This window comes from Mucilaginibacter sp. CSA2-8R, from assembly GCF_038806765.1.
Lineage (GTDB): Bacteria > Bacteroidota > Bacteroidia > Sphingobacteriales > Sphingobacteriaceae > Mucilaginibacter.
Map to the genome: position 1 here is coordinate 3687025 of NZ_CP152389.1, position 922746 is coordinate 4609770.

Here is a 922746-nt window from a genome sequence, read left to right on the forward strand (position 1 = left end):
TCTATAGAAGCACCGTAATCATCATAATGAATTTTATCGGCATAATGTATGATAAAATATGATGCGAATGGTACAAACAGCAATACAAATGCTGTAATAATTCGCTTTAATATTAATGAATTAAATTGCCGGTAATAAAAGCCCGATAGAAATAAAAATTCACCGACCGTGTATGATTGAATAATAATTAAATTATTATGATATACATAAGCGAAAACCCTCGCAATCATACTTGACAAGGCAGAGAAGCTTAAAAATGCTATCAAAAAGCGATAACTTTTATTCAGTGCTTTATATCGGAGTAAGCCAATAGCTAATGGTATTAATACAGAAGCAGGAACAAAGTATATTTTAAAAATATGGAACATGACCTATCCTAAAACAATTGTTTAAACTTACAATCATGAAAGATAAATTAAACATGCAAATTTTTGATGTAATTTTTCAACTTTAGCATATTGATTAATTAATTTTCAGCAGGCAAGCATTATCGAAAAGTTGAACATTATATCGCTTTCCTTATCAGATTATTTTCACTAAGGAGATAAGGATATAAAACTTTGTCATCAACTCAAAGTCAAACATCAACGTATCGCTCATGGCATATTCAGCGTTATTTAGGCCAAAGGGCACTGTCAACTAATTCCTGGCTACATAAAAATCACTTAAATGCAAGAAGATACGATTATCCAGTGCGATGTCGGACTGGATAATCGTATCTTTTATTTCGATAAATACTACAGTGAATAAAATGTTTAACAGCACTAAAAATGTAGCATGTGCATTATACGAGATATTGCTAATAGACTGGGTGAATAAAAAGTAATTGGAAAACATGGAAATGAAAAACGATCCGGAAAAATAAAGCAGTATACCAGCCTTGATACATTTAACAGGCTTATCTCCTCAATTTATTATAATTTAATGATTATTTACGACGATCATTTATGATTATAGCACTTAAAAATATTATCAAAAGTGCTTCTACAGCAGTTGAATAATCGTTGAATCGGACTTTGCCTGCAAACACAAACATTAGGTAAACACAGAATACAATAAAAGTGGATATTTTTATTAACACGAATCCTTTAATTTTTTTAAGAAAGTTATTAATAGTAAAATCCGGCAGCAACGGAAACTCGCCAAGTGTATAAATGTCATTTACTAATACGTTGTTGTGAAAAAAATGAGCAGCAAGCTTAGCAACTACACTCGATGATAATGAAAAACATGAAACAGCAGTGAGAAACTGGTGGTCGATTTCAAGAATTTTATAGCGACAAAACCCAATCGCGAGAGGTAAAATCACGGATGTAGGAGCTATGTATTGAAAATCAACATACAATACATTGTTATAAGGCATAACAATTTTTACCAATAGTATCTTCAAAATGTGAAACACTGATAAGATACGAAGGCGATTTTAACCATCAATTAATCAGTTACAATTTAGCTGATTTGATAGCGAATGTGTAGTAAAATTTTTTTAGTCCATTCATCATTGTTATTCCAATTGTGGTTGTTAGAACGACGACTGGGAGTATTGGAGGACAAACACTTTGTAATTGACAACCTACACTGCAGTACTTTTAACTTTTAAAAACCCAATACTAAACAACAAATTTAAACCCAAAAATAATGTGGCATGGATGTCCCAAAAATAATCATAGAGTGATATACTCTCAGCTATCATATAATTGGTTAGTAAAAAAATAAATAATGCTCCCGAAAAATATAATAGAATACCAGTGTTAAACCAATTTGCCGGATGATGTGCCCAACTTTTAGATATGCTTGCCGAGCCATGGTCACTAAAAATGAATGACACTCCTAAAAAGATAACTAAAAGAGATTCTAAAGAAGTAGTGTAATCATCAAATTCAACACTTTTGTAATACACAAGAAGCATACTTACTGAAAATAAAGTAAATAAAGCAATTAAGCTGCTGATGACTTTACGCATTTTCGAAGAGCTAAATTGCCAATAATAAAATCCCAACAAGACAGGAAATTCGACAACCGTATAGCATCTCGTGACTATCATATTGTTATGAAAGACGTATGCAAAAACTCTCATTAAAATACTGGTTACCAACGACAAAATAAGGTAAGCCAACAAAAATCGATACGCATTATTTAATCTGTTTCGATAGCGGAAACCCAAGATGAGAGGTGGAATGACTGCTGCCGGGGCTATATAGAAAGAATAAATATGAGACATGACTTACCTTAAGCATTGTTTTTTTATATCGAACAACAGATTAAGATAAGTCAAATTTAAATAATAAAAGGCAATTACGGATTCAATTCATTTGGTGTCGAACAATCAGGTGGACAATTTTGGCTTCGGTCATAAACATTACTATCATTCTCCACATCAGGATCGCCATTGCTACCTGGCAGAAAAATCACATCTTCCCCGTCCACAACCGGCACAAGCACCAATTTGCCGCTCATAGCATCGTCTGCATCATTTAAGCCGATATAAGCCCTCACACCTTCGGCATCAGGATTGATGGCTAATAAATTTTTGATAGATGCAATGGGAATTAAAAACGCTTTGGTTTGAAAATCACATTCGGAGTCATCCAGGTAAGTTCTCCAGTTAGTAGTTAATCTCACGGCTTCGGTTACCGTAATTTTACGGCCGCTTTCCGGTAATTCGTCATTAGTAGTGGGCATAATTAAATTAATTTAGGGTAAAATACGGCGGCAAATATATAGCGATATAGCAAGCAGTGTAAAAGCATGTTCACAAAAATTAGGAATAATATCAAATAATAATTCAGCTATACTTATAAGTAAATACTGCTTAATTACATCGATAGAGTTTGATCTGTACAAATGATGAGCACCATGAAGTACAATTCCCTCTTATATAAACTTAACTTATACGTACATTTTCGTGTTTGCAAAACCAGGTAATAACCCCCGGTTTTGTTAACCGGCACTTTTTTACTTTAGCACCGTTCCTTTTGGTTAATGCTTAAATAATGTTAGCGTTATTTAAGCTGATCAAATTTGATTACGCCTAAACCTTACTTAACTGCAATGGTGCCCGGCGGGTGCATGAGACCCAGCCGGTGCACATTGCGGTCTTTAGTTTACGGAGAGCAACTAATAGCCTTATTTACAAGTTTCTGTCTTGTTGATAATTGGTTATTTATTGAATTTCTGGAGAGTTTTTTAAGGGTAAATTTCTCGCTACGACCTAATTATAAAAATGCATGCATTATGCAAATTTGATATAATTATAATAAAATTTTACTAAAACGTTTTACTATTGTAATAATTGAAAATAAATTTTACCTTGTGCAGCTCAAACTAAGCCCCCTAAGGGCTTAAAATTGTGATAAGGTTTAGGTTGAAACCTCCCGACAGCGAGTGCCGGGAGGTTTTCTTTTTTTGGTCTAAACCAATTGCCTGCCTTATGGCACCTTTATAAAAGCAAGTAGTTTTACGCGTTTTTAATTTTCTGTTCGATCATATATATAATACAGGGTGGCCATTAATTATATTTGGCGAGTCACAAACGTTCAGCCACCACCTCATGCAATTATCGCCTCATAACTTGTTATCATACTATCCGGCAGCATTATATCATTTTCTGCAACTTCACTGTTTCAAAGTTCCACAATTGTTTTCATTAGCTAAGGTTCAAATTACCGCAATAGCTTTAGGAGCCCTAAACCAACCGGCACTACCTCCTAACCTTGTAAAATAGTTACCATGCGTTTAACTCACTTTCTACGCCTTTCGCTCGACTACCCACGCACTCACCAATTATTACTCAGGTTACTGTTAGATGACAGCCGCTTTGCCAGCTTGCTAACCGGCCTGCCTGATGAATGCCATTACACCGTGCGCCTGGAAGCCGAAGGCGGCCTTTACGATTTGGGATTATACCATAACGGATTAGCAGTTGGCTATCTGCAAAACGGGGCTCACGATTTTTGCGTGCTATCGGCCGATACCAACACGAGCCGACGGTGGGCCTATGAAGATCTTATCCCTTTGTTAAATTGCTACCTGGAAATTGGCAACACCCTATTGGCACATCCTACAAGCGTGCTGCTGGCGCAACACTACCGTGACGCCTTACAGCAAAAGTATCACCTTGCTAAAATACCGGTTTACGGATAATCGGTTTGAATGATGACATTTAAATAATTTTGGCTTAAAAGTAAATCGGAGACGAATTTCTTTTAAGGGCCGAAACCTTCTTTAAAACAGTTATTGTAATTGTTGCACGTTGGCATAACCGTACTGAACAATATCATTATCGTTAGAGAAGATTTTCGTCTTATAAAGGCAAAGAAATTGCTATGAATTAGCGTTGAAAAATTTAGTATCCAAACACATATACTTGACTAAATATAATTATTTGACGAGAGTTGGCTTACTCTAATTGAATAAAAAAGGCCGTCTTCTGAAAGAAGACAGCCTTTTTTTAAAATTGGGTAAATGATGGGGCTCGAACCCACGACCCTCGGTACCACAAACCGATGCTCTAACCAACTGAGCTACATCTACCGTGCTTGCGGGTACAAAAATATAAATCTAAACCTGTAATGCAAACTCTTTTTTTAAAATTTATCTTTAGGTCAAAAACGCCGGTTTTCTTATCATTGCGCTCATTTATGATTGAAATTTTTACAGACGGCGCATCAAGTGGCAATCCTGGTCCTGGAGGCTATGGCACTGTTTTACGTGCCGGAAAACATTATAAGGAGCTGGCCGAAGGTTTTCGCAAAACCACCAATAACCGGATGGAGCTTTTAGCCGTTATAAAAGGCCTCGAAGCTCTTAAAAGCCCTAACCAGCAAGTTACCATCTATTCCGACTCAAAATATGTGGTTGATGCCATTGAGAAACGTTGGGTACACGGCTGGGTTGCTAAAGGGTTTGCCGGTAAAAAAAATAAAGACTTATGGCTGCGTTACCTGGAGGTAAGTAAGCTGCATAATATTCGCTTTGTATGGATTAAAGGCCATGCCGGTCACCCCGAAAACGAACGGTGCGACCGGCTTGCCGTGGCAGCTGCTCAGCAAAAAAACTTATTAATTGATTCGGTATTTGAAATGGAAAGCAGTAAGTAACGTTTTTTTGCCTGAGCTATAGCATTATTGAATAGTCACTAAACCCTCGAATGATGTTTTGGTAAGTTGAGGCGAAAAGCAAGCCAGCATTTCTTCGGCTTTTTGAACCATATTAACCGAACCTATCACAATAGCCGAACGCTGGTGCAATTCTTTAACCTCCAGCTCTAGGATACGCTCGTAACCGTTAGTTGCTTTCCCCCCGGCCTGCTCTACAATAAAGGAGATAGGATTACACTCGTAAATTAACCTTAGTTTACCTTTAGGGGCCTGCGCCGTCATGGGGTAAATAAATATACCACCTTTAATTAAGGTGCGATGTATATCGGCCACCATAGACCCTGTGTAGCGTGAAGTGTAAGGCCTGCGGGTACGCTCATCCTCAACCTGGCAATATTTGATATATTTCTTGATACCGTCCGGAAAGTGCGCATAATAACCTTCGTTGATGGAATAGATATTACCATCTTGTGGCACCATCATATTGGGATGCGACAAGCAAAACTCACCAATGGATGGATCGAGCGTAAAGCCATTAACGCCTTTACCGGTAGTGTACACCAACATGGTAGACGAACCGTAAATGACGTAACCTGCGGCAATTTGCTCAGTACCTTTTTGCAGTACGTCATCGAGCGTAGCCTTACCTTCGGTTGATTTGCGGCGGAAGATGGAAAAGATGGTTCCTACCCCTACGTTTACATCAATGTTTGATGAGCCATCCAGCGGATCGATAGCTACAATGTATTTGGCATTTTTAGAAATTTCGGAGTCTATATAAATATACTCGTCATTTTCTTCAGACACCACAATACAACATTCGCCGCCGCTTTGCAGCGCTGCAATAAATTGTTCGTTAGCGTAAACGTCCAGTTTTTTCTGGCCTTCACCCTGAATGTTTACCGTGCCCATATCACCAATAATATCGGCCAGACCGGCTTTATTAATTTCGCGGTTTACAATTTTGGCGGCTATGCCAATGTCGCGCAACAAGCGAGAGAGTTCACCTTTGGCAAACGGAAAATCTGCCTGCTTTTCGATGATAAATTGTCCTAATGTTTTTACTGCTTTCATAGGCTTAGTGTATTAATTACATATTATTTAATAATTCTATCACCTCCAAGTTATGAATTTTTTTGTCAGATATGCAAAATTTTATCAATGTTTTAATTTTATGCCACCCCTGTTTTCCAGCTGCTCCGGGGTTTAAATGCAAACAATTGATCTTTTTATCGAATATTACTTTCAAAATATGAGAATGACCACTAATAAATAAACCAGGGGGCTTAGTGTAAATAATACGCTTTACAGCAGGACTGTATTTATCAGGATAACCGCCAATGTGTGTTATCCAAACATCAACGCCTTCGCACATAAAACGAAGATTTTCGGGATAAATTTGCCTGATGTCGGGGCCATCAATATTCCCGTATACACCTTTGAGCGGTTTAAAGGCTGCCAGCTTTTCTGCCAGTTCGAGCGTGCCGAAATCGCCGGCATGCCATATCTCATCGCAATCAGCAAAATGTTTAAAAACGGCATCGTCCAGATAGCCGTGAGTATCTGATATAAGCCCTATCCGGGTCATATTATAAATTTTATGTGAGCGGAAAAATGTTATAAACCGAATTCTGCCTAAAATATAGTCAAGAAAGCAGAAAGCAGTGTCCGGTAGTCAGTATTGTAAACACCGGGAGCATCATAAATACATAAACGTGTAGTAGCAACAGGTGTTTGCTTTTGCCCTAAAACAACAATACGGCGGTGCGGCTCGGAGTGTGGATACGAAAGTATATCGATATTTTGTTGCAGATGCAAACCTATCTGTTCTGCAAGTGCCAGGATAAGGCTGATGGTATTTAAAGGTGCAATCAGCCAGCCTTGTCCGTCGGCAGTAAGATGCGCAGCCATGCCTGTAATCAACTCTTTAAAAAAATTACTGTCAGCATGTTTGGCCAGGGCCTTTTGCTTTCTGGGCGAGGGTAAAGACTGTATATAAAACGGTGGGTTAGATACGATTAAATCAAACTGCTGCGCGGGGTGTTCCGCAAAATAGTTCTGAAAGCTTTGCGTGTGTATTTTTAGGCGCTCCCGGAATGGAGACCCTGAAAAGTTTGTGCCAGCAGTTTGTGCAGCCGCATCATCCATTTCTACCGCCGTAATAGACGATGACGGATAACGCTGCGCCAGCATCAATGCAATGACGCCTGTACCAGTGCCAATATCTAAAATAGTGGAGGGGAAACCGCTCCCGGCTAGTGCGCCAATTAACACGCCATCGGTATTTATCTTCATGGCGCAGTTAGCCTGGTTTACGCTAAACTGTTTAAATTGGAAAATACCGGACATACTCAGCCCTCGTACAACTCAAGCGGCAAACTGTCGGGATCGGCAAAAAAGGTAAACTGTTTACCGGTAAGCTCATCTATACGCACTGGCTCAACCGTTACGCCATGGCTTTGTAAATGGGCAACGGCTTCTTCGATATCATCAACAGCAAAAGCCAGGTGCCTTAAACCGGCTGCCTCCGGTCTGGATGGCCGTTCAGCCGGGTTGGGAAATGAAAAAAGCTCGATCTGGTAGCGGTCGCCCACTGCCAAATCAAGCTTATATGACTGTCTTTCGGCACGGTAAACTTCCTGTATAACAGAAAGATTAAGCACCTCAGTATAAAATCGTTTAGAACGCTCGTAATCAGAGCAAATAACAGCAATATGATGTATATGCTTAAGCTTTAACATTACTCGCCTAAAGCTACATGCAATACATTATCGTACAATAACTTAACATCAGTTACGTGGCCAAACAGTTCTTCGTCTACATTAAAGAAACCGTTGGTCACGGTACCTAACAAGGTATATTCGATTTCGCTGGTAGCCATCATTTCGGTAAACCGATCTTGCTCTTCGGGCGATACACTCACTATTACACGGCCTTGTGCTTCGCCAAACAGGAAAGCATCTTTACGGATATCAGCATCAGTTGCAATATCAAATCCCAAACCGAGTGGCATAGCCGACTCCAGTAGAGCAATATATAAACCGCCGTCAGCTACATCATGAGCCGATTGCACAACCTTATGCTTAATCAGTTCTTTTATCACCTGGTGCATGGCATACTCCTTATCTAAATCAAAGTAGGGAGCAGGTGATGCCTGTATTTTATGGTACGAGGCCAGGTATTGCGATGATGCAATGTCGTTTTGCGATTCGCCGATAAGATAGATAAAGTCGCCCGGCTGTTTAAAGTCGGCCGTCATGATGTTATCCTTGTCATCTAACACGCCCAACATGCCAATGGTTGGCGTCGGGAATACTGGCCCTTCATCAGACGACTGGTTATAAAAACTTACGTTACCGCCGGTTACCGGGGTATCAAACTTACGGCAGGCTTCGCCCATACCTTTAATGGCACCTACAAACTGCCAGAATACTTCGGGCACGTAAGGATTACCAAAGTTTAAGCAGTTGGTAATGGCTACCGGCTCACCACCCGAACAGGTAATATTACGTGCAGCCTCGGCTACGGCAATGGCACAACCTTTTTGCGGATCGGCGTTCACATAACGAGAATTACAATCAACAGTTAAAGCAATAGCCTTGTTAGTGCCTTTTACAGCAACTATGGCAGCATCGCTCGGGCGGTTGGTCGTCATGGTAGCAGTGCCAACCATGCTGTCATATTGGTCGGTTACCCAACGTTTTGATGCAATGTTTGGATGTGCAATTAAATGCTCGGCAACATCCACCAGGTTTTCAGGTACTGCAACATCATCAATATTAAATTTCTGATATTCCTGATAGTATGCCGGCTCGCGGTACTCACGTTCGTAAACCGGAGCACCACCGCCTAATACTAAATCTTCGGCAGGTACATCAGCTACCTTCTCGCCGTGCATAAAATATTCCAGGCGCTTAGTATCGGTTACCTCACCAATCTGTACACAGTTCAAATCCCATTTGTCAAATACGGCTTGCACATCTGCCTCGCGGCCTTTATGCACCACAATCAGCATACGCTCTTGTGATTCTGATAACAGAATTTCAAAAGGCTTCATGTTGTCCTGGCGGGTAGGCACCTTATCCAGATCAATGCGCATACCGTGCTCGCCTTTAGCCGACATTTCGGAGTTAGAGCAGATAATACCTGCAGCACCCATATCCTGCATACCCACTACTGCACCGGTTTTAATTACCTCGAGCGTAGCTTCCAGCAACAGTTTTTCCTGGAACGGGTCACCTACCTGCACGGCAGGCAAATCGTTTACCGAATCTTCGGTGATATTTTTTGAAGCAAATGCAGCACCGTGTATACCATCTTTACCGGTTGACGAGCCTACAATGTAAACCGGGTTACCTACCCCGTAAGAGGTAGCAGAAACAGTTTCGCCCGCCATTACTATACCGGCCGACATGGCATTTACTAACGGATTAACGTTATAACTTTCATCAAAAAACAACTCGCCACCCACAGTAGGTATACCAAAAGCATTGCCATAATCGCCAATACCTTTTACTACACCTTTAACCAGCCATTTAGTACGGTCAAGATTTAGGTCGCCAAAACGCAATGAGTTTAATTGCGCAATAGGGCGCGCACCCATGGTGAAGATATCACGGTTAATACCGCCCACACCGGTGGCAGCACCCTGGTAAGGCTCTAATGCCGATGGATGGTTGTGTGATTCGATTTTGAAGGCACAGCCTACGCCATCGCCCAAATCAACCAGCCCCGCGTTTTCTTCGCCTGCTTTAGCCAGCATACGCGAACCATCGCGCGGAAGTGTTTTAAGCCATTTGATAGAGTTTTTGTATGAGCAGTGCTCGCTCCACATTACCGAAAAGATAGACAATTCGGTGAAGTTAGGCGTGCGGCCTAAAATCTCTTTAATACGGTCAAACTCTTCGGGTAACAGGCCTAAATCTTTGGCGGTATCAACGGTAGTTGGTTGGTTTTGCTCCACAGTAAAAATTTTGATGGATTTTAAAAGCCCAAAATTAGAAAAATGCCTTGAATGCCAATACTTAAATTTTGATTTGCCTGTCCGTGTAGTGAATATACGCCTAATTATAGTTGCAAAAAAGCTAATATGAGTTTGCTATGGCCCTAAAAAGTAAAAGCTGCCCGGTTTGGGCAGCTTTTACTTTAATAACAGTATTGTACAAATTATATACCTTCAGTGCCTGGTTCATGGCCAAGCATGCGGCCGGTGGTACGGCCCTGAGGACGGCTCTCAAAATCGGTTTTTGCGTTACCTACTGATGGAAACTCATGCGTTTCTGGTGGCGTTACATCAGTTTGCTCACTGTATGAGGCATCGTTACCCTCTTGTGGCTGGCTTACTTCCTGTTCACTTGGATAGCCCAGACTTTCATTATCCGACTCATCCTGCTCCGGTGTTTCGTTAGGCTCATCTGCTTCATCGTAGCTTGCCGTTACACCCGAAGAAAGATCATGACTTGTTTGCCCGTTAATACGGTTAAAGTCCTCATCATCGTCGTCTTCGTCCAGTTCGTCATCATCTAAATCCTCATCATAACCTGGTACAACATCATTATCTAAATCGTCATCATCATCCAGATCATCATCATCTAAGTCCAAATCATCGTCGTCTTCCAGATCATCCTCGTCATCATCATCCGGGTTAACAGCGGCCTTAGATAATCTTTCACGATCAAGTTCATCGTTGTTAAACCCACGGGAAAGTTTGGTTGGTATCTCCTGTTCAGCAGTCCAGGTTTCTTGATCAAATGCTAACATAAGTTTGTGTTTTACGTGTGATAGAATAACCTTAAAAAGAATGCCTTTGTTTTTTATTTTACCACATTGGCAGTAACTTTAAAGGTATGAGATAATACAGCGCTAATGTTACATTAATTCGCTGTCGTTCTTTTCGTGGTAGACTTTATAAGCCATATAAAATAAGATAATGGCAGGCACCAGGTACAAAAAACCTACCCCAATACTCACTTTTGGGCTGGTAAGCACCAATTGATAAATGGCTAAAATAAGCGCGGCAACGGCACCGAGCAAATAGGCGTAAAAAAACTTATTATTCATCGCGGCTAATTATCATTGGTATTTCATTTTAACCAATGGCAACAATTTATGTTTCGGGCGCCGTTCTTAATTCAACACATTAACCTTGCAAATAGTTATATTGCGGGTTATTACCTAATTAATACGCAATGCATAACTGGGAAGATATTTACTTGGAAGCAGAGGAAGCCATCCGCAATGCAAACTACTTACAGGCCAAACAGCTGTTAGAAAACATTATACTGGAAGAACCATCAACAGCGCAGGCACACAACTCGCTGGGTTGGTTGTACCGTACACAGTTTGATGATTATGGCCGTGCCGAAAACCATTACAAAGCTGCTATAAAGAGCAACCCGCAATACCCGCATGCTTATATTAACCTTATTGTTTTATATACTAATTTAGAACAATGGGACAAAGCCCGCCATATTGCCGACAAAGCCCAGATCAGGCCTCTGGCAGATAAATCGTTATTAAATTATCGCTTAGGCATTATCGAAGAGTACAATCAAAACTTTGAAGAAGCGATTAACTTTTATAAAAAAGCCATTAAGCTTTGCTTAAATTTTGATTCGATTGAAGACTACAAAAGGGCTATCGCCAATTGCGAATATAAAGCTACTTTGTAACGGAACATTGGTAACTAACCTTTAAATAAAAAGCACCATGACGACAGTTTTAATAAACTATCACATGGTGCTTTTTTACTTCTTTTTACGCTGAGCGACGGTGTCGTAGTCTGCCGGCAAAATCTTTTATAATTACCGCCTTTTAAATACCGTTACTCCAAGTGGCGGCAGCGTAACACTGATCGAGTTTTCACGACCATGCCATGCAGTACCTTCCGCATTTAAAGGGTGAGGGTTACCTACCCCACTTCCCCAGTATTTCTTTTCGTCAGAATTGAAAACTTCTTGCCACTCGCCAGCTAAAGGCACACCAATACGGTAGTCGTAGCGCACATTAGGTGTCATGTTAAGCGCCACTACCAGCCCGTTGGCTTCGTTGTTACCTTTACGCAGGTAAACAAAGATAGAATCCTCCACGTTACCGCCATCTATCCACTCAAATCCCTCGGCACTAAAACCTTTCTCATATAAAGCAGGCTCGCTGCGATACAAACGGTTAAGAGCTTTAACGGTTTCCTGCATACCTGCATGGCAATCAAACTGCGTTACCCACCAATCTAACGACTTGCTAAAGCTCCACTCGGCGTTCTGGCCAAACTCGGCGCCCATAAACAGTAACTTGGTACCCGGATGGGTAAACATATAACTGTACATTAAACGCAGATTGGCATACCGCTGCCACTCGTCGCCAGGCATTTTGGTAAGCATCGACCCTTTGCCATAAACCACCTCATCATGTGAAAAGGGAAGCATAAAGTTTTCGGTAAAGGCATAAATGAGGCTGAATGTTAATTCTTCGTGATGATATTTACGATAAACAGGGTCTTGTTTAAAATACCCGATGGTATCGTGCATCCAGCCCATCATCCATTTCATGCCAAAGCCAAGTCCGCCGCTGTATACAGGGCGGCTTACGCCGGTAAATGAAGTAGATTCTTCGGCAATGGTTTGCACATCGGGGAAGTTGCCGTAAACGGCCATATTAAATTCTTTCAAAAATTCAATAGCCTCGAGGTTATGGTTACCGCCAAAAATGTTAGGTACCCATTCATCGTGCTTGCGCGAATAATCTAAATAAAGCATCGATGCTACGCCGTCTACTCTTAAACCATCGGCATGGTAACGGTCAAGCCAAAACAATGCATTACTTATCAGGAATGATTTTACTTCATTACGACCGTAATTAAAGATATAAGAAGTCCAGTCGGGATGATAACCCTGGCGAACATCAGCATGCTCGTATAAATGCGTACCGTCAAAATTGTACAGCGCGTGCGCATCTCCCGGAAAGTGCGAAGGAACCCAATCCAGTATCACCCCGATGCCTTCCTGGTGAAAGCGTTCAATTAACTGCATTAATTGCTGTGGTGTACCATACCTGGAGGTGGCCGCATAGTAACCTGTTACCTGGTAACCCCAACTTGGATAATAAGGATGTTCCATAATGGGCATAAACTCCACGTGGGTAAATCCCATATCCTTTACATAGGGCACCAGTTTGTCGGCGATCTGGTTGTAAGTATAAAAGGCATCCGGGCTTTCGTTGTCACGTGCCCACGAGCCCAAATGCACCTCGTAAACCGAATAAGGTTTATCTAATGCATTGTGTTGATAACGGTTGGCCATCCAGTCGCCATCGCTCCACTCGTAGTAAGTGTCGGCTACTATTGATGCTGTTTGAGGCGGCTCTTCCCAACGCAGGGCATAGGGATCGCCTTTTTCAAGATCTTCGCCTTGCGATGAATTAAGAAAATATTTATAAACCTCGCCGTTACCTATGTTCGGAATAAAACCCTCCCATATGCCCGAAGCATCCCAGCGATGGTTAAGCGGATGTGCCGCCCGGTTCCAGCCATTAAAATTACCAATTACCGAAACATACTGTGCATTGGGCGCCCAAACGGCAAAATAGGTACCAATAACGCCTCTATGCTCCACTACGTGCGAGCCCAGTTTTTCGTATAATTTATAATGTTTGCCGCCTTTAAACAGGTCGATGTCAAACTCGGTAAAACGGCTGTAAGCTTCTACCGGATTAAGTGTTATGGTTAATGGTGCCGGGGACGCAGCAGTTTCTGGTATAACAGGCAAATCAGCTTTTACTGTTTTACCTTTCTTCTTTTTGGCAATCTCAGTTATAAGTTCGGTAACAGAAATTTCGGCCGGGAGTTCGGCATCGGCTTTACTTTTACGCTTAGCAGCTTTGGCTACCTTTACCGGCTCCGATTCAGGAAATGTTTCCTTTTCAGCCCATCCCCTTTTCTTGCCCGAAGAGGCGCTTTTGGCTTTCACCGGCTTAGATTTGGGAAATATCTCTGTGTTTTCTGCCGATGAATTCGCTGTAGTTTCTGGTGTTGTTTCGGTTTCAGCACTGCCGGGCAGTGATACAGGCTTTGTTTTTTTGGGTTGCTTTGCCATAGTTAGAGTGTCTTAAGCAAGACATTGGATTCTGTGTAAATGCAGCAAAAACAGGTAAAAGTATCTGACGCTGTAATTTAATCCCCAACACTGCAACTAACTACTTGTTTTGCCTGTTGCAATAGTAATCATTTTTGCAGCAGTAACAAGCCTGAACGGTAAACAATTACCCTTTCAATTAATTTAGCCCGACTTTTAAAACCAACAACTTTATGCCCGGGCAGCATTAAGTAAGCACACAAAGATGTCTACAAATAATACTTTTCGCCGTTGCTTTTAATACGTCCGACATCCATTAATTGCCGTATCACGGTAAGCCTGTCGTTACTTTTGCCGCGGGTTAGCGCCCCCACTAATTGCTCCAAGCTAAGCGGTGCAGCGCTAATTGCTTCCATAATTTCATCAGCAATTTGCTGATGTAACTCGCCGGCATTTTGCTCGCGCTGTTCGCGCAGGCAAACGTCACACACGCCGCATTTGGATGCATTGGGCTCGTTAAAATAAGCTAACAATTGTATGCTCCGGCAGCGGTTATTATTTACGTAGGCCAGTATCGCATCCATTTTTTTACGGTAAACAGCTTTACGCGTATCCAGATACTGGCGGTCTATCCATAAATTAGCCGATGTTTGGCGTGGCTTTAAATAAGTAACCTGCGGCTTGTCAGTTTGCGGCTGATAGCTTAATGCACCATAATCATTGAGCTGCTGCATGGCTTCGCGCACTTGTTGCACGCTAAGGTTGGTACGCCGTGCTATGTCAAACTCGCGGATACGCACGTAATTATCAAACGCCCCGCCATAAGAACGCAGCAAAGTTTTAATAAATGGATCCCAAGCCGGGTTTTGAATTTGAAAGTTATATAATTGCTCATGTGCAATTTCGAACTGGAAACGGGAAGGCAAAAATACGCTTTCGTTAAAGGCCAAATACTCAGCCTGCTCTAAAAACTTAAGTGCGTTTAATGATTTCAGCGCATCAAGTTTAAAACGGCCGCAAAAGTCGGCCAGGTCTAATTCAAAGCTCAAACCCTCGCCTGCACCATAAGCCAATTGATAATAGTTAGCCAGGTAATGGTATACCTGCTTTATTTCATCCACCGAAGGAAAGCTGATCTCAAACTTACGTTCCTGCTTTAACCGGTCGGCCTCGCTGTATAACAACACGGCATAAGCTTTTTGCTCGTCGCGGCCACCACGACCGGCTTCCTGGTAGTAGGCCTCCAGGCTTTCGGGTAAATCTTTATGTATAACAAAGCGCACATCGGGTTTATCAATCCCCATCCCGAAAGCATTAGTAGCGATAATAATGCGGATATGATTATTTTTCCATTGCTCCTGTTTGACATTGCGTGTATCACCATCTAAACCCGCATGGTAGTAATCGGCAGCTACGGCGTTGTCATTAAAAAATTTAGATAGCTCTACCGTTTCTTTACGGCTGCGCACGTAAACAATGCCACTACCCTTTACGCTACGGGCCACCTCGAGCATACGCCGTAGTTTGTTTTCGTCGTGCTGTACACGGTAGCTAATATTTTTACGCTCAAAACTTTGCTGGAAAATGTTACGGGCCCTAAAAGCTAATTTATCCTGAATATCATCTCTTACTTCGGCAGTGGCGGTGGCAGTTAGCGCTAAAATAGGAACCTTGGGATGTAAAGCACGCAAATCTGACAGATGTAGATACGGGGGCCTGAAATCATAGCCCCATTGCGATATACAATGTGCTTCGTCGACCGCAAACAGGTTAACTTTCATGTATTTGATCCGCTCGCGCACTAAATCGCTCAATAAACGTTCGGGCGAGATGTACAAAAATTTCACCTGCCCATAAATGCAGTTATCCAGCGCTATTTCTACCTCGCGCCGGTTCATGCCCGACACAATAGCCATAGCATCAATGCCCTTCGCTTTCAAGTTATCTACTTGGTCTTTCATGAGTGCAATCAGCGGAGAGATTACTAAACATATACCATCCATAGCCATGGCAGGTACCTGATAGCAAACCGACTTACCACCGCCGGTTGGCAGTAGCGCCAAGGTATCCCGCCCTTGCATTACCGACTCGATAATCGGTTGCTGTAACGGACGGAAGGCATTATGTTTCCAGTAATGCTGTAATATCTGGTGTATATTCATGCTCACTATACAATGATAGGAGTTTTACAGGTTGTCGAAAGAAGTTTAGCCGGATAAAGCTCCAAAGACACACAATTGCAAATGCATAATCATCTTAATAAGCTTTTAAAGAGCATAGCCCAAAAAGTGCCAGCGTAAACTCAAAAACAACGAAGCCATACTGATTTATCATCAGCATGGCTTTTAATAGAATATTACTCTTACAACATTCTGCTCTGAGTCATTCTTTCGCACTTATCTCATCGTATCAGCTATATACCTCGGGCTCATAAGCGAATTCAGCTTTTAACCTTCATGTATTTTTACGTTGGCATAGCATCTACGGTTGCATTTTTTTTGCAAAATACTAATCGGAATTGCTACCTGACAACGATTAAAATTTCGCATAAATACAATTGCATTAACTTCTAATTTAAAATCAATCTTTTAAAACTATTGGTAGTATTTTTCCTTTTAAGTGTTCACACAACATTTAACTACAAAACATCTACTCCCGCATGTACACTTTAGGAATCAACGCTGCTTTTCACGACTCGGCAGCCTGTATCATTAAAGATGGCCAACTTTTGGCCGCCACCGAAGAAGAACGCTTTACCCATATAAAACACGGCAAACGCCCGGTGCCCTTTAGCACATGGGAACTACCTTTTCATGCTATAGACTACTGCTTGAAAATAGCTGGTATTCATATTAACGATGTTGATCACATCGCTTATTCATTTGATCCTTATCAACTCATTAATGAGCAGTTTAAAGGCAAAGGCACTATCGATATTCCTTTTGAACCTTCCGTTGATCCAATTAATCAGGATTGGCTGAATGTTTGGGATCCGCTGTTTTTGTCATCTATTATTAATGCGGTTGGGCAATTGAACGATGGCTGGCCACACCACTTACAGCAACGCTTTATTGGCGCTAACGTACCGCGCGAAAAGTGGCATTTTGTAGATCATCATGTGGCTCATGCTGCCAGCGCTTTCAATTGTTCTCCATTTGAGCGTGCAGCAGTGATGACGGTTGATGGTCGTGGCGAACAGGCTACGACTACTTACAGTGTAGGCAACGGACACGATTTAAAGCGCATCGGTCAGGTAAACTTTCCTAACTCGTTGGGTTTGTTGTATGAAGAAATAACAACGCATCTGGGCTTTTTGCATTCATCAGATGAGTACAAAGTTATGGCTTTGGCCAGTTATGGTAAGCCAGAGTTTGTAAAAGATTTTCGTGAAATTATTAAAGTTGCGCCTAACGGGCAGTATACTATTGAAAACAAAAACTTTGTGGAACGCTTTGGCCCAAAACGTCTGCGCCATGAAGAATTTACGGCACATCACTTCAACATAGCTCACTCTTTGCAATTGGTGTTAGAAGAAACGCTTTTAGAATTAACAGATTGGTTAAAAAAAGAAACCGGCGAGCAGAACCTTTGTATGGCCGGTGGTGTAGCCTTAAATTGTGTAGCCAATGCCCGCATACGTGATAAAGGTGCATTTCAAAATATTTGGGTACAACCGGCATCAGGCGATGACGGTACGGCCTTAGGTGCGGCCTTATGGGTTGATGCTCAGCAACGCAAAGCGACTACGCGCGACTTTGTGATGGAACACTGCTATTGGGGTCCTGAGTATACCGACGCAGAAATTGAAAGATGGCTGAAGCTTTGGAAAGTGCCTTACCGTAAACTAAACAATATTGCTGAGGAAACTGCCGATATACTGATGCAGGATAAAATTATTGGCTGGTACCAAGGCCGCATGGAGTTTGGGCCGCGGGCGTTGGGTAGCCGTTCTATATTAGCATCGCCAATTAGTCCGGCTATGCAGCAACGGTTAAATGAAGTAAAAGACCGCGAAGACTTTCGCCCGGTAGCGCCGGTTGTACTGGAAGAAGAAGCAGGCAACTGGTTTGAAAATGCGAGCTACTCGCCTTTTATGTTATTCATCTATGATGTAAAACCCGAGAAAGCCGACCAGATTCCGGCCGTGCGCCATACTGATGGCACTGCACGTATACAAACAGTTAACGAGCGTCAGCATAAAAATTATTATGATCTGTTAAAGGCGTTTCAGCGCAAAACAGGTGTGCCGGTACTGGTCAACACCTCTTTTAATACGTTGGGCAAACCCATTGTATGTACACCGCGCGATGCCGTAGAGTGTTTTTGGTCTTCACCTTTTGACGCCTTGATTATTGGTTCATTTGTGATTGAAAAATAATGCTCCGCATTTCTGTTGTTATACCTACTTACCGGCGCCCCGATTTACTTTTTAAATGCATCGGGGCGCTGCGTGAGCAGACATTGCCATTGGCCCATTTTGAAATTATTGTAGTAAGCGATGGCCCCGACCCGATAACGTCTGAAGCCCTGCATACCTGGACAGACAAACCGGCTAACCTTAGGTATTTACCCCTACCCCAAAAAGCAGGCCCGGCAGCTGCCCGAAATTATGGCTGGCAGCAGGCGCAGGCCGAGCTGATTGCCTTTACTGATGACGACACATTGCCCACACCCAATTGGCTGACAGGTTACCTGGAAGCCTGGAAAGAGGAAACGTTAGCAGCATTTACCGGTAAAGTAATTGTACCCTTACCGCCCTACCCTACCGATTTTGCACAAAACACCGCTGGTCTGGAAACCGCCGACTTTGTAACGGCTAACTGCGCATGCACTAAACAAGCCCTTGTGCTAATTGATGGTTTTGATGAGCGCTTTACCATGGCCTGGCGCGAAGACAGTGATTTGCATTTTAAAATACTTGGGGCAAACATACCTTTGAGTAAAGTAGAAAAGGCAGCAGTTATACACCCGGTTCGCGAAGCGCGTTGGGGGGTGAGCATTGGCGAACAAAAAAAGACCTTATTTAATGCTTTACTTTTTAAAAAGCACCGTGCTTTATACCAGCAACAAATACATGCAAAGCCTCCGTTTACTTATTATTTAACGGTTTTGAGTTTGATGGTCGCCTTATTGGGTTTGCTATCTATGCATACCATCACTGCTTTGATTGCTTTGGCCGTATGGTTGGTACTGGTTTTACAATTTAGCCTAAAACGTTTGGCCAACACCTCACACTCATCATCCCACATTTACGAAATGTTGTATACATCCGCTATCATTCCGTTTGTCTCCATATACTGGCATTTTTATGGTTTGATCAAGTACAGGGTGTGGTTTGTTTAGCCTTATTGCTTGATGATTTGCAAAGGACTCATGTGCCTCATTCGGTAACAGTTCATAGCTGTAGCGCCCAACTGGTTTATAAGCCTGTAATTGGCAATAGCGCCAACAGCGGCACCTATTACCGGTAACAACTGCGCCATTTTAGCCAGGTCAATATAATCGCGATATTCTTGCTGAAATATGCGCCAGTCAAACTCAGCCACATCATTTGGTAAGGAGCCGCTGTAACCCTGCCATTCGGCTACCAGCTGATAAATTTCATTACGCCGTTGCTGGCTGGAGAAAGCCAGTTGAAATATGTAGAGGATATACAAACGCTCTTTATAATCTTTAACGTTGTGGCCATACAACGCCGCAATCTCAAACAAGAGTTTTAACTTGATGCTTAACAACAACGGAAAGTCGGCCAGGCCCAATAAAAAGCCACCGGCACCGGTGATGGCACCTTCAACAGTAGCTGTCTTTTGATAGTTCTCAATCTTCTGCCTAACCAGCACCTCGCGCATTTGTAACAACATATCCTGCGCAGGCACGTCGCCGGTAGTATACTTGGCGCCGAACAACACAGCCTTAATCATCTTTTCTATAGCTACGGTTATAGCCTGATGAACTTTTTCGGGAATATATTCATTAATTTTACTCTGCACCGTTTTAGACAACTTGTCGGTGAGAGAAGGCTTCTTTTGCATACGGTGCTGCCAAAACTGCAACTCGATATGCGCTTGCTGTTCATAGATAGTCATGATGCTGCAATTAAGCATTTATTTTGCTTAACCTTAAAGCTTATACCGGCAGCAGCTCAACATTATTCGTCAGTAAAGGGCAGATAACGAAACAAAGTTGTAGGTAATTGTATGTCGCTTTGTTTCTAATTTAAAATGCAGATCAAACATTGAAATCAATTAGTTTGTCCTTATAAAAGCCTCCAACATTTTGCTCAAACTTACAAAGCAACGGCAAAGCATAGACAATAACCAAACGTATGACAAGCACCACAACAACAGACATCGTTTATTTTACAGTAAGTAAAGTAATGAATGTTGTCGGTATAGGTTATATCATCACTGGTCATACTGCAAATGGCGCCGTGAAACCCGGCGCTATAATCTGGTTAGACAACGAATCTTTTTTTGTGATTGACGCAGTTGAACAAATTGAATATGCCGAAAATTCGAAAGTAGAAACGGCACTCATCTTGGAGGTTATAAAATATGATGAGGTAAAGCTATTATTTGCCATACATCCAGGTCAAATTTTAGCCATTAAAACCCTTCTATAGTTCACCTATCCAAACGGTAAAAAAGTAAAGCTATCATTTAACCTTGGAGCTTAAGGCACACCGTGTAAGCTGATTAAACCTATTCTGAAAACAGCGAAAGCCCGGCGACATCATGTCGCCGGGCTTTCGCTGTTTTGTTCGTAAAGCTCAAATTATCTTAAATCGACAACCTCTACTCCGGGATGAGCCTTTACATTGTAGGTAAACACATCTGCACCAATGGCGGAGTTAGGCGTCAGGCTGTTGATGGTATACAAGTAACGACTACCATTTTTATCAAACATTTGCGCACTGTAAATCTGCTTTTTGGCAGCGTCAATGAGTAGCTTTACCTTAAAAATATTTTGCTTGGCATCAACCGGGGTAAGCTCAATGGCCTGGTAACTTTTGCCGCCCTGCTTTTGCAAACCGGTGTAAATGTATTTATAGCCTTTTTCGTAAATGGTAAAAACTTGTGCCGGGTTAAGACCCTCTGTATTATTCTTCACGTCATTCACCTGCACTTCCTTTTCGCGGGGCAGATAAGTCCATAATGTTTTACCATCGCTGGTAATTTCTTGTGCAACGGCTGTTTTAGCCGTGTTACCATACACTGTTAGTTTGTACTTATTAGTTTTAGCCTGGGTATACAAAGTGCCCGATTGTGTCTGATTGACTTTATCCTGAGGGCTTTGTATATTAATAGTAAAGTCGCTTTTAACGGTATTATAAGAACGGTATTTCTGACTTACGCCATTTAAAATGCTTTTAGCTTGGGCATCTTGCTGAGCAAAAGCAGCCGAAGCAGGCATCGCAATCAATATTAAATAAGCAAATATCTTTTTCATAGGGGTATGTTCTGTTGTTCGGCCCGGCTACAGCCAGGCCCAGTTATTTGTTACAATTGATGGTTAGAACAACAGAAGCAGTGCTAAGTTTAACCGCGTGCAGATTTTTGTATCTCTTCCAGGTGACGCTCCAGGCTGTACTCGTCCGGATATAACACCTCACGGGCTTTACTGCCTTCAAACGGACCAACAATACCGGCCGCTTCTAACTGGTCAATGATACGGCCAGCACGGTTGTAACCTAATTTAAGTTTACGTTGAACCAGAGAAGTGGAGCCCTGCTGATGCAAAACAATTAAACGGGCGGCATCCTCAAACATCGGATCGCGGTCATTGGGGTCAAACTCTTTCGGACTGTTAGCTTCACCTTCGCCTACATACTCGGGCAGCATAAAGGCACTTGGATAGCCGCGCTGGTTACCAATGAAATCTGAAATTTTTTCAACTTCAGGTGTATCTACGAATGCACATTGCAAACGAATTAAGTCACTTCCGGTTGAAAGCAGCATATCACCTCTACCAATCAGCTGGTCGGCGCCGCCTGCATCCAAAATAGTGCGCGAATCTATTTTAGATTGCACCCTGAATGCTAAACGCGCCGGGAAGTTGGCCTTGATAGTACCCGTAATAATATTTACTGACGGGCGCTGCGTTGCAATAACTAAGTGAATACCCACTGCACGTGCCAGCTGCGCCAAACGGGCTATGGGCATTTCTACTTCCTTACCGGCAGTCATCATCAGATCGGCAAACTCATCCACTACCAGTACAATAAAAGGCATAAACTTATGGCCGTTTTCAGGATTCAGTTTACGATTGATGAATTTTGCGTTATACTCTTTTAAATTGCGAACCTGCGCATCCTTCAGCAAGTCATAACGCTGATCCATCTCAATACACAATGAATTCAGCGTGTTAATCACCTTCTTGGTATCGGTGATAACAGCATCGGCCTCATCGGGCAACTTAGCCAAAAAGTGGCGTTCAATTTTTCTGAATAAGGTAAGTTCAACCTTTTTGGGGTCAACCATTACAAATTTCAACTCTGAAGGATGGCGTTTGTAAAGCAGAGAAACCAATATGGCGTTAATACCTACCGATTTACCTTGCCCGGTAGAACCTGCTACCAGCAAGTGAGGCATTTTGGCTAAATCAGCTATAAATACCTCGTTAGAGATAGTTTTACCTAATGCAATAGGCAAATCCATAGTGGTATTTTGAAACTTCTCTGTAGCCAAAACAGAGCGCATAGAAACCATTTCAGGGTGCTGATTAGGAACCTCTATACCAATAGTGCCTTTACCCGGCATAGGCGCGATGATACGAATACCCAAGGCCGCCAAGCTTAAAGCGATGTCGTCCTCTAAATTTTTAATTTTAGATATACGCACACCAGGCGCCGGAATTATTTCGTAAAGTGTTACCGTGGGACCAATGGTTGCCTTAATCTTATCAATCTCAATATTGTAGTGATTAAGCGTCTCTACAATTTTATTCTTGTTGGATTCGAGCTCGCCTGCGTCAACGTTTATTTTGTTGGTGCCATAATTTTCCAACAGTTCCAATCCCGGGTACTTGTAAGAAGAAAGATCAAGTTTTGGGTCAAAGGTTCCGAATTTTGCCACCAGTTCGTTAGCAGAAACCTCGGGCGCTTGCTCAATGCTTAACTCAGGCAGAGGGCGGGTATCTTCTACTGTAAACGGAACTTCATCTTCTGCTTCAGGCACATCAGCATCATCTAAATCTTCTTCCGCAACAGCAGTATTGGTTGGGCTTAATACAATCGGCTCATGAACCGGCGCATTTACTATAACAGCCGTTTGTGCTACAGTATGCGGCAGCACAGGCTCGGGTAAAAGCGGCTCAACAACTGCGGGTCTGTTTAATGGTTCCTGGCGCAGGCGTTCGGCAACCGGCACTGTTGCAGCACCGGATACTGCACCATCATCGCGTATACGGTTATTGGCACGGGGCCACTCTACCGGCCCGGATAACAACTCGTCATCCAAGTCAACACCTTCTGGGCTTACGTTATCTACAGAATCCGGTTTTACCAAAATCCGTTTAGGGCGTTCGGGTAATTTAAAATCAATATTGTAGGCAATAATCAGAACCGTTAAGGCTGCAAATACCAGTAAGCAACCAGTGCCGGCCTGCCCTATCTGGGCGTTTAATAAACGTGTGCTCCAATAGCCAAACTCGCCTTCCAGGTAATGCGCGTAGTCACTCACAAAGCCGTGCAAAAAGCCAATAGCAATCGAAAAAAACACCAAACTGAACAATGAATAAGCCAGCATCTTGCCCATCGGAAATAACCGTACCTTAAATAGCATACGGTAACCAATTACAAAAAATATCATGACGAAGATGAACGAGGCTACGCCAAACCACTCATACATAAATTGGTTGGCCATTAAAGCACCCAATTTACCTAACCAGTTTTCGACCACCGGGTTGTTTACACCATTATCTAAAAGCTCTTGCTCAGTTTTAAAAAGGTTGCCCCAACCGCCGTTAGCCTTAAGCACATAGCTTTGGTCTGACTGCCAGGTAAACAAATACGATGTAAAAGCGATGAGAAAAAAAACAGATATGACCAGGCATAAAAGGCCAACAATTTTAATTGCCCTTCCATCGCCAAAGTTAAAAGTTGGCAAATTCTCCAGCTTGCGTTTCATAACCTTCTCGCGCTCGGTACGGGCACCGATACCTTGTCGCGGACGGCTTTCATCTCTGAAAGAATTTGATTTAAACTGATTTCCTTTTGGCGGCATCTCTATCAACAGTTAAAGTACAAATATAAAGTTAATAGATAAGATTTGCATTTGGCACGGTTTTTAATTTACTAAAGTACAAACGATTGAATATGGGACGATTAGAATACTTAATTACTACTGGTGATGTTAACGCACTAAATCAATTGCTGGCTCAAAACCCAGATTTGGCAAGGACAACAATTGATGAGGATGTATCACCTTTAATGCTGTCTTGCTTTTATAAAAAGCCTGCTGCAACATCTGTATTGCTTAAATACATCGATAAATTAGACATTTTTGAAGCTGCTGCAGCTGGAAAGTTTGATATCTTAGCGTATTTGGTGTATTCTAACCCCGAACTGGTTCATACTTATAATGCTGACGGTTTTACTCCGTTAGCACTGGCTTGTTACTTCGGTCAGTATGAAGCTGCCCGTTACCTGTTATATAAAGGCGCGGATGTTAACCAGCCTTTAAAAGGTGAGTCGGGTATACGCCCAATTCACTTGGCTGTTGCTGGTAACCACCTGGACTTAGTACGTATGTTATTAGAACATAATGTACAGTTAAACATACAACATGATACTGGAATTACTCCACTTCATTACGCTGCTAAACACGGTGACCCTGAGATGCTTATATTACTTTTAGAGGAAGGTGCTGATGTAACTTTAACCATGGAAGATGGCTCTCTTCCTGCCGACTTAGCCCGCAATAACGGCTACCAAGAAATAGCCGAAATTCTGAGCATGTAAAATCGACATCCCATATATATTAAAAAGCCTTTAACCTTTGGGTTAAGGGCTTTGTCATTTACAGGGCAATAGCATGCAGCCATCAGAGCTGAAGGCTGCATGCTTAAATATTTAGTCGGAAGCTGGCTTTACACTAAAGATATTGCGCAACTTTACGAACACTTCTTACCGTAACGATGTTACCTTTTAACATCGTGAATAACTTATATTATTATGAAGGCCGAAAAAATGGTGATGCTTACCGGGAAACAATACCAAGAGATTAAGAGCGAACTGGATAAACAGTCGCCGCTGCAATATAACATAGGCACTAACGGCAAGCCGGAATTGTTAAACATCACAGATATTTATCTGGACACCGATCCGGAGTTTACCCGTAATCCCAAGCAATACGCCGAAGTAAGCAACGATAACTATGTGCAGGTAAAGGTAGAATATGAAGAGTAAGTAACAGTAAAATAGCTTAAGTTGATTGCAGAATGATTCAGTCGACTTTTATTGCACCTGTTTACGTAATTTTGCGGCGATGGTGAAGAATAGCATTGCGTTGCTGCTGACGTTACTGATCAACCTTTCTGTTTATGCTCAAAACACAGACACTTTACAACAGGTGGTATCAGGCAGAGCGAATAGTTTAGCGCAGCAGGCAAAACCCTACGTGATATTAATTTCTGTTGATGGTATGCGGTATGACTATGCAGAAAAGTACCAGGCACGTCATCTATTAGCATTAAGCGCTGGCGGTGTAAAAGCCAAGGCTATGCTGCCATCCTATCCATCCATTACTTTTCCTAATCATTACACGCTAATTACTGGCTTATATCCTGCTCACACAGGATTAGTATGTAATCGTTTTTATGATCGCAGACTCAACGCGGCCTATTCGTCAAAGTCTGCTACGGCTACCGAGGCTCGTTGGTATGGCGGTACGCCCTTATGGGTATTAGCCGAAAAACAAAAAATGGTAACGGCAAGCTTCTACTGGGTAGGATCCGATGCCCCCATCCAAGGCACCTACCCTACCTATCGCTTTAAATATAACGAACAAATTGGCATTAACAGCCGCATTCATACCGTAGTTAACTGGCTAAAGTTACCACCGGAAAAACGCCCGCATTTAATTAATCTATACTTTCCGCAGGTAGATCATGCCGGTCATTACTTTGGGCCGGATGCTCCGCAAACCAGACAGGCCGTTTTATTTATTGATTCGGCCATCAACGAGTTGCAAAAACAAGTAAAACAAACAGGCCTTGAAGTCAACTTTATTTTATTGTCAGATCATGGCATGACGAAATCTAATAATAACAACCCATTCACTATACCAGCCAGCATCGATACCTCTAAATTTAGAATAACCGGCGAAGATGTATTGGTAGAAGTTTACGCCAAAGACAGTACAAATATCCAAGCTATTCAAAGCACCTATAAAGCACTAAAAACTAATGCCCCAGAACAATATGATGTCTATCTGAGAACACATACTCCGGCTCAATGGCACTACAATAAGGCTAACGACAGATACAACCGCATTGGTGATATTTTACTGGTACCAAAAGCACCTTACGTTTTTATTTACAGTGCAAATGCTAAACACAACCCGGGCACTCACGGTTATGACCCCAGGTTAGTACCCGAAATGAAAGCCAGCTTCTTTGCCTGGGGACCAGCATTTAAAAAACGGAGCGATATAAATGAGTTTGAAAATGTAGAAGTGTATCCTGTAGTTGCGCAGTTATTAGGCTTAAAAATCACACAACCAGTTGACGGCAGTAACCGCCTCGCAAGAAAGATTTTAAAATCAAGGCGCAATTAGAATATAATAGTCAGCACAAAAGGTGAAGCCTTTATTTATGAATAATCTGATTAGCACCTTTCCTAATCAGGTTAACTAAAAATAGCATAAACATAAAAAAAGCGCTTAATTAAGCGCTTTTTTTATGTTTAACAACATGGTTAATATCAAGTATTAACGCATGAAATTACTCAATATCGCCAACACTTGTTCAGTAGTTAATGGCTCATCAAAAGCCTCCTGAGCAGCGCTAGTAGAAACGAAGCCCGCAATATTCACATTAGCTTGAGTAGTATTAGCCTCGCCTGCGTAAACAGCAGCAGCAGCAGTTGCAGCCGCTGCTGGGGCAGCAACACCACTTGCAGTAGCACCATCACCAGTAATCCATGGTTTAATGGTTAACGATGTGTTACGAATAGCTCTTAAGCGGCGTAAAAACGCAGCATGACGGGCCTCAACAGAGTGAATATTCAATGCTGCAGTTAATACTGCTGCATTTCCCAGCAAAAATGGTGCTTGACCTTTATAAGCACGAACACCAGTATCCTCAAACGCGTTTAACACTGCTAAAAATACATTGTAGTCGGTGAATACGGTAGGAAACGGTGCTGTAGAAGCGGTGGTAGAAAACTTATTACCAGTGTAATCAAAATTCGGCGTGTTTGCTGCAAAGCTTAAAGCCGCATTGGTTGAACTGATATTGTTGCCAAGCTGAAGTTTCAAAAACGTTACGTGCTTAGTTTCAACGTCACGCAATAATGTAATTGCAGGCCTGTCTTGGGCAGGAATTAAATTAGCGCGTCCAAGGCCAGTATTATACAAACCTAATTCAGCAATTTCTGCAGTTAAAGCGAAGTTTAAAACGTCTACTACCGAACGTGTTGCAGTTTGGCCGTAGGCTTTTTTAAATAACGTACTGAATGCAAAAGGTAATGCAGCAGCGGCTACCTTAGTACCAAAGCTGGTTATATTTTTTATGGCAGCACGGCGCGGACTAATTCTGTCCTTGAATTCCGGATCTGCGGTGTGGATATCTTCAATAAGATTTAAAAGATTCATAGTAAAATGTTTTGATAGCTGTTTAGTTAATTACATTAAGTTTGGAGCAATAAGCGGTTTACCAGATATAAACTGGTTAGCCTGATCTAAAACTTTTTGCGGAGTTTGAGACAATTCCAAACCACTTCCTGAAACGTTTACAATCGTATCTTCTTCAATAGCAATTCCTAATAAAAGGCGGATTAGAGCAGCATGGCGAGCCTCTACCGAAACAATTTTACCAGCCAATGTCAAGTAGTCGGCACTTTTAATTAAGTAACCGGCACCGTTGTATGCGGCAACACCTAAATCTTCAAAAGCCTTTGCATAGCTTAATACACTTGTTCTGTCGGCAAAATTGATTTTGCTAAAGTTTGGAGTTAAAGCTCCAATAGCGTTACCGCCTAAGGCAGTCTTGAAGAACTCACGGTGAGCAACCTCATGATCGCGGATATCAGTTAAAAAATTCCTTTCTGTAGTACTGATATTTGCGTATGGACTTGATACAACCTGAGTGTAAAATGCAGCCTCTAATTGCTCCAAAGCATAAGCATAGTTTAATACGGCCAAATCACCTGTACCCAAATCAATAGCGGTAGGGTCGCTTACTACGCCGCCATGTTTTTGGCAAGACGAAGCAGTAGCCACAACTCCGGCAGCAATGGCACCAGCACCGGCAAACTTCAGAAAAGACCGTCTGGCCATTCCTTCTTTAGCAAGAACATCTTCTTGTGTCGTTGTTTTCATAAGTAAGTATTATTTGTATTAGATTATTACTATTACAATTTTGTTAATCATTAGTTTTACAGATTTAGCAGTTAAGCATTTTGTTACATTTGTTTTGTGAGTAACACCGAACAATATGTTGAAGCATTGATTTTTGCGTCAGAACAGGGCATTCGTTTAGAGGAAATAATATATTGCCTTCAGGCTGCGTTACATGCAGAAACTGATACCCCGGAAATACAGGAAGCGATATATAAAATAGAACTTAAATACCAGGATCCCGCTTTCGCAATTGAACTGGTAAAAATCAATAACGGCTATCAGTTTTTAACTAAAAAAGCTTACCACGCAGTGATTAACCAGTTGCAACTGCAACGCTCGAAGAAAAAGCTCAGCCAGGCTGCGCTTGAAACCCTGGCCATTATTGCCTATAAACAACCGGTTACCAAAGTTGAAATTGAACAGATAAGAGGCGTAAATTGCGACTACTCTATACAAAAATTGCTCGAGAAAGAATTGATTGCCATAGCTGGCCGGGCAGAAACAATTGGCAAACCCATACTCTACGCTACTAGCAATTTATTTGCAGATTATATGGGCATAAACAGTATAAAAGATATGCCGTCGTTAAGTGAGTTGAGCAAAAATGAAAACGCCATTGGTAATCAGCAAGAATAAATTTTTAACAGCGTTTTAACTGCGTTGATTTTTAATTATTTTTGAAATAACAACAACCGCCGTTAATATTAATACCTGAAAAAGTTAACAGAATATAGTTACCCATTAACAGATTGACTATGCAAACGCCAAGAACAACTGCAAGCAAGAGCATTTTTAATAGCGACCTGGCTATTAAAGCAGCCGGCAAACCGGCTGAGCAAACGAAATTAAACGACGATGATTTTGATGACGACTTTGAAGACGAGCCATTAGATGATCTTGATGATGATGGCACACGTTACGACGATGACGACGACGATTATTAATTTTGTTTAATAACTGATATTTTTGTGCAGCATCCGGTTGTTCCGGATGCTTTTTCATTATCTGCCAGTACATCAACATGACCATTACCGAAGTCAGCGATAAAGATACCCGGAAAGCCTTTTTAAACACAGCACGGTATATATACCGAAACGACCCCAACTGGATTTGTCCGCTGGATAATGACGTGGAATCTGTATTTGACCCAAAGCGGAATGTGTTCTTTAATTTTGGTAATGCTAAACGCTGGATTTTAACCGGCGATGATGGCAAGCCCGCCGGGCGTATTGCTGCGTTCATCAACGAAAAAAAAGCATATAATTACGATAAACCTACCGGTGGTATTGGTTTTTTTGAGTGTATAGACAATGAAAAAGCAGCCTTTTTACTGTTTGATACCGCTAAAGATTGGCTAAAGCAGCAGGGCATGGCCGCTATGGATGGCCCTATCAATTTTGGTGAGAACGATATGTTTTGGGGACTGTTGGTGGAAGGTTTCATGCCACAATCTTACGGTATGAATTATCATCCGCCGTACTATAAAAAGCTTTTTGATGAATATGGCTTTACGTTGCTATATGAGCAAATTACTAACCATATAAGTGCTCATAAACCTTTTCCCGATAGATTTACTAAAATTGCTAATTGGGTAGCCCAAAAGCCCGGTTACACATTTAAGCATCTTAAAACTTCGGAGATAGAGCAGTTTGCCACCGACTTTATGGAGATTTACAATGATGCCTGGAAAAACTTCGAAAACTTTGTACCTATACAAAAGGCAACCATTTTTGAGACTTTTAGAAAAATGAAAGCTATTATGGATCCAAACCTAATTTGGTTTGCCTATGTAGACCATGAACCGGCTGCCTTTGTGGTGGTACTGCCGGATGCCAACCAAATGATTAAAACACTAAACGGAAAGCTCGACCTCATTGGTAAACTTAAGTTTTTATATTACCGTTGGAAAGGCGTAAACCGTATGCGGGCCGTAGTAATGGGCACGAAAACCAAGTTCCAGAAACATGGATTGGAATCAGTTTTGTTTATTAAACTAAAAGAGTATGTGCTGCCTTTAAAGCAGTATGATGAAATGGAACTATCGTGGGTAGGCGACTTTAACGATAAAATGCTGGCCTTGCACGAAGCAATGGGTGGTGTATTAGGGAAAAAACACGCCACCATGCGTTACATTTTTAATTAGATGATTGTGCTTAATTAATGAGTATATAACAAAATACTCATTTTAACGCCAAGCGCTAATGATTAAAAAAAGCCGGCAAGTAAAACCACTTACCGGCTTTCAAATTTATGCACTCACTTTATTTTGTCGAAGTTCTTCAAATAATTCGATTACTTTTTTCTGGAGATCAATAACTTCAGTTTCCCTATCCATCAGCTTTTTATTAACGTTCTCCAACTCATTAACGTACTTCTGCTCGTACTCTGCGTCGTTAAAGGTGAGTAATTGAACCACCGACATATCAAACAAATTAGATATCTGTTCTAATCTTGATAAGTTGATGTCGGTAATACCTGTTTCAATTTTTGAAAAAGCAGGGATTGAAATGTCCAGTCGTTTGGCCACATCTTCCTGACTCCAACCTTTTTGATGTCTTAATAGTCTAATTTTTTTGCCGAGTGTTTTCATTTTAATTTTAATATTTAGAATAGGGATTTCGCAATAGTTAAATAAAGATATACTATAACTTCATTTTTTCAAAGCCTGAGTTTATTTATCCCAGTAGTTTTTCTGTTAGTCTTGTTAAATCAAGACCGCCAAAATTTCCAGAACTCATTAATAATAAGTTCTTTCCGGTTAATTCTTGTTTCGCTAAATACTCTTTCAACTTTTCTGGCTGGTCAAAGTAAATTAGGTCTGGCCTCTTAATTGTACTTCTTACGAAACTTTCTTCGTAAGGTTGCATCTTTTTATGAAAAAAAGTTTCTGAATGGATAAAAATTATTGCTGTATCAGCTTCATCCATGCACCCTGCATATTCTCCTAAGAAATTTTTGTTCAGGCTACTGAAAGTGTGTAACTCCATGCATGCTACCAATTTACGCTCAGGAAACTGAGTTTTAACTGCATGAATAGTTGCTTTTAACTTAGAAGGCGAGTGTGCAAAATCTTTATAAATATTGGTACTGTCACTTTTCCCTAACAACTCCAAACGCCTGGCCGCACCTTTAAAAGTGCGCATGCTGCTGTAAAAATTATGCGAGGTAATACCTAATTGATTGCAAATATTTCTGGCAGCTTCGAGGTTGAGCAGGTTGTGCTCACCAAATACCTGCAATTCATACTTTTCATCCTCAAACAGCACCGTAGTAACGCCGTTGTTAACCTCATAGGCAGGTGCATGGTACGGAAACTTTTGTATCGCCGAGTTATCGCCGGCAATCACTTTCTCCAGCACTTCGTCATTACCTGCGTAAAACAAAGTACCATCAGGCTCCATGGTATTAATAAAGGTGGCGAACTGCTCAATGTAATTTTCAAACGTAGGAAACACGTTAATGTGATCCCAGGCAATACCGCTGATTACCGCCAGATTGGCGCGGTAAATGTGAAACTTTGGACGCCTGTCTATCGGAGATGACAGGTATTCATCACCTTCAATAATCATTAACGGCGCATCACTCAGCCCTACCATAGTATCAAAACCCTCCAACTGCGCTCCTACTAAGTAATCAAACGCTTTGCCTGCCGCCTGCAAAGCATGTAATATCATGGAAGTAATGGTAGTTTTACCATGGCTCCCGCCAATAACCACTCGCAGCTTGTCTTTTGATTGCTCATAAATATACTCCGGGTAAGAATATATTTTTAATCCGGCTTGTTGCGCAGCTAACAATTCCGGATTATCAGGCCGTGCGTGCATACCTAAAATAATGGCATCTAAAGCAGACGTTATTTTTTCAGGATACCAGCCATATTCTGGAGGCAATAAATTATATCTGGCTAATCGGGATACGGAAGGCTCGAAAATAGCATCGTCTGATCCGGTTACTTCGAAACCTTTTTTATGTAAAGCAATAGCCAGGTTATGCATAGCACTGCCACCTATGGCTATGAAATGTACTTTCATTTAATATATTAACAATTGAGCAATTGCCTACAAAATAAAGAAAAAATCTTTTAACCTGTAACAAAAGTTATACACGTGCTCATCAAATTCACATCTCATTTAACTAAATGGGATTGTAATATTTACGTCATACGTAAGCAAAAGCTTTGAAATAGGAATAAGATGTACGAAAATTGTACTGTAATAAAATTAATTACAGATGACCGGACGCTTTCAAATTGCTGTACATATCTTAACGCTGCTACACTCGGCTGGTGCCGAAAGCCTGTCGTCAGATTATATGGCCGGAAGTATTAATATTAACCCGGTACTGGTACGTAAAGAGCTGAGCGGTTTGCGTAAGGCCGGTTTAGTGCAAAGTAAAGAAGGTAATACGGGAGGATATACTTTAGCCAAACCAGCACAGCAAATTAGTATTGCAGATATTTACAATGCAGTAGCACAAGCCCCTTTACTGGGCAAAGCACGTAATTTACCCAACCCTGCTTGTCCAATAGGCCTACAGATTAACCAACATATGGATACGCTTAACGAGCAGATTAACGAAGTAGTGGTTGAACATTTGGGGCACCAAACACTCGAACAATTTTATAATCAATTTAATTAATCATTAACCGTAAATCATTTAGTATATGAAAATAGCCGTTATTGGAGCCACAGGTTTTGTAGGCCCTAAAGTTGTTGCCGAAGCTTTAACCCGCGGACACGAAGTTACCGCATTTGCCCGTCAGCCAGAAAAGCTGGATATTGAAAACGAGCACTTAGTTAAGCAATCAGCCGATGTATATAATGCCGATATTTTAGCGAATTTACTGGTAGGCCACGATGCCGTTATCAGTACCTTTAACGCAGGTTGGACCAACCCCGACTTGTATAACGATTTTTTAAAAGGATCACGCGCCATACAGCAAGCTACTAAACAGGCCGGCGTTAAGCGTTTTATATTTGTGGGTGGCGCAGGCAGTTTAGAAATTGCACCCGGCGTGCAATTAGTAGATACACCTGAGTTTCCGGCTGCTTATAAACCGGGCGCAACGGCAGCCCGCGATTATTTAAACGAGCTGCGCCAAGAACAAGAACTTGACTGGACGTTTTTGAGCCCTGCCATCAACCTGCATCCCGGCCAGCGTACCGGTACCTTCCGTACTGCTACAGCACAGCCTGTATTTAACGAGGCCGGTCAAAGTGACATTTCTGTTGATGATTTAGCTGTTGCTTTGATTAATGAAGTAGAAAACAATCAATTTGTAAAAGCCCGCTTTACAGTAGGCTATTGAATATCAGACCCTTATATATAGGCCTATACTTAACAAATAGTATGGGCCTATTTCTTTATACATCTCACTACCCACCCTTAAAGTTAAGGGTTATTTAAGGTGAAAAAAGTTAAAGCCTCACTATTAGCCAGTTAAATTTTCGCTAATGGCTTTACAAAACCTTAAGTTAAAATTAAGGTTTTCTTGTTGATGAATAGTGAGACTACTGCAACCCAAAATACGCTGCAACTTTATCCTTACCAGGAAGCCGATATTAATACTTTGTTTGAGCGCATGGCGCAATCTTCGGGTAATAAAAGGCTACTATACCAGTTACCTACGGGCGGAGGTAAAACCACGATATTTTCAGAAATAGCTAAACGTTTTATACAGCAATACAACCAAAAAGTTATTATTCTTACTCACCGGCAAGAATTGTGCAACCAAACATCTACGCGATTAAAGGTACTTGGCGTTAATAACAAGGCGATTGTAAGTACCGTAAAAAAGCTTAGCAAGCGTGAGAATTACTCCTGCTTTGTGGCCATGGTTGAAACACTAAAAAATCGTATCAAAGACGGTATCATCAGTACAAATGAAATTGGATTGGTGATTATAGATGAAGCGCATCATAATTCTTTTCATAAATTGTTGGGTAATTTTAGCAATGCCACCGTTTTGGGCGTAACAGCTACCCCATTCAGCTCCGACATTAATTTGCCTATGCGTAAAAATTATGATGAGCTAATTGTTGGCGAAAACATTGAGTCGTTAATTCAGCAAGGCTATTTGGCTAAACCCGTGAGCTGGCGGTATGATGTAGAACTTAACTCGCTAAAAACCGGCATCCATGGTGACTTTACAGTAAGTACATCCGATGAGTTATACTCGTCGCCGGCTATGCTCGAGCTGCTATTGCATGCCTATGAAGAGCATTCAAAAAACAAAAAGACGTTAATTTTTAACAACGGTATTTTTACATCGAAAGCGGTTTGTCACCATTTTGAAGAAGCCGGTTACGCCATCAGGCATTTAGATAATTATACCTCTGCAGCCGACCGAGTGGAGATATTAAAATGGTTCAAAAAAACCAGAGGAGCGATATTAACATCAGTATCTATCCTGACTACCGGCTTTGACGAACCTTCCATCCAAACAGTAATTCTTAACCGGGCAACTACGTCTATTACCCTGTATCATCAAATGATTGGTCGTGGCTCCAGAAGATTACCACAGAAAAAAACGTTTAACATCATAGACTTAGGTAACAATACGGATCGTTTTGGCGAATGGAAATCTGCCGTAGACTGGAAATCAGTTTTTGAAAGCCCTGAGGCTTATTACGAGGGTATGCATAGCCAAACCAGCTACGAGGCTCATAACATCCCCGCTGATTTACGTGCCTGTTTCCCTAATAGTTTACAGGTATCTTTTGATGTACAAAAGGCTTATCAAGAAGCTGTAGACAGCGGTAAAAAAGCCCGTGTGGTAATGAGTGAGTCGGTGAAGCAGCACGCTTTAATGTGTATTGCAAACAGCCAGACCACTACCGAAGCTTTAGCGCTTACCCAAGAACTCAACAAAGAGATTGAATGGCGCATAAAACAATATGCCAAATGCCTGGGAAAAGTGACTAAAAATTACACCGAGTGGTTACAAGAAGACTACAAAAACAAACTTAATCTTTTGATTCAACGTGCCATGCGCCGCCGCGACGTTTCAAAGATGGCATCGTAGTTTAACCAGCAAAAGGTAATGTAAACCAAAAGGTGCTGCCTTTACCCATCTCGCTGGTAGCACCTATTTGACCATCGTGTTTTTTTATTATTTCTGAGCAGATGTATAAACCAAGACCCAAGCCCGAATATTGGTGGCCTCCGGTGTCGACCCTGTAATATCGTTCAAATAAATAAGGTAGCTTTTCGGGCGGGATGCCCATACCAAAATCTGTTACCGATACTTTTACCATATCATCAACTTTTTGATAACCGATCTGTATCTTTTTTGAGTTAGGGGCGTATTTAACAGCGTTGTTCACAAAGTTATCTAACACCTGGTCTATTTTACCAGCGTCTGCATAAACTTTGAGGTCATCGTCGCCATTTGTTTGCAATTCATACACTCCATCAATTCTAATATGATGGCAGCAATTTTTCACCAAGTCACCTATTTGAAATACAGACTTATCCAGTAACAGTTGCCCTTCGGTAAGTTTGGTAGCATTAAGCAAATCATTAATTAATACACTTACTTTATTTAAGCTTTTGTTTGATTGTTCTATCAGCACCGGCAGCATTTTTGGATTCGGGTTATCTTTCATCCGCTGCAATAACTGCAATGATGCTTTTAAACTGGTTATTGGAGTGCGCAGTTCGTGGCTGGCTACGCTAATAAACTCATCTTTTTGCTGTATAGCCTTCCGCCGGTTAGTAACGTCCATAAAAGTGCCTATACCCGCTACAATATTGCCATCTTCATCCTTTACCGGAGCGGCGTTGATCGATATATAGAACCGGTCCTGGTCTGGTGGCTGCACACCGATCTCAAAATCATAAACCGGTTGCCCAGTCGTCAGCATAATAGCCATCGGATGCTCATGGCTGGGTAAAGGCGATCCATCGAGCCGTAAATTTTGCCACTGTGGATCATCGTACGTACGCTCCAATATGGTGCTTTGCTTTAGCCCTAATATACGTTGTGCCATAGGGTTAGCATAGGTCATCTTTCCATTTGCGTCGGTAATTCCAACGCCTTCAGCCATGGTTTCCAACATCAGCGCCAAACGTTGCTGGTTTTCGTACAGTTCTTTAGTGCGGTCTGCAACCTTCTGCTCTAAATCTGCATTTAGCCGTTGCGTTTCTGCCTGGGCTTCTTCCAATAATGCATTCTGATGCTTTAGCAAACGTTGCGCTTCTTTTTGCTCCGTCAGGTCAGTCAATATTAAACTCAGGGATGGTGCGTCTTTGGTACTAAGCATCGCGAGTGACACAGATACTGGCATTTCTACGGAGCGTTGCCCCTTTAACGTTAATTCCCCTTTCGTGTTATTGAATCTGGCGTCATCCAACAAACTGATACAGCGCAACGAATCATCCGCCGACACCAATTGAGTAAAATCTTTACCAATTACTTTTTCGAGTGGTATACCAACCCATTCCGCGAAACGGGAGTTACAGTATTGGATCGTCCTGTCAGCATTGAGCAATGCCGCTCCCTCATTCATTTGTTCGATGAAAAAACGGTAAGTAATATCAGCATTTTCGAGTGTGTAAAGCTGATGCCCATCGTTAGATTTTATGAGCAATGCGTCTACATCTCCCGAGCGAATTGCTTCAATCAGTTCGTTAGCTTCTTCTAACTGGTAACGAGCTTCTTCCAGTTCGTTTTTGAGTTCCTCGATGGTTTTTTGCCTTTCCAATTTAAAAACAAACTTTAAACGTTCAAGCCACGAAGTACACGGGCTGTATCAGACATATCACCCACCAGAATGCGCTTAGGTACTGGAGCTTTCTTAATTAAAAGTGGCACAGCTGTAATATTTTCTGTCACAACCCATTCAGGCTGTTGATGAATATCTATTATCTCAAGCTCATACCGGTCTTTAAGATGCTCCTCTAATATTTTTTGCAGATTATTAATGGCTCTTACAGACACCGGAGAATTACCGGCAACAAATAAACGTAGCTGATACTGCCCATCATAGGGTTCATCCCAATTTGGAAACTGATTACTGGCCATACGAGCAATTACGCTTCAGCATACATAAAAACATTTGACCCTAATTTTTTGTGCGGATATCCAAACCTACCAAAACTTTCTCCCGGTTAGATAAATCACCAATAATCCGCCGCAAAGGTTCGGGTACTTTCTTCACCAACGTAGGTACGGCTAAAATCTGGTCGCCCTCAGCAAGCTGCGGCTGTTCCAAAAGATCAATAACCTCAATAGTATATTGACAGTTCAAATCTTCTTCGCAATATTTTTGCAAATTTTTTAAAGCTGTAATTGATTTTTGCGTCTTACCTGCTATATAAAGCCTCAGCTCGTAGGTTTGTTCCACTTTATTTTTTCTTTTTACCAGCTTTAGTTTCGCCGGCGTTTACATTTATGTTGCCTCTCCTCAATTCTGTCATCTTTTCGCGGGTTTGCTGCATCACCTCTTTTTTTATCTCTTCCTCGATGTAAACCTTATTCAGTTCTTCTTCAGTCGACTCAAATTCAGTTTTTAAACTATCTATCTTAGCTTCCAGCACCTTACGTTTACGTAGGAGTTCCCTATCTTTACGGCTAATAGCGTGTGTATGTAATACTTGTCCGGTTTCTTCCAATAATTTTTGTGCTTCACGGGCAGAACCAGTTAACACACCTTCCGGACCTAAATAAACTTCAATTAAGTCCAGCCCGGCATCTGTAATAACAAATTCCCTTACTTGGTTAGAGTGCTTCATACCCCGCGATTTCATTACATGCAAACCGCGGTTACGCTCTCCATTCATCTCAATGTCTTTAATCTGCAGCCAGGCATCCACCAATGAAGATACACCTTCGTCGGTTTGCTCATTAACAATATTGTTAAGTGTTAAAGCTGTAAACATCACCGTAATCTGCTCTTCCTGTAAAAAATCAATCAGCCTAACCAGCATCGATTTCACATCACTTACAGTGCCCACAGTAATCAAATTGGTAATGGGATCGAGCACAACAACTTGCGGTTTAAATTTCTTGATAGCTTTGTGTATAGCCACCAAGTGCATCTCTAAACCATATAGTGTAGGCCGTGAAGCAAAAAATTGCAGAAACCCATCATCAATATGGGCTTGCAAATCCATACCGATAGATTGCATGTTACGAATAATTTGCCTTGGCGACTCTTCGAAAGCAAAAAACATACATCTGTTTTTCTGGCTACAAGCGTTGTTTACAAAACTTGCAGCAACACTGGTTTTGCCAGTGCCGGCTGTGCCGGATACCAAGATACTGCTGCCCTTATAAAAACCTTCTTTGCCAAGCATTTGGTCTAAAGATGGGATGCCTGATGATACGCGTTCTGTAGACGCTGGTTTGTTAAGCAAAAGGGAAGTGACAGGAAGCACGGATATGCCCTCCTCATCTATCAAAAAAGGATACTCGTTAGTACCATGCACCGAGCCGCGATATTTTATAATACGCAGCCGCCTGGTTGATATTTGATTGATAATGCGATGGTCAAGCAGAATAACGCAATCAGACACATACTCTTCTAAGCCCTGGCGCGTTAGTGAGCTATCGCCACGTTCACCGGTTATAATAGCCGTTACACCTTTATCTTTTAAAAACTGGAACAACCGGCGCAACTCGGCCCTCAATATCGTTTGGTTAGACAAGCCGGAAAATAAGTTTTCTAAAGTATCTAATACCACCCTTTTGGCGCCAATACTGTCAATGGCATGGTTAAGCCTGATAAATAAACCTTCTAAATCATACTCACCGGTTTCTTCAATTTCGTTTTTATCGATGTGGATATAATCTATCCTGATTTTTTTCTCTTGTTGAAGTTTGTTCAGGTCGAAGCCAAGCGAGGCCACGTTAGCAGCCAGTTCGTTTGCCTTTTCTTCAAACGCTATAAATACACCGTTTTCGTTAAACTGCTGCGCCCCCCTCACAATAAACTCAAGCGAAAACAGTGTTTTGCCACAACCGGCGCTTCCACAAATAAGTGTTGGCCGCCCGGTAGGTAGTCCGCCTAACGTTACCTCATCCAAGCCTATGATGCCTGTCGGAGTTTTAGCTAATGAAGGTGATAGTATAGTGGAAGGATTTATTGCTTTTGAAGGCATTTGATGTTGTACTAAGTAAAGTGCCTAAATTACACAATTAACTGCTTAGCTAAAATAAAATCACTTTCGTTAGTTTAAAACTGTAAACGTTATATTAATAATTAAATAAAAGTCCATTTTGCAACAAATGATTATTGTTAATTATTTGGCATTTACTATGAGTAAAAGTCAAGTATTGTTGCAACTATTGATTCACTTAAATTGGAGTAATAAAAATAAGAGCTAATTTATTACATTACTTGGCCTCCATTTTCTGGCAAAGTTTATGGATCAATACAATTTTATGTCTGCCCGAGTTGTTATTTTAGCAGCGCAATAAAAAGCCTTAGAATTTACAAACCTCAATATGGAAATAGGCATCAGCACCTTTGGAGAAGTACAACCGGATGGTAAATCCGGTACCGCTATACATGCACACGAACGTGTACAGCAGTTACTGGAAGAAGTGAAGCTGGCCGACGAAGTAGGTTTAGATGTTTATGCATTTGGAGAGCACCACCGCCCGGACTTTGTGATATCGGCACCAGAAATTATGATTGCAGCTGCCGCCTCAACCACTAAAAGCATCAGGCTGTCAAGCTCAGTAACCGTGCTAAGTTCGGCCGATCCGGTTCGCACATTTCAAAATTTCGCTACGGCCGACCTGATTTCGGGCGGACGTGTTGAAATGATTGCCGGCCGGGGCTCATTCATCGAATCGTTCCCGCTTTTTGGTTATAATTTGGATGAATATGATGATCTTTTTTCTGAAAAACTGGGGATGTTTATGCAGATTAACAGGCAAGAAAAGCTTACCTGGCAGGGACGGTTTCGCGCTCCTATTAACAATCAAGGCATCTATCCGCGACCATTACAGCCGGCTATTCCGGTTTGGCTGGGCGTTGGTGGCACACCGGCGTCTGCCGTGAGGGCCGGAAAGTTAGGGCTCCCTATGATGATTGCTATATTGGGCAGTGCACCAAGGCACTTTGTTTCGTTTGTAGATACTTACCGCGAAGCGGCTCAAAAAGCAGGGCACGAAGTAAGTAATTTACAATTGGGTATCAGCTCACAATTTTACGTGGCCGAACAAAGCCAGCAAGCGGCCGATGAGTTCTACCCATCTTACGAAGCGCTCATGAACCGCGTAGGCCGGGATCGTGGCTGGTCGCCCATGAGTAAAGCGCAGTTTGAATATTTGCGACAGGATGGCCCCCTGGTAGTAGGCAGCGTACAACAAGCAATTGACAAAATTTTAGGGCAACACGAATTGTTTGGTAATACCCGCTTTTTAGCACAACTGGTAACCGGCCACACACACCACAAACAAATACTTAAAGCCATAGAGCTATTAGGCACCCAAGTAGCACCTGCCGTGCGTAAAGCGTTAGGAAAATGAACCGACTAACCCAATTATACATCTGTTAAGGTTGCTTCTTTTCGCCGTTCGCCAATTTGCTGGCGCCACATGGCATAGTACAAACCTTTAGCATTCACCAGCTCGGTGTGTGTTCCGGTTTCTGCTATCTTCCCTTTTTCGAGTACTACAATATGGTCGGCATGCATAATGGTGCTTAGCCGGTGCGCAATGAGAATGGTAATCTGCTCGCGCCGGGCAGATATCGATCTTACAGTGTCTGTAATTACTTCTTCAGTAATAGAATCAAGCGCTGAGGTAGCCTCGTCAAAAATTAATAACTTGGGATGCCTGATCAGTGCCCGCGCTATAGAAATCCGCTGCTTTTCGCCTCCCGATAGTTTCAATCCACCCTCCCCTAAAACCGTATAAACGCCTTTATCGGTTCTGCTCAGCAGCTGGTCGCAGGATGCTTTGTGCAACGCTTCCATCATTTCCTCTTCAGTAGCATCAGGTTTAACAAACAAAAGATTTTCTTTAATGGTGCCGGCAAACAGTTGGGTATCCTGGGTAACAAAACCTATCTGTCGGCGCAACTCGTTATACCTAATGTCGGCCGATGGTATACCATTAAAATATATCTCACCTTCTACCGGCCGGTATAGCCCAACCAGCAGTTTTACCAAAGTGGATTTGCCCGAACCTGACGGACCGACAAACGCAACAGTTTCTCCCCTGCTGGCCTGAAATGAGATACCATCCAAAGCATTATGCTGCGCTGTTTTGTGTCTAAAAACAACATTATCAAATTGCAAATTTTCTAATGGCCCAATTTCTATAGGCTCTTCGGGCCGTTCTTCAATCGGCTTTTGCATTAGTTGGTCAAACAGCAGCAACGACGCTTCTTCTTCGCGGTACAGCAGAATGATATTTCCCAAATCCTGTAAAGGCACAAAGATAGATGTAGAGATAAACTGCATGGTAATCAATTCGCCCGTAGTGAGTACGTTTCTAAAAATGAGCCAAAGCAAGATGAATAAGATAGACTGCCGCAGTAAATTAAGCGTAGCGCCCTGTAAAAATGAAAGTGTACGTACGTGTTTGCTTTTCTTCATTTCCAGGTCGTAAATACGCTGAGTGTACTCCTTCATTCTGCGTATTTCCGGAAAGGTAAGCCCTAAGCTTTTAACCAGCTCTATATTGCGTAATGATTCGGTAATGGCTCCGGTAATTTGTAGTGTTTGCTTATTGATAGAACGCTGTACCGTTTTTATCTTCTTACTGAGTAAGCCGGTTAGCCCCCCCATAACTACAATACCGATAAAGAAAACAGGTATCAACGCCCAATGCTTGGTAACGGCGTACCATATTAAAAAGATGATGCCTACTACAGATGAAAAAAGAATATTTATAAAAGAATTGATAAACCGCTCGGTGTCGGTACGAACCTTCTGCAACACTGCCACCGTTTCGCCGCTTCGCTGTTCTTCAAACTCCTGAAAACTTAAACGCAAGGTACGTTTAAGTCCGTCGTTAAAAATCTGCATGCCAAAACGCTGTACCACTATGCGCATCAGGTATTCTTGTATGGCCTTGCTTAACCGTGCCAGCAATGCAATGCCGGTTGCCACCAATAACCAAAGTAAAACTTCTTTTACTTGCTTATCAGAAGCATGAACTATGGTTTTGCCGGTAAAGTCGTCAATAATTTTACCGAATATTAGAGGGTCGAGCATGGTGAGCACCTGGCTGGCACCTGCCAGTAATAAAGACAGGGCAACCAGCCAGCGATGCGGTTTTAAATAGTTCCATAATACTCTCATGCAGGTTAGATAACCCGTTGTTAAAACAAGTGTTTTATAGTATAAGGTACTTTACCATACCGGCTATTACTAAAATCCGGCTGTTAAAACGCAATAAGGCTTTAATTACGCTATTACAACAACAAGTTCATACTTTAGTATATGCTTAAAATAATCAAATCAATGGTGATGATGCTGCTTTTTGCATTAATTGCCTATAATGTTTGTGCACAAGACACACGCACACTAATTAATGAGGGCAACCAGTTAAGCGCTAACCGTGACTACACCAGCGCTATCGAAAAATATAAAGCAGCACTGGCTACAGAGGCCGATAATATTACAGCCAAATATCAATTGGGGTTTGCGCTGAATGCCGTTGGTAAAGGTCAGGAAGCCATCCCCTATTTACAAGCTGCAGCCAAAAGCGGGAATACCGCTGCCATAAAAAGCAGTGCCATGGGATTGTTAGGCAGTATATATGATCGGGCCAACCAGCCCAAATTGGCTATACCTAATTATATAGAAGCCATCAAGCTTGATTCGGCCAATTATGCTTTGCAGTATGGCTTAGGGCTGGCCTACTTTCGCGACCATCAGTATGATGACGCAGAACGTGCGGCGGTAAAAGCGCTTAGTCTTGACCATTCGGCAGCACCAAGTATGCGTTTATACGCTCTGGTTACTTTTCATCAAAATAAGCGGGCTCCTGCCCTGCTGGGTTTGCTCACCTTTTTGTGGATGGAACCAACAGGTACTCATGCTGCCGAAGCTAACGAGAATATGCAGCACATTCTTGACGGCAGTGTTTTAAAGCCAGATCCTGGCACACAGCCTGTGAGACTAAGTACAAGCCATGCTACTTTAAATGCTGCGATTATTAAAGCCGTTAATACCGTTGCTCAACAAAAACCTGCTGCTTCTGATGTGTTTGCTCAACAATTAAAATACATTTTGATAGCACTTAACCAGCAAGGTAACGGGCAAATAGCCGGGTCTGCGTTTACATCCCAATTGTTAAGCTTTTATTACAACCTGGCCCAATCGCCACATATTAACGCTTTTGCACATTATATAAAGCAAGGCGTTAGTAAAACCGATTTGGCTTGGGTAACTGCACATCCGCAGCAGCTTTTAGCTTTAAAGGAATGGGTTAAAAATAACGGCCAGCCCATTATTCGATAATTCGTTTTAATTAAACATTAAACTGATCGTAACGCAGCTTACATTTAAATAGCAGCTAAAAATTCAATAATATAACCTCTGGTTTTTTTATAAAACAGCTTAAACCATGCTTAGCCAAACAAGTCAAATCTTTTGGTTGTCAACACCTTAAGGCAAACATGAAAGATTTTTACTATATCCTTGGAGTAAACCCCAAAAGTACGTTGCTCGAAATTATCGAAGCATATGAAAAGCTTTCGCCTAAGTTTGACCCTGTACTTAACGGGCACGATAGCTTTTACACAAAGCAGTTTAACGAAGTTAGGGAGGCATTTAATGTGCTGACCGATCCTGTTAAGCGAAAACAATATGACGAGCAGTTAAAAGCATTGAACAGCGCCACAATACCAGCCCCGTTAAAAAAGAATATTGCTAGCAAAATCACTCCCAAAATCGATATTACGTTTAGTATTATCCTGATATTGCTTACCGGGGTGTTTGGTTCTTACGTTTACCGGTCGGTGTATCAAAATGTTAAAAGAGCCCCTGTTATTAGTGAGCCTTTAGTTAGCGCGCCGCCTGTTGCCCCATTAGTGATCCATCATAAGCAAAAAAGGCATATCAGAAACAAGGCCCTATTAGTTGCCCCTACCAACTACATCAGTAAGACCATAACGGTTGCCGCGATGCCCGAAGAAAATCAACCTCCGGTTGCCTATCCTGCAGCAAAAGTTACCGCACCAGTTACTTATGCAGTATCCAAACCTGTTGTTGTTGCTAAGCCAATTGTCACTTCTAAGCCTGCTGTTATTGTCAAACCTCAGTCTCAGGCGATAATTAACGAAGAAAGATTAAACGAGGCTGAAGTTAGAGCAAATGAAACTGGTTTAGTTTACCTGCGGGAGTACGCACAGTTTGGTGCCCCTGTTATTAAAACGCTTCAGGACCATTCGAAAGTAGTTGTACTTGAAAAGGGCAACAAGTATTACAGAGTGCAGGCAGATGATGTTGTTGGCTATATACCCAAATGGGCTATAAAACAAGCTGAGGCGGAAAACGGCTTCTGACGTATTGTAATTTGAGGTTTTACTGTAAAGCTACGCAAAAGAAAAAAGCGAGGTTAAGTACCTCGCTTTTTTTACTTATAAGTATTTTTCGCCAATAAGATTAAACTGCCTTAGCCTCGTCGTGCTTCTGGACGGTTTCGCGCAGGTATTTTAAGAAAGGCTCTGCAAACTCTTTTCTGCGTAATGCAAAATCAACCGTAGTTTTCAAAAAGTCCAGTTTGTTGCCGATATCGTAACGTTTACCTTCGATAGTGTGTGCGTATAAACTTTCGGTTTTTAATAATAGCAACATGGCATCGGTTAACTGAATTTCGTTACCCTTACCCCGCGGTGTTTTCTCTAACGACTTATAAATCTCTGGTGTTAAGATGTAACGACCGGCGATAGCCAGGTTAGATGGTGCTTTATCGGTAGCCGGTTTTTCAATCAGCTGATCCAGCAACATCAGCGTATCAGACAACTTTTCGCCGCCTACAATACCGTAGCGTGATACTTTATCAAACGGAACCGTTTCAACAGCAATTACGGTGCTTTGATATTGTTCGTAAATATCAATTAACTGCTGCGTAACTGGAATTACAGAATCGATGATGGTGTCGCCCAGTAATACAGCAAAAGGCTCGTTACCTGTATGATGACGTGCGTAATAAATGGCATCGCCTAAACCGTTAATTTCTTTTTGACGGATGAAGTGAATGTTTGCCATATCAGCCAGATGACGAATCTCGTCATACATCGCATCTTCCTTCTCCTGTAAACGGGCCTCCAATTCAGGATGACGATCAAAATGATCCTCAATAGCGCGTTTACCTTTACCCGAAATAATCAGGATATCTTCAATACCCGAATCAACTGCTTCCTGAACTACGTACTGGATAGTGGGGGTATCAATAATAGGCAGCATTTCTTTGGGAGATGCTTTAGTTGCCGGTAAAAACCGGGTACCTAATCCTGCAGCGGGAATAATAGCTTTTTTTACCATGATATATTATATAAGGTATGGTTTTATAACTCTTGAATTTATTTTTTTAAGTGAATATACCAGTCGTTTCAGCATCTCGTCATCTTTATATATGCCGATGATGGAGCCACCAGAGCCGGTAAATGTAGCCGAGGCGCCGCAAGCGCGAGCAGTGTTAATCAGCTCCATATTACTATCGCTAATGTTCATAATTTCGCAACGGTAATCAAAGTTCTGGTTAATAGCCTGGCCTAAACGGTCATAATCTCGTGCCATAATAGCGTCTCTGCCCTCATCAGCCAAAGCAGCTATTTTACTTAATGTTGAGATAGTGTGCTCATCGCCTTTGTCGTACTTTGATCGGATTTCGTTAAGTACCTTGCCTGATACTTTGCCTAAGTCAGTTTTGTAAGCAATGTACAGTTTAGGCAGCAAAGCAGGATCAATCGGTGTGTATATACCGTGCCCATGGGTTTGTATTTGTTCTTTATTAAAGTCCATATGTACGCAACCTTCGTAGCACTGTATAACGCGGTCTTGCAAACCGGCATTAATGCCCATTTCCTGGGTTTCGGCTTCTAAAGCCACGGTAGGCAACTCGATTAACGGAATCTCAACTTTGTAAAATTGCATCAGGGCACGAAGCGTAGCAATAACTATAGCGCTTGAGCCCGCCAAACCCACCTGACGCGGGATGGTAGAGTGATAACGTAATGTGAAATTTTTAGATAACCTTATACCCCGTTGATCACAATAGTCACAAAACTTTTTGATGGTAGCTTTAATAAGCGGAATACCACCATTATAACCAATAAGAGATACGGTATCTTTTAAGTGATAAATATTCCTGAAATTGCTACTGTCAGCCTCCTGCGGCTCAATAGTTAATTCGGGCGATTCGTAAAGCAAAATTTGGGCACCAAAGTTTTTTACAATCAGGCTTACTGTTTTACCAAAGTAGCCGTCTGATGGGTTGCCTAAAAAGCCGGCCCGTGCATAGGCCCTGGAGTCGATCATAGGGATGTTTAAACGTTATGATAAGTATATTGTAAATGTGCGATACTCAGCATATGAGATATACCGAGTAAATATAGAACAAAGGTTTAGTAAATAAACCAATAATCAGGACTGTGCAGGATATTAATTAACGTTAAACTGCATAGCCCTGATTACGTCAAGACGAAAGCTTTGCAAAGAGCTATTTTAGCTCATGAACAAAGGAACTACGTGACGCTCGTATAAATTTTCGGTCACGTTTTTAGCTACAATGTCTCTATATTTTTTCAAGGCAGCATAATAGCGGTCACCGTTTTCGCCGGCAACTTTGTAGGCAACATGCAACATCTGCCTGAAATCAGGATTAAAGTCGGGGTGTTTTTGATTATGGCGCAGCGAGTTGGCAAATTTTTCGCCGCTCCAATCTTTCACTTCATCAGCACTTGGCAAACGGCTTTCCTGTACGTCAATAACCGTAGCGTACGGTACACATAGTTCGTCGAAACGGCCTAATGCATTAATGTAAATTTCTTTGGCTAACTCCAAAGCTTCGTTGCCCGCTTCGGCCAAGCCAATCATTTCTTCCAGCCAGGTAGTACCTGCGGTTTTTAAATGGATGCCTACATCATGCTTTTTCATCAACTCGTTGATGGGTTGATAAATCGAAAACTTGTCACTTCCGGAGTGCACACTCAGTTTCAGATTTTCGGGCAAACCAAATTCTTTAATTGCTTGCCTAATTACCAATATATCTTCTTCAAATTCTTTAGCAAACTGCTGTAAATTACCAACGTAATCAACACCTTTGTTAAAACGACCGGTAAATTTAGGGGCAATAGTTTGCGCCTTAATTTCGAAATCGGCCAGTGCACTCAGGATAAAAAACAACTCCACCGGCGTTTGCGGATCGTTCACCTCATCCATCGAAACCTCGGCAATAAAGTTATCATCTCCTTTAACAGAGGCAATATGTTTATACAGTTTGCCAGCCTCTATAGCAGCCAGTAAAAATTTGCTGGCTACGTCTTGCAGCATGGCTTCGGTAATTTCAAATTGCTGCTCAATACCCGGAATGGACAGGCTACCAATGTATTTTTTACGACGCTCAACAAAAGCCTTAATTTCTTCTTCGGGTGCGGGCTTACCAATATAGTCAGCAACGTCTAAAGTAAAAAAGTCCGAGCTGCCGATAAAACCGTCTACAGTAGCCAGGGTGATATGATCGGCATCTACACGATAGGAATCAGCCCAGCCTAAAGCTTTAACTGCTGCATCGGCTTCAGCACGCAACTCAGCTGGTTCGGTTTTAACGGTTTTGTGTTCGCGGTTTGATTTATTCCAGATGGGGGTAATGTTTATACCTTGGTCTTTAGCCTTCAGAATTGCTTTAAGCTGAGCTTCGCCTTGATGTGCAAAGCGGTCGCCCATACCGAAGGAAAATTTTTCGATTTTCATAGTGTGAAAGGAGTTTAATGCTGGTTTTTAAGGAATCAAAATATAGAAAACGCCAACAAATTACATAGAACAATCAATAGTTTTTTAAAAAAGAGGCATTAAAAACAAAGAATTTATCAAAATCGGCTTTGCAATCGATTGATATTTTACTGCCACTGGTTGCCCTTTTAAATTATACTGATACAACAAAAAAGGAGAAGCCTTTCGGCCTCTCCTTTAAACAACATAAACTTATAAATAAAAACTAAAGGACTTGTATTTTTGTGCTATTGCCAGCCGCCGCCAAGCGCCTGATAGGCGTTAATGCGAGCATTGATTTGCTGCTTTTTGGTTTCTACCAATTCAAATTTAGCCTCCAACGCATCGCGTTGGGTTAGCAGTACTTCCATATAATCTGCCCTTGTTGATCTGAACAAATCATTAGAAATATTGATAGATTGCGACAACTTTTGCACCTGCTGCGATTTTAAATTGTAGCTTTTTTCGAGGTTGCCAATGTTTGACAATTGGTTGGCTACCTCCATATAAGCATTCAGGATAGTACGCTCGTAGTTAAATACTGCTTGTAACTGCTTGGCATTCGCGGTGCCGTAAACAGCTTTAATAGCATTTCTGTTTACTAATGGTGCTACCAAATCTCCTCCTATTGAATATAACAACGATTCTGGAGTGCGTAACAGATACGACGGGTTAAACGCCTGGTAGCCTATGGCTGCTGATATACCCAATGATGGATAAAACTGCGCCTTGGCCACCTTTACATCCAGTTTTGAAGCGGCCAGGTCCAGCTCGCTGCGACGGATATCCGGCCGGTTGGCCAGCAGTTGTGATGGCAAACCTGATTTAATATCTGCCAGCGGCAAGTTATCAAATGAATGAAAATCGCGCTGGATAGGTTGCGGGTACCGGCCTAACAAAAAGTTAATCCTGTTTTCAGTTTCGGTGATTTTTTGCTGTATGCCGTACTGCAAACTCTGAGTGCTTAACACCTGTGCCTCAAACCGTCGAACAGCCAGTTCGGTAACCCGGGTAGCCTCTTTTTGTATCCTTACTATTTTAAGCGCATTGTTCTGGATGTCGATATTCTTTTTAACAATATCCAGTTGGTTGTCTAAAGCCAGCAATTCATAGTACGAATTGGCAATCTCAGCAATCAGGTTAGTAACCATGAAATTTCTGCCTTCTACGCTCGAAAGATATCGTTCAACAGCGGCCTTTTTAGCGTTCCGTAATTTATGCCAAATGTCAACCTCCCAGGTAGCATAGGCTGCAAGCAGGTAGTTAGGCAGCGGATCGGGCATTTCCTTTCCGGGCTTAATCTCGGTAGTTGCCTCGCTGGCACCACGGCTGGTATACCTTGCTACTTTATCTAAATCGGCACCGGCTTTAACGCCTACAAAAGGCAGGTACTCCCCTCTCCTAGTTTGAATTTCGTTTTTACCGATTTCAATTTCCTGCAAAGTGATATTTAGTTCCTGGTTATGTTTAAGTGCAGTATCAATCAGGCTGTTTAAATTCTGATCGTTAAAAAATGTGTTCCAGGTTACCTTAGCCGTATTGGTGCTATCGGTTGCTCCATCGGCATTATAATTTGCCGGTACCGTCTTATTTTCATTACGCTGAACCAATGGCGGTATTTTACAGGCACTGTATACTACCGACAGGCAAGCAATTCCTATATATTTATTGATTTTACTTCTATTCATTGTGATTAGCGTTCTCGGTTACTAAGCTTTCCTCTTTGGATTTAAAAAACCAAAGCTTTCTTTTCTTCTTTTTGGTGTGGGTAAAATCTTCTGACAGCGGCACCTGATCTTCGTCCTGAATAAGTTTACGACCGGCAGCCAGCGACCCGAATATGTAATACAGGCCCGGCACAATGATTACGCCGAACACCGTACCTAACAACATACCACCTGCCGATGCAGCACCAATAGTACGGTTACCTAATGCACCAGGCCCTGTAGCAAACAGCATGGGTATCAAACCAGCCACAAAGGCAAACGAGGTCATCAAAATTGGGCGGAAACGTACTTTTGCACCCTCAATAGCCGCCTCTAACACGGTAGCGCCCTGCTGGTGCTTTTGTGCCGCGAACTCTACAATCAGTACCGCGTTTTTACCTAATAAACCAACAAGCATTACCAAACCTACCTGTGCGTAGATATCGTTAGACAAGCCCATTATTTTTAACAGGAAGAAAGCCCCGAACACACCGGTAGGTAATGATAAGATTACCGCTAACGGAATAATGAAGCTCTCGTACTGAGCTGCTAACACAAAGTAGACGAACACTAACACCACCAAAAAGATGTAAACGGCCTCGTTACCACGGCCAACCTCATCTTTAGATAAACCAATCCAGTCGATGTCATAACCGCGTGGCAATGTTTCTTTGGCCACTTGCTGAATTACTTTGATGGCCTCGCCGCTACTATAGCCCGGCGCCGGTGCGCCGTTAATAGCCGAAGCAGTGTACATGTTAAAACGGGTAATTTCGTTCAGGCCCTGCTTCTTCTTAATTTTCATGAAGGCAGAATAAGGCACCATCTCGTCGCGGTTATTTTTAACATACAGTTTTAGCAAATCTTCGGGCAATGCACGGTACTCTGGCGATGACTGTACATAAACTTTAAAGAAGTTACCAAACCTGATAAAACCCTGCTCGTAAGTACTACCAATCAGGATAGAAAGGTTATTCATGGCCTTGCTGATGGTTACCCCTTTTTGCATGGCTGCCTTGTTATCAATCTCCAACTCGTACTGCGGGTAATTAGCCGCGAAGAAAGTAAACAGACCGGTTAGCTCTTTACGCTTTTTAAGGGCGGCCATAAATTCGTCGTTTACTTTACCAAAGCTGGCATAATCGCCAGAATTGGTTTGGTCGAGCAAACGCAGCGAAAAACCACCCGCAGCACCATAGCCAGGTACAGCCGGCGGTTCAAAAAACTCAATGGTAGCACCCGGTATTACACGCGCCTTTTCTTCCAGCTCCTGCACAATCTCGTTGGCAGAATGCTTCCGGTCCGACCAGTCTTTTAAGTTAATTAAACAGGTACCGGCGTTTGAGCCACGGCCTTCGGTTAATACCTCATAACCTGCCAATGCAGATACCGACGCCACACCATCAACTTTTTCGGCTATTTTTTGAAGCTGACGGGCAATGTCGTTCGTTCTTTCGAGCGTTGAACCCGGAGGAGTTTGGATGATAGCGTATACCTGGCCCTGATCTTCATTCGGGATAAAGCCCGTTGGTAGTGAGTTAGATGTAAACCAAATGCCGGCACAAAACGCAATTAGCATAGCAAACGTTACCACTCGTCTGCTGGCAATACTCCTCAGCAAACTGGTATAGCGTCCGGTTACCCGGTCAAACCAGCGGTTAAATCCATCTAATCCGCGATCAACAATGGTTTTCTTTTGCGGCTGACCGTGATGGTTTTTCAAAATCATGGCACACAATACCGGTGTCAACGTAAGCGCCACAAAACCCGAAATTACAATGGAGGTAGCCATGGTGATGGAGAACTGCCGGTAAAAGATACCTACCGGACCGCTCATAAATGCCACAGGCACAAACACCGCCGTCATCAAAAAGGTAATGGCAATAATGGCCCCGCTTATTTCTTGCAGTACTTCTTTGGTTGCCTTATAGGGCGACAAATGATCTTCGGCCATCTTGGTGTGCACTGCCTCGACGACGACAATCGCGTTGTCTACCACAATACCAATAGCCAGTACCAACGCAAATAAAGTAATCAGGTTAATGGTAAGCCCAAACAGCTGCATAAAGAAGAATGCACCCACCAAAGATACCGGAACCGCCAGCGTTGGAATAAGCGTTGAACGCCAGTCGCCCAAAAACACAAACACCACAATAGCCACCAAAATAAAGGCTTCTACCAGTGTATGGATTACTTTTTCCATAGAGGCATCTAGGAAGCTGGATACGTCATAGCTGATCTGATAGTCCATCCCCGGCGCAAAAGAGCGCGACTTGATTTCTTCCAGTTTAGCTTTAACTTCTTTAATTACGTCGCTGGCGTTACTGCCGTAAGTTTGTTTCAGGGTAATGGCCGCAGATGGGTGACCATCCATGTTAGAGTAGATATCGTAAAACTCACTACCAAGTTCTACATCAGCAACATCTTTCAGGTACAGTATCTCGCCGTTTTTATCAGCCCTGATAATTACGTTTTTATACTGCTCAGGCTTATCGTAACGGCCGGCATATGTCAACACATACTCTAATGACTGTGAACGTTTACCGGTACTTTGACCTAAACGACCAGGTGAGCCAATAATACTTTGCTGCGACAAGGCTTCCATCACCTCATCGGTTGATACGTTGTAAGCGCGCATACGATCTGGCTTAAGCCAGATCCGCATGGCATACTGGCGGCTACCTAATATTTTAGCGCTACCAACCCCCTTTAAACGGCTTAGCTCAGGTATAATGTTTACCCCGGCAAAGTTGTACAAAAAGTTTTCGTTGGCTTTAGGGTCTTTACTGTAAAGGTTAACATACATCAGCATGTTAGGCGAGGTATAACTCACTACCAAACCCTCGCGCTGTACCAGCTCGGGCAAACGGTTAGTTACCTGCTCAATGCGGTTTTTTACGTTTACTACCGCCTGGTTGGGGTCGGTTCCTAAATCAAATACGGCCTGTATGGTAGCCTCGCCCGCACTGGTTGCATCCGAGGTCATGTACTTCATTCCGGGAGCACCGTTAATGGCTTTTTCCATCGGGATGAGTACTGAGTTAACCAACACGTCGGCACTGGCGCCCGGGTAGGCAACGTTTACCACCACCATTGGAGGGGCGATAGACGGGAACTGCGAAACCGGAAGGGTTTCGATGGCCAGCACCCCCATAAATATAATGACCAGCGACAGTACTATTGCAAGCACCGGTCTTTGCATAAATTTATTAAACATGGTTGTTTAGATTTAATCTGGTGGATTATTCTGCCGGTAACCTAAGCTGACCGATTACAGATTTCATGTTCTGGAATTCGTAGTTGATCTTGTCATTGTTGGTAACCTTTTTCAGGCCTTCCAGCAAAATTTTATCATCAGGAGATAATCCGGCGGTTACTTCGTACAAATCGTTCATGTCGGCGCCGATGGTAATTTCGCGGGCCTGTACACGACTGTTTTTATCAACCACGTAAACGTATTTTTTTTCCAGCACTTCAAATGTTGCCTTTTGCGGAATTAAAAGCGCTTGTTTAAGCGGAACAATCATTTGCACGTTACCAGTTTCGCCATGGCGTAACAACCCTTGCGGATTAGGAAAAGTAGCTCTAAAAGGAATATTTCCGGTTTCGTTATCAAAGTCGGCTTCGATGGTTTCAACCACGCCAGGGTACTGAAACACTTTATGATTAGCCATCAGCAGTCTTACTTCAGGCTTTTCTTTTTTATTTTCGGTCTTATAATCCAGATATTCAGCCTCGGGCACGTTAAAGTAAACCCACATTTTGCTGTTATCAGCCAGGGTAGTCATTAAGTCGCCTTCTTCAATCAGGCTACCAGGCCGAACTTGTAAACGGTCGATATATCCATCGAAAGGCGCAGTGATGGATAAGAAGCGCAGGTGAGTTTGGCTCAATGACAACTCGGCCTTAGCTTTATTTAACTTAGCTTTGGCCATGGCCAATTCGTTAGGTGCCACAATATTACTGTCTCTCAGCTTTTTGGTATTTTGATACTCAATTTGCGCCAGGTTAACTTCGGCTTGCGTTTTCTGCATTTCGGCGCCTAAAACCTTGGGCATAATTTGAAACAATAGCTGACCTTTTTTTACGAACTGTCCTTCGTCAACAAAGCTCTTTTCGAGGTAGCCGCGCTCCTGAGCTCTGATTTCAATGTGACGAATGGAACGGATTTGGCCAACATACTCGTTAACCACAGTGGTGTCCATTTTTAACGGACTGGTAACTAAAAGTTTAGCGTCGGCTTCTTTTTGCTCTTTTTGTTGTTTACAGCTTGTATGTAGCAATAAGGCACACAAACCCATAAACACGAATTGTACTTTCATGACAGTTTGGGAAATTTAATTAGGATTTTGAAATTGTTTTTAACGAGGGTTATGATCGGGAAACACGATGTGCTACTTTATGATAGCCAGCAACGCATTTTTAGAAAAAAACAATAAATAGAAAATTACTCGGCGATAATGATACGCCGATAAAAAGAGCAGAATCAGATTCTGAAAACCCGGAAGGTAATGTATAATTTAGAGGTAGGGAATACCGAGAGAAGGCAGTGTGAAGGATAGGTAAGGTTGATATTTTTACTTACCTCTTCGTACAACTGCGCCGAAAAATGCGGATTGAGGAAATCGCCTTTAGCTTGAACTTTACGATGATTGACCGTTTCGTCATTGTCATCCTCCACGTTTTCAACTAAAGTACGGTTTCGGCTGCTTTTGTACTGGCGAAAATATTGCAAGTCAGATCTTGTTTCGACTATGCTGCTTTTTACCTCGGTTGAACTTCTTACGGCATGAGATACAATGAAGTGACTGCTTTGCCATAAGCTGGCATAAGCCATGCTATGCCCGCACAGCAGTATCACCCCAAGGGAAAGAAATAATTTAAATAACCACTTCATTCAGTGCGCAAAGTAAACAAAAGATTAACGCAATGCAAAAGACGTAATTATTTTGTGGAAATGTTTCGGATTTGTAAACGCAACGTAAATACAGCTGCAACTTTTTTATTACAGAATACTATTTAATATAATTTAAATTACTAAATTTTGTACTTAATTTTCTGAAAATGAGTGCATTGAATACTTATACTACGCAAGCAAAAAAGTAAATACGATAAAAATAAAAATGGCTTAGTTGCAAACATTTTCTTCTAAAGTTGAGCATTTAGAATACTTATTCGACGATTTTAGAGCAAAAACGCAGATTTTACTTGCAGATAAATTTATTTCAAAACTAAACCCAATAAAAAAAGTCATTGCAGCACTCAGGCTACAATGACTTTTTTACTACCGTTTAAAATCAGTTTTTCAACTCTCTTACCCAGATGTTACGGAAACTTATGGGTTCGCTTTTATCACCATGAGCCTGAAGCTTGATAGACGCTGCACCATGTTTAATGGAGTAAGAGGGCTGCCCAATATACTGTGTAGGCCCGCGAAGCTCCGTGTTGTTTTGCACAATAATACCGTTAAAGGCCACTGTGATACGTGCAGGCGTTTTTAAAGAGCCATCTTCGTTAAAAACGGGTGCCAGCCAGTTCACATCATAAGTCTGCCACTCGCCGGGCTTCCGCGAAGGATTTGACAATGGAGGAAATTGTTTATAAATGCTCCCGGCCATTCCGTTAACATAAGTTTTGTTTTCGTACGAATCGAGCACCTGCAACTCATATCCAGGATCGCCTTTGCCTAACGACGCTAAAAATATACCGCTGTTGCCCCTGGCCTGCCCCTCGCCGGTGATGTTGGCGGGTATGCGCCATTCAATATGTAATTGGTAGCTGGTAAACAGCCGTTTGGTTTCGATGTTACCACCGGCTTTATTAACCGTAAGCACATCGCCTTTAACCGTCCAGTTGGCGGGCTTATCGCGGTCGGCGTTTGATACCCATTCATTCAGGTTTTTACCGTCAAATAATATGACTGCATCGCTTGGGGGTGGTACGCTTAAGTACTTTCCGGGCATAACTTTTACCGGAACCGGACTCCATACCTCGGTATCTTCGGGTTTGGCACCCTGCTGAGCAAATGCCGAATACGATGCGCTCATCAACAACGTTATTAATATTCTTTTTGCATTCATAAGTCGTACAATTTATACCAAAAGCTTATTGCGTAAATAATTACAACTTTCAGTTATACTTACATAAGGGTCTATCTTAAAATTCTCCTGCTCTACGATGTAATGCTTTATACCCGCCAGTTTAGATTTAGCAAAAATCTGCTTAAAGTTAACAGAACCTTTACCTACTTCGGTATTTAGCTTGCTGTCTTGCTTGTCCATGTCTTTAACGTGTACCATGGCAAAGCGACCCGGATACTTTTCAAACCATTTTACCGGATCTTGTCCGGCACGCACCACCCAGTACAAATCCATCTCGAAGCTAACCATCGCAGGGTCAGTTTCTTTTAACAGCACCTCGTAAAGTGTAGTACCATCAATCGGCATAAACTCAAAATCGTGGTTGTGGTAGGCCATTTTTAAACCTGCGGCCTTAACCCTCTTAGCAGCCATGTTTAGTTTGGCGGCAACGTTTTTTAAATCAGCACCTGTTTTACGGAACTTTGCGTCAACATAAGGCATGGTGATATACTGATGCCCCAATATCTTACCGGCCGCTACAGCATCATCCAACTCGTCAAACTTACCTTCACCCAGCAACATATCCATACCATAATGGCCACTTGGCGATTTAAGCCCATGCTGGTCTAAAAGCTTCTTAAATTCGACTGGTTTCAATCCCCAAAAACCGTTTTGTTTACTGTAACCAAAAACCTCCACTTCTCTATATCCGGCTTTGGCAACTTTGGCAATTGCGCCGCGCACATCTTTAGGTAACTGTTCGCGTAAGGTATATAATTGTATGCCTGCCACATGGTTACTGGCAGCCAGCGACAACTTGGGTAATAAAGTAACTCCGGCGCCAATGAGGCCAGCCTGTGTTAAAAATGCTCTTCTATTTATCATGGTCCTGTTGGTCTATATTTTACGGCTGATGTTAAACATCACATATCTGCACACATTTTTGCAATGAGGCTAACTTATCAGTTGCCGTTGGTACAAATTCCTGCGCTACATAACCTTTAAAGCCGGTAGCAACAATCGCTTTCATAATAGCCGGATAGTACAGCTCTTGGGTACTATCAATTTCGTTACGACCGGGTACGCCGCCGGTGTGGTAGTGGGCAATGTACTGGTTATATTGCTTAATATTGGTAATGATGTCGCCCTCGTCAATCTGCATGTGATAGATGTCATACAGCAGTTTAAAGTTTTCGGAACCCAGCTTTTTGCACAGTTCGGCGCCCCACCAAGTACGGTCGGCCTGGTAATCCTTATGGTTTAACTTACTATTCAAAAGTTCCATAACCAACACTACTTTATGCTTTTCGGCCAATGGCATCAATTGCTTTAGGCCGGTTACGCAGTTTTCCCATCCCTCCTCATCGCTCTTACCACGCTTATTGCCGCTAAAACAAATTAAATTAGTGTAACCTGCTTTAGCTACCAGCGGTATCATCTCGCTGTATTGCTTAACCAGCGTTTCGTGGAACTTCTTGTCGTTAAAACCATCAACGAGGTTAATTTCGGCACCATTGCACATCGATGAATGTAAACCATATTTTTTTAGTGTGTCCCACTCCTTAGGGCCTACTAAATCAATAGCTTTCAAGCCTATTTTTTTCCCTTCGGCGCAAAGCTTGTCCAAGGGTATATCACTATAACACCACCGGCAGGCGGAGTGATTGATGTTGCCTTTAAGCGACGTACTTTCTTCGGACGGAGCAGCCTGCGTTTGATTCATATTTATTAAGCCTGTTGCCGACAAGGCTGCGGTACCTGCCAGCAGGTTTTTAACAGCTGATCTGCGGTTGGTTGCCATTATAATTTTAATTTAAAGGTATGACTGTGTAAAATGTATCGTGGTTTAAAGGCTAAGCGTACCCGTTTCGTCAACGTAAGCGGTTGAAGTTTTGGCTTGACCGGGGCGCTCTTTAAATAACAGTAAAAACAGCACAAGTACAACGGCTGCTATGCCGGCTGGTATTAACCATATTTGCTGCCAGTTATGTGCGTTAGCCCCTGTTTTATACGAGTCTACAATAGGCCCCGATATGGAGAAACCTATCAGCATCCCCACGCCGTAAGTAGCCAGCGTAATAAAGCCCTGCGCTGCACTTTTAAAGCGTTCGCCCGCCAGGTTATCGGTGTAAATCTGACCGGTCACGAAAAAGAAATCGTAACAAATTCCATGCATTACGATGCCCATAATCAGCATCCAGTAGTTGGATTCGATGTTACCGTAAGCGAAAAACACATAGCGCAGTACCCAGGCTAACATACCTACTGCCAGCATTTTTTTAACCCCAAGGCGAACAAAAAACAAAGGCATCAGTGCCATAAATATCAACTCGGATACCTGCCCAAAGGCCTGCTTACCCGCAGCGCCCTGCATACCCACTTCGTTAAGGAAGGGGTTAGTAAAGTTATAGTAAAATGCCAGCGGTACACAAATTGCTACCGATGCCAGGAAGAATACGAGGTACGAGCGGTTTTTCAATAAACGGATAGCATCCAAGCCTAAAATATCGCTAAGCGACGTAGCCTGTTCTTTTTTAACCGGAGGCGTAGCTGGTAGCGTGAAACTAAACAGCCCTAATATAAACGAAGCTATAGAAGCGGTTTTCAACGTTAATGCCAGCGAACCTGTTTTTTCCCAACCCAACCAGCCAATAGCAAAACCTGCCACGATCCATCCCAAAGTTCCTAATACCCGGATAGGCGGAAACTCTTTGCTTGGATTGGTCATTTGCCTGAAAGATATGGAGTTGACTAACGCGAGCGTCGGCATATACACAATCATGTAGAGCAATACATAAGGGTAAAAGGCAGAAAAATCGGCGGCTGTCGAACTTAGCCACAGCAGTGCACCACCAATAAGATGCAATACCCCTAAAATTTTTTGCGCAGAAAAATATTTATCTGCAATGAGCCCAATGATGAAAGGCGCTACAATAGCGCCAATAGATTGTGTAAGATAAGCTACCCCCACCTCAGTGGCACTGGTTTTTAAATTGGTGAGCAGGTAGGTACCTAAAGTAACAAACCATGCCCCCCAGATAAAAAATTCCAGGAACATCATTACCGACAACTTTATTTTTACCGATGCAGTCATGATGGGTTATTTTACGGTGAGTATATATTTGACGATCTCGCGGGCATCATCTACCGAAATCATGGGGTGCGGCGACATGGCGATATCGCCAAAGCTGCCTGCACCGCCTTTAATTATTTTGTCGGCCAGTTTATCGACGTCGCCCGAATTATATTTTTTAGCAACCTCTGCATATGATGGGCCCACTAGTTTATCATGTTCTTTGTGGCAAGCCAGGCAATCAGATTTGGCAATCAGCGCAGCACCTTTAGATGATGATGCGTTGGTAGTGCCGGTATTTTCGGTACCGATGCCACCCGTAGTGTCCTGAATGGCGTTGCTATTTTGCGCCACGGCCGACTGGTTGTTGCCGAGGGTGGTATCAGCGCTTACTTTATCTTGTTTTTGGCCGCCCCCGCAGGAGGCAATAACGGCAACCGTAAGGCTTATTGATGTAATTAAAAATGCTTTTTTTATCATAGGTGATGAAGATTTTAGAGTCCTAATATTTTTTTATTGAGGGATGCGTCTGTACCCGACGAGGCAAAGTCGTCAAAAACACGGTCGGTTACCCGGATGATGTGGTCTTTGATAAATTGTGCGCCTTCGCGGGCACCGTCTTCGGGGTGTTTAAGCGCACACTCCCATTCCAGCACCGCCCATCCCGGAAAATCATATTGGGCCATTTTACTAAAAATCTGCTTAAAATCGACCTGGCCATCGCCCAGTGAGCGGAAACGACCGGCGCGGTCAATCCAATTTTGGTAGCCGCCGTAAACGCCCATCCTGCCACTTGGGTTAAACTCGGCATCTTTAACGTGCATCATTTTGATGCGTTCGTGGTAAATATCAATGTACTGCAGATAGTCCAGGCATTGCAGTACAAAGTGCGACGGATCGTAAAGTAGGTTAGCCCTGGGATGTTGATTTACGCGGTCCAAAAACATCTCGTAGGTGATACCGTCGTGCAGATCTTCGCCGGCGTGTATCTCGTAACATAGATCTATACCGCACTCATCATAATAGTTGAGTATTGGAGTCCAGCGGCGGGCCAGTTCATAAAAAGCCTCGTTAACTAAACCGGCAGGGCGCTGCGGCCAAGGGTATAAATATGGCCAGGCCAATGCACCGCTAAAAGTTACGCTTGAACTTAAACCCAGATTTTGTGAAGCTTTGGCTGCGTATTTAACTTGCTGTACCGCCCATTGCTGGCGGGCCTTCATATCCTGATGATATTCGACAGGTGCAAAGCCGTTGAACAACTGGTCGTAAACCGGGTTTACGGCAACCAATTGCCCTTGGGTATGGGTGGATAATTCGGTAATCTGTAAACCGGCTTCCTGAACAATGCCGTTCAAGTCGTCAGCGTAAGTTTTACTTTCGGCGGCCTTTTGCAGGTTGATGAAACGCGCATCGCCGGTGGGCAGCTGCAGGCCTTTGTAACCTAAGCCTGCCGCCCATTGGGCAATCGACTTCAAATTGTTAAAAGGGGCATCGTTGCCTATAAACTGCGCGATAAAAATTGCCGGACCTTTAATAGTTACCATAGTTTAGATGTTAAATGGTGTCCACTTTTGTTCTGATTTACCCGAAGCAATTACATTTTCAATAAAGGCCATGCCTCTTATCCCTTCCTGTATGCCAGGATAGTCCATCTGCTCTGCGGTAGGCTTGTCCCCTTTTGCTTTCGCTTTTAACGTTTGTGCAAAATTCCGATACAGGTTAGCAAAAGCCTCGAGGTATCCTTCGGGATGACCGGCGGGTGTGCGGGTGTTATAGTTGGCGAAGCTGCCGTTGTAGGCACCACCGGTACGCCATATCTCGCTCGGTTTACCGGCGTAGCGCACTATCAGGGAATTGGCATCGTCCTGCTGCCATTCCAGGCCTCCGGCCTCACCGTATATCCTTATTTTAACATTATTTTCGGCTCCGGTAGCTATCTGGGTAGCCATTAAAACGCCGCTGGCACCGTTGTCAAACTTTAACAATACGGCTCCGTCATCATCCAGTTTGCGGCCTTCAACCACGGTATTGATATCTGCACACAGTTGGCTTACACTTAATCCGGTTACGCACTCGGCCAAGTTAAAGGCATGCGTGCCGATATCGCCCATAGCCCCTGCTATACCGCTTTTAGATGGGTCGGTGCGCCAGGCGGCTTGTTTATTGTCTTGGTTACCTTCTTCAAAGGCACTTAACCAACCTTGCGGATATTCTACGTACACTTTGCGTACCCGGCCAATTTTACCCTCGGCTATTAACTGCCGGGCTTGCTTTACCATCGGGTACCCTGTATAAGTATGTGTAAGGCAAAGCGATTTACCGGTACGGGCTACCACCTCTTCCAGTTGTTTAGCTTCGGCTAAGGTAAATGTTGCGGGCTTATCAATTACCACATCAAAGCCGCTCTCGAGGGCCAGTTTAGCAGGCTCAAAGTGTACGTGGTTAGGGGTAACAATACTAATGACCTGCACCCGTATATGTTCGGGCAGTGCTTTTTCCTGATCAATCAATTCATGGTAGGAGTTATAAACCCGGCTTTCTGCTAAACCCAGCGCCAATCCGCTGGCTTTAGATTTGGCGGCATCGCTACTAAAAGCACCGCAAACCAATTCATACTCATCATCAATGCGTGCGGCTATGCGGTGTACAGCACCAATAAAGGCCCCCTGACCGCCGCCTATCATTCCAAGTCTCAATCTCATTATTAATATTTTAAGCCAGGGCCCAGGCTTTGTCACCTTTCATATACGGATAGTCGCCTATATATTTACCCGGAACCGGAACATAACGCAATGCTTTAGTGCATCCAACTTCTGAGGTGAAGTATCCCAGTAGTGTCAGCTGCTTAAGCATGGTAAAGTAATGATTAGGCGCATCTTCCTTTTTGGTTTTGCTGTATTCTTTTTGCTCTTTATCCAGCTCATTAAGCAAGGCAGTACGCTGACCGTCTTCGGCTTTCATGAAACCCTTATCGAACTTTTTAACGCAGGCTTCGTCAAGTTTTTTCAAGCCTTCTTTAAACACTTTCTGGTCGTTGGTGTCATAGCAATCGCGCACCATAATAGCCATAAAACCACCAACATTAGCCGCAGCTGCACCCGGCGTTGCTGTTTGCGGCAAAATAGTTTCGCCTATCTGGTTCATGTAAGCTACTGTGTCTTTATCTAAAAGGTCGTCTGTATCAAAAGAACTGCCGCTTTTACATCCCGATAAAAAGAACTCGGCTCCGATAACCGTACCGCCAAACAGTAAGGCTACCCGGTTTATTGCTTCTCTCCTGTCCATAGGTTGATGGTTAGATATTCATTTTTTTGAGTTCAGAAACTGCATGATTGGCCGCACGTGCGGTAAGTGCCATGTAGGTAAGCGATGGGTTCTGGCAGGCCGAAGACGTCATGGCCGCCCCATCAGTTACATAAACGTTTTTGGCATCCCATACTTGGTTAAACCCATTTAATACTGATGTTTTAGGATCGCGCCCCATACGGGCAGTTCCCATCTCGTGGATGCCTTTACCAAGTACAGCTTCGTTTTGATACTTATTAATATTTGTTACGCCTGCGGCTTCCAACATTTCGGCTGCGTCGTTCATCATATCAATACGCATTTTCTTTTCGTTGTCGCGTACTACGGCGTCAATCACCGGAACCGGCATACCCCACTTGTCCTTTTTGGTTTTATCTAACCACATGCGATTTTCGTGGTAAGGCAGCGTTTCGCCAAAACCACCGATACCCATGGTCCAGGCGCCCGGTTCAGTCAAGGCTTCTTTAAAATCTGCGCCTATATTCATTTCCGGGATGTTACGGCTCCAGCGCTCGCGGCCGGCACCGCCCTGGTAACCAAAACCGCGGATGTAATCGCGCTTCTCGCCATTAAGATTACGGTAGCGCGGTACATAAATACCATTGGCCCTGCGACCATAATAATATTTGTCTTCATACCCATCAACTGTGCCCGAAGCGCCCACATTAAGATGATGGTCCATAATATTATGCCCTAATGCACCACCGCTGCTACCCAAACCTTCGGGCCAAACATCGGTAGCCGAATTCATGAGTATAGCCGCTGTGTTAATTGTTGAGGCATTAAGGAATATAATTTTGGCGAAGTACTCGTAAGTTTTATTGGTTTCGGCATCCAGTACCTCTACGCCTTTAGCCAGTTTGGTATCTTTATCGTAAATCACCTTTACCACAATACTCCATGGCCGTAAAGTAAGGTTACCTGTTTTTATGGCGGCCGGCAAGGTAGCTGATTGCGTACTAAAGTAAGCGCCGTATGGGCAACCTAACCAGCATTTGTTACGGTACTGGCAGTTTACCCTACCCTCGTGCGGCTGCGTGATGTTGGCCGTACGACCAATGATCATGTGCCGGTTACCTTTATAATGTTCTTTGAGGCGTTTGGCTACGTCTTTTTCAACCACGTTCATTTCCATGGGTGGCATAAAGTCGCCGTCGGGTAAAATCGGAACGCCGTCACGATTACCAGAAATACCTGCAAATTTTTCTACATAGCTGTACCAGGGTGCCAAGTCGGCATAGCGGATAGGCCAATCTACAGCGATACCGTCTTTGGCGTTGGCTTCAAAATCGCTGTTGTGCCAGCGGTAAGACTGCCTTCCCCAAACTAACGAGCGGCCACCTACCTGATAGCTCCTAAACCAATCAAACGGTTGTTTTTCAATGTAAGGGCTGTCTTTGTCGCTTGCCCAGTAATTAAGGTTGGTTTCGTTAAGTACATAATCACGCTTGAGTACAGGATAGTTTTCTATCATCTGTTGCGTGCGGTTACCCCGGTGCTCAAATTCCCAGGGAGCTTTGTTAGCGTTTACATAATCTTTGATGTGCTCAATGTTACGTCCACGTTCGAGTAGTAATGTTTTTAACCCCTTCTCGGTTAATTCTTTGGCGGCCCAACCACCAGAAATACCGGAACCGACGACAATTGCGTCATAAGTATTATCTGCCATATAAAGGTTTATTGGTTATAATTGGTCATGAAATGCCTTTGCAAATCATCAGAAAACACACACTAAGTACTGAGCTTAATACCTCGTCTTTCAGGCGCTTCTTCTCACGGTAAGCGCCTTACTTACATTATTTCACCTTATTTAGCAAAAGCTCGAAATCAAAAGGTCACTTAACAAATATATCTTTTTATACTTAATTGCCACCTGATGTTAATTTTTTTTATTCTGGTAGTTAAAATTGCAAAGATGATTTACCGATTGGGTTAAAACAAAAATGCCGGCTTTTGGCCGGCATTTTTGTTATGATTTATTTAGCATGGTGTTATACAGCACCTTGCCTTCGTAGTTAATTACCCTGACTGCCATTTTTTCGGCACTTACCGAAAAATACATAAAGCCGTTTTCGGAAGCCTGGAATTTACTGTACTGCGTACCAGGCGTAACAGCAGTTAACTCAGACCCTGCACCTGTGATAAAAATATTGGTAGGTCCCTCGGGTTTTAAATGCTGCAGCGAATGATCGTGCCCAGCGAGGTAAACATCCACTTTGTTTTTTTCAAAGATATTGCTGATCGCTTTGCGGATAGTTAGCGTATCATAATTTTTTGCACGCGGGCCGGCAGTATAATAAGGATGATGCCCCACCACAATTTTCCATTTCACGTCTGCACTTGCCTCGCTCAGTGTTTTATTAATCCAAGCCAGTTGCTTTTGAGGTTCCTGATCTTTAATATCGTAAATGATGGGTTGCGTATCAATCATTAAAAACAAGGCTTTGCCTTTGCCCTCGCCCAAGGATACTTCTTTGCTGTAATAACGCGAAGGCATATTCCACCGGCGGCTTACTTTTGAGTAACGTATTTGCGCGTCAGGATCAGATACATAATCATGGTTACCTAACACCGGAAACCAATCAACCTGTAAAGAATGCGCAGTGTAAACGTTTTCGAAATTGTAATGCCATAAAGGATCAAGCTCGCTAATAACGCCTTTAGGATACATGTTGTCGCCAACCGAAATGATAAAATTGTTAGGATTGGCCTTTCCCCAATCGCCCATTTGTTTAGCCACTTCTACCTGATTGTACTCGCCGTTACGGCCCCAGTCGCCAATAGCCATAAAGTTTAATGGATAACCGTTGGTTAAACCAGCACTTGCCGAAAGGTCTTCGCTTTCAATGTATGTTACCTGCTCTTCGGCCAAACTTTCTAAAGGAGCAATTAGCGAAGCACCTAAAGCTGAAAGCGTAGTGCCTATTACAAAATCTCTGCGTTTCATGTTTATTTTAATGAGGTAATTTCCGCGTCAACCCCTAAAGGGTTACCGGCTATCCGGCATAGTAACGGAAAATCAGGGTTATTTAATATCCAGTATTCGGTGGTTTCGTTACGTGCAGCCACATGTAACACACTGATGACTTTTCCATCCACAGTAATTGTCTCCGGTTTGCCATCGCCTTTAAGGTCATAAATGGTGTTGTCGTACTGGTAACTTTTATGGCTTATCAAATTTTTGAAAGCCTCTTTGGAGATAAAAAAGAATGTTTGATTGGATAGCGTTACTGTTGTATTGGGCTCCGGCTGAACAAAGTTTAGCTTATTGGCTTTGTTGACGGCGCTGGGTAGTGCCACGTACCGGCCGGTGGCTGTGTTCCGTATTTTCCAGTCTAATACTACGCTGTCTGATAAACGGGTTACCTGTAATGCCATGGCAACGGTTTGCCCGTGAAGTTTAAGATTATATCCAATAACACTACCTTGTTTTACCGAAATGTTTTGCTGCGCTTTAAGTACCAGCGCCTGCCCTGCCAACAATAAAAAAAATAATAGCTTTTTCATGATGTTATTAGTTAGCATTAGGTGGTAATATTTGTGTTCCCCAATTGGTGGGCTTGTCTGTCATCTCAAAAACCAATTGACCGCCATTCACAATGTCAGCATGCTGAATCCAGGATTGATTATGATCTTTACCGTTAAGACTGGCCGATTTAATGTACATATTGCCGGCAGATAAATTTTTAGCGATGATGGTAAAATCCTTGCCGTTTTCCTGGTGCAAGATAACCTGTTTTAGCATAGGCGAATTAAGCAGGTAATAAGACTGACCTGCATTGGGGTAAAAGCCCATCATTTGAAAGGCCAGCCATGACGACATCGCACCCGAATCATCATTACCGGGCAAACCGGTTGACGAAGTATTAAAACTTTCGGTTACTATTTGCCGGATGCGTTTAGTACTTAAATCCGGGCGACCAATCCAATGGTACAGGCAGGGTGTTAAAAACGAGGGTTCATTATCTACGTTGTAAAACTTCTTGTCGAATAAAGTATCTAACCGTTGTTTAAACGCTTCGCGGCCGCCCGATTTTTCGATCAGTGCAGGCACCTGGTGAGGGATGCTCAGGGAATACTCCCAAGAAGTAGCCTCGTAAAAAAAGCCGCACCAATGGCAAACATACCAGGGATACTCATGACTAAGGGGTGTATACTTAAACGTAGGATGCTGATTATTGGAAGTACCGTAAGGTATATCATCCAACCAATGCCCGGCCGAATCTTTAGGCATAATGAAGCCCTTTGCGCCGTGCTGGGTGTAATCATCTCTCCAGAGGTTGCGCCAGTTATCGGCCTGTTTAATAAAGCGCTGATAAACCGCAGTTTTACCCAATCCTTTAGCTACCATGGCTATGCAATAATCTTCGTAGGCATAGTCGGTGGTGCGGTTACCGGCACGGGGGATGTGATACGGCACATAACCTAATTTATTATACTCAGGCAAACCGCCCCGGCCTTCTTTTTCTTCAATTCCGCCTGGCGGCACGGTGGCGTCTTTCAGCATGGCGTCCAGGGCCACGTTATAGTTAATTCCCGTAAGGCCCTTGGCATAGGCATCGGCTATCAATACATCGGCATTAGATCCACCCTGCGTGCGGCCGTTATAATTACCGCTGCGTGCGTCGGGCATGTAGCCGTCGTGCTTATAAATATTGAGCAACGCATTTACAATTTCGGTTTGTCTCTTAGGCGAAATTAAGGTAATAAGCGGGTTAGATGACCTGAATGTATCCCATATGGCGTAAAAGTCGTCGTAGTAAGGTTCATCACCATTCCACAAAGGGTTTTCGTGCGTGCGGTTAACAGGCATCAGCATGGTGTGATACAAACCGGTATAAAACATCTTTTTCTGCTCGGTGGTTGCATCTTTATTAATCTCAATGCGGCTCAGTAAACCATTCCAGTTGCTTTGCAGCTGGGACAGGGTTTTCTCAAAGCTCCAGTGAGGGATGTCTTGCGCAATGTTCTCCTGGGCTTTACCCTCACTTACAAATGAAATACCGATTTTTACTTTAACTGTATCAGTGCTGCCTTTTTTAAAAGCTATTAGAACACCGGTTTTTTGTCCCGAATCAAATTGCTGCTTAACGCCCGGATGCAGCTGTGCACCTTTCCATGTAGAAAGATTTTGCATAGGCTGATCAAATACAGCATCAAAATAAACGGTATAAGCCGCGCCGTTATTCCAACCGCCCCTGATGCGGCTATAGCCGCGCACTTCTGTATCAGATATTACTTCAATTTCAGAACCTACAAATTGCTGCGCTTCGCGGGAATCAGGCACCGGCTGCTCCCCTAAAAAGAAACCGGCATCAATAGCCAGTGCTTTGGCTGTGTTTTTAGGATAAGTAAATTTATAGAAAGAAGCTTTTTCGGCAGTGGTAATTTCGGTTTTGATATTGTGCTTTTTGAGCATTACGCTGTAATAACCCAAGGCCATCTTTTCATCCTGGCGCATAGATGAATGGTCGATCCCGATTAGGCTGCCGGTAAACGGCATGATAAGGATATTACCATATTTAGGACCACCACCAGTACCGCTTACATGCACCTGGCCAAAACCGGTAACCGGTGCCGGATCAGGCAGCCAGCCGCTATTTGGCCGGGCCGTACAGTCGGGACTGGGTTTTACCATACCAAACGGATATGACGGGCCGATAAATACGCGGCCCACCCCTTCAGATCCAATTCGTGGATCAACATATTGATGCAATGCAGTTTGCGCTTTAACGGGCTGGGTAGCCGGTAGCAGCGTGATAAGTAAACCACTACATAGTTTAGCAATAGTGCTATTGATATTTAACATAGCGGAGATTTATATTTTCAGGAAAATCTTGTTTTTGTAAAGGAAATACAACAGCGCCACCTGTACCACAATGATGGCTGCGGCCGTCCATACCGGTTGCCACAAAATTGGGGCAAAATTGATCAATCCGCCAAAAAGGTAATTGGCGGTGTGCAAAAAGTTAACCGCACCTTCGGCCGCCAGGTATATGAGGATAGAGTTGCTGCCGATTAATATAAACGGGAACGCCCATTTACGGAATTTAGCCACATCAACAATCAGGTAAAATACTGCCAAAAACAGCAAACTGAAGCCGCCTACATATAACACGAAAGAGCTGCTCCATAAACGCTTATTAATAGGGAAATTAAAGTTCCATAACCATCCTAAAGCAATCAACACGATACCTGCGCCAATTAATACCAATCCCTTTCTTAGCATAGGCCAGTTTGGAGAGATGAACTTTAAAAACTGCCCGGTGAAAACGCCTAACAAAGCTGTACTGATGGCTGGTATGGTAGACAAAATACCTTCCGGGTCGTGCACACCGTCATGCAGGCGTCCGGGTAATAACAGCCTGTCTATATACGATTCCAAGCTGCCATTCATGGTAAGCACGCCGGCACCGTAACCAGGTACCGGGATAAACATCATAGCGGCCCAATAACCTATCAATATCCCCCAAAACCATATAATTTGCCCTTTGAGGTTGAAATTAAGATAAATGAGCCCTGCAAAAAACCAAGCCAAACCAATACGGCCTAATACACTGGCAAAACGGGTATTTTCGTAACCGTTAAACTTAAAAAGGCCGTTTACTACTACGCCTAAAAAAACCAGTATTAGTGTGCGCCGGATCATGGTCGCATATATTTTACCTTTTCCGTCAGCAGTCAATTTACCCTGCATAGAATATGGCATACTTACGCCCGCAATAAATAAAAACAGTGGGAATATCATATCGTAAAAGGTAATGCCGTCCCAGTCGGTATGGTGTAACTGGCCCGACATCCACAACAGGGCGGGCCATTGCGTGGCCTTGGCCAAAGCATGGATTAACCCCTCGCCGCTGATAATCCAAAACATATCAAAGCCACGCAACGCATCTAAAGACATCAGCCTTTCGGCCTTTGGTTTTACCGGTACACTCATAAAGCTGCTTTGATGGTGTTGTGATATTTTTTGTAAAGCTGCTGAGCAACTGAAATACTTTCGCCTTTTGTGGCAGTTGGATAAGCGTTATGTGCATTTACCCAATCCCACTCCCAATTACGGATACTTTTATCAAAAGCCTGCACATCCATTTCTTTTTTCTGTTTCATAGACTGCTCAACTTCTGCAAAAAACTTCTCCCACCGCACTTTATAAAATCCGTTGAGCAAACCGCTCCACTGGCGGCAAGAATACTCGTGCAATGGGCTATTTTTATCACCCCAAAGCGTAATCAAATCGCGGGCATTTACTTCGTACAAATTTTTCTCAGCAGTTGTGGTTCCACAGTTACGGGCATCAGTCAGCCATGGGCCCAGTAAAAAGTCTTTACGGGTAGCTAACAGCATGTCCATATCAGTAATCAGCTGAAGGTATTCGTTGCTGTACTTTTTGAAATCAGCGCTGTTTTTTTCACGGTAAGCTTTAACCCATTTGCGCTGCAGAGGCTCTGCATAGTTGGCCAGTACCTGACGGGTTACATCAACCAAATCGTATCCAAAACCATCACTGTTTTTACAGGCAGGTGCCGCCAGCATCATTTCGTCCCAGGCGGGCAGCAAATCCTTACGGTTATAATTCAGTTTGGTTTTAGTCCAAACAGTGGCACTGTCAAATGTTGGTCTGCCGGTAATGATAGACTCTGCCCCATCGCGAATGTCTTTACCATTGTAGGCTGTACGTTTAAGCACTTGCCATGCATTTACGGCATGCTGGTTTTTGCTGCCATAACGGTTTAATATATATTCATTCAGCCAGCTATCAATAGGTATTGAGGTATTTTGCCAGGTGTGTTTGGTCATCAGCTCATACAGCACTGGGTTTTGTTCAATAGCTTCCATGGTTAGGCCGATGCCTTCCATTTTACCCGAAGCTGGGTCTTTGAGGGCAGCGGCCGGTCCTTCGGCAACGCCTTCCATACGGCCAAACATCGAAATATTACCGCCAAAATTGTGCAGCATATTCCAAATCCATGGCTTGCCGTAGTAAGCATCAGTACGTTTCCACACCGGCTCAATCTCAGTAGCCAGATCCAGCATAATCATGTGGTCGTTAGGAACGGCTTCTAACAATGCCTTAATCTGAGGAGTTTTCCAAAACTTGCGATCACTGTAAAATAACCAGCCCTGCATTACCCAAATAGCTTTCGAGTCAGCTTTGCTCATGGCCTGGTATATCCGGTTGCTTAAGGCCGACAAGTAGGCAGGGTCATCAGTAGGAGGTTCATTTTCATTGAATGTATCGGCTGAATATAAATGGTCGGTGCCGTATAAACGGGTTTGCACTTCTAAAAACTTACGACCAATTTTTTCAAACATCGGGTCTTCGGTATCCAGAATGTAGGTATCGTCAAAACCGTTGGTCCAGTTAGTCTGCTTTAATTTAGACGCCGGGAAACGGGTTTTGAAAGATGCCGGTACGTGGCCGGTGAATGACTGCAGCACAGGTTTCATACCCATAGCTCTTTCGCGTTTTAATATTTTTTGCTGTAAATCGCGGTGACTGGTCATCCAGCTAACCGGCAGCGGGCCACCCCAGCCATCTAAATTACCCATCCAGAACCACGAAAAATAAGCAGGACCACAAAAAAAACCTTTTAGATCCTGATCGGTGAAGCCCATGCTTTTGTATACCTCATACCAGGTATACTCCTGCCCGGTTAAAGCCAGCGGCATATTAATGCCGTGCATAGCCATCCAGTCAATTTCTTTTTCCCAGCGTTTCCAGTCCCACCAGCTCATGCTGTAGTTGTAGGTACAATAGTTTAAGTAGTAGCGATAATTATAAGGCGTATTTTTAACCACCTTGCGTGTTACAGCCGGTGCTTTTGCAGGTAATTTTAAATTAGTACCGTTCCAGGTAATCTGGCAGTGCGCGTATTCGGTAAGGTAATAATACAGGGCCGACGCAACCGCTACGCCGTTGTTGCCGCGCAGTTCAATCTTGCCGTTTTTACTTTCAATCTCAAAATAATCTTTACCTATTTTAGAAGCAATTTGCTGTACTTTAAACCAGTTTGCCTTACCCGGAATTACGCGGTTTATTAAAGCATAAGAGGTTTGTTCAACGGTTTGTGCTATAGATAAAAAGGGTAATAAAGCGAGTGCAAATAGTGCTGGTAACTTTCTAACTTTCATTAAACAATAAATATAGTATGGCTATGGATTTACGGATATACTTTTACTTGCTTTGCCGGCAATGTTTAACTGCTTGATTAACGCATCAGGCGAATTGTTGATAACAACGGCGGGGGTTGTCTGCGACTTGTTCAAAATTAAGCCGTCGATATTTAACTTTTTCACGTCATCAGCAATCAAAGCTTTGCGTAAATCGGTTTTTTGGTAATTAAGTTTTACATTTTTAAAGCTGATACCGCTGGCGTGTCTTATATAAAAACCCCATACAGGCAGCTCACCAAACATCGAAAATTCGGGATAATCGCCGATTACCTCCGGGATATCTTTTAAGTCTGCAACATTAAAGTTTTTGTAATCTTTCGCAGTAGTACCCTCGTAAGTAATTTCGATATTTTCTAAGGTAACATCCTCTACATTGTGCCCGGGTATACCGGCAATAGCCGATGGGAAAACATGATGCTTAAATGGCACTTCCGGCCCATCCATGTGGTAGCCTGCATCGGGTTTACCCGCAGGCACCTGTACTTTTACATTACCAATGTACACTCTGCGCAAAACACCAGGATCGGCCGATTTTTTACGCTGACCTAAACGCAAAAATATAGCATTGCCAGTATTAGTTGCGGTTACATTCCGAATATCTATATCTTCTAAAGTGCCGCCATCTACTGTTTCTAAAGCAATGGCAGAGCGGTAGGTATCATATACGGTAATGTTATGTACCTTAATTTTTTTAAATCCGCCGTGCGATGCCGTACCCATTTTAAAAGCACTGGCGCTTGAACGTACGCGGCAGTCATAAATCTCGATATTTTCGCAGGCACTTTTCGGGTCATGAGATTTAAGGCAAATGCCGTCATCAGCCACATTAAAAAAACTGTGAGCCAGCTTCACGTTTTTGCAATCTACCAAGTCAATACCATCATTATTTAAAAAGGTATTACTTTCTACCTTGATACTGTCAATTAGCATGTTTTCGCAATTGCGGTAATCCTGTATCCAGCACAGTCCGTTTTTAATAGTAATATTTTTGATGATTACATCACGGCAGTTTTTAAAATCAATCAGGTGCGGCCGGTTATCTTCGGCAGGGCGCATCTGGTGCCAGTCGTTATATTTCTGCCACTCATCATCCTTTAAGGTACCGACACGCAGCATACGGTAAATATCCTTAATCAGCAGGTCTCCCCTACCGTCGATTATTCCATGTCCGGTGATAGCCACATGATTGACATCGTTAGCCACAATAAGCGCAGATGCTTTTTGCGGACCGTAATCAATACGCTTGATGGTAGCCAGCAATGCGCCGCCTTTATCTACATGTAAATCAACGTTAGATTTAAGATATAATACGCCGGTTACAAAGTTACCCTTAGGTATTAGCACCATGCCTCCGCCATTGCCAGAAGCTGCATCAATAGTTTTTTGGATGGCCTTGGTATTATCAGTTTTGCCGTCGGCCAATGCGCCGTATTTAACTATATTATACGTTTTACTTTGCGCATAAGCATTGTTTACTAATGTAAAACATTGCATGCTTATAACACCGAGCAAAGTCAGACAAGTATTTTTAATCATTTTACTAACTATAGATAAAAATTTAACACTACCAATACACTGTATAAAGTGCGGTTAAAACACCTGTAATAATTACAGCCATGATGATAAACGCTGGGTTAACACTGAAGTCGGACCGTTCGGGTTGTTTAATGGCAGAGGTGTATACTTTAGGTTTGATTAAGCTTATAGCTACCATCATAATAACCACCACCACAAAGGTGATCGTCATGCGGTCTAAGAATGGATAATCCGGAAATGCTCCATGAGTCCAAACAGGTAAAAACTTTAAGGCGGTTGAAATAGGCACCGTTAATATGGCAGCAGCCATGGCAGCACCGGACGTGGTACGCTTCCAGAACAGACCCAACATGAATATAGCCAGTACACCCGGCGAGAAGAAACCCACGTACTCTTGTATAAATTGGTAAACCTGGTCGAGCGAACGCAGTGCTGGAGTAACAACAGCTGCAATCAACATACAAACAATAACAGCCCAACGCCCGGTTAATACCAGCTTACGCTCAGAGGCCGACTTGTTAAAATACTTTTGATAAATATCCAGCGAAAAAATAGTGGAAATACTATTTGCTTTACCAGCCAACGAGGCTACAATGGCGGCAGTTAGGGCAGCAAAAGCTACACCTTTCAGTCCGGGCGGCAGCAAATTCATTAAGGTTGGATAAGCCTGATCAGGTTTTACCGTGCCTGTAGCGCCTAGCATTTCCTGCTGAAAAAGGCCTTTGTTGTGCAGCACATACATGATAATGCCTGGTAATACAGCAATTACCGGAACCAGCAATTTTAAAAACGCAGCAAATAAAATACCAGTACGGGCAGTTTTTAAATTAGCGCCCAAAGCACGCTGTACAATGTATTGATTACAACCCCAGTAAGCCAGGTTATTGATGAGCATACCACCAATAATTACTGATGTACCCGGCAACTCCATATAATGTGGACTCGATTTATCAAAAATCATATGCAGGTGGTCAGGGGCCTGCTGTTTGAGTACCGAGAGTGCCCGGATGATATCCTCACCGTAGCCAAAATTTTCGGCCAGCTTTGAAAGCGCCAGGTAAGTGGTAACTAAGCCACCCGCTATTAAGACGATAACCTGTATCACGTCGGTGTAGCCGATAACTTTCATACCGCCCAGAGTAACAATTACCGAAAATACACACAATGCTACTACACAAAAACCGAATGACAGGCCCGAAATTGCATTAACAGCAATGGCACCTAAATATATGATAGAAGTTAAATTGACAAATACATAAACCAGCAACCAAAACACAGCCATGATGGTGCTTACCTGGTTGTTATACCTTTGCGCTAAAAATTGCGGCATGGTAAATATCTTATTTTTAAGATAGAGCGGAATGAACAGCCAGGCTACCAAAATCAATGTAGCGGCAGACATCCACTCGTAGCTGGCAATGGCCAGCCCCATAGCAAAACCCGAACCTGACATGCCGATAAAATGCTCGGCAGAAATGTTGGATGCTATTAATGATGCACCTATAGCCCACCAGGTAAGTGAGCCTTCGGCTAAGAAAAAGTCTTGAGGGTTTTCGGTATCTTTCTTTTTACGATAGATGTAATAACCGTAAGCCGATACCACAATAAAATAAATGAAGAATACAATAATATCGGCCGTCTGTAAATGGTTTTTGCTCATAATTGGTTATAAGTGTTGCTTTGCTGGATTTTTAGCCCTGTAAATAACTCATATTTTCAGGGTTTATCAAACATTCACACTATAAATAAATGGTGCCGAATATAAACGAACAACCCCCGCTTATTAACGGGGGTTGTTTGTTTATTGAGTAAGATTAATTAGCGTATCCCGGGTTTTGAACCAATTTGGTGTTGGTTTGGAAACCTGAAGTTGGAATAGGGAATATACGACGGTAAGTATCGGCGTTAGTCTTACCTAAGCCCCAAGTACCTTCGTACTTGCCAAAACGAATCATGTCGTTACGACGCCAGCCTTCGTAAGCTAACTCCTTTGCACGCTCGCTGTAGATACCGTCTAAAGTGATGGTACCTAAAGCCGGAGTTGTGGTACGGTTAGCTTTGATTTGATTAACCAATGATAAAGCCGTTGAACCTAAAGTTGCTGCGCCACCACGTAAAATAGCCTCAGCCTTCATCAACAGAATATCTGAATAACGGAAAACCGGATAGTCGTTATTTTGATTACGGTTAATTGGGTTAGTGTAATCAGCTAAAAACTTATTGTTACGGTAACCAGTGTTCCAGGCAATTTCGTCGCGGCCTAAATCGTAATCAGAGTTAGTACCTGTACGAGGTTTGAATGTTAACTGAGACAGTACTAACGGGTAAACATAAGTAGCATTTGGAGCCGAACCTTTATAGAACTGGTCATATCCGGCGTTAGTGGTGCTCACCATAATTGGGGTTCCGTCTTGCCAGTACTGCTGACCAGTTAACCACTGCTTATTTCTGATGTCATTAGGGTCATCAAAATTAGCATAGAACTCCGCAGTAGTCATTGACGGACCGCTTGGCCTGTTGTTTACCAAACCATTACCGGTGTTTTGGTTTATAACAGGATCGGTAAAGCCGCCAGGTGTTGAACCTGAGTACAAGTAACGGATCCCTAAGTTGCGATTAAGATTATAACGTGCAAAGATCATATTACCACCGTTAGTCGATGCATCATAAGGAATTGCAAAGATGAATTCCTTTTGCGTAGTTGGACCGTTAGTTGGGTAGAACATTTGCAAATAAGAAGCCATCGGTTCTACCGAATATTTGCCTGAACTAATAATTTGATCACAAGCTGCTATACAGTCGTCATAACGTGGAGCACCAGTGTAAACAGCAGCATTCAAATACATTTTAGCCAGGATGGAATAGGCCAAATACTTGGTTGGTAAACCATAAGTTGTTGTGTTTACATCTGTTTTTAGATAAGGCAAAGAATTTTTCAATTCGCTTTCTACAAAGCTAAATACCTTGGCGCGAGGTGCGGTAGGTTGTAAATCTTTGGCACCATATAAGGTGTCTAAAGGCACGTTACCAAAACTATCCATCATCATGTAGTAAGCAAAAGCACGTACCGTTTTTAATTCGGCCAAGCTGGTGCTTTTTGCGCTGCTGGCAGGAGCTGCGTTAAAGATAGAGATGGTTTGGTTGGCTACACCGATCAGGTTTGTTAAATAATACCAAACGCCACTAATACCAGAGTTATCCTTTGTCCAGGTATGGCGATGCAATTCCTGGTATCTGTTACCGTCAATCCAATCTGTGTTGTAAACAGCTAAAACACTTTCGTCGGTGGTATGGCTTTGTGAAAAAAAGTAAGCTCCGGTATAATCACTACGCAGTGCTATATATACTGCTCCCGATGCTGCCTGATACTGGGCAGGCGTTTGAGGGAAAATATCTGGTGTTAATTCGGTATTTACTTTCACGTCTGTTTTGTGACAAGAGGATAGCCCTACAGCTATACCAATCACAGACGCAATGGTTAAAAATATCTTTTTCATGACTCTTTTACTGATTATAATGATACGTTAACGCCCAATAAGAATGTACGTGTTTTTGGATAAAAGTTGTTGTAATCAACACCCGGCGACTGGCCACCTTGGTTAATCTCAGGATCGATGCCTTTGTAACCTGTAATTACAAACAAATTGTTAGCGGTTACATACAAACGTATATTGCTGATAGATTTAACCGGCTGTTTAAAGTTGTAACCCAAAGTGGTGTTATCCAATCTTACATAAGAACCATTCTCTAAATACCGGTCAGAGTAGAAGTAATTTCTGATATCGGTAGTTTTATCGTCTGATGCGCTGCGCAAAATATTGTTGACACCTGCGGCAGATGTATTAGATAAATCTGCACGGGTGGCATTAAATATTTTATTTCCGAATGTGCCTCTCAAAAATACGTTGAAATCAAAATTTTTGTAACGGAAAGAGTTGTTCCATCCCATTATCAATTTAGGCTGCGGACTGCCCGCGTAGAAGTAGTCATTTCCTTGAGTTGGCTGTATAGTAGTTGATCCGTCTCTTTTGTAGAAAAGTGAATTACCATTAGCATCTTTACCTGCATATCTAAAGGTAAAGAACTGACCTAACGGATATCCTACTTTCAGGATTTGTAAGGTAGAACCTGATTGACCTGGGCCTTCAGGAGATGAATACTGGATTGAGTCGCCGTTAGCGTAAGGGCTTTTCAGGCTGGTAACTTTGTTTTTGTTGTAAGCAGCAGTGATAGAGCTTGACCAGTTAAAGTCTTTAGTTGACACTGCATTGGCTGTTAAGCTAAGCTCAATACCTTTATTGTTGATACTACCGCCGTTTGCGTTAATACGTCCACCAGGTACAAGCGCTGCCGACACATTATAGCCGAAAAGCATATTACTAGTGTTTTTGTTATACACGTCAATTGTACCGGTAATTTTATTTTTAAGAATTGCAAAGTCAAGACCAATGTTAGTAGTTGCTGTACGCTCCCATTTCAAATCAGGGTTTTGACCTTGGATTGGTGAATAAGCACCTGCTTGGATACCATTGTTATAATAGGTACCGCTTGACCCGTACAATAATTGGGCAGTGTATGCACCAATACCAAATGAGTTACCAGTTACACCATAACTTACACGCAATTTTAAGTTATCAATTACAGACTGATCTTTCATGAAGTCTTCCTGATTGATAGCCCATGCGATACTACCTGCCGGGAAATATCCCCAACGATTGTTAGCACCAAATACAGAGCTACCGTCTCTTCTAACAGATCCCTGAAGAATATACTTCTCTTTGTAGTTGTAGCTTACCCGGAAGAAGTCAGAAATCATTAAAATTTTACCATAAGTCTGGTCGTTACCTGTATTGATACGGTAACCAGAAACTGCGTAAGGGTTACCCAGAGCAAGGTTGTTGTAACCAATATTATCAGCAGGAAAATTGGTACTTGATACCTGGATTCCATCACCATAAACGTTATCCTGGTATGAATAACCCAAAACGGCGTTTAATGAATGGTCACCAAATTTCTTATTCCAGCTTAAGAAGGTTTCGAGTGTTTTAGTAGTATTAGAAAAATCGCTACGGAGAGCAGATCCATTTTGACCAAAATTGATCAAAGAGTGAGAAATGCCAATACCTGGGTCGGGGTTGTTATAGAAACCGGCGCTTGGATATTGGTTGTAATAGCTGCTGTAAAACTCACCATGTTGTGAGGTTGTTTTTTGATAAGACAAGTTTACGTTGTAAGTAAAACCAAACGGCAGTTTAGCTTCGGTTACAAATGAACCTAGCAACACATTATACTTGGTATTATCTTGTGCGTTATTTGAAAGCGATAACGGGTTATAATAACCACTGGTATTAAAGTTTTCAAAGTAAGTACCATTTGCGTTATAAATAGGGCTTACCGGCAGGTGTTTAGCAGCCTGTAATAGCACTATATTTTGCAGCGGGACATTGTTAGAGTTGCTGGCAGAGTTTGATAAGTTTAAGCTGAACTTCAATTTGTCGTTTAAAGCATACTGATCAACTGACAAACGGCCAATTACACGCTCTAAAGAGCTTCCTTTTAAAATACCTTGTTTTTTGAAGTAGTTGATGCTGGCGCTGTAAGTGCCATGCTCAGAACCACCGCTTACAGAAATGTTGTGATTTTGTGCATAAGCAGTAGAACGTTCTATCGCTTTCATCCAGTCGGTATTAGCACCAAAATCGTTGCCTGATGTGAAAGTAGTATTATTTTTTGCTAAGAATGCGCGAATTTCATCTGCATTCATCAGGTCCAACTGGTTGCTTACCTTCTCAACGCCGCCGTAACCACTGTAAGATACAACTGACGATCCCTTTCTACCGCGTTTAGTAGTTACCATGATAACACCTGCCGAAGCTCGGTTACCATAAATAGCAGTTGCAGCAGCATCCTTTAATACATCAATAGTTACAATGTCATTAGGAGCAACGGCAGCAATATCTGCACCTGGTATACCATCAATTACATAGTAAGGAGAACCCGGGCTGTTTACTGTTGAAGCACCACGTAAAATAACAGCAGCAGGTTTGTTAGGGTCGCCGCTGGCAGTAATATTTAATCCCGGTACTTTACCTTGCAGTAATTGACCTACGTCAGCAATTGCACCGCGGTTTAAATCTTCTTGTTTTACTTGTGTAATAGCACTTGATACGGTTTTGCGTGAGCTTGTACCGTAACCTATTACAACAACGTCTTTTAAAGAGTTGCTGCTTTCGGCCAATTCAAAAGTGTAAGTAGTTTCGTTGGTCACTCCTACTTCTTTTGTGGCATAACCAATAGAAGTAAGCACTAAAGTTTCGCCGCTGGCGGCGTTGATGCCGAATTTGCCTTCAACATCAGTTTGGGTTGCGCGGGCTGCGCCTTTAACCGTAATGGTAACGCTTGGAATAGGCTGCCCCTTGTTGTCAGTCACTTTACCTGTAATACGCCGGCCGGTCTGTGCAAAAGACTGCCCAAAAGCGAAAAACAGAGCAAAAAGAAGCCAAAAAGGTAGCATTCTACCTTCGTAGATACGTAAATTTAATCTCATAGTTTGGTTCGTTATTTAATAGTGTTCAGAAAGTATATTGCCATTAAAACTTAAGTTTTGCAGGCAGGTATTTAGCAATTAACTCTTGGTAATACCCCTTGATGTTTTCCCAGTTTGGAGCAACAGGGCTTTTTGAATATAAGTCATAAGGGTTAAACAGCTTCACCCATTTCAGCATCTCGCGATCATGGTCGTCCAGCAAGTAACCATACTCGCCTTCGCGGTGCCATGAGTAAAATGAGTGGTAACGCAGCATGTACAAAGCAGGCTCAGGCAAATAATCTTTCATCATCTGGTAAACGTACTCGTCATGTCCCCAAGACATGGTAACGTTTCGTAAACCACAGCCCTCTTGGTAAATACCTAATTGAGTGTTGTATTCTGGATTGCTTGAATCAGGGTTAAGCGCAAAAAACTCTGGATAAACAATTTTGTTAGAAAAAGCACAACCCACCGGAAAGGTGTCTCCAACTACAGCCCATTGCGGTTCGCCGAACAAGCAAAGTACTTTGCCCATGTCGTGCATTAAACCGGTAAGCACCATCCAATCCGGATGTCCATCAGATCTGATAGCTTCTGAAGTTTGCAGTAAATGCTGAAACTGGTCTAAGTCGGTATCAGGATCTGAATCGTCAACCAATTGGTTCAGAAAATCAAAAGCTTCCCAAATGGTTTTTTCCTCACGGTTAAAGGCAAGAAAATCTTTTCTTTTCTCCTGCACAAAATCGTAAGTTTGGTAAGTGTGGTTTAATTTGTAAAACTCTCTTACCGTATCACGTGCCGGATCATCATACTGACGGTACTCTTCGGTACTTCTGGTAGTAGCAATACTTTCCGGATCAGGGTAACGCGATAACAAATCATCTTCCCAGTTGTCGAGGCTTGCAAGAGGATTAATTTCTGAATCTTTCAGCTCTTTCATGTTTTTGCAAAAATAAGCAAGCTTTACGAGATTTAAGCCTGCGGTTAATAATCGGTAATGCCATTTTTTGACTGTACTAAGTTACCACGAGTGCGTCTACCGTTTGTACAATACGGTACTTTTTTTTACGAAACCGTTTTCGATAGATAATTTCTATATTGCATCACCAATAACTATCAGATGCCGTCCGTTACCTTAAAAATGATTGCCAAGGAGCTGTCGCTTTCAGTAGCAACAGTTTCTAAAGCATTAGCTAACAGTTACGAAATAAGTGAAGGAACTAAAAACATTGTTTTGGAAGCGGCGCGCAAAATGGGATATATTGCCAACCCATACGCCAGCAGCCTCAGAAAACGCCGCAGCAAAACTGTAGCGGTGGTAATACCTGAAATTGCTGATAGCTTTTTTGCCAAAGTAATTAACGGTATTGAGGAAGTCGCCCTGTTTTACGGCTATCACGTGCTCATTTACATGACGCATGAGAGTTTAAGTAGAGAACAGGCTATTATGCAAGATTTTAGGAGTGGCCGGGTAGACGGAATACTAATGTCGGTTTCTGAAGAAACAGATACAGTGGAGCATATTGCGGCGGTAATGGACAGCAGCACACCTGTTGTTTTTTTTGATCGGGTACGCGAAGAGCTGCCTACTACCTGTGTAGTGACGAATGATTTTGAGAGCAGCTATACGGCTACGACTCATCTGATTTCAAAAAACTGTCAAAAAATTGCCTTTGTAGGCAATTCTCCTACTCTGGCCATCAATCGCAACCGCGAAAGCGGTTATAGATCCGCATTAAAAGAGCATGCAATTATCTACGAGAACGTATTAATTTGCGGAAACGATTTAAAAACTGATTATACTATCTTATCGTCGCTTTTTGAGAGCGATGATAAACCAGACGGTATCATTTTGAGTGTAGAGAAATTAATTCCGCTTTTATATCAGGTATGCCACGATTTAGACATCAAAATTCCGGGTCAACTTAAAGTACTTACGTTTACCAACTTTGCCATGGCCGAGTTTTTAAACCCTCCGCTTACTACCATCAACCAGCCGGCTTACGAAATTGGTAAGGTTGCAGCACAAACCTTGTTTAAAAAGCTGGCCCGAAGCAATCATATTTCTGAAGCTGAATCTATAGTGTTACCATCAGAAATAATTTTTAGGCAATCATCCAATTAAGCGAGTAGTTTGCTTTAATAATTTAAGACAGCTCTCCCCCAGCCCATATCGCTGTCGTATTACGTTTTAAAACCTATATTACGGGGAACGATGTATAACGGCCCGGCCATGTGCGCTATATCGGTGTTGATCTTAATGCCGGCTCACATCCGTTTACTCACCAAGCTGCTGCTTTTTTAGCAAACAATTACCTACTACAATTAGCGCGTACTTATTTTTAAATCATTTAACTAAATACAGATTTAAGATATTTTACCTTACCCGTTCAAGAACAATATGCATTATACTTCTGTTATAAATAAGATTTCGCATTGAGTTTAAGATGCGTCAAACAACACTCACACCTACCCATTAAAGGCAGCATATTTCCTGGATGACGCTTATGCGCCGTTAGTAAATGTAATCAGGTAATTCACTTTATATTAACAGCAATTTTATCTCACTATGTCAGAAGCCATTAAACAGTTTCAGATTATAAAAGCTATCAGCAATATTGATCACCGAGAAACCGATAACCTTGCTATTGAAGAACCCCTGGAGATAAGGTTGGTCTATGGCCCGTTGCAAAGTCGCATTGTCAAGAGCATATCTGTCACCATGCGTACGCCGGGTAATGATGCCGAGTTGGCCACTGGCTTTTTATTTACTGAAGGTATCATTAAATCGGCAAAAGATTTAACTCATGTTTATCATAACACTGTTGCCTGCAGCGAAAACAAGCAAAATATTATACAAGCCGAGCTAAGAGAAGATATAACACCACACCTGCAAAATACAGAAAGAAATTTTTATACCACCTCCAGTTGTGGGGTTTGCGGCAAAGGTTCCATTAGTGCTATTAGAACGGTACATGAATTTGCTTGCCAACAAGAAACCTGGCAAATTGACCACGAATTATTGTACCGCTTACCACAGGTTTTACAAGACCACCAGGCTGTATTTGCTGATACAGGCGGTTTGCATGCTTCAGCATTGTTTAACTTAGATGGCGAACTGCTTATGCTGAGGGAAGACGTAGGCAGGCACAACGCGCTGGATAAATTGATTGGCTCAGCACTAAAGGCGAATCTGTTGCCTTTAAGTAAATCAGTATTGTTGTTGAGTGGCAGGGCAAGTTTCGAACTGATACAAAAAGCGGCGTCGGCCGGCATAACGCTGGTTGCAGCCGTCGGAGCCCCATCAAGCCTGGCTGTAGAACTGGCGCAAGAATTTAACATGACCTTGATAGGATTTCTCCGTAACCAACGTTTTAACATTTACAGTGCTCCGCAACGTATTTCATCTACCTTGCACCCTTTAAATTTAATCGATTTGGTGGCATAACAAGCACATGCAGCCATTGTTATTACTACACTATCTGAAGACGGATTTTATAAAATGAAGATACGCATTAAAGGTAACAGTTTACGTTACCGGCTTACCAAATCTGAAGTAAGCACGCTGGCCGAACAAGGCATCATCCAGGAAAAGACAGACTTTCCAGCTAACACGCTTACCTACGCTATTAAGGCCTCGACGTGGGCCGAACTTACTGCCGATTTTAAGCAGTCGACGATCACACTCCATGTGCCACAAAACATTTTAAAGCAATGGGCTGATACCGACCAGGTGAGTATTGAAAGCAACATGTTGCTCCCGGATGGCAGTACTTTCTATTTGTTGTTAGAAAAAGACTTCAAATGCATAGATGTTGATGCAGACGAAGACCAGTCTGATTTTTTTGAAAACCCACATTTAGCTTGCTGATATGAAAGAGCCAGAAAACGAGCAGTTACCAAAAGCCGAAAATCCTTTAACACTTTCGGAATTGAAACGGTCAAAACCGGAAAGCATAGCTGCCGGTGCCGAAGCGGTTTACGAATCAATTAAGCAGGTACTGGGAGAGGCTAACTTGGTGAGGGGCAACGTGGCATTATTTAAACTGAACCAAAAGGGGGGCTTTGACTGCCCGTCCTGTGCATGGCCCGACCCTGACGATGACCGCTCGCCCATTGCCGAATACTGTGAAAGCGGTGCTAAAGCTGTGGCCGAAGAAATAACAACCAAGAGTTTAAGAGCCGATTTTTTTGCTCAAAACTCGGTTTACGATTTATCATTGTTAGACGATTATCATATTGGCAAAGCAGGCAGGATTGCGCAACCAATGTATTTACCAGAGGGGGCTACTCATTACCAGCCCATCACCTGGCCTGATGCGTTTAAAAAAATCGCACAGCACTTAAATAAACTCGCCGACCCAAATGAGGCGGTGTTTTATACCTCGGGCAGAACCAGTAACGAAGCGGCTTTTGTATATCAGTTATTTGCGCGCGAATATGGCACCAATAACCTGCCCGACTGCTCTAATATGTGCCATGAGTCTACCAGCGTAGCTTTAAAAAAGCAATGTGGTTTGGGCAAAGCTTCTATCAAACTGGATGACCTTTACCAGGCCGATGTGATTATCATCATCGGTCAAAACCCTGGCACTAATGCCCCAAGGATGCTTTCGGCTTTGCGTAAAGGCCGCGAGAATGGCGCTAAAATAGTAGCCATTAACCCCATGCGCGAAACCGGCCTCATCGGTTTTTCAGACCCGCAAAACGTAAAAAGTGCTTTGCACATTGATACCAAAGTGTCTGACCTGTATCTTAAACCACGCATTAACTCTGACCAGGCTCTTTTAAAGGCGATAACAAAAATGCTTTGGGAAGAGGAGCAAAAAGTACCGGGTGCGGTATTTGATCATCAGTTTATTGCCGAGTATACCACCGGCTACACCGAACTAATAGCCGACGTGGCCAACTATAACGTTGATGATCTATTGGCTATCTGCGGACTGGAGCGCGAAGAAGTACAAAAACTAATTAACTTAATTAGGTACAGCAGTCGCATTGTATTTTGTTGGGCAATGGGTATTACCCAGCATAAAAACGCTGTAAACTCTATTTATGATATGGTTAACATACTGCTTTTAAAAGGCAGTATAGGCAAACCGGGCGCCGGCACTTGCCCCGTGCGCGGACACAGCAACGTGCAGGGCGACCGTACCGTAGGTATTTGGGATAAGCCTGCCCCAGAAATGCTGGATAAAATTAAAGAAGTTTATGGATTTGAACCGCCCCGGGAAGATGGCTATGATGTGGTAAAAGCATTAAAGGCCATGCACGAGGGTAAGGCAAAAGTATTTTTTGCAATGGGAGGCAATTTCCTGTCAGCTACACCGGATACCAATTATACGGCAACAGCCATGCGCCGCTGTGACCTTACAGTACATGTAAGCACGAAACTGAACCGCAGCCATTTAGTACACGGCAAAGAAGCGCTAATACTACCTTGCCTGAGCCGCTCTGATAAAGACATTCATGATGGCAAAGAGCATTTTGTGTCTACCGAAGGCACTACGGGCGTTGTACAGTCATCAAAAGGCGTACTTGACCCGGTTTCGGACGATTTATTGAGCGAGGTACAGATTTTGTGTGGTGTGGCCAAAGCCACCTTTGGCGAAACAAGTAAAGTGAATTGGGATAATTTTGAAAAAAATTATGATACTATCAGAGATGATATCGAGAAGGTTGTAAAGGGCTTTGATCATTACAATGAAAGAGTACGTGTTAAAGGGGGATTTTATTTACCTAACGGTCCACGCGAGCGAAAATTTGATACCGAAACAGGGAAAGCTGTTTTGTTTGTAACTCCTTTAGAAACGCAAAAACTCCAACCAGGCGAGCTGCTCATGATGAGTATTCGCAGTCATAATCAGTTTAATACCACCATTTACGGACTTAAAGATCGCTACCGCGGCGTTGATAATGAGAGGCGCGTTATTTTTATGAACTCAGCAGACATGCAAAAACAGGGTTTGGCAAAGGACGACGTAGTAGATATCTACAGTTATCACAATAATGAAGAGCGTGTAGCCAAACAATTTATTGTAGTTAATTATGATATAGCCGAAAGCAGCGTAGCCACTTATTACCCGGAAACCAATGTATTAATACCGGTAGATTTTACCGCCGATGGCAGTAATCAGCCGGCGTCAAAATCGATAATTGTTAAACTAAATAAAACGAGCTAACTATTGATAGAATGCACTAATAGCTTATCATCAAACTCAATAAACCACGATTAGGATTTATAATAAACGCCGGGCAGCTTTTAAAGCGTTAGCCCGGCATTTGTTATTTAATCATCTAACTAAAATAGCATTATCGATTATGTTATTCAATTTACTAACTGGAGATGCTGCTGAGTTCTGATATTTACTCACTTCGTAAACTTTTAACAGGATTAGCCACAGCGGCCTTTATAGCGTGCGAGCTAACGGTTAACAGTGCAAATAGTATAGCAGTAGCACCGGCAATAACAAAAGCCCACGGACTGATGCTGATTCGATAATTAAAAGCCATTAACCATTTATCCATTAAGTACCATCCTATCGGCGAGGCAATCAGGATAGATAGAACCACCAATTTCATAAAATCTGCTGTTAGTAATTTGGTTACACCTGATACACTGGCACCAAGTACCTTGCGGATGCCTATTTCCTTTGTTCGCTGCTCGGCTATAAATGCGGCCAATCCAAACAAACCTAAACAGGCAACAAATATAGCCAGCATTGAAAAAGTAGTAGCCGTGCTTGCCATGTGCTGCTCGGATGCATAAAGGTTTTGGATACGATTGTCCAGAAACTCAAAATCAAAGCTTGAGTTAGGCAGGTCTGTCTTAAATTTACCTTCTACGTTATGCATTAACTGCGTCACATCCTGCGTATTGTAACGTACCAGCAAGGTACGCAACGACTCTGGCGCCTTGTTCATGGTGTAATATACATACCCTCCTACTTCGTTTTTAAGTGATTGGTAATTAAAATTTTTAACCACACCAACCACTACTGTTTTATGTGCCATTTCGCTGGTGATATATTTACCGATGGCATCCTGCGGAGAATAAAAACCGAGATAGTTTAGCACGGCCTCATTGATTAACGCATAGCAGATAGTATCTCCCGAAGCCACTGTCGCTGGCAATGGTTGACCGGCAAGCAACTTCAATTGCATCGTTTTTACAATAGAACCATCCGTATGACAGGTTTTAACCGGCATCCCTTCTTTATCGGTAATTAACTTTCTTACACTGCGTCCGCTTTCAACATCACCCGGAACTGATTGCACAGCCGATACGCTTTCTACACCCGCCAAACCATGCAGGTCATTAATTAAGGCAGCAACCTGGTTCTTATTTTGAGAAGAGGCTATGTTGATTGAAACAATACCGTTTGGGTTATAACCTAAATCCTTGTTTCGGATAAAACTAATTTGCTGTAAGATGATAATTACAGCAATGATTAATATAACCGATGATGCAAATTGAAACACCACCAAGGTACGGCGAACAAAATCTCCAGTCGAGTTTTTCAATTTCAGCTTATTCATCAAAACCAGCGGCGATATGCCTGACATAGATAAAGCCGGATAGCTCCCCGCCAGCAGTGTAACAATAAACCAAATGGACACTAAACCAACCAAAATTGGCCAAGACAATAATGCCGACCGTGTTAAAGCGATGCCGGTTATACTTTGAAATACCGGTTCGGCCAGCAATGCCAAAGTATAGCCTATAATTATGGCGATTAGCGAGAACAATGCAGTCTCACTATAAAACAGCAAAAGCATCTGCCTGCTGTCGGCTCCTAATACCTTGCTTACGCCTACTCCTTTAGCTCGCTTTTGTGAACGAGCAGTAACCAGATTCATGTAATTAATACAGGCAATAAACAGTATCAGCACCGACAAAAAAATCAAAGCTTTAACCGTACTTATGCTGCCTGGCCTTGACGTATAACCTTCACGAATATCTGCCGAATAAAGATGCACTTCGGCCAGTGGCTGAAATAAAAATTTCGTGAAAAATTTATTGTCTTTACTTATGTTTTTATCAATTAAAGCGGTGGCTTGTTGCTGCACACTATTTAAATCGGCACCGGGTTTTAACATACAGTAAGTCTCGTAGCTGGAGTTACTCCAGTATACGTCTTTACCTGCCCAAGTGTCCATAATATTATAAATCATATCACAATCAACGGTACTGTTAGCGGGCATATCTGCATAAACACCCGACACGTGTAAGGTATCCCGATTGTTTACATAAATTAGTTTGCCTAATGCCGAACCATTGCCGTACAAACGAACTTTGGCGGCTTGCGAAAGCACAATTGATTTTGGCTGCGAGAAAGCGGTACGGGAACTACCCTCTATAAACTTTACATCGAACATCCTGAACACGGTTGAGTCGGCCATGTATAAACCCCTTTCCGTAAAATTTTTCTCATCAGTTTTAATGGAAACTTTTGCACCAAAGTCGTGCTTAATGAGCCTTGTGGCCAACTGTACCTGCGGTATATTTTGGCTTAGGGCCGGGCCAACGGCATTTGGCAACTCAGACCATACCTTATAATTATAATCGGCTGACGTTTGCATATTTACACGGTAAATATCCTTGTAATTAATAAACATCCGATCAAAACTCATTTCATAGGTTATGCACGCAAAAAGCGTGATACAAACGCACATGCCAATGGCTAAACCGGCAATGTTAAGGGTAGAGAACAATTTGTTACTCACCATATTACGCCAGGCAATTTTTAAGTAGTTTTTGATCATAGCTGATTAGTTGCATTACTAACACAAACTTTATTCATTCTCCAAACGCTATAGCAAGGCACCGAAGAAATGAGTATTGTGTCAACCGAATTACTGCCAAAGTATATACCGTTGACGTAAATGATTGACAAACAAGTTATTGAAAACTACAGCAAAAGTAAATATGTCCGTTTTTGATACAGCGATCGTTCGGTATTAATCAATGAGAGAGAGAACAACTAATAAAAGTAGCTGGAAAAAAAGCAAGAGTTTTTTTTATGGAAACTAAAATATGTTGCCAGACTATTAAAACAGTAAACAATAGTGCCAACTAATTAGCCACAGACATTACAGGCAGGAAGAATATTAACCCATCCCGCCTCCCTTTCCTCCCGGGCGTATAAAACGCAAAAGCCCCTTGTCTACCAAAGACAAGGGGCTGATAAGCGAAAAGGATTGGGCGCCGACCTACTCTCCCACGTGTTACCGCAGTACCATCGGCTCAGGCGGGCTTAACTTCTCTGTTCGGAATGGGAAGAGGTGGACACCGCCGATATAGGCACCTGAATATTTTAATGTTGCTTTGGGTGGTTGGGTTATGGAGTTTTTCAACTATCTAACCATTCAACTACGGAACCAAGGTCAACAATGACATTGTATTGAAAGAAGTGATTGTTTGCGGGAAAACAACGGTGATTGTTGTTTTGATGGTTGGTGGTTTAACCGGAAAGGGTTAAACCACCATTATCTGTTGTCGAAGAAAGCTTCGGGCAATTAGTATTACTCGGCTATGATGTCACCACCTTTACACCTGTAACCTATCAACGTGGTAGTCTACCACGACCCTCAATGGAAGTCTCATCTTGTGGCTAGTTTCGCACTTAGATGCTTTCAGCGCTTATCTATTCCAAGCGTAGCTACTCTGCAGTACAGCTGGCGCCATAACAGATTCACTAGAGGCTTGTCCAACCCGGTCCTCTCGTACTAAGGTCAGCCCCACTCAAACTTCCAACGCCCACAACAGATAGGGACCGAACTGTCTCGCGACGTTCTGAACCCAGCTCGCGTGCCACTTTAATCGGCGAACAGCCGAACCCTTGGGACCTTCTCCAGCCCCAGGATGTGACGAGCCGACATCGAGGTGCCAAACCTCCCCGTCGATATGAGCTCTTGGGGGAGATCAGCCTGTTATCCCCAGCGTACCTTTTATCCTTTGAGCGATGGCCCTTCCATGCAGAACCACCGGATCACTATATCCGTCTTTCGACCCTGCTCGGCTTGTCTGCCTCACAGTCAAGCAAGCTTATGCTATTGCACTCCACGTACGGTTACCAAGCGTACTGAGCTTACCTTTGAAAGCCTCCGTTACCTTTTTGGAGGCGACCACCCCAGTCAAACTACCCGCCAAACAATGTCCTCCGCTGTGCAGAGTTAGACACCAAATACAGAAAGGGCGGTATTTCAAGGTTGGCTCCATGAGTCCTGGCGAACCCACTTCGCTGCCTCCCGCCTATCCTACACATCCTGTATCCGATATCAATGTTAAGTTGTAGTGAAGGTGCATGGGGTCTTTCCGTCCCGTTGCGGGTAACCGGCGTCTTCACCGATACCACAATTTCACCGAGCTCATGGCTGAGACAGCGCCCAGATCGTTACACCATTCGTGCAGGTCGGAACTTACCCGACAAGGAATTTCGCTACCTTAGGACCGTTATAGTTACGGCCGCCGTTTACCGGGGCTTCGATTCAATGCTTCGCCTTGCGACTAACATCCCCTCTTAACCTTCCGGCACCGGGCAGGTGTCAGGCCTTATACGTCATCTTTCGATTTTGCAAAGCCATGTGTTTTTGTTAAACAGTCGCCTGGGCCTTTTCACTGCGGCTGCCATTGCTGACAGCGCCCCTTCTCCCGAAGTTACAGGGCCATTTTGCCGAGTTCCTTAGCCATGAATCACTCGAGCACCTTAGGATTCTCTCCTCGACTACCTGTGTCGGTTTACGGTACGGGTTTTGATAACCTGAAGCTTAGCAGGTTTTCTTGGAAGTCTGATTACCATCACTATCACGCCACCCGAAGGCTTTGTGTACTATCAGCTTTCAGCAAATCTGGCGTACTTTACTACCAAACCTATACCTACGGCCTTTAACGTTCTATTCCGTCAGAACGCGGATGTGTCACTACTCCGTCACTGCATCGCAGTTATCAAAAGTACGGGAATATTAACCCGTTGTCCATCGGAATCTCCACTCGGATTATCCTTAGGCCCCGACTAACCCTGATCCGATTAGCGTTGATCAGGAAACCTTAGTCTTTCGGTGGGCGGGTTTCTCTCCCGCCTTATCGTTACTTATGCCTACATTTGCTTTTCTACAATCTCCACATGCGCTTGTCGCGTCATGCTTCACTGACGGTAGAATGCTCCCCTACCAGTGTATATAAATATACAATCCATAGCTTCGGTATACTATTTAATGCCCGTTTATTATCCATGCCCGACCGCTCGACTAGTGAGCTGTTACGCACTCTTTAAATGAATGGCTGCTTCCAAGCCAACATCCTAGCTGTCTGTGCAGTCGGACCTCGTTAGTTCAACTTAATAGTAATTTGGGGACCTTAGCTGATGGTCTGGGTTCTTTCCCTCTCGGCCCTGGACCTTAGCACCCAGAGCCTCACTGCAGCGTATATTACTCAGCATTCGGAGTTTGTCTGGATTTGGTAGGATTTGACTCCCCCGCACCCAATCAGTAGCTCTACCTCTGTGTAACTTTACCGCCACGCTGTTCCTAAAAACATTTCGGGGAGTACGAGCTATTTCCCAGTTTGATTAGCCTTTCACCCCTACCCACAAATCATCCGGAAACTTTTCAACGTTTATCGGTTCGGTCCTCCAGTACCTGTTACGGCACCTTCAACCTGTCCATGGGTAGATCACAAGGTTTCGCGTCTACCTCCTCTGACTGCACGCCCTATTCAGACTCGCTTTCGCTTCGGCTTCGTGTCTTAAACACTTAACCTTGCCAGAGAAGAGTAACTCGTAGGCTCATTATGCAAAAGGCACGCCGTCACAGAACAAGTCTGCTCCGACCGCTTGTAAGCACACGGTTTCAGGTTCTATTTCACTCCCCTGTTCGGGGTTCTTTTCACCTTTCCCTCACGGTACTGGTTCACTATCGGTCTCTGGGTAGTATTTAGCCTTACCGGATGGTGCCGGCAGATTCCTACAGGGCGTCTCCGACCCCGCAGTACTCAGGATACTACTAGGTTATTTATTATTACGCGTACGCAGCTCTCATGCTCTATGGCGGGCCTTCCCATACCCTTCCGCTTCTGTTAAATATACCACATCGTAGTCCTACAACCCCCAACTTGCCGTAACAAATTGGGTTTGGGCTGTTTCCCTTTCGCTCGCCACTACTCAGGAAATCACTATTGTTTTCTCTTCCTCTGCTTACTTAGATGTTTCAGTTCAGCAGGTTTGCGCATTTATGCAATCCATCTTCAATGGATTAGGTTTCCCCATTCGGAAATCTGCGGATCAATTCATATTTGCTAATCCCCGCAGCTTATCGCAGCTTATCACGTCCTTCATCGCCTCCCAGAGCCAAGGCATCCCCCGTGTGCCCTTTCTTACTTTCTTCTATCTATACCGCTTTTGCTCGGTATGATATGTCTTTATGTTCGTTCGTTATTTGTATCGGGTATCAGGTAATTAGTATCAGGTATCAAAACTTGCATCCTGCTACTGCTACTTTATACTTGCTACTCCATACTTACAACGTCCTTCACTGTTGTTTTCTCGTTTACAATTACTTCTTCCAATATGTCAAAGAACTTTTGTTTTCATCTGTAGCGGAATCTCATATTCAATGATCCCTGTAGAAAACAGCGTGGAGAATAACGGATTCGAACCGTTGACCCCCTGCGTGCAAGGCAGGTGCTCTAGCCAGCTGAGCTAATTCCCCAAAAAGATGTCAACCCCTGTAGTAGTCCCGAGCAGATTTGAACTGCTGACCCCTACATTATCAGTGTAGTGCTCTAACCAAACTGAGCTACGAGACTTGGTGTTATTAATAACAGCCATCCCGCTTTCTCCTCTGTGTTGATTAGATAAAGCTTTCTGATATGGCTTCTTCTTCTGGGTTTTTCTTCCTCTTTTTCTTCTTTTACTTTAAGAATGACATGTGCGTAGCAGAATCCTTTACTTCCAGATTGCTTCCTTTTAGATCTCTTTCAGCCTTTAACGTTACTGGCCTTTATGGATACTGCTCCAGAAAGGAGGTATTCCAGCCGCACCTTCCGGTACGGCTACCTTGTTACGACTTAGCCCCAGTTACCGGTTTTACCCTAGGACGCTCCTTGCGGTTACATACTTCAGGTACCCCCAGCTTCCATGGCTTGACGGGCGGTGTGTACAAGGCCCGGGAACGTATTCACCGCGTCATTGCTGATACGCGATTACTAGCGAATCCAACTTCACGGGGTCGAGTTGCAGACCCCGATCCGAACTGTGAACAGCTTTTTGAGATTGGCATCCTGTTGCCAGGTAGCTGCCCTCTGTACTGCCCATTGTAGCACGTGTGTAGCCCCGGACGTAAGGGCCATGATGACTTGACGTCGTCCCCTCCTTCCTCTCTACTTGCGTAGGCAGTCTGTTTAGAGTCCCCACCTTAAATGCTGGCAACTAAACATAGGGGTTGCGCTCGTTGCGGGACTTAACCCAACACCTCACGGCACGAGCTGACGACAGCCATGCAGCACCTAGTTTCGTGTCCCGAAGGACTGATTCGTCTCTGAATCATTCACTAACTTTCAAGCCCGGGTAAGGTTCCTCGCGTATCATCGAATTAAACCACATGCTCCTCCGCTTGTGCGGGCCCCCGTCAATTCCTTTGAGTTTCACCCTTGCGGGCGTACTCCCCAGGTGGAATACTTAACGCTTTCGCTTAGACGCTGACCGTATATCGCCAACATCGAGTATTCATCGTTTAGGGCGTGGACTACCAGGGTATCTAATCCTGTTTGATCCCCACGCTTTCGTGCCTCAGTGTCAATCACACTTTAGTAAGCTGCCTTCGCAATCGGTGTTCTGTGACATATCTATGCATTTCACCGCTACTTGTCACATTCCGCCTACTTCAACTGTATTCAAGCCCATCAGTATCAAAGGCACTGCGATAGTTAAGCTACCGTCTTTCACCCCTGACTTAATAGGCCACCTACGCACCCTTTAAACCCAATAAATCCGGATAACGCTTGGATCCTCCGTATTACCGCGGCTGCTGGCACGGAGTTAGCCGATCCTTATTCTTACCGTACATTCAGCTCGATACTCGTATCAAGGTTTATTCCGGTACAAAAGCAGTTTACAACCCGTAGGGCCGTCTTCCTGCACGCGGCATGGCTGGTTCAGGCTTGCGCCCATTGACCAATATTCCTTACTGCTGCCTCCCGTAGGAGTCTGGTCCGTGTCTCAGTACCAGTGTGGGGGGTCATCCTCTCAGATCCCCTAGACATCGTCGCCTTGGTGGGCCGTTACCCCGCCAACTAGCTAATGTCCCGCATGCCCATCTTTATCCTATAAATATTTGATCAAACTATAATGCTATAACTTGATGTTATGCGGTGTTAATCTCTCTTTCGAGAGGCTATCCCCCTGATAAAGGTAGGTTACATACGTGTTACGCACCCGTGCGCCACTCTCATAAGCCCGAAAGCTTAATCCCGTCCGACTTGCATGTATTAGGCCTGCCGCTAGCGTTCATCCTGAGCCAGGATCAAACTCTCCATTGTAAAATGTTTTGTTTATGATCCAGACCCTATTACTCAAAATAGAAATCTGATTATTAATTGTATCTTTATACAGTATCCTAACCGTAACTAACTTCTGAGAAACTCTAAATGGTTTTCTTTTTCTTTCTTAGCAAAGATTAGTAGTTCCCTACCGCTCCCGCTACGCTACATGTTACTTCTTAAAAGAACTTTTCGCCTCGGTCTCTCACTCCGGCTTTATATCTGCTTACCACAACTGGTAAGTGACTTTCTAACTATTTTCCCTATCTTCCGATTGGGAGTGCAAAGGTAATCATCTTTTCTACTTTAACAAAAAAAAGTTTTTCTTTTTTTTGACCAGGTTTCGCTTGGTTTGCTAACCCCGTTTCGATTCAGTCTCGCCGGCTTAACGCCCTGCTTGCCTGATGATTACTTCCCGCTTTTCAATCTTTCCCGCTCATTGCGATTGGGAGTGCAAAGGTAAAAATAGTTTTCACTTTCTAAGAAAAAAGTTTTAATCTTTTTTTGAGGTTGTTTTTGCTATTTCAATTCCCCCCCGTTCATCGCAAACGGGGTTACAAATGTAGGTAAGAATATGTATTACGCAAATTTTATTTTCATTTAATTAAAATATAGTCTTTAAGCAACAGCCTCCTGTTGCTTTTTACGAATAGTAGCTCCTGCTTTAAGCATTTCCTGAGTAATAGCACAGGTATAATCTTTAATTTCTTGCTGAAAATTTGCCACGGATGCGCCGGACCGTATTTCTTCTAAACGCTTTTCCCAATTACCTGTTAGTTCGGCTTGTGCTATTTGCTGGTTTTTCACCACTTCAAACACCATCAGGCCGTTTGCTGTAGGTACCAGGTTCTTCTTCTCGCGCAATATATAGTCGCGCTTAATCAGCGTCTCTATGATAGCGGCGCGTGTGGCGGGGGTTCCGAGGCCACTATCCTTCATAGCATAACGTAACTCGTCGTCGTCAATTTCTTTTCCTGCAGTTTCCAAAGCCTTCAGTAAAGATGCTTCATTATACAGAGGCTTAGGTTTAGTTTGTTTATCTAATATAGCTTTGTTGGTCACTGGTAGGTCTTCGCCTTTCACCACTTTGGGCAGTGAGGTATTTTCTTCATCCTTCTTGTCCTCGTCGGGCTCATTAAATACAGCCCGCCATCCGGCCGAACTGATTACCGTGCCACTGGCAGAAAACTTGGCCCCGGATTGTACAGTAATTTTTGTGATTTGCTTAACACATTCCTGGTGAAACGCTTCCAGCATTCGCCCTACTACCATATCATATATTGCCTGATGGTCTTTTGCCAATTGGCCGGACGGCTCACCTGTTGGCAATATGGCGTGATGGTCGGTCACCTTTTTTGCATTTACACTTCGCTTATTCAGCTTCGCTCCCGACAAAACTCCGGCTTGCTTACCAAAATCAGGGTGTGTTGTAAACTTATCTATTAAACCGGGTATGGTTGCAAACACATCATCCCCAATGTAGCGGCTACCGGTACGCGGATATGTTACGAGCTTACTTTCATATAAGTTTTGCAACAGGCTTAGGGTCTGGTCAGCTGTAAATCCCTTGCGTTTGTTGGCTTCTTGCTGCAAACTACTTAAATCATGCAGCAAGGGCGGTGGTTCTTTGCGGGGCTTGGCTTCTACATTTAGTATATGTCCTCCTTTTTCGTACCCGGCCGCAACATCCTCCACCTTATCCAATATAGCCTGCGCTTCTTCTTTTGTTTTAAAGTTATTTACCGATACGGCTCTGAAAAGCTGCCCAGCCTTATCTAACTGTATGGCCACTTGAAAATACAACTCGGGCACAAAATTTTTATTCTCCAGATATCGAGAGCAGATCATGGCTAACGTCGGGGTTTGCACCCGGCCCAGCGAAAGTACAGAACGCGTTCCTGATGCCAGGCTTAACGCCTGTGTGGCATTCATACCTACCAGCCAATCAGACTGCGACCTGCAGTGTGCTGAATTGAACAAGGTATCATAATCGCTGCCTGGCTTCAAGTTTTTAAACCCGTCTTTAATAGCAGCATCGGTTTGCGACGATATCCATAATCGCTTAAAAGGCTTTTTGCATTTCAAATAATAATAGATATAACGAAAAATCAGTTCACCCTCGCGCCCGGCATCCGTGGCAACAATAATTTCGGTAGCCTCATCAAACAATCCCTTAATAATATCCAGTTGCTTTTTAACCGACGGGTCGTCTACCATGCCTTCTTTGGTTTTTACTTTACGTATGGCCAGTTTAAACTTAGCCGGCAGCATAGGTAAGTTCTGCACACTCCAGCCATAATAACCGTACTCTTGCGGTGGGGCCAGTTGCAGTAAATGCCCAAAGGCCCAGGTAAATGCATACCCTTTACCTTCTATATATCCTTCGCGTTTTTGATTAGCCCCAAATACCCTGGCTATTTCGCGCGCGACTGATGGCTTCTCTGCTATAATTACTTTCATAATGCAAACGCAAATCTTTTATCCTTAGAAATCGTAAACCGACAAATATACAAGCATCAGTTTATTAAAACCATGTTATTTTGATGCACGGCAATGATGCTCATTCAACGCACCAAATAAGTATTATATGATAAAGCCCTGTTGCAACTTGCGCTTAGTTCATAATACGTTGTATTTTATATATAAAAGAGAGCAGGATGGCAACCATGATAGTGTAATTAGTACACATCAATTAAAATCAATATATTTGTACCAGTCAATCTTATCAGGATATTGACAGATAAAAAGAGAGCATCGGTAAATATCCGGAAAATACATTTAGTGGTGGCCCAAGCTACTGTAGCAACAGCCATTTTGAGATTGGCCTGGATTTAAAAATCAATAAATGGAACGAACAAAAATAAAAACCGTAATTGTTGGCGGCGGCTTTGGTGGCATTAATGTAGCCCAACAACTTTTAAAAAAATCTGACAACGTTGACGTTACTCTCGTTGACCGTAACAATTATAATTTCTTCCCTCCCCTGCTTTACCAGGTTGCAACAGGCTTTTTAGATATTTCGAACATCAGCTACCCTTATCGCAGGTTGTTTAGAGATCAACCTAATTTTAACTTCCAGATGGGTGAATTACTATCTATTCAGCCTGAAGAAAATAAAATATTGCTGTCTACCGGCGAGATACATTACGACAATCTCATCATAGCAACCGGTACTACCAGCAATTACTTTGGCATGCAAAACATTGAAAGAAATGCATTGCCGATGAAAACGATTGATGACGCCGTTGCTTTAAAAAATACTTTGCTGCAAAGGCTTGAAGATGCCACATTAACCAAAGACGAGGCAGAGCGTAAAAGACTAACCACTATTGTTGTAGCAGGTGGTGGCCCTACCGGTGTTGAGGTTGCAGGTATGTTAGCCGAACTACGCCAAAACATTTTTAAGAAAGATTACCCTGAGCTGGCGGCTTTGCCATTTGATATTTACTTGATTGATGGCTTACCTACGTTGCTGACGCCAATGAGCAAAAAATCTCAGGAGTATACTCATAAATCGTTAACGGCAATGGGTGTAAATATCAAACTAAACAAAAAGGTAGTTGATTTTAAAAACGACCGGGTATCTTTTGATGACGGCGAAAGCATTGAAACCAAGAACTTGATTTGGTCTGCCGGGGTTACTTCTCAGCGCTTTGAAGGCATGCCTGCCGAAAGCTACGGTCGCGGCAATCGGTTACTGGTTGATGCCTTTAACAAGGTGCAAGGCCAGGGTAATATTTACGCCATTGGCGATAACTGTCTGCAAACTACAGATACGGCTTTCCCGAACGGACACCCGCAGGTAGCGCAGGTAGCTATACAGCAAGGCGCTAATTTGGCTCAAAACATTGTTGCTACCTTAAAAAGCGGCCAGCAAAAGCCGTTTACTTATCATGATAAAGGCTCGATGGCTATTATTGGCCGTAACAAGGCAGTTACCGATTTACCAAAACCGGCACTACACATGAACGGTTTTATGGCTTGGTTAATGTGGCTGTTTGTGCATCTCATTAGCTTGGTTAACTTCCGTAACAAACTTAAAACCGCTTACAACTGGGTTGCAGCTTACTTAACCAAAGATCAGCACCTGCGCATGATTGTAAAATCGAACGTAAAACGTGAGCAGGATGTAGATTACTTTATGTAAAGTATGATTATATCAGGCATCAAGCCTATAAATGCAGAAAGCCTTTGATATACTCAAAGGCTTTCTGCATTTATAAGAACTACTAATTACCATCTGCGGTAAGCAGTGCGATATACACGGCTATAACGCGGACGGCCCTCGTAACGGGTATAATATCCATTGTTATATCCGGTGCGGTAAGCTACCTGTCTTCTTTCTACTGTTCTGCGGTGCTCATTACCAACAATGTAACCACCACCGGCACCTACGGCTGCTCCAATAAGCGCACCTTTTAAGTTATGGCCTATCAGCCCACCCAATAACGCACCACCTGCACCGCCAATAATAGCACCTTTAGCTTGTGAGCTCATGCGACGCTGCGCTTGCACATTTACCGTGCTTAATAATACGGGAATAATCAGGGCTAAAACAAAAACTATCTTTTTCATAATCGTGTATTTTTAGTGTGTTTATACAATATCAGATGCTGGTAAAGACGAAAGGTTTAATTAATAATACACACTCCAGTTATCTTATAATTAAAATACTGATAATGAACAAATAATATTTAGAGCACGTAATAGGTTAGCAAGGTTTGTGGTGTAAAAAAACAGCTTTATTGTCATTAAAAACCGATCATATACGATAACTTGTAACTATAAAAACTTATTTTTACATACCTAATTAAATTACGTTGATGACCAAGGCAGGCTTTGCAGCCATTCTTAAAAAATGGATTGGTACAATAGATGAATTTCCGCTCAACGTGCGGATTTTTCATGCTGTCTGCCTTATATCTATTGTGGCTTTAGCTTACAACATTCCGTTTAATTATTACATTAATTTACCGCTGATATCTTTAATAAGTGCAATTTCACTTATTGTATTTGCTACTACTTACTACCTGTCGCGTATTTTAAAAAAAACCGGAATAGCGCTGATTATTTTTTGCGTTACCGGCAACCTGTTGTTTGTGGGCAACTTCTTTCTTAACTCAGGTGTAAACGGACCCACAGATATCTTTTTTATACTGACCATGACGTTAATGACGGCTATTGTTCCGGTAAATCAGTATACAATATGGATTCCGGTTAATATTATTATCGTTGCAACGCTGCATTGGATCCAGTTTAACCATCCGGATTTGATACCGCAGACTTATATTAATAACAAAGAACGTTATCTGGATTTAACATCGGCTTACCTGAGTGTAACCGGCGTAACCGTGGTAGGATATTTCATCATCCGCAAAAATTATGATGCCGAAAGATTTATAGCTAACCACCGGGCTAAAATGCTGAATGTGCTGAATGACGAAAAAAACAAGTTATTCTCGATAGTGGCACATGATTTACGCAGCCCATTAAGTAATATTCAAAACTACCTGGAGTTATTGAGCGACGGTGATATTGATGATGAGGAAGCTTTATTGATTAACAAGAGCCTACTGCAATCTACCCGCAGTACTTTAGACATGCTTAATAACGTACTGGTATGGTCTAAAAACCAGATGGACGGGCTCAACGTTGAATTGAAAACACTTAACGTGCATCAATGCCTGGCCTCGCAGCTGTCGTTATTTAAAAACATTGCAGCCCGCAAAAACATCTCTTTAGATGTTTTTATTCCGCAGCATATACAGGTTAAGGGCAGCGCAGATTTATTGCAATTAGTGATACGTAACCTGGTAAATAACGCTATTAAATTTACAACTGAGGGAGGTCGGGTAATGGTAAGCGCCCGTACCGAAGGGGCAAACTGCCTGCTTATGGTAAAAGACAGCGGTATGGGCCAACCTATAAAATTGAGTGATGATATTTTTCTTTTAACCGGGTCATCACAGCTAGGTACTGCCAATGAAAAAGGCGTTGGCTTAGGCCTGGTGCTATGTAAAGAATACACTGCCGCACAAAACGGAAAAATCTGGTTTCATTGTGATAGTATAAGCGGCACTACTTTTTTCGTGCAATTGCCGACAGCTTCTGTACAAGAAAAAGGAGCTGAAATACCCTTGCTAGCTAATAGTATTTAGTATTTACTGAGCAATCCCTTCAAGTTGTCTTTACGGCTATCTGGCTAAATAACCTTTATTTTGCATAATGGAAGACTTACGGCTTTCTGAACACGAAGCAAGACGAGTTATTTTGAACGCCGCCGGCTTAGCACGTCGCGGTCAGTTTGGCACCGGCTCCGAAGCCGTGTATAAACTGATAAATCACCTGGGCTTTGTACAGTTGGATACCAATTATGTAGTAGAACGAGCCCATCATCAGGTTATGGCGGCACGTATTCCGGATTATGAACCGCAATGGCTAAACGAGCTGGTAGACGACAGCCAGATTTTTGAATTCTTTATTTCAGAGGCCGGCTACCTGCCCATGCACGATTTCAGATTTTCGTTGCCCCTTAAAGAAAGTTTTGCGCTGAACCGAAAGCCGTTAACACCTGCCGAAAAGACCTTGATGAAACAAGTGTTAGACCGTATTGAACGTGAAGGTCCGCTTATGGTGAGTGATTTTGAACAAGACAGGCAGCAGGCCAGCACCGGCTGGTGGGATTGGCGACCAGCAAAAATAGCGCTTGAGCGGTTATATCTCGACGGCAAACTGATGATTAACCGTACCCAAGGCTTTCAGAAAATATATGACCTGCCTTTAAACCTAGTACCCCCCGAAACTAACCTTACCCTGCCTACGGCGTAAGAATATGCACGTTATATAATTCGCCGCACTTTAGGGGCACTAGGTATTGCTTCGGCCAAAGAAATGCTGTGGCGGGCACGCTTTGTGAAAAATAACCTGGTGAAAACCGAATTAGAACAGATGCTACTGGAGGGAGCACTGAAACGGATAAGCGTTGAAGTCCTTAAAACTTCACAGTTATATATGCTTGCCAACCAGACCATAGATGTGCAGTTAGCAGATGACGTATTTATTCTCTCCCCTTTTGATATATTAAACGTTTTTAGGCATAGGTTGAGAGACTTTTTTAGGTTCGACTATCAAATTGAATGCTTTGTACCAGCACCTAAAAGAAAGTATGGCTATTTCTCGCTGCCAATATTAGCAGGCGATACTTTTATTGCCCGGATGGATGCTAAAGCCGACCGCAAAAACAAACGGCTACTTATACACAATTTGCATTTTGAAGAGGTGGCTTTAAACAATAGTCAAATTGGAAAATTGGTTGAAGCGCTCAAAGATTTTGTGCGCTTTAATCAATGCCGCGACATTGTATTTGCGAAAACAAACAGGCGGGAGTATCTTACAGCAATAAACAAGCACTTTTGAAATATGTATTAAAACAAAAAGGGGCTAAATCAATGATTCAGCCCCTTTTGTGTAGTTAAACCGGATTTTATTATTCAAATCTGTCCAGGTTCATCACTTTATCCCAGGCAGCTACAAAGTCTTTCAGAAACTTTTGCTGTCCGTCGGCACTGCCGTAAACTTCGGCAATAGCTCTTAATTCAGCATGCGAACCAAACACCAGGTCGGCGCGGGTTGCAGTCCATTTTACTTGGCCGGTTTTACGGTCGCTACCCTCATACAATTCACGGTCAGGTGATGTTGCTCTCCAAACGGTACCCATGTCCAGTAAGTTCACGAAGAAATCGTTGGTTAACTGGCCTGGGCGATCAGTAAATACACCATGCTTAGCGCCGTCAAAATTGATGTTGATTGCTTTTAAGCCACCCATTAATACTGTAAGTTCAGGGGCAGTTAAAGTAAGCAAATGTGCTTTATCAACCAGTAACTCTTCTGTTGACACGCGAACGCCTGATTTACGGTAACTCCGGAACCCATCAGCCATAGGCTCCAGGTAGCTGAACGATTCTACATCAGTTTGTTCTTGCGATGCATCCATTCTACCTGCACGGAAAGGCACATTAACAGTTTGTCCGGCATCTTGCGCAGCCTTTTCAATACCGGCATTGCCTGCTAGTACAATTAAATCGGCCAGTGATACTTTTTTGCCACCCGTTTGTGCACCGTTAAAATCATTCTGGATGCCTTCGAGCACACCTAACACTTTTTGCAACTGTACCGGGTTGTTTACGTTCCAGTAACGCAACGGCGCCAGGCGAATACGGGCACCATTGGCACCACCACGTTTATCAGTTCCGCGGAAAGTTGACGCAGAAGCCCAAGCAGCAGATACCAATTCGGGTACGCTTAAACTTGATGCTAAGATTTTTGATTTTAAATCAGCCACATCGCTATCATCTACCAGTGCATGATCAACAGCCGGGATAATGTCTTGCCACAATAATTCTTCTTGCGGAACGTCGGGCCCCAAGTAAAGTACACGCGGGCCCATATCACGGTGAGTCAATTTGAACCAAGCACGGGCAAAAGCATCGGCAAAGGCATCAAAATCTTCTAAAAAGCGACGCGATATTTTTTCGTAAGCAGGATCAACACGTAAAGCCAAGTCAGAAGTTAACATGGTTGGACGGTGTTTTTTCGAGCTATCGTAAGCATCCGGTATAATCGCATCCGCATCTTTAGCTACCCACTGGTGCGCACCGCCCGGGCTTTTAGTCAATTCCCATTCAAAACCAAAAAGGTTTTCGAAATAGTTATTGCTCCATTGTGTAGGGGTGGTAGTCCAGGTTACTTCTAAACCGCTGGTAATTGTATCGGCACCTTTGCCAGAACCAAAGCTGTTATGCCAGCCAAAGCCTTGTAATTCCATATCGGCAGCTTCAGGCTCTTTACCTACGTGGTCTGCCGTCGCAGCACCGTGTGTTTTACCAAAGCTGTGTCCGCCTGCAATCAATGCCACAGTTTCTTCATCATTCATCGCCATACGGCCAAAGGTATCTCTGATATCTCTGGCAGACATCAGCGGGTCGGGGTTACCATCCGGACCTTCGGGGTTTACATAAATTAAACCCATTTGCACAGCAGCTAAAGGTTTTTCCAGGTTGCGTGAATGAATTTTGCCATCGGCATTGTCGTCAGATACCAGCACGCCATGGTTTTCAACCACCCCTTCAGAACCATCACCATAACGTACATCACCACCTAGCCAGGTTCTTTCTGAGCCCCAGTAAACTGACTCATCAGCTTCCCAGGCATCTGCACGGCCACCGGCAAAGCCAAAGGTTTTAAAACCCATCGACTCGAGTGCCACATTACCGGTTAATATAATTAAATCGGCCCATGATAGTTTACGACCGTATTTTTGTTTGATAGGCCACAATAACCTGCGGGCTTTATCTAAGCTAACGTTATCAGGCCAGCTGTTTAACGGCGCAAAACGCTGTAAACCAGCACCAGCACCACCACGACCATCAGTTACCCGGTAAGTACCGGCACTGTGCCAGGCCATGCGCACAAACAAACCGCCATAATGCCCAAAATCGGCCGGCCACCAATCTTGCGAATCAGTCATCAGCGCATGCAAATCTGCTTTCACAGCAGCCAGGTCAAGCGTTTTGAATTCTTCGGCATAATTAAAGTCTTTGTCCAAAGGATCAGACAAAGAAGAATTTTGACGTAGAATATTTAGTTTAAGCTGATCGGGCCACCAATCGTTGTTACGTGTACCGCCACCGGCCACGTTATGCTTCATGGTGCCATTAAGAAACGGGCATTGGCTGATGTCATTTGAGTTCGGATCCATAAGTTATGTTTTTATTTTTCTTGCAGAATCTTCTGCCTATTTAGGTTTTGATAAATGTAAAGTTAAGTGATGAGAACAAACTTTCACAATCGATTAATTCTATAGGTAATAACTGCATACTATTTCACAATGTATATAATTAAAAGGCTGTGCCTGAATTTATAACGCGCAAACATTGTGTTTATGCAATAAGGATACACTTGTCGGGACTATATTCCTGATGTTAATAGGATTATTCTCAAAATAAGCTTGGCAAGTGCTTTTTTGCTTCGCCGTTTAAATTATATGCCTTCTATGACGAAAACGCACATGTACGCTTACACATCAACTACCACTATAGGCAAGATATTCTTTTTTTGCAGGCTACCGAACTGCATGACTTTGACAAAACTATAGTGGAAGCGTTGAACTTTGCCAACGAAGACAGCCAAACTTTAGTCATCATCACTGCTGACCAAGAAACCGGAGCACTAAGAATATTGGATGCGTCGACTGCCCAAGGCATGGTTTAAGCAATTTCGGCACTAATGATCATACCAGCATCAATGTGCCTGTAATGGCCATAGCCCCAATCTCAACATTTTAACGACACCTATCAAGACACAGAAATTTACTAAAATATATTATTGCTAATCTTAAGTTCGAAGTAAACAAAGCAACCTTGCACTTGTTATTGCTTTTGAGAAGAAGAAACAAACTTAACAGGGTAGACATATTAATGTAACTTAATCCCTGTATGTTTGAGCAATATTTACATCAATGTCAAATCATATTTTAATATTAGAGGATAACCAGGACATTCTTCAGTTAATGACGGAAGTACTGGAGCAAGAAGGGTATAAGGTTACAGGTTTAACCTATTGTGAGAATATTATTAAAACGGTTAACGAACACCAGCCGGATTTGGTAATGCTTGATTTTCTGCTACACGGCATAAACGGCGGCGAGCTTTGCCACGAAATAAAAAGCAATGCCGCCACACACCATTTACCGGTTATTATTATTTCGGGCTACCCACGTGTATTGCAATCACTGGGTAACTACGGTTCTGACGCTTTTGTAGCTAAACCGTTTTCGATCGATGAGCTTATGTCTGCCGTGCACAAGTGCCTGCCATTAGCATTAGCTGCACTTTAAAATTTCATTATCTACCTTTTACCTATGCATAACTAACGCAAAATCTTCATGAGGTTTTGCGTTTTATTTATTTGTAAAACTTACCCCCTCTTTTTATATCAAATTAAGATTAAATGCCCAACTCTTCAGGCAAGGACTGGCTACGGCAGCTTTATGTATTCGCAGCACAGCAGTTGGCCAGTCAAACCATGTCAATCATTTGACTAACAAATAACCAAGTCATCCCTCCGGCAGCCGGTATTGGCAAAGGGCTTTGGTTAAAAGGCGATTTGCATGTACACACGCGTCACAGCAACGAACAGCACAACTATTTCATAAATTTAAAAAGCGGATTAACCCTAAAATACTTATCAGCACCCTCAAAGCTCACCACATAATCTGACTTGAAATGCGTGCTCTTGAGATAATAATCAGTAGTTATAATCTGTGCGCCTGACTGACAGGCAGCTTCCAGACCCGACTGGTCGTTAGTCCTGGCCTGCTCGGTATCAGCGTCAGCACGGGTACGAATGATATAGCCTTCTTTTACCAATTGCGGAATCTGCGGGTCTTTGGGGTTGTTACGGATCATCGCAGCTGCTTCGGGCGTGCCTGGCAAGGCATTGGCAAACAGTACACGGCCTTTAAGTGATGGATGCCCGGCTATATACATATCGCGCTTTGCACCACTATCATCCAGGATGAACATAAATTTGCCTTTGGCCGCGTTTAAAGTAGGCCAGTTGTTGTGCAACACCGCATTTTCGAGCGTGTTGTATTTGCCTCTTACTGCATCGGGGGTAATTAACTGGCTGGCACCCAAGCCGTCTAAAATGTTGCGGTCTAATTCATCGAAGGTTTGGCGGGTAAACGGCTCTGGCTCGGTAAATGCCGGGTTTTTAGGTTTACCATCTTTAGCCTCAAGCGTAATAAATATAGGGTGATGATTAGGGTGAGTTACTGACCATTGCTTTAATGCTGCTAAGCACTGTTTAAAGGTGAGATAATGGCTGCGAAAATCAAGCTCAGGTACATGCAGCATTTTAAAGCCAGGTTGCTTCATAACACCTGCTGTATCATAAGGTGGCTGATTTTTGGCCCAATCCAACCCTTTAGGATGAGCATACCGGCCGCCTTTCTCGTCGGCATAAACATCCAGTTCAATATTAAGCAGGCCCATATTTAACTGATCAATGATGCTAATATGCTCATAATCCAGCTTGGCAGCTGATTGCGGATCTTGCTTTTTGAAAACGGCAAACAAGGCCGGATCAATGGCCTGTTTGTAGCTGTTATGTGAACCGATAACTTGAATTTTGTTAATCCTGATATCATCGTCATCGTTAGCTTTCAGGGCCATCGGTATTACTAAAAAAAATGCGGCTAATACAAATTTCATGATGCTATAAATTAAATAAGCACTCGGACATTACCGTCCGGATGCCTGGTTAAAAATATCAGAATTTAGTGGTAATTAATAACCCAGCTTTTGAATCAGTTTATTATTTAGCCTGATGTCGCTGATGGGCGCCGGATATAGTTTCCGATTAACATTTTGTTCATGCTCAGGTTATCGTTAGTTAGCGGATACTTTTTTTTCGAACAGACCAAACCGTATCAAATCGTTACGGCGCCAGCCTCGCGGGCACTTTTATCTAATAACCCATCTAAAGTAATAACGGTTACCTGCAGCGCATTAGCACGGAGGCGAAGACGGTTTACCAAATTATTGGGCACACCTCAAACTATAGTCTTTACCAGTTCTTTACAGCAAAAAGGTATTATCAATAGCATAGGGCGTACTAAGGCGTATATCACTTCAAATCCAAATTTAGTGCTCAACCTATCTGCTATGTGTGTCAAAAAAACGGAGCCATTGGTGAGCATATGATAGTGAAGAGTAGAAGACCAGTTAAAGTAAACCTTACATTAATACCAATGCCTGCTGCCGTTTCAACGCTGATTGACTCAACAGGCGTTATTAAAACTATTTAAGTTACAGATAGCACACTAAGCCAGAGCTCATATTGATGACACACCGTACCGGCGCTTGGAGCTTAGAGATGCTATCGATTATTATTCCAATATGGATAAAATCAAACCTACGATGCCATCAGGATTATATAAGGGATATTCATGAATTGAATATGCTGATACATTAAATAAATGTGGCTAACCTAATGCAACATAACGCAGACTGATCGATTATTATGATAACTTGTAACATAATATAGCCTAACATAGTAAAAGCCCTAAATAGCATTGCGAAAATTACAAAGTTACCATAGCTTTGTGCGCTAAGTTCAATTTATTTCAATATCTCAATTTTGGTATTTACCTATGAGTATGTACTATCAAAACATTTGACCATGGCCGAAAAGATTCATATCTTGTACGTAGATGATGAGGAAAACAACCTGATTTCGTTCAAAGCTACATTCAGGACCAAGTTTGAAACCTCAATAGCCATAAGTGGCGATGAAGCTTTAAAGATTTTAGCAGAAAAGCCAATCCAGGTTATTATTACCGACCAGCGCATGCCGGGAATGACCGGAGTACAGTTTTTAGAAAAAGTGATTGAAATGTATCCTGATTGTATGCGTATACTTTTAACAGGCTACGCAGATATGACGGCAGTGATTGATGCTGTAAACAAAGGCAAAATATTTCACTACCTCACTAAACCCTGGAATGAAGAGGAACTTGACAGCACCATCAAAAACGCTTACGCCAAATACCTGGAAAATGAAGAACTAAAAAAAATGAATAAAGAACTTAACACTTCTAATGACCAGTTAGAATTTTTGCTGAGGCAACGGTTGCTTTCCTGATTAAATTTTAAGGCTTTTAACTATCTTTTTCCTGCAACTACTTCTGTCACAATAGTCTCAAAAGCTGCTTTAGTTAGCGGCTTGTCCATCATTTTAACGATATTCTCGTTACTGTCAACACGGCTTTTGTCATTCCGGTTCATTGATGAAGACAATACATAGATAACATATCTATTGCGGATGGACAAAGGTAATCTTTCAAACTCCTCCACAAATTCAAATCCGCTCATAATGGGCAAACGAAGATCGAGCAGTATAATGGTTAGCAAATCAGAATGCATGTCTGTATTGTCATTAATTTGCCTTAATGCGGCAATAGCATCCGTGTAAGTAGCCACCATTATGCTCTTATCATTTTGCTGGATAATCTTTTTTGCTATAAAGCAATCCAACTCGCTATCGTCAATTATAATAAAAGCCAAATTCATGCAGCCAGTTAAATAGAGGGAAGTATGACCTTAAATGTAGTGCCTTGGTTCATTACCGAAGCTACTTCGATATGACCGTTCAGTTTAAGTAATGCCGTTTTAACGTTATACAAACCAAAACCCGAACCAACGTTTTGAGAAGTGGCACGGTAAAACAGATTAAATATCTCCCCTATATGATTGCCTAATATGCCGATGCCCGAATCTTTAACGGTGATGGTAGCCGAACCATTGGTAATTTCAACATTGGCCTCTACAACTTTCTCCGTTTTTGATTCATCCTGATATTTAAATGCATTAGATAACAGATTATGAATAATCATTTTTATCAGCACTTTATCGCTCCTGAATATTTCATTTTGCTTAACGTTAACGTTGAAAGTAACACGATTCACTTTCGCAATAACATCAAACAACGATACGCATTCTTCAAATATCTCGTTAAAATCTATCTCTGCTATTACCAGTTCTCCACGTTGTAATGAGTAATAATCGTTCATGTTGATGACATACATATCCAACTTCTTCAACGATTTTTCCATCAGGAACAACATTTCCTTTACCTCATTAATGTCCGAAATATCTCTGGCTACATCAATAGCACCCATTAAACCGGAAATTGGACCTCTGATGTCGTGGGTAATGCTGTACGCAAATTTATTAAGCTCATTGTAAGCTTTTTGCAATTCATCATGCTTTACAGTAAGCAAAGAGTTGGTTACATAAAACTTATTGGCTTCTTCAACAGCCGAAAAAAGGTCAGACTCCTCCCAGGGCTTCTTAATATACCTGAAGATATTGCCTTTATTAATCGCATCAATTACCGACTCTACATCCGTGTAAGCGGTAATTAAAATACGAACCGGCATTGGGTGGCTTATACGGATAGCCTCAAAAAAATCAATACCGGTTTGCTCCGGCATACGCTGATCGCTGAAAACAATGCGAATGTCCGGGTTGGCATCTAAGTGCGCTATAGCCTGCGTTACATCAATAGCTGTAAAAACCTGGTAATGAAAACGTAGCGTTGCTTTAAATCCAAACAGGTTATCTTGCTCGTCATCAACGTACAAGATCTTGATTTTTTCGGTGTTAGTAGCCAAAACTTAAGCTTTAATATATACGGTTAACTCAGTAACAACAGGCCAGTCTATACTGTAATACTATTGTGTTCTTTTTAGTTTTCTATTTTAAAAATTAGAGGAAGCACAATGATAAACTCCGCCCCTTCGTCTGGTGCACTGTTTAACTGAAACTGCCCATTATGTTTTTTTATCGTGTTATAAGCAATTGACATGCCTAAACCGGTGCCTTGTCCAACATCCTTGGTGGTAAAAAATGGCTCAAAAACTTTCTTCTGCGTTTTGTCGTCCATGCCTATACCATTATCTTTAATCGTTATGTACATGTGTTCGTCATGGCAGGTTGTTTTAATAAGCAACTCTCCGCCTTTATGATCGCCAAACTTTTGCCGTATAGCATAACTTGCATTTGATATTAAATTTAAAAATACCTGGTTAAGCTTACCCGCATAACATTCTATTTTGGGCAAATTACCATATTCTTTAACAACCTTTATATCATGTAAAAGATTATTGGCAATAATCAAAGTAGACTCCAAACCCTCATTAATATCGGCTTTAATCAGATCATCCTGGTCGAGCCTCGAAAAAATGCGCAGCCCCTTTACAATCTCGGCCGTACGGTTGGCCCCTTCTTTAATACCCTTAAGCAGATGTTTAATTTCAACAACCAGATAATCGAAATCCAGATCTTCTTTATAAGCGCTGATCTGCTTCTGCTTATCGTCTTTACCAACGTCCGAAAGGGCCACCTGCTCAATGGTTTCCATGGCCTCAAATACCATATCAATATCGCGGCTTAATGGCTTTATATTGCCTGTAACAAAGTTAATTGGGTTGTTAATTTCGTGCGCAATACCTGCCGTTAACTGGCCAAGCGATGCCATTTTTTCGGCTTCTACCAGTTGCCCCTGGGCCTGCCTTAGATTATCTAACGTTTTATTTAGTTCCAGGTTAGATTGCTTTAACTCAGTAGTACGTTCAACCACCTTAGCTTCGAGCATGGTATTTTGCTCACTGATTATACGCTCGTTTTCTTTTAAAGCTTTCAGCGCTTCTTCCTGTGATTTTTCTTTTTCGGCTTTAAATATGTTGATTTTGTCGGCCAATGCAAAAGACAGCAGTACTGCTTCAAAAGCAGATCCTATCAATAATACCGAACTGGTAAGTTTGTTATAAGGGAATAAGATATTTAAGTCTTTAAGCACATAAATTACTACGCAAACTATAAATACCGACCAGGCAATTAAAAAAAACTTGGCGGCCCTGTATCCTCTAACAGCAATTACCACTGCCATTATTACCACATAAATAGCACTGAGCATGGCTGCAACCAACACTATAGTATAACTTGTATTAAAGCGCCCAGCAAAGGCCAATACAATTTGGATAGCATATACCAAGAAAAACACGTAAGATATCTTGTGCAGACCTGGTGCGTAAAACTTAGACGACAAAAACTTTTTTGCAAACTCAATTGCAGCTATTCCAATAAGTGCTGATGACACGTAAATACTTAAATTAGCCGCTACCGGCCTGTCTGATAATACAAACCGGAATATATACCCTTCCAAACAGGCCTGTGTTAACAGAACTACAAACAGGTACAATACATAATACAGGTAGTTGACATCTTTTACCGTTACATATACAAACAAGTTGTATAACAACATCACTAATATAATACCGGCATAAACCCCAAATAAAAGATCGGAATTTGCAGTATTGATAATAACCCCTTCAAGCGTGCCCAGGTACAAGGGCAGCACCAACTGTTTGTAGCTCCTAATATGAAAATAAAACGTACTACTCTGGCCAGGTAACACATTAACCGGATAAATATAGTTTTGATGCCTGATGAGCCTGGTGCCAAAAGGCTTGCTTTGGCCGCTGGAATTAGCCAATATTACCTTGTCGCCGTCTATTTGATAAAAATCCACATTGTCTATAGTTGGCTGTGCCAGCTGTATCCCTAAACCGTTATGTGATGAGCTGTTGCGAACTGTAAACTTTATCCAGTAAGCATAAGGCGTAATACCCAGATTTGGGTATTCGCTTACCGACTTTTTAAAACCATCGGACTGGATTGCCTGATTTAATGACAAGCTGGCATTGGTATCGGTTAATATTTCGACCTTGTTTCCCAGCGGTTCAAAAGTTCCTTTAAAGTCAATTAATTGCTGACCAAATGCGTGTTGTAAACAACCGCTAACAAAAAAGAAAAAAACAAGGAGCTTTAATTTAAACATGTGGCTGGCTAATAACCTGTATCATGAAAATAATGTATTTGATGCCTAAACTCAAACGTTTTTAGTATTGATCGGAAAAAAAGAGTTCGCTTTTATCTTTTCTTAATGATCGCGCAATGTCGACATTATCCGCTACAGATACTTTCATTAAAAACACTTCGTAACGCTGTTCGGGGCTTGCACCCATTTTAAACACATCAAAGAAACGCTGCCTCAAAACCGTTAAATTCTGTGCAGTTTGCGTTGATAGTTCGGCACCACCGCCGTGTATTAACCTGTTAAAAAAGAATGCAGGCGACAACATTGGATGCACGGCTACCCCGTTTTGATTAGCAGTAATCCAGGCCCGTTGCACTGCCCTGCCGGCAATAAGCAATTGACTGTGCGAAAACTCCGGCACGGTAAATAGAATAATAGCCGAAGCACTTTTTACCGATTTAACCGACATTTTTTTAAAAGCATTGCCCTTATTCCATTTCGATAAGAGTTCTACCGCTTTCCAATCGCCGGCCACCTTAAAACCGGCTATTTCGCCCTGGCTAATATCAACAGAGGCCAGTTCCACGCCGTCTTTGGTTTTAAGCGCATCCTCCTTGTTCCATCTTATTTCGTGGTAAAATTCTTCGTGCCCTAATTTATTTAACAAACGTACCTTATCTGTCTCAGCAATAATGTCCGACAGTTCGTGCATATCACTGTCATCTTCCACATGAAACATCTCAACACCATGGTTGCTGATGATACTCTGCAGTTGATTAAAGAAGTCAGCATTTAGCCTGGTACGCTCGCCGTTTTTACGACTGGTAGCACGAGTAAATATCCCGTTGGCTAACTGCAGGTCGGCATTGTTAATCTCATTTGCTTTGTGAAAATTGATAACTGCAATCAATTCGGGAGTATTGCTTAATGGGAATAGTTTTACCTGATCTTGCAAGCCAAGTACACCTGCTTCTAAGTGAATATTTTCGATAGCTGTACCCAAAGATAAATGTGCGCCCATTTCATAGTAATCGCCCCAAGACCAAGACCTTATTTTATCATGAAAAAGAAACAGGATACCATTGCTGAAATACCATTTCCAGGGCTGATTATTACCTGCCGACGGCGCTGCAATAGCTGCTTCAATAAGCTTATCAAGTTCATCTGCTGTTGGCTGGTAATTTGCCGAAAATCCTTCAGCTAAAAACCCGGAAGCTATGCTCACCATAGCTTCTTTAGTTAAAGGTGCATGAGGATTGGCAGTTACCGGATGACTTTCATTTTGATGCTCCGTTTCATCTTTAACCAAGTCCTCCATATCTACATAATACCGCCCGGAAGCATGAAATTGGTTAAGCAATAAGCGACGGCTTACATCAGTAGTTAATGCTCCACCCAAGGTAACCGACGAGGCTAATTGCGGCCATGTGTTGATAGATTGCTCTACTTCGAGCATCGAAGCTTTGAGCCGGGTAGAAATGGTTTCGGCCCCGATCATTTTGAGGATGTAAGGTATTTTATCTTCGTTAGATAAATCTTTTATATTTTGCGGATCCAGCCCGTTAGCTAAGCCATGCAAAATGTCGCGGTCTGGCTCTAAATCAAAGCGCTCTACATCCAGCATGCCCTTGTCATTAGTATCCATAATTACCGGAATCTGTAACTCTCTGGCTTTATAACGGCTTAATATCTTAATATCCAAACCGTCACAAACCTCTACTAAAAGGTCCAATTTTCCGTTGCCTGTAAAAAACTGATCCATATTAGCTTCAGTAAGCCCATCGCTAAATATATTTACTTTTAAAAACGGATCTATTTCGGCTATTTCGCGGGCAACAATCACGGTTTTGTTTAACCCTAAATTTTGCACACCTGTACGTATGCGGTTTAGGTTGCTTAACTCTGCAGTGTCAAAGTCGGCTAATCTGAGTTCGCCAAAAATACGTTCTATAGCCATGGTTAAGGCAATGGATTGCCCTACGGATAAACCGATAACACCTATTTTCTTTTTCCTTAATTCGGCCTGTTCGTCGCGGGTAATTTTGTACTGGTTTCTATTGGTTCTAACTTCTACAAAATCTTCTTCGTCCAACAAATGCACCAAACGCTTGCTCCAGGGATAATAAACCCAAACTCCGTACTCATCCATATCCTTCCCATCCAAAAAGGCATCTATCAAAGCCGGATATTCGTTTGCTTTTATTTTTACAGAAGGATTTTTACTCTTGATAAGCTCCTGCAACTGCCCATACATTTCATTCTGTACAAAAGAAATCTGCCCGTTTTTAAACAGTTTTTCAAGCGCTTGCTTGTCTTGCAAATCAGTTACCCTGAATATAGTTGGCTTATATAGTTCCGGCAAATGGGTATCACCGGTTAAGTACGTTTTCAAATCCTTCATATATGTATAAAGGTATTTATACGGAAAACAGGGAGGCAGGTTTGGTAAGCCCTGCAAATTGTTTAAAAGATGCTTAACTTATTGATATCAACACTGCCCTCTAAATGATTTTTATTAGCGTGGGCAATGGTATCAGCCAAACTCCAGTTTTCGATATTAGGAATTCGGAGATGCAGATCAATAAGGATTTCTTTATCTTTCAGCTTGTTAATTCTTGAATCTTTATCAAGGTCACGCATTTGATAAATAGCAGCCTTATCTTCATCTTTGGCTAAGTGCAAATCATACAAATTTTCTAAAATCATGCAGGTAGCGATCAAATCCAATTTAGGATAATAGAACGTACCATTATTGCCGATACCCTCTATTAACACCATACCGGCATTAACCACAGGCTTAACTGTATACGGGGCACACAAGGCAAATAACGACTGCAAACCTATCTGACTGCAAATGGCAATACCCGCACGGATAAGTAAAGGGCTGCCTATACCGTAACCGGCCAAATCGGGCGAGTTCCATAATCCGCAAACTTCGCCGGTACCAGTTTGGGCCTTTTTCCACACCAAATCATAAATATTGGCGTCCATAGCACCGGTTGCCTCTTCAATAGGCAGTGGCTGACTACCTCCTGATACGTGAACTCGGGCACCACCCAAAACTTTCTGCCCGTCAAGCGATTCAACAACAATTACAAAGGCAGCAGGATTGTATTGCCACTCGTTTTTAGAGGACGTAACTTTTTTTATACCGATACTGGCCAAAACGTTAGTGTGTCCTTCAATGAAGCGACCGCAGGTATCTGGCTCGTCTATCGCGCGGAATGCCCTTAGTTTTAAATGAGGTTTATCAGGGCTTGTAATTTCAGTCATTGATTGTTAAAGCAAAATCGATCAGCATAACCATAAAATATTGCATTGATGTTGCAAAGTTAAAGGTTAAACACACATTTGGCCTTAACAAACGGAGGTTTTACATTACATGGATAAAAATATGCGGCACTATATTAAATTTTGGCCGCATACATTATTTACAAGCCCATCAGATAATAGTTTTAAGTGATATTTTTATTAAAAAAACAAGAGTGTAAGATTATGAAAATTAAGCTTTTGCCTTACTGAATTTATAAAGCAGCACACCATGGGCAGGTACGTTTAACGGCAATTGATCTTTGCCAGCCGTTACAGCCGCCACATTTTTTTGACGCCATAAATCGCGAACGGTTTGCTTACCAGATATGCCTAACTGCTTAAAATCATTGTAAGAAAGCTTAACCGGCTGCATCCCAAAGTTACAGAAACCAACCGCCTTACTTCCGTCTTCGAGCTGTTTGGTATATATTTTTAATTCTCCTATCGTTTGTACACAAGTAGCTTGTTTGCCCAAAGGGTCCTGGTCTATAGCAATCACCTCATCATTGGTAAGTAAGTTGAGGGTAAACTCATCCAGTTTTTCCATGTCGCAACCAATAAGCAGCGGGGCTGCAAAAAGGCTCCACAAGCTAAAATGCAGGTATTGCTCATCAGGTTTTAGCTTACTCGGGTGCGGGCTACCCCACCCTACGGTGCCAATTACAAGCATATCAGGGTCGTTCCAGTTGCCGGGTTTTGCCCAGGGAGCAGATTTATCCTGCGCTAATATTATATTTTTTACGCTCGTCCATGTATCGGTAATATCGTTAGTGGTACGCCATAAAGAACCGCCAGTTGAGCCTCCCCATTTCCATACATCCGACATACCATACTGGCATAAGCTAAACACAATATCGCGCGGCTGCTCAAGCAGATATTTACCCATCAAGTCAAAAGGCTTAATAGCGGTAGCTAATTGGTTACCTCCTTTGTAAGATAATGAACTTACTTTATCGGGGTCGTTATCAGGCAAACCGTCAATAACGTTGCCATAGCTGCACCAGTCATATTTAAGATAGTCAAATCCCCACTTGGCGTAAATTTGTGCATCCTGTTTTTCGTAACCGTAACTGCCTGCACATCCGCCGCAAGTCCAGGGGCCGGGGCTTGAATATAAGCCTACTTTTAAACCTAACTGATGTATACTGTCGGCAAGACCTTTCATATTACCAAACCGCACATTGGGCATAATATTGCCTGCTTCGTCACGAAACTTACCGCGCAGGGTCTGATCTTTAGAATCGCGGTTATTTTGCCAAAAATCATCAATATTAATATAAGTCCAACCATGATTTATTAACCCGCTTTTAACCATGGCTGCTGCAGCACGTTTAACCTTTTCGGCCGACACCTCGCCGGCAAAGCAGTTCCAACTGTTCCAACCCATGGGTGGTGTAAGCGCCATATGCTCGCCGCATACAATACGTAATTTTCGCTGAGCGCTGCCTTTTGCATTTTTGGCCGTTAATGTTACCACATAAGTTCCGGCTGCGTTAAGCCGCCCGGTAATTAGCCCGGTACTTTTGTTAATGTTAACACCCTTAGGCAGCCCGGCAGCCGTGTAAACCATTGGGCGGTTGCCCGTGGCTGCTACCTGGAATTGCACTGGAGAGCCCGGTCGAACGCCAAATACCGACGCTCCATTAATGCGGGGTGATGCAGGTGCCTTGGGCGTTAGTATATAAGGTACTTTGGCAATAGGATTAAAGGTAGCGATACCGCCTGCATCACTTATTTCAAATTTTGCATCTGCCCAGTCGGCATGATCGTAATAGTTACCGTTACCGCCATCCGTTACTATTAACTCCAGCATTTTCACCCTGGTCACGTTTACTTTGCAAAACCGGGCGCTATCGCCCAGGCGCATTACGCCGCTCGACCATAATTTTTTACCATCGCCGCTTACCACAAACTCGGCAGCAGGTTCGTGACCTTTTATTTCGTCATCAATACCTACGTGGGTGGTAAATGTTGATGCCTTGCCATTGAGTTCAATCATTAATGAACTTTCGGCATGGGTGCCGAAACCGCGTTTAAAAGTTTTGCCGGCAATGGTGATTGTCTTACCATCAACCGTTTTATTTTTTTTAGGCACCCCGTAACCCTGGGTAGCGTTGCTCAGGTCTAATTCGTCGAGCCAAACGGTTTGCGCCTGCGCCTTTACGGCCCCTGCAAACACGTTTAATACCACGACGGCAAATGCAGGTAATATCTTTTTATATAATGTATTCATTAGTTCGTTTTTGTAAATCATTATTTCGCAGCAAACCGCCACCAATCAAAATTAAATAGCTTTTCGTTTCCGCCTTTAAACACCAGGCATACATCGTGCAGGCCTTTTACCGCGGCAACTTTTGCGTTTAAGCTTTGCCACATCTCGCTTCCTTTACTTTTGGCAACCTCACAAGTACCTATCAAAACACCATCGGGTTTATCCAGCCTTACTTCTATACTACCTCCCGCTAAGGGTATTACACTGGCCTCGAAACGGCCTGCTCCTTTAGTAAAGTCAACACTGCGTATTTTGATGTAGTCGTTATTGTCAATGTCTGTAACGTAAACGGATTTGTTACCGTTAGTTGTTGTTTCTACTCCTTTTTCCCAGGCAATAGTTTCGGCTTCTACTCTATTGTATGGGTTTAGGTTTTTAACCGCTTTGCTAATGGCAGTAGTAGTTGGCGTTACACGTGGTAAACGTCCGTCGGCAGTAAATTGAACTTCATCCACACAAACCGAGCGGGTAAAACCACCTCCGCCCTCTAATGCACCGTTATGGTAAAACAGATAAGTTTTTCCTTTATAATCAATTAAACCCGGATGGTTGGTAAATGCGCCGCCTTTACCAATAACATCCATAATGGTATCGCGGTAAGTCCAGGGTCCGGTTGCGCTTGGCGCGGTAGAATAGGCCAGATGCTCGGGCACGCCGCCTGCGGGGTAAAGCAGATAATACAGGCTTTTACGTTTATACAGCCAGGGGCCTTCCTCGTAAGTGGTAAATCTTTTCTCGGTTGAGCTCACCGTGCCTTTAATTTTTTCGGCAAACCATTCTTGCTGGTCGGCCGGTACCTGCTGTATGCCAGTAGATTGTTCGTAAGATGTCCAATCAGCATTAAGTTTTACCCGCCACAACTTTGAATCGCTCCAGGCAAGCCAAGCCTGCTTGTTGGCATCAGTTATTACCGTTGGATTAACGTTTGCGGCATCTGTATGCTCAGTGATGAACGGCTTTCCTAAAACATCCTTAAAAGGCCCATTGGCTTTATCGCCTTGGGCTATGGCAATTACCTTGCGGTTAGTGGTTTTGTCCAACGCGCTGACAAACCAATAGTATTTGCTATCGGCCGCATTTTTAATACTGTGCGATTGCAATCCATCTATAGATTTAGCCCATTTAAAAGTATTTTTTGCGTTATGAATGCGTAATTTAAAAGCCTCATCAGTAAGCGGTACCTTTACAATACCCACCCTTTGGTCGTAAGAGGTCATGTCCTTATTCAGCTTTACGTAGTACAGCTGCGGGTTACCCCAGTACAAATAAGCCTGACCGTCGTCATCAATAAAAACACTTGGGTCAATATAACCCCAACCGCCCGAAATCATGGGTTTACCCAAAACATCTTTGAATGGCCCGGTAGGATGATCGGACACGGCCACACCGATTGACATACCCGACCCTTTAGCATTGATAGGCACATACCAGTAAAATTTGCCATTACGCGGAATACATTGCCCAGCCCAGGCGTCTTTAACTGCCCATTCAAAATTTTTGAGCGACAGGCCTGTCCCCCGGTCCGTCCAGTTCACCATATCAGTTGTTGAATAGATGTGCCAGTCATTCATCGTAAACCAGGTCGATTTATCTTCATCGTGCCCGGTGTACAAAAACAACGTGTCTTTATAAACCATGGGTGCCGGGTCGGCCGTATAGATGGTTTGTATGATAGGATTTTGTGCTTTGAGTACGCCGGATAGCGCCACTAAAACCAGTGAGGCCAGTATTACGAACTTTTTATTATACATGCTATCTTCAAAATATTATAGGTATATCCAAATTGGCTTATCGTAAGCAGATACCATGATATGCCAATTTAGAAAATTTACTATGGCTTATTCAATTGCGCTACAGCACATCATCATCACAACATTATTTAAATGATGATGCAGGCTTACCTGTTGCTGCCGCACGAAAGTAGATGCTTTTACTTTTTTGCGATGACACAGATGTGCAAACAAATAGCTTAGAAGTTTAAGCCTGTCTCAAAAACAACATTAAACCTTCTGCACAATTCAATTTATTTAAAGCTTACCCAATCAACCTCTACCGTAGAGCCTTTGGCAGTGAAATAAAGGTCATTTATACCGGAGGTTTTATTTTTAACCGGTGCACTGTAATCGCTCCATTCTTTCCCTGCCGGAACTTTGATGGTTGCAATTACCGGTCCGGTTGGCGATCCTGTTCTTATCTCCAGTTCTCCGGCGCCGGCAGACCATGCTTTGGCGGTAACACGCTGAGTGCCAGATTTACCAAAATCTACACGATTGTACCTGATCCATCCTTTTGCAGATACGGGTACCGTACTTTTCCAGCCGTCAAACTTTTTAGCGGTATCAATAAATGCAACTGTGGCATCCTCACCTTTATCGCTAAACCGGTCAATTTGTATTTTGCTTCCAGCTTTAGTAATACCAACACCACGTAAAGTAGGTACCACTTTTTTTATTGTTCCATCGGTGTTAAAAAACAAGCTATCAGCATGTATAGACCGGTTTTTATCAAAACTCGGCGACAAATCATTGCTGTGATAAAACAGATAATGCTGTCCTTTAAATTCAATGATAGAATGGTGGTTGGTCCAGCAGCCGGTTGGGTTTTCGTCCATAATTACCCCTGTAACCTTAAACGGACCTAATGGGCTCTTACTGGTGGCATACTCCAGCCTTTCAGTCTTGTTTTCTACGTGAGGATAAGTCAGGTAATAAGTCCCGTTATGCTTGTACATATAAGGTCCTTCTTTCAGGCCTTTAACAGGTAAATCACCAAGGGTTTTCACTTCACCTTCAATCTCGAGCATGTTGGGTTTTAGCTTAGCCGCATAAATATTACCCTGCGACCAATACAAATAAGCCTGACCATCATCATTTATAAATACATTCGGGTCAATACCCACCACGCCTTTTATGGGTTCCGCCTCGGGCTTAAATGGCCCCACAGGGGTATTGCTTGTGGCAACACCTACAGCAAAATGGCCACGACCGCCCGGAGCGTCGGGTTTAGTAGTGGTTGGAAAATAAAAGTAATACTTACCGTTACGCGCAATGCAATCGGGAGCCCACATGCTGTAAGATGCAGGGTCGGCCCATGGCACCAGTGTTTGGCTTACAATCATGCCGTGGTCTGTCCAGTCAGTTAGGTTATCAGACGAAAAAACATGATAGTCTTCCATCACAAACCAGCCTGCACGGCCATGTCCGGGCGTAGCTTTAATGTCATGTGACGGATAAACATATACTTTACCGTTGAAAACCCTGGCCGATGGGTCTGCAGTAAACTGGTTGGTGATTAACGGGTTTTGCGCACTGGCTAATACAGCCTGCAACATCAGGCCAGCTATGGTGAGCGAACGTACTATTAATTTCATACTGATGTGCTTTGGGGTATGTATTTGTTATTAATACAGGTTGTATACTTATTTAGTAATCCAGTTGGCTTTTTGCATCCAGGTAAATAATGGCGTTGTCCAATCAGGCATGCCGAATATAAACCCATGCCCGCCTTTCGGATAGATGTGCATTTCGACCGGCACTTTGTGACGGCGTAAACTTTCGAAAAACATGATGGAATTATCAACGTCCACCAATTTATCATCGGCAGCGTGAGTAATGTAGGTAGGTGGCGTTTCGGCGTCAACCTGTAAATCATTGGAGTACAATTTCTTTAACTCGTTTGTTGGATTATTACCTAACAGATTGCGCCTTGAGTCGGCATGCGTGAGTGAATCCTGCATACTGATAACTGGGTAAACTACTACTAAAAAATCGGGCCGGAGACTGGTGTTATTAGCATTTTCAATCACTGGCTGCCGGTAATGTGTTGCCAGCGTAGATGCCAGATGGCCGCCCGCAGAAAATCCTGCCACACCTATTTTGTGAATATCCAGGTGCCATTTATCCGCACCCTCGCGCACTATTTTGATGGCGCGTTGCGCATCCTGCAAAGGCGCAATAGTTTTATTACTGGTTATAGCATCGTCGGGCAAGCGGTATTTAAGTACAAATGCCGTAACACCGCGTTTTGCAAAAGCTTTAGCCGTTGCAACGCCCTCCCCGGCATAAGTGAGCACTTTATAACTCCCACCGGGGCAAACAATAACCGCTGCACCTGTTGCAGTCCCTTCGGCCGGCAAATATACTTCGAGCGAAGGTCGTATAACCCGGTAAACCATGCCCATTGCCTGCTTAGCCGGCAAAGCAGACATATTAACCTGCCGGGCGTTAGGCACCGGCCTACCCGAGTATAAATCTAAAGTATCCTGAGCTAATAATCTTGCAGACGATAGTATGATGACGAATACCAAAACGCCAACATATTTTAGCAGTGCAACCTTATTACCTTTTAATTCTATTGATTTAGTCATGGGTCGCCTTATTACGTTTTAGTCAACCACCACGTTTTTATATCCTAACAGCGCTAACATCGTAGCACCATAACGGCTTCCTAACTTGCGGTAACCCTCTGCCGTAAAGTGCAGCCGGTCTTTGGCACAGGTGCATCCTGCCGATGATACTACATGAGCCGTTGGAATAACCTGCGGCAGCGTGGCTATAATTTTATTCATGGATGCGCATGCACCGTTTTGGTCGGCATTCACTAACTCACCGGCCAGTAATGGTACTGCTTTGGCTTTTAAGTGCAAATCGTCTAACAAACCGGTATAAACACCTTTAACTTTTTTTGTCCACAAAGTATCGTTAGTATTTGACTCGCCTTGGTGCAAAAGCACGCCTTTTATCACGCCTTCTTTTTGAGCCATTTTAGCTAATTCAACCAGCCTCGCATAAGGATTGCCGTCATACTGCTTTGCGGTGTTTTTCATCCAGTCAGGAGCGGTAGACAGATAAGTTTGATACTGGTCTTTTTCAAAAACCTCGATTTTTGCCCCGGCTACCGATACGTTGATGATTCCTACTTTTACATCAGCAGGCAGATGCGCTAACAAAGTGCGGCCAAAGTAGTCGGCAGGGGTTAAGCCGGTGTTGCACCTGCAAAGCGGCGGCGTAGCGGTACGCCAGGTATCTTTTGTAAAATGACGCTCTGGGCAATCAACTGCCTGTAAAACTTTCAGCCTGCTATCAACCGTGGTATCCTGTGGCTCAAACCTGGCATTACCCTCCATATTCGACTGGCCGAAACACAAGAAGATATAGAACTTTTTATCCTGTGCAAAACTTGTAAAACAAGCTAAGACTAATACTAAAACCAGTAATACCTTATATCTCATAATATCTCAAATACTAAATATGCTTTTATAAACTTAACTTTAGTTAGATGCGGCTACGGTATACTGCGAAAAAGTTGACGTATCTACCGGTTTAAAAATAAGCTGCGAAAACATATACAGGCCGTTTTTCCAAACTTTGAAATCGTGTACGCCTGGCTCTATGAAATAAATATGAGGCACACCCTTAGCTGCCAGGTAATCATGAGTACGTTTACTGTTGTAAATCAGGTTATCGCTGGCACCACACGAAATGAAGAGTAGTTTCAGCATTTTTTTAGCTTTCTCTGGATCAGGTAGCAACTCTTCAGGCTTTTTGGTATTAGGTGCAGCCGAAAACGCACCCACCCAGGCAAACTTGTCCAAATTACCTAAACCAAAGTTGAGCGATTGCCCGCCACCCATCGACAAACCGGCAACAGCCCGGTGTTCACGATCGGTTAATGCCGAAAAGTTTTTTTCTACGTAAGGAATCAGGTCGGTCAATAAATCTTTCTCAAAATTTGCAAAGGCCGCTACTTTATCAGCCGCCATGATGTTACCTGTGGCACGGTCGTTTTTCATAGCGCGGCCATTTGGCAATACAACAATCATGGGTACTATTTTGCCATCTGCATACAGGTTATCTAAAATATCCTGTGGGTGCCCGCCATTAAACCATTCTTTTTCGTCTCCACCAATGCCGTGCAACAGGTAGAGTACCGGATATCTTTTATTTTTTGAGTAACCCGGCGGAGTGTAAATCAATGCCCGGCGTACCGTATCCACCGTTTTAGAAGCATAACTTATCGTATCGATTTTGCCATGCTTAACGTTGGCACGCACCACGTCAAAACCTGCTGCAGCAGGCTGCACAACACCCTGAGCAAAAGCACTGCCCACCGTAACGGTTACAGTTGCCAGCAGCAACATGGCTTTTGTGATGATTTTACTTTTTGAAAATAGGGGTGATTTTGTATCAGGTAATTTACTTTGTTTCATAACGATATAATTGGTTATTTATGGGTCTAAAATTGGCCTTGATGAAAAGGCTAACTAAATAGCTTTAGCATCATTGTTTTTCAAAGGTATAGTCAGGGTCATCTGCTCTGTTATAATAATTGCAAATAATAGTATACTTATGTTCAAGAAGCCCTGCTGGTACATTTAAATCGATTGTAATGTAAAAATATCGCTGACAAGGTATCTACTTTAATTGGAAATGAGTAGCTTTTGCCGACGTTACTCTTTCACTGCTCTAAGGCCGCCTTTCATCATCAGCAGTGATAAAAAGGTAATTGCATAAAGCCAATTATTATCTATCCGGGTAAAATTTAACATTTGTGATATATAATTGATTTTTAGTGCTATTTACCTGAGTTTGATTATTCCATCTTTGTTACGGAGTTTCTCATCTCATACAACGCATGTTGCGTTAGGCTGGAAATTTATAATTTGGTTTAAAGGGCAGCGCGAGGCTGTCCTTTCTAATTTAAATCCACTGGAAGCTATTACTTCGCCCCTTTTCATCACATTTCCGATTACAAAATCCCGAACATGCAACTACAGTACTAAACTTCGCTTTCCGTCATTTGCTTGGCCGACCTACGATGTTTACTTAGGTACTCTGATGGCAGCATCTGGTACTTAGTTTTAAATGATTTTGCAAAATAATTAGGTGTACTAAACCCTGCAGCATAAGCAATCTGCGCAATATTCAGCTCACTGATTTCAATCAGTTTAGCTGCCTTCTCGAGTTTCATTGACCTGATAAACTCTACTGGCGATAAGCCGGTAACCTCTAATAATTTACTGTAAAGAGATCCGCGGCTCATGCCCATATGTCGGCTCAGGTCCTCAACCGAAAGCTGTGAGTTGTGCAGATTTTCTTCAATGTAAGCTACCACCGTTTTCAGAAACTTTTCTTTTAAAGACTCGACCTGTATGGCGGCAGGTTCTACTTTAAATTGCTTGGTATAAGTAGTTTTTAAATTGCGGTTATAGGCCAGCAGGTTATTGATTTTAATAATCAATATTTCGAAACTAAACGGCTTAGTAAGATAATCATTCGCACCAGACGATAAGCCATTAATCTGCTCCTCTTCGCGGGTTGATGCCGTTAATAAAATAATGGGGATATGGCTGGTGCGCTTATCGGCTTTTAGCTTCAGGCTAAGCTGTATGCCATCCATTTGCGGCATCATAATATCGCTTACAATAAGCTCAGGATGCGTAGATAATGCTTTTTGCCAGCCCTCTTTGCCATCCGCCGCTTCAATAACACGATAGTGCTGTTTCAGATTGTCGCGCAGGTAATACCTAAAATCTTCATTATCTTCAATAATTAACACCAAAGGCCGTGTTTCAGCAACAGTTAATTCACTGTCTACCGGTATTTCAATAGCTTGCTCTGCAGGCTCGGCAACTTTTGGCACATCGGCAGGCAAGCTGCCTGTTTGTACGGTTGGAATGGCCTGAATTTCTTTTGATTTAACCGGCAAATAAATACAGAAGGTGCTGCCATTACCCGGTTCGCTATGCACCTCAATAGTACCACCGTGCAGTTCTATAAATTCTTTAACGATAGATAGTCCGATACCACTACCCTCCTCCATGATGTTGCCTGATAATCGATTTTGATAAAAACGCTTAAAAACCTGCTGTTGCTGCTCTTTATCAATACCAATACCTGTATCAGTTACTTCTATTACCAGGTAGGGCTGCTCGGTATCAGATACTTGTTTTTTGAGGTAAGTAATCAGCATTACCTTACCGCCAGCTAAGGTAAATTTAAACGCGTTAGAGAGCAGATTGAATAAAATACGCTCTAACTTATCATGGTCAAAGTTTGTTTGCAGCGAGCTGATAGAAGATTTGAAGGCAAAGGCAATCTGTTTCTTTTCAGAAAGCTCCGTAAACGATTCGCTCACCTCTTTCTGAAAGGCAATAATATCTCCTTTTACCAGGTTAAGTTTCATTTCGCCTTCTTCTATTTTACGCAGGTCGAACAACTGGTTAACCATATTGAGCAGACGCCTTGCGTTGCGTTTAATCACTAAAACCTGCGCGCTTACACCATCCTCAAAACCGTCGGCCAGTAATTTATCAACCGGTGCCATAATGAGCGCAATGGGCGTACGGAAGTCATGACTTAGGTTGGTTAAGAATTTTATTTTCAATCGGTCCAGGTCGCGTAGCCGCTCGGCCTCGCGCTTGGCCTCTTCTTCTTTAAAAACGCGGCTCAGCTCTTTAATGCCCCGGTAGCGCAAGTACAGCATTAAGGCGCAAAATACAGCTACATAAAAGATATAGGCATAAATCGTCATCCAAAACGGCGGCTGTATGGTTACATTCAAAGATTTGATTACACCGTTTGCGGCACCATCATTATTGTTAACCTTAACCTCAAATACATATTTGCCGGGACTTAAATTGGTATAGTAAATTGTGGTTTTACTTCCGGCATCAATCCAGTCTTTATCAAAGTTCCGAAGGCGATAATAGTAGTGATTTTGCCGGGTGCCGGTAAAGTTCAACCCCACAAAGCTGATCGAAAAATTCTGTTTATAATCCAGGTGCACATCGCCGGTAACCGAAATATCAGATTGCAAGATGGTTGAATCGGCAGTGGTTATTTCTTTGTCGCCTACTTTAAGGCTGGTAAATACTATTGGCGTAGGGTTTTTGTTGTACCTGATGCCGTGTTGCGGCAATACAAAGTTAAACCCGTCAGTGCCGCCAAAAAAGATGGTTCCGCTGGCATCTATCAATCCGGATCCTTGCTCAAAAGAGCCACTTTGCAAACCGTTTAAAGAGTTGTAATTAGTTATTTCCTTAAATTTGGGATCTAACCAGCTTATACCTTTATTGGTACTGAACCATATTCTGCCTTGTTGATCTTCGAGTATTTTATGTACTATGCCATCGGCCAGTCCTTGTTTTTCGCCAAACATCTCAACATGCTTGCTTAGCGCATTAATTTTCAGCAATCCATCGCTGCTACCTGCCCATATATCGCCTTTGCTGTCTTTAAACAACGTTTGTATCAAGTTACTTGGCAGGTTGTTAGCTATGCGGCTCAGCAGAATAAAATGATTGTTGTGCGGATCAAAAATGGCAATACCTGTTCCGTGCGAGGCAATCCACATCCGGCCGTTATTATCTTCTTTAAAGTCGCGGATGTAGCCATTGAGCGGCAAACTGAACTGATTACCGGCGTTCACAAAAGGCAAATAGTACTTAAAGGTTTCGGTTTTAAGATCCAAAACATTAACTCCTCCGCCGTTGGTACCTATCCATAACTTACCCGCCTTATCCTCCTCCAAACAAAATATCTCGTTATGATTAATGGTATTCCCCCCCGAACCGCTCAAATACTGCCGTATAGCCCCGGTTGACGGATTAAGCTTGAACAGACCATCCTGGTATGTACCAATCCACAAACTGCCGTCATGTGTACGCTTAAGCGATAAGATATTTAATCGCCCGTCGTTCTTTTTACGCGCCGAAACAATTGGGTAGCGTTTAAACAAACCCGTTTGCTTGTTATATAATGACAGGCCGCCGCCGTCGGTACCTACAAATACACTGTTTCCGTCTCCAGGCGCAAAAGAGGTCACAAATTTTGAGCTCAGGCCAAACGCATCGTACGGATTCGCTTTTTTTAGATTAAAGAAAGTGAGATTACTGTCGTATTTACTTATACCGGCCATGTAAAAACCCAGCCAACTAATACCTTGCTTATCAATCAATAAAGAACGTATTGCATTGCCAGATAAACTGTAACTGTCTCGTCCATCCGGTAAATAAGTATCAATATTTCCGTTTTGCAGATTAAGTACATTCAAACCATCCTCGGTACCTATCCATAACACATTGGGTGCGGCTAAAGCCATGGCATATACTGAATTGTTGGACAATCGCTTACCGGCTGCGCCCTGATTATTGATCGTAATAAAATGCCTGCCATCCGGCAGTAACCGGCAAACCCCTCCGTTTGTACCTACCCAAAGGTTTCCCTGAGCATCTTCGGTAATAGCTTTAACTGTGCCTCCTGCTATACTTTGCGGGTCATTGGCATTGGGTAAAAATGATATAAACTTACCCGTTTCGCGCTCGTAACGGAACAAGCCATTTTTGGCGCCAATCCAGATATGCTTATTTCTGTCCTCAAATGCTGTTAGCACCGGCTGATGCCCTATGTCATCAGGCACATCTGGCATGTCGCCAAACTTGATAATTTGTCCCGTAGTGGGGTTAAGTCGGTTCAGGCCGCCTAATGTGGTCACCCATATATCACCTTTAGAGTCACTGCAAATACCTTTAATTACTGCACTGCTAAAGCCATTCACTTCGTTGTTTGATCTGTAGTGCCGAAACCTGTTTTTTTGCCGGTCAAAAAGATGTAGAGAGCCAGTGGTGCCCACCCATAACCTGCCCAGTTTATCTTCATGCAAACTTGTTACTTCATTAGACCATAAACTGGTGCTATCTTTAGCATTATGCCTATATATATTATAATTTAAACCATCAAACTTGGTAAGCCCATCTTCGGTAGCAAACCACACGAAACCATACCGGTCTTTTAAAATAGCATTAACCGTATTAGATGAAAGCCCGTCTTTTGAACTGATGGCGGTAAACTGATAATTAGAACTTTGCCCAAAAAGGGAGCAACTAAAAAACAGCAAAAAGTTTAATGCAGAAGCCTTCTTTATAATTTTTGAGAGCATAATACAGGTTCATCAAACACCCCTCAAATGACAATCTTTGACATAACCGTTCAGACACTTTAATTTAAGTGGTGCATGGGCAGGCCAATAAAATAATTAAGAAATAGGTGTTTATAATTTTTTGGTTGAACAAATATAGCATCACTGCTACTCGCAGGATGGAACATTTGTACAATAAAACACCTTATAAGTTCAATAAGTGTACTTTTAGGTAACTCTTGCATCAGCGTGTAAAACTCAAAGCGTTATGGTATGCCTAAGCAATTTAAGTGTACGTTCTATCTGTTGGCTACAAGTTTTCATAGAAGCTATTTTTCTGGTTACTCTATTTTGAACGCATCGCTTGTGCACAATACGGCTAAAGGCTTATAATAAAGATATAAGTGTGAACATTTTTATAATCTTAAATAACAAATTAAGCCTTAATAAATATTATAGCTATTTAACTTTATCTCAGTTTTTGGTGCACTCATTCTTATCGCCTGGCGCCAAAAAATCAAACTCCAAATATCTCGAAACTATAAATTAAACAAGATGTATAAAAAAACCCTTATTTACTGCGCAGGCGCTGTGGCTCTATGCATGGCAGGCGTTGCTTGGCGTCCGGCCAGGATAGACACTGATAAAGGACTAAAGGATTACTATAAAAAATATTTTCCGATTGGTGTAGCTGTTACCCCAAGAGAATTAAAAAGCGAAGAAGGCAAACTTATTGTTAAAGAGTTTAACAGCATCACGGCCGAAAACGCCATGAAAATGGCACCGCTGCATCCGGAAGAAAACCGGTATTATTGGAACGACGCGGACAGTATTATGGCTTTCGCCCAGCGCAACCATATTAAAGTTCGCGGGCATAACCTTTGCTGGCATGCACAGGCACCAGCCTGGATGTTTAAAGACTCTGCCGGAAACGACGTAAGTAAAGAAGTGTTGCTTAAACGTTTAAAAGACCACATTACTACGGTAGCATCGCGCTATAAAGGCAAGATTTATGCGTGGGACGTTGTAAATGAAGCTATTGCTGATGACACTACTTTTTTACGTAAATCTAAATGGAGCCAGATTACAGGTCAGGATTTTATTGCTAAAGCTTTTGAATATGCACATGCTGCCGACCCTAAAGCTGCCTTATTTTATAATGATTACAACACCGAGCAACCTGCCAAACGAGAAAAAATTTATAAGTTACTTAAGGGACTGTTAGATGCTGGCGTACCTATAAATGGTGTGGGTTTGCAGGCACACTGGTCGGTAAATAATCCGAGCCGCGAAGAACTGGAAAAATCTATCCAGATGTTTTCGTCTTTAGGATTGCAAATTCAGTTTACCGAGTTGGATATTTCGGTATATTCCGGTCGCCAGGGCGGGCAATTGATTAACGGACAGCAACAACAGGTAAAGTCGGAATTTACGCCCGAAATGGAGCAGCAGCAGCTGGAAAAATACAAGATGGTTTTTGAGGTGTTTCGCAAGTACCGTAAAAATATTACCGGCGTAACCTTCTGGAATGTATCCGACCGCTACACCTGGCTTAACGGACGTGGCCGCAAAAACTATCCGCTGCTTTTTAACGCCGATTTGCAGCCCAAAAAAGCTTATTGGGAGGTAGTTAATTTTTAATGGATCTTTTGTTTGTTGTTAGGCGGCCATCTGCACAGCACCAGCCAATTGTACTTAAACCTAAAAATGCTATGGTGAGAAAAAACATTATCTTAAAAACGCTTATACTTTTTGCGGCAGCTATTGTTTCGAGTTATTCGTTGCATGCACAAAAAGCCGCTAACCCAGTTTTGTACGCCGATGTACCCGATTTATCCATGATCCGGGTAGGTAATGTGTACTATATGAGCAGCACTACCATGCACATGAGCCCCGGCGTTCCCATCATGAAATCGACCGATTTGGTGAACTGGAAAATGGTAAGCTATGCTTATGACACCCTTGATGATGTTGACGAACTTAACTTAAACAACGGGAAAAGCACATATGGCCGCGGCTCATGGGCAAGCAGCTTGCGGTACCATAACGGCACCTATTACGTAAGCACCTTTGCGGGCACTACCGGTAAAACGTATATCTACTCCACTAAAAACATTGAAAAAGGACCGTGGAAAAAGATTTCATTTAAACCCTCGCTGCACGATCACTCTTTATTTTTTGATGATGACGGCAAGGTTTACATGGTTTACGGCGCCGGCCGTATTATGCTGGCTGAGTTAAACGATGACCTTAGCGGCGTTAAAACAGGCACCACACCTAAAGAAATTGTGGCCAACGCAAGCCTGGCCGCCGGGCCGAATGTAGGTTTACCGGCAGAGGGTTCACAGCTTTTTAAGATAAATAATAAATATTACTTGTTTAATATCTCGTGGCCGCGGGGTGGCATGCGCACAGTGCTTATTCATCGCGCCAATAGTATTACCGGGCCGTACGAAGGCCGCATAGGCTTACAAGACAAAGGTGTTGCCCAGGGCGGATTGGTGAATACGCCTAAAGGCGACTGGTATGCTTATCTTTTTCGGGACAACGGCGCCGTTGGTCGCATACCTTATTTAGTACCTGTAACTTGGAAAGAAGAATGGCCTGTTATTGGCGAGGATGGTAAAGTACCTACGGAACTAAATTTACCTGCCAACAAAAGCCTGATTCCGGGTATCATAAATTCTGATGAATTTAACCGCAAAGGCGGCGAACCCGCCCTCCCGTTGGTTTGGCAATGGAATCATAATCCCGACAATGCGCTATGGTCACTCAGCCAGCGCCGCGGTTATTTGAGGCTGACCACCGGGCGTGTAGATACCAGCATCTTTTTAGCGCGAAATACACTTACGCAGCGCACTGTTGGTCCGGTAAGTTCTGCAACTACTGCGCTCGATGTGACAAATATGAAAGACGGCGACTGTGCCGGTTTATTATTGCTGCAAAAAAAGTTTGGCTGGGTAGGCGTTAAAGCCGAAGGTGGAAACAAATATTTGGTAATGGTAAACGGCGAAGCTGGTGCAGGTACCGAAGTTAAACGCATACCACTGGAGCAGAAAACGATATTTTTAAAAGCAGAATGTAATTTTCGCGACCGTGCAGACAAAGTCGGGTTTGCTTACAGTTTAGATGGTAAAACATGGGAGCCTATTGGCAATACCTTACACATGGCTTATACCATTCCGCATTTTATGGGTTACCGGTTTGGCTTGTTTAATTATGCTACTAAAACTGCCGGCGGCTACGCTGATTTTGATTATTTCCGTATCACAGATAAAATATCAGACCGCAAGTTTGAGTAACAAGATGCATTAACTCTGATTGAAGAATGATTTAACTGGCTTAAAAAGCGGTTCGAGTTCACTTCGACCCTACACTTAAATCATACAATAAGAACGCCGCAGACTATTTTAAATAGCTGCGGCGTTTTGATATGAGAGTATTACAATTATTTACCTACTGCATTTACTTTGCTGCAGGCTGAATAATACGATAATTGCCACTTAAATGCATCAGGCTGAATAAGTACAGCAACCCGTCGTAATAAGGATCAAAATAGCCGTCATCATAAGGTTTAAGTTCGGCATTCCAAAGGGCTTGTATAAAACCTTTACTCTCCGCATTGCGGTTAATCATCGATGCTGTTGCCGCAGTAGCCACTAAGCCAAGCGAGTGACGCAGTTTTGGCGGATTGTTTCCGGCTTTCAAAATAAAGTCTGGCTTAGAGCCATCCGGGTTAAATTGATCCTCAAAAGTATTGATTCCCTTTGAACGCAAAAAGCCTTGAAGATGCTGCGCGTATTCTTGCTGCCATGCTTTGTCCTTGCCAAACCAGTTATAATCCATTGCAATATTCATGGGCACACGCCAGGAGTCATACCTGAAAGCAGCGGGCATCCAACGTGTAGAATGGGGTTTACCGCTAAACTCGGTATAATCGGCGTTTAAACCGGTTACCGGGTTGCAGGCCCGGTGCAAAAACACACGCGAAGTATCGGCACAGTTTTTATAAAATTGCTCGTGTCCGTCTTTTGCATAAAGTGCCCATACTTCGTAAAACGCCGGTAAATGATAAGAAGGATCGGTCCAGTGGTAACCATCGCCCTCGGGTACGAAGCTAATTTGCTTGGCTTGCGTATTAATGAGGTTAAATATATTGCCGGTGCCATCCTTTTTCCACATGGCGTCTAAAATATGCCGCGCTTCATGGTAGTAATCAATACCGGTATTGTTACCCCAACGGTTGGATGCAAACAACAGGCTGGTGATATAATATAACTCCCCGTCAGAGGCGGAACCTTCCGAGTTACGCTTCATTGTACTTGTGTTAATGCTCCAGGCAAAATAACCTTCACGCGGACCGCTCTGATGCTGCAGGTATTTTTTAGACCAGCGCCATATGCGGTCAAAAACCTGCTTTTTGTTAAGCTGTACTGCAATCATCATCCCGTAAGAAAGTCCTTCTGTGCGGGCATCATGATTTTTAACATCGCTCACATAGGCGGTAGAGTCATCTACCACAAAGTAAACTTTATTCGGGCCCTCAAAAACATCATAATAAGCCTTGGCCAGTTTACGATCAATATCAGCCTGTTTGTATCCTGCTAATCTAAAAAAATCAGGATAGCTGCTGGTTGAGCCATCACTCTTTGCGCTTTTAATTCGGGTTTGCCCATAATTAAAAGCTGGAAATGCTAAAAGCATCAAAACTATAATATTCCACTTTCTCATGACTACTGCCTGTTAGCACTGTACATTTAAGGCTACTTATTAACTGCGTACCAGTTTTATTTTGATACCAACTGCAAACATTTAATCTGGATGTTTTGCGCCGTTCCTTTCGGAAATTTTATAAACACGTCGTGCTGGCCGTTTACCGCACCATCTATTGTTGCCGAAAACGTTTGATAATTATTTTTGCCAGTAGGCTTTACCTGTACTTTAGCAATACGCTTACCGCCCTGTAAGTCATCCAGCCATATTTCGACCTGACCAGCCGTTTGACAAGAAGCTTGTAAAGTGACATTAGCAGACTTCTGCTTACCAAAATCGGCACCGGCAATCATTAACCATCCCCCCTTATCACTATCATTGGTTACCGCCTGATCTGCCAGCTTTTTTACACCATAAAAATTATTCATGCTAACAGCCGGAATTTCTGAAAATGCATCTTTGTAAGTAAAACAGTCAAAAGCTGCCTTTTTGCCTTCGGCAAACAGCCCAACGCTGGTACCTACCCACGAGTTAAAGTTTGGCTGAGTCTTATCTAAGTTTACCGCACTTACAGGCGCACCTAAACTAGTCCAGTTTTTACCGTCATTACTAAAATACCCGGTGAGTTGATGTGCGTAACGTTGTAATTTTAGCCATACTGTTTTACCAACAGGGTTGTTAACCGAGCGTGTGGCAGTGTCCATCTGTAGGGTAATCTTTTTACCGCCGTTAAACCCGGTATAAAGTTTCACCGTCACTTTCTGATCGCCATTAGTTAAATATAAACCCGCTTTTTCTTCCGGCTTTATGGCATCTAAATCAACCTTGGTAATTACCGAATAATAATGGTCAACCTCTTTTTGCATTAAATGGCTGCGGCTGGTATCGGGCATTAAAGTTACCCATCCTTTTCGGTCTGAAAGGGAGTATTGAGTTGATGCCTTTTTAGTCAGAAAGTGCCAGTTTAAATCCAGTTCAGATTTATCAAAATCATCAGAAGCACCATGCCGCCAAGGGATACCGCCTTGTGGTAAATTCGGCTTCACAATAGGTTGCGTGGTTGGTGCCATGCCCCAAGGCCTGTCACCTTCCCACATTACCGGGTATAGGGCAGTTTGCCTGCCGGCACCGGCCCAATCATTACCTTCGTATTTTTCATAGCTCTGCCCTATTGTCCACCAGGTACCATCTGCCAGTTGGATGGGGGCTGCAATATGATTGGGTTTCCTAAAGCCAACTTCGTTGTCGGTAATGGGCTTAAAAAAATTACCCAAACGTTCCCACTTGGTCGAATCGCTGGTTAAGGCTGATGCTTTAAGCACGTATTGCCCGCCCGATACGTCGCCTGCCGGAAAGTAATAATAAATACCATTGCGTTTACACATTACGGGGCCTTCGGCCCAGCTGTACTGCAGTTTTGCATTAATCCAGTCTAGGTTAATTACGTTATCGGTAAGCTGCCCGTCTTTTCCTAAAGCCTGCAAACGGTTTACTTTCTGCCCGTTTTTAATGACCATGTAGGGTTTGCCATCGTCGTCCACAAAAATGGAATTATCATAACCTAAGGGGCCAGTTTGGGGATTGGATTTTACTTGCACCGGGTCAGACCATGGACCTTTTGGCGATGATGCCTTGCTAAACCATTGCCCACCTGCCGAAAAGTAGATCCAATAAGAACCATAAAAGTAGGTAATAGCCCCTTGCCATATACCGGCCGACGGTCGGTCGGTTACCCAGGCAGCTTTTGAAGCCGGCAATACCCGGCTGATAATTTCCCAATGCACTAAGTCTTTAGAGTGGTAAATGGGCAGGTACGGATTAAAATGAAAAGTAGAACCGCAATGGTAAAAATCGTCGCCCACTTTTAGTAAAGTAGGATCGGGATGATCGCCGGGCAATACTGGGTTTACATAGGTTTTAACAGATTGGTAAAAAGCCTGATCATTTTGTTGTTGCGCTGATGCCGAAACCGACAGGCCAAGCGCAAGTATTGCCATAAAAGAGCAACGTAGTTTATTAGTCATTATTAAATAAATAGTCTTGAATAGTTTGCAGCAGCAGGTAAGTAAATTGGTTATAAACACTCAAACTAAGTCCGACCGATGGCCGGTTAGTTAGATAATTTAACGGTATTACCTTATTTTCAAAGATAATTTTGCCGGAATGAGCTGTGCTAATACGTTTGTGCATGTTTAGTGCATAAATGTTCAAACCATCATTATGGAAAATACCCAGTATGAATACTGATAGCATACATGTCTTAATACCTGGGGCTAATTGTTAAAATGTACATACCTATTAACAAGACAATAATTCTTAAAACCTGTATCTGATTTTGGAGTTAAATAGCGGGTTTAATATCAATAGATCACTGTGAAATGCGGAAAATTATCCGCAGACACCATTAATAAATTTTACGTTTGGCGATGAATGTTTTAATAACAAGGGTACTGCCGCAAAAAGGGATGGAATTACTAGAAGCTGCAGGTTGCACAATAACTCAATATACCGAAAAGCGCGAACTCACGCCTGCCCAACTCATTGAGTTATGTCAGGGTCAGGACGTCCTTTTAAGTTCGGGGCCAAATGCGATTGACGAGGATTTTTTGAAAGCTTGCAGTCATCTAAAAGGCATTGCTTTACTAAGTGTAGGACATGACAAAGTTGACTTGGATGCCGCCACCCGTTACGGTATCCCGGTAAGTAATACGCCCGACGTTATTACACAAACCACCGCCGACACTGCGTTTTTATTGATGCTTGCGGTATCGCGCAATGCGTTTGGCATGAGCAGGAGCATTACACAGGGCGAATGGCAGTTTTACGATCCTACCGCTCATTTAGGCCAGGATTTGTATGGTAAAACTTTAGGTATTTTTGGTATGGGCCGGATTGGATTTGACTTGGCAACCAAATGTAAAGCCTACTTTGGAATGAAGATAATTTATCACAACCGCAAGCCCCGTACCGAAGCCGAACAGCAGCTTGGAGCACAATATGTGTCGTTCGGTGAGCTTTTAAAACAAAGCGATGTATTATCAGTGCATGCAGGCCTTTCTTCAGAAACCAAAGGATTATTTAACCACGATGCCTTTGCCCAAATGAAGCCCACCTCTATTTTCGTCAACACGGCGCGGGGCGGAATGCATCAGGAAGATGATTTAATCAGAGCACTTGAGAATAAAACGATTTGGGGAGCAGGCCTGGACGTTACCAACCCCGAACCAATGGATAAAAATAACCCACTACTGCAAATGCCTAATGTATGCGTTTTACCACATGTAGGTTCGGCCACGGTAGGTACCAGAGATAATATGGCTACAAAAGCTGCCGAAAATGTGATTGCCGTTGTTAAAGGAATACCTATGCCTAATATTCTTAACCCCGAGGTTTATTTGGGACAGTATGTTTGATGAACATGCTATTGAAACCATTACATCAGAGCTGCTTTCAACTTAGTTTGAATTTGCAGGGTGATATTTATAAAATAGTATACACATACTTTAAGTAAACAATATCATATAAACATACTGCCATGATTAACAACAGCTCCCTAAAAAGTCAGGAACTGATCAAAAAGGCTTACCAAGCTTTTAACAACCGTAATATCGACACTATACTGCAAATGATGCATTCCGACATTAAATGGTCGAGAGCATGGGAAGGCGACTATGCCCGCGGGCATGATGAAGTAAAAGCCTACTGGCAGCGGCAATGGCAAGAGATTAATCCCAAGGTAACTCCTGTTACTTTTGTTGAAAGAACTAACGGAACTTTAGCAGTGGAAGTTGACCAGTTGGTAATAGATTTAGAAGGCCGTATTTTATTTGATGGAAAGGTAAAACACATATATACCATCGAAAATGGATTGCTAAAACAAATGGATATCGAACAGCATTAATGCTTTGATTTTATGGGTACAGCGGCTTTTCAATTATATAGTCATGTACGCCAGCATTTACATTAATTGGAGATACAGCGGGCACTTTTTTCTTTCCATTATAAATGGCTTTATCCGCAGGGAATATTATGGTAGCCGTTGTATTTGCAGGCACTTCGATATGATAAGCAATGCGCTGACCGGTACGTCGCCACGATGAAATTACATTGCCTAATGGCCCGGTATGCTGTGCTTCAAAATTATCCAGGCCTTGAACAAAAGCTGGCTGTACAAAGAAATGTTTAAAGCCCGGCCTTGACTCGTTGGGCTTTATACCAGCCAGCGTTTTAAACATCCAAGCACCAATTTCGCCAAACATGATATGATTGAGCGACAAATCACGCTTCAGCGTCAAATCCCAGTTTTCATACAGCGTGGTAGCACCATTGGCCATCCACCACCCCCACGATGGGAAGGTGTCTTGTGTAGCTAACTTATAGGCCGTCTCTGCCTGCCCGTTATCACTTAACGCACCCAAAATAGCTTTTGCACCTAATATACCCACATCCAAATGGTAATTATTGGCAACTACCGAACGGGCCAGTATGGCAGCAGCCTTTGGTTTAAGTTGATTGGGTACAATGCCCCAATACAAAGGTACAGCCTGCTCAGTTTGATAACCATCGGCATATTGCCCGGTTTGGCTATTTAGATATTTAGCGTTGATGGCCTGTTTTATTTTTGCGGCCAGTCCTGTATAAATTTTGAAATCAGATTGCTTACCTAAAATTTGGGCTGCTTTTGCCAGGATATCCACATCAACAAAATAATATACGGACGAGGTTAACTCAACCGGCGTTTTAGATTTCACCGGCGCCCAGTCGCCCAATCCCCAGGTGGTCAGTCCGCTTGGATACTTCTCGTCAATATAATTTACATAGCGCTTAATAGCGTCATAGCTATCCTTTAATATCTTTTGATCGCCGTAAAATAAATACACATTCCACGGAATAATGGCAACGGTACTCGTCCAGTCGGGCCCGTTTCCCCATTCGTAGCCCCAGCCATCGGTAGGTATAATAGACGGCAATACGCCGTTAGGCTGCTGCTCATCGCGATGATCGGCCATCCATTTTTCGTAAACGGTAATTACATCAAAATTGTAAAGGCCTACGTCACTCGCAATGTGCGCATCTCCTGTCCAGCCATTTTTTTCGCGCTGAGGGCAATCCGTAGGATAGCCAAACAAATTTGACAGATAAGAAGCATTAGTGGCAGCGTATAACTTATTGAGTAAAGGATTTGAAGTGTTAATGTGGCCAACCTGAGCTACATCACTATGCATAAACCAGCCAACTAAACTTTCCTGCTTGAGTTGTATAGGTTTATTGCTTGTAACCTCAACGTACTGAAATCCTTTATAGTTAAACCGGGGCGCAAAAGTTTCTGTGCCTTTACCTTTCAAATAATAAACATCGGTAGCAAAAGGATCGGTTGACTTTGTAGATTCGGTTAAAAAGTAATCGACATTTGACTGGTCGGGCAAACCTTGCGCATTTAAACGCTCAGCATGTACAAGTTTGATGCGGGTATTTGAGTCGGCGGTTAATGTAATCTGACTTACACCAGCTATGTTACGTCCTAAATTATACAGATAAGCAGTATCGTTAATCTTTTTAAAGCTTACGGGTACAATCTTCTCAACATTGCGAACAGGCACCATAGCCTGCGCTGTGATATGAGCCGACGGCGCCTGCCTGTTAATTACACTATTCCATTTGTTATCATTAAAATCAGGCTTGTTCCAGTTTAGTACTTCGCGCCGCGCATCATACTGTTCGCCAGTGTATATGCTGTTAAACACTAACGGGCTCAACATCGTTTTCCAGGTTTTGTCGGTGCTAATCATATCAGTTGTACCATCGCTATAGGTGATATGAATATCCATACACACTGCTGGCCGGTTACGCCAGGGTGCACGCTCAAAATCCCACACTGCGCGCGACTGGAAGTTATACCAGCCATTACCTAATAATATGCCTACTGCATTTTCTCCTTTCTGCAAATAGCGGGTTACATCATAAGTTACGTACAGGTTACGCCGGTCAAACCGGGTATACATTGGATCCAGCCGATGGTCGCCAACTTGCAGACCATTAATATATAGCTCATACAAACCGGCAGCAGCAATATAAGCTCTTGCCGATGTAATTTGCTTTTGAACATTAAATGCTTTGCGAAGATAGGGTGCAGCTTTTTCATCAACACCATGCTCATCACTAATCCAGCTACCGCGCCAATGGCTTTGCCCCATCATTCCCATCTCAAAACTGTTAGCGGCCGCTTTTACCGGTTTACCATTTTTATCCCATAGGGTTACTGTCCAATAATAGCGGGTAAAAGGCTGTAATGGTTTACCTGCGTAAGTAACTAAATTGGCATCAGATGTTATTTTCGACGTTTGCCATACATTGCCTCTGCCGGCGCTCACCTGCTTTTCGTCGGTACCTACTGCAAGTTGGTAAGCCTCTTGCCGAGCGCCGCTTCGAACATCCTGCAATACCCAAGACAGTCGTACGTTAGGGTTATCCAACCCAATTGGATTATACAAATGCTCACATTGCAAATTAACGACCGCCGCGTTTTCGGCCTTAACTATTGCCGGTATTACCAAAGCAATGACAAATGAAAGCAAGAACGACAAACGATTGATCTTTTTGGAGGCGTGCATAATCAAGGCTTTAGATGAATAATGTGAGGTATGCAATAACAACAGATAGCGGCAGGCTTTAAGCCTGTTTAAGCTGAAAAATAGAATCCATCAACATCCATTTTTCACCTGGTTTAGCTCCGGGCAGCGCCTGCTGATATTTCCACATCAATGTCTCCCACTCCTGCACCTTAGCGTTACCAGCATCCATACCGGCCTTTTTCTCGAACGAAAATTCATTGTTAACATCCATAATCATGAACAACCTGCTTTTAAACCTGTAAATTTCCATCTGCAGTATGCCTGATGTAGTTATACTTTCCAATATTTCCGGCCATACTTTTTGGTGATGGGATTCATATTCGGCCATTAAGCTATCATCGTTTATCAAATCCAGTGTTAAGCAATATCTTTTCATGTAAATTGAGGTAAAAAAATCAAGTATTGGGAGATAACTTATTGTTGTAAGGCCTAATACTGAGAGACAATTATAAGCAACTCGCGAAGGATAAGATAATTATTTATTAGTGTGTTCTGGCCTATAATACATCGCAAGTTGAACCTCGCAATGCGACAATTATCTCGCTGCGCAACATTCATCCAATATTATTTAAGAGTTACACCTATTATTCGGTAAACACAAGAGGGTTTATTACATTTCAACGCTTCGTAAATCATAACTTTTAATCATTTTTATTATTAATATAATAAATTTAAAAGACTTATGCTACCATTTTTATACTTTAAAATGATTATCCATTGGTTGTTAGGCTATAATTTATAGAAAAAGTAATCTTTTGTCTCATTTTTTAATAGTTCGTAAAAAATTTGGCAGATAACATTACGCTTGTTACACATAATTTCAAAATCTACTAACAAGATGGTAAAATTCGACGGCCGTTACTTCAAAAAAACAATTTAATCCGAAAACTTTTTAATTTTTTTTAAAAGATATTTTGTTTTCATAAACTATTTCATTTACTTAGACCATTATAGACAGCCATTATTTTTACGTTACCTTAACAAAAATTTTTTATTAAATATTTGATAATCAGCTCTTAGCCAACCGATTTATAAGATACCATCGAAGGCTGGCGCGAAAGAAAGTAACAAACTGGATACAAAACAAGGAGGCATTTGCCCTTGACATCGAAATACATGTTGAATTTAATACGAGAAAAACATAGCAGTTATTTTTCGGAAACTCAACTAAAACGTTTAAGCACTACTATCAACAAACCAACTAAATAAACAACTCAAGCAAGCCATATATGAACAAAACCTAACATTCCTTTTGCATTAGTAAAGCTTTGTACAGCAACCTCTTGCAAGCCTTAGATGGCCCCATCCACTATATAACTAAGTTGATTAAAGTCATTAAACAATTAACGTATAAGTATGAAATTTACGAAGCCTTTGAAAGACAAAAGGAACAGATTTAATCTGCCCAAATTGTCTCTCGCTCAAAAATTGATATTAGCCGGCACCTTGGTCATCAATCTTGACGCTGCTGCAGCAACAGTAACCCCCTATAACAGCGAATCGCCGGCGCATGTAGCCTCGGCGTTAACTTTTAACCGTTTTACTGCCGATGGCAGAATTACCGGTAAAATTACCGACGAAAAAGGACAGCCCCTTCCAGGTGTAACCGTACAGGTTAAAGGCCGCCAAACAGCTGCCGTTACCGATGTAAACGGTACTTATAATATAGAAGCACCTACAAACGCCATTTTGGTGATTAGCTATATCGGTTATGCTACGCAAGAAATTGCCACTAACGGAAAGGTTGAATTAAACATTAGCCTTACCCCTTCAACCAGCGCGTTGAACGAAGTTGTGGTAACGGCTTTAGGTATTAAAAAAGACCAGAAAAAACTGGGTTACTCAGTTTCTACTGTAAATGGTAACGATTTAAATCAAGCGCGTGAAACTAACGTAGCACTTTCTTTGGAAGGCAGGGTGGCAGGTTTGAGCGTAGGAGCATCAAACGGTGGCCCGGGTTCATCTTCACGTGTTTTGTTAAGAGGTTTAACCAGCTTTACAGCCGGTTCTCCGCTTTATGTAATTAATGGTGTACCAATGGATAACACCCAGCGCGGATCAGCCAGTGAGTGGGGTGGCGCAGATTACGGCGACGGTATTTCTAACATTAACCCTGACGACATTGAATCAATGACGGTGCTTAAAGGTCAGTCGGCCTCGGCGTTGTATGGTTCACGTGCATCAAACGGTGTAATTTTAATTACTACCAAATCAGGTAAAAAAAATTCCAACTTTGGTGTAGAGTATAACTCCAACTTACAGTTTGACAAAGCTTATAACAACACTGATTTTCAGCAGGTTTATGGCCAGGGCCAAAATGGCACCAAACCAAGCACCGCATCAGAAGCCTTACTCACTGGAAACTCAGCCTGGGGAGCCAAAATGGACGGATCGCAGGTTATACAGTTCGACGGAAAATCATATGCGTATTCTCCGATTAAAAACAGTTATCTGAAATTTTACCGGACTGCACCGAGCTTCACAAATACTGTATCGTTCACTGGTGGCAGCGAAACAGGGAGTTTCCGTTTGTCATTATCTAACTTAAGGGCAAACTCAATTGTACCTAACAGTTATCTGGACCGGAAAACTTTTAACTTTAACGGTACACAATCGGTTACAAAAAAACTTGACATTACCGTTATTGCTAACTACATAATAGAAAAAGGTAAAAACCGGTCTTCATTAAGCGACGGCCCAGGTAACCCTAACAACGTTCAGTTTTTAGCACCCAACGAAGATCAAAGCATATTAGCAAACCGTGTTAGTGCCAGCGGCAGAGAGCAAAGCTTTACCAACGATACATACGTAACCAACCCGTATTTTGCAGCTTACGATTTTCAAAACAATACGCTTAGAAAACGTCTAATTTCTTCATTAGCAGGTAAATACAACTTCACAAAATGGTTATATGCGCAAGGCCGTTTAGGTTATGATAACATCATTGATGAGCGTACCAGCATTGAGCCTACAGGCACCGCCTATCGTAATGACAATGGCACCATGACGTTATATAACACGCAAACAACTGAGTTTAATGCGGACGTGTTAGTTAACGCCAAACACGACATTGTTAAAGACTGGTTAAATTTGGACTTAAGTGTAGGTGGCAACATTCGTCAGAGCCGCTATGACGGGTTAATTACTGCCGGGGGTAATGGTGGTTTTGTGATCCCTTACTTTTACAGTATCACCAACTTTGCAGCCCGCACCACCCGTTTACCCGATAACTATACTAACAAGCATGTAAACTCTGCCTATTACTCAGCCGACTTCTCTATCAAAGATTATTTAGTTTTAAGTACAACAGGCAGATATGATACTTACAGTAGTATATCAGGTACTGTAGGTCGGGGTATTTTCTCTCCATCAGTATCAGGAAGTTTCATTTTTTCTGATTTGATGAAAATAAACAATCTTGATCTTGGAAAAGTAAGATTATCGTATGCACAAACCAGCAACGATGCACCGGCTTACGCCAATCAGGTTTATTATACAGTAAATAACTCTATCAATGGTGTTCCGGCCGGCGGTTTCAGTACCCAGTTGCCAAACTTATTCTTAAAGCCATTTACGCTGAAAGAGTTAGAGGCCGGTTTAGAGATGAAGTTCTGGCATGATCGTTTTGGATTTGATGTTTCTGCATTTACCCGTAAAACTAAAAACGAAATCATCAATACCAATATCGATCCATCTACCGGTTATAACAACCAATATTTAGGTACTGGTTCAACTCAAAACAGAGGTGTGGAGCTTGAAATCCACGGCACTCCGGTAAAATCAAGCAATTTTAGCTGGACTCCGTCTTTCAACTTTACTTATGTAAAAAATAAAATTTTACAGACAGATCCAACCAACGCAAACGTATCTTTTGGTACTTACCGCCCGCAAAACGCTTCTACTGCCCTAATTGTGGGTATGTCCGGACCACAGATCTTGGCTTACGATTATGCTCGTAACGCAAGCGGTCAGATCATTGTTGATGGCAGTGGTATCCCAGTACAGGGCGCTCTTATACCGATGGGTGCTACCATTCCTAAAGTGTATGGAGGTTTAAACAACTCTTTCAACTTTAAATCATTTAATTTATCATTCTTGACTGATTATCGTTTTGGTAACAAAATTTTGTCAGCAACTAACTATTACAGTATCTCACGGGGTCTAAATCAAATGACTCTTGTTGGTCGCGAAGGCGGTGTAGTAACACCTAATTCTGTAACTGCAAGCGGTGCCCCAAATACTACAGCTGTACCGGCTCAAACTTATTATCAAGAGTTAGCCCGCAGAATATCAGGTTTAGATGTATTGGATGGTAGCTTTATTAAGCTTCGCCAGGTTACTTTTGGTTATAACATTCCTAAAAACATCTTAGGTCGTACACCATTCAGCAGCATCAATGTATCATTCGTAGCTCGTAACTTATGGACTATCATGAAACATACTGACAACATCGATCCGGAATCAGGTTTCTCTAATGATGTTCGATACACAGGTATAGAGGGCACCAGCTTACCGCAGACCAGAACTTATGGTTTCAATGTTAACTTTAAATTTAAAAATTAAGAAACATGAAAAAACGTTTAATATATGGATGGCTGCTTGCAGGCGTAACTTTTGCGAGCAGTTGTACTAAAAACTTTGATGAAGTTAACACTGACCCATATAAGGCTACTTCAGAAAACTTCAATCCTAACTTTTTGATGTCGCAGGCTCAAATCCAGTTTTCGCAAACCGGTTATGACCAATTGCTATTTCAAAGCATGTGGGTTCAAAGTTTAGCATCTACATTTGATTATTATGCCAATGGCGACAAGTACGTATTAAGAGGTAGCGGAACAGGCTATTATAGCAGAACCTGGAACAGAGGCTACGGTGCCTTAACCTTGGTTGACGAGATGAAAAACCTGGTTCAGGGTAAAACTCAATACAGCAACCTGGATGCTTGCGGAACTATTTTACGTGTTATGTTTATACAGCGCATTACCGACTTGCACGGTGACGTTCCTTACTCACAAGAAGGACAGGCAAAATCAGGCAATGTAGCGCCAGTATTTGATAAGCAGCAAGACATTTATAAAGCTATGCTGTCACAATTAGATGCTGCTACTGCCGCGTTGGATTTGAACAAAGATAAACCATCATCAGACTTATTTTATGGTGGCGATATCAGCAAATGGAAAAGGTTAGGTTATTCGCTGATGCTTAAAGCGGCAATGCGTCTTACCAAAGTAGATGCAGCAACCGCTAAAACATATGCCGAAAAAGCGTACGCCGCCGGTACGATGACCAGTGTAGCTGACAATGCTAAGGTTTTGACCGACAATGCAAATGGCAACTCCAACTCTAACTCCGATGCATTATTGGTTGCAGACGATTTTAGAGAAGTACGTTGGGGTAAAACGCTGATTGATATTATGAAAACCAGCAATGACCCACGTATTAGTGCTGTTGCTGAAGTTAGCGCTGGCACAGGTAAAGCTGCTAATGAAGATAGGGCAACTCCAGGCGTTAATACCGCCAGTTTACAAATTGGTATGCCTAATGGGTACGATTTAAACGGTGGAGCTACTGATATATCTAAGGCACCTAATTACCCTGGCACCAGCCCGGCTAACCCTGCCGTTCCAAATGATGCACCGGCTCCTGTAGGCAAATACTCACGTCCAAGATTAACTGTTTATGATGATCGTAGTGGTGTAAATATGCTTTACACTTATGGCGAAAGTGAATTGTTATTGGCCGAAGCAGCCGTTCGTGGTTGGAACACCGGTTCTGCTGCTACTCACTACGCTAACGCGTTGGCAGCAGACATTAGATCATTAGCTCAAATGAATGCAACTCCACAAGCAGTTGTAAGCGACAATGACATTGCATCTTACGTGTCCAGAAATCCGTTAAACACAGCTAACACCACTGCATTACAGCAAATTAATACTGAATATTATGTAGTAACTTCAACTACATTTAACTTCAACGAGACATTTGCTAACTGGAGAAGATCAGGTTATCCGGTATTAACCCCTGTAACTTATCCTGGCCAGTACATTACCGGCTCAATTCCGCGCCGTATGCCTTATCCAATCACCCTTCCGCAAACCAACGGTGCCAATTACCAGGCAGCTGTTGCCAACCAAGGGCCAGACAATTTTGCTACCCGCGTTTGGTGGGATAAGCAATAATTGTTATTTTTATACAACAATACAGTACGGTAACGTGCTGTATTGTTGTTATATAACCTAATTAATTAAACTATTTTTTCATGCAAACCAGTTGTCGCTTAATAGCTCCTAAGCTTTTTTCGGGTTTCTTTTTATTCTGTTGCTTTTCGGCATTATCCTTACGCGCACAACAACCCCTATTTAAGCTGCTTACCGACAAAGAAATCAAGGTTGACTTTGTAAACGCCATTAACGAAACCGAAAAACTCAACGTACTCTCGTACGAATATTTTTATAATGGCGGCGGTGTTGCAGCCGGCGACATTAATAACGACGGCCTTACCGATCTTTTTTTTACGGCCAACAAGCAATCCTGCAAATTATACCTCAACCAGGGTCATTTTAAATTTAAAGACATTACCAAACAGGCCTGCCCTGCTTTGTTTAACCGCGCCGACGGCTGGAAAACCGGCGTTACCATGGCCGATGTAAACGGCGATGGTTTTTTAGATATCTACGTTTGTTATTCGGGCAAAGCCGATGCCGAGCAACGGCGCAATCAGCTCTTCATCAACAACGGAAACTCAACTTTTACAGAAAAGGCCAAGGAATACGGCCTCGACGATCCGGGCTATGGCACCCAGGCCGCTTTTTTTGATTATGACCATGACGGCGACTTAGATATGTTTTTGCTGAACCATAACGTCAAGAAAATTGACAATATGGAGTTCGCCAAATACAAAAACGAAACCGACGAATATGCCGGAAACAAACTTTTTGAAAATACGAGCAACCACTTTACCGATGTTTCTAAAAAAGCCGGTATTGTTCAAAATCCATTAACCTTCGGACTCGGCATTGCCATTGCCGACATTAACCTTGATGGCTGGGCCGACGTTTATGTAACTAACGATTATAACGAACCCGATTATATATACATTAACAACCACGACGGCACCTTTGCCGAACGCTCTAAACAGTATGTAAGGCATATGGCCCATTTTTCGATGGGTGTGGATATCGCTGATTTTAATAACGATGGCCTTCCGGATATTTTAACGCTTGATATGCTGCCTCGCGATAATCATCGCCAAAAATCATTACAGCTCGAAGAAAACTATGAATCCTTTGAGCTAATGCAGCAGCAGGAACTGTACAAGCAGTACATGCGTAACATGTTGCAGTTAAATAATGGCAACAACACTTTTAGCGAAATAGGCCAGCTGGCAGGTGTTTCTGCTACCGACTGGAGCTGGTGCCCGCTGATTGCCGATTTTGACAATGATGGTTACAAAGATATTTTTATCAGCAACGGTTATCTGCGCGATTACACCAATAAAGACTTTTTAAGATACTGGGGAGATTACAAAATTAAGAAAGCGATGGACCGCGAGCCTTACCTGCTGATGGATTTGATTAAGGCCATGCCCTCTACCTCGTTACCCAATTACATCTTTCAAAATAACAAAAACCTTACTTTTACAAACAAACAAAATGATTGGGGACTAGATAAAGCCAGTATTTCCAGCGGTGCCGTATATGCCGACCTGGATAATGATGGCGACCTGGATTTAGTGATTAACAACATCAATGAGCCGGCATCCATCTATCAAAACCAATCGCGCGAGCTGAACGGCACCAATTATTTAAGTTTTAAGCTGAAGGGTAAGGATAAAAACACACAGGCATTAGGCAGCAAAATATACATATATAGCGGCGGTAATGTACAGTACCAAGAGGTAAACCCTGCACGCGGCTACCTATCAGCGGTTAGTACACAGGCCGTATTTGGCTTGGGTAAATCTGCAACGGCAGATTCGGTTAAAATAATCTGGCCTGATAACAAGGTGCAAAAGATGACTAAGGTAACGGCCAATCAACTGCTCGAGGTTAATTATCAGCCAACAACGGTTAATACCATGCCTAAGGCAATTAAACCCATGTTTACCGTAGCCAAACCATTTATTGAATACAAGGCTCCCGAAGAAGCAATAAACGATTTTAAACGTCAGCTGCTGATGCTGTTTATGTTTTCTAAAACTACACCGGTTATTGTAAAAGCAGATGTAAATAAAGATGGTCTGGAAGATTTATTTGTGAGCGGCGGTCCGCAGGTACAAGGCAACGTTTACCTGCAGCAACCGGGCGGCAAGTTTTTGGCCGAGACCGTAGAAAGCAGTAAGACACCTGTGGGCACCACCTCTGCGGCTGCATTTTTTGATGCCAATGGTGATGGTTATCCTGATTTGTATCTGGCCAAAGGCGGTTATAGCTTATACGATGCCGACAGCGAAAACCTGCAGGATGAGCTTTACCTGAACAATGGCGAAGGCCAATTTAATTTAGCTACCCGTGCCTTACCTGTTTTAAACGCCAGCAGCAAATCGTGCGTGAGCCCCTGTGATTTTGATAAGGACGGGGACATTGACCTTTTTGTTGGCGGGCGCGTTATTCCGGGCAAATACCCGGTTACGCCCAAAAGTTACCTGCTCGTTAATGACGGCAAAGGTAAATTCAGTATAGCCGATGTACCTTTTGCCACTGCCGGTATGGTTACCGATGCCCAGTGGTGCGATTTAAACCACGATGGCCGTAAAGACTTGGTAGTTTGCGGCGAACTAATGCCCATTAAAGTATATATCAACTCCACCACTGGCTTTACCGACCAAACCGACACTTATTTTACTACGTCACAAAGCGGTTTTTGGAATACCCTTGCTGTAGCTGATTTGAATGGTGACGGACAAGACGATATAGTTGCCGGTAACCTGGGCTGTAACTCGGTGATACAAGCCTCGGCCAAAGAACCTGCCGAAATGTACTTTGCAGATTTTGATGGCAATGGTTCTATCGACCCCATGTTTTGCTTTTATGTACAGGGTAAAAGCTACCCATTTGTAAGCCGCGACGAACTAAACGAACAGATGTACCCGATGCGCCGTAAATTCAACTCTTACAAAGCTTATGCTGATGCCACGCTGCAAGACATTATTCCGGCTGATAAACTGGAGAAAGCCGGTAAAATATCGGCCAATGAGGTAAACACCTGTGTGTTTATCAACCAAAACGGCAAATTCAGCAAAAATACTTTACCGGTAGAAGCGCAATTTTCGATGGTTAGCAGGATGATGGTAAAGGATTTTGACCACGATAAAAAACCCGACATTTTGTTATTGGGCAACCATACCGACAACCGCTTAAAAATTGGCAGTATAGATGCTAATTATGGCTGCCTGCTTAAAGGAGACGGTAAAGGGAATTTCACCTACGTCAGCCAGCCGGCAAGCGGATTGAACGTTGAAGGAGACGTTAAATCTGCAACAGATATAACCATCAACAGCAAAAAATATTTACTGATCGGCATTGCCGGTCAGCCCCTAACATTTTATCAAGAGCCATGAAAATATTAGCTGTATCCTTATTATTCTGCTTAAATCTGGTATCATCAGCCTTTGCAGGGCGCAGCAAAACGCTGCCCGAGCATTTATCTATGCAGCGTCCTATTCATGCCATCTCTATGGTAATGATGCACGACGTGATTAGTCCGCCGGTAGCAGCCCGTTATTATGCCTACACTATGCTGGGTGCTTACCAGATCGTATCGGCCTATAGTCAATCGATCCCTGACGCTTCACGGTTTACCAAAAATTTTCATACCACACTCAACAAAGACAAATACCCGGATGCCGATTACCAGGTTGCCGCCGCTTATTGTGTATTGGAGGCTGGCAAACTGCTGCTGCCATCAGGCTATACCTTGCAGGAAGAGCAGGATAAGTACGTCGCCTTGCTAAAAAAGCAAAAAATAAAGGATGAGGTGATTAAGCAATCTGTTGCCGAAGCCGTTGATATGGCCGCACAGATTTTAGCTTTTTCAAAAACTGACAACTATTTTGGTTTAAGCACTCGCCTGCGTTATACACCCGTTAAGGGTGAGGCAAACTGGTACCCTACTCCGCCTACTTACATGGAGGCGGTAGAACCCAACTGGGCTACCATTAAACCCATTATGATTGATTCGAGCGGACAATTTAAGGCCATACCGCCAGCTCCTTTCAGCAAAGATAAAAACAGCGAGTTCTATAAACTGGCCAACGAGGTTTATACCACCTCAAAAACTGCCACACCAGAGCAAATCAATATTGCTAATTTTTGGGAATGTAACCCATTTACGGTAGTCACCTCGGGCCACATGATGATTGGCTTTAAAAAGTTAAGCCCCGGTGGGCACTGGATGAATATCGGTTTAATTGCCGCTGCCAAAAGGCGCCTCAACTTTGACCAAACGGTTGAGCTGCTTACCTTAGAAGGCGCTACCCTGATGGATGCCTTTATTTGCTGCTGGAAAGAAAAGTATGCCAGCAACCGCATACGCCCCGAAACCTATATTAACCGCTACATTGATTTAAAGTGGAGTCCCTTGCTGCAAACGCCGCCCTTTCCGGATTATACCAGCGGGCACAGCATTATCTCAGCTGCATCTGCCGAGGTATTGACTTACCTGCTTGGCGATAACCTTGCTTATTTAGACGACTCGGAAGTACCTTATGATGTGGCACCGCGCAATTTCACCTCCTTCAGGCAGGCCGCTAAAGAAGCAGCAGTTTCGCGCTTGTATGGCGGCATACACTTCCGCGACTCAATTGACAATGGTTATGAGCAAGGCGTACGCATTGCCGATTACTTAATTGCTGCCTTGAAAAAAGCAGGCATACAACCTATTACCAACATTAAATCTTAAATTAAATCATACAGCTACCTAACCATTTTTGAATGAAGTTTATGTCATTGCGTAAAAAGAAGCGGGCATTATCGCAGGTGCTCCTTTTTACCTGCTTAACCGCATCATCTGCGCTTTATGCTCAAAACAAACCCGCTTATCTTAATGAGCAACTACCTGTTGATACGCGGGTAAAAGCTTTATTATCCGAGCTTACCCTAGCCGAAAAGGCCAACCTGTTGGGCTATAACAGCAAAGCAATCCCACGCTTAAATATACCTGCCTACAACTGGTGGAACGAAGGTTTGCATGGTGTTGCACGGGCCGGGCAGGCTACCGTGTTTCCGCAGGCTATTGGCATGGCGGCTACCTTTAACCCCGATTTGCTTAAACAGGTAGCTACGGTGATCTCAACCGAGGCACGGGCTAAGTACAACTTGGCTATGCAGCAGGATAGGCATTTGATGTACATGGGATTGACGTTCTGGTCGCCTAACATCAACATATTCCGCGACCCAAGATGGGGACGCGGACAGGAAACTTACGGCGAAGACCCTTTCTTAACCTCGCGCATGGGTGCTGCCTATGTAAACGGAATGCAGGGCAATGACCCGCAGCATCTCAAAGTATCGGCCACGGCCAAGCACTTTGTGGCCCACAGTGGTCCCGAAGCTACCCGCGATGAGTTTAATGCACTGGCCGACGAAAAAGACCTGCGCGAAACCTATCTCTATTCTTTTAAGTACCTGGTTGACCGTGGTGTGGAATCCGTGATGACGGCGTACAACCGGGTTAACGGCGAACCTAACTCAACCAGCAAAAAACTGCTAAACCAGATACTGCTAAAAGAATGGGGTTTTAAAGGCCACGTAGTTACCGACTGCGGTGCTCTTGATGATGTTTACCTGCGACACAAAGTGTTACCCAATGCTGTACAAACCGCTGCCGCCGCTATTAAGGCGGGTATCAACCTGGATTGTTCAAGCATCCTGCAAAAAGATGTGGAGGAAGCTGTGAAGCAAAAATTGCTTACCGAAAAAGAAGTGGATGCAGCACTGGCTAAAGTTTTAAAAACCGAATTTAAGCTGGGTTTTTTTGATGATAAGAGCAGCAGCCCATATTACAGCTATGGTGCCGATAGCGTGGCCAATGATGCTCATACTGCACTATCCCGTAAAGTTGCCGCACAAAGTATGGTATTGCTTAAAAACGCTAATAACCTGCTGCCGCTTAAACCCAATAGCTACTCCAGCATCACCGTGTTGGGTACCAATGCCTCATCATTAGACGTGATGGCAGGAAGCTACCATGGAGTCAACAGCCGCATGGTTGATTTTGTGGAAGGCATTACCGGTGCGGTTGGCGTAACCACCCGCGTAGAATACGATTTAGGCTCTAACTATACCGATACTACTCACTTTGGCGGTATCTGGGCAGCCGGAAACAGCGATTTAACCGTAGCCGTTATTGGTCTTTCGCCAGTATTAGAAGGTGAGGCAGGTGATGCATTTTTGTCGCCAACCGGTGGTGACAAACCTAATTTAGATTTGCCTGCAGGCAATATTGCTTTCATTAAGGCCCTACGTAAAGGCAACCCTAAAAAGCCGGTGATTGCCGTTATTACGGGTGGCAGTGATGTTGACCTAAGCAGTATTGAGCCTTATGTAGATGCCATTATTATGGCCTGGTACCCCGGTCAGCAGGGTGGCAATGCTTTGGCTGATATTCTGTTGGGCAAAGTGTCGCCATCTGGCCACTTACCGCTTACCTTTTATAAATCAGTTAAGGATTTGCCCGATTATAACTCTTACAGCATGAAAAACCGCACTTACCGTTATTTTAATGGTGCGGTACAATATCCTTTCGGTTTTGGTTTGAGCTATACCACGTTTAACTACGCCTGGAAAAACCAGCCAAAACCCAACTACACGGTTAATGACAACATTGATATTACCGTGCAGCTAAGCAACACCGGCGCGATGGATGCTGATGAGGTAGTACAGGCCTACATTAAATACCCTAACGCTGAGCGCATGCCGCTTAAAGAACTGAAAAGCTTCAAACGCCTAAGCGTAGCTAAGGGGCAAAGCGCCGAAGCAATCCTAAGCATCCCGGTAAAAGAACTGATGAAATGGGATCTGACCAATCATCGCTGGAAGCTCTACCCCGGACAATACCAAGTGGTTATAGGCAGCGATTCACAAACAGAAAAACTAAGCGGCAGCTTTACTATTAAATAGCCTTTGATTTACCAACACCAAAAAGGGTCTGCAAATTTTTACTTGCAGACCCTTTTTTTTTGTGTTATTTCTAAGCTTAGTTTGTCACCCCAACCGAGCGGCCTCCCCTGCCCGACTCAGTAAATACCCGGAACTGGTAGTTGCCCTTTTCAGTTAACGGAACGGTATAAACTGTACTATTTACGGTAGGTTCAGTACCATTGGTAGTGTACCGGATGGTAAAACCCGGAAACTGCACATTGGCTTTCACTGCGCCGTTTTCAGCCAAAACACCGGCCGTTGGTATGCGGTACAGATAGCCCTGATTAATATAATTGAGTTTAGGCAACTCACGTTTACCTAAAATATTACAGAACTGGCTCCAGGCGATGTTATATTGTTCATCGGCTTTCTGCGTATCTGATTCAGCAGCCCAAGCCGGGTCTTTAGCCCAGGCGCGTTCGGCCAGGCCAAGTAATTTGGGTAACAATAGGTATTCGGTACGCTCGTCGCCTTCGGCTTCTTCGCTCCACAACTGGCCTTGTATACCCATAATATTTGCTTTACCTGCCTCACTTAATTTCTCTTTCGATGCCCAGGCCGATGCCGCTACCGGTGCGCCCATGGAAGTTTCGGTTATGTTTTTTAAATAGTTATAGGGGATAAATTTAAAAGGCTTATCTACATCTAAAAAGCCTCCCCAATACTGGCCGGGCTCATAAAAGTTTTTTTGGTAAGATAAGTCGAAATACAAATTGCTTACGCACGACAGGATAACCGGGTAACCGGCGTTGGCTAACTGGTAAGCCAAATCTTCAGAACCCCAGCCCAGCACGTTGTTCCAAACATATAAATGAAAATTCTCCTTCGCAAAATCGGGGTTAGGCACCTGCTTTTTAGCATTCCCTGACTGTACTTTGCGCAAACCGGCTTCTTCCCATCCCGAAGGGTATAAGCTACGTGCTTTAAGCATATCATTTATTTTACCGAAGTAGTAATACCATAAATCGTCGGTGGTTTTAGGTGCACCTGCGCTGGCTAACAGCTTTTGTACAGACGGCGATTTGGCCCAAACACCGGCGGGTACTTCGTCGCCACCAAAATGGATGGTTTTTAAAGGCGCGCCAGCTTCGCGGTACATTTTTATAATCTCGTCCGTTACGGTTTCCATAAAATTATAAGCTGATGGGAGCGAAACATCAATCACGTTATCATCCCAGTGCTGCACCGACGAATAAACCGATTTGTCTTGCAAATTACGCAGCAAGTAACGTTCGGCTTCTGCCTGCTGTCCGGCTTTCATCAAGCGGTTGTAACGGGCATCCATGGATTTAATGGCCGCACGTGCATGGCCCGGACTTTCTACTTCGGGTATTACGTTAATGTGCCGGGCTGTGGCATATTTCAGCAATTCAATAAACTGCGCTTTGGTATAGTAGCCTGTACCATCTGGATTGCTTACCGACGGACCTGAACCATAAGCTGGTTGCAAATGGTCTGTATTAGTTAAGGTATGCCCACGCTTAGCACCTACGCTGGTTAGCTCAGGCAGTGCAGGGATTTCCAACCGCCAGCCCTCATCATCGCTAAAGTGAAAATGCAGGTTGTTGAGCTTATACATGCTCATTAAATCTAACAGTCGCATTACCTCTTTTTGCGAATGGAAATTGCGTGCAACATCCAGCATCATGCCCCGGTAAGCAAAACGCGGTTCGTCGGTTACGCTAATGGCAGGCAGGCTAAGCATTTTACTTTTACCCGTCCAGGCTTGGGCTGGCAGCATGCTTTTTAATGACTGTATGCCATAAAAAGCACCGGCACCGGTAGTTGCCGTAATCACTACACCATCCGCATTTACTTTGAGCGTATAAGCCTCATTACCCATACCGGTAACCTTACGCAGACTGATGGCTTTGTGTATACCTACCTGACCACTCCCTACGTTGCTTTTAAAGATTTTAGCAAGTTCTGCTTTTAAATAAGCTGATTCTGTTGCAAAGGCTTTATCTGCTGATACTATAGTTTGCGCTGTAAGTAAGAAAGGTTGACCGCCGGTTTGATAATTTGCCGGTGTTGGGAATATGAGTGGCAGGCTACTTGCCGGCACATCTTTAATACCTTGATTTTGCTGATACACCAATTGCGGCGTAACTACAGCAACCTGGTCGCCCGCGGAGCGCTGCAACTGCTCGGGTTTGGTAGATGTTACCTGGCTAAAATTAAGGATGGGTGTAGTTACCTCAGGTGTTTGATCGGCTACGTAATAAAACCCCTCGGGCGCATCTGTAAAGTTAACCACCCAGGCACCGGCTAAAAAAGGCACCTCTAAAGTAGCATTGGTATTTAATCCCTTAAAACCCTCCTTGGGCGACAGGCAGAAAAAGTCGCCGTTGAGGTGTTCTATCTTTACCGGGCCTTCAACCGATTCGGGTACAATTTGCCGGGCAAAATTGAAGTAAATTTTCCAGCCACCGGCCGGCATGGCCTGGCCGCCGCCATTCGTGAAACGTAATACCGATTTAAACTGGGCCTTTCCATTATAGCTGTTCTGCAACACCTCCCATTGTATACGCAGGTTACCCGCATTAAACGCCGGAACGTTAGTCTGCGCGTTAACACACATGGCGAGTATTAAAAAACAGGCTAAAAAAAATATCCTTCTCATAGTAATGATTAACGATGAACAATTTAAGGTTTGGCAGAATACGGACGGTCTTGCGGCGCTGTACCCCAGGTTGCATTAGGCTTATTTCCCATCTCAAATACCAATTCGCCACCCTGCGTCAAGTCGGCATGGGTAATGTACGACTTAGGATAAGCTTTACCGTTTAACGTCACTTTTTGTATGTAAATATTTTGGTCGCTATTGTTGCGGGTAACCAGTCGCATGCTCTTACCACCAGGCAATTTGATTGAAGCTTCATCAAACAACGGGCTACCAAATACATAATTACCATTGGCCGGGTTTACGGGGTAAAAGCCCAAAGCCGAGAACACGTACCATGATGACATTTGGCCCACATCTTCATTACCAATAATCCCATCAGGTTTGGTGGTATAGAAGTTTTTCATGATGTAGCGCACTTTTTCGGCCGTTTTCCAGGGCTGACCGGAATAGGCGTACATGTAGGTGACGTGATGACTTGGCTCGTTACCATGGGCATACTGCCCAATCAGACCCGAAATATCATTTGATGCACGTGCGCCCATATCGCCTTTGGCTATAAACAGTGAATCGAGCTTTTGGTTAAAGCCTTTATCACCGCCCAGTAATTTAATCAAGCCTTCCACATCCTGCGGTACCATAAAGGTATATTGCCAACCATTACCCTCGGTAAAATCGCCGTGCTCGTGTATTGATGTGAATGGATTGTATGGGGTGCGCCATGCGGTTTCAGACAAGCGCCCGCGCATGAAACCAGCCTTAGGATCAAAGTATTTTTGATAGTACTGACCACGCTTGCTGAAGTAAGCATAGTCATCCTGTTTGCCTAACTTTTTGGCCACCTGCGCCAGCGACCAGTCGGCCACGGCATATTCTAAACCCATAGATACCGACTCGGCTGTGCTATCTGCCGGGATGAAACCCAGCTTTTTAACAAAACTGGTTCCGCGGATGTCTTGCATGGCTGTTGTTTTCATGGCCTCGTAAGCCAGGTTCACATCAAAGCCTTTATAGCCTTTTAAAATCGCATCAGCCACAATAGGCACGGCGCTGTAACCCACCATACAATAGGTTTCGTTGCCCATTAAATGCCATACCGGCAGGCTGCCTTGTTGCTTGTAAATAGCCAGAAAACTGTTAATGACATCGTTAACCCGCTCAGGCTGCAACACGGTAAATAAAGGGTTTGCTCCGCGGTAAGTATCCCATAACGAGAATGTGGTAAGGTTATTAAAACCCTCATTGCGGTGTACCTTTTTGTCGGTGCCCCAGTAGTCGCCATTATAATCGTTAAATACCGAAGGCGCTATCATGGTATGATAAAACGCTGTGTAAAAAACCTTCTTTTTTCTTTCGTCGGCTGTTTTAAGCTGTACTTTCTGTAACTCCTTATTCCAAGCCGCATCGGCACTGGCTACGGTTTTATTAAAATTCCAGCCCGGTAATTCGGCTTTTATATTGGCGGCTGCATTTTCGATGCTCACCGGTGAGATACCTACTTTAATGTAAATCTTCTCTCCGGCAGTGGTTTTGAAGTTTAAAACGCCTTTTACCTTCACACCTTCTAAAGCAGTGCCTGGCTTGGTAGCTACGCTATCATACACCGCAAAGCTTTTGATAGGCTTGGATAGCAAAGCGGTGAAATAAATACGCTGGTCTTTAGCCCAACCGGCAGAATAACGATAACCAACGATGGTGGTATCGTTGATTTGTTTGATATAGGTTTTTACCGGATGGTCCCAACCTATACCCTGCTCCAGGTCGATAATAATGTGCGATTGCTCTGATTTTGGGAAAGTATACTCGTGGAAACCCACACGTGTAGTAGCCGTTAATTGCACACCGATATTGTAACGTTTTAGTTTAACGGCGTAATAACCGGCACGGGCCGTTTCATCTTCATGGCTAAACGGCGATGCATAGCCGCTTTGCACATCCTCGAAAGTACCTTTCATTACTTTTACCGGGCCAGTGGTAGGCATGATAGACACATCGCCCAAATCGCCGATGCCGGTACCGCTTAAGTGCATATGCTGAAAGCCCACAATATTATTATCTGAAATATGATAGCCCGAGCACCAGTCCCAGCCGTCTTTGCCTTTAGCCGGACCAAGCTCGGTAGGGCCTAATTGTACAGCGCCAAACGGCACGTTTGCACCTAAAAAAACGTGGCCATGAAACCCTGTTCCGATGTACGGATCTACATACCGGGTAAGCCCTGTTTGCGGTTTAACCTGTGCCATAGCCGGAGCGATGGCGCAAAAACCGGTTACCGAGGCTGCCAGCGTTAGTAAGGCTGCTTTACCTTTTATAGAAGAGAAATTAATCATTATATTAGTTTATATCTCCGGTTTTACCCACCGGTTAAAGTAAAAACGTAAAGTTTCTTATCGTCATATATCACACCATTAACTATGATGCGGACACACGCATTATATCATTTTAAGACTGCTCGCCGTTGCAGCTTTTAAAGTATCCAACACGTCCTGTTTGGGTGTACCGAATAACGAAACACCGGCAGCGCCATGCTGCAACGCTAGTTCAATACCTTTGTGCAGTTCCTGGTTGTTAGCAAAATCCGGCAGAAAAAGCCCGGCATATAATGGAAAACGGCCTGCCAAAAAGTGTACACCTTCGGTTACAGCATCGCCAATCCAGTCTACCTTTTCTTTATAAAAGCCATGGTAAATCATGGGGCATATACCGGTCAGGTTCCAGTTGGTCCAGTCTTGCCTTACGTTACGGCGGGCAACCTCAGGCGTCGGGAATACCGCTGCAGTAATTGCCTTTTTATGCGAACCGGCTACCACGGCCAAACTGTTGACCACGTTGTTGATGGCATTGTACCTGAACAGCCGCCACGAAAGGCTGGCCTCCGGAAACTGAATATCTTTAATATCTGTTCCGCGCCATGCTTTAAACTTACTGCGGCATACATCGCAATAACAGTAATCGTACTCGGGCAGCTCTTTGGTTTGCTCAATTTTATATTTATCCCACAAGTTTACCGGCAGTATCACATCGCAAAAACGGATATAATCCAGGTGAATGCCATCTACATAATCTTTTTGCAAAATGGTGTTTACCTGATCTTTTAAATACTGCAACACTTCGGGCTTGGACGGGCACAACCAGCGGTAATAATCAACGTAAGGCGGTTTATCAGCGCATGATTCGCCTTTGCGGTTAATAGCATACCATTCGGGATGAGCATTGAGTAAAGATTTTTCGCCGCGATTCATGGTCCACATCCAGCGGTGGGCTTCCAGCTTTTGAGCTTTCGCTGCACGAAAATGCTTCTCACTGTCTGCCTCAAAAAACATTCCGCGTACACCCGCCTCGTAGTACTGCTTGTAGCGTGTAGCTAATTCTGCTTCAGTATCTTTTTCGTCGGGGTTTGTCCACACCCAATGTTTAACTGTTTTTTTTGGCGCAAGCGTAATTTCTTTACCTGTGCTTTTAAACGGCTGCGCGGCGGCAGCTACACCCAATAAACTGGTGGCTACAAAACTTCTTCTGCTGGTCATGGTTTTGGCTTTTGCGTTTCAACTAATCCTTCATCATTAATATAAATTACCGGCTCACCGGCTGTGCTTACACTTGCTTTAAACTGTCTGCTGGTCGCTTCGAGTTGCAAGGTGTTCTTCTTACCATCAATCACCGGCGTTGCATTAATGCCAAGTTGTGTTAATGTTGCAGCATAGCGCTTGTTTTTTTGCTGATATTCTTTCTGCTTATAGTACACCAGCCACAGCCATTTGCGTTGCAATTCGGCGTAGGGCAAACTAAACCCGGTATTAGGCTTGCGGGTAAACTGTAAATATCCCCAACGCTCGGGAGCATGCATGCTAATGATGCCCGGTGCAGACCACACCCAGTTTTCTTCGGGAAGTTCGCGCCCGTCGGAACCTTTCAGTTTTACGTTGCGCTTACCGTCAGGCTTGATATGCCACTCCACCCTCGAAAAATTGATGCGCCATATAGCACCCTCCTGCGGTATGGTTACCGGAAAGCCCATACGCAGTTCTTTAAGCGGGATAGCCATTTCTAAAGTCCAGCCTTCATCTTTGTCGGCCGGGTTATTTAACGTTCCCTGTATTTGTACGCCGGTTTTCAGGCCTTCCACGTTCCAGCCAATCAGCGCATCTCCCTGGTTACGATATGGTTTTGGCAAGAACAAGTCAAATATCTTATTCACCGCATTAATCTCAATTTCGAAATACTGGTGCGTATTGTTGTCCGGATCGATGAACACCTCAAAATCGTTATCCTTAAAAATTATATCGTCGTGGTGCATCTGGGTAGCCCACACCTGTGGCTCCTGCATTTTGGCGGCTATAAACAGTGTCGAGTCATTCCACAGCATTTTCACCTGCGTTTTAAACTCAGGCATCGGCTTTTTAGCGCCCTCTATATCTACAAAATCAGTTGTCCAGGCTGCACTCTGCCAGGCAGGCTCCTGCAGGTTACCATCTATGGTAAGCATAGCTTTAGTATGCTGCACCACATAATGTTTAGGTTTGGTAAACAGCGCTTCCATCCCTTTAAAATCCTGTTGGGCAAAAGCGTTTGATCCCGTAAACAAAAGCATCAGCCATAAACCGGCTGTTACTTTTTTACTTATAGACAGCTGTATTATTTTCATTGAATGATGTAAAATTATTTGGTGGTCAGCACTCCAATCTCGGCTGCTGTAGCACCATTACCTGCAATAACATGCAGGGCTTTAAATTGAATGTAGCGAGCCTTAACCGGCTGCTTTAAAGTGACGGTTTGCTCTAATGGGTTGGCCTTGATGTTCGAAAACTCCCCGGCGGCTGCCTGCTGCCATTGCTGTCCATCGGTGCTAATAAAAAACACATAGCGGTCTACCAAACCCACTGCCGATTTATCCTGCCGTGGCAAATAAGTAAAGGCGCTGATATTTTGAACAGCTCCTAAATCAATGCTTAATTGTGCCGGCGCAAAATTGCTTGCAGTGTCAGCCTTTAAGGTGCTCCAAATCGATTTAGATTCGTCAATCGCATTTTCGGGTTTTGAACCGGTCGAGGCATCCGGCATAATGTGCCAGGCTGCCTTGCTTAGGCCAAAAGTACCTGTAGCAATTTCGCTTTGTTTGTTACCTTCTACCGCAATAGCTTTGACTACTCCCCCATTTGGTAAATTAAATAATGATGAGTATTGGGTTGATTGCAACGTAGGTCGGTCTCCGTTTACGGTGTAATATATAGCCGATACCGGCGCAGTGGTTATAATGCTTAATTTACCTTCGCGATTACGGCTGATAACCGGTGCTGTTAAATGTGCCGGCTCCTTAAACAAACCAAAATCGCTCAGGGCAATACACACGGGCGATCCGGTAATGCGCAAACGCACTTTAGTGGTCGTAACATTTTGCGGCAAACGGATGAGCCGGTTGGCGCCAATGCTGGTGGCCGCTGCAATTTGTTTCCATGCACCATTTAGCCAGGCATCTACCGCAAAACTTTCAATACGCTGCCCCAGCTTGATATTTTCGCGCAGGCGGACGACGTTAAACGTTCGGTTGTTGGGCAAGGCAAAGATTACCTCAGGCGTTTTAACCCGGTCGTCAGATGCCCAGTAAGAATAGCGGTCGTTATCAACCAAGTTTTTCGTACCAAACTTGGCACTTTTCGCGCGAATATTACTGCCCGTTATTTTTGCGCCTTTCGCCAAGTTTATCGCAAAGGTTTGCTTTAGTAAACTACCAAATTGCTGCAAAGACTGTACATCCTCTGCATTTAGCAAACCATCAGGATTGGGCGATAAGCCTAAATCCAGGTTAGCACCCCTGCCTACGCTTTTATAGTACAAATCCAGCAACTCATAAGGCGATTTTACCTGACTGTTCTGACTGGCGTGGTAAAACCATCCGGGCCTCAGCGACACGTCGCATTCGGCGGGCATCCAATATTTACCGTTGCGGGTGCCTTGTACGCCCAGTTCGTATTTGGTAAATCCGTTAGCCGGTTCTTTACCTGGTTCGGGCGCTTGCGGAGTATAGGTGGCCCAACAGGTTTCGCCGGCATGGCCTTCTTCGTTACCTACCCAGCGCACATCCGGGCCAACATCGCCAAATAAAATGGCGCTTGGCTGCAAACGCCGGGTAATGGCCCAGGTTTGCGGCCAGCCGTAATAAGTGGTCCGGTCTATTTTTCGCACCTCACGACTTCCGCCGTAATAGCCGTCGCCCCCATTGGCACCATCATGCCAGGATGCAAAAAGTTTCCCGTAACGGGTATACAGTTCTTTTAACTGGTTGCGGTAAATTTCCACATATTTAGCCTGCCCGTAATAAGCGTTATTACGGTCCCACGGCGAGCAGTACAAGCCCAGTTGCATACCCAACTTTTGGCAGGCCAGCTGGTACTCTTTCACCATATCGCCTTTGCCGTTGCGCCAATTGCTTTGGCTGATGTTATGCTCCGTGGTTTGCGTAGGCCATAAGCACAAACCATCGTGGTGCTTGGCAACTACCACCACCCCTTTAAAACCGCCGGCTTTAGCTGCGCCAACAATTTGTGCCGCATCAAACTTAGCCGGGTTGACCAACTTTGGGTCTTCATCGCCGTAGCCCCACTCTTTGTTTGTATAGGTATCTACCCCAAAATGGATGATACAATACATCTCCATTTGGTGCCAGTTAAGCTGCGCTGGGGTGGGCAGTACACCATAAGGCGCAGGGGCATTTTGGCCCAGGCCGGTTACCGCACGGGCTGCCAACGCAGCCAATAAAAACCACTTTTTCATCCCGGTTTAGTGTTTAAGCCAGCTTGCAGGTACGCTTTGCAGCGGCGAACCATTTACGCTATATTTTAATTTGAGGGTGTAACCACCACCGCCTTCTACAAAATTAAGCTCAACAGGCTGTAGGCCTTTTTTTAGGGCTACTTGCCCGCTTTTTTCGATAGGTGCATGCCAGCCATCGTTATCAACCACATTGCGGTTGGCTATTCTGAGAATGCCGCCATCATCGCAGGTAAAATAAAAGCTATAAATGCCATCCTGAGGAATGTTGAAATACCCGTGATAACGCAGGCCGAAGCTTGGTGCAGTTACCGCTTTAGGTACGGTTAAACTATCGGCCACCAAGGTTTCTTTAGGTGCTTTACCTGCCATCAAAGTGGCGCTTTTATATTCGCCGGGATAGTAGCTGCAAAGCAAGCCATTTTTTACGCCTGCTTTAATTACTGGTGTGGCCAGGCTTTGCTGGTTGTAACGCAGGTTATATAAATCGCCCGCAACTCCATTAAGCTTAAATGCAGCCAAACGGATATAACTTGTTTTGGTGATAGTTAAAGGCGCTGTTAGCTCTGGCGATTTAACGGTAGGCACGGTGCCATCCGTAGTGTAATGAATACTGGTGTTAGGCAGCGGCCTTTTAAGGTTGAGCACGGTTTTATCTAAAAACACACTCTGCTCTACCAAACCGTCAAAATCAGGCAAACGGTAGTTTACATGCAGGTTATCCAACCGCTGATACTGACGGATAAGCCGGGTTAAATATGAGTTATAATCATGATCGCGGCTCCATAGGTTTTCGGCCAGGGCAGTCATGCGGGGCATATACATATAGTCGGCGCGGTTTTCGGACGGTACGTACTCCGTCCACAAGTTGGCTTGTGCACCAATGATGCCTTTGGCTTCGGCATCCGTAAGGCCTTTGGGTATCGGATTAAAGTGATAAACGTTGTCGATGGAGTTACGGTCGGGCGGTGTATCGAAATACAAAGGGTTCCCCGGCGACATCACTACCTGGTTACCATTTTTTGCCGCCTCTACAGGTGCCTTGGGCACCCAGGTACGCCAGTACATGACTAAAGCGGTCGGACTGATGCCACCGTCGAGTATCTCATCCCAACCAATCAGCTTACGGCCTTTGGAGTTGAAATATTTTTCCATGCGGTTGATGAAATAGCTTTGCAAACCGGCTAAATCTTTAATGCCTTCTTTTTGCATAAAGGCCTTACACACTTCGGATTTACCCCAGTCGGTACGGTCAACCTCGTCGCCACCGATGTGGATATATTTAGACGGGAAGATTTGCATAATTTCGTCAAAAACATTCTGGGCAAACTCAAAGGTGCTTTCGTTACATGGGCAAATAGGTTTGGTAAATACCCTGCCCCACGAGTTTTCGCCGTTGCAGGTTAAAAACGGGTACGAATTGATGGCCGCCATCATGTGGCCGGGCATATCAATTTCGGGAATAATATCGATATGACGTGCCAGCGCGTAGGCTACCACATCTTTCATCTGCGCCTGGGTGTAAAAGCCGCCATAAATCGTTTTACCATTTTTTTGAACGATGTGCTTCGGGTCAATCACAAAGTCAGGATTATCGGCAGCCCTTTTCATACATACCGAGTCCTGGTTATTAAAAGTACGCCAGGCACCTTCTTCGGTAAGTTTAGGATATTTTTTTATCTCGATGCGCCATCCTTGGTCGTCGGTAAGATGTAAATGGAACTTATTGAATTTATATAAGGCCAGCAGATCAATAAATTTTTTAAGATAATCTACCGAAAAAAAGTGACGCGACACATCCAGATGCATCCCGCGCCAGGCATACTTCGGCTCATCCTCGATGGTCAGCGCCTGTAATGATAATTGCGAAGGAAGCGCCTGTTGTTTGTTTTCGATACCGGCAGGCAACAGCTGACGGATGGTTTGAATGGCCCGGAAAGCCCCTGCACCATCTTTAGCCTTAATAACCACGTGCTGCGGCGTAATTTGCAGACGATACCCATCTTCGGCCGACAGAGTTTGGTCGTCTACCAGTTGAATTGTATTTTTTGTATTTGATGTTTCACTGCTTTTTACGGTTAGCTTATTGTGCAGCATCTCGTTCAGCAACTCAGCTTCAGATTTGAACTTGCTGCCCGGTGCGGTAATTACTGTTTGTGCATTGATTACAAATAACCCGGTTCCGGCAGTTAACGTTTGCGGGTAAGGCACCAGCGGAAAACTTGCAGCCGCATCCTGCGCTTTTACTCTGCCTGCAACGGTGACTATCACTACCAGCGCCAACGCTACTTTACAACTCCATCTTTTTTTCATATTCAGGGATATAATTGCCTTAAAAAAATTACATTTTTCGGTCTAAAACGGCATGGTTTAAAGCCTGCAACATTTGGTGACCAACTTTCAATTCGTCAAAAACTACCACTTCATTCATCCCCTTTTTTAACCAGCCCGCAGGTACATACAAAGTTTGTTGCGGACCGATTTGCCAGTATTTACCCAAGTTGTGCCCGTTTAAAAACACAAAACCTTTCCCAAACCCGCTCATGTCAAGGTAAGTATCTGCCAGTTTGCTTAGGTTAAAGGTGCCTTTAAATAAGGTTGGATGCATTGCAGTAACCGGTTGCATTTTATAAGCAAATTTGCCTAAATCAGCAAACGGCAAACGGTACATCTTCCAGTCAAAAACCTCCTGCCCATCCAGCATAACCGCTTGGGTAATACCGTGGCGGTTATCGGCCAGGTAAGGCCCGTAGTTGATCCGGCCGTTATTTTCTACCAGTATATCCAGTGTAGCGTTGACCGGCACGTTACTCAGCTGTAAGGAGTCTTGCTTTAAGCGGCGGTCGAGGGTGGCTATCTGCTTACCGTTGAGGTATACAATGGCATAATCTCTTAGTTCTTTTAACTTTAACAAACCGTTGTTGCTTATTTGCGTACGGTAAAGTACAAAGCCGTAGGCCTGATCTAAATCCTCAAAGCATATTGGCTTTTTGGCGGTAACCGGCTTGGGCAAATTATCAAACACATCAGCGTAAGCACTCAGCTTAATATTGCTGATGGCTATGGTTGGCTTTTTGGCAGGCACATCAGGCAGCTTTTGCCCCGCCGGTAAATGCCTGGCAATAACGTCCCGGAACTTATAATACTTGTCAGTCGCATTACCGGCCTCATCCAAAGGAGCATCATAATCATAACTGGATACCTGAGGGGCATAGGGCTCGTTTCTGCCCATGTTGGCCCCGTTCATAAAACCGCGGGTAGTACCGCCATGAAACATATACATATTGATAGACACGCCTGCCCCTAAAATCTGGTCGAGCGTTTTTGCGGCCTGCGCAGCATCTGTACGGGCGTGTTTATCGCCCCAATGGTCAAACCATCCCGGATACCATTCGGCTATATAATACGGCCCTTTACCGTTATGATATTTATTTATTAATTCTTTAACCTTTGCAGGGTCTTCTAAACCATTTACGGCAGGCAGGTAACCCGGCAGGTAGCCTTTGGGCATCTGCGTCTCGCCATCGCAGGTAAAAAGCACCCCATCAAACCCTGCATCGCGGAATATTTTACGGTTGAGGTCGAGATAGTTTTTATCATCACTGTAAGAGCCGTATTCGTTCTCAATCTGTACCAGCAAAATGTTGCCACCATGCGTTACCTGCAATGGCACCAGTTGTTTAGCCAGATGATTGATGTAGTTGGTATAGGCTGATAAGAATTTAGGGTCGGTGCTTCTAACTTTTAAGGTGCTGTCTTTAAGCAGCCACCAGGGGTAACCGCCAAACTCCCATTCGGCACAGGCGTACGGGCTTGGCCGCAGCACCACCCACAAACCTTCTTCTTTCGCCATTTTTACAAAGGCAGCAATATCGTTGTTGCCGGTAAAGTCAAATTGTCCTTTTACAGGTTCGTTCGCATTCCAGAAAACGTAGGTACCTATCGTATTCAGCCCCATGGCTTTAGCCATTTTCATGCGGTCGCGCCAGTACTCACGCGGAATACGTGCGCAATGCATTTCGCCCGATATCATTTGCAGCGGCTTGCCGTCCAACATAAAGTCGGTATTGCCTAAGGCAAAAGTGTGCTTAGCCTGCGCTTGTGCGCCCAGGCTACCGGCCATTAACAGCATGCCGCTTACTACAGAAATCAGTTGGCTTACAGATACCTTCACTTTATAAAAATTAGCTGTTTAATAGTTGCGGCTTCTGCTGATAGGTTTTCCATAAAAATTCGCCAAAAATGGTGTTGGCCCAGGCAAACCAACTGCGGGTAAAATCGGCCGGGTTGTTTTTATTGAACGACTCGTGCATAAAGCCTTTGCCGGCATGGGTAGCCAGCAGCATTTTAATACAATTTTTAATCTCCTGGTCGTTGGTACTGGTTAAGCCGCGGCTGATGATGCTCAGCGGCCAAATCATGCCATCTTTACCCACGTGCGGACCGCCGATGCCTTCGGCAATGGAGCTTTTATAGAAATACGGATTATATTCTGACAGCGCAAACTTGCGGGTATTTTGATAAATGGGGTCTGTTACGGATATGGCATCCAGATAAGGCAAAGCCATTAAGCTTGGGATGTTGGCATCATCCATCATGTTGGCATTGCCCAAACCATCCACCTCAAAAGCGTAGACTTTGCCTGCATAAGGGTGGTTAACAATGCCGTGTTTTTGTATGGCCTGCTCAACCTCGGTGGCTAAACTTAATAATTCGGCTGCCAGTGGGCTTTCATTCAACGTCTTCAATATCTCGGCAGTTTGCTTTAAGCTTACCACGGCAAAAAAGTTAGACGGTATCAGGTAAGGATAAATCGTAGCATCATCACTCGGACGAAACATAGAACAGATCAGCCCGTTAGGCTTTGCCGGAAAGCCATAGCCTTCCATCGGCAAGGTATCGGTAGGCTTGTTGGTATCGCGCTGAAAATGGTAGCTGCCACGACCTGTTTTGCGTTGCTGCTCTTTAAATGTGCTTAAAATGGTCTTTACGCCCTGCTTCCAGTGTTCGTCAAAAGGCGTCGTGTCGCCGGTGTTTTTCCAATAGTGGTAAGACAGGCGTAGCGGATAACACAACGAATCTATTTCCCATTTGCGCTCGTGTACGCCGGTCTTCATGTCGGTATGATCGGTTTTCCATTCGCTCTCCTTATTCTCGTCTTTATAAAAAGCATTGGCATAAGGGTCTTTGTGAACGCACTGCATCTGGCGGTTAAGCACACCAGCTACCATTTGCTGCAATTTTTTATCTTTTTTGATGAAGGTAAGGTACGGCCAAACCTGGGCCGAACTGTCGCGCAGCCACATGGCATCAATATCGCCGGTAATAACATAGGTATCGGGCTTGCCATTACTCACCGAGTGAAAAACGGTTGTATCCAGCGTGTTTGGGAAACAGTTCTCAAACATCCAGGCCAACTCTTTATTGGTGACTTTAGCTTTAAACTGCTTGATGGCATCCTCAACGGCGGTGCTGGTAAAATTACGCTTACCCACAGGCGGGCGCAGGCTAATGCGCTCGTCAAAAGCAGCCAGCACGGTTTTATTTACAACTACTCCGGCAGTAAGTAATCCTGCATTACGGATAAAAGCACTTCTTTTCATTTATAGGTATTAAGGGTTGATTAAAAGCAAAGTGGTTAGCTCTGCATTTAAACTTATGGCTTGGTTTAGGTAAAAATTAAACAGCAATATCGGCAACAATACACATGGTAAAATATTGAAGGTTTAATTAAGAAAAAGGGAAAAAGAAGCTGCGGGCGGGTTGCCCACAGCTGTATTTATTTCTAGAACTGAAAGCGTACAAACGCTTCCATAGCCTCATATTCGGCCAGGCCAAGTTCATTGTAATTAGAAGCCGTTTCGCGGTTGCGGTCTTCGGCACGTACCCAAAACTCGCGGGCGTCATCACCCGGAAATACCGGCGTATCTTTTTGCGACTGATGCTTAAATATAGCATAACGTTTACGCAATACCTCTTGCGGAGAAAGCGGAACAGCCATTTCAATTTCGTGCGTTTCAAACTCGTGCCATGCGCCGCGGTACAGCCACAACCAGCAGTCTTTAACCCACTCTTCGGTTTCCTTTAAACGTTTTAGCGCTTCCAGAATAATGTTAAAGCAAACTACGTGGGTACCATGTGGGTCGGCAAAATCACCTGCGGCAAAAACCTGGTGGGGTTTAACGGCTTGCAACAATTCCATCGTTAAACGAACGTCTTCCTCACCTACTGCGTTTTTTTGCGTTTTACCCGATTCGTAAAACGGTAGGGCCATAAAGTGAATATGATCATCGGGTAAACCGGCAAAACGTGCACCGGCAATAGCCTCGGTTTTACGGATAAAACCTTTTACATTCCTGATTTCCTGGGTATCTACCTGGTTAGGACGTTTTTTTTCTAAAAAGCTGCGCATGTCTTCGTAGATGCCGCTTAATTTACCGGCATCATCGCCAATACTTTTGTTAAAGTCGATAGCAAACTCAACGTAGCGCAGCACGTCATCATCCCAAACGGCAGTATTACCCGAAGTTTGGTAAGCCACATGCACGTCATGCCCCTGGTCAACCAAACGGATGAAAGTACCACCCATCGAAATTACGTCATCATCAGGGTGCGGCGAAAACACAATGGAGCGCTTTTTAGCAGGATTAGCACGCTCCGGACGCTGACTGTCGTCGGCATTAGGCTTGCCACCCGGCCAACCGGTAATGGTATGCTGTAAACGGTTAAAGATGTCAATATTAATGTTGTAAACCGGGCCCTGCTCAACCGCTAACTGAGCCATGCCATGGCTGTTATAATCTTCTTCGGTAAGTTTAAGTACTGGTTTTTTGAGCGTTGTAGCCAGCCAGATCACGGCCTTCTTCCTCAGTTCATTGGTCCAAACGCAATCTTTTACCAACCATGGGGTATCAAAGCGGGTTAGGTCTGAAGCAGCGCCTTCATCCAACACAAACTCAACATGGTCAGATAACTGAAGGTAAGTGGCCGGTACGTCGCCCGAAATTTCGCCTTCAACTGCCTTTTTAATAATGGCAGCTTTACGCTGGCTCCAGGCCATCAATATAATTTCGCGGGCTTTGAAGATAGTACCAATACCCATGGTGATGGCTTTAGTAGGTACGTTTTCTTTACCGCCAAAATCACGCGAGGCATCGCTGCGGGTCAGGTCGTCCAGTGTTACCATACGGGTACCTGAATTAGGTGCCGAGCCAGGCTCGTTAAAACCAATGTGACCGGTACGGCCAATACCTAATATTTGCAGGTCTAAACCGCCTAAATCTTCAATCTGGCGTTCATATTCCACACAAAAAGCAGTTACTGCATCTTTATCTAAAGTACCATCGGGGATATGAACGTTGTTTTTATCGATGTCAATATGATTGAACAGGTTTTCGTTCATGAAGGTGACGTAGCTCTGCGCAGAGTCGGGCTGCATCGGGTAGTACTCATCCAGATTAAAGGTGATTACATTTTTAAAGCTTAAGCCTTCTTCCCGGTGCAGTCTTACCAGTTCTTGGTATACCCCAACCGGTGTAACACCAGTAGCCAGGCCCAATACGGCCGGTTTACCGGTTTCTTGTTTGCTCTTAATCAGGCCGGCAATTCTTTGCGCTACCCGTCTAGAAGCTTCTTTCTGGTTTGGATAAACATTTACCGGAAGTTTCTCATACCGGGTTTCTTCTAAAAGATTTAAACGTGCCATATAAAATCGTATATCTGAAAAGTTGAATGCATGTAATGTATTTAGTTGGCTATGGGCAACAGTTGCTCAGGCAAATTCCAGCCGCTTACCGACAGCATATTCTGCTGGCCGGCATCCTGAGGCTGATAATCTAAAACAATTTTGCGCTGTTCGCCCGGTAAAACCGAGACGTAATTATCGGAATAAAAAACCGGTAATACCCGTTTTTTGGTACTGCTATTTATTAACGACAGCCGGTTAAAAAATGCCACCGGTGCTTTGGCCGGGTTGGTTAAGGTAACCTCTACCTTACCCGAACTAACGCGTTTGCCCGAAATTTTAAGTTGAGAGGCCGGCATGCGCTTTAAACCCGAATAGGTTCCCTCGGCATCCGGCAGCCAGTAAGTATTGCTGCTTACCACATTTTTATTAAGATCTAATAGTTGGATAGATAAAAAAGCGCCTTCATCCTTAGCCAGTTTATCAATGGTAGTTTTAATGGGTAAAAAGTTTTTGCTTGATGACGGCTGGATTTCAATTACCACCTGGGTAATTAAACTATCGGCTCCTTTCATGTCATGTGTTTTTACTACCAGCATCAAATCACGCTTAGTTTCGAAGGTATTGTTTATCACGCCTACCACGCCGGTGATAGGATTATACATACCGTGCAATGGCTCGCTGCCGCTGTGCAGTCCATACAAACAGGCATTGGGGTCCAGGTAGTAATCGTACATCTGGCCGCGCATAGCTGTCCATGGGTTTTGTGTTTTCCAGATGATTACCCCGGTGTACCAGTCCCACATGTGTGAGCTAAAGCCTTCCATCAGGGCGCGGTACTGGTCGTAATTTACCAATTGGGCCTTGTTTGCAAAATCCTCCGCGTCTTTAGCTTTGCCATAAGGATCAATCGATGCATCATAGCCAATGTATTTATGGTAATCCCAAACCGAGTCTACTTTGGAGGTATTTTTCTCGACAGAGTATTGCGGGGCCACCCTGTTTTTTTCGGGGATGAAACGTTTTAGCGACTCGTAATCACTAACACCCACCGAGCCAATTTCGGAATTAAACGGAAACGTACGCGTTTGCCAGAATGTTGAAAGCTGCTGTATTCCATAAGGCCCATCGCCATTACCACCCAAGGTATTTAATGACATCTTATCAGAGTTAGAATACTCTACAAACCAACGGGTGCCATCCAGTTTAGGGATGATGGAGTCGCGCAAAGGCAACAAAATATCTTCGGGAGGAGTAATTTCGTTACCGCCGCACCAAATGGCTAACGACGGATGATTGCGCACCATTTTAACCTGATCGGCAGCCGAACGCAAAAATAACTGGTGATCATCAGGGTATTTACGGCGGGTCCACTGGTCTTCGGCTTTCAACGGGTCGAGCCATTTGCCATCGGCGTCTCCAGATATCCAGAAATCCTGAAATACCAGCATACCATATTTATCACAGGCATTATAAAACTCAGGGCGTTCTATAATTGCGCCTCCCCAAATTCTGATTAAATTGAGGTTCATGTCTTTGTGAAAGCGAACTTCCGCATCGTAGCGGGCATCTGTAAAGCGCAGCATGGCATCCGAAATAATCCAGTTACCGCCTTTAATAAACACTTTCTGGCCATTTACCGCAATTTCGCGGCTATTAGTATGACTGTTCCAACTGGTTTGTATTTCGCGAACGCCTACATTGATATTTTGTTGGTCAGACAGTTTGTTATCACTGGTATAAAACTGTATTCGTGAAGCATACAAGTGAGCGTTACCATAACCGTTTGGCCACCACAAAACCGGGTTTTTAAGTACAACGTCAGCCAGGTTAACTTCGGTTACCGAGTTGGCTTTAAGTATTACCTTTTGGCTAACGCGATGACCGTTGATGGTATATTGCAGCGTGCCGCTAACCGGTGCAGGCAGTGGGTTTTGCAACTCGGCAGAAGCCTTGATGATGGCAGGTTGCTGTACCCCTCCTACTTTGCGCACACCTGGCACCAGTGTAACAACATGCGGGTTGTTGATTTTAACTTTGCCAGTAGTTTGAACAGTCACCTTGTCCCATATACCGGTATTGCGGTCGCGCATGGGCTGTATCCAGTCCCAACCGGCGGTATATTGCAAACCCACATTTTTACCAATACGGCCATCACCACCCTGACCACCATTGGGATTACCCACCGGATCGGGCGGATAAACTACCACCGCCAAACGATTATTCCCTGATGGATCGAGCACAGAAGTTATGTTGTAAGATTGACGCAAAAACATACCGTAGTGTGTTTTTGAATTGAGTTTATGACCGTTTACAAAAACATCGCAGCTATAATTGATGCCGCGAAGATTTAAATAAACCTGTCCACCGCTTTGCGGAGTTGCTGCTTTAAAATTGTTTACAAACCAATAGGTATAGTAATCGCGCCCGGTGTAAAATATGTCTTTAATCCGCTCATTGTTCATGCCATAAAATGGGTCGGGCACTTTATGGTTGTTCAGCAAGGTGGTTAACACTGTTCCAGGTACGGTGGCAGCCATCCACCCGGTTACATTGTAGTTAGCTTTAGAAATAGCAGTTCCGTCAACATTCACTTCTTTAATAGCAGCACATTTCCATCCGCTATTCAGTTCGACCGAGGTTTGTGCTTTTGCAGTCAGCAAAATGGCCAAGCAAGCAACAGCGGTTAATAAAGTTTTTTTGTATTGTTGATATCGGAATTTTGATTGATGCATATTTCTAATCTCTGCAATGTAATTTCTATGTTGAACCGTTTAGTTTTATGTATTAGTTGTAAGCCAGTTTAAAAGTTGCGGCCTGTTTTAAACCGCTACCATCGCGAAGACTTGAAGGTACAGTTACCTTAACAGCACCACCCTGCTGCTGCCACTGTATCTTTTGCGACGAGCCTAACAGGCTGACTTTTTTTACTTTTTTAGGATCGCTTATTTTAAACTCCAGCGTAGCCGGCAGTTTTACATCCTCTTTGTCGCCAAGCACATAAGCATATACAGCCGATTTATTTTTTGCTTGTGTGTAAAACACATTATTTTCTGAGTAAGGTGCAATGGCTTGTGAGTTATAAATGCCCTCGCCATTAATTTTCATCCAGGCACCTATACCGGCCAGGCGTTTGTAGGCCTCGGGGTCCCAGTCACCATCAGGGCCTGGGCCGATATTCATCAACAGGTTACCACCGCGCGACACGATTTTAACCAGCAACTGCACAATATCGTGGGTTGATTTATAATGGTCGCCTGGTACATAGCTCCAGGAGTTGCCCATAGTGATACAGCTTTCCCAAGGGAAACCTTCCGGCTTGTTGGGTACCTGCTGCTCTGGAGTGGTGTAATTTTCATACTGCCCAGGCACCGTACGGTCTACTACAATTAACCCAGGCTGGTGCTTACGCGCCATGGCCGCAATTTTAGGCATATCAATATCCTGGTTAAACTTAATACCGCGTTGCCAATCAATAGCCGTATCAATAGTAGCTTTAGGTCTTACCCATCCGCCATCCAGCCACAAAATATCTACACTGCCGTAACCAGTCATCAGCTCCTGGATTTGGTTGTAGGTAAAATCTTTAAACTTGTTCCAGCGCTCCGGGTATTTAGCCGGGTCGTAATTTACGTTGCGGTCTTTAGGCGGAAAGTACGGCCACCAATAGTCGGGTGAATGCCAGTCGGGCTTAGAAAAATAAGCACCGATCATAAAGTTTTCTTTCCTGAAGGCGTTAAAAATTTCCTTAGTAACGTTTGCACGAGGATTGGTTGCAAACGGCGATTTAGAGTCGGTGATCTTGTAGTCTGACTGTTTAGTGTCAAACATGGCAAAACCGTCATGGTGCTTAGTGGTAAACACTACATATTTCATTCCGGCATTTTTAGCGGCGGCCACCCACTTTTCGGGATTAAATCTAACTGGGTTAAAAGATTTTTGAAGATTTTCGTAAGCCTGCTTGTATCCGTTATAGGTAGCACTATACGGACCTTTGCGTTGGGTCCAGCCTTCATCCTCGGGGCAAATACTCCAACTTTCAACCACGCCCCATTGCGAGTAGGTACCCCAGTGCATAAATAAACCAAATTTAAGATCTTGCCAGTGTGTAAGTTTGGTTTGAACAGCCGGGTCTGTAGGAGCTTCATATTTTTTTGAAGTTTCGTGTACCTGCGCTTTAGCGTGGCCGGCAAACAGCAATGCTGATAAGATAAGTGCCTTAGTTAACCGCTTGCCCTGCATTTGTATCGCCATTCGTATATATTATTGATTGATGTCCAGTTCTTTATTTAATGCCTCAATTTTATCGCCCAGCAATTTGCCAATATTTTCTACCACCAGCACGGCGCCGCCTATTAACTGTGCTTTGCTGTTTAGGTTTGATATCACCAGCTCGGTGTAGGCTGCCAAACGAGGTATGCAATGTTCATTAATAGCCTGCTGTATAGGCGCCATCCATAACCGGCCAATTACGCTAGCCTTGCCACTAAAAATAATAATAGCCGGGTTCATGATGTGAATAAGGATAGCCAGGCACTGCCCGATGTGATAGGCTGCCTCCGATATCAGTTTTACTGAAAGCATATCGCCTTTAACGGCCTCGTTAATAATGGCATCGGCATCAATGGTCGGGTAATTGGCTAAACTACTGCGTTGCCCTTGTGCAATCTCTTCATTAGCTTTTGAGATGATGGCAATCAGGGATGCTTCTGTTTCTAAACAGCCATGCTTGCCGCATTTGCAGAGTTTACCGTTTTTAATTAAGGGGATATGGCTAAACTCGCCGGCCAAACCGCTGTGCCCTCTAAAAATTTCGCCGTTTACAATCATACCCAAGCCTATACCCCAGCCCAAATTAATTACCATGGCATCATCCTGGTACATGGCAGCTCCAAACTTTTGCTCGCCTAAGGCAATAGCGGTCGAGTCGTTTTCGATAAATACAGGCAGCGAAAGTGCCTGCTGCATATAATCAACCAGCGATACATCCTTGCAATCAAGATGGGTATAGTTGATACCTTTTACCGGGTCTATAAAACCGGGCATGGTTACGCCAATGCCTAATATTTTACTGTTGTCTATCCCCGACTGAGCTATATACTTTTCAATTTCGGTAATCAGGTTGTCCGCCTTTAAGTTGTAAAGCTCCAGTTTGTGCTGAACAATGTCGGCCACAAAACGATTGTTCATATCCAGTATACCAATCTGGATATAAAACTGGCTTACAGCTACCGATACAATGTAGTGCGTATCTGGTATTAGTGAGTATTGTAAAGGTTTACGGCCGCCGCTGGAGCTGGCATAACCTTTCTCAATCACGTACCCTTCTTTAATTAATTCGTTAAGTACTTTGATGGCATGCGGAATGCTTTTTCCTATATAACTACTTATATCGGAACTTGAAAGCGCTTCATTATAGTAAAGACATTTAATCGCCTTGGCGTTGTTTACCAAAGCAGATATGTTTTGCGACATTGACTAAGAAAATTAAAGATTTACATATTTAGTTTATTTCTGATAACAAAGCAAACTTTTTTAAATTTTTAAAAAGATTACTGCCTTTAGCCTACCAGTTTGCACAACTCATAGGAGTTATGCAAATTGTGATATTAAGCTATCATTTTAAATGTATTCTTTTACGACGTTATGAGTAATAATAGAGTTACACTTATAGACAATTATAAATGGCTTTGATAATCAATACTTAATGAAGTCAAATTTCTCCATCGCCAACTAAACGAATAAAAAAAGCGTCTTTATTACTAAAACGCTTTTAAACAACTGTATGAAAAGTGACAGTCCATCCGAGATGAACTGGTTAATTATCGCACGGCATTTATTGATGCTCTTTTTTTTCTTTCAAATATTGCAGCATTTGTTTGGGGCGGTCGGTCTGTAAAATGGCGGCACCATGTTCTATCAACCATTCCCAACTATCCTTGGTATTGCCTTGCTCAATAGCCAGATCATCCTCGTGCCCGGCATTGAGTGATGCCCAAAGTGAATTGTACCACAATTTAGCACCGGTACTGGTGATAAACTTATTGTCTTTCAGGATGGCTGAGGTATCCTGCTTAAAATTACATTCAAAAGCGTAAGGCTTCATGTTCTTTAGATAATCAGTTATCGTTTTTTTGGCATCGGGCTTATCCAGGTTAACAACGGGCATGTAAATGATGCTATCAATGAGGGTAGGGTATTTCTCTTTTAGCTGTGCATAGGTAACTTCTGCTTTAAAAATGGCCTGTTTTAGTGTGCCGGTTTCTTTTAACACAGCAAACGCTTCGTGGTAATAAGGATAGCTCTTATCGAGGTTAACCATTATTTTTTCGCCTTTGAGTGCCAGCATCACTTCTTTTAGAGTTGGGATATGGTTGCCGGTTACACGGCCCAGTCCATTGCGTAAACCAAATTTCAGAATCTCGTTGTAAGTATAATCACCGGGAAGGCCTTTGCCGTTAGTAGTGCGGTCAATGGTTTGATCGTGCATGATGACGATGACGCCGTCTTTGGTTTTAGCTAAATCGAGCTCTACAATATCTACGCCCATGGCAGCGGCGTTTTTAAAAGCCCACAGTGAGTTTTCGGGCGCGTTACGCCAGTCGCCGCGGTGTGCGGCAACCATTATTTTATTTTGCGCGTCAGCAATTAAGGTAAAGGCTTGTAATAAGAGTATGGTTAAAATTATTTTAGTTTTCATGAATTAGGGATAAAAAATTATTGCATATCAACCGATGATATCCATTGGTTGGTAAGGCCAAAATTTTGGTTTGGCTTATCAGCGGCTGTAATGATTAAAGTTCCGCCTTTTATAATCTCCTGGTGAGTAAGCCAGTTGCGGTTAAGCGGCTTACCGTTTAAAGTAACCGACTGTATGTAGCGGCGTTGAGGGGCATAGTTAACCACCTTAACTATGAAATTTTGCCCGCCGGTTTTAAGCTGTACCTCGTTAAATAGAGGCACACTTAAATAATAAACCGGCCAGCCCGAGCAAGCCGGAAAAATACCGGTTGCCGCAAAAACGTACCAGGCCGACATGGCACCGGCATCATCATCCATAGTACGGATGTACGTATCGGGCTTGTTCTGGTAAATCACATCTACAAACGGGTCGATGCCACGGCTATTATCATTAAAATAGTACTGTACTACGGTATCAACCGCATATTTTTGCACCAGATACTGCGAGCGCCAGGGTTGCGACGTAGCGTTAAACATTAACGGCGCTTGTATGTCGGGCTCATTGGCATGGTTATAATAGTCGTTATCGAAAAACTCATTAAGCTGCTTTAAGTACTCTTCCTCCCCGCCGGCCAGTTCCATCAGTCCTTTATTATCAAAAGGTACCAGCCATCGGTATTGCCAAATGGTTCCCTGGTACATGCCCCGTGCCGAAACACGGTCGACGTCAGGCTTGGTTAAATCCTTAAAATCTTTGTTCCAATATTCTTTGTATTGCAATGCTTGCTGGCGGTATTTAGCGCTTAGTTCGGTTTTGCCCATAATTTTCATAATCTCCGACAAAGCCCAGATATCGTAACTCGACTCGAGCGCCTTATCAGGATGCGTAAAATCCAAGCGGCCGGCTTCAGCCACCAACGAATCGGCGATGCTTTTGAAATCAACCTTAAAGCCTTTTCGGTAAGCATCCAACAATACTACCATAGCATGCTCGGTACGTACGGTGTTGGATGGTTCGTGTTGAGTGGCGTAGTCTTTTTTGCCATACTTGTACATGCCGGCAATTGAATTCACCATATACTGGTACTTATCCGGGTAAAGCAATGCCAGCAAGGGCAACTGGGTACGGTAATTATCCCAGATAGCCCATCCATTGTAAACCTGCCCATTAGTGTGCTGCAGGCTGCCATCAGTAGCGCGATAGCTGCCATCTTTTTCTGACACCAGGTAAGGCGATTGCATAGTGCGGTACAATAGAGAATAAAATAATTTTTCGCGGTTAGCATCACCTTTCACAGTTACATTACTTAGCAGGCTATTCCAATTATTGTGTCCGGCATTTTTAATAGCTAACAGATCAGCATCAGTAAGCGCAGCTTTAGCATGTTGCACATCAACGCTTGAAAAGGCGACGTGAATCTGCATGTGTGCAGTGTTACCCACGTTAGCCAGCAACTCATGCTCACCCACTGCCTTTAACATTACCGGCCCGCCAAATTTAATAGCGTAGTATACCCTATAAGTACCTACGTTACAAGTGGTGCGCGAATCTATCCAACCGCTAATGCCATTATTTGCAACCTGATGTTCCTCGGCTACAAATTTATTAGCCAGCGTATGACTCAGGTCTATCAAAAAACCTTTGCTGCTGCTTTCGGGAAAGATATAATCTTCTACCCCAGTGTTACCGTTTACGGCAATTGCCACTTTAATATTGTTTGCAAAAGCTAGCTGGTAAAAGCCGAGACCGGCATTTTCGGTTGCTTTGTTCAACACGCATGCGGCCGCATCATTGCCAATAAAGGGCTTAATTAAAATATTACCGCCGCTCCCCTGGCAGCCCACCCCCTCAACACGGTTATGAGTAAAACCTAAAAATATTTTAGCTCTGTGCTCATAGCCCATATGCAGTTTGGGATACGTTTGCGGACCAATGCTTAACATACCAAAAGGAGTTGAAGCAGCGGGCGACATCTGACCATGGTCGCCGGACGATCCCAGAAACACGTTAACCTTTTGGGCATTTTGGGCGGATGCAAAAGCAACAACGAATAACAAAACAGTAGCGGAGAACAGTTTTTTCATGCAGGGCAAAGAAAGAAAAAAGGAGGAAAGTATTTCCCTCCTTAAGCATAACTATAAGGTTATTAATAACCCGAATTTTGATACATCCTTGTCGGGTCGAGCTTATACTCATCGAAAGGGATAGGATAATAACGATCTTTAGTGCTAAAGTTGGCTAACCTGGCAATACCAAAATCGGCCTGGCTTTTACTTTTAAAATAGGCCACCAACTCGTCGGTACTAAAGGTACGCAGCAAATCAAACCAGCGGTGATGCTCAAAAGCCAGTTCAACGCGGCGCTCGTGTAAAATAGCTAAACGCAATGTCGGATATTTACTGCTGTAAGCTGATGTAGCCGAAACTGCCGAGTATAAAGGCACTCCTGCCCGGGCACGCACCATATCCAAATACTGTATGGCACCGGCGGCGTCGCCTAAGTAATTGCTTACCTCGGCCAGCATTAAAATTACATCGGCGTAGCGAATCAGTATCCAGTCGTTGCCACCGTAACCTAAGTTTGACGCTGCCGGACTGGTATCTCTGAACTTGGTAATAAAATAATCTTTGACCGACGAGGCACTGGCAAATTTTACCGAAAACGCCATCCGTGGGTCGCCATTCTCGTAATCTTTAATTAAATCGGGCGTTACGTTGCCACCAACGCCAGTAGTAGTTTTAAGCGAGTTGATGGTTTCGCCTGTAGGCTGATTGTTGGCCGCGATAGATGAGCTGTAGTTAGGGTCGCCCTGTTTGTTTACAATCTGCCAGATGAGTTCAGGACAGGTTGATTTTTTATTCACATCAAACACATCAGTGTATGGAACAGTGCTTAACGCCCCAAACGTACGCATGTTGTAGGCTGCCAGCAAATAAGTTTTGGCATCATTCAGGTTGCTTTGGCGGTTGGTTTGGTCTTGCGTGGTGGCCATGGTTAAGTAAACCTGGCCCAGTGTTGCATTGATGGCTGCTTTTGATGTACGCCCGATGCCCGCTCCGGTTTGCAAATTAGGCAGATTGCTGTTTAAGGCATCTTTTAGGTCAGCTACAATCTGCGCATAAACGGTAGCCTGCTTTTCGCGAAAGGTGTTTGCAGCCACTTCTTCGGGGGTAATTAGCTGTTTGGTTACCAGCGGCACATCGCCCCACATACGTACCATATGAAAGTAGGTAACCGCACGTAAAAACTTGGCCTCAGCAATATATTGCTGTTTAACTGCCGGATCGGTAAAAGAGACTTGGTCGATATTAGACAAAACCACGTTTGCACGGCTAATGGTGGTGTACATAGACACCCAGTGGCTTTTTAAATATGTATTACTTGGCAGGATAGAAAAATCGCCGAATTGAAATGGCTCACCGGCATTACTCTGGTTATCATTTCGGCCGGTATCATCCGAGCGCTCGTCTGTCCATAAGCCGCTGTTTTCGCCAATATTATTGCTGCTGCGCAAGGATTGATAAATGCCATTTACCGCACTTGAAATATCATCAGGCGTACGAAAGCTGGTAGCCAGCTCAATGGCGTTGGGATCTTTTTGTTCTAAAAACTCTTTTTTGCACGAAGCCGAAAAAACGATCAGGCCGGCAGCAAAGGCAGTAGTTATAAATATTTTCTTCATTTCAATATGTCTTAAAATGCCACTCTTAAACCTAAGTTGTATGAACGTACCAATGGGTAAACGCCATAATCTACACCGGGTGCCAGGTTGGGCGGCTGCGTGCTGTTTGATGAGCCGCTGGTGTAATTGTAATCTACTTCGGGGTTGTAACCTTTGTATTTGGTGATGGTAAACGCATTAACCACACTGGCATAAAGGCGCGCGCTCGAGATGCCCAATTTGCCATTTAACAATTTAGGCAAGGTGTAACCCAGCGTGATGTTGTTACAGCGCAAAAACGAACCATCCTGCAGGTAAAAGTTAGACAAGCGGGTACTGTTGCTTTGCGTACCCGCACGCGATGCACGGTAAACAGTACCATTGCCCGATTGTGCAGCATTGCGGTAACGGTTAACCACATCAGCATAGTTATTGCCCGAGCCCTCCATATTGTACAGGTAGTAATCCTGACCATCGAGCACGCTGTTACCTTTCGAGCCGTTAAACGAGGCATTCAGGTCGAACTTTTTGTAAGTGGTAGTGATGGCAAAACCGTAGGTAAAATCAGGGTAAGGGTTACCAATCACCGTTTTATCGGCATCGTTTACGATACCATCTTTGTTGGTATCTTCAAAATACATATCGCCTACCCGTAATGGGTTAGATTGCGAGGCCGATGGTGCCACTTTACCCAACGTTTCGGGCGTAACAATACCGGCTACTTTAAAGCCATAAAACATGCCTACCGGCTGGCCCTGTTGGGTAATATTGGTAAGGTATGAGCGCTCTGCACCGTTAATGATAATGGTGTTATTACCGCTTAACCTGGTTACCATGTTGCGGTTAATAGATATGTTACCGCTTAAATTTAATGTAAAATCTTTAGAGCTAACTGCGCGTCCGTCTAACTGGAAATCGAAACCGCGGTTTCTGATTTGTGAGTTACGCAAGTTGGTTAAAATGGTAGTACTGCCAGAAATAGCCGAGATTGGCTGATTATATAGTAAATCGGTTGAATAGCTTAAGTAATAGTTGGCAATGACAGATAAGCGGCCTTTAAACAATCCAATATCAGTACCAAAATTATACTGTGAAGTTGTTTCCCAGCTTAATTTAGAATCGGCTATACCATTAGGATAAGTAGCGGTAGCTACACTGCTTGAGCTGCCAAACACTACACCGGTTGGGCTGGCCAAGGTTTGATAATAACCATAGTTACCAATGTTGTAGTTACCACTTACGCCCCAGCTGGCACGTAACTTAACCGTTGATTGGTCGCCCAGGAAATCATGATAAAATGGTTCTTGCGAAATATTCCAGCCGGCAGATACAGAAGGGAAGTAACCATATTTATTTTCGGGGCCGAAACGTGATGAACCATCAGCACGGAACGAACCGGATAAGAAATATTTACCTGCATAATCATAACTCAAACGGCCGAAGTATGACAGCAGCGTAAAGTTTGATTTACCTGTTGGGCCGCCGTTAAGCGTAAAAAATGACGGGTCGGCACCTTTGCCGGTAATTTCGGGCACGTTATCATTCAAAAACCCTTTTGCAGTTACGCTAATGGCATCGCGCATATTTTTTTGAACGGTGTAACCACCCAAAGCATTTAAATGGTGCTGCTTAGACTGTTTGTTGTAATTTAAAGTAAACTCGGCCAGCTGGTCATTTACCGTAGTATTTTGTGCCGTTGCCGTTGCCGCAGCAATAGCCTGAGCCGAGCCCGGAGGGTTAGCGCCGCTACTCAGGTTGGTGGGCAGGTAATAGTCGTATTTTTCGTTATAGGTATTGGTACCTAGGTTAGCTTTAAACATCAGGTCGTCCAGTATTTTGTAGCTGGCAGCAACGTTGATGTTGGTACGGTAGCCTTTGCGGTTAATTTTGGTACGCGTAGCCAAAGCCACCGGGTTTTCAATGCTTTGATAACCAAATGCTGCTGACTGGGCTGCTGCTGCGTTGGTAGCTAATGAACCATCCGGATTATAAGCCGGGAAGAAAGGCATGTAGATTAAGGCACCTAATATAGGCCCGTGGTCAAAGCGGCCTTCCTGAATTTCGCGGTTGTAGTTTTGAGTGTAAGCCACGTTAGCATCCACATGCAGGCGTTTGCTGACATCTGAAGAAATGTTTGAACGGAAGTTATAACGCTCCTGTCCCGAAGAAACAATGATACCCTGCTGGTTTTGATAAGCACCGCTTACATAGTAACGGGTATTGTTATTATTGCCCGAAAATGACAGCGTATGTTTCTGGAAAAACGCATGCTGATACAATTCATCCTGCCAGTCGGTGTTTACCGTTTGCGGGATTAATGCTTGTGAGGAAAAATTATAAAGATAAGTTGGGATTTGAACGCTGCCTGCATTACCTACGTTGGCTACACGGGTGGCGTTGTTATCTGAGTACATAGCATCATTCCAAACTTTTCCGGCATTTTGCCATAAATCGTGGTAAGCATTGTTACGGCCATCAATAACCAGTTGGGCAAAATCAATTGAGTTTAACAATTTTACTTTGTGTGCCAATTGGTCGCTTCCCATCTGCACGTTATACTCAAATTTTCCTTTGCCATCTTTACCATGCTTGGTAGTAATTAAAATAACACCACCTGAGGCCCGCGAACCATAAATAGCTGCCGATGCCGCATCTTTTAGTATATCAACCGATTCAATATCATCGGGATTAATGTAAACATCATTATTGGCAGGATAACCATCTATAACATAGAGGGGATCTGAACTGGCATTGAAAGAGCCGACACCACGAACCCTTATTTTGGTGCTTTGGTAAGGCGCTCCGGTTGTTTGCGAAACCTGTACACCGGCAACTTTACCCACTAATGCCTGGCCCAAAGTAGGCGCCGCCAAATTAAGCTCGCTTGCCTTAACGCTGGATACTGCACCGGTAACATCGCTTTTACGCAAAGTTTGGTAACCAATGGCTACCACTTCGTTCAGTTTATTGTACTGTAGTTTAAGTTTAACGTTAACGGGACTATCGCCTACGGTAACTTCTTGGCTTAAGTAACCTATAAAGGTAAATACCAATACGGTACCTTTATTTACATTAAGCGTGTACCGGCCTTCGGCATTTGTGGTTGTGCCGGTAGTAGAATTTTTAACGTGTACTGATGCACCGGCAATGGGCTGGTTATCCTCATCAGTTACCATACCGGTAACCGGTGGTAAAACGTTTGAGCTTGATTTTGCGAAAGAAGCTGCGGGAATTGAAAATGACAAAACGAACAGCATCAAAAAACAAATGCCATTCAAAGTCAGTTTTAAAAGAGCAGGAATAATCTTTTTATTCATACTTTTAAACATGGTTGGTAAGATTAAATTAATTTGATTGGTCAACCAGGCACATTAACCGGACGATTGTTGGCGCACTCACCGGTTTTTGTGTTTTATGGGGTTGTGATTGTTAATACGGAGTGGAGTGTCAGCGTTTTACATAGGCAAGTATATAAGGAAAGCGTTAAGAGCTGGATAAAATGGATAACTTGAGCAGCTATCATTGACGAAATAAAAACAACGAGTGTATTTGTTTGCCATATTGGCAACAAAGCTACCGGCAGCATCTTAAGTTAATTATGCAATAAGATTAACTTTGTGTTAACAAATATTAAGAAGAAATAAAACAGAATCAAGAAACGCTACCACTGAACATTGAGGTAGTTAACGTTATTTTTGCGGGACGATGTTACCGCGATGCCCTTTGTTTTATTAATGAAGGCAAAACCTTCCAGTTCATCAGCCCGCTGGTTGAGGTCAATCTGTTTAATCACCCTCATTTGTCCGGCTTTAATTGATGCCTCAAAATCTACATAAGTAAAACGCCATCTGCGGCCCTCCACCTGATTTTGGATAAGTACCAGCATTTTTTCTTTAGGCAGCCAGTGCAGGTTTTGTACCCAAGGGGTACAGGTAAACTTTTTAAAAAGCACACCCGGCTCTGAGGTTTTACTGCAGTTAGCCAGCTTTTCGGGGTCATACAACCGCACCTCGTTACCATGGTCGCCATAGTCGGCCGTGGCTACATACCAGCGATTGTTGTATTTAACATATTCAGGCCGGGTACCCTGTATACAGGCATCATCATCAATGGTTTTCAACAAATTACCATCAAGCGTGCCGGTTTTCAGTAAGCCTTTCCAGTTCACATAATAGATCGTTGTTTTCCATCGGGTGCCTTCAGGGTTTAATTTTACCGAATTACCTATAAATACCCGGTCGCTACCGTTATAAGCAATACCAGTAGGATGGCTAATCACATCCTGGCCCTTTTCAGTAAGTTTATATTCTTTCTCCAAATAGCGCAGACTATCGCCCTGCATTCGGTATTCGCGAATCATACCGACCTCACGGTCGCCGTATAAAAATACTCGTCCGTTTTGATTAGATATACCCTGGCAGGCGCCTAACGAGTCAACCGTTGTTTCACGGTCTATTTTTATATCAACTTCTCTGTTTAAAAATGCTGTAGCAGATGCAGCAATTAAAGCAAAGCATGAAATGAGGGTAATCTTTTTCATCAGGATTATTTTCTATTTACAGCGATTACGGATCCATGGGCTCGTCGGCATCAATTTGCAGCGAGGTGATAACCGGATAAAATTCAAGGGCAGTTTCGGTTAAGCGGTTGCCGAGTTTATAAGGCACATAACCTAACTCTTTTAAGCAGCGCTTTTCCATATTGGCAATCCCGTCATTTTGGCTTTTATCAGTCACAATTAGCCCGGGCTTGGCCATAGGCATTCCGTATCTGAATATCAGCCTTACATCATTACGAATATTAGTGGTGGTATGACGTGCATGAGGTTCAATGATTACCGCATAATCGGGCAAATGAAGCGTACCAACCATATATTTTTTCATTTCGGCGGCCTCATTATATTTTGTTTTGTAAGGGTGTACACTTCCTCCAGATACCACTACAAATGGCGCTTTGCCTGCAAAATATTGCCTCGCCGCAGCCCGGCAGCGCAGCATCCCCTCTCCGCTTAACGGCGTAGTCAGATTATCTGGCCCGGCACCTGGTACCAAAATATGCGAGTACGGATAGGATGCCCATTTAACTTTGCTTACCTTATCAGCGGCCAATTTATTGGCTGTAGACGCCATCGGTTCGTAGAAACTCGCATTACGGCGTTCGTTAATCTCCAAGTAAAGTAAAGCGGCGTTTAAAGAGGGGGCAAAAAACAACCCTTCGCTTTTGTTGCTTTCTGCTATATCGGTTGCACAATCGTACATCAGGTTTAGATAACCTTTCCTTTTTACATCAAAACTGATGGAATCAACCTGGGGGTAATTGGGCTTGTTACCCTCTGCATAAACGCCGATGGTGTAATTTACGTAATTGGCATCCTGCTCCCAGGCTTTTACCAAGAGGTCAACGGGTTCCTCATTACTGTATTTGATGTACATACCCGAGGGTATCAAATGCGTTTTAACCAAATTGCCCAAGGCATTGTCAGGCTTGTAAAGCGCCCGTAAGCGATTGCTTGCCATTTGTATCTCATCGCCGGTCAACTTTTGTTTCTCGGGCAGGCATAACGCCTCTTTACATTCCGTGAGTGAAGCTTGAACAGCTTTATATTTGGCCTGGGCCAGTTTCACAAACTCCGGATCTGACTTAAGCAGTTTTTTTACAGCTTCGTTTTGCTCAAATAAAGTAAGCAGGTAATAATTTTTCGCTTTCACCCAGTCGCCGCCGGATACAAGTTTGTAATTAGCCTGCGCACCCATTTGCTGCGAAAAACCATTAAAGCCAAGCAAACTGAATAAAATCAAGAAGCGAATTTTCATGCTGATATTTACCATTACAAACAACCGATATGTTTATTAACTCAATGTTAGCGTTAAGTTATTAAGATTAATTGTATCTCGTTGCCGTAAACTGATGCTTTTTGCTCAATCATTCAGAAGAGGTCAAATGAAAAAAACTCATTTGGGTACATTGAGGCTTTACTTAAACACTAGCCAACACTTCTCTAATTAAAGTTTCGCATGTTTTAATTGACAATTAAAAATCAATGCTTTAACTTGGTTAAACCGATTAGACAAGCAACCAGTTATAAATTCTAAACCTATGAAACAGCGATTATTTTCAGGAAGTCTGTTGATGACTTGCCTGCTCGTTAGTATGATGTCAGTGGCGCAAACGGTAGGCACACCTCAGCCAACTCAATCAATGCGTTTGGAAGTGGACGGGGTACGGACCAACCGTTACGGTAACATTGAGGTAGACGGCTCGCCTTTTTTGACCGATAATTGGACGCCGGGCATGGCCATCAATGACAAAGGTGCCGAGTATCCCCTACTTTTAAAATACGACATTGTTAAAGATCAGCCTATTTTTGCGGGCAAAGACAGCGACATGATGGAATTTACCGTTCCCATCAATCGTTTTGCCTTAAAGCAGGATACCTATCAGAACGGATATCCCGCAGTAGACGAGTGGTCTAAAGCAAGTTACTATAAAAATATAGGCAGCGGCAAAAGCAAGTTACTTAAACACTATTACAAAAAAAGAATTGAGGTGCGGGACATTGGCGGCTTAACCGGTTACAAATACGAAGATAATACGGCCTTTTACTTATTTAAAGACAGCAAGATGACCGCCGTCAAACCTGGCAAAAATGGCATTTTAGACGCCTTATCCGATAAAAAAGGTGAAGTTGAAAACTTTGCAAAAGCGAATAAGCTTAATTTTAAACAAGATGCTGATTTAGCCAAATTAATGGATTACTACAGCAATTTGTAAGTAAAATATTAATGACCAACCGATTGCTGCTGAAATCCGCAGTTGCCCAAACAAAGCGAACAAGAAAATTTCATTTATTTGAACTTAACTTTTGGAAATTTGCAATAAGCGATTACCTTTGCAATCCCAAACGGGAGGAGTGGTAGTTCAGCTGGTTAGAATACATGCCTGTCACGCATGGGGTCGCGGGTTCGAGTCCCGTCCATTCCGCAGATAGCAATATCAAAAACAACTAAAAGCCTGTAAACTAAATGTTTGCAGGCTTTTTTATTTTGCCTCGTTTGCCACTATATCTAACCATTCCCATAAAAAAGGTTAGCATCTGGTGAGCACTCTTAAAGGCAATCAATCATGCTCACCAAAACGCTTGTAATGAGCTGCATTACAAGCTGTTCACTCAATAAACATCTTGACTGTAAGCAACGAAACTACCACTTTTGTTTTACTTAATTCATCATGCAACATGAGAACTAACATGCATCTGCTCTTCTACCTCAAAAAAAGAACCGGCTACCAGAGCGGCCCTGTAGCTATCTACCTGCGCTTCGGCTATGATGGTCAGCGCTCTGAAACTTCTACCGGCAGGAGCTGCGAGCCTGCCCGCTGGAACGCAGCAGCAGGCAGAATGAGCGGCACCCGCGAGGACGCCCGCACCCTGAACGCTTACCTAGACAGCCTGCAATCACAGGCACAGTCCCTCTATCAAACCATGATCGCTAATGATGAAGTACTGACCGCGGGAAACATCCGTAACCGCTTTACCGGTAAAGGAGAAAAGCTGCGCACCCTGGTCAGCGTCTTTTCGGACCACAATAAGAAAATGGCAAGCCTGGTCGGCCAGGAGTTTGAGAAAAGCACCCTGACGCGTTACAAGACCTGCCTGATGCACGTACAGGACTATTTAAAGCTAGACTACAACTTGCAGGACCTTCCGGTGGCTAAGATCACCTTTGAGTTTTTGACCGGCTTTGACTAATACCTCAGAAGCACACGTAAGTGTGCTAATAACTCAGCCATCAAGTACGTCAAGAACCTGCGTAAAATCGTGCGTATCTGCTTGAGTAACGGCTGGCTAGCTATTGACCCATATATTAACCACAAGCCCAAAACTAAAAAGACCAACCGTGTGGTGCTGTCCAAAGAGGAACTGGCGCGCCTGATACAAAAAGAGTTTACCATTGAAAGATTGGATCTTGTCAGGGATATCTTTGTCTTTAGCTGCTATACGGGTCTAGCCTATGCGGACGCCCGTAAGCTTAAAGTTTTGGAGATTACCCTCGGGATTGACGGTAACCGCTGGATTCATACGGCCAGTAAGAAAATGGATACCATCTCGCGCTTTCCTGTGCTCCCTGTAGCATTATCCATCATGGAAAAGTATTCCGGCCATCCACAATGCGTCAGCAAGGGTTTGGTGCTACCGGTGATCAGCAACCAAAAAATGAATGCTTACTTAAAAGAAATAGCCGACCTGTGCGGCATACATAAGCCTTTCATATTGCCCGGCACACTTTTGCTACTACGGTGACGCTCAGCAACGGCGTTCCTATTGAAAGCGTCTCGAAAATGATCGGACATACCAGTATCAAGACTAAACATATCTATGCCCAGGTGCTGGACCATAAGATCAGCGAGGATATGCAAATGCTCAGGAATAAACTGGTGGCCAGCTAATCAATCTTATTAATAATTATCCATCAATAATTCTGCTGACAGTTCCCATATGCTATAAGGCAACTGTCAGCTACTTTACTTATCCATTAAGGTGCTTACAAAATAAACTATATTTGTATGAAGACGTTAACCCAACATATGCGTACTCCGGCTAAAGATGACCTTCGCTTGAAATCGATCCTCGACCTATCGGACGAGGAGCTGCATGAGCGGTTAAGGTCAACTGCCGAAAACATCACCAAGGAAATTTGGTCGAAAAACGGGTACATCACTTATTATGATGCTGTCATCTGTCCGGACACCCGGCATATGATCCATGAATACCGGGACCGCAAAGAACTGGTGAAGATTGCCCCAAGCGGTGCCGTTTACCTGGTTAAAACGTTGTAGTGATGGCCAGCGCAAACCCGCAGCTGCTCATCATCGCGGGAAGTAACGGTGCAGGTAAGTCCACTTATTCCAGTGATATGTCCCAGCCTGGTGCGATTATATTCGATGCTGATAAAGAAAGGGTCGCGTTTATCCGTCAGTTTCCTGACTTGCCGGAACAGAGCATAGCTTTCGCAGTAGAGCAGGTTTTTCTGGATCAGGTGGAGCTTGCCCTGAAGCGAAAAACAGACTTAACCATCGAAACCAACTTTCGCGATCACGGAATGATGTCTACCGTATCACAGTTTCAACAAGAAGGCTATAAGGCAAGCCTGATCTATTGGGGTCTGACCAGCATAGAGCAGTCCATCGACCGGGTAAAGCACCGAGTCCACCACGGCGGCCACTTCGTGGATAACCATAGCATTCGCTACAATTAAATAGAGGGATTGAGCAACCTGGTTTTCTTTGCTGACCGCTTTGATGCGGTTAGAATTATAGATACCTCAGGCGACTATCTCAACTTAACGACAGTATACCAGTCGGTGGGCAGGGACATTATTTATCTGACTGAACAGGTGCCGAACTGGGTAGCGGATACGCTGCGTATAATGATCAGTAACCTTCGTCAAAAGCATGATCGCAAGCAGGATGATGACGAAAGCCGAAACTGGGGACCGAGGCGGTAGCTTCGAAAACCAATCCAAATACTTAGGCCAGCAGCTTTATAAAAACCGTTTTGTACAGTCCTACTCATTGCAGCGCTTAAACCCCGAAGCAGCACACGAGCGGCAAAGTGTCAAGGGGAAGGTCAGCGCAAAAAAAAACAAATCACTGTGACCTTACTTGTCATGCCCTTGACGCTTTGCTGCGGTGCTTACCTTTGTGGCAACGAGGCGATGGAGGTTTGACGTTTTTTGCGCTTTCATACGACAGGTGTGTTACGCGCGCAGCAAGTTTTACTCCTGTCCAGCTGTAGCAAGGCTGACTGCGCAATGCAGTATCGCGCGGTAGCGCGTGACGCAATGCAGCAGTCAGCTGATGCGCCAATGTGATGATATTGATTCTTTTAAAACCTTTCATCTAAAAAGCGCAATACTCTAGCAAATTAATTATGCTGGAACAAATGGGTAAAAATACCGGCAACCAACTGCGGCTTTTTACGAATGATGCTTAGCAGCAACCGATCGTAAAACCTAAACCGGCCGTGCTTACCGATTTGCACATTGGGAAATTTAAAATTAAAGTTTTGCGCTAGTCATATACTATCTTGTGTGATACGGTTAAACGTATACCCTGTACTGGCCTTCACCATACCGGCAGCCTTGCCAATCGACACCTCGCCTGCTTGTCCGTACCGCTTAAACGTTTGTCGGCTCATGGGGATACATCCCTTTTCCGTAGATGTAACCACAAACTTAACGTTGGGGTATTTTTGGTGCAGATAGTCGTTAATCAGCACGTCATACACGTCATCAGCAGCAACATTGTGCGAAAAAAAGGCAGCTTCGATTAGGCCTCGTGTTTTGGTAAAATGCAATAAATAAATAAAATGAACGTCCTGATAGATTTGCACAGCGTAATCCATCAGGCTTGCCGTACCTTCATCAAAAACTACCTGATCTGCCTCAATGTACCACCCTTTAAAATGTTGCTTTAATTCGTTAATCTGGCTTTCTTTTGCCGGGATGCTGCTATAGCAGGCTTTCCCCTAGGCTATATATTTATCAGCTTTAATCAAATATCCTTCCTTACTCGGTTGTATTTGATTTACTCAGGCGTTTATTAAAGTGACGTTGTGGTGTACAGGAATAAACTCATGACTGAAGTAGTCAAAAAATACCTTACCCGGGATATATGATTACTGTACGGACTAATCACCTGAGCTTTAGAGAACGCCATCGAGCTGAACAATAAGTTTTGCCAGAATTTAGCAACCATGTGCTGTAAAGGATGCGGCCCGGACGACCAAAAACACCAAGATCGTTGTTTTATAGAGCCGTCATCAATGAGCAATACTTTAAGATTGGGCCATGCTGCAAGCTGAAAAAATTGATATAAAAGCTGTAAACCTGCGCATCCTGCTCCAACAATAACGATGTCAAACGAAGAGCTGTAATCAGATGCTTTCATTTTGCGTCGAATAATTTATTAACATTTAAATGCTCAGACACGATGGTTGCTTTAAAAAGGTTACTAATCGACGACATTCCTTGGTTACTAAAGTCTTTCAATAAGTATACTCCATTATCAACGCCTGCTATTTTCAAATTATTAAGCTCCATGCTGGCGGGCATTGCTGCTGATAAACATTTCATTGGCTTCTTCTGAAATGATTTCCAGGAAACGTTCATAATGTTTTAACACATCGCTGATTAACTCGTTTTTGGTAAAGTACTGCACGTCATACCCCTCCCGTGCATCTCCGAAAAAGGTTTTTGGATAGTAAGTTTTCTTCTCTACTACGTCCGGAAGGTTTTTTTCCGTCATCAGGTAATCTGATACGGTTTTGATATGGCATTGCACGCCATAAATAAAATTGTTTACTACGTTATGCTTGATGACGAGCTCAATCCGGCTTGGACGATGAGTAGAATTAATGCTGACTGCAATGCCATAGGTGTCAAATTCTTGCTTGAGTTCTGTAAACGCCTCTTTTACCTGACCGTGGATGAATGCATCTACTGCAGCATCATCCTTAAACGATACAATTTGAGTGAGGCGCTCCTTCCAATGCTCGCCTGACCACGGGATGGTAGATATTGAAAAGTCGCGATCGTAATATTTATAGTCGATCATCAGGCCTTTCATCAGCGACACCACGAAAGACAGCATGATAAGCGAGAAAGGCAGCGCGGTGATCAGTGTCATGGTCTGTAATGCCTGCAAACCTCCGGCGTTGAGCAGCATGAGCGCTAAAACGGCCAGTAAAACTCCCCAGAATATTTTTTGCCAGGTTGGAGAATTGTCTGCATTACGGGTAGAAATGCTATCCATCACCAGAATACCCGAGTCTGCAGAGGTCATAAAGAAAATGATAATGATGGCGATCACCAAAAAGCTCGAAATGGTCGAGAGTGGCAAATACTCCAGAAAACGGAACATCAGGGCATCTTTGTCACCTACCAAATGGTTTAATATGCCATGAGCAACATTTAAATCCAGCCATATAGCGCTGTTGCCAAAAATGGTAAACCAAACGCAATTAAATAAAGTAGGCAATATTAATACAGCTGCTATAAAAGACCTGATGGTTCGTCCCTTAGATATTTGAGCAATAAAAAGTCCCACAAATGGCGCCCACGAGATCCACCACGCCCAGTACAGGATGCTCCAGTTGTAAAACCACGGCAGGGTTTCCGCATCGTAAACATGGGTATTAAAGGTGATGTTGAAAAGTTATTGATGTAATTTCCTATCCCGTCGGTAAAGCTACCAATAAGGTACACGGTTGGACCCAGCGTTAAAACGAACAGCATAAGCACAATGGCTGCAACAATATTAATGTTACTTAGCAATTTGATACCCTTTCCAACACCAGAGATTGCAGATACAATAGCTAATGATACTAGTATACCTACAATGCCAACTTGGTAACTAAAACTGGTTTGAGGCAACACATGAAGTATTTTCAAACCGGCATTAATTTGAACCACCCCAAAACCTAACGTAGTAGTAATACCGAAAAACGTGCTACATAGCGCAAAAACGTCTATAGCATTTACCATTAATCTTTTCTTTCAGCAATGGGTACAGGCAGCTCCGGAGCGAAAGCGGCAAACGGTACCGGTACGAAAAGTAGGCTAAGCATAAACCTACCAGTCCATATACCGCCCAGGCATGAATGCCCCAATGAAAAAAGGTATATAACTGCGCGTTTTTTGCACGGTTGATGTAATGATTATCAGCAAAGGCCTTTGCTGAGTAATGAGACATAGGCTCGGCGACGGCAAAGTATAACAAACCAATCCCCATCCCTGCGGCAAACAGCATGGCCAGCCACGAGAAAAACGAATACTCGGGTTTGCTATCGTTAGGCCCTAACTTGATGTTGCCATACTTGCTGAACATCAGATAAATCAAAAAAACAACAAATATGGTAACCGACCAACGTAAATCCAGTTCAAATTCACGAATATAAATTCCTTAATCACGTTCAGGACCTGCTCGGTAGGCTGCGGAAAGAAAACAGCCAGCAGGCAAACGCCTATAATAAACGTAAGCCCCGGAACGGTAACACCTTTATCGAGTGTAGATTTAAGTTTAGTTTGCATTATCATATATAAGTCATTGCAGCTCAATACCCTACCGCGCTGCCAGGCTTCGGAACCGATCTGAAAAAGACAGCTACAGTATATGGAAAGCCCCGTTACGGCGGCACAGGTTTTAAAATAATTAGTTAAAGGCGCAGCATCCAATAAAGTCAAAACACCTTAAATTTTAATACAGGCCGTTTGGTGGTTTCTCGTTAAACCAAACAATGTTTTAACAATAAATCTGTAACACCTGCCTACCGAATATGTTTCTGAGTAAACGCTAACGACTAAGTTAAATACAAGGAATAGCAGCCATTTATCGTATTATAGACGCTCTTATAACAAATTAATTTCAATTAAGCATCTTACGCGCTTCATGAATAAAACATACATTAAACTACTATTGAATTAATATGAGTTTGAACAATATCAAGTGTCCAAATTGTCAGCATTGGAATTCGGCTGATAGTAAAGCTGACCAACGATGCAGCCTTTGTGATGCTTTGCTGGATAGCAGGCAAGTAAATAGAGAAAGCAAGTCTACCGACCATGGCTTTAGTTTTACTGATTCGCTGCCGCCATATGCGCGTTACGTGTTTTTGGCAATCGTAGCTGCCATTAGCCTGGTAATTGTCATTGCTTTTGCCTGATGCATCCAAAATACTGGCTAATTACCTTATGCATTGTAGGACTAGCGGTGTATTTGTCTGAAAGGGCAAGCCTGGTGCTCCCTACTTTTGTCCGGTTTTACCTCAACGATCTTATCATCGTTCCGCTAACTGCATTGGGGACCAGAACGCTGATGCGCTATCTCTTTCGCCTACCAACCTTTATATTAACTTTTGGTGAGGTTTCATATATTGTGCTGTTTTACAGCATTATTTTCGAGTTGGTGCTACCCTACTTTATGCAACGCTATACATCAGACTATCTAGATGTCATAATGTATGCATCAGGTGGCGCTTTTTACCTTTGGTTTATTAACAAAGCTTGAAGCCCGCGCTGAATGCTTCAAGATAATGATTCCTGATAACCCCGCAACAATAGAAGCTACCAGAATACCATATTTAGCTTGTTCAATGCGTTCCGCGTTTTCAAACGCCAGGGAGGAAACGAATAGCGACATGGTAAATCCGATACCAGCCAGGGCCGATACCCCAATGATATGATGCCACCGGGCAGCATGTGGCAATTCTGCCACTTTAAATTTGATCAGCAGCCAAGTGAAAGACAGCACTCCCATGAACTTACCTAAGACCAGGCCGCAGATCACACCAATGCTTACCGGGTTTATTAATTTATGCACAAAGTCAGCACTGATGGTTATCCCGGAATTGGCTAGTGCGAATAAAGGCATGATGATAAAAGCCACCCATGGATGCAACGTTGATTCAATTTTTTGCAGTGGCGTTTGCGCTGCTAAACTTAAACCCTTGATGTGCTCGATGAGTTCATGTTGCCGGGGCGTAGTTAAGGTACTACAATCGGGTATTTCCCTTTCAAACTCATCTGACAATTCCCTAAGGCGCGTCGCATAGCGCTGTTCATCCACTCTTCTTTTGGCCGGTATGGTGAATGCGACTAGAACACCTGCAATCGTTGCATGTACACCTGAGAGCAAAAATCCTACCCAAACCCCGAAGCCCAAAATAAGATAAAATGCCGTATGGCGTATACCCACCGCGTTTCCTATTATTAAAGCCAATAGAAAGATCCCACCAATCATCAAGGGTCCAAAATGGAGATTATTACTGTAAAAAAAAGCGATCACTAAAACAGCTCCTAAATCATCCGCTACAGCAAGCGCTGATAGAAATACTTTGACCGATGAAGGAATATGCTTACCCGCCATGGAAAGCAGCGCAAGTGCAAACGCAATATCGGTAGCCATCGGAATACCCCACCCATGAGCGCCATCACCACCTTTATTAATGAGGGTATAGATCAACGCGGGCACAAGCATGCCACCCAAAGCAGCAACCATGGGCAATGCAGCTTTTTTTATTGATGAGAGTTCACCTGCCAGAAACTCCCGTTTTAATTCCAGCCCTATCACAAAGAAGAATATGGCCATCAGCCCATCGTTTAACCATAGGTGCAACGGGTGGCTTAACCGGTCATCACCAAAGCCTACAGAAAAATTGATTTCCCATACATGGTGATAGCTTTCAGCAAAAGGGGAGTTTACCCAAACAATAGCCAACACGACACCGAAAAGCAGCACCAGACCGCTTGTATACTCTAGATGTATAAACCGGCTTACCGGCTTGATTAAATGATCGATAGGGGCTTTTGGCGTCATGTGTTTATGTTGTTATACAGTTGTTGCAACAGTTGGGATTACGAATAGTGATATAAATTGACCAAGAATAAAGCGGGTATCACTGTGTCACCAAGCGAATCTGTTCAGTTCGGTAGCGCACCCGGAGCCATTGCTCCAATTTACTACGATCTGCAGGACGTAAGGCGGTAGCAAAGCTGGCTAGAATCACCTGCTGGGTATCTCTTTTGGCCGTATCCGGATAACTGATAATCATTTGACTGCGGCCTAAAGACCGCACCGAAGGATAAAGAACTTTTAATTCTGCTAAAACATTACTATCTGCTACCGCCGGCTTGTTTTTTTGAGCCCTGATTGTATCCTGTGGCTTTTGGGTGCTAAAAACGTCCTCCAGGATACTGGCCCTGATTTGCGAAAGATCAATTTCCTGTTTGGCATTTAACCCCTGCCGGATCTTGAGTTCTACACCCCGAAGCTTGTAATCATTTAAACGTAACTTTAAAGAGTCGACCTGTGCTTTATTTAATTCGTCGCCAATCAGCAGCAGGTCAATTTCTTTGCTGTGGCTACCATAACGGTAAGAACGTGACACAACCTGGGTTGAGGCGAAACGAAACTGCTCATCTACAAATTTACGTGCGCTGGTTTCGAAAAAACTCTTGTCGACAATGCGGTAGGCCATCACGATGCTTGGTATAATGGTAATTAATACTAGGGCAATCATATACCGGGTAACCTTGATAGCCGTACGCGGGTTATCAAAATGCTTGCGCTCCAGGTTGAGATACCTAGCTACTAGAAAAGTAGCTATGGCAATAAAAACACTGTTGATGAAATAGAGGTACAGCGCTCCGATGGCGTAAAGCCAGTTGCCGGTAGCTAAGCCAAATCCGGCAGTACATAAAGGCGGCATAAGCGCCGTGGCAATAGCTACACCGGGTATAACGTTACTCCTTTCGTTTCTTGAAGCGGCCACCATACCCGCCAGGCCACCAAATAAAGCAATAAAAACATCCCAGATTGATGGCGAAGTACGGGCAAGCAGCTCAGACTGCGCCTCATGTAATGGTGTGATGTAAAAATAAACGGTAGAGGTAAGTATACTAAACAGTGTAGCGACCAGCAAGTTCTTGCCGCCTCTTTTCACTAGGTCTAAATCATTGATGCCTATACCCAGGCCTACACCCATAACCGGCCCCATAATAGGCGATATGAGCATTGCCCCGATGATGACAGCAGTCGAGTTTACGTTAAGGCCGATCGACGCAATAAAGATGGCAAAGATGAGCGCCCACAAGTTTGCTCCTTTAAAATCAACATTCTTTTTAATGGCTTCAATAATGACTGCTTCTTCTGCCCGGCCTTCCAGCAAACTAAAACGATGACCTATAAAGTTTTTTATAGCTTTGGTTACTTCTCCCATACTTATCTCGCTGATTTTTGTTGAAGCTTTTTGGCAACCTTACTGATCGTTAGTCCCTGCACCAAAATAGAAAATACCACCACTACATAAGTGATGAGGACAAATTCGTCCCGGTACATTTTGCTGCTTAGTGAAAGGGCCAGTGCCACTGATATACCACCACGTAAGCCGCCCCAGGTAAGTATCGGCACGGCATGGTCTTCAAACTTTACCCATCGCCTCAATAAACCAACCGGCAGTATTACCGAAAAGAAACGGGCGAGCAACACGACGAGAATAGCTATCCCCCCAATTAGGAGCAACGTCATGTTCACCTTAATGACTAATACTTCAAAACCGATGAGTAAAAACAAAACGGCATTCAGTATTTCATCAATCAGTTCCCAAAATTTGCCTAGATAATCACGTGTAATCACCGACATCCCCTCATCTTTAGCTTTGTTACCAGTAATAATGCCTGCTACTACCATGGCTAGCGGGCCGGATAGGTGCAGGTTGCCAGCAACATAATAACCACCCATCACAATAGCCAGGGTAATTAAAACCTCCACTTTATAATCATCAATAGACTTTAGAGCTAGAAAGCCTATATAACCTACCAGCGCACCAAAAGCCAGTCCGCCCAAGGCTTCTTGTAAAAAAAGCTTCGAGATTTCTGCAACCGAAACGTCCGTTCCTCCGGAACGTGCTATTTCTGCAATAGTCACAAAAATCACCACAGCAACACCGTCATTAAACAGTGACTCACCTGATATTTTTAGTTCCAGCGATTCAGGGATGCGTGCAGCTTTGAGCAGACCTAACACGGCAATAGGGTCGGTTGGCGAGATGAGCGAACCAAAAAGCAAACAATAGACTAAAGGGATATTTAGTCCGAACCAGCTAAACACCAGCCACATCAGTCCGCCAACCACAGCGGTTGATATCAGTAGCCCGACTGTAGCCATAATCAGTACCGGTAAACGTTGCTGCCATAGCTTTTGCGCGTTAATGTGTATAGCTCCTGCAAATAATAGAAAACTCAGCATAAAGTCCATCAAAACTTCCTGAAAGTCAATGGAGGATACCAGTTGGACGGCTTTTTCTGAAAGTAGCGAGTGCGAGTTACCGAAGGTAGCCAACAACAGGGATGCGGCCAGCGACAAGATCATAATGCCGATAGTTGGCGGCCATTTAATATAACGGTGGTTAATATAGGCAAATATGGCTGCCAGCATGATGGTAATCGTCAAAATTTCGTTCAAATTCATTTACATAGCAGGTAAGTGTACGTGGACTAACATTGAATTAAGTCTTGTTGTATAGGGCGGCCATAAATGCCGCTATATCGTGTTTTCAATTTGGGAAATTTACCTTCCTCTTTTATTCAGCGCCAAAAGCACGATGCCACCGGCAACTAATAGTCCGCCTGCATAAGGTGGCCAGTTCACGCTTTTTTCTCTGTCCGCCGATATCTGGATGGGGCCGGCATCTACAATCTTTTCTTTTTGGGTATAAGTAAAGCCTGTCCACATGAGCATAAAGACGCCCAGTACCATTAAAATTATTCCAATGTTTTTCATAATAATGTAGTTTCAAATACTATTCTTTTACTTAAAATGTTTGCACAAGGTCGGCAGTTGTACTTAGCCGCTGTAATAACTCATGTACCAGATAAGGTGTAAGCACATTGTGGGCTGCCAGCGTAGGTTCGTTACCTACTTTGACGGTGAACGCCGCCTTATTGTCGTGTAACACCTTAAACATATCCTCATCAGTCTGGTCGTCGCCGATGCAAAGTATAAACTCCGGACTTTGCGGATTGAGCATTTTTTTGACAGCTAATCCTTTGTTGATATTGGCACCTTTTACTTCAATTACCTTGTGCCCGTTTAGCACACTTAATGTTGACAGATCGACGCTTGCCATCAGCGCATCCAGCAACTGTTTGGCTTTAATGCCCGATAACGCTAAGTCGGCTTTACGGTAATGCCAGGCTACCGAAAAGTCTTTCTTCTCTATAAAAGATCCAGGGCATTGGTTTAAAAACTGTTCCATCAGCTGTGTTACCTCCGCTAAGGCCATCAAAGCTTCAGGAGCAGATCGTGTTTGCCATTCGCCGCCTCGATCCATTATTTTGGTTCCATGTTCAGCAATTAACCCAACCGGTAAATGACCTAGCCAATTTTGCAAAGAAACGCTGTCTCTCCCCGAAACAATGTACACGCTGTTTTTAGGATCGCTGCCCAGTTTTTTAAGTAGTTGTATAACGATGGGCAAAGGTGCAGCATCGTTGGGGTTAGCTGCAAACGGCGCTAAGGTACCATCATAATCCAGTAGCAAAAGTCTCTTTTTGGCCTTGTTATACTGCTCAAGCATTTGGGCTTTGGCAAAGTTATCCAATAACTGCGGCTCACTTTTTTGCTGTGCATGCCGTACCTCATCAAGTTTAGCAAAAAACGCCTTTGCCCAGGCGACTACGTTGTAAGAACTTATACGGCTTTGCATTGCCGTCATCCGTTTTTCCTGCTCAGCCGGGCTCATTTCCAAACCGGTACGAATCATGCGGGCGATCTCTTTCCGGTCGTTAGGATTAATGAGCAACGCCTCGGTCAACTCATGCGCAGCACCGGCCATTTCGCTTAACACCAATACGCCTTGTTTGTCGCGCCGGGAAGCCACAAATTCTTTGGCAACTAAATTCATCCCATCCCTCAACGGAGTAATCAATGCTAAATCACAGGCCGTATACAGGCCAAGCAATTCTTCGAAAGATAAGTGTCCATATTGGTAAATGACTGGCTGCCAGCTTATGTTACCAAACCGGCTGTTAAAGTTGCCGATATACTCGTCAATCAGACTCTTGCGTTCAGCATATTTGCCGATGCTGTCGCGCGAAGGCACAATGACCAATGCAAACACGACCTTACCGCGATAGCCCGGATTTTGCACCAAAAACTCGCGGTAGCCTTTTAAACGGTTAAACACACCTTTGGTATAATCCAGCCTATCCACCGAAAAAAGTAATTGTTTGTCTTGCTTAGAACGCAGATACTCGGCCCGTTTTGATAATACTTCAAGATTAGTAGATGCATGGTTGAAGCGTTCAAAATCAACGCCGATGGGAAACGCACCCGTACGTACATTTCTACCCTGCCAATGAATTTCATGCCCTTCGTTACGCACCTTGAGTACTTTTTTAACACAGTTGATGAAGTGCGACTGATAATCTTCGGTGTGAAAGCCAATTACATCTGCACCCAGCATACCACTAAGCAACTCTTGCTGCCACTCGCGTGGGATAACCCTGAACAGCTCGTATGAGGGGAATGGAATATGCAAAAAGAACCCAATGGTAAGCCCGGGCAATTTTTTACGAAGCATTGCGGCCAATGGCAACAAGTGATAATCATGTATCCAAACGGTATCGTCGGCGTTTAGTGTTTTGAGTAAGGTTCCAGCAAACTCAGTGTTTACTTTAAGATAAGCGTCGAAATAAGAAGGCTGATAATCGGCAAATGACGGGAAGTAATGAAATAACGGCCAAAGTACTGAATTGGAAAAACCATTATAATATTGATCGTACTGTTTGGCAGGTATAAAAAGCGGCTTAAAATCATAGTCGGTGTTAATCGAGTCGGCTGCGGCCTGCCACAATATCTCAGAACATCCGGCCACACCTGCCCATATTTTTTGAGTGAAACGGTTATTCTCTTTATTTAAAAATGCACTTACGGCAGTTACTAAACCACCGGAGGCCTGGCGATACGTAATTTTGTCTCCTTGTTTTTCTATAGAAATAGGCAGCCGATTAGCTACCACAAATAATCTGGACATGTGATCCTTTTTTTAGAATTAAATAAAATATTGCATTACTGCCCCGTTAAGCGCAGATACACAATTATCGTGTAAGCCTGTTGACGGGCTGTAGCAATGGTTCAATAAAAAGAAGCTTTTAAGCTTTATTTAAGCGTCAAAAAGGAGTTAAACGAAATATATGTAGATCGGGCGACGGTAGCCAATGGGCAGCTATCGTACAGAATACCGTTTTACCAGGATGCTTTTCATCAAATAATATAGTGCTGTAGATGCACTGTATTATAGCCCAATATGCTTTAACCACCAGTCTATTACAGCCAAGGTAACGCAGATTATAGCTAATTTTTTCGGTGGTACTATCATCGTCTTCGACTTCCCGACCATAATTACGCAACATCCTCAACAACGTGTTCGGAATGTGACGCAGGGCTGTTTTATGTAAAATCTGCTGATGGCCGTTTTCAAAAACATTACTCCCTTGAAAGCAGACTAAAGCGTTGATTAGCCAAGCAGAAAGCAGGATGTATATCAGTCTTTTTAACGGCATATTTTCTAATATAACAAAATAAAGTGTCTTTAGCAATATTGCGGTAAGACAATTGACCTTTATAGACCTTTTTTTAATTTATTATCCAGATTGCATTCAGTATTTTTATGGTCGGCAGTCGTCACTTCGCTGTAACTTCTACTCTTCCCTGCGAAACCGGAAGGAGGGCGCCTTATAATTTGGGGGCAGATAACTGGCTGGCGTTGTAACCTGATTGCCATCCCTAACGGCCCGGTAATGTGGTGACATGATTTCTACGCCCGCCTGATTAAAGCAGTCCTGGATGTTAGCATGCAGGCTGGAGTAGATCAAGGCTTGTTTACCTGGTTCTTTGGTATAGGCATTGATATTGTAACTGACGTAATAATCTTCCAGGCCGGTCTGCAGTACAAAAGGAGCTGGGTCCTTTTCGATAAATGCAGTCTGAGTGGCCGCAGTAATAAGCAATTCATAAACCTGTCGCCAGGGCACACCATAGCCAATAGTTACCGTTGTGTGAATTATTAAGCCCGCAGCTGCAGCTTCACTGGTGTAGTTGGTGGTATGGCTCGACATGACGGTTGAATTGGGTATAGATACCAGCTCATTTTTGATCGTCTTGATCCGGGTCACCAAAACTGTCTTTTCAACGACATCTCCCGTAACCTCGCCAATTTTTACCCGGTCGCCAATGCGGAAGACACGCATGTAAGTTAATACCAGGCCGGCTACCACATTGCTGAGTGCCCCGGCTGAGCCAAACGTAAAAAGGACACCCATAAATACAGAAACGCCTTTAAATATGGGCGAATCGGATCCCGGCAGGTAAGGAAAAATCACGATGAGCATAAAGGACATGATCAGCACGCGGATGATTTGATAAGTCGGACCTGCCCAATCGGCATAAAAGCCGGGGATATGCAACTGCCCCCGCTCGATTTCGGTCTTAAGGTACCGGAAGACACGAAGGATATACCGGAAAATTACCAATAGGACAATGACTGTAATCAAGTTAGGCACATAATTCCATACGGCGTGAGCAATGCGCGTCACCGGGGTAAGGATGTAGTTCAGCAACCGGCCGGACAAATCCCGGGTGAACGGAAATATGCCAAAAAGTACAGGCAAGGCCAGGTACAAAACCAGTAATATTAAAATCCATTTGGTGAGCAAGAGTAAACCGTTGATTACAGAAAGCTGCTGACCGGCATTGAAAACTTCATAATTTTTAATCTTCAAGCCATTAATATGCCTGCCCTGCATGGCGGTTAAGCGCCTATAAAGTAAACGAAACAGGCGGTTTACACCGTAAATAATCAGGTTACTACAGCAATGACCAGCATTGCCAGGATTGCTTCTCTCAGAAGCGTTTGCCATCCAGTTTCATCCCGGTACTGCCGCACTGCAGAGGTAATTTTGCCGCGAAAGCTCTCGGCCAGCTGGTCGCGGGACATGTTTTGCCATAGGGCATCCTGCCCAGATACCGAAACCAGCAAATTACTGCCATAAACAATATCTGTACTAAACTCCGCCTGGCTGAGCTGAATCGAATCTGGACTGAAGTCATGGCGTTCCGCGAGATTCCCGATCCGCTTGCTGATCGCCTCGGCTCGGTCCTGAGCCGTAAAACTACCTTGCCGGACATAAATATGGAACAGCGTGTCCTGCAAAATAATTACAGGGAAGCCTTTCACGAAACGGCGCAGAGAATCAATTTCCTTTTTTTGACGTACTGTTTTAAGTGAGTCGTGCTGGCGCAAGGCATTAAGTTGGCTTTCGAGCACTGACTTTTCAAGGTTACCCGTTCTGCTAAGCTTAGCTACGCGGGCTTCCAGTTCCGCCCGTTTCAGTGAGTCTGCAAGCCGTTCTGCGGCATAACGCTGTACCCGGACCATTTGGTTATCCAGGCGGGCATTGTGAATGGAGTCATTTTGGACGCGGGCACTATCTTGAGGAAAGGCGGCAGCCACGGTCAAATACTGACTAAAAAGCCATAGCGCAATAACCCATTTTTTCATCATGATTAATATAGTATTTCCGGCAAAAAATCTAACTCAATGGATAGGTATAAGTTATAAATCTGTAGGAATGTTTGATACAAAGTTTTGCAGGAAGCCAAAGCCCTGGAGTCTTGCTTGCGAAAATCGCAGGTTCGCCGGTAAGCTATGAAGACCGTTGAGGCAAGGTCATTCAGAACGGTACCTCTACTATAAAACTATTCGAGGATGCTGTGTTCTATAGTACAGTAAGTAAACGCACATGACAAAAATTATTAAATGGCTGCGTAAGCATTATTCTAAAATCATCAGCAGCATAGCCTTTTACCCGGCCATTATTGCGGTCAGCTTCCTGCTGATCTCCATAATCATGCTTAAAATTGATTTTTCCGAAGCGGGGAAAAGCTTTAAACAGCAACTGAGCTGGCTGAGTTTGAAAGATGCCAGTACAGCCCGCTCCATATTGACGACGATCGCAGGAGGCATCATTTCGCTCACCGTATTTAGTTTTTCCATGGTGATGATTATTCTGAACCAAGCCGCCTCGCAAATGAGTAACCGCATTTTGAACAGCATGATCGAGAATCGTTTCCAGCAGATCATTCTCGGAACTTACATTGGCACGATTGTCTACGCGCTGTTTTTACTCAGCACCATCCGCGATATCAGCACTGGTATCTACGTACCTGCCATAAGCATATATACCCTCATCTTGCTTACCATCGTGGACATTTTTCTATTTATTTATTTTCTAGACTACGTTACCCAGACGGTAAAATTTGAGACGGTTATTAAACGAATACAAACGCAAACGCTTAAGGCGATGGAGCAGCAGTTTTGTACGGATACCCCAGCTACTTTTGAGCTGGCCCAGCTGTTCATTAAACTTCCGGCAGACGAATCAGGCTATTTTCAGGGATTTGATCAGCCTCGCCTGCTTGATCTATTGACCGCTCACCAGCTGGAAATTGTCTTTCTGCATGCCAAGGGAACCTATCTCATCAAAGGAGCGGCCTTAGCTCAAGTTTATGGAACAACCGCAATACCTGAAAAACTTAGCAAAGAATTATATCTATGCATTGATTTTTACAGCGGGCAACCTATTGAACGAAACCCTGAGTATGGTTTCCGGCAACTGTCCGAGGTCGCCATCAAGGCACTCAGCCCGGGCATCAATGACCCGGCAACGGCTGTATTGAGCATTCATGCATTAACGGACCTGTTTGCTTACCGGCTGAATCATTGCTTGCCGCGGCTAATCAACGACGATCAGGGCAAGCGGAGAATCAGCCAGAAAATTGCTGAATTTGATGCGCTGTTTGAGGATTGCATTTTTCCTATCTGGCAATATGGGAAAGACGATCGTTATATTCATCAGGGACTCCAGCAAATGCTGGAGCAGCTTCGCTGCGTTCCCGGGCGACACCAGCAAGCGGACGTTTTTCAAGCATTAGAACGCCGGATGCAAACCGGTCCTAAGGCATCCGGCGGGACGTAATCTACAGCGCTCTTGCTGAGTAACGCGTACTTGTGCTTTTTTTAGTAAGCGACCTGCAGACGCCTTTTCCCGACGCGGTCTGTTAACAGTGAAGTCGTATTTCCAGCACGTTGCGATGGATTAATACACAGTACTGCGGCATCCGGGTTGCGGAGCATTTTTTGAGTAAAATTTCCAAAAAAGTACTCTTTGATATTTCTTTGGGTGTCTGCTTCTATGACCACCAGGTCAGCCACCTCCGTCCGGCATATCGAGGCCAGCGATGCTGCCCGGTCATGTGTATAATGCTGCCCGGTCGTTACCGACCTGGCCATTCCGTCCAACCGAAACTTAACCCGCGCTGAAAACCGGTTCAAACTACTGGAAATGTCCGCATCCGCGCGCTCAATCAGGCTGATGACCGATACATCCGCATTATTCTTTTCAGCAATCTGACGCGTCAGCGGGAATTTAGACATCGGTGTACCTGTACTTTGCACAGGATAGATAATGTGCTGGAAGCGGTCTACAGACTTGTCTGCGGGAACGGTAAGCACATGACTGTTCGTGGCTTGCAGCAATTGATAAGGGAGACTGTCGAAAAGGTAGGACGCATCGGTCGCACTGGGCGACAAGCCAAGGATCGTCAAGTCAACCGGGTTTTGCTGCACCCATTCTTTGATCATCAGGTTACGGTTCCCCGTTACCGTATACAGCCGGCAATCGACCCGGTGAGCGGCTTTAATCGAGGCTGTCAATTTTTCGAGCAAATAAGCATCTTTTTCCATCACCTCAGCTGCCATCAACTGAACGGCCGTCAGATCGCCGACCTTTGGGTAATAAAACATGATATCACTGACATATAACAAATGGAGCCTGGCCTGATGTCTGCGTGCCATATTGATGGCCGTATTTAAGGCATTGAATGAGGTATCAGAAAGGTCGATAGGAATTAATATATCTTGAAGGATAGCTTTCATAATCTGTAAAATTTAATGGTTTGACAATAGGACTTTGCAGAACAAGCCCGGTGAGTATCCTCAATATACAGAAAAAAAAGTACAATACCAAATCAGGCTTTGCTTCCGGGGGTGCTCATGTCCTGCCACGAAACGCCGCCTTTGATGCCAAAGTCTAACGTTCTGATGGGGAACGGAATCATGATGTCATGATCATCGAATGCCTTTTTAATACGCACGATGGCTTCGCTGCCGACTTGCAAATAAGCTGGTTGCTCGGGTGAGTCCACCCACAAACGCAGAACGAAGTTGATGGAACTGTCTCCGAATTCCCGGAAAAAGAAGGTAGTTTGTTCATCGGGACACAGCCCGGGTAAGTCCTGCACCGCTTGCAAGGTAACCGTTCTTACTTTCTCCAGATCATCACCGTAAGAAATGCCCACGTTTAAATCAAAGCGGCGCTTTCCCAACAGGGAAAAATTTTCAATAGGATTCTGAAAAACATCTTTGTTCGGTACGATCACCATCTGCCCCTGAAATGTACGAATCACCGTATCGCGCAGATTAATCTCTTCCACCTTGCCCATATAATCTTTAATTTTCACCACATCTCCCTCACTCAAAGGACGACGTATGGAGATCAGTACACCTGACATAAAGTTGGCTGCAATATCCTGAAAAGCGAAAGCAAGAGCCAATCCTGCGATTCCTGCACCGGCTAATATCGTAGTCACCGCTTTGTCCAGCTGGAGAACGCTCAGAGCGATGAAAATAAAAACGCCCAGCAAGAAAATATAAAGGAAAGAACCAAAAAGGTTGTCCAGCGTCTGGTTATGGATAAAACGCCGGAGTAGCTTTTTGATCGCGCCACTCACTGACCGGGCGATCAAAAAGCCGACGATCAGGATGATGACGGCTAAAGCGATATTGGGCAGTAATCTTACCAGTTCTCTCAGCCATAGCGAAAGTTTGTCGGTAATCAGCTGATAGGCACGGTCAATATTCATACTTATTATCATTACATGATTAGTCTTACACCACCAAGTTCTGAAACATGGTAAGGAAATTTGTTACCGGGAGCACCAATGAACATGAAGTTTTTAGGGATGTTCCATTGATGGGATAGTTCATCGATAAGCTCCGGTCCGAAGGTGCCTTCGATTTCTACAAAATCAATATCGATATCCGGATACGCGCGGTCCAGCACTTCCACATCCCTTTTTAAATGCAGATTATTACTTTGCGCATTAGCGACATGCACAATTTTGATTCGCTTGGTGGCTTCGTTCTCTTCCACATAGATCATCACCCGGTTTAACGCCGCAATGTTGTCGCCACGAGTAAAAAATACCAGTTCCTGAGCATTCAGCCTGACGAGAATCCGGTACGGGCGGACGTATTTTTTAATCCATTGTTTTAACCGTCCTCCGGTGTTATTTACCGCATAAATGAGCCAACGGGCGATTTGGGCACGGTTCAGCATCAACAGAATGATTAGGGCGGCAGGGAAAAGGTATTTAACAAAAACATAGAAAGACGGAAGATTGAGCCGCATATTCCCTAAAAAAGCAGCCAGAATGAATCCAACAGCCAAAATTACCGAAAAAAAGGATGCCCGCTCGGGGCGAGGCAGTTTGGTACGCTTGACCTTAAGCAACAGATTGCCGATACCAAATAACGCCATGACCAGCAAAAAGGAAAAGGTATATACGCCCGCCAGGCTAGCCAGATCGCCGCGCGTTACCAGCAATATAGATACGCACAGCAAAAAAAATCCGATTACAATCCGGTAATTGACGCCCCTGCGATTTTTAGCCAGAAAAAAATTGGGCAGTATCCGATCCAACGTGATCCGCTCTGCCAAGCCCGTCACGCCGACATAAGACGTCAGTACGGCACCACTCAGTACCAGTACAGCATCAATTACAATGACATAGCTTAGCCAGCCGCCGCCGACTCTCTCGCCCATAAATGACAGCAGTGATTCCTGATGCCCGCTGATTTCGGCCATTGGAAGTACGGCGAGCGCCAGCAGTGCAATGACCGGATTAAAAAAACTGACCAGCCCCCACATATTGCGCAACGTTTTTGGAAACACCCCAGGCTGTTGTTCCTCCACAAAGTTGGCAGAGCTTTCAAAACCGGAAATACCCAGCATAGCTGCGGAAAAACCGAGGAACAAGGCCGTATAGATACCTCCTGTAGCGACTGGAAGATGCCAGTTCAGCACTAATGCTTCCGTTCCATTTTTGAATAAATACCAACAAGCCATGAGCACGAGTAATGACAGGGTAGCGATATGCCCGATGAAGATGATTACTGCCACATAAGCGGACTCTCCGATGCCAATGATGGTCAGCATCATAAAGATGACCAGAATCAGAATAGTTGCGGGCAGCAGCGGCAGATCCTGTACAATATCACGAAAATAGAACATCGCCTCATAGGCAGAAATGACAGCGGTGGCCATGTAGGACAAAATAGTCAGGCATGCGGCGAAAGACGCCGTTCGCTTAGAAGCGGTATTCAGCAGCACGTTATAAGCGCCGCCGTTCAATGGCAGGGCACCAACTACCTCCCCATAAATTTTGCGGAAAAGAAAGAGCACCAGTGCAACCACTAATAATGATATCCAGGCATATTGACCAGCATAAGTAATGGTCAGGGCCGATACATATAAGCAGGAGGAGCTGATATCGTTGCCGGATATGGCCGTAGCCTGAAGTTCATTTAATTGGTGCAGGTTAGCTTTGTTTTCACTCATCATAGGACCAGATCGGCAGGGTATGCTTAAAAAATGATTTTCTTCACTTTATTGTTTGCCGGAATGGTAAAATTCCGGTCCGGGTTGCAAAACACAGAGAAAAGGAAGCTTCCAACCAACAGTAACGTTAAATGCCATTGACCGTAAATAGACTTAAGTGCTAAAAAAAGCCCCTTACTATCGCAGCTTGGGGCGTTCGCCTAAATGAGTTAAAATATATGAAGGTCAGTTTGCCGGGAGTTAGCCAAATTTATAAACTATTCGCTGGCTCCCTGTACACAAGTATAAGCAATATCATTGTAAATCACCTCCCGGTATAAAGCCGCTGCAAATGTGCATCATAAACGGCTTGAGCCTGCTCGTGGAGCTGCCTGACTTTGCTTAACAGCGCTGCAATGACTGAAGATTCAGGCGCGAAGCTATCACTGTAATGGGCCTGCGCATAATTACTTTTAAGGAAGGTAAACTCCTGCACGCCGGCTTCGGTGTTTAGCTCAAATACATCTTTTAAGATATCTGTAAACAGTAGGGTTAGCCGGAGCAAACGCGAGATGTTATGCATTTGGATGCGGTAGCCTAATACGGCCTGGATGATGCCTTTCAGCGTGGTTTCCGTGGCTTTATGCAGCAGGAAAGCGGCCTGGCGGTAATTGCCGCTCTCCTGAAAGAATCCTACACCGTGTAGAAGCTCTTTGCCCTGCTTGCCCCACAGCTTCCAGTGGAACTGTGCACGTTCTTGGCGAACCTGATAAGCTACCGGGTGTGCCTTAAAGGAGGGTAGAGTTTCTGATTTATAAATGACTTCTCCTTTGGTCAAAGCATCGTTCCAGAAGCGGCTGCCTTTATGTAGCGCTGTCAAGGCGCTGGTAGTCTTGTGCAGGATGATGTGAGTATGTACCAATGGCTTTAAATACTCTTCAATCTGGTTAGACAATTGCCCCTCCTCTTTTTTTTCTTCCTCTGAGATCAGCACCAAAAGAAAGCAGGTAAAAGGATCAGGCTGGCTGCCGAGGTAAACGATCAGCTGCACGGTAGGGTATTTTGTTAAAATGTCTTCTTTGACTTTTTTTAGTCCCAGGGCGCAGGCAGAACTGGGTTTTGAATAAAGCGGAATGAACAGCTTGCATTTATTTTCTGAAACCTCTCTCATTTGCTCGGCAATATTGAGGTGTTCCAATGGTTCGCTAGTGACCGGCTCAGGAATTTCTAATGGCACCGGTGTGTCTGCCTTTTTTCTTTTCAGGTGCGGACGGTCACTATTGCGCTGACAGATAATCCAAGCAGCCGCATGTAGTTCCAACATGTTTTCGTATACCGTGATTACTTCCTCGGCATCCAAATCGGGGTCGCGGTTCTCTGTCCGGGTCAATGCCATATGCAACCACTCATACAAATAATCACGGTAAACAGCCAGATAGTACTTCTCAAAGAACTTTTGAACGATCAGGTATGGGTTAGCCAGCCAGTTTTCGTCAAGGTTTATTGGGAAGTAGTCCCACGTACTTCGTTCTTCGGCTAACTGTTCAGCGGCCACTGGCTTATACCTGTAAATGATATTTCGGTGCTCATGCCAAAGCAGGAACATGGCTTCCATCATCCTTACGTGTTCTTCCCAGACGTAAAGTAGCATGCCGGGGCCGTTCCGCTCGTTGACATAGTACTCTAATCTCACGGCGTAGTCACGCCACTGCTTGACGTGCGCGGCATGACCTTCCATGTCGTCAATTTCAAAAAAGTAAATTACCCCGGTCGGAATATCATACGACAACGATAACGAAGCTGTATCAATCTTTTGATGAATTATTAAAAAAAGATAAACAAAATGGTATTGTACTTTTTGAAAGAACCAACGAAAAAAACACTACTACTCATGTACGAAAACTGTTAGGCACAGGGTCTAGTGGCGTCACAATTCCCAATATCCGTATAGCAAAAATCATCGAAGATCCTTTTTTTCAAATTTCATCTGAATCATTATTCATTCAAGCAGCAGATGTTATCGCTTATACGTTGAAAGAAAAGGAGTTTCCACAAGCCTCTAGAAGAAAATTTCAAGCTCATAAAATTTTCGAAAGGAAATTGTTGCCGTTATGCTATCCATCATCGGTCTCTAATCAAGATGGAATAATTCGTTTATAAAAAAAACCCCGGTTCGAAACCGAGGATTTGGTCAAGGCCGTAGGGACTCGTACAAATCCTTAGGTCCTAAATAGCAAAAGTAGAAAGAAAATATTTATTCTGCAAATTTTCTATTTTAATAGGTCTTAATGTCACCCTTGTCAAACCCTTTTAGATCTGATGCTTTGTTTATAAATTAACAGGTTAATTAATTAGTACTTTCTATTGATTTTCTTTCTTTGGTGAAGTAAGATCAGTAATGGATGTACCGAAACTAAGCCCGACCCATGGACTTTTTCGGTAAGCCCATTTATCCATTGCATCGCCAAATAATACGTCTATTCCAGTAAATATTCCAAAGTTAATTTTGTCGTACTGCCAGTTTATCCCTGCAGTCGGACTTAAGCCTAGTAGTGTAGTCTTTCCTGTTACAATCCCTGGAACGGTCTTTTCATCAACTGATACGTTAGTTGCGTTGACCGCAAAGAGTAAGCTGATCGAATTTTTACCAAAGGGTCCGCCGTAATTTTTAGTGTATGAGACTGCTGGACCTACATTAATGCTTTGAGTTAACTCGGAAACTCCACCCGGTTGATTATTCTTAAAACGTACTTTAACTGGGATAATAAATGCATCTATGCGAGCCCAACTATGACGCCTCCTAAAATCTGTGGTTGCAACAATTTTTAGATCAGCACTGGAAATGAAAAATCGTTTACCGTTTTGTGCTTTATCAACAAATACAATTGATGGTGTCATACCTTTGGTAAAGCCCAAGCTTTGTTGCTGTTGCGTTCGGTCCGCATTGAAATGCCAAAACTCAATCTCCCAGCCTTCAACAGCTTTGTCAGCAATAACTGCGGTTCGTGCCCTAACAATTGTGAAAATATCGCCTTGTGTTGTTCGATACTCGACGTTTCGGGCGTCAACATTTTTCTTTGAATCGTCCCAAAGACGAACTTCGGTTTCAAGAACTTTGATAGCGTAACTATCTCCTGAACTTTGAGCAAAAATTGTGGAAGAGCTTAGCAAAGCCACAACAAAAAAACATAGCATTTTCATGATAAGTTGGGGGTTTAAATAAAGCTTGGTTTAATATGTAGATATAAACAACCAATTGATTTCCAATAAATTATTTTAAAAAGGCCTTTTTAATGAAGTCTTTTTTAGTGCATCTAAATTGTAATAGCAATGAGTCATAAAGGCTCATCTAAATTGAGTAATTTCAAAAGCCTTCTCTTGGTGATCAACAATCCTGACTGATAATTGATGTTTCAAGCTATCATATTGCACCTTGCGGTGTTAAACAAGGAATATTTTATTCAATAATTACTTTCGGGTTAAATTTAATTGCCTCTTTATGGGCTTTCGGAATCGTTGAAAATTAATCTTGAATTTCCAGATAAATCTTTCAATGTCTAGTCAACTCACAAGGTAAACTATACTAACATAAACACAATCTGGTTCTCAATTTTGAATAACATGACGTAATCTTTTGATGGAACGCCACTTTCTAAATTTGTTAATATGCATATTTTATAAATTTTGTATTGCAGTGCAGCCCTTCCATGACTTTGCTAAAAGTGATAATCCATTCCAAAAAACGACCGTTTTATAAAATGAAATTTAGTTTTTTGATGAAAGATTGAGAATCAATCTACAATTGGCCTAAATTCCCTTTTTTGTCTTTCCTAATATTCTCATATACTCATATCACTAATTAAACAGACTCCAATCTTTTTGATATTGTGTTTCTGAGAAATTTACAGGCATCTTAAAAGATAACAGTGACTATAAATGCAACTAACTAAACAAGATTTTTTGTCACTCTAGCACCCTACTGAAAACTGCACATCACTTTGCTACTGATTTTAAACAATTCTTCACTCTAAAATCTTTATATTTGAGTAAATCAACTACAGTCAATTAGATTGAAAATTGGTGAGCATTGGGTGAGCACCGATTGGAAAAGTTTATAAATATTGTTTAAAAGCGGTTTTTGGGGCAATGTTCGAGTCCCGTCCATTCCGCTTAAAGGGTAATAAAACCTATCTAAAGCGCTTAAATTAATAATTTAGGCGCTTTTTTTATGCCATAGGCACCCGTTTTATACTCCCAAAATGAACTCTTCGTTTTCCTCCTCAAAGTTTAATTTTATGTAACCGATTATTAATTGAACTGATTTTAAGAGGCACAACACATTAAATCAGTTTAATACTATCAATCCGGTTACACTAATAAACAATGGTTATGAAAAGTTCCGGCAATTTATCGGTACTCTTTTGAACACACAAAGCAAAAGCAAACAGCAATAATTCCGTTGCAATTTGTATAGCAGTTAGGGTGGAAGATAATGCATAGACACCCTCCCAAACTAAATTTAATGTTTATTATCAGATTTAGTTAGACAAACACCTTTTCATTGCTCTCTAAAAAAACAAACTTACTATGCTTAACAATTATCTAGTTTGAAAAACCATAGCTCTTATTGCGCTTAAGTATCATCAATATTGGGGGGCAAATCTTTTGCAACATCCTGTCAAAGCCAAGGTCATTCGGATGAATGCCATCCGTTGTTCCCTCTTGGTCATCTCCTAAGAGACCGTCTGCACTAATAAAATATAGATCTTTATCTGTTTTTTGTATTTTTCTGACCTCTTGTTTAAAATATTCATTTTTACGGGCTACTCTCGCTGCAACTACGGTATCAAAGTTTCCTTTCTCCCGGGCTACGCTTTGTATCCCTATTATAGGAATGCCCGGATGGAACTTACGAATTGTTGTGATCAGGTAATGGGTTCTCTTAAGTACTTCCTCTGGCGACGGATTAGGCACGCAATCAAGTATAATTGCATCCATAGGCATAGCAGCGATCATATCAACAACTGATTTTTCCATCTTTGCATTGCCGCTAAAGCCGAGATTGATAAAATTATATCCTGTTTCCCGCGAAAGCCTGGCTGGGTAGGCCAACCCGGGACGGCTTGCAGATGCCCCTTGAACGATACTTGAACCATAAATCACTACGCTTTTTTTAAAAGGATATTTTTCAGGGTAAAGGCTGGCACCTATATCAACGCCGATACTTAGCGAAAGTGTCTCGTCATAAGTTGGAAGAAAAAGCAAGCATTCTTTTTTTCCAGCTTTCATATTTTCAACAATCATGGCCTCTGAACAATCGTGAGATTGAGGCCTGGCAACTCCTGCAAATTGCCAGCGCCCCGCACGTTTGATATACAGATCCATTCCTTCATACGCAATGCCGGTCATGTTATCATCCGTAACCTGCTTACTCGTGCACCATTTAGCCGAAATTGTTGAACTGTTAGTAGTGAAACTCACTGCAAGACCGGCCGAGCGGGTAGCTAAGGTTTTGATGACACTTGGTAGGTCTTTATGTAAAGATGTATCCAACCTGTGATAAAACATTTCACTTTCTTCAGCTTTACCGATTATGGTAAGATCATGGGCATCGGTAAAAACCATTTCATGCAGGGGCTGCGCTTTGACCGCACTTTCAAAACTTAATATCAGTGAAATAACAGCACCAAAAAACACCAATTTGTTTGTTGATTTGACTATTGCAAATATAGGTAACATCGTCACGGTTGCTTTCAAATCATTACCTGATAGGTACTTTAACGGAACTCGAATTGAAGGCATTGAGCATTAACACTGTTGAAGCTCCGGCGCTTGGCGGCATTTCGATGGTTACTGTTTTGGTTTCTCCTGGCATTAAACTAAAGAAATTATCTGAATAAAAAGTTGCCCCGAGATTTTTGCCCTTGCCATCCTGCAATTTAAGTTGCGTAAAAAAAGACAACCCTGCGGATGGATTGTGCAGGTTAACGATCAATTGACTTTTACCATTAAGGTTCTGTTTTCGTGCTGAAGCTTCTAACTTGACGCGTGGCAGCTTATTAATATCCTCGAAGCCTGACACCGCCGGTCCGGTCATCGTCCACGCACCCTTATATTCATCTTTCGAACGCCAATACAAAGCATCAGAAACTAATTTCCCGACATTATTCTTCAACCTAAGTTTAATGAAATGAACCTGGCCTGCATTGGTGGGAAACTGAATTTTAAGCGCATCTTTAACTACGCCATCAGCCGGGATATTGATTAGTGCCTTTTTAGACCAGATAAGTTTGCTTTCTAATGAGTATACATCAGCTTCTAATTGATAAGCTTTATAAGCTTGACGAAAGTCGTTATAAACCGAAACAGTATTTTTAAGATAATCAAACTGCGGATGCAAGGGCGCCAACCCGTTCTGCGAATAATACAGCGCTGCAGTAGGTTCTAAATACCAGTCATACATTCGTGACGCCGTTTGTGGTGCCGGGCTGTTGTGGTACCAAAATAAAAAGCCTGATGCCCAGCGATCGCCAAAGTTGAACTTGTTGTAATTCCAAACTTCCCAAATCGCTCTAAAATTTAGAGCTCCTACAAATTGTCCTTTTTGTGCAAACTCTTCAATACTGTTAGATGGACCAAAAGCGTCTACAGCTTCACGATATTTAGTAGTTACCTGATGAAAACCATTACCATCTAAATAATTCCAAACGGCATCGTTAATTGGCCAAGCTTTGTCGGCCGGCATCATTTTTTTTATAGATTCAGCTATTGGGATACACGGTGCTCCATACTCAGGGTTAAACCCATCTACCCGACTTCCTCGGCGTGATGCGGTGTTCTCAAAATATTGCATAGGATTTTCATACTTGTACGGACTGCCATCATGTATACCGCAACATTCTGATTGTATTTGATAACCGATAGTTGGATCGAGTTTGTAAATAAGCTTAGCGGTACCGGGAACTTCTTTAGCTTCATTAGCCGCTACGTAGTAAGCTACTGATGGGTGTTTGCGTATGCGCTTTACCGTGTTCTCTACATTACGAAGGTACATGGTTGTGTCTACCGGAAAACGTGTGTCTCCGGTAAGCCAAAACTCATTCCAAACCATTAGTCCAAATTCATCGCACAATTGATAAAAGTAATCTGATTCAGCTATCCCGCCTCCCCAAAGCCTTAATAAATTAACCCCTGCCTGGCGGGTGTATCTTAGCTCGGCATACGTGCGTTCGGTGCTGTTACGCAACATGGCCTCGGGCACCCAATTGGTGCCTCTAATAAATACCGGAACACCGTTAACCATAAACCGCCTGGAGCTATCAGGGGTGTTTTGATCCGAAGTAATCTGCCTTATGCCAAAGCGTATATCAGTGTTGTGGCTTACTGTTCCGTCGTCGCTACGGAATTGTAAAGACAGTGTATATAAATAAGGTTTCCCCTTATTGACAGGCCACCATAATTTAGGTTGCTTTATAAGCAGCTGCTTAAATTCTTGCGGTGTAAAGTTGACCGTTCTTTTTTCCCTGGCAAGCAAACTGATTTTTTTATTGAATGAAATTCCAGCTTCGTTAATTCGGCCGGCAAGTGAGCCGGTTTGAGGCGTTGCAGTAACATTTTCTAATTCAACCGACACCGTTTCGTAAGAACGAGAGGTATCAGGCAGATTCATTTTAGTCATCACGAATGGAGCATCCATAACCACATTACCGGTGCTGTAAAGCTCAACATTCCGCCATATACCGGTATTGCGATCGCGTATGCCATCGGGCACTGTAAAATCCCACCCTACACTCATCAGCATGGTAACATCTTTTCCTATTTCGCCGTCGCCGCCATTGTGGTTCTCTCCCACCGCCCCTACGCGATCATTATTACGACGTTCGTACGTGCCGGGATGGTCAACCGGAAGCATATCTACAGCCAATACGTTAAGTGTCTGTTTGTTTACTACATTGGTAATATCAAAACTCTGCGCATTGAACATTCCTTCCATACTGCCCAGTTTATGGCCGTTCAGCCATATCTCGCACCGGTAATTGATGCCATGAAACTTAAGCCATGTACGCTTGCCTTTAAGCGCTGCAGGAAAAGTAAATGCTCTGCGAAACCAATAGTGATAAAACTCACGCCCGGCATCGGCAATATCAGGTATAAGCTTTTTTGATTTACGATTATTATCACTGTAATAAGGTTCCGGATATGTTTTATTAGCTACTAAACTGTTTAACACAGTTCCCGGAACTATGGCCCGCTGCCATTTAGTGGCATTGTAATTAGGCGTCGATATCTGCTTGCCTTCGGCATTGGCTTCACTAGCCTTTATCATCTGCCATTCATACCCGTTCGAAGGACCAGCTTTTGATCCTAAAAAGACTGAGTTTACTGCCGAAGGCGCAGTAACATGATCCGGTTGCTGAGCATGTAGCTGAAACGCCGTTGATAACGTAATAAAAATGATTGTTGCAAAAAGTGAACGTAGTCTGTCAAACATCACATTTATATTTTGGTTGGATATTCTATTTAAGCTCATGACAGGGGTTAATTTATTCGTTATAATTGAGGTCTTTATGATAAGTCTCTTCCATGCGCCACAGCCCTAAAAGAGAAAGCAATACAGCCACAAAGCCTACCATGGCCGCGCTTCCCATAGTTCCAAAATCTGTTTTGAACAGTAAAAATATCGGTGTCATAATATTGATGCTACCCCTAACAAAGTTTGGTACGGTGGTAGCCACGGTTGCCCGCAAATTGGTTCCGAACTGCTCTGCTGCTATGGTGACAAATAAGGCCCAGTAGCCAATTGCAAAACCAAGCAAAAGGCAAACGGTGTAAAAGAACCAAACCGAATTTGGCATAAAATAAAGGTATACGATGCCAAGCACCGTAGTAAGAGCAATAAATACCAGGACTACTGATTTACGACTTTGCAACCGCTGGCTCAGGATGCCACTGCTCAGATCACCCAGTGACAGGCCAATGTAATTGAACATTACTGCTTTGCCCGCTTCTATAGGAACACTTAACCCTAAGCTTTTACCAAATTCGGGCGAAAAGGTGATCAGTATTCCTATAACGAACCATATAGGCAGTCCGATTAAAATACAGCGTACATACTTTAAGCATTTGTACCTTGAACTAAACAAGGATAAAAAGTTTCCTCGTGAGACTGACTGCTCCTTGGCGTTTTTAAACATTACAGACTCAAATACATTGAATCGGAGTAGCAGCAACAGAATACCTAATCCACCACCTATTATATACGCAATCTTCCAGTCGAATAAATTTGCTACAAGATAAGCAAGAACCGCACCCATAAGCCCTATAGAGGCCACTATAGAGGTACCATACCCTCTTAAATGTTTAGGTAGTATCTCAGCAACCAGCGTAATACCAGCACCAAGTTCGCCTGCCAGGCCAATGCCGGCTACAAAGCGTAGCACAACATACTGGCTCAGATTAGTAATAAACCCATTGGCTATGTTAGACAGAGAATACAACAGAATAGAACCAAAAAGCACAGATAGACGTCCTTTTTTATCGCCTATAATCCCCCACAAAATCCCGCCTATTAGTAAACCGACCATTTGTACATTGATGAGATATATGCCGTCAGGCAGCAAACGGTCATCAGGTACGTGCAATGCTTTCAAACTTGGAATACGAACAATACTGAAAAGTAACAAGTCATAAATGTCTACAAAATAACCCAGCGCTGCTACAATCAGCGGCATAGACATAAGCTGGCGCAGATCGCTATCTTTGTTCATCAGAATTTACAGTCAATAGTTTATATAAAAAACCAGGGTAACTATTATTGTTGTTGGAGCCATCGCCCTTAGTAATGCTATCACCAAAACAAACAATTTTTTCTGTGGGCAACCTGTGGGCAGTTATGTAATCGTATACCGACAAACCAATGAACCGGTAGCCGTTGGCAGTAGGATGAATACCGTCGGTCTTGTTAGCATTGGCTTCATTTTGTATCAATGAATCTTTATCTAAGCCAATTTTGCCAATGGCCTCAAACCTGCTGCCTACATCCAGCAGATGAGCTTGGTGTGCTTTAGCTACCTTTTTGATTACGCTGTTCACCTGCTGCCGACGTACAGACACTCCCTCTGGCTCATAAAACGACGCAGGATGCCTGGTTAAAAGATAAGGCTCGTACAAAGGCAAAATGGTCATGATTATTAGCTTACTGCCGCTTTTCATTATAAGCCGTGCAAGTTGATTCACGTTTTCCTCAAACTGCACCAGCGGAACGTGTTTTACACTATTCATATCATTGGTGCCAGCCATTAAAACGGTAAGCTTAGGCCTATGCGTAAGGCAATCCTTCTCGAGGCGGGCGAGCATTTCTGTCGTGTTATTACCGCCTATACCCGCATTTATAATGTCTATACTACCCTGTTCGGGAGCCTTTAAAGCGGTTGGCCTGGTACTCGCAGATGCAAATGGCGAAAGCGCAAGCATAGCCGCTGATACGCTGACACCTTTGATTAATTGTCTTCTGTTAAGGGTCATGGCTATTTTTTTTCTTTTTGTGGAATAAATAATACTGCGTCAGCTACCACAACGCCGGATGCACCTTCAGCTGAGATTTCGACATAGCTGTTTTTTTTAGTTTGAAGGGCAGCAGCCCCTAACGCAACCCATTCACCAGATGCCTGCCCAACAACCTGAATTTCATCCTTTTTAATCTTTTTGACAACAAGCTTTTCGCCATTAAATATTTTTATAGCGGTTACATCGCAAGCATCCGGCACTTTAGGAAAGTAAGCATAAACCTGATACTGGCCCGATCTTTCAACAGCGGCTTTAAATCTTACGGTTGATTGCGCTGATGATGGATTTATTTTCAGAAATGAAGGGCCATACCCTCCAATTTTTTCTTTACTCCAGTTTCCCACTACAGAAACGTTATTTGTATCATCGTTATCAATTAACACCTCTGCTAAACTATGGTCGGCCAATGGATTAGTCTTTAGCTCCGCCTGCAGTTTTGTTACATCAATCTGTTGTATGGCACAATGATTATTAATCGCCTGACAAGCGGCTACGGCCGATGATTGCCCTAACACCATAAACACTGGTTCCATACGTATGGAGCCATAGGCCATATGACTGGCTGATAGACAAACAGGAACGGTCAGATTAATACATTGACTTTGCTTTGGAGTAATTGAGCGGTAAGCTATTGGATAAGGGCTAATTCCCCGCAATTGTACGTCGCCCTCGTTCTTCACCATACCATTTACAACTAACCTTTGTGCATTATGCGAGTCCATGTTGTATGCCCCCATACCAATGCCGTCTGGCACAATCACATTGCGTTCGCAATTGGCTTGGGTCATTACATATGCCCCAACCATGCGACGTGCTTCGCGCACGTACAGTTGTTTGGTGAAGTGCCCGCTTTTTAAATACTCGTCTTTAGGGTAGCCCCATTGCAGCATCTGGGCTCGCAAATGTTCGGGCATATGCGCATCGTGCCCTGCAAAGTAAAGCAGGCCTTTGGTATAATCTTCGTGTGCTTTAGTAATAGCATCACGGGTCTTGTAATCAGCCTCTGGGTATTCGTAATTCATCCCAATCATATCGGTAGAAAAAGGGCCGTTATTATTGATATCAGTTTTATGATTAGGCATAAGACTCATTTTTAAAAAGGCCCACAGATCTTTACTTGGCTTGGCAGTAAGATATCTTAGCAACAATTCATACTTGCTGGGATCATAACCTTCGGGCATAGTAATCGGGATACGGTTAGCCGGGTCATCACTCAGGCAAATACGGAAATTATAAGCCTGAATTTTTTTATCGCCAGTACCGTTAGGCTCCAGTTTAGCGTTGCTGATACCCCAAAGCAAGCCACTTTTAGCATCACCCGGAATTTTATAAGGATCAATGTGATCAGGAAACTGATGTTCGTTCTTTAACTGTACACCACTCACGGTTTCGTTGTAAAGTGAGTTATCTTCACGACCCGTCGTGTAGCTCACACCAGCCTTTGCCATCAAATCGCCTTCGTAAGAGCAATCAATAAATTGCCTGGCAACAACCAACCGCTTTTGAGCATCCGGTTGCTGGCTTTGCTCTAACTGAATACTTTTAATGACGGTGCCGGCCTTTGTAACCGAATTAAGTCGCCAATTTAGGCATACGGTAATACCTTTTGTTTTTGCGTACTTTAAAAACACCGCCTCGGCCACTTTTGGCTCAAAGGTCCATTGTTCAAGTTTGCCATAATGCTGGCCTACCTGCCTATAAAAATCACGGGCCAGTCCGGTAACTACATATTTGTTTCCAATATCAGTAAAGCCAAGCCCTCCACTTGACAGGCCGCCCAGCCGGTCGCCGGGCTCCACCAGGATTACACTTTTGCCCAGTTTAGCTGCTGTATATGCAGCAATTACACCGGCTGACGTTCCACCATACACACAGACGTCGACCACTGGTTGCGCCGGTGGCCGGGCATACGCCCAGTTCATAATGAGACTAAGCACTAATGTTATAATGCGATTTCTGTTCATTCTAATTGGTCAGCGTATAAGTGAATGTCTTATAATTACGATCAGACCCCATGCCGACCTGAACATTATTAGTGGCAGTCGTCATGGTAATAACAATTGTTTTGTTACCGTTTAATGGTGTATTGACAACAGGGATCTGTATATCAGCATACCATTTTCCTGCCGGAATGGAAACTGTTAAGGCTGCCGGCGGTGTATAATTAGTGCCTGCAACAGCAGTGCCTGATAGAGTGTAGCTCACGGCAACATCAAAACTTTTTAATGTATTGACATAAACTCGTGCTACCGCGGGCGATACCGACACCTTACCCGATGCAGAGTTTGTGATTGTGGTTGATGCGGTAGTACCTGAACCCGTGTTAGCGTTTGAGGCAATATACACCGCGTCCACGATTGCCCCCTTTGTCTCGTCTTTTTTACAGCTCATGAATATCATAAAGCACGATAAGGTAAAAAGCAAATAGATTTTTGATGTCATCTTTATTTTGAACATGATGCAATAATTAATAACCTGGATTTTGAACTAAATTTCTGTTTCGGATAATCTCCGTAGTAGGGATTGGCCAGCGTAAATAATTAACGTCGTTAAAACCGGTAACTACGGCATACCTGCCGGTGCGCACCAGGTCATAGTACCGTTTTCCCTCAAAGGCAAGTTCTGTAAAACGTTCATTCTCGATCGCTATGCGAACATCGCTTTGCGAGGTGACGGTGGTGGCGCTTAGCCCCGCCCTTGTTCTGATCTGGTTTAAAAGTGCTATTGCTGAATTTGTTTGGCCAAGTTCATTCAGCGCTTCTGCGCGAAATAGAATAATCTCGGCTAACCGGTAAATGATAAAATTAGAATCCTGGAACAGGACAGACCCAACCAGCGTACCTGGGTATTTAGCAATGTATATGCGGTTAGCATCCCGGAACGGCGCCGGTGCTGCACCCGTATTCTTGTAGGTGATGGCCGCTCTCAGGTCATTGCCAGGTAAGGCAGTCAACAGTTTGTTAGATGGAAGGTAACGCCAGTTACCAGCCGTATAAGTACCGCCGATAGGCAAAAACTGCTCCGTTAACCCATTAACATCGTTTGTTCCTGGAGTACCTTCTTGGTTAGCATTGTTGTATTGAATCTCAAAAATTGACTCAGATTGGTTTTTCAGCGTAAAAAGATTACCAAAGTTGGCACCAGGCACCAGTGAGTAACCGGCAGGGCTGTTGATAATTAATGCTGTAACGTCTGCGGCTTGCTGATATTTTTTATTCCAAAGGTAAAGGTCGGCCAGTGCACTACGTATGGCAGCTTTCGTAGCCTTGCCTTTATTCTCGATAGTAGTATAAAAAGGCAGGTCAGGAACTAACGGTTCGGCTGCTTTAAGATCTTTTTCGATCTGGGCAAACAAGGTAGCGCGGTCGTTATTTTTCGGAAAAAAGTCGTTGCTCAGATCCTCATACGGTTGCAGTATAAGAGGCACATTCTCAAACGTTCGTGTTAAGTAAAAATAGAATAGAGCACGTAAAAAATAAGCCTCGCCTATGATTCTATCCTTACGGCCAGACAATGAAGGGTCGGTAATGTTAGGTATGTTGGTAAGCACGCTATTGCAGCGGTTAATACCACTGTAAAGTGCATTCCAACCGTTTACATAACTGTTACTTGCCGAAACATTGCCATTAACGATTTGTAGATCAGAGCTCAATGGCCGGTCAGTAGCTGCAAGGATATCGGCCCGGCCGTCTCCCCAAAGCTCAAAATTAGCAGGCAGCTTTTGAAGGATGTCATAACAGGCATTAATTGCATTATCGGCATCCGAGGCTGTTTTATAAAAATTAGCCGGTGTAATCTGACTTTCAGGAACTTGCTCCGTTACTTTAGAGCAAGAAACCGCTAGAAAGCTTACCATTATAATAGTAATTATTATATTGATTTTCATTTTTTTCAATTTAAAATCCAACGTTAATTCCAAAAATATACGCACGATACTGAGGATAGGTGCCTTGGTCAACGCCCAATTGAATAGAACTGGCTTCAGGGTCGTAACCGGTATATCGGGTTAAAGTGAACAGGTTTTGAGCAGTGGCATAAAACCGGCAAGATTTTACTTTAAATTTTTCAAGTAAACTTGTGGGTAGTTTATAGCCTATTGTCAAATTCTTTGCTCTCAAATAAGAACCGTCTTCTATCCAACGGTTAGAGAACCGTCTGTTACCTGCCGGGTCTACATAATTCGCGCGGGGAATGTCGGTAATGTCTCCTTCGTTTCTCCATCTATTTAACAAGGTAACAGATCCGTTGAAACCGGTGGCCGATTCAGCAGCGTACCTTGTTCCGTTAACGATATCGTTGCCATAGCTAAATGTCATTAACAGATTAAGATCAAAGTTGCGCCAGGTAACGGTGTTGGTAAAGCCGCCCGTAAATTTTGGCTGGGCATTACCTATAATCATACGGTCATCTATATCAATTGTACCGTTACCGTTCAGGTCCTGAAAAATCATGTCTCCACCCTTAAAAACATAACCATTTGTACCGAAACTTGTACTGGTAATCTTTGCCGTATTATCAGCTGAATTACGGTACACGCCTGACTCTCTCCAGCCATACAAGCTTCCAATCGGACTACCAACCTGCAATATATTGTAGGATGTAAGCGATCCGGACAAACCCGCGCCTGCAGTTTGGATGATGTTGTCAGCACCGCCATAAAGTTGTACCACTTTATTGCGATTGAACGAAATGTTAAAGTTACTCCTCCACGTAATATCTTTGTTGTCGATGTTTATGGTATTCAGGCCAAATTCCAAACCCTTATTTTGGGTAGCACCAATATTCTGAAGTACAAAACCGAATCCTGATGTATTGGGCAGAGGCACTTGCAATAACAGGTTGGATGTATTCTTAACATAGGCATCCACAGTAAAACTGATTCTTGACGTGAAGAGCGAGATATCCAACCCTGCATTGTACTGAAGTGTGGTCTCCCAAGTAAGGTCGGGGTTAGGCAGCGTAGTGAGTGCAATGCCGCTTTGACCTATATAATTAGCTCCCGTGGAGTACTGTCCTTGTGCAACGTAATCGCCAATAGTTTGATTGCCTGTCTTGCCGATACTGGCTCTAAATTTAAAATCGTTGATAACCGACGATTTGTTCCAAAATGCCTCGTTGGAAACACGCCAGGCAGCAGAGACTGCCGGAAATATAGAGTAGCGTTTATTAGCGCCAAACCTTGATGATCCGTCGCGACGTGCAGATGCTTCCAATAGGTATTTGTCATTGTAAGCATATCCTAATCTTGCAAACGCCGATGAAAGTCCATAAGCTGAAGTGCTGGATGATACACTGGTAGGAGTAGTTGCTGCATTTAACGTATAGATGTTATTAGTTGAGTAAGGCGTACCCCTGCCGTTCAAAGCGAACGAACTACGCTCCTGCTGGCTGTACCCCAAAAGGCCGGTTAAATGGTGCTTTCCAAAGTCGTGAGCATAACTCAAGGTGTTCTCAATAATCCAGCCTGTAACATTAGAATTAAAGGCCTCCCCTATGGCAACACCGTTACGTACAGCATCCGAAGGTTGAAAAAACTGGTCAGTTACCGCATCATAGTCAAGCCCTGCGGTACTGCGCAAAACCAATTTGGGCAGGAAGGTGTATTCACCATAGATGTTACCTTTTACAGTGCTTACCTGGTTTACATATTTAATTTTGTTGGCAAATGCTACAGGGTTTATAAATCCTGACACATCGCCCTGATAATAGGTGCCATCAGGGTTGTAAATTGGCAATGATGGTGACTTTTTTAAAGCCACTTGAATGAGTGATGAACTGCCGTCATCCGTCGAGACCCTGTTGTTGGTATATCTTGACAATGACAAATTGGTTCCTAATTTGAATTTGCGGGATGCATCATAATCTAAGTTAATGCGACCGGTACCACGGGTAAAGCCAGATTTTATGATAATACCCTGCTGATCCAGATAACTACCGCTAAGAGCAAATCGAAGTTTATTTTCTCCTCCCCGAACCGAAACCTCATAATTTGAAATAGGTGCTGTGCGGAACAATTCTTTTTGCCAGTCGGTATTTGATAGTGTTCCGTCAGGTGCCGGCAATAAAAATCCGTACAGTGAAGTAATGCCATCTGACAGCGCGTTGGCGCGCCCTTCTTGTATGAGGTCTATTGCTTGCTGACTGTTCATTAATTTAACCCGACGGTTAGGGTTATCTTGCTGCCATCCGGTATAGTAGTTAAAATTAAAGGCGGTGCTCCCTTTCTTGCCATGTTTGGTGGTGATCAGCACCACACCATTGGCCGCCCTGGATCCGTAAATGGCTAATGCGCCCGCATCCTTTAAGACTTCCATGGACTCAATATCATCAGCATTGATAGCCGCGAGCGCTGATGGCTGACTGCCTGATAAACTAATACTGCTTAATGTGCCAGACTCAACAGGAATGCCGTCGATGATATAAAGAGGATCGTTCCCTGCGTTAATTGACGTGGTACCTCTAATGCGGACGGTAACCCCGCCTCCCGGCGAACCTGAATTTTGGATAACCTGTACGCCGGTTGCGCGGCCTTGTATAAGAGATTGCGGCGTTGCCACCGGTAAATTCTCAATATCTCTACCCTTGATAGATGATACTGCCGAAATAAGGTCTTTCTTTTGCTGAGTGCCATAGCCCACCACTACAACTTCATTCAAAGCAGATGGCGCCTCCTCCATCCTTACGTTAAGTATATTCTTACCTTTAACAGCAATTTGTTGTGCGTTGTACCCCATTAAGCTAAAGATGATGATACCATCATCGTCGGGTATTTTCAGGCTAAATTTGCCATCAGCGTTTGTAGCTGTTCCTACCGTTGTCCCTTTAAGCGAAACACTGACGCCGGCTAACGGCTGTCCCTTGTTATCTGTTACTGTACCTGTAACAACGATCGGAATAGCTGACCGTGAGATGGCGGATGTGTTGGATGCAACCGGCGTCGCCCTTTGCTTGATTACTACAGTATTGCCGTTAATTAGAAATTGCAAAGGCTGGTTTTTAAAACAACTTTCAAGGGCCTCAGTCAAAGATTCATTAATTGCGTTTAAGGTCACCGGTTTAGCGGTCCTTATCATTGCCGAATTATAAATAAAGTTGTACCCTGTTTGCACGCTTAAATTGGTCAGCACATCGTCCATTGACGCATTAACAACGCGGATATTCACTTTCTGTGCATAGCTTGCTGCGTTAACCTGAATAAGGGCGAAGGCCCACATTACGATGGTTAATTTCATTATTCTCAGAAATTTAGGTGGAATGCAGGAGCAAGCCCCGCATATGATTGCAGTAAAAATTTTATACATTTGAATGTTAGGTTAGTGTATAATTGGTATTCGAACAACTAAAAATGCGGACCTGACCCAGCTCTTTAAGGCTGGGATCACCGGGGACGCGGCAATGTACCCGGTGATCATTTTAGGACGCAGTTTTCAAAGTATAGCTATTGCATAACTGTAATCCTCCTTCCCTCAATCTTAAAATGAACAGTACCTGTCAGTTCCAGGTTACTTAACAACTCTGAAATATTATTGTATTTAGCCACCCTGCCACCATATTCTTGGGGCGAAAAGCCTTTTTCGTACAATACTTCGACGTCGTACCAGCGCGATGCCTGACGCATAATATCAGCAAGGCTCGCATTGCGAAATTGAAAAAAGCCATTTTTCCAGGCAACAACCTCCTGTACATTCACTTTACCTACGGTAAAACCGTTTTGGTTTCGAGCACTGACCGCTTGTTGTCCTGGTATCAATATTTGCTTTTTGCCCTGGCGGGAAATTTTTACAGAGCCCTCCAGCAACGTCGTCTTAGTATTGGGTTCATCATCATAGGCCGTCACGTTAAAGTGCGTTCCTAAAACTTCTATCTCCTGATCATTAAAAACCACTTTAAATGGTCTGTTTCTTTTTTTCGCAACTTCGAAGTAAGCCTCGCCGGTAATTTGCACACGCCGTTCCTTGTTTCCGAAAGCAACCGGAAATTTTAAAGAAGAGGCTGCATTCAGCCAAACCTTTGTACCATCTTCGAGAGTGATATGGTATTCGGCTCCGCGTGGAGTGGTTAATGTGTTGTATCCCGCCGGAGCCTTGGCCTGGCCTACGGATGATACAATATAATTTAATGATCCGTTCTTTTCTTTACGCACAACTATTCCTTCCTGGTTCACTACTGTGCCGCTTGCCCCTTTGACTAAAACGACCTCTTTACCATTGGCCAGTTTTAAGATAGCTTTATCAACGCCAGCCTTTATATCATTTTTTTTGAGGGCATAGGTAGTTCCTTCTTTACCGGGGCGGGATGCGTTGATCCATATCGAAATACCGGTCGTCAATAAGATCAATATTGTTGCAGCCGCATACCACCAGCTCCGAAAATCACGATCAGACTTTACCGTATGGCCTGTAGCTTCGTCAAGTTTTGATAGGATACGATTACCGCGTTCACGATCATTCAGACTTACGTCATCGGCATCGGCAAGCTCAATTTCATCATGGTAGGCCATAATTTTCGTAATCTCTTCTTCGGACGCGTTTCCTGCCAGATATTTTTCAAAAAGAATGATATACTCGCTGCGTGTCATGGTCAGTTGCTATTAATGGCATGGCTTTATTTAATTAGAGTGGTTTTTACTTACCACACACACTATCTTAAAGAAAAAAAAGACTATTAGTGAACAACTTTGTTTTTCAATGAATGAATTGCTGTTGCTTGCAATACCTGACCCTATGCAAACCAGTACACCTTAGAGCATTATAGAAACCCTATCTTCGGAACGACATTTGGATTTTGATGCACTGAAAAGGCCTACCATGATTACTAAGCAAACACGATCAGTGAATGTTCAAATGGCAATTTTGCGTTATTGCAACGCAGTATGCTTCGATAGAAAGCAAGAAACAACTTGAAGTACTGAGTGAAGAGTGTGCCCTTAATAGGCGTAACCTAATAAGATTAATAAGATCATTATTTCTTTTAGATTGAAACGCAAGTGCTTTAGTGCGATAGTAATTTGATTCTCAACAGAGCGCTTGGAAATCTTCAACATTTTAGCGATCTCTTCATTTGAAAGGTAGTCTCTCCGGCTAAGCAAAAATATTTGCCTGCACCTCACAGGAAGCACGTTCAGGTACGATTCAAGTTGCCTCTCCAATTCACCGGAATGTATCTTTTCGCTACCCTGATTGTAGATAACTAAGTCGTTTTTTTCTTCAATATTCTCACTATAGGATATAAAACTTTTTCTGGTTTTCTTTTGATAGCTGTAGACCTGGTATCGGATAGAGGCTTTTAAATAATGTTCTATATTGATTATAACCAAAAATTTTCGCCTGTTCCATAAGTTTAGGAAAAGATCATGCAGAACCTCTTCGCAAGCTGCTTCGCTGTCAATGTATCTTTGCGCCGTTCTAAATAATCTCAACCAGTACCGTTCAAAAAGTACTGTGAATGCACGATAGTTGTCGCCAACGATCAGAGACCATAAGTCGGCGTCACTTAAGGAATTTAGTTGCATGTAAATAATTGGTTAGGTAAACATACAAGTTAATATTGATATATTACAAATCCGACTATGGCTTCAACTACTATAATAACATCCTGAAATGTAGGCTAGGGATTTAATGTTATTGTAACACATATACAATCCACTAATGTCTTTGGCTCAAAAATTCGACGTCCTTATTCAAGAACAATTACAATTGAACACGTTTAGGCAATACTTAAATATCGTTTATGCTTGTCCACATCATAATGAGTGTTATTAGCTTAAAGCATTAAAAAATACTTTGAGCACGCAGAAAACGGCATTTAATAGATGATGATGCATTTATAACCTGCCTTTGAAAGTTACATGTGTTCTTAAAGCGGAATATACTAAGCTATGCTTAAATTGATTATCCAAGACTCATGCTGAGTTAGCAATAACCTTTATATGTATATAAAATAGTCTACCTTATTACCTGCAATTGAAAGACTTTGTTAATACCAAGCTATACAAATTAACCTCAAATTTGAGACGAATTGACCAAAAGATGAGACTGCCTCTCTGCGCATTTATCAGTGACACCAGCGACCTATTGGTAAAATTGGGCCACTGTTAGCAAATAAACCTTAACAAGACGGCAATCTATATTTTAGGCTCCCATCCGGGAGCATAGCTTCGGCTCCAAAACTTCTGGGCTTCTGTGTCGTTAATGATATGTCCGTTCGACGGATTGATATGTAAATCGCGGCCCACTCTCCAAGCTATATTACCGAGCTGCATGGCTAAAACACTTTTTTGACCTATTGCTACATCGCAACTTGGCTTTTTATTACCCCTTATGGCTTGTAAAAAATTAGCTACATGCAGGCTATCCAGTCCTAAGCTTGGGCTGGCGGTGTTACGTCCTTGTAAAGCAGACTCTTCGGCCAAACTTTTTTTAACCACCTGCTTAACTACTTTTCCGTTAAGATCATATACGGTATAGGCTTCACCATCCGTATCCAAACTACCATTATCTCCATAAAATATAACGCCACGGTCTGCGCCTTCAATTTTGCGCCCGTTCGAACTGCGGTTCTCCCACATGAGCGATACGCGTCCAGGATAATCCATGCAAATAATTTGCGTGTCGGGCGTTTGCCAGGCATCTTTGAATTGATAGCGCCCCCCCACAGAGGTAACGCGTGTAGGCAGGTCAACACCAAGCCCCCAAAGAGCAAGGTCAACTTCATGTGTACCGTTGTTGAGAGCTTCACCAGTACCGTACGTCCATAGCCAATGCCAATTATAATGTATTAAGCCATCCTGATAAGCCTGACGAGGAGCAGGACCCTGCCATAGTTCATAATTTAGCCACTCGGGTACTGCTGCAGGCTTGAGCTGCATGGCTTTACGGGCATTGGTATACCAGCACTTGGCAAAGTACACCCGGCCAATCACGCCATTATGTAACTCATCCATGCATTGTATAGCTAATGGAGATGACCGGCGTTGCGCCCCCATCTGTACTACCCTTTTATACTTTCTGGCTGCCGCTACTGCCATTTCGCCTTCGTGCGGGTTGTGACTCAACGGCTTTTCCACATAAACATGTTTGCCCGCCTGGCAGCCTAAAATAGTCATGGGTGCATGCCAATGATCGGGTGTGGCTATATAAATGGCATCAACATCCTTATCACTAAGCACGTGCCTGAAATCACCTTCACCTTTTGGCCGCTCGGTAGCCCCAGTGACTTGTTTTATCTTTTGCTGCGTAACAGGTATAGTTCGCGAGTCTACATCACAAACGCTGGTCACCAAGCATTTTTCCTGCCTGGCAAAGGTCGTGCACATGCTTCCGCCGCGCCCGTTTAGGCCTATAATTGATACATTGATGCGATCGTTTGCACCAATGATCCGGTTGTAACTTTTAGCTGTGAAGCCGAAGCTACTGCCGCCTATCGCTATACCACCAGTGGCAATAGCAATCTTCTTAATAAAAGTTCTTCTTTTCTCCATAATTCATAAGTTAACCCGGCTAATTGATTGTACTGCTAAAATGTATCCTGTTATTTACCTGCTTATAAGAACGGCAATGGTCTTATAAGCGAATGCCGTTTTGTAGAATATTCTGTAAATGCTAATTCGACATATTACTTATAGAATATAGCAAGCCACACCTCCTGAATAAGAATACAATAACCAGCATCAAATACTTTTTAGAAGAAAAAGCAGGCGTTTCTTACAAAAATCCGTTAACAATAATAATTTTGGCAGCACCATGTCGTTGCGGGCCTAGTCAGAAATAGATATTAACCAACCATCAAGGTCTTTAAAAACGCACCCTGATGGCTGGCATTTATTTTAAAATCCTGGATTTTGAGGATATTTAGGCCCTGTGATAATACGGTCTATCTGACTTTGAGGTATAGGCCTTAAAACATGCCTTTCCTGAATATTAGGCGCAGCATCCGGGTTATAAAGCTTTACGCGCTCAAGCAGCTTATTGGTTCTTACCAAATCAAGCCATCGGGTCTGCTCGCCGCATAGCTCGCGGGCACGCTCGTCTAAAACATAATCAAGATTAGCCTGAGCCGGCGTAATAGTCATAGCTGCCACATTTCCGGAGGGGAATGCTGCACGTTCACGCACCGCATTTATATATTTGGCTGCGTTAACATTATCGCCCAGATTAACTGCCGCTTCTGCTGCCAGCAGGTAAGTCTCTGCAAGTCTATATACAATCACAGGTCTAACCGACGGATCATTAATACCAGCTCTTTTAGTATCCTGATATTTTGTCATTGTAGGAAACAATTGTAATGTATAGCTTCGCGGCGGTACCAACAAGTAACGGGTTGCGTTTATCTTAGTATTACTTACGTCAACACCGGGCATATATATTGCCGTATCGCCCAATGTATATTTAGGCACGCCATTTACTTTAGGAATTTTATCTGCAGAGTTGGATAACCATACCGACTGAAAAGTTTTGTAATATCGGGTATCGTTGGTTTTGTCAGCAAAACAAACATTGCCCATCCAATTGGTTAGTTCTACTCGGGCGTATGGCCGGCCATATGCCATAGAGCGAACCAAACCCGGAAAATTCTCATATCCCATTACGTAATGAAAATTAAGCTCGTTGCTAACGGCATTATAAGTTAAGTTAGCCGTATGCTGCACACTCCAGAGTACTTCCCTATTGGCTTCATTGCCTTCTGCAAATACGTTCCCAAAATCAGGCAGTAAACCCAGGTTCAACGCACCAAGGTTATCCAGCAGTCCTTTGGCCGTGTTATAGGCATTTTGAAAATCGTCGGTCTGTTTGGCTGACGAATATGCTCTGGTTAAATATACTTTTGCTAAAAGATGGGAGGCAGCAGCTGCGGTTGCTTTACCCGGCAAAACCCCGTTTTGAGTAGGGCTTGGCGGCAAGGCAGCAATAGCATCTTTCAAATCTTGAATGATGAAATTATAAACGTCAGCAATAGGAGCTCTTGTTGCACTGGTAGTAGGCTCGCTGATAAAATTTTTGCTTAATGTAACGGGGCCAAAAAATCTAACCAGTAGAAAATAATAATTAGCCCGTAAAAACTTCGCTTCTCCTATCTTTTGCTTCACTGTATTGGCATCAATTCCGGTAACAGAGGCACCATTATCAATAATACCATTACAGGTATTAATGAACGTGTAGCAAGGGTTCCAAACGCCGCTTAAAAATCCGCTACTGGAATCGTAGCTACTGGCATATATATTAAAATTGGAATTACCTCCTCCACCCGACTTGAACTCATCGGTTCCAGGGACGGTCATGGTCATTAAATTTTCTGACCCCCATAAATTGCGGTTACCGGCATAGGCGGCATCTAAGCCTGACTGAAATCCTTGAGCGGTGTTAAAGTATTGCGGAGTAAGTGATGATTTAGGTTCTTCGATCAGTTGTTTACTGCAACCAAAAGTAGCTATAGCTATCGAAGCTATACCAATATAACGATGTAAGTATGCTCTCATGTTTTTGATTCAATTAAAAGGAAACATTTAAACCGAACAATAATGATTTAACCGGCGGTGTATCAACTCCAAGTGTACCGGCCGACTCCGGATCGGCTCCGCTAAATTGATTGTGCAGTGGCGAAAACAAGATGATCGCGTCGTTTAAAGACGTATACAATCTCAGAGACTTAGCTTTTATTTTCGAGGTTATTGCCGACGGCAAAGTGTAACCTAAGCTGATAGTACGTATTTTCAGGTACGATGCATTATAATATCCCAGCAGATCTCCGTAAGCAGGTGTGCCTACGTTAAAATTAGGTTTAGGGTATTTGTTCGCATTATTAAAAGGTGTCCAATAGTTTACATTTAGGTTATTCGCTTTTCCGTTAAGCACGTTTACATTGCTTGCGGGCTGTAACCAGGTTGCTATTTGAGTGCCGCCTACACGATAAGTAGCAACTACAGCCAGGTCAATACCTCTGTAACTGAAGCGGTTGGTAAAGCCACCAAAAAATTTCGGCTGCCTGTTACCCACTATCGTACGGTCATTAGAGTTAATTACACCATCCCCATTTAAGTCAGCTACCCTAATTGTTCCGATTACAGAACCGGCACCGGCCATCGTGAGGTTGAGGCGTCTGGCTTCGGCCGAATCGGCTTTTGTATTTTGCCAAATACCTACTTGCTGATAATTGTAAAGTGCGTTTATTGGCGATCCGACAAACCTGTTGTTGCCAATATCCTGCGTAACACCATCTTGCAAAGCCGTTATTTTATTTCGGTTAAATGTAATGTTCGCATTGGTGGTCCAACCAAAATCTTTCCTGGTTTTTGCCCTTATATTTACCGATGTTATAGTTACCTCTAAACCTTTATTTTCTGTTTTACCCACGTTAGCGAAGAATTGCTGGGTATACCCGGTTGTTATAGGCAGGTTTTGAGGCAGTATCAGGTCTTTGGTCTTTTGTTGATAAACATCTACCGTACCTGTAATACGTTCTTTAAATAAACCAAAATCTACTCCAATGTTTAGCGAAGCAGTGTATTCCCAGCCAAGCTTAGGGTTAGGGACGTTGTTAGGGTAAGTGCCGGTAACGTTGGTTGTACCGTAATTGTAGTTGAGTATAGCAAGGCCGCCAAGCGTTTGATAAGGGCTAACCGCTGCGTTTCCTACTGTACCGTAACCTACGCGTAATTTCAGACTGGATATCGCGTTAATATTTTTAATAAAATTTTCTTCTGAAACATTCCAGCCAACTGCAGCGGATGGGAACACATGGTATTTATTACCTGGTGCAAGTGTAGATGACCCATCCGACCGCATGGTTAGCGTAAGTAGATATTTACTCTTAAAATCATAATTGATCCGGCCCATAAAAGATACTATGGAAAATTTGGCGTAGCTGCCTGTACCTTTAAAATTTGAGCCTAATTCTGGATTGTAATACTGCACATTGTCGGCAAGTATATTGTTGTATGTTAAAGTAGTTTGATATTTATTATCTTGCTGATAACTAAAAAGTCCGGTACCGGTAACGTGATGGTTTTGTGCGAATGTATTTTCGTAAACAAGCAAGTTCTCTAATGTGAAGTTACGGTAATCGTAATTGGTATTCCTTGCGGTGGATGGGCCGCTCAGGTTTTGAAAAGTTGCGCTTCCGTAAAAGTCACCATAGGTTTCCGGCGTTATCTCAACCCCACCATTAAATCTGTATTTGAAATGCCGCGTAAACTGAGCCTCAGCATAAGCTGTGGTGAACGTGTTATACCTGGTGCGATTTTGTACAACAGCTCCAGGCACTAAATTAGCGAGTGGGTTGTAGATTAGCGAGCCACCTCCAGGGAAAGGAATTAGATTTCCGGCAGCGTCATAAGGTACGGTTAACGGGCTTGATTGTAATGCCTGTGAAATTGGATTGATACCCTCACCATTGGTCCTGCTCACAGAGTTGAGTGAGCTAACGCCAACTTTAAAGATTTTACCTAATTGCTGATCCAGGCTGATCTTAAAACTATATCGCTGAAATGAAAGCCCGGGAAAAATGCCTGTCTCATTAAAATAGCCCGCCGAGATGGCGTACTTTGTTTGTTCGGTACCACCCGACACTCCTAACTGGTGATTTGTACGCAATCCATTCTTGTAAATCAGTTTCTGCCAATTGGTGTTTGTTCCGTTTTGACGGCCGGCAAGTTCGGCCGGAAGAAAGGTAATCCCATCAGTGTAAAACCTAGGATCATCTATCCCATTGTAAGGATTTGGGGCATTAACTACGTTGGGATTGTTTGCATTGTAACTACCCCACTTTTTATAAGTTTCGTATTCAGCAGGCTGCATTACATCGTAATAACCCAATGGCTTCATTGTTCCGGCATAACCGCTGTATGATATTACCGGTGCGCCTGTTTTGCCTCGCCTGGTTGATATTAATATAACGCCGTTAGCACCTCGTGATCCGTAAATGGCCGTTGCAGATGCATCTTTCAATATTTGGACGGATACCACATCATCCTGATTGAGATCATTAATATAGGTTCCATTATATGGTATACCATCCACTACGTAAAGCACGTCACTTGTAGCACCTAATGATCGCTGACCACGTATTGAAATGGATGGCGTAGCACCGGGATGGCTGTTGCCGCCACTTTTTTGAATGTCAAGTCCGGGCGCCTGGCCTTGTAGTGCACTTAATAAATTGCTTGATGGTGTACTTTTTAGCGCCTCCTCATTAACAGAAGCAATAGAACCCGTCACATCTGCCTTTTTCTGAGAGCCGTAACCTACCACCACCACTTCGCTCATGGCAGACACTTTTTCTTTAAGCGTTACGTCCAGTTTTGTCTGGTCGTTCAACACAACTTCAAGTGTTTCAAAACCAACGGCTGTAAATACAAGCGTTCTGTTACCGTCAGGCACCTTAATTGAATATGCCCCGACAGGGTCAGTCATCGCGCCACCGGTAGTACCTTTTACCATAACCGTAACACCGGGTACAGGTTGGCCTTTCGTATCTTTAACAGTTCCGGTTACAGTTATTGCTGCGAAAGTCGCCTTTATCGTTTTCTTTTGAACAATAATGGTATTTTGGTAGATAACATAAGTCAATGGCTCATCTTTAAAGATGAGATTGAGCGCATCTTTTATTTCAACTCCTTTTACAGAAAGGGTAACCGGGGTAGCTTCGTTTAACATATCAGTATTGTAAATAAAGTTGTAACCAGTTTGCTGCTTAACTTTATTGAATACTTTATCAAGCGATGTATTTTTTACTGTAATACTAACTACCTGCGCAAAGGTGGTTGCACTGGCCTGCAAAAAGCAGGCTGTTATTAAAATAATTACAAGCTTCACTATATTGATAATCTTATAAAGCACGCAGATTTGTTTCCTGCATGAAAATGCATGGGAAAGTTTATACATTTGATTAGTGAGTTAATTTAGTAATTGATTGTTGGTACGATCGATAGAATTGCTCATGGCCTAACGGCAGATTATCAGGGGCGCGCCAACGCTCCTGGTTTTCTTTCATGTTACAACTCAAACAGGTTAAAGTAAAGCTTTATGGCATAACTGTTATCCTCCTCCCATCTGTTTTAAAATGAACAGTTCCGGTCAGCTCGAGTGTCTTTAATAAAAACGAAATGTCTTTGAACTTGGAAACAGAGCCGCCAAAGTTTTGCTTAGCCAGGGTACCCTCATAGGCAATATCTACATCATACCATCTCGACACCTGTCTCATGATGGTTTTTATGTTCTCATTCTCAAAATTGAAAGATCCGTCCTTCCATGATACCACATCTTCAACCTTTACATGTTTGACTGTAAAGTTCTGCCCATTTGTGTTTATCATGCCTTGTTCACCGGGAATAAGCGTTGCCTCCGCGTCATCCTTAGTAAGCCTGACCGCCCCTTCCAACAAAGTTGTTTGTACGGTGCTTTCATCCTGATACGCCATTACGTTAAAGTGGGTACCCAAAACATTTACGTTTACACCTTTAGCCATTACCTTAAAAGGCATGCTTTTATTTTTAGCCACCTCAAAATAGGCCTCTCCGGTAAGCTCAACCAAGCGTTCTGCGCCCGAAAAGGTTGTTGGAAATTTCAGCGAAGACGCTGCGTTGAGCCAAACTTTAGTACCATCAGTCAAGGTAAGCTGATATTGCCCTCCGCGTGGTGTGGCTATAGTATTATAAGCCACAAGTGTTTTGTTAGAAGTTTGAGATGTTTCTTTATAAACTAACTTTCCGTTAGACAACTTGGTGACCTGTGCAGTGCCCTGTGTGGAAACTATACCCTTATCAGTACCATCCAAATTAACCATATTACCGTTGGCCAATATTAATATTGCCTTGTTGCCTCCCGGAGAAATGACAGGTTGAGGAAGCAATTGCTTAGCAAACCTTTGTTGTTTGTTACTTTGCTTTTTTTTATAATCAGGCAGAAAAAAAAAGCCGATAGATAAAGTAATGAGTAGTGATGCTGCAATTGCCAACTTTTTGAATGCGCTGCCACTTTTTGGCACATCGGCTTGGATCTGAGTACGAAGCTGATGTAAAAGCAGCACTTTAATTTCATCACGGTTACCCATGTCGGTAGACCAAGGTAATTTCTTTAGTTCAAATTCATCTTTGTACTGCATAAGCGTTCGGGTTTCTTCAACCGAACACTGCCCTGCTGTATACTTTTCATAAAGTGCTAAAAACTCTTCTTTGGTCATGAAGATGATTGTTTGTTCAAATAGCTGTATGATCCAGCCATAGAAGGTTTACAGCTATATAGAGCCATTTTTTTTGTTGAACTCACATACAAAAAAGATTTTTTTTTGGCCATGCCCCAGCCAGTCCTCATCAAGTATCTTTAAACGTTGGTTATAAACTTTCATTAATCATCCATAATGCTTTTTAATAGAGTGAATAACTAACTACAAACAACGAAAACCTAATTATGCGTGGCAGTACTTTTCTTGTTGATGATTTAGCGGATCAATAATGTTGATGTGGTAATCACATGTTTGCGCCCCCACAATATGTCTCAATGTTTGGATGATTCGTCTCAAAAACAATCATGCTTTTTACATTTTAGCTTAAAAATAAAATTGAACAACCCTCATTTCTAAGACATTACAAGCAATAATACCCATAATGCGCATTCATCAGTGCTGCAGGTTATGCTGGGTGGTGCTTTCTAGGTCATTTTGTTTAGCAGCTAAGTTTCGTAACTTTAATTAACCAATTATTTATGCTTAAGAGTAATTTAACGGACGATCTGCTATGGAGGGCCGTTTGCGCTGGAAGCTCAACTGCCTTTAGATCTATAATTGATCGGCATTGGGAAGCCGTTTATACTACTGCTTTCTCTTATCTTCAGGATAGAGATATTGCTATGGAAATAGCTAATGACACCTTTCTTAATATTTGGCAGAAAAAGAGCACACTCGACATCGGTTCATTTAGAAACTATCTGACCACGAGCGCACGTTACCATGTCTATAAGGTACTTAAAACAAAAAGAGCCCTTAAGCTGGCTTATGTAGCCGACTACGATAAGCTATACGCCATGGATGTAGCACATAATAGCGGCGAAGAAAAGATCAGGTACATGGATCTTAGAAGCGAAATCGAAACCCATCTATCGGCTTTGCCAGCGCGTTGCCGAGAGATATTCTTGTTAAGCCGCCTTAGTAACCTAACGAATACAGAAATAGCCGAAAAATTAGCTATCTCTAAAAGAACAGTTGAGAATCAGATTTCAATTGCACAAAAATATGTGCAACGCAATTTTAAGGATGTTGCACTTGGCGTCCTCATAAGTTTACTGCTGCAGTAACCTATTCACTCTTTTAATTGATAAGGGCACTAGGTTCTTATCCTCGCCAATGCTGAACGTCGCTATCTAAGTTTATTTTTATTTCAATGCTATGTGAGGTTAAGATAACAACAGCACTCTTATACAGCATAAGCTAATTGTAGCAATTAAGGCCGCCACGTTGGCTGACAGAATGAGCCAAAGTTAGTACCATTTAAGTGCGGCTTCGGTTTAAAAAAGACAAAGTCTGAATTGGCAACTCCGCATTGAAATGAATTAAACCATCAATTTAAATTAATATTTCTGTATGAGAATTCGTTATCTATCAGCAATCAGCCTAATGGTTATGTTGTGCCTAACTTTAACATCATGGGCCCAAAACAAAAATGTGCTGCCGGGCTGGGCTTTAGGGGGCTTTGTGCGTCCAAAAGGCATAAACCCTATTATCTCGCCTGATACAAGCACTATTTTCCTGGATCCGATGTCGGGTAATAAGACTAAGTGGGAGGATAACGACACATTCAATCCGGCTGCTGTGGTTAAAGGTAAAAAAGTGATTGTTCTATATCGCTCAGAAGATAGGAGCGGTATCAAGATCAGCACTCGTACGTCACGACTGGGTTATGCAATTAGTAAAGATGGGCTGCATTTTAAACGTAAAGCGGAACCAGTATTTTACCCAGACAATGATGATCAAAAAGAGTTTGAATGGCCCGGAGGTTGTGAAGACCCCCGAGCAGCAGTCACAGAAGATGGGACATTCCTGATCTTATACACGCAATGGAATCGCAAAGTACCGCGTTTGGGTGCCGCTACATCCAAAGATATGGTGCATTGGAAAAAACATGGGCCTATTTTTCAAGATGCATATAACGGCAAATTTTTGAACATTCCAACGAAGTCTGCATCAATATTAACTCAGGTAAAAAGTAATAGGCAGGTTATTACTAAGGTAAATGGTGAATATTTTATGTATTGGGGAGAGCGGAATGTTTACGCCGCTACATCAAAAAACTTAGTAGACTGGAAGCCCATGGTTGATGCTGAGGGCAAGCTACTGGTACTTGCAGCACCCCGTAAAGGATATTTTGACAGTGATTTTACCGAATGTGGTCCACCGGCGGTAATGACCGATAAAGGTATTGTGTTGATATACAACGGCAGGAATAACAACGGTGAGCGCGGCGACAAGCGATATAACGGCGGCACCTATGCTGCCGGTCAAATACTGTTCGATAAAACAAATCCAACCAAAGTACTTGGCCGATTAGAGGTGCCATTTTTTAGACCAATGGAACCGTTTGAACAAAAGGGACAATACGCAAGCGGAACGGTTTTTATTGAGGGTTTGGTTTGGTTTAAAAAGAGTTGGTATATATATTATGGCTGTGCAGATTCAAGGGTAGGAGTAGCAATATATGATCCGAAAAACCCAACCGCTCCTGATCCGGTAGATCTTTAAAATTTCTAGTGAAAGCTAAATGCCTGCCAAACAAAAAAGCGTCTGCTTAGACGCTTTTTTGTTGTTTAATATTCCTGTTGACAGCGAACATCAATCCATACAATTTACTTTAAATATTCCTATAAAATCTATTTTCCGTGCTTGCACTTGGCTCATTTAAGGCATTCGAAAACATTTTATAAGTTGAACGTAAGAGGATAATGATGTAAATGATCGAAGTCATTACTTAACGTAATCCAGTAGCTCCAAAACAGGCATCTTCTCCTTGCTTCGTCTTAATCAGTGATCTTAATGAACTTTTATGCATTAGTTTGACTTTCACCTAATTACTCCTATTTCTGGCAGATAACCTGCTTTAACATCAGAAAAGGCATTACAGAATGCCAAAGAAAACTTTTGATCTTGTTAAAACTTCGTAGCGAATTGGTCGGCAGACCTCTTTTATCATCACCAAGAGATTACAGCAATAGCTAAACTTTTGATCTCTCTAACTAAGTGTACAATCAGTTTAAACGCCACCTAACGACACAACTTACCATGATTACATAAACTAACTGATAAGTCAAGAAGTTCTATTTTCTGCTACGCAACGCCTTTCTTGAAGAGCGAAAGCTAGATTAGTAAGATTAGTAGCATTTCACACTCTTTTTATAGCGTTAAAAATCGGGCTATTTACCTTTTTAATACTTTACTTTTACGCAAACACGGTTATAATTAATCATCTAACAGCGCCCGTGTGCACCAAAGGTAAGGCGCCTGGCCATGATAATCACCTACGTTACGCGGCCGATCATAGTAATACTGCTTGTCGTTCTTTTTATTGGTGCCTACGCAAACTTCAGTTACGGCACCTTGAGCGTTGATATAAGGTATTAATCCTAACCAGGCTTTACGTGCAACCGGTCCAAATTCTTTCGCATTTAGCCAGCCATGTTTTACGCCCGAGATAAGCGCAAACGTAAACATAGCCGATCCGGAGGTTTCAGCCCAGCAAGCCGGATCATCAATTAGTTGGTTCCAGATACCGCCTTTATTCTGAAAGTTTTTAAGGCTGTTCATCATAGTGAGGTATCCTTTTAAAATGCGTGGCCGGTATTCGCTGTTTTTAGGCAAATTGGTAAGTAATTCTGTCATCCCTGCAGCCATCCAACCGTTTCCCCTACCCCAGTAAAACGGAACATCGGGCGCGTGATAAAACAGGCCATTAGGTCGCTGAAGTGAGTCCAGGTAAAGCACCATCTCTTTTGCAGCACGGTCAATGTACTTGCGGTTTTTGGTTGCTTTATAGGCTTGGGTTTGCACAATGGTAATCATATACATATCATCAATCCACAGGCGTGTTTGCCACGATAAACCTTTTTCATCCCAAGCTTTCTGCTGCGCACTTGCGTTTTGCGGGAGTATCCATTGCGTATCCGCATAAGGCAACCCCAAATCAAAATAACGTTGCTCGTTAGTAACACGGTAAAACTCCAATGGTAAGCTGCCAAACATATTTAAGTCAACGTGATTCATTGGTGGCAGCAATGCTTTTTCGGTTGTAAACAAAGGTTCAAACTTGTTTTGTAAAAGCCGAACAAGTTGTGTATCACGAGTAATGGCTGCATATTTAAGTGCCCCCATCCAGTTAAAAGTTTCTGGGTAACTTATCCATTTACCACCATGCAGCATATGTTTACCATCAACAAACCGGTATGCCAGGCGTTTACCCACTTCTTGTGGCGTGTAACCTTGAGGGAAGTTTTTAAGTGCACTTTTTTGTGCCGAAGACACTTGAATTGCGAACACTAAACAAAATAAAAAGTAGCATTTTTTCATGATGAAGAATTGTAAAGGGATTAACTTGATTTAATATTATTGAAGATTAAGCCCTACTGAGAGCATTGCCATCAACTTAAGACAAGCTGATTATACAACGTTGGTTAATTTTAAGCTCAAAGAAAAATAATAACCTGCACCCGTTTTATTCAAACTATGGTTAATTTGTCTCAAAGTATGGCTGCAGATTCCGTTATTGACAAACTGTAACCAAACGCAAAACCAATATTCGATTGAGACAAATTGACTATAAGTTGAACAGTAAATCTATTACCTTATATTTTATTTTGATAACCAATTAATTCCGTTAAAAATACAACCCGATGTATGACGCCGGATATGCTATTATACTGCTTGTGCAGGCACTTGGTTAAAAACAGCTAAACCAATATTGATATACCCTCATGAAGAACTTTTGTTTAAGCATTCTATTTCTTATCAGTTTATGTTTCTGCATCACCTCCAAAGGGCAGGTTAGTAAGATGCCTGCTTATCCGCTCATTACGCATAACCCTTATTTTAGCATCTGGTCTAACACAGATACGCTTAATTCTTCAATCACACACCACTGGACAGGCAAAGACCAGCCGCTGGTGGGTATTCTCAAAGTGGACAATCAATTTTACCGGTTTTTAGGAAAAGAAGAAGACCATTACAGGACACTGGCAGCTGCCTCGGACGAAAAACCATACCAATGCCGATATATAGAAACTGAGCCGGATGGCGACTGGACCAAACCTGATTTTGACGATAACAGTTGGAAAACCGGAACAGGTCCGTTTGGCGATGCTAAAGACCGCTTCCCTACCCAATGGCTTAAAAACATTTGGCTGCGACGCGAATTTATGTTAACCGAAACGGAAGTTAACCAGTTGGTGCTGAAGCTTGATCATGATGACAATGTTGATGTTTATTTAAACGGCACCAAAATTTATAACAAAACCGGCTGGACGCAGGATTATAGCCTGATTAAGTTGGACGAAAAATATAATAAAGCATTAAAAAAGGGTAAAAATGTGATCGCCATACGCTGTATTAACACTTCTGGCGGCGCCTCACTTGATGTTGGACTATTAGACTTACTTAAAGTTAAAGTAGCCAACCGATTAGAAACCGCCGAGCAGCAAAGTGTTGATGTAACAGCCACACAAACACATTACCAGTTTAAATGCGGCCAAATTAACTTAAGCGTTACTTTTACATCGCCACTGCTGTTGAGCGACATAAAAACGCTTACCCGGCCGGTATCATATATTACCTACCAGGTAAGCAGCAACGATAGCCGACCGCATCAAGTTAAAATTTATACTGGTGTATCTACCAATTTAGCGGTTAACCGTACGAGCCAGGAAGTAAGTGCCGAAGCCGTAAATAACCCTACTCTTTCTGTGTTAAAAGCCGGCACCAAAGAACAGCCAGTGCTGCAAAAGAAGGGCGACGATTTGCGCATTGACTGGGGCTATTTGTATGTAGCTGCTCCTAAAAAAGAAAATATTACTCAATATATAACCAACAGCGCAGAATCTGTAAATTCCTTCCTTAGCAGTAGCTACAAGTCTACCTTTAAACAAGGCAGGCAGGGCGTATTAAACACTGTGATATCTGTGCAAGTAACCAAAAACACACCAGCCAAACAATTTGTGATGCTGGGCTATGATGACTTGTACTCCATCCAATACTTTAAGCAAAATTTAAAGCCGTATTGGAAGGCGTTTTATCCTACTATTTATTCGGCATTTAATGCTGCTGTAAAAGATTACAGCTCCACCCTGAGCAAGTGCAATACGTTTGATAAACAAATTTACCAAAGCACCTTAAAGGCAGGCGGCGACGAATATGCCCGCCTTTGCGTAATGGCTTACCGGCAAAGCATTGCCGCACACCAGGTAGTAAAAAGCCCGCAGGGTGATCTGCTATTTTTATCTAAAGAAAATTACAGCAATGGATCGATCAATACGGTTGACATCACCTATCCTTCGGCGCCTTTGTATTTAATTTACAATCCCGAATTACAGAAAGGCATGCTTAACGGCATTTTTTATTACAGCGAAAGCGGCAAGTGGACCAAAAACTTTCCGGCACATGATTTAGGAACCTACCCATTAGCCAATGGCCAAACGTATGGCGAAGACATGCCTGTTGAAGAAGCAGGTAACATGATTATTATTACCGATGCCATTGCACATGCCGAACGCAATGCTAACTATGCTAAAAAACATTGGAAAGTATTGACCGTTTGGGCTAAATTTTTACTGGAGGCCGGCCTCGACCCTGCCAACCAGTTATGCACCGACGACTTTGCCGGCCATCTGGCACACAATGCCAATCTATCTGTAAAAGCTATTGTGGCTATAGGTTGTTATGCCGATTTGGCTAATCAGTTAGGGTACAAAGACGTAGCCGCAAAATACCGCAACGAGGCTATTATCATGGCAAAAAAATGGATGCAAATGGCTGACGCCGATGATCATTACTCGTTGGTATTTGGACGCAAAGATACCTGGAGCCAAAAATACAATCTGGTTTGGGATAAGATTTTAAACTTAAACATTTTTCCGCAAGAGGTTTACAACAGAGAGATTAAATACTATCTAAGCCATCAAAACAAATTTGGCTTGCCGTTAGACAGCCGGAAAACCTATACTAAATCTGACTGGATTTTGTGGACAGCTACATTAAGTCAGAATGAAAAAGACTTTAAAAGCCTAGTAAAACCTGTTTACAAATTTGCTACAGAAACACCGTCGCGCGTACCTTTAAACGACTGGCACGAAACTAAGGACGGCAAAATGGTTGGCTTCCAGGCACGCAGCGTGGTAAGCGGTTATTTTATTAAGCTTCTGGCTAATCAATGGGCCGTTAAAAAATGAAGCACTTTTTAATAAGGAATGGGCGTTAAGAATTTAATCTTAACGCCCATTCCTTATTATACTCCTGATAAGTTACTTTATGCTAGCATACTCTTTTTTCCAGTAAGTGGGCTGGGTAGTGTATAAAGCCTGGTTGGCCAAATGCACACAAATGGCGGTTTTGGCACCGGTGTAAATGTTGGAGTCGGGTAAGGTATTGGTCATTACCTTCTCGTAAAAATCTTTGAGGGCATACCAGGTACCATCTTTGGTAGGCTCGGGCAAGATAGGTACACCGCCTTGTTTGTCCCAGGTTATTTTAGTGGCACCGGTTACCCCATCCACCAGGCCGCGCTCTTTAAGCAAATCCTTTTCGGCATAAAACATACCCTGGTCTGTCAGCAAGGAGACAGTGCCCTTGGTGCCTTTGATTTTAAACAGGTAACCATCACGGGCATTACCGCAGGTAGCCCCAAAGTTGCCCACCATGCCCTCCTCGCCGTAGCGCACCACCACCTGCACGTTATCATACGTTTCGCGGCCATCCTTATACAAATCTATTCCGCCTGCTGCCTGAAACTGCGTGGGATGCGTATCAAACGCCCAGTTAATAAAATCCATCTGGTGCGATAGCAGCTCTGCTACCAGCCCGCCCGAATATTCTTTATACATCCGCCAGTTAATCTGCCGTTCTAAACCCGGCTCGGGTACTGCCCTGCGCCAGCTGCCGTTACGGTCCCAGCGGCAATCCACCTGGGTAACTTTGCCCAGGTAACCTTTATTAATGTATTCTTTAACTTTGTAATACAGCGGCGAGTAACGGTACTGGTGCCCTACCTGCACTACTTGCTTGTTGCGCCCTGTCACAAGCTTTACCAAATCCATTGCCTGGTTGGCGTTGTAGGTCATTGTTTTTTCCAGGTACAAATGCCGCCCCGATTTAATAACTGCCGAGGCGATGGGGTAATGCATATTTAAAGGTACCGATATGATAACGGCATCTACGTCCTTGTCATCCAGTACCTTCCTGTAATCGGTATACGCTTTTGGTGTAGATGTCTTGCTGATGTTTTGCGCGGCCTTTAAGCGGAAGTCGAGCACATCGCAAATGGCTGTTACTCTGAATAAGGCTGGCAAATCATTCATCACATACATAATGCCCTTGCCCCGGTCGCCGCAGCCAATTACAGCCACTTTGAGCGGACCGGCATCGGCTGCAAAAGTTTGCCCGCTCATGAGCAACCCGCCTGCAAGTAAACTGCTGCTTTTTAAAAATCCTCTTCTTTCCATTATTCAAATTATTTTTGATACCCTTTAAAAGCCGGGGTAACTGTATCGCGGATAGCACCGTTCTTGTCACGATATACCATGTAAGCGCCAATATCTTTCCGCCCGGCTAAAAAGCTTAAGGCTTTGCTTAAGCCCATGGCCATAAAGCCGTTATCATACCCATCGGCCGTCAGTGCATCTTGGGCATACACCGTTACGCTGATGAGTTCATTTTGCACGGGGTAACCTGTGAGCGGATTGATGATATGTGATATCTGCTTACCACCCGCCTCATGATGTTTACGGTAATTGCCGGATGTGGTAATGGCGCCATTTCCCGGCGTAATCACTTTGCGCATAGGTTCAGGGTTTAAGTCATCGCTGTTAACGCCCTCAATGCCGATGCCAAAAGGCTCGCCGCCTGGTTTAGTACCTTTAATGCGCAACTCGCCGCCTAGTTCAACCAAGTAATTACTGATGTGATGCTGTTCCAGCAAAGCAGCCAGCAAATCAACCGAGTAGCCCTGGGCAATGCCGTTCAAGTCTAACTGCAGGCCGGGACGGTCTTTTAACAAACGATTGCCTTTTAACCACAGGTGTTTCATGCCTACCTTTTGCAGCAAAGCTTTGATTTGTGTAGCGGTTGGCTCCTGGCTGGGTTTAACCACACCAAAACCCCAGGCATCTACCAGCGGTTTAACCGTTGGATCGACCAGGCCCTGGGTATCTTGGTAGATTTGCATCGAACGGGCAACCAGCACCCTAAAATGCTCGTCAACCCCTATTCCGTCTGCCGACTGATTGAACTTGTTAATTAGTGATTTCGGCTCGTAAAGCGATACCGATGAATCCAGTTTGTGCAGTAAACTATCTGTTTGCCTTAAACTCACCAGACTATCAGGCGCGTAGTAAACTATTTGATAAGTCGTACCCTGCGCATAGCCGCTCAGCTCATAGCGCTTAGGTTGGTTGTTGCTATTGAAAGCGAGTAAGGAGGTCGTTAAACCCAAAGTACTTACTAAGACTGCAACCTTTATCATTAACCGGAAATGGTTTGATGTATCATATTTTTGTTCAATATGCTTTATCATTCAAGTTCAGGCTCTAAATTTATTAATCAATGTTTTGCATTCTATGTTGATACTAGTCAGTTAGCAATAAGCGTATAAACCTTGCCCGGCAATTAACCAGACAAGGTTGACATCATGAACTTATTTCTACTAAAAAATGCAAGTTAAATTAAATGCACTTTATAACAGCTGTTGCATTAATAACCGGGATTTTGCTGTAATTTGCCGCCGTTATTACGCTCAATTTCGGATGCAGGGATTGGCCACAGGTTATAAGTTGGCTGCACATCAGAGTAATATGGATTACATTTTTTTACCCTGTCGTATATTTTACCCAAGCGCATTAACGTAATACGGCGTTTTTCTTCAGATCCAAGTTCGCGCATACGTTCATCCAAAATGTAATCAATGTTGACGTTGGCTGGTAGCACGCTCGATGCATTTGCCCGGCTGCGAACCACATTAATATCAGCGGCTGCATTACTTAACTGATTTAACCCTAAGTAAGCTTCGGCCCTTAATAAATAGGTCTCGGCCAGGCGAAACATGTACTGGTCGGCATATGTACCGCCAGCACTTGCTTTTAACAACAGTTGAGATTTATCCTGAAACATGCCATCAGGGTGATCTCCGGGCGTAGTTACTTTAGATTGAAACGCATAAAAATCGCGCCGTGGCACGGTGATACCTGCCGGTGGATTTACGGTAGATATTACCTGACCAAAACGCGGATGAGCTGGATTGTTAACCACAAATTCTCTGACAAAATTGTATGGTGCGTTTCTTATGTCGTTATTAAAATCGCCTTGCCAAATAACATCCGAAAAATATTTGGTTGATATTGCCCAACCAATGCCCCTGCCGCCTGAGTAATCACTACGCGGATAAAGAAACGGCTGCACCGTGCTCCCTGCAAGGCGGAATGTTAGAATTTGCGGCGCAAAGTTTCTTTCAAACTGATAAGAACCATCGATACCGGTTGATACGGCACCGCCGCCGGGTACATCCGTTTCAAACTGAATAACCCAAAGGCCTTCTTTGTTTGTTCCGTTCTTACGGTTTTGATTACCCTGCTGAAAGAGATCCCAGTACACATTTTTGGTAGCATCGGATGATTTTGTGCCAAACCGGGTTTTCATCAGTGCCACATTAGGATTACTGATTACTGTAGTTGCAGCAGTAACTGCATTTTGAAATTCTCCGGCAGCAAGGTAAACTTCCGACAACAAATGGTAAGCCGCCAGATTACTGATCTGCCCGTCGGTTACGGCATTGATGGCAGGCAGGTTTTCAGAAGCAAATTTTAAATCACTGATTACTTGTGCCAGCACTTCTGCTTTTGGAGCACGGGTATAATCTGTTTTTGGTGATTCTACCTCCTTTACATTCAGCGGCACACCGCCATACAGATAAGCTAACGTACGATAGGCAAAACCACGGAAAAATCTGGATCTTGCTTCATTAAGTGTTTTATCGGCTGCAGACATTGAAGAATTTGGTATGCGATCTATTATCGTGTTAGCCTCGCTAACAATTTTATATAGTGCCGACCAATGACTTAACGGAATATTTAATCCGCCCTGCGGTGCATAAGAGGCAATCATGTTGGTGTGCCTTTCGGTACTGGGCTGCCCATCAAAAACAATATCGCAACCGTAAACATAATCAAAAGGCCGGCGGTCGCCATTGGTGTAAAACTCGGTACGCACTCGGTTATACAGGCCGTTTACAGCTGCATTAAAATCGCTGCTGTTATTATAAGCATTACTGGTGCTCAAGAAGTCAAGAGGCTTCTCGTCTAAAAAGTCTTTTTTACAAGAGGAAGATAAGATAATACCTAATGACAAAAATGCGATGATAGTCTTTTTCATTACTTTAAAGATTAGAAAGTTACGTTCACGCCTACAGAATAGCCTCTTAATACAGGCCGTCCATCATTAATCAAGCCTTGGCCCGGCGTTTCGGGATCCCAACCATCCCAGTTAGTCCAGGTAACGAGGTTGCGGCCGCTTACAAAAAGGTTGAGGCTTTGCAGTTTCAGGCGCTGAATGGCCTTACCAGTAAAATTGTATCCTAGTGATACATCCTGCAGCCTAACAAAGCTGCGGCTTTGATAAATTGACGGGCTAATAGTGGATGCAATAATAGAACTTGGATACCTGCCATTAGGATTACTTGGCGACCAAAAGTCAGTTCCGCTCAAATTATTTTCACGGATCGAATTATCGTCTCTTACGCGGCGTGGCGTGTTTGCGGCCAGATATGAATTACTCCCACCCTGTACAGAATTTAAAAATGCAGTAAGTGTGAAGTTTTTGTACTGAAACTTGTTTAACAAGCTAACACGATACAAAGGCGCCGTTGATCCTAAGATTGTACGATCGTTGGCGTTGTTAATTACGCCGTCGCCGTTTTGGTCAACAATGCGGTACGTGCCGGGCGAATAGCCAGCCGGAATTTGCTCACCTATTTGCCAGATGCCATTAGTTTGATAATCATAAACTACGGTGTTTGGCTGCCCGATAAACAAACCACTTTGTGGCAAATCATCTTCTTTGCCGTCGCCGTTCAAATCTCCTAAAAGCTTCACTACTTTATTAATGTTGCGGGCAAAGTTTAGCGTTGAGCTCCACTGGAAGTTTTTTCCGTTGATATTTCTCGAGGTTAAAGCAAGTTCATAACCCTGGTTATTAAGTTGCCCTACGTTGGTTTGTATACTGCCAAAACCGGTAATTGTAGGAATATTTACGCTATACAACAAATCAGTTGTGCGGTTATTATAATATTCAACCACGCCTGATAAGCGATTTTTAAACATCGAAAACTCTATCCCCACGTTAACCCCTGCGGTACGTTCCCATTTTAAATCGGGGTTAGGTAACGAGTTTACCTGCTGACCGAACTGCGTTGAACCGCCATCACCGTAAACGTAAGCAGCATTTACGTTAACCACTGCCAATGATGAGTATCTTGAAGTTTGATTACCTACCACGCCGTAACCTACGCGTAATTTCAAATTATCAACCCAGTTAACTTTAAAAAACGACTCACGGGCAACATCCCATCCTACGGATAACGACGGAAAATAAGCCGACTTATAGTTTTCGGCGAAACCCGAAAAACCATCTCGCCTTACAGTAGCAGTTAACAAATAACGGCTGTCATAGCTATAATTAATGCGCGCCATTTGGTAGTTAAGGGCTTCCCGGTAAGCGTTTGACACAGCAAACCGGTTGGTGCCTTGCTGCAAGCTATTATAACCCAAAGTCAACCTGTCAAACCCAGTCGAGTAAGCCCTTGTATAATCGTTTTTACGCTCAACAGCGCCGTACAAAAGGGTAGCTACAAAATTGTGCTTGCTAAAGGTCCGGTTATAGGTCAGGATGTTATCTAAAGTGTAATCGTAATAGGTAGTTACTTCTTTAGATGCCTGCCCGGTTAAACCGGCATCATATTGGTTTGAAGTATTATGGAGATCCAATCGATAGTTATTACCAAAATTTAGCCGATAGCTCAGGCCTTTAAGTGGTAACTGCACATTGGCGTATAGATTAGCAAAAAAATAATTATGCCTATCGTGATCATCAGCTTCGTAACTCAAAAACGGATTAGTTAAATTGGTATTGAAGGGGTTGATGATGTAATTTCCGTTCTGATTACGGGGCTGAATAAGTGGCGACAACAGGCGAATGTTACCCAAATTAGGTTCAACGCCATCCTCGTTCACAAATGTACCAAACGATTGCAGTCCCACGGTAAGCCAGTCAGTAGCTTTGGTTTCGATATTGGCCCGCAAACTTTTACGTCTGAAAACGTCGTTTTTAATAAAACCCGAATTTTTAGTTAGGCTACCTGATAATAAATAGGTAACTTTTTCAGCCCCTCCTGATATGCTAAGCTGGTTATCAACGATGTAGCCGCGGTGGGTAGCTTCGCCGTACCAGTCAAAATCATAAGGCAACAAGTTTCCCTGCGCATCCTTCATAGAGGGGTCAACTTTGCTTACCAAGTCAAATGCCGGGTTAGGCTGGGTATAGTCTGGAGCTAAATAGGCTTGTTCGTAATATAAGTTCCTGATTTTTTCCAGGTACTCATCGCGCCCCATTGGCCTTAACTTATTACTGGGCGATTGTGTGGCATATTGTGAGGAAAAAGATATTCTGGTTTTCCCGTTAACGCCTTTGCGGCTGGTAATAAGCAAAACGCCGTTGGCAGCCTGGGCCCCGTAAACCGCAGTGGCGCTGGCATCTTTCAAAACATCAATAGAGGCAATATCATCAGGGTTGATAGAGGTTAACGAGCCGGTATACTGAACACCATCCAAAATAATGAGCACGTTGGTATTGCCATTAAGTGTGTTTGCGCCGCGTATACCAATACTTGGTGTAGCACCCGCGCGGTTAACCTGCCCTACGTTTAAGCCGGGAACGGTACCCTGCAGTAAATTGGCCACGTTAGTAGTAGGTGATTTACGAAAATCATCAAGATTAGCCCGCACTACGGATCCGGTTACGTCTGCTTTTTTCTGGGTGCCGTAACCCACCACAACAACATCGTTTAATGAGTTACTTACCGCTTTCATCTGAATTGTTAAAGTAGTACGGCCGTTCAAAGACACTTCCTGTGTTTCGTAGCCCACTATCGAAAACACTAACACCTGATTGGTATTTGCCGGCGAGAGCGTATAACCACCGGCTACATCTGTTTGAGTAGCCAACGATGTACCTTTAACCTTAACGGTAACCCCAACTAAAGGCTGCCCTGTTTCATCTGTTACTTTACCGCTTATGGTAACAGCGTAGTTAAAGCCATCCGTATGGTTCATATTCGAATTTGCGGCGAAGCTTTTGGCCGCAACAAAGATATGGTTACTGCCCTGTGAAGCCATAGATGTTTGGCCAGCACACAAGGCAATTAAAGCCACGCTAAAACCGTATTTCAGTTTTGTAGAAAATGCGATTGTTGATGTTTCCATCTTTTTACCTGATTGATGGTAAGATGAATCAGTCACAGAATCTTTTCTCATAAATTGTGTTTGTATATAATCGGTTATTGGTTCTATAATTTGGTTAGGATAATACTGCTTTTTCAAGCCCTTGATATGCGAGCACAGATTGGATTATACCGGTGTACTTTGAAACTGCCGGAACTGGTTAGCAATTGGTTAAACCGCTTTTGAGCTAAAACGGAAATATATTTATTAAAGGCATTTGTTAAGCATGAGATGGCAGCCTACTTGTAAGCTGTATAGCTATTTACCTTGGTTTTGGCAAACAAATGCCAAATAGCTAACAAGAACTTTATCCCGTTAAATTTTGGAGTAAGGTTATTTCATAGTTAGTGATCTCCTTTCAAATATTTATTTAATTGCATAAAAAGCCCTTCAGGGGTTATCATGAATACATCAGCGACAATACAGCCTTGCAGGCTGCACTTTATGCTGATTTAACACATAAAATTAAAATCATTACAAACACTGCACGGCAAGCAGTTATGGTACTTAACTTTGAAAACTGCTACGCAGAAGGGTTTATAAATTGGTTTTATTACGGTTCAAATTAACCTAACCAAATCAGTAATATTTGTTCAACTTTTTGTCGATTCGTCTCAATTTTTGAACAAAACGCGTTATTCAACAATCCAACTTTCTGATTGACAATACTTTAATCAAAATAAACTTCTAATTTCCGTTGAAGGCGTTGTTGAAGTCATGGTACAAACAGCTGGTTTGTATATATTTGAGTCAACCAATTATGTTCCGCTCGTTAAAATTCGTTATTGTACAGCTGTCTATACTTTTGATAGCCTCTTATTGCAATGGTCAATCGTACTATTTTAAGCACTATCAGGCTGATGATGGGTTGGCGCACAACACCATACTCACCATTATGCAGGATAGCAAGGGTTTAATATGGATTGGCAGCCGTGGCGGACTAAACCGATTTGATGGTTACGCATTTAAAACTTACAAAAATGCCAAAAACAAATTTGGCAATATTGGTAATAATGTAGTACACGCCATTGCCGAAGACCAAGCCGGAATGATTTGGGTAGGGACCGGCAAAGGTTTATACAGATACAATCCTTATTTGGAAACGTTCACTTCTGTTGAACAAGTTTCGCAAAAGATGATAAGCCAAATTTTAGTGGATGCGCAAAATAGGTTGTGGTTTTTGGCTAATGGCTTTTTGTACTGCTATTATCAACAAACCAACAGGTTAATCAGCCTACATAAAAATGGAGCTTGCCTCGCCATAGATGATGATAAACATATATGGATGGGTGACGACGACGGTACGATACGGGTAATTAATCCGGTGACACTTACGTTTAAACAGGTTCGAATCATTAGCACCAACGTGCCGCCAATACTCCGTACCATTTTAAGAATTTTGCCTACAGGCACGGATGAAGTGCTGATTGGGTGCTTTAAACAGGGGCTTAAAAGTTATAATATCAAAAGCGGCGCAGTAAAATCTTTACTTTCTAAAAATGCCGATAGCACTGAGATTTACGTACGCGACATCAAAGCAGGAAACGACGGAAAATATTGGATAGCCACCGAATCGGGAATCTACATTTACGACCTTACCCAACATGTTAGCAGCAACTTGCGCAAACGTGCCGGTGATGTATACTCCTTGTCTGACAATGCAGTGTACACTATTTGCCGTGATCATCAGGGCGGTATGTGGGCCGGCACATTTTTCGGCGGCCTTAACTACTACTCTAAAGAAAATGCCCGGTTTGAAAAGTACTATCCCCTACCTGATGTTAACTCAATATCGGGTAATGCCGTACGCGAAATTTGTGCCGATAATAAAGGCAATTTGTGGATTGGTACGGAAGATGCCGGCATCAATAAATTTAATATCAACTCCGGCAGGTTCACACAATACAAAAACGGAACTAAAAACGGTTTATCCTATCCGAACATACATGGCTTAAAAGCCATTGGCAATCAACTATTTATTGGCCCATTTTTGCACGGCCTGGAAATTATGGATATGCAAACCGGCAGAGTAACCGACCGGTTTAAACTCATTGGCGAGCAGCATGCTGATGCAAAAAGCGAATTTATTTTAAGTATACATCTTACCAAAGACAGCACCATACTTATTGGTACCGTGTACAACGGCTCGGGTTTGTTTTCTTACAACCGGCAATCTAAAACATTTACCCGCATTAAAGAAATCCCGTATAACTCTTATGTATACGATATTCAGGAAGACCATGAGGGCAATATATGGACAGGCAGCATATCAAACGGAGCCTACTTTTACAATCCTAAAACTGGCAAGCACGGCAACTTCAGGTTTGGCGATAAGGTTAAAGGGAAATTAGTAAATGAGTTTGCTGTATATGGAATTTTAGAAGATAGCTATAACGCCATGTGGCTTACCACCGAGGGCGGTGGGCTCATCAGGCTGAGTCCCGACCGTAAAAGTATCCGGAAATTTACCACAGAAGACGGTTTACCCAGCAATGTGCTATTCCGGATGCTGGAAGACGACAATAAACACCTGTGGATAAGCTCGCTCAAAGGTTTAGTTTACCTTGATCTGCAAACGTTTAAGTTTAAAGTTTATACCCAGTCTAACGGTTTAATTACCGACCAGTTTAACTACAACTCAGCATATAAGCATACCAACGGTAAGATGTATTTTGGCTCAGTAAAAGGAATGATTGCATTTAATCCGGTTGACTTTAGTCAAAACGAACCCAGCCCGCCTACCTACATTACCGGTTTTCAGATTAGCAATAAAGAAATTGTGCCCGGCACCAGTAACAGTCCTTTAAAAAAATCCATTCTTTATACCGATTCAATTACCCTGAAATACAATCAAAGCAACTTTAGTATTGAGTTTGCAGCGCTTAATTACTCATCGCCAGGAGTTACACGATATAGGTACCAGATGAAAGGCCTAGATAAAACTTGGACTTACCTTAACAGCAACCGCAAAGCCTACTTTACTGATTTATCACCCGGTAATTACGCTTTTATTGTACAGGCCGAGAGTAATGTAGGTAGCTGGAGAAGCCAAGAACGAAAGCTATACGTTAAAATACTACCGCCGTTTTGGAAAAGTGTCACCGCATATATATTTTATCTGTTGCTTATGGGTGCCAGTATGTACTTGGCCGTAAGATACTATCACCGTCGTTTGGAGCGCCGCAACTTAAGCAGGCTGCAACTTTTTGAACACGAAAAAGAGAAAGAAATTTATCAGGCAAAAATTGAGTTTTTTACCAATATAGCTCACGAAATTCAAACACCGCTTACACTGATTGTAGGCCCAGTGGAACGCTTGCTAAAAAAAGCTGAGCGGTACCAGGACATGCAGAAAGGCTTACTGATGGTAGAAAAAAACGCCAGACGCTTAAACGAATTAACAGGACAATTATTAGATTTCCGTAAAACGGAGATGGACCAGTTTGGCTTAAACTTCGTTAACATAGACATTGCACAACTGTTAAGCGACCAAATTGCGGTATTTAAATCAGTTGCCGAAAAGCAACGTATCTATTTAACGCTCAATACGCCTGATCAGCAGCTTATTGCCTTTGTTGATCGCGAAGCATTAATAAAAATCTGCAGTAACCTGATATCAAATGCGGTTAAATATGCCGCTACTAAGGCAACAGTAACTTTATTACACCGCCACGCCGACGATGAAAACTTCATCATACAATTTAGTAATGATGGCAAGGGCATACCGTCCGAGTTTAGCGAAAGAATATTCGAACCCTTTTTTAGGCTGAGCGGCACCAATAAACCTGGTACAGGCATTGGCCTTTCGTTAGCCAAATCGTTAACAGAATTGCATAATGGAAAGCTCAAGCTGGCACACAGTAACAACAGCATTACTGTTTTTGAGCTCACATTGCCTATACATCAAAAATTTGAATTTAAATTAGGTAGCTGGAAAAAGCTGAATTGATTATGACTGACAGTATTTTAATCATCGATGACAATGAAGATATCCTGGAGTTTTTATCGGATGTTTTAGATGAAAACTACAAATTACACCTGGCAGAAAACGGCGAAATAGCGCAGACCATACTGGAGAAGGAAGTTATTAACCTTATTGTTTCCGATATTATGATGCCCGGCATTGATGGCTTTGAGCTTTGTCGGATTATTAAATCAAACGTGGAATACTGCCATATCCCTATAGTATTGCTCACCTCTAAAAATACGTACCAAGCTCATATTGAAGGGCTGGAGGTTGGTGCCGATGCCTATATCCAAAAGCCGTTTTCGCCCGAGTTACTGCAAATGCAGATTGCCAATCTGCTCAGAAACCGGTTAAAAATCAAAGATCATTTTGCCAGTTCGCCGTTTGAGGACGTACGGGTAATGGCCCACTCAAAAACCGACGAGATATTTTTGAAAAAGCTGGACGAGTACATTCGCAAAAACATCAAAGACCCAAATATGGATATTGACAAGATGGCAAATCATATGCACATGAGCCGCCCGACGTTTTACCGTAAAATAAAATCTCTTTCTTCTTTATCGCCCAAAGAGTTAATTGATGTTACACGTTTAAAAAAAGCAGCTCAACTCATTACTCAAAATGAATTTACCTTATTTGAAATTGCAAAAATGGTAGGTTACAGTTCCCAGAGCGTATTCGGAAAAAATTTCCAAAAACACTTTCATGTTACGCCATTGGAATACATTAATTCCATCCCTAAAGAAAACGGCCTGAACAGCGTTACTTAATGCTACTAATACATCAGAAACTAAAAACCTCATCAAGTTTATTTGATGAGGTTTTTAGTTTCTGATGCAGTGGAGAAAGGTTACTTAAGCAACTTAATTTTTATATTCCGGTAACTTACCTCGTTGCCATGGTCCTGCAGCAGGATGTGGCCTTTATCAGCCTCACCAAAATCTTTCCATACTTTGTGCTTGCTCATCTTTACCAGCTCGCGGTACTCCGGCGATTTGCGCTCATATTCCAATACCTTTTTCCCGTTAAGCCAGTGCTCTACATGGTTGTTCGGGTAAACAATGATTTTGCCGGTGTTCCACTCGCCTATCGGCCGTACTGCACCTTTTTTGTCTGATGTTTTTAAATCATAAAGCGAGGCCAGCGTACGGTTCCCATCACGGCCCAGTTTAGCGTCGGGATGCACATCGTCGTCCAGTACCTGGTACTCCAGGCCGATGGCCGATCCGCCCGATTTTTCCTGAAGCGTTACAAAGTATTTTACGCCGCTGTTAGCCCCGCGGGTCAGCTTAAAATCGAACGACATTTCAAAAGGTCCGTACTCATCAACGGTAACAATGTCGCCTGCATTTTGCGACTCGGCGCCATTAGTAGCCTGTATGGTCATGGTACCGTCTTTAACCACCCAGCCCGGAGAGCCGGTCGGAAAGCTTTCGGATTTGGCGCTGCGCCAGCCTTTGCTGGTTTTGCCGTCGAATAGCAACTTCCAGCCTTCTTTTTTCTCTTTAGCCGTTAACGTATTATTCTGCGCGTTGGCCAAACTGCCTATGGCAATTAGTAACGCGGTCATTACCGATGCTTTATAAAGCTTTTTAATATTCATTGTTTAGTGATTTGTTGACTCTTACTTCTTGATAGTATGTAAAAACTTAATGCTTTGAGGTACCTGCTCAATCGAGGCGCTGCTTTCGTCCTCAATGTAATAGTGCTTTACACCTACGGCCTTTGCAGTGCGTAGTACCTCGGCGATGTTAATTTGACCGGTTCCTAAAATCACATCGTTGTTTTGGTCAGTTCCGCCGGAGTTATTACCGGTAACGCCAGCCTTTAAATCTTTTAAGTGCAGCGCTTTGTAACGGCTGCCGTAGGTTTTTAAAAGCTTAACCGGATCCTGACCGGGAAAAAACGCCCAAAGTATATCCAGCTCTAAGCCTACATACTGCGGATTGGTTTCTTTAACCATATAGTCGTAAAGCGTTCCGTTTTCGTAAGGCTCAAACTCAAACCCGTGGTTGTGGTAAATGACCATCAAGCCGTATTTATCTTTCAATATTTTGCCTATGCGGTTAAAATCGGCAATGGCCTGCTTTGCGTTATCGAGCGTAAAAGAGCCTTTAGTGTGCGGGATGCCTGCTATACGTACATAACCGGCACCCAGGTTTTTAGCATCCCTGGCTACCTCGTCGGTTTTGTCGACCAAATCGGTGTAGCTTACCCCGTACGACGAGCATTTCAGGCCACGCTCGTCGAGCATGCGGCGCAGATCTTCAGATTTTTGCTTAAACAGATTTGAAAACTCGATATCGGTAATGCCGTTGCTTTTAATGATATCGAGCGTTGCAGGTACATCTTTGGCAAAGTTGTTACGATAAGTATAAGATACGATACCCGGCGCTTCCGGGAAGATTAATTTCTTGCTTTGAGCTTTAACAACAGTGGTGGAAAAGCTAAACGCCAATGCAGCCAAAGTTAAGGTGCCTAAAATCTTATGTTTAAGCATCATCTTAGTATTTAAACACTTTACCATTGACCACCACTTCCTGCGCCTTTTCATCAAATGTGGCCTTGTAGCCGGTATGTGCGGCAGCCGTGGTCATGATGTTGGCTATGCTGTGGCTGTAACCGGCCTCGATAGGTGCATGGGGTTGTTTACGGCTGCGTACACACTCCATCCAGTTGCGCACGTGGTTGGAGGTTAGCCTATCGCCACCCGTATTGGCCGAGGCCACCACCGGGTCTGAGTTCTCTAAGCTAATCTCGGGCAGCAAATTGGCTTTCATGCCCATCGCCGCAGCCATTCGTTCGGTTAAACCACCCTTAGGCGATATTTTGTTCGTAATGAGATTCAGCTCGCCGCCGTTAGAGTAATATATCTCGGCCGGATGCTCATCGCCGTTATGCATACGCGAGCCGAAGGTTACCTGGAAGCCCTGCGACATATCATCTAACGGGCCGTAATCAAAGGCTGCAAGGATAGTATCCCAGTTGCGCCGGCCGTCTTTCCACTGGTAAATGCCGCCGTTGGCTACTACGCTGCGCGGGTGCTTTAACCCGGTAAACCAATGCACGGTATCTATCTGGTGGCTCATCCACTGACCCGGCAAGCCGGAGGAGTATGGCCAGAACAAACGATACTCAAGATAGATGCGCGGGTCAAACTTTTCGTAAGGGCGGTTCATTAAAAAGCGCTTCCAGTCGGTGTCTTCTTCTTTCAGTATCGGGAGCAGTTCGGGGCGGCGCCAGCGGCCGGGCTGGTTTACGTTCCAGGTAAGCTCTACCATGGTAATCGGCCCGAACTTACCCGATTTTATAAAATCGTTAGCCGCATGGTAATTGGCACCGCTACGGCGCTGCGAACCAATTTGCACGATTTTATTGGATTCTTTAACAGCTTTAAGCGCAGCCTTGTTGTCGGCCATGGTTTCGGCAAAGGGCTTTTCAACATACGCATCGCAACCGGCCTTTACCGCCTCGATGGTATGCAGGGCATGCTGAAAATCGGCTGTGCTGATAAACACGGCATCCACCATTTTACTGCCATACATTTCTTCGTTGTTGCGGAAAGCTTTTACATCATGCTGCATTTTATCTTTCCACATGGCCGCACCCTCTTCCCGCCGTTTTTTCCAGATGTCGGATACGCCCACGATCTCAAAATTCAGCTCTTTGTAATGATTCATAAAGCACGGCATGTGCGAACTGCGGTGCCTGTCTGAAAAGCCAACCACACCAACCCGCACGCGGTCGTTAGCGCCAATAATGCGCTTATAACTCTTGGCGCTCCAGCTGGTTTTAGCAAGCATTACCCCGGCACCGGCCATAGATGCCTGCCTGATGAATTTGCGGCGTGAATTCTCCATCACTTTTGTATATAAATTTAAGAGGATTATAATAATTGGTACTACCAGCTTTTTAAACCGGCTTCATTTCAAATATCGAAGATTTTATATTAAAAAATCCTGATGTCATCCAAGCACAAGACAAACAAGACAATTCAAACACCTTTAAATTTACTGAATATCAGTTACTTAAAAGCAAAACTGCAAATCATCTATTACCAAATTGAGACAAATTCACTAAGAATTGAACAATTGCTACAGAGCTTGTTACCTTAAATTTGGATTTACGTATCCCGGCTAAACATAAAATGCATATGCCACAGAAAAAATAAGATGAAGAGTATTACTATTGCCACCTTGTTGTTATTTACTGCCTTTACAAGTAATGCGCAACCTTACCAAAAAGGTGTTATTCGCTTAGCCGATCCTTCGGTGCTTTATGATGGTGGCACGTATTACCTATACGGCACTGGCGGTGCTGATGGTTTTAATGTTTATACCTCATCTAGTCTATACACCTGGCGTAAAGGCGATTCAAAGGCACTAAGCAAAGGTGATAGCTTTGGAACTAAAGGTTTTTGGGCACCGCAAGTAATTAAGCACCAAGGTAATTTTATTATGGCTTATACGGCTAACGAACAAATTGCGATAGCTCAAAGCCATAACCCGCAAGGTCCGTTCATGCAAACTAAACCACAGCCTATCACATTATCTGGCAAACACATTGACCCGTTTATCTTTAGAGATACTAACGGCGACTTTTATTTATACTTTGTGCGGTTGCAAAAAGGCAACCGCATTTTTGCAGCCCGGCTTAAAAAGGATTTGACTGATATTGACAGCACTACCATAAAAGAATGTCTGTATGCACAAGGCGGCTGGGAGAACACCGCTGGTAGCTCTTGGCCGGTAGCCGAAGGACCTACTGTTATAAAACTACAAAACCTCTATTATCTGTTTTACTCTGCTAACGATTTCCGGAACGTAAACTACGCAGTAGGCTATGCAACATCCACATCGCCTTTAGGGCCATTTACCAAATACCAGCAAAACCCGATATTAAGCAGAAAACAAACCGGGCAAAATGGCAGCGGCCACGGCGATGTATTAATAGCGGGTGATGGTCATTGGTATTATATTTTCCACACTCATGAGTCGGCCAACAAAGTCGGCGAGCGTAAAACGGCAATTATGCAACTATCTGTGTCAACCGGTAACCCTCAAAAAATTGCTGTAGTGCATAATACATTTCGTTACCTTGAGATAGATAAACCAATAGAACGTATACCCGCAAATTAAACCCGGTTTTATCGACTTAAACCAAAGTGATAAATAGTCGTACTTTTATAAATCGATCCGGCTTTTAATTTGGTAGACGGAAATAACGGCTGATTAGGAGAATCAGGAAAGTGTTGTGTTTCCATACAAAAGGCCGTTTGGCGCTCATCTTTATGGCCGTTCTTCATTAGGTTGTCGCCTTTCATGTTATTACCACTGTAAAACTGCAAACCTGGCTCAGTGGTATAAACCGTCATTACAACGCCGCTTTTGTCGCCTTGGGCAACCGCAACAGCTTCAGTTAGGGTATGTGTTTTTAAAACGTAATTATGATCGTAGCCTTTAGCCAAACTTAGTTGCCTGTTTTGTTCGTTAATGCGGGCACCAATTATAGCAGGCTTAGTAAAATCAAATGGCGTCCCTACTATGGGTTCATATTTCCCGGTTGGAATCATGGTGCTATCTATCGGAGTAAACTGGCTTGCCTTAATGGTTACCTGATGATTCAATATGCTACCACTAGCCTCACCGTTCAAATTAAAGAACGCATGATTAGTGAGATTGACGACCGTGTTTTGGTTGGATACAGCCTGATAACTTATTTTTAAACTATTATCATCGGTAAGTTCGTATATCACTTTAACTTCTAAGTTGCCTGGAAAGCCCTGATCTAAAGCTTTTGAAAGATACTTTAGTTCAAGCATTGTCGAATTTAACTGTCGGGCATCCCACACAGCATCCTGAAAGCCATTTTTGCCGCCATGTAATGTATTAGGGCTTTTGTTTACAAAAAGCTGATAGGTCTTTCCGTCAAGCGTAAACTTACCCTTGGCTATCCTGTTTGCATAACGGCCAACAATGGCACCGTAATACCTCCCTGTTGATTGCTGATAGCCATCAATACTACTAAACCCAACAATTACATCAGTAGGCCGGTGTTTTTTGTTGGGCACCAATAAAGAAACCAGGCGCCCGCCGTAATTAGTGATTTGGGCTTTTACACCGTTTGTGTTACGGAGGTTATACAAATGAACGGCCTTACCATTTACTTCTTTATTAAAGGCCGACGCTGAGATTGCACCATTGCCGCTTTTACCAGGATTACCTTTTGCTAAACTATAATCCTTTTGCTTATTATAATTGCAGGCTACCAAACATACAACTGTTAATAACAAGCATGACTTAAATTTTAATGCAACGTTCATCATCATTAAAAGCGCAATTTTTGACTGGCCTTGTTTCTGTTTAATTTTTCTAATTGCTAGTGTTCTTGTTATCAACCGCTATTTGCTGTTCTGTAGTTATGGTGTAAGCTCCGGAAGGAACCGGAATTTGCACACCGATTTTTACAGGTATACCAAAGTTTGGTGAACCATCCGTGTTCCAGGTAAACTTTTGCATGCGAGGCGAACGTTTGCCGCCACAACCACAGCCGGGTGCAGCGTTGGCATGATACAAAATCCAGTCTTCCTTACCATCGGGCGACGTAAAAAAGCTGTTGTGCCCAGGAGCGTAAACACTATTTTCTTTGCTTTGCTTAAACACCGGTTCTTTGTGTTTTACCCACGATGCTGGGTTGAGCAGGTCGGCATCAGCAGAGGCCGTTAACATCCCCAAGGCGTAATCGTCTGTCCAGCAACCACTGGCCGAATAAATAAGGAACAATTTATTACCACGCACTAAAACCTCAGGGCCTTCATTTACATTAACATGCGGCGGATTGCTGGCATCGTGCAAATCACCGTTTTTTTCCCAATCATATTGCGGACTTGATATCTTATACCGCTTCCCTTGAAGAGTATAAGGATTTTTCATTTTCTCTATAAAAATATCTTGCTGGCCGTTTTTATCGCCTTCCCAACCCGACCAGATAAAGTAAAGTTGCCCTTTATGCGTAAACACCGAACCATCGATAGCCCACTTGTTAGATTCGTCGGCAATCTGCCCCTTAAATACCCACTCGCCCTGCAATGGGTCGGGTGATGAATTTTCGATCACATAAAGCCGGTGATGATCATTATGCCCATCGTCGGCTGCGAAATACATGTACCACTTGTTTTCCAGAAAATGAATCTCGGGCGCCCATATCTCTTTGGAGTAGGCGCCTGTTACCGGTGGTGTCCATACTATTTTTTTGGAGGCAGTGCTTAAGTCGGCTATATTGCGGGTTTTACGCAATACCAAAGCGTTACCGGCCGTGTTGGTGTAATAGTAGTAACCATCTTTATAAGTCATCCACGGGTCGGCCCCAGATGGCAGGATGGGATTAGTAAACATCAACGTAGTGCTGCTTTGTGCCATCGACACACTGGATAACAGCACAAAACAGCCCCAAATTAAAACGGCGAAAAGTTTAGGTTGCAATAACTTTATAAGCAGGCGCTGGTCAACACCTTTTTTTATGAAGCTCATATATAATAAGGTTTAAATAAAATTGATATTAGAAGTTGACTGGAAAAGGCTAATAAACTATTAACTAAGCTGTTGATAGCATATATCCATTTCACTACCGGCATAATCAGGCAACTGTCAGCAGTTACCACTGATACGTTTATTGGATGAAAAGAGGTTTATTACTGGCCTACAAATACAAGTTTTTATACTTGGTACAGTGATTGAATTACGCCCCAAACCAGTTAATTCCTTTTGGTTTCTTGTTTAATGAATTCCACTTCATCAGCCTTATAGGGACTGCCATCCTTACGGAATATATCGTGAAACCAAAGCTGCGGTTCGGCGCCATCAGGCATTGGGGTGTCCCAGGCGTAAATAGTATTTGACTTGCCCGAAACCAAGCCCCAGTTAATCGCACCAATATTTTCTTTTTTGAGTATAGGTAGTATATTACTAAAAAGGCTTTTGTTACGGCGTGCCATATATTCGGTACAAATTAATGGCCGGCCATGGGTTTTAAGCACCTGTAATATGCGTAAGTGCTTTTCGGGCTCTTCGTATTCGTGATAAGTAATCACATCCGAGTTGAGGGCCTGGAAGGTATTCAGCTTCGTCATATCCCATGCCCATAAGCCTGATGAAACGGGTTGATCGTGATTGGTTTCCCGTGCCCAGGTAAACACTTTAGACAACAGATCGTAAGATTGGTCGCGCCTTTTAGAATTACCAGGTTCGTTGTATAAATCCCACAGTAAGATGCGCTTATCGTGGCCGAAGGTGTTCATTACATCTTTAACATACGTAGCTAAAGCTGCATATTCTTTATCATCTAGCTTTCGCCCCGGATCTTGCGACCAGCCTGAGTTATGCACACCCGGTTTAGGGTCGGGCTGCTTTCCTATTTTGGGGTTTGGGTTCCAGCAATCATCAAAAAACACAAACATGGTTTTAATATGATGATTATCGGCAATGCCTAGATAAGTTGAGATGCGCTTTTTAAAGCCGGTTGGGTCTTGTTTATATGCCAGGCTATGCAAAAACACACGCATCGTATTAAAACCTATAATTTCGGCCCAACCCAATTCCTTATCAATAGTTTGGGGGTCAAAAGTATCAGCCTGCCACATTTCTAACTGGTTAATGGCGGTGCTTGGGATGTAATTAGCACCCGTTACCCATGCTTGTTTGCTGTACCACTGCTGTGCCTTTACAGCCGGCCAAACTGTGCCGGCGGGTTTGGCAGGAGGTTTAAGCTGTGCGAATACCGAGGCACCAAAAAAGACATAAGACAACGTCGTAAGTATGATTTTCTTCATATTTATTGATTCAAGAACCTTGGATCTACGTGCATAATAAACTAATTGGCTGTACCAACGTAGTGGTTCTATCACTTCAAATTAAAAGATATAAATACTTATATACTGTTCAACTTATAGTCATTTAGTCTCAAAGTCTATTCAATTTACTCCACTACAAGCCATTTATTCAACAGGTTATGGGGCGCTTCAAGCACTATTTTATAGAAGTTGGACGGCATTTGTTGAACGTCCACTAAGGCATGTCGTTCAGACACTGGAACTTCTGCAAGTAATTTGTATTTATCCAGCCCTCCGGTTTTAAAGTTATTGGTGGTGGTTACCCATATTTTTACTTTACCTTTTTGATCAAATGCCTTCCAGCTTACATCAATATCACCTTGTATGTAACTCACTCTTGCATCGGCTACAGATACCGGCCCTATAAACGGGATACTATCTACTTCTTGCGCAACAGGTTTAGAGATGTGTATGTTCATGAACCGGGCTATTGACGGCATGATATCTACAATAGCTGGATAGTCGTATTGTGCGTAATTATTCAACGAAGGCTGGTTGGTTACCATCCAGGTGGCGCGCTGCCTGTCAGACTGCCCACCGTGGCCCCGGCCGGAATTTTCATCTCGACCATGATCGGTGGTGATCACTAATAGCCAGTCTTCTTTGTATAGCTTCTGGCGATAGCTGATTGCATCATAAAGCTTACCCATTTGTTTATCCAGCAGCTGCACAGCATTATAAAACTGCGGACTGTCACCATACATATGCCCCATATCATCAGTATACTCTAAGTACACCCACGACAAATCGGGCGCATCTTTGTGGATGGTTGCAGCAGCCTCAGCTACCACTTTTTCATCAATTTTATGCATAAATTCGTGTTGCTTGTCGTGCTTAAAATCTACGGTATCCAGCTCATAACCGTCAAAATACCGTTCTACCTCCAGGTTACCGGCAGCCGGCAAGTGGTGGCCTAATAACTTGGTACGGTTATCTAACCAGTTTGAAAATATGGCCGTCTTTTTTGTGGGATACTGCGCTTTCAGCAACCTGAAAATGTTTTGATAATTGTAATTAGGCTCTTTAATGGCGTTATCGGGCACATTATGCTTGTTTACCCAGGTACCAGTTAATAAACTATTATACCCGACGGCCGATATGGTAGGTGTTTGGTTGTAAGTTCCTTTATCACCACCCACATGCATGCGGGTATAAGTGCCGTTTTTAACGATGCGTTTGATGTTGGGCAGATCAATCTTTTCGATCACATCTGTAGGGATACCATCGGCGATTACAAATACCGTTTTCTTTGAGCGCTGTGCCTGGCTGCTAAGCGTCAGTAGCAATAGACTTATCAATGATATTATTTTTAACATAGATTAGAGGCCTTTAATAAAATAATGATGAGAAACTATGAACCAGTGTTGTCCAGCACCTTGGTGTGATCACTACTATTTAATTTTTTGATAACCCCGGGGGAATACTTCCCCTGCTTGCGATTACTATAGACGTCATACTGTCTTGAATGACGTTTGCTTTGTATGGCTTGATGAGACGTCTCTAAATGTCGCTGATCCTTGAATACCTATTCTCTTAAAAGTAAGATCGCCGGCTTTGTTAAGTCCTTTATACCGCGTGTTGTCTCCGGCTAGCTGGACTACCTTCTTTTGCGTTGTAGCGGCCAGGTCCATCTGCCGGGCAGAAACCGATCAATACGTAAATTAACATGCTTACTTCGGTTGGATAATTCTCCTGTGCTATAGCTAAATTGATAACAGGTATCAGGTCAATGATACTTAGTTTATACCTGTTCGGGAAATAGTTTAACCAGCTGCTATGGACAAGTTTATTACTGTTGATGAACACTTCGTTGTTGTATGGCTATGTCCATTCCGGAAATTGGGAGACATTTAAATCTAACGCTGAAATTGCTTTCATTTCAGCGTCGCTAAGCTTAAAATCAAAAATCTTTAAATTCTCAATCATATGCGCTCTTTGAACAGTTCTGGGTATTGCTACTACACCACGTTGATAATGCCACCTTAAACTTACCTGAGCATTGCTTTTATTGTATTTTTTTCCAATACCAGCCAACGTTTCATTTGTAAAAAGTCCGTTTCTACCTTCTGCAAATGGTGCCCAAGCTTCCATTTGTACTCCGTTTTTTTTCAAATAATTATATGAATCTGTCTCTTGAAAAAATGCATGAGTCTCGATTTGATTTATTGCGGGTTTAATTTTTGCCGTTAACATCAGGTCGTCATATTGAGCTGGAGTAAAATTACTGATGCCTATAGCTTTTATTTTACCCTCCTTGTAAAGCTCTTCCATCATTCTCCACGAACCTTTAAAATCTCCTCTTGGTCGATGAATCAGATACAAATCTAAATAATCCGTATCCAGCTTTTTCAGAGAAGTTTCAAAGGCTACTTTTGTTTTTTCATACCCAGAATCATCCACCCAAAGTTTTGAAGTTATGAAAAGTTCATTTCTTTTTATGCCACTATCTTTAATTCCGGACCCAACAAATATTTCGTTTCCATATCTGCTCGCCGTGTCAAATAGGCGATACCCTACAGAAATAGCTTCACTGACGGAACGTTTACATATGTTATCTTTAAGTGAGTACGTGCCAAAGCCAAGGGTTGGCATAAGCAAACCGTTATTGAGTTTAACGGTTGGGATTGAGCTACTATCTATTATGTAGTTTGCAGTACTGTATGCACTATTGCCCAACAAGGGTAATAATATTGCAGAAGCTGCAAATCCTGCACTTCTTTGTAAAAAATCTCGGCGCTTAATTTGATTTTTTGAGCTCTTAGCTTCCATATTATATTTCTAAACTCGGTTTCTATCTTTATGCCTATTTAAAACTCAAGGTTTACTGAGTACTTTGATAGGCCTTAACTTCTTTGTGTTTACGACTATGCATTCCTTCGTTGTTGTGGAAAGCTTTAGAATTTAAACAAGCATTTTACCTCCTCCGGCCCCAATAGCCTGTTAGATAAATTTGCAGCGAAAGCTCTTTATCGTTTGTAAAGAGCTATAATGATATCTGCGATGGTATTTATATTTTATAGCGGGGTCACTAATCAAATATCGCTTATATATCATGAAATATGCTATCTCTTAAATGAATCACTATTAAGTTTAGATCAAATCATAAAACATAAATATTTAAATATCAATATTTTATAAAAAAAATTATCTACAGACACTTCGGTAAGTTGAGACGAATAAGCAAAAATTTGAACAGATGGTTGATTACGCGATGGAATATGCCTTACCGATTATTTCATTAACGAGTGTGAAACTTTATCCTGAAAGACATCATTTTTTAGCTCGGTTCAAAGTAGTTAAGTAAATTGTAGAAAGGATGAGCAGTGCCACAATTGAGTATGGAAACGCCCTGCTAATTCTTCTATTGAACGGATTTTTTATTTAGGATAACATTCTTTTTACAACCTAATTTTTGGCTGGTTTAGTGAAGTTAAAGGGAGATGTACTAACGCCCCCTGAATACTTGGGCCACGGCTACATCCGCAGACTATTTTTCGATGCGGAACTTTAGATCACCACACACTACTATGTGCTCAAAGAGGACCTCATCATCGAACGACAGATATCGGGAATGGAAAATGAACTCGTCACCATTTTTTTATAGCAATGAGCAGGCGCTGAGTATAGCGTTCAATAATGAACACGACCTTCAATTTACTAAGCGTAACGAGTCCGCGATACAGGCTGCCGGACATCCACTGCAATATGCAGTGGATTGAAAAATCATGTATGGATTGCGGATAAACTTTGCGTCTATTGATAGCGTAAGAGCCTTATTTGGCACTCATATTAATTATCTACATTACACGTCAAACGGTTACTAATACCCGGTAAACTATGTTGAATTTTGCAGTCATTTACCCTTTCGCCACGAAGTCGCTCAGATAGAGACCAGCAAGTTGAAATTACCTGAAGCGAGGCTGTCGGTTTCCATGCTTTTTTTGGCCGTCATCTCAAATTTGGGTTTACTGATATTGACGGGTATCTTAAATTCTTTGATCTTCTTTAGGCAGGGTGTGAGACGGCTTGTTAAAGAAGTAAAACATAATTTACAAACTTATTCAATTCTATATTTGTTCAGCAATTTGATAAATGAATGCATATTCAATATCTACGTCTGACGTTAAGACGCTTATTTAATTAAAAACGCTTACATCTGAGTAAGTCAACTATAGTCAATCAGTTAAAAACCTGGTGAGCACTAATTTGAAAGGTTTAAAAATATTGTTCAAGAGCGGCTTTTAAGCCAAAACTTAAATTCCATCCATTATTCCGCACGTGGCAATGTCAACTTATTAACAAGACGCGACTCGGTATGCGTTCATTGATTCAACCGGTAATTTGCTTAATCAGCAGAATCAAAATTCTATCTTCATAAAAGAAGACTTTGTGGCTGAGCAAACCGAACAGATGTAAGCATCAGTGATCTGGTCAAATCTTGTACCGGCTGGTATATTATTAAACTCATCTCCATAATGTGGGTCATAGTATGTTTTACAATGCCTGCAACTGTAAATATCACTAGTTAAACCCGTATCAAATTCTTGATCGTCTTGGGCAGCAGCTACATTCGATTTGCTATTTAGCGCCACATCGTAAAAAATATCACACAGCTTTATTAGTTCTGCTGTTAAAACGTTACGCTTAACCTTCTTTTTGTGACTTGTATAATCTTTCGAGTTTGGATTGAAGTTGAGCGTGTGCAGCAATTCAAAAGTGCCCGAGGGATGGGCTTTGATAATTACGGAACCCATTAAACCGGTTTTAGGCCGTGTTTTTATTACAAAACTCATCCGGTAGGTGCGCAAATCGGCTTCCTCAAACTCACGGACTAATTGTCGCTTCAGGGCAAGCCCCTCAGCACTGAGGTCTTCTACCTGCCAGTTGAGTTCGTTAGAGGCATGCCTGATGTTGAGGCGGTATTTATCGAGAAGCAGGCCCCAATCTGCGCGCTGTACCGTTTCAATACCTTTGATGATCAAAGATTTCCATGGAGTAGTGTACAGCTGTCCGATCCTACTTTGGATGCACAGGCTGCATGCTTCCTTCAGAAAACTGATGTCAAACAGTTCGTTGCGGCGATATATGCCCAGCCAGTATTTGTTGGTATACTGATTAAAACCTTCATAATAGGGTAAATAAAACTCGGGCAGTTGCAGCGGCTCGGCAATTGGTTGGGTTGATACATCGAGATGCTTGGATAGCATTTGGTAAAACAACTGCTCATCCGCATATGGCTTATCATAAAACAAGCCTTTATGTTGCTGTATCAGCTTTTCAGCAAGCTGGCTCACCAGTGGTATGTCTTCCGAGTAGATAAGTGCAGGCCAGCAATAAAATTTACTTGTTTTAGGAAAACGGATATGCCAATACCAGTAATTACTCACCTCCGAACTGATGAAGTTGAAGTTGCCACTAAAAAATGGCACAAAGGTTTGATGCCTGTCTACCACATTAATTTTAAGACAAGGTTTATAATTAAACAGATCAAAAATGTCGCGATACACGCCCTCACGTAACCAGCTGTCTTGCGAAAAAACACTATCGCATACATAGGAGCTGATAATGTTAGGGTATTCGTCTGCATCCAGTTCATAGTCAGTTCCGGCACGCAGCATGTCGGTTTCCAAGCTTTCGAGCATGGCGGCATCAACCGTAAAATAAAGTTGCTGCCGGTTGCCAAAACGCACATCAACCGCACCAGCCTCTTCGGCTATAACCAGCATCTCGTACAAATCGCCTGCTGATACATAACCGCCAGGGAGGTTTATTTTAATGACATGCTGCGTACTCATGCGGTTATCTTTTTAAGTTCTACCTCAAGCAGACGCTTCACCTCGGGGCGGCAAGACCCACAACCCATACCCGCACCTGATGCCGTACACAGGTCTTTTATATTATCGCAGCCCGCGTTTATTTTGTTGAGGATGTTTTGGCTACCCACATTGTTACAACTGCATACCAGTTTGCCTAACACCGGACTGGCCTTAGCACCGCTACGTAATAATTGCAGGCGTTTTTCGCTCAGTTCGGTTTTGTTAGCAATGAGCTCTTTAAATTCCAAAAACTCGCTTTTGTCGCCAATCAGGATAGTGCCTACCAGCTTATCCTGATGAATGATGCATTTTTTATAATAGCGCTTAGCTTTGTCAATAAACACCACTTCTTCGTATTCAGGATCGTCGGGGCATTCGGGCAGGCCAATACTACACAGGTCAAACCCATGTATTTTGATGATGTTCATAAATACGCTGCCCTGGTAGTAGCTGCCTACATTACCGTTCATGTACGCGGCAACAATGGAAGCCTGCTGCTCTGCAGCGGCCGTTATGCCATACAGCGTGCCCTTAAACTCAGCAATTTCGCCGATGGCATGAATATCGGGATCACTGGTTTGCAGGCGTTCATTTACGATAACCCCACGTTTGCACTCCAGCCCGCAATTGCGTGCCAACTCGAGGTTGGGTGTGGTACCTATCGCAATAATCATGGCATCGCAGTTAATTTTACGGCCGCTTGCCAGGCCAACCCCGGTAAGTTTGTTACGCCCGTAATGCAGCTGAACCTCATCATTATAATAGATATCGCAGCCTTGGTCTACCATTTCTTCGTGAAGCAGCTGGCTGCCCAGCGCATCTAATTGTCGGTTTAAAAAAGCTGATGTACGCTGAATGATCGTGATTTTTATCCCTATCTCGCGTAGCGAAGCCGCCATTTCTAGGCCCAGCAAACCACCGCCCACAATAACTACGTGACTATTTTTAGACGTATGCTTCTTAAAGTTATCAGCATCGGTGCGGCTGCGCATCGAAAAAATACCAGGTAACGCTGGCAGATTGCGCGGCACAGCAGCCCGGCTGCCAGTAGCCATAATTAAAATATCATAAGGTGTTACTACGCCGCGCGAATCGGTTACCTGCTTTTTTTTCCGGTTTACTTTTTCTACACTTACACCACGTAGCAGGTTTATTTTGTATTGTGGCTCTTCCTCATCCTTCATTTTAACCAACTGGTCCCATTGCTGTTCGCCGCTAATGTAATCGGGCAGCATTACACGGTTGTAAAACGGAAAATCTTCTTTACTAAAAATAGTAATGCGATCACGCCGGTTTATCTCCCGGTATGATTTTACAAAGCCATAAGCCCCTGCTCCCGCCCCGATAATGACGATGCGCTGAAAAGGCTTTTCGTATTTTTGCAGGCTCACCGCACAGTATTTAAAATCGGGTTCTTTAGATACAGGATCGAGTACGTCGTTGGTCAAATTGTTGACCCGGTGCAAATCGTTACCTAATAATTTACCCCAGTGCATGGGTATAAAAAGCACACCTTGCTTAATAGAGGAGGTGATTTTGGCTTTTACCTGAACTTCTCCCCTGCGCGATCTCACCATCATTATATCACCGTCTTTTACCTGTAAAGCAAGAGCATCGTGCGGGTTTACTTCCACAAACGACTCGCTTAAATGCTGGTTCAGCTTGTTTACCTTGCCGGTTTTGCTCATGGTATGCCACTGGTCGCGTATGCGGCCGGTGGTAAGGATAAAAGGATAGTCGGTATCGGGCAGCTCACTCTTCAGCGCATCGGGCACCGCATGGATGATAGCTTTGCCTGATGGCGTGTAGAATTTTCTATTGATGAACAACCGGGGCGTACCCACCGTGCGATTGCGTTTTTTAAAAGGCCATTGTACCGATTTGTGCTCTCTCAATACCTCATAGCTTACGCCCGTAGCCTCAATATGGGTGTGGGCCGTAAGCCTTACATGTTCGGCATAGATGGCGGCAGTATCTTTAAAGTCAAACCCCCGGTAACCCATTTTTTGTGCAAAGCGGCAAATAATTTCAGCATCGGGCAGGGCTTCGCCGGGCGGATCAACTACTTTATGCAGGTAACTGATGCGACGCTCGGAGTTGGTCATGGTGCCTTCTTTTTCGGCCCAGGCGGCGGCAGGTAAAATCACATCGGCATAGGCCAGTGTTTCGGGCTTATTACTGATTTCCTGCACCACCACAAATTTGGCTTTTTTAAACGCCCGCTCGACGAGCCGCACATTGGGTAAACTGGTAAGCGGATTGGTGCACATAATCCAAATGGCTTTAAGCTTACCACTTTCCAGCGCTTCAAACATTTCGGTAGCTGTTAGTCCCGGCTCAGGATTAATGGGCTTGCTGTTCCAAAACTTTTGTACCTCGGCCCGATGCACCGGATTCTTCAAATCGCGATGCGCAGGCAACAAGTTTGATAAGCCGCCTACCTCGCGCCCACCCATAGCGTTGGGCTGACCGGTTAATGATAGCGGGCCCGAGCCAGGTTTACCAATATGGCCGGTAATAAGGTTGAGGTTGATGAGGCTCAAATTTTTATTGACACCTACTGAGCTTTGGTTTAGCCCCATGGTCCACATGCTGATAAAACCTTTGGCCTCGCCAATGTAAGTGGCCGCCAGTTGTATATCGCTTTCGCTTACACCGCAAATCTGTGCGGCTTCGGTAAGGGTGCGTTTAAAAGCCAGTTCGCTGTAGTCAGCAAATCCTTCGGCATGGTTACGGATGAAATCAATATCAATGTCTCCGTTTTCAATTAGTAACCGGCCTATTGCGTGGTTAAGCGTTATGTCGGTGCCAGGGTTAATTTGCAGGTGCAGGTCGGCCGCGCTACAGGTATCGGTGGCCCGCGGGTCAACCACTATAATTTTTACGTGAGGATTGGATGCTTTGTGCGCTTCTACCCGTCTCCACAAAATAGGATGGCACCAGGCCGGGTTGGCGCCGGTGACCAAAAAGCAATCAGCCAGTTCAATATCATCATAACACACCGGCACGGTATCTTCGCCCAAAGCTAACTTATAAGCAGCTACCGCGCTGCTCATGCATAAGCGCGAATTAGTATCAATGTTATTACTGCCAATAAACCCTTTCATGAGTTTGTTCACCACATAATATTCCTCAGTTAAACATTGCCCCGAAGCATAAAACGCAACAGAATCCGGCCCGTATTTTTCAATAAAGGTTTTAAAAACAGCAGCGGTTCGTTCTAAGGCAGCATCCCAGGTTACGCGTTGCAGAGGCATACTCTTATTATAACGCATTTGGGGATAAAGCAGCCGGTCGGTTTTATCGTTTACAGTGTAATGCAGGTTCAGTCCCTTACTGCACAGCATCCCTTTGTTTACCGGATAATCTTTGTTCCCTTCAACGGTAATGCTGCCGTTTTTTTCCTTTTTCACAATAACACCACATCCCACCCCGCAGTAACAGCAGGTTGAGGTGTAGGCTTGATTATGCTTTCCGGGTGTTTGCATGGGATGAGTTAAACGAGAGGTAGGTAATTATGCCATACTAACTGATGCCGCCACTTGTGTAGTACCCTCAGGTTCGCGCTTAAAACGGGTAATAAGCACAATTACAGCTACTGCAAGCACGGTGTAACCTATGTAGGTGAAAGCCTCGGCATAACTGATAGTGCTCGATTTAAACAGGAAGCCAAAAAGCATACCGCCCAAATTTCCACCAGCCCCTACAATGCCGCTCACCAGGCCCACATTTTTTTGATTAACGAACGGAACGATACCGTAAGTAGCCCCGTTAGACATTTTGAGGAATAAAGCAAAGGTTAGCATAGCTGTAATAGCTGCTACTAAAGTACCTGCCTGGGCAAACAGTAACAGACCTAATCCTTCGAGCAATAACACACCGGCAAGTAGTAAGCCTTTGCCACGCATACCGTACTTTTTGCCAATCTTGTCGGACACGAGGCCACCCAGAGCGCGGGCAAAAATATTCATGAAGCCAAAAATGCCTGCCCAAAAACCGGCAGAGCTTTGCGATAGTTTAAAGGTATCTACAAAGTGCAATGAGGCTACATTATCAAACGTTACTTCCATCCCAAAACACATAGCGTAGGCCAGGGCTAAAGCCCAAACGCGCCAGTCGGCTAGCACGCTCCAGTCGGTTTTAGTGTTTTTGGCGGTGTAGCCGACTTGGTCGTAATTACCGTTCGGGGTATCGGTAGTATATTTATAGTACAACCAGGCAATCCCCAGCATCATTACGCCAGGTACAATCATGGCGTAGCGCCAGGCTTGTGCAGGCGTATACCCGAAGCTCACAATAGCAGCAAAAATTAAGGGCATTACCATATTAGTTACACCGCCGCCAAGGTTGCCCCAACCGCCGGTAACGGCATTGGCCGTACCCTTAATGTTGGGTGCAAACATCATGGAGGTGTGAAACTGCGTAATCACAAAAGAGGCCCCGATAACACCGATAGCCATCCGAAACAACAAAAAGGTGGTATAGCTATGTGCCAACCCCACTAAAAACACAGGCAAGGAGCCCACCAACAGCAGCCTAACGGCGGTTTTGCGCGGCCCCCAGCTATCGCATAGCCTGCCGATAACCAAACGGGCTATGATGGTAGAGCCAACAGACCCAATAATGATGTTACCGATTTGGGCCTTGGTTAATGCCAGTTCGGTACGTATAGTAGGCATTAGGGGTGCCAGCCCGAACCAGCCAAAAAAGCAAACAAAAAACATGAGCCACGTAATATGAAAAGTGCGCATTTGTATGCCCTTTACCGACAATATATTGAGCCGCGTGAGTTGATTTTCCATGTGAGTTGAAGAGTTTAAGAAATTTAATAATTGAGGGAATAGGGAGAATAAATGCGGACAAGTATTTTGCGAGCAATGGTGACGGCGTTGTTGTTTAAACCCATCAATACAGCAGTGCAAGGGTTTGATGTATTTTTGTACATTTGTCCGGTTTTTTAATTTGTTAAAGCAATTAAAAACTTATTACCCCGTCCGGGAATTGCGACCTTCCGGCGGGGCTTTTTTATTCTGGGATGGCGGCGCTAAGTGGTTACTGACCAATACCTACGTACACTTTGCCGTCAACCACTTTTACCGGGTAGGTTTTAATCTGGTAGTCATCGCCTGACAGGCATTCGCCTGATAGTAACGAGAATGTTTTTTTGTGGAAAGGACAAGCCACCTTGGGTTCGCAGCTTTCACCAGTGCTGCCAATCATCCCGCGCGACAATACCATTTGCTGTTTATGCGGGCAAAGGTTTTGGGTAGCATACCACTCGCCGCGGCGGCTAAAGTTGTAGATGGCAATTTGCTCACTGCCGTGTTTCATGCAGGCGCCGCCGTTTTCGGGCACATCATCGGCATAACAGGCCAGCACCCATTCTAAATCGGTTAAAACTTCCATTGTATTTGCTTTTTGTTGATGTTTAGATAATTACCAGTCGGCTTTAAGCTGCTGGCGCATGCTTTGAAACTTTACGTTCGGGTCTTTTTCAGTAGGGGCATTTACAAAGTGGCTAAAACGCTTGCGCAGTTGCGGGTTGTTGACCACTTCTTTCCACTCGCAATGGAAACTGTCTACCAGTAACTGCATCTCGTCTTCCAACTGGGCAGCAATGCCCAGGCTATCATTCACCACTACGTTTTTAAGGTAGCTCATGCCGCCATCCAGTTTATTAAGCCAGGTGGCCGTGCGGGTAAGCGGGTCGGCCGTTTTGATGTAAAACATCAAGAAGCGGTCGAGATACTGGATGCAGGTCTTGCTGTCAATATCGGCCGCTAAAAGCTGGGCATGCTGCGGCTTCGAACCGCCGTTGCCGCATACATACAAGTTCCAGCCTTTTTCGGTGGCAATGATGCCAAAATCTTTAGCCTGCGCCTCGGCACACTCACGAATGCAACCGCTAACGCCGCCTTTTAATTTATGCGGAGAGCGCACGCCTTTGTAACGGTCTTCAATCTCGATGGCAAATGACACGCTATCATGTAAACCGAAACGACACCAGGTACTGCCCACGCAGCTTTTAACGGTACGCAAGGATTTGCCGTAGGCTTGGCCACTCTCAAACCCGGCATTAATCAGCTCCTCCCAAATATCGGGAAGGTTGCTTACATGGGCGCCGAATAAATCGATACGCTGGCCGCCGGTTATTTTGGTGTACAGTCCGTATTTTTGAGCTACCTGACCAATCACAATCAGTTTTTCGGGGGTAATTTCGCCGCCCGGAATGCGCGGTACTACCGAGTACGTACCGCCTTTTTGGATGTTGGCCAAATAGCGGTCGTTACTGTCTTGAATCGTGTCCTGCTTAACGACCAACTCATTCCACAGGCTTGACAGTATACTAGCTACCAGTGGTTTACACACCTCGCATCCATCGCCTTTCCCGTAATGGTCGAGCACGAGGTCGTAGTTGCGCAGCTGGTTTACCTTAATCAGGTCAAACAACTCCTGGCGCGAATAATCAAAATGCTCGCAAATCACGTTTTTAACGTACTGGCCATTGGCTTTGAGCGTGCCGGTAATCAGGTCTTTTACCATAGGTACACAGCCACCACAACCGGTACCGGCCTTGGTACATTTCTTAATGGCGTCCAAGTTTAGAGCGCCGTCGTTTACTGAGCAGCAAATGTCTCCTTTGCTCACGGCCTCGCACGAGCAAATCAATGCATCATCGGGCAGGCTCATCACACCGGCGCCTTCGGCTTGTTCGCCGCCGCGGGCACCTAAAATAATATCTTCGGGATTAGGGGGAAGGGCAATTTTATTGTTAACGGTTTGCAGCAGCATGTTGTAGGCTTCGGCATCACCAATCAGGATGCCACCCAGCAACTGTTTACCATCATTACTAATGTTTACGCGTTTGTAAATGCCATTATAGGTATCTTCAAAAACAATGGTGCGGCAGTCGGGCTCGCTGATAAAGGCATCACCAAAGCTGGCCACATCCACACCAATCAGTTTAAGTTTGGTGCTCATGTCAAAACCGTTAAAAGTTTTTTCGGCACCGGCCAGCTGGGCTACCACCACCTCGGCCATTTCATATCCGGGGGCAACCAGCCCGTAAATCATGCCATCGTGAAGGGCACATTCGCCAATAGCAAAAACATAAGGGTTGCTGGTTTGCATTTGGGCATTAACCACAATACCACCGCGGGTGCCAACCTCCAGTCCCGCTAAACGAGCCAGTTCGTCGCGCGGGCGTATACCTGCCGAAATAACCAACATATCGGTTTCAAGCAGGCTATTATCGTTAAAGCGCAAACCGGTGATCTGACCGTCGCCCTCAATCACAACAGTGCTTTTATTCAAATGAATTTGCAATCCTAACCGGCTCAGCTTTGCTTGCAGCATGGCACTGCCGGCGGCATCAATTTGCCGCGGCATCAGGCGGGGGGCAAACTCAATAACATGGGTTTGTTCAATACCTAAATCAATTAGCGCCTTGGCAGCTTCCAGACCTAACAGGCCTCCGCCCATTACTACACCGCTTTTAGCGTTGCCGGCATACGCTTGCATGCGGTCAAGGTCTTCGATGGTACGGTATACAAATACGCCCTGCTTTTCGACACCCGGAATGTCGGGTACAAAGGCACCCGAGCCGGTAGCCAGCACTAAGTAATCGTAATGCACTACCCGTCTGCTTTGGGCGTGTACTGTTTTTTGGTTCAGGTTAATTTCCTGCACGGCGTCGCCCAGATAAAGCTCGATACCTTTTTCGGCATACCATAATGCCGGAGACATGGAGAGGTCTTCAGCTGTTTTACCTGCAAAATATTCGCTTAAGTGTACGCGATCATAAGCCCTGCGAGGCTCTTCGCCAAATACAATAATTTGGTAAGCTGATGACTTAGCTACAAGTTTTTCGCAAAACTTGTAGCCAACCATGCCATTTCCTACCACTACAATAGTGGGTTTCATATGGTTATTTTAATTTGTTAAAGCAATTATATCAGATCATGCTTTCAATTTGCGACCGAAAGCGTAATCGTTTCAACAATTATAACTAAATGACTTCATATTATCCAACATTTCAGATATAAATACATACTTATAAGCTAATTTTTATGATTTATGTAATATATAAATCTACATGAACTATTTTTTTAATACTTTTTTATGATTTAAACACTTTCAAACGATTAAACTATATAATTTTACAGTACTTTTAATAACTAACATCAATAAATGGACGAAATTCATTGTAATTCTTCACAAAATTCAGTAATTCCAGAACTGATTGTATTAGGGGCTGGCCCTGGCGATCCGGAATTAATTACTATGAAGGGGTACAGGCTGCTACAGCAAGCTGATGCTGTATTATATGATAATTTGGCCAATCAGCAGTTACTTAGTTATACCAAGCCCACCTGCGAAAAGGTGTATGTTGGCAAGCGCCCCTACGAACGCTATGCGTCGCAGGAAGAAATTAATGAGTTGATTAAAAAATATGCTTACACCTACGGCTCGGTAGTAAGACTCAAAGGGGGCGACCCTTTTATTTTTGGCCGCGGCTTTGAAGAAATTGTATATGCCCGCAGCCAAGGTATTAAAACCACTTTTGTGCCGGGCATCACCAGTATGCAAGCTTCCGGCTTTGAAGATATTCCGCTAACGCACCGTGCTGTAAGTGAGGGGGTGTGGATGGTAACCGGCACCAAAAAAGATGGAACGTTGTCAGCCGATTTGCGGCTGGCTATGCAAAGTAATGCCACGGTTGTTATTTATATGGGTATGAAACAACTAACTGTTATTGCAGACACTTATATACAAGCCGGCCGCGGTGACACACCAGCGGCTGTTATACAGCATGCATCGCTGCCGCAGCAAAAATCTGTGAGGGGATTTATTAAAAACATGCCTGCGCTGGCCGAAACACATCAGTTAACCTATCCATCTATCATAATTATAGGACAAGTAACCGACTTAAATCATAAGCATGAAAATACGTATTAAAGGCAATTCCCTACGCTACCGTTTAACCCGCTCGGAGGTAGAAAAATTTGGCCGCGACGGCTACCTTGAAGAAATAACCGATTTTGGCTGTGCGCAATTGATCTATGCCTTAAAAGCTACGGCTTCTGATGAGCTATGGGTAAATTTTGAGCAGAACAAAATTACCTTCTTTATGCCTGCTACCATGCGTAAAGAATGGTTAAATACCGACAGAGTTGGATTTGATTATCGCACTCCCCATTTTTATTTACTGATTGAAAAAGATTTTCAGTGTTTGGATAATACACAAGAAGATCAAAGTGATAATTATCCTAACCCGCTGACTTGAAATTAAGACGTTAGCAACTCTCTTTTCCTCATTTATACTTAACTCGCAGATCAAACCAATAATTAACACTTGGGGATCAAGGCAGATCCAAATAGCCACTTTGCGTTTTAAGAGAATCACGATAAAGGATATAGTTCAATTAATACGCCTCTTATAACAAGAAATGGTAGGCCAGGAAATAAAACAAGGCACCAACCGTTCGGTGCAACAATGCATTACAATACGTAACTCCAAATCTTGAATGCTGTTATATTAGTTAAAACACCCTACTACGACGCTCGTTTTTAATCTTTACTTTTACTTAAGAAACAGCTTATTTTGCTTCGATTTGATGTGATCGTTATTCGGGTGCCATTGCATTACAATTTATCAAAAAATTGGCAGACACCCCAGTACAATAACCTATTCGCTTCCACGTCTCACGCCTCCAGGGATGATTGAAGCTTTTGCAGAAATGGCGAAAAACCATTACTTGGAATGATTTTTACCGGAACGCAGACGATCACCGTAATGCCATGCTTATTATGTATTCGGCGGCGGTCAAGCTTATACCATCAGAAAAAGCCGTGTGGTAAGACAGAAGGGACCAATCTGAGGTAACATTTGATACTTACAGAAAATCATTAACTGCTGCAAGTAGGGTATATTATTAAGGTAAATGCCCCCTTAAGAACATTATTACCAGGCTTACGCCACATAAAGACTATAACTGGCCTTCAGCAAACCAGTTATAGTCATCATCAAATTTATGAGTGTTCTTTCCGTCAAAAAAAAGAGCAGTTAATAAAGTCCCTCGATAAGCGACTCTACTCTTCCTCCTTAGGTGTTAGCTTTAGCCATGTCAATCATCATGGATAATTCGTCGACTGCAGCTTCGTCACTGCCGTCAAAACCGGTCAGTTTAAAGCGAATGTTACCCTGAGCATCAATGACGAACTTGGCGGGTATGCCGTTTACTTTGTAACTGCTTACCACTTTATTTTCTTTGGTTTGAGCATCTTTCAAATCCATCAGCACATCAAAGGTGTATTTTTTGCCTTTGATGTAGTCTGCTGCATCCTTAGTGGGCGTTTCGGTGCCCCGCTCCCAGGTATGGATAAACAGAAACTTCACGTTAGGATCCGCTTGATACTTGTTTACGGCCATTTGCATAGCGGGGAACGATGCCTTACACGGACCGCACCAGGTTGCCCAAAAATCAAGCACCACTACTTTACCCCTCAGTTCCTGCAACGACACCTGCTTGCCGTTTAAATCAGTCAACGTAAAGTTAGGGGCTTGCTCTTTTACCATGTCGCGGGTAAGCGTTTTGCTCAGGTTTTCGAGATAGCTTTTGCGGATAGCAGCGGCGTAGGTATCAAACCCGGCATCACTGCCTTTTACTTTACGGTATAAAGTTTTAAAAACTGCCACCATTTCTGGCGTGGCCCTACCCGATTTTATTACAGGCTCCAGTTTATCATAAGCTTCCTGGTTGCGATTAAGCCCCATTAGTATTTGTGCATAACGATAGTTAAGGCGTGGGTTAAGCGTGGTAGAATTCTTAAATGCAATTTCTGAATACTTTAAGGCTTCAGCATATTTTTTTCTTTCAAACAAAATATCTGCGTACGTGCTGGTAAGGCTTGGATAGCCTGATGCTGAAAATTTAGCAGCTCCGCTGTCGCCTTTTTTACCATCTATGTAAGAAAAAGCGTTTTCCATAGCCATACGGGCGTAGATCTCGGCCTTGGCTAAATCGCCGTTCTTGCGTAAGGTTCCGGCCAATCCGCTGTAAGCATTACCTTTCCAAAAATCAGCCTGCAGCTTATTGATAAACTCAATGGCTTTAGCCGTATTTTTTTCTTCGGCATATTGTTGCGCTACCGCCGAAGCCGCATAATCATGAATTACACCATCTTCAATAGACCCGGTTTTAAACTTTTCGGGCGGAAAATCTTTTATCCACTTATAATAAGCTGCCTCTTTTGCTGCGCCGGTTTTAGCATCAAATACTGCCTTTTCAGCATTGTTGCGGGCAGCAATACCAGTCGGAAAACGCTTCAGTTGCTCAGCATATAAAGAATCCATAGACTTGTTGTTCTTTAAGCGATAGTAAAACTGCTCGGCCATTATCAAATCCTGCTCTTTGTTACTGGCACCCAACGAAACCAGTTTAGCATTCAGCCTGGCCTTATCGGCTGCATCAGTTGAGGCAACCAAGCGGTTAAGCATTTTAGCGGTAGTATCGGCCGGGGCTGTTTGTGCATTTGCACACTGGCCGGCTGCTGCTAACATAGCAAGCATACCGAGTTTTGTAATATAATTTTTCATCATTGTTTAATTACTAATGAGCGTTACCTATTTTATATAATGATTTGATTAATAGCCAGGATTTTGTGTAAGTGCTGGGTTTTGTTGGCGTTGCACATCGGGTATCGGGAACAATAAAGAGCGTGTCGCATTCCACGTAGATGGCTTTAATCTGCTTAAAACAGCATTTGCCTGACCGGTTCTAAGCAAATCAAACCAACGATGCCCGTACTCACCAAATAACTCTACCTTACGTTCCTGTGCTGCAGCATTTAACAAAGCCGTTGAGGTGGCACTATTGCCAGCACTTAAATTGGGCAAACCTGCACGGTTCCGTATAACATTAATATCTGCCACAGCGCCCGATAAATTACCGGTTTGCGCACGGGCCTCGGCCCTTATCAAATACTGCTCGGCCAGGCGTAACACTACGTTAAACTCATTACCCGCCCCGGCGGTAGCTGCCGTATAAACTTTGTACTTATTGATACGATAAAACTTAGAACTGCTGGTGGCCGAATCTACCCAGTTTGTTTTACGGTTATCGCCGGCTTCAAAACTATTAGCAATGTTACTGGTAAGGGTGTATGTTGGTAAGGTGCCCGGAGTGGCCGTTGGTGATGTACGGTATGACTGTACAAAGCCGGAGAAGCCGTAAAATGTAGCAAATTGCAAAATGGTTTCGTTACTAGTGTTAATAAACACGTTAGGCGTAGTTGCCAAAGTGTAAGTACCCGAATTGATAACCTGTGTAGACTGCGTTTCTGCATTGGCATAATCTTTACGATACAAGTACACTCTCGCCAGTAAGGCAGTGGCGGCGAGTTGGTTTACCCGGCTTCTTAATGTGCCTACATAAGTTGTCGGCAACAGACCCTGAGCCTCACGTAAATCGGCAATAATGGATGTCCATACGGCATCGGCAGAAGCCCGTGGTAAATATGCGTTAGTTAAAGGATCCTCCCCTACTAAAGGCACACCCCCGTAGTAGTTAACTAGGTAAAAGTTAACCCAGGCCCTAAAAAACTTGGCTTCGCCTAACAACTGCGACTTTACAGCAGGCGATAAGGTGGTTGATTTAGTAATACCCGCAATAGCGCTGTTAGCTACCAGCAGTTCTGAGTAAGCATTTCCCCAAAAACCAGCATTGGTAGTGTTGCCTATAGAAATTTGATTGTTCTCAATCTCTGCAATTTCAGGTGTGGTATTGAGGTTAAAATGTAGTTCGTCGCTGCTAACGCCGCCATAAAAAGTGATGGCTTGCTGCAAAGGGGCCATGCTGCCAAAAATGCCATAATTGTATAAAGCCAACACTGCAGCCGTAGCTGTCGCATCCGTTTGGTAGGCCGTACTTGCTTCTATTTTATTTTGAGGGGCATCCAGTTCAACCAATTTTTTACATCCGGTGGTATAAATGATAGCCGGTAGCATCACACCTGTGGCTAAAAACTTTATTTTGTTATAAATATTTTTCATGTGAATGTGCTTTTTAGAATGAACAGTTAAGACCTAAAACCATGGTACGCAATTGGGGCATGGCGATAAACTGGCCCGTTCCAAGTCCGGGAGCTGCTCCAGAAACTGTAGTTTCGGGGTCGTAAGTATATTTCTGTTTAGCCCAGGTGCGTAAATTTTCGCCGCGCGCAAATACGTTCAGGTTAGAAAATCCGATAGTTTTAACCCAGGCCTTCGGCAAATTGTAACTGATACTAACTGTCTTTAATTTGATAAAAGAGGCATCCCCCCAGTTGGCGTCGGACGAATTGTAATTAAAGTAAGGCGTGGTACCAGCGGTAGTTGCTCCCGGATATTGTGTATTATCACCCGGTTTCATCCAGCGTTGCAACGCCGTAACATTTTGGTTGGTCATGCCCGAGCCGTACGGTATAGATGAGCTGTTGTTAAGGTATCCCATGCGGTGGTTAAACTGAAAAAACACATTAAGCTCGAAACCACGATAGCTAAAGCTGTTATTGACACCGCCATAATATGGATGCCCAAGCGGTGCCGGAGCCCGATCGCCACCAAATGTAATGGCACCATCGCCGTTTAAATCCTGATAAGTAGGCACGCCTGTAGCAGGATTTATACCGGTAAACTTGTATAACTGTATTGCATTTATTGGCTGACCAACAATGTAGCTGGATGAGTTAAACAGCTGCGCCGGGTTATTTATTTGGAGAATTTCGTTGCGCAGAATGGTTAAGTTGATATTAGTGCTCCACCTAAACAATTTGGTTTGCACGTTGGTAGAGTTTAATTCAAACTCGAAACCCTGATTTTGCAAAACGGCCGGGAAATTTGCGGTAAAACTGTTAAAGCCCGCCTGTGTTGGTAAAATAATGTTCACCAGCTGGTCTGACGACCGGTTGCGGAAATAATCTGCTTTAACATAAATGCGGTCTTTTAAAAAGCCCAATTCAACGGCTAAATCCAGTTTTTTGTTGGTTTCCCAATGCAAGTCGGGATTTGGCACGTTAGAAGGATAAACAATAGACTGGCCCTGGTAACTGTTGGCAGAACCGGTCGTATTAAAATACGGATTATATTGATAGTTCTGAATTTGGTCGTTTCCGGTTAAGCCATAACTGCCGCGCAGCTTTCCGAAGCTCAGCCACGAAACATTTTTCATCCACGATTCCTGGGTGAAAATCCAGCCGGCGCCCACCGCCCAAAAATTCCCGAAACGATTATTGATACCAAATCGTGACGAACCATCTCTACGGTAAGTGGCATCCACCAAATATTTGCCGCCCCAGTTATAATTTAAACGCCCAAATATGGCAGCATACTTATAATCTGAGTTATTACTTCCGTTATTTACAATGGCAGCGGCGTTATTAATATTTCCAATTAAAGCATCACTGCTAAAACCTGTTCCTATTAAATTGATACCATCGGCAATGGTACGCTGAATGGTACCACCTACCAAAGCCTGAATATTACCGCCCCATACTTCGCGCTGGTATTCCAGTTGCGGCTCTATGATATAATTATTGTTGGTGTTATTAGCATACTGCAACCTGTTGGTAGGTGCGGCCAGATTAACGCTTGCTGGGTTTAAAGAAGTTAATGGCGTTTGCAGCGTTTGTTTAATACCGGTGGCCGTGTAGCCAAGGTTAACCTTAGCTCTCAGGCCAGGCAACAACTGATAATAGGCATTTAAATTACCTATCAGGTTGGTGGTTACGTTTGATGTCGGCCTTAACAAATATGCCATTGGGTTGGTAAACGACGGGTTCCAGTACAAACTACCGTCAGCATTGTAAAGCGGCAAGTTTGGAGGCAGGTTGTACAACTGAGACAAATCGGTACTAATCAGGTTATTTTGCATGTAACCATAATTTACGCTCAGATCTATGCCAAACTTTTGGTCTGCACTTTTGTGACCTGCATTTAACCGGTTTGAGAAAGTGTTAGCACCAAAACTGCCTGGAAACACAGTACCCTCGCGGCGGTAATTAGAGCTGAACAAAAAAGTATTTTGCGCGCTGCCGCCAGAGATAGAAATATCGGCGTTAGTAGTGTGTGCCGTACCTCCAACCAATTCTTTTTGCCAGTTAGTCGTGTTATTCTGGTCCCACACCAGCAAATCAGGTGCGTTGGCGGTTGTTGGGGTAACGCCCGAGGCTGCGAAAGCTGCCCGGCGCATGGCCAGATAGTCAGGCGTGCTGAGCATGTCAATGAAATGCCCTATTTTGCCTGCTCCCTGGTAAAAATTTACGTTAAATTTAGTGTTGCCTGCTTTGCCCTTTTTTGTAGTGATTAACACTACGCCATTGGCACCTTTAGAACCATAAATAGCGGTTGCATCCGCGTCCTTTAAAACGTCGATGCGCTCAATATCATCCGGATTAATCATGCTTAGCGGACTAATCTCTCCTCCGTTAGCGCCGCTAACGCCATAAGCATTTAAACCATCCGTTGCTGGTACGCTTCCGTTAAACAAAGTAAAAGGCACCCCATCAATAAGGTACAATGGCAGTGTCCCACTGTTAAATGAGCCAATACCCCTGATTTGTACCCTGAAACCACTACCCGGTAAACCATTATTTTGCGTAAGCTGAACGCCCGGCAGACGGCCCTGCAGTGCAGCCAGCGGGTTAGATACCGGCTGATTTTCAATCTCTTTAGACGTTAATGAACTTACCGAACCTGTGTTGTTACGGCGCGTAGTTGTGCTGTAACCAATCACTTGCACTTCATCTATAGAACCGGCGGCCGGTTGTAAACGGATATCTAACGGCGCAGAACCCTTAACCGGCACTTCGCGGGTTTGATAGCCTATAAAAGAGAATACCAATACGTTTTGCCCGTCTGGCACTTCTAAACTAAAATAACCTTCGGCATTGGTGATGGCAGTAACCGGGTTGCGCTCTTTGGTGCGCACAGTTACACCGGGCATAGGTTGGTTACGCTCATCCCTAACCGTACCGGTTACCCTTATGGTCTGGGCGACCTCCCGAACTACAACCGGCGCATCAGTTTTAGTAACCGGAGCCTCGGTTTCTTTGAGTGGCGATATAATAATCCGGTTACCATCTTGGTGGTAGCCCAAACCGGTACCCCCCAGCAATAGTGCCAGGGTTTCGGCTACGCTGCGCGACTGCGCATCAATGTTTACCTGTTTTACAGCGTTAACGCGCGCCGAAGGATAAAAGATGCTGAAGCCCGATTGCGCTTGTAATTTACGCAATGCGGCTTTGAGGGATTCACGGTTAACGTGTAGCTGCACCTTAGTGCCCTGCAGGCTTTGTGCATTAGTTAGAGTAGCGGCAAATAAAGATGAACTGATAATCAATATCGCTCCGCAGCAAACGCTTAATTTCATGAAAAACAGCCAGTTGATTCGTAAAAACTTCTTAAAATAGGAACGGAGATTTCCCATTGCAAAAGCAGTATCTTTTTGCATTATTTGTATAAGTTAAAAAATTAGTCAAATAAGATTTTTAATTAAACTCCTCATCGCTGTCCAAGGCCGGGGAGTTTTTTTTGTAAGATGCGCATCCGGCACACCGTTACTTTCTTTATACTGCTTAATCAGGCTGGGTAATAGTACATCATAGCGTTATTAATTAGAGGTTGGGGATTTCTTTTATATTTCGGTTTGTTTTAATTACAGCCAGCACCGTCTAATGTCACGGTTTTACCATCCGTTGCAAAAGACGCGTCTATGGTTCCTGTCAATGCCTGCAATACCTGGCTTAGGGTTTCGGTTCCATTGAAACGGCCGGTAATCAGGCATTTTTCTAAATTTTTACTCTTAAAGTTTACACTCACATTGTAGCGCCGGCTCAGGCGTTCGGCCAGTTGTTTAAAAGGCATATCCTCAAACTGCATATCGCTCTTAGCCCAGGTAATGGCATTCAACGCTTCCACATTTTCCTGTAAAACTTTTTTATTTATGGCATTATAAACCAGTTGCTGGTTAGGCAGCAAGGTGGCTAATAGGTGCTGTTTAGCATCTGATACGCTTACCTTACCCCTGCTCACGGATACCACCACCTGCTGGCCATAATTAGCCTTGATGTTAAAAGCTGTACCCAGCACCGTTGTTTTTATGTTGCCGGCGTATATCACAAAAGGGTTGGCTGCCATATGTTTCACATCAAAAAAAGCCTCGCCTTTTAAATGCACTTCACGCACGCGACCGTTCAACGCATATCGTATGGAACTGCCAGAGCGTAGCACTACGGTACTACTATCAGGCAGTACTACAAAACGATTTTCGGAAAGCACTGCGGGCGCTACAACGGCTACCGGGCGGTCAATTACAGTATAATTTTTTCGGGTAATAAATAGATAACCGGCGCAAACAGTAACAACCAAAAAGATGGCGGCGGCATAACGATATAAATTACGTTGCCAGAGTTTTTTTACAGGAGCGTCGTCGGTTTTGATATGCTGATAAAGATGCAACAGCATACGCTGCTCTAACGCCTGCTCCTCCAGAGCTGAGTTTGTATGCCAAACAGCTTCATGCGCACTTTGCTCCCGATACCATTGGTCAAGCTGTTGCTTTTCCTGTTCGGTAGCGGTTCCGTCGAGATATTTTTCTATCAGGGCGAGTAACTGTTCGTCTTTCATGCAAAAATGATTGCGTTTAAAAGATAGTTACACAAACCACCAAGCCACCCTTAGTCTAAACGCAGTTTTTTTTTAAAATTTTCTTAAAACAGCAGAGAGATGTTCATTAATCATCAAAAAAAGCACAACCAAACCATCAAAATAATAATAAACCAACGATTTAGGTTGGTATTTTTAATAATTGCGTAAGAAAATAAATAAAAGCATCATACCAATACTCCTTAACGAGAGGCGAATAACTTTTAAGGCTTTAGTGAGATGGGCTTCGACCGTTTTTTCGGCAATATTCATTTGTAAGGCAATCTGAGATAGCGATTTGCCATGCTCGCGGCTGTATTTAAATACCAGTCGACATTTTTCGGGCAGTGTTTCGACAACACCGTTTATATATTCCTGTAAAAAACGGGCGTAAATTTTTTCGTCGTCAAAGTCGTGCAGCTTCTGCCCGTAAACGGCCATGGCAATGTCGCTTCTGCGTTTTTGTCGTTGGATGGCTGTTAATACGGAAAACTTGGTAGCCGTAGCCAGGTAGGCTGGCAATGATTCAATTTGCACCTGTCCGCGCTTGTCCCACAGTTTAATTAAAACTTCCTGCACAATCTCTTCGGCTGCAACCTTATCCTGGGTATGATTATAGGCGATAGCCAGCAATTTTCGCCAGTACCTGTGGTAGATTTCTGCAATAGCGAACTCTTCGCCCCTTTGGAGCGCTAAAGCCAAGTCGCTGTCAGATAATTCTTGCGTATTCATTTACCGTTAGGCCAATATAACAATTTATTAACATAACTCAACTTTCAAACAGCAGTCTTATATTCAGCCGATTGATTCGTTCTATAAGTCATATTAATAATACCGAGCATCTACAACACCGGCAGCGAGCTTATAAAACAACAAAAGCATCGTCTTCAAGGGGATGCTTTTGCTAAAAACTAAAAAATTAACTGAATCTTTATCACGAAAGAACAAATGAAGACTATGGGCGAAAGGCGCTTAGTCCGCGTTGCAGGTATTGCAGATAACGGCTTACCTCAAAATCGGCGCCTTGCGGTTCGGTAAGAGGCTGCTCTGTTTGCGGGTTAAGCAACACATAAAACGGCTGCGAATTACTGTTAAACCGCGAGGCCTGTATGTCGCTGTTGAGGGCACCAATGGTGGTGATGCGGCGGCCGCTGAACTTGCTGGTATATTGTTCGGCCGCAGGCAATTGCTCTTTGTCGTCAACATATAACTGGATAAGCACATACTGGTCGCGAATGACGGGCAACACGGCTTTGTCGGTCCACACATTGGCTTCCATCTTACGGCAGTTTACGCAGGCATGGCCGGTAAAATCAATCATAACGGGCTTGCCTACCTTTTTGGCGTAGGCTACACCTTCGGCATAATCAAAAAACGGGTTCAGGCCGGCAGGTTTTTCAAATAAACCAGCATACTTGCGCGGAGTGTTATCAATTGCCGCAGCACTCGGGTCTGCACCTGCGGTCAGGCTGGCGGTATACAAATCAAAATCCTGGGTAGATTGCGGCGGTAAAAATGCGCTGATGCTTTTAAGCGGCGCTCCCCACAAACCGGGCACCATATATAAGGTAAAAGCCAGTACAACCATCGCCAGAAATAAGCGCGGCACGGTAAGATAAGCAAGCGTACTGTCGTGACTAAATTTTAGTTTACCCAACAGGTACAAGCCCATCAGGCCAAAAATAACAATCCACAATACCAGGAAGATTTCTCTGTCGAACCAGTGCCAGCGGTAAGCCAAGTCTACATTCGATAAAAACTTAAGTGCCAGGGCCAGTTCTAAAAAACCCAAAGTAACTTTAACGCTATTGAGCCAGCCGCCAGACTTAGGTAGCGCGCCCAACCAGCTCGGGAACATGGCGAACAAAGCAAAAGGAATTGCTAATGCTAATGAGAACCCCAGCATACCTATAGCAGGCCCTAACAGAGCCCCGCTTACCGCCGCCTGTACCAGCAAGGTACCAATAATGGGCCCCGTGCAACTAAACGACACCAGCGATAAGGTGGCTGCCATAAAAAATATACCCAGCAACCCGCCTTTGTCCGACTGCTCATCCATACGGTTTACCCACTTGGCAGGAAGCGTGAGTTCGAAAGCGCCTAAAAACGATGTCGCAAAACCCACCAACAGTAGAAAGAAAACGAAGTTAAACACACCGTTGGTAGAGAGGCTGTTTAGGGCATCGGCACCAAAAACTATGGTGATGGCCAGCCCCAGCACCACGTAAATAAAAATGATACTCAACGCGTAAAAAACCGCCGTGCGGATGGCCTTTGCCCTAGACGTGGTGCTTTTAGTAAAATAACTAACCGTTAAAGGTAGCATCGGGAATATACACGGCATCAGCAATGCGGCCAGTCCGCCTAAAAACCCGGCTAAAAATATGCTGCCGAGGGTTTGACTGGCACTGCTTGCCGGCTGCGGTTTAACAGCTGCTGCTTTTAACTTTTGCTGCGATTGATGCTGAGCAGTGCCGCTAACCATACTGTCAGCAGGTGCAGATTTCTCTGCTGGTTTGAACTCAATATCTGCGGTCGGGATGGTGTCCTGAACAGCTGCGGCAACGGCTAAGGGGTATAGCCAAAGCAGCAACATGCTCAAAATGAACAAACGCTTAATGTGATGCAAGGAAGTAAAATTAATAAGTTGAAAGTTGGATTACTTGATGGTTACCGTAAAACTAAGCTGGTCGGGTGGCAGGCATTTTTGGTCGTTACACGTCATGTATTCTACCGTGCCTTTTACAGTAAGCGGTCCCGCCGTACTCATTTTAATTTTTTGCTGAAACACAACCGAATGCTCAAAAAAGCTCACGTTCATGTTAAAAGCCTTTTCAAATTCGGTGATAGCTTTCGGCTCGATGGTTTTACCTATCATTTTATATTTGGCATCGGGCGTAAACGTAATGGTAGTTTTAACCGGACCACCCTCGGTAGTATTTTGCGAGTACAGGTGCCACCCGTCATCCATCGTGGCTTTAATTAAAATTACGGCCTCGGTTTTACTGATACGTTTACCGGCGTAGGCCCACTTAACAGGCGTTAAAATTTGTGCGCGCAATGTCGCGCCGGCGCACATCAGCACCAGGATGAGGATAAGCTTTTTCATAAAACGGATTTATTGATTGAGTTTAATCAGGGTTTTAAAGATGAATTACCGGCTCGGGCAGGCGGCAGATAGGTTGGTAGTCGGTAAAATCTACCTCGGTCGATAGGTAACCGGGCTTTACCGGCTCTTCTTTTACCAAATCCGTGCTCAGGTACTTCTTGTTACTGTCGCAAAGCAAGGTTACTACCACGGCATCCGGACCTAATTGTTCGGCCAGTTTAATGGCGCCAATTACGTTAGCACCCGAGGAGATACCCACGGCCAGACCTAACTGGCTGGCCATTTTTTGCGCCATAATAATGGCATCGCCATCACCGGCCTGCACAATTTCATCCATTTCGTCAAGTTTTACAATGGCCGGGATAAATTCGTCGGATATACCCTGGATGCGGTGCGCGCCTACCTTGTAGCCGGTAGTCAGAGTTGGTGATTCGGCAGGTTCAAGCGGATGCACTTTCAGCTTTAGGTTCATGGCGCGCAGATACTTTCCGGTACCCATCACGGTGCCGCCGGTGCCTACCCCGGCTACAAAGGCATCAGGCGTTAAACCTATGCTTTGCAGTTGCTGCCATATCTCGGGACCGGTTGTTTTTTCGTGCGCTTCGGCATTGTAGATATTCTCGAACTGGCGCGGCAAAAAGTACCCGGCCGATTGCTGCTGCAACTCCTCCGCCAGGCGTATACTGCCTAAAAAGCCACCTTCGGCTTTACTCACCAGGTGCACCTTTGCACCCAGGCTTTTAATAATATCCTGCCGTTCTTTGCTCAGCCAGTCAGGCATCATAATCACTACCTCGTGGCCAAGGGCTTTGCCAATACCGGCAAAGGCAATACCGGTATTACCCGAGGTAGCTTCTACAATCACGTCGCCCTGTTTAATTACCGACATGCTATAAGCCTGGTGCAAAATATACAGCGCCATACGGTCTTTTACACTACCCGTCAAATTGTAATGTTCGCATTTCACAAATACCCGGCCCGGTTTACCGTTATAGCGGTAATGCAGCTCCAGCATGGGCGTATTGCCCACCAAGTGCCACAGGTTATTAATTTTGATTTTTAACGAATCGGATTGAGATAGAATTGCCTCGCTGACTGCCATAATACTTAGATGAATTATAGCAAACTTCCGTATTATCGAACTTTAGATCAATACTTACCCATATTTCCATAAATTTTACGGAAATACAAAAACTAATTTACCTAAATTTCGGCTTAGTTATGGATTGTTATATTAGCAACCGTAATTTTTTCATTCATTCTTTTTATTTAGCTATGGCTATTAGCAATTTAGACCACACCGACACCGAACTTTTAAGGCTTTTACAGCAGGATGCCTCATTAACCAACAAAGAGTTATCCATTAAGCTCCACAAGTCAATAGCTACCATACACGAACGCATCAGGCGACTGAAAGAGCAGGGCTACATTAAACGCACAGTAGCTATTTTAGACCGCAAAAAAATAAACCGCAACCTGATTGCTTTCAGCCAGGTGTTACTGAACGACCACACCAAAGAAACCCTGAGCACTTTTGAGCGCGAGGTAGTCAAATTTCCAGAAGTGATGGAGTGTTTCCAGATGACGGGCACCTTTGATTTTGTGCTGCGGATAGCTACCAGCGATATGGATGCCTACCACGATTTTTACCGCAACAAACTTTCTACTCTGCCCCGCATCACCACGGTGCAAAGTTTTTTTGTATTGTCTGAAACTAAAAGCGATACCGCTTATCCGTTGTAAATGGAAACCAATGATAATGTCTTATTGTTGTTAATTAGTGATGGCCTCTATCACTTATCACAGTAATTGAAGTAAGTGGTTGTGCTAAATTACAAGTGTTTAGGCCCTCAGTCTTCATTAGTACAAATATCTTTGATGATTCTTTTTAGCATTATAAACTATTCACTGGAGCCGCCATTTAAGTTGACTCAACATTGATGTGTCTTAAGAATCACACCAACGACAGCAAAATTTATTCACTGATATAAAACAGTGATGAAATGATACTTATATAGTTTTAGTATACCATCTGCCAGGCTTTTCACTATATATTTTAGATAAAATGATATCGTTGCAATTCTTGACAGGTAATTGTCACATCATCTAATTACTGTAAAAGCTTGTTTACCTTGCTTGCTTATAAGATTTTTGCCGATTTGCTCCGACTAAGCAGCTGGCCTGCTAAAACCAACATGGTTCCGGCCACACCCCACAGGCCAATAGGTTCGCCAAGTAAAAAGTGACCATATATGTAACCCAGTACGGGCACCAGGTAAAGCCAGTTGGCTGCTTTTACCGAATCAACATTGATCATGTTTAGCCATAAACGGTTGGCCACAAAAGATAAGGCCACTGCCATGTATAAAAGCGATCCAACCAGCCAACTGTCTACACGTATTACATGGACCTGTTTAAACAACATGGCCACAGGTATTAACATTACACCACCAATAAACACTTGCCACACGTTAAAAACACCAGTGGTAAGCGTACTCTTAATTTTAGCAAAATAAATGGCACTACTGGTGTAAGCCAGTACATAAATAATCAAAAGTAAAATACCAAGCGGATGAATATGGCCTTGTACCGTACTGCCAAACGAAGCTGCGGCTATACCCATGAATGCGATGAGCATACCGCCAACCTCGGTACGGATCATTTTGCGGCCCAAAAACAGCGTGCTGGCAAATAAAATAAACAACGGCGTAACGGCAATAAATAAACTGCTGATGCCGGCCGACACATATTTTTGCGCAACAGAAAATGCACCCAGGGTCACGGTGGTGTTTAGTGCGCCATAAATTAGTACCTGCTTCCATTCGGTACCGCCCGGAATAAAGCGGGTTTGCGGGTTAAGCATGTAAAAGGGTGCAAAAAGTACTCCTGTAAACATAAAGCGCATGGCAGCCAGTATAAGAGGGTCTGCTGACCGGATGCCAAACTTTACAGCCACTGCGCCCGACGACCATAACACAGCAAAAGCCAAGCCCTGAAGAAAAAAGTTTTTCATCACGAACAAAAATTTATCATTGAGCAAAGCTAACAAGTGCCTGAAAACACCAAAACGAAAAACTTTCATCAAACCGATGAAAATCTTTTAAGTATAAATTTATTATTGCCACCTTTAAATTGATAAACATCGAATTGTGTCATTTCCGGCTAATTAAAGAAATAGTAGCCTAAGGATGTTTTTTTGCCGCTTCTACTGCCCTTTTTCAAACGCCGATTGCCCATAGTTACCAGCTGAAAGAAATTGAAAAGCAAGCTGGTGCGCCGCTATTTGACCGCAAGGAAAAAAAATGATTATTAATAGCCTGGGTACATTGTTTTTAAAAGCCGGTGAAGGTGATGCTAAAAGAGATGGAATGGCTGAGCCGTGAGGTAAGGTCTACTACCAGCCATTTGCGCGGCGAAATAAGGATAAGCGCCGAATGCCATACCAGCTATTACTGTCTGCCTAAATTGCTTAAATGATTTGTGCAGTGCTATCCAGAAGTTAAAGTAAAGGTAGTACACAATTCCGGCGAGAGTATCCCGGGGATGCTTTTGGATGGACAGGTGGCCATAATGATCTCGTACACCACCATCAATGATACACGGATCATCCGAAAAAAGATGTTCAGGAATGAGTTGCTGGCCATTATACCTGTACCCCCCCCTTAAGCAAAAGGTTTTTTGGAGTCCAGACGACTTTAAATTTGTTACACTGATTACGCATTCCGCCAGCCTTGATACCAACAACATATATGAGGAGTTGCTGAAAGAAATAAGATTTTGCCTGCCGAGTTGGTACACATTCCGTTTACCGACGCAGGCATTGAGATGGTAAAGGCCGGTTCGGGGGTAATGGTACTGCCGCAATGGATGATCAGACCATACTATGAGCAGCAGGAATTATTATTTACTCCGATTACACGCAAAGGCTGTTACCGCATGCAATACATCAACGTAGCAAGCAACTAGGAAATACCTATATACTGGACAACCTTTATCAGCTTTCTAAAAGACGAATTGATGGCGCACACCGGACCTGCATAGCGTCCTGTTCAGCATTGTGTAGCGTTCTTTTACAGGAACGAAAACGTCACTTGCTTTGCCTTATAAATGATAATAATTGCCCCGTCTATACAAAATACTATCGAATTTTTGACCCTTTCAACATGCAAATTTGGACTTTTTAACAAACCATGCATGACCCGCGTAAAGCATCTTTGCAATATAAATTTTATGGTCATGAAAAAAACAGTTTTAGTTACAGGAGCTTCGGCAGGAATTGGAAAAGCAACCGCAATTTATTTGGCGCAAAACGGTTATGATGTGTATGGTGCTGCACGCAGAACAGACAAGATGCAGGATCTGAAAACGTACGGTATTAAACCCATAGCGTTGGACATTACTAAAGATGAAAGCGTAATGACTTGCGTCGAAGAAATTTTAAAAGAAGCAGGAAGTATTGATATATTGGTCAACAATGCCGGCTTTGGCCAGGAAGGTGCGATCGAGGACATATCGATGGAAGAGGCACGTTATCAATTTGATGTTAATGTGTTTGGTGCCATGCGTTTAGCCCAACTGGTATTGCCTAAAATGCGTGAAAATAAACATGGTAAGATCATCAATATCTCGTCTGTTGGTGGTAAAATTGCCTTTCCGTTAGGCGGATGGTACCATGCCAGTAAATTTGCACTGGAAGCATTGAGCGATAGTATGAGAAATGAAGTTAAGGAATTTGGTATTGACATCATCGTTGTTGAACCAGGGGCTACTAAATCTGAATGGGGGAATGTGGCAACGGATATTCTCCTAAAAGTATCAGGACATACCGCTTACAAAGACTTGGCTACTAAAACGCATAATTTGTTTACCCGGTTATCCAAGGATGTAGCAGAACCGGTAGTGATAGCGAAACTGGTCCTGAAGGGAATAAACGCAAAAAGTCCAAAAGCACGATATACAACGTCACAAATGGCTTCTTCGCTTTTATTACTTTTGAAAAGGGTACTACCAGACAAGCAAATGGATAAATTAATCATGAGTCAGCTAAAATAATAAGTCATGGAAGACCAATTAATTCTTCAGCATAATTTCCTGTATGCGCGGGGTCACAGGAAGACGCAAAGCAGCGAACATTACTTTCCCGATCACGCTTTAGGCATTATGTTGTCCGGAGAGTCGCAGTATTTTTCAAGCGAAGGAACCTTCATCATGAAAGAGGATACCGTGTGTTTAATGCGGAGGAACCAGCTATTTAAAAAGCTCAAAAAAACAGGACTAAACGGAGAACCGCCTTCGTTGATCAGCCTATTTCTGGATCAAGACATTTTGCACCGATACGCAACCGAGAATGAGATCTTAAAACCCAGCATTTACAGAGGCAAAGCGATGATCGACTTGACAGGAAATATTTTTTTGAAAGCCTTTTTCGACTCGTTGCTGCCGTATATTGATCATCCCAAAAAGCTTACCGCAAAAGTAGCAGAATTGAAAACTTATGAGGCCATTGAGTTATTGCTTCAGACAGGTAATGCCTTGCAAAGCTTCTTGTTTGATTTTAATGAACCGCATAAGATAGATTTGGAGACGTATATGAACCATCATTATAAGTATAATATTCCGATGTCCTCATTTGCTCAGCTTACCGGCCGAAGCCTATCGACTTTTAAAAGGGACTTCGCCAAAATATTCGTTACAACACCCGAAAAATGGTTGCAGCAAAAGCGTTTGGAGCAAGCCTATTACTTAATCTCAAATAAAAAACAACGCCCGTCAGATGTGTATTTAGATGTTGGTTTTGAAAACCTATCACATTTTTCCTTTGCTTTTAAAAAACAATTTGGGCTGACAGCCACCGAATTGGCAGCCCATTAAAGCAACCGATCAACTCATTCTATTTAAGCAAGATTATATATTTGTCAAGTTCATCATATCCACGTGACAATGGTTCGAGAATTGCCCCGGTGGGCGCACAAAGTAGACATGTTCTACCTCCGAAAACCACTTAAATCTCTACTTTAGAGATTTTTTGATTATCCCCTTACTGGACGTTTTTTTAAGTCAGGATTCTCGTTACCTATCATGTAGCTACTTGTTTTTTATTTTTAACTTAGGTAACACAAACCGCTGTGTTGAATTAGAAAACCAGGGTTTATTTTTTGTAGACTTTTGTCAATAATAAAAATTAAAAGCGATCCAAAACGCCTTAGTTAATACTGTTTCGGTTATTTTAAAATGTGCATTTAACAGTCGCTGTACTATTAAATCTTTTTTGGCAAACGGCTCCTTCTGTTTAGCACAAAAAAGAGCGTAGCAAGGAGCACTACATACACTAACAACCTTCCTTATCGTCTCCAATTAAAAAACAAACATATAATTAAAGAACATAACCGACCACTGTGACCTTCAGACCGCTATTGTATTTTAAATTACCCGTTATACCTTCAATAATAAACTTAAAGCTTGTTTACTAAATTAATCTGTCTTGTTTTGTTATATGCAGTATAACATGCATCTTTACTTGGCAAAAGCATGGCGTAGTGATTAAAATGAGTGACGAAGAATTGCTTCAATCTTTTTTAAAAGGAGATGACTTTGCTTATAAAGCTATATACGACAGATATTGGCTGTTGCTGTATAACCATGCCCGGCACATGCTTAAAAACGATGAAGATGCAAAAGATGTAATACAAGAAGTATTTACAGATTTATGGGAGGGTAATAATCAGCAGCTCACAAACTTTACATTGCCAGCATTTTTATACACCGTTACCCGCAATAAAATCCTCAACATTATTAAACACTTAAAAGTAGAAGCCAAGTATGCTCATGAACTTCAGTATAAAAGTTTGCTTGCTACCGAAAGTGCTGATGACCTGGCAATAACTAAAGAACTCACGGCTATAATAGAAGCGGGTATCCAGTCTTTGCCGCCTAAGATGCGCGAAGTATTTTTGCTGAGCCGCAATGCCAATAAATCTTACAAAGAGATATCATCAGAGTTGTCCATCTCTGACAAAACGGTTAAAAAACAGATTAACAACGCATTAAATGTACTGCGCGGTAAGCTGTCCTCTTTTTTTTTCTTTTTTTAACTTTTCACCTACTACCTCCCCGGAAGTAAGTTGTTGTTCATATAATTAAGCCAATTAACCAACTGTAATGAACGACACTGATAAAGAAGTTCATCAATTGCTTTTAAAATACCGGCAAGGTCAATGCACTCCTGAGGAACAGCAGCGCCTTTTCCATATTTATAATTTAACTGCGAAATCAATTACTGCCGATAACGCTGCAACTGATTTTAAAGCCGCAGGTGATGAAATATGGCAACGGCTGCCCCATACTGTTCAAAGCCAGAGTACTACAGCCAAACTGAGACACCTATATATGCGACCTGTGTTTCGCTGGGTAGCTGCATCTTTGCTTTTGGCATCAGCTGGTATTTTTATGTACAAGCAGCAACAGCCGGCCGCCAGATTTACCAAAGTTTATAAGAAACGTGACTTACTACCTGGAAAGAACGCAGCTATGCTTCGGTTATCAAATGGCAAGGAAATTTTTTTGTCGGATTTTACAGGTGAAACCATTGCCGAACAGAACGGCGTGCGTATTGTAAAAGACAAGACAGGGCAACTAACTTATGAAATTGAGTCGAGTGCAGAAAACGCTAAACCTGGCTTAAATACATTAACAACCAGCAACGGCCAGCAATACCAGGTTAAACTACCCGATGGAACGTTAGTTTGGCTCAATGCTGGATCGTCGCTCACTTTTCCAACGCTTTTCAGTAAAAATAGCGAAAGGGTGGTTTCGCTCGTGGGCGAGGGATATTTTGAGGTAGCAACCAGCAAAAATTTCGATGGTCGTAAAAATCCCTTTATAGTACAAACAGATAAACAAACCGTAAAGGTGCTTGGCACACATTTTAATATTAGCAGCTACGCAAACGAAAATATAGTAAAAACCACCCTATTAGAAGGGTCTATTGCGCTTGCTACAAAAACTGCGATACCAGAAATAGCTTTATTAAAACCGGGACAGCAAGCCCTTATGAATTCAAGTAACAGCCGCGTTTCTGTTAAAAACCTGGATGACGCTGAAGCAGAGGTTGCCTGGAAGTCAGGATTGTTTCACTTCGAAAACACTCAAATTAAAGAAGTAATGAAACAGTTAGCACGCTGGTATAATGTCGATGTAGTATATAAAGGCGATATCCCTGATGCTCATTTTACAGGCGAAATGTATAAAAGTTTATCCGCATCAAAGGTATTGGATGGACTGGCCTACACAGGCTTGCATTTCACGATAAAAGACAACCAAATTATTGTAACCCAATAAACCGATTATAAACATTTAAACCTCAGATTATGAATAGAAAAGTACCTCTCACAGTAAGTTAGGTTTGATATGGGTCTCAAAAAAAACCGGCAGTGTTGGAAGCACTAACCGGCGATGATTTGAGTTCTCCGTTCTCCGTTTCCAGAAAAACATAAAGTTAACTACACTTAAATTAAACTCAAACCTAAGTAAAAGTATGAATTCTAATGCTTTTAATCAAGGCGTGCCATTGTCGTGGCTGCCTGCTAAATTCTTATTGGTTATGAAAATCGTAAGTTTCATAATATTTGCGGCTATTATGCAGGCCAGTGCTTACAGCTACAGTCAAATTAATATCCACCAGAACAACACCTCTATCACAAAAGTTTTATCACTTATAAAAAAGCAGACTGGGTACGTATTTTTAGTGAAAGACTATGACCTGTCTAAAATAAAAGTTAATATCAACTTCACTAACGCTAATATTAACGAGGTCTTGGACGTATGTTTCAAGGACTTACCCATAATTTATAAAATAGTTGACAAAACGGTATTTATTTCGGTGAAAGCCAAACCAAGCATTGTTCAGGCGTCCGCCGGCTTTCTGGACTTAGGCGGCCGGATAGTGGATGAAAAAGGGTTGCCCCTGCCTGGCGCAACCGTAAGTGTTAAAAATTCCACGATAGCTGCCAGCGCCGATGCAAACGGTTATTTTAAACTGAGAAACGTTCAGCCCGGTGCTGTGCTGGTGGTAAGCTTCACCGGTTTTACTACACAGGAAATCGCAGTTGGTGACAGAACAAGCATCAATGTAACGTTAGTTGAAAGCACCAGAAGCCTAAACGATGTAGTGGTAGTTGGTTATGGTACTCAGAAGAAGGTAAATTTAACGGGTGCTGTTTCTATGGTAACCTCTGAGGCTTTGGACAGCCGGCCAATAACTTCTCTGTCCACAGGCTTACAAGGCCTGTTGCCTGGCTTGGCAGCAGTTAGCTTTACAGGACAGCCCGGTGCTTCAACGGCCACGTTGCGCGTACGCGGCACAGGCACTACCAACAACTCTAACCCATACGTAATTATTGATGGCGTTCCAGGCGACTTAAATTTCCTGAACCCCGAAGATGTTGAAAGTGTTTCAGTGTTAAAAGATGCAGCTTCTGCTTCGATATATGGATCTGAAGCTGCCAACGGCGTTATTCTGATCACTACAAGGCGTGGTAAGCTTAACCAAAAGCCCATAGTAAATTATGACGGGTACATTGGTTTACAAAAGCCAACGGCACTGCCTAAAATGCTGGGTTCGGTGGAGTACATGCAGTATTTAAATGAATCGCAAACCAATGTTGGCCTCGCACCAAGCTTTACGGCGGCCCAGATAGAGACTGCACGTAACGGAAGCGACCCCAATTTTTATGCGAATACCAACTGGCCAAAAGCTTTATTTAAATCATCGGCACCGCAGCAAAATCACAGTGTGAGTTTAAACGGCGGTTCTTCTGATTTAAGCTATTATATGTCTTACGCCCGGCAGGATCAAAAAGGTTTAGTTGTTGGCAATCAGTATGATGCTAACCGTAATAATGTAAGGTTACGGTTAAACTCTAATAACATACTCAACTTTCTGGACATAGACGGCAACATCGGTTTTATAGACCGGAAACAAAACCAGCCAGCCGACGAAACTGCGGCTGCCACCGGAACGATATATCAAACCCTAACGGCCTCTCCACTCACCCCTGTATTTTTTACAAACGGCAGCTATGGCTACGGTGGCGGTTCGGCCAATCCCGTTGCTACGGCCACTGTTGGAGGATCTAACAAATTATCATCTCAGGACTTTACTGGTAATGTGTCTGCTACAGCGCATATACTTAAAAACTTAAGTGCCCAGGTTCGCTACGGTTTAAGTACCACCAATCAAACGGCCACTTTATTTGCACGAAAAACGGATTATCTTGATCCTAACACCAATGTGTTTTTGTTTACTAACCGTGCTAACAATTTGCTGCAAAACAGCAGTTATAAAAACCGGGTAGAAATAGTTACCGGCTTGCTTAATTATAGTTTTAACGTTGGCGTAAACCATTTTAAAGCACTGGCAGGCTATGAGCAACGCTCGGTTCGTTATGACACCTTCTCGGCATCAAAAACAAATTTTGTAAGTGACGATGTTACTATTTTAGACCTGGGGAGCGCTAACCCACTGGCAGGAGGCACCGCTTACCAGTATGCATTGCGCTCGTTTTTTGGCCGTATTAATTACGATTATAACAACAAATATTTACTCGAAGCCAATTTGCGCGCTGATGGCTCGTCGAGGTACGCACCCGGCCGCCGCTATGGTACGTTTCCTTCTGCATCAGCAGGGTGGCGTTTTACGGAGGAATCATTTGTAAAAAACGCTAAAGCCTTAAGCTGGTTAAGTGAGGGTAAAATTCGTGTCTCTTATGGCTCATTAGGTAACCAAAACGGTGCAGACGCACCCGGTTATGCCGAATGGTATCCATACCTGGGAGTAATAGGAGCTGCCGGAACACCATCAACCAACATGCCTATTGGCAACACCACCACTACAGGCCTTGCCCAAACAGTATTGTCCAATCCGCTGCTTCATTGGGAAAGGGCAAGCATGCTGGATATCGGTGCGGATTTGGGGCTATTCAACAACCGTTTAAATATCACTGCCGACTGGTTTAACAAGCGCACCACCGGTATACAACTTAAAGTACCGCAGCCTGACGTTATTGGTTTAACGGTGCCTGACCAAAATGCAGGAACGGTATCAAACAAAGGATGGGAAGTAAGTATAGGCTGGAATGATCGTGTTAAGGATTTCCGTTATGGATTTACGGCACAACTATCAGACGTTAAAAATAATGTGGTCGACCTGGGCGGCGCACCGCCTACCATTGCCGACCGTATACGCCAAGTGGGCTACCCGATTGATGCTTTTTATGGCTACCGTACAGATGGGCTGGCGCAGGTAAGCGATTTTACTAAAGATGCTTCAGGTAAACTGGTGCCCAACTTCCCGATTTTTACAGCCGACGCGGCAAAAATTGCGCCGGGCGACATTAAATTCAGAGATTTGAATGGAGACGGCGTAATTACTGCTGATAAAGACCGTGAAGTAATCGGTGATGCGTTTCCGCACTACACCTATTCGTTCCGCGGCAACGTGGGCTACAAAAACTTCGATCTTAGTGTCTTTCTTCAGGGTGTTGGAAAAGCTAACGGTTATGTAACTGGGGTGGGCATCCATCCATTTTATGCCAATGGTGCATATCCGCAAGAAGTACACCGCGACCATTGGACACCTGATAATCCAAATGCTTGGTATCCAAGGTTTACTTACCTGGACAATCGTAACTCAACGGCCAGGTTATCTGATTACTGGTTGCAGAATGCCAGCTACTTAAGGCTCAAAAACGTGCAGCTAAGCTATTCCTTACCACGCACTTTACTTACCAAATATCGGGTTGATTTAGTAAAACTGTTTGTATCAGCTGATAATCTGTTGACCAAAACTAATTACTTCTACGCTTATGACCCGGAAACGCCATCAACAAACGGCGGTTACTATCCGCAAGTAAAGACCATTGTATTCGGCGTTAATGTACGCCTTAAGTAATCTATCAATTAACTCAGGATGTATCAGTAATCGGTTTTATAACCAGTTGACTTATAAAACCGATTTCAAAAGTAAAACTTTAAACATGGAAAATCTCAGCGAAAAAAAGAACTCCTTACTCGGACGCAGGTTGTTCCTTCGTCATATATCAGTTTATACGGCAGGCTCAGTAGCCCTACCGGCAGCCATTGCTGCATTACTAACCAGCTGCAAAAAAGATTTTTTAAACCGCGAACCGCTCGACGCCATCTCTGATGATGCCTTTTGGCAGTCAGATGACCAGCTTAAGCTTGCTGTAAATGCGTGCTATATTGGCGTGCGGGGTAAACCTACCATAGATTTAGAGAATATGGGAGATAATACTATTTACCCCTCTACGGCTGATTATTTAGCAATATCTACCGGGCGGTACGATTTTAGTTTACCTACCTTAAATACCGAGTGGGTAAATCAATATACCCACATTCGGCGGTGCAATTATTTTTTGGAAAACTACCAAAAGGCTACTACGGTAAGTAAAACCAGATTAGACCAATATTCGGGCGAAGCAAGATTTTTGAGGGCATATTTATACAGTTACCTGGTATTCTTTTTTGGCGATACACCGCTGGTAACCAAAACGCTAAACCTTGGTGATGCCGATCTGTCAGCCCCCCGTAACCCGGTTAAAGATATAGTAGACTGGATTTTATTGGAATTGGATGCTGCAGCCGCAGTACTGCCAACAACCTATTCGAGTGCAGATTTAGGCAGAGCTACTAAAGGCGCGGCGTTAGGATGGAAAGCTAAAGTTGCCTTGCACTATGCCCGCTACAGCGTTGCCGAAAAAGCAGCTGCTGATGTAATGGCGCTAAACGTATATCAGCTGTACACTACAGGCGGCACGGCAGCAGCTTACAATAATCTGTTTAAATATACCGGTAAGCTTGCTAACGGCAATAACAAAGAAACCATATTTGCACGTACTTACCTGGCCAACGTATCGGTTCATAACATGAGCCGCGAAGCGCAGGTACCTGATCAAACCTCGCGTTTTTCCCCTACCAAGTCACTGGTTGACACCTACTTGTGTAGCGACGGCAAACCAATCAACGTATCACCATTGTATAGCGAGGCTTCGTATGCTGATTTGTTTAAGAACCGGGATCCGCGCATGCCGCAAACGGTGCTTAGCCCGGGGTCGGCCTGGGGCGGGCATGCCGACGGTGTGTCTAACGGTGCAACCACGCCAATTTATAATTCTCCAAAGTTTAACGCAGATAAAAAAGGGACTGTAACGTCTACCGGCTATTACTTTACAAAATATGTGGAGATCAGCACGGTGGATTTGGTAACCCAGGATAGCAATGATATTCACATACTGCGCTATGCTGAAGTATTACTTACTTATGCAGAGGCCCGCCTGGAACAAGGCACACTAACGCAGGCTGATATTGATAAAACCATTAACCTGCTGAGAAAACGGGTAGGTATGGTTGACATGAAGATTGCCGACATAGCTGCCTGGGGTGGCGACTTGCGCACAGAAATTAGACGGGAACGCAGAGTTGAGCTGGCCTTAGAGGGCCACCGGTGGCTTGACATTGTGCGCTGGAAACAAGGCGCATTGCTGGCCCAAGATGTAAAAGGCATGAAAAAAAGCTTGCTTCCGGCCGCTAATCAGGCGTTTGTAAGCGCATTACCTACCGATGCCAATGGCTACCTGATTATTAATACGTCGCGTATATTTTCTGATAAAAACTACTTATGGCCCGTTCCGATTACGCAAATACAAAAAAATCCTAATCTGAGTCAAAATCCGGGCTGGTAAAATTAAACGCAGGTAAATATGTATTTAGGGTTACATTTAGCAAAAATCATCAGGTTTTGTGGTTTACTGATCGTTTGTTCGGCAGGAATTGCGCCCATTAAGGCGCAATCCCGTCAGGATGCGGCGCCGGTGTACGCATTAATTAAACGGGTATTACCGCAACATGCCCAAAAGTTTCAAGTAGCTTATATACCGCAACAAAACGGAAAGGATGTATTTGAGGTAGAAAGCAACCATAATAAAATCTTGCTTCGCGGTAGCAACGGTGTATCTATCACCAGTGCATTGAATTACTACCTCAAAACTTACGGCCATTGCAACATCAGCTGGAATGGTACCAATTTAAAATTACCAGCTACACTGCCGGTAGTTCCCCATAAAATCAGGCGTACCACACCATATAACTACCGCTATTATTTAAACTACTGCACTTTCAATTATTCCATGAGCTGGTGGGATTGGGATCGTTGGCAGAAAGAAATTGACTGGATGGCGCTAAACGGCATCAACATGCCTTTAGCAGTTACCGGTCAAAACTCTATATGGCAGCGGGTGTATAAAAACTTGGGGTTTACCAATCAAGATTTAGATAGCTTTTTTAGCGGTCCGGCCTATTTTAACTGGTTTTGGATGGGCAACCTCGATGGCTGGGGCGGCCCCCTACCCCAAAGCTTTTTTACGCAGCACGAAGCGCTGCAAAAAAAGATTCTGGCTCGCGAACGTTCATTGGGTATGCAAAGCGTTTTACCTGCTTTTACCGGCCATGTGCCGCCTGCTTTTGCTAAACGCTTTCCCGAAGCCAAGCTCAAGAAAACACATTGGCAGGGCTTTCCTGACGTATATATTTTAGACCCCTCAGACCCAATGTTTACTACCATTGGTCAAAAATTCATTGAAGAGGAGGTAAAGACATATGGCACTGACCATCTTTACTCGGCTGATACCTTTAACGAAAATACGCCGCCTACCAATGATTCGCTTTTTTTAAGCAACGTGAGTAAAAAGGTATATCAAAGCATGGCAGCGGCGGATGCCAAGGCTAAATGGGTTATGCAGGGCTGGCTATTTTTGTACGAAGCTAAGTTTTGGCAGCCCCGGCAAATTAAAGCGCTGTTAAATGCCGTACCCGACGACAGAATGATTATTCTCGATCTGTTTAGCGAAAATAAGCCTGTTTGGAACCGTACCGAAAGTTATTACGGCAAAACATGGATATGGTGTATGCTGCACAACTTTGGCGGCAACGTAAGTATGTATGGGCGCATGAACACCGTAGCGCATACGCCGGCAGAAACGCTTAAGAATCCTTTAGCCAAAAACTTGTCAGGTATAGGCTTAACACCCGAGGCTATCGAACAAAACCCGGTAATGTATGAGCTATTGCTGGATAACGTTTGGCGCAGCACCCCAATTGATTTACCCACATGGCTCAATGATTACGCTACGCGACGGTATGGCAAGCCCAATAAGATGGCCTGGCATGCCTGGAAAACGCTCAGCCAAACAGTTTATGAAGGCGCTATTGCTTCTGGCGGGCCTGAATCTATCATAACAGGACGCCCTACTTTTAAACCAACAACGCTTTGGACCAACACCAAAAAAGCTTACCGGCCTAAAGATTTGCTGCCCGCTTGGGATGACTTAATTAAAGCAGCTCCCGACTTAAAAAACAGTACAGGCTTTCAGTATGACCTGATAGATGTAACCCGGCAAGTGATGGCCAACTATGCAGATACCCTGCAGCAAAACTTTGCTGCAGCTTACGCTAAAGGTGATTACAAAGCTTTTAACGCCAGTGCCGCTCAATTTTTAACCGTAATTGACGACATGAACACCCTGTTAAGCTCACACCCTGATTTTTTATTGGGTAAATGGCTGAGCGACGCCCGGAAGATGGGTAACACAGCGGACGAAAAAAATTTATATGAAAAAAATGCCCGCAACCTGATTACCCTTTGGGGGGATAAAAATAGTCCGCTTCATGATTATGCATGCAAACAATGGGCAGGCATGCTAAGCAGTTTTTATAAACCCCGGTGGCAACAGTTTTTTACCTACGTAAACCAGCAAATTAAAAAGCAGCAGCCGGTGGATGAGAAAGTGTTTGGCGAACAACTGAAAGACTGGGAGTGGAACTGGGTAAACAGTCATGATCAGTTTTCGATTCAGACGCAGGGAGACCCTGTACTGTTGGCGACAAACATGTATAACAAATACAGAAATACTATTGAAAATCTTCCTTAAACGGTAAGTGATTAAGAGAAGGCTTGCATAAATTTAAAGAGGTACACATGATTAAAAACGTTTTGATGGCTGGCATAGTAGCACTTTTTTCAGTGAGTGCTTTTGCTCAAAAGCCAGCTTTTAATGGTTTAGATATGAGTATGGGCACTTTATCAAAAATATCCGATGCCCAAACGCGCTCCATTAGCCCCGAAAACTTTACCGGTGCTAAAGGTAAAGGAGGCATGGCCGACCCGGTGAAAGACAAGGGTAAGCGTAATGTAACCAATTCTGCTTTTCAAACGCGCGACCTGGGTTTAGGGTGGAAAGTAAATCCCTTTATCATTGTAGATCCGAAAGAGACCCTTACTATTGCTGAAATTGACGGGCAGGGTGCTATACAGCATATCTGGATGACCCCAACCGGCAACTGGCGCTTCTCTATTTTGCGCTTTTACTGGGACGACGAAAAAACGCCATCTATTGAGGTACCGGTGGGCGACTTTTTTGGCATGGGCTGGAACGAGTATGCCCCTTTAAATTCTTTAGCCGTAACCGTAAATCCGGGCAGCTCTTTTAATTGCTACTGGAAAATGCCTTTCCGCAGAAAATGTAAAATTACGCTCGAAAACGTAAATGACAAGGACCAGATGCGGTTATACTACCAGGTCGATTATACGCTTACCAAGGTAGATCCGGATGAGGCCTACTTTCATGCACAGTACCGCCGGTCAAACCCAACCCAAAACTCAATACATACCATTTTAGATCATGTAAGCGGCAAAGGCCAGTATGTAGGTACATATATGGCTTTTGGTACAAATAATAATGGTTGGTGGGGCGAAGGTGAATTAAAGTTTTTCATTGATGGTGATAAAGAATACCCGACGATTAATGGCACCGGTACCGAAGACTACTTTTGCGGCTCTTACAATTTTGAGAACAAAAAGACGCACCAGTATGAGCCGTTTTCTACCGCCTATGCAAGCATGCACCAGGTCATCAAGCCCGACGGTTTATATGTTTCCCAGCAGCGCTTTGGCCTTTACCGTTGGCATATATTAGACCCTGTACGGTTTGATAAAGACTTAAAGATAACTATACAGGATATAGGATGGCGGTACTTTAACCGTTACCTGCTACAGCATTCAGACATCGCTACTGTAGCCTACTGGTACCAGCTAGAGCCACATGCCAAATTCCCGAAGTTTCCGTCTAAAGATGACCTCGAAGTAAATTAACAAGATTAAAAACATCGAACCATTTGTTTTTGATATGCACAACGCAAAAAATTTTCACACACTCATACTGCTTATGTGCCTGATGCTGGGTATAGGTAATCTATCCAGGGCACAGTCTAAAATAATTTTACAAGCCCACCGTGGAGGCCGGGGTCTGATGCCCGAGAATACCATTCCCGCCATGAAAAACGCGCTTGACTTAGGTGCCGATCTGGAATTAGATGTTTACCTGACGCACGACCAACAGTTAGTAGTTTCGCACGAAGACCATATACCCTCAGCCATAGCGTTAACCCCCACAGGCGATACCGTTTCTAAAGCCAGCGAGTCTAATTTAAGTTTGCCCCTGTTAAGTTATAAGGACATTGAAAAATATGATGTAGGCACTAAATTTAATCCTGCCTTCCCGCAAAAGAAAAGCATCAAGGTAAGTATGCCGCTGCTAACCCGGTTAATTGACACTGCAGAAACCTATGCAAAAGCCAGGCACTATAAGCTTCCGGCTTACAACATTGAGGCAAAGTTGCCGAAAGGGAAAAATTTGACCGGTGGTTACCGCGAGGCCTTATTAAAGGCAATGGTTGCTTTGCTTAAAGAAAAGCATATCCAGCGCAGGGTAATCATACAGTCGTTTGATACCGAAATGCTCGAAATAATGCATCAAAAATATCCTGATTTTACTTTATCCTACCTAGTGCAAACCGGCGATGCTGAAAAAAACTTGTCAAATTTAAGTTTTAAACCTGCCTACTACAGCCCTAATTACCACATCGTGCATCACGAGGATGTTGAATTTTGTCATCAAAAAAATATCAAGGTGATTCCCTGGACGGTAAATACCGTCGAGGAAATGAAAGTCCTTAAATCTTTGGCGGTGGATGGATTAATTTCTGATTACCCTAACCTGTATAAATTACTCAATTAAGCCTGCTGCAACAGAGAAGATGAATAATACGGATAATAAAAGCCTTGCAATAACGACCAATTCCTTTTCGCGCGGCGTGAATCTGCATTTAGCCTCGGTTAAGGATAAGATTTGGGATATAATTATCATTGGTGGTGGTGCCACCGGTTTAGGTGCCGCCGTTGATGCAGCCACCCGGGGCTTATCAACCTTGTTACTTGAACAGGCAGATTTTGCTAAAGGTACATCGAGCCGGGCTACAAAACTTGTGCACGGTGGAGTACGTTATCTGGCCCAGGGTGATATTGCACTGGTGCGCGAAGCACTCAGAGAGCGTGGTTTGCTATTCAAAAACGCACCGCACCTGGTAAAAAACCAAAGTTTCATTATCCCAAACTATAGCTGGTGGGATAGGGTGTTTTACACCATAGGCCTTACTTTGTATGATATGCTGGCAGGTAAGTTAAGTTTTGGTCGGGCGGCGCATATTAACAAACAGCAAGTTTTAAAACGTTTGCCTACTATACAGAAAAAAAATCTGCACGGAGGCGTAGTATATCACGATGGACAGTTTGATGATGCACGACTGGCAGTAAATTTAGCACAGACCGCTATTGAGCAAGGTGCGGTAGTGCTTAATTATGTAAAGGTTATTACGCTCGAAAAAGATGCCGATGGCAAAGTTGCCGGTGTAAAAGCCGTTGATGCAGAAACAGACATTACTTATACGTTTAAAGCCCGAACGGTAATTAATGCCACCGGCATTTTTGTGGATGAGATACTGCGTATGGATGCACCTGAAAAAAAGCCTATAGTTAGGCCCAGCCAGGGTGTGCACCTGGTACTTGATGCCTCGTTTATGCCAGCTGAGGATGCATTAATGATTCCTAAAACATCTGATGGCCGGGTGCTGTTTGCGGTGCCATGGCACGGTAAATTGCTGGTAGGCACAACAGACACGCTGATTGAAGAAAGCAATATGGAGCCTATAGCGCTCGAAAATGAAATAAAGTTTATCTTAGAAACAGCTGGTCAGTATCTTACAAAAGTTCCTGCCCGCCGCGATGTACTTAGTGTATTTGCAGGCCTGCGTCCATTAGCCGCGCCGCAAAAGGGCTCATCTAAAACCAAAGAGATTTCGCGCAGTCACAAAATAATGACCTCCGATACCGGCTTAGTTACTATTACCGGGGGCAAATGGACAACCTATCGCCGGATGGGTGAGGATGTAGTAAACGTTGCCGTTAAAACAGGGAAGCTTAAACCTGGACCAAGTAAAACCGCAAACTTAGCTATTCACGGAAGCTTACCTAAGCCGGATTACAGCACGCACTGGTATGTATATGGTGCCGACAGGCATTTTATCGAAATATTAACTAAAGAAAATACGGATTGGGCGCACCGTGTGCACCCTGATGATGAGTATACCCGGGCAGAAGTGATTTGGTCGGTTAGAAACGAAATGGCCCGAACAGTAGAAGATATACTAGCCCGGCGCGTGCGCTTACTGTTTTTAAACGCCCGTTTAGCTATACAAATGGCTCCGGCCGTAGCCGAATTGATGGCCGGTCAACTAAACAAAGATCGCGAGTGGCAACGGCAGCAAGTTGAAGCATTTAATCAGATCGCCGAAAACTATGTATTGAAGTAATTACACACACTGAGCCAATCGCGTACTGCCAATTTTAAAGAAGCAATAACCTGTAATCCTACTTTTATGGAAGAATACGTTTTGTCCCTTGACCAGGGAACAACCAGTTCACGTGCTATTTTATTTAACCATGCCGGTGAAATTATTGCGCTGGCGCAAAAAGAATTTGAACAGCATTTTCCCAAACCAGGCTGGGTAGAGCATGACCCTAACGAAATCTGGTCGAGCCAGGCTGGTGTGGCTGCCGAGGTTATTGCAAAGGCAGGTTTAGATAGTAGCCAAATTAAAGCAATTGGTGTTACTAATCAACGCGAAACTACCATAGTATGGAACCGCATAACCGGCGAGGCTATTTACCATGCAATTGTATGGCAAGACCGCCGCACGGCCCCCTTCTGTGATCAATTAAAACAGGAAGGTTATAGCGATTTGATTCGCGAAAAAACCGGCTTAGTGATAGACGCCTATTTTTCGGGCTCAAAAATCCGGTGGATATTAGATAACGTAGCTGGAGCGCGTATGCAGGCAGAGCGCGGCGAACTGGCGTTTGGTACGGTAGATAGTTGGCTGGTGTGGAAATTTACACAAGGACGGGAACATGTTACCGATATCACCAATGCCAGCCGGACCATGCTTTTTAACATCCAAACGCAGCAATGGGATGATGAGCTGCTTTCGTTGATGGATATCCCAAGATGTTTACTACCCGAAGTAAAGCAATCCAGTGAAGTTTGCGGCTATACCGCCAGCACCTTTTTTGGCAGCCCCCTCCCTATTGCGGGTATAGCCGGCGATCAGCATGCTGCTTTATTCGGGCAGATGTGCATTGACAGAGCTATGGTTAAAAACACCTACGGCACAGGCTGCTTTATGCTGATGAATATTGGCGACCAATACATCGAATCGAAAAACAACTTACTTACCACCATTGCCTGGAAAATTAACAACCAAATTCAATATGCTTTTGAAGGAAGTATCTTTATTGCCGGCGCCGTTGTACAGTGGCTGCGCGATGGTTTGGGTGTAATTAAAACAGCAGCCGAAATTGAGCAACTGGCTTTGAGTGTTGACGATACCGGTGGTGTATATTTTGTACCTGCTTTTGCCGGCTTGGGTGCCCCGTACTGGAACCCGGAAGCCAGAGGAACCATTACCGGGCTTACCAGGGGGACCAAAGCGGGGCATATTGCCCGGGCTGCACTGGCTGCAATTGCTTACCAGACCCGGGATGTCTTGAAAGCCATGGAAGCCGATGCAGGTACCAGTATTAAGGAGTTGCGGGTAGATGGCGGTGCAACCGGAAATGACTTATTAATGCAGTTTCAGGCAGATATATTGAACTGTAATGTTATACGCCCCCACATTGTAGAAACTACAGCATTAGGAGCGGCCTACCTAGCCGGTTTGGCCGTAGGCTTTTGGAAAGATATCGCCGAAATTCAGCAGCTATGGACAGTGGAAAAGAAATTTATGCCCGGTGAGGACCTAACTGATGTGCAGACCAAAATAGAAGGCTGGAAACGTGCTGTATACACTGCCCAATCTTGGGCTAACGGCGGGCAGACATCTGTAAACAAACTTTAACTCTAAAATTTCGACATATGTCTCCTTTTATTGCCGAATTTATCGGCACTATGCTACTTATTTTATTAGGCGATGGCGTGGTTGCTAACGTATTATTAAAAGATACAAAAGGAAATAACAGCGGCTGGCTTGTCATTACGACGGCGTGGGGCCTTGCCGTATTTGTAGGTGTAGTTGTGGCCGGCCCTTATAGCGGAGCGCATCTTAATCCGGCTGTTACGCTTACTTTAGCCTTAACCGGAAAATTTGCTTGGGCAATGGTGCCGGCTTATGTACTGGCGCAACTATTAGGCGCAGCGGCAGGTGCCGTTTTGGTTTGGCTCATGTATTTTGATCATTTTAGGCGCACTAAAAACCCAGATCATGTACTGGCGGTATTTTGTACAGGGCCGGCTGTGCGTAATTACATCTCCAACACAACCAGTGAAGTGATCGGGTCGTTTGTACTGCTTTTCACTATCATGTATATTTCTGGAGCCGAAGTTACACCTACAAAAGTGCCTATAGGTTTAGGCTCCGTAGGTGCTTTACCGGTAGCTTTACTGGTTTGGGTTATTGGCTTATCGCTGGGCGGAACAACAGGTTATGCAATTAATCCGGCGCGTGACCTGGGGCCGCGGCTGATACACAGCTTACTACCCCTTAAAGGTAAAGGCACAAGCGATTGGGGCTATGCCTGGATTCCAGTTGTCGGACCGTTAGCGGGCGGGGCATTAGCGGCTGGTTTATACCTGCTTCTTCAATAAACAATCATTTTATTTCGATCAATAAAAACAGACTATGCGCAGAAGTACCTTTTTGCAAAATGCAGGATTGCTTACGGGCAGCTTGCTTTTCAATAAATCCTTATTCGCTCAAGGTTTAGCTTTTGAAAGTAAGCGGCCGCCTTTAGCTCAACGTAACTTTACCAGTACCGCTATAGAGGATGTTATTACAAAGTTTAAATCGAAGGTAAAAGACAAAGAACTGGCCTGGCTTTTTGAAAATTGTTTCCCAAATACTTTAGATACAACTGTTTTTTTTGCCGACAGAGATGGTGCGCCCGATACCTATGTAATTACCGGCGACATTGATGCGATGTGGCTTCGTGATAGTTCGGCCCAAGTTTGGCCTTACTTATCTTTTTTAAAAAACGACACTAAACTTCAGCAACTGATTGCAGGCGTCATCAACCGACAAACTTACTTCATACAGCAAGACCCCTATGCTAACGCATTTTATAAAGACACGTCGAAAGTAAGCCGCTGGGCCAGTGACCGTACTGATATGAAACCTGGCATTCATGAGCGTAAGTGGGAAATTGATTCGTTGTGTTACCCTATCAGGCTGGCATACCGTTACTGGAAAGAAACGGGCGATGTTAAACCCTTTAACGCCAACTGGAAGGAGTCTGTACAGCTCATCTTGAAAACCTTTAAAGAACAACAACGCAAAACCGATCACGGACCGTACCATTTTCAGCGGGCAACTGAAGGCGCTATCGGCACATTGCCGATGAAAGGCTATGGTTTTCCCGTGAAACCCAACGGCCTTATCTGCTCAATGTTCAGGCCCAGTGATGATGCCACCATTTTTCCCTTCCTGATACCGTCAAACTTTTTTGCCGTAGTAAGCTTAAAACAAGCTGCCGAAATAGTCAATGCTATTTTTAAAGATAACATTTTGGCCACTAATTTGGAGAACCTGGCGACCGAAGTTCATCAAGCGCTGCGCCAATCTGCCATCGTTCGGCACCCAACGTTTGGAAAGATATATGCCTTTGAGGTGGACGGATATGGCAACCATAATTTAATGGATGATGCTAACCTACCCAGCTTGCTATCCCTGCCTTACTTAAATGCGCTTAAAGTCCAGGACCAGGTTTACCAAAACACACGCCGCTTTGTATTATCGGGCAGTAATCCTTATTTCTACCAGGGAAATATGGCTGAAGGTACGGGTGGCCCGCACGTCGGCCGCGACAATATGGTATGGCCATTGGGCATCATTGCCCGCGGGCTAACCAGCACTAACGATGCCGAGATCAGGCATTGCATTGCTATGCTAAAAGCTACGCATGCCGGCACCGGCTTTATTCACGAAACGTTCAACCAAGACAACCCGGCCGATTTTACGCGCAAATGGTTTGCCTGGGGAAACACCATATTTGGCGAATTTTCATGGAAGACTTTGACTACAAAGCCCCATTTGTTAAATGCCTAATTGTTAAACAGATACATAATGATAAACATATTTTCGCCCGCAGCTCATCAAACGCCACTGCCGGAAAATCAGGTTGACGAAAAATATCAGGTTATGCGCTGGCAAGTATTTATCGGCATATTTTTAGGATATGCTGGTTACTACCTCGTCAGGAAGAACTTTTCGTTAGTCATGCCCGACCTGGTAAAACTGGGGTACACAAAATCAAGTTTAGGATTTGCCTTATCAGCCGGAGGTATTGCTTACGGCTTAAGTAAGTTTTTAATGGGCAATCTGTCTGACCGCAGCAACGCACGGTACTTTTTGAGTATTGGCTTACTATTATCAGCAATCTGTATGATTGTAATGGGAACCATGTCGTGGGCTACTTCATCGGTAATAATCATGTTTGCCATATTATTAATTAATGGCTGGTTTCAGGGCATGGGCTGGGCGCCATGCGGCCGGGTGGTCGTGCATTGGTTTTCTACCCGAGAACGCGGCCGCACCATGTCTGTCTGGAACTGTGCACATAATGTGGGCGGTGCATTAATGGGCGCAGTAGTCTATTTAGCTATTGTCCTTTTGGCATCGTGGCAAAGCAAGTTATATCTCCCCGGGTGCGTAGCTTTGGCATTTGCTTTCATCGCTTTTTTACTGGTACGCGATACGCCACAATCAGTGGGGCTGCCACCGATAGAAGCTTACAAAAATGACTACCCTAAAAATTATTCATCCTCTCATGAAAATGAATTAACAGCGAAGGAAATATTTTTCAATTTCGTTTTTAATAACCGCCTGTTGTGGTATATAGCTTTTGCTAATGCATTTGTGTATCTGATAAGGCAAGGTATTCAGGACTGGGCTCCTACTTATCTAACAGAGGTAAAACATTTAACCCAAAAAGATATCAGCTGGTCGTATTCCTACTTCGAAATTGCAGGCATCCCCGGTACACTGATTTGTGGCTGGATGAGCGATAAAATATTTAAGGGGCGGCGTGCACCAGCCACCATTATATATATGTTGCTCATCATTATGGCTGTGCTGGTGTATTGGCAATGCCCGGTTAATAATTTGTTAATAGCTAACGCCTCGTTAATCTCTATTGGATTTCTTATTTATGGCCCGGTAATGTTGATAGGTGTACAGGCCCTTGATTTAGTGCCCAAAAAGGCAGCTGGAACGGCGGCCGGCCTTACCTGTTTTTTTGGGTATATGGGCAGTGCATTATTTGCTAATATTGCTATCGGTCAGGTCATAGACCGTTTTGGTTGGAGTGCATCTTTTTATGTAATTATAGTAGCTTGTGTACTATCTATATTTTTTACAGCGCTGACGTGGAAAAGAGAAAAAGCCAACTTGTTAGATAGTACAGGTAACTTTAATTAAACCCGGTGTTTGGCAATAGTAAACTTAGCCGCCCCGGTCATGAACAGATCCGAAACAGAACGGTGATTGCTATTGAATGTGATAGTGGTTGCCAACAGTGATTGGGTGATTGACCTTGGTCCCAGTGCTGGTGACCAAGGAGGCACCATAGTGGCTCAAGGTACTCCTAAAGATGTTGCTAAGAGCGACCAAAGCAAAACGGCACCGTATCTGCGCAACTCAATCTATGGTAAATCATAATTATATAAAGGGTTATCAATTTCACGCAGCGTGCCGTGAAATAAATGAGGTACAGCAACTTCTTTGAACTACATTGGTATTAAATGGTGTCCGCGTTACTCTCTTTATCTGACGAGTATAAGCCAGCAAGACGATTGGAATTAAAGTCGTGGAGTACACTGGTCAGCATCCTACTGCACAAAGTAATATCCTTCTACATGCAGCGGCCCATGAATGTATCTATACATTACGCTGATTTCGTCCTTATGAGCCATGTGTTAGTCAGTCCGTTTGATGACCTATGCTTCTCGTAATTTAAAGCGCATAATTGAGGGATGATATAAAACAGCGAAAGATGCGTCGTTAAATATTGTAAATATTGCTTAAACCTCAATAGGCCGGCAGCTAGTTGCTCGAAATTTTGTTCACGCTGTAGTCACTTCTTACCCTAGAGATTGTCCCATTTAGGTAACGCGGCTCTTTAAAGCAGTTAAAGTGCCCCTTTAAGGCTTCAACTAGCACAGCCGGCTGGAGCAGAATTGAGCAGGTCAGGTACCGATACAATTTCAATATCGGTAAACATCCTCAGGTAAGCTTCAATAAATGGCTTGTGCGCTGCACCCACTACCAGTAGCGCACGGCCTCCGGCAATGGCTGCGGTTGCCTCGCGTATAGCTACGGCCATTTGTAAGTTCTGCGCCTCCCATGCCGCAACGCGCTGACGGCCCAGCCGGCCCATTTTGGTACTTCGAAGCATAGAAAACCATTGCGCATCGGCATCCATTTCAGCAAAGCGAGGCGAGTTTTTCCACTTGAACATCGGCATCACTTGCTCTGCAGAACTCAGTTTCATGGTATCTTCCCGAAAGGCGTGAAAAGCCTTCGTGTTATGATTAAAAAGTTCCTTAAGGCCCGGCTCCGCATTGACCGCTGCCTGCATGTCTTTATTGTCCGGCAATGCCACATCGCTGGCATGATCGCCTGCCCCATAAACGCGTTCCAGGCCCACATCAGCGGCCACCCTGGCCGCTATGGATGACAGTTCACTGCGCAATTCGGCAAAGCGGGTTAAACGCTTAGCCAGCGAAGCCGATATGCCGTCCTGAGCTATCCGGTCACCGGCCCCCAGGCGCATCCATTGAACCGTTGCAGAGAAAGGCTCGGCCGCAGCAACAAACAGCGCTGCCAGGCGCCTCCGCTGAGCCGGGCTCAGCGATCCCTTTTCAGCTAAACTATCTGCCTTAACCAACGCTTCAGCTGCGCTGAGATGGAGCTCGGCTTGAGCTGTTTTAGCCATTTCCAGGGTTGGTCCGGCATACTTTCCGGCATCTCCATGATAAGCTGCGTAAGCATCCAGTCCCATCACTTGCTCACCGGGTAAGGCTTCGGTCAGAATGACTTGGGGATTGTAGGCCCGCAAGCGACATAAAACAGGTTCCAGCCAGGCTGTCTGAAACTTACTGGAAGCTGCATCAAGATGCCATACCCCTAGCACCATCACTTTGGTTGGCGGCAAGCCTAGTTGTTTTTTGGCAGCTGCCGGGTTGAATGCTTTGTTTTTTTGGGCGTGAGTCAATACCGCATTAGTAAGTATTAAAAGAGTGATTAAGAATAGACGAAGAACCACTTTGCCGGATAGTAAATTTGATTTCATGTAAAGGATATTCTCCAAAGAGAAAGGTTGATGTAATGATGAATTTTTTAACATTACAAAGGTAACCTTGGGTAATGCGCACAAAATTATATTATACCAAACCCCTGTTTTCCTATATCAACCCGAAGATACTTGTACATCGACGTTCAGTTTAAATGATCTTTAACGGCAACCGTTCATGCTCACCAAAAAATCTTAAGGCACTCTATTATATTATTACATTATACATCTTCACATCGCGTAACAACATTTCAACGTTTGTTTAACTTTTGTTAGTCCCGGGAAATTGACAGGAAATTTTCTTCCAATGCAGGCTACCATTTAACTTAAATACTAAAACAGTTTGATAGTTATTTACTGAGCTTTACCCTAAGCGAGCAGCGGTGCAATACCTCTGTAGGCAAAAGCAGTGAACCTGCCTGATGGAACAACCGCGGCTGGCCGGGCAAATCACTCCGAGAGAAATATCTCGCCGGGAACGCTTACCTGGACACCTTGAACGTACATGCCCATACAATAATATCCTGGTTTAAGACGATTCCAATAACCGATCATGATTACGGGTTTGTGCAATTTTAAAATTAGATTGTGCAAACAGACCGGGAGCCCCTATTTGATAAAATACTTATACAGCACATTGATCGTTTTACGGTTGAGCATATTAATATCATCACTACCCGGATAGTAAGCTTGGTTACTGCCATTACAGATCACAACGATTCCAAATTTTTCTTTTGGCTCAAAGAACATACCACTGGTGAGACCATAAGATGATCCGGTATGTCCCACCATGTCTTTATGCTCAATTAAATCATGCGAATGACGAAGTGCCAGTCCGTATCCACCCTCCCCGTCCGACACTTTCGTTTGCATAGTTCGCGAGCTTTTCTTTGAAATAATGCGTACACCATTGAGCTTACCGTAATTCATATGCATCATCATATACTTGGCCAGGTCGGTAGCAGAGATTTTCATGCCACCTGTTGGCGAGAAGATGGGCGTGTCATAGCCTATCAAATAATTTTTCACTTCCTGGCTGCGTGGATTGTAGGCCAGCGGTGCATAAACTAATTGTTTTGATACGCTATCATACTCATAGAGTTTTGCAAAGCGACTATGGTCAAGAGAATCTACGCAGTAACCGCCATACAAACCCAACGGATCCAGTATATGGTGCTTCACGTACTGGTCAAAACGTTCACCTGACAATCGCTCAATCACGGCGCCTACCATGTTATAGTTGAGATTACAATATTCGTAACCGGCACCTGGTGAATATGTATTATAACACTTGGCAAAATTGGGGTTCTTGCCAGGATTAATGGTATCTAGGGTAAAATAACCCTGACTATCATTTACACTCGAGGTGTGCGACATCACCATTCTCAGGGTGATTACCACATCGGGATATTTGGGATTTCGTACCTTAAAACCGACCAAATTACTAAAATCATCATCGAGCGAGCACTTTTTTGCCTCTATCAATTGCATAATTGACGTAGCGGAAAAAGATTTGGATATAGAGGCAATCCTAAAGATATTATCGTCGGTAAGTGGTTTTTGACTTTCGACATCCGATACCCCAAACGAATGCGTATAAATAATGTGATTATTTTTAACCACCGCTACTGATATCCCAGCAGCGGTAAGCTCTTTCATAATATCTCTGATCTCGGATTCGGCTTGCGACACTTGTGCGGATGCAGACCGGGTTATGGATACCATCATCAGCATAATTATCAAACGTTTCAAATTACTTATGTCATTCATCTATTTTAATATTTGAGTGGTTAATGCACACCTAACACAATACAACACTGGTATCGCCGATGATACTGTTTTATGCTCTTATAATCAGATTTCTCGAAAAACACATACCGGCACCTTCCCTTATATATGAGCGTTCGCTAATCAGCATATAAAAGATACTTCTGACGCATGTGCCTGAACTTTGTTAAATTAGCTTCCCAACTTTTTCTAATCTCTTCTTCACTCTTACCGGCAATAATTTGCGCTTTCAAATCAGTTGTTCCGGCGAGTTTATCAAAATTACCAATCTGCTTGCTCTGGCTCGAATCGAAGAATTTTTCTTTATACGGATACGCTTTGTACATCTCCAGTAGCCAGCTAAGATTTAATCGCTTGCTTTTGAGCAATTGGGCGGTATTGTAATGACGAAGATCTAAGCCATAGCAGGCTACATTTTGAAATAACGGCGTTTCGCTCATGCCGGGAATGCCAACGGGTGTAAAGGTAAAATCGTATCTCCCCTTCAAATCCGGGTTACCCAGCACTGTGAAAGGCATATAAGTACCTCTGCCCTGGCTAATGATGGTTCCTTCAAACAAACACAGCGACGGATATAACAACACTGACTGTTGCGTGTTCAAATTTGGTGATGGCGGTATAGCAAGTGTATAGGGCATACTGTGTTTATAACGAGCTACTTTTATAATTTTGAGCTTACATTTTACGGCATTAGCCAGCCAGCCTTCGCCATTTATCATTTGTGCATATTCACCCACCGTCATCCCATGAGCAATAGGCACCGGATGATAACCAATGCCCGACTTGAGTTTCATATTCAGCACCGGGCCATCTACCATATATCCGTTAGGGTTAGGGCGGTCGAGAATCAACAGTTCTTTATTATTTTCGGCACAGGCTTCCATCACACGGTGCAGGGTAGCCAAATAGGTAAAGTACCTTGCACCTACATCCTGAAGATCATAAATCATCAGATCTATGCCCGCCAGGTCTGCCGACGCTGGTTTGCCGCTTTTGCCGTACAATGACACTACCGGTATGCCTGTTTTAGGATCAACGCTATCATCAACATGTGCGCCGTTACTAGCATTGCCCCTAAAACCGTGTTCGGGACCAAATATTTTTACAATGTTTACGCCAAGCGCTTTCAGACTATCAACACTGGGTTTACCCGAAATAAGCGATGATGGGTTAACAACCATGCCTATCTTTTTGGCTTTCAAGTAAGGCAAATACATTTCAGTTTGGTCGGCGCCGGGTATCAACCCCTTTTTTACTGTTGTAATGTGTGTTAGCCGTACCGGATGCACTTCATTCCAGCCTATACAACTTAACATAGTCAAAAAGAGCAAAGATATCTTCATCGTAGTAGTTGAATGTGTTATTCACTTAATTTTACCGGTGCAGTGCACTTACTGCTTCTTATTAACGTGAAAAGCCTTGTATATCGCGTCAAAAATTCGTTGTGTGATAGCAAGGTCAGATAGTAATGGAGACGTTACCGGATGAACACGGTTGGTTAAAAGAATAAATATCAGTTTCTGGTCCTGATCTACCCAAACGCGCGTACCGGTATAACCCGTATGCCCGAAAGTGTTTAATGAGGCATAAGCGGATGGGTAGCTGCTGTTAGGCCGCTTGCGATCAAAACCATAACCTCGGTTGCTCTTATCAGACTGCTTAGCTGTAAACTCTTTAACCGTTTCGGGTTTAAAGTATTGCTTTCCGCCGTAGCTACCGCCGTTTAGTAACATTTGGTAATAAATACCCAAATCTGTAGCCGAAGAAAACAGGCCTGCATGACCCGAGACCCCTCCTGCCATTGCCGCGCCGGGATCGTGAACGTAACCTAACAGCAGCGTATCGCGGTAAAGGGTGTCTACCTCAGTAGGAATAATACGTTCTTTACCGAAACGATACAGCGGTAAGTAACCAGCAGTCTGCATACCAAGCGGGCGGTAAAAGTTTTCCTGAACGTAGTCTTCCAGATATTGATTGGATAGGCCCTCCACAATTTCCCTCATAAAGTACATACTCAGGTCACTGTACACATATTTTGAAGTATCATTGAGCGGCGAATTCAGCATTTTTGGCCACATCACCTCCTTAAAGTAATCCTTTCTGAAAAAATATCGTTCGCCTGCCTTAACGGGATAAGCAGCAGAAGAATCTCTGCTAAAATCGTCTGGCTTAATGCTTTTGTAAAACGGAATAAATGGCGTGAAGCCTGCCTGGTGCAACATTACCTGCCTTACCAGTATATTTTTTTTATCTGTTTCGCGCGCCTTGGGTATATAAGCGCTAATGGTGGTATCCAGTTTAAGTTTGCCCTGTTCTACCAGGCGCATCACCGAAGGGGTCGTAGCGGTTGTTTTAGTAATAGAGGCCAGGTCGTAAATATCTGTCGGCTGGGTTGGTGTAATGGGTTCGTAAGTATGATAACCATACGCTTGGTCAAAAATAACCTTACCATCTTTTATTACCATAACCACTGCACTTGGTGTAGCTCTTTTGGTTATAGCTTCGTGCACAATGCTATCAATAGGATTTCGTAGCGTAGCAACGTCAATACCCACCTCTTCGGGTACTGTAAAACTTAAACGGGTAGTTTGTGTGGTAAACCCGGCACCTTTACGATACTCAGACGAAACGGTAGACGGGAGTTTTGCCGTGAGCGGCCTTCCGCCAAAAATGGCTTGCGCTATATAATTTACCGATGCCGCCGACTCTTTTGCTGTCCAGATAAGCGGCACCTTAAGCATTTTTAATTTACCAATCATATCCACATCACCGAAGGCAGCCATGATGATTGTTTTACTTTTAAGATTATCGGCAATAAATTCCATAAGTTTCGCGTCATTCAAGGCAGTGCCGTTTACTTCGAGGATGAGCGTATTATAAAATTTGAGATCGTAGCTTAGATTGGCCAGGGTGTTCCCCCCAGATTGATAAGCAGACGCTGTAAAGCTTTTAACGACGGTGTAATTGTTCATCATACTATCAAGCACTGCAGAATGCTTGATGCCAAAGTTAACGCTGGCAATTTTGTTACTGGCCAAGTTCACGATTGGCACAGTACCCGATACATTGTTGAGCAACACTGTGGATTGTTCCGCCTTTTTACTATCCTTTAATAGCTGCTCATTCACCTGATGCTGTTTTTGTGCATAGGTGCTAACCGCCGCTGCCTGAATGAGCAGTAAAGTGCTTATCAATATTTTGATCTTCATACTTAATCTTAACTAAATGAAGGTTTAAAGAAATTACTACAATGCTGCTAATGCTTGATCAAGATCATGCAACAAGTCATCTACATTCTCAATGCCTACCGAGTACCTGATCAGGCTCTCTGGTATGCCTAACAAAGCGCGCTGCCCTTCGGTAAGTTCTACATGGCTTGTTGTTCGCGGCGGACCGGCAAGGGTACTAACCGAACCTAAACTTGCGGCCAGGTGTACCAGCTTTAATGAGGGTAGAAATTTCTTTACTAATTCGTAGTCCCCTTTCAGCGAGAAACTTAAAATACCGCCGAAGCCGCGCATCTGTTGTTTGGCTGTCTCATGCCCTGGATGTGTTTCTAAGCCAGGGTAAAATACATTACTCACCTTGGGGTGCGCTTTAAGGTAATGGGCTATCTTCATGGCCGAAGCGTTTTGCCGCTCAATACGCAGTTCCAGTGTTTTCATGCCACGTGCTATCATGTAAGCTGGGTTAGCCTGCAGGCTCGCGCCTGTGATTTCGCGGTATTGAAATACTTTTTGAACTAATTCCTTTTTACCTGCTAATAATCCACCCATCGCATCAGAATGACCGCAAAGAAATTTGGTTGCGCTATGAATAACCAAATCTACGCCCAGTGTCAGCGGATTTTGATTAATCGGCGTTGCAAACGTGTTATCAACAACGGTGATAGCGCCCACCTTTTTTGCAGCCGCCGCTAATCTTTTGATATCAATAATCTTTAAAGTGGGATTGGTTGGCGTTTCCAGGTAAAGCAGGTCACAGCCTTTGGCTACCTCAGCTTCCAGCGCCTCATGATCGGTAGTGTCATGCAGCTTAACTTCCACGTTCATGCCAGGCAAAAAATCGAGAAACAGCTTACTGGTACCGCCATACGTATCTTTAACGGATACTACTTTTTTACCCGGCTTTAAAAAAGTAAACAAGGTATTACTGATTGCTCCCATACCCGTAGCAAACGAAGTAGCAGCCTCTGCGCCTTCCATCACGCGAATCTTTTCTTCCAGTACGGCTACCGTTGGATTAGTATTGCGGCTGTAAATATAGCCTTCGGATTTGCCGGTGGCTACATCATACCATTCATCAAGGTCGGTATAAGCAAAGGCAACGCTGTTGTTGACAGGCTGCGCTACCGCACCTGCCGCGTTTTCTTCGCCTGCCCAAACGGCTGCGGTACCTGTTTTATACTCAGAAAATTCCATATCTTTTTAATTTGAATAAATAACTATTTACTAATCGCCCTGCCTTTTTTTATATAATACAGATACACAGGCACGCCCGAAAAAATAAGCAGGAGCCCAGTGAGGGCCTGCTTAGGTTGTTGAACTATGGTAACCCCAACCAGTGTAAGGCAAAACAAAGCAAAAAGTGCAGGCAACACGGGATAGCCTATTGTTTTATAAGGACGATAAGTATCAGGCTCCTTGATACGCATCACAATTACACCAACGGCGGTAGAACCGTAAAACAAAAAAGAGGCAAAAATAAGCAAGTCGGTGAGCTGATCGAAGTTGCCCGACCAGAGCAAAGCAATAGCCCATATACATTGCCACATAATTGCTTTTGATGGTGTTTGGTAAACAGGATGAATTTTTCCGGTGCTTGATATAAACAGCCCATCACGCGCCATGGCAAACAATATCCGGGACGACATCAGGATGGTACTGTTGGCACAGGTAAAGGTGGTGAGCAAAATAAGGACGGAGAGTATTACCGCGCCGGCATTACCGCTTAAAATTCGCGCTACCTCTACAGCGGCAATTTGATTTGCCATACCATGAATGGCCGCCAACTGCTCCACCGGCAAAACATATAAGTAAACTGCGTTGACCACTAAGTACAGCAGAATAACGGCGATGGTACCCAAGCCTAAAGCTATAGGCAGGTTTTTTTGTGGATTTTTGATTTCCTCACCAATGTAACCGATATTATTCCACCCTTCGTAACCCCAAAACGCACTAAGCGATGCCGCAAAAAAGGCAGTAAGCAGCTGCCAGCCTTCGGGCGGATGAACATCGTGTGAAAAATTAGCCACACTGCCGTGGCCTGAGGTAAATGCCGCTACAACCGAACCTAATATGACCACAATAATACCGATAATCAAAAAGCGGCTAAGTCGTTCGCCAAACATTACCCCCCGGTAATTTACCCAACTGAGCGTAATGATCAATGCAGTGGCCAGCATCTTTATACTGGCGTTATCACCAATCGTCCCTAAAGCAGGGATAGTGATATCCGGCAACTTAATTAAGGCGTTAAATGATTCTGCAAAAATATAGGCCAGTGCCGCAATCGTTGCCGATTTCATCACCGTAAGATTGCCCCAGCCGTAAAGGAAAGAAAAGAACTTACCATAAACTCTCTTAAAGTAAACATACTCGCCACCGGAGCCGGGCATCATAGCCGCAAGTTCTGCCGTGCACAGCGCACCGATCAGACTCAGTAAACCGGCTACCACCCAGCAAGTCAAAATCAGTTTTGGTGATCCCAGCCCGGCAGACATCGGTGCAATCTTTTTAAAGATTCCGGAGCCTACAATAGCACTAATTACGAGTAAAACTGCCGGAAGCCGGTTGATCGTTCTATTGAGTGATGGTGCCTGGGTCATAACAGCTCTTATAAATAAGTGAGGCCAAATCCCGGTAAGTTATTTGGCATCATATAGCCATCTTTAATGCTGAAACCCTTTATGGCCACATCTTCCATCAAATCCAGACTACCATCCAAGTCAATATATTTGGTGTGCGGACAGGCAAAGGCAGCGTGCAGCGCAGCGGTTATGCCTACCATGCTTTCATCATTACAACCCCAAAACAGGCTGATACCGGCCTGGGCAGCAATCGTAGCAATTTCGAATGCAGAGGTAATGCCGCCGCACTTCATCATTTTGATATTGAATATGCCAAAAGCCTTTTGCTGCGCCAGTGTAAAAGCAGAGTGGGTATTCTTCAATGATTCGTCGGCAGCTAATATGGCCCGAGTTTGCATTGGCAGTTGCAGCAACTCATCTTCCATACCCGGAAGAAAAGGTTGCTCAATTAACTCTACTTGCTGACCATCGGTCAGGCGGATAAACGTTTTCAACTGGCTCAGATCGTAACCGGTGTTGGCATCAACCCGAATCACAAAATGCGCACCATAGGCTTCGCGTAATTTAATGATACGCTCAGCGTCCAATTCAGCTTCGCGGCCGGTTTTTACTTTTAATGCCCTAAAGCCGCCATCATAATATTCTTGCGCTTCTTCCAAAGTTTCGGCTACATTTTTAATGCCTATCGTTACGGATGTCAGCATCTTTTCGTGACGGCGGCCATAAAAGTCAAGCACCGAAATACCGATACACTGGCAAAAAGCATCGTGCAGGGCCATATCTATTGCCGCCTGCGTGCCTGGGTACTTTGAAAATACCTCCCGGTAAAGTTGAATGTGAGGTAAAAAATTACGGATATCTTTCCCGGCGAGCTGCATGACTGCGTCTGACTGTAAATTAGTAAGCGTATCATCTGCAGACTCGCCTACTACGTCTACATCGGTATTTGCTGCGCCCATGCCCCTCATGCCATTCTCCAGCTCCACTTCGAAGAACACAATTTCGGCATCGTAAAAAGTATCACGTGCAATAGTATAAGGCTTTTTAAGGGCCAGCAACCTGCGGTAGGCTTTAACAGCTTTAATTTTCATTCGTTCTAATTGGTTAACAGCGGAACGATGCTTGCACAGCCATCCTGTAATGGCAAAATAACCGGCACGTCTAGTTTATTGGCATATTCTTGTTGATAGCTCCGCGCCTCTTCTATGGTGCAATGCTGGGTATTAAGTGCAACAGCAATCACTTTAGATCCATATAAGTTAATCAACTCAATTTCCGACTCCAGTGAGGGCACTTTGCCGAAAGCCTCATGTTCATCAAAATACACTCTTTTGGGCGAATGCACCATGATCACCTTTTTGGCGTTGCCCGAAATCAACATTTCTGATCCGCAAGGGCCGCTCGGGTTTCTCAGCGCAGCCTGTCCTTCAAGTAAAATCACATCGGGCTGTGTTTCTCTGTAGCATGTTAGTATCGCATTTTCTAATTCGCCGCCAACAAAATCATTCAGCGTAGAATCAAATATAAAACCGTATTGCCCTCCCTGCAGCCAGCCGGTTTGCCCGGTATAAATCATTTGCGCGTTAACACCGGCCTGTTTGCAGGCCTCCAATATAAATCGGGTAGTGGTACGTTTACCAATGGCGCAGTCCGTACCTAATACGGCCACCACAGGCACCTGTAATTTGCGAACTTCACCGGTCCAGAAATGTAAATCTTTACGTTGTTTTGGCCTGCGTACATCTATAAGCTTTACACCATGCGCTTTGGCCAGTGCTACAATGTCCTCGCGCTCATTCAGATAGTCGTGCAACCCGTTAACAATTGAGGCACCATGTGTTATGGCCGTTTTTACTTGTGCAATCATAGCCTGTGGAAAAATACCACCAGTTGTAGCTACGCCAACCACACAGTAGTCGGGCTTTAAGGCTAATGCTTCATCAATGGTTTTATATACCGGAATGTTACGGTGTTTCGCATCCAAAATTTCACCCGCATCTTTGCCGGCCTGTAAATCATCTACTACACCGATGATGCGAAATCGGTTACTTTCCCTAATGAGTCCGTGCGCTGTTTTAGCGTCGGGGGTATTTAGCAAGTCCCCTGTTAAAATGATAGCTGTTTCCATTAAAATTTCTTCCCGTAGTTTTCACTAATCTGCAGCCAGCTTAGTTCTTTACTACTAACTTATATAAATTAAATTGCAGTTAATTTAACCGCTTCGCTTAACTATACTGCCCGCGAACGGTTCTGCACATTAATAGACTACTTTGATGATTACTTTTTCGTTTCTGAGACCGGCCTTAGCAGCAAATCGCCCATATCCATATCCGAGTCGGGGTCAATAATTTTGAACTTTACACGGTCTATACTGCCGTCCGCATTCAGCGAAAAGGTGACGTAGCTGTCAGCTTTCAGGAATCTATTACGGAAGGTAGCAATGAAAGTGTCGTATTGAAAATGCTTTACGTCGGCCACCAGGTGGTTAAGTTGTTTGAACCGCATCACCATGCCGGTATCTTCTTTGGCGATAACGACATCGCCGTACATCACATCGCGGTAATTACCCAGATATTTCTCCAGAGCAAGCGAGGCCTTCGCGGTGGTGTCCCGCTTTAGCAAATGTTTAGTCTGCTCTTGAGCCAGCTTTTGTTGAGCTAATTTAAACTGCTTTTGATATCCGCTTAACCAATCATATGGCTTATTATGCATATAATAATCAAGCACATGATAAATAATTGCCCAATAGGCTGATGCCGACTCTTGGTTGGTAAATACAGAGATACCTAAATTTAACGCTGGCACCATAGCCAACTGAGATACAAAACCGCCCAACGCGCCCCCATGCCCCACTATTTTATATTTCCCATAATTATACGTCCGGAAGCCCAGCGCATAACCATAAAAATCCATCTGCGCGGGCTTAAGGTCGTCCGGCTGTTTGGCTATCGGCATAGGCCGCACCAATTTCCACAGCTGGGTGGTGGTTGAGGGCTCGAACAATTTGGTTTTAGCCGATATACGGCCCGAGTCCAGTTGGGTAATTAACCATTTGGCCATGTCAGTAGCATTGGTCATAATGCCTCCGGCCGGGTTGCCCGCATCGCCGATATTAAGATCGGTCCACTCGTTAAAGACCTGGATCTTTCCATTGATTCTTTTGTGAGAACCAGATACATTCAGGGCATTCTTTACAGCCGAGAACCTGGAAATACTTTCACTCATGCCAAGCTTATCAAAAATCCGGGTCTTTACAAAATCTTCCCAGCTCATACCAGAACAGGCAGCAACCACTTCACCAGCGGCCATATACAAAATATTATCATAGGCGTAAGTGGTTCTGAAATCGTATATGAGAGGTATCTGCTTAAGTTTCCCCAGAATCTCCCGCCTGGTAAATGTCGATGGCGGAAAATTCATCAGGTCTCCAACATAGGCGGGTATACCGCTATGATGAACTAACAAATCGCGGACGGTAAGATGGGTAGTCACGTAAGAGTCTGACATCCGGAACCAGGGTAGATAATCAATCACCGGATCATCCCACTTTAGTTTACCTTCTTCCACTAATATAGCCAACGCCGTGGCCGTAAACGCTTTAGAGTTTGACGCAATAGAAAACAGGGTATGTGCATCTACCTTTTCCGGTTCGTGAGCTTTTTTTACCCCATAGCCTTTGGCAAGCAAAACTTTTCCGTTTTGAACAATAGCCACGCTTACGCCGGGCACCTCAAATGCCTGAAGTACCTGATTAATATAGGCATCCAACCCAGGCGGAACTTTTGCCGCTGTTTTAGTTTGCGAAAATGATGTTGCTACGGTTAGCGATAAGGCCAACAGGCAGAAAAGAACTTTGAGGGAAGCAGTCATTCTAAAAAAACGTTGCGGTCTTTTGCCAGGCAGGTCATAAGCCACTATTTTGTTATTCATTTTGCAAGTAACTTCCGGTTAAAAAAATCTGCCACTGCCTCATCAACTTTAAGCATATTGCGGTATCTCATCCAATGATGCGTTTCATCAGGTATTAGCATACTTTCAAACGGTATTTTCTTTTGTTCTAAACGCCTGATCAGGTCAATACTTTGGTGAAATTTTACGTTACCATCATCATCTCCATGAATAATCAATACCGGCGATGTCCAATTGTCCAGATTAGATACCGGCGATGACTTCCAGTTCTGCGCTGTTGCCAAAGCCAGATCAGGGGCTTTCTCCGGGCTTGCTTCCGGTAAAAATCCGGTTAAGTTGTGCAAACCATGAATATCCACGCCGGCTGCAAAAAGTTTAGCATCCCGCGCCATTGCCAATGCCGTCATAAAGCCGCCATAAGAGCCGCCATAGATACCAATTTTTTTGGCGTCTACCTTAGGATTTGCGGCAAGCCACTCCCCGGCAGCCTTGATATCCTGATACTCGGATGCTCCGAAAAAGCCGGCATTTTTCGGATTTTGAAATTCGTAACCATAAGCTGTACCCAATCTATAATTTACAGCCAGCACAACATAGCCTTTACTGGCCAGGTACTGGTTTAAAGCATACGTATTGGCATAATAGTCTGCATAATGCCAGCCAAGCAGCATCTGCCTTTTCGGTCCGCCGTGTACAAATAATATGGCGGGTCTATTTGCTTGCCCACCTGCCGGTTCAAATAATTGCCCGTACACAGGTTTGCCATCGGCAGCTGTAAACTTTACAGACCGGGGTGTAATTAAGTTCGCTAAAGGAAGCTCCGCGGGCATAAGGGTTTCTCCCATCAACTTTAATTGATGACCTTTTCCTGGCAATACTGCCGGAAGGCCCGGGCGTTGCGCCGTGGCACTAATCAGTACTGTAGATTTTCCATCTGCTAAAGGGATCGGGTAACTTTCTATGCCTTTTCCATCAGTAAGCATTTCCATGGCCGGTTTGTCAACCGGAACTCTTGCAATATGCCGCCGGTCTAAATCGCTTTGGTCAGGGCCTGTGTTCGCACTAAAATATAACCAGCGATGATCAGGACTTAGCGTGATATGTTCGACTGCAAATTTACCGGGTGTAAGCAACAACTCACTGGCCATGCCGCTGCCCGGTATTGAGTATAGATGCGGCCAGCCATCCTGATAAGAAACAAACGTAATGTAGCTGTTAGCAGCCCATCGTAAATTAAACCCACCATGAGTACCTGGTACAGAACCAGCTAACGTTTCAGGGGATTTCCATAATTGCTTGGCTGCTCCGGATGCTGCATCAGCCGTCCAGATGGCCCATGGTTCAATCTTTCTGGCAGTTAACGAATCAGGGGCACCACCGGTGGCAGGCCGCCTAACAAATGCAATGCTTTTTCCGTCCAGGCTCCAGCGCGGCGACTGATCATTGGCAAACGCGGGCGCAATCCACTTAATAGGAGAAATAGAATCTGTAAAAATGCCGATTAAAGCATGATCAGTGCGGGAAGAGACAAACATAAGTTGGTCGCCATCGGGCGACCACTGAATATCCTGGCTGCCACCTTTTGCATAAAACAGGGGCTTCGCAGGCTTAAGCCCGTTTACCGGGGCTACCCAAATCTGGGCGTTTTTGATGAAAGCAACACGATCACTCTTGGGAGAGATGACGGGGTAATCGCCTTCTCCCAAAACAACAGGCTCGCCGCCATTAAAAGGAATACTGATTACCTGCACTTTGGGCGGAACAGGAGCTGATGAAGGATTTCTGGGCGTACTTTCATCATAAGCACCATGATCACCTCCCCTGACGAAAACTACCTTGGTGCCGTCAGGAGAGATAGACACACTGGTTAATTCCAAACCATCGTCTTCATGATAAGCAGTGAGCTGATGCAAAGCATACTCAGGGCCATTGGCAACGTATATATTACGCTTACCCTTAATATTTATAGCTAAGGCAATTTTGTTACCGGCGCCACTGGTGAGCTCTGATGAAAATGGATAAGAGGTTATACTTTCCATGGTAAAAGGCTGGGTATAGCTATTGAAGCTAAAGTGTACCAGACAAATCACAAAAAGCAATACCCTTTTATCCATTTTGTATTTTTATTGCATCAAGCAATCAAGGCTATTGATCTATCTAACTAAAAAGAAGGATACATAAGGCTTTTGCGCCGCTGTAGTTTTACCATTATAACCACAGGCAAAAGCAGTGTAAACACGTTGGTTTAACACAACACTGGCACTTAAATAGCTGGCAATTACGGTAGCAGATGTTTTGGCCGCCCCGGCTGCCCGGATTTTCCAGGTTTTAGAATTGCCGGCTCTCAGCTTAAATTCATTACTCATTTGCAGGTACGGAACATTACTTAGTAATAATGAATCTGTACTTTGATCTGCAGCAGTAGCCGTACCATAATAAACATCTACAGAGGGTACATTTGGCATCAGGTTCACAAACCGGTAGCGTGTAGTAGCAGTATCCGGTCTGGTAAAGTTTTCTTCTGTTAACAAGCTTTTAGTTGTAGCGGCCGTATCTGTAATATGTACGGTATAGTTTTTACCTGCAGCTATTTGCAGAGTGGTACTGTACAACTCTAAAGAGTCGGTTCCGTTATCTACTTTACGAGGCAACACCACCGATAGTTTAACGTTACCCGGGTTGACTTGCAAAAAATCTGATGTATTGCTTCCGCCCGTGTTGTATCCTCCACCGGGGAAAGGAGTGCGCCAGGTAAGCAGGCCGCTTACCCGCTGATCGTTCAGTTTAAAATAAACCGAACGGTTATTAGCATAAGCAGATACATAGTTAATTTTTAAAAGTGCCTGATCGCTGCTCTGCTTTTCTGTTTTACCATAATCTAAAACAGTTTTGGTACAACCCATCGTTGCAAGTAACAATGAGCAGAACCCTATAATTGAAGATATTTTCATGAATGCTGTTTTTGAAGTAATCAATTATTGTTGGCTAAACCAGGTCTCTTTGGTCATATAATCTAACGCCAAGCCTCCCCATTTTGCCAACTCCTCCGAGTTCCATACGTATTCGGAGTTATAACGTGGCCTGAACCGGTAGGCAAATTTACCGTTGTTAACAGCTGCGAGTTCACCAGCAGTCATTTGGTAATAGGTTCTGAAAACGGTTGGATCATAATGATACTTCCGGAGATCGCACCAGGTTTCCAATCCTGCCCATCCCCATTGAGCTATATATTTTTGGCCCATAATATCGGCAATAGTAAGATCAGCAGCACTCTTGGCTACTTCCGAAGACGACATATAGTTGTTAATTTCTGTATCAGATATAGCCGGATCTGGGGTATTTGATGCACGTCCATAACGATTATAAAAATCCATATGGTTCCTGATGCCTCTGGTATAAGCTGCATAGGCCTCGGCTTTATTATTTTTGACAAACATTGCCTCGGCTTTAGCAAACTGCAGCTGGTTGTAGGTCATGAGCGGGTAGCGAGCCTTGTCTGCAAAAATATACCGGCCCGGGTAAAGTGTACTACCGGTTGGTATGGTACCTAAAACCAGCGGCACATTGGGTGTTGAACTGCCCAGGCCTGGAGTAATAGCCTGGTAAACATAAGAGGTAACATCAGGCTGGCCGGTTACTTTGGTTATAACCGTAGTTGCCGGCAGCATGCGGGTTAAACGAGGGTCGGTAGAAGTGCTTAAATTGGGTACCGCAGTCCCTCTTACACCACCGGTTAAATAATTTAAGATGGTCGTTGTTGGTCTTCCGTAATATAAATTGCTTGTTGTAAGAAAATAGCCTTTACTCGGGCCTAACGGGTTAGAGTCTGTTGGGCTGGTAGCATTGAAAGCAACACTTGCATCTTCGGCTTCGCTGGTAAAAGACAGATCAACATACTTATTTACGCTATCTGCATACTGCGTAGTAAACTCGGCTTTATTTCTTAAGTGACTATACTGCAAAGCAAACAGACCGTAAACAAACTTTTTCCATTTGGTCTTATCTCCACCATAAATACCATCTCCGGTAGTACCCTGCAGGGCAGCTGCGTAACTCACAGGGCTTGTCATATTCAGGTATTTAATAGCCAAGTTACCCCATTCTCTTACCTTGGCATACACAGCCGGCTGGTCCTGGTAATGAAACTTTAGCTGTCCAACGGTAAATGCCTCATCCAAAATAATAGGCCCGTACATATCTGTAGTCATTTGAAACGCCCATGCTTTAATGGCATATCCAATACCGGCGTATTCGTATTTCTGCTTTTGCACGGCATCATTAATCATGTTTTCCAGATTAAGTCCTAAGTCGGCGTACGTCATACGCCAAATTACGCCACCTGCATCGCTACCCGCCGTGAAAGTATGCTGTTCCCAGTTTCTTGACGAAAGGTCGGCAGATACGCCTCCCATGTTTTGGGTAACTTTCCATACCTGCAAATAATCTTGCGAGGTACCGTTACTCATTTGATACTCAATGGGCGGCAGCAACAGTTCTGCCTGCACTACCTGCGGCACTGCCGGGTTGGAGTTAATATCAAGGTATTTTTTGCAACTGGAGGTAACGAACAACACAGTCGCTACTGTTAACATTTTATATATCTTCTGCATTTTGATTCTTCTTATAATCTCACTCTTAAACCTAAATTGTAGCCAATAGGCTTACCTACGTTGCCATAATCAATACCATAGCCGCCAATACCGCCTGCACTGGCGTTGGTTGCGTTACTCTCCGGGTCAATACCAGAGTAGTTGGTAATCAATACAGCATCAGTAACGGTGACAAATACGCCCAGGCTTTTGATAAACCTTATGCGCTTAATAGCTGATTGCGGCAGTTCGTAATTCAAAGTGATATCACGCAGCCTTAATGCTTTGATGTTGTGTTCTATAAACATTTCGGGCGAAACATTGGTGCTATAATAGGCAGTATTAGAGTAAGGTGTAACAGCAATGGTATTTCTGGTCGGGTGATCAGTGTTCTGCAAGCCATCTGCAAGCACCCCGGTTATTACCCTTGGGGTTTCCCGGTCAAGTGTTTTTACGCTGATACCCCTGGTATACAACTCATACTCTGTTCCGTTAACCACATCTCCCCCGTAACGAAGATCCCAAAGGAAAGACAGATTCCAGCTTTTGTACCTGAAATTGTTAACTAAACCTGTGGTAAATTTGGGCGTTCTGTCGCCGATAGGATAATAGATGGCATCTGATGTGTTTGGTAAGCCTGTGGTCGGGCTAATGAGGATATCCCCGTTTTTGTTCCGGTCAAATCGGGTGCCGGTAATGGTTCCGGTACTTCTGCCCGGAGCAGCAGCACTTCTGACTGCACCAACTACCCAAGTATCCGAGTCGTACAGTTCCGGAAGCTGATCAGCTAATGACAGTGTAGTTCCACGGCTTTGTGTAAAGTTAACCGTTACATCCCACCCGAAATTGCGGTTTCTAAACGGCGAGCCTTTCAATTGCGCCTCAAAACCTCTGTTACGTACTGTTCCACCATTTATCAATTCCAGAATAAATCCACCACCGTAGCTTAAGCGCGGATTGATGATTTGATTTTGACTAATGAGGTTAAAATAATTAAAATCCAGCCCCAAACGACTTTTCAGAAACTGTAATTCTATACCTGTTTCAAAGTTTTTGGTAGTTTCGGGTTTAAGGCTTGGGTTACCTGCATAGTAAGATAGTGCGTAGCCACCACCAGAAGTATTGGCACCTACATAATTTGTACCCAACGAATATTCGCGCCATGGATCTTTACCGGTAAGGGCATAAGAGATTCTTAACTTACCATAATCAAGCGCCGGAACAGCTTCCTTCAATCCTTTAATTTCTGTAAAGTTAAAGGCTAAACTTGCTGATGGATACGCATAATAAGGATCACCTTTTGAAGTTAAACCGGTAGCAGCATTTACGCTGGGCATTAACCTTGATGAGCCGTCAGCCCTACCGGTTAAGGTTAGATAAAGTAACGATTTATAACCCAATACAGCCTGCGCAAATGCCCCTATTGTACGGTAACGGTTTACCGCATATAACGATTGGCGGGTGGTAGGCAAGGTGTTATTCAGGCTGTAAAAATTAGGATCATAAAACCGGGTACCTGATTGTGAATTGGTAACGGAGTTAAAGTCGTTAAAGGTGGCTCCGGTGATAAAAGTACCGTTAAAGCTACCCCACGATCCGCGTGCCGTACCCGTTAAAGATCCGTTATAGATTTTAGTAAGCATTTGATACTGCTCAATCTTTCCGAGTGTTGGAGCAGTAGACGAGCCCGACCCACGGTATGACTGCCCGTTATAAACCTGAAAGCCGTTGGTTGATGCTATATCTGTTGCCAGAATTGCATTAACTGTTAACCACTTAGTTGGAGTCAGGATAAAATTAGTATTGGCAATGATACGGTCATTTTTGTCTTGCGCAGGGTCTTTGTTTACATCCCAGAGCGGGTTATCATATTCGCTGTAAATACTGGCCAGGTGCAAGATCCGGTTACCATTGGCATCCTGATACTGGTTAATATCGTATGCCGAACTAAACCTGGTAAGTTCCATCAAGTAGCCTTGTGGCCCCTTGTAGGTTTTGTTATTGGTTGAATTTACATAATTAAAGCTGGTAACCACTTTGAGCAGCGGCGAAATTTCGGCCGTACCAGTAAGGCGCGAAGAAAACCTGGTATAGGATGTTGTAGGTACCGTACCTTTGGTATCCGTATACTCGTTAGACCAGCGATAAGTAAATTTATCGGTACCGCCTTCAAACGCTAAATTGTGCCTTTGCGAGCTACCGGTTTGGAAAAACTCTTTAATATTATCGTAAATTTTGGTACCTGGCAAAAAGGCTGGACCTCCAAAAATAGAGGTAGAACCAGAAAATATTCCATTTGACCCGGAATTATAGACCTGCTGAATAGCGGGAAATTTGTTTAGTTTTTCAATCCTGTAGGATGTATTGTAACTAATTGATCCGGTGCCGGCTTTACCTTTTTTAGTAGTAATTAAAATCGCACCGCTTGCTCCGGCACTACCGTATAATGCAGTTGCTTCCGGTCCTTTTAATATCGTATAGGTTTCGATATCAGCAGGATTAATATCTAAAGCTCTGTTAGAATAATCCTGATCGCGGTTTGCCGCACCACTTACCAATTGCGTAGTTTGATTTAATGTTGTGTTATTGACAGGTACACCGTCGAGCACTATTAATGCGCTGTTGTCACCGCTAAGCGATACAAAGCCCCTTAATACAATCTGTGCAGATGCTCCAGGATTACCATTGGTGCTATTGATAGAGAGGCCAGGTACCCTACCCTGCAGTCCACCAAAAAAGTCGGTGCGCTGCGTTTGTGACACTTCGTCCCCCTTTACAACAGGGGCTGAATAGCCCAAACTTTTCTTATCCCTGGAGATGTTATAAGCGGTAACGACTACCTCACTTAAAGCAGATGTGTTTTCCTGCAGTTTAATGTTAATATTATTACTGCTACCTACAGTGATCTCTTGTGTACTGCTGCCTATAAAACTAAATACGAGTGTCTGCCCTGCATTAACTTGAATGGTATAGACTCCCTTTGGATCAGTAGTTGTTACTGTGGACGTACCTTTGACTTTGACCGTGACTCCGGGGATAGGATCACCGTCTTTTGCACTTGTAACCTTACCTGTTACGGTTTTTTGCTGAGCCACGACCTGCGTGACTAGAAAAGACAAATTTAAAATAATAAAAAGTAATCGTTTTAGCATATAGGCTATTTTTAAATAAAACTTGACACGAAACCGCTATATTTTTTAAAAATTAGCAGAATTTAATCTTAAAGGTTAACTTTTTAATAAAAAGACACGTACAATTAAGGCAGCTATCTATAATGAGTTATTTTAAACAAGATGAATCATAATTTCATACCATTTAACATTTAAAACCATTAATTCATTTGCATTATTTCGATAATAGTAGGTGGTAATTGCTAATTATGATAAAACTAATCAAATTTTAATATATCAAAATTATCTTAAATGAACTTTATGCGTAGAATGCTTAATTTTCACGCATTTGTTACAATAAGACTAACTACACTTTCGCTGAAGGGCTTGCTGTATACCAGCTTTTTTAACAGAGAAAGTCAAACATTGAAACAACGATAAATTTATAGCTTAGCTTAACTTGTCGAATTGCCAACACTAACATTGTACTTAAAGAATAGTGAGCATACGCTTATTTGATTTCCTGCTGAGCAACTTCACATATAGATTGGGCTAATAATCTTAATTACCAAAGTATTAATATAATTCAACTAGCCGTAGAGTCTTGTAAACGAACATGCACAGTGCGTATCTGATATACGATACCATTAGTTTATATAGCAATTCGAACTAATGTTTCAAGAATCAAAAAAGGGTTAAAAACATTCAAAAATATTTGGCGACTCACAAGTAATTGCAAGTTGTTACTTTTTTTGGCTTGCTCGCCCTAAATTAAAAGAATTAAATTCTGAGAATAGCGGACATCAATTTGCAGCTTTATTAAGTAACTTTTCTTACTTCTAAAAAAAGTCAATTACAGTCAATTTGATGGAAGATTGGTGAGCACCAATTTGAAATATTTAAAGATATTGTTTGAGCGTGGTTTTTCGGGTAAAATTCAAATCCCGTCCATTCTGGAGACAGCAGTGTCAAAAACAACAAAAATCCTGCAAACTAAATATTTGCAAGCTTTTTGTTGTTTTAACCTTAATGTCACCAGATGCTAATTATTCTTACAAAAGTTAGCATCTGTGAGCAGCTTAAAGTAAGCAATGCCCCTCAACAAGCCACTTATAAGGTGTGGTATCACAGGTACTCGACGCATCAGACAATTTGCTTCCAAGTAGCAAAACTGACACATTGATTAATCAGGTGTCACACCAACCTAACGTACAACTGCTCTGCTATCCAAAGAAACGGCCTGATTACTGCAGCGACTTTTACGGCACAAGTCAATGAATAGGGACATGCGTATCTGCACTTTGCTGCTCATTTGCGTTCAGTCCTTTAGCCTTCCAATAATTTTCGATATGCTCAAGCGACTGCCCCTTGGTTTCAGGCAGCAGTTTATAAACCACAATGAATGCTACGATACAGAAAAAGGCAAAAAACCAGAACGTTCCGGCACTGCCAAAATCTTTAAGCAATATGGGAGTCAACTGCCCTACAATAGTATCAGCTATCCACATGGTCATGATGCTAATAGCTAAGGCCCTACCACGAATTGCATTTGGAAATATTTCTGAAGCGATCACAAACTTAAGCGGGCCTATAGAGAATGCAAAAAAAGCTAAAAATGCCAGCACGCAAACTAATAGCCATACACTGGTTGTTTGTCCGGCATAGAAACAATAGCCGGTTGCTGTTAGGGTGATGGCTGCGCCTGCTGTGCCATACAGGTATAAAGGCCTGCGTCCCCAGCTATCCACTTTCCAAATGGCAAATAAGGTAAATAACATGTTAGCAGCACCAAAAATGATCTGGCTGATTAACGAGTTACTTAAAGACACACCGGCACTGCTTAGTATACTTGGCCCGTAATAAACAATGGCGTTGATACCACTAAACTGAGAGAATAGAGGTAATAATATACCAATCAGTAAAGCTTTCCGCATACCCGGTGCAAACAACTCTTTATACGAGCCCTGCGAGGTTGTTTCATTTGAGGCAACTTCCACCTGGTTTTCTTCGTGTCCGTTAATGGCGTTCAGTATTTGTTGTGCCTCCTGGTTCCGGCCTTTTTGCATCAGCCAGCGCGGGCTTTCGGGCACGGTAAACAAACCACTCAAAAACGCAACAGCTGGTATAGCTCCTAAGCCAAGCATTGCCCGCCATATTTCTTTAATAAGCATAATTTGAGAAACAGATGAAGCTGCAAAGCTTACCAACAGAGCATTGGTTAAATAGGCTATTAAAATGCCCAATGTAATAGCCAACTGGTAATAGGTAACTAACCGACCACGGATGTTGGCAGGAGCAATTTCGGAAATGTATAAAGGCACCACATTACTGGCAATGCCAATACCAATACCTCCTATTAATCGTGATACGACAATCAAAGACAGCGTTGGCATTAAAGCACACCCTATAGCGGATATCAAAAACAAAGTTGCGGAAAGTAACATAGGTTTACGACGACCTAAACGGTCACTCAACTCTCCGGATAGTGCAACGCCTAAAATACAGCCTATCAGCGCCGATGATACAAACCAACCTTCCTGAACTGCCGTTAGGCTGAATTGGTTTTTAACTAAAGGCAATACTCCGGAGATAACGGCCATATCAAAACCAAATAAAAAGCCGCCAAGTGAAGCAACGATGGTTATAGCGGTTAAGCTGATACGTTTATTTTTCATTATGATCTATAATAACTCTTAATCAATTAAAACTTACTTTTTCGACTTTAGCAAGCTAAGTCTTGCGTATAATTCAGCAATACAAGCTTCATCAAGCAGCCATTTAGGTTTCTTGATTCCTTGTGCATCAGGCAACCAGGTATGCGTAATAAAGCCATATTGATCGCGAGAATGGCCCCAGGCATAGTTCAAAGCTTTTTCGATAGCACTCAGATAGGTGTAGTTACCGTCAACCCCGTAAAGGGCAGCATACCCCCTAAACAGTACCGTTACAAACCAGGGCAAATCAATGGCAATAGGTAAGTTAGGATTACGTGATGCGGCTGTAAAATGCTGGAAGCTGTCCGCTGCCAACTGCTTGCCTTGGGCCAGATACATTTGATCACCGGTGAACTGGTAAAGCAAAACCGCAGCCTCGATCAATGAGCCGGTATTATAGGTCCAGTAAACATGATTGATTTGATTGCTGTTGGTTTTAATGTCATTAGCGATGACACCATTGCTATCCCTGAGCGTTTTGTACATCCATTCGTAATAGCGCTTTCCAGCATCCAGATACCATTTTTCTTTGCAGCCCTGGTAGATTTTTAAGGCCGTTAAAGTGGCCATGCCGTTGGTGCAGGCCGGTTTTTGATCCTTGTGGCCTTCCAACCATACTACTCCGCCGCCGGCATCGTTATTCCAGCCGCTTTCAATAAACCTAAAAACCTGTTTCGCACGTTTAAGATATTCCGGGTTGCGGGTATTGAAATATGATTCCATATAATCAATTCCGACCAGACCGTTATCATCATAATAGCGGTCTGCCTTTTCAAATCGTACGGGGTAGGCCTGGTAACCGAAAGGCTGTCGTTTAGCGTCGCCGTATAATTCCACGCCTCTCACCAGCGTATCAAGGTAAACCCTGTATTTGTGGCGAAAGCTGTCTGAAACATGTATCAGCACATTAGTAGCCGAAAACACACCCGAAAACGGCCATAAGAAACTTACCTGCTTCTCTGCAACTCCCCCCCCTTGCATATAACTTAATGAATCCTTTTTGTTGTCGGGATAATTTTCTTTAAATAAACCCACATAGGCAGGGACCCGATAATGCTGCCACACCAATTTATACATGGTTTCTGCACGCTGCAAGTAAGTTTTTGAATCCGGAGTCTGTGCCTGGACATTATTAAGCAGTGTAATTACACCGCTTAATAATGTTACCAGAACGAATTTTTTGTAATGCATAATTTGGCAACTAACGATAATCTGATAATAAGCTTTGTGTGCGTTGCATCCAGGCTTGGTCTACGCCTTCCATACGTGTTTCCATGTTGCTGCCATCCAGGTTACAAAAATGATAGTACCCTTTATTGGTAGCATTGCGCAGTTTGGTATTCATGTAATCGATGTTTTGCTGCGCGTAATCCAGCCAGGCTGTGTTGTTGTCGCGCTGATAAAGCTTCACCATAGCTTGCGATGCCCATACACACCAAGCCGGGTTAATGCGGCCGTCTGCCGTGTTGAACAGGTAAACTTTATAAGTATTGTTCCATAAAGTGTTATTCATTGCAATGCCCAGGTTTTGTGCACGGGTCACAAAGCTATTATCACTCATCACTTCTGCGTAAAGTAAAAATGCTTCCACCATGATAGCGTTGTCGTAAGTAAACTTTTCGGTATGCTTTATTCCAAGGCCACTGCCATCAATTTTCCAAATGTATAATTCTGTAGCGCTGTCAAGCATCTGATTAGTCAGCCAGTTTTTAACCGACACTGCCCAGTCGCGATAAAAGGATTGCCCGGTAATTTGATACAACCTTAAAAAAAGCTGCAATGCCAGTCCATTGGTCTGCGTTGGTTTGCTTTCTTTGATGGTGTTCCACCAAAAACCGCCGCCATAAGTGTTGTCCCACTGTCCGCTATTCATCAGCCAGTTAGCACAGGCCTTGGCCGAGTTCAGATAGTTAGTTTTGGTAGTACCTGTAGTTACCTGATAGGCATCCAAATAAGTTACGCCTGATAATGCATTGTCATCCGTGTAAAGATCGCCGCCGGCGCCGCTACCATTAACGTTGGCCTGTGCAAAATAGCCGCCTGTTGAGCTGGTGCTATTCCACATGTTGCTCATCCAGGCATAAGTATTATTCATGTAAGGCAAGTAGTTATTGTCTCCACGCGCTACCATAGCAGCATCAGCATAAATCTGGCTTACGTTATACCACTCATAGGCAATACCTGTTTGTGTAGTATTATTTACCCGATAACTGTTGAAACCGGTGAGCAAGTTGCCATATACAAAATTATGTGTTTCCTGAGCTTTAAGCCAGTAAGCCGAGTTAGTGCTCATGGTTTTTAGCCGTACGGCAGCGGCCTGCTCATTTCCTGCCTCTGTAAGATTTGCTCCCTGTTCCTTTTTACACTGTGTCAAACTTCCGGCAATCACCACCATCAAAATGGCCCGGAAAGATTTCATAAAGCTTTTCATTACATTATTGGTTTATAATTGGTGACAGATGTTGATAAAACAAAGCTATTGTACCGATGGCGGAGGATTGGTTACTCCCCAGTTTTTGTTAGGCTGACTGCCCATAATAAAAACTAGCTTACCGCCTTGCCGCAATTGATCAAGGTACATCCAGCAATTTTTGATGGGCTGCCCGTTAAACGTCAGGCTTTGCACGTAAACATTTTGCTCCGTATTATTCTTGGCTTCAATGTGCAGTGTTTTACCATTGCCAAGTCGTAAAGTGGAACGGCTGAACAGCGGACTGCCAAACTGAACTATTGGCCGCAAATCGGTGAACCCTTTAACATCAAACAAACCCAGCGAAGCTAAAACATACCATGATCCCAATTGCCCCTGATCTTCATCCTGCCCATAACCATAGCCGTGTATAGGCTCGGTACCATAAAAGTTATTACAAATCTGGCGTATCCATTTTTGCGTTAACCAAGGCTTGCCCGAAAAGTTAAACAGCCAGCCTATATGTAAATTGGGTTGATTACCCTGATTATATAAGGCGTTGATTCCGGCAAAAGCATCAATGGTTTTACCACCGCCGAAATCATTTTTAGCAGACGCTTCAAATATGCCATCCAACCGGGCATTAAAGCTGGCGTCTCCTACGGCGCTGATTAATGCTTTCGGGTTTTGTGGCACATAAAAAGTGTACTGCGTAGCATTACCTTCCTGAAATCCGCGCCATGCCTGCAACGGATCAAATTTGTCAATAAACTTCCCTTCGGCAGTTTTAGGCTGAATTAATTTATTGGCCGGATTAAACAGATGTTGCCAACCGTTAGCATACTTAATAAGCTGCTGGTAATCGCTAGTCTTGCCTAATGCTTTGGCCATTTGCGCTGCAGCAAAGGCACTAAAACTATACTCGAGTGTATGTGAGGCCGAAAAGTTAGACCCGGTAGAATCTGTAACGAAGTTACGCCCATCACCATCCAGATGCGGAACATAGCCATACTGCAAAAATGCTTTGGTATCCATTTTTCCCGATCCGGTCAGTCTGTTTTTCCAGCCCAACTCGTTATTTTTAACAGCCTGGTAAGCTGCGGGTACATCATAATCGCGTATGCCTGCCTGATAGGCACCGGCAATAGCCAAGCCCACAAAATTGGTACCCACACCCGATACGTATTCGCTGTTGGCTATGCCGTCACCAAACCATCCTTTGTCTTTACACAACCTCAGCTGCGTAGTTACAAAACGCGCATACCACTCCGGGTATGATAGTGACCATAACTGCGTCAAATTCCAATAGCCTCCCCATATAGCATCGGTATTAATAAAACCGTACTTTTTCTCTTGAGCGTTAAGCTGGCCTGCCGTGCCTTGATGTTTAGGGTAGGCTCCGTTTACATCACTGGCCAGGCCACGGCCTAACAATGCGTGATACAAGCCGGTATAAAATTTCATTTTATTGGCCCTAACCTTCGTTTCTACCTGTAGCTTGCCAAGCTCTTGCCGCCAAGTATTTTGTGCCTGCCTGAGCGCAGCATCGAAATTTAGTCCACTTGCTTCAGCCACCAGGTTAGCTTTTGCATTAGCTATTGAGGTATAGCTTAAACCCACTTTAATTTCCAGTTTTTCGCCCGATTGAGTATTGTAATTTAGTGCTAAGCCCGCTCCTACTCCTGTTGCTGCTTTTTTACCGGGCATAGTACCTGCCTGTGTAAATGCAGTTATTGATAAGGGTGCCTTTGCCAATTGCCCATAAAAGTACATGGCTACCTTGCCTTGTGGGTCATAGCTGGCTACATACTTAGGATAGGTAATCACATAGCCAGCAAAGTGGATAGCATCAATCATATGTATGTCGGCATCCGTTACTTCTCCGCTCTCGCCCTGCTTGCGTCCGATATCTAAAATCACATGTGCCTGGGTTGATTTAGGAAATGTATACCGATGAAATCCTACGCGTTTAGTGGCCGTCAGCTCTGCTGTAATCTGGTAATCATCCAGCTTCACTTTATAATAGCCTGCTTGAGCCGTTTCATTTTTATGATCAAAAGACGATCGGTAGCCGCTACCTGGTTGCTCAAGTTCGCCGGGTACAGTTTTTAATGCACCGGTAGTAGGCATAAAGCTAACACCACCCACCTGCCACTCATGAAAGTGCACAAAGCCTTCAATAGATTTATGGCGCACATCGTAACCAACAGCTTCCCAACCCTGAGGGTTTCCGTAATGCCCGTTGGTAGATGGCGCCAGTTTGGCCATGCCGCCCGGCACAGCGGCCGGTGTAAAGAAAAACCAGCGGCTATGGGCAGTACCAATGCCGGGGTCCACGTATTGCAAAACATCCTGCGCTTGTAAGCGGCCGGTAGTAAACAGCGTCAAAATGATTGCGGCTCTTTTAAACAAGATTTTGTTCATGTAATAGGTATAATAGTTTTAGTATAAGCTGCCAGGTTTCACTTATCTGTATTTTGACAGCATCACCTGCACGCGTTGCATCCAGGCCTGGTCTACCCCTTCGAGGTTAGTGTAGCGACTAGCACCATTGAGCCCTGCATACTGGTAGTAGCCATTGAGTGCCGTATTTTTTAAAATGACATTGATCGCATCTACATTTGCTTTGGCGTAAACAAGCCAGTTTTCGTTGTTATCTAATTCATAAAGTTTTATCATAGCCTGGGTGGCCCAGCCGCTATAACAACCGTTGACGCGCAAATCATTAGTATTAAAAATAAATACGTTATAATTTTTATCCCACAAGCCACGGATCATAGCATTGCCCAACGCCTGTGCTTTTGTTTTATAGGTATTATCGTTCATGGCATCGGCAAAAAGCAATTGTGCCTCTACCATAATTCCATTGTCGTAAGTGAACTTGACTCCATTTTTTACCCCATTTTTTTCAACCTGCCAGATGTATAATCCTGAGGTACTGTCGTACATTTGGGTATTCAACCAATTGTTTACCTGTAAAGCCCAATCTTTATACTGCGTGTTACCGGTTAGTTTAAACAAGCGTGCAAATAGCTGCATGGCGAGGGCATTGGATTGCGTTGGTTTTACGGTTTTTTCTGTGGTCCACCAGAAGCCGCCACCGTAAGTATTATCCCACTGGCCGCTTTTCATCAGCCACTTGGCGCAAGACTCTGCAGCACCAAGGTAATTTGCTTTAATTGTACCACTGGTCACATTGTAAGCATCCAGATAGGCCATTCCGGTCAGGGCGTTATCATCAACATATTTTACGCCTGCAGCTCCCGACCCATCCAAATTAGCAAAGGCAAAGTACCCGCCGTTTGGGTCTGCTTTATCCTCCAGCTTGCTTAGCCAGCCAAATGCATTATTCATAGGTTCCTGATAACTGGCGTCACCGTTAGCTATCATGGCGGCATCTGCATACAAATGACTGGCAACATACCATTCAAAAGCACTGTTGGTGTTGTCTGTAGTATTAACCCGGTAACTGCCAAAGGGCGTAGCATACCCAGCTTTTATAAATGCGCGGGTAGCTTTGGCATTGGTAAGATATACAGACTCTGTAACCGGGTTACTGCCCGCTCCTCCTGTATTGCCGCCGTTATTACCGTTTTCTCCTGTAGCCGGGCCGTTGTCTGTCTTTTTGCAGGATGCGAACAATACACCAAGCACGATAATCCAGTGGTAATGCCTTATTTTCATAGTTAGTATTGAAATCAGGTGCTAACCGGCGCTATAAAGTCCACCAGTCAGCACCTTGTTATTAATATTATGTATGCAGAAAGCTCAGATTAATTTACTGCTGTTGCCGTATGTGTATAGGCGGCTGAGGGCCTGAAATAGACATCAACCTTAGCGTTACGCTTATCGATGGAAGGATCAAACTTATATGTATTGTCCCACTGAGCATTGCTAACCGGCAACAAGTTAAAGTAACTGGTTGGCTGCCCAGACGGTGCAACGTTGTTTACGTTAACGCTTCCAAAATACTCTACCCCTGCCGAGGTATGCAGTGCAAATTTGTATCGCTCATCACGTCCCCATGAAAACTGGTAAAATTCAACCGGTATACGGGCATTGCTCCAGGTACTGTTGCCGGTGTAGCTCAACTGTCCTATTTCGGTATTATACGCCGACATAAATAAACCTAAAGATTGAATGCTCACGATGTTACTGGTAGCCACATTAAAGTTTAGCCGAATACGGTATGGGCCGGTGGTGGTGCCTACGGTCGTGGTTTGGCTACCCTGCTGAATGGTTCCGCTGCCATCAATATAGTAACGTATACCTGCCGATGTAGCCTTATCCGTAAACTGGTAGTTACCAACCTGCAATGAGGTGTATAGCTCAAATACGCCGGGAGCTGTTTGTTTAAAAGCAATAGCTTTAGACAGGTCCGTTCCACCGGCCTCGGTTCCGGTACCTGTTAAATACAAAGCAGTTGGCGGTACAGCAAAACCCGCCGGACGGGTAATTTGCAAACTGTTAGTGCCTGTAGTAGTTTGCACGTTGGTGGCTTTTGATGCCATGACGGTCCACTTAAGGGTACCTGTACTTGATGAAGCAATGCCTGCTAAGGAAGCAATCTTATTTAAGGTATCCTGTGGAATGGTAGCCTGGGCCTGCACGCCCGAACCATCAGACAAAACCCGGTACACTGGCGTACTGAAATTGCCGTCAGCTTTGTCGAACGCTACTTCATAAAGCACCACACCGCCGTCGGCTGCATTGGCAGCACTCCACTTGAAAGGGACGCTGCTACCGCCGGGTTGCAATTTGAGCGCAGTTGCGTTGGCCGGAGCCGACAGCGTACCGGCAGCAGTAAGCTGATCATCCAACGAACGGGTATCCTTTTTACAGGAGAACAGGGCCATGACGGCCATAAAGGCCATTATGGTAGTAAAATTTATTCTTTTCATTTTGGTTTTCGGTAATTGGTTGTTGAAAGCTTAATAGCCGGGATTTTGAGTAAGCTGAGCGTTCAGACTTTGATCTCCGCTTGGAATAGCCCACAAATAATCGCGGGATGGATTGAAACGCCTAAGCTGGACCCGGATGTAACCGTTATCAGTGCTTTGGTCGCCCGAAAATTTAGCACCATGAGCGTATCGGTTAAGCATGGTCTCGGCAATCCGCCAGCGGCGGATATCGTCTATACGTATACCTTCTAATGCTAATTCGGCACGACGTTCCCGCCTGATGATGTTGGTAACATCGCCTCCAGGATAACTCAAGGCGGCCTGGTCTGTAAATCCAGCCCGTGCACGTAAAGCACCGATAGTTTGATTCCAAACGGCGGCAGTCATTTGCCCTAAGCTATTTTTAGCTTCAGCATAATCCAGTAAAATTTCTGCGTAGCGAAACAAATGCAGGTTATTACCTGAGGTAAAGTTGGCTAAGGCCGATGGGTCAAAATACTTGCGCCAGTAATAACCCGACGGCGAAGAGCTTTGACGGCCTGATGAATATTCATCCGGACCGGGCCGTGTAGGATCACTTCCGGGCTTGATGTAAATAATTTTGCTGGTGCCGTTTACACCACCACCATTGTTCCAGTTGTAACGGTCGTACACCACGGTTGCCGTTAAACGCGGGTCGCGGTTGATGTATGGGTTGTTTTCATCATAGCCCGAACCAGCGTCGGTAATACCCCGCCCGTTAAGCATAATGTAGTCATCAACCAGTTCTTGAGTTGGTGCCAATGCGTTTACCCGCCCGCCTACGCTATTAGGGGCAAAATCCCAAAAATCGGTCCAGGTACGGGTGGTTGCCGGTACGTATTGTAACGAAAGAATGCTTTCAGTATTAGTGTGGTTAATTGTTGGATTACTGAACAGATCACTGTAATTAGATACTAACGAGTAGGTACCGTTAGTGCTGGCATTATTCATCAAATCCTCACATACGGTAACCACTTCTGCCATACGGTTACCCTGATATAATAATACTCTGGCCTGAAGAGCCAGTGCAGCCCCTTTAGTAATGCGACCGTTTTCACCTGCCGGTAACTGATCTTTAGATGGCAACGCAGATACGATGGCTTTGAGTTCGCTGATAACAAAATCAACCACTTGCGCTTTGGGTGTTTTGCTGATGGTTTTAGCTTCTTCCTGCGTAATATCATTAGTTACCAGCGGTACATCTCCGTACCATTTGGTCAGGTTAAAATGTTCAAAAGCCCGAATAAATCTAACTTCAGCCTTCAGGCGGTTAAGTGTGATTGCGCCAAGCGTAGTGTTTTGATCTATGTTAGCTAAAAACTGGTTACATGATTTGATGGTGCTGTAATAATAAGCCCAATCGCCGGCAAACTTGGGCGTTAATGAGTTGGCATTACCACTAGCAATCTGGATTAAATCGTTATTGTTTTGTGAGTAAGCATTGTCTGATAAGCCTTCAGCGCCAAAGTAAAGTCCGCTGTTATACATTAGGCTATAATTGTTATTTAATGCATTGTAAACGTTGGCATCGGCTGTCCAAAAATTCAGTGTTGAATAGGCATCAGTTGGACCTATGTCCAGCTTGCGACAACTGCTAACCAGTATCAATGATGTTATCGCCAAATATTTTGTAAGGTTTTTCATAATCCTTTTGCTGAGTAGTTAAAAGGTGATATCTAAACCTGCACCAATAAAAATGGGCAGCAGGTAATTTCTTGCACTGTTTGAACCTGTATTCGGGCTTACACTGTTGCCGAATTCAGTTGTTTCCGGATCTATAAATTTCAGCTTAGACAGCGTGAATAAGTTTTGCCCAATGGCCGATACCCGAACACGCTGCATACCGGCTTTGCGTGTTAATGCGCTTGGTAGGGTATAACCAATATTGACGTTTTTCAACCTCGCATAGGCGGCGTTATATCGATATACATCAGATCCGTTACGCCAGTTGTTGGTATTTGAAGGAGACCCATTACTGGCTAATCGTGGATAGCGCGCGTCCGGGTTATTAGGCGTCCAATAATTGGTCATATGCTCGTAAAGCGTCTGTCCATAATTGTAATGGAACGGCTCCACCAATTCGCCACGTAAAAAGGCATCACGCTGGCCAACTCCTTGAATAAATAGGGTGAGGTCAAATCCGGCTACGGCCACACGGTACGTAAATCCGAAAGTATAGTGCGGAAATGGGTTACCAATAACTTTCTTATCGTTATCATCAATTTTACCATCGCCGTTTAAATCTTTAAATTTAATATCACCTGGCCCAACTATCGCTCCGGCAGGCTTAGGCAAATTATTTGCATCAGCCTGATTTTGAAAGTAACCATCGGTTACATACCCATAGTACTGTGTAAGCGGCTCACCCACACGGCGTATTAATTGATACACATCCTGATTATAGATAATTTGTTGTGTATTACCGGTGAGTTGCAACAGCTTGTTTTGGGTGTTACCAATATTTGCGCTAAAGCTTTGCGTTACCTTAGCCGATTTTAAGGTGTAAGTTATTTCTGCTTCCCAACCTCGGTTTTGCACTTTGGCTACGTTAGCAGTTGGAGGTGCAGCACCAAAAATACTGGGTACATCGAGCGGTGTTTGCTGAATATTGCTGGTGGTTTTATCAAAATAATCAAAAGAGCCGGTAAGCTTGTTTTGAAACAAACCAAAATCAAAACCGGCGTTAATAGTAGCGGCTCTCTCCCAAGTGAGTAATGGGTTGGACAAGTTGGTACCTGCTCCACCCTGTATTACGCTATTATAACCATAGGCACCGGGATAATTAAAGTAAGTTGTTAAATAAGTGTAATTACCAGCCGTTTGGTTATTACCCACCACACCATAGGAAGCCCTTAATTTAAGGCGGCTTAAGGTGTTACGCAACGGATCCATAAAGCTTTCATCAGAGATCAGGTAACCGGCATTAACTGATGGGAAAAAACCACTACGCTGGCCCTGTGCGAATTTTGATGATGCATCATCACGAAACACAAAATCCAGAAAGTAGCGGCTTTTGTAATCATAGCTTATCCGGCCAAATACAGATTGCAAACTATTAGCTTGAATAGTAATGCTGTTGTAAGAATTAGTTGCATCGATCAACGTTCCGGTAGTAGCGTTGCCAAACACCGGATCAGTCAATGTTTTCTGCAATTGAAATCCGCGCTGGCTGTTAATCTCGCTTGATACACCCAGCGTCGCATTCACATTATGCTGATGAAATGACTTAGTATAATTTAGGTAAACTTGTGTATTGAAAGAATGCGATTTGGAATTATTATCAAACGTGGTTAAATCATTACCGTAAACACCTGCCGGCAAGTAATTAACCTGCGTCCGCCTGAAGAAGTTACCATTGTTTTGAATGGTACCGCCAAAAACGCCGGTTAATGTTAATGATTTAGCTATGTTGAGTGTACCGTTTAAGTTGCCAAAAATGCGGTCGTTATCCGCTTGGTTAAAACCACCTTTTTCGAGCACACCCAGTTCATTGTATTGCGATGCGATAGGGTTGGTTAAATAATTGCCGTTTTCATCCTGCCAGCTATAGTTGTAAGGCACCCGGTTAGCATCAGCAAAAATATTGTTGTTGCCTACGCTATTGGTTTTATTACGTGATTTGGTGTATTCAAGTATGCCGGTTAGCTTGAAACGACCGATAATGGTGGATTGATTTAATCTGAGATTATACTTTTGAAAGCCAAACTTGTCACCACTGCCACCATTACCTACAAAATTGCTTAACTGGTTTAAATAACCGGCCGAAACAAAATAAGTATTGGTTGCACCGCCACCGCTTACACTTACGTTTTGAGACAGTTGGGGCGCGTCATACAACAGATGGTTTACATCCCAGGTACCATTGCCTTGCGCCGCAAGTTGCTGTATTTGTGCTGGTGTAAATGCAGGTGGAAGCCCGGCATTAACCAAAGATTCATTTTTGTAATAAGCATTGTCTGCAGCATCAACTTTTTTAACCAGCACATTAGGTTTTTGCCAGCCGTAATTACCGTTATAAGTCACAGTAGGCTTTTGGTTTAATTTGCCGCTTTTAGTGGTTACCAATAAAACACCATTAGCACCACGAGATCCGTAGATAGCTGCAGCGCCGGCATCTTTAAGCACCGTAACACTGGCAATGTCGTTAGGATTAAGCAGGCTTAAATCAGCGGTTGATTGTGAAACGATACCATCAATAACCAATAACGGGTCATTATTACCGGTAGTAGATACTCCCCGGATGTTAATCAAAGGTGTAGCCCCCGGATCTAATGTACTTTGCTGAATAATTAAGTTTGGCGATTCGCCTTGCAAGGCCTGCACGGCGTTGAGTACCGGCTTTTCATTAATTTCGCGGGCGCCAACGGTACCAATAGCACTATTTATGGTCGCACGGCGTTGCGTGCCGTAACCTACCACTACTACTTCGTTAAGCGCTTTCGTAGTATCGGCCTTAAGAGTAACATTGATTTGCGCTTGTTGTCCAATACTTAAAGTTTGGGTAACAAAGCCAATATAGGTAAAGATTAAACTCCGGTTGTTATCACCATCAGGCACCGTCATTTTAAAGTTACCGTTCACATCGGTCATCGTTGCGACTTGAGAATTTTGAAGCTTTACGGTTACACCAGGCAACGGCTGCCCTTGCTCATCCTTAACCTGCCCGGTAACTACGGCATCAAATACACTCGTCACCGAAATTGAACGATTAACAGTTAGATTTTCGGCGTGAGAGTTTGCAGCGCCGCAACACGACAGCAAAAGAAACAGCCCGACGCCAGAAGGGCGCCCCCGCAATTTTAGCGGCGAAAGCTTTTGTAATAGTCTTGATCTCATTGGTTATTAGGTTATTGTAATTGGTTTTTATTATGTTTTTCTTCTTTGTTTAGGCTTGAGCAAACTAAAACTCCCATCGAGCAGTTATGTGATTTGCAGCAAGCACCTAGGTTATTTTATACTTGCTGCAGTATCGGTTACTTTAAAAATGCTTTGATTACCTTAACAGGTTTTTGGTTTGTGCTAACTAATGTGTAAGAGCCGCATGCTGCCGGTATTACAAAAGTTTCTGCATAGGCAAAGTTTTGTTGTACTCCTGCAACAGTGGTAACAGTAACAGCATCACCTTCTACCACCATCAAAACATGGCATTTACCTTCACAATCCACCTCCATTTGCTTATCAAACTCCAGGCGGTGTACATCGTAAAAGTGCTGTTCGTGTGTTGGTACATGTACCACGGTTGCGCCATCATTTTGGCTGATGATAGTCTGCATGGAAATAAACTCTTGTTTTACCCTCTCCCCTTTGCGTTGAAAGTCTAAGTTTTTAAAGGCATGATCTATATTGATGGGGCGCGGGTTGCCTTCTAAGTCCAGGCGCACCCAATCGTACATTTTGAAAGTAAAAATGTAAGGAGTTGCGCTTATTTCGAGTACCAAGTTACCCGCACCGGCGCTATGGATGGTTTGATTAGGAATCAGGAACAGATCATGTTTCGTAGCAGTATGCGCCTGTACATAATTTTCGATATCAATTGGTTGATTCTCGGCCTGGCTGTTTTCCAGTGCATCCTTAAATTGCTGGGGGTTGATAGAATCCTGAAATCCTAGATAAACCTGCGCATTAGGCTCACAATCTAAAATATAGTAAGTTTCATCCTGGGTAATATTCTCGCCGAATTGTTCTTGAATGTATAGTAGCGATGGGTGGCACTGGATAGAGAGATTACCGCCCTTAACGGTATCTAAAAAGTCAAACCGAATAGGAAATTCATCGCCATAAACTTCAGCGTGCTTCCCAAGCACATCACCGGAATGGGTAAACATTAACGTATCAAATGATACTTCCAGCAACCAGCCGTCGCTTTCAAATACCAGCCCGTTTTCAGGTACAATCAACTCAAAAGACCATGCATAGTTAACCGCATCCGGATTAACACCATTAATGTGCGACTTAATCCATTGCCCTCCCCATGCACCTGGCTCAAACCATGGCCTTACGCGCAATGGGCTATGGCTTAATTGCTGCAAGCCTTGACGCAAGGCATCACCGGTTATCCAATTAATGTTATCAGGCCACTGGCCATCAATCATTACCGCAACATCTTGTAAAATCTCCTTTTTGTGTTGATTAAGCAATACCCAATCAACAAAGTAAAAGCGCTTGTACATGTAAAATGGCTCAGCTACTTTATCAGACCCTAAGTTGGTAATGGAACCAGCCCGCATTCTGAACTGCAACTCATTTTTAGGCAGATCGATATAAAGTAATGGTGCGTTCCAACCAGCCAGCACTGCACCAGGACCTAGTACTATAGTAATGTCAGTCTGTTGATCCGGAACCTGCTTCTCCAAGCTTTCTATGTTATAAAAATCAGCTAACGCTAAAGTACAACGCCTTCCCCAAACAGATTCGTAGGTACCCATAAACGGTTCGATCAACTCGTCTATACGTGCGGGGTCTTTTAAATAATCAGCAGTATCAATCCAGCTAACTTTTAACCCTTTTTGCTCAAAATGCTGTTGTAATTCTGCTTTTATATTATCCCAAAATACGCCTACATAACCATCAATAACCACAGCTTTGTGCTGAGCAATCCAAGCAGCAAGTGTATCGTATCCATGGTTAATTACGCCAGATTTCAGCAGACATGTTGGATAGATATTATAAGCACCGAAATCCAGTTCTTCCGCATTCAGCCTTTGGGGCATCAGGTATTGGGTAGTTTTCCGGGTATCGGCAGCAACTTGATGTTCAATATCTGTAGCAATAGTAGATATACTCATATTATTGTTATAATGTATGTACATATTAAACAGTAAAAATTATTACTGCGATTCGATTAATAAAATTGACAGACGTCAATAATTGGCTTTATGTTTATATGTACAAACATAATGATAAATATGATAAAACAAATTTATTTTAATATTTTACTCGAAGCCATATCTAACAGTAATCAGGCATCAACTCCGTTAATATGTACATACATTAACACTTGGAATAAATTTGCTATAATTGTATTTAAATGATGACAAATTACAGCATTGACCATAAGAGCCCGATGCCTCTACATGCACAGGCAGAAATGCTCTTGAGGCAACTGATACAGGAAGAGGACTACCAAAACGGCAAAGTTTTACCCAATGAAGTAGAACTGGCTAAAAAGCTAGCTATATCTCGCACAACGTTAAGGCAGTCTATCAACAAACTGGTTTTTGAAGGTTTGCTGGTTCGTAAAAAGCGCTCCGGTACACGTGTCGCTCAAAATGCGGTAAGCTCTAAATCCAACAATTGGCTGTCGTTTTCGCAAGAGATGAAGTTGCGCGGTATTCCAATTCGTAACTTTGAACTCCATGTAACCTGGGTAACTCCTAACGAACAGTTAATTAATTTTTTCGATATTAAACCAGAACGTAAGGTATTAAAGATGGAACGGGTCCGTGGCAGACCTGACGAGCCGTTTGTTTACTTCGTATCATACTTTCATCCGCGTGTAGGGCTAACCGGTGATGAAGATTTCAAACGCCCGCTTTACGAAATGCTGGAGCAGGAGCATCATGTAATTGCAACCTTATCTAAGGAAGAAATAAGTGCAATAGCTGCTGAAGCGTCTATTGCTGAAAAGTTAAGAGTAGCAACTGGCAGCCCTTTGCTGTTCCGCAAGCGCTTTGTGTTTGATCAGGGCGAACGCCCTATTGAGTACAACCTAGGATATTATAAAGCTAACAGCTTTGTATATACGGTGGAAAGCACTAGGTAGTTAAATAAATTATAGTTGAGCTACCACAACGAATAAATTAATTTGGCTAATCAGCTTGTTTACCTTTCAACTATCCAATGTAAAGCTTCATCATAGCCTTAAAATTGTACAGCAGAAGTGATGGGAGCTGAAACTATTGATTATTATAAACAAGGATAAGCTTCATCATATATAGACGATTGCGTCTAAAATTTTGTGTGTTAAATAAACCATCACTCCAACACTTGTATTCAATATAATTTTTTTGCGAAGGTGTATGGGTAAACAAGTATATGTTGTACTCATAAACATCTTCAAGTAATACTGTCTTCTACATGGGCTATGAAAAACCGGCTGTTAATTGTTTGTTGTCTTTTTACCTTTATATGCCTGCAGAGTAAAAGCCAGCGCAGATCACTTTTACATCCGTCAGACACCGTCTCATTCCCTCTCAAATTATCATCGCCCGATAGCAAACTACAGATCACATTTACCCATAGCACTGATGGCGGAATCACTTACTCCTTTGCGGCCCGTTCAAAAACATTGATCACCACATCAAAACTGGGTTTAAGTGGTACGGGAAATTCGGTACCAACCAACGTCAGCTTTAAATCAGTCAACACTGTTTGGAAACCGGTATGGGGAAAGAGAGCCGTAGTGCCGGATGTTTACAATGAGTTTACGCTGGATGTAAAAAGCTATCAAATCATCGTGAGGGCGTATAATGACGGAGTAGCTTTCAAATACAAATTTCCTAAAGAAAAAACCGTAGCAGACCTGACTCAATTTAACTTCGACGACGATTATACCGCGTGGTACTACAATGGCGAAAGCGCCAACATTGGCCCTGAAAAGTTATCGGACTGCGACGGTAAACGTTTGCCCGTAATGACCATCAAGGCAGACCATCAAAATTATATGGCTATCCACGAAGCAGATCTGTCGTGGGGTGAACCGCTGATATTACAGTCGCGAAAAAGCGAAACCCTTTTCTCCGTGGCCTCGAAACCCAGCACTGCCTGGAAAGTGGTGATGTACGGCACCCAACCAGGCCAATTGGTCGACTCACATCTGCTGGAACTATTGAATCCGGCACCACCCCGGGGCGTGGATTTCTCTTGGGTGAAGCCAGGTATAGCCGTTTGGGACTGGCGGATTGCAGGTGCTCAGGTGGATGGTTTTACCTATGATATGTCGCTCCCATCGTGGAAAAAAATGGTAGATTTTGCTTCGGCCAATCACATGCACTACCTGGCGCTGGATGCCGACTGGTACGGCCCTGAATTTGGCAAAGATTCTGATCCGCTAAAGGGAGGAAAAGTTGCCCAGGTACACGAGATTATACGCTACGGAAAAACCAAAAACGTAGGCATCTGGCTGTATTTAAATGACGTAGGTGGACGCAGGTTTCCGATAGAACAAACATTGAAGCAATACAGTGATTGGGGTGCTGCCGGTATTAAATACGGTTTTATGTCGGGCAGCCCGGCAGAAAAGAACGAACGCACCCGCATGATCACCGTGTTGTGCGCAAAAAATCATTTGCTATGCGATTTTCATGATGGTCCTGTACACCCTTACGGGCAAATGCGCACGTACCCGAATGCTGTAACACGCGAATACTGCCAGGCCCAACTGGATGGCAGCACACCTTTGGAACCCAAAACGTTTGTAACTTCGGTATTTGTGAATATGCTTGCCGGCCCCCTTGACATGAATAACGGCCTTGCCGACCTAAATCAGCTTGGGAGAATCCATCATCCGTCCTATTCCACCAATACCACCCTGGCCGGTGAGGCTGCGCGTACACTCATTACTTTTTCGGGCGTTACGGTGATACCCGATATTCCGGAGGCCTATCAAAAACATCCCGAAATTCTCAGGTTTATTACTTCCGAAAAGATGCCTTGGCTGGAAAGTAAAACTATTAAAGGCGAAATAGGCGAATACATAGTGATGGCGCGTCAGGCAGCCGACAAAACATGGCTCATTGGCGCAGCTACCAACCAAGATGCCCGAGAACTGGACATACCGCTTTCTTTTTTAAAGAAGGGTAAATTTAAGGCAATCATCATTCAGGATGGCGATGATGCTGATTATCGCACCCGCAACGAAAGCTACAAAACCTCATCCCAAAAAGTAAACGCCACTGATAAGATACACATAAAACTTGCTCCCGGTGGTGGTGCTTGTGTTCTGATTAAGAAGGAATGAAACAACGACAATATTATCGAAGCATAATGCAGTAAATCGCGTGGGGTACTTTAAGGATCTCATCCAATACTACGGCATCATCTCTTAAGTCCTCCCACTCAGAGTTTGCATCCTTAGCTGCATTAATCAATTCGAAGCTTCCTTGCGGCTCTTCACGGCTGACGATCAAACGGTTAAATTGATCAGCATGCTCCTTTTAGGGATATTCCTCCAGGTATTTCTGCCGGCTCTATAGGCGTAAGCCGCTTACTGTAATCATAGACCAGATAGAAGCGCGCCGGACTATGACTGGACAAATCACTGTATGCACCCATAATTTCATAAAGTACAGGAAAGGTCAGCTAATCTGGATGCTACGTGTAAATAAGGCGGATACAGAGTCGGTGGTATATAATAGAAACAGTTTCTAAAAAATACCAGATACACAAATGCTTCTGTCGGTATTTGTTCAAATTAATCCTCCGTAGATGTTCCTTTTTAGCCTTTATTGCCTTATAAATTGTATTTAAGGCATACTTCTGTATTATCCCAAGGCAGTAATGGAATCCATCAGTAACGCCCAGTATGTTTGCAACATCTTTTTGTTACAGCTTTGAGCGCATCCGTTTCCTCTTCAAGTGTTCGACTATAGTACCTGCAATTTAAAAACTGAATTGCCATTATTTCACTAAGTTTAAATATCAGTTAGGTGAGCACCTAAGTAGCTACCTAAAATTTCGCTATTTCATGATAGCCAATAAATAAGTTATTTACTAAGACGGGGTTGAAGCAAGAAGGCTTTACAACGTCATATGGCTATTTGATTTAGGTAGCCAATGTATAACTGATAAATACAAAAACTTTGAAATGAGGTTACTTTAGCAAAAGACAGCCATTTTTAACTGCACCAATTCCATTATGTTGTGTTCGTTAAACTGACAAATCAAAGCTTCGAATCTTCACCTTCAAATTACGCATAAGGGTAATTTGATTAAATGTCATGCTTTTGCAATGCCGTTTGAAACTGCTCTGCCCACTTGTCCCAATTCAATGCAGCTTCAAACCTGTTCCGGCTCGTCTCTACCAGCTTCGCGTAACGCATGTGGTCAGTAAAAATCTCTTTGATCAATCCGGCAAACTCATAACCGCCTGCCTTCAGCGGTAAACAGTACCCGTTTACGCCGTCTATTACGACATCCGGCACGCCTCCAACTATAGTTGTTATGGCTGGCACTCCATAGGAGTTAGCTTCATTAGCGACAATGAGCGAACATTCTGCCCGGGTTGGTAAAATCAAAAAATGGCATGAGGACAAGGTAGCCACAAACAATTCGTACTGTTCGGGGTCGTTTTTATTAATAAAAGGAATGACTTGCATATCCGGATGATCATATCCGGCCGGTGGCACGCAGCCACAGATAATTAGTTTGGCATCAAGGCCTTGTTCACGCAAACTTTTAAGCGTGTCAAAAGCAATACTTCCCCCTTTTCTTTCCCAGTCTACGGCCAGAAATAATAGGGTGAGTGTCCCGTTGGCATATTTTTTATATATAACGTCACGCAGAGGTGCATCGTCCATATTAGCGCCAAACAATATAACTTCCGTCTTATCTGCAGGTACTCCATAATCAGCCATAGCGGAGCCCGCCGCCCAGTGAGAAGTAAAAATAGTAAGCGCACTTTTGTCCAACGCTTTTTTTTCCAAGTGATCGCCTTCCCACTTTGAAAAACGGCTAACGTTTTTGAACTCCTGATGATAAGTTTCGCTATAAATCTTATAGGTTGCGTCTCCAAAATAAACGATTGGGACGTTTGTTTTCAAGTAAGCCAACTCTGGAGCGGCTGCCGGGGCCATCAAAAAATCATACTTCTGCCCTTTCATTTTCCGTTTTAAAACTTGCATGGCATACAGGTTCTTGAGCAGGCTGTACTTGGGAATCCACTCTGCTTTAAACATCAAGCGCGACAATTTCTGTAGTGCTCTGATGGCTTTATCCAGCAGCCAAGGAATTTCGACAGGTCCCAAAAAATCGACTTCTCCAACGTTACGTTGCAACGCCTGTCCCAAATAAAAAGTTACCCCTGACCAGGAACGTTTATCAAGCGGATCGTTCAGACAATAGTAGGCTACCTTACGGTTGGGTGTTTTTGCAATCATGATGATACGTTAAATTGACTAATGTAACTTATCCCGAAAAAGATTCAGATCGACCAACGACCAGCTTTTTGAGCATAGCCAGTATCGGAGGGTTACCTTCTAAATCAAACTTACGGGCAAATAATTTTTCCGAAACTTTTAAATTGGCCATATCCTGTACTCCAAGCAGCCTGGAATGTCCAATATCAGCTCCGCTCCAATCGACATAGAGCAAGTTAGGCTGGATTTGATCTTTAAAACGGGAATTATAAAGAATGGTGGAGAAAATAAATTCATCAGCACCCCAACAGTATCGGAAGTAGTTGCTGACTTGCGGGTGGCCTTTGATAAAATGCAGGACATACGACACAGCATCTGTAGTCAGAGCAAACCAATTGGCACGGCCTACTACTTTATAGTTTAATGGAAATCTCCTCTTCGGAAAAAGTTTCGTTGCCAGCTTTCCTAAAGAATGCTTTCCAGGTATACGCCAGTTAATAAAATGATAGTCTTCTACACGAGAACTCACATCCCCCCAGTCCCCACCTTTCACCGGATCACAGGTGATAAATTCAGTTCCACGGTTATTGCAAAAATACTCATAGATAAACTCTGCGGATTTGATAGGGAAATCCTGACCGGAAATTACATTAATGTAATTGTATTGGCCAGGCAAAATATCCTGAAATCCGTTGAGCGTAGCCTGGATAGTCCCCCACTCGCCCCAGTAAATTTTAGCACGGTTATGCAACAAACGCACATTGCTTTCATTGAACAGCAATGCAAACGGAGTGATATCTGTCTTCTTATCGACATGTACATAAAAATCAAAAGCCGGATGTTGTAGCGACTCAATGAGTGCTGCAACCTGTTCAGGATTTTTATGCGCCAGAATTAAATGTGCGATCTTCATGGGAGCGAAATAATTTCGTGCCTAAACCAGTTGCAAAAAATATCCATCAAATGAACCTATGGCAGCATTAAAGTGATCACCGGTGCAGCTTTACAAAAAGCGACAAATACGATGCCGTCCGAAATCTTTTTTACCGCCTACCGAACAATCTATCAATCATTTCCCCATTTTTACAGCGATCTGGTAAATATTTTTTCTTTAAAAGAAAAATCGTGACCAAAACTGTGAAATACCGTTCAACATATGTGAATTAACTGTACCTGTGTAATTGCCCGCTATTTTATACCTTGGAATTGATACGGATCACTGCTTGTCTTTAAGAGCATACGCGTTGTCCAAACAAAGAGACCTGTAATCTCATTCGGCCAGCGCATAACTTTTTTAAATGTGCAGCGTATTATTTTAGGGCCATTAATAGCCTAGCCCTGATTATTCATGGCGCAAAGAGGAGACGCGGGGCCCTTACAAATCAAATGCATAAGTCTCCGGATCGGTTTAATAATTTCGATCTTTTATGAAAAAGGTATCGCTCATTACGGTTAATTACAATCAAAATCAGGTCACTGAGCAGTTGCTGGCCTCTATTGCGTCAACAAATACCTATCCGGCTATTCAGATCATTGTGGTGGATAATGCCAGTAAGCAAAACCCGGTACCGCAGTGGCAAACCCAATACCCTAACGTGACCTTTATACGCTCGGATGTCAATCTGGGTTTTGCAGGCGGAAACAATTTAGGTATCACCGCCGCTTCAGGCCACTACCTGTTCTTTATCAACAACGATACCGAGTTTACCCCGGGACTGGTAGAAACCCTGGTGGCGGTTTTAGACAAGCATCCCAAGGTGGGCATGGTATCACCTAAAATACGCTATTTCGATCAGCCTCACCTGCTGCAGTATGCCGGCTTTACCCCCATGAACTACTATACCATGCGCAACCGCTGCATCGGTCAGTTTGAGCAGGATCAAGGCCAGTACGATCATACCACCGGCCCTACCGGCTATGTGCATGGCGCTGCCATGATGGTGCGGCGCCAGGCCATGGATCAAGCAGGCCTGATGGCCGAAAACTTCTTTTTGTATTACGAAGAGATGGACTGGAACGATCACATCAAGCGTGCCGGCTACGAAATATGGCTCGAGCCCAAAGCCCTGATCTATCATAAAGAATCGGTTTCGGTAGGTAAGATGAGCGGACTCAAGGAGTACTTTATGAACCGTAACCGTATTTTGTTTATCCGGCGTAATGCTCCCTCCGCCTTTACTATTATGGTGTTTTACCTGTATTTTTTATCGGTAGTTACCCCCCGCAACCTGCTCAGTTATGCCCGGCAGGGCCACAAAGGATTTGCAGGCCTGTTGTTTAAGGCCATCAGGTGGAACTTTACCAACAGCAAAACCAGCACTCACTTAGGATACCCCTTTAATTAATTTATGGAAATATTATTTTGGCTTAGCCTGTTTATTGTTTTTTACGCTTTTGCCGGTTACGGCATTTTGCTGTTTGCACTGGTTAAGCTCAAGCGTATATTTAAGGGAAAGCCCATAGTTCCGGCTATTAGCGAGGCCACCCTCCCCGCTTGCAGCCTGGTGATTGCCGCTTACAATGAGGAAGGATTTATTACCCAAAAGATTACAAACACGCTGCAACTGCAATACCCCGAGGGCAAGCTCGAACTGATTTTTGTTACCGACGGCTCATCCGACCGTACCCCCGAGCTGGTGGCTGCTTATCCGCAGATCCGGCTGCTGCACTCGCCCGAGCGCCGGGGCAAGATTGCAGCCGTTCACCGTGCCATGGACACAGTGACCACCGAGGTAGTCGTGTTTACCGATGCCAACACCTTCCTCAACCCGGATGCCCTGCTCAACATCTGCCGCCATTATGCCGATGCTAAGGTGGGTGCCGTAGCAGGCGAAAAGCGGGTCATGGTAGAGGCTACAGCTGATGCTACCGCCGGCGAGGGCTTTTACTGGAAATACGAGTCGAAACTTAAAGCCTGGGATTCGGAGCTCTACTCGGTTGTAGGCGCTGCAGGTGAGCTTTTCAGCATCCGCACAGGGCTTTACCAGCCGGTATCGCCCAACGCTATTCTGGACGATTTTATGATTTCGCTGCTGGTAGCCCAAAAAGGTTACCGGGTGGTGTACGAGCCCGAGGCTTATGCCAGCGAAACCTCGTCGGCCAACGTCAAAGAAGAGCTCAAACGCAAGATTCGCATTGCAGCGGGCGGCTTGCAGTCCATCGTTTGGCTTAAAAGCTTGCTGAATCCTTTGGTGCAGCCACTTTTATCTTTCCAGTACATCAGCCACCGGGTGCTGAGGTGGACCGTAGTTCCCTTTCTGATGATTTTGGCCTTGATCCTGAACGCTGTGATCGTGCTTCAGGGCCATGCATCGCTGGTTTACCAGGTGCTGCTGGCCACGCAGGTCGTTTTTTACACAGCAGCGCTAACCGGCTGGCTGCTGGAACGCAGGGAGATCAAAGTCAAGGCGCTGTTCATCCCCTACTACTTCTGTATGATGAACTATGCCGTTATTCGTGGCATCTTCCGCTACCTGGCAGGCACCCAAAGCCCTGCCTGGGATAAAGCTATTCGTAAACACGATGGCCAGAATCATCCTTCATACTATTTAGATGCATAAAACATATTTCCAAAAATGGGGCGTTTTTTGCCCACTTCGAGAAATATAACTACCGTTATAAGATATAAAAAAAATAATTAATAATATAAAATATTGATTTACAGATTTTTATAAATACAAGTTTTATGGATTCGAGATTGCACTGTATAATTAACCTAACTGCATCAAACATGAGCGTTCACCACGGTAAAATTGTCGAACACTGTATCCGGAATTTGGGGATCAACATCTCCGATTTGGCCAGAAATATGTCTGTAGACCGAAAAACCGTATACAACTGGTTCAAACAGGTTTCATTAAGCAAGGAATTGGTCAAACAAATTGGCATCCATATCAGCCATGATTTCGCTGATCAATTACCGGAGCTTTTCAGCGCCGATGACCTGCAACCTGGCTACGTTAAAACAACCCCAGGAGCTAGTGTAGTAAACTTAAATGTATCCGGTTACCACGACTGGCAGGGTAAATACATTAGCCTTTTGGAGAAACACACCAAGTTATTAGAAGGCCTTTCAGAAATACAGAACAAAAAAGCGGTCAATCAATAATTTTTAGTTTTACTTAACCGCCCTTCATCTTCGGTTAAAGGTTTTGGTGTAGTGGCCTGATCACCGCACATTGCACCTGTGACTTCGGCGTTGCAAGGAAGACTGCCAGTGTAACGACCGTTGTGCAACTGAGAGTAAGCAATCCCGCCGATTTGTAAAAATACAAGCCCGCCAATGATGATAATATGGCGATGGTGATGATAAAACGTAGCTTACTCATATAACTCCTTTAAAAACGGTTATACGTAGGCCTGATCCTAAAAGTTTATTTGTTCAGGTTACCTGTTTAAGGGTTCAATAAATGTAGGGGTTTCTGATACCTTAATCTTAAGCTGACCGTTCTTTACAACAACAGGCTGACTGATGGTCATCGGACCATTTGCATTCAGCTTATGAACTGCAACTTGTTTACAATGAGGTAAAGCGAGCACATAATCTACAATATGTCCTTGTTGTTCGGGATTAACGAGCACATACATTTTCCTGTTCGCATGCTCATATACGTCCACCAGTGGAGATTCACTGACTGTACGACTATAATGATAATCTCCCATTAAGTTTTTTACCTGGCTGACATAATTAATGACTGGACGCCTCGACAAATTATTATTCACAAATCCGGATGACGCATATTGGGTCGGACTTTGCAGATTGTCATCATAAAGCATGTAAAAGAAGTTCTTACGGATGCTATGCCGGGCATATAGGAGAGCCGTTCTGATGGTCCAGTCGGCTTGAGTAATCATGGCACTTTTATCGCCAATGCCAATCGCCCTTTGCGGACTTTTATCGTTAATATCGTATCCGCTTTCGGTAACCCATACGTCGAGTTTATATTTGTTTCCCAGGGCCACAAAATCGTCGGCTACTTTAGCAGCCTCCGATAGTTCAGGTGCTACACCCACTTTCCCTTGTTGATCATGATGACTCAGGTGATCGTTAGCATATAGGTGGTAATTGATGATATCAAAACAAAGATTGATACGGCCGTCTTTTTGAAATCCGCGATGGTCTTTACACCAGTTGATCATTTCTTCGACAAAATGTACGTCAGGTGCGGCTAATCCGGCCATAACCACCTTCATATTAGGATCAGCGGCTTTAACGCCAACCGCTTTACCCAGCCGCCCCTGATCACCGTCGTAAAAAGCAGATAAGTTGGCAGCGTATTCCGCTGCTGACTGGCGTGCTTTGTTTCCCTTCCACCATTTGTCGCGCTCATTGTCGCATTCAATATATTTAATCAGACCTAATCCTGTCTTTGCCATATTGACCGGATCATTAGTCCATCTGGGCTTGCGGCTTACGGTTAATAAAGAGGTGTCTACTCGAGTGCTGCCGTACCTTGCGGCGAGTTGAAAGCCAGCCTTTGCCTGATCAAGGTACGATGCAGGATGACTCTTATCAGCGCCATAGGGAATCGGTACATTTTCGTTGTCCCGCTCATTCGCGGGATAAGTCGACAACAGCCATTCCGGGCAAGTTTTAAGGCAGACCAAAACATCAATACCCGATGCCTTACAACGCTGATAAATTACATCCAGGTTCCACCCGCCGCTGGCGGTTGGATTAAAGGTATAAATGCCCCTTTGCGGTTCTATTTTAGTCCAATCCAGGTAATGCCTTACGCCGCCGAAGGATTGGATGAGTGCCATTTTAGGCTCAAAAATGGCTAAACCATTGTTAGGGTCAGCAGGGTTTTGCAAAAAATCCCATTCAAATGCGTTAATGCCCAGGAAATCTTTAAACGGAGCAGCATTAGGCTTTTGCAACAAAGCTCCTGCCTCTCTGCTTTGAGATGAAGCATTGGGATTGGTACAGCATAAAAATATAAATGCTACTGAACCAACTATACAAATCAGTGACTGGTAAGCTTTCATATCTTAAGCTGTTCTAGGATGTAGTTATCCGCTTGAGGATCCCTTCCAAATTTTAGATTACCGGTAAGTTCATAATTCACGTGCAAGCGTTCATGCCCTTGCCAGTTTTAATTTGAAGATCAGATCATAAACGGTTCGCTTGAGATTAACGTATCCAGTGTTCAGGATACCCAGCATCGTGAAATGCAAATATTTCCTCAGCAGTATATAACCGTAAATCAGTGCTGCAATAAAGGTGAAGAAAGATGCAAAAGCTGGCCCGTAAACGTTGCGAAGAAGCATAATACCAATAACATCCGTACCTGCGTTAACCACCAGAGAGATCAGCACCTTATATAAATTAAGCTGCGGCTTATTAATCATATCCAGCGTAATGCCTAAAAACCGGTCGATTGGATTAAGCATAGCAAACAACATAAAAATGCGAAAAACGTTCGCAGCTTCTGTTCCAACATACTTCCCTCCCCCAATCAATCCGATAATCATGTCGGCAAATACGATGGCCACTACGCTTACCGGTATTAGCAGCAGGGTCAGCATGCCCGCATATTTCTTCATGATATCGGCCACCTTGCTATAGTTGCTGGCAGCTACTGCAACAGACATTTCGGGCATCGCCGTAGCTAAAAAGCTGCGTATAGGTATCTCAATAACCTCCAGTAAGCGGCTAGACAAATTATAGTTAGCTAAGGCAGCGGGTCCCAACATAAAGTTGATAATGAAAGTATCAGAAGTTTTAAACAAGCTGGAGCTAACAACCGTACCAACACAATACTTACCGAAATGAAATATTTCACTCGTACATGCGCTAGTACGTTGTGACAACGCTCCCAGCTGTGCCCAGCCGGTAAGCAGGCAAGCTAAACTCACAAGCATAGAACTTAGCAAATAACTGTAAACTACATAGCGCAAAGTGAGATGATGGCCGTTAAAAAAATAAAAGAATACAAGCAGCAAGATAAATGAACCTTGGTTGATTACTCTGATATAAAGTATTTTATCAAAACGCTGCTCAGCCTGTAATATCCAAGTAGCCACGTTGAACGGCAGCGTGAGCAGGTAAGCAACACCAGCCCACCGGATAAAGAGTATGACACTCGCATTCTCAAACCAATGTAAACCGGCAAAAGCGCCGGCGTCGACAATCAGGAATATCAAAGTAAGCAATAAGCCAATATACCAAGCCGAACCGCTGATATTAGCTGCACGCTCCCTGGAAGCGCCCGGATAGAATTTGACCAAAGCCGTTTGCAGAAAACCGGTTCGTATCGTATCAATGAATATGAAGGAAAACTGAAAAAACACCCAGTTACCCATGTCAACTTTGCTAACCAAACGGTACAGCATGCTGTAAGTAATGAGGCTTAACCCTGCCATAGCACCGTTTCCCGCTAACGATAGAAAATGCCTGTTTTTTAGTTTGCTTTTTATTTTGTTAAACATTCCTTAAGCGCTGATAGCTTTACTCACATGATCAATAGCGTTATAGATTTCTTCGACATTGTTAGCCCAAGTATGCTGAGACACGAACGCTTTCCGCTGCTGTTTACGCTCAGCAGAATCTTCGACCAGTGCCAGTTCAATTAGGGCTGAATATTGCTCTCGCTCATCGGCCAAGTACACATAATCCTCAAAAATCTCCATGGCTTCCGTCCGCGTGGCCACTACAGGTTTACCCATGGCTAAATACTCATCCACTTTGCGGGGATAATTGCCTATGGTAAGTTCGGTCAGAATCTGAGGGTTGATGCAGACATCAAAGCACTCTATATAGGCAGGCAATTCTTCCATTTCCTTATGCCCGAGAAAGTGAACATTATCCATGGCATGTAACAGGCTGGACTTAAAGGCCTCGTCCTCTATACCTACCAGCACAATCTGCCATTCCGGATGGTTCAGAGCAACATCACGAATGATATTAATATTCAGCCTCGTACTGAAAAGTACCCCTACGTAACCGATGATCGGACCTCTGATGGACCGGATATCTGATGGCTTTTCACTGACTACAGTTTTATTGAATAAGGATAAGTCACAACCCTGACCTACATAATAGGAATTAGGGTTGTACTTTTTACAATAATTAGCGAGGTAGGTCGAATTGGCAACACATAAGCTGCTTTTATTTATTAGCTGAGGCTCAAGCTTTTCACCATGATATTTATAATATTCAGTGGCCAGCAAGTAGTCACGTGAGTAATAAACAGTGAGCTTGGGCTGCAGCAGTTCTTTTAAGTAAAAACTTCTGAACATATCACTATCATTAAATAAAATGTAATCTTTGAAATCCAGATCTTTAAGCGCAACGGCGATGCTTTTGGCGAAACGTTTGTTATTCCATTTATTCAACAGGGTATAAAGCCAGTCGTTTTTGATCCAGTTAATTGACTCAATAATCTGATTAGGATACAAATTCCATAGCCGATCTTTAATTTTCTGCAATCCTTCCAGTTTACCGGAAACAATTTGAAGCCGCTTTCTGACCTTCTCATCACTCCTGCCCCGAATCATCGTAATCCTATCGAGCGGCGAGTTAACATATAACACGCGATGGCGTTCACTAAATTCTAAAGCAATGTTTTTACAGTTGCTTCCGATTTCTACGTCCCAGGGCTGCTGCCCGACTACAACGATGTCCATATTCTGATGATTACTTGATGGTGTTAATTAAACCGGTGGATTGTTTCTGCCTGTCAAGCCGTAAGGTGATGATGACCAAGGCCAGCGCCAGATAGAAATAAATATTGATGGGAAACTGAACCAGCGCCTCTTGCGGAAAATTACCTATCGTCAGCGCAAAAATGATTGCCGTCATCGCCAGGCAGTACGTCTTGAGTTCCGTGTCTTGAATTTGAAAATAATTATTGATTCCTGTTTTCAACGCGGTGAACAAAAAGGCAGACAACAGCACCAGGCCGATCCAGCCGGTTTCAACGGCGACCCTGACGAAGCCACTGTCGGGCGGAAACGAAGCCAGATAAGTATTGGGCGAGAATCGCTGCCCCCAGGTTCCGGTCGACCCAAGCCCACCCCCCATAGGGTGTGATTTGATGTATGGCTGTATCCGCTTCTGGTTCACTTTTCGCACGTTATATGAGGCATCATCAGATGGCTTAAATGCCGATTGAAACCGGAGAAATGTTTGATTTGACGTTGGAATATGAATGGCGGCCAAAAATATTGCGGCAACAACAGCTCCAACAATAAATGTTTTAACGTTCAGCTTCAGTATAAAGATGATTGCCATGCCCGCAGGTATAAGCACGAACGCACCGCGTGTGCCCGAGTACAGCATCGCCATGGTAAAAACGACCATGCAACCACCCAGCATCACCTTTTTATAAAGCCTGATGTTGCTAAACAATAAACTGAAGCAGAGCAACAGGCTGATCACCATATTGTAGGCTAAGGCAACAGGGTCGGAGAATATTGAAAACTTGCGCCAGTGGCCGCCGATGAAGTAAAGGCTGGAGGCACTCGGGTTATCGGCTAACCAAACTTTTTCAAATGCAGAAAAGCCAAAGTACTCCTGTTTCAGCGCGTACAAAGCGGCGAGTAACGACAGACCGATCCAAAGCTTAAGAATTAAACGGATTTGGGCTACCGTATTGATATAATAAAGAAATATGAAATAAGTTAGGGTAACAATCGCTACGGTACGGATCGTGAACAGCCACGCCACGCGGGATGCAGCCACCGGGTTAATGACCTCAGCAAAATTGTAACCGATCCACAATAACAGCAGCACAGTGACCGGACTTTTAGTAAAAGCCCAGCTTTTATCATACTTGTGCTTTAGGAAAAACCCGGCAAATAATAATAGCTCCAGTCCGTCCATAAAAACCCCGACAGGTGGATGACCACCCACCTTTTCCACGAACATCACCAGGTAAGCCGACACTAATAAGATAACGATGCCTATACGCGGATAAGCGAGCATGGTATAAACGAACGGCAGGCTCAATATGCCCGCCAGAATGACAACGACAGATAAGATACCGTACTTGACAATAAGCGCACTAAAAAGAATGCTGAGTGATGCCAGGGTCACCCAGGCCACCGGATGCAACACGATATCGCCTAAAGTCTGACTTTTAATGTCAAACAGCATTTGATCATACCGACGCTTCAGCATGCGTTTACCCGATTCAATTGGCAACCCTTGCATTTAAAAAAATAGAATTTTAAGTGTAATTCCAGCCAGGCACACAAAGACCAGCACAATGGCGAGCAGCCGTACTAAACGCTGGGTCAGACTCAGTTGATTAAGCCCTGATTGATTGCTTTGCTTTTGAACGTGCATTAACTTTTTTTATATTTCTGAACCTGCATAGTTGACCGGCATTTTATTGAAAACCCAGCCCAGCATTTTACCGTTCAACTCCTGCAGATATTTTACACTGCGTTTGTCTGAACTTTTGATCTGGTGATTGTTAGCAAAAACACCGACTACTTTATCTGCAAACAGAATCCATTCTTTTGATTTGTTAAAGGTGCTGAGCGACCCTGCTTCCACAATGATGACGTCAAACTGCTCCTTTAATTCATCCAACCTTGACTCGATATTGTTTTGAGTACTGATTTCCAGCAAGGAAACATTATTTCCCTTATTACTGAGTATACTCACCGGCGACTGGCTGAGCCCGTTATTAGTAATCTGCAGTTTTTGCAATGTATCACCAATGGGGGTTTGAGCATTAAACTCCATCAAACCTACACGCTTATTTCTGATGCTTACTTGTTCAGTCTCCGGATGTTCAACCGGCATGTGTTCGTCACCCGAAAAATAATCTTCCAGGTACTCGCGAAACTTAACCGTTCCGCTGATTGCCGGGTTAGTAAAATTCCCATCAATCAGCAAAACTTTTTTATTAATCATAGCATAAGCATAGGCCAGGCTGAAAGAAACGAGGGTTTTACCTTCATTACCCTCCAGACTGGTGACGGCCAGCACCTTTCCATCTTTGAAGTTATTGTCGATTTCAAAGCGTACAGCTCTTAATAAATCTCGGAATATTTGAATATGATGGTCATGTTCTGACTTGCTTTTTGCATGCTTATATGCGGGTGAAATGTTAGGTACGTGGTTTAGATGGCCGATAACCGCTATCTGTGTTTTTTGCTCCAGATCATCACTGTTTCTGATAGCGTTATCGAAATAAAATACACCCAGTAAAATCACCAGAACAAAAACGAAGCTCGAAATGCCGCTCATAGCCACTAATAGCATCTTCTTGGAAGGTTGCAGGCTTCCGGGCATAGCCGCTTGCAGCTGACGGAGCTTAACCGGAACACTGGTGGATATATTTGTCTGGTTATATTTATCCAGTACATCGAGGTATTCTTTAGTGGCTACCTCTACTTCCCGCTCTGATGACTGCACAGTAGCTTGTGATGGCACTAAACCGTTAAGTTTGCCCTTCAGTCCGCTTAATTGCCGGTTGAGTGAGTTTGAACTGTACTTAGCTAATTCCAGTTCATTCTCCATTTTCAGTTTTTCCTGCACCAGGTTATCTTTTGCAGCTAACGGATTACTAATCACATGATCAGTGGATTCGTTAATCTGTTCATTCAAAGCATCCTGAAGAGAGTCAACACTTTTTTTATACCGGCTATCAAAGTTGTTTTGAATGTATTTATCGTTCATGGCTCGAAGGCGCTCTCTGGTGCTCAGTATTGAACCATTGATTTTAGTTGATGACGCTTCTACATATTGCCTGTCTTTAGGATTAAACCGGTCGCTAATCGCTTTCAAGGCACCGGCATAGGCAATAACATCTTTATCCGCCTGTTGCTTGCGGGATTCCAGATCCGTTAATTGTGCGTACACCCCTTTCGACTCATTATCCATATCCAGGATATTGTTCTTCACTTTGAATTGCTGCAGGGCAGCAATTTTAGCATCCATCGATTGCTTTTTATCATTCAAAAGCTTGGCGAGGAACGAAGTAGATTTGGTATGCCCTTCATTGACATTACCCGTGTAGTAACTTATGAATACACTTGCCAAATTATTGACGATGAACGCCGATAAGTCGGGATTAGCTGTTTCTGCATTAATGGTAATAAAATCGCTTCCATCACTATGGTACATCACCAAGTTATGATCGAGCAAAGTTTTATGATCATACCCAACAAGCCTGATTAAAGAATCAATAAATTTCTCTTTTGGAACATTCAGATTAAGCGTTTCGAAAGACGCCTGCTTGCTGTTTAAGAGACCAATGATGCTGTTTTTATCGACGCTGCTTAAGGATGACAATTGATCCTCATGATCACGAAACGGCTTATGGTCTGACAAATCGTGGATCAATAGTTTGAATGAAACCTGATCCAGTACTTTGTCAAGATGCAGTGTTTCCATCATGTTCAGAAACTGTTCGTTATTGCGGGTACTGCGGCCGTTATCATCCTGGCTTTCTAAAACTTGCTGTGTCTGGTCTACAATGCCGGTTACAATCTGCGTTTGCGATTGGTAAACATTAGGCATTTTGCGCACCAGGAAAACGGTAGCCAGTAGGGCAATTACAGGTACAATGACCAATAACCACTTATACCGTTTTAAGAAGAGGTAAAAATTCTTAATTTCCATTTGGCTTGATGTTTTCTAACTTTTCTCCCAATAATTCTTCGAGGGCTGCCTTAGCTGCAAATGTCCCGCCTTCTGCAGAGATCAGGAACTGGTTTTGTTCGGAAGCGAGGATCAATGCCCGGGTAAGGTCATCAAATTTCACCTCGCTTTTTTCAAACTTACTCCTTAGCTGGGTAACTAAACTTTGTGCATCCGTATAAGATTTAGAGCGTAACTTAAGCTGAGTAAGTTGCTCCATATAGGTAAAATATCGCTTCTTTACCTCGGCAACCAGGTTCTGCTTGTAACTGGTTTGCTGTAATTGCGCAATTTTATATTGTGCTTTCGCCTCTTTGGTAGCAAAAGGCTTTTGAACCAGGGTGCCAATATTTAGATTAAGACCAATCTGGTAACCGTTAAATAGATTCGGGTTGCTCACGTCAATTGCCTGCGTTGGCCGGTAATAGTAAGAAAAGCTGAAGGCATCTAAATAGCTTACACTGGTTTTCGTAACGTTATTCTTAGCGATCTTGATTTGATAGTCTTTAACCTGCATTTCAGGGTAGTTATTCTCTGCAATGCTGATCAGTCTTTCCAGGTAAGGATAAGATATTCCACTGATCATGCTTTCCTGTGCTTGCGCACTCAGGCAGATCAGGCAAAAAAATACGGGAGATAAGAGATATTTAATATGGTGGTGCATTATTTCAATTAAACTTTTTCTGTTTGTATCAAGGCAGGTATAGTCTTAATCATAATTTTCAGATCAAGAAAGAAAGAGTGTTGCTTGGCATAGAAGTTATCAAGCTCCTTACGTTCGGTCTCGGACATATCTTTTTTACCGCGTTTACTGATCTGCCAGAGCCCGGTAAGCCCGGCCGGTCCCATAAACCGCATCGACCACTCATTGGATGTAAGTAGCTCGGCTTCGTAAACCGGTAGCGGCCGGTTACCCACAAAAGACATGTCGCCAATCAAAATGTTAAAGAGTTGCGGTAACTCATCAATACTGGTATTGCGGATAAACTGGCCCACCCGAGTGACGCGCGGATCATCTGAAATCTTCGTAAATACGGCTTTCTTATTATGTCCACCCGCGTACTGATTTTGGGAAGCTAACTGGTCCAATTGCTGATCAGCACTGCTGTTCATTGATCTGAACTTATAAAAGTCAAACACTTTATAACCTGTACCCACCCGCTTACTGCGATAAATTACCGGCCCTCTGGACTCCAGAGCAATGATCAGTGCAATCACCAAGAAAAAAGGAGATAAGAGGAATAAAGCAACCGCAGATACGACAATGTCAAATATTCTCTTGCTTATCGGCATTTTGTATTCAAGGGCTTGCCGTTGTTTGCCGATCGGCCTATTGACTTGCAATGGCCTCACCACACGTATCTTGATCAAAAATCTGATCCTATCTATTAAATCAGTTGTATCAAATGGGTAAACATACAGATCATGTACTTTAAGAGAAACCGCCCTGACCCGCCAATCCTGCCTTTCTTGCCGGCTGAGGAGGATGATAATCAGACCTTCCAGCGATGGCTGCATACGGATACGTTCAATGCACGAAAAACAGGCCTCGTCGTTGCCCACTTCAAAGAGCAGTACATCTGGCAGATTGAGAAAGGATGTTTCTCCTAACTGAGCTTCCAATGACCCTATGGATTCTAATAAATCGACATGGTAACTCAGCTTGAGGTCATCCCACAAACTACGGCTGAACTCCGACCCCACATAGGCAATTTTGGTGCGGGTGGAAAAAAAAGGTTGTTCAGCTGGCAATGGTAAGCTTTGGTTCATGCAGCAGGGATTTAATGACAGTAAGTAAGGTCAGAGGATTGAAAGGCTTCTGCAACATCGCGTTAACTTTAAAAGGCAGCGAACTTACTTTCTGTTCCAGATTTTCAGTTTCCGACAATACAATGATTGGCGTTGATTTGTAAAAACCGCTGGTTTTGATTAATTGGACGAAAGAGGCCTTATCAAAGTGAGGCAAACCATATTCACAAATAATCAGTGATGGTGAATTCCCTTCTTCCAGCCAAATCATCGCTTCAATCGGCGAATGCTTAATGACCAGCTGATACTGCCTTTTAAGGACAGAATATAACAACTTTAGCATGTTCCATTCGCTGTCAACGATTAAAATCTGGCTTTTGGCTCCCTGCTTAGAGGTTGGCAAAAACTGGTACGATACCCGTTGATGGTGTAGCTTTTCATAAAAGTTATCCCATAACTTTTTAAAGTACAAACTTTTCAAGTGTAGATCTTCGGCTTTCATACTTTATTTAATTACTGAATAATGCAATGTTCCGGACTGGAGGCTGCACGATATGGCAAACACTATTTGTTCCATTACAAATGGAGGAGGAACAAGTGAGTAGTGGTAAACTGTATAAGAAAATGAGGAAATACCCATATTCGTACACGCTATTTACACGTCTTTATAAGCCATCAGCCTGAAAGTGAGAAGTTATTTACCCTGATGTGGAGTATATCTGTGGAGAGAGACTTTAACTTGATAGTTGTAAAAATTTTCCATCAAAGTTTGGTATCCTGTTTTTTAGGACACTTTCTTTTACAGCGACCATTTTATCATACAACTCAATATTTTTCATTTACAATAAAACCGCTTTACATAAACGACAATATTTATAACACAACAACACAATAACAGAAAATTTAGTAAAAAAAACAACATTGAGCCGCTTGAGTTCAGCATCCCAGTGTTGATCAACGAGCGCTATTCCGCAAATTTGATTTCGACGCGGCGATTTTTCTGGCGGCCGGCTTTGGTATGATTGGAGGCAACGGGTTTGGTATAACCATACTCTGTCGCGGCAATACGGCTTTCGTCTCCGCCTTTACTCACTAAATAAGCTTTAACTGCTTCAGCCCGCGCCTTTGATAATTTCCAGTTATATACATAACCGCCTTTATTATCCGCATAACCACCCAACTTCAAAGCAGCATCGTTGTCCACCATTAATTTGGCAACGTTATTTAACGTCTTGTAATAAGCGGCAGGTATATCTGCTCTGTTGAAAGCAAATTCTACATTTTTTAATTTTAATGCAGCCAGTGGCCTTATATCTTTTTTATTGCGCATGACCTTTGGCTTGGGCAGCGCGTAAGCATTGACTCCCAACAGAACAAGCATAACAATGCATGCCAATAAATTTTTAAAAAAGCGATAATTTTTCATAGCTATTTAATTTAGTTTAAGGTTAACTTTCGATACAGACGTATCAAATTGTCCACCATAATTCATCACATCTTTAACATGATGCTGACTATGGATGATTAGTGTGTAATTATTGTGATTGACACTGTTAAACCTCAACGCTACATCCATAAAGTCGCTTAAAAATGTTGTCAACAACTTGGAGTCCTCATACTTCAATGAGCGTAACATCATTGAGATTCCCTGCCTTAACCCATGCATCAACTCTGTCCGACGCGGAAACCGTCAAACTCCCTTCTTGTACCAATAGTATAGTATGATCTGCAGTGTTACTGAACGGCAGTACGTCTGCAGGGTTGATTAATGGCGAAGCGTGCAGTAAGATATAATGGTATTTGGAGCGTAAAAGATTAATCAATAATTTAAGACGCGGATGATGAATATACGCGTCCGGGTTGGAACCAATGAAGGGTGCTTCTACCGATGCAGCCTGTTGGTCCTCAAAGCTATTAACATCAAGGGTCCCCAGGCTTATATAGCTTACGCCTGTATTGCCTAAGATTATTTGAGGTAGCACGTCAACAGAAAGGATTTTATTGGCAATAAAATTTTTTACTCCAACGCTATTTAACTCCATCCAATCATAACCGGCAGCTTTCCCGCTAAAGTCCAGGTTGACTAAAACTACCGTTTGGCCTGGCGATGGAAGTACGTTGGCAACTGCTGCAGCTATACTTAATCGTTCAAAGGCACCGGTAAACGAGGTAAGTAAAAACACATTTTTTTTAGAAACTTTCTGTCGCAGCACATTGGCTATCGTTTTGATTAGGATGCTGTCTGCTTCAACCGATGTTCCTTTAACTATTTGATTTACAGCTTCGATGTGGGGGATCCTGTTAACATAGTTGTGCAATATGTATCTTTTATTTTGATTAGGTAGACTAATTTGGCTGCTAAAGATGGCTACAGTAAGAAGTGCGATGGCCGCAGCCAGACTGATCACAACGGCTCTGATCAGCGGCCCATGATTCTCATTGACCCGCGGCTGACCAACAATGAGTAACCGTTCGGTTGAACTACTGTTGCCCTTTAACTGAACTAGCCCAACATACCTCGTCAGCAGACTGTCCTTGAGCCTGAGGTATGTCTTGTTATTTCCGGAGATGGTAATGGCTAACAGGCGGTCAATAATTAGCTGATCATTGTTAATGGCCTCAGCTAGCGTTGACTGCAGCGTAGATAATTGTTGATGCAGCAGTGAAAGTCCAACAGTATTCTGTTTATCATGACTTAACAGATATTGCCTTTGATGCTGCACACCGTTATATGCCTCGATCAATGATGTGATGCGCTTATTTTCCGGACTAAAAGTGTTCGGGATTAAAGAAAACTGGCTTATAGGCTGCGCGACGTAGTATGAAAGCACAGTGAGTGTTTCTTTGGTATGGCGTAATCTCTTTCCGCCGCGGATATCCCAGGCAAAATTCTGCAGGCAAAGTAACTGATCGCTGACTTTCCTCACCTGATCGCTCAATGCACCCGATGAGGATGGCTGCGCCGGTAATTTGTTCTGGAAGGAAGTATTGTATCTGCTGATCAATCGATATAATAATGCCTTACCTTCCTTACCAGTTGATGCATCCAGACTAATTTCAAGCGAATTATAGAAAAGCGTTCCCGGTTCGACACCCAACGAATGACCCTCATAAGCCGCTTCGTACCGGTACTGCTCAATATCATGAATATCCCTTTTTAAGCGATTATAAGGATTTACTTTGCTGGTGTCCGTTTCTGACAAACGCAGCGCCCGCCCCTTCGGCATGGCTCCAGGCGCGTTCACGATGGTGGTTACACTGATGGAATTTCCTTTTTGAGGAGTAAAAATGATCAAACCGATAAAAACCAGCAAAGCGCATGATACTGCACCAAGGTAATATTTGACGGGTACTCGATTTAATAAGCTAAACACGGCTTAATTAATTTAACGGCCTTCTATTGATGACAATAGTAATTATCATCAGTCAAATAGGATTTTTTGCAGCAGTTGGTTATACTTCTCTAACAGCTCTATATATTTCTGATGAATATCTTTATCCGGATTATCATTATTGGCTTCGTCGACTTGTTCCATACGGTCAGCAATCCATGAGGGATTGCTTTGATCATTGCTTTGAAATAACTCCGGAAAGTCTACGGAAAAATCGTGGTTAATGTGCTCTGCAAATTGGAGTATTACCTCCTTCTTTAACCTCTTTTTCTTAAACCATATATAGATAGTTCTGCGGTCTACAGAAAGGAGCCGTGCGAGTTCGCTAATGTTGTACCCATTTAAGCGAATTATCTTTTCAATCAGTTGCCCGTGATGTCTGTTCATAAAAGTACAGTTTTACGTTGTCTTTTGACGATAAATCGCGGCTAAGTATAAAATTGGATCGGAAATATGCTAACGAATCTCTTCGCTAATGGAGATTACCAGGTTTATAAATTATCTAAAAATTTGTAAAATTCTAACTATATCAAAGCAAGTTAATTAATTTTAGTATCATACCTTTGACTTACATACGGAATTTGTAGTTCATTTAGTTTTACTATATTTTTTTAATTACTAATTACAGTAAAGATCAAGATGTTAGATTACCTTCCCACATCACTCGTGCATTGCCCCAGTGCTTGAGCCGGTATTAAAGGAAAGAGACATTACCGCTGTCTACGACTAATTAAATTACTGTATTGAAGCTGGTAATGATTACATAAAACCAATTAAAAAGATGCAAATCATCAAGATAATGTGGATGGCGTTTCAGGTGCTGATTGGGTATAATCTGGTGCTGCCCCTGCTGCTGTTAGCCATCTACAGCATACGACATAAACGGAGAGTTACCACGACTGCTGCACCTGTGCAGGCCGACTATGCCATCATTGTCACGGCCTATGAATGGGTAACGGCCATACCCGAGGTGGTAAGCTCACTGCTGGCCCTTAACTACAGCAACTACCTGATTTATGTTGTAGCTGATAAATGCGACGTCAGCGGGCTTCACTTTGACGACGAGCGGGTCATCATTCTGCGCCCCGAGCAAACCCTGGCCGGCAACGTACGCTCGCACTTTTATGCCATCAACCACTTTAAGCGTGCACACGAGCGGCTTACTATCATCGACAGCGATAACCTGGCCCATCCTGAGTACCTGAACGAACTGAATAAACGCTTTGACCAGGGCTTTGAGGCGGTGCAAGGCGTTAGAGAAGCCAAGAATCTGGACACCACCTATGCCTGTTTAGATGCCGCCCGTGATATCTACTATCACTTTTATGATGGCCAGCTGCTTTTTGGAGCCGGTTCATCAGCTACCCTGGCAGGCTCGGGTATGGCTTTTACCACCAAGCTTTATGTAGATTGCCTGGGTGGTAGGGATGTAAGCGGGGCAGGTTTTGACAAAGTACTACAGGCAGCTATTTTAAGCCAAAACAAGCGCATTGCCTTTAGTGGCGAGGCCATTGTGTATGATGAAAAGACTACGCACTCTGAGCAATTAGTTAAACAGCGTGCCCGCTGGATTAACACCTGGTTCAAATATTTTAAATATGGTTTTACTTTGCTGCTGCAGTCGGTAAAAAACTTCAGTTTAAACCAGTTTTTGTTCGGCCTGGTGCTGCTGCGCCCGCCGCTGTTTATCTTTTTGATACTCTCGGTGCTTTGTATGGCGGTTAATGTGCTGGTAAGCTGGACAGCAGTGGCGCTTTGGGCGGCAGGCTTTGGCTTATTTGTCTTGGGCTTTTACCTTTCGCTGGTCAACTCAGAAACTGATAAGCGCATTTATGCATCGCTGGTAAATATCCCAAAGTTTATCTACTTTCAGATACTTTCGCTGCTTAAGGCGCGCAAAGCCAACCAGTATTCGGTGGCTACACGCAGTACACAGCAGGCTACAACCGCTAAGTAAACTCCTACATCTTATCCATATAAACTTTAAGCTTGTGCTATTTAATCACCTATCCAAGTAAAAACGCCTGGATAAATGTTGAACGCTTCTGTTCCTGATTTCGATTAGTTCAACTCAATCAGGTTACGGGCAGCCGGCTGGCGGTCCTGGTGCGCCTGATAGAAAAAGAGTTTACCATTGAAAAGCTGGACTTGGTTAAGGGCATCTGTGTTCTCAGCTGCTATACAGGCTTGGCTTACGCAGATGTCCGTAAGCTTAAGCAATCAGAAGTAGCACCCGGCGTCGACAGTAACCGCTAGATTCATACAGCCAGGAAGAAAATTTATACCATCTATCATGTTCCGGTGCTGTCTATAACGTCGTCTATCATGGAAAAGCATTCGAATAATCCGTATTGCGTAGCAAGGAGCTTATGCTACCGGTCGTCAGCAACCAAAAGATGAATGCATGCCTAAAAATTTATCTTCGACCTATCGGATGGGCAAATACTTGAGCGGCTCAGGCCTATTGCAGAAGCAGATGCCCACTATGGATTAAGGGAAATGACTAATCCTTTGTTCGGTTTCTAACTTTTCATTTATTAGGAGCAAAATGTGACGCAATCAATAAAAACTAAGATGCAAGCGCTGTTAATATAATCAGTATAGAATATTCATACCTCATGAATATACAGGCAAGCTATAATTGCATGTTTAATGCAGTTTTGCATGGGTGTATTAAAACATTTGTTACCAAGCAGGCTTTGTTAGTTGATACTAATTACTCCGCCATTGAAATCAAGAAATTATAAAAAGAAGCTGATACTGATCATCATCCTTCATATTATTACCATAGTTGCTGCTAAGGCTCAGAATGCAGCATCGATTATTCCAGACACCGTTATCCGAAAAGACACGGCGCGCCAGACTGACCTGATTGATATCGGCAAAGCACTGTTTCACATCAGACCGAAAGTGATCCGAACTCAAAAAGATAAAAAATTTTACTTTTCAGTACTCCCGGTAAGCAGCTCCGTTCCGGGTGGGAATGGAAGGGCGCTGGTCACCAGTACAACGGCTGCCATATTCTTGGGGCCACAGAAAACTACCAACCTAAGTAGTGCTACCTTTGCCCCTTACTGGAATTTCGGTCGCCGGTTTGGCTTGCCACTCCGCAACAATATCTGGCTGCCAGACAATGCCTACACCATCCAAGGTGACATCCGGTTTCTGCGATATCCCCAATATACCTGGGGGCTGGGCAGTAGCAGGGATCAGCCCGATCGCACCTTAGTCAATTATAATTACATTCGCTTTTACCAAAGCGCGCTTAAACGGATTCAACCGTTTTTATTTGCAGGCATCGGATATGCATTGGATTACCGTTCGGGTATCGGCAGCGACGATGAGGCCATCGATCTCAGGCAGTTTACCAAATATAACTACGGCGTGAGCGGCAGCTCAGTATCATCAGGCGTCACCTTTAACGTACTATACGATACCCGGAAAAATGCGCTCAATCCCATCCCAGGCGCCTACGCGAATTTAGTATACCGGATAAATCCAACCTTCCTGGGAAGCAATAACAACTGGAGCTCATTGTATCTTGACGTTCGGAAGTATATCTCGCTTAATCCTGCTAAACCTGTTCAGCAAAATACGCTGGCATTCTGGTCTTACTTTTGGACCGCTTTTAACGGCAACGGACCTTACCTTGATTTACCAAGTATTGGCTGGGATCCTTACAACAGATCTGGTCGCGGTATAGATCAGAACCGTTATCGTGGCAAATCTTTGTTTTACTTTGAAAGCGAATATCGGAGGGATATTACTGCTAATGGGCTTATTGGCTTCGTTTTGTTTGGCAATATAAATACGGTGAGTGGTTCCGGATCATTATTTACATCATGGCATCCGGCCGCAGGCACTGGTTTAAGGATTAAAATGAATAAGGCTTCGGGCACTAACATCGGTATTGATTACGGCTTCAGTAAAGGCTACAATACGATTATGCTGAATCTTGGAGAGGCATTTTAAGGAAAAGTACCGCGTAACTGCTATTACAATACATAGACAATTACCTACGGTTAACACAGAAGGTTAAAAACATTAGCTAAGATGAGGATGAATTTAACGGGGTATCGTTTAATGCTTTTAACCTTTGTTGTAATGATGGTTTTTGGTGCAATCATGAAGTCTTTGGCAGGTTAGGTATTTTGCGGCAGACATAACAAGATAACCTATCAGGCCATTTATAAGTAATTATAATGCTGATAATCTTGTTTGTACGTTCACACCCTGAGCAACTATACGGCTTTCGTAATTATTTACCGCTTCTATATAAAGCTTGTTAACTTCATTAAGCTCTGCTTCATTCATCGTTCGCTTGCAACTTTTATTTCAATCTTTTTTTTCTGTCTTGCTGCCTGTAAAATTTTCTACTATGTATGTATAGCAATGAAATCTAATTGCCAAATCCAAATAACAAAAACCAGAGAATTGTGAGAACGGGTCGCAGAGTGTATGTTTATTTAATTCTATGTACAACAACCATTCAAAGAGGAATGCAGAATTCGCGTATAATTATACCAGGAAAATACTCTTTAATTCCTGATTTGAAACCAATTATTAAGGGTGCTTGACCATTTGGTGATAGAGCATCTCTAAAGCAGCTGGTGTTACACTAATTTTTCCGCGAAAAGGGTTATCCATGGTACCAATTAAATAAATCATCAAGCCTAACAAACCGGCCAGTAAGGTGGTCATAGCCACATGCATGGATAAGTTTTTTACATCAAAAAACCAGGATACCACAATACAAATCATTCCACCTATAACAACCAACGTCCACAATACAGCGGGCAAACCTGTGTGGGTCGAATTGATGCGCGACCTTCTTATTTCTACCAGATTGTTAAATTGCTTAAACATTTCTGCTTCAAGCACCTGATCCCGAATCGTTTGTGGATTGTAACTCATTAAATGAGTTTGAAAGGTATCTAAATACAAGCCAGATTGAGTTGGCAATAAACCTTTGCGTTGCTGAGGCCAACTTACACGAATAACGTTGTCTACGTAGTTTCTTAAATCCTTCTGCAGCTCATCTTTCAGCGAATCTGGATAGCACCTCACATCACGGTAAATACTGGCCACAACCTGGGCTTCCTCATCTACCTTAGCATTGAGGCTCGAATACGTATTCCAGGTGCCGGCTGCTACTAAACCGAGCGTGATGCCATAAAAAACGGTCATTGCAGCAAGGTAATAGCTAACAATATCGTTATGAGCATAATCTTTATGATGTAGCCGCTTGATGTACTTGCGCGTACACAAAAGCCCAATGAGCCCAAAACTAACAAACAGCAAAATAATGACACTTGCAAATAGCCAATTAGGAAAGTCGTACAGAAAATAAAAATTCATCACGTTCGCGCTTAATGTTCTCCCTACCCTTCAGGCCTTTTTTCGACTATCAATGAAAGCAGTGTCTCGTTAACGGGGTAATGATATGTTTGTTTTTAATTTAATTCATACTGGCGTAACCTCCCAAAAGTGTATGGTTAGAGCTGCAAGGTAACAGTAAACTACCGACATCAACAGGTCTATTATAAATTTAAAAGCATTAACCAAGAAGCCAAATTTCATTCCGCTTTGTTTCGAGGCTGATTGTAATCATAAACTCAGAGAATTGCCACTCATCGATTAAATAACGGTAAGCATCTGCTTCTTTTATCACCGATAATTTAATCAGCGAAATTTATTCAATGTTGAATATTACCAATCATATCCCCTTTACCTGCGTTTAACTTTTATCAAATCAATCCAAATAAAACACAATAAGTTTTCATGTTTAAACAGTGGATTGTTTACTATTGTGAAAACCTTTAAAACTATAAACCATGGCAACTACAAAATGGGTTTTAGATCCCATGCACTCCGAAGTACAGTTTAAAGTTAAGCACCTGGTCATTTCTACAGTAACCGGGTCGTTCCGCAAATTTGAAGGACAGGTAGTAACCGAAAGTGAAGATTTTCAGGATTCGGAGGTCGACTTTTCGCTGGATGTTGACAGTATTGATACCACTCAGGAATCGCGCGACCAGCACCTGAAATCAGCCGAGTTTTTTGATGCGGCCACTTATCCAAAAATCACCTTTAAGTCTACCTCGCTTAAGAAAGTGAGCGGTTCTGATTATAAATTAGAAGGTAACCTGACTATTAAGGATGTAACCAAACCGATTGTGCTTGATGTAGAATTTGGTGGTTCGGCAGCAGATTTTTACGGTCAGACTAAGGCTGGTTTCGAAATAAATGGCAAAATTAACCGTAAAGATTTTGGACTGACCTGGGAAGGTATTACTGAGGCCGGCTCCATTGTAGTGGGCGAAGAAATAAAATTAATCATCAACGCGCAGTTTACCAAGCAAGCGTAAAATATTATTTAGTAAAAGGCCTGATGAGCCAGGAGTGTGCACCAAGCGTGCTCCGCCTTTGCTCATCAGGCCTTTTTGTTTACAAACACTTCGACATATCATTTTAAAACGGTAGCTCGCACGGGTTAAAATACTATGGCAATACCGAGTGTTGCTTTGTTTGTAAATTCCTGCTTACATTTTAAGATGGCTCATTACAAAATTTTAGCACATATTGAAACAGATCGATACCTGCATTTGCTATAATAAATATGCTGATTAAAATTTATCCGGAAAACCCTAACCCGAAAGCCATTGACCAAGTAGTGCAGGTTTTAAAGCGGGGCGGGTTAATTATTTACCCTACTGATACCGTTTATGGTTTGGGCTGCGATATTACTAACCATAGAGCCATCGAAGCCATTGCCCGCATCAGACACATCAAACCCGAAAAGGCTAACTTTTCTTTTATATGCCATGATCTGAGCAACCTGGCTGATTATACCAAGTCTATTGACAACACTACCTTCAGGGTGCTTAAAAAGGCATTGCCAGGTCCGTTTACTTTTATTTTGAATGCCAGCGGCAAGGTACCCAAACTATTAAGTTCCAATAAAAAAACGGTGGGTATACGTATACCCGACAATAACATTGCCCGCGAAATTGTAAAACAATTGGGCAACCCTATTTTGTCTACCTCTATACGTGATGAAGATGATATACTTGAGTACTCAACCGACCCTGAATTGATTCATGAAAAATACCAGGACATGGTAGATATTGTAATTGATGGCGGGTACGGTGGTAACGTGGCCTCAACCGTAGTAGACGTAACCTCAGGCGAATTTGAGGTGATACGTGAGGGTAAAGGCGATTTGGAAATGTATCTGTAAGATATGATGTCTTTAGGGCCAAAAAACTAATGGTATCCTTTTAGTTTTCCGGCCCTCTAAGTTTTTATCCTCTGATGCTTTTGATAAACTCCGGTATTTTTTCCATGTAACCAGGTGTTCCTAACAGCTTCACAAAAGCACTTCCAACAATTGCCCCATTGGCATAGGCTGTTGCCTTTTGATAAGTGGCCTGATCGCCAATACCAAAACCAATCACCGTTGGGTTTTTAAGCTGCATATCTTTAATGCGTTGAAAGTAAGTTTCTGTAGCATCTGATACTTGCAGATTGTGGCCGGTAACTGATGCTGATGATAACAGGTAGATAAAACTGTTACTTAACTCATCAATTTTCCGTATGCGGGCTTCGGCAGTTTGCGGGGTTACTAAAAAGATATTGCTTAACTCATATTTGGCAAAGCAGCCTTGGTATAACATTTCATATTCATACATCGGCAAGTCGGGCACGATCACCCCATCCACCCCTACTTCGGCGGCTTTGGCACAAAAGCGTTCAACACCATATTGCACCATAGGGTTTACATAACCCATCAGCAGTACAGGTATGCTAACCCGCTTACGGAGGTCAGCCAACTGTTCAAACAGCAGGTTCAGGTTCATCCCGTTATCCAGCGCTTTTTGCGAGCTATGCTGAATGGTTGGCCCATCGGCAACCGGGTCTGAATATGGAAAACCTATTTCCAGGAAATCCGCTCCGGCTTTTTCGAGTGCTTCGGCAATGTTAAGCGTTGTGTTAAGTTCGGGATAACCGGCTGTAAAATATACTGATAACAGGTTGTTCTTTTTTTTCTCGAACAATTGGTTTAATCGGTTCATGTGTTTAGTTCAGGGTTGGTGGTTCATAGTAGAGAGTTTATAGCAAATAGTTAATGGTTCATGGCAGATAGTTTATGGCAATTCTATCTGCCGGCCTTAGTTTGCTATTGCTGAATGTCTGGCGAACCGCTAATCATTATTTAAAAGCCGAAGTGTTTAATATAGGTTGATAAATCTTTGTCGCCACGGCCCGACAGGCATACTACTACGTTATCGCTTTTCTCAAATTTCATTTTTTCAAGATAAGCGAATGCGTGCGCCGACTCGATAGCAGGGATAATGCCCTCTAACTGCGATAACAGCAAGCCGGCCTGTAACGACTCATCATCAGTAATATTTACATACTGTGCACGCTGTATTTTATGCAGGTGAGCATGCTGCGGGCCGATACCGGGGTAATCCAAACCTGCCGAAATAGAATACGGCTCTACCACCTGCCCGTCGTCAGTTTGCATTAATATGGTACGACTGCCATGCAGTATACCTTCGCGGCCCAATACCGAGGTAGCCGCCGAATGACCGCTGTTAACACCTTTGCCAGCTGCTTCAACAGCAATCAACTTTACTTGTTCATCATCTAAAAAATGATAAAACATACCCATGGCATTACTGCCGCCGCCTACACAAGCCAACACATACTCAGGTAATTCTTTACCGGTTTGCTCCAGTAATTGTTTTTTGGTTTCTAACGATATGATGGATTGAAACTGCGCTACCATCTCCGGATACGGATAAGGCCCCACTACCGAACCAATGATATAATGCGTATCAACCGGGTTGCCAATCCAATCGCGCATGGCCTCATTGGTGGCATCTTTCAGGGTTTTGCTGCCCGACGTGGCCGGCACTACAGTGGCACCCAGCATTTTCATGCGGGCTACATTTGGGGCTTGGCGTTCCATATCTATCTCGCCCATATACACCACACATTGCATACCCATCAACGCGCAAACCGTAGCCGTGGCCACACCATGCTGACCGGCACCCGTTTCGGCAATGATGCGTTTTTTGCCCAGGCGCTGGGCTAAAAGTATTTGCCCAATGGCATTATTTATTTTGTGCGAGCCGGTGTGGTTTAAATCTTCGCGCTTTAAAAATATATTGGCACCATATTTTTCTGAAAGGCGTTTTGCCAAATACAGTGGCGAAGGCCGGCCAACGTAATCTTTAAGCAACTGGTCAAACTCGCTTTTAAATCCGGCATCACCAATAATTTTCTGGTATTGCTGCCGTAATTCCTCAACGTTTGGGTAAAGCATCTCAGGGATGTATGCCCCTCCAAAATCTCCGTAATATCCCTGCTCGTTTACTGTATATTTCATGGTTAGTTAGCTCTTAATATGTCAAATGCGTTGCGTAACTGATCTAAATTTTTTAAACCGGGCGCAATTTCAAACCGGCTATTTAGGTCAACACCGTAAAATGCCGGGTGTTTAATTTCTTTTACGCTTGCTATGTTCTCCGGGCTTAAACCACCGCACACAAAAAACGGAACATCCAACTTGTACTTAGCTAAAATGTCCCAGTTAAAAGTTTTACCCGAGCCACCGTGCCCTATAGTTTTAGTATCAAACATAAAATAATCCACGTGGCCTGCATAGTTGTTTAGCTGCGCAAAATCAAAATCGTCATCAACACCAAAAGCCTTAAAAACAATAACCCTATCTTGCAATGCCTGGCAAAATGCCGGCGATTCGCTGCCATGCAATTGTACAGCATCAAACCTAAATTGGTTTATCAGGGCATCAATTGAATCAGCATCTTCGTTTACAAAAACAGCTGTTTTGCAGATTGATTGGGGTAAAGCGCTTAATGCATCGGCTGGCAGGTCGGCAATATAGCGTGACGATAAATTATAGCAGATGAAGCCCATATAGTCGGGGCTTAATTCGGCCAATGCTTTTATATTGTCGGGCTGCTTCATCCCGCAAACTTTAATCTTCATGTTAGTTTTGCAACAGGTTCTTGAAACTTTCCATGGCTTTTCCGTTCATCAGGGCTTCTTCGGCTTCATAAAAACTATCAGCAAAAGTTTGGCGGCCTTTAATGGTGCGAATGGCTAATGCGGCATTGCAAAGCACTACGTTGTTTTGGGCAGCAGTCGCTTTGCCTTCTAACACCTGCATAAATATAGCGGCCGAGTCTGCCACCGTATGGCCTCCGGTTATTTCGACAGCATTAACTTTATCAAAACCTAAAGCGCTGATACTGTTAATCCGCTCGCCATCTGCCGAAAAGGTTTTAAAGTCGCCGGTTAACGATACCTCGTCATAGCCGTCTAAAGCATTAACGATGGTATAATTTATCATTGATTTTTGATATAGATAAGCGTAGAGGCGGGCCAGTTCGAGGTTGTAAACACCAACCATTTGATTGTTAGGCCGGGCCGGGTTAACCATTGGCCCGAGCATATTAAAAAAGGTCTTAACTCCCAACTCGCGGCGTACAGGGGCCACGGTTTTCATGGCGGGATGAAACAGCGGTGCATGCAAAAAACAAATATTGGCCTTATCCAACCCCCTGTTGAGCTTATTGCCGTCGCTGGTAAACTGGTAACCTAGATATTCCATCACGTTGGATGACCCGCAGCCAGACGAAACACCGTAATTGCCGTGCTTGGCTACTTTGTACCCTGCCCCGGCCACTACAAACGATGCCAGGGTTGATATATTAAAGGTGTCTTTACCGTCGCCACCGGTTCCGCAAAGGTCTATCAAATCCTCAGCTTCTAAATTAACAGGCAGGCACAACTCCAGCATCGCATCCCTAAAACCTTCCAGTTCGTCAACCGTAATAGTACGCATACAGTAGGCCGTCATGAACGCCGCCATTTGCGACACGTTGTACTTGCCTTGCGCTATATTGGTGAGTATCTCTTTAGACTGCTCCCGGCTAAATGTTTTGTGCTCGAATAAATGATTAAGTATCGCTTTCATATTTCACCAGCTTCCTAAAGTGGGAGCATGTACGTTTTTTATCCCTGATTTGTTTCTCTAACTCCTCCCGTCAGGATGCCGGGGGGCATAAAAAAAGGGCTGCCTTGCGGGCAACCCTTCATATTATATCAATTAATAAACAGGAGATTGCCTTACGATTACTCGTTAAGCCACCACCAGTTATTGTTTTGTATATTCATTGTTTACGGTGGCAAATATGATTATTGTTTTTTCGAAATGCAAATCATTATAATATTTTTATGAGCAAAACAGCACTCAGCAATTTACATGGCTATAGGTAACAGAGTAATTAACCCCGAAGATGATTTAGGCTTTGGCAGACAGCCCGTTGCACAACGGGTAATTAACAAGGACGGCTCGATCAACGTTAACCGCCGGGGCCTCCCCTTTTTTAGAACAACCGATGTTTACAACCATCTCATCAGCATGAGCTGGACTAAATTCTGGCTGGTGGTACTGAGCGGTTACCTGATTACCAATATTGTGTTTGCTTTTGTTTATAACCTTACCGGTATACAAAACCTGGATGGTGCCGATGGCAAAACGCTGATAGCTCACTTTTTTGATGCCTTTTTCTTTTCTGCACAAACGCTGTCGACGGTTGGTTACGGGCATATTAGCCCTAAAGGCATACTCACCAACTCCATTGCGGCTTTTGAGTCGATGTTGGGCTTACTGTCATTCGCTTTGGCTACAGGTTTACTCTACGGGCGGTTTTCGCGTCCGTCGGCTAAAATTGTTTACAGTAATAACATGCTGGTAGCGCCTTACCTGCAAAATCAAAAAGGCTTGATGTTTAGGTTGGGCAATATGCGCAGCAATACGCTTATCGACCTTTCGGTTGATGTAATATTTTCTTACAACGAGCAGGGAGACGGAAAGATAGTCCGGAAATTTTTTCCGTTGATATTAGAGCGGAGCAAAGCCAGCATTTTAACGCTAAGCTGGACGGTAGTACACCCGCTTGACGAAGACAGTCCGCTTTACCAGGTAACGCCCGAAGAATTAAAAGCCACTAACGCCAACTTTGCGGTTTTAATGAAAGCATATGACGACACTTTTTCGCAAACGGTACATTCGCGCACGTCTTACCAGTATGATGAGTTGATATGGGGAGGCAAATTTACACCGGCATTTTACACGGATGAGGACGGTAAAGTATCGCTCGACTTAAGCAGAATCAGCGCTTTTGCAAAAGCAGAATTTATTTAATGGTTCTCGATGATTGCTTAAGCCTAATCAAGGTAAAGATTTATTTATTTGAGCAGTGGGTCTTTCTCTTTAGCAAAAACATTAAAAACCAGCTTATCCAGCCAGGCAGGGAATATTTTACTTAGCGTTACGGTGAGTTTGCCTTGCCCCGTCATAATGAGCGTACGGGTGCGGTTTTCAATACCATCGGCAATAATCCTAGCTACTTCTTCTGCGGTCATCATCTTTTCTTCGTTCAGGCTGCTTTCACCTTGCTGTTGAGCACTTTGGTTAAGTGCCGTGTTACGAATATTGGAAGCTGTAAAACCGGGGCAGGCCGTCATGACGTGGACGCCGGTTTTTAAGTTTTCAATGCGCAAGGCGTCTAAAAAGCCATTCATGGCAAATTTTGATGCCGAGTAGCCCGTACGCCCGGGTAAACCCTTATATCCGGCAATAGATGATACGCCTACAATGCTGCCCTGCGTTTTAATAATTTCGGGCAAAGCATACTTGGTGCAATATACGGTACCCCAAAAGTTAACATCCATCAGGGTTTTCAGTACCTTCAAATCCAAATCTTTAAACAGCGCACGCATAGATATACCGGCGTTATTAACCAGCACATCTATTTTACCAAAAGTAAGCTGTGCTTGTTTAATTAAAAAGGCGCAGTCGTCCTCAACACTTACATCGCACTGTACGGCTAACGCTTTAATTTGAAAACGTTTTTCGATATCCTGCGTAATTTCGCATAAAGTAACATACTGGCGTGCACCTAAAACTAGACTAGCGCCACGACCAGCCAGTTCATAAGCCAATGCCTTGCCAATGCCTGATGAGGCACCAGTGATGATAACAACTTTATTTTTTAAATTCATACAGCTGATGAAGACCACCTGGGCATAGCTTTGAGGCGTAGCTCCGGCATCTTTAATAAGTATTTAGCTGCAAAAGTAAACATTGCACCGTAGAAGTTACGCAAATGGTGCCAGCTAACTTTAGATGGCTGCATCACCTGCTGCTGTATTACAAATGTTTTGGCGAAATAATAATTACGGAACCCCTCCAACCGCATACGGTATGAAAGATCAATGTCGTAACCATAAACCGGGAAACGCTCATCAAATAAACCGGTTACATTTAAAGCCGCTTTGCGCAACAGCATAAAGCAGCCGTTAAGCACGTCGGTCTCTGTATTTTCAAATTCTTCTACCCAACCGGCTTCGTAATGCGGACTAAACAGCCGTGACTTTGAAAACAAGCGTGCTAAACCTGTAAAACTGAAAAAATTAATCCATGCAGCAGGCATCCCCTTTTTTGATTCTGGAATAAAGTGACCTTCGGCATCCAGCATACGTACAGACAAACCACCAACATGCGGGTGTAAATCCATAAAATGTAAAACTTTATCCAGTGTTTCTTCGCTATTGATGATCGATGGGTGCATAATTAAGACGTAATCACCAGAGGCATTTTCCATTGCCTGGTTAACAGATTTTGCAAAACCTAAATCTCTGTCATTAACCATCAGGTTTACTTCCGGAAACTCAGTTTCTAACATGGCTACCGACCGGTCGGCCGAAGCATTATCTACCACTATCATTTCCATATCCAGGTTAAGCGCAGCCTTTTGCAAAGCCGAAAGGGCGTTTCGCAATGGCTTACACATATCCTGATTAATAATGATAGCAGATAGTTTCATATTATGTTTTAACGAGCGAATTTTCGTATGGAACGCGGGTAGTGATTGACCGCCCTAAGGTGATTTCGTCTACATACTCTAACTCTCCTCCAAATGCTATGCCACGGGCAATGGTTGATATACTAATATTATAATCTTTTAACTTTTTATGTAAATAAAAGATAGTGGTGTCACCTTCCATAGTTGCACTCAGCGCAAAAATCACTTCTTTCACCTCATTAGCCCTAATTCGCTCCACCAACGACTCAACTTCCAGGTTAGAAGGCCCAACACCATCCATTGGAGAAATCAGTCCACCAAGCACATGGTATACACCACTGTACTGATTTGTATTCTCTATGGCCATTACATCGCGTGTATCTTCAACAACACAAATGGTTTGATGGTCGCGTTTGTAGGATGCACAGATCTCGCAAACGGTATAATCAGAAATATTGTGGCAGGTACGACAATGCTGTATTTCGTTACGCAGTTTCGTCATGGCTACACTAAAACGCTCCACATCTGGCTTGTCCTGGTTAAGCAAATGCAACACCAGCCTAAGCGCCGTTTTTTGCCCTATCCCGGGTAGTTTAGTAAATTCTCCAACAGCATTCTCCAGCAATTTCGACGAAAAATTCATACATCAAATTTACAAAAATTACGCCTAAAAATTGGTCAACACACCGTCATCTGCTATTAAAATCAAGGTTTATCTTTTCGTTTTTTAACCCTTACGCAGGCAGCATAAAAGTTTTTATATTAGCTTGCACACACTAACATCAACTTGCGGGCTGATAGCACATGCTAACCCTATTAAACTGACTAATTTAAGTAAACAACTATGTCGCCAGGAACACTACTCATATTTATTGCCGGATACTTTTTGGTGCTGATTCTGATCTCTTACCTTACCTCGCGCAAATCATCCGATAATGATACGTTTTTTGTAGCCAACCGCAATTCCAAATGGTACCTGGTAGCCTTCGGCATGATCGGCACAGCCCTGAGCGGTGTAACCTTTATATCGGTACCTGGCAAGGTGGGTGCCCCCAGCGGCGACCAGTTTGCTTACTTTCAGTTTGTGCTGGGCAACGCGGCCGGCTTTATTATTATTGCCACCGTACTGCTACCGCTGTACTACCGCCTGCAAGTAACATCCATTTATAGTTATATCGAAAACGCTTTGGGCCGCTGGAGTTATAAAACGGCTGCTACCATTTTTTTGATCAGCCGTACCATTGGTTCGTCTTTTAGGCTGTATTTGGTAGTGATTGTGTTGCAGAAATTTATTTTCGACAGTTACGGTATTCCGTTTTGGGCAACAGTGATGCTTTGCCTTTTGCTCATCTGGTCGTACACGTTTAAAGGTGGATTAAAAACTATTATTATTACTGATAGTTTGCAAACGCTGTTTTTGGTATCGTCCGTGTTTTTGTCTATCTATTTTATCTGCCGCAGTTTAGATTACAACCTGTTTGAAGCAGCAGACGCCATCAAAAACAGCAGCTACTCTAAAATATTTTTCCTAAACGATTTTGTAAGCAGCAAACTGCACCTGAGCAAACAGTTTTTAGGCGGTTTATTTATCACCGTGGCCATGACCGGACTTGACCAAGACTTGATGCAGAAAAACCTGAGTTGTAAAAATATTGGCGAAGCGCAAAAAAACATGTTTAGCTTTACAGCGGTATTTGTGGTCATCAACATTTTCTTTTTAAGCGTTGGTGCGTTACTGTATATCTACGCCGCTAAAAATGGCATCACTGTTGAAAAAACCGACTACTTATACCCCACCATTGCGCTCAAGCACCTGGGCATTATACCAGCCATTGTATTTATGTTAGGCTTAACAGCGGCTACCTTTGCCACTACAGACTCGGCACTGACGGCACTAACAACTTCTTTTTGCGTTGATTTTTTAAACTTCAATAAGCGTAGCGATACCAATAGCCCGGCTATGGTTAAAGTTCGCCACTATGTGCACATTGCATTTTCGGCATTGATGTTTTTAACCATTATTTTATTCAACGCGGTAAATAATGATGCTGTGGTAAGCGCAATTTTTAAAGTAGCCTCATACACTTATGGTCCGCTGCTTGGGTTGTACAGCTTTGGTTTGTTTATGAGCAACAAGCAGGTAAATGATAAGCTGGTACCTTTTATTTGTTTGATATCGCCGGCAATATGTTACTTTTTAAGTACCGAGTCTGCCAAAATTTTAGGTGGATACGTTTTTGATAACGAATTAATCATTGTTAACGGTTTAATTACCTTTGGCGGTTTGCTGCTTACCTCAAAGGCTAAAACTAAAATAGCAGCGTTATAGTTAATTTAAATTTAACAGCATGACGAATGATGATAAAATAAGACAAGCTTTTCATAATGAAAACTGGCACGAGATTAAAGTAACCGACTCATGGCAGATTTTTAAAATTATGGCCGAGTTTGTTGATGGTTTTGAAAAACTGGCCAAAATTGGCCCTTGTGTTTCTATATTTGGTTCGGCCCGTACGCATAATGATAACCCGTTTTATAAACTGGCAGAAGATACCGCGCGCCTGCTTACTGAGCGCGGCTTCGGTGTAATATCTGGCGGTGGCCCTGGCGTTATGGAAGCGGCCAATAAAGGCGCTTACGAAGCCGGTGGTAAATCGGTAGGTTTAAATATTGAACTGCCGTTTGAGCAGTTCCATAACAAGTACATCGATCGTGATAAACTGCTGGAGTTTGATTACTTTTTTGTGCGCAAGGTAATGTTCATGAAGTACTCGCAAGGCTTTATTGTGTTACCCGGCGGCTTTGGTACCATGGACGAGTCTTTTGAGGCAATCACCCTAATTCAAACCGGTAAAATTGCCCGCTTCCCGATTGTATTCGTGGGCGTAGATTACTGGAAAGGTTTATTTGACTGGGTGGAAGACAAGATGTTGAACAGTGAACACAACATCAGCCCAGACGATTTGAATTTATATCGCGTGGTTGACACCGCCGAAGAAGCCGTGGAGCATATTTTCCGCTTTTACGGTAAATATTTGCTTAAACCTAACTTTTAATAGTTTTTACTACAACTATTATAGGCTGGCTTTAGTAACGCTGCTGCGCTTATATAACAAACCGAATATTTCGAAGCAGAAGTGTTCGGTTTGTTGCTTTTAAGGCTTGCTTAGTTGGTATGCCTTAGGTATTTTTCTCAATAAATCACCTGGCGTTAATTTGGGCTGACAAGCGTTTACCAATTACATCCCGCAATGATGTATGCGATTTAAACCATCAATATAGCGTATAATTTGCTTATTTTGCAGGCATGGAGCAACCTGTACAACCTAAACGTGAGCCTGCCTTAGGCTTCATTTTCGTTACGTTACTGATTGATATTACGGGCTTCGGTATCGTCATTCCGGTGTTTCCAAAACTGATAGAACAATTAATTCATAGCAATAATTTAAGCGACGCAGCACAATACGGCGGTTGGTTAACCTTTGCCTACTCTGTTATGCAGTTTTTATTTGCCCCGGTGTTAGGCAACCTGAGCGATAAATACGGCCGGCGCCCGGTATTATTAGGTTCGCTACTGGGCTTTGGTATTGATTATACCTTTCTGGCCTTTGCTCCAAGCATTTGGTGGCTATTTGTTGGCCGTATTATTGCCGGTATTACCGGCGCCAGCTTTACCACAGCATCTGCCTACATTGCCGATGTAAGCACGCCCGAAAAGCGGGCACAAAACTTTGGTATCATCGGCGCAGCTTTTGGTTTGGGCTTTATTATTGGTCCTGTACTTGGCGGTGTTTTAGGTCAGTACAGCACAAAGCTCCCCTTTTTAGCGGCTGCAGCCTTGGCTATCCTCAATGCTATTTATGGTTACTTTATACTGCCCGAATCGTTAGCTAAAGAAAACCGCCGCGAGTTTGAATGGAAAAGGGCCAACCCAATAGGTTCACTAATGCAGCTAAAAAAGTACCCGGCCATCAGCGGGCTTATTGCTTCTTTAATTCTAATTTATATTGCAGCCCATGCCGTGCAAAGCACCTGGACATTTTTTACTATGGAACGGTTTAACTGGAACCAATCAATGGTAGGTTATTCGTTAGGTTTTGTCGGGTTATTATCGGGCTTGGTACAAGGTTTACTGATACGTGTAACCATACCCAAATTAGGGCAAAAAAAGAGCATTGTTTGGGGCTTACTGCTTTACAGCATTGGCCTGTTTCTATTTGCCTTTGCTACCCAAAGCTGGATGATGTTTGCCATATTGATACCGTACTGCCTGGGCGGTATTGCAGGGCCGGCATTGCAGGGTTTAATCAGTACGCAAATTCCGTCTAACGAGCAGGGCGAACTGCAGGGCGGCCTCACCAGTTTAATGAGTGTTACCTCTATTGTGGGTCCGCCACTCATGACATCGCTTTTTGCCTGGTTTACCGATAAAAGTGCCCCGTTCCAATTTCCGGGTGCTCCGTTTTTGATGGGCGCTATATTAATGCTGCTAAGCACGCTACTAGCAATACGCAGCTTTAAAAAGGCACGAAAAATGCAACCAGTAGCATAAACAAGCCATTATAAAGCATATTAGCTTACTTAAACCAAACATTTTTGCACCAATTTATTTTAACTGGTGATATCTTTTTATAACACATGAGCGAAGCTGTAAAGCCTAAACGTCCTGCTGCACTGGGATTTATTTTTGTAACGGTATTTATTGACGTGCTGGGCTTAGGCGTTATCATACCCGTTCTTCCTAAACTGCTGCAGCAGTTAGGCCATGTTGATGTGAGTATGGCTTCGCAGCTGAGCGGCTATCTTACATTTACCTATGCACTAATGCAGTTTATATTTTCGTCGGTGCTGGGCAACCTAAGCGACCGTTATGGCCGACGACCAGTTTTGCTCATCTCACTGTTGGGATTTGGTATTGATTATATTTTAATGGCCTTTGCTCCTACTGTGTTCTGGCTTTTTGTTGGCCGTTTAATAGCCGGTATTGCAGGTGCCAGCGGCACAACGGCTACCGCTTACATTGCCGATGTGAGCACCGGCGACAAACGGGCGGCCAACTTTGGCTTAATTGGCGCGGCTACAGGTTTAGGCTTTATTGTGGGTATTGGCCTGGGCGGATACTTGGGCGATGTAGGCCTGAAAATTCCCTTTATGGTAGCTGCCGGACTGGCCTTATTAAATGCCTTTTACGGTTACTTTGTGCTACCAGAATCTTTAGCACTCGAAAACCGCAGGCCGTTTGACTGGAAAAGGGCTAATCCGATTGCCGCTTTAAAACGGCTGAATATGTACCCGGCCATATCCGGACTGGTAAGTGCTTTTACTTTGGTTTACATCGCTTCGAAGGCCGTAGAAACAGTGTTGGCTTTTTTTCTGATCGAAAAGTTTAAATGGAGCATGAGCAGCATCAGCAGCCTGGGTATTTTTATAGGTGTATTGCTTATTGGCATCCAGGGCGGCCTTATACGCATCATTATCCCTAAACTGGGGCAGGAAAAAAGTATCGTAACCGGTTTGCTTTTTTACGCCATCGGTTTAACCTTAATTTCGTTTGCCAGCCAGGGCTGGCAAATGTACCTCTTCATGATTCCGTACTGTCTGGGCGGCATATCCGGGCCGGCGTTACAGGGTTTAATTACCAGCAAGGTAGAAGCCAATGAACAAGGCGAGTTACAAGGCGGATTAAATAGTTTGGTGAGTATCACCACAGTAATTGGTCCGTTATTGATGAGCAGCTTATTTGCGCATTTTACCAACCCCAAAACTTCATCTATCTATTTTCCTGGAGCGCCTTATTTGCTGGGCGCCATTTTGATGCTGATCAGCACCTTTATTGCTATAGGCAGCTTTAAAAAGAATGCACTGGTGAAATCTTAACCCCCCAAGCGCATAGTAAGTTTACACTTTACGCTGATAATGGCTTTTTCTGTCGTCTATTTTAACGAAGTAAGCCCGAAAAACTTGAACTGGCCTTGCTCTTTTACAAACTGAAATGCATAGCGCACGCCCTCATACCCTTTTATTTTGTCGGGCTGACGGGTTACGTACCAGATGTCATAAACGTTTAATACCTCGTCGGTAGTGTTGATATTTTGGGGCTTGTAGTTTTTAATCTTCTCTGTTACCACAAAGTGTTTAGTAGTATGCACGGCTTCCCAAAGTTTGGTGCGCGGCAGCGTACGTAATGTGCTTTTGATGTAACTATCAGCCGAAACCAGTTCATTTGCTGTATTAGCCTGTGTAGCACAAGGCTGGCAGTACACCCGGCTTAATGAGAGCTTTTTTAAGGTACGTACATTCTTAGTAGCTATAGCTTTTACGTACTGCCTCCAAACTGCCTCTACAGCTAACGAGTCAGTTTTAGATGTTTTCACCATTTTCATTTGCTGTCCGCATGATGATAGTAAGAAAACCCCTAAGGCAGCGGCAATAAAAATATATTTAGTCATGGGTAATTATAAACAAGTTAATTGTTAAAAAGTGCAAGCAACTTGCCTGGCACCCCTTTTTACGGTACCTCAATAAACGCAAAATAAACAGATGTGTGTTTTCGCGCTTATACAAATTTTCAACATCAGTACTAACTGCACCGCTATAATGGCAAAAGCTTGACTAAATTGCTGTTTGGCTTACCTCGTATCAACCAACGTAAAAGTTATCTTTGCCTACTTATGCTGATACATCAATTTTATGATACCGATTTGGCACACGCCTCTTACGCTGTTTTACGGGCGGGCCAAATCATAGTTATTGATCCGGCACGCAATCCGCAGCCTTATTATGATTTTGCTACCCTCCATGAGGCCAGTATTGTAGGCATTATAGAAACGCATCCGCATGCCGACTTTATAAGTTCGCACCTCGAAATTCATGAAACTACCGGGGCAACTATTTATGTAAGCCGGTTGCTGGGGGCACACTATCCGCATCAAACTTTTGACGAAGGCGATATCATTCCCTTATCTGATATACAATTACAAGCCATCAACACACCAGGTCATTCGCCCGATTCTATTTGTGTGCTGGTAACCGACGAAAACGGACAAACCACTACCCTGTTTAGCGGCGATACCCTGTTTGTTGGCGACGTTGGCCGGCCTGACCTGCGCGAAGAAGCCGGCAACATTACAGCTAAAAAAGAAGACCTGGCCCGGCAAATGTACCACACTACCAGGCACAAGTTAATGACTTTGCCTGAAGAGGTAGTGGTTTACCCTGCTCATGGTCCCGGTTCGTTGTGCGGCAAAAACATGAGCCCCGATTTGCAAACTACCATTGGCCGCGAATTACGCGAAAACTACGCGCTGCAACTGATGGACGAATTAAAGTTTGTGAAGGATCTGATTGCCGACCAGCCATTTACACCGCAATACTTTGGTTTTGATGTAGAACTCAACAAACAAGGCGCTCCAGCCTATGCACCAAGCCTTGCTGCTATTCCACGTTTACCGGCTGATAGCATTTTAGCTAACGGTACATTAATTATTGATACCCGCCCTAAAGCCGATTTTAACAGCGGACACATTAAAGGTGCCATCAACCTGCAATTACAGGGTAAATTTGAAACCTGGCTTGGCGCCATTATAGCCCCGGAGGAACCTTTTTATCTTATAGCAGCCGACGAAGCCAGGCTGGAAACGGCATTGGCTCGTGCGGCCAAAATTGGCTACGAAGGGCAAATTAAGGGTGCTTTATTTAATCCGCCGCAAGCCAAACAGATTTCGGATGAACTAAACTTGGAAGCTTTTAAAGCTAACCCCGACGATTTTACCATTATTGATACCCGCAACTGGAACGAAATTAACGCAGGCTTGCTGTTTAAAGATGCTTTAACCATCCCGTTACCCGAAATACGCAACCGGATAGCCGAGATTCCTACAGATAAACCCATAGTGGTGCATTGTGCTGCGGGATATCGTTCGGCAGCAGCGCGCAGCATTTTGAGCGGACAGATCAGCAGTGTACCGGTTTACGATTTGGGAGAGGCTGTCACAACTTTTTAAATAACTTGCATTCCATGATCGTTACCTGCATATTGTTAAACAGCCATGAGTAATTTATCTATTGTAACCACGGGCGACGGTTCAAAAACTATATTTAACGCCGAGGTAGGCGAAAATTATCATTCTAAACATGGTGCCTTGCAAGAAAGCCAGCATGTGTTTTTAAATGCAGGTCTGCGATACTTTATGGCAGGTACAGATAGTACCGAGGTATCCGTTTTGGAGGTAGGTTTAGGTACCGGACTCAATTTTTTACTGAGTGCTGAGTTTTGTATGGCCAAAAGCATTAAACTTCGTTATACCGGTATTGAGGCTTATCCGCTTAGCCCGGAAATGATTGCCCAGACAGGTTATGATGCTTATGTTTCGGCATCAATGTGGCAGGCTTTTTTAACTGGATATAGTGATTCTTTGAACCATCCGGTGCAACTCAATCAACATGTAGAGCTATTCGCAGCACATACTATACTGATGAACTTCAGTGCGCAACAGCAATACGATGTTATTTACTTTGATGCCTTTGCCGCCATCCACCAGCCCGAAATGTGGAACGAGGAGGCTATACAGCATACTGTACAATTTCTAAAGCCGGGCGGTGTATTTGTTACCTATGCTATTACCGGCAATTTAAAACGGCAACTCAAAGCACTGGGTTTAAAAGTAGAAAAAGCCCCTGGTGCTCCCGGTAAGCGCGAAATGCTCAGGGCCACTAAATTAACCGAAGCCAATCTTTAATAATTACTTTTATAAAAAATACTGCTATGCCTTTAACTCCTCCAGATACCGCCGGCAATCCCGAATCAGGCTTCACCCGACTGTTAACCATACTAAATGATTTGCGGGAGAATTGCCCCTGGGATAAAAAGCAAACCTTTGAGAGTTTACGCCATTTAACTATTGAGGAAACTTACGAGCTATCGGACGCTATTTTGAGTAATGATACCAACGAGATTAAAAAAGAACTAGGCGACCTGATGATGCACTTGGTATTTTATGCCCGCATCGCATCAGAAACCGATACTTTTAACATTACTGATGTATTAAACAGTGTTTGCGATAAACTGATTAACCGCCACCCGCATATTTATGCTGATGTTGATGTAGCCAACGAAGAGGATGTAAAACGCAACTGGGAGCAAATCAAACTTAAAGAAGGCAACAAATCGGTTTTAGGGGGGGTACCTGCTTCATTGCCAGCCTTGGTAAAAGCAGCCCGCATACAAGAAAAAGCCCGGGGTATAGGATTTGACTGGGAAAATAAAAGTCAGGTTTGGGAAAAAGTGGAGGAAGAAATTCAGGAGTTCAGGCAGGAATATAACACTGAGGATGATACGGTGATAGATCAGGACCGCGCCGAAGGCGAGTTTGGCGACCTATTGTTTTCGCTCATTAATTATGCCCGCTTTGTAAACATCAATCCCGAAAACGCACTTGAAAAAACCAATCGCAAGTTCATCAAGCGCTTTCAATATCTCGAAAGCCAGGCGGCAGCCAACGGCAAAAAACTGCAGGACATGACCCTGGCCGAAATGGACGTTTACTGGAACGAGGCAAAAAAATTATAGTTTTTGCGGGGGCCTGTTACACCCCCCTGCTTTTTTGCGTAAAGGCGTTGTATACTATTAACAACGTTTTATGAAAAAGCAAGTACTTGGCCTGTTAACCGTTTTGGCAGCGGCTGCAGCAGGCTGTATGAAAACCAATAATGATGATGTGACGCCTGTGCTACAGCCGCAGGGGAAATTTTCGGGTACGTATCAGCGCATACACTTTGCGCCGGCTACCAAAAAGTATGATACCGTTAAACTCAATTTTCAGTTAGAGCTGGTTAATAACACGTTTAAGGTAACCGGCGACACCTCCAGACATGCAGGAAGCTATGGCACCTTTGGTTACAACGCTGCCCAAATACAGTGGCTCGACGTTACTGTACCGCAAGGTGCTAACAGCCTGAATCTTCCTAAATACCATTTGTACGGTAATTATAATTACGCTTATGATGGCACTGCTTTTAAATTTGAAGCCTATAACGATACCTTAAAGTACTATTATGATTTAAAAAAAGTCGCTAATTAAGTAGCACCTTAACTAAGCAGATAACTTTTAGTACTAAATGCTCGAAACTACCAGCAGCGCTGAATATGACTTAATTCAGCGCTGTCAGCAAGGCTCATTAAAATATCAGGAACAGTTGTATAAGCAGTTCTATGGCTATGCTATGGGTATTGGGCTACGTTATTGCGATAACCGCGATGATGCCCTGGAGGTAGTTAACGATGCTTTTATAAAGGTATTTAACACCATTAATACTTTTAACCTTGATAAATCTTTTAAAGCTTGGCTACGCCGGATAATTATTAACACGGCTATAGACAGGCGGCGAAAAGATTTAAAATATCAGTTGCATACCGATATGGAGCATGCCAGCCACATTGGGCACAACCATACGGCTATACAGCAACTTAACGCCAAAGACATTTTAAAGCTGATGGACGGCCTGCCTGCACTGCAAAGGGCCATATTTAACTTGTATGAGATTGACGGATATAACCACGACGAAATTGCAGCAATGCTGAACATACCTGCCAGTTCATCGCGGGTTTACTTAAGCAGGGCCAAAGAGAAATTACGCAAAGCATTAACCCACATAGCGCAAGGCCATGAGTGAAAAGTTTGACGACGAATTAAGCAAACATATAAACCACGTATTTGACCAATACGAGGATACCGCTCCTGCCCAGGAGGGCTGGCTGTTGCTGCGTCAAAAGTTTCCGCCTCAGAAAAAACGCAGGGTCATCCCGTTATGGTGGAGTGTGGCGGCGGCTTTACTTATTGCTGCCCTGTTCGGCCTTTGGTTTTACAACATACCGAAAGAATCAAAGTCAACCATCGCGAAAACAAAAACCAAAAAACAACCTGCGGACACGCTTATTAAAAGCAATCAGCATCACACTACAGAACAATTGCATCCGGCAACTAAAAAACAATCTGCCGGTGACCCAATATATGCTGCCGTTGGTAGCAGGAAAGCTAATAAAGGGAGCTCTTTAAACGTGCCGGAGCAAAACAGTGCTTATACGTTAACATTAACGACTACAAATTCGGCTAAAGCAACTAAGAATGCCGAAAATCAATTATCCATCGCATCAACTCGTGCTCAAAATGCAGGTGCGCCACATATAGTTAGTGGTGATACTCAGCAGGAAGCTCTTAGTGGTGCACCAGAAAGAACGGCTATGGCTTCTGCAGTTACCAACAATTCAACAGCCTGGAAAGCTGACAGTGCCCAATATGCCAGCGTCTCCCAGATGGCACAACAACGCCCGCAACAGTCTTTAGAAAAAAATGCAAACTTGCATAGCGATTCGGCAACTATCCATAAAAGCTCGGGGCTGGAAAGACTGTTAGCTGCCGAACAACGGATGGAGCAGGCTAAGAAAACAAAAAAAACTACGGCAGCCATCGACAAAAAAATTTTATTTAACATTTACGCTGCCACTTATTTTAACTACGCTGAGGGCAGTAAGAGCCAATTTAATACCGGTGCAGGTGTGAGTACGGATATCCGGCTGTCCGGAAACTTTAAATTATCAACCGGCGTAGCCATTAATAAAAATACGTTGGATTATAATGGTCAGCCTACCCAATCAGGTATTGCCAGGGATGCCTTGAGTGCAGCACCGAGTGTGTCTGATGTGCAAGCAACAAGCTACAGCAATACAACATTGGGGATAGTACCTTTGCGGGTTGCTACTACGCCGGTAGTGAGCGCCTATAACGTAAGCCTGACCGGTTTAGACATTCCATTAAATATCAAATACGAACTTAACCCGCGTAAAAACGACAGCTATATTTCGGCAGGCTTAAGCTCAGGCACATTTATTACCGAGAGTTATACTTACCGTTATGATAATACGCCGAATGCCTTTGGCTTATCCAGCAATCTGGCCGATGCAACCACCCGGCGCAGCTTTAACCGCTTCGACTTTGCACGCACGCTCAACCTGTCGGTAGGTATGGGCTATCAAATCAGTAAACAGAACCGCCTAATTATAGAGCCATTCCTCAAATACCCGTTAAGCGGCTTAGGCTCAGAGCAGATAAAATTTGGTGCCGGCGGATTAAACCTCCGCTTTAAGTTTCAATAAGTATACTATTTAAACCGGATAGCCTTAACCGGCGATATTTTGCTGACCAGCATAGAAGGTATTAATAGCACGAACAAGCATATTACCAATGTACCCAGGTTAAGCAGCAACACATCCATCGGGTGCAGCTCAATAGGCACAAACTTCATATAGTAAGACGCTTCGTCCAGCTTAAAGAAATGAGTAGATTGCTGAAACCAGCTCAGCCCCACTCCTAACAGATTACCCAACAACAAACCTACACCAATCAGGTAGGTTGCATTGTATAAAAATATAGACTGTATGCCCCAGTTGGTGGCGCCCAAAGCCTTAAACATACCTATCATTGCCGTACGCTCCAGTATCATAATCAGTAAAGCCGATATCATGTTGATGACAGCTACAATGGTCATTAATATGAGCATCACCTGGGTATTCACGTCGAGCAGCTTTAACCATTCAAAAATAGTAGGGTAAATTTCGTCGACGGTATAAAGGCGCAGGTAGGTGGGTAAAATGTTATTTAGATCGATGCCTGCTTGTTTCAGCTTGTCAAAATCATTGGTTTGTACTTCATAACCGCCAGCTTCGCGATGCGTCCAGTTGTTTAATCTTTGGATGATGGCCAGGTTACCAATCACAAAAGTTTTATCCACATCCTCTACCCCAACATTGTAAATACCAACAATATTAAACTTACGCGTACGCATAGGCTCCTGTACAAAATACATCAAAAAGCTGTCGCCCACTTTAAGCTTCAATCGCAAGGCGGTGTAATTAGAAATCATGATTTGCTTTTGTGCAGCGGCCGAGTCGGCAAAGTCAATAAAATTGCCAGCGAGTAAGGTGTTTTTAAATATACCCCAATCGTAAGTTTTGTCTACTCCCTTAAGCACCACACCTTCAATTTCACCATTGGCTTTGATAATGCCCGGCTTGGTGGCGTAGGGCATAATCTCTTTAATTAAGGGCAGTGCCTTGGCCTTGGCCACAAACGCACTATCTACCATAAACGGAGAGTTTTCGTACGAGTAATTGTTATCCAGCTTGGTGATCTGTATATCGCCGGCAAAGCCTCGTACCTTTCCCTGTATTTCACGTTTAAATCCCTTTACAATAGCCAGCGACAAAATCATAACGCCCAGGCCGAGCGTAATGCCTAAGATAGCAATACGCACAATCAATTTTGAAAATGTGCGCTTGCTTTGAAAAGTAAGCCGCGAAGCAACAAAGGATGAAAAATTCAAGGCAGACAGTTTTTTTGTACTTTCGCAAATATGCAGATTTCGTGCCGAATGTGTACATTTCGTTTAGCACGCATTTTTGCAAACCTGTAACCCATTTATCCCATGAAAAAAACAGTCACTGTTGCCGCGTTATTGCTTTTGAACATGGCGCTGGCCTGTGGTACCCCCCCGTCTGCTGGCAAGCTAACAGCAATTTACAAAAAGCATAGTCTAACCAAGCAGCAGCCAAGCAACGGTATCATCCCCGCCGCCGATCAAACCCAGCTTTACTTAGGCTACCTTAAAGGTAAAAAGATAGGCATGGTGGTTAATCCAACATCCATCATCGGAAACCGGAAAACTACCGTAGTAGACAGTTTGGTTAAGCGTGGCATCAAAATCAAAAAAATATTTGGGCCCGAACATGGCTTTAGAGGTAATGCCAGCGACGGAGCTGATGTAAAAAGCACGGTAGATAAAAAAACAGGCATCCAGGTAGTGTCTTTATACGGCGCCAAAAACAAACCGACGCCCGAGGATTTGAAAGGATTAGATTTGCTGATTTTTGATATACAGGATGTTGGCACACGCTTTTATACCTATATATCTACCCTGCACTACATTATGGAAGCCTGTGCCGAAAACAAGGTAGAACTAATGGTGCTCGACCGCCCTAACCCTAATGGTTATTTCGTGGACGGTCCGGTTTTAGATACCGCCTTTCGCTCATTTGTTGGCATGCACCCCATCCCTGTAGTACACGGCATGACCATTGCCGAATATGCACAAATGATTAATGGCGAGGGATGGCTGAAAAACAAAGTAAAATGCAAGCTCAAAATTATTAAAGTAGCTAATTACAACCATAGTCTGCCTTATACCTTGCCTATTAACCCGTCGCCTAATTTAAATACGCAGCAATCCATCTTGCTTTACCCGGGTATATGCTTTTTTGAAGGCACTACATTAAGTTTGGGCCGCGGTACTACGTTTCCGTTCCAGGTGGCCGGGCATCCATTGCTTAAAGGCATTTACAGTTTTTCTTTTACTCCGGTAAGTATGCCCGGCATCAGCGATAATCCGCCTCAAAAAAATGTGGAATGCTTTGGCATTGACCTGCGTAATTACGACACTCAATTACTACGCAAAAGCGGCAAGCTTAACCTGTCATGGTTAATGGATGTTTACCAGAAGTTTCCGCAGAAAGATAAGTTTTTTAACGCTTATTTTACCAAACTTGCCGGTACCGACCAACTGCGTAAACAGATTGAAACCGGCATGACGGAAGCTGCCATCAGAAATAGCTGGGAACCGGCATTAAGCCAGTTTAAGCAAACACGTAAAAAGTACCTACTGTATAATTAATGCATCTGTAATATCTGTAGTGGTAGTGCAAACAATAAATAGCTACGCCCCTTTTTTATAACAGTAAAAAAAATCAATACATCAACTAAAATATTATATCTCTGCAACTATGAAAATTGTTTTTATGGGTACGCCCGAGTTTGCGGTAGCTTCGCTGGAAGCCCTCATTGAAGCGGGTAGCCAGATTGTAGGCGTAGTTACCGCACCCGACAAACCGGCAGGGCGTGGCCAAAAGCTCAGCGAATCGGCCGTTAAAAAGTTTGCTGTTGATAACGGCCTTAAAGTTTTACAACCGGCAAAGCTAAAAGACCCTGATTTTTTAGCCGACCTAAAAGCTCTGAATGCCGACCTGCAGGTGGTAGTCGCTTTCCGGATGCTGCCCGAAGCAGTTTGGAATATGCCGCCTAAAGGCACTATCAATCTGCACGCCTCGTTACTGCCGCAGTACCGTGGTGCGGCCCCTATTAACTGGGCCATTATTAACGGTGAGCCCGAAAGCGGCGTAACTACATTTTTTCTGAAACAGGAGATTGATACCGGCGATATTCTGTTTGTTGAAAAGATAACCATTGCCGATGATGTAACTGCCGGCGAGTACCATGACCGACTGATGCACAAAGGTGCCGGCTTGCTGGTGAAAACCGTAAAAGCAATTGAGAGTGGCCGCTACACCGAACAGCCGCAGGAACAACTGGCCGAGGGGCAAGAGTTGAAGCATGCGCCCAAGATTTTTAAAGAAGATTGCCGCATAGACTGGGCCCAGCCTGTGGGCAAAATATATAACCTGATCCGCGGTTTGAGCCCTTACCCGGCTGCCTTCACCGAATTGAATGGCAAAACCATCAAAATTTACGGAGCAAATAAAGAAACAACTGCACCACAACATACCTCCGGGCAATACGAAACCGACAATAAAACATATTTAAAATTTGCCTGCAACAACGGTTACATTTACCTTACCGATGTACAGTTAGAGGGCAAAAAAAGGATGGGTATTGAAGAATTTTTACGGGGGCAAAAGCTTTAAATACGAATACAGTTTCTGTTACTTGGCTTCACGGTAGTCAAATCATCATGAAAAATATAATCGCCACCTTCTTCACTGCTTTTATTGTTTCCGGAACGACAGGAGCATCAATTCTTTTGCTGATGGCGTTTCCTGTAAAGCAAGCCATATTCACCGGGGTATTTTCGGGCTTGGTTACGGGTTTGGTACTGGCACTCATGGTACGGCGAAATCAAAAAGCTTTAAAATTATAGGTAGCTCCGCTTATTTACATAAAACCCAAGAGCCCGTTCTGTAGAAGAACGGGCTCTTGGGTTTTATGAGTCTATGCTTCAGGCAATGCTTTGCCGTGGTCGCCTTCTTTGTCTTTGCGGTTACGCTGTAACTCTTCGAGCTTTTCTTTGCCGTAGGCAAACTTGGTGATGATGTAATATAAAACCGGCACCACAAATATAGCCATCGAAGTTGCGGCCAACATACCGCCAAACACTGTCCAGCCAATGGTTTTACGAGCCTCGGCACCCGCGCCGGAGGCTATCATCAGCGGTACAACACCCAGTATAAAGGCCAGTGACGTCATGATAATTGGTCGTAAACGCAGCCTTACCGCTTCGAGTACAGCGTCTTCTAAGTCGTGCCCGGCGTCTACCCGCTCTTTGGCAAACTCCACAATCAAAATGGCGTTCTTAGCCGATAAACCGATGAGGGTAATTAAACCGATTTGTGCATACACGTTATTGGTAAGCTTGGGCAATAATGTCAGGAATAGTATCGCACCAAAGGCACCCAGAGGCACCGCTAACAACACCGAAAATGGCACCGACCAGCTCTCGTATAATGCTGCCAAAAACAGGAATACGAAGCAGATAGATAAAGCAAAGATGTATACTGTTTTAGAGCCTGATAGTAACTCCTCGCGTGATAGGCCCGAAAATTCGTAACCATAACCTTCGGGCAGATATTGAGCAGCAGTTTCTTGCAATGCTTTGATGGCATCACCACTACTGTAACCCGGCGCCGGGCTACCATTAATCTCGGCAGAACGGAATAGGTTGTAGTGCGATATAAGCGGTGCATTCTCAATTATTTTGTAAGAGGTTACCGTGCTTAGTGGCAGCATGTTGCCCGATGAGTTGCGTACAAAATACTGTCCAAGGTTTTGAATGCTGGTCCGGTAACCTGTATCTGCCTGTGCTACCACCCTAAAGTTACGGCCGTAAATAGTGAAATCGTTGATGTAGGCACTACCTAGGTATGTTTGGATGGCATTGTTGATATCCGAAATCTGTACGCCCAGGCGTTTAGCCTTTTCGCGGTCTACCGTTAATTGGTAAGCTGGTGTACGGGCTGTAAAAAACGAGAACGAGCGGGCAATCTCTTTGCGCTGCCCCAAGGCACCGATGAATCCCTGTAGTGTCTTTTCAAAATTTTTGATATCTCCTCCCGCCTGTTTTTCTTCCAGGATGAACGAGAAACCTGCAGTGTTACCCAAACCCGGAATAGCCGGCGGCTGAATTACTACTACACTGGCCTCTTTATATTTAGCAAGCTTTTGCTGTAAAGTTGCCACAATACCTGTAGCATCCTCGCCATCGCCTTTACGTTCATCCCATGGCTTTAACTGCACAAATATGGTAGCACTGTTTGATTTACTGGCAAAGTTTACCGCATTTAAACCACCCAGGGCAGCATAGTGGCCGATGCCTGGAATGCTGTCTAACGTACCCATCATACGCTTAAGCATATCTACGGTACGTTGTGTTGACGAGCCTTCAGGCAAATCATAAGTAACATAAATACGGCCCTCATCCTCTATAGGCAAAAAGCCTGAGGGCTTGCCTTTAAACAGGAACACGGTACCAATAATTATGCACACCAGGAAGACGATAATCCACCTCGATCCCTTGATGCTTTTATCTACCCCCTTCTCGTACTTACCGGTAACCCGGCCAAACCAGTTATTGAATTTGAAGAAAAACCTGTCCAGCCATCCTTTAGAGTTTTCGTCAATTTTATGAGGTTTTAATAATAAAATACAAAGTGCCGGGGTAAGCGATAGTGCCACAAAAGCAGATATCAGTACTGATATGGCTATGGTGATTGCAAACTGTTGGTACAATCGGCCTACGATGCCGGGCACAAAGCCTACCGGCACAAATACTGCCGCCAGAATTAAGGCAATGGCAATAACCGGTGCTGATATATCGCGCATCGCATGTTCAGTAGCCTCCCGTGGCGAAAGTCCCTCTTCGTCCATGTAATGCTGTACGGCTTCCACCACTACGATGGCATCATCCACCACAATACCAATAGCCAATACAAAACCAAATAAAGTAAGCGTATTAATGGTAAAGCCCAGCGGTATAAAGAAGATAAATGTACCGATGATGGATACCGGAATAGCCAGTACCGGAATTAAGGTTGACCGCCAGCTTTGCAGAAATAGGAATACTACAATAACTACCAGCCCCAGAGCTTCTAACAAGGTATGTATAACTTCTTCTACCGAAACCTTTACTACAGTAATTGATTCAAAGGGCACTACATAGCTAATATCAGCCGGGAATGTTTTTTTAAGCTGATCCATAGTTGCATACACGCCCTCGGCTGTCTCAAGCGAGTTACTGTTGGGTGCCTGGTAAACCAGCAGGTAAGATGCCCGCTTGCCATCCACAAAGGAGTTACCGGTATAGTTAAATTTACCTAACTGTACACGGGCAACATCTTTTAAATGCACCAGTGAACCGGTAGCAGGCTGGGTACGCACAATAATATTTTCAAACTCTTCGGGCTTCACCAAACGGCCTTTGGTAAGCACCGTATATTCAAAAGTTTGCCCGTTTAACTGCGGAGGTGCACCTACCGTACCGGCAGCTACCTGTACGTTTTGCTCCTGCAAGGCAGCGGTAACCTCTGCCGCAGTTATACCGTATGAAGCTAGTTTATCTGGCTTCAGCCATATACGCATACTAAAATCGTCGGCCCGGGTAAACACGTCCCCCACCCCTTTGGTACGCAACAAGGCATCACGTACGAATACGTTGGTATAGTTATCTACAAAAGTTACATCGTGTGTGCCTTTGGGCGAGTACATGGCTACCAGCATTAATATACTGGGGTTACGCTTACGTACCGTTAAACCTAAACGCTGCACCTCTTGCGGCAAAGTAGGCTGGGCAATACTTACCCGGTTCTGCACATCAAGCGCGGCGATATTGATATCGGTACCCACCTCAAAGTTTACGGTCATGTTCATTTGCCCGTTGCTGGTACTGTTACTTTGCAGGTAGGTCATGCCCGGCGTACCGTTTACCTGCACCTCAACAGGGGTTGCTACGGTTTGCTCTACCGTTAAGGCGTCCGCACCGGTGTATGTACCGGTTACCTGTACGGTAGGAGGCGTAATATCCGGGTACTGACCTATAGGCAGGCTGGTTATAGCCAATATACCGACTATCACAATTACTACCGAAATAACAATGGCGGTAACCGGTCGTTTTATAAATACATCTGCGATCATTCTGTTATTAATTTACCTGCTCGTATCTGCACGTTGCCAAACAGATATAACAGTTAACTTTTCTAAGTTATTTAGTGTAGCAGACCATACTGGTCTGTATTATGTATTATTGCTTTGGCTTTTCGCCTTGCTTGCCAGAGGCAGCGCCGCTACCCTGTGCACCGCCACCACCGGCAGAGCCTTGTGCTCCTTGCGCAGGCGGCATGCCTAAGGTAATTTTACCACCATCACGCAAGCGTTGGAAGCCCTCAGTAATTACTTTTTGCCCTTCTTTCAATCCGGAGGTTACAATGATATTGTCCTGCACACGCGGACCGGTGGTAATCTTTTGCTGCTTAGCAATGGTATCTTGCGCCAAAAACACAAAGTACTCGCCCATTTGCTCAATTACCGCTTTGTAAGGTATCTGTATTTTATTTCCCGACTCATTGTTTAACACATTTAATACAGCGCTCATTCCATCGCGTAAACTATCTTGCGGGTTTGCAAATTTCACTCTTACTTTTACCGAACCGGTTAAGTTATTTACGCCGCGGTCAATAGCGTAAATGGTACCTGCCTGGTTGTACATTTTACCGTCACTTAATTGAAGCTTGAAGGTAGAATCAGTGGTATGACGCTGTAAACGGTAAAAACGATCAATATCCTGCTCGTTAACCACAAAATCGGCCCCGATTGGACGCTCGCTTGATATTGTGTTTAAAATAGTTGTGCCGGGAGACACCTGCGCACCCAACCTTACTTGCGAAATACCTATACGCCCCGTAAACGGTGCCCTGATTTGCGAGTATGATAAGTTAGTACGCGCAGTAGCAACACCCGCCCTGGCCACCTGTACTTGCGCCTTATTGGTGGCTAAGGTAGCCACGGCCTGATCATATGTTTGACGGGCAACGGCATCCTGCTTTAACAAAAAAGTATAGCGGTCGGCATCCTTTTGCGCTTTAACCAAATTGGCTTCGGCACTGGCCAGGTTAGCAAGCGCCTGTTGATAAGCCGCTTCATAAGTACGACGGTCAATTTCATAAAGCAGTTTGCCTTTGGTTACCGTTTCGCCCTCTTTAAAAAATATGCCGGTGATAAAACCTGTTACCTGCGACCGTAATTCTACACTATTCAAGGCAACCACCGTGGCCTGATATTTATCGTAGTAACTGGAATTTATGATTTTAGCCTCAGTTACATTTACCGGGGTTGCAGGCGGCGCCGCCGCAGCCGCGTTTTTATCTTTACTTTTGCACCCCGCCCATAGCAATAAAGCCAAAGAGAGGATTGATAAGGTATATCTGTTTTTCATATTGATGTTTCTGTTATTGTACCGGTAATGTACCCAGTGCCTTTTGAAGATCTATTTTGCTGGATAACAACTGGAATAAAGCGTTATAGTAATTGAGCTGCGCTGTGCGCAAATCGGTTTGCGCTACAATTAAATCCAGGTAAGTTTTCACACCTTCACGATACTGCAAACTCACCACATTATATACATCTTGCGCCAAAACAACGTTTTCGCCGATGAAACGGTAATTACTATAATAGCTTTTGTAATTAGCCAATGCCTGAACATATTCGGTATTGATACTATTACGGGTATTTTCGATATCCAGGTCAACACGTTTTACCTGCAGCCTTGCCTTACTTAAATTTTGCAGACGACGCGTTCCCTGAAAAATAGGGAGGTTGAGGCTCAAACCCACCAAGGCAGTAGGGAAAGCATCACGGTACACATTAGAAAACTTATCGTTAAAATAAAGCAGGTTATATGAGCCAATGGCCGAAAGCGATGGCAAAAAGCCATAACGATAATAACTTACGTTAACTTCCTGCAGGTTACGTTGTGTTTGCAACAAGCTGTACTCAATACGATTATTAAAGTTGAGTATTTGGTTGGTATCTATGGCAATTTCGCGCTGCAACCGTGTTGAGTCGTACACCACATTAAGCGGTCGCTGAGGCAGGTAACCCATTTGCTGCTTTAAATAGGCAATCCTGCTGTTAACAGCCTCTTGTAACTGTTTGCGCGATGCCAGTGAGTTGTTTAAAGCAATGGTAGCCTGCCGGGCGTCAATCTTGTCGGTCACTCCTGCCTGGTAACGTGCTGTAGCATCCTTCAGGTTACGGCGCAGACGGGATATATCCTCGTTGGTAATGTCGAGCTGCCTTTGCGAAAGCAGTACATCGAAAAATGCTTTGCTAACATTTGAAACCACATCAATTTTAACGCTCTGCGTGTTTTCTTTATAGTAACGTCTCGAAAATTTAGAAGCTTTAGATGCTTGCAAGACCTCATTGTTGTAAATCACCTGGCTGGCCTGCACGCCTAACGACGACACATTATTAGCTAATGCCAATGCTCCGCCGCCTGTTGTTGAGCCAACACCGCCCGTACTTGTACCTGTGCCGGTTCCACCGGTACCTGTACCAGTACCGCCAGTACCTGTGCCCGTACCACCAGTGCCAGTCCCTGTACCCGTGCCGCCAGTTCCGGTCCCCACGCCTGTACCAGCACCCGCGTTACCCGTTCCTGTAGTACCCGAAACAATACTAGCGCGCTCCAAATAATGCTGGAAGCTGCTGGATGAAGTAATTTGAGGAAGCCATGATGACAAGCTGATACGGATATCTCGCTCGTTAATGTTCTCGTCGATGTTGGCCTGCCTAACCGCGGGTTGGTTACGCAAGGCAAAATCGATACATTGCTGCAATGTTAGCGTACCCAGCGTGTCGCGCACGGATTGGGCTGATGCTGTAGCAGGCAATATAAAAAGTAGAAGTAGGGTAAATTGCCAAATATTTTTTTTCATAGAGCAGCACACTTGTGCCATCATGAGAACCATAATCACAAGTATTGGTTTGTAGTGTTGTTAATTTATACCGGCACAATATTGCGCTTTTTACAACTAAAGCATTTAAATACATAGAATTTTTACAATAGAAACGCAATTGGTTGAGCGAGTGTAAAAATTCTGAAGTTTTCTAAAACATTTTAGTGAGAGGCAATCGTGATTTACAAAATTTTTAATTACTTTGCCTGATAGATAACATAAGCTTAATCTCTATATTCACTAATTATTTAATATTGGGTTAAACTACTCTTTTAAAAAATTTACAAATCAAGTATAAGTTTTAAGCTTTCTGATTGGTATTTTTACAAAAAATTTAAGCAGGGTTAATACATGCGCAAAAGACTACACGAGAAGATAGCTCAGTTTACCGGTGCTAAGGAAGCCAGGAGCAAAGGTGTATATCCATTTTTCAGGCCTATTGAGTCAGGGCAGGATACTGAGGTAATCATTAGCGGCCAGCGTGTGCTGATGTTTGGTTCTAATTCATATTTAGGGTTAACTAATCACCCTAAAATTAAAGAAGCATCAAAAAAAGCTACAGATAAATACGGAACGGGATGTGCGGGATCGAGATTTTTAAATGGAACACTGGATATTCACATTGAGCTGGAAAATCGTTTGGCTCAATATGTTGATAAAGAAGCAGCAGTACTTTTCAGTACAGGTTTTCAGGTTAACTTAGGTGTGCTTTCATGCATTACCGGCCGCAACGATTACCTGATTTTAGACGAGTACGACCACGCTTCTATTATTGACGGTAGTCGCCTGTCTTTTTCACGTGTAATTAAGTACGCTCATAATGACATGCAGGACCTGCAGCGCAAGCTTAGCTTACTGCCAGAAGAGTCTGTTAAGGTAATTGCTGTTGACGGCATTTTTAGCATGGAAGGTGATATTGTTAAATTACCGGAAGTAGCTGCCATAGCCGAGCAATACGGTGCAAATATTATGGTTGATGATGCGCACAGCTTAGGTGTTATTGGCAAACATGGCGCCGGTACTGCATCACACTTTAATATGAATGATGATGTAGATTTAATTATGGGTACCTTCAGTAAATCATTTGCTTCGTTAGGTGGCTTTATTGCTGCTGATGCCGAAACTATTGATTACCTGAAACACCGTGCCCGCTCCTTAATGTTTAGTGCCAGTATGCCGCCGGCGTCAGTAGCCAGCGTTATTGCCGCTTTGGACATCATCGAGTCTGAACCGGAGCGTATTGCCAAACTTTGGGACAATACCCATTATGCGATGAAATTGCTTACCGACGAAGGTTTTGATTTAGGCCCAACCGAAAGCCCGATTCTGCCTATTTACGTACGCGATAACGATAAAACTTTTATGGTTACCAAACTGCTGCAGGATAACGGCGTGTTTGTAAACCCGGTAGTATCTCCGGCTGTACCATCTGATTCTTCTTTACTACGTTTTTCATTAATGGCTACTCACTCTTTCGCCCAGATTGACGAAGCTGTTGACAAGATATCCCGTGTGTTTAAAGAAGTGGGCGTAACCACCGTTAAAGAAAGAATATGATTAATATAGTTGCGGTAAGTTCTAAAAAAGAACTTGCCGCCTTTATAGATTTTCCGCATGATTTGTATGCCAATGATTCAAATTATGTTCCGGAACTCTTTATCGCTCAGCGCGATCTGCTCACCACCCACCCTTTCCACAAGCACTCCTCATTGCAGTGCTTCCTGGCTTACGAAAATCAAAAACTCGTAGGCAGAATTGCAGCCATTTTTAACACCAATCATAACAAATTTAATAATGCCAGCGATGGCTTTTTTGGTTTTTTTGATTGTATAAACAACCAGGAAGTTGCCAATGAGCTTTTTGAAACTGCCATAAAATGGTTGAAGGAAAAAGGCGCCAACAAACTGGTGGGTCCGGCCAATCCATCTACCAACGAAACCTGCGGATTGCTGGTTAAAGGCTTTGACAGCCCGCCTATGGTAATGATGCCATATAACCCGGCTTATTACATGGATTTGTTTGAAGGCGCCGGTTTACACAAACAGGTAGATATGATTGCCTGGAGCTGGAAGGGGCAAAACTACAACGATAAATCGCTGCAGATGCTTGACAGGTTAAAAGAACGCCTGGAACGCAACAGCAAAATCGTAATCCGTAAAATCAACCTTAAAAAATTTAAAGAAGAAGCCAATAAACTGCGCGAGGTATACAATCATGCCTGGGACAAAAACATGGGCTTTTTCCCGATGACTAATGAAGAATTTGATTACACGGCTAAAGACCTGAAATTGATCTTAGATCCTGATTTTGCTTATGTGGCGGAACAGGATGGTAAAATTGTGGGCTTTGGGGTAGCCATCCCAGATCTTAACCAAATTTTGCGTACCATTAAAAGGGGCAGGTTACTGCCAACAGGCATCTTTAAACTGCTACTGAACAAGAAAAAGATACAAGGTATACGTATTATGCTTTTAGGCGTAGTTGAGGGCTATCGCAAAATGGGCATCGAAGCTTGTTTGTATGGTACCATTATTAAAGAATACCGCCGTAAAGATTTAAAATATGCAGAAGCGTCGTGGACGCTTGAACACAACGATATGGTAAACCGTGCTATCGAAGCTATTGGCGGCGACCCTTACAAAAAATACCGCATCTACGAAAAAGCTATATGAGCGAAAGGGTATTAATTACCGGTGCAAGTGGCTTTGTAGGTTATCATTTAATTGAAGCGGCTTTAAAAAACGGACTTGAGGTATTTGCTGCTGTACGTAAAAGCAGTAAAACCGATCATCTAAAAAATCTTAATATACAATACGCTTACAGCAACTTTAACAGTATTGAAGCGCTGAAAGCAGAAATTGAACAAAACCAGTACGATTATATTATACACGCTGCAGGTGTAACTAAAGCCAACTCGGCCGCAGATTACGATGCTATTAATACTGATTATACCGTAAACCTGGCGAAAGCCGCGGTAGCATCGGGCCGTATCAAAAAGTTTGTTTTTGTAAGCAGCCTGGCGGCCATAGGCCCTTTAACCACGGTTGATGGCATCTTAAACGAAGATAATCCGCAGTTACCGGTTACAGCCTATGGGCATAGCAAAAAACGGGCGGAAGAAGAACTTAAAAAAATCACTTCGCTTAATTACGTCATCCTGCGCCCTACTGCGGTATACGGTCCGCGTGATAAAGACATACTGATTGTACTGAAACAGTTTGCAGGCCGGTTTGAGCCGTATATTGGTAAGATTGATCAATACCTCAGCTTTATTTATGTTAAAGATCTGGCACAGGCTTGTATACTGGCATTAACCAAGGGACATCAAACTGCTTATCTTATTTCGGACGGTAAAAGGTATGACCGTTACGAACTTGCCAACATCACTAAACGCTTATTAAACGTCAGTACACTTAAAATACACTTGCCTGTAGGGCTGGTTAGAGTAATTGCGGGCTTGGCCGAGAGCGTAAGTCGGATTACTAAAAAACCTTCGGCGTTAAACGTCGAAAAATTAAACGAATTGACCGCTGTTAACTGGATATGCAGTATAGACAAAGCGCAGCGCGAATTGGGATTTGAACCCCAATATGATTTAAGCCGTGGCCTTGAAGAAACCCTGAAGTGGTACAAAGAACATAAGTGGCTATAAAATTTATCCCTTATCTCATCCGGTAAGGGATAAATTTTTATTTATTTACGAAAACGATTAAGTAAATAAATATTTACATATACTTGCAAAGTCAATAAATACTTTTATAAAAGTCGATGCTTGTCGATGTGATTATATAAATACGATAGAAAAACAAAATGGAAAACAACGTTAAACCAGCCAACGGCAAGCTGGGTATACTTATTCCGGGACTGGGGGCAGTTGCCACTACTCTGATTGCTGGTGTTGAAGCAGTAAATAAAGGCCTATCTAAACCTATTGGTGCGCTTACGCAAATGGGCAACATCCGCTTAGGTAAAAGAACCGAAAACCGTTACCCTAAAATAAAAGAGTTTGTACCCCTGGCCGATTTAAAGGATATTGTTTGGGGCGGCTGGGACGTTTACTCGGATAATGTATATGAAGCTGCGGTTAATGCAGAGGTTTTAGATGCGCGCTTACTGGATTCGGTTAAATCCGAACTGGAATCCATTAAACCCATGAAAGCGGCGTTTGATAAAAACTACGCCAAAAACCTGGACGGCACTCATGTTAAAACCGGCACCCGCTTAGACATGGCGAACGAGTTAATGGAAGACATCAAAAACTTTCAGGAGCAAAATAGCCTGGACCGTATCGTGGTGTTGTGGTGCGGATCAACCGAGGTATACTTTGAAGAATCAGATGTACACCAAAATATAGTTGCTTTTGAACAAGGTTTGGCTAACGATGATAAGCTGATTGCGCCGAGTATGTTATACGCTTATGCCGCTTTAAAATTAGGTATTCCTTTTGTAAACGGCGCCCCTAACCTAACGGTCGATATTCCGGCCCTAGTCGAGCTGGCTAAATATACCGACACCCCTATTGCTGGTAAAGACTTTAAAACCGGGCAGACGTTGATGAAAACTATTGTTGCTCCAGGTTTAGCTGCCCGTGCATTGGGCGTTAACGGTTGGTTCTCAACCAATATTTTAGGCAACCGCGATGGTTATGTATTAGATGACCCGGATAACTTTAAAACAAAAGAAGTTTCGAAGCTGAGCGTACTGGAAGAAATTTTTAAACCGGAAGCTAACCCTGATTTATATGGCGATATGTACCATAAAGTACGCATAAACTATTACCCGCCGCACGGCGATAGCAAAGAAAGCTGGGACAACATCGACATTTTTGGCTGGTTAGGCTATAAAATGCAAATTAAAATTAATTTCTTGTGCCGCGACTCTATTTTGGCTGCACCGGTTGCCCTAGACTTAGCTTTGTTTATTGACCTGGCGAAACGCGCCGGCATGAGCGGCATCCAGGAGTGGTTGTCCTTCTATTTAAAATCGCCGCAAACAGCGCCCGGTTTAGCTCCGGAGCATGATATATTTAAGCAATTAACCAAATTACAAAATACTTTGCGCCACATGATGGGTGAAGATTTAATTACACACCTGGGGCTTGATTATTACCAGGATGTAGTTGATGCCATGTAAAACACCTAAACCTTACCACAACAAAAAACCGCTGTAAAAACAGCGGTTTTTTTATTATTAAAGCATCTTGCAGACGTTTAATCATTTGATTAACTTTTTACTTTTCGAAAACAACAAGTAGCGTTTAAATAACTATTTTTGTAAAGAAACACACCAGCTAATAAGTTAATGATAAGTGTAACATGCTTTATTTATTAACGTCTTAGCTAAAATATAAATTATTAAAGCAGCAAGTTAGCACAATACACCTACTGGTAACATACGTTATAAACGATTAATGACACAAGCTGCAGCCTATATTTTACCTCGCCGATTAATGTGCTATACCTATTACTGCAAAGTTCCTGTTATCTTCTTACTACTGTTATGCAGCAGTATAGTTGCACTCGCGCAAAATACAGTGATTATGGGTACTGTAACTGATGCTGTTAATAACCGGCCGTTGAGCTATGTTACTGTGGCTTTTCCGGGTACCAGTATTGGTGCCAATACTAACGAACAGGGCAGGTATACTGTATCAACCAATAACTCATCGCTTTCTAAAATACAGGTATCGTTTATAGGTTATAAAACGGTAAATATAAATGTTAGCCCAGGTAAAGAGCAAACGGTAAATGTAAAATTGAGGCCTGAGAGCACAGAACTAAACACGGTAACTGTACAATCGGGCAAAAAAAAGAAATACACCAATCGCGATAACCCCGCTGTAGAACTCATTAGAAAGGTAATAGCTAACAAAGATAAAAACCGGCCCGAAAGCTACAATTATATAGAATACAAGGGTTATGAACGTTTAAACTTCTCGTTCATTAATGTTTCTGCCGGCTTTAGCGACCGAAAGCTGTTCCGCAAATACAAATTTTTGCTGGACAATCGCGACACGACCACGGCACCAGGCAAAAACCTGTTGCCTATTTACTTGAGCGAAAAAGCATATAATTACTATTACAGCAAAAACCCCGAGCGCCGCAAAACCAAAGTACTGGGCGAAAAGAACGTTAACTTCGGCAGCTTTATAGACAGCGAGGGCATCGGCGTATACTTTAAACACTTGTACCAGGATGTTGATATTTATGCCAACAGTGCCTTATTGGTAACTAATGAGTTTTTGAGCCCAATATCAGATAATGCCCCTTCAAACTATAAATTCTTTATTACCGATACGGTAGTGGTTGATGGCACCAAGCTGGTAGAGTTAAGTTTTACGCCGCGTAATACCAACGATATACTGTACGAAGGCAACATCTACATTACGCTGGATGGCAACTATGCTGTGCAAAAAGCTGAACTGACTCTTAACCGCAAAATTAACCTCAACTGGGTTAAGGAGATGCACATTAACCTTGATTTTGCTAAAAGCTCAGACGGCCGCTACCACCTAAGCCGCAGCAGTACCACGGCAGATTTTGGCGTCACTAAAAAACAGGACAAAGGCTTATTTGGACAGCGCTACCTGGTTTTTGACGATTATAAAATTAATGTCCCGCATGCCGACACCACTTATGCCGATCCGAACGAAATTGTTGCCGACGAGGTAAAACATCGCAGCAATGATTTTTGGACAAAAAACAGGCTGGACACTTTAAGCAAAGCAGAAGCACAGGTTTACGAAAATGTAGACAGCCTCCGGAAGATGAAATCGTACCGCACCACGGTAGACATTGCCCAATTATTACTGTTCGGGTACAAAACCTTTGGCCCGGTAGATGTTGGTCCGGCTAATGCGTTTTATAGTTTTAACCCGGTAGAAGGTTTCAGGCTTAGGGTTGGCGGGCGCACCAATATCGATTTTAGCAAGCGCATGCTGTTCGAAACTTATGCGGCATATGGCTTTAAAGATCAGAAGTGGAAGTATTTTTTAAGTGGTTTGTATTCGTTTAATAAGAATTACACGTACCGCTTCCCGCAAAATTATATCAAAGCCAGTTTTCAGCGGGATACCCGCATTCCTGGTCAGGAACTGCTGTTTTTACGCGAAGACAATTTCTTGCTATCTTTTAAACGGGGCAATAACGACAAATACCTGTATAACGATAACTACCGGATTGATTATGTTAAGGAGTTTACCAACCGGCTATCTATATCGGCAGGGTTGCGCCGCTTAACGCAATCAGCAGCAGGTTCGCTTTACTTCATTAACCAAATTAACGGTGTTCGCAACCAGGTGAACAGCCTTACCACGTCTGAGGCTAATTTTCAGTTACGCTATGCCCCTCACGAGGAGTTTATACAAGGAAAGGTTTTTCGTAAACCGTTCATAAACAAATACCCTATCATTACCCTGAATTATACTGCAGGGTTTAAAAATGTATTGGGCGGAGAGTATAACTACAACAAATTATCGCTCAATATTTATAAGCACTTTTTTATGAAAAAGCTGGGCGAGGCTGACGTTTGGTTAGAAGGCGGCAATATGTTTGGACAAGTACCCTACCCCCTGCTTACCATACACCGGGCCAACCAAACCTTTGCATACGACCCGATTTCATATAACCTGATGAACTTTTTGGAATTTGTGAGTGACCATTATGCAAGCATTAACATCGATCAGCATTTTCATGGGTTGTTATTTAATCGCATACCTTTATTGAGAGAACTGAAATGGCGCGAAGTTGCCTCAATTAAATCACTTTGGGGAGGCGTGAGAAACGAAAACAACCCAAGCCTGCACCCGTCTTTATATGAATTTCCGAAAGAAGCTAACAATGCTCCCATTACATACAGTTTGGGCAGCAAACCGTATGTGGAGGGCAGTGTAGGTATCGAAAATATTTTTAAAGTGATGAGAATAGATTTGGTTAAACGGTTTAACTATTTAGATCATCCAAACATTGCCAACTGGGGAATTCGTACCCGGTTCCAATTTATTTTTTAATTATTTTAGCTCAAATTTTACTATAATTTATTACATGGCACATCAAACCTCATTACGCACCAACCTCCAGTTAGGGATTTACCGGGTGATTGATCCGTTTGTTAAGGTTTTGATAAAACTGGGACTTACGCCAAACGCGGTAACGCTAATTGGTTTTATCCTGAATGTTGGAGTAGCCGGTATATTTATATGGGGTGCAGAAGAAGGAACCCGCGATGATTTATCGGAAGTGGCCTGGGCTGGCGGACTTATTTTGTTTGCCGGTTTATTTGATATGCTCGATGGGCAGGTGGCGCGTTTAGGTAACATGAAATCAATTTTCGGTGCCTTGTTTGATTCGGTACTCGACCGTTACAGCGAACTGATTATGTTTTTGGGCATCTGTTATTACCTCGTGGCAAACCATTACTTTTTAAGTTCCATATTTGCGTTTATAGCCTTAATTGGCTCTATGATGGTAAGCTATGTACGTGCACGTGCCGAGGGCTTAGGCATTGAGTGTAAAGGCGGCCTGATGCAACGGCCGGAACGTGTGGTAACGATTGGCCTGTGTGCTTTGCTTTGTGGCATTACTTCCAATTATATAGGTGGCAACTATAAGTTATATGTTCCGGGTATCCCATACCACGTTTTTGAAACAATGTCGCTGTTTACTGTGCCAATTACCATTTTGGCTGTACTTACTAATATTACGGCGTTTAAGCGCTTAATGGATGCTAAAAAATCATTGCTTGAGATTGAGAACGGAGAGAACAACTAAATCATGAAAATCAGATTAATTTATATACTTGCTGCGTTTGCAGTAGTTACCATAATTTTGCCGGCTGCCGCAAAAACTGCCAACCATTTGCCGGCAGACACAACCAAAAATTTGTATCAAATGCCCGGTAACCCTTACCAGGCCTTACCCGCCAATGTAAACCGTCTGTTTTATGTACAGCGCACGCCCAATGCCAACACCATTGTTTACGAATTAAACGCAGGAGAAAATGGGCAGCCTGATGCAGAGCAACCCGTACATGCTTATTGGATACGCTATACCGAGGGTGGAAAAAAAGACGAGCTGAACTTTATTCAGCGTAAATTTGCCTATGGTCTGACCTCCAAACCGCTTGGAAATGGCAAGTATGATATCAGGTTTGTGTCATACAAAAAATTTCCGCTCACCCTGATGAAGGCCGCTGACGGAAAATATCATATCTTCGCAACAATTTCACAAAGGCAGTTTATAGTTAACCGAATTTTCGTTAGAATTGAAGGAGGATCGTTCTGGGTTCCCAACGTGCGTTTTGTGGAGTTTAAAGGAACGGATCCGACAACTGGTAAAGAAGTTACTGAACGTTTCAAACCCTGATTAGTGATGAAAAGAAATTACGTTTCCAACTCGACCGAGTCCGTAAGGATGTTTAAAAGCGACTTATTAGAAGCTTTATCCAAAGTACATTTTACTGTACCACTATTTGTTTATATCCCGGTAATCGGCTATTTATGTTACCTGGCTTTTACTAAAAGCACTGTTACCCCGATAGGCTTCTTTGCCTTATTTGCAGCAGGTCTGGCTTTTTGGACTTTTGCCGAATATGTACTGCACCGCTACGTCTTCCATTTCGTACCTAAAGCCGAATGGGCTTTACGCATCCACTTTATATTTCATGGTGTACACCATGATTACCCGAGCGATGCCAAACGTTTAGTAATGCCGCCTTCGGCCAGTATCCCTATGGCTTTAGCTTTGTTCTTTTTATTTAACTGGATACTGCCGCCTACTTATATTTATTCGTTTTTTCCGGGTTTCTTGATAGGATACTTAATTTACGACATCTCGCATTACGCTATACATCACTTTAACTTTAAAGGCGGAATGTGGAAACGTATTAAACAGCACCATATGCTGCACCATTACCAGGACCCAAGTAAAGGTTACGGAGTAAGCTCCCCTATCTGGGACAAAGTGTTCGGCTCCGATTTTTTAAAAAAAGCTAAATGAGCCTTGTTCTCACTAAAAGTACAGCGGTAAACTTTAAAAGCTTTGTCACCGTTGTACTTATAGCTATTGCTTATCTGGTTGCCTCCTATTTTTTGGTCGGTTTTAAAACTGACCAGCTCGTATTGATCGGCATCTTTTTTAGTCTTTACTTTCTTACAAATACTACCCGCAAATTCGTTCTCGGCTTTTCTATCTTTATTATTTACTGGATCATCTTCGATTATATGAAGGCGTTCCCTAATTATCAATACAGCGAGGTACACATTTCGAGCCTTTACAATTTAGAGAAACATTACTTCGGAATACACGAAGCAGGCCGTTTGCTTACGCCAAATGAGTATTGGCGTGTGCATAGCCGCACGTTTTTAGATGTGCTCACGGGTTTATTTTATTTATGCTGGATACCTGTGCCTTTGGGCTTCGCCGCTTACTTGTTTTTTACCCGTAAAAGGGAGTTTTTATATTTTTCATTAACCTTTGTGCTGGTTAATTTGCTGGGTTTTATAGTGTATTACACTTACCCTGCCGCTCCGCCTTGGTATATACAATATCATGGGTTTCAGTTTGTAAAGGCAACGCCCGGCAACACTGCAGGTTTAGCCAGATTTGATAACTACTTTCACATTAACCTGTTTAAGTCTATCTACGCCAAAGGCTCAAATGTATTTGCAGCCATGCCCTCGCTGCACTCCAGCTATCCGCTTATTGTAGTTTATTATGGCTTAAAAAACCGTTTGGGCTGGGCTAATTTATTTTTTATTACCGTAAGTGTAGGTATTTGGTTTTCGGCAGTGTACACCAGTCATCACTACGTACTAGATGTTATGGCCGGGATAGCAACTGCTGCCTTGGGTATTACTTTATTCAATTATTTGGTCACCCATTCCAAGAAAACGCAGCAATGGCTGCATGTTTACGAAGGAATTATCCAATAGTTATACACAACCACTCATTTTATTCACATTAATTTACAATTAAAAGGAATATTGAGTAAATAGGCATACAATTTGCAAATGGTTGATTACAAATGGTCAATATTTGTTTTAGTATGAAAAAACTAGTTTTACTCGCCGCATATTCATTATTCTTGGTTACAGCTGTTAGTGCCAATACTATTGACAGCCTCAAACAGAAATTACAGTTAACTACTGATGACAGTCAAAAGGCTGTTATTTACAGCCAACTTGCTGAGTGTTACTTGAATGAAGTAAATTCAACTAATGCTTACACTAAACGCATATCTCAAGAAAATGCCGTTAACGTTACTATGCAAGCCATGCGTTTGTATTACAAACATAACGACACTACCGGGTTAATTGGTAGCTACAGCAATTTATCTAGAGGATACCGCTCACAACGTAAGTTTGCTCAGGCAAAATGGTTCATTTTACAAGCTAACACGCTATCACGCGAGCAAAAATCAACTCCAGATATTATTAATACCCTAGTTGATTTAGCAGCTATTAAAATGGATATTAACGATTTTAATTTAGCTAAAAGAGATTTAAAAGAAGCTCATTTATTAGCGGTAAAAAACAACTTAACAGCGTGTGATTCATTGGTAAAAACAGGCTTTTCAAGATTATACACTGTTATTCACGTACCAGATAGTGAAAATGTTTTTACCCAGTCGCCTAAAGCTCTAATGGCTGAGCTGAGAGCATTAGATTTATTGAATGCTAAAAAGGCTGTAACTATTAAACCTATTATCAAATCTTTCTCTAAACGTAAAGTATTGACTGCCGCTAACAAACGTACTTTTATCCCTAAAGTTCAAATGCCGGCAATTAATTGGGAAACACCATCTAACATTATGACCTCTGATAGCCTTAAAATGGTATCATTATAACGAGTTACTATATATAATAAAACAGAAAGGGAGTTGATCTACAGATCAACTCCCTTTCTGTTTATAGCCTGCCGGTATATTTTAAGCAACTTTGCGCTTCAATTCAATAACAGTAATTTCGGGCCAAATACCCAATCGTCCTGAAAAAGCCAAAAAGCCGAAGCCCCGGTTCACATATAAAAATCGGTTATTTTCTTGCGCTAAACCAGCCCAATCCAAATAACGATACTTTACAGGACTCCAACGGAACTTGTCTGTTTCGACGCCAAACTGTGCGCCATGCGTATGGCCGGAAAGTGTTAAATGGATATGTGAAGGATGGTAACGCACCTTTTCTTCCCAATGAGTGGGGTCATGTGATAGCAACAGCTTAAAATCATCATGCTTTACTCCTGCCAGGGCCTCGTCTAAATTTCCAATCTGTATAAACCCACGCCCCCAATTTTGTACACCAATTAGGACAATTTTTTGTCCATCTTTCTCTATCGGCGTATTTTCGTCCAGCATTAATCTGAAACCTAAAGCTTTATGATGCTTTTTTAACTTTTCCAGGTTAGCCGCTTTAGCCTCCTCACTTTCCCATTGTACATAATCACCATAATCATGATTACCTAAAATAGAATATTGCCCATAAGGTGCTTTTAACTGACTGAAGCGATGCATATACGGTTCAATTTCGCTGGCCACATTGTTAACCAGGTCGCCGGTAAACACAAACAAGTCCGACTTTTGCGCATTAGCCAGATCAATACCGCGCTGCACAGCGTCGGCAGTATCAAAACTGCCGGAATGAATATCCGAAAGCTGTGTGATAGTGAAGCCGTCGAAAGCCTCGGGCAAATCTTCAAAGTAAAGCGTATGCCGGTGTACCCGGTAATCATATTTACCTTTAACCATAGCATACAAAAATGAGGTAAAGGGTACAGCAGCGAGCAAAACTGCAGCTTCACTTACAAATCTGCGCCGCGCCGGAATATAACTTCCATCCTTTTTATTCTTATTAATTCCGTTAAATAATCCGGCAATTAAACGGTAAATATCTCCTGCTAATAATACCAGCGCAAAAAACAGCTTACTAACTAATAAGCCTATAAAAATACTAAGCAGCCATTGTTGATAAGGCCTCATGCCCGGCGGCCGGCTGGCACTTGTTATAATTATTAACAAGCCAACCACTAATAGTATGGATATTGCCCAATAAATCCACGAAACAATACGTCGGGTTTTTTGATTGGCTTTCCTTAGCAAAGTTTTGAGGCCTTGGCTTACATAAATATCTAACAGAAAACTGAAAGCAATTAGGTAAATAAAATACTGAAAAATACCACCGTGACGCATTAGAGAAAGAGTTAAGTTGGGGTACGAAATATACTGCACAATAAACTTATGTAGAAACTTATTGTGTTAAGTACAGGTAACTTTACCGGTAAAAAACAACCCTTATATATTAAAGCCCTATTTTTGGTACCTGATATATGCTTATGACAACAGATTTGAAGAATAAATTTGACAGTATAATTTTTGACCTGGACGGCACCTTGTGGAACTCTACCGCCAATGTGGCTACAGCCTGGCAAAAGGCTAAACAAGAAGTGGATTACGTAAAAGAAGACATTACCCGCGAGGTCGTGCAGTCTATTACCGGGATGGCTTATGATGCAATATTTGATAAACTGGTACCTTACCTAACACCCGAACAACGTAAAAAATTTCAAGCCCTTTGTGCAAAATACGAACTCGAAGTATTAAACACTAAAGGCGGTGATTTATACCCAGACTTAGTGTCGACTTTGATATATCTGCACGAGCGTTACCCGCTGTTTATTGTTAGTAATTGTCAGTGCGGTTATATTGAAACCTTTTTAACGCTTAACGAACTTGAATATTTATTTAAAGGCCATCAATGTTACGGCACCAAAAGCCAGCCTAAATTTCAGAACATCATAGATGTAGTACAAGACTTTGATTTAAAGCACCCCGTATATGTGGGCGATACGCAAGGCGATTACGACAGTGCCACCAAAGCAGGCGTACCTATAATTTTTGCCGAATATGGTTTTGGTACAACTAACGGCGAGCCGGTAGCCCGCATACAGCATTTTAAACAACTTACGGAATTACTTTAACCGGGTTTAAACAGACCAAGTAAAGTACACTGTCAAAATGCGTTTGCTGATAATATTTAGCGTGCGGATACACAAAGCACAATAATTTCTATACGCTTTATTTTATGCTGCGCGTGTAAGTATTGCTTTTGCCCATAAACGGCAAGCTTGTGTAGAGGTTAATAATAGAGCAACGTATCAGTATATTAACTTTAACACCAGAATTTATTGTAGCTTAAATAGCGCATCCTTAGTGCTGTTTAGGCTATTTTAATTTGTATGCACTTATCTAAGGGATGGTTTTCAGGTTTTATTTATTCAAACCATAAAATAAAGCAACAGGCTGTTACATCTCATCGTCATCAAACGTATGGTCTATAATTCTAACTAAACCATTATGAAACAGCACTTAGCACTTTTATTATTACTTATTACTACTTGCGTAGCCTGTAAAAAAGACAGTAACCAATCAGGTAACACAGATTCGGCTTTGACCGGTATTTGGGTAAAGCCATCCATAAACGCTGCTACGGCCAGCGACAAGGAAAGTATTGAGTTTTCATCTGACGGCGATGTTACCATTAACAGGTATTATAGCAATACACCTACACAACAAATTGTGAAATATTCTTATAGATATACCGGTAAATATAGGGTAACCGGAAGTGGGATGTTGCAATTGTACGACATGCAATTATTCGCTAACAATAGTACCGACCCTTACGTCGCCATTGATAAATTAACGTCTAAAGGATCCTCAGCCAACCAACAATACCTTTACAAATTAGATAACTTTAATACGACGCTCACCTGGACGGTTGTTTGTCCGCCTAATGCCAGTTGTATAGGTGCTCAGCAGTACACCAAACAATAGTGCGTTTTACAAGCCCTCGTACAAGCGGCGATGTGTTATGGCCATCTCCTGGTAAACAGCATCATTTTTTACTTGTTGCCAGTAGCCATAAAATATTTTTGCTGATTCTGCCTTTACCTCATCCTCTGTTCTTGGTAGCTCGGCACGACCATGCGCTCCGCTTTGCCCTTTTTTATTTTCCGGTACCGGGCCATCGTACTTTTTGCCCCCCTTATGGTTAGCGTACCGGCGAGAACGGGTGTACCCCATTTGTAAAAACTTGCGGGCCATATCCATGCCCACAAAATCGCCGGCTTGCTTGTAATCCTCAAATAGCTGCAGTATACTTTGCGCCGAGGCCACGGCAATATCCGGTGTTTTAAAACGCCAGTGAGGCAGTATTTCGCTTTTATAGGGTTCAACCAACAAAACACCCTGTTCGCCTTTACCAATGCGATATTGTTCGGGATGTTGCCTAAAATCGAGATGCTCAAAATTTAGCTGGTAATTAAACGGAGCGTTGGGCATTAAGTAAATGTTATTGATGCTCTTTATTCAACCCTCGCTAAAGCAGATGGTTTGCACTATTGCATATCGGATTGTTATAGCCTCACCTTAGTAACCAGCAAAAGCATCGGACATTTTTACGAGGCTTAAACATAAATGCGCTCGTAAATCAGCATTTTTGTACGTAAACAGAGGCTTCTTTGCCGATTATCAACGCATGAATTATTTAACTCAAGATACTATTGTTGCATTAGCTACCCCCAACGGCACAGGCGCCATAGGCGTCATCCGCTTATCAGGTCCAGACGCATTAAGCATAGCTAACAGTGTGTTTGAAGGTAAAGACCTAACGCAGCAGGTATCTCACACTATTCACTTAGGTTACATCATTGATGGCGATTTGGTATTAGACGAGGTACTGGCTTCTTTATTTATTGCACCGCGGTCGTACACGCGCGAAAACGTAGTTGAAATATCTTGCCATGGGTCTAATTATATTATACAGTCCATCATTAAACTGCTGATCAGAAAGGGTGCCCGCTCGGCAAAGCCCGGCGAGTTTACCCTGCGGGCATTTCTAAACGGGCAATTCGACCTGTCGCAGGCCGAAGCTGTGGCCGATCTGATTGCATCTGACTCGAAAGCATCGCAGCAAGTGGCCTTGCAGCAACTACGGGGGGGCTACAGCACCGAACTACAAACCCTGCGCGAACAACTGGTACACTTTGCGAGCATGATAGAACTGGAACTGGATTTTTCGGAAGAAGACGTAGAGTTTGCCAATCGTGCCCAGCTTAAGCAACTCATTCATGATTTAACCCGGGTAATTGGTAAGTTAATCCAGTCTTTTGAGCTGGGTAATGCCATCAAACAAGGCATCAATACCGTTATTGCCGGTCGGCCCAACGCAGGTAAGTCCACCTTACTGAATGCCTTACTCAACGAGGAACGGGCTATTGTAAGCCACATTGCCGGTACCACGCGAGATACTATCGAAGAAACGCTCAACATCAACGGTATCAACTTTAGGCTGATTGACACTGCTGGTATACGCGAGGCTACAGATGCTATTGAGCAGATTGGCGTACAAAAAACCATGGAGAAAATTAGCCAGTCGGCCTTATTACTCTATGTTTTTGATGTGGAACAGTTGTCATTAGAAGAATTACAGCGCGACATCGAAACATTACATAAGCAGGGCTTACCTACCATTGCAATAGCTAATAAAGTAGATTTGGCACCGTTTAACCCTGAAGACTATCAGAGCGTATTACCAGAAGGAGTTACGCTCACTGCTGTATCTGCCAAAGCCAAAACACACATCGACGATTTAAAACAGCTGGTATATAACACCACCATTCAAGGCCGCCTAAATGGTAACGAAACCTTGGTAACTAATATACGCCACCTTGAAGCACTTGAAAAAACAGAGCAGGCCCTCATCAAAACCTTGCAAGGCATCGACTTGCAAGTTACTTCCGACTTTTTAGCCATGGATATTAAGCAGGCCTTGCATTATTTAGGTGAGATTACAGGCGCCGTTACTACAGATGATTTGTTAGATAACATATTTTCTAAATTCTGTATCGGCAAATAATTCTCACGAGTAAACAAAACTCTGACAGCTAAATATCGTATTTTTAGTCTCTTGTATTTTGCTTTCTTTTGCCCAGTTTTTGGATCATCGGTGATGTCTCTCTCTTATTTTAGTATTATCTTGATATTCAAAACAAAAACGTGAGGTAAGATTTTTAGAGATCATTTAAGTCGCTTATATACAGTTATCCCTGCCTATTATACCCTATTTCCATTTAATGACTTTCAAAGTGGGTGGCTTAACAATCAATACTATTTTTCTTTCCTTAGTACTAATCTGCCGGTTACGCCTCTTTCATTAATGAAGTACTAATCGGCTTTAATTAGTCAAAAGTTTGCTTGTTGTTTATCGCAACGGCTTAGAGACCTACAATCCGATTAAAAATATCTTTACTTGTTAATTTTTCACTAAAACCGAAGATTTGTTAACGGCTATGGCCGTTCGATATAGCAAATACATTTAACACCTAACTTTTTGGCGATTTATCTATATTAGCACCAATTGTAATCGATTGTATGTGTAACGGTACATTTTACTGTACTCATTAAAATTACAAAAGATAGATTACACTTCAATTGGCAACAATAACACTAAAGCATTATCATATCTTATGAAAATAAAAAAAGCTGTAATTACAGCCGCTGCCCGCGGAGAACGTTTGTACCCGGTTTCAGATACTGTACAAAAAGCGATGCTGCCTATGGTTGATACCGATGGCTTACATAAACCTACGATACAAATTATAGCCGAAGAAGCTTTTGACAGTGGTATTGAAGAAATTTGCGTAATCTGTGCTCCCGGCGATGCTGAGCGTTATCAAAACGCCTTTACAGCACTTAAAAATAATCTTACCAAATCGTTTAGTGGTGCCGAGTGGGCACGGCAAGAAGCAGCTAAAGTAGATCTATTTTTAGAAAGAGTGCAGTTTGCGGAACAAACTGAGGCATTGGGTTACGGGCACGCCGTATACTGTGCACGCGATTTTGTTGGCGAAGATGCTTTTTTACTGCTATTAGGCGACTACCTGTATGCCTCTAACCAAAAAGGGAAAAGATGTGCAGGCCAGTTATTGGATTTAGCCTCTGCCGAAAACTGTTCTGTTTCGGCGGTTAACCCTACACCTGAGCATCTTATTGGCCGCTACGGCACCGTAACCGGCAGGCATGTTCCGGGCAGCACTGGTGTTTATGAGGTAGAAAAGCTGATTGAAAAACCTTCGCTAAGCCTGGCCGAACTGGAGCTGCAAACTCCGGGTTTGCGTATTGGCTATTACCTGTGCTTCTTTGGTATGCACGTGCTTACGCCGGCCATTTTTAATATATTGCAAAAACAGATTGACGAGGGTATTAACCCGGTATTACTTACCCCTGCCCTGCACGAGCTGGCCCAAACAGAGCGTTACCTGGCACTCGAAGTACGAGGCTCGCGCTATGACCTGAGCCGTCGGCATGGGTTGTTGCGCGCGCAGGTTGCCTTAGGCCTGGCCGGCGAGGCCCATGACGAAACGTTAAGTATACTGGTCGAATTGCTGGCTGAAGCCAAAGGCCGTAAATAATCTGCTATTTTCTGATGAATATATTTATTGAAACCATCACATCGGCAGAGCCGCAAAAACGTGATCGCTCGTTTTTTGAACTCAGCCGGCACATGCATTCGAAAGAGTTGCTCGGCGCACTGCTTGAGTTAGAAGAGTTCCGGAAAACTACACCAAACCTGTACGATAAAGTTAGAGCCATTCTGTTTTTATATGCCGGATTCCGTTTTTTCTTAATATCGGCTAAAGAAATGCCTGAAATCGGCAAGGTTCCGTATGCCGGTTTCGAAGATTTACTGGCGCGCAGGTTTGAGCAGGCTATTCATGCCTTTTACCAAGAGCTGAAAGTGCAGGGCTCTAACGCTACCCTGTTTAGTGCACTGGCAGAATGTTACCACCAGCTCTCGTTCCAAACGTTAGCCAACCAGGTGCGCAAAAGCGTACGATCCAGCAAAGGCAATCAATGGATGTTCAGGTCGGGCAACCTGGAACAGCATCCTATTAAAATACACCCCAAACTCCTGCAGCGGCGCGAAGGCACGTTATTTTACCCCATTTTGCACGAGCAAACCTCTGTTCGTATGGATTTAACGCACAGTGGCTGGTCAGACATTTTCTTTTTGGGAATGGATTACCCTGATGGAGCCAACGTGATAAACGTGTCTATTGACCTTGGCATGTTTGGTCGCGACAAAGATATTCGTCCACCCCTGCACAGCTACGTGCGTGTAATACCCGAACCGGTGCTGCGCGTGACCAGTATAGACTTAAATACCACTAAAGATATCACCGAGCTGGATGACTTGTTTAACTTTGGTAACGATTACCTGAGTTTGGTTAAAGCCGGAATTATAGCGTCAGGCCTTATTCCACCGTCGTTCGAAGGTACTAACCAGTCGCTCATTAGATTGCTGGCCAACATTGTTGGGCCGGGCATGGGTATTGAACTTGTTACCAGGGTAAACGATATTCCGAAAGGTTCGCGCTTTGCAGTATCTACCAACCTGTTGGGCTCTATTATTAGTTTGTTAATGCGGGCTACCGGGCAAACACGTCAATTGGAGGGCGGCTTAGAAGAAAGCGAACGCAGACTGATTGCCTCCCGCGCGATTTTAGGCGAGTGGATTGGCGGTTCGGGCGGCGGTTGGCAAGATTCAGGCGGTGTATGGCCGGGCATTAAAGCTATCCACGGCACCTTTGCCCACGAAGGCGACCCTGAGTTTGGCACCAGCAAAGGCTCCCTGTTGCCTAAACATGAAATTTTAACCGGCGACAGAGTACACCCTGAGTTTTACGACCGGATAACCAACTCACTGGTACTAATGCATGGCGGTATGGCCTCTAACGTAGGCCCAATACTGGAAATGGTAACCGAAAAGTATTTGCTCCGGTCCGAAAAAGACTGGGTTGCACGTCAGCAAACTAATCAAATTTTTAATAATATCCTGGAGGCTATCAAAGAGGGTGATATTAAAAAGCTGGCCGGCAATACAGAAAATAACTTTTTTGGCCCCATTAAAACCATTATTCCGTGGGCTTCTACGTACTTTACCGAGCAGATTATTAGTAAGGCGAAGCAAAGATTTGGTGCCGACTATTATGGCTTCCTGATGCTGGGCGGTATGTCGGGCGGTGGTATGGGTACATTCGTCAATCCCGAAAAATACGAGGCATCTAAAACCCAAATGCTCGAAATACTCAGCGAAACGCGGCAGGAACTCGCAGCATCGATGCCTTTTGCCATGAGCCCGGTAGTATACAACTGGAGCATCAACCATAAAGGGAGCTGGAGCACGCTACATGAGGGTAACGAGGCGCTGATGCCTGAGCAATACTATGGTATTCACGTATCTGGTTTAGTGAAAAAAGACCCGGCGGCTGTTTCATACATCCGTCGTGCCGAAATTGATTATTTTACCACACATTGCGAGCAAAACAACCAGGCTTACCCGTTGCTGCGCACTATAGTGAGCAACCTGTTCCAGGTTTCCGACCCATCGAGCCAGGGCAACCAATCTGTTGAGCATCAAAAAGCCGATACTGTTAAAAAAGAAAACGGCTTCGACTTTATTCAGCACGAAGAAATACGCGAAGAAATTCAGAAAGGCCGCATAGGACTATCGCGCAACAGGCTACCGGCCGAAACGCTGATTGAGGATGTAGAACCCGGCGAGATCAGTACTATAGAACAGGTTGAAGCAACTGCCGAAGGGGTTGCCGCTATTAAAGCCGGTAAAGTGGCCGTCATGAGCCTGGCAGCCGGCATAGGTACCCGCTGGACTAAAGGTGCAGGTGTTATTAAAGCTATCAATCCGTTTGTGGAAATGGCAGGCAGGCATCGCAGCTTTTTAGAGATACATCTGGCAAAAACCAAAAAAACTGCTGAAAAGTTTGGCACCCATATGCCGCACGTAGTCGCTACCAGCTACCTCACCCATGCACCTATACAAAGCAACCTGAACGAAACGCATAACTTTGCTTATGACGGACCCGTATATCTGTCGGCAGGTCGTTCGATAGGTCAGCGCTTTGTGCCGATGGAACGCGATTTGCGCTTTTTATGGGAAGATATGCCACAGGAAACCTTGGACGAAAACAAGCAGAAGGTACGCGATGCGGTAAGGCAGAGCATGATAAGCTGGGCCAAAGCTAAAGGCGAAGGCAGCGATTATGTAGACAACGTAGCTTCGCAGCGGTTTTCGCCGTTGGGGCATTGGTATGAGGTGTCTAACCTGCTCAGAAACGGTACCCTGGCTAAATTACTGGCCGAGCATCCGCAGGTAGAAACACTGATGCTACACAACATTGATACCTTGGGCGCTGATATTAACCCGGCTGCACTCAGCTATCACCTGCAATCGGGCAATGTGCTGACTTTTGAGGTTATCCCCCGCCACATTGACGACCGCGGCGGCGGTTTAGCAAAAATTAACAATAAACTACGCTTGCTCGAAGGTTTGGCCCAACCTCATGAAGAGGATGAGCTAAAACTAAGCTATTACAACTCCAACACTACCTGGATACAGATTGACCCGCTGCTTGCGCTTTTTGGCCTTACCCGCCAGGACCTTCAGCAGGGTGATGCCTTGCAACTGGCCAAAGCTGTACGTACCGTGGCGCACCGTATCCCGACGTATGTGACTATTAAAGATGTAAAATACCGCTGGGGCCACGCACAGGAGGACATCTACCCGGTTGCTCAGATTGAAAAGCTATGGACGGACATGACCGCCCTGAGCGACCTTAAATGCGGCTACTTAATTGTACCCCGCTTGCGCGGCCAGCAAATGAAAGACCCGGCCCAGCTTGATGCCTGGGTAACGGATGGCAGTAAAGACTATGTAGAATCACTATGTGATTTCGATTGATATCAAGCTAACAAACTAAGCGCTATTCCATGGGCATAGCGCTTAGTTTAAACAAAATCTTATACAACACGGTAGTGTATAGTGCATTCTAAATTAAAAGACAACTGTTCGGCACTTAACCCCCAAGTTCCCTACCAAGAATAGCCTTAAACAGTAATACTGATTTGACCGATCTGCAATGGCAATTGCAGAAGGCGCCGTTTAAGAATTATTGAAATTAACCCAAAGCCCGATAATTGCTTTTGCGATTTACCTACCTATTATTATAATTCGGTTTCGTTTTGTCTATAATCTCTGCTTACTCGGGCAGATGCTTGGATAGTTCAACATCCCAAGTAATTGTTAGATAAACTGGATAGAGGTGTATAATTGCCTACATAACTTCACCTATTTCCGACCGAAACAGTGCAATCTCTTAACAGACTTTTACAAGCTTTTAGACGTTAGAGGCTTTTTTGATCCTAATAATTTAGCATCGAATTAGTAATTGTGTATTGATCAATTTGTTGTCTATAGATGAGGAGTCCAACATTATTGGCATGATACTTTTTGAGCAAGTTATGATTAAGTCCTGCTTTAAATAAAATGTAGTATAAGGTTGTGTTAATATTTTATAAAATAAGCGTGGCGCAATGTCAACATTCTTTTGTCTGAATAATAATAAACTTTGAATGTTTGTAATTGCTACCTGTACTCCCCTTCGTCAACAATCTAAGGTTGTAACAAAATTTCATAAAAGGTATATTTCTGTACAAATTTTAGCCAATAATGAGGGTATATTGTGTAATTTGCGACCATTCTACATCACACATTTAAAGGCATTGTCATCTCCCGAATTCTATTTAGCCGTAAGCCTTTAATACAAATTCCATTAAATATTACAGCAAACACATTCGCTAATCTTTTCTATGAATAAAAATCTACTCATTTTTATTGTTGTTTTTATAAGCAATCATTTATTTGCTCAAACCCGAAATTTGCACGGAACGGTAACAGAATCGGGTACAAAAGCCGTTTTACCAGGCGTTTCTATAACTATTAAAGGAACGAGTATCGGAACAACCACTGATCAGGAGGGCCGGTATACCATCAATGCGCTCCCAACGGCCGGCACCTTGGTTTTCTCGTATACCGGTATGCAAACAAAAGAAGAAACAATCGGGCAGCAGTCTATCATCAACGTGCAGCTAACGCCCGACACGAGGCAATTGCGTGAGGTTATTGTAAACGCTATTGGTGTTGAGCAGGAGCGCGATAAATTCGGCTCTTCTGTATCTACTGTGAAAGGGAAAAATATTGCACAAAGCGGCGAAACCAGCTTGTTACAGGGCATGAGCGGTAAAATATCAGGCGTACAGATTACGCGCAACAGCGGAGATCCGGGTGCAGGTGCCTACATTCAGATCAGAGGCCAGAATACGATTACCGGTAACGCACAGCCATTGTTTATTGTTGATGGCATGCCGGTAAGCAACTCGAGCGATAATTTGGGTGCCGCTGCAGCTAACGGGATTGTACAGCAGTCACGCATCGGCGATATAAGTCCGGAAGAAATTGAAAGTGTAGAAGTACTGAAAGGTGCATCGGCAGCAACTCTATGGGGAACCCGTGCAGCCAACGGCGTAATCATTATTAAAACAAAAAGAGGCCGTAACACGGATGGCAAGTTGAACATTACCTATAAATCAACAGTGTCGTTTGATCGGGTTAACAAAATGCATCCGCTACAAACCACCTACGGCAATGGGTCTGATGGGTTTTACCGACAAGGTGATAAATTGAGTTTTGGTGATTTGATTGCCGCCCGTACGGGTGGTGCCGACACCTATATTACCAACCCTGCTGCCGCAGGCTACCAGGGGTTTGTAACTTTCCCGGATGGATCAACGCGATATGCTATTGCATCCGGCAATACAGCCAATCCTCATGGCGGCAAAAATTCAACTGATGTTTTCGACCATAATCAGGATGTATTTCAAACCGGTCATTTTTTTGACAATAACATCACCCTAAGCGGCGGCGACAGCCGTTCAACTTTTTTAATAAATTATGGCAACCTCACACAAGACGGTGTTGTAAAAACATTTAGCCGTTATGTGCGGAACAACGCCCGGGTTAACGCCTCTACCAGGTTTAACAACTGGCTCAAAGCATCTGCAAACATCGGCTATACCAAAACATACTCATTACGTAACCAGGAGGGAGATAATGTTGATGGTATCTTGTTAGGTGCTACCCGTACCCCACCCGATTTCAATAATGCTTATTATACAGGTACCTACACCTCACCAACCGGCGAGATATTCAACAACGCGCACGTATCATACCGTAACCCGCTGGGCAAAGATTTAGGTACAATTTATTCAAACCCGGTCTGGAATGTTAACAACAACCGCAACAGCAGTGATGTAGACCGTATTATCGGGGTACTTGAACTTAATGCCAATCCGTTATCATGGTTAACCCTCACCGGCCGCACAGGCATTGATAATTTTACTGATGACCGCACGGAAAGGTTTGCCCGAAACTCGGCCTTATTTTTAAATGGCTACCTGTCTAAAACTCTGCTTACCGAAAAGCAGTTTAATACAGATGCATTTGCCAGTGCCAGCAAAACTTTAAGTAACCAGTGGCGGGGCTCGCTGTTACTGGGCGTTAACTACAATAACCGGCGGCGCACTACCCGGTCTGATGCCATTTCAAATTTAATTGTGCCTACAGCACCCGATATTTTAACCAATGCCTTAAACTCTAATTTGATAGCCGGTAATACCACTTCACTGATGCGTACGTACGCTTACTACTTACAAAGTGATTTAGAGGCCTATGATATGTTTTACTTAACCCTGTCGGGACGTAACGAAAGCGCCTCTACATTTGGCAAGCAAACCAGCAATAGTTTCTTCTTCCCTTCGGCAGCATTAGCCTGGCAGCTAACCAAAATAAAGGGTTTGGATAGTTCGCCGATCCTGAGCTTCGCCAAACTCCGGGTGAGTTGGGGGCAGGTAGGCATTCAACCGCAGCCTTATCAAAATTTAACAACGTTTAGTCCGGCTGTTTACAGTGATACATTTACCCGTGGCCTAACCTCCACCAGCGCTCTTTATGGAGGTGGTTACAGCCGAAGCACTATAGAGGGCAACAATTTTTTAAAGCCCGAAAGAAAAACAGAAACGGAGCTGGGTTTAGATATAAGACTACTGCAAAACCGCATCAGCTTGTCAGCCACTGCTTATACCAACAAAACCAAGGATGTGATTTTGGCATTAAATGTGCCCAACGAAACAGGGTTTACGGTTCGCAACTCAAACGCCGCTGTACTATCCAACAAAGGGTTTGAGCTGGATATCAACGGTGATGTAATCGCTCAAGCCGCTTTCAGGTGGAACATCTCAGGTAACTTTGCAGTAAACAGAAGCCTTGTAAATTCACTGGCCGGAGCCTCGGTATACACACTTCCCGACAGTTTTATACAAAACGCATCTCTTATCCCCGGTCAGCCTTTCGGTGTATTCTATTCAACCGACTTTTTAAAGAATGCTTCCGGAAAATATGTACTTGACGCAAACGGGTTTCCGCAGGCCGGTATCAGCAATGAGGTAATTGGTAACCCCAACCCAAAATGGCAGGGCGGCCTGGGCAGCACGGTTAGCTACAAAAACCTGTCGCTTTACGTTCTGTTTAGCCGTGTGGCAGGTAACGATTTTTTTAATGGTACACGGGGGTCCCTTTATAGCATTGGCACCCATGCAGACCAAGGTAACACCGTTATTGCACCCACTGGTGGTTTACGCGACGTGACCGGCAAACTAATACCGGCCGGTACAGCTTTTCAGGGGCAAATTGCTGATTTTGGAGCCGGCCCTGTGGCTATTAATCAAGCGTGGTGGCAAGGCCGTGGTTCTGCCAGTAACACAGCCTCGTATAAGCAATTTGTAGAGAATGCCAGTGCAACCCGGCTACGCGAGGTTACGCTTACCTATAGCCTAAACAGTGCCGCATTTAAACGTACCACGCATTTATCCGGAATTGATTTCAGTGTAACCGGCCGTAATTTATTGTTGTGGACTCCTTATTCAGGCACCGATCCGGAACTGAATGTTACCGGTGCCGGTTTAGCCCGCGGGCAAGACTGGTTTACCAATCCTAACACGCGCTCATGGTTATTCTCTATACAAATCAGATACTAATATTAAGCCTCGGCTAATCAATAATTTTTTATGAAAAAGCATTTCATTGTCATTATCATATTTGCTATAGTTAACACCAGTTTACTGAGCAGTTGCAAAAAACTGTTTAACACTCCCGATATCAACAGCAATCCCAACGCCGTTACTGATGTAGATTTGCCAACGTTGTTAGGTGGTACTATGCTGGGCGTATCATTGCTTCATGAAGACACCGACGTTCGGATAGCTTCTATTTGGGCAGGCGAACTTAACGGCCTGGCACGTGCACATTTAGGCTTTGCCCAGTACATTGTTTCGTCGCAAAATTTTACCTGGAACCCGCTTTACCCAGTGGCTGGCCAGGCCAGGCTGATTCAGACCAAAGCCGATGCTTTAGGCAATAAATGGGCAAAAGGTATAGGCCAGGTGCTTGAAGCACTGGTTATTGCTAAAGCCACCGCGCTATATGGCGATGTGCCCTACACTCAGGCATTTAATGCGGTGCAATACCCCACGCCTGTTTTTGATAAACAAGCAGATATTTACAATGCTTTACAGGCGGTATTAAATGATGCTATTACCAACCTGTCTTCCCCCACCGGCTCAGCATACCCTGCAAAAGATTTTATTTTTAAAGGAGACGTCAAAAAATGGAGAGCGCTTGCCAACAGCCTGAAAGCCCGTTTATATTTACATACAGGTAACTATGCCCAAGCCATCAGCTTTGCCCAGTTAGGCATAAGCGGAACTGACGGAGATGCTTTAACGCCGCATGGTACAGGTATAGGGGTAGATATTAATCAGAATTATGACTTCTTTGCCGTTTCGAGGATTGGTGACGCCGGGTTTGATGGAGCATACCTGCCCAAACTGATGCAATCCAGGATACGTTCGGGCAATACAAAAACAGACGAAACAGCCTTATATAATTTTTATTTCAGAACAGGTATAACTACACCCACCAGTTTAGATGCCAATACGGTTGACGGAGCATTTACAGCGAACGCCGCACAACCTATCATGACCTACTTTGAAACTCAGTTAATTTTAGCAGAAGCCCAAGCCCGCAGCGGTGCAAATGATGAGGCATTGGCAGCATTAAACCGCGTTAGGGCCGTTTTGGCAGCAGGCACCATCAATGGCAAGAGCCTCCCAACTGCTGGCCGCCGATATGATGCTTACACCTTGACTGATTTTAGCGCAGCAGGGCTGGCCAATCCTACCCGGGCAGCTACTACTCAGCTGGCACTACTTTATGAAATTATCAGCCAGCGTTATATTACTTTGTTAATGCAATACGAAGCTTTTAACGATTACCGGCGTTTGGCCTCGGCACAACCTGTGGTACAATTGCCAATTGCGCTTTACAGCGGCACCAGCAAACCGCAAAGGTTTATCTATCCTCAAACAGAAATTAACACCAACCCTAATGTACCTAAGCCATTGCCAGGCCAGTTTGTAAAAACCTCAATTTTTCCGTAATGCATCGGCTACATTGATAGCGTTACCCATGACTACACCGTATCATTTGAAATTGATTTTATGAAAGCTAATACCCCTGCTTTGTCATTGGCAGACCGTTCGTGGCTCAGGTACTTTACATTTATTGCGTTGTACTTTGCCGAAGGTTTGCCCATGGGCATTTTATTTATCGGTATTCCGGCATGGATGGCCATGAACAATAAAACTGTTGCCGAAATCAGTGCCTTTGATGTAGCCTGCGCATTACCTTGGACCTTTAAGTTTTTTGTTGCCCCTTTGATGGACAGGTATACATTTTTACCTATGGGGCGTAAGCGGCCATGGGTAATTATATGCCAGTTAGGGTTATTTGCAAGCTTAATGGTGATGGCTATGGTAAAAGACCCGCTTAATCATTTAAGCTTACTGGTGGCGGGAGGATTCTTGGTATCAGTATTTGGAGCAGCACAGGATGCAGCAACCGATGGCCTGGCGGTTGACACGATACCACCTGATGAGCAGGCCAGGGCTAACGCCTTTATGGGCGGTGCCCGCATGATTGGTAGTTCTTTTGCGCTGGCGTTAAGTACCTGGTTACTCGAACGCTATAACTTTACGGTATCTACCGGAACAATCGGAATAATGGTTGGCTTAATTACATGGGTACCTATTCTTATTCGCGAGCAACCAGGCGAAAAACAATTACCATGGTCGGCCGGGGCAGCAAGTCGCTTCACGCAGGAAAATCAAATTAACAGCTGGCGGGCCATGTACCGTTCATTATACATGGCCTTCCGTTTAAAAAACTCTTTTCTGCTGGCCTTACTGCTGCTGCTGTCGCAGGGGGCGTATAATTACTTTGAGAAACTGCTGCCCATTTTTGCGGTTAAAGTAACAGGCTGGACACACATTCAATATTCTAACGCATTTGCTATGGCCGATTTAACAGGAGGTATAGCAGGTATATTGTTGGGTGGCTGGCTAATTGAGCGGTTTGGGTCAAAGCGCATGATTTATCTGTATTTCTTTTTTATTGCAGCGCAAACGTTAGTATTGAGTTTTGTAACCGTTTATTGGAAAACCACTCCCTTTGTTTACAGCTATATTGTTATTTACCGTTGGGTAAATGCTTTTGCCAAAATAGGCGTGTTTGCTATTGCTATGCAATGTTGCTCAAAAAAAGTATCGGCCAGCCAGTTTACTTTTTACATGACTATTGGTGCAGTTGGTTCTATGATTGGTGCAGCCCTAATTAGTCCGGCTAAAAATGGATTTGACTGGAGTACATGCTTCATTTTTTTTGCTGCGATGATGCTATTATGTGCCGTAGTGCTAAGAGGTTTAAATATTAAGAAACTAGAGGATCAAATCTCTGCACTTGCCGAGCCTGAAGAACATGCTTATTTAGAAGTATAATTTTACGGTGATTAGTATTTCGGCATTATAGACCAGTTCTGAGCCTGACCTGCTGTGTCAAGAAGGAGAGTCACTTTGAAGTTTTCTGGCTTGTATGTCATAGCTTGTGCAGATAATGGATGCTATGCGTAAGTGTTACCCTTAAGGTTTTATATAACATCAATTGCCGACGGTTCCCCTCGTTTCACAAATTAATATAGTCTGAAAGCATGGGATTAAATTAGTTAGCTACTCATACCCTACCCCTTTTGCATCTACTGTATTTTAGAGGTTATGACTTTAGTAATGCCATTGGGTAAAAATCACTTATAAATTGGTTAATACGGATGCTGCGAAACACAATCTTTGATCTGGTTATCCGTAGGTTCTTGATCAATGGTTATGCCATCTGCCGGATTGATTTTGATTAAGCCCATGTCTTCAAAGGCTTTTAACCAGCGCTGCATAGGCAAAACACCCCATTTTTCCTTATATCGCGTAGCATTTTTAATAATCGAATCAAAATGATTTAACGGCGGATCATATTTATCGTGGTATTGGTGCAATACATAATCTCGAACAAACCTAAGCTCAATACCCGCCCGATGAAACATCATGGCGAAATCTGTGTCTTCTGCTCCATAGCCTATAAAGGATTGGTCGAAGCCGCCAATTTTTTCAAAGGTTTGCTTTTGGACAGCAAATATCAAAGACCAAAATTGCAGGTGTTGAACCGGCTCACCGGGTGGTATATGTTCTCGTGCAGGGTGTGCCACCGCCTGAGCTTTTAGCTCATCATAATTACCGGTGTTCGGTAGCAATGGCAGATATAAAGGATAAGCTGCTATAATAGTTTGCGCTTGCAAGGCTATCAACATATTGGCAAACAAGGTTGGCGATACAATACAGTCTACATCAATAAAAATTACATTTTCGCTTTTTGCAGCGGCCATTCCCATATTACGCGCTGCAGCTAATGGCAATTCATGAGCGTTATTAGCTAAATGGACGCTCACCTTTAAGCTGTTAGGTATACCCACCACATCCAGATCGTCCATACAAACAACCTGTATATCGTGAGGGTGCATTGTGGATGCCTGAATGGAGTGAAGAAGATTGGCTAATTGTTTACGCCTACCCTTCACAATGGTTACGATACTAAATTCAGGCATACCATTCTTTCATTTTTTGTGCTACTGCTTCTGGTGACGCCGCATTTACCAAGTTTTGGATCGAAGGTGTAAACAGACCCGCTTTTTGTATCAGGAGTTGCCATTGTGCCGCATCAAAAGTTTCGTGCGCTAACAGTGCAACCTTTTTATCAGCTAAAACCTGGGCATGTACCGCTTGCTCGTCATACGGCCTTTGCTCTGGCAACAGAATTAACCGTTTACCAAGCGATAAAAGTTCTGCGATTGTATTTTGGCCGGCTGCCGAAATAACTACTTCTCCCACAATAGCCTCACTAATATCTTTGACCGGGCCGAGCTGTCTGCAATTTTCATTAAGATCATAATGCTGCTTATTACCAATGATGGTAAATTCCGTATTTTGATCGTTTGTGATGTTTTTAAGTACGGATGCATTATAGTTATCGTAGCCTAACAGGACGGTTACTTGTTTAGGAGCTAACCGCTCAATCCGCTTTAAATGGCATCCAGCATATTGGGAAAGGTATCCGCTGTAGAAAGTTTTAGATGCAAACCGGTAATCTGCCTGTTCTAACGAAGCAGGAAAGTGTGCGACAATATGATCTGCTAATTTGTGAGCAAATACCTGAGTCGGATCGTCCATAATATTTCCGGGCAGGTGAACTAAAACAACCGGGACGCCCATGCCCCGGGCCATAATGGCCAGCTCAGGTACGCCATCGCAATAAAGCGCTTTCGGCTGGTAACGTTCTATTGCTTCGGCCAGCGCTTTTGCTCTTTGCGCTGGCTCAATAGCATAAGGTGTAACCTCAAAAGCTTTCGAAAAAGTGTGCTCCGGTATCTCGTACCCGGCTGGATACTTAGCAGGGAGTTCCAACACCTTAACATTGTATTTCTGATGCAGATATCCGGTAATATCTTTGTTTGTTGTTACTGCTATCACCTCAAAAAAAACAGACAGTGCCGGATACAGTAAATTGAAAGTTGCCCGATGTCCGTTTCCGTGAGCATGTACAAAATAGAATATTGTCGGCTTCATTACTTCTTAGGCTTTTTGGCTATGCGTTCATAAACCTTTACGTAAGCCGCAGTACTCTTTGCCAAATCAAACGAAGCAGCGAAAGCTCTGCATGCCTCCGGTTCGGCGTTTTTAGCGATAGCTAAAGGCTCGATAAGATCTCGCCAATCATGCGAATCAACAGCTATGGATACTTTTTTATCGCGCAGCTCCGGAGGAATGGCGGTATTAAATCCTACAATGGGCAAACCGCTTGCAAGCATCTCTACCGTGCTCAAGCCAAAAGGCTCCTCCCAGGTAGCAGTTGCCAAAAAAGCCGAAGCGCCTGCAACTATCTTACTTAGTTGTTGCTGAGTAACATGAGAGATGTACTCAATACGTTCATTTAACTGTGGTAAAACATAGTCGCGAAAGTATGCTTCGTCAAAAATGGCACCTACAATCTTGAGCGGTTTTTGCAAATGGTTGGCCAGCTGTATTGCGGCTTCTACGTTTTTTTCTTTAGCGATACGTCCGCTCCATAATAAATACCCTTCAGCATTTCGGGTGTTTAGTTTCCATCTTTCGATTGGTATTCCGTTTAATATCACCTCCACATCCCGACCCAAAAATGTACCCCATTGTTCGCTCATCCGCCCTGAAATACCGATAGGAACGACCGGGGCATGCTTGATAAAAAACTTATACATCAGTATAAATCGTTCGGTTGGCGGCAGATGCAACGTGAGCACGCCCGGAGTTTTAAAAAGCGCACCAATGGCGTATATCTCGGGTATATACGAATTATAATGAATAACGTCGTAGCTGCTTACATCAAACGCGCCATACTGCAACGACTGATAGTGTTGCTGTCCGCGCTCTTCTGTACATGGCCGGTAAGAGTTATCTTTCATACTGAGCGGGCTTTCCGCAAACTCAATTACTTGGAAGAGATTTTTTTCATCGGCGTCTTTAGCTATCACATCAACGGTATGCCCTAAGCGTACTAACTCGTTTGCGTGCTCAACAATAAATGCTTCCGTACCTCCATTATAAGGCTCGCGCAACGAAACAAACGGCCCTGCAACAATCAGGATCTTCATAGCAGTTTTTTAAAGTAGTTTGTGTAGTTCTCAGCCATCTTTGTCAGAGAAAAGTTTTCTGCACGTTGCCTTATATTTTTGCTGTCAAGCAGCATGGCAGCTTCTATTGCTTTAACAAGAGACGTCACATTTTTTTGCTCGGCAACCACTCCGCTATTACCATCTATTAATTCACTAAAAGCACCTCGGTCAAATCCGGCTAAAGGCACTCCCGAAGCCATAGCTTCTAAGTTGGTAAGGCCAAACGGCTCCTCCCATCTTACGGCATTAACCATAGCGGCTGCCCCTGCCATATGCGACTGTATCTCATATTGCGTTAAATGCCCCAGATAAGTATCGCTCTCTGTTAAGCGGGGACTGATCTGCTCATCAAAATAGTTTTGATCGTCGAGCGGGCCGGCAAATTTTAAGGGCATATTGATATGGTGGGCAGCGTCTAAAACGATGTCCAGACCTTTAGCATGCACAATTCGGCCAAACCAAAACAAATAGTCGCGACTTGCGCGCACAAGCGGCCATTTATTCAAATCAACCCCATTATAGATGACGGTTGCATTGTTATCGAGGTAAGGCAGCCAGGTTGCTTTAAAAGATTTTGAAGGTAAAATGAAATGAAGATTTGCAGAAGCTGCAGCTATCTTGATGGCTGCTTTTAATTTGCTGATGGGCGGCGTATGAATGGTAGTAACCACCGGAACTAAAGCTTTTGCTCCCCATAGTATAGGCAGTTCATGCGTAGAATTGTTATGGACGATATCAAAATCACGCTGCTCTATATCTTCAAGTATCGAGAGGTATTCATCGTTCTCATATATTTCAAATTGCTTGTCTTCCCGATGCTCATTACCGTAAAATGCCTTTACGTTCAGAGCCGGGTCGCTATCCGCATGGGCATACAAAGTAATATCGTGGCCAAGACGGATGTACTCATCACATAGTGCATGTGTAAACGCTTCCAGGCCTCCCCGGAAGGGTTCGGCTATCGGTAGTCTGGTTTTGGCTATAACAGCAATTTTCATGGCTAACTCTATTTCAATGTTTGCGATTGCTGGCCGGCAATATCTAAGATATGGTCATATCCAAACACGGCTTCTTCAACTATACCATCTTGCAGCAAACGTTCTTCATAAAGCTTAATATAGTTTAAAGTCATACTTTGTATATTCATGTTGGATGCAAATTCTTTGCACACCCCTGAACTAACAGCGTTACTTTTTTTAACCAACTCAACTAAGTCTTGCCACTGGAGCGATGCGGCTGTTAATACGCTTTCGTGCTTCCAATCCGGCGGAACAGCCGTATGAAAACCAACCACGGGTACGCCACTTGCTAACATCTCCAAGGCGGCCAAACCAAACGGCTCTTGCCAGGTTGCGGTTGCAAGGTATGCAGTCGCTTTTTTTGCCAGGCTGCTCAGTTCGCGCTGTGTAATGTGCCCAACATATTCAATATCACTACTGAGATGCGGTTTAACCTTTTCCTCAAAATAATGCTGATCGGTAATCCTGCCTGCAATTTTTAGCGGCAACTGCATATGCTTTGCCAGGTAAATAGCAGCTGCAACATTCTTTTGCTTATTAATCCGTGCCGACCAAAGCAGATAGTCACGATCTCCTGAACTATTTACCGGCCAGAGATTCATGTTAATACCGTTGTTGATGAGCGGAATATTCAGGTTTAGCGCCCGGTCCCATTCGTGTTTGATTCTTTCTGATATCGCTACGAATGCAACATCACTTTGCCGCGAAAGTCTTTGATAAGCCGACACCCGTTTTTTGTCGGCCGGTGAGTGTAAGGTTAATATCGGGGTTTTGTTAAAATGCAGTCCGGCTCTTAAAAGATGCGGGTAAAACATCTGATAATGAACAATGTCGTAGCCATTGAGTGCTAATTTTTTGAACTGACGTTTTTCATTAAAACGTTTAAAAAAATTCCTCCTTTTTGAAGTAAATGCCCTAAACGGATTGATAAGCCTGAATTTGGCATGGGCTTCTGCCTCCTGGGCAACAACATCTACATCATGCCCTTCATCAACCAACTGATTGGCGAGCGAAACGATAAATGATTCTATACCGCTGTTATAAGGCTCTTTCAACGATATGCCAGGACCTGACACCAATAAAATATTCATAACAAAAAAAGCACCGATCTACATGGCTAATTATCCGTCCGTCATAAATGGCTGCCTACAGACGCTCATCAAGAGTTGTGTTCGTGGCTTTTAAATATTATTGACTTGGTTGTATAAAAAATGAAATGTATAAATGTTTATCTGATTTGATAATATAGTTTTATTAAAGCCTATTCCGGTTGCAGGTTTTTGCAATATTCGCCGGAAGCTGTATACAAGGAGACTTGACCCGGAAGCGAGCAAAAATAAACCGTTTCAAATATGCCTTCGTCCGGTAAGAGGCTGATGTAATAATATGAATACGGCTGTTTAAGAACGGCATAAACATATATCATACGAGTAAGTGAACGACCGATATAAATTGATATAGCCAATAGCATGTTGCTTTAGCAATTTAAGCGATAAACCAAAAATGCTTAGTCAGCTAACGAAACACAGGAAAGCGCGCAGTAGTCACATAAGATATTTAGAAAGCGGTCCGCATTTTTTGCGAAAACTAAATTATAACCGGCACTGCCATAACTATTGCGCTCGTTTATAGCGGCATAATGCCTTTGCCATTTGAAATTAACGAAAGCCCATTGCTTTGCACCCAGTAACAACAGGTTAATTTTTTTGGTGTTGGCAGATTGGAGCTTACCGGGTATAACGAATAAGTTCTTTTATCAAAGCTCGACGTTTGAGCCTTTGGTTGAGGTAAACGATTGGACTTTTTTGGTTAATCAATTTACAGTTACCGCTAATGGTTTACCTGTGTAAGTAACGCTTGTATTAAAACGCGTACCCGCATCAACGTTTGTACCATAGCCTTCTTTAACTAACACCACATTAAATTTACGGCTTTTAAGCATGCCCTTAAAGTTTCCTTGGGTAGCCGATATGGTAAGCTGATGTTTTTGATCGTTCCAATTCAGGATGAATTTTGCGTACCGGCCTTTTTCGTAATTATAGTTATCGTTCTCATCTTCGTAAAACTCAAACTTACCGTTAGCGCCTGGATAAATGCGCAACTCTAATTCGTTGGCAGGCTTTTCTGTAGCGTACTGCATAACCGGCCCCATGGGCACTATTGAGCCTGCGCGAACATATAACGGAATTAGAGACAAGGGCACATCAACATTCAACTGCTGACCTCCATTATAATGCTTACCGGTCCAGAAATCGTACCAGCCTTTGGCTACAGGCAGGTACACAGTGCGGGTATGCTTACCTGTAGCGGCATTGCTGCCGGTATACAACTGCTCAGTAACCGGGTTAACCAAAAATGCCGGACCAAACATATACTCGTTGGGTATGCTATACACCTTTTCATCCTGCCGAAAATCAAATGGAAGCGCCCGCATAATGGTATAATTGTTTTGAGTTACCTGCCCCGCCAGTGAGTAAATGTAAGGTAGTAACCTATACCTTAGCTTATCGTAATTTAGCAAGGTAGCTTTGGTTTCGGCGCTCCAGTTATTAGAAAACAGCGCACGCTCGCCCTTACCATGTATACGAAATATCGGGCTGAATACACCAAACTGAAACCACCGGGTAAAGAGCTCCTGATTTTCGGGCAGTGACCAATTGGCCGCTTTCCAACCCAAATGGTAACCGCCAATATCCGACGTCCAGTAAGGGATGCCCGACGCACAGGCATTAATGCCTTGCGGTACCTGGCTTTTAAAAGCATCAAACGTACAAGTAATATCTGACGACCACAAAGTAGTGGCATTACGCTGCTGGCCGGCAAAAGCCTGCCGCACCAGGAAAAACGCCCGCTTATTAGCAATATCGTTTCGCCAGCCTCTATACAGGCCTTTAGTATGCTCTAACGAGTAGGTGTTAAAATAATCAATGCCCTTTCCCGGCCAAAAGTCAGCTTTACGGCGTTCGTCGAGCAGAGCGCCATTGTCGGGCTCGCACTGGTCTACCCACCATGCATCCCAGCCATAACGCTTTACCAGGCTATCGCGGGCCTGCTGCCAATATAAATTGCGGGCTTGCGGGCTATGTGCATCGTAATAGGTATCAAAAGTATGAGTAACCACATTATCCCAGGTAATGCTGGTTAAACCGCCTGTTCTTTTAAGAGCATCATAATTGGGTGTACCTTGCCCAAATACAGGCCATATTGATATCATGGCGTGTATGTTGGCTTTGTGCAACTCATCTACTAAGGCTTTGGGGTTTGGATAACGCTCGGGCTTCATAACGTGTGAGCCAATAGGCAACGGATCCCAATAATACCAGTCCTGCACTATTGCATCAACCGGGATATTGCTGTTGCGGTACTTATTTTTCACCGAAATAATTTCATCCTGGCTCATATAACGATCTTGCGACTGAAATAATCCGAAAGACCACTTAGGAAACATGGGCGCTTTGCCTGTAGCTGTACGGTAAGCATTGATGATCTGGTCAAAATCGGGCCCGTAAAAAAAATAATAGTTAACCTGCTTACCACTTTCCGATACGTATTTAAACTTTGTATTACCGCCTTCTGCTCCATAAAACTGCGAGGCAGAATAGTTGTCCCACAATATACCGTACCCCCTTGTTGATAGCAATACAGGGATAGCTCCGGTTAAATACTTTATGGCCATATCCTGATTGCGCCCTTTGTAATTTATAGATAGTGTATCTAAAGGGTGGCAACCCAAACCATATAAGCCCTCGTTAACCGGCGATGCAAATTGCGTTGAGCAACTGTATGTATTGATGCCTGCCACGGTTTGGGCAGCCATTTGTTTATTGTTTTCCTGATCTTCGCTGGTAATTAACTGGCCGGCCAAAGTGTAATAGGCAATAGCGTTGCTGGCACGGTCTACCTTCAAAATAATCTTACCGGTATTAATTAAAACCTGTTGAGCGGTTTGGGCTACGGTGAACTTTATTGGTGCATTAAAAGGCCCGTTAACCACCAATGAATTAAAAGCAGGCAAAGCTTTTAACATACTGTACCTAACCTGGATAATATCTGCGCGGCAAATTTTAATCTTCATGATGCCGTTGTTCAATATAAAGGTAACGCCATCGGCCTCTTTCTGAAAACTGCGCACCGAGGCAGAAGCACTGGCACTTAAAACAACGAAAGCAAATAATATTAATACGAACAAACGTTGTAATGCTATTGCTTTAAGATGGAGTTTATGATACATACCCTGAAAGAATGACGAAAGCTTATTTATAGTTGGCCGCCTTTATATTAATTAATTATTTGCAGATCAGCAACTTTCCTTATATCTCTTGAAGAAGAACCTGCATTTACGGTGTAGGTACCAGCTTCGGCAATCCACTTTTTAGATTTTACATCGTAATAGGCCAGGTCGCTTACCGGTATATTGAGTACGGTGTTTACGGTTTGCCCCGGCCTAATCATAATCTTTTTAAAAGCCTTTAGTTCTTTTTCGGCCCTTTGTACAGCCGACTTGTTTTTGCTGATGTAAAGCTGAACCGTTTCCATACCGGCATACTGTCCTGTATTTTTAATATTGACGGATACCGCTATGTTTTGGCCGGGCCGGTACGATTTCTTATCTGTTTTGACATTGAGATAGTCAAACTTAGTATAAGACAACCCATAACCAAAGCAATACAATGGGTTTATCTTTTTGGTATCGAACCAGCGGTAACCTACCAGAATGCCTTCTTTATAAGGTGCGGTTTCATCTTTACCCGGGTAAGTGTCTAAAGCAAACGCCGGTGAGTCTTTTAACTCTGCAGGAAAAGTAAAAGGTAGCTTACCGGACGGATTTACATTGCCCGCTAACACATCGGCCAGCGCATTACCACCTTCTGAACCGTTAAACCACGACCACACGATGGTATGGTTATTTTGCTTTATCTTGTTTAAATCATATGGGGCTCCTGCTGTTATTACAATGATAGTATTGGGGTTAACTTTGGTTACAGCATCTACCAGTTCCTGCTCGGCAAACGGTAACGACAGGTCTTTGCGGTCATTACCTTCGCTCTCATATTCGCGGTTTGAGCCAATGCAGACTATAGCAATATCGGTAGTTTTGGCGAGTGCAACAGCCTCATCAATCAAAGTACGGTCGGGTTTATCGTAACCGGCATTTTGTTCAAAGCTCTTGCTGGCCAGCCATTTGGCTTTATAGCCCTGTGCAAAGCGTATATCGGCTGTTTTACCTAATTTATTTTTTAACCCTGCCAATGTAGTTACTTCATATTTAGCCTTTACACCTGCGCCAAAGCCACCTAAAGCAAAAGTCCGCGTCGCATTATCGCCAATAACAGCAATGCTTTTGATGCTTTTCATTTTTAAGGGAAGTAAGGCCTTATCGTTCTTTAAAAGCACGATAGATTCTGACGCAATGTTGTAGGCTGCCCGGTTATGCGCCGGCGTGCTAATGCTGCCTGCCGGATGATTAGCGCTCATTGAAGTATGATACATTACCCATAAGATGCGGCGTACCTTGTCGTCTATAGTTTTTTGCGATACTTTCCCGGCCTTAACTGCAGCCAGCAGTGGCTTGGCAAAGTACCATTGGTCATAGGGGCCGCTTGAGCCCATTTCAATATCCAACCCGGCGTTGGCGGCAGCAACGGTGTTGTGCGTACCGGCCCAATCAGATATTACGGCACCTTTAAAGCCCCACTCCTTTTTCAAAATCTGGTTGAGCAGACAATCATTTTCAGAGCACCATTTGCCGTTAACCTTATTATAGGCCGACATGATGGTGTAAGCATTGCCCTGCTGTATACCTGCTTTAAAGGCCGGCAAATAAATTTCGCGCAGCGCGCGCTCGTCAACTATGGCGTTAACGGTATTGCGGTTTACTTCCTGGTTATTTACTGCATAATGTTTTATACAAGCTGCTACATGCTGGCTTTGTATACCTTGTACAGCTTGCACAGCTAATTGTGCGTTTAGAAATGGGTCTTCAGAATAATATTCGTAGGTACGCCCGTTAAGCGGCACACGGCATATGTTAAAGGCCGGGGCCAGCATCACTATCTTTTTACGGGCATTTGCTTCTTCGCCTAATACTACGCCATACTGGCGAGCCATAGCCGGGTTCCAGGTGGCTGCAATAGCCGACCCATTGGGTAAAAAAGTAGCTGAGTCGGTTGTCCAGTTGGCCGATTTCCAATCAAAGCGTAACACCTCCTCACGAACACCTAACGGACCATCATCACACGTAAGTTCGGGGATACCTAACCGTTTAACACCTGCAGAAGAAAACAATGCGTTGCCGTGCAACATTTCAATTTTCTCTTCCAGCGTCATCTTTTTGATAACACCTGCAATTTTTTGATTAAGGGCATTTTCTGCTTTGGGTTGTGCCCGGCTCTGGTTAAAAGTTAGCAACAAGACGGCGCAAGCCGACAGGCATTTCGTAATAGTAGAGTACATCATTTGTTAGGCTTAATTGGCGTGTTGGCAACACTAAAATTTGCCCTAATTTAAGCAGGGAAAATGCCCAAAAAGTGACCCAATTGTTTCGTATTGGTATTTCATATGTTAAGCAAATGAAGTAAACCCAACTTAAATTTCACTTTGAGCAGATTGTAATTAAAGATAACTATCAGCTTACCGATTGGCCTTCCAGCTTCTTTTGTTGCATTGCTGCCCTGTATTCGGTAGGCAGCATATTATACTCCAGTTTAAACGATTTTGCATAATATTTAGGATTATTAAAGCCAACCTGGTAGGCAATCTCAGCTATATTTAAATTAGAAGTTTGCAGCAAATGGGCGCTACGTTTAAGGCGGATAAATTTGATGAACTCTACAGGCGTTTTCTCGGTAATGAGCAGCACTTTGCGGTAAAGCGTTACGCGGCTCATCGCCATATTAGAGCTCAGTTCTTCTACCGAAAATTCGGTGTCGGCCATGTGTTTATCAATAAGCCCCAGCAGGTCTTTCATAAATTTTTCGTCCTGTACTTCGTTGTTGCTGCCCACCGTATTTACATCAACCTGCTTTTGATAGGTTTTCTTAAGTGTTACCTGCTGGTTAAGCAAGTTCTTGATTTTATACAAAAGTATCTCGAAGTTGAACGGCTTGGTCAAATAATCATTAGCACCGGTTTCTAAACCTTTAATCTCATCATCCTTGCCGGTTAAAGCCGTTAACAAAATAACCGGGATGTGCTGTGTACGGCTATCCTGCTTAATTTTATGACAGAGAGCAGTGCCGGTCATTTCGGGCATGCTTATATCGGTAACAATAAGGTTAGGATGTAATGACAGTGCCTTTTGCCAGCCATCCTTACCATTCACTGCTTCTAATATATTGAAGTGTTCTTTCAGGTTATCTTTTAAATAGAACCTAAAATCATCATTATCCTCAACCAGCAGTATGGTTTGTTTTTTGGCGTTGGCTTTAATAATTTTTGCAGATGCTTTTATTTGCAAACCATTGTCGGGCAGTTGTTCCGCAGTTTGCTGGATCTGTATATTTACATTTTTAGTATGCAAAACATGCTCGGGGCTTACGGGCAATAATACGGTAAAGCAACTTCCTCCATTTACCGAACTTTCAGCTTTAATAGTGCCGTTGTGCAGGCTTACAAATTCGCGTGTGAGGGCCAGTCCTATCCCACTCCCCTGGTTCACGATTGATCCTGGTGTATCATTCTGGAAAAACCTGTCGAAAATCTTTTCCAATTTAGGCTGCGGTATACCAATGCCATTATCAATTACCTTAATTTCAAGGTACTGCTTCTCAGACGCAGCGCTTTCACTAAAATTTAAGTAAACTTCTACTTTGCCGCCCTCGGGTGTAAATTTGAATGCGTTAGATAAAAGGTTAAACAAGATGCGCTCTACCTTATCCTGATCAAACGAGGTAACAAGCAGCTCAACCTGGGTAGTAAAGCTTAAGGTGATGTTTTTATTTTCGGCAATATCTGAAAATGAATAAGCGGCTTCTTCAATAAATTTAATGATGTTGGCCTGATGCGCATTGAGCTTTAACTCGTGCTCTTCCATCTTCCTGAAATCGAGCAGCTGATTAACCAGGTTAAGCAGGCGCTTGGCATTCCTGTCAATCATTAGTAGCTGCTTACGCAAATCAGATTCGTTGGTTTGACCGATCAGTTTACCAACCGGTGCCAAAATTAAAGATAACGGCGTTCTGAACTCGTGACTTACATTGGTGAAGAATTTAATTTTCATCAGGTCCAGTTCGCGCATGCGCTGCGATTCCTGCCTTTCTTGCTGTACAGCGAAATTAGCTTTCAGCTTTTTAATCCCTCTGTACCTTAAATACAATAACCCTCCGCATACCACTAACGCGTACAATAAGTAAGCAAATGAGGTGCGCCAAATTGGCGGCAAAACGGTGATGTGTAGTTGCAGCTGTTCTTTTTTCCAGATACCATCTTCGCCAGCTACTTTAAGCCTGAAGGTGTACGAACCGGGATCTAAGTTAGTATAGCTGGCTTTTCTAATTTGGTTGTCGGCAATAGTCCAGCCTTTATCAAACCCATCTAACATATAAGCATGTTTCATCTTTGCCGGGTTAAAAAAGCTAATGGCAGCAAACTCAACAGAAAATACATTTTGGTTATGCTTTAACGTAATGGCTTTAGTTTCGGTAATGGAACTTTGTAATATGGCCTCTCCGTTAATTTTCTCGCCGGTAGTAACACTCTTATTAAAAACCTGAAAATCAGTCAAAACCAATACCGGTTTTTCATGTGCTGATTTAATACTACCTGGATTAAAAAGATTGAAGCCGTTGGCACCTCCAAATATGATGTCGCCGTTACGGGTTTTAAGGCCGGCATCTTCGTTAAACTCTTTGCCCTGCAAGCCATCTGTTTGATCGTAGTTAATAAAGTCGTAGGCATAACGGCCTTTACTTGCTTTAAACACCATATTGGAGATGCCGTTGGGCGTGCTCATCCACAAGTTATGGGCATTGTCTTCAACAACGGTAAGTACAGAATTATCGGGCAGGCCATCGGTTTTACGGAAATTCTTGAATCTACCTTTCTTTTCGTCAAATAAACTCAATCCTTCATTAGTAGCTATCCAGATCATTTTCCGGCTATCCATCATCAGATTCGAAATATTGTCGTTGCTAAGGCTGCTTTTGTCAGACTCGTTATGCTTATAGTAGGTAAAACGACCAGTAATGTTATTTAGCACAGCCAAACCTGAGTAGGTGCCAACCAGAATATTGCCCTTGTCGTCCTCCAGCAACCCTGATACATACTGGTGAGGTACAGAATTTGGCATACCCGGTAAATATCTATGCAATCGATTGCGTTTTTGATCAAAACAATCCAATCCGCCGGCAAGTGTCCCTATCCATAACCGGTTTTTAGAGTCTTCCATTATTTCCCATACACTATCATCAGAAATACTGTTAGTATCGGTTAACGAGTGCTTGTAGTGGGTAAATGTTTTGCCGTCAAAGCAATCGAGACCACCAAAGTAGGTACCGATCCATAGCTTTTGCTCATGATCTAAACATAAACTTGCGATAACGTTATTACTTAAGCTTTTAGAGTCATTCTCCCTGTGCAGATACGTGGTAAACTTACCGGTGGTGCGGTTATAATAAATGAGCCCGCCTCCGTTGCTACCTATCCAGATGTTACCTTTTTTATCTTCGATGAACTTATTCATATCATCATAAGTAAGGCCACTGGTTCCGAAAGAGTTGCGGCTATAGAGAGGAAACTTTATAATGTCTTTGTGATAATAATTGATGCCTTTTTTAAAAGTACCAAGCCATATAATGTTGGCATTATCACGGTAGAGCGAAGTAATACAGTCTTGGCTCAGGCTGCGGTTATCATCCGGACGGTTGGTTACTACCTTTACTTTAAAATTGCTTTTGTTAACCAAGTTTACACCGCCATGGTCTGTAGCTACCCATACCAATCCCTTATCATCCTGTATTACATTAAAAACAATGTTAGAGCTTAACGCATGAGTACCAACATCTTTACCCAGCTGCTTAAATATATTTTTATTGGGGTTTACATAAAAAACACCATTGGAGCGCAGTGGTGCATATACCCACAAATCATCGTCGTTATCAACCGATAACTGGTAGTCAATCAGTTCGTTAGGATAAGCCTTGCTTATATCGGTAATTCGCTTTAATACTTTGTGGTTGACCCGATCTACTTGCTCAAGTGTACCATCGTTATAAACTGCCCAGGCATTCCCTTTACTGTCTAAAGAAAGATCGAGTCCTAAAACTCTACCGGCTTGCGCCGGATTTGTAATCCCGTGCGGCAAATGCATCAGCCGCCCGGTAGCCGTAACATATTTGTAAATACCGTTATTGTTATGCAAAAACCAAAAATTGCCCCGGCTATCTTTTTTTACGCTGGCAATAAGCGAATCGGGTATATGGTATTGTTTTAGCGCTGCTTTAATGTGATGCTCAAAACGATCGGTAAGTGGGTTATAAATATTAAATCCATTACGCGTTTTAATCCATAGTTTATTTTCGGGGCCTGTAGTTATACTAATAATGTAGTCATCGCTTATAGACGAGGCATCATTGACATTATGCTTAAAAACTTTGAAACGATAGCCATCGTAACGGTTTAAGCCCGATTTGGTACCAAACCACATAAAGCCTTTAGTATCTTTATAAATGCAGGTTACCCGGTTGTGCGATAAACCATTATCTACATTGAGGCGCGAAAACTGATATTGATCTCCCTGCGCCAAAATACTAACAGGCAACATTAACACCGCTGATAAAAACAGGAGCAGATATTTTTTCATATACATCAACCCCTAAAATCAACTTTACCTTAAAACACCGATCTATAGCTCAGTATTCAGCAGTTTATTTTCTTTGGGGGAAAAACGGATTAATAATAGATTATTGCAATTGGTAAAGTAAAAATACAATAATAAACTAAATTACAGCAATCTATTAAACACCTTTCATGTGTATAAGGCTTATTCCAATTTTAACTTTTGGATAATAAAGTCGCTTACTTTTTTACCCTGCTCAGCGCCAGCATTTACGCTATTAACATAGTGTATACCGCCATAATAACGGCTTATAGATGCTTCGTTAGCTGCTTGTAAAAACGAATCAAAGTGCCTTTGCATACCAATATAACGCAGATCGCTGGTATCCTGAAAAGCAAATTTATCACCAAAAAGCTTGGTTAACATTACTGCTGCCGAACGAGTGATGGTACTGTGCCCGCTTGGATATTCGGGAAATGGTGGTGTTTGCAGCATAGGCAACCACTGTGGGTCTATCTCGTCATTAATAACAGATACCGGGCGTATGGTAGCCGACTTAAATTTTTCTTGCCAGCAGCAAACAAAGGCATCAAACATGGCTACCGAAGTTAAGGCATAAGCCTGAGCTGTTTTAACAGCATCTGCTTTGGCTTGCTTACAGGCAATGGCGGTAATGCCTATCCAATGGCCGCCGGGTGTAATTTTTTTATTAGCAAACATCATGTGCCCGGTGTGCTGCATCACAAACGGATTGTCATCCCAATAGCGGGCTATCTCCATTTGCTCTTTAGTAAGCTTTTTGCTTTGATCGTATAGCTGCACGTTTTGTTTAAAGTATTCGCTCTGCTTGCTTTTACTGTAAGGCGGCGGTGGCGGTAATGCAAACTGGCCAGATGAGTCTAAAGCGAAAGTTTTCATGGTTCCCCAGCAATACTCAACAGCGTCAAGGTAGTCGGGTGGTGTAGGGTGCCATTTGCCCGGGGCTGTACTGCCTATAAACTTGGGCTTAGCCCTAGTTTGTAAATAATTATCTTTAGCGGCACGTTTTAAAATTGCTTTGCCCACTGTATCGCCAAAGGCTACAGAACGGGCAAATGTTGAATCGTCTAATGTGCCCTTAAACCGGGCGTACAATTTATCTTCATACCCCTTTAATGAATCTACCGAGAATGTAACTTTACGGGTTACGGTAAAAAAAGCTTTAGTTGCAGCCAGTGCATAATTATAGGCTTTATGTTTTTCGGGCCGGGGCAAAGCGCCAAAGCCTTTAAGTTTGGCTGCAATTGATTCATACCTTTCATCTTTAAAACGCATGGCCTCATAAGATGCTAATGATGCGTAGGCATATATACGGCTGGCTACCGGTGGCGAAAACACATCAAATATAATGAGTTGTGTAAGCTGGTCCTCATTTTGGTGCATCACCTCAGCTTCGTTAATGTTATATTTATCCTGGTGCTTACATGCTATGATTGCCATGCAGGTAAGCAGCATCAATATTGATATTTTAAAGTTATGCATAATGTAAAATGACTATTTAAATTACCAGCGTTACATATTCATGCCATCCATGCGATGAGGCTGGGCTTCGGCAAAATTAAAACGTTTTAAAATTGAGGTAACGTAGCCGGTTTTACCTTCCGTAATTTTGATATGGCTGCCAGTTTTTACCTGTTTAAACCTTTGCGTTTGGCCAGTTACCGGCCAAAACACTTCTATGGCATCTATTTGCGTTGATTTGCCTACACCAATATGCTGCTCTAAAGGGTTAGCACCAAAGCTGCCGCCCGAATTTACCTCGCGGTATACGCTGCGCTGTTGCCCGTTTGCAGTAAATGTTACTTTGAGCTTTGCTCCTATAGCTGCCCGGTTACTCGCCTTTCCTACCAAAGCTATGTCAATCCACTGATTTTGGGCCGATGCCGGGTTAATGAATAAGGCATTTTGGTACGCATCTCCAATAAATGCGCCGCCCAAGCTTACATGAATATCCTGGTAACCATCGTTGTCTAAATCGGCAAATGATACACCATGCCCCTTTTGCAAACTGCCAACACGGGCAGATGCTGTTATGTCTGTAAAACTTTGCCCGTTATTGTTTCGATAAAGCTTATTAGGCACTAGCGATGAAAATTGCGGATTGCCGGTACCCAAGTAAAAATCAGGAAAACCGTCATTATCTATATCGCCAAAGTTAGCGCCCATGGCAAAGGCAATTTTAGTTAACCCAACTTTTACCGATACGTTTTCAAACTGTCCCATCCCGTTGTTATGGTATAATATTACTTTGCCGTTATTGCCGCGATAATTGCCAAGTGCTTCCTGGCCGGCAATGTCGGCTATGGGTGTATCATTTCCATAACCGCAAGCTAACAGATCAAGGTTACCGTCATTATCATAATCAAAAAACCAGGTAGAAAAAGTTGCTTGCCCAACACCAGGTAAGCCTGCTTGTGCCGTAACATCAGTAAACTTAGCACGCCCATTTTTAACCGTTTGGTTTTTTAACAGCTTATTGCTTCCGTTCATGGTAGAGATATACAAGTCAGGGCGTCCATCATTGTCGTAATCGCCTGATGTAACTCCTTTTACAAACAAATTTACAGCGCAACCGGCTGTGGCGGCTTGCTCGGTAAAGGTTCCGTTTTTATTGCTGATATATAGTTCGCTTACATTTTCACTACCCGGGGCACTTTCATTTCCAATAAAAACGTCCAGCCAACCGTCATTATTAAAATCGGCCCAGGTAGCGGTTTGCGTTGGATGAAAGGATAACAAGCCGCTTTGTTCGGTAACATCAGTAAAAGTACCGTTGCCATTATTTTTAAGCAACGAATTTGGTTCTTTACCAAATTTGCCCTTCCAGCCGCCGCGAACTACAAAGATGTCTTTAAAGCCATCATTATTGTAATCGGTTTGCATCATATTTAATCCGCCGGTAAATGCACTTAAGCCTGATGACTTGCCTAAATCGGTAAAACTGCCGTTTTTGTTATTATGAAAGTAGTGCATAGGCTCGGCTAACGAGGCGCTGCTGGTAACAATGTCATTGTAGCCATCGTTATCAAAATCGTCAATAATGCTTCCACCACTTATTTTTTTAACGGCCAGCCCCAGGTTCATGGCTACTTCTTTAAAAGGCTTTGATTTAGTTGAATCGCCGCCCATGTTCAGCAATAGCTGCGCCGGCACTTTACCGGGATAGCCACCGGTAGTCATGTAAGCGATATTAAGCAGCCAGCGCGATTCATAATCATATGGGTCGGTTTTTAGCAGTTTTTTGTACAGCTCTATTGCTTTTTCCGACCCCGCTTTATCAGTATGTATGCCATTGCCTGCAATAGGAAATATACAGGATTCGGCACTGTGATTATGGATGCAGTTGGTACGCTCACCTAAGCGCAGATAGCACAGGGCCAAGGTTTTATTTGCTGCCTGTTTAACCAGATAGTCGGCAATGAAGGTTTTGTTCAGCACGCTATCCATCAAATTAACGGCTTGTTGCTCTTTGCCCAATTGCAGTAAGATAATGGCTTTTTTTATTTTAAGACTCACTACATCGGTGCTTAAATGAGGGGCGTTAATCACCGAATCCAGATGTTTTAAAACAGCAGCAGGTGCATATTCATTCTCTACAGTATTGGCAAACGCAATCTGCTCTTTTAAGCGCTGAACCATTTGCTCATTAGCATTTAATTTGGGCTTACACGAAAACAGCAGACCCAATAAGCATAAATAGATTATAGCTTTCACCATGCTGTTTATTTTAATTTTACAACCCTTGACGTACCGTTGCCCTGAGTAAACGTTATACTGGCTACGTTACTATCTGCACTTACAAACCTGGCCGATTGCGACAAGAAAGAAGAGCCGTAGTATAACTCCTGCTTTGCTGTTAGCCCATTTTTGTAGTTAATAACTGCGCTTAACTCTAAAGCCTGCGGTTTAATTAACTGTACCTTTTTTTTGAGTGCAAATAGCTTTAAGGCATCCTTGTTTTGACTGGCGGCCAGCATGTACTTGCCATTACTGCCCTGTAATTTTACCAGCGCTTTGCCATTACCCGCAATATAGATACCGCTTTGCAGAATAGATAATGGCTTAAAACTACCTTTACCATCACCTTTAAGCATTAAGCCGTTAAATGCATCATAGCGGCCAACAGCTACATCAGTGCCATAATCGTTACCATTCATAATTACATCCAGGTTACCGTCGCCATCATAATCATCAACCGACATCCCATTTAATACAGATACTTGCGCCTGTTTGGGTAGTGGTATAATGGTAAATTTGCCGTTACCGTTGTTACGTAAATAAGCAGATTGCAGCATATTAGCTTTCAATCGTAATGCGTCTTTGCTTTGCTCGGGCGTAAGCAACTCATCCATAGTTGCCAAGGCATATGATTTGTAATTGGTAAAGCGCTTACGTAAGCTGATTAGCTGTTTTACAGCATCCTCGCGCACGTTGGCCGGGTATTCTTTTTTGCTACCATCGGGCGCGGGCAAGTATAAAGACATAAAGGCATCCAGGCGGCCGCGTTTGTCCATATCCTTAGCAATAATGCCTACCGGATATTGGTCGCTGGCTTTAAAAAACGAATTTAAACCGGCATTCCCCACAATGTAATCCGTAAGGCCCGTATGTCTGAAATCGCCAGCGGCAATGGTGTTCCACCAGCCTACCTGGTTGTTTATGCCTGTAGATGCAGTTGTATTTTCGAACTTACCTTTATTATTTCTTAAAAACGTTACCGGCATCCACTCGCCGGCCAGGATAAGATCGGGCCAGTTATCATTATCATAATCGGTAAACAAAGCATCGCAAACCAAGCCTGCGTTAGTCAAAGCAGGTGCCACCGTTGAGGTAACATCTGTAAACCTTGTTAGCCCATTCTGGCTATCATTTCTCAGCAATATACTCGAAACAGGCTTGGGATAAGCCCATGGTTCTACCCTGCCCGATACGAACAGGTCAAGCTTACCATCTTTATTAAAATCAACCGCACGCACGCAAAGCTTACTGGTGTAATTAGCCGGCAAGGCGTTTGTTGTTAAAGTGAAGCCGCCTTTGCCGTCATTAATCAATAGCCTGTCTTGATAAGATGTGCTACTCGCAGCCTGCTCATAGCCTCCACTGGCTATGTATATGTCGGGCTTACCGTCGGCATTGGCGTCAAACACTAATATTCCGGCGTCCTTCCATGGCTTTTCGGTTGTCTTATCATTTGATGATAAGCCCTTTTGTATAAACTTACCGCTGGCCTGTTGTAACAGCATTTGAGCAGGTGCAGTGGTGTTGCCGCCTACAATAATATCATCTAAACCATTACCATCTACATCGCCAACAGCAAGACCAGGGCTATATTCAGAAAACTTGTGCGGTAACAGCTTTTGAATATTAAAATCCACAAAATCTTCGTCAGTGTGTTTGTAGGTGATACCTGCAGTATGTGTTACATCGGTAAATAAAGCTGAAGACGCTTTAAGTGGTAGCTGCATATCATAAGCCTGGGCAGCATTCCTGATGTTTACTTTAAGTACCTGATTAGCCTTTACATTGCGCAGTACCTGCTTTTTATTGTTGGGCCAGCAAATGACAACCGAATCCAGTTTGGTAGTTTTACCCAAGCCAAAATGCGCCATATTTTGTATAGAAGACAGGTAGCCGCGATAAGGGTTGTTTTCATAAACCTGGTGCTGACCGTTGTTGTAATATATATCAGCCCATGCGCCTAACCCGTTAATGTTACTACCATCGCCGGTAAATTTTATTTGCAGGTAATGTGATGCATTTTTGCCTGCAGCATGGGCCGTATTTCTATAAATAAGCGCTTCATCATTGATGTTGTTCACGATCATATCTAAAGCGCCATCGTTATCCAGATCTGCGTAGGCCGCCCCGTTTGAAAACGAAGGCAGATTCATGCCCCAGGCATCCGAAACATTGGCGAAGGTGAGATCGCCCTTGTTTTTGAAACCGTAGTTGTGAATTTTTACAGAAGGAATTTGCGCTATCAGTTTTTGTTTTGAAGCCGTAGAGTAAGGATTTTCTCTGAAAGTTATAAAGTCGTGATCGGTTACATCTTTAGGATAACCGTTAGTCACGATAATATCGCGGTAACCATCATTGTCAAAATCGGTCACTAATGGAGCCCAACTCCAATCAGTTTCGGCAACCCCGCTCATAAAACCAATCTCGCTAAAAGCCGGACTGCCTACAGAATCATTTCCGTTTACCCTTGGCCCTTGGTTTAGTTGAAGCGTATTGCGAACGTATTGATACTGATAGCCGTAATGATCCATTAACTGAAATGTTTGATAGCTATTGGGCATCAGCATCATTTTTTTACGGTAATTATCTTCAGGACTCATATCCAGCTCAAATACGTCGGCCAGGCCATCGTTATTAATATCCTGAATATCTTGCCCCATCGCATTGAACGAGGTATGCTTAAAGTACTCCTTCGCCTTGTCGGTAAAGGTGCCATTTTGATTATTGATGTACAGAATGTTCGACGATAAAAAATCGTTGGTTACATAAATGTCTTTCCAGCCGTCACGATTAATATCAACCACGGTAGCCGCATGGCCATACCCTTCAATCAGTATACCTGCTTTAGCCGATACATTTTCGTAAACCGGGTGTTTGAGTTGTGCATTCCAAACATTTTTATACAACCGGCCTGTGCTGGGGCTACTGCCGTTTTTAACTACCGGCCTAAAGTTATTGGCATAATAAGATGCATCGGGCTCATTCACGGTAATGTACACATCTAATTTGCCGTCGTTATCATAATCAAAAAAGCTGGCCATCGTAGAGTGCGCCCTGATATCTAAGCCGTATGCTTTGGCTTGCTCTTGAAACTGAGGAACGCCGTTTTTGTCAACGCCTGTATTTATATACAGCAGGTTTTGCCTTTTGAGTGAATCTTTCACCAACGAATTGCATACATACAGGTCAAGTAACCCGTCGTTATTAATGTCTATCACCGCTATACCTCTTCCCCAACGGCCCTTACCATCCACACCAGCCCGGGCGGTAACATCTTCAAATTTAAAATTGCCTTTATTGATATAAAGTTTATTGGCTACCATGTTGCCGGTGAAATAAATATCGGGCAGGCCATCGTTGTTAAAATCGCCTATACCAACACCGCCGCCGTTGTACACATAGGCATTATCGAGCGGGTTGATAGAATCATTTTCGGTAATAAGATTTTTAAAATGAATACCCGACTGAGAGGCAGGTATTTGCTCAAACAGAGTGGGCTTGTGCTGCTGTTTACATGCCCCTAAAAAAGCTACTATTAATAAAGTAAAGTAAAGTTTTTGCATGCAGGCTTGGCTTAGATAATTGGTTATGCAAAATAAAATTAAATGGTATAATTACAACGGGCAAAGTACTGTAGCACAGCACTTCGCCCGTTGTAATTAAATTTACAAATTATGCAACTCCCTAATTACTGTAATTTCGGGTTGTTATCAAGTTCAGATTGCGGAATAGGCAAAAACTCTTTGGCCGGTGTATACCATGAAAGAGGCTCAGTTGTAAAATACCCTTTCTTTCTCCAACGTAATATGTCAATATTACGAATTTCTTCGCCGGCTAATTCTGCTGATTTTTCATGCAATAAAGCCTTAATTACATCAGTTTTGGTAGTAACCGGATATTGAGCGGTTGGATAGCTTGGCATAGCTACACTGGCCCTGCTCCTAACCTGGTTTAAATAACTTACGGCATTACTAAGGTTACCCGTTTCCAATTCACACTCGGCCAGCATTAACAGCACCTCGGCGTAACGGATGATGCGCTGATTGTTACCGCCCGGGTGAAAACCGGCTGCATCTTTACTCTCCTTGTAGATGATCATAAACTTGCGCCAGCTGGCCTTAACGGTGTTGCCACGCAGTTTCGAACTTTCACCGCCCTGGTCGCCATCTGTTAATACAGATTGCCCCTTGTTATAGGTATCACCGGACTGGTAAATGCTGTAACCATACCGCGGATCATTTTTAGCTGCGCCGGTAAGCGTATTCTCGTACTCGTTAAGTACTCTGTCTGAGGGTATAAGGTTACGCCAGGCCACCGGGTTATATTCCTGGTTACGGATAGTAGTTAACTCGGCAGTAGAGCCATCACCAGTACCGCTACCCCAGTTAAAATTATTGTTCCCCTTATCAACAAATATAACTTCGAGGATAGACTCTTTATTAAATTCCGTTTCTTCCTCAAAATTATCTAAGTACCTGTCAGTAAGTGCGTAACCATCTGCGCCACTGGTTGGAATATTTAAAAGTGCAGCTTTTGCACCGGCATAATCTCCGGTTTGCAATAATGTTCTGCCTAACATGGCATAGGCAGCCCCTTTGGTAGCGCGGCCTAAAGCTGTAGCCGATTTGCCGGGCAATACAGCTGCAGCGTCCTGCAAGTCTTTAACCGCTTGTGCAAATACGGCGGCTTGCGGCGATTTTGGCTGTACATCTGTAGGCGATGCAGCAGTTTTTGTGTAAATAGGCACGCTACCCCATTGGCTGGCCAACTCGTAGTAAGCCCAGCCACGTAAAAACTTAGCTTCGGCCACACACCTGTTCACAACAGCAGCATTATCGGTTGCACGGGGTGCGTAATCTAATACAGTATTAGCTCTGTTAATTACTACGTAAAGCGAATTCCATACCGAATTCATGACCGGGTTAGAGGGGTCAGTAACGCCCAGTAATATTTGCCTGCGGGGGGCTTCCAGTTGCGGACCGCCACTGGCTACATCATCACTGCGCAAATCATGAAGAAAGAACCATTCGCGGGCAACTAAGTTAAACCCTTTCCAGGCAGAATAAATAGCATTTGTACTTGCTTCGATCTCGCTGGCACTACTAAAATAAGTATTATTGGTTGGTTTATTTTGATTGGCTGTATCAAGCTCCTTATTACAAGAAACAATTACTCCTGTTGTGGCAATCCCGGCTGCCAATATCCCCACATAAATATATTTTCTTTTCATTATCTTATATTTTGAATTACTCAGTAATTAAAATCCAGCTTGTATACCAAATTGGAACGAGCGAGCAGACGGGTATTGTCCAAAATCAACACCATTGGTCAAGGTTCCGTTCTTTGAACCAATTTCAGGATCGTAGCCTTTGTAGCCGGTAAAAGTGAGCAGGTTGGTTGATGAAACAAATACTCTTAAACGTTTAATGGTTGACTTGCTCACTGATGTTAAGGCACTGGTAGGCAAGGTGTAACCTACTATCACGTTTTTCAGGCGCAGGTACGAACCATTTTCGATCCAACGAGATGATATCCTGCCATTACGGTTAGGGTCTCCGTTTACAGCGCGTGGCATATCGGTGTTGGTATTGCTTGGTGTCCAGGCGTTTAACACATTGGTTCCGGCGTTAAACAACCTCGACATTCCCTCCAATATAATTCTTGGAGTGTTGAGTATTTTATTGCCCTCTACACCCTGAAAAAACACTGAAGCATCGAAGTTTTTGTAAGAGGCTGAATAGTTAAGCGAATACGTGAATTTAGGCAAGAAGCTACCCAACCTGGTACGGTCGAAATTATCAATTACACCATCCGGAACTCCGTTTGGACCGCTTATATCTTTAAATTTGATGTCGCCGGGCGCTGCATTTGCCTGAGTTGGACTTGAAGCTATTTGTGCAGCATTCTGGAAAATACCATCGGTAACCCAACCATAAAAATATTGCACGCTTTCGCCTGCCCTGGTGTTGGTAAATGCATCACCACCACCTAAGTCAGGGTCGTTTCCTGATGGGATAGATGCGCTTGCAGTGTTTAAAAACAGTACTTTATTACGAATAGCGCTTACTAAAGCGGTAACATCATATTTAAAATCGCCCGTATTTTTGTGGTAACCTAACTGTAGCTCCACACCAGTGTTGCGCATACCGCCGGCGTTATCTAATGTTCCAGACCCTAAAAAGCCTAAGCTGTTCGCAGTTGGAACAACAATCATTAAGTTATCGGTCTGCCGCCTGAACAACTCTGCGGTTAAGGTAAACTTGTTTCTTAAGATACCAAAATCAACACCTACGTTTAACTGTTTGGTTTTTTCCCATTCCAAATTTGGATTAGTTATACCATCAATGTAAGATGAATTTGGTGTTAATGCATTACCGAACGCATAAACGGCGGCATTGGCCTGAACCGGTGCCAGGTAAGGGTAATTACCTAATGAGTTGGGATTGATACCGGTTTCGCCATAACTTGCTCTTAACTTTAGCTCGGATACGGTTTTACTGCTTTTTAAGAAATCTTCCTGATCTAATTTCCAACCTACTGATGCTGCAGGGAAGTTAGCATATTTCTTTCCCGGAGCCCATATTGATAAACCATCTCTGCGTATTGATGCCTGAAAGAGGTATTTACCTGCATAATCGTAATTAACACGACCTACATAGGAGGTTAAAAAGTTGCTTTCAACGCTGTTATCAGCTCCAATATTAGTAGCACCTGTTAAGGTTTTAATTAAGTTGGTAGACTGGTTACCAGTTTCAACCTGATTATTATAGTTTAACGATTGTGTTTCGAAAACCGCGGTTGCACCCAAATGATGCTTATCAAATGTTTTATCGTAGTTCAGTTGCTGAGTGAATAATTTAACCAATGTTGACTGCCTGCGATAACCTACCGATGCACTGGTTGATACACCAGTACCACCGTCGAAAAATATAGGGGTGTAATTATAAGTAGAGTTATTTAAATAATTAACTCCGAATGTAGATCTGAATTTTAGTGATGAAAGTATATTAACGTCTAAATAAGCAGATCCTAATAAGTTGAAAGAGTTAATACGGTTATTACCAACCAAAGCTGTTTCAATAGGGTTAATAGGATCTGAACCGTCAAAGCTGCTTATAGGCCCCTGAAAACCACCTACCTTAGTAGGGTCATAAACCGGAATATAAGGTGGCATTCTCAGTAAGTTGATGATTGACGTACGATTGGCCGCAAGCGTAGGATCATAACGTTGATGACTTACCGAGGTGTAAAGGTTTTGGCCAAAAGTAAATACCTTACTAATGATATGATCAGAATTGATTCGGTAATTTAAACGCTCAAAATTAAGTGCCTGCGCAATACCATTTTGTTTGAAGTAACCCGCAGAAGTGTGAAACCGCGAAACATCATTACCACCGCTTAAGCCCACATTACTGCCTGTTAACAAAGCATTTTTTATAAAATACTCATCTTGCCAGTCGGTATTGGTTTGTGCATAAGTTTGGTTGGCACCGGCATATATAGGCGCATTAAAGTTAGCCGGTTTAAAACGATCAATGCTCCCGTAAACGCCTAAGTTTTTGGCGTATTGCAGGTACTGATCGGTGTTTAATAAATCTAACTTTTTGATCGGGCTTTGTACACCTGCGTAAGAATCGAGCGTAACATTTACTTTGCCGTTGCGCGAACCTTTTTTGGTAGTTACGATAATAACACCGTTGGTGGCTCTTGAGCCGTAAATGGCTGCAGTACTCGCATCTTTTAAAACGTCTACGCGTTCAATGTCTTTAGCATCATACTGTTGCAAGCCGGTGGTTAACGGAAAGCCGTCAACTACATACAACGGATCGGAAGCAAAACTTACTGAACTGATACCACGAATAGTAACCAAAGGGGCACTGCCCGGCGATCCGTTGTTGGTAACATTTAAACCGGCAACTCTGCCCTGCAAAGCCTGGTCAATACCAGCTACGGGCAATATGGTAACCGTTGCTGCACTAACTGATGATATGGCACCTGTTACGGTAGCTCTGCGTTGTGAACCGTACCCTACCACCACAACTTCACTTAAAGAACCTGATGTTGCCTGTTTTAATTGAACTGTAATTTCTGTACGGCCACCAAGAGCTACTTCCTGACTGGCGTAACCTACGTAGCTTATTACTAAGGTACTGTTGGCCGACGGGGCATTGATACGGAAACGGCCATTATCATCGGTAGTTTGACCGCCGGCAGTACCTTTAACTCTTACGGTTACCCCCACAAGTGCCTTACCGGTTTCATCTGTAACTACACCAGTAACCGGTACCGCCATCTTCTGATTCTGTGATGTTAGTGGTGTTACCGGAGCAGCAATTGTTGCATCCGCAGTAGTAAGTGAAATTAGCCCGATGAGCGGGAGGCATAATTTCATTTTTTTAACAAGTAAATAATACTGCATAATTAGTTTGTTAGGTTAATACTCTTTTATAATTGATTAAAATTGGAGTTGATTAGTAATGCCTGCATTGACGATGCAATACGCCATGCTAATGAGAAGTTACTCTCATAAATTATTTTTTAATAAGTGGTTATAATTGGGTTTATTCAGCGCCGAAATACTTCTGAAATCAGTGCTATTACAGAGGTCTAAAGTATGTTTATATGCCTTAGCGCAAGTATCACAAATGTTACTAATTGGGTATCCAAATGTTAAACAGCTGTATTTGTTCACGTTTTAAAACAGCCATAGCAGCACTCAAAGGCCGTTTTTAACCAAAACGCTACAAAATAGTTAAGTATGAGTTATTATAAGGTTGACGTATTTAGCTTACATTTTTCCTCGCGTTACCAATTACGTATAGCCGTGTAATTTTATATACCTGTTGTTAAATTTCGGAGTATTTGAAAGTTGTTAAGACTCGTAATATTCAGGTACTGTTAGCAAATAACAAGGCCTTTAAATCATTTAATTTAAAGGCCTTGTTATTTGCTGAGTGCTATACTAACAGTAAGTTTTTGAAAAAATATACTTAAAGAATGGCGCTGGATTTAACTAAATATTCACGTTTTTTTCTTTTAAACACTTCACATAAACAGTTAAAAAAAGCTATTGAAAATACTACTGGCTTATAACATTACTGTAATTCCCTTGCTATGATATAACAGCTATGATAAGTCTGCCGCTTTTCAGCTAAGTTTTATCAGAACTAAACTTTGCGCCAAAACCTCCTATTTATTTCAGGCCGAGATATGTTTTGAAATTCCATTTAGAATTATCACTATCCATATTGAATTTGGCAAGTGTTGGAGTGCTATCACCCAAAGAAACCAATGCCAGTCTGTCTTTTGACTGAGGCACCAGTTTAGGCATGATCCGGTAAGTGCCATCGGTGAGCTGATCGATCTGCCAGAGTTGCTCAGGTGCCCCGGTAAATGACGGAACCGTTACTACCTCGGCTTCTGCAGTTGCGGCAAGAGCTCTCTCTGTACCAGTTATAATTATTTTATAATAAGGTGCTCCTAAATATCCACCAGCACCCGGAACCGCTTGAATGGTCCATTGCTGATGCGGGCGATGCATGTAATCGCCTGTCCGTACATTAATGTTGCCAGTTGGCCAGGTATTAAGTACATCCGCCAGCTCCTGTGGCGGAACCGGTTTAACCGGTTCATCAGCGTCGCGGTCCGGTCTGCGCATGCCGCCCGACATACGTACAAAATCAACGCCTAATTCAAGCGCGTATCCCCTTCTTTCTGATTCTATCTCATAAGTTCCTTCTTTAAAGTTGTTGCCGGCAACAGGCCATCCGTTTTTCCATAGTAAAGGGCGTATACCTAATACACTACGGCCACTTTGATCCAAGTCGGCCTCATAATGGCAAGACATTTTTTGAACGCCGTTTTCCTGAACTATGCGCCCGAAATGCCCAGGGCCAATAAGCCGGCTACCGGCAGCCAGAACCATTTTACCCCCGCCTTTCAGCATATCACGCCCTACATTGTCGAGGTAAGGACCGGTTACCTTTCTTGATCGGCCAACCACAATATTATAGGTGGAATTTGCACCATCACAGCATGTGCCATGCGTACCCAGCAAGTAGTACCAGCCATCCTGATAGATTAAGTCAGTAGCTTCGCAATCGATTGCAATATTGATCGACTTGTTACCTGCTTTACGCATTCCGGTGCGAGGGTCTAATTCAATCAAACGAATAAAACCAAAGTAAGTACCATAGGATAACCAGAGCCGGCCATCTTTAGGATCTAACAGCAAGCCGGGATCTATAGCGTCATTATCTTCTAAACCATCAGATGAAGCCACTACCACTGGCTGCGAGTACTTAAAATCAGGTGATTTAGGATCGAGTGTTTTGTTCCACATAGTGAGTATTTTCCCGTTATGTCCGCCGCCTAAGCCTCCGCCAGTTTCACCATATACAACCAGGAAACGGTCACCTATTTTCACTACATCAGGTGCAGCACCGCCGCCTGGCCTTTCCGCGCCCGGGTTCCAGGTCCAGCCATCTGCTGATATCAGACCGCCGCCGCGTGTGCCAAAGGTATAGTACTTTCCATCACACGCTGTAATCGTTGACGGATCGTGTATAAAGGGTTTTCCTACCTGTGCAGTAAGCTGCCTTGTTGAACAAAGCGTAAACAACGTTATAATAAGTGCTAATCTTAATTTAATTATATTTTGAATTGGCATACAAATGAGATATAATACAGGGTGATCAGCTACTATTGATAACTTACGGTAAGGTCTTTGAGCGGCTCGCCTTTGCTGTCTAAAAAGCGGACGCAAAAATCGCTCATTCCGGGACCATTAATTACAGCTCCGCGTACAATGTTTTTTCCTTTATGCAGGGTGAGGCGGGTAGATACACCATCGTCCATTACCATACGTCTGTCGCCTGATAGCAGCAGGGTCTCTTTTTCATTTACCCACCACATAGATGCTGAATTTGATCCAACTGCCAACCTAACGTCCTTCATCTCGCGGGGACTGTTTACCACCGTTACCGTCCAAAACAAAACACCATAAACCTGCTTTTTTAAACCGGAGGCAAACCGGAAGAGCTTTACATTAAAATTTTTACTCTCTAATGCATGCCAGGCAAGTTGCTGCCCATCTGCCATCACTTTTTCACCATTTTTGGGTATAACCGAAAACTGATTTGGAAAATATTCCTTCGTGAACGCTTTTTTCAAGTAACTGTCGGTAAAGACAACGTTGCTTCGGTTGGGCTTATTAATAGGCTCCAGAAGCAGCCATCTGTGGATAAAACCTTCAGCGTCGGGTGTGATTTTTGCTGCTGTTGCCGAAGTAAAGTAAGATGTTAAATTTTGTGTTGTATCACTTTTAACAACTACAGTAGCCGGATTGCCAGTGTGGGCTGATGAGCTTTCTACTCCTGCACTAAGCAAAATTGCAAAGCCCACCGCCGGCAGCAAGACCTGGCGCTTAATTTTTATCATGATATTTTATAGTTTATAATGGTTGCTTTAGCGAGAGATGATAACATCTTTCTGTAAATCTAATAAAAATAAACTTTCTCTTAACTGCTAATATTGGTGTAAAATATTTTTAATACACCAGACTTAAAGCTATGGGTTGGTAAGCTTACATGTGTTTGACGAACAGCTTTCGTTGATGTTAATAAAAAGACATCAAGCCGTATTTTCAAAACACTGAAAACAACCACACATGATAAAGAAAGAATGCCTGATACAAGCAATCATGAAAAAGCAAAGAATTATAACCCAAAAACGGGCATTCTCTCAAATATTCACAAACAAAAAAGCATCCCTCTGTCATACTGTAAAGTACGAATCCGAAACAGAACCGCCTCTTTTGGCGTTCGTTTTTTATGGACAAAACAGACCTGACCGGCTTTGTACGCGTTAAAGGCGCAAGGGAGCATAACCTGAAAAACATTAGTGTAGATATCCCGCGTGATGCGCTGGTTGTTTTTACCGGTGTTTCTGGCTCAGGTAAATCATCGCTCGCCTTTGGTACGTTATATGCCGAGGCGCAGCGACGCTATCTGGAGTCGGTATCGCCTTACGCCCGCAGGCTCTTCAATCAAATGTCTATTCCCGAAGTGGATGACATTGAAGGCTTGCCGCCGGCAGTGGCTTTACAGCAGCAGCGCGGCGCCGTGAGTACGCGTTCTTCGGTAGGTAGTGTAACCACCATATCTAACCTGTTAAGGATGCTTTACTCCCGTGCCGGTGATTATCCTGCCGGCCAGGACATTATTTATGCGGAGTCTTTTTCTGCCAACACGCCTGAAGGTGCCTGCACCGAGTGCCATGGCCTTGGCCGTGTTTACCAGGTTACTGAACAGTCTATGGTTCCGGATGATAGCCTGACTATCCGCCAAAAAGCGGTAGCAGCCTGGCCAACCGCCTGGGGCGGACAAAACCAGCGCGATATACTAACATCCATGGGCATTAATGTAGATGTGCCCTGGCGTGAACTTCCTAAAAAAACAAGAGACTGGATTTTATTTACCGATGAACAGCCCCAGCTACCTGTTTACCCGGGGCTGGATCTTGAAAAAACCCAAAAAGCAATTAAGCATAAGCGGCAACCCGATTATATGGGCACTTTTACCGGTGTAAAGCGTTATGTGATGCAGACTTTTGCCACTACGCAAAGTCAGCTGATGAAAAAACGCGTCGCGCAATATATGCTAAGCAGTGAGTGCCCGCTTTGCCTGGGTAAACGCCTCCGGAAAGAGTCATTGTCGGTAAAATTTGCTGGTTTGGATATCGCCGATATGTCTAAACAAACATTAGCCCAACTACACCAGCTATTTGAGCCGTATGCTGCTGGCCAAATGCAAAGCGGACAACATGCCGACCATCCTGAAAAATTAATTGTTACCCGGCGTATTGCCCAAGATTTATGCGCACGCCTCAATATTATGCTCGACCTGGGTTTAGGCTATTTGACGCCGGAACGCAATACGCCCACCCTATCACCAGGCGAATTACAGCGTTTGCGACTGGCTACGCAGGTTCGGTCTAACCTGTTTGGTGTAGTCTATGTGCTTGATGAGCCCTCCGCCGGTTTGCACCCTGCCGATACTGCCTCTTTGCTGCGTGCCCTGGATAAGCTTAAGGTCGCAGGTAATTCCCTGTTTGTTGTTGAGCATGAAATTGATATTATACGGCATGCAGATTGGATTATTGACGTTGGCCCCGGCGCCGGCCAGCATGGCGGACAGATATTATATAGCGGCAGGCCGGATGGTTTGCAGAAAGTTGAAAGCAGTATTACACGAAAATATATCTATAATGAAAGCGCAAAAGTAACCGGCCCGGTGCGTAAACCCAATGGCTGGCTAAAGCTGGAAGGTTTAACCAGAAATAATTTAAATGAACTGGATGCCGCTTTTCCGCTTGGCGTACTGACCAGCGTAACCGGAGTATCCGGTTCAGGAAAAAGCACCCTGGTTAGCCAGGTATTGGTTGAGCTGGTAGCAGCACAATTGGGGCTTAAATTAACAGAGGCGGAGGAAGAAACAGACCCGCTGGCAGACGAAAGGGTGATAACCCTGGGCGGACAAATTACTGATGGCATGCAGCACATCAAACGGCTGGTGGTGGTGGATCAAAAGCCTATCGGCCGTACGCCGAGGTCTAACCTGGCTACGTATACCGGTTTATTTGACCATGTCCGTAAACTATTTGCGGCTACTAAACTTGCCAAAAGCCGAAAGTATGATGCCGGCCGGTTCTCTTTCAATGTGGTGAAAGGCCGGTGCCCGCATTGTGAAGGTGAGGGCTTTGTGATGATTGAACTATTATTTTTACCCAGCGTATATGCCCCTTGTCCTACCTGTGATGGTACCCGTTATAACTCGCAAACGCTGGAGGTATTGTATAAAGACAAGAACATTGCAGACGTACTAAACATGACGGTTGATGAAGCAGCTGATTTTTTTGATGAAGAACTTGCTATCAGCCGGGCCTTGCAAGTGGTGAGCGAGGTGGGGCTGGGTTACCTGCGCCTTGGGCAATCAGCCACCGAGCTTTCGGGCGGCGAGGCACAGCGGATTAAGCTGGCCACCGAGTTACAACGGGCGCAACACGGCCAAACGCTTTACATACTGGATGAGCCCACCACAGGACTTCACCCGTCTGACGTAGAACGGTTGCTAAAGCAATGTAACCGTTTGGTTGATGCAGGTAATACCGTGATTGCTATTGAACATGATATGATGGTGGTTGCTAAAAGTGATTGGGTAGTTGACATTGGTCCTGATGCTGGTGACAAAGGTGGCACCATAGTGGCTCAAGGTATTCCTGAAGATGTTGCTAATAGTAAACAAAGCAAAACGGCACCGTATCTGCGCAACACAATCCACAGTAAATCATAATAAATAACGAGGTATCTTTTTTCTGGTAAGCTTGATAATATCCTGTTTACAGACTGCCATGCATTATTATGGTAACGCATGGTGTTCTTTGCCATCAAGCATATTGCTAAACTTCTGGCCATTCAATTTGTCAGTAGCTCATATTTTTTATTTGACGGATTAATTAATACGTTGAAGGTTACACCGATGTCTTATCCATTCGCAGTGGATGCTTGCCGGTGAACTGTTACAGGTCGCAGTTGCAAAGGTGTCGTCTTTTCACCAGCGTCAACAAATAACAAAAAGATGAAATGGTAAGGTTTACAGAAGTTTTTCTGTTTTGCATTATTGGGCCACGCGGTTAACGATGTATGAATACCATGGCTTTAGCTTGTTAAATGTGGCTGATATATTTCACCCATGGTCATATTATAGAAACTCCGTAGTTATAAGCAACCCGAAACTCATAGGTAAGCGAATTTGATAGCTTACATTAACATACTAAAAAGGTCCATCAAAACCCGTTCATTTATCTTATCTGGGCTTAACTTTCCTCCGGTTGAACAGTTCTACTTCGAATTAAACAAATAGCCACTGTAAGCCAGCCCGGTGGCCACACTCCTAAAGTGATCTCCGGTGTTCAGCGCAGCTTCAGGAAAGCGGCTCTGGAATAGTTGCCGGATGCTCTTTACCTGGGAAGTTCCGCCCGTAAGAAACAAGCTGTCAATATCACCTGGAGCAATATGCTTATCCCTCATAAACTGGTCCAGGTAGTCTGCAATCCGACGAACCTCCTTACCGACAATAGACTCATACTCTGCCAACAGAACATCCTCTTCAATATCAATACCGAGTTGATGATACCTGAACACCGCTTGTTCATTGCCCGATAGTGAGATTTTGGCCTGCTCAATAGCCTGGAAGACGGAGTAGCCCAAGTTGTGCTCAATAAGCGTCATCAGGTTTTTAAACTTCGCGTCCTTGCCCGAAAAATAATAATAGTCCTCCAGTTCTTTTTGAATGCGCGGCCCGTTAAAGAAGTTCATTTGCTCCCAAGAACAGATCCGGCCAAAAAGCGACTTGGGTACGGTTAAACGCTTACCCGGCGTGGCTTCATATTGGGTGTGTTTTCCAAAGTAAGGCGTTCCTCTTTCCCACATAAACGCCGCATCCAGGCTATCGCCACCAACATAAATTCCGCCGGTAGCCATCATATCGCTTTTCCGGTCCTGGTAGTCTGCTTTCTGCGGATCCAAGGTCAGGTACGTAAAATCTGTTGTCCCACCGCCCAGATCGGCAACCAGTACCCGCTCCCTGCGCTTTAAAGTTCGTTCGTAAGCAAAGGCAGCGCCAATAGGTTCAAACTGGAAACGTACATCTTTAAACCCCGCCAGCGCGGCGGCTTTGCTTAGCCGGGTCTGCGCCAAGGTATCTTTTTGTAAACTGTCATCATCAAAATGAACCGGTCGCCCGATGACTGCCTTACGCACATCCTGACCCGTTAGGCGATCTGCCCGCATCTTAAGCTCTGAGAGGATGATTGCTACCAGTTCTGCAGCATTGTATCGGCGGTTTTGGATACGCGTTTCGGTAAAGCTTGGCCGGGACAAAACCTGTTTCACAGATTTAATAAAGCGCCCCTTCATACCTTCGGCAAGGTAAGCGGCAATGGCTTCCTCACCTACCACAAAGCTGGGCGATCCGTCCGCATTCCGGTGTTCGGCAAAGTAGATCAACGACGGAATCAGCAGTGTGTGCTCGATTTGCCGGGTGGTTTCGTTATAAATGGCCAGGGCCGAATTGGTTGTTCCGAAGTCAATGCCATATAAATAAGTATCCATATGCGGGTGCTGTACAGGGGTAAAAAGTAAACGGGGCTGCGAAACTAAAAAATCTTGGTGAAATTGCAGCCTCCTTCTGCAATTGCCTTAAAATATACAGACAAGTATTCCCCTTTTGTATTTTGAATCAAGCCATTGATTTAACCCTGCGTATGCCCTCCGGAGGTGGCAAAACTTCTCCTGGCACAAACCGATATTTACAGCATGTTAAAAAATAGTAGCATATAAGAAAACAACCTGTACTATGGTGCAGATTGTTCAAGTTAAAGCTAATCCTTAAAAACCGTTCATCCCTCCTGATACTGAAGTTTGTTCGCCGGTAAATCGTTTTCACTACCTTTCAGCAGCTTCATGGCTCAAAGCAAAATTGCCAAACATTTTGCACCAGCCGGGGCAAAATGTTTGGCAATAGCTACACGTATACCTTAAATGCACAATTACCACAGCAACCTTATTAATTAAACTATTTATTTGAATAAGATTTTAGAATTTACAGAAAGGATGTGAGTTTAAGACTGACAGGGATTACTTAGCCAGGTAAGTCATCCCACCATCAACAATAAGTTCGGCACCCAGCATAAACGAAGAATCATCAGAAGCCAGGAATACCGCTGTTTTACCGATGTCTGATGGTTGCCCGATTCTGCCTATGGGCATTGTACCTGCAAAATGTTGTTTTACAGCTTCAATCTGTTCGGCCGGAACAAACTTGTCAAAAGCAGGGGTATCTGTAGTACCTGGCGTAATTACGTTAACCCTTATTTTTCTTGCTAACAGGTCGTTGGAGAAACTTTTGGCCAAAAATATCACGGCGGCTTTTGCAGCACCGTAAAGCCCGAATGATGGATAGGCCCGATGAGCGGCATTTGACCCGATCAGGATGATGGAACCACCATCAGACATGTATGGCAACGCTTTCTGAACAGTGAAGTAAACGCTTTTCAAATTAAGATCCATCGTCTTATTATAATCAGCTTCGCTTACATCTGCTACAGTTCCGGTAGTGCCGGCACCTGCATTGGCCACTAATACGTCTATTTTACCAAACTTTTCAGCTGTATCTTTAAACGCCCTTTCCAGGTCGGCAAGGCTGGTCACATCTGCATTAATAGAGATAAAATTACCTCCGAGCTGAGATGCGGCATGGGTTAAAGTTTTTTGATTTCTGCCAATAATGGTTCCGATGCCGCCTTCGTCATAAAACGCTTCGGCAATACCAAATCCGATACCGCTATTGCCACCTGTAATAACGGCGACTTTGTTCTTTAATTTGCTCATGATCTTTCGTATTTAATTTACTCAAAGATGTAGCTTGCAACGAAGCTGCATCTTACCATAAGTCATTAAATACGCTTACCAAAGATCAATTTACTTTAAAGAGCTCTTTCTGATCCGGCTCAAACTTTCCGGCGTTAAGCCGAGATAAGATGCGATCAAATTTTGCGGAAACCGCTGCAAAAAGTGGGGATAATCATGAACAAGTTCCTGAAAACGTTCTTCGCCGGTTTGACTGATAGACGATTGGGTTCTCTTTTGTACGGCGATAGTATAGTTTTGACTGAGTACGTTTTGCATTGCAGAAAATGCAGGGATAGGCTTGATAAATTCTTCAACAACGTCGTGAGTAATTTGTAAAATCTCCATATCCTCAAGCGCTTCAATATTAAAACGGCTTGGTATTTTTTTATAAAAACTTTCAAAGTCAACCAGCCACCAAGTCTCTACGCTCAGTTTTAAGATGTGCTCATGCCCCTTCTCATCTACTGTAAACGTTTTTGCAGCACCTTTCACAATAAAGCCGGTATACTTACAAACATCTCCTTCCTGCAAAAAAAATTGCCGCTTTCGGATTCGTTTTGGTTTAAAGTGTGTCACAAACAATTGTTTTTCTTCCGCTGAAAGCTTCAAGCCGGATAGCTCTTCGACATACTGGTAAAGGACTTCGAAATTGGACATTTTTTAAATATAGTAGATCATATCAAAAATATATCTTCCTGATCAATATTTGCTCATTTTAGTCTTTTCTATTTAAAAGCAATGGCTACAAATTGCTGTCACATATTAAAAATACTTTTAGCAACCCTTTAAATGACGTGGAATTGAGCCAACCTTATTATTTATAAAATTATAGCAATGTTATCATAAATACTCAATTACGCTAGTTGACTAAAAAATCATAAATATTAACAAAGGATTAATAATTTAAAAATAAAAGAAAACCATACCACTTTCAGGAATGTTCTATACCAAAAAAGGAGGTAATCATGTTAGCAATGAATTACCGGGGCCCTTTCAGGATCAGGGCCGACCGGGATAAGCCCACCCCCCAAATTGAACACCCTTTTGATGCAATTGTACGAGTCACGCGGTCATTGATCTGCGGATCGGATCTTCACTTGTACCATGGTATGGTACCGGACACCCGGGTTGGGATGACTTTTGGTCATGAATTTACTGGTGTTGTAGAAGAAGTGGGATCGGGAGTACAGAAACTTAAAGTAGGCGACCGCGTGTTGGTACCGTTTAACATTGCCTGCGGTACATGCCCATTTTGTAAGCAGGAGTTATACGGTAACTGCCATGAGTCCAATCCGGAAGCTACGGCCGTAGGCGGCTTTTTTGGCTATGCACACATTGCAGGGGGCTATGATGGCGGGCAGGCAGAGTATGTTCGTGTTCCTTTTGCCGATGTGAGCCCCACTGTTATTCCGGAAGGGATGGACATTGAGGATGCCGTTTTGTTAACAGATGTTGTACCCACAGGCTACCAGGCTGCCGAAATGGGTGGTATCCAAAAAGGCGACACGGTGGTTGTTTTTGGTGCCGGGCCGGTAGGTATTATGGCAGCCAGGTGCGCATGGCTGTTTGGTGCCGGCCGGGTAATTGTGATCGACCATTTAGATTACCGGCTTGAGTTTGTTAAAAACTATGCTTACTGCGAAGCTTATAACTTCAAAGACATGGACGACCCGGTGGTATTTATTAAAAAACAAACGGATTGGTTTGGTGCTGATGTATGTATTGACGCGGTAGGGTGTGATGCATCTGGTAGTGCTATGCAAACTATTACCGGTAAGAAGCTGCTCTTACAGGCAGGCTCAGCTACGGCATTGCACTGGGCTATCAATTCAGTTAAAAAGGGAGGCATCGTTTCTGTAATTGGTGTTTATGGTCCGCCATTTAACATGGTGCCCATGGGAAGCTTGATGAATAAGGGAATTACACTGCGTACTAATCAGGCTTCGGTTAAAAGGTTACTGCCTAAACTGATTGATCATGTGATGGCAGGCAGGTTAAATCCTAAAGGCATTATTACCCACCGTTTGCCGCTTGAAGAAATTTCGGATGCTTATCATATATTTTCTGCTAAGCGGGATAATTGCATTAAACCACTTTTAATTCCACCAAGAGCCGCACTGGCTTAAACAATACGGTTATGGAAAAAACGAAGAAAGAGCCGGTTCAAATTTCCGGCATAGACAGAAAGATAGCAAATGCTCCTAAAGATCACATCCCCGGTTGGGGCATGGATGCCGATCCCGAAAACGACCCAACCTATCCGATGAAGCACTGGAATGGTGCCGATTACGAGCGCATCAATTATGAAAAGCCTCCTCAGCAACAGCTCAAAATGGAGGTATTGCACTCTATCGAACGCCCTGGGGTTACCCGGGTGTTTGGCACCTCCACTCCACCCACTGGGTTAAGCGGAAGCATCAGACGCTGGGCTTATAAATATAGCGAAGCAACTACTGCGCACTGGATGGGACTGATACTGGCCGATCGTGTAAATTCGGTAGAAGGTATCATTGATGATTTTGCACACGGAACCGTACCTAATGTTTTTAAAGAACGTGGCTGGTCGGCGGAGTGGAAGTACAACAGGCTTGGATTCATCAAAAGCTTAGCAACCGGTGTTTTGGTAAGCACTGCTATTATTGCTTTATATACTAACAAATCTAAAAAATAACACTAATGAACACTGAAAGCAACGCAAACTACATTGCTTTCAGTGTTCATTTACATGCCTTTAAATAATTATAATAAGTTGTCTATCGCAACATATTAATTATTGATGTGGCAGCCGTAAGTAAAATATTATTTAAGGCATTATACTTAAAAAACTGGTTGTTAACTTAAGCAATGCCCCCATTGCAACTATCGGTATCCTAAAGGACTATATCTAATACCAAGCGTAATTACTGCTGCAAATATATTCTGATTAAAACCACGTATTATAGCAGCAAATTGCAGCAGCTTTGCCCTGGGGCAACAAAAATGAGTTGTAGAGATTCGTAAACTAATTTGATTTTATATGGATGATTGTACAATAAACGATTTAAAGCTGTGTAGAAAATAACTAATACTTAAAATCTCAGGTGATAAATATGTATATTTAAAACTTATAGTTGTAAACCTGAAGATGCTAAAACTATGTCTGCGCCGATTGATTAATCGGACGCCTCTGCTTTTCATGATTGCAGCTGTCATCAGCTGGACTCTGTTGACCGATCAGCTAATTAACCACCTGGCGGTATCGGTAGGTACAATCTATCAGCAAATGCTACGGCTTCTGGCTAATTTTTTAGGCTTATTAGCTGGTAGTTTAATCCTGTACCGCTGGACTGGTTTAAAATTCAGCAATGTCCGTAAAACCCGGGATGAGTATCGCCGCTTACTGGAAGAAATTCCGGTCCCGATATTCATTTTCGACAGCCGGGATTTTCGCGTCTTGGCCGCTAATATTGCTGCTACGTGCCAATATGGCTACAGCCGGGAAGAGTTTTTGCAAATGAAGATTACCGACATACGCCCGCAGGCGGATGTTCCGGCTTTTTTAAAAGCTGTACAACAAGTTCAGGGCAGCTATACAAATATGGGCCGCTGGCTGCACTACAAAAAAAACGGCGATACTTTTTATGTTCGTGTCTTTTCTCACCGAACCTTTTTTGAAGGTTTAGAAGTGAACCAATGCGTAGTGATTGACATTGATAAAAAGGTGCGTACTGAGATGCAACTGGCAGAAAAAACCGGTGAGCTTGAAAATGTGCTCGAAAGCATGAGTGATGCCTTCTATACGGTTGACCGCGACTGGAACTTTACTTACATAAATAAAAAGTATGAACAAGTACAGGGGCGCGACCGGGAAAAACTATTAGGCAAAAATGTTTGGGAACTTTTTCCTTACGGAAAAGAACTTCGTTATTTTAGAGAGTATAGCCGGGCCATGCGTGACCAGGTAAGTGTACATTTTGAAGAATTTAATACATTTAATGGCATGTGGGTGTCGGCCAGCGCTTACCCTATTAAAAGTGGATTGGCTATTTATTTCCGTGATATTACGGAAGAAAAGCTGATGCGCGAAAAAATAGCCATGGATGGTAGAAACCTGCGAGCTATTTTGAATAACACCCGCGATTTGATTTGGTCGGTAGACTGTGCGTTCAATATCATTACGGGTAACGAAGCATTTTGGACCAGGGTAGAAAAGCTAACCGGAAAACGGCCGGACACGATCAAAAACGCAGATTTTGAACAGGAAATTTTGCAGCCCATACTGGACAGTTATCGTCGCGCGTTTAAAGGCGAAGCTTTCTTCACGGTTCGCGAGCGGGAGCTGGATGGGAAGAAATATTTTGAAGAGTTAAGCTTTAACCCAATTCTGGATGAGCAGCAACAGGTGACCGGGGTGAATTGCTTTTTACGGGACATCACCGCCCAGCGTGAACATTTAGAGCAAATCGAGAGACAAAACGAAAAGCTTCGGGAAATTGCCTGGATACAATCCCATCATCTGCGTGTTCCGGTAGCTAATATATTAGGGCTCTCGGAGCTTATTCAGTCAGACTGTTCAATAGAAGAAGAACTTATCCCTATGTTTTGTGCAGAGGCCAAGCGGCTGGATCATATGATCAGAAAAATCACCAAGCTAACCGAAGATTTGTAGCAAAAGTTTAATTGCACCTAAAAGCCCGGCCAAAAACACATTCGCGTGCTTTTACGGGCCGAGCTTTAAGAGCATTGTTTATCATTACACCTAAAAAAGAGATCTGGATTTTTTAAATTAAAGTATCGTTACAAGGCTGGCCGAAAAAGCATTACACAGATTGTCATTTCGGCTACAGGCCTAAATTATGTCACCCCATAACTATTGGAAGTTATTTAATGGATACCTGTGTTGAGTTATTTTGAAATACATCCTGCTTTTTTGCTACAGTTTGGTTGACTTTTAGTCCGTTAAATTTGGCATCATGTACGTCATCTAATACTACAGGCACCCTAAAATCTTTTTTATCATTACTTATTTTGATATTATTAAATTCCAGCCCCGTTGCATGCTTTACAAACATCCCCCAGGCAGGCAGTTCTTTAAACATCGAAAAGTCGGGATATTTATTAGATATTTCCGGAATGGTGTTGAGCTTGTTTAAGGGCACATTTGCAAAAAATGCATTGCCGCCGCCCGGGTGTTTAACTTCAATATTATTCAACTTTACATTTTTAATGATACAATTAGGAACGCCGCTGATGATAATACCCGGCGATACGTTACGGGGCATATCCTCAATCGGGCCTTCATACTCGTAACCGGCATCAGGCTTACCCGCCGGTATTTCTGCGTAAACGTTACTAATTGTTACATTATTAAAACGGCTGCCTTTCGCAAAACGCTCCCCGGTACGCAAAAATATAGCGTTGCCGGTGTTATAACTTTGCAAACTATCCACCACAATATTTTCAATATACCCCCCATCAACCGCCTCTAAAGCTAAGGCAGAACGATAGGTATCATACACCTTGTTGTTAATGATCCGGATGTCACTAAAACCTCCGCGCGATACCGTACCAAACTTAATACCGTTGGCACTGCTGCGCACTGTATTATTGCTAATCAAAATATTTTTACATACGTGCTTAGCGTTATGCGATTTAAGGCAGATACAATCATCAGCAGCATCAAAAAACGAATTGGTAATAGATACATCTTCGCAATCAATAATATCTACGCCGTCTTCGTTCCAATAGTCCTTGTTATCCACGTAAACACTATCCATTTTCATGTTTTTGCATTGGTCGTAAGTTTGATTCCAGCTGGCGGAATTTTTAAGCATAATACCCTTAATCAGTACATTGTTACAACGCAAAAAGCTGATATTCATAGCTCTTGTTTCAACCTCAGGTCTTCCGCTCCTGAATTTATCTTTGATCAAACCTTTGTTTATGATCTCGATCACGTTACGGGCAACGGCTTTACCCTGCCCGTCAATCATCCCCCGGCCGGTAATGCCTATATTTTCCTGGTCAATGGCAAAGATGAGTGCTGTTAGCTCATGCTGGTCGTAATCAAAGGGGTTTAATGATCCCATCAGCACAGCACCCTCTTCCAGCTGAATGGTGACGTTTGATTTGAGGTAGATGCTACCCGTTAAGTAACGGCCCACATGAAATACCAATCGCCCGCCACCGTTTTTGTTGATGTAATCTATCGCGAACTGAATAGAGCGCGTGTTAAGGCCCAACCCGTCAGAGTGTATACCGAACATCGTAGCCAGGTAGTCTTTAGCAAACAATTGCGGTGACGACAAGCAAAAAAATGCGATGAGTAAATATTTTATAAATTTCATTCGATTATATATTACAAGTTTTAATAAAGGGTTACCGGCCCAACTAATCCCATTGACTGTATAGGCTGGGGCCTTTTAACGCTATTAGTCCATTTTTGTGCATTTGGGTTATCAATCAGTGTTTTAAGATAATTACCCATCGACGTTGCTACTTTTATCTCAATAGTATTAGTACCGTTTACCAACATTCCCTGCACCGGAAATATGCGTCGGCCGTACCATTGTACGCCCACAGGCTTACCATTAATAAGCACCTCTGATGTACCGTATACTGTACCCAAATTAAGGTATTGAAATTTTGCAGCATCCTTCACAGTTACCTGACTACTATAAATTACGTTACCCGCAAAACTGGCATACTCAGGTATATTTTTTAAATCTTGCAGTTGGTTGAGCATTGTAGTTTTGTTACTGCCATCAATATGACTAAAACGCACAGTCCACTTGCTTAAACTAACTTGTGTAGCTTTACTTAGCAGTTTAATTTGCATCGCTTTCCCTTCGTGGTGGTCATCATAAACAATGAGGCACGAATCTGCCGGCCCCAAATCAAGGCTAATCATATCATCTTTGGTTTCTATACGGTTTCGTTCGCCGGTTTCGGCATTCCAAAGCCAGGCTTGTTTACCGGAGGTGATGGCAGTGCTGGCTTTAATCTTGACCGGATGCGCCTCCTGCACATCAGAATTGACGAATAAGAGTATTTCTGAGCCATTAGCCTGATAGCGTACCTGGTTAACAAACCGATTAGGCTGATCAATTTCTACATAAGGCTTTATGCCATATTTAACCTGAACCTCTTTATACCACTGAATTACGTTAGTTTGCGGCTTGGCAAGCAAAATAAATTGCTGCGGCTGAGCTTTTAGTTTAGCTATCCAGCCTTGTACCCCTTGGTCGAGTGGCTGACGATTACTGAGGCCTAACGATTTTTCCGGCAGGTTTTCGATGCAGAATACGCGCCCGCCTGCCAAAGTAAATTCGTATAACTTTTTGAGCGTAGCAGGTTGCATACGCTGTACATCTACCATAAAAAGGGTATGATAACTGCGCGGCCCGTAAGTAATTTTTCCGTTTTTGATGGCCGACTGTTGTATTACTCCGTCCGACAAATAATCGCAGGCATTACCGTTCTGGTGCAGGGCTTCCCAAATTAAGGTGAGATAGGTTGGATACATGAACGAAGGGAAGGGTTCATTCTGTGCACCAAAGATGCTCCACATATCAAACACTGGCGGCAAAATAGCAATGTCGGCAAACATATCTGCCTGTTGCAGCAAAGCCGAATGACGGGCCTTATAGTCTGTAAACTTTTTAAAATAGGGCCAGTATGTGTTTTTCTCGTTTAAATAAGTACCATACCTAACCCAACCCGGAAACGGAGCATTAGCAGGCGAATAATTAAAGCCATGAAATACCGGATGGGTAACGCCCGAGATCATACTTTGGTCGCCGGCTACCTTCAGCGTTTCGAGCGTATCATTAAACACCATATCGGTGTTGGTTAACTCTTCGCAGCTAATGAGCCTTTTAGATTTTAAGTGGGCAGCAGACGATACATATTTGTTAACCATGGTATAAGCCCGGCCAATACGGTAATCGCTCTCGCTCATTTCTTTGCCCAGGCCGTATTTAATCCAGGTTTCGCATTCCGGGATATCCATATCAAAAGTACCTTCGAGCGGGAAGTAACCACGACCATAAGCCTGCGCACGGGATTTCACTTTATTATCTTTACACCAGTCGACAAAGGTTTTGATAAAACGCTCCTCAATCAGTTCAGATTTGGTCAGGTCCCAATCAAAACGGACACGCTCTATAGTTTCATTAAGTTCGGAGCCGAGTGCTGCACCATATTTGTAATCCCAGGTATTACCCATCGATCCCATCTTAAACATAGTGAACGGCAGGTAAGGCATCAAATCATATCCACGGCGTTTTTTAAATTCTGATACCATATCGGCACACCAGTTAGCACCCTCTATCTCTAAACTATCTATAAAAAACGCTCGGATGTACTGATGCAAAGGGCCGGCTTTTTTTTGTATCGTATCAGACATGTGGTACAAATACTTCTTTACTGCGGCTTTATTATAATGGTTTAATACCGGCCCGTTTGCCCCGGGGGCACCGTTAATCACCTCCATAGAGCCATTTATTTTAACGGTACCATATAAAATGTACTTACCGGCAGGTACTTTAATTTTAATAGCCTGCGATTTAATCTGGTCCGATAACTCGATCACCTCGCTCATGGCATTAAGTTGTGCCGGCACCAGCTTTACCGACAGCATTTCCATTTGCCTGCCCGGGTAAACCGAACTAAAGTTAGGATCGGCCTCTTTAAATAAATCAAACAACGATGTTTCGTAATCCAGCGGGCCTTCCAGCCGTTTCGTGCCAATAACTACAACCTGCGAGCGTTCTTCCCCTTCTAAATACTCGGCACCAAAAGGCCAGCCCGAACCAACTATTAAATCACAGGTAAGGCCCAGTTTTTTAGCTTCGCTAAAAGTGAACTGCAGCATAGCAATCCATTCATCACTAAGCCATTGTAATGAGGGCTTACCCATATCATCCGTAGTTGACGGAAATTTGATGGGATTGATTTCTACCCCACCTATACCTGCATCTTTTAACAGCTGCAGTTCGCGGGCCAATTCAGTTTTTTCTACTTTGTCACCGTTCCACCACCAGCGTACAAACGGACGGTAACCCATAGCCGGATTTTTAAACAAGTTATACAGGTCATCACCGCCAGCCAATGATGTTTCGAGCACCGTTTTAGCCAATGTGGGTAACGCGCTAAACATCAAACTACTGGTTGCTGCCAATGAGCCCTGTATTAAAAATCGTCTTCTCTTCATGGGTTGTTATTTAAATTATAGCGCTCGTGCAGCAAATCTTTCATCCAACAGTTAATGCGCCACTGTTCCTGCCAAGTTGGTGTATCGTCAATTTGCGGGAAATATGGCGGCGGACCAAATTCGGGGGTTATGGTACAATAGTTTGCGCCATCATTGCGCTTCCGTTCAATCCATTTATCCCAAATGGCCAAATGCTCGGCCAAAGCTTTGGCATATTGAGGCTTGGCCGGATCGGTTACTTGCGGACCCTGCGTATGCCCAACTCGGGCATGAATATGCGCTGCCCGCTCAATAGCCAGGTTTACAACCGGCTGCTGGTCTTCCAGGTAACTTTCAGAAACGCAAAACCAGTGAGAAACATCAAATGTAATACAGAGCTTTTCATTTTTCTGTAATACCGGCAGCACTACATGCGCTGCATAAGCCCATTTGTTACGGTGCGTTTCCTGGTAAACAGGCACATTAGCAGCCTTACTTACTTGCGCACAACAGTCTATACATTGCTGTATTTGCTCTTGGTTAAAATACTCGCGCCCGGTCTGGGCGGTTACAAAGGCAGGTTGGCAGTGCTCAATATGTGCTTTAAGTTGGGTTTGCAAAAGTTCAATGTATGCATCCGTTGTTTTATAATCGCCTAATACAGTCATCACTACGGCCAGTTGCAAATTATTACTTTTCAATAATGCAGTTACTTCTTGCGGGTTAATGTCCTCGCTGTAAGGGAACCACTCTACACCCTGGTATCCGGCTTGCTTAACGCGGTCAATAAACTTCGGCCATGGCATATTTTCGAAACCCCAACGCGGGCAAAAAAAGTTTACCTGCATTGCTTAATTACCTTTGGCGCGAGAATATATCAGCGGATTTTGCTCGTCGCTATTTAGTTTATCTCCTACTTTTAAAGTCTGCAGATAATCATCAGGCAAAATGTTAGCTTGCCCGTTAAATACATTACCGTCAGGCATATAAGCGCAAGTCATGGCTCGGCGGAAACCACTAGTCATGTTGGCACCAGCACCGTGTATGGTTAGCCCATTATGAAATGAGCAACTGCCAGCTTTCATGGGGGCGGCTACCGAATTTACTTTTAAAAACTGCGGATACACTTCAAATATGCTATCCATATTTTTACCAATGCCCTTATTTTCAAACTCAGTTTGGTGGAAAGAACCCGGTATGAAGTAGAGGCAGCCATTCTCGTAAGTAGCATCATCTAAAGCCACCCAAATAGATAGTGCCTTACGGTCTGAAAAAGACCAAAAAGGCGTATCTAAATGCCATGACGTTGGGTTGGCCCAGGGCCGTTTAAACAAAGCCTGATCATGCCAGATGCGGATGCCGTCTGTACCGGCAAGGGTAGCAGCCATTTCACCTATCCGTTCATCAAACATTAGTTCTTTAACGCCGGCATCAGTTTGCCATAGGTTGAGTAGTTGGTCAAATACCTTACCGTAATAAGCTGCGTCTTCGTTGATGCCATCAGATTCGCCCACTTTAATTTCCTTACCCGGCATTTTTTGGCCTTTACGCTCGGCCACAGCATACATCACCGTTTTACGCCAGTGCGCCAGTTCATCAGCAGATAAAAAGTCTTCGATCACCACAAATCCGTTTTGCTGATAACTCTCTATTTGTTGGGCAGTTAATTGATGTTTCATAATTTATTTTGGTTAGCTATAATTGGTATCAGTTGTAAGTTTAAGGCCAGCATATTGCCAATGGCAATACCTGTGCGCAACAGGTTTAGATAGGTGGAGGCTATTGCCTCAGTCAAGGTGTGGGGTTGGTTAGAAACAGGCATCAGTACATCAAAATACGCGTTTAGCAATGCGCTGTTTTGTAATGGCACTTTACCGGCAACTCCAATAACCGGGATATTTAATTGCTTTGCAGCCTTTGCTACTGCAAATGGTCCTTTACCTTGCAGGGTTTGCTCATCAATACTTCCTTCGCCGGTAATGACTAACTGGCTTTGCTGCAATTGTTGTTTAAAACCAGTCAGCTCCAAAAAATGCGAAGCTCCATCAACAAGCTTAGCATTTAAAAAAGCAAATAAACCCGCTGCCGCACCTCCGGCAGTTCCGCTGTGCGGTGCCAGGGCCATATCATGCCCAGTTACCTGCCTGGCTACATCCGATAGTTTTTTTAAAAACTCTTCGAGCTTAATAACCTGTTGAGGTGTTGCTCCTTTTTGAGGGCCAAATACAGCTGCAGCACCTTCCGGCCCTAATAAGCTATTCTTAACATCGCACAAAACAATAATTTCTGTAGCTGCGAGCCGAGGATCAAGTTGAGAAATATCCACTTGATGAAGCTTTAATAAATGCTCAGGATTGGCTTGAAGAACGTTACTGTCTGCGCCTAAAAATCTAACGCCCAGAGCTTGCAAAATTCCCGCACCACCATCAACCGTTGCCGAGCCACCCATACCGATGATAATTATTTTAGCACCATCATCCAGGGCCGCCTTAATCATTTGGCCAACGCCAAATGAAGATGCCTGCATCGGATTCAGTTCTTCAGGCTGCAGCAAGCGTATGCCTGCAGCATTAGCCATTTCAATTATTGCGGTAGTTCCGCCATCAGCTATCCCATAGCTACTTTCAATATTTCTACCTAAAGCATCCTGAACTTTTATGTTTTTGACGTTGCCGCCGAGATGTTTAATCAGCAAATCTCCCGTACCGTCGCCACCATCACCTATCGGGAAAATGTGCGTAGTACAATTAAGCTTGCTTGCCTGTAAGCCTGCACTAATTGCTTCGGCAGCTTGATTTGCATTGAGACTGCCTTTAAAGGCGTTAGGGGCGACGAGGATGTGCATAAGGTTAACTGATTAATTTTGATAACAAGTAAACCATACTGATGGCGGTAAAACCCATAAGAACGGTAGCCACCGAATATACCCGCAGCATCGGCTGCATTTCCATACCCGAAAATTTAGCAATTACCCAGAAATAAGCGTCGTTGGCATGCGATATCATCATCGAACCGGCTCCCATAGACAGCACGGCGAGTAAATGGCCGCGCTCTGAGTTTAAACCTAATGCCGGCAGCAAAGGCAACACAATACCTGCTGCCGTAATGATTGCCACGGTTGACGATCCCTGTGCCGTTTTTAATAGTGATGTAATGATGAATGGAAAGAATAAACCTAACTGTGCCAGCGGCAGGGCTGCGCTTAAATGATCGCCTATTTTGGTAGCCGCTAGCACTGCCCCAAATGCGCCGCCTGCGCCTATAATTACCAGAATACCGCCAGCCTTTTCTGCGCCGTCCTGCAATAGTTTACCTACCTCCGCTTTATTCCAGTTACGGCGGCAGGTAAAAGCCAGCATAACGCCAACCGCTAAAGCCAAAACCGGGTCGCCCATAATTAATATATTCTTTAACAAACCGGTGGCGTTTGGCAAAAATGCTTTTGAAGCAATGAGAGCTATAGGAACAACAACTGGCATAAAGGCATTGAGCACAGCTGGTTGATTGTTAGAAGCCAGCTCTTCTTCTGGTTGATATTGTTCGGTAACAGTATATCTCTTGCCCATTTTTACCGCCCATATGTAACCTACCACCATCGCTGGCACAGCTACGATAAGCCCCAGCACCATTACCCGACCAAACCCGGCCCCAATAATTCCCACGGCAGCCGAGGCGCCGGGATGCGGCAGCATGAGGCAGTGTACTGAATATAGTCCTGTTGCCAGGCATACAGAGGTACTCACGATAGAGATACCGGTACGGCGCGCCATTGAATTGCTTAAACCGCTTAACACGATATAGCCCGAATCACAAAAAATAGGCAGGCCTACTATAAATCCGGTAAGACTCATGGCCAGGGCTGCGTGTTTGGGGCCCGTTAATTTAAAAAAGTAACCGGCCATCACCTGCGTACTACCGGTGTATTCTAACAGAACTCCCAAAGTAGTACCCAGTACAATAAGCAACCCTAATGATTTCATGATGTTACCAAAACCATCTTTCACCGCTGTTAACACCTCCGTTACCGGAAAACCTATACCTAACCCTACTACAAAACACGAAAGTACTAAAGCGAAAAACGCATGCACCCGGTATTTGGCGGTAAGCAGCACAATTAAGCCAATACCGGCAATAAGGCAAATTAAAGTATGTATAAACGAAACCTGCATGCCATCGATTATTGTTCTGTTACCTTAAAAAGAATTTATTTTGCTTCTTCCATCTGAACGGCCGAAACCACCGGGCCTGCTCCGGTATTAGAACTATTTAGCTTCAATTGATATCTGAACGTCTGCCCTTTATCTACACTCACTTCATAAACCGCCTGCGTTGCCGACCGAGAAATTAAACCCGGTTTAAGTGTTGTATAAGCCGAGCCCGATTTACCTATTAAAATTTGTGGCTCGGGGTACTGCTTGTTGTTAAAATGCCCTTCAATGGTTAACCTAAATTTGGAAGTATTAGTACTATTAATCATATCGGCCGAGGTGTACAGTTCATAACTATTTCGCCTGCCTATGCTACCTGCATCTGCTGCAATACGCGAATGCGGGCCAAAGCTGGGCACGGGCGAGGTATTCTCAATACTGAATGTGCCGCCACTGTTTCCCCAAAAAATAACTGATCCTATGCCATGGATGCCACCTGTCGGGTTTAAACTACCGTCGTACACATAAGCACCGGTATGGTTATAAACCAAAATATCCTGGTAGCCATCAGCGTTAAAATCCATCACTAAATCGGCACCGGCCGAGTATGATGGCAGGCGGACTTTCCCAGCATCAGTCGGGAAGCCGTCGGCATCAACGCCCATGATAAAAGTGGCTACCCTGCGCGATTCGTCGGCATGATAGTTACTGTTTACAAATTGAATTTTACCATCGCCATACAACTGCGCTACCGACCCTCCATTGGCGCCAAAGGTGTGAAAGCTACGCTTATTATTAAATGAGAAAGTGCCTTTGTTATTGATGAGTACGCATGCCTGGATATCATATACCTTGCTTTCGAAATTCTGAAAGTTTTGAGACAAAATATCCAGCCAGCCATCGTTATTAAAATCGGCCAGGCAGACACGCGGAATGAAATCGGGCGACTGCAACACAATGGGTTTTTGAAAGTGAAAACCACCCTGGTTATTGCCCAATAAAATTGAAATTTGGCTATACCCGCAGCTTACTACATCGAGCAGGCCATCATTGTTTACGTCGCCGGTTACAGCGGAGTAAGCCATATTATTAAAATCAAATAGTTCGACCTTGTAGGTATGATTACCTTGGCCAAATAACAAAGCGCCTTTACCACCGCTGATGGGTGTAACCGCCATATCTAATATACCATCCTTGTTGTAATCGGCTATGTTAACAGTATTACCTCTAAACGGAATCTCTACTTCGGTAATTTCTTTCTGTTGAGGGTAATTGTAAATGTCGTACCTAATGGCTACGCGATAACCATTGGTGCGCATGTATACCAAATCGGCATTACCGTTGTCGTCCATATCGGCAAAAGAGATATTGGTTTCTTGTGATGCCTCCGGAACGCGAATAAGGTTTTCGTGCCCGTATTTGCCGGCAGGGTTACCTTTATAAATATACATAGGCACACCATCAGGTGTTACGCCTTCGTTGCCGGGCCCGTCGTTAAGCCCCGCGTGTCTCGCAGTACCACTTATACCGTTAATTACGATGATATCTTTACGGCCGCTGCCCGTTAAATCTTCGGCCAGCACATAAGCCGCGCCAAAGCTTTGCAAATCGGTACGGTTTTCTTTAAAAAAGCCGTTAGCCGAGTTATGGTAAATAGCACTGCTGATATCTTCAGACTTATTGTCGCGATGCTGCGCAAATATGATGTCGGCATAACCTGTATTATTTACGTCGGCAATTTTAACATTAACCGCCCCCTTGGTAGGCAACGCCATTTTTTTGCTGCTATTAAAGCCTTCTTTACTTCCCCACCATATATAAGAGTTGGTTTCGAAGTTGAAATTATCTTTACTATACTTATTGTCAACCCCGTCATAACTATAAAAGCTGGCTACAACCAAATCGGCAAAACCATCTTTGTTTAAGTCAGCAGCATCGGCCGAAAAAGCATTCTCGGCATCAATAACGGTTTTGTTGTTAGCAGAAAAAGCACCTTTATTGCTCCAGAATATTTCTGATTTATTACCCAGGCAAGGCACAAAAACATCAACATACCCATCACCATTTAAATCTTTCACTAACAGCTCGGGCGCCAGGCGTTTAGTCCAGCTGGGTGTAAACCGCACATTAATGACAGGCAGTATTTGAGGCGTTCCCATTTTGCCATTTTGTACGGGTATAATACGTAACCCACCCGGCTCACCCAATTCTAAAAACAACAGCGATTTTTGTCCGTCATTTTTTAAATCTGCAATTTTCACATCAATAGCAAACTGAGTATTGATTGAAGTACGGGCACCAGGTGCAAAACCAGGATCTGATTGTGTAAAAAGGTAGGAGGTTTTTTCTCGGGCACCGGCGCGCTTGCCTAAAGTTTGATAACTATAATCTGGCGTTTCGCCGTAGGTATGCTCCCGGCCCGGGTTAGCCGTTACAATGTCGGGCAATCCGTCGCCGGTTACATCGCCAACAGCAACACCCATACTCCTGTCCGCAGGTAGAACCGAGCGGCGCAACGCATTTAGCCCATCGGCCCCTCCCCAGTAAATGTACGAAGGCATTTCGAGCAAGGTGGAGCCATGTATAAAGTTGGCAAATACCAAGTCTTTGTAACCATCTTTATTTATATCTGCAACAACGGCCTTACCGCCACCGGCAGCCGGCAAGCGGGTGATTGATTTAATGCTCTCCACCATATAATCAAAGCTTTGATAGGCAGGTGCATCTTGTGCAAACGGAAAAGTGAGCGAACGCAGTCCGTTAGGCTTGGTGTTATGATATACCATAGCATCGGGCGTATCATACCCGTTATGGTCATTATTAGTCACTACCTCGGGATACCCGTCGGCATTGAAATCAAACAAATTTATGAACTGTATTTTGCCGTCTTTTGACACGTAAGAGTTACCACCAGAATCTGAAAATTTGCCTTTAATAAAATCGGCATATGTATGGTGGCGAAATAAGGGCTGTTGTGCCCATACATTGATGATACCTGCACAGAATACAGAGAATGCCAAAAAGCCTTTTTTCATATAATGTATTTTATTGAGCATCAACAATTACCTCTCGAAGCTTTATTGCCTTGCGTTCTTCGCCGTTTGTTATCTTATGTTTAAAATCCGAGTAGATCATTAAAAAACGGTTAGGGCCGGTAGCCAATAAACCCGTGTAACCGCACGATACCAGGTATTGCAGCTCCATGCTTTTACTTTCGTATGGCAGCATTTCGCAGGCATCTGTCCAGCCGTTGTTAGCACCGGTATTGTTGAAGCGAAGCTGTACGCCCGGCCGCCCCGATGATAGCACGGTAATACCGTTTTTTAACTGCAGTAAACGTGGCAATGCACCGGCAGCAGCAATTACTTCCGGGTGAGTCCAGGTTTTACCCATGTCGGTTGACCGGCTGGCATACATAGGCCCATTTCCTACACCATTAGTAACCCCGTCGCCATCAGCCGAACGGATAACGCAAAGTAAGCTGCCATCGGCCAGTACCTCATAGGCAGGTTCGCTAAAGCCAATACGGTCGGCCGCCATCGAGTCAATCTTCATATCAGGCGTAAATGGTATCCGGCCCTGAATTTTCCAGGTATGCCCGTTGTCGGTAGAACGATGAAATACCACACCCATTTGTTTATCTATCTCCCCATTATCTTTCAGGTAATAACCGGGGTACACACCGGCCAGCAGCGAACCGTCTTTCATGGTATGTATGTCGCCCCACCATACTACCGGCACCAAATCTTTAGAGCTGTAACGTACCGCCTGTGGGTCATCCAATTTGGCTTGTTCTAACTTCCACTGGGTTTGGCCGGGAGCTTTCCGATTTAAAAAAATCCCGTTTACACCATCAGGCATATCCTTAAGTTTGTAAAAAGTAAAGTTGGTTTTACGGTACCTGAAATTGGTTTTACCGATAGGCACCGGCATTTTTATGACTCTAACGGCAACTGGTTTAGGGTCAACTACCCTAATCATTTCGCCGTTAGCCAGCTGGTAACCTAACAGTTGCGCCGAATCTACTTTTGCTGCCTGCCATGTTTTACCACCATCCGGAGATATTTTTGCACCTACGGCGGGCAAGCCATATGAGCGTATATCGTCAGCATGCATGCTCCACTCGGCCAGCAAATTGCCATTGGCTAACCTGTTTATAGTTGGAAACTGGTAATATCCCCAGCCCACCGGTTTATCGGCCGTTACGATAATTTGCGGTTCGCCTAAACTGATTTTGAATACCGTTTTGTTATTACGGCGATAGTTAACTACGGTTTGTTGCATGGCCGGTATGCCAAACGAGATGACACCAGGCGCGCGAACCGCCTTTTCATTCCATACTAAAGCCCGGTTTTTCAGCACACTGTTACCCGGCCGTGTTGTACTACAACCTAAGGCAGCAAAACAGAGTAATAGTAATAACCCATTCTTTCTTATCATTGTATTAAACCGTAATTGTTATTCTGTTAAACTTTTTGCCGGAGCAGCCTTGAGCACTTGCGTGGGTTTAACTTTATATAGCAGCGCTGCGCTTACCAGCGCAATAAGCCCCGCAAATTGAAACATTGAACTTAAGTTGATATGAGCATCGCGCAGCAAACCGGCAGCGTAAATACCCAAACCGCCAACCACGCAAGCAAACAGATTTAAAATACCATACGCTGTTGCCAAATAGCGGGTGTCGATAATTAAACACAATACCGGCATAAGGTTAGCATCTGTGAAACTGCGGGTAAATACAAACACCATAAAACAGGCAATAGCCACTACCAAAACATTAGTGTAACTGGCGGTAAATACAAAAGGGGCTGCCACAAGTAAACCGATAACAGGCAGAAGAATACGCGCCTTTTTATTAGTACGGCTCCAACGGTCGGCTAAATATCCTCCAAAAATTACTCCAACCAATGATGCTGGATAGATATACCCCGTAGCATATAAACCGGCGGCAGCCTGGGTTACCCCAAAATGCTCTTTATAGTAAGTGGGCAGCCAACCCATAATCATCCAGCCTACAATACTGAGCAGGGTAAAATAGAATAATGTAAGAATGAATGAAAAACTGGAAAACACGTGCTTCACTGCTTCTCCAAAACCTACTTTAACTATAGCACTTGTTTCATCGTTATTAGTCACGGCTATGAGCTTGGGCGCATCCCGCAGTGTGAAAGATAGTATTACCGAATAGGCAACACCGATACTTCCAAATAAACTAAAGGCAACTGTCCAATCATATTTTTCGGCAATGTAACCGCCTAAAAAACCGAGGCTTGAGCCTACCATGATGCCCGCAATATGTATACCTGTAGCCCTTGAGCGCGTTGCGCCTTTGTGATAATCAACAATTAGCGCTGCAGCGGCTGGTATGTAACAAGCCTCGCTGATGCCCATCAAGGCGCGGGTAAGTAACAACTGCTCGTAGGTTTTTACATGTGCTGTAATCACTGTAATTAACGACCAAACCAGCAAGCTGCCGATGATAACCCGGCTGCGGTTAAACCTATCGGCCAGGAAGCCTGCAAATGGGCTTAACAAACCATAAACCCACAAAAATACAGAAGTAAGTAAACCAAACTGGGCATTACTCATGGGTATGGCGCTTACCACCGACTCGCGCATGGTTGCAATCATGGTGCGATCGAGGTAGTTAAGACAGCCCACTACACACAACAACGCTACTGTAAGCCAGGCCCTTGAAAAGAGCTTGGGTATTGTAGTAAATGCAGGTGTGGCCGGAGCTAATGACATAGATAATATTGAGCTGCTTATTGGTTAAATGATTGCTTAATGTATGACTTTTTTAAGTTTTACAGGATAGGTTTGGCCCGACTTCCACTGGCAAACATAGATATTACCCTCATCGTCAACAGCTACATCATGCGGGTGCCTGAATACCGGCCCAGCCTGTTGCTGTGGCTGTAAAATGCCGCTTTGGTAACATGGTGCTGTGCCGCCAGGAGTGGATATTACTTGGTTATGCTCGTTTAAAATAGTTATATAACCTGAGTTTAGATTCATGTTGTGGCCAGATCTGAAAACCGCGGCATATAAATACTTACCTTTAATTACCGGCCGGCAAACAAACGAGCCCGGCAGGTGCGTGGCTCCCAGATACTGCCCATCCAAAGTAAAATATTTAAAGGCATTATGGTTGCGGGACGTTATTACCAGTTGCAACCTATTGATATTTCGGTTATCTATGGCAATACCGTGAACACAATCAAATTGTGCTTCTGCATCTCCCTTGCCGCCCCAATGCCTGATATAATTACCGTTTTTATCGTACTGTATTACATATTGCAAACCGTAACCATCCGTTACATAAATGTCGCCGTTTGGAGCCACAGCCGTTTCAGTTGGCAGGTATTGGTTTGCAGATGTATAGCAACCCGTTTCTTTCGGGTAATTTAACACCATTACTTCAGCACCGGTTAAAGTTGTTTTAATAACCTGATGGCGGTCATGATCTGTGATATACAGATATTCGATATCTGCTTCTTTACTTATGCTCAAGCCATGTGCACCAGGGTAACTTGTACCCCAGGCATTGAGCAGGTTACCGTTTAAATCGTACACTAAAACATTGTTATTGGTATTGTTTGTAAGCATGTACAAGCGGTTGGCAGCATCAATCATCATTTCATGGCAATCAGTTACCGGATATAATTTAACGTCCAGCTGTCCCCAGTTATCATCAACAATATATTGATGTTGGTTATGCCCTGCAATGATATCCGGCGTTGTCATAATACGCTGTTTAAACTGATTGGGCATTTAACGACTTCATGTAAGCTTCTTTGGCTTCCAGATCTGGTTGAACCGACTCGCCAAAATAAATTAAACCTAAAGCTTTACGCGATTTTGACTCGGTAATATTGGGGCCGGCCACATGCACCGTCATGGCATGGTGAATGAGCAAATCACCGGGTTTTGCCGGAAATTTTCTTAAACTGGCCAAATCTTCAGGCGTACCGTAATCGGTTATTGACTGCGAAAAGCCGATAGTGCTGGTACGACCGTGCGGACGCATGCCCTTTTTATGCGACCCAGACAAGTAACCCACACAGCCATTTTGTTCATCTGCGTCTTCGAGCGCCATCCACATCGTTACTGCCTGGGTAGGCTTGATATTAAAGTAATACGCGTCCTGATGTGGAGGCGTGCTTTTGCCAATGCGTGGGGGCTTATTAAAATATTCAACGTTTTTACCTATCACCTTTTCGCCCAGTACCGCCTCAGCAAGTTTTTCCAGTTCGCTGCCGCACATCAAATTATTAAAAAAAGCACTATGAGTCTGCAAATCCTGCATTTGTTTCAGCGTTGCAGGATTTGCCTTGTCTTCGTACATAACGTGATTGGCAGGCATATGTGGCACAACTTCGGTGATATACCTCTCGAGTTCCCATTTTACAGCAGTAACCTGATCGGCATTAAAAAAAGCCGGAATGAAAACATAACCGTCGCGTTCAAAATCTTTTTTTATTTGCTCGTAGAGTTCTGCATTCATGCTTAAGAAAGATAAATAGTTTATGCAAACTGGCAGTAAACCCAGGCATGGGCTACAATCAAATATAAAGGGGATAGCGAATGGTATTGTACTACTTTTTGCTGTAATTATAATACTATCTTTCGGGCGGTACAAAAGCCGGTTTTACACCAGTTGCAATGCACCAAAAAAGCGCGGCTGATGAAAATCCATCACCGGGCTAAGCACCGGATTCCAAGCCAGGTAATGCGGTTCGGGAAGATTATCTCCGCATTTATAGAAGTTAACTTTGAGCTGCTGCGCAGGATGGAACCGAACCTCATCAAAGCAAAATATACTGACCGGTAACGTTAACATCAGTTCCCATTTAAATGGAGATGTAACAGACCAATCACCGAACCAGTTAACTTTGTAACTGATATTAGCAATTACATCTGCAGATAATTTAATGCGGTTGTGCCGGTCTGTGCCATAAGAGGCTAAACAGGTACCAAGCGAATTAAATTCAAAATTGTAATAACTGCCGCTATCGTCAACAGCAATAAAAAACTCTACGCAACTATCTTTAAATACCGGTTCATTGCTTATGGTATATGTTGCAAGATGGGTACTTTCTTCAGTGTAATATTTTATAAATAAAGCATTTTGCTTATACGCTAATGCAAATTTAACTTCAGGTGCGTTTTGTAGTGCCAGCCAGCATATGTTTGATATCGGGTGCCGCTGCAGTCCGTTTAAATAATCATCAATCTGGTGTTGCGAAGCATTTGCAGGTAATGTTAAGGCTGGTACCTTAATTACATTTTGCTGCAGCATCGTATCATTAACGTGTTGCATCTGGAGTGCTTGAAGTTATTGATCTTTTTTTAGATACCCTGTCATACAGCACTTGTATATGCGTATTGTGCACTTTGTTTTCGGCTTGCAGTTCGGCCAAATAAAATGTGTCTTTATTTAAATTAATAAAGCGGCGGTCCAAATCAGCAGACTTGGCTAATATAGCCTTCAGCCGAGCTGCCAACGCAGGGTACTCATCATCATTAAATGTATTTTCATTTAACTGATTTTCTATCAGGTAGCACTCTAAATATTGCACGCGCAAATCTGTCATGAGTTGCAGATGTGCATATTCTGTTTTGCCTTTAAGCGGCTTAAGCTGCCGCAAAGTTTGTGCAGCTTGTACTGTGCTGTCGAGCATTTGCTTAATGCTTGTACCCGGCATTACGGCTCCTTCGGCCGACATTGCCTTGCCCTGCCTTATTTCATAACCACAACAGCTAATAGCACGCCATAATAATTTGGTCTGGGCTTGATTAAAACCAAAGGTTTGCTTGCCATAACGGTTTATAAAATCACCAATATTTAACGGCGCTGTGTTATTTACACTTTCAAAAAACGCTTGCAAAAGCATATTGTAACCGGTAAACGGGTAACGATGCCCTCGCGGATAATCTTCAATAATATCATAACCTGTGTTAAAAACCGGATTAAAAATTCCGGTGGTTGACCACGATGTTAACACCATACCCGTATAACCCAGTTTGCGGGCTGCCGGTATAAAATCGTGCAGGTTACTAAAATGCACCTGCCATTGTGTTAAATAATAATTGTCTACGTACGACCTGATGGCGGGTGCTCCCCAAACTTCATAACCGGTTTTTAGCAAATTATCCAAGTTGCCGAACCTGTTTAAATCCCAGCCATAATTCCAGTCTATAAACACGGTTTCTTTGGGCAGCAGTTTAATATCCTCGGGGTGCTTTAGCGCAATATCAGCCCATAGCACTGGTATTTTGCCCAGCTTTTGTACAATATCACATAGCATCCTGATGTGATCAATGTATAGTTTAGACAGGCCTTCTTTGGCTACCTTTTTTTGGCACTTTTCGCAGTGCCCTAACAAATAGGTCTCATCTCCGCCAATATGGAAGTATTTAGATTTATGCGTGGAGGCCAGTTCGGTAAACAAGTCGGTAAATAATTTACGGTCACCCTCCTCTTCGGATGGGCAAACCTGCGAAAAATCCCGCTGGTCTTCGCGCAATGATGCAAACCGGTAATTACGCAGTATATATTCGACATGGCCAAAGCTTTGCTGCAGCGGAATCACGTCCAGCTTGAGGCTATCGCAAAAGCGCATAAAAGATTTAATCTCCTGACTGCTATAAGCATACTGGTTTGCAATGATGGGATACTTTTTAAACGGGTAAGATGCTTCCCACTCCATAATTAAAGTGTTAATACCGTTACTTTTCAGTTTTTGAACAAAGGCTTTAAGGGCCGGCATTTTAATAACTTGCAGCCGCAGATCGAGGTGGTAACCCTTCACCACAAAATTTTTTATGGCCGGGGCTTGCTGCGCCGATAAGGTCAGCGTTAACAGGCAGCATAGTAAAACTGTAAATATTTTTTTCATGACAGTTCTTGATGATTAATTTGCTTTGTCCAGCGGCGTATTTTGTGACCGTGCATAGCGTAAAAAACTAGGTACAGGTAACATGGCACCAAAACCCAGTATCCATATCTAAGTGAAAACTTATCGGCGAAATACCCATAAAATAAGGGTAGTATGGCATTACCGCACAAGCCCATAATTAATATGGAAGCGCCCTTTTTAGTGAACCGGCCTAAACCATCGAGCGCTAATGGCCATAAGCCTGCCCAAACCAATGAATTGGGTAGCCCTAACCCCATTAAAAACCAAATGGATAGATCGGTTTGGTGGTCCAAAACAGTAACCTTGCCATGTGTAAAAATGATACAAAAGCTAAATAACAAGCCAAGCAGTGTACAAAAACGCAAAGCATTAACCTGACTAACGTACCTAGGGATAGTGACGATGCCTACCAAATAACCGCATATGGTGGCAAATAAAATGTACGAAGGAAAAACCTTGGCCTGCAACAGGCTGATACCCATAGAACCGGCATAATTTATAACCGTATCAACGGCAATAACTTGTGTGCCTACATGTACAAATATCCCCACAGCGCCTAAAATGAGGTGCGGATATTGCGTGATGCTAGTTTTACCTGAATTAAGATTAGCGGATAAATCGTCGTCCTGCTTGGCGTCAATCTCAGGTAATTTAGATAGGCGTACAAATATGCCCAGGCAAAACAAAATAATGCTGACGGTAGCATAAGGCCAAACTACACGCCTGATCAATTCGTCGAGCGCCCGGCCTTTTTCTGAGGCAAACATCAGGGGTAATTGCTTAAAAAGGTCACTGTCGGTAACCCGAAGCACTACAGCTGCAAAAAGCAAAGGGGCCAATATGCCTGCTGCCTTATTGCAAATACCCATAATGCTGATACGACGGGCAGCACTATCTTTTGGGCCTAAAATAGTTACATACGGGTTGGCGGCCGTTTGTAAGATAGCCAGGCCGGTACCTAACGTGAAAAGTCCTGCCAGAAATACCACATAGGTACGTGTTAATGCTGCCGGTACAAAAATCATTGCCCCTGCCGACATAATGAAAAACCCACCCATCATGCCCTTTTTAAAGCCTATGCGTTCTAACAAAAAGGAAGCAGGCAGCGACATAACCAGATAGGCAATGTAAAATGCAAATGCCACCAGGTATGACTGGAAATTACTTAGCTCACAAGCGATTTTAAAATATGGAATGAGTATTGCATTGATCCAGGTAACAAAGCCAAATACAAAAAACATCACACCAATAGTGAGCAGCGACATATTAACGTCGCGTTTACTTAAAATGCCTGGTGTAGTGTCAGTCATAATCTTACCTTAATTTAGTCATGATGATCGGATTGATGTACCAAAACTCCCTGCTTATAAGTGGCAGCAATCTGCAACCTGTTTTCGTGCCTGTAAAACAATATCAGATCGGCGGGAGCACCCTTGGTTAAGCCTGCTTGCTGCGGCAGCCCAAGTAGCCTGGCGGGGTTGATGGCTGCCAGATTTATAGCCTCAGGCATAGTAGAAAGCTTGTTATCGACAAGACTAATAATAGCCTGAACCAACACTTTTGCCGAACCGGCCAGTGTATCGGGTTTATTTGCTAAATGCAGCTTGCCATCGTTAGTTAAAATCACGTTGCCGCCCACAGGGGTTTGGTAATTGCTCGGCGGCATTCCAGCTAAACTTACGCTATCACTTACTAAAATAACTTTTGGGCCCTTCACCTTCAATATCACTTTAATAACCGATGCCGGCAGATGAAAGCCATCGCCGATAAAACCGGCACTTAGTCTGTCGTCGGCTAATTGGTCCCATATATAATTGGGATGACGTGGCAACACCTGATGAGTACCATTGCCCAAATGGGTAGACATTGTTGCTCCAGCATCAGCCACGGCGTCTATTTGTGCTGTAGTAGCGGCGGTGTGCCCTATTGCAACGATAATGCCACGACTAACACATTGCCTGGTAAAAGCAACCGCTTCAGGCCACTCAGGCGAAAGCGTTACCATTTTTATTCTATTGCCGGAGGCTGCATTCCATTGCTCAAACAATTCCCAATCTGGAGCGCAGATGTATCGCTTATCATGTGCGCCTAAAGGACCATCCTGCGGTGAGATGAAAGGGCCTTCTAAATGTATACCACCTATGCAATTACGCACCAAGTCTGATTGCCGGCAGGCGTTTGCTATAATGCTTAACAGCAAACTGATATTGCTGTTGCTGTTAGTGATAATTGTTGGCAAAAATGTGGTTACACCTTGAGCTAAAAGCTGTTGCGTGATAGCCGTAACTTTTTCAACCGTTAGCGAAGTATCATTAAAGTCAATGCCGTTGTAGCCATTTACCTGTAAATCTATCAGTCCGGGTGCAATGTATGGCAGTTTGAAAGAGGCCATACTATCTACCGGAATTATACTGGTTACCAAACCGTTTTGCACAGCAACCTCTACCGGTTGCCCGGTTTGATAGTGTAAGCCGGTGATTAACTGCACTGCCGACATTTTACACTAAGCTGTAGGCATCAGCATCTGTATACAAGGTACAATCCGCATGTTTGCGCAATATGGAGGCAGGGCATGCCGTTGTAATTTCGCCGGTTACAACATTTTTTACAGCCTCTTTTTTGGTTTTACCGGGCACTACGCAAAACAGATGCTTACCCGACATTAATGCCGGGATAGTTAACGTCAGCGCAGTTTCGGGAACGTCATTAAAAGTTGGGAAACAACCATCGTTTACCTGTTGCTGCCGACAGGCATCATCCAAAGCTACCGGTTTAATAACCTCAGGATCGTTAAAATCGGCCACTGGCGGATCGTTAAAGGCGATATGCCCATTTTCGCCAATGCCTAAACAAACAATGTCTATAGGGGCCTCTCCAATTAATGTTTTATATTGCTGAAGCGCAGCGTCAAGTCCATCGCGATCATCAATAAGACTAACGCGGCGGGGCTTAACCTGATCAAACAGATGCTGGTTTAAAAAGGTAGAAAAACGCTGTTCGGCGCCACTTGGCAAACCAATATACTCATCCATATGAAATACATCAATGCGCGACCAGTCAATATCTTTGTTGGCAACCAAGCCGGCAAGTACTTCGTTTTGCGACGGAGCAGCGGCAAATATAATACGTACAATATCCTGCCCGGCCATTAGCTTGCTGATGCAAGCGGCAGCATCGGCGGCGGCAGCAGCCCCCATTTCGGCACGGGTTGAGTATACTTTTACTTTTAACTGGTCTACTTGGGTTTGCAAAGTGATAGCCATTAGTGTAATGAATGTTATAATCGTAATTAATCAAAAATACCTGCTGCAAGAATGCCTTTATATTACTTTCTTATGCTTTTATGATACTATCTTTCGTGAGCTACTTAGCCAATATTTTAGTTACCATGCGCCAGTAAGCGTCGGCATACCGCATCATCCCTAAATCGGTTGGGTGAATGCCGTCTACCATGGTATCCATATCCTGCTTTAAAGCTTCTATAGGGAGCAAACTTAAATTCTTTACACCGCCAGCCTTGAGGTCTGCAAACGCCTGATGATTTACACCGTTCACCATTTTATATCTGTCGCGTTTTACCGTGTTGATAGCGGCATCGGTATAACCAAAATGATCAGTGAGGATGATAGGCGTTACCGGATGTAGTTTTCTGATCTGCTTTACTGCGTTTGTTAACCTGTTATAAATTTCGGAGGCTGAAAAATCAGCCTTGCCGCCCACCAGGTTTGGTAAGCAATCTAAAACAAATACACGGGCATCTATTTCATTCACTACTTTAACAACCTCCGGTTCCATTTTACCTGAGCCCGAAAACCCCAAATTAATAACCGGCAGCTTTAGCTTACGCGCCAAAATTGCTGCCCACGCCATGCCCGGCCTTGAGGCACAGGCACCCTGCACTATAGATGTACCGTAAATTACAACAGATTTTGCGCTATCAGCCGCTTGCGGAATAAAAGTGCTGCCCTCTGGCGTGCCTATCTCCATCCATTTTACGGCGTTGTATAATGGCAGATAAAGGCAATATTCAATCCCTGTCTTTGCGTCGGCGTTAGTCGGGGTTAAATCGGTAAACTTATATTCAATAGTGTCTTTAAACGAGTATTTACCGGCACACCATAACGTATTGCCACGGGCATCAGTACCGTATAAATCTACCCCGCTTACGCCCGTAGCCGGCATGTGCGGCATAGCTAAGGGTTCGGTAACCTGGTATCTGATAGTGATTTGCCTGGCATTGGTTTTAAACCTAATTTGCAAGCCTGCCGATTGTTTAGACAGCTTCCACACGTCGGCATTAACCATTTGTTTGGCACGTAACGGGAAACGGTCATATGTATTTTCTACTTCCGAGGCCCAGCCTTGTCCGTTTACAACAGCAAACTTGGTGGTGGCCGGGTTCCACCAGTTTATATTTGCTGCGATTTGTGCCTGTGCACAGATAACTACACACCAAGCGGCGACAGTTAACATCAGCTTCCTATTTAACTGCTTACTTATTATGGATGACATAAATGGTATGAAAATTTAATAGAACTGAAAGCAATTTGCAGTTATGCGGTTACGTGCAGATATTAAAAAAGTGTAGCGGCAAACCCGCCGCTACACCAACTAATTCAACTATTAACTCAACTCAAACTATAAAACAAACTTGTCAATACCCAGGGTTTTGTGTCACTTTAGTCTCGAGTGCCAGGGTGGTATTATTTATGGGGTGTAACAGCAAATAATCCTGACCTTTTCTTGATTGCAATGAAGGCACTAAATCAAATGCTTTTCCAAATCTTACCAGGTCAAACCAGCGTTTACCTTCGTAAGCCAACTCCAGTAAGCGCTCTTTTAAAATGGCATCATCGTTACTGGCCATGGTACCGTTTACAAATGCCCGTGCGCTGTACGCTGAACCGTAAGCACGCTGTCTTACCAAATTAATTTCGATTGAGGGATCTTGACCCAACGCATTTTTAGATTCGGCTTTCATCAAAAGCACATCTGCGTAGCGATACAAAATCACGTCATCGGCAAAGTAACGCACGTTGTTAATTACCGTACCATCGCCTTTGGTAATGGCAGCCCCAGCAAAAGTGCGGGCACCGGTTGTTGCGTTTACGTTAAACACCTCTACAAAGGTTGCGGCACGGCGTTGATCATCGGTAGTAAATTGGTTACGCACCAGCGCCGATGGTTGCCAGATATTGTTACCACCCAGGGTAGTACCCAGTGCTGCCTTCGAAGCGGCATCTGCACTGGCTAATGAAAATGTAGTTGGCAGATACCCGTTAAAGAAATAATTATCGGCAGACTCCAGAGCTACATAGTTTACCGCCATCAACACCTCGCGGTTTCCTTTATTGGTATAGTCAAATACCGTCGAAAAAGACGGCAGCAGAGCAACATCAGCTGTTTGCACCGCATTACAGGCATCAAGTGCTGTTTGTAAATCGGCGTTGCCACCACTCAAACGTTTAGCCGTCCATAAATAAATATCTGCTTTTAAAGCGTTGGCCGATGGGCGCGACCATAAGTTTCTACCGTTTTGAATGGTATTGGTAGGAAATAGAGAAATCGCTTTGTTAACATCAGCCTTAATTAAGGCAAACACATCAGCTTGCGAAGATTTTGCCACCTGGATGGTTTGTAAATCTACCGACTCTATTGCTTCGGTTCTGAGCGGTAAAGCACCCCAGGTTCTGGTCAACAAAAAGTATACATATGCGCGCATGCTGTAGGCTTGCGCCAAATAATCATTACGTGTGGCCTCGGATGCAAACGTGGTAATTGGGATGTATTTAATAAGCAGGTTGGCAGCATTAATTACTTTGTAGTAATTACCCCAGGTAATGGCTGGCTGCAGGTTATCGGCCGTTAAGGCATTTTTGTAGTAAGCATCATAACCACCTGTACCGGCCAGTCCCTGCTCAACCGTTTCGCCGCGCAGCTCGCCCAAGGCAAAGCTGTTAAAATTGGTTTCGTTACGCAGCAAGGTATACATGCCGTAATTAAAACCCTTAATATCGTTTTCTGACTGAAAAAAGGATGCGCCTGATATAGTGCTTATTGGTTTTGTTTCTAATGTTTTACTGCATGAAGCAAGCACCAGCAACACCGATAGTGCAGGTAATATGATTTTTTTATATAATCGGGTCATGATAATTTGAATTAAAATGTAACGTTTACGCCAAAAATGATGTTGCGGGATACTGGGTAACGGCCAAAATCGCCTTTTAAACTACCGCTGGTTGTAAAGCCGCCGTCTTCAGGGTTAGGCCCTTTGTACCCGGTAAAATAATGCAGGTTGGTACCACTTACGCTTAACCGTAAAGCGCTCATTTTCATTTTCTTTAACCAGGGTGCCGGAACTGTGTAACTAAAGGTTAGCTCACGAATGGCCAGGTAATCACCTTTTTCAACATACTGGCTGCTGATACCGGTAATTACCGCACCGCGCAAAATATTTTGTGCACCGCTTACGTCCTGAGGATTGTATTTAGGTATGTCTGTATTATCACCAGCTTGTTTCCAGCTCGAGTTTACATATTGTTGCGTTGGTGCAACATCGCCTTGCCAGTTGCCGTCTAAAAATGCTCTTGCGTAGTTAAATATGGTATAACCGGCACTAAAATCCATCCGCAGGTAAAGGCTCATGTTTTTGTAGGCAAAAGTGTTAGAGAAACCGCCTGTCCATTTCGGAAACGGATTACCGAGGTACACTTTGTCTCGGGTATCAATCACACCATTGCCGTCAGTATCCTGCCAGATAACATCACCGGCATGTTTTACTTTACCTGCTGCTGCGGTAAAAGCATTGTCAACAGGTGCTTTGGCGGCATCAGCTTCATTTTGGTATACACCTAAAGCTTTAAAGCCATACCAGTCGCCTATCTGGTACCCTTCAATGAGCGAGCCGTTATTGGCAGGCACATAGATATACGAACTGGTTTTAGGATCATAAACCTGTAAGCCACCGATGCGATTACCGTCCAAACCGTTAGGAGGCAAGCGCAGTACCTTATGGGTATTTCGTGCAGCGTTAGCTGTAATATTCCACCTAAAACTTCCTGATGGTGGCAATATACTTGCACCAATTTCTAACTCGTAACCTTTATTTTCTAAGCTACCGATGTTAGTAAGTACTGAGCTGATACCGGCAGATGGCGGCGGATTGTAGGAGAACAACAGATCGTCGGTAACCTTACGATAATAATCAAATATTACGGTTAGCCGGTTTCTGAAAAAACCTAAATCGGCGCCCAGGTCAAGCATTTTTGAGCGTTCCCAGCGCAGGTCGGCATTAGGCACAGTATTCTGTATCAGTCCAACGTTACCATTATATCTTTGTTGGTTTACCGTGGCAGCTAAACCATAATTGCCTTGAGCATAATAATCACTCAGGCCCGAAATATTACCGTTTACACCATAGCTTCCGCGTAATTTAACGGCCAATAAATCTTGCGGTAAGGCATCCCAGAATTTTTCTCTGTTAAGCACCCATCCAGCCGAAACACCCGGAAAAAAACCGAACCGGTGTTCGGCACCAAATGTTGATGAGCCATCATAGCGGGCATTTAAAGTTAACAGGTAACGCTGCTTATAATCATAGTTGATGCGGCCAATATAACCGGGCAACCGCAATGTTGATATGGTATTACTTACTCCAGTAAATGTTGATGAAGCATTGATGGTAGGAATTAAATCGGTAGACGCCCCCTGCCCTGTTGCTGTAAAGTTGTTTTGTGTACGGGCAAAGTAAGAGAAACCGGTTTTAGCTTCCAAATGATGATCACCAAAAGCTGTAGTGTACGTTAATATTGCATCTACCTGGTATTGGTCGGTGCGGTTAACGGTATTTGACCCTATACGGGATGTAATTAAGTTAGCAGCACCTGGCCCGTTTTGATACGATGGCTGAAAAGTGCGCTGTGATAAATTTACCCTATACAATGTGATTTGCGGATCAAAAGACAGACCTTTTACGATACCCCATTTACCACCCAGGCTATAATTGGTGGTTTCATTACCAAAAGCGTTATCCTGGTTTGGTAAATGATAAGCCGGATTACCGTTACCTTGTTGCTGGCCAGGGGCCAGTGAACCATCCTCAAAAGTGTATTTAGCCGTACGGGGCAAACCGGTAGATCTTAAAAAGATCAATTGATCGGCCAGATAAGCGGTATTACTGGTTGAATTAGTATAGTAAACGCGGCCAAAAACATTGATGTTATCTTTAATTTTATAAGAACCGTTCAAGTTAAATGAAAGGCGGTTGTACTTGGTTGTGATCACGCTGCCATCAGCCGCCATATATCCCAAACCGGCGTTAAAGGTTGCCCTGTCATTACCTCCCGAAAAGGTAACATGATGATTATGTGACGTAGTTTTTTGATAAAGCACATCGTTCCAGTTGGTATCATCAAAAATAATGGTCTTGGTGGGGTCAATCGGATCGGGCATGCTCTGCCAGCCTTGGCCAAGTTTATATTGATTTGCAGGGGTTAAATACTGTGGCGTAAAAGCTGTGTTGTTGGTTAAGTCGTTACCAATACCAATACTGGTAGCACCGTTACGCTGGTTAAAAGTAGCCTGCGTAATATATCCCCTGGTTAAAGCCTCCTGTAGGCCTAAACGACCATAGTATAAATAATCGCGGGCGTTTACAATATCATAAGTACGGCTTACATTGCCTAAAGTAAGATCATAACTGTAACCTACGGTAGCACGGCCCGCTTTGCCCATTTTTGTGGTAACGATTACAATGCCGTTTGATGCACGCGAACCATAAATAGAAGTAGAGGCAGCATCTTTTAATACTTGCATGCTCTCCACATCTTCTGAGTTAATGTCGTTAATATCATTGCGCTGAACCCCATCTACAATGTAAAGGATTTGTGATGAATTGGGATCGCTTATGGAGGTACCACCCCTTATAATTACCCTTGCTGCAGCACCCGGCTGCCCCGAGGTAGTTTGCACACGCACGCCTGGTAAAGTACCTTGCATGGCTGTGGTTAGGTTGGGGTAAGATACCGTTTCTAACACCTTATTATCCAGTTTAGTTACCGATGTAGAAATGGTTGCTCTTGATTGTGTGCCGTAACCTACAACTACTACCTCGTTTAATTTGGCAGCATCATCAGCCAAACTAATATTTACGGTGGTACGTCCGTTTATAGGCTGCTCTTGAGACTTAAAACCTACATAGGTAAAAACTAATACATCATTACCACCGGCAGTGAGCGAATAATTGCCACCTGCGTCGGTCATTGAACCGCCCGCGCCGCCTTTTACTTTTACAGTTACACCCGGCAAGGCCTGCCCTTGTGCATCTGTAACCTTACCTGATACTTTTAAGGTACCCTGCGCAAAAACAGCACAGCAACAACATAACATTATCACTGATAATGCCTGCTTTCTCCAATTAATTAATTTAAGTAAATCTTTAATCATCATCAATTTTTAATAAGGAGGTGAGAGTATTATTGAACGGTATTATATTTTATAATATAGACAGTGAACCAAATGTAGTGGTGGTAATTTCAATTAGTTGCTATTTTTCTTTGCATTTATAATACTATCTTTCAGTTTCCAATTTTTACCTATAAACCCATTATTAAAACCGTATTAAATCATTAATTTAAGGGCTATGAAAGTCATTGAGCAACGTTTGCCGCAGGAGTTCGACAAATCATTCATCGTTTTTAAAGAGACCGGAAAGTTTTTTCCGTGCCCATGGCACTACCATCCTGAGTACGAATTAGTGCTGGTGAATAAAAGTACCGGCCGGCGTATGGTAGGCGATCACATTGGCTATTTTGACGAGGGTGACCTGGTATTTATGGGGTCGCGTTTACCGCATGTATGGGTAAATGATGCTAAATACATTCAGAGCGATGATGAAAACCCGGCAGATGCCATCGTGATACAGTTTGTGGAGGATTTTTTAGGTGAGCGCTTTTTAAATATCCCCGAGCTTGAAGGATTTAGAAAGTTTTTACATGTATCTGAACGGGGCATTGTGATTGAGGGGAAAGCCCGGAACAAAATTATTCCAATTATGAAAAGCATGATTGGCATGAACGGCATTCAGCGGTTATCGGCGTTGATGTCTATTTTCGAAATCCTGTCTAACATCAACGATTATAACTTACTGGCCAGCCCAAAATTTGTTCAAAATTTTCAGTACGAATCACCAGGCCGGTTTAAAAAGATTACGGAATACATTCTTCAAAACTTTAACAAAGACATTACCCTGCCCGAAGCTGCTTCGATAGCTAATATGGGGCTTACCGCATTCTGCAATTTTTTCAAGAATCAGTTCAGGATGACTTTTGTGGAGTATTTAAACACCGTACGTATAGGCCATGCCTGCAAATTGATTGCTGAAGACAAACACAATATTGTTGAAGTGGCTTATGAATGCGGTTTTAATAACCTGGCTAACTTTAACAGGCAATTTAAAAAGCTTAAAAACATAACACCGAGTGATTACAGGAAGCTCCTGAACATGGAACTGGAAAAGGCGTCTTAATTGGTTTGCGGCTAATAGTTAATCATGCGGTCGCGTGCAATTATTTTCCATTCGGTAGTCAGCAAGCCATTACTTACTACTCCGGCCCTGTCATATAATGCACAGGTTGGGCAAATGTGAACCGGCAAACCGTAAAAAACATCGCCAATGTTAACCGAATTTGGCCCTGCAGTTTTAACTACCAAATGCTCTTCGCTATGGCCTGTAAAATACAGGTTGGGTAAATTGAGTATTTCAACCCGTTTATTAAGCTCATTTTCGGCGGCTATGGCTTTGTGCCCCATATCTAAACATAAAGTATAGTCGTTGGGCTTGGAGATAACCCGCGTAATTACTAATGCTGCAGGTAAAAAAGGTAAATCAGGAAATAGGGCGCCATATCCTTTGTCCCACAGGGCAAAGGTACCGGGGCTGCATTCAACGTCAGGCATTTTAGCAAACACCGGAAAGGTTGGCGTACCTCCGGCCACAATAACCGGCTTGCTAAAACCCGCTTCTTCAATCTGAGCTATCAGTTGCTGTACCGGTGCAAATGCCTCTATACATTCCTGAGTACGTTTTTGCAAATCGGATTTATAAATATGGCCATCATAAGCATGCAATCCCTTTACATTTATACCTGGTAAAGCAGAACAAAACTGATAAAGCTCAAACGCACGATCGGGTAAAATGCCGGTACGATTCATACCCACATTTATATCTACAAATACATTTAAACGGTAGCCAAGCTTTTCGGCTTCTGCCGACATCATGGCGGCAGAGGCCACATTGTCTGCCAAGCAGGAGAAAGTGGTTTGCGGGTAATTAAAAATGAGTTGGCTGAGCCGATGCATTTTAGTTAACACCGGTTGATAGGCCAGCAATACATCAGGCGCATGACACATACCCAGCATTTCTGCTTCGGCTATAGTAGCACATTTATATTTGGTGATGCCTGCTCCCAGCATCAGACGCGTTACCTCCGCACATTTATGCGTTTTAACATGCGGCCGTAGTTGCCCCACATCAGTAACAAAGCTTTTTAAAATACTAATATTCTGCTTAATACGATCAGGATAAAAAACCAGTGCGGGTGTATCCAACCTGTCAACGTTTTTTAACTGATACCATGCATCTGTCATATTACTCATTATACGAGCTGCTAAAACTTATTAATAAGTGACTTCAAAACCTGTCTTATTTTCTCCTCAGCAGTTACTTCCAGGCAACTGGTTCTGCAGCGCCAGGTTTCATAACCACCACGTTCAATCTCATGTTCAGGGCATACATAGCCTACGTAATCGTTAGCCAACGTAATGGTAAAATAATTTTTTATTTCACTTTTCAACGCCAGGCCGGTTTCAGCAAAAAACTCCCCTCCTAAAGCCCCTATGACGACATTGCCTATCTTAATTGCTTGTACAGGAAAATTAATCTGGTCTGGAAACTCGTTTAGTAGTACCTGCTCACGGGCATACAGCCGTTGCATGGTTTTAAAATCTATCCCGTCTAACTTCTCATAGGTGCCTTGCGCAACCAATAATTTTGCGGCTTCCAACTCACTTGCGTCAGGTTTACGTATGCCTGCCCGCACCTCGGCATAGTCTGCAGCAATAGTAGCATTGGCTTGCCATTCAATTTCGTTTACCGACTGCGCAACCCTTTTAGCCAGATCGCCACCTATCAAACGGCTTTTTTCATAATTACCTTTCGGAAACCTGCCTGGGTTCAAGAAATCCCAGATGTTTGCCTCGCCGCTGGTGCCGTTGCTCAACATGCCTACGAAAGCATCACCCGCATGGAGCAAGTCTTTCAACTGGTTGCTGAACTCGCCAAAGTAATCGGAGCTTAGTGTACCGTTTTCCCAATCGCCTACATAGTGCATGGAATAGTTGCCCAACAAGCCTAACCACTCATCATTTTCGTTTTTTACAGCCAGGTAGCAAAGCTCGGTATCCATTTGTGATACCGGACCAATAATTTGATCTTCGGCACCAAAGGGATTAGTTTTTACCCGGTCGAGCCCTCCAGTTACCGGATTTTGCGCCTCGTAGCCCGGCTGCATAGCGTAACGCCTGCACAGCACATATTCTGGAATATTAACGCTGCCAAAGCCCACTCTTGCATTCACCAGGTTTTGTTGCGCCTTAACAATAGCCTCAACAATTAAGGATGGCAGCTTTTGCCGATAAGGTAAGTCGGCCGCGCCAAGCAACAAACTTTCTACCGACCCTGATGCATGGGTATGCGTACTCGAAATTAATATATTTGGAGGCAAAATGTCTGTAAGCTCATAAACCTGCGCCTTAACAGCATCCAACAACTCGCGGCGCATAGCACAAATATCTACAATACATAAAGCTACAGTTACGCCACCACCTTTAAATACCAACGCTTTTGCATACAAAACATCATGAATTTGCGTAGCGTAGTGTGTTACAAAGTCGCCATTGATAAGGGTGCCTAAAGGAGGGGTGATATCAACTTTGGCAACTCCGGCCTGTAGTGTATTAGTCATATACGCTTATTTTAGTTAGCGGCTATAGCCATAATTACTATACCAACGCTTTTCTGAACAGTCTTAGCCAATTATTATGAAATATGTTGTGGATATCAGCTTCACTATAGCCACGTTTACTTAAAATGTCTTGATATTTTTGCAGGTCGGCTATCGAGTTTAAATCCCAGGGAGACTGTTCTGTACCAAAATTACCATCCAGGTCGCTCCCGATGGCGATGTGCATACTGTTGCCAGCCAACTGACAGATATGATCCCAGTGATCTACCAGATTTTCCATACGTATGTTTAACTGCCACGGGTCTGACAGGGCATCAATAAAACGGATGTCCATAGCCCAGCAATCCAGCATCCCCCCTATTACGGCGTCGCGCTCAATTAAAGCTTTAATGTTATCATCGGTGAGTTGCCTTTGCGTAGGTGCAATTTTGCGTACGTTATGATGACTGGCCCAAACCGGTCCTTTAAAAAAGTTTAGTGCCTGGTCAAACCCTTCATCAGTTAAATGCGTAACATCCAGCACCATATTTAAGGCATCCATCTCTTTCATCAAATCAAAACCGGCCTGAGAAACCGGGCCTTCCATTTTTGTACCCGGAGCATATCTGCCAGGGCCAAAATGAGATAACCCCAATGCCCGTAAACCATAGCCATAAGCTCTTTCAAGATAGGAAATATTAACCAGCGAATCTGCACCCTCCAAACTTAAAACATAACCAATAGGCTTGGTATCGTCTGCAATAGCATCATCATTCCATAGCGCCAAATGTTGGTCTAAACCGTTGGCAGATGTAATCTGAACCATTTCACCTAACGCCTCCATTTCACGGTACCAGGCTAATTGCGCCTGTGTCATGGCCCAAGCTTGCTGCGGCGAATTCCATCCCGATAATGACATTCCGAAAGATGTACAACGCGAAAGCTGTGTGGCAATAACCAGCCCAACACGGCCCTTACGAAGTTCGGGCAGGCATACGGTGCCGCGGCCACGGTCGGCCTTGTCTTTCAGGTGCATTTCCTGCAACCTGATTTCAGCAAGTGGCCTTGTTAGGTCGCGGTTCCACTCTATGGCATTCATAGCCAAATCAAGGTGAGCATCTATAATCAGTGGCTTTTTCATGACCGGAATTATCGCAAAACTTTGCTTTTTTGTTTATAACTGAAGGGATACTTTTCGATGATTTGCTGAATTTGATAACTAAATTTCCGAAATACAGTATCCCATTGCTGGGCTTCCCCTGGCTCGTAATGGTAAAACCCTTCCCCTGTAATCATACCTTTGCTACCTGTATCTATCAGTCGCTTGCAAAAATCAGGGATATGAGTATCTTTTGACAGCTCGGGATTTAACTCCTGCATTACAATACCATACATATAGGTACCCATCAAATCCATGTACCTGAAGTTACCTGCAAAAGACATATAATATCCGGCATCGTTACGACAGGCCCGGTCAATATCCTCAATGGTTACGTAATTGTTTTCTACCAAAAAAAATGCCTCCCGTAGTAAAGCACACATCAGCTGGGCACGGATACCTTGATTATGTTTTAAAACATAAGGATCTTTTCGCCAAAGCTCACGTGCCGTCTGGCAAAAATCATCAACCAATTGGGTTTGTGAAATTTCGTTGGTAATAATTTCTAAAAAACTGGTGGTATGCGCCGGCTCAACCCAGTTAACCCCCAAAAGACGCCCCGGATTATCCGAATAGCTTTGCAAAACATCCAGTGCAATGCTTTCGGTATTGATAGCTAACGTGGCGCTTTCGTGTAATACTTTATCAAGCTCTTTTATAAAAGCTGCTTTCTCTTCAATATCTTCATTAGTAATTACAATAGCTCCATCGTAACGCTGGGTATTACCAAGGGTGGTAATGACCTCCAGATTTTTAATATCTACAGTTTCACCAGTGTACTTCTCCATATCAGCTAGATGCTGCTCAACGGTTGCCATCACATTTGCGTTAGTCGGACTGTGTAATGTTACCTTATGCCCGGCACGTAGCAAGCACACACCAACACTGGCTGTTAGCTTTTTTAATCCTGTTACTAAAAAATGCTGTTGCTGATACCTTAAAATATCCATATCGTTTTCATGAAGCATTAACCTTAGTTTTAAACAATTTTATAAGCATCTTAAAATTCGGCAAGCACCTGGTCGGCAGCCGAAAGCGCCTGTTCAATATCTGCCTGCGTATGTGCGGCGCTGATATACCATAAGCCGCGGCCTATAATACGTACCCCATGGTTGTGCATACCGGCTATAAATTTCGCTAACTGCTGCTTGTCGGCCATAAGCACATCACGGTAAGTTTTAACTTGAGATAAAGACGTAAACGAAGTATTGAACATAGGCCCCGGACCCTGAACCAGCATGTTAAGGCCATATTTTTGTGAGATAGATTGCAAGCCCTGCATTAATTGCCTGCCTAATGCAAACATGCGCTCGTAGGGGTTTTCTTGCTGTAGCAGTGTTACGGTGGCTAATGCAGCAGCAACCGTGGCGTTGCTGGAGTTCATCGTACCGGCATGAATGACTTTACCCTGCTCAATCAGTGCCATCCATTCGCGTTTGCCCACAATGGCACTGATGGGGTAGCCGCTGGCAAAGGCTTTTGCAAAAATGGAAAGATCGGGCGTTACCCCAAAATAGCCCTGCGCCCCGCTTAGTCCTAAACGAAAGCCGGTAATCACCTCATCAAAAATAAGTGCGATGCCAAACTCCGTACAAATATCCCGCAGCCCTTGCAAAAAGCCGTCGGCAGGTGGTATACAGCCGTTGTTACACATGAATGGCTCGGTAATAACCGCGGCAATGTCATTGTAATTAGCCCGTACCGTTTTTTCAAATAATTCCAGATCATTCCAGGGCAGTATGATAAATTCTTCGCGGGAGGATTGCGGCAGGCCTTCACTCCAGGGTAAAGCATTGGGTTGTTCGGGATTACCTAGTGCATCGGCTGACGGGGCAGAAAAGCCCCAGGATACATTATCCAGCCAGCCATGAAAATGACCTTCGAACCGGAGAAATTTACTGCGTCCGGTTTTGGCTCTTGCTACTCTGAAAGCGGTATGCACGGCTTCGGAACCATCAAGGCAAAAACGCATCAGTTCGGCAGACGGAATTAATTCGTTAAGCTTTTCGGCAAGTTCAATTTCTTGTATATGCTGACCGGCAAATAGCTGGCCCGAGGCAGAATATTGTGTAACTGCATTTAAAACTTCGGGACGGGAATGTCCTAAAATAAGCGGCCCCTGACTTAAAGTAAAGTCGAGGTATTCGTTACCATCCACATCATAAATACGACTGCCCTGGCCATGGGTGTAAAACATGGCATGCGGATAGTTCATCTTCCGGAACTCGGATGACACCCCCCCGGCAAGCACTTTTTTTGATCGCTCCAGTAAAGCAGCCGACTTTGAATAGTCCATAATTGTATGGTGATAATTAAAAATAGGAATATGGTAAGCGCGCCCTGCAGACAGAGCCGCATTTTATTTATGTTGAAACTTGTTGCTCACCGAAGGATACTGCGCGGCCAGCCGGTCAATTTCTTTATTAAACTCAGCAAAAGCATCATCCCATTCTTTAGCTTCGCTACCGTTATAGTCGTAAAAACCTTTAGACGTTTGAGTGCCTTTAGCTCTAAGTTCAATCATTTTTTGCATGGCCAGCGGCACATCATCAACATTGCTTAATTGCGGCAGCAGGTTGTTCAGTATATTATCGAGATTATCGAGCCCTAAAAAGTCCATCCGCCTAAAAATGCCCATCAGTGTCATCCAAGAGCCGGCATCATATCTAAATGCCTTATCCATGTCTTCGATGGTTGCAATGCCGTTATCGGCAAGCGTCAAACCTTCCCGGTATACAGCATACATTAAACGGTTGGTTACAAACCCCCTGATGTCTTTCTTTAATAAAGTTGGCTCTTTGCCCCAATGGTGAGCCAGCTCAAACGCCCACTCAGCCAAAGGCACGGCAGTAGCGTTACCACAGGTAATTTCTAAAAAACGGGTCATGTAAGCAGGTTCGGCCCAATGTATGCCTAAAAACCTTTCGGGTCCGGGCACATAAGTTTGCAATATGCTGATGGGTATAGCTGAGGTGTTACTGGCTATAATAGTATCAGTGGCAACAGCTGCAACAATATTAGCGTATACTTCTTTTTTAATGTCGGGCCGTTCGGTCACGCACTCTAAAACTAAGCGGCAATCTGCCAGCGTGGCGTAGCTGCCCGATACGTTAAGCATATTCAGATAATGCTCAACCGGATATTGTAACAGCCCGGCACTTTCGCATTGCAGCAGATGGCTTTTAATATGCTCAGGTGCTTTTGCAAGTTCGTCTGCAAGGGGGGCGATGGCTTTAACCGGATGCCCGGCCACCAACAAAGCAGCAACAATACTGCTCCCCATAAGTCCCAGTCCCACCACGCCAACATAAATGTCGGCTACATTGATCTGCTCTGTCATCGCTCTTTAATCAGATTTTCACAACACAGTCAATCTCTACCTTTATGCCCTCACCCAAAACAGACTGCACCGTGGTGCGGGCTGGTTTTACGCCCGGAAAGTAAGTGGCATATACTTCATTATAGCGGTCAAAATCGTTAATATCGCTTAAATGCACCGTGCATTTAAGCACGTTTTCCATCAGTCCGCCGGCTGCCTCCACAATAGCTTTAATATTTTGTAGCGTTAAATGAGTTTCTTCTTCAATGGTACCTAAAACAAATCTTGATGTTTTAAAATCAACCGCCGCCTGCCCGCTTATGTAGAGTGTACCGTCCATCAAAACACCATCTGTGTATGCACCGGTAACAAAACTCGGATCGCGATCGGGATGTAAAACTTTTATTTTCTGCATGACGTTTTAGGAATAGGCTTTGATAATTGGAAATGCCTGTTAATCAAAAATACTTTCCGCAGCATGATTTAGATGCTACTTTTGTTTGCATTTGTAATACTATTCTTCACCCTTAAAAAAGAGATTTTGAGCTAGTGCGAACCGGATAAATGCAGTTCCATGATCTTTTTACCAACAGTTCCAGCCACCGTCAACAAACAAATTTTGACCAGTAATATAACTGGCTGCATCAGACAATAAAAAAGCAACAGTACCTCCAATTTCAGGAGCGGAACCTACACGGCCCATGGGCGACTTTTTAGCCAGACGCTCTATAAAATCGGGGTGCGTCTGCTGTACTGCAGGATTGGGGAACGGCCCTGGCGATATGCAATTGAAACGCACATTGCTTTTACCGTAATGTACAGCCATATAGCGAACCATTTGTATAATGCCGGCTTTAGTTACCCCGTACTCAATAGGATTTTTGGTTAACGGCGCTTCATATAATTCGGGGTTAGGCGATAATGAGCCATACATACTCGAGAACAACACTATGCTACCGCCGCCCCGCTGTGCCATTTGGGCTCCCACCTCCCGGGATAGTAAAAAAGACGAAGTTAAGCTGCCGTGATTTACCTCATCAAAATCATCGGCAGTTAAATTTTCCATGGTTTTGGCCGTTGAGGCATAGGTTAAATTAACCAGCCCATCAGGTACACCATGCTTTGCAATATTATCAGTTACAAAAGGCTTAATTAAATCGGTTTGGTGCACATTGAGCGTTGCCGCTGTAACTTGCGGCGACAAACGGGCCGACTCAATAAATTGCTGGGCGCGCCCTTCCAAATCTATACAAAGTACGCTGGCTCCGGCAGCTACCAGCAACTCTACGGCAGGTTGGCCCAAATACCCCGCACCACCAAATACCCATATCTGTTTTCCGGCTAAACTTAAAATGTTACCTGTATTATCCATAGTGTTATGCGTTTAAGCCTCCGTCCATTAAAATATTTTCGCCGTTGATGTATGCGCCGGCTTCTGATGCCAGCAACACCATCAAGCCCTTAATATCATCTTGATTAGCCATACGTTTAAGCGGAACCTTTTTGCAATAATTATTTAAGAACACCTCTGGCTGGTTATTAAATAATCCCCCCGGACTGATACAGTTAACCCGTACATTTTTGCCGGCCAACACCTGGGCCATATATTTAGTTAGATTAAGCAGCCCTGCATTATGAAAAAAATAATCGGGCGGAGGTGTGCCCATGCTGGTGCCCACGTAGTTAGACAGATCAGGGCCGAACATCCCCATCATCGACCCGATATTAATGATGCTTCCGCCGCCATTGGTTACAATCAAATCGGCCATCTCGCGGATAATATCCATAGATCCGGTTGCATTAACCCGCATAGATTCGGCAAAATCGACAATGTCGGCATCATAACTTTTCATGGGGCGCGACACAGCGTTATTCACAAATACATCCAGCTTACCAAATTTACGCAACACAGCATCTTTTAATTGCAGTACCGAGGCATGATCGCCCTGGTCAACAGGCAAAGCATGAACATCAAAACCCTTCCTGCGAAAATTTTGAGCAACCTGCCCGGCATTTTCCAAATTACGGGAAGCGATAATTACGGTGCCATCAGCTTCGGCCAAGCCTTCTACTATGCATTTACCATAATTGCCCGCTCCTCCGCTTACTACTATAATTTTATTTTTTAAACTAAATAGTTCTTTTACATGCATATTGATGAAGTTATGATAGATTATAAGTAGATGGTTTTACCGCCCTGGGCCAGACTTTCATTGGCGGCGATAAGCGTGCGCAGTACATTTTCTGTTTTGGAAAAGTCCAGGCGCGACTTGCCCTCTTGTACCGAGCGTACAAACTCAATAATATTATCCCTAAACATAGCGAATGAGTTTTTAATCTCAATCAATCGCCAACCTTGCTGCCCAAAAACAGATATTTGAAACGTGCCGGCAATCTCCATAAACAAGTTAACAATAACCTGCAAGCCACCGGCAAAAGTGATGTGTACTATATCTTTACCGGTTTCGCCAATGTGTTTGACAGTTAGAGGTTTTGCATCATCCAGTAACATAAAAATGCCCTCGATCATGTGCACGCCATATTTAATCCAGTCTTTTTTACCGGTAGCCGTAATAAGTTCTAACTTGCCAAGCGATGGCAGATCAATTTTTGTATTTCGGGCCTCTACGGCATATCGCATAGACGAACAAGACATAATAAGTTTACCTTTTGCACTTTCGGCCGAAAAGTAAGCCAGGTCATCCCACGTAGCAGCCAATGGCTTATCAATAAAAATGGGTATGCCTGCATCAATAAAGGGCTTTGCCATAGCCACGTGGTTTTCGGGATCGTCTCTTGAAAGTATTACGGCATCAACGTTCCCGATCATATCTTCGGCGCGCCCAGCGATGTTTTCTATACCGGTAGTTTTGGCAATGCTTTCGGCAATACCTGGTTCTTGTGCCCAAACGTGCGTTACCCTGGCATTGGGCAATCCCAGCGTGTCGTGATTAGCTTGCAAATACGCAGCTACAGCCGGATAACCAACATCACAAATTTCTTGTGCATCAAACTGACCGTTGATGATGGCCGACCATGAGTATGGGTGGGCATTGCCTGCACTCATGCCTAAAACGCCAATTTTTATCATATTAAAGTTGTAATTAGGTTAACCAGCCTTCCCTGTCCCACATAGGCAGATTAATGAAATCTGGTTCGGGGTAGGCTAAATCTTTAATTTGTTGTAAAGTTTCTTGGTGTAATGGATTTCTTGTTGCGACGTCGACAGACTGTTCCAGAAAATCTAATTTATCAATACCTACCAGTATGGCTGATATCTGCGGAAATGATAAGGCAAACTGGGTTGCTAGTGCAGGCAGGGTTACATTGAGCGATTGCGTGAGGGTATTATATTTTTGGATATGCGCTTCAACCTGGCTTAAAGCCGGATGCAGGTTTTTTCCGCGGTCGCTCAGTAACCCTTTTAACAAAACGGAGCGGATGATTAAACCGATCCCCTGCGATACTGCCTTGTCAAACAACGCAGACTGGCGCTGATCCATCATATTAAAGGGCACTTGTATTACATCCCAGCATCCGGCATCAATAGCCAGTTGGGTTTGCTCATTGGTATACGTTGAAACGCCTGTGGCTTTAATTAAACCAGAATTTCTGAGGTCGGCAAAAATGGCTTGCACGTTGTTATCGCGCAAGAGGCGTTCATCGGCCTGATGGAGCATGTATACATCTACATAATTGGTTTGCAAAGCCATTAAGCTTTCTTGCAACGATGTTTCGATGATTAGCTTTAACTCGTTATAGGGCGGGATGTCGCCATTCGGTTTTTGGAAGTGTGTGCATTTAGTAGCAATAATCACCTCGCTGCGATGATGCCTGAAAGCTTTACCAATAATACTTTCGCTGTTACCATAAGCACGTGCCGTATCAAAAAAATTAATACCAAGTGTTAATGCCGTTTGAAGTAGATGGATGGCCTCATACTCGCTTAGCATGTCTTGCTCAGAGTTGATCCCGATACCGTAGGGCATACCAATCTCCACGCAGCCAAAGGCTACTTCAGATACATGTATTCCGGTTTTACCTAATGCTCTTTTGACCATGAGCCTATTTATAACTCTCTAAACCCGAACCTGCCAAAGCAACTGATTTGTTGAATTGGCTAATTAGCCCGTTACAGTAAGCAGACATGCCCACCACATCGGCACCTACATTGATGAATTGATAGCCCATATCTTTAAACTCATCTAACATACCTATGCCACCCGTGGTAGCAGCAAATTTGCCGTGCTTGCGGGCAACTTCGGCTACCTTTTTGCGGGCATCCAATAGTATAGGGTTGGTCCAATCGCCGGGTTTACCAATGCTTTGACTAAAATCGCCGGGGCCAAAAAACAACATATCAAAGCCTTCTAATTCGGCAATCTGGTCCAATTCATCCAGCGCCTCTACGTCTTCAATCTGAAAAACCACAAACCGCTGCTTGTTGGCATCAGCCAGGTACTCATGAAAATCCATATTAGTGTATGCCCCGTCAGCGCTGCCCCCATCCATAGCACGGCGGCCAATGGGGTAAAAGCGAGTCATTTCTATAATTTTTTTAGCATCCTCAACACCCATTACATGGGGTACCAATATGCCGGTGGCATCCAACTCGAGCGGCTTCACATAATCACTGTAACTACCGCGCGGAATGCGTACCATCAAATCCATGTTATGCGCTTTTGACGCCCATACGTGGGCACTATAAACCGACCAGTTTTGCGCCAGATGCTCCTGGTCAACCCATACGCAGTCAAAACCACTCATGGCAGCAATCTCCGTCGACACCGCATCGGCTATATTAACCTTAAAACAGCTGGCCGTTTGCCCCGCACGAAGTTTTTGAAGCACCTTACTTTCCCTCATTTTCATAACAAAGAGTATATTTTTAACTGGCGTTGGTAATTAAATTTTACAATTTTTAATATTTAGGATTGCATTGGATGCAGCCACTCTGACGTCGGTATTTTCGTCGGCCATTAACTGCATTAGCAAAGGCAGGTCTTGCTGGTTGCCACCCAAGCCTAATGCTTCGGCCAATTCATAGCGCTGCCCAACTTCTCCTTTTAAATAACTGAGCAATATAGGTTTGCCTTGTTCTTTATCAGCTTCCCGGTTATGCACAAACAGGCAACTGGCAACATAAACTCGTGCAGCGTCATTAGGATTGAGGTTTTGCAAGCATGTTTTCAGCCTGTTTATGGTCAGCGCATTTATTTTAGTTTTAAACCTGAGCGCATAAGCTGCATAGCGGTAATCTATTTCCTGATCTGACAACAGTAGTTCCGATAACCGGTCTTCATCATGTATTTTGCCGCTGTTGGCCAATATCCATCGGGCCATCCCTTTAAAACCGTTGGTTCCGGTATCGGCGTAAGATTTAATCATAGCCAGTGGCTGGTAATAACCAAGCTTACCTAAACTCTCGAGTGCCGTAAGCTGTATTTTAGCTGACGGCCCATGCTCAAACTGCTGCAATAGCTGGCTTATGTATTGTTGATATTGAGCCGGCTTTAATTTACTTAACCGGGCCAAAACCCTGGTTGAACCAATTACATTGTCGGGAGAGGCAGTTTTAAGTTTTAAAAATTCGGACTCTAACCCACCCGTTTGCTGATGCCGAATCAGGTTTTCGGCAGCATGAACTTTTATAAAAAACGTTTCTCCGTTTATAACTGCTTGCTTAAGCTGTGTTAACGCCTGCTCACATAAATAATCTGTGTTTTGCCCATTCATCGTTTTACAACAGCAGAATAAAAAGATAACCGTAAACAACCTCATGTAATATGGCGATTTGAATTTCAGGTAATCTATCATCTTTAAAATCGCACTGATGTTAATCTATAATCACAAGATAGGCTATTTACTAAACTATCAATACTAATGTGTTATAGATGCAATAACCTTCCTGCATTATTTCAAATGTAATTGGGCTTTGCTCTGGTTTATGCTACTTTTTACTGTTTTTATGGTATTATCTTTCAACCGTGTCATTGTTGATTTGAAGCAACATTTAACTAAACCTAAGTCCGGTTTATTTGAATTAGTATGCTGATGTAAGCTTTAAATATTTTCATAAATCAAGGCGGCGTTAAGTGATTTAATAAACAGATATACTTAGGCAGTGTGCAAAAAGGTTTCATCATTAATTGCAAAAACCATAGCACGCTTTTTACAGAAACGATAGTTTTTAGGCTATCACCTTTAAAAAGTCATCTCTAAAATTTTTAAATAGAATCATCAAGTTTGGTACCTTATAATTTTAAGATTATAAACTATGTTTTTATTTAGACTTAATCTTATTAAATTCGCACCAGTTCAACTTTATCAGCATGAAGAAAATACTTACGGCCTTATTCTGTACAATTACACTATCTGCAGCAGCGCAACAGCAAAACACGTTGCTTGGCTCATCGTTCTGGCAAACGCAGCCTGATGTAAATGCAGTTAAGGCAGAGATAGCCAAGGGTAATAGCCCAAGTCAATCTAACGCCATTGAAATGGACCCGGTGGTGATGGCTATTAATGCGCAGGCCCCTGCCGAAACCATTAAATTTTTAATGGAACAACCAGGCAACAGCATTTCTAAACTCACACACGATGGCAGGACCTACCTGCACTGGGCCGCCCAGCGTGGTAATATTGAAGTAATTGATTACCTGTTGAGCAAAGGTGCCAAAGTAAATATTATGGATACCCATGGCGCTACACCTTTACTGGCTGCAGCCGGTAGCGGACAACAAAACACAAAAATTTATGATGACTTTTTAGCACACGGCGATAACCTGAAAACCAATGTAAGTGGTGATGGTGCTAATGCACTGTTACTGGCTATACCCAATGATAAGGACTTAGTGCTAACTAATTACTTTATTTCTAAAGGATTGGACTTGAAAAGCACTGACGCCGAAGGTAACAACGCATTTGCTTATGCAGCCAAAAGCGGTAACATTGAACTGATGAAAACACTGCAGCAAAAAGGGATTCCGGTAAGCCCTTATGCTTTAATTATGGCTGCGCAGGGAGGCCGTCGCGGACCAGCTGGTAACGGTGGCGGCGCTAACCTGGCCGTTTATGAGTTTATTGAAAGCCTTGGTGTAAAACCTACTGCCAGCAGTAAAAATGGCAACAATGTATTGCACTACTTGGTACGCAAACCTGGTCAGGCAGAAATTATTCAACACTTTTTGGCCAAAGGCGTTGATGTAAATCAACCTGATGAGGATGGCAATACGGTATTAATTGATGCAGCTTCGGCAAATCGCGATACAGCGATACTGGCTATGTTGTTACCGAAGATAAAAAGCATTAATCAAGCTAATCCTAAGGGCATTACGGCATTAGCTATGGCTGTTCGCAGTAACTCGGCTGATGTAGTAGCTTACCTGATCAGCCATGGAGCTTCGATAAACGCAGTTGATCGTGACGGCAATAACCTGGCTTTTTACCTAATACAGTCTTACAGCAGCCGTGGAGGCCGCGGCATGGGTGGAGCCGGAAACAGCCCAACTGCAGATTTTGATGCAAAACTTAAAGTTTTACAAGACAAAGGCTTTAAAGTAACCACACCGCAGCAAAACGGCAATACGCTTTATCACTTGGCAGTTGCCAAAAACGATCTATCATTGGTTAAGCACCTGCAACCTTTAGGGATAGACATTAATGCCAAAAACAAAGAAGGACTGACTGCATTGCACCGGGCAGCAATGATATCTAAAGACGATGCCATGATGAAATACTTAATATCTGTAGGTGCCCAAAAAGAAGCTCAAACCAACTTTAAAGAAACAGCATTTGACTTGGCGGCCGAAAATGAGTCTTTAACTAAAAACAACATTTCTGTTAACTTTCTTAAATAACAACATGTCTAAATTATATAAAATAGCCGCGCTTTTGGTGGTATTAACCTTATTCAAACCAGCTGCAACACAAGCGCAAAGCGCTACTAAATATAAATGCCTCATCCAAATGACTAATTATATGGGCGATGGCGCATACCTGGTTATCTCGCTGATTGATGCGAAGGGGGCTTATGAAAAGACGCTGTATATACTTGGGTCAGACAAAAAATGGTACAAAACCCTTAAAGAATGGCATAAGTTTTACGTTAAAAAAAAGACTAATCTTAGTGCTATTACGGGAGCTTCGGTAACCGGCGGCGACCGCAGCGTAAACGTTATTGAACTGGATAATGCTAAAATAAATGCCGGTTACAAGCTACGTTTTGAAAGCGCGGTAGAAGACAAAAACTATTATGTTAAAGATTTGGAGGTGCCGCTGACTACCGAAACCCTGGCTGCCAAAAATGACGGTACCGGCTTTATACGCTACGTTAGGTTTAGCGCCAACTAAGTTTTATCACACGTATGACTATTTCTATCTGGAGATACAGCCACCTAGCCCTGGCTGTATCTTCTTTTTTATTTATAGCGCTGGCTGCAGTTACCGGGCTAATTTTAGCCATTGAGCCCATTAATCAACTGCAAAGCAGTTACCGCACTCAAAACCTGGAGCAGGTTAGTATTGCCCAGGCCGTAACCACGTTAAAGAGTAAGTATCCCGGCATCACTGATGTAGATGTAAGCATTAACGGGTTGGTTACAATGAAAGGGACAGACGCGGCCGGCAAAAAACTATGGTCGTGTGTTAACGTGCGCACCGGACAGGCATTAGGTACGCCACCCAAACAAAATGAGTTTTTTCAGTGGGTAACCGGCCTGCACCGATCGTTATTTATGCACGAGGTTGGCCGGGCATTTGTGGGTTTAGCCGCTTTTCTTCTTTTACTGATTGCCCTTTCGGGTACAGTGCTGGTTATACGGAGGCAACGCGGAGTAAAGCATTTTTTTGACCGCATTGTGAAGGAGAACTTAGCGCAATACGGTCATGTGGTTTTAGGCCGCTTGTCGCTTATCCCTATTCTCATTATAGCCCTGAGCGGCACATATCTGTCTTTGTTTCGTTTTCAATTCTTTCCGGTACAAAAAATACAGCATCAGGTAGACATTGACCACATGAAAACCGATCCGCAACGCAAAGTGGCCGATTTCCCCATTTTCATCCATACATCCTTGGCTGATGTTAGGAGCATACAATTCCCGTTTTCTGAATTTCCGGAAGATTATTATACGCTAAAATTGAAGGACCGAGAATTGGTTGTGAATCAATTTACAGGAGACATTCTAAGCGAAATCAAATACAGACAAGCAAATATTTGGGCTGATTTGAGCCTCACACTGCATACCGGCCGGGCCAGCATCATATGGGCTTTGGTGCTGGCCGTTGCCGCTGTAAATATTCTGTTCTTTATCTGGTCGGGATTTGTGATTACTTTAAGGCGCAAATCAGGCAAAATCAGGAATAAATTTAAGGCTACCGATAGCGAAATCATCATACTGGTAGGCTCCGAAAATGGCAGTACATTCAGGTTTGCCGCTGCCGTATACCAACAATTACTGCAACAAGAACATAAAGCCTACGTAACCGAACTCAACCACTACGCTAACTTTCCTCAAGCACGGCATCTCATTATCATGGCAGCCAGTTACGGACAAGGAGAAGCGCCATCCAATGCCTCCGGGTTTACCAAACTACTTGCTAATACACCGCCAAATACCTTGCCTTTACACTATTCGGTGGTAGGCTTCGGCTCCAGGGCCTATCCTGATTTTTGCAAATTTGCTTTCGAAATAAGCCAATTGCTCCAGCAAACAACCTGGGCAACACCTTTGGTTGATATCCATACCGTTAACGACAAATCTCCGGCCGACTTGGCCTTATGGGCTGAAGCGTGGTCACAGCAGAGCGGTATCCCGCTGACACTGCCGGCTGATTTGAGCATGGCCCCTACCAACCTCAAGGAATTTGAGGTTACATCAAATACTACAATTCAGGAGCCTGGCCATACCTTTTTGCTACGCTTGGCAGTACCACGTCGTCAGCGGCCTGTTTCGGGTGATTTGTTGGCCGTATACCCGGCAAGCGATTACCGCGAACGCCTGTATTCGATTGGGATGATAGATAATGAAATTCAGTTAAGTGTACGTCTGCATCCCAACGGTTTAGGATCATCATTTTTGCAGGCGCTAAAGCCAAACGATTTGTTGCAGGCGCGCATCGTAAATAACCCGCATTTTCATTTTCCGCGCAAAGCGCAAACTGTAATTATGGTAGCTAACGGTACAGGCATCGCACCATTTTTAGGGATGATTAGTCAAAATAGCGGCATGGCTGCTATCCATTTATATTGTGGATTTAGGGAACGGCTTTCTTTTGAGCCTTATGAAGGCTTTTTGAAAAACCAAACTGCCGAAGGTAAGCTGACCCAAACCAATCTTGCATTATCACGTGAAGGAGACAAACAATATGTAAGTGATCTTTTGGCAGCAGACGGCAGCCTTGTTGCCGAAACGCTTACCCAAGGCGGTTACCTGATGCTTTGCGGTTCGCTGGCTATGCAAAAGGATGTGCTTGGGCTGCTCGAATTTATCTGCGATGCCCATACGCCGCATCAACTCAGCTGGTATCAGTCGCGCGGTCAGTTGCTTATGGATTGTTACTAAAGCCTGCTTCTATTCAGTTTAAAATCAGGTGAAGCCAATATCCTATGATCGTCGGTTATAATAATATAATGGTATGCCGGATAATGGCGAATGAAGGCTAAAGCTTTGTGCTCACCTAACACCATCATAGAGGTGCTGAAACCATTAGCCCTTTCGGCACTGGGCCCAGTTATACTAACACTAATCAGACCGGTAGCCGGGTAGCCTGTTTTTGGATTAATGATATGCGCGTAACGCCTGCCCTGCAGTATTACAAACTTTTGGTAACTTCCGGAAGTAACCATGGCGCTTTGCCGAAGAGGTACTACCGTAAAAATGGTATCCGGTTTAAAAGGATTTGTAATACCGATGTTCCAGTGGCTTCCGTTGGGCTGCCTGCCCCAAGCTGTCAAATCGCCGGAGGCATCAATGATACCGGCCTTGACGCCTTTACGCAACATTTTTTCACGGCAACGATCTCCTGCGTAGCCTTCTCCCAAAGCACCGAAGCCTATTTTCATCCCCTTAAGCTTTAAATAGATGGTGCTGTTTGCGCTATCAAGCACAATATTTTGGTAACCAACTTTTGTAATTGATTGTTTGACAGCTTGGGGTGATGGCATAGCGGTCATGGAGCCATCAAATTTCCATATCTTTTCCATCGCTGCAAAGCTGATATCAAAAGCGCCTCCCGTTTCTTCCGAGAGCCGGATGGCACGGCGGGTAAGCTCAAAAACCTCGCGGTCAACTTTTACCGGCATAATACCTGCATTTTGATTAACCTGCGACACCTGCGATTGAGGTTTCCAATCAGAAATCAGCGCCTCAATCCGGCTGATCTCTTTGATGCATGTATCAATATTTTGTTCTGCGCTGAGCGAGTCATGGGCAACAATAGTAACATCAAACCGGCCTCCCATCAACAGCGTAGTACGCTTGCGCAGCACCTGGGCATACGTATAGGTGGTAAGCAAACAATAAAGTATAATGAGGGATGTTCTCATAAAGCGAAGTTCATAAAAAAAGCCGGGCGCTTAACAGGGCCCGGCGTTATTCAAATGGTTTAAATTAAAATTTGTAAGATAAGGTAGCAGATACCATACGCGGCGGGATTGGGTTTACGCTGTAATTTTCGTGCACAAGGTAGTTTAGCTCATTGGTAATATTAGATAGCTTGGCCAACAATGATAACTTTCTTTTAAATACGTACCCTGCTGACACATCAAAAGTTGTATAACCATTTAATTGTACAGGTACACCCCGCGAAGCACCGGTTTTTAATGTATTAAAACCACTGTTTCGGGCGCCGGTATAAAAACCCGATAGGCCCAACTTTAACCCTTTTACGGTGCCATGGTTAAAAGTGTAAAATACCGTTCCATTTGCCGTACGGGGCACACTACCCACAATACGCTCGCCTTCGGTTATACCGGTAGGCAGCGTAGATGTATAACGGATGAAGTTGTATGCGTATCCCCCGAGGAAATAAAGACTGCTGGACAAACGTCCTGTAATATCTACCTCTACCCCATCACTGGCCGTTTTGCCGCTAAACTCTTTAACGTTGGTATCCGAGTTTGGTGTGGTGCCGTTTGCCTGGAATTGAGCCGTTTGAGCGAAGCGATTGTTGATGATCCGGTAGGCCGTCACGTTCACTGTCAAACGCCCGTTCAGCAGATCGTTTTTAACGCCCACTTCATACTGGTCTATGATAGATGGCGCAAGCGGCGCACCAAAAACGTCGACTCCGGTATTAGAGGTAAAGTTATTGGCATAACTGGCGTAGATTGAAGTGGTAGTGAGCGGTTGGTAGATCAGACCGATTTTAGGCGAAAATGCTTTATCAATCTTGGCCTTTCCAATCCCGTTACTGGCTAAGGTCGTTGTCTGGGTATCTTCATTAAATGTGCTGGCCCTGGGTTGTTTTTGCCAGGTGTAGCGTATACCTGCCAACACTTTAAATTTGTCTGTCAGTTCAATTAAATCTTGTGCAAATGCCCCCATACGGTAAATTGGCGTAAACGTATTTTGATAAATACGGGTAAACGGAATGTCCATGCTGGTGGCATAAGTTGATGGATCCAGAATATTGATCGGTGCAGCGTTTGCCGTAGTTGGCGCATTAGCCGCCGTACCATATTTAAACCCGTAAGATGTAGTTCGTGACTGATCTGCATCTGCACCAAATAAGAAGGTGTGTTTGATAAAACCGGTTTGCGCGCCGCCAGTTAAATTTAGCTGCTGGTTGTAAGTATACTCCTGATTTTGCGACCGGGTAAGGGCACGCGGAGAAATACTGCTGGTTACCCCATTAGTAGTTGCCCCCTGTGGACGCTCGGCTCCAAAGTAATTACGGAAATAAGACTGGTAAGCGCCGATAACGTTGAGTTTCCAAACATCATTGAAACGATGTGTTAGATTGGCTTGAGCAGTAGCAGTCTTAGTATGATTGTAGGCCCATGAGACATTAAGGAAAGCATTACGGCCTATGTCAGGAATTTGACCGCCAAATACGGTACCTATACCAAAATCGGGCGTATAATTACTTTTCAGGTAGTCGCCCTGCAGTAAGAGGTCGGTACGCTGCCCTAACTTAAAAAGCAAAGATGGGTTAACATACACGCGGCTGGTTTTAACAACATCACGAAAGCTGTCAGAATTTTCGGTTGTACCAATAACTCTAAACGCAACATTTTTGCTGATGGGGCCATAAACATCAACAATAGGCTTATAAAAACTGTAACTGCCTGCCCTCATACTTACCTCACCACCCCAGTTAAATTTGGGCTTTTTAGTAACCAGGTTAACTACAGCGCCACCGGTTACGCCGCCATACAGCAGTGCCGCGCTACCTTTAAGCACTTCAACGGCTTCTAAAGTACTGGCTTCCAGCGAACCGCCTAATGATGTACGAGCCCCATTTTTAAATACATTGTTAGCGCCTAAACTATAACCACGGGCATTAAAAGTTTCATTAGTTGAGCCCCGGTTTTCGCCTAAGGCAATGCCATTTACGTTTCTAATTACATCCGTCAACCGGTTAATCTGTAAATCGGCAATTACCGTTGTATCAATAATCTGCACGGCTTGCGGAATGTCCATCAGCCGCAAACCCGATTTGCCAACATTTATGGGCCTGTTTTGACGACTTGCACCTGCAACAACTACCTCATTGAGTTGTGAAGCACTTTCGCGGAGTACTACGTTAACTTCTGCCATCTGGCCATCCTTAACCGTTACCTGTTGTTCTTCGGCCGGCATGCCTACATGCGAAATACGGAGGGTGTAGATGCCGGGCTTAATATTATTGAGCCTGTAATCACCTTGCTCATCAGTGATGGTGCCTTTGCTGGTATTTATTAAACCTACGCTTACATAAGCAGCAGGCTTACCATCATTGGTTTGTATGTGGCCTTTAATAAAGCCGTTTCTCAGGTCATCGTCTGCCTTTGCTGCCTGACCACAGAAAGTTGATATTAAAAAAAGATAAAGAATTGTATAAAATTTTGCCATCATTATTTAGATTGAGTCTAATTCTATGGCAAAACTATAAATTGACCAATAATTTACAAATACTATTTAGAATTATTTTAAATAAAAATAATGAAAGTTGGATGTGGGTGGACTAATATGATGAGGAGTGCCTGTGTCATCAACTCAAGGTGTACATTAATGACATACCATGGCTCACTATAGCTGCCTGCAAACAACGGATATTTCGCATCAGAAAATTATTGAAGACTGTCAGGAAAAGAGCAGTCCTGTCATCATAAGTTATCTAACTGTTCGGTAACAAAAATTAGTTAGCAACTTTTATAATAGAGTTATAATGAGTAGCGCTCACTCGTTTTAGTGACTAAAAACTACGCTGAATATCGATCCTTCTCCCGGTTTACTTTCTACGCTAATTTGTCCGCCCAAAGCCTCTACCTGTGATTTAACCAAATGCAAGCCTATTCCATGGGCATCAGAATTACCATGAAAAGTGTTGTAAAGTCCAAACAACTGCCTGCCATGCTTTGATAAGTCAATGCCTATACCATTGTCTTTAACTTCTAATACCACTTCGTCTGTGCCATTGGTTGCTTTGATATCAATTTTACATGGTCTTTCCAAACTCCGGTATTTAACAGCGTTGGTAATTAAATTGGTAATGATACTTTCTAAATAAGCCGCCTTATGTTTAATCTGGATAGCCTCATCAATTTTTAAGGAAACGGTTACCCTTTGCTGTGTAATTGTTTGTTCAAGCATCTGCAATACGCTTTGTACAGCACGATGTAAGTTCAGGTATTCAATTTTGTTAAAAGAATTGCTATTCACATCTACCACTTCACTTAACTGATCCAGCGTTTCTAACAGATAGACTGCCTGACGGAACACTAAATCCTGCATGTTGCTTTTTTCCTGCTCGTCTTCTTCCAAAGGAATAAGTTCGGCCAGCATTTTGATGTTTCCGGTATGTGTACGCAAATTATGAGACACGATATGAGCAAAATTACTGAGCCTGCTGTTTTGCTCATTCAATAACTGCAAATTATTCTCGCGCTCTTCTTCCAACAACTTGGTTGCGGTAATGTCCTCTAAAGTTCCGTAAAGAGTTAGATACCCCGATGGATTAACTGTAGCGTTGATACGGAGCCGCACCCATTTTAAATTGCCTAAAGATGTAGTGATATGAAATTCGCCTGTTCGAGGCTGCAAAGTTCCAATGGTTTCACTTATTAACTGGTTAAATTGAATGTGGTCGCGGTACAACGTAGCAAGGTGCTCATGCGGAGGAGCTTGTTGCGGCGACATCTCATAAATATCCCACATAATGGCATTCCAGTAAGTTTCGCCAGTAGCAAACTGATACTCCCAAATCCCTAACTTAGCCAGCGGAGTTACCTTTTGATAAAGCTCCAGTCTTGTTTGCATGAGGCCTATAACGGTTTTAATAACAAAATTGTTACTTCAATTTTGTTATTAAAACAAAGCCTATCTCAAAATAGTTTAACGTCATTGTGACTATGTTGCAAAACTAGTTAAACCCCATTATTCTGGTTGTGAAGCAAACAGAAAGGATGGAGCGTTCATTATTATTAAACCAATTTCAGCATGGTTATTGCAACCGCTGCTGCTGTAAAAATACCACCTGACAAGACGGGCCGAGATAAAAATATGACAGAAAAACATGTGTTAATCATAGAAGATGATGCAGGTATTAGTGATGTGCTCAACACCATTTTATCTGAAGAAGGGTACCGGGTTACAGCTATTACTGAAACGGGCAACATCATTACTACAGTAATGGACCTACAGCCGCAGTTAATTATTACCGATTATATTTTAACAGGCATTAACGGTGGCGAGTATTGCAGCCAGATTAAACGCGATGACCGTACATCGCATATCCCTGTAATCATCTTATCAGGGTATGGGCGCGTATTAGATTCTTTAGGCCATTACGGTGCCGACCGAATTATTGACAAACCCTTTGATAACGAAAAACTCTGCAGCATTGTAGCTGAACTTATTTATCAAAATAACACCTTATAATTTTGCAATTGCATCTTTGCTTGTTGAACCTTTTGGTTGATATTAAATGAAAAACTTACGATATATAAATGCTGATGCTGCGTCAATAATTATTATTGTAAAAAAAGGCTTCATTTGCCGTACTCATTGCACTTGTTAGCATTCTACACATTAGTCTGATTTATGAACGGAATCACCAGCCAGCTCTTATCGCTTATAACCTTTGGCAATCAATATTTAAAAACCAACCAGTTAACTGACAACTATTATCCGGCCAACACGGTGTTTAAATTTTGTAACACAGTTGATTTTATGCATCTGGCATCACACCCCGATGGCACCACTACTGAAAAGTTGGTAGCCGGCAATCCTAACGAATGGTTTAAGTTGCTTAAACAGGAAAGCTGCCGAGAATTAAAAGCTTATTATCATCCCACTGAAGGAAATAACGGCGGCACGCCCGACCATAAAATGGCGGGCTTTGTTGGCGGCGGCGGTAACTGGCTTATCGAGGCTATATACCCATCTTATTCAGATTTTTGGGCGGCACGGTGGCAGGTTACACGTCCTGATGACCCGGCGCAGAATCTTTGGTCTGTTAATTACGGCCGTACCGTTCATCAAACAGAAACCATCAACTTTAGGCCCGATACCAACGAGATTCGCAAAGGTTTACAGGGCGTGTTAAACAACATTAAACTATTTGCCGAACAGCAAAAACTAAGCAATTGGGCAATCATCTTTGATAAAGCCTTGCAGGTTTTACAGGGTAAGGCACCCGCAGATGAATGGCTGAACCAACAAATTAGTAAAGAAGGCTATGAAGCCGAAGACCTTCAACTGGTTTATGCAGCGATGACCGCCCACGTATTTGGAGGTATGGGATCGTGGAACGATTTAGGTTTTGAAAAACCAGAAGATAATGCCCGGTATGAAGACTTGTCTTTCCGTTTGTACGATTACATCAACCGTGCATTAATTGGCGGCATCAACGCTATAAAATAGCTCAGGTGCATAAGCAGCTAAAAGTATGAAGCTTACCCGGCTGTCTGCATATTTATTGGTATTAAGTTTACTGACCTCTTGCCGCAAGCCACGCACGGTAAATACGGCGTTTTATTACTGGAAAACCGTTTACGATAATAATGCAGTTGAGCAGCAGTATATGGATTCGCTTCATTGCAAGCGGATGTATGTACGTATCATGGATGTAAACAACGGTGATACCGGTCCGGTACCGGTGTCGCCTATCAGGTTTAAATCGGCAATTCCTGCTTTGGTACAAGTAGTGCCGGTAGTATTTATTGTAAATAATGTTCTCAAAAATCAAACACAGACACAGCTAAATCAGCTCGCATCAAAAATTGCAGGTTACGTCAATGGTAAAGTTAAACAATCGGGCAAAGCCTTTTATAGCGAGCTTCAGATTGATTGCGACTGGACACGCAGCACGCGCAGCAACTACTTTTACCTGCTCAACTGCATTAAGTCCAACCAGGCTTTAAAAGGTAAGCAGCTATCAGCTACCCTCCGTCTACATCAGCTTAAAAACCAGCAAAGCAGCGGTATACCGCCGGTTAACCGTGTGATGCTGATGTGTTACAACATGGGTAATTTGCGAAAATACGGGCCGCAAAACTCCATTTTAGACCAGCAAGAACTTGAAAAGTACATGGGCGCCAACCTTAGCGGTTACTCTATGCCGGTTGATGTTGGCCTGCCGCTTTTTTGCTGGGCAGTAGTGTTCAGGCAGCACCAATATATGGGTATAGCTAAAAGGCTTAATGCGGATAGCCTAAATAATAAGCAGCTATTTACAGCTGCAGACAACCACCTGTATACTTTGTTGAAAGATTTACCGGCACTTGGCCTTAAACAAGGCGACGAAGTAAGGTGGGAAAACGTACCGCCGGCACAATTAAAATCAACTGCCCGCTATATCAGTAAGTATGTGGCTACTGATACGCTAAATTTAATTTACTTTCACCTGGATGAATCTACGCTGAAAAATTACACCTATGAAACACTGGAAGAAACTGCTTATTTATTCCGTTAGCCTGGCAGGCTTTTTAGTGATTGGCATTGCCGTAATTATGGCTTGTGCCGACGAACCTGACCCTTACGACTACTACACTTCCTTTTTTCATCCGGACGTTGAGGGCAAAAAAGACTATAACGCGTTTTATTTTACTGATTATCGGTTTACCTATACCAACGACGAGCCGGCAAGCGAGGCCGCCATTAATGCTACAGAGTGGGCACAGTACCTGGGTAAATCTGTAAAAACTGCTGATGTTGATGAAGTGATGTATGAAGTTGACAGCGCTGGAAAACAACGTAATATCCGCTTTCTTGCACAGAGTAGCTCCCTGCCAGACAGCCTTGCTAACAATACATTTCTGAACACATTAAAAGACACCTCCCATTTTGCCGCCCGAAAATATTACCAGTTTGCGCTACAGGCGGAGCAAATGGGCACAGCTGGGGGCGACGCCTGGAGCCCCGCTCCTTTAGATACTGCAACACTAAAAGCGCAGGCCAATGAAGCGCTGCAAGCTGCCAACAACGAAAGTGACAGCTTTTTAAAGCTCCGTTATCTTTACCAGGCTCAAAAATTAAATCATTACGCCGAGAACTTTGAGGAAGCGAATAAAATTTACGACGATTACCTTGTTAAAATCCCTTCGCAAAGCCACATAAAGGGCTGGGCGTTATCGCTTAAAGCCGGCGAACAGCGCCGCTTAGGCGATACTATAAGGGCAGCTTATCTTTTCGCTAAAGTATTTGTTGAGTATCCCGAACGCAGGATACAGGCTTATCGCAATTACCATTATATTAACCCACCGCTAAACGAGGTGCTTAAGCTGGCACAAACACCCCGAGAAAAAGCCAATCTATATGCTATTAAAGGCTTTGCTAACACAGAAATTGAGGTTGATGACCTAAAACGAGTATATGAATATGCGCCTGAGTCGCCTATGGTGGGCACCTTGCTGGTTAGGGAAGTAAATAAACTGGAGCAGAATTATTTGACTCCCAAACTGGCCAACAATAACGACCAGTTTTACAGCAGCTCGGCTAATAAATCTATAGAAAAACTAACACCGACCGCGCCTACAGCCAAATGGCCTTTGATTTTGGGAATTACTGTACTGGCTGGAGGCGCTACCCTGTTAATTTATACCCTGAAAAAAAGCACGGATAAGCGTCCCGGCAATATTGCTGCCGGTATTTTAATGATAGCAGGTGTTGCTAGCATTGGCTGGTATGCTTTGCGTCATAACAAACAACAGTTGCCTATGGGGCAAACCCTACCGCAGGGCAGTTTTTTTGTAAACCTGCCCGACAGTGTTAAAAACAAGTACAATGAGCATATAGAGAAACTACGCAGTTTTTGCATCGACCTAAGCAACGATGCCAAATATCCAGATCCGCAAATAGGTAAGGTAATTAATGCCTACCTGTATTTTATGCAAAACCGGCCAGACGACGGACTTAAAACCCTGAACGGGCTACAAAATACTACGCTCGGGCCCAAATTAACTGACCAGAAACAGATTATCAATTTGCTGCTATCGGCGCAGCGCCTCAAACAGATAAAAGCGGTTGATGAAGCTGCGCTTTTACCATCATTACAATGGCTGCAAAGCAAAATGGAGGCTGGTTTAAAACCTAAACAAGACTATTATGTGACATCGCCTGATGATGATAACCATTTTGGCATAACCGCGCGTAACTTTTATATCTATGTGCTGGCACCCGCTTACCTGCGGCAGGGCGACACGGCTAAAGCTGCTTTAGCTTTGTTAAAAAGCAATAATGGCTATGCATCCAATCAAGGCGGTTACCTTGACGAAAAACTACCTGACTTTTGGTTTAACTTTGTGCATTCTAATCACCTGCAGCAAATCATCAAATGGAAACAACAGCCGCAAACTGATCGCTACCTGTCGTTTTTGAGTGCTGATTTAAAATCTGTTGATAGTGATAAGCTTTATGATTTGTTAGGCACTATCGAACTGCGTGAACATCACTACTCAGAAGCGGCCCTGGCCTTTCAACGTATAAAAAGCAATAAAGAAAGAAATGCCAATTACAATGGCGAAAGTTATTATGACGATGGCCCCAGCTACCAGGGCGACCCTTTTTATGCAGGCATCAACGACTATCCTAAATCTCTTACTGGCAAGCGCTACACCAAACTCACCTTCGCCCAAAAAATGGCTGCTTTAGAAGCTCAATTAAAAGCAGCTCCCCAAAATGCAGGCGTTTGCTATCAGATGGCGAATGCCTTGTACAATACCTCTACCTATGGTAACTCTTGGGGATTGATTAGCTACCAATGGTCGTCTACGGATTTTGGCCGAAAACCGATGTATTACTTTGACGCTGATTACATTGAAACCAACCGCGCCAAACAATACTATTTAAAGGCTCGGGAGTTAAGCACTGACCCGGAACTGAAGGCCCGGTGTACCTTTATGGCCGCAAAATGCGAACAAAAACAGCATGAGGCACCATCTTACCTGAACAATTACGACGATTACGAAAAGCAGCGCGAAGCGTATTTAGCCTCACTCAAAACCAACAGCTATTACAAAGAAATGCAGCAGTACAAATCAACCGCGTTTTACAAGCAGGCGGGCAACGAGTGCAGTTATTTGAGTGATTTTATTAAAAGTCATTAGCAAGCAATGGTTATCGCCATCTAAATCAACAGCCTAATCATTGTAAAATGCAAATCAAAAAAGCGGTGTATTATTTTTAAAGCGGATTTTTTACCTTCGGTAAAACCCCATAGGTTACAGATCAATTGCCGACTCACATCGTCTTTACCGTTTAATGCAGTCGCTCTACATTCAATGATCGACAAGGGTGACGATTAATAGCTCAAAATAAACTGCTTTGCTCCAACGTCGAATCGTCAGCACCGTATTCGGGCAATTTTCCTCCCCAATCGTGTGGGGCATCTTTGCCTTTTCCATCGGGTTGTGCTTTTGAGCCACGGATTGAAAAGACCGGGTAATGCACTAAATCGTTGGATGGAATACAGTAATGGAAAATCTCATCCATATCATCGTCTCCTAAGTCATCCAACACCCAAGCTTGCTCCATCTCTTTAGTTAAAAAGAGCGGCATCCGATGTTTATGCTCGCCATCATTATGTATCCACATCATTTTTTGATTGGCCTCGCGCGTTAGCATAGTAAATGAAGCAAAATTATAAGCCTCGCCTGTTTGCGGATCAATTTCTTTACTCACCTGGTACAGTGCCGGGATATAAAATTGCTCGCGGCCGGCAATACTAACGTGATACGGAATTTTATTTTTAAAGCCTTTTACTTTACGATGCTCAAAGATGCCCGTTGCCGGGATAAGGCAGCGATTATTGCGGAGCTTATGCCAATATGATGTTTTATCTTCAATAACCCGTTCAGACCGTGCGTTGACGTAATTTCGTCGTTGTACCTGCCGTTCACGCAGGTCGGTTACAAAAGTAGGCACCACACCCCAACTCATATTTGCTAAGGCCAGCATCTGGCGGTTAACTACAATGGGGTGTGCAGGCATGGCCTCGCAGGTTACATGTACCATATCTGTAAACTGATTTGCCAGGCCGGGAGCCAGTTTTATGCCCTCAAAATCCCTGATGACCATTTCAATATCCGAATGAAAGCTAATATCTCTGCACATAAATTCTATTTAATCATGTCATAAAAAAGAGCGGTGTGGCTCTGAGCACCGGAAGTAATGTCGGCTTTAACACGCCCATATTCAACATATATACGTACGTGGTAACTGCCTTGCTTTTTCATCCGGATATTATAAATATAAGCTGACACACCATTTACATAAGCCTTCTGCAGTTTTCTTTCGTGTTTTGTGTCTATAGTACCTGCAAAAAACAAGCGGTTACCTGAGTTAATTTGCAGCAGCTTAACCATATTTTGGTATTGCGTACTGTTTAGCAAATTAAGGACTTTACCTTCGGTTGGTTTTAATTCCTGCCCATGTAAAAGAGCATCGTGTTCATGCTCATAAGCAGACATTAAAAATGCTTTTTGCATAGTTTGCCCCGGCCACTGAAAACGCTGAACAACTACATGGGGCTTTTGCATAACAATTAGTTTACGAAGTGCAACCTCATCAACTTTCATAAACGGATTATAAAACAATGAATCAATCATTTGCTCAGTCATCTAAAACAATAAATAAAGATAGCAAAACACTAATAATATTAGCATTCAATTAAGCTAATTTATATCAGCCGCTGCGTAATTTTTCTTTAGATGAGCCAGTTGATGCAGGAAAGGCTGAGTTAACAGGAAACAGCTATAAAAAGGTTCTGTTTACAAAGGCACTGCTTACGATACTCATAGTTAAGCTGCTGTGCTCATGGGCGCGTTAGTAAATTATTTTTAAACATCGGTCAACTTCCGCTCCAGATATTGCTTTTTAAACTCGGCGGGTGTGGTGTTTTTGATACGAACAAAGTAGCGGTAAAAGTTGGAGACATTGCCGAAACCGCAATCGTAACAAATGGCATTGATAGACAGGTTATCCTCAACCAGCAGGCGGCAGGCGTTGCTGATCCTGATTTCCATCAAAAAATCATGGAACGACTTATTGGTCATCATTTTAAAATACCGGCAAAAAGAGGTAACGCTTAAACTGGCTACCTCGGCCATTTCTTCGAGCGGCAAAGGCCGTTTAAAATGGCCCATCGTATGGGCATAAATCTTGTTCAGCCGTACAGATTCGGCCTCGTTAGACCGGTGAAAATTGGAAGAGGCAGCAATGTAGTTCAGTTCGAAACTTTGCGAAAGAATGTGCAAAATTTCGAGCAGTGTTAAAATGCGGTACATGCCGCTTTCTTCAACCGCCTTCAACATTTTTTCATGAACTATTGCTTTAGTCTTTCCGGTAACTAATAAACCACGTTTGGCTTTCTCGAACAGCAAGCGTATTTGCAGCGCCTCCGGGATTGAAAAAAACTCTTTACCTAAAAAATCAGGCAAAAACTGTATTACAATGGCTGCCGTGCTATCCTCACGTATACCCAGGGTTTTGCTATCATTGCACCGCCAGGTATGCGGCAAGTTCTGTCCTAATAAAACCAGTTCATCGTCCTGAAAGTTGCTGATACTATCGCCAATAAAACGTACCCCCTGCCCTTTAATGATGTAATGCAGCTCAAGCTCCGGATGGTAATGCCATAGCCGGCCAAAATTTGGCTGTACCCGCAGATTAGCACTCAGTGAGCTTTGGTCATTATTGGTAATCTTATAAAAATGCGGCTTCATAACCTAAGTTTTCGGCAAATAATATGGTCTGTTTGGTTTATTGAGAAGTTTAAGTTACCTAACCATGATAATATCTGCAAATGCCTGATTAGCTGTATGTGGTTCTGCCCAAGCCCAATTATAAATAAGAATATTTTCCAAATCACTATAAATCAGTTTTTAAAAATAATTTACAACACAAACAAGTGAAAAACCTAAGAGTACAGCGATGATATTTGGATAATAACGTATAATAGATGGATAAAAAACGATAAGTCTGGTATCAGCACAGCATATATTTTTAGCAACCTGCATCATATAATATATTACAGCTTAAGCCATACAGCTATAGGTCACTGTATTACTTTCACCTTAATATCTATCTTAAAACCTATGTTGATCCACGAGCGGCAGCTCACCTCATCACCCAAAGGCCATTGCTTGCATAATACACAAGTGTTTTGCGATGATGATACCCTGATTGTTTACGATACCCGTAACGACGACGCTCAAATTCAGACCACCGGCTCGGTAGAAATGGTTAACGTACAAACCGGCGAGGAAACTTTGGTGTATCAAGTACCTTACCAAACTAAATACGGCCCAGGCGCAGGTGCTGCAAGTTTTTCGCCAAAGCACAAAAGCATCATATTTTTGAGGGGATTGCTCAATTGCAACCAGCAGCAGCCCTATGCATTTAACCGCCGAACAGGCATTAAAGTAGATGTTTCGCGGCTAAATGCGGCCGAAAATCTGGATGCCCGTAATATTGCAGAGCCGCTGGTTCCGGGTGCGTTAAGGGGAGGTACCCACGCACACCAATGGAGCGCCAACGGCCGTTGGATAAGTTATACTTACAACGATTATTTATTGGATGAATTGAGCAACCAGCAGCCTGATCTAAAGTTTAACCGGTCGGTTGGAATCATGATCCCCGATTACCCGGTTAAAGTTACCCTGCCTAACGACTCCGAAAATTTTTCGGGTAGCATGTTCTCGGTGCTGATTTCAGAAATTAATGCCAATGCACAGCCCAATACTGATGAAATTTTTGCTGCGGTAGACGAATGCTGGATAGGTAACAATGGCTACAAAACCATAAATGGCAATCGCCAACATAAAGCTATTGCCTTTCAGGGCTGCCTGTATGATAAATCGGGAAATGAAAAGAAAGAGGTTTACATTGCCGATTTGCCCGAACAGTTTTCTCATGATGAATTGCTGCAAACTGCTGGTAGCCTTACCTCACCACCGTTAGTCCCTCAATCTGTAAATCAGCGGCGCTTAACTTATACACAACACGGCGTTTGCGGCCCAAGGCATTGGTTAAGGTCAAATGCAGAGGGCACGCTAATAGCCTTTCTGTCGCACGATGACAATAAAGTGGTACAGGTTTTTGGTGTTTCGCCGCAAGGTGGGCAGCCTCATCAATTCAGCAAACTACAGGCAGGTGTATCGGGGCCATTCAATATTTCGCCGGATGGTAAGCACATCGCCTGTTTATCCGACAACAACGTGTGGCTCATTAATATTAAAACCGGCCAGGCAGAGCAGGCCACCTTTCATTACGCCGATGATAAAGCCGTAGGTAGTGTAATCTGGAGCAATAAGGGAGATTTGCTGGCTTATAACCGCTATACTAAGCATAGTAACGGTAACGCGTATTTACAAATATTTATACTGGAATTGAACAATCAATAACATTCGTATATCCGGCGTTTACCGGCCATTGCTTTTGCGTATTCTCCGCGAGTATATATCACAAAAAAGGCCGGGGAAACTCCACCCCGGCCTACCACAAACTATCAATTAACTAAACAACAACTCATTTTTTATCGGGCTCAATCACCACGTGCTTAATATTTTTCCTGTCGTACGTGTACGTGATATGCACCAGGCCATCAGCCGTTTGAATAATAGCCGGGTAGCTAAACTCCTCCCTGGTACCATTTTCGAGCACTACTACATCCTCCCACGCCTTACCATCTTTAGAAGCAGCCACCCGCAGCTTAGAACGTCCGTTAAACCAGTCTTTGCCCGGTACATCCGGGTTATAAACAATCAGGAAGCTACCATCCTTCAGCGTAACTGCATCCGTACCGGAGTTAGGATTTAACAGTGTGGTTTTTGACAGCGGCGACCAGGTTTTGCCATTATCGCCCGACCACGACTGCACCACCGTACCTTGTTTACTGCGGCAAAGTATCTGCAACTTATTTTTACCATGAAACAAAACGCTGGGCTGTATCACATCAAACTTCGAACTTGTATCAACGGATACAGCTTTCCAGTTTTTTAAATTGCGGTCGGCTAATTCCATCTGTACTTTCCAATGGCCGTTAGGCAACTCGATGCTCGATGGGCAAAGGATATTACCGTTGCTCAGGATGACAGGCTTATTTTTGATAGGACCTAATATACCGTCGGGCAGGCGCGTTGATGCCGACCAGGTTAAACCGTTATTATCCGAGGTTTTATACATTCCCCACCACTCGCGCGGATTGGGTCCTACCTTGTAAAACAATACTAACTGATTGTGCTTCTGCCTTAAAAAAACAGGGTTCCAACAGGGATACTGTTCGGCTCTGGTGGTTTTACCATCGGCAATAGTTGTTGGATTTACTTTACCATCAGTTCCAATTTTGCCACTCCAAATTACTACATCATTTTTACCCTCCTGCGAGCCGCCAAAGCAGGCCAGTAGCAGGTCGCCTTTTTGTGTTTGTACAAGGGTTGACGCATGGCAGTTTTTGAAAGGCGGTTGCTCAAACACCAGGGTTTCGCTTACCTTTTTCCATTGGGTTTGTGCCTGTACGTGGCACCAGCCCAATGATAACAGCACAACGGATAAAATACTTTTTTTAAACATCAGGATAATATATTAGTAACCCGGATTTTGATCCAGTTTGGCACCAAAGTTAGCATCAATTGCCGATTGCGGAATTGGATAAAGCTCATGAAAACTTTGTATCGTGGCTTTTACATCAGTCCGGGTCTGGTATTTCTTGGTACGTTCAACCAGCTTACCTAATCTGCTCAGTGTCATGCGGCGGCGCTCTTCAGTAATCAGTTCGCGGGCACGCTCATCTAAAATATAATCGATGTTTACGTCACTGGCCGAAATAGGTTTTGCATTAGAGCGTGTTCTAACGGCATTAATATCAGCAGCGGCGTTGGCTAAGTTACCCTGGCCTAAGTATGCTTCGGCACGTAATAAATAGGTTTCGGCTAAACGGTAAATCATAAAGTCTTTACCGGTACCGCCGCTGGTTGGGTCGCCGTTAAAAGGCTTACCTTCTACTTTGCGCAGGTAAGGGTACACATTACGCATGGTATCTTCTTGCGTGGTACGCTTTTCAACCTGTTTGCCAAAGAATGAAGTAGCGGTGTTATTGTAATAAAAAGTACGGCGAATGTTATATTTAGAATTACGGATATCATTTTAAGAATTATCTTTCCATAAATCGTAAAGATACCAGGTGGTTGGCCGGCTGTAAGCCACGCCCCTGCCCAAACTATCCGTAATTGACATACCGCTTTTACTATCCGGTGCCAGCAAGTTCCATAATGCAGGCGTCCATCCCCTAATTAGGTTATTACTGCCCAGCAAATTGCAGATAACGTTCTTGGAAGCGCACAAGATTAAGCTATCTTATATCACCCCAATTATTTTTCTTTATCAGTATTCAGCGATGCAGATATTCGCCGCTGTCGGATATTTTAGTCAAGCTTTCCTTACAAACTCGGACTTAAGAGCCATGGCGCCAAAGCCGTCAATTTTGCAATCAATATTGTGATCACCTTCAACCAACCGGATATTTTTCACTTTGGTTCCGGATTTGATATCTTGCGATGAGCCTTTAACCGGCAGGTTTTTAATCACAATTACGCTGTCGCCATCTAATAAAATATTCCCGTTACTGTCTTTTACCACTAATGAACCGGTAGCATGATAACTATCGTCCGGATTCCACTCGTAACCACACTCAGGGCATACCAGTAGATCATCCATCTCATAAGTATATGCTGATTTACATTCGGGGCAGGGTGCAAGTTCGGCCATAGTATTCTGTGTGTGGCGCAAATATAAAAAATTAACAAGCAATCCTTCATTTACCCGTATGGTCGGCATGCGTTGTTATACAGCAAGCATTTTCATGCTGCCCTGCTATCTGTATCAAAATATTGCAAAGTAAGTGTCTACACAACACTAAGAATATCTATCTTTAGCGGCATAATACTTAGCTATTAGTGCAACAGCAATTTTTGCGTTGCTGTTGCTGAGACTTTGCAGATTTTATAAGAGTATATTTATATAATGAGTACGATAAGTAAAATTGGTGTATATACCTCGGGGGGCGATGCTCCGGGAATGAACGCGGCCATCAGGGCAGTAGTCAGAACTGCTCATTATTACCAGTTAGAAGTTTCGGGTATCAGGTTAGGCTACGAGGGCATGATTAATGGCGACATTCAGCCCATGAACCTGAAATCAGTAGGTAATATTTTGCACAGGGGCGGCACGGTGTTAAAAACGGCCCGTAGCGAAGAGTTTCGCACCGACGAAGGCAAGCAAAAGGCTTATCGTCAGTTAAAACGCTTTGGCATTGATGCCCTGGTAGCCATAGGTGGCGATGGTACCTTTACAGGTGCCAACAAGTTTAGCGAAATGTTTGAAATACCGGTTATTGGTATACCTGCCACTATTGACAATGACCTTAAAGGGACAGATTTTACAATTGGTTACGATACTGCCTTAAATACCGTGGTTAAATCGGTTGACCAGATTAGAGATACGGCCGAATCGCACGACCGCCTGTTTATTATCGAAGTGATGGGCCGCGACTCGGGCATGATTGCCCTGCATGCCGGTATTGCTGCCGGTGCCGAGGCGGTAATGATTCCGGAATTAAAAAATAACCTGGAGCATTTGATTGAACGCCTATCGGCTCCCGGACATCAAAAAAGCTCGAAAATATTAATTGTTGCCGAGGGACAAGAAATTGGCGGCGCTTTTGAAATTGGCCGGATAGTGCGCGAGAAATTCCCACAATATGATACCCGCGTATCGGTTTTGGGCCACATGCAACGAGGCGGTCACCCAAGCTGTAACGACCGGGTACTAGCCAGCAGGTTTGGCGTGGCAGCGGTTGAAGGCTTGCAGGCTGGCAAAACGCAGGTGATGACCGGCATTCAAAACCAGCAAATTGTTTATATACCTTTAGATCAAGCCATATTACAACCATCCGAACTGGATTTGAAGCTATTAAAGATCATCGATCAATTATCATAAAACAAACAACAAGAGGCGCATTTTCATTCGCCTCTTGTTGTTTACACTCAACTCTTATATATCACTGATAATCAGCAGTTTCAACTAAGAACTATCTCCTGTTTTTGTGTCAAAACAACGCCGGTTTATCTTTCATAAGAAATAGGTAAGTAAAAACTTAATCTACTGAAATATGCTATGAAAAGCGGCGTTGTATACATACCTTTGAAACAAAAATTATTATACTGGTAATATGCAGAGGTAAGCTGCATAATTATCACAGTTTGTTCATTTGATCGATATTATTAATTTAGAGAAAACCTTATCAGTTATGGTTAAATTATTTGTAAGCGGCTTCCCTTTAGAGATTACAGAAATGGAGCTCGCACAGCTTATTGCCCCACATGGTGATATTGCTACTATTAAAATTGTTCGCGACCGACAGACCAAAAAATGCAAGGGTTATGCCTTCGTGGAGATGGCTACGCTAAGCGATGCCGAAAATGCGGTAATTGCTTTAGACGGCGCGCAGCTTCAGGACAGGGAACTGACGTTAAAAATTAGCGAAGATAAACCCGTTGCTCCTAAGCCTTCGTTCAAACGCCCATCTGCCCGCCCTACCGAAAGGTTTACAAGGAATCCTAACTTTAATAACAACAATTCCGACACCAACAATCAACGCCCGCGGCGCCCACGGCTCAAGTAATTTTGCCTGCCCTATTGCGGCCATTTATTAATGAGTTCAAAGGCAACGCGTTCATTCACAGCTTAACTTATTTTCTTAAACATAGAAAGCATATTACATCGCTGGCTTTCTTTTCTACTGCGCTGTATTTTCACCAGTGCGATAAATTCAAGTGTGATGCCCAAACCCGATAAAAAGCCTTTGGCATAATCGGGCATTGCTAAATGCTTGTTATTTATTGGTGTAAAACATACTAACAGTAATCCTATTATCAGGCAAACCAATGCCTGTTTCGGAACTTCATTATACTTCATCATCTTTTAATTGCTTTGAAATTTTATATAAGTGCATTTTTACTGCGTTTAACTTTTCTGCATTTTTCTTAAACGTTCTTGGTCTTACTAGCAGCCAGATAATAGCTAAGTATAAAGCACCTAAACTATAGGCAATCATTAATCCGCCAGGATATTTGCTGGCTGACTCGTACAAATAAAGCAGCAACCCAACAGAACTTAGCAGCATGATAGCCACCTGCGTCTTTTTGTAAAAGTAAATTTGGTTTTGCCGGGTTTGCTCAATAAAAGCCAAAAACTCCGCGTTGCTACAATCATTTAATTGATAAAAACGCCTGATAGATTTAATGTTAGTAAAGGCCAAACAGGCACAACTTATAGTTATAAGCACCTGCCCTATACGGGTGGTTATCATTTTAGGGTGATAATAAAACATGGTTATCACCATCAACACCGTTAACACGCTGGCAACAATTATAACCAGCCATTTTTTTCTTAGTCGCTGGCTCCGAAACTTCTTTATCAACTGCAGCATCTCTACTGACGTTGGCAAACCATCCGTTTTGGCACTGTGCCATATAGCTTTAAGATTAGTTAAATTGTCCATTCAATTTAAATTGTTTAGCCAGTTTCTCTTTAATCCGGTGTACTTTTACCCGCACATTAACATTGCTTAAACCCACTATGGCAGCAATCTCGGCCTGCGGTACATCCTCCAGCATTAGCGAAATAATAATGCGTTCCGTTTCTTCCAGTTCAGCAATACATTGATATAAAAATTTTAATTTTTCTTCTGGCGACTCCTCTCCTGCTTCAGCCATGTTAAAAGGCAAATCGGCCAGTGGCATACGTTTGGCTACCTCCAATGCCCGTAAACAGTTATTGGTTGCAATCCTGAAAATCCAGGTACTCATTTGCGATTGATAACGAAACGAAGGCAGATTTTTCCAGACAGCTATAAAGGTTTCCTGAACCAGGTCTTTAGCCTGCTCAGCATCGTTAGTATATCCCATACAAACCCTGAAAATCTGGGGAGCATATTGATTATAAATAGCCTCAAAATATGTATTTTCAGCTGTAGTCACTGCCGGTTGTAAGTAATTTATGCCGGTTTAGATACGGCACCTTATAAAATGTTACAACCATTTTATAAACTTACGCCAATGGTAAACATTCACGTTTACAACTAACTTACAGTTTGTTTTTCAACAGCAACTGTACGTTTTCTGGAATAAAACAGGCCTGATACCACCAATAATGCCCCTATCACACCAAATAAGGTAAGCCGCTCATGTAAAATGATAACTGCCATTGCGTAACCTAACACTGGTGTAAGAAACAGCCAGATACCTGCCTTAACGGGATCTTTATGTAGTAAGTGTAGCCAAAGACTATAAGCTACTATAGAAACCGGAAAAACCAACCACAAAAAGGAGACAAAAAAGTTAAAGTTGGGCACAAAGTATAAATGCCTGGCGTTAAGCGCCACAATAGGGATAAATAAAAGGCCGCCAAATATAATTTGCCACATGTTAACCGTAGTGCGGCGTAAGGTTAATTGTGCTTTTGAAAAGTAAATACTACCGAAAGATAAGGAAAGGTTGCCTAACAGCAACGCAACAATACCCGTAAGTGTAGCATGGCTCTCTCTTAAATTAGGTATTGCCGCTATAACTAACCCCACCAGCGAAATAAAGGTTCCGATCCACTCAAACCGGGTAAGCTGCCTTTTTAAGAAAACAGCCGACATCATTACTAAAATTAGCGGATTGGTAGCCATCACCAAGCTTACTAAACCTGCTGATACCGTTTTAACGGCAATCAGAAATCCGCACATATAAATGGTGATGTTAAGCAATCCTAACATAAAAAGCTGGCCAAATTGCTTTTTAGAGGGATGCTCTAACGGATTGCTTTTAGATAATGAACCGTAACTTAGCATTACTACCCCAACAAACAAAAAGCGCAAGCAGCTCAGCAAAAACAAATCAGCAGAATGGACAGCAAATTTAGTGGCAGGTGTGGCAGAAGCCCAAAACAAGGCAAATAATAAACCTTCAAGTATTTCGGTTATTTTATGATTCATTGAACAATACAATACCTCAAAGGTGCATCAATTTGCCGTGAGTTGTATTGAACTATTGTAACGAAATAAAAAAGGCTAAGTATCGTGCTGTATTCACAACATGATGCTTAGCCGCGTATATATAGTGTTATGTTGAATTTTAAATTATGATGCAACCAAATGCATATTTACTGGCAACATAGTTTTAACACGCGCATCACCAACGGTGTCAGCGGTAAGCTCAGCAAACTTCATTTTGGTTTCCTGCAAATCAGTATCGAAATGATATAACTGGCTTTTAAAAGCCGTTAATTTACTTTGGAGGTCAAGAAGGGCTAAACGGTTAGCTTCTTTTTGTGCTTGGGTACGGCTGATAATGTTTTGAATATATTGGCTATCCATAACGATATGTTTACATTTTACATAAAAGCAATATCCGTTCCATAATAGGCAGTGTTGATAACTTTTATTTAACGCACTACTAATCAATTTACGTCAAAACAGCATTAGCAAGCAGTTTAATCAAAGGCTCTTTTTTTACACCATTATCGAATAAATTAAATATTCCATTTGTTAATGTGTATTTTGCGAAACACTATCTACCATGTTAAAAACAAATTCAAAAATTACAGCCTGTACACTATTTTTCTGCTTAAACAGCCTTTTAAGCGCTAAAGGAGCGTGTTTTATTTCCAACAGGATTTAATTAAAACTTAACGTATGGCTAATAAAAACTTTGATTCCGATTTTTGCGGCAGTCTGCCCCTGCATCATGTAAACATGATACAGCCACACGGATATTTACTGGTGCTAAATACAGACAGTTTGGATATTATTCAAGTTAGTGAGAATATTATTGATCTTCTGCAAACCGAAGTATCAGGCATCATTAACACCAATATTGATAAATATATACCGTCTGCCCAATTAGATGAGTTACGCAGTAAGCTTAATTCGGGCATTAAAAATAAAATACCCGTTACGCTCACGATAAACGGCAAGCCGGTGCTGGCACTGGTACATGCTCATCCTAACTATTTACTGATAGAACTGGAAGCCGCTAATCATGGCACTGACCGTACTTTTATTAACGTGTATGAAGAGGTAAAGTATATAATGGCAGCTATCGAGCTGGCTACCTCAGTTAAGCAGGCCTGCGAAATTGCAATACACGAACTTAGGCGCATATCCGGCTTTGACGGTATTATGATGTACCGGTTTGATAAAAACTGGAACGGGACGGTTATTGCCGAAGAAAAAAGTAAGGGACTGGAAGAATACCTGGGTGTTACCTTCCCGGCGTCTGACGTGCCTAAGCAGGCGCGTCAGCTTTATTTAAAAAACCCATATCGTTTAATTCCAAATCGAGATTACACCCCGGTAAGATTATATCCTATTTTAAACCCGGTTACCAATTCGTTTACCGATTTGTCTGACTGTAATCTGCGCAGTGTTGCGAGTGTGCACTTAGAGTACTTGAAAAACATGGGTATTACCGCATCAATGTCGGTAAGGGTGATACACAACGAAGCCTTGTGGGGCTTAATTTCCTGCCACCATGCTTCGGCCAACTATTTAAGTTTTGAGATACGCTCAATCTTTGAGTTATTATCAAGCGTTATTTCTAACAAGATATCGTCTATCATTAACAAAGAAGATTATGATTTTGTAGCTCGTTTGCAAAGCCGCCGTAATTTATTGATTGAGCAAACGTATACGCATAGTGATTTAGTAGAAGGCCTTTTACGGCAAGAAGAAAGCTTGCTTACTTTATTTAGCGCTACAGGCGCCGTTGTTTATTTAGACGGGCACGTAAGCACTGCCGGAAATGTGCCGGATAAAGAAATGCTCGAAAACCTGCAACTTTGGCTACAGGCTAAAAATATTGACAAGGTATACAGCACTACGCAGTTATCCGATGCTTTTGATGAGGCCCTGGAATTTACCGACATAGCCAGTGGTATGCTGGCAATACCTATTGATGCCGATACGGGTGACTATATGGTTTGCTTCAAACCTGAGGTGATCCACACCATTGAGTGGGGGGGCAACCCGAATAATGCCATTAATTTTGAGGAAAACGGATTAAACTATCACCCACGTAACTCTTTTAAAAGTTGGTTAGAAACGGTAAATCAAAGTTCTTTGCCGTGGCACGAACAAGAGTTGATAATTGCCGAAACTTTCAGGAGTTTTGTATTCGAATATAAAACTAAACAAGTTTTATAATTTTTTTGCTGATCGTATGAATAAAGAGTTGAGAGGGCATGTTGCCAATGGCACTCCAGGTAAGTTTACCGATAACTATGTAGTAGCTATCGGCGCTTCTGCAGGTGGATTGGAAGCTATTCATGAGTTTTTTGATCACATGCCGGGTAACTCCAGTTTCTCCTTCATCATCATACAACATTTATCGTCAGATTATAAAAGCCTGTTGGTAGAGCTGGTTTCAAAACACACCCACATGAAGGTGTTTGAGGCTACCGAAAACATGAGCCTGCAGCCTGATTGCGTTTACATTATACCGAATAACAAGCTTATAACAGTAAGCAATAACCGCTTAAAGCTTGCCGAAAAGAGTCACGAGAAAGTGCCCAACACCGCTATCGACAACTTTTTGTTTTCGCTGGCGCATGATAAGCACGAAAAGGCAATTGCTGTTATTTTATCGGGCACCGGTACCGATGGCACCAAAGGCATTGAAGCCATTAAAGAGTGTGGCGGTATGGTAATTGTTCAGGACCCGGAAACGGCCAAGTTTGATGGCATGCCCAAAAGTGCCATTACCTCGGGTAACGCCGACATTGTTACTTCGCCAGCCAAAATACATGAAGAGCTATTTGCTTACATTAAGGAAGAGCCCATTCAAATTTTAGAAAACGGCAAGATCAACGACGATCTTTTTAACGAAATATTCCAGCTGGTACACCAGCAAAGCGGGCACGATTTTAATTTGTATAAAACACCCACCATCATCAGGCGTATTGCACGCCGCATGAGCTTTGTTGGCATCCGGACACTTGAACAATACACTAAATACCTGCAGGGGAATACAGAGGAAGTTAAAGCTTTAGGAAAAGATTTTTTGATAGGTGTAACACGTTTTTTTAGGGACAAAGCGGCATTTGAATTACTGGGCGACAAAGTTATACCCGAAATAATTGATAGTAAGGCAGATGGCGAAACACTTAAAGTTTGGATTTGTGCCTGTAGTACCGGTGAAGAAGCTTACTCGGTAGCCATATTGATTGACCAGTGCCTGCAGCGTAAAAACAAAGACCTTGAAGTAAAGATATTTGCTACCGACATTGATGAAGCCAGCTTAGACGTTGCTTCGCATAATACCTACCCCGAAGTAATTGCTAAAGAAATTGCACCAGACGTACTGGAGCAATATTTTGTAAAAGACGGCAGTCATTACACCATCATTCCGTCAATACGCAAGCAAATTGTATTTGCAAAGCACAATGTAGCTAAAGCACCGCCTTTTATTAAAAATGATTTAATATGCTGCCGCAACATGCTCATTTACATGAACGTGCTTTTGCAGCAAAAGGTGCTCACTACCTTCCATTTTTCACTTAACCAAGGCGGCTATTTATTTTTGGGATCCAGCGAAACGGCTTCGGCTATTAAAGAAGGGCTGCATGAAGTTAGCAGCAAGTGGAAGCTTTATCGCAAAATAGGACCTATTAACCAATCAACTACCAACAATTACTATAGCAGCCCTACCGTTCCGCAAGAAATTAAGCGGCCGCTGCAATCTGTCAAAAAATCTACCGATACACTGTTTACCGAGTTTTTAACCACTACCTTGGGTTACGTGGGTGTTTTTGTAGACAGGAACTATGAAATTAAAGAAACCATAGGCGATTTTAAAAAATACCTGTCGCTGCCCGAAAAGAAGCTGGAGCTTAACCTGCTCAAAATGGTGCCGCGCGAACTTTCGTTTACGCTAAATACCGCCATACGCACCGTTTGGAAAAATAGCGAACCTACTACCTTAAAGCGTATCAAAATAAAGCGCGACCAGGAAGATATTTACGTCAACATATCTATTAACCCTCCCAATACAGCTACGCCATCAGCACTTACTTTGGTCTTATTCAGCGAAACGGCACTCGATCCAGCTTCTAAAGACCAGATACTAATTCCGCTAACTACAGACGAGCATCATAGCAGTTATGTAGCTGAACTTGAATCTGAACTAAACGAGGTGCGCGGCAATCTGCAAATGGCGGTGGAAGAAATGGAAACCACCAACGAGGAACTGCAATCGAGCAACGAAGAGTTACTATCGGCTAACGAAGAGTTGCAATCGAGCAACGAAGAACTGCAGTCGCTTAACGAGGAGTTGCACACGCTTAACACCGAGCACCAGCTTAAAATTAAAGACCTGATTGACCTTAACGACGACTTGAATAACTATTTCAAAAGCGTTGACATTGGTCAGATATTTATTGATACCCATTCGCTGATCCGTAAGTTTAATCCGGCAGCGGTAAGTATGGTTAACCTGATCGAAGCTGATATTAGCCGCCCAATCAGTCATATATCCAATAATATAAAGTATGACCATTTTTTGGATGATATTGCCCAGGTGCAACACCAGCATGACTTAGTGATTGAAAAAGAAATAGAACTTAAAAGCGGCAGGCACTGCCTTATGCGCATACTGCCCTACGTACGTAAAGACAAGCAAAAGGATGGCGTAGTAATCACCTTTGTAGATGTAAGCGCCGTTACCGAGTTGAGTAATATTGTTGCCGGTGCCTTTAATACCAGTTTAAGTGCCATTATGGTATTTAACGCCGTACGTAAGGCCGATGGGCAGATTACTGACTTTGAATGCGTGACGGCTAACAACATGGCATCTAAATTACTCAGTAAGCCCGAAGCTGATTTAAAGCACAGCCTTCTGGTAAAAAACCTGCCCGAGTTATTACAAAATAACTTGTTAGATCAGTTTAAAAAGGTTGTGCAATCTGGCCAGTACCTGCAAAACGAAATTTATTTCGAAAACAAAGGCTGGTACCTGGTTATGGCCAGCAAAATTGCTGATGGCTTTGCCGTAACCTACACCGACATTACCGAGCGTAAACTCAACGAGCAAAAACTTAAAAAGAATTACAACGAGTTAATTAGCGCGCGCGAAAACCTTAAAAAGCTTAATAACGAGTTAGAGGATAAAATTAAAGAGCGTACGTTACGCTTATCTCAAAGTGAAGAACGCTTCAAGCTGGTTTCGCAAGCCACCAACGATACTATTTGGGATTGGAATCTGGTTACCAACGTGATGTGGCGAAGCGATAACTTTACCGCCATGTTTGGCTATCATAGTAACGACGATACCAGCAATGTTAATTTTTGGTTTAGCAAAATACATCAGGAAGACCGCCAGCGGGTTGAACGGAGTGTGCATGAGGCCATTAATAGCGGCAAGAAAAACTGGTCGGCCGAGTATCGCTTTTTAAAAGCCGACGGCAATTACGCCGTGATACTCGACCGTGGCAGCATTCTGCACGATGACTATCATACACCTTTCCGTATGGTAGGCTCTATTGTAGATATCAGCCGTATTACCGAAGCCGAACGACGGGTAAATAACAGCGAAAACCGCTTCAAGAAAATCTACGAGTCAAACATGATCGGCATGTTGTTTGCCGATTTTAACGGTAACATTGTAGATGCCAACAACGCTTTCTTGGATATGCTTGGATATACGCTCGAAGATATTCATCAGGGCGAGTTATCCTGGGATGCCATAACGCCGCCCGACCAAAAAGCAATCAGTGATAGAGCCATTGAGCAGCTAAAGGCTGACGGTTATTGCGCTCCTTTCGAAAAAGAATATATTAAAAAGGATGGTACTAACCTACCGGTATTAATGGGATCTGCTAAACTGGAAGATGATCATATATCAGACGCAGTTACCTACGTAATTGATTTATCGAGCCAAAAAGAAGCCGAAAAAAACCGGATAGAACTTCAAAGCTTAATCAAGAAACAGCAGGAAGAGTTTTATAGCATTTTCATGAATGCGCCGGCACTCATCAGCATCCGCCGCGGGTCTGATTTAAGGTACGAGTTTACCAATAAGGCATTTGAAGACTTTTTTAACCGTCACGATTTTATAGGCCGTACCACACAAGAAGCTCATGCCGACTTTAATTTTAAGCATTTATTTGCCGACGATAAAAAGATTTACAATAAAGGCATCACCCACACTGGCAAAGCCTTTAACGTGAAACGGATTGACGAAATCAGCGGCCAACTGGTTGATACCTGGCTCGACTTTTTGTTTACCCCAGTTTTTGACAACTATGGGAACATAGACGGTATTGCTTTTTTTGGCTTTGAGGTAACCGATTTGGTTAAAGCCCAGCAGGCCACCAAAGAGCTAATGCACCGTAAAGACGAGTTTATGAGTATTGCCAGCCACGAGCTTAAAACACCTATTACCAGCTTGAAAGGTTCGCTGCAAATTGTGCAAAGGCTGGCCCATAACGAAAACACGGTTAGCAAGATCTTCCCTTTCATCGAAAAGGCCAGCAAGCAAACCGGTAAACTTACCTCACTGGTAGAAGATTTGCTGGATGTTACTCGCATACATGCGGGCAAATTGCGCTTTAATTACAGCTGGTTTAGCGCAGGCGAAATGATACGTGAGTGTATTGAAGATACTCAATCGCACACCTCTACACATAAATTTATAATTGAAGGAGAAGCAGATGTTCAGCTGTATGCTGATAAGCATCGTCTGGAGCAAGTACTAAGCAACTTTGCATCTAATGCCGTTAAATACTCGCCGGACACACCGGAGATATTCGTTAAGCAGGAAGTTACCGACAACAACATGCTTAAACTATCGGTAAAAGACTCTGGTATTGGCATACCGGCCGAGAAAAAGGATATGGTGTTCGACCGGTTCTTCAGGGTACAGGAGTCATCGCAAAAGTTCTCGGGTTTAGGCTTAGGTTTATATATCACTGCCGAAATTATCCACCGTCATCACGGTAAAATTGGTGTAGACAGCGTAGAGGGCGAAGGTTCTACGTTTTGGTTCTGTATACCATTAATCCAAACTGAAGAGCAGTTGGATTAATTGGTTCATATACCTAAAGCTATTTATATTAAGGCGTCTGCACGAAAGTACAGGCGCCTTAATTATTTATAGTCGTTACCTAAAGTAACATCTGTAAGACAAATCTTTAAAGCAGGACGAGGCAGGATACTACCACAACATTTATAGTGTAGTTTAGCTTGTACTATACCATTTTAACCTATTTTATAAGCATATAAAGTTAATGGCCAACCGCCGGGTTTTGCCAGCTGCTTTACGTATGGTCATAAACTCAAGGTTGGTATAGGTTTATTTGTACCTATATGAACCAACGGCTTACTTTTTTCCTTTCAGCGTTACTTTTGTTTATCAGCATCGCAACTCAAGCGCAGGAAGATCGCGGTTATAAAATTTACCAGTTTCCGGCAAACATGATTCCTAAAATTGACGGTAAAACAGATGATTGGGACAATTTTCCGAAAGAATATATCGTAGGCACCAACCAGCTATGGGACGACTCTCATCACTATCCGGCCATTGACCCTAAAAACCTGGATGTAAAAGTCCGTGTGGCCTGGGTTAAAGGATTAAATCGCTTGTACTTTTTATACGAAGCTTATGATAATTACTGGGATTTCTCGCTCCCGGGCCTGCACAACGATACCTTTGAAATAGTGGTCGACGGCGACATGTCGGGCGGACCGCTCATCACCGATTTTCATCCATATCAAAACCTGGATCAATGGGACCGGTATTTCTCCTACCATGGTGTACATGCTCAAAACTATCACATTTTTACTCCAGCAGTGGGCAAAGACTGGGCCCTGGCCTGGGGAAGCCAGCCTTGGATTAAAGCATTACCTTATGCTAACATTGCTTACTCGTACAATTTTAAGCCTGGCGAGCCCGGCAAACTGATTGCCGAGTTTTGGATAACGCCCTTTGACTATGCCGGAGCCGAAGGCCCTGCCCGGGCGGTAGAATCTATACTTACCGATAACAAAAAAATAGGTTTAACCTGGGCAGTAATTGACTATGATGATGTAAACGACGAAACGAAAAAAGGATTCTGGAACTTATCTAAAAACCATAAAATGTACGGCAACTCGAGTTTAGGTACTGTGTTTACGCTAATGCCGCTGGATGCCAGGTACAAAAAAGCGATTGATGCCCGCTGGTCGTTCACGGTAATAGATATGAACCGCCGGCTGGTAGCCTTTAAAGACGAAAGCGAAGGTAAAATTACCAACTGGCAGTGGGATTTTGGTGATGGAATCACATCAACCGAGCAACACCCTATCCATCAATACAAAGAGGCAGGTAAGTACATCGTGGTATTAAATGTTAACGGACCGGCCGGCAAGTCGAGAATGTCGAAGGTTTGGGATGTGGCTGTTAGGTAACAAACATTCGCTTTTTATAATACTTAATCTTATAGTCGATGAAATTTAAACTGTTACTTCTTATACTGCTGATTATAACTGTTGAAGCCGAGGCTCAACAAAAACCACCAGCCGGAACGGTAATTATACCAGCCTCTTCTTTTTTAGACAGGATGCCCAAGGGCGACGTTATTGCTGATGCAACACCCAATGCCTGGTACTTTAACAATACAGCCTTAGTACTTAACTCGCTCACCAATTTAATTACCTGGGTAAATATACCCGAAGCAGGTAAGTATTATATGTATGTGCGCAGCTCGGGCGGTAAAGGCAAAGGCTTTAAGGTAGTAGTGGCCAACCAGGTAACCCCTGAAAAATATGGAGACACCACGCTCAATTTTAAGCGGGGCTCGGCCTTTGATTTAAAACCGGGGCGCACGGTTATCAAAATCACCCGCATCAATCCGTCGCCAGTGGTTGATGTAATTGTATTGAGTAAAAACCCCAATCTTAAAGAAGAAGACATTACACCTTATCAACTCAGCCCGGACGTAGTTTTGCTCAAAGAGTATAAGCTGCCCGTTTTCCCTGGTCTGCCTAAGTTCGGTGACGTTGATGGAGATAAAAAAACCGACTTCCTGGTACTATCGCCCGATTTTTCGGCAGCTATGTTTGATAATTCAGGGAAGCAGTTATGGGCGTATCAGGCACCGGCAGAAAACACCCGTTTACGTTCGGAGTTTGAAGCTCCGGGCGTACTTTGGGATTTTAACCATGATGGCAAAGCAGAGGTGGTACACTGGCGCTTTATAGATGGCAAAGAATGGCTGGTAATGGCTAACGGGCAAACCGGGGCCATCATCCGTAAAGTAGAGTGGCCTACACAACCGCTGCCACATGTTTATAACAACTTTAGGCTGGCTGTAGCCAAATTAACGCCGGGGGCACCCAACCAACTAATTGTGTTTACTGATATGGGCGGCACCATTAATGTAAACGCTTACGATGCTGACTTAAAAATGCTATGGCAACACACCAAAAAGCGTGCTAAAGATAATCTGGGTCATTATATATACCCTGTCGACATCAATAAAGACGGCATTGACGAAGTTTTGGTTGGCTCCCTTTTACTGGATGCCAAGGGCAAAGAAATATGGAACCGATTTGATTTAGTGAACGACAACCACGACCATGCCGACAGCTACAAACTAGCCGATGTTGACCATGACGGTAAAACCGACATTGTAATCAGCAATAGCGAAACTGGCGTTTACGCCATTAAAGGCATGACCAAAGAAATTATCTGGCAAAACGTGGCCGAGCACAGCCAACAACTGGATGTAGGCGACTTTTTAGATGGAACACCCGGACCGCAAACCGTTATTGGCGGCCGCACCTACAGCAAAGTCCCGGGCGAGCCTTACCTGTCGAGTCAGTTGTTTTGGTTTGATAATAAAGGCAACCTGGTTAATATGTGGCCGCATGGCTTCCCCTTAAATGGCAACCCTAACTTTGTAAGCGGCAACTGGCAGGGCGATGGCAAACGTCAGGTATTTTGGTACAAATTTAAACTCAACCGCAAAGGCGAAGGCGAGTTGTACTTTCCGGACCAGGTTTATCACATGTTTGATTTTACCGGCCGCGGTGTCGACGAAGTGATTACCATAGGTCGTGGTGTGATGCGGGTATTTGGCTCACGTGCTGCCAAGCATAGCGGTAAAGACCAAAAGGCCGATTTACGATACCTGCAGCTCAACGTAGTAAACCATACCCATTATTAATTTTCGCCTAAACCTTCAATAATTTATGAGACTAAAATATAGCTTCCTCACACTGTTATGCTGTTGCACGATATTTATCGCCAATGCACAAGATTGGTTAAAAGTCACGCATCCAACAGCGGTTCAGATGCGCCAAAGCTTTAAATCGCCTCCACTGCCCTACGCTCAAACTATGGACTACGGCTTGGGCAAAAACTTCACGCCCGAGGGTATAGCTCATGATTTAGATGAAATTTATAAGCAGGGTATCAGAGCTATCAGTATTGAGGGGGTACCCGGCTCGCCCTATCCTTATCTTTCAGACGGTTACATGCAAGGTGTAAGAATGGTGGTGGCCGAGTTAAAAAAGCGGAACATGCACCTATGGATTATTGACGAAGGCCAGTATCCAAGTGGCTTTTCCGGCGGCTTGATATCCGAAAAAGCACCGGAGCTGCGTATGCAGGGTTTAGTACTGGCTAAACGTATGGCCTTGCAGGATAATGAAAAGATTGATGGACATAAACTTGCATCAAACATTGTAAGTGCGGTTGCCTATAATCCGGCAACGCAACAGAGCAAAATTATTGATGTAAGCACCGGCACCTTAAATTGGCCGGGCATGCCGGGTATATGGCATATTTTTTTGGCCGAACATCGCTTTAAAACGGCGGTCACCCGCTCAGCCAATAATCCTAAACGCATTAAAGACACCTCACATTCCCTTATTGATTATTTAAACCCCGAGGCCACCCGTAAGTGGATGGAATTTACCCACGAGCGCTATAAGCAATACGTGGGCGACGAATTTGGTAAAACCATTTTAGGATTTCGCGGCGATGAACCGGAGTTTGGCTTTACGCCCTGGTCGCCAAAGTTGCCTGATGTTTTTAAGGAAAAAAAGGGGTATGATATCCGGCCTTACCTGGCCACCTTTATGCTCCCGGTGTTAACAGCACAGCAAAAGTTAGCTAAAGCCGATTTTTGGGACGTATGGTCGGACATGTTTCGGGACAATTATTTTAAAGTAATAGCCGATTGGTGCACGGCCAGTCACCTGGAGTACACTATGCACATCAACCATGAGGATAAACTGATGGATTTGGCCCGCAGCGAGGGTGACTTTTTTAAAACGATGCGCTATGTACACATACCAGGTGTAGATGCCATCTGGCACCAGATATGGTATGATAACGTTACTGACTTTTCTAAACTGGCATCGTCGGCCGCACATATGTATGGCCGGCCCCGTGCCCTTAGCGAAACTTTTGCCGCCTACACGCCCAAACCCACCGTTACTGATGTGCGCTGGGTTTTAAATGAGCAGATGGCCCGGGGAATTAACTTATTTGAGTTTATGCACTGGGGCTCGGAGTATATCAAAGATACTGCCTTTATACCCGTAAGTGCCTATGTTAACCGCGCTACCTGGTTAATGGCAAACGGCACACCTACAGCCAAAATTGCATTGTATTGCCCTACCGAAACCATGTGGTTAGGCAATAAGCAGGCAGACAGCAGCCTGCTGACTATCGGCAGGCAATTATTGCAGCATCAGCTTGATTTTGATTATGTAGACCGGCAAGGCATTACTTCTGTATTTAAAATCAGCAAGGGGTCGTTTATAAACAATAGCGGGCAGGCTTATACAGCGGTAATTATCCCAACGGTTGATGTATTAAATAAGGATGTTTTAGATAAGCTTACCGCTTTTGCACAGCAAGGGGGTAAGGTTTATTTTATAGATCAATTTCCAAAAACGCAAGCGAGCCATACTTTTATACATGCATCGGCTACGCATCAACCTGCATGGGCAAAAGTAATTGGTAATCAAATGCCCCCGGAAAGCTTTTTTGAGCAACTACCACATGATATTAGTTTAAGCAGATCTATACCCGAGGTTAAGTATCAACATCGCCATTGGCAAAATGCCGACCTGTATTTTTTGTTTAACGAAGGTGTGGTCGATCAAAAGTTTGCGGTTACAGTAGATGGTTACGGAAAGGCATCTGTATGGGATGCTGATGCTGGGATAATAAAAAGCATTTCCTCATCCTCCAAAACCACGGTCACAACTACGCTTCCCGTTGAGCTTAAAGGTCATCACAGTTTGTTTTTAGTTATTGAGCACTAAGATATTTTTAACCACTGTCTACTTTCTATATATCCATTACTATGAAACGACTACCTTTTATTTCCTGCACTCTGCTCCTCTTCATTTTAACAGCCTACACGGTAAGAAAGAAAGAATATGTGATTACCAATTATGGAGCGGTTAGCGATACGGTGACCATCAATACCTTATCTATCCAAAAAACGATTGACCAATGCGCCGCAGATGGTGGTGGTACGGTAGTGATACCGCCGGGAACTTTTATAAGCGGTTCGGTATTTTTAAAGCCTAAAGTGAATTTACATATAGCTAAAAACGGTATACTCAAAGGTTCGGTCAATCCTCAGGATTATACGCAGATTGACACCCGTTGGGAAGGCGAAGAAAAAAAATGGAGCGCCTGTTTGCTTAACGCAGATGGTTTAACCGACATTAAAATTGATGGTGAAGGAGAGATTGATGGCTCCGGCTTGGTTTGGACTAAACGCGGGTGGAAAGGCCTGTCCTACGGTAAACCACGACTGGTAGGCATACAAAACTGCAGCAATATCGAAATTTCGGGTTTGCAATTACACAACCAGGCTTCATGGGGTTTATTTGTCTTGTACAGCAAAAATATTGAAATTAAAAATCTGCACATTAACGCAGCGCATACCATTCCCAGTTCAGACGGTATAGACATTGACTCGGGCAGTCAAATTCATATCACCGGTTGCTATATTGATGTGAATGACGATTGTATTTCCATCAAATCGGGCAAAGATGAAGATGGCTTGCGGGTAAACCGGCCTGCCGAAAATATCCTGATAGAAAAATGCACGTTTGGCTATGGGCATGGCGGCGTTGCCATGGGTAGCGAAACCTCGGGCGGGATACGCAATGTAATTGTTAAAGATTGCATAGCCGAAGCTGATAATTGGGCGCCCATACGTTTTAAAACTCAACCCAGCCGCAGCGGTGTGGTCGAAAATATTACCTATCAAAACATCCTATTGAAAAACACCCGCAAGGCTTTCGAATTTAACATGGCCTGGCGTATGGTAAACCCTAAACCTGCCGCCCGTGTACTACCGGTAGTAAAAAACGTCAGATTAATTAATGTAAGCGGCACCGTAAAGGCAGTTGGCGATATGCACGGACTTCCAGGCAGTCCCATTAACGGTGTAATATTTCAAAACTGCCGTCTTATTGCTGATAAAGGACTAACAACAGACCACGTAATTAACATAGATACAACCGGCTTACGCGTTAAATTATCTCAACCTTAAATAAAGGTAATTTGTAATACAGAGAATGTTTGAAATGGCACCAAAAATTTAAACCTCCTGCTTAATAAGCGGTGTCCCAACTGCAGTTTTATTTTTAAAAATATGGTGAGAAATTTTGGCATGTAACTCATCTGGCAAAAATGGCTTTAACAGCATATCGTTAATACCATTAATGGCCAGGTCAAATCCTATTTCGGAAGGCAATGTTGCCGTTAAAGCTATGATAGGCGTGTTTACTCCATTACGACGCATCCTATTTGCTGTTTGATAGCCATCCATCACCGGCATATGTATATCCATCAAAATAAGCTGATGCCGATCAACATCCAGCTTGTCAAGCGCTTCCTGCCCGTTAACAGCTACTTCTACCGATGCTCCCCAACGTTTTAAAAACGCCTGGGCTACCATCACATTCATGGGGTTATCTTCGGCCAGTAAAATTTGTACACCTGCAAGAGACTTAGGATCGCTGGTGGTTTTGGGCTCAACTACTTTTGGTTTAACTATACTGTTTGCTTTCTCAAAGCTTTGAATAAAAAAGAAATTAGAGCCTGCGCCTTCTTTACTGGTTAATTGTAACGAAGAATGCTGCAGCTCAAGTATTCTTTTACAGATAGACAAACCTAACCCTGTACCCCCAAAACCTCTTGATGTAGATGAATCCGCCTGAGTAAAACGTTCAAAAATCAGTGCCTGGTTCTTTAACGATATACCTATCCCGGTATCTTTTACTTCAATGCGCAGGGAAACCTCGTGCTCTGTTTGCGATTGAACAGTGATTGACAAAGTTACCTGGCCCTTTAAAGTAAATTTGATTGCGTTGTGCACTAAATTGGTTATAACTTGCGAGGCACGGGTAGGGTCACCAAAAACAGTACACTTTAAATCGGCATCCACCGCCAGTTGTAAATCCAAACCCTTATCCTGCGCAGCAGTTTGCAGACTTTTAACAACAGCGGCAGCCAACCCGGCTATATCCATCTCAATATTTTCGAAAGCAATTTTACCTGCTTCTATTTTGCTGTAGTCTAAAATATCATTGACAATATTGAGCAGGTTATTGGCCGAAAATATCATGGCGTTAAGATGCTCCTGCTGATCGTGCCTGGGTTCGTTTTTGAGTAATAAATGGCTTAAACCAATTACCGAATTAAGCGGCGTTCTGATTTCATGGCTCATGGTGCTCAAAAACTCCGATTTTGCCTTTAAACCTTCGGCAGCTTGCGAGTTGGCACGCTTAAGCGTAAACGACACCCGGTGCGAAAGCACCAGCGACTGTAAAAAAAAGAATGCCATGTACCCAACAAAATTAATCATCGGTGTTTGTGGTAAAACACCCCAGTAATGTAATATTGAAATGAGGAATACAGACATTAATACAAAACTGCTTATTAGCGAATAGACAGATCCTGGCCGCTTGTTACGATAGGCTTTGATATACAAATAAGGTACATAACATATACAGACAACCGACACAACAATAAACGGGCTGATTAACTGTGTGAAGTACCACGGGCTCAAAATTAAAGTAGCTGCTACAAATGCCGCACAGATAGCACCTACACTATAAACCATCTTACTGTTTTGGTCTTTTGGGTACAGGTAATGGCAGTAAAATGCGAACAGGCCGATGCCGGCAAAAAGGCTGATATACTCGAGCTGGATGGTAAAATACCAGCTTAGATTAGGCAGCAACGTATGCAATACATAATTGTCGGTACCGAAAATCCGGTAGCTGTAAATAATTGAAAACAGGGCAAACATCAATATAGCTTTATCCCTGTTGCCTAACAGATATAAACCTAAAAAGAACAGTCCGGCCATTAACAAACACCCAGTCAGTAATAAGTCGATAGCATTGGAGCGAAAACTATGGAGTTCAATAATTTTTTTAGTGCCGATAAGCACTGATTGATTGGTACCGCCTTTACTATGAACAAAATTGGCAACTTGTAAAACAAGCCTCAGTGTGTCTGTTTTAGCGGGTATATCTACCTCATTGATTTGCCAGCGCGGCACAAAGTTTTTAGGTGATGTAGTAACATTGCCATTTTCAGCGGCTAACTGCCCATTAACATAAAAGCGATAGGCACAATACACATCAGGCATGCTTATTTTTAACGGACTTACACCATGCGGCAGTAAAACGGTAAGTCTGTATGTTCCATATCCTATTGGAGGTATAGCACGGCCGTTAACTTTTATATTTTTCCAAAGGGCCGGAAACTCGACGGTTGCAGATGGTTTAACTTCAAATTGCGTGGGGCTTAATAGCTGTTTCCAGTTAAATAACCACTCGCCATCAAGATCTAAAATATCATCAAAAGATTGCCGGCGTAAGTCGATGAAACCATTCTTGGCACAAGGCGTGCATTTATTATTTAAGCTTGCGGCTAATAGATTACTATGGATAGCAAATAGTATAATGAAATAAACAGGCCATAGCCGCAACAAGCGCATAGATATCGTCAAATGAATACGGGATGTATCAGTATATTTCTCCGTTATTACCCTTACAAATTATAACGGCTCTAACTTTATAATGATAGCGTTTAACCGTATTAGCCAGTGGGTTAGAAAGGTTACTTTATACTCAAAAGTACATTATACACTGCACAACTAAAATTAAAATCACTAAAAGAAACGATATTATTCTGCTTTGTCATATATTTTAACAGGAGATTAAAATTGATAAATTGTTAAAAGTAAATATTGGGCAAACTACCTTACTTACCGATTGTGAATTGTAAACGCTAAACAAAATTTATGAAATACAGAGAGTTAGGAAAAACCGGCGAACAGCTATCAGCTACAGGCTTAGGCTGTATGAGCATGAGCCATGCATACGGCGAGCCCAACGATGAAGAATCAATTGCTACCCTACACCGGGCTTTGGATTTAGGGGTAAACTTTTGGGATACCGCTGATGTATACGGTAGCGGTAAAAACGAAGAACTGATTGCCAAAGTGCTGGCGCCCAACCGCAGTAAAATATTTATTGCCACCAAATTTGGGTTCACGCAGAATGCCGACGGCAAAGGCATGTCATTCAACGGTTCTCCGGCTTATATGAAAACCGCCGTAGAAGAAAGTTTAAAACGTTTAAAGACCGATGTTATTGATTTATACTATGCACACCGCATTGACCCAAACGTTCCGGTTGAGGAAATGGTAGGCGCGATGGCAGAACTGGTTATACAAGGTAAAGTAAGATTTTTAGGTTTATCAGAAGCTTCGGTCAACTCCATCAAAAAAGCACATGCAGTGCACCCCATCAGTGCATTGCAAAGCGAATACTCATTGTTAACCCGCGAACCCGAGCACGACGTATTGCCGCTTTGTAAAGAGTTAGGTATTAGCTTTGTACCGTTTAGTCCGCTGGCACGTGGTTTAGTTACCAATACCCTGAATACCGACAACCTGGCTGAAGGCGACTTTCGTAAAAACTTGCCACGTTACCAAAAAGAACACCAAGACAACAATAACCAGCTGGTTAAAGGCTTTGCAGAATTGGCCGGGCAAAAACACTGTACACCTGCCCAATTAGCCTTAGCCTGGGTATTGGCACAAGGCGAACATATTATACCTATACCCGGCACCAAAAAACGAAAATACCTGGAAGAAAATGCTGCTGCTGTTAATGTGTCTTTAAATGAAGCCGACTTTAAAGCCATTGATGACTTATTGGCCAAATACCCCAACACCGGCGACCGTTACAGTGAAAGCAACTGGAAAATGGTAGACAGGAGCTAAATAATAATTACATGCACAGGCTAATTTACCTGTGCATATAATCTTATTTTTTTAAGGCAGCAGGCGTGTAAGGCCACTCGCGGTTAACGCGTGCCTTAATAAAATAAACTATCGTGCCTGTAGCAATGGCGGCCAAACCACCCAATACCATATTTACACCTGTTGAAATTAATATGCCGGCCCACATCAAAATCGCTAAAAAAATAGGCAGCGGAAAAAAGGGCATTTTGTATGGAAACTCTGTTTCGCTTTTAGCTCTGCGAAGTAAATATAAACCAATAGCCTGCGAAATAAATTGTATTAAAATACGCATGGCCAGTATGGCACTGATCACATCACTCAGTTTAAACAGTAAACTAAAAATAAAGGCTATAGCCCCCAAAACCAACAGTGATACATATGGGAAATTACCGGTAGGGTGCAGCCGGGCAAAAACTTTAAAAAATGCGCCATCAGCCGCTGCAGCGTAAGGGATGCGGCTATAACCCAAAGTAGCCGAAAAAACAGAGGCAAATGCGACGAGCAAAATCAGGCAGGTCACTATTTTGGCAGCTGTAGGCCCTGCCAGCTGATGCATAAAATCACTAATTACAAACTGACTATCCTTGGCTTGTTGCCACGGAATTACACTAACTACGCTAATATTCATGCATAAATACAGCGTAGCGATACCAGCGATAGACAAAAACATACTACGCGGAATATTACGCGACGGATTGATAATTTCTTCGCCTAAATGGCATACGTTGTAATAACCTAAATAGCTGTACACACTTTTTACGCTGGCAAAACCTATGGCTGCCACAAAAGCATAATTTAAAGTGATGCCATCGTTAACGTGCCTGATTGGGGCAGAAAAGTTGCCGTGTGCAATGCCTCCGCCAATAATCCAAAACATAGTGCACAACACAGCACCCCACAAAAGCACACTGATTTTACCAATATGTTCAATTTTACGATACAACAAAGCAATAATTGCGATGACTACGCCCCCACTAATTAATTTACTTTGCAAGGTTGATAACGGTACCAGGTAAGAAAAGTAGGAAGCAAATCCAATGGCGGCCGAGGCAATTACCAGTGGGGCCTGGATCATGGTTTGCCAAACAAACAAAAAGCTCATTAAGCGGCCAAACCCCTGTTTTCCGTAAGTTTCCTTTAAAAAGTTATAAGAGCCACCTGCCTTTGGGAAGGCTGCCCCTAACTCGCTCCATACCATAGCATCAACCAGTGATAGTACAGCACCGGCCAGCCAGGCATATAAAAAATAAGGCCCGTTCATCATCCCTATTACCATTGGCAGGGTGATGAAAGGGCCAATGCCCACCATGTCGGTCATGTTAATGGCCGTAGCCTGTAATAAACCTAAGCGTCGTTGCAGGGAGTTTTGTGACATGCAAATAAGATCAGCTGATAATTAAGGCCAATATATTGTACTTAATTCGCTTTTATGTCACTTCAGCTTAACCTTTTTTAAATACGTCTGCCAGTATTTCGTATGAACGGAGACGGGCGCTATGCTCAAAAATATGAGAGGTAGCCATTATCTCGTTCACCTGTGTTTCGTCAATAAAGGCCTGCATCTTATTTTTCAGGGTATCAGGGCCTGCAAAAAATGAGTAAGCCAGCATTTGCATGGCTGCCTGCCGCTCCTGGTAACTCCATATACCATCCATACTATCTACCGGCGGTTGCAGCAACTGGCGCTTACCGGTTACCACCCCCATAAAAAACTGATATAACGAGGTAGCAAGCCGGTTAGCCTCGGCATCGGTATCAGCAGCTACTACATTTACACAAGCTATCACATAAGGCTTATCTAAATGCACCGAAGGCTGGAAGTTTTTCCGGTATATTTCAATAGCTGTTTTAAAAAGAGCAGGCGCAAAATGACTGGCGAAAGCATAAGGTAAACCCATAGCCGCAGCTAACCGGGCACTGTCGTGGCTTGAGCCCAATATCCATATCGGAATGTCTAATCCTTCACCAGGAATAGCCCTCACCTTGCCGGTATAGTTATCAGCTGAAAAAAACATTTGCAGGCGTTGTACATCCTGCGGAAAATGTTCGGCCGCAGCAAAATTTTCGCCGCGTATAGCCATGGCGGTTAACTGATCAGATCCGGGAGCACGACCCAAGCCCAAATCAATACGACCAGGATACAGCGAAGCTAGGGTGCCAAATTGCTCTGCAACAATTAACGGAGCATGGTTGGGTAACATAATGCCTCCAGAACCTACCCTAATGGTATTGGTACTACCTGCAATATGGCCAATCAATACAGCCGTTGCCGAACTGGCCACGTTTTCCATGTTATGATGTTCGGCAAACCAGTAACGGTTGTATCCCAAACTTTCAGCATGTTGAGCTAAGTTGGCACTATTTTTAAAAGTGTCGGCCGGTGTTTGTCCTTGCGCTACGCTGGCTAAATCGAGTACCGAAAATTTAATATCTTTTAATTGCTTTGTTGCCATAATAAAATAGTTGAGCCATGTATAACACTATATGTTGTGTTTTTGAAATGACCGATTCAAATTTAAGGACTATGCAATTGTTTGTGTTAGCCCTACCTTTTTATATGACTTTGCAGATACATAATACTATCAATTTAACGCTCCATACATAATTGGTAATTACTTACCTTTGAAACAACAATACATGGCACATAACCTCATAAACTATATACAACGCTGCAAGGCGTTTTACGATCTCACCAATATTGAACTTTACGCTATTCTGCGGCTTCGCAACGAGGTCTTTGTAGTTGAACAAAACTGTGCCTTTCAGGATGCTGACAATAAAGACCAGAAATGTTATCACCTGATGTTATGGCAGGATAGCATGCTGGCTGCCTATGCCCGTTTGGTACCGGCAGGTTTATCGTATAAAGAAGTATCTATTGGTCGCATTATTACCAGTAGTGCCGTACGCGGGACAGGTACCGGCTCCATCTTAATGCAGCACGCGCTCGAAGAGTGCCAGCGCTTGTTTGGCAACACACCCATTCGGATTGGGGCACAGGTTTATGCCCAGCCCTTTTATGCAAAGTTTGGTTTTAAAGCCGAAGGTGACATTTATGATGAAGACGGCATCCCTCATGTAGAAATGGTGCGGACTACTTAAATAAAAAGCCCTGTTATAGTTATGCAGTGATGCAAGTAACCATAACAGGGCCTCAACAATTGCTTATTATGAGTTAAGCGATATAGCTCTCTAAAATTTTAAAGCCGTTAGTAGTAGTTAGCTCTACTTGTTTAACACTGTTTGGCAGCAGTATGCTATCACCCATTTTTACATTAATGGTGTTACCATTGTAATGTAACTCATAACTACCGTCCAGGCAAACATGAATTACGAAAGAGTCGAGCGCAGAATAATCTTTGCTCAAGTTTTCGGTGTAATCCAATACGTTGGTGGTAAAGTAAGGGCAGCTTACCAAATGTACGTCCTCATTCGTTTTAGGTTCGTATTTGGTTTTATACTCCGGATACTTTTTATAATCGATGGCTGCCAAAGCCTCTTCGGTGTGCAGCTCACGTTTCTGACCTTTGTCATCTACGCGGTCAAAATCGTATATACGGTAAGTGATATCTGAGGTCTGCTGTATTTCGGCAATCAATAAACCTTTACCGATGGTGTGTACTCTGCCTGCAGGTAAAAAGAATACATCGCCTGCCTTTACATCTTCGCGGTTTAAAATATCAGTCAGGTGACCGCTGTTTAGTTTATCAACATAAACCTCCTGGTTAACCTCCTGGTTAAAACCGGCAATCAGGCTCGAACCCGGATCAGCTTCAATCACGTACCACATTTCGGTTTTACCAAATGAATTATGGCGCTTTTTGGCTAATTCATCATCAGGGTGCACCTGGATAGATAAATCATCGGCAGCATCAATAAACTTAACCAACAACGGGAAGGTATTGCCAAAACGCCCGTAAACAGCTTTACCCACCAGCTCGTCTTTATACTCTTCCAGCAAATCAGCCAATGAGCGGCCGTTCAGCTCTCCGCCATCCACTACAGATACATCAGATTTCACACCAGATATTTCCCAGGTTTCGCCGCAGTTAGGTAAATCGCCAAAATCTTTGTGCAGATACGTTTTAATCTTCTGGCCACCCCAGATTTTGTCTTTGTAAATGGTTTTAAACTTTAACGGATAGAGTGTTGACATGACAGGTAAATATTAAAAACTGAATTGACTATAATGTATGTTGCCAAATTTAGTTTTTTATTATTTCATTTTACCTGCACCCTATACAATCTTATCTAATACACAGCATAATTTAACGTCAGGTCGGCCTTTACTTTTCCCCGGCTTACAGTAAATGGTGATAAGCCTCCCAGGCCATCCGCCATGTAAGCATATAAAAGGCCTTTTTCAACAATAATTATAGAGTACACTCCGTCGGGTAAGGTGGCTTGATAAAAGCCCTTATTATCCGTTTGTACAGATTGGATCAGCTTTGTTTTAAAACTGTCGTAAAATGGCCCGCCTGTTTTGTTCCGTACTGCATCTGTATTTTTTGTATATTCATAAATACGTACCTCCCGCTGTATAGCACAGGTAGAACAACTGCTCTTTCCGCCAAAAGTTGGCATACAATCACCTTGTGTTATGCTTACCGTTCCCCACACGCCATTGGTTATATTTACTTTAGTAGTATTTAAGCGATAAATAGCCGGCATATCACATTGTTCATCAACTTTATCGGCAGCTTGTTTAGTTTTTGTACAACCCAGGCATAGCAATATTAAGCACACTAAATAATGAGTTTTCATACTAACATTTTTTTAATAGATACGAGGCTGATAGTTTTTATGCTACACATAAAACAAAAAAATGCCCTGCTTTTAAGGGCAGAGCATTTTCAAAAATACAAATTGTTAATTACTTAACTAATTTAGCTTTCAGGTTTTCGTTGATAGCTTCTAAAAACTCTTCGGTATACAGGTAATCGGTACCATGTTCAACTTTAGGTTTAATGGTAATGGCTAAGTCTTTAGTCATTTTACCACTTTCTACAGTTTCGACACACACCTGTTCTAAAGTATGGCAAAAATCAATCAGTTCCTGGTTATTATCTAATTTACCGCGGAACTCTAAACCACGAGTCCAGGCAAAGATAGAAGCAATTGGGTTAGTTGATGTTGGGCGACCTTTTTGGTGCTCGCGATAGTGGCGTGTAACCGTACCGTGCGCAGCTTCAGCTTCCATTACGGTACCATCAGGAGTAACCAGTGTAGAGGTCATTAAACCTAATGAACCAAAACCTTGTGCTACGGTATCAGATTGTACGTCGCCATCATAGTTTTTACAAGCCCATACAAAGTTACCGTTCCATTTTAAGGCAGAGGCAACCATATCATCAATTAAACGGTGCTCATAAACAATACCGGCTTCGTCAAACTTAGCTTTATAATCGGCCTGATAAATTTCTTCAAAGATATCTTTAAAGCGACCATCATATTTTTTAAGGATGGTGTTTTTGGTTGACAAGTATAACGGCCAGCCTTTCATCAACGCCTGGTTAAAACAAGCATGTGCAAAACCGCGGATAGACTCATCAGTATTATACATAGCCAAAGCCACACCATCACTTTTGAAGTTAAATACTTCGAATGACTGCTCTTCGCCGCCATCTTCGGGAGTAAAAGTAATTTTGAGTTTACCTTTGCCTTTTGTTAAAAAGTCGGTAGCACGATACTGGTCGCCAAATGCGTGACGGCCAATACAAATCGGCGCAGTCCAGTTAGGTACCAACCGAGGTACGTTGTTCATTACAATTGGCTCACGAAATACAGTACCGTCCAAAATATTACGGATAGTACCATTAGGTGATTTCCACATTTGTTTTAAACCAAACTCCTCTACACGAGCCTCATCAGGCGTAATGGTAGCACATTTAATACCTACACCATATTGTTTAATAGCATTGGCAGCATCAATAGTTACCTGGTCGTTGGTCTCATCACGGTACTCAATGCCCAGGTCGAAATATTTTACATCCAGGTCAAGGTACGGGAATATCAATTTATCTTTGATAAATTGCCAGATGATGCGGGTCATCTCGTCGCCATCCAGTTCAACCACCGGATTTTCTACTTTAATTTTTGACATATCGGGTTTGTTGTTGTTCGGTTATTTAAACCCCCAAATATATATATCTTACGTTTGGGTTTAATATTTTTAATGTTTTTTATACCCTATAATATGCTTGTTACGTATTAATTGACTTGTTGCAAACAAAAGATTACCTTTAAGGCGAAAGTACAGATGAAACAGATTTACGGACTCATAATTTTGGTAACAATGCTCTTTGTGGGCGGTTGCAAGCAAGATGAAGCAGTTATACCAGCCTCCCTGCAAAACTTAAAATTACTGGGTAAGTGGTATTTGGTATCTACACAGATATTAACGGCGACCGGAAACGATACCCCGGTTGGCGGCGATCCGATTCCCAGTGATAGTGACCAGAATTATTTCATTTTTAGAGAAAATAATGAGGCTACTTTTTCGTCAACGATGTATGCCCGGGTTTTTGTAGGATATTACTCCTCTAACAGCAGCGCATCTATTAAAACACTGAAATTCAAAAGCGGAGCTTTACTTTTGAATTATGTTTTAGAAAGCATTGACGACCAGACATTTGTTGTTACCGAATCATCAAGCAGCACCATTGCAGGAGAAATTACGACGACTCTTAAACGTTACACCTATAGCCGCTAAGCCAGTTTTGAAAAGATATATACTTACTATAAGCATTTGCCTTATCTCTTTTTTTGCAAAAGCCCAGTTAGGCTACAATTATGCACAATATGATGCAGGCCTGGGTATTGCCCTGAATTATGCCTATACCGATGCCGATACCAGAAAAGCGACACCGGCTGTACATCTGAATTTTACGTATAACCATACTCCCTTCTTAAATTACATTGCTGAGGTACAATTAGGCCGCTTAGCCGGTGGCGACTCTGTTAACACTTTGTCAGGACGGCAATTCAGAAATAATTATACTGCAGCCACTTTCAGAGCGCAAATACAGGCCGGCGAATTGTTGGATTACTCGCGCAACGTAGTGTTTAATGCATTAAAAAACTTTTATGTAAGCGGTGGTTTGGGCGTTATTTATAATAACATGGATGTAATTAACCGTACTTCGTTATATATTCCTGATTATACTGCAACCGGCCGTAATACCAGCACAGAACTGTTCATCCCGATTAAAGCCGGTTATGAGTTTAAAATTTTTAACAGCTACGATGAGCCATCAGTTAAAATAGATTTGGGATACCAATACAATTATGTACTGGGCGACCAGTTAGATGGCATTAAAGCGGGAAACCACAAAGATTTATACACTCAATTTGTGATTGGCTTTAAGTTTGCTGTTGGCGGTCATACCTCTTACCGCAAGTCTATATCGCGCGAATAAGTCTTCTATAAATTATTGGATTAAAACTTTGGCAGGATTTTTTCTGTTAAATAAACAAATAAAGTTTATCCCTATGAAAAACGATGATACCTTCTACCCTGGTTTCAATGACGAAAACCTGGACAGAGATAAGAAACTGAAAGACGACTTGGATAGTAATCCATCAGCACACGATTTAAAGTACGACCCAGAGACGGACAGCTACGAAATAGAAATTGAAAGCGATGATCCGGATTATGATCCACCGCAATTGTTTGACACCGCAGCTCCCGGGGGCAGCGATTTTGACTCGAGCTATGACGAAGCTAACCCATACGACACCCAGGGCGAGTATGACAAAAACAGATCATTGGTAACTGATGCCGAAGGTTTAGGTATGCACATTGATGACGGCAAAATTGTAGAGTTAGACCCGGTAGATGAAACACTGGCACGTACACCGGAAGACGACCGTGACGATTTAGATGAAGAAGGCTATCCTAAAAATGATGACGACCTGGATGAAGACGACGATGACGAGATCAAGACAGACGAAGACGTTAGCGGCAGCGACGAAGAAGACGACGAATATTTAAAATAGTAGCTGCCTGCTTAGGCAGACAGCTATCGTATCAATATATCAGAGAAAGCGGTTTAATCAAACTCAAGGTTAAACCGCTTTTTTAATTCCATCAATTGAGGGTTTTTAGCAGCCATGTGCTGAAACTTTTCTATGGATGTATATGGTTTTCTTACCACCGTTTGCTCGTCGATTCGTGTTTGCACCTCGATGTCGAAATTGCGCAACGTTGTTCGCAAGTGGTTCATCAAGCCCGGCTTTTCCTCTCTAAAAACGGCCTCCTGGGTACGGTTGCTTACAATCACCTCAAAAGCGTACGGCTTTGTCATCACCGGTGCGCTTGAAGTTAATATCGTAAACAATGTTGATTTACCATCTACTTTCACTTTAGCAGCAAAGTCGTTCCAGCACTTCAAAAAGCTATCCGGCGTAAAAGGCTCCTTATCTGTACCCTTTAAGTAAGGATCCTCCTCTTCTTCAATCACTGTGCCGCCTGCACCACCTCCACCTTTTAACGATGGGCTTAAAGATGGCGTAGCCAGCAACGAACCGGTAAGTGGCTTAATCATACCGGGGTTTTCGGCCAGGGTAGGCGCCGGCTTTTTAATGACCGGCTGAGGTGATGCCGAAGGTAGTGCCTCGGCTTGATGCGCAACAGGTTCGGGTTGCTTAAGTGCTGGTGTAGCCGATGGGTAAGATGACTTTGGCTCACTAACTATCGGCGGTGTTTTAACCGCAACCGATACCTCAATAGGTATAGCGTTGGCCGGCTTTGGCACCTCCGGAGCCGGGTTTACGACTGGATCAGTGTTTTTTTTTAAAGCCTCACCTGCTGGTGATGCCTGTTGGGCCGGTAAACTTGCCGCCGTAAAGGCTGCCTGCAAGTGGCATATTTTTAACAAGGCTAACTCTACCTGCAACCGCTGATTTTTGCTTAGCCGATAATTTAAATCGCACTGGTTAGCAATATTCATGGCTGATAGCAGGAACGACGGTGTAGATTGCTGCGACTGCTGTAAATACCGTTGCTTAATGCCCTCGCTCACTTCTAACAACTGCAAGGTTGCTGCATCTTTAGCCACCAGCAGGTTACGCAGGTGGCCACTTAAGCCAGTGATGAAGTGGCTACCGTCAAAACCATTGCTCAAAATTTCGTCGAACAATAATAGCGTTTTTGAGGTATCCTCGCCTAACAAGCTTTCAGTTACACTAAAATAGTAATCATAATCCAGAATGTTCAGGTTATCAATTACTGATTTATAAGTAACCTGCCCGCCCGAAAAGCTTACAATCTGGTCAAACATCGACAAGGCATCGCGCAAACCGCCATCTGCCTTTAGTGCAATAATGTGCAGGCCGTCGGGCTCGTAAGCAATATTTTCTTTTTGAGCGATAGCAGATAGGTGATTGGCCATATCCTCTACCCTTATCCGGTTAAAATCAAATATCTGACAACGGGATAAAATGGTAGGCAGTATTTTATGCTTTTCGGTAGTGGCTAAAATAAATATGGCATAGTTAGGTGGCTCCTCGAGCGTTTTAAGAAACGCGTTGAAGGCCGCCTGCGATAGCATGTGCACCTCATCGATGATATACACCTTGTAGCGGCCGGCCTGGGGTGGTATACGTACCTGCTCAATCAGGCTGCGGATATCATCAACCGAGTTGTTGGATGCAGCATCCAGCTCATGTACGTTAAAAGAATTTCCGTTTTGAAAAGCACGGCACGAATCGCACTGCCCACAGGCTTCGCCATTGGGCTGCAAGTTAGTACAGTTAATAGTTTTGGCTAAAATACGTGCACAAGTAGTTTTACCTACACCACGCGGCCCGCAGAATAAAAATGCCTGCGCCAGCTGATTATTTTTGATGGCGTTTTTAAGTGTATTGGTCACATGTTGCTGACCTACAACGCTTTCAAAAGTAACCGGACGGTATTTTCGGGCCGAAACAATAAAATTATCCACAGCACTAAGTTAGCCAAAAATGAAATAAATCAAGTCATGCTAATTTGAAATTAGCTTGTGAGGCCAAGTGCTTTATACAATACTACCTATCAAATCTGGTTCGTATCGCCATGCAGCTATTCGGCACTATTGATCTAACAGAGCGCGATAAATATTTATCGCGCTCATTATCAACACATTCTAATTTATTTCTAAGAAATCTGTAATTCAGCACCAACCTGGCTTACCCAAGACTCAAACAAACGAGTTTCTATAGCTACTGATTTATCAGCGTGTACTTGCCAATCGGCAGAGAAGTTTTGCAACTGGTTAAGCATTTCTTCCAAATGGCCTTCCTCTTCGAGGATAATTGATTTGACGTTTACCTTACTGCCTGCTTCGGTAAGGGCCTCCTGATAAACAGGGTAAAGTTCGTCTGCACGTACTTCGATAGCATAAGTTACCAGCAAATAGGCAGCAAAACGCAGCTCAGTGCCTTTTAGTGCCAGTTTTTCTTTAAGGTATCGGCAAACATCAATATCCAGCTGGTTTAAGTACCGTTTACTATGTGTAGCGGCCAATAAATATTCGGGTGAATACGTTGGCAAAGCAACGCCTTCTATTTTTTCAATCTGTTTTTTAAGATAGAAAGCATGACGATGCTCTTCGGCTGCATGCTTCAAAATAATGTAAGTTACTGTAGTTGGGTCTTCACTGGCAGAAATTTTACGCGCCCCCGTATTTTCCATCAAAGATAAGGTGTTTAACCAGCGGGCGTGTACAGTGTCGTTATTTACAATATGAGTAAACAGGCTTTTAAGTTCCATAGGTTTTACAAAGTTTTAAGCGCTTGCAAAATAGTGCGGTAAATATAATCGAGCTGCTCGTTGGTTATGCAATAGGGCGGTAAAATGTATACCACGTTACCTAACGGCCGCAATATGATCCCGGCGTTTAAAAAGTATTGATAGAGCGTGTCGCGCAGATTACTAAAATAAGAGGTTTGGCTGCCGGTTTCCCACTCTATTGCCAATATAGTTCCGGTCTGCCTTACCGTTTTAACACCTTGATGCTCCTGTAATTGTAAGGCAAACCGCCGGTGACTCTCAGTGATACGCTGTATATTTTGAGCTGTTGATGGCTCCACAAACAAATCCATACTGGCCAAAGCTGCCGCACAGGCTACCGGGTTGGCGGTAAATGAATGGCCATGAAATAAAGTTTTCAGCCTATCATCCGACAGAAAAGCATCATAGATATGCTGAGTGCAAGTTGTTACCCCTAAAGCCATAGTGCCGCCTGTAAGTCCCTTTGAAAAACACATGATATCGGGCTGATGCTTTAGGTGGTCGCAAGCAAAGGCTTTACCTGTACGGCCAAAACCTGTAAAAACTTCATCCGCAATGGTAAAGATATTCTCTGTATGGCAGTGCACTATCAGTTCATCCAGGTATGCAGCCTCATACATCAGCATCCCCCCTGACCCTAAAATCAGCGGTTCAAAAATAAAACATGCCATTTCATTTTTTAAGGCTGTAATCTGAGTTTTTAGATCTTCGATATTATCCTGATCGGGCAACTCAATAAACTCTACATCAAACAGCAGCTTTTCAAACGCGTTGGTAAAGGCACTGCGGGCACTTACGGCCATAGCACCAAAGGTATCGCCATGATACGCATTTTTAAACGCAATGATTTTGGTGCGTTGCCCGCCACGGTTATACCAGTATTGCAGGCACATTTTTATGGCTACTTCAACTGCCGTGGAGCCATTATCTGAATAAAAAACTTTACGCTGATTATTGGGTATAATTCCCAGCAGGCGTTCAGCCAGTTCAACAGCAGGTTGGTGGGTAAAGCCTGCAAAAATAACATGCTCCAGCTTTTGCAGCTGTTCGGCAACTTTAGCCGCTATATGAGGATGTGCATGCCCATGAATATTTACCCACCATGACGATATAGCGTCGATGTAACATTTCCCTTCTTCGTCATATAAACAGGCACCTTCGCCGCGTACAATACCTACCGGAGGTGCAGCAGTTTGCATTTGGGTATAAGGGTGCCATATTACTTTTAAATCTCGCTCGCTTAAAGTCATGCTTTGTTTTTTAATAAGTCCACCACATATTGGTCTATCGGGAAGGTTACATCAGCAGCCTCTAACTCGCTAAGCTTTTTCCAGCGGAAAGATTGCAAAGAATCTCCGGTACCGTCAAAATCAAAGGCTTTGGTTTTGATTGGGAACGTGAGTGGCGATACATTTTTAACCAGATAGTAAATGCTGATTAATTGCGAATCGTTAAAAGCCGACTTCACATAAAAGTCAGTGGTGTAAAAGTGGCTTACAATGTCAATTTCGGTATCGCACTCTTCTATAAATTCGCGCTTTAAGCCGTCAGTCAGTCCTTCGCCAAACTCCAGGCCTCCACCCGGAAACTTGGTGAAGCGATAACCCTGCTCCTGCTCGTCGGTAAGCAGTACCTCCTGCTGATTATTAATCAGCAACCCGTAAACACGTACATTAAAATACATTATTCGTAATGTTTTTTGTTGCGGATGATGTTTTCCATGGTCCATTCGATATCTAACCGCTTAGGTTCTGACCGGATGGGACAGTTAGGCATGCTGCAGTAGTGGCAGCATTGCGGCAAACAAGGGTCGGTATGTATAAACAGTTCGGTAAACACGCCAGCCTTTTCATTAATAAGTTTATCAACCAACACTACTTCCTGATGTACGCGGTTGAGGTCGAAATAGTTGGGCAAGGTCATATGGCAATCCAAGTGCAGTTCGTGACCGTATTTTTGAGCACGCAGGTTATGGATATCAATCCATTCCGGTTTACGCTCAGTGTTTAACACGCTTATAATTTCTTCTACTACCGCAAAGTCGGTTTCATCCATCAGACCAGCTACCGATTTGCGGATGAGTTTATATCCGCTATAGCATATGTATAAGCCAACCGTGATAGAGAGCACACTATCCAACCAGGCAAAGCCGGTAAAATAAATCAGCAATAAACCTAACACCAGGCCGCCGCTGGTCACCATGTCGGTAAGCAGGTGCCTGCCGTCGGCATCCAGCGTAATTGATTTCAGCTGTTTGCCCTTATGAATCATGTAATAGCCCAAGGCGCCGTTAATGGCGCCGGTGATACCGATAATGAGCGCACCTATTAACAGTTCATGTATTTCTTGTGGATAAAACAATCCGTAAACTGATTTGAAAAGGATACCGATACCTGCTATAGAGATGAGCGCCCCCTCTAAAAACACCGAAAAAAACTCAACCTTTCCGTGGCCATAAGGATGATTTTCGTCGCGGGGCTGTGAGGCAATATAAATACTAAAAAAAGCGAAGGCACTGGCTACTACATTTACAATACTTTCGGCAGCGTCGGTAAGTACAAAGTTAGAGGAAGTGATAAAATAAGCACTGAATTTGGCCAGCATCAACACCACACTCACTATCAGCGCTACAATAATTATATTCCGTTTGTCTTTCAAGAGCGTAAAATATGGGCAAATTTAATCATAAGCTGACTAAATACGGGTAAAGTAATTTTCTATATTTGCCGCAACTTGATTTTTAACTATGAACGCACTGAGTGACAGAATAAATAATTTGTCTGAATCACAGACAATTAAAATGGCAAAATTAGGCCGCGAACTGGCCGCAAAAGGAGTTGATGTTATTAGCCTGAGCTTTGGCGAACCAGACTTTCACACGCCTGAGCATATTAAGGAAGCCGCCAAGCAAGCCCTTGACGAGAATTTTACTTATTATACCCCTGTAGCCGGTTATCCCGACTTACGCAAGGCCATTGTTCATAAGTTAAAAACAGAGAACGATTTGGATTACGATGCTAATGACATTGTAGTATCAACCGGCGCTAAGCAAGCCATTGCCAACGCAGTATTGTGTTTAGTTAACCCGGGCGAAGAGGTAATTATTCCAACGCCTTACTGGGTATCGTACTCTGAAGTGGTTAAACTGGCCGAAGGTAAAAGTGTATTTATAAATACCACGGTTGAGCAAAACTTTAAAATTACTCCGGAGCAATTGGAAGCGGCTATTACCGACCAAACCAAACTTTTCATGTTTTCGTCGCCGTCTAACCCTACCGGAAGTTTATACAGCAAAGAAGAATTAGCTGGTTTGGCTAAAGTTTTCGAACGCTATCCGCAGGTATATATCCTGTCTGACGAAATTTACGAGCACATCAATTATGTAGACAAACACGAGTCGATTGCACAGTTTGCCAGCATTAAAGACCGCGTGATTATTATCAACGGTTTTTCGAAAGCTTACGCCATGACCGGCTGGCGCATTGGCTACACTGCATCAAACAGAGAATTAGCTACGGCGTTTGATAAAATGCAAGGACAGATAACCTCGGGGACTTGTTCTATCGCCCAGCGTGCAGGCATCACTGCCTATATGGGTGGCCTAGATTCAGTATTACAGATGCGTGCCGAATTTAAAAAACGTCGTGATTTAGTGTATGGCCTGTTACAGGATGTTGAGGGCTTGAAGGTTAATTTGCCCGAAGGTGCTTTTTACTTCTTTCCGGATGTTACTGCATTTTTTGGCAAATCATTTAACGGCCGTACCATCAATGATGCAGATGCTTTGAGCTTATATTTATTAGAAGAAGGCCATGTAGCTGTGGTTGGCGGCGATTCTTTCGGTGATCCGAAATCAATCCGTATATCATATGCTGCAGCCGAAGACAAACTGATTGAAGCGGTAAAAAGAATTAAATATGCTTTAGGCCAATTGCAATAAGCAGTATCATTTTGTATAGAAATAAGAAAGCCTAATTACTAAAGCGTAATTAGGCTTTCTTATTTTTCAGTATGTCAGCGAATCATTTGCAAAAAAATGCCCTGCCAGATCTAAAAACCGGCAGGGCATTTTATTATGAAATATCAAACTTTATTAGAAATTGAATATGTACGCTGCACGTAAAGTGATAAAGCTAACGTAGTCACCACTATGGTTTACGTTTTCATAACGGAAAGATACATCCAGGTGATTAGTTTCGTAACCGATTGAGGGTGCTAAGGTTTTAGCAAAATGTGATTGTTTTAAAGGGTTAACATACGGGTCAACATAGGCAACACCTAATTCACCACCAAAATAAGCCTCTGGCAAAAAGTATGCTTTAGCTCCTACACGCAGTGGGATCATTTTAAAGTCAGCCCGCTGAACAGGATTACCACTTTGATTTTTGGCAGGCAATATGTAATAGCCAGTACCACCGGTTACACCTAAGTTCTGAGTAACGTCATACTGGTATTTGATAGAAAAGCCTACTCCTCCAGTATAAATCTGGTGTCCAGGGTTCATGGTGTAGAGGCCTTCTAAACCAACGTTAACGTGTGATACATACTGCGCGTAACGCTCGTTGTTACCTAATAGCTGAGCCTTAGCGGTTGATGCACTCAAAAGTGCAAAAAGGATTACGGCGATTAGAGGTAAGTTGAATTTCATAAACGATATGTGTGATAAAAATTTTTCCAGACGAATATAATTTAAATAGTTAACATTGTTACGAAATATTTGTTTTTATTAAAAAAACATTCTAAAACTATAACTATTAAGTATAATATTTTCAAAAAAAGCCGAGTTACGTTGCAATCTATAATGAGTTAAATATATTTCGCCGTACACTTATAATATATGTTATACAACAACGGCCTCACTTAAATGTTAAGGAGGCCGTTGTTATTTTTTTGGCTTTGTATTACAGTTTAAAACCGTAAGCTAAACGAGCAGCAACCATACCATAATTGTCATTCTGACCAGAGAAGCGTTCGTAACGTACACCTAAGTCAACGTTGCTCCAAGAATAGCCAATGCCAGGAGCTAAGATTAATTTAGTATTTTTTGCGTATTGAGTTTCAAATCCGGCACCAACTTCACCTGCTACATAGAAACCACTACCAGCGTAAGCTTTAATACCAGCTTTTAGAGGAACTATACCTTGGTCTTTAGGATTTACACTAACTGACCCTACATTATAATTTCTTGAGAACAGGTTGTAATAACCTGATGTTGCAGTGAAAGCAACGCTATTGCTGATACCATACTGTAAACGTGCTGTACCACCTAAAGCAAAGTGCGAAAAGTTCCTTAAATCGCCTGTTGGTACACCTGCCTCAACGCCAACACCAAATCTCCATGCATTAGGAGGAGTAGTAGTTTGAGCTTTAACTGCATTTGTAGTAAATAGAGTGGCAACGGCAAAACCTGCAGCTGCTATAACTTTTGTTAAGTTTTTCATGATTTTTTGATTCGTTTTTGTGAACTATGTTAAGTTATGTACCAATAAGTACACAAAGCCGTAAACAAATACTTTGCCACTTAACAATTTATAAACACCAGATACTGTGTTTATACCGTGCAGCTAATTTTCACAGAAATTAAATGTCAATTCGCTGCAATGACCATTTGATTGATTTTCAGTTCATTTTTAGTTAATAAAAATTTACTTAAAATAGAAAAGTCATAAAAATGTTAAATGCTTTTGCACCGAAAATGCCATGTATGATAAGTGTACTATTTAACTGCCATTTAGTGCACAAATGGCCTTTATTGTAATAGTTTAGGGACAATATAATGATTATATAAACAAGTTTTATTGAGATTTACATTTATGTTTTGACCATTAAAAGTTAAAACAACAGATCTAAATCAGAAACTGGACTATAGCACTTCAGTAATCAAATAGCGCTTACCATTAAAATCGAATTGGTCGCCAATACGGGCGCCCTTAAGTTTAAGCCCCACAGGCGATGCGGTAGAAATGGCAACATAAGCCTCATTGTTTACCCGGATGTTACCTGCGCTAATAGACAAATAGAAATTGCCTTGGTTAGTTTTAATAATGCTACCGGCCTCGGCCGTGATTGATTGCGCGACTGTACCTATACGATTTAGCGCCACCATCAGTTTGTTGGCTTCGTTTAACTGTGTAAGGTTGCGGTTAGTTTCTTGCTGAGCCATTTCGCGACCAGTTTCATACTTATCGCCAGCACTGCTTTTGGTATCATTGTTGGCCGCCTGTTGTGCCTCGGCAATAGCTTGCTGTGCGGCGTCCATACGCTGCTGCACGTAGTTAACACACTGTTGGTGTAATTGCTCTTTTAAAGTACTCATTAAAAAATAAAGTCCTGCTTAAACCACTTAAGCAGGACTTGCAGTAAAAATAAGTATTATTTAATATAACTCTAAAGCTACTACCGATTTTGCAGGCAAACTTACCATTAGCTTATCACCATCGCGCTTAGCGCCGTTGAAGGCTTTAGGCACTACGTTCATCGGTTTAGTAAAGGTGTTAACATCTGCAGTACTGCCTGAGGTAAGTACTTGTCCGCTTACTTTACTCCATTTCACATCCTTAAATACGGTGCTTACATCTACAGTATTATGCGAATCCAGGTTAACCAATGTAAGGTGCACTTTACCGGCTTTATCCTGCGAAGCTGATACATTTACTGCTGGCAGTTTATTACCATCAAATTCGTAATCCGGCGTATTTAACTGTATGGGCAGGTACTTAGCATCTTGGTGCACCTTATACATATCAAATATATAATAGGTAGGGGTCAACAGCATTTTCTCTTTGTCTGTTAAAATAAGCGACTGCAGTACATTGATTGCTTGTGCCAAATTGGCCATTTTTACCCGGTCGCAGTGGTTATTAAAGATGTTTAGGTTAGTGCCGGCTACCAGTGCATCGCGCAAGCTGTTCTGCTGGTATAAAAATCCTGGATTGGTGCCTGGCTCAACGTTAGTCCATACGCCCCATTCATCCACTACTAAAGCCACCCGTTTTTTAGGATCGTATTTATCCATAATAGCCGAGTGCTTGGTTACGTACTCTTCCATACGTAGAGTATTCTTGATGGTGTTAAAATATTCTTTCTCACCAAATCCGGTTGCAGGGCCTTTATCGTTCCAGTGCCCAGTGGGTATGGTATAACTATGTAAAGACAGTCCCCACATGCGGGTTCCCACCTTTTTCATCATCGTTTCTGTCCAGTCGTAATCACCATCGCTTGGTCCGCAAGCAATTTTACGCAGTTTGGCATTCGGGTAATCACGGGCGTAGGTGGCATAGCGGCGAAACTCGTCGGCATAATGTTCGGCAGTCATGTTACCACCGCAACCCCAGCTTTCATTACCTACACCCCAAAATTTAACATTATACGATCCGGGATGACCATTTTGCTTGCGCAACGCCGTAAGCGGACTTGCACCGTCAAAGTTTAAATACTCTACCCACTTGCTCATCTCTTCAACGGTACCGCTGCCAACATTGGCAGATACGTAAGGCTCGGTATTTAGTAGTTTGCATAACTCTAAAAATTCGTGGGTGCCAAAGCTGTTATCTTCTACTACCCCACCCCAGTTAGTATTAATCATTCTAGGGCGTTGTGTACGCAAGCCAATGCCGTCTCGCCAATGGTATTCGTCGGCAAAACAACCGCCCGGCCAGCGTAAATTGGGTATTTTAATGCGTTTCAAGGCGTTTACAATATCCAGCCTGATGCGGTCCTGCTTTTGCACAGGCAAACTTTTGTCTACCCAAAATCCACCATAAATACCGTGGCCCAAATGTTCGGCAAACTGCCCATAGATGTGTCTGCTAATAGAGTCTTTCGAGTCGTTACTTACAGTAATGCTCGCTTTTTTTTGGGCATAGCTGTTAAAGCTAATGCCAGCCAGTAATAGAAGTAAATATTTTTTCAAGGTACAGGGAATTGGTTAATTGTCAATTATACAATTATATGATATATACCTATTCCATTTTAAGAATTGTACGATATTTACATCATTTCTCTTATCCTGACATCAATTTGTAACAACCTGCTACTATTAATTATCGTCGTTGTACTTATTTAAGGCTAATGCCGCACTAATTAAACTTAAATGCGTAAATGCCTGCGGAAAATTACCTAACTGCTGCCCGCGCTTACTCAATTGTTCAGAGTATAATCTCAACGGGCTTCCGTATCCTAATATCTTGGCGTAAACCTCATTAGCTTTATCCAGATTACCGGCTTTAGCCAAACATTCGGCATACCAAAATGAGCACATTGTAAAAGTACCTTCTTCTTCGCCGCCAAGGCCGTCAATATTCAGCTCACTATTTCGGTAACGGTAAATCAGCACATCCAGTTTCAGTTCGCGCTCAACGGCTTCCAGTGTTTTAAGCCATCGCGGATCTGTAGGTGTAATAAACCGCACCAACGGCATCAGCAGTACTGAGGCATCCATCGTTTCCCCACCCAAGTATTGCACATAAGCTTCCTTTTCAGGGTTCCAAAAATCGTTGTAAATGTTTAGATAAATTTTGTCGCGCATATCATACCAGCGTTCGCGCGGAAATGGAAAAGAGCGCGACTCGCCTATTTTAATACCACGATCTAAAGCCACCCAACACATCAACCGGGAATGTAAAAAGGCACGTTTATCACCTCTTATTTCCCATAAACCGTGGTCAGGATCTTGCCAGTGCTCACAAACAAAATCAATTTGCTTGCTAATCATTTGCCAAAATTCAAAGGTGATCTGCCCATCGTATTTATTAAATAAATAAATGGTATCAATCAGCTCCCCATAAATATCCATCTGCTTTTGCCCAAAGGCATTATTGCCAATAAGTACAGGCTTTGAGTCTTTGTATCCTGCAAACTGCGTCAGTTCCGTTTCTGTACTGGGGTGCTTACCGTCCATAGTATACATCAGGTGCATATCATCGGCTATACAATTAGTTTCTACCCACTTCATATAGCTTTCGGCATCCTCAATAAAGCCCAGTCTGAGCAGTACATACATGGTAAACGATGCATCACGCACCCATGAGTACCGGTAATCCCAATTGCGTATACCGCCCAAGGTTTCGGGCAGGGCGAAGGTAGCTGCTGCCATTACCGATCCGTAAATACGCGAGGTAAGCAGCTTTAGCGTAATGGCCGACCGCCTTACCGTTTCTTCCCAACGCCCTGTAAAGGTGCACTGGCTGGTCCATTTCTTCCAGAAATCATAAGTTTTGTTATAGCAGTTAAGACAATAATGATGAAAATCTGTCTTAAAGCCACTGTCGTCAATGCTGTTTTGCAACACAAAGCAGGCGGTTTGTCCCTGCTGTAGTAAAAACATTTCGTCTACGTCCTGCTTGTCCGATACCAGCTTAACATCAGACCATAAGTGTAGTTCCTGACCATCATCTGCTTTAAATACAATGCGGTTTTCGTCAGTACTTAAAATGTTGTGCGGTGTTTCGGCATAATTAAAACGGGGCCGGCATACCAGGTTAAAATTAGTATCGCCGCGTATAGCAGTAACTTTGCGTACAATGGTAAGCACGCCGTTATCATCAACAATAGGCATAAAGTCGGTAATCTCCGCTATGCCTTCGTCAGCAAAAAACCGGGTAACCAATATGGCCGAGTCGGTAAGATAAATCTGTTTGTAACTCGCGTGTGTAAACTGCGGAGTAATGGAGAAATATCCTCCCTTGTCCTTATCTAACAGGGCGCCAAAAACGGTAGGCGAATCAAAACGAGGCAAACATAAGTAATCAATAGAACCGGCATTAGATACCAGTGCTACGGTATGAAGATTACCTATAACGCCGTAGTTCTCAATTGGTTCATAGGCATCTTTCATGGTATTTGTCAAAATATAGGGTTAACAGTACTGCGGTTACTTTTCTGTTTTAAATTATGTTTGTAATGTCCTTTCACAAAATCCCTTACTTAACACTATTTATATCAGCTTGTTTACACCCGGACTGTTTAACTGCGGTTACGCTGTGTTAACCATAACTTAGCAAAGGTTTAAAACAGAACTACTCTTTTAAAAGTTGTATCCCCACTGGTAAAAGCCATTTACAGCACCAGTGAGAGATATTTATGAGAATAAACGAGGATGAAAATGCCATTGCCTTTTATCAGGAGGCGCTTGATCATTTAAAAGATAGTGGTATCGAATTTTTATTGGGAGGGGCTTTTGCCATATTTCATTACAGCGGCATCTACCGCGATACCAAAGACCTGGATGTTTACTGCCGGTCGGTTGACTGCCCGCGCATACTGAAGTACTTTAACGACCGTGGTTACGAAACCCAGTTTACTGACGCCCGCTGGCTGGCTAAAATATTTAAAGGCGATTATTTTATTGATGTGATTTTTGATACGGTTAACAATATCTGCAAAGTTGACGACACGTGGTTTCAGCGCGCCGAAGATGCCAGTTTTTTTGACCGCGATTTAAAACTGCTATCGCCCGAAGAATTAATATGGAGCAAAATTTATGTACAAAACCGCGAACGCTATGACGGTGCTGATATTAACCACCTGCTGGTACAAGTAGGTGCCGAATTAGACTGGCGCCACCTGCTATTTAGGTTAGACCAGCATTGGCAGTTACTACTGTCGCAAATCATCATTTTTCAGTTTGTTTACCCTGCCGACTACCAGCACATTGTACCGCGCTGGCTGTACGATGAATTACTGCGCCGGGCTGCCGAGCAGTTTGACCTCCCCTCGCCCGAAGAAAAAGTTTGCCGTGGCCCAATGATTGACCAAACCCAGTATAGTGTTGATATTAAAGACTGGAATTATAAATCGTATACCATAAAAACAGTTTAACAGCAATGGAACAAAAAAATATAACCCGTATAGCAGCTGTCGGCGACATTCATGTACGCGAAACAGACCATGGTAAGTGGGCGGATTATTTTAAGGAAGTGTCTGCGAAGGCCGATGTGCTTTTAATTTGCGGCGACCTTACTGACACTGGCGATGAGGATGAAGCTCAGGTATTGGCTAATGAGTTGCGAGCATGCACTATACCGGTTATCTGTGTGTTGGGTAACCACGATTATGAAAAGGGACGTCAAAAACTCATCAGGCAGGCTGTGCAAAATCACAATGTGCATGTATTGGATGGCGAAGCTATGGTTATAGGCAATGTTGGCTTTGCAGGGGTTAAAGGTTTTGGAGGCGGTTTTGACCGCTATTTACTAACCATGTTTGGTGAGGATGCCAATAAGGCTTACGTACAAGAATCGGTTGATGAAGCACTGCATTTAGAACGGGCGCTGCAAAAATTGGATGCCGACCCTCAGGTACATAAAAAAATAGCTGTTTTACATTACTCACCTATTAAAGCAACCGTGGTTGGAGAGCCTGAAGAAATTTACCCCTTTTTGGGTTCATCAAGATTAGCCGAAACTCTGATGCGTAATAACGTACTGGCAGCTTTTCATGGTCATGCACATGCAGGTACGCTTGAGGGCACGATTAATAATACTGATATCAAGGTATTTAACGTAGCTAAACCAGTATTAACCAAAGCCGGCTATCAGTGCCCTTATTATATTTTTGATGTATAAAGTTGTAGGAAATATCAGGTAATGGTTAAAACCTTTTTAAACCTTGGCTTGTAATTTGCATCAAACACTGCATCAGATACAAAATATTACACTTATGAAAAAGATTTTTTTGTTATTCGGTTTGATACTTGCTGTAATAGTGTCTTCAACTGACTTTACGATGGCGCAACGCCGCAAAATGAGCTCACAAGCTAAAGGCGCATTAATTGGCGGCGCAGGTGGTGCTATTGCCGGTGGTTTAATTGGCCATGGTGTAAAAGGTGCTCTTATTGGTGGTGCCATTGGTGCCGGCGGCGGTTACGTTGTTGGTAATGAGCACCGTCGTAACAAAGCCAAAAGACGTGCCTATTACCGCTCTCAAAACCGAAGCGCCCGTTATTACAGCAGACGCCGTCATAACTAATTGTACAGGCTTAACCATAAAAAGCGATACTCAACAAGTATCGCTTTTTTTTATATCCATTAAATAAAGTATAAAACCATCGCTTTAATCTTGATGTTAAATCATTAATTATAAATTAAATTTATGTCAACTATCCAGATTTTAAATCGCGAAACTTTATCAGACAAAAAGTACCCGCTTAAAAATTTCACTTATCTTAAGCCAGATGCCGAGGGTAACATGAAAGAGCAGAAGACCGAGGTATATTATCGCCCGGATGCTGCTGCCATTTTACTATACGATAAAGAGAAGCAAAAATTACTGTTGACTAAACAGTTTAGGTTACCAACTTACTTAAACGGAAATGAATCGGGCTATCTTACTGAGGCTTGCGCCGGTTTAATTGACGATGGCGAGACACCTGAACAAACCGTTATTAGAGAAGCTAAAGAAGAATTAGGTGTTGATATCAGTAACATCGATAAAGTAGGCGCCGTATACACATCGGGAGGTGGTATCACTGAATATTTACACTTGTTTATAGCAGCCTATGATTCTTTGGCATTTAAACCCACAATGGGCGGATTAGCTGCTGAAGGTGAAATTATAGAACCTTTTGAGCTAAATTTTGCTGAAGCTAAAACAAAGTTAAAAAACGGAGAGTTAAATGATGCAAAAACTGTCATGCTATTGCAATATTACTTTTTGTTTTGTTAATTACAATCGGTTTGCCTTAAGGCTTCATTTTATAAGTTACAACATTAAATATAAACCTAAAACCAGTAATTAATTAATGCTCTTGATTGGACTGAATGGTTAATAAAATCATTGCTTTTGTTTTCATATACTTTTTAGCTATTAATGGGCTGTTAGCGCAGGATAGCGTTATGGTATCTACATTTAAACAAACGCAGATTGATACCGTTGGCCAAAAAGATTTGATTGATGTTTTTAAGGTATTTTTTAAGTCCAACAAAACATCAACAAAGGTTAATACACAAGAAGGTAAAGTTTATTTTTCTTTTCTTCCTACTGCCTCTACTCTGCCTGATGGAGGTGGAAAGATGTTTATTACCTCTACTACAGCTGGTTTTTATTTGGGCGACCAGCAAACTACCAATCTATCAAGCTTTACTTTCACCCCTTACTTTAACTTTAAAGGCCGTTTTGGCTTACCACTGCGCTCGAGCATATGGTTTAATAACAATCAATGGTATTTAGCGGGCGATACCCGGCTGATGGTTTACCCGCAAGACACCTGGGGATTGGGCGGTAATCAGCCTGAAGAAAGCCGTATGCGGGTAGATTACCGGTACATTAGGTTTTATCAAAGCTTGTACCGACGTATTAAATCATACCTTTTTGCCGGTATTGGTTACAACCTTGATTATCATATGCGCATTAAAGGTAATTATGCTAATAACGACCTACAAGACGTATCGGGCTATGCTTTTGGTACCGACTATGGTCAAAACTCCTTATCGTCTGGCATTACTTTCAATTTACTTTACGATACCCGTAATAATTCGATTAACCCTTTGCCTGGTTGCTACGCCAATTTAATTTATCGAATTAATACGCCGGTGTTAGGCAGTAACCGTACCTGGACATCTGTTTATGCGGATATGCGTAAGTATATTTCACTTAATCCAGGTAAACCGGCACAGCAAAATACCCTTGCACTATGGACTTATTTTTGGAGTACTTTAGACCGTGGCGCACCTTACTTAAGCCTGCCCAGCGTGGGTTGGGATTTGTATAACCGCTCGGGCCGGGGCATGGAACAGAACCGCTACCGTGGACAAAGCCTCTGGTATACCGAAGCCGAATACCGGCGCAGTATTACCCGCAACGGCTTAATCGGGTTTGTGCTGTTTGCTAATTTAACTTCGGTAAATGAACCCGATACCCGGCAGTTTAATTATTTTCATCCGGCGGGTGGCGGTGGTTTACGCATAAAAATCAATAAAGCATCCAACACCAACATCGCTATTGATTATGGCTTTAGCAAGGGCTACTCATCTATCAGGCTTAACCTAGGTGAAGCATTTTAAATTTCAACGTTATCTGTTAAAAAGGTATAGTATATATTTTTGATAAACGCCTTAACGGTTGTTTGCACGTAGTAGCAACCCATCTAACTATTACAACTATACCTAAAACTATTAATTATAAAGTATTGCTAAAACGTTATACTTCGGTGTAAAAACATGATTGCCAATAAAGCCGGGATAAACAGATTATGATAATATTAAGTACATTAGCCAGGCATAATGAGGTAACATGAGCATTCCTGAAAAAGAAATCACGATTTATGACATTGCCAGAGAACTGAACATTTCTGGTGCAACGGTAAGCCGTGCCCTGATGGATCATCCTTCGGTAAATATCAACACCAAACAAAAGGTACAGGATGCTGCCAAAAAAATGGGGTATCGCTCTAACCAATTGGCGAGTAACTTGCGGAAAAAGAAAAGCAATATTATTGGTATCATCGTAGGTAACCTTAATAGCAGCTTTATGTCTAACGTAATTTTCGGGGTTGAAAAGGTGTTAAGCGACGCCGGTTATAACTTAATTATCAGCCAGTCGTTAGACAACGTTACCAAGGAAATTGCCATAGCACAAGCCATGTATAATAATCGGGTAGATGGTCTATTAGTATCATTAGCTTACAGCACCGAAAATGCCGAACATTTTGAAAGTTTTGTTAAACGTGGCATCCCTCTGGTTTATTTTGACCGTGCCTGGCCTCACCCTGAATGCCCAAGCGTTGAAATTGACAACGTTAAAGCTGCTTATGAAATAACCAACCATTTAATTAAACAGGGCTGTAAGCGCATTGCTCACATTACCGCTTTTAAACTAAGCAGTGTTGCCGCCGACAGGTTTAAAGGTTACCGGCAGGCACTTGAAAAACATCACATTCCGTTTGACGAAAGTTTGGTCATCCCTACCCAACTTACTCTGGAAGCCGGTGTTGAAGCCGCCCACACGTTATTAGCTATGGCCGACCGGCCAGACGGCGTATTTGTAATCAATGATGCTTGCGCCGTAAGCTGTATGCAAGAATTGAAGCGCAACGGCATACGTATACCGCAAGACATTGCCTTTGCTGGTTTTAATAATGATACTGAATCCAGCATTATCGAGCCCAATTTGACTACAGTAGATTACAAGGGTTACGACATGGGTACTACAGCCGCGCAAATACTGCTCGGCCGGCTAAACAACACCAACGACAAAAACAGCCTCACAAACAAACTCATTCAACCTTCAGAAATTGTGATCAGGGCATCCTCCTTACATAAAGCATAACTTATGCCTAACCTTTTAAGCTAATTACTGAGTAAGGCCAGCCTTACAGTTTATTAAGCTTAATTTAAGCTATACAAACACATTTCTTTACTTTTGCAGTGATGACTGCTACAACAAACCGGTCGCCGCGCGAACTGCGAATCGGGTGTGCTATTTTCTTTTTCATTTCGGGTTTTGGCTATTCCTCCTGGGCTTCACGTATACCTACCGTTCAGCATCAGTTACATTTAAACGAAGCACAATTAGGCACGTTACTATTTGCGTTGCCCATTGGCCTCATGCTTACGCTGCCTATAACTGGCAAGCTGCTCGGCCATTATACCAGCCGCAGTATTATGCTTTTTGGTGCCATTGCATTTAACGTCGTATTATTTTTATTAGGTCTGGCTACAGTTGCCTGGCAGTTTGCCATCATTTTATTTGCTTTGGGCTCGGCACGTAACCTGCTAAACCTTTCGGTTAATGCGCAATCTGTCGGCGTGCAATCCGTTTATCAAAAATCAATTATCACCACTTTTCATGGTATCTGGAGTATAGCAGGCTTTGTGGGTGCAGCCGTTGGGTATTTAATGGTAAGCTATAACGTTAATTTGTTTTACCATTTGGGTGCTATCAGTATTTTACTTTGCGCCTGCTCTGTTTACTTTTACTCCTATACATTTTACCAAAAGCCTAAAGCGGTTGAACGCAAGCCATTTTTGATTTTGCCAGACAAATACATGCTCAAGTTTGCTGTAATTTGCTTTGCCTGTATGGCTTGTGAAAATACCATGTATGACTGGAGCGCTATCTATTTTGAAAAGGCAGTACACGCCGGCAAAGCCACCGCAACCGCTGCCTTTGTGGTCTATATGATAGCTATGACTACCGGCCGCTTTGCGGGCGATAAAATTGTATTGCGCATTGGCATCAAAAATATGCTGAATTATAGCGGCTGGTTCATTTTCACAGGTTTGATGTTGGCTGTAGTATTCCCCTACCCGCTTGTTGCCGGCGCTGGTTTTATACTGGTAGGTTTAGGTGTAGCGTGCGTAGTCCCTTTAGTATTTAGCATTGCCGGTAAATCTGCATCCTTAAGCAGCGGTACAGCTATAGCATCTATATCTACCGTAGGCTACTTTGGCTTTTTATTAGTTCCACCTTTTGTAGGCTACATTGCACAAGCGGCAGATTTACGCTGGTCATTTGGTGTTATTGCCATATTAGGTATGCTGATTGTTTGGATGGTTAGCAAAATAGAAGCGACCTAATCATAAAGCAAAAAAAGGCACCTTACAGTGCCTCTCGATAGTATTCTTTGCAAGTATATCGGTATCAGGCTTTGTTTAAGGCATTTTGCATATCCGCAATTAAATCGTCAATATGCTCTAACCCAACCGATACCCGTAACAGATTCTGTGGTGTTTTGGTGTCCGGTCCTTCAATGGCGGCACGGCGCTCAATCAAGCTTTCCACACCGCCCAAACTGGTAGCACGGGCAAACAACTGCAGCTTATTAATTACACGTTCTGCAGCGTCCTTTCCTCCTGCCACCATAAAAGATAGCATGCCACCAAAACTTAACATTTGTTGTTTAGCCAGCTCATGCTGAGGGTGCGATGCCAAACCAGGATAGAGCACCTGTTCTACCTGAGTGTGCTGCTCTAAGTACTCGGCCAGCAGCTGGGCATTATGCACATGCCCGCGCATACGGTAAGGTAAAGTTTTAATACTCCTGGCCAGCCAGTAGCAATCGGTAGGTGCCGGTATAGCTCCTCCCATCTGCTGTATATTCAGTATTTTTTTCCACCATTCATCATCCTGAGCGGTAATTAAAGCACCACCGGTTAAATCGCTATGCCCGCCCAAATATTTAGTAGTCGAATGCATAACTACATCAGCCCCCAAACTTAGTGGCTGCTGCCCTAAAGGCGAGGCAAAAGTATTATCGCATACTACTTTAATATCATGCTTGCGTGCCAAAGCAGCTACCTTGGCAATATCAGTTAGTTTTAGCAGTGGGTTAGACGGCGTTTCGATCCAAATTAAGCCAGTGTTTGGTTTAATAGTAGCCAATAGCAGCTCGTCATTATTTAAATCAATAAAATCAAATTCGAGTATGCCGGCAAACAAGGTTTTAAGCTGGTTACGTAAGCCGTGATACATATCATCGGGAGCGATGATGTGTGTGCCTGGCTTTAACGATTGAAAAACCGTCATTCCGGCCGCATTACCTGATGCAAACGCTGCCGCCTGCACACCGCCCTCTAAACGAGCTAATACGGTTTCGAGCGCCTGGCGGTTAGGGTTACCAGCACGGCTATAACTATAGCCTTTGCTGTAATTACCATCATGGTCGCGCTCGAAAGTGGTAGATAATACAATAGGTGCCACCACTGCCGACGTGCTTTCATCAACGTGGCTGCCGGCATGAATAACCAGGGTTTCAACTTTCATCATTGCTCAAATTAAAGCATAATTTTTATCACCTACGCCTTGCAGCAGCGCAAACCATATGATAACTATTTAATTTTTACAATCAATTAGTCATCTTAACCGGCAGGATATGCCCCTCTTTATCAAACAACATTTGATCAAGGCATATTACCCTTTGGTTGGCGCCCGTTTGGTCGAGCGGCCTGCGGTGATAAACAATGTAATACTTATCGTCCTTAGCCGAGTGTATTACCGAGTGATGCCCTGCACCACGTGCAATATTGGGGTCTTGTTCTAATACAGTTGATAACCGCTTAAATGGCCCAAAAGGAGAATCGGCAATGGCGTAAGCCACTTTATAATCCGGACCGGTCCAGCCACCTTCCGACCACATAAAATAGTATTTATTGTTGCGGATAAACATGTAAGGGCCTTCTACGTAATGCTCGGGTGTAATTTCTTTATACAAGGTACCGTCCGGCAAAGGCTCAATACCGGTAAAATCAGCCTTTAATTTAACCATATTGCAGTGCCCCCATCCGCCATAATACATATAGTACGAACCGTCTTTATCCCTAAAAACAAACTGATCAATAGGCTGCGCTCCGTTAACAATAGTATCAATTAAAGGATGCCCCAACAAATCTTTATAAGGGCCATCTGGCTTGCTGGCTACAGCAACGCCAATGCCCCCTACCTCGCCGGGATGAATATCGTTTGCACCAAAAAACAAATAATACTTGTCACCTTTTTTGAGTACGGCCGGGGCCCACATTGCTTTTTTAGCCCATTTAACGCCGCTGGTATCAATAATGCGTGGATGCTTTGTCCACGTCTTTAAATCAGCAGATGAAAACGCATCCATAAATACCTGGTCTTTGTAGGGCGCAGAATACGTAGGATAAATCCAATAGGTGTTACCGTATTTAATACCCTCCGGATCTGCATACCAGCCTTGTATAACTGGGTTATGCTGACCGTAAACTTTAATACCTAACAGCAAGAACGCGATGAGCAAAACGCGTAAACAGAAGTAATTAAATTTGATTGTTTTTTTTAACATGAGTTAAGATGATTGTAAAGAGCTTGGTTCTTAAAAAAGCAGCAACAAAAAAAGGGTTGACAGTTTAAGCTATCAACCCTCTATGATATATTTTAATTAGCGATTATCGATATCTGTATAATCATTACCAGTTTCGCCGGTATAAATTTGACGCGGACGACCAATAGGCTCTTTGTTTTCTTTCATTTCTTTCCATTGTGCAATCCATCCCGGTAAACGGCCTAAAGCAAACAGCACAGTAAACATTTCGGTTGGGAAACCTAATGCACGGTAAATAATGCCTGAGTAGAAGTCAACATTTGGATATAATTTACGCTCAACAAAGTATGGATCTTGCAGGGCAACTTCTTCCAGGCGTTTGGCAATTTCCAATACCTCGTCATTCACACCTAATTTTTCCAAAATATCGTCACAAGCCTTTTTAATGATTTTAGCGCGCGGATCAAAGTTTTTATAAACGCGGTGACCAAAGCCCATCAAACGGAACGGATCATTTTTATCTTTAGCCTTGGCAATCCATTTATCAGTATCGCCGCCATCCGCTTTAATTTTTTCCAGCATTTCGATCACCGCCTGGTTGGCTCCACCGTGCAACGGGCCCCACAATGCCGAAATACCGGCCGAAATAGAAGCATATAAGTTAGCATCCGATGAACCTACAATACGAACCGTAGAAGCAGAGCAATTTTGCTCATGGTCGGCATGCAGAATCAGCAATTTATTCATAGCATCCATTACCACCGGGTCAATCTCATAAACCTCAGTTGGTTGGCTAAAGGTCATGTACATGAAGTTGGTAACGTAGTCGAATTTGTTTTTAGGGTAGTTAACCGGGTGCCCTAATGATTTTTTGTAAATCCAGGCCACGATGGTGCTCATTTTAGCAATAAGCTTGTGAATTTCAAGGTCAACAATTTCTGGAGGCAATGATGGCGCTAACGACTCAGGATTAAATGCAGCCAGGGCACCAATCAAAGATGACAATTGCCCCATCGGGTGCGATTTGGAAGGGAAGCCGTCGAAAAACTTCTTCATATCCTCATGCACCAGCGTATGGCGGTTTAGCTCATACTGAAAGTTTGCTAATTGCTCTTTAGTAGGCAGTTTACCATAAATCAGCAGGTAAGCAACCTCAACAAAAGTTGATTTTTCGGCCAGCTGCTCAATCGGGTAACCACGATATTTTAATATACCCTGCTCGCCATCTAAAAAGGTGATAGCACTTTTAGTGGCACCTGTATTTTTATAACCAATATCTAAAGTAATGTATCCGGTTAAATCACGCAGTTTAGAGATATCTAAAGCTTTTTCGTTTTCTGTACCTTCAATAACAGGTAAGTCGTATGTTTTGTCGCCGATTTTTAATTGTGCAGTTTCCGACATAGAAATATGGGGTTGTATCCGTAACAAATGTAATTAAATAAGCCATTAATCACCTTTGCCGGTAGTTATTATCACTTAAAATTTACGTTTATAATCTATAATTGAAATGCAGGCTTTGTTAACTAACAAAAATTTATCAGTTGTCTGCATTTGAGTTATCTGGTTATTTAATTTCTTCTTTCACCTCGCCGCACTCCAGCATTTCATCGCCGTAGTAAGGGTTTTTAATCTCTTTTTGAGCCGATAGCCAGTAGCCGCCTTTACCGTTACCAGCCATTGGGCAATAAGCCACATACACGGGGCCTGATTTAGTTTTCATACCTTTTACTAACGGTATTACATCCTGGCTTAATAGCAGGAATATATTACGCTGCGATTTTACATCGTCGGTAGCCGCAATACGAGTAGCCAAATCGGCAGCCTCAGTGCATCCTTTGATATTGCTTAAATTAGCAGCCAGGGCCTTAGCAGACTGCTGCGCTCCTTTAGAATCGGTTTTTACTAAATTATCTTTAACTGACAAGTAGGCATTATATACTTTAGCCGTGTCGGTTTGCGCAACAGTAGTTACAGTTGCTGTAGAATCACCGCTTTGTGCCGCAGAAGCCTCTTGTTTACCCCCCGACTTGCAAGCAGTTAAACCCGAACCAGCAATAAGGGCCAGAAGAAAATATCTTTTCATTATAGGTAGATTAATTGCGGGGCTAAGGTAGGCAATTTAAGGTTTAAACAAGTAAAACTGACCATAGTAATTGTCTGCCACCCGGCACATTTGTGTCTGCCAACTTATTTTACTTAAAACATCATACTCAAATTTTACTTGGCATTTGTTTTAAATTAACAAAGCCTTTGAGGAATCTCAAAGGCTTTGTTATAGCTATAATATTTGTTACCATCTTCTATGACCGTAAACGCGGTGTGGACGACGATAACGCTGAATTACTACCGGACGACGAGGACCATAATAGCCTCTGCGCACTACAACCTGACGGCGGTGATAATAACGACGTGGCTGACGCTCTACTACCACTACTCTACGTTGCGGAGGAGCATAATAAGCCGGACGGCCGATATTGACACCTACATGTCCGTAAACCTGAGCCTTAGCGCCAAAACTCATGAGGGCTACTATAAATGCTGCTAAAAATGTAATACGTTTCATACTGTAAAAGATTTAATTTCATTTGGATGCCGTTGCATCGTTTTGTACAAGTATGACATTTAACCCTTTTTTTGGTTTAATGCGATAGCAGAAACGGCGATAACTTTTCTGTTACAAACTAATTAAACTTTACTCGAGTGAGTTTTAGTTAAAAGACATTATTGTTAGTAAATGCTTGGCCCTCAATACGCATAACATATCAATACAAAACATGCAATACAGGTTTAAATTCAGAAAAAATTTAATTTATAAAGGCCGGATTAACTTACAAGCAGTATTGCACGAGGCGATATCCTGTTATCAACCACTGAAGAATCTCTATAGTATCAGAGAAATGATGAAATGAGGCACACCTTATTTGGAATCACCAAACACTTTGAAACTCAAACTAAACATTGCGTTAAAACAAATGGGATAATATTAATCCATGCAAAGCCGGGCACCTTTGTTAACAAAGGTGAGAAAACACAACATGCAGACGGGTATCTGCGTGTAAAATAAGAAAAGCCGGATTGTGCTTAAAAATCCGGCTTTTCAATATATGTCTTAGTTCCAACGGCCACCGCCACGGTTGTTATCTTTTTGATAACCGCCGCCGCCACCACCACGGTTACCACCGCCGCTGTAGCCACCGCCACCACCACGGTTGCCACCGCCGAAGCCGCCGCCGCCACCTCTGCGCTCACCGCCGCTGCTTGGTTTTCTGTCTTCTGCCTGGCTTACGGCAATTGATCTGCCGCTTACTTCAGCACCGTTAAGACCAGAAATAGCTTTTTGAGCTGCTTCATCATCAGGCATTTCAACAAAGCCAAAACCTTTGCTTCTGCCGGTCTCACGGTCAATAATTAATTTCACTGAGTTTACCTCTCCGTATGCTTCAAAGAGTTCTTTTAAATCTGCTTCCTGTAAGCGGTAAGGAAGGCTTCCTACAAAAATGTTCATCAATTTTAAATTATCAATTTAAGCATAGTTGCTTAACAACGCAATTAACAGAAAAAATTCTGTATTTATTCAATAATTATGTGCTAAAAAATTAAAAAAAGTTAATAAAAGTTTTTCAGCTACTAATTTGTCAATGTCTCAAGCATAACTTTGAGTTAATTACATCACTAATTGTTTCTACTTACCTAATAATCAACCATTACAGCATTTATTAAACTTTCACCATTAGCACTATTTTATTTACACGATCTTAAGTTTTTTAAGTTAAATAACAATTGTTGAAAAAAATTTGGCGTTTCACAGAAATTAAAAATTTGAATTAATAAAATAGTACATTAAAACATACACAGTGTAGCAAGAAGCGGTTCTGACAGTTTTGCAGAACCGCTTCTGCCATAGTAAAACATATTTGTTTACTCCTTTGGTGTTATTATTGAACCTATGTGCCAGAATACAACATTCCCTCATGACACAAACACGGTTAAAAATTTTCACTTGGCACATCCATGGTAGTTACCTCTTTTATTTATCTCAAGGTAATTATGATATCTATATTCCTACCAAATCCGAAAAAACTGAAGGCTATTATGGCCGTGGCGAAACTTTTCCATTTGGCGCCAATGTAATTGAAATCCCGGCAGAACAAGTAAAAAATCAAGAATTTGACGTTATAGTTTACCAAACCAACCAAAACTTTTTAACAGATCAACACGAAATTCTATCGGCAGAGCAACGCGAATTACCCAAAGTTTATATTGAACATGATCCGCCCCGCCAACACCCAACCGATACAAAACACGTGGTTAACGACAAAAGTATTACGTTGGTGCATGTAACGCATTTTAACAAGTTAATGTGGGACTGCGGCACAACGCCTACTATGGTGATTGAGCATGGCGTAACTATGCCTAATGCTACCTATACCGGCGAGAAGCCACGTGGTATTGTGGTTATCAACAACCTGCCTATACGCGGCAGATTGTTAGGTTTGGACATCTTTTTAAAAGTTCGCGAGCATGTACCTATTGATTTGGTGGGCATGGGCACCGGCGATTTAGGCTTAGGTGAAGTACTGCATCCGCAACTGCCGGAATTTATCTCTAAGTACAGGTTTTTCTTTAACCCTATACGCTACACCAGCTTAGGCTTGGCCGTGTGTGAGGCATTAATGCAGGGTATCCCGGTAGTCGGGTTAGCTACTACCGAACTCTCGGCCGTAATAGATAATGGTCATTCAGGATTTATACATACCGACGTAGATTACTTGATTGACAAAATGAACTTATTAATTGAAGATGCAGAACTGGCCCGGCAAATAGGCACCGGCGGCAAGCAACTGGCTCAAAGCCGCTTTAATATCACGCGCTTTGTGCAAGACTGGGAACAACTTTTTAATCGTGTAAGCCAGAAAGCAAAAGCTTCCATTTTTATTTCCTGATCCTGTAAAATACCATTAACACATTTCACAATTTAAATCATGAGAACTAACCAGCCGTATATTGCTTTTATAAGCGAACACGCCTCGCCGTTGGCTACATTAGGCGGCGTTGACACCGGCGGTCAAAATGTTTATGTTGCACAGGTAGCTAAGTACCTAGTGCGCAAAGGTTATATAGTAGATGTGTTTACCCGATGGGAGAATGCAGAACAGCCACAAATTATAAACTGGCTGCCCGGTATACGGGTAATACATGTTAAGGCAGGCCCGGTAGAAATTATACCAAAAGAGAATATTTTAGACTACATGCCGGAGTTTACTTCGTGCATGCTGGACTTTATAAAGAATAACGCAATAGATTACGAACTGATTCATGCTCATTTTTTTATGTCGGGCATGGTGGCCGCTAATTTAAAAGCTGCGCTAAATATTCCGTTTGCCATTACTTTCCATGCATTAGGTCATGTGCGGCGTATACACCAGGGCAATAGCGATCTGTTTCCGGCCGAACGTTTACAAATAGAGGAAGATATTGTACAGCAAGCCGATTATATAATTGCTGAATGTCCGCAAGACCGTGACGACTTGATTAATCATTATCATGCGCCATCCTACAAAATCGTTATTATCCCTTGCGGCTTCAGTCACCAGGAATTTTATCCAATTGATAAAAAGCTGGCGCGCCGAACGCTAAAACTTGATGCAGACAAACACATCATACTACAATTAGGTCGCATGGTGCCGCGTAAGGGGGTTGACAATGTTATTCAGTCGCTCAAATATTTAAAAGATAAACAAGCTGTTCAGTTAGTAATTGTAGGCGGCGAAAGCGAAATACCTGACCCCACACAAAGCCCTGAACTCAACCGTTTACAAACCATTGCAACTGAGCATGGTGTAGAAACTTCGATTAAGTTTGTAGGGCGCAAAAGTCGCGAACAGCTAAAATTTTACTATGCGGCAGCAGATATTTTTATCAGCACGCCCTGGTACGAACCGTTCGGCATTACCCCGCTCGAAGCCATGGCTTGTGGCACACCTGTCATCGGCTCGAATGTTGGCGGTATTAAGTATACTGTGGTAGACGGCGAAACCGGAGCATTGGTTCCACCTGAAAATCCGGTTGCTTTAGCAGCTAAAATTGAAGAACTGGTAGAAAATCCGTCTAACCTGAAGCAACTTGGCAAAAACGCACTGCGCAGGGTAAATAACTATTTCACCTGGTCGCACGTTGCTGATAAGCTGAGCGCCTTATATGTAAAAATGATGGTAGAAACGCAACGCTTTGCTGTTGAGCCTGCAGTTAAGGCTAAAAACAAAGCGGCTTAAAACGCATGAACAAAGCCATTTTTTTAGACAAAGACGGTACCGTAATCAAAGACGTGCCGTATAATGTTGACCCAGACAAAATCACACTATTACCTGGCACCGCTATCGGACTGAAGCAATTACAGGCGGCCGGCTATTTGCTCATTATGATAACCAACCAAGCCGGTGTAGCCCGCGGTTACTTTACCGAAGCAGCGTTACCGGCTGTAAAAAAAAAGCTCCAACAATTATTAGAGCCATCAAACATCAAGCTTGATGGCTTTTACTACTGCCCCAATCATCCTGAAGGCACTATTGCACCGTACAATGTAAGTTGCAATAACCGAAAACCAATGCCCGGCATGTTATTGCAGGCAGCAAGCGAACACGAGGTTGATTTAAGTGCATCCTGGATGATTGGTGATATTTTACACGATGTAGAAGCCGGTAATCGTGCCGGTTGTCGTACTATTTTGATTGATAACGGTGGTGAAACTGAATGGTTGAAGAATAACAAATACCGCGAGCCAGCATATGTATGTGCAGATTTACTGGAAGCTGCACAGTATATTTTGAGTATGGATGCAAAGCTGTAAGTAACATTAGCGAATTCTTAAGATTACACACATTGACACGTTATACAAAGCAAATAATTGTTATTTATTTGCTTTGTACTGTGAATAAATATAGGATGATTTGAGCTCTAGTGTGATCCCGCTGGGATTCGAACTCGAGTCTCAATGAGTAATTAATTATATTTTGACCAATACCCTAATCAAATCCGACTATTATATTGTTCATTAAGTGATCGTACATGAACTGCAGTAGTGATCCTAAACACTTTTGGACCAACAAACCAGATAAGTAAACCACCGTATTTTTCACTTCAAAATCATCTGCAAATAAATTCTATTCAAATAATAGTTATATTTGTTCTTTCATTACAAATAATTAATTAATAAGATATAGTGAAGATTATTGTTATTGAGGATAACCCGGACATCAGCGAAATCATGGATTATATTCTCAAAGATGAAGGATATGAAGTTATTTCGGCTGAAGATGGTACCATCACCAACAGCTTTGATGAATTGAAGCCTGACCTGGTTTTAATGGACGAACTACTACCCGGAAAACGTGGCAGCGAATGGTGCCAGCACATCAAATCAACGCCTTCACTACGACATATTCCGGTAATACTGGTATCTACCATGCCTAACCTGGAGCAATTAGCGCAAAAAAGCGGCGCCGATGGCTTTTTAGAAAAACCATTTAACATCAGCAGTTTAGGTGCATTAATACGCGAGTTTGCCGCTAAAAAAAATAATTTCTAATTTCAGCTGTCTTTTAATTGTCAAGCATTTATTTATCCACACAGAATACTGGAGCAAACGGTTAAATACCTGAAATAGTTTAACAACAAAAATTACAGAGCAGGGTTAATAGTAAGGTTATTTAAACCTTGTAACGCTATGACTCCTTTATACGCCCTCTATAGAAAAGCTACCACTGCATTAGTCTGCATTAGCTTACTAATGCTTACCGCTTGCGAAAATTCATCCAGAAGAGAAGCGCAGAGTAACCCGGATAGTACTAACCGAGATGCCAAACGTGGGCGGATCACTAAACGTACCCAAGATGGATGTTATATGCGCGTTAGCGGAAAGCAGATGCGCGACACACAATATGTGCAATTACACATTGAAAGCGGTAAGGTAAGTGGTAAACTGGTAGAAAACATTTACGAAAAAGACGCCCGCCGGGGGAACTTAGTGGGTAGTATCCAAAAAGATAAAAGTATAAAAGCCGTTTGGACATATATGCAGGAAGGCCAGACAGACACGCTTACCCTTTCGTTTTTATTAACACCGAAAGCATTGATGCAAAGACCACTTAAAGTTAATACTGCTACCGGCCGGCAGGTGACAGACAACAGCGCCTCCTTTTCGGTTGAATTGACACCAGCAGATTGTAAATATTAATTCATTTTGTTTAGCAGCAACATAAGCTGTACTGCCGTTAATAAATTTCTGAATGTTATGACCCGTATTACGAAAGCTTTAAGCACTCTGTAGTTCCAAACGTTTTTCGAAAGCCATAAATTTCAGTCCAGGTTTCTTGTGTAAAGTAATTTCGCCGCCTAAATGGTAACCTATTTTTAAAAACAAGTTTTGCATAGGGCGATTTACCGTGTTAGTATCTAATCTAATCAGCGGGATATTTTTTTGTCTTGCCACCACCTCGCATTGCTGCAGTAAGCTGTTGGCAATGCCTTTACCTTGCATACTTGGACTTACCGCCAGTCGGTGAGCTACTACGGCAGTCTCGTTTATATCCCATTCGGGCACTTGTCCGTATTCTGGCTCCTGCCCCAATGTAATAGCAATTACGCCGGCAATATGCCCGTCAACATCGGCAACCCATAATTGATCAGCCTGAACATCAGCGGTAAAAACTTCGGCATCCGGATAATGATCGTCCCACTGTAAATTGCCTGTAGCTTGCATCATAGGCACTACCTCTTTAACCAACTGCATAATGGCATCAATGTCGGCAAGGGTTGCCAAACGAATATTCATATCTAAATTTTAAATGATGGAGTATTGCAATGATTTTGTTTAGCAATAATTAAAAAGCCTCGGGTTTCTCAGCCTCTTTTTCCTTTCCTCCTACCTCTACCAAATCCTCGCTAAATTCTTCGGCTTGTTCTGAGGTAGCATAGTTAAGTTTACGAAAACGCCAGATGGCAAATGCCGGCTCCTGGAAACGGTTGATGAGTTTAAAGAATTTTGGGAAATTATGCACCTCCTCTAACAACACACCGGTAACGATACCATTATTATCCAATATTTCGCGAAGGGTGTATTCCTTGTCTTTAGTAATCCAGATTTCAAAGTCCTGCTTTATTTCTTCTGCTTTGTCAGGATCAATTTTATCATTAATGCAAACAACTTTATCTCCGGGTCTCATAAATGCAAAGATGTAGATTTAATCAGAAGTTTAACGCCCTTAAAAACCAATTTTACCAACATCTGATAAGTGTTAGCAAGGCTGAAATACCGAACTAAACTAAACATCAGCTACTTTTTCAGGCACAAAATTAATATCGGTAGTATCATCAAATACTACATAAGCCCTTTGCCATGGGTCGGTACCCAGTAAACGCCATTTGTGTCCGCTGCCGGTAGTATCCTGCGCAATCAGTACATCGCCAGGCCTTAAAATAAATGTTGCGCCCTTAAATGTGGTAAATTCGAGTGTGCCACGTAAATTTATCACGAATTGCATAGTAGGTGCCGGATGCCAATCATATACCGATCCGGGCGGCGACTCTTGGAAGCGGATAGATTGTGCCTTAGTAATTACCGCTTCTGATACATTGCCGGTTTTAAAGTAAGAATGGCCATCGGGGCCGGTATAAAGTTGATATGCTTTAATCATAACGCAAGTATAATAGATATTAAAACATAAGACTATCTGCAAATGTTTAGACAGTACTATGAACAAAGCCGACCAATCTTTTAACGAAGAGTTTAAACCTGTAGCACCGCCAGAAGCATATCATGCCGATGCCGACTGGCAAGACAAGGTATTGTATGCCTTAGCTCAATTAGGCGAAGGTACCGCTCCTGATGTAGCCGCTAAACTAACTGAATACGAACCTAACGAAGCCCCTCAAGGCTTACACCGTCAGGCTGAGCAGGTACTGCAAGGTTTGTACAGCAAAGGGTTGATTAAAGGTAATGAGCAGGATGGTGAAGTAAGTTATAACTTGAGCAAGATTACACACGCTAATGAAGGTGGGACGGATCCGGATTTGCTATAACATGAAGCGAGTTTAGAAAAGAATAGCTCAAGCAAGTTACAGTTGACCGCAATCAAAAACTGTTTTGACGGGCTGTTTATCTTCATTTACGCTTCAGTGCTTAAAAAAGTTATAAATCCGAAAATGAAATTTAATTAGCCGGACAAGTTGGTACCGAATCTATAAATCTGTACAACAATTCGATACTCTGCTAAACAAAAATGCCCCTGATTTACTATCAGAGGCATTTTTTGTGATCCCGCTGGGATTCGAACCCAGGACCACTACATTAAAAGTGTAATGCTCTACCAGCTGAGCTACGGAATCATGTTTTGCGTATCTAAAACCAGTTTGATGACTGATTTTTCTTGTTTTTTAACTTAACCCTTGCTTGCTAAGTTTCGAATAAAAGCCTTCTGTTACGCTCGAAAAGCTTTCATTTTGTGATCCCGCTGGGATTCGAACCCAGGACCACTACATTAAAAGTGTAATGCTCTACCAGCTGAGCTACGGAATCATCACTTTGATATTACCAGAAACGTTTAACCGTTTCCGTTAAAGTGGTGCAAATATAGAGTTAATTACTATTGTGTGCAAGCACTAAATTTAAATATTTTTAAAGCTGTTACTAACAACTTTAATGTCAGGCTACTGGTATTTAAAAATTGCTATTCTACCTTTATCACCTGCCAAAATTATCAGATTACCTTGTCTTGCTTTCTGGCATACGTTAAAGCTGGCTGAATCAATCAATTTCCAGCCTTGCCCGCCATCTAAGCTTAAATTTGTACCCGAGGTTCCGGTAGCTAAAAAGGTAGCCTTATTTAAATACACTACTCCCGACTGGAAACCACCAGGCATTTGCTTAGCCAGTTTAAAACCGGAGGTTGCTTGCTTACCATCTGAATAACACGCTACCGAATCTACCTTTTTGTTTTGCACATAATTGCCGCCTACAATAACGGTATTACCTCCGCCCTGCGCAACAGAGAAGCTGCCTTTGCTATTTAACCCTTGAGCTATAGGTAAGGTTTGCTTATTCCATGTTTTTAAATCTCGGCTAATTAGCAAACGCGATACCGGACCGCCGGTTACCATAATAGCCTGCCGGGTTGCTTTGTTTATAATGATAGATGTACCACTCGCGGCAAAAGCAGCCTCTTCTTTAATGGCAGCAGGAGCCGTACTTACCTCTTGCCAGGTTTCTCCGCCGTTTTGTGTTTCTAACAATAAAAACTTGCCATTGATGGGGTCACCCATAATTAAGCCATGTTTAGCATCGTAAAAATCTATACCATCTAAAAAGTAAGCTTTATCTTCATTACGGTAACAGGCTTTCCAGCTTTTACCGGCATCAGTAGTTTTTAAAATAACTGCCGGTGTGCCAGAGCTCATAATGATGGCTTCTGTTGCCGAAAAGGCTTCTACATCTCTAAAGTCACTTTGCTCAAAGCCAGGCACCTGCTGCCATGCCCACGTTTGCCCACCATTAGTACTGATACCCACATGCCCTTTGCTGCCGCTCACCCAAGCTACCTGATTGTTAACTACTGATAGTCCGCGGATGCTGGTGGCCTTGTCTTTTTCTACTATGGTAAGCGATTGGGCGCTGATTACTTTTACAACAAACATTAGCCCGAGTAACACCGATAAAAATCTCATTTTTATTTAACCCGTGTCCAAACTTCCGAACGGCCTAATAAGGATATACCTATAAAACCACGTATTTTGAGCTTATTATCGTTTAACGTCATTTTGCAACTGTAGGTCTTGCCGCTTTTAGGGTCATAAATAGTACCGCCTTCATATACATCGTCGCCATCAAATTTAAAATTCTTCAACAGTTCTAATCCTAAAATCGGTCGCGACTGCAGGCTTTTGTCGGGATTGTTGACATCCGTTTTAGGTTTTCCGGTAGCTTTATCATCAGGTTCTTTAATCCAGGCCAGTTTACCAAAATATAAGTTGCCTTTTTTATAAATCTGTATCTGCCCCTCTCCGCTTGGGTTAATCCATTTACCTACTATAGCGTCGGCTGTTTGCGCGTTAGCATTTACCACAAATAACAGGGCTGTTATCAGCCAGTAAAAACTTAGTTTAGTTCTCATAATATTCAATTGATACTCTAATGTATCAGGTAAACAGCAGGATAACAAAAGATGATTTTTTTATTATTAATTTTTATCCCGTTTGATTTAAACTTCTATATTTGCAGCCTCAATACTGATTGGAGGGCGGTAACAACGGTTTAATTCAAACTGAAGTATTTAGCCTGATAAAATCAGCCCAGGTGGCGAAATTGGTAAACGTTGCGGTCTCAGAAGCCGTTGAGAATTGTCTCTTGAGAGTTCGAGTCTCTCCCTGGGCACACCACTTAAAGTCGAAAGTTTTTAAGTTATAGATTTTAGATAGCACTTTTTATAAGTGCTATTTTATTTCGGAGAGTTAAGTAGATTGATTAAATCTATTTAGTATACTCCAATAAATGCCCAGGTGGCGAAATTGGTAGACGCACCATCTTGAGGGGGTGGCATCCGTAAGGTTGTACGAGTTCGAATCTCGTTCTGGGCACCCAAAAAACTACATTTCCAGGCTCTGAGAACACTTCCTCAGAATCAAATTCAAAATCCGGTGTAAAACGAGAAGTGTTTGACTTCGCCCCGAGCTGCTACACTGTCGGTGGGGCTGCACTGTAAGTGACTAATGTACGAGTAAAAGTAATTTTGTGGACCTTACTGTGCCCATCAAATCTAAAGCTAAGCACTACTAAAAAAGGCGATGCACCTCCATACCAATTTAACAACGCCGTTATTAAGCCACAGCTTAAAAATTATACCATTATTTTAACAAATCTCGTTTCGTGACAATTATTCTTTTTTTATAACATTGTTTTTCTTTTTTGTACTAATTTACTCCAGTCATCACAAATATTCTATCAATTCCCGCATATGTTTATCAAAATTGCATTGTCAATTACCTTTTGTCTATTAAGTTTTAGCTCGTTCTCGCAAGGTTTCCCATCGTTCCAGTGTACTAACCCGCCTTACGATCAAGTAAAAGATGCCAATGGCAACCTTTACGGGCATTCGACTAATACTTGCGAATGCTGTGCAAACAATAATTACAACCCAACCGGCTGCACCAACCAAGTGAGACAAGCCTGCACTACCGGAGCTCCCATAAACGGGGGTTTAGTATTTTTATTAATATCTGGCGTAGGACTTGGAGCTTGGACGTTACATAAAGAAAAAGCCAAAATAAGCGTCTGATACTACCAACATATGTACAAGAGCTGCAGCAAGGCATAAAATTTTAGAGAACTTCGTTAATTCAAGATATATGCCACAGAGCAAAATTATAAATAAAGTTATATTGGCAACAGCCGAGGCAGTATACGAATATTTTGAATCAGACCATGTTTTTATCGTTGACAAAGCAACTGGCGAGAGGCTAAGCAATGCTATAATCAAGAATGATGGACAAAATGAGGTATTAACGAAAATGATTGACGCAAAACTAACAGCTGCCGGCGTTGTAAGGTAGTATATCAATCGCCGCAAAGCAGACATTCGGGATTATATCATATTCATTATAATACATATCAGCTTAACAGGGCGATTACTAATTCTCCAACATCTACCTCTAACAGTTCACTGATTATCATTAACATTTCTATGGTAAACTGCGTCTGACCAAGCTCAATTTTACTGTAAGCGTTTTGTGATATTTTTAACTTAACAGCAAGATCAATTTGTGTAAATCCCTTTTGTGATCTTATTAATCGAAGATTTTCACCTAATCGATATTTATCGAAAGACTTAATAGACGATGTTTTTAGTCGAGGCATGTAGTTTAAGGTTGTACCTTACTTACGATTAAAAACAAGGCATGGTTTTAACGTTACCAGAATGATGGCAGGAAAGACAGAACAGGTTATTAATTATAATACTTCAAAGCCTGACTATGTAATGACTCTAAAAATTTTAATCTTACCGCTCAAAAGCTATTGAGCCAGTTGTATAATAACCTGGCAGTGCTTCATTCATAACTTGCAGATAAATAAACTGTGAATCAAGATAAATTGGGTTAAGATGTTGTGAGTATGATGGAGGTGCTTAACAGGGGTAAACGGAAAAACAGTTGGTTGCGCCTCGCTCTTCGTAACTCAACATTTTCACAATTTGACTTTTGTAAGTTGTTAACATAACTCGTAAATTCCGGTATTAAATACCGTAAAAGCAAAATACTAAAATGACTACTATTAATTCATGATTTGCTTTTTTGTAAGCTTTCAAATTTGATTTTCGCTTTGGAACTTATCTCAAGTTATTTTTCCTGTTTCATCCATTAATACCAAAGCACTAATTAGTACCCTCTTTGTTACCTAACACCTCCTTTTTACTTCACAATAAAACGCCTGTTTAAAGGTTTAATGTAAAAATATGTTAACTAACTTTTAAATAAAGGTTCAGGTTAGCATATTTACTGCAACATACCTCATTGATCAATGATATACCGTTACGCTATTGTTTGTTTATTATTAGCTTTTTTTAGCCAGTCTGCCCAAGCGCAGCGCGACAGCATCCCATTAAACTCAATTATAGAAAAAACCGGAAAGCTATCAACCGGCCGTCCGGTAGAAAAAGTTTATGTACATTTTGACAAACCTTATTATGCCGTTGGAGATACCATTTGGTATAAAACTTACTTAACAGATAATTTTAGGCAGCCTTCGCAGCTTAGTAAAGTAGTATATGTAGAGATAGCCAACAGCCGCGATTCTATTGTAGATAACTTTAAACTTCCGGTACGCAACGGTGTAGCCTCCGGCAATATTGCTTTAAATCCTCTTAACTATAAACAGGATAATTACCACATCAGAGCTTATACCAAATGGATGGCCAATTTTGACGCCGCCTACTTTTTTACCAAGTCTATCCAAATAGGCAATGCGGTTGATAAATTAGTAAATACCCAGGTAACTTACAGTAAAACAGGTGCAGATAAATCAATGCGGGTAAATTTGCGGTTGGTGTACAAAGACCCAAATGGTGTGCCGCAAGCTAACAAGCGTATAAGCTGGGAGGTATTGAGTACACTGGACGATATCGCTAAAGGCAAAGGTAACACCGATGCATCGGGAGCTTATACCATTAGTTTTGTAAATAGCAAGGGTACCGACCTGTCAAATGCCTCCATAGTAGCCTTTATTGATCTGGGCAACAAAAAAACTGCCGGCCGTACCTTCCCTTTAAAGCCATTGCTGAACAACAACGATGTACAGTTTTTTCCGGAAGGCGGAGAGTTACTTAACGCTGTGCGTACTAAAGTTGGCATTAAAGCCGTTGGCGGCAATGGTTTGGGTACCAGTTTTACCGGCACAATTACAGACAACACCGGTCAGGTGCTGGCTAATGTTACCTCGCAGCATGCGGGTATGGGTGTGTTTGTACTTACACCGGAGGAGGGTAAAACTTACAAGGCTGATATTGTTTTTGCCAACGGTGTTAAAGGCACTTACAACCTTCCTAAAGTACAAACTACGGGTTTTGCTATCAATATTAACAGCGGCGATGCAAACCAGTTGTCGCTTAAACTATCAACAAGTCCGGCATTTTTTCAGGCCAATAAAGGCAAAGCTTTTTACATTATTGCGCAAAGCGTAAATACTGTCTGTTTTGCGGCACAAACGTTGCTTAAAGAACAGATTTATTCGGCCACGATACCTAAAAATAAATTCCCGACCGGCATTATACAATTTACGCTCATGTCGTCGGCCGGTGTGCCATTGAGCGAACGTTTAGTGTTTGTGCAACAGAACGACCAGCTTAACCTAAGCATAGCCGGCGATAAACCCAGCTACACCGCACGGCAAAAAGTGAAGTTAAACATCGCGGCTAAAAATAAAACCGCACCGGTAGAGGGTAATTTCTCGATAGCAGTAATAGATGAAAACAAAGTGCCTGTTAATGAAAGCGACGAAACGACCATTCTTTCCAGCCTCTTGCTTACCTCAGACTTAAAAGGCTATGTTGAAAAGCCTAACTATTACTTTACCAAAATAAGCGATAAAACGGCAGCCGATTTAGATTTACTGATGCTAACCCAAGGCTACCGCCGCTTTACTTATACAGATGTTATTGCCAACAATTATCAGCAAATATTCTTTTTACCGGAGCAGGGAATTGAATTAGGCGGAACTTTACGCACTCTTAACGGTATGCCGTTTAAAGGTGGTAACATTAAATTACTGATACCAGATAAATACTTTTCGGCCTCGGCGGTGAGCGATCCGGAAGGAAAGTTTAAATTTAATAACCTGGTGTTTGCAGATTCGGCCAAGGTAGTAGTATCAGCTAAAAATAACTATAATGGCAAAAACCTGATGCTGATGATGGACGGGCAAACCTATCCGGCTGTCCCCAAAAATCAGTTTTACCCTGATGATGATCAAAACATTGACAGTACCATCAATACTTATCTGCAAAACAGCAAAAACCTGATGGATCGTATGCGCGTTTTGAAGGAAGTTGTTGTACGCGCCCCCAAAGCTACACCGCGTATTGACCACTCTGCTTACCCGGCCTTAACCGGCTTAAGCAACATCCCCGACCATTTAATTACTGCCGAACAATTAGGCGGTTGTGCTAATATGCTGTTATGTTTACAGGGCCGCCTGCCTGGGGTAACGTTTGATAACAATAACTTCTACGTATCGCGCGATTTTAACCAGGGGCGCCGTGTACCTATGCAGGTATTTGTTACCGGTATGCCGGTAGATGTGAGCTACCTTAACAATATGCAAAGCACCGACGTAGAATCAATTGAAGTGTTTTTGAAAGATGAATTAGGTTTGGTAAGCAACTCGTATCAGGCTAACGGTATTATTGTAATTAACAGTAAGAAAAAACCTACCGGCGGCACTAAAATTAGTTTGGCCGAGTTTCAGGATTTGCTGCCTCAGCCTAACGTAGTTAATTTTACCCCTAAAGGATATAACTTTAGTCGCGAGTTTTACTCGCCGAAATATGACGTAGCCAAACCGGTAGGTGTTGATTTACGCAGTACCATTTACTGGAACCCGCACGTAATTACCGATAAAGCTACCGGCAACACCAGCGTAGAGTTTTATAATGCCGATGGCAAGGGTACATACCGGGTTGTAATTGAGGGTTTTGATAAAGATGGTAACATCGGCCGATTTGTGTACCGTTATAAGGTACAGTAATCAGCCTATTTTTTGCTTTTGATGAACAACCTGCAAGCGTTATTCGGCAATATTGATATTTATCTTTTCGACCAGTTACTGAAATGCACCTATAACCAATGCCATAAGATATTGGATGTAGGTTGCGGCGGCGGTCGTAATATCGTTTACTTTTTACAGCAACGCCATGACGTTTATGGTATAGACCCAAATCCTGACGCTATTGTTGCAGTTCGGGAATTATCTGTTATGCTCACTGGCAAGGATACCGCAAGCAATTTCAGTGTAGGTTCTGCCGAAACCATGCCTTTTGAGGCTAACACTTTTGATTTGGTAATTTGCAGCGCAGTGCTGCATTTTGCGCAAAGCAAACAACATTTTGAAGCCATGCTCACCGGCATATGGCAGGTACTCAAACCGGGCGGATACTTATTTGCCCGACTGGCTTCAAACATTGGTATCGAAAGCTTGGTGCAACCCTTAGGCAACAACCGGTACCTGCTGCCCGATGGCTCGGAGCGCTTTCTGGTGAGCGAGCAGGATTTAATGCACTACACCCAAAAGCTTAACGGCTACCTGCACGAGCCCATCAAAACCACCAATGTGCAAAACCTGCGCTGCATGACTACCTGGTGTCTTCAAAAGCTATAATCCAGGCTACGGATCTGCAACTTATAGCCGGCTGGTAAAATAGCTTCTTTTAATAACCAGTCTACTTTCATAAACCGGGTTACCTTGTAAAGCCATAATACCGGCTTTAACAACGGCAGGGTATTGAGTTCTAACATCTCTCTTACAGCATTGGGTACCAAAATAACCTGCACTTGTCTAAGCAGTAAGTAACGTACCCAACCTAAATGCTGCAGGTATTTTTTGTACAAATCGGCAGTGTATTTACTTTTAACCATATCTTGTTGTAGGTGGCTTTCGCGCATGTACGTCCAGTGCACATAGTTTTGCGGCAAACCTGTAATGCCCATACGCTCTCCAACTCGCCGAAAAACCTCAAAAACTTCCTGCTTCTCTGCATCTGTCATTTTCCTTTCCAGCAGTTCAAAAGACCGGATGGAGTAGTCAATCAGCATAAATAATACATCGCGGTATGCCCAATCGGGTATCTGTTCTCCTCTGGCTTTTTCTACTCCCTGATGAATATGGGTGATCTTATCTATTGCAGCCAAAGCCTGGTTATGCGGCAAAAAAAGAATTTGCCGGGCATACTCTACTGTCGAAAATAACCGGCCCAGTGGGTCTGCAGGTAAACGGCCGGTAAAGTATAACCAGTCGACCGCCTTATTCAAAGCAAACTCGGCTGCTGCGCCGGCAAAAATAAAAAGCACCGTATCGGCCTTTCCCCAAATGCTTCTTACAATGCTGTCTTTATTTACAAAATAATCCATTTTCAATTTTATAATTCAAACATATTAAAAGTACTTTTAAATACAAAGTATTATTTAATTTTATTATTTGCACACCGTCCTATTCTTACATGTACGTCATGGTGCTTTTCAATTTTAACCATACCTTAGTACATACCAATTATTAATTATGCACTGCCTTATTCGCTGCAAAAAATTAGCCCTGTGTTTACTCACCGCTTTAGCCATCAATTCGTCTTTTGCACAAAGTGCCGACAAGTTCTTTCCTAAAAAAGACCTAATGACCATCGGTTCTTACTATTACCCCGAGCAGTGGCCGCATGCTTACTGGGAGCGCGACCTGAAAAAAATGGGAGAACTGGGTTTTGATTTTACCCATTTCGGCGAGTTTGCCTGGGCATTTATTGAGCCCGAAGAAGGTAAGTTTGATTTTAGCTGGCTGGACGAGGCCGTTGCACTGGCACACAAAAACGGTATCAAGGTAATATTGTGTACCTCCAGCCCTACCCCACCGGTTTGGCTGGCGCAAAAGCATCCCGAAATACTGATGGTGAACGAAAACGGCACCACCATGCAACACGGCTCGCGCCAGCAAATTTCGTGGTCGAGTCCGGTTTACCGGCAGTATGTGAGCAAAATGGTAGAGGCCCTGGCCAAACATTATGCTAACGACAACCGCATCTGGGGATGGCAGTTAGATAACGAACCTTCGCACTACGGCCAATATGATTACAGCGAAGCAGCTCAAAAAAGCTTTCGTAACTGGCTTAAAAATAAATACCAGAATATCGACTCGCTGAACGCCACCTGGGGCACGGCCTTTTGGAGTTTACGCTACAGCACCTTTGACCAGGTACGCATACCCAATGCCAAAGAGCTGATTGCGCAGCCTAACCCTCATGCCGTTCTGGACTTTAAACGCTTTAGCAGCGATGAGGTGACCGAATTTTTAGGCATGCAATACCAGATATTGCGCAAGCACATACCCGCCAACCAATGGATTACTACTAATCTGATGCCCGAGCATGCCCCGGTTGAGCCCACCCGCATGACTAACCTCGACTTTGTGACTTACACCAAGTACCTGGTAGCCGGTTACGATAAAGGTATAGGTCCGCAGGGTTTCCGGATGGGGTCGCCTACCAGTATCGCTTATGCTAACGATTTATTCCGATCGGTTAACGGTACCACCGGGGTGATGGAATTACAGCCCGGGCAGGTTAACTGGGGTAAATTTAACCCGCAGCCACTGGCAGGTACCGTACGCATGTGGATATGGCATGCCTTTGCAGGTGGCAACAAGTTTGTATGCAATTACCGCTTTAAGCAGCCGCTAACCGGCGGCGAGCAATACCATTACGGCATTATTGGCACCGATGGCGTGAGTGTAAGCACTAGCGGTGTGGAGTACACCCAGGTAATTAAAGAACTTAAAAGCATTAAACCGCAGTACGACGCCAATGCCAAAATGCCTGCAGCCTATGCATCACGCTTAACGGCAGTATTATATAGCCCCGATAGCCGCTGGGAAGAAGACAACCAACCGCAAACCTACCAGTGGGACTACATGCAGCACCTGATGCGCTATTACGGCGGGTTAAAGCAGCTGAATGCCCCGGTTGATGTAATTACCGAAGACAAAGATTTTTCTAAATACCCGGTCATGGTAGCGCCATCGTACCAGTTGCTGGATGCTAAACTGGTGGAGCGCTGGCGCCGGTATGCCGAAAACGGCGGTCACCTGATACTCACCAGCCGTACCGGGCAAAAAGACCGCAACGGCAAATTATGGGAAATGAAATGGGCCGAACCTATTTACAACCTGATAGGCGCTAAAATATCTTTTTACGATTTGATGCCCGACAGTGTTAAAGGCACAATACAAATGAATGCACGCATTTATAACTGGAATAACTGGGCCGATATAATTGAACCTAACGCGGGTACCCAGGTTTGGGCTACGTATACCAACCAGTTTTATGCCGGTAAAGCAGCCGTGATTAACCGTAAACTGGGCAAGGGCAGTGTAACCTTTGTTGGCCCGGATACCGATAATGGCGATTTGGAAAAAGACGTTCTACGCCGCGTTTACCAACAAGCAGGCATCCCGATAAAAGAATTACCTGCAGGCGTAATTTTAGACTGGCGCGATGGCTTTTGGGTAGGCGTTAACTACGGCGACCGCCCTTACAATGTAACTGTTCCTACCAATGGCAAAGTGCTTATCGGCGACAAAGTTCTGAAACCTGCCGGTGTGGTTGTTTGGAAAGAGTAGAGCGTAATCATTGAAAATACATCTTTATCTGTTCTTATAAATTTTAAGAACAACAGACTATGCGATAGCAGGAAGGAACTAATTACTGCTTCCTGCTATAATCAAAATTTTTAATTTTCTCGGCTTATTTACTCCCTACTACCTGCATATTCTTTTGGTCATCAAGCTTAAAAAGCTTCGGGATTTCTGCAACAGCTGGCCAGCCGTCGGCATCTACGTAAACGGGTTTAATGTTTAGCAGCGAGGCGCCGTTGGCCGACCGGGTATAGGCATGATAGACGATAAATGTGGTATCCCGTTCGGTAAAAAAACCGTTGTGGCCACGGCCGGGCTCTTCGTAGTTACCTTCCAGAAAAACAGTATACTTATCGTTAAGCCAGCTTTCGCCTTGCTTGTTCAGGTATGGGCCTTTTATATTTTTAGCGCGGCCCATAACCACCTGATAAGTGCTTTGGATACCTTTGCAGCAAATGCCGCGCGATGCAAAAATATAATAGTACTCCGGCCCTTTGATGATATAACTCCCCTCGCCTAATGATGGTGTAATGGTAATGAGTTCAGGGTTATCTGATTTTAATTTTCCCGTTTTTTTATCCAATTCTACCAAACGCAAACCGGCTTTATATGAGCCGTATAGCAACCACACTTTACCGTTTTTTTCTACCACCACATTGGGGTCGATTACATTAACGCCTTTACCGCCGTTTTTAAATCCTATTACCTGTCCCTCATCTATCCATTTATAGGCGGGGTCATCAGTGTTTAGGGTAGTGTTGGTAGCGTAGCCAATGCTCGAATTAAAATTCATCCAAGCCGATACCGAATAATATAAGTGAAATTTACCATCACGGTAATGAATGTCGGGCGCCCACAAAGAGCCATCCTGCTCGGGGATATCGGTTTTAAACCAGGGTAAAGGGTTGGTAAAAACAGTACCGCTGTTTTTCCAGGTTATTTTATCTTTTGATGTTTTAATCGGGATGCCTTTGCCTGTGGAAAATATGTAGTAAGTATCGCCCTGCTTAATCATTACCGGGTCGTGTACACGTAGGTCACCTTTTAAAATACTAGTTTTCTCCTGAGCAGATGCCCGCACGCCAATCAGCCAAAACAAACTGCAAATCAGCAAATAGTGATAAGACTTTAAATAAGACATCATGAATTTAATCAAGTAAGCTACCAGGTAATCTTCAATAATTCCACATCCTGACGGGCCAATGCCGAGGGAATTGTTATTGTGTTATTTTTTATGTTTATCCGTTGCGGTTGCCCTATTTGCTGTAGCTGACCGGCTTTTTGCAACTGGCTGATTTGTGCAGCCGTAGGTTTTTGCGGCGAACCCATGTTTTTCCAGACGGTGTAGGCATTACTATGTTCCTGGTCTATTTTAAACCTGGTTACGGTAGCGGCTTGGCCGGTTAAACCGTTTACGGTAACCTGTACGTTTTCCGGAGCAGCAAACTGGTCATCATCATGGTAGCTCCATAGCATTACCGCTGCCTCGCGGCTACCTTTAGCCGCTAAAACACCAACATCGGCCGCTTTACGAATGCTCGAATCCAGAATATTGTTCAAAGCATACATCCGGTTACTGGTTGCTGCCACCCGGTTGCCCTTCATCTGGCCAAACATCCTGAACACGTTAAGCACCGGCTTATCTATGCCATTGGTAGCCAAATCGCGGAAACCGTAAAACCAGGGCTGGTCTTCAAATTCAAAAGCCCAGGTTACGGCGCCAATCAAGTTGAGCCCATATTGGTCGGCCAGTTCGTATTTACGTGCAAAGGCTGCCGCGGTGTAGCTCGAGTACATGGTACCATTACGATAGGCATTTTGCGGGTCGGTAGCCATCCCGCACGCGGCACACCCTTCCGGGTCTGACTCGCCTATTACAATCGGCGTATTCTTCAGCTCCGGGTGCGAGGCAATCATTTTAAAATTATCGTTGATGTTACGCAGTTGTGCCCGTACATCCATGCGTACTATACCATTTACCAGTTTGGGTGAGCCCTTGGCATGAAACAGAATTAAGTTTAACGGAGTACCGGTTTTGCCGGTGGCATAGTTGGTGCCTGTGAGGCAATGATTTATAAAATCATTAAGCCATTTGGTACCATTACCCGTTACGTCGGCACCACCAATGCGGGCACCAGGCAGCGACTTTTTTACGGCCATTACCGTATAGTCGTACAATTTAAAAAACTCCTCTTTGGTACCTTTCCAGTAAGGCGAGTTGGGTTCGTTCCAAACTTCCCAGTACCAGCTCAACACTTCCTTTTCGCCGTAGCGGGCCACGCTATGTTTTACCCATTGATAAACCAGTTCGGCCCATTTATCATAATCTTTGGGTGGGTAGGCCCAGCCGGTAATAATATCGGTGTAAGGGTCGCCTGGTTTCCAGTGGTGACGGTAAGGCTCCGGGTGTGTAGATAATGCCTCGGGCATAAAACCAATCTGCGCGAGGGGTTTCATGCCGCGTTTAACGTAAGTATCAATTATGCTGTCTATAATATTCCACTGGTAAACGGGCTTGCCGTTTGCATCCTCCGTATAAACGTTGGTCGATCCCCATTTAAGCGCCGCCTTTCCATCGCCGGTAACCAGCAAGCTGTGCGCACGTACATACACCGGTACGGGGCTCAACTGTGCAATTTCGGTAAGCAGCTTTTTACCGTCTTTCATGTAGGTGTAGTTGGGCTCGTCATAGCCAAACCAGGCCCAAATGGGTTTCATGGGTCCGATGGGCTTTCGTAAGTCAACCTGTATGGTAACAGGTGCCGTTACCTGTGCTTGTGTAAAACCAAAACAAGCCACAAGTCCTGTTAATAGTATTAACTTCAGATTTTTTGCAAACATAAAAAACAGTTATAATTGGCAATAACAGCTTTAATGCGGATAAAGCTTATGCCCTAAAAATACTGTTTTTAGCCTTTACTTGTCGTTTTGACATTAATTAAATTGCCTTTGCTCCAGCCTCCGGATATTGAAATAAGCAATGCCCAGCGGAACCGCAGCGACTACGCCGAACGAGCAATCAATCAGCTGCCAGAAGAACGGAATATGCCTGATAGGGCCGGCAATAAACGCCAGCGGGATAATAAGCAGACAAGCAATCAACCCAAACTGTATCACCCAGCTATTTTTAACCGGATTGAGCAACGGACCAATAAATAAGATAGCCAGCATCAGGTGCGCAAAAGCCAGCCAATCGGTACCATAACTCAGAAAAGGATAATTCAGATTGGTTTGTCTGAGACCGTTGTAAACAGTATGAAGCCAGGGTTGTAAAAGAGCAGGGAAGCTGTTGAGGTGATTATTGAAGTAAGCCAGTTCGCTCTCAATCGGGAAAGCGGTAATACCGCTAATAGCCAGTCCGGCGATGATGAACAAGATACATAACTTTGTGCGGTATATTAATTGTGCTTTAGTAAGCGTTTTCATGATGGTTGAGGTTAGATAATCTGATAAATTGTGCTTCGACGGTTTGCTTAAGCAACCGGTTACGTGCTGACAATAACTTTTGCAGGTAATTTTTTAATACCCACTGGTCTGCTAACTTGCCCAACCAGCCCAAAGGCGATTTAAATACAAACTCATCTACCATTATTGTTCCGCCATTTTGCGGCCAAAAGGCATGATAGTGTCTGAACCATTTAAACGGCCCGGAAACCATCTGGTCTACAAAAAATTCGTTGAGCTGCATTTCGGTAATTTGCACCTTAAGTTTAAACGGCAAACCAAAATGCCATGCCTTCCAGGTAACGGTTTGGTTCAGGTTAATCAGCCCCCGGGTTACGCCCGCTACGGCCTGCTCCTGGTGCCGCTGCATAGATTGCACATGCAGGTCGATACTCCGGGCTGCCTCAAAGCACACGTTTACTGGTGCCTGGATATAGGTTTTTAAATTAATGGCCGGCATAACTACTCCACCCTTTGTTTAATGACTTGTAAAATGTTGTTTTGGATATCTTTCATAATCCAGCTGGCCCACCAGGCTGCGTAAAAATTGAAGGTGGTGGTTAGCTTAAAGTGGCTGTACAAATGCAGCCGGTAAGTATTGGCGTTTAGCTTTTGCAGTACATAAGTACCGTCTAACACGTCAAAGTAGTTGCCTCCAATTACTACATGCTCATCCATTGTGGCCGAAGGTATTTCGTAAGGGTGGGCCTTAATGGTAAAACGCATTTGGCGCAAATCTTCGTAATCAGTTACCTGTTCATAAAACACCAAACCTTTCTCAAAAATGGCTTTGCGATAGCCTCCTACCCCGTTATAATTCAGTTCGGCGCGTACCGGCCTTGGAAAGCCCAGGGTGCTCGTCAGCCAGCCTTTATCGTCCTGCCTTTTGATGGCCTTAACACGGGTTACGTTTTGCCATATTTTTGCTTTATCAGCTTTAAGGTCGATAAAAGTATAAGCCTCATATACGTTAGCGATGCTGCCTATCCAGTTTTCTAACGGGGACAGCAGGAAAGGAAGCAGCACTACAAAAGTTAAGTAAGTATTTTCCTGGCTATTCTTTTTCAATTTATAATGCCCGGCTACCGCGCCTCCCAAAGAAGCGGCCGCAAGAAATAAAGGCAAAGCCATCAGCCAACAGGCCCATCCCTCTAATGCAAACACCAGCGTCACTACCAGAAAAGCGAAAATGGGTACCCAAGGCATAAAAGCCCTGTACAATTTACTTTTTACTTTCTCAACGTCTGACAAGTAAATTGTCAGGGCACCTATACCGAAGGGCACTAAGAATAAAAAACTGATGGACATTACGCTAAAAAGGCGGCCCCAATTGCTTACACCAAAAAGGAAATGTACAACGAGTGCAAAAATCAGGGGGATAACGATAACAATGGCTATTTTTCTTAAATTGTATTTCATGGTTTAACAGGTTGATTGTTTAACTTTTTTGTTTGAGGATATTGCTTATTGCAGATGCTATCCCGGCAAAGCGGAATGCATAACCAGCATCAAGCAAACGTTGCGGTGCTACCCAGCGGCTTTTTAAAATCAGTTCGGTTTCGGTGCCAATCAGCCGCGCGCCTATCTCGAGTAACCATTGAGGTGATGGCAGGCCGAATGGCATCCCATAGCATTTACGGATGGTATGCATCAAATTGGTATTGCTTACCGTTTGTGGTGCAGTACAGTTAATGATGCCGTCCATCTCCGGGTGTTGCAATAACCATTTGGTAATCTGTGCCACGTCCTGTTCATGTATCCACGATACCTGCTGATGCCCGTTGCCTTGTTTGCCACCCAGCCCCAATTTAACCAGGTTAAGCAACCGCGGAAATACGCCATCACCGCGGCCAAGCACAATGCCCATACGCAGGGCCACTTTACGAGCTCCGGGTGTTTGTGCCTCAAAAAAAGTTTGCTCCCACTCTTTACATACCTCTACCGAAAAACCTTGACCAATCTCGCCGGCAAATTCATCCTGGGCATGGTCTTCGGCGTGGCGATATATGGTGGCCGAGGTAACGTTAATCCACAACTTGGGTGGATGTGTAAGCTTACTAATGGCCCTGCCTAACAAAGCAGTTGGCTTTACCCGTGACTGGATAATTGCTTTCTTGTTTTTGTCGGTATACCGGCAGTTTACGTTTTTACCGCAAAGATTAATGAGCATATCTGCCCCATCAAGCACCCGCTCCCAGCTACCCTCGCTTTCACCGTCCCAAAGTACTGTTGATATGTTGCCTACAGTGGCGGCCGGCTTGCGACTTAAGATTACTATCTGATGGCATAAGTTTTTGTAGTAATTGGCCAATACCTGGCCCAGGTAGCCGTTGCCACCGGCTAATACTACTTTTTGATACAGTAACATGGTTGTGTTTGGTTTAAATAATGACGATGAGAACCAGTAGCCTGTAAATTACCCAGCTTATGGTAAGTGCCCACCCTAAATGGAGCAGCTTGGTACGGCGGATATGCTCTAAAAACATCAGCCCGGCAACAGCCATAAATAATGCGGTGCAAATTATAGATGAGAGAGTTAACATTTTAGCCAGCCACATCACCGGCAGTAAAAGTAACGCGCCTGCAAGCGAAACGGTCATCATGTTACCTAAGTAATCCCATTTTTTAACTGGCGCATAAAGGGCAACTATGATTCCCTGAAAAAGTATTTGCCCGCCGCAGATGAGGTACTCGCGGTACGTATTACCCATCGGGACTACGCCGGTTAAAAAATCAGCATATTGGGTAAGTACGGCACCAACTATCAACCAAGTGATCACCAAATACAGTAAGCGGTAACTTAACCGGAACGCGGGTTGTAAATCATTGCCACCCGCATTATTACCCGGCACTATTACCCTGCGATTGTAAGAAATAAAATTATAAGCTTTTTGCAGCAACCACAGCACCGGCTTACTACTAAAAAAAGGCTTTACTACCGGCACACTATGCGTGATCACCTTTAGCAAACTTTCTACGCCGTAAGTAACCTCACCGGTGTTGGTGTTAATCAGGGCAATTTCATTTACAGCGCGTTGCCTGTCTATCATTGGGCAAACCTCGTCGGGCATTTGCTGGTAACTTGCTCTGCCGGCTGCATCAAGCATGTGCGTATTTACAAATGCTTGTGTATACAGCTTACACATCGGACATTCGGCATCGTAAAAAATGATATGATTTTGCAATGTTTTCATGATGGCTTAAAGTTTGGTTTGACGAGTGTTGACAATTAGACAACTTGTGCGGGATGGGCAGCGCTTACTGATTAACTTGCTGAGCCCGGTTGCGTAGTTTAAAAAAGATGGTAAGGTTGATAAAGTGCATACCGCCCAGTATTAATATAATGCGGCCTAATTTAAAGCTCAGCACTTCTACCACAATGCGGGCATCGGTAATTAATCCGCTTTCTTTGAGCGCCAAACTAATGTAGCCAATGTTGATGAGATAAAAACCCACCAGTAACAACCGGTTAACAGAATCGGCCAGGGGTACGTTACCGTGAAAAATATCGACCAAAAATATACGGCCGTTGTTAAATAAAACTTTGGCTACCCAAACGGTTAAGCTGATGCTTACTAACAAATAAATGGCGTAGGTTACAATAAAATAGTTCATGATAATAGATTTAAAGTTTATATAATATATATTGAATTTTCAGTAATTATTGAAATGTATATTCAAAAAAAATATTCTTACTTGAATATCTTAAAAATAGAACTCCAAAACCAATTCTCTTCAGCTTTCAGCATGGTATCTAAAGTCTTATTCACGTTTTTAGCTAATTTATTGATGTTGGTAACAGAAGTTTTAAAGGTCTTGTACGCCGGGTCTTTTTCATCGCCTTTTACGTCCGACAGTTCATTAAGTATTTTAATCACCGGGTCAAGCTCGCGTTTTTTACGTTCTTGCGCTACCTGACGGGCTATGGCCCAGGTATCTTTTTCGGCATAAAAATATTCTTTACGCTCGCCGGCTTTATGTTGTTTTTCAATCAGACCCCAGCCCATTAAATCGCGCAGGGTCATGTTAGCGTTACCCCGGGATATACTTAACTCTTCCATAATTTCTTCGGTGGTCATAGCAACCGGCGAAATCAGCAATAAAGCATGTACCTGGGCCATGGTGCGGTTAATGCCCCACTCCGACCCCAGCTTACCCCAGGCTTCAATAAACTTTTGTTTACCCTCTGCTAATTCCATATTCAAATGTATAAACAACTTTTTAAACTTTCAAAAGTTTTTGAAAGTTTATTTTAACTTTATGTCAGTTTGCTTAGTCAGATGCTCCATTTATATGTCAACCCATAAAAAACGGCAGCATAATTTATTCATCATGCTGCCGTTGCTTTGTGATACAGGTGTATGCTCAAATGCTAAAACTCATCCCCTTTGCGCTTGTCCAGCTTTTCGAATGGGATTACACCTATGCGGTTAGCCCACTGCTCGTAAAGTTCGGTCAGAGCCTTAACCTTGTCCGGGTTTTGTGCTGCCAAATCATTGGTTTCAGAGCGGTCCTGAACAATGTTGTATAAATGCCATTGGTTGGCCGGATATTCTGATACCAGTTTCCAGTTGCCCTGCCTTACCGCGCGGTTGCCTTCGTGCTCAAAAAACAAGGCGTTGTGCCCCTTCCAGGTTTTACCCTGAATTAAGGGCAGCAAACTGATACCCTCGGTAGGCTTAATGGCATTGTTATGATAAGTTTTAGGATATTGCGTACCGGCTAAATCCAGGCAGGTAGCCATCAAATCCACAATATGCCCGGGCTGCTCGCTTTTTTTGTGTGCTTTAATTACGGCAGGGTAACTTACAATAAATGGCGTAGCTATACCGCCTTCGTACACCCAGTGCTTAAACAGAGTTAACGGCGTATTACTCACATTAGCCCCGGTAAAACCGTAAGCCGTAAACGATGATGGATCGCTGGCTGGTTTTAAATTGGCGGCAATCATCTCGGGGGTAAAACCATTACCTTTGATGCTCTCACTGCTGGCACCATTGTCCGACAAAAACATGATGACTGTATTCTGGTCCTGCCCTGTTTCTTTAAGTGCCTGGCGTATACGACCGATGTTCTGGTCCATACGGTCAATCATAGCTGAGTAGGTAGCCATTTTATCATCCCAGTTTTGCTTTTCCTGCTCAGTTAAGGAGTTCCATTCGGGCACATTTTTATCACATGGCGAAAGCTGCGTAGTACTGTTAATAATGCCTAACTGTTTCATGCGGTTAAATCGTGCTTCACGCAGTTTATCCCAACCCGCCATAAATTTGCCTTTGTACTTGGCAATATCTTCGGGCAGGGCATTAAGCGGCCAGTGCGGAGCGGTAAAAGCCATATATAAAAAGAAAGGCTTTCCAGTGGTTTTGTTATCCTTGATGTATTTTACCGCATAGCCGGCATAAGCATCGGTTGCATAAAAGTTATCGCCGGGCGTATAAGGCTGGTCATCTAATGCTACGGTTAAATGCTGGTTGGGCCGGTAAGGGTGGGTTGGCCTGAAATAACTCCCTGCACCATCAATTAAACCAAAATAATGATCGAACCCGCGTTTTACCGGCCAGTGCTCTTGTGCCGTACCCACATGCCATTTACCGGCCATGTAGGTATTATAGCCACCGCTTTTAAGCGCCTCGGCAATGGTTACACAATTATTATTAAGGTAGCCCTGGTAGGCAGATTCTTTGCGGGTGTTCACCATATCGCCTACCCCGGCCTGGTGCTGGTACAAACCGGTTAACAGCGAAGCACGCGACGGGCAGCAGCGGGAGGCATTATAAAACTGCGTCATCACCAACCCTGTTTTAGCCATGCCATCCAGATTAGGTGTTTGGGTAATGGAGCCAAAACAGCCAATATCTGAGTAACCCATATCATCAGCCAGGATGATGATGATATTAGGCTTCTTTGCGGGCTTAACGGCTGCTTTTTGAGCCCATATGGTTTGCGTACCCCAAAGTAAAAAAGTACTGAGGCAAATAAATTCCTTAAGTTTCATACTTAACCGGTTATTGAATTGGCTTAGCGGTAAATATAAATACTTAGGCTAATCATTTTTTAGTTTAACCAGTTAAGTACAGGATAGTTAACCGCATGGGTGCAATTAACTATCCTGCTCAAATTATGATTGCTGGTATGAGGGATGCCTTACAATTTGTGCAGCTATGCCTAATACTTCGTTACCTGAAAAGGCGGCTACGCCATCGAAGTCAAAATCGCGTTCGCTGCGCAGAGTAATGGTACCCAGCAAGCCGTCTTCCGGTATATCAACGGAGCGCGCCTGTTCGTGGTCAATCCAGTCTAAGGCCGGGTCAACGGCGTAAACTTTAAATACATTGTTTCCGGCCTGCGGTTCTATACGTAACTGCCGCTGGCTCTGCCCTACGGCTACTTCAAAAGTTTCCATATCTGTATGTTTGGTAGTATTGTACAGACACGCCGGCTTTTAAAAAGTTTTTTTATTGCATGGCCGGCATACCCATAGCCGCCCACTCCTCCTGCGACGGGCCATACAAACCAGGTACCGGTAAACCTACCATACGCATAATAATAGTCATCTGGCTGCGGTGATGTGCCTCATGCGAAATCAATACAGACAGCACTGTGCCTTTGCTCCAGTTTTCGCCGTACATGGGTACTTCTTCGGTCAGGTTTTCGTTAGTCCAGCGCTGCTGTACGGCTTCGGTTAAGCGTTGGCTATACTGCTGATAGATAGCGGTTAACTCAGCCATGGTTGCCGGGGCAGGTTGATCTTCTAAAGGGTTTTCATCAAACAAACCGGCCTTTGTTCCCATCTCAGTAATGGTTTCGGTGATGTGCCAGGCTAATCTTTCCAAGCTACGGATGTTGGCGTTGATTTTTACTGTCTTGGTTTCTTCGGTAATGCCCGAAAATATTTTTACGGTGTTAGCCGACTCGTGCTGCCAGTCGGTACTAAAAACTTGAATGTCGCGATACATCGATTGGTGTTTTAATTGATGCAAATTGACTGAATTATTTGCAAAATGCTATTAACCCAATGGATGAAATTTGTAAAAGCTGAAGACGTCTCTCAGAAATATATTTAATTAATCATTAAGTAATGTTGAACAAAAACCAGTTATTTTGTAACCCTTTATGGCATTATTCATCACCTCACTCAATTCGGGCAGCAATGGCAACTGTTATTATGTTGGTAATCAACGCGAAGCTGTGTTGGTTGACGTGGGTTTATCGTGTCGCGAAACCGAGAAACGAATGCTGCGATTAGGGCTTTCCATGCATAAGGTTAAAGCCATCTTTATATCGCACGAACATTCGGACCATATTAAAGGCTTGCCTTTAATTGCTAAAAAGTACCAATTGCCGGTTTATATTACACCAGGCACCCTAAAAAACGGGCGCTTGTTGTTAGAAAACCATTTGGTTAAACCATTGCGAGGTTACGAGCCGGTACAAATTGGCGAGCTAACTATAACCGCCTTCCCTAAGTTTCATGATGCTGCCGAACCACATAGTTTTATCGTCAGTTGCCAAAATGTAAAAGTGGGTGTGTTTACCGATATTGGTTGCCCATGCGAAAATCTCGTCAGCCATTTTAAGCAATGCCATGCAGCTTTCTTAGAAGCTAATTATGATGAAAAAATGCTGGCACAAGGCAATTATCCGTACCATTTGAAACGACGCATTAGCGGAGGTTATGGCCACCTTTCTAACCGGCAGGCCCTGGAACTTTTCAAAACGCATAAGCCGGATTATATGAGCCATTTGCTGCTCGCGCATTTATCAAAAGATAACAACTGCCCCGACTTGGCCCGCAACATGTTTATACCCTACGCTGGCTCAACCCAGGTAATTGTAGCCTCACGTCATGAAGAAACACCGGTGTATAACATTAAACATACGGGCGTTAGCGAAGTGATTGTTCGCAACTACCAGCCACAAAGCCAAACAGTTCAATATCAATTATTTTAAGGCACTTAACGCTTAAAGCAGTTTTATACATTCATAGCTTGCTACGTTGGGATATAAACTGTTGTTATAGAAATTTACACTGCTTTAACTTTTATTTCAAATTAGTTAAGATTTTTATAAGTTTGTTATCACCTACTAGATAACATGCCAAAAAGAATAATGATAGCCGATGACGATCCGGGGATTGTTGACGCGGTGGAAATGATTTTAGATTTTCATGGGTACACAGTTTCTTCTACCTATAATGCTACCGACTTACTGACTATTCGGCCAAATCAATATCCTGATCTTTTGATTTTAGACATCTGGATGCCAGGATGCGACGGCCGTGATATATGCAGGCAACTGAAGATGCAGGATGAAACCCGCCAGATACCCATACTGATGATATCTGCCAGCAAAGACATCAGCGCATCTGCGCTTGAAGCCGGTGCAGATGACTTTTTAGCTAAACCTTTTGACATGCAAGATCTCATTAGCAAGATTGAAATGCTGACCTGTGAACCGGCTGAAGTTTGATTGCAGCGTTCAAATGTAAGCTGTAAGTATCAGCAGTTCGTTGTACTAAGATGTTAGGCCAAATCTTTGCAACCACTTTTTGAAATAGAATTCTTAAATCGTCTTTTAATTACCTGTAGCTTGCTCACAATTCAATGCTTAGGTTATACGCTATTTGCTATGCAGAGTATTTTATTATCTTTGTATATACCGGTAGGAAACAGTGTTCAGCTATTTTATAAATCAGCTTTTTAAACTGCAATTTACGCTCAGCACACCCAGCCCTATTAGCTTTAAATAAATTTATGCTCAAAAAAATATTGGTATTGGATGACAACATGGACATACTCGAAGTAGTTCATGAAGTACTTACCTATGAGCATTTTGAGGTAAACAGCACCTCCGATAGCAAAAACATTGTTACCGTAGCCGAAAACTACCGGCCTGATCTCATCATTCTTGATTATAAGCTGATGGATGATAACGGTGGCGAAATTTGCCGCAGAATTAAATCGCATCATCAATTGCACAAAACTCCGGTCATCATTTTTTCTGCCTACACCAACAAAACCGATTTTTACAGTTTTGGATGCGACGCCGTGATTGCCAAGCCCTTTGACTTAACTGAGCTGATTGACACCGTTAATAGTTGCCTGCAATTAAGCCTTTAGACAGCTAAGCCGATACCATTCTGAGCTTGTACCGGCTTATGTTAATTCACTAAAGGAAGTTAATGCTACTTTTAAAAACGGTATCCCAAATTCACGTATACGAAATGCCCTTCAGTAGACCGCCCGTAAGTAGCCTGAATCAAAAACAGCTCCGCAGGCAGTATAAAAATACCACCGCCATAGCCATCGTGCCATTTAGAGGATGATTCGCCAGGTGTCCAAACCCGGCCAACATCATTAAAACCTATTACGCCGAATGTCCCCGGGAACAGGTAAGCATTAAAATCAAATAGTTTTAACCGGGCCTCAATGTTATTGTACAACATGCTTTTACCGGTAAATCGCCAGGTACGGAAGCCGCGCAGATTATCAGTACCACCCAATTTTAACTGCTGAAAATAATCTGCCTTACCAAAAGTAGTTCCTCCGCCAAAACGGGCTGCTAATACAAAAACAGAATCTCGGTCGGGATTTAAGTAAAAACTAAATTCACTTTGCAATTGACTATACCGGCGGTTTTGCCCGTTAATTTGCTGCAAACCAGTAAGGGTAGTGTTCCAATACACCCCTTTTGTTGTTACCACCTGGTTATCGCGGGTGTCCACTTCGGCACCGGTAACCAAACCGGCATATACTTTACTGCCAAACACATTCTCGCCTGGGTTCTGCGAATCGTAGATGGCTAAATACCGGTTTGCGTTTTCGGAGCCATTGGCATAATAAAATTGCCCGGTAATGCCCCCGCTTACTTTAACCTTACCGTAGGTGTGCGCTAAACGGGCATCGCCATAAACAAAATCATACCTGTTACGAAAAAACTGAATCCGGCTCTTGTCTTTATCGTCGTCGTCATCATTTTTAAAAAAGGTTTCGTTACCCACGCCAAAAAAGTTACTGATGTTGTGCGGACCACGGGAAGTAATTTTAATTAATAAGTCGTTATTACCAATAAGCCCCTTAAAATCGGCATTGTAATTAATCCTGAATGATTGCCGGCCAAATGCATAACTGCCCAAAATTTCCTGACGCCACTCGTAAGGGCTTTTACGAAACCCTTGTTTAGTGTAAGCGTAACCCAGCGTTAAGATAACACCGTAGTCATTATTATACCGCGCTGATATAATAGGCTCGGGCTGGTCATATTGAAAGTTTTTACGGTCGTAAGCAGTTATAGTGCTATCTGTTCCAGTCTTAATTTTAGCCTGGCTCCTTTTTGGAAAAACGTTGGATTCATCCTTACGGTCATAAATGTATAAATTGTGCTTATCATCTACGTTAGGGCTTACGGAGTAAGTATCAACTCCTGGCGCGCCAATCATTCGTATCTTAATAGGCGATTTGCCCGAACCGGTTACCTCATACCTGTCGCCGCCACCAAAACCATACACCCGTAAATCATGCGTAACTTTGGGGTCAAACACCCGCTTGTAAACTTCGCGGCCTAAGCTATTGTCTTTTTTAATGTTGCGCACGGTCAGGCTAACCTTACCGCTGTCAAGCAGTTTAACATCAATCTGCTCATTTTTTTCGCTGGCAGGCACGTCAACCTGGCCTGATATAAAACGGTAATACTCCAACCCCTGCTTGCTCATGTTATTACGCCGAGCAATAGCTGTAGCGATGATCTTTTTACCAGATATTGCAAATATTTGCCTGGGCATCTTACGCACAGCCCGGGATATCACATCATCAGTTAAATGTGTTTGTACATATTGTATTTGTTCTTTCCAATCGTCTTCGTTTAAATCATTTAAAAAATAGCGGTCAAAGTACCTGCCGTTAAAGTTCCATTCGCCTATGCTCCTAATTTCATTTTCATAAGGCTGAAATTTTGCCTTTAAAAACTGGTGCGCCACTATCCAAGGCAATACACCCGAGGTTTTATAATAAACCTGGTCGCGGTCGCGGGGTATAGGCGTGTAAATCGTTTCTTTATTGGTTTTATCTTTATCCCAACGCCACTGGTCGTCGTGGCGGTCCCAATCGCCAATAATCATATCCAGCAACCGTGCACGCAGCACCAGTTTGCTGTCTACTCGCACATCATTATCTTCACGCTGTTTTTTTTGTACCTTTTTGGTATTATCCGTTTTTTCAGACTCTAAAGGTTCGCGCTCTTCAAAAAGGTAAACACTATTTTTGTAATCTTTTCTAAACTGACCTAAAACGGGATCGTCGCCTACGTAAACTATTTCGGGATTGGAGTGAGGGATTTCCAAGGCATCGGCCATGACAGGCACAGTTAATGAGGCAAACGGGTTTGCCGTACTGGTTTGGTCCTGGATGATGGCCTTAGCCAAACCCTTGCGCAAATTAGGTGGCAACACCCTCTCAGGATATTTCTGTACAGAGCGCAGCACCCATTCCTGCCCGGTTTTATCAACCAGGCGCAAAGATTTGGTTTGCATACCGCCACCCTTTTCCTCTACTTTCAGGCCGCCTTTTTCCTGCGCTAATTTGATGATACGTACTTTAACCGGCGTTGCCCACTCTTTACGGTAATTGCTACCCAGCATTAAGCGGTGAAAGCCATTTACGTGGTTGTATTCCGGTTCAATGGCTACAGTAATACTGTCGGCCGCTTTTTTGGCCTGGCTGTACGTAGCCAGTGGCAGCAAACCCATTACGGCCACTATATTTATAAAAGTAACACAATGTTTTTTTAAGAGCATCGAGATATAATTGGCTGGTTGTTAAGTGTGAAAATGTGAACCGCCCTTGAATGTAAGCTATAACACAAATTTGATACTTTTGTGCGAACCACAGCGCACTTCGTCTATAATTTTTATCCACAGCGTTAAGGGTAGTTTACGATTTTTTACTCTTGTTAGTTCTACATTGGTTACACCATTAATTAATTGAGAGCAACATTTAGTAAATTTAGATATAAGCTTGACTGATTGAACCTTTGTTAATTAGCAAGATTAGCAAAAAACACCCGGAATTATTAATGCTACAAAAAAAACGAACCCTATTTTACCTGGTTGATGGCGCACACAGTGAGATCATGCCCGAACTGATAAATCAGGGGTTGCTGCCTAATATTAAAAGAATTATAGACGAGGGTACGTACCGTAAGGCTACAACCTGCTTCCCGTCTACCACCGGCCCTGCTTATTTACCTTTTTTAACCGGACACTTCCCGGGCACCATGGGCATTACCGGCATCCGCTGGTTTGACAAAACGGAGTTTAAACGAACCCGGTGGAATAAAAATGCCATGCGCTCTTATTGCGGCCCCGAGGCTGCCTGGTTTAATACCGATATGCCGGCTGATAAGCCTACACTGTTTGAACTCATGGGCGAATCGTATAATTTGTATAACATGATTACCCGCAATGTGCCTGACGAATACGACTTAGGTAAAAAAGGTAAAGGTTGGCTATACACCCGTGCCCATTTCTTAAAAAGACACCATCCGGTTGATTTGCAGGGCCATCAGCGTATCATGAACATGCTGCACTCAGGCAAAGATTTTGATTTTTTATTTGCCGTTTTCCCGAGCGTAGATTGGGACTCACATTACCACCATGTACATGATTTACGCACTATTGAAGCTTATAAAATTGTGGATGACAGTTTGGGCGAAGTAAGAGCCCTGCTGGAGAAAAAGGGTTGGTGGAATGATACGTTATTTATTCTGACTTCCGACCATGGTCTTACCCCTACTACCCAACATTTAGATTTGGGCGACTGGATGACCAATAACGGACTCAAGTCGGTTTACTATCCTACCATCTGGAAAAGCAATCCCAAATCGGCCGTAATGATCTCCGGTAACTCGTTTGGCAGCATTCATCTGCTTAACCATGATGGCGACCATGTTTTGCGCGAACGCGAAATATTAACAACCATGGGGTCGTCTCGCCTGGAAAGTTTAATTGCAGAAAAGGCAGTAGATTTTGCCATATACCGCGGTGATGAAGCGCAAAGTTACATAGTACATAATGCGGTAGGCAAAGCTACGGTAAGGGTTACCGGAGATACGTTTAGCTATGACCCGGAAAGCGCTGACCCGCTCAAATTAGGAAATAATATCAGGGCCGTGGGGCACCGCGAAGCTTTAGAAGCAACATTTGATAGTGAATATCCAGATTCATTATACCAAATTCATCAGCTATTCAGGAGTCGCAGAGCGGGCGATATTGTGGTAAGCGCCCGTGTGGGCCATGATCTTCGAGACTTTTGGGAATACCCGGAGCACTTAGGTTCACATGGTTCGCTGCACCGCTCACATATGCATGTACCGCTTGTTTACAATCAGAAAAACTGGCACACTCACTCAGCCCGTACTGCCGACTTATTTAACAGCATTCTGAAATGGAAAGACATCTTTCCGAAAAGCTCTGAGGGCGAGGCTTTATATTGATTGCTCTACCGTTGCAGACAACCATTTATTAAATTTCTTAACACATTATATATTGATTTACAGTTTAGCTCTTTGATAATGATTAAACTGTTAGCATGATTGTTAATTACACACAGCAAGGATGGGAAATTATAACTCAACGTGCACACGGTGTATTGGCGGCACAACTGGCGGCTCATTGGGCTGTTAAAGAACGCCCCAAACGCTGGACGGAAACCCTGCTGGCCATTGCCGAGCACGATGATGCCCGTACTGAACTGGAGTCGAACATTCTGCTTACCCCGCAGGGTGGTCCGCTAAACTTTGACATGCATTTATTTGACCCCGAGCATTGCCGGTGCCTGAGTAACTTTTCGTTATCAAAAAGCCGTTACATTGCTTTGCTTACTTCCATGCACATGGCCTTTTTGTACAAGAAAGAAGAAAGCAGCAACCCCTTGGTTAAACCCTTTTTGCAGGAGCAGGCAAAACTGCAAAAACAATGGCTTGATGATTTAAGCATCAGCCCAACCGAAGCCAACCGTATTTATCATTTATTGGAATGGTGTGATGCCTGCTCCTTATTACTATGCCGTAATGAGGTACAACCCGAACAGCGGGACATTGAAGTGAGCCAGGGCCCGGCCAAACGTAAATACAAGATGCAGCAGTTAGCCGATGGACGATTAACCATCAAGCCATGGCCTTTTGATACTGACAGCTTTGAGATACAGGTGGAAAAACGACTGCTACAACAACTTCAGTTTAGCAGCAACGATGAATTTAAAGCATGTTTTTTAGCAGCTCCCGCAACCGAAGTAGTTTGGAAATTGGCAAAAACTTAAATTATATACCCAACACCTGTTTTAGCTTCATGTAGCCTGTTTTACTTACCGGTATGCGGGCACCCGATTTAAGAATGGCCAGGTGGGTATCTTTTTCGTACGGGTCGATACGAGTGATTTCTGATATCCGGATCATGTATGAGCGATGTACCCGTACAAATTGCCGGGCATCTAAAGTTTGCTCAAAAAAGCTCATCGTTTTATTTTTAAGAAACGACCCTTCGGTGGTGTGTATACTCACGTAGTCATCATCAGCTGCCAGATATTCTACATCATGCACCGGGATGATTTTAACTTTGGTACCTGTTTTTACCACAATACGCTCGTGCTGTGCCGGCGATTGCGAAGCGCTGTCTAACAAAGCTTCGGTAGCTTTGGCGGCAGGTGCCGTACCGCTTTGCGACAGGTATTTCTCTACCGCCTTGTTAAACCGGTCGCGGCTGAAAGGTTTTAAAAGATAATCTACCGCGTGGGCTTCAAAGGCTTTGATAGCGTATTCGTCAAAAGCGGTAGTAAAAATTACCTGCGGCGGCTGCTCTACCAGTTCCAGCATTTCAAAGCCGTTTATCTTGGGCATTTGCACGTCCAAAAAAATCAAATCGGGCTGATACTGCATAATTGCCTTAATACCTTCAAAACCATCACCACACTCCTGCATTACCTGCAACTGACTGTTAAAGGGCTGTAAATATTCCAGCACCACCATGCGGGCCAATGGCTCATCATCAATAATCAGTACGCGCTTCATGCCTGAGGTATCTTTATCATGATGGTAAATATATCATCATTTTGGAAAGTTTCAACCAGGTCGTTACGGGCAAACAGCAAATAAAGGCGGCGTTGTATCCCCCGTATGCCAAAACCGGTACCATGCCGCGGCCGGGCTGTTTGCGGGTCATAAGGGTTTTGCACCATGACAGACAGGTAGTTGTCGTCCATCTCGGCACGGATGCTAATGGTTACCTCGCCGGTGGTATCATATAAACCAAACTTAATGGCATTCTCAACAATGGGCTGCAATAATAGTGGCGGCAGCATGCTTTTGTTACAACGTTCGTCGCAGCTTATCTCAGTTTGCAAACGATGCCCGAAACGTACTTTCTCAATATCCAGGTAGAGGTTCAGGTGCTGTAATTCTTCGCTTAAAGTTACCTGCTGCTGGTCGTCTTTTTTTAGCGTACCGCGTAAAAAGTCTGACAGTTGGTGTATCATCCGACGGGCTTCATCGGGTTTAAAACCGATTAACGCATTGATAGAGTTTAGGCTGTTAAACAAAAAATGGGGTTGCAATTGCTGGCGTAAGTTGTAAAGTTCGGCATCGCGGGCCAGTTTTTCGGCTTCGGCCTTACGCCTTTCATTTTCTTTCTGGTCTTGCTGTACATACCAAATCAGGCTAATCATGGCCATCCAGCCAATAGCCAGAAAGCTGGTTACAAATCGTAAAATGAGCGATTGCTTTAAAAACACGCCAAAGGTATCGCCAACATTTAAGTGTGGTAATATCCACCAAACAGATGCTGTACAGGCTGCCGCCAGCACTAAACACCATATCAGTAAGTTGATATAGCTGCCTTTACCGGGCTGGTAATAACGTAGGTTGTTGTCAATAAGCCAGCAGGCGGCGCCAAGCGGCACAATGCTAACGGCACTATCAACAGCGGCCACATACCAATCGAAGCCGAAATCGTGTATCAAATATAAATGAGCGGCCATCCAGGTAACCCCGCCTATAACCAAAGCGAGGTTAAACCTTCTAAATACCGTTAATGAAGCAGCCATTTAACAGAATTGTAAATTGAGGTTGAGTTGAAATTTGCTTTTTGACTATCCTACCGGAGCAGCAAAAAAGGCAATGATTAACTTTAAAATAGTGTAAATGCTGACGATGATGAGATACCAGTTCATGATTGCTGTACTTTAAAGGTTAAAAACTACGTACATCTACTCCTCCAAAAATGGATGTACCTTTCAATACCAATATTTTATCAGGGCTTTGAGCACCTGCGTTGCTGAAGCGTTTATCGTCAATGCCGGCAAATATGGCGGCAATGTCCGAGCGTACCTGCCAGTGCGGGGGCACCAGCAGTTTCACACCGCCAAACACCTGGGTAATGTCAATCATCACAATACCGTTAATGTCGGCACGGGTAAAATCAAGCTCGGCACCACCGAATATGTTTACGATTTCGCCCCCCTTAAAATCTTTGGAAAGGATGGTTTTCTTGATACCGCCAAATACAGAAACGGCATCCAGGTAATTATCGCCAAGCGGGTCGTTAGCGAAAGTTCCCTGGTTAGTTTCAGTGCCTTCGGGCTTTACTACATAATCGGCCTCAGGAGCAAAATCAAACTTTACTTCTTCTTTTTTCTGTGCCCAATTTTTCATGTGCGCCGGCGTCTGATTGCGTTTGATGATTAACCAAATACCCATGCCCATAATGGCTAACGGCCAGAAATAAGCCCGTAAATTCAATGCTGGTATCAGGCGTCCGGATAAAAATATTACCCCAATAACCACCATTACCAACCACGACGGATTTTTAAAATCGTGTTTGAAGCCGCTAAACAATCCTATCACGATTAATAACATCGGCCAGCTAAACACCCAGTCCGGAAAAAAGAAAAAAGAAAACTGGCGTATCAGCAACAAGGTGCCCAAAACCAGAAAAATCAGTCCGATAAAAACTTTGCCGTTATTTTTCGGACGATTGGCATATGATGATTCGATACTCATGGTTATGTGTTTTGATGATGTAAAACTATAGCATATGTTAACGCTTACCTATAGTGAATAGGTTACCGGAGCAACATCCTCGGTAAAACGTATCATTTTATCGGTGAAAATTTTTGCCGATTGTTTTTTTGAATTGAAAGAGTCCGCGAACGCGAAACGACATAAACGAAAACAGCCCGGTTGATGACCGGGCCGCTGCTATTTTGAAAGGAAATGTTACACTTCAGGTTCCTGCTGACTCAAGCAATGAAAACTGCCCAAACCCCAGATAATATTGGTCGAGTCGATACCTACCACCTTACGGTCGCTAAAGCATTGCTGCAATATATCCAACGCCTTATCATCACTGGCGCAACGATAAGTAGGTACTACTACGGCGGCGTTACTGATGTAAAAGTTGGCATAAGAGGCTGGCAACAATTGGTCTTCGTGAATTACTGGTGTAGGCATCGGTAATTCTACGATGTTTAACTGCTTGCCGTTAAGCAAACGCATATTTTTAAGCGACTGAAGATTTTCCTGCAAAATGTGATAGTTCTCGTCGTTTTTGTTTTCTTCAACAACGGTAACTACGGTGTCTTCGTTCACAAAGCGGGTAATATCGTCGATATGCCCGTCGGTATCATCACCTATAATACCATCACCCAACCATAACACCTGCTCTACCCCATAATAGTTTTGCAGGTGTTCTTCAATTTGCTGCTGGTTAAGATGTGGGTTACGGTTTTCGTTTAATAAACAAGCTGTGGTGGTTAGCACTGTACCCTTGCCGTTAAAATCAACCGAACCACCTTCCATCACAATACCCGGGTAATAAACCGGTAAATCAAAATGCTCGGCAATACGAGTTGGTATCACGTCGTCTAAATCAAACGGTGGATATTTACCACCCCAGGCATTGTAACCCCAGTCTACCACTACTTTTTGCTTAGTGTCAGGGTTTATTAAAAACGCCGGACCATGGTCGCGACACCAGGCATCATTAGTCGGGAACTCAAAAAATTGGATGCGATTTAAATTAACTCCTACCTGCTGCAAGTGCTGTTTGGCAAAATCAGCCATTTGCTGGTTAGCCACGTTGATGCGCACTAATTCGCCAACTGCAACTTCTTTAATAAATTCGCAATACTTGGCATAAATAGTATCAATTTTACCGGGCCACGAGGCTTCTTTATGCGGCCAGCTTAACCAGGTAGCCGTATGCTTAGCCCATTCGGCCGGGAAGGTAAAACCTTTTCCGGCGGGAGCATTTTCTAACTTATTCATCGTCCAACAGTCGTTTAGTGATGGGCTGATAAGTTTCTACTCGCCTGTCGCGCAGGAAAGGCCAGTGCGTGCGGTAGTAGTCAGTTTTCGACAAATCTAAATCAACCACGGTCACCTGCTCTTCCTGGTGGTCGCCCTGGAAAATAACTTTTCCGAAAGGGTTAGACACAAAGGAGCCACCCCAGAATTTCAGGCCAACTTCTTCGCCTACCCGGTTAACGCTTACCACGTGTACTCCGTTAGCTACCGAATGTGAGCGCTGTATGGTTTGCCATGCATTGTATTGCTCGGTATTGGTGTCCACATCCTGCGTAGATGCCCAGCCAATAGCGGTTGGATAAAATAATATTTCGGCACCCATTAAAGCAGTGATACGGGCAGCTTCCGGATACCATTGGTCCCAGCAAATCAATACACCGATTTTTGCAAATTTGGTTTTGAATACTTTATAACCTAAATCGCCGGGAGTAAAGTAAAACTTCTCATAAAAGCCCGGATCGTCGGGGATGTGCATTTTGCGATACTTACCCAGGTAAGCACCGTCAGCATCCAACACCGCAGTGGTATTATGATACAAACCTTGCGTACGTTTTTCAAACAAAGAGGCTATAATTACTACGCCCAGTTCGGCAGCTACCTTCGAAAGCTCATCGGTAGATGGGCCCGGAATAGCTTCGGCTAACTGAAAGTTGTCGTAATTTTCCTCGTCACAAAAATACAATGAGGTAAAAAGCTCCTGCAAGCACACAATCTGCGCACCTTTGGCGGCTGCTTCGCGTACCTTTTCAATAGCTTTATGTAAATTTTGCTGTTTATCAGCCGTACAGCTCATCTGTACCAAACCTACTTTTACTTTGCTCATGGGCTTTAAAAATTTGCGCAAAAATACGTATTCTGTATTAATTACTAATGCAACGCCTGCAATACTTGTGCCGTGGCTTCAGTTATTACATACAGATGTATTTCTATAAAAACCCCTTCCAAAATACCTTTATCAATTAATAACGTAAACGCATCAATCACTCATAAAGAGATAAGCTTTTACCAAAATAAGCCGGTTTAATTTGTTTTTCATAATTTTGCGGGCATCAATGATAGCTAAAGAAAAAGCTGCCAAGCCCAAAACCTGGAAAGACACGCTCTGGAGCGTTACCAAACTATTGCTCAAAATTGCAGTAACCTCTGCCTTACTTTATTACGTATTCAGCAAGATTGAAATAGGAAAAGTTAAAGGTTTAATTGCCCAATCTAACCCCTGGTGGATGGTTGCGGCACTGCTCTGTTTTTTTACATCAACTATTGTATCAGCCTCGCGGTTACTGAGTTATTTTAAGTCTATCCACCTTAGACTGGATATTCGCTTTAACATAAGACTATACCTGTTAGGTATGTTCTATAACCTTTGCCTGCCGGGTGGCATTGGCGGCGACGGCTATAAAATTTATTTGCTTAACCAGCGATATAATCTGCCGGCTAAAAAAGTGTTTTGGGCTATCTTGTTCGACAGGCTGAGCGGCTTTTGGGCTATAGGGTTTATTACCATGGCACTTATTTTATTTGTGCCGCAAATACATATTCACATTGCTATTCCGCTAAGTGTATTTTTAGGTGGAACGGCCGTTTACTACTTAGTAATGCGCCGTTTTTTTAAAGAGTATACTCATTACTTTTTTGAGGCACACTTCAAGGCACTGGGCGTGCAGTCGTTACAGGTACTTACCATATTGCTTATTTTACTGGGCTTACATTTTAACGGTAAGTTTGCTCCTTATTTGCTTAGTTTTTTAATGTCGTCGCTGGCAGCCGTGTTTCCGTTTACTTTAGGCGGATTAGGCGCACGCGAGTATATATTTACCTGGTTATCAGGCATATTTCATATGAACGCCAGTTTGGCGGTGTTTGTAAGTTTGTCTTTTTACGTAGTATCAGCTATCGTATCGCTGATAGGCGTGTATTACGTTTTTAATGAAAACAAATTACAGGAAGGCCTGCCACCTATTGTAATTGAGGATGACACCGAAGAAGAGCAAGCTAAACCAAACCTGAGCTAATGATAGATGTTAGCTTAAAACCTTTATAATTTTAGTGTACCATGAACATCGTAATCACTGGAGCAAGCAGCGGCGTAGGGTTTGAAGCAGTATTGGAACTCATTTTACAGAATCACCACCACGTGATTGCCTTGGCGCGCTCGCAGGATAAACTTACCCGTTTATTAGAAATTGCCAAAGGCTTAAACCCCGATTGTACGCTTTACCCCATAGCCTTTGACATTGTACACGATGAATATGCAGGTTTGCAACAGTTTATCAACACCCATTTTGAGGGCAAAGTAGATGTGTTGATTAACAACGCCGGTACTTTGATAAACAAACCTTTTGAAAAACTAGACGAAGGCGACTTTATAGAAATGCTGCAAAGCAATTACATTGGCCATGTGCGGATGATACAAAACCTGTTACCCCAAATTACCCAGGGAGGACATATAGTAAACATTGGCAGTATGGGCGGTGTACAGGGTAGCGTAAAATTTGCCGGCTTAGCGGCGTACTCTGCCAGTAAAGGCGCTTTACATACTTTAACCGAATGTTTGGCTTTAGAATTGAAAGACAGGCAAATCAATGTGAACTGCCTGGCCCTGGGCTCGGCCCAGACTGAGATGCTGGAACAAGCTTTTCCGGACTACCAATCGCCGGTAATGGCGTTTGAAATGGGTAAATACATTGCCGACTTTGCCACTACAGGGCATAAGTTTTTTAACGGAAAAATTTTACCGGTTGCGGTAACTACGCCGTAACTATTTCATTTTGTTCATCATTTGCTGAAACAGCTTTTCGGCATCTGCTTTATTAAACAGCTCGGGGCCAGGGTTCATGGTGGCTGCACTACCGCAGGCAATACCCATGCGTATCGTCTGGCGTATGTCCATGCCTTTTTCGCAGGCATAAACCATTCCGGCCACCATACTATCGCCGGCGCCAACCGTGCTGCGCTTTTCTACCTGCGGTGCCTCAACATACTCGCTAAAGCCACGGGTAGCCACGTAAGCGCCTTGTGCACCTAATGATACTACGATAATCTGGCATTTACCTTTGCCTATAATCTGTTGTGCTGCGGCTTCAACCGCGCTAATATCCTTAATATCAATCCCGGTAAGTTTGCTTAGCTCTGCCTGGTTGGGTTTGAGTAAATAAACGCCCTCTTCTACCGCATATTTTAATGCGTCGCCCGAGGTATCAACAATTAGCCTGGCTTCATTCTGTTGTGCTATGCGGGCAACTTTAGCTAAAAAATCAGCACTTAAACCCGGCGGCATACCTCCGCTAACCACCATAAATTTGGGTTTGGGTAACAGCTTTTTTATAACACTGAGTATTTCGCGCTCTTCTTTGGGTAACAACTCTACGGCAGGCATTCCAAAACGATACTCCTCGTGCACCTCGCGGTTGATGACGATAAAGTTTTCTCGGGTCATTTTTTCGGTAAGCACCGGCATTTGGTTAATGTGCTCTGCCCTGAGCAAGTCTTGCAAATGCTGACCGGTTAAACCTCCTGACGGGAATATAGCCAGTGACGTTAAATTCAGCCGTTTCAGTCCGCGCGACACATTGATACCGCCACCTCCGGCTTCAAACCGGGGCTCAATGCAAATCAGTTTTTGATCGGCTATAATTTTATCAACTGTGGTACTTTTATCAACTACTGGGCTCAGCGTAAGGGTTATAATGTGTTTCATGCAGATTTAGGCAATATTACATGCGTTGTAATATAGTTTATCTTCCGGAGCAGATAAAATGAAAAATATGCCTTAGCTCTCTAACTTATTGCCTTCGCTGCACTGATCCGAACTTTCAGTTTCTTGACCTTGTACAGACTTATTACGTCAAACAATTTGTCGGCATTTTAATTCTACAACTTAATTGTTTGTGTTAAATATCAAGAGTATAGTTTTGAGTAAACGCTTTATTTATACCTGTAAAAAGCTTTGGTTAACGCCGTTTGTTCTGTTTGCTTTGTTAATTGGTGGCTGCCAATTTGCCTTTGCACAAACAGCACCTGTTGACTCGCTGAAGGCCGACTCGTTGCGCCGGTTGCAAACTAAACGTACCCGCGTAGTCGACACGTTATACAAGCAGTACGACTTTGGCGATTTAGTTAACACCATTGTGCACCCTCATCGCAAGCCCGATTCATTAAAAAAAAAATCGGGCATTACTGTTGTGCCTAATATAGCCTCTAACCCGAGTATCGGTTTTCAGCTTGGCATCAAAGCGGTGGCCGGACGTAAACTGGGTAACGACCCTAACACGCTGCTATCAGTGGCGGCTACATCAGCTTCTTACACAACCAAAAAAATCATTTATTTTTACATCAATCATAATGTGTTTACTCCTGGCAATAAATGGAATTTGCAGGGCAGCCTGGTGGTAGCTAAAACCGTTACCCCCGATTTTGGCTTGGGTATAGGGCAATCCAATAATGGTAGTATTGAAGACCAGGCTCTGGTTAATGCCGACCGAAAGCCTTTTGCTTATAACTCGATGTTCTATGCTTTCCGCGAAAAGGTTTATAAAAATGTAGCCAAGAATCTTTTCGTCGGGGCCGGCGTATCTTTTGATATCCGGAGAAATATTGAAGACAAACGAGCAACCACCGCACTAACACCATATAATATTTACAATGAACGCTACGGTTTTAACGGCAGCAGCTACAGCGCTAACGGATTGATTTTGAGTGCCGAATATACCACACGCGACAACCAGAACCGCGCTTACAAGGGCATTTATGCCGATGCAGGTTTGAGGGTAAACCAAAGCTGGATAGGCAGCAGCCGCAACGCAACCATATTTACGACAGACTTTCGTAAATACTTTAGTTTGTCGCACCGCAACCCCGAACATGTGATTGCTTTGTGGAACTGGGGCTCATACGTAGTAACCGGTGCAGTGCCTTACCTCGAGCTGCCGGGTACGGCTAAAGACCCAAGCTTGCGCAGCGGCCGGGGCTATACCGTTGGTTATTTTAAAGGCACGCAATTTAACTACTCGGAGGCCGAATACCGTTTCCCGATTACCCGCAATAAATTTATCAGCGGCGTAGCGTTTGCCAACGTGCAAACAGCCAAAGATGGTGTTGGAACTGAACTGTTTGAAAAATGGCAGCCAGGGGGTGGAGGCGGTTTACGGATATTGTTTAATAAAGCTACCCGAACCAACTTGTGCCTTGACTATGCGTTTGGTAAATATGGATCGAAGGGATTCTTTTTGGGGCTAAACGAGGCTTTCTAAACAGCAAGGTAAGAGCCTGCAAATTATCCTGAACTGGCGACTTCTTATTTCAATAGCAGGCTGTTATAATAAAGCAATTACTTTTTAGTTGTTAGCATTATACCTTTTTAATAACCTTGCATGAAACCCCAGTTCAAAATTCTGCTTTTTTGCCTCATTGCATCTTGTATGATTAGCTGTGATCAGGTTACGAAAAACATAGCTAAAAAGCATTTAATATTCGCTTCGCCTGTTTCATACTTTCATGACCTGTTTAGGTTAGAATATGCAGAAAATACAGGAGCGGCCTTGAGCTTAGGCGATAATTTACCCCGAACGTTAAATTTTTTATTATTAGGGATTTTACCCTTAATGATGATGATAGCGATTTTATGGTATATATTCAATAACCTGAAAGCTATCAATATTTTTAGGCTGACTGCCCTTACCCTGGTTTTTGCAGGCGGTATAGGGAATCTCATTGATCGCCTTTTCAGGGATCGGCACGTAATTGATTTTATGAATATGGGCATCGGCGGCTTGCGCACCGGAATTTTTAACGTTGCCGATTTGTGTATTACTACGGGTGTAGTGATGCTGGCATTTTCATACAGCAGAACCCAGCGCCTACCCATGCAAGCAAAAGTTGAATAGCCGGATTTAGCTAAAGCAAAATTTGGATTAAGGACAAATTTTCCGTCCTTAATCCAAAAAATAAAATTATAAAGTAATGTTATCAATACCTTTTTGAAGCGCTTCGGCTTGTAAATCAGGCATTGCAAAACCTTCGGCACGGTTAACTGTCACATCGGTAACACCAACAAAACCTAATACGGCTCTTAAATATGGCGCTACAAAGTCAGCAGATGCCATTGGCCCTGAACTATAAACACCACCTGTTGTTACCGCTAGATAAGCTTTTTTACCTTTGATCAATCCTTCCGGACCTTCGGCAGTGTATCTAAAGGTGATACCAGCACGGGCAATATGATCTATCCAAGATTTTAAGGTAGATGGAATGCCAAAGTTGTACATTGGTGCATCAATTACTAAAATATCGGCATCAAAAATTTCTTTAATTGCTTCGTTTGAATGACGGATAGCCTCTTTGTTTTCGTCAGTATGCTGTTCAACCGGCGTAAAGAAAGCATTCAGGTGAGCTTCTTCTAAATGTGGAAAAGGACCTTTAGTTAAGTCGCGTACTGTTACAGCAACTTCTGAATGCTGCTCTTTAATCTTATCAATAATTGCGTTACCTAATTTAATGCTGTTAGATGCCTCGCCCCTTGGGCTTGAAATAACGTGAAGTATTTTTGCCATGTTAATTTACGTGTTTAAACATATATTTAACACAATAGTACGTCATCATGTTCTAAACAACAATGCCCAAAGCAAAGCTTGACAATTCAATGTCAATCTATACAAATGATGAATAACAGTAAGGATGCCAGTCAACTTTATAGTTAGTATTCTCTACTCCTTTAATTAACTGTTCAGCCTCTTAAGCTAATTTGTTACCTTAGCCCACGCATGACGGTATTTGTTTTAACGCTGATTGTTTTGGCAGGTTCGTACGTTGCCGGACTGGTAGGTTCGCTTACCGGTTTGGGTGGCGGGGTGGTTATCATTCCGTTGCTTACACTATTGCTTAATGTAAACATCCATTACGCCATTGGGGCCTCACTGGTCTCGGTCATTGCTACTTCATCCGGCTCAGCTGCAGCTTATGTTAAAGAGGGTATCACCAATATACGCCTCGGTATGTTTTTAGAAATTGCCACCACTATTGGAGCCATGGCCGGCGCCATGCTGGCCTTACATATCCAAACCAGCGTAATTGCTGTTGCTTTTGGTGTCATCCTTATTTTCTCGGCGTTTATGTCGCTCCGTAAAAAGAAAGAGCAAATCAATACACATAAAAGTGAGTGGGCAGAAAAATTTAAACTGAACAGCCAGTACCCTACCGCCCAAGGTAAAGTAGAATACGGTGTTGTAAATGTAGGCGGCGGTTTTGCTATGATGGCCTTTGCCGGCGTTATTTCAGGTTTGCTGGGTATTGGCTCGGGAGCATTGAAAGTTATAGCCATGGATGGCATTATGCGTATCCCTTTCAAAGTATCTACCACTACCAGTAATTTTATGATTGGTGTTACAGCTGCGGCCAGTGCGGTGGTATATCTGCAACGTGGTTACATTGATCCAGGCTTATCCATGCCAGTAGTGCTCGGTGTGTTGTTAGGGGCGCTTACCGGCTCTAAAATTTTGGTACACAGCCAGTCGTCGCAGTGGGTACGATGGGTATTTGCTGTTATTGTAACTTTTTTGGCCAGCCAAATGATTTACAACGGCATAAATCACAAAATATAACTGCATAAAATGGCCTCAAAAAAAACAGCGACAGATGTAGACATTCAGCATATTATTGGCTGGATATTGCGCGTTGGTGTAATATCGTCTATGCTGGTTGTTTTTATAGGCGGCTGCCTATATTTGTACCGGCACGGGCACGAGCAGGTACACTATACGGATTTTGTTGGCGTACCAGGCTTTATACATTCGGCCTCGGGCATTATCAACGGTATATTTACCTGGCGGGGCCGGGCTATTATACAGGCTGGTATTATATTGTTGATTGCTACGCCTGTAATACGGATTATATTTTCGGCCGTTGGGTTTGTGCTCGAAAAAGACTGGCTTTACACTGGTATTACCATGCTGGTTTTAACCATTATATTATTAAGCGCCCTCACCGGTAATGCGGGCTAACGAAACTGATGTTTGACTAATTTTGTGTTTACGATAATGATGAGAAAATTACTGCTGCTGGTAACATTACTTTTTACTTTACCACAGGTTTACGCACAGGCCGAACCAACGGCCTACCGGGCTGCCTTGAATAAGTTTATGCTGTATTACAACCGCAACCAGGCCGACAGCATTTTTACCATGTTTGCGCCGGATGTAAAAACTCAAATTCCGGCCGAAAAAAACCGGCAGCAAGTAACTACGTTGCAAAACCAACTGGGCCGTATGCAAAGGGCATCATTTATGGGCCTGCAAGACGGTGTGGCCATGTACAGAGCCGATTTCCAAAAATCGAGCCTGGCCATGAAGGTAAGCCTGAACTCGAGAGGTAAAATGAGCGGTTTGCTGTTTGACAATTACAGATCAGAAACCGAAGCACCGGTACTGGCCGACGACCCATACACTGCCGAAACCCCATTCGAATTAAAAACATTGTCGGGCACCATCAGAGGCACACTGGCAACACCTAAACAGTTGAGCGGCAAAGTACCTGTAGTGTTAATTATTGCAGCATCCGGACCAACAGACCGCGACGGCAACAAACCTAAGGTGAATCAAGCTACCAATATGTACCGCATGCTGGCAGCAGGCTTGGCCAAAAACGGCATTGCCTCATTACGTTACGACAAGCGTTTGGTAGGCGAAACTGTTAACGCTACCCGCGAGTCGCAGTTAAAGTTTGATGATTATGTAGATGATGCAACGGCGCTGATTAATCAGTTGTATGAAGATGCGCGCTTTTCAAAAATCATCATTTTAGGACACAGTGAAGGTTCGCTGGTAGGCATGCTCGCCGCGCCGGGTCAGCCGGTGAATGGTTTCATTTCGGTAGAAGGTGAAAGCATGACTGCTGATAAAGTGATTTCTGGACAGCTGAAAGGTCAGCCAGATTATATTACCCAGGGCTTTAAAGCAATTGCAGACAGTTTGCGCAAAGGTAAAGTTAACGAAAAGGTAGACCCATCATTATATGGTATTGCCCGTGCAAGTGTGCAGCCTTACCTGATGACCTGGATGCGTTTTGACCCTACCCGCGAAATTAAAAAAGTAAAAGTGCCGGTGCTGCTTATACAGGGCGCTAACGATTTACAGGTAAGTATTGCCGATGCCGAAAAGCTTAAAAAAGTCAAATCGGACGCCAAGCTGACTGTAATCCAAGGGATGAATTATGTTTTGAAGGAAGCTCCGCAGGCAGCGCAGGCTAATATGGCTACCTACAACCAGCCCGATTTGCCGGTTAAACCCGAATTGGTTATCGCAATTACTGATTTTATTAAAGGCTTAAAATAAATTTCGGTGTTAAGCCTTTGCTTACAGGCTTACACCAACAATTAAAAATACAGCGCAAAGCACAAGCAGCATCAGCATCAATGGCCAGATAAAATGCCACCAGGCCTTGAAGCTTATGCCCACCAACGCCAATGAGGGTAACAACAAACCGGTTGGCGTTACAAAGCCCATAATACCCATACCAAACAGGTAACTATTTACCATTTCGCGGCCAGGCACATGGGCAGCTACGGCCAAGGCCCCCATAATGGGCATGGTAACTACCGCCATACCCGACGAGCTGGAGATAAACAGCGTAAACAGGCAATACAGCAGCAACATCAGCACGATGAAGATGCCTGACGGCAAACCGCTTACCAGTTGAGCAGCGCTGTTTACAATGGTATCGCTAATGTGGCCGCCATCTAAAATAGCCGTAACACCACGGGCTGCACCAATAATAAAGGCCACACTCAGTAATCCTTCGGCACCTTTAATAAAGGTTTCGATAAACTCGCGCTGACTCATACACTGCAGTAACGCAATTAACAATGCGGCTACTAAAAACACGGCCGACATTTCGAGCAGCCACCAGTGCCAAACCACTACACCGGTAATCATGGTGGCAAAGGCCAGAAAAAAAATAACAAGCAAACTGATGTTGCGCACCGAAAGCGGTTGCATTTGACCTTGCGCACTAAATGCCGGAAACGGGCTTTGCACATTGCCGTCAAACCGGTACACCAATGAATGGCTTGGGTTAAGTTTTACCCGGCGCGCATAGCGTACCAAGTAAACAATATATAACACGGCCGATAATACAAACATCAGCAAACGGCCATTTAATCCATCCGTCCAGCTAATGCCACAAGCGTTTGAGGCAATGATGGTTGAAAATGGATTGGAGAATGAGGATAGCGTACCCAGTTGCGTACCGCCAAAAATAACAGCTACAGGTACCAGCAAATCAAAACCGGCAGCCAAAAATAACGGTACCAATATGGGATAAAAGGCAAAGGCTTCCTCGGCCATACCATAAGACGCACCACCAAAAGTGAGCAGGAAAGTGAGGATAATGATCAGCCACCCTTCTTTTCCGTTCATCAAAGCTGATAGCCTTTGCAAACCGGCCTCCAAAGCGCCCGTAGCATTAAACACCTGTATAAAGCCCCCAATGAGCAGTACAAATAAAATAATATCTATGGTATCATATATACCCTGAATGGGTGCTTCTATCATCTTAACTACCCCTTGCGCGTTTTTTGGCAGCCGGCGATAGCTGCCTGGCACAGATACCGGCTTACGGATAATGCCTTGCGTAAAGGCCCCTACTGATGCATTGATATGCAAACTATCCAGTACTTTTTGAGTGGCAGGTAATGTTTGCTCCGTACCGTTTTTGCTGAGCACAAAGTTAGGTGCTGCATAACTCAACGTATCATACTTACCGGCCGGTACCAGCCAGGTAGCCAATGCCGAAAGGATAATTACACTCATGAGTATGGCTAAAGGATGCGGTACATTACGGAGTATATTCATAAGTTATGAGAAGACCAATAATTAAATTAAAGCTACAATAATCAGTACTTTTTAATCCGCTTAAAAATCAGCAGGTTTTGCGGGTTAATACTGTAACCGCTCAGGTTATTTTGGTACAGGTTAACCAGCTTATCGTAATACAAAATAACTACCGGCGATTGCTGCATCATTAAATTATCCATTTGCTGGTAAAGCTTGTATCGCTGCTCGTCGTTTTTGGTGCGGGCCGCTTGCTCAAATAAGGCATCAAAAGTTTTATTCTGAAACCCAGTATAATTAGGGCCGAACGGAATTTTGTTTTTGCTGTAAAAAAGCGACAGGTAATTCTCTGCATCCGGATAATCGGCCACCCAGGAGGCCCGGAAAAAGTTAACTCCATTTTTAGCAATCATATCGCGCAGGCTTGCTCCCTGTACTAGTTCTACCCGTACCCTGATGCCCACTTTCTGCAGCTCGCCCTGTATATATTCAATCAAATCGCGGTAGCTGGTGGTGGTGCTCAGTACAATTTCGGGCAGGTTACGCCCTTCCGGGTATCCTGCCTCTTTTAACAGTTGTTTGGCTCTGGCAGGGTTGTACTGGTATCCCTTTACCGCAGTGGTATCAAAGCCCGGCATACCTTTGGGTATAAAACCTTCAAAACCCGGCGTGCCTACGCTGTTGCGCAAAAACTTAATCATAGTAGGCTTATTTATAGCATAGTTAATAGCCTGCCTTATTTTAAGTTGTTTTAAAGGCGATGTTTTAACAATGCTAATGCTGGTATCAATTAAAATGCCTAAGTACTCCGTATTTAACGAAGGCTGTATAATGACCTTAAATTTGCCCTGATATTTTTTGGTCACCTTACCCGATTTACTTAAAAAATCATCACGGTAGCTGCCGTCGATACCGTTAAAAAAATCGAGTTTCTTTTTGATAAACTCCATAAACGCCGTTTGCTTGTCGCTAATAAAGGTAGAGCGTATGGCATCCAGGTAGGGCAATACATGGCCTTGCTTATCCTTTTCCCAATAATGCTCGTTTTTGAGCAACACCAGTACTTCGCCTTCTTTCCAGTATTTAAACCTGAAAGGCCCGGTACCTACCGGATGGCTCCTGAAATCCTTACCGTAATGTTCAACCACCTCATGCGGAACTACCGAACAATACTGCGCGGTAAGCACACTTAATAACGGCGGAAAAGGATGCTTCAATTTAATTTGGAATGTACTGTCATTTACCGATGCAAAGGCTTCTTTACCGGTTACCTTGTCGCTGAATATCCATGAGCCGGATGAGGCCACCTTGGGGTCAATCAAACGGCCAAAACTGTAGGCAAAATCGGCGGCCGTAGCTACGCGCCCCCGGCCCCTGGCAAAGTGTTCATCGTCGTGAAAGTGTACATCATTCCGCAAATGAAACGTATAAACCAAACCATCAGCCGATATTTCCCAGCTTTTGGCCACGCAGGGCTGTACATGCAGGCTATCATCAATTTGCACCAATCCGTTAAACACTTGGTTAACCATCCATAAGGCGTTCTGGTTACGGGCAAAAGCCGGGTCGAGCGAGGATAGTCCCTGGTCTAGATTGATATTAAAAACCGTTTTGCGCGAAATTTCCGGTTGATGGTCGCAGGCCATCAGCATTAGCACCAAACCTGTAAACCACCAGCATAATTTGTACCTCAACATTGAGCTAAATATGCAAATAATTTAATTTACTGACTCGCTGGTATAATGGCTACTTGTAACTTTGCTGTACATTTAGCATTTACTTAAACCGCAAACATGAACAAAGGACGTTTAGAAGCTTTTAGCGATGGAGTAATTGCCATCATTATTACCATTATGGTACTGGAGCTTAAAACACCACATGGCAATACACTGGCCGATTTAAAACCTTTAATACCGGTAGCCTTGAGTTACGTACTGAGCTTTGTTTATGTAGGCATTTACTGGAACAATCATCACCATATGCTGCATGCAGTGAGGCAGGTACGTGGTGCCGCTTTGTGGGCTAACCTGCATTTATTGTTCTGGCTCTCTATCATCCCGTTTGTAACCAGTTGGATGGGCGAAAACCAATTTTCAGAATGGCCTGTTGCACTCTATGGTGTAATAATGCTGATGAGTGCTATTGCCTATAGCATACTGGCGGCCATACTGGTAAAGCAGGCCGGGCCCGAGTCAACACTGGCCAGGGCCATGGGGCACGACTGGAAAGGCAAAATCTCTATCGTTATTTATCTTGTATCTATTGCGCTGGCTTTTTTACAGCCTGCCATCAGCCTCTGCTTGTACGCACTGGTTGCCGTTATTTGGTTTATACCTGATACCCGCATTGAACGGGTACTGATTGATGAGCATAAAGAATAATTAATTCACTCATCGTCAACAACTAAGAATATTTAAGCCGTTTTATGGATTACCTAGTGTAACAATATACCGTGTAAAGCACTCTTTGCTAAAAACACACTATAATGAAACACCTTTACACTATACTGTTCTTACTCACCGGCTTATTGTCCGCTACTGTTTCGCAAACCCGACCGGATAAAATTAATGTTATACTGATGGGTTCTACCCATTTTGGGCAGGAAGGCTTTTACAAACAAGGCCCGTCGATGGATTTATTTAGCCCGGGCAGGCAGAAAGAGATAGCCGATATTAACAAACAGCTGGCACAATACCGGCCGGATATGATTTTAATTGAACGGGAACCGAGTGAACAACATACGGTAGACAGTTTGTATAACTTGTATACATCAGGCAAGTTACAATTTGCCCAATTAAGTTATGGCCGTGCCGAACAATACCAGTTTGGCTACACGCTGGCTAAACAACTTAATTTACCCCAGGTGTACGGTGTTGATTTTTACAGTAGCTTACCAACCCGCTTAATGCGCGATGGTAAGAACTTGGATAAATTTATAGAGGACCTGAACAAGTTTTCGAATCTTGGCCGTTCATTCGACCAGCAATTAAAAGATGGGCAACTGTCTTTAAAACAGTATTTACTTAAATTGAATGCCCCGGAAACATTACAAGCCACTTACTACAATATTTATATTAACCCGGCACGGGTAACCGACGGGAGTTTTGGTAAAGCAGATAAAACGGTAGACACCGCCCGAATTGACAAAAGCCACATCGGCGCGGAGTACATTTCGTTGTTTTACAACCGCGAATTAAAAATATATTCCAACTTGTTGAGCCTGCAGCAAGCCCATCAAAGCAAACGAATACTACTCATTATGGGACAACGCCATGCGGCGGTACTATCTAAAATACTGGAGGATAACCCAGATTTCAACCTCGTACCGTTGAGCAGTTATCTGAAATAATCATAAAAACTAATCAACAGCAGCGGTCGCATGTCTACCCATGCGACCGCTGCTGTTTTATAATACAATGCAAACTTAAACCGCGTCAGACAATGAACTGAAGGTAAAGTCGCGTATTTTCATGGGTGGAATTAATGCGTTCTGGCCGCTTTCGCCGCTCACGGTACGCTCAGTTTTTCCTAAGGCTTCGAGATTGTTTAGCATAATCACCGGGCTCTCATTAAACCTGAAATTTTTTACCGGGAACTTGATCTGCCCGTTCTCAATGTAAAACGTACCATCGCGGGTAAGTCCGGTATACAGTAAAGTCTGCGGGTCAACCGGGCGGATGTACCATAAACGGGTTACTAAAATACCTTTTTCTGTTCCTTTAATCAGATCTTCTAAGCTTTGGGTACCGCCTTCCATAATAATACCATCAGGACCGGAAATCGCTTTTACGCCCTTTTTTTCGGCCCAGTAACGCGAGTAGGATAAGTTTTTTATTACGCCTTTTTCAATCCAGCTTACTTTTTCCTGCACGCGGCCGTCACCGTTCCAGCGGCTGGTAGGTAGTTCGGGGTTGGCCGGGTCAGAATAAATATTTACGCGTTCGTCTACCAGCTTTTCGCCCAGGCGGGTTTTACCACCGGGTTTGCTTAAAAAGCTGCGACCTTCATCGGCACTACGAGCATCGAGGCTGCCGTATAATTGCTCGAGCAAAACAATGCCTGCGGCAGGTTCTAAAATCACGGTGTATTTACCTGGCTCCAACGCTTTGGTATTTACCGAACCTGACGCCTTTTTGGCCGCCACTTTCGAGAAGGTCAGCGTGTCCATTTTAGCTACATCATTAAAAGCTTTGGTTGCATAACCGGAGCCTTTACCATCTGCAGTACGCATGGTTACCGAAAAGTTAACATCGGTGGCCGTATTATAGGCAAACAAGCCTTTAGAGTTCATGATGGCCGAAAAGCCGGCGCTGCTTTCTAAAAACCCGGCGGCAGTCAGGTTGCTGTCTTTACCTACCTGCAAGCTTTGCTGCACCATATCAGCGCGTTGCTTGGGGGTTATGGCAGCCGTAGCCGGTACAAACGTGGGTGTTGGCGCACCATAACTTTGTGGACCTAAAAACGGCATAAACTCCGGATTTTCGGGCGCCAATTGCGCCAGCTCTTCTGAGCGGCGTACAGCTTTTTCGAGCGAGGCATCATCAAACTCATTAATGGTAGCCGTACCCAGTTTTTTGCCAAAAGCGGATGATACCACTAAACTATTACGGCTAATGCCACCGCTGGTAGATACTGAGTTGCGTGCGTAACGGATGTTTGACGAATCGCCTCCGCTTAAATTCAATTCACATTGTTCGGCTTTAGAGTAGCTCAGCGCTTTGGTTAAAAGGGTGCGTGCCTGTTCTTCGGTTAATATAGCCATAATCAATTTTTAGATTTTACGTGCTGTGTTGATAATGTTAACTCCATTAAATCGGGCGGTGGCAGAGCCGTGAGATACGGCGCTTGATTGTGTGGGTTGTCCCTTGCCATCAAAAAACGACCCGCCTAAACGATAATCGCTTTGGTCGCATACGGCAGAACATGAGTTCCAAAACTCTTGTGTATTGGATTGATAAGCTACATCATTTAACATACCCACAATTTTGCCGTTCTTAATTTCATAATATAATTGTCCGCTAAACTGGAAGTTATACCGCTGCTGATCGATAGAGAAAGAGCTGTCGCCAATGATATAAATGCCCTTTTCTACATTTTTAATCATGTCCATAGGTTTAAGCGGTACTTTACCTGCCTGCAAACTGATGTTAGGCATGCGCTGAAACTGCACCGACGACCAGTTATCCGCATAGCAACAGCCTTGCGACTCTTTTAAACCAATCATATGCCCTTGGTCACGGATGGACTGATAATTAACCAGCACACCATCTTTAATAATGTCCCACTGTTTGGTTTTAACGCCTTCGTCATCATACCCTACGGCGCCTAATGAGCCGGGCTGCAGTTTATCGGCTAAGATGTTGACGTTTTTACTGCCAAACTGAAACTTTCTGCTTTCCCACTTATCTAAAGTTAAAAAGCTGGTGCCTGCAAAGTTAGCTTCGTAACCCAATACCCTATCCAGCTCGGTGGGATGCCCTACCGATTCGTGAATAGTTAACCACAAATGTGAAGGATCGAGGACCAGATCATATTTGCCTGGCTCAACCGATTTGGCTTTTAACTTTTGATCGACCTGAACAGCTGCTGCGCGGGCATCTTCAATCATATCATACCGGTCGCGGTATAAAATGGTAGGTGTACCTTTGATCTTGTCGCTCTCGCGGGGCATTAAATACTCGTAACCCATGCCACGTGGCGAGCTGAGCGACTGGCGGGTTTCGAACTTACCGCTTTTAGCGTCAATTTTAGTTGCGCCAAATACCGGCCATATACGATGCACATCCTGATCGATGTAAGAACCATCAGTAGAGGCAAAATACTTTTGCTCATTAACTAAAAACAGCAATGAGTTTACATAGTTGGCGCCGGCTTTCATAGCCGCATCATTTACGGAAAGGAGCAAGTCCACCTTTTCTTTAATGGGAACTTCAAACGCGTTACGCTCAATGGGCGTTTTCCAGCTTACTTCGCCATATCCCTTTTGAGGCAGCAACTTTACCTGTTCGCTTTGTAAACGCGAATTTTCTTTGGCTATAGCTACAGCCTGTGCTGTGGCTTTGGCAATACTGTCGTTATCTAATTTATCGGTAGCGGCAAAACCCCAGCACCCGTTAGCAATTATCCGGATACCCATGCCGTACGATTCGGTATTCACCAGGTTTTCTACCTTATTTTCGCGGGTGATGACGTACTGGTTTAAATAACGGCCAATACGGCAATCGGCATAGGTAGCCCCTTTGGAGCGGGCGGCGTTCAGCACTACATCGGCCATTTGCTTCTTCACGGCTACATCAATACCGCCGTTAAGCAACGCCTCGGGTGCAATAGGCGAACCCATTACAGGTATCTGGCTCAGCATAGCCCCACCAAAACCCATTCCGGTGAGGTATAGAAACTGTTTTCTGTTCACGTTGAGTATAGTTGATTGGTTAATTAGTTGAGTTGTTGATAAGTTGGATGATGATCTATTCTTAATAAGATTTCTCCAAACCCCTCCCTGTCCTCCCGAGGGAGGGATAAAAAAAACAATGGAAACATCACCCCAACTTCCTGACTGTATTAATTACATTTACTTTGTCGAATTTTGATGTGGAGCAGCCATGCGATACGGCGCTTACTTGTGAGGGCTGCCCCTTACCGTCGAAGAAGGAACCGCCCATGCGAAAATCACTCTCGTCGCAGATGGCGGAGCAAGAGTTCCAGAACTCCTGGGTGTTAGCCTGGTAGGTAGCGCCCTTTACCATACCGGTAATCTGCCCGTTGCGTATTTCATAACACAACTGGCTGCTGAATTGAAAATTGTAACGCTGCTGATCGATGGAATACGAGTTACGCCCAAACATATAAAGCCCTTTCTCGGTGTTTTTAATCATCTCGGCTGGTTTAAGTGGTGCCTTACCGGGTTGCAAACTAACATTAGGCATCCGCTGAAACTGTACATCGCTCCAGGTTTGGGCATAGCAGCAACCTTGCGATGCCGATAGCCCTAATATATGTGCCTGATCGCGCGTGGCCTGGTAGTTTACCAGTACACCGTCTTTAATAATATCCCATTGTCCGCATTTTACGCCTTCATCGTCGTATCCTACCGCCCCTAAAGATCCGGGCTGTATTTTGTCTCCAACGATGTTGACGTTTTTGCTGCCAAACTGAAATTTCTTGCTCTCCCATTTATCCAGCGTTAAAAAGCTGGTGCCCGCAAAATTAGCTTCGTAACCCAATACCCTATCCAGCTCGGTGGGATGCCCTACCGATTCGTGAATGGTAAGAAATAAATTAGTGGGATCCAGAATCAGGTCGTACTTACCAGGTTCAACCGGTTTGGCTTTCAGCTTTTCTTCTAACTGGGCGGTACCAATGCGCACATCTTCCAGCATATCATACCGCTTTTTATAAATCGGAAAAATGCCTTGTATCTTTTCTTTCTCATCAGGTATCAGGTACTCAAAGCCCATCCCTACCGGTGCGCTTAAAGAGTTCCGAGTTTCAAATCCACCGGTTTTAGCATCCGTTTTAGTTAAGGTAAACGTAGGCCACAAACGATGAATGTCCTGGTCAATGTACGAGCCCTCGGTTGAAGCAAAATATTTTTGCTCATTAATCATAAATAAATTATTGCTGATATAAGTGGCTCCCGCCTTCAAGGCTACGTTATTAGCCGCCAGCAATAAGTCAACCTTATCTTTAACCGGTATTTCGAAGGCATTTTTTTCTATAGGTGTTTTCCAGCTTACTTCGCCATAACCTTTCTGTGGGGCCAGCTGCACAGGTTCACTCAGCAGGCGCGAGTTTTCTTTGGCAATGGCTACGGCCTGCACAGCGGCTTTGGCTATGCTGTCGTTATCCATTTTATCGGTAGCGGCAAAACCCCAACAACCGTTGGCCAGCACCCGGATACCCATACCGTACGACTCGGCACTTGCAATGTTTTGCACCCGGGTTTCGCGTGTGCTGATAGATTGGTTAAGGTAACGCCCTATACGCACATCGGCATAAGTAGCACCTTTACTTTTAGCAGCATTCAATGCCACATCGGCCATACGTTTTTTAATGGCGGCATCAACCGGGTGCAAAACCGTATCATGCGGTACCGGCGATCCGCTAACGGGAAAGCCCTGCAGCATGGCAGCACCCATGCCCATACCAGTGAGGTACAAAAAGTCTTTTCTTTTCAAAGCATTGAAGTATTGATTGCGTAATATAGCAATCCGGGCGCGCTTTTTAAGGCTTAAAAGTGGCAGAATCTGCTTTAATCAGCCTTTTTTCGGGTGTGAGCTGTATAAACTTTTTGTAACAGCCATTTAGATAATCTATCAACACAAAATTGTTGCTGGTGTAAGTGTTTATAGCAGGTTTATACAAATTTATAAAAGCATCCATGTCCTGCCCTTTTAACGGCAGGTACTTCGCAAGCGCTTTGGGTGTAAAAGTCCGGTCTATCTCCAGCTGTACTTCGTTTACCTTATCTTCCTTTTCGCGTTTAGCCTTTCTGCGCTCGTCTTTCTTAAAGTAGTGCAGCCGGAAGGTAAGTCCACCCTTAATATTTCCGGCGGCATCCCGTTGATAGGTGGTGGTTTGTCCGTGGTAGTATGGGTCGTAAAAAGCCATGCTGGGGCCTTCGGCACTGGTTACTTTTACGTCGGCCAGCATATGCTGTTGCGGCAGTAAAAATATTTCCGTTTCGTTGAGCTTGGTTACCAAAACTGTATCGTTCTGGTAGGCAAAGCCCCTTACCAGCAATAGGTCGTTCACTTTAGCGCCAATGCTAAATTTGCCGTTATTATCGGTAACGGTACTTTGTTTATTGTTTAAATTTTGAACGCTGATGCCGGTAAGCCCTACCCTGGTTTTGTTTTCAAACACTCTGCCCTTTAACAATTGCTGGGCCGATACCGAAAACGATAGGCCTAAACAAAGCGCAACAAGCAGGTATTTTAACATACCCGAAAGGTAGCTTATCCCGCCTTATGTTTTTGTTAAATAATGTTAAACCATTCTTTAGTCTTCATCAACATATATAAAAACATAGGCCGTACAAACTCAATTGTACGGCCTGTTAATATGCTTAAAAGTGTTATGACCTTATGATGCAGTAGGGCGGTCTTCGCCATGCAATTTATCACTTACCTGGTGATGATGCAGCTTAGCCTCAATAGCAGATGTACTGTTGTTACCATAAGTACCGTAAGCATCTACCAGTACACCCTTAAGATTATGCTTGGCTGATGTTATGGCATATACAATTGACATATCCGACGGATTGCTGGCACCTTCGAAGCGGTAAAATTCGTCTACCTCAAAGTCATCGGCATGCATGTGTATATCTTGTGATTTATCATCTATGGTTTCGCCATCGTCTTCAAAACTCAGGTTGGCTGTATATCCTCTTTGCAAAAGGTCGTTAGTGGCATCCACTAAGGTTTCGTAGTTTTTCATAACCGTATAAATTTTAGTGTTTTTTGTTTAAGGCAGTGGGCTGAAGTTCTGCTAATGTAGTAACCACCTATAGCTACATCTTGTTTGCAACTGCTAACCATTTAAGTACGATAAAAGCATTATTTAAAGTTTAAACTAGCCATATCAACCCTATAGCTATCAAAAAAGTTACAGCCGTCAAAACCTCATTTTAAGTAAATTGGGAGAGCAAAACTAAAACTATTATTCCTGATGAAATTTAACTTACCCGGCGCAATCGCGTTGATGTTATGGCTGTCTGCCCCGGTCATAGCACAAAAAGTGCCTACTCCTAAAGAGCACTTCGGCTTTAACATTGGCGATGATTATCAACTGGCCAACTACACCCAAACAGAGGCTTACTTTAAAAAGCTATCGGCCTCGCCGCGCACCAAACTGGTTGACATCGGACTAACTGAAGAAGGCCGGCACCAGTGGATGCTGATTGTATCATCGCCCGAAAACATCAGGAATTTAGAAAAGTACAAAGATATATCGCGTCGTTTAGCCCGTACTGAGGGACTAACAGATGCACAAGCCAAAGCTTTGGCCAACCAGGGTAAGGCCGTTGTTTGGATTGATGGCGGCTTGCATGCTACCGAAACCGTAGGCACCCACCAATTGATTGAAACAGCTTATGAACTGGTGAGCCGTACCGACGATGAAACGATGCGCATTTTAAATGACGCCGTTATTTTAATGGTGCACGCCAACCCCGACGGGCAAGAACTGGTATCTGACTGGTACATGGGCCAAAAGGATCCGGCCAAGCGCAATATGAATATTCCGCGCCTTTACGAAAAATACATAGGCCATGATAACAACCGCGATTTTTATATGATGAATATGAAAGAATCGCAGAATATAACGCGTCAGCAGTTTTTAGAGTGGATGCCGCAGATTGTTTACAATCACCATCAAACCGGCCCTGCTGGTTCGGTAGTGGCTGGTCCGCCTTACCGCGATCCTTTCAATTATGTATATGACCCATTACTGGTAACCAGTATAGATGCATTAGGCGCAGCCATGAGCAGCCGCTTAAACGCCGAAAATAAGCCGGGCTATACCGAACGTAACGGCACCTCGTTTTCTACTTGGTGGAACGGTGGCTTGCGTACCACTACCTATTTTCATAACATGGTGGGCCTGCTTACCGAAATCATCGGCAGCCCTACCCCATCCAGCATTCCACTGGTACCCGACCGTTTAATTCCGAGCAGTAATACCCCTTTTCCGGTTACACCACAAAGCTGGCATTACAAACAGTCTATCGATTACTCCTTGTCGTTAAACTACGCCGTGTTGGGCTATGCAGTTAGGCAGCGCGACCAGTTATTATACAATATGTATGTAATGGGCAAAAACTCCATCAACCGGGGCAGCCATGATAACTGGACTTTATCTCCTAAACGGGCAGATTCAATTAATGCTGCTTACAAAAAGGAGCAGCCTGCCACCACGGCCAATGCGGGTACCCGGGGTGAAGGCCGTGGCTTTAACAACATGCCTGTTAAATATTATGACCAGGTTTTAAAAGACCCCACGCTTCGCGACCCGCGTGGTTATATTATTCCGGCTAATCAAAGCGATTTTCCAACCGCCATTAAATTTGTGAATACTTTGGTTAGGGCAGGCTTGGTTATTCAAAAAGCTACTGCCGATTTTAAAGTGAATGGCGTAAGCTATCCGGCCGGATCATATGTCGTAAAAACCGATCAGGCGTTTCGTCCGCATATTTTAGATATGTTTGAGCCGCAAGATCATCCTAATGATTTTCAGTATCCGGGCGGCCCCCCCATCCGTCCTTATGATAATGCAGGCTGGACACTGGCTTACCAGATGGGCGTAAAATTTGACCGCATGCTTGATGCTTTTAACGGACCGTTTAAACGGATTCCGTATGGTGAGCTGCAAACCCCACCATTGCATGCCGTGCCCAACGCTAAGGCCGGTTACCTGATTAACCCATCGGTTAACAATGCCTTTATTGTAGTAAATGATTTATTAAAAGCAGGCGTAGAAGTTTACCGTTTACCTAACGGCGCTGCCGATATGAACGCTCCGGGTGCATTTTACATTCCGGGCACTCCGGCAGCTCATGATGCACTGGCTAAAGAAACTAATTTTGGTGTAACTACTGTTGCTACCTCTACAAAGCCCAAAGGCGCCGTAAAAGTATCGGCGTTACGTATTGGTTTGTGGGATACCTATGGCGGTTCTATCCCATCGGGCTGGATACGGTGGCTGTTTGAGCAAGAGCATTTTAATTATGAGCGTGTTTATGCCCAACAAATTGACGCCGGTAATTTGAAAAGCAAGTATGACGTGCTGGTTTTTGTAGGCGGCGCAATACCATCAGTAAATGGCCGCCAAGGAGGATTTGGCGAATTTGGGGGCCGAGCCCCATCTGCCAATGAGCTACCAGCTGAGTACCGTAGCCAAACCGGCCGCATCACGGCAGATAAATCTATCCCTCAACTTAAAGCGTTTTTAGAAGCAGGTGGCAATATTGTAACTATTGGCAGTAGCGCCAATCTGGCTTACCAGCTTAAACTACCAGTAAGCAGTGCCCTGGTCGAAAACACAGGCGGACAAGAAAAACCATTAAGCGGTGATAAATTTTACATTCCCGGCAGTGTTTTACAGGTTACTTATGATGCCAGCCAACCGGCCAACTGGGGTATGCCTGCTGTGGGCGATATTATGTTTGACAGCAGCCCTGCTTTTAAATTAACCGATGGCGCCGCACAACAAGGCATTAAACCGTTAGCTACATACACTACAGATAAGCCGCTGCGCAGTGGTTGGGCATGGGGCCAAAAGTATCTTAAAAACTCGGTAGCCTCGTTTGTAGCCCCGGTAGGTAAAGGCAAACTTTATGTTTACGGTCCCGAAATTACTTTCCGTGCACAAGCCCATGGCACGTTTAAATCGCTATTTAATCAGTTGTACGAGGTAAAGTAGATTGCAGCTATTGTACATAAGGGGAACGGCATTTAGTCGTTCCCCTTTTTTTATGGATTGAAATTTGTAACACGGCTAATGTTGTTAGGCTTATTTTTAAGGGTAATAATGTTGTGATACAGCATAATGCCGGATAGTTAAGCGCAACTTTTGATTAGTGGTTATCGTTTATAAGTATTGTTGATGAAAAAGCTTTTCTTGCTTGCTTTACTGTTTACATTTTATCATGCCCATGGCCAACTAAAACTGGCCTTTCAGGTAGATACTACGCTGCAAAAAAATAAAAGCCTGTACGAGTTTGTTAACAACTACTTTAGCCAAAATACCATTAGCAACGCTTTCTGGCATCCTAAATACAAAAACAAAACTTATTATAACTACGCTACCGATTGGATATGGCGGCGTTTTACACCTAAACAAATCTCTGATAAGTTTAACCTGGAGATGGTAGAACTGCAGGACATCAATGATACTCTTTCATACTTTAACCTATCGGCACAAAGCAAGCCTTCGATAGTGAACGATTCTTATACCAATTTATATAAATATTACCTGGTTAAGGTAAAAGGCAAATGGTACTTAGATAATTGTAAAGATTACGACTTTAAAAATTTCAGTAGGTACTCTACCAAAAATATTCACTTTTTTGTTTCGCCCGCTTATCAGCTCAATGTAAAGGGCATGCATAAGGCCAGTACAGAAATTGACTCTTTATGCCGGATGCTGGAAAAGCCGGCACCTAAAAAGCCTGTTGAGTATTATATGTGTGCCGAAGAGGATGAGCTGAATAACCTGGCCAACGTTATTAACGGCCGTGGAAACCCGACCGGCTATACCAATAGCGAAGATGGCGTAGTAGCCGCAGTTAACGAAAACCCATCTTATAAACACGAGTTTGTACATGCCATATTAGGCTCGGGCGCAGATTGTTTCTTTTTACAGGAGGGCATGGCTATGTTATATGGCGGAGGCAATAAAGGGCAAACGAGCTACCAACAAGGTATTGCCAACCTGCGCGACTGCTATAATAGCGGCAGCTGCAACTTTGACAACCTGTATGCCTTAAAAACGGATACTAAATTTAGTAACATATTATCTTACAGCTTTGCAGCTGCCTGTTGTAAGTATATCATTGATGATTATGGCTTAGATTGCCTGTACGAATTATATTATGACAAAAGCGTAACTACCCAAAACTTTTTGGAAAAACTTGGGCAAAAAACCGGCAAAAATCGTGAAGAGCTGAAAACAAGCATAGAAAAGCAAATTACGGCTGCCATTAATTAATATGGCTATTGCATTTTATAATATGATGTGCCTGTATCAAAATGCGCACTTTACTCGATTAATTGTACCTTTTTTAAACACATCAATTCTTCTTTTAGCACAGTAATAAAGAGCGACCTAATAAATTTTACCTCCGTGCAAAATTTCAATCTTAAAAGATTAAATAAATTACATTAAAATTAAGCGTTGGCACATCATTTGTTCACTTCCAGTCAGTAATGTGAGTGTGATTTTTGATGCAGAGTAATAAACAGCCATGTCTTAAAACATGGCTGTTTGTGTTTTTTGCTAAATTAGCAATATTGTAACCTTCTTGCCATACGCAAACCAAATCTGCAAATTAGTTTTACCTTTGCGCCCAATTAAATTTATTTTAGCTTAATTCTGCCTTGATTCAGTTAATGAAACAACATCTGCAACATCCTGTATTCTCTATTATTTCGGCGGTGGCAGACCGTCAGCAGGTACAGGCGTTTGCTATAGGTGGCTTTGTACGAGACATTTTCTTGAGTCGTCCGTCTAAAGATATTGACATTGTTGTGGTAGGTAATGGTATAGCCTTTGCCGAAGCAGTTGCTGATGCACTAAAAGTTAAGGTTTCGGTTTTTAAAAGTTTTGGTACCGCCATGCTTAAATACCAGGATGTAGAAGTGGAGTTTGTAGGCGCCAGAAAAGAGTCATACCGTGCACAATCGCGTAAGCCCATTGTTGAAAACGGCACTTTAGAAGACGATCAAAAGCGACGCGATTTTACTATCAATGCTTTAGCTATTGCGTTAAATGGCGAGCAGTTCGGCCAGCTGGTTGATCCGTTTAACGGAATGCTTGATTTAGAGAACAAACTAATCAAAACTCCGCTTAACCCGGAAGAAACATTTTCGGACGACCCTTTACGGATGATGCGGGCTATACGGTTTACCGCTCAGCTCAACTTTGTGATTGATGATGAAGCTGTAGAAGCAATAAAACTGAATAAAGACCGTATCCATATTGTATCTCAAGAACGCATTACCGATGAGCTGAATAAAATTGTTTTGTCTGCTCAGCCTTCCGTAGGTTTTAAGTACTTACTGGAAACCGGGCTGATCAATCACATTTTTCCGCAGATGGCAGCGCTGTACGGCGTTGATTATGTAAATGGCCGCGGCCATAAAGATAATTATTACCACACCTTACAGGTGCTGGACAATATATCTGCAACAACCCATGATTTGTGGTTACGTTGGGCTGCAATTTTGCATGACATTGCTAAACCGGTTACTAAACGTTTTGAACCGGGCCACGGCTGGACCTTTCATGGACACGAAGACCGCGGTGCACGGATGGTACCTAAACTGTTTGCGCAACTCAAGCTGCCGTTAAACGACAAAATGAAGTTTGTACAAAAGCTGGTACAATTGCATATGCGTCCCATCGTTTTAACGCAGGAGATTGTAACCGACTCGGCCGTTAGGCGTCTGTTATTTGAGGCAGGTGATGATATTGAAAGTTTAATGCTGCTTTGCAAAGCTGATATCACCACAAAAAACGAATATAAAATTAAAAAATACCGTCAGAATTTTGAACTGGTACAGCAGAAGCTGAAAGATGTTGAAGAACGTGACAGAGTAAGAAACTGGCAGCCGCCCATAACGGGTAACGATATTATGCAGCTTTTTGGGCTTAAAGAAGGACGTGAAGTAGGTATTATTAAAAATCAGATACGCGAAGCCATATTAGAAGGAGACATACCCAATACTTACGAAGCAGCTTTAGAGTTTACTATTAAGAAAGGCCGCGAGATTGGCTTAAAAGTTGTGGAAAACACAAATTAAAATTTAACTATTAATTTTTAAACAACCAACCTAATAAAACATGGCACTATACCGCTTCAGGGTTACTTTTGAAGATTATGACGATGTAAGCAGAGAAGTTGATATTAAATCAACGCAAACCTTTGTAGATTTACATCAGGCAATACATCAATCTATCGGCTTTAATCCTGATTATTCTTCTTCTTTTTACATCAGCAATGACCAGTGGACTAAAGGTGAAGAAATAGCTTTTAAACCTAATGAGCGCAAAGCTAGCCGGGGCATAACTTTGATGGAAAACGCCAAGTTGAGCAACTTCATTGACGATCCGCATCAAAAATTCTACTATACTTCAAATTTTGAACGTCCGTTTGATTTCCATGTTGAACTGGTAAAAATTTTGGATGAAACACCAGGTGTAAGCTACCCGGCTACAGTAAAAAGCGCTGGTGAACCACCAAAGCAGTTTGGCAACGTTTACAACCCAACCACAGCGCCTGCAGCTAATGAAGATTTTGACTTTTTGAACGAAATGGAATATAATCCTGAAGAGACAGAAGACTTTGAAGAAGTTCCGGGTTCGGGTGATGGCGGACGCGACGAAGGCGACGACGATACAGAAAACCAGGAAGAAGATGAATTTGGCAGCGAGTTTTCGGATGATGAACATTTCGACGATGAAAAACGCGGGGGTCGCGGCGGTAGCGACGACTATTAATCATTTACAACTTATTAATTAAAGCTGTGCTCGTTAAAAAGGCACAGCTTTTTTGTTTCTTTGCCTTCTTATTCGCGAGTTTTGTAAATGAATACCGGTCAAAAATATTTGATAAGCGTTGTTGGTGCAACTTCAGTAGGCAAAACGGCCGCTGCTATTCAATTAGCTAATCATTATCAAACCGAAATCATCTCGGCCGACTCAAGGCAGTTTTTTCGCGAAATGAGCATTGGCACGGCCAAACCCTCTGCTATAGAATTAGCCCAGGCCCCTCATCATTTCATCAACTCGCATCAGGTTACTAACGCATTTAACGTTGGCGATTTTGAAAAACAAGGATTAGCCACGCTTAAACATATTTTTGAAAAGCATAGCATAGCCATCATGGCCGGCGGCTCGGGCTTGTATGTAAATGCAATTATTAATGGCTTTGATGAATTGCCACCCGTACGGCCCGAAGTACGCGAAGCACTTAATCAACTGCTGGCTACCGAAGGCCTACAGGTTTTGCAGCAAAAACTTTTAAAAGCCGACCCCGTATACTATCAGCAAGTTGATTTAAATAACCCACAACGCCTGATCAGGGCTTTAGAAGTATACGAAAGCACAGGCAAGCCTTATTCCTCTTTCCGGAAAGGCAGCTTATCTAAAAGAGATTTTAACATTGTTAAGATTGGATTGGATTTACCTCGTGAAGAATTATACACCCGCATTAACCAGCGGGTTGATACCATGTTAGCGGATGGGTTGATTGACGAAGTTAAAGCACTGACGCAATACCGCCACCTTAACGCATTAAACACAGTAGGTTATTCTGAGATATTTGATTACCTGGATGGTAAAACCGACTTAGCAACCGCAGTTGCGTTGGTAAAACAAAACACCCGCCGCTTTGCTAAACGGCAACTTACCTGGTTTAAAAAAGACAAAGACATCCATTGGTTTAACCCAACAAATGTCTCTGCAATAATTGACTATATTGATACTACTGTTGCTCGTTTAAACGCCTGATACAAATTTCCAGGCTTTTACGCCAGTACGGAATCTCCATATTAAAAGCAGCCTTAATTTTACTTTTATCCATTACCGAAAATGCCGGTCTTACGGCGCGTGTAACATACTCAGATGTACGCACAGGGTATACTTTAACCTGGGTATTTGAGATATCAAAAATGCCCATTGCAAAATCGTACCACGAGGTTACGCCCTCGTTACTGTAATGATAAATGCCATATTGATGATTATCATTATTAATGATAGTAAGAATGCAAGCTGCTAAATCTATGGCGTAAGTGGGTGTACCTACCTGGTCGGCAATAATCTTAAGTTCATCCTTTTCGGCACCGAGGCGCAACATGGTTTTTACAAAGTTGTTTGCATACTCAGAGTACAGCCAGCTGGTACGTAAAATATAATGTTCAGGTAGCAATTCGGCTATAGCTTGCTCACCTTCCAGCTTAGTTAAACCGTAAACATTAATTGGCGCAGTGTGATCGGCCTCTGATAAAGGTTGTGTTGAACTGCCTCCAAAAACAAAATCAGTTGATACATGCACCATGGTTGTACCATAGCTTTTACATAAACGGGCTAAGTTGGCAACTCCGTCACGGTTAACCTGACGGGCAGTTTCTACATCGTCTTCAGCTCTATCAACAGCAGTGTAAGCTGCGCAGTTAATACAGTATTGAGGCTTATGCTCTTCAAACAGTTTTTTCAGACCATCATGATCTAAAATGTTAGCCTCGCCTTTACCCGGAAAAAATATTTCGGTAACTTCCTGTTCGGCAGCAACTTTTTTCAAACAATGACCTAACTGACCTGAAGCACCGAAAACTATAATTTTACTCATGAGGTATGTGATCTTTAAGCAAAGCTTAAAAGTAACAAAAAACTATTTTCTGGCTTTATATTCTTCAAAAAGCTGCTCCTCAACCAAATGGCAGATCATATGCCCTATCAATATATGCGACTCCTGAATGCGTGGCGTAACAGTAGACGGCACCTTGATACAGATATCGCATAAAGCAGCCATCTGACCTCCGGTTTCCCCTGTCAACCCGACAGAAATAACGCCCCGGTCTTTACATGTTTGCAATGCCTTTATAATATTGGGTGAGTTGCCCGAGGTAGATATACCTATAAAAACATCGCCTTTATTACCATGCGCCTCTATTTGCCTTGAGAAAAGACGCTCAAAACCATAGTCGTTACCTATACCTGTTAATATAGAGGTATCAGTAGATAAGGCAATGGACGGAATAGCCGGACGGTCAAAGTTAAAACGACTTACAAATTCGCCCGAAAGATGCTGTGCGTCGGCAGCACTCCCGCCATTACCTGCTAATAAGGTTTTGTTTCCGTTCTTATAACTATTGGTTATAGTCTCAACAGCTTTAATTATTAAGTCGAGTAAGCTTTGATCATTTAACAGTGCAGTCTTTACCTGTATTGATGATGATATGTGAGATTTTATAGTAGATAACATAGTTTACAAAAGTAAGCGGTTATGAGCATAATCGTACATTGATGTTTAGTTTAATGTACTAATCACTGAATGATGGTTAACAACAAAAAAGTTATCCACAAAAAATTAGTTTAAACAACATTCAATGATAAGTATCGTAAACGTTGACAAACCGTTAATGTATTGGCTTATAACGTTAAGCTGTTCTTTGAAAGAAAAAAGATTACTGGCATAACAAACATTAACCAATAGTTATAATACAAGTCACCCAAAAAGCCTTTACAAATGCAACAAACCTGCTAGAAAAAAAATTTGCTTTTATTGAAACTAATTATTTTTCAATGTAGTATAAGTGCTTAATTATTATTAACACCATATAGCTTACCTGAAAAAAATGTATTTATTACAACCCGGTAGCTTTAAAAATGAAAAAAATAAATAATTAACAGAAAAAATTTAAACAAAATACAATTAACAAAAACAAAAATTAAAAATTATTAACTTTTTAAACTTCTTGGAATCCTTTTTGCTCTAAGCTTAAACCCTGCGAGACTTGCCACAGAGAAGCAGGCTTAACTAAAAGCTAACGGTACATTAAAGGATAATTGTTGAATGCAAAAAATTTATTAAATCGAATGAAAATTAAACTTAATCAACTTGCCATCACACTTTCAGCGGCCGTAGCGTTTACAGCATGTCAAACTCAAAGCCGCATAGCAGGAATGGATAACATCCATACCTCCAGAGCAACAATGCAATCACTAACGCCCTTAGCACCACGAGGAATGGTGTATGTACCGGCTGGCAACATTGTTGAGAAAGAAGACACTAAAGATACATCGGTTGTTAAAACCGCTCCTAAAGTAGTTACCGTTAGTGCATTTTTCATGGACCAAACGGAAGTTACTAATAAACAATATCGTACTTTTGTAGATTGGGTTGCAGACTCGGTTGTAGTGACTGACTATCTGAAAGACGAAAAATACTTTCAAAAAGCAAAGAAAGCCCCTGTAGCAAAACTTTCAAAGTCGAAAGCTAAAGTTGCAGAAGTTGGTGCACCAATTTTTCTTGATAGCGTTAAAAGGATTGACTGGACCAAAGTTGGTAATATAAGAGAGCCTCTTTGGAAAACTGCAGATCCAAACATCAAAGGTTTGTTGTATGGAAAACTTTATACAATGATTAACGGAAAGCCGGCGCTGATACCTGGCAAAGTAGTTTACCGTTATGACCGCCTTTCTGTTGATCGCAATGGTTCTTCAAAATATATTACTGATACGGTATCAATTGTACCTACGCCTAAAGTATGGTCAAGTGACTTCCCTAACTCACAGATGGAAGTAATGGATAATAACTATTACACTAATATTGGTTATGATGAATACCCTGTAGTAGGCGTTAACTGGAAACAAGCACGTGCTTATACCAATTGGAGAAGCAAAATGATAAATGCTACTGCCGGTGAGGTATCATTAGTAAGAATGTATAACTTACAATACAACCTACCAACTGAAGCTCAGTGGGAATATGCTGCATCAAAAGATATGAAGTCAGAAGATTTTGATAAACTATCTACTGTAAGCATAAAAGAAAGAGAAGGAAGAAAAACAAAGAAAGTTGATGCTTTAGGTGTTAATTTTAAGCAACAAGAAGGTGATTACCGTAAAGATGGTGGCACTTACACTATGCACGTTAAATCTTACGCACCAAATTCATTAGGATTATACAACATGATGGGTAACGTAGCAGAATGGACTTTAGATGCTTTTAGCCCATCGTACAGAGAACTGGTACACGATTTGAACCCAGTGTTGTTGTACGACGCTGCTGACACTGAAAGTGAAGCTATGAGACGCAAAGTTGTAAGAGGTGGATCTTGGAAAGATAATGCTGATTTGTTAACTCCATCAACCCGCGCTTACGAAATACAAAATGTTGGTCACTCTTACATTGGTTTTAGATGTGTAATGCCTGCACCAGATGTGGTATTAGAGCAAACAAAAACCAGAAAGTAAAAAGAATCGTATTTAACACTCAATAACATACACGATACAAACAACAGCCGGCTTAAACTGGCCATAAAAAAATAAGACGATGAAAACATTAACTCATAAAATTTTCATAGCTGCTTTCTGTGTTCTTGGAGTAGTGTCGGTAACTACTACCGCTGATGCTCAAAAAAGAAAAGCTAAAAGCACTAAAGCCCGCACTTCTGTAAAAGCTAAAACTGCTTTAAACAAAGCACCAAAAAGCTACCAGACTAACACATTAGCTCAAAACACCGCTCCAGCTACCAACGCTGCTGACGTATTACCTCCTAACCAGCCACTACCAGCTGACGGTTACGAGAAAAATGAGATGTACACTAACGCAAAAGCGTTTAACTACCCTGGCATCAATAGCCGCGATGTAAAGTTTTACAAACGTGTATGGCGCGATATTGACGTAAATGATCCTAAAAACTCTTTATTCAACACTCCTGGTGCTACATTAGCCGACATCGTGTTAGAAGGTTTGAGAACTGGTAAATTAACTGCTTACGAGCCAAGCGCTACCAATAACGACAGCACTTTTGCAAAACCATTAGCTTTAGGCAAAGCACTATCCAAATTACAAGACAGCGTAATGGTTGATCAATTTGACCAAAACGGCAATAAAATTGGTTCAAGAATGGTATTGAACGACTTTAACGCAGCCCGCGTTACTAAATTCAGAACTAAAGAGGATATCTATTTTGATAAAAAACGTTCAATGATCGTTACCCGCATTGTAGGTTTAGCTCCATTGATGTCAGCTCAGGTTGCTGGCGCTACTGTAGGAGAAACTCCAGCTTTTTGGTTGTACTTCCCTCAATGCCGTGACTTTTTTGCTACTAAAGATGTAACTGATCCGGATCGTAATATTTATGACACTACTATAGACGACTTATTTGTTCAAGGTAAATATGCCAGCTCAATAGTACGTGCAAGTGGTACTGATAACCGCCCAAGCACCCAGTTAGCAACCAATGCTATTGCTGGTGCGGCCATTGATCCTGCTGCTGCTGAAAAAGATAAAGCTGAGATTTCTAAATCAGTAGAGTCTAAAATTGAAAACTTCAAAGCCAGCACTTGGGACTACAAAATGAAAGCTTCTCCTAAAACAGATTCAGACAAAAGAGAAGCTATGGCTAATGAAAGGAAAGAGAAAAAAGCTGCTGCCGCTGCTGAGAAAAAATCAAAAAAATCAACAACCGATAAAAGCACAAAATTAGCAAGTAATCAAAACGATAGCGAATAATCGTTATCCTTAAAATGAAAAGGCTCCGGAATTTCTTCCGGAGCCTTTTTCGTTTTAAGGAATTTTTATATTTCTTTTTAACTATTACAGGTAAAAGACACACTGTTAAAATAAGATGACAGATACACTAATCACAACACAACCTATATAATTGCTACCATTTTTGATTAGAATTTACTTATACTCTTAACATCAGCAACCAGTCTTCCAGATAGGAAATTACATCATGAAATGAGATTACGTTCAATAAAGCGCATAAAAAACATCATTACACTACTAATTTAGACGTCAGGCCCTCCTTATACCATACAACATTGAAGTAGGGAAAACTTAGAATGTTCAGTCATAAAAACGCCCGTAGATAAATGAATACCTACGGGCGATAATATTTAAAGTCTTGAATACAGTTATTTCATGTACTGAGAAAACTCTTTATGCTCAATAACATGCTGAGGAAGAGATTTGAAGTACTCGTAGGTAATTTTCAAACCTTCTTGTCTTGATACTTTAGGCTCCCAACCTAATATAGCTTTTGCCTTGGTGATGTCCGGTCTGCGTTGTTTAGGGTCATCAGTAGGTAGTGGCTTACTGATTAACTGCTGATCGGTACCAGTTAATTTAATGATCTCTTCGCCAAATTCACGAATGGTGATCTCGTCAGGGTTACCAACGTTCATTGGCTGTACGTAATCGCTCAATAATAAGCGGTAAATACCTTCAATCAAATCATCAACGTAGCAGAAAGCTCTGGTTTGAGAACCATCACCAAACATAGTCAGAGGCTCGCCTCTTAAAGCCTGACCGATGAAAGCAGGTAATACCCGTCCGTCATTCAGTCGCATTCTTGGTCCGTAAGTATTAAAGATTCTCACAATACGGGTTTGAACACCATGGAACGTATGATATGCCATAGTGATAGCTTCCTGAAAGCGTTTAGCTTCATCGTATACACCACGAGGGCCTACAGGATTTACGTTACCCCAGTACTCTTCCGGTTGCGGATTTACAGTAGGGTCACCATAAATTTCAGAAGTGGAGGCTACTAAAATGCGGGCATCTTTAGCTCTTGCCAAACCTAAAAGGTTGTGAGTACCTAATGAACCAACTTTAAGGGTTTGGATAGGAATTTTTAGATAATCAATTGGTGATGCAGGGCTTGCAAAATGCAGGATGTAATCCAATTGGCCCGGTATGTGCACAAATTTAGAAACATCATGGTTGTAAAACTCGAAGTTTTCAAGTTTAAACAGATGCTCAATATTTTTTAAATCACCTGTGATAAGATTATCCATACCTATTACATGGCAACCTTCTTTAATGAAACGATCACATAAATGCGAACCCAAAAAGCCGGCTGCACCTGTAACGAGAACTCTTTTCCCTTTTATATCCATTATTAACGAATTTTTGTGTGAATGGTTAAGCTATTATGCTTGTTATGAAGTTAAACTTAATTTGTAAACGACAGACTATCCTTTGATTAACTTACTACTTTTCTACCAATAGAGTTGTAATAGAAGCCGCAATCAATCATCTTATCCAGGTCGTAAAGGTTACGGCCATCAAAAATAACTTTAGCTTTTAACAGGCTCTCTACTTTTGTAAAGTCTGGCGTACGGAACAGAGACCACTCGGTAACAATCAATAAAGCGTCAGCATCTTTCAATGCATCATACTGGTTGTCAGCATATTTAACCTTATCGCCAATCATCTGCTCAACGTTTTTCATACCCTCAGGGTCAAACGCAGTTACAGTAGCGCCGGCTTCTACTAAAGCGTCAATGATGTACAATGCAGGAGCCTCGCGGATATCGTCAGTTTCCGGCTTAAAGGCCAGTCCCCAAAGGGCAAAATGTTTACCTTTTAAATCACCGTTGTAATATTTCTTTACTTTTTCGGTCAATACGTTTTTCTGAATCTCGTTTACGTCCATCACCGAGTTCAGGATTTTAAAGTCGTATTGGTTCTCTTCTGCCGATTTAGCTAAAGCCTGTACGTCTTTAGGGAAACAGCTACCACCATAACCTATACCTGCAAACAGGAAGCGTTTACCGATACGCTCGTCAGCGCCAATACCTTTTCTCACCATGTCCACGTCTGCACCAACCAGTTCGCACAAGTTAGCAATTTCGTTCATGAATGAAATTTTGGTAGCCAGGAAAGAGTTAGCCGCATATTTGGTTAACTCTGACGAACGCTCGTCCATAAATACAATCGGGTTACCCTGACGTACGTATGGGCCGTACAGTTCGGCCATCAGTTTGCGGGCTTTCTCATCAGTAGTACCTACTACCACACGGTCAGGCTTCATAAAATCTTCAACCGCTACACCCTCTCTTAAAAACTCAGGATTAGACACCACAGCGTAAGTAATGCCTTCAGCAGCGTGCTGCTGCATTACGGCAGTTACTTTATCAGCAGTACCTACAGGCACAGTTGACTTTGTAACAATTACTTTGTACTCGGTTAAAAGCTTGGCAATATCACCAGCTGCACCAAGTACGTAGCTCAGGTCGGCTGCACCATCACCGCCCGGAGGGGTTGGCAAGGCTAAGAATATAATTTTAGCTTCTTTGATACCTTCGGCCAGATTGGTGGTAAACGACAAACGGCCTTGCTCAATATTCCGGTGGAATAAAAGCTCCAAGCCTGGTTCGTAGATAGGAAGTTTACCTTCCTTCATCATCGCAACTTTTTTCTCGTTGATGTCAACACACGTCACATCATTACCGGTTTCGGCTAAACAGGTTCCGGTAACTAAACCTACGTAACCAGTTCCTACAACTGCTATTTTCATTTTTTATAATTTGGCAAATATTATTGTTTCACAACCTGCTTAGTCAAGAAGTCTTGATAAGCTAAGCTTACCCCTTCAGGTAGATCGATGGTGTGTTTCCATCCCTGGCTGTGAAGTTTTGATACATCCATCAGTTTACGTGGTGTACCATCTGGTTTTGAGGTATCAAAATCGATGGCACCCTCGAAACCAACAGTTTCTTTAACCAGCTCTGCCAGTTCTTTGATAGATAAATCTTCGCCGGTGCCGATATTTACCAAGCCAGGCTCATTATAATTTTCCATCAGATAGTAACAGGCTGCGGCCAAATCATCGGCAAACAAAAACTCCCTTTTTGGTGATCCGGTTCCCCATATAGTTACTGATTCGGCTCCCTGTTCTTTAGCTTCATGAAACCTTCTGATTAAAGCCGGTAAAACGTGAGAGTTTTGAGGATGATAGTTATCGTTGTAACCATACAGATTGGTAGGCATTACAGAGATGTAGTTGCAACCATATTGTGAACGGTAAGCATCACACATTTTAATACCAGCAATCTTGGCAATAGCGTAAGGCTCGTTGGTTTCCTCTAAGGTACCTGTTAACAGGTAATCTTCTTGTAACGGCTGCGGAGCCATTTTAGGATAAATACAACTCGAACCCAAAAACATCAGCTTTTTCACGCCATTTAGGTACGAAGAATGGATGATGTTATTTTGAATTTGTAAATTGTCGTATAAAAACTCGGCCCGGTAAGTGTTGTTGGCAACAATACCCCCTACTTTAGCAGCAGCCAAAAATACATAATCAGGCTTTTCCTGTTCAAAAAAGTCTGCTACCGCTTGCTGATTACGTAAATCAAGATCGCCGGAGTTACGCGTAACAAAATTAGTAAAGCCCTCTTTTTCTAATTTACGCATGATAGCAGAGCCCACCATACCGCGGTGCCCTGCTATGTAAATCTTTGCTTCTTTTTCCATGAGCCGAAGCTTATTCGAACTGGTTTTTAATTTTATAACCTGATTCTTTCAGTAATTTTTCGCGTTGGAACAGTTCAACGTCAGCAGCAACCATTTCAGACACTAAGCCTTTCAGATCGTACTTAGGTTCCCAGCCCAATTTGGTTTTTGATTTGGTTGGGTCACCAATCAACAACTCAACCTCAGTTGGACGGAAATATTTAGGATCAACCGCAACCACTTCAGTACCTTCGGCTACCTGGAATTCAGGATTTGAACAAGATACGATATAACCTTTTTCGTCAACACCTTCACCTTTAAATTCTACAGTAATGCCTACCTCAGCAAATGCCATTTTAACAAAATCGCGTACATGAGTGGTTACGCCTGTAGCAATAACGTAATCGGTAGGCTCATCTTGTTGCAAAATCAGGTACATAGCCTCTACGTAGTCTTTGGCATGTCCCCAGTCGCGTTGAGCGTCCAGGTTGCCCAGGTATAATTTATCCTGCAGACCCATAGCAATTTTAGACACAGCGCGTGTAATTTTACGGGTTACGAACGTTTCGCCTCTCAGGGGACTTTCGTGGTTAAATAAAATACCGTTACAGGCATAAATACCATAAGCCTCGCGGTAATTTACGGTAATCCAGTAAGCGTACATTTTGGCTACAGCGTAAGGGCTGCGTGGATAAAACGGAGTAGTTTCTGATTGAGGAACGGCTTGTACCAAACCATAAAGCTCAGAAGTAGAAGCTTGGTAAATTTTAGTTTTTTTCTCTAAACCTAAAATACGGATAGCTTCTAACAAACGCAAGGTACCAATACCATCAGCGTTAGCTGTATATTCAGGAGTATCGAAACTAACCTTTACGTGCGACATTGCACCTAAATTATAAATCTCGTCGGGTTGTACTTGCTGAATAATACGGATAAGGTTAGTTGAGTCTGATAAATCGCCGTAATGTAATACCAGTCTTGGATTGGCCTCATGCGGATCTTGATAAAGGTGATCAATACGATCGGTATTGAACAAAGAAGAACGACGTTTGATGCCGTGAACTTCGTATCCTTTACTGAGTAGTAACTCAGTTAAATAGGCTCCATCCTGACCTGTTATGCCCGTAAGCAACGCTTTTTTCATATGTGTGTAAACTTTGTGATATTTTATATTAGCAATAAAGCTTGTATATACATTAATTTAACTGTGCCGGCACTGCCTGTGCGCCAAATACCTTTTCGACAAAGCTGCCCATTACATTGTCAATGTTCAAATATTTGATTGCATATTCACGGGCATTGCCGCATTTCTGCTCTGTATCGCCTTGCTGATGCTGAATTTCTTTTATCTTTTGGGCTAACAGTTCGTAACTCTCAGGCTCGATGATGTAACCGAGATTATATTTGCTTAGTAGGTTGTGCAGTGAGGTACCAGGCAAACAAGTTACTATACTCGCACCACCAACGGCCAATATAGTAGTTAATTTTGATGGCATTACTAAATCTCCTGCGTTTGCTTTTTGCAGTACCAAATGTAAATCAGCCATGTTCAAAAACTCGTTAAACTTATCCTTGTCCTGTACAGGCATAAAAATCAAGTTAGTTAAGTTTTTCTCGTTAGCCATCTCAACTAACCTTTCTTTGTATGGGCCAGATCCGCAGATAATAAACTTAATTTTTGTTTCGTTCCGTAATAGGTCTGCGGCATGAATTACGTTTTCTAAACCCTGCTTTTCCCCTATAGCGCCCGAGTAAAGCACCACCAAATCGTCAGCATTAAATCCCCATGATGTTTTTAAGCTTTCGCGGTCTGCAATGGGATAAAAGAAAGAAGTATCAGCCCAATTAGGAAAAAATATTACTTCTTTATCAACTTTGGCAGCCACCTTTTCAATCATCCCCTCGGATATGGTACTCACAAAATCAACTTTAGAAAGGATGTTTGCTTCTACCTCGTACAGCTTATCTAACAATTTATTGTTAGACAGCATTCCCAAATCCTGAGCAGCTTCGATTTGTAAATCCTGAATATGATATAAGATTTTACCCCCAGTAAAATTTCTAACCATTAAACCCAGGTACGCCAGATGGAAAGGCGGCGCAACTGTAATAATTAAATCAAATCTTTTAGAAAGCATTAGAAGTTTCAAAATCACCCACGACTTTGAAATCCAAAATGATAAATCCTGTACCATGCGCTTTTTACCGCTTGGTTGCGACGGAATATAAGATGGGCATCTATAAACAGTAACTTTTGTACCGCTTGATGGATTATTTACAATTTCTTTTTTAAACCACCGATTGGTATAGGGTTCCTGTACCTTCCATTGCGGATAGTACGGAAAGGTGGTGACAACTGTGCAGTTATAGCCATTTTTTGCCAACCAGTCAATCATTTCGCCATTGTACTTACCAATGCCTGTAGGCTCCGGTGCATAATTATGACTGATCAACAAAACGTTTTTCGAATTCATTAAAAAATTATATACTTGTTATGGCTATATAGTATAATAACAGAGTTGAGCGCACATTACAACAAAGATAATATTTTAGGTAAATAATTGAAATAATATAAAACAATTATTCCATTTCTTGAACAAATCGCAAAACGAAAATTTATATTAATACTTAATATTTTGTTTTAACGATTTTCAATGTATAAACATACGTAAATTAAAAGAATAGCTAAAATAATATAATAGCGTATTATTACGTTATACGTCGCGCAAGCTTGAAGTGTTTCTGTTTGATTTTTACTAAGCTTGACCGACTGTGCCGCCAAAATTTATCGGAAAACCTGGGTTTTCGGATTGTACTTTGATGCGACCATTCGCTGCTTCATATTTCTCGACATTATCTTCTAGGGCCGATAACAAACGCTTAGCATGCTCGGGAGTAAGTATAATACGGGATTTAACTTTTGCTTTAGGTATACCAGGCATAATTCTGATAAAATCAACTACAAATTCGGCATTGGAGTGTGTTATTACGGCAAGGTTTGAATATACTCCTTCTGCAATTTCCTCTGTTAATTCAATATTTAGTTGCCCCTCATTTATTTCTTCCATGTTACTAAATTACAAAAGCATACGAATTGAAGTTAAATAAAATGATCAAAACCTTACAAAGTTCTTCACATTGCAAAACTCTTATATTCAAGACAAAAAAGGCCACTCTGCTTAAGCAAAGTGGCCTTTAAATTTATTCGATTACTCGATTAAGCTTCTACGTCTTCAGTTTTTGACGCCATTAAGCGATCAAACTCTTCCTGAGAACCTACACGAATGTTATCGTAAGCGCGTAAACCAGTACCTGATGGTATTAAGTGACCAACAATTACGTTTTCCTTCAAACCTAACATTAAGTCGCGTTTACCAGCGATGGCAGCCTCGTTTAGTACTTTAGTTGTTTCCTGGAACGATGCCGCAGAGATGAACGACTTAGTGCCTAACGACGCACGAGTTATACCTTGCAGTATAGGGCTTGAAGTTGCCGGGATGGCATCTCTTACCTCAACCAGTTGCTGATCTTTACGTTTCAATGAAGAGTTTTCGTCTCTCAATCTGCGTAACGATACGATCTGGCCAGCTTTCAACGTGGTTGAATCACCTGGTTCTACTACTACCTTTTTGTCGTAAATATCATCGTTCTCGATCATGAAGTCCCAGCTGTCAACAGCTTCTCTTTCCAGGAAGCGGGTATCGCCCGGATCCTCGATAGATACTTTCTGCATCATCTGGTGAACGATAACTTCAAAGTGCTTATCGTTAATTTTCACACCTTGCAAACGGTAAACTTCTTGAATACCGTTAACCAGGTATTCTTGCACTGCAGCCGGACCTTTGATAGCCAGGATGTCGGCAGGAGAAATTGAACCGTCTGATAATGGCATACCAGCTTTAACAAAGTCATTATCCTGTACCAGGATGTGTTTAGACAATGGCACCAAGTATTTTTTAACCTGACCGTCTTTCGACTCAATAGTGATTTCGCGGTTACCACGTTTTACACCACCTAAAGTTACCACACCATCAATCTCGGTTACTACAGCCGGGTTAGACGGGTTACGTGCCTCGAATAACTCGGTTACACGTGGTAAACCACCGGTGATATCTCGCGTTTTACCGGTTGAACGAGGTATTTTAGCAATAACTTGTCCAGTTTGTATTTTCTCACCCTCTTCGATAGCGATGTGCGCACCTACCGGGATGTTATAACCTTTAATCAAATCGCCGCCGCGCTCTGTAATCTGGATAACCGGGTTTTTAGTTTTATCTCGGGTATCGATAATTACCTTTTCACGGTGACCGGTTTGCTCGTCAGACTCCTCACGGAAAGTGATACCTTCTAATACGGCGTCGAATTTGGCAACACCTGCAAATTCCGAAATAATTACGGCGTTGTACGGATCCCATGAACAGATACGTTCACCTTTGGTAATCTTGCTGCCATCTTTAATGTACAGGTAAGAACCATAAGGGATGTTGTTGGTCATGATCACCTTGTTGCTGCCCGGCTCAATGATACGGAACTCACCCGAACGACCTAATACCACCTCAACAGTACCATCTTCGTCGGTTTCGAAAGGTACCGTACGTACGTTTTCAAACTCGATGATACCATCGTAACGTGCATTGATCTGAGATTCTGCCGCAATGTTTGATGCAGTACCACCCACGTGGAAAGTACGCAGGGTTAACTGTGTACCAGGCTCACCGATAGACTGTGCTGCAATAACACCCACCGCCTCGCCGGCTTGAACACGTTTGCCCGAAGCCAAGTTACGGCCGTAGCAAAGTGCACATACACCACGTTTACTTTCGCAAGTTAATACTGAACGAATCTCGATACCTTCTAACGGAGAGTTCTCGATGCGTTTAGCAATTTCTTCGTCAATATCTTCACCAGCAGATACCAATTGCTCATTGGTAATAGGATCAAATACATCATGCAATGATGTACGGCCTAAAATACGATCATATAATGGCTCAACAATGTCCTCGTTATCTTTAAGGGCAGTGGTGAATATACCGCGTAATGTTCCACAATCAGTTTCGCCTACGATCATATCTTGGGCAACGTCATGCAAACGACGGGTTAGGTAACCAGCATCCGCAGTTTTTAACGCCGTATCCGCCAAACCTTTACGGGCACCGTGGGTAGAGATAAAGTATTCTAGTACCGACAGACCTTCTTTAAAGTTTGATAAGATCGGGTTCTCGATAATCTCGCCACCCGAACCTGATTTTTGCGGTTTGGCCATCAGACCACGCATACCGGCTAACTGACGAATCTGCTCTTTAGAACCACGTGCACCCGAATCCAGCATCATATAAACAGAGTTGAAGCCCTGGTTATCGGTAGATAGGATTTCCATCACATTCGCAGTCAAGCGATTGTTGATACGGGTCCAGATGTCAATAATTTGGTTGTAACGCTCGTTGTTGGTAATGAAACCCATATTGTAGTTGTTCATTACCTCTTCAACCTCGCGCGAAGCCTGCTCAATCAGGTCAACCTTTTGAGCAGGAATATTTACGTCTTGCAGGTTGAACGATAAACCACCACGGAATGCCATTTGGAAACCTAATTCCTTAATGTCGTCCAAGAACTGGGCTGCACGGGCCATACCTGTGTTTTTAACAACTTCACCAATAATATCACGCAGTGATTTTTTAGTTAACAGTTCGTTGATGTAACCTACTTCTTCAGGTACGTGCTGGTTAAATAACACGCGGCCAACGGTAGTTTCAATCAATTTGTTAACAATACTGCCATCGCGCTCTTTTACGTTAGCTTTAACCTTGATAAAAGCATGCAAGTCAACTTTCTTCTCATTGTAGGCAATAATTACCTCTTCGGCAGAGTAAAAGCTTAAGCCCTGACCATTTACTACACGCTTTTCATCAGTTTTACGGCCTTTAGTAATATAATAAAGACCCAAAACCATATCCTGAGATGGTACTGTAATTGGCGTACCGTTAGCAGGGTTAAGAATGTTGTGCGAAGCCAACATCAAAATTTGGGCTTCCAGAATAGCAGCATTACCAAGCGGTACGTGCACAGCCATCTGGTCACCGTCAAAGTCGGCGTTGAATGCGGTACAGGTTAACGGGTGTAACTGGATAGCTTTACCTTCCACCAGTTTTGGTTGGAAAGCCTGGATACCCAAACGGTGCAGCGTAGGTGCACGGTTTAATAACACCGGGTGACCTTTTAATACGTTTTCCAGAATGTCCCAAACTAATGGGTCTTTGCGGTCAACAATTTTTTTAGCTGATTTAACTGTTTTAACCACACCACGCTCAATCATTTTGCGGATGATAAATGGTTTAAACAGCTCGGCAGCCATATCTTTTGGTAAACCACACTCGTGTAATTTAAGGTTTGGTCCAACCACAATTACCGAACGGGCAGAGTAATCCACACGTTTACCTAATAAGTTTTGACGGAAACGACCTTGTTTACCTTTCAAGATGTCTGAAAGTGATTTAAGGGCACGGTTACCTTCGGTTTTAACAGCGTTAACTTTACGTGAGTTATCAAATAACGAATCCACAGCTTCCTGTAGCATACGTTTCTCATTACGTAAAATTACTTCAGGAGCCTTAATTTCGATTAGACGCTTTAAACGGTTGTTACGGATGATAACACGACGGTATAGGTCATTCAAATCGGAAGTAGCGAAGCGGCCACCTTCTAACGGCACCAACGGACGTAACTCTGGTGGAATAACCGGAACGATTTTTACAATCATCCACTCAGGGTTATTGTCAATGCGTGTTTTAGCATCACGGAAAGCCTCAACAACCTGCAAGCGTTTTAACGCTTCATTTTTACGTTGCTGAGAAGTTTCGTTAGCTGCTTGGTGACGTAGATCATAAGAAAGCTGATCTAAGTCGATACGTTTTAATAACTCTTCCAAAGCTTCAGCACCCATTTTGGCGACAAATTTCTGCGGATCTTTGTCGTCGAGGTACTGATTTTCTTTTGGTAACGTATCTAATACATCAAGGTATTCTTCTTCTGTCAGGAAATCCATTTTAGAGATTCCGTCAGTTTCTTTAACACCAGGCTGAATTACCACATAACGCTCGTAGTATATAATTAAGTCAAGTTTTTTGGTTGGTAAACCCAGTAAGTAACCAATTTTGTTTGGTAACGAACGGAAATACCAGATGTGCGCAACCGGAACCACCAGGTTAATGTGTCCCATGCGCTCGCGACGTACCTTTTTTTCGGTTACTTCAACACCACACCGGTCACACACGATGCCTTTATAACGGATACGTTTGTATTTACCGCAATGACATTCGTAATCTTTTACCGGACCAAAAATACGCTCGCAGAACAAACCATCACGCTCGGGTTTGTAAGTCCGGTAGTTAATGGTTTCTGGCTTTAAAACTTCACCGCTCGAACGCTCCAGGATAGACTCGGGTGAGGCTAAGCTGATGGTAATGGTGGTGAAGTTACTTTTGATTTTATTATCTTTTTTGTAAGACATATATCTTTTTTAATGATTTAGTGAATAAGCAGTTATTTTAAAACTGCTTTCCTTGCACATAAAAGTTAACAAAGGATTGAATGACTACTCATCCAATCCTTCACTAATCAATCTTTATTATTCTAACGTGATGTCCAGACCTAAACCTCTCAACTCATGAACCAATACATTGAATGACTCAGGAACCGAAGGTGTTGGCAGGTTTTCACCTTTAACAATGGCTTCGTAAGTTTTAGCACGGCCAATAACATCATCCGATTTAACGGTCAGGATTTCCTGCAGAATGTTGGCAGCACCAAAGGCCTCCAATGCCCAAACCTCCATCTCACCAAAACGCTGACCACCAAATTGGGCTTTACCACCCAACGGTTGTTGTGTAATTAATGAGTACGGACCGATTGAACGGGCGTGCATTTTATCGTCAACCATGTGGCCCAGTTTCAGCATGTAGATGATACCTACTGTAGTTGGCTGGTCAAAACGCTCGCCGGTTAAGCCATTGTGTAAATAAGTACGACCGGTAGCCGGTAAACCTGCTTTAGCAATCCAGTCTTCCACCTCTTGGTAAGTTGCACCGTCGAAAATCGGGGTTGCAAACTTCATTCCCAACTCTTTACCAGCCCAACCCAATACAGTTTCGTAAATCTGGCCCAAGTTCATACGCGATGGTACACCCAGTGGGTTCAACACAATATCAACTGGAGTACCATCTTCCAGGAACGGCATATCCTCATCACGCACTATACGGGCAACAATACCTTTGTTACCGTGACGACCGGCCATTTTATCACCCACTTTAAGCTTACGCTTTTTAGCGATGTAAACTTTAGCCATCTGCACAATACCTGATGGTAACTCATCACCTACGCTAATTGCAAACTTATCACGGCGGTAGCCACCTAATTCTTCGTTAACTTTGATACCGTAGTTATGAAGTAACAACTTAATCTGATCGTTTTTATCATCGTCAGTTGTCCACTTAGTTGGATTGATGTTTTCGTAATTAAGTTCGGCCAGTGTTTTCTGAGTAAACTTAACGCCTTTAGGTACTAAAAGCTCTTTGTAAACATTGAAAATACCTTGTGAGGTTTTGCCGTTTACAATTTCAAATAACTTGTCAACCAAACGGTTTTTAAGTTCTTTGATTGCCCTTTCGTGTTTGGTATCTAATTTCTCTAATTGTGCTTTTTCTTCTGCTTTAGAAGTCTTTTTGGCACGAGAGAATAATTTAGTGTCAATAACTACACCGCTGATAGATGGCGGAGTTTTTAAAGAAGCATCTTTTACGTCGCCGGCTTTGTCACCAAAGATAGCACGTAACAGTTTTTCTTCCGGTGATGGGTCAGACTCGCCTTTCGGGGTAATCTTACCAATCAGGATGTCGCCTTCTTTAACTTCAGCACCAACACGGATAATACCGTCTTCGTCCAAGTCTTTTGTAGCTTCTTCAGATACGTTAGGAATATCTGGTGTTAATTCTTCTTCACCACGTTTAGTATCACGAACTTCAAGTTCAAATTCTTCAACGTGTAACGAAGTAAAGATATCCTGAGATACAACACGCTCAGAAATTACAATCGCATCCTCAAAGTTGTAACCTTGCCAAGGCATGAATGCTACTTTCATGTTGCGGCCTAAAGCCAGCTCACCATTTTGTGTAGCGTAACCTTCACATAACACCTGACCTTTTTCAACCCGCTCGCCTTTTTTAACAATTGGCTTAAGGTTCATCGTGGTGCTCTGGTTAGTTTTCTGAAACTTAATTAAGCGGTAAGACCTAATGTCGTCATCGAAAGAAACCAAACGGTCATCCTCAGTACGGTCGTATTTAATACGAATTTCGTTCGCATCTACATACTCAACCACACCATTACCTTCAGCGTTAACCAAAGTACGCGAGTCTTTCGCTACACGGCCTTCCAAACCTGTACCTACAATTGGCGCCTCAGGGCGTAAAAGCGGCACAGCCTGGCGCTGCATGTTTGAACCCATCAATGCACGGTTAGCATCATCATGTTCTAAGAACGGAATCAGCGACGCTGCGATTGAAGTAATCTGGTTAGGAGCAATATCCATGTAATCTAAACGCTCTGGCTCAATTACTGGGAAGTCACCCTCGAAACGGGCTTTAACACGTGGTGTAGCAAAGTTACCTTGATCATCATAAACTGCATTAGCCTGACCAATGGTTTTACCATCTTCGTCTTCTGCAGATAGATAAATTACCGGCTCATCAACAGCTACTACCCCGTTATCAACGCGTTTATATGGCGTTTCAATGAAACCTAAGTTGTTAATTTTAGCATGCACACACAATGAAGAAATCAAACCGATGTTTGGTCCTTCTGGTGTTTCAATGGTACACAACCGGCCATAGTGGGTATAGTGAACGTCACGCACCTCGAAACCAGCACGCTCACGCGACAGACCACCTGGACCAAGCGCCGACAAACGGCGTTTGTGAGTAATCTCGGCCAATGGATTGGTTTGATCCATAAACTGAGATAACTGGTTGGTACCAAAGAAAGAGTTAATTACTGATGATAATGTACGTGCATTAATCAGGTCGGTTGGTGTGAACACCTCGTTGTCGCGAATGTTCATACGCTCACGGATGGTACGAGCCATACGTGCTAAACCTACACCAAACTGCGCATACAACTGCTCGCCTACCGTACGAACACGACGGTTTGACAAGTGGTCAATATCATCCACCTCAGCTTTAGAGTTTATCAGCTTAATTAAGTATTTAACGATGGCAATAATGTCTGCCTTGGTTAATACCTTAATCTCGTCTGACGTATCCAGCTTCAATTTACGGTTGATGCGGTAACGGCCCACATCGCCCAAATCATATCTTTTATCAGAGAAGAACAAACGATCGATAATACCGCGTGCGGTTTCCTCATCAGGCGGTTCGGCGTTACGTAACTGACGGTAAATGTGCTCAACAGCCTCTTTCTCCGAGTTGGAAGTATCTTTTTGTAAAGTATTATATATAATGGTATAATCACCGCTGGTAGATGCATCTTCCTTGTTCAGGATAATGCTTTTTACGCCAGCATCGATGATCATATCAATGTTGTCATCATTCAAGATAGTTTCGCGCTCAAGGATGATTTCGTTACGGTCAATAGATACCACTTCACCGGTATCTTCGTCCACAAAGTCTTCAACCCATTTTTTAAGCACCCTTGCTGCAAGCTTACGGCCTACAAATTTTTTAAGGCCTGATTTACTCACTTTAACTTCATCAGCCAACTCAAACAGTTCAAGGATATCCTTGTCCGAGTCGTAGCCAATAGCACGAAGTAAGGTAGTTACAGGGAATTTCTTTTTACGGTCAATATATGCATACATTACGTTGTTAACGTCTGTAGCAAACTCAATCCATGAACCTTTGAAAGGAATAACACGGGCGGAGTACAATTTAGTACCGTTGGTGTGACGGCTTTGGCCAAAAAACACACCTGGCGAACGGTGCAATTGCGAAACAATTACACGCTCAGCACCGTTGATAACAAAAGTACCTTTAGGTGTCATGTATGGGATTGTACCTAAGTAAACATCCTGTACAATGGTTTCAAAGTCTTCGTGTTCTTCATCGTTACATGAAAGGCGAAGCTTTGCTTTTAAAGGCACGCTGTAAGTTAAACCACGGTCGATACACTCTTGTATATCGTAGCGCGGCGGATCAATAAAATAGTCCAGAAACTCCAGAACGAAAATATTTCTCGAGTCGGAGATCGGGAAGTTTTCGGCAAACACTTTAAACAAGCCTTCCTTGTGACGGTTGTCTGAAGTGGTTTCCAATTGGAAAAATTCCTGAAAAGATTTTAACTGTACATCCAGAAAGTCAGGGTAGTCAAGGACATGCCTGCTGGTTGCAAAGTTCACTCTTTGGTTATTTTTGTTTGCCAAGGGATTATAATTTTAATATGAATTAAACTCTTATGGGTTTATTTAAAGTTGTTCCTGAACTTCAAACAAAAATGAAAACATTATAAACGACAATAGACCCCGACCAAATACAGGTCGGAGTCTTATTGCTTTGGGCGTTATTGAGTTAAATTACTTAACTTCAACTACTGCTCCAGCTTCTTCTAACGATTTTTTCAAAGATTCAGCTTCTTCTTTAGTTACACCAGTTTTAACTTCTTTTGGTGCACCGTCAACTAAGTCTTTTGCTTCTTTTAAGCCTAAGCCAGTTAAATCTTTTACTAATTTAACAACTGCTAATTTCTGACCGCCAGCTTCTTTTAAGATAACGTCAAATGCAGTTTGCTCAACAGCCGCAGCAGGTGCATCACCACCACCAGCAGGAGCAGCAACAGCTACAGCTGCAGCAGCAGGCTCAATACCATACTCGTCTTTTAAGATCTGAGCTAATTCGTTAACTTCTTTTACTGTTAAGTTTACTAACTGTTCAGCAAACGATTTTAAATCTGCCATTTTATTTCTTTTTTTAACTTTGAATACTTTGTTCTAATATGCTTCCTTAAAGGTGGACGCTTAACCTTCTCTTTCTTGTAATGTTTTAACCAAACCTGCGATAGTAGTTCCGCCTGATTGCAGAGCAGAAAGTACATTTTTAGCAGGAGATTGCAGTAAGCCAATAATTTCGCCAACCAATTCTTCTTTCGATTTAAGCGTCAGCAACGCGTCTAACTGGCTATCGCCAACAAAGGCAGCCGAGTAAACGTAAGCGCTTTTTAAAACAGGCTTGTCGCCTTTTTTGCGTAAATCCTTTATCAACTGAGCCGGAGCTTTAGCTGATTTTGAGAACAATATAGTTGATGTGCCTTTTAATGTATCGTACAAAGGAGCGAAATCACCGTCGGCAGCTTCTAAAGCTTTTTTGATCAAGCTGTTTTTTGCTACCTGCATTGTAATATTGGCATCGAAGCATTTGCGACGAATGTCGTTTACTTTAGCAACAGTTAAATCTGCAGTATCAGTAATATAGAAATTACCATACTCTTTGATCTGCTCGGTTAGAGCTTCAACCAGTTCGTATTTTTCTTCTTTATTCATGATTAAATGCCTGTTACTGTTTTGGTTTCAACTTCAATTCCTGGCGACATAGTTGAAGAAACATGAATGCTCTTAAAATATGTGCCCTTAGCTGCTGACGGTTTTAATTTTGAAATGGTTTGCAAAACTTCCAAAGCATTTTCATAAATTTTGTCGGCAGGGAAAGATACTTTTCCTATTGAGGCATGGATGATACCGGTTTTGTCAACTTTAAAATCGATTTTACCAGCTTTAACCTCAGTTACTGCTTTACCCACTTCTGGAGTTACAGTACCTGATTTAGGGTTTGGCATAAGGTTACGCGGACCTAAAATACGGCCTAAACGTCCTACCTTAGCCATTACGCTTGGCATAGTGATGATAATGTCAACATCAGTCCATCCGCCTTCTATTTTAGCAATATAATCATCCAAACCTACATAATCTGCACCGGCGTCTTTTGCCTCTTGCTCCTTGTCAGGAGTACAAAGCACCAAAACGCGCACAGTTTTACCGGTTCCATGAGGTAAGGTTGCTATACCACGCACCATTTGATTGGCTTTACGTGGGTCAACACCTAAACGTACGTCAATGTCAACAGATGCGTCAAACTTAGTTGTAGTTATTTCTTTAACTAAGTTAGTGGCATCCTGCAAGGAGTATGCTTTGTTAGCCTCAATTTTTGATAGTACTGCTTTTTGATTTTTTGTTAATCTAGCCACTGTCTTAAACTGATTTGTGTGTTAATTATTAATTCCAGGGTGCTGTACCAGAAACGGTAATACCCATGCTGCGAGCAGTACCAGCCACCATTTTCATGGCCGATTCTACTGTGAATGCGTTTAAGTCAGGCATTTTATCTTTAGCAATGGCTTCAACTTGCTCCCAATTTACATTGGCAACTTTTTTACGGTTAGGCTCAGCCGAACCGCCTTTTAAGCCAGAAGCCTCCAACAGCTGTATAGCAACCGGAGGAGTTTTAATGATAAAATCGAATGACTTATCGGTATACACAGTAATTACTACCGGCAACACTTTACCAGGTTTATCCTGAGTACGTGCATTGAATTGCTTGCAAAATTCCATAATGTTCACACCTTTCGCACCCAATGCAGGCCCAATTGGAGGTGATGGATTTGCAGCGCCACCCTTAACTTGTAGTTTTACTAACGCACCGACTTCTTTTGCCATCTTTAATAAAATTTAATGTACTTAATGTTAGTAAGTTGGAAGCAATGTAACATTTAAGTGCCGAACTAAAAAAAATTCGGCCCGCAAAGATATGAACTTTACGGGCCGAATACAAATTATTTTTAATATTATTCTTTTTCTACCTGCATGTAGTTTAACTCTAAAGGAGTTCGGCGGCCGAAGATTTTCACCATCACTTTCAGCTTCTTCTTCTCCTCATTTACCTCTTCAATTACACCACTAAAGCCGTTGAACGGACCGTCCATTACTTTAACATTTTCGCCTACGTAATAAGGAACTGCAACCGTTTCGCCTTGCGCTGCCATCTCGTCGACCTTACCTAATATACGGTTAACTTCTGCCTGCCGCAAAGGGATCGCATTACCTGCTTTATCTCCTAAAAAACCTATAACACTGTTGATGTTTTTGATGATATGCTCAAGCTCTCCGTCAAGAGCTGCTTCCATCATCACGTATCCAGGGAAATAATTACGCTCTTTGGCAATCTTCTTGCCATCGCGCATTTGATAATACTTTTCTGTTGGAATTAATACCTGTGGAATAAGGTGCGAAATGCCTAAGCGGTTTACCTCAGCATCAATATACTGCTTTACTTTTTTTTCTTTACCGCTTACGGCTCTAACTACATACCATTTTAACTGATCACTCATCTTTACTCGAAAATTAATTAGGCAAGTGAACTGTAAAACTGTCTTAAAACGTAACCGATAACCTGATCCATACCAAAAATAACCAGAGCAATCATAATTGCAGCCACCAGCACCAACACCGCGCTGCTTTGAAGCTCGCGCCAGGTAGGCCAGGTTACCTTTTCGGTTAGCTCAATATAAGATTCTTTGATATATTCAGTTACTGCTGACATTTGTTTAAACTACTTAGAAGCACGGGAACAAGGATTCGAACCCTGATCAAAGGTTTTGGAGACCTCTATTCTACCGTTGAACTATTCCCGTGTATGCTTTTAATTCTTAAAACAAAGTACCGGCACAAGGCCGAGTACTTTGTTTATAAATTAACCTTACCTTTTGCCGCCTTTAGGGGGCGGTTGGCTTGGTCTTATTTTAAGATTTCAGTTACCTGACCTGCACCTACTGTACGACCACCTTCGCGGATAGCGAAACGTAAACCTTTTTCCATCGCGATAGCGTTGATTAAAGATACTGTGATAGTAACGTTATCACCAGGCATAACCATTTCTACGCCTTCTGCTAACGAAATCTCACCAGTTACGTCAGTGGTACGGAAGTAAAACTGCGGACGGTATTTGTTGAAGAATGGAGTGTGACGGCCACCTTCTGCTTTTGATAATACGTAAACCTCTGCTTTGAAATCGGTGTGAGGAGTTACTGAACCTGGTTTACAGATAACCATACCACGACGGATATCGGTTTTCTCAATACCACGTAACAATAAACCTACGTTGTCACCAGCTTCACCACGGTCAAGGATTTTGCGGAACATCTCAACACCAGTAACGGTTGATTTTAAGTTCTCAGCACCCATACCCAGGATATCTACTTGCTCACCAGAGTTGATAACACCACGCTCAATACGGCCTGTAGCAACAGTACCACGACCGGTGATTGAGAATACGTCCTCAACTGGCATTAGGAAAGGAAGGTCAGTTAAACGTGGAGGAATTGGAATGTAGTTATCAACAGCATTCATCAAATCCATAATTTTTTCAACCCATTTCGGCTCGCCGTTCAAACCACCTAAGGCAGAACCTTGAATTACCGGGATGTCATCACCAGGGAAGTCATAGAATGATAATAACTCACGGATTTCCATCTCAACAAGCTCTAATAACTCAGGATCGTCAACCATGTCAACTTTGTTCATGAAAACAGTTAACGCTGGTACACCTACCTGACGAGCTAACAAGATGTGCTCACGAGTTTGAGGCATTGGGCCGTCTGTAGCAGCAACCACTAAGATTGCACCGTCCATTTGAGCAGCACCAGTAACCATGTTTTTCACATAATCGGCGTGACCTGGACAGTCAACGTGTGCATAGTGACGGTTTGCAGTCGAGTATTCAACGTGTGCAGTATTGATGGTGATACCACGTTCTTTTTCTTCTGGAGCAGAGTCGATAGAATCGAAAGAACGAGCTTCAGATAAACCTGCATCAGCTAATACTTTTGTAATAGCGGCGGTAAGTGTTGTTTTACCGTGGTCAACGTGACCGATAGTACCGATGTTTAAGTGCGGCTTACTGCGGTCAAACTTTTCTTTTGCCATGATTTATAAATGTTTGTAGGTTAATTTATTCTTAATTGTCGTTTATTTAACGCCGAGCCAACGAAGGGATTTGAACCCTTGGCCTCTTCCTTACCAAGGAAGTGCTCTACCCCTGAGCTACGTCGGCTTATTATCTTTTTACTCCAAATACAGCTTCATCACTTTAATGCAACCATACCTTGAAACTGAGCGGAAGACGAGGTTCGAACTCGCGACCTATAGCTTGGAAGGCTATCGCTCTACCAACTGAGCTACTTCCGCAGTTTACACAAAGAGTGAATTAGTGATTGAAGAAATAAGCGAATAAAGACTATTTAATCACTTGTTCACTCAATCAACAATTCACTCGTTGATTAATATTGTGGGGAGAGAAGGATTCGAACCTTCGTAGCCGAAGCAGCGGATTTACAGTCCGCCCCATTTGACCGCTCTGGTATCTCCCCAAGTTCTTACTTAATGTTTAAGGATGCAAACCTGCTTTTTTTGCCGGGGCAAATATACAGTTAAGTTTCATGCTTTTAACATTACCTGTTAAACTTGAGCCTCCTATCGGGATCGAACCAATGACCTACTGATTACAAGTCAGTTGCTCTACCAGCTGAGCTAAGGAGGCGTATTTAAGTATTTAAAGAACCATCCCTTTTCGTAGTTAATACCTCTCCGAAAGGGAATGCAAATATACACACATTTACCACCGCGCAAAATATTTTTTAAAAAAAAATCAGCAGGTTTTTGACCTGCTGATTTTTTTAGTTTTATGTTGTTGATAATCAGTATTCATCCTCTTCTAACGCACCGGTTTCAACTTTTCGGGCTGCATCGGTTATTGCGTTTTGCTTCTGCTTATGCTTCTGTATTTGCTTACGCAGGCTTTCAACAGCCAGGTCGGCACCCTCTTCAAAGGTTTTGCACTGATGACTTGCAAATAGCTGATTACCCTTAATGAGCAGTCTTAACTCCGTTATTTTGTTGGCTTCCTCGCCTGTGTTTTCTAATCGCAAAAAAACGTCACCACTTGTAATACTATCGCTAAACTGTTCCAGTTTATTGGCTTTTTTCTGAATAAAGTCTATTAACTTCTTGTCTGCACTGAAATGAATCGCATGAACAGTAATTTTCATTTGTTCCTCCTTGTTAATTTGCCTTTGGATGGGCTTGTTTATAAATAGATTTAAGTCGTTCAACAGAATTATGAGTGTATACTTGCGTGGCGTTTAGGCTGGCGTGCCCCAACAGGTCTTTAATAGCATTAAGGTCGGCTCCCTTATTAAGCAGGCTGGTAGCAAAAGTATGCCGCAGCACATGCGGGCTTCGTTTTTGCTGGGTTGAGATATGTGTTAAATATTTCTGCACTATCAAGTATATCATCTTAGGATAAGCATCGGCTCCTGTATTGGTAACGATCAACTTTAACGATTTGTTACCAAAAATTTCATTTTTTCTTAATCCAAGGTAATGTTGCAGCAGGTTACTTAGCTCTTTGTTTATTGGTACAATGCGTTGTTTGTTGCGCTTACCCAGCACTTTAACTACATTTTCCTGCACATTTAGGTCGGCATCGGTGATGCCTAATAATTCGGCCAGCCGTATACCGGTACCAAACAAAAACTCTACCACCAGCTTATCGCGCTGGCCGGCAAAGTCGGGAGCAAAAACTTCTTCATTATCCAGCAATCTTGATAATCTATCTTCTTCTACCACTACCGGCAGCTGTCTGGCAATTTTCGGCGTTTGTATACGCGCCGTAGGCATTGCGGCTATATGCTGCCCTTGTAACAAAAACCTAAAGTACTTGCGTAGTGTAGCCACTTTGCGGTTTATAGACCGGGCAGTTAATTGCTGATCCATCAATGACACCATCCAACTACGGATGTGTTGATGAGTAACCTCAGCAGGATGATTTACTGTAATTTCAGGGTCGTTCAGGAAAGCGTAGAATTGAGTCAGGTCAGACTCGTAAGCAGTAACGGTATGCGGCGAGTACCGCTTTTCGTATTTGATGTAGGATATAAACTGCTCTAAAAACATAAAAACTATTTGCACAAAGCCTGAAAAGGCAAAGTACAAATAGTTTTAATATATCAAAACAGGAACTGTGAAAATTACACAGTCTCTATGTTCATGCCTTGTTTGTAGATGGCGTGCTTAACCACATTTCTGCGGGTAACTGATTTTTTCTCGTAAGCCTGGCGACTACGCAGTTCGCGTAAAACACCGGTTTTCTCAAATTTCTTTTTGAAACGTTTAAGGGCTTTATCTAATGATTCGCCGTCTTTTACATTAATAATAATCATATCCTTCTAAATACCTCCTTTCAGGAACTGCAAAGGTAGGAAATCTGCATTAATTATGTTAAGAATTGTCAAAAGTTTATTTTATTCAAAATGAAAGCATTAAATGCCCTGAAACAGGTTAGCTGGAGTTACAGTTTGTTCAAATCATCAAGGTAAAGCTCGGCCTGTTCCATAATCTTCTGCTTTTCGTCGGGTTTCATTTTCTTGAGCGTCATATAAGCCATTCCTATACGCGGATTGCCTTGCAGCTTTTCAGCGTTACGCTCGTAAAAGTTCCAATACAGGCTATTATACGGACAGGCACGTTCGCCATACTTTTTCTTATAATCATAATGACAATTTTTGCAGTAATCGCTCATTTTATTGATGTATGCGGCTGACGCGGCATATGGCTTAGATCCTATAATTCCTCCGTCAGCATACTGGCTCATACCCCTTGTATTGGTAATTTCTACCCATTGTATAGCATCTATATAAACACCTAAATACCAGGCATCTACATCATCCGGATTGATACCTGCCAGCATGCAAAAGTTACCAATTACCATTAAACGCTGTATGTGATGCGCCCAGGCGTCGGTAAGCGACTGCCCGATACAGTGCTTTAAGCAGTTCATTTGCGTTTTGCCATCCCAAAACCAGTGAGGTATTTCGGTATGATGCTTAAAGAAGTTCTTCTCCTGATAATCGGGCATCTGTGCCCAGTAAACGCCGCGCATAAACTCGCGCCAGCCCACAATTTGCCTGATATAACCTTCAACTTGTGCCAGCGATATCAGTTTAGAATTCTTGTTATAATATTTTAATACCGTGCTTACCACCTCAAACGGCGAAACCAGCTTCACATTCATGGCAAAAGACATCCGCGAATGAAACAGGCTGATGTGTTGCTGCAACATGGCATCCTCATAAGTACCAAAGTTGGGCAGCAAATGCTCGCAAAAGTATTTCAAAGCACTCAAAGCTTCTTGCCGCGAAAGCGGCCAACCGAAATGCTCGGCATCTACCTCTCCAAAATATTTTATGTTGGCCGCATCAATCATTTTTTTTAACGGCGTAACATCATGGTTAAACACCACCGGTGGCACCAGTGGCACCTTGCCGTCGTATTTTTTGCGGTTATCGGCATCAAAGTTCCACCTCCCTCCTTCGGGCTCGTCATCGTCCATCAGCACATGCAGTTTTTCGCGCATGTTGCGGTAAAAGCTTTCCATCAGGTAACGCGTCTTTTTACCAAAAAAATTTTTAACGGCCATCCGTTCGGTCAGAAAGTGCTCGGTGTCGGCACTGCCGGTTTCAATATGCAAACTCTTGCATATTTCCTTTAACTGCTCGTCCAGGCGGTATTCATCGGGCAGCAGGTATTCAAAACGGGTGATGTGTTCTTTCTTGATAACCCGGTTTAAGTTTTCGGCAAAGTCTTGCTTATTATTTTCGTCATCAAGCTTTACGTAAATCACCTTGTGGCCTAATTTAGAAAGCTGATAGGCAAAATTGCGCATAGCACCGAAAAAAGCGAGTATCTTTTGCACGTGGTGCATTACGTACTCCTGCTCTTGCATTACCTCTAACAGGATGTAAGTTACATCGGGTTGTAATTCTTTAAACCAGCTATGTTTTATATTGAGTTGATCGCCTAGGATGAGGCGGAGGGTTTTGGCCATGATGGTTTACAACACGCAACATAGCCGGAGGTTTTAAAGCAGCCTACCACCAATAGCTATGCAACGTTCTCTTCGGTAAGCCATAGCTTGGCGTATTCACCTTTAGGATCAAGGTCGGCCAGATTTTTAGGACTAAAGTAACGGTTTTCTCGCGGATCATTGCCCACGCCCGCAATGTAGGCCCAGTTGCCCCAATTACTGGCCGGCGAATAATCGATCAGTTTTTCTTCAAACCAGCGAGCCCCCCATGTCCAGTTCACCTTTAATGTTTTAACCAGATAGGCTGATACTGCCTGACGGCTAACATTACTGATAAAGCCGGTGGCATTAAGCTCATGCATACTGGCGTCAATAAACGGCAGGCCGGTGTTACCGGTTTTCCATTGCTCAAAAAGCTCTTCCTGGTTAGTAGCCAGTTCGGGTGCTTCAGTTTTAAAGCCTTCTGCCTCAAAAAACCTGCGGCTATATTTTTTAAACATAAACCTAAAGTAGTCGCGCCATAAAAGCTCCAGCATCAGCGGATGATTATGCGCACTTTGGCCATGATTAATGATTTCCCAATATACCTGCCGCGGAGATACACAACCCAAGGCCAGCCAGGCCGAAAGCTTAGAAGAAGCTGCATTGCGATTGGCTTTACCACCGGCAGCAATGGCATTAACCGCAAAATAGTTTTCGAGTTGCTGCAAACCGGTTGTTTCGCCACCCTCAAATTTAAATGATGCCCGAGGGTCAGGCACCGGTTCGGTTAAGCCTAGCTGTTCTAAAGTAGGCAACTCGCCTGCATCAGCAATCACCGGGGTTGCAATATGCTTCGGAATAGTAAGACATGGGCGTACACTGCTGTCGCGCTCTACTTTCTTTTTAAAGGTATTAAAACTATCCGGAATATCTTTTATTGGAAAAGGTAGATCTTCTTTATGGTAAAGTGTATGGCCGATGAAGTGTTTAAGGTTGAGTTTCATCTTCCATAAAGCAGCCTCTATCTCTTCAGAAATATTTGTTTCTTCAAAAGCTACCTCACGGTGATGGTAAACTTCGCTTACCTGGTATTGCTCAGCCAGTTGCGGTATCTGCTCTGCCGGGTTGCCATAAACAATTAACAAATCGCCGCCTAATGCCTGCAGTTTTTCGCGCAGATTAGCTACGCTTTGCAGTAAAAAGCGGGCACGTATATTGCCTGTTTTATAGCCCGACTTTGTTTTTGTAAAATAATGAGGATCAAAACAATAAACCGGCAGTATTTTATCGGCCTTTCGGGTAGCTTCTAACAATATTTCATTGTCATGCACCCGCAAGTCGTTTCTAAACCACACCAGTATTATTTTTTCACTCATTGTTTTTAACCAATCTAAATTAACATACAAAAATGCTAATTATTTATTTCTCCGGCACCTTTCACTACAGTATTTGACATCGTCCCAACATTTTTCCCATTTCTTGCGCCAGCTAAAGGGTCGCTTACACACTTCACATACCTTTTCGGGCAGGTTTTCTTTTAATACTCTTTTAAGGGCAGACATATACAGGCAAATAATTGGTTGTCTTTAATGTAAAGCTACAACAACGAACTGCCGGAAGTGTATCAAATATAAGTATAAAAACGCTTGCGCTTGTAAGTTCGCTGTAAATTTCGAGGAGCACTTTGCTAATATGCTGGTAATAAGTAATACCTTAAACTTTATTAACGTTAGCGATTTGTATACTGGCATGACAAGTGCTTGCTTACAAACACGTACATTTATTAAAAATTATTTATCAACATTATGGCTACTACCGAAAGTATTCAAACTGCTTATATTGATTATGTGCTAACCGAAGGACATGAGCCTAAGTCGGTATATCTCTTTGCAAAAAATAACGATATGACTGAAGAAGAATTTTACCGCTTTTTTGGATCATTTGAAGCTATTGAACAATCTGTTTGGGCAGATATTGTCCGCAAAACTGTTACCGAAATTAAAACACAGGAAGTTTGGGCGCAATACTCAGCACGCGAAAAGGCACTGTCATTTTTTTATAGCTTTTTTGAGCTGTTAAAAGGCAGCCGCAGCTTTGCTGTTTATAGCTTTAAAAAACATGCAAGGCCTATTGGTACGCCCCGCGTATTAGATAGTTTAAAAAACATTTTCGAGGGTTTTGCTGATGCCATACTGCGCGACGGTTTGGAAACCGGCGAGTTAACCGACCGTAAGTTTTTCACTAACAAATATAAAGACGCCCTTTGGATGCAGTTTAACTTTATTTTAAAGTTTTGGATTGGCGATAATTCTGCCGGCTTTGAAAGAACCGACGAGGCTATTGAAAAAGGGGTAAACGTAACTTTCGATTTATTTCAACGTTCGCCAATTGATAACCTTTTTGACTATGGCAAGTTTTTAGTACAAAACGGTGGCTTTAAAGAAAAAATGAGATTTTAAACAATCTATAAAAACAAGTAATAGCCTTTTGTTAAAGTACATCTAAAACATACATGATTAAATACGCTGCTATTTTTGATATGGATGGCACTTTGGTGGATAACAATCCATACCATTATCAAGCCTGGAAAGAACTTTTTGATCAATACAACCGCATAGAAGTAACGCCCGATTTATTCAACGAAAAAATTAGCGGCGTACCGGGTATGGTTACTATGCGAAACTTTTTCGGCGACGATTATGACGAAGAGCAGATGAAGGCCATATTTCAGGAAAAAACAATACGCTACCGGGAAATTTATGAGCCTAGCATGGCGCCTATAAGCGGATTAGAACGCCTGTTACAGGAATTAAAAAATGCAGGTGTAAAATTGGCGGTGGCGTCATCGGCCACTACATCAAATATTGACTTTGTGCTGAACAACCTTTCCATGAAATCAATGTTTGATGTCATTGTAGACGGACTGCGGGTAAGCAAGCCGAAACCTAATCCGCAAATATTTTTAAAGGCAGCTGATGATCTGGGCATAAAGCCGGAGCATTGCATTGTATTTGAGGATTCGCTTTCGGGTATTAAAGCAGCAAACGCTGCAGGCATGAAAGTTATTGGTATTACTACGTCGCATACGGCAGATGAACTACAACCGGTTGACCGGGTAATTAATGACTATGCTGAGATTACCGAACAGGAATTAGCAGCGCTATTTGAGAAAGAAAAACATGAGTGAAGATAAAGCGAAGGAGCAAAACAGTATACCTACCAGCAAAGTAGAAAGGTCGGCCCGGTTTGTAAAAACCGGTTTTAAAGTAGGCGGCAATTACATTAAGCATTATTCGAAAAAGCTATTTAACCCGGATTTAGATCGTACTGAACTTAATGAGGATAATGCCGCTGATATTTACGAATCGTTAAGTGAACTGAAGGGCAGTGCTTTAAAAGTAGCACAAATGCTGAGTATGGATAAAAACATCCTGCCTAAAGCTTATACAGACAAGTTTTCTCAATCGCAGTATAATGCACCGCCCCTTTCCGGGCCACTCATCGTTCAAACCTTCAAAAAGTATTTTGGCAAAACGCCCGAGCAGATCTATGATAAGTTTGAACTGCGCTCTAACAATGCAGCATCTATTGGGCAGGTACACCAAGCCGAATTAAACGGTGAAAAACTTGCCGTTAAAATACAATACCCAGGTGTAGGTGATTCGATATCATCGGATTTAAAGCTGGTTAAGCCGTTTGCCTTTCGCTTATTAGGCATGAGCGAGAAAGAATTGGAAGTTTATATGCGGGAGGTTGAAGAACGCCTGCTGGAAGAAACGGATTATGAGCTGGAGGTGCGCCGTTCGATTGAAATATCGAAAGCCTGTTCTGCTGTTTTGCAGCACACTATTTTTCCGCGATATTACCCGGCTCTGTCCAGCAAGCGTATTATTACTATGAGCTGGATAGAGGGCAAACACCTTAAAGAGTTTTTACAAACCAACCCCAGCCAGGAACTGCGCAACCAAATCGGCCAGGCTTTATGGGATTTTTATAACTATCAGCAACACGAACTACGCGCCGTTCATGCCGACCCGCATCCGGGCAACTTCTTGATTACATCTCAGGGACAGTTGGGTATCATTGATTTTGGATGTATTAAAGAAATGCCCGAAGATTTTTATTATCCTTTTTTCTCGCTAACGTCAACCAACCTGTTAGATAATAAGGAAGAAACTATTAAGGCATTCAGAAAGCTTGAAATGATTTTGCCTAATGATACCCCGCAGCAGATCGAATTTTTCTACCGTATGTATCATCAAATGATTTCGTTATTTGCCAAACCGTATATGAGCGCATCATTTGATTTTGGCGAAACAGCATTTTTTGACGAGTTATACGGCTTTGGCGAACAGATTTCGCGCATGCCCGAATTTAAACAGGCCCGTGGTGTTAAGCATTTTATTTACGTAAACCGAACTAATTTTGGCTTATACAATATATTGCACGAATTAAAAGCTCAGGTAAAAACAAATACTTACAAACCTCATGTACAGTTAACCTATTAACTTAAATAAGTATCTGTTGTCATATTTGGCAGGGTTAAATTTAATATATACGTTTCACCACATATATATTTTAAAACTCGTTGCCCCTTTTGTTGTTCCAATATATTGTATGAAGATATTGTTGACAGGTGCGAATGGTTACATAGGAACACGACTAATTCCGGGCTTGCTGCAACAAGGGCACGAGGTGGTATGCATGGTACGAGATCCAAGGCTTTTTGAAAAGCAAAGTCCGTATTTTAACCAGGTCACTACCATAGCCGGAGATTTATTACGGTCGCGCAGTATACAAGAACTACCCGCTGATATAGATGCTGCTTACTACTTAGTTAACGCCTTGCCGCAAACCTCTGGATTTGCCGGGTTAGAAGCGCTATCGGCCGAAAACTTTGTACAAGCTATTGATCAAACAAACTGCAAGCAAATTATATCCTTAAGCGAAATTGACGATCATTTAGGCAATGCAGGTTTGTCGCGCCAGCACGTAGAGGACATTTTGCGCCAGAGTGACTCTGCCCTTACCATTTTGAAGTCGACCATGATTGTGGGCACCGGCAGTATTGCTTTAGAATTGATGGATGGCTTAACTAAAAAGTCGCCTATTATTATAGCCACAACTTGGGCTAAAGCACAAGAGCAACCTATATCCACTCAAAACGTTATTGATTACCTTGTAGGTTGCCTGCATAACGAAGATACCTTTAACAGCGAGTTTCATATAAGCGGGCCGGAAATATTAACGTTTAAACATATGCTGCTCTTATACGGCGATGTTTGCCGGCAGCGTAAAGTAAAGGTTGTTACTGTACCTCAGGTATCATCAGCCTTGTCTTCATACTGGCTCAATTATCTTACGCCTATCAGTTACTCCCACGCTAAAACGTTAGTCGAAAATTTGAAGTTCGACTTGGTATCGCGTGATGATGCCATCGAAAAACTGATTCCATTAAAACTGCAGACGTTAAAAGAGGCTTTAGAAACTGCTATGCAGGCAGACGTTGCTAAAAACTAATCAGGGGCATGTTAGTTTATAACCTATGCCCAATCATCACGTACTTATTACCGGCGGAACCGGACTTATTGGCAAACCATTAACAGAGGCATTGCTGGCTAAAGGTTACCAGGTAAGCCACCTGAGCCGCAAGCCAGGCAGCAACCCAAAGGTTAAAACTTTTTTGTGGGATGTGCCCAAGCAACAAATAGACCCAGCATGTATTAATGGTGTGGATACCGTTGTGCATCTGGCCGGTGCAGGAATTGCCGACAAACACTGGACGGCCAAACGGAAACAAGAACTCATTGAAAGCCGTACACAATCCATTAAATTAATTTATAACTTACTACATAAAGACCCTAACCATCAGGTAAAACAAGTAATTTCGGCATCGGCAACCGGGTATTACAGCAATCGTGGAAACGAGTTGCTTACTGAAGGCAGCGTACCCCTGCACGACTTTTTGTCTACCTGCTGTATTGAATGGGAACAAGCTGTTGATGAGGCTAAACAATTGAGCTTACCTGTTACCAAATTTAGGACTGGCGTGGTACTTACCACCGGCGGCGGTGCGCTCCCGCCACTGGCGTTACCTGTAAAATTCGGTTTAGGTACGGTACTAGGTAATGGTGAACAATACATACCCTGGATACATCTGCAAGATGCGGTTAATATGTACCTGCAAGCTATAGATAACCAATTACCGCCCGATGTATATAATATGGTAGCGCCAAACCCGGTAACTAACCAGCAGCTTACCAAAGCTGTAGCCAAGCAGTTGCATCGCCCTTTGTGGTTGCCTAATGTTCCGGCTGCGGTGCTTAAACTTATATTTGGCGAAATGAGTTTGGTAGTGCTGGGCAGCACACGTGTATCAGCGCAAAAAATACAAAGCTGCGGCTTTCAATTTAAATACCCCGTTCTCGAAGATGCTTTAAGTAACATTTATGGATAAACCTGCTACCACCATATTTTGGCTCAGGCGCGACCTGAGGTTACACGATAATGCCGGCCTGTATCATGCTTTAAAAAGTAACAACCCTGTACTGTGCCTTTTTATTTTTGATAAAGATATATTAGATAAACTTGAAGACCGGGATGATGCCCGTGTTACCTTTATTTATCAAACAATCCAAAAATTACGCGAAGAACTTCACAAGCACCACAGCAGCCTGCTTATTAAATATGATAAGCCAATACATGCCTTCAAAGAAATTTTAAATGAGTATAACATAGCCGAAGTTTATACCAACCACGACTACGAACCATACGCCAAAGAACGTGATATTGCTATTTGCGAGATGCTGCAAAAACAGGGTATTTCTTTTAAAACTTATAAAGACCAGATTATTTTTGAGCGAGACGAGGTAGTAAAAGATAACAAGGAGCCATATACTGTATTTACGCCTTATAAAAAAAGATGGCTTAAAACGGTTAAAGACTTTTACCTAAAAGCATACCCTACCGAAAAGTATTTTAAGAACTTGTTTGAAACTAAAGAACTTCCGGATGTTACTTTAAAACAGATGAATTTTACGGAAAGCGAGACACAGTTTCCGGAAATGGAGTATGACCATATTATAGACGATTATGCTAAAAATCGAGACATTCCTTCAAAAAAGGGCACGTCGCATATTGGCTTGCACCTGCGGTTTGGCACAGTGAGCATCCGCGATGCGGCCCGTACAGCATTTGATCGTGAACCAACTTGGCTGGGCGAGTTAATATGGCGCGAATTTTATATGATGGCGTTAGACCATTTCCCTAATACTGCCAACCATGCTTATCGCCCTGCTTTTGACCGCATTGCCTGGCGAAACGACGAAAATGAGTTTAAGGCCTGGTGCGAGGGTAAAACCGGTTACCCACTGGTAGATGCTGGTATGCGGGAGCTTAATGCTACAGGCTTTATGCATAACCGGGTGCGTATGGTTACCGCCAGTTTTTTAGTGAAACACTTACTAATTGACTGGCGCTGGGGCGAGCATTATTTTGGCCGTAAGCTTTTAGATTATGAGGCATCAACCAACATAGGCAGTTGGCAATGGGTAGCCGGCTCTGGTACGGATGTGATGCCTTACTTTAGGATTTTTAACCCTGAAGCACAGCAAAAAAAGTTTGACCCCAAAATGGAATACATAAAAAAATGGGTTCCGGAATTTGGTACAGACCAGTATCCGGAGCCCATCATCGAAAATAGAACCGGCAAGGAGCGTGCCCTAAAAGCTTTTAGGGCTGCCGTTGCCAAGTAGTGAGATTAATTGGTTACGCTAACTAAGTTAATGCCATAGCGTAAGCAACTATAAGTTGGTATAGAAACAACCGTTTGCCCTGCAGCATTCGTGGTGTTTCTTACCAACGAACCGTAAGCCAGGTTTGACGGAATCAACAAATCAACCTTAGCACCTCCTGTAAGGCCTAACAAACCCTCCTGAAAACCGGCAACTAAGTCAGGCATATTCAGGGCAGTGCCTACATTGGTGCTGCTTTGGTCATCATACTGACCAAATACATTGTTATTTAGCAAATAGCCCAAATACTGCACATTAACGGTTGAGGTGGAAGTAACCGCGGTAGTACCAGTACCGGCTTGGGTAACTCTGATATATAAACCAGAGGCCTTTTTAGTATATGAACTGATATTGATATTATTAGCCGCGCAATAATTGCGAATAGACAAATCATCATAAGCAGCCATAGCAGCGGTATTATCGTTATCTAAAATATTAACGGTATAATCTAAGCTTGCATTGCCCGGTAAGCGACTGGTGCCGACGCCACTACCGCTTACACCATAGCCTAAACGAGAAGGGATCAGGAAACGGGCCGAAGTGCCCTTATTTTTCACAACGTCATGTATCACCATCATTAAGCCTTTTGGTGCAATTAATCCAACTGCATTGTAACTGCGTGCGGTAATGGTATCTGTAACTGCATATCTGCCGTCTAACGATTTAATAGTATACGAAAAAGAAATACGGGTATCGTAATTTAATGCAGCGCCATGGCCCGGCCGGGTAATTTGATAATATATGCCTGATGTGTCACCACCAACGGTATCGCGTTTCATGGCCGATAAGCCATTAGCTGCAATATAATCCTTAATCTGATTGGTATCATATGTTTTGATATCAACATCATTGCCACTTTTGCGGCACGATGCCATAGTTATTATAAACAGAAAAAAAAGCGCTAAATAAGTTTGTTTCATTTAAAGTTAGTTCGTTACATCAAATATTTCGATGGTAAAATCAAGGATGGCATTAGCAGGCAAGCCTAAACCCGGCTGTGCATACGGCCCGTACCCATGTCTCGACGGGATAATCAGTCTGATGATTCCTCCCTTGTTTACCTGTCCTTTTAAAATTCCAATTTTCCAGCCCGACAATGCTTCACCCAGTTTGAAAGAAGGATGTATACTGTCCGTTTGTGCAAATATTTTTCCGGAAGTTAATTGCTTACCGGTATATCCCACTGTCACGCTGCTCGACAGGCTATATAAGGTACTTATCGGCCCTTGTTTAACAACAATAGCTCTAACACCAGATGAATCGCCGGGATTTACCACAGTTAGCTTATTTTCAGTGATATATTGATTTATTATGTTTTCATCAATGGTTCTTTGATCATTATTGATAACTGCCGGGTCACTTACCTTTTTACAAGCAGTAAAAAGGATTGCGCAGCAGCAAAACAATAATAATCTGTTCATCACCCTATTATTAATCGGCAAATTTACTTTTTTAAAAAATAAAACGGGCAGGTTAACAATTTTTAACATTTAAAAGGCAGTATAACCCAACAGCAGCAGAGCTGCAGGCATTTCATTATGCTAAACGCTTTGTTCGGGATTATAATCTAACGTAAGCTGATTTATTTTTTTAAGCGCGTTGGTTAGGTGCTGTTTTTCCTTGTCGTTGATGTGATCGTTTAAATAAGCATTAAATTGTTTAACAATGTTACGGGCCATTTGCCGCTTTTGCTTACCCAAATCGGTGAGGTATATCTTAACAGAACGTTTATCGCCGGCGTTAGACTGCCGGTAAATTAGACCCATTTTTTCGAGCTGACTTAACATACGTGATAAGCTGGTTGATTTTAAACCCAACAAAGCTGCCACCTGCGAAACCGTTGTGCCTTCTTTTTCGTCGATATTAATTAGTACGTAGCCGATAGATTGCGTAATGCCAAAATCGGCAACCAACTGGTTATAGCGGTTAGCCATATTTTGCCAAACAATTTTTAGCAAGTAATCAATAGTTTCGTGCTGATGTTTCACAACGCCAAAGTATACAAATAATGTTAATTAAAGCTGCCCATTAGGCTAAGCATTGCAGATGGGTGTGAATACTTGTTGTGAAAACGTCATTACTGGATAAAATATTATAAAAAGCATTCGCCATTATTCTCACATCTTCATTTGAGAGTACTTACCAGCCAGCTTTGGTGTCATCGCCCCTAGGGTCGGCACCGCCGCTTAAACCTTTTGGCGTAACCACAATAGCATCTACCCTGCCTATGTTGCCACGCGAAATAATTTTATATCCTTTTTGCTGCAGTTTATTAATCACGGTATCATTCAGAGCGTTATTTTCTGTCTGTATCTCATCTGGTAACCACTGGTGATGAAAGCGTTTGGCGCTTACTGCCTGCTGTGCATCCTGGTTAAACTCAACAACATTTAATATGGTTTGAAACACCGAAGTAATAATAGTAGACCCGCCAGGGGTGCCTACAACCATAAACAACTTTCCATTTTTTTCCAGTATGGTTGGTGTCATGGAAGATAGCATACGTTTTCCCGGCTGTATACTGTTAGCTTTGCCGCCAACCAAACCATACATGTTAGGTACACCAGGCTTGGAACTAAAATCGTCCATTTCATTGTTCAGTAAAAACCCGGCACCCTTTACAAAAATCTTATTACCAAACGAACCGTTGAGTGTAGTGGTAATAGAAACTGCATTGCCTTGTGCATCTACAATAGAATAGTGCGTAGTTTGATCGCTTTCGTAACCGGCAAAGCTGCCTGGTTTTATACTGCTGCTTGGTGTAGCCTGTGCCCAATTAAAATTAGCCATCCGGCCGGTGATGTAAGCCGGATTTAATAAGCTATCTACAGGCACTTTATAAAAATCAGGATCGCCCAGGTATTTAGACCGGTCGGCATACACCCGGCGTTCTGCCTCGGTTATTAATTGAACGGTCGAATCCTGATTATGGCCCCAGCGGCTTAAGGGATAAGACTCAACACTATGCAGCAATTGCAACAAGGCAATCCCCCCGCTTGATGGCGGCGGCATAGTAATTACCCTAAACTGCTTGTATTTACCTATAACCGGTTTACGCCATACCGAATGATAGTTGTTTAGATCGGCTTGCGAAATTAAACCCTGACCGGCTTTCATTTCGTCCGTAATTTGTGCTGCTACCGCACCTTCATAAAAGCCTGCCCGGCCTTTATCGCGTATTAACGTCAAAGTTTTAGCCAGGTCTTCTAAAATCAAAACATCACCGGCCTTCCAAGGTGTTGCCTTGGCAAAGTAATTGGTACGTGCCGAATTAAGGCGACTAAAGTCGGCTTGGTTATGATTTAAGTCGTTAGCCAGATGCTCAGTTACTTTGAAACCTTTACGGGCCAAATCAATAGCCGGCTGTACCAATACGGCCCAAGATAACTTGCCATATTTTTGATGAGCCTGCACCATGCCATCAACCGATCCGGGTATGCCGGCCGCCTGGTGGGTATATAAACTTTTGTTAGGAATTACGTTACCGCTTGCATCCAGGTACATACTTTCGGTAGCCTTAGCTGGTGCTTTTTCCCTAAAATCGAGCGTTGCGGCTTGCCCTTTAGCCGAGCGATAAACCATAAAACCGCCACCGCCAATGTTGCCGGCCTGAGGTAAAGTTACTGCCAAAGCAAATTGTACTGCTACAGCGGCGTCTACGGCATTGCCACCTTTTTTTAATATTTTTAAACCGGCCTGTGCAGCATCAGGGTATGCACATACCACCATTCCCTGGGCATAGGTACCATCTGCCTGCTGTGCCTTAAGTACATTGAACGGCTGAACAGCCAAGGCAATAACAATTATTACTTGAACGGTTATGAATGAAAGCTTTTGGCAGAAACGTTGATGACAATACATTTTACTAAGTTAAGTATCAGCTTAAACTATTTTAAACATGGGTAGTCAAAAACTCCAAAATTTATCCTGAGATATAGGATAAAACGGTACATTTTCAACTTTTTAAAAATCTTGACGGCATAAAACACGACATTTGCCGTTACTACTAAAATCACACTTATGAAAAAAACAGCTCTATTACTGATTACGGCAGCATTTTTTATGCTGTTTCAGCAAAAGGCAAATGCCCAATTGTATAAAGGTGCAGTGGGCTTAAAATTTGGCGGCTACGAAAATGGTATTACCGGCAAATACTTTTTAGACAAAAGCGCAGCAGTGGAGGGTATCCTGGGTTTCCGCTCAAAAGGTTTGGTAATTACAGGTTTATACGAAATACACCAAACCGCTTTTAATGTACCGGCGCTTAAATTTTATTATGGCGGCGGTGCCCACATAGGCAGTGTTGGCAGCGGATACTACAAACGCTACAATGGCGATGACGAATTTTACGACAAAAGCAGCCTTTTGATTGGTGCAGATGGTGTGTTGGGCTTGGAATACTTGATTCCGCAAAGCCCGATAGCCGTAAGCCTGGATCTTAACCCCCGCATTGAATTAGGACGCGGCCCTTATTTTGATATCGCTCCGGGATTGGGCATTAAATATGCTTTTAAATAAAAAGTATTAATTATAAAACGACGAAGGCTGCCTCTTGAACAAGGGCAGCCTTCGTCGTTTTAGCAAATTTAAACAGCCACAATTCAAAGTATCATAGCCGCTTTAAACTTATCTTATTTTATCACAATAATTTTAGCCGTGTATACTTTAGAACCTATTTGCAGCTTTAAAACATAATTGCCCGGCAGCAAACCGGCAACACTAAACCCTGTACTGTAATTGCCTTCGGGTATCCTGCCATTATTATTGGTGTAAACTACTTTGCCCAACATACTCACTATGGATATAGTCAGGTTATCAGCTGCAGGGCTAACAAAGGTGACATGCAAATCTGTGCTGGCCGGCACAGGATACACCGACAGCTTTATTTCGGTAGGCGTACTGGTTACGGCGTCGGCTTTTATAAAGGTGTAAACCGGTGATACCGCTGTGCAGCCCGAAACCAGTGTATTTTTTAACTGATAGTTTCCGCTTTTTGTAGGAACATAGGTTTGGCCTGTAGCGCCGGCAATTAATACATCATTTAGGTACCATTGATTGTAAGTAGTAAAATTAGATACCAGCGTATTTCCGTTTTGCGTAATTATAGGACTGATTACGCTTACCAGAACCCTGGTTGCAGAGGCACAACCGGCGCTGGTAACCTGCATGTTGTAAAAATAATAATAAAAACTGCGGTAAGCCGTGGTGTCAGACGGAGCAGTGGCCGAGGTGGCATTATTGCCAATAATACTAAATATACTATTCCCGAATGGGTAGCCGGTTACGTTACCATTACTGCGGTAAAGGGTTGCACCGTTGGCGTACGAAACGTTGATTAAATAAGTGCCGGCAGCAGGTAACAGCAGGTTTAAATTATACACTTGGCCTTGGTCGGTTAGGTCATCGGCTTGCGCGCCGGCTGCCGGCGGGTTACGGGTAGCTGTTACATTGATTGTGTTACGTGACACTTCTTGGCCGTTGGCATTGGTTACCGTAAACGTAAGGCGTCCCGAATTACCGATATACAATCTGGCACTTTGAATCATTACCGGTGTTTTAGTAACTACCCTAACCGATGGTGTGAATTGCCCATAGGTACCGCTAAAGGCACTTTTGGTAGCAGGCCCAACCGTGGCACTAAAATCACCAATTCCTGCATAATAAAGATTGTTAACAGGCGCAACATTAGTAAACGCACTTTGCCCGGCAGCTACAGGCACTCCGCCGGTAGCTGTAGTATACCATAGCAAGTTTCCATCGCCCGAGCCCGACAGTAAATATTGCTTACTGTCGTCGCAATAGGCAGCCACCAAATTGGTGGGTACAGGTACCGAACCTATTACTACCGAGGCCGTCACCTGGTTATTACCGGCAACCATATCATTAGATAAATTGGTGGTAGCTGTTAATGTGTATGATGCACCGGCTACCGTGGTGTAGGTGCCATTCAGCACAAAATCATCCTCAGCAAACTGGGTCAGTATTCCGGTATAAGTTTCAGTAATGGTAGTTACCGGTCCGCCGTTGGCGGGTGTAATGGTGACTGTTACAGGAATATTGCTTACATCGGCAGTGCCAAAATTTTTAAGGCGCACACTTATCCTCGAGTTACCTGCACAACCTCCTCCAATAGCACTGTTGCTTACAGCAATAGGTCCAACATCGCGGGTAGGCAGTAAAAACTGAACACGGTAATCCTGCGTTTCACCTTTATTGTAATTACCGCAAGGCGTTATAGCCGATGCATCATCGGTTTCTGTTAGCACCACCCGCATTAAACTATAATTACCAGGCACTACCGAAGCCGGTACCACAATGTTACCGTTATAGGTTCCCGTTGCGTTAATGATGCCGGTAGTAGCTGCTAATTCATTTACAGGGTCAAAAGTACCGTCGCTGTTCCAGTCTATAAAAATTTTGGCCCGCTTGTTAAAATTGCCGCCGCAAGTGCCCAATGTAATACTGAACGGATAATTGCGTCCTTGCTCCAGCAAAGCAGTAAGCGATGTATAGTTGCTATACGAGGTGCAACCCGATGCTGGTGTATTGTTGATGTTAGCCAGCGTAAGGTTGTTAACCCGCGAGTCGGCATTAGAAACAGGAGATGATACACAGTAGGCCACTCCGCCTATGCCGGTAATTACCAGCGAAAAAGCTTGAGATCCACCCTGAAGTGTGCCTTTATGGGTTACAGTAATGGTATATTGTTTACCCGGAATGGCGTTTTCGATGTATACCTGCTCTACGTTATCGCGAATGTTATTACCACGTGTTGCTGCAACGCCGGGGGTAAGCGGGTTAAGCACCCAGGCATTATAGGTATCAGTACCATCAGAAACTACGATATCCAGATCGTTAATCAATTTAACCGTACGGTCATTCACGGTGCCATCGGGTGCAACAGCAGCCGGTGGGTCAATCCAGGCAATAGTAGCTACCAACGGGCCATTGCCCGACGCAATAATGGTACCTGCATTAAAAATTTGTCCCTGATTTAGCGTATTTTCACTCACGATGCTTTTGCTGCCACGGTCAACAATAGCCTGCGCAGCTTTACTCATATCTAATACCCCCCAGCCAAAAACATAATCCGGCCCTGTATTACCAGCATCAAAAGCCGTATGGCATACCAGTGCCTTTAAAGTTGCCGAACGCATAAATGCACCACTGTTACGTTGCGCCCAAAGTTCTTGCAGTAAATACAATGACCCTGTCACATTTGGAGTAGACATCGAAGTGCCTGATAACGTTAAATAAGATGTTGGGCTATTACTCCCGGTGGATAATACCGCATCACCGTCGCCGCAAATGTCGGGCTTAATACGTCCGTCATCGGTAGGGCCTAAACCGCTAAACGAGCTCACCGTAACCGAGCCGCGAGACGTTGGCCCATAAGGCAATTGATTAATGGCTCCTACTGTAAGCACGTTTTTGGCCACGGCAAACCCAGGTATAATATCGTAACTGTTGTTACTGCTGATGTTGTTACCCCGTACCTTGCTAACCAGGGTACCATTAGCATCATACCCATAGTAGGTTTGCCCAACGGCAGGGCCATTGTAAGCACGGCTGTTGCCTGCTGCGGTAACAATCAGATAATTTGGCGCATTTACCGACACCTGGTCTACGCTTCTCGACTCACTGTCGTAATAGCCAAACTTGTAATCAACCGTATCTGTAGGGTTACCGTACCACTCCCACCGCGACTGACTGTCGTCATAATTCCAGCCAGCCAGTACGCCATAGGAATGGTTGGAGAGCAGTAAGCCTGAAGCGGCCGCTGTTATTTCGGCAATGTCATTATTAAAGTCGTACGATTGCAGTGTTGCCGCGTTAAATGCCATCCCTTTCGCAGGTGCATAAACACCTTTCGCTATTAGTGTACCTGCCACGTGGGTAGCATGTTGGTCAACTGCAGCGGCAGTATTGCGCAGGGTAATAGTTTTGCCGGCAAATTCCTGATGAGCAGTGTACACCGAGCCACCATCCCACATCGCCAGCCGGCTATTTAACAAAGTGCTTGATCCGGATAAATTGAGCCCCAGATTGCCTCCCGGTTGTACAGTATTGGTGCGTGTGGTAGCAGCGGCTGTGGTATTGTTGTAAGTTCTGTAATAAATAGGAAAGCCTAATGCAGTTACTCTTTGCAGGGCAAGTAAACTGCCATCCTGATTTTGCTTGCGGGTAAACCAATTTTTTTGCGGAGCAATACTCAATGCTTTTTGATAATCAACGCTATAAGTGGTAACGAGACGGGCAGCCATCTCGTCAAGGCTGGACTTTTGTGCGCTGGTTACCAATGCTTTTTGTGCTAAGACGCTCAAAACCGATATAGAGAGTAAAAAGCTGAGTATTATTGTTTTTCCAGGAAGGTTACTGCCCATCATATTGTGATTGCCGTTAGGTTTTACCCGGCAAATATTGTGTAATTTAAATAATATCCGGTAACATTTGTGGCTAAACGTTTGTACTACCTGTAACCATCCGTTATTTAACTACCTGTATGTTTAAAGCTAAGTTTTCAACATCTTATTTCATTATGATATTGGCATTTGTAATCGTAGCAACAGTATCTTGTAAAACTATAAAAACCGCCGACGTACCAAATGCCCGACAGGGTGTTGAAGGCTACATCTATGAGTTATCCGGCAATCAGATGCCCATGAAAGGTAAACCAACCAACAGCAATAAGCGTGGGGTAAAGCGCGAAGTTTATATTTATCAGGCAACATCCTTACAGCAAACCCAGGGAAGTACACCGCTTTTTGATAAAGTGAATACCCAGCTCATACTCAAAACCACCAGCAATATCGAAGGGCGTTACAAAGCCTATTTACCTGCCGGTAATTATTCTGTATTTATTAAAGAAAATGGTAAACTGTTTGCCGCCGAAACTGATGCAACGGGCATTCTTAACCTTATCGCTATAACACTTAATGAAATGACTCATCGTGACGTTACTATTACGGTTAATGCGCCTTTTTAGTAGCAATACAATCTTAATTGATATTTATTATTTGTCGTCAGCCACTATAAATGCAAAAAGGGTATACCATAAACAGGCATACCCTTTTTCACTATCATCAACGCTGTAACGTTAGTTATTAGTTACAGGTAATCTTTTAAAAATATCTTCAACAATTTTCGGTAGTTGAGCAATCACTCTCTGCGGATCACGACTCAATTCGCCGCTGCCGTAACCAATCCATACCGGTTCCTGGGTACGGTTGTCTATCAGCTCAATAGAAAGCACACCTTCTTTAAAGTGTTCTTGTGAAGGGTAGCCGTAACCTCCCCAACCTGGTCCACCCCAGCCACCGTACATAAACGGACTAAAACGGTATCCCCAGCCCCAGCCAAGGCCCCATCCGTAAAAGCCACCATAATAAGGGGTGTAATAGCTGGTACGTGTACCCCGGTCAACCAAAGTTGCATAGCGCACGGTTAAATCGGCATTGCCATCCTGTAAACTCAAGCCTTTGCTCTGCAGGCTGCTTATAGTAGCATCCTTTATTTTTTGCATGGCTTGCGGGTTGTTATAATAACGGTTGTTATTCACGTAATTTAACCGGTTACCTAAATCGCGCTTATCATTCAGCGGTCCATCCGGCTTACGCTGCCTAAGCGTAGGTGCAAAAGTAAACGATTTGTACTGCCGTAAACTAATCTCATCGTTACCGGCGGTATAATACCTATAGCCGGTACCGCAGGCTGATAATGCTGTGATGATAACCAGCATAAGCCCTATATTAAGCAATTTGTTCATGATGTTTTTTGATTATAATATTAGACAATGTTTAACGCCAAGGTTTAATGTGTTTAAAATTATTTTTTACTTTACTTTATTAAGGGGCAATTTGCTCAGTATACCTTCTACTACTTTGGGTATATCATTAACTGCCTGTGCCGGGTTGTCAACCTCTCCGATGCCATAGCCCCGCCATATTACTTTACCACTCTTCCGGTCAATCAAGTCAATTACCAGCGTACCTTCTTTATAAGGCACCCGCTGCACATCATTACCCACATAAACGGGGAACGGAGCGCTGTAAGCATAGTAGTAAGCCCGGCGCCCACCGTAAAAGCCGCCAAATCGCGGATAGTAGCCACCACCTACATAATTATAAGCCGGCTGGTCGTATATCCGTTCTTTCTCATCTACCATTACCATGTAACGGGCCAGCAAATCGGGTCGCTTACCTCTTAGCATCAGCCCCTTGCTTTCTAACTGTGCGGTGGCCGATTCATGTATGCGCTGGTCGGCAATGTCACTATTATAGGCCACGTTGCGAGTTTGCTTAACCGGCGGAAGCCAGGCAAACGTATGATAACGGTTTAAAGATGCGCTGTTGCTGCCCACCGAGTAATAGGAATACCGAGAGCAGGATGCTATCAATCCAACCACCAGGATGGTAAGGCTATATATAATCAACTTTTTCATAAACACCAATTTTAAACAGTGATTATATAAGTAACGCAAATAGCAAATTGTTTATGTAAAAAATGCTGTAACAACCACATTCTAACCGTTTTCTAATTCTTAAATAGCGTAAGCCCCAGCGATGTGAAACGGCCGGGGCTTATCTGTATATTAAATATTAAAAAAATGGTCAGCTGTGGTTTCGTCAGCCGTACATCATGACAAATATTTACCCACAATCGGCATGCGCCTACCCATGCCAAATGCTTTAGGCGAAACACGTAAAATAGGCGGCGTTTGGTAGCGTTTATGCTCAGCGGTATTTACCAGTTTAATTACGCGTCGCACTGTTGCCTCATCGTAGCCTAACTGAATAATTTCGGCAGACGATAAGCGATATTCAATATATTCTACCAAAATGGTATCCAAAGTGTCGTAATCTGGTAACGAGTCAGAATCTTTCTGATCAGGACGTAATTCTGCAGATGGTGGTTTGCTGATGGTATTTTCAGGTATAACCTCCCGGTCGCGGTTTATGTAACGTGCCAATTGATAGACCTGCGTTTTATAAACATCACCCAATACGGATATACCGCCGCACATATCGCCGTAGAGCGTACCGTAGCCTACGGCAGCCTCACTTTTGTTGCTGGTATTTAGTAAGATGTAACCAAATTTATTACACATGGCCATCAACAGCACCGCCCGGCTACGGGCCTGCAGGTTTTCTTCGGCAATATTAAAAGGTAGGCCTTGAAATTGCGGGTGTAGTGCTTCTTCAAACGCATCGGTGATGCCTTTAATCGCAATAGTTTCTGATTTACAACCTAGGTTTTTTACTAATGCTTCTGCATCAGACACTGAATGCCCAGTAGAGAATTTGGATGGCAATAACACACCCATCACATTTTCGGCCCCCAAAGCATCTACGGCCAAGGCTGCTACTATGGCCGAGTCGATACCGCCGGATAAACCTAAAGTGGCCTTACTGAATCCTGACTTTTTAAAATAATCGCGGATACCTAAAATCAAGCCCTCATAAATCTGCTCAATATCGCTTTGGCGCTGCTCTTTTAGTGTAACCGGCTGGTTGGGCGTGATCGATGCATCATCATTTAACGTATAATACGCCAAAGCCTCTTTAAAATAAGGCATTTCGTCTACCAACTTGCCGGTGTTATCAAACACCAGCGAGCCGCCATCAAATATAATTTCGGTTTGGGCACCCACGTGGTTTACATATAACAAGGGCAGCTTGTAGTGTTTAGCATTATCGCCTAATATTTGTATCCGCTCTTCGTCATGGTTGTAGGCAAACGGCGAAGCGGCTATATTAATCATCACCTCTGGCTGCTGCTTAATCAGCTCATCCATCGGCCGTGTTATGTATAACGGATTTTCAATAGTGTTCCATAGGTCCTCACAAATAGTGAGTGCAATACGGCGGCCTTTATATTCTACACAAGCAAATTGAGTTTCGGGCTCAAAGTACCGGTACTCATCAAACACATCGTAATTTGGCAACAAAGCCTTGTTTACTACCTGTAATACCTTACCATCAGCTATAAAGTAAGCTGAGTTATGCAAGTCTTTTCCACCTTTGCTTTTGTGTTTATTAGGTGCAGGTATACCAATAATGCAGGCTATATCGGTACAAACGGCAGCAATTTGCTGTGCCGACTGTTCGCACAGGCCAATAAACTCTTTAAATTCTAAAAAGTCGCGGGCCGGGTAGCCACTTATACATAATTCGGCAAACACCACTAAGTCGGCTCCGTTGCTGCGTGCCGTATTAATACTGTCTATAATTTTTGCTGTATTAGATTCGAAGTTACCAATATGGTAATTAAGCTGTGCCAGCGCTATTTTCATAGTTATAATGATTAGAAGTTTTGTAACTAATTATTGCAACCCAAAAACAATATTTTTGTTGAAGGTATATATGACGAGACTCTACGCAAGCAAAGTAAAACATTTTTGTGCGCTTTTTTTAACGGTAATGCTGGCTGCATCCTGCCGGCAGGATAAAAAAGATATTGACCTAAGCAACATCAAGCTCGAAGTACATATTGAGCGCTTTGATCATGACTTTGACCAACTGCGAACGCAGCCCATGCAAAATAAAGCAACAACACTACAGCATAAATATGGCGCCTTTTATACCGATTTTGTAGAACATATTATCGAAGCCGGATCGGTAAAGGATACAGCCTACTTTACCAACGTCCGGAGCATACTCAGCAGCAAACCCTACCAGGATCTGAAACACGAGGTTGATTCAGTTTTTCCTGACCTTAACAACCAGGAGAAGGATTTAACGGATGCCTTTAAGCGGGCAAAATACTATTTCCCTAAACAGCAACTGCCTAAAGTATATGCGTACCTGTCGGGCTTCCAGGTACAAACCAGTGTGGGCAACGGTTACTTCGGCGTAGGCCTGGATATGTTTTTAGGTGCTAAATCTAAATTTTACCCGGCGCTTATCAATACCTATCCGCAATATTTATCCCGACGTTTTACACCCGACAATATGGTACCGCGTATTATAGAAGGTATTATACGTGAAGACACTGCGCCGGAGAGTGATGAAAAATCGTTATTAGAAAAAATGATTTATGAAGGTAAAGTGATGTGCCTGATGGACCGCTTGCTGCCCCATGTGCCCGACAGCACTAAAATTGGATACACCACCCGGCAGATGGAATGGTGCCAGGCCTTTGAAGGAAATATTTGGGGATATTTTTTAAATGAAAGCCTGCTTTACGAAACAGACTACCCCAAAATTCAAAAGTATTTTAACGAAGCTCCATTTACCCCAGGTTTAGGCGAACGCAGCGAATCTGCACCTAAACTGGCGGTTTGGACAGGCTGGCAGATTGTACGCCAATACTTAATAAAACATCCTGACGTTAGTCCGGCCCAATTATTAGCCATCAAGGATGCACAGCTAATTTTAAATGAGGCTGCCTATCATCCTAAATAGCGCTTACTAATTGAACCAAATGCAAAAAGGCCTCTGAAACTTCAGAAGCCTTTTTGCATTTTTATATGTGTTTATCGAATTAACTACGATTTTAAGATAGCAAACACGCCTTTTAATGCAACCAGAATACCAATAATTAAAATAATATTAGATACGCTGGTGAAGATAAATCCGTGACCAAAGATCTCATCCAAAAAACGAAAGAACACACCTGCTGTGCCAAGAAGAACAGCAGCAGTGATAATTACATATATATTTACTGAATTTGCTTTTTGCATTGAGTCCATAGTGATTCCAAATTTTGTTGCCGCAAAAATATAAATGTTTAACTAATAACCGGCATGAGCTTTCAATTTTTAAATAGATTTTACTGCGGTTATTAATTTAACTTTGTAATACTTTAATAAAAGCCATACCACCGCTCCCAATAACAGTAAAACCCACAGGTTACTGATTCCAATAATAAAATCGGCAAAAATTGACCAACCATTGCTTAACGCAAAAGCCATGCGCTGCAAAAAAGGAATCTGATAAACCGTAGGGTCATCGTTGGCAATATGTTCGATACTTACGGTGTTGTTTTGAGTTAAAGCTAAATCAACTACGCTATATAGGATGGCGTGGTTAATGCGCACATTGTTCACTTTCTCGTTAGCCAGATCATCGTTTACGCTCAATACAGATGTTGGATCTTTAAACTTAACTTTACCTGCCTTTTGTTGGTCGGCCAAATCCTTACGGTTATTTTGGTATAGTTGAAATGTAAGATAATCAAACGTTTTATCTTCAATGTCCATTCGCCTTACATTTACGTGCAGGCTCAATTTGCTTACATCGCTCATAAACTGGTTTAATGCTGCAGGCGGCACTTTCACCGTCATGGCAGCCGTAGTATGATAAACGGTTACACGCTGCAACGAATCTCCGCTTAGCTTCATATCCTCACTTCTTAATTCCTCTGATTGTAAATGATGATTCATCACCATACCGTGGTAATTTACTGTAGTGAGTCGTACAATCTCTTCGCTTACCTTGGCCGCATCTTTTACCTTCATATCTACTTGAGCAGTTTTGACTAATTTTGCTCCCATTGAGTCTAACGAAACTGTATTCGCAGAATCAGCCGTCTGCTTGTTTAACTCCGACTCATAACTACCACGGCCTTTACAAGCTGCAAAAAGGCAAAGCACGGCCAGGAGCAGCAATAAGTTACTCATTTTCATAACATTAAAGTTTAAAGGTTTTATTATTGATACCGCGGCAGGCTTAAAAGTAACCTTGCCGATCCCATTGTACCAAACTTGTTACATACCAGAAAACAAGCGAAGCAGCGCATCAAACGGCCGCCAAACAAAAAAGCCGGACGAGCGTCCGGCTTTAATCAATATATTCAAGTTTATAATTATCCGTTTGATAAGGCTGCTGCACCGCTTACAATTTCGGTAAGCTCGGTAGTAATAGCTGCCTGACGTGCCTGGTTATATGACAACTTTAACGCTTTCAATAACTCGCCTGCGTTTTCAGTTGCTTTATCCATCGCTGTCATCCTTGCACCGTGTTCTGATGCATTAGAATCCAACACTGCACGGTACAATTGAATTTTGATATTTTTAGGTATCAGCTGTTCAACAATATCTTTTTGCGATGGCTCTAAAATATAATCCACCTGCTCAGATGCCGAAGCTTTAGTTTGCTCGCCTTCTGCTTTAGGTACAGGCAGTAATTGCTCAGTTACCAACATCTGCATGGCAGCATTTTTAAAGTGATTATACACAATCTCAACACGGTCATAATCACCGTTGATAAAACCCTGCATAATACTTTCGGTAATCTTAGATACATTGATAAAGTTTAAATCATTATAAACTTCATTGTTATCTCCGATTACGTTGTATTTACGCTTAACGAAGTAATCTTGAGCTTTGCGGCCAATAGCAACCACCGATACGTTACCGGCAGCAAACTGGTCACTGTACTTGTCAGCAATCAGGCTGTTTGCCATTTTAATAGCATTGGTATTGAAAGCACCCGCCAAACCCCTGTTTGATGATACTACCACAATCAGCACACGTACCGGTTCACGCTCCTGCAAAAATGGAGAAGCGCCGTCTTCAATACTGGCAGATAAGTTAGCCAGCATTTCTTTCAACTTGGTAGCATACGGGCGCAACTGTACGATAGCATTGGTAGCTCTTTTCAGCTTGGCTGCCGAAACCATCTTCATGGCTTTGGTGATCTGCTGTGTTGAGTTTACAGATGCAATACGGTTTCTTACTTCTTTTAAATTAGCCATTCGTTATTTGTATCAAGTATCGAGTATCAAGTATCATGTACTTCAGACCTTGCTGTCTTGGTATATGATACTTGTTACTTAATACTAAGTACTTAGTACTAAAATATTAATATTTTCCAGTAAGCTCTTTGGCTACTTTTTCAAGTACACCAGTCAGCTGGTCGTCAAATTTACCTGCTTTAAGGGCGGCAAGCACTTCAGGGTGGCGCAACTCTAACTGGCTGGTGAACTCACTTTCAAACTCTCTTACTTTATTAATCGGCACATTACGCATCAGGTTTTTAGTACCGATGTAAATGATAGCCACTTGCTTTTCAACAGATACCGGAGAGTACTGACCCTGTTTAAGGATCTCTACGTTACGGGCACCTTTATCAATTACATTTTTAGTCGATGCGTCCAGATCCGAACCAAATTTAGAGAAAGCCTCTAACTCGCGATACTGAGCCTGATCAAGCTTTAAGGTACCGGCAACTTTTTTCATCGATTTGATTTGCGCATTACCACCTACACGGGATACTGAAATACCTACGTTAATAGCCGGACGAACACCCGCGTTAAACAGGTTAGATTCCAGGAATATCTGACCGTCTGTAATAGAAATTACGTTAGTCGGGATGTAAGCAGAAACGTCACCAGCCTGAGTTTCGATGATTGGTAAGGCTGTTAACGAGCCACCACCTTTTACCAATGGTCTGATAGACTCCGGCAAATCGTTCATCTGTGCAGCAATCTCATCATTAGCGTTGATTTTAGCGGCACGTTCCAGTAAACGGCTGTGCAGATAAAATACGTCACCAGGATAAGCCTCACGGCCCGGTGGGCGACGCAGTAACAAAGATACTTCACGGTAAGCTACCGCTTGTTTTGACAAATCATCATAGATGATTAATGCCGGACGACCGGTATCACGGAAGAACTCGCCGATAGCAGCACCCGCAAATGGCGCAAAGAACTGCATTGGCGCAGGATCTGATGCGTTAGCAGCTACTACAATTGAGTAAGCCATAGCACCATTCTCTTCTAACGTACGAACAATGTTAGCTACGGTAGAAGCTTTCTGGCCACAGGCAACATATATACAGATAACCGGCTGGCCGGCTTCATAAAATTCTTTCTGGTTGATAATAGTATCAATACAAACCGCAGTTTTACCAACCTGACGGTCACCAATAACCAACTCACGCTGGCCACGACCAATCGGAATCATCGCATCGATAGCTTTGATACCAGTTTGTAGAGGCTCAGTTACCGGCTGACGGTAGATTACACCCGGAGCTTTACGCTCTAAAGGCATATCATAAGTAGGACCAGTGATCGGGCCTTTACCATCAATGGGCTCACCCAAAGTATTAACCACACGACCTAACATACCTTCACCTGCTTTTAACGAAGCAATTTTGTTGGTACGTTTAATGGTATCACCTTCTTTTACCATGTCATACTGACCCAGTAACACGATACCAACGTTGTCTTCTTCAAGGTTAAGTACGATACCCTGTAAGCCGTTTTCAAATTCAACTAACTCACCGTATTGTACTTTTGTTAAGCCATAAACGCGGGCAATACCGTCACCTACCTGAAGCACGGTACCCACTTCTTCTAATTCAGATTCTGACTTAAAGCCCGACAACTGCTGACGCAGGATGGCCGATACTTCGTCTGGTCTAACCTCTACCATTTTAATTTTCTATTTTTAGTATAAGTGTCTATAAATTTTTAAACCACCTTTTGAGCAAATTCCTTTTTAAGTTTTTGCAAACTGGTGGATACTGATGTGTCTATCTGCCTGTCGCCTACGTTTAAAACAAAGCCTCCAATCAGCGATGCATCAACTTTAGTTTGCAATTGCACATCATTACCGCCCAAACGTTTAACCTCGTTAATAATCACCTGCTTGTTAGCTTCAGACAATGGTGCAGCCGAAATTACACTGGCTTTAACAATGCCTTTCTTAATATCGTACTGGTTCACAAATTCTTGTGCAGTGGGATATAATATGCCTGCACGGCTTTTATTTACCATGATTTTAAAAAAAGCTTCCGTGCTTGCACTCACTTTACCTCCAAAAATTGCCTGTAGTACCTTTACTTTCCTATCATGCGAAACAATAGGGTTTTTTAATACTGCCTGCAATTCGGTGCTGGATTTTAAAGTTTGCACAAAAAATGCCATATCCTCTTTAGTAGCCTCAAAGGTATTATTCTCCAAAGCTAAGTCAATCAGCGATTTGGCGTAACGGTATGCAACTGTTATTTCTGACATATGGTTTGATTGGTGATAGCTATAAAGCTAAGCACTAACTTTATTTTATCTTTACTTCTTTTAATAAATCGGCTACCAATTGGTCTTGTGCCTGTTGGTCGGCAAACTGCTTGCGTAAAATTTTCTCAGCAATCTCAACCGATAATGTAGCTACCTGATTTTTAACATCAGACATCGCTACTGCTTTTAAGCTGTTTATTTCTAAACGGGCATTTTCAATCATGCGTGCACCTTCAACGTTGGCGGCAGATTTAGCTTCGTTAATAATCTGATCTTTTAGCTGGCGGGCTTCGCGTAAAATCAAGTCACGCTCGGCACGGGCTTCTTTTAATAACTGCTCATTTTCGTTAGTTAAACGAGCCATTTCTTCTTTAGCAGCTTCGGCTTTTAACAAAGCATCCTCTATTGAACGTTCACGCTCGCTAATAGCGGTCATGATGGGCGTCCAGGCAAATTTTGCCAATAAGATTAACAGAATAATAAAAGCTACCGCAGCCCAAACTACAAAGCCTAAATGATCATTTAATAAACCTTCGAATAATTGTTCCATTTATATTTTAAATAGCTAAACTAACACTCTTTAACTTTTAGTAAGAACCTTGCCTGCAGCCAACCGCTGCAAGCAAGGTTACTTATCTTTTGGGTTAGGTAAATTTATTTACCTAACAGTGCAACTACTACACCGAACAGCGCAACACCCTCGATAAGGGCCGCAGCGATAATCATAGCAGTTTGAATTTTTGAAGAAGCTTCAGGCTGACGAGCAATACCTTCCATGGCTTTGCCACCTACCTGACCGATACCGATACCTGCACCGATAACCGCTAAACCTGCACCTAATGCAGCAATACTTCCAGTCATGTTTGTAAAAATTTAAAAGTTAAATATAGTGTATAATTATTTACGATTAATGATGATGCTCCTCTACCGCTGTACCAATAAACAGCGCGGTAAGCATCGTAAAGATAAACGCCTGCAGAAACGCAACCAGCAACTCTAACACATCCATGAATAACACAAACAGGATAGATACCGGAGCAATCCAAAGGGTTTTAAAGATAAATATCAATGAGATTAAGCTCAATACGATAATGTGACCAGCAGAAATGTTTGCATACAAACGGATCATCAATGCAAACGGACGGGAAATTACACCGATTAACTCTACCGGAATCATAATTGGATATAACCAAACTGGCACCGGCGGCATAAAAATGTGTTTCCAGTAATATTTGTTAGCGCTGAAATTAACAACCAGCAATACAATAAACGCCATTACAAACGTTAGCAGTATATTACCGGTTACGTTAGCGCCACCCGGAAATACCGGAATTAAGCCCAACAGGTTGTTAATCCAGATAAAGAAGAAAATGGTTAACAAAATAGGCATGTAACGCTCATAGCGGTAACCAATATTAGGACGTGCAATTTCATCACGCACAAACATAATTACCGGCTCGATGAAAGACTGCAAACCTTTTGGCGCTTTGCCTTTGCGCTTTTTATAAGAAGCAGCTACAGTAAAAAATATAACAAATAATATAATCCCGGCTAACCACATGGCCAGCACATTTTTGGTAATCGAAAAATCGTAGATATGACTCGAAGCTTCTTTATCCACTTCGCCGGCAGCGTTTACTACACGAATTTTATCTTCGATAAGCTTGTAAGTGTAATACTTGCCCTGGTAAGCTTCGTGCCCGTGGTGAAAATTACCGCCCGAGAAATCCTCCATTCCTTTATCAGTAAAAAGAATGATTGGCAGCGGGATAGACAACTCGCCACCTACATGCCAGTAATGCGAGTCGGCAATGTGTTCCAGAATTGCAGTAGTTGGATTAAAGGCCTCCTGTTCTGCATTTTTAGCCTCTACGGGCTCATTTTCGTGCTGTATAGCAAAAGTGTTACACACTGTTAGTGTAAAAAGAACACCTAAAATTACGCGGAGGATAATTTTTTTTGAGTTCAAAATGTGCCTAAAATCCATTAATTGGGAGATTTTTACGTTTTATTTTGGACGCGCAAGTTACTCAACAAACTGTAAATTTCAAAGGCGGTATACAAGAAATACAGATAAAAATAATTGAGAACAAAAACAACGTCGTTAACCTTGTATTTGTGCAGGTAAATAAGGGCTACAGTCATGCACAGAAGCAGCTTGAAAGTAGTTGCGCCTAAAAACACTTGTCCGCCTAAGGTACCATTTTTATGTTGCGCCCATATTACCGCAAGGCTAATTAAAAAAGTGAGCGACGAAAAAAACTGGAATATGAGCCAGAAACCCGGAATAAGCCACTCATTTTTTTCTGAGTAAGTAATTAAAGCTGGAGGTAATGCAATAACAATGGTGGCTAAGCCAAAGGCGATGAAATATCTTTTCAATCTTTAACCGATTTGATGACCAGGTACAGCGATATAAATACACCTGCTAAAGACAAGGCAGCCGTAACCCAAGGCGTTTCATGTGCAGCACGCTTATCAATCTCGTACCCTATAAATGATAATACGCCGATAATAACAATCATTTGGAAAGCTATTCCCGTATACTTGATATAATCATTGGTCGGCTTGCTCATTAATATAAGTTTGATAAGTAGCGCTTATATATAGTAGTGCAAATTTACAAAACACCTTGCATAGTATTTAGTAAATTAGCCAAGCTTTTTGTAATACAGGTTTAGTGTTGAAATACTCTTTTAAATTACTGGTTGGGATTGTACTGGGGGCTTGTATAGCCGGATGTTCGCTCGAAAAAGAAAGCGCCGTAAACCGCGGCCTGCAAAACCTCACTGCCCGGTATAACATATTATTTAACGCAAGCGAAATTTTGCGACAAAAGCAGGAAGATTACGCCGTTGCTTTTATTGATGATTATGACCAGGTACTGAGCGTATACCAAGATACAGCTTCGCACCTGGCTACAGGCGACAAAGATTTGCAAGCGGTAGTTGCCAAAGCTAATACCATTATCAGCACTAAAGAACAAAGCCATTATGTGGGTGACGCTTATTTATTGTTAGGCAAGGCCGCCCATTTAAACGCCGACTATTACAATGCTATTGAATACTTTGGCTATGTAAGCCGTACCTATGCTGCAGATAAAGAGTTGACCCAGGAAGCAAGGGCCTGGCAGATCCGCTCGCTGGTTTATTTAAATGAGTTGAGGCAGGCGCAACGGTTACTTGATTCTGCTTTATTAAATGTCAATCCCAAAAACAAGGCACAAACGGGCTATATATATGCAGCAGCCACGCAGTACTATATAGCCGCTAAAAAATACCCCGAAGCGGTTGATATGGCGGCAAAGGCAGTAAACTTCAGCACGCAAACGCAGCAGCGCCTCAGGCTTACGTTTATTATGGCCCAGCTGCAAGAACTTACCCGCAATACTACGGACGCGTATATTAATTACACCCGTGTAGTGAAAAGTAATGCGCCGTTTGTAATGGCCTTTAACGCCGAACTTAACCGTATCCGTATTGACGACCAGCAAGCCGGACGGCATATTAATCGTGCCGATCGCCTGCGCAGCCTGTTACGCAACGAAAACAACGAGGAGTTTACCGACCAGATTTACTATCAGCTGGGCGAACTGGCCATCAATGACCGGCAAACCGACGAAGCCATCAAAAACTATAACCTGTCTGTTAAAAACAGTGTTAAAAACCAAACTCAAAAAGCATTGAGCTTTTTACGGCTGGCCGATATCAAATTTAAAATACAGGCCGACTATGTAGCCGCCAAAAAATATTACGATAGCACGCTGCTATACCTTCCTACGCGCTACCCTGGCTATTTAATTATCCAAAAAAAGGCAGATAACCTGCAACTACTGGCTGATCGCCTGCAAATAATTGCTCATGAAGATACTTTACAAGCCTTGGCAAAACTAAGTGAGCAGGAACGTGCGCAACGTATTGAAACCATGACCCGCAGCCAGGCACTGCCACCATCTAACATCAACATTGCCACTATTGCCGTTAGCAACACTGCTGCGTTGCCAGTGCAGTCTGACAATGGCAGCAACGTTATTGGTAGTAACACATCCGCTCCGGGCAGTGGTTTTTATTTTGACAATGCCGGTGCCGTTAGTCAGGGGTTCACTGATTTTAAACGCCGCTGGGGCAACCGTAAATTAGAAGATAATTGGCGCCGCAGTGTGAGGTACAATAGCGACGTTACCATTAACACTTTAAACACGACACAAAATGTAGACCCAAGTGTGCTGCCCGGCCCTATGCAAAAAAGCACTGCCGATGTAGCGGCTTCTGCCTATCGCCAGCAACTGATACAAAGTATTCCGGTTACGCCCGAATTGCTGGCCCAATCTAATCAGCGTATTTATAATGCCTACCTTGATTTAGCCGCGTTTTACCGGGATGTACTGGATGACAAGCCTGAGGCCATAGCTGTTTATGAAGAATTAATCAGGCGTTTTCCAAAAGATGAGAACCTGGCTGCCGATTACTACAATTTGTACCGGCTGTATGCTGATGTGGATAAGGCTAAATCAGAAAAGTATCAGAGCCTCATTTTATCTCAATACCCCAACAGCATTTTTGCCAAAGTAATTACCGACCCGGATTATACCCGCCGCATGGGTGATAAAGATGCTGAGCTGAGCTCATTTTATAATCAGCTGTACGACCAATATACCCAAAAACAATACGGGCAGGTAATTACCCGTGCAGACGAATTGCTAAAACAGTATCCCGAAAGCGGATTGGCCCCGCAGATAGCGTACCTGCGGGCTATTGCAGCCGGTCACCAGGAAAAAGCAGCCCCTTTCAGGGACGAACTCCTGCAGATCACGTCTCGCTATCCTGCTGATGCTTTGATTACACCACTGGTAAAACAGCACCTCGCTTATATGGATGCTAACCAGGCCGAAATGGCTGCCCGCCCCTTTGCCATTATTGACAGCGATCCAAATGCTGCAGCCTTTGTGCCCGAACCGGTGCAAAAACAAGCAGCTCCTGCGGTACAAATTGCCGCTGTTAAACCGGCGAAGGTTCCGGCAGTTAAAGCACCTGTTAACAAGCCGGTGTTGCAAAGCCCGGTAGCAGAGGTTAAACCACCTCAACCAAGCATTCCGGTACAAAAACCAGCGCCTCCACCGGTTAAAGTGCAATCAGCGGCACCGGTGCCTGCGATTAAGCCGTCAATTTTTAACAACCGCGACAGCACCAACTATTATTTTGCCATTAATGTAAGCAGCGGGAGCACTAATTTAGCCTCGTCGAGGTTTGGTGTAGGCCAGTTTAACCGCACCACTTATCAAAACAGTCCGATCAAACATCAGTTAAAATCGGTAGGCACCGAGAATCAGTTAATATATGTCGGACGTTTTAAAAGTCTTAACGAGGCTAAAGATTATGCTCGTAAAATAGTACCTCTGTTACCGCAAATCATGAAGGTGCCTGCCGATAAATACAGCTTTTTTATCATCACTCAAGAAAATCTGGATAAATTAGCCGACCGAAAATTACTGGATAGCTACGTAGAGTACTACCAACAAAACTTTTAGTACATGTCTGTTAAACTTACTGTTCCCGAAATACGCAGTTATAATGCCCTTATCTGGAAGATAGCTTTGGGCTTTTTAGCTATATTTATCGTCATTATCGCACTTACCGCTTTTGGCGCTTTTGGCCCCCTGCCCTCTTTCCGCGATCTGGAAAATCCTAAAAGCAACCAGGCTTCCGAAATTTTAACGTCAGATAATCACGTATTAGGCACTTATTATGTGCAAAACCGATCTAACGTTACTTACAAAGAAATATCGCCCAACGTTATCCATGCGCTGATTGCTACTGAAGATAACCGTTTTATGAACCACTCGGGTATTGATTTTGGCCGTGCCTTTACCATCATTTTTTACAACCTGATTGGCAAGAAGCAGGGTGGCAGTACTATTACCCAGCAACTGGCTTTAAATCTTTTCTCCGAGCGTTCGCACGATAGGCTTACCCGTGTTAAACAAAAATTACAGGAGTGGATTATAGCGGTTAGGCTGGAACGCAATTATACCAAAGAAGAAATTTTGACCATGTACTTAAATACAGTCGATTTTGGCGCTTACAATACTTTTGGAATTAAATCGGCTGCGCGTACTTACTTCAATACCACCCCCGCTAAATTAACCCCCGATCAGGCGGCTTTACTGGTGGGTATGGTTAATGGGCCGGGCGTTTACTCACCCATACGTCACCCCGACAATGCAATCAACCGTCGTAATTTTGTTTTACGCCGCATGGCCGAAGAAAACTATTTGAGCGAAGGGCAGGCCGAAGAGTTTAAGAGCAAACCGCTGGGTTTAAGCTTCCACCCCACCGACCACAACGAGGGTTTGGCTACCTACTTCCGTTCGGTACTTAAAAAAGATGTTCAAAAAATACTTACCGATCAGGATATGCGTAAATCTGACGGTACGCCTTATGATTTAGACCGCGACGGCTTAAGGATTTATACAACCATCAACTACACCATGCAGCAATATGCCGAAGAGGCACAGGCTGCGTACATGAAAGATTTGCAACAGCAATTTACTCAGCACTGGCGCGGCCGCAGTTTATGGAAAGCAGTACCCGATTTTCAAATGCTGCTTAACCAGGGCATGAAGCGATCTGACCGCTACCGGTCGTTAACCCTGCAAGGTAAAACCGATGAGGAAATTAGACAGGATTTCAACACACCAGCCAACATGAATTTATTTACCTGGCACGGTAACGTTGACACGACTATGAAGCCTATCGACTCAATTGTGTACTGCAAAATGCTCCTTCGTAATGCCATGATGAGCATGGACCCCTCAACCGGTTATGTTAAAGCCTGGGTAGGCGGTATAAACTACGAGCACTTTAAATATGATCAGGTAAAAATGGGTACCCGTCAGGTAGGTTCAACGGCTAAGCCATTTACCTATGCAGTAGCTATTGATAACGGCTTTTCGCCCTGTATGCGGGTAAACAACGTGCCAGATACCATTTATGGCTACGGTAAACCGTGGTGCCCAGGGTCTGACCCATCCGAAACGGTTTCGGGCATGATTACTTTACGCAAGGCACTTGCCCGTTCACAAAACTGGGTAACCGCTCACGTAATGAAACAGGTGACTCCCGAACCGGTAGCACAGCTCATCAAAAAAATGGGTATCACTAGTGATGTGCCGGCTTACCCTACTATATGCCTGGGTACCTTTAACGCTTCGGTTATAGATATGACCGGCGCCTACAGCGTATTTGCCAACGAGGGTTTATGGACAGAACCTACTTATTTACTCCGCATTGAAGATAAAAATGGCAACCTGTTATACGAGCATAAACCAAGAGTGGTACAAGCCATGAACCCGCAAACCGCCTACGTAATGACTTATATGCTTAAAGGTGTGGTTGACGAAGGTACAGGCTGGCGACTGCGCAGCAAGTATGGTTTGCGTAACCCCATAGGCGGTAAAACCGGTACAACCCAAAATAACTCGGATGGATGGTTTATTGGTATTACACCGCAACTGGTTACTGGTGTTTGGACAGGTGCCGAAGACAGGGCTTTGCACTTTAGGTCTACCCGCTTGGGTGAGGGCGCTAATACAGCACTACCTATATTTGCCCTATACATGAAAAAGGTTTATGAAAACGCCGGCTTAGGGGTTAAAAAGAATATTGATTTTGCGATGCCTAAAAACGGCGTTGACATCACACTAGATTGTAACGCCTATACCCAGCAACAGCAAGGCACGGCCGAGGTAGACAGCAAGCTTGGATTTTAATAATCAAGCGGGCCTCTGCATTTAACTGATGGCTATATACACTACAAAGCCCTGTCTTTTCGACGGGGCTTTGTAGTGTATTGCACATGTTTTAAAACTTACAACTTGCAAAAACATCTTACATTACCGCCACACATTAATTTTAAACAAAAGCCGTTATATATCTATTTAATTAACAAGTGTTAATAACGTTTATTTCCTTTAAGCAAGAAGCAGAAAGGTGTTATGTTCGATTATAAAGAAGCATTAAAGAAAATACCGCATAAACCCGGCGTTTACCAATATTGGGACGATGCCAATGAACTGATTTACATTGGTAAGGCAAAAGACCTGCGCAACCGTGTATCATCATATTTTGTTAAAGACCACCAGGTGAGTGCTAAAACCAGGGTACTGGTTTCAAAGATCCGCAACATTACGTTTACCATTGTTGATACCGAGGTAGATGCCTGGCTGCTCGAAAACAGCCTGATTAAAAAGCATAAGCCTAAGTATAATGTACTGCTTAAGGATGATAAGACTTACCCGTGGATAGTGATCAAAAACGAGAATTTTCCGCGTATATACTGGACGCGTAACATCGTTCGTGATGGTTCCAAATACCTTGGCCCATACCCTTCGGTAAGCATGATGCATACCATTTTAGGGGTAATACGCGAAACGTATGCCCTACGTACCTGTAACCTGGCACTAACGCCACAAAACATTGACGCAGGCAAGTTTAAAGTTTGCCTGGAATACCAGTTAGGCAACTGCAAAGGTCCCTGCCAGCATTACCAGACCGAAGAAGATTATAACCGAAGCATTGCCGAAATTCAGGATATTCTGAATGGTAAAATCGGCAATGTAGTTAAAGACTTGAAAACAGACATGGAAGGCGCCGCGTCTGACATGGATTTTGAGCTGGCCCATAAGCTTAAACGCAAATACGACCTATTACTCAATTATCAAAGTAAATCTACGGTGGTAAGCTCGTCAATAACCGATGTAGATGTATTTAGTATAGCGGTTGACGATAAATATGCTTTCGTTAACTTTCTAAAGGTAATGAACGGAACCATTACGCAAACCCAAACGCTCGAACTCAAAAAGAAACTGGACGAGTCGGAGGCAGAGTTGCTGACGTTGGCAATCTCTGAGTTCAGGAGCCGGTATAACAGCCAGTCTAAAGAGATTATTGTACCGTTTGAGATAGAGCTGGAAGACGATAAAATCAAATTTACCGTCCCTAAGCTTGGCGAAAAGAAAAAGCTGTTAGACTTATCGCAAAAGAACGTGCATTTCTTTAAACGCGATAAAGTAGAACAATATGAAAAGCTAAATCCGGATGTGCGTACCGACAGGTTACTGACACAAATGATGAAAGATTTACGCATGAATCAGTTACCGCGCCATATTGAGTGCTTTGATAACTCTAACTTTCAGGGTAAATATCCGGTGTCGGCTATCGTAGTATTTAAAGATGCCAAACCGTCTAAAAAAGATTATCGCTTTTTTAACGTCAAAACAGTAGAGGGGCCAAACGACTTTGCTACCATGGAAGAAGCCGTTTACCGCCGCTATCGGCGGGTATTGGATGAGGGCACGCCCCTACCGGAATTGGTTATTATTGATGGTGGCAAAGGTCAGTTATCAGCAGCCTTAAAGAGCCTGAAGCTGTTGGGTATCGAAAAACAGCTCACTATAATTGGCATAGCCAAGCGTTTGGAAGAGCTATATTACCCAGGTGATCAGTATCCGTTATATCTGGACAAGAAATCGGAAAGCTTAAAAATTATCCAGCAGTTGCGTGATGAGGCTCACCGTTTCGGGATTACGGCCCACCGCAAAAAGCGAGATAAAGGCACGCTGGCTACCGAGTTAGAATTGGTTCCCGGCATTGGACGCCTATCTGCCGAAAAGCTACTAAAATACTTTAAATCGGTTAAAAAAATACGCGAGGCTACGCTTGATGAATTGCAGGAGGTAGTTAACCTAAAACAGGCACAAGCCGTGGTACAATACTTTAAGCCAGAAACATCCATTCAGATAGCATCTGACGAGATGAATGAACCGGCATAATACCGGCCAGACCTGAAAACAATAAAGCCTGGATGCAAAATGCATCCAGGCTTTATTGTTAAGATATTATTTGAGAGCACTTAGTATTGCCACAGGCCTAACTCCCAATCTAGTAGTGACTTTTTAACTTTTTCTGATTCGTACAGGCGGTCAATACCCTGGGCGTAATCTTTGATGCGTTCGTCCTTCTGGTTAGACTGTTTAACAATTACACTGGTAAACAATCGCTTCATAAACACGTCGTCGAAGCTTAAACCGGTAGCATCATTGTTACGGCTCATGGCTTCTTTAGTAGCCAGTACCTGGCGCGCCTCTGGGAAGTAAACCCAAAATACGGGCTGAAAATCAGATTCGATACCGGCAACCTTAAGCTTCATTAATGGTGCAATACCAATAATACGCGGTTCAAACACAGAACGTTGCTTATCAAAAACCCAGTCTTCTTTTAACCTGAAACGGATAATGCTGTCAGCGTTAAATTCGCCGGCCTGCATGCTCGAACCCACTTTTTCTCCTTTAGCATCGTATTTATCTACTACCACGCTATCAGCAAGTCGGGCTTTAGCTTTACCTGGCGTAAGCGGTACTGCAAAACCATCACCGTTCGGGTCATTTTTGCTCGGGTTAGGGTCGTAAGCGGTAAGCTCACCGGCTTCAACTGCCTCCATAAGCACATCAATTAACCTGGCGCGCGGCGACCCCAAATACTGGTTCATCTTTTCGCGCAGGTCAATCTCTCGCCATACACGCTTAGCATATATTACGTCAGCTTCTCGCAGGTTGGCATAAGGGGTTACCCGGGCACTTAAAATGTTTGCCTTTTTATAGTAACCATCCAAAGGGCGTTCAAAAGGTTTTCCCTTATTAGTCGTATCAACAACGGTCTGCGTTGTAAAGGTAGTGCTCGCCACGTTGTTTTTGGCAGGCTGAGCATTACGTTGCGTTGTTGTAGTACGCTTACGGGTAGTGGTGTTACGCTTTTGAGCGTAAGCACCCAAACCTATTAAACTTAATAGTCCAACCACTAAAATCTTACGTCGCATTGTTAAGTTTAATCAAATATTAGTTAGCACTGATGATGATATCTTTCAGTCCGCGTTGTGTACCGTCAGGTCCAACAGCAATTACGTTGGTAAACGCTATACGGCTTCCGGGTACTAAGGTAGCCATTGCTGCACGCATTTGGCCTGATAATTCATTGCCGCTTGTCGAATATAAAACAGGATCTTGGCGCGGTTTCAAAATTAACAACGTAAAACGTTGAATGGTGAAGCTGGCATCAAACTCAAAGTTATCCAGACGGGCAAATACACGATCCTGAGCTTTTAAGTTAGCAGTTGAAGTGCTGCCACCATCGCGGCCACCAAACACTACAGTTGGGTCAGGAATACGTTTTACCCGGAACTTGGTTGAACCTAAAACCTGAGATTTACCCGGAGAAGCCTCGCCTGACACGGTAACGTCTACTGTACCTGGAGATGATACACGAGCACTGAATGAACCATTAGAGCCGCTTACCGAACCACCAGATATGCTCACTCTCAGTTTATCTTTCGGGATGCCCGGAGCAGATACTGACAATGGGTTTGGCACACCGATATATAAAACATTCATTTTCTCGGCAGCTACCGTTGCAGACGGACGAGCGACCTGATAGGTTTGCGGTGCCGTTTTGTATTCTTTAATAGTACCATCGTTTTGTTTTACACGGATGGTACCTACCCAGGTACGTACACCTTCGCCGCTGGTACCTGTGCTATACTCACCACGTCCTTCGCTCACTTGCAAACGCGAACCGTTTACAGCAATATCAGGACTTGATTTAGAATCGTAAGCAGTTAAGAATACCTGCGCTTTGTAAGGCTGACCGGCAATGATATAGCTACTTGGCGCTACAGCAACAGCTACAAACTTATCCAGGTTAACTACCGCTTGGTCAACTTTACCCAAGATTTTTTTAACAACCTCAGATTCTGAGTTTTTTGCATCAGCTTGTACTTTGCTTAATGATGTCATTGCGGCACCCATTGGGATACCATCTCCAAAATAGGCTTCTTCCCAGCTTAATTTCGAGTTACCTTTTTTAGCTTCAGGGGCATCGGCGGATAAAGCAAGCTTTACACCAACACGGTCCTTTTCGTCTAATAAAGACATCAGCTTTTCGCGGGTTTCGTCAATCTTTTTGTGTAACTCTTCAGCTTTCTTACCATTAATCATCACCTGAGATGAAAGATCAAGGTCGTCACGCTTTTTGTAGTCGCCGGTATTTTCGTCTATGCCGTCAGCTTTTTCGATTAATATCTTTTTTAAGCCTTCAACATAATCATTTAACTGATTTGCAATAGTACTTGCCTGCTTTGCCTTGTCGTAAATAGGCTTAGCGCGGTCTGGTTGCTCTTTTAATTTAGTTTTCTCAAATGCCGAGAAAGTATTGTCGATGCCAGTTTGTACGTTTGTTTTTGATGCGTTTAAGCTATCGCTTATATTTTTGAATGCATTTAGTAAGCTATCGGGCACGTTAAGTGCAACTAAGCCTAATAATACTAGGTAGAGGATGCCAATCATCCGCTGCCTAGGGGTTTCTTTACCTCCAGCCATGTGTTAGTCTCTGTTAATTTAAATTAATTTGTTAAGTGGATTAATAAATTATTTAAATTATTAAGCACGTGGTTGGTTCATGGCAGTAAGCATATTGCCATATACAGCATTTAAAGAACCCAGGTTTTTAGCCAGGCGGCCAACTTCGTCTTTAAATTGTTTAGAATCATCTAACGACTCGTTGAAGTTGCTCATCGTTACCGATAAATTCTGATAGAATTTGTTCATCGATTTCAGGTGATTGCTTGAGTCTTGTAATTCCAGTTCGTAAACTGCGTTAAGAGCCGATAAATTTTTAGCTAAACTGCTTACCTGATCATGGTACGCTTTTGAGTCTACACTTGAATTTGCCATTTCTTGCAGGCTTGCAGATGCTTTGTTAAATGCAGTGCTTAAGTTATCATAACCTGCACTTGCAGTTTTAAGTTTAGCAGCAAACTCGTTAGTAGCAGCGCCAGCATCGGCCACTTTAGAGATAGAGGCTACTTTATCGCCAAAAGTTCTTAAACCTTCGCCTAAGGTACCAATCAGTTCAGGGTTAATTTTAGCATCAGCCAGCATTTTATCTAATGCAGCAGTGTGGCCGGTGCTTAATTGCGCAGGAGCAGGAGCAACTCTTTTTACAGGTTCGCCTGCATAATCATCTGCTAATTCAGGATAAGCTTTAGTCCAGTCTACCTCAGTAGCTTCTGGTTGTAAACCTAATAAGAAGAATAAAACCGCTTCAGTTAATAATCCGATAGTGATAAAAGTTGAAGCATAAGGCCAATGCTGTATTTTAAACAACAAACCAATGATCACAACAGTTGCACCGATAGACACGATGTTACCAATTCCAAATTTTCCTTTTTTCTTGCCAGCCATAATTAATTTAATGTAGTTGTTTGAATTTTAGATTTTGTGATTGTTGTACGTATACTTAAATGGTTTTGTTCGTTTAAGTTTAATTATTTTTTATCGCCAAACTCCCGGCCTACAAAATGCAGCACGCATCTAAAGCCTACATATGCTTTCGCACTGTCCTGATATTCGTAAGAGCGTGTTGAGTTTTGCAGGAAATATCCAATGTCTTTCCAAGATCCGCCGCGCACTACCTTACGCTTAAGCACCTCCGGATCAGTAGCTTTAGCCTCATAGTTAAATGTAGGTGCCATATCATGTACAAAACTCGAAGCCGATTCGTCAAAAGCGGATAGTGTCCACTCAGATACGTTGCCGGCCATGTTGTACAGACCGAAGTCATTAGGGAAGTAAGAATTTACTTTTACGGTATACGCTCCCCCATCATCGGTATAATTACCACGGCCAGGCTTAAAGTTAGCCAGCAAACAGCCTTTAGCATTTTTGATATAAGGTCCTCCCCACGGATAATCAGTACCAATACGTCCACCACGTGCAGCATATTCAAACTCAGCCTCGGTAGGCAAAGTGTACGATACTTGTGCCGGCTCGCCTTTCGAATAGTTGTAAGCTTCTTTTTTACGTGAACGCCAAACTGAATAGGCACGCGCCTGACGCCAGTTTACGCCAACTACCGGATAATTTAAAAAAGCAGGATGAGAAAAATACCCTTCAACCATAGGCTCGTTAGCCGCGTATGAAAAATCGTTGAGCCAAACCAGAGTATCCGGATATACGTTAACGGTATCTCTAAAAATGAAATCAGAACGCTTTTTTGATTTATCAAAGCGGCTGTTAGACGCACTACGCAAGTCCATCATAGCGTAGTTATATTTTAACTGCCGTACGTCAATCTCGTTACGGTCAAATACCCGGTCATCGCCCTGGTAATACATGCCGTCTAATTTACCGGCGGTAGATGGCTGCCCTTTTTTGCCGGTGCTGCGGCGCCAGATAGGATTTCTATCTACATAATCCCAGTTGATATACTTTTTACTGGTTGCCGATGGGTCACGCGGCTTTACATAATATTTATCTTCGTTAAGGTAGTTGGTAATGGCTATAGAGTCACGTACCCAGTGTACAAATTCCTGGTACTTGCTGTTGGTGGTTTCCATCTGGTCCATAAAAAATGGCGGAACAGTAACCTGTTTGGTTTGAGCAATTTGCGCAAAAGTAACGTCCTGATCGGTTTGTCCCATCAAGAACGAGCCACCCGGAACGTAAACCATCCCCATGGGTAGTTCGGCTTTAAAAGATTTGGCGCCGCGTATACCACGCACTTCTCCCCCAGTATTGCCCGAAAAACAACCACTCAAAGCCACCCCAATAAAACACAATAATAAAAGAGAGTACAGTGTCTTCATTCTTCTCGTAAATTCCTTGTTTGTTTTTGTGCTCGAATATACCTACGCAATATTATATTTTTATTTTCTTTAAAATAAAAATATTCTTATTTCACGAAGCAAACATGACGTAAAGTATAATGTGCCTAAAATACTAAACACAAGCATCTTAGCCAAGCATAATCGACTTATACGGGAATTGTACCGATGAAGTTGCTAATGAAGAAATATTTTTTACTTGTTAGCTTGTTTTACGTACTGCTCTATAGCCATGGTCATGGATGGTGCACCAGGGGTTGGCGCAGGAATATCCAGTATCAAACCGGCATCCAGCACCGCTTTGTGCGTGGTAGCACCAAATGCTGCAATACGAGTGTTGTTTTGCTTAAAATCGGGGAAGTTTTGATACAATGATAAAATGCTCGACGGACTAAAAAAGGCAATAACATCATAAAATACCTCAGCCAGATCAGAAAGATCACTGCACACAGTACGGAACAGCACAGCTGGAGTAAAGTTATAGCCATTCTCGGTCAAAAACTTTTGAGTTTCTTCAGCAGCAACATCCGAGCATGGGTAAAGAAATTTTTCGCCCGAATGTTTCTTCAATACCTCTGCTAAATCGGCAGCGGTTTGCTTGCCAAAAAAGATTTTACGCTTACGGTACTGAATATATTTTTGCAGATATAAGGCAATAGTTTCTGAAAGACAAAAGTACTTCATATCAACCGGAACCTCAAAACGCATTTCCTCGCAAACGCGAAAAAAATGATCGGCTGAATTACGGCTGGTAAATATAACGGCGGTAAAATCGGCGAGGTTTATTTTGTCTTTACGAAAGTCTTTGGCCGGAACGCCTTCTACGTGGATGAAAGACCTGAAATCAATTTTTAAATTTAATTTCTTAGCCAGTTCAGCATATGGATTTTTGTCGTTTTCAGGTTTAGGTAAAGTAACCAATATACTCTTAACCTTTTTCTTTCTATCTTCCAATTTGTATTTATCTAACTAGCTAAGTATTAATTATTCAGTGCCTTCATTAGTATTAAAATCGGGCAAATTTCAAGGGCACAAAGATAGGTAAATAAATAAAATTTATGAAATTTAAAACTCGAAATAATATTTACGCTACTGCGCAAATACTGCCATACAAATATTACAATAACTAATACCAAAGCCAATCCTAATACGTAGGGTATATATCGGGCTGCCAGCAAGCTAAAGCATAATGATACCGGCAAAAACACAAAGGTAATGTTGAAATAAGTTAGGTAAAGTATAGATATATACTCGCCCACTAAACGGTTAACATTAAATACAAAGCCCAAAAAACGAAGCACTAACAATTTTACTGCAAACAACACAATGATGAGCACAGCGAATGAAGCAAACAGCTCAATACCGCTGATGCTATAAAAAACCTCAAAGTAAGCCGTAAGCTGGTACAAGAACAATCCGAACGTAAATCCAAAAAGGATAAATAGACCTAAAAATGTCCAGGAGTTTAGTATACCCTCCTCCTTACTTACCTGTGATAGTATGCGATTATTGTAAAATGATTGCAGTACATTACTGATATCTTTACTCATAATGCGGTTAAGCACGGCCATATACACCAGTAACGATACAATGATGACGATAACCCATTGGTCACGGGTGCGGCGGCTGCTGCCTTCGCGCAACACGCCCCTGCGCTGTCCGGATTGCGTTAAAAAACTATAATCTGTGGCCACCCGCGTTTTGAGCATACTATCTAAAAACTGGTTACGCCTTAACGAGTCAGGCTTTTTGATAAACACCATCGACAATGAATCGCTCATAAACTGCTCGTGGTGTGCCAGGGCATTGGCCACCGAATCGAGCAGGGTACCTGCGGCTGACGGAGGCTGATAATATCGCCTTTTAGGTACAGTATCGCGTTGCGGCGTTAGTTCTGCCGAATCGGTTTGAGCATAAACAGCCCCACCAATCAACAAAAACCAAACAAAAAATAACTTTTTAATCAATGTCATTAACCGCCTTTGTGCCCTAAAATGCAAAAATATCCAAAAATCTTCAATACCAACCATATTATGGTAAGCATGCAATAAATAACCATTTCTGAATATTGACATTACCTGCATCTTTACTTAAATCTGGCGATAAACGCTTCGAAAATGTTACCGTGCAAGCGTATCTTTGTAACCTAATGGCCGGCATTTATATTCATATCCCTTTTTGCAAGCAAGCCTGCCATTACTGCGATTTTCATTTCAGTACTTCCCAAAAAAATCGTGGAGCCATTGTTCAGGCCCTGGCTCAGGAAGTTCAGTTGCAAAAAAATTACTTGGATGGCGCGCCTATCGAAACCATTTACTTTGGCGGTGGTACCCCGTCAGTATTAGATGCAAATGAAATTAGCTTTTTACTTGACACGATTGCTCAAAATCACGAGGTAAGCCCAAAAGCCGAAATTACACTGGAGGCTAACCCGGACGACCTGCATCCTGATAAAGTCTCTCAATTAAAACAGACAGCCATCAACCGTTTCAGCATTGGCATACAATCCTTTTTTGATGAGGATTTAGTATGGATGAACCGTGCGCACCGGTCGGCCGAGGCAGAAACCTCTATTAAAAGAGTACAGGATGCCGGTTTTGAAAACATTACGGCTGATTTAATTTATGGGTATCCACTGTTGAATATGGGCAAATGGCAGCACAATCTGGATACCTTATTCTCGCTTAATATCCCTCACCTTTCGGCTTACTCCATGACGGTCGAGCCACGCACAGCACTGGCTTCACAAATCAAAAAAAAGCAAACGCCCCCCGTAAGCGACCAGCAAAGCGCTGAGCAGTTCGTATACCTGATGCAGCGGATGCAACACGAAGGCTTTGACCATTACGAAATATCAAACTTTGGTAAACCGGGCTGGCATTCGCAGCATAACGCTAATTACTGGAAAGGCGTACCTTATGTAGGCATAGGCCCATCCGCACACTCTTACAACGGTAAGACCCGGCAGTGGAATGTAGCTAACAATGCAAAATACCTGACAAGCTTGTCCGAAAATCATATTCCGGCTGAACTGGAATTACTCACCACCGAAAACCGGCTGAATGAATACATTATGACGGCCATTCGTACCATGTGGGGGCTTAACCTGGCAAGGTTAGAAAGTATTGAAAAGGGAGCCTCAATCATCATGCAAAAAGAAGCGCAACAATTTATCAGTAACGGTTGGCTAACGCTGCAACAGCAAACGCTTACGCTTACGCCGGCAGGCAAACTATACGCAGATCATATTGCTGCACAACTTTTCTTTTAGCTAATACACATCGCGCGCTACGAAAATTAAGCGCCACCAGTTTTACTTTTACCTAAAAGTGTTTACTACCAAAAGCGTTAACAAGTTTTGGCCATCTTTAAATCCGCTCAACACCGTAAGCCGTAATTTCTTCATATCAAACTTAAACAAACATGAAAAAATTATTAATTGCGGCTTTTGCTTTAGTAGCTATGGCAACCGCGTCTAAAAGCGATGCGCAAACAGTAATGGTAGGTGGTGCCCCTATGTATCCAACCAAAGATATTGTTGATAACGCTGTAAACTCAAAAGATCATACTACTTTGGTAGCTGCTGTTAAAGCAGCCGGTTTAGTTGAAACTTTAAAAGGTGCAGGTCCGTTTACTGTTTTTGCACCAACCAACGAAGCTTTTGATAAATTACCACAAGGCACTGTAACTACTTTGTTAAAACCAGAAAATAAAGCTACACTTACTAAAGTGTTAACTTACCATGTAGTATCGGGCAAAGTAAGCGCTGCCGATTTGATGGCTAAGATTAAAGCCGGACACGGTAAGGCAGAGTTAAAAACGGTGAGTGGTGGTACTTTAACCGCTATGGCCGACGGTAAAAAAATATACCTGGTTGACGAAAAAGGCGGAAAATCTTGGGTAACCATTGCCGACGTTTTTCAGAAAAACGGTGTAATACACGTAGTTAATACGGTGTTAATGCCAAACTAAAAGGCATTTTATATTATTTTTTTGAGCCCGGCTGCCCTGAGCGCCGGGCTTTCTTATGTCAGGTATATTTCAAAAACAAACAAATTAAGCGCCCGGCTTTAATTTTGGTTAGCTTTGTATGTTAAATTGATGTTATTATTATGGGTTTGATACTATCTCCGATTGATCGGGTTGACCATATTTCTAAAGAAGATTTCATTAATAATTACTTAAATCCTCGCAAACCACTTGTTATCCGTAAAGCAACCGAAAGCTGGCCCGCTTTACAGAAATGGACGTTTGAGTACCTGAAAGAAACCGTTGGCGACCAGATTGTACCTTTATACGATAGCTCGAAAGCCGACCCGAGCAAACCCATCAATGCATCGGCAGCCGAAATGAAATTTGGCGATTATATTGACTTAATACAAAAACAACCGACCGACCTGCGTATATTTTTATTCGACCCTATCAAACATGCACCAGGTTTACTAAATGATTACCGCTCGCCTAAAGATTTGATGGGCGGTTTTTTAGATAAATACCCGAATATGTTTTTTGGAGGTGCGGGTTCTGTGACTTTTCTGCATTACGATATTGACCTGGCACACATCTTTCACACGCATTTTCAGGGCCGCAAGCATGTGATGCTGTTTGATTACAAATGGAAAGAGCGCTTATACTGCATTCCTTTTGCTACTTACGCTTTAGAAGATTACGATATTGAGAACCCGGATTTTTCGAAATTCCCGGCGTTGGACGGTATTGAAGGTCAGGAAACTATTTTAGAACATGGCGATACCCTGTTTATGCCTACCGGCTATTGGCATTGGATGAAATATTTAGAAGGGTCTTTCTCCATATCCTTACGCGCTTGGGATAAATCGTGGGGTATTAAAGCTAAAAGTTTGTATAACTTAACTATCCAACGCAACTTTGATAGTTTTATGAAAAAACGATACCGAACCCGTTACATGAGCTGGAAAGAAGAACTGGCCGTTAAACGCGCCAACCAAGCCTTAGCTGCCGGAGAGCCGAAGTAGGTTGATACGTTGTTTGATTTATTTTTCACCAATCAACTGATAAACTCGTAAACTAATCAACTATTCAACCAACTAACTAAACTTCTTCACCCCTACTTGCCGGCAATAGTCTACTATTGGGCAAGTGGTGCATTTAGGCAGGTGATGGGTGCAATGAAATTTACCGAATGGCATCAGCAGACGGTTAATGTCTATCCAGCGGTTTTGCGGCACCTGCTTTTCTAAAGCCAATACAGTTTTTTCGGGTTGCGTAGTTGTAACTAATCCCCATCGGTTTACTACACGGTGTACATGGCTGTCTACACTAATAGCCGGCTTTTTAGAGGCAATCCCCAGAGCCAGGTTAGCGCATTTGGGGCCAACACCTTTTAAAGCAATCAACGCATCATAATCTGCCGGCAACTCGCCATTGTATTGCTGCATAGCCGTTTGCGCAATACCCAGCATGGTATAAGCCTTTTGTCCGTTATAAGATGAGCCGTGTAAAATCTCTTCTAACCCCTGTGGTGAAAGCTTCACTAACTGCCCAGGTGTACGGGCATGTGCAAACAACTTTTTTGAGACCGGAATCGAAACTTCATCAAGCGTACGGATAGAAATGATACACGACAGCAACTGCTCAAACATTGAGGTATAGCCTTCATCATACAACTGAAACATGGCAGCCTTGGGATATTTTACCATCAGCCCGGCAATGCGGTTGAGCATGTCTTCAATATTAAAATCGTTTTTCATAAGCGTCTGTAATCATCTACTTACTGACGCATAAAAATGTTTTAGAATACAAATTCGAGTATCTGATTTGTGCTAACTTAAATAGTTTATTTACAGTTAATTACTCACTTACTTGAAGCTATTTATCAATAATTAAAAAGTGCTTGCGCTTTGTACAAATTATTGTAAACAAAACCTGCTATTATATCTTGTTTAAATTTGCGCTTTCATCAAGTTAAATATGAGCAAATCAACATTATGTTTTGGCGAGGTTTTGTGGGACACTTTTGGCGACGGCAAAAAGGTGGGCGGTGCACCACTTAACGTAGCCCAGCACCTTATACAACAAGGTACCAATGCTTTCATTGTAAGCAGCATCGGCACCGACGAATCGGGAATTGAATTAGAGCAAGAATTGCAAAAAGCTGATCTGCAATTGCAATATCTACAGCATGACCGTCGTTTGCCTACTTGCGAGGTTACTGTAAAGCTTGATGAAGGCGGGCACGCTACCTACATTATTCCAGAGCCTGTATCGTGGGATAATATTAAACCCACTGAGGAGCTATTGCAACAGGTTGCCCAAACGGATGCCATAGTGTTTGGAAGCCTGGCCTGCCGCGAAGAAGTTACCCGCGCAACACTGCTCAATATTTTAAGTGATTTTACTATACCCATTAGGGTATTTGACGTCAACCTGCGCGCACCGCATTATGAGTTAGATACTATTGAAACACTTGCTGCCTTAGCCAATGTAATAAAGATGAATGAAGACGAAGCCAACCTATTAATCCACGGCAACAGCGGTTCGTTACAAGATAAGATTATGGAGTTTCATGGCAAGTTTCATACCCATACTATTTGCGTTACCCGCGGTGAGAATGGCGCTATTATTTGGCATGATGGTGAGTTTTATGAACACGCAGGTGTGAATGTAAAGGTAGCAGATACCGTGGGTGCAGGCGATTCTTTTTTAGCTACGCTGATTGCCGGCTTATTGAACGAGCAACCAATTCCGCAAATATTAGACAAAGCTTGTAAGGTGGGCGCATTTGTAGCCAGTCAGCGAGGGGCTAATCCAACTTATCCGAGCGATTTACTACAGGTAAACTAACCTAAGTGTTTCTTTAATTTACCACGCTGTTATCACAATTTTAAACCAATCGTTCAATTGTCATACAATTCTGTTTATTACGATGGTTTGGGAGTTTATCGTACCACCCGGTAAACTTTAACCGAAATTAATCCGTTAATTTATATTAAGAAAGGTGCATCTATGCGTGGTTTTGGGTTTTCTAAATTTACACCCCGGGAAATTCCCAAAGGGGGATTTGATGAATTGTTAAAGCTATTTCTGGAGTTGCTCAATTATACGTCGGGTGATGCCAGTGAAGCTTTGACCTGGATGAATGAACTGGATAAGCAATACAACATTACCAATGACGAATACGGCATGGGTGATTTTATTGATGATCTTAAACAAAAGGGCTACTTAACTGAAGACCAGCAACAAGGCAATTTTAATATTACAGCCAAAACAGAGCAAAGTATACGGCAATCTGCCCTCGAAGAAATATTTGGCAAGTTAAAGAAATCTGGCAAAGGTAATCACCGCTCACCGCAATCGGGCCAGGGCGACGAAAAAAACTCCGAACGCCGTGAATTTGAATTTGGCGACAGCTTGGATCAGATTGACATGACGCAATCCATCCATAATGCGCAGGTTAACCACGGCATCGGCGATTTTATGATGACTGAGCGCGACCTGGAAGTAGAGGAAATGGACTACAAAACCCTTACTTCTACCGTGCTGATGATTGATATATCGCACTCCATGATTTTGTATGGAGAAGACCGGATCACCCCCGCTAAAAAAGTAGCGATGGCATTGGCGGAGTTGATCAGGACAAAGTATCCAAAAGACACACTTGATATTGTAGTTTTTGGTAACGATGCCTGGCCTATCAGCTTACAGGATTTACCATACCTGCAGGTTGGCCCGTACCACACCAATACTTATGCAGGCCTGGAGCTGGCTACCGATCTGCTGCGCCGCCGTAAAACGCACAACAAGCAAATTTTTATGATTACTGATGGCAAGCCTACCTGTTTAAAAGAAGGTACCAAGTATTATAAAAACAGCATCGGTCTGGATCGAAAAGTGGTTAATAAAACTTTGAATATGGCTGCCCAATGCAAGCGGTTAAAAATTCCGATCACTACTTTTATGATTGCGCGCGACCCATATCTGCAGCAATTTGTGCGCAAGTTTACCGAAACTAATGGCGGACGGGCATTTTACAGTTCGCTTACCGGTTTAGGCGAGTACATATTTGAAGATTACATTAAAAACCGCAGGAAAACGGTGAGATAAGGATAGGAGTCGGAGAAGTCGGTTAGCCCGTAAGTCCGGCATCTAAAGAGTGCACACATCGACAATAATAAAATACTGACTACTGAGTTAGCTTTTAAATTACTTATAAAAACACGAATGGCAAACGAACTTTTGAATATAACAACCCTTGGGCAACTAAAACAAACCGATTATCGTAGCCGGTCGGTTAAAGAAGAACTGAGAGAAAACCTAATACTGCAACTGCAAAAAAAACACGAAGGCGGTTTTGAAGGCATTATTGGTTATGAAGACACCGTAATACCCGATTTGCAAACTGCCATACTTTCGCGCCATAATATTTTGCTGTTAGGCTTACGCGGACAAGCCAAAACCCGCATTGCCCGCCTGCTGGTAAACTTGTTAGACGAGTATATGCCCTACATTGCCGGTTCAGAATTGTATGATGACCCGCTGGCGCCTATATCGTGGTACGGGCACAACGAAGTAGAAACCAAAGGCGATGATACCCCTATTGCATGGGTACACCGATCAGAGCGTTATACCGAAAAATTAGCAACACCTGATGTTACCGTGGCCGACTTGATTGGCGATGTTGACCCTATCAAAGCGGCTACTTTAAAATTAACTTATTCTGACGAACGGGTAATCCACTTTGGGTTGATACCCCGTGCGCACCGCGGCATTTTTGTAATTAACGAATTACCCGATTTACAAGCACGCATACAGGTATCATTGTTTAACATATTGCAAGAAAAAGATATCCAAATCAGGGGCTTTAAACTGCGTTTGCCTTTAGACCTGCAATTCGTATTTACAGCCAACCCTGAAGATTACACCAACAGGGGCTCTATCGTAACTCCGTTGAAAGACCGTATCGAGAGCCAGATATTAACCCACTACCCGCGCTCGGTAGAAGTATCGCGCAAAATCACTCAGCAGGAGGCATTGTTAACGCCAGAGCAGAGAGTGGCTGTAGAGGCCGACGGACTCGTGAAAGACTTGGTTGAGCAAATCGCTTTTGAGGCTCGCAACTCCGAATACATCGATAAAAAATCTGGGGTATCTGCCCGTTTAACCATCTCGGCCTACGAAAATCTGATTAGTAATGCCGAACGCCGGATGATCATCAACAATGAGAAAAACACTTTCGTGCGAATCTCTGACTTTTTAGGTGTTATCCCGGCTATAACCGGTAAGATAGAATTAGTGTACGAAGGCGAGCTGGAAGGTCCGGCTAAAGTGGCAAACATACTTATTGGCAAAGCCATCAAGTCAATGTTACTACAGTTTTTTCCTGATCCTGAAAAAGCTAAGAAAAGCAAAAAGGCAAATCCTTACAACGAAGTTGTCGGTTGGTTTGCCAGCGGTAACAACCTGTCGTTGGTTGATGACCTGCCAATGGCTGAGTATAAAAAACTATTGAATTCGGTAAGTGGTTTAAAGGATTTTGTTAAACAATTCCACCCGCGATTGAGCGAAAATCAGCAATTGCTGCTAATGGAGTTTGTACTGCACGGCTTGGCCGAGTTTTCACAACTCAATAAGGGCTTTCTGGATAATGGTTTTGCCTTCTCAGACATGTTTGACAGCTTGTTTAACATGCAGCCTGATGAAGACGAGTCAGACGATGATCGTTATTAATCACTAACTTTGTGATGCTTAAGATAAGCCTGTGTAGCATGGATGTGTTGTACAGGCTTATCTTTTATACAAACATTAACTAATAAGTTTTTATGGAGGGACACTCCCTTACGCTTGTTTCTATTTGCATTGGTCTTTTAATTGCCGATTGGTATATTGTAAATGCATTGCGCAACGGTTTTAAGAAATGGCGCTTTTTACAAAGTAAAAAGTTTTTAACCGGTTACTGGATATTTTCGGTACTACTGGTAATCGGTGTAATTTCGAGTATCTTTCTCAAGTTTAATCTCGGTTTTAAGGGTGCTGTATTACTGGCATTCTTTCTGACTTTGTTTTGTAAAGTCTTTTTCCTGCCTTTTGCTGTTATTGATGATGTACGCCGCTTTTTTGTAAAGCTTAAGCGTAAACCGGAACCAGCGGTTGTTACACCGGCTACTTTAACAAGCCTGCCCGAAGAAGTTGATCCTAACAAAATAAAGCGTTCTGAGTTTATCTTAAAAGCAGGCCTGATTGCCGGATCGCTTCCGTTAGCAGGGTTAGCTTATGGTATGATAAACGGTGTATATGATTACCGCGTTAAACGGCGCACGCTTTGGTTACCTAACTTGCCTAAAAAGTTTGATGGTATTAAACTTGGGCAAATTTCAGACATCCACTCTGGTAGCTTTTACAACAAAAAAGCCGTAACCGGTGGTGTAGATTTATTATTAGCCGAAAAACCCGACTTCATTTTTTTTACAGGCGACCTGGTAAATAAGCAAAGCAATGAGATGCGCGAATACCAGGATGTTTTTGCCAAAATAAAAGCGCCTTTAGGTGTTTACTCCAGCTTAGGTAACCATGACTATGGTGACTATAAAGACTGGCCAAGCCAGGCTGCAAAACAAAAAAACTTCGACGATTTACTGGCCACTCATAAAAACATGGGCTGGGATTTGTTGAGAAATACCAACAGGCGATTGAAAGTTGATGGTGAAGAAATTGGCATTTTAGGTGTTGAAAACTGGGGCTCGCTCAGCCGTTTCCCTAAATACGGCAAGCTGGATGAAGCAGTTAAAAACACTGACGATTTACCGGTAAAATTACTGTTGTCACACGACCCATCGCACTGGCGTGCGCAGGTGCTGCCTAATTATCCGCAAATAGATGTGATGTTTTCCGGGCACACCCACGGCATGCAGTTCGGTTTGCAAACCGAGCGCTTTCAGTGGAGCCCTATACAATTTGTTTATAAAGAATGGGCTGGCCTTTATCATCAAGGCAGTCAGCAGTTATATGTAAACGTGGGTTATGGCTTTTTGGGTTATCCGGGCCGGGTAGGCATTTTACCCGAAATCACTATTTTTGAATTGCGAAGCGGTACTAACCCTAATATCAAATTTGGTTAATAAATTTTATTACCCAAGTCATTACCTCAAAACCAACCGGCGGTAAGTAATTAAAAAGCGTTAATATTTCACAAACAACGGCTGCATACTTATCATTGCATTTATAAATGAAAAAGTACCTTCAGTCTGCTTTTGATGCCTTGTTGTTTAGCAATGTGTTTATGGCACTTTGCGCAGTTGCACAGGGCCTGGTTACTTTTCATTTAATTGGCGTCAAACCCAATTGCTCAGTACTGGTACTACTTTTTACTTCCACCCTGGGATTATATAATTTTTGTATCCTCATTACCCGCCCTAAGCGGCCCGAAAGCTCTCCATACCGGCGCGTACGCTGGTTTTTTAAATATTACCAACTGATGGCAGGCATTACCATCGTTACCATGCTCAGCCTCTTTCCGCTGTTCTTTTTGATGTCAACAAATTCTAAACTGCTGCTTATATTTTTGGCAGTACTCTCTGTTGGCTATGGCTTACCGGTATTCACACATAGCGGTCGTAAAACAGGCTTACGAAACATTCCCGGCCTTAAACCTATTTTAATTACCGTAGTATGGAGCTTGAGTTGCGTAATGGTGCCTGTGTTAGAAGCCAAGGCTTCGGGGCAAACCTATTTAACGAATACCGATACACTAATACTGGTTGCTAAACGATTTTTATTTATCGGCGCCCTTACTGTACCGTTTGATATTCGTGACCTTTTCCAGGACAAAATTGCGGGCCTGAAAACAATCCCGGTAGCGTTTGGAGAACGTAACGCTTACCTATTTTGCCAAATACTGTTAGGCGGTTATTTAGTACTGCTTTTTGTTTTTCGCCACATTGGGCTTAGCCATGATTTTTGGGCGCTTGCCATAGTTACTGTTTTAACCGGGTGGTTGATCTTTAAGTCTACCTGGCAGCGTAACGAGTACTACTACTTTTTTTATTTAGATGGTGTGCTTATATTGCAGTATGTGGCGTTAGTTGTCTTTAATTGGATTTGATATGTCGGCCAATTATGATAATGCTTCCTGGTTTTACGAGCGCCTTTCTAAACTGGTGTTTGGCAATGCACAAGTTAACGCACAAGAATATTTTTTAAAACTTATACCAACAGGATCCAGTATTTTAATTATTGGCGGCGGTACCGGACAAATTCTGGAGAGTATTGCCAAACTCTACCCATCAGAGCTACACATTACCTACGTGGAAATATCAGCCAACATGATGGCACTTTCGCGCAAACGAAACACTGCAGAGAACGATGTGGTATATATTACTCAGGATATTGGCAGTCTATCATTAACGCAGAAGTTCGATGTTATTATAACAGCTTTCCTGTTCGATAACTTTTCAACACAGGAGCTCCATAAAATATTTCCGCGCATTCATCAATGCCTCAAGCCGGAGGGGCTGTGGCTTAATACTGATTTTCAGTTAACCGGACCAATCTGGCAAAAGGCAATGCTCAAAACCATGTATTACTTTTTCAGAGTACTGAATGCGGTTAAGGTAACGCAATTACCTGATACAACAAAAACATTTATAAACTACAGGTATGAGCTGCTAGGCCAAAAGCCGTTTTACCGAAACTTTATAACGGCTAACGCTTATAAAAAAAGCCGCACATAATGCAGCTTTCCCCTATTCAGTAATTCACATAAGTTTCGGTTATTGGCCTATTCGTACGCAAACTTATAGCCTACACCACGCACGGTTTGCAGGTATTGCGGCGAATCCGGGTTATTTTCAATCTTTTTGCGCAACCTTACAATGTGCATATCTAACGTGCGGGTGTTTACATCGGCATTGTAACCCCATACTTCCATCATCAATTCCTCGCGGTTAATTACCTTATTTTTATTTTTGAGGAAGTAAAGCAGGATACGATTTTCTAAGATAGTCAGCTCTACTTTCCTGCCCGATTTTACCAACAAGTGCGTATTAGGATGGTGCTCCATATCGGCAAACCGATGTACTTCCGATTTATCGCTGTTTAACGAAAACTTTATTTTGCTGTCAATCATCGCTACCAGCACATCCATGTTAAATGGTTTAGTAATGTAATCAGAAACACCAAAATTGTAAGCTTCAATCTTATCAATATCCTGTGCTTTGGCTGTCATCATAATCACCAGTTTATCAAAACCTTTTTGCCTGATGTTACTGCAAACTTCGGAGCCTTGTTTTCCCGGCAACATCCAGTCCATCAGTACAATGTCGGGCATGTGGTCTAATATTATTTTTTCGGCATCGTTGCCGTTGGCTGCCTCAAGCACTTTATAGCCTTCGCTTTCCAACCGTTCGGCTACTAAAAAGCGTAAATTTTCATCATCCTCAACAAGGGCAATCTTTATTTCTGTATTCATGATTTAATTTTCATAAGGCAGGGTTACTATAAACTCCGAACCTTCGTTAACTTTACTTTTCACCTGCAAGTCTCCGTTCATAAAGTTAACCAGTTCTTTACAAAAAGCCAAACCCAAGCCCACGCTCCCATTTTGATTGTACTGGTTTTCGATACGGTAAAACTTCTTAAATACGTTATTGATTTCGCTTTTCGGTATCCCTATACCTTTATCAGTAAACGAAAATATAATGTTCCGCTTTTCCGAATTTATCCGGATGAACAAATCCTTTTGCCCCGGATTAGAATACTTATAGGCATTCTCAATCAGGTTCTGAAATATACTTCCCAGCAATACCGGGTCGGTATAAAAATTATAAATCCCCTCAACGGCATATCCCAACTTAAAATCGGGGTACTTAATACTAAAGGTATTAATATACTTTTGCACAAACTGCTCAATATTAATTTCTTCTTTGTTTAGTTTAATCGACCGGTTTTCTATTTGGGTAAAAGAGAGCAGTTTATTCATCAACTCGTTGAGCTTATCCGCTTCTTCATCTAATATTTTACCGTAATGCTTACGTTGCCGTTCGGTAAGTTCGCCATCGCCGCGCAAGTTAGAACCTGCTATCTTAATTACACTCACCGGTGTTTTAAACTCGTGAGTAAAGTTGTTGATAAAATCGTACTGAAGTTTAAAAAGTTTCAGGTTAGTGTTCAGGTTACGGTAAATCAGCCAACCTATAAGCACCATAAACACATAAATTAAAAGCACGATGCCAGCAATGGGCGTAAAGCGCCGGTTAACTTCGGTATCCAGATGCACTTTCTCCGAATTGAAATAAATTTTATAATCAGCAAATGCTCCCGGAAATGCCACTTCGGTACGCAACTCATTATCGTTAGTATTTAACGGATCGTAAACCACCGGCTGTACCGTAACGTGCTGATATAACTCAGGATGGGTGTTAGTTATTTTTAAGGCAAATACATCGAGCAAAAAGGTCATCATGTTTTGCTTGTATAAAGCACGGGTACGCCTCCCCTTTTGTAGCTCGCGGTAACTCCTGATTTCTTCGCGGCGCGGAATATTCAGGTAGCTGATTTTGCTGGGCTGTACATCATAAAAAGTACGGTATATCTCGTCCTGGCTGGGTACGCGGGAGGTATCGGCCACCACAATATAATAGTTGAGCTTGGCAGCCATTGTTTTAAAATCTTCGTTGGCTACATCAGTAGCCAGCCGGGTGCCCACTATGTTTTTTGCAAAAGACTGATACTCGTAAACGGCTTTCATCAAAATATCCATGCCGTTACCAGCATAGTTTTCTGGTTTACTGCCCACGGTAATTTCATTATACCTGATGGATTTTACAAAGCCGTAATCATCAAACACCGAACGCGCATAATTGGCGGCCGAAGCCGAGTCAAGAAAACCCTGATAAGACGTTATTTCGGGTATTCGGTTCTGAAAAAAGTCATTATATGGTTTGATCGCTCTTTCTAACACATCAAGCTTACGTAAGTTAAACTCGTTTTCTACATACCTTGATGTTAGGTTGTAAGCAATAATCAGGGCAATAAATAACGTAACTGTGATCAGCACCCAAAAGGCAGCGATCAGCGAAAAATTTTTCCGGTAAACGTTCTTATGGGCACCTGCCGTCATTACTAATTAAGGCTTAACTTTTAGATAGTCTCCTAAAAAGCGCTCAATCTGGGCATACATATCCATGCGGTTATGCTCGCTCCGGAAAGAATAGCGCTCGTTAGCCTTTAAAATATACCGGATAGGCACATTACGCTTTTGTATTTCTCTTACAAATTGGTTAATCTCGCTGATGTTGGCCCGAGGGTCTTTGGCACCCTGGAACATCAAAACCGGCGACTTAATTTTGTCGGTATGAAACACCGGCGAAATGGCCCTGAATAAATTAGCATCGGTTTCGGGATTACCTACCTGCTCATAAGTCATCTGTAGCTGCGGCTGACGGTAAGGCGGGATGTCTTTGATGTAGGTAAAAAAGTTAATTAATCCATACTGCACAATAGCACATCTGTATAAGTTAGGATAAAACGAAACGCCGTATAAAGCTGAAAAGCCACCAAACCTTGCCCCCATAATAGCCACCCTCTTAGGATCAGCAATTTTTTGCCTGGTTAACCAGTTTACCCCATCTGCAATGTCGCTTTGTATTTTACCGCCAACCTGTTTAAAACCGGCGCTCCAAAATGCTTTACCATAACCTGTAGACCCGCGGTAGTTTACCTGGAAAACAGCATAACCACGGTTAGCTAAAAACTGCACTTCGGCGCTATAACCCCATACATTGCGGTTACGGGGCCAGTCGTGCGGCATTACTACCAAAGGGTAATTTTGCTTTTTGTTGCCTAAAGGCAGCGTAAGATAACCGTTAATCAGCATGCCATCCGCGGCCCGGAATGATACCGGTTTCATGGTACATAATTCCTCAGGTTTCAAGCTGGCATTTAAACTACTTAAACGCGTTAGCTTACCACCGTTCCGCTCATATAAATAAAAGGTACCAGGGTTACGGTCGGTATAAGTAATAATGATATACTTAGATTCGGACGTATCACGGTCTACAAACTTAATTACCCCACCATTAAGTTTAGTTTTTATATCACTATAGACGTTTCGAAATTCTTGGTTTAAAAAGTACTTGTGCGGCTTATCATCCTCCCAGCCGGCATACTCCAGGCGGTGCCGGTTACGCGAGTAGCCATAATCCATAACATCGGCCTTATCGGTGCGGTAAACCACTTTTAACTCTTTACCTGTAGTTGCATCAATTTCAACCAGTGCAGATTTGTCGCGGTTAACGTTAGATAGTGCATAAAAAGAGTTACCCTTGGTAGTTATGGCAATGGGGTCAACCTTGTTCTTAAAATTATTTTTGATGATGGGCTTAAATGGCGACTCATCGCTGGTACGGTACAAAATTGTTTCGTCAACTCCGTCGGTAGCTTTAGCTAAACGTATTTTGCCGTCGTTATCCGGGTACCATTCAGTGATGTTTCCCGGGTTGGCAATGTATAGCGTTAATTGTCCGTTGTTCAGGTTCAGCTTATACACGTCAAACGTTGCCGGGTTGCGCTTGTTCATCACAATGGTAATAACGTCCGGCTCCTTGCGGTTACGGTTAAGCAGCCACATACGGGTTTTTATTTGCGTAAGCAGCGTACGCATCTGTAAAGTTTTTACATTCAGGGCATACAGGCTAAACTCTTCGTTTTCGGCCACGTCCTGGTTAAATACCAACTGATTATTGTAGGTCCAGAAATAGTCTTTTATAGGATTATCGGTAAACGAGGTAGCCATACGCTCCTTGCCATCGGCCAGCGACTGGATAAAGAGATTCTGTTTTTCTTTATAAGGCTTTAAATAGGCCAGGTATTTACCGTCGGGAGAGATTTTGATAAAACTTTTTTCGGGTGTTTTAAAGAAATCACTGATGGGTATTTGTTTTTGCTCGTCCTGACATGAAAAAAATAAAGGCAACAGAGCAATCAACAGCAAATACTTAAAACAACGCAACATGGTGTAATCTTCCAGTTTCTTTTTCAATCAGAACAAATTAGATAAATTTACTTGGGTACTTAACAATGTCACTATAATTTTACCCGTTAAAATAAGTGTAAACTATCGGCTAATATCGTGATTTACATCGCCTGCAATTTATTAAATTTGAATACATGAAGTATTTTTTGCTGTTCATCATCACCGTTATTTTACAAACCGGATCTCTGCTTGCACAAGACGATGATTTGCAGCTGGCCCGCCAATTCGCTCAAAACGGTGAGTTACAAAAAGCTTCGGACATTTACCAGCGCCTATACAAACAAGATAACGAAACCTACTTTTCGCTATACAGCAGTAACCTGATTGATCTTAAAAAATATGATGAAGCAGAAGGCCTCATCAAAAAAATGATCCGCAAACATCCGGAAGAAGCTCAATATGCTATTACGCTGGGTAAAGTATATACCGAACAAGGACACCGCGATAAAGCCAACGCTATTTACGAAGACTTACTTAAAAAGCTTCCCGCTAACCCGGCGGCCATTACCGCTTTAGCCACACAATTTTACCAGTCTGAAAACGCGGATCTTGCTATTAAAATATTGCAGCAAGGGCGCAAGCAGCTAAACAATGACCAGTTATTTTCCATCGAACTGCTCAGCCTCTACCGTTATAAAAGGGACAAACCAGGACTGACTGAAGAATACCTTAACTTTTTACCTGGCAACCCAATTTACATTAACCAGGCACAAAATGTATTGGCTACCTTGTATGATAGTCCGGCTGATTATGATCTGTTGCGTACGGCATTACTAAAACGCTTGCAGAAAGACCCGCAGCAATTGGTGTACTCCAGCCTGCTCACCTGGCAATACCTGCAGCAAAAGGAGTATGACCAGGCTTTAAACCAGGCACTGGCACTGAGCCGCAGGCAAACCAACAATAATGGTAATGATATCTTTGAGCTTTGCCAAACCCTAGTAGCTAACGAAGCCTATGATGCCGCCATCAGGGGTTATGAGTACCTGCTCACTAAAAATGCGCGCGGTGATGAGTTGTATGTGCCTGCTAAAATTGAACTGGTAAATACAAAAAGCCTGAAAGTAACTACCGGTAAGTATACCCAAGCTGATTTATTAAGTTTAGAGAAGGATTATACTGATTTACTAAACGAGTTTGGCCGCACGGCCAGTACTGCTTTTGCGATGCAAAAGCTGGCCAATTTACAAGCCTTTAAACTGCACAAACTTAACGAAGCACAAAAACTGCTGGAAGAAGCCGTTAATATCAAAAATCTTCGCCCGCAATTGCTGGCTGGCTGCAAACTGGATTTAGGCGACGTTTACTTAATGAATAACCAACCCTGGGAAGCAACACTTACCTACAGCCAGGTTGAAAAAGCCTTCGCGGGCACACCAATAGCGCAGGATGCCAATTACCGCAATGCCAAACTATCGTATTACACCGGTGATTTTAAATGGGCTAAAGGCCAGCTTAACGTACTTAAGGCTGCCACCTCGCAGCTTATTGCTAATGATGCTTTAAACCTGTCTTTGCTCATTGGCGATAATATGGTGGCCGATACGGCAGGCAATGCACTAAAAATATATGCACGTGCAGACTTATGGATTTTTAAGGAAGAACCTGCTAAAGCGCTGGTAACACTTGATAGTATTGACCAAAAATATCCAAACAACTCATTGCAGGATGATATCCTGATGGCCAAGGCACGAATTTTAATTCAGCAAAAAAACTTCCCTGCCGCCATAATTCCGTTAAAAAAAATCGTTATTGATCATGCTTCTGATTTATGGGCAGATGACGCTGTTTATATGTTGGGTACTTTGTACGAAGAGCATTTTAACGACAAAGAAACCGCCAAAACTTATTATCAGAAAATTATTACAGACTATCCCGGCAGCGTGTGGATTGGCGATGCACGGAAACATTTCAGAATATTACGCGGTGATAAACCTGATACCTCCTCTTAATTTATATTTTTGTTGTAATGATTATATACAACGAGACTTTTGTTATAGAAACAAGCGCTGAGCAGGAATGGTTGCAATGGATGCAACAACAACATATACCTGCTGCCATGGCTACCGGTTGTTTTACAGACTTTAAAATATTAAACGTACTCGACTCCCCTAACGAAGGTGTGACGTACTGTATACAATATTTGACTAATGAATTGCAGCAATACGAGTTGTTTAAAGAGCAACATCTGCATAGTCTTCACGTAAAACATCACCAGCAGTTTGAAAACCGTTATGTACTTTTCAACAGCTTAATGAAAACTGTCAATTAATTATTATCAAAATGAATGTTACCACTACAGCCATTGAAGGCTTGTTGATTATAGAACCTCGCATTTTTAAAGACGACCGCGGATATTTTTACGAAAGCTACAGCAAACAAAAATTTGAAGATGCCGGCATCCACGCCGATTTTATTCAGGACAATCAATCATTTTCGCAAAAAGGCATACTAAGAGGTTTACATGGCCAAGCTAACCCTCATGCACAGGGCAAACTGGTTCGCGTTATACAAGGCCGGGTTTTAGATGTAGCGGTTGATATTCGTAAAAACTCGCCAACTTACGGTCAGCATGTTACTGTAGAATTAAGCGGTGATAATCATAAACAGTTGTGGATACCAGCCGGCTTTTTACATGGCTTTGCTACGCTTGAGGACGATACTATTTTTACTTATAAGGTAACTAACTATTATAACAAAGAATCAGAGATCGGTGTTATCTGGAATGATCCTGCACTGGCTATTGGCTGGGGCATAAATGAAACCGAAGTACAGTTATCCGCAAAAGATGAACTATTGCCATCGTTTGCAGATTTTAAAAGCCCTTTTTAAATAAGTATAATATTTTAATTTAAGCAGCCAGGCTTCAATAATCGAAATGTATTTTAGATCTGGCTGCTTAATTTTTTGCAGGTAAGATAATTCTGCATCAACAATTCATCCGCTACTCTCCTACCCTTAAATCCTTGGGCATACGGCCGTATAATAAAAACTGCGCCCACTTTTCGCTTCCATTAGCTTTGGCTGCTGTAGAGGCCGTATTCCAATCGTACGCGCAGTGAATCATCTCGATGTTGATGTTGTCTCCATCAACTTTCACCAGTGTATATTTGGCATGCGGTGTCATCGATTCCATGGCAAAACGATGCTTGCCGTTACCCAGATAAGCCGGCAATCCTACACTACCTGGGTTGAGTATAATTTTATTGTTAGATAAGTATACCAGGCGATTAACATGTGAGTGCCCGCATAAAATAATGCGCTGGCTTACCTGTTCTGTTTTCCGTACCAGTTCGTCATCGTTATAAATAAATACACCATGTGGAGTCACCTCTTCTAAAAGGTATTCAACATCGCTATCGGGTGTACCGTGGCAAACAAAAAATAAATCATCGCAAACAGTAGTAGGCGGTAATTGCTTTAGCCATTCCACACTCTCGGCAGACAAGTCTGCCTTTACCCGTTCCATATTTTCTTTGTCGGACGACTTATCCAGGTTTTCCAATATTTCCCGGTCAGTGTTACCGCTGATGCATAACATGGGTACCTGCCTAATCAATTTTGCGGTTTGTTCGGATTCTAATGCGCCAAATACATGATCACCTAAATTAATAATCTGGTTAGCCTCGCGCGATGCAATATCTTTCAACACTGCCTGCAAGGCCAGCGAGTTTCCATGTATATCGGAGATAATAGCATAAGTTTTCATAGGTAGCAAATTGCTTTTAAATAACATCACTGTTCCGATTTTGTAATTACCCTTAAACAAAAACAGGATTAGTATAGCTCTAAAGCTATGACTAATCCTGTTTTTGTTACTGCAGCAAGCGTTACCTTATTTTGCTGCCGGGGGGTTAATCAGGTTATAAAGTTCGTCTAACTTTGGAGTAAGTACAATTTCAATACGGCGATTTTTAGAACGAGCTTCGGGCGTATTAGCCGGATCAATGGGTTGAAATTCTCCTTTACCAGTTGCCGTAATACGTTGCGGATCGATCTTTTCTACTTCGGTTAAATAGCGGCTTACCGAAGTAGCACGAAGTACGCTCAAATCCCAATTATCTTTAATCTGCCCCAAGTTTACCACACGTTGATTATCGGTATGGCCTTCAATAGCTAAGTTAATATCGGTTTCTTTGTTGAGCACGCCAGCCAGCTGTTTTAAAGCCTGCTTACCTTTGTCGTCAATCACAATACTTCCTGACGGGAAAAGCAACTTATCAGTCAAGGATACATAAACTTTACCGTTTTTAATATCAACCGAAAGTCCGCTTTGCTGGAAACCGAGCAAAGCTTGTTGAAGCTTATTTTTTAAAGCATTAGTGGCTTCATCGCGTTTACGCAAAATATCTTCTACTTCGCGTAGGCGGGCTTCGCGTTTCTGCAAATCTCCGGATAGCTTACTTAGTTGTGTAGAGTTAGTATTATAACTGGTGTTAAGCGCATTATAATTTTTTTGCAAACCGGCCATCTCGCGGTGCAGGCGGGCAGTGTCTCCTTGTAAACGGGCCAGCTCTGCTTCTAAACTGTTGGTACGGTTTTGTAGCGAGTCGCGCCCGGCAATTAAAGCATTATAAGCTTTGGGCGACATTACCTTACACGAGTGCATGGTTGCGGCACCCAGCAAAAGCGCGGGTAGGTAGTATTTAATTTTCATGTTTATCGATCTAAGTTGATTACTGAATAGTGTTGGCTAAAAACATGTTGAGCGGATGCAGTTTAACGCATAGCTTAGCTACCATATTAACGGCGTCCTTTTCGCTTAACTCTTTGTCGGTTAAATCCCGGTAAGCTATAAAGCTTTTAAGTTTAAGCAGATCTATGTTTTCGTTTTCGGCGTCATAACCTTTAGGTACGGTACGCAATGATTCCTGCGCCCTAAAATCCACAAAAGTTTTCTTGAAATCGGCCGCGTCAATAATACGAATTAAATCGGCCGCGTTATAGTCAATTTCCTGGCGTATAGCCTTTAAATGGTCGCCCTGCGGCATCCAGTAACCGCCAGCCAAAAATGATTTGTTACCAGGCTCAATTTGCAGGTAATACCCTATCTCGCCTACCTTATTCTTAGTAAGCCTGCCAATGGCCATGTTAGTTTTATAAGGCGTTTTATCTTTACTAAACCGTACATCGCGATATATGCGCATTACACATTTTTTGGGGTCGAGCGATGCGTCCACGCCTATACCTACTTTACTCAACTCATCAATTAAATCACCAGCAAAAGCTATTATGTTTTCGTGGGCTTTCTCGTAACGGTCTTTATGTTCCTGAAACCACTCGCGTTGGTTATGCTTTGCCAAATCGGCCAGAAATTTAAAAGTATCAGGAGATATCATCAGCATCTAAATAAGGCAAATAGTGTATTTTGGGAGATAGCCAGTAAAGCAGTATCACTCTCGAATATCGATAATTAAGTGGCGCCAGCAAAAAACAGCCGCCCAGTATCACACCTAAGTACAGCCAGGGTGACTCCATATTACCTGTTAAAAAGTAAGTAATAAAGGCGAGTGTTACTGCTTCGGCAACATTGAATGCATAACTTACATACATGGCGGCATAAAAGTAACCCGGCTCAATCTCAAAGTGCAAATTACAATGAGGACAGTGCTCCAGCATACTGTTGCCACCAAAGCTGTACATCGCACCTTTAAACATCTTACCCCTACGACACCTTGGGCATCTGGCTTGGAGCATGGCAGTAAGTTGAGGTGTTTGTGTCATAAGCAGTATAGTTATAACCAAAAACATCCGGCAGGTACCGGATGTTTTTGGTTAATTCATATGAAATTTTTCGTCGCGCATGTTAATCTCTACATTATCCTTGCGCCGGTATTTTTTATACCAGATATAGCCTACCACAGCTACCGCTATATACGGCGCAGACAATAAATAAAGTATGCCTTTATTCAAACCGTTAGCTTCGGTATTACCATCCTTAACACCTGCCTCTGCCGTGGCCGAACACATAGCGCATTGTGCTGCTGCCGGCTGTGCAAGGGCTACCGCTAATGCCATACACCAGCTAAACATTAAAACCTTAATCCACCTTGTTATGTTCATTACTCCGCCTTTAAAAGTTATAATACTTTGATATCATTACGTAAACCACTACACCTGTTACTGTAACATACAGCCAAATAGGATAAGTCCATCTAACCAGCTTTTTATGCTTTTCGATCTGCATTTGCAAACCTCTGTAAAAGCTCAACAAAATTAAGGGTAAAACGGCTGCTGCTAAAACAATATGTGTCAGCAATATAACATAATATACATACCGGATATTGCCCGCGGCTGCTTTTTCTGTTGATGATACCTCGTGGTCGCCGTTTAGATCGCCAAACTTAGTATCATGTCCCAACCAATGGAAAGTAATGTATGACACCAGGAATAATGACGACAATATAAATGCCGCTACATTTAACCGTTTATGCCAAAGCACCTGTTTATGTGTAATGCAGTATAAAGATGCAATAAGCAGCAAGCTGCAGGCACCGTTTATAAAAGCATTTAACTTCGGCAGTAAATATAAAAGTGATGGTGAAACGGTCGGCGCAGGTAATATCTTTAATGACAGAATTACTACCACTACAAATACAAATATGGAAACGCCGGTTACAAAACGGAATACTAACTTATCGGAAAAATTCATCAATCAGGAGCTTTAATTTTACGCAATTCTTCGGCAATCTGCACTTTAATTTCGTCGTTTAACCGCGCAGTCTCTGCTATTGAGGTGCCATCGTAATAACCGCGAATACGCTTTTCGGCATCAACAAGTATAAGTTTATTACTAAAAATGAACTCATCATCCGACTTAACGGCATCTACCAAAAAGCCCTTACGCGCTAAATTATAAGTAGTAGTAGTATCACCTGTTAAAAACATCCATTTACTGGCAGCATACCCCAATGGCTTAGCATAAGCTTGCAGCGCCTGAACGTTATCCCGAGCTGGATCAACGGTGATGCTTACAAACTTTACCATCCGGTTTTTGCGATAGGCACCCGCCAAACGGTCAATATTTTTTTTCATGGCTTCGGTTACAGCCGGCCCATGAGTGTAAAAGAAGTTGACTACAAAAATCTTGTATTCAAAATCTTTAGGTGTAACTGCCTGCCCTAACTGGTTAGTTAATTTGAAATCTCCTATCTTGTGATAAATAGTATCAGGTATATACTTACCATGATAACGATGGCCCGTTTTGGCAACCTCTTTAGTGCCGTAAAATGGCAAGGGTTTGTAACGGTTTTTACCCTTTTGGGTTAGCAAATAATATAAAAATCCCGGCACTGCTAAAATGAGCGCCAGGATTAATATTTTTTTTGTCTGTGATGACAAGCTATTCATTGAGCAACTTACCTTAAGTCCACCCAATGGTGGCTTTCGTTGGTAAGCACCAGGATGAGACCGATAATGAATAGTGTAGGAACAATAATCGAGTACATCAGGCCTATTTTCTCGAACTTTAAGTGCATAAAGTACGCTACAATGTAGAATGCTTTAGCTAAGGTTAAAACGATATAAATAGGATTAGCAATGGTTAAAGGTACGATACCTTTAGGTACCAGATACAGCGCAATGATAAACTCAATAACTGTTATACCTAACAGTACAAAAAACACCTGCCATATTTTTTTACGGCTCATGGTGTCATGCTCTGCATGATCGTGTTCTTGTGTATGATGTGTTTCTGACGACATGGTAAAATCAGATTAAAATGTAATTAAACTAAATAGAAGAATGTAAACACGAATACCCAAACAAGGTCTACAAAGTGCCAGTATAAACCAACCTTTTCAACCATCAGGTAGCTACCACGACGATCGTAAGTGCCAGCTAAAACGTTAATTAAAATAATAATATTAATAATTACCCCGCTGAATACGTGGAAACCGTGAAAACCAGTTATAGTGAAGAACAAGTTTGCAAACTGTTGGGTGTAGACAGTTGAAGGAGCAACACCTTCAGGGAAAAACTCGCCTATCTCGTGAGGAATTTTACCCCAGCTAAAACCTTCAGAAAATAAGTGGTTCCACTCTAACGCCTGGCAACCCAGAAACATAAAACCGCCGATTACTGTAGCAACCAACCAGCCGGCAACTTCTTTACGAGCGCCACGGTGTCCGGCCTCAACGCCTAATACCATAGTTACAGAGCTCATAATAAGGATGAAGGTCATTATACCTACAAACACTAATGGAGCACCATGCTCAATCATACCCGGTACCGATTGGAATATACGATCAGCAGCTGGCCAGCTGGTTGAGCTGAAACGCAATGCACCGTAAGCAATCAGTAAGGATGAAAAAGTAAATGCATCTGATAACAGGAAAAACCACATCATCATTTTGCCGTATTCAACCGAAAACGGCGACCGTCCGCCAGCCCATGGCGTTGTTTTCACTTCATCTATAGGTGATGTAACCGCTGTTGTACTCATTTGTACTTATTGTGTAGAGGATGATTAATTCTGGTTCAAAAGTAAAAAAACATAGAGATAAATCCATATAATATCGACAAAATGCCAAAAAATAGAAGACATCTCCATCCGGAACAAGTTTGTGACCTGCGGCGTTTTCCGGTACGCGCCAATTAAGCTTATTAGTATTAACACCAAACCACCTAAAATGTGTAGCAAGTGCATACCCGAAAAAACGTAAATAAAAGATTGCGATGCATTTGGGTTTACAAAAAACACACCCATCTTAAAAGTTAGAACATACCAAGCGTAAACCTGCAATATTAAAAACAGCACACCCAACAAAAAGGTAGCCCATAAAAACATACGCTGTTTAGCAAACTGAAGGCCTTTGGCTGCCTTTGACGCGAGGTACATAGTTAGGCTGCTTAAAACGATAACAGCAGTACTGTAAATAAACGCCTGTGGCATGGCTATTTTGAGTGCATGCCCCTTACCGCCAATATATACTATAAAGCCGCTGGTAAGTGCAGCAAAAAACATAAACGAGGTGAATATAAATATCCACATGTTAAAACGCTTCGGCGTTAAATTTAATTTGTCTTTATCCTGTAACTGAGCCATCATCTTACTTCACTATAAAATCAAACAAAAACGTTAACTGAACTATAGGCAGATATAAAAAGGAACCAAACATTAATTGCCGTGCCGCTTTAATTTCGAGCGTTCGCATTAAATTAAATGCCTGGTATAAAAACACCAGTCCGCAAACAAGTGATATGCCGCCAACCACATAGCCGCCGTAGCCATACAGCGTTGGCAACAAACTAACAGGTATAAGAATCAGTGTAAAAACAAACGTGATAATAGCGCTTGCTTTGTCTCGCTTGCCTGTAGGCAGTAACCGAAAACCTGCCAGCTTATAATCGTCGTCCAATACCCAAGCAATAGCCCAAAAGTGAGGCAACTGCCAAAAAAATTGGATACCGAACAAAATTAAAGCGACTTCATCAATTTTTGGATGAATAAATGCAGCAACGTAACCAATTAATGGTGGCAGTGCACCAGGTATTCCTCCTATAAAAACAGAGATCGGCGACTTACGCTTCATCGGTGTATAAACGAATGCATAAAGCACGATAGCAAACACTGATAAAAATCCGGTAAGTAAATTTAAGCTACCCAGAAGGTACGTACCGAATATCCCCATTAGCAAACTTAACACCAGCGCTTGCCCGTTAGTCATCCTGCCCGATGGTAAAGGACGGTCTGCCGTACGAGTCATCAAACGGTCTAAATCCCGTTCTATGATTTCGTTAAATCCGTTAGCAGCACCAGTAATCAAAAAGCCGCCTACTATCAGCTTAGCCCAATTAGCCCAATTCACATAAGTATTAACCTGGCTGCCTATTAAAAATGAAATGGATGCAGAAAATACCACTAAGAATGTCAGCCTGAATTTAACAAGCTTCATCAAATCCTTCCAAATCATCCATGCACCTCCGTATATCTCTCTGAACGTTTCAAATTAAGCAATAAATAAAATTGAGCACCAAAAATTAAAGTGGCTAAAACGATGTGCAGTGCTTGTGCAACCGGCGGCAAAGCATGGTAAGACAATACTACACCTACGCCAATCTGCGCTATGATAAGCAAGAACACAAAGCTCATCAGCTGCTGCTGCAATGAGTGACGATTAAAGTTGCGTCTCAGCAATGCATAGATCATCACATTAATTACAAACACCAATAACGCTGTGTCTCTATGTGTAGAAAATATCTCCCCTACATTACTTATCCAACGATCGCGGTAACCATCCTGGAAACGGTCTGCCACCTCGTCAACCTTCTCCCTTACTTCTGTACCCAGTGTTATTTGTACAACACTTAAAACAACAGCCGCAATTGTCAGCACGTTGATTAAAGGTTTTGCAGATAATACAGGTTTGTCAATCACTCTGGCTAAATGGTAAGTATAAATTGCTATAGCCAATATTACAATAGCCAAAAGCATATGCACTGTCACTATCCAATCCACCAAGTTAGTTGATACCACGATAGAGCCTAACCATGCCTGGAAAACAACAAACAATAAGTTAAGAACACTTAGCACAGGAATCTGAACCTCGCGTTTGCGATAACTAAACGAGTAAACTGCAGTAAGCAATAAAAAAATTCCGGATAATGCACCGACCAACCGGTTAATGTACTCCGTCCAGGTTCGGGCAGCATTAAAATCTTCGGGTATCAGAATAGACTTGTCTTTGCGGATGCGCTCGGCAAGTTGCTTATAGCCTAAACGGTCGAGTGTTTTTGCAAAACGCTGATTTTTCGTCTCGCGCTTGGCAACATACCTTTGTTTGTAATCTGACGGTAATTCGCTGGCTTCTGTGGGCGGTATATACCTGCCAAAACACTTTGGCCAATCCGGACATCCCATTCCTGACCCAGAACTACGAACTACACCGCCAGCCAGAATCAAAACAAAAAGCGAAATTATAGTGATAAGGTTAATCCGTATAAATTTTGCGTTTTTGATTGTTTCACTCATTTAAGTTATAAAAAATTAGGGTATCTGTTTTGGAAAGCTTTCCGGTACAGATACCCTAAATTATCAGATCGAAAAGGTAAATTATTTTACCTCTTTTTCACTTGAACGTTGGGTATTTACCCACTGCTTATGTTCTTCCAAGCTTACCGGATTGTCTTCAAAATCATGCGGTAAGTTGGATGCTAATGTCTGCGAGAATGGTGTTGTCTGCGGAATGAAATCCGTGTCATGACCAGGCTTGCTGTAATCATATGGCCAACGGTACACGGTCGGGATTTCGCCTGGCCAGTTACCATGGATGTGCTCAACAGGCGTAGTCCATTCTAAGGTTGTAGAACCCCATGGATTTTGAGGTGCTTTTTCACCAAAGAAGATCGAGTAGAAGAAGTTCCACAAGAACGCAACCTGCGCCAAGGCAGATACAATTGCGGCCCAGGTGATAAATGTGTTAACAGATACCCATTGTTTTAACGACTCAATCTCTGTAAAGGAATAGTAACGACGAGGTACGCCATCTAAGCCCATAAAGTGCATTGGGAAAAACACCAGGTAAGCACCGATGAAGGTTAACCAGAAGTGTAGATAGCCCAATTTGGTATCCATCATACGACCAAACATTTTAGGGAACCAATGGTAAACACCAGCCAACATACCAAAAATAGCCGCAGAACCCATTACCAAGTGGAAGTGAGCAACTACGAAGTAAGTGTCGTGCAAGTTGATGTCTAACGCAGCATTACCTAAGAAGATACCAGTTATACCACCAGAAATAAAGAATGATACCAGACCAATGGCGAACAACATAGCCGGAGTAAACCGGATGTTACCGCGCCATAATGTAGCCAGGTAATTGAATGTTTTTACTGCTGACGGCACTGCTATAATCAAAGTTGTAATCATGAACACACCACCCAAGAACGGATTCATACCAGTCACAAACATGTGGTGCCCCCATACAATGAACGACAACACGGTGATACCGATAAGTGAATACACCATTGCATGGTAACCGAAAATTGGCTTACGTGAATTAGTTGCGATAACCTCAGATGAGATACCTAACGCAGGCATAATTACTATATAAACTTCAGGGTGACCCAAGAACCAGAATAAGTGCTGGAATAAGATTGGGCTACCACCTTCAAACGTAGTTTGCTGGTTTTGTATAACAATGTCTGATAAGTAAAAACTAGTACCAAAGCTGCGGTCAAATATTAACAACACAACACCCGCAACTAATACAGGAAATGCTAAAACACCTAAAATTGCGGTTAAGAAGAACGCCCAGATAGTTAAAGGCATTTTCCAAAGGTCCATACCTTTAGTACGCATGTTTAAGATAGTACTGATATAATTGATACCGCCCATTAATTGAGAAGCAACAAATAAAGTCATACTAATTAACCAAAGAGTCATACCCATACCCGAACCTGGCATGGCTTTAGGCAACGCTGATAAAGGCGGATAAATAGTCCAACCTGGTCCTGCAGGGCCTTTTTCGGTAAAGAAAGAGCCCAACATTATACAGCTAGCAATAAAGAACAACCAATATGACAGCATATTCATGAAAGGAGACGCCATGTCGCGTGCACCTAACTGATATGGAATTAAGAGGTTACTAAAAGTACCGCTCAGTCCGGCTGTCAGTACAAAGAAAACCATGATTGTACCATGGATGGTAACCAACGACAGATAGAAGTTCGTATCTAAACGACCACCTGGAGCGAAACGACCTAATAAGGTTTCCAGGAAAGGAAATGCTTTTTCGGGATATGCTAATTGGATACGGAAAAGTATAGAAAGCATCATGGCAATTACAGCCATAATGATACCGGTAATAAGAAACTGCTTGGCAATCATCTTATGATCCTGGCTGAAGATATACTTAGTCAGAAACGTTTCGTGATGATGGTGCCCGTGATCGTGATCATGATGTCCCTGTGCTACGCCGTGATCCTGAACTGCTAATGTTGACATAATCGCTATCTTGATTAATTATTTGAAGCTAAACTGTTTTGTAATTGGTACTGCTTATAAAGCGGATTCTCAGCTAATTTAAGCTCCTTCTTTAACTGATCGCTCAGGTAAGGCTTTTGATTAGCTAACCAATTTTGATATTCAGCTTGTGATACTACCAATACAATCTTTTGCATGTTGTAATGACCTCCGCCGCAAATTTTGTTACAGTAAAAGTGGTAGTTAAAGTCTGGTTGATCCAAATCTGAACGCATTTGCGCTGTAGTTTTGGTTGGAGTAAATTTAAAATAAGTAGGTAAACCTGGTACTGCATTGATCTGCACACGGAAATTAGGCATATAAACACTATGAATAACATCCTGAGCAATGATGTTTAAACGCACAGACTTATTTACAGGTAAAACCAGTGTATCTGCCGCCAAATCGTCAAAGCTATTCTTGTCTTCGTAGTTGATACCTAACTTGTTTGTGCCACTTACCAATTTAACAGTTTTCTTTCCCAATTTACCGTCTTTACCAGGGTAACGCAATTCCCAGGCAAACTGGTGACCGGTTACGTCTACATTTAACGATGCAACTTCACCTTTAGCATCAACAGTATTGGTAATTTTTCTCCAGGTTAAGAAACCAAATACTACCAGTATAGTTAAAACGATTGCAGGTGCAACTGTCCAGATTTTCTCGATGGTGTTATTGTGGGGATAATAATAAGCTTTGCGTTTGTCAGAACCCTTGTATTTGAAAAGGAACGTGAATAACAACACCTGCGTGCCCAGGAAAACAACAAAAGTAATACCGAATGTAATCCAGAACATGGTGTCTAAAGTCTTGCCATGCACAGAAGACGCAGGTCCTAAGATCATGCTTCCTTGCTCGCTAAATGAGTAATAGACGCCAATGATGCCAGCTACTAAAAAGATCAGGAAACCAGTAGCCATCACGTTATTCCAGTTGATGCCTTTTTTTCCCTGCATCTGCAGTGTAAGGTCGTATACTTTTAATATTTTGCCAACTACCGCAACCACTACACAAACAATCAAGAATAGTAATGTATAGTAGCCAACCGAGGCCCACATACCAGCGGTTTGCGCTGATGTGTCGCCGCTATCAGTAGCGGTGGCGTTTGAGCTGGCGGCCTGTGCCATAACCAGGTTAGTACCCAGTAAAAGGAACATCGCAACCAGCGAGTAAAATTTCTTAAAATTTATAAGATGCTTGAATGCCATTTGTATCAGTGATTTGGTATTCTATATTAATTACAAAGTTAGCAATTATTGAATGTGGTGGTGAAGGCTTTCCTCTAAGAAAGGATGCTTTTTAGGAATAAGTGATTCAAACTTACTTAAGGCTGACAGCATCAGGAATGTGAACAGACCGGCAAATCCAATGAAAGTAAAAAGCTCTGTGATACCGAACACGCGATGGTTTTCCATAGTGCCTGGCATAATCATCAGGTAGTAATCTAACCAGTGACCGATGATGACAATGATACAGGCAATTTTCATACGGGTCATTGAACGTTTGTCATCATTCTTCATTAATAGAAACAATGGAGCAACAAAGTTTAAACCAATATTTAACCAGAACCACCATTTGTATTCAGGCTCCCAGCGTTTATAAAAGTACACACTTTCCTCAGGCATATTGGCATACCAAGTTAAGAAGAACTGTGCAAACCAAACGTAAGTCCAGAAAATAGAGAAACCGAAGATGACTTTGCCTAAGTCTTGCAAATGACTTGCGTTAACCCAAGAGAAGTAGCCGTTTTCTTTTAAGATGATTAGTGTTAAGGCAATTACTGCTAACCCGCTAACGTGAACCGCAGCTAAGTTATACCAACCGAACATGGTAGAAAACCAATGTGCCTCTAAAGACATGATGGTACCGAATGCGTAAATTGGGAAAGTGAAGCCGAAAATAACTAAGAAAATAGCTGAGATTTTAAAGCTTTTGTTATAATTAACCATTCCGCCCAAGGAATCTTCGTTGTTAGAATACTTTACTAACAAACTACCGAAATAGGTATATAAGCCAAGAAATACTACTAACGTGCCGTAAAAGAACGGTATGTTTAGGAAAGCTGATTTACCAGCGATCAGTTTGTCGTAGATATTGCTTTTAGGATCAGTTAAACCTTGAGTAGCCCAGTGCGCATATAAATAGGGCGACCATACCTCATGACCTTCGTGGATTTCCTTATGTTTAAATAGCAAACCAGCGGCTACCACTGCCAAGAGGGATAATACAGCAACGCCTAACACACGGACAAACGCCTGCGGTATACGTAAAAAGCTAACCGACCAGCCCGACTGTGCCATGTACTGGTAAGCAAGAAAGAAAACACCGGCTACGCAAACGCCTACAAAATAGTAGCTCATAAGCAGCAGGTTTGAAAAAGTACGAACCGCATGAAGCTCGCTGCCATCAAGTAAAAATCCGTATAAGATGCCTATTATACCAATTACTATAGCTATGAGGCTAAAGGTTTTGGCTTTACCGGCAAATTCAAATCGTTCGTTAAAACTATGTTGATGAGTGCTCATTTAAGCTAAATAATTATAAGGTTTGCAAATGGTGAACATACATAATTACTTTCCAGCGCTCTTCGGGGGCTAACTGCGATGCGTACGAACCCATAGAGTTTACACCATAAGTAATGGTATGGTATATTTTACCGTCGGTAAGGTCTTTCATACCGCCGCCGCGAGATGACGTGCCTTTAGAATACGATGGTGGAGCCGGATAACCGTGCTGAACTACCGTACCGTCTCCCTGGCCGGTTAAACCATGACAAGGTGAACAGAAGTGCTCATAAAGGTTTTTACCTTCGGCATAATTGGCTTGTGTTTGCGCAAGCATATTTTTAACCTCAACACTAGCCTGGTCATATCCGGCGCGGGTGTTAGGGTAATCAAAGCGGGTAAAACCTACCGGTATTGTGCCGGCCGGCGGTAATTGCGACGTTTTACCATCTTTAAAGTTGTCGTTCTTTTGATCATACTCGTAAGCAATGTGCTCATACATATTGGGAGCGTATTGCCAGCCGGTGCTTCTTTTGTCTTTGCAGGATGTAGCTACCATAGCAGCAACAGCCATCATTGTTGCACCAAATATCTTAATCTTACTCATAGCTAACATATTTCCTTTCGTTGTGCTTTACTTCAACAGCACCGGCTTCTTTTAATATTTTACTAATATCATCATGAGGCACGTTTCCTTTAGCATCAATAGCTATCACAAAACGGTCGTCGGTCGCACGCAGGTCCATTACACGCGGTGCGCGGCCTGGAGCCAGATGCGTTGCAAAGAAGAACGTTAACACCATGCCAAACGCTGTAAAGAGAATGGTCCACTCAAACGTGAACGGAACAAAATCCGGCATTGCAAAATGTGGCTTACCGCCAATGTTCATCGGCCAATCATGTACCAGCGTATAATAAACAATGCTGAAGATTACCGTTGCACCTAAACATCCGAAGCAAAACGCAGCGTATCCTAAACGAGATTCTTTAACGCCCAACTTAGCTTCAATACCGTGTATTGGCATTGGCGAATACACATCATAAATCGGAATACTGTTTTTCTGTAGCTTGCCGATACCGTCCATCATCAGATCCGGATCGTCAAAACAACCTAATATAAATTTAGTGCTGCTCATAGTTATGCTTTTTGGTATTGAGTTAAATCAACACTGTCGTACTTTTCTAATGACTGAATATACTCCTCTGCTTGCTCAGGGTCAACATGACCTTCTTCAAGAATCTTTTTCTTAGCCTGCTCACTCGAAGTTTTCACCAGCAGTTTCACCTCGGCCATAGCTACAGAAGGTAATACACGGATGAACAACAGGAACATCACAAAGAATAAGCCGATTGAACCTACAAAGATACCCACATCTGTCCAGGTAGGATAGAACATCACCCAGCTTGACGGAAGGAAATCGCGGTGCAGTGAAGTTACGATGATCACGAAACGCTCAAACCACATACCGATGTTTACAATGATAGACAAGACCCATGATAACGGGATGTTGATACGGATCTTTTTGAACCAGAATAACTGCGGCGTAATTACGTTACAAGTCATCATGCTCCAGTAAGCCCACCAGTATGGACCGGTTGAACGGTTGATAAAGGCATATTGCTCATATTCTGAACCGGAATACCAGGCTATGAAGAACTCAGTGATGTAAGCCACACCTACAATTGAACCGGTTAACAAGATAATCTTGTTCATTGATTCAATGTGGAACATGGTGATGTAGTTCTCGAGACCTAATACCTTGCGGGCAATTAATAACAGGGTTTGCACCATCGCAAAACCAGAGAAAATCGCACCAGCAACGAAGTATGGCGGGAAGATGGTGGTATGCCATCCTGGTTCCAATGAAGTAGCAAAGTCAAAAGATACAATGGTGTGTACCGAAAGTACCAGCGGAGTTGAAATACCGGCCAGAATTAATGAGACAGTTTCGAAACGCTGCCAGGTTTTTACCGAACCAGACCATCCAAAAGAAAGAACAGAATAGATGCGGCGACGTAAACCTGTTGCACGGTCGCGGATGCTGGCAATATCGGGTAACAAACCTGTGTACCAAAACACTAATGATACAGAGAAATAAGTTGATATCGCGAACACGTCCATCATCAAAGCCGAGTTCCAGTTTACCCATAACGAACCGTACTGGTTTGGCAGCGGCAATGTCCAATAAGCTAACCAAGGGCGGCCCATGTGGCCAAAGATGTATGTGGCCGCACAAATAACCGCAAAGATGGTCATCGCCTCGGCGGATCGGTTGATCGAGTTACGCCAGTTTTGACGGAACAACAATAATACCGCAGAAATAAGTGTACCAGCGTGACCGATACCTACCCACCATACGAAACCGGTGATGTCCCAGGCCCAGCCTACTGTTTTGTTCAAGCCCCACTCCCCTACACCGAACCAAAAAGTCCAGCTTATAGAGAATACCCAAAGAGCAGCGCCGGCTGATGCTAAAGCAAAACCGATCCACCAGGCTAAGTTGGGTTTATTTTCAACAGGGCGTAAAACCTCATTAGTTATCTGGGCATAGGTTATGTTCTTGCCCGTAATTAACGGTTCCCTGATTATTGATTCACTGTGAGATGCCATAGTATATTATATCTCGTGTAATTAAGTTTATGCTTCTGTTGTTGCTGCTTCTCTGTTTCTAACTTTGGCTTGGTAACCGATACCTGGCTTAACGTTAAGTTCTTCAAGCACGTAATAAGTTCTTTCGCTCTTAAGTGCTTTTGAAACTTCAGAGTTCGGATCTTTGGCGTTACCAAAAATGATGGCGTTAGTAGGACAAGTTTGCTGACAAGCAACTTTAATCTCGCCATCGGCTAACGGACGTTTTTGCAATTTAGCGTTCAATTTACCGGCTTGGATACGCTGAACACACATTGAACATTTTTCCATTACACCACGGAAACGGGTAGTAACATCTGGGTTCAATACTAACTCAGTATAATCGTTTTGCAGGTAATTTTCGAAACGTGAATCGTTCCAGTAGTTAAACCAGTTGAAACGACGTACTTTATACGGACAGTTGTTAGCACAGTAACGTGTACCTACACAACGGTTGTAGGTCATTTGGTTTAAACCTTCAGAAGAGTGGGTGGTAGCTAACACCGGACATACTGTTTCGCACGGAGCATGGTCACAGTGCTGACAAAGCATTGGCTGATAGGTAACCGAAACGTTGTCTAAGTTTTCCAGTTTATCAATTTCTTTCTCTTCTGTTACGGTATGGCCCTTTTCGTCATAGCTGTAGTAACGGTCAATCCTGATCCAGTGCATCTCACGACGACGGCGAACCTCGTCACGTCCTACTACCGGTACGTTATTTTCTACATTACAAGCAACTACACAGGCACCACAACCGGTACAAGCGTTAAGGTCAATAGCCATCACCCAGTCGTACTGCGGACGGTCATACTCGTCCCAAAGACTGTAGGTTTCTTTTTCGCCACCTTCTTTTTCGCCTTTTTCTTCAGACTTTTTAAGGTACTGCTGTAAAGTAGTCTCGCGGATTACATCACGACCTTCGTATGAGTGGTGGGTTTGTGTTTGAGCTAAAACTACTTTGTCGCCGCCAACACCTTCCAGTGTTGCCACTGTATTGCCCTGGAATGTTCCGTTAGCAAAAGCTAAGAATGGGAAAGCATTTTTACCAACCTCGTCTCCTACTTTACCAGATTTAGTACGGCCGTAACCTAAAGCGATAGAGATAGTACCCTGCGCCTGGCCTGGCTGTAATAATAAAGGTAATTCAGTAGTGTAATTGTTGGCAGTTACTTTAACAACATCACCTTCTTCTAATTTTAGGTCCTTAGCAGTTTTAGGCGCTATAGCTACATAGTTATCCCAGGTAACTTTAGAGATTGGGTCGGGTAATTCCTGTAGCCATGGGTTATTTGCGTAACGTCCGTCTAAAACAGTATTACTTTCAAATACCTGTAATTCTAACTTGCCTTGAGGTGCAGCAATCTTAGCACTTTGGCTTAAAATTGTTTGCGCTACAGCATTCAAATCACGGCTGAAGGTATAAGTACCTGCAGGTTTAGCAGTAGTTTTAACAAAACCAGTTTGCAATAAAGTTTCCCAACCGTTCTGACCGGCTAAACCAGCCTGAGGTAAGATGTTAGTATTCCAGGTGTTGCGTACGTAAGTATAATAATCTTTAACTGGGGCATTTGACCATACCAGCAAGCTTTGCTCAGCTTTACGGCTATCATATACCGGGTTAATAGTTGGCTGTACAATGGTGTAGTATCCTTCTACCGAATTTTCGTCACCCCATGATTCCAGGAAGTGGCTGTTGGTAGCAATTACATTACACTGAGATGCAGTTTCATCAGCATAATCAGCAAACGATACTCTCAGGCCTACTTTTTTCAATGCGTCAGCAAATGCGCTGCTTTGGTAGTAGTTATAAACCGGGTTAGCATTTAAGAAAAATACGGCGCCAACCTGGCCTGATTTCATTTCATTTAACAGCGCTACCATTTCGGCATCATTACCTTTGTATTGGTAAGACGGGTTATCCAAATCGATAGTTGTTCCGTAGCTGCCCAACAAAGAGTTGATGGCATTTACTAAAACCTGTATGGCAACATCATTGCTACCGGCTACTACTAAGGCACGGCCTTTTGCAGCAACTAACTCTTTTGCCGCTAATGTAACTGCGTTATCTGTAGCCGCGTTAGATAGTTTTTTAGAGCCTGGTAAAGATGTACCTGATATAGCGTTATATAAATTAATTAAAGCAATACCTTCTTCAGATGGCTTAAGCGGGATACGGGTGTCTGCGTTACTTCCGGTTAAGCTCATGCGAGACTCAAACTGGATGTGGCGCGACATCTTTTTACCTTCTAACGCCTTGTGGCTGCGTTTAGACACATACTGACGCATGTGCTCAGCCTGCGAAATCCATGGGCCTAAAAAGTCGGCACCAAAGCTTACAATTACATCGGCTTTATCAAAGCTGTAACGCGGAAGCACCGCTTTACCAAAACTATTTTGGTTAGCCTGGATAATACCAGTTAACGAGATTGGATCGTAATTAACAAGTTTAGTAGTTGGGTATTGTGCAACAAAATCATTAATCACCCTTAAGCTCGAAGGGCTGTTAATGGTTGATGACACAATACGTATTTGTTTACCACTGGCTTTAATAGCTGCCAGTTCGTTTTTTACATAAGTATCTAAGGCACTCCAGGCAGTTTCGCCGCCATCTTGCATAGGGCCTTTCAAACGGTTAGCATTATATAATTCCAGTAATGATGCTTGAGTTTGAGCATTTACACCACCCTGACCTAATACATCACCTGGGTTACCTTCAATTTTAATAGGACGACCCTCACGGGTTTTTACTAATATGGATTGACCGTTGTAACTTGATACGTAGAAGTTAGCTACACCAGGAGTTACCTCCTCCGGTTTTATCAGGTAAGGAATAGATTTATGTACAGGAGTTTTCTGGCAAGCCGCTAAAGAAACAGCACCTAAACCAAAGCCCAGCGTTTTTAAAAAGTTACGACGCGGTGTTTTACCGGTAAGGCCGGTACCGCTAAGCACATCCTCAATAGGAATAGGCTCGGCAAACTCGTGTTTGTTTAATTCAACAAACTCCGGGGTATTGTTCAGCTCTTCTAAACCTTTCCAGTATTTTTTGTTGCTTTCCATTTAAGCTATATAACTATTTTGCTAAGTTCTTTTTAATTAATTAATAGTGGCATTTAGCACACTCTAAACCACCCAGTGCGGCAGCAGTAACTTTTTCACCGCGTTTTAAACGCTCGTGTACTTCTATCATGTTATCATAATAGGCGTTACCTTTAAAGCCGGTTTCGGTACGGCGGTGACACTGGATACACCATTTCATGGTAAGTGGTGAATACTGATACACCTCTTTCATGGTTTGGATAGGACCGTGACATTTTTGACACTCTAAGCCAGCAACTTTAACGTGCTGAGAGTGGTTGAAATAGGCAAAGTCTGGCAGGTTATGGATACGCACCCACTGTATAGGGCGGGCTTTAGTGGTATCATATTTCTGCGTTGCAGGATCGTAACCTAAAGCATCATAAATTTTGTGAATCTCAGGCGATTCGGTTTTAACCACCTTGTGACAGTTCATACAAATATTTAATGATGGGATAGTAGCGTTTTTGCCTTTATAAGCAGGTGAGTGACAGTACTGACAGTTAATCTTCATCACACCGGCGTGCAGCTCGTGTGAGTATTTGATTGGCTGTACCGGTTGGTAGCCCTGGTGCACGTTAGTGTTCCACATGGTTACCCAGCTCCAGCTGCCCATAGCCAATGTACCAGCCACTACAAAGAAGAATACCAGCTTCTTGTTTTTAGCTAACTTCTTAACAGTTGCAAAACGGTCAACGGCAACAACTTCTTCAGTTTCGGCAGTTTCTTCTGGCAGTAAATCTTTACGTTTTAATAATAGACGCTCTAGAGTACCGATGGCGCGGTTAAGCACCAGGATAACAATAAACGCAACAACGATAACGGCCAACAAACCGAAAATCATAAAGCTGCTTGGCGTATCAGAAGCCGCAGCAGCAGCACCACCGGCGGCAGCACCTCCTGCCGGCGCAGCCTGCATTTTTTTGTACTCAGTACGAACGTAAGTAATAATGTTAGCTACATCACCGTCGCTTAATTCGGTGAACACGTTCATGCCCGCCTGGTTATACTCGTTGTAAACCTTAAGCGCTTTAGGATCTTTAGCTGCAATTAAAGCCTGGTTGTTTTGGATCCATTTGGTTAACCATTTGTCATCCGTTTCGGAAGTGATGGTTGGACCTAAGGCCGGGCCGGTCATACGCTGATCAAGCTTATGACACGAAGTACATTTAGCTTTAAATAAAGCTTCACCCTTTGCAGCATCAGCCTGCGCATGAGCAGATAAGCCCATAGTTGCCAAGCCCGCTACGAGTAAAACTGACCTTGAAAACTGTTTAAGAAGTAATGAGAATTTTCTCATAGAGTGTATTTATGCTTAGATATTTTAAGTATTTGATAACAGTTACCTATAAAAGACGTAAGTAACCCGCTATTTTCAGTCCACAAAAGTAAAATTTTATAAACTATGGCTGACAAATTAGTGACAGTTGTTTATAATTTATAATCGTTCTAAACTATAAAAAAAAACAGCCCTGCAGGTGTTTACAGGGCTGTTTTAAGCGCATTTTGCTATTTAATTGCCTTATAGCGGCTTGCACAAACCAAAAACTATTTTACTGTTTAAGCAACCAGGCAAATATTAATGGTGCTACAATCGTAGCGTCAGACTCAACTATAAATTTAGGAGTGTGAATGTCTAATTTACCCCAGGTAATTTTCTCATTAGGTACTGCGCCTGAGTATGAACCATAAGAAGTAGTTGAATCAGATATCTGGCAGAAGTAGCTCCAGAACGGAATTTTTTCCATTTCCATATCCTGGTAAAGCATAGGTACTACGCAAATCGGGAAATCGCCGGCTATACCACCGCCAATCTGGAAGAAACCAATGCCCTTGCCTTCTGAATTCTTTACGTACCAATCGGCCAGCCATGCCATGTACTCAATACCGCTCTTCATAGTAACAGCTTTAATCTTGCCCTTAATAACGTAAGAAGCAAAGATGTTACCCATGGTTGAGTCTTCCCAGCCCGGTACTACAATTGGCAGGTTTTTTTCGGCAGCAGCCAGCATCCATGAGTTTTTAGGGTCAATCTCATAATACTGCTCCAACTCGCCACTCAGCAATATCTTATACATGTATTCATGCGGAAAATAACGCTCGCCTTTATCGTCGGCACCTTTCCAGATCTGGTATATATGCTTTTGTAAACGGCGAAATGCTTCTTCTTCGGGAATACAGGTATCAGTTACCCGGTTATAGTGGTTCTCCAATAAGTCCCATTCATCCTGCGGACTCAAGTCGCGGTAATTAGGTACGCGTTTGTAATGTGAGTGTGCCACCAGGTTCATGATGTCCTCTTCGAGATTAGCACCGGTACACGATATAATGGCAATTTTATCCTGACGTATCATTTCCGCCAGCGAAATACCTAATTCGGCAGTACTCATCGCACCGGCCAGGGTTACCATCATTTTACCACCCTCTAACAAGTGTGTTTCATAGCCTTTAGCGGCGTCCATTAATGCTGCAGCATTAAAATGGCGGTAATTTTTCTCAATAAACTGAGATATAGGTCCTCTTGTAACTTCCATTGTCCAATCGATTTAAAATCAGGCGCAAAGGTAGGTATTTTGTTTAAATTTATAACTTGGAGACAAGAAATGAAACCTTATTGACGCTGTGCCATCTACCTGCACTTGTTCATACATGCCTTGCTTACACTGCAAACAATAAATATACCTTTGCACTTTATTCAACCCTGCTACCTTGTTAATGAGAAAATTCATACTCTTCATATCCATACTATCGGGCAACTTTGCTTTAGTACAAGCTCAGCCTAAATTTATCCCGAAGTTTGTTAGACGTATGTTGTTTGAAAAAGACAGCAGCCGCAAAGCCAGCTTTTTTTTGCTGCCTGTACTAAGTTCGGCTCCCGAAACCGGTTTGGAGGTAGGCGCCTCTACCCTATATTCTTTTTTTACCGATAGTAGCCGGATAACCCGGGTATCTAACCTGTTTGCCTATGCTACCTTTACCACTCAAGGCCAGCAACGGGCCAGTGTGAGCAGCAGCTATTGGTCGCCGCAAAACCGCTATCATTATATAGCATCTGTTGGCTACGTTAATTTTCCGTTTGATTATTATGGCATTGGCAACAACACCCGAAAATCAGCAGAGCAGCGCATCAGCGAGAAACGATTACGCCTTAACTTTAACGGAGAAAAGCGCATTGGCCAAAACCTATACTTAGGTTACTTATTGGGCGGTTACAATTTTGTTTACCGTATTGACAATACGGGTAAACCTTTTGAGGCACAATTTAATTACAATGACCGCAATGGCGGTTCGGGCATTTTTGCAGGGCCAATGGTTACCTTTGATAGCCGCGACAACAATACTTATACCCATAAAGGTATAATTGTAAACGCCTACCTTAATATAATGCACGGCCTCTTTGCCGACAACCATTATAAAGGCAGCTTTTTTAATATAGAATACGCTCAATTCTTCCGGTTACAAAAACGGTGGGTATTAGGCTTAAATGTGCAAGAGCAAAGCTTGTTAGGTAAAGAAGCGCCATTTTATCTACTACCCGAATTGGGCAACGACGAGATGATGCGTGGTTACTATAACGGCCGCTACCGCGATAAGAACATGATTGCCGGGCAAACCGAGCTGCGTTACCGCTTAAGCGACCGCATAGGCCTGGCAGCTTTCGCAGGGACGGGTACCGTCTTTAAGGATAGCTTTAGTTTTAACCAGCTTAAGCCCAATTATGGTGGAGGACTGCGCTACTTTTTTGACACCGAAAAAGGCCTAACCATGCGTGTTGATTATGGTGTTGGCCAAAAGCCTGCAGGCGAAGCCAGGCAACAAGGCTTTTATTTAAGCCTGGGCGAGGCTTTTTAGAGGTAGTTTATTAAAATTTTATAAAAAAGTCCTCCTTCACTTGTCCAGGACGATAATAAATCAATCCTAACCAAAACAGGTCAATAGACACGGTAACGTGTGGAGCAGCTTTAATAAGTTTCCACAACGCATAAGCTTTATTATTTTGATGATTGTTTTTTACGATGAGTACTGCCCCGCTCCGTAAGGTAGCTAATAATTGGCGCAAATCTTCCTGGTTTAATTGGCTATTAATGGCTGCATCTATAAATATGAGAGTATGCGCATCGGAGAAATTTTCGATCTGTTGAGGTTGATTCTCAAATAGATTAGATTGAGGTGCGGCACGATTTAAAACAAGCTGATCAAACGGTGTACATTTGCCAATCACACTGATATTATCTGGCTGCCAATCAGCAGTAAGTCGATACAACAGTTTGTCTGCAGCATTTAATTTTTTGCGCGGCTGCAGTGCTTTTTCAAGATCGGTATATACTTTTTTATTCGAAAAGTCGTAAATTACTTCATCAACCAGCCGGTACACAAAGGGCGAATGCAACCCGTGCCGGTTAATGGCTTTAAGCTGATGAAAAAAGTAACTTAAAGCAAACTTTAGGTTAAACATGGTTGTAAAAATAGATAAAGCTTTAATAATTTGAAGAACGAGGTGAACATGATTAACGAAGCTGAAATTAACTCGCTCATCCGATTGCTGGACGACCCGGATCAGGAAATATATGCCCACGTGCACGAAAAGCTGCTATCGTACGGCCCTACCGTGGTTTCTTATTTAGAAAGCGCCTTTGAACAGGCCTTTGACGCTGTACAGCAAGAACGCATTGCTAACCTGGTACACGAGATACAATTTAGCCTGGTAAAAAACGAACTGGAGCTATGGCACCAAAGCGGTTCTTTTGATTTGCTGCGCGGCGCGCTCATCATCAACAAATACCAATACCCCGACCTGGATGAACAAAAAGTAATTAACCAGATTGAAGCCATAAAGCGCGACATCTGGATGCAGATGATGTTTGAAGGCAGCCCAGCCGACCAGGTGAAGCTGATTAATCACGTGCTGTATAATATTTATGGCTTCAGCGGCAATACTACCAACCACCAGGATCCGCAAAACAGTTATCTGAGCCAGGTACTCGAAACTAAAAAGGGCAACCAGATATCGCTGGCTATTATTTACTCGGTGATTGCGCAAAAGCTGGACATTCCTATTTATGGAGTAAACCTTCCGCAGCACTTCATCCTAGCTTACTTGGATGAAAGTACCAAGTCGGAGTTTGAGAGCGGCGTTTTGTTTTACATTAACGCCTTTAACAAAGGTTTCATTTTTGGGCGCCGCGATGTAGACATGTTTTTAAAACAGCTCAATTTAAATATTGACAAGCAGTTTTACGAACCCTGCACCAATACCGATATTGTGCGCCGCATTTTACGTAACCTCATCAGCGCGTATGAGCAATTAGGTTCGATGGAAAAAGTGCAGGAATTAACCGAATTATTAAACGTATTACAGTAGCAATTGCCGATAATTTATTGATAGCTTTAGGCATATAACCTGTTATGCTTAAAGCCTTACTATGGTTGCTTTTATTGGTAACCCTGCATCCTAATACGCCCATCGTTAAAACCGGCAACACGGTAGGTTCCCGTTTTAAAGCGCCTACCGGTTACAACCATGCTCACTTATCCAGGCAATCGTTTGGCGATTGGTTGCTGCACCGGCCGCTTAAACCCGTGGGCACCCCTACTCTAACCTATGCTGGAAACTTTGCGCACACCAACCGGTATACCGCTGGAGTGTTGGACATTAGCGTTAGAAAAAACGGATTGCAGCAATGTGCAGATGCAGCGATAAGGCTGATTGCCGAATATCTTTATAGCAAAAGAAATTACCGGGCGCTTCACTTTAATTTTACCAGCGGCTTTAATTGCGACTTCGTCCATTTTGCCGAGGGATACCGCTACCAGCAAAACGGCACCTGGAAAAAACTGGCTCCTAAAAGTTATTCTTACAATACTTTCCAGCAGTATCTGGACCTGGTATTTTCTTATGCCGGAACTTTATCGCTTGAAAGAGAGTTGCAGCCGGTAAACAACGCAGCAGACATACAAGCAGGAGATTTATTTATCAAAGGCGGCTCTCCGGGCCATTGTTTTATAGTGATGAACGTGGTAGAAAACAAAACCACCAGGCAAAAAAAGTTTTTGTTAGCGCAAAGCTTTATCCCTGCTCAAAACATACAAATTGTACAAAGCGATTCGCCATGGTTCAGTCTGTATGATTATGCCATGATTCCGTATGGCCAGTTAATTAACAAGGCTTATCTGAAACGCTTTAATTTCAGATAAGCCTTGCTTATGTAGTTACGAATTTGATTTGCCGGTTATTTACTTAACCAGCCATTCGCCTCCATTCACCAGCTGACATGATTAGTTAGATTAAATAAATAAACTAATGAAACGAACGGACCGTTAACTGCATTGGCTTAAGCAATTTATAAAACAGAAATTACTTAGGTGATGCTAACAACAACAACAACCACTGTTTCACCATCTTTTAAAAATCCAATATATCGATGCTGATCCTCCTCGCCTTTTATACATCTCATAAATCCTTTGTTTATTGAAAATTCCTTGCCATGATCCAGAACGTTGTCAAACTCTGAAGACCAAATAATTTGGCCAGGCTGAAGCTTGGGATTACTTTCAACCTTATTCAAGACTGAGGTAAAATCCTTTTTAGACAGCTTTATCAATGCAATAGAAAAGTATTCACCGTGAAAATCAGGATAAGTTGCATTTTTATTGAGTATTTCTGCTGATGCCGGAATTTCGCTAAGCGTTACCGATTTAAATTCGTCGAAGTAAAAAGCATCATTTGGATAAATGGCGACGTAGATGTTATAGGCAAAAAAAGCGCAAATCAGTGAAACAACTGCGATACCGACTTTTTTTAATCGTAACCTAACCATCCATCTGTAAAATAATACCAACAATACAATCGGTATGGCAATGGCTAATATGACGGCAAAAAACAACATCAGTATTATTTGCAGTATTTATTTAAGAGGGGTTAACCAGCCATTTGCATCCATCCAGTCTTTACAGTTGTTAAACCATTCGGCTTTAGTAGTTTTATTAATTAAACCAAACCCATGCCCACCGGCCTGAAACAGGTGAAGTTCGCCTTTTACTCCGGCTTTCACCATAGCTTCGTAAAACACGATGCTGTTCATTACCGGTACGGTTTTATCATCTTCGGCATGTACTAAAAAAGTGGGCGGCGTATTGGCCGTTACCTGTTTCTCGTTCGAATACAAGTCAACCATTTCGGGTGTTGGTGTTTTACCAATTAAATTATCCTTAGACCCGGTATGAGCGATTGGGCCAAAGCTGATTACCGGATAAATTAACACACCAAAATCAGGGCGGAGGCTAATGTTCTGTTTGTTATCTATTACGGGCTTATCAAAATGAGTGATAGCCGTAGAAGCCAGATGTCCACCTGCCGAAAAACCAATAATACCTACACGGGCCGGATTAACACCCCACTCCTGCGCACGCTCCCGAACTAACTGTACAGCACGTTGCGCATCCTGTAAGGGGCCGATGGTTTTATCTACCATAATGGCGTCGCTTGGCAAGCGGTAAGTGAGCACAAAAGCGGTAACGCCAATCTCGTTAAACTTCTTAGCTACGGCAGTACCTTCATGATCCATCGCTAACCGCGAATAGCCGCCACCCGGACAAACAATAACGGCCGTACCACTACCTTTACCTTTCTCCGGAAAAAACGGCGTAATCACCGGATCGGTTACCATACTTACCCGGTTGCTCTCGTTCCTTTCGGCGTAGCCTGCAGGTGCAGCTTTTGAATTGGGCACACCTTTGGGGTACAGCTTGATGGGCTTGCTCTCCTGAGCTACGGCAGATAAGGCTATCACCGTGAACAACACGGCTGACAAAATGCTTTTCATGTATTTGCTGAATTTGTAATTGGTTATAACACAAACATAATAAAACACCAGGCAGCAAATCCGATAATATTAATTAATAGAATTTTGCCTCTTATTGCTTTGGTGTAATACTTCACCACACCCCGAACCATTAATATTGCAGTAGTTAAGCCAACAAGCAGAAATGATAGCACATCAAGATTTGGCGTGCAAGGTCCGGATTTAAAGCCTGGCAATACGTTAAACAGCACTACCGCACCCAACAGGATACCATAGACGAATAACCATTTACCTGTATTGCCAAGCTTCATTTTATACAGCTTTTGTTAACTCTTCGGACCGCCAAACTCCATCAGGTAAGCTTTTAAAAAGTCGTCAAGCTCACCGTCGAGCACTGCCTGCGCGTTTGAGGTTTCGTGGTCGGTACGTAAATCTTTAACCAGTTTGTAAGGGTGCAATACATAGTTGCGTATCTGCGATCCCCACTCTATTTTCTTTTTGTTACCCTCAATAGCATTGGTGGTTTCCATACGCTTGCGCATCTCAATTTCATATAACTGAGATTTAAGTAAGCGGATGGCGTTTTCCTTATTCTGCAATTGCGAACGCGACTCCTGATTTTTTATAACAATGCCCGAAGGTTTGTGATATAAACGCACTGCAGTTTCCACTTTGTTTACGTTTTGTCCGCCTGCACCGCCCGAACGGAAGGTTTCAAATTCGATATCTGCCGGGTTAACCTCAATCTCAATAGTATCATCTACCAACGGATACACATACACCGAGGCAAATGAGGTATGGCGTTTGGCGTTGGCATCAAACGGAGATACACGAACAAGCCGGTGCACACCGTTTTCGCCTTTTAAGTAGCCGTAAGCAAAATCACCTTCTATTTGCAGGGTAACCGTTTTAATACCTGCCACATCACCCTCCTGGTAATCCTGTTCGGTAACTTTGTAACCATTTTTTTCGGCCCACATCATATACATACGCATCAGCATATAGGCCCAGTCACAACTTTCGGTACCACCGGCACCGGCGGTAATCTGTAATACCGCATTCAGCTGATCCTCTTCGGCCGAAAGCATGTTTTTGAATTCCAGTTCTTCAACCGCTTTCAGGGCTGCATCAAACTGTTCCTTCATTTCGGCTTCGGTAGCATCGCCACTTTGGTAAAACTCGTACAAAACGCCTGTATCATCTACAGTAGCTACTACTTTTTGAAAAGCGTCTGTCCAAACCTTTTTAACCTTAATCGAAGCTAATACTTTCTCAGCCTCTTTAGGGGCATTCCAGAAATCGGGTCCAACAGTAATTTCCTGTTCGCGTGCTAATTCTTCAAGCTTTTTATCGATGTCAAAGATGCCTCCTCAGGGAAGCTGCTCTATCCCTCAAATCCTGTACTTGTTCTTTTGTCATAAAGGCAAATATAGATAAATAGTGAGTTTAGTAAACAGCAAAAAGGCCTGTTGGTTTACAACAGGCCTTTTCAAATATTATATCTGCAATTGCGGCTTATGCAACCATCAGCTTATCAACCAAACCGTTTAAATCGGCTTGGTTACCGTTAAGTTTAGATAACATAGTACCCAAAGCAAACTCCTGAGTTTGCTTGCTATTGCTTAATTGCACCAGCTGTTTCATTACAGTCGGAATCAGTGCAGTGGCAGTAGCCTGGGCTGATGCCATATCGATGCTGTAAAACTTATTAAGCTTGCTTGCAAATCTATTGATGATGGAAGTAACCAAAGACTCATTGTAAGTACCCGAAAACTTAAAGTATTTAACCAGGTCACTGATGTGACCACTTTCCATTTGATTTTTTAACACCTCAATGATAGAACTTGAAGCTTCAGTTAAAACAGCTTCACGAGAACCGGCTGGAATTACCGGATTGTTCATAACTGCCGTACCGGCGTTATTTTTAACAAGCAAAAATAGTTTCTCAAACATGGCTTTAATTTTTTGTTTAGCAGATTAATAATATAACGACGTTTCAGCTATTAAATTGTCAACAAATCAAATATAATAAATAATAATTACAATTTTCAAAAAAAATAATGAAAATACTTAACAATATGCTAAATTGATAGTGTATCAAAAACACTAAGATTATAGTGTAATTTTAACGTTAAGCCCGGTATTATTTAATATCTTTCGGTCGACTAAAGCAAATAATAAAATTTACTTTTGAGAAAATAATCTATCAATTATGCTGCCAAACATTGATTTTACAACAACGCAGGCTTATCAATATTTATCGGATTACTTTAACGAGACAAATATTGACATTAAAGACCTTTTCGCTTCTGATTCAAATCGTTTTAGCAATTTTTCAGTCTACTTTGAAGACCTTTTATTCGATTACTCTAAAAACCGCATTGACGAAAAAGGTATAGCTTTATTAATACAGTTAGCCAGGGAGTGTAGACTAAACGATGCAATAGCAGCCATGTTTAATGGTGAAGCCATCAACGTAACCGAGAACCGCCCGGTGCTGCATACCGCTTTACGCAACCAAAGTAACACTCCGGTAATGGTTGAAGGTAAAGATGTAATGCCTGAGGTAAACGCCGTACTGCAACACATGAAAACTTTTAGCCAGCAAGTAATTGATGGCAGCTGGAAAGGCTACACCGGCAAAGAAATTACCGACGTGGTAAACATTGGTATTGGCGGCTCAGACTTAGGACCAGTAATGGTTACCGAAGCGCTGAAAGCTTACAAAACCCGTTTAAACCTGCACTTTGTATCAAACGTTGACGGTACGCATATTGCCGAAACGCTGAAAGAGCTAAACGCCGAAACTACCTTATTTTTGATTGCCTCTAAAACCTTTACAACGCAGGAAACTATGGCCAACGCCAATACGGCACGCGAATGGTTTTTAAAGGCCGGTGCAGCAGAGGCAGATATAGCCAAACATTTTGCGGCACTGTCTACCAATGCATCAGCAGTTGAAAAATTTGGTATTGACACCCAAAACATGTTTGGTTTTTGGGATTGGGTTGGCGGACGTTACTCGTTATGGAGCGCCATTGGCCTTTCGATAGCATTGGGCGTGGGCTTTGATAATTTTGAAGCATTGTTAGGCGGTGCCCATGCGATGGATAACCACTTCCGCGAGACGGAACTGGAGCAGAACATCCCGGTTATTGCTGCGCTGTTAGGCATTTTGTACAATAACTTTTTTGGCGCACAAAGCCAGGCTATTTTACCGTACGACCAGTATATGCATCGTTTTGCGGCCTACTTTCAGCAAGGCGATATGGAAAGCAACGGTAAGTACGTTGACCGCAACGGCGACGTAGTGGATTACCAAACCGGACCTATCATCTGGGGCGAGCCGGGCACCAATGGCCAGCACGCTTTTTATCAACTGATTCACCAAGGTACTAAATTGATTCCTTGTGATTTTATAGCACCGGCACAAACGCACAACCCTATAGGCGAGCACCATACCCTGCTGCTATCAAACTTTTTTGCCCAAACCGAAGCTTTGATGAACGGCAAAAGTTATGATGAGGTAGTAGCCGAGCTAAAAGCCTCCGGTAAAAGTGAAGAAGAGATTGAAAAGCTGGCTCCTTTTAAAGTTTTTGAAGGCAACCGCCCTACAAACTCCATCTTACTGAAAAAGATTACTCCGCGCAGTTTAGGCTCATTGATTGCCATGTACGAGCATAAGATATTTGTACAGGGCATCATCTGGAACATTTACAGCTTTGACCAGTGGGGCGTTGAATTAGGCAAGCAACTGGCCGGAAAAATCCTGCCCGAGCTTCGTACCAATGACGATGTAAACACACACGATTCATCCACCAACGGACTGATAAACCAATACAAAGAGTGGAGATAGTCCGTTAAATTCATCAACAGACAAAAAAAGCAGCGGCCTTTAAGGTTGCTGCTTTTTTTGTAACATATCTGCAGCTGATTAAACCAAAGCAATTTATACCCATCCTAAATCTAACCAATTCAACCTAATATGAAACGTATAGTTCTAAAAATGCTGTTTATAACAGCCACATCTTTTTTATTAACATCTTGTGCCACTTTTACAAGCTTGAATACAAACACCCTTAAGATTGGTATGAGTAAGGAAGAAGCACAAAAGGCTATTGGAAGAAAACCTGGCGGCGTTGTAGCTTCAAAACGGCTTCCTGGAAGCAACAAAATTGTAGAGGTGTTACAGTTTACTGATACTATGCAAGCCTACTGGTTATATTTTATAGATGGGACTCTTGACCGATGGGAACCAACAAATGTAGCAGGCCCGGCTATTTAGCAGCAATGCAGTCGTATTTAAATTTAGATTACCGATATACACACAAACAAAAAATGCCCGGCGTATGGAGCCAGGCATTTTTACAAAAAAGAAGCCGTTAAGCTTTCGGTTTCACAATCTTAATTTGATATAGCTTTGACCAGTCTTTGCCGGTTACAAACAGGCGTTTGCCGGCAGCATCCCAAGCAATACCATTCAGCACATCGGCACCGTCTTTTTGGCGTTGTGCTTTAGGATACAGGGTGCTCAAGTCAATCCGCTGCACTACGGCTCCGGTTTTCGGGTCAATCACTACAATGTCGTCCATTTCCCAAATATTGGCATACAGCATACCGTCGATGTACTCCAGTTCGTTCAGGTTATTAACCGGGCCTTTATCGTCGTATACGTCAATTTCGCGCACGGTGCGATAGTTATCTTTGTCCATCACAAATATCTGGTTGGTGCCGGTGGTAGTGGTGTACAGGTATTTACCATCATTAGTTAAGCCCCAGCCTTCTTCACCCTGCATATAGTTAAATTTCGATAGCAGTTTCAGGGTATTTTTATCGTACACATACCCCACCCGCTCATGGTAGGTAAGCTGAATAACTTTGTTATCAATCACGGTGATACCCTCGGCAAAGGTATTACAATCGTTATCGGCCTTTTGGATTACCTTACCAGTAGCAATATCTACCTTACGCAGGCTCGACTTTTGCCCGTCTTTGCAGTAACCACCGTCGCTTTCGTACAATATACCATCGTGATATTCTAACCCTTCAGTAAACGACGATGTATCATGCGGGAAAACTTTCTCGACTTGAAAACTCATCAACGCCGGCGTTTTAGCTGCCAGGATATTAATATTGGTGCTTGCCTCCTGCACCTGCCCACCGCTATAAACTTTAGCAGTAATCAATTTTGTGCCCAATGTATAGGCATCAGTAGCCAAACTTAAAGGCGCTCCGTCTTTTTTGGTGTCTATCCGTTCCGAGTCGAGTAGGTATACTACCGAGTCGGCTTTGTAATCGGCAGGCAAATCAAGCTTTACTTCTACCTTTTCGCCCTGCTTGTAGTTGGTACCTGCATCCGGGCTGATATTAATGTTGACGGACTGATTCTTGGTGTTACAGCTGTATACAGTTATCAGCCCTGCAGTTAGATATAAGAGATGTTTGTATTTCATTTACTAATTATTTTGGTCAGCCTTGTGGCCAAAAAGCGTCTTCAATATGGTTAAGTACGTAAGTACCTTGCCGGGCAAACTGTATGGCTATAATGTCAAAACGTATTTCGCCTTGGTGGTTCATCAAATAAATATACTCGTCGGCAGCAGTAGCTAATAACTTTTGCTTTTTCTCGTCAACAAAATCCTCAGGTTGGCCAAAGCCGTTGCCCGTACGGGTTTTTACTTCGGTAAATATAATCACGCGGTCTTTATAAGCAATTAAATCAACCTCAGCTTTTCCAAAAGTCCAGTTTTCATCCAGTATCTCATAACCGGCCGCCTCAAGATGCGCTTTAGCTAAAGCTTCTCCGCGCCGACCTAAATCATTATGAACAGCCATTATTTGATGATAACCGAACCGAGATAATCTACAATATGTTTTTCAATTTTTTTCATCTGCATGTACTGCGTCATGATGATATCCTGATCGGTAGGATTTTCAGCATTCTTCAAATCTAACCGTAGCTGCTCCAGTATTTTGCCCACCTTTTGCTTTTTAAGGTGAAAGATAGCGCCCAATATTACGGCTTTCATGTTCATCTGCTCTTCGTGCACAAAAATCTTGTGCATGTTATACCAGTTTTCGCTCAGGGTATACTTGGTCGAAAGCATATCCACCGTTAGGTCAACTATCTGCTTGTCCGGGTGGTGGATAAAGAACTGCTCGTCGGGCAGTACGCCGTTTTCCAGTTGCTGTTTGTAAATTTCAAAAAAGTTTTTACAGGCCGCCTGGTCAAACTCCACATCGCTTAATTCGGCAATAATAAACGGACCGATGTAGGTATTGGCAATATTGTCCCAATTAATTATCTGGTTACCGTAAACCAATAACAGGCGTATAATTTCGCGCTCCTGAGTGGGGCTGCTTTCTACTGTTTTTTCGGGGGAGACAACCGGCTCATCAAAAAAATGAGGTTCGTCTGGCGGGGGGAGTTCTTCATAAGGCTGACGAGGCTGGTCTTTTTTATTTTTGGCCAGCCGCATTTTGTTCAGCTCGGTAAGCAGTATGCGCTCGTCAATCTGTAACTGCTGGCTGCACTCACGTATAAACACCGAAGCCTTGATAGAGTCCGGAATACGCGCAATGCTTTCTACAATTTCGCGAATGACGTTAGCCCGTTGTATTGGGTCGTTACCGGCTTCTTTGAGCAGGATGCCAGTTTTATAGAGAATGAAGTCTTTTTTGTTTTGGTCGATGTATGTTTTAAAGGCACTGCTGCCTACCAACCTTACATACGAGTCGGGATCGTGCCCGTCCGGAAAAAGCACTACTTTTACGTTAAGCCCTTCTTCCAGTATCAGATCCAAACCGCGCAACGAGGCCTTAATCCCTGCCGCATCGCCATCATACAAAATGGTAATGTTTTTAGTAAAGCGTCCAATGAGGCGTATCTGCTCTACCGTTAACGAGGTACCCGATGAGGCCACCACGTTTTCGATACCGGCCTGATGCACCGAAAGCACGTCGGCATAACCTTCTACCAGGTAACAGTTATCCTCGTCGCGAATACCCTTTTTAGCAAAAAACAAACCATAAAGCACATTCGACTTGTGGTAGATTTCGGACTCGGGCGAGTTAACGTATTTGGGTACTTTCTTATCCGTTTTAAGTGTACGCCCACCAAAGGCAATCACCCGGCCGGTAAACCCATGTATCGGAAACATTACGCGCCCACGGTAACGGTCATACAGCGTACCATTATCGCGTTTTACCGACAAGCCGCTTTCTTCCATGTACTGTGGCTGGTAACCTTTGTTGATGGCCGCCGAGGTAAAGGCCTCCCAATGGTCGGGCGAGTAGCCCAGCTCAAACTTTTTGATGGTTTCGGTAGTAAAGCCACGCTCTTTAAAATAGCTCAAGCCAATACTCTTGCCTTCGCCGGTATCCCACATCGCTTCCTGGAAAAACTTGGAAGCAAACTGGGTAACCACCATCAAACTCTCGCGGTGGTTTTCGGCCACTGAGTTTTCGGGTTTGTCCTGTAACTCTTCTACCTCGATGCCATACTTTTTGGCCAAAAACTTCAGCGCCTCAGGGTAGCTGAACTTCTCGTGCTCCATTAAAAAAGTAACGGCTGATCCACCTTTACCGGTAGAAAAATCCTTGAAAATACCTTTAGCCGGAGATACTGTAAACGAAGGCGTATTTTCGTTGGCAAACGGCGACAAACCGATGTAATTGGCACCGCGTTTTTTTAACTGCACAAACTCGCCAATCACCTCCACAATGTCGGTGGCTTCCATTATACGGTCGATGGTGGCTTTAGTAATCATGCAACTGCAAAGATATAACTAATTAACCGCAGGTGTAGGTACCAGTTAAACCATATAGCGCTTTTTGGCTCGCCGGTGATTATATCTCAATACCCAGGTATATGCTAATAAAACGATGACCAGGGTATTGAAAGTCATTCTTAATCAGGCTGGCAGGTAATGCCGCAGAGTTATATCACCAATAACCAATATAATCGCCATACCAAGCGCAATATTATAATATAATTTATTGCGATGAGCCTGTGCATAAAACCGCCACCTGTTCAGTACCTGGTCATCAGGCGAATCTTTGAGTAAATAGTTAAACTGCCTTAAAGCCAGTTGATAATGCTTTAACTCATAAGCAGCTCTACCCAGCTGGAATTTCATCGCCTTATACCAACTGCTGCTATTATTATCCAACTGAAGGGCAGTGAAATTTTTGTCGATGTCGGGGAGGATAAATAAGGCATCATCGTATGCCGTTTTAAACTTTTGCTTGTCTACCAGTGCTGTGATGTACCGGCTTAAAATAGCCATCAGTTTGCTCAAATCATCCTTACTTAATTCGCCGGCAGCAACCAACAATTCGTCGTGTTCTTTAATAAACCCTATGGTAAATTCTGGTTTATCAATAAACGTGTCCTCATATTTATTAAATACTTTTTGTAGTTCGTGGCCAACCATTAATTGTGCGCGGTAATTTTTTAGTTAAATATACGATGCCGGCAGCAAATAACCGGTGCATTACCATGCTTCGCAACCATCTTTAGTCGTATTATTTATTATTGGCAGACCATTGCATATTCATGAATTAGATTGGGTGAAAGGTAAATAATTGTATTTTTGGCGCTTCAAACATATTGTGAACAATGAGTAAGCACATCAAAATTAAAGCACTGTTGCAAACCGCACCAGCCGAGCAGGAAGTAAATGTTAAAGGATGGGTACGCACCTTTCGTAATAATCAGTTTATTGCTTTAAATGATGGCTCAACCAATAGCAACCTGCAGGTGGTGGTTGATTTTCAGAACACCGACGAGGCTTTGCTTAAACGCATTACCACCGGTGCAGCCATTAGCGCTACCGGTAAGCTGATTGCCTCGTTGGGTAAAGGCCAAACCGTTGAGGTAAAAGCCACCGAGATTGAAATTTTGGGCGATAGCGACCCTGAGAAATACCCGTTGCAGCCCAAAAAGCATAGCCTGGAGTTTTTGCGCGAAATTGCTCACCTGCGTTTCCGCACCAATACCTTCGGTGCCATTTTCCGGGTGCGTAACAGCCTGTCATTTGCGGTACACCAGTTTTTTCAGGATAGAGGCTTTGTATACCTGCATACTCCGGTGATTACCGCATCGGATGCCGAAGGTGCCGGCGAAGCTTTTAAAGTAACCAACCTTGATTTATCAAACCCGCCTAAAACGGAAACAGGCGAAATTGACTACAAACAAGACTTTTTTGGCAGAGCCACTAACTTAACCGTATCTGGCCAGTTAGAGGGCGAACTGGGCGCTATGGCTTTAAGTGATATTTATACGTTTGGCCCCACCTTCCGTGCCGAAAACTCGAACACCACCCGCCACTTAGCCGAGTTTTGGATGATTGAGCCCGAAATGGCTTTTTACGACCTGGACGATAACATGGACCTGGCCGAGGGCTTGTTGAAATACGTTATTAAATATGCGTTAGAGCATAACCGCGAAGATATTGAGTTTTTGAGCCAGCGTTTACAGGAAGAAGAGAAAGGCAAACCGCAGCAAGAACGCTCGGACATGACTTTGCTTGACAAACTGCAGTTTTGTTTAGATAACAGCTTTGAGCGCCTTACTTACACCCAGGCTATTGATATCTTAAAGGACTCGACGCCTAATAAAAAGAAAAAATTCCAGTACCTGATTGATGGTTGGGGTGCCGACTTACAATCAGAACACGAGCGTTACCTGGTTGAAAAGCATTTTAAAAAGCCGGTAATCCTGACGGATTACCCTAAGGAAATCAAATCGTTTTATATGCGTCAGAACGACGACGGTAAAACCGTACGCGCCATGGACATCCTCTTCCCGGGTATCGGCGAGATTGTAGGTGGCTCGCAACGCGAAGAACGGTTGGACAAACTGGAGCAACGCATGGACGAAATAGGCATCCCGAAAGACGAATTATGGTGGTACCTGGACACCCGCCGTTTTGGTGCTTGTCCGCATAGCGGCTTCGGTTTGGGTTTTGAGCGTTTGGTGCTGTTTGTAACCGGCATGGGTAACATCCGCGATGTGATTCCGTTCCCGAGGTTCCCTAAAAATGCTGAGTTTTAAGATTAACGTTTTGTAATAAACAGATTTATAGTAATCCCGGTAGCCACTACGTTACCGGGATTTTTTTATGCCTGCCCATTTCATCATCCTGAGTAATTAAGCTAAATAATGGCGATATTGATTGATAAAAGGCAGCACATGAAACAAATAAAAGTTGAAGATTTAGCAAAACAAATCAGCCTACTTAAATGGTACGCGGCAGCAATAACTCTGGTAGTGATTAGCCTGATTATTTTTATGCTAAAAACCCGCAACAATAATATCAAAGAATTAACGGTGGAACGCATCAATATTGTTGAAAAGAATGGTAAGCTCCGTATGGTGCTGAGTAACCGCGCCCGGCAGCATCCCGGACGAATGGATAACCGTGATTTCCCGAAACGCGACCGGCCAGCCGGACTTATATTTTTTAACGATGAAGGCGACGAATGCGGTGGTTTGGGCTATAACGGAGACAAACAAGAGGCGGCCATGTTTATGACCATGGACCAGTACAAAAACGACCAGATTATGGTTTGGAGCTACGACCAGAACAACATGCCCGGTCAAAAGTATAAAAGCTATGGCTTTACGCTGAATGACCGTGACGACCTGCCTTTTCAAAAGCAAATTCAATATTTTGACTCGCTAAAAAGCTTAAAAGATACCTCAGCTTATAACGCCGGATTAAATAAGTACAAGACAGCCGGTCATCTTGCCCAACGCATGTTTTTGGGCAAAAGCAAATCGGGAGAAGTTGGATTATTTTTGGCAGATAGTAAAGGCCGCCCTCGCATTAAGATTTTTATTAATGACAAAAATCAGCCGGTAATTCAAACTTTAGATGAACAAGGAAAAATAGTCGAGTAAAAACATCGATTTAAATTTTCAGCAAAACGCCTGTTTACTTCTACAGCAAACAGGCGTTAAAGATATTTTTTTCTGATTCTTTTATTTGAACTTCAAATTCATCGTTACGATATTTGAGCTTAAATCGGTTGAACGAACGTAGTGTCCATACCGCAGCTCCAGCATACTCAGGTGCTGCCAGCCAAAAACGCCTTTAGGCGGCGTGATGCGGAAACCGGCGCCGAAAAAGCTGCTGTGCAAATCGGCCAAATCATAATCACTGGTATAATAGGCCGCGTTGGGATTGTGCTGACCGTATGGCGCAAAGTAGCGGGTACCTTGTTGCGTATTGTACCGGTAAAACGGGCTCACCGACACAAAAGAGGTCAGCTTGATGGGCACCTCCACCTCGGCTGTATGCGCCCTTATTCCCCAGTTATCCATATAATAGCGGTAATAAGTACGGATGATGTAACGGTCATCCAAAAAATAGTTAAAACGGGCTGCTATGGGTAACTTATACCGTTGGCCCGGCAGGGTTTCTGCACGTAAAGAACCATCGGTAAAATAATCGCGCTGGTAACGGGTAGAAAGCAAGCCATGCTGATAAGATGGCTCTATAGCCAGCAAAGCCTGGAAACGCGTACTTATTACCTGCGATACCGAAAATGCCGCACTAAAGGAGTTGCGGGGTGCCGACTCTTCAGGTCCGTGTTTCAAATCAGCAATGTTACCGTAGGCGGCCGCCCGTAGTTCAATAGGTAATATCACTTTCCAGGTATCTAAAAAGGCTTGCAAACGCATATCAAACTGCGTATTCTTATTTTTAGACAACCGGGTAAGGTTAAACGCAGCACCAAACGACTGGTAATCATATTCGTGAGAATATGACGCAGTGAAACCGTAGGCATTACCAGTCTGCTCGTTAGTTTGTGTCCAGTTAAGTGATGGATAAATACGGTTGTCAGACTTAGACGCTGAGGATATAGTTGACGGATCTATTTTATCTGAAGATGCAGACGAATAATGATCGACCCCTATTTCAAAAAGATAAGTATTGCGACGACCACGCTTGTTATAGTTGGATAACTGCACATCAAGCGTGTTGGCAAAGTCGGTTAATAACTCGGTACCAACACCGCCTGTTACTGCAGAGTGGTTACCATTTTGATGATAGTAAGCCGAAACCAGGTTTACCTCATCCAAAGTGAGTTTTCTGGAATGATATGCCGTGCTGGTGGTATCTGCAGTAGCGGGTACAGACGGTGCTACCTGGGCATGTGACGCCAGGATGCCCATATAAAAAAAGGCTACGTTTAAATATATTTTTTTCATTGCCCGGCCTGCTATTAGTTACAACCGCAACCACCACCGCTTTTCCCGCCGTTGGCACCCGATGCACCTTCGCGGTAAAGCTGAAAGCTTTGCTCAAACTTTTGTGCGGTACGGGCACGTAATTCCATTTCAGAATCATTGAGCTTGTTTTTCTGGTAAGGCTTTACCGATACGCACGAGGCCAATAAACTGCAACCTACTACAGCCAATGCCAGTAATGCATAGTTTTGATATGCTTTTTTCATTTTTTAATGATGCAGATTTATATTTTTTGATGTGTATAAACGGTCCTGGTCATCTATTACCAGGCACGCTACGCCTTTAAGCTGATTAATCAAACCAAGCCCTACCTTTACCCCCATTACTGTAACGGGTGTGGCCAATGCATCGGCCAGTTCGGCGCTTGGGCAAATAATACTTACGCTTTTTATGCCTGTTACGGGCAAGCCGGTTTTAGGGTCAATCGTGTGCGAATATCGCTTACCGTCTATAACGGCAAACTTTTCATAATTACCCGATGTGGCAATCGCCGTATTACTGATGTTCAGTTTTGAAAAATAAGGCACCTGGCGGTTCGGGTCGGCAATGGCAACTGTCCAGGGTTTGCCATGAGGCTGCGTGCCCCAGGTAACCAAATCGCCGGCTGCGTTTACTATACCGCTTTTTACACCGGCTTTTTGCAGCAGCAGCTTGGCCTGGTCGGCGGCGTACCCCTTGCCAATACCACCGAAACCGATACGCATACCCGGCTCCTTTAAAAATACCGTTTGGTTAGGCCGGTCCAAGATAACGTTCTGATAGTTAATTAACCTTACAGATGCCCTTGCTACCTCGGCATCCGGCAGTTGCTTCATGCTGGTATCAAAGTTCCAAAGGCTTTTGTCTATGGAGCCATAAGTGATATCGAAAGCCCCCTGCGTAATGTGCGATATTCTTATAGACCGCTCAATGAGCTCAAATACTTCAAGGTCTACCTTTACCGGAGCAATACCAGCACTTTGATTAACCTGGTTGGTTTGGCTGTCGTCTTTAAATGTCGTGAGCAGTGCTTCAATGCGTTGTATTTCGGCAACGGCTTCATCAATACGGCTTTGCGACCAGGCTTCATCATCACTTACCACGGTAATTTCAAAATGGTTACCCATTAAGCGCAGTCCGCGTTTAATGGCAGCTACACTGCCCATAGCAATCTTATCACTTGCCATGCTCAAACGCCTTAATTTGCGATACAAATTGAGCGGTTTTTACATTAGGATAACCATCCCAGCTTTTCAGCACCTTGCCGTTTTCGTCTAACAGCAGTGTGAACGGAAACTTGCCTTCGGCGTTATACTTGTCGGCCAGGGCTTCATTTCTTTTGGTTTGATCTTTAGCTAACTGGTTCTTTTTTTGCCTCGGAAAGTCGGCACGCACCAGCACCAGATGGTCTTGCGCATAATTATCAAACTCTGTGGTTTCCAGAATTTCTTTACGCAAGCGGATGCATGGCCCACACCAGTCAGACCCCGAAAAGTTAACCAGTATCATTTTATGGCTTTGACGGGCCTGCTGCTGGGCCTCGTTGAAGTTACCCGACCAAGCAACGCCTGTCAGCAAAAATAAGCTGAGCAATAATAATTTCATGTTGTGTTATTTAAGAGTAAACCCTTAACGATGAACCTGTAAGTGTAGTATTATATACTTTGAGTGACTTTGATGCCGGACCGTTTAAAACCGAGCCCGAATTTGAAAAAGATGCGCCATGATTGGTACAATAAAAGCGGCTGTTGCTGCCCTGGTAAATGAGTGTATAACTTTCGTGTGTGCAAGAGCTTTGTACCGCAATGTATGCCCCGGCCGTGGTACGCGCCACAATAACGCCATTGCTTACCATATAACCGCCGTTTGATTGCAACGCCGAGTTGGCCGATGCCGTAAGGTCGAGCGTAAAATCGACGTTTGATGGGCCGGATGTACCGCCCGAACTGCTACCCGAATCTTTTTTGCAAGCCTCGCAGCTAACGATAGCTAACGCAGCCGCGTTTACACCGATGGAGTCTAAAAATTCTTTCCTTGTCATAGCTAAATTTAATCAGTTACCCCGCGTTGCTACTGCTTGTATCGACAAAGAACTGTATTGTACCGATAAATACTTATCGCCTTAATCTCTGTCACTTTGCCGGCATCTGAAAGTAATTATCGAAGCCAATGTTGAAGAAAATCTGAAGTTTTTATGATTAATCTCCCTCTCCCGAATTTTTCATGGAGGAAAGGATAGCAAATGCCCCTTTGGTGACAAAAGTTTTGCTTTTGTATGACGGATCGGCGAACTTTACTTCGTTCCATCCATCCTGTTTTGTACCAATGGTTACCGGCACCATGCTAAACTTAATTTGCTTTTTTTGCGGCTCAGCAATAAAGGCATAATCTTTACCCTCATAATTTACAACAGCCTCATCGCTTAATGCTACGGTGGTGTGAGGTTTGGTACGGATAGCAGCTTGCAAAAACATATTAGGCAGCAAATTGCGGTCGGCCCGTAAAAAGTGGCAATGTACCATTACGCTGTGGCTTGTATCGAGCATGCGGCCAATCAGTATCACTTTGCCGGGATAAACCTTATCAGCTAGGCTTGGCAGGGATATAGACACACTGCTGCCAATTTTTATCTTGGGAATGTCCTGCTCAAAAACTGTCAACGCAGCATGGATATCATCCGTGCTCACCAGTTCCATTAAAATATCGGATGGGTTAACATACTTACCCACATTAACAAACACCTGCGACACGAAGCCCGAAATAGGCGCCGTAATAGTAATAACCGAGCGGATGTTACCGGCATTAAGCATAGCGGGGTTAATACCCAGCAACCTTAGCTTTTGGGCCAGGCCCGCAGCCTGTGCCTGTTCGCCGCTGTAATCGGCTTGTGTTTGCTGGTATAATTTGAGCGGACTGGCCTGTTGCCGGCTCAGCTCGCGCTGCCGGTCGAGTTCCTGCCTCAAAAAAACCATACGGCTTACCGCGGTAAGGTAATCCTGTTGAATGGTTACATAATCCTGGTTTTGGATTTGGGCAATAACCTGCCCCCGGCTCACCGGCTGGCCGGGCAGCATGGTGGTACGTTTCAAAAAACCGCCCATAGGTACGTTAACCGAAATTATATTTTGGGGTGGCACGTCTACCTTGCCGTTTACATGTATTTCTGTTACCAGTTCGTGCTCGGGCAATTTACCGGTATCTATACCGCCATTTTTATATTGTTGAGGTGTAAAAGCAATACTGTTACCGGAAGCTTTAGGCTGACCGAGCTGTTCAGCTTCCTTCTTTTCCTCTTTTTTACTGCCGCAACCGGCCAAAACCGCTAACAATAATATATAAGTGCAGATATGCGTAATTTTCATGGCTTTCCTAATTCGTTTTGATAGTACCATAGTGTGTTCACACTTTGATTTAATTGCAGCAGTGCATCCAGCCGCTCATTGCGTAACTGCACTGCCTGCGCGTGAAAGTTAGCCCACTCCAGGTAACTGATGCCTCCGTTTTTAAATGATAATGTTGCCGTGCGCAATAACTCATTGGCTTGCTGTGCAGCCGTAATTTCATAATAGCTTAACGCCTGCTGCTGCTGTGCATAGCGCTCGTAAGCCTGTTTCCATTGCCCCAACCACTCTACCTGCTTGCCCGAGTAATTATAAGCGGCTGCTTTTTGCTGAAAAGACGCCGCCCGTATAGCCGCCCGGTAAGGCTTAAAAAACAACGGAACATTTACTCCAACCAAGTACGATGAAAACCTGTCTGTACGGGTTAACATTTTACTATTGTTGGCAGGGTCAATTCCTACAAAGGTTTGATTATTATACCCCAGAGTTACCTCGGGCAGGGCACGGCTCCGAGCTGTGCGTATGCGTAAATCATTTACCACCACCTGTTGTTTGGCCTGCCTTACCTCGGGGTGCTGTAAAGCTGCTGTCGAGTCTGGCAATAAGGCAGTGTACCATTTTGGCGGACCAACATCCTGCGAGAGGTATAAGTCGGCCGTATTAAGCAATACCTGCCAGCGGTTTTGCAGCACCCTGATTTCGGTTTCGGTTTGGCGGCGCTGGTTTTTCAGCATCCCTGCCTTAGCCTCGGCACTGGTTAAATTTATCTTGGATGATTCGCCCAGCTTGAACCTTAGCTGCTCCAGCCTGATGACCTCGTGGTAAACCGAATCCTCGCTGTCGAGCAGTTTAAGCTTGGCCAGGTTGGTAGCAATTTGTAAGTAAATGTCCCTTACCTGGAAAGCTACCTGATTTTTAATAATTTCTTCCTGCACGGCCGTCAGATTACTTTCTGCTTTTAAAAGGTTATGCATGGAGGTATAATAAAATGGCAGATTGATAGTTTGCATAGCGCCTATCCTGTCGTCGGTATACGGGCTGTTTAACCGGCCAATGTCGTAATTTACCTGTGTTTTGGGTAGATCAAAAGCGGTACCGATGTTGGCCCGCGAGGCCTGTGTTTGATTTTGCGCTGCCCTTAAATAATTATTACCTGCAATGGCCTGGTTAACCACAGTTACAGCGCTTACCGGCTTACCGGCAGGAGCCTGTGCAATGGCCAGTTGGAACGAAAACAACAATAAGATAACAGTTGCTGCTTGCTTCAAACCATCACCACCAGAAGATTCCGGTTTTTCAGATTTTTCGGCCGCAAACTGGCGATACAGTGCGGGTAATACCACTAAGGTTAACAGCGTTGCCGTAATTAAACCACCTATTACCACGGTAGCCAACGGCCGCTGCACCTCGGCACCAGCGTGGGATGACACCGCCATAGGCAAAAAGCCCAGCGAAGCAACGGTGGCGGTCATCAGTACCGGACGTAAGCGGTTATCAGTGCCTTTACGGATGCGTTCTTCCACATCATCTTCACCTTCTTTTTTCAGGCGGTTAAACTCGCTGATAAGCACAATGCCATTAAGCACCGCTACCCCAAACAGGGCTATAAAACCAACACCGGCCGAGATACTAAAATCCATCCCCCGTAACCATAATGCAAACACGCCACCGGTGGCTGATAATGGTATGGCCGAAAACACAATCAGTGCTTCGCGCAATTGCCCAAAGGCAAAAAATAACAGGATAAATATGATAAACAGCGCCGCCGGAACCGCAATAGCCAGCCTGCTTTTAGCCGAGTTAAGATTTTCAAATTGCCCGCCGTAATCAAAGTGGTAAGCTGCCGGTAACTTCATTTTTTGCTGTACCTGTTGCTGCAAGTCTTTTACTACGCTTTGCACGTCGCGGCCGCGCACGTTAAACGATACAGAAATCCGACGTTGCCCGTCATCGCGCTGTATCTGGTTGGGGCCGTCTTTAATACCGATGGTTGCCAATTGCTGCAAGGGCACTTGCATACCACTTGGTGTATTTACCTGTAACTGGCCGATGTTATTGAGGTTGGAACGGGCCGAGTCGGCCAGGCGCACTACTACATCAAACTGCCTCTCGCCTTCGTAAACATTGCCGGCCTTTTGCCCGGCAAACACAGCATTAATAATATGATTAACCTGGCTGATATTAACGTTGTACTGCGCCATTTTTGAACGGTTGTAGTGGATAACCATTTGCGGCAAACCAACCACTTTTTCGGGAGTTACGTCGACCGCGCCTTTGATATGGCTGATGATGCCAGTCAGCTTGCCCGATAAATTAGACAGTTGCTGCAAGTCATCCCCAAATATCTTTACCACCACATCCTGCTTCGATCCCGAAATCAGCTCGTTAAAGCGCATTTGTACCGGGTATTCTACACCGACGTTCAGGCCCGGAATCTGCGATAGCCGCTTACTCATCGTATCCTGCAAGGTTGGGTAATCGTGCGCGGTTTTCCAGTCTGATTTATCGTTAAGGGTAACAAAAATATCGCACTGCTCCAACGACATCGGGTCGGTCGGTATTTCGGCTGAGCCTACGCGGCAAGTAACCTGCTGCACCTCCGGAAACTTTTTAAGTTCGGCACAGGCCAGCTTCATTCCATTAATCGTTTGAGTTAAAGAGGTGCCGGGTAAAAAGCGAGCATCCAGCGCTAAATCACCTTCTTCCAGCTGCGGTATAAACTCGCCGCCCAAACCGTTAAATACCATATAGGCTAAACCGCAAAGCACCAAACCTATAGCCATGACGGTTTTTGGATAGTGGATAGCTTTTAGCAAAACAGGCTCATAGCGTTTGTGGATGCCCGCCATCAATTTATCGGCAAAGCTCTTTTTATCTGATGGTTTACGGTTAATGGTTAGCGCCGTCATCATAGGTACATAAGTGAGCGACAGGATGAAAGCACCCACTAATGCAAAAGCAACCGTTTCGGCCATAGGCCTGAACATTTTACCCTCAATGCCCTGCAAGCTCAGGATAGGCATGTACACAATCAAAATAATAACCTGCCCGAAAATGGCAGCATTCATCAGCCTTGAGGTTGATTGCTTCACTTCATCATCTACCTCGTCTTTAGAAAATTCTTTGCCGCCGTTAGTTCCAATTTTATCTTTAAAGCGGTGCATCACCCCCTCTACTATAATTACGGCACCATCCACAATCAAACCAAAATCAAGCGCACCCAAGCTCATGAGGTTGGCCGAAACGTGGAAGGCATTCATCATGATTAAGGCAAACAGCATAGCCAGCGGTATAACCGATGCCACCACCAGGCCCGACCGCAGGTTGCCTAAAAAAACCACCAGTACAAAAACCACAATCAGTGCGCCTTCTATCAGGTTATGCTCTACGGTAGAGATGGCATTGCCCACCATTTTGCTGCGCTGGTAGTAGGGCATAATGGTGACCCCCTCAGGCAGGCGGGTTTTAATTTCTTCAACGCGCTCCTTTACTTTTTTAACTACGTCCATGGCATTGGCACCTTTCAGCATCAGTACCACGGCACCGGCTACCTCGCCGTATTTACTATTTACCATAGCACCAAAACGCAGTGCATCCCCTTCATTTACATCGGCTACATCTGATACCCGCAACGGTATACCACTTACATTTTTCACCGGGATATTGCGTAGGTCGTCGGCAGTTTGGGCTAAGCCTTCGGTACGTATATAGTAAGCATTGGGGCCCTTTTCTATGTAAGCACCGCCTGTGTTCTCGTTATTTTGCTGTACGGCGTTAAAAAGTTCATCCAGCGTAACATTCATGGCTTTTAACCGCAAGGGGTTAACTACTACCTGATACTGTTTAAGCTTGCCGCCCAAGCTGCTTACATCGGCCACACCAGGCACTCCTAATAATTGCCGGCGCACAATCCACTCCTGCATGGTGCGCAGTTCGGTAAGGGTATAACGGGTTTCATAACCGGGCTTGGGTACTACGTAATACTGGTACACCTCGCCCAAACCGGTACTCACCGGCCCCATCTCCGGTTCGCCTATGGATGGCGGTATCATTCCTTTTAGCTGGCTTAAACGCTCGCTTACTTGCTGCCGGGCCAGGTAAATATCTACATCATCATCAAAAACAACCGTTACGTTTGATAAACCGAAACGCGATATAGAACGCATCTCTTTTAACTTAGGCAACGAAGCCATTACCCGTTCGGCAGGTGCTGTAATCAACCTTTCAACTTCGGGTGCGGCAAGTGATGGCGACACGGTGATCACCAATACCTGATTACTGGTAATATCGGGCACGGCATCAACCGGTAAACGGGATGCCGAAAAGATGCCTGCAGCAATAAGCAGCAGCACCATTAAACCAATAATAAGTTTGTTTTTTACAGAGAACGCTATTATGCTGTCAATCATAGCAGTGGCCGGTCGGAAAAATTTTTGCTGGATATATTAGTCTGAGATTACAATTAAGCCGACTGCTTATTTACCACCCCCATTAATCATATCTGACACGATGCCGGGGCTTTGTTTACGCTCGGCCAATAAAACACCAGCCACGTGGACTACAATAAATGCGATAACCAGGTACATACAAAACCCATGAACCTCCTGTATACTGTGAGATAATGCTCTATCTAAACCCAAATTATGTTTGAAATAAAGCATGAGACCGGTAGTACCCATTAAAATAAGCACCAGATATAAGGCGAAATATAACAACTTAACCACCAGTTCGTGGCGCGCCAGCCGGGCTTCTTCGCCCCCGTTTTTCAACGCTAAACGGGCTACATTTACTTTGCGGAACAAAGACTGCGAAGTTGGGCTTACTATTTCGTAAATAATTCTCCAAAGCAGCAGCGCCACCAACACAAAGCCAATGTAGGCGTGCACATCCCAAACCTTGTCTTCCAACTCGTGGCCAATTTGATTGGCTACATCGGCAGATATATTTAAACCACTCTTAACTGCCTGTTCGGCAATAACAGCACCGGTTACTCTTTTATCGGTGAGGGTGCTATTGAGCAATACCGTAAGCAACGAGCCCGTAATAACCAGCGCATTGAGCCAATGCCATAGCCTGATAGAAAGTGAATATTTCCGGGTTTCGGATGGGTGTAGCGGATTTTGTTTTACAGGTTCAATGATGGCCATAATTATTCAGTAGGTAGAAATTACGAAATAAATGTACGCAGTGAGTTTGAAGAAAGTTTGAAGAACCGGGCTTCACTAACAAATCAACAGATTATCTTCAACATTTCTTTATAATTTTCGGAAATGAAAATCCTGATTGTAGAAGATGAGCCCGATTTATCCTCGGCGATAAAGGAATACCTGACCTCCGAAGGTAATTTATGCGAAACGGCGGTGACGTATGAAACGGCTTACCAAAAAATTTCACTGTATAGTTACGACTGTATTTTGCTGGATTTAATGCTGCCCGACGGCGACGGTTTAAAGTTGCTGAAATACTTGAAATCGTTACAGAAAACCGAAGGCGTGGTGATTATATCGGCCCGCAACGCGCTCGACGACCGCATTACCGGCCTGAACCTTGGTGCCGATGATTACCTGATTAAACCCTTTCACCTGTCGGAGTTAAACGCGCGCATTGCGGCCATCATCAGGCGTAAAAATAACCAGCTTTCCAACGAACTTACTTTTAATGAAATTGGGGTTGATTTAAATGCCAAAACTGTATCGGTAAACGGGCACGAACTGCATTTTACGCGCAAGGAGTATGACCTGCTGCTTTACTTTATTTACAACAAAGGCAAAGCAATATCCAAAAGTGCCGCGGCCGAACATCTGTGGGGCGATGATGCCGACATGGCCGATAGCTTTGATTTTATTTATACGCACATAAAAAATATCCGTAAAAAATTGTCGGATGCCGGCGCTAAAGATTATTTTCATTCAGTTTATGGAGTAGGATACCGATTTTCTGACGTATGAACTTATTTGCAAAATACAACCGCATACTTTTAATGGTGCTGCTTACCGGGCTGGTAGCTGTAGGCATTCTTTTTTACCAAGCGCTCACTTATACGCTAAACAGTAAAATTGACGAAAACCTGGGCGAAGAATTGATGGAGGTGAACGACTATGCGCATGTTAAAAACATTGCCCCTGCCCCGCCCGAAGAACCGAACCTGGTAATTGAATATAAAAAAGCGAATAAAGCTTTAAAACAAAAATTATCGGGCGATACTACTTTTTACAACCCTAAAAAGAAGGTAAATGAATATGCCCGCTACCTGAAAGCTGATGTGGTTATACAGGGCCAGCCTTTGCATGTGCTGATAATTAATTCTAAAGCCGAGCAAGTACGCCAGGTTCAGCTTATTTTTTGGGCCATTATTATACCAGTTATTGTTTTATGCGGACTACTGGCCCTCCTTAACCGGTACTTGCTGTTAAAACTCTGGTCACCGTTTTACGAGGTATTGGACCAAATAAAAGGCTTTAATGTAAAGCATGGTAACTATACGGCTATTGATACCGACATTAATGAATTTAAACAACTAAATGAGGCCGTTAAACAGATGACGGTACAGATAGAGGATGATTTTAAGGAAATTAAACTGTTTACCGAAAATGCCTCGCACGAGATGATGACCCCTATTGCCATCATCAACTCCAAACTGGATACCCTACTGCAATCCAGAACCCTTGCCGAAAACGACAGCCAAGCCCTGTTAGATTTGTATAAAGCCACTACCCGGCTCAATAAAATCAATCAATCTTTGTTGCTGCTGGTAAAAATTGACCATAACCTTTTAGGCGAAAAAGAGCAATTGAACCCGGCCGAATTGATTAAACAAAAGATAGATAATTTCCAGGAGTTAATTTCGCAGCGCAACATTAAGGTGTACTGTAGTTTTGACGGCACCACTATTTCGGGCAATAAATACCAGTTTGATATTTTGCTCAACAACCTGTTTAGTAATGCCATACGCCACAATAAGCCCGGCGGCGAAATACACATCAACGTTAAAAACGGATTGTTAAATTTCGAAAACACAGGCAATACCAGTGCCTTGTCAGAAAACCAGATTTTCGAACGGTTTTATAAAGACCCGCAATCAGACGGTGTGGGTTTGGGGCTGGCCATTTTAAAGCAAATTTGCATTAAACAGGGCTACTCACTGCGCTATTATTTTAACCTGCCAATGCACGGGTTTGAGTTGCAGCTGGGCCATTAGTTATCGGTAACCGGCTTAACTAACATGGGTACCAAACAGGTGGCCAATTAAAGCAGTAGTAGCCATAGCAATGGTACCCCAAAAACAAATTTTGCCCATGCTTTTTAAAAGTGGAGCTCCTCCTGTTTTGGCAGCCAATGCGCCTAAAAACATCAAAAAGATAATGGAGCAACCGTATTGCCAAAATATCATGGCTTTTAACGGTGCAAATATTGATACGGCTAAGGGTAACAGTGCCCCAAACAAAAACGCAGCAAATGATGACAATGCTGCCTGCAGTGGTTTAGCTGCCGATATTTCGGTCATGCCTAACTCGTCGCGCAAGTGAGTTTCGAGCGCGTTATGCTTGGTTAAGGCAACGGCTACTTCATGGGCCAAGTCATCATTGAGGCCGCGGTTTTTATAAATAGCGATAATCTCTTGCAACTCCTGCTCGGGCATTTCCTGCAATTCAGCTTTTTCGCGGGCAATATCAGCCTTTTCTGTATCTTCCTGCGAGCTTACCGAAACGTACTCGCCTGCTGCCATCGACATAGCACCGGCTATTAGTCCCGATAGTGCCGTTAAAATAATAGTATCCCGTACCGCCGTTGCTGCCGCTACACCAATTACTAAACTGGTAGTTGATAAGATGCCATCATTAGCGCCTAACACGCCGGCCCTGAGCCAGCCTACTCGGTTGATGTAATGCTTTTCATTATTCATCTGCTTGGTGGCAGCATCAGTATTTGTCATGGCATTTACTGGTAAAGAGTAACATAATACACAGTGAGTTAACTGTATAACCGTACCAGTTGTTCTTTCGGATATTTATTTAGAAAAGTTAAAAATATTTAACTTTTAGTGCAACATTTCGGCAATGTGTTGCATCTTGTATAGAAATTAACTGAACCTCGCATCATGAAAAAACTACTCGCCTCCGCATTATTGAGTTTGAGCTTTTTTGCAGCATCGGCACAACAAAAACCCTTATCGGCACCTATCCAGATATTTAAAGGCTACACGGCTCAACTGGAAAAAGACCGGCAGGAAGCCTCAACTAACAAAAAGTATTTGCGGGCCGATACTTTACTCAAACAGTGGGTACGCAATTACAGCATATTGCCCGACAGCGTTAAAACTTATTTTAAGGGTTGGGAACCGGGCATGTACTATAACATTGCCTGTTACGAAGCTTTGCAGGGTAAGAAAGAAGCTGCTTTAGGCTCGTTTGAAAAATGCGTGGCATTAGGTTACAGTAACTATACCAATACCATTGCCGATAGTGATTTAGAAAGCTTGCACAAAGAAAAACGGTACTTAACCGCCCTGCAAACTTTACGCGAACGCGGCGACAAGGGTTACATTCTGCGCCAGTCGGGAACTTATGACCGTAAAGTAAATAAAGAAATACCTGCATTTACCTACCAGGAGGCCAGCTCGCCCGAACTGATGGCCTTTAAAACCAAATATAACTTGGACTCTGTTGCAGGTAAGGGCGACGAGATAAGCCGGATGAAAAACCTGTTGTTTTGGGTGCATAACGCCGTGAGACACGATGGCAGCTCGAACAATCCGCCATTAAAAAACGGTACAGATTTGATAGAGGTTTGCCAGAAAGAAAACCGTGGCATAAACTGCCGCATGATGGCAACGATTTTAAAAGATGCCTATCAGGCCGAGGGCTTTAAGGCACGTATGGTAACCTGCTTGCCTAAAGACACCTTGGATAATGATTGCCATGTGATTAACGTAGTATGGTCTGATAACCTGAACAAATGGGTATGGATGGACCCTACCTTTAATGCTTACGTTGCCGACAAAAACGGCAATCTGTTAAGCATTGAAGAAGTGAGGGCAAAACTACATGCCGACAAGCTGAATGATTTGGTGCTGAATAACGATGCCAACTGGAACAATAAGAACAAGCAAACTAAAGAGTATTACTTAGGCTATTACATGTCTAAAAACTTATACTGGCTGCAATGCAGTACTAAAAGCGAGTGGAACATTGAAACCAGAACGCCTGATAAAGGAATTGTTGATTACGTGAACCTTTACCCAAGTGGTTATAACACCATTAAAGCACCTAAAGTAAGCAACCGCTATATGACCTCTTTTGCGACTAATAATCCACAGTTATTTTGGCAGAAGCCGGTGGTAGTTAAGGATAACAAACTGGCTGTAGTTCAATAATCAGTTAGAAAACCGTTTTAAATAAGTTAAAAATTAAAATAGTCCTAATAACTTTAGAGTTATTAGGACTATTTATAAATGCACAGGCCTACAGTTCTATATTTAATAACTATTGTGATTTATCTTATTATAAGCCCGCAATGCCTTATATCAACATGCTATCCTAAGCATGAAGTAAGTTCCTTTTTAAAGCCATATCACCGTTAACTTTTGGTTTATTTACTTGGCCAACGCTTAACGGATTGATGGTATGCGTGTTTTCCAGTTCTCTGTTAACACACCGAAATGTGATGAATTAAAAAGACTTTTATTTGTAATAATCCGACCTTTAAGTGATTAACGCATCTTACTTGTGATCTTTTTTACATCTTAGACTACCAATTATTATCAAACCGATGATTAGGCGAGCGCTAAGGCATACATTCTCCTTACTAAATATTGATTATGTGCAGTTAGGCACCAAATGGAATTATAAAGGCATTATGAGCCCATATTACCGACTCTATTATATAGACGACGGCCATGGCGAAATTTCGAGCGCAGGTACTACCTTAAGCCTGGAGCCAGGCTTCTTATACCTTATTCCGAGTTTTACTTTATGCGATCTAAAATGCGACAACTACTTAAGCCAGTATTTTATTCAAATTTTTGAGGAATCGACCGACGGCGTATCGTTGTTTGCCAATAATCGCACCATATATAAAATCAAGGCTCAAGAGCTGGATATCTTTAACTTTAAACAGCTTTTATTGATTAACCCTGGCAGGGGCATTAACCGCTCTGATAATCCTAAAATATATGAAAAGAAGGCTTTTTATGAAGAATATCAGGAACTGAATAACCAGCAGAGTTTGTCTGTTTACATAGAAACGCACGGTTTACTGCTCTATTTAATATCACGCTTTTTAACGCCCGAGCTTTTTAAACAAAAAAAATTCAGGCATATGCCTGTTAAAATCCATGATGCCATCAGCTACATTATGCTTAACCTGGAAAAAAAGATAACCGTAAGCTCGTTGGCCGAGCGTGCCAATCAAAATACAGATTATTTTTCCAGAAACTTTCAGCACATTGTTGGCGACAGGCCTTTAGATTATATACAATCAAAACGTATTGAGAAAGCCCAATACCTGATTGTAACCACCCAGCTTACTTACTCTGAAATTGCACAGGAAACAGGTTTCGAAAACGTATCCTATTTTTCTAAAACCTTTAAAAGGCTCACGGGCATGTCGCCGCGTAAGTACAGAAACCAAAGCGACTCCATGAACTTTTGATTCCTCTATTTTTTGTAGAGGATTAAGATATGCAAGGAGATACACTAACTTAAAAAGTCGGAATTTTACAAATCAAAGTCAGATTTATAGTAAACGTCTTGCTGCCGCAAAACTACATTTGCTTTGCACTTACACCAATTATAGCAACTACTTATTGTATACCAAATGGGGTTGCCGCAGCTGTAAAAATGGCTTCAATTTATTTTAAGCATTTTAAACCGAAAAGTCCCTTTTAAATAGCATATCGCCCTGTAATATTGACTTCACACCGCATTAAATTATTATACTGCAAACCTTGTAATGACCAAATCCAATAATACGTTCGCCATCATACTGCTCACCAGCCTCTTCTTTCTATGGGGTTTTGCACATAATCTTGATCCTATACTTATCCCTCATCTAAAGCGCTCGTTCACTTTATCAAACGTACAGGCCACTTTGGTTGATACTGCGGTATATGCTGCTTACTTTTTGATGGCCGTTCCGGCTGGTATGATTATGAAACGGTTTGGCTATAAAACCGGCATAATTACCGGACTTCTATTATTCTCTGCAGGCAGTTTCCTGTTTATTCCGGCTGCTAATACACAATTATATTCTTTCTTTTTAGTAGCCTTATTTATTATTGCCTGTGGCCTGGCCATACTCGAAACAGTAGCTAACCCTTATATGACCGTTTTGGGCGACAGTGCCCATGCCGAGCAACGACTCAATTTTGCCCAGTCTTTTAATGGATTTGCCACCATGATAGCGCCGTTTGTAGGCACCGAATTAATTTTGATCCAATCACATAGTGATAACCAGTTGGCCACCATGACCGAAGCTGCCCGGAAAGCGGCGTTAGCCGCTGAAGCTTCCTCGGTTAAAATACCCTACCTGGTTTTAGGCACGGTATTACTACTTATTGCCATCGCCTTTTCGTTTACCAAATTACCGGATGCACAAAGCAATGAAACCGAAGCTAATAACGGCAGCATCTTTAAGACGCTGCGTCATCCGCAGCTGGCTTGGGGCGCAGTGGCTCAATTCTTTTATGTAGGAGCTCAAACCTGTGTTTTAAGTTTATTTGTTTTGTATGCCCCACACGCCGCAGGTATCACCGAAAAATCGGCCGGTCACTTTGCCAGTCTCTGTGGTTTGGCATTTTTGATTGGAAGGTTTGTGGGCACATTTTTAATGAAATATTTTAAATCTAACAGCTTGCTGGCGGTATATGCGGTAATCAATGTTTTCTTATCTGTAGTGGCGGTATATGCTCATGGGTACATCGCTATTTACACTGTCATTGCCATTGCATTCTTCATGTCAATCATGTTTCCAACCATATTTGCTTTGGGCATTAAAGGTTTAGGACCCGACCGCGAATTTGGAAGCAGCCTTATCATAATGTCTATTGTGGGTGGCGCCATTATCCCAAGGTTTTACGGGTATATCAGCGATGTATACAACAACATTCAGATGGGCTATTACGTTCCGGCCGTTTGCTTTGCAGTAATTGCCTTTTTTGGTTGGCGAGGCCATCGTGTAAATGTAAGTAAGACTGACCTGTTAACACATGTAGAATACTAAACAATCACATTTCTGTATAAAGCAAAGTCCGCTATGCTCACCAATCATTTAATATACCTGAAACACCTTTTAGCTGTCAATAATTAATGAAAAGAATATGCATGGCATTAGACCTGGTAGACGACGCCGATTTGATTGCTGAATACGAAACTTATCATCAGCCGCAGCATAGCTGGCCCGAAATAACTCATAGTATAAGGCAGGCTGGCATCAGAGATATGAACATTTATCGCACGGGAAATCGCTTGTTCATGATTATTGAGGCCGATGACCACTTTTCGCTGGATGAGAAAGGCAAACTTGATTTAGCTAATCCCAAAGTGCAGGAATGGGAAAAACTGATGTGGAAATTTCAGCAACCTTTGCCTTGGGCAAAAAACGGCGAGAAATGGGTAGAGATGAAAAATATTTACCGACTTGACAAATCTCCGGTTACCGATCAAGCCATCTAAGTGCTTTTTGATTGGATCAAGCAAAAATTGCGGTTATTAGTACATTAAACTAATTTATTTGACAATACCCGTAATAGTTATAGCTTTGCCATACTAAAACTAAAACCATGAGTGTTCTCGTAAATAAAGATTCTAAAGTAATTGTTCAGGGTTTTACCGGTAACGAAGGTACTTATCATGCTTCACAAATGATTGAGTACGGTACCCAGGTGGTAGGTGGTGTTACGCCAGGTAAAGGCGGCCAACAGCACTTAGAGCGCCCGGTGTTCAATACCGTAAAAGACGCGGTTGACCAAACCGGTGCCGACGTATCTATAATTTTTGTACCTCCTGCGTTTGCTGCCGATGCTATAATGGAAGCTGCAGAAGCCGGCATTAAAGTAATTGTTTGTATTACCGAAGGTATTCCAACCAAGGATATGATCCAGGTGAAAGAATACTTAGTAGGTAAAGACTCACGCTTGATTGGCCCTAACTGCCCGGGTGTAATTACTGCCGACGAGGCTAAAATTGGTATTATGCCAGGCTTTATCTTTAAAAAAGGTAATGTAGGCATCGTATCAAAATCAGGAACTTTAACTTACGAAGCAGTTGACCAGGTAGTTAAAGCCGGCTTAGGCGTTACTACTGCTATTGGTATTGGCGGCGACCCTATCATTGGAACACCTACTAAAGAAGCGGTTGAACTGTTAATGAACGACCCCGAAACTCATGGCATTATCATGATTGGTGAAATTGGCGGTGGTATGGAAGCTGAAGCCGCCCACTGGATTAAAGAACATGGTACTAAACCGGTAGTAGGCTTTATTGCCGGCCAAACAGCGCCTCCAGGCCGTCGTATGGGTCACGCTGGTGCTATTGTTGGCGGGGCTGATGATACTGCTGCTGCAAAAATGAAAATTATGACTGAGTGCGGTATCCGCGTAGTAGAATCACCAGCCGAAATTGGTGCTGCTATGGCCGAAGAGCTGGCTAAATTAGCATAAGCTACAAAGAGACAAGAATCAAGAGCCAAGAACTGATATTTTGCAGGCTCAACATATAACATTACAAAAAATCCCGGTCAGGTTTGGCCGGGATTTTTTGTTTAGGTATGTGTGTATGCAAATAAAATTATTGGGTTTAGGGCAGGCTATTTTTCGTTTGTGATAGCTAAATGCTTTCTGCATGCAAGCATAATCGACCTATAGCGCCATGCTTAGAATGTCAAAGTTTGTTATTACCTTTCAACTGTAATTCAACCTATTACTTTATGAAATCATTGCTCTTATTGTTGAGCCTGCTTACAGCCACTTTGGGGTTTGCCAAAATACCTGAACCGCAAAAAAACACCTATGTAAATGATTATGCTCATGTGCTTTCGAAAAAGCAGATTGAGGTGCTTAATGAACGTATCAGGAAGTTTGAAAATAAAACTACCGTACAGTTAGCCGTTGTATTAGTAAATTACGTACCATCTGATTATACTATTGATGAATTTGCAACAGTGATCGGCCGGAGGTGGCATGTAGGCACTAATGATAACGGCTTAGTTTATGTTTTGGCCATTAAACAACGTTTGCAGCGTTTAGAAGTAGCCCGAAATTTACAGGCGACTATTACTGATGCGGATGCAGAACAAATATTAGATACCGTCAAAGCCAATTTAAGAAGCAAACATTATGGGAGCGCTATCTACAATATTGTAGAGGCATCAGACCGCACAATTGCTAATGCACATCCTTATGAGTCGGTAAAAACTGACGACAGCGCAACCACTGAAAATGTCGCAACCTCGCATTCTACAGCCCGAGACAATACCGGCGGAATAGTTCTGGGATGTTTTTTAGTGTATTTAATTATCGTTTACTTTTATAACAAGGGTAAACCAAGTCAAGGGTATTTTGGTAGCTCTAACTCTTACAATAGCTCAAATTATAACAGTCATATTATCATTCAGTCAAATAATCGAAGCAGTGGTTGGGGCAGTTCCAGATTAAGCTCCGGTTCTTCAAACGACAACGGTAGCTCAAGCTCTGATAGCAATTCAGGAAGCAGTTACGGCAATTGGGGTAGTACCAGTAGTGGCAGCAGCAGTTCTTCGTCGTCTAGCGGGTTTAATGGCGGTGGCGCTACATCAAGCTGGTAAGGTTAAATAAAATATCGTGTTCGTTTGCAGCGGCATGCAGAAACAAAGTCCCTTACTTAATGCCCTTTTTAACCCGGTAGTTCTTATAAATCTTTACAGCCGACATGATAATCATCGCAAAGGCAATAAGCCCTAACATGCCGTAAATCCAATCTACAGCACTTTTGAGCACTGCCAGAAATACGATAGCAAATAAAAAGATGGTGGCTACCTCGTTCCACAAACGGAGTTGAAAAGAAGTCCACTTAAAAATACCTTTACGCATTTGCTCTATCATGTTAGTGCAAATTAAGTGGTACCCTACCAGCCCAACCACAAAACAAAGCTTCACCATCAGCCAATTTTGCTGTAGCAGGGAGTTGTCAATAAACACCATCGCTATACCGGCCAGCAGCGTCAGTATCATGGCAGGGGTAGCAATAATATTCCACAAGCGACGCTCTATGCGTTCATACTCGGCCGTTAAGATGTTGCGCTCTACCTCAGGTTTATCCTGTGCCTCGGTATGGTAAATAAATAACCGCACGCCATAAAACAGCCCCGCCATCCAGCTAACTACAAAAATAATATGTATGGCTTTAATGTAGATATACATTACCACGCCCCCCAGCCCCCTAAAGGGGGAGTATAATTTTTAAAGTTGAAAATTCTTGTTTCATAGTCTTTTACTCCCCCTTTAGGGGGCCGGGGGGCTGGGCTTTACCTATACTCCTTAATTACCTCAACGGCATATTTCACATTGTCGAAAGGGATATCAGGCATAATACCATGACCTAAATTGAAGATGTAGCCATCCTCGTCTTTCATCCGGTCAAATAAGCGGTGGATCCGTTCTTTGATAACCGGTTTGTCTGCATATAAAATATGCGGGTCCAGGTTACCCTGTACGGCTATATCTTGCGGTAAGCGGCGCTTCATATCCAGCAAGTCAACATTCCAGTCAATAGAAACAACGTCGGGTTTAGCTTCCGCCATTAATGGCGCAAAAACCGAACTCCCTTTACAAAAAGAGATTACAGGAATGTCTTTACGGTTAAGCTTACTGATGATTTGCTGAATGTAGTAATGCGAAAATTCTTTATAATCGTCCCAAGCCAGTGCCTGAGCCCAGCTATCAAAAATCTGCACGGCGTTTACGCCTGCTTCAATCTGCAGGTTTAAATAATCAGCCGTTACCTGGGCAATTTTGTTCAGTAACTGATGAGCTAAGGCTGGCTGATTATGCAGCATCAGCTTAGTCAGTTTAAAGTCGCGCGATGAGCCGCCCTCGACCAGATAACTCATTACGGTAAACGGTGCGCCCGCAAAACCGATAAGCGGTATACGGCCGTTTAAACGCTGCTGTATTACTTTAATGGCATCAGCCACATATTGTAAACGATCGAGCACGTTAACACTTAAATTATCTACATCAGCCTGAGTGCGTACCGGGTTGGCAAACTTAGGCCCTACGCCTTGCGTAAAGCTTAAATCGCCGCCCATGGCTTCGCCGGTAACCAAAATGTCCGAGAATAGGATAGCCGCATCAATATCCAGCAAATCAACCGGCAGCATGGTTACATCAGCTGCAATTTCGGGCGTTTTGCACATCTCCAGAAAAGAGTATTTGTTTTTAATCTCCCAATACTGCGGCATAAACCTGCCTGCCTGGCGCATCATCCAAACGGGTGGACGTTCGGTTTTCTGAGAAAATGCGGCTTTAATAAATAACGAATCTTTCATATATCAAAAGCAGGCTTGTGCAGCCTGCTATTATTTACTTGGTATGTAGTTGTAATTCCTGTTCCAGTTTAGCTATTACGGCTTTCATCTTGGCGTTTACCTGCTCGCCTTTACCTTCGGCCAGTTGCAGGTACGCCCTGGCTTTTTCATAATTGCCCTGCCTGATGTTGATATTTACAATGTGCACCAAAGCAGCCACATGGTCGTTTACCGAGCGTAAGGGGTATTGTGCTGCAACCTCATAGTGCTGCTCTGCCGCCTGGTACTCTTGTTTATATAAACTAACGCCGCCCATCATAAATTCGTAAAAGCCGCGTCGTTTACGGCTTAACCATTCGGGCCGGTTAATTTGCAGCAGCAAAGCCTCCGCCTTGTTGTAATCTTTAACATGAAACTGCTTAGCCGCTAAAACAATAGTGCCCTCTTTAAAATATCCCCAAACTAAAAAGCCGGCTAATAATAGTGCAACAGCTGCCAGTTCGTAGGTTTGCCGATAGATAAAAAATGCCATCAGCAAAACAAAAGCAGCAGCGGTAAGTATGCGGGCTTTATTGGTAAACATTAATATTAATGGTGGCTATCCGTAAATTTATAACCTACACCACGAATGGAATGAAAATAAACCGGGTTTTTAGGATCGGGTTCAAAGTATTTACGGAAGGTTAGAATAAAATTATCAATAGTACGGGTAGATGGGTAAACATCGTAATTCCATACTGTTTCTAAAATTTGCTCACGCGATACAGCTTCATTACGACGCTCAATCAGCAGCTTTAGCAGCATCGTTTCTTTTTTGGTTAAAGGTGTGATTGAGCCGTCTTCGTTAATTAACTCAAACGAGTTAAAATGAATTGTTTTATCACCAATTTTATAGCTGTTAAACTCTTTAAGATCATCACCTTTAAGGCCGCGTTTTACCAGGTTATTTACCCGTAAAATAAGTTCTTCGAGGTTGAAAGGCTTGGTTAAATAATCATCTGCCCCTTTTTTAAGCCCTTGGATTTTATCCTCGTTGGTATTTTTAGCCGTCAGGAACATGATCGGCACTTCCGAGTTTTCTAAACGGATAGTTTCGGCTACTACAAAACCATCTACTTCGGGCATCATTACGTCCAATATCACCAGGTTAAAGCGTTCTTCTTTAAACTTTTGAAGTGCTTTTTTGCCGTTGTTGGCGGTAGTTACTTTATAGCCTTCCAGTTCGAGGTTTAATTTGATGGCCTCAAGCAAATGCTCTTCATCTTCGGCCAATAAAATTCTTTTCTTATTCATGTAGGTTGTGTTGAAACAAAGGTTTAACTAAAATATTACTTCAAAAACACTGCCTGCAGGCCGGTTATCACGTACCTGTATAACGGCCTGGTGTTTATCAAGAACCTGTTTTACAATGTATAAACCTAAACCCGTGCCTTTTGTGTTACGTGTTTCTTCGCTTCCTACACGGTAAAACCTTTCAAAAATACGGCTTTTTTCTTCATCTGCTATACCGATGCCATGGTCGGCTACCTGCAGGTGTACTTTGCCGCCCTTAGAAAACAGCTTTACTTCTACTGTTTCGCAAGGCTGAGAGTACTTAATGGCATTTTCAATCAGGTTGGTTACAACCGATGTTAGCGCAAACTTATCGCCGGTTACTTCAATTTTAGGCTCAATTTCGGCATTGATTAGCTGCTGATTTAAATCGCATTTGTTAATCTGCAAACGGTTAACAATACCATCAACTAATACCGACAGGTTGAACTCCTGCTTAGGGAAAGTATACGACTGATTTTCGATTTTGGCAGCTAACAGCATATTTTCTACCATATCGTTCAGCCGGTCAATATCCAGCAAGCATTTGCCTACAAAATCATCTACCTGCTGTTTGCTTAAACTACGCTTTTGTATCGTTTCGAGATAAAGTTTAATAGCTGCCAGCGGCGATTTTAGCTCGTGGGTTACAGACAGCAAAAAGTTCTTTTTTTGATGCTGTAACCTACGCTCTTTGTTTAACGATTGATGGAACAAAAAGGCACCGCCCAGTACAATGATGATAAACATCGAGCCTTCGCCCAAAATCATGCCGGTGCGGGCCGGTTGCAAACTAATCAGCATATACCCCCACCACACCAGTTCCATCAGGGTATAAATAATCAGCGCGTAAAATATGATAAAAGGCCTTTTCATTGTCTTAAACTAAGCAGTTAACAACGCTCCAAATTTTGATTACTCTCTAAAATCGGCTTTAGCCAATGCCGCAGCATCTTCTGTTGCCGGCCGGGCTGCGCCAAATACTACATCTAAACTTTCAAAAATGACTTGTTTAGCTTTATCTAATATAGCCGTGGTATGTGCTCCCGAAACAAAGCCAACCTCATAACCCGACGGGCCAAAATACACACCCCGGTTTATTAATTCCAAGTGCATGGTTTTAAATTTCTCCATGCTATGCGGGTCAATCTCATCAGCTTTACGAATGATTTTGCCGGCATCAAAAGCAAACCAAAAGATTGAATCTACGTGCGAGATATGTAACGGATAATTACGCTGACTAACAAACTCTACAATATCGTTTATAAATACCTTGGTTTTATTATGAAGGTCGGTATAAAAATCGGGTTTTAATAATTCGGTAAGCTGCGCTATACCAGCGGCCATGGCTACCGGGTTGCCCGATAAGGTACCAGCCTGGTAAACAGGACCTTCTGGCGATACATTACTCATAATATGAGCAGATGCGCCGTAAGCACCTACCGGCAAGCCGCCACCAATAATTTTACCATAAGTGATAATATCAGGCTGTATCTGGTATAAACCGGCAGCGCCATTAAAGCCCACCCGGAAACCTGAAATCACCTCATCAAAAATCAGTAAGGTGCCGTTTGCGGTACATGCTTCGCGCAGGTATTGTAAAAATTCCTGGTGTTGTAATAACAATCCGTTGTTAGCCGGGATAGGCTCAATAATTACGGCAGCTATCTGGTCTTTAAAATCTTCGAAAGCTTTGGCCAACGCTTCTTTATCGTTTAAAGCGATAACAATAGTTTCGTCGGCAAATGATTTGGGTACACCGGCGGATGATGTTTCGCCGAAAGTAACCAAGCCCGAACCTGCCTTTACCAACAAGGCATCTACGTGGCCGTGGTAACAGCCTTCAAACTTTAAGATTTTATCGCGCTTGGTATAACCGCGGGCCAGCCTGATGGCCGACATTACGGCCTCGGTACCCGAGCTTACAAAACGTATTTTTTCGATGAACTTGTTATGGGTCAAAATCAATTCGGCCAGTTCGTTTTCCAATGCCGTTGGTGCACCGAACGACATGCCGTTTTGCATCACCTCGGTTACTTTATTGCGAACAGCCGGATGGTTATGGCCTAAAATTAATGGCCCCCATGATCCGCAAAAATCAATGAACTGATTATCGTCGGCATCCCATATGTAAGCGCCGTCGCCTTTTTTAATAAATAAGGGCGTACCGTAAACAGATTTAAACGCACGCACCGGCGAGTTTACACCGCCCGGAAAATAAGTTTTTGCCTTGGCATATAATTCGGCTGATTTTGCACGACTAATTTCGGGTACGTTATTAATTTTTGATTCAGACATGGTATGTTTGATTGTGCTTACTTGCAGAATAATCTAACACGCAAGCCATCTATATTCTTTATCTTATGCTATCAACTTTATCTATAACCACTTATTTTGCAACACTTCTTTTGCATGATAAGTAAGTATAGCTGTAGCGCCAGCACGACGTATACTGGTTAATACTTCGGTAATGACGCGCTGCTCATTCAGCCAGCCCTTTTGTATAGCCGCTTTAATCATGGCGTATTCGCCGCTTACGTTGTAGGCTGCAATGGGCAATTCGGTGTTATCTTTTAAGAGCTTGATAACATCCAGGTAAGGCAAGGCAGGTTTTACCATTAAAAAGTCAGCTCCCTCCTGCTCGTCCAAGTCTGCTTCTATCAAAGCTTCGCGCTGGTTGGCAGGGTTCATCTGGTATGTTTTTTTATCACCAAATTTCGGTGCCGAGTTTAGCGCATCACGGAACGGGCCGTAAAATGCGCTGGCATATTTGGCCGAATACGACATGATAGACACGCCGCTGTAACCATGCTGATCCAGCACCTGGCGTATGTAACCTACGCGGCCATCCATCATATCCGATGGGGCTATAATGTCGGCACCGGCACGGGCATGGGCCAAGGCCATTTGGCCTAAAACTTCGAGTGTAGCATCATTCAAAATTTCGCCGTTTTCAACAATACCATCGTGGCCGTCGCTGCTGTAGGGGTCCATAGCTACGTCGGTAATTACACATGCTTCCGGAAACTCCTTTTTCACCTCGCGGATGGCACGCAGGTAAAGGCTTTCTTCGCGGTAGCTTTCGGTAGCCATTTTATCTTTAAGAGACTCATCAATATTCGGAAATAAGTCGAACGACTTCAACCCTAAATTCATGCAGCTTTCTACTTCGCGTAGTAAATGATCTACCGAGTACCTGAAAATGCCAGGCATTGAAGAAACCTCACTTTTTTGATTTTCGCCATCAACAATGAACAATGGGAATATCAAATTTGCCGCGCTCACATAAGTCTCCTGCACCATCTGCCGGATCACTTCACTTTTTCTGTTTCTTCTGGGTCTTTGTAACATAAGTCTTTGTGTTCATGGCCAATAGTTCATGGTTCATATTTGATGCGACCCATAAACTATCAACCTTTATTTGATTCTACGATGAACTATCATCAATGAACTATTATCCCATTTTGGGCTTCTATAATCCAAATACAGCCTCAGCTAATCCAACCTCATCCGGCGAGAATGGTAGGGTGTAATTAATATTAAGTTCTTCAAGTTTTTTGCCGGTTGATTTGCCAATGGCAATCACCCGCTGGTGGTTCTCCAGTAAATTATCAGCAAAATAAGCTTCGGCATTTGATGGACTGGTGAACACCAGTACATCAGCCGATGTACCATTTACCTGCTCCTCAATCATGGTTTCGTAAACTGGAAGATCGATAATTTTTGTTTCGGCAGACAGCGCCTTATGAATACTGCGCATTGGGTTTTCGGCACCAGGGAATAGCACGGTAGTACCGTTAGCTATTTGGGCAAAATCCTGAGCTACTTCCTGCGTATCCACACTATCGCCCACATAATCGGCAAAGTGCCCGTTACGGCGCAGCATATCTTCAGACCCGCTACCCATAACCCCGAATTTTACCGGGCGAGGAAAATGCGGCTTAAGCTGAAAAAAGTATTCAACCGCATTTTTGCTGGTGAAAAATACCCAATCAATATTTTGCAGAATGTAAGGGTTAAGTATCGTCATCACCGGTACTGTGCGTATCAGTGAACGGTCTTCTACCTTGCTGCCATGTTTTTCCACCACACGCCTGAAATAGCTTGACGCCGGTAGCTCGCGCGAAATGAAAACCTTGCCGGCCAGCTTACGGCTTTTATCAAACTTGGCAATAATTTTATCAACCAGCCCCTCAGTGGTGGGCGAAGTAATAAACATGCGGTCGGGTAAATCAGTTTCGGTATCAGCCTTAGAAGTGAACACCTGGTAAACGCCCTCATGCTTACGGCAGTAACATCCTAATGGCATATGGCAGCCGCCACCAAACTGCTTTAACACCGTACGCTCAACCGCCAATGCCTCGGCAACCTCGGGATGATGTAATTGCTGCAGAATGTGGTACAACTCCGTATCTTTTTCGCGAATTTGTATAGCCAGCGCACCTTGAGCAGGTGCCGGTATAAACTCGGTAGGTGTTAATTCCTCTACATGAAACTCGCTTAAATCAATACCCAGGCGCTTTACACCGGCTTTAGCCAGCATAATAGCATGGTAGTTTTCGCTGCGGAGTTTGCCGATGCGGGTAGGCACATTGCCCCGCAAATCATCCATCTCCAGGTCGGGGCGTAAAGCGCGCAACTGCGCCTTACGACGATTAGAGGATGTACCTACCAATCCGCCAAACTTGACTGACAATTTTTGATGAACATCCACACAATCCTTCAAAATCAGCAACAGTTCAGCCGGGTCTTCCCGTTCTGAAACTGCTGCGATGATGAGTCCCGGCGGATGCTCTGTAGGCAGGTCTTTATGCGAATGTACCGCAATATCTATAGTGCCTGCCATTAATTCTTCTTCCAGCTCTTTAGTAAAAAAGCCTTTACCTTCCAGCTTATCCAGGCTGAGGTTGAGAATACGGTCGCCCTGTGTTTTTATAATTTTTAGTTGCGCAATTACGCCAACAGCAGCTAAGCTATCTTTTACAAAGTTGGCTTGCCATAGTGCCAGCTCACTGCCACGGGTTCCAATAGTAACTATCCTGTTCAAAGAGTTAATTTTGATTTACAGGCAAATTTAACTTTTACAGGGCTTTAAGAACAATTTTTATAACAATGTGAGGATAGATTGACGAACAAGCTATGACTTGCGCGATAAGATGTATAAAACACGGCGTGGCTAAACGTTGGTGTTCTACCCAAATGAAAATTATCCGATGGCATTACTTAAAGCATTCTTAATTTTCAGAAAAACCATAATACCTACCGACAACAGAATTAGAATAAGATAGCTGCTGCCCAAGTTAACTTCATCTTTAGCCGGAAAAACGCTCACAATTACATAGCTTAAAACGGATACAATAACGTAATTGATACCGCCGGTTAAGCCGCTGGCAATACCTGCATTTTTAGGAAACTTGCTTAAACAGTAAGTAAAGAAATTATTGAATGTGAAACCTGCCGCCACATGAATTAAAAATGCAAACAGAGTAAGCGTATACAAATTGGTTACATATTTTGTACTCAACAGCATTAGTAAAGCGAATGCCACCTGCAAAGCAATGTTAACGGCAATACGATTAAAAAACGGATGGTTAATAGTGGCCTTGCCCACAAAGCCGCCCACCATCCAGGCAAAACCTAACACCAGAGAGCTATAACCGGCCACCACAGGTGATAAATGTAAATTATGCTCAATAATGAAAGGCCCGGTCATGTTGTAAATCATCACCATGCTGTAGGCCAAACCTAACATTACTATACCCAGGGTAAAGCTGGTGGTTTTGAGCATTGTAGTATACACATCGGTGACCTTTTTGATAGTGAACTCAGCAAAGTGTTGTAATGACTCGCCGCTATAAATAACCTCGAGCACGGCCAGCACCAAAGCAAATATGCCTAAGAAGTAAAAATTAGATTTCCAGCCAAAAGCCACCTGAAAATAACCACCTACAAACGGCGCGATGATAGGCCCGGTTGACCAGATAATAGAAAATAAGCTCAAATAATTTTTAAGCTTATCGCCGCTAAACATATCCACAAAAAAGGCACGCTTGGCTACTACAATACCACCAACGGTAATGCCATGCACAATCCTCATCAGGTAGATCAAATACAGACTGGAAGTATTGGCAATAACTATACTGGCCAGCGCAAACAACAGCAAAGAAAACAAACCGATTTTATACCGGCCGAAACTATCTAATATACTGCCAATAAAAAGCTGAGTTACACCATAGCTAATCAGAAACAAGGTAAGGGTAAATTGAACCTGATTATTACTGGCACCTAATGAGGCCGCCATAGCCGGAAGCGATGGAATGTAAATATCGGTAGCAAAACCCGAAAGAGGCAACAAAGCGAAAGCCAGAATAGTGGCTACGCCTTTATGCTGATCGCGTATAGGTTTGGGAGTGAGCAAGGCTGATACCATAGTTGAAATGATTTGACACTAAAAACAGTGCCATATTTATTAAGTCCTCTTAGCTTGGATGTAAAAGGTTGGCAAAGCTATATCATTAATTAAACCCGACAGCCATGCAGAATATACATTGCCATTAATGTTACATTGAATTGATTTAAGATACCTGCCATGACTTTGACCTGAGCGTTATTCAATAGATACGCGTATGACCCATAAAATAAACCGCCAGCCTGACAGATACATCAGGCTGGCGGTTTATTTTAAATACTATCCTAAATTAGTTATTGTTAATCAAAATTTCTTTAGCCATTACCATGGGCACTTTGATGTACTTTTTCTCCATATAGTTAATGACTTTTTCGAGTAGCTGACGCGACTGTGCGTCCATCGCCTGCACTTCATCGGCAAATACGGTATTTAACGCACGGTCTTTAATTTGCTTAATGGTTTCTGGCACCTGGCGCATAGCTACTTCAATGCGGCGCTGCTTAAGCATCGGTAAAAACTCATCTATGTTTTGGTTGATGATTTTTTCGGCATGCACCAGTTCCTGGTAACGCTCGTTCAGGTTTTTCTTAGCTACTTCGTTTAACGAGTTTACTTCGATATAATTAACCTGATATTGCTCTAAAACTTCGGCAGCGGTATCGTTAGGTACAGCTAAATCTACCACAGTTTTTCTGTCGGTTTCGCCGTTAAGTAATGATTTGTATACTTCGGCCGTAATTAAAGGCTGCGTAGCCGATGTACAAGTGATGATTACATCAAAGCCTTTGTTATACGTTTTTAAAGCCTCCAGATCATAAGCTTCGCCGCTTAAATCGGCAGCCAGCTTTTGTGCATTGGCCAGTGTACGGTTAAACACCGCAAAGTTTGAATATTTATGCTTTTGCAGATACTTGGAAATATTACGATTGGTTTCGCCTGCGCCTACCAGCAACACGCGTGCATTTAAGCACTGCTTTAATTCTTTTAGCTTACGGTAAGCTAACGATACTACCGAGATTGGGTTGCGCGAGATATTGGTGTGTGTATAAACCTCTTTTGCTGTTTTAACTACACAGCCCATTACCATACGTAAAAAATCTCCGGTTAGGCCGGCAACACGGCAATGCTCGTAAGCCTTACGTAATTGAGCTAAAATTTCTTTTTCGCCAACTACCAAACTTTCTAATGAGCACGAGGTGCGCAGTAAATGATTTAACGCTTCCTGGTTTTCATATATCGATGCAGCATCAATAAAGGTGTTCATGTAGTAAGGGCAAAGGCCAATGCTCAAGGCTTGTAAAAACTGCTGGGCAAAGTCTCTGTCTACAGGCTGGGCAGTAGCCATTACAAACTCTACCCTATTACAGGTAGATAAGTAGAACATTTCCGGAATGTCGAATTGTTTTTGTACCTGCTGAAGTTTTTCAGTCAGATTCTCCTGGCAAAGCACCAACTTTCCCAATTCCTTCAATTCAATCTGCTTATGCGTAAAAGCTATAACCTTTAAGTGCTTCAAAGCTTTGTTATTTGTACTAAAAATTCAACTCACAAAAGTACTATCTTATCACATTGGGCTATGTCAAACCTTTGTCAAACACCTCAATTTAGAAAGAGTATAAATAGCCGCTTAAAACACTATGCGTTGCTGTATGTTTTGGTCAGGTGAACATATTGATTTAATTAAACGCGTGCAAGCTATATTATAATTACCGTTTATTTTATCTCCTGTTTATAAGAGAATACGCAAAGCAAGCCGTAACAGTTGCCTACCTTGATATCATGCTAAAAAAAATCAGCCTCATTGTTTTGATTGTATTTTACATTATTGCCGGCGTTAATCATTTCGTACACCCGGACGGTTACTTAAAAATTATCCCCGACTACCTGCCCGCCCCTCATTTATTAAACTACCTTGCCGGTGCCTGCGAAATAATTTTTGGGGCATTGCTTATTTTTCCGTTAACTCGTAATTGGGGCATTGCATTATTAATTTTAATGCTGGCTGCATTTATGCCGGTGCATATTACCATGCTGCAACAAGCCCCGATGCATTTGGGGCCATGGCACATTACACCTGCCATTGCTTGGATCAGAATTTTATTGCAACCCTTACTAATGCTTTGGCTGGCCTGGCACTGGCAAACAAAACAGACAGGCAACGTTTAATACATTCATATGATTATTAATCAAACTTATACCCTACCGGGTGCCAAAGGCCGTATTATGCTGATGGATCTTACTTACAATGAAGTACATCCGAACGCGCCATTAATCATTTTTGTGCATGGGTTTAAGGGGTTTAAAGACTGGGGGTCGCACCATTTAATAGCCCGGCATTTCGCCCTTAATGGCTACCGATTTCTGAAATTCAACTTTTCGCACAACGGCACCACACCCGAGCAACCTGATGACCTGACAGATTTGATCGCATTTAGCGAAAACACCTTCAGCATAGAACTTGAGGACCTGCAATACGTGATTGACTTTGCCTGCAGCGGCTCGGTGATACCGGCGGCCGCTAAAGTAATTCTGATTGCCCATAGCATGGGCGGCGGCATCAGCATTATTAAAGCCGCCGAAGAAAAACGGGTAAGCCATTTGATTACCATGGCTTCGGTAGCTACGTTTCGTAACCTGTGGCCTAAAGAAATTGAACCGCAGTGGCGGTTGAGCGGAGTACTGCACTTTCCTAACAAACGTACTGGACAAGACATGCCCGTTAAAGCTACGCTACTCGATGATCTGGATCGTCATCAGGGCCGGTTGAACATTTTGGCCAAAGCGGCGGATGTTACACAGCCTTGGCTTATTGTACATGGCACTGCAGATACGGTAGTAACGGTGAGCCATGCACACGATTTGAAAGCTATGCAGCCCAATGCTCGGCTTTTGCAAATTCCGAATGCCGACCACGTTTTTGGATCTTCGCACCCTTACCTACAACAGCAGTTACCGCCGGCACTGCAAGACCTTTGCAAACAAGCCTTAGCATTTTTAAAACTTTAAAACAGGCGCTTGACGCTGCTTATCATAAGCCGATTGTAAACTTATTGCAGCAAAAAAAGCAAAGCAGGCTTTGAAATGTATATTACCACAATATTTGTAAAGCATGCAACTTAAAGGCTCAAATAAAATCGGCAAGAAATACCAAAACCCTATCCCTACCGACGAAGCTGGTTTTAATAAAATGTTACCCATTTTATGGGAATACATCACCAACAAAACAGAAAATACGCCCCGAAAAAAACTTGGGCCATTTAAAACCGACAAGGCCATATTTGAAACGCCGCCGCAAAGCGGACTACGTATTACCTGGATGGGGCACTCGGGTTTACTGATTGAGATTGATGGCAAGCGTATATTAACCGACCCGGTTTGGAGCCAGCGTGCATCATTTTTACAGTGGATGGGGCCCAAGCGCTTTTTTGAAGCGCCAATACCGCTGGCCGATTTACCTAAGCTGGATGCCGTAATTATTTCGCACGACCACTACGACCATTTTGACGAAGGCACTATTCGCGAACTGGCTAAATTTGACGTGCCTTTTTACACTTCGCTGGGCGTAGGCCGTTACTTAAAACAATGGGGGGTGGCCAGCCATTTGGTTAATGAAATGGATTGGGGAGATAAAATTAGCCTCGGCGATGATTGCACCATTACTACCACGCCCGCCCGGCATTTTTCGGGCAGGGGTATTACACACCGTAATGAAACTTTATGGTCTGCTTTTGTAATTAAAGGGCACACCCATAATATATTTTTTGGAGCCGATTCTGGCTGGTTTAATGGCTTTAGCGATATTGGCGAGGCTTATGGCCCGTTTGATTTAACCCTGCTCGAAGTTGGCGCTTATGGTAAGCACTGGCCCGATATACACATGGGGCCGCTCAGCGCTGTAAATGCACACATCGCGCTTAAAGGCAAACAAATGATGCCTATACACTGGGGAACGTTTAATCTGGCATTACATGCCTGGTACGAGCCGGTTGAAATATTGCTCGAACTGGCAGCTAAAGAAAATCTCACCCTTTTTATCCCCGAACCCGGTAAACCCACCGAAGTTAACGGCAGTAATTTCAACTCCAACTGGTGGAAAGCTTTTATGAGTTAAACCAATGAAGTTATAAACAAAACGGCCCCTTGACTTTTCGTGCAAGGGGCCGTTTTGTTATTTGACATATTTTCTACAACACGTCTTTGATATGCTTATAATTAGATTTAATGGTATCCCACACCTCACCCATTTCGCCATTGAGCATTAGTTTAGACATAGACAGGGCCATACCTTTTACCTGGCCAAACTCAATCTTAGGCGGCATAGCCAGTGCGTTAGGATCGGTCATTACATCCAGCAATACTGGTCCGTCGTGAAGCAATGCTTCTTTAAGAGTTTGCTCCACTTTGTTTGGGTCGGTTACTTTGATGCCCTTAATGCCCATAGCCTGGGCTACCAGCGCAAAATCTGGGTTATGCATATCGGTTTGCCAGTCGGGCAGGCCGGCTACTTCCATCTCCAGTTTCACCATACCTAATGAGCGGTTGTTGAATACCACAATCTTAACAGGCAGTTTGTACTGGGCAATAGTAGCCAAATCACCTAACAACATGGATAAACCGCCATCACCGCACAAAGCAATCACTTGCCTGTCGGGACAAGCCAGTGCGGCACCAATAGCTTGCGGCATAGCATTGGCCATAGAGCCATGATTAAAAGAACCTAACATACTGCGCTGTCCTGTCCCTCTAATGTATCGTGCGCCCCAAACGCAGCTCATGCCAGTATCTACCGTAAAAATAGCGTTGTGATTAGCCAATTGGTCAATCGCGTTAGCCACAAACTCAGGGTGAATGTTATTTTCAGTACCCCGGTCGTCTACATAAGTTTGCAGGTTATCTTTAACCTTACTGTAGAACTCAAGTTGTGATTTTAAAAAGTCATCACCAGTTTTTTGTGGAATGAGCGGCAACAACGCCTGTAAGGTATCTTCAATTTTACCGCACAAACCCACTTCAACCTTAGCCCTGCGGCCAATGCGCTCTGGCTTTACATCAACCTGTACAATTTTGCATTTGGTAGGCATAAACTGCTCATACGGAAAATCGGTGCCCAATAAAATCAGCAAGTCCGACTCATGCATACTTTGATGGGCCGAAGGCAGGCCTAATAAGCCGGTCATGCCTACCTCGTTAGGGTTATCATGCTGTACAAACATTTTACCCCTGAATGAGTACCCCACCGGCGCATGTAAGCGCTTGGAAAGCTCCACTACCTCATCATGGGCATTAGCACAACCAATGCCGCAAAAAATGGTAATCTTTTCGTGCTCATTAATCAAAGCCGCTAAGTTCTGTAACTCGCGGTCTGACGGCCGTATTACCGGTTCGTTAAAATAATTTTTGGTAGATGATGGTATTTCAACGGCTTCCATTTCGGTAACATCACCAGGCAAACCAATTACCGATACTCCTTTTTTATTAACCGCATATTGTATACCTGCCTGCAGCATACGGGGCAGTTGTGCCGGTGTAGTAGCAATCTGGTTATAGTAACTGCAATCATCAAACAGTTTAATGGTATTGGTTTCCTGAAAATATTCGGTACCAAACTGGTGCGTTGCACAGGTAGAGGCAATGGCAATAACAGGTGCCCCCGAACGGTGGGCATCATACAAACCATTGATCAGATGCACGTGCCCCGGACCACTGCTGCCCGCACAACAGGCAATGCCGTTCAGTTCTGCTTCAGCCGCCGCAGCATACGCGCCGGCTTCTTCGTGCCGCATATGCACCCACTGTATTTTGTTGTCGCTACGCCGTACGGCATCGTTAATATGATTTAAACTATCGCCGGTAACGGCGTATATTCTTTTCACACCAGCGGCCGACAGCATATCTACCACTTGTTCTGCTACATTTTGTGCCATGTGTATATGAGTTATTGTACAAACAATAACCTGATACTATTAAGCGGGTTTTGATTATTAGGGAATAGTGGTAATTTTACTTACATATGAACACTAAACTTATCACGTCGCTGGTGGCATTAGCCTTTATTTTGTTTACTTATTCCGCTAAGGCACAAATCAAACCAGATACTGCAGCAAATGCAGCAGCACCAGAGAAAGAAATTTTTTACAAGGTAGAAAAGATACCGGAATTTCCGGGTGGCATTGAAAAATTCATTCGTTTTTTAGACAAAAATTTAAATAAAAAAAAGGCTAAAACGCCGACTCGCATTAACGTAACTTTTGTTGTTGAGAAAGACGGTTCTTTGAGCAACATAGGCACCGCCCGAACTGATTACGATCCGCAGGCAGCCGAAGAAGCAATAAGAGTAATAAAACTGTCACCTAAATGGAAGCCTGGTGAAGCCCATGGCCAACCCTGCCGGGTAAATATCACTTTCCCTGTTTTATTCGACTAAACTTATTTTGCAACTGCCTGCACCACTTAACCCATAGTCTTCATCGATATGCTATGTAGGTACATTACAGTTGAATAAATCTATTCATCCTGCTTTTTACAACAATGGTTAATTATATTAAAAATACACATCTCCAATTTGGCTGTAAGGAAAACTGGAACAACATTAATCTAATACCGCCAAGCGGGTTTTGATTACTTAATATTAGTAGTAATTTTAATTGTATATGAATACTAAACTTATTACTATAATTGCTACGGCAGCCTTTGCACTCTCCGCTTATTCGGCTGATGCACAAACTACTCCGGCTAAATCACCAAAAGTTGCAGAAGTAACGCTTTCCCAAACAAGGGATGTATATACTTCTTCTGTTGAAGTGCTTCCACATTTTCCGGGCGGAGTTGAAGGATTTACAAACTTTTTAAAGCAGAACATCAACAACAAAAAAGCTGAAGCACCGGGACGTGTCAATATCACTTTTGTAGTTGAGAAAGACGGCTCGTTGAGCGATGTACACGCTATTGGTAGAAATACTGAATCTAAAGCAGCAGAAGAAGCAATCAGAGTAATCAAACTATCGCCTAAATGGGAACCGGGAAAACAAAACGGACAGCCGGTAAGGGTACAATACACTGTTCCAGTAGTATTTAAATAAAGTCTTTGCAGACCTTAAATTAGCTTTTGATGGCAGACGAAATCAAAAATATAAAGCTTAAGTTTAATTGTAACGAAAATTGGGAAGCGATGCCCCTTAGTGATGGTGGTCGATTTTGCAATAAATGCAAAAAAAAGGTTTATGATTTTACAGATAGCCATGCTACGGAATTTGCCCAAATTATGGCCGAAAATAATTACAATATTTGCGACCGGTTCACCCAACAACAATTAGCACCTCGACCTGTACAAATTCCGGCCTGGAAGAAATGGCTTTCGGCAGCTGTTGTATTATTAGGTATTAACCTATTTAACCATAAAGCTGAGGCACAAAAAGCGAAAGACAATAAAACAACCACAGAGAACAACACACAGAACGCTACGTTTGGCGGTGTTACTGACACAGACCCTCAATATCCCAACGGCGGACCCGAAAAATTTAAAGAATTTATAGCACAACACCTCAACAAAACCCAAACTCCGTTCAAAGGGCGAATTACAATTACTTTTGTAGTTGAAAACGATGGATCGTTAACAGACATTCAAGCCATTGGAAGATCACTGGATTCGAGTGCTGCACAAGAAGCAATCAGAGTGTTCAAACTCTCTCCCAAGTGGATACCGGGCAAACGCTACGGCAAGCCGATAAGAGTACAATATTCAGTACCTGTTTTCTTCGATTAGCACATCAACCTATTTTCGGCAAAATCCAAGTAATTCAAGTAATTCAACAATGATTTACCTGTAGTAAAGATGGGAATTAATCCGCCCCATTACAGAAGCAACACCTCAAAATCCAGTCAGGAATCACGTTTAGATTATCTCCTACTGACTTGGCTGCTATGATGGTACACGATAGTCTAAACACGAAAAAACCCGGTAGCAATAAATAATGCTATCGGGTTTTCATCGAAAAATATCACGATTATCTACAAAAGGTCAGCTGCAGGTTCAACCCAGTTACCATCTTCCCGAATAATACCAATCAGTTCATCAAGTGCTTTGGCGGTGTTCACATTCTTTTTAACTACTTCTTTGCCGCGGTAAAGCGTTATTTTACCCGGACCCGCACCTACGTAACCATAATCGGCATCGGCCATTTCGCCAGGGCCATTTACAATACAGCCCATAATGCCAATTTTCAGCCCTTTTAAATGACTGGTACGGCTGCGAATCATTTGCGTAGTTTCCTGCAAATCAAACAATGTACGGCCGCAGCTTGGGCAGGAAATATATTCTGTTTTAGAAATACGCGAACGGGTAGCCTGTAAAATACCGAAGGCCGTTGAGGTAATTACCGAGGCTGGTAATTCAGGCGCATCAATCCATACACCATCGCCAAAACCGTCTACCAGTAAAGCTCCCAAATCGGTAGCGGCATATAACTGCAATTGGGTCACGGCATCGGTAGAGGCCTGCGCCGAAATCAGGATATGGGTATTGTTAATGTCCACCAACGGTAATGCATTAGCTGCCGACGCGTCGGTTTGTATGGTAGATGCTGTTACATTGCTTTCACCGAAACGATAGCGACGTTTGATGATGACCGGTGTATCAATACCAGCTTCTTCCAGTTTGAAGAAAAAGCTGCGCTGTTCGGCCATGCCATGCAGTGTGTTTGTTTCCAACACCCAAACCAGTCCTTTATCATCAGCCAGTTGCTTAAACTGGGCGGCATCAAAATCGGCTAAGCTAACCTTTACCAGATTAAGCGCCGACGAGCGGTCGGTTGCCGATAAGTATTCGGATAACGTAAATACCGGATGGCAATTTTTCTTGTTAGCTAAAGTTTGCCAGGTAGTATAATTATATAACTGCTTTAAATTACCCGGAAAAGTAAATGAGGACAATTGGTCGGCTAGGTACACAAAATCTACCGACTGGTCGGCCATGTTATATTTATCCAGTATAGGCGAATATAAATAACCGGCATCATTTAGTACTGAGGGGTCTTTTAAATTGCGGTTGCTTAAATCAACCACCACCCGCGGCACCATGTGCCCGCCAATAAAGGCGTTGGCCTCAAAAGTAGCACGCTTTTGATATTCGTAAGGATTATGTGCTACCGGTTGTGTGTTGCCGGTTGCAGGTAGGTTATCTTGATTCTTTACTCTTGATTCCTGATTCCGCAAAGCATATCGATTTACTAAAGCAATAGCTACCGGCGCTTCGGCTTCGGGCTCCTCGGTTAAAGAAACGCGAACGGTGTCGCCCAAACCATCCTCAAGCAAAGTACCAATACCTACGGCCGATTTGATACGACCATCCTCGCCGTCGCCGGCCTCGGTTACACCCAGGTGAAGCGGATAATTCATCCCTTCAGCCACCATAGTGTCCACCAGTAAACGGTAAGCCTGTACCATTACCTGTGGGTTACTGCTTTTCATGGAGATGACGAGGTTATAATAATTAAGTGCTTCGCACATCCGGATAAACTCCATAGCCGACTCTACCATTCCCTGCGGAGTATCGCCATAACGGCTCATGATCCGGTCGCTCAAAGAGCCATGGTTGGTACCGATACGCATAGCAGTACCATACTCTTTGCAAATATTTACCAACGGGGTAAATTTTTGAAAGATGCGGTCCAGCTCGCCCTGATATTCCAAGTCGGTATACTCCAACTCGTCAAACTTTTTTTTATCGGCGTAATTGCCGGGGTTAACCCGTACCTTTTCTACAATACGCGCAGCCACTTCGGCAGCGTTAGGCGTAAAGTGTATATCAGCCACCAGCGGCACGGTGTATCCACGCGCACGTAACTGTTTTTTTATTTCGGCCAGGTTTTGCGCTTCTTTGATGCTTGGTGCCGTGATACGCACATACTCACAACCGGCATCAACCATGCGTATGGTTTGTTCAACCGTACCTATGGTATCCATGGTATCGGTAGTGGTCATGCTTTGTATGCGGATGGGATTGCTGCCCCCCATTGGCACATCACCAATGGTTACTTCGCGGGTTACAAAACGAGAATATTGAGTGAGTGAGTTACAGTAACGGCCAGGCAGCCCTTTTACAGCTTCAGCGTTCATCATAGGATATGCGCAATTATCTTAACAATACAAAGTTAAGCATTATTAGCCTTATGCTTGCTTCAATAAAATTTTGAAATATTAAAGTACGTCTTTACGCAGTACGTAAGTTTTAGCCGCCCGGTCATGCACAGCTTGGTTATAATCGCCAAAAAGGGCTAATAAAAATCCCACGAAGCAAAATATAATAGATATCATCTTCACGAAACTGCGCAATAATGCTCTTCCGAAACTCATCTTCAAACCGTCCTGGTCAACCACAATTAGTTTAAACAATACCTGCCCTAAAGTAGCGCTTAACGGGGTAACTAAGCAGATAAGGTTATACAGCCAAACGGTTACAAAAAACACGCCCTGTAAAATTAATACATCTTTAACGTCAGACGGATTGATGGGGTGGCTCAGGCTGATGTTATTAAGTTTTTCGACAGGCAAATAACCTCTTAACAAACTAAACTCCAGGCGTAGTATCATACTGATTACAAAGTAATCAACAATAAAGGCCAGCAACCGGTACCCGAACCCAGCTAAGTTCGACTCGGTAGGGAAGTAATATCCTTCGTAACGAAAATACTCGGCAAAGTCTAAAATATCGCTGGCTTTTGTCCAGTTACTAAATGGTGTACGCACCATATCGTCGGGTTCCAGTCGGCCGTCGGTTAATTCTTCAAAGGTAAAAGGGCCTTTTTCACCGTCATTATCTTTAACAAAAAAACTATCCATGTATGTGTGTTGTGCTAAGCACGGCCTGCAAAAGTAATGTTTTAATTACCGTTTGCCTAACCATTACGAACTCATGGCATATACCACAATATTTACGCCGAACTTAGTGTTATCCTCGGCCAAAAAACGCTTGTTCCTGAAATCATAATCCCACTCACAGCCATAATCTTTGTTACTATACAACACCGCAATACGCCCGTTAATAGTAATGGCCTTTAAATAATCATGCACCAAATCATCACCCCAGCCATTCAACTCAAACGAGGTATTGGGCGGACCTTTTTCAAAGGTGAAGAATGAACGGTAGATTTCGTGATTATTCGGTATTTTTTTCATGGCCTGAGGCCCAAACAAGGCCGACATCTGCGCCTCGAATGATTTGGCAAACAGGCCGTCAATGTCGTGGTTACAGTCATCCACAAATACAAACCCGCCGTTTTGCACGTACTTTTTAAAGTTGGCGCGCTCCTGCGCATCAAACTGCACCAGCTTGTGACCGCTCAGGTAACTAAAAGGCGAGTTAAACACATCAGGACTACTCAGGGCCACTACTTTCTCTTTATTATCAATAGGAATGGTAGTGTACTCTAACAGCGAGTTTAAAATATTAGACGGCATGCGCTGGTCGGTATCCCAATCGCCGGAATGATAGCTAAAGCGGGTAAAAGTAAACTTGGAGGTTAATGCCATCAGTGTTAAAACTTTAAAAGTAGTACAAAATTTTATCCGCTAACGGTTTTTATTTGCCTGGTTTGTAAATTTTTGAATACTTATTTCAGGTTTTTACAAAATCTCACTCCATTTAACCTAAATCAAGATATATTGTGGAGCCGTTTACCACGTACTTACCATTTTGATATCAAATTGCGCTTTGGAAATTACAGAAACACACGTTAAATCATTGCTGGCAAAGCTGCCGCAGTTAAAAATTGAGATACAAAAGGTCATTGTTGGCCAGGAACATATTTTAGATGAATTACTGGTGGCATTTTTAGCCGGCGGCCATTGTTTGCTGGAAGGCGTACCAGGGCTGGCTAAAACCTTATTAGTTAAAACCATGTCGCAGGCACTGCACTTGTCTTTTCGCCGGATACAGTTTACACCCGATTTGATGCCTACCGATATTGTAGGCACCGAAATTTTAGAAGAAGACCACGTAACCGGTAAGCGTTTTTTTAAATTTAACAAAGGCCCTTTGTTTGCCAACATTATTTTGGCCGATGAGATAAACCGTACGCCACCCAAAACGCAGTCGGCATTATTAGAGGCTATGCAAGAATTTGAAGTAACCTACGGCGGACAAACCTACCCGCTTGACCGGCCATTTTTTATTCTGGCTACTCAAAACCCTATTGAGCAGGCAGGCACTTATCCCCTGCCCGAAGCTCAGTTAGACCGCTTTTTACTGCTGGTACGCATAGGCTACCCTACCGCGCAAGAAGAATTTGATATTTTAAACCGCACCACCGGCACGTCAAAGAACACGGTTAACCCGGTAATCAGTGCCGAAGAAATACAGCAGGCGCAGGCCCTGGTGAGGCAGGTAAGCATCAGCGAAGATTTAGTGCGATACGTTAGTGAATTGATACGCGCTACCCGGCCCGATACCTCTAACTTAAGTTATGTAAAAGAATGGGTACGCTGGGGTGCCGGTCCGCGGGCTGGCCAGGCTTTGATATTAACCGCCAAAGCCAGAGCGTTACTCAAAGGCCGGTACGCCGTGTTGATGGAAGATATCCATGCGATGGCCACACCGGTATTGCGCCATCGCGTATTAATGAATTTTAAAGCAGAGGCCGAAGGCATCACCTCAGATAAAGCTACTGCCGAATTAATTAAGCTATTGGAAAGACCGGGAGTTTAAAACTGCAGAGCCAGGGGAGCAGATTATAGAGTACAGAATCAAGAATACAGATTTTAAATTAAGAGCCAAGAAAAATCCACTATAACACCCATGCTTGACCCTAAAGTTTTAATGACGATCAAAAACCTGCCACTGCTGGCTAAAACGGTGATTGATGGTTTTATGAACGGCTTTAACAAAAGCACCGTGAAGGGGCCTGGACTGGAGTTTAGTCAGTATCGCAGCTACCAGCCGGGCGATGATTTGCGTTGGCTCGACTGGCGTATGTATGCCCGTAGCGACCGGTACTATATCCGCGAGTCGGAGGTAGAAACCAGCATATCCGTTAGGTTTTTGATAGATGCCAGTGCCTCCATGAACCACCACGACGGGACGTTGAGCAAAATAGAATACGCCCGTTTTATGGCGGCTTCATTGGCTTACCTGGCCAACCTGCAAGGCGATGCAGCAGGCTTGTACGTATTTAAAGATGGTGGCTTATTTTCGCTGGCCGCACGGCCCGATCCGCAACATTTGCAAAGGCTATACCACCAGTTAGAAAACATTAACCCTGCCGGTACTTTTACCCAACCCATTCATTACAGAGAGTTGTTTGCAGGTGCAGGCCGGAAAGAGTTACTGGTTTTTATCACCGATATGTATCAAACGGATGGCGAAATAAATAAACTGCTTGATTCGTTAGCCGCCCTTAAGCATGAGATCATAGTGTTCCAGTTAATGGGCCAGAACGAGTTGGATTTTAATTTTAATGGTTACTCAGCATTAGAAGATTTAGAAACCGGTGAAGTAATACAGATAGGACCACAAGCCAAACAAAAATACCAGCAAGCATTACATAATCATTTAGAAAGCATCAGGATGCAGTTGTTAGGCAAGCACATCGTACATCGCATAGTCAGCACTGCGCAACCCCTTAATGAAGCTTTGCGAACCTTTTTAATACAAAGAAATAAAGGCATATAATATACTTAAAAGCTGATCATCAGAAATTAACCAGAATATCGAAAGCCGGCCCACAGAAAGCGTTAAATAAAATTATGTTCCAGTTTTTAAATCCTATTTGGCTTATTGGTGCCGCCGCTATAGCAATTCCGGTGCTGATACACTCATGGAACATCCGGCCGGGCAAGGTACTTAAGGTAGGGAGCATTGGGCTGATTGATGCGGCCTCGCGTAAAAGCAGCCGCAGTTTAAAATTACTGGATATCCCTTTGCTCATTTTAAGGTGTTTAGTACTAACCCTATTGGCATTAGTACTGGCCTTACCTGTATGGCAAAAACGGGTACCGGTAGTTAAAGCCAAAGGCTGGATACTAATTCAGAAAGAAAATTTTAAAACCACCTATCAGCAATTTAAGCCAACGGTAGACTCACTAACGCGTGCAGGATATGAATTTCATTATTTTAACGCGGGGTTTGACAAAGGCAATATTGCACAGGTATTAAATCCACCTAAAGATGCTGTTGTGAGTAAGGACAGCATCAAACCAACTAACCAGCAAACCAACTACTGGAACTTAATCCGGCAGTTGGATGATAAAATATCATCAGATATACCGGTGTATTTGTTTACCACAAATCAGGCTAAGTATTTTACAGGCGCCAAACCGGATGCAGCATTGCAACTGCATTGGCAAACTTACACCCCGGCCGATTCAACCAGTACCTGGATCCAAAACGCCTGGTTTACCCCGGACGGCGACATTAGGTTAGTACAAGGGCAAAGCCGTCCTTCGGGCACCTCATACAATTACGCTAACATCAGGCAATCAACCGGCAACAGCATTTATAATATCCAAACCAATAACGGGACAGCGCAAATATCATTGATTGCCGGTAACCAAACCCCAGCTGTAATTGATACCACCGTACAGCATATTGCTATTTACGCAGATAACAACTCATCAGATGCCGGCTATATTAAGGCGGCTTTGCAAGCGGTAAACCAGTTCACACAACGCAAAACTGTAGTTAAAGCTATCAGTAATCCGGCGCAATTACCCGCCAATACCGATTGGCTGTTCTGGCTTTCTGAAAAGACAATCAGCCAAGCTTATCTCAATCATTGCAGCCATGTTTTAGCTTATCAGCCCGGCAAAACAATTACTGTAAACAGCTGGATTAGCAATGCCGGGCCGTATGCCACTGCTGTTGCAGATATTAATAAAGTAAATTTATATAAATTAATCAGTGCACCCGAAGGGATTCGAACCCCGGTCTGGCAGGAGGCCTCCGGCAAACCCGTGCTTGCAATGGAGCAACAAGGTAAAACCAGGCTTTATCATTTTTACAGCCGGTTTAACCCAACTTGGAATAACTTGGTTTGGAATGATAATTTCCCGGCCTGGTTATTACAACTAATGCAAGAACCGACATCCAATACTATCAACAGCAATGAAAAGCGGGTATTAAGCCGCCAGCAATACTTGCCTCGACCAAGCACCGATTCACATATCATTGCCGCCTCAAAAAATATAGAAACTAAAAACTTGTCGAGATATTTTTGGCTGGCATTACTGTTGGCATTTATGGCCGAACGCTGGCTGGCACACCGTAAAACTCAAACTGCTGACAAATTTTAATGGAACAGGAAGCATTATATAAAATAAAGCAACTGCAACAGCGCTATATAGGCTACCAACTTTTAGCGGAGGTTTTGTTTGCAGCGGCCTGCGCCGTTATAGTTGGCAGTATATTGTTTCCGTGGCAGGGAAGTAAAGCATTATGGTGGTCGATAGTGTTGTTTATAATAATTGCTTGCCTTTTAATAATTATAAAACAACCCTGGAAAACTACCTTAAATACTATTTGCCGTTATTTAAATCTTAACTATCCCGAACTGGAAGAAAGCTGTACGCTGATTATTAAACCCGCAACTGATTTAAACTTACTCGAACGGCTGCAATTAAACAAGGTGGAAAAGGCAGTGGCACACCTGCCTGCACAACCGCCAATATTTACCCAACGGCTCAAAAAGTCAGCTTGGTGGCTGGCAGCGGCAGTAGCGTTAAGTTTCATTATTTTTTTTATTGGTCAGCGCTGGCCAGCAGTAGCAAACGGACTTCAAAATCATTCGTCCGAAACTACCGCCAAAAAGCTTCCACCAGAAAAAGTATTACCGCAAATCAGCAGTGTGCTGCTCAAAATAACGCCGCCTGCTTATACCGGTAAACCTGCCCGCAGCCAGGATAAATTTACCATTGAGGCCGAAGAAGGCGCAACGGTTAGCTGGATAATCAGCACCAATATCAAGGTAAAAAGCGTTGTTTTGATTTTTAACGAAGGTGAAAAATTGCCGCTCGAGGGCAACCGGTTAAACGAGTGGAAAGGCTCGCGCACCATTACCAAACCCGGCTTTTATCAGGTAAGTATCAACGGAAAACTTTCAGACTTGTACCAGGTGCAGATTATTAAAGATGCTATACCGGTAATTCACATTAAATCACCCAAGCAGTACACTCACATTGATGCCGGCGAGGCTCCAAAGGTTGTTGTGGATGCCAGCATTACTGATGATTATGGCATCAGCAATGCCCTGATTTTTGCTACCGTAGCCAAAGGCAGCGGCGAGTCGGTTAAATTTAAAGATACTACGTTTAACTTTGGCACCTCTTTTAATCAGCATAACAAACAATACAACCTGCAGCGTATTATCGACCTGCCCAAATTGGGCATGGAGCCGGGCGATGAGCTTTACCTTTACCTGCAGGCACAAGATACACATCAGCAAAAAAGCCGCACGGATGTTTTGATTGTATCTATACAAGATACTGCACAGCTGTTAAGCATGGATGGTATTGTATCGGCCGCCAATATCAAGCCCGAATATTTCAGAAGTCAGCGGCAGATTATTTTGGATACCGAAAAACTGCTAAAAGAAAAAGACAGCATTGTGGTAACCGCGTTTAAAAGCCGCTGCAATGATTTAGGTACCGACCAAAAAATGCTGCGACTGCGTTACGGCAAGTTTTTAGGTGATGAAGATGAGAGCGGTGCCGAAGGCGAAGGCAAAGAGGATGTAGCCAAAGCCGAAAACTTTGGTAATGCCGCCGTAATTATGGACGCCTACACTGATAAACACGACAATGCCGAAGACGCTACTTTTTTAGAGCCTGCCGTAAAAGCCCAGCTTAAAGCCACTCTGAACGAAATGTGGAAAGCAGAACTGCGGCTGCGCCTTTTTAAACCACAGGAGGCTTTGCCTTATGAGTACAAAGCTTTACGCTTATTAAAAGACTTGCAGCAAAAGTCGCGCTCGTTTGTTGCCAAAACCAGCTATAATCCGCCTCCTTTAAAACCCGAAAAACGCCTAAGTGGAGATTTAAGTAAAGTTGGGCTACCTGTTAACCAACAAACACTCAAACCTGCAGCAGACAAATACGAAACATTAAAAAAAGCAATTACCGTATTGCAGCAATCCCGATATACGGCTTTAAACACGGGCGATAAACGCGTTTTACAACTAGCATCACAACAACTTGCGTTGCAGGCTTCCAGCCAGCCCGGCACCTACCTGCGCGCGGTAAGCGCCCTGCGCCGTATCATCAATAACAAAGCAGCGCCATCAATTGCTGACAGGGCTACTATAGAAAAAGCTATTCAGCAGAGTTTACCAGGAAGCAAGGTAACACCATCGGCAAACCTATCAGCTCCGGATATGGGATTGGCTCAACGCTATTACAAAAATTTAAACCGATAATATAAAGTATGAACTGGACACTATCGGTGATCATTATCTGCGTTATACTGGCACTCCTGTTTAGCTGGCAGGAATACCGCCGAACTGACCGGCGCCGTTTACTTTGGCGAATAATGGCCATCTGGACTTCGCTGGCTGCTTTAGCCTGCATTGCGTTACCTATTACCTACCGTGCAACTACGCCAGCCGACGCACAAACAGATGCTGTTTTACTCACCAATGGCTTTAATAAAGACAGCATTCCGGCCATTGCACCGGTGTTTACGGTTGACGAGGAAATAAAGAAAGCTTATCCAAAAGCTGTGTTAATGAGTACCCTGGACGAGCTTAACACACAACGCCTCCCTTTTAAACAAATTAAAATTTTAGGCTATGGCATTGATGAGGCCGATTTACCTCAACTGGATGAACTATCCATCAGTTATCACACTCCACCCTCACCGGCAGGGTTACAAAATATTAACTGGCCATCAAAAATAAATACCGGCGAGCAATTAGCGGTGCAGGGCAAATTTAATAATCAAGATGGGAAGCCGGTAAAACTACAGCTTAAAGGGCTGGGTACATTATCAGACTCTGTAATTATTTTGCCCGCCAAAACCGCTTATTTTCAGTTAAAAACCAAACCGAAGGCAACTGGCAGGCTCGTTTATCAAATAGTAGCCCTGGCCGGACAAGATACGCTGATGAATGAAAGCATCCCTGTAACCATCGAGACAACTAAACCTTTGCGGGTACTGATGCTGAATGCGGCTCCTAACTTTGAGAACCGCTTTTTAAAAAACTGGCTTGGCGAAAACGGCTATGCAGTAGCCTCCAAAGCAACTATCAGTCAAGGCAAAATCAGCGAAGATTATATTAACCTCAATAAATTAAATCTACGGCATCTTTCTGTTTCGTTACTGCACCAGTTTGACTTAGTGATTGGCGACCTATCTGCCTTGAAAACTTTGCCACCCAATGAAAGTGTCGCTTTAAAGCAGCAGGTTACCCAGAAAGGCTTGGGACTTATAGTACGGGCCGACAGTACCGACAAAACCACCTCTTGGCTGCAGCGCGACTTTCCGGTAAATACCGTTACCACCAAAGAGCAACCGATGGTAGCACTGACCTTGCAAGGATCAATCACTGCCACCGGTAAACTAAGCATCGATCCTTCGTATATTAGTTACCGGCCCAATACCCAAAGCTTGGTGACCGACGTTAATCAGCGTGAACTGGCTGCAATGACGCTATCGGGGGCGGGCAAACTGGTGTTTACCACGCTTAATCATACCAATACCTGGCTACTGGCCGGCAACCATGCAGATTATGGCAACTTATGGTCGCTCCTTATCAGCCGCGCTGCTAAAAAACAATTTTCGGCGCAAAGTTGGCGGTTAGCTACCGCACTGCCCGTGGTAGATGAGCCCACCCAGGTTATATGGCAAAGCGGCGTGGCACCACAAGATGTTACGATTAACGGAACCAGTATAGCACCAGAACAGAACCCAAACATTCCGTACGAGTGGACCTTGACCTACTGGCCACAAAATGCCGGCTGGCAGACGGTAAAAATCAACAAAAACACCGCTATTGATTGGTTTGTGCACGAAAAACGCAGTTGGGAAAGCCTCCGGAAGCTTAAAAGAATGACTGCGACACAAAATTTTGTGGCTAACCAACACAAAACACTAACTGTAACAAAACAAATACAGCAATACAGACAAAAAGAGGTATCTAAAATTTATTTTTATTTACTTTTATTGATAGCGTGTACCTTTTTATGGGTAGAACGCAAGTTTGCGAACTAACAAACGATTAACTATACCAAATTAATTACTAAAGGAGGATTAAACCTTGAAACGCAGAAATTTTATTTATCTGTCGGGCGTAGGTGCAAGTGCATTAATGTTACCCAACCTGCCATCGTACGGTACAGCGATTGACCCGGCCCAATCGCTGGAAACGGTTGATGTGCGCATTAAAAAAGAACTGGCCGATGTTGCCCTCAATACCGCCAAATCTAAAGGCGCATCTTATGCTGATATTCGTATAGGGCGTTATTTAAACCAAGCCGTTATTACCCGCGAAACCAGGGTGCTTAATGTAGCCAACGCCGAATCGTATGGTGTGGGTGTACGGGTGCTGGTTAACGGCTGCTGGGGCTTCGCTGCCAGCAACGTGGTAACTAAAGATGGAGTAGCTAAAACAGCAGAACGCGCCGTAGCAGTAGCAAAAGCCAACGCTAAAATTGGCGGCATGCCGGTACAACTGGCCCCGCAAAAAGGGTACGGCGAAGTAAGCTGGAAAACCCCGATTGAGAAAAACGCCTTTGAGGTTCCGATTAAAGAGAAAGTTGACCTGTTATTGGCAGCTAATGGCGTTGCTTTAGCAGGCGGAGCTAACTTTGTTAACTCTACTATACTGGCCATCAATGAGCAAAAATATTTTGCTTCTACCGATGGCTCTTACATTGATCAGGATATCCACCGCTTATATCCAAACTTTAGCGTTACTAAAATTGATGCTGCTAAGGGTGCGTTTGAAACCCGCGCAGCGTTAAGCTCGCCGGTAGGCATGGGGTATGAATACCTTACCCCTACCGCGTCCGAAAAAATGCAGGGTGTAGTTACCCGCTACCGCAACCGGTATGACATGATGGAGGACATGAAAAATGCCACCAAGAATGCTGCTGAAAAAGTAAATGCTAAAACCGTTGAGCCAGGCAAGTATGACTTGGTGCTCGACCCTTCACATTTATGGTTGACCATCCACGAATCGGTTGCTCACCCTACCGAGCTCGACCGTGTATTGGGCTATGAGGCCAACTATGCCGGTACCAGCTTCCTGACGTTAGATAAACTCAAATCTGGCAACTTTAAATTCGGTAGCCCGAATATGAACGTTGTTGCCGATAAAAATCAAAAAGGCTCATTAGGCGCTGTTGGATACGATGATGAAGGCGTTAAACCTAAAGAATGGCAGATTGTAAAAGATGGTACACTGGTAAATTTCCAAGCCATTCGCGATCAAGCCCATATGCTTGGCTTAAAAGAATCGCAGGGCTGCTGTTATGCGCAAACATGGGCCGATGTACAGTTTCAGCGTATGCCTAACGTATCGTTACAGCCAGGCAAAACGCCTTTGAGTGTAGATGATATGATTAAGAAAGTTGACAAAGGCATTTACATTGTAGGTAACGGTTCTTTTTCTATAGACCAGCAACGCTACAACTTCCAGTTCGGCGGTCAGCTATTTTACGAAATTAAAGGCGGCAAAATTGTAGGCATGTTAAACGACGTAGCCTACCAAGCCACCAATCAGGAATTCTGGAACTCTCTGGCTGCTGTGTGTGATGAGCGCGACTATCGCTTAGGTGGCGCCTTTAACGATGGCAAGGGCCAGCCAAGCCAGTCGAACGCCGTATCGCACGGATCATCAACTGCATTATTTAAGGGAGTAAATGTAATTAATACTAAACGAAGAATCGGATAACCTCGAGATATGCCAATACTTAGCAAAGAAGAAGCACAAGCTTTATTAAAGAAAGTGCTTAGTTACTCAAAAGCCGACGAGTGCGAAATAGGACTAAATGGTAACGAAGGCGGAAACATTCGTACGGCGTTAAATGCTGTATCAACCGCCGGCGATATCAGTACTTTAGGATTAGCGGTGAGCTCGACCTTCGGTAAAAAAACCGGCACAGCTACCATTAACGAGTTTGATGACGCATCATTAGAAAAAGTAGTGCGCCGCTCGGAAGAACTGGCACAACTGGCGCCAGAAAACCCGGAGCACATGCCGCCGTTAGGTCCGCAAACTTTTGCCGAATCAAATACTTACAATGAAAAAACAGCTGCTATGACGCCGGAGAGCCGGGCCGATATGGTTGCCGCAAGTTTAAAAGCATCAAAAGACGCCGGTTTAGATGCAGCCGGCTTTTTGGAAAATACCACCAGCTTTTATGCTACCATGAACAACAAAGGGTTGTTTGCCTACAATAAATCAACAGACGTTACCTTTTCGGTAACTACCCGTAACAAAGCCGGTACAGGCTCGGGTTACGCTGCACGTGGTTTTACCGATGTAAGCAAACTTGATACCTTGGGAGCCACCAAAATTGCCGCACAAAAGGCCAATGGGTCTGTTGGTGCACGCGCTATTGAGCCAGGTAAATATACTGTAATACTGGAGCCAACCGCTGCGGTATATATGATGGAAAACATGTTTAGGTTTGATGCCCGCAGTGCCGACGAAGGCCGCAGCTACCTGAGCAAGCGCGGCGGCGGCACCCGCCTGGGCGAAAAACTAATGGACGATAAGGTTAACATTTATTCTGATCCGTTTAATGCCGACTTACCTGCCAACACCTGGAGTGGTGACGGACTGCCTTTAGAAAAAACCTACTGGATACAAAACGGCGTGGTAAAAAACCTGTCGTACTCGCGCTACTGGGCCGAAAAGAAAGGCGCTAAACCATTGCCCGGCCCGAGTAATATTATTATGGATGGCGGCACCACCAGCTTGGAAGATATGATTAAGAGTACCGAACGCGGCATCCTGGTATCGCGCCTGTGGTATATCCGAATGGTAGACCCTCAGGTGTTAGCCTTAACCGGTCTTACCCGCGACGGCACTTTTTATATCGAAAACGGCAAAATTAAATTCCCGATCAAGAACATGCGCTTTAATGAAAGCCCGGTAATTATGCTGAACAACGTTGAAGCTCTTGGAAAACCAGAGCGAGCTATTAGTGTAGAAAGCTACCGCAGTTATATGATTCCGCCGATGAAGATTCGCGATTTCACCTTTTCGTCTCTATCAGACGCTGTATAATCAGTATCGCATAAACAACAAAAGCTCCGTTTTTACGGAGCCTTTGTTGTTTATAAGCATAACAAAAATTCGGTTTAGTAACCTTTTGCTCTATTAGGATCAAAATGCAAACCCGGTGTTAACCAGTATAATAAAACCACCCGCGAAAACCTGAAGTTAAACGGTGCAAGCACTAAAGCCGACGTTAAGAGGACGCTGATATACAACCAAGGCGATTCCAGGTTACCGGTTAGGATGTAAGTAGCCACGGCCAGTGTAACCATCTCAGCCACATTCATGGCATAGCTTACAAACATGGCCACATAAAAATATCCGGGCTCTATCTCAAAATGAAAGCCACAATGCGGGCACTCATTATACATTTGCTGACCACCAAACCTGTACATACCGTTGGCAAACATATTACCGGTGCGGCATTTGGGGCATTTGGCATGCATGGCAGCTTTTAGTATAGATGGACTTGCTGTCATGTTACTTTTATCTAACGTTAATGTTTTCATGATGATTGGTATTTAAAGCCTTATTTCTGAATTGCTCTGGCGTAAGGCCGGTTTGTTTTTTAAAAAACTTGGTAAAATATGAATTATCTTCAAAGTTGAGCCGCGCAGCAATCTCGCTGATGGTTAGCTGTAAATTAATAAGCAAACGTTTTGCTTCCAGCACAATACGATTCCGAATCAATTCTCCGGCAGGTATCCCCATCACTTCTTTACAAATACCATTTAAGTGATTTGGCGTAATATAAAGCAGTTCGGCATACTCTTTAGGCAAGCGCAATCTGGTATAGTTTTGCTCAACTAATTGCTGAAAATTTTTTAGCAGGGTATAATTATAGGCATTCACCCGATCGGATGACGGCTCGGCACCTAAGCGACCTATCGTAATAAACAGCTGCAACAAAAGCGCACGAACTAAATCCGCACTCATCCGCTGGTCTTGCTCTGTCTCAGTAATTAATTGCTCAAACAGTGTTGTAACCGGCTGATGCGTTTTGGCAGGTAAATCAATAACTGCATCACGGATGTTGCCATCAAAAAAAGGGAACTGTGCTAAGTAATCCGGCTTCAACAAAAAAGACTGAAAAAAGAGCTCAGAAAAATTGATAACGTACCCGTCAACCTTGCCCTCAAAGCTCCAGCTATGCACCTGCCCTGGCACCATAAAATAAATCTGAAACGGCCTTACTACAAATTGCTCAAAATCGATAGCATGAGTACCACCACCTTTAGTAAAAAATACTAAATGGTAAAAGCTGTGCTTATGTGCCAAATGCAGATTATGATGCTGTGCCAGATAAGGCGCAAACCGGCTAATCAGAATATCGTCCTGCTTAAACGCTGACAGCGTACAGATATCGTAAACCGGTATTTCCCTTTTCATGTTGTTACAAATATAGGGAGTAAGCGTCGGTCAGCTATGGTACTATTTCATGCTCGTATGGTACTATTTACTTATTAACAATTTCTTTTCAAACAGCGCATCTTACTATATATTCTTGTATTAAACATTTATTGTACAAAGGCGGTATAAGGTTATGTTACTGCTATTGAATTTCAAATACTACCGATGGCCTATGCAACCGGCAGTATCCATTAACGAATTACACAATTGACTTAAGATGAATAAAGCCCGTACCTGCCTTTGGACAGTTATTTTACTTATTGTGGCCCTGTCAGAATGCACTACGCCAAGCCAGGCGCAGCTCAGTACATCCAGGCTTTTTGCCGACCATATGGTATTACAGCGCAACCAAAAAATTACTGTTTGGGGTTGGTGCAAAAATGCCGCGAAAGTAAAAGTGACCTTAAACGGGCAACAAGCTAATACAACAGCTGATACTAAAGGTAATTGGAAAGCTGTACTATCGCCCATGGCAGCTGGCGGCCCTTATGTTATGGACATCACATCGGGCAAAGAGCACTTGCAATACAAGGACGTAATGCTTGGCGAAGTATGGATATGTTCGGGACAATCCAATATGCAGTTCTTTTTAAACCAGGCAACCGGTTATGAGCAAGAGCAAAAACAAGCAGATACTATTCCGGTAAGGCAGTTTCTGGTTCCACAAAAAATGAGTTTGACGCCCGAAAAACAACTGTCGGGCGGCGAGTGGATCAAAGCATTGGCCGATAAGGTGGGCTACTTTTCGGCAGTAGGCTATTATTTTGCCAAGCAATTGGCAAAAAAACTACATGTAACCATTGGTATTGTACACAGCAGCTGGGGAGCATCGCAAGCCGAGTGCTGGATTAGTAAAGAAGGCTTGTTACGTTCGCCCGAGTTGAGTACAGTTGTTAAGCAGCAGCCTGACAACTGGCCCGCTATTAAAAAGCTGGCCGAAGCCGATATAAAAGCTTATGCGTACCACAATCAACCGGTAAAAAACTATCAAGTTTCGCAATTAGCTCAGGAGTCCCCCGCTTTTTTCAACACTTGGCCTACCGGCACATTAGGCCCATGGCAATGGCAGGCTAACTGGTATGCTTACCGTGGCACCGGTTTTATGCAGCGCAGCATGGTATTATATGATGATTTGGTTAATGCACCTTCCGCCTTAAAATTAGGTGATACCGATGCTGATATAGACCTATACATTAACGGCAAATCAATATTTAAAGGCGCTTTGCCTAAAGGCAAAATGATTGACCTACCCACGGGCACTTGGAAGATTGGCGAAAACAACCTAGTACTTCAGTTACTTTCAGACCAAAAAGACCCCTGGTGGTTTGGCTTTGGCCTAAACGGTGATATGGCAAATACCTATATAAAATTTGCCACAACCACCATGCCCCTGGCCGACTACAAATGGCACTTGATGCCTGATTTTAGTAAGCCGTACCGCGTAGAACCCACTACCAACCAAACCGTATTTACAGTGTATAATGCCATGGTTAACCCACTGGTTCCGTTATCTGTTGCCGGGGTGGCCTGGTATCAGGGCGAAAGTAACGCAGCCAGGGCCAACCAGTACAAAACCACATTGCCGTTACTTATTAATGACTGGCGCAGTAAATGGAAAACTAACCTGCCTTTTATGATTGTGCAATTGCCTGCCTTCGGCCCTTTCCAAAACAGTAATCAGGGCAGCACCTGGGCAGAATTGCGTGAAGCACAAACCATCGCGCTAAAGCTCCCCAATACGGGCATAGCAATAACTTATGATGTTGGCAACCCTCAAAACCTGCACCCCACTAATAAGGCTCCGGTTGGTATGCGCCTGGCCGATGCTGCGCTGAACAAAGTTTACCACTTCCCGGGTGTTGATATAAGCCCTGTATACCAATCGGCAACTTTTTTAGAGGGGGCCGCCTGGGTTACGTTTACCGAGGCCGACAAAGGACTGACTACGAAAAACAGCAGCACGCCTAAAGGTTTTGAACTAGCTGGGGCAGATCATAAGTTTTACCCTGCACAAGCGCAAATTACCGGCGAAAAAGTGAAGGTTTGGTGCAGCCAGGTTAAAGAGCCTGTATCCGTACGTTATGCCTGGAGCGACTCGCCGCTTACAGCAAATTTATACAGTAAATCAGGCCTGCCTGTAAGCCCGTTCAGATCTGACGATTATCCGGGAATAACAGCCGGAAAAAAATTACAGCTTTTTAAATAAAAAGTTGCAACATTTAAACAACCGGCACCGTATACAAAAAGTACATAGCTATATCTACCCTATACATATGAGTGCGGAAATCAACCTAACAAAAATCAACAGCCAGAAAATGTGTGATTTGGCCGATTACCTGAAAAGTGCGATTCCAGGCTGCGGCTTTGCATTAATCGCCTTTGAGGTAGATGAATACGCTAACCAAGGCAATTATATTTCGAACGTACAAGACGACTTTATGATTAGCACACTCGAGCGGCAGCTTAAGGTGTTAAAAGCAGCAAAGACATACCAACTCTCTAACCTGCAGATCCCGGAATATTAAAAGTCCCCAATCAGCAATAAAAAGGCTAAATGCAATAGACGCATTTAGCCTTTTTATTTTTTAAGCGATTTCATTATTAAAATATAACTATAGATTAATACCAAAGCATGGATTACACTCCTACATCAACGTAGTAAATTTTATTAACTTCAACTATTTGTTATTTCAACTGCAGAATTTCTTTTTCTGCATAGTAATTTTTGGCACGTAAAAATTTCTTAAGCCTACAAGTTTTTTTTGACCACTAATACCATTAAAAATAAATCCCAAAAACTTTATTTTAACTTCTTATAAGGCATTTTTTCTAAATACAACTTCAAATTTTCTTCAACGAAACCCAAACGCACCTGCACGAAAAATGTACCTATTTTAGAGCAATTTTATTATATTTTTGTATATTTTTCAGAACACATATAACCTTGACTATAACTATATCGTATAATCACGTATAGAAAATAGAAAAAATTGAGCGCTGTAAAGCTTAAGAACTACTCCTCGAGCACTAAAGAACTCAATAAACTAATAAGTAAAAGCCCACGGTCATTTAGTTATTTAACTAACAAAAAGCAAGGTGTATGAAAGCGCAGGAAAATTTACTAAGAGTTACAAGCTTTAAAAATTCTTTATCAAGCATGTTCCTGGCAATGTTATTAACGTTGTCGTCTTCTGCTAACGCCACTATTTACTACTTTTCGAGCTCAACAGGTGATGATAACCATAATATACTTGAAGCCCGTAATCCTGCCACTCCATGGAAATCTTTAAATAAACTCAATAAAATTTTTACTAATTTGAGTTCGGGTGACTCGGTACTATTTAAGAGAGGTGACGTGTTTTACGGCGCCATTACAGTTTCAAGGTCAGGTGGTGTTTTTGCTCCTATATATTTAGGTGCTTATGGTAAAGGCAAAAACCCTGAAGTTAGCGGCTTCTCTACTTTAAACAACTGGAAAGCAGTTAAAAACGGAATATACGAAAGCGCTTGCACATCTGCTGGCACTTCGTTGGTAATTAATGGTATTCAAAAAGCAATGGGACGTTACCCAAATACAGGTTACCTGACCTTTGAATCTCATAACGAAAATAATTCGATTACTGACAATGAACTAACCGGTACTATCAATTGGACCGGTGCCGAGGCCGTTATCAGAAAAAATCGTTGGATTATTGACAAAAGCACCATCACCAACCATACTGGCAGCACCTTAACCTACGCTGCAGGCACTAAATCAGCACCCACTAATGGCTATGGTTATTTCATCCAAAAAAGTGCTAAAACCTTAGACCAGTTTGGCGAATGGTTTTATGACGAAGATCGTAAAGCCATGATGGTATATTTTGGCAATAAAAACCCGAACGGCTTTAGCGTTACTACCCCGACCGTAAGTAACCTGGTAGACATCAAACGTTTCAACTACGTAACTTTTGAAAACTTAACTTTTACCGGTGCCGGTAACAATAGTTTTAATATTGTTCAGTCTAAAAAAATCACTATAAAAAACTGCAATATTAATATGACCGGCGCTGAGGCCATTTTTGCCAACTACAGTCCTTATATCACTGTCGAAAACTGTAAAATCAATCATTCGTTAAGCAGCGGCTTAAATTTTGATGCAGGTTGCATTAATTCAATAATCAGCAATAACCGCATTAACAACACCGGCTTAATAGCTGGTGCGGGCAAAAGCGGTTCTGGTACATATGAAGCTATTACCTCTTTTGGCGACAATACTGTTATTGAGAAAAACGTAATTGACAGTGTAGGTTATAACGGCATTTACTTCGGCGGTAATTCATCTTACGTTAAAAACAACTACATCACTTACTTTTGTTTAACCAAAGATGATGGTGCCGGTATTTATGTAGGTGACTGGTCTAAAACCAGCAATAAAAAAATCATTGATAACATTGTACTGCACGGCGTGGGCAACGCTATGGGTGGCGGCCGTTATCCATCAATGCAAGCAGAAGGCATTTATATTGATGATAATTCTGAAAGCGTGGTTATTACCGGTAATACCGTAGCCTTATGCAGTAACAACGGCATTAAAGTACACAACGCTAAAGAGATAAGCATTTATAACAATAACGTGGTAAACAATGGCGTACAGTTGCGCTTAGAGCAAGACCATTACATGGCCACCAGCAGCTTTATTAGAAACAACCAGATCAAGAACAATAATTTTCTGTCTACTACTAACGCTCAAGCAACCATTAAGCTATCAACCCATCAGGATGACATAAAGGATTTTGGGCAGATTGATAGTAATTTTTATTATCAACCAGCCACTAAAGCAGCCAGTATTGTGGCAGCAACTGTTAAAAACGGCAAAACCAATCAGGAAAGCTATAATTTATCTAATTGGAGATCTTTTTCGGGTAAAGACCGCTCTTCTACTGAGTCAGATGCAGAGGCTGTATTATTTGAATATAACGCCAGCAATACAGCCAAAGTGGTAACGCTTAAAAACAAGTATGTCGACGCTCAAAACCGTGTTTACTCCGGCAAAATAAACCTCGACTCTTATAGCTCTATAGTGTTAATGCTTGCCGACAAACCAGCAGTTAAGTCGGATCGTTTAGCTGTTATACGTCGCTCTTTAATTTATAACAAAAACAAGTACTGGGTCTCTAATCAGGTTAAATTGTAAGTGTTTTATATTTAGCGATTGATGTATGCTTTCTGAACTTCTGTTTTGTAAGCAGTTTGTGGATTAAACTTTTCAGCTACAATCATTTTCACGAAAACCGGACCGTAGTATAAATAACGTTTCCATAAACGTTTAGGCTCATGTACTAAGCGGCCTAACCACTCTAAACCTAAGTTTATCCATATTTGATTAGGACGCTCGATGGTTCCTGCAAAAAAATCAAATACGGCACCTATTGTACAAATTACATCAGCTTGCAGCAACTCTCTGTGCTCAAACGACCATTTTTCTTGTTTAGGAGCAGTCATACCTATAAATAGTACGTCCGGTTTAAAAGCATTCACTGCTTGTACCATTGCAGCATTATCTTCTGCACTAAAGTGTTCTTTATATGGCGGAGAATAACTTTCTACTTTGATGTTAGGATACTCTGCAGCCAGGCGCTCTTTAATTTTTGAAAGTGTATTTTCTGTTGCACCTAAGTAAAAACATTTTCCGCCTTCAGCATTCAGCTTATTTAATAAATGAAAATGCACATCTGCACCGGCAATCTTGTGCAATTTTTCGCCACTTAAAAAGCGAGCAGCTGCTACTACACCTATACCATCAGGCAATAAGATATCTGAACTTTGCAAAGATTTTTTGAAATCCTCGTCCTGAGCAGCCATGCAGTAGGAGTATTGATTGATTGTATTAATCAACACTGACTTTTTACCACCCTCTAAAGGCAAGTCATCAATGCTTTGATCAAACAGTGGAAACTCAGACAGGTTATAATGGTTTTGCAGCAGCATTTTACTTAAAGTTTATTGTGTTAGCACCTTACTTAATAATAGTTCTTGTTGCTTAATTTAAGCCGAACTACCATGTTTGTAATAATTGTTATGCATATTATATGCCAACACTATAAGAAAATTCAACTTATCAAAAACTTCTTTAAAAAACTATACAAAAATTTGATTATCAAATAGTTAAGCTATAATATTATTTAACTTTTAAATAAATTTAAATATTACCATATTTTTTAAAAACCATGTAAATAATTGCCTTATGTATAATAAATAGTGCATACAAATTAACAGTATTTTTTCAGTTAATTTTAATAATAGCAACGATATTTTTTTTACAAATTATACGGGTAAAAAAATACCCAAAAAGGTCACTTTTGAGGAAATAATTGGAGAGCTGTGAGGTGTTTTTGTAAATCATCTTTGGAGTTAAAACGATCTCTTATCTTTTTTGCAGGCACACCACCATAAATACTATAAGCTTCAACATCTTTTGTTACTACCGATCCTGCGGCAATAATGCTTCCATCACCTATGGTTACACCGCTCAATATAGTTGAGCCATATCCAACCCATACATCACTTCCAATAATTGTCATGCTGTTTAAACCCAACCAATTATAATCTGCGTCGCGGATTTGTGATGCCAAACGCACCGGCACCCCAATTTGCTGATAATGATGATCGTACCGGCCCACTAAGGCTACCCGGTTTGCCCAGATCACATTGTCGCCAATAGTTACATCACTTTCAATAAAAGAATCGCGGCCAATATAAAAGTTACAACCTATCTGTATTTTTTGCCGGGCCCATATCCTTACCCTGATACCACTATAAAAACCAGGTCCAATCTGATACCGGCGATAAATCACTCTCCGTAAAAATTCGTTCCTTATAGTTTTAAGTGTACCAACCAGTCCCATTACAGTTTTATTGCTTGTTCTATAATTGCGCTCAGTTCGGCAGCAACCTGTGCCTTGCTAAACTCCTGCCCTTTTTTAACGTTTTGCTGTTTCATATCACGGAGCAATTGTTCATCACTCAACAACATCTTGAGTGCCTGATAAACGCTTTCGCTATTTTGCCCCTCAGCCCATAAACAATTATCAGGCGAAGTTAAATAATCTGCAGCAGCCCTTGTTGGTGTAGTCACAATACCTAAGCCGGCAGCCACAGAGTTAAATAATGCCATCGGGAAACCCTCCGGAAAATAGGTAGGAAAAACCAGCACATCGCTATTGGCGTAATAGGCCACCACATCCTGCTCAGGAATAAAGCCGGTAAAAATAACGTGGTCTGCTATATTAAGGCGCTCACACAACTGTTTTAACTCGATCTCTTCAGTCCCCCAGCCTACTACAATTAACACCGTTTTAGTTAACTGATCATTAAGCCTGGCAAAACCCTCAATTACCTCATAAATACCTTTTTCCTTAATCAGGCGGCCAACAAAAAGCAGCACTTTGCAATCCGCAGGTATTTTAAGCTTTGACTTAAACAAACTATCATGCTTAAAATGATTACTGCGTACAATGTTCTTAGTTACAAATACCCGTTGCTCTGGCAAAAAGCCTGAATTAACAATGAGCCTACGCTCTTCAGACGATAAAAACAGCCAGCCTGTTATGTTTTTTTGCAGGTATGGCAAAATGGTTTTGCTTACCAAGCGCTGCTTGCTCTGCAAAACATCAATATCTGAACCATGCGACTTGAGTAAGATACACACCGGCCTTCGGTAAAAAAGCCTGAACATTCGGATAGTGATATAATCGCGCATGCCCGCTATAACCTCCAGCCGGGAGTTAAAGTAAATCACGTCCGGTTTAAACTGCTTAGCTACTTTAACCAGTGCCCATGCGTTGCTCAAAATCACTTTTAAGCGCCCAGCGGTTGAGGTTACCCCCTCTTTAGCGGAATAACTAAATTGCCCGCACGGATAACCTAACTCTTGCAAGCCTTCCAGCTCATCCAGTGCTATTTCTACGTGATGCCGGGTAGGTATGCTAAACAATACTCGGGGTTTGCTCATAGTTGCAGGTTATCATTTACAGGAATCATTCTTTTACGTTCAATACCGGGATTTCCGGTAACGGTGCTATAGGCCGACACATCTTTTACCACCACACTACCGCAGCCAATTTTTACATGGTCGGCAATGCTGATGTCGCCAATAATACACACATTACTGCCTATATCTACGTTATTACCAATAACCGGCGAAGTGCTGAAGCCCCCATCTTTAAGTTGCTTATTGCCAATGGTGGTACATTGCCGCAAAGTACAATTTTCGCCGATGATTACCTGGTTAGTCATTACCAATGCCTGACCATGATACAGCGCTAAGTTTTTACCAATTTTGGTATTCCAGGGTATTTCGATACTAAAAAACCACTCTACCAGTATGCGATAAAACATCAAGTACGGAAAACCTATGTAATAATAGACTTTACGGGTCGAGCAAAAATTAGCTATACGAAAAAGGAGCAGTATAACCCGCCCTTTTGCATTGCCCCGGTTAGCATGCCAATCTTGAAAAATAAACTTAAAAAAAGACATGTGTCAATGTTTATCCTGTAACATATTTGCCATATGGCAATTTACTGATTAACCAGGCTACTAAATAACTTACAGTTAGGCATAGCAGTGTTAATAACGGTATAGCCAGTAAAGGGTTAATCACTTTGTAATTTAACCCGAAATATACCATAATTTTTAAAGGTAAGGGATGTATAAGGTAAATGCCAAAGCCAAACTTTATTATCGACTCTTTTAACCAAAACGGCCGGTAATCCTCGATATTCTCACTTTGTCCTTTAATCAAAATAAATACGCCGGCAGATAAGGCCAGCACATTTAAGCTTAGGTATTCGTAAAATATACCCGAAAATGCACGCTGGTATACAGAAGCCCAATAGGTACCTAACAATGTAACCAGAAAACCAATTATTGATACCACTAAAGCAAACATATACAACTTCTTTGTAATCACTAAGCGGTGAGCTAAGTAGTAACCCGATAATAAATAACCTACATAACCACTAAAGTACCTTAACTCTAAGGGTGATTGTTGGGGTATAAGTTTCCATTGCTTTACTACAATTGTAAGTAACCAGATGGACAAAAAGTAGAGTAAGGCCTTGTTATTAGCTGATTTTACCCAAGGCTGTAAAACAGGAATAAATAAGTATAAGCCCACCAGCATATAAATATACCAGAAAGAGGATATCGGCCCATCTAAAACCTGATGCCTGAACCACCTAAAGCTATCGTAATATGATGAAAAAACTGATTTATTGTTGGCCATTATCAGGTTGTAGATGATGTAGACAGTTCCCCAAAACACGGCGGGAATAAGTATACGGCCAAAACGTTTGGTTAAAAAAGGCTTTAACGACAAAGTTTGCGGCAGCAGCAACGCACCAGTAAGCATTACAAACAAAGGCACACAACATCTAAATATCGACTCGTAAAAATTGCAAATCCACCAATGGATGTTAGCACCATTAACTGCATTAAATTCGCTGGCTATACCGTATACTGAAACATGCAAGCCGATCACAAAAAGGGTAGCCAGTATTCTTACGTTGTCAATCCATCGTGCACGGGTATGTACATTAGCCAACCTCATTTACTTTCAAAGATTTCTTCTTGGTTCTTTTCGTAGTTTCGGCACCGGTAAGCATACTATACGCATGCATAGCCTTGGTGTACAGCCATGGCGACAGGCTAAATAGCCGGTAAGCTAACTCATGCTTTTTCCGGACTGCCGGGTTATGTTTAATGAACTGGTTGTAAGTATTTAAAGTAGTAATTACCTGTTGATACGCCTGCGGATAAACTTCCGTACCTGCCAATAACAACAAATTAAGCAACGAAAGGTTAGCCGTCACATCAAATGCCTGCGCTTCGGGCAGGCAATCAGGTGCTTTTGCTTTTACCATTTTTACTATTTGGGCCGATACGGCAATGGTTTCCAGATAGCGGGCGTTAAATTGTTTAACACTCACCGAATTGTCCCGTACGATGTAATGGTATTTTACCACATTCTCAAATACTGACTTCTGAGCTTTTAAAAAAGCTTTACTGAGGTATAAAATATCTTCGTAAACATGACCATTAAATAATATTTGCTTAGCCAGTTCGGCTTTGTAAATTTTATTGTTAGCGCTCATGTCAAGTTCGCCTTTTAAAAACAGGGATAACGCTTGTTCATGCTGATAAATTTTAACCCCCACCTGCTCTGCCGGAGCTACCGTTTTATCAGGAAAAATAGTTTTTAGCCGGCAAATGGATATGTCTGCCTCATACTGTTCTGCATTATGTATCAGCAACTCGTACATGTCTGCCTCTATAGCATCATCACTATCTATAAAACCAATGTATTTACCACTGGCCTTACTTAAACCAACATTACGGGCAGCTGATACACCACCATTGGGTTGAGTAATGAGTATTATCCGGTTGTCTTTTTCTGCAAAGCGGCGGCATACTGCCTGGCTCTCGTCGGTCGAGCCGTCATCTACCAAAATCAGTTCAAAATCGGTAAAAGTTTGATTAAGTATAGATGTTAAACAGCCGTCTATATATTGTTCTTTGTTGTAAACCGGTATAATGATAGAGAGTATAGCCATAAAACTATATTACATAAAACTATTTAACAGCTTGCTGTAACCGGCGTTGTGCTAAAATAAAATATAAGCCGCATACAACCACGAGCATTAAAAAAAATGCAAATAACAAATACGGATGTATATAGGCACTTCCATACTGGCAGCTTATCGCCGTAAGCACAACAACCAAATAAAATAACACCGCGTGCCTAACCATAATCATTTCTTTACGGATCAGGAAAACATCCTGCAGTAAATGAAAAACGATAAACGAAGCAAAAACGGCGTAATTAACTATTTGCAGCTCTTTAAAAAACAGCAGCCCCACAATGCTGACCGTAACATGTACTGTTAAACTAATTAAATTAAACCACATATCAAGCTTTTCTAACCCCATAGCTACAATCAGGTTAGCCTGCAGTAATACCGTAGGCAAAACCAGTATGGTTAAAAACATCTGCTGCATACAGCTTACCGCACCAGGGTAATTGTTGCCAAAAGCTATCGGGATAACCTTATCTGCAAAAACGTATACAAACACGTAAGTGGTAATAGCGAACAGGGTATAAAGCACAAATATATTTTTGTACAGGTTTTTTAATGCTGATAAATCCCGGCTGTTAAAATATTTAATAAACTGTGGATATATGGTTGAAGATGCTACCAGAGGCAGTATTTGCAGTATAGAGAAAAAGCGAAATGCCACTTCGTAATCGGCCACATGGGCTAGGGTAAGCATCTTTGAGATGATGATGTTACCGCTGCGCCAGTAAATGATTGAAATACTCCCGATAACTACAAACCTCCAGTTATCTAAAACCAGCTGTTTGGCATCAGCCATTAACACCGGTGCACGCCACAACGATAACAGATTAATATTGCTTGATGAACCTAACCTGAGCATGATGCCAAGTGTAAGCAACCGCACGGCTATTACCAATACCGAAAGCCAAACAATAGACAATGGATAGATGAAAAGCACAGCGCTAACCAACAGCCGCAAAAAGCCGTCAACCATCAATACAATAGCCGATTTGCGTTGCTCGCCTTCGGCTACGTTGAGTGTTTTTATGGCGTTGATAAAGTTATCAAATACGATGTTAGTACCTAACACTACACATAATACCCTGATTTGCTCATCCTGGTAAAGCACAAGTGCCACCACCATATTTATGAGCATAAATACCATGCCCATGCCGGCCTGTAGTTTTAAAAATTTGTTTGTAAAAAAACGCTTATCATGTTCGAGTGCATACTGCCTGATAAACCATTGCCCCAGGCCCATTGATGAGAAAGAAGCGACAATCTGGTAAACAGTATTGGCTACCAAAAAACGGCCAAATACCGCAGGCTGGTAACGACGTGCCATGATAGCAAAAAAGAGGCTGACAAATAGCACCTGTAAAACACTGGCTATAACACCCCAGGCACCATTCTTAACGAGTGATGACTTTTGTTCTTCTTGAGCAGTTTCAGGCAGAGGCGGATTCATTGTAATCCTTTTGCGGATAGGCAACAATTAACACAATCATGCAGGTTACCATAATAAGCAGCCGGTAATCGGTAATAGAGTAAACACTATAAAACGGCACCATCCAACTGAGCAATACAGCAATGAGCAATACTACCCGGCGGTCGTATAAGTTAGTAAAAAAATAAATTAGTCCTTTTACAACAGGGACTACTAAATATAATGCAAATGCGGCAAAACCTATATAGCCTAACTCTACCAGTATTTTTAAATAACCGTTTTCGGGCTGGGTAAAATACAGCAGTTCCTGGTTTTCAAGTTCCAGGTACTGGTCCTGGTCGTGGCGCATAATGTAATTCTGATAATTGTTCCAGCCGATGCCTAACATCGGATGCTTTTTGGCAATGTTTAGTGCATCACGCCAAATAGAAGCCCGGTAAGAGTAGTCATCGTTAATACGGCTTGCACGCTCAAATATACCTGATTTAGGCGACAGCACCAGGTAGGCAATCGCGCCTATAGTAATGATAGTTATACCGTATACACGATACTGCCCTGATCCGATCATTATAACCAAAACGAGGCCTAAGCCAAAACCGGCTAAAGCGGCACGGCTGCCTGCCAGCAAAATACCGGCTATAGCCAATGCAAATACCAGGTAGTTTAACATTGCCATTTTTTTGGTTGTATCTTTTTCTAAAAATAAGAAAAGGAAACTCCCCATGGCTAAAAACTGCCCGCTGGCTTGTGAGTCGAAGAAAACACCGGGATAGCGTACAGTATGAAAAACCGGGTCGATGGTGTTAGGTCCTAATACCGGATAAAAAGTAAACCTTAAGCCAACAATCGTTTGTATAAACAAAACGGATAATGCAACAACATAGCTTATTTTTAGTGCATTAATGGCCTTGATGTAAAAGCGGTCATCTTTATAAAATTCGGTAAGCAAAAACCGGCCGAATATAAAGATGGGTAACATCCTGATTACGTTAAAATAGGTTTTAGCAGGAAACTCAGAGGCTAAACCACCGATGAGCAAAATGATTACGATAACCAGGAAGAGGAAAAAATAAAAGTTATTATGCGTGTTTAAGTTCACCATAATAAACTCTTTGAGCAAAAAAATTAAGCAATAAAGGCAGATGATGTCAAAGGTTTTAAAACCGCCCCACGCCTCTTTAGTCACTTTTAAATCCATTAAGGGTAAAAACGCCAGTACAAACAGCATGCAAGACTGGACGTTATTACCTCTAAAAAAAATATTAGCAAAGAAAAGCAGCAAGGTTATCCCCGGTAGGATAAATATAAGTTTATCTGCCATTTAGTGATACAAAAGGTTGGTCATAAAAAATCGGTAGTATATTATACTAAGCAATGCGCCAAGCCTTTACTAATTAAAACCGGGTTAAAAAGCGTTTTAATTTTACGTCGAAACCAACTTTTTTCTTTTCAGAATAATAGCTGTTGTCGTAGCTGTAACCATAACCGTATTTGTCTTTACGGATACCGTTAAACACGATGTTGATATTTGGCAATTTATCGCCCTCACTAATTTCCTGGATGAATGCTAATTCATCTTTTTTAGTGTATCCCTGTCTAACCATGTACAGGCAAATATCGGCCTGTTTGCCAATAATCATGGAGTCGGTTACCAGGTGCAGCGGCGGAGTATCGATAATTACATCATCATAGCGATCTCTTAACTCAGAAATCAATTCTGCTAATCGATCACCTTCCAGCAATTCGGATGGTTCTGTTGATATTTCACCACAGGCAATAATATCCAGATTCTCGATACCGGATGGTTGTATGATGCTATCTAATGATGATATTCTACCTTGTAAATATTCGGTAATACCCGGACGGCCCGGCTCGATACCAAAGTTTTTTAACACTTTCGGCTTACGAAGGTCCATCTCCAGAATAACCGTTCTACGGCGTAGAGCAGCCAACGATACAGCGATGTTAGTACCTACAAAGCTCTTACCTTCTTTTGCAACGCTGGAGGTGAACAAAGTAACCCTACCACGCTGATCATGATCTTCACTAACCGAACTTCCTACAAAGCTTCCCTGATGCAAATTAAGCTTAATAGCTGATGGGCTCAACTGCCGGTTTTGATGCAGGTAATATAAGTTAGTACGCAAGGTTCTGAACTGTTCGCCAATCAGGTTATGCCTGTCATTTACTACAATAGAGTTTTTTCCTAAGTTTTCGTAAGTAATTTCACCAACTACAGGTACTTCAATTGATGTTTCGATATCACGGCGACTGGTAATGCTTCCATTAAAGGTATGCCTGAAAAAGATAATCAGGAAAGGCAATCCGATACCGGCCAGCAGCGCAATAGCTGATACTAATGCCGGCCGAGGCCACTGAATGTCGCCAATGCTGGCCTCATCAACAATACGGGCATCAGTAACAGTAGCTGCATAGCTTAGAGACAGGTCATCACGTTTTTTCAGAAGGTACACATAAGAATTCTCTTTTAACTCTTGCTGACGTTTCATGTCGCCGATCTGACGGTCCTGATTAGGCAGATCCTGTAACGAAGACTGCGTTTTAGAGCTTACCACCTGCATCTGACGTTTAGAACTTAGCAAAGACGATTTTACACCTCTGATAACTTCTTTAATAGATGCTTTGGTTAAAGCGATTTGTTCGTTAATAGGCTTAAATATGGGGTTAGCTTCAGGTGTAGTACCTAAAAGCTCGGTGCGCTTTAACTGCAAATCAACCAGTTTTTCTACCTGCTTGGTAAGCGTAGGGTCTGAAATACCCATGGTTGATGGCGGATTACCTGATGCTGAATTTACATACTGCTCAATGCCGTTAATTACATTCAATTGTACATTAACATCATTCAGCCTGGCATCATTCGACTGCGAATTTTCAATATAGGCTTTTGCCTGGCTATTAATATCCGCAAGACCCTGGGAACTACGATAACCTTGTACTTTAGATTCTGCATGACTTAATTCGCCCGACAAAGAAGCCAAACGCTTATCAAGAAAATCAATCATGTTTTTGGTTACCCGTTTTTGTTCGACCATAGCTGCATTGTTATATGCAGCTATTAGGCCGTTCAAAAAGTCTTGTCCGCGCTTTGGAACTTCATCCTCTACAAACAATCCAATGGTTGGTGCCTGCTTGTCTAACAAGTGGGCATCCAGCATTTTCACGTAATTGTTAGTAGCAATCAGCGGGTCATTAACCTCGATATTGATTTTTGAACCAACATATTGGTCTATAAAATCTGTCGGAACAAGTTTCCATGTTCCAAAAGCGCTTTTGTAATCTGTATTAAAATTAACCGCCTGTTTCTGACCGCTTAAGTTTTCAACCTCAAACTGAGTTTTACTTTTAATGGTAACCTCAATTTTTTGCTTTTGAGGTGTGCCGGTTTTTTGAACCATCACAAACTTAACCGGGGTAGACTCATACAAATCAGTAGTTTTTAAACCTTGTTTGGTTTTGTAACTGGCCCATAACTGGTATTTGTCTACTACCTGGTTAATCAGCTTTTTCGACCGCACAATTTCTATTTCCGCTTCAGCGTTTTTAGGCGAAGTTGTTTGCTCTAACTCTGGCAAAGCGGCCTTTTCTTCAGGCGATTTCTTTTCATCCTTTACCAGGATGGTAGCACTAACTTCATAAACCGGGTTGGTAACGTTTAAGTAAGTATAAGCGATGCCTCCTGCTATTAACAATCCAAGCACAAAAAGAGGCCAATGATAAAGGTACCTTTTAAGAACCGCACCTAAATCCACAAAATTATTCTTAGTATCCATTTTAAACTTGCTTTAAACGATTACCACCCAACTTAATTAGTTGTTGTTGTGTAAAACCGAAATTGCAATGGCAACTAATGATAAAGCAGAAATAACTAAAGACGCTTTTTGGTAACCATTATCAGCATTGCTTAACTTCAGCTTGCCGGGTTGTACGTAGATTAAATCATTTGGTTTCATATAAAAATATGGAGATTCAAATAATCTTTTTGAAGTTAAATCTAAAGGCACAGTTACACGTACACCGTTTTCTTCTCTTACTAACAATACATCTTCGCGGTGAGCAGTGATGTTTAAGTCACCTGCCAATGCTAAGGCTTCGGTTACAGTTAATCTTTCGCTCGGGCTGGCATAAACGTTCGGACGCAATACGTCGCCCATAACAGCTACTTTAAAGCTAACCAAACGTATAGATACAACCGGGTTAGTTAAGTAAGTGCCTAATTTTTGCTCTAATTGAGTAGATAATTGTTGGGTAGTTAAACCGCTTACTTTTACAACGCCTACTAAAGGTAGTTTTACCTCGCCGTTTTGATCTACCAGGTAGCCATAAACGGGGCTTTGAGTTTGGGTTCCGGCGCTCAGTGTATTATTACTAAATACGTTTGCTGCGTCTTGGTTTAAGCTGCTAACAGTAATGGCAATTTGGTCTTTAGGCTGAATAGTTGGGTAAGACAGATTGTTGATGTCGGTGGTAGTAATTTTGCTCCGGCTTAAATCCTGGAAGTAAGGCACTTTATCATAAGAAGCACAAGAGCTTAAAAACAATATGCCTGCTGCGGTAGCAACTTTAAAAAGATTGCGCAAGTTTAAGGTAGTTTTTACTTTCATAGTTGTAACACTGAATTATGAGATTGATTGAAATTGTTTAATATATATTGTATTGTTAATATGCATTTTTTTCGCCCTTAAACATATTGATCACGGTCAGGAACACTATTTTCAGATCGAGCATCACCGACCAGTTTTCCATGTACCATATATCATGTTCAACACGTTTTTCCATAAGCCATGACTCTTTGGTTTCTCCGCGGTAACCATTAATCTGAGCCCAACCCGTAATGCCAGGCTTTAAAAACTGGCGCAGCATGTACTTGTCTACAATCTGGCTGTATTGCTCGGTATGTGACAACATATGAGGCCTGGGCCCTACTATACTCATATACCCTAACAACACGTTAAAGAACTGCGGAAACTCATCCAAACTGGTTTTGCGTATAAAGCGCCCTATAGGTGTAATCCGGTCATCGTTAATACTAGCCTGCCGTTTATCACTGTCATCATTGAGGCGCATGCTCCTGAATTTGTAACACCAAAAAGGCTTTTTGTTGCGCCCTGTGCGCAACTGAGCAAAAAACACCGGCCCTTTACTTTGTAGTTTTATAATTATTGCCAGTAACGGATAAAGCCAGGTAAAAATAAATATTATTACACCCAAACTAACAATAATATCAAAAACACGTTTCTTAAGCCTATTTTTAATATCCTCCAGGGGTTCTTTACGTGCGCTAAGCACCGTAAAATCTCCCATCTTGTCAAACTTAAAGGTTGACTCCAGCATGCTCATGTCTGGCACAAACTTTAAGTTGATACAGTTTTTTTCGCCCTCCCTAATCAAATAGGTTAAATCATTTAGCCTGTCGGGCCTTACAGAAACATACACCTCTTCCACACCTTTTTTGGCAGCAGCTCTCAAATACTCGATTGCTGCAGATATCTTGAATGTCCCTTTTCTGCTTATGGTGGCATTATCCTTATCAAGGATACCGACGAATTTTAAACTGTTTTGTTTTAACAGGTAAGAGGCCAGCTTCATACCACCCTCGTTCATGCCAAGCACAGCAACAGCTTTACCAAGACTAAAATTTTTGCTATACAAACTTATAAATAGCGTGCCAAAAAATCGGCTGAGTAAAAAACCGAGTACCATTTGCAAGTAAAAGAACACCAAAAACCTGCGCGGAAAGTGCGTTTGCTCGCAAAAAAACAAAAAAGAAAGAAATAATACTAAGTGGAGAGATATGCTTTGAAGGGTGGCTTTATAGATAGCCTCCAGCTTATGAAACGTTTTTTTGAAGTAAAGAGTGTAAACAAACGAGCATACAACCCAAATTAAGTTACAGATAATCAAATCATATCGGTAATCTAACGTAAATGTAGACTCATACACATTTAATAATTGCGACGCTATAAAGAAGCACACATTCACTAATAGAATATCGCTGCATGCGAGCGCATAACGTAAAATGTAAGAGTAGCGGGTTTCCATCAACTTAGTGTATATATCAGTATATAATGATGTCTAAAATTTACTTCAAAAATTTCGCACAATAGTTTAATACTAATTCACTTCATCAGGGCAACCAACATTTATGCCAAAAATAAAATCTTTATACTATACAACTTCTTTGTTTGATGCCGGCAGTCTGCAAAAGTAACATTTAAAAGGATAATGATATTTATTTAATCTCCGTTTTAATTATTTTCAGTAATCAGTTATATTATATCGTTAAAGCGGAAGTCTAAAAATTTTAAAATGTAAGCCCGTTGATTTGCCATGAACCTGAAAAATCCGGAATATGTTTATTGGATTTGTATTTTGTGTACAATGGTGTCTATTTGTACATTTACCCAATGAGGTTTTTTTACGCTTGCATTTTCTTGATAGCCTGCCTACCGGCCCTGGCCAAAAATTATTACGTAAATAGTGAAACCGGTAAGCCCGGCAATAACGGCAAAAGCACTTCGAAACCCAAAAGCCGAATACAGGATATTGTTAAGCTAACCCAGCCCGGAGACACGGTTTTTGTAATGAACGGAACTTATACGCCTGAGTGCAGTGTATGTGATGTTTTAGTGATAGACAGAGGAGGCAGGCGCGAAAAGAATAAAGAAAAATATGTAGTGTATACTAATTACCCGGGTCATCACCCGGTAATCAGGTTTACAGGGTGGTCCGGAATCTCAATCAGGAATGGGGCAAGCTTCATCAAAATTATCGGGTTTGAGGTGTTAGGCAACAATGGTAATGTAAAACTCGAAAAGGCCTTAATGCAACCTCAAGGCTGCCGTAACAAGCGTGGCAGTGTTGAACCCAGGTATAATGGCAATGGCATTATCATCAGCAGTGATGGCAAAAAGCATTCGCACCACATTATTATTGCTAAAAATATAGTGCATGATTGCGGTGGCGGCGGTATCGGTGCAATACAAGCCGATTATATTACGGTAGAAGATAACCTGGTTTATAACAACAGCCTTTACACCATATATGGCACCAGCGGTATCTCGTTTTACCAGTTTTGGAACTCTAACCATATCAAGGGGTACCATAATTTTATCCGCCGTAATAAATGTTATTACAATCGCTCGCTGGTGCCTTGGATTAAAAACTGCCAACTGGCTGATGGCAACGGAATCATCATTGATGATTTCAGGAACAAGCAATATGGTTCGAGATTGGGTAACTATGAAGGCCGCACCCTAATTGAAAACAATGTAAGTTGGTTTAACGGCGGCACGGGCATCCATACATTCCAGAGCGACCATATCGACATTATTAACAATACTGCATTCTGTAATTCTAGAACGCCGGGTATTAACGCTGGGCAAATACTATCGGGGCTAAGCGATGATAATAAGATCATGAATAACATCCTGGTATCTGATTCTACCGTGCTTATCAACTCCAACTACACCAACACCAACCTTACTTACAAAAACAATATGCACTACAACATCAGCCATCCGCGGCGCGAGCTGATCAGCGTTACCGGCGAGGGTTGTATCAGCGGTATTTATCCGCGCTTTATTAGCCCCATCCATAGTATTAAGGCAAACTTTGGTTTGGCAGATGACAGCCCTGCACGAAGCAAGGGCAATACTAACTTTTACAGTAAGTTTGATATTGAAGGGAGGCCGCGTGCACAAGGTAAAGCGCCTAATATGGGCGCATATGAAAACTAACTCGGATGCTGTTTCTAAGGGTTGCCTTTAGAATCGGTTATGTATTTCGGTCATCACCCGTACCATTTCCGCTCTAATTTCGGCCGTGGGGCAGGTAAAATTGTTGTTCATGTAAGAGAAGATTAACTTTTTGCCTTTGCGGGTAATCAGGTAGCCACTTTGGTTGTGGTTGTTGGATAGGCTTCCGGTTTTGCCCCATACAAAAGGCACGCCGTTGTCGGTTTGATAGGCTCTTTTTAACGTTCCTGACACGCCGCCGGCAGGTAACAGTTTATGCAGCCTTTCTTCGTTCCCCACCTTATCAGCTATCTTTTGCAGCAGGGCTATTGTGGTACGGGGCGTAAACAAATCCTGACGCGATAGTCCTGAACCATCAACCCACTGCGGCTCGTCGGGAAGGTCGCTCATAAAATGTTTTTTGCTGTAAGCAATCGCGTCAGCTGTACTTAAGTCTCCGCCAGGTAAGGTAGATGAGCACACCAACAGCAGTTGTTCCGCCACAAAATTATCGCTCGGTAAATTCATACGTTTATAAACCGAATCGGCAGCAATAGAATATAAGGTTCTGGCACTGTCAGGCATTTTCATACTGATTAAGCCGATGGGCTTTTTAAGCGTATCCTGCAACAAGGTTAATGTTAGGGCTGAACTGGTTTTCCATGGGATTTCCTGACTAAAGCCAACAGGTACCGGCATATTAGGATACCTGAATTTATTTTCGGTAAGCGACCGCTCTACTGCAAAGCTTTGCGGATGAAACGCATTATCTGCTTGGAGATAGTTTTTTAAAAATGCGGGGACAATCGTTAAGCCGCCCTTACCGTCGGCCTTAATCAGCGCTACATTATCCTGAACGGGCATGTCGGTAATTTCGGCCTGGTAATAATCGCCGTAATTATCATATGGCCAGTTTACACCATAAAAGGCCCCTTTATAATTGGTAGCTGAGTAAAAAAGCTTTTTATTGCTCCTTTTCAGCAAATCATAAGCCTTGGTAGATTTTAGCGTTGAATGCAAAAAAGAAGGATCACCCGTTCCCCAGAAAATAAGAGAGTCGCCTTTGGTGATGTAGCGCAGGCCGGGTATCGAATCGCCCAGCATATTTAAGGCCGTATAAAAGGTATACAATTTGGTATTCGAGGCTGGAATGAAGTATTTATCAGCATTGTACTCATAAATCATTTTCTTTTTTTCCGGGTCGTACAGTGCAAAGCCGGTAAAATGATCGCGGTTAACGGCCGACTTTTCTATCAGTTTTCGGATTTTGCGTTTGGGGATGCGCTGCGCGTGTAGGCTTTGGCAAAAGACTGTGCAGGTTAATAAAAGACTTACTAAGCAGAAACAAAATTTTGTGTTAACCATATCCTGATACGGCGATGGCCTTTTAAATACATTGCTTTTCATTTAAAATCAAAAGTAATTCGTTTATACATTCCACTGCCGGTGTAAAACCTCGGCCAAGCGGTCTAAATCAGCCGGTGTATGCCCGGCGTTAACTACAATGCGGTTGAGCTTTGGGCTGTTAGGTGTGGGATAGGCAAAAGAGGAAATAATTATCCCATCATCATACAAATGCTTTTCGTTGACCTGTGCAGGCAGCACAAATACCGGAAAACCGGCGGTGTAATGTACACCCGGCAATTGCCTTGTATGCCCGGCAAAGTAAGCGATGTTTTGCCTAAGCTTTTCGCGCTGCTGTGCATAAATGTGCTGCCCGTTTATAAAAGCATAACCCTGCGCCGGCGAGATGGGCGTGCTACCCGTGTAAGCCGGTAACGATTTATAGTAGGCAGCCCGCACGGCAGTACAACTTATAGCGCCGCCACTGATGCCAAAGGCCTTTGATAACGAATAAGTAAAAATATATTCAAGGCTGCCTTGTTTCGGAACAGATGCACTGGTACCAAAACCGTCGCCTCCTATTAAACCTACACCGTGCGAGTCATCAACAATTAAGGTAAGCGGGCGCTGCGTTCGTTCTAAAAAGCTGAAATCATAAATAGTAGCTGCCAGTGGGTTAGCTGAGTCACTGGCAATAATCAAAGGCTGCTCTGACTCATCAGCACTGTTTAAAACCTGCTGCTGCCACGCTGCAATATCCGGCAAACCGCTTTTATGGCGCAGAATAGCTGGATGCGAAGCGGGTGAGTTGTTAATAGCTTGCGGCAGCGATGTGGCTACACGCCCTGCAGTAAAACCTGTTGGCAAAAGCACCGCCGCTTCGCATCCGGTTGCTTTGGCCAGCATAGCTTCGCATTCGTCGTACAAACGTAGCCGGGTGTTTGATATACGCGACGACGGGAACAGCCATCCGTACCTGCGTACCCCCTCTTGTAGTAAAGCATTAAACTCAGGATGGTTATTGATGCCTAAATAATTATACCCCGAAAAGAATAAAAACTCGCGCCCCCCTACCCTGGCTGTACGACCGGGCATAGCGTCGAGGTATAAATTATTCAGCTCTTCCATCGGCAGTAAAAGCTTTTATATTTTAACCGACTCTAATTTATCCAGATAAGCTTGGTCTACCGTGGCACCAATACCGGGTTGGTCGGTAATTTCGAGTGCCATACCGTTGTACCAAAAACCGCCGATTACCGGGTCGGCTAATTGGCCAAGCAAACAGGTATCCAGGTCAAAAAATTGCAGATTAGTAAAAGCCATGGCGAAATGTACATTGGCAGTTAATGCCAGCCGGCTCTCCAGCATACTACCCAGCATACAAGGCATACCACTCGCCTCGGCAACCTCGTTAATTTTGATGGCCTCGTTAATGCCGCCGCTTTTAGCAAATTTAATATTGATAAAATGGGCAGCGTTATTTCTAATGATACGACCGGCATCATAGTGGGTGTACACACTTTCATCAGCCATAATAGCAATAGGCGATTGCCGGCACAGTTGGGGAAGCCACTCATCGTTATACGTACGCATAGGCTGCTCGCAAAAACTGATGTTGTATTGTGCCAGTTGCTTTAAAGCATAGGCAGCTTCATCAAACGTCCACCCCTGGTTGGCGTCAATGCGTATATCTACCTCTGCAGGTATGGCCTGCCTGATGGCTTTTATACGCTGTATATCATCGTCCGGCTTTTTGCCAAGTTTAACTTTAATAATCCGGAACCCTTGAGCTACAAATTTTGCGGCCGAGGCAGCCATTTTTTCGGCAGTATCAATACCAATGGTAACGTCGGTAATAATTTGCCGCTTTTTGCCGCCCAAATAGCGGTACAAAGGTAGCCCTACTTGTTTTGCGGCCAAGTCGTAAAGCAGCATATCGAAGGCACTTTTGATGGTATAGTTACCGGCGGTGTACAAATGCAATTCGGCCAGGCGGCTTTCTATATCCGTGGCATCTCTACCTTTCCATATTGCGGCAAAATCTTTACCCATCTCAAATCCGGTGGCTTGGGTTTCGCCCACAATCATCGGGAAGGCCGAACACTCGCCGTACCCTGTTAAGCCGTTATCTGTATAGCCTTTAACCAATACATTTTGCGCAAAATGCATAGTACCCGTTGCAATGGTAAACGGCTCAATAGGTATTGAATATTTATAGATTTCGAATGCGGTAAACTTCATGCTTTTATGACGCCTGATTTGATTACTTTACAGTGAATGGAGTTGTTGCAACAAGATTAACTATAATTCTTTTTATAAAATTATAACAATTGCTTTACTTAGGCTGCAAACCGGCCGATAGTAATGGCGCTTAAAGTATAATTGTACATAATGCCTAACGTGCTTCAACCACTTATTCACTCACGAACATCTATGCATCTTTTTGTAAACTACAATTCTTACAAAGAACCGTTACTTAATAGCGGATTAATGACGCACGAATTGCTGAAAGAAAAGATCAGCACAATCACTAACCAAAAAAAGATTGAAGTAAAAATAGCCGGTTACTCCGCCCAGCATCGCGAAATATACCAGCTCTCTGTTGGGCGCGGCCCTATACCCGTGATGCTCTGGAGCCAGATGCATGGCGACGAACCTACCGGCACCCGCGCTTTTTTTGATTTGTTCAATTTTTTGCAGGCAGACGATGAGCACAATGATTTTCGTCAGTTGATATTTAACCATTGCACGCTGCACTTTATCCCGATGCTTAACCCCGACGGTGCGGAACTTAACGAACGCCGCAATGCACAGGGAATTGATATTAACCGCGATTTTTTGCAACAGCAGAGCCCCGAAGCACAATTACTGACGCGACTTCATCAACAAATACAACCAGCCTTTGGCTTTAACATGCACGATCAGGAAGCACTGTGGTCGGTAGCAGGCACTAAGCAACCAGCATCTATCTCTTTACTGGCACCGCCGGCGGATGACTTGGCCTTGGTTAGCCCAAGCCGGTTAAAGGCGATGCAATTGGTGGCCGGCATTAACGGAATATTATCTTCCATTATTCCTGGTTATGTGGGCAAATGGAGCGAAACCTTTGAGCCGCATGCCTTTGGCGATAACTTTCAGCGCCTGGGCACTTCCACTTTACTGATAGAAGCCGGCGGGTACCCGGGCGATGCTGAACGGCAGTTCGTTCGCGAGCTAAATTTTAAGATTTTGCTGTATGCGCTGGAGCAAATTACAACGGCAGGCTACCAGCACCACAGCATAACGGCATATCATCAAATCCCACAAAACGTAAAAGAACTGTTTCATCTGCTTATTAAAAACGTGATTTTACCCACGCCGGCCGGAATTATCAGAGTAGATATCGGCCTTAACCATTCTCATAGCTTTGATGCAGTGCCTTTGCAACACCAGGCACTGTATGCCATTCAAGATATTGGCGACTTAAGCACCTACAATGCTTATCAAACAATAGATGTACAGGGTTATGAATTTGCACATGCTCTTAGCCTTGGCAGCCTGGCTAATTTTACGGTTATTGATGCTTTAAATAATACCTATTCCTTTCAAAACGGGCAGCTCTTCTTCATCAGGAAAACTTAAATTGCAGCAAACATTCACCACTCTTGGTTGTAGTAGATTGTATAAATCTTCAGCCCATCTGCATAAGAATACTTTCTTCACTTAAAGCTGAACGCTGAATTTCAGGACTACTACCTTGGCATGAATAACATTTTACTCCTAAACGATTTTTCGGCAGAAGCCGAACATGCATTTACCTATGCACAAAAACTGGCTCAAACATTACAGGCTAATCTACTTATTTGGAATTTAATTGAACCTGTAAGCAGGCAATCTGCCCCAGCCTTAGTGGCCGCAGGGCGCGAAACGGCAAATAGCACTGATGCCTACATCACCCAAACTTTACTAAACCAGGCATACCCTGACGGTGTAGGGCTGGGTACTATTACTCATTTTACGAAAAAAGATACTGAAGGCTTTACCTTGCATGAATTGGTACAAAAGCATCAAGTTAATTTAATTATTAAAGGTACAGGAAGCCACGGGCATGCTTTAGATAAGTTAACCTCGCAATTTTTACGTAAAACGCTTTGCCCGGTATTGTTGGTGCCTCAGCAAGCAGAATACATTGGTATAAAACAAATGGTTTATTTAACCGATTTACGATATTGCCGTGCACATATTACTGGCTATTTAAAGCAGATTGCTCATCAATTAAACGCCGGACTGGCAATGGCGCATATTACTGCTGCTAAATTGCCTGAACCCGAAACTACCTATGCACTAACCCTTTACCGGCAAGCTATTGGTTCTAACAGCAATCAGCTCAATCTTTCCTTTCAGCACATTACCGAACCTTGCATCAATAAAGCGGCAGATGTATTGATTAATGCTTTGCATAACAACTGGCTGGCCATGGCTTATGGCAAACACCACCACAATGCCCTCAGTACAGCCTGCGCTACAGGGCAGCAAAAACCTGCAGAAATTAATGTTCCGCTATTGCTGTTCAACTGCTAAGGGCAAAAATATAAAGGCCCTGAGTTTACCGGCATGTCGTAAAATTCAGTAAATTCAGGGCTTTCTTGTTTATTGATGAACCGGTTACTTAGCCTCAATATTTACTTACTACTGCTGCTTTCGGCAACTTATTGCAACGCCCAAAACTTAATAACAAATATATCGGTACACGACCCGGTACTGATTAAGCAAGATTCGGTATATCACTTGTTTTGTACGGGTCGCGGCATATCCGCATGGAGTTCGACCGACCTGCAACATTGGAAAACAGAACTGCCGGTATTTACCACGCCTCCGCAATGGGCCATGGATGCCGTGCCCGGGTTTAAGGGCCACATTTGGGCACCTGATATTTCTTACTATAACGGCCTGTATTATCTTTATTATTCTGTTTCGGCGTTTGGTAAAAACACGTCATGCATAGGCCTGGCTACCAACAAAACGTTAAACACGGCCAGCCCTGAATACCACTGGACGGACCATGGCAAAATCATCGAATCAGTACCCACACGAACCAACTGGAATGCCATTGACCCGAATTTAATTACTGATCATGATGGCACCCCCTATTTGGCCTTCGGCTCTTTTTGGGACGGCATCAAACTGGCTAAATTAAAAGCCGACCGCACCGGTTTAGCTCAAGCCACCGACAAATTACCTACCTTGGCCCGCCGGAAAGCAGATACAAATCAATACACACTTTTGCCCGGTAGCTACCCTGCTGATGCCGGAACCAATGCCATTGAAGCGCCTTTCATTTTTAAGCGCGACAGATACTTTTATCTATTTGTATCGGCAGATTACTGTTGCCGCGGCCCTAAAAGCACTTACAAAATGCTGGTTGGCCGCTCAAAAAATTTAAAGGGCCCTTACAAAGACAAGCAGGGAAAAAAGATGACCGACGGCGGCGGAACATTAATACTGGAAGGCGACACCAACTGGTATGGCGTTGGCCATAATGCTGTGTGCAACTTTAGTGGCACAGATTATCTGGTGTATCATGCCTACGATGCCGCCGATAAGGGAATATCCAAACTGTTAATCAGAAAATTGACATGGGTTAACGGCTGGCCGCAGGTAAAATGAGCTATTGATCTTTTTGAATCTTTACTCCCTTCTTGTGGGGCTTAATAATTTTACTCAACAATTTAGTCACGATGTTTTTATTCGGCTTCTGTTTGTGCTGATTAAACCCCATCATAGCCGACGACATACCATCGAGTGTACTTTTCCATAACAAACCAAAAAACGAGTCGTGCGGGTCGCGAATAACGTTTATAGGTCCTTTCCTGAATTTGCCATTACTTTTAGGATTATCATTAGGCATAAAGGCATTAGCAAAAAACGAAATGAATCCACGCTTTTTTAGCGTATCAGCTTCATCATCACGTTTTAGCAAATTTACCTTCATATTGGCATAATACAGATCAAGGTTACCGGTAGCTCTGTGAGTATCAGCATCCAAGTGCATGTACATTTTATTGATAGTACCCGATTTAATTTCCATCATAGCTAGCGGTTTAACTAATGGGTTCATGGCTTTACCGTCCATGCTGCCCATCCTAGCGGTACAACTAAAGGCACCTATAGCGCTTGCCAAGTTAAACTTGTAAGTCAGATTCATCCGCCCTGCACCCATTACTCGCGTTTGGCTGTGGATGGTGGCAAATGGGTTGCGTTTTTTTGCAACAGCGTTGTTGGTAATATTGTAGTATTGCCCCTCGGTATGCTTCATCAATAACACCGAGTTTTCTTCAGACTTTCGGGCCGCAATTACATACCTGAAATATCCATTATGCATCAGCATCGTATCAATAGTCAAGTCAAAGGCTAGCCTTTGCAGCTTTTGGTGAGGGTAAGCGTAGGGCCGGATGGGTGGCTTACGCTTCGGCCAGTGGTAATTATTAACTACTTCTCCCCAAAAACCACCAATGATGCTGGAGCCTATATGAAACTGCTGCCGGTTAATTAATCGCGCCAAATCAATATGGTTCATAGTTACCTGTTTATACAGCAGATGAATACGGTCTTTATCGTATTTTACGGCCTGGTAAAATGCATTCCGCTCCAATCTTGGCTTAAGCTCAACGCTACCTACAGCCAATGTTCGGCGCATGGGTGTAAATGCAAAATCAGTAAAGTCAAGATGATAAAGGCTATCGGGTGTAGCAATACGCACCAGTTTAGCCTTGTAAAATACCGTTTTTTTATTGCCCGTAGTATCGTTGGTGCGAGCAGTGATCCGGTCAGTATTAAAACCATCCACCCTAATGTTCCAATGCTCAAACGATGTTGTTTTTTCGCGGCCGTCATTCTGATTAACCCAAGTAAAATACAGGTTTTGCATCACCATTTTTTGCACCGAGGATACGGTAAGTATATGTTTCATCAGTTTAACCATTACCGATGATTTTTGCCCGGACGACGTATCATTATAAGGCAAACGTTTATTAACTACCCTGATTACGGGATGCTTCAATACCACACCTCGCACATTAAAGCGTTGGCCTGAAGCAGTTTTGATAAATCCAAAACTGTTAAGTATTAGGCTGTCGGCACGGATATGCATAACATTGTTAGGTGCCTTATGCGCTGCCAGTAAGCGTTTGTAAACCGCACTGTCCGGTATCAACTTAAAATTGGTGATTAGTCCTTGCCCCGAATCGATGTTTAGCTCAAAACGGTCGTACGTTAAGTGGTACAAGCTGTCACTGGCCTCAGTAATCATCTTTTTAAGTTGATTAGTTAGTAAAGGCTTAACCACCTTACTTTGCGGGTTAGCCAAATCCTTTTTAAGAAAATGCCAGCCGGCGTAACCGGCAATGCCAACAACCGCAAGTATGCCCAAAATCCAAAGCCATATTTTGCTTTTTCTTTTATTTGGTGCAGTCATGCCAGCCTTACTTTGATCATTGTTAGCGACGCTCTATCACGGTATCAGTAATCAGACCATCTTTCTGCATACGCTCCAGGGTCGATTTTACGTAGCCTTTTATAAAGCTATTGATACTCGACGGGTCATACGTTTCTGACTGTGCCGCCCATATCAATTCTTCTGTTTTGGCATCGTATAGGTTGGTTTCCAGATAATACACCTGCGATTCGTCGTAATAACCAGGTGCATACAGGTAAGGGTACCAGTTGTTATAATAACTCCAGAAACGGTTATAATAACCATAGCGCAACCCAGGGTTCCAACCGCCGCCGCCGGGGATAAATCGGGTTTCGTTTTCTTTTTTCAGTAAGGCTACGGTTACAATACCATCGGCGTTGGTAGCTTGTATTTTACTTAAAACAAGCTCGCGCTGCGCACCGGTTTGATTACTAAAATTGGGCGGAAAAACATCGGCACTTTTGGTGACGGTCAAACCGCGCCGCTGCAGTTCTGCTTGCAAACCGCTTTCTACCGCTTGCTTAGCCGGTATGTTACTGCTAATAGCCGCAATGAAAATATTACGGTAACCATTGGCAGTGGCATTAGGCTTACGCCACGAACTTGTAATACTGGTGCTGGTACTGCATGCGCTTATTACTAATACGCAAAACAGCAACAGGCTTATATTTTTATTTTTTTTCATAGGTGATGAATGCTAAAAGCCTCTTTCGTTAAATACAATTTTCTTGTCTAAAAAAGGTAGTGGGTAGATAAACAGGGCTGCGTTAAAGTGCAGTTCTCCAAAAAAAATTGGGAGTATAGTACAAAAAGGTAAAAGCTATACACACCATGTACTTTGGTCGAAATAAATACATGCATGTATAACGTTATAGCAGATAGTTAAAAAAAGATCCGGCAAAGCCGGACCAAATCAACATTACGGCAAAATGGTGTCTTTAATATTTTCCAGGATACCTTTATCCATACCGCCGGTCATTTGCTGGCTTTGTGCAAAGCCTTGCGGGTCTGGCGGTGCCAACTTAGGCTCCTGGCCTAATGGTTGGGCATAAGTGTAGGTAAATTCGCCTTTGCCATCAATAGACGGACCGCTTGCCCAGCGGGCCTGGGGTGGTTCCGGCTTTTCTATATTGGTTGATACAAAGGTGTAAGCGAATTCATTAACCTGATCGTTTGCAGAGAAAGTATTCGGAATAGGTAAATTGGCATTTAAACCTCCTAAATCTTCGAGTACGGCCAGCCATTGGTTTTGGTGCATGCTGTCGCGAGCTATTAAAAAGGCTAACATATCTTTCATGCCGGGGTCGTCGGTTACTTGCCAGAGCCGGGTAGCCAATACGCGCCCCGTCGATTCGGCCATCACGTTGGCATACATATCGGCAGCAATGTTACCGCTACCAACCACCCACGAGCCGTTAAAAGGCACACCATTGGCATCAACCGCCATGGCTGATAAACCTGATGATAACACATGACGCGGGTCCATCCCGCCCAAAATACTGCCTACAATAGGATTTTCGCCGGCAATCTTATCTTTCAGTTCAACAGTAGCGCCCTCTAAATTAAGTGCAACCGCTGTGCTAAGCATTTCAATGTGCGAAATTTCTTCGGTACCGGTATCCATCAGCATATCGCGATATTTGTTGGGGCCGCGGCTGCCCCAAGCTTGAAACAAGTATTGCAAACATACTCTAATTTCACCCTCAATGCCGCCGATAGCCTGCTGCAGTAATTTTGCAAAGGCCGGATTTGGTTTTTCTACGCGTACTTCATACTGAAGTTTCTTGTCATGATAAAACATACTTTTTTTGATTTTTTTTAAACAGATTAAAACTGGCTAATAAATGCGATCGGCAAGTATGGAATGACAGGATAAAATAAAGAACTATATGCGGTTAATCCCTATCAGTATGTATCAGAGCTATTATACAGAATTAACACCCAAAAAGAAAACAAGTTTCTTTTAAATTTAATTTATTTAAATAAAGTTAACTTCTTTTAGTATTTATAGTTTTGTAAGCCGCAGCTGTAACTAACCCAAATATTACGTGTGCTAAAACTAATTGCGGATAGTAAGTTTTCAAATCAACTCCTGGCGGATTAGGATGCGCTTTGAATGTTGTTTTCCAAATACCTACACCGGCTAAACCACTTAAAAGCCCATATGCTAAGCCGCTTGTAGCATTTGCTTTGGTATTAGTTTGTTTGAGGTACAACTGATACATCGCAGCAAATACTACGCCTGCGCCATAGTGTGCCAGCCAGCCGGCCAGTCTGGCCTGCGACTTACTTAAAGGTGTTATGCGGTTTAACAATTTGCCTAATATTTCGGCTTCGTTGTAATTACTACCTTTTACTTTAGACATCAGCTCGCTAAAGGCCGTCATCAAAGTAGTTCCGGCCAAACTGGCCACTATCATTTGGTTTGTTTTCATTACTGTCAATATCTAAAGGCTAAGCCAACAAAATATTCTTTCTGTGCTGTTTTCTGCAAGCCGTAATTTAACCCGGCATCCACCTTTACATCGGGGGTTATTTCTAACTCAAGAGCGGCATCCAAAAAGTTGTTTATTTTATGCTCTTTAAAATTGTACGTATAAAAGCTTTCGCCAAATACCTCCAGTTTTTTAAACAGCACATGGCTAATCACTACGGATTGCAGTGCTTCCATATGGCGCGCGGGTTGGTCATCATCCCTTAAATAACTGCCTTCTACCTGTAAACCAATTTTCCAGTCGTGAGGCAATTTAATCAGCATTGGCACTAACAATCCCTCTTCGTATTTTTGATTATCAGCATACCTATTGGTTGGTATTTTTACGTAGGGTAACAGCGCTATACTAAAATTGCCGTTATAGTTACCAAATAAGCATTGTTTTACCCGTACAATTAAATCGCCAAAACCTGAGCCGGTTTGCTTTTGGTTGGTGATTAAATCTGTAACCGATTCTCTATTGTAGCTCTGTACAATTACCTGCAAAGCAGTATTTTTTAAAAGGCCCAGTTTAAGGTTAGCCTGGTTATAAAGCCAGCGCCGCTGTTTGCTTTGGTCGGTAATTTCACGCTGATGCCTGAACATATCTGTTTCGTACTGAAAATGCCCGGCATCTACCGTATGCGGTGTTTCGGTAACATTGGGCCGGTCGGTTTCCATTTGCTTGCGCTCTAACGATTTAGGCATCGGCTTAAATAAATGGTAAGACGAGCGCGTACTGTCTTGCGCCTTAACCTGTGTGTGGCACATCAATACTACAGATGTCGTTAATAAATACAATAAGTAAGTTTTGTTCATATAATGATGTTATTTCCCGGTTTCCATATGTGGCGCGTCCACCGGTTTTGATTCGGGCGAGCCTTTTTGTCGTAAATAGACGGTTAAAAAAACAATAGAGACGATAGATATAAATTCACTCTGCCAGTTTTGAAATGTTTCGAACCAAAAGGTTGGTTCGCCCAAAAACTGCGTTAATGTATCCTGAGGTTTGTGCATCAGTACCTGCTGATTGTTGTGCACTATCCAGCTACCATATAAGTGTAACCCCCAGCTGATGAAAAATAAAATTATGAAACACAACGACAAAGAATTACTGTACAGCGTTAACCAGATTCCTCCTCTTTTTACCGGCCAGGGCGCATCGGGCGATGGTTTGGGCTCACGGTCCACTTCTTCAGGCTCATTTAAACTTTTTGACTCGGCAGATCCGACCTGTCTTAATCCTACTGTTAGCAACACATACATTCCCATTTGCAAAAACTCGCTCTGAAAGTTTTCGAATGTGGCCGATATAAAGTGTCCGCTTCTTAAATACTGCGATAAACTTAAAGAGGTACCGCCAATGTCTTGCAGTTGTTGATTATTTTCCTTCCATCCGGTTAATGTCTGCGCAATGAGCGTGATAAAAAACAGAAACAAAAAAAACAAAGTAAGCCCATTACGATACCAAAACGATGACTTATTAGACTGATGATGCATAGGTTTGATTGGATTTATAACCAACACTTTAGCTATGAAACTTCAAAACATTACCATTTGTTTCATTCCCTGAAGTTGTATATTTTGAAAATATAATTTAATATTTTAATTTTTAAGAAAACACAACACTTGTCATGCTTGTTTAAATAACATCTGTCGTGCTTCAATTTGTTAATAAATTTAAAGTAAGCGCATTACAGCCGTTCATAGTCATTATCCAGATTATATGCATTAATGATAAATACACTTAACCATACATGAAATACGATTTTAAAGTCATAGACAAAGGATTAGTACAACCCATTACCATTGAGCCTGTTATTTACCAGGGAAGGCATATCTATGAAGTAGGTATTAACGGAATGTACACCTTAGTATACCAGGATGACGACCAATGGAAATGTGAAGATGAGCATCAAATGAATGCTGATTTACTGGCGCAGGTTTCGGAAAAAATCATGCTGTTAACCCGAAAACTACAAGCTTAATGGTAAGCTTGTAGTTTGTTGTTCCCGAGCCCGTTCCCTGTTTATTTGTGGGGCGGGTTTATTTCGGGGATGGTAAACCTTTCACCTTTCGACAGGATGTCGACGTTTAGTCCACGAATGGTAAGCATCTCATCATCTCCGTGGGTATGTATGTTAGTGCCATGGCTCTTAAAGCCGTTAATCACTATAATTACACCACAGCCTACCACCTCGGCATCTTTACCATTGCGTACCACCATAGCTGTGTCTTCTTCAATACCCACACCTATCGAGGTTGGATTAGTAGCAATCACCTGCGACATCCGTACAAATCGGCCACGGTTTACAAAGTGGGTGTCAATACATACATCACGTAAAAACTCCAGGCCGGTGGTAATTTTTACATTACCGGCTATCATTTCATCTCTCCCCACCCCCTGGTAAATCATTGGTGTTGACATGGCCATGGCCCCCGCACTGGTACCGGCAATTACCAGTTTATCATGAATGTAACGCTCTTTCAGTAACAGTAATACATCTGTGCCGCCATATACAGCCGTCAGCTTCAGCTGGTCTCCCCCGGCTATAAATACGCCATGTGCTGCTTTTAATCGGTTTTCAATATCGGCAAGCACCACATCATCCCGGTTATCATGATGAATGTGATTAACCACGTAAGCTCCTAATTCTTTAAAAGACTGTTCGTAGTTATTAAACGAGTCATCAGGGTCTTCAGACGAAGCCGAGGTAATAACTTCGATAACAGGCTGCTCGCTGCTAAGCAGTTTCATAAAGCACGATAATACTTCCATTCCTATCGATGCTGCATTACCGTCATTTTTTGATGCATCTTCTTTAGCCTCTGCACCGCCAATAATTAACAATGCCCCGGTAGGTGTCGGGCATGTGTTTTTCTCTGACATAATTTTCATTAAAGTGTTTAATTGGTATTTATAGCATCGGCTAAGTACATCTTAAAAACCCTGTAACAGCTAAGAGGTTTACTAAAACTTTATTTGAATTGAAGACACACTGGCTGTGACTACAAACATTTTGAAACCTTGTTACACTCCATTATGTTGTAACAAAATATGAATACCCAACCTGTGCTTCCACTGCCCTCTATGCTTGATAATGATTTTTATAAGTTTACTATGCAGCAGGGAGTGGTACGCCTTTTTCCGGGAGCAAGGGTAAAATACGAGTTTATCAACCGTGGTAAACACCAGTTTCCGCCGGGTTTTGCACAGGCGCTGCGCGAGGCTGTCGATGCCATGACCGGCCTTAAGCTAACACCGCACGAAAAACAATTTCTGCAGGTTGCCTGCCCTTATCTCGACCCTTTATATCTCGATTTTCTGGAGGGCTATCAGTACAACCCGCAAGAGGTCCAAATAGAGCAGCATGGCACTGAATTAAAGGTACATATTGAAGGTTTTTGGTACCGGACTATTTTATGGGAGGTGCCGGTGATGTCGCTCATCTGCGAACTGTTTTACAACTTAACCCACGCTCAGCGTATCATTGATGATGAAATTATTGAATGCACACGCAAAAAGATAGAACGTTACCAAAGCCTGGGTGTTAAAGTGGCCGAGTTTGGTACCCGCCGCCGCTATTCGTATGCCTGCCATAACCTAGTGGTAAATGCATTACAGCAACATGGAAGCGGCACCTTTGTAGGTACCAGTAATGTACACCTGGCTATGCAATACCAAACCAAGCCCATTGGTACCCATGCCCACGAGTGGTTTATGTTTCACGCCGCCAGGTACGGTTTTAAAATGGCCAACTCGCTGGGCCTCGAACATTGGGTACAGGTTTACCGCGGCGATTTAGGGATAGCTCTTTCGGACACCTATACTACGGATGTATTTTTTAAACAGTTTGATAAAATGTTTGCCAAGCTGTTTGACGGTGTGCGGCACGATAGCGGCGACCCATTGCAGTTTGCCGATAAGGTTATAGAGCACTACCAGCGCCTGGGTGTTGATCCGGTCAGTAAAACCATCATATTTTCGGATGCCTTAAATTACGATAAGGTAGCACGTATTGCCGAGCATTGCAAAGGCCGGATAGGTATATCTTTTGGTATTGGCACTAACTTAACTAACGATTTTGGCCCGGCACCGATGAACATCGTGATTAAAATGACCGAAGCCCTGCCGCAGGATGATGAATGGACCGAAGTGGTTAAACTATCTGACGAGCATGGTAAATATACCGGTACCGAACACATGATAAACCTGGCTAAAACTATACTGCATATTGATTAACAAAAACCGATAATGCGATGACGGAGGTGGAAGTAGATAATATTGAGCATTATTTAAGGCTGATTAAAGAAATTAAGGATGACAACCTGAAAAGAGGTAATTATGAAGATTTTTTATTCAGGGGACAAACGGTTGATTATCCGCTCATCCCCAAGTTGTGCCGCTTAAAAGCTAAAGGCGATTTGCTGGAAACGGAACAATTGCTTTTGCAGGAGTTTAAGCGTACCAACCCCTTGTTGATTGAGGGCCATCGCCCAATGGACGATTGGGACTACCTTACCTTAGGTCAGCATTTTGGCTTGCCTACCCGGCTGCTCGACTGGTCTAACAATGCGTTAACAGCACTTTGGTTTGCTACCAGCGACACTGTCACACCCAACAACTCCCGCTATTCTGTGATATGGATTCTGACTGCTCACCAAAAAGATTTTGATATTAATATTGAGCAGATACAGCCTTTTGACGTGCCCGAAACCAAAATCATTCGTCCGCGAATTATTAAGCTTCGTATCAATAACCAGTCGGGGGTGTTTAGCGTGCCGTCGTCAGAAGAGATATTAGAGAAACGTTATATGAATGACAGTGACTCTTTCGACCAAAAACTGTTTAAAGTAAAAATCCCGGCAGATAAGCTTAACGACATCCGTACCGATTTAAATACGCTTGGCGTAAACGCCTTTACTATATTTCCGGAATTGGAAGGTTTATGTACTTACTTGCAATGGCGCTATTTTGATTGATTTATAAATCAACCTTAAATTTGAGGTGTTGATGGTCGGCGCCGTTGTCTTTGTTAAATTCGGCCATTAAAAGGTAAACCATGCATTTGGCCGTATACTCATAGTCGGCTTTAGATACACTGAGGGTAGATACAATATAATACCCATCAGCCTTTTGTATGCTGAAGTTGTTGCCCGGATTGGTTACATCATGAATGCGTACCGTATTATCTACCACCAAAGCTTTATAACCTTTACTGATGGCATACACTTCAAACATTTTAAGCGGTTCTGGCTCCATAAATTTTGCATTTAGATAAAAGGGGATATTATTACAAGCAGCCGGTAGGGTAATAGTTTTGCTTATTTTGTCCTATTTAAATGCTTGTTCAAATTACCCCTTGTCACGGCTCAGGGCAAAAAACAAAAGCTATTCAAAAGTATCGTATCGAATACTTCCGAATAGCTTTTATCAAAAATCGATGCTCAAATTGAGCATCGATAACTTTTGTCTTGGTTAATCTTGCAAAATAAACACCGTCATACTACGCGGGCCGTGGGCACCTAATACTAACGACTGTTCTATATCGGCAGTTTTAGATGGGCCGGCTATAAACGCGCCCCAACCATAAGTTTCTGAACCAATACGCATATAAGCGCGGTGCATGGTATCTACCAAATTAGATGCCGTGATTACTGCTGCTAAGTGCTGGCAAATAAAAGGCACGGCACGATGGCCTAATAGTTCTTCTGTCACCCATACCGAACCATTTTCGGCCACACCAAAATGTGCTTTAATCAAGGCCAGTTCTACATCGGCTAAATGGTGTGCTGCCGGATTAATTTCATAGGCCGATGTGGCTACGTCATCCAACTCGGGCACTAAGCTCAATACACGTACATTTTGTGCGTTGTATTTTTCTTTAACAATGGTTTTAACTTCGTCCCAGTTGCTTACCCGGTGTACCTTGCCGCCAATGGCAGTCAGTACAGCTTCATACTGCCCAATAATGTCAGTATAACCAATTTCCTTAAAGGGCGCTATATTGGGTAGCGGCTTAGCTTCAGGCTTATTTTGCGCTACCGCCGCTAATATTTTATCTCTGCTGCTCATAAATCAATGAGTGAATAAGTGAGTTGTGAATGAGTGAATGGAGGCCAATGAGTGAATTTTGAATGAGCTAATGAGTGAGTAAATCCAAGCTGTCATGTCGAGCAATAGCGAGACATCCTGCTACTCGCAGTAAATTAACGGATTGATGTAATAACAACTCTTCTGTCCAATATCTATATTCTTTACTCTTTATTCTAAAACTGTGCTTATTGTCCCTAATTTTAATTCTGTACTCTTGACTCTATACTCTTTATTCTAAAATCTCGGCTCCTGTCTCTTGTTTCTTGGCTCTAATCTTACCTCTATTTCTTATTCTTCGCGTACCACTCGCCGAAAGATTCTTTGGGCGGTGTAGGCATATCACGTTCTTTGTACCAGGCGTTAAGCTTGTTGTTTACTGCAAATGGGGCATACTTAATAGTTGCCCTGCCCATCTTACCGGCAGCATGATAAAGCGTTGGTGAGGCTAGTGTGGTGGCCATTACCTGCATAGCAATTTTTTTGCTGGTTGGTGCATAGCCTTCTTTTACCAGTACTTGTCGCCACTTATACAACTGGTCGTGAATGTCAATTTTTACCGGGCACACATTACTGCATGATCCGCATAACGTTGATGCAAACGGCAGATCTGCATATTTTTTCATATCCAGGTTAGGTGCCAAAATGGAACCTATAGGCCCTGCAACAGCGGTATGATAGCTATGGCCGCCACTGCGGCGATACACAGGGCAGGTATTCATACAGGCACCACAGCGGATGCATTTGAGCGAATTACGGAAATCCTCCCGGCCTAACTGCACACTACGGCCGTTATCAACCAGTACAATGTGCATTTGCTGCCCAGCTCTTGGTTTACTAAAATGACTGCTGTAAGTGGTAATGGGCTGCCCGGTGGCACTACGGGTAAGCAGGCGTAAAAACACACCTAAGTGTTCACGATTAGGAATCAGCTTTTCAATACCCATACAGGCAATGTGCACATCAGCCAAATGGGCGCCCATATCGGCATTTCCTTCGTTGGTACACACCACAAATTCACCAGTTTCGGCAATAGCAAAGTTTACACCGGTTAAAGCCACTTTACGGGTCAAAAAGGTTTCGCGCAGGCTGCCACGTGCAGTTTCTGTTAAAAACTGCGGGTCAGACATGTTGGATGGCGTACCCAGGTACATATGAAACAGGTCGCCTATCTCTTCTTTCTTTTTATGGATACAAGGCAGTACAATGTGGCTGGGCGCTTCTCCAGCCAGCTGTACAATCCGTTCGCCCAAATCAGAGTCTATTACTTCAATGCCATGCGTAGCCAGGTAATCATTCAGGTGGCACTCTTCGGTAAGCATTGATTTGCTTTTTACCATCTGTGTTACCTTATTTTCGGTAAGCAGGCGGTGCACAATTTCGTTATGCTCCTGGGCATCAGCGGCCCAATGTATAATGATACCGTTGGCTTTGGCAGCAGCTTCAAACTGCTCCAGGTAAGTATTTAAATTACTGAGTACGTTAAACTTTATGTTAGAGGCAGCTTCGCGCAATGCTTCCCACTCGGGTAACTGATGTACGCTTTTATCCCGCTTGGCCCTTATCCACCATAAGGTTTCATCGTGCCAGTCAACCCGCTCCTCGTCCCTGTTAAATATTTCTGCCAGTTCGGCATGGTCTTTAGTTGCTACATCCATCTCACTCTGCGTTTAATATTTCGGCAATATGTAATACCCTAACTTTGCTGCCCTGACGTTTCAGGATGCCTTCCATATGCATCAGGCACGACATATCGGCACCTGTGATGTACTCGGCGCCATGCTTTAAATGGTCGGCTACACGGTCTTTGCCCATTTTGGACGATACAGCTTCTTCAACTACGCAAAAGGTACCGCCAAAGCCGCAGCACTCGTCTTTGCGCTCCAGTTCAATCAGCTCCAGGTCTTTTACCATATTCAGCAACGAGCCTGGCTTGGAAAAACTTGGGGCTACCAGTTCGGTCATAGAACTTAAATGTAAACCACGCTGACCATGGCAGCTTTGATGCACTCCAACTTTATGGGGAAAACGTGCCTGCAGGCTCTGCACCTTAAGTACGTCTGTCAAAAATGATGTTAACTCCCAAACTTTATGACTTATTTCTTTGGCTTCGCCGGGGCGCTTATCATCGTGCAAATGTTCGCGGATGTGCAATACACAACTACCCGAAGGCGACACGATATAATCAAATCCTGAAAAATTATCGATAAATAACCTGTTACAGCCGCCGGTTAAGTGTTCAAAACCGGAGTTGGCCATGGGCTGCCCGCAGCAGGTTTGATTTTTAGGATATACCACTTCAACCCCAAGTTTTTCGAGCAATTGCAAAGTGGCAATGGCTGCACCGGGATAAAACTGGTCAACATAACATGGTACAAATAACCCTACACGCATCTTTTGCTCCTGTGTTATAATTTTTAAGTAGTTAATGTATGAGTAGCCGAATAATACTTCAGCTCCAGTAAATCGTGAGGTAAAGGTTTGGTATTCCAGGCATGATGAATAGCTAAAGCAGCACCTACCGCCGTGGCTTGCGCCATCGAAGCTGCAAAAACCTCTACGGTAGGGAAAGCATTAGCCAGCATATGCATGTAAACCGAATTTTTGCTAAATCCTCCGTCCACAAAAATACGTTTCACCGTACCGTCTTTAAGCACATAACCTGTCGAAATTTTTTGCTGGTCAACAATATCCAGCATCAGGCGATGGTAAGCTTCAATGTCGTTGGCAAATTCGCTTAAATTGCGCTGGCCAAATACAGACGCTTTTAAACTGGTAGCGCCTGATATTTTAGTAGTTTCTTTAGCCAGCAGTTGCGTAGTTAAATCGGCATCGTACCTGATAGTGCGGTAATAAGCAATGTTTTGGTTAAAGTGAGCTGCAATGCGTTTGACCTGCTGCTCATACTCATACCCGGCAAATAAACGCGATGCCTTGACCGGCTGACCTTTATACTGAATAAATTTCAGACAATCGTTTTTCAGTTCCTCGTCTGTTAACGGCGAGTCATCAAAAGGATTGAGCGTAATGGTCCAGGTACCGGTAGACAGCAGCACAAAAGGCTCTGTAAAGCTTACCAGGTAAGGAATTAAGGCTGCCGAACTATCGTGCAAGCCAATGCCTACACTGTAATTATTACCCGGAAACTCAGCCGGCAAAACTTCGTCGGCATTGCGTACAGGCGCTAACTTTTCGGCCAGACCTTCTTTTTTTACCCAATCGTGATAGTCGTTTTTCTCAAAGTCCCACAGGCTGGTATGGCAACCAATACTGGTTAAATCGGTAAAAGCCTGACCGCTGATTAAGTAACTGAGATACTGAGGCAAATGCAGTGCATACTTAATACGGTTAAAGATATCAGGTTTTTGAAACTTCAACCGGTACAGCTGCATACCCGAGTTCAGATTACCTAAAACCGGGGAAGCGGTTTGCCTCGCTACCGTTGCTTCGCCACCGTAAGTGCTGTAAAACTGCCGATGCAAATCATCAGGAAAAGCCTTTAAATAATTGTATAACGGCGTTAATGGTGCGCCATCCTCGTCCAGATACACAAAGCTGGCACCGTAAGATGAAAAGTTTACGGCCTTAATATCAAATTCAGGGCGCCTGATAATTTCGCGCAGAGAATCGAACACCGAAAGCCGTAAACTATCAATATTTTCGCAGGGGTCGCCATCCTCATCGGTCGTTTCGTTAAAACGGGCCGACTTTTCGTAAACAATTTTATAGTCTTCGTTAAACAAGAACAATTTTTTGTTGGTCTTGCCTACATCAAATACTGCTATTACGGGTGTTGGCGTCATGTTTTATAATCCTGTAGCTACTGTTTTTTCGCCACGCTCTTTAATTAAATTTTTACGTACATCCAGGCTACGGTAAGCAGAAAGCGGGCTTAAAGCGCCACCCTCGCGTAAACGGGCCTCGGCCACTAAAGGACGTACATCCGTGCGGTAAGCACGCTGCAGAATTTCCTGTGCGGCAACGGCATCATTAGCAGCCTGTGCTTCTTTTAAAGCAGCAGTATCTACCAGTAAAGCCTGCGCATAAGCAATTTTAATAGCTTCTACCGACTGCAATAAATCCTCAATCGGATCTTTCAGGTTGTGCGAAGCATCAATCATCCAGCCAATATCAGTAGCATGCGTCATGCCGCGGGCATCCATACCTTCTACCAGTTCGTTAAAAATAAGGAACAGCTGGTAAGGGTTAATACTGCCCACGGTTAAGTCGTCATCGCCGTATTTAGAATCGTTGAAATGGAAACCAGCTAATTTGCCTTCCATTAATAATAACGATACAATCTGTTCAATATTGGTATTCGGCAAGTGGTGACCCAAGTCAACCAGGGTCGATGCTTTAGGGCCTAATTTGTTAGCTAACAATAAAGATTGCCCCCAATCGCCGATAGTTGTCGAATAGAAATTCGGTTCGTAGGGTTTGTACTCCACCCATACTTTCCAGTCATCAGGCAAGGCAGCATAAATTTCCTGCAAGCTTTCTAAGGTATTTTGGAAAGCGTTACGGAAGTTTAACTGACCAGGAAAGTTTGAACCATCTGCTAACCAAACAGAAAGGGCATTAGAGCCTAACTCTTTACCGTATTTAATTACTTCGATGTTATGTTCAACCGCTTGCTTGCGCACGGCTTTATCAGCGTGGTGCAGTGAGCCGTACTTGTAGCTTAGCTGCTGATCTTTCTGATCCTGAAAAGTGTTAGAATTTACCGCATCAAAACGCAGTCCGTGCTGCGCAGCTACGGCTTTAATCGCATCTGCATTAGATGGTATATCCCAGGGGATATGTAATGAAATAGAATTACTTGATTTATTTAAAGCATGGATAGCGCCTACATCCTCAATCTTTTCTTCGAGGCTGCGCGGCTCGCCACCACCCGAAAAACGACCGAAACGTGTACCACCGGTACCTAAAGCCCAGCTTGGGATGGCAATATTAAAAGCCTGAAGTTTGTTTAAAACGCCGTCCAGGTTAGCCACATCAGCAGCCACATAATCAAACGCACGCTGATGTTTGCTGCTCAACTGATGATTGCTCTCATCAATTTTGTATTTTTCTATTAACATGAGTATTTATTAATAAGTTCATAGATAATAGTTCATGGTTCATAGCTGACAGTCACGTTTTGCATGAACCATCAACTATGAACCATGAACCTTTTGCTTTTTATCTTACAAAGCCGGCAGCAACACCACCGTCAACGTTAATGACGTTACCTGTTGATTTAGCTAATAAGCCGCCGGTTAAAGCGAAACAGGCATTAGCAATGTCTACCGGTAAAATAATCTCGTTTAGTAAAGTGCGTTTGGCGTAGTAAGCAGGCAGTTCGGCAACAGTAATGCCGTAGGCTTTAGCACGGCCTTCGGCCCAGCCACCAGCCCAAATGTTGCTATCGCTGATTACGGCATCAGGGTTGACTACGTTAACACGGATTTTGTCCGGACCTAACTCGGCAGCATTTAAACGGCTTAAGTGTAACTGGGCAGCTTTAGCACTACCGTAACCGGCATTGTTAGGGCCGCTTACCAAAGCGTTTTTACTCACAATATTAATCACGTCACCACCAATGGCTTGTTTTTTCATTACAGCTACGGCAGCCTGGGTTACAAAGAACTGGCCTTTCACCAATACGTCATATAAAAGATCCCAGTCTTTTTCGGTATGGTCGCCGATAGTTTTAGAGATAGATAAACCTGCGTTGTTTACAATCAGGTCAACACCACCAAAATTAAGAGCAGCTACATCCATCGCAGCCTGAATTTGATCTGCACTGGTTACATCCATTACCGCTGTAGCGTATGAATCTTTACCGTAAGCAGCTTTAAACTCTTCGCCGGCACTTTCTAAACGCTCAGCGTTCATGTCATTCAAAATAACAACGGCGCCTTCTTCTACAAACTTTTTGGCAATAGCTTTACCAATACCACCGGCACTACCGGTAATTAAAGCAATACGACCCGACAAAGCTTTGGGCTTAGGCATACGCTGTAACTTGGCTTCTTCTAACAACCAGTACTCAATATCAAAAGCCTCCTGGCGTGGTAACGAAGTGTACTCAGAGATAGCCTCTGCACCTTTCATTACGTTAATCGCGTTGGTATAAAACTCGGCAGCTACGCGGGCAGTCTGCTTATCTTTAGAGAAACTGAACATACCTACACCAGGATACAGGATGATTACCGGGTTGGTATCGCGGATAGCCGGGCTATTTGAATGTTTGCAGGTATTGTAGTAGTCGGTATACATTTGACGGTACGCCTCAAATGCAGGGGCTAATTTAGCTTTTAAGCCTTCTACGTCACTCAAGTCAGCCTCAGGGGCCAAATCTAAAACCAGCGGGCTGATTTTAGTACGTAAAAAGTGATCGGGACAGCTGGTACCCATTGGGGCCAGTCTTTCCAGATCGTTAGAATTTATATATTCCAGTACGCGGGCATCATCGGTAAAATGACCGATCATGTTACGCTCGCTTGAGCAGAAACCACGTAATATCGGAGCCAGGGCTACCGCTTGTTTTTTACGACCGGCTTCTTCTAAACTTTGTACTTTCTGACCGCCAAAAACAGGGCCTTTTTTGCCATAGTTTTGCTCCAGGTACTCGGCACATTTTTCAATTACTTCTAAAGTATTGATGTAGCTTTCGTAAGCGGTATCGCCCCAGGTAAATAAACCATGCGAACCCAGCATAATGCCGCGGATGCCGGGGTTGGCATCTAAACAGGCTTTTAACTGTAAGCCTAACTCGAAGCCTGGTTTTTTCCATTCTACCCAACCAATGGTACCGCCAAATAATTCTTCAGTAATTTGTTTACCGTCTTTAGCTGCAGCAATAGCGATAGCGGCATCAGGGTGCAGGTGGTCGATGTGTGCAAACGGCAAAAAGCCGTGTAACGGCGTATCAATAGATGGTGCTTTAGAATTTAAATCGTAGATGCTGTGGTTAAACAACTCTACCATTTCGTCTTCGTGCTCAACACCGCGGTATACATTTTTAAGGCTGCGCAAGCGGTCAACGTATAAAGCAGCCAAGCCGCTTTTTTTCAAAGTACCGATATCACCGCCAGAGCCTTTAATCCACATTACTTCTACGTCCTGACCGGTTAACGGGTCTTTAGACATGAGTTTGCAAGAGGTATTACCACCACCGTAGTTGGTGAGACGCAAATCGGCACCCAATAAGTTGGAACGGTATATTAAAAGGGCTACTTCGTCACCCGCCAGTTCGGCGGCTTTAGCGTCGTCCCATAAATAGCTTACGTGCTTAAATTCGGTTGTTTTAACAGACATATGAATTGAATGATTTACTTATACAGTTATTATTTTAATGAATTACCATAGCCTACAATAAGCACCGATAATATAATGGTAGCAATACCGGCAACCACGGTGATGTAAGCTTTACGACTTACGCCTTTCCACTCTTTTAACACCAATCCCCAACAGTTGGCGATCAGGATGATAAAAGCCATGTGCAATATCCATGAGCTTGGGCCATTACCTAAACGGCTCTCGCCCATGCCATAAAAGAAGAATTGCAGAAACCATGTAGTACCCGCCAGTGCAGAAAACAGGTAATTGGCTACCAGCGGCGTTTTCTTATTGGTATAGTCGCCGAAAGTTTTGTTACGGGCGTTTAGTATCATGCAGTAGATAAAGTTGGTGGTTAAACCGCCCCAGAGTATTACTACATAAGTTACGTTGTTTTGGTACAAGAAATTGCCCTGACCGGGGTTGGCTGCCATCCAGATATGGTTAGCGGTTTCGGCCATGGAATGACCTGCCTCAATGCCAAAGTTAAAGCAAGCACTTAACACGCCCGAAACAATGGCCAGGGTAATACCCAAACCAAATTTATAGTCGCTGTTAGTATCGGCCACCGAACCATCATTAGATAGTTCTTTTTCTTTCATTACTCCGGCTTTGCCGCAAATGATGATACCGATTACGCAGACCAAAATACCCAGTAGCACCATTTGCCCCCAATGGGTAGTCATTAAAGTGCTAATAGTATCTTTGTTTGGCTCAGGGAAAAAGTTATAATAAACTGACGGAATTAATGATCCGAAAATTGAGCACAAGCCCAGTATGATTGAGCTACCCAAAGCTACGCCCAAGTAACGGACGCCCAACCCGTAGGTTAAGCCGCCGATACCCCAAAGCACACCAAAAAAATAGGTTAGCAACAGGATATGGCCCGAAGTGTTTTTGATAATATCTGTAAAGTTGGGAATAGTTAACCAGGCAGCTAACGGCGGAACGATAAGCCAGGAAAAGATACCGCCTACAATCCAGAAACTTTCCCAGGCCCACCCCTTAACTTTCTTATAAGGAATGTAAAAACTGCCCGAAGCAAAGCCTCCTATAAAATGGAAAACAACACCTAAAACTGCCTGCATTAGCTCTAATTTAATATAATTGGTTAAAGCGAAAGTAGAAAAGCTGTATAACACAGCTATCATGCACTGTCATGGTTAATTTACAGTGCTAACCTATTTTCGCCCGCCCAGTATAACGAAAAATATTAAGTCCATTATCGTCAAAAATTAACATAAATAAGCATAATTTTGACAATAAACACGTCGTGTTAACGCTTACATAACAGGCCGCCTTTCTTACTGGTTTAACAATGCACAGACATCAGGCTATCTGTGCTTAAACACCTAACTTGTATACAAGCAGTGACACTGATTACACTACGCAAATGAAACCTACATCGTTTTTAGAATATATTGAGATAGATTATTACTCATCGACTCCTAAATACCTGCAACTGGCCAACTCAATAGCCAAGGCTGTTAGAGACGGGCGACTTAATCGTAATGATACCTTACCTTCTATTAATGAGTTAAACTACAACTTCGAGATATCGCGTGATACGGCCGAGAAAGCTTACAAGCATTTAAAATCTATTGGTATATTAGGTTCGGTTCCCGGTAAAGGTTACTACATTAAAAGCGTTGAGACCATGCAGCGCTTTAAAGTATTTTTACTGTTTAATAAGTTAAGTACACATAAAAAGTTAATTTACGACGCTATTGTAGCCGGATTGGACAACCAGGCAGCTATCGACTTATATATTTATAACAACGACTTTTTATTATTTAAAAAGCTGCTCGAAAACGCTCATGAAGATTATACGCATTACGTCATCATCAGTCACTTTTTGGATGGCGGAGAGAGTGCAACTGAGGTAATTAACAAGATACCTAAAGAAAAACTCATTTTACTGGACAAGATGGTAAAGGGTGTTGAGGGCGAGTATGCTGCCGTGTACGAGAACTTTGAGCAGGATATTTTTAAGGCCCTGGAGCAAGCCCTGCAACCGTTGAGTAAATACCAGACTATTAAAATTGTATTTCCCGAACACACGTACCATTCTACCGAGATATTGAAAGGCTTTTACAGCTTTTGTACTCAATACGCCTTTAATTACAAATTGGTACGCGATATTCAGGAAGAACCGCTGAACAGTGGCGAGGTGTATATTACGCTGATGGAAAACGACGTGGTAGTACTGATTGAACGCTTACTGCAAACCGATTTTAAGATAGGTGAGGACGTGGGTATCATCTCGTACAACGAAACGCCGTTAAAAAAAATAATCTTGAACGGGCTAACTACCGTCTCTACTGATTTTCAGAAAATGGGTGAAATTGTTGCCCAGATGGTTATCAACAACCGGCGCGAGCATGTAGAGAACCCGTTTTATTTAACATTGCGGGCTTCTTTGTAAAACAGGAAAAACTAAACAAAAATAGCCAATGCAAAATGCATCGGCTATTTTTGTTTGATATATTTTGATTGACATTACAGCGACACACCACGTTTCCACGGGATGAAGTCGTCTTGCCCATGGCGCACGGCACAAACTTCCACTTCGCCGCTGGCCACTTTAACTACGTAATCTAAAATACGTTCGCCGGCTTGTTCAATAGTTTCCTCACCTTCAATAATGGTACCTGTATTTAAGTCGATGATATCGCTCATTTTGTTGTACAGGTTAGTATTGGTAGCAATTTTAACTACGGGTGCAATTGGGTTACCTGTTGGCGTACCCAAGCCTGTGGTAAATAACACCACGTTGGCGCCCGAACCTACCTCGGCTGTGGTACTTTCCACATCGTTACCAGGAGTACATAGCAGATTTAAACCGGGCTGTACTACTTTTTCGGGATAATCCAATACATCAACCACCGGCGATGTACCGCCTTTTTTAGCAGCACCTGCCGATTTAATGGCATCCGTAATTAAACCGTCTTTAATATTACCCGGCGAAGGGTTCATATCAAAGCCCGATCCGGCTTCTTCGGCACGCTGGGCATAGGTACGCACCAGGCTTACAAAGCGGTCGGCGTCTTCTTCCTGCACACAACGGTCGATTAAATTCTGTTCAACACCGCATAGTTCCGGAAACTCGGCTAAGATAACCGAACCACCCAAAGCAACCAGCAAATCCGAGGTGTAACCGATAGCTGGATTGGCCGAAATACCCGAAAAACCATCAGACCCACCGCACTCTAAGCCAATGGTAATTTTACTTAATGGTGCAGGCTGACGGGTAGCCTCATTAGCCTGAATTAAACCAGCCAGCGTTTTACGCAAGGCCTGCTCAATCATATCCGACTCTTTGCCTATGGTTTGCTGATCAAGTATATATAATGGTTTGCTAAAATTAGGCGAGCGCTTTTCGATCTCGCGCTGTAAAATACTTACCTGCGCGTTTTGGCAGCCTAAACTTAATACTGTTGCACCGGCAACGTTAGGGTGCGTAATATAACCGGCCAATAAACCACAAAGGGTTTCGGCGTCCTGACGGACACCGCCGCAACCACCAGTATGAGTTAAAAACTTAATACCATCTACATTCGGAAAAACCTTGCTCTCGCGGCTTGTGGCATCAGCAGCATCAATCTCTGTATAAAGCACCTCGTCAATGCTTCCACCCGATTTAACTTTATTAATCAAATGTTGCGCCTTGGTTTCGTACGTTTTTTTACGACCGTAACCTAAAGGTTTAACTAAAGCATCCTGCAACACTTCCAAGTTGCGGTTTTCGCAAAACACCATAGGTATAACCAGCCAATAGTTAGCAGTGCCTACACTGCCATCTGCGCGGTGGTAACCGTTAAAGGTACGGCTTTGCCATGCGCTAACGTCCGGCTGCTGCCAGTTGGCAGCATGCTTGCTTTCGGTTAAATTACTGTTGGCGGCATGGCGAATGTTACTGGTGGTTATTACGCCACCCGATTTTATTTCGTATTGCGCCTTGCCTACCAGCACACCATACATAATAATATCATCGTCAGCCTTAATATCATGTATAGCCACCTTATGTTTTGCCGGTATCAGATCAATAGTGGTAAAAGTATCGGCTCCGTAAGTGATTTCCTGGCCTACCGGTAAATCAACTAAAGCAACCAGAACATTATCATTTGGATGGATTTTCAATATGGTCTGTTTCATCAGTATTATTCCTTTTAAACTGTAGTTTCCTTTAACAAAATAGCATGTGTACCTTCTTCAGTAATTTGCTGCAAATGATGTAATACCGCAGCTTCAAAACCCGGCAGTTGCGTTAAGTCGGCCTCCCATAAAGTTTTATTACTTAATAAAGCATTTACTACCCCTGGTAACTCCTGCATTTTCCATGCCTCACTAAATACATCTGCCTGGCTGTCAGTTATGGCATACTCTTTACCATTGTTTTTGCCGACATATTTACCGTCTTCACTTTTTTCTGATTTCATGAACCTGATAAAGGCCGCAAATCCCAGTGCAAAATAATGAGGTACAAAATTATGCAACTTATAATGATTTAACAGCAACGGGATAGTACGCATTTTTATTTTGGATGAGTACTGCGCCGAAATACTGATCCACTGGTGCTCGATGGATGGGTTGCGGAAACGGTCTAACACCTTACCGGCAAAATCGGCAGCGGCGCTATAGTCTACTTCGTAAGGTATGGCAGGCGCAATTTCTTTCAGCATCAGCTGGTTAATGAAATTGGCAAACGATTCATCTTCCATCGCTTCGCTTACCGTTTTAAAGCCCGACAAAAATGCCACTGCACAGCTTAAGGTATGCGTGCCGTTAAGCAGGCGGAGCTTTAGCTCCCTGAACATTTCGATGTTGGGTACAATGACTACGCCTTCATCTACCTGCGCAAAACTAAGTACATCTTTCACCTGCAGGTTGCCTTCAATAGCCCAAAGCGAATATACTTCTGATACAACGCGTAAATCATCCTCATAACCGCAGCTTTCTTCCATTGCACTGGCCAGTTCGGGTTGTGGTTTGCCGGGCACAATGCGGTCTACTAGTGAGTTGCAAAAGTGGTTATGCTCTTCCAGCCAGTCCATAAAAGCGGGCTCCAACTTGTTCAGATGGGCCAGTTCCAGCACTATAGCCTCCAGTTTTTTGCCGTTATCTACAATCAGTTCGGTAGGTACAATCACCAAACCACTGTCGGCACTGCCCTTAAACGCCTCAAAACGTTTGTACAAAACGGCCAACAATTTACCAGGAAAGGATACCGGCGGATTTTTACGAATATCATCCTGCACCAGTTGTATGCCTACTTCGGTAGTGTTAGATATCACCACTTTTAAGTCAGGGCTTTTAGCAACATTCAGGATAGCGTCCCAATCACCGCCGGCGGCCAGCACACGGCTTACGGCCGAACATACGATTTGCTCGTTAACCTCTGTACCTTTGTCAATACCTTTAATATACAAAGTATACAAACTATCCTGGCGGTCAAACTCAGTGGCCGAACCTGTATCGGTTGATTTTACGACAACCACACGCCCATTAAATATGCCGGCACGGTTAGCTTTATCAATGTAGTAATCGGGCAGGGCACGCAGCAATACGCCGGTACCAAACTGCAATACTTTTTCGGGTAGCTCAAACACCTTTGCATCAGGCACCACCACGTCAGGCAGATCTATCTTACTTAAATTATATCGGGAGAGTCTCATATGCTATCAATCAATTTACATTATTTTTTTTGGCCCAGGCAAAATACTGCTTACTCAATATTTTGGCAGGCCACACCCCATACCAGGCATAACCGGCACGACGCTCATTTTCTATCTCGGTAATATTATATTTTTTTTGACTATCGCGGCCCGAAAAAAAAGGCTTATTGGTGCCAATCTCGTAATACCTTGCCCAAATAGTTGAATTTGGGTCGGCTACCAAAACCGCATCTTTTTTAGTGGGCTGACTATTATTTGTGATATGATCAAATCGATATCCGGTAATTTTCACAGTATCAAACCAGGCAACAGCATTACTTACGGCAGCTTTAATATCGGCAGAGGGCGACGGCAAGCGCATTAAGAATTCCACAATAGCAGCCGACTCGGACGTAGCTAAACCTACCAGTTCAAACTTACGTGCCATTACTGGCTGCAGCGTACGGTGATCATATTGCTGGTTCCAGGCGGTGAGCTTACCGTTTACTTTAATCTGCGTTTTTAAAATGCAGTCAATCCCACGTTTAACTGCATCTGTAGCCGGAGCTACCAGTGCCTGGTCAACCACCTCAAAGCCTTTGGTACGGTTGGCTACGTTATACAACAGGTTCATTACGTTAATCATGGCGTTATCGTTAAACGTAATTTGCCCCCGGTATAGGCTGCTGTCGGGGTAATACTGTGGCCAGCCCCCGTTGGCATACTGGGCTTTCAGTAAATACCGGATGCCTTTCTCGGCTGATTGCAGGTAAGCTTTATTATTGGTTTGCGGATAAGCGTTAATCAGGTAATTAATTTCTTTAAAAGTGGCGTTATTATCAATGGTAGCATCAATACGGCCGGCATCTTTTAGGGTAGATGCTTTTTGCGCATCGGTAAGTGTTTTATTATAATCGACTTTTACTTCGCCAACTGCTTTGGGCCACCCACCCACACTGCGCTGATAGAGTAACATGTTTTCGGCTACTGCGTCGGTAGTTTGCGCCTCGGCTGTTCGGTAAAATCCTAAACCAGCCATCAGTAGCATAATAAATAATTTCGGGCGCATTGTGTTTTTCAATTAGCTTAGTTTAATAACGGATTCCATTGCTTATCAAGTGCCCATAGCGCAGTTATGTTCTTAGCTGTTGGTGCGCCCACGGCGCTGCTTAAATTATTGGCAAACCATGTATAATCACCGCCGGTTCGGTGGCAGTTGTAATAGTAAACCCGCTCGCCCCATTGTACACCGGTTGAACTTGCCGCTTTAAATATCGGCGCATTGGCCAAGTTACTGTCAAAGGTACAGTTAATGAGATAAAATTGCGACTCGCGGTGATAGCGGCCCAGTTTAAAGCCTTGGTCACCCTCAAATTTACAGTTAACTAATACCGTTTTCTGATTGATATTGCCAGAACCATCATGCCAGATGGCGGCTTCTTTGCTATGGCATATAAATGTGCAGTTTTCGGCATAGGCCCAGCCACGCGGGCAATAAAAATCAACACCGCCCTCCAGAGTGCAATCCTTAAAATAAAATAAGCCCGAAGCACTGTTCCAAGGGCTTACCGTATCGCCGCCCAAAGCACGGAACGTACAATTCAAAATTTTTAAGCGGGTAGTTTGAAAAGAGCGTAAAGCCATCTGGTGACCTGTTACACTTACTGTTTTGGTTGATGCCGGCTCAGTGCCTGCCTGGCAATTAATGGTAGTATCCTTACGGTGATGAAAACCATAACCGTTGATTACCGACAAATTTTGCAAGGTAATATCACTGCCGCGCAAATTTAGCGTAGCTACGCCCCAATCATCAGCATTGCCCTGGCAGCGCCAGACGTCGCGGGCAATATCCTGGGTAATGATGACGCCTTTCTCGCTTTCGCCTTTTAAAACCAAATGATTTTTGGTGATAAAAAGCTTTTCGTTATAGGTGCCATTTTTAATTAGGATTACACGATCGGCCGTAGCATAATCGGGCAGACTATTGATAGCGGCTTGTATAGATTTAAAAGATCCGTTACCTCTGGCATCAACCACCAAAGGAATATTTTTTTTGGATTGAGCCATGAGCCCAACCCAATTAAATATCATCAAACCCCAAATCCACAAAAGCCGCTTCATTGTTTACTTTGCCGGAATTTGCTTGGTTAACCAGCTAACCACATCGTTAGCTGCCTTAAAATTCTCGAATTCGGCAGGCAACTTACGGCCGTCCAAGTATTCGTTGTAAAACCATGGATCGCCCACGGCCAGCACTACCCCCTTACCATACTTGGCCATCGCTACCGCTACCTCGCCTTTTTGGTTTAGCACCGATTGCCCCGGGGGCGTTAATGCAAACGTACTGATCTCTTTAATATAAATCTTTTTAGCCGTTTTAAATACCGGGTTATTAGCCGGTATAGCTACCGCTCCCTGCTCAAACTGGGCGCCCTGCACATGGTTAATGCTGTTTTCTTTAAACGTGAGGCCAAATTTGCTCATCAATGTATTGAAGTGCTTAAACTCAGCGTTGCCCGTATCATTATGTAAAACCAGTAATACGCCGCCTTGCTTTACCCAGTCGGTAATAGCCGTAACATGAGCCGGCTCCATATATTTGGCATTTGGGTTCTCTTTCGGAATATCCGGGTCTACAATGACATAAACCGAAGCCGGTTTTAAATTGGCTGCCGTAGGTGCCTGGTATAGCGTACCTAAGTTTAAGCCATAATTATTAAAAATGTGGCCGAATAAAGAAAAGCCGTTGTTATCCCACTCTTCCCATTTATAATGGTAAGGCAACAATGTTCCGGTAATATCTTTTTTGCGCTCATCGTTAAAATAGCTGTCCAAAACCACGTTTCTATCACGACCTGCTGATAAGTTGGCTAAGCGCTCCATCTCTACACTGGCTTGTATAAAGGCGCCCACACCTTTGGCATCATTCGTTACTACCTTTTCGCTCAAGTAATAGGCATAGCTGCCGTCGCGGTAAGGGTTACCGCCTAAACCAGCCACGCTCACCGTACCGTTTAAATTAATCTGACCGTTAGCATCGGTGCTAATGAACTGCTTAATAATACCGTTAAACCCTGTTTGGGCCACCGCTTTAAAATATTGCGGCAAATTATGCTGACGCACACCTTTAGCTAAAGCATATACAAACATGCACGATGCTGAAGATTCGAGATAGTTACCTTTCTCTGCCCCCTTATCCAGCACCTGGTACCAAACACCGGATTTTTTATCCTGGTATTTAGCTACGGCTGTAGCATAGCGGTTAAGAATTACCAGCAGTTCGGCACGTTTAGGGTGATTTACCGGCATCTGGTCTAACACATCAACCAGGGCCATCCCAAACCAGCCCATCGCACGTCCCCAAAAGTTTGGCGAAAGGCCTGTTTCTTTATTAGCCCAACGCTCTTGTTTACTCTGATCCCAGGCGTGGTATAGTAACCCGGTTTTAGGGTCGCGGGCATGGCGCTCCATCAGTATAAACTGGCGGGCAATATCGTTAAAGGCTGTATCTTCATGAAAAGTGCTGGCATACTCTGCGTAAAACGGTTCGCCCATGTACAAACCATCCAGCCACATTTGGTTGGGATAACGTTTTTTGTGCCAGAAACCGCCCTCGGGTATACGTGGCTGCTTGCTTAACTGCGTGCGCAATGTACTGGCCGCTTTAAAATATTTTTCGTTGTTGAGTACCTTGTACAACATCAATACGGTGCGGCCATCCAATATATTGTCAATATTGTAATCCTCCATTTTGTAGCTGCGAATGCTACCATCTGGCATTACATATTTATCAACCGTATTTTGTAAAAACTGGAAATATTTCTTCTCGCCGGTTTGCAGCCAAACGTTTTCAATGCCTTTCCATACCACTCCCTGCTCGTAGGTCCAGTGGCCGGTAGTTACCGTATCGCTCCATTTGGTCATAGCAGTTTGTGCCATGCGTTGAGACCACGGCTGGGTTTGCGCCTGTGCTACAGCAGCACCGGTACCCAACAGTACACAACAAGCCAAAATACTTCTCTTAAAAAGTTCCTTATATCTCATAAGATTGTTTTAAATAGTTGCGGTAAGACTGTAAAAACTTACCCAAGGTTTATAGTTATGTACCGGTTACACTAAGCACAGGTACAATTGTACTTACATTTTAAAGATTTTATACCCCTACTGCCCCTAAAAATTTATGCAAACGTTCCCAAAGAAAATAAAAGCTTCGGCTCATCGCCTGCATAATAATCCGGTCATCAAAGCCTGCTAAAATCATTACTCGGTGCTGCCCGGTTGCCAGTTATCTTTACCAGCCAATACATTTTTTACAGTGTATTGCCTGGCTTCGCGTGCTGTTAACTGCTTAGACCAGCTTACCCGTTCGCCGGTTTTTGCACCCGGCCCGAAATTTTGATATTCGGCGTAATAAGTTGTTTTTTCTTTATCCGGAAACATCGCATCACCCTTCCATGGGTTCCAACCTTGCGGAACAATGTGACTACCCATTTCGGTATTGATAAATACCGTTTTGGCATAGGGCCGCCACGGTCGGCCTAAAAACACTTTATTGGCGGCGCTGTCAGTAATCAGTTTACAGTTGAGCAATACAAACCCAAAAGCCTGCCCTTGCGGTGTTGCCGCTGCTGTAATGTAAGAATTAAGCAAACTTTTAATCGTGCAGCGATTAAATACTACAGTAGCTTCTCCAAACAAAAAATCAGTTGTGCCTTCCATATAACAGTCTTCGTACAACTGGCGACTGTTACCAGTAGCCGCATACAGCGTATCCTGGTTGCCTAATAAACGGCATTTTCTAATCACACAACGATCTCCCTCTACATGCAAGGCAACGGCCTGTCCTACGCGTCCGGCTGCATTTTCAATAGTAAGATTTTCGGCCATGAAATCATTACCCTGTACCAGTAACGTGTATGAGGTGTAAGTGCTCATTTTAGCATTACCAAAGGCGTCCTTTCCACCCGGAACCGCCTTGCCCGAATAATCGCTGTTGGTGATGATGGTATTTTCGGCACTCTCGCCAATTAATGAAATTTTGGTTTTCCAGCTCGGAATCACCAGTTTTTCATGGTAGATGCCTTTTTTAATGTGGATGGTTACCCGCCACTGCCCTAAATCACGCACCGCGTTCACCGCTTCCTGTATGGTTTTGTAATTGCCGCTGCCATCCTGTGCTACGGTAAGTTCTTTGGGCCGGACCGCTTCCTGGGCAAACAGGCACCCTGAAAGCAACAGGCCGACAATAAACAAGCAAAGCGTTTTCATACAGCTAATTTATTTAGATACGGTTAGTACTTTGCTATCGGCACCGGCTTTAAATTCGGTTTGCTTTGCGGCCTTTGATAAATCCGAATGTAGCACCTGGATATTACCGGAACGCTTGCCGCCAATACTGAATAGCAGTTGTGTGTTAGCGCCATAACGCAGGTTGTCGAATTTCACATCATTACTATTGCGAACGGTAATCAGCGGATTAGCATTAGTGCTCTCTACAAACACATTTTTAAGGTTGATGCCTTTGCCTTCAATAATCTCGATACCGTTTTTAGTTTTTAGGTTGATATTATCCAGGTTAATGTTTTTAATGCTCATTTCGGGTAAACCGCGAATCAGCAAACCCCTGTCAGCGCCGTTGCAGGCAACGTTGCTGACGTAAAAATCGCGAAACTGCGGTGTAGCTTCTGTTACGGGTGGCAAAGCCACATCGGTTACCGACTCATCATCCGTTGGCGACTTGCCCGTGTAATACATATCAAATAGTATAGCACTGGTGATGATATCTTTCATGGCGATATTTTTAATGTAAATTTTTTCTACCACTCCGCCACGGCCGCGGGTGGTTTTAAAACGCAAACCGATATCGGTACCCATAAATGTACAGTCGGACACAAAGATGTTGCGTGCGCCGCCCGACATTTCGCTGCCTATCACAAAGCCACCATGACCGCGGTATACGATGCTGTTTTTAACCACCATATTTTCGGTAGGCATGCCGCGTTTACGGCCTTCTTCATCCCGTCCTGATTTTACGCAAATTCCGTCGTCGCCGGCATCAAACGTACTGTTATCAATCAATACATTTTTGCACGACTCTACATCAATAGCATCACCGTTCTGAGCATTCCAGGGATTACGCACTTTAACACCCTGCAGGGTTAAATCCTGGCACATCAGGGTGTGCAGGCACCAAGCACCCGAATTTTGAAAGGTAGTGTTTTGCAGTAAGATTTTTTTGCAGCTGGTAAGCACCAGCATATTAGGTCTGAAAAAATCTTTATAAGGCTCATTGGCTGCTGCGCTCGAGCCTGGTTCAATATAACCGGCGCGTGGTGTTTTCATCGCCTTAGCATAACTCTCAGACGGATACCACGATCGACCATTTTCGCTTATTACCCCTCCCGAAGCTACTTTGCGTTTCCATTCTTCTTCCGTCAGGCGGTCTTTGCCAATAGCACGCCAAACCTCACCATTACCGTCAATCACACCTTCGCCGGTAATCCCGATATTGACCAAACCGGTACCCGAAATTGGCGACTCGTTACGGTAGGCTGCATGGCCTTCCCAGTTACCTTCGATCAGTTTGTACTGGCTTTTATCGGCGGTAAACTGTAAAAGTGCGGCCCGGCTTACATGCAGATTTACATTATTTTTCAGCTTAACTGGCCCGGTTAGCCATAAGCCGCTGGGCACTAATACTACACCACCACCTTTGGCACTGCAAGCCGCAATAGCATTGTTGATGCTGGCCGTATTTAGGGTGATACCATCGGGTTTGGCACCGTACTTTATAATGTTAAACGTGTCTTTTTTAAATACCGGCAGGGCTGCTTTGGGCAAATTTTTCCAGGAATACGACTGGCTTTGAGCCGATGCCGGTACATAGGCACCCAACACTAAGCAGGTAGCCAACACGGCTTGTTTAATATGGAACATCAGGTTTATATTAAGAAATTTTATCAAAATAATTAGTTATGGGTATACCAATGCTGTGGCATCTTAGCCAAACATTAGCATAAGTTATCAGGACCGCGCTTTGGTGATATGCCCGGCCAGTTCGAGGTTGAGTTGCTGTAAGCTCTGCAATACCAGTTCGGCCATGCGGCGGGCACCTAATTCGCTAAAGTGAGTATCGTCTTGGTTGCCTTTAGGATAATGCGGGTTTTCGCCCGGCTCCAAGTGGTTATACAAAAACTTAGAACTTTCGGGCCCAAGCTTTTGCAATAAAGCCTGGCTTTGGGTATCCAGATCTATCAGCGGCACTTTGGCCTCTTTGGCTACATCGCGTACAATTTGTGCGTAAACGGTATGGGTTTGCACAATATGACCGGTGCTGTCAAATTTGCGGCGGGCTACCGGAGTAATTAAAACCGGGATAGCCTGCTTGCTTTTAGCTGTCGTGATGAACAGATTTAAGTTTTTACGAAATTCATCTTCGGTAGTAAAGCTCTTTTTAGTCGGCACTTCATCGTTATGGCCAAACTGGATCAGCAGGTAATCGCCTGCCTTCATGCCCTCGGCTACAGGTTTCCATAAACCTTCGGTCATGAACGTACGGGTGCTGCGTCCGTTTTTTGCCCGGTTATCAACCGTAATGGTGGTATCAAAATAATTGGCAAACGGCATTCCCCAACCAGTTTCGGGATAGGCTTTCTTTTCTTTAACAGCCATGGTAGAATCACCAATCATGTAAACCGTTACCTGGCGGGGCACCGGTTTAAAAGCTACTAAAGACAGGAAAATAATCACTAAAGTATTACGGATCATAGCAGGTAGATGATATGCAGAATTTTAGAATGCAGTTAAAATGATTGCTATTTACTACAAAAACAGCTTTAATAAAATAAGGAGCAAAGCTTTAGCCGCTTTACTCCTTAAAATGTTACAATTAATAACCGGGGTTTTGCTTAAGCCGGCCACCATAGGTATCTAATATGGCGGTGGTGTAAGGGAACAACTCGCTCTTATTAGGCGTAAAGAAACGGGCTATACCATCCTGCAACGGCAGGTTATCTATAGATGCACCGGATATAGTACCGGTTGATGATACGGAAAATACCAAATGCTGACGCCAGTCGGTACGTGTCCAGCCGGTTGTAGGCGACGGAACAGCCGTGGTGGTGAAAGGATTGGCAGCAAAGTATTGAATTTCTTCGCCGTTATTTTTCCAATAGATGTATTGAGGCACGTTGGCATATTGGCCCACATTATCCCTGATCTGGGTAATTTTCAACCGCGCGTCAGCAATCTTGGTTCCTAACAGGTTCCAGCGTATCAGGTCATACTTGCGGATGCCCTCACCGCCAAACTCCAGGTAGCGTTCGTTTACAATAGCATCAAAAAAACCGGCTTTATCGCTTGGTGTTATGCCAATAGCTGTTTCGTTACCTTTAAATCCTCTTTTGCGCACTTCTTCAAACGCGGCTTTAGCCTCGGCCGATGGTGCACCTTTAACTTCGTTATCCGCCTCGGCAAACATCAGCAGTACATCCGCAAAACGGATAAGCGGCCAGTTATAGCCTACGTTTAATACCGTTCCGGGCAGTAAAGGCACGCGCCAGTCTCTTCTAAACTTACCATCGGTCAGCTCGCCCAGGCGGCGTAAGCTTTTAAGGTTGGTAGCGCCTATGGAGTATACCGGCACGCTTACATCGCGGCGGGTATCTAACGGGTTAAAGGCGTAAAAGAAGTTGGGTAGCATCATTACACCACCACCACCGGTACCATACCTTGATGCCGCATTAATAACAGGACCATCGTAGTTGGCCATGCGGCTATCGGACACGCTATTACCACCGCCAGCGCCTACTTCAAAAATAATTTCGCCTACTGGGTCGGGGGTAAAGGTAGAGATGTACTTTTTCCACACGTCCTCGTAAACCGGGTTTAAGGTATGCTGCCCTCTGTTGGCCATTAAATCGGCACACTCATCGCGACAAATGGTATAATACTTTAGGTAGTCAGACCGGCGCTCCATCAGTTTGGTGTCGGTGCGTAATGAGTAACCGCCTCTGAATAAGGCAATCTTAGCTCTCAGCGCTTTAGCTGCGCCTTTGGTGATACGCTCGTTACGTGCAGTTTCGGTGCGCCAAGGCAACAAGGTTTGGGCCAGTGCCAGGTCATCAATCAAATGGTCGTAAGTGGCATCGCGATTAGCCGCTGGTATAAACAGGTCGGGCTGTTTGTACGACGGGATGAACGGCGCAGGTACATCACCCCAGTTTCTTACCAGTTCGAACAGGTACTGCGCACGAAGTGTTAATGCCTCGCCATACAAGCGCCGCAGTTCTTTTTTGTCGGCATCCGAACCACTATTATAAGCAGTCATTTGCGGTATCTGGTCAATACATAAGTTTGCCTTCTCTACCCCGCGGTATAACTGGTTGAATGGATTGGTTAACTCAGTGTTGGAGGTTTGCAACTGGTAACGGCCAATACCCCGCCTACCATTATCAATAGACCCGCTTACAATACCCTCGTCCGAATCGTAAGGGTAATACAAGCTGATACGGATGCCATAGCCATTATCGCCCGAAAGCTCATCATATACACCGATTAGAGCGGTGGTAGCATTTGATACGTTTGAAAATGCCTGATCGAGGCTATATTGCGATTGCGGTTCAACCTCGGTAAACTTTTTACAGCCACTGTACGATACAGCGCTAACAAAAGCGGCAACAGCAATTAATGTCTTATTATAGAATTTCATCTCTTTCTCTGGTTTAAGTACTGTTTAGAAGGTAATGTTAGTTCCGAAAGTGTACAGGCGCGCACGCGGATAGCCTGCAAAATCAACACCCTGAGTTAACGGGTCAGTACGGCGGGTACTGATTTCCGGATCGTAACCGGTGTAGCTGGTTACCACAGCCAGGTTATTAACCGTGGCATAAAAACGCACGTTAGATATACCTACCCGGTTTACCAGTTTTTTAGGCATGGTATAACCCAGAGTCACGTTGTTGATACGCAAAAATGAACCGTTCTCTACCGCATATGAATGCAGGTAGAAACGCTGGTTACGCACCGGCGACCATATTTTAGCGTTAGCATTTAATGCACCCAGTTCTGCCGGGTCGGTAACCACTACACCTGCACTATTGATGTTGGTGAAGCGGTCTTTCATTACGTTCAGCATGTTCAGGTTTAAGAAGCTTCCGTCTGTCCATTCCAGTTTATTGGCATTATACACATCGTTGCCGTAAACAAAATTTACAAACACACTCATATCAAAATTTTTGTAAGCAAACTGGTTGTTCCAGCCGCCGGTAAACTTAGGGTTGGCGTTACCAATGATGGTACGATCTTTATCCAGCGTAACCTGGCCATCACCATCAATATCTTTTAATTTGATGGTACCTGGCTGCGGTGCACCAAAAACAGATATATCACTTGGTACTCCCGATTTTAAAGTATACACGCCGTTGGCATAATTAAAATCTTCAATCTTGTAATAACCATCGGTTACAAAGCCATACATCTGCCCTACCGGCTTACCTACCTGTACAATAAAGTCGTCGGCACCGTCAGACCCCTGCCAGCCCGAGCTGCGGGTTTGCTGGCTTACCGTACCTAAGCTTAATACTTTGTTGCGGTTAAAGGCAATATTGAAGTTGCTGGTCCAGGTAAAATTTTTACCACGGATGGGTGTACCATTTAATTGAAGCTCTATACCCTTGTTAGAGGTTGACCCAATGTTTTGCAACTGACCACTGCTGTAACCGGTAGTTTGCGGAATGGCCGCTAATAGCAATAAATCTTTGCCTGTATTGTTGTAGAAATCGGCGGTGAACTGGAGTCTGTCTTTTAGGAAAGATAAATCCAGGCCGATGTTTTTAGAGACATTGCGCTCCCAACGCAAGTTTGGGTTAGCCAATGCTGCTGTTGTAAAGCCTGGTAAAATAGTATGGTTAAGTGCATACTCGCCAGTTGAATTATATAGTTGCAGATATAACAAATCGCCGATACGGTTATTACCGGCAACACCATAACCGGCTCTGATTTTGGCATCGTTAATAAAAGACAGCTTTTTCATAAAGCCGGCCTCAGAGAAACGGTACGCTAACGTTCCGGACGGGAACACCAGCAAGCCATTTTCGGGTGCAAATTTTGACGAGCGGTCGCCACGTACGGTTACCGATGCCAGCAGGTTTTTATCATAAGCGTAGCTCACCCGGCCAAACAACGAGAAGATGCGGTTAGGTGGTGCAATGGTAGTAGTTGGCCTTGGCTGCACCGAACCCGAAGGCGGCGAACCGAGGCTCATGTTAGCTAAGGCTCCCTGCGGGCTAATATCTGCAGGGAAATAACGGGTTTCTACCGTACCTGCGTTACTACGGAACTCATAAATTTCCTGGCCTAACAACACGCTGATGTCATGATGCTTGGCAATGCCATTATTGATATACTGCAGCGTATTACTGTTGTTAATGGTGATATTTTGCTGTGTAGCAATAGAAGCCAGGGGCAGCGAAGCAAAGTTGCGGGCGGTAGGCGTAATTTTGCTGTAAAACAGCTCTTGCCTTAAATTAGCATTATCAAAACCACCGGTACTCCTAAAGCTTAGATTTTTGGTGATCTGAAAATTTAGATACCCGCTCAGGTTAAGGTCGGTGGATGGCGACCTGCGATACTCGGCTTGGGTTAAGATAACCGGGTTTTGTATCTGGTTTGAGTTTAAGTAATAATCCTCATCAAACGAATCAGAAGTAGGCACGGTAGGTAAATCGAGCGGGCGATACACGATGGTATGGCGTAAGCGGTTGGTGGTTCGGGTACCGGTATTGGTAGTACCTGCACCACGAATTACCTGATCGGTATAACGCATAGTAACACCTACTTTAAGCTTGCTTGAAGCCTGGTGGTCGAGCCTGAAGTTAGTTAAATAACGCTTAAAGCCAGACTGCAGCTGAATGCCCGCTTCGTTATTGGCCGTTAAACTTAAGTTGAACGTAGTTTTAGCATCACCACCACTAACAGAAACGTTATGCTGCTGAAAAGCGGCTGTACGGCCAAAAACCTGCTCCTGCCAGTTCAAGAACGGATAGTTTTTGTAAACCTGCAAGGTATCAAAGGTGCTGCCGTACTGCTTGGCAAAATTATCGCGGTCGGTTTGGCTGGAGCGCGATCTTTCATACTGCCATACTACATAATCATAGGGGTTGAGTACATCCATCGTTTTAGAAAGCTTACGGAAACCCAGAGAGCCATTATAAGACACTACTGTTTTACCCGAGCGGCCCCCTTTAGTGGTAATAATTACCACGCCATTAGCACCGCGTGCACCATAAATGGCCGTAGTAGATGCGTCTTTTAACACATCTACCGAGGCAATATCCTGCGGAGAGATGACGTTAAGGGCATTTTCTACCTGAATACCATCAACAATGTAGATAGGCGAGTTATCCTGCGTAATAGAGCTACCGCCTCTTACACGTATAACCACATCGGCACCCGGTGCACCTTCAGATGTAGTTACCTGCACACCGGCCAGCTTACCGGTTAAAGCTTCGGCCGCGTTGGAGAGCGGAATGTCTTTTAACTGCTTAGCACCTACCGAAGATACCGACCCGGTTAAATCGCGGCGGCGTACAGACTCGTAACCCACTACAACTACCTCATTTAGCTGACTGGCGTCATCGCCCTGCATGGTGATGTTTAATTGGGTACGGTTATTGACGGCTATTTCCTGGTTTTTATATCCAATATAGCGCACAACTAAAACCGGGTTGCCGGTTTCGGGCACGTTGATTTTATAACTGCCGTTTACATCGGTACTAGCGCCAATAGTGGTTCCTTTTACCAGCAAACTTACCCCAATCAGGGGTTCGCCGCTTTTGTCTACAACTTTGCCAGTTACCGAGCGAGTTTGCGCCCATGCCGTACCGGAAAGCAGTAAAAACATGAAAATTTGAAGTAATTGTTTATTCATAATTTAATTGGTTTCGGTGTGTTGTTGGCTAAATACCACTCACAGCAAAATGCAAAGCATTAAGCGGTGACAGCATTAATTTTCTCTCTTTAAAAACTTAAAAAGCGAACGACAAAAAATAATTGGTTATTAAAGATCGCCCAGTGGTTTATAAAACTGGTTGGTTTTGCAATCGGTTACACAAGATTAGAGACTTAGATTAAATAAACAAAGCATATGGAGTACAAAAAACATGCAATCGTTCCCGGAAACGATTGCAGTAAATACACAATGGTAATTTCCTTTTACGACAATTAAATAGGTTTTTACAAATTATAAGCCTATTTTTAAACACCCATTATGTTTAAAGCCTACACCATAAAAGATATAGCCAAGGCGTTAGGACTTTCAACATCCACAGTTTCGAGAGCATTAAACGGCAGTTACGAAATTGGCGCTGAAACCAAGAAACTGGTTGTTGAGTATGCCGAAAAAGTTAACTACCGTCCCAACCCGATTGCGCTAAGCTTAAAAGAACAAAAAAGCAGATCAATTGGCGTAGTGGTGTGCGAGGTGGCCAATAATTATTTTTCTCAGGCCATCAATGGCATCGAATCAATTGCGTACAACTCAGGGTATCACGTCATTATCACCCAAACACACGAATCGGCAGCAAGGGAAGCGGCTAACATACAGCACTTATTGTCTCGCCATGTAGATGGACTGCTGATTTCGTTATCGGCCGAAACTACTGATCTGTCAGAATACAAATACCTGCTGGATAAAGGATTTCCGATTGTTTTTTTTGACCGTATCGCACCTAACATTCATACCCACCAGGTAAAAATCAATAATTATAAGGGGGCGTTTGATGCCACCGAACTGCTCGTTAATCAGGGCTTTACTAAGATTGCCTACATTACCAATACGGATAATCTATTCATTAGCCGCGAACGTTTTGAAGGCTTTAAAGCCGCGTTAGATAAACACAAGATCGGCTTACCAGCCGAATATATTAAATATTGTTACCATGGCGGTATGCTGATAGACGAACTGGAAATGGCAATAAACGAATTAATGAGCATGGCCGAACGGCCGCAGGCTATATTTACCACCAGCGACCGCCTGACTACCCGCTGTATACCTGTGCTTAAAAAATTAGGCTACCGTATTCCTAATGATGTAGCGCTGGCCGGCTTCACCAATTCGGACGTGGCCGAATCATTTGACCCGCCATTAACCGTTGTGCGGCAACCCGCTTTTATGATGGGACAGTTAGCTACCGAGCTATTAATTAACACCATTGAAAGTAAATGTCCGGTTTACGAGTACACCGTTAAAGAAGTAGAAGCGGAGTTAATTGTGCGCGAATCATCCAAAAAAATATCCTGATAATAAATTAAGCTTAACAAAAAAGCCGGTTTGCTATTAAACAAACCGGCTTTTTTACGATCAGGACAGTTTTTAGAAACCTAAGCCCAATGCAAAGCCCCGCACACCCTGAGAAAACGTAGGGCCGGCTGTAAGTGCACCGTTCTGCAGGTTAACTGCATATAATCTGGTGGTACCCCCAACCGTTAATATAGCGTAGGCAATATTACTCGAGCCGCCAATATCAAAGCCATTGGCAGCATCAATAGTTACACCTAAAGAGCCTATCTCTACCAACGTACCGTCGTTAGGCATATCCTGACGGTATAAGCGGCCATTCTGCGAGTTAATATCAAACAAAACTGTAGTAGTTGCGCCTGCAAAATTATTGGTGTATGCAGCGCCTGTAATACTGTTGTTGGCAGCAGTAAGCGCACCATCAACTGCCGCTACCGTACCATCATTAGGATTTAAACGTAAATTTTGGCCGGTGTTACTCACCACCCGTATACGGTCAACCGTTGGATTAAAGTCAAATCCGAAAGCAGTGCCAGACAACGCTGTGCTGAATACTCCGCCAACAGCAGCAGCGGCACCTGATGAGGTATTGATGGTATATAAGCGGCTGGTGCTACCCAAGGCATATAACTGACCGTTTACCGGCCTAAAATCAATACCTACCACCGATTCATTAGTTTGTAAGCCAGTAATAGGTTTAACCACAGGCGTAGGATTTGCCGGGTTAAAAATCATCAACTCGTTATTCACGCTTACAGCATAAGCTACCGGGTTGGTTGGTATAGCTAAGCTCAACACTTTGTTATTAAAGTTTGCGGCTTTATAAGCTTTACCATTGGTTAAGTCAATCACATATAACCCTTGCTGCCCACCTACGGTAATAGGGGCCAGTGCAGCTTTATTATCGGGACTGATGTCAAAGTCGGCCACTTCGGTTGATTGTACGCCCAAACTGCCCACCTCAACCAGTTTACCGTCGTTAGGCGGGTCTTGCTTGTATAACTTTTGGGTAGCGCCATCAATATCATACAAAATGGTGGTAGCTGCACCGGCATAATTTTCGGTGTAAGCGGCCGAAGAAATTTTAACACCGGTGGCACCGTTCAAGGTTCCGTCGGTGAAGGCTATTAAACCAGTTTCCGGATTAAGCCGTAGGTTTTGCCCGTTCGAGGTTATCAGGCGTATACGGTCAACCGTAGGATTAAAATCAAAACCTACCGCTGTGCCATTAATAGCCGGGGTAAAAGGTGTACTATTAATAGCCCTGGCTACACCAGTGGTGGGGTTGATGACATAAATACGGCTGCCACTGCTTACGCCGTATAATTGTCCGGTTGCGGGTCTAAAGTCAATGGCCAGCATGGTTTCGCCGGTTTGCATACCGGTAATGCTTACCTGAGCGCTAACCTCGGCACCCGATTGGGCATTAAAACCAAGCAGCCGGTTATCCTGCCTCAAGGCGTATACAGTAACATTAGGTGCAATTACAATAGTTTCGCCTTCATTATTACGGCGATCCTTTTTACATGAAGTTGCTGAAAATAGAAAGGCAAGCGCACACAAGGCAGCCACCTTTACCGGAATAAAAGTTTTTATAGATTTCATAAGTAAAATTGATTGTACAGGTAAATAGCAACGCCTTAAAACAAGCGTTTAAAGAATAATTAAGCAGGAATTAAATTAGCAGTTGGGCGGCGGCGTAAGTACCGCAAGAGAATGTGGGGCAATAAAGCCAGTTGCGTAGTGAAATGAGGGCCTACTTAAAAAAGTATACACAGGAATTAAAAGCACAAAACTGTCCTGAGTTATACATTTAAATTGCTTTTCGGTGTACTTACTCTCCTCTTTTTTATCGTCGTTTTGCTCTTCGGCATTGCCCGATGTTGTGTTTACATTCAACTTTGGCACACCAGCATAACCATAAATGCTAACCAAGGCAACACGGCCAATAAATATCATTAATAATAAAAAACCTACGCACCTAAACACACGGCCAATAGCCGTACGCTTGTTTTTATTGCGTTGGTTGATGATCATGAGTAGTGTATTTGCAAACAACCGCACAAAATGGCAGTCATTTCACACATTTACGAAGGAAAGAAACCAACGGTTTTGCAATGAAAGAATATATTTAATTTTGAGTTAACAGCAGGCACAAGCCATGCAGCAACGCCGAATCGATATTACTTCTTTATTTTAAAATATGGCTTTACCTGCCGCAACGTTGTATCGTCAAGGATGGCTACATTATGTAATTCGTCAAACGTTTCGTAATTGCCATGCTGCTTACGGTATTGTATCAGTGCATTCATTTGTTTGTAGCTTAGGTACGGAAAATTCTTTAAATCCTCATACTCTACGGCATTCACGTCCAGCTTTTTAATCTTATTGCGGTTAATGGTAAACTGACTTTGTATGTCGCGGTAATGCGTATCATCAAGTCCGTACACTTCCTTGAGCTGTTTTTTGGCATGAAAACCGCCCAACCGATTTCGGTACTGAATAATACGCCGGGCAAAGGCAGGGCCAACCCCTTTAAGCTGCGTTAAGGTGGCCGAATCAACTGTATTCAGTTCTACAATCATGGCCGGCTTTGCGTCAGGGTCAGTATCCCCTGCCGGCAGTTGGATGTAAGGCGCCAGTTGCTTGTAGTCGGCAGGTGTTAAGGTGTACATCTTTTTCACGTCGGCCTTGGTATAAAACCGCCCGCCCTTGGCTTCGTAGTTTTTAATACCTTTAATTTGCCCATCGCTAAGCCCGAGCTTTTGCCATTGCTGCACCGATAAATGGTTAGGGTTAAATACAAATAGTTTTCGGGGTCTTTCCGGAGCATCCGGTTCGTCATCTAAAGCACCTTGCCCGGTTACGCCTGCAGCTTTTAGCTGAGCTACGGCTTGGTTTAGTTTGTAAAAGTTTACGGCTTTAGGCGGATGATAATACTCGTACACCTGCGGTGCAAACATAACCGCTATGATAAGCAGCACCAGTATAACCAGCCCATTCCAGTCGGATTTGGTTAAAGTGAAGTAATTTTTGATGGCTGGCTTCAACTGAATAGCTTAGGCTTTGTTAAATTAGTTAAATTTATAAAAATTTAGCCGGATACCTTTATCTATGAAAATTATAACTACCGATGAGTTTGCCAAAGCTACCAAACTGGATAAGCTGAAGATGCCGGGCTTGGCGGCGCTGCTCATGGAGTTAATGAAAATTAACCAGGTTAACGATTTGTTTGCCCAGGCCCAGCCCAAGCAAGGCCCCGAGTTTGTGGATGCCATTTTAAAAGGCTGCGGCGTTACCATCGATTTTGACGAAAGCGAACTAAAAAACATACCGGCCGATGGCGCCTTTATTGCCATTGCCAACCACCCTTATGGTGGCATTGAGGGGATGATTTTATTAAAGATTTTGTGTATGGTGCGGCCCGATGCTAAACTGATGGCCAATTTTCTGCTCAAAAAAATTCCTAACCTGGCCGATTATTTTATTGCCGTTAACCCTTTCGAAAACATAGACCACTCCTCAAGCATCAGCGGTATAAAAGCTACCTTTGAGCTGCTGCGCCAAGGCACGCCGATAGGTATTTTTCCTGCAGGCGAGGTATCAACCTATAAATTAGATACCAAACAGGTAACCGACCGCATGTGGCATCCTGTAGTAGGCAAACTGATTGCCAAAGCTAAAGTGCCGGTGGTGCCTATCTATTTTCATGGTAATAATGGCTTGCTGTTTAACCTGCTAAGCCTCATTCATCCTGCTTTGCGCACGGCTAAATTACCGTCTGAGCTATTTAATAAGCAGGGGCATACCATTAAGCTGCGTATTGGTAAGCCTATCCAGGTGGCAGATATTCCCAATGCTGCCAACGCTACACAGCTACTCAATTTTTTACGGGCTAAAACTTATGCTCTAGGTGCTGGATTAGAAGACGAGAAACGCCTGTTTAATCCGCGTAACCTGTTTAAGATAAAAAAGGAATCAAAAGAAATTGTTGCCCCTACTGCTGCCCAGATGATGGAGCGCGAACTGGAACCGCTCAGGGAGCACTACCGGGTATGGACCGAAAAAAACTACGAGGTTTTTATAGCCCCTACCGCTTTAATCCCATGCATTATACGTGAAATTGGCCGATTGCGCGAGGTAACCTTCCGCGAGGTTGGCGAGGGTACCAATAACAGTACAGACCTGGACGAGTATGATATTTATTATCATCATCTGTTTATTTGGGATACCAAAACCAGTATGATTGTAGGCGCCTACCGGATTGGCATGGGCGACGAAATTTTTGAGAGCTTTGGCAAGAACGGCTTTTACACTGCCAATTTATTTAAGATAAAGCCGCAGTTCAGCGATATTTTAAAAACCAGTTTAGAGTTAGGCCGCTCCTGGATACGCAAGGAATATCAACAAAAAGCACTTCCGTTATTTTTATTGTGGAAAGGCATTTTAAAGTTTTTGATAGATAACCCGCGTTATCGTTACCTGATCGGGCCGGTAAGCATCAGCAATACGTTTTCTAAATTCTCCAAATCACTCATTGTTGATTATATCACCAAACACCATTTTGATGATGAACTGGCCCAGTATGTAAGACCTCGCAAAAAGTTTAAAGTTGATTTTTCGAGTATTGATGCGGAGGCACTGATGGCCGGCGACGAAACCTTTAAGAAACTGGATAACCTGATTTCTGAAATTGAGACTCATCACATTAAGGTACCGGTGTTATTAAGGCAATATATTGCCTTGAACGCCAAAATTATCGGCTTTAACATCGACCCTAAGTTTGCCGACTGCCTGGATGGCTTCCTGGTTCTGGACCTGGAAAAGGTACCAAAAGACGTATTGGATAAGATTGGCAGAAATTTATAAATTATATTTTTTGCACATTAAAAATGGCTGCCTAATTATTTAAGCAGCCATTTTTTATTAAATGATGTTGCCTTATTTTACAGCACCAGGAGTAGTGTAAGCCAAGCCTTGCGGGTCAAACTGAGCCCAGTTAGCAGCCCAGTTGTCAGTACCGAACGCGCCTTTGTAAGCAACTCTTTCAAAGAAAGAATCGGTATATTTTGCGTTGGTAAATACAGCACCCGAAGCGGCGGCAGAACCAGCTTTAACCGTAAAATTTGGAGTGCCTGCGTTAGCGTTACCAGAAGCTTTGAAATCTGATCCGTACTTTAGAGCATCAGTTAACACATCACCAACCCCTAAAGCTGAGTTAAAGGTATTGGCAGCACGTAATTGGGTTTCGAAGTCGCCTTTGTTCTGGCCTTTTACTTCGTTACCTTTTGCATTACAGTTGAAGATTAAATTGTCGGTAAATACGCTGCGACCGGCTAAGTAATTAGCAGAAGTTGCTTTAGCAGTAACTACGGTACCATCATCAAAATAAATGCCTTCAAAATAGTTAGTGAAGACAGAGTTAGCAATACTGATAGATGAGTTACGACGAATTTGAGCTGCATGCTGGAAGTTAGCGTTGATGTTAGATAAGCTGCCGCCGTTTGCGGTAACGTTAAGAAGCGGACCAACAATAGTCATGTTAGAGAACACGGCACTTGTTTGCGGCGCGTTGTTAGAACCAGTTGCGTCGTTATCAGACTCGAACCCGTTTGAGCCCGAAAAATCGGCAACCACCTGAGCGCGTTGCGCTAAGCCAAACTGAATTTTACCTGCAAAACCAAAGTCGGTGTCAAAATCGTCGTCAACAGCACCAATTGAAAGCAAATGTTTTGCAGTAACAGTACCACCAAACCACTCATAAGAGTCGTCTCCAGAACGGTAAACTTCTACATAATCAATAGTAGTACCCGAACCTACACCACCAAAGGTAATACCATTAATCTCGTTGTCTGGTGAGAACGGAATACCGGCATACTCTACACGTACATACTTCAACGTACCTGAGTTATCGGCAGCATCAGTACCACCGTACTGGATGTATTTTGCAGCATCGCCTTTGGCATCTAAACCTCCTTCAATAGTGGCTACACCGCCCGATGGATTAATAGGTGCCTTGCCTAACAATATCAAACCACCCCAGTCACCGCTTGAACGGCCACCGGCAGTAACGGCCGACGTAAATACAATTGGCTTATCAACTGTACCGGTAGCATTGATCTTAGCACCGCGGGTAATTACTAAAGTACCTTTTGTAGATTTTTCACCTTTAATAATGGTACCTGGCTGGATGGTGAGGGTTGCTCCGTTAGTAACGTAAACAAAACCTTTCAGCAAATAAATTTTATCGGCAGTCCAGGTTGTGCTGGCAGCAATATCGCCTGTAATTTCTACTACAGAGCCAGACGATGTACCGCTGTCTCCTGTGTCTTCAATGTCGTTTTTGCTACAAGAAGCAAACGAGAATGCTAACAATGTAATAGAAAATAAGTAAATTAAACTCTTTTTCATACTTGATTTTGGATTTGTGTGTTTGGACAAATAAATTAAAAACATATAAACTAAACGTTAAATAGCATTTACCATACTATTACCATTGCTTATCTAAAACTGTGGGTGTAAGACAGGGTGAATGAAGAACCTAACCGGTACTTATTGTAAGTTGATCCTTCGGAAAGTGAGTAAGTTGGTTTGCCTTCTTTGAAGTAAAAAAGCGTGTTTTGGTTGAACAAATCGCTGCAATTTAATTTGAACTCGCCTTTGTTTTTAAATACGCGATAACCTAATTGCAGGTCTAACACGTCGCGCGCGTTTTCATAAACTGATGGGAACACGGTACCGCCAGCCCTGAAAATACGTGGACCAACACGGTTGTACAGTAAATTAATACTAAACTTATTGTTATCAAAAGTTTGCAGTAAGCCGCCGTTAATTACATAAGGTGCCTGCCCCACCATAGGCCGTTTGCCATCCGGTTCAGATAAATCTAAACGTGGGTCTTTAACTGTAGATTTAATCAGGGCAATGTTGGTATACAGTGTGGTATTTTTTAACTTACTGGTTATAAAATCCAGATTCTTTCTGAACTCAAACTCTAAACCGTAGTTGTTAGCCTGTTGAGAATTGAAATAAGTAATATTAGGTGTTGATAATTTATCATCGAAATAAGATTCGATGGCATTTTTAAAGTTTTTGTAAAATGCAGACACCGACATGATCTGACCCGCTGCCGGATAAAACTCATAACGTAAGTCAAAATTTTGTATCTGCGTACGCTTTAAATCAGGGTTACCCTGTACTGTGGCGATGAGCTCATAATCAAAGTAAGTAGATAAGGCCAGCTCGCGCAGTTCCGGACGGGCTACCGTACGCGAGTATGAAAGCCTGAAGTTAGCCTTTGGCGTAACTGCGTAGGTGGCATTGGCTGATGGCAAAAAGTCGAAATTATTTAAAGTTGCTTTTTTACCGCCTGCCGTGGTTAAATCCAAATCAAATTTTTCTACCCTTAAACCCCAAACCAAACGAAGCTTGCCGCTAAGTTTATTGTCCAGCATAGCATAACCAGCATTAGTATAACTGTGTGCTGTGTAAGGGTCATCAGCCAGGGTGATATCCTGCAGGTTGTAATAATTTTGATTAATTACACTGCGTAAAAAGATCCTGTCTAACGGTAATAACCTAACGTCTAAAGGCGCACTTGTATTTAATACAGGCCCAATAAAACGTGGTGAAAAACTACGGTCGCGGTAGCTGGACGCCAGTCCTGCCTTAAAAATACCTTTCTCTTTAAACATGGTTACCGGTGCAGAGTAATCAACCCCACCGTTTACTACGTTTTCGTTCAAGTCCGAAAAGTAACGAGCATTTTGCTTACCTAAAGTACCAATAGTAGCCTCATAAGCCGATCCAGTTAAGGCATAATTAGCTTTACGTTGATCGGGCTGGTTATTAGTGATATTGCTGTAGCTACCTACCCAGGTAAGCTTGGCTCCTTTTTCGCCTAAACTATGGTCGCCCTGCAATGTAGTTTTAAAAAGCCCCTTCTCAATGAGGTCAAAAGCGGTGTACCTATTTAAGTAGCCGGTGCTACGATCTAAACCTACCCGGTAAAGATATTGGTCGTCAAAATTTCGGTTATAAATGTTTTTGAAAGTAATTTTATTCTTTCCGAAGCTGTAGGCAAAGTTGGCTAAAGCACCTATACTGGTTGAGAAACGATATTTCTGGTCGGTATATTCATAAACATGGTAATCAATATTCAGGTCGGGTATGGTTTGCAGCGTGTTGCGATACGTTAATGCTACAATGGCACCAAAACGGTTTCCATTTTTACCAATGTCTTTAACCCGGCCTATAGATACTTGGTAGTTTTGATTGGCAAATGCATTAGAGTTGTAAACCCGGTAATTAGGATTTAAAGAGCGCAGTGCAGCCGTTTGCTGATCTTGGGTTAAAGTACCGCTATTAATGCGGTTGGTTGTCGGAAAGCCAGATGGCAATGCTCTGGAGCCATTGTCGAAACCCAAATAATCTAAAGTATTACGATAGCCACTCTGAAAATTTTTAAAGGTCGTATTGGTATTATAACCTAAACCGGCACTGATGGTTGCAAAATTTTCGTCTGGAATATCTTTGGTATTGATTTGCACCGCACCACCTGCAAAATCACCCGGAAGATTAGGCAAAGCGGTTTTATTGATAACCAGGTTATCAATAAGATTTGATGGCACAATATCAAACGAAAACGCTTTACGGTTAGGTTCAGTACTTGGCAAACTGCTACCATCTAACTGCGCCGTATTATAGCGATCGCTCAAGCCACGAACTACCACAAATTTATTATCCTGTACCGTGGCACCACTCACCCTGCGTAATACATCCGAAGCACTACGGTCCGGAGAGCGTCTGATAGTTTCGGCAGTAATACCATCAGTAATAGCGGCGTTGTTTTTCTGTTTGGCGTAAAGTGAATTTACCGATTCCTGCCTAAAGGTAGCCTTTACGGTAACGGCTGCCAGTTGCTGGGTTGCAGCCTCGTTAAGTACAATGTTGAGTACAGTAACCTGCCCAGCTTTAATTTGTATTTCGGATACTTGTTTATTCTGATAACCGATGTATTTAACCAAAATACTTTGTGTACCGGCCGGAACATCATTAATTACATATTCTCCGTTTACATTAGTAGCAGCTCCGCGGGTCGAACCCTCAATAGTAACGGTAGCACCAATCAGTGCCTCCCCGGTTTTTTGGTCGGTAATCTTACCGGATAATTTGCCACCGCTTTGTGCCCACACCGGCATACAAAAGGCAGCAAGAATTATAGCAAGCAAGGAGCTTGCTAAAAGAGCAGCTAATTTTTTCACGTGCGTTTGTTTGTTGCCGCAAAACTATTAGCACAGTATTAGAATAACGTTACATCGAGATTAAGCCTTCATGCGCTCTTTATTAATTAATCATTAACAACACTTATATTTTAACATATTTGCAGTCAAAAATTATTTTTCCTATAACTTTTAATAATCGGCAATAAATTAGGGTCGCTGGGTTTGCTTTGAGAAACTAATTTTCACATTAAGCCAACAAAAAATTAATATCTAACCTTTAGCTTACGCAACAGGCTTACCATTAACCAGAGGGGGGCGTTTATCATCATTGTAAATACCGGCACGTTGCTGAGCTTTTTATAGATAACCCGTTGCCCTGCCAAACCAACTAACAAAACACCTAAGCCCGTAAGTAACAAGCCACTGCCTGTAAAACGCTGCTCCAACTGAATGATGATATAAGAAAATGCAAAAAGAATAAAAAGCAATAGGTAAGATACCGTGGGTGACAAACGCAGGTAATAATAAATTAACCCTGCAATTAAAAAAGAAGCCCAATTTACGTAACCATTATACTTGCCTAAAAAACCTAAATGCGGAAACGGCAATGCCCAGGCAAAAAGCATTAAACCAAATAAAGTAAGTATAACCGCGGCATACAACAAAGCTGTGTTAGGCAATGTACTCACTGTTTTACTGTAATTTTCAAACTGGCGTTCAACCGGTCTCAACTCTTCTTTAGGTTTCATGAATAGTAAAAATTAAAAAAGCGACAAGGCTGGCCTTGTCGCTTGCAAAAATACATTATATCTTAAAATTACTTGGCAAAAGCTACCGAGCGGGTTTCGCGGATAACGGTTACTTTGATTTGGCCTGGGTAGGTCATTTCGGTTTGGATGCGGTTAGAAATATCAGCGGCTAATACTTCCGATTGAGCATCGCTGATTTTTTCGCTCTCTACTACCACGCGCAACTCACGGCCGGCCTGGATAGCAAAGGTTTTTTCTACACCAGGATATGATAAAGCTAATTCTTCCAGTTCTTTCAAACGTTTAATATAGCTTTCTACCACCTCGCGACGTGCACCCGGACGAGCGCCCGATATAGCATCACAAGCCTGGATAATGGGCGAAATCATTGAGGTCATCTCAATTTCGTCGTGGTGAGCACCAATGGCGTTACACACTTCCGGATGCTCTTTATACTTTTCGGCCAGTTGCATACCCAAAATAGCGTGTGGCAACTCCGGGTTATCGTCAGGCACTTTACCAATATCGTGCAGTAAGCCGGCACGTTTTGCCAACTTTACGTTTAAGCCTAATTCTGCCGCCATAGTAGCACAGAAGTTAGCCACCTCACGCGAGTGCTGCAACAGGTTTTGCCCGTAAGACGAACGGTAACGCATACGGCCCACCATCCTGATTAATTCGGGGTGTAAACCGTGTATACCTAAATCAATAACGGTACGCTCACCAATTTCTACAATTTCTTCTTCAATCTGCTTGCGGGTTTTAGCTACCACCTCCTCAATACGTGCCGGGTGTATACGGCCGTCGGTTACCAGGCGGTGCATAGCTAAACGGGCAATCTCCCGGCGAACCGGGTCAAAGCCTGAAAGGATAATGGCTTCCGGGGTATCATCAACAATAATCTCAATACCGGTAGCTGCTTCCAGCGCACGGATATTACGACCTTCGCGACCGATGATACGACCTTTAATTTCGTCGTTCTCGATGTTAAAGATAGATACGGTGTTCTCAATAGCGCTTTCGGTAGCCGTACGCTGTATGGTTTGGATAACTACTTTCTTAGCTTCTTTAGTAGCGGTTAACTTAGCTTCATCAACAATATCCTTAATCTGCATCATGGCCTTGGTACGAGCCTCTTCGCGCAGGTTATCTACCAGTTGGTTTTTAGCTTCTTCGGCGGTCAGGCCTGCAATGCTTTCCAGCTGTTGTAAATGTTGCTGTTTCAAATGCTCAACCTCTTCCTGCTTTTTGTGCAATACATCGGTTTGTTTTTCCAGGTTTTTACGAACGCTGTCTAACTCGTGGTCTTTGCGGTTTGCGTTTTCCAGCTTTTGGTTAAGCGATTGCTCTTTTTGTTTAATGGAGTTTTCGCGCTGATTAATAGCGTTGTTTTTGGCGTTTACTTCCTGCTCGTGTTCGGCTTTTAGTTGTAAAAACCGCTCTTTGGCCTCTAATTGTTTGTTTTTCTTCAGGATTTCGGCGTTGTTTTCGGCGTCCTTCAGTATCTTCTTCGCTTTGTTCTGAGCTGCTATATCCCGCTCTTTGAATAGTTTATTGAGCAGGTAACGCCCCACAGCGAAGCCGATAATGGCCCCGACCAACAGGCCGATGATGATTTCTAAAATGTTCATAATTGTATATAATAAAAAACCGCA

The 922746-nt window shown here is 43.1% G+C and carries 714 protein-coding genes, 13 tRNA genes, 3 rRNA genes and 1 pseudogene (1 of these 731 only partly in view); 244 read left to right on the forward strand and 487 right to left on the reverse strand.

All coding sequences use genetic code 11. The annotated features are described in order from the left end of the window. From AAGR14_RS15975 to AAGR14_RS15990, 4 genes are all read right to left on the reverse strand, one after another. On the reverse strand, positions 1-368 hold the 5' portion of the coding sequence (locus AAGR14_RS15975; RefSeq protein ID WP_342645239.1) for a hypothetical protein. 277 nt of this gene lie to the left of the window's left edge; 368 of the gene's 645 nt are visible here — the first part of the coding sequence; its start codon is at positions 366-368; the stop codon falls past the left edge of the window. Between the two features lie 560 nt (positions 369-928). After that, positions 929-1390 (reverse strand): hypothetical protein, encoded by a 462-nt coding sequence (locus AAGR14_RS15980; RefSeq protein ID WP_342645240.1) that lies wholly within the window; start codon positions 1388-1390, stop codon positions 929-931. Between the two features lie 183 nt (positions 1391-1573). Further along, the gene (locus AAGR14_RS15985; protein WP_342645241.1) at positions 1574-1963 is read right to left on the reverse strand and encodes a hypothetical protein; all 390 of its coding nucleotides are present in this window, start codon (positions 1961-1963) and stop codon (positions 1574-1576) included. A gap of 332 nt (positions 1964-2295) precedes the next feature. Next, entirely contained in the window at positions 2296-2682 is a 387-nt protein-coding gene (locus AAGR14_RS15990; protein ID WP_342645242.1) for a hypothetical protein, read from the reverse strand. Positions 2683-3729: 1047 nt separating this feature from the next. On the opposite strand from AAGR14_RS15990, the gene AAGR14_RS15995 reads away from it, so the two are divergent. After that, on the forward strand, positions 3730-4143 hold the full coding sequence (locus tag AAGR14_RS15995; protein WP_342645243.1) for a hypothetical protein: 414 nt from the start codon (positions 3730-3732) through the stop codon (positions 4141-4143). A gap of 316 nt (positions 4144-4459) precedes the next feature. On the opposite strand, the gene AAGR14_RS16000 is transcribed toward AAGR14_RS15995, so the two are convergent. Beyond that, positions 4460-4533 (reverse strand) — tRNA-His (locus tag AAGR14_RS16000). 107 nt (positions 4534-4640) lie between these two features. Here AAGR14_RS16000 and rnhA point away from each other — a divergent pair. Then, positions 4641-5099 (forward strand): ribonuclease HI, encoded by a 459-nt coding sequence (gene rnhA / locus AAGR14_RS16005; protein ID WP_342645244.1) that lies wholly within the window; start codon positions 4641-4643, stop codon positions 5097-5099. Between the two features lie 24 nt (positions 5100-5123). Here the strand turns inward: rnhA and fbp are convergent, their stop codons facing one another. From fbp to AAGR14_RS16040, 7 genes are all read right to left on the reverse strand, one after another. Then, positions 5124-6173, reverse strand: coding sequence for a class 1 fructose-bisphosphatase (fbp, locus tag AAGR14_RS16010; RefSeq protein ID WP_342645245.1), 1050 nt, complete (start codon positions 6171-6173; stop codon positions 5124-5126). A gap of 16 nt (positions 6174-6189) precedes the next feature. Next, the gene (locus tag AAGR14_RS16015) at positions 6190-6687 is read right to left on the reverse strand and encodes a metallophosphoesterase family protein (RefSeq protein ID WP_342645246.1); all 498 of its coding nucleotides are present in this window, start codon (positions 6685-6687) and stop codon (positions 6190-6192) included. Positions 6688-6734: 47 nt separating this feature from the next. After that, positions 6735-7394, reverse strand: coding sequence for a methyltransferase (locus tag AAGR14_RS16020; RefSeq protein WP_342645247.1), 660 nt, complete (start codon positions 7392-7394; stop codon positions 6735-6737). A gap of 56 nt (positions 7395-7450) precedes the next feature. Beyond that, positions 7451-7840, reverse strand: a complete 390-nt coding sequence (locus AAGR14_RS16025) for a VOC family protein (RefSeq protein ID WP_342645248.1) — start codon at positions 7838-7840, stop codon at positions 7451-7453. Beyond that, positions 7840-10062 (reverse strand): phosphoribosylformylglycinamidine synthase subunit PurL, encoded by a 2223-nt coding sequence (purL, locus tag AAGR14_RS16030; protein ID WP_342645249.1) that lies wholly within the window; start codon positions 10060-10062, stop codon positions 7840-7842. Before purL ends, AAGR14_RS16025 begins: the two co-directional genes overlap by 1 nt. A 203-nt stretch (positions 10063-10265) precedes the next feature. Further along, positions 10266-10859, reverse strand: a complete 594-nt coding sequence (locus tag AAGR14_RS16035; protein ID WP_342645250.1) for a hypothetical protein — start codon at positions 10857-10859, stop codon at positions 10266-10268. A gap of 108 nt (positions 10860-10967) precedes the next feature. Continuing rightward, positions 10968-11159: a hypothetical protein gene (locus AAGR14_RS16040; protein ID WP_342645251.1), complete on the reverse strand. Its 192-nt coding sequence runs from the start codon at positions 11157-11159 to the stop codon at positions 10968-10970. A 128-nt stretch (positions 11160-11287) separates the two neighbouring features. Here AAGR14_RS16040 and AAGR14_RS16045 point away from each other — a divergent pair, with 128 nt between their 5' ends. Beyond that, complete coding sequence (locus tag AAGR14_RS16045) at positions 11288-11770, forward strand: tetratricopeptide repeat protein (protein ID WP_342645252.1); 483 nt, start codon at positions 11288-11290, stop codon at positions 11768-11770. 132 nt (positions 11771-11902) lie between these two features. Here AAGR14_RS16045 and glgB read toward each other — a convergent pair whose 3' ends face one another. Both glgB and AAGR14_RS16055 read right to left on the reverse strand, forming a co-directional pair. Further along, positions 11903-14188 (reverse strand): 1,4-alpha-glucan branching protein GlgB, encoded by a 2286-nt coding sequence (gene glgB, locus AAGR14_RS16050; protein WP_342645253.1) that lies wholly within the window; start codon positions 14186-14188, stop codon positions 11903-11905. Between the two features lie 248 nt (positions 14189-14436). Continuing rightward, positions 14437-16329: an ATP-dependent DNA helicase RecQ gene (locus tag AAGR14_RS16055; RefSeq protein ID WP_342645254.1), complete on the reverse strand. Its 1893-nt coding sequence runs from the start codon at positions 16327-16329 to the stop codon at positions 14437-14439. A gap of 497 nt (positions 16330-16826) precedes the next feature. On the opposite strand from AAGR14_RS16055, the gene AAGR14_RS16060 reads away from it, so the two are divergent. Continuing rightward, positions 16827-18545: a carbamoyltransferase C-terminal domain-containing protein gene (locus AAGR14_RS16060; protein WP_342645255.1), complete on the forward strand. Its 1719-nt coding sequence runs from the start codon at positions 16827-16829 to the stop codon at positions 18543-18545. Continuing rightward, positions 18545-19510, forward strand: coding sequence for a glycosyltransferase (locus tag AAGR14_RS16065; protein WP_342645256.1), 966 nt, complete (start codon positions 18545-18547; stop codon positions 19508-19510). Before AAGR14_RS16060 ends, AAGR14_RS16065 begins: the two co-directional genes overlap by 1 nt. Before the next feature lie 2 nt (positions 19511-19512). On the opposite strand, the gene AAGR14_RS16070 is transcribed toward AAGR14_RS16065, so the two are convergent. Then, positions 19513-20253: an EcsC family protein gene (locus tag AAGR14_RS16070; RefSeq protein ID WP_342645257.1), complete on the reverse strand. Its 741-nt coding sequence runs from the start codon at positions 20251-20253 to the stop codon at positions 19513-19515. A 239-nt stretch (positions 20254-20492) separates the two neighbouring features. On the opposite strand from AAGR14_RS16070, the gene AAGR14_RS16075 reads away from it, so the two are divergent. Next, positions 20493-20789 carry a hypothetical protein gene (locus AAGR14_RS16075; RefSeq protein WP_342645258.1) on the forward strand — a complete coding sequence of 99 codons (297 nt, stop codon included), beginning with the start codon at positions 20493-20495 and terminating at the stop codon, positions 20787-20789. Between the two features lie 152 nt (positions 20790-20941). Here AAGR14_RS16075 and AAGR14_RS16080 read toward each other — a convergent pair whose 3' ends face one another. Beyond that, a complete protein-coding gene (locus AAGR14_RS16080) occupies positions 20942-21616 on the reverse strand; it encodes an outer membrane lipoprotein carrier protein LolA (protein ID WP_342645259.1) in 675 nt (224 codons plus the stop codon). A gap of 89 nt (positions 21617-21705) precedes the next feature. Beyond that, positions 21706-24390, reverse strand: a complete 2685-nt coding sequence (locus AAGR14_RS16085; RefSeq protein WP_342645260.1) for a DNA translocase FtsK — start codon at positions 24388-24390, stop codon at positions 21706-21708. A gap of 92 nt (positions 24391-24482) precedes the next feature. Here AAGR14_RS16085 and AAGR14_RS16090 point away from each other — a divergent pair, with 92 nt between their 5' ends. From AAGR14_RS16090 to AAGR14_RS16100, 3 genes are all read left to right on the forward strand, one after another. After that, on the forward strand, positions 24483-25127 hold the full coding sequence (locus AAGR14_RS16090; protein WP_342645261.1) for an ankyrin repeat domain-containing protein: 645 nt from the start codon (positions 24483-24485) through the stop codon (positions 25125-25127). A gap of 213 nt (positions 25128-25340) precedes the next feature. Further along, positions 25341-25574, forward strand: coding sequence for a hypothetical protein (locus AAGR14_RS16095; protein WP_342645262.1), 234 nt, complete (start codon positions 25341-25343; stop codon positions 25572-25574). Positions 25575-25653: 79 nt separating this feature from the next. Then, positions 25654-26943: an ectonucleotide pyrophosphatase/phosphodiesterase gene (locus AAGR14_RS16100; RefSeq protein ID WP_342645263.1), complete on the forward strand. Its 1290-nt coding sequence runs from the start codon at positions 25654-25656 to the stop codon at positions 26941-26943. A gap of 153 nt (positions 26944-27096) precedes the next feature. On the opposite strand, the gene AAGR14_RS16105 is transcribed toward AAGR14_RS16100, so the two are convergent. Next, complete coding sequence (locus AAGR14_RS16105) at positions 27097-27981, reverse strand: ferritin-like domain-containing protein (RefSeq protein ID WP_342645264.1); 885 nt, start codon at positions 27979-27981, stop codon at positions 27097-27099. Positions 27982-28011: 30 nt separating this feature from the next. Continuing rightward, positions 28012-28707: a ferritin-like domain-containing protein gene (locus AAGR14_RS16110; RefSeq protein WP_342645265.1), complete on the reverse strand. Its 696-nt coding sequence runs from the start codon at positions 28705-28707 to the stop codon at positions 28012-28014. A gap of 96 nt (positions 28708-28803) precedes the next feature. Here AAGR14_RS16110 and scpB point away from each other — a divergent pair, with 96 nt between their 5' ends. From scpB to AAGR14_RS16125, 3 genes are all read left to right on the forward strand, one after another. Then, positions 28804-29364, forward strand: a complete 561-nt coding sequence (gene scpB / locus AAGR14_RS16115; RefSeq protein ID WP_342645266.1) for an SMC-Scp complex subunit ScpB — start codon at positions 28804-28806, stop codon at positions 29362-29364. A 119-nt stretch (positions 29365-29483) separates the two neighbouring features. Then, positions 29484-29672, forward strand: coding sequence for a hypothetical protein (locus tag AAGR14_RS16120; protein ID WP_342645267.1), 189 nt, complete (start codon positions 29484-29486; stop codon positions 29670-29672). A gap of 77 nt (positions 29673-29749) precedes the next feature. Next, positions 29750-30871, forward strand: coding sequence for a GNAT family N-acetyltransferase (locus AAGR14_RS16125; RefSeq protein ID WP_342645268.1), 1122 nt, complete (start codon positions 29750-29752; stop codon positions 30869-30871). A gap of 105 nt (positions 30872-30976) precedes the next feature. Here the strand turns inward: AAGR14_RS16125 and AAGR14_RS16130 are convergent, their stop codons facing one another. Beyond that, complete coding sequence (locus AAGR14_RS16130; RefSeq protein WP_342645269.1) at positions 30977-31318, reverse strand: helix-turn-helix transcriptional regulator; 342 nt, start codon at positions 31316-31318, stop codon at positions 30977-30979. 85 nt (positions 31319-31403) lie between these two features. Beyond that, entirely contained in the window at positions 31404-32759 is a 1356-nt protein-coding gene (locus AAGR14_RS16135; RefSeq protein ID WP_342645270.1) for a Mur ligase family protein, read from the reverse strand. Between the two features lie 199 nt (positions 32760-32958). Here AAGR14_RS16135 and AAGR14_RS16140 point away from each other — a divergent pair, with 199 nt between their 5' ends. From AAGR14_RS16140 to AAGR14_RS16150, 3 genes are all read left to right on the forward strand, one after another. Next, positions 32959-33366, forward strand: coding sequence for an Rrf2 family transcriptional regulator (locus tag AAGR14_RS16140; protein WP_342645271.1), 408 nt, complete (start codon positions 32959-32961; stop codon positions 33364-33366). 25 nt (positions 33367-33391) lie between these two features. After that, the gene (locus AAGR14_RS16145; protein ID WP_342645272.1) at positions 33392-34036 is read left to right on the forward strand and encodes an NAD(P)-dependent oxidoreductase; all 645 of its coding nucleotides are present in this window, start codon (positions 33392-33394) and stop codon (positions 34034-34036) included. A gap of 189 nt (positions 34037-34225) precedes the next feature. Next, positions 34226-35752: a DEAD/DEAH box helicase gene (locus tag AAGR14_RS16150; RefSeq protein ID WP_342645273.1), complete on the forward strand. Its 1527-nt coding sequence runs from the start codon at positions 34226-34228 to the stop codon at positions 35750-35752. Position 35753: 1 nt separating this feature from the next. Here the strand turns inward: AAGR14_RS16150 and AAGR14_RS16155 are convergent, their stop codons facing one another. The 4 genes from AAGR14_RS16155 to kaiC are packed head-to-tail and all read right to left on the reverse strand — an operon-like array spanning position 35754 to position 39831. After that, positions 35754-37433 carry an ATP-binding protein gene (locus AAGR14_RS16155; protein WP_342645274.1) on the reverse strand — a complete coding sequence of 560 codons (1680 nt, stop codon included), beginning with the start codon at positions 37431-37433 and terminating at the stop codon, positions 35754-35756. 14 nt (positions 37434-37447) lie between these two features. Continuing rightward, a complete protein-coding gene (locus AAGR14_RS16160) occupies positions 37448-37753 on the reverse strand; it encodes a circadian clock KaiB family protein (protein WP_342645275.1) in 306 nt (101 codons plus the stop codon). Positions 37754-37793: 40 nt separating this feature from the next. Beyond that, positions 37794-38075 carry a circadian clock protein KaiB gene (kaiB, locus tag AAGR14_RS16165; protein ID WP_342645276.1) on the reverse strand — a complete coding sequence of 94 codons (282 nt, stop codon included), beginning with the start codon at positions 38073-38075 and terminating at the stop codon, positions 37794-37796. A gap of 1 nt (position 38076) precedes the next feature. Beyond that, positions 38077-39831 carry a circadian clock protein KaiC gene (kaiC, locus tag AAGR14_RS16170; RefSeq protein ID WP_342645277.1) on the reverse strand — a complete coding sequence of 585 codons (1755 nt, stop codon included), beginning with the start codon at positions 39829-39831 and terminating at the stop codon, positions 38077-38079. Positions 39832-40177: 346 nt separating this feature from the next. Here kaiC and AAGR14_RS16175 point away from each other — a divergent pair, with 346 nt between their 5' ends. Then, positions 40178-41209 carry an Atu2307/SP_0267 family LLM class monooxygenase gene (locus AAGR14_RS16175; RefSeq protein ID WP_342645278.1) on the forward strand — a complete coding sequence of 344 codons (1032 nt, stop codon included), beginning with the start codon at positions 40178-40180 and terminating at the stop codon, positions 41207-41209. Between the two features lie 14 nt (positions 41210-41223). On the opposite strand, the gene AAGR14_RS16180 is transcribed toward AAGR14_RS16175, so the two are convergent. Continuing rightward, the gene (locus tag AAGR14_RS16180) at positions 41224-42990 is read right to left on the reverse strand and encodes an ABC transporter ATP-binding protein (protein ID WP_342645279.1); all 1767 of its coding nucleotides are present in this window, start codon (positions 42988-42990) and stop codon (positions 41224-41226) included. Between the two features lie 141 nt (positions 42991-43131). Between AAGR14_RS16180 and AAGR14_RS16185 the strand changes: the two genes are divergently transcribed. Further along, positions 43132-44154 (forward strand): tetratricopeptide repeat protein, encoded by a 1023-nt coding sequence (locus AAGR14_RS16185; RefSeq protein WP_342645280.1) that lies wholly within the window; start codon positions 43132-43134, stop codon positions 44152-44154. 158 nt (positions 44155-44312) lie between these two features. Further along, the gene (locus tag AAGR14_RS16190; protein WP_342645281.1) at positions 44313-45200 is read left to right on the forward strand and encodes a DnaJ domain-containing protein; all 888 of its coding nucleotides are present in this window, start codon (positions 44313-44315) and stop codon (positions 45198-45200) included. Between the two features lie 100 nt (positions 45201-45300). Here the strand turns inward: AAGR14_RS16190 and galU are convergent, their stop codons facing one another. The 26 genes from galU to AAGR14_RS16320 all read right to left on the reverse strand — a co-directional run bounded on the left by galU (position 45301) and on the right by AAGR14_RS16320 (position 80980). Further along, a complete protein-coding gene (gene galU, locus AAGR14_RS16195; protein WP_342645282.1) occupies positions 45301-46182 on the reverse strand; it encodes a UTP--glucose-1-phosphate uridylyltransferase GalU in 882 nt (293 codons plus the stop codon). Between the two features lie 6 nt (positions 46183-46188). Further along, entirely contained in the window at positions 46189-47178 is a 990-nt protein-coding gene (locus AAGR14_RS16200; protein WP_342645283.1) for a hypothetical protein, read from the reverse strand. 186 nt (positions 47179-47364) lie between these two features. Further along, a complete protein-coding gene (locus tag AAGR14_RS16205) occupies positions 47365-48612 on the reverse strand; it encodes a tagaturonate epimerase family protein (RefSeq protein ID WP_342645284.1) in 1248 nt (415 codons plus the stop codon). Between the two features lie 266 nt (positions 48613-48878). Continuing rightward, positions 48879-50318 (reverse strand): efflux transporter outer membrane subunit, encoded by a 1440-nt coding sequence (locus tag AAGR14_RS16210; protein WP_342645285.1) that lies wholly within the window; start codon positions 50316-50318, stop codon positions 48879-48881. Further along, entirely contained in the window at positions 50311-53553 is a 3243-nt protein-coding gene (locus tag AAGR14_RS16215) for an efflux RND transporter permease subunit (RefSeq protein ID WP_342645286.1), read from the reverse strand. The genes AAGR14_RS16210 and AAGR14_RS16215 overlap by 8 nt, the downstream gene beginning before the upstream one ends. A gap of 25 nt (positions 53554-53578) precedes the next feature. Continuing rightward, a complete protein-coding gene (locus AAGR14_RS16220; protein WP_342645287.1) occupies positions 53579-54658 on the reverse strand; it encodes an efflux RND transporter periplasmic adaptor subunit in 1080 nt (359 codons plus the stop codon). 164 nt (positions 54659-54822) lie between these two features. Continuing rightward, positions 54823-55233, reverse strand: coding sequence for a hypothetical protein (locus AAGR14_RS16225; protein ID WP_342645288.1), 411 nt, complete (start codon positions 55231-55233; stop codon positions 54823-54825). A 400-nt stretch (positions 55234-55633) separates the two neighbouring features. Beyond that, entirely contained in the window at positions 55634-56383 is a 750-nt protein-coding gene (locus AAGR14_RS16230; RefSeq protein WP_342645289.1) for a DUF1080 domain-containing protein, read from the reverse strand. Between the two features lie 45 nt (positions 56384-56428). Further along, positions 56429-57301, reverse strand: a complete 873-nt coding sequence (locus AAGR14_RS16235) for a sugar phosphate isomerase/epimerase (protein WP_342645290.1) — start codon at positions 57299-57301, stop codon at positions 56429-56431. A gap of 31 nt (positions 57302-57332) precedes the next feature. Next, positions 57333-58217 (reverse strand): TIM barrel protein, encoded by an 885-nt coding sequence (locus tag AAGR14_RS16240; protein ID WP_342645291.1) that lies wholly within the window; start codon positions 58215-58217, stop codon positions 57333-57335. A gap of 45 nt (positions 58218-58262) precedes the next feature. Further along, positions 58263-59510: a nucleoside permease gene (locus tag AAGR14_RS16245; protein WP_342645292.1), complete on the reverse strand. Its 1248-nt coding sequence runs from the start codon at positions 59508-59510 to the stop codon at positions 58263-58265. 6 nt (positions 59511-59516) lie between these two features. After that, positions 59517-59969, reverse strand: a complete 453-nt coding sequence (locus AAGR14_RS16250; protein WP_342645293.1) for a c-type cytochrome — start codon at positions 59967-59969, stop codon at positions 59517-59519. Positions 59970-59983: 14 nt separating this feature from the next. Continuing rightward, positions 59984-61036: a sugar phosphate isomerase/epimerase gene (locus tag AAGR14_RS16255; RefSeq protein ID WP_342645294.1), complete on the reverse strand. Its 1053-nt coding sequence runs from the start codon at positions 61034-61036 to the stop codon at positions 59984-59986. Positions 61037-61039: 3 nt separating this feature from the next. Further along, positions 61040-62194 (reverse strand): Gfo/Idh/MocA family oxidoreductase, encoded by a 1155-nt coding sequence (locus AAGR14_RS16260; RefSeq protein WP_342645295.1) that lies wholly within the window; start codon positions 62192-62194, stop codon positions 61040-61042. A gap of 10 nt (positions 62195-62204) precedes the next feature. Then, positions 62205-62777 carry a gluconate 2-dehydrogenase subunit 3 family protein gene (locus tag AAGR14_RS16265; protein WP_342645296.1) on the reverse strand — a complete coding sequence of 191 codons (573 nt, stop codon included), beginning with the start codon at positions 62775-62777 and terminating at the stop codon, positions 62205-62207. Between the two features lie 10 nt (positions 62778-62787). Beyond that, the gene (locus AAGR14_RS16270; protein WP_342645297.1) at positions 62788-64467 is read right to left on the reverse strand and encodes a GMC family oxidoreductase; all 1680 of its coding nucleotides are present in this window, start codon (positions 64465-64467) and stop codon (positions 62788-62790) included. A gap of 300 nt (positions 64468-64767) precedes the next feature. Continuing rightward, a complete protein-coding gene (locus AAGR14_RS16275; RefSeq protein ID WP_342645298.1) occupies positions 64768-65745 on the reverse strand; it encodes a tartrate-resistant acid phosphatase type 5 family protein in 978 nt (325 codons plus the stop codon). A gap of 2 nt (positions 65746-65747) precedes the next feature. Beyond that, positions 65748-66305, reverse strand: a complete 558-nt coding sequence (locus AAGR14_RS16280; protein ID WP_342645299.1) for a hypothetical protein — start codon at positions 66303-66305, stop codon at positions 65748-65750. Between the two features lie 7 nt (positions 66306-66312). After that, positions 66313-68607: a GH92 family glycosyl hydrolase gene (locus AAGR14_RS16285; protein WP_342645300.1), complete on the reverse strand. Its 2295-nt coding sequence runs from the start codon at positions 68605-68607 to the stop codon at positions 66313-66315. Positions 68608-68616: 9 nt separating this feature from the next. After that, positions 68617-69738 carry a DUF5009 domain-containing protein gene (locus tag AAGR14_RS16290; RefSeq protein WP_342645301.1) on the reverse strand — a complete coding sequence of 374 codons (1122 nt, stop codon included), beginning with the start codon at positions 69736-69738 and terminating at the stop codon, positions 68617-68619. Further along, entirely contained in the window at positions 69735-71933 is a 2199-nt protein-coding gene (locus tag AAGR14_RS16295; protein WP_342645302.1) for an alpha-N-acetylglucosaminidase, read from the reverse strand. The genes AAGR14_RS16290 and AAGR14_RS16295 overlap by 4 nt, the downstream gene beginning before the upstream one ends. 21 nt (positions 71934-71954) lie before the next feature. After that, positions 71955-73469 carry a glycosyl hydrolase family 28 protein gene (locus AAGR14_RS16300; RefSeq protein WP_342645303.1) on the reverse strand — a complete coding sequence of 505 codons (1515 nt, stop codon included), beginning with the start codon at positions 73467-73469 and terminating at the stop codon, positions 71955-71957. 70 nt (positions 73470-73539) lie between these two features. Beyond that, positions 73540-75171, reverse strand: coding sequence for a sodium/sugar symporter (locus AAGR14_RS16305; protein ID WP_342645304.1), 1632 nt, complete (start codon positions 75169-75171; stop codon positions 73540-73542). 154 nt (positions 75172-75325) lie between these two features. Further along, positions 75326-77008: a RagB/SusD family nutrient uptake outer membrane protein gene (locus AAGR14_RS16310; RefSeq protein ID WP_342645305.1), complete on the reverse strand. Its 1683-nt coding sequence runs from the start codon at positions 77006-77008 to the stop codon at positions 75326-75328. Between the two features lie 14 nt (positions 77009-77022). Further along, positions 77023-80058: a SusC/RagA family TonB-linked outer membrane protein gene (locus AAGR14_RS16315; RefSeq protein WP_342645306.1), complete on the reverse strand. Its 3036-nt coding sequence runs from the start codon at positions 80056-80058 to the stop codon at positions 77023-77025. A gap of 43 nt (positions 80059-80101) precedes the next feature. Further along, positions 80102-80980 carry an inositol oxygenase family protein gene (locus AAGR14_RS16320; RefSeq protein WP_342645307.1) on the reverse strand — a complete coding sequence of 293 codons (879 nt, stop codon included), beginning with the start codon at positions 80978-80980 and terminating at the stop codon, positions 80102-80104. 180 nt (positions 80981-81160) lie between these two features. On the opposite strand from AAGR14_RS16320, the gene AAGR14_RS16325 reads away from it, so the two are divergent. From AAGR14_RS16325 to AAGR14_RS16340, 4 genes are all read left to right on the forward strand, one after another. Beyond that, positions 81161-82165, forward strand: a complete 1005-nt coding sequence (locus AAGR14_RS16325; RefSeq protein ID WP_342645308.1) for a LacI family DNA-binding transcriptional regulator — start codon at positions 81161-81163, stop codon at positions 82163-82165. 444 nt (positions 82166-82609) lie between these two features. Next, entirely contained in the window at positions 82610-83488 is an 879-nt protein-coding gene (gene fdhD / locus AAGR14_RS16330; RefSeq protein ID WP_342645309.1) for a formate dehydrogenase accessory sulfurtransferase FdhD, read from the forward strand. A 54-nt stretch (positions 83489-83542) separates the two neighbouring features. Next, a complete protein-coding gene (locus AAGR14_RS16335; protein WP_342645310.1) occupies positions 83543-83911 on the forward strand; it encodes a hypothetical protein in 369 nt (122 codons plus the stop codon). A gap of 1 nt (position 83912) precedes the next feature. After that, a complete protein-coding gene (locus tag AAGR14_RS16340; RefSeq protein WP_342645311.1) occupies positions 83913-86222 on the forward strand; it encodes an FdhF/YdeP family oxidoreductase in 2310 nt (769 codons plus the stop codon). Positions 86223-86406: 184 nt separating this feature from the next. Here the strand turns inward: AAGR14_RS16340 and AAGR14_RS16345 are convergent, their stop codons facing one another. The 7 genes from AAGR14_RS16345 to AAGR14_RS16375 form a co-directional block, all read right to left on the reverse strand. After that, positions 86407-88806 (reverse strand): ABC transporter permease, encoded by a 2400-nt coding sequence (locus AAGR14_RS16345; protein WP_342645312.1) that lies wholly within the window; start codon positions 88804-88806, stop codon positions 86407-86409. Positions 88807-89240: 434 nt separating this feature from the next. Then, positions 89241-89352, reverse strand: a 5S ribosomal RNA gene (gene rrf, locus AAGR14_RS16350). Positions 89353-89539: 187 nt separating this feature from the next. Then, positions 89540-92424, reverse strand: a 23S ribosomal RNA gene (locus tag AAGR14_RS16355). A 250-nt stretch (positions 92425-92674) separates the two neighbouring features. Further along, positions 92675-92748 (reverse strand) — tRNA-Ala (locus AAGR14_RS16360). A 22-nt stretch (positions 92749-92770) separates the two neighbouring features. Continuing rightward, a tRNA-Ile gene (locus AAGR14_RS16365) sits at positions 92771-92845 on the reverse strand. Between the two features lie 212 nt (positions 92846-93057). Continuing rightward, positions 93058-94576: ribosomal RNA gene (locus AAGR14_RS16370) — 16S ribosomal RNA — on the reverse strand. Together the 16S, 23S and 5S rRNA genes with 2 tRNA genes alongside form the textbook arrangement of a ribosomal RNA operon. A 618-nt stretch (positions 94577-95194) precedes the next feature. Next, a complete protein-coding gene (locus AAGR14_RS16375; protein ID WP_342645313.1) occupies positions 95195-97036 on the reverse strand; it encodes a DNA topoisomerase 3 in 1842 nt (613 codons plus the stop codon). A gap of 385 nt (positions 97037-97421) precedes the next feature. Between AAGR14_RS16375 and AAGR14_RS16380 the strand changes: the two genes are divergently transcribed. Continuing rightward, complete coding sequence (locus tag AAGR14_RS16380; protein ID WP_342645314.1) at positions 97422-98723, forward strand: NAD(P)/FAD-dependent oxidoreductase; 1302 nt, start codon at positions 97422-97424, stop codon at positions 98721-98723. 86 nt (positions 98724-98809) lie between these two features. On the opposite strand, the gene AAGR14_RS16385 is transcribed toward AAGR14_RS16380, so the two are convergent. Continuing rightward, positions 98810-99151 carry a YMGG-like glycine zipper-containing protein gene (locus tag AAGR14_RS16385; protein ID WP_342645315.1) on the reverse strand — a complete coding sequence of 114 codons (342 nt, stop codon included), beginning with the start codon at positions 99149-99151 and terminating at the stop codon, positions 98810-98812. 248 nt (positions 99152-99399) lie between these two features. Between AAGR14_RS16385 and AAGR14_RS16390 the strand changes: the two genes are divergently transcribed. Both AAGR14_RS16390 and AAGR14_RS16395 read left to right on the forward strand, forming a co-directional pair. After that, positions 99400-100734, forward strand: coding sequence for a HAMP domain-containing sensor histidine kinase (locus tag AAGR14_RS16390; protein ID WP_342645316.1), 1335 nt, complete (start codon positions 99400-99402; stop codon positions 100732-100734). A gap of 67 nt (positions 100735-100801) precedes the next feature. Next, a pseudogene (locus tag AAGR14_RS16395) lies at positions 100802-101992 on the forward strand (crosslink repair DNA glycosylase YcaQ family protein). 70 nt (positions 101993-102062) lie between these two features. Here AAGR14_RS16395 and katG read toward each other — a convergent pair. After that, positions 102063-104333: a catalase/peroxidase HPI gene (gene katG, locus AAGR14_RS16400; RefSeq protein ID WP_342645317.1), complete on the reverse strand. Its 2271-nt coding sequence runs from the start codon at positions 104331-104333 to the stop codon at positions 102063-102065. A 759-nt stretch (positions 104334-105092) separates the two neighbouring features. On the opposite strand from katG, the gene AAGR14_RS16405 reads away from it, so the two are divergent. Beyond that, entirely contained in the window at positions 105093-105470 is a 378-nt protein-coding gene (locus tag AAGR14_RS16405) for a response regulator (protein WP_342645318.1), read from the forward strand. 307 nt (positions 105471-105777) lie between these two features. Here the strand turns inward: AAGR14_RS16405 and AAGR14_RS16410 are convergent, their stop codons facing one another. Further along, entirely contained in the window at positions 105778-106848 is a 1071-nt protein-coding gene (locus tag AAGR14_RS16410) for a phosphatidylinositol-specific phospholipase C1-like protein (RefSeq protein WP_342645319.1), read from the reverse strand. A 970-nt stretch (positions 106849-107818) separates the two neighbouring features. On the opposite strand from AAGR14_RS16410, the gene AAGR14_RS16415 reads away from it, so the two are divergent. After that, positions 107819-108280, forward strand: coding sequence for a response regulator (locus tag AAGR14_RS16415; RefSeq protein ID WP_342645320.1), 462 nt, complete (start codon positions 107819-107821; stop codon positions 108278-108280). A gap of 20 nt (positions 108281-108300) precedes the next feature. Here the strand turns inward: AAGR14_RS16415 and AAGR14_RS16420 are convergent, their stop codons facing one another. From AAGR14_RS16420 to AAGR14_RS16475, 12 genes are all read right to left on the reverse strand, one after another. Next, a complete protein-coding gene (locus AAGR14_RS16420; RefSeq protein ID WP_342645321.1) occupies positions 108301-108708 on the reverse strand; it encodes a response regulator in 408 nt (135 codons plus the stop codon). A gap of 8 nt (positions 108709-108716) precedes the next feature. Beyond that, the gene (locus AAGR14_RS16425; RefSeq protein ID WP_342645322.1) at positions 108717-109811 is read right to left on the reverse strand and encodes a hybrid sensor histidine kinase/response regulator; all 1095 of its coding nucleotides are present in this window, start codon (positions 109809-109811) and stop codon (positions 108717-108719) included. 74 nt (positions 109812-109885) lie between these two features. Continuing rightward, positions 109886-112039 carry a 7TM diverse intracellular signaling domain-containing protein gene (locus AAGR14_RS16430; protein ID WP_342645323.1) on the reverse strand — a complete coding sequence of 718 codons (2154 nt, stop codon included), beginning with the start codon at positions 112037-112039 and terminating at the stop codon, positions 109886-109888. Between the two features lie 61 nt (positions 112040-112100). After that, positions 112101-114419 carry an Rv1355c family protein gene (locus AAGR14_RS16435; protein WP_342645324.1) on the reverse strand — a complete coding sequence of 773 codons (2319 nt, stop codon included), beginning with the start codon at positions 114417-114419 and terminating at the stop codon, positions 112101-112103. 62 nt (positions 114420-114481) lie between these two features. Further along, entirely contained in the window at positions 114482-115291 is an 810-nt protein-coding gene (locus AAGR14_RS16440; protein ID WP_342645325.1) for a hypothetical protein, read from the reverse strand. A 229-nt stretch (positions 115292-115520) separates the two neighbouring features. Then, positions 115521-117563: an NPCBM/NEW2 domain-containing protein gene (locus AAGR14_RS16445; protein WP_342645326.1), complete on the reverse strand. Its 2043-nt coding sequence runs from the start codon at positions 117561-117563 to the stop codon at positions 115521-115523. Between the two features lie 20 nt (positions 117564-117583). Continuing rightward, a complete protein-coding gene (locus tag AAGR14_RS16450) occupies positions 117584-119353 on the reverse strand; it encodes a family 43 glycosylhydrolase (protein ID WP_342645327.1) in 1770 nt (589 codons plus the stop codon). Positions 119354-119625: 272 nt separating this feature from the next. Further along, entirely contained in the window at positions 119626-120972 is a 1347-nt protein-coding gene (locus tag AAGR14_RS16455) for a family 43 glycosylhydrolase (RefSeq protein ID WP_342645328.1), read from the reverse strand. 48 nt (positions 120973-121020) lie between these two features. After that, positions 121021-121968: an alpha/beta hydrolase gene (locus tag AAGR14_RS16460; protein WP_342645329.1), complete on the reverse strand. Its 948-nt coding sequence runs from the start codon at positions 121966-121968 to the stop codon at positions 121021-121023. A gap of 18 nt (positions 121969-121986) precedes the next feature. Further along, on the reverse strand, positions 121987-122832 hold the full coding sequence (locus AAGR14_RS16465) for a sialate O-acetylesterase (protein WP_342645330.1): 846 nt from the start codon (positions 122830-122832) through the stop codon (positions 121987-121989). Positions 122833-122871: 39 nt separating this feature from the next. Next, complete coding sequence (locus AAGR14_RS16470; protein ID WP_342645331.1) at positions 122872-123810, reverse strand: alpha/beta hydrolase-fold protein; 939 nt, start codon at positions 123808-123810, stop codon at positions 122872-122874. Positions 123811-124379: 569 nt separating this feature from the next. Then, entirely contained in the window at positions 124380-128540 is a 4161-nt protein-coding gene (locus tag AAGR14_RS16475) for a two-component regulator propeller domain-containing protein (protein ID WP_342645332.1), read from the reverse strand. A 534-nt stretch (positions 128541-129074) separates the two neighbouring features. Between AAGR14_RS16475 and AAGR14_RS16480 the strand changes: the two genes are divergently transcribed. Together AAGR14_RS16480 and AAGR14_RS16485 are read left to right on the forward strand one after the other, a co-directional pair. Then, positions 129075-130160, forward strand: a complete 1086-nt coding sequence (locus AAGR14_RS16480; protein WP_342645333.1) for an endo-1,4-beta-xylanase — start codon at positions 129075-129077, stop codon at positions 130158-130160. A gap of 71 nt (positions 130161-130231) precedes the next feature. Further along, complete coding sequence (locus AAGR14_RS16485) at positions 130232-131821, forward strand: glycoside hydrolase 43 family protein (RefSeq protein ID WP_342645334.1); 1590 nt, start codon at positions 130232-130234, stop codon at positions 131819-131821. Between the two features lie 163 nt (positions 131822-131984). Here AAGR14_RS16485 and AAGR14_RS16490 read toward each other — a convergent pair whose 3' ends face one another. Next, positions 131985-133250: a glycosyl hydrolase family 8 gene (locus AAGR14_RS16490; RefSeq protein WP_342645335.1), complete on the reverse strand. Its 1266-nt coding sequence runs from the start codon at positions 133248-133250 to the stop codon at positions 131985-131987. Positions 133251-133306: 56 nt separating this feature from the next. After that, positions 133307-135256, reverse strand: coding sequence for a family 43 glycosylhydrolase (locus AAGR14_RS16495; RefSeq protein ID WP_342645336.1), 1950 nt, complete (start codon positions 135254-135256; stop codon positions 133307-133309). 441 nt (positions 135257-135697) lie between these two features. Here AAGR14_RS16495 and AAGR14_RS16500 point away from each other — a divergent pair, with 441 nt between their 5' ends. Together AAGR14_RS16500 and AAGR14_RS16505 are read left to right on the forward strand one after the other, a co-directional pair. Then, positions 135698-136645, forward strand: coding sequence for a D-glycerate dehydrogenase (locus AAGR14_RS16500; RefSeq protein WP_342645337.1), 948 nt, complete (start codon positions 135698-135700; stop codon positions 136643-136645). A gap of 122 nt (positions 136646-136767) precedes the next feature. Continuing rightward, positions 136768-137133, forward strand: a complete 366-nt coding sequence (locus tag AAGR14_RS16505) for a nuclear transport factor 2 family protein (RefSeq protein ID WP_342645338.1) — start codon at positions 136768-136770, stop codon at positions 137131-137133. A gap of 10 nt (positions 137134-137143) precedes the next feature. On the opposite strand, the gene AAGR14_RS16510 is transcribed toward AAGR14_RS16505, so the two are convergent. Both AAGR14_RS16510 and AAGR14_RS16515 read right to left on the reverse strand, forming a co-directional pair. Next, complete coding sequence (locus AAGR14_RS16510; RefSeq protein WP_342645339.1) at positions 137144-139843, reverse strand: family 78 glycoside hydrolase catalytic domain; 2700 nt, start codon at positions 139841-139843, stop codon at positions 137144-137146. A gap of 58 nt (positions 139844-139901) precedes the next feature. Then, positions 139902-140240, reverse strand: coding sequence for an L-rhamnose mutarotase (locus tag AAGR14_RS16515; protein ID WP_342645340.1), 339 nt, complete (start codon positions 140238-140240; stop codon positions 139902-139904). 980 nt (positions 140241-141220) lie between these two features. On the opposite strand from AAGR14_RS16515, the gene AAGR14_RS16520 reads away from it, so the two are divergent. From AAGR14_RS16520 to AAGR14_RS16540, 5 genes are all read left to right on the forward strand, one after another. Beyond that, positions 141221-144427: a SusC/RagA family TonB-linked outer membrane protein gene (locus tag AAGR14_RS16520; protein ID WP_342645341.1), complete on the forward strand. Its 3207-nt coding sequence runs from the start codon at positions 141221-141223 to the stop codon at positions 144425-144427. Positions 144428-144432: 5 nt separating this feature from the next. Further along, positions 144433-146043, forward strand: a complete 1611-nt coding sequence (locus AAGR14_RS16525) for a SusD/RagB family nutrient-binding outer membrane lipoprotein (RefSeq protein WP_342645342.1) — start codon at positions 144433-144435, stop codon at positions 146041-146043. A gap of 80 nt (positions 146044-146123) precedes the next feature. After that, positions 146124-149423 (forward strand): VCBS repeat-containing protein, encoded by a 3300-nt coding sequence (locus tag AAGR14_RS16530; protein WP_342645343.1) that lies wholly within the window; start codon positions 146124-146126, stop codon positions 149421-149423. Then, positions 149420-150763, forward strand: a complete 1344-nt coding sequence (locus AAGR14_RS16535) for a vanadium-dependent haloperoxidase (protein ID WP_342645344.1) — start codon at positions 149420-149422, stop codon at positions 150761-150763. The genes AAGR14_RS16530 and AAGR14_RS16535 overlap by 4 nt, the downstream gene beginning before the upstream one ends. A gap of 32 nt (positions 150764-150795) precedes the next feature. Next, on the forward strand, positions 150796-152982 hold the full coding sequence (locus AAGR14_RS16540) for a glycoside hydrolase family 3 N-terminal domain-containing protein (protein ID WP_342645345.1): 2187 nt from the start codon (positions 150796-150798) through the stop codon (positions 152980-152982). Positions 152983-153058: 76 nt separating this feature from the next. Here AAGR14_RS16540 and AAGR14_RS16545 read toward each other — a convergent pair whose 3' ends face one another. The 18 genes from AAGR14_RS16545 to AAGR14_RS16630 all read right to left on the reverse strand — a co-directional run bounded on the left by AAGR14_RS16545 (position 153059) and on the right by AAGR14_RS16630 (position 186234). Next, a complete protein-coding gene (locus tag AAGR14_RS16545) occupies positions 153059-155626 on the reverse strand; it encodes a family 20 glycosylhydrolase (RefSeq protein WP_342645346.1) in 2568 nt (855 codons plus the stop codon). 23 nt (positions 155627-155649) lie between these two features. Beyond that, positions 155650-157956, reverse strand: coding sequence for a GH92 family glycosyl hydrolase (locus AAGR14_RS16550; protein ID WP_342645347.1), 2307 nt, complete (start codon positions 157954-157956; stop codon positions 155650-155652). Between the two features lie 102 nt (positions 157957-158058). Continuing rightward, complete coding sequence (locus AAGR14_RS16555; RefSeq protein WP_342645348.1) at positions 158059-159153, reverse strand: family 10 glycosylhydrolase; 1095 nt, start codon at positions 159151-159153, stop codon at positions 158059-158061. Continuing rightward, positions 159150-160271 carry a carbohydrate-binding family 9-like protein gene (locus tag AAGR14_RS16560; RefSeq protein ID WP_342645349.1) on the reverse strand — a complete coding sequence of 374 codons (1122 nt, stop codon included), beginning with the start codon at positions 160269-160271 and terminating at the stop codon, positions 159150-159152. The genes AAGR14_RS16555 and AAGR14_RS16560 overlap by 4 nt, the downstream gene beginning before the upstream one ends. Before the next feature lie 14 nt (positions 160272-160285). Beyond that, on the reverse strand, positions 160286-162397 hold the full coding sequence (locus AAGR14_RS16565) for an alpha-L-fucosidase (RefSeq protein ID WP_342645350.1): 2112 nt from the start codon (positions 162395-162397) through the stop codon (positions 160286-160288). A gap of 6 nt (positions 162398-162403) precedes the next feature. Further along, positions 162404-164707, reverse strand: a complete 2304-nt coding sequence (locus AAGR14_RS16570) for a family 20 glycosylhydrolase (protein ID WP_342645351.1) — start codon at positions 164705-164707, stop codon at positions 162404-162406. A 28-nt stretch (positions 164708-164735) separates the two neighbouring features. After that, positions 164736-166568, reverse strand: a complete 1833-nt coding sequence (locus AAGR14_RS16575) for a beta-galactosidase (RefSeq protein WP_342645352.1) — start codon at positions 166566-166568, stop codon at positions 164736-164738. Positions 166569-166578: 10 nt separating this feature from the next. Beyond that, the gene (locus AAGR14_RS16580) at positions 166579-167997 is read right to left on the reverse strand and encodes a glycoside hydrolase family 125 protein (protein WP_342645353.1); all 1419 of its coding nucleotides are present in this window, start codon (positions 167995-167997) and stop codon (positions 166579-166581) included. A gap of 182 nt (positions 167998-168179) precedes the next feature. Further along, on the reverse strand, positions 168180-170099 hold the full coding sequence (gene nagB / locus AAGR14_RS16585) for a glucosamine-6-phosphate deaminase (RefSeq protein WP_342645354.1): 1920 nt from the start codon (positions 170097-170099) through the stop codon (positions 168180-168182). Positions 170100-170140: 41 nt separating this feature from the next. Then, positions 170141-172750, reverse strand: coding sequence for a glycoside hydrolase family 2 TIM barrel-domain containing protein (locus AAGR14_RS16590; RefSeq protein WP_342645355.1), 2610 nt, complete (start codon positions 172748-172750; stop codon positions 170141-170143). Between the two features lie 115 nt (positions 172751-172865). Continuing rightward, positions 172866-174332: an alpha-L-fucosidase gene (locus AAGR14_RS16595; protein WP_342645356.1), complete on the reverse strand. Its 1467-nt coding sequence runs from the start codon at positions 174330-174332 to the stop codon at positions 172866-172868. 9 nt (positions 174333-174341) lie between these two features. Next, positions 174342-175553, reverse strand: coding sequence for an ROK family protein (locus AAGR14_RS16600; RefSeq protein ID WP_342645357.1), 1212 nt, complete (start codon positions 175551-175553; stop codon positions 174342-174344). 361 nt (positions 175554-175914) lie between these two features. Then, complete coding sequence (locus AAGR14_RS16605; RefSeq protein WP_342645358.1) at positions 175915-176778, reverse strand: glycerophosphodiester phosphodiesterase family protein; 864 nt, start codon at positions 176776-176778, stop codon at positions 175915-175917. 17 nt (positions 176779-176795) lie between these two features. Next, a complete protein-coding gene (locus AAGR14_RS16610) occupies positions 176796-178844 on the reverse strand; it encodes a glycoside hydrolase domain-containing protein (RefSeq protein ID WP_342645359.1) in 2049 nt (682 codons plus the stop codon). Between the two features lie 62 nt (positions 178845-178906). After that, a complete protein-coding gene (locus AAGR14_RS16615; protein WP_342645360.1) occupies positions 178907-180442 on the reverse strand; it encodes a RagB/SusD family nutrient uptake outer membrane protein in 1536 nt (511 codons plus the stop codon). Between the two features lie 11 nt (positions 180443-180453). Continuing rightward, on the reverse strand, positions 180454-183738 hold the full coding sequence (locus tag AAGR14_RS16620) for a TonB-dependent receptor (protein WP_342645361.1): 3285 nt from the start codon (positions 183736-183738) through the stop codon (positions 180454-180456). Between the two features lie 344 nt (positions 183739-184082). Further along, complete coding sequence (locus AAGR14_RS16625) at positions 184083-184961, reverse strand: hypothetical protein (RefSeq protein WP_342645362.1); 879 nt, start codon at positions 184959-184961, stop codon at positions 184083-184085. 25 nt (positions 184962-184986) lie between these two features. After that, entirely contained in the window at positions 184987-186234 is a 1248-nt protein-coding gene (locus AAGR14_RS16630) for a YdcF family protein (RefSeq protein WP_342645363.1), read from the reverse strand. A 283-nt stretch (positions 186235-186517) separates the two neighbouring features. Between AAGR14_RS16630 and AAGR14_RS16635 the strand changes: the two genes are divergently transcribed. From AAGR14_RS16635 to AAGR14_RS16665, 7 genes are all read left to right on the forward strand, one after another. Continuing rightward, complete coding sequence (locus AAGR14_RS16635; RefSeq protein WP_342645364.1) at positions 186518-187192, forward strand: hypothetical protein; 675 nt, start codon at positions 186518-186520, stop codon at positions 187190-187192. A 136-nt stretch (positions 187193-187328) separates the two neighbouring features. After that, positions 187329-187402 (forward strand) — tRNA-Asp (locus AAGR14_RS16640). 253 nt (positions 187403-187655) lie between these two features. After that, on the forward strand, positions 187656-188168 hold the full coding sequence (locus AAGR14_RS16645) for a hypothetical protein (RefSeq protein ID WP_342645365.1): 513 nt from the start codon (positions 187656-187658) through the stop codon (positions 188166-188168). A gap of 81 nt (positions 188169-188249) precedes the next feature. Further along, a complete protein-coding gene (locus AAGR14_RS16650) occupies positions 188250-188720 on the forward strand; it encodes a site-specific integrase (RefSeq protein WP_342645366.1) in 471 nt (156 codons plus the stop codon). A gap of 263 nt (positions 188721-188983) precedes the next feature. After that, positions 188984-189256, forward strand: coding sequence for a hypothetical protein (locus tag AAGR14_RS16655; protein ID WP_342645367.1), 273 nt, complete (start codon positions 188984-188986; stop codon positions 189254-189256). A 2-nt stretch (positions 189257-189258) separates the two neighbouring features. Then, positions 189259-189675 (forward strand): AAA family ATPase, encoded by a 417-nt coding sequence (locus tag AAGR14_RS16660; protein WP_342645368.1) that lies wholly within the window; start codon positions 189259-189261, stop codon positions 189673-189675. Between the two features lie 9 nt (positions 189676-189684). Then, complete coding sequence (locus AAGR14_RS16665; protein WP_342645369.1) at positions 189685-189924, forward strand: hypothetical protein; 240 nt, start codon at positions 189685-189687, stop codon at positions 189922-189924. A 569-nt stretch (positions 189925-190493) separates the two neighbouring features. Here AAGR14_RS16665 and AAGR14_RS16670 read toward each other — a convergent pair. The 6 genes from AAGR14_RS16670 to AAGR14_RS16695 form a co-directional block, all read right to left on the reverse strand. Next, positions 190494-190925 (reverse strand): lycopene cyclase family protein, encoded by a 432-nt coding sequence (locus tag AAGR14_RS16670; protein WP_342648701.1) that lies wholly within the window; start codon positions 190923-190925, stop codon positions 190494-190496. 95 nt (positions 190926-191020) lie between these two features. Next, entirely contained in the window at positions 191021-191368 is a 348-nt protein-coding gene (locus tag AAGR14_RS16675; RefSeq protein WP_342645370.1) for a lycopene cyclase family protein, read from the reverse strand. A 141-nt stretch (positions 191369-191509) separates the two neighbouring features. After that, entirely contained in the window at positions 191510-192589 is a 1080-nt protein-coding gene (locus AAGR14_RS16680) for a BCCT family transporter (RefSeq protein ID WP_342648702.1), read from the reverse strand. Next, entirely contained in the window at positions 192472-192963 is a 492-nt protein-coding gene (locus AAGR14_RS16685; protein ID WP_342645371.1) for a BCCT family transporter, read from the reverse strand. Before AAGR14_RS16685 ends, AAGR14_RS16680 begins: the two co-directional genes overlap by 118 nt. Beyond that, positions 192929-193318: a BCCT family transporter gene (locus AAGR14_RS16690; RefSeq protein WP_342645372.1), complete on the reverse strand. Its 390-nt coding sequence runs from the start codon at positions 193316-193318 to the stop codon at positions 192929-192931. The genes AAGR14_RS16685 and AAGR14_RS16690 overlap by 35 nt, the downstream gene beginning before the upstream one ends. Next, on the reverse strand, positions 193315-193509 hold the full coding sequence (locus tag AAGR14_RS16695; protein WP_342645373.1) for a hypothetical protein: 195 nt from the start codon (positions 193507-193509) through the stop codon (positions 193315-193317). The genes AAGR14_RS16690 and AAGR14_RS16695 overlap by 4 nt, the downstream gene beginning before the upstream one ends. A 395-nt stretch (positions 193510-193904) precedes the next feature. On the opposite strand from AAGR14_RS16695, the gene AAGR14_RS16700 reads away from it, so the two are divergent. Next, entirely contained in the window at positions 193905-194141 is a 237-nt protein-coding gene (locus AAGR14_RS16700; protein WP_342645374.1) for a hypothetical protein, read from the forward strand. Positions 194142-194443: 302 nt separating this feature from the next. On the opposite strand, the gene nhaA is transcribed toward AAGR14_RS16700, so the two are convergent. The 8 genes from nhaA to AAGR14_RS16740 all read right to left on the reverse strand — a co-directional run bounded on the left by nhaA (position 194444) and on the right by AAGR14_RS16740 (position 203540). After that, a complete protein-coding gene (gene nhaA, locus AAGR14_RS16705) occupies positions 194444-195793 on the reverse strand; it encodes a Na+/H+ antiporter NhaA (RefSeq protein WP_342645375.1) in 1350 nt (449 codons plus the stop codon). Positions 195794-195872: 79 nt separating this feature from the next. Then, complete coding sequence (locus AAGR14_RS16710) at positions 195873-197195, reverse strand: TIGR00341 family protein (RefSeq protein WP_342645376.1); 1323 nt, start codon at positions 197193-197195, stop codon at positions 195873-195875. Between the two features lie 2 nt (positions 197196-197197). Further along, a complete protein-coding gene (locus tag AAGR14_RS16715) occupies positions 197198-198445 on the reverse strand; it encodes a sodium:proton antiporter (protein WP_342645377.1) in 1248 nt (415 codons plus the stop codon). A 99-nt stretch (positions 198446-198544) separates the two neighbouring features. Next, a complete protein-coding gene (locus AAGR14_RS16720) occupies positions 198545-198757 on the reverse strand; it encodes a hypothetical protein (protein ID WP_342645378.1) in 213 nt (70 codons plus the stop codon). Between the two features lie 31 nt (positions 198758-198788). After that, positions 198789-201011: a bifunctional alpha,alpha-trehalose-phosphate synthase (UDP-forming)/trehalose-phosphatase gene (locus AAGR14_RS16725; RefSeq protein ID WP_342645379.1), complete on the reverse strand. Its 2223-nt coding sequence runs from the start codon at positions 201009-201011 to the stop codon at positions 198789-198791. A gap of 136 nt (positions 201012-201147) precedes the next feature. Then, positions 201148-201540, reverse strand: a complete 393-nt coding sequence (locus AAGR14_RS16730) for a hypothetical protein (protein WP_342645380.1) — start codon at positions 201538-201540, stop codon at positions 201148-201150. Between the two features lie 138 nt (positions 201541-201678). Further along, entirely contained in the window at positions 201679-202896 is a 1218-nt protein-coding gene (locus AAGR14_RS16735; protein WP_342645381.1) for a mechanosensitive ion channel family protein, read from the reverse strand. Beyond that, complete coding sequence (locus AAGR14_RS16740) at positions 202836-203540, reverse strand: hypothetical protein (protein WP_342645382.1); 705 nt, start codon at positions 203538-203540, stop codon at positions 202836-202838. Before AAGR14_RS16740 ends, AAGR14_RS16735 begins: the two co-directional genes overlap by 61 nt. Before the next feature lie 238 nt (positions 203541-203778). On the opposite strand from AAGR14_RS16740, the gene AAGR14_RS16745 reads away from it, so the two are divergent. Next, entirely contained in the window at positions 203779-205014 is a 1236-nt protein-coding gene (locus AAGR14_RS16745; RefSeq protein WP_342645383.1) for a DUF2254 domain-containing protein, read from the forward strand. 41 nt (positions 205015-205055) lie between these two features. Here the strand turns inward: AAGR14_RS16745 and AAGR14_RS16750 are convergent, their stop codons facing one another. From AAGR14_RS16750 to AAGR14_RS16840, 19 genes are all read right to left on the reverse strand, one after another. Further along, positions 205056-205973, reverse strand: coding sequence for a universal stress protein (locus tag AAGR14_RS16750; protein WP_342645384.1), 918 nt, complete (start codon positions 205971-205973; stop codon positions 205056-205058). 92 nt (positions 205974-206065) lie between these two features. Then, the gene (locus AAGR14_RS16755) at positions 206066-206959 is read right to left on the reverse strand and encodes a mechanosensitive ion channel (RefSeq protein ID WP_342645385.1); all 894 of its coding nucleotides are present in this window, start codon (positions 206957-206959) and stop codon (positions 206066-206068) included. An 11-nt stretch (positions 206960-206970) separates the two neighbouring features. Next, on the reverse strand, positions 206971-208719 hold the full coding sequence (locus AAGR14_RS16760; RefSeq protein WP_342645386.1) for an APC family permease: 1749 nt from the start codon (positions 208717-208719) through the stop codon (positions 206971-206973). A gap of 301 nt (positions 208720-209020) precedes the next feature. Further along, positions 209021-210346: a HEPN domain-containing protein gene (locus tag AAGR14_RS16765; RefSeq protein WP_342645387.1), complete on the reverse strand. Its 1326-nt coding sequence runs from the start codon at positions 210344-210346 to the stop codon at positions 209021-209023. A gap of 710 nt (positions 210347-211056) precedes the next feature. Next, entirely contained in the window at positions 211057-211896 is an 840-nt protein-coding gene (locus AAGR14_RS16770) for a hypothetical protein (protein ID WP_342645388.1), read from the reverse strand. Between the two features lie 1401 nt (positions 211897-213297). Next, positions 213298-214452 (reverse strand): SGNH/GDSL hydrolase family protein, encoded by a 1155-nt coding sequence (locus tag AAGR14_RS16775; protein ID WP_342645389.1) that lies wholly within the window; start codon positions 214450-214452, stop codon positions 213298-213300. A 4-nt stretch (positions 214453-214456) separates the two neighbouring features. Next, a complete protein-coding gene (locus AAGR14_RS16780) occupies positions 214457-217225 on the reverse strand; it encodes a sugar-binding domain-containing protein (protein WP_342645390.1) in 2769 nt (922 codons plus the stop codon). Between the two features lie 13 nt (positions 217226-217238). Continuing rightward, positions 217239-218462, reverse strand: a complete 1224-nt coding sequence (locus AAGR14_RS16785) for an MFS transporter (RefSeq protein ID WP_342645391.1) — start codon at positions 218460-218462, stop codon at positions 217239-217241. Beyond that, positions 218449-219219 (reverse strand): SGNH/GDSL hydrolase family protein, encoded by a 771-nt coding sequence (locus AAGR14_RS16790; protein ID WP_342645392.1) that lies wholly within the window; start codon positions 219217-219219, stop codon positions 218449-218451. Before AAGR14_RS16790 ends, AAGR14_RS16785 begins: the two co-directional genes overlap by 14 nt. 2 nt (positions 219220-219221) lie before the next feature. After that, positions 219222-221225 (reverse strand): FAD-dependent oxidoreductase, encoded by a 2004-nt coding sequence (locus AAGR14_RS16795; protein ID WP_342645393.1) that lies wholly within the window; start codon positions 221223-221225, stop codon positions 219222-219224. Position 221226: 1 nt separating this feature from the next. Continuing rightward, the gene (locus AAGR14_RS16800; protein ID WP_342645394.1) at positions 221227-221718 is read right to left on the reverse strand and encodes a hypothetical protein; all 492 of its coding nucleotides are present in this window, start codon (positions 221716-221718) and stop codon (positions 221227-221229) included. Positions 221719-221728: 10 nt separating this feature from the next. Next, the gene (locus tag AAGR14_RS16805; protein ID WP_342645395.1) at positions 221729-223147 is read right to left on the reverse strand and encodes a RagB/SusD family nutrient uptake outer membrane protein; all 1419 of its coding nucleotides are present in this window, start codon (positions 223145-223147) and stop codon (positions 221729-221731) included. Between the two features lie 10 nt (positions 223148-223157). After that, positions 223158-226493 carry a TonB-dependent receptor gene (locus tag AAGR14_RS16810; RefSeq protein WP_342645396.1) on the reverse strand — a complete coding sequence of 1112 codons (3336 nt, stop codon included), beginning with the start codon at positions 226491-226493 and terminating at the stop codon, positions 223158-223160. Positions 226494-226699: 206 nt separating this feature from the next. After that, complete coding sequence (locus AAGR14_RS16815; RefSeq protein WP_342645397.1) at positions 226700-227839, reverse strand: FecR domain-containing protein; 1140 nt, start codon at positions 227837-227839, stop codon at positions 226700-226702. A 348-nt stretch (positions 227840-228187) separates the two neighbouring features. Continuing rightward, complete coding sequence (locus tag AAGR14_RS16820; RefSeq protein WP_342645398.1) at positions 228188-228772, reverse strand: sigma-70 family RNA polymerase sigma factor; 585 nt, start codon at positions 228770-228772, stop codon at positions 228188-228190. A gap of 612 nt (positions 228773-229384) precedes the next feature. Then, on the reverse strand, positions 229385-230740 hold the full coding sequence (locus AAGR14_RS16825) for a Gfo/Idh/MocA family oxidoreductase (protein ID WP_342645399.1): 1356 nt from the start codon (positions 230738-230740) through the stop codon (positions 229385-229387). A gap of 345 nt (positions 230741-231085) precedes the next feature. Then, positions 231086-232735, reverse strand: coding sequence for a RagB/SusD family nutrient uptake outer membrane protein (locus AAGR14_RS16830; RefSeq protein WP_342645400.1), 1650 nt, complete (start codon positions 232733-232735; stop codon positions 231086-231088). Positions 232736-232748: 13 nt separating this feature from the next. Next, positions 232749-236069 carry a TonB-dependent receptor gene (locus tag AAGR14_RS16835; protein WP_342645401.1) on the reverse strand — a complete coding sequence of 1107 codons (3321 nt, stop codon included), beginning with the start codon at positions 236067-236069 and terminating at the stop codon, positions 232749-232751. A gap of 208 nt (positions 236070-236277) precedes the next feature. Continuing rightward, positions 236278-237435, reverse strand: coding sequence for a FecR domain-containing protein (locus AAGR14_RS16840; protein ID WP_342645402.1), 1158 nt, complete (start codon positions 237433-237435; stop codon positions 236278-236280). 521 nt (positions 237436-237956) lie between these two features. Between AAGR14_RS16840 and AAGR14_RS16845 the strand changes: the two genes are divergently transcribed. Both AAGR14_RS16845 and AAGR14_RS16850 read left to right on the forward strand, forming a co-directional pair. Then, on the forward strand, positions 237957-238544 hold the full coding sequence (locus AAGR14_RS16845) for a sigma-70 family RNA polymerase sigma factor (RefSeq protein WP_342645403.1): 588 nt from the start codon (positions 237957-237959) through the stop codon (positions 238542-238544). Between the two features lie 286 nt (positions 238545-238830). After that, positions 238831-239985, forward strand: coding sequence for a glycoside hydrolase family 130 protein (locus tag AAGR14_RS16850; protein WP_342645404.1), 1155 nt, complete (start codon positions 238831-238833; stop codon positions 239983-239985). Positions 239986-240699: 714 nt separating this feature from the next. On the opposite strand, the gene AAGR14_RS16855 is transcribed toward AAGR14_RS16850, so the two are convergent. After that, positions 240700-241773 carry a glycoside hydrolase family 88 protein gene (locus AAGR14_RS16855; protein WP_342645405.1) on the reverse strand — a complete coding sequence of 358 codons (1074 nt, stop codon included), beginning with the start codon at positions 241771-241773 and terminating at the stop codon, positions 240700-240702. 434 nt (positions 241774-242207) lie between these two features. Between AAGR14_RS16855 and AAGR14_RS16860 the strand changes: the two genes are divergently transcribed. Further along, positions 242208-244673: a DUF4965 domain-containing protein gene (locus tag AAGR14_RS16860; RefSeq protein WP_342645406.1), complete on the forward strand. Its 2466-nt coding sequence runs from the start codon at positions 242208-242210 to the stop codon at positions 244671-244673. Between the two features lie 72 nt (positions 244674-244745). Here the strand turns inward: AAGR14_RS16860 and AAGR14_RS16865 are convergent, their stop codons facing one another. The 4 genes from AAGR14_RS16865 to AAGR14_RS16880 all read right to left on the reverse strand — a co-directional run bounded on the left by AAGR14_RS16865 (position 244746) and on the right by AAGR14_RS16880 (position 252017). Beyond that, entirely contained in the window at positions 244746-245942 is a 1197-nt protein-coding gene (locus AAGR14_RS16865) for a Gfo/Idh/MocA family oxidoreductase (protein WP_342645407.1), read from the reverse strand. 8 nt (positions 245943-245950) lie between these two features. Next, positions 245951-246961, reverse strand: coding sequence for an FAD:protein FMN transferase (locus AAGR14_RS16870; RefSeq protein WP_342645408.1), 1011 nt, complete (start codon positions 246959-246961; stop codon positions 245951-245953). 227 nt (positions 246962-247188) lie between these two features. Continuing rightward, positions 247189-248862, reverse strand: coding sequence for a RagB/SusD family nutrient uptake outer membrane protein (locus AAGR14_RS16875; protein WP_342645409.1), 1674 nt, complete (start codon positions 248860-248862; stop codon positions 247189-247191). A gap of 11 nt (positions 248863-248873) precedes the next feature. After that, positions 248874-252017, reverse strand: coding sequence for a TonB-dependent receptor (locus tag AAGR14_RS16880; protein WP_342645410.1), 3144 nt, complete (start codon positions 252015-252017; stop codon positions 248874-248876). Positions 252018-252744: 727 nt separating this feature from the next. Between AAGR14_RS16880 and AAGR14_RS16885 the strand changes: the two genes are divergently transcribed. Next, positions 252745-255933 carry a two-component regulator propeller domain-containing protein gene (locus AAGR14_RS16885; RefSeq protein WP_342645411.1) on the forward strand — a complete coding sequence of 1063 codons (3189 nt, stop codon included), beginning with the start codon at positions 252745-252747 and terminating at the stop codon, positions 255931-255933. 2 nt (positions 255934-255935) lie between these two features. Next, entirely contained in the window at positions 255936-256721 is a 786-nt protein-coding gene (locus tag AAGR14_RS16890; RefSeq protein WP_342645412.1) for a DNA-binding response regulator, read from the forward strand. Between the two features lie 80 nt (positions 256722-256801). Here AAGR14_RS16890 and AAGR14_RS16895 read toward each other — a convergent pair whose 3' ends face one another. Genes AAGR14_RS16895 through AAGR14_RS16905 form a run of 3 tightly spaced genes read right to left on the reverse strand, consistent with a single transcriptional unit; the run spans position 256802 to position 259811 of the window. Then, positions 256802-257554 carry a DUF1080 domain-containing protein gene (locus tag AAGR14_RS16895; RefSeq protein WP_342645413.1) on the reverse strand — a complete coding sequence of 251 codons (753 nt, stop codon included), beginning with the start codon at positions 257552-257554 and terminating at the stop codon, positions 256802-256804. A gap of 21 nt (positions 257555-257575) precedes the next feature. Then, positions 257576-258454, reverse strand: a complete 879-nt coding sequence (locus tag AAGR14_RS16900) for a sugar phosphate isomerase/epimerase (protein WP_342645414.1) — start codon at positions 258452-258454, stop codon at positions 257576-257578. A 1-nt stretch (position 258455) separates the two neighbouring features. Then, complete coding sequence (locus AAGR14_RS16905; protein WP_342645415.1) at positions 258456-259811, reverse strand: Gfo/Idh/MocA family oxidoreductase; 1356 nt, start codon at positions 259809-259811, stop codon at positions 258456-258458. 312 nt (positions 259812-260123) lie between these two features. Here AAGR14_RS16905 and AAGR14_RS16910 point away from each other — a divergent pair, with 312 nt between their 5' ends. Then, positions 260124-261089, forward strand: a complete 966-nt coding sequence (locus tag AAGR14_RS16910) for a glycoside hydrolase family 43 protein (RefSeq protein WP_342645416.1) — start codon at positions 260124-260126, stop codon at positions 261087-261089. A gap of 8 nt (positions 261090-261097) precedes the next feature. Here the strand turns inward: AAGR14_RS16910 and AAGR14_RS16915 are convergent, their stop codons facing one another. The 10 genes from AAGR14_RS16915 to nirB all read right to left on the reverse strand — a co-directional run bounded on the left by AAGR14_RS16915 (position 261098) and on the right by nirB (position 278577). Then, positions 261098-262243: an aldose epimerase family protein gene (locus AAGR14_RS16915; protein WP_342645417.1), complete on the reverse strand. Its 1146-nt coding sequence runs from the start codon at positions 262241-262243 to the stop codon at positions 261098-261100. 79 nt (positions 262244-262322) lie between these two features. Beyond that, positions 262323-263480 (reverse strand): glycoside hydrolase family 43 protein, encoded by a 1158-nt coding sequence (locus AAGR14_RS16920; protein WP_342645418.1) that lies wholly within the window; start codon positions 263478-263480, stop codon positions 262323-262325. A gap of 224 nt (positions 263481-263704) precedes the next feature. Further along, positions 263705-264778, reverse strand: coding sequence for a 1,4-beta-xylanase (locus AAGR14_RS16925; protein WP_342645419.1), 1074 nt, complete (start codon positions 264776-264778; stop codon positions 263705-263707). Positions 264779-264924: 146 nt separating this feature from the next. Then, complete coding sequence (locus AAGR14_RS16930; protein ID WP_342645420.1) at positions 264925-266154, reverse strand: alkaline phosphatase family protein; 1230 nt, start codon at positions 266152-266154, stop codon at positions 264925-264927. 505 nt (positions 266155-266659) lie between these two features. Next, entirely contained in the window at positions 266660-267607 is a 948-nt protein-coding gene (locus AAGR14_RS16935) for an aldo/keto reductase (RefSeq protein WP_342645421.1), read from the reverse strand. A 1589-nt stretch (positions 267608-269196) separates the two neighbouring features. Next, a complete protein-coding gene (locus tag AAGR14_RS16940; RefSeq protein WP_342645422.1) occupies positions 269197-270633 on the reverse strand; it encodes a rubredoxin in 1437 nt (478 codons plus the stop codon). After that, the gene (locus tag AAGR14_RS16945; protein ID WP_342645423.1) at positions 270630-274142 is read right to left on the reverse strand and encodes a molybdopterin-dependent oxidoreductase; all 3513 of its coding nucleotides are present in this window, start codon (positions 274140-274142) and stop codon (positions 270630-270632) included. The genes AAGR14_RS16940 and AAGR14_RS16945 overlap by 4 nt, the downstream gene beginning before the upstream one ends. Positions 274143-274169: 27 nt before the next feature. Next, on the reverse strand, positions 274170-275456 hold the full coding sequence (locus AAGR14_RS16950) for an MFS transporter (protein ID WP_342645424.1): 1287 nt from the start codon (positions 275454-275456) through the stop codon (positions 274170-274172). Positions 275457-275706: 250 nt separating this feature from the next. After that, positions 275707-276060 carry a nitrite reductase small subunit NirD gene (nirD, locus tag AAGR14_RS16955; RefSeq protein ID WP_342645425.1) on the reverse strand — a complete coding sequence of 118 codons (354 nt, stop codon included), beginning with the start codon at positions 276058-276060 and terminating at the stop codon, positions 275707-275709. Positions 276061-276090: 30 nt separating this feature from the next. Further along, positions 276091-278577 carry a nitrite reductase large subunit NirB gene (nirB, locus tag AAGR14_RS16960; RefSeq protein WP_342645426.1) on the reverse strand — a complete coding sequence of 829 codons (2487 nt, stop codon included), beginning with the start codon at positions 278575-278577 and terminating at the stop codon, positions 276091-276093. A 267-nt stretch (positions 278578-278844) separates the two neighbouring features. On the opposite strand from nirB, the gene cobA reads away from it, so the two are divergent. Then, positions 278845-279612, forward strand: a complete 768-nt coding sequence (gene cobA / locus AAGR14_RS16965; RefSeq protein WP_342645427.1) for a uroporphyrinogen-III C-methyltransferase — start codon at positions 278845-278847, stop codon at positions 279610-279612. Beyond that, positions 279596-279940 (forward strand): hypothetical protein, encoded by a 345-nt coding sequence (locus AAGR14_RS16970; RefSeq protein ID WP_342645428.1) that lies wholly within the window; start codon positions 279596-279598, stop codon positions 279938-279940. Before cobA ends, AAGR14_RS16970 begins: the two co-directional genes overlap by 17 nt. Before the next feature lie 819 nt (positions 279941-280759). Here the strand turns inward: AAGR14_RS16970 and AAGR14_RS16975 are convergent. The 8 genes from AAGR14_RS16975 to AAGR14_RS17010 all read right to left on the reverse strand — a co-directional run bounded on the left by AAGR14_RS16975 (position 280760) and on the right by AAGR14_RS17010 (position 292548). Next, complete coding sequence (locus AAGR14_RS16975; RefSeq protein WP_342645429.1) at positions 280760-282256, reverse strand: TlpA disulfide reductase family protein; 1497 nt, start codon at positions 282254-282256, stop codon at positions 280760-280762. 45 nt (positions 282257-282301) lie between these two features. Further along, positions 282302-283708 carry a RagB/SusD family nutrient uptake outer membrane protein gene (locus tag AAGR14_RS16980; protein WP_342645430.1) on the reverse strand — a complete coding sequence of 469 codons (1407 nt, stop codon included), beginning with the start codon at positions 283706-283708 and terminating at the stop codon, positions 282302-282304. A gap of 13 nt (positions 283709-283721) precedes the next feature. Further along, positions 283722-287120 (reverse strand): TonB-dependent receptor, encoded by a 3399-nt coding sequence (locus AAGR14_RS16985; RefSeq protein WP_342645431.1) that lies wholly within the window; start codon positions 287118-287120, stop codon positions 283722-283724. A 224-nt stretch (positions 287121-287344) separates the two neighbouring features. Next, entirely contained in the window at positions 287345-288319 is a 975-nt protein-coding gene (locus tag AAGR14_RS16990) for a FecR domain-containing protein (RefSeq protein WP_342645432.1), read from the reverse strand. A gap of 174 nt (positions 288320-288493) precedes the next feature. Continuing rightward, entirely contained in the window at positions 288494-289069 is a 576-nt protein-coding gene (locus AAGR14_RS16995) for an RNA polymerase sigma-70 factor (RefSeq protein ID WP_342645433.1), read from the reverse strand. Between the two features lie 223 nt (positions 289070-289292). Further along, complete coding sequence (locus AAGR14_RS17000) at positions 289293-290933, reverse strand: cytochrome c biogenesis protein CcdA (RefSeq protein WP_342645434.1); 1641 nt, start codon at positions 290931-290933, stop codon at positions 289293-289295. Positions 290934-290996: 63 nt separating this feature from the next. Next, complete coding sequence (locus AAGR14_RS17005; protein WP_342645435.1) at positions 290997-291446, reverse strand: protein-disulfide reductase DsbD domain-containing protein; 450 nt, start codon at positions 291444-291446, stop codon at positions 290997-290999. 34 nt (positions 291447-291480) lie between these two features. Beyond that, complete coding sequence (locus AAGR14_RS17010) at positions 291481-292548, reverse strand: cysteine synthase family protein (RefSeq protein ID WP_342645436.1); 1068 nt, start codon at positions 292546-292548, stop codon at positions 291481-291483. 173 nt (positions 292549-292721) lie between these two features. On the opposite strand from AAGR14_RS17010, the gene AAGR14_RS17015 reads away from it, so the two are divergent. After that, positions 292722-293189: an Lrp/AsnC family transcriptional regulator gene (locus AAGR14_RS17015; protein WP_342645437.1), complete on the forward strand. Its 468-nt coding sequence runs from the start codon at positions 292722-292724 to the stop codon at positions 293187-293189. 397 nt (positions 293190-293586) lie between these two features. Here the strand turns inward: AAGR14_RS17015 and AAGR14_RS17020 are convergent, their stop codons facing one another. After that, the gene (locus AAGR14_RS17020; RefSeq protein WP_342648703.1) at positions 293587-294528 is read right to left on the reverse strand and encodes a DMT family transporter; all 942 of its coding nucleotides are present in this window, start codon (positions 294526-294528) and stop codon (positions 293587-293589) included. A gap of 266 nt (positions 294529-294794) precedes the next feature. On the opposite strand from AAGR14_RS17020, the gene AAGR14_RS17025 reads away from it, so the two are divergent. The 17 genes from AAGR14_RS17025 to glpT all read left to right on the forward strand — a co-directional run bounded on the left by AAGR14_RS17025 (position 294795) and on the right by glpT (position 316379). Then, entirely contained in the window at positions 294795-294923 is a 129-nt protein-coding gene (locus tag AAGR14_RS17025; protein ID WP_342645438.1) for a hypothetical protein, read from the forward strand. Between the two features lie 3 nt (positions 294924-294926). Further along, the gene (locus AAGR14_RS17030) at positions 294927-295112 is read left to right on the forward strand and encodes a hypothetical protein (protein ID WP_342645439.1); all 186 of its coding nucleotides are present in this window, start codon (positions 294927-294929) and stop codon (positions 295110-295112) included. A 111-nt stretch (positions 295113-295223) separates the two neighbouring features. Continuing rightward, positions 295224-295412: a hypothetical protein gene (locus AAGR14_RS17035; RefSeq protein ID WP_342645440.1), complete on the forward strand. Its 189-nt coding sequence runs from the start codon at positions 295224-295226 to the stop codon at positions 295410-295412. A gap of 270 nt (positions 295413-295682) precedes the next feature. Further along, positions 295683-296498: an oxidoreductase gene (locus tag AAGR14_RS17040; protein ID WP_342645441.1), complete on the forward strand. Its 816-nt coding sequence runs from the start codon at positions 295683-295685 to the stop codon at positions 296496-296498. A gap of 6 nt (positions 296499-296504) precedes the next feature. Then, positions 296505-297317 (forward strand): AraC family transcriptional regulator, encoded by an 813-nt coding sequence (locus tag AAGR14_RS17045; protein ID WP_342645442.1) that lies wholly within the window; start codon positions 296505-296507, stop codon positions 297315-297317. Positions 297318-297991: 674 nt separating this feature from the next. Further along, the gene (locus AAGR14_RS17050) at positions 297992-298537 is read left to right on the forward strand and encodes an RNA polymerase sigma-70 factor (RefSeq protein ID WP_342645443.1); all 546 of its coding nucleotides are present in this window, start codon (positions 297992-297994) and stop codon (positions 298535-298537) included. 67 nt (positions 298538-298604) lie between these two features. Then, complete coding sequence (locus AAGR14_RS17055) at positions 298605-299783, forward strand: FecR domain-containing protein (RefSeq protein WP_342645444.1); 1179 nt, start codon at positions 298605-298607, stop codon at positions 299781-299783. A gap of 196 nt (positions 299784-299979) precedes the next feature. After that, positions 299980-303393: a TonB-dependent receptor gene (locus AAGR14_RS17060; RefSeq protein WP_342645445.1), complete on the forward strand. Its 3414-nt coding sequence runs from the start codon at positions 299980-299982 to the stop codon at positions 303391-303393. 85 nt (positions 303394-303478) lie between these two features. Further along, positions 303479-305203 (forward strand): RagB/SusD family nutrient uptake outer membrane protein, encoded by a 1725-nt coding sequence (locus AAGR14_RS17065; RefSeq protein ID WP_342645446.1) that lies wholly within the window; start codon positions 303479-303481, stop codon positions 305201-305203. A gap of 18 nt (positions 305204-305221) precedes the next feature. Continuing rightward, positions 305222-307447 (forward strand): alpha-N-acetylglucosaminidase, encoded by a 2226-nt coding sequence (locus AAGR14_RS17070; protein WP_342645447.1) that lies wholly within the window; start codon positions 305222-305224, stop codon positions 307445-307447. 47 nt (positions 307448-307494) lie between these two features. After that, a complete protein-coding gene (locus AAGR14_RS17075; RefSeq protein WP_342645448.1) occupies positions 307495-308667 on the forward strand; it encodes a glycoside hydrolase family 172 protein in 1173 nt (390 codons plus the stop codon). A gap of 34 nt (positions 308668-308701) precedes the next feature. Then, positions 308702-309592 (forward strand): glycerophosphodiester phosphodiesterase family protein, encoded by an 891-nt coding sequence (locus tag AAGR14_RS17080; RefSeq protein WP_342645449.1) that lies wholly within the window; start codon positions 308702-308704, stop codon positions 309590-309592. A gap of 19 nt (positions 309593-309611) precedes the next feature. After that, positions 309612-311222 carry a glycerol-3-phosphate dehydrogenase/oxidase gene (locus tag AAGR14_RS17085; RefSeq protein WP_342645450.1) on the forward strand — a complete coding sequence of 537 codons (1611 nt, stop codon included), beginning with the start codon at positions 309612-309614 and terminating at the stop codon, positions 311220-311222. Between the two features lie 66 nt (positions 311223-311288). Beyond that, on the forward strand, positions 311289-312806 hold the full coding sequence (glpK, locus tag AAGR14_RS17090; protein WP_342645451.1) for a glycerol kinase GlpK: 1518 nt from the start codon (positions 311289-311291) through the stop codon (positions 312804-312806). Positions 312807-312823: 17 nt separating this feature from the next. Next, positions 312824-313552 carry an MIP/aquaporin family protein gene (locus AAGR14_RS17095; RefSeq protein WP_342645452.1) on the forward strand — a complete coding sequence of 243 codons (729 nt, stop codon included), beginning with the start codon at positions 312824-312826 and terminating at the stop codon, positions 313550-313552. A 34-nt stretch (positions 313553-313586) separates the two neighbouring features. Beyond that, entirely contained in the window at positions 313587-315008 is a 1422-nt protein-coding gene (locus AAGR14_RS17100; protein WP_342645453.1) for a glycoside hydrolase family 125 protein, read from the forward strand. Between the two features lie 18 nt (positions 315009-315026). Continuing rightward, positions 315027-316379 carry a glycerol-3-phosphate transporter gene (gene glpT / locus AAGR14_RS17105; RefSeq protein ID WP_342645454.1) on the forward strand — a complete coding sequence of 451 codons (1353 nt, stop codon included), beginning with the start codon at positions 315027-315029 and terminating at the stop codon, positions 316377-316379. Positions 316380-317109: 730 nt separating this feature from the next. Here glpT and AAGR14_RS17110 read toward each other — a convergent pair. The 22 genes from AAGR14_RS17110 to AAGR14_RS17215 all read right to left on the reverse strand — a co-directional run bounded on the left by AAGR14_RS17110 (position 317110) and on the right by AAGR14_RS17215 (position 354288). Further along, the gene (locus tag AAGR14_RS17110; protein WP_342645455.1) at positions 317110-318252 is read right to left on the reverse strand and encodes a DUF5694 domain-containing protein; all 1143 of its coding nucleotides are present in this window, start codon (positions 318250-318252) and stop codon (positions 317110-317112) included. Positions 318253-318861: 609 nt separating this feature from the next. After that, the gene (locus AAGR14_RS17115) at positions 318862-320022 is read right to left on the reverse strand and encodes a serine hydrolase domain-containing protein (RefSeq protein WP_342645456.1); all 1161 of its coding nucleotides are present in this window, start codon (positions 320020-320022) and stop codon (positions 318862-318864) included. A gap of 137 nt (positions 320023-320159) precedes the next feature. Further along, complete coding sequence (locus AAGR14_RS17120) at positions 320160-321383, reverse strand: DUF1343 domain-containing protein (protein ID WP_342645457.1); 1224 nt, start codon at positions 321381-321383, stop codon at positions 320160-320162. Positions 321384-321431: 48 nt separating this feature from the next. Beyond that, entirely contained in the window at positions 321432-323249 is a 1818-nt protein-coding gene (locus AAGR14_RS17125; protein WP_342645458.1) for a serine hydrolase, read from the reverse strand. 36 nt (positions 323250-323285) lie between these two features. Next, on the reverse strand, positions 323286-324461 hold the full coding sequence (locus tag AAGR14_RS17130) for a cystathionine gamma-synthase family protein (RefSeq protein WP_342645459.1): 1176 nt from the start codon (positions 324459-324461) through the stop codon (positions 323286-323288). 23 nt (positions 324462-324484) lie between these two features. Continuing rightward, complete coding sequence (locus AAGR14_RS17135) at positions 324485-325867, reverse strand: amino acid permease (protein WP_342645460.1); 1383 nt, start codon at positions 325865-325867, stop codon at positions 324485-324487. Positions 325868-325875: 8 nt separating this feature from the next. Beyond that, complete coding sequence (locus tag AAGR14_RS17140; protein WP_342645461.1) at positions 325876-326940, reverse strand: dipeptide epimerase; 1065 nt, start codon at positions 326938-326940, stop codon at positions 325876-325878. Between the two features lie 5 nt (positions 326941-326945). Beyond that, on the reverse strand, positions 326946-327977 hold the full coding sequence (locus tag AAGR14_RS17145; protein ID WP_342645462.1) for a DUF1611 domain-containing protein: 1032 nt from the start codon (positions 327975-327977) through the stop codon (positions 326946-326948). Between the two features lie 149 nt (positions 327978-328126). Next, complete coding sequence (locus AAGR14_RS17150) at positions 328127-329779, reverse strand: serine hydrolase (protein ID WP_342645463.1); 1653 nt, start codon at positions 329777-329779, stop codon at positions 328127-328129. Next, on the reverse strand, positions 329776-331797 hold the full coding sequence (locus AAGR14_RS17155; RefSeq protein WP_342645464.1) for a prolyl oligopeptidase family serine peptidase: 2022 nt from the start codon (positions 331795-331797) through the stop codon (positions 329776-329778). The genes AAGR14_RS17150 and AAGR14_RS17155 overlap by 4 nt, the downstream gene beginning before the upstream one ends. Positions 331798-331911: 114 nt before the next feature. Continuing rightward, entirely contained in the window at positions 331912-332709 is a 798-nt protein-coding gene (locus AAGR14_RS17160; protein ID WP_342645465.1) for a DUF4397 domain-containing protein, read from the reverse strand. Between the two features lie 24 nt (positions 332710-332733). Further along, positions 332734-334368 carry a SusD/RagB family nutrient-binding outer membrane lipoprotein gene (locus AAGR14_RS17165; protein ID WP_342645466.1) on the reverse strand — a complete coding sequence of 545 codons (1635 nt, stop codon included), beginning with the start codon at positions 334366-334368 and terminating at the stop codon, positions 332734-332736. 11 nt (positions 334369-334379) lie between these two features. Further along, complete coding sequence (locus tag AAGR14_RS17170) at positions 334380-337466, reverse strand: SusC/RagA family TonB-linked outer membrane protein (protein ID WP_342645467.1); 3087 nt, start codon at positions 337464-337466, stop codon at positions 334380-334382. A gap of 1262 nt (positions 337467-338728) precedes the next feature. Further along, positions 338729-340132 (reverse strand): sugar porter family MFS transporter, encoded by a 1404-nt coding sequence (locus AAGR14_RS17175; RefSeq protein WP_342645468.1) that lies wholly within the window; start codon positions 340130-340132, stop codon positions 338729-338731. 33 nt (positions 340133-340165) lie between these two features. Then, entirely contained in the window at positions 340166-341362 is a 1197-nt protein-coding gene (locus AAGR14_RS17180) for a glycoside hydrolase family 76 protein (RefSeq protein WP_342645469.1), read from the reverse strand. Positions 341363-341372: 10 nt separating this feature from the next. Next, positions 341373-342602 carry a glycoside hydrolase family 76 protein gene (locus AAGR14_RS17185; protein ID WP_342645470.1) on the reverse strand — a complete coding sequence of 410 codons (1230 nt, stop codon included), beginning with the start codon at positions 342600-342602 and terminating at the stop codon, positions 341373-341375. 45 nt (positions 342603-342647) lie between these two features. After that, positions 342648-345005 (reverse strand): GH92 family glycosyl hydrolase, encoded by a 2358-nt coding sequence (locus tag AAGR14_RS17190; RefSeq protein WP_342645471.1) that lies wholly within the window; start codon positions 345003-345005, stop codon positions 342648-342650. A 42-nt stretch (positions 345006-345047) separates the two neighbouring features. Then, positions 345048-346265 (reverse strand): glycoside hydrolase family 76 protein, encoded by a 1218-nt coding sequence (locus AAGR14_RS17195; RefSeq protein WP_342645472.1) that lies wholly within the window; start codon positions 346263-346265, stop codon positions 345048-345050. Positions 346266-346354: 89 nt separating this feature from the next. Then, a complete protein-coding gene (locus AAGR14_RS17200; RefSeq protein WP_342645473.1) occupies positions 346355-347482 on the reverse strand; it encodes a SusE domain-containing protein in 1128 nt (375 codons plus the stop codon). A gap of 30 nt (positions 347483-347512) precedes the next feature. Further along, positions 347513-349147, reverse strand: coding sequence for a RagB/SusD family nutrient uptake outer membrane protein (locus AAGR14_RS17205; RefSeq protein WP_342645474.1), 1635 nt, complete (start codon positions 349145-349147; stop codon positions 347513-347515). 18 nt (positions 349148-349165) lie between these two features. After that, a complete protein-coding gene (locus tag AAGR14_RS17210) occupies positions 349166-352339 on the reverse strand; it encodes a TonB-dependent receptor (protein WP_342645475.1) in 3174 nt (1057 codons plus the stop codon). 137 nt (positions 352340-352476) lie between these two features. Further along, complete coding sequence (locus tag AAGR14_RS17215; RefSeq protein ID WP_342645476.1) at positions 352477-354288, reverse strand: class I mannose-6-phosphate isomerase; 1812 nt, start codon at positions 354286-354288, stop codon at positions 352477-352479. A gap of 242 nt (positions 354289-354530) precedes the next feature. Here AAGR14_RS17215 and AAGR14_RS17220 point away from each other — a divergent pair, with 242 nt between their 5' ends. Beyond that, complete coding sequence (locus AAGR14_RS17220) at positions 354531-355265, forward strand: GntR family transcriptional regulator (RefSeq protein WP_342645477.1); 735 nt, start codon at positions 354531-354533, stop codon at positions 355263-355265. 321 nt (positions 355266-355586) lie between these two features. Then, positions 355587-357461: a glycoside hydrolase family 97 N-terminal domain-containing protein gene (locus tag AAGR14_RS17225; RefSeq protein WP_342645478.1), complete on the forward strand. Its 1875-nt coding sequence runs from the start codon at positions 355587-355589 to the stop codon at positions 357459-357461. A gap of 970 nt (positions 357462-358431) precedes the next feature. Here AAGR14_RS17225 and AAGR14_RS17230 read toward each other — a convergent pair. Together AAGR14_RS17230 and AAGR14_RS17235 are read right to left on the reverse strand one after the other, a co-directional pair. After that, positions 358432-359598: a glycosyltransferase family 4 protein gene (locus AAGR14_RS17230; RefSeq protein WP_342645479.1), complete on the reverse strand. Its 1167-nt coding sequence runs from the start codon at positions 359596-359598 to the stop codon at positions 358432-358434. A gap of 28 nt (positions 359599-359626) precedes the next feature. Then, positions 359627-360490 carry a beta-1,6-N-acetylglucosaminyltransferase gene (locus AAGR14_RS17235; protein ID WP_342645480.1) on the reverse strand — a complete coding sequence of 288 codons (864 nt, stop codon included), beginning with the start codon at positions 360488-360490 and terminating at the stop codon, positions 359627-359629. Between the two features lie 514 nt (positions 360491-361004). Here AAGR14_RS17235 and AAGR14_RS17240 point away from each other — a divergent pair. From AAGR14_RS17240 to AAGR14_RS17250, 3 genes are all read left to right on the forward strand, one after another. Beyond that, on the forward strand, positions 361005-361922 hold the full coding sequence (locus AAGR14_RS17240; protein ID WP_342645481.1) for a glycosyltransferase family 2 protein: 918 nt from the start codon (positions 361005-361007) through the stop codon (positions 361920-361922). Positions 361923-361925: 3 nt separating this feature from the next. Continuing rightward, a complete protein-coding gene (locus tag AAGR14_RS17245) occupies positions 361926-363137 on the forward strand; it encodes a glycosyltransferase family 2 protein (RefSeq protein ID WP_342645482.1) in 1212 nt (403 codons plus the stop codon). Positions 363138-363307: 170 nt separating this feature from the next. Continuing rightward, positions 363308-363685: a hypothetical protein gene (locus AAGR14_RS17250; protein WP_342645483.1), complete on the forward strand. Its 378-nt coding sequence runs from the start codon at positions 363308-363310 to the stop codon at positions 363683-363685. Between the two features lie 278 nt (positions 363686-363963). Here the strand turns inward: AAGR14_RS17250 and AAGR14_RS17255 are convergent, their stop codons facing one another. The 11 genes from AAGR14_RS17255 to AAGR14_RS17305 all read right to left on the reverse strand — a co-directional run bounded on the left by AAGR14_RS17255 (position 363964) and on the right by AAGR14_RS17305 (position 377703). Further along, positions 363964-365565, reverse strand: coding sequence for a hypothetical protein (locus AAGR14_RS17255; protein ID WP_342645484.1), 1602 nt, complete (start codon positions 365563-365565; stop codon positions 363964-363966). Between the two features lie 90 nt (positions 365566-365655). Then, positions 365656-367008, reverse strand: a complete 1353-nt coding sequence (locus AAGR14_RS17260) for an oligosaccharide flippase family protein (RefSeq protein WP_342645485.1) — start codon at positions 367006-367008, stop codon at positions 365656-365658. A gap of 3 nt (positions 367009-367011) precedes the next feature. Further along, positions 367012-368205 (reverse strand): glycosyltransferase, encoded by a 1194-nt coding sequence (locus AAGR14_RS17265; RefSeq protein ID WP_342645486.1) that lies wholly within the window; start codon positions 368203-368205, stop codon positions 367012-367014. 10 nt (positions 368206-368215) lie between these two features. After that, on the reverse strand, positions 368216-369733 hold the full coding sequence (locus AAGR14_RS17270; protein WP_342645487.1) for an O-antigen ligase family protein: 1518 nt from the start codon (positions 369731-369733) through the stop codon (positions 368216-368218). Positions 369734-369877: 144 nt separating this feature from the next. Continuing rightward, entirely contained in the window at positions 369878-372157 is a 2280-nt protein-coding gene (locus AAGR14_RS17275) for an AAA family ATPase (protein WP_342645488.1), read from the reverse strand. After that, the gene (locus AAGR14_RS17280; RefSeq protein ID WP_342645489.1) at positions 372147-372761 is read right to left on the reverse strand and encodes a TolC family protein; all 615 of its coding nucleotides are present in this window, start codon (positions 372759-372761) and stop codon (positions 372147-372149) included. Before AAGR14_RS17280 ends, AAGR14_RS17275 begins: the two co-directional genes overlap by 11 nt. A gap of 86 nt (positions 372762-372847) precedes the next feature. After that, on the reverse strand, positions 372848-373945 hold the full coding sequence (locus tag AAGR14_RS17285) for a sugar transferase (RefSeq protein ID WP_342645490.1): 1098 nt from the start codon (positions 373943-373945) through the stop codon (positions 372848-372850). Continuing rightward, on the reverse strand, positions 373917-374426 hold the full coding sequence (locus AAGR14_RS17290; RefSeq protein ID WP_342645491.1) for a response regulator: 510 nt from the start codon (positions 374424-374426) through the stop codon (positions 373917-373919). The genes AAGR14_RS17285 and AAGR14_RS17290 overlap by 29 nt, the downstream gene beginning before the upstream one ends. A 462-nt stretch (positions 374427-374888) precedes the next feature. Further along, on the reverse strand, positions 374889-375350 hold the full coding sequence (locus AAGR14_RS17295) for an OmpA family protein (RefSeq protein ID WP_342645492.1): 462 nt from the start codon (positions 375348-375350) through the stop codon (positions 374889-374891). Between the two features lie 187 nt (positions 375351-375537). Beyond that, positions 375538-377298, reverse strand: a complete 1761-nt coding sequence (locus tag AAGR14_RS17300) for a hypothetical protein (protein WP_342645493.1) — start codon at positions 377296-377298, stop codon at positions 375538-375540. Positions 377299-377346: 48 nt separating this feature from the next. Further along, a complete protein-coding gene (locus AAGR14_RS17305; protein WP_342645494.1) occupies positions 377347-377703 on the reverse strand; it encodes a helix-turn-helix domain-containing protein in 357 nt (118 codons plus the stop codon). 394 nt (positions 377704-378097) lie between these two features. Between AAGR14_RS17305 and AAGR14_RS17310 the strand changes: the two genes are divergently transcribed. Then, positions 378098-379273, forward strand: coding sequence for a glycosyltransferase (locus AAGR14_RS17310; RefSeq protein WP_342645495.1), 1176 nt, complete (start codon positions 378098-378100; stop codon positions 379271-379273). A gap of 770 nt (positions 379274-380043) precedes the next feature. Continuing rightward, positions 380044-381288 (forward strand): hypothetical protein, encoded by a 1245-nt coding sequence (locus tag AAGR14_RS17315; RefSeq protein ID WP_342645496.1) that lies wholly within the window; start codon positions 380044-380046, stop codon positions 381286-381288. Positions 381289-381879: 591 nt separating this feature from the next. Here AAGR14_RS17315 and AAGR14_RS17320 read toward each other — a convergent pair. Next, positions 381880-382503 carry a hypothetical protein gene (locus tag AAGR14_RS17320; protein ID WP_342645497.1) on the reverse strand — a complete coding sequence of 208 codons (624 nt, stop codon included), beginning with the start codon at positions 382501-382503 and terminating at the stop codon, positions 381880-381882. Positions 382504-383150: 647 nt separating this feature from the next. On the opposite strand from AAGR14_RS17320, the gene AAGR14_RS17325 reads away from it, so the two are divergent. Together AAGR14_RS17325 and AAGR14_RS17330 are read left to right on the forward strand one after the other, a co-directional pair. Beyond that, on the forward strand, positions 383151-383684 hold the full coding sequence (locus tag AAGR14_RS17325) for a YceI family protein (protein WP_342645498.1): 534 nt from the start codon (positions 383151-383153) through the stop codon (positions 383682-383684). A gap of 251 nt (positions 383685-383935) precedes the next feature. Then, positions 383936-384556 (forward strand): L-threonylcarbamoyladenylate synthase, encoded by a 621-nt coding sequence (locus AAGR14_RS17330; protein WP_342645499.1) that lies wholly within the window; start codon positions 383936-383938, stop codon positions 384554-384556. Positions 384557-384620: 64 nt separating this feature from the next. Here AAGR14_RS17330 and trpA read toward each other — a convergent pair whose 3' ends face one another. The 4 genes from trpA to trpD form a co-directional block, all read right to left on the reverse strand. After that, a complete protein-coding gene (gene trpA / locus AAGR14_RS17335; protein WP_342645500.1) occupies positions 384621-385391 on the reverse strand; it encodes a tryptophan synthase subunit alpha in 771 nt (256 codons plus the stop codon). A gap of 140 nt (positions 385392-385531) precedes the next feature. Beyond that, positions 385532-386713, reverse strand: a complete 1182-nt coding sequence (trpB, locus tag AAGR14_RS17340; protein ID WP_342645501.1) for a tryptophan synthase subunit beta — start codon at positions 386711-386713, stop codon at positions 385532-385534. Between the two features lie 2 nt (positions 386714-386715). Next, complete coding sequence (locus AAGR14_RS17345) at positions 386716-387336, reverse strand: phosphoribosylanthranilate isomerase (RefSeq protein ID WP_342645502.1); 621 nt, start codon at positions 387334-387336, stop codon at positions 386716-386718. A 1-nt stretch (position 387337) separates the two neighbouring features. Further along, positions 387338-388327 carry an anthranilate phosphoribosyltransferase gene (gene trpD, locus AAGR14_RS17350; protein WP_342645503.1) on the reverse strand — a complete coding sequence of 330 codons (990 nt, stop codon included), beginning with the start codon at positions 388325-388327 and terminating at the stop codon, positions 387338-387340. A 288-nt stretch (positions 388328-388615) separates the two neighbouring features. On the opposite strand from trpD, the gene AAGR14_RS17355 reads away from it, so the two are divergent. Then, positions 388616-389560, forward strand: a complete 945-nt coding sequence (locus AAGR14_RS17355) for an ion channel (RefSeq protein ID WP_342645504.1) — start codon at positions 388616-388618, stop codon at positions 389558-389560. A 44-nt stretch (positions 389561-389604) separates the two neighbouring features. Here AAGR14_RS17355 and AAGR14_RS17360 read toward each other — a convergent pair whose 3' ends face one another. Genes AAGR14_RS17360 through recR form a run of 3 tightly spaced genes read right to left on the reverse strand, consistent with a single transcriptional unit; the run spans position 389605 to position 391866 of the window. Then, positions 389605-390420, reverse strand: coding sequence for an SDR family oxidoreductase (locus AAGR14_RS17360; protein WP_342645505.1), 816 nt, complete (start codon positions 390418-390420; stop codon positions 389605-389607). Beyond that, entirely contained in the window at positions 390417-391244 is an 828-nt protein-coding gene (locus tag AAGR14_RS17365) for a glycosyltransferase (protein ID WP_342645506.1), read from the reverse strand. Before AAGR14_RS17365 ends, AAGR14_RS17360 begins: the two co-directional genes overlap by 4 nt. A 1-nt stretch (position 391245) precedes the next feature. Next, the gene (recR, locus tag AAGR14_RS17370) at positions 391246-391866 is read right to left on the reverse strand and encodes a recombination mediator RecR (RefSeq protein ID WP_342645507.1); all 621 of its coding nucleotides are present in this window, start codon (positions 391864-391866) and stop codon (positions 391246-391248) included. A 201-nt stretch (positions 391867-392067) separates the two neighbouring features. Between recR and AAGR14_RS17375 the strand changes: the two genes are divergently transcribed. The 4 genes from AAGR14_RS17375 (at position 392068) to AAGR14_RS17390 (ending at position 397100) form a co-directional block, all read left to right on the forward strand. After that, positions 392068-393552, forward strand: a complete 1485-nt coding sequence (locus tag AAGR14_RS17375; RefSeq protein ID WP_342645508.1) for a sodium:solute symporter — start codon at positions 392068-392070, stop codon at positions 393550-393552. Positions 393553-393571: 19 nt separating this feature from the next. Then, positions 393572-394279 carry a TIGR00730 family Rossman fold protein gene (locus AAGR14_RS17380; protein ID WP_342645509.1) on the forward strand — a complete coding sequence of 236 codons (708 nt, stop codon included), beginning with the start codon at positions 393572-393574 and terminating at the stop codon, positions 394277-394279. 251 nt (positions 394280-394530) lie between these two features. Continuing rightward, positions 394531-395775 (forward strand): TCR/Tet family MFS transporter, encoded by a 1245-nt coding sequence (locus AAGR14_RS17385; RefSeq protein WP_342645510.1) that lies wholly within the window; start codon positions 394531-394533, stop codon positions 395773-395775. A gap of 86 nt (positions 395776-395861) precedes the next feature. Continuing rightward, on the forward strand, positions 395862-397100 hold the full coding sequence (locus tag AAGR14_RS17390) for a TCR/Tet family MFS transporter (RefSeq protein ID WP_342645511.1): 1239 nt from the start codon (positions 395862-395864) through the stop codon (positions 397098-397100). A 56-nt stretch (positions 397101-397156) separates the two neighbouring features. Here the strand turns inward: AAGR14_RS17390 and AAGR14_RS17395 are convergent, their stop codons facing one another. Continuing rightward, on the reverse strand, positions 397157-397672 hold the full coding sequence (locus AAGR14_RS17395; protein WP_342645512.1) for a hypothetical protein: 516 nt from the start codon (positions 397670-397672) through the stop codon (positions 397157-397159). Positions 397673-397894: 222 nt separating this feature from the next. On the opposite strand from AAGR14_RS17395, the gene AAGR14_RS17400 reads away from it, so the two are divergent. The 6 genes from AAGR14_RS17400 (at position 397895) to AAGR14_RS17425 (ending at position 403374) form a co-directional block, all read left to right on the forward strand. Continuing rightward, positions 397895-399226 carry a rhodanese-like domain-containing protein gene (locus AAGR14_RS17400; protein ID WP_342645513.1) on the forward strand — a complete coding sequence of 444 codons (1332 nt, stop codon included), beginning with the start codon at positions 397895-397897 and terminating at the stop codon, positions 399224-399226. 45 nt (positions 399227-399271) lie between these two features. Next, a complete protein-coding gene (gene mnmD / locus AAGR14_RS17405; protein ID WP_342645514.1) occupies positions 399272-399961 on the forward strand; it encodes a tRNA (5-methylaminomethyl-2-thiouridine)(34)-methyltransferase MnmD in 690 nt (229 codons plus the stop codon). A gap of 26 nt (positions 399962-399987) precedes the next feature. Further along, on the forward strand, positions 399988-400791 hold the full coding sequence (gene mazG / locus AAGR14_RS17410; protein ID WP_342645515.1) for a nucleoside triphosphate pyrophosphohydrolase: 804 nt from the start codon (positions 399988-399990) through the stop codon (positions 400789-400791). A gap of 70 nt (positions 400792-400861) precedes the next feature. Then, complete coding sequence (locus tag AAGR14_RS17415) at positions 400862-401302, forward strand: hypothetical protein (RefSeq protein ID WP_342645516.1); 441 nt, start codon at positions 400862-400864, stop codon at positions 401300-401302. A 37-nt stretch (positions 401303-401339) separates the two neighbouring features. Further along, positions 401340-401894: an RNA polymerase sigma factor gene (locus AAGR14_RS17420; RefSeq protein WP_342645517.1), complete on the forward strand. Its 555-nt coding sequence runs from the start codon at positions 401340-401342 to the stop codon at positions 401892-401894. Then, positions 401887-403374 (forward strand): outer membrane beta-barrel protein, encoded by a 1488-nt coding sequence (locus AAGR14_RS17425; RefSeq protein WP_342645518.1) that lies wholly within the window; start codon positions 401887-401889, stop codon positions 403372-403374. Before AAGR14_RS17420 ends, AAGR14_RS17425 begins: the two co-directional genes overlap by 8 nt. A 5-nt stretch (positions 403375-403379) precedes the next feature. Here AAGR14_RS17425 and AAGR14_RS17430 read toward each other — a convergent pair whose 3' ends face one another. Next, on the reverse strand, positions 403380-404600 hold the full coding sequence (locus AAGR14_RS17430) for an FtsX-like permease family protein (protein ID WP_342645519.1): 1221 nt from the start codon (positions 404598-404600) through the stop codon (positions 403380-403382). 102 nt (positions 404601-404702) lie between these two features. On the opposite strand from AAGR14_RS17430, the gene AAGR14_RS17435 reads away from it, so the two are divergent. The 3 genes from AAGR14_RS17435 to AAGR14_RS17445 all read left to right on the forward strand — a co-directional run bounded on the left by AAGR14_RS17435 (position 404703) and on the right by AAGR14_RS17445 (position 407204). Beyond that, entirely contained in the window at positions 404703-405944 is a 1242-nt protein-coding gene (locus AAGR14_RS17435) for a DUF1343 domain-containing protein (RefSeq protein ID WP_342645520.1), read from the forward strand. A 109-nt stretch (positions 405945-406053) separates the two neighbouring features. Next, positions 406054-406971, forward strand: a complete 918-nt coding sequence (gene fmt, locus AAGR14_RS17440; RefSeq protein WP_342645521.1) for a methionyl-tRNA formyltransferase — start codon at positions 406054-406056, stop codon at positions 406969-406971. A 47-nt stretch (positions 406972-407018) separates the two neighbouring features. Next, positions 407019-407204 (forward strand): hypothetical protein, encoded by a 186-nt coding sequence (locus tag AAGR14_RS17445; protein ID WP_342645522.1) that lies wholly within the window; start codon positions 407019-407021, stop codon positions 407202-407204. Between the two features lie 71 nt (positions 407205-407275). On the opposite strand, the gene AAGR14_RS17450 is transcribed toward AAGR14_RS17445, so the two are convergent. The 3 genes from AAGR14_RS17450 to AAGR14_RS17460 form a co-directional block, all read right to left on the reverse strand. Continuing rightward, complete coding sequence (locus tag AAGR14_RS17450) at positions 407276-410470, reverse strand: multidrug efflux RND transporter permease subunit (protein ID WP_342645523.1); 3195 nt, start codon at positions 410468-410470, stop codon at positions 407276-407278. Positions 410471-410576: 106 nt separating this feature from the next. Then, the gene (locus AAGR14_RS17455) at positions 410577-411767 is read right to left on the reverse strand and encodes an efflux RND transporter periplasmic adaptor subunit (protein ID WP_342645524.1); all 1191 of its coding nucleotides are present in this window, start codon (positions 411765-411767) and stop codon (positions 410577-410579) included. Positions 411768-411780: 13 nt separating this feature from the next. Beyond that, the gene (locus tag AAGR14_RS17460; RefSeq protein ID WP_342645525.1) at positions 411781-413271 is read right to left on the reverse strand and encodes a TolC family protein; all 1491 of its coding nucleotides are present in this window, start codon (positions 413269-413271) and stop codon (positions 411781-411783) included. Between the two features lie 372 nt (positions 413272-413643). On the opposite strand from AAGR14_RS17460, the gene AAGR14_RS17465 reads away from it, so the two are divergent. From AAGR14_RS17465 to AAGR14_RS17510, 10 genes are all read left to right on the forward strand, one after another. Continuing rightward, positions 413644-414849 carry a pyridoxal phosphate-dependent aminotransferase family protein gene (locus AAGR14_RS17465; RefSeq protein ID WP_342645526.1) on the forward strand — a complete coding sequence of 402 codons (1206 nt, stop codon included), beginning with the start codon at positions 413644-413646 and terminating at the stop codon, positions 414847-414849. After that, positions 414846-415964 carry a hypothetical protein gene (locus AAGR14_RS17470; RefSeq protein WP_342645527.1) on the forward strand — a complete coding sequence of 373 codons (1119 nt, stop codon included), beginning with the start codon at positions 414846-414848 and terminating at the stop codon, positions 415962-415964. Before AAGR14_RS17465 ends, AAGR14_RS17470 begins: the two co-directional genes overlap by 4 nt. Then, entirely contained in the window at positions 415961-416944 is a 984-nt protein-coding gene (locus tag AAGR14_RS17475) for an NAD-dependent epimerase/dehydratase family protein (RefSeq protein ID WP_342645528.1), read from the forward strand. The genes AAGR14_RS17470 and AAGR14_RS17475 overlap by 4 nt, the downstream gene beginning before the upstream one ends. Before the next feature lie 158 nt (positions 416945-417102). Further along, positions 417103-418425, forward strand: a complete 1323-nt coding sequence (locus tag AAGR14_RS17480) for an inositol-3-phosphate synthase (protein ID WP_342645529.1) — start codon at positions 417103-417105, stop codon at positions 418423-418425. A 406-nt stretch (positions 418426-418831) separates the two neighbouring features. After that, positions 418832-421300, forward strand: coding sequence for a DUF5686 family protein (locus AAGR14_RS17485; protein ID WP_342645530.1), 2469 nt, complete (start codon positions 418832-418834; stop codon positions 421298-421300). A gap of 34 nt (positions 421301-421334) precedes the next feature. Then, positions 421335-422060, forward strand: coding sequence for a CDP-alcohol phosphatidyltransferase family protein (locus AAGR14_RS17490; RefSeq protein ID WP_342645531.1), 726 nt, complete (start codon positions 421335-421337; stop codon positions 422058-422060). 3 nt (positions 422061-422063) lie between these two features. Continuing rightward, entirely contained in the window at positions 422064-422654 is a 591-nt protein-coding gene (locus tag AAGR14_RS17495) for a DUF4833 domain-containing protein (RefSeq protein ID WP_342645532.1), read from the forward strand. 6 nt (positions 422655-422660) lie between these two features. Further along, a complete protein-coding gene (locus AAGR14_RS17500; RefSeq protein ID WP_342645533.1) occupies positions 422661-423287 on the forward strand; it encodes a sterol desaturase family protein in 627 nt (208 codons plus the stop codon). After that, entirely contained in the window at positions 423284-424222 is a 939-nt protein-coding gene (locus AAGR14_RS17505; protein WP_342645534.1) for a phosphatase PAP2 family protein, read from the forward strand. Before AAGR14_RS17500 ends, AAGR14_RS17505 begins: the two co-directional genes overlap by 4 nt. Positions 424223-424335: 113 nt before the next feature. After that, positions 424336-425136, forward strand: coding sequence for a hypothetical protein (locus tag AAGR14_RS17510; RefSeq protein ID WP_342645535.1), 801 nt, complete (start codon positions 424336-424338; stop codon positions 425134-425136). 81 nt (positions 425137-425217) lie between these two features. Here the strand turns inward: AAGR14_RS17510 and AAGR14_RS17515 are convergent, their stop codons facing one another. Continuing rightward, complete coding sequence (locus AAGR14_RS17515; RefSeq protein ID WP_342645536.1) at positions 425218-426264, reverse strand: metallophosphoesterase; 1047 nt, start codon at positions 426262-426264, stop codon at positions 425218-425220. 353 nt (positions 426265-426617) lie between these two features. Here AAGR14_RS17515 and AAGR14_RS17520 point away from each other — a divergent pair, with 353 nt between their 5' ends. Both AAGR14_RS17520 and AAGR14_RS17525 read left to right on the forward strand, forming a co-directional pair. Continuing rightward, positions 426618-427262, forward strand: a complete 645-nt coding sequence (locus AAGR14_RS17520; protein WP_342645537.1) for an HAD family hydrolase — start codon at positions 426618-426620, stop codon at positions 427260-427262. Positions 427263-427638: 376 nt separating this feature from the next. Further along, complete coding sequence (locus AAGR14_RS17525) at positions 427639-428115, forward strand: hypothetical protein (RefSeq protein WP_342645538.1); 477 nt, start codon at positions 427639-427641, stop codon at positions 428113-428115. Positions 428116-428121: 6 nt separating this feature from the next. On the opposite strand, the gene AAGR14_RS17530 is transcribed toward AAGR14_RS17525, so the two are convergent. Beyond that, positions 428122-428622, reverse strand: a complete 501-nt coding sequence (locus tag AAGR14_RS17530) for a DUF4385 domain-containing protein (RefSeq protein ID WP_342645539.1) — start codon at positions 428620-428622, stop codon at positions 428122-428124. A gap of 196 nt (positions 428623-428818) precedes the next feature. Here AAGR14_RS17530 and mnmE point away from each other — a divergent pair, with 196 nt between their 5' ends. From mnmE to AAGR14_RS17560, 6 genes are all read left to right on the forward strand, one after another. After that, complete coding sequence (gene mnmE, locus AAGR14_RS17535; protein WP_342645540.1) at positions 428819-430198, forward strand: tRNA uridine-5-carboxymethylaminomethyl(34) synthesis GTPase MnmE; 1380 nt, start codon at positions 428819-428821, stop codon at positions 430196-430198. 610 nt (positions 430199-430808) lie between these two features. Continuing rightward, complete coding sequence (locus tag AAGR14_RS17540; protein ID WP_342645541.1) at positions 430809-431753, forward strand: sugar phosphate nucleotidyltransferase; 945 nt, start codon at positions 430809-430811, stop codon at positions 431751-431753. Positions 431754-431767: 14 nt separating this feature from the next. Continuing rightward, positions 431768-435100, forward strand: coding sequence for a UTP--glucose-1-phosphate uridylyltransferase (locus tag AAGR14_RS17545; RefSeq protein WP_342645542.1), 3333 nt, complete (start codon positions 431768-431770; stop codon positions 435098-435100). Between the two features lie 908 nt (positions 435101-436008). Then, a complete protein-coding gene (locus AAGR14_RS17550; protein WP_342645543.1) occupies positions 436009-439290 on the forward strand; it encodes a SusC/RagA family TonB-linked outer membrane protein in 3282 nt (1093 codons plus the stop codon). A gap of 30 nt (positions 439291-439320) precedes the next feature. After that, complete coding sequence (locus AAGR14_RS17555; RefSeq protein WP_342645544.1) at positions 439321-440751, forward strand: SusD/RagB family nutrient-binding outer membrane lipoprotein; 1431 nt, start codon at positions 439321-439323, stop codon at positions 440749-440751. Positions 440752-440811: 60 nt separating this feature from the next. Next, a complete protein-coding gene (locus AAGR14_RS17560) occupies positions 440812-442146 on the forward strand; it encodes an MFS transporter (RefSeq protein ID WP_342645545.1) in 1335 nt (444 codons plus the stop codon). A gap of 317 nt (positions 442147-442463) precedes the next feature. Here the strand turns inward: AAGR14_RS17560 and AAGR14_RS17565 are convergent, their stop codons facing one another. From AAGR14_RS17565 to AAGR14_RS17635, 15 genes are all read right to left on the reverse strand, one after another. Further along, a complete protein-coding gene (locus tag AAGR14_RS17565; protein WP_342645546.1) occupies positions 442464-443297 on the reverse strand; it encodes a galactosyltransferase-related protein in 834 nt (277 codons plus the stop codon). Continuing rightward, the gene (locus AAGR14_RS17570) at positions 443290-444315 is read right to left on the reverse strand and encodes a glycosyltransferase (RefSeq protein WP_342645547.1); all 1026 of its coding nucleotides are present in this window, start codon (positions 444313-444315) and stop codon (positions 443290-443292) included. The genes AAGR14_RS17565 and AAGR14_RS17570 overlap by 8 nt, the downstream gene beginning before the upstream one ends. Next, positions 444315-445376, reverse strand: coding sequence for a glycosyltransferase (locus tag AAGR14_RS17575; protein WP_342645548.1), 1062 nt, complete (start codon positions 445374-445376; stop codon positions 444315-444317). The genes AAGR14_RS17570 and AAGR14_RS17575 overlap by 1 nt, the downstream gene beginning before the upstream one ends. Next, positions 445373-446395: a glycosyltransferase gene (locus AAGR14_RS17580; RefSeq protein WP_342645549.1), complete on the reverse strand. Its 1023-nt coding sequence runs from the start codon at positions 446393-446395 to the stop codon at positions 445373-445375. The genes AAGR14_RS17575 and AAGR14_RS17580 overlap by 4 nt, the downstream gene beginning before the upstream one ends. A gap of 8 nt (positions 446396-446403) precedes the next feature. Continuing rightward, the gene (locus AAGR14_RS17585) at positions 446404-447507 is read right to left on the reverse strand and encodes a glycosyltransferase (RefSeq protein ID WP_342645550.1); all 1104 of its coding nucleotides are present in this window, start codon (positions 447505-447507) and stop codon (positions 446404-446406) included. 722 nt (positions 447508-448229) lie between these two features. Next, positions 448230-450647, reverse strand: coding sequence for a TIM-barrel domain-containing protein (locus tag AAGR14_RS17590; RefSeq protein ID WP_342645551.1), 2418 nt, complete (start codon positions 450645-450647; stop codon positions 448230-448232). 47 nt (positions 450648-450694) lie between these two features. Continuing rightward, a complete protein-coding gene (locus AAGR14_RS17595; protein ID WP_342645552.1) occupies positions 450695-452872 on the reverse strand; it encodes a glycoside hydrolase family 3 C-terminal domain-containing protein in 2178 nt (725 codons plus the stop codon). 169 nt (positions 452873-453041) lie between these two features. Then, on the reverse strand, positions 453042-457214 hold the full coding sequence (locus tag AAGR14_RS17600; protein ID WP_342645553.1) for a two-component regulator propeller domain-containing protein: 4173 nt from the start codon (positions 457212-457214) through the stop codon (positions 453042-453044). 180 nt (positions 457215-457394) lie between these two features. Then, positions 457395-458669, reverse strand: coding sequence for a vanadium-dependent haloperoxidase (locus AAGR14_RS17605; protein ID WP_342645554.1), 1275 nt, complete (start codon positions 458667-458669; stop codon positions 457395-457397). A gap of 72 nt (positions 458670-458741) precedes the next feature. Beyond that, positions 458742-460946 carry a CRTAC1 family protein gene (locus AAGR14_RS17610; protein ID WP_342645555.1) on the reverse strand — a complete coding sequence of 735 codons (2205 nt, stop codon included), beginning with the start codon at positions 460944-460946 and terminating at the stop codon, positions 458742-458744. A gap of 5 nt (positions 460947-460951) precedes the next feature. Further along, complete coding sequence (locus AAGR14_RS17615) at positions 460952-464530, reverse strand: VCBS repeat-containing protein (protein WP_342645556.1); 3579 nt, start codon at positions 464528-464530, stop codon at positions 460952-460954. 125 nt (positions 464531-464655) lie between these two features. Beyond that, complete coding sequence (locus AAGR14_RS17620; RefSeq protein WP_342645557.1) at positions 464656-466197, reverse strand: RagB/SusD family nutrient uptake outer membrane protein; 1542 nt, start codon at positions 466195-466197, stop codon at positions 464656-464658. A 27-nt stretch (positions 466198-466224) separates the two neighbouring features. Beyond that, on the reverse strand, positions 466225-469359 hold the full coding sequence (locus AAGR14_RS17625; RefSeq protein WP_342645558.1) for a TonB-dependent receptor: 3135 nt from the start codon (positions 469357-469359) through the stop codon (positions 466225-466227). Positions 469360-470160: 801 nt separating this feature from the next. Next, positions 470161-471636, reverse strand: a complete 1476-nt coding sequence (locus AAGR14_RS17630) for a family 43 glycosylhydrolase (RefSeq protein ID WP_342645559.1) — start codon at positions 471634-471636, stop codon at positions 470161-470163. Between the two features lie 32 nt (positions 471637-471668). Then, a complete protein-coding gene (locus AAGR14_RS17635) occupies positions 471669-472406 on the reverse strand; it encodes a hypothetical protein (protein ID WP_342645560.1) in 738 nt (245 codons plus the stop codon). 392 nt (positions 472407-472798) lie between these two features. On the opposite strand from AAGR14_RS17635, the gene uvrA reads away from it, so the two are divergent. Beyond that, positions 472799-475318 (forward strand): excinuclease ABC subunit UvrA, encoded by a 2520-nt coding sequence (uvrA, locus tag AAGR14_RS17640; protein ID WP_342645561.1) that lies wholly within the window; start codon positions 472799-472801, stop codon positions 475316-475318. Positions 475319-475866: 548 nt separating this feature from the next. Here the strand turns inward: uvrA and AAGR14_RS17645 are convergent. The 3 genes from AAGR14_RS17645 to AAGR14_RS17655 all read right to left on the reverse strand — a co-directional run bounded on the left by AAGR14_RS17645 (position 475867) and on the right by AAGR14_RS17655 (position 479094). Further along, complete coding sequence (locus tag AAGR14_RS17645; protein ID WP_342645562.1) at positions 475867-477138, reverse strand: Hsp70 family protein; 1272 nt, start codon at positions 477136-477138, stop codon at positions 475867-475869. Between the two features lie 525 nt (positions 477139-477663). Continuing rightward, the gene (locus AAGR14_RS17650) at positions 477664-478416 is read right to left on the reverse strand and encodes a glucose 1-dehydrogenase (protein WP_342645563.1); all 753 of its coding nucleotides are present in this window, start codon (positions 478414-478416) and stop codon (positions 477664-477666) included. Positions 478417-478506: 90 nt separating this feature from the next. Then, on the reverse strand, positions 478507-479094 hold the full coding sequence (locus AAGR14_RS17655; RefSeq protein WP_342645564.1) for a Crp/Fnr family transcriptional regulator: 588 nt from the start codon (positions 479092-479094) through the stop codon (positions 478507-478509). A 308-nt stretch (positions 479095-479402) separates the two neighbouring features. Between AAGR14_RS17655 and AAGR14_RS17660 the strand changes: the two genes are divergently transcribed. The 3 genes from AAGR14_RS17660 to AAGR14_RS17670 all read left to right on the forward strand — a co-directional run bounded on the left by AAGR14_RS17660 (position 479403) and on the right by AAGR14_RS17670 (position 483085). Next, on the forward strand, positions 479403-480563 hold the full coding sequence (locus tag AAGR14_RS17660; RefSeq protein WP_342645565.1) for a zinc-dependent alcohol dehydrogenase: 1161 nt from the start codon (positions 479403-479405) through the stop codon (positions 480561-480563). Positions 480564-480574: 11 nt separating this feature from the next. Beyond that, complete coding sequence (locus tag AAGR14_RS17665; RefSeq protein ID WP_342645566.1) at positions 480575-481108, forward strand: hypothetical protein; 534 nt, start codon at positions 480575-480577, stop codon at positions 481106-481108. A gap of 504 nt (positions 481109-481612) precedes the next feature. After that, a complete protein-coding gene (locus AAGR14_RS17670; protein WP_342645567.1) occupies positions 481613-483085 on the forward strand; it encodes a PAS domain S-box protein in 1473 nt (490 codons plus the stop codon). Positions 483086-483296: 211 nt separating this feature from the next. Here the strand turns inward: AAGR14_RS17670 and AAGR14_RS17675 are convergent, their stop codons facing one another. From AAGR14_RS17675 to AAGR14_RS17765, 19 genes are all read right to left on the reverse strand, one after another. Further along, positions 483297-484763 carry a glycosyl hydrolase family 28 protein gene (locus AAGR14_RS17675; protein WP_342645568.1) on the reverse strand — a complete coding sequence of 489 codons (1467 nt, stop codon included), beginning with the start codon at positions 484761-484763 and terminating at the stop codon, positions 483297-483299. A gap of 20 nt (positions 484764-484783) precedes the next feature. Next, positions 484784-487630, reverse strand: coding sequence for a glycosyl hydrolase (locus AAGR14_RS17680; protein WP_342645569.1), 2847 nt, complete (start codon positions 487628-487630; stop codon positions 484784-484786). Next, entirely contained in the window at positions 487627-488457 is an 831-nt protein-coding gene (locus tag AAGR14_RS17685; protein WP_342645570.1) for a sugar phosphate isomerase/epimerase, read from the reverse strand. Before AAGR14_RS17685 ends, AAGR14_RS17680 begins: the two co-directional genes overlap by 4 nt. Positions 488458-488460: 3 nt before the next feature. Further along, positions 488461-489288, reverse strand: a complete 828-nt coding sequence (locus AAGR14_RS17690) for a phytanoyl-CoA dioxygenase family protein (RefSeq protein WP_342645571.1) — start codon at positions 489286-489288, stop codon at positions 488461-488463. After that, positions 489285-490454, reverse strand: a complete 1170-nt coding sequence (locus AAGR14_RS17695) for a glycerate kinase (protein WP_342645572.1) — start codon at positions 490452-490454, stop codon at positions 489285-489287. The genes AAGR14_RS17690 and AAGR14_RS17695 overlap by 4 nt, the downstream gene beginning before the upstream one ends. 4 nt (positions 490455-490458) lie before the next feature. After that, complete coding sequence (locus tag AAGR14_RS17700) at positions 490459-491778, reverse strand: GntP family permease (protein ID WP_342645573.1); 1320 nt, start codon at positions 491776-491778, stop codon at positions 490459-490461. A gap of 35 nt (positions 491779-491813) precedes the next feature. Then, complete coding sequence (locus AAGR14_RS17705; protein ID WP_342645574.1) at positions 491814-494792, reverse strand: VCBS repeat-containing protein; 2979 nt, start codon at positions 494790-494792, stop codon at positions 491814-491816. Between the two features lie 10 nt (positions 494793-494802). Next, the gene (locus AAGR14_RS17710; RefSeq protein WP_342645575.1) at positions 494803-496197 is read right to left on the reverse strand and encodes a sialidase family protein; all 1395 of its coding nucleotides are present in this window, start codon (positions 496195-496197) and stop codon (positions 494803-494805) included. A gap of 18 nt (positions 496198-496215) precedes the next feature. Continuing rightward, positions 496216-497505, reverse strand: a complete 1290-nt coding sequence (locus AAGR14_RS17715) for an MFS transporter (RefSeq protein WP_342645576.1) — start codon at positions 497503-497505, stop codon at positions 496216-496218. Positions 497506-497541: 36 nt separating this feature from the next. Next, positions 497542-498504: a 6-bladed beta-propeller gene (locus AAGR14_RS17720; RefSeq protein ID WP_342645577.1), complete on the reverse strand. Its 963-nt coding sequence runs from the start codon at positions 498502-498504 to the stop codon at positions 497542-497544. A 10-nt stretch (positions 498505-498514) separates the two neighbouring features. Beyond that, positions 498515-499264: a phytanoyl-CoA dioxygenase family protein gene (locus AAGR14_RS17725; RefSeq protein ID WP_342645578.1), complete on the reverse strand. Its 750-nt coding sequence runs from the start codon at positions 499262-499264 to the stop codon at positions 498515-498517. Positions 499265-499408: 144 nt separating this feature from the next. Next, positions 499409-500080, reverse strand: coding sequence for a carbohydrate-binding family 9-like protein (locus AAGR14_RS17730; RefSeq protein WP_342645579.1), 672 nt, complete (start codon positions 500078-500080; stop codon positions 499409-499411). Beyond that, positions 500067-501659: a beta-N-acetylhexosaminidase gene (locus AAGR14_RS17735; RefSeq protein ID WP_342645580.1), complete on the reverse strand. Its 1593-nt coding sequence runs from the start codon at positions 501657-501659 to the stop codon at positions 500067-500069. The genes AAGR14_RS17730 and AAGR14_RS17735 overlap by 14 nt, the downstream gene beginning before the upstream one ends. Then, positions 501656-502990, reverse strand: coding sequence for a sugar MFS transporter (locus AAGR14_RS17740; RefSeq protein ID WP_342645581.1), 1335 nt, complete (start codon positions 502988-502990; stop codon positions 501656-501658). The genes AAGR14_RS17735 and AAGR14_RS17740 overlap by 4 nt, the downstream gene beginning before the upstream one ends. A gap of 14 nt (positions 502991-503004) precedes the next feature. Beyond that, on the reverse strand, positions 503005-504177 hold the full coding sequence (locus AAGR14_RS17745) for an amidohydrolase family protein (protein WP_342645582.1): 1173 nt from the start codon (positions 504175-504177) through the stop codon (positions 503005-503007). Position 504178: 1 nt separating this feature from the next. Continuing rightward, complete coding sequence (locus tag AAGR14_RS17750; protein WP_342645583.1) at positions 504179-504943, reverse strand: glucosamine-6-phosphate deaminase; 765 nt, start codon at positions 504941-504943, stop codon at positions 504179-504181. 100 nt (positions 504944-505043) lie between these two features. Next, the gene (locus tag AAGR14_RS17755) at positions 505044-506192 is read right to left on the reverse strand and encodes an SGNH/GDSL hydrolase family protein (protein ID WP_342645584.1); all 1149 of its coding nucleotides are present in this window, start codon (positions 506190-506192) and stop codon (positions 505044-505046) included. Between the two features lie 142 nt (positions 506193-506334). Then, positions 506335-507828, reverse strand: a complete 1494-nt coding sequence (locus AAGR14_RS17760) for a RagB/SusD family nutrient uptake outer membrane protein (RefSeq protein ID WP_342645585.1) — start codon at positions 507826-507828, stop codon at positions 506335-506337. An 11-nt stretch (positions 507829-507839) separates the two neighbouring features. Then, entirely contained in the window at positions 507840-511127 is a 3288-nt protein-coding gene (locus AAGR14_RS17765; RefSeq protein WP_342645586.1) for a TonB-dependent receptor, read from the reverse strand. Positions 511128-511320: 193 nt separating this feature from the next. Between AAGR14_RS17765 and AAGR14_RS17770 the strand changes: the two genes are divergently transcribed. Next, positions 511321-512205: an AraC family transcriptional regulator gene (locus tag AAGR14_RS17770; RefSeq protein WP_342645587.1), complete on the forward strand. Its 885-nt coding sequence runs from the start codon at positions 511321-511323 to the stop codon at positions 512203-512205. An 11-nt stretch (positions 512206-512216) separates the two neighbouring features. Here AAGR14_RS17770 and AAGR14_RS17775 read toward each other — a convergent pair whose 3' ends face one another. The 13 genes from AAGR14_RS17775 to AAGR14_RS17835 form a co-directional block, all read right to left on the reverse strand. Beyond that, positions 512217-513335, reverse strand: a complete 1119-nt coding sequence (locus AAGR14_RS17775; protein WP_342645588.1) for a D-TA family PLP-dependent enzyme — start codon at positions 513333-513335, stop codon at positions 512217-512219. Positions 513336-513346: 11 nt separating this feature from the next. After that, a complete protein-coding gene (locus tag AAGR14_RS17780; RefSeq protein WP_342645589.1) occupies positions 513347-514702 on the reverse strand; it encodes a hypothetical protein in 1356 nt (451 codons plus the stop codon). Between the two features lie 37 nt (positions 514703-514739). Next, on the reverse strand, positions 514740-515822 hold the full coding sequence (locus AAGR14_RS17785; protein WP_342645590.1) for a membrane dipeptidase: 1083 nt from the start codon (positions 515820-515822) through the stop codon (positions 514740-514742). Positions 515823-515830: 8 nt separating this feature from the next. Further along, complete coding sequence (locus tag AAGR14_RS17790) at positions 515831-516808, reverse strand: 3-hydroxyacyl-CoA dehydrogenase NAD-binding domain-containing protein (RefSeq protein WP_342645591.1); 978 nt, start codon at positions 516806-516808, stop codon at positions 515831-515833. Between the two features lie 32 nt (positions 516809-516840). Then, on the reverse strand, positions 516841-518136 hold the full coding sequence (locus AAGR14_RS17795) for an aspartate aminotransferase family protein (RefSeq protein ID WP_342645592.1): 1296 nt from the start codon (positions 518134-518136) through the stop codon (positions 516841-516843). A gap of 63 nt (positions 518137-518199) precedes the next feature. After that, on the reverse strand, positions 518200-519180 hold the full coding sequence (locus tag AAGR14_RS17800) for a 3-hydroxyacyl-CoA dehydrogenase family protein (protein ID WP_342645593.1): 981 nt from the start codon (positions 519178-519180) through the stop codon (positions 518200-518202). A gap of 10 nt (positions 519181-519190) precedes the next feature. Next, positions 519191-519574, reverse strand: coding sequence for a Rid family detoxifying hydrolase (locus tag AAGR14_RS17805; protein WP_342645594.1), 384 nt, complete (start codon positions 519572-519574; stop codon positions 519191-519193). Between the two features lie 168 nt (positions 519575-519742). Further along, a complete protein-coding gene (locus AAGR14_RS17810; RefSeq protein WP_342645595.1) occupies positions 519743-520531 on the reverse strand; it encodes an SDR family oxidoreductase in 789 nt (262 codons plus the stop codon). A gap of 4 nt (positions 520532-520535) precedes the next feature. Further along, complete coding sequence (locus AAGR14_RS17815) at positions 520536-521312, reverse strand: SDR family oxidoreductase (RefSeq protein WP_342645596.1); 777 nt, start codon at positions 521310-521312, stop codon at positions 520536-520538. Between the two features lie 20 nt (positions 521313-521332). Continuing rightward, a complete protein-coding gene (locus tag AAGR14_RS17820; protein ID WP_342645597.1) occupies positions 521333-522250 on the reverse strand; it encodes a Gfo/Idh/MocA family oxidoreductase in 918 nt (305 codons plus the stop codon). Between the two features lie 13 nt (positions 522251-522263). Next, positions 522264-523220, reverse strand: a complete 957-nt coding sequence (locus AAGR14_RS17825; protein WP_342645598.1) for an aldo/keto reductase — start codon at positions 523218-523220, stop codon at positions 522264-522266. 4 nt (positions 523221-523224) lie between these two features. Then, complete coding sequence (locus AAGR14_RS17830) at positions 523225-524031, reverse strand: aldolase/citrate lyase family protein (protein ID WP_342645599.1); 807 nt, start codon at positions 524029-524031, stop codon at positions 523225-523227. A gap of 33 nt (positions 524032-524064) precedes the next feature. Next, the gene (locus tag AAGR14_RS17835; protein ID WP_342645600.1) at positions 524065-524895 is read right to left on the reverse strand and encodes a HEAT repeat domain-containing protein; all 831 of its coding nucleotides are present in this window, start codon (positions 524893-524895) and stop codon (positions 524065-524067) included. A gap of 596 nt (positions 524896-525491) precedes the next feature. Here AAGR14_RS17835 and AAGR14_RS17840 point away from each other — a divergent pair. From AAGR14_RS17840 to AAGR14_RS17850, 3 genes are read left to right on the forward strand one after another with little or no spacing between them, the layout of a single operon-like run. Next, complete coding sequence (locus AAGR14_RS17840; RefSeq protein WP_342645601.1) at positions 525492-527018, forward strand: ankyrin repeat domain-containing protein; 1527 nt, start codon at positions 525492-525494, stop codon at positions 527016-527018. Between the two features lie 4 nt (positions 527019-527022). Further along, on the forward strand, positions 527023-527511 hold the full coding sequence (locus tag AAGR14_RS17845) for a DUF2271 domain-containing protein (RefSeq protein WP_342645602.1): 489 nt from the start codon (positions 527023-527025) through the stop codon (positions 527509-527511). 14 nt (positions 527512-527525) lie between these two features. Next, the gene (locus AAGR14_RS17850) at positions 527526-529721 is read left to right on the forward strand and encodes a PepSY domain-containing protein (RefSeq protein ID WP_342645603.1); all 2196 of its coding nucleotides are present in this window, start codon (positions 527526-527528) and stop codon (positions 529719-529721) included. On the opposite strand, the gene AAGR14_RS17855 is transcribed toward AAGR14_RS17850, so the two are convergent. From AAGR14_RS17855 to AAGR14_RS17865, 3 genes are all read right to left on the reverse strand, one after another. After that, entirely contained in the window at positions 529718-530704 is a 987-nt protein-coding gene (locus AAGR14_RS17855) for an FAD:protein FMN transferase (protein WP_342645604.1), read from the reverse strand. The two genes, AAGR14_RS17850 and AAGR14_RS17855, sit on opposite strands and share 4 nt — an antisense overlap. 64 nt (positions 530705-530768) lie before the next feature. Then, positions 530769-533216, reverse strand: a complete 2448-nt coding sequence (locus tag AAGR14_RS17860) for a TonB-dependent receptor (protein ID WP_342645605.1) — start codon at positions 533214-533216, stop codon at positions 530769-530771. Between the two features lie 333 nt (positions 533217-533549). After that, on the reverse strand, positions 533550-534620 hold the full coding sequence (locus AAGR14_RS17865; RefSeq protein ID WP_342645606.1) for a HAMP domain-containing sensor histidine kinase: 1071 nt from the start codon (positions 534618-534620) through the stop codon (positions 533550-533552). 180 nt (positions 534621-534800) lie between these two features. On the opposite strand from AAGR14_RS17865, the gene AAGR14_RS17870 reads away from it, so the two are divergent. The 4 genes from AAGR14_RS17870 (at position 534801) to AAGR14_RS17885 (ending at position 539908) form a co-directional block, all read left to right on the forward strand. Then, the gene (locus AAGR14_RS17870) at positions 534801-535241 is read left to right on the forward strand and encodes a response regulator (RefSeq protein WP_342645607.1); all 441 of its coding nucleotides are present in this window, start codon (positions 534801-534803) and stop codon (positions 535239-535241) included. A 162-nt stretch (positions 535242-535403) separates the two neighbouring features. After that, positions 535404-536225 carry a hypothetical protein gene (locus tag AAGR14_RS17875; protein ID WP_342645608.1) on the forward strand — a complete coding sequence of 274 codons (822 nt, stop codon included), beginning with the start codon at positions 535404-535406 and terminating at the stop codon, positions 536223-536225. A 25-nt stretch (positions 536226-536250) separates the two neighbouring features. Next, the gene (locus tag AAGR14_RS17880) at positions 536251-537276 is read left to right on the forward strand and encodes a hypothetical protein (RefSeq protein WP_342645609.1); all 1026 of its coding nucleotides are present in this window, start codon (positions 536251-536253) and stop codon (positions 537274-537276) included. Then, the gene (locus AAGR14_RS17885) at positions 537239-539908 is read left to right on the forward strand and encodes a hypothetical protein (protein WP_342645610.1); all 2670 of its coding nucleotides are present in this window, start codon (positions 537239-537241) and stop codon (positions 539906-539908) included. Before AAGR14_RS17880 ends, AAGR14_RS17885 begins: the two co-directional genes overlap by 38 nt. A gap of 202 nt (positions 539909-540110) precedes the next feature. Here the strand turns inward: AAGR14_RS17885 and AAGR14_RS17890 are convergent, their stop codons facing one another. The 3 genes from AAGR14_RS17890 to AAGR14_RS17900 all read right to left on the reverse strand — a co-directional run bounded on the left by AAGR14_RS17890 (position 540111) and on the right by AAGR14_RS17900 (position 542524). Next, on the reverse strand, positions 540111-540914 hold the full coding sequence (locus AAGR14_RS17890) for an SOS response-associated peptidase family protein (RefSeq protein ID WP_342645611.1): 804 nt from the start codon (positions 540912-540914) through the stop codon (positions 540111-540113). Positions 540915-540919: 5 nt separating this feature from the next. Next, positions 540920-541339, reverse strand: a complete 420-nt coding sequence (locus tag AAGR14_RS17895) for a hypothetical protein (protein ID WP_342645612.1) — start codon at positions 541337-541339, stop codon at positions 540920-540922. A 300-nt stretch (positions 541340-541639) separates the two neighbouring features. Continuing rightward, the gene (locus AAGR14_RS17900; RefSeq protein WP_342645613.1) at positions 541640-542524 is read right to left on the reverse strand and encodes an AraC family transcriptional regulator; all 885 of its coding nucleotides are present in this window, start codon (positions 542522-542524) and stop codon (positions 541640-541642) included. Between the two features lie 372 nt (positions 542525-542896). Between AAGR14_RS17900 and AAGR14_RS17905 the strand changes: the two genes are divergently transcribed. Continuing rightward, positions 542897-544204 (forward strand): DUF3748 domain-containing protein, encoded by a 1308-nt coding sequence (locus AAGR14_RS17905; protein ID WP_342645614.1) that lies wholly within the window; start codon positions 542897-542899, stop codon positions 544202-544204. A gap of 124 nt (positions 544205-544328) precedes the next feature. Here AAGR14_RS17905 and AAGR14_RS17910 read toward each other — a convergent pair whose 3' ends face one another. From AAGR14_RS17910 to AAGR14_RS17925, 4 genes are all read right to left on the reverse strand, one after another. Next, entirely contained in the window at positions 544329-545372 is a 1044-nt protein-coding gene (locus AAGR14_RS17910; protein ID WP_342645615.1) for a sialidase family protein, read from the reverse strand. A gap of 12 nt (positions 545373-545384) precedes the next feature. Continuing rightward, positions 545385-545939, reverse strand: coding sequence for a RagB/SusD family nutrient uptake outer membrane protein (locus AAGR14_RS17915; protein ID WP_342648704.1), 555 nt, complete (start codon positions 545937-545939; stop codon positions 545385-545387). 6 nt (positions 545940-545945) lie between these two features. Then, positions 545946-546113, reverse strand: coding sequence for a hypothetical protein (locus AAGR14_RS17920; RefSeq protein ID WP_342645616.1), 168 nt, complete (start codon positions 546111-546113; stop codon positions 545946-545948). Between the two features lie 114 nt (positions 546114-546227). Next, the gene (locus AAGR14_RS17925) at positions 546228-546566 is read right to left on the reverse strand and encodes a zinc ribbon domain-containing protein YjdM (protein WP_342645617.1); all 339 of its coding nucleotides are present in this window, start codon (positions 546564-546566) and stop codon (positions 546228-546230) included. Between the two features lie 255 nt (positions 546567-546821). Here AAGR14_RS17925 and pfkA point away from each other — a divergent pair, with 255 nt between their 5' ends. Next, entirely contained in the window at positions 546822-547796 is a 975-nt protein-coding gene (gene pfkA / locus AAGR14_RS17930; protein ID WP_342645618.1) for a 6-phosphofructokinase, read from the forward strand. A 310-nt stretch (positions 547797-548106) separates the two neighbouring features. Continuing rightward, positions 548107-548481 (forward strand): RNA-binding protein, encoded by a 375-nt coding sequence (locus AAGR14_RS17935; protein ID WP_342645619.1) that lies wholly within the window; start codon positions 548107-548109, stop codon positions 548479-548481. A 62-nt stretch (positions 548482-548543) separates the two neighbouring features. On the opposite strand, the gene AAGR14_RS17940 is transcribed toward AAGR14_RS17935, so the two are convergent. The 5 genes from AAGR14_RS17940 to AAGR14_RS17960 all read right to left on the reverse strand — a co-directional run bounded on the left by AAGR14_RS17940 (position 548544) and on the right by AAGR14_RS17960 (position 551220). After that, positions 548544-548777: a hypothetical protein gene (locus tag AAGR14_RS17940; RefSeq protein ID WP_342645620.1), complete on the reverse strand. Its 234-nt coding sequence runs from the start codon at positions 548775-548777 to the stop codon at positions 548544-548546. Then, positions 548764-549360 carry a hypothetical protein gene (locus AAGR14_RS17945; protein ID WP_342645621.1) on the reverse strand — a complete coding sequence of 199 codons (597 nt, stop codon included), beginning with the start codon at positions 549358-549360 and terminating at the stop codon, positions 548764-548766. Before AAGR14_RS17945 ends, AAGR14_RS17940 begins: the two co-directional genes overlap by 14 nt. Then, a complete protein-coding gene (locus AAGR14_RS17950; protein ID WP_342645622.1) occupies positions 549344-549838 on the reverse strand; it encodes a sigma-70 family RNA polymerase sigma factor in 495 nt (164 codons plus the stop codon). The genes AAGR14_RS17945 and AAGR14_RS17950 overlap by 17 nt, the downstream gene beginning before the upstream one ends. A gap of 101 nt (positions 549839-549939) precedes the next feature. Beyond that, entirely contained in the window at positions 549940-550839 is a 900-nt protein-coding gene (locus AAGR14_RS17955) for an EamA family transporter (protein ID WP_342645623.1), read from the reverse strand. Between the two features lie 144 nt (positions 550840-550983). Beyond that, positions 550984-551220 (reverse strand): hypothetical protein, encoded by a 237-nt coding sequence (locus AAGR14_RS17960; protein WP_342645624.1) that lies wholly within the window; start codon positions 551218-551220, stop codon positions 550984-550986. A 318-nt stretch (positions 551221-551538) separates the two neighbouring features. Between AAGR14_RS17960 and AAGR14_RS17965 the strand changes: the two genes are divergently transcribed. The 6 genes from AAGR14_RS17965 to AAGR14_RS17990 all read left to right on the forward strand — a co-directional run bounded on the left by AAGR14_RS17965 (position 551539) and on the right by AAGR14_RS17990 (position 564404). Beyond that, on the forward strand, positions 551539-553047 hold the full coding sequence (locus AAGR14_RS17965) for a GAF domain-containing protein (protein ID WP_342645625.1): 1509 nt from the start codon (positions 551539-551541) through the stop codon (positions 553045-553047). A gap of 16 nt (positions 553048-553063) precedes the next feature. After that, positions 553064-557923 (forward strand): chemotaxis protein CheB, encoded by a 4860-nt coding sequence (locus tag AAGR14_RS17970; protein ID WP_342645626.1) that lies wholly within the window; start codon positions 553064-553066, stop codon positions 557921-557923. Positions 557924-558204: 281 nt separating this feature from the next. Then, positions 558205-559284 carry a PKD domain-containing protein gene (locus tag AAGR14_RS17975; RefSeq protein ID WP_342645627.1) on the forward strand — a complete coding sequence of 360 codons (1080 nt, stop codon included), beginning with the start codon at positions 558205-558207 and terminating at the stop codon, positions 559282-559284. A 38-nt stretch (positions 559285-559322) separates the two neighbouring features. Continuing rightward, the gene (locus tag AAGR14_RS17980) at positions 559323-561044 is read left to right on the forward strand and encodes a hypothetical protein (RefSeq protein ID WP_342645628.1); all 1722 of its coding nucleotides are present in this window, start codon (positions 559323-559325) and stop codon (positions 561042-561044) included. A gap of 25 nt (positions 561045-561069) precedes the next feature. Continuing rightward, positions 561070-563157 carry a glycosyl hydrolase gene (locus AAGR14_RS17985; RefSeq protein ID WP_342645629.1) on the forward strand — a complete coding sequence of 696 codons (2088 nt, stop codon included), beginning with the start codon at positions 561070-561072 and terminating at the stop codon, positions 563155-563157. A gap of 41 nt (positions 563158-563198) precedes the next feature. Further along, on the forward strand, positions 563199-564404 hold the full coding sequence (locus AAGR14_RS17990) for a glycoside hydrolase family 28 protein (RefSeq protein ID WP_342645630.1): 1206 nt from the start codon (positions 563199-563201) through the stop codon (positions 564402-564404). Between the two features lie 48 nt (positions 564405-564452). Here AAGR14_RS17990 and AAGR14_RS17995 read toward each other — a convergent pair whose 3' ends face one another. Then, positions 564453-566864 carry an ATP-binding protein gene (locus AAGR14_RS17995; RefSeq protein ID WP_342645631.1) on the reverse strand — a complete coding sequence of 804 codons (2412 nt, stop codon included), beginning with the start codon at positions 566862-566864 and terminating at the stop codon, positions 564453-564455. A 306-nt stretch (positions 566865-567170) separates the two neighbouring features. Between AAGR14_RS17995 and AAGR14_RS18000 the strand changes: the two genes are divergently transcribed. Continuing rightward, positions 567171-568157: an aldo/keto reductase gene (locus AAGR14_RS18000; RefSeq protein ID WP_342645632.1), complete on the forward strand. Its 987-nt coding sequence runs from the start codon at positions 567171-567173 to the stop codon at positions 568155-568157. A 43-nt stretch (positions 568158-568200) separates the two neighbouring features. On the opposite strand, the gene AAGR14_RS18005 is transcribed toward AAGR14_RS18000, so the two are convergent. Both AAGR14_RS18005 and AAGR14_RS18010 read right to left on the reverse strand, forming a co-directional pair. Further along, the gene (locus AAGR14_RS18005) at positions 568201-569553 is read right to left on the reverse strand and encodes an amino acid permease (RefSeq protein ID WP_342645633.1); all 1353 of its coding nucleotides are present in this window, start codon (positions 569551-569553) and stop codon (positions 568201-568203) included. Between the two features lie 67 nt (positions 569554-569620). Next, positions 569621-570631 (reverse strand): LLM class flavin-dependent oxidoreductase, encoded by a 1011-nt coding sequence (locus AAGR14_RS18010; protein WP_342645634.1) that lies wholly within the window; start codon positions 570629-570631, stop codon positions 569621-569623. Positions 570632-570815: 184 nt separating this feature from the next. On the opposite strand from AAGR14_RS18010, the gene AAGR14_RS18015 reads away from it, so the two are divergent. Beyond that, positions 570816-571280, forward strand: a complete 465-nt coding sequence (locus tag AAGR14_RS18015) for a GNAT family N-acetyltransferase (RefSeq protein WP_342645635.1) — start codon at positions 570816-570818, stop codon at positions 571278-571280. 73 nt (positions 571281-571353) lie between these two features. On the opposite strand, the gene AAGR14_RS18020 is transcribed toward AAGR14_RS18015, so the two are convergent. From AAGR14_RS18020 to AAGR14_RS18030, 3 genes are all read right to left on the reverse strand, one after another. Beyond that, complete coding sequence (locus AAGR14_RS18020) at positions 571354-572334, reverse strand: type I phosphomannose isomerase catalytic subunit (RefSeq protein ID WP_342645636.1); 981 nt, start codon at positions 572332-572334, stop codon at positions 571354-571356. A gap of 95 nt (positions 572335-572429) precedes the next feature. After that, complete coding sequence (locus tag AAGR14_RS18025) at positions 572430-572942, reverse strand: hypothetical protein (protein WP_342645637.1); 513 nt, start codon at positions 572940-572942, stop codon at positions 572430-572432. A gap of 109 nt (positions 572943-573051) precedes the next feature. Then, positions 573052-574281, reverse strand: coding sequence for an NADP-dependent isocitrate dehydrogenase (locus tag AAGR14_RS18030; protein ID WP_342645638.1), 1230 nt, complete (start codon positions 574279-574281; stop codon positions 573052-573054). Positions 574282-574437: 156 nt separating this feature from the next. On the opposite strand from AAGR14_RS18030, the gene AAGR14_RS18035 reads away from it, so the two are divergent. From AAGR14_RS18035 to AAGR14_RS18045, 3 genes are all read left to right on the forward strand, one after another. Then, the gene (locus AAGR14_RS18035; RefSeq protein ID WP_342645639.1) at positions 574438-574890 is read left to right on the forward strand and encodes a hypothetical protein; all 453 of its coding nucleotides are present in this window, start codon (positions 574438-574440) and stop codon (positions 574888-574890) included. A 7-nt stretch (positions 574891-574897) separates the two neighbouring features. After that, positions 574898-575596, forward strand: coding sequence for a hypothetical protein (locus tag AAGR14_RS18040; RefSeq protein ID WP_342645640.1), 699 nt, complete (start codon positions 574898-574900; stop codon positions 575594-575596). A 73-nt stretch (positions 575597-575669) separates the two neighbouring features. Next, positions 575670-576176, forward strand: coding sequence for a hypothetical protein (locus AAGR14_RS18045; RefSeq protein WP_342645641.1), 507 nt, complete (start codon positions 575670-575672; stop codon positions 576174-576176). A gap of 53 nt (positions 576177-576229) precedes the next feature. On the opposite strand, the gene AAGR14_RS18050 is transcribed toward AAGR14_RS18045, so the two are convergent. The 5 genes from AAGR14_RS18050 to AAGR14_RS18070 form a co-directional block, all read right to left on the reverse strand. After that, positions 576230-578122 (reverse strand): DNA polymerase III subunit gamma/tau, encoded by a 1893-nt coding sequence (locus tag AAGR14_RS18050; protein WP_342645642.1) that lies wholly within the window; start codon positions 578120-578122, stop codon positions 576230-576232. 191 nt (positions 578123-578313) lie between these two features. Beyond that, the gene (locus tag AAGR14_RS18055) at positions 578314-578928 is read right to left on the reverse strand and encodes a hypothetical protein (protein ID WP_342645643.1); all 615 of its coding nucleotides are present in this window, start codon (positions 578926-578928) and stop codon (positions 578314-578316) included. 5 nt (positions 578929-578933) lie between these two features. Continuing rightward, positions 578934-580199, reverse strand: coding sequence for an adenosylmethionine--8-amino-7-oxononanoate transaminase (gene bioA, locus AAGR14_RS18060; RefSeq protein WP_342645644.1), 1266 nt, complete (start codon positions 580197-580199; stop codon positions 578934-578936). After that, entirely contained in the window at positions 580196-580636 is a 441-nt protein-coding gene (locus AAGR14_RS18065) for an NUDIX domain-containing protein (protein ID WP_342648705.1), read from the reverse strand. The genes bioA and AAGR14_RS18065 overlap by 4 nt, the downstream gene beginning before the upstream one ends. Beyond that, entirely contained in the window at positions 580633-581607 is a 975-nt protein-coding gene (locus tag AAGR14_RS18070; protein ID WP_342645645.1) for a cation diffusion facilitator family transporter, read from the reverse strand. The genes AAGR14_RS18065 and AAGR14_RS18070 overlap by 4 nt, the downstream gene beginning before the upstream one ends. 88 nt (positions 581608-581695) lie before the next feature. On the opposite strand from AAGR14_RS18070, the gene AAGR14_RS18075 reads away from it, so the two are divergent. Then, entirely contained in the window at positions 581696-582889 is a 1194-nt protein-coding gene (locus AAGR14_RS18075) for a pyridoxal phosphate-dependent aminotransferase (RefSeq protein ID WP_342645646.1), read from the forward strand. Between the two features lie 153 nt (positions 582890-583042). Here AAGR14_RS18075 and AAGR14_RS18080 read toward each other — a convergent pair whose 3' ends face one another. The 5 genes from AAGR14_RS18080 to AAGR14_RS18100 form a co-directional block, all read right to left on the reverse strand. Next, positions 583043-583597, reverse strand: a complete 555-nt coding sequence (locus tag AAGR14_RS18080) for an outer membrane beta-barrel protein (RefSeq protein WP_342645647.1) — start codon at positions 583595-583597, stop codon at positions 583043-583045. A 253-nt stretch (positions 583598-583850) separates the two neighbouring features. Continuing rightward, entirely contained in the window at positions 583851-584390 is a 540-nt protein-coding gene (locus tag AAGR14_RS18085) for a hypothetical protein (protein ID WP_342645648.1), read from the reverse strand. Positions 584391-584812: 422 nt separating this feature from the next. Beyond that, positions 584813-585265 carry a 3-oxoacyl-ACP synthase gene (locus tag AAGR14_RS18090; protein ID WP_342645649.1) on the reverse strand — a complete coding sequence of 151 codons (453 nt, stop codon included), beginning with the start codon at positions 585263-585265 and terminating at the stop codon, positions 584813-584815. Between the two features lie 60 nt (positions 585266-585325). After that, positions 585326-586861 carry an alpha-L-arabinofuranosidase C-terminal domain-containing protein gene (locus AAGR14_RS18095; protein ID WP_342645650.1) on the reverse strand — a complete coding sequence of 512 codons (1536 nt, stop codon included), beginning with the start codon at positions 586859-586861 and terminating at the stop codon, positions 585326-585328. 126 nt (positions 586862-586987) lie between these two features. Then, on the reverse strand, positions 586988-588784 hold the full coding sequence (locus tag AAGR14_RS18100) for a glycoside hydrolase family 15 protein (RefSeq protein ID WP_342645651.1): 1797 nt from the start codon (positions 588782-588784) through the stop codon (positions 586988-586990). A 245-nt stretch (positions 588785-589029) separates the two neighbouring features. Between AAGR14_RS18100 and AAGR14_RS18105 the strand changes: the two genes are divergently transcribed. From AAGR14_RS18105 to AAGR14_RS18135, 7 genes are all read left to right on the forward strand, one after another. Continuing rightward, positions 589030-589767, forward strand: a complete 738-nt coding sequence (locus AAGR14_RS18105; RefSeq protein ID WP_342645652.1) for a nucleotidyltransferase — start codon at positions 589030-589032, stop codon at positions 589765-589767. A 5-nt stretch (positions 589768-589772) separates the two neighbouring features. Beyond that, the gene (locus AAGR14_RS18110) at positions 589773-590513 is read left to right on the forward strand and encodes a metallophosphoesterase (protein WP_342645653.1); all 741 of its coding nucleotides are present in this window, start codon (positions 589773-589775) and stop codon (positions 590511-590513) included. Positions 590514-590607: 94 nt separating this feature from the next. Then, positions 590608-590916, forward strand: coding sequence for a YMGG-like glycine zipper-containing protein (locus tag AAGR14_RS18115; protein WP_342645654.1), 309 nt, complete (start codon positions 590608-590610; stop codon positions 590914-590916). A 123-nt stretch (positions 590917-591039) separates the two neighbouring features. Beyond that, the gene (locus AAGR14_RS18120) at positions 591040-591612 is read left to right on the forward strand and encodes an NUDIX domain-containing protein (protein ID WP_342645655.1); all 573 of its coding nucleotides are present in this window, start codon (positions 591040-591042) and stop codon (positions 591610-591612) included. Positions 591613-591782: 170 nt separating this feature from the next. Beyond that, positions 591783-592949: a BamA/TamA family outer membrane protein gene (locus AAGR14_RS18125; protein WP_342645656.1), complete on the forward strand. Its 1167-nt coding sequence runs from the start codon at positions 591783-591785 to the stop codon at positions 592947-592949. 229 nt (positions 592950-593178) lie between these two features. Then, on the forward strand, positions 593179-594213 hold the full coding sequence (locus AAGR14_RS18130; RefSeq protein WP_342645657.1) for a LacI family DNA-binding transcriptional regulator: 1035 nt from the start codon (positions 593179-593181) through the stop codon (positions 594211-594213). 101 nt (positions 594214-594314) lie between these two features. After that, the gene (locus AAGR14_RS18135; protein ID WP_342645658.1) at positions 594315-595463 is read left to right on the forward strand and encodes an MFS transporter; all 1149 of its coding nucleotides are present in this window, start codon (positions 594315-594317) and stop codon (positions 595461-595463) included. 64 nt (positions 595464-595527) lie between these two features. On the opposite strand, the gene AAGR14_RS18140 is transcribed toward AAGR14_RS18135, so the two are convergent. The 6 genes from AAGR14_RS18140 to AAGR14_RS18165 all read right to left on the reverse strand — a co-directional run bounded on the left by AAGR14_RS18140 (position 595528) and on the right by AAGR14_RS18165 (position 601178). Continuing rightward, a complete protein-coding gene (locus AAGR14_RS18140) occupies positions 595528-596652 on the reverse strand; it encodes an aminotransferase class I/II-fold pyridoxal phosphate-dependent enzyme (protein ID WP_342645659.1) in 1125 nt (374 codons plus the stop codon). Positions 596653-596731: 79 nt separating this feature from the next. Next, a complete protein-coding gene (locus tag AAGR14_RS18145) occupies positions 596732-597691 on the reverse strand; it encodes a glycoside hydrolase family 43 protein (RefSeq protein ID WP_342645660.1) in 960 nt (319 codons plus the stop codon). Between the two features lie 96 nt (positions 597692-597787). Further along, the gene (locus AAGR14_RS18150; RefSeq protein ID WP_342645661.1) at positions 597788-599074 is read right to left on the reverse strand and encodes a citrate synthase; all 1287 of its coding nucleotides are present in this window, start codon (positions 599072-599074) and stop codon (positions 597788-597790) included. A 163-nt stretch (positions 599075-599237) separates the two neighbouring features. Beyond that, positions 599238-599756, reverse strand: a complete 519-nt coding sequence (locus tag AAGR14_RS18155; RefSeq protein WP_342645662.1) for a DUF3347 domain-containing protein — start codon at positions 599754-599756, stop codon at positions 599238-599240. A gap of 207 nt (positions 599757-599963) precedes the next feature. After that, positions 599964-600236: a hypothetical protein gene (locus tag AAGR14_RS18160; RefSeq protein WP_342645663.1), complete on the reverse strand. Its 273-nt coding sequence runs from the start codon at positions 600234-600236 to the stop codon at positions 599964-599966. Positions 600237-600782: 546 nt separating this feature from the next. Beyond that, on the reverse strand, positions 600783-601178 hold the full coding sequence (locus tag AAGR14_RS18165; protein ID WP_342645664.1) for an RNA-binding protein: 396 nt from the start codon (positions 601176-601178) through the stop codon (positions 600783-600785). A 466-nt stretch (positions 601179-601644) separates the two neighbouring features. On the opposite strand from AAGR14_RS18165, the gene AAGR14_RS18170 reads away from it, so the two are divergent. The 5 genes from AAGR14_RS18170 to AAGR14_RS18190 all read left to right on the forward strand — a co-directional run bounded on the left by AAGR14_RS18170 (position 601645) and on the right by AAGR14_RS18190 (position 605906). Further along, complete coding sequence (locus AAGR14_RS18170; protein WP_342645665.1) at positions 601645-602616, forward strand: glycosyltransferase family 4 protein; 972 nt, start codon at positions 601645-601647, stop codon at positions 602614-602616. Between the two features lie 39 nt (positions 602617-602655). Continuing rightward, positions 602656-603945, forward strand: a complete 1290-nt coding sequence (locus AAGR14_RS18175; protein ID WP_342645666.1) for a glycosyltransferase family 1 protein — start codon at positions 602656-602658, stop codon at positions 603943-603945. Positions 603946-603950: 5 nt separating this feature from the next. Then, complete coding sequence (locus AAGR14_RS18180) at positions 603951-604520, forward strand: HAD family hydrolase (protein WP_342645667.1); 570 nt, start codon at positions 603951-603953, stop codon at positions 604518-604520. 372 nt (positions 604521-604892) lie between these two features. After that, positions 604893-605258, forward strand: a complete 366-nt coding sequence (locus AAGR14_RS18185) for a response regulator (protein WP_342645668.1) — start codon at positions 604893-604895, stop codon at positions 605256-605258. A 138-nt stretch (positions 605259-605396) separates the two neighbouring features. After that, positions 605397-605906 (forward strand): hypothetical protein, encoded by a 510-nt coding sequence (locus AAGR14_RS18190; protein WP_342645669.1) that lies wholly within the window; start codon positions 605397-605399, stop codon positions 605904-605906. A gap of 78 nt (positions 605907-605984) precedes the next feature. Here the strand turns inward: AAGR14_RS18190 and AAGR14_RS18195 are convergent, their stop codons facing one another. From AAGR14_RS18195 to AAGR14_RS18205, 3 genes are all read right to left on the reverse strand, one after another. Then, positions 605985-606503, reverse strand: coding sequence for a GNAT family N-acetyltransferase (locus tag AAGR14_RS18195; protein ID WP_342645670.1), 519 nt, complete (start codon positions 606501-606503; stop codon positions 605985-605987). Between the two features lie 49 nt (positions 606504-606552). Beyond that, entirely contained in the window at positions 606553-606894 is a 342-nt protein-coding gene (locus AAGR14_RS18200; RefSeq protein ID WP_342645671.1) for a hypothetical protein, read from the reverse strand. 99 nt (positions 606895-606993) lie between these two features. Beyond that, complete coding sequence (locus tag AAGR14_RS18205; RefSeq protein ID WP_342645672.1) at positions 606994-607365, reverse strand: AraC family ligand binding domain-containing protein; 372 nt, start codon at positions 607363-607365, stop codon at positions 606994-606996. Positions 607366-607423: 58 nt separating this feature from the next. Between AAGR14_RS18205 and AAGR14_RS18210 the strand changes: the two genes are divergently transcribed. After that, on the forward strand, positions 607424-607750 hold the full coding sequence (locus AAGR14_RS18210; protein ID WP_342645673.1) for a hypothetical protein: 327 nt from the start codon (positions 607424-607426) through the stop codon (positions 607748-607750). Positions 607751-607983: 233 nt separating this feature from the next. Here AAGR14_RS18210 and AAGR14_RS18215 read toward each other — a convergent pair. From AAGR14_RS18215 to AAGR14_RS18230, 4 genes are all read right to left on the reverse strand, one after another. Then, a tRNA-Lys gene (locus AAGR14_RS18215) sits at positions 607984-608056 on the reverse strand. 117 nt (positions 608057-608173) lie between these two features. Next, positions 608174-608246 (reverse strand) — tRNA-Lys (locus AAGR14_RS18220). 131 nt (positions 608247-608377) lie between these two features. Beyond that, on the reverse strand, positions 608378-609391 hold the full coding sequence (locus tag AAGR14_RS18225) for a YCF48-related protein (RefSeq protein WP_342645674.1): 1014 nt from the start codon (positions 609389-609391) through the stop codon (positions 608378-608380). 2 nt (positions 609392-609393) lie between these two features. Next, entirely contained in the window at positions 609394-609837 is a 444-nt protein-coding gene (locus AAGR14_RS18230) for a DUF2147 domain-containing protein (RefSeq protein WP_342645675.1), read from the reverse strand. A gap of 176 nt (positions 609838-610013) precedes the next feature. Between AAGR14_RS18230 and AAGR14_RS18235 the strand changes: the two genes are divergently transcribed. The 3 genes from AAGR14_RS18235 to AAGR14_RS18245 all read left to right on the forward strand — a co-directional run bounded on the left by AAGR14_RS18235 (position 610014) and on the right by AAGR14_RS18245 (position 610998). After that, positions 610014-610097 (forward strand) — tRNA-Leu (locus AAGR14_RS18235). A gap of 119 nt (positions 610098-610216) precedes the next feature. Beyond that, positions 610217-610300, forward strand: a tRNA-Leu gene (locus tag AAGR14_RS18240). Between the two features lie 377 nt (positions 610301-610677). Beyond that, entirely contained in the window at positions 610678-610998 is a 321-nt protein-coding gene (locus AAGR14_RS18245) for a hypothetical protein (RefSeq protein ID WP_342645676.1), read from the forward strand. Between the two features lie 332 nt (positions 610999-611330). On the opposite strand, the gene AAGR14_RS18250 is transcribed toward AAGR14_RS18245, so the two are convergent. Then, positions 611331-611576 carry a helix-turn-helix transcriptional regulator gene (locus AAGR14_RS18250; protein WP_342645677.1) on the reverse strand — a complete coding sequence of 82 codons (246 nt, stop codon included), beginning with the start codon at positions 611574-611576 and terminating at the stop codon, positions 611331-611333. A 660-nt stretch (positions 611577-612236) separates the two neighbouring features. Here AAGR14_RS18250 and AAGR14_RS18255 point away from each other — a divergent pair. Then, complete coding sequence (locus AAGR14_RS18255) at positions 612237-614957, forward strand: carboxypeptidase regulatory-like domain-containing protein (RefSeq protein WP_342645678.1); 2721 nt, start codon at positions 612237-612239, stop codon at positions 614955-614957. Positions 614958-614978: 21 nt separating this feature from the next. Continuing rightward, positions 614979-615587: a class I SAM-dependent methyltransferase gene (locus AAGR14_RS18260; protein WP_342645679.1), complete on the forward strand. Its 609-nt coding sequence runs from the start codon at positions 614979-614981 to the stop codon at positions 615585-615587. Here AAGR14_RS18260 and AAGR14_RS18265 read toward each other — a convergent pair. Continuing rightward, a complete protein-coding gene (locus AAGR14_RS18265; RefSeq protein WP_342645680.1) occupies positions 615575-616336 on the reverse strand; it encodes an oxygenase MpaB family protein in 762 nt (253 codons plus the stop codon). The two genes, AAGR14_RS18260 and AAGR14_RS18265, sit on opposite strands and share 13 nt — an antisense overlap. A 148-nt stretch (positions 616337-616484) precedes the next feature. On the opposite strand from AAGR14_RS18265, the gene AAGR14_RS18270 reads away from it, so the two are divergent. After that, positions 616485-618590, forward strand: coding sequence for a beta-galactosidase (locus tag AAGR14_RS18270; RefSeq protein WP_342645681.1), 2106 nt, complete (start codon positions 616485-616487; stop codon positions 618588-618590). A gap of 124 nt (positions 618591-618714) precedes the next feature. Here AAGR14_RS18270 and AAGR14_RS18275 read toward each other — a convergent pair whose 3' ends face one another. The 12 genes from AAGR14_RS18275 to AAGR14_RS18330 form a co-directional block, all read right to left on the reverse strand. After that, a complete protein-coding gene (locus AAGR14_RS18275) occupies positions 618715-619749 on the reverse strand; it encodes an arabinan endo-1,5-alpha-L-arabinosidase (protein WP_342645682.1) in 1035 nt (344 codons plus the stop codon). Positions 619750-619766: 17 nt separating this feature from the next. After that, positions 619767-621446, reverse strand: coding sequence for a beta-xylosidase (locus tag AAGR14_RS18280; protein ID WP_342645683.1), 1680 nt, complete (start codon positions 621444-621446; stop codon positions 619767-619769). A 93-nt stretch (positions 621447-621539) separates the two neighbouring features. Next, entirely contained in the window at positions 621540-622031 is a 492-nt protein-coding gene (locus tag AAGR14_RS18285; RefSeq protein WP_342645684.1) for a hypothetical protein, read from the reverse strand. Beyond that, a complete protein-coding gene (locus AAGR14_RS18290; protein ID WP_342645685.1) occupies positions 622015-622509 on the reverse strand; it encodes an SRPBCC family protein in 495 nt (164 codons plus the stop codon). Before AAGR14_RS18290 ends, AAGR14_RS18285 begins: the two co-directional genes overlap by 17 nt. A 2-nt stretch (positions 622510-622511) precedes the next feature. Continuing rightward, entirely contained in the window at positions 622512-623468 is a 957-nt protein-coding gene (locus AAGR14_RS18295; protein WP_342645686.1) for a hypothetical protein, read from the reverse strand. Between the two features lie 19 nt (positions 623469-623487). Further along, a complete protein-coding gene (locus tag AAGR14_RS18300; protein ID WP_342645687.1) occupies positions 623488-624417 on the reverse strand; it encodes a TIGR01777 family oxidoreductase in 930 nt (309 codons plus the stop codon). A gap of 13 nt (positions 624418-624430) precedes the next feature. Further along, complete coding sequence (locus AAGR14_RS18305; RefSeq protein ID WP_342645688.1) at positions 624431-625243, reverse strand: DCC1-like thiol-disulfide oxidoreductase family protein; 813 nt, start codon at positions 625241-625243, stop codon at positions 624431-624433. Positions 625244-625307: 64 nt separating this feature from the next. Next, on the reverse strand, positions 625308-625664 hold the full coding sequence (locus AAGR14_RS18310) for a hypothetical protein (RefSeq protein ID WP_342645689.1): 357 nt from the start codon (positions 625662-625664) through the stop codon (positions 625308-625310). Between the two features lie 77 nt (positions 625665-625741). Beyond that, positions 625742-626248, reverse strand: coding sequence for a MarR family transcriptional regulator (locus AAGR14_RS18315; RefSeq protein WP_342645690.1), 507 nt, complete (start codon positions 626246-626248; stop codon positions 625742-625744). A gap of 173 nt (positions 626249-626421) precedes the next feature. Further along, positions 626422-628047, reverse strand: coding sequence for an arylsulfatase (locus tag AAGR14_RS18320; RefSeq protein ID WP_342645691.1), 1626 nt, complete (start codon positions 628045-628047; stop codon positions 626422-626424). A 123-nt stretch (positions 628048-628170) separates the two neighbouring features. Then, positions 628171-628455 (reverse strand): hypothetical protein, encoded by a 285-nt coding sequence (locus tag AAGR14_RS18325; RefSeq protein WP_342645692.1) that lies wholly within the window; start codon positions 628453-628455, stop codon positions 628171-628173. 52 nt (positions 628456-628507) lie between these two features. Continuing rightward, positions 628508-629008: a DinB family protein gene (locus tag AAGR14_RS18330; protein WP_342645693.1), complete on the reverse strand. Its 501-nt coding sequence runs from the start codon at positions 629006-629008 to the stop codon at positions 628508-628510. Positions 629009-629165: 157 nt separating this feature from the next. On the opposite strand from AAGR14_RS18330, the gene AAGR14_RS18335 reads away from it, so the two are divergent. The 3 genes from AAGR14_RS18335 to AAGR14_RS18345 all read left to right on the forward strand — a co-directional run bounded on the left by AAGR14_RS18335 (position 629166) and on the right by AAGR14_RS18345 (position 631171). Continuing rightward, positions 629166-630002, forward strand: coding sequence for an MBL fold metallo-hydrolase (locus AAGR14_RS18335; protein ID WP_342645694.1), 837 nt, complete (start codon positions 629166-629168; stop codon positions 630000-630002). A gap of 144 nt (positions 630003-630146) precedes the next feature. Then, positions 630147-630521 carry a response regulator transcription factor gene (locus AAGR14_RS18340; protein WP_342645695.1) on the forward strand — a complete coding sequence of 125 codons (375 nt, stop codon included), beginning with the start codon at positions 630147-630149 and terminating at the stop codon, positions 630519-630521. Between the two features lie 284 nt (positions 630522-630805). Continuing rightward, positions 630806-631171 carry a response regulator gene (locus AAGR14_RS18345; protein WP_342645696.1) on the forward strand — a complete coding sequence of 122 codons (366 nt, stop codon included), beginning with the start codon at positions 630806-630808 and terminating at the stop codon, positions 631169-631171. A 71-nt stretch (positions 631172-631242) separates the two neighbouring features. Here the strand turns inward: AAGR14_RS18345 and AAGR14_RS18350 are convergent, their stop codons facing one another. Continuing rightward, entirely contained in the window at positions 631243-633843 is a 2601-nt protein-coding gene (locus tag AAGR14_RS18350) for a BamA/TamA family outer membrane protein (RefSeq protein ID WP_342645697.1), read from the reverse strand. 278 nt (positions 633844-634121) lie between these two features. Here AAGR14_RS18350 and AAGR14_RS18355 point away from each other — a divergent pair, with 278 nt between their 5' ends. Then, complete coding sequence (locus AAGR14_RS18355; protein WP_342645698.1) at positions 634122-635540, forward strand: alkaline phosphatase family protein; 1419 nt, start codon at positions 634122-634124, stop codon at positions 635538-635540. Between the two features lie 95 nt (positions 635541-635635). Continuing rightward, entirely contained in the window at positions 635636-636364 is a 729-nt protein-coding gene (locus tag AAGR14_RS18360; RefSeq protein ID WP_342645699.1) for a DUF3891 family protein, read from the forward strand. A 1-nt stretch (position 636365) separates the two neighbouring features. On the opposite strand, the gene AAGR14_RS18365 is transcribed toward AAGR14_RS18360, so the two are convergent. The 5 genes from AAGR14_RS18365 to AAGR14_RS18385 form a co-directional block, all read right to left on the reverse strand. Further along, entirely contained in the window at positions 636366-637112 is a 747-nt protein-coding gene (locus tag AAGR14_RS18365; RefSeq protein ID WP_342645700.1) for a LytTR family transcriptional regulator DNA-binding domain-containing protein, read from the reverse strand. After that, positions 637109-638143, reverse strand: a complete 1035-nt coding sequence (locus AAGR14_RS18370; RefSeq protein ID WP_342645701.1) for a histidine kinase — start codon at positions 638141-638143, stop codon at positions 637109-637111. Before AAGR14_RS18370 ends, AAGR14_RS18365 begins: the two co-directional genes overlap by 4 nt. 145 nt (positions 638144-638288) lie before the next feature. Next, the gene (locus AAGR14_RS18375) at positions 638289-639098 is read right to left on the reverse strand and encodes a DUF5668 domain-containing protein (protein ID WP_342645702.1); all 810 of its coding nucleotides are present in this window, start codon (positions 639096-639098) and stop codon (positions 638289-638291) included. A gap of 216 nt (positions 639099-639314) precedes the next feature. Further along, on the reverse strand, positions 639315-640364 hold the full coding sequence (locus AAGR14_RS18380) for an agmatine deiminase family protein (RefSeq protein WP_342645703.1): 1050 nt from the start codon (positions 640362-640364) through the stop codon (positions 639315-639317). Further along, positions 640357-641226, reverse strand: coding sequence for a carbon-nitrogen hydrolase (locus tag AAGR14_RS18385; protein WP_342645704.1), 870 nt, complete (start codon positions 641224-641226; stop codon positions 640357-640359). Before AAGR14_RS18385 ends, AAGR14_RS18380 begins: the two co-directional genes overlap by 8 nt. Before the next feature lie 229 nt (positions 641227-641455). On the opposite strand from AAGR14_RS18385, the gene AAGR14_RS18390 reads away from it, so the two are divergent. Beyond that, entirely contained in the window at positions 641456-642415 is a 960-nt protein-coding gene (locus AAGR14_RS18390; protein ID WP_342645705.1) for a lysylphosphatidylglycerol synthase transmembrane domain-containing protein, read from the forward strand. Between the two features lie 41 nt (positions 642416-642456). Further along, positions 642457-643161, forward strand: coding sequence for an SDR family oxidoreductase (locus AAGR14_RS18395; RefSeq protein WP_342645706.1), 705 nt, complete (start codon positions 642457-642459; stop codon positions 643159-643161). On the opposite strand, the gene AAGR14_RS18400 is transcribed toward AAGR14_RS18395, so the two are convergent. Further along, positions 643162-644100: a 1-phosphofructokinase family hexose kinase gene (locus AAGR14_RS18400; RefSeq protein WP_342645707.1), complete on the reverse strand. Its 939-nt coding sequence runs from the start codon at positions 644098-644100 to the stop codon at positions 643162-643164. A gap of 214 nt (positions 644101-644314) precedes the next feature. Here AAGR14_RS18400 and AAGR14_RS18405 point away from each other — a divergent pair, with 214 nt between their 5' ends. Further along, positions 644315-645652, forward strand: coding sequence for a hypothetical protein (locus tag AAGR14_RS18405; protein WP_342645708.1), 1338 nt, complete (start codon positions 644315-644317; stop codon positions 645650-645652). A 120-nt stretch (positions 645653-645772) separates the two neighbouring features. Continuing rightward, the gene (gene lspA / locus AAGR14_RS18410) at positions 645773-646285 is read left to right on the forward strand and encodes a signal peptidase II (protein ID WP_342645709.1); all 513 of its coding nucleotides are present in this window, start codon (positions 645773-645775) and stop codon (positions 646283-646285) included. Between the two features lie 66 nt (positions 646286-646351). Here the strand turns inward: lspA and AAGR14_RS18415 are convergent, their stop codons facing one another. Then, the gene (locus tag AAGR14_RS18415; protein ID WP_342645710.1) at positions 646352-646951 is read right to left on the reverse strand and encodes an FMN-dependent NADH-azoreductase; all 600 of its coding nucleotides are present in this window, start codon (positions 646949-646951) and stop codon (positions 646352-646354) included. A 210-nt stretch (positions 646952-647161) separates the two neighbouring features. Between AAGR14_RS18415 and AAGR14_RS18420 the strand changes: the two genes are divergently transcribed. Genes AAGR14_RS18420 through AAGR14_RS18430 form a run of 3 tightly spaced genes read left to right on the forward strand, consistent with a single transcriptional unit; the run spans position 647162 to position 649726 of the window. Beyond that, positions 647162-647998 (forward strand): sulfite exporter TauE/SafE family protein, encoded by an 837-nt coding sequence (locus AAGR14_RS18420; RefSeq protein WP_342645711.1) that lies wholly within the window; start codon positions 647162-647164, stop codon positions 647996-647998. A 9-nt stretch (positions 647999-648007) separates the two neighbouring features. Continuing rightward, complete coding sequence (locus tag AAGR14_RS18425) at positions 648008-648397, forward strand: DUF1634 domain-containing protein (RefSeq protein ID WP_342645712.1); 390 nt, start codon at positions 648008-648010, stop codon at positions 648395-648397. A gap of 36 nt (positions 648398-648433) precedes the next feature. Then, the gene (locus AAGR14_RS18430) at positions 648434-649726 is read left to right on the forward strand and encodes an alpha/beta hydrolase (protein ID WP_342645713.1); all 1293 of its coding nucleotides are present in this window, start codon (positions 648434-648436) and stop codon (positions 649724-649726) included. 21 nt (positions 649727-649747) lie between these two features. On the opposite strand, the gene AAGR14_RS18435 is transcribed toward AAGR14_RS18430, so the two are convergent. Continuing rightward, a complete protein-coding gene (locus AAGR14_RS18435) occupies positions 649748-651244 on the reverse strand; it encodes a hypothetical protein (protein ID WP_342645714.1) in 1497 nt (498 codons plus the stop codon). Between the two features lie 41 nt (positions 651245-651285). Continuing rightward, positions 651286-652920, reverse strand: a complete 1635-nt coding sequence (locus tag AAGR14_RS18440; protein ID WP_342645715.1) for an ABC transporter substrate-binding protein — start codon at positions 652918-652920, stop codon at positions 651286-651288. Between the two features lie 96 nt (positions 652921-653016). On the opposite strand from AAGR14_RS18440, the gene AAGR14_RS18445 reads away from it, so the two are divergent. Further along, positions 653017-653604 (forward strand): TMEM175 family protein, encoded by a 588-nt coding sequence (locus tag AAGR14_RS18445; RefSeq protein ID WP_342645716.1) that lies wholly within the window; start codon positions 653017-653019, stop codon positions 653602-653604. A 104-nt stretch (positions 653605-653708) separates the two neighbouring features. Then, entirely contained in the window at positions 653709-654572 is an 864-nt protein-coding gene (locus AAGR14_RS18450; protein ID WP_342645717.1) for a DUF5694 domain-containing protein, read from the forward strand. A gap of 75 nt (positions 654573-654647) precedes the next feature. On the opposite strand, the gene AAGR14_RS18455 is transcribed toward AAGR14_RS18450, so the two are convergent. The 5 genes from AAGR14_RS18455 to AAGR14_RS18475 all read right to left on the reverse strand — a co-directional run bounded on the left by AAGR14_RS18455 (position 654648) and on the right by AAGR14_RS18475 (position 660661). Next, positions 654648-655985: a TldD/PmbA family protein gene (locus AAGR14_RS18455; RefSeq protein WP_342645718.1), complete on the reverse strand. Its 1338-nt coding sequence runs from the start codon at positions 655983-655985 to the stop codon at positions 654648-654650. 9 nt (positions 655986-655994) lie between these two features. Further along, positions 655995-657635 (reverse strand): TldD/PmbA family protein, encoded by a 1641-nt coding sequence (locus AAGR14_RS18460; RefSeq protein WP_342645719.1) that lies wholly within the window; start codon positions 657633-657635, stop codon positions 655995-655997. 127 nt (positions 657636-657762) lie between these two features. After that, on the reverse strand, positions 657763-659400 hold the full coding sequence (locus AAGR14_RS18465) for a TldD/PmbA family protein (protein WP_342645720.1): 1638 nt from the start codon (positions 659398-659400) through the stop codon (positions 657763-657765). Between the two features lie 46 nt (positions 659401-659446). After that, complete coding sequence (locus AAGR14_RS18470) at positions 659447-660166, reverse strand: hypothetical protein (RefSeq protein ID WP_342645721.1); 720 nt, start codon at positions 660164-660166, stop codon at positions 659447-659449. Positions 660167-660307: 141 nt separating this feature from the next. Then, on the reverse strand, positions 660308-660661 hold the full coding sequence (locus AAGR14_RS18475; RefSeq protein ID WP_342645722.1) for a phosphoribosylpyrophosphate synthetase: 354 nt from the start codon (positions 660659-660661) through the stop codon (positions 660308-660310). A 231-nt stretch (positions 660662-660892) separates the two neighbouring features. Here AAGR14_RS18475 and AAGR14_RS18480 point away from each other — a divergent pair, with 231 nt between their 5' ends. The 5 genes from AAGR14_RS18480 to miaA all read left to right on the forward strand — a co-directional run bounded on the left by AAGR14_RS18480 (position 660893) and on the right by miaA (position 668452). Continuing rightward, positions 660893-663643, forward strand: coding sequence for a M14 metallopeptidase family protein (locus tag AAGR14_RS18480; RefSeq protein ID WP_342645723.1), 2751 nt, complete (start codon positions 660893-660895; stop codon positions 663641-663643). A gap of 183 nt (positions 663644-663826) precedes the next feature. Beyond that, the gene (locus AAGR14_RS18485) at positions 663827-664930 is read left to right on the forward strand and encodes a hypothetical protein (protein WP_342645724.1); all 1104 of its coding nucleotides are present in this window, start codon (positions 663827-663829) and stop codon (positions 664928-664930) included. 401 nt (positions 664931-665331) lie between these two features. Continuing rightward, positions 665332-666744 (forward strand): HD domain-containing protein, encoded by a 1413-nt coding sequence (locus AAGR14_RS18490; protein WP_342645725.1) that lies wholly within the window; start codon positions 665332-665334, stop codon positions 666742-666744. Positions 666745-666784: 40 nt separating this feature from the next. Continuing rightward, positions 666785-667441, forward strand: coding sequence for a hypothetical protein (locus AAGR14_RS18495; RefSeq protein ID WP_342645726.1), 657 nt, complete (start codon positions 666785-666787; stop codon positions 667439-667441). An 87-nt stretch (positions 667442-667528) separates the two neighbouring features. Beyond that, positions 667529-668452 carry a tRNA (adenosine(37)-N6)-dimethylallyltransferase MiaA gene (gene miaA / locus AAGR14_RS18500; RefSeq protein ID WP_342645727.1) on the forward strand — a complete coding sequence of 308 codons (924 nt, stop codon included), beginning with the start codon at positions 667529-667531 and terminating at the stop codon, positions 668450-668452. On the opposite strand, the gene rfbD is transcribed toward miaA, so the two are convergent. Next, positions 668427-669290 carry a dTDP-4-dehydrorhamnose reductase gene (rfbD, locus tag AAGR14_RS18505; protein ID WP_342645728.1) on the reverse strand — a complete coding sequence of 288 codons (864 nt, stop codon included), beginning with the start codon at positions 669288-669290 and terminating at the stop codon, positions 668427-668429. The two genes, miaA and rfbD, sit on opposite strands and share 26 nt — an antisense overlap. A gap of 42 nt (positions 669291-669332) precedes the next feature. Beyond that, a complete protein-coding gene (locus AAGR14_RS18510; protein ID WP_342645729.1) occupies positions 669333-669926 on the reverse strand; it encodes a D-sedoheptulose 7-phosphate isomerase in 594 nt (197 codons plus the stop codon). A gap of 587 nt (positions 669927-670513) precedes the next feature. On the opposite strand from AAGR14_RS18510, the gene AAGR14_RS18515 reads away from it, so the two are divergent. Next, on the forward strand, positions 670514-671920 hold the full coding sequence (locus AAGR14_RS18515) for an SUMF1/EgtB/PvdO family nonheme iron enzyme (RefSeq protein ID WP_342645730.1): 1407 nt from the start codon (positions 670514-670516) through the stop codon (positions 671918-671920). A gap of 79 nt (positions 671921-671999) precedes the next feature. Continuing rightward, positions 672000-673184 carry a gliding motility protein GldN gene (gldN, locus tag AAGR14_RS18520; protein ID WP_342645731.1) on the forward strand — a complete coding sequence of 395 codons (1185 nt, stop codon included), beginning with the start codon at positions 672000-672002 and terminating at the stop codon, positions 673182-673184. Positions 673185-673591: 407 nt separating this feature from the next. On the opposite strand, the gene AAGR14_RS18525 is transcribed toward gldN (AAGR14_RS18520), so the two are convergent. From AAGR14_RS18525 to AAGR14_RS18650, 26 genes are all read right to left on the reverse strand, one after another. Continuing rightward, positions 673592-674572, reverse strand: a complete 981-nt coding sequence (locus AAGR14_RS18525) for a UDP-glucuronic acid decarboxylase family protein (RefSeq protein WP_342648706.1) — start codon at positions 674570-674572, stop codon at positions 673592-673594. Between the two features lie 92 nt (positions 674573-674664). Beyond that, positions 674665-675981, reverse strand: a complete 1317-nt coding sequence (locus AAGR14_RS18530; protein WP_342645732.1) for a UDP-glucose/GDP-mannose dehydrogenase family protein — start codon at positions 675979-675981, stop codon at positions 674665-674667. 20 nt (positions 675982-676001) lie between these two features. After that, the gene (locus tag AAGR14_RS18535; RefSeq protein ID WP_342645733.1) at positions 676002-676940 is read right to left on the reverse strand and encodes a GDP-L-fucose synthase; all 939 of its coding nucleotides are present in this window, start codon (positions 676938-676940) and stop codon (positions 676002-676004) included. 10 nt (positions 676941-676950) lie between these two features. Next, entirely contained in the window at positions 676951-678063 is a 1113-nt protein-coding gene (gmd, locus tag AAGR14_RS18540; RefSeq protein ID WP_342645734.1) for a GDP-mannose 4,6-dehydratase, read from the reverse strand. A 52-nt stretch (positions 678064-678115) separates the two neighbouring features. After that, on the reverse strand, positions 678116-679393 hold the full coding sequence (locus AAGR14_RS18545) for a WcaI family glycosyltransferase (RefSeq protein ID WP_342645735.1): 1278 nt from the start codon (positions 679391-679393) through the stop codon (positions 678116-678118). A gap of 282 nt (positions 679394-679675) precedes the next feature. Further along, positions 679676-679987: a DUF3467 domain-containing protein gene (locus tag AAGR14_RS18550; protein WP_342645736.1), complete on the reverse strand. Its 312-nt coding sequence runs from the start codon at positions 679985-679987 to the stop codon at positions 679676-679678. Between the two features lie 149 nt (positions 679988-680136). Continuing rightward, positions 680137-684426 (reverse strand): DNA-directed RNA polymerase subunit beta', encoded by a 4290-nt coding sequence (gene rpoC, locus AAGR14_RS18555; protein ID WP_342645737.1) that lies wholly within the window; start codon positions 684424-684426, stop codon positions 680137-680139. Between the two features lie 117 nt (positions 684427-684543). After that, on the reverse strand, positions 684544-688347 hold the full coding sequence (gene rpoB / locus AAGR14_RS18560) for a DNA-directed RNA polymerase subunit beta (protein ID WP_342645738.1): 3804 nt from the start codon (positions 688345-688347) through the stop codon (positions 684544-684546). A gap of 150 nt (positions 688348-688497) precedes the next feature. Then, positions 688498-688878: a 50S ribosomal protein L7/L12 gene (rplL, locus tag AAGR14_RS18565; RefSeq protein ID WP_342645739.1), complete on the reverse strand. Its 381-nt coding sequence runs from the start codon at positions 688876-688878 to the stop codon at positions 688498-688500. Between the two features lie 60 nt (positions 688879-688938). Then, positions 688939-689460 (reverse strand): 50S ribosomal protein L10, encoded by a 522-nt coding sequence (gene rplJ / locus AAGR14_RS18570; RefSeq protein ID WP_342645740.1) that lies wholly within the window; start codon positions 689458-689460, stop codon positions 688939-688941. A gap of 2 nt (positions 689461-689462) precedes the next feature. Next, positions 689463-690161 (reverse strand): 50S ribosomal protein L1, encoded by a 699-nt coding sequence (gene rplA / locus AAGR14_RS18575; RefSeq protein ID WP_342645741.1) that lies wholly within the window; start codon positions 690159-690161, stop codon positions 689463-689465. A gap of 28 nt (positions 690162-690189) precedes the next feature. After that, the gene (rplK, locus tag AAGR14_RS18580) at positions 690190-690630 is read right to left on the reverse strand and encodes a 50S ribosomal protein L11 (RefSeq protein WP_342645742.1); all 441 of its coding nucleotides are present in this window, start codon (positions 690628-690630) and stop codon (positions 690190-690192) included. Between the two features lie 128 nt (positions 690631-690758). Then, the gene (nusG, locus tag AAGR14_RS18585; protein WP_342645743.1) at positions 690759-691301 is read right to left on the reverse strand and encodes a transcription termination/antitermination protein NusG; all 543 of its coding nucleotides are present in this window, start codon (positions 691299-691301) and stop codon (positions 690759-690761) included. Positions 691302-691318: 17 nt separating this feature from the next. Then, a complete protein-coding gene (gene secE, locus AAGR14_RS18590; protein ID WP_342645744.1) occupies positions 691319-691513 on the reverse strand; it encodes a preprotein translocase subunit SecE in 195 nt (64 codons plus the stop codon). A 20-nt stretch (positions 691514-691533) separates the two neighbouring features. Beyond that, positions 691534-691604: transfer RNA gene (locus AAGR14_RS18595), tRNA-Trp, on the reverse strand. Between the two features lie 103 nt (positions 691605-691707). Continuing rightward, positions 691708-692895, reverse strand: coding sequence for an elongation factor Tu (gene tuf, locus AAGR14_RS18600; protein ID WP_342645745.1), 1188 nt, complete (start codon positions 692893-692895; stop codon positions 691708-691710). Positions 692896-692950: 55 nt separating this feature from the next. Beyond that, positions 692951-693022: transfer RNA gene (locus AAGR14_RS18605), tRNA-Thr, on the reverse strand. A 61-nt stretch (positions 693023-693083) separates the two neighbouring features. Continuing rightward, a tRNA-Gly gene (locus AAGR14_RS18610) sits at positions 693084-693156 on the reverse strand. A gap of 101 nt (positions 693157-693257) precedes the next feature. Then, positions 693258-693338, reverse strand: a tRNA-Tyr gene (locus AAGR14_RS18615). A gap of 97 nt (positions 693339-693435) precedes the next feature. Then, positions 693436-693508 (reverse strand) — tRNA-Thr (locus AAGR14_RS18620). Between the two features lie 157 nt (positions 693509-693665). Next, positions 693666-694016 (reverse strand): HPF/RaiA family ribosome-associated protein, encoded by a 351-nt coding sequence (locus AAGR14_RS18625; protein ID WP_342645746.1) that lies wholly within the window; start codon positions 694014-694016, stop codon positions 693666-693668. Between the two features lie 13 nt (positions 694017-694029). Then, positions 694030-694938: a tyrosine-type recombinase/integrase gene (locus AAGR14_RS18630; protein WP_342645747.1), complete on the reverse strand. Its 909-nt coding sequence runs from the start codon at positions 694936-694938 to the stop codon at positions 694030-694032. A gap of 59 nt (positions 694939-694997) precedes the next feature. Further along, the gene (gene rpsU, locus AAGR14_RS18635) at positions 694998-695189 is read right to left on the reverse strand and encodes a 30S ribosomal protein S21 (protein WP_342645748.1); all 192 of its coding nucleotides are present in this window, start codon (positions 695187-695189) and stop codon (positions 694998-695000) included. A 128-nt stretch (positions 695190-695317) separates the two neighbouring features. Continuing rightward, positions 695318-696853: a cryptochrome/photolyase family protein gene (locus AAGR14_RS18640; protein WP_342645749.1), complete on the reverse strand. Its 1536-nt coding sequence runs from the start codon at positions 696851-696853 to the stop codon at positions 695318-695320. Positions 696854-696909: 56 nt separating this feature from the next. Further along, complete coding sequence (locus tag AAGR14_RS18645; protein ID WP_342645750.1) at positions 696910-698190, reverse strand: DASH family cryptochrome; 1281 nt, start codon at positions 698188-698190, stop codon at positions 696910-696912. Positions 698191-698229: 39 nt separating this feature from the next. Continuing rightward, positions 698230-698376 (reverse strand): DUF2256 domain-containing protein, encoded by a 147-nt coding sequence (locus AAGR14_RS18650; protein ID WP_342645751.1) that lies wholly within the window; start codon positions 698374-698376, stop codon positions 698230-698232. A 243-nt stretch (positions 698377-698619) separates the two neighbouring features. Between AAGR14_RS18650 and AAGR14_RS18655 the strand changes: the two genes are divergently transcribed. From AAGR14_RS18655 to AAGR14_RS18680, 6 genes are all read left to right on the forward strand, one after another. Beyond that, complete coding sequence (locus AAGR14_RS18655; RefSeq protein ID WP_342645752.1) at positions 698620-699273, forward strand: TetR family transcriptional regulator C-terminal domain-containing protein; 654 nt, start codon at positions 698620-698622, stop codon at positions 699271-699273. A gap of 53 nt (positions 699274-699326) precedes the next feature. Continuing rightward, positions 699327-700001, forward strand: a complete 675-nt coding sequence (locus tag AAGR14_RS18660) for an HAD family phosphatase (protein WP_342645753.1) — start codon at positions 699327-699329, stop codon at positions 699999-700001. After that, on the forward strand, positions 699994-701322 hold the full coding sequence (locus AAGR14_RS18665; protein WP_342645754.1) for an AarF/UbiB family protein: 1329 nt from the start codon (positions 699994-699996) through the stop codon (positions 701320-701322). Before AAGR14_RS18660 ends, AAGR14_RS18665 begins: the two co-directional genes overlap by 8 nt. Before the next feature lie 109 nt (positions 701323-701431). Continuing rightward, positions 701432-702334, forward strand: a complete 903-nt coding sequence (locus AAGR14_RS18670) for an NAD(P)H-binding protein (RefSeq protein ID WP_342645755.1) — start codon at positions 701432-701434, stop codon at positions 702332-702334. 25 nt (positions 702335-702359) lie between these two features. Then, positions 702360-703271 (forward strand): TIGR01777 family oxidoreductase, encoded by a 912-nt coding sequence (locus AAGR14_RS18675; protein ID WP_342645756.1) that lies wholly within the window; start codon positions 702360-702362, stop codon positions 703269-703271. After that, positions 703264-704568 (forward strand): deoxyribodipyrimidine photo-lyase, encoded by a 1305-nt coding sequence (locus AAGR14_RS18680; RefSeq protein ID WP_342645757.1) that lies wholly within the window; start codon positions 703264-703266, stop codon positions 704566-704568. Before AAGR14_RS18675 ends, AAGR14_RS18680 begins: the two co-directional genes overlap by 8 nt. Positions 704569-704573: 5 nt before the next feature. On the opposite strand, the gene AAGR14_RS18685 is transcribed toward AAGR14_RS18680, so the two are convergent. The 4 genes from AAGR14_RS18685 to ggt all read right to left on the reverse strand — a co-directional run bounded on the left by AAGR14_RS18685 (position 704574) and on the right by ggt (position 708399). Continuing rightward, complete coding sequence (locus AAGR14_RS18685) at positions 704574-705482, reverse strand: FKBP-type peptidyl-prolyl cis-trans isomerase (RefSeq protein ID WP_342645758.1); 909 nt, start codon at positions 705480-705482, stop codon at positions 704574-704576. A 51-nt stretch (positions 705483-705533) separates the two neighbouring features. Further along, on the reverse strand, positions 705534-706028 hold the full coding sequence (locus AAGR14_RS18690; protein WP_342645759.1) for an FKBP-type peptidyl-prolyl cis-trans isomerase: 495 nt from the start codon (positions 706026-706028) through the stop codon (positions 705534-705536). Between the two features lie 120 nt (positions 706029-706148). Then, positions 706149-706595, reverse strand: coding sequence for a MarR family transcriptional regulator (locus tag AAGR14_RS18695; protein WP_342645760.1), 447 nt, complete (start codon positions 706593-706595; stop codon positions 706149-706151). A 151-nt stretch (positions 706596-706746) separates the two neighbouring features. Continuing rightward, positions 706747-708399, reverse strand: a complete 1653-nt coding sequence (gene ggt / locus AAGR14_RS18700) for a gamma-glutamyltransferase (RefSeq protein WP_342645761.1) — start codon at positions 708397-708399, stop codon at positions 706747-706749. Between the two features lie 228 nt (positions 708400-708627). Here ggt and AAGR14_RS18705 point away from each other — a divergent pair, with 228 nt between their 5' ends. Beyond that, on the forward strand, positions 708628-709125 hold the full coding sequence (locus AAGR14_RS18705; protein WP_342645762.1) for a hypothetical protein: 498 nt from the start codon (positions 708628-708630) through the stop codon (positions 709123-709125). A gap of 113 nt (positions 709126-709238) precedes the next feature. Here the strand turns inward: AAGR14_RS18705 and AAGR14_RS18710 are convergent, their stop codons facing one another. Beyond that, entirely contained in the window at positions 709239-712994 is a 3756-nt protein-coding gene (locus AAGR14_RS18710) for a S8 family serine peptidase (protein ID WP_342645763.1), read from the reverse strand. Between the two features lie 152 nt (positions 712995-713146). On the opposite strand from AAGR14_RS18710, the gene AAGR14_RS18715 reads away from it, so the two are divergent. Then, a complete protein-coding gene (locus AAGR14_RS18715; protein WP_342645764.1) occupies positions 713147-713593 on the forward strand; it encodes a hypothetical protein in 447 nt (148 codons plus the stop codon). A 111-nt stretch (positions 713594-713704) separates the two neighbouring features. Here the strand turns inward: AAGR14_RS18715 and AAGR14_RS18720 are convergent, their stop codons facing one another. The 3 genes from AAGR14_RS18720 to AAGR14_RS18730 form a co-directional block, all read right to left on the reverse strand. Beyond that, positions 713705-714373 carry a DUF4136 domain-containing protein gene (locus tag AAGR14_RS18720; protein ID WP_342645765.1) on the reverse strand — a complete coding sequence of 223 codons (669 nt, stop codon included), beginning with the start codon at positions 714371-714373 and terminating at the stop codon, positions 713705-713707. Positions 714374-714439: 66 nt separating this feature from the next. Continuing rightward, positions 714440-715048 carry a DUF4136 domain-containing protein gene (locus tag AAGR14_RS18725; RefSeq protein ID WP_342645766.1) on the reverse strand — a complete coding sequence of 203 codons (609 nt, stop codon included), beginning with the start codon at positions 715046-715048 and terminating at the stop codon, positions 714440-714442. A gap of 195 nt (positions 715049-715243) precedes the next feature. After that, entirely contained in the window at positions 715244-716899 is a 1656-nt protein-coding gene (locus AAGR14_RS18730; protein ID WP_342645767.1) for an NAD+ synthase, read from the reverse strand. A 70-nt stretch (positions 716900-716969) separates the two neighbouring features. On the opposite strand from AAGR14_RS18730, the gene AAGR14_RS18735 reads away from it, so the two are divergent. Beyond that, a complete protein-coding gene (locus AAGR14_RS18735) occupies positions 716970-718010 on the forward strand; it encodes a gliding motility lipoprotein GldB (protein ID WP_342645768.1) in 1041 nt (346 codons plus the stop codon). Positions 718011-718093: 83 nt separating this feature from the next. On the opposite strand, the gene AAGR14_RS18740 is transcribed toward AAGR14_RS18735, so the two are convergent. The 10 genes from AAGR14_RS18740 to AAGR14_RS18785 all read right to left on the reverse strand — a co-directional run bounded on the left by AAGR14_RS18740 (position 718094) and on the right by AAGR14_RS18785 (position 725144). After that, the gene (locus AAGR14_RS18740) at positions 718094-718297 is read right to left on the reverse strand and encodes a hypothetical protein (RefSeq protein WP_342645769.1); all 204 of its coding nucleotides are present in this window, start codon (positions 718295-718297) and stop codon (positions 718094-718096) included. Between the two features lie 69 nt (positions 718298-718366). Next, positions 718367-719233: a DUF4349 domain-containing protein gene (locus tag AAGR14_RS18745; protein WP_342645770.1), complete on the reverse strand. Its 867-nt coding sequence runs from the start codon at positions 719231-719233 to the stop codon at positions 718367-718369. A gap of 179 nt (positions 719234-719412) precedes the next feature. Continuing rightward, positions 719413-720303, reverse strand: coding sequence for an ATP synthase F1 subunit gamma (atpG, locus tag AAGR14_RS18750; protein WP_342645771.1), 891 nt, complete (start codon positions 720301-720303; stop codon positions 719413-719415). 106 nt (positions 720304-720409) lie between these two features. After that, positions 720410-721984 (reverse strand): F0F1 ATP synthase subunit alpha, encoded by a 1575-nt coding sequence (gene atpA, locus AAGR14_RS18755; RefSeq protein ID WP_342645772.1) that lies wholly within the window; start codon positions 721982-721984, stop codon positions 720410-720412. Positions 721985-722022: 38 nt separating this feature from the next. Continuing rightward, entirely contained in the window at positions 722023-722568 is a 546-nt protein-coding gene (gene atpH / locus AAGR14_RS18760) for an ATP synthase F1 subunit delta (RefSeq protein WP_342645773.1), read from the reverse strand. Positions 722569-722608: 40 nt separating this feature from the next. Continuing rightward, positions 722609-723118, reverse strand: coding sequence for a F0F1 ATP synthase subunit B (gene atpF, locus AAGR14_RS18765; protein ID WP_342645774.1), 510 nt, complete (start codon positions 723116-723118; stop codon positions 722609-722611). A 104-nt stretch (positions 723119-723222) separates the two neighbouring features. After that, entirely contained in the window at positions 723223-723429 is a 207-nt protein-coding gene (atpE, locus tag AAGR14_RS18770; protein ID WP_157540113.1) for an ATP synthase F0 subunit C, read from the reverse strand. A 46-nt stretch (positions 723430-723475) separates the two neighbouring features. Further along, complete coding sequence (atpB, locus tag AAGR14_RS18775) at positions 723476-724480, reverse strand: F0F1 ATP synthase subunit A (RefSeq protein WP_342645775.1); 1005 nt, start codon at positions 724478-724480, stop codon at positions 723476-723478. 89 nt (positions 724481-724569) lie between these two features. Beyond that, a complete protein-coding gene (locus AAGR14_RS18780) occupies positions 724570-724950 on the reverse strand; it encodes a hypothetical protein (protein ID WP_342645776.1) in 381 nt (126 codons plus the stop codon). Then, entirely contained in the window at positions 724947-725144 is a 198-nt protein-coding gene (locus AAGR14_RS18785; RefSeq protein ID WP_342645777.1) for an AtpZ/AtpI family protein, read from the reverse strand. Before AAGR14_RS18785 ends, AAGR14_RS18780 begins: the two co-directional genes overlap by 4 nt. A gap of 104 nt (positions 725145-725248) precedes the next feature. Here AAGR14_RS18785 and AAGR14_RS18790 point away from each other — a divergent pair, with 104 nt between their 5' ends. The 3 genes from AAGR14_RS18790 (at position 725249) to uvrC (ending at position 732397) form a co-directional block, all read left to right on the forward strand. After that, complete coding sequence (locus AAGR14_RS18790; RefSeq protein WP_342645778.1) at positions 725249-728095, forward strand: hypothetical protein; 2847 nt, start codon at positions 725249-725251, stop codon at positions 728093-728095. Positions 728096-728098: 3 nt separating this feature from the next. After that, complete coding sequence (locus tag AAGR14_RS18795) at positions 728099-730336, forward strand: transglycosylase domain-containing protein (RefSeq protein ID WP_342645779.1); 2238 nt, start codon at positions 728099-728101, stop codon at positions 730334-730336. A gap of 225 nt (positions 730337-730561) precedes the next feature. Continuing rightward, the gene (uvrC, locus tag AAGR14_RS18800) at positions 730562-732397 is read left to right on the forward strand and encodes an excinuclease ABC subunit UvrC (protein ID WP_342645780.1); all 1836 of its coding nucleotides are present in this window, start codon (positions 730562-730564) and stop codon (positions 732395-732397) included. Between the two features lie 80 nt (positions 732398-732477). Here uvrC and gldN (AAGR14_RS18805) read toward each other — a convergent pair whose 3' ends face one another. The 6 genes from gldN (AAGR14_RS18805) to AAGR14_RS18830 all read right to left on the reverse strand — a co-directional run bounded on the left by gldN (AAGR14_RS18805) (position 732478) and on the right by AAGR14_RS18830 (position 739355). After that, positions 732478-733440 carry a gliding motility protein GldN gene (gene gldN / locus AAGR14_RS18805; protein ID WP_342645781.1) on the reverse strand — a complete coding sequence of 321 codons (963 nt, stop codon included), beginning with the start codon at positions 733438-733440 and terminating at the stop codon, positions 732478-732480. 19 nt (positions 733441-733459) lie between these two features. Continuing rightward, positions 733460-734995 carry a gliding motility protein GldM gene (gene gldM, locus AAGR14_RS18810; RefSeq protein WP_342645782.1) on the reverse strand — a complete coding sequence of 512 codons (1536 nt, stop codon included), beginning with the start codon at positions 734993-734995 and terminating at the stop codon, positions 733460-733462. A gap of 60 nt (positions 734996-735055) precedes the next feature. Then, a complete protein-coding gene (gene gldL / locus AAGR14_RS18815) occupies positions 735056-735859 on the reverse strand; it encodes a gliding motility protein GldL (protein WP_342645783.1) in 804 nt (267 codons plus the stop codon). Between the two features lie 83 nt (positions 735860-735942). Further along, positions 735943-737262 carry an SUMF1/EgtB/PvdO family nonheme iron enzyme gene (locus AAGR14_RS18820; protein ID WP_342645784.1) on the reverse strand — a complete coding sequence of 440 codons (1320 nt, stop codon included), beginning with the start codon at positions 737260-737262 and terminating at the stop codon, positions 735943-735945. Positions 737263-737475: 213 nt separating this feature from the next. Further along, a complete protein-coding gene (locus AAGR14_RS18825) occupies positions 737476-738234 on the reverse strand; it encodes a uroporphyrinogen-III synthase (RefSeq protein ID WP_342645785.1) in 759 nt (252 codons plus the stop codon). A 26-nt stretch (positions 738235-738260) separates the two neighbouring features. Next, positions 738261-739355 carry a DUF4271 domain-containing protein gene (locus AAGR14_RS18830; RefSeq protein ID WP_342645786.1) on the reverse strand — a complete coding sequence of 365 codons (1095 nt, stop codon included), beginning with the start codon at positions 739353-739355 and terminating at the stop codon, positions 738261-738263. Positions 739356-739429: 74 nt separating this feature from the next. Here AAGR14_RS18830 and hemW point away from each other — a divergent pair, with 74 nt between their 5' ends. From hemW to AAGR14_RS18845, 3 genes are all read left to right on the forward strand, one after another. After that, positions 739430-740551: a radical SAM family heme chaperone HemW gene (gene hemW, locus AAGR14_RS18835; protein WP_342645787.1), complete on the forward strand. Its 1122-nt coding sequence runs from the start codon at positions 739430-739432 to the stop codon at positions 740549-740551. Between the two features lie 152 nt (positions 740552-740703). Beyond that, positions 740704-741252 carry a fasciclin domain-containing protein gene (locus tag AAGR14_RS18840; RefSeq protein WP_342645788.1) on the forward strand — a complete coding sequence of 183 codons (549 nt, stop codon included), beginning with the start codon at positions 740704-740706 and terminating at the stop codon, positions 741250-741252. Between the two features lie 140 nt (positions 741253-741392). Beyond that, complete coding sequence (locus tag AAGR14_RS18845) at positions 741393-742274, forward strand: cupin-like domain-containing protein (RefSeq protein WP_342645789.1); 882 nt, start codon at positions 741393-741395, stop codon at positions 742272-742274. 72 nt (positions 742275-742346) lie between these two features. On the opposite strand, the gene nth is transcribed toward AAGR14_RS18845, so the two are convergent. Next, positions 742347-743009, reverse strand: coding sequence for an endonuclease III (gene nth, locus AAGR14_RS18850; protein ID WP_342645790.1), 663 nt, complete (start codon positions 743007-743009; stop codon positions 742347-742349). 220 nt (positions 743010-743229) lie between these two features. Between nth and AAGR14_RS18855 the strand changes: the two genes are divergently transcribed. The 6 genes from AAGR14_RS18855 to AAGR14_RS18880 all read left to right on the forward strand — a co-directional run bounded on the left by AAGR14_RS18855 (position 743230) and on the right by AAGR14_RS18880 (position 749984). Next, the gene (locus AAGR14_RS18855; RefSeq protein ID WP_342645791.1) at positions 743230-744102 is read left to right on the forward strand and encodes a carbohydrate kinase; all 873 of its coding nucleotides are present in this window, start codon (positions 743230-743232) and stop codon (positions 744100-744102) included. A gap of 162 nt (positions 744103-744264) precedes the next feature. Continuing rightward, the gene (locus AAGR14_RS18860) at positions 744265-745362 is read left to right on the forward strand and encodes a VWA domain-containing protein (protein ID WP_342645792.1); all 1098 of its coding nucleotides are present in this window, start codon (positions 744265-744267) and stop codon (positions 745360-745362) included. A 117-nt stretch (positions 745363-745479) separates the two neighbouring features. Next, positions 745480-746985, forward strand: a complete 1506-nt coding sequence (locus tag AAGR14_RS18865; RefSeq protein WP_342645793.1) for a sigma 54-interacting transcriptional regulator — start codon at positions 745480-745482, stop codon at positions 746983-746985. 92 nt (positions 746986-747077) lie between these two features. Continuing rightward, the gene (locus AAGR14_RS18870) at positions 747078-748373 is read left to right on the forward strand and encodes a metallophosphoesterase (RefSeq protein WP_342645794.1); all 1296 of its coding nucleotides are present in this window, start codon (positions 747078-747080) and stop codon (positions 748371-748373) included. Between the two features lie 107 nt (positions 748374-748480). Beyond that, complete coding sequence (locus AAGR14_RS18875; protein WP_342645795.1) at positions 748481-749356, forward strand: hypothetical protein; 876 nt, start codon at positions 748481-748483, stop codon at positions 749354-749356. A 1-nt stretch (position 749357) separates the two neighbouring features. Further along, positions 749358-749984 (forward strand): class I SAM-dependent methyltransferase, encoded by a 627-nt coding sequence (locus tag AAGR14_RS18880; protein ID WP_342645796.1) that lies wholly within the window; start codon positions 749358-749360, stop codon positions 749982-749984. A 47-nt stretch (positions 749985-750031) separates the two neighbouring features. Here the strand turns inward: AAGR14_RS18880 and AAGR14_RS18885 are convergent, their stop codons facing one another. From AAGR14_RS18885 to AAGR14_RS18895, 3 genes are read right to left on the reverse strand one after another with little or no spacing between them, the layout of a single operon-like run. Continuing rightward, a complete protein-coding gene (locus tag AAGR14_RS18885) occupies positions 750032-750721 on the reverse strand; it encodes a response regulator transcription factor (RefSeq protein WP_342645797.1) in 690 nt (229 codons plus the stop codon). Between the two features lie 3 nt (positions 750722-750724). Continuing rightward, entirely contained in the window at positions 750725-752371 is a 1647-nt protein-coding gene (locus AAGR14_RS18890) for a HAMP domain-containing sensor histidine kinase (RefSeq protein ID WP_342645798.1), read from the reverse strand. Positions 752372-752377: 6 nt separating this feature from the next. Continuing rightward, a complete protein-coding gene (locus AAGR14_RS18895; RefSeq protein WP_342645799.1) occupies positions 752378-754291 on the reverse strand; it encodes a prolyl oligopeptidase family serine peptidase in 1914 nt (637 codons plus the stop codon). A gap of 128 nt (positions 754292-754419) precedes the next feature. On the opposite strand from AAGR14_RS18895, the gene AAGR14_RS18900 reads away from it, so the two are divergent. Genes AAGR14_RS18900 through rfbC form a run of 3 tightly spaced genes read left to right on the forward strand, consistent with a single transcriptional unit; the run spans position 754420 to position 757117 of the window. Continuing rightward, a complete protein-coding gene (locus tag AAGR14_RS18900; protein WP_342645800.1) occupies positions 754420-756237 on the forward strand; it encodes a tetratricopeptide repeat protein in 1818 nt (605 codons plus the stop codon). Positions 756238-756254: 17 nt separating this feature from the next. Beyond that, positions 756255-756557, forward strand: coding sequence for a DUF4286 family protein (locus AAGR14_RS18905; RefSeq protein ID WP_342645801.1), 303 nt, complete (start codon positions 756255-756257; stop codon positions 756555-756557). An 11-nt stretch (positions 756558-756568) separates the two neighbouring features. Next, positions 756569-757117: a dTDP-4-dehydrorhamnose 3,5-epimerase gene (gene rfbC, locus AAGR14_RS18910; RefSeq protein WP_342645802.1), complete on the forward strand. Its 549-nt coding sequence runs from the start codon at positions 756569-756571 to the stop codon at positions 757115-757117. A 112-nt stretch (positions 757118-757229) separates the two neighbouring features. On the opposite strand, the gene AAGR14_RS18915 is transcribed toward rfbC, so the two are convergent. The 21 genes from AAGR14_RS18915 to AAGR14_RS19015 form a co-directional block, all read right to left on the reverse strand. Beyond that, positions 757230-757994, reverse strand: coding sequence for a metallophosphoesterase family protein (locus AAGR14_RS18915; RefSeq protein WP_342645803.1), 765 nt, complete (start codon positions 757992-757994; stop codon positions 757230-757232). A 126-nt stretch (positions 757995-758120) separates the two neighbouring features. Beyond that, positions 758121-758942 carry an OmpA family protein gene (locus AAGR14_RS18920; RefSeq protein ID WP_342645804.1) on the reverse strand — a complete coding sequence of 274 codons (822 nt, stop codon included), beginning with the start codon at positions 758940-758942 and terminating at the stop codon, positions 758121-758123. Positions 758943-758961: 19 nt separating this feature from the next. Beyond that, entirely contained in the window at positions 758962-759630 is a 669-nt protein-coding gene (locus tag AAGR14_RS18925) for a DUF2461 domain-containing protein (RefSeq protein ID WP_342645805.1), read from the reverse strand. Beyond that, entirely contained in the window at positions 759611-759982 is a 372-nt protein-coding gene (locus AAGR14_RS18930) for a DUF983 domain-containing protein (RefSeq protein ID WP_342645806.1), read from the reverse strand. The genes AAGR14_RS18925 and AAGR14_RS18930 overlap by 20 nt, the downstream gene beginning before the upstream one ends. A gap of 78 nt (positions 759983-760060) precedes the next feature. Beyond that, a complete protein-coding gene (locus tag AAGR14_RS18935) occupies positions 760061-760348 on the reverse strand; it encodes a hypothetical protein (protein ID WP_342645807.1) in 288 nt (95 codons plus the stop codon). A gap of 10 nt (positions 760349-760358) precedes the next feature. Continuing rightward, positions 760359-760937 (reverse strand): DUF420 domain-containing protein, encoded by a 579-nt coding sequence (locus AAGR14_RS18940; protein WP_342645808.1) that lies wholly within the window; start codon positions 760935-760937, stop codon positions 760359-760361. After that, positions 760937-761578, reverse strand: a complete 642-nt coding sequence (locus tag AAGR14_RS18945) for an SCO family protein (RefSeq protein WP_342645809.1) — start codon at positions 761576-761578, stop codon at positions 760937-760939. The genes AAGR14_RS18940 and AAGR14_RS18945 overlap by 1 nt, the downstream gene beginning before the upstream one ends. Before the next feature lie 65 nt (positions 761579-761643). Further along, positions 761644-761988 (reverse strand): cytochrome C oxidase subunit IV family protein, encoded by a 345-nt coding sequence (locus AAGR14_RS18950; protein WP_342645810.1) that lies wholly within the window; start codon positions 761986-761988, stop codon positions 761644-761646. A 23-nt stretch (positions 761989-762011) separates the two neighbouring features. Beyond that, the gene (locus tag AAGR14_RS18955) at positions 762012-762728 is read right to left on the reverse strand and encodes a cytochrome c oxidase subunit 3 (protein ID WP_342645811.1); all 717 of its coding nucleotides are present in this window, start codon (positions 762726-762728) and stop codon (positions 762012-762014) included. Positions 762729-762752: 24 nt separating this feature from the next. Then, positions 762753-763334 (reverse strand): cytochrome c oxidase subunit 3, encoded by a 582-nt coding sequence (locus tag AAGR14_RS18960; RefSeq protein ID WP_342645812.1) that lies wholly within the window; start codon positions 763332-763334, stop codon positions 762753-762755. A 1-nt stretch (position 763335) separates the two neighbouring features. Continuing rightward, the gene (gene cyoE, locus AAGR14_RS18965; RefSeq protein WP_342645813.1) at positions 763336-764181 is read right to left on the reverse strand and encodes a heme o synthase; all 846 of its coding nucleotides are present in this window, start codon (positions 764179-764181) and stop codon (positions 763336-763338) included. Positions 764182-764195: 14 nt separating this feature from the next. Continuing rightward, on the reverse strand, positions 764196-765257 hold the full coding sequence (locus tag AAGR14_RS18970) for a COX15/CtaA family protein (RefSeq protein WP_342645814.1): 1062 nt from the start codon (positions 765255-765257) through the stop codon (positions 764196-764198). A gap of 81 nt (positions 765258-765338) precedes the next feature. After that, complete coding sequence (locus AAGR14_RS18975; RefSeq protein WP_342645815.1) at positions 765339-767234, reverse strand: cbb3-type cytochrome c oxidase subunit I; 1896 nt, start codon at positions 767232-767234, stop codon at positions 765339-765341. A 14-nt stretch (positions 767235-767248) separates the two neighbouring features. Then, positions 767249-768409 carry a cytochrome c oxidase subunit II gene (locus AAGR14_RS18980; protein ID WP_342645816.1) on the reverse strand — a complete coding sequence of 387 codons (1161 nt, stop codon included), beginning with the start codon at positions 768407-768409 and terminating at the stop codon, positions 767249-767251. A gap of 96 nt (positions 768410-768505) precedes the next feature. Beyond that, entirely contained in the window at positions 768506-769777 is a 1272-nt protein-coding gene (locus AAGR14_RS18985) for a quinol:cytochrome C oxidoreductase (RefSeq protein WP_342645817.1), read from the reverse strand. 13 nt (positions 769778-769790) lie between these two features. After that, positions 769791-770363, reverse strand: coding sequence for a cytochrome c (locus AAGR14_RS18990; RefSeq protein WP_342645818.1), 573 nt, complete (start codon positions 770361-770363; stop codon positions 769791-769793). Beyond that, positions 770356-770892 carry a DUF3341 domain-containing protein gene (locus tag AAGR14_RS18995; protein ID WP_342645819.1) on the reverse strand — a complete coding sequence of 179 codons (537 nt, stop codon included), beginning with the start codon at positions 770890-770892 and terminating at the stop codon, positions 770356-770358. The genes AAGR14_RS18990 and AAGR14_RS18995 overlap by 8 nt, the downstream gene beginning before the upstream one ends. Before the next feature lie 2 nt (positions 770893-770894). Next, a complete protein-coding gene (gene nrfD, locus AAGR14_RS19000) occupies positions 770895-772367 on the reverse strand; it encodes an NrfD/PsrC family molybdoenzyme membrane anchor subunit (RefSeq protein ID WP_342645820.1) in 1473 nt (490 codons plus the stop codon). A 27-nt stretch (positions 772368-772394) separates the two neighbouring features. Further along, on the reverse strand, positions 772395-775445 hold the full coding sequence (locus AAGR14_RS19005; protein WP_342645821.1) for a TAT-variant-translocated molybdopterin oxidoreductase: 3051 nt from the start codon (positions 775443-775445) through the stop codon (positions 772395-772397). A 40-nt stretch (positions 775446-775485) separates the two neighbouring features. Beyond that, entirely contained in the window at positions 775486-776763 is a 1278-nt protein-coding gene (locus AAGR14_RS19010; protein WP_342645822.1) for a cytochrome c3 family protein, read from the reverse strand. Between the two features lie 253 nt (positions 776764-777016). Continuing rightward, positions 777017-777997, reverse strand: a complete 981-nt coding sequence (locus tag AAGR14_RS19015) for a deoxyhypusine synthase family protein (RefSeq protein WP_342645823.1) — start codon at positions 777995-777997, stop codon at positions 777017-777019. 181 nt (positions 777998-778178) lie between these two features. Between AAGR14_RS19015 and AAGR14_RS19020 the strand changes: the two genes are divergently transcribed. Continuing rightward, complete coding sequence (locus AAGR14_RS19020) at positions 778179-779315, forward strand: polymerase (protein ID WP_342645824.1); 1137 nt, start codon at positions 778179-778181, stop codon at positions 779313-779315. A gap of 10 nt (positions 779316-779325) precedes the next feature. On the opposite strand, the gene AAGR14_RS19025 is transcribed toward AAGR14_RS19020, so the two are convergent. Further along, positions 779326-779919 carry a hypothetical protein gene (locus AAGR14_RS19025; RefSeq protein WP_342645825.1) on the reverse strand — a complete coding sequence of 198 codons (594 nt, stop codon included), beginning with the start codon at positions 779917-779919 and terminating at the stop codon, positions 779326-779328. Positions 779920-779967: 48 nt separating this feature from the next. Here AAGR14_RS19025 and AAGR14_RS19030 point away from each other — a divergent pair, with 48 nt between their 5' ends. Both AAGR14_RS19030 and AAGR14_RS19035 read left to right on the forward strand, forming a co-directional pair. Continuing rightward, entirely contained in the window at positions 779968-780825 is an 858-nt protein-coding gene (locus tag AAGR14_RS19030; RefSeq protein WP_342648707.1) for a transglutaminase-like domain-containing protein, read from the forward strand. Positions 780826-780869: 44 nt separating this feature from the next. Further along, positions 780870-781658, forward strand: coding sequence for a DUF4846 domain-containing protein (locus AAGR14_RS19035; RefSeq protein ID WP_342645826.1), 789 nt, complete (start codon positions 780870-780872; stop codon positions 781656-781658). Positions 781659-781822: 164 nt separating this feature from the next. Here the strand turns inward: AAGR14_RS19035 and AAGR14_RS19040 are convergent, their stop codons facing one another. From AAGR14_RS19040 to AAGR14_RS19060, 5 genes are all read right to left on the reverse strand, one after another. Then, complete coding sequence (locus AAGR14_RS19040; RefSeq protein WP_342645827.1) at positions 781823-782350, reverse strand: hypothetical protein; 528 nt, start codon at positions 782348-782350, stop codon at positions 781823-781825. Positions 782351-782368: 18 nt separating this feature from the next. Beyond that, positions 782369-783286 carry an alpha/beta hydrolase gene (locus AAGR14_RS19045; RefSeq protein ID WP_342645828.1) on the reverse strand — a complete coding sequence of 306 codons (918 nt, stop codon included), beginning with the start codon at positions 783284-783286 and terminating at the stop codon, positions 782369-782371. 23 nt (positions 783287-783309) lie between these two features. Further along, the gene (locus AAGR14_RS19050) at positions 783310-783576 is read right to left on the reverse strand and encodes a hypothetical protein (protein ID WP_342645829.1); all 267 of its coding nucleotides are present in this window, start codon (positions 783574-783576) and stop codon (positions 783310-783312) included. Between the two features lie 15 nt (positions 783577-783591). Beyond that, positions 783592-784684 (reverse strand): peptide chain release factor 2 gene (prfB, locus tag AAGR14_RS19055; protein ID WP_342645830.1). Its coding sequence is split into 2 segments (ribosomal slippage): positions 783592-784623 and positions 784625-784684, totalling 1092 coding nucleotides; the frame shifts between segments, so codons are not numbered across the junction. A 96-nt stretch (positions 784685-784780) separates the two neighbouring features. Continuing rightward, positions 784781-785218: a hypothetical protein gene (locus AAGR14_RS19060; protein WP_342645831.1), complete on the reverse strand. Its 438-nt coding sequence runs from the start codon at positions 785216-785218 to the stop codon at positions 784781-784783. 259 nt (positions 785219-785477) lie between these two features. Between AAGR14_RS19060 and pgi the strand changes: the two genes are divergently transcribed. Further along, the gene (gene pgi / locus AAGR14_RS19065) at positions 785478-787121 is read left to right on the forward strand and encodes a glucose-6-phosphate isomerase (RefSeq protein WP_342645832.1); all 1644 of its coding nucleotides are present in this window, start codon (positions 785478-785480) and stop codon (positions 787119-787121) included. 129 nt (positions 787122-787250) lie between these two features. Continuing rightward, the gene (locus tag AAGR14_RS19070) at positions 787251-787550 is read left to right on the forward strand and encodes a hypothetical protein (protein ID WP_342645833.1); all 300 of its coding nucleotides are present in this window, start codon (positions 787251-787253) and stop codon (positions 787548-787550) included. Positions 787551-787647: 97 nt separating this feature from the next. Here AAGR14_RS19070 and AAGR14_RS19075 read toward each other — a convergent pair whose 3' ends face one another. The 4 genes from AAGR14_RS19075 to AAGR14_RS19090 all read right to left on the reverse strand — a co-directional run bounded on the left by AAGR14_RS19075 (position 787648) and on the right by AAGR14_RS19090 (position 791700). Beyond that, the gene (locus AAGR14_RS19075) at positions 787648-788718 is read right to left on the reverse strand and encodes a glutaminyl-peptide cyclotransferase (RefSeq protein ID WP_342645834.1); all 1071 of its coding nucleotides are present in this window, start codon (positions 788716-788718) and stop codon (positions 787648-787650) included. A 16-nt stretch (positions 788719-788734) separates the two neighbouring features. After that, the gene (locus tag AAGR14_RS19080) at positions 788735-789100 is read right to left on the reverse strand and encodes a YraN family protein (RefSeq protein WP_342645835.1); all 366 of its coding nucleotides are present in this window, start codon (positions 789098-789100) and stop codon (positions 788735-788737) included. Continuing rightward, the gene (gene dnaG, locus AAGR14_RS19085; RefSeq protein WP_342645836.1) at positions 789100-791034 is read right to left on the reverse strand and encodes a DNA primase; all 1935 of its coding nucleotides are present in this window, start codon (positions 791032-791034) and stop codon (positions 789100-789102) included. Before dnaG ends, AAGR14_RS19080 begins: the two co-directional genes overlap by 1 nt. A gap of 144 nt (positions 791035-791178) precedes the next feature. Continuing rightward, on the reverse strand, positions 791179-791700 hold the full coding sequence (locus AAGR14_RS19090) for a hypothetical protein (protein WP_342645837.1): 522 nt from the start codon (positions 791698-791700) through the stop codon (positions 791179-791181). 185 nt (positions 791701-791885) lie between these two features. On the opposite strand from AAGR14_RS19090, the gene asnS reads away from it, so the two are divergent. Both asnS and AAGR14_RS19100 read left to right on the forward strand, forming a co-directional pair. Further along, the gene (gene asnS, locus AAGR14_RS19095) at positions 791886-793322 is read left to right on the forward strand and encodes an asparagine--tRNA ligase (protein ID WP_342645838.1); all 1437 of its coding nucleotides are present in this window, start codon (positions 791886-791888) and stop codon (positions 793320-793322) included. A 138-nt stretch (positions 793323-793460) separates the two neighbouring features. Continuing rightward, positions 793461-794171, forward strand: coding sequence for a hypothetical protein (locus AAGR14_RS19100; protein WP_342645839.1), 711 nt, complete (start codon positions 793461-793463; stop codon positions 794169-794171). 81 nt (positions 794172-794252) lie between these two features. On the opposite strand, the gene AAGR14_RS19105 is transcribed toward AAGR14_RS19100, so the two are convergent. The 8 genes from AAGR14_RS19105 to AAGR14_RS19140 form a co-directional block, all read right to left on the reverse strand. Beyond that, positions 794253-795485: a DUF3570 domain-containing protein gene (locus AAGR14_RS19105; RefSeq protein WP_342645840.1), complete on the reverse strand. Its 1233-nt coding sequence runs from the start codon at positions 795483-795485 to the stop codon at positions 794253-794255. A 14-nt stretch (positions 795486-795499) separates the two neighbouring features. Beyond that, the gene (locus tag AAGR14_RS19110) at positions 795500-795730 is read right to left on the reverse strand and encodes a DUF4266 domain-containing protein (protein WP_342645841.1); all 231 of its coding nucleotides are present in this window, start codon (positions 795728-795730) and stop codon (positions 795500-795502) included. 3 nt (positions 795731-795733) lie between these two features. Further along, positions 795734-796690: an FAD:protein FMN transferase gene (locus tag AAGR14_RS19115; protein ID WP_342645842.1), complete on the reverse strand. Its 957-nt coding sequence runs from the start codon at positions 796688-796690 to the stop codon at positions 795734-795736. Continuing rightward, a complete protein-coding gene (locus AAGR14_RS19120; RefSeq protein ID WP_342645843.1) occupies positions 796680-797108 on the reverse strand; it encodes a thioredoxin family protein in 429 nt (142 codons plus the stop codon). The genes AAGR14_RS19115 and AAGR14_RS19120 overlap by 11 nt, the downstream gene beginning before the upstream one ends. Positions 797109-797118: 10 nt before the next feature. Then, complete coding sequence (locus AAGR14_RS19125; protein WP_342645844.1) at positions 797119-797544, reverse strand: Rieske 2Fe-2S domain-containing protein; 426 nt, start codon at positions 797542-797544, stop codon at positions 797119-797121. A 157-nt stretch (positions 797545-797701) separates the two neighbouring features. Then, positions 797702-798865 carry an efflux RND transporter periplasmic adaptor subunit gene (locus AAGR14_RS19130; RefSeq protein WP_342645845.1) on the reverse strand — a complete coding sequence of 388 codons (1164 nt, stop codon included), beginning with the start codon at positions 798863-798865 and terminating at the stop codon, positions 797702-797704. Further along, the gene (locus tag AAGR14_RS19135; RefSeq protein ID WP_342645846.1) at positions 798862-803253 is read right to left on the reverse strand and encodes a CusA/CzcA family heavy metal efflux RND transporter; all 4392 of its coding nucleotides are present in this window, start codon (positions 803251-803253) and stop codon (positions 798862-798864) included. Before AAGR14_RS19135 ends, AAGR14_RS19130 begins: the two co-directional genes overlap by 4 nt. A 66-nt stretch (positions 803254-803319) precedes the next feature. Continuing rightward, the gene (locus AAGR14_RS19140; protein ID WP_342645847.1) at positions 803320-803991 is read right to left on the reverse strand and encodes a cytochrome b/b6 domain-containing protein; all 672 of its coding nucleotides are present in this window, start codon (positions 803989-803991) and stop codon (positions 803320-803322) included. 123 nt (positions 803992-804114) lie between these two features. Between AAGR14_RS19140 and AAGR14_RS19145 the strand changes: the two genes are divergently transcribed. Together AAGR14_RS19145 and AAGR14_RS19150 are read left to right on the forward strand one after the other, a co-directional pair. Next, complete coding sequence (locus AAGR14_RS19145) at positions 804115-804792, forward strand: response regulator transcription factor (RefSeq protein ID WP_342645848.1); 678 nt, start codon at positions 804115-804117, stop codon at positions 804790-804792. Then, on the forward strand, positions 804789-806042 hold the full coding sequence (locus AAGR14_RS19150; protein WP_342645849.1) for a HAMP domain-containing sensor histidine kinase: 1254 nt from the start codon (positions 804789-804791) through the stop codon (positions 806040-806042). The genes AAGR14_RS19145 and AAGR14_RS19150 overlap by 4 nt, the downstream gene beginning before the upstream one ends. A gap of 15 nt (positions 806043-806057) precedes the next feature. Here the strand turns inward: AAGR14_RS19150 and AAGR14_RS19155 are convergent, their stop codons facing one another. Further along, complete coding sequence (locus tag AAGR14_RS19155; protein WP_342645850.1) at positions 806058-806777, reverse strand: VIT family protein; 720 nt, start codon at positions 806775-806777, stop codon at positions 806058-806060. A 165-nt stretch (positions 806778-806942) separates the two neighbouring features. On the opposite strand from AAGR14_RS19155, the gene AAGR14_RS19160 reads away from it, so the two are divergent. The 6 genes from AAGR14_RS19160 (at position 806943) to AAGR14_RS19185 (ending at position 813643) form a co-directional block, all read left to right on the forward strand. Beyond that, positions 806943-808217: a transglutaminase domain-containing protein gene (locus tag AAGR14_RS19160; protein ID WP_342645851.1), complete on the forward strand. Its 1275-nt coding sequence runs from the start codon at positions 806943-806945 to the stop codon at positions 808215-808217. Between the two features lie 395 nt (positions 808218-808612). Then, positions 808613-809494 carry an AraC family transcriptional regulator gene (locus AAGR14_RS19165; RefSeq protein WP_342645852.1) on the forward strand — a complete coding sequence of 294 codons (882 nt, stop codon included), beginning with the start codon at positions 808613-808615 and terminating at the stop codon, positions 809492-809494. Between the two features lie 300 nt (positions 809495-809794). Further along, positions 809795-811063, forward strand: a complete 1269-nt coding sequence (gene fucP, locus AAGR14_RS19170) for an L-fucose:H+ symporter permease (protein ID WP_342645853.1) — start codon at positions 809795-809797, stop codon at positions 811061-811063. An 86-nt stretch (positions 811064-811149) separates the two neighbouring features. Next, positions 811150-811515, forward strand: coding sequence for an L-rhamnose mutarotase (locus AAGR14_RS19175; RefSeq protein ID WP_342645854.1), 366 nt, complete (start codon positions 811150-811152; stop codon positions 811513-811515). Between the two features lie 107 nt (positions 811516-811622). Beyond that, a complete protein-coding gene (gene sucD, locus AAGR14_RS19180; protein ID WP_342645855.1) occupies positions 811623-812501 on the forward strand; it encodes a succinate--CoA ligase subunit alpha in 879 nt (292 codons plus the stop codon). Positions 812502-812767: 266 nt separating this feature from the next. Continuing rightward, a complete protein-coding gene (locus tag AAGR14_RS19185; protein ID WP_342645856.1) occupies positions 812768-813643 on the forward strand; it encodes a TPM domain-containing protein in 876 nt (291 codons plus the stop codon). A 52-nt stretch (positions 813644-813695) separates the two neighbouring features. On the opposite strand, the gene AAGR14_RS19190 is transcribed toward AAGR14_RS19185, so the two are convergent. The 10 genes from AAGR14_RS19190 to hemA form a co-directional block, all read right to left on the reverse strand. Beyond that, positions 813696-814238 carry a CopD family protein gene (locus tag AAGR14_RS19190; protein WP_342645857.1) on the reverse strand — a complete coding sequence of 181 codons (543 nt, stop codon included), beginning with the start codon at positions 814236-814238 and terminating at the stop codon, positions 813696-813698. Positions 814239-814342: 104 nt separating this feature from the next. Further along, positions 814343-815365, reverse strand: a complete 1023-nt coding sequence (gene hemE / locus AAGR14_RS19195; protein WP_342645858.1) for a uroporphyrinogen decarboxylase — start codon at positions 815363-815365, stop codon at positions 814343-814345. A gap of 34 nt (positions 815366-815399) precedes the next feature. Next, positions 815400-815927 carry a hypothetical protein gene (locus AAGR14_RS19200; RefSeq protein ID WP_342645859.1) on the reverse strand — a complete coding sequence of 176 codons (528 nt, stop codon included), beginning with the start codon at positions 815925-815927 and terminating at the stop codon, positions 815400-815402. Positions 815928-815932: 5 nt separating this feature from the next. After that, positions 815933-816637, reverse strand: a complete 705-nt coding sequence (locus AAGR14_RS19205) for a response regulator transcription factor (protein ID WP_342645860.1) — start codon at positions 816635-816637, stop codon at positions 815933-815935. Between the two features lie 27 nt (positions 816638-816664). Beyond that, a complete protein-coding gene (locus AAGR14_RS19210) occupies positions 816665-817531 on the reverse strand; it encodes an ATP-binding protein (RefSeq protein ID WP_342645861.1) in 867 nt (288 codons plus the stop codon). A gap of 39 nt (positions 817532-817570) precedes the next feature. Beyond that, positions 817571-818953, reverse strand: a complete 1383-nt coding sequence (gene hemL / locus AAGR14_RS19215) for a glutamate-1-semialdehyde 2,1-aminomutase (protein ID WP_342645862.1) — start codon at positions 818951-818953, stop codon at positions 817571-817573. Positions 818954-819034: 81 nt separating this feature from the next. Next, positions 819035-820006 (reverse strand): porphobilinogen synthase, encoded by a 972-nt coding sequence (hemB, locus tag AAGR14_RS19220; protein WP_342645863.1) that lies wholly within the window; start codon positions 820004-820006, stop codon positions 819035-819037. Between the two features lie 121 nt (positions 820007-820127). Further along, positions 820128-821702: a hydroxymethylbilane synthase gene (gene hemC, locus AAGR14_RS19225; protein ID WP_342645864.1), complete on the reverse strand. Its 1575-nt coding sequence runs from the start codon at positions 821700-821702 to the stop codon at positions 820128-820130. 159 nt (positions 821703-821861) lie between these two features. Continuing rightward, positions 821862-823085 (reverse strand): MFS transporter, encoded by a 1224-nt coding sequence (locus tag AAGR14_RS19230; protein WP_342645865.1) that lies wholly within the window; start codon positions 823083-823085, stop codon positions 821862-821864. A gap of 268 nt (positions 823086-823353) precedes the next feature. Further along, complete coding sequence (gene hemA, locus AAGR14_RS19235; RefSeq protein WP_342645866.1) at positions 823354-824580, reverse strand: glutamyl-tRNA reductase; 1227 nt, start codon at positions 824578-824580, stop codon at positions 823354-823356. Between the two features lie 263 nt (positions 824581-824843). Here hemA and AAGR14_RS19240 point away from each other — a divergent pair, with 263 nt between their 5' ends. The 3 genes from AAGR14_RS19240 (at position 824844) to AAGR14_RS19250 (ending at position 827175) form a co-directional block, all read left to right on the forward strand. Continuing rightward, complete coding sequence (locus AAGR14_RS19240; protein WP_342645867.1) at positions 824844-825230, forward strand: MauE/DoxX family redox-associated membrane protein; 387 nt, start codon at positions 824844-824846, stop codon at positions 825228-825230. Positions 825231-825239: 9 nt separating this feature from the next. Beyond that, positions 825240-826070, forward strand: coding sequence for an alpha/beta fold hydrolase (locus tag AAGR14_RS19245; protein ID WP_342645868.1), 831 nt, complete (start codon positions 825240-825242; stop codon positions 826068-826070). A 103-nt stretch (positions 826071-826173) separates the two neighbouring features. Continuing rightward, positions 826174-827175, forward strand: a complete 1002-nt coding sequence (locus tag AAGR14_RS19250; protein WP_342645869.1) for an MBL fold metallo-hydrolase — start codon at positions 826174-826176, stop codon at positions 827173-827175. A 73-nt stretch (positions 827176-827248) separates the two neighbouring features. Here the strand turns inward: AAGR14_RS19250 and AAGR14_RS19255 are convergent, their stop codons facing one another. Further along, entirely contained in the window at positions 827249-828988 is a 1740-nt protein-coding gene (locus tag AAGR14_RS19255; protein ID WP_342645870.1) for a thiamine pyrophosphate-dependent enzyme, read from the reverse strand. Between the two features lie 86 nt (positions 828989-829074). Here AAGR14_RS19255 and AAGR14_RS19260 point away from each other — a divergent pair, with 86 nt between their 5' ends. The 3 genes from AAGR14_RS19260 to AAGR14_RS19270 all read left to right on the forward strand — a co-directional run bounded on the left by AAGR14_RS19260 (position 829075) and on the right by AAGR14_RS19270 (position 830826). After that, the gene (locus tag AAGR14_RS19260; RefSeq protein WP_342645871.1) at positions 829075-829488 is read left to right on the forward strand and encodes an energy transducer TonB; all 414 of its coding nucleotides are present in this window, start codon (positions 829075-829077) and stop codon (positions 829486-829488) included. A 226-nt stretch (positions 829489-829714) separates the two neighbouring features. Next, complete coding sequence (locus AAGR14_RS19265) at positions 829715-830143, forward strand: energy transducer TonB (RefSeq protein ID WP_342645872.1); 429 nt, start codon at positions 829715-829717, stop codon at positions 830141-830143. Positions 830144-830172: 29 nt separating this feature from the next. Continuing rightward, positions 830173-830826, forward strand: a complete 654-nt coding sequence (locus tag AAGR14_RS19270) for an energy transducer TonB (RefSeq protein ID WP_342645873.1) — start codon at positions 830173-830175, stop codon at positions 830824-830826. 245 nt (positions 830827-831071) lie between these two features. On the opposite strand, the gene ispG is transcribed toward AAGR14_RS19270, so the two are convergent. From ispG to AAGR14_RS19285, 3 genes are all read right to left on the reverse strand, one after another. Further along, a complete protein-coding gene (gene ispG, locus AAGR14_RS19275) occupies positions 831072-833177 on the reverse strand; it encodes a (E)-4-hydroxy-3-methylbut-2-enyl-diphosphate synthase (RefSeq protein WP_342648708.1) in 2106 nt (701 codons plus the stop codon). Between the two features lie 81 nt (positions 833178-833258). Beyond that, on the reverse strand, positions 833259-833900 hold the full coding sequence (locus AAGR14_RS19280; RefSeq protein ID WP_342645874.1) for an RDD family protein: 642 nt from the start codon (positions 833898-833900) through the stop codon (positions 833259-833261). A gap of 63 nt (positions 833901-833963) precedes the next feature. Next, entirely contained in the window at positions 833964-834590 is a 627-nt protein-coding gene (locus AAGR14_RS19285; protein ID WP_342645875.1) for a DUF4159 domain-containing protein, read from the reverse strand. A 181-nt stretch (positions 834591-834771) separates the two neighbouring features. Here AAGR14_RS19285 and AAGR14_RS19290 point away from each other — a divergent pair, with 181 nt between their 5' ends. The 7 genes from AAGR14_RS19290 (at position 834772) to AAGR14_RS19320 (ending at position 845281) form a co-directional block, all read left to right on the forward strand. Continuing rightward, entirely contained in the window at positions 834772-835764 is a 993-nt protein-coding gene (locus tag AAGR14_RS19290; protein ID WP_342645876.1) for a MoxR family ATPase, read from the forward strand. A gap of 90 nt (positions 835765-835854) precedes the next feature. Then, positions 835855-836727, forward strand: a complete 873-nt coding sequence (locus AAGR14_RS19295) for a DUF58 domain-containing protein (RefSeq protein ID WP_342645877.1) — start codon at positions 835855-835857, stop codon at positions 836725-836727. Between the two features lie 74 nt (positions 836728-836801). After that, positions 836802-838346: a BatA domain-containing protein gene (locus AAGR14_RS19300; protein WP_342645878.1), complete on the forward strand. Its 1545-nt coding sequence runs from the start codon at positions 836802-836804 to the stop codon at positions 838344-838346. Next, complete coding sequence (locus AAGR14_RS19305) at positions 838346-840463, forward strand: DUF4175 family protein (protein ID WP_342645879.1); 2118 nt, start codon at positions 838346-838348, stop codon at positions 840461-840463. Before AAGR14_RS19300 ends, AAGR14_RS19305 begins: the two co-directional genes overlap by 1 nt. 8 nt (positions 840464-840471) lie before the next feature. Next, positions 840472-842256 carry a hypothetical protein gene (locus AAGR14_RS19310; protein WP_342645880.1) on the forward strand — a complete coding sequence of 595 codons (1785 nt, stop codon included), beginning with the start codon at positions 840472-840474 and terminating at the stop codon, positions 842254-842256. Positions 842257-842302: 46 nt separating this feature from the next. Further along, on the forward strand, positions 842303-843940 hold the full coding sequence (locus tag AAGR14_RS19315; protein ID WP_342645881.1) for a TldD/PmbA family protein: 1638 nt from the start codon (positions 842303-842305) through the stop codon (positions 843938-843940). Between the two features lie 9 nt (positions 843941-843949). Then, positions 843950-845281, forward strand: coding sequence for a TldD/PmbA family protein (locus AAGR14_RS19320; protein WP_342645882.1), 1332 nt, complete (start codon positions 843950-843952; stop codon positions 845279-845281). A 74-nt stretch (positions 845282-845355) separates the two neighbouring features. On the opposite strand, the gene AAGR14_RS19325 is transcribed toward AAGR14_RS19320, so the two are convergent. Continuing rightward, positions 845356-845781, reverse strand: a complete 426-nt coding sequence (locus AAGR14_RS19325) for a DUF983 domain-containing protein (RefSeq protein WP_342645883.1) — start codon at positions 845779-845781, stop codon at positions 845356-845358. Then, positions 845759-846661 (reverse strand): helix-turn-helix transcriptional regulator, encoded by a 903-nt coding sequence (locus AAGR14_RS19330; protein ID WP_342645884.1) that lies wholly within the window; start codon positions 846659-846661, stop codon positions 845759-845761. The genes AAGR14_RS19325 and AAGR14_RS19330 overlap by 23 nt, the downstream gene beginning before the upstream one ends. 238 nt (positions 846662-846899) lie before the next feature. On the opposite strand from AAGR14_RS19330, the gene AAGR14_RS19335 reads away from it, so the two are divergent. The 3 genes from AAGR14_RS19335 to AAGR14_RS19345 all read left to right on the forward strand — a co-directional run bounded on the left by AAGR14_RS19335 (position 846900) and on the right by AAGR14_RS19345 (position 851858). Next, positions 846900-848888: a sialate O-acetylesterase gene (locus AAGR14_RS19335; protein ID WP_342645885.1), complete on the forward strand. Its 1989-nt coding sequence runs from the start codon at positions 846900-846902 to the stop codon at positions 848886-848888. Between the two features lie 67 nt (positions 848889-848955). Continuing rightward, a complete protein-coding gene (locus tag AAGR14_RS19340) occupies positions 848956-849207 on the forward strand; it encodes a hypothetical protein (protein WP_342645886.1) in 252 nt (83 codons plus the stop codon). A 644-nt stretch (positions 849208-849851) separates the two neighbouring features. Next, positions 849852-851858 (forward strand): right-handed parallel beta-helix repeat-containing protein, encoded by a 2007-nt coding sequence (locus AAGR14_RS19345; RefSeq protein WP_342645887.1) that lies wholly within the window; start codon positions 849852-849854, stop codon positions 851856-851858. Positions 851859-851869: 11 nt separating this feature from the next. On the opposite strand, the gene AAGR14_RS19350 is transcribed toward AAGR14_RS19345, so the two are convergent. The 11 genes from AAGR14_RS19350 to AAGR14_RS19400 form a co-directional block, all read right to left on the reverse strand. After that, entirely contained in the window at positions 851870-852652 is a 783-nt protein-coding gene (locus tag AAGR14_RS19350; RefSeq protein ID WP_342645888.1) for a WecB/TagA/CpsF family glycosyltransferase, read from the reverse strand. 365 nt (positions 852653-853017) lie between these two features. Further along, the gene (locus AAGR14_RS19355) at positions 853018-853569 is read right to left on the reverse strand and encodes a DapH/DapD/GlmU-related protein (protein ID WP_342645889.1); all 552 of its coding nucleotides are present in this window, start codon (positions 853567-853569) and stop codon (positions 853018-853020) included. Beyond that, on the reverse strand, positions 853569-854675 hold the full coding sequence (locus AAGR14_RS19360; protein ID WP_342645890.1) for a glycosyltransferase family 4 protein: 1107 nt from the start codon (positions 854673-854675) through the stop codon (positions 853569-853571). The genes AAGR14_RS19355 and AAGR14_RS19360 overlap by 1 nt, the downstream gene beginning before the upstream one ends. Further along, on the reverse strand, positions 854672-855202 hold the full coding sequence (locus AAGR14_RS19365) for a serine acetyltransferase (protein WP_342645891.1): 531 nt from the start codon (positions 855200-855202) through the stop codon (positions 854672-854674). The genes AAGR14_RS19360 and AAGR14_RS19365 overlap by 4 nt, the downstream gene beginning before the upstream one ends. Positions 855203-855212: 10 nt before the next feature. Beyond that, positions 855213-856274 carry an acyltransferase family protein gene (locus AAGR14_RS19370; RefSeq protein ID WP_342645892.1) on the reverse strand — a complete coding sequence of 354 codons (1062 nt, stop codon included), beginning with the start codon at positions 856272-856274 and terminating at the stop codon, positions 855213-855215. Beyond that, on the reverse strand, positions 856261-857277 hold the full coding sequence (locus AAGR14_RS19375) for a glycosyltransferase (protein ID WP_342645893.1): 1017 nt from the start codon (positions 857275-857277) through the stop codon (positions 856261-856263). The genes AAGR14_RS19370 and AAGR14_RS19375 overlap by 14 nt, the downstream gene beginning before the upstream one ends. 19 nt (positions 857278-857296) lie before the next feature. Further along, a complete protein-coding gene (locus AAGR14_RS19380) occupies positions 857297-858748 on the reverse strand; it encodes an oligosaccharide flippase family protein (RefSeq protein ID WP_342645894.1) in 1452 nt (483 codons plus the stop codon). Beyond that, positions 858729-860048: an O-antigen ligase family protein gene (locus AAGR14_RS19385; protein WP_342645895.1), complete on the reverse strand. Its 1320-nt coding sequence runs from the start codon at positions 860046-860048 to the stop codon at positions 858729-858731. The genes AAGR14_RS19380 and AAGR14_RS19385 overlap by 20 nt, the downstream gene beginning before the upstream one ends. A gap of 73 nt (positions 860049-860121) precedes the next feature. Beyond that, the gene (locus tag AAGR14_RS19390; RefSeq protein ID WP_342645896.1) at positions 860122-862518 is read right to left on the reverse strand and encodes a polysaccharide biosynthesis tyrosine autokinase; all 2397 of its coding nucleotides are present in this window, start codon (positions 862516-862518) and stop codon (positions 860122-860124) included. A gap of 36 nt (positions 862519-862554) precedes the next feature. Next, complete coding sequence (locus tag AAGR14_RS19395) at positions 862555-863349, reverse strand: polysaccharide biosynthesis/export family protein (protein WP_342645897.1); 795 nt, start codon at positions 863347-863349, stop codon at positions 862555-862557. Positions 863350-863404: 55 nt separating this feature from the next. Beyond that, positions 863405-864787 carry an undecaprenyl-phosphate glucose phosphotransferase gene (locus AAGR14_RS19400; RefSeq protein WP_342645898.1) on the reverse strand — a complete coding sequence of 461 codons (1383 nt, stop codon included), beginning with the start codon at positions 864785-864787 and terminating at the stop codon, positions 863405-863407. Between the two features lie 365 nt (positions 864788-865152). Here AAGR14_RS19400 and AAGR14_RS19405 point away from each other — a divergent pair, with 365 nt between their 5' ends. Continuing rightward, positions 865153-866484 carry a choice-of-anchor Q domain-containing protein gene (locus AAGR14_RS19405; protein ID WP_342645899.1) on the forward strand — a complete coding sequence of 444 codons (1332 nt, stop codon included), beginning with the start codon at positions 865153-865155 and terminating at the stop codon, positions 866482-866484. 27 nt (positions 866485-866511) lie between these two features. Here AAGR14_RS19405 and AAGR14_RS19410 read toward each other — a convergent pair whose 3' ends face one another. From AAGR14_RS19410 to AAGR14_RS19420, 3 genes are read right to left on the reverse strand one after another with little or no spacing between them, the layout of a single operon-like run. Beyond that, positions 866512-867888 (reverse strand): D-alanyl-D-alanine carboxypeptidase, encoded by a 1377-nt coding sequence (locus tag AAGR14_RS19410; protein WP_342645900.1) that lies wholly within the window; start codon positions 867886-867888, stop codon positions 866512-866514. 21 nt (positions 867889-867909) lie between these two features. Then, the gene (locus tag AAGR14_RS19415; RefSeq protein ID WP_342645901.1) at positions 867910-868953 is read right to left on the reverse strand and encodes an aminotransferase class I/II-fold pyridoxal phosphate-dependent enzyme; all 1044 of its coding nucleotides are present in this window, start codon (positions 868951-868953) and stop codon (positions 867910-867912) included. 15 nt (positions 868954-868968) lie between these two features. Then, on the reverse strand, positions 868969-870066 hold the full coding sequence (locus AAGR14_RS19420) for a dipeptide epimerase (protein WP_342645902.1): 1098 nt from the start codon (positions 870064-870066) through the stop codon (positions 868969-868971). 192 nt (positions 870067-870258) lie between these two features. On the opposite strand from AAGR14_RS19420, the gene AAGR14_RS19425 reads away from it, so the two are divergent. From AAGR14_RS19425 to AAGR14_RS19435, 3 genes are all read left to right on the forward strand, one after another. Continuing rightward, on the forward strand, positions 870259-871446 hold the full coding sequence (locus AAGR14_RS19425) for a M14 family zinc carboxypeptidase (RefSeq protein ID WP_342645903.1): 1188 nt from the start codon (positions 870259-870261) through the stop codon (positions 871444-871446). A 120-nt stretch (positions 871447-871566) separates the two neighbouring features. Next, complete coding sequence (locus tag AAGR14_RS19430) at positions 871567-872385, forward strand: universal stress protein (protein ID WP_342645904.1); 819 nt, start codon at positions 871567-871569, stop codon at positions 872383-872385. A 75-nt stretch (positions 872386-872460) separates the two neighbouring features. Continuing rightward, on the forward strand, positions 872461-873471 hold the full coding sequence (locus AAGR14_RS19435; protein WP_342645905.1) for a family 43 glycosylhydrolase: 1011 nt from the start codon (positions 872461-872463) through the stop codon (positions 873469-873471). Position 873472: 1 nt separating this feature from the next. On the opposite strand, the gene AAGR14_RS19440 is transcribed toward AAGR14_RS19435, so the two are convergent. From AAGR14_RS19440 to AAGR14_RS19465, 6 genes are all read right to left on the reverse strand, one after another. Next, positions 873473-875278: a hypothetical protein gene (locus AAGR14_RS19440; RefSeq protein WP_342645906.1), complete on the reverse strand. Its 1806-nt coding sequence runs from the start codon at positions 875276-875278 to the stop codon at positions 873473-873475. A 22-nt stretch (positions 875279-875300) separates the two neighbouring features. Then, positions 875301-875963, reverse strand: a complete 663-nt coding sequence (locus AAGR14_RS19445) for a hypothetical protein (protein ID WP_342645907.1) — start codon at positions 875961-875963, stop codon at positions 875301-875303. A gap of 234 nt (positions 875964-876197) precedes the next feature. After that, the gene (locus AAGR14_RS19450) at positions 876198-877079 is read right to left on the reverse strand and encodes a manganese catalase family protein (RefSeq protein ID WP_342645908.1); all 882 of its coding nucleotides are present in this window, start codon (positions 877077-877079) and stop codon (positions 876198-876200) included. A 187-nt stretch (positions 877080-877266) separates the two neighbouring features. After that, entirely contained in the window at positions 877267-877713 is a 447-nt protein-coding gene (locus AAGR14_RS19455; protein ID WP_342645909.1) for a hypothetical protein, read from the reverse strand. A 5-nt stretch (positions 877714-877718) separates the two neighbouring features. Further along, positions 877719-878570 (reverse strand): transporter, encoded by an 852-nt coding sequence (locus tag AAGR14_RS19460; protein WP_342645910.1) that lies wholly within the window; start codon positions 878568-878570, stop codon positions 877719-877721. A gap of 9 nt (positions 878571-878579) precedes the next feature. Next, on the reverse strand, positions 878580-879251 hold the full coding sequence (locus AAGR14_RS19465) for a DUF6766 family protein (RefSeq protein WP_342645911.1): 672 nt from the start codon (positions 879249-879251) through the stop codon (positions 878580-878582). Positions 879252-879508: 257 nt separating this feature from the next. Between AAGR14_RS19465 and AAGR14_RS19470 the strand changes: the two genes are divergently transcribed. Then, positions 879509-879739, forward strand: a complete 231-nt coding sequence (locus AAGR14_RS19470) for a hypothetical protein (RefSeq protein WP_342645912.1) — start codon at positions 879509-879511, stop codon at positions 879737-879739. 41 nt (positions 879740-879780) lie between these two features. On the opposite strand, the gene AAGR14_RS19475 is transcribed toward AAGR14_RS19470, so the two are convergent. After that, on the reverse strand, positions 879781-880650 hold the full coding sequence (locus AAGR14_RS19475) for a cyanophycinase (protein ID WP_342645913.1): 870 nt from the start codon (positions 880648-880650) through the stop codon (positions 879781-879783). 159 nt (positions 880651-880809) lie between these two features. Between AAGR14_RS19475 and pncB the strand changes: the two genes are divergently transcribed. Together pncB and AAGR14_RS19485 are read left to right on the forward strand one after the other, a co-directional pair. Next, complete coding sequence (gene pncB, locus AAGR14_RS19480) at positions 880810-881994, forward strand: nicotinate phosphoribosyltransferase (protein ID WP_342645914.1); 1185 nt, start codon at positions 880810-880812, stop codon at positions 881992-881994. 17 nt (positions 881995-882011) lie between these two features. After that, the gene (locus AAGR14_RS19485; RefSeq protein WP_342645915.1) at positions 882012-882734 is read left to right on the forward strand and encodes an FRG domain-containing protein; all 723 of its coding nucleotides are present in this window, start codon (positions 882012-882014) and stop codon (positions 882732-882734) included. 1 nt (position 882735) lies between these two features. Here AAGR14_RS19485 and AAGR14_RS19490 read toward each other — a convergent pair whose 3' ends face one another. The 8 genes from AAGR14_RS19490 to rhaT form a co-directional block, all read right to left on the reverse strand. Then, positions 882736-883014: a hypothetical protein gene (locus AAGR14_RS19490; RefSeq protein ID WP_342645916.1), complete on the reverse strand. Its 279-nt coding sequence runs from the start codon at positions 883012-883014 to the stop codon at positions 882736-882738. A 216-nt stretch (positions 883015-883230) separates the two neighbouring features. Further along, positions 883231-883827: an LUD domain-containing protein gene (locus AAGR14_RS19495; RefSeq protein ID WP_342645917.1), complete on the reverse strand. Its 597-nt coding sequence runs from the start codon at positions 883825-883827 to the stop codon at positions 883231-883233. A gap of 302 nt (positions 883828-884129) precedes the next feature. Beyond that, entirely contained in the window at positions 884130-885503 is a 1374-nt protein-coding gene (locus AAGR14_RS19500) for a lactate utilization protein B (RefSeq protein ID WP_342645918.1), read from the reverse strand. A 1-nt stretch (position 885504) separates the two neighbouring features. Continuing rightward, positions 885505-886239 carry a (Fe-S)-binding protein gene (locus AAGR14_RS19505; RefSeq protein WP_342645919.1) on the reverse strand — a complete coding sequence of 245 codons (735 nt, stop codon included), beginning with the start codon at positions 886237-886239 and terminating at the stop codon, positions 885505-885507. 23 nt (positions 886240-886262) lie between these two features. Further along, entirely contained in the window at positions 886263-887648 is a 1386-nt protein-coding gene (locus AAGR14_RS19510) for an FGGY family carbohydrate kinase (protein ID WP_342645920.1), read from the reverse strand. A 3-nt stretch (positions 887649-887651) separates the two neighbouring features. Further along, positions 887652-888926, reverse strand: coding sequence for a TIM barrel protein (locus AAGR14_RS19515; protein ID WP_342645921.1), 1275 nt, complete (start codon positions 888924-888926; stop codon positions 887652-887654). Positions 888927-889026: 100 nt separating this feature from the next. Next, on the reverse strand, positions 889027-891147 hold the full coding sequence (locus tag AAGR14_RS19520; protein ID WP_342645922.1) for a bifunctional aldolase/short-chain dehydrogenase: 2121 nt from the start codon (positions 891145-891147) through the stop codon (positions 889027-889029). A 29-nt stretch (positions 891148-891176) separates the two neighbouring features. Next, positions 891177-892256, reverse strand: coding sequence for an L-rhamnose/proton symporter RhaT (gene rhaT, locus AAGR14_RS19525; RefSeq protein ID WP_342648709.1), 1080 nt, complete (start codon positions 892254-892256; stop codon positions 891177-891179). A gap of 305 nt (positions 892257-892561) precedes the next feature. Between rhaT and AAGR14_RS19530 the strand changes: the two genes are divergently transcribed. Further along, the gene (locus AAGR14_RS19530) at positions 892562-893593 is read left to right on the forward strand and encodes a GntR family transcriptional regulator (protein ID WP_342645923.1); all 1032 of its coding nucleotides are present in this window, start codon (positions 892562-892564) and stop codon (positions 893591-893593) included. Between the two features lie 74 nt (positions 893594-893667). Here the strand turns inward: AAGR14_RS19530 and AAGR14_RS19535 are convergent, their stop codons facing one another. From AAGR14_RS19535 to AAGR14_RS19580, 10 genes are all read right to left on the reverse strand, one after another. After that, positions 893668-895323: an altronate dehydratase family protein gene (locus AAGR14_RS19535; protein WP_342645924.1), complete on the reverse strand. Its 1656-nt coding sequence runs from the start codon at positions 895321-895323 to the stop codon at positions 893668-893670. Between the two features lie 14 nt (positions 895324-895337). Continuing rightward, complete coding sequence (locus tag AAGR14_RS19540) at positions 895338-896843, reverse strand: tagaturonate reductase (protein WP_342645925.1); 1506 nt, start codon at positions 896841-896843, stop codon at positions 895338-895340. Positions 896844-896853: 10 nt separating this feature from the next. Then, positions 896854-897891, reverse strand: coding sequence for a pectate lyase (pelA, locus tag AAGR14_RS19545; RefSeq protein ID WP_342645926.1), 1038 nt, complete (start codon positions 897889-897891; stop codon positions 896854-896856). 17 nt (positions 897892-897908) lie between these two features. Beyond that, positions 897909-898889 carry a pectinesterase family protein gene (locus tag AAGR14_RS19550; protein WP_342645927.1) on the reverse strand — a complete coding sequence of 327 codons (981 nt, stop codon included), beginning with the start codon at positions 898887-898889 and terminating at the stop codon, positions 897909-897911. Between the two features lie 57 nt (positions 898890-898946). Beyond that, a complete protein-coding gene (locus tag AAGR14_RS19555) occupies positions 898947-900866 on the reverse strand; it encodes a glycoside hydrolase family 88 protein (protein ID WP_342645928.1) in 1920 nt (639 codons plus the stop codon). A 216-nt stretch (positions 900867-901082) separates the two neighbouring features. Then, complete coding sequence (locus AAGR14_RS19560) at positions 901083-902090, reverse strand: pectinesterase family protein (protein WP_342645929.1); 1008 nt, start codon at positions 902088-902090, stop codon at positions 901083-901085. A gap of 9 nt (positions 902091-902099) precedes the next feature. Beyond that, positions 902100-903758, reverse strand: a complete 1659-nt coding sequence (locus AAGR14_RS19565) for a glycoside hydrolase family 28 protein (protein WP_342645930.1) — start codon at positions 903756-903758, stop codon at positions 902100-902102. A gap of 87 nt (positions 903759-903845) precedes the next feature. Further along, positions 903846-904589: a rhamnogalacturonan acetylesterase gene (locus AAGR14_RS19570; protein ID WP_342645931.1), complete on the reverse strand. Its 744-nt coding sequence runs from the start codon at positions 904587-904589 to the stop codon at positions 903846-903848. A 121-nt stretch (positions 904590-904710) separates the two neighbouring features. Further along, positions 904711-906531 carry a RagB/SusD family nutrient uptake outer membrane protein gene (locus AAGR14_RS19575; protein ID WP_342645932.1) on the reverse strand — a complete coding sequence of 607 codons (1821 nt, stop codon included), beginning with the start codon at positions 906529-906531 and terminating at the stop codon, positions 904711-904713. A 24-nt stretch (positions 906532-906555) separates the two neighbouring features. After that, positions 906556-909750, reverse strand: a complete 3195-nt coding sequence (locus AAGR14_RS19580; protein ID WP_342645933.1) for a TonB-dependent receptor — start codon at positions 909748-909750, stop codon at positions 906556-906558. Between the two features lie 339 nt (positions 909751-910089). Between AAGR14_RS19580 and AAGR14_RS19585 the strand changes: the two genes are divergently transcribed. Continuing rightward, positions 910090-911121, forward strand: a complete 1032-nt coding sequence (locus AAGR14_RS19585; RefSeq protein WP_342645934.1) for a LacI family DNA-binding transcriptional regulator — start codon at positions 910090-910092, stop codon at positions 911119-911121. Between the two features lie 72 nt (positions 911122-911193). Here the strand turns inward: AAGR14_RS19585 and AAGR14_RS19590 are convergent, their stop codons facing one another. The 3 genes from AAGR14_RS19590 to AAGR14_RS19600 all read right to left on the reverse strand — a co-directional run bounded on the left by AAGR14_RS19590 (position 911194) and on the right by AAGR14_RS19600 (position 914168). Next, the gene (locus AAGR14_RS19590; RefSeq protein ID WP_342645935.1) at positions 911194-912723 is read right to left on the reverse strand and encodes a DUF4394 domain-containing protein; all 1530 of its coding nucleotides are present in this window, start codon (positions 912721-912723) and stop codon (positions 911194-911196) included. Positions 912724-912798: 75 nt separating this feature from the next. Then, complete coding sequence (locus tag AAGR14_RS19595; protein ID WP_342645936.1) at positions 912799-913155, reverse strand: hypothetical protein; 357 nt, start codon at positions 913153-913155, stop codon at positions 912799-912801. A gap of 146 nt (positions 913156-913301) precedes the next feature. Next, entirely contained in the window at positions 913302-914168 is an 867-nt protein-coding gene (locus AAGR14_RS19600; protein WP_342645937.1) for a helix-hairpin-helix domain-containing protein, read from the reverse strand. 64 nt (positions 914169-914232) lie between these two features. On the opposite strand from AAGR14_RS19600, the gene AAGR14_RS19605 reads away from it, so the two are divergent. Continuing rightward, positions 914233-915987 carry a GNAT family N-acyltransferase gene (locus AAGR14_RS19605; protein ID WP_342645938.1) on the forward strand — a complete coding sequence of 585 codons (1755 nt, stop codon included), beginning with the start codon at positions 914233-914235 and terminating at the stop codon, positions 915985-915987. Positions 915988-916059: 72 nt separating this feature from the next. Here AAGR14_RS19605 and AAGR14_RS19610 read toward each other — a convergent pair whose 3' ends face one another. The 4 genes from AAGR14_RS19610 to rny form a co-directional block, all read right to left on the reverse strand. Then, positions 916060-917529 carry a hypothetical protein gene (locus AAGR14_RS19610; protein WP_342645939.1) on the reverse strand — a complete coding sequence of 490 codons (1470 nt, stop codon included), beginning with the start codon at positions 917527-917529 and terminating at the stop codon, positions 916060-916062. Positions 917530-917618: 89 nt separating this feature from the next. Then, positions 917619-920381: a TonB-dependent receptor gene (locus AAGR14_RS19615; protein ID WP_342645940.1), complete on the reverse strand. Its 2763-nt coding sequence runs from the start codon at positions 920379-920381 to the stop codon at positions 917619-917621. 224 nt (positions 920382-920605) lie between these two features. Next, positions 920606-921091 carry a hypothetical protein gene (locus tag AAGR14_RS19620; protein WP_342645941.1) on the reverse strand — a complete coding sequence of 162 codons (486 nt, stop codon included), beginning with the start codon at positions 921089-921091 and terminating at the stop codon, positions 920606-920608. A gap of 68 nt (positions 921092-921159) precedes the next feature. Beyond that, the gene (gene rny / locus AAGR14_RS19625) at positions 921160-922722 is read right to left on the reverse strand and encodes a ribonuclease Y (protein ID WP_342645942.1); all 1563 of its coding nucleotides are present in this window, start codon (positions 922720-922722) and stop codon (positions 921160-921162) included. Positions 922723-922746: the final 24 nt, after the last annotated feature.

Bases quoted from the DNA above. Each gene is read 5' to 3' on its own strand.
- AAGR14_RS15985 (WP_342645241.1), bottom strand. From the start codon at position 1,963: ATGCGTAAAGTCATCAGCAGCTTAATTGCTTTATTTACTTTATTTTCA.
- AAGR14_RS15990 (WP_342645242.1), bottom strand. From the start codon at position 2,682: ATGCCCACTACTAATGACGAATTACCGGAAAGCGGCCGTAAAATTACG.
- AAGR14_RS15995 (WP_342645243.1), top strand. From the start codon at position 3,730: ATGCGTTTAACTCACTTTCTACGCCTTTCGCTCGACTACCCACGCACT.
- rnhA (WP_342645244.1), top strand. From the start codon at position 4,641: ATGATTGAAATTTTTACAGACGGCGCATCAAGTGGCAATCCTGGTCCT.
- fbp (WP_342645245.1), bottom strand. From the start codon at position 6,173: ATGAAAGCAGTAAAAACATTAGGACAATTTATCATCGAAAAGCAGGCA.
- AAGR14_RS16015 (WP_342645246.1), bottom strand. From the start codon at position 6,687: ATGACCCGGATAGGGCTTATATCAGATACTCACGGCTATCTGGACGAT.
- AAGR14_RS16020 (WP_342645247.1), bottom strand. From the start codon at position 7,394: ATGAAGATAAATACCGATGGCGTGTTAATTGGCGCACTAGCCGGGAGC.
- AAGR14_RS16025 (WP_342645248.1), bottom strand. From the start codon at position 7,840: ATGTTAAAGCTTAAGCATATACATCATATTGCTGTTATTTGCTCTGAT.
- AAGR14_RS16035 (WP_342645250.1), bottom strand. From the start codon at position 10,859: ATGTTAGCATTTGATCAAGAAACCTGGACTGCTGAACAGGAGATACCA.
- AAGR14_RS16040 (WP_342645251.1), bottom strand. From the start codon at position 11,159: ATGAATAATAAGTTTTTTTACGCCTATTTGCTCGGTGCCGTTGCCGCG.
- AAGR14_RS16045 (WP_342645252.1), top strand. From the start codon at position 11,288: ATGCATAACTGGGAAGATATTTACTTGGAAGCAGAGGAAGCCATCCGC.
- glgB (WP_342645253.1), bottom strand. From the start codon at position 14,188: ATGGCAAAGCAACCCAAAAAAACAAAGCCTGTATCACTGCCCGGCAGT.
- AAGR14_RS16055 (WP_342645254.1), bottom strand. From the start codon at position 16,329: ATGAATATACACCAGATATTACAGCATTACTGGAAACATAATGCCTTC.
- AAGR14_RS16060 (WP_342645255.1), top strand. From the start codon at position 16,827: ATGTACACTTTAGGAATCAACGCTGCTTTTCACGACTCGGCAGCCTGT.
- AAGR14_RS16065 (WP_342645256.1), top strand. From the start codon at position 18,545: ATGCTCCGCATTTCTGTTGTTATACCTACTTACCGGCGCCCCGATTTA.
- AAGR14_RS16070 (WP_342645257.1), bottom strand. From the start codon at position 20,253: ATGACTATCTATGAACAGCAAGCGCATATCGAGTTGCAGTTTTGGCAG.
- AAGR14_RS16075 (WP_342645258.1), top strand. From the start codon at position 20,493: ATGACAAGCACCACAACAACAGACATCGTTTATTTTACAGTAAGTAAA.
- AAGR14_RS16080 (WP_342645259.1), bottom strand. From the start codon at position 21,616: ATGAAAAAGATATTTGCTTATTTAATATTGATTGCGATGCCTGCTTCG.
- AAGR14_RS16085 (WP_342645260.1), bottom strand. From the start codon at position 24,390: ATGCCGCCAAAAGGAAATCAGTTTAAATCAAATTCTTTCAGAGATGAA.
- AAGR14_RS16090 (WP_342645261.1), top strand. From the start codon at position 24,483: ATGGGACGATTAGAATACTTAATTACTACTGGTGATGTTAACGCACTA.
- AAGR14_RS16095 (WP_342645262.1), top strand. From the start codon at position 25,341: ATGAAGGCCGAAAAAATGGTGATGCTTACCGGGAAACAATACCAAGAG.
- AAGR14_RS16100 (WP_342645263.1), top strand. From the start codon at position 25,654: ATGGTGAAGAATAGCATTGCGTTGCTGCTGACGTTACTGATCAACCTT.
- AAGR14_RS16105 (WP_342645264.1), bottom strand. From the start codon at position 27,981: ATGAATCTTTTAAATCTTATTGAAGATATCCACACCGCAGATCCGGAA.
- AAGR14_RS16110 (WP_342645265.1), bottom strand. From the start codon at position 28,707: ATGAAAACAACGACACAAGAAGATGTTCTTGCTAAAGAAGGAATGGCC.
- AAGR14_RS16120 (WP_342645267.1), top strand. From the start codon at position 29,484: ATGCAAACGCCAAGAACAACTGCAAGCAAGAGCATTTTTAATAGCGAC.
- AAGR14_RS16125 (WP_342645268.1), top strand. From the start codon at position 29,750: ATGACCATTACCGAAGTCAGCGATAAAGATACCCGGAAAGCCTTTTTA.
- AAGR14_RS16130 (WP_342645269.1), bottom strand. From the start codon at position 31,318: ATGAAAACACTCGGCAAAAAAATTAGACTATTAAGACATCAAAAAGGT.
- AAGR14_RS16135 (WP_342645270.1), bottom strand. From the start codon at position 32,759: ATGAAAGTACATTTCATAGCCATAGGTGGCAGTGCTATGCATAACCTG.
- AAGR14_RS16140 (WP_342645271.1), top strand. From the start codon at position 32,959: ATGACCGGACGCTTTCAAATTGCTGTACATATCTTAACGCTGCTACAC.
- AAGR14_RS16145 (WP_342645272.1), top strand. From the start codon at position 33,392: ATGAAAATAGCCGTTATTGGAGCCACAGGTTTTGTAGGCCCTAAAGTT.
- AAGR14_RS16150 (WP_342645273.1), top strand. From the start codon at position 34,226: ATGAATAGTGAGACTACTGCAACCCAAAATACGCTGCAACTTTATCCT.
- AAGR14_RS16160 (WP_342645275.1), bottom strand. From the start codon at position 37,753: ATGGCCAGTAATCAGTTTCCAAATTGGGATGAACCCTATGATGGGCAG.
- kaiC (WP_342645277.1), bottom strand. From the start codon at position 39,831: ATGCCTTCAAAAGCAATAAATCCTTCCACTATACTATCACCTTCATTA.
- AAGR14_RS16175 (WP_342645278.1), top strand. From the start codon at position 40,178: ATGGAAATAGGCATCAGCACCTTTGGAGAAGTACAACCGGATGGTAAA.
- AAGR14_RS16180 (WP_342645279.1), bottom strand. From the start codon at position 42,990: ATGAGAGTATTATGGAACTATTTAAAACCGCATCGCTGGCTGGTTGCC.
- AAGR14_RS16185 (WP_342645280.1), top strand. From the start codon at position 43,132: ATGCTTAAAATAATCAAATCAATGGTGATGATGCTGCTTTTTGCATTA.
- AAGR14_RS16190 (WP_342645281.1), top strand. From the start codon at position 44,313: ATGAAAGATTTTTACTATATCCTTGGAGTAAACCCCAAAAGTACGTTG.
- galU (WP_342645282.1), bottom strand. From the start codon at position 46,182: ATGGTAAAAAAAGCTATTATTCCCGCTGCAGGATTAGGTACCCGGTTT.
- AAGR14_RS16200 (WP_342645283.1), bottom strand. From the start codon at position 47,178: ATGATCGACTCCAGGGCCTATGCACGGGCCGGCTTTTTAGGCAACCCA.
- AAGR14_RS16205 (WP_342645284.1), bottom strand. From the start codon at position 48,612: ATGAAAATCGAAAAATTTTCCTTCGGTATGGGCGACCGCTTTGCACAT.
- AAGR14_RS16210 (WP_342645285.1), bottom strand. From the start codon at position 50,318: ATGAATAGAAGTAAAATCAATAAATATATAGGAATTGCTTGCCTGTCG.
- AAGR14_RS16215 (WP_342645286.1), bottom strand. From the start codon at position 53,553: ATGTTTAATAAATTTATGCAAAGACCGGTGCTTGCAATAGTACTGTCG.
- AAGR14_RS16220 (WP_342645287.1), bottom strand. From the start codon at position 54,658: ATGAAAGTACAATTCGTGTTTATGGGTTTGTGTGCCTTATTGCTACAT.
- AAGR14_RS16225 (WP_342645288.1), bottom strand. From the start codon at position 55,233: ATGAAGTGGTTATTTAAATTATTTCTTTCCCTTGGGGTGATACTGCTG.
- AAGR14_RS16230 (WP_342645289.1), bottom strand. From the start codon at position 56,383: ATGAGCGCATCGTATTCGGCATTTGCTCAGCAGGGTGCCAAACCCGAA.
- AAGR14_RS16235 (WP_342645290.1), bottom strand. From the start codon at position 57,301: ATGATAAATAGAAGAGCATTTTTAACACAGGCTGGCCTCATTGGCGCC.
- AAGR14_RS16240 (WP_342645291.1), bottom strand. From the start codon at position 58,217: ATGGCAACCAACCGCAGATCAGCTGTTAAAAACCTGCTGGCAGGTACC.
- AAGR14_RS16245 (WP_342645292.1), bottom strand. From the start codon at position 59,510: ATGACTGCATCGGTAAAAATAAAGTTGTCGGTAATGATGTTCCTGGAA.
- AAGR14_RS16250 (WP_342645293.1), bottom strand. From the start codon at position 59,969: ATGATAAAAAAAGCATTTTTAATTACATCAATAAGCCTTACGGTTGCC.
- AAGR14_RS16255 (WP_342645294.1), bottom strand. From the start codon at position 61,036: ATGGTAACTATTAAAGGTCCGGCAATTTTTATCGCGCAGTTTATAGGC.
- AAGR14_RS16260 (WP_342645295.1), bottom strand. From the start codon at position 62,194: ATGAGATTGAGACTTGGAATGATAGGCGGCGGTCAGGGGGCCTTTATT.
- AAGR14_RS16265 (WP_342645296.1), bottom strand. From the start codon at position 62,777: ATGGACAGGAGAGAAGCAATAAACCGGGTAGCCTTACTGTTTGGCGGT.
- AAGR14_RS16270 (WP_342645297.1), bottom strand. From the start codon at position 64,467: ATGGCAGATAATACTTATGACGCAATTGTCGTCGGTTCCGGTATTTCT.
- AAGR14_RS16275 (WP_342645298.1), bottom strand. From the start codon at position 65,745: ATGAAACGCAGAGATTTTGTAATAGGCACTACGCTTTCAGCTTTAGGT.
- AAGR14_RS16280 (WP_342645299.1), bottom strand. From the start codon at position 66,305: ATGAAAAAGCTATTATTTTTTTTATTGTTGGCAGGGCAGGCGCTGGTA.
- AAGR14_RS16285 (WP_342645300.1), bottom strand. From the start codon at position 68,607: ATGTTAAATATCAATAGCACTATTGCTAAACTATGTAGTGGTTTACTT.
- AAGR14_RS16290 (WP_342645301.1), bottom strand. From the start codon at position 69,738: ATGAGTGTACCGGTAAAACCAAAGGCCGAAAGGCTGATGTCTTTAGAT.
- AAGR14_RS16295 (WP_342645302.1), bottom strand. From the start codon at position 71,933: ATGAAAGTTAGAAAGTTACCAGCACTATTTGCACTCGCTTTATTACCC.
- AAGR14_RS16300 (WP_342645303.1), bottom strand. From the start codon at position 73,469: ATGCAATGTTTTACATTAGTAAACAATGCTTATGCGCAAAGTAAAACG.
- AAGR14_RS16305 (WP_342645304.1), bottom strand. From the start codon at position 75,171: ATGAGCAAAAACCATTTACAGACGGCCGATATTATTGTATTCTTCATT.
- AAGR14_RS16310 (WP_342645305.1), bottom strand. From the start codon at position 77,008: ATGAAAAAGATATTTTTAACCATTGCGTCTGTGATTGGTATAGCTGTA.
- AAGR14_RS16315 (WP_342645306.1), bottom strand. From the start codon at position 80,058: ATGAGATTAAATTTACGTATCTACGAAGGTAGAATGCTACCTTTTTGG.
- AAGR14_RS16320 (WP_342645307.1), bottom strand. From the start codon at position 80,980: ATGAAAGAGCTGAAAGATTCAGAAATTAATCCTCTTGCAAGCCTCGAC.
- AAGR14_RS16325 (WP_342645308.1), top strand. From the start codon at position 81,161: ATGCCGTCCGTTACCTTAAAAATGATTGCCAAGGAGCTGTCGCTTTCA.
- fdhD (WP_342645309.1), top strand. From the start codon at position 82,610: ATGTCAGAAGCCATTAAACAGTTTCAGATTATAAAAGCTATCAGCAAT.
- AAGR14_RS16335 (WP_342645310.1), top strand. From the start codon at position 83,543: ATGAAGATACGCATTAAAGGTAACAGTTTACGTTACCGGCTTACCAAA.
- AAGR14_RS16340 (WP_342645311.1), top strand. From the start codon at position 83,913: ATGAAAGAGCCAGAAAACGAGCAGTTACCAAAAGCCGAAAATCCTTTA.
- AAGR14_RS16345 (WP_342645312.1), bottom strand. From the start codon at position 88,806: ATGATCAAAAACTACTTAAAAATTGCCTGGCGTAATATGGTGAGTAAC.
- AAGR14_RS16375 (WP_342645313.1), bottom strand. From the start codon at position 97,036: ATGAAAGTAATTATAGCAGAGAAGCCATCAGTCGCGCGCGAAATAGCC.
- AAGR14_RS16380 (WP_342645314.1), top strand. From the start codon at position 97,422: ATGGAACGAACAAAAATAAAAACCGTAATTGTTGGCGGCGGCTTTGGT.
- AAGR14_RS16385 (WP_342645315.1), bottom strand. From the start codon at position 99,151: ATGAAAAAGATAGTTTTTGTTTTAGCCCTGATTATTCCCGTATTATTA.
- AAGR14_RS16390 (WP_342645316.1), top strand. From the start codon at position 99,400: ATGACCAAGGCAGGCTTTGCAGCCATTCTTAAAAAATGGATTGGTACA.
- katG (WP_342645317.1), bottom strand. From the start codon at position 104,333: ATGGATCCGAACTCAAATGACATCAGCCAATGCCCGTTTCTTAATGGC.
- AAGR14_RS16405 (WP_342645318.1), top strand. From the start codon at position 105,093: ATGTCAAATCATATTTTAATATTAGAGGATAACCAGGACATTCTTCAG.
- AAGR14_RS16410 (WP_342645319.1), bottom strand. From the start codon at position 106,848: ATGAAATTTGTATTAGCCGCATTTTTTTTAGTAATACCGATGGCCCTG.
- AAGR14_RS16415 (WP_342645320.1), top strand. From the start codon at position 107,819: ATGGCCGAAAAGATTCATATCTTGTACGTAGATGATGAGGAAAACAAC.
- AAGR14_RS16420 (WP_342645321.1), bottom strand. From the start codon at position 108,708: ATGAATTTGGCTTTTATTATAATTGACGATAGCGAGTTGGATTGCTTT.
- AAGR14_RS16430 (WP_342645323.1), bottom strand. From the start codon at position 112,039: ATGTTTAAATTAAAGCTCCTTGTTTTTTTCTTTTTTGTTAGCGGTTGT.
- AAGR14_RS16435 (WP_342645324.1), bottom strand. From the start codon at position 114,419: ATGAAGGATTTGAAAACGTACTTAACCGGTGATACCCATTTGCCGGAA.
- AAGR14_RS16440 (WP_342645325.1), bottom strand. From the start codon at position 115,291: ATGACTGAAATTACAAGCCCTGATAAACCTCATTTAAAACTAAGGGCA.
- AAGR14_RS16445 (WP_342645326.1), bottom strand. From the start codon at position 117,563: ATGAATACATTATATAAAAAGATATTACCTGCATTTGCCGTCGTGGTA.
- AAGR14_RS16450 (WP_342645327.1), bottom strand. From the start codon at position 119,353: ATGTATAATAAAAAGTTCGTAATACTGGCCTCACTGGTTTTAGTGGCG.
- AAGR14_RS16455 (WP_342645328.1), bottom strand. From the start codon at position 120,972: ATGAAATTAATAGTACGTTCGCTCACCATAGCTGGCCTGATGTTGCAG.
- AAGR14_RS16460 (WP_342645329.1), bottom strand. From the start codon at position 121,968: ATGACTAAATCAATAGAATTAAAAGGTAATAAGGTTGCACTGCTAAAA.
- AAGR14_RS16465 (WP_342645330.1), bottom strand. From the start codon at position 122,832: ATGAGATATAAGGTATTACTGGTTTTAGTATTAGTCTTAGCTTGTTTT.
- AAGR14_RS16470 (WP_342645331.1), bottom strand. From the start codon at position 123,810: ATGAAACAAAGTAAATTACCTGATACAAAATCACCCCTATTTTCAAAA.
- AAGR14_RS16475 (WP_342645332.1), bottom strand. From the start codon at position 128,540: ATGCTCTCAAAAATTATAAAGAAGGCTTCTGCATTAAACTTTTTGCTG.
- AAGR14_RS16480 (WP_342645333.1), top strand. From the start codon at position 129,075: ATGTATAAAAAAACCCTTATTTACTGCGCAGGCGCTGTGGCTCTATGC.
- AAGR14_RS16485 (WP_342645334.1), top strand. From the start codon at position 130,232: ATGGTGAGAAAAAACATTATCTTAAAAACGCTTATACTTTTTGCGGCA.
- AAGR14_RS16490 (WP_342645335.1), bottom strand. From the start codon at position 133,250: ATGAGAAAGTGGAATATTATAGTTTTGATGCTTTTAGCATTTCCAGCT.
- AAGR14_RS16495 (WP_342645336.1), bottom strand. From the start codon at position 135,256: ATGACTAATAAACTACGTTGCTCTTTTATGGCAATACTTGCGCTTGGC.
- AAGR14_RS16500 (WP_342645337.1), top strand. From the start codon at position 135,698: ATGGAATTACTAGAAGCTGCAGGTTGCACAATAACTCAATATACCGAA.
- AAGR14_RS16505 (WP_342645338.1), top strand. From the start codon at position 136,768: ATGATTAACAACAGCTCCCTAAAAAGTCAGGAACTGATCAAAAAGGCT.
- AAGR14_RS16510 (WP_342645339.1), bottom strand. From the start codon at position 139,843: ATGCACGCCTCCAAAAAGATCAATCGTTTGTCGTTCTTGCTTTCATTT.
- AAGR14_RS16515 (WP_342645340.1), bottom strand. From the start codon at position 140,240: ATGAAAAGATATTGCTTAACACTGGATTTGATAAACGATGATAGCTTA.
- AAGR14_RS16520 (WP_342645341.1), top strand. From the start codon at position 141,221: ATGAAATTTACGAAGCCTTTGAAAGACAAAAGGAACAGATTTAATCTG.
- AAGR14_RS16525 (WP_342645342.1), top strand. From the start codon at position 144,433: ATGAAAAAACGTTTAATATATGGATGGCTGCTTGCAGGCGTAACTTTT.
- AAGR14_RS16530 (WP_342645343.1), top strand. From the start codon at position 146,124: ATGCAAACCAGTTGTCGCTTAATAGCTCCTAAGCTTTTTTCGGGTTTC.
- AAGR14_RS16535 (WP_342645344.1), top strand. From the start codon at position 149,420: ATGAAAATATTAGCTGTATCCTTATTATTCTGCTTAAATCTGGTATCA.
- AAGR14_RS16540 (WP_342645345.1), top strand. From the start codon at position 150,796: ATGAAGTTTATGTCATTGCGTAAAAAGAAGCGGGCATTATCGCAGGTG.
- AAGR14_RS16545 (WP_342645346.1), bottom strand. From the start codon at position 155,626: ATGAGAAGGATATTTTTTTTAGCCTGTTTTTTAATACTCGCCATGTGT.
- AAGR14_RS16550 (WP_342645347.1), bottom strand. From the start codon at position 157,956: ATGATTAATTTCTCTTCTATAAAAGGTAAAGCAGCCTTACTAACGCTG.
- AAGR14_RS16555 (WP_342645348.1), bottom strand. From the start codon at position 159,153: ATGACCAGCAGAAGAAGTTTTGTAGCCACCAGTTTATTGGGTGTAGCT.
- AAGR14_RS16560 (WP_342645349.1), bottom strand. From the start codon at position 160,271: ATGAAAATAATACAGCTGTCTATAAGTAAAAAAGTAACAGCCGGTTTA.
- AAGR14_RS16565 (WP_342645350.1), bottom strand. From the start codon at position 162,397: ATGAAAAAGTGGTTTTTATTGGCTGCGTTGGCAGCCCGTGCGGTAACC.
- AAGR14_RS16570 (WP_342645351.1), bottom strand. From the start codon at position 164,707: ATGAAAAAAAGATGGAGTTGTAAAGTAGCGTTGGCGCTGGTAGTGATA.
- AAGR14_RS16580 (WP_342645353.1), bottom strand. From the start codon at position 167,997: ATGAAAAGAAGTGCTTTTATCCGTAATGCAGGATTACTTACTGCCGGA.
- nagB (WP_342645354.1), bottom strand. From the start codon at position 170,099: ATGGCACGTTTAAATCTTTTAGAAGAAACCCGGTATGAGAAACTTCCG.
- AAGR14_RS16595 (WP_342645356.1), bottom strand. From the start codon at position 174,332: ATGGCGATACAAATGCAGGGCAAGCGGTTAACTAAGGCACTTATCTTA.
- AAGR14_RS16600 (WP_342645357.1), bottom strand. From the start codon at position 175,553: ATGTCGCAAAACATATCTGCTTTGGTAAACAACGCCAAGGCGATTAAA.
- AAGR14_RS16605 (WP_342645358.1), bottom strand. From the start codon at position 176,778: ATGAAAACTAAAATAATTTTAACCATACTCTTATTACAAGCCTTTACC.
- AAGR14_RS16610 (WP_342645359.1), bottom strand. From the start codon at position 178,844: ATGAAAAAACTGTTCTCCGCTACTGTTTTGTTATTCGTTGTTGCTTTT.
- AAGR14_RS16615 (WP_342645360.1), bottom strand. From the start codon at position 180,442: ATGAAGAAAATATTTATAACTACTGCCTTTGCTGCCGGCCTGATCGTT.
- AAGR14_RS16620 (WP_342645361.1), bottom strand. From the start codon at position 183,738: ATGAATAAAAAGATTATTCCTGCTCTTTTAAAACTGACTTTGAATGGC.
- AAGR14_RS16625 (WP_342645362.1), bottom strand. From the start codon at position 184,961: ATGAAAAAGATTACCCTCATTTCATGCTTTGCTTTAATTGCTGCATCT.
- AAGR14_RS16630 (WP_342645363.1), bottom strand. From the start codon at position 186,234: ATGAAAATTCGCTTCTTGATTTTATTCAGTTTGCTTGGCTTTAATGGT.
- AAGR14_RS16635 (WP_342645364.1), top strand. From the start codon at position 186,518: ATGAAACAGCGATTATTTTCAGGAAGTCTGTTGATGACTTGCCTGCTC.
- AAGR14_RS16645 (WP_342645365.1), top strand. From the start codon at position 187,656: ATGAGAACTAACATGCATCTGCTCTTCTACCTCAAAAAAAGAACCGGC.
- AAGR14_RS16655 (WP_342645367.1), top strand. From the start codon at position 188,984: ATGAAGACGTTAACCCAACATATGCGTACTCCGGCTAAAGATGACCTT.
- AAGR14_RS16660 (WP_342645368.1), top strand. From the start codon at position 189,259: ATGGCCAGCGCAAACCCGCAGCTGCTCATCATCGCGGGAAGTAACGGT.
- AAGR14_RS16675 (WP_342645370.1), bottom strand. From the start codon at position 191,368: ATGAAAGCATCTGATTACAGCTCTTCGTTTGACATCGTTATTGTTGGA.
- AAGR14_RS16685 (WP_342645371.1), bottom strand. From the start codon at position 192,963: ATGGTAAATGCTATAGACGTTTTTGCGCTATGTAGCACGTTTTTCGGT.
- AAGR14_RS16695 (WP_342645373.1), bottom strand. From the start codon at position 193,509: ATGCAAACTAAACTTAAATCTACACTCGATAAAGGTGTTACCGTTCCG.
- AAGR14_RS16700 (WP_342645374.1), top strand. From the start codon at position 193,905: ATGAGTTTGAACAATATCAAGTGTCCAAATTGTCAGCATTGGAATTCG.
- nhaA (WP_342645375.1), bottom strand. From the start codon at position 195,793: ATGACGCCAAAAGCCCCTATCGATCATTTAATCAAGCCGGTAAGCCGG.
- AAGR14_RS16710 (WP_342645376.1), bottom strand. From the start codon at position 197,195: ATGGGAGAAGTAACCAAAGCTATAAAAAACTTTATAGGTCATCGTTTT.
- AAGR14_RS16715 (WP_342645377.1), bottom strand. From the start codon at position 198,445: ATGAATTTGAACGAAATTTTGACGATTACCATCATGCTGGCAGCCATA.
- AAGR14_RS16720 (WP_342645378.1), bottom strand. From the start codon at position 198,757: ATGAAAAACATTGGAATAATTTTAATGGTACTGGGCGTCTTTATGCTC.
- AAGR14_RS16725 (WP_342645379.1), bottom strand. From the start codon at position 201,011: ATGTCCAGATTATTTGTGGTAGCTAATCGGCTGCCTATTTCTATAGAA.
- AAGR14_RS16730 (WP_342645380.1), bottom strand. From the start codon at position 201,540: ATGCCGTTAAAAAGACTGATATACATCCTGCTTTCTGCTTGGCTAATC.
- AAGR14_RS16735 (WP_342645381.1), bottom strand. From the start codon at position 202,896: ATGGCAAACGCTTCTGAGAGAAGCAATCCTGGCAATGCTGGTCATTGC.
- AAGR14_RS16740 (WP_342645382.1), bottom strand. From the start codon at position 203,540: ATGATGAAAAAATGGGTTATTGCGCTATGGCTTTTTAGTCAGTATTTG.
- AAGR14_RS16745 (WP_342645383.1), top strand. From the start codon at position 203,779: ATGACAAAAATTATTAAATGGCTGCGTAAGCATTATTCTAAAATCATC.
- AAGR14_RS16750 (WP_342645384.1), bottom strand. From the start codon at position 205,973: ATGAAAGCTATCCTTCAAGATATATTAATTCCTATCGACCTTTCTGAT.
- AAGR14_RS16755 (WP_342645385.1), bottom strand. From the start codon at position 206,959: ATGAATATTGACCGTGCCTATCAGCTGATTACCGACAAACTTTCGCTA.
- AAGR14_RS16760 (WP_342645386.1), bottom strand. From the start codon at position 208,719: ATGATGAGTGAAAACAAAGCTAACCTGCACCAATTAAATGAACTTCAG.
- AAGR14_RS16765 (WP_342645387.1), bottom strand. From the start codon at position 210,346: ATGCTACTTTACGTCTGGGAAGAACACGTAAGGATGATGGAAGCCATG.
- AAGR14_RS16770 (WP_342645388.1), bottom strand. From the start codon at position 211,896: ATGAAAATGCTATGTTTTTTTGTTGTGGCTTTGCTAAGCTCTTCCACA.
- AAGR14_RS16780 (WP_342645390.1), bottom strand. From the start codon at position 217,225: ATGAGCTTAAATAGAATATCCAACCAAAATATAAATGTGATGTTTGAC.
- AAGR14_RS16785 (WP_342645391.1), bottom strand. From the start codon at position 218,462: ATGAACAAAGATAGCGATCTGCGCCAGCTTATGTCTATGCCGCTGATT.
- AAGR14_RS16790 (WP_342645392.1), bottom strand. From the start codon at position 219,219: ATGACCCTTAACAGAAGACAATTAATCAAAGGTGTCAGCGTATCAGCG.
- AAGR14_RS16795 (WP_342645393.1), bottom strand. From the start codon at position 221,225: ATGAACAGAAATCGCATTATAACATTAGTGCTTAGTCTCATTATGAAC.
- AAGR14_RS16800 (WP_342645394.1), bottom strand. From the start codon at position 221,718: ATGTTCAAAATAAAGATGACATCAAAAATCTATTTGCTTTTTACCTTA.
- AAGR14_RS16805 (WP_342645395.1), bottom strand. From the start codon at position 223,147: ATGAAAATCAATATAATAATTACTATTATAATGGTAAGCTTTCTAGCG.
- AAGR14_RS16810 (WP_342645396.1), bottom strand. From the start codon at position 226,493: ATGAAATTAACCATCGTAATGTGGGCCTTCGCCCTTATTCAGGTTAAC.
- AAGR14_RS16815 (WP_342645397.1), bottom strand. From the start codon at position 227,839: ATGACACGCAGCGAGTATATCATTCTTTTTGAAAAATATCTGGCAGGA.
- AAGR14_RS16820 (WP_342645398.1), bottom strand. From the start codon at position 228,772: ATGCAACTAAATTCCTTAAGTGACGCCGACTTATGGTCTCTGATCGTT.
- AAGR14_RS16825 (WP_342645399.1), bottom strand. From the start codon at position 230,740: ATGGAGAAAAGAAGAACTTTTATTAAGAAGATTGCTATTGCCACTGGT.
- AAGR14_RS16830 (WP_342645400.1), bottom strand. From the start codon at position 232,735: ATGAGAGCATACTTACATCGTTATATTGGTATAGCTTCGATAGCTATA.
- AAGR14_RS16840 (WP_342645402.1), bottom strand. From the start codon at position 237,435: ATGACCAAAGAAGAGTTTTTAGCACTTTATGAAAAGTATACAGCAGGG.
- AAGR14_RS16845 (WP_342645403.1), top strand. From the start codon at position 237,957: ATGCTTAAGAGTAATTTAACGGACGATCTGCTATGGAGGGCCGTTTGC.
- AAGR14_RS16850 (WP_342645404.1), top strand. From the start codon at position 238,831: ATGAGAATTCGTTATCTATCAGCAATCAGCCTAATGGTTATGTTGTGC.
- AAGR14_RS16860 (WP_342645406.1), top strand. From the start codon at position 242,208: ATGAAGAACTTTTGTTTAAGCATTCTATTTCTTATCAGTTTATGTTTC.
- AAGR14_RS16865 (WP_342645407.1), bottom strand. From the start codon at position 245,942: ATGGAAAGAAGAGGATTTTTAAAAAGCAGCAGTTTACTTGCAGGCGGG.
- AAGR14_RS16870 (WP_342645408.1), bottom strand. From the start codon at position 246,961: ATGATAAAGGTTGCAGTCTTAGTAAGTACTTTGGGTTTAACGACCTCC.
- AAGR14_RS16875 (WP_342645409.1), bottom strand. From the start codon at position 248,862: ATGAAAAAGACTATCATCGCATTTTTGTCATTAGGTATTATCTTATCT.
- AAGR14_RS16880 (WP_342645410.1), bottom strand. From the start codon at position 252,017: ATGAGAAAAGATTCTGTGACTGATTCATCTTACCATCAATCAGGTAAA.
- AAGR14_RS16885 (WP_342645411.1), top strand. From the start codon at position 252,745: ATGTTCCGCTCGTTAAAATTCGTTATTGTACAGCTGTCTATACTTTTG.
- AAGR14_RS16890 (WP_342645412.1), top strand. From the start codon at position 255,936: ATGACTGACAGTATTTTAATCATCGATGACAATGAAGATATCCTGGAG.
- AAGR14_RS16895 (WP_342645413.1), bottom strand. From the start codon at position 257,554: ATGAATATTAAAAAGCTTTATAAAGCATCGGTAATGACCGCGTTACTA.
- AAGR14_RS16900 (WP_342645414.1), bottom strand. From the start codon at position 258,454: ATGATGCTTAAACATAAGATTTTAGGCACCTTAACTTTGGCTGCATTG.
- AAGR14_RS16905 (WP_342645415.1), bottom strand. From the start codon at position 259,811: ATGGAGAATTCACGCCGCAAATTCATCAGGCAGGCATCTATGGCCGGT.
- AAGR14_RS16910 (WP_342645416.1), top strand. From the start codon at position 260,124: ATGAAGAGTATTACTATTGCCACCTTGTTGTTATTTACTGCCTTTACA.
- AAGR14_RS16920 (WP_342645418.1), bottom strand. From the start codon at position 263,480: ATGAGCTTCATAAAAAAAGGTGTTGACCAGCGCCTGCTTATAAAGTTA.
- AAGR14_RS16925 (WP_342645419.1), bottom strand. From the start codon at position 264,778: ATGAAGAAAATCATACTTACGACGTTGTCTTATGTCTTTTTTGGTGCC.
- AAGR14_RS16930 (WP_342645420.1), bottom strand. From the start codon at position 266,154: ATGTTAAAAATAATATCATTGATAAGTCTATTGCTACTGACGCTTAGC.
- AAGR14_RS16935 (WP_342645421.1), bottom strand. From the start codon at position 267,607: ATGGAAGCTAAGAGCTCAAAAAATCAAATTAAGCGCCGAGATTTTTTA.
- AAGR14_RS16940 (WP_342645422.1), bottom strand. From the start codon at position 270,633: ATGAGTACGCAGCATGTCATTAAAATAAACCTCCCTGGCGGTTATGTA.
- AAGR14_RS16945 (WP_342645423.1), bottom strand. From the start codon at position 274,142: ATGCAAACACCCGGAAAGCATAATCAAGCCTACACCTCAACCTGCTGT.
- AAGR14_RS16950 (WP_342645424.1), bottom strand. From the start codon at position 275,456: ATGGAAAATCAACTCACGCGGCTCAATATATTGTCGGTAAAGGGCATA.
- nirD (WP_342645425.1), bottom strand. From the start codon at position 276,060: ATGGAAGTTTTAACCGATTTAGAATGGGTGCTGGCCTGTTATGCCGAT.
- nirB (WP_342645426.1), bottom strand. From the start codon at position 278,577: ATGAAACCCACTATTGTAGTGGTAGGAAATGGCATGGTTGGCTACAAG.
- cobA (WP_342645427.1), top strand. From the start codon at position 278,845: ATGGACGAAATTCATTGTAATTCTTCACAAAATTCAGTAATTCCAGAA.
- AAGR14_RS16970 (WP_342645428.1), top strand. From the start codon at position 279,596: ATGAAAATACGTATTAAAGGCAATTCCCTACGCTACCGTTTAACCCGC.
- AAGR14_RS16975 (WP_342645429.1), bottom strand. From the start codon at position 282,256: ATGATGAAAAATTATATTACAAAACTCGGTATGCTTGCTATGTTAGCA.
- AAGR14_RS16980 (WP_342645430.1), bottom strand. From the start codon at position 283,708: ATGAAAAATATTTATAACAAAATAAAGTTTTTAGCCACAGGTGTGATG.
- AAGR14_RS16985 (WP_342645431.1), bottom strand. From the start codon at position 287,120: ATGGGAAATCTCCGTTCCTATTTTAAGAAGTTTTTACGAATCAACTGG.
- AAGR14_RS16990 (WP_342645432.1), bottom strand. From the start codon at position 288,319: ATGAAAGACGAACAGTTACTCGCCCTGATAGAAAAATATCTCGACGGA.
- AAGR14_RS16995 (WP_342645433.1), bottom strand. From the start codon at position 289,069: ATGAATACGCAAGAATTATCTGACAGCGACTTGGCTTTAGCGCTCCAA.
- AAGR14_RS17000 (WP_342645434.1), bottom strand. From the start codon at position 290,933: ATGTTGCTGCTTTGGCTATACCCCTTAGCCGTTGCCGCAGCTGTTCAG.
- AAGR14_RS17005 (WP_342645435.1), bottom strand. From the start codon at position 291,446: ATGAAAAAGCTTATCCTCATCCTGGTGCTGATGTGCGCCGGCGCGACA.
- AAGR14_RS17010 (WP_342645436.1), bottom strand. From the start codon at position 292,548: ATGGCAGTCAGCGAGGCAATTCTATCTCAATCCGATTCGTTAAAAATC.
- AAGR14_RS17015 (WP_342645437.1), top strand. From the start codon at position 292,722: ATGGCTATTAGCAATTTAGACCACACCGACACCGAACTTTTAAGGCTT.
- AAGR14_RS17020 (WP_342648703.1), bottom strand. From the start codon at position 294,528: ATGAAAGTTTTTCGTTTTGGTGTTTTCAGGCACTTGTTAGCTTTGCTC.
- AAGR14_RS17040 (WP_342645441.1), top strand. From the start codon at position 295,683: ATGAAAAAAACAGTTTTAGTTACAGGAGCTTCGGCAGGAATTGGAAAA.
- AAGR14_RS17045 (WP_342645442.1), top strand. From the start codon at position 296,505: ATGGAAGACCAATTAATTCTTCAGCATAATTTCCTGTATGCGCGGGGT.
- AAGR14_RS17050 (WP_342645443.1), top strand. From the start codon at position 297,992: ATGAGTGACGAAGAATTGCTTCAATCTTTTTTAAAAGGAGATGACTTT.
- AAGR14_RS17055 (WP_342645444.1), top strand. From the start codon at position 298,605: ATGAACGACACTGATAAAGAAGTTCATCAATTGCTTTTAAAATACCGG.
- AAGR14_RS17060 (WP_342645445.1), top strand. From the start codon at position 299,980: ATGAATTCTAATGCTTTTAATCAAGGCGTGCCATTGTCGTGGCTGCCT.
- AAGR14_RS17065 (WP_342645446.1), top strand. From the start codon at position 303,479: ATGGAAAATCTCAGCGAAAAAAAGAACTCCTTACTCGGACGCAGGTTG.
- AAGR14_RS17070 (WP_342645447.1), top strand. From the start codon at position 305,222: ATGTATTTAGGGTTACATTTAGCAAAAATCATCAGGTTTTGTGGTTTA.
- AAGR14_RS17075 (WP_342645448.1), top strand. From the start codon at position 307,495: ATGATTAAAAACGTTTTGATGGCTGGCATAGTAGCACTTTTTTCAGTG.
- AAGR14_RS17080 (WP_342645449.1), top strand. From the start codon at position 308,702: ATGCACAACGCAAAAAATTTTCACACACTCATACTGCTTATGTGCCTG.
- AAGR14_RS17085 (WP_342645450.1), top strand. From the start codon at position 309,612: ATGAATAATACGGATAATAAAAGCCTTGCAATAACGACCAATTCCTTT.
- glpK (WP_342645451.1), top strand. From the start codon at position 311,289: ATGGAAGAATACGTTTTGTCCCTTGACCAGGGAACAACCAGTTCACGT.
- AAGR14_RS17095 (WP_342645452.1), top strand. From the start codon at position 312,824: ATGTCTCCTTTTATTGCCGAATTTATCGGCACTATGCTACTTATTTTA.
- AAGR14_RS17100 (WP_342645453.1), top strand. From the start codon at position 313,587: ATGCGCAGAAGTACCTTTTTGCAAAATGCAGGATTGCTTACGGGCAGC.
- glpT (WP_342645454.1), top strand. From the start codon at position 315,027: ATGATAAACATATTTTCGCCCGCAGCTCATCAAACGCCACTGCCGGAA.
- AAGR14_RS17110 (WP_342645455.1), bottom strand. From the start codon at position 318,252: ATGAAATCAAATTTACTATCCGGCAAAGTGGTTCTTCGTCTATTCTTA.
- AAGR14_RS17115 (WP_342645456.1), bottom strand. From the start codon at position 320,022: ATGAATGACATAAGTAATTTGAAACGTTTGATAATTATGCTGATGATG.
- AAGR14_RS17120 (WP_342645457.1), bottom strand. From the start codon at position 321,383: ATGAAGATATCTTTGCTCTTTTTGACTATGTTAAGTTGTATAGGCTGG.
- AAGR14_RS17125 (WP_342645458.1), bottom strand. From the start codon at position 323,249: ATGAAGATCAAAATATTGATAAGCACTTTACTGCTCATTCAGGCAGCG.
- AAGR14_RS17130 (WP_342645459.1), bottom strand. From the start codon at position 324,461: ATGGAATTTTCTGAGTATAAAACAGGTACCGCAGCCGTTTGGGCAGGC.
- AAGR14_RS17135 (WP_342645460.1), bottom strand. From the start codon at position 325,867: ATGACCCAGGCACCATCACTCAATAGAACGATCAACCGGCTTCCGGCA.
- AAGR14_RS17140 (WP_342645461.1), bottom strand. From the start codon at position 326,940: ATGAAAATTAAAGCTGTTAAAGCCTACCGCAGGTTGCTGGCCCTTAAA.
- AAGR14_RS17145 (WP_342645462.1), bottom strand. From the start codon at position 327,977: ATGGAAACAGCTATCATTTTAACAGGGGACTTGCTAAATACCCCCGAC.
- AAGR14_RS17150 (WP_342645463.1), bottom strand. From the start codon at position 329,779: ATGAATAACAAAATAGTGGCTTATGACCTGCCTGGCAAAAGACCGCAA.
- AAGR14_RS17155 (WP_342645464.1), bottom strand. From the start codon at position 331,797: ATGGAAAGTATAACCTCTTATCCATTTTCATCAGAGCTCACCAGTGGC.
- AAGR14_RS17160 (WP_342645465.1), bottom strand. From the start codon at position 332,709: ATGAAAATATCTTCAATTATAGGGTTCTGCTCATTGTTACTTGCAACG.
- AAGR14_RS17165 (WP_342645466.1), bottom strand. From the start codon at position 334,368: ATGCAGAAGATATATAAAATGTTAACAGTAGCGACTGTGTTGTTCGTT.
- AAGR14_RS17175 (WP_342645468.1), bottom strand. From the start codon at position 340,132: ATGAAAAATAAACGTATCAGCTTAACCGCTATAACCATCGTTGCTTCA.
- AAGR14_RS17180 (WP_342645469.1), bottom strand. From the start codon at position 341,362: ATGCATTACAAAAAATTCGTTCTGGTAACATTATTAAGCGGTGTAATT.
- AAGR14_RS17185 (WP_342645470.1), bottom strand. From the start codon at position 342,602: ATGAAAAGCTTTATGAAATCTTTCCGGGCCATTTTGATGGTGGTGATT.
- AAGR14_RS17190 (WP_342645471.1), bottom strand. From the start codon at position 345,005: ATGAACAAAATCTTGTTTAAAAGAGCCGCAATCATTTTGACGCTGTTT.
- AAGR14_RS17195 (WP_342645472.1), bottom strand. From the start codon at position 346,265: ATGAAAATAAGGCATTACCACTGGATTATCGTGCTTGGTGTATTGTTC.
- AAGR14_RS17200 (WP_342645473.1), bottom strand. From the start codon at position 347,482: ATGAAAAGAATAAATTTTACTACCATAATGGCCTTTATGGCCGTCATG.
- AAGR14_RS17205 (WP_342645474.1), bottom strand. From the start codon at position 349,147: ATGAAAAACCTTACAAAATATTTGGCGATAACATCATTGATACTGGTT.
- AAGR14_RS17210 (WP_342645475.1), bottom strand. From the start codon at position 352,339: ATGAGATCAAGACTATTACAAAAGCTTTCGCCGCTAAAATTGCGGGGG.
- AAGR14_RS17215 (WP_342645476.1), bottom strand. From the start codon at position 354,288: ATGAGTATATCTACTATTGCTACAGATATTGAACATCAAGTTGCTGCC.
- AAGR14_RS17220 (WP_342645477.1), top strand. From the start codon at position 354,531: ATGATGACAAATTACAGCATTGACCATAAGAGCCCGATGCCTCTACAT.
- AAGR14_RS17225 (WP_342645478.1), top strand. From the start codon at position 355,587: ATGAAAAACCGGCTGTTAATTGTTTGTTGTCTTTTTACCTTTATATGC.
- AAGR14_RS17230 (WP_342645479.1), bottom strand. From the start codon at position 359,598: ATGATTGCAAAAACACCCAACCGTAAGGTAGCCTACTATTGTCTGAAC.
- AAGR14_RS17235 (WP_342645480.1), bottom strand. From the start codon at position 360,490: ATGAAGATCGCACATTTAATTCTGGCGCATAAAAATCCTGAACAGGTT.
- AAGR14_RS17240 (WP_342645481.1), top strand. From the start codon at position 361,005: ATGAAAAAGGTATCGCTCATTACGGTTAATTACAATCAAAATCAGGTC.
- AAGR14_RS17245 (WP_342645482.1), top strand. From the start codon at position 361,926: ATGGAAATATTATTTTGGCTTAGCCTGTTTATTGTTTTTTACGCTTTT.
- AAGR14_RS17250 (WP_342645483.1), top strand. From the start codon at position 363,308: ATGAGCGTTCACCACGGTAAAATTGTCGAACACTGTATCCGGAATTTG.
- AAGR14_RS17255 (WP_342645484.1), bottom strand. From the start codon at position 365,565: ATGAAAGCTTACCAGTCACTGATTTGTATAGTTGGTTCAGTAGCATTT.
- AAGR14_RS17260 (WP_342645485.1), bottom strand. From the start codon at position 367,008: ATGTTTAACAAAATAAAAAGCAAACTAAAAAACAGGCATTTTCTATCG.
- AAGR14_RS17265 (WP_342645486.1), bottom strand. From the start codon at position 368,205: ATGGACATCGTTGTAGTCGGGCAGCAGCCCTGGGACGTAGAAATCGGA.
- AAGR14_RS17270 (WP_342645487.1), bottom strand. From the start codon at position 369,733: ATGCAAGGGTTGCCAATTGAATCGGGTAAACGCATGCTGAAGCGTCGG.
- AAGR14_RS17275 (WP_342645488.1), bottom strand. From the start codon at position 372,157: ATGGAAATTAAGAATTTTTACCTCTTCTTAAAACGGTATAAGTGGTTA.
- AAGR14_RS17280 (WP_342645489.1), bottom strand. From the start codon at position 372,761: ATGATCAGTGGAATATCTTATCCTTACCTGGAAAGACTGATCAGCATT.
- AAGR14_RS17285 (WP_342645490.1), bottom strand. From the start codon at position 373,945: ATGAACCAAAGCTTACCATTGCCAGCTGAACAACCTTTTTTTTCCACC.
- AAGR14_RS17290 (WP_342645491.1), bottom strand. From the start codon at position 374,426: ATGAAAGCCGAAGATCTACACTTGAAAAGTTTGTACTTTAAAAAGTTA.
- AAGR14_RS17295 (WP_342645492.1), bottom strand. From the start codon at position 375,350: ATGAAAAATTATCGCTTTTTTAAAAATTTATTGGCATGCATTGTTATG.
- AAGR14_RS17305 (WP_342645494.1), bottom strand. From the start codon at position 377,703: ATGAACAGACATCACGGGCAACTGATTGAAAAGATAATTCGCTTAAAT.
- AAGR14_RS17310 (WP_342645495.1), top strand. From the start codon at position 378,098: ATGCAAATCATCAAGATAATGTGGATGGCGTTTCAGGTGCTGATTGGG.
- AAGR14_RS17320 (WP_342645497.1), bottom strand. From the start codon at position 382,503: ATGACCGTTTTTTATGGCATCACGCTCGGTTTAGTAGCAGCCGGCACC.
- AAGR14_RS17325 (WP_342645498.1), top strand. From the start codon at position 383,151: ATGGCAACTACAAAATGGGTTTTAGATCCCATGCACTCCGAAGTACAG.
- AAGR14_RS17330 (WP_342645499.1), top strand. From the start codon at position 383,936: ATGCTGATTAAAATTTATCCGGAAAACCCTAACCCGAAAGCCATTGAC.
- trpA (WP_342645500.1), bottom strand. From the start codon at position 385,391: ATGAACCGATTAAACCAATTGTTCGAGAAAAAAAAGAACAACCTGTTA.
- trpB (WP_342645501.1), bottom strand. From the start codon at position 386,713: ATGAAATATACAGTAAACGAGCAGGGATATTACGGAGATTTTGGAGGG.
- AAGR14_RS17345 (WP_342645502.1), bottom strand. From the start codon at position 387,336: ATGAAGATTAAAGTTTGCGGGATGAAGCAGCCCGACAATATAAAAGCA.
- trpD (WP_342645503.1), bottom strand. From the start codon at position 388,327: ATGAAAGCGATACTTAATCATTTATTCGAGCACAAAACATTTAGCCGG.
- AAGR14_RS17355 (WP_342645504.1), top strand. From the start codon at position 388,616: ATGGCTATAGGTAACAGAGTAATTAACCCCGAAGATGATTTAGGCTTT.
- AAGR14_RS17360 (WP_342645505.1), bottom strand. From the start codon at position 390,420: ATGAATTTAAAAAATAAAGTTGTTATCATCACTGGTGCCTCATCAGGC.
- AAGR14_RS17365 (WP_342645506.1), bottom strand. From the start codon at position 391,244: ATGAAACTATCTGCTATCATTATTAATCAGGATATGTGTAAGCCATTG.
- recR (WP_342645507.1), bottom strand. From the start codon at position 391,866: ATGAATTTTTCGTCGAAATTGCTGGAGAATGCTGTTGGAGAATTTACT.
- AAGR14_RS17375 (WP_342645508.1), top strand. From the start codon at position 392,068: ATGTCGCCAGGAACACTACTCATATTTATTGCCGGATACTTTTTGGTG.
- AAGR14_RS17380 (WP_342645509.1), top strand. From the start codon at position 393,572: ATGACGAATGATGATAAAATAAGACAAGCTTTTCATAATGAAAACTGG.
- AAGR14_RS17385 (WP_342645510.1), top strand. From the start codon at position 394,531: ATGGAGCAACCTGTACAACCTAAACGTGAGCCTGCCTTAGGCTTCATT.
- AAGR14_RS17390 (WP_342645511.1), top strand. From the start codon at position 395,862: ATGAGCGAAGCTGTAAAGCCTAAACGTCCTGCTGCACTGGGATTTATT.
- AAGR14_RS17395 (WP_342645512.1), bottom strand. From the start codon at position 397,672: ATGACTAAATATATTTTTATTGCCGCTGCCTTAGGGGTTTTCTTACTA.
- AAGR14_RS17400 (WP_342645513.1), top strand. From the start codon at position 397,895: ATGCTGATACATCAATTTTATGATACCGATTTGGCACACGCCTCTTAC.
- mnmD (WP_342645514.1), top strand. From the start codon at position 399,272: ATGAGTAATTTATCTATTGTAACCACGGGCGACGGTTCAAAAACTATA.
- mazG (WP_342645515.1), top strand. From the start codon at position 399,988: ATGCCTTTAACTCCTCCAGATACCGCCGGCAATCCCGAATCAGGCTTC.
- AAGR14_RS17415 (WP_342645516.1), top strand. From the start codon at position 400,862: ATGAAAAAGCAAGTACTTGGCCTGTTAACCGTTTTGGCAGCGGCTGCA.
- AAGR14_RS17420 (WP_342645517.1), top strand. From the start codon at position 401,340: ATGCTCGAAACTACCAGCAGCGCTGAATATGACTTAATTCAGCGCTGT.
- AAGR14_RS17425 (WP_342645518.1), top strand. From the start codon at position 401,887: ATGAGTGAAAAGTTTGACGACGAATTAAGCAAACATATAAACCACGTA.
- AAGR14_RS17435 (WP_342645520.1), top strand. From the start codon at position 404,703: ATGAAAAAAACAGTCACTGTTGCCGCGTTATTGCTTTTGAACATGGCG.
- fmt (WP_342645521.1), top strand. From the start codon at position 406,054: ATGAAAATTGTTTTTATGGGTACGCCCGAGTTTGCGGTAGCTTCGCTG.
- AAGR14_RS17445 (WP_342645522.1), top strand. From the start codon at position 407,019: ATGAAAAATATAATCGCCACCTTCTTCACTGCTTTTATTGTTTCCGGA.
- AAGR14_RS17450 (WP_342645523.1), bottom strand. From the start codon at position 410,470: ATGATCGCAGATGTATTTATAAAACGACCGGTTACCGCCATTGTTATT.
- AAGR14_RS17455 (WP_342645524.1), bottom strand. From the start codon at position 411,767: ATGAAAAACAGATATACCTTATCAATCCTCTCTTTGGCTTTATTGCTA.
- AAGR14_RS17460 (WP_342645525.1), bottom strand. From the start codon at position 413,271: ATGAAAAAAAATATTTGGCAATTTACCCTACTTCTACTTTTTATATTG.
- AAGR14_RS17465 (WP_342645526.1), top strand. From the start codon at position 413,644: ATGCGCAAAAGACTACACGAGAAGATAGCTCAGTTTACCGGTGCTAAG.
- AAGR14_RS17470 (WP_342645527.1), top strand. From the start codon at position 414,846: ATGATTAATATAGTTGCGGTAAGTTCTAAAAAAGAACTTGCCGCCTTT.
- AAGR14_RS17475 (WP_342645528.1), top strand. From the start codon at position 415,961: ATGAGCGAAAGGGTATTAATTACCGGTGCAAGTGGCTTTGTAGGTTAT.
- AAGR14_RS17480 (WP_342645529.1), top strand. From the start codon at position 417,103: ATGGAAAACAACGTTAAACCAGCCAACGGCAAGCTGGGTATACTTATT.
- AAGR14_RS17485 (WP_342645530.1), top strand. From the start codon at position 418,832: ATGGGTACTGTAACTGATGCTGTTAATAACCGGCCGTTGAGCTATGTT.
- AAGR14_RS17490 (WP_342645531.1), top strand. From the start codon at position 421,335: ATGGCACATCAAACCTCATTACGCACCAACCTCCAGTTAGGGATTTAC.
- AAGR14_RS17495 (WP_342645532.1), top strand. From the start codon at position 422,064: ATGAAAATCAGATTAATTTATATACTTGCTGCGTTTGCAGTAGTTACC.
- AAGR14_RS17500 (WP_342645533.1), top strand. From the start codon at position 422,661: ATGAAAAGAAATTACGTTTCCAACTCGACCGAGTCCGTAAGGATGTTT.
- AAGR14_RS17505 (WP_342645534.1), top strand. From the start codon at position 423,284: ATGAGCCTTGTTCTCACTAAAAGTACAGCGGTAAACTTTAAAAGCTTT.
- AAGR14_RS17510 (WP_342645535.1), top strand. From the start codon at position 424,336: ATGAAAAAACTAGTTTTACTCGCCGCATATTCATTATTCTTGGTTACA.
- AAGR14_RS17515 (WP_342645536.1), bottom strand. From the start codon at position 426,264: ATGAGGCCTTATCAACAATGGCTGCTTAGTATTTTTATAGGCTTATTA.
- AAGR14_RS17520 (WP_342645537.1), top strand. From the start codon at position 426,618: ATGACAACAGATTTGAAGAATAAATTTGACAGTATAATTTTTGACCTG.
- AAGR14_RS17525 (WP_342645538.1), top strand. From the start codon at position 427,639: ATGAAACAGCACTTAGCACTTTTATTATTACTTATTACTACTTGCGTA.
- AAGR14_RS17530 (WP_342645539.1), bottom strand. From the start codon at position 428,622: ATGCCCAACGCTCCGTTTAATTACCAGCTAAATTTTGAGCATCTCGAT.
- mnmE (WP_342645540.1), top strand. From the start codon at position 428,819: ATGAATTATTTAACTCAAGATACTATTGTTGCATTAGCTACCCCCAAC.
- AAGR14_RS17540 (WP_342645541.1), top strand. From the start codon at position 430,809: ATGAAAATAAAAAAAGCTGTAATTACAGCCGCTGCCCGCGGAGAACGT.
- AAGR14_RS17545 (WP_342645542.1), top strand. From the start codon at position 431,768: ATGAATATATTTATTGAAACCATCACATCGGCAGAGCCGCAAAAACGT.
- AAGR14_RS17550 (WP_342645543.1), top strand. From the start codon at position 436,009: ATGAATAAAAATCTACTCATTTTTATTGTTGTTTTTATAAGCAATCAT.
- AAGR14_RS17555 (WP_342645544.1), top strand. From the start codon at position 439,321: ATGAAAAAGCATTTCATTGTCATTATCATATTTGCTATAGTTAACACC.
- AAGR14_RS17560 (WP_342645545.1), top strand. From the start codon at position 440,812: ATGAAAGCTAATACCCCTGCTTTGTCATTGGCAGACCGTTCGTGGCTC.
- AAGR14_RS17565 (WP_342645546.1), bottom strand. From the start codon at position 443,297: ATGCCTGAATTTAGTATCGTAACCATTGTGAAGGGTAGGCGTAAACAA.
- AAGR14_RS17570 (WP_342645547.1), bottom strand. From the start codon at position 444,315: ATGAAGCCGACAATATTCTATTTTGTACATGCTCACGGAAACGGACAT.
- AAGR14_RS17575 (WP_342645548.1), bottom strand. From the start codon at position 445,376: ATGAAGATCCTGATTGTTGCAGGGCCGTTTGTTTCGTTGCGCGAGCCT.
- AAGR14_RS17580 (WP_342645549.1), bottom strand. From the start codon at position 446,395: ATGAAAATTGCTGTTATAGCCAAAACCAGACTACCGATAGCCGAACCC.
- AAGR14_RS17585 (WP_342645550.1), bottom strand. From the start codon at position 447,507: ATGAATATTTTATTGGTGTCAGGTCCTGGCATATCGTTGAAAGAGCCT.
- AAGR14_RS17590 (WP_342645551.1), bottom strand. From the start codon at position 450,647: ATGTATCATAAACTCCATCTTAAAGCAATAGCATTACAACGTTTGTTC.
- AAGR14_RS17595 (WP_342645552.1), bottom strand. From the start codon at position 452,872: ATGATGTACTCTACTATTACGAAATGCCTGTCGGCTTGCGCCGTCTTG.
- AAGR14_RS17600 (WP_342645553.1), bottom strand. From the start codon at position 457,214: ATGAAAAAATATCTGCTCCTGTTTTTATCAGCGGTGTTAATGTTGCCT.
- AAGR14_RS17605 (WP_342645554.1), bottom strand. From the start codon at position 458,669: ATGGCAATCATAGCATGTAAGCACCAGGATAAATATAACATTAACGAA.
- AAGR14_RS17610 (WP_342645555.1), bottom strand. From the start codon at position 460,946: ATGGTGAAAGCTATAATCTATTTATGCTTATTGGGTCTGCTGTTTTCG.
- AAGR14_RS17615 (WP_342645556.1), bottom strand. From the start codon at position 464,530: ATGCAAAAACTTTACTTTACTTTATTAATAGTAGCTTTTTTAGGGGCA.
- AAGR14_RS17620 (WP_342645557.1), bottom strand. From the start codon at position 466,197: ATGAAAAGAAAATATATTTATGTGGGGATATTGGCAGCCGGGATTGCC.
- AAGR14_RS17625 (WP_342645558.1), bottom strand. From the start codon at position 469,359: ATGAAATTATGCCTCCCGCTCATCGGGCTAATTTCACTTACTACTGCG.
- AAGR14_RS17630 (WP_342645559.1), bottom strand. From the start codon at position 471,636: ATGCCAATTCAAAATATAATTAAATTAAGATTAGCACTTATTATAACG.
- AAGR14_RS17635 (WP_342645560.1), bottom strand. From the start codon at position 472,406: ATGATAAAAATTAAGCGCCAGGTCTTGCTGCCGGCGGTGGGCTTTGCA.
- uvrA (WP_342645561.1), top strand. From the start codon at position 472,799: ATGGACAAAACAGACCTGACCGGCTTTGTACGCGTTAAAGGCGCAAGG.
- AAGR14_RS17645 (WP_342645562.1), bottom strand. From the start codon at position 477,138: ATGGATACTTATTTATATGGCATTGACTTCGGAACAACCAATTCGGCC.
- AAGR14_RS17650 (WP_342645563.1), bottom strand. From the start codon at position 478,416: ATGAGCAAATTAAAGAACAAAGTCGCCGTTATTACAGGTGGCAATAGC.
- AAGR14_RS17655 (WP_342645564.1), bottom strand. From the start codon at position 479,094: ATGTCCAATTTCGAAGTCCTTTACCAGTATGTCGAAGAGCTATCCGGC.
- AAGR14_RS17660 (WP_342645565.1), top strand. From the start codon at position 479,403: ATGTTAGCAATGAATTACCGGGGCCCTTTCAGGATCAGGGCCGACCGG.
- AAGR14_RS17665 (WP_342645566.1), top strand. From the start codon at position 480,575: ATGGAAAAAACGAAGAAAGAGCCGGTTCAAATTTCCGGCATAGACAGA.
- AAGR14_RS17670 (WP_342645567.1), top strand. From the start codon at position 481,613: ATGATTGCAGCTGTCATCAGCTGGACTCTGTTGACCGATCAGCTAATT.
- AAGR14_RS17675 (WP_342645568.1), bottom strand. From the start codon at position 484,763: ATGAAATTTATAAAATATTTACTCATCGCATTTTTTTGCTTGTCGTCA.
- AAGR14_RS17680 (WP_342645569.1), bottom strand. From the start codon at position 487,630: ATGAAGAGAAGACGATTTTTAATACAGGGCTCATTGGCAGCAACCAGT.
- AAGR14_RS17685 (WP_342645570.1), bottom strand. From the start codon at position 488,457: ATGCAGGTAAACTTTTTTTGCCCGCGTTGGGGTTTCGAAAATATGCCA.
- AAGR14_RS17690 (WP_342645571.1), bottom strand. From the start codon at position 489,288: ATGAAACATCAATTAACTGCCCAACAAATAGAGAGTTATCAGCAAAAC.
- AAGR14_RS17695 (WP_342645572.1), bottom strand. From the start codon at position 490,454: ATGCACATCCTCGTCGCCCCTAACGCCTTTAAAGGCAGTCTCAATGCA.
- AAGR14_RS17700 (WP_342645573.1), bottom strand. From the start codon at position 491,778: ATGCAGGTTTCGTTTATACATACTTTAATTTGCCTTATTGCCGGTATT.
- AAGR14_RS17705 (WP_342645574.1), bottom strand. From the start codon at position 494,792: ATGAAAAAAGGCTTTTTGGCATTCTCTGTATTCTGTGCAGGTATCATC.
- AAGR14_RS17710 (WP_342645575.1), bottom strand. From the start codon at position 496,197: ATGATAAGAAAGAATGGGTTATTACTATTACTCTGTTTTGCTGCCTTA.
- AAGR14_RS17715 (WP_342645576.1), bottom strand. From the start codon at position 497,505: ATGTCATTAGCTCCGGCCACACCTGCATTTACTACAATACCCAAGCTC.
- AAGR14_RS17720 (WP_342645577.1), bottom strand. From the start codon at position 498,504: ATGACAACGCCGGATATCATTGCAGGGCATAACCAACATCAATATATT.
- AAGR14_RS17725 (WP_342645578.1), bottom strand. From the start codon at position 499,264: ATGAATGCAGAACTCTACGAGCAAATAAAAAAAGATTTTGAACGCGAC.
- AAGR14_RS17730 (WP_342645579.1), bottom strand. From the start codon at position 500,080: ATGCAACACGTTAATGATACGATGCTGCAGCAAAATGTAATTAAGGTA.
- AAGR14_RS17735 (WP_342645580.1), bottom strand. From the start codon at position 501,659: ATGAAAAAAATATTTACAGTTTTACTATGCTGCCTGTTAACGCTGACC.
- AAGR14_RS17740 (WP_342645581.1), bottom strand. From the start codon at position 502,990: ATGACTGACACTACACCAGGCATTTTAAGTAAACGCGACGTTAATATG.
- AAGR14_RS17745 (WP_342645582.1), bottom strand. From the start codon at position 504,177: ATGTCGGCAGTGCAGTTAATCACCGGCTTACACTATCAAACCGGGCAA.
- AAGR14_RS17750 (WP_342645583.1), bottom strand. From the start codon at position 504,943: ATGGCTATCACTTTGCAAACCCAAGTAGACCAGTTAAAAGTAAAAGTA.
- AAGR14_RS17755 (WP_342645584.1), bottom strand. From the start codon at position 506,192: ATGTCATCCATAATAAGTAAGCAGTTAAATAGGAAGCTGATGTTAACT.
- AAGR14_RS17760 (WP_342645585.1), bottom strand. From the start codon at position 507,828: ATGACCCGATTATATAAAAAAATCATATTACCTGCACTATCGGTGTTG.
- AAGR14_RS17765 (WP_342645586.1), bottom strand. From the start codon at position 511,127: ATGATGATTAAAGATTTACTTAAATTAATTAATTGGAGAAAGCAGGCA.
- AAGR14_RS17770 (WP_342645587.1), top strand. From the start codon at position 511,321: ATGAAAGTCATTGAGCAACGTTTGCCGCAGGAGTTCGACAAATCATTC.
- AAGR14_RS17775 (WP_342645588.1), bottom strand. From the start codon at position 513,335: ATGAGTAATATGACAGATGCATGGTATCAGTTAAAAAACGTTGACAGG.
- AAGR14_RS17780 (WP_342645589.1), bottom strand. From the start codon at position 514,702: ATGACTAATACACTACAGGCCGGAGTTGCCAAAGTTGATATCACCCCT.
- AAGR14_RS17785 (WP_342645590.1), bottom strand. From the start codon at position 515,822: ATGAAAAAGCCACTGATTATAGATGCTCACCTTGATTTGGCTATGAAT.
- AAGR14_RS17790 (WP_342645591.1), bottom strand. From the start codon at position 516,808: ATGCTTCATGAAAACGATATGGATATTTTAAGGTATCAGCAACAGCAT.
- AAGR14_RS17795 (WP_342645592.1), bottom strand. From the start codon at position 518,136: ATGGACTATTCAAAGTCGGCTGCTTTACTGGAGCGATCAAAAAAAGTG.
- AAGR14_RS17800 (WP_342645593.1), bottom strand. From the start codon at position 519,180: ATGACAGAGCAGATCAATGTAGCCGACATTTATGTTGGCGTGGTGGGA.
- AAGR14_RS17805 (WP_342645594.1), bottom strand. From the start codon at position 519,574: ATGCAGAAAATAAAAGTTTTACATCCCGATCGCGATCCGAGTTTTGTT.
- AAGR14_RS17810 (WP_342645595.1), bottom strand. From the start codon at position 520,531: ATGGATAATACAGGTAACATTTTAAGTTTAGCCGGAAAACAGATATGG.
- AAGR14_RS17815 (WP_342645596.1), bottom strand. From the start codon at position 521,312: ATGCATGTAAAAGAACTATTTAGTTTAAAAAATAAAATTATAGTAGTA.
- AAGR14_RS17820 (WP_342645597.1), bottom strand. From the start codon at position 522,250: ATGATAAAAATTGGCGTTTTAGGCATGAGTGCAGGCAATGCCCACCCA.
- AAGR14_RS17825 (WP_342645598.1), bottom strand. From the start codon at position 523,220: ATGGTCAAAAGAGCATTAGGTAAAACCGGAATACATGTATCTGAAGTA.
- AAGR14_RS17830 (WP_342645599.1), bottom strand. From the start codon at position 524,031: ATGAAAATGAGGGAAAGTAAGGTGCTTCAAAAACTTCGTGCGGGGCAA.
- AAGR14_RS17835 (WP_342645600.1), bottom strand. From the start codon at position 524,895: ATGAATGGGCAAAACACAGATTATTTATGTGAGCAGGCGTTAACACAG.
- AAGR14_RS17840 (WP_342645601.1), top strand. From the start codon at position 525,492: ATGAAGAAAATACTTACGGCCTTATTCTGTACAATTACACTATCTGCA.
- AAGR14_RS17845 (WP_342645602.1), top strand. From the start codon at position 527,023: ATGTCTAAATTATATAAAATAGCCGCGCTTTTGGTGGTATTAACCTTA.
- AAGR14_RS17850 (WP_342645603.1), top strand. From the start codon at position 527,526: ATGACTATTTCTATCTGGAGATACAGCCACCTAGCCCTGGCTGTATCT.
- AAGR14_RS17855 (WP_342645604.1), bottom strand. From the start codon at position 530,704: ATGAGAACATCCCTCATTATACTTTATTGTTTGCTTACCACCTATACG.
- AAGR14_RS17860 (WP_342645605.1), bottom strand. From the start codon at position 533,216: ATGATGGCAAAATTTTATACAATTCTTTATCTTTTTTTAATATCAACT.
- AAGR14_RS17865 (WP_342645606.1), bottom strand. From the start codon at position 534,620: ATGCAAACAAGACTGGAGCTTTATCAAAAGGTAACTCCGCTGGCTAAG.
- AAGR14_RS17870 (WP_342645607.1), top strand. From the start codon at position 534,801: ATGGTTATTGCAACCGCTGCTGCTGTAAAAATACCACCTGACAAGACG.
- AAGR14_RS17875 (WP_342645608.1), top strand. From the start codon at position 535,404: ATGAACGGAATCACCAGCCAGCTCTTATCGCTTATAACCTTTGGCAAT.
- AAGR14_RS17880 (WP_342645609.1), top strand. From the start codon at position 536,251: ATGAAGCTTACCCGGCTGTCTGCATATTTATTGGTATTAAGTTTACTG.
- AAGR14_RS17885 (WP_342645610.1), top strand. From the start codon at position 537,239: ATGAAACACTGGAAGAAACTGCTTATTTATTCCGTTAGCCTGGCAGGC.
- AAGR14_RS17890 (WP_342645611.1), bottom strand. From the start codon at position 540,914: ATGTGCAGAGATATTAGCTTTCATTCGGATATTGAAATGGTCATCAGG.
- AAGR14_RS17895 (WP_342645612.1), bottom strand. From the start codon at position 541,339: ATGCAAAAGCCCCATGTAGTTGTTCAGCGTTTTCAGTGGCCGGGGCAA.
- AAGR14_RS17900 (WP_342645613.1), bottom strand. From the start codon at position 542,524: ATGAAGCCGCATTTTTATAAGATTACCAATAATGACCAAAGCTCACTG.
- AAGR14_RS17905 (WP_342645614.1), top strand. From the start codon at position 542,897: ATGTTGATCCACGAGCGGCAGCTCACCTCATCACCCAAAGGCCATTGC.
- AAGR14_RS17910 (WP_342645615.1), bottom strand. From the start codon at position 545,372: ATGTTTAAAAAAAGTATTTTATCCGTTGTGCTGTTATCATTGGGCTGG.
- AAGR14_RS17925 (WP_342645617.1), bottom strand. From the start codon at position 546,566: ATGGCCGAACTTGCACCCTGCCCCGAATGTAAATCAGCATATACTTAT.
- pfkA (WP_342645618.1), top strand. From the start codon at position 546,822: ATGAGTACGATAAGTAAAATTGGTGTATATACCTCGGGGGGCGATGCT.
- AAGR14_RS17935 (WP_342645619.1), top strand. From the start codon at position 548,107: ATGGTTAAATTATTTGTAAGCGGCTTCCCTTTAGAGATTACAGAAATG.
- AAGR14_RS17940 (WP_342645620.1), bottom strand. From the start codon at position 548,777: ATGATGAAGTATAATGAAGTTCCGAAACAGGCATTGGTTTGCCTGATA.
- AAGR14_RS17945 (WP_342645621.1), bottom strand. From the start codon at position 549,360: ATGGACAATTTAACTAATCTTAAAGCTATATGGCACAGTGCCAAAACG.
- AAGR14_RS17955 (WP_342645623.1), bottom strand. From the start codon at position 550,839: ATGAATCATAAAATAACCGAAATACTTGAAGGTTTATTATTTGCCTTG.
- AAGR14_RS17960 (WP_342645624.1), bottom strand. From the start codon at position 551,220: ATGGATAGCCAATATATTCAAAACATTATCAGCCGTACCCAAGCACAA.
- AAGR14_RS17965 (WP_342645625.1), top strand. From the start codon at position 551,539: ATGGCTAATAAAAACTTTGATTCCGATTTTTGCGGCAGTCTGCCCCTG.
- AAGR14_RS17970 (WP_342645626.1), top strand. From the start codon at position 553,064: ATGAATAAAGAGTTGAGAGGGCATGTTGCCAATGGCACTCCAGGTAAG.
- AAGR14_RS17975 (WP_342645627.1), top strand. From the start codon at position 558,205: ATGAACCAACGGCTTACTTTTTTCCTTTCAGCGTTACTTTTGTTTATC.
- AAGR14_RS17980 (WP_342645628.1), top strand. From the start codon at position 559,323: ATGAAATTTAAACTGTTACTTCTTATACTGCTGATTATAACTGTTGAA.
- AAGR14_RS17985 (WP_342645629.1), top strand. From the start codon at position 561,070: ATGAGACTAAAATATAGCTTCCTCACACTGTTATGCTGTTGCACGATA.
- AAGR14_RS17990 (WP_342645630.1), top strand. From the start codon at position 563,199: ATGAAACGACTACCTTTTATTTCCTGCACTCTGCTCCTCTTCATTTTA.
- AAGR14_RS17995 (WP_342645631.1), bottom strand. From the start codon at position 566,864: ATGCGCTTGTTGCGGCTATGGCCTGTTTATTTCATTATACTATTTGCT.
- AAGR14_RS18000 (WP_342645632.1), top strand. From the start codon at position 567,171: ATGAAATACAGAGAGTTAGGAAAAACCGGCGAACAGCTATCAGCTACA.
- AAGR14_RS18005 (WP_342645633.1), bottom strand. From the start codon at position 569,553: ATGTCACAAAACTCCCTGCAACGACGCTTAGGTTTATTACAGGCTACG.
- AAGR14_RS18010 (WP_342645634.1), bottom strand. From the start codon at position 570,631: ATGGCAACAAAGCAATTAAAAGATATTAAATTTTCGGTACTCGATTTA.
- AAGR14_RS18015 (WP_342645635.1), top strand. From the start codon at position 570,816: ATGGCACATAACCTCATAAACTATATACAACGCTGCAAGGCGTTTTAC.
- AAGR14_RS18020 (WP_342645636.1), bottom strand. From the start codon at position 572,334: ATGTCAACACTCTATCCGTTAAAGTTTAAAACCATTTACAAAGACAAA.
- AAGR14_RS18025 (WP_342645637.1), bottom strand. From the start codon at position 572,942: ATGAAAACTCATTATTTAGTGTGCTTAATATTGCTATGCCTGGGTTGT.
- AAGR14_RS18030 (WP_342645638.1), bottom strand. From the start codon at position 574,281: ATGTCAAAAATTAAAGTAGAAAATCCGGTGGTTGAACTGGATGGCGAC.
- AAGR14_RS18035 (WP_342645639.1), top strand. From the start codon at position 574,438: ATGAAACAGATTTACGGACTCATAATTTTGGTAACAATGCTCTTTGTG.
- AAGR14_RS18045 (WP_342645641.1), top strand. From the start codon at position 575,670: ATGAAAAACGATGATACCTTCTACCCTGGTTTCAATGACGAAAACCTG.
- AAGR14_RS18055 (WP_342645643.1), bottom strand. From the start codon at position 578,928: ATGGAACTTAAAAGCCTGTTTACTCATATTGTAAATAACGACACTGTA.
- bioA (WP_342645644.1), bottom strand. From the start codon at position 580,199: ATGACTTTAAGCGAGCGAGATTTAAAAGTAATATGGCACCCTTATACC.
- AAGR14_RS18075 (WP_342645646.1), top strand. From the start codon at position 581,696: ATGAACGCACTGAGTGACAGAATAAATAATTTGTCTGAATCACAGACA.
- AAGR14_RS18080 (WP_342645647.1), bottom strand. From the start codon at position 583,597: ATGAAATTCAACTTACCTCTAATCGCCGTAATCCTTTTTGCACTTTTG.
- AAGR14_RS18085 (WP_342645648.1), bottom strand. From the start codon at position 584,390: ATGAAAAACTTAACAAAAGTTATAGCAGCTGCAGGTTTTGCCGTTGCC.
- AAGR14_RS18090 (WP_342645649.1), bottom strand. From the start codon at position 585,265: ATGAGTACTTTAAAAGAGCAATTACACCAACAGTGTGTTAACTACGTG.
- AAGR14_RS18100 (WP_342645651.1), bottom strand. From the start codon at position 588,784: ATGAAAGATGCCTATGAACCAATTGAGAACTACGGCGTTATAGGTAAT.
- AAGR14_RS18105 (WP_342645652.1), top strand. From the start codon at position 589,030: ATGAGAATAAACGAGGATGAAAATGCCATTGCCTTTTATCAGGAGGCG.
- AAGR14_RS18110 (WP_342645653.1), top strand. From the start codon at position 589,773: ATGGAACAAAAAAATATAACCCGTATAGCAGCTGTCGGCGACATTCAT.
- AAGR14_RS18115 (WP_342645654.1), top strand. From the start codon at position 590,608: ATGAAAAAGATTTTTTTGTTATTCGGTTTGATACTTGCTGTAATAGTG.
- AAGR14_RS18120 (WP_342645655.1), top strand. From the start codon at position 591,040: ATGTCAACTATCCAGATTTTAAATCGCGAAACTTTATCAGACAAAAAG.
- AAGR14_RS18125 (WP_342645656.1), top strand. From the start codon at position 591,783: ATGGTATCTACATTTAAACAAACGCAGATTGATACCGTTGGCCAAAAA.
- AAGR14_RS18130 (WP_342645657.1), top strand. From the start codon at position 593,179: ATGAGCATTCCTGAAAAAGAAATCACGATTTATGACATTGCCAGAGAA.
- AAGR14_RS18135 (WP_342645658.1), top strand. From the start codon at position 594,315: ATGACTGCTACAACAAACCGGTCGCCGCGCGAACTGCGAATCGGGTGT.
- AAGR14_RS18140 (WP_342645659.1), bottom strand. From the start codon at position 596,652: ATGATGAAAGTTGAAACCCTGGTTATTCATGCCGGCAGCCACGTTGAT.
- AAGR14_RS18145 (WP_342645660.1), bottom strand. From the start codon at position 597,691: ATGTTAAAAAAAACAATCAAATTTAATTACTTCTGTTTACGCGTTTTG.
- AAGR14_RS18150 (WP_342645661.1), bottom strand. From the start codon at position 599,074: ATGTCGGAAACTGCACAATTAAAAATCGGCGACAAAACATACGACTTA.
- AAGR14_RS18155 (WP_342645662.1), bottom strand. From the start codon at position 599,756: ATGAAAAGATATTTTCTTCTGGCCCTTATTGCTGGTTCGGGTTTAACT.
- AAGR14_RS18160 (WP_342645663.1), bottom strand. From the start codon at position 600,236: ATGAAACGTATTACATTTTTAGCAGCATTTATAGTAGCCCTCATGAGT.
- AAGR14_RS18165 (WP_342645664.1), bottom strand. From the start codon at position 601,178: ATGAACATTTTTGTAGGAAGCCTTCCTTACCGCTTACAGGAAGCAGAT.
- AAGR14_RS18170 (WP_342645665.1), top strand. From the start codon at position 601,645: ATGACACAAACACGGTTAAAAATTTTCACTTGGCACATCCATGGTAGT.
- AAGR14_RS18175 (WP_342645666.1), top strand. From the start codon at position 602,656: ATGAGAACTAACCAGCCGTATATTGCTTTTATAAGCGAACACGCCTCG.
- AAGR14_RS18180 (WP_342645667.1), top strand. From the start codon at position 603,951: ATGAACAAAGCCATTTTTTTAGACAAAGACGGTACCGTAATCAAAGAC.
- AAGR14_RS18190 (WP_342645669.1), top strand. From the start codon at position 605,397: ATGACTCCTTTATACGCCCTCTATAGAAAAGCTACCACTGCATTAGTC.
- AAGR14_RS18195 (WP_342645670.1), bottom strand. From the start codon at position 606,503: ATGAATATTCGTTTGGCAACCCTTGCCGACATTGATGCCATTATGCAG.
- AAGR14_RS18200 (WP_342645671.1), bottom strand. From the start codon at position 606,894: ATGAGACCCGGAGATAAAGTTGTTTGCATTAATGATAAAATTGATCCT.
- AAGR14_RS18205 (WP_342645672.1), bottom strand. From the start codon at position 607,365: ATGATTAAAGCATATCAACTTTATACCGGCCCCGATGGCCATTCTTAC.
- AAGR14_RS18210 (WP_342645673.1), top strand. From the start codon at position 607,424: ATGAACAAAGCCGACCAATCTTTTAACGAAGAGTTTAAACCTGTAGCA.
- AAGR14_RS18225 (WP_342645674.1), bottom strand. From the start codon at position 609,391: ATGAGATTTTTATCGGTGTTACTCGGGCTAATGTTTGTTGTAAAAGTA.
- AAGR14_RS18230 (WP_342645675.1), bottom strand. From the start codon at position 609,837: ATGAGAACTAAACTAAGTTTTTACTGGCTGATAACAGCCCTGTTATTT.
- AAGR14_RS18245 (WP_342645676.1), top strand. From the start codon at position 610,678: ATGTTTATCAAAATTGCATTGTCAATTACCTTTTGTCTATTAAGTTTT.
- AAGR14_RS18250 (WP_342645677.1), bottom strand. From the start codon at position 611,576: ATGCCTCGACTAAAAACATCGTCTATTAAGTCTTTCGATAAATATCGA.
- AAGR14_RS18255 (WP_342645678.1), top strand. From the start codon at position 612,237: ATGATATACCGTTACGCTATTGTTTGTTTATTATTAGCTTTTTTTAGC.
- AAGR14_RS18260 (WP_342645679.1), top strand. From the start codon at position 614,979: ATGAACAACCTGCAAGCGTTATTCGGCAATATTGATATTTATCTTTTC.
- AAGR14_RS18265 (WP_342645680.1), bottom strand. From the start codon at position 616,336: ATGGATTATTTTGTAAATAAAGACAGCATTGTAAGAAGCATTTGGGGA.
- AAGR14_RS18270 (WP_342645681.1), top strand. From the start codon at position 616,485: ATGCACTGCCTTATTCGCTGCAAAAAATTAGCCCTGTGTTTACTCACC.
- AAGR14_RS18275 (WP_342645682.1), bottom strand. From the start codon at position 619,749: ATGATGTCTTATTTAAAGTCTTATCACTATTTGCTGATTTGCAGTTTG.
- AAGR14_RS18280 (WP_342645683.1), bottom strand. From the start codon at position 621,446: ATGTTTGCAAAAAATCTGAAGTTAATACTATTAACAGGACTTGTGGCT.
- AAGR14_RS18285 (WP_342645684.1), bottom strand. From the start codon at position 622,031: ATGAAAACGCTTACTAAAGCACAATTAATATACCGCACAAAGTTATGT.
- AAGR14_RS18290 (WP_342645685.1), bottom strand. From the start codon at position 622,509: ATGCCGGCCATTAATTTAAAAACCTATATCCAGGCACCAGTAAACGTG.
- AAGR14_RS18295 (WP_342645686.1), bottom strand. From the start codon at position 623,468: ATGAAATACAATTTAAGAAAAATAGCCATTGTTATCGTTATCCCCCTG.
- AAGR14_RS18300 (WP_342645687.1), bottom strand. From the start codon at position 624,417: ATGTTACTGTATCAAAAAGTAGTATTAGCCGGTGGCAACGGCTACCTG.
- AAGR14_RS18305 (WP_342645688.1), bottom strand. From the start codon at position 625,243: ATGAAAACATTGCAAAATCATATCATTTTTTACGATGCCGAATGTCCG.
- AAGR14_RS18310 (WP_342645689.1), bottom strand. From the start codon at position 625,664: ATGAACTATTTTATTGTAACCTACGCCATTTATTTGTTAGTAAGCATC.
- AAGR14_RS18315 (WP_342645690.1), bottom strand. From the start codon at position 626,248: ATGGAATTAGCAGAGGGTAAACAAAAGTTTATTGAAGCCTGGGGTAAG.
- AAGR14_RS18320 (WP_342645691.1), bottom strand. From the start codon at position 628,047: ATGAAACTTAAGGAATTTATTTGCCTCAGTACTTTTTTACTTTGGGGT.
- AAGR14_RS18325 (WP_342645692.1), bottom strand. From the start codon at position 628,455: ATGGAAACTTTTGAAGTAGCCGTAGGGCAGAGCCAGCGGCAGTTACGT.
- AAGR14_RS18330 (WP_342645693.1), bottom strand. From the start codon at position 629,008: ATGTATCGCGACATTCAAGTTTTTAGTACCGACTGGCAGCACGAGTCG.
- AAGR14_RS18335 (WP_342645694.1), top strand. From the start codon at position 629,166: ATGGCATTATTCATCACCTCACTCAATTCGGGCAGCAATGGCAACTGT.
- AAGR14_RS18340 (WP_342645695.1), top strand. From the start codon at position 630,147: ATGCCAAAAAGAATAATGATAGCCGATGACGATCCGGGGATTGTTGAC.
- AAGR14_RS18345 (WP_342645696.1), top strand. From the start codon at position 630,806: ATGCTCAAAAAAATATTGGTATTGGATGACAACATGGACATACTCGAA.
- AAGR14_RS18350 (WP_342645697.1), bottom strand. From the start codon at position 633,843: ATGCTCTTAAAAAAACATTGTGTTACTTTTATAAATATAGTGGCCGTA.
- AAGR14_RS18355 (WP_342645698.1), top strand. From the start codon at position 634,122: ATGCTACAAAAAAAACGAACCCTATTTTACCTGGTTGATGGCGCACAC.
- AAGR14_RS18360 (WP_342645699.1), top strand. From the start codon at position 635,636: ATGATTGTTAATTACACACAGCAAGGATGGGAAATTATAACTCAACGT.
- AAGR14_RS18365 (WP_342645700.1), bottom strand. From the start codon at position 637,112: ATGAAGCGCGTACTGATTATTGATGATGAGCCATTGGCCCGCATGGTG.
- AAGR14_RS18370 (WP_342645701.1), bottom strand. From the start codon at position 638,143: ATGGCTGCTTCATTAACGGTATTTAGAAGGTTTAACCTCGCTTTGGTT.
- AAGR14_RS18375 (WP_342645702.1), bottom strand. From the start codon at position 639,098: ATGAGTATCGAATCATCATATGCCAATCGTCCGAAAAATAACGGCAAA.
- AAGR14_RS18380 (WP_342645703.1), bottom strand. From the start codon at position 640,364: ATGAATAAGTTAGAAAATGCTCCCGCCGGAAAAGGTTTTACCTTCCCG.
- AAGR14_RS18385 (WP_342645704.1), bottom strand. From the start codon at position 641,226: ATGAGCAAAGTAAAAGTAGGTTTGGTACAGATGAGCTGTACGGCTGAT.
- AAGR14_RS18390 (WP_342645705.1), top strand. From the start codon at position 641,456: ATGATAGCTAAAGAAAAAGCTGCCAAGCCCAAAACCTGGAAAGACACG.
- AAGR14_RS18395 (WP_342645706.1), top strand. From the start codon at position 642,457: ATGAACATCGTAATCACTGGAGCAAGCAGCGGCGTAGGGTTTGAAGCA.
- AAGR14_RS18400 (WP_342645707.1), bottom strand. From the start codon at position 644,100: ATGAAACACATTATAACCCTTACGCTGAGCCCAGTAGTTGATAAAAGT.
- lspA (WP_342645709.1), top strand. From the start codon at position 645,773: ATGAAACCCCAGTTCAAAATTCTGCTTTTTTGCCTCATTGCATCTTGT.
- AAGR14_RS18415 (WP_342645710.1), bottom strand. From the start codon at position 646,951: ATGGCAAAAATACTTCACGTTATTTCAAGCCCAAGGGGCGAGGCATCT.
- AAGR14_RS18420 (WP_342645711.1), top strand. From the start codon at position 647,162: ATGACGGTATTTGTTTTAACGCTGATTGTTTTGGCAGGTTCGTACGTT.
- AAGR14_RS18425 (WP_342645712.1), top strand. From the start codon at position 648,008: ATGGCCTCAAAAAAAACAGCGACAGATGTAGACATTCAGCATATTATT.
- AAGR14_RS18430 (WP_342645713.1), top strand. From the start codon at position 648,434: ATGATGAGAAAATTACTGCTGCTGGTAACATTACTTTTTACTTTACCA.
- AAGR14_RS18435 (WP_342645714.1), bottom strand. From the start codon at position 651,244: ATGAATATACTCCGTAATGTACCGCATCCTTTAGCCATACTCATGAGT.
- AAGR14_RS18440 (WP_342645715.1), bottom strand. From the start codon at position 652,920: ATGTTGAGGTACAAATTATGCTGGTGGTTTACAGGTTTGGTGCTAATG.
- AAGR14_RS18445 (WP_342645716.1), top strand. From the start codon at position 653,017: ATGAACAAAGGACGTTTAGAAGCTTTTAGCGATGGAGTAATTGCCATC.
- AAGR14_RS18450 (WP_342645717.1), top strand. From the start codon at position 653,709: ATGAAACACCTTTACACTATACTGTTCTTACTCACCGGCTTATTGTCC.
- AAGR14_RS18455 (WP_342645718.1), bottom strand. From the start codon at position 655,985: ATGGCTATATTAACCGAAGAACAGGCACGCACCCTTTTAACCAAAGCG.
- AAGR14_RS18470 (WP_342645721.1), bottom strand. From the start codon at position 660,166: ATGTTAAAATACCTGCTTGTTGCGCTTTGTTTAGGCCTATCGTTTTCG.
- AAGR14_RS18475 (WP_342645722.1), bottom strand. From the start codon at position 660,661: ATGAAAAACTACGAAACCTTAGTGGATGCCACTAACGACCTTTTGCAA.
- AAGR14_RS18480 (WP_342645723.1), top strand. From the start codon at position 660,893: ATGAAATTTAACTTACCCGGCGCAATCGCGTTGATGTTATGGCTGTCT.
- AAGR14_RS18485 (WP_342645724.1), top strand. From the start codon at position 663,827: ATGAAAAAGCTTTTCTTGCTTGCTTTACTGTTTACATTTTATCATGCC.
- AAGR14_RS18490 (WP_342645725.1), top strand. From the start codon at position 665,332: ATGAAACAACATCTGCAACATCCTGTATTCTCTATTATTTCGGCGGTG.
- AAGR14_RS18495 (WP_342645726.1), top strand. From the start codon at position 666,785: ATGGCACTATACCGCTTCAGGGTTACTTTTGAAGATTATGACGATGTA.
- miaA (WP_342645727.1), top strand. From the start codon at position 667,529: ATGAATACCGGTCAAAAATATTTGATAAGCGTTGTTGGTGCAACTTCA.
- rfbD (WP_342645728.1), bottom strand. From the start codon at position 669,290: ATGAGTAAAATTATAGTTTTCGGTGCTTCAGGTCAGTTAGGTCATTGT.
- AAGR14_RS18510 (WP_342645729.1), bottom strand. From the start codon at position 669,926: ATGTTATCTACTATAAAATCTCACATATCATCATCAATACAGGTAAAG.
- gldN (WP_342645731.1), top strand. From the start codon at position 672,000: ATGAAAACATTAACTCATAAAATTTTCATAGCTGCTTTCTGTGTTCTT.
- AAGR14_RS18530 (WP_342645732.1), bottom strand. From the start codon at position 675,981: ATGAAAATAGCAGTTGTAGGAACTGGTTACGTAGGTTTAGTTACCGGA.
- AAGR14_RS18535 (WP_342645733.1), bottom strand. From the start codon at position 676,940: ATGGAAAAAGAAGCAAAGATTTACATAGCAGGGCACCGCGGTATGGTG.
- gmd (WP_342645734.1), bottom strand. From the start codon at position 678,063: ATGAAAAAAGCGTTGCTTACGGGCATAACAGGTCAGGATGGAGCCTAT.
- AAGR14_RS18545 (WP_342645735.1), bottom strand. From the start codon at position 679,393: ATGAATTCGAAAAACGTTTTGTTGATCAGTCATAATTATGCACCGGAG.
- AAGR14_RS18550 (WP_342645736.1), bottom strand. From the start codon at position 679,987: ATGGAAGAAATAAATGAGGGGCAACTAAATATTGAATTAACAGAGGAA.
- rpoC (WP_342645737.1), bottom strand. From the start codon at position 684,426: ATGTCTTACAAAAAAGATAATAAAATCAAAAGTAACTTCACCACCATT.
- rplL (WP_342645739.1), bottom strand. From the start codon at position 688,878: ATGGCAGATTTAAAATCGTTTGCTGAACAGTTAGTAAACTTAACAGTA.
- rplJ (WP_342645740.1), bottom strand. From the start codon at position 689,460: ATGAATAAAGAAGAAAAATACGAACTGGTTGAAGCTCTAACCGAGCAG.
- rplK (WP_342645742.1), bottom strand. From the start codon at position 690,630: ATGGCAAAAGAAGTCGGTGCGTTAGTAAAACTACAAGTTAAGGGTGGC.
- nusG (WP_342645743.1), bottom strand. From the start codon at position 691,301: ATGAGTGATCAGTTAAAATGGTATGTAGTTAGAGCCGTAAGCGGTAAA.
- secE (WP_342645744.1), bottom strand. From the start codon at position 691,513: ATGTCAGCAGTAACTGAATATATCAAAGAATCTTATATTGAGCTAACC.
- tuf (WP_342645745.1), bottom strand. From the start codon at position 692,895: ATGGCAAAAGAAAAGTTTGACCGCAGTAAGCCGCACTTAAACATCGGT.
- AAGR14_RS18625 (WP_342645746.1), bottom strand. From the start codon at position 694,016: ATGAAAATTACTGTTCATGCGATTCATTTCAGTGCAGACAAGAAGTTA.
- rpsU (WP_342645748.1), bottom strand. From the start codon at position 695,189: ATGATTATTATTAATGTAAAAGACGGCGAATCATTAGATAAAGCCCTT.
- AAGR14_RS18640 (WP_342645749.1), bottom strand. From the start codon at position 696,853: ATGGCCAAAACCCTCCGCCTCATCCTAGGCGATCAACTCAATATAAAA.
- AAGR14_RS18645 (WP_342645750.1), bottom strand. From the start codon at position 698,190: ATGAGTGAAAAAATAATACTGGTGTGGTTTAGAAACGACTTGCGGGTG.
- AAGR14_RS18650 (WP_342645751.1), bottom strand. From the start codon at position 698,376: ATGTCTGCCCTTAAAAGAGTATTAAAAGAAAACCTGCCCGAAAAGGTA.
- AAGR14_RS18655 (WP_342645752.1), top strand. From the start codon at position 698,620: ATGGCTACTACCGAAAGTATTCAAACTGCTTATATTGATTATGTGCTA.
- AAGR14_RS18660 (WP_342645753.1), top strand. From the start codon at position 699,327: ATGATTAAATACGCTGCTATTTTTGATATGGATGGCACTTTGGTGGAT.
- AAGR14_RS18665 (WP_342645754.1), top strand. From the start codon at position 699,994: ATGAGTGAAGATAAAGCGAAGGAGCAAAACAGTATACCTACCAGCAAA.
- AAGR14_RS18670 (WP_342645755.1), top strand. From the start codon at position 701,432: ATGAAGATATTGTTGACAGGTGCGAATGGTTACATAGGAACACGACTA.
- AAGR14_RS18675 (WP_342645756.1), top strand. From the start codon at position 702,360: ATGCCCAATCATCACGTACTTATTACCGGCGGAACCGGACTTATTGGC.
- AAGR14_RS18680 (WP_342645757.1), top strand. From the start codon at position 703,264: ATGGATAAACCTGCTACCACCATATTTTGGCTCAGGCGCGACCTGAGG.
- AAGR14_RS18685 (WP_342645758.1), bottom strand. From the start codon at position 705,482: ATGGCATCGTGCCGCAAAAGTGGCAATGATGTTGATATCAAAACATAT.
- AAGR14_RS18690 (WP_342645759.1), bottom strand. From the start codon at position 706,028: ATGAACAGATTATTATTGTTTTGCTGCTGCGCAATCCTTTTTACTGCT.
- AAGR14_RS18705 (WP_342645762.1), top strand. From the start codon at position 708,628: ATGAAAAAAACAGCTCTATTACTGATTACGGCAGCATTTTTTATGCTG.
- AAGR14_RS18710 (WP_342645763.1), bottom strand. From the start codon at position 712,994: ATGATGGGCAGTAACCTTCCTGGAAAAACAATAATACTCAGCTTTTTA.
- AAGR14_RS18715 (WP_342645764.1), top strand. From the start codon at position 713,147: ATGATATTGGCATTTGTAATCGTAGCAACAGTATCTTGTAAAACTATA.
- AAGR14_RS18720 (WP_342645765.1), bottom strand. From the start codon at position 714,373: ATGAACAAATTGCTTAATATAGGGCTTATGCTGGTTATCATCACAGCA.
- AAGR14_RS18725 (WP_342645766.1), bottom strand. From the start codon at position 715,048: ATGAAAAAGTTGATTATATATAGCCTTACCATCCTGGTGGTTGGATTG.
- AAGR14_RS18730 (WP_342645767.1), bottom strand. From the start codon at position 716,899: ATGAAAATAGCGCTGGCACAGCTTAATTACCATATTGGTAACTTCGAA.
- AAGR14_RS18735 (WP_342645768.1), top strand. From the start codon at position 716,970: ATGACGAGACTCTACGCAAGCAAAGTAAAACATTTTTGTGCGCTTTTT.
- AAGR14_RS18740 (WP_342645769.1), bottom strand. From the start codon at position 718,297: ATGGACTCAATGCAAAAAGCAAATTCAGTAAATATATATGTAATTATC.
- AAGR14_RS18745 (WP_342645770.1), bottom strand. From the start codon at position 719,233: ATGAAAATGAGTAACTTATTGCTGCTCCTGGCCGTGCTTTGCCTTTTT.
- atpG (WP_342645771.1), bottom strand. From the start codon at position 720,303: ATGGCTAATTTAAAAGAAGTAAGAAACCGTATTGCATCTGTAAACTCA.
- atpA (WP_342645772.1), bottom strand. From the start codon at position 721,984: ATGGTAGAGGTTAGACCAGACGAAGTATCGGCCATCCTGCGTCAGCAG.
- atpH (WP_342645773.1), bottom strand. From the start codon at position 722,568: ATGTCAGAAATAACAGTTGCATACCGTTACGCCAAATCGCTGATTGAC.
- atpF (WP_342645774.1), bottom strand. From the start codon at position 723,118: ATGGAACAATTATTCGAAGGTTTATTAAATGATCATTTAGGCTTTGTA.
- atpE (WP_157540113.1), bottom strand. From the start codon at position 723,429: ATGACTGGAAGTATTGCTGCATTAGGTGCAGGTTTAGCGGTTATCGGT.
- AAGR14_RS18785 (WP_342645777.1), bottom strand. From the start codon at position 725,144: ATGAGCAAGCCGACCAATGATTATATCAAGTATACGGGAATAGCTTTC.
- AAGR14_RS18795 (WP_342645779.1), top strand. From the start codon at position 728,099: ATGTCTGTTAAACTTACTGTTCCCGAAATACGCAGTTATAATGCCCTT.
- uvrC (WP_342645780.1), top strand. From the start codon at position 730,562: ATGTTCGATTATAAAGAAGCATTAAAGAAAATACCGCATAAACCCGGC.
- gldN (WP_342645781.1), bottom strand. From the start codon at position 733,440: ATGCGACGTAAGATTTTAGTGGTTGGACTATTAAGTTTAATAGGTTTG.
- gldM (WP_342645782.1), bottom strand. From the start codon at position 734,995: ATGGCTGGAGGTAAAGAAACCCCTAGGCAGCGGATGATTGGCATCCTC.
- gldL (WP_342645783.1), bottom strand. From the start codon at position 735,859: ATGGCTGGCAAGAAAAAAGGAAAATTTGGAATTGGTAACATCGTGTCT.
- AAGR14_RS18820 (WP_342645784.1), bottom strand. From the start codon at position 737,262: ATGAAGACACTGTACTCTCTTTTATTATTGTGTTTTATTGGGGTGGCT.
- AAGR14_RS18830 (WP_342645786.1), bottom strand. From the start codon at position 739,355: ATGTCAATATTCAGAAATGGTTATTTATTGCATGCTTACCATAATATG.
- hemW (WP_342645787.1), top strand. From the start codon at position 739,430: ATGGCCGGCATTTATATTCATATCCCTTTTTGCAAGCAAGCCTGCCAT.
- AAGR14_RS18840 (WP_342645788.1), top strand. From the start codon at position 740,704: ATGAAAAAATTATTAATTGCGGCTTTTGCTTTAGTAGCTATGGCAACC.
- AAGR14_RS18845 (WP_342645789.1), top strand. From the start codon at position 741,393: ATGGGTTTGATACTATCTCCGATTGATCGGGTTGACCATATTTCTAAA.
- nth (WP_342645790.1), bottom strand. From the start codon at position 743,009: ATGAAAAACGATTTTAATATTGAAGACATGCTCAACCGCATTGCCGGG.
- AAGR14_RS18855 (WP_342645791.1), top strand. From the start codon at position 743,230: ATGAGCAAATCAACATTATGTTTTGGCGAGGTTTTGTGGGACACTTTT.
- AAGR14_RS18860 (WP_342645792.1), top strand. From the start codon at position 744,265: ATGCGTGGTTTTGGGTTTTCTAAATTTACACCCCGGGAAATTCCCAAA.
- AAGR14_RS18865 (WP_342645793.1), top strand. From the start codon at position 745,480: ATGGCAAACGAACTTTTGAATATAACAACCCTTGGGCAACTAAAACAA.
- AAGR14_RS18870 (WP_342645794.1), top strand. From the start codon at position 747,078: ATGGAGGGACACTCCCTTACGCTTGTTTCTATTTGCATTGGTCTTTTA.
- AAGR14_RS18875 (WP_342645795.1), top strand. From the start codon at position 748,481: ATGAAAAAGTACCTTCAGTCTGCTTTTGATGCCTTGTTGTTTAGCAAT.
- AAGR14_RS18880 (WP_342645796.1), top strand. From the start codon at position 749,358: ATGTCGGCCAATTATGATAATGCTTCCTGGTTTTACGAGCGCCTTTCT.
- AAGR14_RS18885 (WP_342645797.1), bottom strand. From the start codon at position 750,721: ATGAATACAGAAATAAAGATTGCCCTTGTTGAGGATGATGAAAATTTA.
- AAGR14_RS18890 (WP_342645798.1), bottom strand. From the start codon at position 752,371: ATGACGGCAGGTGCCCATAAGAACGTTTACCGGAAAAATTTTTCGCTG.
- AAGR14_RS18900 (WP_342645800.1), top strand. From the start codon at position 754,420: ATGAAGTATTTTTTGCTGTTCATCATCACCGTTATTTTACAAACCGGA.
- AAGR14_RS18905 (WP_342645801.1), top strand. From the start codon at position 756,255: ATGATTATATACAACGAGACTTTTGTTATAGAAACAAGCGCTGAGCAG.
- rfbC (WP_342645802.1), top strand. From the start codon at position 756,569: ATGAATGTTACCACTACAGCCATTGAAGGCTTGTTGATTATAGAACCT.
- AAGR14_RS18915 (WP_342645803.1), bottom strand. From the start codon at position 757,994: ATGAAAACTTATGCTATTATCTCCGATATACATGGAAACTCGCTGGCC.
- AAGR14_RS18920 (WP_342645804.1), bottom strand. From the start codon at position 758,942: ATGAAAATTAAATACTACCTACCCGCGCTTTTGCTGGGTGCCGCAACC.
- AAGR14_RS18925 (WP_342645805.1), bottom strand. From the start codon at position 759,630: ATGCTGATGATATCTCCTGATACTTTTAAATTTCTGGCCGATTTGGCA.
- AAGR14_RS18930 (WP_342645806.1), bottom strand. From the start codon at position 759,982: ATGCTCCAAGCCAGATGCCCAAGGTGTCGTAGGGGTAAGATGTTTAAA.
- AAGR14_RS18935 (WP_342645807.1), bottom strand. From the start codon at position 760,348: ATGAACATAACAAGGTGGATTAAGGTTTTAATGTTTAGCTGGTGTATG.
- AAGR14_RS18940 (WP_342645808.1), bottom strand. From the start codon at position 760,937: ATGAATTTTTCCGATAAGTTAGTATTCCGTTTTGTAACCGGCGTTTCC.
- AAGR14_RS18950 (WP_342645810.1), bottom strand. From the start codon at position 761,988: ATGTCGTCAGAAACACATCATACACAAGAACACGATCATGCAGAGCAT.
- AAGR14_RS18955 (WP_342645811.1), bottom strand. From the start codon at position 762,728: ATGAGTACAACAGCGGTTACATCACCTATAGATGAAGTGAAAACAACG.
- AAGR14_RS18960 (WP_342645812.1), bottom strand. From the start codon at position 763,334: ATGATGGCTCAGTTACAGGATAAAGACAAATTAAATTTAACGCCGAAG.
- cyoE (WP_342645813.1), bottom strand. From the start codon at position 764,181: ATGAAGCTTGTTAAATTCAGGCTGACATTCTTAGTGGTATTTTCTGCA.
- AAGR14_RS18970 (WP_342645814.1), bottom strand. From the start codon at position 765,257: ATGAGTGAAACAATCAAAAACGCAAAATTTATACGGATTAACCTTATC.
- AAGR14_RS18975 (WP_342645815.1), bottom strand. From the start codon at position 767,234: ATGTCAACATTAGCAGTTCAGGATCACGGCGTAGCACAGGGACATCAT.
- AAGR14_RS18980 (WP_342645816.1), bottom strand. From the start codon at position 768,409: ATGTTCCTTTTACTGGGTACTAACCTGGTTATGGCACAGGCCGCCAGC.
- AAGR14_RS18985 (WP_342645817.1), bottom strand. From the start codon at position 769,777: ATGAGCACTCATCAACATAGTTTTAACGAACGATTTGAATTTGCCGGT.
- AAGR14_RS18990 (WP_342645818.1), bottom strand. From the start codon at position 770,363: ATGAGTAAGATTAAGATATTTGGTGCAACAATGATGGCTGTTGCTGCT.
- AAGR14_RS18995 (WP_342645819.1), bottom strand. From the start codon at position 770,892: ATGAGCAGCACTAAATTTATATTAGGTTGTTTTGACGATCCGGATCTG.
- nrfD (WP_342645820.1), bottom strand. From the start codon at position 772,367: ATGGCATCTCACAGTGAATCAATAATCAGGGAACCGTTAATTACGGGC.
- AAGR14_RS19005 (WP_342645821.1), bottom strand. From the start codon at position 775,445: ATGGAAAGCAACAAAAAATACTGGAAAGGTTTAGAAGAGCTGAACAAT.
- AAGR14_RS19010 (WP_342645822.1), bottom strand. From the start codon at position 776,763: ATGAGAAAATTCTCATTACTTCTTAAACAGTTTTCAAGGTCAGTTTTA.
- AAGR14_RS19015 (WP_342645823.1), bottom strand. From the start codon at position 777,997: ATGGAAGTTACAAGAGGACCTATATCTCAGTTTATTGAGAAAAATTAC.
- AAGR14_RS19020 (WP_342645824.1), top strand. From the start codon at position 778,179: ATGAGAAAATTCATACTCTTCATATCCATACTATCGGGCAACTTTGCT.
- AAGR14_RS19025 (WP_342645825.1), bottom strand. From the start codon at position 779,919: ATGTTTAACCTAAAGTTTGCTTTAAGTTACTTTTTTCATCAGCTTAAA.
- AAGR14_RS19030 (WP_342648707.1), top strand. From the start codon at position 779,968: ATGATTAACGAAGCTGAAATTAACTCGCTCATCCGATTGCTGGACGAC.
- AAGR14_RS19035 (WP_342645826.1), top strand. From the start codon at position 780,870: ATGCTTAAAGCCTTACTATGGTTGCTTTTATTGGTAACCCTGCATCCT.
- AAGR14_RS19040 (WP_342645827.1), bottom strand. From the start codon at position 782,350: ATGTTGTTTTTTGCCGTCATATTAGCCATTGCCATACCGATTGTATTG.
- AAGR14_RS19045 (WP_342645828.1), bottom strand. From the start codon at position 783,286: ATGAAAAGCATTTTGTCAGCCGTGTTGTTCACGGTGATAGCCTTATCT.
- AAGR14_RS19050 (WP_342645829.1), bottom strand. From the start codon at position 783,576: ATGAAGCTTGGCAATACAGGTAAATGGTTATTCGTCTATGGTATCCTG.
- AAGR14_RS19060 (WP_342645831.1), bottom strand. From the start codon at position 785,218: ATGTTTGAGAAACTATTTTTGCTTGTTAAAAATAACGCCGGTACGGCA.
- pgi (WP_342645832.1), top strand. From the start codon at position 785,478: ATGCTGCCAAACATTGATTTTACAACAACGCAGGCTTATCAATATTTA.
- AAGR14_RS19070 (WP_342645833.1), top strand. From the start codon at position 787,251: ATGAAACGTATAGTTCTAAAAATGCTGTTTATAACAGCCACATCTTTT.
- AAGR14_RS19075 (WP_342645834.1), bottom strand. From the start codon at position 788,718: ATGAAATACAAACATCTCTTATATCTAACTGCAGGGCTGATAACTGTA.
- AAGR14_RS19080 (WP_342645835.1), bottom strand. From the start codon at position 789,100: ATGGCTGTTCATAATGATTTAGGTCGGCGCGGAGAAGCTTTAGCTAAA.
- dnaG (WP_342645836.1), bottom strand. From the start codon at position 791,034: ATGATTACTAAAGCCACCATCGACCGTATAATGGAAGCCACCGACATT.
- AAGR14_RS19090 (WP_342645837.1), bottom strand. From the start codon at position 791,700: ATGGTTGGCCACGAACTACAAAAAGTATTTAATAAATATGAGGACACG.
- asnS (WP_342645838.1), top strand. From the start codon at position 791,886: ATGAGTAAGCACATCAAAATTAAAGCACTGTTGCAAACCGCACCAGCC.
- AAGR14_RS19100 (WP_342645839.1), top strand. From the start codon at position 793,461: ATGAAACAAATAAAAGTTGAAGATTTAGCAAAACAAATCAGCCTACTT.
- AAGR14_RS19105 (WP_342645840.1), bottom strand. From the start codon at position 795,485: ATGAAAAAAATATATTTAAACGTAGCCTTTTTTTATATGGGCATCCTG.
- AAGR14_RS19110 (WP_342645841.1), bottom strand. From the start codon at position 795,730: ATGAAAAAAGCATATCAAAACTATGCATTACTGGCATTGGCTGTAGTA.
- AAGR14_RS19115 (WP_342645842.1), bottom strand. From the start codon at position 796,690: ATGGCAAGTGATAAGATTGCTATGGGCAGTGTAGCTGCCATTAAACGC.
- AAGR14_RS19120 (WP_342645843.1), bottom strand. From the start codon at position 797,108: ATGAAATTATTATTGCTCAGCTTATTTTTGCTGACAGGCGTTGCTTGG.
- AAGR14_RS19125 (WP_342645844.1), bottom strand. From the start codon at position 797,544: ATGACAAGGAAAGAATTTTTAGACTCCATCGGTGTAAACGCGGCTGCG.
- AAGR14_RS19130 (WP_342645845.1), bottom strand. From the start codon at position 798,865: ATGAAAATTACGCATATCTGCACTTATATATTATTGTTAGCGGTTTTG.
- AAGR14_RS19135 (WP_342645846.1), bottom strand. From the start codon at position 803,253: ATGATTGACAGCATAATAGCGTTCTCTGTAAAAAACAAACTTATTATT.
- AAGR14_RS19140 (WP_342645847.1), bottom strand. From the start codon at position 803,991: ATGGCCATCATTGAACCTGTAAAACAAAATCCGCTACACCCATCCGAA.
- AAGR14_RS19145 (WP_342645848.1), top strand. From the start codon at position 804,115: ATGAAAATCCTGATTGTAGAAGATGAGCCCGATTTATCCTCGGCGATA.
- AAGR14_RS19150 (WP_342645849.1), top strand. From the start codon at position 804,789: ATGAACTTATTTGCAAAATACAACCGCATACTTTTAATGGTGCTGCTT.
- AAGR14_RS19155 (WP_342645850.1), bottom strand. From the start codon at position 806,777: ATGACAAATACTGATGCTGCCACCAAGCAGATGAATAATGAAAAGCAT.
- AAGR14_RS19160 (WP_342645851.1), top strand. From the start codon at position 806,943: ATGAAAAAACTACTCGCCTCCGCATTATTGAGTTTGAGCTTTTTTGCA.
- AAGR14_RS19165 (WP_342645852.1), top strand. From the start codon at position 808,613: ATGATTAGGCGAGCGCTAAGGCATACATTCTCCTTACTAAATATTGAT.
- fucP (WP_342645853.1), top strand. From the start codon at position 809,795: ATGACCAAATCCAATAATACGTTCGCCATCATACTGCTCACCAGCCTC.
- AAGR14_RS19175 (WP_342645854.1), top strand. From the start codon at position 811,150: ATGAAAAGAATATGCATGGCATTAGACCTGGTAGACGACGCCGATTTG.
- sucD (WP_342645855.1), top strand. From the start codon at position 811,623: ATGAGTGTTCTCGTAAATAAAGATTCTAAAGTAATTGTTCAGGGTTTT.
- AAGR14_RS19185 (WP_342645856.1), top strand. From the start codon at position 812,768: ATGAAATCATTGCTCTTATTGTTGAGCCTGCTTACAGCCACTTTGGGG.
- AAGR14_RS19190 (WP_342645857.1), bottom strand. From the start codon at position 814,238: ATGTATATCTACATTAAAGCCATACATATTATTTTTGTAGTTAGCTGG.
- hemE (WP_342645858.1), bottom strand. From the start codon at position 815,365: ATGAAAGATTCGTTATTTATTAAAGCCGCATTTTCTCAGAAAACCGAA.
- AAGR14_RS19200 (WP_342645859.1), bottom strand. From the start codon at position 815,927: ATGTTTACCAATAAAGCCCGCATACTTACCGCTGCTGCTTTTGTTTTG.
- AAGR14_RS19205 (WP_342645860.1), bottom strand. From the start codon at position 816,637: ATGAATAAGAAAAGAATTTTATTGGCCGAAGATGAAGAGCATTTGCTT.
- AAGR14_RS19210 (WP_342645861.1), bottom strand. From the start codon at position 817,531: ATGAAAAGGCCTTTTATCATATTTTACGCGCTGATTATTTATACCCTG.
- hemL (WP_342645862.1), bottom strand. From the start codon at position 818,953: ATGTCTGAATCAAAAATTAATAACGTACCCGAAATTAGTCGTGCAAAA.
- hemB (WP_342645863.1), bottom strand. From the start codon at position 820,006: ATGTTACAAAGACCCAGAAGAAACAGAAAAAGTGAAGTGATCCGGCAG.
- AAGR14_RS19230 (WP_342645865.1), bottom strand. From the start codon at position 823,085: ATGGTATCAGCCTTGCTCACTCCCAAACCTATACGCGATCAGCATAAA.
- AAGR14_RS19240 (WP_342645867.1), top strand. From the start codon at position 824,844: ATGCTAAAAAAAATCAGCCTCATTGTTTTGATTGTATTTTACATTATT.
- AAGR14_RS19245 (WP_342645868.1), top strand. From the start codon at position 825,240: ATGATTATTAATCAAACTTATACCCTACCGGGTGCCAAAGGCCGTATT.
- AAGR14_RS19250 (WP_342645869.1), top strand. From the start codon at position 826,174: ATGCAACTTAAAGGCTCAAATAAAATCGGCAAGAAATACCAAAACCCT.
- AAGR14_RS19255 (WP_342645870.1), bottom strand. From the start codon at position 828,988: ATGGCACAAAATGTAGCAGAACAAGTGGTAGATATGCTGTCGGCCGCT.
- AAGR14_RS19260 (WP_342645871.1), top strand. From the start codon at position 829,075: ATGAACACTAAACTTATCACGTCGCTGGTGGCATTAGCCTTTATTTTG.
- AAGR14_RS19265 (WP_342645872.1), top strand. From the start codon at position 829,715: ATGAATACTAAACTTATTACTATAATTGCTACGGCAGCCTTTGCACTC.
- AAGR14_RS19270 (WP_342645873.1), top strand. From the start codon at position 830,173: ATGGCAGACGAAATCAAAAATATAAAGCTTAAGTTTAATTGTAACGAA.
- ispG (WP_342648708.1), bottom strand. From the start codon at position 833,177: ATGAACGCTGAAGCTGTAAAAGGGCTGCCTGGCCGTTACTGTAACTCA.
- AAGR14_RS19280 (WP_342645874.1), bottom strand. From the start codon at position 833,900: ATGGATAGTTTTTTTGTTAAAGATAATGACGGTGAAAAAGGCCCTTTT.
- AAGR14_RS19285 (WP_342645875.1), bottom strand. From the start codon at position 834,590: ATGGCATTAACCTCCAAGTTTACTTTTACCCGCTTTAGCTATCATTCC.
- AAGR14_RS19295 (WP_342645877.1), top strand. From the start codon at position 835,855: ATGCTTGACCCTAAAGTTTTAATGACGATCAAAAACCTGCCACTGCTG.
- AAGR14_RS19300 (WP_342645878.1), top strand. From the start codon at position 836,802: ATGTTCCAGTTTTTAAATCCTATTTGGCTTATTGGTGCCGCCGCTATA.
- AAGR14_RS19305 (WP_342645879.1), top strand. From the start codon at position 838,346: ATGGAACAGGAAGCATTATATAAAATAAAGCAACTGCAACAGCGCTAT.
- AAGR14_RS19310 (WP_342645880.1), top strand. From the start codon at position 840,472: ATGAACTGGACACTATCGGTGATCATTATCTGCGTTATACTGGCACTC.
- AAGR14_RS19320 (WP_342645882.1), top strand. From the start codon at position 843,950: ATGCCAATACTTAGCAAAGAAGAAGCACAAGCTTTATTAAAGAAAGTG.
- AAGR14_RS19325 (WP_342645883.1), bottom strand. From the start codon at position 845,781: ATGAAAACATTAACGTTAGATAAAAGTAACATGACAGCAAGTCCATCT.
- AAGR14_RS19330 (WP_342645884.1), bottom strand. From the start codon at position 846,661: ATGAAAAGGGAAATACCGGTTTACGATATCTGTACGCTGTCAGCGTTT.
- AAGR14_RS19335 (WP_342645885.1), top strand. From the start codon at position 846,900: ATGAATAAAGCCCGTACCTGCCTTTGGACAGTTATTTTACTTATTGTG.
- AAGR14_RS19340 (WP_342645886.1), top strand. From the start codon at position 848,956: ATGAGTGCGGAAATCAACCTAACAAAAATCAACAGCCAGAAAATGTGT.
- AAGR14_RS19345 (WP_342645887.1), top strand. From the start codon at position 849,852: ATGTTATTAACGTTGTCGTCTTCTGCTAACGCCACTATTTACTACTTT.
- AAGR14_RS19350 (WP_342645888.1), bottom strand. From the start codon at position 852,652: ATGCTGCTGCAAAACCATTATAACCTGTCTGAGTTTCCACTGTTTGAT.
- AAGR14_RS19355 (WP_342645889.1), bottom strand. From the start codon at position 853,569: ATGGGACTGGTTGGTACACTTAAAACTATAAGGAACGAATTTTTACGG.
- AAGR14_RS19360 (WP_342645890.1), bottom strand. From the start codon at position 854,675: ATGAGCAAACCCCGAGTATTGTTTAGCATACCTACCCGGCATCACGTA.
- AAGR14_RS19365 (WP_342645891.1), bottom strand. From the start codon at position 855,202: ATGTCTTTTTTTAAGTTTATTTTTCAAGATTGGCATGCTAACCGGGGC.
- AAGR14_RS19370 (WP_342645892.1), bottom strand. From the start codon at position 856,274: ATGAGGTTGGCTAATGTACATACCCGTGCACGATGGATTGACAACGTA.
- AAGR14_RS19375 (WP_342645893.1), bottom strand. From the start codon at position 857,277: ATGGCTATACTCTCTATCATTATACCGGTTTACAACAAAGAACAATAT.
- AAGR14_RS19380 (WP_342645894.1), bottom strand. From the start codon at position 858,748: ATGAATCCGCCTCTGCCTGAAACTGCTCAAGAAGAACAAAAGTCATCA.
- AAGR14_RS19385 (WP_342645895.1), bottom strand. From the start codon at position 860,048: ATGGCAGATAAACTTATATTTATCCTACCGGGGATAACCTTGCTGCTT.
- AAGR14_RS19390 (WP_342645896.1), bottom strand. From the start codon at position 862,518: ATGGATACTAAGAATAATTTTGTGGATTTAGGTGCGGTTCTTAAAAGG.
- AAGR14_RS19395 (WP_342645897.1), bottom strand. From the start codon at position 863,349: ATGAAAGTAAAAACTACCTTAAACTTGCGCAATCTTTTTAAAGTTGCT.
- AAGR14_RS19400 (WP_342645898.1), bottom strand. From the start codon at position 864,787: ATGGAAACCCGCTACTCTTACATTTTACGTTATGCGCTCGCATGCAGC.
- AAGR14_RS19405 (WP_342645899.1), top strand. From the start codon at position 865,153: ATGAGGTTTTTTTACGCTTGCATTTTCTTGATAGCCTGCCTACCGGCC.
- AAGR14_RS19410 (WP_342645900.1), bottom strand. From the start codon at position 867,888: ATGAAAAGCAATGTATTTAAAAGGCCATCGCCGTATCAGGATATGGTT.
- AAGR14_RS19415 (WP_342645901.1), bottom strand. From the start codon at position 868,953: ATGGAAGAGCTGAATAATTTATACCTCGACGCTATGCCCGGTCGTACA.
- AAGR14_RS19420 (WP_342645902.1), bottom strand. From the start codon at position 870,066: ATGAAGTTTACCGCATTCGAAATCTATAAATATTCAATACCTATTGAG.
- AAGR14_RS19425 (WP_342645903.1), top strand. From the start codon at position 870,259: ATGCATCTTTTTGTAAACTACAATTCTTACAAAGAACCGTTACTTAAT.
- AAGR14_RS19430 (WP_342645904.1), top strand. From the start codon at position 871,567: ATGAATAACATTTTACTCCTAAACGATTTTTCGGCAGAAGCCGAACAT.
- AAGR14_RS19435 (WP_342645905.1), top strand. From the start codon at position 872,461: ATGAACCGGTTACTTAGCCTCAATATTTACTTACTACTGCTGCTTTCG.
- AAGR14_RS19440 (WP_342645906.1), bottom strand. From the start codon at position 875,278: ATGACTGCACCAAATAAAAGAAAAAGCAAAATATGGCTTTGGATTTTG.
- AAGR14_RS19445 (WP_342645907.1), bottom strand. From the start codon at position 875,963: ATGAAAAAAAATAAAAATATAAGCCTGTTGCTGTTTTGCGTATTAGTA.
- AAGR14_RS19450 (WP_342645908.1), bottom strand. From the start codon at position 877,079: ATGTTTTATCATGACAAGAAACTTCAGTATGAAGTACGCGTAGAAAAA.
- AAGR14_RS19455 (WP_342645909.1), bottom strand. From the start codon at position 877,713: ATGAAAACAAACCAAATGATAGTGGCCAGTTTGGCCGGAACTACTTTG.
- AAGR14_RS19460 (WP_342645910.1), bottom strand. From the start codon at position 878,570: ATGAACAAAACTTACTTATTGTATTTATTAACGACATCTGTAGTATTG.
- AAGR14_RS19465 (WP_342645911.1), bottom strand. From the start codon at position 879,251: ATGCATCATCAGTCTAATAAGTCATCGTTTTGGTATCGTAATGGGCTT.
- AAGR14_RS19470 (WP_342645912.1), top strand. From the start codon at position 879,509: ATGAAATACGATTTTAAAGTCATAGACAAAGGATTAGTACAACCCATT.
- AAGR14_RS19475 (WP_342645913.1), bottom strand. From the start codon at position 880,650: ATGAAAATTATGTCAGAGAAAAACACATGCCCGACACCTACCGGGGCA.
- pncB (WP_342645914.1), top strand. From the start codon at position 880,810: ATGAATACCCAACCTGTGCTTCCACTGCCCTCTATGCTTGATAATGAT.
- AAGR14_RS19485 (WP_342645915.1), top strand. From the start codon at position 882,012: ATGACGGAGGTGGAAGTAGATAATATTGAGCATTATTTAAGGCTGATT.
- AAGR14_RS19490 (WP_342645916.1), bottom strand. From the start codon at position 883,014: ATGGAGCCAGAACCGCTTAAAATGTTTGAAGTGTATGCCATCAGTAAA.
- AAGR14_RS19495 (WP_342645917.1), bottom strand. From the start codon at position 883,827: ATGAGCAGCAGAGATAAAATATTAGCGGCGGTAGCGCAAAATAAGCCT.
- AAGR14_RS19500 (WP_342645918.1), bottom strand. From the start codon at position 885,503: ATGGATGTAGCAACTAAAGACCATGCCGAACTGGCAGAAATATTTAAC.
- AAGR14_RS19505 (WP_342645919.1), bottom strand. From the start codon at position 886,239: ATGCGTGTAGGGTTATTTGTACCATGTTATGTTGACCAGTTTTATCCC.
- AAGR14_RS19510 (WP_342645920.1), bottom strand. From the start codon at position 887,648: ATGACGCCAACACCCGTAATAGCAGTATTTGATGTAGGCAAGACCAAC.
- AAGR14_RS19515 (WP_342645921.1), bottom strand. From the start codon at position 888,926: ATGTTAATAGAAAAATACAAAATTGATGAGAGCAATCATCAGTTGAGC.
- AAGR14_RS19520 (WP_342645922.1), bottom strand. From the start codon at position 891,147: ATGTCTGTTAAAACAACCGAATTTAAGCACGTAAGCTATTTATGGGAC.
- rhaT (WP_342648709.1), bottom strand. From the start codon at position 892,256: ATGCAGGCAGTTTTAGGTGTTGTTTTCCATTTTATAGGAGGCTTTGCT.
- AAGR14_RS19530 (WP_342645923.1), top strand. From the start codon at position 892,562: ATGAAACCTACATCGTTTTTAGAATATATTGAGATAGATTATTACTCA.
- AAGR14_RS19535 (WP_342645924.1), bottom strand. From the start codon at position 895,323: ATGAAACAGACCATATTGAAAATCCATCCAAATGATAATGTTCTGGTT.
- AAGR14_RS19540 (WP_342645925.1), bottom strand. From the start codon at position 896,843: ATGAGACTCTCCCGATATAATTTAAGTAAGATAGATCTGCCTGACGTG.
- pelA (WP_342645926.1), bottom strand. From the start codon at position 897,891: ATGCGCCCGAAATTATTTATTATGCTACTGATGGCTGGTTTAGGATTT.
- AAGR14_RS19550 (WP_342645927.1), bottom strand. From the start codon at position 898,889: ATGGCTCAATCCAAAAAAAATATTCCTTTGGTGGTTGATGCCAGAGGT.
- AAGR14_RS19555 (WP_342645928.1), bottom strand. From the start codon at position 900,866: ATGAGATATAAGGAACTTTTTAAGAGAAGTATTTTGGCTTGTTGTGTA.
- AAGR14_RS19560 (WP_342645929.1), bottom strand. From the start codon at position 902,090: ATGAAAACGCTTTGCTTGTTTATTGTCGGCCTGTTGCTTTCAGGGTGC.
- AAGR14_RS19565 (WP_342645930.1), bottom strand. From the start codon at position 903,758: ATGTTCCATATTAAACAAGCCGTGTTGGCTACCTGCTTAGTGTTGGGT.
- AAGR14_RS19570 (WP_342645931.1), bottom strand. From the start codon at position 904,589: ATGATCCGTAATACTTTAGTGATTATTTTCCTGTCTTTAGTAGCTTTT.
- AAGR14_RS19575 (WP_342645932.1), bottom strand. From the start codon at position 906,531: ATGAAATTCTATAATAAGACATTAATTGCTGTTGCCGCTTTTGTTAGC.
- AAGR14_RS19580 (WP_342645933.1), bottom strand. From the start codon at position 909,750: ATGAATAAACAATTACTTCAAATTTTCATGTTTTTACTGCTTTCCGGT.
- AAGR14_RS19585 (WP_342645934.1), top strand. From the start codon at position 910,090: ATGTTTAAAGCCTACACCATAAAAGATATAGCCAAGGCGTTAGGACTT.
- AAGR14_RS19590 (WP_342645935.1), bottom strand. From the start codon at position 912,723: ATGAAATCTATAAAAACTTTTATTCCGGTAAAGGTGGCTGCCTTGTGT.
- AAGR14_RS19595 (WP_342645936.1), bottom strand. From the start codon at position 913,155: ATGATCATCAACCAACGCAATAAAAACAAGCGTACGGCTATTGGCCGT.
- AAGR14_RS19605 (WP_342645938.1), top strand. From the start codon at position 914,233: ATGAAAATTATAACTACCGATGAGTTTGCCAAAGCTACCAAACTGGAT.
- AAGR14_RS19610 (WP_342645939.1), bottom strand. From the start codon at position 917,529: ATGAAAAAGAGTTTAATTTACTTATTTTCTATTACATTGTTAGCATTC.
- AAGR14_RS19620 (WP_342645941.1), bottom strand. From the start codon at position 921,091: ATGAAACCTAAAGAAGAGTTGAGACCGGTTGAACGCCAGTTTGAAAAT.
- rny (WP_342645942.1), bottom strand. From the start codon at position 922,722: ATGAACATTTTAGAAATCATCATCGGCCTGTTGGTCGGGGCCATTATC.